The following is a 922746-nucleotide window of genomic DNA, read 5'->3' as shown; positions in this document are numbered from 1 at the left end:
ACTATTGAGTATTAAGGAATACACATTTTTACAACTTGGTAATGTCGACCAAGGAAATCTTGTTGTCGTGCTTAGCTTCCAGAGCGTGGATCAAAGCCCGAGCCGTGTCAAGGGAAGTATAGATCGGCACGCCGGCTTCTACGGCAAAGCGGCGGATCAGGAAGCCGTCCTTCAAGTTGTTGTTTCTGGTTGGGATGTCGATGACCAGGTCGACCGTTTCCGTCAAGATCAAGTCAAAGATGGTGTTCTCCTTGTCATTGATCCGGTTGACCAGGTGGGCAGGGATGCCGTGGCTCTGCAAGAAGTCGTATGTCCCTTGGGTTGCATACAAGTCGTAGCCGAAGTCATGGTATTCCTTGGCAATTGGCAAAAATTCTTCCTTAGCTGAATCCTTGACCGTGCAGATAACCTTCTTGTGCTTAGGCAGGTCCAGCCCAGTTCCCATAAAGGCCTTGTACATGGCTTCTTCAACGTCTTCAGAAATCCCCAGAACTTCACCAGTTGACTTCATTTCAGGGCCCAGGGCAATTTCCGCCCCGGTGATCTTTTCAAAGGAGAAGACTGGCATCTTGACGGCAACCGTCTTCTTTTCCGGAGCCAGGCCGTAGTCATAACCTTGCTCCTTGATGGACTTGCCAATGATGACGTTGGTTGCCACGTCGACCAGAGGAATCCCGGTTACCTTGGAGATGTAAGGGATGGTTCTGGAAGAGCGGGGGTTGACTTCGATCACGTAGACTTCGTTTTCATAAACGATAAACTGGATGTTCATCAAACCCTTGACCTTCAAGGCCTTGGCCAGGCGCTTGGAGTATTCAACGATCCGGTCTTTCATCTCCTGGGAGATCTTTTGCGGCGGGTAGATGGAGATTGAGTCACCAGAGTGGACGCCGGCTCTTTCTACGTGCTCCATGATCCCTGGAATCAAGATGCCTTCGTCATCGCAGATGGCGTCGACTTCACATTCCTTGCCGGCCAGGTACTTGTCGATCAAGATCGGGTGGTCTTCAATGTTGAATTGACTCGTAATGTGGTCGATAAACCGTTTGAGGTCGCCGTCGTTTAATGCGATTTCCATCCCGGCCCCGCCTAAAACGTAGGAAGGACGGACCAAAACCGGGTAGCCCAAGCCGTTAGCGGCCTTTAAAGCTTCTTCAGCCGTAAAGACGGTTTGCCCCTTTGGCCGGTCGATCTGGCACTTTTCCAAAATCTCGTCGAATCTTTCCCGGTCTTCAGCAGCATCAACGCTGTCAGCAGAAGTCCCAAGGATCGGCACGCCCATCTTCATCAAGTCCTGGGAAAGCTTGATAGCGGTTTGACCGCCGAATTGGACGATGGCCCCGTCTGGCTGCTCAAGTTCAATGATGCTCTGCACGTCTTCCGCCGTTAAAGGTTCAAAGTAGAGGCGGTCGGCGATGTCAAAGTCAGTTGAGACGGTTTCCGGATTGTTGTTGACGATGATGGTTTCGTAGCCGGCTTCCTTTAAGGCCCATACGCTGTGCACGCAGCAGTAGTCAAATTCAATCCCTTGGCCGATTCTGATTGGGCCGGAGCCGAAGACGATCACTTTTTTCTTGGATTGGTCTGGCTGGATTTCATGTTCACCGCCATAGACGCTGTAGAAGTATGGAGTTTCGGCGTCAAATTCAGCCGCGCAGGTGTCGACAGTCTTAAAGGCAGCAGTAATCTTCAAACCCTTTCTGAGGTAGTAGACTTCATCAGCCGTCTTGCCAGAAAGCTTGGCAATGACCCGGTCTGGGAATTCGCAGTGCTTGGCCAATTTCAAAAGGTCAGGAGTCAGTTCTTCGCTCTTCAGCCGGTCTTCGATTTCAACCAGGTGCTTGATCTTGTCAATGAACCAGACGTCGATCTTGGTAATGGCATGAATTTCCCGGATGGAGACGCCTTTTCTCAAGGCTTCAGCAATTCTGAAGGCCCGTTTGTCGTCAATCTTGCGGAGGTCTTTCCGAAGTTCATCGGCTGACAACTGGGCAATTTCTTCATTATAGAGGTAGTAGCTGTCTTGTTCCAAAGACCGGAGGGCCTTCATGAAGGCACCTTCGAAGTTGTTGCAGATGGCCATGACTTCCCCGGTTGCTTTCATTTGGGTGCCTAGCTTGCGGGAGGCATCGTAGAACTTGTCAAAAGGCCACTTAGGAATCTTGCAGACGATGTAGTCAAGGGTTGGTTCGTAAGAAGCATAGGTCTTGCCAGTTACGGCATTGACGATTTCGTCCAGGGTGTAGCCAAGGGCGATTTTGGTCGCGAGTTTAGCGATAGGGTAGCCGGTTGCTTTTGAAGCCAGGGCAGAAGACCGGGAAACCCGTGGGTTAACTTCGATGACGCAGTATTCAAAGGAGTCTGGGTTAAGAGCAAATTGGACATTGCAGCCACCTTTGATATTCAAGGCAGTGATGATGTTGAGGGCGGAAGACCGGAGCATCTGGTAGTCCTTGTCTGACAAGGTTTGAGATGGCGCGACCACGATGCTGTCACCGGTGTGGACGCCGACTGGGTCCATGTTTTCCATGTTGCAGACGGTGATACAGTTGCCAGCACCGTCGCGCATGACTTCGTACTCAACTTCCTTCCAGCCGGCGATTGATTGTTCAATCAAACATTCAGTTACTCTGGAGAGGCGGAGGCCGTTAGAACAGATTTCGTGGAGTTCTTGTTCGTTGTGGGCGATCCCGCCGCCAGTACCGCCCAAAGTGTAGGCCGGGCGGACAACTACGGGATAGCCGATTTCCTTGGCAAAAGCAATCGCGTCTTCAACGTAGTTGACGACAACAGACTTGGCAACCGGTTCACCGATTCTTTCCATCAAGTTCTTGAATTCCAGCCGGTCTTCAGCCATCTTGATGGTGTCGGTGTCAGTGCCGATGGTTTTGACATGATGCTTTTCCAAAAAGCCTTCGTCGGCTAAAGCCATGGCAATGTTCAAGGCGTTTTGCCCGCCCATGGTCGGCAGGATCGCGTCAGGCTGTTCTTTTTCAATCAACTGCTTGACGACCGGGACGGTTAAAGGCTCGATATAGACGTGGTCAGCCATGTCACCGTCAGTCATGATTGTGGCTGGGTTGGAGTTGATCAAGACAACTTCGATGCCTTCTTCTCTGAGGGCCCGGCAGGCCTGGGTGCCGGCATAGTCGAATTCAGCGGCCTGGCCGATGATGATCGGGCCTGAACCAATCACTAAAACTTTTTTGATATCGTCACGCTTAGGCATTCTTATGTTCTCCCATCATTTCAATAAAGCTGTCAAAGAGGTATTCCGTATCGTGCGGGCCGCCGCAGGCTTCCGGGTGGAACTGGACGGACTTGATGTTTTCATTTAAGTATTCCAGGCCTTCGATGGTCTTGTCGTTGACATTCTTGAACCAAACCTTGGCTTGCTTAGGGTCGATTGTGTCTTCCTTGATCACATAGTTGTGGTTTTGCGAAGAAATGTAGACACGGCCAGTAGTCAGATCCTTTACTGGGTGGTTGCTGCCGTGGTGGCCGTAGACCATTTTTCCTGTCTCAAAGCCGTGGGCTAAGGCCAAAAGCTGGTGGCCAAGGCAGATGGCGAAGATCGGGATACCGGAAGAAGAGAGGATCTTCAGCTGGTCAATGATTTCCGTGCATTCGCTTGGGTCGCCAGGGCCGTTTGACAGCATGATCCCATCAAAGTTGTTGTCTAAGACATACTGGGCTGGGGTGTCAGCTGGCAGGACGGTGACATGGCAGCCTCTTTTGGCCAGTTCTCTGGCGATATTGCGCTTGGCACCGAAGTCGTAGAGGGCAACTTCGTAGTCACCTTGACCGACATGGTAGGGTTCAAGGCAGCTGCACTTTTCAACGACGCCGTGGATCTTGAAGGCCTTGATCTGGTCGATTACTTCACTGACTTCGTAATCCTTCGTTGTGATCATCCCGTTCATGCAGCCTTCTTTGCGCAGAATCCGGGTAATTGCCCGGGTGTCGACGCCTTGGATGCCGGGGATGTTATTTTCAATCATGTAGTCGTTCAGACTCATGTTCATGCGGAAATTGGACCCCAGCCGTGAAAGCTCGCTTACTACAAAGGCTTCTACAAATGGGTGGGCGGATTCCTGGTCATCCAGGGGAACGCCATAGTTGCCGATCAAGGGATAGGTCATGACTACGCTTTGGCCAGCATATGAAGGGTCAGTCAGGACTTCTACATAACCAGTCATCGCCGTGTTGAAGACGAATTCGCTGATGACATCATGGACCGCGCCGAAGCTTTCGCCTTCAAAAACGTGTCCATCTTCCAGTATTAAACGCGCTTTCATTGATTGTTTGACTCCTATAAAAAAAGACATATCAACGAGTGACATGTCTTAAGTGATGAAATATTAATAAATTGAAAAAATGGAAAAGAAACAGCGAATGAAGCTGGGCAGATATCGGGATTAACGTTAATAAATGCGGTCATTTTTGCTGCTTCCTTTCTGTTTTTTCAATAGTATAAAGGATAGATGCAAGGCATGCAAGTAGTTTTCTTGATTTTCATTAAGAAAGGCGTATATTTTGTATGCATTTAGTTGGTAATCGTTGATGTGACAGTGAAAAAACAATTTTTGCCTGGATAATCACGAATATTCGCCTTTCAATTATTGAAATGATATTTAAATTAAAAAGCGCTTTTTCCTATGCTATACTTTTGACTGAGGTGAAACACATGCCAGGAATCGGAACTGTAATCAACGTCACCGCCATCATCTGCGGTGGTTTGCTGGGCTTGAACTTCGGCCATCTGCTAAAGGCCCGGGTGCAGCAAACACTAATGGTCGCCTGCGGTCTGGGGACCATGTTTTTAGGGATCGCAGGGGCGATAGAAAAAATGCTGCAGGTCAAAAACGGTCAGCTGACCAGTGGTTCCAGCTTGATGATGATTTTGTCTCTAGCAATCGGAGGCTTGGTGGGGGAATTACTCAACATTGAGGCCTACTTTGAATCCTTTGGTCACTTCCTCAAGCATAAGACCGGCAATAGCAAGGACCCGGCCTTTACCACGGCTTTTGTTGATGCATCCCTGGTCGTATGCATCGGCGCTATGGCTATCGTTGGCTCCATCAATGACGGGATTTATCATAAGCCAGATACCTTGATCGCTAAATCGATTCTAGACTTTGTCATTGTCATGGTAATGACCAGCGCCGAAGGCAAGGGATGCATTTTTTCCTTTGTGTCAGTCGGCCTTTTGCAGGGAAGCCTGACTTTACTCGCGCAATTCATCAAACCAGTGATGACTGCCGCCGCTTTGGCTAACATTTCTTTAGTTGGTTCCGTCTTAATTTTTTGTGTCGGAGTCAATCTGCTGTGGGGCAAAAAGGTCCGGGTGGCCAACTTCTTGCCGGCCCTGCTTGTTGGCTGGCTGTTTGCTTTCATCCCCGTGATTGGCTGATGATCATATTCAAATACTGTAAAGCAGTCAAGAAAAAAGTCGGCTTAAACGCCGGCTTTTTCTTCTGCTTCCAAACGCTGCAGTTCTTTTAAGATCAGGATTGTCGATCCTAATACGCAGAGGAGTCTGGTGCCCAGTTGGGAACTCCAGAAAGAATTCGTTCCTAAAGGCGCAAGCAGCAGCCAGTTGACCGCCAGCTTGAGGCCCAGTTCTCCGAGATTGCAGTAGAGGTATTCCTTCATTAAAAACATGCTTCTGAGCAGGCCTTCGTTCAAGAATTTGAAAACAGAAAGCAATTGAATGCCAACGAAAGCCAACAGGTAGACCTTGAAGAAGCCATAAGCTGCCTGGTTCTGCGCCGGATCAAAAAAGAGCCCGGCCAGCTCGCGGCTGGCCAGAACCATCAAAACGGAGCTGATTAGCCAGTAGATCAAGGAAATCTTGCTGCAATAGCGGTAAACAGCTCTGACGGCTGAGTACTTTTTGCCTGCTAATAGCTGGGCAGTCATTAGGGTCAAAGTCTGGGCGAAGCCAACAAGGACGATGGTCGCCAGGTTCATGACTTTGACGATGGCTACATAGCCCAGGATGGCTTCCTGGCCGAAGGGGTTAATCCAGGCCTGGACCAGGGTGGCGCCAAAAGTTACCGCAAACTGCTGGACGATCGTCGGCAGGGCAATGTGCATGATCAGCTTGATCTTATCAAAAGAGAGATCCGGCTTAAGGGAGACCGGTTCTTTTTCCTGCTGGTCCATCTTGGCCAACAGCCAGAGAGTCACCAGCATCATCATCCCTTGCGCCAGAACCGTTCCGAGAGCTGAACCCAAAACGCCCAGGTGCAGGACCAGAATGAACAGCAGGTTCAAGAGCAGGTTCAGGCCGCTGGAGGCAGCCAGCAGGTAGAAGGAAATTTTTGCCCGCTCATTGGAAATGAGGATGGCCCGGCCAACATCGTAAATATAAATGATCGGCAGGGCAAAAAGGTAAACCCGGCCATACAGAAGGGCATCCCTCATCATGTTTTCCGGCAGGGAGATCGCCTTGTAGAGGGCTGGCAGGGAAATCCAGGCAATCACCACCAGAATCAAGCCGCTGATCGCGCTGATGAAAAGCGTGTCGCGGGCCATCGCTGCCTTTTCCTTGTACTTGCCCGCGCCTAAAAGGCGGGAAACCGTGACGTCAACCGACATCTCAAAGCCGCCCGAAACCACCAGAAACAGCATGATCACGCTGGCAGCGTTGCCGACGGCACCGAGCTGTCTGGCCCCAAGATAGCGGCCAATGATTGCCATGTCAATCACGCTGTAAAGCTGCTGGACGACCAGTTCACAGATCATCGGCAGACTGAAGCTCCAGACTTTTCTTCTTAATTCACTTGTCATCTCTGTACCTGCTTTCAAATTTCTTATCTTTAGGGTAAACTATGCCCTAAGGGCATAGTCAAGGCTGGAACCTGTTTTTTGAAAGGAAAATTCGATGGACGAGAATTTGATCAAGACTGGCGATTTTGCCAAAATGTGCGCTGTCAGCAAAAAGGCGCTCTATTTGTATGAAGCCAAGGGGCTTTTGCTGCCGGCATTAGTTAAAGACAACGGCTACCGCTACTACCGGTTAGAGCAGGTGGACCAGGTAGCAACCATCCGCCTGCTAGAAAAACTGGGCAGCAGCCTGGATGAAGTTGGCCGCTTTTTTGCCTTGACCAAACTGCAGGACCGCCGCAGCTACCTGCTCAAACAGCAGGATGCCGTTGAAGACGCATTGAATCAGCTAAGCCGGATCAAAAGCAGCTTGCTCTTTTTTGACAAGCGGATAGATGATTTTGAAAAATTAGGCTGCCAGAATCTGACCATTGAAAGCTGCCCGACGGAGTATCTTGAGGTAAGTCCGTTTAGGCGGGGCGTCTCGCTGAATCCGATCAACTTTGGTCCCCGCTACGGGGTGATGACTGATGATTTTGCCCAGGCAACGATCAGCCGCTTTTTCAAAGTGGTCAGTGCAGGGGAAGGCAATTTTGTCAAAGCAGCAGGCAAATATGCTTATTTTTACCAGGAACTGGACAATGAACAAGTGGCGGCCAACGGACCACGCGCACTGGAATTTATGCAAAAACAAGCAAGGGTGCTGCCGCCTTTTTATCAAGAAGATTTCAGCAGTTCAGTCTTGGGTCATGGCGGATCGGTGATCATCAAGTATTCTGCTAAGCTGGATCTGTGAGCAAATAAGCGGCAACCCTACAGTTTTTTTCGCGTGAAGGGATGCTGCTTTTAAATTTGCACTCACTTTTGATCGAAAAAGTGCTTCTAAGCGAGCGTAAATGCGATTGAAAAGATAATCTATCGTTTTTTTCACTCCAATTGCTATAATTAGGGGGAGGTGAGAACCATGAGTGAGACCAAGGATCTATTATCCCGCTTGATACTCAAGGGCAAGAACCAGACCTTTGATAGCCTGCAAGCCCAGGAGCAAAATTTAACTTTCTCTAGCTTGGAAACTGCTTTAAAGGATAAGCTTGGCATAGAGGCGCTGAATCAAGATATTCTGATAACTTTGGATTTGCTTCGCAAGGGTAGCGGATACACCAACGCTGGGGCACTTTTGGCTGATCACAATCATTTTCGTGGTATCAATTTGGTTCGTTTTGGAGCAAATCTTAATATCACGCTGGATCGAAAAGATTATGAAGGTATTTCTGTTTTAGATCAATATAATCTCTCCATTAACATGTATCGACAGTATTACCAATACGAAGAAATCAAGGGCTTTAACAGAGAACTGGTAACAGAGATACCTGAGGAGGCTTTCAGAGAAGCAGTTGCTAACGCATTGGTACATCAGACTTGGGATGTGAACTCTCAAATCAAAAATTTCAATGTTTGACAACAGAATTGAAATTGTTTCACCCGGTGGTTTGCCAAGTGGCTTGAGCAAAGAGGAGTATCTCTCAGGGAAAATTTCAATACTGCGCAACCCGATTTTGGCGAATGTGTTTTACCGTTTAGGCTTAATTGAACAATTTGGTACGGGAATCCGCAGAATTATCAGTAGTTATCAAGGAAGCGTTATTCAACCTCAATTTAAAATCTTTGAGAACTCAATCGTGATAATTTTGCCGCTTTTACAATCAGTACCAGTCAATCTTTCTAAAGATGAAGGTAAAATTTATCAGGCAGTTCAATCTGGAAACGAAACTACCAGCAAGATAAATGAAGAGGTCAGCTTTGGTCGAACCAAAACCTTAAAGTTGATTAACTCTTTGGTAAAGAAGGGATACCTTATTAAAATTGGGGAAGGCAGAGGCACAAAATATCAGTTAACGAAGTAGAAAAAATGCAGCATCCTTGATCGATTCCTTCGAGAGGGGGATGCTGCTTTTTTGTATTTGATCAAAGGTGGACAAAAACAGAGTAATTTTCTGGAAAATTATTGTAATATCCCGGCTGTCAAAGAATTTTGACAAAGAAAATAGAGGATGTCAAAGAAATTAGCTGGACCTTTTGCGAAAAACACGGCTTAATTAAGACAGAAAGGAGCGGAAATATGAATACAGGAGAAAGATTGAAAAAAGCCCGCAAGCAAGCGGGATTAACGCAAGAAGCCGCGGCTGGCAAGTTGCAGGTTTCTCGTCAGACCTTGTCCAACTGGGAGAATAATCGTACTTATCCTGATCTGGTCAGCTTACTGGCCATCAGCGATCTCTACCAGATCAGTCTTGATGCCTTGCTAAAAGGTGACCAGGACCTGGTCCAGCACATGGAAGACAAGATGGACACCGTAAAACAAGGTAAGCAACTGACAGCGGCTTTACTGATCAACTTGCTCTTGCTGGTCATTGGCGCAGTGGTGTTACGTTACGCGTCAAGTCAAGCTGCCTATATAATTCTGTTTGTTTCCTTGGTCGTCAGCGTGTCCTTTTTACTGATGCAGATCGTTAAAAGAATATAGGAGGTTGCAATAATGAACCTGTTAATTTTAATTGGCCTGGCAGTCACTTTTGTCGGTATTTTTTATACTTGGTACCAAATCTATTCTTTAATGCGCCTTGATGCGGAGATGCGCGGAATTCCGCATCCCAAAGGAACCGCCTTGTTTCTCAGCAGCGGACAGAGAGGGGAGGGACTCCTGGCCTACTTGATCTATCGGAAAAAATATCCTTTGACTTCGCTCACTCCCAAAGACCGGGCAAAAAGCGACCAGCTAAAAAAACAAGCCTGCCTTGGAATAGCCTTCATGGCTGTTGGCGCATGTATCGCGATTATTGGCTTGAGCATCAGCTAGAATTATCTAATCTGGAATTTCGGCAGATTGTTAAAAAGCGGCAATTTTTAGCTTGCCGCTTTTTGCATTTTGATTCTGAGTTGCAATAAACGGTCAAGTCTCCAGGGCGGAAAAATTTGGCCGCAAATGAGAGCTTTTCTCAGCATTTTTGGCAAAAAATCACCATTTCACTGAATGCGTAGAAATAAGCATTTTTACGCATTCAAATCTTAATTGGCTAGGACGGATTTTTGGACAATTTTGCCACTTCAATGCACCTTTATGATAGAATAAATACATAAAGACGCATTCAAAGAGGGGAGGATTTTAACAGCAAAATGGGCCGCAAAGTCAAGAAAACGGAAAGCAGTAGAAATATCCGGCCGTTGAAGACAGCAAAAGAAATTAACGCCATGAAGCGGGCTCTCCAATTTGGAACCGGGACGGTTACTGGGCAAAACAGAAATGGCTTGCGGAATGCCATGATTTTTGTCTTTGGGATCAACACGGGGCTCCGGATTTCCGATATCGTCAAGGCCAAGGTCTCAGATATCGAGGACGGAGAATGGTACAACCTGGTTGAAACCAAAACCCACAAGAACCGACATGCATACATTGGCAATATCAGCCAGGATTTGGCCAACTACATCGCGCAAATGCAGCTAAAGCCAGATGACTGGCTTTTCCCTTCCAGAAAAGGGGAGGGGCATATTGAAGGCAAGTCTTTTTACAAGGACTTGAAGCGGGCAGCCCGGCAGTGTGAGATTGATCCGAATACTGTCGGCACACACACCCTGCGCAAAACTTTTGGCTATCACTATATCAAGAGCGCGACCACCCCGGCTGGCGATCCGGACCCCCGGGCCTTGTACAAGCTGCAGAAGATGCTGAACCACAGCAGCCCGACGACGACTTTGCGCTACATCGGTCTGGAAGACGAGAGCATGGAAGAAGATCTGAAGACTTTCCGATTAGGATAAAAGATAGCATTTTTGAACTAGCAATTATTTGCGCTTAAATGTGCAACTGGTCACTGCTAACTTTTTAAGCGCCGCAGAATCGCCCTCTCAGCACTGATAAAAAGTTAGCAATTTTATAGACATAACAATAATTATGTAAACTTAAAATCGACTAAAACAAAATCCTTCGAATTTTTTCGAAGGATTTTTTGCTAGATAGAGTAGGGAATTAATAAACAGTTATTAGTTGCTCTCAGTCTCAAGCAGTCCGTACGCGGGAAGTGGATCCGTGGTCTGCAGCAGCCTGCGATAGCGTCTCTGTTGTCTCTGCAGGTTTTCATCGGCAATCGTACGTGCACCGAAAGTCATAAAGGGACGGACGTATTTCATGCCGGTCAAGCCGGCCATTGACTGGTAGGGCCGGAGCAATTCCGCCAGCCGGTAGCCGTGCAGGCCTTCCCGGGTGTAATGTTCCTGCCCGCCGCCAACGGAAACGCAGACCAGCAGTTCCTTGCCATGCAAGGCTTTGCCCTTGCTGCCATAGGCCCAGCCGTGAGTCAGCACGTCATCTTCCCACTGTTTTAGCAGGGCCGGGCTGCTGTACCAGTAGATCGGGAATTGGAGCACGACCCGGTCGGCAGCTTCAAGCGCTGCCTGTTCAGCCGCTACGTCGATTTTGAAGTCAGGATAGAGCTGATAGAGATCGCGCACTGTAACGTTGTCAAGGGCTGCGGCTGCTTCGAGCAGCGGACGGTTGACCTTTGAAGCGCGCGGATGCGGGTGCGCGAAAATGATCAAAGTTTTCATGGAGATTTTTTTGCCTTCTTTTTTCACGGGGAAAATTAATGGCTGCGGTTCCGGTAGTCCTTGACGCTCTTGAAGCGGGCCAGTTCCTCACTTTGGCCGCTCTCTTCCAGATACTGGCTGTACTGGTCGGCCAAGTCAGGCACGACTTCGTTACTGCCAGGAGTGAAGTGAATCTTTTCGGTACCGGCTTTAATCGCGGTCTCGAAATACCATTCCTTAAACTTCAAGTAGCACAAGGTATCCTGCAGGTCGCTGATCTGTATCTGCAGGTCCTTTTCGTGTGCTTTCAAGAGCTGGTAGCGGTCCTCAAGAGTGCTGTCGCCTTGCAGGCGCATTTGGATGAAGTCAGCAATATCGGTCACCGGCACGCCGGCGTTTTTAAGGCAGATGATCGTGCGCATCAAGTGAACGTCATTTTCGGAAAAAACGCGCCGGCCGTTTCCGTTGCGCTGGATGAAGGGCAGAAGGCCCTCCTTGTCATAGTAACGAATCGTGTCAATAGAAATACCTAGTTTTGCCGCAACTTGACCGATGCTGTAGCTCATCTTTTCCTCCAATGCTTATCTGTTTTTAGTCACTTACTTGTCATCGGTTGACAGAGAGATGGCGCGATTGCTCTCAATTTCGGCTGCCAGTTTGCGCAGCTTTTCCAGGCTGCCGTTGTAGGCAAATTCACCAAGCGGCAGGTGGTCTGGCATCTCGTCGCTGTTAACTGCGTCAATGATTGCCTGGGCAATCAAAGCTGGATCCCCAGGTGCATTGTCAACCGCCTGGTCAGTCGTTGCAACCATGTTCTTGAATTTGGCATAGTCAGCGATTTCCGGCACCTTCTTTTCAGATGAAGAGCCAGCCCAGTTGGTCCGCGCGCCGCTCGGTTCAACCGTCAATACCTTGATTCCAAGGTCAGCTACTTCCTGGCGCAGGGCATCAGAATAGCCTTCAACCGCAAACTTTGCGGCACTGTAGTAGCCCATGGTTGGCAGAGTAGTCAAGCCCAGAGCCGATGAAATATTGACAATTATACCACTCTTGTTAGCCCGGAACTGCGGCAGCAAGGCTTCCGTCATTTCGGCCAGGCCAAAGAAGTCAACTTCAAACATGTAGCGCACTTCCTGCAGGTCGCTTTCTTCAATCGTTGAGAAATAGCCCAGACCGGCATTATTGACCAAGACATCGATTTTTGGCGAAAATGCCAGGGCTTCTGCAGCTGCCCGCTTGACCGCTTGCGGATCAGACACGTCAACGATGACTTTTTTGATCTGACCGTGATCGTACTGATCAAGATAGTCAAGATCAGCTTCCTTACGGGCGGTGGCGATGACGCTGACGCCGTCTTCCTGGGCCAGCTTGCTTGCCAAGGCCTTGCCAAAACCGCTTGAAGTACCAGTAATCATCCAAGTTTTCATGGTTAATTTACCTCCTTGTCTACAATTGTTAATATTGTTCTCTAGCTGCAGTTAACAAGCCGTCAAGCCAAGCCTGGTGGCCGTTAAGCATTGGGTTTGGGACAGTTACGGCCAGTTCAGCGGCAGACTTGCCCAGCTGAGATTCCTGGGTCAAGAGGCGGACACGATTGTCAGGCAGCTGTTCGATCAAGAAAGCGTGGTATACGTCGATTGAAGAGTCTTCATCCCCGTCATTCCAGCCATGCCAGGCGATTCTGGCTACCGGACTGTCAACCGTCGGGCTGACCAGTTCCATGACCTGGGCATCGATCGGGAAGCCGAAAGTATCAAAGTGGAAACGTTCGCCGTAGTGAAGATCGCTGTTTTCGCCGTTGGTAAGTTCAATATTAGCGGCGTTGTCGTAGTACTTTTCCCATTCAGCAGTATCTATAAGATAGTGCCAGATGTCAAAAACTGTCAGATCTTTAACAATAACCTCATTAGAAACAAAATTGTCAGTCGTTCCAGGCAAAAAACGGCTTGGAAAGCTAATTGAATGCATGTGTAATTCCTTCTTTCGTTAACTTGATAGTAATTACTGTAAAACCTGGAGCTAGCTCTAGGTCAAGCATTATTTTGATTTTTTGGGGGAATTGCACTGACTCCTTAAAAATAGTACTTGAATAAGCAAAAAACGACCGCGTGAGCACTTGCTCCACGGGTCGTTTTGTAGTTTTAGTGGCTACAGAATGTATTCCATCGTAGTTTCCTTGACTTTGAGGCCGTTTTTCTCATAGAAGCGAATGGCGGAATCGTTGCCGGCCCAAACGTTTAGAGTCACTTCATAGCATCCTAGGCGCTTGGCTTCCTGCTTGACGAAATCCAGCAAAGCCCGGCCGACGCCTTGAGAGCGGCGGGAGCTGTCAACGCACAGATCATCTATAAAGAGTGACTTGAACTGCACCATGTTTGTAGAAAAAGGCTGCTCTTGAAGCTGCGTAAAGGCATAGCCTAATACGTCATCATTTTCGTTAACCGCAACATAAATTGGCTTTTGATCGTCCTTTAACAATTCCATCAGTTCTTCAACCGTGTACTTGGTTGTACCAGGAATAAAGACATCCGGCCGGATAGAAGCATGGATTTCAAGCACTTCGTTGAGTAAATTCATAATTGCTGGGACATCTTTATCCCGTGCGCGCCGTATATTCATTTTGTGCACCTCTTAAATTAAGTATTTCTGATATTTTAACACTATTTTCTGCTAAAAATAGTAATGAAATTAGATCTGATTTAAAGCAAAATTGGTCCGTTCTAATTTTTAAAAAGGCTTTGACTTTTTCAAAAAATAGCGCTAACATATTACGCAAGGTATTATCAATCTACAAATTAGATTAACTTGTTATAGCTGTTTTTAGGGCTACCGAGCTCTTTTTTTGAGCACTATTATAACTTAACAGATATAATCTGATTGCAATGCAGATTTTTGTGCCTTGAATAGAAAAAATGGGAGGTATTTTTACGAGGAAAAGGAAAAAAGTAAAAAGGCTTAGGAAATTCCTAGCCTGGCAGATGATTGTCTTGATGTTGTTGGGAAACTTGTCCGTTAATGTAACCAACTCCATTGCGGCAACAACAGAAACAACATCATCTACCGAAGCGGAAGGAGATGAGGAAGAAAAGGAGACTTCCACTAATACTGAAGCTGCTTCAGAAGCAAACTCCATAAGCAGCAGCCAGGCACAGTCAAGTAATACGGACCGTTTAAGAACTAACCAAGCACGTGCTCCGTCGCAAAAGTCTTCCGGCAGGGATGTCAGTTCAAACATCACCAGTCTGACGGTTTCAAAATCACATGTGAATGATGGCGAAAGAATTGAAGTGAAATTCAATTTTGATGACCATGCTGTCAAGATGCAAGAAGGCGACCAGATCTCAGTGAAATGGACAGGTAGCAGTACAGTTTTTGCCGAAGGTTATCAGCTTAACAAAGATCTTTACATTGACGGTGTAAACGTCGGTACTTTACAGATCACACAAAACAGTGCGGTCGTCTCTTTTAATAAGAATATCGAGGATCTTGACAACGTTAATGGCTGGGCATCATTTGAAATCTTAGGACGCAACGTAACGAACACTACATCTGAGTCAATTGGTACGGTTAGAATTAGCAGCGGGTCCAAGTATAACGACATTGAGATTACGAAACCAAAGTCTGGCGATTCTGGTAGTGGTGGAAACCCGTTTTACTACAAGACTGGTGACATGCTTCCATCGGATACTGACCACGTTCGCTGGTTCTTGTGCGTGAACAACACTAAAGATCAAGTCATTGGTGACACCAAGCTTCTTGACCAAATTCAGCCAGGACAAAAGCTCGATACAAGCAGTTTTAAGATTACAGTTTCAGGTCGGAATAATGACTTTTTCTATGGGGATGATGCAATCAGTAAGTTTGAAGCTGCATATCCAGGTTCAGAAATCAAGGTTGATGGACAGAATATCAACGTAGTTTTGCCAGAACGTCATGTCTCCAGAAACAACATTGTGATCAACTACAAGACTTCGATCATTGATTACAATCAGAAGAAGTTCACTAACAACAGCCAAGCTTGGTATCAGATTTCAGGTGATTCAGCTGTTGCAGGGAAAGACTTCAATTTCCAGGTAACCAATGTCAACGCTGACGGCGGGGTGGATGGCAGCAATCGGACCAGCGTCAGCGTAAAAAAAGACTGGGTTGGGGATGATAAATCCGACCGGCCGGAAAGCATTAAAGTCCAGTTGTATGCCGATGGTTATCCAACTGGTGATCCGGTGACGTTGACAGCAGCAGATGGCTGGAAATACACCTGGGATAAACTGGTCAAAGCTGTTCATGGCAATAAAATTGCTTATACGGTGAAAGAAGTGAACGTGCCTGATGGGTACGAAAGCAGTGTCTCCAACACTGGAAATGACTTTACAATCACTAATAAGCAAGCCAAAAAGGTTACAGTTTCTGGACAAAAGAGCTGGAAAGATAATGACGACCAAGATGGTCTGCGTCCTGACTCGATCACAGTTCATCTTTTAGCGGATGGGGAGGAAATCAATAGTCAGAAGGTTACTGCAGCAGACAAGTGGCAGTATAGTTTCGATAACTTGCCAGAATATAAGGATGGCAAGAAGATCGCTTACTCCATCAAGGAAGATGCAGTCAAAGGCTACGATTCACAAGTCGATGGTTACGATGTAACTAATACCCACCAGCCGGAAACCACAGCTGTACTGGGTCAGAAGACTTGGGTTGATGGAAATAATCAAGACGGTCTGCGCCCAGCTTCGATTACGGTTCATTTGTTAGCCGATGGTCAAGAAGTCGCTCAACAGACTGTTTCTGAAGCAACCAATTGGCACTATGCTTTCAGCAATCTTCCAAAATTTGATCATGGCAAGCAAATTGCGTACTCAATTAAGGAAGATCCAGTAGCTGGTTATACTGGCCAAATTCAAGGTTATGACTTGATTAACAGCCATGCGCCAGGCAAGAATTCGATTGCCGGGGTTAAGACTTGGAATGACCAGAATAACCAAGATGGATTAAGACCAAGTTCAGTTACAATTCATCTTTTGGCCGATGGCGAAGAAGTTGCCAAGCAAACAGTTTCTGCCTTGACTAATTGGCAGTATATTTTCACTGACATGCCAGAATACAAGGATGGCAAGAAGATCGCTTACACCATTAAGGAAGGTGCGGTTAAGGGCTACAGCAGCGAAATTGATGGCTTCAATGTGACAAACACTCATAAGCCATCTACCACGACTGTAGCTGGTCAAAAGTCTTGGAAGGACAATGATGACCAAGATGGACTTCGTCCCGACTTTATTACTGTCCACCTTCTCGCAGATGGTAAGGAAGTAAAGAGTCAGAAGGTTACTGCGGCTGACAAGTGGCAGTACAGCTTTGACAACCTGCCAGAATACAAGGATGGCAAGAAGATCGCTTACACCATTAAGGAAGGTGCGGTTAAGGGCTACAGCAGCGAAATTGATGGCTTCAATGTGACAAACACTCATAAGCCATCTACCACGACTGTAGCTGGTCAAAAGTCTTGGAAGGACAATGATGACCAAGATGGACTTCGTCCCGACTTTATTACTGTCCACCTTCTCGCAGATGGTAAGGAAGTAAAGAGTCAGAAGGTTACTGCGGCTGACAAGTGGCAGTACAGCTTTGACAACCTGCCAGAATACAAGGATGGCAAGAAGATCGCTTACACCATTAAGGAAGGTGCGGTTAAGGGCTACAGCAGCGAAATTGATGGCTTCAATGTGACAAACACTCATAAGCCATCTACCACGACTGTAGCTGGTCAAAAGTCTTGGAAGGACAATGATGACCAAGATGGACTTCGTCCAGACTCTATCACTATCCACCTTCTCGCAGATGGTAAGGAAGTAAAGAGTCAGAAGGTTACTGCAGCTGACAAGTGGCAGTATAGCTTTGACAACTTGCCAGAATACAAGGACGGTAAGAAGATTGCTTACTCCATTAAGGAAGATGCGGTCGAAGGATACGATTCTAAAGTCGATGGTTACGATATAACTAATACCCACCAGCCGGAAACCACAGCTGTACTGGGTCAGAAGACTTGGGTTGATGGAAATAATCAAGACGGTCTGCGCCCAGCTTCGATTACGGTTCATTTGTTAGCCGATGGTCAAGAAGTCGCTCAACAGACTGTTTCTGAAGCAACCAATTGGCACTATGCTTTCAGCAATCTTCCAAAATTTGATCATGGCAAGCAAATTGCGTACTCAATTAAGGAAGATCCAGTAGCTGGTTATACTGGCCAAATTCAAGGTTATGACTTGATTAACAGCCATGCGCCAGGCAAGAATTCGATTGCCGGGGTTAAGACTTGGAATGACCAGAATAACCAAGATGGATTAAGACCAAGTTCAGTTACAATTCATCTTTTGGCCGATGGCGAAGAAGTTGCCAAGCAAACAGTTTCTGCCTTGACTAATTGGCAGTACGCTTTTAGCGACATGCCAGAATACAAGGATGGCAAGAAGATCGCTTACTCCATCAAGGAAGATGCGGTTAAGGGCTACGACAGCGAAATTGATGGCTTCAACGTGACTAACACTCACAAGTCGTCTACTACGACTGTAACTGGTCAAAAGTCTTGGAAAGACAATGACGACCAAGATGGTCTGCGTCCAGACTCTATCACTATCCACCTTCTTGCAGATGGTAAGGAAGTAAAGAGTCAGAAGGTTACTGCAGCAGACAAGTGGCAGTATAGTTTCGACAACTTGCCAGAATATAAGGATGGCAAGAAGATCGCTTACTTCATTAAGGAAGATGCGGTCGAAGGATACGACAGCGAAGTGGATGGCTTTAACGTGACCAACACTCACAAGCCGTCTACTACGACTGTATCCGGTCAGAAGTCTTGGAAGGACAACAACAACCAAGATGGTCTGCGTCCCGACTTTATTACTGTCCACCTTCTCGCAGATGGTAAGGAAGTAAAGAGTCAGAAGGTTACTGCGGCTGACAAGTGGCAGTACAGCTTTGACAACCTGCCAGAATACAAGGATGGCAAGAAGATCGCTTACACCATTAAGGAAGGTGCGGTTAAGGGCTACAGCAGCGAAATTGATGGCTTCAATGTGACAAACACTCATAAGCCATCTACCACGACTGTAGCTGGTCAAAAGTCTTGGAAGGACAATGATGACCAAGATGGACTTCGTCCAGACTCTATCACTATCCACCTTCTCGCAGATGGTAAGGAAGTAAAGAGTCAGAAGGTTACTGCAGCTGACAAGTGGCAGTATAGCTTTGACAACTTGCCAGAATACAAGGACGGTAAGAAGATTGCTTACTCCATTAAGGAAGATGCGGTCGAAGGATACGATTCTAAAGTCGATGGTTACGATATAACTAATACCCACCAGCCGGAAACCACAGCTGTACTGGGTCAGAAGACTTGGGTTGATGGAAATAATCAAGACGGTCTGCGCCCAGCTTCGATTACGGTTCATTTGTTAGCCGATGGTCAAGAAGTCGCTCAACAGACTGTTTCTGAAGCAACCAATTGGCACTATGCTTTCAGCAATCTTCCAAAATTTGATCATGGCAAGCAAATTGCGTACTCAATTAAGGAAGATCCAGTAGCTGGTTATACTGGCCAAATTCAAGGTTATGACTTGATTAACAGCCATGCGCCAGGCAAGAATTCGATTGCCGGGGTTAAGACTTGGAATGACCAGAATAACCAAGATGGATTAAGACCAAGTTCAGTTACAATTCATCTTTTGGCCGATGGCGAAGAAGTTGCCAAGCAAACAGTTTCTGCCTTGACTAATTGGCAGTATATTTTCACTGACATGCCAGAATACAAGGATGGCAAGAAGATCGCTTACACCATTAAGGAAGATGCGGTCGAAGGATACGACAGCGAAGTAGATGGCTTTAACGTGACCAACACTCACAAGCCATCTACCACGACTGTAGCTGGTCAGAAGACCTGGAAGGACAACAACGACCAAGATGGCATCCGTCCAAACTCTATTACTGTCAACCTTCTCGCAGATGGTAAGGAAGTAAAGAGTCAGAAGGTTACTGCGGCTGATAAGTGGCAGTACAGCTTTGACAACCTGCCAGAATACAAGGACGGTAAGAAGATTACTTACTCCATTAAGGAAGGTGCGGTTAAGGGCTACAGCAGCGAAATTGATGGCTTCAATGTGACAAACACTCATAAGCCATCTACCACGACTGTAGCTGGTCAAAAGTCTTGGAAGGACAATGATGACCAAGATGGACTTCGTCCAGACTCTATCACTGTCCACCTTCTCGTAGATGGTAGGGAAGTAAAGAGTCAGAAGGTTACTGCAGCTGACAAGTGGCAGTACAGCTTCAACAACTTGCCAGAGTATAAGGCTGGCAAGAAGATTGTTTACTCAGTAAGAGAAGACGATATTGCTGGCTATGAAAGCCAAGTAGACGGATATGACATCACTAACACACATGTTCCAACTACTCATTCAATAAGAATAACCAAAGTTTGGAAGGACATGAACGATAGAGATGGCATTCGTCCGAAATCTATTAGAGTTCAACTCTACGCCAACGATCAGAAGTTTGGCTCTGAAATTGAACTTAGCGATGAAAATGACTGGTCTCAAGTGATTAATGATTTGCCAGTCTTTAATTCTGGCAAGAAAATCAGTTATACGGTTGATGAACTTGATACACTGCAAGGATACACGAAAACCGTTAACTACTCTGATCCAGAAAATATTTTACTGATTAACACATACAAACCATTTGTTCCTTCATTGCCGATTTTCCCAAGTCCAGGTAATGACACAGGTAAGAAAGCTGAAATCGAAGTACCCAAAACAAATAACAGGATTCCTTCTCAACCAACTAAGCCTAATGTGCCAAGCCAAAAAGCCAAGGAGTATGCTAATAATTCTAGTGAGAAGACTAACTCAAGTCAGAAGCGGCTCCCACGCACTGGCGAAAATGATTCTGTTCTCTTGAAGATGATAGGTTTGTTGCTACTGTTCCTTTCAGTTGCTTCTCTCTATATCTACCGAACAGAAGACCGAAATTAGTCCAATAATTTCAGACGATCAATGGTATATCCATTGGTCGTTTTTTGTGTTGTAAATTGGCGCGATCTGATTGCAAGATAGAATCTTATGATGTATTTTGCCGCCATTGATCTTGGTATGATTATCTCAACAAATCAAGCAAGAAAGAAAAACATCTAAGCAATACGGAGGCACAACATGAAGAATGTAGCATTAATCACTGGTTCATATGGCGGTCTGGGTACTTGCTTCGTCAACATCCACGCTGAAAAGGGCGGCGACTTGATCCTGGTTGGCCGCAGCCAGGCAAAACTGGACAAGCAAGCTGAAGAAACCAAGAAGAAGTACGACGTCAATGTTTTGACTCTGGCAGTTGACCTTTCAAAGCCAGAAGCAGCTCAAACCATTTACGACTTTACTAAGAAAGAAAATGTGCTGCCAGACATCTTGATCAACAATGCCGGTTTCGGTGGCCAAGGGGACTTCGCCAGAGAACGGACCATGGAACAGGACATGTCCATGATCGCCGTCAACGTTGAAACTCCAACCAGAATCTTGAAGCTCTTCTTGAAGGATATGATCAAGCGGGGCAGCGGCAAGGTCTTGAACGTATCTTCAACCGCTGCCGTAATGCCAGGGCCACTGCAAGCAGTGTACTACGCAACAAAGGCCTACATGACTAGCTTCTCAAACGCACTTTGGCGGGAATTGGAAGGCACGGGCGTAACTGTAACTTGCCTGATGCCTGGTGCGATGACTACTGGTTTTGTCAGCGCAGGTGGTCTGGGCGACACTGCTCTGTTTGACAAGGCGCAAAGCCCAATGCCAGTTGCCAAGGACGGCTACGAAGGAATGCTCAAGGGTGAACTGAACGTGACTTCTGGCTTGGTAGGGATGCAGAAGATCTTCCTGCCAATGTCACCAATGATGCCAAAGAAGTTGCTGATGAACAATGTCTACAACATGCAAGTTCGCGGCAGCTCAAAGAAGTAATTGAAGCTATAAATACAACAGCTCAATTGAAAGGAAATGATAGCAATAAACACCGAAGCAAACAAGCGGATCATTGACCTGGTCAAGTAAGAATATATGGAAAGAATTCCTTCTTTTGTCAGAAATCACGCGACTGGCAAGACCTGTCAGCTGATCGCCAGGGAGTTCCCGGAGATCTACGCTGAATTTGAAAAAGCAGAAGTTAGCGCTGATGCCCAAGAGCAGATGCGCAAGATCGTCAACGACATTTTCGAAGAAAGAATGGCCAAGCATCACATGTAACTTGGCACGAAGTGATTGGCTTTAGGCAGGATATGATGTTCAGAAAGAAGCCTAAAGCTCGTAAACTAAAAGCATGATCAAGAGATCAAAAAATAGATAACCGAAACAAACTGAAAATAGAAACAGGAGAAAACAAACATGGCTTACAAGACTACTAACCCATACACCGGCGAAGTACTGGCAGAATTCGACAACTTGACCAACGAAGAACTTGAAGGCAAGCTGGCTAAGGCCAACGAAACCTACAAGGAATGGTCAAAGACTACCTTTGAAGAACGGGCAGCTTTGATGAAGAAGGCTGCACAATTGGCAAGAGAACGCAGAGATGAACTTGCAGCCATCAACGCAACCGAAACTGGCAAACTGGTTACTATCGCTGCTTGGGAAATGAACCTTTGTGCAGACATCATGGAATACTACGCAGACAACGCTAAGGACCTGCTTAAGCCTCACTACGTAAAGACCACTGATGAAATGGCCGGTGACGCTGTCGGCATTTACCAGCCACTGGGCATCATCTACATGGTTGAACCATGGAACGTGCCATTCTTCCAAATGACCCGTCCAAGTGCCGCTCAATTGATGGCTGGTAACGTAGTTGTTCTTAAGCACGCAAGCAACTGCCCGCAATCAGCACTGGCAATGGAAAAGCTCTACCGTGACGCCGGCTTCCCAGAAGGCTGCTTCACCAACCTCTTTATTGACTATGAACAATCAAACGCATTGATCGCTGACAAGCGGATCTGCGGCGTAACTCTGACTGGCTCAACTCCAGTCGGCCGGCAAATCGCAGCTGAATCAGGCAAGAACTTGAAGAAGTGCGTTATGGAACTTGGTGGCTCAGACGCCATGGTCGTACTCCCAGACGCGGACTTGGGCAAGGCAGTTCAAGGCGCCATCATGGGCAGAATGACTATCTCCGGCCAAGTATGTGCCGGTGACAAGCGGATGTTCATCCACGAAAGCCTCTTTGACGCCTTCAAGGGCGGCGTAGAACAGGCAATCAACGGCATGGTAGCCGGTGATCCGCTTGACCCGAACACTACTCTGTCACCAGTCAGCTCAAAGAAGGCAGCCGACAAGATCAAGGCACAAATCGCCAAGGCAGTAAAAAACGGGGCAACTGCAGAAGAAGTAGGTCCAAAGGTGCCAGAAGGCGACGCTTGGGTACAACCAACTATCTTGACTGGTGTAACTCCAGACAACCCAATCTTCAACGAAGAAATCTTCGGGCCAGTATTGATGCTGTTCTCATACAAGACTGAAGACGAAGTAATCGAACTGGCAAACGGTACTGACTTCGGTTTGGGCAGCTCAGTTTACACTGAAGACCCAGCTAACGCAGCCCGCTTGGCAGCAGCCATGGAATCAGGTGCCGTATCAATCAACCAGCCAACCATGGCATCCCCAGCCATCCCATTCGGCGGGATCAAGACTTCAGGCTTTGGCCGTGAAATGGGCGCGGAGGGCATCCGTGAATTCACCAACGAGAAGTACATCAACAGTGCTCAAATCGACATGACCAAGGTATTTGAAGAATTCTAAGACTTCAACATAGTTTAAATCTTCACTCTCTCTTGCTTATTGACTATATTTCTAGATCAATTAAATTCAACTCACTTACTCGATACATAACAAGTGATATTTTCTTTTAAATACTCGAAAAATTCATTCTGAAATAACCTTTAAGATACACAACTCTAACACAACACAACTCAGAAGGTCACGCCTAACCAGCGTGGCCTTTTCTTGTACCTCCGCAACTTAGTCCCGTATTTTGGCATCTTACCTAGATTTTACCCAAGAAAATCCTAGCAGATGTAAAATTATTTTAGAAATATAAATAGAAAGGGGTTGCAAAATGATGAAGAATGCTATTGAAGTTAAGAACCTTTCTAAGTCCTATGGGGACTTGAAGGTTGTCAATGACATTTCTTTTGCAGTCCGTGAGGGCGAGTTATTTGCCTTCCTAGGCCCAAATGGGGCCGGCAAGTCAACAACGGTCGACTGCCTGTCGACTTTGACCAAGTTTGATTCCGGTGAGATCAAGCTGACCGGTCTTGACATGAAGTCACAGGCCCAAGCGATCAAGCAGAAGATCGGAATCGTCTTTCAAGAGGGACTGCTGGATAAAAGGCTAACAGTTCTTGAAAACTTGACACTTCGAGCTGGTTTTTACTATCGCAGCAAGGCAAAAGTGGAAGCTGCGGTTGCCCGGGCAACTGAATATACTGAGATTAAAGACCTGCTTAAGCGGCAATACGGAAAATTGTCCGGCGGGCAAAGGCGGCGGGTAGATATCGCCAGAGCGCTGTTAAACACGCCGAAGATTCTCTTTTTAGACGAGCCAACAACTGGACTTGACCCGCAAACCAGGCAGCATATCTGGGAGACAATCCAGCGTTTGAGAAAAGAGCAGAGAATGACCATCTTTTTAACGACGCACTATATGGCAGAAGCTGCCGCGGCTGACTATGTGGTGATTCTAGATCAAGGAAAGATTGTTGCCGAAGGCAGTCCAATCAGCTTGAAGGAGCGCTACAGTTACGACCGTTTGAAACTGTATCCAAAACAAGGACAAGGTTTAGACAACATACTGACGACTCTTTCGCTTAAGTGGAAGCAGGAAGCAGACCACTATGAGGTTGAATTAGCGAACACCATGGACGCCATCGATATCGTAGAAGAGGTGCGGGACCAGCTGCAGAGCTTTGAAGTCTTGCACGGAACGATGGATGACGTCTTCTTGAACATCACAGGGAGGAGGTTAAGAGAATGAGCGCTATGGTCAAAAGAAATCTCAAGATTTACTTTAGAGACAGGGCTTCGGTTTTCTTCTCGATGCTGAGCGTCATCATTATTTTTGCCCTGTATATCTTCTTCATTGGCGATTCGATTAACAGTGGCTTAAAGTTTCTGCCGCATCCAAACCGCTTGATGCGGGCCTGGATGCTGGCGGGGATGCTGGCTTCGGCGTCGATTACGACCAGTTTGGGAGCTTATGGGGTAATGATCAGCGACTGGGAGAATAAGGCGATCAAGGACTTTTACTCATCCCCGGTCAGCAGAAGACAGGTCGCTGGTGGCTATATCGTGACTGGCTTCATCATCAGCATCATCATGTCTATTTTTACCTTGATTTTTGGGGAATTCTACCTGGGTCTGGCCGGCGGGGCAGTGTTGGATATAGAGATTTTACTAAAGTTATTTGGTGTAATTGTCTTGTCAGCCTTTGCTTCATCGGCGATTGCTTCCTTCATAATTTCTTTCTTGAAAACCAACAGCTCCTACTCAGCAGCCAGCACCATTGTCGGGACCTTAATCGGTTTCTTGGTTGGGGCATATATTCCAATTGGAAGTTTGCCAGACAACGTTCAATGGATGGTAAAGTATTTCCCATGTGCTCACTCAGCAGTACTTTACCGGCAGCTTTTGATGAAGCCTGCAATTAAGGCCAACTTCGCCAATCAGCCGAAAAGTGTATTAAAAGAGATCAAGGAAATGTTTGGGATTGTCTTCGTATATGATGGCCATACTGCGCCAGCCTGGGTGTCAGTTGTTGTTCTATTAGTTACTGGGCTAGTTTTCTACTTACTAGCAGTTTTGGTAATGACCCGGAAACAAAATGAAATTTAGAAGTTAGTTAACATAATTTTAGATATGCAAAGCTGTGTACGAATGTATGCGGCTTTTTAATTAAAGCCTTTTCATGGACGGATTTTAGGGATATGATCAAGTTGGATGTTTAAGTTAGGAAAGGTGAATAACATGAAAAGGAAAATACTAGCATTTGTTGGCTGTTTGTCCTTGGTCGCTACGACCGTTCAGCCTGTGCAGGCAGGCTACCTTAATGGGTACGACTATGCCAAAGTTGCAAATAAGAAGGTTGTAGTCACTAAGACTATGAAGGTCTATCGCGTTAAGACGGGAACTTGCCAAGGAGAAAATTTTTTTTACCTTGCGGGCAAGGTAAAGAAAGGCTCTATCATTTATCGGTCACAGTGGTTCATGAGCACTGGCGGTGGTTGGGTGATTAAGAGCAACAAGTACAAAGCCGGCAGACGGAAGTTCTACTTTGTGACTGCCCCAGAAAAGACCAAGTGGTTTAAGGCTTACAAGGCTAAGAAGAAATCTGTAGCCAAAATGAAGAAGGCCAGCAAAAAGACCAATAAGAAAGCCGTTAAGAAGGTAAGCAAGAAGAAAGTCACTAAAGCTAAGACTGTAAAAAAGACAGCCAAGCCTAAGAAGGCAGTGAAGAAAAGCGGTAAGAAGACTGTGAAGAAGGTTGCCAAGAAGAGCGCTAAAAAAACAGTCAAAAAGACTACTAAGAAACCTTCAAAGACAGTAAAGAAGACTAGCAAAAAGCCGTTATCGATGGCACAGAAGTACAGCCCAAAGGTTAAAGCTTGGACTACAACACTTGATTGGGGAGACTCCTTCTCAAAAGATGCGTATTCTTACATTACCAATACCTGGGATCTCCCAAGTGAGACGAACTATACTTTTGTAAAGCCAGTAAACACTAAGAAGGGCGGCTTCTATCAGACTAATATTCTGGTTACCTACCCAGATGGTTCAAAAGAAACGGTGGGGCCGGTATCCTTTGTAGTCAAGTCTGCACAAGCGGATGCGTACAATGTGACTGTCAAGAATACCACCGTACCTTATGGGCACTATATCGATATTAGAAAGGACATTGTGACTAACCCCGTTGGTTACTTCCCTAATGACCCTGCTGAAGTGACTAGGAATACGACAGAATTTCGTTTTTGCCGTGCGGATGGGAACCCTTTAGCAGATGATCCCGATACCACGGTGCCAGGCAGTCATGACTACTATATCCTGGTTGAGTATCCTGATGATTCATACCAAGTTAGCCAGAAGTTTACCTTGACAGTCAGTCAGCCAGATAACCTGGTCTATCATCCAGCTTTGAAGAGCTCTTCAATCACTTTGCCAGTAGGCACGGATATTGAAGGGGATACCTATCAGTTGCTTAAGCCGCAAGACTTCATTAGCAACACCGCTGATATGCCAAGGGGGACCAAGTACGAAATTCGTGACGATTACAGCTACAATGAGCAATCTAGCAGCTACGTTACTATCGATGTTACCTTCCCGGATGGCACGACTTGGCAGTCGCCAATGTTCTTGTTGAGCTTTAAGTAGAAATTTGAATTAAGTTACATAAGCAGCACCCATCTTTATTTAGTGCAGGGGATGCTGCTTTTAGTTTATAATAGAGATCATAAGCAATCGGTTACAACTTGCTGGAAAGGAAACTGGTATGTTAGAGAACGAAGCTTTGTTTGACGAGGTAGAAGCTGAACTTAAAAAACGTGGTTCGATCCAAAATTTTGAAGAAAAATATGGTAAGATCACCGGCAGAATGATGATCACGGAAACTGAGATCCCCGAAGAATTAGGAATTGAGATCAATGATCCAGATGTTCATTCTTTCAAAGCCACTTTTGACTTCTATAACACTGCAATAGGCCTGGCGCTTAATATCAAAACAAGAAAAGCAGCGACTAAATTCTGGCTGACCCCACAAGATGATAGAAATGATGTGCCAACGGATAGCTGGTTTGAATTTTTTGCCATGATTTTGATGGAAGCCTTAGATGAAGGCATGGACAGCATCCCAACTTTCTCTTTCGTCAACGATTCTAGTGACCTTACCATCAGCGGCCTGAGCCTGCTTGAGAAAAAATAACAGGAGAATATCATGACCAAAACAAAAGTAGCTTTTATCTGCACCCACAATTCCTGCCGGAGCCAAATCGCTGAAGCCTTAGGCAAAAAGTTGGCCGGGGATGTCTTTGAATCCTATTCAGCCGGCACTGACTTGAAAGATCAGATCAATCCCGACGCGGTTCGGTTGATCAAAGAGCATTATGGCATCGATATGCTGGCCGATGGGCAAAAGCCTAAGACCCTCGCTGATCTGCCTAGCGTTGATTACGTAATCACCATGGGCTGCGGCGTCCGCTGCCCTTATTTGCCTGCAAAAAAGCGGGTAGACTGGGGACTTGAAGATCCAACTGGCCAAGATGATGAGACTTTTATGCAGGTGATTAAAGAAATCGAGAGCAAAATACTTAAATTGAAACAGGAACTGCAGTAACCACTTAAGACCCCTTTGATTAACTGAGGTAAACAGGATGACGAGCCAAAATAACAGCCCAGTCAGCCGGATTGAAGCCGGTGAAAGCTGGCAAATCAAAGACGAAAACGCAATATTGACCATAACCAGCAAGGCGATCAAGTTTACTGACTTAAAAGACGACTCAAACTTCATCATCCCTTGTGATACAGCTGACCTGGCTAATTTTTGCCTTACTAGCGTCAGCAATCTATATGTCGCTGAGCCCTTGCTGGAATTCGGCTATGAGGAAGGGCCGGGCATCCCCGCCAACGAGCCTCTGTTTTTCCCCTATGATCCGGAACTGACTGGCGAAGTAGTCCAGATCGTCAATTACCTGACTCAAAAGATCGCCAGCAAGTCCGTCTATGATGGTCGGCAAAAAGATTTAGCTGCTAAACGCGAATATGAGCGTCTGTACGGGGCCTTTAGATACACCCGGGGGCAAGCTGAACATTTTGACGACAACCACTACAGAATGCGGTATTTCCAAACTATCGAGCTGAGAGGCAGTAAGTGCACGCCAGAGTGGTACCTGCTCCAACCAGAAATGGAAGTCAACTTTGTAGACGATGGCGACAATGTACTGATTGCCTGCCAAGGACAGATCCTGGGCTATTTGCCGAACCCGCGCATCGCGAACCTGGTTAAAGCTGCTATAGCTAACCGTGAGCAAAAAACTTTCGCCTTTATCAAGGCTATTGATGAAAAAAGACAGGTCATCCAGCTTGGTTTAGCCATCTACCAGAAAATGACTGAACCGGTTCTGGCGAATCTTCCACACATCGAAAGCTGGCTCTTAGAAACAGATGGTGAAGACATTGTAGGAGAGAGCCGGCAAAAACACCTTGAGCAGGCAGAAGTAGGACAGCTCTTATCTTTGCAGCTAAACCCGCCTTACGAGCAGATTACGGTCTGCACCCTGGAAGGGGATGAACTGGGAAAATTGAATAAGCAGGACACCGCCCTAGCCATGCGCTGCAACAAGAAACTGCAGATTTTTAGCGAGATCTGCCAAATGGACTACCAGCACCATATCCGTTGCAGAGTCAGAATTTTGTTTATCGACCCGAAAACTCAGGAAAACTGAAGAATAAAAGGCCACTGAAGCACTAAAAAGCTTTAGTGGCTTTTTGTTACAGCTTTTTTACAAAGCGCAAAAATCTATTGACGATTCTAAAATAGTCCAGTATCATTTAGTGTATCACAGCAGTAATACGCCGATACGATTTAGGGGGTAACTATGGAAAAAGTGATGACAGTCAACAATGTGACGAAGACTTACGGTAAAAAAGGGGAGAAGCAGTACCAGGCATTAAAAGGAGTCTCGCTTAGCGTGGGCAAGGGTGAATTCGTCGCCATTATGGGGACTTCCGGTTCTGGTAAGACGACGCTTTTGAACATCATGTCTACCTTGGATAAACCGACTAGCGGCGAGGTTACGATCAATGGGAAGGACATTGCCAAGCTGAAGAAGAACCAGATGGCTGACTTCCGAGCTAAAGAAATTGGCTTTATCTTCCAAGACTTTAACCTTCTGGACAACCTAACCGCTAGAGAAAACATCGCTCTGCCACTGTCTTTGCAAGGGGTAAAGAGCTCAGAAATTGACTCCAAGGTCGATAAGATTGCCGCTAAGCTCAACATCAGCGAAGTCTTGGAAAAGTACCCAGCCGCTATTTCCGGCGGGCAGAAGCAAAGAGTTGCTGCTGCCAGAGCCTTGGTTCATGAGCCGGCAATCTTGATGGCCGATGAGCCAACAGGGGCTCTGGACTCCAAGTCTTCCAGAGCTTTGCTGGACACGATGGAATTGCTTAATGAGAAAGACCAGGTTTCAATCTTGATGGTTACCCACGACCCGTTCTCAGCGTCATTTGCTGACCGGATTCTTTTTATCAGGGACGGCTTGATTGATGAAGAGATCAAGCGCGGTGACATGAAGCGGCAGGACTTTTACAAGAAGCTGATCAGCCAGCTCAGGGAAACGCCGATTAGTTGATTAGAGAAAGGGATTAACATGATTTTTAAACTGTCAATGACCGGGCTAAAAAGCCGGCTAAAAGACTACCTGGTCCTGTTTTCCGGCCTTAGTGCCGCCAGCATGATCTTCTACATGTTCTTGACTCTGGCCGCTAACCCATCTTTCTTGAAGTCCAGCGTTGCCGGCCAGCTGACCATGGCAGCGACCAAGTTTATTTTTTCCTTCGGTATCGTCCTTCTGGCCATCTTGACCCTGGTCTACCTGGCCTATGCCAACAGCTTCCTCTTGAGCATGAGAAAGCGGGACTACGGCATGTACATGATGCTGGGGGCAAAAAGCGGCAAGATCGGCCAGCTGATCTTCGCTGAAACTTTGGTGACTGGCCTTCTTGCAACCGGGATCGGGATTGTTTTAGGCGTAGGCTTAACTGAACTGGTTTCAGCTTTGATGGTCAAGCAGCTAGGGCTGACTTTGGCTCACTTTAACCCGCTTTACCTGCCAGCAGTTCTCTGGACCTTGCTCTTCTTTGTCGCCTTGTTCTTCCTGGCCGCTTCTTGGAACGCGGTCAAGCTGACCAAGACTACCTTGATCAATCTCTTAAAAGAAGACCAAAAGCCAAGCAAGCTGAAGAGTCGGCCAGTCTTGCGGACTATCCAGGCTATCGCTGGTGTAGTTCTTTTGGCTACCGGCTACTGGGCAATGGGAAATGTAACTACTTTGCAGCTGAAGGCAATTCCGATTGCTTTGGTTACTATCGTTTTGGGCAGTTACTTCATCTTTGACGCCTTCTTCGTGACAGTGATCGACTTTTTGCGGAAAAGACACGGTTTCCTCTACAAGGGGATGCGGCCATACACTTTGGGCCAACTCAAGTTCCGCCTGCATGGCTATACCAGAATCCTGTCAGCTATTTCAATTATGCTGGCCCTGGCCCTTGGCGCTATTACAGTCGGCATCAACTTCAACAATTTAAAGAATGCCATGACTGACGTTCAGTACTACGATTTTGTCTTAGTTGGCAAGCAGAAGAAGCTGGCTGACAAGGTTGAAAAAATCGGTACAGAGGAAAAAGTTACTTACAGCTACAAGGCTGATGAGAAAAACGGCGTCCTCTATGTCAAGAAAAGTGAAATTGACCAGACACCGCTCAAGATCCAAGAATATAACGCTGCTTCTTCAGACAAGAAGAAGACGATTGACAAGGAAGGGCGGATCTACCACACGGTTAAGGTAAATTCCATGACTTTAACTGGCAAGCAGACTTCGGCTACGGTTCAGCACTCTGCCCAAGCAGCCAGCCTGTTTCCAGAAGATTCTTCAAAGGGCTTTGTTGCCTTGTCAGATGCAGCTTTTGCCAAAAAGAAGCTGACAACCAAGGTCATCACTTTCTACAAGGTTAAGGATTTTGCCAAAAACAACAAGCTTCTTCTCAAACTTACTGATCAAGAAATGAAGCAGTTTAAGAAAGATTCCATGACTTACGGTTATCTCGAATTCACCAAACCTGTTTTGTACCAGCAGATCGCGGCAATGTGCTCAGGCTTTGAATTCATGGGACTCTTCCTCGGCTTGTCCTTCTTGATGATGCTGGCTTCAACTCTGATGTTTAAGATCCTGTCAGCAGCAGCCAGTGACAAAATGCGCTACAAGATGCTTTACAAGCTTGGGGCTAGAAACAGTGTCTTGAAGGGGGCGATCAGAAAGGAAATTGCCATCCTGTTTGTAGCACCGGCGGTGCTTGGCAGCCTGGACGTGCTCTTTGGCTTGAAGTTCTTCACGCTTCTTTTGCCAGACCCATACTACAAGATTTGGGTTCCGTTCCTGGCCTTCTTCCTCTTGTACCTGGTTTACTACTTAGTAACTGTCAAGCTTTACCAGGGGATCGTTTTAGAGGAGATTAAGCAAGACTAATAGATTTTTCAGCAAAAAAGCGATCGAAACATGATATAGTTTCGGTCGCTTTTTGCATGGAATTAAAAGGTGAAGGCCTTTTGAAAAATTGGGGTTTGCCGCAGGTCGTAGACAAAGCCATCAGTAGGGGTGATTTCAAATGGCCGGAGCAGTTCCCGGCGTTCAGAGTCCGTCTTGTTGATCTCCAGCATTTCGGGATGCTGATCATAGATCTTGTCAAGGTAGGAGAGGTCGACTTCTTTGACCGTCCCGTTTAAGGTAAAGCCAACGCTGGACATGGTCTCTTCACCTTTAAGCGCGGTGATAGAGACGTAGGGAAGAGAGTGCAGGCGCTGGTAAAAACTCTTTTGGTAAGTCGTCGCGAAGTAGAGCTTGCCATTATGGCAGAGTTCAATATCTGCAACGTTAGTATAAGGCCGGCCGTTGGCAATCGTGCCAAAGACGACAGATTGGAAGGCGGATGGGATCAAGTCTAAAAATTCTGCTGTAGTCAAGTTGCTATCTAGCATCGGTATTGCTTTACGCATGGGATTTTCCTCCTGTGGGTAATGTATTTCTAAGATTTACATGTTCATTATAGCACCTTTCTGCGAGGAAAATGGGGGTGGGGGATGCTAGTTATACTAGTCATATTTTTGATTACGCGTGGTGCTAGTTGAAGAAGTTGAGTCCATATCTCTGTAGGATGTAGCTGATATTGTAAGTTAGTACGATTATCTCGACGGTTTGTTGGAAACCGTCTGTACTTCTTGCAAGAATATTTTCAATTCCGTAGTACTTTAGTACAGAGAACACACTCTCGATCGTTCGGCGAATTGCCATTAGCTCTCTTTTGTTATGCTGCTTAGCACCTTTCATATTTTTCCGGTAAGGTGTCCACAGTATATAGCCGTTTATCTTGAGAGTATCGTGCAGCTGCTTGCCTATATAGCCTTCATCGCCTAAAATAAAGTGCCCTTCGGGATGGGTAGTGAGAATCAGCTCTTCTGCTTCTTTTGCATCGTGTATTGATGCTTGTGTGATTACATAGCCAAGAACATAACCGTCTTGAGCTACGGCAAAGTGGCCTTTAAAGCCGTAATAGTAAAACTGTTTGGTTGAGTTATAGCCAATGTTGGCAATTCCTTCAAACACTTTAGCTCTGCGGTTTCTGATTGGCTGACACAAAGGCATGGGTAGACTGTCAATGATCATGTACTGATCAGACAGATCGACTCTTGAGTTTAGTTCGTTGACGATCTGAACAGTGATGCCAAGAAGCGCTCTAGCTCTGCGATTGAAACGAGATCTGGAGAGCCCACAAAGTCCCCAACAGCGAGCAAATCTGCGCTGAGAAGATATACCTTCCTCAGCTTGCCAGACAAGTAATGCAATAATTTCGTAGTCTGGAACCTTTACCAGACTGGCATTGCGACGGTGAGTTAACCGAGATGGAGCGTACTTGTAATAAAGTTTCTTGCAGATTTTCGACAAAGTTCGAAATTCCACTTGCAAACGGTGACTATAACGTTTAATCTGTAGTTGGTTCAACATTGTAAGGACTCCTTTCTTTTTTCCAACTAGAGTCTACAATGTTGGACCTTTTTTGTTAAGAAATTGAAACTATATTTCAACTAGCACCACGCGTTTTTGATTATGTAAAGTATGAATGCTCAAGCTGTAAACTGAGGACACCAATTTTAGGCAAACTGCGATTGCAGGACTTGGCATCATTGCTTGGCTAGACAAAGCGGTCAAAAGATCGCAAAAGAGAGCAGGCAATGTGGCTAAAGGAAAAAAAGCTTCCTGCACAGCCACGACCTATTTAATACTAAAAGTGCTCAGTGACAGCATTTGGATTGATGGCGACCGCTTGATCGATGATGTAAGAGCAGAGCTGTCCAAGTGCTACCAGACAGGTAAGTCGCTTGATGAGTTGCGGCAAAAGCTGATACGCCAAGTCAAGCCAACGCCAGGTACAAACATTGCTGACCGGATAGCACAAGCCGAGTCAAAGGTCGATAGGCTAATTCGCAGCGAGTCGGCTAAGATGATCGATGAAATCGATACTGCTGCTTACAAAGAGGCTGGTGTTGAGTATGTCAATTGGGTCATCTAGCCTGGGGCATGTAGCAAGTGTGTCAGCTTAAAGGAATCTGGGCCATACCCAATTGACAAAGCACCAGCTCTGGTGATTGACTCGCACCCAAACTGCAGATGCGCGAAGGTGCCAAGCGATAAGGCTGATTTGAGAGGGCTTGGTTTGGTGGCGGGAGCTGCAAGTGTTAACATTATCAGTCATACAAATACAAACTCTAACGAAATTGAGCCTCTAAAAAGAATCAATACCTCAAGCGAAGAGCTGCCTAAGCTTAAGATGAGAGTCGGTAGGCAAAAAATCCATTATCAGGGCACCTTGGAGTATAATAATCGAGTAAAGGTTGCTGAAACTCCTGGCAAAAGGTACGTCTATTATCCAAGCTACTTCACAAACATAACCATCGAGGAATTAGAAAAGTTCGTTTTACAAAACGCAACTTCGGAACAGTTAAAAAATGACTTTTTCTTTATGGATTTGCACCGCCCAATAGGGGTTTATCGTACCAAATGTGAAGAAGATAAAACTACCAGTAGAATTAAAGTATTGATGAATAAAGACCGAACAGAATTTCATGCTATTCCAGCCCGACCTCAATCACAAGAGAGGCACAAGAATGAAAATAACAAATAATACTTTGGCACGTGATATCTCAAATAATTTTTGTTGGTCATGGGTCATTGTAACAACTCATGACAATCAAGAAATAAAATGCTATTTGGCTGACGTTGATGATTCGTTTGATGTATCTGATGATATTCGTCTACTCGTCAACTTCGAAGGAACTGACGAGTACGCCACAAAAGCAATTCCTTTGGAGGAAATTTCTAATATTAGTGCAGTAAGCGATTAGCAAGAGCTAGTCGCTTTTTTGATGCAGAAAATTAGGAGGTGCGAACATGGGTAGAGGATCAGGCCCCAAAACAAGTGTCTTGCGTGGTGGAACTGGCGTAATGACCAAAGCTGAAGCAGATGAAGAGCTGGCTAAAGGCATGAAACCGTATCAAATAAAGAGCAAGTTAAGGCATAGATACAAAGAACTGTATGACTCAGGTAAGCAGCAAATAGCCGAATTCAAGAATTTGGAAAAATCGATGCAAAACATTGGCATGAAAATTCCAGTAAAAAATGCTGTACCAACCGAGCGCGGTAAACAACTGGAAAGGCAGATTGGTTCGCTGGAACGTGAAAATGCGACAATTGGTTACAACACTTCTCAAACTCTGAGCAGTGGCCGTGCAATTGCAAGCAATTTGAACAACGGTAACGTGCTTACTGGTGGCAAGACGTCAGCAGCGCAAGTAAGGCGAAGCACTGAGAACGCCAAGAGACTGGCGCAAAAGACCATAGAAGAAAACAAGCGAGCTATTGCTAAGCTTAAAGCTGAGCTGAAGAAAGAAAAGAAGAAATATCGGTATGAATGGTAATGGCAGCTGAACTAAAGCAAAGATTAGAAAGGAATGCTAATGTCTGGAACCCGTGAGCAACGCAACTGGCAAAACGCTCAAAAGGCACGATATAAAGGCGTAGGGATATTTGATATCCCACAAATCCATGGTGTTGACCATGTAACCAACGTTAAGTGGATTCGGTTCAATGACTTGGCTAGTCGCAAGCCAAAGCAACCTTTTGGGGTCCATTTCTTCATCGATGATTACAAGTTTGAACGCATTTGGACAAACGTTGACAAGTACCTACCGCTTTTGCAAAAGGCTGAGTATGTCATGAGCCCAGATTTTAGTCTTTATCTGGACTTCCCTTTAGCTCAATCCATTTGGAATCACTACCGTAAACACTGGATCGGGGCATATCTGGAAGAGCATGGCGTGAAGGTCATTCCAACAGTTAACTGGATGTATGAAGATAGTTACAGCTGGGTGTTTGACGGTGAACCAACTAATAAAGTCGTGGCTGTCTCAGCCTTGGGATGTACCAAGAACAAAGATGAACTCGAGATGTTTCGGGAAGGCTATGCAGAAATGATTGAAAGGCTCGCACCGTCGCAAGTGCTGTTTTATGGCAAGATTCCTGATGGTGTCACTCAAGACGAAAATCTTATCCGGATTGAGTCGTTTAGCGAAGAAATTAGACGGCTCACCAGAGGCCAATAAATAGGGTGACGGAACCAGGCGCCTGCGCAAGATGCACTGACCTAAAGGAGTCCGGCCCTTACCCAATTGATAAAGCCCCAGCTCTGGTGATTGACTCGCACCCAAACTGCAGATGTGCTAAGGTGCCAACAAAAATGCCGAAGTTTTCTGTAGCTTTTCATAATGGAGCCGCTGAGCTAGCAACTGAAATCAAAAGCCGAGGAGAGCAAGAAGATGTTGGTGAAATTGATCCCTCCAACTTGGTTATGAAAGACGGACGCCAAAACATTCATTTAAAGGGGACGAAGGAGTATAATGACCGTGTAGAGGCTTCACGTGACCCGAATAGCAAATATTTTGGAAAGAAGCCAAGCTATTTTACTATTAGTAAGAGCAAACTTGACAGAATCGTAAAGAAAATGGCTAAGCCGAGCGACTTAAAAAATAAATATTTTTTCATAGACAGTGGAGAGACGATAGCGGTTTATGTTGATGCAAAAAGCGGCAAAGAAACACTGACAAGCCGTATGAAAGTTCATCTTGCATCAAATTACAGATATCATGCGGTCCCTGCACCAAGCATTGATAAACTACGGAGCGGACAAAAATGAAAATACATAGTGATACTGATGAAATGATTGTGGCGAGCAAGTACATGGGAAAGTGGGTCAACGTCAAATTAAAGACTGGAAGCGTAGTTAACCTATATATTGCGAGTGTAGACAATGACTTCGAAACAGCCATGGCGCTGGAAAATGCTATTTACTACAATAAAACTGGAAGCGACAGGTATGCTGATGATGGAATTCCTTTTTCAAAGATTGAAAGCATTGAGTTGGCGGGACAACCGGAGTAGAAGCCATGGCAAGCTACGAGAAAGTTGCAACCAAAATTCTGAAATATCTTAATGATTGCTACGAAAACAGCAGATATCCAGATGCTGAAGAGCTAAATGCTTCGAAGCTGCGAATCAGCCCGCTCCAGTTTTATCAAATAACGCAAATGCTGGACGATGATGGATTTGTTAAAGGGATAAGGTTTCAAGGAACAATTTTCCCAGAGCAACGTGTAATGAACACCCCTGAAACTTGGAGAATCACCCGTCTTGGCATTGAATATCTCAGAGCTTATCTGAAGCTAGAGACTGGCTCCAGATGATTCACTAATTCAAATTGACATCAAATTGGCACTCAATTGAGTGCTTTTTCTACTCTAAGTCAAGTGTTATCAACGATTTTAGGCAATTTTATTTTGAAATAAGGGCCTAATCGGGAAATGGCTCCTGGAGAATCAAGTCAAATATCTGATTTAGGGCATGGTAAATACAGCCACCTTCTGTAATTTCGAAAAAGAGGCTGTTATAATATCTATTGGATCAATTTTTATGACAAAAGTCTTTGGTTATGTTTGGCTACGTCATAGCTATACAATTGATCATTCTTAATTAAAGCGAAGATCGTCCGTAATAATTTATGGATCGATGCGATAGCGGCCTTCTTGTGACTTGCAGTCTCAGAAGACCGTTTTCGTTTCTCGTAATAATCCGCAATATGGCAAGGATTTCCTGCTTTCTTAGCCGACTGAATTTGGTTTATGGCCAAGTACAGTACCTTTCTGCCAATAGCTGTCCCACGCTTTGAAATTGACAGGTGGGCCGTGAGCTTGCCAGATTCATAAACTTGAGGATCAACACCAACGAAGGCATTTAATTGGCTAGGATTGTTAAAACGTCTGATATCTCCAAGCTCACTTATGATTCTTAGAGCAGTGTTTTCGCCAATGCCTGGAATGCTTGTGAGGATCTCTAGATCCCGCTTAGGAGCCAGTTTAGCCATCTCCTGTAAAGCAGTCTGGCACTCTTCTTCAGCGCTCAGAATATTGTTAATAGCCATTTTGAGGCCACGAATATGGGCACTGTTCTTTTTGACAGCTGGACATGCGACTTTAGCCAACCGAATAAGACTTTGCTCTATGTCGTTAGCGCGCTTTTTACCAATACCAGATAAGCCTTTTAAGAAGTCGATGATATCGGCTTCTTTTGTTTCTAGTACGATATCTGGATGTGGGAATCTGAAAACAATACTCCAGTAGTTTTTCCCTCTCGGATTAGCCATTAAGTGCTCAATCTCTGGGAAAGTGAGCTGAATGGCTTTGTGCAGTCTATTCTTGTTGGTTATCAGATCGTGCGAAGCCTGCTCATAGATGCGGTTATTGGCCATCAATTCTTGATATTCTTCGCTTTGAACGTAGGCCAGCCGCTGCGGGTGCTCAGACTGCAACTTGGCAAGGTATAAGGCATCAAGCTTATCGGTCTTGTTCTGGTGCAGGTCATCCTTTGTCTTTCTTTTAGCTTCTAGCGGGTTCATCATGACATAGCGCAATTCGTGCATGTCCAAAAACGCCTGGAGTCTTCTTGAATAGACGCCAGTTGCTTCAAAGATAATCTGTGGGTTAGTAACCTGCTTAAGGTCACCCAGCAGCTGATTGAAGCCTACCATATCGTTGGAGATGGCATATTCATTAACTTTTTGGCCATTGACCATAATGCATACGTTAGACTTCCGACTGCTAACATCAATACCGAAAACAGTTTTCAATAAATCCATAAGAATAAACCTCCGCTTTACTTGGAGATGAGCTGCCTTCACCCAATTCAATCAGATCTAATTTTCTCAACAGGACTTTAACAGTCAACATACTTAGACGAGATTCTCAATTGAATGGTGAAGCTGCCAGTTTTTTATACGACATCGAGTGTCCAAAGCGCTCACGGCATTGGCTTCATCTCCACTTTACATAGTAAAAGAAAAAGTGTTGAACGACTACTCCGTCGAGTAATCATCCAACACTAGATTAGTATGTTTTTTATACCCAAAATCGACCAGGCATGGACGTCGATAAAAGCTATGGATTTGTAAGAGCGCAAGCATTTATCGCTTAAAAAGATATGGATAAGGAGAAAACCACAATGGACAAGCAAGAACCAATGCCAACTGCTGAGCCTACCGAATCAGCCGACACTCAAGTAGACAAGCAAGCTGGCGAAAACTCACCAAAGAAAGAACTCAAGTACACCGATGAAGATGTCAATCGGATCATCGATGAGAAGTTCAAGAAATGGTCAAGCAAGCAGGCCAAGAAAGAACAGGAAGCTCAACGCTTGGCTGGTCTTTCAGAAGCCGAGAAAGCTCAAGAATTGCAGAAGCAGGCTGACGAGCGTGCCAACAAGCTGCAAGCCTAACTTGACCAAGTGATGATGAAGCAAACGACAAATAATGATTAGAGCCGCCTTACCCTTCAATTTCAGCTCTTAGCAATTGGCAAGTCTCCGAATCCTGGGATACTAAATTGTAGTCCTTAAACGCTTCTTCAGTTGGCTTCTCGGTATCTTGTTCATGACAAAAGTAGTTCTCTACTCGCAGCCAGTTTGCTAGTTGCCCCGCAGTGAACTTTGGAGATTTCTTTGATTCTTCTGGGGAATCTTGACTTGGCAATGTACCTGTAGAAAGCAAATCTTTTAGCATCTTATTGTCTTCCTCTGATGGAAAGGCACCAGCTTCATACAAAGCAACAGTTTTCACACTAAGTCCTGTCAATTCCGTCAGATCACGCTGAGAGAGGCCAAACTTATCCCGAAATCTCTTTAAATCGACAGGTGACACAAACCCCATGTCGTCGCGATAAGCTTGTCTAGCCATTTCAGTTGCACGTTCATCAAGTTCAGCATCGTAAATTGGCTGATCTGTTTCATCATCAAAGCGTGCTGGTGCAGTAATCTTGTACGTCTTGCCGTCAAATGAGTATTCCGTCGTAAAATTTTTGATGTAGGACATGTTCAAACCTCCTTGCCACTTTCATGTGCAATTATGTCACCAAGCTAGAAAAGATGCCACTAAATAGCATACAGATACTATCACCTCACCCCAACGAGCGGGGGAGGGAACAGGGGAGGCGGCAGTTTGCTGCCTCCTTTTTGCTACGCCTTCTGTACAAATCAGCAAGATTGTGCTTACATTAAATTATTGTAAAAGGAAGTCGATATCATACATGAAGCATGTTTTTCTAATCAAGCCGAGTTCAGATCAGTCCAAAAGTGATTCCCTCGTCAAAAACATCAAAAGGGTGATGGAGGGGAGAGACTACGAGATCTACTTTAGTGAGTACAAGGACCACGTGAAGGAAATCGTCAAAAATTACCCGGAAAAGACCCGATTCTACTCAGTTGGCGGAGACGGCTTTTTCAACCAGGTCATCCAAAATCTCGTACATACAGACCATGAGGTCGTTTGCCTGCCATTTGGGACGGGCAATGACTTTTCCCGCGCGATTCACCGTCATATGAGTCCTGAAGCCATCCTCAAAGCGACTTTAGACCAGCCTGCGATTCCAATTGATACGATTTTGGTCAATGATGAACGTTACTGCGTCAATGTTGGCTGCTTTGGACTTGACGCCTTGATCGCCAATACAGTACATGACGTTAAAACGCCTAAAAGCGCGGCATATGTGGCTTCAATCCTGCGCAATATCAGCCGCTATAAGTTTGCCAAAGTAAAGGTTATGGGCAAAAATGGCTTGCTTTTTAACGACCAAGTCACGCTCTGTGCTTTCTGCAATGGGCGTTTTTACGGCGGGGGCTTCCAAATTTCACCCAAATCAAAGATCAACGACGGTCTGATTGACATGGTAATCTTGCCAAAAGTGAACCGCTTATTTGCGCCATATTATATCTACAAAATTCTGCGAAAAGACCTGATCAGTTGCAAGGATGTAGTGGTGAAGCAGGTGAAAGAATGCGAAATAACAACGCCTGCAGCAATGAATCTGGATGGCGAAAAGAAGGAGGCTGCCAAGTATCATCTGGTCGTTCAGCCAAAATCCTTGAACTTGGTCATCTGACAGGTCTTAGCTAGAGAATCTGCCGAAATCACGGCAAATTTTGTGTAGCTTGATCAAACAGAACTCAAAAGCAAAAATCAAAAAGAAAAAATGCTCAAAAACTCAGTAAACTTGCTAAAAAGCAAATCCTTGAGCCAAAAGAGCATTTCAAACTTCTGTCATTAAAATTATAGTTTTAAACTAACACACACGTAAAATCAGCACTAAAACTTGGAACTCTAAGCAAGGGCAGATCAGAACTTTTCCTGCAAATCAGGCCATTCTTCAGCAAGCACCGCGTACTCATTGCTGTCATGGTAGCCGTCTCTGAGGATCAGCCGGCCCTTATGGCAGCCTTCAAACCGCATCCCCAGTCGTTTAGCCACATTATTGCTTGGCAGATTGTCTACAGCGCACTGCAGCTGAATTCTGTGCAGGCCATATTCCTCAAAGGCGATATCGATAATTGCCCGGGTAGCCAGCGTCATGATCCCGCGGCCTCTAAATTCTTTGCCCAAAAAGTAGCCAATATCTGCCTCGGAATACATCGCATCAATTGAATTTAAGCTGACTTTACCAGCTAAACGGCCATGGTACCAAATGTGCAGGTCCAAGGCTTTGCCTTCAGCAAACCTGACTAAACCACGCTTTATAGCGTCAGTCTCAGCTTGCACGTCATGAACGTGATCAACCCAAGGCAAGTAGTAGGACAAATTGTCCCGGTTTCTGTCAATCAAGTCATACAAGGCTTCGCCATCAGTCAGTCTTGGCACGGCTAACTCTAATTCATCGTTGATCTTGTAGCTAAACATTGATTTCATCTCCAATCTAAAAGCAATTGTCAAAAAGATTATCTGAATTATATCAGAGCGCAGTATCAAATACTACCGTGCAAAATGACCATCTGCGGGTAATCAGCGTCCTCTCGCGCAGATTCTTCCATTCAGCTTTACATAATATGTATTATTCGAACTATTAGATTAAAACGAAATCGTATCCCCTCCAAACAAAAAAGCACTGCATTTGCAGTGCTCAAGTTTAAGATGTTTGCGGTTCAGTTGTTTGGTTCTGCGTAGTTGGATCGCTAGTCACTTCGCCTTTAGGCGTTTCGATATTGCTTGCCTTGACATACAAGCCAACACCAATTGCCCAGTACTTGCTGCCATTGATCTTTTTCTTGCCGCCGTAGACAGTTACCGAGCCATTCTTCAGCAAAACTCCGGAATTTTTCATCCGTTTGCCGCTGCTGGAATAAATGTAGCTGTTGTGGTTCAGCTGGCAATCCAAGCCAATCACGTTCATATATGCCACATACTTGTTCTGGCCGATCATGATATACGGCTTGTCATCGACATAATTGATCAAGCTGTAGCAACCAACGGCCTTGCCGGCCGTGATCTTCTTGTCCTTGGTCCGTTTGCCTTTTTCGTCGTAGACATAAGTGTTGACCATGGCATTCTTGTAAAACGGTTTGTCAGCATCTGAAGCTGCCGTAGTCTTTGCCTTTGGCGCCAAAATAATGGCAAAAGCCAGTACAAATAATAACTTAACGAGCCAAAGCCGTTTTAACTTCACTCTTGTTCACGCAAACCTTTCTTACTTACTCTTAGTCAGCAATCTCAACAGTCGTGATTACCACGTCTTCAAGTGGCTTGTCGTTGCCATCCTTGGCAACCTTGGCAATTTCGTCAACAACATCCATGCCGTCAGTTACATGGCCAAAAACAGTGTGTCTGTGGTCAAGCCATGGCGTGCCACCTTGCTTGTAAGCCTTGACAACTTCTTCTGGGTATTGAGCATCGCGCAATTGTTGAATGAAGCGCTTCGGCATGTTTTTGTTTTGCACGATAAAGAATTGTGAGCCGTTGGTGTTTGGACCAGCGTTGGCCATTGATAAAGCCCCGCGCAGGTTGAAGAGTTCGTTAGAGAATTCGTCTTCAAAGTTGTGGCCCCAGATGCTTTGACCGCCGGCACCAGTACCTTCCGGGTCCCCGCCTTGGATCATGAAGTCGCTGATCACCCGGTGGAAGGTTACGCCGTCGTAGTAGCCCTTTTGTGCCAAGCGGACGAAGTTTTCAACGGTCATTGGTGCTTCTTCTGGGAAAAGCTGGATGACGATGTCGCCGTGGTTGGTCTTGATAGTCGCCTTTGGGCCCTTGACTTGGTCAAGGTTAAGTTGTGGGTATTCAGACATTATTTAAATGCTCCTTGTCATATTGATTCTTTAGATTCTTTCTAAATTATATCATTCGGCACCAAAAAAGACAGCGAAGAGCTGTCTTAGGAAAAATATTAGAGCTGAGTCACATATTCGCCAAGCCGCTTAACTACTTCTGCCAGCTTGTCGTCAGCTGCCGCATAAGAGAAGCGGACATAGCCAGCTGATCCTTCGCCAAATACGCTGCCTGGAATCAGACCTACTCGAGCCTTTCTGGCCACATCTTTGGCAAAGGCAAAGTCATCACTGCCGAATTTCTCCGGAATCTTGGCAAAGATGTAAAATGCCCCTTGCGGAACGGCCATTTCAAAACCGAGCTTGGTCAGATTCTCAACCATAAAGTCCCGCCGGCGTTGGTAGGCAGCCTTAAATTCCTTTGGATCCTCAAGACCATTTGTCAAAGCTTCAATCGCCGCATCTTGGGCAATGTTGTCCACGCAGGTCACCATGAAGCTGTGTGCCTTTGCGACATTTGGCAATAAACTTGCCGGAGCCGCGATATAGCCAAGCCGGTAGCCAGTCATGGCGTGTGACTTAGACAAGCCGCTGATCAAGATTACCTGCCCAGGCAACAAGCTTGCCAAGGAGAAGTGTTCTTGGTCGTAAGTCAGTTCACTGTAGATTTCATCACAGATTGCCAACAAGTGGTGCTTCTTAATCACTTCCGCCAAAGCAGTTAATTCAGCTTTTGAATAAGTCCGCCCAGTTGGGTTGCATGGGTAGTTGAGCATGATTGCCTTAACCTGGTCACCAGCCGCCTCAATCTCCGCTTCCAGCCGTTCTGGCGTCAAATTGAAGCCAGTATCTGAAGTATCGATCATCACCACTTCCCCGCCTGCCATTTCAATGTTGGTGAAGTAAAGGGAAAAGACTGGTGTTGGCACTAAAACCTTGTCACCGGGATTTAAAAGTCCCAGCAGAGTAGCCGTAATTGCTTCAGTAGCCCCGTCAGTTACGATGATTTCAGTCTCCGGGTCGTAGTCAACCTGTCTGGTTGACAAGAGGTACTTGCTGATGGCTTGGCGCAAGGCCAGCTTCCCCTTTGATGGCCCATAGTGGGAGTCATCTGCTTCAATTCCTCTGATAGCGGCTCTTTTAACATGGTCTGGCACTGCGAAGTCTGGTTCGCCCAAGGTGAGCTTGATGATTCCCGGGATTTGGGAAATTTCTTCGTCAAAAGCCCGGATGGCTGAAGGCGCGATTTTAGCAAGATTTTTGTTGCCTAAATCCCGCAAGTTAGGATCTGTTTCTGGCATGATGATCGTCTTTCTATCTAAAAACAAAAGATACTTTCTACAAAATGTTTTCCAGGCCGACATAAAGCTGGTCTAAGTCAGCTGCCTTTTCCAAGGCAACCTTGACCCCGCTCATGAAGGATGACCGGTCAAAGGAGTCCTGCCGGATGGTCAAGGCTTCCCCCTTGCCGCCAAAAAGAACCTGTTCATGGGCAACGTAGCCGGGCAAACGAACCGCGTGCAGCTTGATGCCTTGGTAATCACCGCCCCTTGCACCTGGCAGGCTTTCAGTCGTGTCTGGAGCAGTTTGGTGGGGCTCACGGACTTCAGCGATCAACTTGGCGGTTGCCAGAGCCGTGCCTGATGGAGCATCTTTCTTGTCTTCGTGGTGCATTTCGATGATTTCAACGTCTGGGAAGTACTTGGCCGCTTCCTGGGCAAACTTCATCAATAAAACAGCTGACATGCCGAAGTTTGGCGCGATCAAGCCGCCAGTCCCCTTTTCCTTGGCTAATTGCTTCAGCTCTGCTTCTTGCTGGTCAGTCAAGCCAGTCGTCCCCACGATTGGCCGGTAGCCATTTTCCAAGGCATAACGTACGTTTTGATAGACAGAGGCTGGAACAGTAAAGTCAACCCAAATGTCGGCGGCAGCTGCCGGAATGTCATCCAGACTGCTGTAGAGCTTAGCATCCGCTGGCAGGCCATAGTCTGCTGGATCGCTGCTCTTTAAATGGTGGGCCAGGCCAGCCGTAATTTCAAAGTCTGGCAGGCTTTCTACTAATTTAACGACTTGCTGCCCCATTGAGCCGGCAAAACCGGCCAATAAAATTCTTGGCATCTTACTCTCCTTCTAACATTTCACGCGTCAGCTGGCCAGCTAATGCATCCTTTGGCAGCTTCAAAGCAGTTGCCAATTCTTCCTTTTCTTCATTATTCAAGGCTACAAGTGGCAACCGTAAGCCTCCTACCTGGTAGCCCATGGCTGATAAAGCTGCCTTAACTGGGGACGGGGATGGGAACATGAACAAAGCGTTCATCCGTGGGGTCAGCCAGCGCTGCAGACTGCCGGCCAAGGCAAAATTGCCCGCGTAAAGTTCATCGTACATCTCCCGCATTCTTGGCGTATACAGGTGGCTGGCAACTGAAATGACCCCGTCAGCACCCAAGACTCTGGCAGTAAGTGCCTGGGCATCTTCACCAGTAAAGACGGCGAAGTTTACTGGCCGGCCGGACACGATCTCTTCGATTTCTTCCAGGCTGGCGCACTGCTTGATACCGGCAATATTGGGATGCTGGGCCAGCTGTAAAATAGTTGACACTTCCATTTTAACCCCAGTCCGGCCAGGGATGTTATAGATGACTACTGGAATGTGAACCTGGTCAGCTACTGCTGTAAAGTGGGCAATCATTGACCGCTGGTTTGGCTTGTTGTATGGCGGAACTACGACCAAAGCATAGTCGATGCCTGGAATTTGGGCGACTTCTTCAGTAAAAGCAATGGTTTCAGCCGTGTTGTTGCTGCCAGTGCCGGCGATGACCGGTACCCGGCCGTTTACAATCTGGCCAAAGCGGGTGTACAGGGCGATCTTTTCGTCATTGGTCAAAGTAGGCGTCTCCCCGGTTGTCCCCCCGATCACAAAGCCGTTAGAGCCTTGGTTAATCAAATTATTGGTTAATTCAGTCAAGCTGGCAAAGTCGATCTCTCCGTCTTCCGTAAAAGGCGTAATGATTGCTGTCAGTAAGTCCGCGTTTTGTAAGTTTTGGTTCATTGTCTTTGCCTCTATTGTCTATTTAGTCTTCCGTCATCCGGTATTCCAAAAAGCCGGTAATTGCCGCGATGCCGCGGCTGATTGAACTTTCCTGCGGTTTTAATGTTGCTGAGTGCAGGGGTGAATCGTCTTCAACGCCCAGCCAGAACATAGTTCCCGGGATCTGGGCCAGGAGGTAGCCGAAGTCTTCCCCGGTCATGGCTGGTGCTGTTTCGACATATTCAACTCCGTCAGCCTGCTCCATGTAATTAATGAAGTTTCTCGTCAATTCCGGGTTGTTTTCAACCGGCCAGTAGCCGCCTTGGTTGAGTTCCAGCTTGACTTTGACGCCAAAGCTCAGCTCAATTCCCTGGCAGACTTCAGCCAGTCTTTTGTCGATCAGTTCGATCATACTCTGGGTTAGGCCCCGGATCGTGCCTTCAATTCTGGCTGAATCCGCGATTACGTTTCTGATCTTGCCGGCAGTAACCTTGCCCAAAGTAATAACTCCGCTTTGAATCGGGTCGATATTTCTGGAAATGATAGTCTGAACCTGCATGATCAAGGCAGCTGCCGCGACAACCGCGTCATTTGACAGCTGCGGGAAGGCAGCGTGCCCGCCTTTGCCTTGAATATCGATGTTGACTTCAGTCGTCCCGGCAAACAAGGTGCCATTCCGGCAGCCAATCGCTCCAGCTGGCAGGCTTGGATTGTCGTGCAGGCCGTAGAATTCATCAACATGCCACTTGCCAGTGAAAAGTCCCAGCTGGTAGGCCTTCATGCCGCCGCTCTCGCTCTCTTCAGCCGGCTGGAAGAAGAAAAGGAGGTTGTCAGTTGGCTGATGCTCACTAAAATAGCTAAGGATGCCCAAGGCCACAGTCATGTGGATGTCGTGTCCGCAGGCATGCATTACGCCCGGATGTCTGGAAGCAAATGGCAGGCCGGTTGCCTCAGTTACCGGCAGAGCGTCAATATCAGCCCGGTAACCAATGGTCCGTTTGGCCTTTGACCCCTTGACCAGAACCAGGAGAGCGGTTGGCAATTCAGCCGGCTCTTTGATTTCCAGGTAGTCTTGCTTCATCTGCTTGATCACATCCAAGAGATAAGCGTGGGTTTGATATTCTTCTAAGGCCAATTCCGGGATCTGGTGGAGCTGGCGCCGGATTTGAAGCAACTCGGCTTCGGTCAATACTGCCATATAAAAACTTCCTTAATGTGGACTAACTTCTGTTTGCTTGGACTAATCGATTCTTTTTCTTTACAGCTTGCGCAGGTCTTCTTCCAGACCAGTCTTGCTTTCAGTCTTGGCATCGACTTCCTTGATTACCTTGGCAGGAACACCGGCAACAACCGTGTGCGGAGCCACGTCCTTGGTTACGACCGCACCGGCTGCGACAACCGCGCCTTCACCAACGTGAACGCCTTCCAAAACAACTGCGTTGGCACCGATCAAAACATCATCGTCGACGCGGACTGGCAAGGCTGAAGCTGGTTCAACCACACCAGCTAAGACCGTACCGGCACCGATGTGGCAATTCTTGCCAACGATGGCCCGGCCGCCTAAGATTGCCCCCATGTCGATCATGGAGCCGGCACCGATTTCCGCGCCGATGTTGATCACGGCTCCCATCATGATAACCGCATTGTCACCAATCAAGACTTGGTCACGGATGATAGCGCCTGGTTCAATCCGGGCATTGATTTCCTTGAGATCCAGCAAAGGAACAGCGGAATTGCGGGCAGTGTTTTCCACACGGACTGATTCAAAGTCAGCTTCATGTTCTGCCAAAAATGGCTTAAGAACTTGCCAGTCACCGAAAACTACCCCAGCTTGACCGCTGACAAAAGGATCCGTGCCTTCCGGGAAAGTGACCTGGTCCAGATTTGCTCCTCTCAAGTAAACCTTGACTGGGGTCTTCTTTGGTGCTGAACCAATGTAATTGATAATGCTTTGTGCGTCTAATTCTGCCATTGTATCTTTCTCTTTCTAAACTATTCTGTTTCTGTTGATGATTACTTTGAAGAGGCAAAGAAAAAGCTCCAGATCGCCTTAACAATCTGGAGCCCGAAAAATTCAAAATTAAATTTCACGTCAAATTGCAAGCGCAACGCAGGTACCTTCCCTGCGACAGTCCATGGCCTCTTAAGCCATAGCCCAGCCAATCCGCCTTGCCAATGCGGACGCTTCGGCAACCTCCCCTTTCTTGCAAGTTCTTCGCCTGGCGGGCTCTCTTGCTTTACTCTTGTCGGTTGCGCCTCTTCAATTTGTAATCAGTTTATAATACTAGCTTCATCTTGTCAACGGCTTTTTTATCTTTTATTTGCATATTTTTTATTCATAGTCCGCCCGATTCATTGGTATAGCAGTGAATAGGTGCGATTAGCCATGAATTATCGAAATCTTTTTTTGCATTTTCCGGAGAAAAATGGTAAAGTCCATTCTGATTAAACTTAAATTCTGATTAAAAGACTGAATATGAAAGAGAGTAGCAAAATGAAAGTAGTTAAGTTTGGTGGCAGTTCCCTGGCTAGCGGCCCTGCTGTAGAAAATGCTTTAAAGATCATTACCGCTGAAGCTGAAAGACAAGTTGTCGTTACGTCTGCCCCAGGCAAACGCTTTGACGAAGATATCAAGGTCACTGACCTCTTGATCAAGTATGCCCATGAAATCAATCATGGCAGAAACGGACTTGAAGTTGCTGACCGGATCTTCCAACGCTACGTTGAAATTGGCGAATACTTTAACTTGCCAACGGAAGAGCTCTTGCCCTTGAAAGAAATTCTGCTGGATTTGCCAAAGCAGCCATATCCAAACAAGAACTACCTGCAAGCGGCCTTTAAGGCGCACGGCGAACGGTTAAATGCCAAGTTGATCGCCAAGATTCTGCAAAGCCAGGGAGTAAAGGCCCGCTACGTCGACCCTAAAGAAGCAGGGATCATCGTCACCGGGAGTCCAAATAACGCCTCTGTCAACCCAGAAAGCTACCAGCTCTTGGACAACTTTGCCTATGATGCTGATGAAAAGCTGATTTTCCCAGGCTTTTACGGCTATACTCTGGCCGGTCACATCGCCACTTTTTCAAGAGGCGGTTCAGACATTACCGGTGCTATTTTGGCCAGAGGCTTCCATGCCGACCTATATGAAAACTTTACTGATGTCGACGCTATTTTCTCAGCTAACCCTAAGGTGGTTGACCAGCCTCAGCCGATTCACACGATGACCTACCGGGAAATGCGGGAACTGTCTTACGCTGGCTTCTCTGTCTTTCACGATGAAGCCTTGATCCCGGCTATTCAAGGGCAGATTCCAATCAACGTCAAGAACACCCAGCACCCGGAAAAGCGCGGAACCATGATCGTGCCGGAAAAAGGCTTCAAGCCGGAAACCATCATTACCGGGATCGCCAGCGGCAAGCACTTTGGTGCTCTTTACCTGCACAAGTACCTGCTCAACAAGGAAGTTGGCTTTACCCTCCGCATTCTGCAGATCTTAAGCAAGCACAAGCTTTCCTACGAACACATGCCAACTGGGATTGACGACCTGACGATCATCTTTGACAAGGACGCCTTAAACGATGAGCTCATCGATCAAGTCTGCAACGAAATTCAAAATGAAGTCAACCCAGACCACCTGGAATGGATCAGCGACTACGCGATCATCATGCTGGTCGGTGAAGGCATGCGGGACCGGATCGGGGTCATGCGGGACATCGCCACTCCAGTATCTAGAGAAGGCATTTCTCTCCGGATGGTCAACCAAGGGGCTTCCGAAATTTCCATCATGCTGGGTACGGCAGCTAAAGATGCCGACCAGGCAGTAGCTGCGATTTACGACTACTTTTTCAAGCAAGAAGCACAAGGAGAATAAAATGACTAAATTATTGAAAGTCCACGGGTCACAGAATTCCTTCTTCATTCTGGACCAGACTGAACTGGAAAATCCGCTGACTGACAGTGAACTGCGGCAATTGACCAAGACCCTTACTAGCCATAAGAGCGGCCTGCTTGGCGGAGCCGATGGCATCCTGTCAGTTGAAGAATCAAGTCACTCTGGCGTTTTAGGCAAAATGCGGGTAATCAATGCTGACGGCAGTGAAGCTTCAATGTGCGGCAACGGCCTTAGAACTGTTGCCCGCTACCTGCACGAAAAGACCGGGGAAAGCCAGTTTAAGGTGGAAACCATGTACGCAGACCTGGCCGTCCGGCAAGCCGAAGACTTTGCGGCAGGCGTGCCGGCTTTCGGGGTAGAAATCTCCCCTGTCCGCTTTAACAAAGAGGCTTTGCCTTTTGACAATCTGGGCCACGATCGCCTTTTGGACACACTGGTTCCAGAATTGGTTCCAGGCTGGCGTTTTAGCGCTCTGGCCGTGCCTAATCCCCATTTGATTGCTTTTATCAAAGAAGAAGACCTGGAAAGCCCGGTCTTAGGAGAGCTTGGTGCCTACTTGAACGGCGATAATCCTTACTTCTCAGACGGGGTCAACATCAACTACACCGTTATCCGCGGCGACAGCCAGCTTTTTGTCAGAACCTATGAACGGGGCGTTGGCTTTACCAATGCCTGCGGGACTGGGATGTCGGCCAGTTCTTTGGCCTTTGCCTTGACGCACCCGGACCTGGGCCATTTTGAAAAAGAGATCTCTGTCTACAATCCTGGCGGCATGGTCAAGACCGTCTTGCACCAAAAGGACCACAGCTACTGGATCGAACTGATCGGCAACGCGACTGAAACCCATACCGTTGAAATCCCAGAAGATCAGCTGCATAGCGGGCAGGTTAAACTGGGTGAGGTAAAGGCCGTTGAAACTGGTGAGCAAGCAGCATACCTGACTTTCGTTGACCAGCTGGCCAAGTAGCATCCCCCGAAAAAATAGAATTAAACACTAAATTACTAGAACAAATTACTAATCCTCAAGCATCCCCAATCAAACATTCACAGTTTGGCCGGGGATTTTTTTTCTGCATCCCCCTCTAAAAGCAGGCGGAGATACTTCTTAGTAAACTTGCTGGTCGTCAGCTGCAGGCGGGTTTTCAAGTATTCTCTGGCCAAGTCATGCTGGTCGATAAAGGCCTGGTAACTCTGATCAACGCAAACCAAGGCTGGATGCTGCAAAAGTTCCTGGCTTAATTTGACAACGTTAAAAGCAGAAAGATCACTCTTGTCCGCAGACTCATTGATCTCTTTCAGCAAAGCCAGATCTGATCCCTCAGCTGCTTCAGCATTCAGAAATTCCTCAGTCAGATCAGTTGGCACCAATTCATGGTAATAGACATGATAGTCAGAATAAAAGCGTTCCTCGGCCGCGATCAGTCCGTCTTTTTGCATGGCGTCAATTACCTGCAGAATCGCCTTGTTTGGCAGAAAGCGAAAACGTCTGTCATAGTCACTATGGTTGATGGCATCGTAATCCGGATATGACAGTCCCCGCAGAATCTTCAGACAGTTGTTAGGCGTAATCCGCGTCTCATTTCTCAAAGCAAGCTGGGCAATTGCCCGCGCTAACAGGTCCCCCCGCAGCTTAGAAGCAGCAACCTTTTCTTTGATCTTTTTCTTGTAATTTGCCTCTTTCTTCTTCGAATTGGCTAAAAACTTGTCATACTCCTCTTCCATCGCCTCTGGCTCTTTTAAAGCAAAAGCATGCTCATGATCCTTTCTTCCCGTCAAAGTCACTTCGAGCTTGGACTGGTTCTTGAAATGCCAATTAAGCGACAGATCGGCATGATTTTCTTTGATATGGTCAAGCAGCTTTTGCCAGGACTGGCAATTAGCCAAGCTGGTTTTAAAGTGCTGAAGCTGCTGGCGCTTGTTGCTCGGTAAAAGGAGCTTTTCCCCGTTAGCGCTCAGTTCCAGGTAAGCCTGCTTGTCTCCTGGGAACAGGTAGTCACTAGCCAGATCCCAATCTTCTTTTGGCAAATAATTCTTCAGCTTACCAGGCTCCAGGTAAATGCGTTGCTTGTCTTTATTCTCATGGGAAGTCTGCTCAGCCAGCTCAGCTTTCAGCCACTCCTTAGTCAATAATTGGTAAGCCAGGCAAACCTTTAAGCTGCTGGGCCGGAGATACTGCTTAGCCAGAAGCTGCGCCAGCACTTTCAAGTAAAAGGGACGGTCAAAGTAGCTTTCGTAATTTTCAAAGAAATCACTGACCAGCTGGTCAACTTCTTTTTCAGTTAAGACTTTGCTTTCTTCTTTCATCTTCATCCTCAATTCTGTAATTCACACAAAAATTTGATCAAAGAGGCCGGGTTGGTGACCTCAGCCAATTCATCGACATATGGAGCATAGCTGCCAATGACTGAATCCCCGGTATCCCATTTGCTTTTAGCTTCGGGATTAAGCCAGTAGCATCTCTTCACTCGCTGGCATAAGTCTTTAAAGATCTTTTCCTCACTAGGCAAATGGTTGTTTCTGGCATCCCCCATCCAGAGCATGATAGTCCGCTTGTTCAGCTGCCCCTGTTTATCTTTGTATTCTCTTAACGGCTTGCCATAGTCCGAGTAGACGCCAATGGTCGGCACCTTTCGCAATACTTCTGTAAGTTCGCCATAGGCCATCCCCGCCTTTAAGTCACTTGAGAGATCCACCAAGTGGTCAACAAAGGCATAGAGCTCACAGCCTGTCGGGAAAAGCTCTCTTAAGCAGCAGGCGAATAAGAAGAGCGGTTCAGCTGCTTTGATGCAGGAGCCCGACACGTCTAAAAAGATCACCAGCTTGCAAGGGCGCTTCTTGGGGTGCTGGTATTGCAGCTTAAGAGGGACACCGCCGCTTTTGCAGGCCAGTTTGATGCTAGCCGCAAGATCAATCCTCCCTTTCCTAGGACTAATCAGTCTTTTAGCAACTTGAGCCTTGAATTTATAAGCGTACAAATTGACATAGTCACTGATCTGTTCACGTTCAAGCTTGGACAAGCTGGCAAAGGGCTTGGCTAACAGGCCTGTATTGTCAACGAAGTTCATCCCCTGGTTTGCTTCTTTGCTCCACTCCCGCTTTCCTGGGGATGTTAACCTGCTCTGCAATTCGTTAATCCTCATCTGCAGCCGGCCAGCTTCTTGCCCGGCATCTTGCCGGCTCTGCTCTAAATCGCCTTGCTTTTTCTCCTGCTTGATTCCTGCTCTTTTCAGCCGTTTGTCCTGGAGGTCGATTCTTTTCAAGATCTTGCCCAGCTCTTCTAAGAGCTGCATGCCGGCCATGGGGTCTGGCAGGTCAGTAAGTTTGCCAGCCGCCTTTTCTAACTCAGCCAGCAGATCTTCCCGCTGGCCAAAAATCTCTCTTTTGCCAGACTGGTCTTTGTCTGCCAGAGTCTTAGCCATCTTTGCAAATAACTCCTGCTTAGGACTATCCGCAAACAAGGCTTTAAAGGCTGCAGCATTTTCGGCTTGCAGCTTATCTAAACGCTTAAGCCAGGTCTTTGGAATCTTAAAACTTCCCGGCAAACCATTCTTCTCTTGAGCCAATTGTCTGCCTTCTTCCTCCAGACTGGCCTCTTCCTGGTCAAACTTGCGCATGACGCCCTCAAGTTCCTCATGATTTCTGGCTAAGGCCTCTTCTTTATCCCGCAAGCTGTTTTTCAGCTGCAAATAATTCCTTAAATCTTCTTGAAAGTGCTGAGCTTCAGCCTGGCTTTTGACCATTAAGGGCTTCAGCAGCAATTGGTAATTCCACAGGCTGACATCGGGCTGGTCAAAGAAGCTGTCTGCCAGTAATGCCAAAATCTCTTCCGCATAATTCGGCATCAGCTGGTAGCCCAGCTTAAGCAGGTAGTCGCCAAAGGCTAGCAGGTCTGGCAAAAAGCTGCTTTTCAGCTCAATCGTTTCCGCTGTCGTCTTCATCATCACTGCCTCTGCTCCAGATCTCCCCGCCGTGCTTCAAGAGCAAGTTCCTGCCCTTGTCATAATCCCGATTATCCTTAAGCAAGATGCTTAAAGCCGAAAGGGCGGTTTCTTTGCTGATGTCTTCCTGCTGGCTGAGGAATCTCGCGTAGTCAATCGCTTCAGCAAGTGACGGCTGATAGTGCAGATTAGTCATCTTTGAAACTACCAGGGCAATGCCGAAAGCCAGGCTGCGGTCAACATTTGCCTTCAGAGCCAAAATTTTGGCCATCTCAGCCGCCTTCTTCCGCTTTAAGTAAAGATAGTTGCACCTCCGACGCAAGGGGCCAGAGAGCTCACGATAGCCGTTTGAAGTAATGATGACGATGGGCCGCTCATCTGGCTGGCAGGTAACTGTTCCATATTGCGGGATGGACAAAGAGTAATTCTCTAAAAACTCATAGAGCATGTATTCAGTTGCTTCATCTGCCTTGTCAAGCTCATCGATGCAGAGGACAGTCTGCTTTTTCGACCTAATTGCCTTTAAGACTGGCCGCTCTAAGAGAAAGTCATCCCCGTAGAAATCAAGCTTATTAAGAGCGTACTGCTCAGCTTCCTTGAGATTCATTCCTTTGCACTCTTCCATCAGACGCGCCTTAAGCATCTCAATAACCAGCAGCTGCTTTTGGTAGTCATAATCATACAAAATCTTGTCATCGCTCAAACCTTCATACATTTGCAGCCGCTGGTAAGGCAGACTTAAGCCATCTGCCAGTGCCTTAGCCAGACTGGTCTTGCCAGTCCCAGCAGCTCCTTCTAAAAGCAAGGGCCGGCCCCGGCTCACGCTGGCCCACAGGGCAGTCGTGATTTCGTCATTAGCCACATAGCCGGCTTTCTCTAAGCCCTCCCGGATTTGCTGAATTGAATGCGCCATCACTTTTATCCTTTCTGTTTTCACATTCATCACTTAACTGCTTTACTTTTAGCAATTCGACCAAATGTTCGAAGCTCAGTTTTGATTAAAGCAGATTTTTACCAAAGGAAAAAGTCGCATGTCATTAGCTAAAAAGCCCGGTCTGACGGTCTTTTTACAGGCAGATCAATCTGTAAAAGCAGCCAAATTTCAATCCGCGGGCAAAGAAAAAAGCAAAGGATAAACCTTTGCTTAAATTCAAAATTTTTCAAATTTTACTTACTGTCACACTTACCGGAAGAGAACGTCCAGTTTGTTGGCCAGAGTCGGGAAGGCGAAGCCCAGATTGTTCATGGCAAATTCTGCCGGATCCTTCTTGCCAATCAGCGGGGCGAAGAGATTGATGTCATCCCCGGCATTGATGCTGATTTCTGAAGCACCGACCACTTCGCCAGCCTTGTTGAAGATGACTTTTAATTCTGACTCTTCATCGCCTTCACCCATGGAGGCAAAAGTCGACCCCAGCTTCATTCTTTTGACCGTATCGCCAGCTGCCATTTCACTTTCCCGTTTGCCTACCTGGGCGACTTGCGGGTAGGTAAAGGTGCTGGTAGCTACGGCAGGATACTTAACTCCTTCAGTCAGACCATTTTCGACAAAATCATAAATGTGGTAGGAATCAACCCAGGCAACCGGCGTCAGATTCATCTGCCCGTTGTCAGCGACATCCCCAGCGGCAAAAATACTCGGGACATTAGTCTGCAAGTGCTCGTTGACTGCCACGCCCTTGACCGGATCAAACTTGATCCCTAATTTTTCCAGGCCCAAGCCGTCTACGTTAGCCCGCCGGCCAGAAGCGTCGATCACCAGGTCAGCTGCAAACTTTTGTCCGTTTTCTGCCGTCACTTCATAACCAGCAGCATTTTTACCTATTGCCTTAACTGGCGTGTTCAAATGAAGCGCAATGCCGCGCTCTTCCATCATTTGCGTCAATTTTTCAACGTATTCCTGGTCAAAAGGCCGCAGCAAACGGTCAGAGTGCTGCAAGACCGTGACTTCACTCCCAGCTGCCTGCAAGATCGTGGCCAGCTCCAGGGCAACATAGCCGCCCCCAATAACGACTGCCTTTTTCGGCAATTCATTCAAGTCAAAAAATTCATCGTTGGTAATGGCATACTCACTGCCCGGCACTTCCAAGTGGTGAGGAAGAAGCCCCGTCGCGATGACAATATTTTCGCCTTCATATTCCGCCCCAGCCGCCTCAACCGTATGCGGACCAGTGATCACTCCGCTGCCAAAGACAGTGTCTACCTGGTCATTTTCAATGCTGGCCCGCTCTTCTTGACGAAATTCTGCCCAGATCTCTTTCTTGCGCTTGATCAAAGTCTTCCAGTCCAGCTTGGCGGCTTCTTTTACTCCTTTGCCAGTCAGATAATAAGTGTTCAAAACCGGCCGGACGGCGCCTTCCAGAAAAATCTTCGGCTGGCAGCCGGTATTTGGGCAGGTTCCGCCCCACAAGTTGTTTTCAATGACCAGGGCGGTCCGGTCAGTTCTTGCTAACTTGAAGAGCAGGTGATTAGCCGCCGGGCCGCTGCCGATGATGATGTAGTCGTATTTTTTCATTGCATTAGCTCACATTTCTATAGATTGAATCTAAAAGATATACAAACGATACTCCTTATTTTTTACAAGTTCAACTTTCCTGTTTCTACGAAAAAACAAGACTGGAATCACTTCCAACCTTGCTTAATAGCTACTTTTTCAGCTGCTTGATCCGATCGTTCATCTTCTGAGCCAGCTTCTTTTCATGCTGGTAAAAAATTAGCCAGACGATAAAGGCTACGGCGATTTCACCAGCAATAGTCAGGAAAGCTGGCCAAAAGCCAGCTTTAGCCGGGATCCAGCCAGTCCAGAAGCTGACCAGGGTCATGACCAGGCAGCCGGTTCCCATGTGGATCAAGATTTGGTAGGCCGGTGCCAGCTTGTCGTTTTGATAAACGATGCTGGGCAGGCCAAAACCGAGGCCGACTAAGACGATGCCGGCAAGCATCTGCGTGTATTCAGCAACCGTCATGGTCAAGCTGCCTGCGCCATTTGCTAAGAGCAGCAGGCCGACCAGGCAGGACGAGACGGCGGCGATGCCAATTCCGATCAAGGAACTGACCAGGATATTTTTCTGGGCAGACATTTTTATCCCCTCCTAAAGCCCCAAATACTGCTTAAAAGCGGGCAGGTATTTGCGGGAAATGTAATCAGACAGACCATGCTCTAAACGCAGAAACATGGTCCCGTTAAAAGATGCTTCAACGCTTTCCAGGCAGATCAAGTTGACGACGGCTTGCTTGGAAATCTGCATGAAGTTCTGGCCCAGCTGCTGGTAAACCTCATACAGGCGCTTTCTGGAAAAATACTTGCCTTTTCCGGTGTAGATGACCGTATCCCCGCCTTCGACCCGGACAAGGATGACGTCACTAGGCTTGATGATGACCAGGCGGTCTTCCTGCTGGGCGATTAAAGGAGCAGAGCTGGCGCTGTTTTCCAGGAAAGCAACTGCCCGCTCAACCTCTTCAGTCATTTTGTCGGTATAGATCACTGCCAGGGGCAAATCCTGGTCTTTATTCAGCTCAACTTTAACCTTCATGCTGGCCACCTTCTTTCTCTTTGGCTCGTTTGCAATATTATCGTATCGTTTTTTGCCGGTCTTGTCCCAGCTTTTCCGGTAAGATGCAAAAATTGCCCCCTAAAATGCAAATAGAATATAATAATCCGCTTTCTATTTTCGCTTGTTTATCTTTTGATTGACAATGTAAACCTACGGGCGTACAATTAAAAACATAAAGGAGGTATTTCTATGACGACTACAGTAGCAACTCAAATCAGAATAGACAAAGAAGTAAAAAAAGAAGCAAATGAATTATTCGATGATCTTGGCCTAGATATGTCCAGTGCAGTTAATATTTTTTTGCGTCAATGCATTATGCATGATGGATTGCCTTTTGAAGTTGAACGTCCAAAGTATAGTGCCTCTACTCTTTCAGCAATGGAAGAAGCGAAAAAAATTTCACAAGACCCAAACGTTCCTGGATACAATTCCATGGCAGAATTAAAAGCAGCATTGCTTGAAGGTGACTAATGTACTCCGTTAAATTTACGTCAGCTTATAAAAAGAGCTATAAGCGTATGCTAAAAAGGGGCTATGATGTTTCACTTTTAGATCAAGTAGTTGATGTCTTGAGACAAGGGGGGCAACTTGCTGATAGATATCAAGACCATTCATTAAAAGGAAAATTTATCGGATTTCGTGAATGTCATATAAAGCCAAATTGGTTGTTGATTTATTTAATCGAGAATGATCAACTTACATTAACCCTAATTGATACGGGGAGCCACGCAGATTTATTCGATTTGTAGCAAGCAATACCATTGTTTTTAATATCGAGTTAACAATTGAACAAATATCAGAAATATGTTTCCCTAAGATTAAGATGCAAATAGAGCCTCCAGAAAAAATCTGGAAGCTCTATTTCATTTCTGTAAAAGTGACATTAAGTCCTCATATCCGATCACTGCCATGCCTTTCTCAGCAGCTTTTTTACACTTGCCAGTAACATGATCCAGCTCGCCCTTCAGCAAGTAGTCAGTCACGCCGGACACCGAACCGGTCACCTTGCCGCCATGACTTTGAATCAAGCTGGTCAGCTCATATCTGGTTGCCTGGCGAAACTGACCTGTAATCACAAAACGCTGGCCAGCCAGGCGAGAGTCAACCTGCTTGGGGGTAAAATCGATTATCTCCGTGGCCTTAGCTAAATCGCCATCGCGGAGCTTCTGGTAAACGATATTGTTGGTGATACAGTCGCTAATCGCAATGTGGGAGTTGATCTTAATCCCGTAGTATTCCTTTAGAGTCGACAGTCTGACGTTGGGGAGAGGATCTAGAAACAGGCCCCTCTTTTTGTAACTATTGGCCAAAAGCAAGGTATCCAGTTTTGGATTAGCCAGCGGATATCCGTTGTCAGCCAAAATGTGACAGTCAAAACTAAGTATATTGTGGCCAACCAAAGTATCGTCGCCGATAAAGTCCAGAAAGTCTGGCATAACTTCATCAATCAATGGGGCAGCATCTGTTTGATAATTGCTGATGCCAGTCAGATGAGAGACATATTCATTGATTTTCTCCATGGGATTAACGTAAGTCGAGAACTTCGCCACGGTCTGGTCATCTCTGACCTTTAAGGCACCAATTTGGATGACCTTTTTACCGGTAGTTTCCAAGTCAAAAACCGTGTAGTCATGCAGTTTAGGATTCATCTTGCTACTTCTTTCTGAAAAAATCTCCTACAAGACCAACTTGGCCCTAAAGCCTCGGACCTTGTAGTAAGAGTCCGCCCCGTTGTGGTAGACAAAGACCGCCCCGTAGCGCTTTTCCGCAAAAAGTGCTCCTCCTTTTTCCCTGATTTCAGCAGGCGTCTTGATCCAGCAGCTGGTCTTCATATCAAAATCGCCAAGTGCCTGGAGCTGGCGATAATCTGCTTCATCCATCAAGGCCAAGCCATGTTCTGCCAGCATCTCTTCAGCGCTAGTTTCTGGCGGGAACTTCTTTCTCTTAAGCCGGGCTTCTTTGTCGTAGCAAACACTCCGCCGACCAGCTGGCTCTTCTTTAGCGCAGTCAACAATGGCTAAACCGCTGTCTAAAGCAACAACATCAGGTTCGCCGCCGCTTTCTTCCATCCAGGCAAGCGCTGCTGTCTTATCAGAATCCAGCTTACAAAAAAACTTCATCCCAAGTAAGGCCTGGGTGCCGGTCCATATTAGCTAAGAATCTCTCTTTAAATTCGTCCATTTTTCACCTCAAACTAGCTCTTCTCCAGCAATCCAAAATGTTTAATCTACAAATATTATAACCAGTTCGGCATCCCCCAGGCAAAAATCGCCGCAAAAAAGCGGTCAGCTTACGCCAACCGCAAATTTGCCTAATCTAAGCTTCTTCCTGCCGCTTCAATCCAGTTGCCGAATTCAATTGCCAGATGAATCTTATGTCCTTCAACAATTTTCTTGGGCATCATCGAAGGAAAATTGATCTGCAGCTTTCCCTCCATCCCTCCTGGTATGTCTTTAAATTGGTGTAAGGCACCGCCAATTGCTTTGCCGGAATCATTTATGGCTGCCCCGGCGATCAGCCAAGGGTATTCTGGGTCAGCTTTTTTCAAAACATCATCATTGTTGGCAAAATCAATCACAGCTCTGGAAACAAAAGGTGAGCCGCCATATCTCTCATAGACCAGCTGCTTGCCGGAAGGGGACGTGTCAATTAAATAGTGGTCGGGATGTGCGGCTAGCATTGCCTTTTCATCATTGGCCGCGTTTACTGCTTCAAACCACTCCACGAATTCTTTGGCAGAAATGCCTTGAGCTCTCAATTCCAGGCAGCAGGGTTTGGCTGGCCCGTGGCTGGCTAAAAGCAGGATTTTCTCCATCTGCTTTGATCTGGCCACGTCACGCCTGCACAATTCTTCAATTTTCTGATGACCCAGTTCCAGCTTCCGAGATAAAAGCAACCGCCGCATCTCCGCCAAATCGCCCTTTGGACTTATTCCCAAAAACTCTAAAGATTTCCTGGCCCGCTTGGCTTCTTCCCGCAACACAAAAGTCCAATCAAAACCTTGCTCCCCTGCCCGGTATGAAATAACAATTTCTCTCATTTGCCCTGCCTCGCTTTCAATTTTTCTATATCCTAGCACCGGCAAAATTACGATACAATAGTCTCATAACTTATAAGACAGTAGAGGTGGAAAATGTATCACATCAAAAAGGACAAGAGGATGTACAAGTCAGCAGACTTGCTCTACCAGGGGCTGGCAGCATGCTTAAAAAAAGAGGCTCTTGCGGAAATATCAATTGCTGACCTGCAGCGGGCTTCATCCGTCAGCCGGGCAACTTTTTACCGCTTGTTTGATCAGCCAATCGATATCTTGGCCTGGAAGTGCGACCAGATGTACAAAAAAGTCATGACTTCCTATGTTGAAAAGGAAAGCCATGACTCTGAAGAATATGAATTTTTGCACTATTTCTTTGCCTTCTGGCTAAAAGACGACAACGCTGAGATCTTGGAGGTCTTGATCAAGCTAAAGCGGTTTGACATTATCGCCAGCAGTCATTACCAAAACTCAGAGATCTTGCATGACTATTTCAAAGACCAATACCAAAAGCCCCTCCCAAATTACCATTACCACGTCTATATGCGGATTGGTGCCTTTGTGGCTTTATTGATTGCCTGGGTTTCAGACGGTAAAAAAGAGCAGCCGGACGAACTGGTTGACATTATCAAGTCAGACTTAGCTGCTTCTAGCGGCCAGCATGTGTTTATCTAGACTAAAAATTCATCTCTGGAAAAGGGATAATCCCTGGAGCCGGTACGGTGTGCTCGCCCAGCATCTTTTCCATCCAGACCATGTCATACCAGCGGTCAAATTTATAGCCGCACTGGTGGAAACGGCCTACAAATTTGTAGCCTAAGTGCTCATGGAAACGAATGCTGTTGTCGTCTAAATACGGATCTTCTCCAATCGGAGCAGCGATGCAGGCGTTCAAGTTTAAAAAGCCCTGCTTCTTTAAGCAATCTTCCATCGCGTCATATAAGAATCTGCCAACATGCTGGTGACGGACATTAGCATTGACATAAATGGACAATTCCACGCTGTGGTCATAAGCAACCCGCTCTTTAAAGGGACTGGCGTATGCATAACCGACGATTTTGCCATCTCTAAGCGCCACAAGATAGGGATACTTTTTTAGCGTCCGTTTGATCCGGTCTTGGAATTCACTAACAGATGGCACTTCATCTTCAAAAGTGATCGCCGTTTTCTCTACATATGGGGCATAGATTTCAAGCAATCTTTCTGCATCCCCAACTTGGGCAGCTCTTAGCTGTAATTTAGACATAGGCATCTCCGTAAAAATTCTAAAACGTACTTCTCAATACGTCTATTTTAGCATGAGGCAAAGGCTTAGGAAGAGACAGAAAATGCATCCCTGGCATGAAAGATCATACTTAGGGATGCATTTTTAGCTTATTCTTTGTTTGTATCAACTAATTCTTCTTTGTAGACGTCAACAATTTGAACAGGCTTATATTGGAGATAAGAATCCTTTGATTTTACCTCATGGGTATCTGGATCAAAATCAGTAAATAAGTCGAGCTGTGAATCCTCTGGTACGACTAAGCCATTATCTGTCTGCTCGCCTTCAACAATTGACTCAAAGGTCTGAGTTGTGCGCTTAACCCAAATCCGGCCATCTTGCTTATATGAAGCCCATTCACTGAAAATGATAGGCTGATCTTGAACGTTCTTATAGGTCAGAGTGTTGCCTTGAACCATATTGGCATAGATGATGGTTTTAGCGCTTTTCAAGACCTTACGCTTACCATGCTCTGGTTGCCCCTTTGCCTTGAGTCCCCGAAGGTAGTCGACTACAAAAGTTTGGTACATGTTGTGCCGAAGCATTTTATAGTTATCTTCCATCAACTCAATGCCGTAAAGAGATGAAAGTGCCAGCAAAATTCTATCTTCATAGCTATCAACTGAAGTACTGCCCTCAAGTGCTACCTGCATCTTACGAGTTAGAATTTCAGTTAAAAAAGCTCCCTCACCAGCTGATGGTTCAAGAAAAGTAGCAGTTAGGTCATTTACCTTAGCACTAATTTCCGGTTGATCCAGCATCAGATCAACTATGCGCTTTGGTGTAAAAACTTCACCGACATCCTTGACCCGATCTGCCGATTTGATCAATCGTTCATCAGTCATTAATCCATTGCCTGCACTTTCGTTTCGATAAAGTTGATTTCGTCCTCAGAGAGATTATATTTCTTGTAAAGTTGCTGATCAATCTCTGGGATTGACTTTGTCCAGTCGATATCAGAGTTAGGGGTAAAGTCTTGAAGAGGGACGTATTCCCACTTTGCTCTAGTATTATCTTGAGTTGTTTTCAGAACACCTAACATTACTCTAGCAAACTTGCTCTTGATATAACTCAAACAATTTGCGGCTTCAATTTTAGTCGAGAAATCACCAATTGAAATAAAAGTTTCAGTTGCCCCGATCAGGGGTTCCCCGATCAGGGGTGTTGTTAAAGTTTCACCTAACGAACCACTACCATTTGCTTTTGGTACAAAAACCTTATAGTGATAAAAGCTGTCTGGGACATCTTGATATAGTTTCCGCCCCCACCAATATTCACGCGTTCTATTAGATAGACCTAAAAATCTAACATAATCATCGTGCCCATCGCTTGGTTTCTCTTTAAAGAAAACTACATCTTTTAGAACTCTGAAGGCACCTGAACCAACATCTTTTTTGTGCCCCTTGGATTGTAACTGTTCTATCTGAGGGTAATCTGCCAAAGCTTTATCGGACAACTTATATACGCCACGCCCAGATATTATTTCTGATAGAGATCCGCTAATTTTGGGGAGAACTTTTTTTAGAATGCCATTTAGTTCTGGGAATGCAGTAAAAATTTCAATAGGCTCAAATTCTTGATGCGTATCTCTCAAAGAGACAGCAACTCCACCTTTTATATCAGTATGTGGGAAGATGTTGCTGCTGTTTGCTTCATACAAAACAACTTTGAAATGAGGATCATTCAAAATCTTCTTATTCCATTGCTTTGACGTACCACCCGCATTAAATAAGAATCTGGCCGGAGTGATCAGCGTAACCAAATCAGATAGCTTATATGAGAGATCCATAAAGTCGCTATAAATCGGTGCAGCATAGTTATCATTATCACCTGTTGCAGAATCTTGATATGGCGGATTACCGATCACGACGTCGAATTTCATGTTTCCAAATAGCCTCTCAATCTTTCTAGCTTCAGCATCAACGTCGGTCTTAGCGTCCTTAATAATATTTTCGACGTATTCCGCGTTAACATCCCAATCCGAATTATACCCTCTCAGAGTCCGGGTCGCGATTTCCTTTGCCATTGGTGTCTTAGCCACGACAAAGATGTTTTCTCGCAGAATCTTTTGCCAAATGAACTGCTCGTCGATCAAACTAAACTTACCAGCCATCTGATCATTCATCTTTTGGAATTCCTTCCAGTACAGGGATGCAGCAGCGAACAACGGATAAAGCCCAGTCTTGGCGTTGATCTCTAAAATACGGGTATTCTCATGATAAACCCGCTCTGTATCTTCAGATGATACCCAATGCATCGCAGATTTACCATCAACGTATTGAGTCTCGTAATCGTCGTCATAATAAACAAGTCCGCCAATCGTCTTACCCAAATGCATGTTAACCACGCGCCATGGCGTAAGCACGGTTTCCTTGTCAGGATTTCTAAAAGTCCCAAAAATATCCGCGATCTTCTCCACCCGGTCAAGTGGATCAGCTTTATCCAGCTCTTTAACGCGTCTTCTGATAATCTTACCAGCTTCTACAAAGATCTCCGCGTCGTAATACGGAATAAACTGCTTGAACATTTCTTTTGTCACGCCAGCAGGCATAAATTCCTGCCAGGATACGTCGTCAACCCGGTTCATAAATTGCTGAATTGACACGTCTTCATCAAAGTCAATGTCCATCCCGTAGATCATCATCGGTATTCTAATTGAAATACCGCGCAAAATCGAAATCAAAGCCCGCCGCTGGCGCTTAAGAGCATTAACCTTGTCGATTGCTTCTTGCTCCTCTTTTGTCCGCTCTTTCGGCTTTTTCTTCTTGGCCTTTCTTGCAGTCTCTGACTCTTTGTCGGTCAAGCCTTGATTGTTGATGTCAATCTTTGTCTCTTGCTTTTCTTTCTTGGTTGTCCCAACAATTGCCTTCAGCTTGTTGAACTTATCAAGAATATCTTGACTCTCAATGTTCAAGAGCTTGTCTGAATAGATGGAATTGTCATCAAAACCAGACCGGACCGCTCTTTCCGCGTATGCCTTTTTAAGCTTGGTCAGCAAGGTGTTTACGTTGTAAACCTGCATCTTGTTGCCCTTCTCACCAATAATTGGCAAGAAGTTAAGCAACTTGGTCATCCGCTCTTCCTGTTCACCGCTATTCAGCTTGCCAGCACCTGTCGACAAGCTGCTTGCTTCGGCCATAACTGTCAAAGCCCGGTCCGGTGCAAAGTCGAAAATGTAGCAATTGGTCTTCTGACCGAAGGTTTCTGACGCATATGGAGTCTGCGCTCTGAAGGCAGCCTGCAGATATTGCATGGCACTGTTGGTGTTGGATAAGAACAAAACGCCAGTCCAAGGCTTAATTGTTACCCCAGTGGTCATCTTCCGCACTGTTAAGGTAATCGTCTTAGTCCTTGCTGGATCTGGATCCATTGCCCGGTTAACGCGCTCTACATCGCTTTGACTGGCTTCTTCATCCGCCGTCTTATCTCCGCGAACCACGTTAATTACTTTGTAGCCTTCTTCATGGAAGACCGTGCCAGGTTCATTGAGCAAGTCTTCTAAGGCGTTACATTCCTTAATCCCCGGCAGAATCCATAAAGTATGCCGCAAGTTGTTCCGGAAAGTCCGGTTGGCAAATGGATAGTTGGTTGGACCAGGTGAAGTAATGTTCTTTAAGAACTGGCGGACATTCTTCTCATGCACAAACTTGCCATTCTCATCCGTCCGGAAGAATTCCTTGAAGTTAAATGAGTATCTCCCTAAGCCATCCCCGGTAAAGTTGATGTCTTTAAAGTGATCGCTCATTTCAAAGGTGTACATGGAAACCTTTGGCAGGGTAGCGTATGGGTTGACTTCATTCGGGTGCTCTTCTGACCAGGCCAGCTTAGCTTCCTGCTCCATGGTGTAGTCCCAAGTGAAGATCTGCTCTTCGTCATAGTCTGATAGCAGGTTGAACGGAGTACCAGACAGTTCCAAAAGCTTGGTAGTCCGCTTATTGCTTAACACGGCATCAAGTACGTTCTGTGCTAAGTCAGTCTGCGTCCCTTCATGGGCTTCATCGACAATGACCAAGTCCCAGGCAACTGAGAAAACATCATGGTTCTTGTCACTGACCTTGCCACCGATTTCCGTTGAACCCCGCAGGTCTTGAATGGAAGCAAAGTAAACGTATGGCTTGCCTAAGTTTTCCAGCTCCTCAACTGATCTGTGGCCCCGGTTTCTAGAACCGTAGAGATAGCCAGCCTTGGTCATGCCGATCTTGTTAAAGTCGTCAAACCAACCCTCGTTAACCACTGGCCGGTGGGTCATAATGAGGACCTTCTTGTACTTAGATTCTTTTACTAAGCTTAAGGCAGTGATGGTCTTACCAAAGCGCATCTTTGCGTTCCAAAGCATACGGTTGTAGTGCTTGTATGCGGCCTTGGTCTTGTCAATCGCATCCCTCTGCTCTGGTCTAAGAGTGATCTTAACTTCAATTGGCTTCTGCTGCTTAGGAGTTTTGTTATCAAGCTCAATGGCACTCTTGCCATCTTTGACCGCCTGAATCGCCTTTTTGGCAGTTTCAAGATCAACCTTATACCACTCATCGCCTTCTAGCCCTTCAGCATGCTTGATCCCTGACCGCTCTAAGACCTCATGAACTGCCTCATCCCCAAACCATCTCTTGGTTACTGGTGAGTAGCCCAATTCAGCCCATTCAACAACGTATGGTACACCACCAGTTCTCATATACTGCTTAATTCGCTTATCAGCCCGGTCACGCAGATAATCGCTGTTAGGTCTTAAATCGTTGTTAAAGTCCTCTTCAATAGATGCCTTACCAACTTTTCTTGCCCCAATATAAGCCGGCCAATTGCCACTTGAATTGTCAGCAGTTTGAATGTAAATCAATCTTCTCTCAGAAGATGTGTAGTTTGTTTCCAGTTCTGGCTCATTAAACTTGCTATGAGTATCAACATGAACGTCATAATACTTGTTAGCAAACTCAGCCAGCAAGAACCAGATATTCTTCAGTTCAGTTAAACCAGTGTCTTTAGTAGCAGTTTCTTCAAGGACGTGTGCTTGAACGTTCCCGCTTCGCTTAACCTCGTAGAAAACATTGATCGCCCGGTCGGTTACGTAAGCGCCACGCTTGAGTCTGCTCAAGTTATCGTTAAATGTTGACCGCTCATCGACCTGCAAGTACTCCAGATCCATGATATCCCTTGCAAGCTGCTCAGCAATCTTTCTGACGTTGACTACCTCTTCAGAATAAAGTCCTCTGGCATACAGCATTTCAGCCCGCACTGCATTGACATAATATTTCTTGAAGTCAGGCTCATCGCCGTTTAAAAAGTCAAAATTACTCTTCATTTTCCCTTACCTCTAATTAGCTATTTACCATTATAAAGTAAGAAAGCAATTTTGGCGATACAGCCCAAAAAAGGCTAGTACTAACAACAGTACTAGCCTAACCTTATTTTCTCTATCTTCTTTACTCCAGTCCCAGCCATTTTCTGTTTCTTTCCTCAATTTCCCGGGTCTTGTCCATAGTCAAACCGCCCGGCATGATCCCAACCGAGGTCTGGTACAAGAAGTCATTCAAGTCATCTTGCTGGCCAGTCTCATAGAATTCAACCAGCTTGTGCCAAAAGTTTTCCCGCTCTTCAACCGGAATCGCCAGCATGGCCGCGTTATTTTGCACAAAAACATGGTTGGCCACCAACTGGGCAGTCCTCTTGTTGCCATCATTGAACCACTGCTCTCTGGCAATATGGCCAAACAAATAGAAGCCTTGTTTGATGGGATGTTCGATTTCCTTTGCCAGCCGCAACGCTTCTTCAATCTTCCCAATACCTGGCATCCCTGGCCTATAATCCGTCCCCGTAATCTTCACCGGGTAGCTTCTGATTTCTCCAGCCCCCTCAAACAAGCTTCCCCCGATAATCCGGTTGTATTCCTTCACCAGATCCAAGTCAACTGGCCGGTCAAGGTTGGCCAGCATGAACTCCATAGCCAGCTTCAGATTGTGCACGGTAATGACTTCCTTGACGGTCATCCCTTCAGTGGTTTTGCCCTTGCAGATCATCTTGACCTCCGGCAGGCCAATTCCTTCAACCAGTTCCGTATTGGCGATCTTCCAAACTATATCTGGCAAAAGCCTCTTTACTCCGTCAACCGCCAAATCGCGGTCAACCAGTCTGTATTCGTATTCCATAATCTTCTCCGCTCAAGAAAGAAAACGCGGTCCCGGCTCCTGCCGGGTCCGCGCTTATTTTCCGCCCGTTAAACCCCGAAACGATGGTTGTGTTTCAACCAGTCCTTGACCACTTCCTTGCATACGGCATAAATGCCGATCAAAAGAACGGTCGCAATCAACAATGCAAACATTTCCTCTGGATAGATAGAAACGACGATTGCAAATACAACGAATGCTACAAAGCATACCAACAAGTCAATAATCTTCTCGCTAAGCATCATAATCACCCGATTTCTACGGGACTTAGCGGGCGGGTTTATACTTTTATTATACGCCAGCTTCCTGGAAAATGCACTCTTGCCCCAGCCTAATCGCCTTAGCATCTGGTCGGTGGCCAATAAATTCAGTCCTGGCAATTGGAACATTTGCCGGCAGCAGGTCCAAGAGAATTTCTGCTGGCAAATGACTTGCTTTTAACCTGTCCAGCTCACTAAAGGTGCCGAGCAAAACACCGCTGATCTGGTCAAAAATCCCGGTCTCCCGGCACTGTTCAAGTAGACTAGCCACCAATTCTGGCCGGCCCCGGTAAGCTTCCAGCAACAAAATGCTGCCTGTAAAATCCGGCCAGTAGGGCGTCCCTGCCAGCTTCAGCAGGCAGCGCAGGTTGCCCCCGTAGACTGGACCTGCCATTTTACTGCCTCGGACAAAAGTTACGTCTAGCTCACCGAGCTCTTTTGCTACTTCTTTTCCAGCCAGCAAGCGGTCAAAGTAGCCGCTTTTCAGCAAATCCTTGTTGACCAGGCAGTTGCGCAGCTGGAAGTTGACCGCCTTGTTGCCGTTTTTAGCCAGGGCTGTCAAGATCGTGGTCAAATCGCTGTAGCCGTAAAAGACAGCCTGGCTGCCTTTGATCTTGCCTAGATCCAAATGTCCTAAAACAGTATTAGCCAAGTCCCCGCCAGAGATGTCAAAAATATGTCCCATCTCCGGATCTAAGAAGAAGCCCTCCAGTTCCCGGGCCCGCTTTTCTCCCCGGCCAATTAAAGTGTCATCGGTCAAAAATTCACTGACTTCGACTTCCAGTCCCCGGTCTTCCAAAATCTTAACCAATTGGTCAACAACTGGCAGATATGCTTCTTTTAAAGGATTTGAACACCCGACCAAGGCTGCCTTCATTATGCCATCTCCTTTTTTCACATAAGCAAAATTATGTAAAGCTGACCTTCTATTGCCGCAAGCCCTTAGGATAGTAGTTCTTCAGCTGCCCTTTGCCAGATAATTTCCCAAAGCTGAAAATCATCCCCCGGCAGGAAACCAAGACAAAGCCCTTCAAACTGGAGTTAACTTGCAGGCTTTCCCCATGCAGGTAGTGGTCATATTCTTCTTCAGTCAGGTCAACCACTCTTTCCTGGTCAACCTGCCCTAAAACTTCCGCCAGCTGGTGGCTTGGCTCAAAGCGCTTCTTCTTCAAGATTCCCAGTTCCAGGCCGTTGTTCAAAACCTTGATCCCCTTTAATCTATCGGGCGCAAGCGCCGGCACAAAGACGTGATCCTGGCTCTTCAGCATCTGGCTAGGCCAGGAAGCTAAACTTTCCGGCCAGTTGAAGCCGGCAATGGCTTCACTGATATAGCCGGATTCTTCCTTGCCCGGCCGCTCCAAGCTGTTTTTATCTTCTCTCTTCTTGCCTTTGCCCTTTTTCTTCTTATCCTTGTTTTTTCTGGCAGGAGAAAAAGCTTCTGCTGCTTCTGCTTCATAGCTTTCTTCGCCAGCAGCCTTTTGCAGACTGGCCACGAATTGGCCTTCACCGACTCCGTCTTGCGGCCAAAAGCGGGCGCACTGCTTTAAACTAGCATCCCCGTTGCCCCATTCCGGTCTGCCGGCCGCTGCTTTATCAGCCTTTATTGGCAAAACTTTAAAGCCGCATTCATCCATCAGCCAGCTGACGATCTCCTCGTCTTCTTCTGGTGAAAAGGTGCAAGTCGAATAAAGCAAATAGCCACCTGGCTTCAGCATCTTGACCGCTTCAGTCAAAATTTCCCTTTGCCGGTCAGCACAGAGGTCGACATTCTCCTGGCTCCAGTACTTGATGGCATCATCGCTCTTTCTGAACATCCCTTCCCCGCTGCATGGCGCGTCAACTAAGATCGCGTCAAAAAAGCCCGGAAAACGACTGCTCAAGGCAAAAGAATCGCAGTTGGTGACGACAGCGTTAGCTACGCCCCACCGCTCCAGGTTTTCCCGCAAAATTTTGGCCCGGGAAGGCGAGATTTCATTGGCTACCAGCAGCCCCTGCCCTTCTAATTTCTGGGCTAAAGCCGTACTCTTCCCGCCGGGAGCCGCGCACAAGTCTAAGACCTTGTCGCCGGGCTTAACCGGAATCGCTTGCGCCGGGAACATGGCCGCCGGGTCTTGCGAGTAAACAAGGCCAGCGGTCCATTCCGGGTCCTTGCCGGAAACTTCACCGTAATAAGCGTTAGGGATGCCGGGTACTGGCTCTTCTTGCGGATAAGTGACTGCACCCGTCTTTAATGTATTGATCCGGTAGGCCTTCTTGCTTGGCTCTTTTAAAGATTCAAGCAGCTTGCCTGCTTCTTCCTGGCCAAGCAGGCGGGTAAATTTCTCTTTAAACTGGTCTGGAATCTCAAGCATCCGCCATTTTCCCCTTTCTGTACAGATAAACTATCATCGCGACATAAACCGCCAGTTCAACCACGACTGTTCCCAGCAAAAGCAGGGCCAAAATGCTCCGGTTGCCATAGTAGGCCTTCCATACCAAAAGGAAGTAGGAGGCAAAGCCTTCCAGCACCATAAAGACGATAAAGCGCCCGCTCCGGTTCAAAAGGAGATTAGACAAAAGATCCCCTTTTACGTGACTCATGTCCGCCTCTTTCCAGGTCAGCCAGGCAATCAGTCCCATCAAAAGGCCCCCGATTCCCAGCAAAAAGAGGATCAAGATAGCTTCCGGCATGAGCAGCGTCAGCCGTCTTTGCCTCCCCCGCTTGACAAAGTCCGGCCAGTAGGTCTCACTCTTCAAGTGGCTGGCGATCTTGCCAATCGTCTGGCTGCTGGCGTCAACGTACAAGGTAAAGTGGTTCATCCGGCTTTGCCCGGTTTCCTGGTTAACTCCAGTCGTTAGGTAGTAGGCCTTGCTGGACTGATATGGAACAGCTTTAAGGCTGCCGACAACTGAGTAGTACTGGCCATTGGCAATTAAGTAAGTATTGCCCTGAGTCCTAATCTGGGAAGCCGCGGAAGATGGGGAGACCGCCGCGATGGTGACCTGCCCCTTGAAGTCGTCTTCACTGAAAAAGCGGCCGCTTGAAACAGGGAAATAGTTGAGGTCACGGTTTTGCGACCAGACCAGAACCTGGTTCTTGTCTTCCTTGCTCTTGAACTGCATCTGGATGCTTTCCTTAGGGAATTCCTTCTTGACCCACTTAAGGAAGGAAGCAATCGTCATCGTCTTTTTGGGCTTGACGATCCGGGCCTCCATGCTCATCCCCTGCGCCTGCAAAATTTGGTCAGCCAGCTGGGACTGCATGTTAGAGCAGACTATCCCGATCATGATAAAGAGGAAAAAGGTGGACAAGATAACAAAAAGTTTGTGCCTTTTCATCAGCTCACCTCAAAAAATTTTTCCTTGATGAAGTCGTATGATTTGAAACTGCGGTTGATCTTTCTGAGTTCACTTGATCTGACAAAATGCTTTTTGGACCAAAATCCCGGCGAGTTGGTGACTCCTTTTTCCCCGATAAACAAGAGCCGGGCCGCTGGAGCATAGTGCTGCTTGGCGGCAATGAGTTCCAGATCAGCCTTGCCGAAATTCGGTGCCCAGGAGCAAAGAATCAAGTCGCAAGCCGCGTACTTCATGATTGCCTGGTCAGCCGGCAGGTTTTCAACCCGGTAAAAAGGCTTCTTGCCGGTCTGGGAGCTCTTAGACCATTCTAAAGAGTCCGTAGCCCAGACTTGGATTCCGGCCTCACTTAAGGCTTTAGACCAGTATGCGTTGCCGGCCATGACTTCCAGGGCAGTTTCAACGCCTAATTCATCTCTGATCAGCTGAGCCGTCTCCATGTTGGGCAGAGACCAGATCCCATATTCCAGGGACAGGTACTGGCGGACATTGTTGAGTAGGTTGTTTAAAGCCCGCAGGTCCTTGATCTGGCTTTCAGACAAGTCCCAGGTCATTTCAGCAAAACGCTCATCACTGATGCCCAGGCTTTCCGGCGCGAAAAGCAGCATCCGCTGGCTGGATACGCACTCGTCGATCATTTTGATCTCTTTCACTTGCCGGTCTAATTCAGGATCAGCAAATTCTTTGGCTAAAGCAGAAATTTTTTCAATAAATTGTGTCATATGTATTCCTCACCAGTTGATTTTATCATTTACTTGGCGTTTGAGGTAGCCTGGACGATTGCAAAAAAAGACCCGGCTTTTTGCCAGGTCTAAACGATTCAATTACTTACAGATCTGCCGCCAGGTCGGCCATTTCTTCGTCAACCCCGTTGGCCAGCAGCATGTCACGCGTCTCAAGCTTAGCTGCATTCTTCTTTTGCACCGGCTTTGGAGCCGCAAGACCAGTTGCCTGCTCGGTCATCTTGCTGCTGACGCCATTGGCAATCATGGTGTCCATCAGCATGCTTTCTTCCTTGCTTCTCATTTTAAGCAGCCCTTCTTTCTGTAAAGCGCTTTTTTGCTTAAGAATATTATAGCACCATTTTAAACGCGAAAGCTGATTTTATGCTAATGACAGCGATTTCCTTATTTTCCAAACTTTTGCCAGGCTTTCCCTAAAAAATTAATTTCCCGTCCGCTTTTATTTTTTAAGCACTTTCTTGAAAAAAAGTCCCGCTTGCTAGTAAACTAGATAAGTGTACAAACAATAGAAAGTGGGTCCAACATGTTTTTCTTCTTCCTTGAACCAGTATTGATCTACAACTGGCTCCTTATCTTGGCCGCGGTCATCCCGGCCATCTTTTTGATGATCAAGGTCTACCAATCTGACCGGCTGGAGCCGGAAAGTCCCTATATCCTGCGAAGAATGGTCACCGGGGGAATCTGGTCGGCCGTAACCGCCGGCATCCTTGAGTGGATTGCCAACGGCGTCTTAACTTCTTTTGTCTCCCAAAAAGACCCGCTCTACAACGTCATCATGTACTTCGTAATCGTCGCTTACGCTGAAGAAGGGTCTAAATACTTCTTCTTAAAACGCCGGTCCTGGTTCAGTCAGGAATTCAACTGCCAGTACGACGGGGTCGTCTACGGTGTCTTTGTAGCTTTAGGCTTTGCCCTTTGGGAAAACATCTCCTACGTCACCATCTACGGCTTCTCTACTGCCTTAGTCCGGGCCGTAACAGCCATCCCTGGCCACGCCTGCTTTGGCGTCTTCATGGGGATCTTCTACGGCTTAGCCCGCGGCTATGCCTACCTGGGCAAAAACATCCGGTCCAAGTTCTTCCGCGTCCTTGCGATCGTCATTCCAGCCGCCCTGCACGGTAGCTACGACTATGTAGCATCGCTTAATTCCGCTGACGGCCAGTGGATCTTCCTGGCCTTCATCGCCGTCCTCTTCTTTATCTCCTTCCATTTGGTGAACAAGATGTCCAAAAACGACAAGTACTTCCAAATCGACCGGCGGAATTACCGCTTCTAACATGAAATATTTTCTAGCAAAAAATCTGTCCCCGCCTCCCTGGCAGGGGCAGATTTCTTTTTGCCCAAATATATATTAGTCCAGTTCTGCCAAATCGTATGGCGTTTCCTGGTAAACGGCGTAGTTGATCCAGTTGCTGAAGAAGGTTGAGGCGGCCAAACTCCAGGTCAAGCGCGGCTTTTTATCCGGGTCGTCAGCTGGGAAGTAGTTAACCGGCAAAAGCGGATTGATTCCAGCTTTAACGTCTCGATGGTATTCCTCAGACAAGGTGTCTCTGGAGTATTCCAGATGGCCAAAGCTGTAGATCTGCCGCAAGTCTCTGCTTGCCGCGATCGCTACGCCAACTTCCGCTCCCTCTGCCAAAATCTGCAGGCTGCTGCCTTTTAACTGGTCTGGGTAAATCGTGGTATAGCGGGAGTGCGGACAGCGGTAGGAGTCGTCAAAGCCGCGAAGAAGCGGACTAGTCCCTACTACTTCCTGCTCATAAATGCCGGACAGCTTCTTTTCCAGGGGCTGCTTGTCGATCCCGAAATGGTAATGTAGTGCCGCTTGCGCCCCCCAGCAAAGGTGGAGGCTGGAGTAGACATGGGTCTTGGACCATTCCATCAGCTGACAAAGCTCGCTCCAGTAATCGACCTCCTGAAAAGGCAGCTGTTCAACCGGGGCGCCGGTGATGATCATCCCGTCATAGCGCTTCTCCTTGATGTCAGCAAAGGTCCGGTAGTAGTTCTGCAAGTATTCGTTAGAAGTATTTTTTGACTTGTGGCTGGCCATGTAGAGGAATTCAACTTCCAGCTGCAAGGGCGTGTTGGCCAGGTGGCGGAGCAATTGCACTTCCGTATTGGCCTTCTTAGGCATCAGGTTTACCACCAGTATCTTTAAGGGCCGGATGTTCTGGGTCATGGCTCTTTGTGAGTCCATGACAAAAATATTCTCCTGCCTTAATACGTCAATGGCGGCTAACTGTTTGTCTAAAGTAATCGGCATAGTGCGTTCTCCTGTCTAAATTCTTTTGTTTAATTTACCATTCTTTCTGAAAAAATGCTAACAAAAGAATTAAGATTTTTGAACTTTTTTAAAAAGAAAAAGCCCGCCAAAGCGGACTTTCTTCTAGCAGACATGTGATAGTCAAATTTACTGTTTTTAAATTAATCTTCGATGTTGAAGACGACGGACTTGACCCGGGTCATGGCTTGAATGGAGTACTTGACCCCCTGTACGCCTGCCCCGGAGCTCTTTACGCCCAGGAATGGGAAGTTGTCCGGACCTCTTTGGGTCTTGTTATTGATGTGGACCGTGCCCACTTCCAACTTGCCAGCGATGGCAAAGGCCTTTTCAAAGTTCCGTGAGAAGACAGAGCTTTGCAGGCCGTATTCTGATTCGTTGGCGATCTTGACAGCTTCATCAGCTGACTTAACGCGGATGAATGGCAATACTGGCCCAAATGGTTCTTCCCAGGCCAGACGCATGTCGGTCGTCACTTGGTCCATCACCATTGGGTAGATCAAGTTGCCTTCGCGCTTGAAGTCAAACAGAGGCTTAGCGCCCTTTTCTTCAGCTTCTTCAATCAAACCTTGCACGTAGTCGGCAGACTTGGTGTCGATCAAAGGAGTGATGTCAGCGTTGTCTTCTGGCATGCCAACCTTCAAGTCCTTGACCAGGGCGTTGACCTTTTCGATCAATTCGTCAGCCACGCTATCCATGACCAGAACCCGCTTAACGGCAGTACACCGCTGACCGGAGTAGCCAAAGGCGCCGGCAACGATGTTCTTGGCCGTCAAGTCCAAGTCAGCGTCTTCCAAAACGATAGCCGCGTCCTTGCCTCCAAGTTCCAGCATGATTGGCCGCATCCCGGCCAGTTTGCCGATATTCTTGCCGACAGCACTGGAACCAGTGAAGTTGATGAAGTTGACTGCTGGGTGTTCAACGATGTAGTCGCCGATTACCCGGCCCCGGCCAGTAATGGTGTTGAAGACGCCGGCTGGCAGGCCAGCTTCCGCGAAGGCCTTGGCCAAAAGCAGACCGGAAATTGACCCTTGTGTCGGCGGCTTGAAGGCCACCACGTTCCCGCCCATCAAGGCTGGAGCGATCTTGGAGCCGGCCAGATTGACCGGGTAGTTGAATGGGGAAATTGCCAAAACCAGGCCAACTGGTTCCCGGCGGACAACAGCAATCTTGTTCTTGCTTGCTGCTTCAAAGTTGCCGCCTTCCATGACTTCCCCGTCCAAAGTTACGCCGACCTTGGCCGTATATTCAACGATTTCAGCCGTCCGGGTGACTTCGCCGATTGAGGACTTGAGGCCCTTGGCGATTTCCTTGGACAAGGTAGAACCGATCTTTTCAGCGTCCCGGTAGAGGATGTCAGCTGCCTTTTGCAGGTATGCGGCCCGTTCAACGTATGAAAGAGCCCGCCAGGCAGGAAGTGCCTTCTTGGCGCTGTCCATTACGTAGTCCACATCTTCGTGGGACATGGCTGGAACAGTGCCCAGGGACTTGCCAGTTGCTGGTTCAAAAATTTCAATAGCGTCAGCAGAGTCCCGCCATTCGCCATTGACATAGTTTAAATAGTGTTCTGTCAAGAGAGCAACTCCTTTCTTGGATCTAATCACATTTACATTCTAATGCTTTTCTAACCATTTTCAAGCCCTTTTGCAGAAAAAGTACCTACCAATTTTTAGATTAGAGCAGACCATGACCTTTAAGGTACTGGCGGGCCACCTTGCTGGCGCTTTCGTGCTTGACGGTCACCTTGTAGTTCATTTCCTGCATTTCAGATTCAGTGATCTTGCCAGCTAATCTGTTCAAGCTTTTTACCACGCCGGGATGCTTTTTAGCAAAAGAGCTCTTCATCAAAGGCGCTCCTTGGTATGGCGGGAAAAAGCTCTTGTCGTCCTTTAAGGCGACTAAATCATACTGCTTGATCTGCGGGTCGGTCGTGTAGCCGTCAACGACCTCGACCTTGCCGCTGGCAATGGCCTTGTAGCGGAGGGCTGATTCCATGGTCTTGACCTTCAAGTTCAGGCCGTATTCCTGCTTTAAGCCCAGGTAGCCGTCCTGCTGGCTGGCAAAGTCCGGGTCAAAGGCAGCAGTCAGAGTAGAATCCAATTTGGTCAAATCGCTCAAGGTTTTTAAGTTGTATTTCTTGGCAAAGGACTTCTTAACTGCCAGGTCGTAGCCGTTCTGGTACTTCATTGGCGGCAAAAAGGTCATCTGGTATTCCTTTTGCAAAAGTTTTTTAGACAGCTTGTAAGCCTTAACCGGGTCATGGGGAGTGGCAACTTTTTCCTTGACCAGACCTTGCAAGACAGTCCCGGTAAATTCCGGATAGATGTCGATCTTTTCCGTCTTTAAAGCATTGAACAAGAAGCTGGTCCCGCCGAAGTTGTTCTTGACGGTCACCTTGACATTGGGATTGTCCTTTTCAATCAAGTCCTTATACATATTGATCAAGATATCGGGTTCACTGCCCAGCTTGCCGGCAATGACGATTTCTTCTTGCTTTGGAGCAAAAAGCTTCGGTGCCTGGCTGATTCCAAGGCCGATGGCAAAAATCGCCAAAACAGCCGCCGTGATCTGGAAATGCTTTTTAGAGGAAGACATGAACTTGAGCAGGCCGGACATGGCCAGAGTCAAGATGGCAGACAGACCGGCACCAATCAAGAGATAAGTGTTGTTGTTCTGCTGGATCCCGATCATGATGTAGGTACCAAGCCCGCCGGCCCCGATCATGGCAGCCAGGGTGGCCGTCCCGATGATCATGACTAAGGAAATGCTGACGCCGGAAAGAATCATGGGCAGGGCCATGGGAACTTCTAATCTGAACAATTTGCGTCTTTTGCTAAGGCCAAAGGCGTCGGCCGCTTCTTCCAGGTTGGGGTCGATATTTCTCAAGGCCGAGTAAGTGTTCTGGTAGATGGGCATGATCCCGTAAGCCGTCAAGGCGATCAAGGCTGGAGTCGTCCCGATCCCGACCAGGGGAATCAAGAGGCCAAGCAGGGCCAGGCTTGGGATGGTCTGGATGATGCTGGTGATTTGGAAGACTACTTCCCCTGCTCTTTTGCTGTGGGCCAGGAGCATCCCCAAGGGAATGGCAATCAAGCAAGAAATTAAGAGGGCTTCAATAGATAAGAGCAAGTGCTCGCCCAAAGACTGCATGATTTGCCCCTGGTGGGTGGATATGGTATTAATCAATTCGTTCATTCTTTAGTCCCCCAATTTTCCGAAGTAGCGAAGCAGGTCGCTCGCCTTAATCTGATAATTTTCCCCCTGGTAGGCAAATTGCAGATAGCCATCAGTTTCCGGCAATTCAGCGATCTCTTCGACTTTTTCGACTTGCGGCAAGCCATCTCCTGTAATTTTCTCTACGTAAGGACTGGCCAAAAGCTCAGCCATAGTACCCAGCCGCGGCCGGGCGCTCTTGAAGAAGTCAGCCACAAAAGAGTTGGCCGGCCGCTGGACGATGTCTTCCGGGCTGCCGACTTGGAGCAAGTGCCCGTCCTTGACGACCCCAATCCGGTCGCCTAAATGCAGGGCTTCCTGCATGTCGTGGGTGACGAAGACTACTGTAGTTTTATTTTGCCGGTGGAGCTTAAGCAGGAGCTCTTGCTGCTGGCGGCGCAGGACGGGGTCTAGGGCGCTAAAGGATTCGTCCATCAAGATCAATTTTGGCTGGCTGGCCATGGCCCGGGCAATAGCGACGCGTTGCTGCTGGCCGCCGGAGAGCTCCCGCGGAAGCCGGGAGATGTACTTGTTGCCTTCAAGGCCAACTTGGTCTAGTAAAGTTAAGGCCCGCTTACGGCGGTCAGCTTTTTTGACCCCGGCTTCTTCCAGCTGGATGGTGATGTTGTCGCCAACTGTCAAGTTGGGAAAGAGGCTGCTGGTTTGCAGGACATAGCCTATATGCAGGCGGAGCTGGCGCAGGTCGTGGTCCTTGACCCGCTTGCCGTCCATGTAAAGGTCTCCATGGGTGGGTTCAGTCAAGCGGTTGATCATTCTGAGCAAAGTCGTTTTCCCGCTCCCGCTGGGGCCGACTAAAACGAAAAGTTCGCCGTCATTGATGGTTAAGTTGATCTTTTCCAAGATGACGTTGTCTCCATAAGCCATCCCGACGTTGCGGTATTCAATCATTTCTTTCTCCTTAGTAAATTTCCTCTGTGATCATGATTTACTTTTCTTGATTCATGTAACTCTAAAAGTTTCTTGTCTAATCATATTACCTTTAGCAAAAGTTGTAAAGTCAAAAGATACAAGTTTTTTGCTTTTTCTTTGGAAGCATTCTGTTTTTATTGCCCGAACATCCTTGAAATTTAGAGCTTATAATGAAAGAGCTAAGTTGTTCCCACCTTGCTTTTGCAAAAATCAGCTAAAATACTGCTTAAAGTGCAAGTTAAAAAGGACTTGCTTTTTACGCATCTCTGCTCTATATTAGTAATTAGAAAAGTTACATGTGCAAGGAGCAGAAAGATGAAAGTATCGACCCGTTTCAGTGACAGCATCCACCTGCTGGCCTTTCTGGTGATCTATAAGGGAAAGATTACCCTCTCCAGCAACAATATCGCTGGCTCGTTAAAAACATCACCCGTGGTGGTGAGACGGTTAATGTCCAACTTGAGGGATGCCGGTTTTATCAAAACGACCCACGGGTCAGCAGATCCGGAGCTCTTAAGAGAACCAAAGAACATCAGCCTGCTGGAGATCTATCTGGCAACTGAAGGAAGCAGTCCCCTTTTCGCCATCGACCATGAGACCAATCCAAAATGCATCGTCGGTGGCAACATTCAGCCAACCTTGACTGACTACTTCTCCCACGCGGAAACCGCGGCGGAGGCAATTTTAGGCAAGATCAGCCTGCAGGACGTGATCGACACGATTTTGGTCAAGGAAACTGCTAAAAAGCAGGCAGAAAACTGTAAAGCAAAAGAATGAACAGATAATGCGAGGAAAAGAAATGAAGTATACAATTACTGGCGCAACTGGCCACTTAGGCAGAGAAGTTGTTAAAGCTTTAAGCAAATTAACTGATATCAAGAACATCCGCCTGGCTGTTCGCAGCCCCCAGAAGGCGGAAGATTTTGCAAAAGCTGGCTATGAAGTCATGCATAGCGACTACTACGATGTTCCATCAATGGTCGAGGCTTTTACCGGAACAGATGTCTTGATTTATATTCCCAGCATTACTTATAACGTGGGCAAGCGGATCGAGGAATTCGAGAATTCCCTGGCAGCAATGAAGGAAGCCGGAGTCAAGCACCTGGTTGACGTCAGCTTCATGGCTGACCAGGCCAACAACCCCTTCCAGATGGCAGGCTACTACGCCTACCTGCCGGCGCGGCTGGCTTCTAGTAAGTTGTCCTATGCCGTGGTCAAAAATTCCCTTTACGCTGACCCCCTGGTCCCTTACCTGCCAGAATTGATTGAAAGAGGCGACGTAATCTACCCGGTTGGCGACCAAGCGATGAGTTTTATCTCAAGGAAAGACAGCGCGGAAGCTATTGCCAACGTTGCTGTCCGGCCATATCTTAGAGACAAGGGGCAGATTTACCTTCTGACCCAGGAAAAGAACTACAACATGGTTGAATTAAGCCGGATCATGACTGAGGTTACCGGAGAAAAGATCGGCTACCAACCGGTCAGCCTGGAGGAATTCGCGGATATCTACCGCTCTGAAGGCGACGGGGATGAACTGGCCTCCATGTATAAGGCGGCAGCCATGGGCTTGATGGACGGCGTTACTGACGACTTCTGCCGGATCACTGGCCATGCCCCGCAGGATATGAAAGACTTTTTGGCAGAGAACTATAAGAAATAAAGAAAAGGATGCAGCTCTAGTGAGTTGCATCCTTTTTTGCCTTATTCAGGCAAATCTGCCGTATGTTCCAAGCGGTCGATCCGCCGGTCTAAAGTTGGGTGGTCAGAGATCAAGTTGGTCCACCAGTGCTTGACCTGGAAACTGTTAAAGGCCAAGGCTGAAACCATTGGGTTTTCCTTTTGCTGCTGGTATTGCTGCTCAATGGCTTCCAGCTTTTTCAAGGCACCAACGATGTATTTTGGATTTCTGGTCAAATCGACTGAGCCGATGTCAGCCAGGTATTCCCGCTGCCGGGACATGGACAAGTTTAGCAATTTGGCGATTGGCAGGGCAACGATGAAAAGGCCGGCGCCGACTGCTAAAGCAATCGAACCAAAGAACCAGCAAATGCACTTGGTGATGACCCCGCCATCCATTTTAAACAAGGTCCAGCCAAGAGCCAGGAGGTAGATCGCCGCCAGGTAGATAAAGCTGGACAGAGCTGAGGTAATCGTCGTTACCCGCAAGTCATAGTTACGGATATGAGATATCTCGTGACCGATCACGCCTAGGAGTTCATCATGGTTCATAATTTTTAACAAACCAGAAGTAACGGCTAAGCTGGCATGCTCTGGGTCACGGCCGGTCGCGAAGGCGTTAGGGATATTGCTTGGGATGATATAGACTTTTGGCATGGGGATGCCGGCGGCCAAGCTCATCTCCTCCACCATTTCGTATAATTGAGGGACATTGTCTTGGGTGATTTCCACCGCATGGGTGATCCGCATCAAGTGTCTGGTCGAATAAAAGTAGATATAGACCATGTAAATGATTCCCGCGGCCAAAAAGATCACACCGGCCCAGATGGTCAAGTAAACCGTCAAAAGGACGGAAATAGCCAATAGCAAGACTGTAAAGCCGCCCAACACGATCCAGGTATTGCGTTTGTTTTGCTCGATTTGCTGATAAAGCATATTCCATCCTCAATTCTTTTCATAAAGCTAATTAAAGGATACTAATTGGATGGCTTTCGCGCAATAGATAATTACAGAGCTTTTTACTTATATTGCTTGCTAGGTTAAAAATAAGACTCCGAACGATATATTATCATCCAGAGCCTAGGGGCTAGTGCTTATATAAATTGAACTTTGTGTCGATTGCTAAAATATAGAAAATGTTGCTATTGATTTTACCAATTACTCGACCTTTGTCATTTAACCGAAATACCCAGTAGACGTCACCACAATCTTCTAAACGTCCGGAGCTTGAAAAAAATGGGTTAATGCTTAAAGAAACAACATTATCAGGAAGTTGTTCGAGGCCTTGCTCTTTTGGCCAGCCTAAGACAACTGATATTTCTTCAATTGAAAGCTTTTCTATTTTCTCCAACAACTTCGCTCGGACACTCTTGTTGATATTATAGTTGTTTTTATCGAGATTGTATTGTTTATCTCTTGTGAGAAAAGAAAAATTAAAGGCAAAATATGTCTTATACGTTCTTCTGATTCTTGAGCCATTAGACTTGCGTGTCCGAAAGTTGCTTTTAATCATCGACAACGAACACCTTACTGTAAAACGATTTTATCTTTTCGTCGCTGATCACATGGCTTTGCGGAGTGTCTTGCCACGGTTTCTCGTTATGTGTTTGAAGCATCAGATCATACGCTGAACTATGCCCATAAATGTCGTAGATACTGTTTAAGATATCAGCAGTTTGTTGGTCGTTCTGCAATTCTTTATAGTCTTCTACTGCCTGTGGATCTTTCGAAATGTCGCCAACAATTTCTCTTTGGCCTTTGTAACGATCATGAACTTCCTGCACAACAGGACCATACTTCCATGCAACAATATCGTTATCAAACATCCGCTTGCCCGTCACTACCAAACTAGCAGCTTGAATATAGTATAAGAGCTTCATGGCTTTCATCTGTGTTAATTCTTCAGCATTTGGGTCCAAACGTAACTCAGCGTTGTTTTTTACCCGCAACCAATTCACAACCTTAAAAACACTATAAGTCATTTTTCTACCCTCATTCATTAACCTTTATTTTGCCTATTATTATACGTTCAACACAGTTTGTCTCGCAAGCTACAGGCTTTGTCTTTCAATCCCCGTTCTACCAGCATTTCACCATTTAGTTATTTAGGTTAAGTACGCCCTGCTTCAGCCTTTGCATCCCGTCGATTACCAATTCTTTCGGGCAGGCCAGGATTTCCGGCGCGATCTTAAAATCCATTTCAGCGATCCACATCGGCAGCTCGTTTTCCTTTAAGCCGCCTCACTTGATGGAATTGCCCTGCCGCTTTGGCACATTAGCCTTCAATCTCTTTAATCATGTTGTACCAGATTTCCCCGGCATGCTCTGACTCAGCTTGCCCATGGTTGACGTAGCCATTCTTTTCGTAAAATGGTACCCGGTCTTCCAGGCAGGTCAAGGCGATCCGCCCCCGCTTCATTTCCTTAGCAGTTTCCGCGAATCTGGCCAAAAGCTGGCTCCCGATCCCCTGCCCCCGGTAATCCGGGTGAACAGCAATAGTCAAAACCATTTGGTTACCACCAAGTCCTGGCAGACTTTCCGTTTCTTTCTCATACATCCAATCTTCAATGTAGTCGTACTTGCTAGCAACGACTGGGCCGGTAATGAAGCCAATAACTTCATCTTTCAAATTTCTGGCTACCAAAAAGCTCCCGGTAAATTTCTGAATTCTCTCTTTGTACTGAGCGGGACTTCCGGCTTCTGCCTCATTGAAACCAGCTCTTTCGATTTCCACGATTCTGCCTAAATCTTCTGCTCTTGCTTGGTCGAATTTCAATGCTTTTTCTCCTTGAATGCAAAAAGCACGCCTCTGATATCCAGAGAACGCGCCTCGTTTATTTCTTTGTAAAAATTGTCAGCCTTTAGATAGCCATAGCATTAACTTCAGCAGCCACGCCCAACTTAGCCAGAACCAAAGCTGGAGTGTTGACGTTCTTAGCTACAGCGCTGCGAACTTGCTGGTTCTTGTCTTGGGCGAGCTTCTTCAATACAGCTGCGTCTTCGCTCAGCTTGGCTGCCAGGATCCGCAGGCTTGCGTAGTTTGAGTTAGTGTGCTTGCCCAAGAGAGCAACCCATTCCTTCTTAGCTACGATTTGGTCCAGCTTCAGCCATTCAGTAACCTTGCTCTTGCCAAAGTCAGTTACTTGACCCCAGCCACTTACTTCGTAAATGGTGATGCCTTCTTGGCTTGGGTATTGGCTGGCGTTGACAACAGCGTCTTCCAGCTTTTCGTAGATAGCCAGGTAGCGGTTGTGGTAGGTCTTGCCTGCCAGGTAGCTGCGGCCTTCACGGAAGAGCTTGCCTTCCTTAGCTGAGAATACAACATAGCCCTTAACTGCTTGTTCGATAGTTACGTTAGTCATATTTACCTCTCCTTGAATAAATTTAATGACATAGTATAGTACGAATGATATTTAATTTTCCCGGCATCAAGATTCGCCTTTAGCCATAGAAAAAGCCTTGTAAGCTTCTTTTCTTTATTTCCATAAGGCAATTCCTTAATGCGTTGAAACGATTATAACAGACAATCTCCCAAAATTGTGTATAAAAATTGTTTAATTTCTTTTCTTGCTTTTCTTAAGCAACAGGCTAAAGAAATTCAACAAATTCTGTTGTGTGCTTAAAAAAGTAAAGTTAAATGCTTGTAAAGCAATTCCAAATTATCTCTTAAAAATGCCAGGCAAATCAACTTTTCCGTCTCTTATTCTGCTATTCTGGATTTACGAAAGTACAGATAGAATAGATTAGAGGTAGAACAACTCATGAACGAGACAATCATGCAGCTGATTCAAAACTATGGCTATGTCGCCGTTGCCTTGTTGATTGCAGCTGAAAATATTTTTCCCCCAATCCCTTCAGAATTGATCCTGACTTTTACGGGTTTCCTGACCCTGTCGGCCAACCTGTCCATCCCTGGCGCGATCGTTGCCTCCACAATCGGTGCCTTCATCGGCGCGATCGTCCTTTACTGGATCGGCAGCTTCTTTGATCAAGACCGCCTTTCCCGTTTTGCCGCCAGCAAACTAGGCCGCCGCTTCGGCCTTTCCCCAGAAAAAATTGCCAAGACCGAATCCTATTTCAATGCCCATGGCCGCACAGCCACCTTCTTCGGTCGCTTTATTCCCGTCGTCCGCAGCCTGATTTCCCTGCCTGCCGGGATGAGCCGGTTCTCGCTGATCAGCTTCAGCTTCTACACCATCCTGGGCACGGCAATTTGGAACACGGTCTTGATCTACGCTGGCCGCTTTGCCGGCAGCGCCTACCAGCAAGTCGTCCAGGAATTTGAAGGCCTCAGCATGATCATTTTGCTCACCTTCGTGGTCATTGCCGCCGCTGTCTACTTGCTCAAGAAAAAGGGCTTGCTCTTTAAAAAATAATTTTTTTGCCTTTGATCTTGACAAAAATTAAATCCGTATTAGAATTTTACTTAATCAAATAACGCAAAGATGAAGAAGACGAGTAGGAAAGCACAATCTTTTAGAGAGTTGCCGGCTGGTGGAAAGGCAACAGACCCTGGCTTTTTGAATAACACTTTTTCCAGATCGCCGGCTGAAGTCGCAGTAAGCCGTGCCGCCTGCAGGACGTTACCCTGCTAGAGCATGTTGGTGCTCGAAGTGGTTCGTTTAGAACAAGGTGGGTGGTACCGCGGAAAGAAGCCTTTCGTCCCTGTAGTTTTTGGGGATGAAAGGCTCTTTTTATGCCCTTTGACAAGTATTAGATTTTTAGCAGAGGCAAAAGATATGGCTAAATTAGTTATTCCAAGTGATTACGATCCGAAAATGACCATCCGCGAAACGGAAAAGGCAATCCGCTACATCCGGGAAACCTTCCAGACTGAATTTGGGACCGCGATGAATCTGGAAAGAATTTCCGCTCCCATGTTTGTCAAAAAGTCTTCCGGCTTAAACGACAACCTCTCTGGCTGGGAAAAGCCCGTTTCCTTTACCTTGCATGACGGGGATGAAGGCGAATTGCAGATCGTCCACTCCCTGGCCAAGTGGAAGCGCTGGGCCCTCAAGCAATACGGCTTCAAGCGCGGCGAAGGTCTCTTCACCAACATGAACGCCATTAGAAAAGACGAGGAAGTCTTGGACAACCTCCACTCAGTTTACGTTGACCAATGGGACTGGGAAAAGGTCATCGACAAGAGCGAACGGACTGAAGCAACCCTCCGCCAAACGGTTCAGCGGATTTTCGAAACCATCAAGGGGATGGAATACCACGTCCGTGCCCTCTACCCGCAAGCCGCCTACCACCTGCCAGAAGAAATCAGCTTCGTAACCAGCGAAGAACTGGAAGCCCGCTGGCCATCCTTGACTCCAAGCGAGCGGGAAGACAAGATCTGCCAGGAAAAGGGAGCAGTCTTTTTGGAACACATCGGCGGCGCCCTCCCACTTTCCAAGAAGCCGCATGATCTGCGGGCACCAGACTACGATGACTGGACTTTAAACGGTGACCTGCTCTTCTGGTATGAACCCCTCCAGCGGGCCTTTGAAGTCTCCAGCATGGGCATCCGGGTTGATGAAGACCGCTTGAAAGAGCAATTGAAGCTTGCCGGTGCTGAAGACCGACTGGCCCTGCCTTTCCACCAAGCCCTGTTAAAGGGTGACCTCCCTTACTCAATCGGCGGGGGGATCGGCCAGTCAAGACTCTGCATGCTGCTCTTGGGCAAGGCCCACATCGGTGAAGTCCAAGCCAGCATCTGGCCTGACGATATCGTAGAAAAGTGCCAGGCAGCCAAGATCCAGCTTCTGTAAAAGAATCAACACAAAAACAACAAACTATACAAACGAGATACCGAGGTAAAGAGATAAACATGACAGAATTGATTTCAATCAGAGAATCAGCCAAGCACGTTGACGAAGAAGTCAGAATGCATGTCTGGCTGACTGACAAGCGGTCCAGCGGGAAGATCGTCTTCCTGCAATTAAGAGACGGTACGGCTTTCTTCCAAGGCGTTGTCCGCAAGAACAATGTCAGCGAGGAAGTTTTTGAAGCAGCTAAGGGCCTGCGCCAGGAAGCTTCCTTCTACATCACTGGGACCATCCATGAAGACGCCCGGTCCCACTTTGGCTACGAAATCCAGATCAGCGACCTGGAAGTTGTTTCCAACAACGAAGGCTACCCGATCACCAACAAGGAACACGGGATCGACTTCCTTTTGGACCACCGTCACCTCTGGCTGAGAAGCCGGCGGCCATTTGCCATCATGCAGATCAGAAACCGGATCTTCAAGGCCACGGTCGACTTCTTTGAAAACGAAGGCTTCGTGAAGTTTGATGCTCCCTTGTTGATGCACTCAGCACCAGAAGGGACCACGGAACTCTTCCACATTGACTACTTCGACCACGATGCTTACCTGTCACAATCCGGCCAGCTCTACGGGGAAGTCGGGGCAGAAGCCTTCGGCAAGATCTTTACCTTTGGGCCAACCTTCCGGGCAGAAGCTTCCAAGACCCGCCGGCACTTGACTGAATTCTGGATGATGGAACCGGAAATGGCCTGGATGCACCAAGATGAATCCCTGGACCTGCAAGAGCGCTTCCTGTCTTACGTAGTTGGCCAAGTCCTGGAGCACTGTGAATACGAATTAAGTATCCTGGGCCGGGACCTTGACAAGCTGCGCCCAGCCGCAGAGGGCAACTACACCCGCCTGTCCTACGATGACGCGGTCAAGATGCTGCAAGAAGCCGGCAAGGACTTCAAGTGGGGCGACGACTTCGGCGCGCCAGACGAAGCCTTCCTGTCAGAACAATTCGACCGGCCATTCTTCATCGTCAACTACCCGGTAGCAATCAAGCCATTCTACATGAAGAAGAACCCGGAAAACCCATTGACTTACCTCTGTGCCGACGTGGAAGCGCCAGAAGGCTACGGGGAAATTATGGGCGGGTCAGAACGTGAAGCTGACTACGACACCTTGAAGGCGCAAATAGAAGAAGCAGGCCTCAACCTGGATGACTACTCCTGGTACCTGGACTTGAGAAAGTACGGCAGCGTGCCGCACTCAGGCTTCGGGATGGGCTTTGAACGGGTTATCGCCTGGATCTGCAAGCTGGACCACGTTCGTGAAGCTATTCCATTCCCAAGAATGATCAACAGAATGCAGCCATAATATATACGAAAAATAGCTTGGAGAAAATTGATCTCCAAGCTATTTCTTTGCTGTCATTATGCCCTATTCTCTTGGGCAGGACTCCCGGTAAACGAGTTTAGTTGGGAAAGTGACCTTATAAATACCTGCCTCATCATCTTCCAGCAGGTCTTTCATGACCTTGACGCTGGCCCGGCCCATCTGCTGGGTTTCAACATGCACACTGGTCAAGGCAGGGTTGGCAAATTCGGCGGCAGTTGTGTCATTAAAGGAAATCAGACTAACCTCTTCTGGCACTTTGATCCCGGCCTCTTTAAAAGCCTTCAAGGCCCCGATAGCCATAGCATCATTGGCAGCGATCAAGGCTTCAGGGAAAGATCCAGACTTAAGGGCTTCTTTAATGGCTTCATAGCCAGACTGAGGGGTGAAGTTTCCTACGTAAACCAGGTCCGGGTCATATTGCCCCCGGGCTTTGAGGCTCTTCTTATAGTCGCGGAAGCGGAAGTCGATCAAGTTATTTTTGTCAAAATTACTGTCCAAGTCACCATCTAAGAGAGCGATCCGCTCCTTGCCCTGCCGCCAGAAGACCTCTAAAGCCTCCTGCATGGCCTGGTCAAAATCGGCAACAACTGAGCAATAGCCTAGTTTCAAGGTGTCCGTATCGACAAAGACCAGGGGCAGGCCTGTCTTTTGGACTTCTCTTAAGCGGCTGGCTGGATACTGCTGGTAACCGATCATGATGATCCCGCTTAAAGCAGCCGGATCGGGCAAAGGATCGCCCACGTAAACGACTTGGCTCTGCAAGCCCTGCTTCTTGGCTTCAGCTTCCGCGCTGCTTCTGATTGAGTAGTAATAAAGGTCCTTGATCTCCTGCTCCTGATCACACCAGAGGCAGATAGCCAGGCGCTTTTGCTTGCTCTTTCTGGTCTTCCGGCTCTTATGGTAGTGCATGGCTTCAGCGGTCTCAAATATCTTCTGCCGCGTTGCCTCATTGACCGACAAGGTCTGGTCATAGTTCAAGACCCGGGAAACCGTTGCTGGCGATACGCCGGCTGCCTTGGCCACTTCTCTGATCGTTGCCATCTTCTTCACTCGCTTTGCTTTTACTAAAATTTCATGCTGTTAAGTTAATTGTAGCATGTCATTCAGTAAAAAGGGGCTGAATCAGCAAACGGAGCTGGCGGGCTTGCCGGGCATCCAGGCAGAACTCTGGGTGAACCTTTTGCCCCCATGAGTCATCCCCGCCGACCCCCATCTGGGACGCTAAAGCTCTGACCCAGGTGTAGTTGTTGGTCAGTTCAAAGGCATGGTCAGCTGCTTCAATTTGAGCTGCAGAATATGGTAAAGCAGACAGGTTTAAATCTGCCCCGTTAGCAGCAAATTCCAAGCCGCCCTTCTCATCAAAGAGCTGGTACCAGCGGACCTGGCTCCGGTTGCCGGCTTCTTGCGGGCGCAGATACGGAGTGAAGTTCTTTTTAACTGTTCCCTGGTAAATGCCAAGATAATTACCTTCCAAGCGGTCGGCATAGCTTTCCTCAGGCCCCAGGCCATAGTAGCGGTAATCGTGAAGTTCTTTTGGCAGGGCGAAGTTCAAGCCGAAAGCTGGCAATAGACCTGCTTCTTCTGCTCCCGGGAAGTCTGCGGTGACAGCAATCTTGCCCTGGCCGTCTACTTCGTATGTCACAGTCAAGTCGCCCTTTAAGGCAACTGGAAGTGAGAAGGATGTCTTAACTAAAACAGAGTTTTCCTTGATCTCGTAGCCAATCTCTTTCAAGCGGGCATACTTGCCGGCATTTTCCCACTTGGCGAGGTCATAGCCGTAGCCAGCTCCCCGGTCGTTGTCAGTCAGTGCCCGCCAGAAGGCAAATTCTGGCAGCCGCTTCAAGTATTCCCGGCCGGCATACTTGATAGAAACCGGCCAGCCTTTGGCCTTAGAGAAGAGGATCTTAAAGTCTTTCCCCTTGAGGCCCAGGTTGAAGTCAGAATCAACTAATTCCGGCCGCCCTTGCGGAGCAAAGCTTGGCAGCTTTTTGACAACTTCTTCTGCTTCAGCTACCGTGAAGCCCTCTGGTGCCCAAGGCAGATCTTCTTTTAAGTGGGCCGTTACTTGGTAGACGATCTCCCCTTTTTCATCTTCAACTTCCGGCCAAGGCAAAGCGAAGGTGCCAGACTCACCTGGCTCCAGGCCAAAGGTCAGAGGCCGGCTCTGGTAGGTCAATTTGCCGTCAACTAAGAGGCTAGTCAAGAAGTAATAGGCTGAGCTGTTGGTAAATAAATTGTCGTTTTTGAGGAAGAGTTGCCCATCCTTTACTTCTAACTTAAGGTTGGCATAGAGAGCCTTGACGTTGGCCAGTTTCGGCGACTGAGTCCGGTCAGCAAAGACCAGGCCGTCCCCGCAGAATTCATAATCAGTCGGCCGGTCATCGAAGTCGCCCCCGTACAGAAGGTGCCCGTCTTTCTCCAGGCCTTGGTCGATCCAGTCCCAAATAAAGCCACCCTGGTAGTGCGGGTACTTTTCCAGGGCCGTGTAGGCAGCCAAGTCGCCAACTGAATTGCCCATGGCATGGGCGTATTCAACTGAAATAAACGGCTTGGCTGGCTTCTTTGTCAGGTATTCTTCAATCACCTTGGCTGGTGCATACATGCGGCTTTCGATCTGGGTCGCGTCATCAAACTTCCGGTTGTGGGTTACCCCTTCATAGTGCTGGACCCGGGTCGGATCAGCCTTTCTGACATAATCAGCCATTTGGGCAAAGACGGTGCCGGCGTATGATTCGTTGCCTAAAGACCAGATCAAGATTGAAGCATGGTTCTTGTCTCTGGCAATCATATTCTTCACCCGGGACAGGCTGGCTCCCAGCCAGCGCTGGTCGTCACCCGGCACGTTGAAACTTGGATCTTCGTGGCCGACCTTTTCCCAGGTGCCATGGCTTTCCAAGTTGGCCTCATCGATAACGTAAAGACCGTATTTATCGCACAAACGGTAAAAGAGAGACTGGTTCGGGTAGTGAGAACAGCGGACGGCATTGATGTTGTTTTGCTTCATGGTCTTGATGTCCCAGACCATGTCTTCTTTAGTGATGGCCCGGCCCAACTTGCTGTCGAACTCGTGCCGGTTGACTCCCTTGAAGATGATCCGCTGGCCATTAAGGTACATGATCCCATCTTTTAATTCAAAGTTGCGGAAGCCAATATCCTGCCGGCTGACTTCCAGCAAACTGCCTAGTTGATAAAGGGACAAGCGGACCTGGTAAAGGTTTGGCTCTTCTGCGCTCCAAGGCTTGACCGGCAAATCAGTTAAGGTAAATTCCAGCTTTCCGCTTCTGATCGGACCAACTTTTTCAGCCACCAGGTCCGCTCTGCTGTCCCGCAGTTCCAGCTTAAAGCTGGCATTTGGCAGCCGGTAGGCAATATCAGCTTCGACCTGCAAACTCCCCTTTTGGTAGTCATTTGTCAAGCTGGCAGTCAGTTTCAAATCTTGCAAGTGCAGAATTGGTTTAGCCTCGAGGGTAACTGATCTAAAAATTCCAGACAGGCGCCAGAAGTCCTGGTCTTCCAGCCAGGAAGCGGAAGAATACTTGTAAAGAGCTACAGCCAGGCGGTTATTTTCCTTCTTGAGGAACTTGGTGACCATAAATTCGCTAGGGGTAAAGGAGTCTTCCCCGTAGCCAACGAAGTGGCCGTTCAACCAGACATAGATGGCTGTTGCCGCCCCATCGAACTTCAAGCTGACTTCCTTGTCCCAGAAGGCTTCATCCAGGTCAAAGTATTTGACATAAGAAGCAAGAGGATTTTTGCTTGGAACTTGGGGCGGGAAGATCTCCTCACTGCCATCCCATGGGTATTGGATGTTAACATACTGCGGCTGGCCAAAGCCTTGCAATTCCAGGTTGCCTGGTACTTTGACAGATTTAAAATTGCTGTCGTCGAAGCCTTCTTCATAGAAGTTGACTGGTCCCTGGCCGTTTTCAGCGTAGTCGATCAGCCAGGCCCCATCCAGGGACTGAACTAAACCGGATTTTCCGCTTTCCAGTTCTTCCAGGCTTTGGAAAGACTCATGGTCTGAGTGCGGAGGAATTGCATTGACTTCATAGACTTCCGGGTCAGTCAGCCAGGCCAGGTCTGCCTGGTCAACTCTTTTTGCTTGCTTATTGTTCATTATCTATTTCTTCCCTTCTAACTTAAATACATCGTCCAGAGCCTTGACACTGTGGCCAATTGGCAAGAGCAGCTGGCTATTTGCGAAAGTTTCACTGTTGATGATGGTCACGACAACCGTGTCATCCAGCTTGGCCTGCTTGATGACCGGATCCCAGAATTCCAGGATTTCCTGGCCGGCTTCTACCTGGCTGCCCTCTTCAACGTAGCTGACGAAGCCGGTCCCGTTCAATTTGACCGTACCCAGGCCAATATGGATCAAGACCAAGACCCCGTGTTCATTTTCTAAAACAATGGAATGCCGGGTTTTAGCCAGCTGGCGGACAGTACCGGCAAATGGCGCGTAGACTTTTCCGTCTTCTGGCACCAGGGCAAAACCGTCGCCTAATTTTTTCTTTGAAAAGACCGGGTCGTTTACCATGTCCAGGTTCATCAACTGACCGGACAAGGGACTAGCCAGGGTGAAGCTTTCAGCTTGTGCTGGCTTTTGAGCATGGCTTTGGCTGAACTGGGCTTCCAGCTGGTCAACAATTTCTGCGTGCTTTTCTTCGGTCAAGAGGACCTTCTTAGCAAAAATCAAAACTGCGATCAAGAGCATGGCAGCCGGGAAGGCAAACATGGCAAGCTTGAAAACTGTCTGGCCATGAGCGGTAATGGTTGAGGCAGTTGCCCCAGTAGTCATGCCGGCAGTAACGGCGATCAAGGAAACGAACCAGTTGGACAGTGCCCCGCCTAACTTGTCGACTAGAGGCCGGACAGACAGGGTCAAGGCTTCGTCTCTGTGGCCTGTCTTCAGCTGCCCGTATTCAACGGCGTCAGAAATGATCATCAAAACGACCAGGAAGGCCAGAGGCTGCGGAATAAAGAAGAGTTCAGCGCCAACCAGAGACAAGGCCAGGGAACCACTGGCAACTGAGAAGATGCCGATCCCTAAAAGCATGACCGCGATGCAGGCGTAGAAGAGGCGCTTTCTGTTGAACTTCTTGGCCAGTGATGGGAAGAAGGAAACAGAAACCAGGCCGACGAAGGTGTTGATGGTGTACAAGAGGCTGTAGCCATGGGCATCGCCCAAGATGTATGAGAAGTAGTAAAGCTGAAGAGCGTTCAAGGTGTTGACGCCCAAGCCGTAGAACCAGTAGGCAAAGGCCAGCCAGAGGAGCTGGTCGTTCTGCCCCAGGACCTTGAAGACCTGCTTCAAAGTCGTCTTCTCCTTGCTTTCCCGCAGAGCTGATTTAACTTCATGCGTGCCCAGGCCAACGGCAATTGAGGTCAGAATCCCGATTGTGGCAACAATCAAGGCAAAGAAGAACCAGCCCTGCTTGTCCCCGTTGGGGTTGGCCTTGCTAGCCGAAAAGAAGAGGACGATTGGAGTGATGACCACCCCGACTAGGTTAGCCCCAATAGTAGAGCCGACTCTGGCGAAAGTAGAGGTCTTCTCTCTTTCCCGGGAATCCAGGGACAAGGCCGGGATCATGGCCCAGAAGCCAGTGTCCTTAAAAGAGTAAAAGACGTCCATGATTAAGTAAACAATACCGAAGATTACTAAGTAAACAGCAGGATTGCTTTGGTTGAGTCCGCCAAAGTCGGTAAAGAGGGCCAGGAGGGCCAGGGAGCTGATGATCCCCCCGCCCACAACCCAGGGCTTGAACTTTCCCCACCGGCTTTCAGTCCGGTCGATTGCGTTCCCGATCAAGGGGTCGATCAGGACTTCACCGATCCGGATAGCCGCGATCAAGTTGGTGATGATAAAGATCATCTTGTGGTCACCGGCATTAAAGAGGTGGGTGGTGACGAAAACGATAAAGTAGGTTGACAGAGTCGCGTAGAAGACGTCGTTGCCAAAGGCACCGGCCGCGTACGACAAGCGTGAGACAAGCTTTTTCTTCATGATTTTCTCCTTTGGATCTTTAACTTGTTTACGCTTACAGTATAGACTTGTTTACTAAACAAATCAAGCCATTTTACCAAAAATATTTTTAGTAAACAAAAAATGACTCTTTGCTGTTTACAAAGAGTCATTTGCTGCTATTTACTTGTACTGCCTGAATTTAGTTTTTACCGATTATTCTTATCTCTTACTTCTTCCAGTTGAGGTCACTGCTTGCGTCATCTTCAGTGATTTCCCGGATAACCCGGCAAGGGTTGCCGGCAGCCACGCAGTTGGCCGGGATATCTTTAACCACGACGCTGCCAGCCCCGATAACAGAGTTGTCGCCGATAGAGACGCCAGGCACCACCCGGACTCCCCCGCCGATCCAGACATTGCTCCCGACGGTAATCGGATAGGCATATTCCAGGCCGGCCTTTCTTCTTTCCACGTCAAGCGGGTGGCCGGAAGTGTAGAAGCCGCAGTCAGGGCCGATGAAGACATTGTCGCCAAAAGTCACCCCGCCGGCATCCAGGACAGTCAAGTTGTGGTTGGCGTAGAAGTTTTCGCCAACTTTGATATTCCAGCCATAGTCGCACCAGAAGTTTGGTTCGATGTGGCAGTTTTCACCAGTTTGACCAAGGATTTCCTTTAAGAGCTCCCTTCTTTCAGCTCCAGCCGTCAATTGGTTGTAGCGGAGACACTTGGCCTTGCAGGCGGCCAGTTCTGCCATCAAGCCTTCGTCTTGGCCAGGATTGTAGACCTGGCCTGCCAGCATCTTTTCTTTTTCTGTCGTCATTTTTTCACCTGTTTTCTATTAAGCTACAGTTTCAGTTTAGCACTGGAGATTAATCACAGGTCATTTCTTATTTTGAATTTTTTGCCAAATCTTTTTGCTAGAGAGGACCAGCAGATAGGCTGAATAGGCAAACATCAAGGTGAAGAGAACGCGGAAAAGAAAATTGCCCGGGTTCAGCCACAAGTTGCCGTAAACAATCATGCTGAACACAGCGTAGAACAACTGGCAGAAATCTAGAATTTGTTCTTTCATCTTAGTTACCTAAAAATACGATTTCAACTCTGCATTCTTACTTATTTGGCCAAAGAAACTTAACCACTGTCTTCAAGACCTTTGGGTTCTCCCGCAAGCGGCTGTGCTGAGCCATTGGGCCGGTAAATTTCTTTTCCCGGTAGCTTTTTGCTCTAGCTTTAACCAAGTAGCGCATGGACAGGGTTGAAGAATTGTTGATCCGACCATCTGAGTGGCTGCCGTCTTCCAAATCCCCGTAGATATTCAGAACCCGGGCCTTAGGGAAAATCTTACGCAAGACCAGTAAATGGCGGTAATTGCTGCTCAATTTATATGGGCGGCCATTCTTTCTGTCTTTTGATGTTTTCAGTCCCTGTCCGCGCACTCCATTGTAGTGGCCGGCAATGCTGACCATCCGCTTAAGCTTTGGGAAGGACTTCTTTTGTCCGTAGTTGATCAGCATGTAGCTGATCGTCGCGTTCCCCATTGAGTGGCCAATCAAGTTCATCTGCTTGAAATTCTGGCTTCTTTTGACTGCTCTGATTGCTTGGTAGGCATACCAGGCATCGCGGTTGTAGTTGAGATTGCGATTGTCTTTAAAGCCAACCAGGACCAATGGGTTCTTTGCCTTTCTGGACAGTTTCTCACTTAATCTGACGTGACCACGGGTGTCAACTTCAGCCTTGATGACTTGCTTGCAGGCACCTGACTTAACAGCTTCTTTGGCCAAAAATTCCTCCGCCTTGATGCTAGAGCTATAGCCATGGATATAAAAAGTGGGCCGCAGAGCCCGCTTGCTTGACGCGGCTTCTACTTTTTGCTGCTGGTAACCCGATAGACCGAGCGTCGCTAATAATAAAGCGACGGCCATCCCAGTTTTCTTTAAATGCTTGTCCATATAAACTATCCCCTTGTTCTATCTTTTTTCATCTTTTGAACTAATTTGCTTCAATTTTACCGGCTTTTTTGCTGGGAAGTCAATCGAACAGGGCAATCTTAATAAAGTAGACTCGACCTTTTGCTGACATGATTTTATTGGGCGCGGCGAAGCCGCGCTAGTGTGTTATAATTATTGTAGTAACAATTAGGACATTTAAACGACAGTAAAATGTTAAAAAGAAAGGAGCAGCTTATGTATCCCCACCAAGAAGGCTTTGAAAATTGGTGCCGGGGCCCGCAAAGGCTCAGCCCCAAGTCAATTGAGAATGCCGATTACTGTTTGGACCACTTCTTTACCTATGCTGAAGTAAATTTTCCATCCAGTGATGTCAATGAAATCACGGCCAGCAACGTCCGCGACTACCTGCAGCAGTTGTCGACTAAAGAAAATCTGCAGGTCACGACCGTCAACAAGTACCTCTCCTACATCAAAAAGTACTTCTACTACCTGGCCCTGGCCGGAATCACCCCAACCTACCGGCTCCTGGACCTCAAAGGCTACTCTTTTGAGCGGCGGAAGACCTACGTGATCGGCTGGCAGGATCATTTGCCTGCCCTTATCCCCTATGTCAAGCAGCCGCTGACTCTGTGGCTGCTGCAGCTTTTTGCCCTGGGCTACCAGGCCAAGGAGCTCCTTGGAATTCGCTATAGCGACGTAAAGGACAATTTGGCTGAGATGTCTGACTACCTGACTGGAACACTCTCATTTGAGAAGGACCCAGATCCTTATATTTTCGCCTCCAGGTCCGGTGAAGCATACGCCAGTACCAACAATATCATGCAGCTGGTCAAGGCCGACAAGGACCTCCTCTCCCCCATGCCGATCACTTTGACCAATCTCCGCCTCTCCTATGTCTATTCCATGATCAGCCAGCAGAAATATTCTGACAAGGAGCTTCTGGAGATTTTCCGCTGCCCGCCAAAGCGCCTGGCCTACTACCAGTACAACGCGGCCCAGTGCAATCTCATTCCATTTTCTGAAGAGATGCTAAAAAAGGCCGGCCCAGACGCCGCCCCTGCAAAAAAATAGGCTATAATAAGTTAATAGTCAGTAAAGGAGATTTTTAATCCAATGAAGAAAAAGAATACGCAAGCAGCTGAAGAAGAAAGCTGGGGCAAATTTTTCCGGGACGTCCTGGTCATGTTCCTGGTCTTTGTCTCAATCTATTATGTGATCTTCTCCTTCTTCTTAGCCAATGAAGTGGTATCCGGCCCATCCATGCAGCCGACCTTTGAAGACGGTGACCGCTTGATCGCTGTCCGCCGCTTTACTCCTAAGAGAAACGACGTTGTCATCATCAAGGCGCCAGACCAGGCCAACGCTATGTACATCAAGCGGGTGATCGGCCTGCCAGGTGACACGGTTCAGTCAAAGAACGATGTCCTCTACATCAACGGCAAGAAAACTGCCCAGCCATACCTTAACAACAAGTACAAGAAAGCCGACCGCTTAGCCGGGACCAACTACACGACCAACTTTAAGATCAAACTGAAAAAGAACCAGTACTGGGTCATGGGTGACCACCGGGACGTTTCCAAGGACTCCCGCTACTTTGGCCCAGTCAAGCGGAGCAAGATCTTGAGCAAGGTAGTTCTGCGCTACTGGCCAGTTACCCAGATCAGTACCAACTTCTATTAAGAAGCAATTCTATTAAGAAGCAAGCAAAGGGATCTAATTATCAGAGTGTGACAGAGAGAGCAAAAAATACAGAAAATGACAAGTAAAAAGAATAAGCAAGCAGCTGAAGAAGAGAGCTGGGGCAAGTTTTTCCGGGACGTCTTGGTCATGTTCCTGGTCTTCGTCTCAGTCTACTATGTAGTCTTCTCCTTCTTCTTAGCCAATGAAGTGGTATCCGGCCCATCCATGCAGCCGACCTTTGAAGATGGTGACCGCTTGATTGCCGTCCGCCGCTTTACGCCAAAGAGAAACGATGTTGTCATCATCAAGGCGCCTAACCAGCCAGGAGCCATGTACATCAAGCGCCTGATTGGCCTGCCTGGTGACACGGTCCAGTCTAAAAACGACGTCCTCTACATCAACGGCAAGAAGACGGCCCAGCCGTATTTAAACAATAAATATCAAAAAGCCGACCACTTAGCTGGGGTAACTTATACTAATAACTTCAAGGTCAAGCTGAAGAAGAACCAGTACTGGGTCATGGGTGACCACCGGGACGTGTCTAACGACTCACGCCGCTTCGGCGCGGTTTCCAGAAGCTCAATCTTAAGCAAGGTAGTCCTTCGCTACTGGCCAGTTACCCAGATCAGCACCAACTTTTACTAAAAAAATCTGAAGCTCCCTCACTAGCTTTTAAAAAAATGGTAAAATAAAGTTATTAAGGAGTGAAGATCAATGAAACCAGAAGAACTTTCGGATGCAATTATCGAATTTCAAAGCAAGCACGCTGTGAGCGACACTAACCTGGCCTTTGCCAGTCACCTCTCAGTGGAAAAGGTGCACGCCATGAAGCAAGGGCGGGGCAACTTTACCAGCGATGAAATCAACCAGATGCTGGACTATCTCCAGAGCCAAATGTAATCAACCGGGCCAAACGGCCCGGTTTTATTTTGCCCTTTTTCTTTACTCACTCATTTCTTTTTATCCCTTCATTGTTTCACGCTAACTATTTTACATTTTACGTAAAGTGTAAAAGGACAAAAAGCTTGTTATATCAAGGATAGCAGCTATTATTTTCTTAACAGCTGCCATTTTTATCATTTAACTTTAACCCGCTATCGCAGGCTTTAAAGCCTGCTATTACGGCATTTTCTTTTTCAGCTCTGTAAGCCTTTTTCTCCGATTTTTGTTTCACGGTATCTTTTTACCCTATCTATGGCCAAGTTATTCACAGGCAAAAAATAAGAGCCGCCCTAGAGCAGCTCCTATCCTTCGGTTATTCTTTTCTTCTTTCTCTTACTTGTTCCGGTCAGCTTGCAGTTCAGCCATCTTGATCATGACGTCAACAGCCTTCCACATTGATTCCAGAACCGTGTATTCGTAGCGGCCGTGCATGTTTTCTTCCCCGGCAAAGAGGTTCGGGCAAGGCAGACCCATGTAAGTCAGTTGAGACCCGTCCGTGCCCCCTCTGACTGGTTCTTCGTTGATTTCGGTCAAGCCGCAGGCTCTGTAGGCATCCCGGGCCAGATCAATGATTTCCATGTGCTTGGCCAGTTCATCAGCCATGTTGTAGTACTGGTCCCACATCTTCAGCTTGATTCTTTCCCCGTACTTGGCGTTGAGTTCAGCCACCTTTTCCTTGACCAGGTTCTTCCGGGCTTCCAAGCCGTCACGCTTAAAGTCGCGGATGATGTAGGCCAGGTGGGCGTTGTCAACCGTACCAGAGAAGTCCATCAAGTGGTAGAAGCCTTCTTCGCCTTCAGTCTTTTCCGGCACTTCGTCTTGCGGCAGGGAGTTTTGGAAGTCGATCCCGACTTGGATGGCGTTGATCATCTGCCCCTTGGCTACAGCTGGGTGGACGTTAACGCCTTGGATGTCCAATTCAAACTGAGCTGCTGAGAAGGTCCCCCAGTCCAGCTTGCCCGGGCCTTCCCCGTCAACCGTGAAGGCAAAGGCAGCGTTGAAGTCATCCACGTCAAAGTGTTGAGCACCAGTGCCGATTTCTTCGTCTGGCGTGAAGCCCAGGCGGATTTCCCCGTGCTTGATTTCCGGGTGAGCCAGGAGGTATTCAGCAAAGGTTACCAGTTCGGCATCCCCGCACTTGTCGTCCCCGCCGAGCAAGGTGTCACCAGAAGCAGAAATAATAGTCTGTCCCTTGTACTTCTTCAAGTTCGGGAAAACGGCCGGATCCAGGTAGAACTCGCTGTCGCCCAATTGGATCTTGCTTTCCCCGTCGTAGTTTTCAGTAATCTGTGGCTTGACGTTTTCTGAGTTGAAGTCAGCCGTGTCGCAGTGGGCCAAAAAGCCCATGACCGGCACGTCCCAGTCAACGTTGGAAGGAAGAGTAGCGATGACCGTACCGGCCTTTTCGTTGTAGTGAACGTCACTTAAGCCCAATTCTTCCAGTTCCTTCATGATGACCATTTGGTAGTCCACTTCTCTTTGGGTGGATGGGAAGCGGTCAGAGTGCTCGTCTGAGCGGGAGTTGATCTTGACGTACTTCAAAAATCTTGGCAGCAAAGTTGGGTATTCCATTTTTTCTCCTTTTACCTTTACATAAACAAAAATATTTCACTTAGTCAAAAATATTCTGGAAGGGATCGGTTGATTCAGCGCTGATCATGCACTCTAGCTCCCAACCCTCTTCCTTCTGCCAGGCTCTAAGGCGCTTGGCAGCTTCATACTTGAAGAGCTTCTCCGTGTAGTGGCCCGGGTCAACTACTACCAGGCCCGAAGAGATCATGTCATGGCCAGTGTGGTAGTAGACGTCGCCGGTAATGTAGGCGTCACAATGATCTCGTAATGCCTGCTTCCAGAACTTGTTCCCGTCCCCGCAGACAAAAGCGACGCTTTCCACCATTTTATCTTGGTCAGCGCAGATTAGGCGCACCATGTCCACCCCCATCTTTTCCTTGACGTAGTGGGCAAAATCAATGGCCTTCATGGCCTTAGGCAGGCGGCCCTTCCGGCCAATAGCGATGCCGTCATCATCCGGGGCAAAGCCGGTTACATCGACCAGGCCAAGCTCTTCAGCCTGCCAGTCGCTTGACCCGTCCTGAGCCTTGTCAGAGTTAGTATGGATGGAGTAAACGGTGATGCCGCTAGCGATAATCTTGGCGTACATCGCCTTTTGCGGGTCGCTGTAGTCCAGGTTGTTAACCGGCCGGAAGATCAAGGGATGGTGGCTGACGATGAGGTCAGCTCCCCGCTTGATAGCTTCATCAACCACATTTGGCCGGACGTCTAAAGTCACCAGGATCTTGTGGACCGGGGCTTCCACGCTGCCGATCTGCAGGCCGACCGGGTCACCGGCGCTGGCGATGCTTTCCGGGAAAGCTTCATTCAGTTTAGCAACAACGTCTTTTACTTTAGTCATTTTCCTCACCTAATTCCTGCTTGATCATGGCCAGCAAGTCTTCGACTTCCTTGATTCGGGTCAGGTCCTTTTCCCGGGCCTTGTTGAGGTTAGCCAAGAGCTTTTGGTAGTAGGCTTCCTGCCCCTGCCACTTTTTATAAAAAACATCAGTCTTGTTCTTTAAGAGCAAGGGACCAAATTCCTGCTCGCGGACAGTCAATTGGTGAACCTGGTCAGTCAGTTTGGCCTTGATCAGTTCATAGATGTGGCCTGCTTCATAGACGATGTCTTCAGCGACGATCTCGTACTTGTTCTCCATCAACCAGCGGCGGACGGTATTTTCCCCGATATTGGCTTCAAGGACCAAAGTTGGGTAGTAGACGCCCCGGGAGGCAGCTTCAGAGAGCAGGTTGACCATCAATTTGCCGCCCATGCCGGCGATGACGACCGTGTCGATTTGGTCGCTCTCCTTGATGGTTTCCAGGCCTGAACCCAGGCGGGTTTCAATCTGGTCAGAAAGGCCGGCGGCCGCGATGTCCGTTTCCGCGTTCTCCAAAGGGCCAGCGGCAACGTCACTGGCGATAGCGTGGCTGATCTTGCCGCTCTCTACCAGGAGGATCGGCAGGTAGGCGTGGTCGGTGCCGATATCGGCCAAGCGGCTATCTGGATCAACCATTTCGGCAAGTCTGTTAAGTCTTAAATTCATTAGTAAAGCGCTCCTTTATCCAAAAGTAGATTTTATCATAAGTCAGCTGGCAAAAAGCGGTTTCTGCAAAAAAATAATCTCTGTGCTATAATTGGGAGTAGTTTTGTCAGCATTTTGGATGACAGGAGGCAAAGAGAAAGGGAAATGGAAATGGATCGGACAGAGCCGACTACTTTAACTAATATGTGTATGATCGTGGACCAGGACCGGGTCTTGACCATTGACCGGGAGGACCCGGTTTGGCCAGGTCTGGCTTTCCCGGGCGGTCACATCGAAAAGCATGAGTCTTTTCATGATTCAGTCATTCGCGAGGTCAAAGAAGAAACCAACTTAGACATCGTCAGTCCCCGCTTGGTTGGCTTCAAGCAGTTTTTTGACAAGCTGGACCGGCGCTACCTGGTCTTCTTCTACCGGGCAGATCAGTTCTCAGGAAGCCTCCACGCTTCAAGGGAAGGCAAACTGGAATGGGTCAAGATCAGCGACTTGCCTAAGCGGCAGTTAGCCTACAACTTTGACCGGGACCTGGAAGTCTTTTTAAAAAGTGACATTGATGAGCATGTATTGTTGGACAAGAAGGATTATTTGTATTAATGAGCAAGAAAAAGAAAAATAATAAGAAAAAGAGCAAGCGGATCTGGGGCGGGGTCGTGACGGTGGCACTTTTTGCCGCCCTCTTTGCTTTCGCGGGTCTCTACATCAAGAACTACCCGGTGGAAAAGGATGTCAAGCTGGTGGCGACCCAGCCCAAGGCCTTGAAGGCCAAGAAGACGGTGGCTGAAAAGGACATCTGGGGCTATCCTTTCGCCAAGTGCTACACCAAGAAGATCAAGTACCTGTCTGGCCAGCGCTACGGGAAGACCGACGTATGCCGGCGGGTCTACCCGAAGAAGTCCTACTTCCATGACGGCTGGGACTTTGGCTGGAGTGAGGTCGGCAACAAGGCACCGGTTTTGGCCATTCACCCGGGGACGGTTAAGAAAGTTGCCTACTGCACGGGTCTTGGCTGGTACATCTGGGTCGTTTCTCCAGACGGCTATGTCGAGGTCTACCAAGAAGGTTTTGCCAACCGGTCCGACATCACGGTTAAGGCAGGTCAGCCGGTCAAGCTGGGCGATAAGCTTGGCCGGCTGACTGACTCCCACCTGCACTTGGGGATCACCAAGACTAGCGCTGACTACATCAGCAAGCATGGTCACCCTTACAAGAACTACTGGCGGGACAACGGCACCTGGCTGAACCCGATGAAGGTGATTACTGACAGCTTGAAGCTGCAAGCAGATGTCAAGGAATACAACGCCAAGGCGACCAGCTACAATGCCAAGGCAAGCAGCTACAACGAGAAGCTGGCGGCTAAGAAGAAAAAGCTGAAGGCGGAAGAAAGCAAGCACCCTTACCACTACTTGAAGTCATTTATCAAATAGACAGCAATCAAAAAGACGACTGAAATTAATCAGTCGTCTTTTAGTTTGCTCACTTTTTTGCCCCGCCCTTTTCCAGGTCTAATAGATAACGCTTAGCTTCAAGGCCCGCCGCGTATCCAGTCAGGCTTCCGTCAGCCCCAATGACCCGGTGGCAGGGAATCAAAATCAAGATTGGATTGCAGTGGTTGGCCATGCCCACGGCCCGTGAGGCCTGCCTGCTTCCCGTCATCTCTGCCAGTTCCCTGTAGGTTCTGGTTTCGCCATAGGGAATCTGCCGCAGCTGCTCCCAGACTTTTTTCTGAAAATCCGTTCCTTCCGGATTTAAAGGCAGGTCAAAGTCTTGCCTTTGGCCGGCAAAATATTCTGTCAGTTCCGCCTTGCAGGCCTGGACCAAGTCGCCAGAAGGGTCGCCGGGGATGATCCGGTCAGCCGGAATTTTGTCTGCATCCCTGCCAGCCAGCTTTTGCTGCACGCCTGCTGGTTCACTGCAGAGAATGGCGTCTTGCGAGGCAATAATCCTAAGCGGACCAATTGGCGTGTCCATCACGGCCCGGCTGATATTGTTGGCAAAAATCTGCCGGTACTTTGCCGGCGGCATTCCGGTCTGCCGGCGAAAATGCGCGTAAAAAGTTGATATATTTTCATACCCAGCGGCACTGGCAGCATCGAGAACGCTGGCCCCAGCCTGCAAGGCCTGTTTGGCGGCATCAGTGCGCACTTGAACCAGATAATCCCTAGCTGGCATCTCATAGTATTGCTTAAAGAGCTGAGACAAGTGCTTTTTGCTTGCGCCAAGCTCTTTAATTTTATTATTCAGCTGTTCCTGGTCGCTGAAATAGTGATCAACCACGGCCTTGCTTGCTTCAGCCAGCTCACGGTCCGGATCATAATCAGGCAAGTCAGGCCGGCAACGCTTGCAGGGACGGTAGCCAGCTGCTTTTGCTGCTTCCCGCGTAGTAAAATATTCAACATTTGCCCTTTTGGGAACTTTTGATTTGCAAGAAGGCCGGCAAAAGATTTTGGTAGTCTTCACGGCATAATAAAACTTGCCATCATAGGAAGGGTCACAGTCTTTTACTGCTTCCCACATTTCATCGTCCATCATCGTTTCCTCCTTGCCTTGCGGCTTTCAATACTAAGCCAATTTGTGATCTTGTATACGAAATTCTACCATAAACGCTGCGACTTTTCTTCCAAAAACGGCAGATGCAATTCTTACAGTTTGCCAGATCGATACTGCTGATTTTTGGCTATTCCTCCCCAACATCTTCATCCATCAACAGATCAACAACAGTAAAAGTAACTATAGCATCTTTTTTAACACAGCGTTAAACTAACGCTTTTAAGAAGCCGTGCAAAAAATGGCAGCTGGCAGGAAAATCTGCCAACCGTCTGTAAAATCTTTGGAATTTAACAATTAACTTTGAAGTCCATTAGTACCTGCTTCATTTTTGATCTTCAAGAGCCCAGCCTTGGACTGATCCAGGTCAAGGTTGGTCAAAAACGGGATGGCTTCTTCGATTTGCTCATCAGAGAAGTTCCACCATTCCAGCTTATTCAGAAAAAGAAAAGCACAGTTTCAGCACATCTGTTGGATTTTGCAAAAAATTATTCCTCAATGAATTTAGCCGCTTCCAAGCCGGCAATACGGCCAGAGTTTACGGCAAAGCCCATAGTGTTGCCCGGCAGGGTAAAGTTGTAGCTGTCAGCGTAGATGGTGTTAGCGTCCGATCCCGCGCTGTAGAGGCCTGGAATAACCTGGTCTTCGTCATCCAGGACTTGGCAGTTTTCGTCAATCTTGACGCCGCCAACCGTGCCATAGGCCCCGCTGTAGAACTTGCCAACCAGGAAGCCGCCTTCCCCAGTCAATTTGTGGAGGTAGTCAGGATTCTTGAAAAATTCGCTGTCCTGGCCATGGTCACAATAGCTGTTGTAGTCGTCGATCGTTTTTTGCAGTTTAGCAGCTGGGATGTCCAGCTTTTCAGCCAATTCGCCGACGCTGTCAGCCGTAATGATGGCTTCATAGCCGTTTTCTTCTGCCTTCTTGATCACCGGATCCAGCATCTTAAAGCCGGCAGCCGGGTGGACAATGTCCATAATGTCTGGGCCGTCTTCCTGGTACTTTTGCAAAATCGCCCGGTCCATGATGACGTAGGCATAGTGGCCTAGCTGCAGGAACATGGCGTTGCCGGAAAAAGTAGTATTGCCCAGCATCCCTTCATCCATAAAACGGTCACCCTTCTGGTTGATCATCAAGTTTGGCTGACGCAGGACGCCGTCAGCGACCATGTATTCCAGGTTGTGCGGCAGGATGTAGATCATTTCAACCGTATCACCGTACTTTTGGGCACCGGCATCCCACATCATCTTCAAGCCTTCGCCATTGATGCCAGGCACGTTGAAGGTGAAGAAATCCTTGTCCAGATTGATGCCCAAGCGGTCTTTCAGCATCTCAGCATTTGACCCGTAGCCGCCGGTTGCAACGACAACCGCTTTGGCGTGAACAGTATATGCTGCATTTTCGCTTTCTGCAACGAGGCCGGTCACCTTGCCGTCTTCGGTCAAAAGGCGCTTGACTGGCGTCTCCAAGTAGAACTTGACGCCCAATTCTTCAGCCCGCTTGGTCAAGGCCTTGTTCATGGCTGAGGCACAGCCTGGCCCGATCTTGCCGTCGCCTGGGTCAACGATGTGCCAGGTAGCGTTGGATTCCTTAAAGTAACGGAAAGCCCCGGCGAACTTGACCCCCATCTTTTCCAGCCAGTCGATGGTTGAGGCAGACTGCTTGAAGTAGCGGGCAACCAGGCGGCCGTTAGCCCGGTAGTGAGTGTATTCCATCTGGTTCTTCAAGGCTTCGGCAACTGAGATTTCATTGAAGTTGGCCTTTTGGATCTTAGTGTTGATCCCCAGTGGCCCCATGCCCATGTTGGCGGTCCCGCCGGTGATTTTTTCCTTTTCAAAAACTGCAACCTTGACGCCTTGTTCAGCAGCAGAGACTGCCGCAGCCAAGCCGGCCGGGCCTGCAGCGATAATCGCCAGGTCAGTGGTCAATTCTTCGCTAGTCTTGTCCTGGCTCTCCCCGCTGGCTTCCTGCAGGGCCTTTTTAACAGCGGTCATGATGGCGTTAGAAGAGACCGTGGCGCCAGAAACAGCATCGACATCCGTTGACTGGGCGGCGATGATTTCGTTGGCAATGACGTCGTTAGCCTTAGACTGGTATTCACCAGCCCCGACCAGGACCTCGATAGCACTGATCTTCCCGCCAGTAATGGTGGTAGCGACTTTAACCGGGCCGTGCAGGCCTTCTGCTTCAGTTTGGTACTTTCCGTCTTGATATGACATGGTAGTTCTCCTTGCTTTCCTTACTCATTTTCTTTAACCGCTTACATTGTATCGTGAAGAAAGTATAATAGTAATTAAGCAAGGTATCTAAATCATTAGCAAAAAGTAACTATTTAAGGGAGCAAGAAAATGTTTAAAGAGCTGGAAGTCATTGACAGTATTGAGATTAGCCATGATTCGTTTATTGAGAAAGATAGCGAAGAAAATAGCTCAGACTTTCACTTGGAGTTAGTTGAAGTCCTCTCTCCTTGTTACGCGGTCTTAAACAACTTGCCCTGTCAGCTGGCTGCCTATGATATCGTGATCTCAAGGAAGTTTCCCCGGCTGGCTTTTTTCAACAAAGATGACTTCAGAATAAGACTGGTCAGTCTGGACTTTAAGCGGCAGGCGGTGCTCGACATGCTCACCATGGCCAATAACGGGCTGGTGCACGACGTCTTTAAGGACTTGGACCAGGCAGAGAGCTACGTGCACTATACCGGCCTGGACAACATGATTTGTCATGAGGGGCTGAACTTCTGCCAGAAGATTGCTGAGGCAGGTGAAGACAGCTATTTCGTGGATTATGAGCTGTCTCTGGCCTGCGCGGGCTTTCTGACAGAGCTTTCTAGGCACTATCACGCCAGAGTCCGGCTGGATTCATCGCGCTTTCCCAGCAGCAATGTCCACTATGCTAATCCGATGACCAGAACGGGGATGATCATGAACTATCTGGTGGCTAATATTCAAGACGTGACTTTGGAAAAAATGGCTGCCCACTTCGGTTACCAGCCTAAGTATCTGTCCCGCTTGATCCGGCAGCTTTTTGACCAGACTTTCAGCCAGCTGAAGACGGAGACCCGGGTGTCGATCAGCAAGTCGCTCCTGGAGCTGACGACCAAGAGTATCGAGGAGATCAGTGAGATCGTCGGCTACCCTAGCGTCAGTACCTATTACCGGGCCTTTAAAATGGCCACCGGGCTGACGCCGAGCGAGTACAGGAAGATGCGGCGGGAGGGATGAAGTGCGGTTGCAAGAAAAATGACTCCGGTGTTGTACCGGAGTCATTTGGTGGTTTGGCTAGTTCTTTACGGCAGGCCTTCAGTCTCCTTGAAAAATGCCAGCATCATACAATTCTTGAACAGCTTGCGAACTCTTTTCTGTCTTATGAAGCAAGAGCTTTAGATATTCGCGCACGTAGGTCGCTTGATCGTATTCTAAGTAGATCGTTAAGTGATCTGCTAAGTCAAAACTATAGTATAGTCGAAGGATCAATAGTTGATCCTCATGATCAAATGAAATTTCGACTGTTGGATCATCTATTAAAGAAAATTGCTCATCTCCTGCTCTACCTTGAAGAAAAGCTTCAACCTCACTTAGTAGTGTCTCCGGCTCATCGTTGTACCATAATGGTTTGACTGAGAAGACTTGACTCTCGTTATAAATAACTTCAATTGAAGAATCAATCCATTCCGAGTTCAAGTCATTTTTATTTAGCCAGAAATAGATAATAAAGTCATTTGACTGCAATCTCAGTTGCGGCATGGAAGAATCCCCTTAACAATTTCTAGGAAACAGTAGTCAAATTTTGCTTGATAGTTTCTAATTGCTTGAACAACTGTGACAGCCTTTCCGCAATCCGCTTCTGCTCTGCCAGTGGAGGAAGAGGTAGAATGAGATCTTGAATCCTCCTAATTGCTAGCTTTGGCTGACCAACTTTGGTTGTCGCCGCCTCAATCTGTCTTCGAATAAGCATCGACTCCAATGAATCTTTTAACCACATTTGGCTCAAGTTTCTAAAAATTAATCTATCGGCATTTTCTGTTAAATTTGCGCCATCCAGTTCTTCTGGAATAATTCCAACTTTACCGATTGTCCCAGCTACAGTAATATAAATATCATTTGTGCTTATAATATACTTAGAAATTAGCGAAAAAATGTCTTCTGATATGTACATCAAGTTATTTATATCTATGGTGCCGTTTTTCATATCAGATACTCTGATGTATACGTGACCAGTATTTTCGGTAGTCAATTTTCGTCCAGCTGGAATTCGTTTTCCACCCGCTACAGTTACTATATCCCCCAATCTCACCCATTCCCAGTTATCTGGAATATCAAACGGCTTCTCATCATCGGAGATCTCGGGAAGTTTCTTGCTCTTTTTAATTTTTCCTTCCTTCACCAACTCAGCCTTCTCAGCTTGAATCTGCTTCAGCAACTCACTAGCAGGTTCATCAGATGGATCCTGTTCAACAAGTTTACCGCGCATTGCCAAGTCAAGAAGCTTAGATCTCATTGCTTGTTCAAGATCTTGATATTCAGCAACGTTCTTTTCAATGGCATCAACTTGCTTGAACAGCTCTGACACCTTATCTGCGATCCGCTTCTGCTCTACCAGTGGAGGGACAGCTATCAAAGAAACAGCCATTTGCTTTAAATAGAATCCCTTCTGAGCAGTGCCTGTTGCATGTTTGGTTACTGTTTTCTGATAAAAGGGCGAATCAAAAAAGTATTTAAGGTATTGATTAAAGATTTGTGTTGTCAAAACAGATACACTTCTTTGAAAACAAATATTTAAATCTCCTTCATATATACAACTTCGTCCTAGTGAGCCGACAGATGTAAATAATATATCGCCTTTTTGAAGCATTGTTCGTTCATTTTCTTTATAAAACGTGTCTTTATCTAAATATCTGACAGCATCAAGATCTACCAATGTATCTCGGTTTATATTTCTAGACGATGCCATTATGTATTCCGTTTTTATTTTTTCACCTTTTGGAGGATTATGATCCCCATCTACTAGCTTCGTGCATATATCCCCCAGTCTTACCCATTCCCAGCTACCTGGAATATCAAACGGCTTCTCCTCGTCAGTGATCTCGGAAAGTTTCTTGCTCTTCTTAATTTTCCCTTCTTTCACCAATTCAGCTTTTTCAGCCCGAATCTTCTCTAGCAGTACACCAGCCGGCTCATCCCCAGCATCCTGCTCAACCAGCTTCCCCCGCATGGCTAGATCAAGAATCTTCTCTCTAAGCGCTTGCGTATCAACATTCAGATTAGTCTTCATCGCTTACCCCTTCTAAGGCCTTCTGCAAAGCACTAACCGCGTCAGCAATATTTTGCGACTTCTCCACCATATCGCTTAGCAATTCGCTTAATGGACGATCCTCTTTGTCTTCCTCGTCGCCAATCCAAGAGATGTCTAAGCTGGTATTAGGACGTGCTTTGATTTCATCGATGCTGAACTTTCTCCAGCGGCCATTCGGGTTCTTTTCCGCGTCATAGTCTTCCACCCGCTTGCTTCGATCATCAACGCAGTAGGCTTTTTCAAATCCTTCAAAGTCCTTCTTATTCAAAGGATTGCGCTTACCAAAGCTCCGCATGTTATGGCGCATGTCGTAGACCCAAACTTCCTTGGTGTTATCTTGATCCGTCGTCCCTCTATCAAAGAACAGTACATTGGTTTGCACGCCTTGCGCGTAAAAAATCCCCGTCGGTAAGCGCAGAATCGTATGCAGGTTGCACTTATTCATCAAGTCAAGCCGGATTTTTTCACCCACGCCATCCGCAAAAAGCACGTTGTCCGGCACAACGACGGCTGCACGGGCATGACCACTCCGGTTAAGTGAGTTATAGATGATTTCCAAGAAGTTCAACTGCTTGTTAGACGTTGAATAAGTCAAGTCGTCACGAGTTGCCCCTTCACCGCCCTTTTTCGTACCAAAAGGCGGGTTGGTCAGAACGACATCAAAGTCCTTCATCCACTTACCAGCAGCAGACAAGGAGTCGCCCAATTCCAAACGGCCATCCATATCATGAAGATATTCGTTCATCAGAGCCAATCTATGGGTGTCTTGCACTAATTCCATCCCGGAAAAAGCTTCGTGCTTTTCAAATTCCTGTTCTTTAGCTGAGAGGTCAAAGTAGTCATCAGTTTGCTCACGCAAGTAGTCGTTGGCAGCAACCATAAAGCCAAAAGTCCCAGCAGCCGGGTCTATTAAGACTCTATCTTTGATACAATGCCCATATGTACTTATAGCCCGGAAGCCGCTTAATTTCCGGGCTTTTCTCCGTTTTTGCGCAGCAGAAAAAGGCGCACTTTCGGCCCAGCATCGATGTACATTTGCATGAACTGTGGTCAAAAGCGACACCCCTCTCTGTAATCGTTAAATTGTATGGTTATCGTTAAATGGTTTAGTCCTCATCTGCCTGCAAACGGTAGGACTGTTCCACAAGTTCCATTACTTTGTCAATGTCAGATGTATGTTCAAAGTAAAGTTCTACATCGCCGTTGCCCCAGCGTCCAAGCCCCGTAATATCACGGCACATATTGTTTGGATCGTAAATTTCCGAGAACTTCATATTCAGAGAAATCCTGAGTCGCTGCTTTTGTACTACAACATCAACAAAATTAGTATCCAGCTTATATGCAATGTAAAGCTTCTTGAATTCGCGTTTCACATCCGGCGAAAGATTTATAATGCGCTTGTCGAGCATTTCGAACAAAGTCTTTGTGAAAACATTTATACCGTAGGTATCAAGGCCATATTTCTGAACAGGCTTCTCTTCAACCTGATATGGGGCAAGTTCTGCTGGTGTTAATTGTGGATAAGCCCATATCTTTTTGGCTTTTCAGCAAGTATTGAAGCTCTCTCCTCAATTGTAGATTCATTCCATGTGGTTTGCTTCACGACATAGGAATTCAGCCTGAGTGCACTTTCTTTAAAGCCACCTTCCATATCCATTTTTTCCATGAACGGATTATCACTCATTTCAGAATTGTATGCTGTGAGAGTCAAATTCCCGATTGTGTGAAGATACTTCTTCTGCACTTCTTTCCAGTTCGGTCCAAGGTTGTGCTTCCAATCATCATCCGGCTTCGGATTTTGAGGCATGATATGTTCTATCGTGTAATTTTCAATGATGATTGGAGATTTATTTTCATAATTTTCCAGATGGCTGAGCAGGTAATTCCGCTGGCGCATATGATAAACATCTCTAGTCTTAAAAGCAGCGGCAAATCTTTCGTCATCAGGAAACACTTTATAATCGTCACGAAGAATGAAAAACGCCTTGATGGAATGCATGTAATCATCCAGCCTTATCTCATTTTTCATAGTCGCAAAGGTCTTATTCAAAGAGTTCGTTGGAATCTCGCAGATATTCCTTCTGAATACGTAACTGATACACATTTCAAGGATTTCTGCGAGTTGGTCTTCCGTGATGATTCCTTCAGCTTGATCATTATGCACTTTAAGCAAAAATGGGTAAGCAACCTCCATCCGAAGTTCACTAATATCTGAATAAAGCGTTTTCAATGTTTTGTTGCTGCTACGGCGGAAGACCATGTCGGTATAGTATTTTGAATATGCAAGAAGATCTTGACACAGTTCTTCAATAGTTGAAAATTCGCAGTTCAGATGATATGCCTTGAATTCTTCGTATACATGGTCTTGCTTTGGGATTCTGCCAAGTTTCATAGTCAGATAGTCCCGGAAGAATCGATCCATTACCTGATCTTGCTTCTCATATTCAAAGAGAAGCTCCATCGGTCTCCAATAATGTTCATAAACAGACTTTTGCTCTTTTGGCTCCAATCCCATCAAAACGTAATTTCGAATCAAATCGGATTCAGACAATTCTTTACCAGTTGAGTTCAAGCTTTCAAATATTGCTTGTGCGTCATCCTTTGTTCGATCAAGAGTAATGTTTACGATCTGTAATTTTCCAACAGATTCATATATCTCAGCAGGAAGGAGTTCTTTCTTTTCAATCTGGTCAGCAAAGAACTTATAATTTGTTAAAAGTCTTGATGTGACATCAGTTGAAATCGGCTTTTTTTCTACAAGGTCAATCAGAATTTCTCGATCAGTTTCCGTCAAGAGTAACTTGTACCGTTCATTGTCTTCCTCGTATTCGTTCTTGAGCAACATATTATCGATCCGATTTGCGTTGATGGTCTTGTCATCAGTATGTGCAAGAGCATAATCGCGGAGAGCAATAAGCAAAAGGGTCATAGTGGTGATTCTCTGCTGGCCGTCAATAATCATATATTTCTGAACTCCGGTAGGCATGGCTTGCTCTGCAATATTTACAATTGAGCCTACAAAATGGCCTTCTTTACCTTTTTTCTGCATATCAACGATGTCATTCCATAAGCGCTCACACTGACTAACCTCCCAACTGTAATATCGCTGATAAACAGGAATAAGAAATTGTTTGTTGCCATTTAAAATCGTGTAGATATTTCCCTTCGTTGCGTCCATATTTACCTTTCTTTATTGTTTGTCATATCCCGACTTTTGCTCTGCTACATAGCTATCAGTCTCATTCACATATTGATTCAACCGGTTAGAATAAGACGTTACGCGGTCTTCCATGTCGTTATTGTCTGCCCAGAGCTCGCACTGTGTCATCACTGTCTGGACAGCGTCATCCATGCCTTCCGGCGGGTACTTGTGCTTCCTTAGAAGTCGTTTGATTAGCATACGCATTTTGGCACGGGCTGAATCTCGCTTCTGCCAATCGATGGTACGGTTCTTTCGAAGAGTATCTGCCAGCTCCTTCGTGATAGCTATGAGTTCCTCATTTTCGTAGAAATCTTTGATTGCCTGCGGTTTTGTAAGGGCATCGTAGAAAGCTAGCTCGTCCGCTGTCAGTCCAAGCTGTTCGCCTTCTTTCTGCGCCGCCTGTATTTGCTTTGCTAGATTCAGGAGTTCCTCAATAACCTGCTCGTTCGTCAGCATCCCGTTCAAGTAGCGGTTCATAGCCTGCTGCATGATCTCGCTGAACTTTTCAGACTTGACGACATTCGTACGTTTGAATACGACGACTTGCTCCGCAATCAGCTTCTTCAAAAGCTCAACGGCAAGATTCTTCTCCTTCATGTTTGCGACTTCTTCAAGGAACTTTGTATCAAAGAGAGAAAACTCGCCATTCACATCCTGAAACAGGTTGATTACGCCGTCGCTGTGGATACTCGCCTTCAAGAGATTATTGATACGGGCGTTCATTTCTGGCAGGGATATTCTCTTTCCTTCACCTTGATTTGTAAGCCTGTTCACCAGTACGCGGACAGATTCGAAGAATGCTGCTTCAAGTCGTTCATCCTCTCTTGCAAGAGAAGAGCAGAGAGAAAGCGCTTGTTTCAACATTAGGGATTCCTTCAGGAATGTATCCCGGTCATCTTCTTTATCAACGGCAACGATAAAGTTCACTGCTCCGCTGATTGCCTTAGAGCGTGCAAAATTGCTACCGTGCAAGAAATCCGAATAATCGTAACCATAGAACAGATCACGGCATACAGACAACTTTTCCTGAAATTTCGGATATGCAACTTTCGCGACATCGGTGTCACCGTAGTTCTTGCGGTCACGCGCCGTGTAATCGTTCATTGCTTCCTTCAGAGCCGAAGCAATCCCGACGTAGTCGACAATCAGGCCGCCTTCCTTGTCCTGAAAGACTCTGTTCACGCGAGCAATGGCCTGCATCAGGTTATAGCCCTTCATCGGCTTGTAGATATACATCGTGGCAAGCGAAGGTACGTCAAATCCTGTCAGCCACATATCTACAACGATGGCAATTTTGAAAGGGCTGCTGTTATCCTTGAACTCTGCGGCGAGCTCATCTTTGTGCCGCTTATTGCCGATGACTTGCGCCCATTCTTCCGGATCTTTGTTGGAGCTCGTCATCACGACTTTGACCTTGTCCGTCCACGCCGGACGCAGCTCCAGAATCCGTTTGTAAATCTTCATAGCAATCGGACGTGAATAAGCGACAATCATTGCTTTGCCGGTCAGCAGGTTCTCACGGTAATTCTCGTAATGATCAAGGATGTCATTTACGAGAGATTCGATGGTCTTATCATTCCCGAGAATAGCCTCCATCTGGCCGAGTTCTTTCTTACTTCGCTCGATGACATCCGGATCAGCGTTTTCTGCCATGATGTCATATTCTTTATCGATCAAGGCAAGCGTATCTTCGTCAAGCTTTAATTTGATTACACGACTTTCATAGTAGACCGGGCGAGTTGCGCCGTCCTCCACTGCTTGCGTCATATCATAGATGTCGATATAATCACCGAAAACCTCACGCGTGTTTCTGTCCTTGAGGGCAATCGGCGTTCCTGTGAATCCGATGTAGGTTGCATGCGGCAAACTGTTACGGATTACCCGAGCGGTTCCTATTTTGATCTCACCAGTCTTGGAGTCTATCTTCTCCTTTAAACCATACTGCCCACGGTGCGCCTCGTCTGCCATGACGATGATGTTATGCCGTTCAGACAGCGGCTCGTGGGATTCTTCAAATTTCTGCATCGTGGTGAAGATGATGCCGTTAGCTTTCCTGCCGTCGAGCAATTCTTTCAGATTCTGCCGGCTTTGCGCGTGAATCGGGTCCTGCCTCAGAAAATCCTTGCACTTGGCAAACTGTCCGTAAAGCTGATCATCTAGATCATTACGGTCAGTGATGACAACGATAGTCGGAGAGTTCAGCGCCTCCTGCAGCAAATGAGCATAGAAAACCATCGACAGGGATTTGCCACTGCCTTGTGTATGCCAGAACACACCGCCTCTGCCATCGGTCGCCATGCCTTTCTTTGTGGACTCGATAGCCTTTCGCACGGCGAAATACTGATGATATCCGGCGAGAATCTTGAACTGCTTCAGGCCTTCATTAGAAAAGCAGATGAAGTTCTTGATGATATCGAGCAGCCGCTCCTTTTGGAACATGCCCTCGAAGAATGTATCAAACTGCGCATACTGCGTGTTCTCATAGCTCCCATCCTTCGTTTTCCACTCCATGAACCGATCTTCGCCGGAAGTGATCGTTCCAGCCTTGCTCGTCAGATGGTCGCTCATGACGCAGATGCAGTTATAAATGAACATGGACGGAATCTCATGCATGTAATTTCGGATCTGTGTATAGGCTTCCGAGGCATCCGTCTCCTCCCGTGAAGGAGATTTGAGCTCCATCAGTACAACTGGCAAACCGTTCAAGAAGAGAAGGACGTCCGGGCGCTTGTTGCTGTTCTCAATAAAGGTCCACTGATTGGCAATGACAAAGGAGTTGTTGTCAGGAGTCTTATAGTCAACCAGATAAACGAGCCCGGAACGTTCTTCTTTACCGTCGAGATAGCGCACTTCGACCCCATGCTGAATGTAATCCGTGAAGACGGCGTTCTTCTGTACGAGGTCTGCGTTTTCAAAGTTCTTCAGTTTGAAGAGGGCTTCATGAATGGCGTTTTCCGGCATATCCGGATTGATCCGGCGGACGGCGTCATCCAGTTCTTCCTCATAAAGTGGATCATGATAATCCCGATCCAGATCCGGACCGTAGACATGTCGCCAGCCCATATTCTCGAACAGCTCTATGATCGTATTTTCATAGTCTGCTTCGGTGTAAAAACCTGACATAAAATCAACTCCTTTATTACAATTACTATATTCTTTATACTCCAGTGGAGTCCTTGTTCTCCGATAAACAAGAATTTACTTGATCAAGCACAGACCATTTTCGATCAGGAATTTCTTTCCTTGGATGACATTCCTGCCAACTGGACAAAGAGCTCTCTTCTTGGTATCGCTGATTACCTCAATGGTCTGGCTATGCAAAAGTATCGTCCTGCCGAGGGAGAACAAGGTCTCCCAGTCTTGAAGATCAAAGAACTTCGGCAAGGTTCCTGCGATGCCAACAGTGAATTGTGTTCTCCTTCTATCAAGCCAGAATACATTGTTCACGATGGCGATGTTATTTTCTCGTGGTCAGGCAGCCTCCTCGTTGATCTTTGGTGTGGTGGCACATGCGGATTAAATCAGCATCTTTTTAAGGTTACATCCAAAACCTACGATAAATGGTTCTACTACGCATGGACTAACCATCATCTTCAGAAATTTGCTGCCATCGCTGCAGATATGGCTACAACAATGGGACACATTAAACGAGAAGAACTTTCTAAAGCCGAAGTCTTAATTCCCTCTCGTTCTGACTATGAACGCATTGGCAGCCTTCTTGCGCCTCTATATGATCTCGTAATCTCAAATCGTATAGAGAACCGGAAACTGGCATCCTTGCGCGATGAACTGCTTCCACAGCTTATGACTGGACATATCGATGTTTCGGAGGTGTCATTATGAATGAGAAAGGGCTAAAGATTCCCTTTAACGCTCCACTCAACGAGCAGGATACCAAACCACAAACCTATGGGTACCGCCAGAATAACTCTAATATTTGCGGAAACAACAGCTTGTCTGACATCTGTGCCTTCGTAAGCAAAGATGGAACATGTCGAAAACCATCTCGTGCCTGGAAGAAGCAGTACCAAAAGCTCAAAGGCTAAGCTGCTAAATTCTTGTTTATCTTCTCATTTTCAAAAGTCTTTTGATCAATAGGTTCTACAATATTAACTATTTTATTCTGAGTCTCAATATCCGGAAGAACTATGGGCAATTTATGCTGAGCTGTTATTCCCAAATATGCACGAGTACTTCCTGATCCGGCCCAATTTGATAAGGTTTGTTGGAACGGTTTTGAATCAAAGTAATATTTTAGATACCTATTGTTGATATCTTTTTTTACTCTATAGTACGTAACTTGTGGAGTAAGTATAGTTACAGGATACTTATTCGGGACAATAGCTGTTCTGCCCAACGTGCCTTTATGTGTTAAGAGGACATCCCCCGGATGGGCAAATCCCTTTTTCAAAGTTGCTGCTTTTTCATCGGTTATGTATGCACAATTGCGATAATCAATCGAGCCATTTTGCAAATCCTTTGCCATGATGAAAGGGACTCCAGAAGATACATAATCGGAGGCTTTCGGATGAAGGCCACCATGATTACCATCTAAAGGCTCCTCAAGCATTCCTTCGTCTATTAATTCTTGAACCGTATACGTTCTCCAATTATTCATCATTTCACTTCCTACCCAATATATTTCTTATGTGCCAACTTTACATTGCTTTGCTTGACCATAGCATACTGAAGTGTTGTATCTATTCGTTTATGACCAAGTAATTGTTGCAACTGCTCAATCGGCATCCCTTTATCAATTGCTTTTGTTGCAAGCGTCCTTCGAAACTTATGCGGATGCGCCTTTTCTATGTTCAAGCGTTGCCCGATCTCTCGAACCCTTGATTCAATACCGCTGATTGTCAGTCGGGTATGCGGGGCTTTCAGAGAGACGAATAATGCTTCGCAGTTATCATCTCGGCTCTCGATATATTCCTGCAAATGTATCTTCGTGCGGGCATCAAAGTAGACGATCCTCTCTTTGTTGCCCTTACCGAGCACCTTGCATTCCCGTTCGTTAAAGTCAATGTCCGACTGATTCAGCAGTACCAGTTCGCCGACGCGCATCCCCGTTGAAGCCAGCATATCAATCAAAGCCAAGTCGCGTTTCTCTTCGCAGCTATCCCGCATCTTTTCCAAGTCCTCATCCGAATAGGTATCCTTGATACTGCTTGTCGTCTTCACCTTGTGAATTCGGCGAATCGGGCTCTTGATCAGGTATTCCTCGTCCTCCAGCCATGAGAAGAAGCTGGACAGAATCCGGCGCACATTGTCGATCGTAACACGGCTGAGGTTATTTTGTTTCTGATAATCTGTCAGATATGATCTTAAATCTTCAGTCATAACATGCGTCACTTCCTTGCTTGTCTCCGTCAGCATGCGGTTAATTGTGTTCTGGTAGTAGGTCAGCGTCTTCTCTGAACATCCTTCGATCCTCTTTGCTTCAAGAAACTTCTGCAGCAATTCCTGACTGCTGACTTCGTCCTTGTCCGGCTTGTCCTCCATATACTTGCAAAGCACAGTTTCGAGTGTCTGCTCGAGTGCCTTTGCCTGTGCATTGTCCAGAAGAGGCAGCATTCGCTGCAGCACTTCCTGTTTGATAGATTCTTTCATGATGTCATTTCTCCTTCTATAGTTTTTCCAGAGAACGACATCAACGGCAGTTCCGTTGGGCTATTATCTTCCCGCCGTTGGTGGGAGTTATAAACAAGAATTTATATGCGGCTTAAAGGTCGAGGCTGGAAACATCGATCTCGCCGGACATGAGCTTAGGTAACAGCGAATCACGAAGTGATGCCAGCTTTTGATTCTCTTGCAAGTTTCGATTTATCAGATCATACATGGGAGTAACAGATGCGCAAAACTCGTCTATCACATCATCAGGTGCTATAGGTACTGTGTATTCCAGAGTTGTTGATGGCGTTGTACGCTGCCGACTATTTGTTGAGCCGGTAGTATGAGCACACATCCAGTCGGAGAAAGATTGGCTGTCAATTATTGAAAACAGAAAATCTTTATGCGCACTGTTGTTAGCCTCAAACACGATGAATTCGGTTGAGCAAACGGCATGATCTGTCAAGCACATAGGCCGCCATATGCGTTTGGTGTCAGGATTCAGTTTTGAGGCAAGAACAGAATCGTCTGTAAGGATATACTTATTGCTCTTCACGTTGTCCGATGGCTCAAAGACAGGAAAATGCTGTTCATCATAAGATGGTATGCTGTAATGCTCAAGAATGACTCCTGGATTCTTTCGCGGATTGAAACTGTTAGTCTTAATCGTAGCAATATCTCCGAGGGTGCCAATATGCCATTCAGAGGGAATGTTGCCATCAAATGGAAGAAACTGCTCGAACCATGCTCTGTAGAGTGATTGAGCTTGCTCCTCTAAATTCTTGTTTATTTCATTGTTAATCTCTATCTTGTCATCAATGACTTTCAGGATAGAAACTATCCTATTCTGTACTTCCTTATTCGGGACAATTAAACTTAAGCGCTTTAAATCTGCTATCGTTACATGCCCTAAACCTGTTGTTTGCTTATTTGAAGCAATCTCTGAAAATATTGGTTTTAAAAATTTCAACACATAATAAAGGAAATCCTTCCCTACAAGTTCATCGTTAGCTGTTACTTTAAAAATGTGCTGATTAAGCCAACCTTCCTTTAGGCGATATCTAAAAACGTCAATAGAGGTCTGCGGATTTCCTGACCATGAAAACAGCAAATCATCCCAATGTAACGAAACGTCCTCACCATAATTTCCGTTTGTAAAAGATGTATTTGAGCTGATTCCATTATTAAGCTCAGCTATTTTAATTACTGGCAGTCCAGTTTCAGAAAAATCTATTTTCTTAAAAGCGAGTCCATTCTTCCAAGTAGCAAGATCAAACAAAGCATGTCGTTCGCCTGGAAGAGAGGATTCAATATGATACAAAGCTGATTCGTCAAATTTCATACCCGATTGCCCCCAGCTTCTTTCTTATCTCATCTTCGAGTTCATGGGACTTCTTGAACATCTCGGAAAGCTCAGAAGTCAGGCGATCCATCTTTTCTTCGAATGGCTCGCCGTCATCCTCCTGCTCTTCGATGCCGACATAGCGCCCCGGCGTAAGAATATAATCCTGCTTAGCGATGTCCTGCGTGGTGGCGACAGCGCAGAATCCCTTCACGTCCTCAAGTGTTCCATTCTGAAAAGCAGAGAACGTATCCGCCAGCTTCTGGATATCCTCCTCAGAGAAATCACGGTGTTTCCGGTCGACCATGTGACCCATCTTGCGGGCATCGATGAATACGGTTTTACCTTTCTGCTTCTTGTTCTTCGTGATGAACCAGAGTGTAACCGGAATCGTGACGCTGTAGAAGAGTTGCGTCGGCATGGCGACAATGCCTTCGATCAGGTCATCATTGATGATGTTCTTCCGGATTTCTCCCTCGCCAGACGACTGCGTGGAAAGGGCACCATTTGCCAACACCAGTCCGATTTTGCCATTCGGTGCAAGGTGGAAAATCATATGCTGAATCCATGCGTAGTTAGCGTTTCCTGCTGGAGGCAGACCGTACTTCCAGCGCTTATCATCTTTCAAGAGTTCCTGTCCCCACGGATGATAGTTGAAGGGCGGATTTGCCAAAATATAGTCCGCTTTTAATGTCTTATGCAGATCATTCGTGAAGGTATCCGCATTGTAAGGACCGAGGTCAGCGTCGATTCCACGGATAGCCATGTTCATCTTTGCCATCTTCCACGTATCCGGGTTTGCTTCCTGTCCGTAGACCGAGATGACGCCACGGTTATGGCTGTGTCCTTCCGCGAATCGCTCAGACTGTACAAACATTCCACCACTACCACAGCAGCAATCGTATACACGGGAGTTCGGCTCCGGTTTCAAAATGGCGACGAGCGTTTTGACGATGCTGGAGGGAGTATAGAATTCTCCGCCACCTACGCCTTCTTTCTCCGCAAACTGGGCAATGCAGTATTCGTATGTGCGCCCGAGCAGATCCTCGCTGGCCCGCGTGTCGGACATATCTATATTATTCGTGAAGATATCGACGACATCGCCGAGGACCTTCTTATCCAGATCCGGAGAGGCATAGTTCTTCGGAAGAACATTCTTTAGACTCTTGTTGTCATTCTCGATAGCGCGCATTGCTGTATCGATGACTGTCCCGATTTCCGGCGTATGCGCTGCTGCCGCGATGGTCTCCCAGCGTGCCTCCTTCGGTACGAAGAAAATGTTGTCCATCAGATAAGCATCCGGATCATTTTCAAATCCTTCGCCTTCCGCAACCAATTTCCTGTACTGTGCCTCAAAAGCCGCTGAAATGTAGCGCAGGAAGATCAATCCGATAATTACCTTCCGATATTCTGCTGCAGGAATATGTCCCCAAAGGACACATGCTGCATCCCAGATCTGTTTTTCAAAGCCAATGTTGGCGCTCGTCTTTTCTGCCATTATTCATTACCTCTCATTACAGTTTCTTTCTCAGCTATCACCGGAGTTCCATCGTCCTTTACAATATCCATAATGTCTCCGACATCACAGTTCAGTGCTACGCATATGCGAAGCAGAACATCCGTGTTTACATTGCCGCCTTTGCCAAGCTTGGCAATTGAAGTGGCGCTAACACCGCTCATTTCCCGCAGTTCTTTCTTCTTAATATTACGGTCGATCAATAGCTTAAACAGTTTGTTATAGCTGAAATGCATATGTCTGCCTCCGTATTCTCACCCTTCTATATACAAATCCATGCTAGTTATTTCACGTCATTAAGGAAACCGTACCGCTTGCCAGGCTCGTCGACCTTTTCAAACGTCGTGACTGTCGCGCCGTTGGCTTCATAGTCAAGATGCGGGATGTGATCCAGATTCTCGATAATGATGAGCTGGCCTTCATCCTGATGATTCATGAAGTACCGGTAAAGTCCAGCCCGCATACTTTCAGGCATGTCTTCATTCACACCATCATCAAAGCCATGAAGTGGTGTGTCGATGATAAATGTATGCGGATCAAACTTGGCAAAATTAGCCAGATACTTCCGGAGCATCAGAATCATTACGGTGTTCAGATATGATCGGTATCCCTTCCCATGGCTCGTTCCCTTGTCCTCACCATTGACCATGATGTCAAATTTTGAGAAGTTGAATGTTGCCTTTAGTAAACCTGAATAATGACACTCCTCAAGGATTGACTGCGCGTACTCGGACATGGTCGGAACGAAGTCATCGCTGAAGTATTCTTTTGGATGATATTCCGTTGTTTTATCGTCCTTCTGCTCGTTTTCGATAGCATCCAAGTCGCTCCCGAAATCATTCGCATAGGATTCGATCACACTGATCTCAGTTGTGATCTGCAGATAAGCCTTATAAGAATTCACGACATTCATTTGCTCGGATTCCCTTGGTCTTAGTTCTTTTTTGATTCTGGATTCCAAAGCATTCCGGCGTTCCTGCAACTTTTTTAAATCTTCTTGTATTTCTCTTTTTTGATCGTCCACATCTTTTTCTGTCTCTTCAAGGCCTGTCAGTTGAGTCATTGTCCTTTCCATAGTTATCCGTGCGGACTCCATGTAGGACTTTCTCTTCCGTGGTTTGATCGGATTGTCGCAATATGGGCAGATCAGCGGTTGCTGAACTCTCTGATAAGCCTCTTCTCCTTCCGCGATTAGAGAAAGCCTTTGAATATCGCCCTTGTACTGATCGCTCAGTTTCTGGTACCGATTCAACAGAACATTGCATTCAGCAATCTGCTGCTCATCATCCAGAATAGAGGCAAGGAGCTTCTGGCTCTCTTCAAGAGCCTGATCTATTGCTTTCTGTGTTTCTTCGAGCGCGGACGTAGCTTCAGCAATCTGTGCTTCTACATCTATACCATCAAAAATATGAAGGTCTTCCTCCAATTTTTTCTTGCGTTCCGCAGCATTCTGGATCTTCTGGTTCACATAATCTTTGACAGCTTTCCGTCGAGCTTTCTTTATTTCCTTCTTCTCTTGTGCATCCGTCTCTGTAAAAGTCCTTCCGGTGATCAAATACAGGAGAGCTGAAAGGAAAAGCGTATTCTCCATGTACCGGTGCGATGGCTCCACGATGGAATCTATGTCATCTACCCGGCCTTCGTCCAGATAAAAAATCCGGAGAAGGTTCTTCCATGTAAGCCGTTTTGTCTCAAACCGGGAATTAGTAACAATCATGACTTCCGGCTCCGTCCCGATCAACTGCAGCCAGATGCTGTTCAGCGGAGGATTCTTCGCATTCTTACGATTTGTCACATCGTATGTGCCACTATCAATTCCTGTTATTGTGCTGGTAACATCGACCTGATTCTTTCCGACATCTCTATGTAAAGCCAGTTCTCCTGGCTTGTCATTCGAAGCAACAATCATCGTGACGCCGTCATACTTCGCTGAATCTTTGAATGGCTTACTTGTCGATCCGCCGTAAATAAAGTCAATGCAATTTGTGACGCAGGTCTTCCCACTATCTGAACGACCCTGAATGATATTCAGGCCTTTACCGAAGGTAACGCTGGCATCGCCTTTTTGGACACTCTTTGCAATAACTTTCTTTATATAGAATCCCGCCATGCCGTTACCTCCTTCTTAATTCTTTCGTGGACTGCTTGTTGATGATGCCGGACAATTCCACTTCCGATTTGTTCCAGTATCTTCTGTGAACCTGCTTTATTACCTTGCGATACCTGGCTGCATAATCAGACTGGAAGCTTTTGCTCATAGAACGGCCAGCACTGGAAAGCGTATAGATGATCCCTTCCATGCTGTCTGAAGCGGCCACGAGTCCATCAAGCACCAGGCCCTTTATTGCTGCCTTCATGAGTTTCCGCTTGGCTGTCAGCTCACTGAATGCGAATCCGTTGTCGCCGTTTAAGGATTCCGCTTTAAATCCAAAGTCTGGTGCATACACTGCTATAAAATCATAATCTGTGATCCGCTCGATGGTGAAACCGCCATCTACGGAATCAAGGAGCAGCAGGATGTGAAGGGACAGCTCGAATGGCGTGTTGAAGAGTTTGTCAGTCATCAACGGTCACCCACGACTCGATCACGCCGTCATTCACCAGAATATGACAAATGCCCTTCTTCTCAAGATTTCCGATCAGGTTCCGCATTTGGCTGAGCACAGAACCATCGAGCGACGTGCTCGTGATCTTCTCCAGCACAGCGTTCAATCTTGCATACCCATCCGGATATTCCTTCCAGTAGGTTGTGTTGATACCTTCCCAAGCATCATCCTTCAGTCTCTGGAATTCATCCTCTCCGTCATCGAACACGTCACGCACGGAGCGTTCGATACTGACAGCACTGTAGTACGCTTTCCGCTGCTCCCTATAGTTTGCCTTCATGCTTTTCGGAAGCAGATCCAGATCGTCTCCAGTAAAGGTCTCTCGGTGAAGCTTTTCGGCGAATACCTCATACAACGCTCGTATATAGTCAAGTTCCTGCTCCGCAACATTGTCCGGAACAAGTGCCCGGTCAATCGTTATTATCTCGCCTGCAATGTGCAGCTTGTCGCCTCTACGTTCTATCGACGCGGGGGCGATATTTTTTAGCAGCTGTCCAGATTCATATCGCTTGTAATCGAGCTTGACCACGTCGTCTGACAGGCCCTCAGACCGACGCTTGATCATCTGCGCGAGGATGTTTGCCAGAGCTCTGCCTACATCATATGAAGGCACATCGAATCCGTATTCCGACAGCTTATCCCTTATGTGATCCAGCGCGTCCATTGAATAGGTTTCGACGAATCCAGCAAATGTCTCTTCGGACAGACGCGGAACAATCTGAGCGGCCTTCTTTTGTGAAATAGGGCGTCTACCGCTGTAATAGGCCTCCAGTGTCGATTTCCCGAGCCCGTAAAGCGGATTTGGGGAGTCCTTTTCCAGCGCAGTATCGTCAAGGATGGCGTCAATCAGTATGACGACGAATTCGCCAGCTTTTGCTTTCTCTTCATAGTTGTCATGCATGAGCTTTGCGAACTCAAAGAACCTCACGGTGCTTTCCTCCTTTCCAGATGTAGGCATTTATGTAGGCAGATGTAGGCAAACGTACGATTTCCAGTTTGCCGATTTTATAAAATTAGATTAGTGATTGAAAGTTACAAAGTAACACATCAATCACAAAAGATTGGAAGTCAAAATAATTATATCATGTACGAACGCGAAATTCTACTTTATTTTGTGAACGCGAAATTAATTTTAACTTCCTATCTGCTATTCAAGCGTCCTGGAGTGCACTGACTGATCACCAGTGGCCCATTCTTCAGAACGTAATTCAATTATCAAAGGCGAACTGATGGGCAGGAACGCCACATTCAGTAATGGAGGCAAAAACAGTGACAAAAGATGAAAAAGAAATGTGGCGCATCAACATCGAAAACGATGCAGATAAGGTCTGCTCCATCTACGGAGCTGCCGCAGCTGATGGCATATTCGCCAGGTACGACGCCACTTGCTTCGACGATCTCAGCTCTTCCTACTACGAGGAAGTGTTCGGAAATCTTGAGCTGATGATCAACGACGACTGATTCTCTCCGACCCAGGCATGTCGATAAACCGCCTGCTGTTATGGCCGTTCACCCCGGTGCACAGAGGTGGCTCGAACAGCCATAACGGTCACAAGTAAATAACACCCATTCTACGAGCGTGAGTGGGCCGAACGAAACGAGTTAATTCCCGTTCCGTCAGGCCTGCCACGCTCCTTTTATATGCGGCCTCCGGTTCGGGAGAAGCGAACGGAGGTATCGCGCATGAAAAACAGTGACAACAAAGGCAAACGAATCTATGACAAGAACACCCACACATGGTACGAAGTGCCGGAAGAGCAGTACAAGGAATTCGATCAGTGGCGCACAAATCTTCGGAAGCGTGAGCAGTATTGGGGGCGCTGCTTCTGCCCTCGCGACAAGTGGTGGCTCTGCGATGGTAACTGTCTTGACTGTGAATTCCACACAAGGAACGAAGTCTCTCTTGACGATCCGCTGCAGGACGGTGAAGGAACACGCGGCGATTACGTACAGGACGAAAAGCCTACGCCGGAAGAAATCACGGCAGACCGTGATCTGCTGGAGCGTCTCATCAAGCGCCTTCATGAAATCGATCCGGAAGCCGACCGCATCATCCAGATCTGGCTGGATCATCCGGAAGGCATCTCGGACAGAAAAGTCGCAGAGCTTCTCGGTCGAAAGCAGAGAACGTTCGCCGACGAGATGAAGAAATTCCGCGACGAATTCAAAGACTTCCGCAACAACTAATTCATTATCTGTCTGCCACTGTCCCAATTTCAGGACAGTGGCAGATTTTTTTATTTTTCTTCCGCTCAAATTGCCTGCCCGTCTCCAGTGGAAGGTGAAGGGCAAAGAAACCAGCCCGGAAAGAGAGGTGAAAAACATGTATCGCAACTACGCAGACAGCGGAGGCGCATCGGTGAACACGGCAAATGAGGAGATCAGACTCCTGAATGCCATCAGCCGCGTATCCGCAAGACTGGCAAGAAACCTGACGATTCTTGCCGCCGACAGACAACCCGAGGAAGGAGGAAAAACCTATGTCAAAAATGGCCGAAATGGATCAGACCATCCAAGAACTCAGAGATGCGGCCGCTGCTATTAACAACGCTGCCGACTGGCTTTATCAGCAGTTCTCTGGAACCGAGAATGATCCTTCAGTCAAATCAGCGTCGGTACAGAAAGCGGCGAAGAAAGAACTGAAGCTCGAAGATGTCCGTGCTGTACTGGCGGACAGGTCCCGTGCCGGATATACCGCCGAGGTTCGAGATCTGCTTAAGAAGTACGGTGCAGACAAGCTCTCAAAGGTCAATCCGGCAGATTATGAAGCCCTGATGAAGGACGCGGAGGTGCTCGGAAATGGCAGCTAATTCACACGCCGTTCTCTCTGCCTCGTCTGCCGACAGATGGCTTCACTGCCCGCCGTCCGTCAGGCTCAGTGAGAGATTTGAAGACAACGGAAGCATCTACGCCTTGGAAGGAACCTGCGCACACGCTCTTGCCGAATACAAACTCCGCAAGGCGCTCGGTTATCCTGCGGACGATCCGACAGAGAACCTCGATTTCTATAACGAGGAAATGGATGAGGCGACCGACGGATACGTCAGCTACGTACTCGAACAGGTGCAGGCCGCAAAGGAAACCTGTGCAGACCCGACTGTCATGGTTGAACAGCGCGTTGATTTCTCCCATTGGGTGAAACAGGGCTTCGGCACCGCAGATGCACTTGTCATCGCAGACGGAACGCTCCACATCATAGACCTCAAGTACGGGACCGGAATCGAGGTCTCAGCAGAGGACAATCCGCAGCTCAAATGTTACGCGCTCGGAGCCTTGTCTCTCTTCGATGGCATCTACGATATCGACGACATCGCCCTGCATATCTACCAGCCGAGACGCCAGAACATCAGTGAGTGGCAGCTTCCGAAAATCGATCTGCTCACCTGGGCCGAAGAAGTTCTGAAGCCCGCAGCGGATCTCGCATGGGACGGCAAGGGAAATTTCTCCTGCGGCGACTGGTGCCGGTTCTGCAAATCGAAGAATATCTGCCGTGCCCGGGCCGAGGAGAACCTGAAGCTCGCGCAGCATGATTTCAAGCTGCCACCGGAACTGTCCGACGCTGAGATCGAGGTCATTCTTTCCAAGGTGGACGGACTGGTCTCATGGGCATCCGACATCAAGGAATACGCGCTCCAGAAGGCGCTTTCCGGAAAGGAATGGCACGGCTTCAAGCTGGTCGAGGGACGATCCGTCCGCAAGTACACCGACGAGACATCCGTCGCCAAGGCAGTCGCTGATGCCGGGTACGACCCGTATGAGAAGAAGCTGCTTGGTATCACCGCTATGCAGAAAATGCTCGGAAAGAACCGCTTTGAGGAGCTTCTTACAGCCTACATTGAGAAACCACAGGGCAAACCTACTCTCGTGCCGGACAGCGACAAGCGCCCGGCCATGAACACAGCAAAAAACGATTTTATGGAGGAAAAAGATCATGAGTAAAAGAATCGCTAACCCGATGAAGGTCATCACTGGACCGAACACCCGCTGGAGCTACGCAAACGTTTGGGAGCCGAAGTCGATCAACGGCGGGACTCCTAAATACAGCGTCAGCCTCATCATTCCGAAGTCCGATACCGCAACGCTTACCAAGATCAAGGCGGCCATCGAGGCGGCCTACAAGGAAGGCGAGGCAAAGCTCCGCGGAAACGGAAAGACCGTGCCGGCCCTGTCGGCGATCAAGACCCCTCTCCGTGACGGCGACGCAGAGCGTCCGGACGATGAGGCGTACAAAAACGCTTACTTCGTCAATGCGAACGCCACAACAGCGCCGGGCATCGTGGATGCTGATCTGAATCCGATTCTCACCCGCTCGGAGGTGTACAGCGGCGTTTACGGGCGTGCTTCCATCACCTTCTACGCCTTCAACAGCTCCGGCAACAAGGGCATCGCCTGCGGGCTTAACAACCTGCAGAAGATCCGCGACGGTGAGCCGCTCGGAGGCAAGGCAAGTGCCGAGTCCGATTTTGCAACCGATGACGATGAAGATTTCCTGAACTGAAGGAGGCTACCATGACTTGGACATATGTTCTCTGCGCTTTGACCCTGGCCCTGTATATTATCCTCGCCATTTTCTGGATCGTTCGTTCGATTGTTGATACGGTCGATGACCGCAGGCGCGACAAGGAAAACGCGAAGTGGGAAGCCGATAGGAAAAAGCTCGAGCTTGAAAAGGCACAGCGTGACAAGGAATACCACGAAGCGCGGATGAAAGAGCTGAACTCAAAGTAAAACAGACGGCAGGCGGTGGGGAGAGGTCTCCACCGCTTGTTTGATTGGAGGTAGAAATTGAAAACACTCAGCATCGACATTGAAACATATAGCGACGTCAGCCTTGGTAAATGCGGTGTATACAAGTACGCCGAATCACCCACCTTTGAGATTCTGCTTTTCGGATATGCCGTTGACGGCGGCGAAGTCAAGACGATCGACCTCGCACAGGGAGAAAGGCTTCCGCCGGAACTCATCGACGCGCTTGTCAGTGACGAGGTCGTCAAATGGGCATACAACGCGAACTTCGAACGAGTATGCCTCTCCAGGTATCTTCGTGACATGGAAATCAGTCTCGATCCGTTTTTCGATGATCATCCTCTGTCCATGGAACGTGCCCGTTTCTTAAATCCGAAAAGCTGGCGATGCTCGATGATCTGGGCTTCCACGATGGGACTTCCGCGATCTCTTGAAGGCGTCGGTGCCGTTCTCGGACTGGAGAAACAGAAGCTCACCGAAGGAAAAGACCTCATTAAATATTTCTGCGTTCCCTGTGCTCCAACGAAATCGAACGGTGGCCGGACCAGAAACCTTCCCCGCGATGCTCTGAATAGATGGGAAGCCTTCAAGCGATATAACATCCGGGACGTAGAAACGGAAATGGGAATCAAGGAACGCCTGTCCAAGTTCCCGGTGCCGGACTTCGTATGGGACGAATACCACATCGATCAGGAGATCAACGACCGCGGCGTACGTCTGGATATGGATCTCGTGGAAAAAGCGATCGAAATGGATACCCGCTCCCGTGCGGAACTCACCGCTGCCATGAAGGAACTGACATCGCTTGATAATCCGAACAGCGTGCAGCAGATGAAACAGTGGCTGGCTTTGCAGGGAGTCGAAGTGGAAAGCCTCGGGAAAAAGGAAGTCGCCAAGCTCATCGAATCCGTTCCGCCAAGACTTAAGGAAGCCCTTGAGCTCCGCCAGCAGCTATCAAAGTCATCCGTAAAGAAATATCAGACCATGCAGCGGGCCGTCTGCAATGACGGCCGGGCCAGAGGCATGTTCGCCTTTTACGGTGCAAACCGAACAGGCCGCTGGGCAGGCAGGCTCATCCAATTGCAGAACCTCCCGCAGAATCATCTGGAAGACCTGGCCTCCGCGCGTGCTCTGGTAAAATCCGGAAACTTCGAGGCCGTCAAGCTGCTCTATGAGGATGTCCCGGACACGCTCTCTCAGCTCATCCGCACGGCCTTCATCCCGAAGGACGGCATGCTCTTTTACGTCGCTGATTTCTCCGCGATCGAAGCAAGAGTGATCGCCTGGTATGCCGGTGAGAAGTGGCGGCAGAAGGTGTTCGAAGAAGGCGGTGACATTTATTGCGCGTCAGCAAGCCAGATGTTCCATGTGCCGGTCGTGAAGCACGGCGTGAACGGCCACCTGCGTCAGAAAGGCAAGATCGCGGAGCTCGCGCTCGGCTACGGCGGCTCCGTCGGGGCGCTCAAGGCGATGGGTGCTCTTGAGATGGGCCTTTCCGAGGACGAACTTCCTCCTCTGGTCGACGCATGGCGGCAGACCAATCCACATATCGTTCAGTTCTGGTGGGATGTGGACCGGGCGGTCATGAACGCTGTTCGCTATCATGCTCCTTCCATTATTTACGGTCTGAAGATCGAATACCGCTCCGGGATGCTTTTCATCAGGCTTCCCTCCGGCAGAAGACTCGCTTACGTGAAGCCGAAGATCGGAACAAACAGGTTCGGAAGCGAATGCATCACCTATGAGGGCATCGGCCCTTCCAAGAAATGGGAGCGTCTCGACTCCTATGGTCCGAAATTCGTGGAAAACATCGTACAGGCCACTTCCCGCGACATTCTGTGCTATGCCATGAAGACGCTTCGAAACTGCCGGATCGTCATGCACGTCCATGATGAGCTGATTATCGAAGCAGACCCATCAGTCTCCCTTGACGCGATCTGCGAGCAGATGGGCCGCACACCGCCGTGGACCCCTGGGCTTATCCTTCGCGCTGACGGTTATACCACGCCATTCTATAAGAAAGATTGAAGCATAATACACAGCTCTCACCTCCGCCAAAAAAGCGGAGGTGATTTTTTTCCGCTCAAAACGGCTGCCCTTCTCCAGTGGAAAGTGAAAGGGTGAGCATTCAAAACTTTCCGCTCGCCCGGAAAGGAAAATCTTATGACAAACGAAGTAACAACATTCACAAACGCAGAGTTCGGAACTGTCCGTACTGTCACGATCGGCAATGAGCCGTGGTTCGTCGGCAAGGACGTCGCTGACATCCTCGAGTACCAAAACGGTAGTCGAGATATCAACCGTCACGTGGATGAGGAAGATCGGCAGAAGTTGATGGTTTTCGACGGAAATCAGATGAAGGAAACCATCGTCATCAACGAGTCCGGTCTGTATTCTCTCATCCTCGGAAGCAAACTGCCAACGGCAAGACGCTTCAAGCACTGGGTGACCTCGGAGGTCCTGCCTTCCATCCGCAAACACGGCCTTTATGCCATAGACGACATTCTGGCAAACCCGGATATCGCCATCGCGGCTTTGCAGGAGCTCAAAGCGGAGCGCGAGAAAAGACAGCAGCTTGAAAACACGGTCGCTGTGCAGACGCAGCAGATTGCTGAGATGAAACCGAAGGTCAGCTATTACGACGTTGTCCTGAACTGCAAGGATCTTGTCGCCATCTCCGTGATTGCAAAGGACTACGGCTGGAGCGCTAAACGGATGAACAAATGGCTGCATGAGAAAGGCATTCAGTTCAGACAGCCGAGCGGCATCTGGCTCCTCTATCAGCAGTACGCGGACAAGGGTTACACATCTACAAAAACCACAACCTTCACTGGAAGCGACGGCGAAATCCATACCGCCGTCCATACCTACTGGACGCAGGCTGGGAGGCTCTTCATCTACGAACAGATGAAGGCGGACGGAAACCTTCCGCTCATCGAGCAATAACCTTCTTTCTGTTCACCTCCATTGAAAAGCGGAGGTGAGTTTTTTCCGCTCAAAACGGCTGCCCTTCTCCAGTGGAAAGTAGAGGTGAAAAAACGCCTCGGAAAGGAGGTAAACCGCATGGATTACAGAAACAGCGAAGGCTATCCGGACCCGACATGCTACAAGGCCCTCAAGAACATCGAGGACGAGGAACGCAGGTCGCTCAGGGCCTTTTGTCCAATCGTCTACATCTGCTCCCCGTATTCCGGGGATGTGGAGAAAAACGTAGACGCCGCAAGACGCTACTGCCGCTTTGCCGTGGAGCGGGGATTCATCCCGATTGCACCGCATCTTCTGTTTCCGCAGTTCCTTGATGACAACGACGATACGGAACGCGAACTCGGGTTGTTCTTCGGAAACGCCTTGATGAGCAAATGCGCCGAGGTCTGGGTGTTCGGGGACAGGATCTCTGCCGGTATGGAAACGGAAATCAAGCGTGCCAGATGGAAAGGCTACCATCTGCGCCACTTTACAGAAGATTGTCAGGAGGTTTAAGCATGTACGAAATTAACGAACACACCAAGGTGCTGGATGACGGGACGGAAATCACAACCTATGAACGTGAAGTCGTAAGCGCCAACATCCTCGATGTGGAGGCCGGAACCACCGGTTACATGGGCGGCGACACCGGGCATGGCGGCAGAACCTATTTCAGAATTTCCGACGCGGCATGCACAGACATGGACGTTCATGTTTTACGCGACCGCTATGGAGACGCGGCAGGATTTGAAGTCACGCTCGGCGGTGACTGCGAGCTGGAAACCATGATCCGGGCACTCAAATTCATCACGAAGGTGCTCGAGGACGAATCGAAGGAGGTCTGCGATTAAACATGAAATTCACGTTATACACCGCCGACTATACGGGAAATGAGGCCAACTGCCTCTATCCGCATGAAGCGATTATCAATGGTCCGGAAGATTTCGCGGCTGCCGTCGCCCACGATCATGTGACCGCGGCATATCAGAACAGCTATCGTTCGAACGACAACTTTATCTCCGCCGACGCCATCGTCTGGGACTGTGACAACGATTTTTCAGAAAACCCGGACGACTGGGTGACACCGGAGAATCTGGCAAAAGGTGCTCTTGCTGACGTGTCATTCGCTGCTTCTCCCAGCCGCCACAACATGCTTCAAAAAGACAGCTACTCAGCTCGTCCCCGTTTTCATCTGTTCGCACCGATCAACACCTGCTCAGATGCCGCTGCCTTTACAGCGCTTAAGAAGTCCGGTATCCGGCAATTTCCGTTCTTTGACTCCAAGGCGCTCGACGCGGCTCGTTTTCTGTATGGTGTGAAGGTAAAACCGGAAGACGTGTTCTGGCATGAAGGCACTCTTACGATTGATGAGATTCTGCCGGATGCGCCGGATGAGGAAGCACCGGAGGAACCGAATTACACCGGAGGCTCCATTCCTGAGGGGAGCCGCAACAACACGATGTCTCATTTCGCGGGCCGCGTGCTGAAACGATTCGGGAACACGGACAAAGCCTATGAATCGTATCTGGAACGCGCCGCCAAATGTGAACCTCCACTTCCCGCAAGGGAGCTGCGTACCATCTGGCACAGCGCTTTGAAGTTCTTCAAGAACAAAGTGGAAGGAAGCGACGGATATGTTCCTCCGGATGAGTATGAGGATACGTTTGGCACCAGTTTCCTGAAGCCGGAAGACTACTCCGACATCGGCGAGGCCAAGGTGATCGCCAAGGAATGCAAGAATAAACTTCGCTTCACCAGCGCCACGGACTTCATCGCCTTCGGCGGAGACCGCTGGTATGAGGACAAGCAGAAATCGCTGGGAGTCGTTGAAAACTTCATGGACGACCAGCTGCTCGACGCGACGGAGGCGATCCGGATCGCGGAAGAAAACTTGACTGCCATCGGCGTCTCAGAATCGGACGTCAAATCAAGAAGCAAGGCTCTTGTCAATGCCGTCCCAGAAAACAAGATGGGACTTCTCTATGCCCTGCTTGGCGCGGACGCATATAAGAAGTTCGTCATGAAATACCGCAACTACAAGAACATCGTCAATGCTCAGAATGCTGCAAAGCCGATGCTGGCGCTTGATGTTTCGGAACTCGACTACGATCCGGAGCTTCTCAACACGCCGGACGCTACCTACGACCTGACGAAAGGTCTCTCAGGCAGCCATCCGCATGACCCCGATGATCTCATAACCAAGATTACAGCCTGCTCTCCCGGTGATACGGGAAAGAATCTCTGGCGTGAGAATCTTGACCTGTTTTTCTGCGGCGACATGGAGCTCATCGACTATGTGCAGCAGATCGTCGGCATGGCGGCAGTCGGACGCGTCTATGCGGAACAGATGATCATCGCTTACGGCGGCGGTGCAAACGGAAAATCCACCTTCTGGAACACCATCGCCAGAGTTCTCGGTAACTACTCCGGCAAGATATCCGCCGAAGCACTCACCATGAACTGCAAGAGGAACGTCAAACCGGAAATGGCGGAGCTCAAAGGCAAGCGTCTCATTATCGCGTCGGAACTTGAAGAAGGTCAAAGGCTCAATACCGGCATGGTAAAGCAGCTCTGCAGCGTCGATCCGATCGAGGCGGAAAAGAAATATAAGGACCCGTTCCACTTTGATCCCTCGCATACACTCGTCCTCTATACGAACTACCTGCCGAAGGTGTCCGCCAATGATGACGGTACCTGGCGCAGGCTCATCGTGATTCCGTTCAATGCAAAGATCACCGGGAAATCCGACATCAAGAACTACTCCGACTACCTTTTCGAGCAGGCGGGCCCGGCGATCCTTTCATGGATTATCGAAGGTGCTGAAATTGCCATTGCAAAGGGATTCAAGATACCGGAACCGAAGGCGGTCAGAGACGCCGTTGACAAATACCGTGAGGACAATGACTGGCTCGGGCAGTTCATTGACGAGCATTGCGATGTAGATCCGTCATATACGGAAAAATCCGGGGATCTTTATCAGCAATATCACGCAGTCTGCTTTCAGACCGGTGAGTACGCCAGAAGCACGACGGATTTCTACGGGAATCTGGAGAAGGCAGGATTCAAGCGTAAAAAGACCAGATCCGGAATTCTCGTTTACGGCCTGAAGCTCAAAACCGGTCAGGATTTTCTGGACTGAAAGTAAAAGTGTGCAGGTCGAGAAGGTCTATATACAAAAGTCCCTATAGAGAAAAAATAAAAATTTATATAGAGGTTTTAGGAAATGACTATCGAGACCTGCACACCTCAGGTTTTTCAAGGAGAAATGCATGAACGAAAAGGAAATAGAACGCAAATTAGTCGTGATGATAAAAAGCGCGGGTGGGATTGCGCCGAAGTTCGTCTCTCCGGGTTTTGCAGGTATGCCCGACCGTCTCATTTTATTACCTGACGGGCATATGGCATTCGCGGAACTAAAGGCACCCGGTAAAAAGCCGAGATCGCTGCAAGTGTCACGCCACCGGCTCCTTCGGAAGCTGGGATACCGGGTCTATGTGATTGATGACGTAGACAAGATCGGAGGGATGCTGGATGAACTTCAAACCACATGACTACCAGAAATACGCCATCGACTACATCGAGACGCATCCGATCGCTGCCGTTCTCTTGGACATGGGTCTTGGAAAGACCGTGATCAGCCTGACGGCTGTCTTCGATCTTCTGTTCGACAGCTTTCTGGTTCATCGTGTTCTGGTGGTCGCACCACTTCGTGTGGCGAGGGACACCTGGCCAGCAGAGATCAAAAAATGGAAGCATCTGTCCGGACTCACCTACGCAGTCGCGGTCGGAACCGCCAGAGAACGAAAAGCTGCTCTCCTTCAAGGCGCAGACGTCACGATCGTCAATCGAGAAAATCTCGGATGGCTGATTGACAGCTCCGGCGTCCCATTCGATTACGACATGGTAATTGTTGATGAGCTTTCATCCTTCAAGAATCACAAATCCAAGCGATTCAAAGCATTAATGAAGGTTCGGCCTTTCATTAAGAGGATCGTCGGTCTTACCGGCACCCCTTCTTCCAATGGTCTCATGGATCTATGGGCGGAGTTCAAGCTTCTCGATCAGGGAAAACGTCTCGGGCGATTCATCAGCCAGTACCGGCTGAACTATTTCGTGCCGGACAAGAGAAACGGCGAAATCATCTACTCCTACAAACCACTGCCCGGTGCCGAGGATGCAATCTACCAACAGATATCCGACATTACGATTTCGATGAAGTCCTCCGACCATCTCAAGATGCCCGAGCTCATATCTACAGAATATGACGTGCTGCTTTCCGAAGACGAACGCAAGCGATATGAAGAATTGAAAAGCGAACTTGCGCTTCAGCTTCACGGCGACGAGATCACCGCTGCGAACGCCGCAACGCTTACCGGCAAGCTTGCACAGCTCTCAAACGGTGCAGTCTATTCGGATGACGGGAAGATCATCGAGTTCCATAACCGGAAGCTTGATGCCTTGGAGGACATCATCGAAGCCGCAAACGGCAAGCCGCTTCTCATTGCCTACTGGTTCCGGCATGATCTTGAGAGAATCCGGAAACGGTTTGACGTAAGAGAAATCAAATCATCAAAGGATATCACGGACTGGAATGCAGGACAGATCCCGGTCGGACTGATTCATCCTGCTTCCGCAGGACATGGCCTGAATCTTCAAGACGGCGGAAGCACGATTGTCTGGTTCGGGCTCACATGGAGTCTTGAACTTTACCAACAGACGAACGCGAGACTCTGGCGACAAGGACAGAAAAGCCGGACTGTCGTTATCCAGCACATCGTCACTGCAGACACCATCGACGGACAGATTCTGAACGCCCTGCGACGTAAAGACAAAACGCAGTCAGCTCTGATCGACGCGGTGAAGGCGGTGATGCGATGACTGACCCATATGAAAATCTCGCAAACGCCATCGTGCTGCAGGCAGTCAAAGACTACAGAAAAGCTCTGAAAACACTACGGTTGAATCCGAAAAGCAAATCGGCGAAGGCAGACAGGGATGAACTGGAACGCTTCTTCCACTCTAAATGGTATGCGTGCCTGACTTCGGTCGATGGCGAGTTGTTAATCCGAAAACTTCAAGAGGAGGTGGAATCATGACGCCAAAACAATACCTGATGCAAGCCAAGCACTTAGACGCGCTGATCAATGCCCGCCTCCGTGAGATTGACTACTGGAGAGAAATGTCCACCAGCATTTCCGGTTCGAGGTTCGACGGCATGCCACATAACCCGAACCGTCCCTCTGACGCGAACTTCGTTCACTGTCTGGAAAAGGTAGCAGAGATTCAGGCTGACGTTGAGAAAAAGGTGGCGCAGCTCATATCCTTGCGAGATGAGATCAACCGCCGCATTGATACGATTACTAACCCGGAGGAACAGCTGGTGCTGCGCTACCGGTACGTCGACAACTGCACATGGGAAGAAATCGAAAGCCTGATGAATGTGTCGGAACGGACGGTCTTCCGCATCCATGGCAGCGCTCTGCAGCATTTCCCCGTGCCGGATAAAAGTTGACAGCCTTTGGCAGTGTTTGGCAGTGAATGGCAGTACCCGCCTGTGATATAACTACAATAGAAAAACAGAATGAAAAGCGGCACAGCCGCATTGAGCCTCGGAAGGTTAATCCTTTCGGGGCTTTTCTTATGTTATGCCAGGAAGGAGGCGGCAAGCCATGCCAAGAAAACCGAAACGCCCCTGCCGCTATCCCGGCTGTCCGAACCTCTGCGAGGACGGTGAACAGTACTGCGACAAGCACAAGGCTTTGATGGAAAAGCACTACGAGAAGTTCACGCGTGGCTACTCTACCGGCAAACGATACGGCAGAGCGTGGCAGCGCATCCGCACGCGTTACGTCCACAAGCATCCCCTCTGCGAGGAGTGCCTGAAGCACGGACGATATGTTGCGGTTGAGGAAGTACACCACATCGTTCCTCTCTCCGAAGGCGGAACGAACGACGAGTCGAACCTCATGAGTCTTTGTCGCTCCTGCCACGAGAAGATCCACAAGGAACGCGGCGACAGATAAATCTTTGCGACGACGAGGTAGGGGCGGTCAAAATCTCTGTTGCCTTCGCCTGCGGAAAACGGCGCGGGGTCTTCTGTGCGAAAAAAGCGAAAACAAACGAGGAATAGCCCCAAGCGGGCTTTGAAGGAGTGAATTTATATGGCGAAAGACGGAACTGCCAGAGGCGGTCAACGTTTCGGGCAGGGACGCCCGAGCAAAGCAATCAAGGAAAAAATCGATGCGGGAAATCCCGGCGGCAGGAAACTGCAGATCATGGACCTTCCCGAACCTCCGGACATGGAGGGCCGCGAAGCGCCGGACCCGCGCGACTATATGCTCGAAAAACAGCAAAGCGGCATCGATTTGTGTGCGGCGGACGTGTTCAAGGAAACCTGGGAGTGGCTTGCGAGCCTTGGCTGCGAGAAGCTCGTCTCCCGACAGCTCATCGACCAGTACGCAATGAGCGTCGCGAGGTGGATTCAGTGCGAGCATGCGATCTCCCGCTACTCGATGCTCTCGAAGCATCCGACCAGTGGAAAGCCCATCGCGTCTCCGTTCGTCACGATGTCGCAGAACTACATGAAACAGACGAACCAGCTCTGGTATCAGATCTATCAGGTTGTGAAAGAAAACTGTCTGACGGATTACAACGGTGCGGATGTGCAGGACGACGTAATGGAACGCCTGCTCCGCGCAAGGAAGGGACTATAAGATATGAACACAAAAAGACTGGAACAGGTGCCGATCGACAAGCTGGTGCCTTACGCAAGAAATGCAAGAACACACTCAAAGGAGCAGATCGCGCAGCTCCGTGCGTCCCTCCGCGAATTCGGATTCGTATCTCCGGCGGTCATCGATCAGGATTACAACATCCTCGTCGGACACGGAAGGATCATGGCTGCCCGCGAGGAAGGCTACACGACCGTTCCCTGCGTGTTTGCAGAAGAATTGACCGAGGCGCAGAAACGTGCATACATCCTTGCCGACAATCAGCTCGCCTTAAATGCCGGATGGGACGAGGAGATGCTATCCGTTGAACTATCCGATCTGCAGGATCAATCATTCGACCTGTCACTTCTTGGCTTTGACGACAAGGAGCTCGAGAAACTCTTAAACGGAAGTGATAACAATACCATCGAGGACGATGACTTCGACCTGACTGCCGCTTTGGAAAAAGCCTCGTTCGTGGAACCCGGCGACATCTGGACGGTCGGAAGACACCGCCTGATGTGCGGCGACGCAACTAAACCAGAAGATGTAACTACACTTATGGGCGGCAAACGAGCGAACCTCGTTCTGACCGACCCGCCTTACGGCGTTTCTTTCAAGGCGTCGGACGGGCTTACCATCCAAAACGACAGTCTCAAGGGCGAGGAGTTCTACAACTTCCTGCTCTCCGCGTTCAGGAACATGGCAGACCACCTCGAGAAAGGCGGCGCGGCCTACTGTTTCCACGCCGATACGGAAGGGCTCACATTCCGGCGTGCGTTCGTCGATGCAGGATTCCATCTAGCAGGCGTGTGCATCTGGGTGAAGAACTCTCTCGTGCTCGGTCGCTCCGACTACCAGTGGCAGCATGAGCCGGTCCTCTATGGGTTCCTTCAGAACGGAAAACACCCGTGGTACGCGGGACGCTCCGAGACGACGATCTGGAATTTCGACAAGCCAAAGCGCAACAAAGATCATCCTACAAGCAAGCCTCTCGACCTGCTCGGCTATCCGATCTCGAACTCTACGCAGGAAAATGCAATCGTCCTCGACACCTTCGGAGGCTCTGGTTCCACGCTCATGGCATGCGAGCAGCTGAACCGCACCTGCATGACGATGGAGCTTGATCCGAAATATGCCTCGGTTATCCTCCGTCGCTATGTGGAAGATACCGGTGATTCGGAAAATGTGTATGTCGTCCGGGACGGCAAAAAGCTCCTGTATTCTGACCTTGTGAAGGAAGTCGAGCTTCCGGACGCAGGCTGATTTCTTTGTGTACTAAGCACAGTTTCAGCCAAGGATAATCGGAAAATTTTTTACGTGAGAAATACCCCTGATTCGCTTGCTATTACACCCGGAAAGAGTGATGTATAGACATGCCAAAAGGCAAACAACCACAACGAAAACGGAGGTAAACACAATGCGAATCAATTACAACGTAACAGGAGCAAGGCGCAAGGAACTGGTCAAGGTTATTTCGGATACTACCGGAGTCAAGGCGGAATACAAATTCATGCCGACCTGCAATTTTGAAATCGGAGATCTGACCGTCACCAAGAACGGCACACTTGAATGGGATGAGCGCACTGCACCGGAAACCATCAGCCGGATCACCGAAGCACTCACAGAGGCAGGCTTCACACAGGAACCCGATGCAACGGCGGAACCCGAAATCGAGGAAGAACCTGCAGACGCAGAAGAAAGCACGACAGAGTCCGAAGAAACCGGTCTTACGGTTGAGATTCCGTCAGACAAGGCAGCGGTCGGAAACCTGACGAACATCCTCGAAGCCAAAGGCAGCCTCATTAAAAAGGCGCTCGGCGTGGACGACCTGCGATTCGAGATCAAGGACGACCGCATCGCCTTCCCTTGGTTCAAGGAACTGCCGGAACCGGACGAGGCAAAAGCCTACACTGAGTTCATTTCCCTGCTCTGCAAGCTCTCGAAGGAACTCAAGCGCACCAGCAGCAAAGAGACGCCGGTCACAAACGAAAAATACGCCTTCCGCTGCTTCCTGCTCCGCCTCGGATTCATCGGCTCCGAGTACAAGGGAAGCCGCAAGATCCTTCTGCGGAACCTCTCCGGAAATTCCAGCTGGAAGAATGGCGCGCCGGAAAAGGACTCGGATGAGGAGGTGCAGGCATGAGGATGATCAGACCGGAGCAGCTTGAACTGCTCCGCAGAACCTACCCGAACGGCACCCGCGTCGAGCTCGTGCGGATGGATGATGTGCAGGCCCCGCCCATCGGAACAAAAGGAACCGTCTACGGCATCGACGATACCTGCAGCCTGCTCATCCACTGGGACAACGGCAGCGGCCTGAACGTAATCTACGGCGAAGACATCGTGCGAAAGGTCGGTGAGTGACATGACGGAAACCATCAAGGAACAGATCCTCGAAATCCGCGACACTGGTCTTACGAACATGTTCGACCTGCCCTGCGTGCAGCGGCTCGCGTTTGACCGCGGATACTACGAGCTGGTCCTCTTCATCGAGGAGCACCGTGACGAATACGTCCGCTTCATCATGACCGGGGAATCCTGATTTTCCGGACACAGAAAGTTATCAATTTCTCTTGAAAAATTGACTTGCTATCTGTGCCGGACAGAGTGATATATAGACACACCGGAAGGGAAAACCACAGAGAATCAGGAGGAAACAGACATGAAGTACACAGTTGAAGCCATCGAAAACGCAAAGCCGGGAATGAAATGGGAAGACATCGGATGCCACTGGACGCTCGGACAGGCATATCTTTACAGCAAGGAAGCAGGAAACGACCTGCCGAACTTCGCCGAGGTCATCTGGGACGACGACATCGAAACGATCCTTGCCGACTGCAGGAAGCTCGGCATCAAGGAATTCACGATCAGTTCCACCTTTTCAAGCCTTATCGAAACCATCGCCCGCTTTGAGGAACTCGGCTGCACACTGGACGGGATTGTCAAGATCAAAGAACGCTATACCCACTTTGGTAGCAAGGAGCGCGCACTGATCCCGGCCTTCAAGATGACCATCAAGGAAGCATAACCGATTGACGCAGTTACACAATCCACCCCGCGGGAACTTCCCGGAAGATTGTCACATATATTCCTTGAAATGACTTGCTATTACAGGCGTTCAGAGTGATATATGTACGTACCGAAAGGGAAAACAAAGCGAACGGAGGACAAGACCATGTGGGAAAAAGGAACACTTCTGATCGAAGGAACAAGCGTTAAATACTGGGTAAAGCATTACGAGGAGCCTTCCGAAGAATACGGAATCGACGGAGGACGCATTTCGAAGATGGAGCTTCGGGTAAACGGCAAGGTCACCTTAAACTACGACCGCGGCTGGGACATCGAACCGGAAGATGAAGCAAGCCAGCTCGCTTACGCAGCTCTTCTGAAACAGTACAACTAAGAAACACATGAATTTGAACATTCCGAAAGCAGAGCCGACAAAGGCTCTTGCTCTCGTACTGAAATAGATTTTTTTGCAGATCGCTTCGGCGGTCTTTTCTTTTGCCCTGAAAGGAGGCGGGCGCTCATTGGCCATGCGGAAACTGAAAGATTACAAGACGACGCGTTTCATGGAACCGACCTCCCACTACGACGAGGCGCTCGCGGACTACGCGGTGCTCTTTATCGAGCAGCTCTGCCATACCAAGGGAACCTGGGCGGGAAAACCGTTCGAGCTCATCGACTGGCAGGAGCAGATCGTCCGCGACCTCTTCGGTGTGATCAAAGAAAACGGATACCGTCAGTTCAACACCGCTTATGTGGAAATCCCTAAGAAGCAGGGAAAATCGGAGCTTGCCGCTGCAATCGCACTGCTTCTTACCTGCGGAGATAACGAGGAACGCGCCGAAGTATACGGCTGCGCGGCCGACCGGAATCAGGCCAAGATCGTGTTCGACGTCGCGGTCGACATGGTCCGCTTCTGCCCGGCGCTCTCAAAGCGCGTAAAGATCCTTGAATCGCAGAAGCGGCTCGAATACCTGCCGACGCACAGCTTCTATCAGGTGCTGTCTGCGGATGTCGCGAATAAACACGGATTCAATACCCACGGCGTCATCTTCGATGAGCTGCACACGCAGCCGAACCGGAAACTGTTCGACGTTATGACGAAAGGTTCCGGCGACGCGAGGATGCAGCCGCTGTTCTTCCTCATCACCACCGCCGGAAACGACACGCATTCGATCTGCTACGAGCAGCACGAAAAGGCGCTCGACATCATGAGCGGCAGAAAACATGACCCGACGTTCTACCCGGTCATCTTCGGAGCGGACGAATCCGAGGACTGGACCGACCCGGAAGTCTGGAAGAGAGCGAACCCGAGTCTCGGCATCACGGTCGGAATCGACAAGGTCAAAGCTGCCTGCGAGTCCGCAAAGCAAAACCCCGGTGAAGAGAACGCCTTCCGTCAGCTCCGCCTCAACCAGTGGGTGAAACAGTCCGTGCGCTGGATGCCGATGGACAAGTGGGACGCCTGTGCCTTTCCGGTAAACGAAGACGACCTCGAGGGAAAAGTCTGCTACGGCGGTCTCGACCTGTCCAGCACGACAGACATCACCGCTTTCGTTCTCGTCTTCCCTCCTGAAGATGAAGACGGCAAATATGTAATCCTCCCTTATTTCTGGGTACCGGAGGACACGCTTGACCTCAGAGTCCGGCGCGACCACGTTCCCTACGATCTCTGGGAGAAACAGGGCGTGCTGCAGACCACGGAGGGAAACGTCATCCATTACGGCTATATCGAGAAGTTCATAGAACGATTAGGCGAGCGCTTTAACATCCGCGAGATCGCATTCGACCGCTGGGGAGCCGTCCAGATGGTACAGAACTTAGAGGGCATGGGCTTCACCGTCGTTCCGTTCGGTCAGGGCTTCAAGGACATGAGTCCGCCCACCAAAGAACTGATGAAGCTCGTACTGGAAAAAAGGATCGCCCACGGCGGGCATCCGGTGCTCCGCTGGATGATGGACAACATCTATATCCGAACGGACCCGGCGGGGAACATCAAAGCCGATAAAGAGAAATCCACGGAGAAGATCGACGGCGCGATCGCTGCCATCATGGCTCTTGACCGTGCGATCCGCTGCGGGAACGACAACACCGAGTCGGTTTATGACAGCCGCGGCATCCTGTTCATCTGAATAAAACTTACACGATTTACTATCAGAGCCTCCTTCTCAGGGAGGCTCTTATCAGTTCGGAGGAAATTTTATGAGCATTTTCAAAGGAATCTTCAAAAGCCGTGACAAGCCGAAAGACTCCACCACAGGAAGCAGCTACCGCTTCTTCTTCGGCGGAACCACATCAGGAAAATCCGTGACGGAACGATCCGCCATGCAGATCACGGCGGTCTATTCCTGCGTCCGGATTCTTTCCGAGGCGATCGCGGGACTGCCTCTCCATTTGTACCGCTACACGGCAAACGGCAGCAAAGAAAAGGCGCTCGACCATCCGCTTTATACACTGCTGCACGACGAACCTAACCCGGAAATGACGAGTTTCGTCTTCCGGGAGACCCTCATGACGCACCTGCTTTTGTGGGGCAACGCCTACGCGCAGATCATTCGAAACGGCAAGGGAGAAGTCGTAGCGCTTTATCCGCTGATGCCGAACCGGATGAGGGTCGACCGCGATGAAAACGGCGAGCTTTTCTACGAATACCAGACCTCGCAGGACGAGGCGCACACGATGGAAGGAAGTCTTGTACGGCTTACGCCATACGACGTGCTCCACATTCCGGGGCTCGGCTTCGACGGACTTGTCGGCTACTCGCCGATCGCGATGGCAAAAAACAGCATCGGTATGGCAATCGCCTGTGAGGAATACGGCGCGAAGTTTTTCGCAAACGGCGCGACGCCGGGAGGCATTTTGGAACACCCCGGCGTGGTGAAGGACCCGGAGCGCGTCAGGGAAAGCTGGAATTCCGCTTTCGGCGGCTCTGCCAATTCCAACAAGGTGGCTGTCCTCGAGGAAGGCATGAAATACACGCCGATCTCCATTTCACCGGAACAGGCGCAGTTCCTCGAGACGCGCAAATTCCAGATTGACGAGATCGCAAGGATATTCAGGATTCCGCCGCACATGATCGGCGACCTTGAGAAAAGCTCGTTCAGCAACATCGAACAGCAGTCGCTGGAATTCGTGAAATACACGCTCGACCCGTGGGTCTCCCGCTGGGAACAGTACATGCGGCGCGCCCTCCTCCGCCCCGAGGAAAAGAAAGAATACTTCTTCAAGTTCAACGTAGACGGCCTTCTCAGAGGCGATTACCAAAGCCGCATGAACGGTTACGCCACCGCACGCCAGAACGGCTGGATGAGCGCAAACGACATCCGCGAGCTTGAGAACCTCGACCGCATCCCGGCGGATGAAGGCGGGGATCTGTACCTCATCAACGGCAACATGACCAAACTCGAGGACGCTGGCATCTTCGCCGCCTCGGCACCTAAGGAAACGGAGGAATCAGGTGAAACACAGGAAGGACAGACAAAAGAATCACGGGAACAATCGGAGTCCGATACCCGGCTCCGGGAAAGGAGGACGCCCTTATGACAAGAAAGTTCTGGAGATGGGTGCGAAACGAAACGCCGGACAGCTTCGGTTCAGACCGTACGCTCTACCTCGACGGGGAAATTTCCGATGAGACCTGGTACGGCGACGAAATCACACCTCAGATCTTCAAGGATGAACTGAATTCCGGAAAAGGCAACATCACGCTCTGGATCAATTCACCGGGCGGCGACGTCTTCGCGGCTGCCCAGATCTACAACATGCTGATGGATTATCCGTACGACGTGACCGTCAAGATTGACGCTCTCGCAGCATCCGCTGCATCCGTCATCGCGATGGCCGGAACGAAGGTCTGCATGAGTCCCGTGGCCATGCTTATGGTCCACAATCCCGCGACCATAGCGATCGGCGACAGCGAGGAAATGCAGAAGGCGATCGACATGCTTTCCGAGGTCAAGGAAAGCATTATGAACGCCTACGAGATCAAGTCCGGCCTTTCAAGAGCCAAGATCTCAAAGCTGATGGACGCCGAAACGTGGATGAACGCGAAAGAAGCAAAGAAGCTCGGATTCGCAGACGAGATCCTGTTTGCGGATGGCACTGAGCCTTCCGGAGACGATGACAAAGAGACTGACGACGGTTCCGAAATCGAGATGCTTTTCTCAAGGAAAGCCGTCACTGACTCGCTTCTTTCAAAGCTCATCCCGAAGCGCGCACCTGTGCAGAAAAATACGAAACCGGCCGTCAAGGCTGCTGACCTTGAGAAGCGGCTCTCGCTTCTCAGCCACTGAATGAAATGGAGGAACTTAAAATGACCAAAATCATGGAACTTATGGAGAAACGCGCAAAGGCGTGGAACGCCGCAAAACAGTTTCTCTATACACACTCCGACAACGGAGGCAACGTATCCGCGGAAGACGCTGCCACTTACGACAAGATGGAAAAAGAAGTCACCGACCTCACCCGCGACATCGAACGCCTGCAGCGACAGGAGCAGATCGACAGGATGCTCTCCCAGCCGACCACGGCTCCCCTCACCGGGAAACCGGGAGCAGAAACGCAGCTGGAGGACAAGCCGGGCATCGCTTCCAATGCGTACAAAACAGCGTTCTGGGATTCGATCCGCAAGCGCAACTGGTACGACGTCAAGAACGTTCTCGAGATCGGAACCGACGCGAACGGCGGTTACCTCGTTCCGGACGAATACGAGAAACAGCTGGTGCAGGCGCTGACCGACGAGAACTTCTTCCGTTCCCTCGCTCACGTCATCCAGACCGACAGCGGCACGCACACCATCCCGATCGTCGCATCTCACGGAACCGCAAGCTGGATGGAGGAAAACGGCCTGTACCCTGAATCCGATGACACCTTCGACCAGATCACCCTCTCCGCATACAAGCTGGGAACCGCCATCAAGGTTTCCGAGGAGCTGATGAACGACTCCGTCTTCGATCTGGAGAATTACATCTCCACCGAATTCGCGAGACGTATCGGGGCAGCCGAGGAGGAGGCGTTCCTTGTCGGCGACGGACAGAAAAAGCCTGAAGGTGTATTCACCAAGGTCAAGGCGACAGACGGCGCGACTACGGAAATTGCGAACACGAACATCACCTTCGATGAAATCATGGACGTGTTCCATTCCCTGAGGAGCGTGTACCGCAACCGCGCGGTCTGGATTCTGAACGACTCTACCGTCAAGGCGCTCCGCAAGATCAAGGACAGCAACGGAAACTACATCTGGCAGCCGAGTGTGGTCGCGGGCCAGCCGGACACCATCCTTAACCGTCCGTACAAGACGAGCATCTATGCGCCTGAGCTTGCAGCCGGAAACGTGCCGATCCTGTTCGGAGACTTCTCCTACTACTGGATCGCCGACCGTCAGGGCCGCTCCTTCAAGCGCCTGTCCGAGCTGTACGCAGCGAACGGGCAGATCGGTTTCCTCGCCTCCGAAAGGGTCGACGGCAAGCTCATCCTGCCGGAAGCCGTCCGCGGTCTTTCCGTCAAGGCATCCGCCTGATCCGCCCACTTAACATTTCAAGGGCATCTCCTTTTTTCGGGGATGCCCTGATTCTTTAACGGAGGTAATCAGATGGAAGTGACGCTTGAAGAAGCCAAGACATACTTAAGAGTCAGTTCCTCCGACGAGGACGAACTGATTAAAAATCTCATTCAATCCGCGACTGCAATCGTACAGGACATAGCTCGTTTTTCCGACGAGGAATGGGAAGCGAATGAAGAAAAGGTTTTGATCCGCATACGGATCGCCGTTCTCTATACCGTCGCCTATCTCTACGAACATCGGGAGGAAGCGGATCACAGTCAGCTGAACCTCACGCTCCGCGCACTTCTCTTCGGCGTCAGGAAGGAGGAGTTCTGATGAACATCGCAGCTCTCCGCGTCCCCGTGACCTTTCAGAAGAACGAGATCACGGTAGACAAGTACGGGAACCACACCGCCGCATGGACGGACTACTTCAAGTGCTACGCCACCATCGGAACGCAGAGCGGATCGGAGTCATCGGGCGAGGTCGTAAATCCCGAGGAATCCCTCGACTTCACCTGCCGGTGGTGTTCTGAGCTTTCCGCGGTCGAATCCACGAAATACCGGATTCTCGCGGAAGAACATGTCTACAACATCACCTACGTGAACCCGATGGGCTACAAACGAAACTCGATCAAATTCAACTGCAGACTGGAGAAAGGCTCATGAGCAGAAACACTTCGATTGATGACATGGATTCCGCCATCATGGCGGAACTCGAAAAATATGCTGATCTCGCGGCGGACGATCTGAAAGACACCGTGAAGGAAACGGCGAAGTCCGTCCGCAAGGACATCCAGAACACCGCTCCGGTCGACACCGGAAAGTACAAGAAGTCGTGGTCCGTGAAAAACGTTCACGAGGATTCCGAATCCATCGATCTCGTCGTGCATTCGAGAAACCGCTACCAGATCGCCCACCTTCTGGAACACGGCCACGCCAAACGCGGCGGAGGAAGAGTCGCGGCGAGACCTCATATAGCGAAAGCCGAGGAACGCGGAAATGAAACGCTTGTGAAAGCGATCGAAGAAAAACTGAAAGGATAAAACTTCATGACACCCGAATACATCAAATCGATGCTCGAAGAGACGGGGATTCCTGTCGCTTACGATCATTTTGCAGAAGGCGAGTCTCCGGACCCGCCTTTTCTCTGTTTTCTTTTTCCCGGCAGCGACAACCTGTTCGCGGACGACACGGTCTTCCAGAAGATCGACGAACTCAACATCGAACTGTACACGGATAAGAAAGACCCGGATACGGAAACCGGGATCGAAAACATCCTGAACTCGCACGAACTCCCCTTCGAGAAATCGGAAGTATGGATCGAGGAAGAAAAGATGTATGAGGTCCTGTATCAAACACAAATCATAGGAGGTTAACAGATATGGCAAACAAGAAAAACAAGGTCAAGTTCGGCCTTAAGAACTGCCACTACGCGATCGCGACGCTCGCGGAGGACGGCACGGTCACATTCGGCACGCCTGTCGCCATGCCCGGCGCGGTATCTCTTTCCCTCGATGCCGAGGGCGAAAACGATCCGTTCTATGCGGACGATTCCGTATATTACATGGTTTCGAACAACAACGGATATTCCGGCGACTTCGAGCTCGCCCTCATCCCGGAGAGTTTTCTCACGGACGTGATGCACGAAACGGAGGACGCCAACGGCGTCATTGCCGAAAACAAGGACGTGGAGCCGGAGCATTTCGCGCTCCTTTTCGAGTTTTCCGGCGACCAGAGGAAGATCCGCCACTGCATGTACTACTGCTCGGCGACCCGTCCTTCCGTTTCCGGCTCCACGAAGGAAGACTCGACCGAAGTGCAGACGGAGACTCTCTCCCTCACGGTTTCGCCGCTGCCGTCCGGACTCGTGAAGGTAAAGACCGGAACGAATACATCCGACGCTGTGTACGACGCATGGTACGACAAGGTTTATGAACCGACGGCTGCGGCGGCGTCCTCGTCCACGAGTTCTTCGTCCACAAGCAGCCTGACGGAATGAGGTGATCGGCAATGGCAGTGATAAAGACAATCGAAATCGACGAAAAGCCTGTGACGTTCCGCGCGTCAGCCGCCATTCCAAGGCTCTACAGGAATAAGTTCCACAGGGATATTTACCGTGACCTGAGTAAGCTTCAGAAAAGCATCGACGAAAACGACGCGGAAAATTCCAGTCTGGACACGTTCAGTCTCGAACTTTTCGAGAACATCGCATGGCTCATGGCAAAGCATGCGGACAAAGACGTTCCGGATACTCCTGAGGAATGGCTGGACGAGTTCTCCACGTTCTCGATCTACGAGATTCTCCCTCAGATCATCGAGCTGTGGGGACTCAATACGGAACAGCAGGTCCAGTCTAAAAAAAACACCATGCGACAGAGCGGGAAATGACAACCCCACTCTTTTTACTGCGCTGCGTACAGATCGGACTTTCGATCTCGGAACTTGATCTTCTCACGATCGGAACCGTAAACGACATGTACGCGGAGATGTCGAACGACGACTGGGACTACCCGGAAATCGCGACGCAGGAAATGATGGACAGATTCTAAGGAAGGAGGCTTCGTATGGCTGACAGAATCAAAGGCATCACAGTCGAGATCGGCGGCGATACGACCGGCCTCTCGAAAGCGCTGTCCGGCGTCAACAAGGAAATCAGGAACACCCAGTCCCAGCTCAAGGACGTAAACAAGCTCCTGAAACTCGATCCGACCAACTCCGAGCTCATCGCCCAGAAGCAGAAACTGCTCTCTCAGGCGGTGACGGAAAACAAGGACAAGCTCACACAGCTGAAATCGGTGCAGGATCAGATGGACGCGGGTCTTAAAAACGGCAGCGTCACACAGGAACAGTACGACGCATGGCAGCGTGAGATCATCGCAACCGAGCAGGAACTGAAGAACCTCGAGGAACAGACAAAGAATACGGATTCCAGTATTGCGGCCACACTAAAACAGACCGGTTCCAAGATGCAGGAAGTCGGCGGCAAGATCTCAGGCGTCGGCGAATCCCTCTCCAAAGGCGTGACTGCGCCGATCACCGCTCTCGGGGCGGCTTCTCTTGTCGCTTTCGGCGAAGTGGACTCCGGACTTGACATCGTGACGCAGAAAACCGGTGCGTCCGGGCAGGCGCTTGAAGAAATGCAGCAGAGCGTCAAGAATCTCGCGACGCAGATTCCGACGGACTTTGAAACCGCAGGCGCGGCCGTCGGCGAAGTCAACACAAGATTCGGTCTCACCGGGCAGGCGCTTGAGGATCTGTCGGGCAAGTTCATCAAGTTCGCGCAGCTGAACGACACGGACGTATCCACCTCCGTCGATAACGTTTCCTCTGTTCTGAACGCCTTCGGGCAGTCCACGGACGACGCGGGCGACCTTCTGGATGCATTGAACGCCACCGGACAGGCGACCGGGATCTCCATGGACACGCTGGCAAACGACCTGTCGCAGAACGCCGCACAGTTTAAGGAGATGGGACTGACCGCCCAGCAGGCCGCCGGATTCATGGGCATGGTGGAAATGTCCGGTCTCGACACTTCAACGGCGATGGCCGGTCTTAAGAAAGCCATGAAGAACGCGGCGGACGACGGCATGTCCCTCGATGAGGCGCTGAAAGGTTTCTCCGACACGATGAGTTCCAACAAGTCGGACACCGAGAAGCTGCAGGCCGCCTACGACCTGTTCGGAAGCAAGGCGGGCGCTGCATTCTACAACGCCGTGCAGAGCGGGAAACTCAACCTTGACGATCTGTCCGGCACGCTCGGCGATTTCTCCGGCAGTGTGGAAAACACGTTCAACGAGACACTCGACCCGATCGACCAGTTCCAGATGACATTGAACTCTCTGAAGGAAGTCGGCGCTGACATCGGAAACAGCCTCGCGACTGTTCTCAAGCCTGTCCTGCAGGACATCTCGGCCGCGCTTCAGAAGTTCGCGGACATCTGGAACGGCATTCCCGGACCCGTGCAGGAAACCATCGTGAAGATAGCTCTTATTGCCGCAGCCGTGGGACCTGTTCTCATCGTCATCGGCAAGCTGATCACCTCGGTCGGGACGATCCTCACCGTCATACCGAAGATCACGGCGGCTGTCACCGGCGTGAAAACCGTTATCACAGGGCTGAACGCGGCGATGGCCGCCAATCCGATCGGCCTTATCATTACCGCCATCGGACTGCTCGTTGCCGCATTCATCTATCTGTGGAATAACTGCGAGAGTTTCCGGAACTTCTGGATCGGTCTCTGGAACAACATCAAGGAAGTCGCTGTCACGGTATTCACCGCGATCAAAGACTTCTTTACGACGATCTGGACGGCGATCACAAGTGTATTCACCACCGCCGTGAACGGAATCAGCACGTTCCTTTCCGGTGCCTGGAATGGCATAAAGACCGTCGTTGAAACCGTCATGAATGCCATCAGCACCGTGATCCGGACCATCTGGAACGGTATCAAATCATTCTTCACGACCATATTCACGGCGATCCAGACTGTGGTGACGACCTACTTCAATATTTACAAGACAGTAATCACCACAGTCCTCACCGCCATCCGGACTGTTGTGACCACCATCTGGAATGCGATTAAAACCGTCATCACCACCGTGGTAAACGCAATCAGAACCGCAGTGACCACGGCGTGGAACGCGATCAAAACCGCGACCTCTACCGTCTTTAACGGAGTGAAATCGGTCGTAACTTCGATCTGGAACGGCATCAAGTCGGCCGTCATGTCCGTCGTGAACGCCATGAAGAGCGGCATCACCGGCGCGTTCAATGCGATCAAAAGCACGATATCCGGAATCCTTAACGGCATCAAGGGAAAGTTCTCTTCTGTTTTCAACGGGATCTGGAGCTTCGTCTCCGGAATCGTCGGAAAGCTCAAGAGCGTCTTCAACTTCAAGTGGAGCCTGCCGAAGATCAAACTCCCGCATTTCTCGATAAGCGGCAAGTTCAGCCTGAATCCGCCGAGCATCCCGCACTTTTCCGTCTCCTGGTACAAGAAGGCGATGGAGAGCGGCATGATCTTAAAAGACGCGACGATCTTCGGACAGTCGAACGGCACGCTCCTCGGAGGCGGAGAAGCCGGTGACGAGGCAGTCGTCGGCGTGAACTCTCTTAAGAGCATGATACGCGAGGCGGTAAATGACAGCTCCGGCTCAAGCTACAACGGTCCGCTCATCAACATCGAGACGATGAGCGTAAGAAACGACGACGACATACGGAAAATATCCCAGCAGCTCAACAGCCTGCTTGTGGGCAGCCGCCGGGCGAAAGGAACGGTGATCTGAATGGGCTTCAAATTCAACGGCAGAACTTCCCAGAGCTTCGGCCTTGCCACACGAATGACCAAAGAATACCGGATGCCGGATTTCACCAATAATACGATCACCGTTCCGGGACGCGAGGGCGTGTTCGACTTCGGTGAGACGATCGGCGAAAGGAAGATCGAGATTTCCTGCTTCATCCCGCCGGGCAAATCCGACGCGGACTTTCTCGCACGAAAAGATGAAATCATCGCATGGCTGAATCCGGACGAGGGGCTCCGCGATCTGATCCTCGACAAGGAACCGGACCGCGTGTACAAAGCGAGACTCGAAGGAGGATTCTCTTTTGATAAGGCGGTTCGCAACTCCTGCACTTTCGATCTCACGTTTTTCTGCCCGGACCCGTATGCCTACGCGGAAGCAGACGAAACCTATGAATTCACCGAACCCGGCACTTTCACGTTGAACCGGGAACTTGGAAACGCGGACTCCCTTCCGGTCTATCTCCTTCAGGCCAGTCTCACGAAGGAAAAAAGCGCTGTTCTGACCACAAACGGTAAATCACTGGAAATCAGCGGACAACTCGGAAAAGAAGAGATCCTCGTGATCGACTCCGCGCTCATGACGGCAAAGGTCACGGACCAGGACGGCAACACGCTCCGGAACGGCCTGCCGCTCATCGGAAGCCTGAACTTCCCGGAGCTCAAGGCCGGGGAGAACACGCTCGTGATCGACGCGGACAGCAGCACGACAAGGGCCGTGAAGGAATTAAGCACGCAGGACGCGTTCACCGGGCAGGTGCCATCCTCATGGGGAGCGGACGGCCTGTGGCGGTTCAACGAATCCGAGCCGGACTCCGCCACGAGCCTTGCCGACTCCTCCGGCAAAAGCCGGAACGCCGTGATCCGCGGCTGGAGCGGAACGACCGCAAGCCTCCCTTCAGGGCATCTCGGACGGTCCTTCCGTATGAATATCAATAGTCCGTCTACAGAGAAGACCTATCTCAAGGTCACGAACGACGGCACGATCTTCCAGACGCTCGGCGAGACGATCGCCTTCGGCGGATGGTTCATGCCGACCACCTACTCCGTTGGGAACACATACTGCCCGCTGTTCAACACGCGCTACGGCCCTGGGCAGCCGATTTTCTACCTGTCGCTTTTATCCGGGAAGCCGAGGATCATGCTCTACGATTCTTCAGGGACTCTGATCCTCGATAAATCCATGACGCCGTCTTTCACTCTGGAAAACGGCGGCTGGTATTTCATCGCCTGTCTCATCAGACCAAACGGCAAAACGGCGCAGTACATTCTTGGCGATCGCAGCACCGGCACGGTCTGGGAATCGGACGTCCTCAGTTTCACGGGGGCGCTCAACGCCTCCTGCACGGCGGATCTGATCTGGGGCATGCATTCCGACTCCTACTGGTACGCCGGCAGCTTCGACGACTGGTTTCTCGACTGCGATTCCGACCTCACCGCGGATGACATATCCCTGTGGCTCAAGGAATCCCTGTCCGCAAACGCCGCGGATTCCGATGCCGGCGTGGACGGGCTCACAACGGAGAACGCCGTGACCCTGAAAGCGGCAAGCGGCGCATATCCTTCGTCCGGGACGCTCACCACGGCGGCTGTCTCCTACGGGATTGAAAGCACCTGCCTTGTCACCGTGGACGCGGAAACCCCGGACGGGACCGGAATCACGGCAGAAACTTCGACATCGGACGACCTTACGACCTGGAGCGACTGGGCGTCACTCGCGGATGACGGCAGCGTGCAGTCCGGATCAGGGCAATACATCCGTTTCAGGATAACCCTTACGACAACGGACACCTCGAAGACCCCGACGTTAAGAGGAATCAGTCTTTCCGTTCCGGGAGAATCATCATTCAAGAAGCTGAAGATAATAGCCCGCAGCAGATGGAGGTGACAGACATGGCGGACGATAAGGACCTCATCGTTCTCGATAAGGAAGGAAACAAAGAAGCCATACTCGAAAACGCCTATAACGTCGTCGTCACAGGAGAGATCAACGGCATCGATACGCTGGAGTTCAATCTGCCTTTCAAGGACGGCAAACGAAAATATCTTGAAAACGAGAAACAGATAACGGTCGGAAACGATATTTACCGAATCCGCACCATAACGGACGAGAAAAACGAGCAAGGAGCCGCTGTCACCTCCGTATATGCCGAAGCCGCGTTCTATGATCTCGGATTCTCAGTGAAGAAAACGGAACAGACCTTCAACGCGGATACGGCCGACGTCCCGATGGCCTACGCACTTAAGGACACCGGCTGGACGCTCGGAACGGTCAACGTCCGCACGAAGCGCACCTGGACATCTACGGAGAAAAACGCTCTGGCGATTCTCCGGAAGGTGCAGGATCTTCACGGAGGCGACCTTATCTTCGACAACGCGAACCGGACCGTGAGCCTTCTGACCTTCAGCGGCACGGACTCCGGCGCGCTCTTTTGCTATAAAAAGAACATGAAGTCCATCAAGCGCGTCATCGACACGCAAAGTCTCATCACACGCCTTTATGCCTACGGCAAGGACGGCATGACATTTGCGTCCATCAACGACGGGAAGGAATACGTCGAGGACACCACATACACGGACGAGATCCGCATATCCACGCTCGACTGCTCGAATTTCACGAACCCCTACCAGATGAAGGAATATGCCGAGATGCGTCTTGCGGATTACGCCTCCCCTCGCATCTCCTACGTTCTGAACGCGATGGATCTCTCCGTCCTCACAGGTTACGAACACGAAACATGGAAGCTCGGCGACATCGTGACCGTGAAAGACGACGAACTGGGCCTTTCCATCAAGACAAGGATCGTGCGGCGGGAATACAACCTGCGTGAACCATGGAACACCGTCCTAGAACTGTCGACCACGCTCCGGGAACTCGGAGACTCCTCGTCCCAGTGGGACGCCGCCGCCGACACGCTCGCCGGGGCGAACCTCGTCGACAGTCAGGAGATGCAGGACCTTGTGCCGTTCAACCATCTGAAGAACTCACGAGCCGACTCCGGCCTGTCTTACTGGGAAAACTCCGGATTCGAAGTGGATGCGGAAAACGGCGTCTCGGGGACCGCCTCCTTCAAATGCATCGGAGCGCTGAATACCACGAAAAGCCTGACGCAGACCGTGACTCCGGCGAACCGGGACAGTTACACCTTCTCCTGCCAGATCGCATCGGACGATCTGAAAAAAGGAGAAAACGGTCAGGTCGGCGTGGAGGTCACCTTCGAATATGAAGACGGAACGACGGAGACACGGTTTATCGATCTGATGTAAGGGAGAAAGACATGGCAAGTTTTACGCATGTGGCGCAGGCGGTCTCCCCGCAGAACGGACGTGTCAAAAAGATACGTGTCCGGGTCTGCGTGACCGACTGCACCGGAACCATCCATATCACTGACATGCTCCTGCAGGGTGGATCGATCGCGACCGGATGGGTCGGGCATGTAAGCGAGATCAAATGGACGGAGGACGGTGAGTAATCATGCCGATATTCACACGATTCACGGAGACCATCGAGAAAAAGGAAAAGAAGCGTATCGTCTCAGTCACACTGAAACCACAGGTGACCGACTGCACGGGAACGGTCTGGTTCACCGATCTCATGCTGCAGGAGGGCGACCGCCTCTCCGGATATGCAGTCAACACGGAAACGCTTCAGAAGGAGTACGAAACCGGCGATGAATACGCAGTCACCGGCAAACGATTCTACAACGGCATCGTCCGCGGAAGCATGACCTGCATCATCTTCAATCTCGGTAAGACCACCGCAGGACTCGACTGGAAGATCACGCCCAGACAGAACATGAAAGCCGGCAGCGTCTCCCTTGCCTTAGGCGCCGGAGCGCATAAGGCGACCTTCACCGAAGCGGCAGCCGCCGGAGACAAACTGAAACTTCTCGCTTCTTCACGAGAGTGTCTGAAAAACGGATCGACCGCTTCAAAGGACGGCTTTTTCCAGTATTCAGCCGCCGGGGACAGCAAGCATCCGGTGACGGTCGAAGATAAGAAGTCGGCACGGCTCTACGTTGAATTTCAGGAGATGGAGGACGGTGATCTGATATGAGCCTTGATGTACTCAAAGGCCGCAAGTGCATGGTCTGGACATTTATGGGAAACGTGAGAATGTACACCGCGCTTGATAATTACGGAGACCGCCTGTCACAGGTCGGTCTTTTTTCTTTCAAAGTAGACAAGACCGGTACCATCACGGAATCCGGCGTGGCGATCAGCGACATGCTGACCTACGTCAATAAATACTCTCACATCACATGGCTTCTGACCGTCCGGAACGACGGGACGTCCGGCGTGTTCACCGCCCTCAGGGAAAACACAGACGGCGCGCAGGACAAGTTCCTGACGGAACTCGTGCGGATCATGGAGAAATACCCGTGGTGTGACGGCGTCGACATCGACCTTGAGAGAGGCGGCGGCTATTCCACCCACGCAAAGTCCTCCGCCATGTTCCGGAACATCTGGAACGCGGTCAAAACTTACGACAGCACAAAGAAAGTCAACATCTGTCTCCCCGGCATGAGCTCGGTGAACGGCTCGGTCGGCGGCGAAAACTGGTGCGTTTACGCGGATCTGAACGATTACTGCGATACCGCTGCCATCATGAGCTACGGCATGGCGTGGGCGGGTTCCGCTCCCGGACCGGTGTCCCCGAAGGACTGGCTTGACGGCATCTACGACTACGCCTCCCGCGTCATGACGCCGGAAAAAGTGTTCATGGGACTTCCCGCCTACGGATGGAACTGGCAGATCTACGACACGCCTGAGAATCTCGGCAAGACTTACCGCGGAATTTCCAACACATACTACGCGGCGAAAAACTGGATGACGGGAAAATACAACTTCACAGACGACAAACCGCCTCAGCCCTTCATCCCGATCCTCGCTTACTGGGACGACTACAACAAGGTCCCTTATGCCTTCCCGCAGGTCTATGACTTCATGGAGGGACGGGACGCCGCAAGCTATGAGTACCCGCAGCTGAACGGGACATATAACCGCAGACACTACCTCACGGCCTACGGCAAGACGCAGAAAGCCGGCTTCGGCACCGTCTATGTGGATCACGACGGAACGCCGGACAGCTATTCCGGCATCGTATCCAGCGAAAACGGCATAGCCGTCATGGGCGACGAAGGAAGCGCTACATACCGCTTCACCATCTCATCCTCCGGGACATATGACATCGCGGTACGGCTCTGCTATCCCTTCTGGGACAAGAACGGCATCTACGTATCGATTGACGGAACGCAGAAGCGTTTCACGGAGTCGCGCCTGTGGTGGCCGTACTGGAGAAGCACCTTCTGGGCGAGTCTCGCGGACGGGATATCCCTTTCCGCCGGAGCGCATACCATCACGGTGTCAGTCGACGTGAAGGGCGTACAGTTCTACGGATTCCGCGTCTGCTCATCGTTCACGGAAGCACCGTCCGCAGGCTCCGCGTCCTTTACGCTCTCTCCGAGGAAGTTCATCGACGTGGACGGAAACGAATGCCAGCCCGACAAGGGATTCAAGCTCACAACCGAGGTGCTCCGCAGAAAGCCGGATTCCGCGCTCATCTGGTACGCCGATTTCAGGGACTACGGAATGCTCGAAACAGGTTACTGGAAAACCGTATCCGGCTCATGGAAGATCTGGCGGGAGGACGAAAACTCAGAGAGCCGCGTCTACTCCCAGCTTGACGGAAACGGACAGTTCGCATGGAACTACGACGGTTTCCGCGACATTCACCTCAGAGCGCGTCTTGCGTTTCCTTCCGGAAGCACTGGCCGTGCGGGGATCTTCTGCGGGAGCCTGTTCTGCTGCCTGAACTACGATACGCAGGCCGTGGAGCTTTGGAACGGGAGCACGAAACTCGGAAGCTACGGCCAGAGCATCAGCCAGACAAGGTCAACCGATCTGAGAACTGATCCGATGATGTACACCATCGAAATGCGGATCAGAGGAAACACGGTGCGCGTCTATTCCGGCGCGGCTTACACGCTTCGTTTCACCGCGAGCGTCAGCGGATTCACCGGCGGCTCGGCGGGATACCAGAGCGACAGCCGTACCGTGTGTGAGCTTCTCCGCATGGGCGACGCATGGACCTATGAACCTTATGAACGCTTCGACGTCACATTTCCGGGCGGCACCGTCACGCAATACGGCAGGATCAGCCGCACAAACTGCACGTGGGACGATGAGTTCCAGGTGTTCACGCTGACATCCGATATGGAGGAACCCGACACGAGAAGCGAATCCATCTCGATGGACTATGAGTTCTACCACTCGGCGCAGCTCAGTCTCGAATGCGGGAAGGATTACATGGTCACCATCACGCCAAGGGATATCAACATCTGGCTGTCCCGCCTGTTTCTCGGCGACGCGGACGGATTCTCGATCCTCTACTATCAGGACGTGGACTCGCTCGTCTACTGGGCGAATCAGGCGGCCTACCGCTGGGGACTTCGCGGAATCGCGATCTGGTCGCTTGGACAGGAGGACTTAAGACTCTGGGAGGCTTTGCCTAAGCAAACCGGATAAACAACATACGGATAACCGTTTCCAATGGCTGCCTGCAATCACGCAGGCGGCCTTTCTTTATGCCATTTTTCAAAGGAGGTTACACATGAAAGAATTCTGGTCAATCATTCAGCTCATCTTCGCCGGAGTCGGCGGATGGCTCGGCTATTTCCTCGGAGGCTGTGACGGGCTGCTCGTTGCGCTCATCATCTTCGTGGTCTGCGACTACATCACCGGTGTGCTGTGCGCCGTTTCCGACAGGAAGCTCTCGAGCGCAGTCGGCTTCAGGGGAATCTGCCGCAAGGTGCTGATCTTCATTCTGGTCGGCATCGCCAACATCCTCGACATCCATGTGCTCGGTCACGAGGGCGTTCTGAGGACGGCGATCATCTTTTTCTACATCTCGAATGAAGGACTCTCCCTTACCGAAAACGCCGCACATCTCGGTCTTCCGGTCCCGGAGAAGCTGAAGAACGTATTGGAACAGCTGCATGACAGAAACGACAAGGAGGAGAAATAACATGGCGATGAAAGGAATTGACGTAAGCCGCTGGCAGGGAAATATCGACTGGGCGAAGGTAAAAGCGTCCGGCATTCAGTTCGCAATCATCAAGGCGGGCGGCTCGGATGACGGCTTTTACACGGACAGCAAATGGGAAGCCAATTACAAAGGTGCGAAGGCAAACGGCATCGCGGTCGGAGCCTACTATTTCGTCGGTCCGAAATGCGTGAATGCCGCAGCCGGGAAAGCGGATGCCGAAAGGTTCATCCGGCTTCTTAAAGGCAAGCAGCTCGAATATCCGGTGTTCATGGACAACGAGGCGCAGCCAGCCTCGGCAAAATCGGGTATCACGGAAGCGGCGATCGCATTCTGCGAAACGATGGAAGCCGCCGGATACTTCGTCGGAATCTACGGTTCCGCCTATTCCGGATTCCGTGAAAGGATGGACGATTCCAAGCTCTCCGCCTACACCCACTGGGTCGCGCAGTACGCGTCGAAATGCACCTACTCTGGCAAGTACGGCATCTGGCAGTATTCTTCCTCGGGACGTGTGAACGGCATCAGCGGAAACGTAGACATGGATCTGAGCTATGTGGACTACCCGTCTATGATCAAAGGCGGAGGATTCAACGGTTACGCGAAAGGCACAACGACGGGCAAGACTGCCGCAGTGCCTGCGAAGAAGTCCGTGGAAGATCTTGCCTCCGAGGTGATCGCCGGGAAATGGGGAAATGGCACGGACAGAAAGAAACGCCTGACCGCAGCCGGATACAATTACAACGCCGTGCAAGCGAAGGTCAATGAGAAGCTCGGAGCATCCGAAAAGGCATCCGCCGTCTACTACACGGTAAAACGTGGTGACACACTCTCGGCCATCGCGAAAAAGTATGGCACAAGCGTCTCTGCTATTCAGAAACTCAACAGCTCGCTTATTAAAAACGTGAATCTCATCTATGTCGGATGGAGGCTTCGCGTGAAGTGAATATCCTATTCTGCACACCCGTGGGTGTTCCTTAACCGGAATACTTACGGGTCTTTTTTTGTTTCCGCTCAAACCGCCGCTCTTTCTCCAGTGGAAAGTGACGGGAGGTGTTGTCATGAACACAGAACAAAAAGAACAAATATGCCGCCTTCGCAAAGAAGGATATGGATATGCATCGATAGCTCGAGCGCTGGGGCTTACCAAAAGCCAGGTATCAGCCTATTGCAGACGAAACGATCTCTCCGGCAGGCTCGCTGATCTCAATGATGGGAAGCCGGGTGAAACCTACTGCCTATGTTGCGGAAAAAAGATCACGCAGATCCCCGGACGTAAAGAAATAAAGTTCTGTTCCGATGCCTGCCGTCTCAGATGGTGGAACAGTCATCCTGACGACATCAACAGAAAAGCGTTCTATACATTTACCTGTGCCTGCTGCGGAAAAACCTTCACAGCCTATGGAAACCGTCACCGTAAGTACTGCTCCCACGCCTGTTATATCCAAGACAGGTTCAAAGGTGGTGACGGACATGAATGACGAACAGTTCGAACGCGAAAAGCTCTATCAGGCAAGTATGGAGATGTTTCATGCGATGTTGGATCATGGGCTTATCACCGAAGAAGAATATGCGTTTATTGATACCAAAATGCGTGAAAAATACAGCCCGATAATCGGCACATTATTATCCCCATAACGCTTGCTATGTGTCTGTTTCAGAGCGATATATGGACAAGACGAAAGGAGTGATACCATGCCGAAAATCACAAAAATAGAGCCAAAAGTCAAGGCTCTTCCGGCGAGGAAGAAGGTGGCGGCATACGCCCGCGTATCCATGGAGACCGAGCGGCTTCACCACTCCCTCTCCGCACAGATAAGCTATTACTCGGATCTGATCCAAAAGAATCCGGAATGGGAGTATGCAGGCGTCTACGCCGACGAAGGCATCAGCGGCACCAGCACGACAAAGCGACCGGAATTTTCGAGGATGCTTGAAGACTGCGAGGCCGGGAAAATCGACATCATCCTCACCAAGAGCATATCGAGATTCGCCCGGAACACAGTCGATCTTCTGAAAACCGTCCGGCACCTCAAGGAGCTGGGCATCGAGGTCCAGTTCGAGAAAGAACACATCAATTCACTGTCCGGCGATGGCGAGGTCATGCTGACGCTGCTCGCCTCGTTCGCACAATCTGAATCCGAAAGCATCTCAACCAATGTGAAGTGGGGAATCCGCAAGCGCATGCAGGCGGGTATGCCAAACGCCAGCGGCCATTTTCAAATTTATGGTTACCGTTGGGAAGGCGATGAGCTGGTCATCGTCCCAGAGGAGGCTGCAATCGTACAGCGCATTTACCAGAACTTCCTTGACGGAAAATCAAGGCTGGAAACCGAACGGGAATTTGCTGCAGAAGGAATCACCACAAGGCAAGGATGCCGATGGGTTGATTCCAATATCAAACTGGTTCTCACGAACATCACATACACTGGCAACATGCTCTTTCAGAAAGAATTCATTTCAGACCCGATTGAAAAACGTCGGTGTAAGAACCACGGTGAACTTCCACAGTACTATGTGGAGAATACGCACCCGGCTATTATTGACAAGAAAACATTCGACTATGTTCAGGCTGAAATGGCTCGGTGCAGAAAACTTGGGCCGTTGGCAAATAAAAGCCTGAATACCTGCTGCTTTACAGGAAAACTAAAATGCCCTTACTGCGGCTTAAGCTATATGCACGAGCACAGAACCAAAAACGGCAACTATCAAGAATTCTGGGTTTGCGGCAGCCGAAAGAAAAAGAAGGTCGGCGAGGGGTGTCCCGTCGGCGGTTCTATCAATCACAAGAATTTGAAAAAAGTCTGCGCTGAAGTATTAGGCATCAGTGAGTTTGATGAAAAGGTTTTTCTGGAACGGGTTGACCACATCGAAGTTCCGAAAAGATATATGTTGAGGTTCTACCTGAAGGATGGAACGATTGTTACAAAACCCTGCCCGAACACCGGCCACCAAGATTGCTGGACCCCGGAATATCGGGCGGAAACGTCAGTGAAACGACGTGCAAACCCCGGTGCCCGAGGGGCAACTGGCCTAACCGGAAAGATCAAATGCGCTGCCTGTGGCTGCAACTTCCGTCGCTGCACACAACCTGCCTCCAACAATGACAAGCCGAAACTTCACTACTGGCGCTGCGCCGAACACAGCAAAGGCTGTATTACTGTGGGCTTTCGAGAGGATGTCCTAAAACCGCTCATTGCGGATGCGATGGAGATTCCCGAATATGATTCAGAACAGTTCAAAAAACAGATCGAGGTTATTTACGTTAAGGATACGGATCTTCTTGAATTTCATTTCAAGGATGGCCGAATAAAAACGGCACATTATGTTCCTCCGGAGAGGACATTCGCTCCACGCAGTGAAGAAGCCAGAGAGCATATGCGCAAACTAATGCAGGAGCGATGGACACCGGAACGTAAAGCTGAAATGAGTGAAAAGATGAAGAAAATCAGGAGTGAGAAATTTTGGAACAGCAAAAGAAAGTAACCACAATCCCGGCATCACGGACGCGCTTTTCTTCCACTCCTATTACTGAGAAGAAGAAGCGCAAGGTTGCCGGATACGCCCGCGTCTCAACAGACCATGACGACCAGTTCACGAGCTACGAGGCGCAGATCGACTACTACACCAACTACATCAAGTCCCGTGACGACTGGGAGTTCGTTGACGTCTACACGGACGAGGGAATCAGTGGCACCGGCATTAAAAAGAGGATCGGATTTCAGAACATGATCGAGGACGCGCTCAACGGGAAGATCGACCTCATCGTCACGAAGTCTGTCAGCCGCTTCGCCAGAAATACGGTCGACAGTCTGACCACGATCCGGAAGCTCAAGGATCACGGCGTCGAATGCTACTTCGAGAAGGAAAACATCTGGACGTTCGACGGCAAGGGCGAGCTTCTCATCACGATCATGAGTTCCCTTGCGCAGGAGGAATCCCGCAGCATTTCGGAAAACTGCACCTGGGGCCAGAGAAAACGATTCGCAGACGGCAAGGTGACGGTTCCATTCAACCGGTTCCTCGGATACGACCGCGGTCCGGACGGAGAGCTTATTCTAAACAAGAAGGAAGCTGAAATCGTGAAGCGGATCTACCGGATGTTCCTTCAGGGTATGACATACAATGGTATCGCCAAACAACTGACCGCAGACGGCATCAAGACACCAGGCGGCAAGGACAAATGGAGCATCAGCACCGTCAAGTCCATCCTCTCCAATGAGAAATACAAGGGAGACGCCCTGCTGCAGAAGTCCTACACTGTCGATTACCTGACGAAGAAGACGAAGGTCAATGAGGGCGAGATTCCGCAATACTATGTGGAAGGCGACCACGAGGCCATCATTCCTCCTGAGACCTTCGATATGGTTCAGCGCGAGATGGAAAACCGCGGCAAAGGCCGAAAATACCACAGTGGTGTGCACCAGTTTTCCAGCAGAATCCGCTGTGGAGAGTGCGGATCCTTCTACGGTTCAAAAGTCTGGCACTCGAACGATAAATACCGAAAAGTGATCTGGCGCTGCAACCACAAGTACGACGGCGGGGAGAAATGCAGCACACCAGCCCTGACGGATGACGACGTGAAGGCCGCCTTCCTGTCAGCCGCGAATAAACTCCTTAAAACGAAAGCCGAAGTCATCTCCAACGGCAAGGAGATGCTGGGACTACTTTTCCAGACCGACGAAATGGAACAAAAACGTGACAGCCTGATCGAGGAGGCGCAAGTCGTCGCCGACGCCGTCCAGCAGAACATTGCGGAAAACGCCCGCACCGCGCTCAACCAGACCGACTACCAGAAGCGCTACGATGATCTCGCTGTCCGGTACGACAAGCTCAAAAATGAAATTGCCGAGCTAAGCGATACAATACAGGAAACGCAGTCCCGGAAGGCCAGTGTTGAAGACTTCCTCAAGGCATTCGAGAAAACGCCTGATGCCCTGACGGAATTCTCCCTCGACACCTTCAACGGGCTGGTCGACCATCTCACCGTCTACGCCAAGGACGATATCCGGGTGACCTTCCGGAACGGACAGGAGATCAAAGCCTAAAGAATAGCCTGACTGCCGGATGATTAAATCTGACATTCAGGCATTTCTCTATATTCTGACATACCAGCATTTGAACGAATCAATTTAAAGTAATAATTACCAATTGTTTCTGGTGCTTCTTTAAATCCCTTCTTTATCCATATGGATACCAATTCTGCAAAAGAGGTCACATAGAAAGCTTCCGCATACTCTTTTGGAACATTTTTCGGAAACAATTCCTTCATCCCATCAAAAGCCTGCATTAGCTGTTCCTTAAAATGCTTCAAAAATATATCTCCGCTTTCTCCGGAAAAAAGATTTGAAAGATCCTGTCCTTGTTCCTTCAAATGATAAAGCAGATGTGTCAGTTCATTCGATAACGTCGTGGGCTGTGATGAAAAATCATGTGTAGCTTCCCTCTCTCCAACAGAAGAAAACACATGGCTGAAAATATCTTCGCACATCTGATTCAAGAGATCTTCCTTCGTCTGGAAATGTGCGTAGAAAGTCGTTCTCCCCACATCTGCCTCATCAATGATGTCCTGCACAGAAATCCGATTGTAACGTTTTCTTGCCAGCAGACTGCTGAATGCCTGAAAGATTGCTTTTCTGGTTTTACGCTGTCTACGATCCATTATTATTTCTCCCCCTGTATTTTACGAAACACATTTCTGTTTTTGTTCGATATGGGATGAAAACCTGAAACTGGTTCTTGATAATTGATATTACCTTAGTTAATATTGAAATACAGAACAATTTGTTCTTTATAAAACATATTGTACCTGTGCCATATCAAAAAAGCAAGGAGCAAATTCATGAATCGTATTAAAGAATGGTTTCAAGATGAGGCAAAGTTTCGTATTTTAAGGATTGTTATCTCCGGTATCGCCCTGATTTTAAGTTTGGGTAAATGGATTACATTTCCCGGAAAAATTGATATTGCCTGGATTGCCATTATCCTCTGCGGCATTCCAATTATTATTGGTGCGGTGAAAGCTCTCATCAAAGAGCACGATATTACTGCTGATGTTCTTGTATCACTGGCTCTGGTGGGTTCACTAATTGCAAAAGAATTTTTTGCGGCCGGTGAGGTCGCATTCATTATGGAAATCGGCTCTGCCCTTGAAGATTACACTTCAGCTAAGGCAAAGAAGGGTATTCAGAAACTCATTCAGTTGATGCCGAAAATGGTACGAGTCCGCCACGGAGACGCAGAAGAAATGATTCCTGTGGAAGATGTAAAAGTTGGAGATACCATTATTGTGCTTGCCGGAGAAACAATACCGACGGACGGAGTTATCACTTCCGGGACCGCCGCTGTTGACCAGTCTGTTATGACCGGAGAATCGATCCCAGTTGATAAAACAAAAGGAGACACGGTCATAAGCGGAACTGTCAATAAAACCGGTGTGTTTGAATATACAGCTTCCACGGTAGTTGCAGACAGTTCCCTGCAGAAAATGATTGACCTTGCAAAGCAGGCTGACGAAAATAAAGCGCCGATCGTTACGCTTGCCGATAAATGGGCTGCATGGCTTGTCATCGCCGCGTTTACTGCAGCTGTTCTCACATTTTTCATTAATTGGGCTGTTTTATCGAATCCTTATGATGCATTTTTGCGGGCCGTTACGGTATTGGTGGTTGTATGTCCCTGTGCTTTTATCCTCGCGACGCCAACCGCGATCATGGCCGGGATTGGCAACGCATCAAAATATGGCATGATCATCAAATCCGGAGAAGCGCTGCAGCGCTTTGGTACGATCGATACCGTTACTTTTGACAAGACAGGAACACTCACCTATGGAAAGCTGGGGATTGAAGAAGTAAAATCTCTCTCTCCCGAATTCACTGAAAAGGAAATATTAAATCTTGCTGCGGTTGCAGAGGCGCGTTCCGAGCACCCGATTGGTCAGGCGATCTGCGCTGCCGCTGACAACAAAGAACAGGCTGTCGATTATCAAGTTACTCCGGGAAAAGGGATCACCGCCAAGTATGATGGAAAAGTTCTTCTTGTCGGAAAAGCGGATTTTCTGAAAGAAAACAATATTGAGATTGATGAGAAGCTCACTAACAAATTTCAGAGTATCGGCGCGACAGTTGTGTTTCTTGCTGTTGACGGAGAAGCTGCCGGACTCATCGCTCTGTCTGACACACTTCGGGAAAGTGCGGTGCCCACAATTAAAAAGCTGAACGATATGAATGTCGGATCAGTTCTGCTGACAGGAGACAATAAAGCAGCAGCTCAGGTGATCGCTGATAAGGTAAAGGTGTCTGATGTTCGCAGTGAACTGCTTCCGGAGGACAAGCAGAAGATCATTCAGGAATATCAGAAAGACGGGCACAAAGTCTGCATGATCGGAGATGGGATCAACGATGCTGTTGCACTACGCACTGCTGACGCAGCCATTGCCATGGGCGGCATCGGTTCAGACATTGCCATCGAATCATCCGATGTCGTACTGGTACAGGATGATATCAGCCGTGTTCCTTATCTGATCTACCTCTCCCGTAGGGTGCTGAAGAAAATCCAAACAAACATTATCATTTCCCTTTCCATAAATGCTCTTGCTACCGTGCTCGCTGCAACCGGTATTCTTAATGCCATTGTAGGAGCGTTGGTACACAATGCAGGGTCTGTGTTTGTCGTAATAAATTCGCTTTTCCTTCTTTCTGTAAAAGACACGGATTAACAGTAATACAGAGTAATAAATAAGCCATGGCAGAGTTCAATCTTTGTCATGGCTTATTTTTTATCAATGATCCACACTGTCACACGTACAATAATCATTTTTCATATAAATCAATGAACAACAAATTAAATACCTGACAAATAGCATTATAATTTTTTGCTTTTATCTATACACCATCTAAGATCTCACAAACAATATCTATTAATAATTTCAACTCGTCACTTCTTGATTTCGTAATACCCTTCCGCCTGATATTTGCCATAGTATTCCAAAATCTGTTTGCCAATAGCTTCCGGATCGTAATTGCATGCCTGCACCAGAAATCTGACAAAATCCGGTGTAATGATCCGGCTATGTTCTTTGTCGTACAGATACCGCTGATATTCCTCATACTGTTTATTCGTAATCTTATACATTTCACATTCTCCATATACAAAAAAACGCCGGTTATGTAACCGACACCCCTAAATCGAAACCGACACCCCTAAGCACAGGCAACGTTAAATTGTATCCAATTTTGCGTCTTGTTTTCGTTTAATCTTTCCCCAACCTTAGGCTGAACCATTTCAACCATCATGTTAATGAGTGGACGCGGAGTAAAGTATTGACCTGCACCTGACTTGGTTTCATTGGCGTTCTTTTCCAAGAGTCCTTCGTAAAGCGCGCCTAAGCCTTCTTCCTTAGCCGTAAACCAGTCCAGGTCATCGATATCATGGATGATCTTGTACAAGTTCTTTGGGTCCTTGATGCTGGTCGTCGCGTTAGCGTAGATAACGTTCAGCTTCTTATTTGGGGTCTTACTTGCATCCCCCAAATCCAGCAACATCTGCTTGTAGTACTGCTGCAGATCTTCACCGTCCCGCTTGACCAGTTCATCCCAGCGGTATTGTTCCGGAATCTGCTCTTCCTGGCCTTGTTCCTTGCTCATCTTTAAGAACAGAATGTAGGTCAATTCCGTCAGATAGTCCAGATAGGTAACCCCATCATCCCGCAGAACATTACATTCATTCCATAAACGCTGAACGATTTCTTGATTATTCATGTATTTCCTCTCTTACTCTTTAGGCAAACATTATGTCGTTAATCGTATTTACGATGTCATCAGCATGATTGTCAAATACCCGCTGCATCATTTTATAGCCACCCTTAGCTTTGAAGGTCGCGTTCTCATCAAATGCTTCTTGCGCGTTTGGCCCTAAAATATTGTTTTCTCTCAGCTGCTTTTCAATTCTTTGCAGCCACTTCTTTTGCGGAACAGTCCAATCAGCCATTCCATAAACCTTGTCCATGGCCCGCTTGATCAATTCATCTTCTGATTGAAGAGGCGTACCAATCGCCGCCTTGCGGATAAAGCTGATGATGTTAGCAGCCGTTGCTTCCTTGTTTGTCTTCTTCCAAGCCGTCTGCAAGTCTTGCTCGCGGTAGCCTCTAGCTTCCAGAGTTTCGCAGATCTGGTTAAGATCATTCAAAGTCAAGTCTCTTGGTCTGTTGATCAACAGCTGCAGGCCTGCTACTTCATTGATGTTGTTCTTTATAAAAGCATTGAAGCTTTCCAAGTAGTCGTCTGGCTCTTCCAATTTATCGCCAAAAACCTGTTCACTTGAAATCAGCTTGTCTTCTTCATTTGAGATCACAGCTTTATTCTCCTTTAACCGAAATTCTTCAATTAATTCGAGTTTATTTTTCGTGCCTAAAAGCTCTTCTTTTGGCATATTTTCTAGCTTACGTGTCCAAGCAGTCAAGTCTTCCTTGAATTGGCCAGCTTTAGCCAATTTTTCTTTCTGCTTGTCGTCCATTCGTTGAAGCTTACGCTGCACCTTAGCTACCAGCTGAGTCCGATACTCACGGTAGTCGTCTTCATCCTCGGATTTTTCGATCATTTTGTACATATCCATGATGCTTCTGTGGACATACTTTTCCTTAACCACTTGGCCCATGTCAGTGTACTTAGCCATGCTTTCAAACTGGCCAACCGCGTCATAAATGTTGAAGGCATCAATACCTTCATACTTTCTGGTTGCCCGGCCCAGCATCTGTTCAAAGAGGATTCTGGACTTCACCCGCCGCAAGAAAACAAGGTTGGCAATTGAGGGCACATCGATCCCTGTCGTCAGCAAGTCGACTGTGACAACGATGTTAGGAAATTCTTCGTTCTTAAATTCACGAATGTGGTCTTCACGGTGCCGGTCTTGCCCCGTAATCTTCATAATCACGTTTGCTCCTACTGGACGACCAGCTTTAGCAAACTCTTCTTTCAGCAAACGGACAATCATATCAGCATGATCATCCCTAGTTGCGAAGATCAAGGTTTTGCCTAAGTCCCGATCAGTTGGATCAAGCTGCTTGACCAATTCCTGGCAGACAATTCGGTTAAAACTCTCGTTAACAACCTTTCTGTTAAAGGAATCAACGTCAAAGTCCAGGTCATCTGGCAATTCTACCTGTTCAAGGGTTTGCTTGTCATAGTTATAAACACTCGCATGATCCCCCTTCTTCAGGTGTATTCCTTCTTCTAAGAGCTTGGTTTTGATAACGTGCGGAGCATTGTGGTCCATCAAGTAACCATCCAAAACTGCTTGCCGATAGCTGTAGGTGTAAACAGGCTGACCAAAAATCTGAACTGTCTGCAAGGCTGGGGTTGCCGTCATACCGATTGCAACTGCGTCAAAATAATCGACAACCCGCCGATATTGGCTGACATAGTCACTTTGGTCATAGAACTTGACTTCCTCATCAGACATTTCCTTGTCTTCAAAGTAGCCCCGGTGAGCTTCATCGACAATCACGAAGTCATAAGTACCAGGAGAGATTTCTCTTTCTCCATCTTCCGTATTAAAGAGCCGGTTGACCATCCCTTGGACAGTTGATATATGGATTTTGTCTGTTGATTGCGGAACCTTTTGCGAGTATTCAGCAACGCTGTAAATATCGCTAACTGATTGGCCATTGATTTTGTCATCTTTAAGGGCAATTGCTGTTTGGTCAGCCAAGGACTGCCGGTCAACCAGGTAAAGAATCCGGCGGGCTCGCTTATGTTTAAGGAGACGGTACATCAGACTAATTGCGGTTCTGGTTTTACCCGTACCAGTGGCCATGGCCAACAAGATTTTTGATTTATGATCACGAATGGCTTCTTCAATCGACTGAATTGCTGCAATCTGGTAGTCACGAGCCGCAAAATCTGGATAATTCGTGTCCTCGGCTAAGCTTTCATCCGCGGTCTTCTCGACTTCGGCATCCATCTTCATTTTCAAGTCAGCTGGAGTTAACCAAGATTCCAGAGCCCGGTCGGGGTGGTCAGGATTGCGGGCATCCCAGAACCAGATGCCAGACTCCTCCTTAAATTGTTCAAGATAAGGGCGACCATTGGTGCTAAAGATAAAATCTGCCTCTGAAACCTTATATGGATCAGAGTCTGCTTCTGCTTTGGCATCCTGCAAGTAGTCCCTGGCTTGGTCTAAAGCACCTTGTACGGCTTGGTCATACTTTTTGGCTTCAATAATACCAACGGCCTTTTTGTTCATAAACAGAACGTAGTCAGCTCTTTCACCGTTTTTAAACTTCCATTCAGCGATGGCGACATTCTGGCCGCTTTCGGGCACAGTATGATTAGTCCAATTGTTCAGCTTCTTTGAGTCAACTTCCCAACCGGCATCCCTCAGCTGCTGGTCGATTAACTCTCTGGTTTCATCCTCAGTCAGTTTATGCCGTTTAGCAAAATCAAGGTTGATCTCATGCCGCTTCTGTCTGGTCTCTACTGAGACTGGTTGGACAGGAGTTTGCTGGCGCAATTTTGCAATCTCAGCTTCTAGCTGCTTGATTTTTTCAGATTCATCAACCACGGCCTTATGGCTGTCAACTGGATCTACGTAGTCTGAAATTTCAGCTTGGGTGAAAGTCTCTAAGAACCAGGTCCAGATGACGTACGCTTCTTTATCAACCTTTAAGGCCGCCTCTTTAGTTGGGCGATAGCTATTGTCGTGAGCAGCCTTGTTCCGCCGCCGGCGAATGTCGTCTAAGTAATAAGTCACACTGTCAGGATAATCGTTGGCAGAGCGCCGCATTTTATCGATACGGTCTTTTTGATTCAAATTCCAGTCCACCAGACCATCAAGTTTAAAGATTTCTTGAGTCAGCTGCTCAGCAAAGATGCCAAAAGACACTAGGCTGGCTTCTGGGCTATCAAAAATCATTTTTTCGGCAGACATGGCTAAGTCTGCGTATCTTTGATAATCTTGCCCGCTATAACTAAAGTTGCTCATTGTAATCCCTCGTCTTATTTCAACCACACATATCTATTATCGAATTATTGCTAGCTTAATTATACCGACTTTTTCGCAATTATTCAGAGATACTTACGGCTTTGATGGCCTGGCGGGCTTCTGGAGTGTCAAGCTTATTCAGCAGCTCGATCATTTCCTTTTTGCTCTGTTCAATTACCTTCTGCTTCGCTGATATGGATGACATCGTTGCTTCAACATCGATCTTTTTCTCAGAAAACGTGTCGATATAACGTGGAATGTTCAAATTATAGTCGTTCTCACGAATTTCATCTAAGCTGACCAATCTTGAATAACGATCTACTTCTTCTCGGTTGCGGTAAGTATGCAGTATCTTACCAAATCCTTCCTCAGTAAGGAAATTCTGTTTTAAGCGAGTAGCGTTCTTTACTCCATCTCGACGTGCATCAATAAATAATATCTTGTCTGTCTTCTTTTTCTTGAAGATAAGTAGCACGGTATAGATAGCAGTGAAATTACGGGCACCTTGTGGCAGTGAAATTACTGCATGTATATTTTGCTTTTCTAAAAGGTATTTTCGAATTTCACCTTCAGCCGCTGATCTAAACAGTGCGCCAGTTGGCAACATTACAGCCATAGTTCCATCTTCACTCAGATGTTGTAATCCTCTCAACACATACGCGTAGTCAGCTTTAGACTTAGGAGGTAATACTCCAACCTCAGAGAAGCAAGGATCGTTCAAAAATTCTGGATTTGCATCCCAATGTCTTGAAAATGGCGGTATCATTGGAATCATGTCAAATTTACTGTTTGCGCCAAGCTCTTCGTCTTTCAGAAAATCTCCCCTAACGAAGTTATCATGAATTATTTGAGTGTCTATCCCATGAATCAGCATATTCATTTTTGACAAGCGAAATGTATCTGACGAAAATTCTTCGCCATATAGTTCCACTTCACTTTTGACCTTATCTTTCAGAGATAGCAAAAGCGATCCAGACATTGCTACAGGGTCAAATATTGACACCTTCTCCGTCTTTACCTCACTGTTCAAAATCTCAGCAATTAATTCTCTCATCTGTTTAGGAGCATCACCTGAATACATCATTCTTCGATCTGAATAACAATTTTCCAGCAGTTCATCAAATAAGAAACTTGATTCAGTTACAGAAAATCCCGTGAAATCACAAGTCGTAAGGTAGTCTTCTAATGACTTATCTTTGATTTCACCAAAATGCGAATATTCTGAGATAAACACATCGGAAAGCAGTGGGTTGGCAACTGAGAACTTCTGAAATGCTTCATACCAATTTACTGAATTTGTGCGATCTCTTTGAGCAACCTTCTCAAACAAATAGTCAGGTTCAATGTAGTAGCCAATTTTATCTTTTGATTCATTTTCGTCTACTGGCTTAATTGCTCTTTGCCGATCAGACAGGATTTTGTAAGCCAGCAGTTCAAATACAGTACTGCCATTTTCAAAGGCGAATCCACTTCTCAGTATTATATCTTTGCTGATTTGATCAATTTTTTCTTTGCTAATCATTGGTGCACTCCTTAGCAATTGCGTTGAAAACTAACTGTTCTTGCTGTACAAGTGCTTCTTCAGTTTGATGTCGATAGATCAACCAATTGCGATAAATCTGACCTAATTCCTTTTGCTTTTCCAGATTAGGCAAGACAATTTTAAGCTCGCGCAAGAACTTTGCTCCCAAGCGCTTAATCGTTGAGACTTGACCTTGCACTGACAGTTCGATTTGCTTTTGAACATCTTTTGCTTCGTTTAAATAGTAGCAAAGATACCATTCATCCACCTTTGTCCGATTAGGAACGATTTTTGCAAAGTTCAAGGAAAGGATTGAACCTGCAGTAGCTGGCGATACCACAGCAGCTTGAGGATTAATGAGTCGTAAGGCTAAATCCCCTTCATTAAAGACGGCTGTAGCACCAACCTGCTTTGACGGTTTAATCTCACCTAGATAATTTAGATCTTGTCTAAGCGAATCTACATTGTAGATGTTTTCCTGCTCTTCCTTGGTCATTCTGCTACTGTTTTTACCGAAAGATAATTCGGCAATCTCTTTCAGTTCCTTCGTTTCCATCACAATTTCTCTCTTCTTCCTGTTGTATTGTTTAATTACGATTTCTAGAAAGCATAAAAAGCCTTCATCTACTTTCAAAGAAGCACTTTTAGATTGTTGTAAAGGATAATTACACTTTCGAACAATTTAACGTAAGCACCCAATAGCGCGGTATCTATTAACCCTGGTTCAATAGTCATATACTGTTCTTAACAATTGAATACGGAGGAACACGATATTATGACTGAACATCCAATCGTACCGCTCGAGCTGCCGAAGGGCAAACCCAGACCTAGGAATAAGCTTCCAAAGAACAGGCTCGTTCTCAATCTGAAGTCCAATGGAGTTGAGCTGTCATTTTACAGTGATGCCACTAACGAGCTTATGCTCGAAGTCGTGGACAGGTTCTTGAGCCATGATTAATCTGGCTGAATTAGGTCGAGTGTTCATTGTTTGCGGTAAGACCGACATGCGCCGGGGAATCGATTCGCTTGCTTACATAGTTAAGAAGAGCTTCCATCTCGATCCCTTCTCTGGAAGTGTCTTTCTCTTCTGCGGCAGCCGAAGAGATCGCTTCAAAGCACTTTATTGGGACGGCCAGGGATTCTGGCTGCTCTATAAACGCTTTGAGAACGGGAAGCTGGCCTGGCCAAACAATGAAGACGAAGTTCGAGAGTTGTCTGATGAACAAGTCATGCGCTTGATGCAAGGCTTTACCATTGATCCTAAAATTAATACCGCAAGAGCTCGTGAATTCTATTGATTTCACGAGCTTTTCTGGTATTCTTATGATTATGAATCAAGGAGGGACAGCGATCATGACCGAAAAAGAAACTTTAGCTTTAATTGAAACGCTTAAAGCTAATATCGAAGCGCTCAAAGCAAATAACGAAGAATTGCTCAAGCAGGTTGCCCTTCTTACTGAACAAGTTGCTTATTTGACTAATAAGCTTTATGGCAAGTCCTCCGAGAAGAGAGCTGTCAACCCAGATCAGCTGAGCCTTTTTGAGGAAGACAACGCCTCTCAAGATGACGAGGACTTACCCTCGCGTTACCGAAACTATTACCTATAAGAGACGCAAGCAAGTCGGCAGAAAGCAAGATATCTTAGATTCTCTGCCGGGCGAGGAAGTTCATCATCGTTTGGATGATCTTACCTGTCCAGACTGCCAGCACGAGCTGAAAGAGATCGGCAGCTTCTGTGCTAGACAAGAGCTGCTGTACATTCCAGCCCAAGTTAAGAGAATCGATCACATCCAACACTCTTACAAGTGCCAGCACTGCAGTGATGAGGCGCCAACCGACAAGATTATCAAAGCACCTGTACCCAAGGCACCGTTAACCAACAGTCTTGGATCAGCTTCTTTGATCGCTGATACGATCTATCAGAAGTATGTCCTCAAGGTTCCTGCCTACCGGCAAGAGAAAGACTTGCGGCGTATGGGCCTTCCGCTTGATCACAAGACAGTTTCGAATTGGCATGTCAAAGTCTGCGAGTACTACCTCTCCAGCCTTTACGAGCTCTTGAGAAAAGAGCTGCTAAAGCTGGATGTCATTCACGCAGATGAGACGCCATATCGAGTCTTAGACAGCGAAAGAGCCAAAGACTACGTCTGGACATTTCTGTCAGGCAAGCATGCCGAGAAGCCGATTGTTCTGTATCACCATGGATCACGAAAAGGCGCCGAAGCGTGGGATTTCCTCACAGGCTTCAGCGGATACCTTCATTGTGATCAATATCCTGGCTATTTACGATTAAGCCAACAGGATGTGACTCTTGTAGGCTGTATGGCTCATGCAAGACGTAAATTCAATGATTCCTTGCCTAAAGACAAGGCTAGAGAATCAGACGCAACTTCAGTGGCTAATCAAGGGATCCACTACTGTAACCAAATGTTTAGCCTGGAGCGTGCCTGGGAAGACCTTTCCGTTGAAGAGAGATACGAGAAGCGTCAGTCCGAATTAAAGCCTCTGCTAGAGAAGTTTTCCGACTGGTGCTCCAAGAAATCAATCTCCGTGTTGCCTTCCGGCAAGCTGGGGACGGCCTTCCAGTATTGCATAAAGCACATGGACAAGTTCATGAACGTTCTAAAAGATGGTCGCCTTGAACTGTCCAACAACAGAGCAGAACGAGCAGTCAAAGAGATCGTCATGGGACGCAAGAACTGGCTCTTTTCACAGAGCAGTTCCGGCGCCAAGTCCATGGCTATCATTATGAGCATACTCGAAACTGCCAAGCAAAATGGCTTGGATCAATTCAAATATATCAACTATCTTCTAGACAAGCTGCCCAATGAGCTGTCATTATTAGACAATCAACGTCTGGAAGCCTATTTACCATGGGCTGAGAATGTTCAGCTCCACTGCAAGTAAAGTCCCATAAACTGATTAATCCCATCTTAGCATTGCTAGGATGGGATTTTAATATACTCTGCTATTGGGTGCTTACAATTTAACTATACTACTTCTAGTTTTACTTTTCAACTGTTGTTAGCTTAAATTACAAAAAGTCTGTGTTTAACAAGTGATAATGTCTTAAGTATTAACAGAGAAAAATGTCCCAAAAAGGTAAATGTCTGAGATAATCTCCATATATCGGAGGTTACGGACAATGAAGAAAGTTAGGTTAACTATGAAGTACGAAGAACAATACAGAATCATCAAAGAGCTGGTTGATCATGGCGGAAACAAGAAAAGAGCTGCCCTTATCTTGGGGATCTCTGTCAGACAGCTGAACAGAAGAATCAACCAGTATCGAAGCAAAGGAAAAGCGGCCTTTGTTCATGGGAACGCCGGTCGCTTACCTGTTAATTGTCTCACCACAGAAATTAACAAACAAATTGTAACTCTATATCGCACCAAATATCAAGACTGCAACTTGACTCACTTCGTTGAGCTACTTGAAGAAATCGAGCACATCTCTGTTTCTTACACCAAGGTCTATAACCTGCTTAAGGACAATTACATCCTTTCGCCAAAGCCTTGGAGGCAAACTAAGCGGAAAATGGCCAAAAAGAAGTGGTACCGGGATCACCCAAAGCAGACAACCAAAGTTTCCGAAGAGGTTATCGACCACCAGGTAGCCTTGGAAGACGCACATCCTCGCCACGAGCGCTGTAAGTACTTCGGTGAGGAAATTCAAATGGATGCCTCTTCCCTGCTCTGGTTTGGCGATAAGAAGGCTCACCTGCACCTAGCCATAGACAACGCCACAGGTAACCTGGTCGGCGCCTACTTCGACTGGCAGGAGACTCTGAATGCATACTACCACGTCTATGAGCAGATTCTCGTGGATTACGGTATCCCTCTTAGATTCAAGACCGATAATCGGACTGTTTTCAACTACGAGACGGCTAAGACCAAGGCAGAGCACAAAGATGTACTTACGCAATTTGGTTATGCCTGCAAGACCCTCGGAACAGATATCGTAACCACTAGCGTCTCACAGGCCAAAGGCATGGTAGAACGGGCGAATCAGACCGTACAGAGCCGTTTGAAGCCCGAACTGAGGCTTCACAATATTACTACAATCGAAGATGCCAACAAGTATCTCCGGGAGGTTTTTGTGCCAAAATTCAACGAGAAGTTTGGACAAGATGTAGGCAAATTTGAATCAGCTTTCGACGACAGCCCTGATGGCGAGAAGATCAACTACACGCTGGCAGTACTATCTCCACGCACGTTTGACAGCGGCTCGGCTATCTCCTACAAGAATCACTATTATCAAGCCACAGATGCCTCAAACAAGCTTATTTGCTTTGCCAAAGGCACTAAATGCCTGGTTATCCAAGCGTTAGATGGCCAGTTGTTGGTCACCGTTGACGAGAAAGTGTATGCTTTAACCGAGATTCCGAAGAATGCCAAGGTCTCTCCGGATCTCGACTTTGAGACCAAGAAGAAGAAACCGCGGAAAAAGTATATTCCACCGATGTCCCATCCTTGGAAGCGGGCTTCGTTCATTGAGCAGCAGGAAAAAGCGCACAAGTATCACAGATTCACATAAAAATAGCGGGGAAAATTCCCCGCTAATAATTTAAATTTTACGGGACATTATCCCAAGTTATTGACACTGTTGTTAGCTTAAATTACAAAAAGTCCCCCGAACATCACCATTGATTTTGGGAGACTAAACTATACGTAGGCGAGTATGCTTCTTACAATCCTAACGTTCTTCATTGTAGCAGTCATCTAGCTTATTAGACTTTCAACGCACCAAAACCAGATTATCTTGCTACAGATTCTAAAATTTTTTGACAAATGCGTCCTTTTGGCCCATCTTTTATTCAGATTCCAGAATATGCTCTCTATCTTTGCTATTTATTGGGTACTGCCCTTTCCAAACATCATCTAATAACTTGACCGTGATATCTCTTACCTGTTCTCTAGTCAGTATATCGAGTATTTTAACGCCACCTAAAGCATTAAAATATTTATCTACAAATGCATAAGTATACTGTACATTTTTAAAATGATCTTGTGAAAGTAGAATTCCTTCAATAATACCTAAACCTATTTTCTTATTATTCGTAAAGGTACTTGTGAATAGTGAGAATGCTTTACCGTGTATATCCCCTTTTCCTAAAAAATCAAGCAACCACCATGGGTTTGAAATGTGTTCTTCATCATATGTTCGATATCCAATCCACCAAGCACGTGAGAGGTGCTGACTAAAAAACGCTCTAGTCGTCCCCATGAACATCATATTTTTCAAATACTCCGGTGTATCTCTAATCTCTAGGCTTTCAAAAATATAATCTAGATAGAAGGTATTCAACATAGTAAACCAAAACTCCTCCGTGGAGGCTTGAGTTAACGTAAGGTTGGGAAAAGTTGTATATACATTTTTGGCATTACGAATTCCAAAACCTTCGTTACCTCTAACAACCAACGGTGAATAGTTAAAAGAAATACGGTTGCTCTCAAATACTGCCGGAGAATCGAACAATCTTTCAACAGCTTGACGATCTCTGTTTTTATACATTTGATAGTATTTACTATCAAACTTTTCTTTAAATGTCTGCAAAAACTGAGATGTGCAGATTTTGGCTCTAACATTAGTCATTATTTCCCAACACCCCTTTCAATTCATTCATCATCTTGTCCATTGGATCATTTAGGATCAACTGAGCCAACTCGATTGTTGAAATATCCTTATTATCGGCCACCGACTCTAGATTATGCCCTAATTTTTCACATTTTGATTCAATTACTTGATACCATTGTGATGTGTCATCAACTGTATCTCCATTGACAATTGTATCCAAAACATAAATTAATGCGGGAAGAATAACTCCATTAAGCATTGTTTCTCCAAAACCATAGCTCTGACTTTCCACATAGAATTTATACTGTTTACTTGGCATCTTAATTAGAATAATGTCTTGATCGAGATCTACAGAAGTTACATCATCTTGACTATTCTCCGTAACCTTAATTATCGAAGAAAGCTTAGTGAAGTTATTCGTATCTTCGATATCTAAACTCTTAGTAAATGCTATTGCTAATGGATCACCAACTGATAAATCTGGAAAAACGTAATCAGTGCCATACAGATCTGGATTTACAGCAGAATTCTTATATCCAATCAAATCTTCAGTAACTAAGAATAACGGTGTGATGTCTACACGTTGGCGCATGTAATCAGGATTAATTTCTAACGAAAATTCACTTCTTTCCAGTGCCAATTTTGTCATTTTTCTATACATTGTTCGCCGACACTCAACTTGAACGTAGAACGCTGCCCTTCCTTTTTTTAACAACTCTTCAAAGGAGTCATTCTTCAGATCAAATTTTATTCTTAATACTGCATTATGTGTAGAGGTTGCTTGTTCCAATTTGTAATTAACATCAAAGTACGCTCTATCTGGCAAATAATCATCATCATCATCTATAGAAAGAACAGGATAAGGATATAGACTATCAACGAGCCGCATATGTGTCCACCTCCATCTTCAATCTGCCCGGTTCTTTAAATTGGACTCTAATTTTCGTCCATATGCCTTGTTGTACAGTTGCAATAAAAATATGATTACGATTAACTCTTAATTGAATAGAATTGATTGTTGCCCTGTGGATACTGATGTTTGATTTATTACCTGAATCGCCAACCACACTAATCACTATCTTCACATCGTTAATAGTTTGATTCGGCTTCAACATCAAGTCGTACATACCAAGACTAGCATCCCTTTCAATTAGGTGATAAGCATACGTGGTTACGGTTTTACGGCTAACCGACTCAAGATAATGGATTTGTTCATCACTTTCTTCAGAAGGCTTATTATTTCCTTGTCCTTCCTTTCCAAGCCCATCATTCTTACCATCTTTCAGTGTCCCTATTCCACCATTATCACTATTAAATCGACTAGAGCCTCCCTGGTTGCCATTTCCTTTAGACAATCCATTCTCGGTCATCCTCAGTGAATTTGCTATTTTTTCATTGTCTACCTCTTGATGACGAACTGGATGTACATGGCTAATCGTTGAATTCTCTTTAAAATCTACTTGAGGGTGCACTTTTAAAAGTTCATCGCTGTCTCTTAGTTCATTTCCATTTTTTGTATCTGGTAAGAAATCTGCTACACCAAATGCATCAACTACTTTTTCGATTTTTGGACTACAGTTTTTAATTACTGCATCTTTTATACTCTTTCGTAACGCTCGCAAGAATCTGTTCGCATACTGTGGATCTGAATATCTTTCCGGAGACCATTTGTCATGTGATACATTCTCAACCTGCTTCAATATACTGTTAATACGATCCCCTAATGCACAAAAAACAGCAGAAAACTTGATAGTTCTACTAAAGCCCTTCTGATCATAAATCTTCATCCCTGATTTGCGCGACATCAGTACACGACGGTTTGGATGCTCAATATTTGCCGAAATATATAAGAGAGTTTCCTCTGGAGCAATTCCAAATTCCTGTAAACCATTTAAATGGCACATAATTCTTTTATCGTCATGTAGGACTTCGTAATAGCTAACGCTATTCGGCTTATCTTTTTTCTGTTTATGTGCGTTGAGCCTACGTAAATACATTTTTTTGATTTTTTTAGCGTCAATAGGTTCGTCATTAAGGTAAACTCTTAGTTTTTGAGGGATTTCTTGCGTATCCGTCATTGAGACCAAAAAGTTTTCAAAAAGAGATAGCTCTACACCTTTTTCCCAGTTGGAAGGTACACCTATGATATAAATATCAGTACCATCCTCTGTACGTTTCTCAGAATCAAACGGTACTTCATCAGAAAACGGCTTCTTACTTTGTCCATCAACACTAAAATAGCCAGGTCCTTGTGTAACCTCAGCTCCCTTTTCAAACGATACAAACTGCATAACGCCAATTGATTTCTTGATATTACCTACTTTGGTACTGTAAAAAACCATCCACAATTGACTTACAGCAAAGGGAGCTGCTTTACCAATCCCAAATGATCCTGCAGAGCCTTCGTCACTTTTGAAGGAAGATCCTACCTGTTCAACAAGAGACTCCCAATTGCCATGCTTTAAACCAGTAGTGTTGAAGTCACTTATCTTTAGGACTTTGATTTTCTCACTATTCAAGCACTTTTCCATCGAGTGAATTAATTGCTGGGTTTTTTTATCTTCTAACCACTCACGTTTTGCGGCAGGAATAATATGTTCTTTCAACGTATGGTAACCTGGAAGATCTTCTGCAATGATATCAAATTCCTTAAACTTCACTGTGACAGGTTTAGTATTATCAATAACAGCATCTAAAGAATTTTGACAGACCTCTCGAGTCATCGATGAAAGACTATTATCTCTAAAACTTTCAATTGCTGGATTGGCCGCAGCAACTTTCTGCAAGTCTCTACCACTTGGAAAGAACCATTTTCCAGATTCCATATTTCCTTGCTGACTATAGAAATCAACAACATTTATATTGATTTTACTCAAAACATCAATAAGTGTTTTCTGTTCACTTATCGTGAACTGACCAAATTCTTTTTGAAAATCAGTCTTTAATACCTCATTATCTTTTATATAAGGCTGTATTTTAGTAAGTATTTCTTTTCCTTGCATGATTGGCTTAACCCCCCATTTCCTTGATTTGACTGCTTACTCAACCTATAATCATTTGTATATAATTATACTCTTTTTTATAGTGTGTTTCTTACTAATTTAACTTTATTTTGGGAGTGAAAAAATTCTACGCTACAATAAAAGCTTCTTCCCATGGTTGGAAAGGAGCTTTTACAAGTTACAGAAAAATTGATAGATTATCGCTGAATAACACCGCTTTGTATCTGATTTGAACAGTACATATTTGCATACTTAAGTAGGAAATCTTTCGAGACCCCAGTACTTCTACTTATTGAAGAAAACAATTGACCAACATTTGAACCAATATTGTTTTCAAAAACATCTTTATACCAGTCATCTAATTTGACATAGCTCAATAATATATATGGCTCTTCAATAAAAGTCAACCGAGTATCACTTTCTTCACGGTATTTATTGGCAATTCCTTGCTTTTCACAGAAAGTGTATAATTCAAACTCATCACTTAAATCCAAGTCATTCATCAAACGTGGTAGCGCATCATAAATACGCTCAAGATTAATTGGACCTGGATGATACCATCTAAGCTCATGTAGCAGTCTAGACAGAGATTCTGTTTTTCTGATTTTTGCTGGATCGATAAATTTGTACAGATCGTCTTTAGAAATAACGATCTGGCTATCCTTTATTAAGGCATTTTGAAATTCAAGTAACCCGTGACAAGCTACCAACGACCTCTTATCACAAAATTGTTTGTATTCTTCAAAGAGTTCTTGGGTTAGTGGCGTTTTATAAATACGTTTAGCGTAAGCACCCAATAGCAGAGTATATTAAAATCCCATCCTAGCAATGCTAAGATGGGATTAATCAGTTTATGGGACTTTACTTGCAGTGGAGCTGAACATTCTCAGCCCATGGTAAATAGGCTTCCAGACGTTGATCGTCTAATAATGACAGCTCATTGGGCAGCTTGTCTAGAAGATAGTTGATATATTTGAATTGATCCAAGCCATTTTGCTTGGCAGTTTCGAGTATGCTCATAATGATAGCCATGGACTTGGCGCCGGAACTGCTCTGTGAAAAGAGCCAGTTCTTGCGTCCCATGACGATCTCTTTGACTGCTCGTTCTGCTCTGTTGTTGGACAGTTCAAGGCGACCATCTTTTAGAACGTTCATGAACTTGTCCATGTGCTTTATGCAATACTGGAAGGCCGTCCCCAGCTTGCCGGAAGGCAACACGGAGATTGATTTCTTGGAGCACCAGTCGGAAAACTTCTCTAGCAGAGGCTTTAATTCAGACTGACGCTTCTCGTATCTCTCTTCAGCGGAAAGATCTTCCCAAGCGTGCTCCAGGCTAAACATTTGATTACAGTAGTGGATCCCTTGATTAGCCACTGAAGTTGCGTCTGATTCTCTAGCCTTGTCTTTAGGCAAGGAATCATGGAATTTGCGTCTTGCATGAGCCATACAGCCTACAAGAGTCACATCCTGTTGGCTTAATCGTAAATAGCCAGGATATTGATCACAATGAAGGTATCCGCTGAAGCCTGTGAGGAAATCCCACGCTTCGGCACCTTTTCGTGATCCATGGTGATACAGGACAATCGGCTTCTCGGCATGCTTGCCTGATAAGAAGGTCCAGACGTAGTCTTTAGCTCTTTCGCTGTCTAAGACTCGATATGGCGTCTCATCTGCGTGAATGACATCCAGCTTTAGCAGCTCTTTTCTCAAGAGCTCGTAAAGGCTGGAGAGGTAGTACTCGCAGACTTTGATATGCCAATTCGAAACCGTCTTGTGATCAAGCGGAAGGCCCATGCGCCGCAAGTCTTTCTCTTGCCGGTAGGCAGGAACCTTGAGGACATACTTCTGATAGATCGTATCAGCGATCAAAGAAGCTGAGCCAAGACTGTTGGTTAATGGTGCCTTGGGTACAGGTGCTTTGATAATCTTGTCAGCTGGTGCCTCATCACTGCAGTGCTGGCACTTGTAAGAGTGCTGGATGTGATCGATTCGTTTAACCTGGGCTGGAATATAGAGCAGCTCTTTTCTAGCACAGAAGCTGCCGATCTCTTTCAGCTCGTGCTGGCAGTCTGGACAGGTAAGATCATCCAAACGATGATGAACTTCCTCGCCCGGCAGAGAATCTAAGATATCTTGCTTTCTGCCGACTTGCTTGCGTCTCTTATAGGTAATAGTTTCGGTAACGCGAGGGTAAGTCCTCGTCATCTTGAGAGGCATTGTCTTCCTCGAAAAGGCTCAGTTGATCTGGGTTGACAGCTCTCTTTTCGGAAGACTTGCCGTAAAGCTTATTAGTCAAATAAGCAACTTGTTCAGTAAGAAGGGCAACCTGCTTGAGCAATTCTTCGTTATTTGCTTTGAGCGCTTCGATATTAGCTTTAAGCGTTTCAATTAAAGCTAAAGTTTCTTTTTCGGTCATGATCGCTGTCCCTCCTTGATTCATAATCATAAGAATACCAGAAAAGCTCGTGAAATCAATAGAATTCACGAGCTCTTGCGGTATTAATTTTAGGATCAATGGTAAAGCCTTGCATCAAGCGCATGACTTGTTCATCAGACAACTCTCGAACTTCGTCTTCATTGTTTGGCCAGGCCAGCTTCCCGTTCTCAAAGCGTTTATAGAGCAGCCAGAATCCCTGGCCGTCCCAATAAAGTGCTTTGAAGCGATCTCTTCGGCTGCCGCAGAAGAGAAAGACACTTCCAGAGAAGGGATCGAGATGGAAGCTCTTCTTAACTATGTAAGCAAGCGAATCAATTCCCCGGCGCATGTCGGTCTTACCGCAAACAATGAACACTCGACCTAATTCAGCCAGATTAATCATGGCTCAAGAACCTGTCCACGACTTCGAGCATAAGCTCGTTAGTGGCATCACTGTAAAATGACAGCTCAACTCCATTGGACTTCAGATTGAGAACGAGCCTGTTCTTTGGAAGCTTATTCCTAGGTCTGGGTTTGCCCTTCGGCAGCTCGAGCGGTACGATTGGATGTTCAGTCATAATATCGTGTTCCTCCGTATTCAATTGTTAAGAACAGTATATGACTATTGCCCGGGGGTTGATAGATACCGCGCTATTGGGTGCTTACCGTTTAGCTGCAAATTCCCTTATACCACGTGAAGTATCTTGAAAAGCAACAATTTCGCTATTCACTACGGATTTGTTCTTTTCGGTAGGAATTGGTGAATCACCACTTACAGGGTACTTTGGATTATATTTAATTAATGTTTGTGAAGAGGTCAGAGAAAAACTCAGCTCGAAATTTATATATTTTTTAATATTTAGTTTTATACATATCTCTGCTAATTCGAAGCCAGTCAAAATATTCATTTCTTCAAACAGTTGACCATTTTGCTTGACAATGTCGTTCAGATCATGTCTGCCGTTTGGCAACTTACTTATCACAGATACCAATTGCTCCTTATAGCGTGACGCCCAAGTTAGTCTGTAAAACCTATATGAATCTTTATCAGATTGAATCACCATATCGGAATACAATACCTTTGTCCTAAAATTAGCCAAGCTATTTTCTTTAGCATCCAATCTGCTTATCTCTTGACAATACTCATTGTAACTGTTTAATAGACTCACATTTATTTTTTTAGGCTGATACATATTATTCCTGGCAAAAGATTCAAATGCAGAATTAAACCCTTGGCGAGCAGGCTCTTTTAACCCATACACAGGATTTGATGCTTTTAATACTGATCCATCTGTAGGGTGTTTTTTTGATGCATTTCTAGATTCAGAACTTTCTTCCTTTTCTACAAGGTCATTTTCTATAATTACAGGCTCTTCGATAATTCCTTCTTTATTCACCCATGTTGGTACATTTTTCATTATTAATTCTTCAACTTCACCAGTCGAAAGGCCAGTTTGAATTGAAATTCTAATAAAGGTTGCATACTTATGTTGGCCAGTACATTGTTTTAATACCTTAACTAGCCAGTCTTTATCATTTACAGTGCCAATTCTGAAATGCATTCCTTCTTCAAAGGTTAACTTTTCAGAAATCCAGTTTTCAACATGACGATTCTTGCACAAATCTAAAAGAGATTTAACAGAATCTAACCCTAAATTTTTCCGTTGTGAACACTTCAATTCATTATATACGTATCCAAGGCCGTATAGTCCAGGTCTCAACTGTTGAAATATAGAAATTACATACTCAAAATCATCTTTTTCTTTATTTGAATTTGTATCTTTCGCCTTAGATAACATCAAAAACTTTTCGTGATTAATTTTTTCCGTCTCAGGATCAGTATAGGTAGTATTTGAATAAACTGGCTTATATGGATCAATTACAATTTTGTTACTGTTCACCCAATTAGGAAGTAACCGCTCAATTTTTTTACGAATGCTAAGCGATGAAAAACCTGTTTCTTCTGAAATCTTGTTACTTGCTGAAATAATGTTTTCGCCAACAAATTTTTTGAGTAGTCCTTTAAGCCAATCCTTTTCATCTACTGAGCCGATTCTAAAACGTGTCCCAGTCAATAAAGTTAAATTCTCATGTACTTTCTCTGGAAGATTTATCTTCTTGCACAAATCAAGCAGCTCTTGCTTTGTAGTTATACTCAAATCTTCCATCAAAGACGGATTAGAATAGAATAGTAGTAACAGATCGTAATAACCAGGCTTCAGTTTATTAAATTCAAAAACTAGCTTTTCAAGTTTAAGAGCGTTCTTCTCTGCTTCCACCACACTAGAATCAATACTTACTACCGTACCAGATTCCTGTTCATATTCTGCTTCTGGCTGGTTCATATTCAACTGTTCACCAATCTGAGGTAACAATTTCTCGTTTTCTTCTCCAAAAAGCTCCTTATCAAGAGAAACTGAATTATCTTTACCTGTATCCAAATATGGGCTTTCTTCATTTTTAGGTGAGCTTAACACTAGTTTGTCTGACGCCACAGCACTTGTCCCTTTAATATCTGCAAAATTCTTATCTGTAAATAACTTAAAGGAATTTTGTTCACCTTCTGATAGAAAAAAATTACCTGCAGCTATGCGTTTAAGCTCGTCAAGTAGCTTTGTATTACTTTGTGGCTCAAATTGTTCATGATTTGGGTTGATTCCAAATTGACTGAGATCTCTACATACGCGGTCAATTGCGGCTTCTGCGTCTCCATAGTACTCACTACCGCGAAGACGGACAAAATGCCAGCCAAGGCGTTCCAAAATGGTCTGCCTTTCCATATCATTCCGGATCTGTTCCTCGCTACTGTGCCAACGTTCACCATCACATTCAATAGCAACTTTTCTATTGCCATCAATCGCAACCATATCGATCCGATATGCTCCAACTGGCCATTGCTGAACAAGCTTATAGCCCCTTGCAGCTAGCGCTTTTGCGACTTCTTCTTCAAACGGCGATTCTGCTTCTCTTTCTATCTTTTCATTTTCGATCATGAATGCATGTGGATTAGAAGCATACTCAAGCAGTTCCTTTCTCACATCCCCTTCTTGCAGGTCATTCGCGTAATCTAAGGAGTTGACTACCCATAGTTGGTCTTTCGCACGGCTTACCGCAACGTTATATCTCCTTCTCAAGTCCTTCCCAGGCTGAGAATCAGGAGCTCCCATTTTTCTGATGGGTCCGACTTCCTTCTCATTGCTGTCAATCATGGAAAGAAATACAACATCTCTCTCATCGCCTTGAAATTCCGCTGAAGTACCACATAAAATTTGGTGTCTTTGGTATTCAGTCAAATTCAGCTTGCTTACTAGTTTATTTTGAATCAGCTTGGCTTGATCTTTACCGATCAAAGAGATTACGCCTATTGTCTTGTCTTTATACTGTTTGACACAAAGCATGGCTTGTATAAGAGAGACAATCGTGTTCGCTTCAACTTCATTAGTTTTGTGTCTACCATCTCGATGACCATCAACACGGTAATTGACCATAGCAGGCAATAAGTCACTGCTACTACTGTCACGAAGTGGCTTGATTTTGCCGTCATAGCTCAAGCGGTTTGAAAAACCGATAATTTCTGGTACACAACGGAAATGCTCACGAAGCATCAAAGGTTGGCAGATAGTTGCAGCGATATCATACAAGGATGTATTTGCTGAAAACAAAGCCCAATTAGGTAATACATCCTTAATGGTACTTGCAGCTAACGAATTTAATTCATCTAATTTTGTAAAACTTCCAGTTGGACTAACCTGTTTATCATCCCCGACAATAATGACTTTTTTAGCCAAATACAGAACTGGCAAGGCTGACAAATCAGCTTGACTGGCTTCATCAATTATCAAGACATCAAACTTGTTCTTGCCAGGAACCATATTGTTGGTTACATTGCTGAGGTTCATGATCCAAGCCGGGACCGCTTCTTGACACTTGATCATCAGCTGTTGTGCTTGATTGCGATACATCGCCGCATTCTTACCTTTGCCTTTACCAATCTTTTTAGTGAGTAACTTCCAACTCTGCAGATTCTTCTGCAGATCAGGATTGCATTCAGTTTTTTCCAACAGGTGACGCCAAGCTTCAGTTTCTGCTAGCTGAGCCGTAATCTTACGATATTCCTTACTGAGTTCACTGTTCTTTCTTTGAAGCTTCTCGAATGGCTCTGCAGTGATTTCGGCAAGCTTTTGATTATACTGCTTCCACTCCCAAGCCTCTTCAATATTTTCAGGTACCTTGTCTAAACCGAATTTATCCTCACGGTATTTGATTTTTTCTGCCCAGACAGGTGCTGCTGCAGAGAGCTTCTCCAAATATTTCTTCCTAGTAGCTTGTACAGCATAAAGGCTATAAAGGCGCTGAAGTTCTTGATAATCTTTTGAATATTGACTAGTATCTTTTTCTTTCCAATCACTCTGCAGTTTTCGACAAATATCTGCTATTCCCAGTTCATTAATCTTTGCGGTTAATTCTTTATATTTGCCAACTTTCTTTTGATATTCAATACACAACAATTGTAGTTGACATAGAAATGGCAATTCTCCTTCAATTTTTTCAAAGATCTCTGAAATAATATCTGAATTGGATTGATCATAGGAAAAATCAAATATGCTCTCGGTTTTAAACCCAGCCTGCTGCAATAACTTTTTCAGTTGAGCAAAATCAGTATCATACCAATTCAGCCGCTTCTTGATCTGGCTAACATATTGCAAAGCTTGCAGTTCTGGGGATCGTCCATCATTTAAGGAGTCAAAGCTAGGCTCACGAATCAAATCTTGCCAGTAATTGGTGCAAGTTGTCCGCAATTCCTGCAAATTCAGATAACCTAAGACCAAATCACAGTCTTCAGCATTCTTCATTGGCTGGCCATTGATTTTTACCATGCTCTCTACTGCATCAAATTGCTTATTAACAAGTCTAGCTAGTTTTCCGATTTTACCTTTTTCAAGATATTTATCTCTCATTTTTTCGATTACCGAAGGTAAATCAACGGAGTTGTAAGTTTGATCTATAGTTATCTCCTTACCAAAGAGTTTTGTAGCCAGCTCATTGGACAACTCTGCAGTGGCCGTAATTTGATCACAAAGCATTTCCCAGCGTTTAGTCAACCCACTACTTTCACCATTTTTACCATCTACTACGGCATTAAATTCCCATTGAACCGTAATTCTTTCTTTTGAAAGAAAGTCTTGCAACTTCTCCGTTGGCTCGATATATTGTTGATGTGATTGCAGTGAAATACGAGTTCCATCGTAAATAGCTACTTGATTTTCTTCATTATATTCTGCTTCAACATCAGAAATACAATTAGAAATTTTATCTCGTATACTTTGTACAGCAGCCAAGCAATCTGAAAGTTCCTTTGGAGAGGCGATTGTTTCTGGATCCGGTACCTCTTCAGTCAATTCCTTTTCTTCATTAGAACTTACAGAAGTATTTGTTTTGTAAAGCTCGGATAGCTCCTCATAACTTAATGGCAAAGGCGTATCGAGCTTGATTTTGCCTGGAATATAATCCAGTTTTTCTGCGTTTTCACTGACAAATTTAGCAGCATCTGCCGGAGACATGCTACTTCCGTTGAAAATTAATGGCTTGTACTCCTTATATTTGATCTCGTAAATTCTTTGCCGTGTCTCTGATAATTTAGAAATAATTGCATCTCGAACATTAGCTTGTTCCTTAGCTTTCGCTCTCAATCCTTCTGAACTCTCATTAGACATATGCTCCGAGATACCGTCAATGGAACGCTCCATATCTTTATTTGAATCATCAAAAACTGCAACACACAGACTTTGTAGCTCTTTTGGAAGCTTGTCTTTTAAGACGCTCAAAGCTTTTGAACTGTAACTTGAAACTAAAATACTCTGCCCTTGAGCTAAAAAATTACCAATTAAGTTGGCAATCGTATGCGTCTTACCAGTACCTGGCGGTCCTTGAACCAAGACCTTGTCTGAATGTTGAATTTCTCGAGCTATTTGCAGTTGTTCTTTGTTAGCTGGCTTCGCGAGAAGGATGGTTGGATCTTCCCCACCGACTTCTGCTAGTTCTTGTTCTACCGACAATTCTTGTGCCGGCTTTAAGGGTCGAGTAGCTTGCTTACCTGTCAGATCTAATAATGTACTCGGGATGTCGCTCCCTTCTTCAATATCTGTGATCGTTCTATCAATAAACTTTGGAAGTCCATCTTGCTTGTTCTGCAAGATAAGCATTGGCTTAAATCTGATAAACAACTCATCTTGAGAATTTTGAAGTATTTCCTCGTTTTCCTTGAGGAACTTGCCCTTTGGACTTAGGCTATGAGCAGCGATCTCTAAGAATTCAATTACTTCTTTTCGATTAAGTGGGTGAATTGATGTTTCATCCAATTTTTGTTGCAATTTTTGAAATGCTTCAGATGAGGCATTATTAATTTTAGAGAATAACAGATCATACAACTGACTATTGCTGTTACCATCTACAACAGAAATCGTGTTTTTACGATCATCAAATTCAATTTTGACTTTCTGTAACAAGATCGGATGATTAATGTTTGGGTCATCTTTTAAGGTCAATAATCCATTGGCAATCATTAATTCATGTACTTCTGAATTTTGTGCCAAGTCTTGATAAAGATCAAAGAAATCTAGGAATAGCGCATTAACTTTTTCAAGAGGCTTCTGTCGAGATTGCCAAATTTCACGTTCTTTTAGCCAACTGTTATAAGCAGTTACACGTTGTTCATCATCTTCGAAAGCTTCATATAATTGTGATTCATCATCCACTGAGTAGGGGGCACTTTCATTAGCGTCATTTTCTCGCTTGATATTGTCGAGGTGTTCTGCTTGCTTTAAATAGTCATCCCAACCCACCTTAAGCCATTCCTTAAAACTCTCATTCGGTTCTGGGCACTTTTCAAATACCGGTTTCTGTATTTTTACAAGATAATCCTCTGAAGTTGCTTCATCGTTCTCTAATTGCTCATCATGAAACTCAACTTTTACGTATTCTGTATCTTGTGGTAAATCAGATAAATTATAAGACCAAGGTTGCTTACTCACGTCTGTAACAACTGACCTCTTTAACGAATTCATCCCTTTCAAAAAAGTTAACAGTTTGGTAACATTGCCACGATTTTCTTGAACATCCATCTTTTTCTCCAATTTTGATTTTTACTAGCTTAACAAATATATTATAGATGTTACAGCTTTCATTTAAAAGACACCGTGATGATATATCTCATCAAGAATACAAATCAGATGCAATTTTTTGACTAAAGCCATATTTTCTTGATATTACATACCAAAAAACTCTCCCTAAAGCATTAGAGAGAGTCACATTTCCTTGCCCCCTACATCATCGTCTGCTCAATAAAGTGCGCGATATTCTTTCCGGCGCGGGCATCGCTCGGCGTCTTGGCCACCGTGGTGTTGTAGCGGGCGTCACCGAAATAGGTCAGCCGGTAGTGCTTGCCGTCCTCCTCAATCCTAAAGCCGAAATCCTGCAGAGCCTTCCGGGTCTTGGCATCCATGATAGTGTAATTCTTCAACATCCTTTGAATCTCAGCCTTCTTTTTCCGGTAGACGCCTTGATAGTCATTTTTCTCGATCAGGTCCGAAAAAACATCGCTTCTTCTGCTAGGCTTCGCAACCCGGCGCTCCAGCTCATCAGCCAAAACTGACAGCACCAGTTCCTTGATCTCGCCTGGATAGAGATCCTCTTCATCCCCCATGACCAAAACCGGCCGCTTGTCCATCTCACCAAACTTGCTGTGCAAGCCCGCGTTTTCAGCCCGCAGAGCCTCATTCTCTTGGGTCAAGCTGTCAATCCGCTCCTGCAAAGTTTTCAGCTCATCATCAAATTCAGAGTAGACCTGTTCTTTCTCCGTTTCAGCCTGCTCCCGCTCTTCTTGCTGACTCTCCAGCCGGTCCTTGGAAATCGCGTTAAGCACGCCATCCCAAGTATATGTCCCGTCTACCTGCTGGCAGTTGCAGTAGGTCATCACCGCGTATATTATGCTATCCAGCATATTTTTCCTCTGCGCCGTGGTATCCTTATACCAAAAACTCTTCGGCTGAACGGCCTTGTTTGGATAGTAGACTCCTACTGTCCCATAATGCTCATTCAGCTCTTTGCTTGTTTCGTCATAGTTCGGACTCTCTTGAACCAGCACATGTGCCACGCCCTTGAGCTTGCTGGCCAACAAATTCACGTCAACTGGATATTGGCCCTGCTTGGTCTTTGACACATACACCACCGGCAGCTGGTAGGACGACTCGCCTTTAATCACTTTCGCCAGCAGATCAAAGTTATTTTTGCCAACATAAATCGGCTCTCTAGTAACTGGCAGGTCTCCATCAGCTTGCAGATGTCCTTCCTCAATTAAAAAGGTCAAAAAGTGCGGGGTGGAAAATTCCTGGTCCAGGTCATTTGCATCCCCCGTGAAGCTCCGGTCCAGCTGGATGTGCATCTTGCCCGCGGCAAAATTCATGACATAATCGCTGTTCCAGATCCGGCCGTTTTCCTCAACCTTTTGATAGCGGATAGCGACAGTATTCCCGTTTCTGTACTCCTCGATCTCCAGCCAATGCTGGTCATCCCCGTACCTGACATTCATCTGCCCGTCCCAGGCTAGCCCTGGAATCACATTCTCCTCGTACTGGCTCTCCTGGTTCCACTTGATCACTAACTGGATGAATTTTTCCTTAGTCAGCGTATCGTTTACATCAAGCATGGTCGAATACAGCAGCATTTTTAGTCCCCCTTTTTCACTTCTCCAAAACGTACTGCTTTAATTATACCCTAGTATGTCACCGCTTTCTCTAATCCATAATTTCTTCCTCTGGCCAATGGCTATGGTAGAGGGTTATCACTCTCCGCGCTAAAATCGTCTCCACGCTCTTTTTCAAGACTGGATCCTGGTAATACTCAATCTGCTCAAGCGGCGGAATATCGCCAATAAAGGCAGCTTTTTCCTCATCCAGGATCAAGCTGATACTGTCATCAGAATGCCCAGGCGTCGCGATAATCTCTCCTTCAATCCCCAGCTTTTTCAAAAAATCCCTGCTATCCTTGCACTTCAAATAAATGGCCTGCTCATCTGGTATCGGAGTAAACCTGGTCTTCTTCTCTTTGGCAAAAATTGCGTCTGGCCGGTGAATGAAATCCTTCTGTACATCCATCACCAAGAGCTTAACGCCTTGTGCCATCAAGTCCGCCGCGATCCCCATATGGTCCGGGTGATAATGCGTCACCAGCAGATACTCGATGCCTTCTAAGGATATTCCCTGCCCTTTAATGCAGTTTAAAAAAGCAGGCAAAGTCCCAGCCCAGTCCGTATCGATCAGCAGCTTGCCATTGATCAAGAAGGTCTTGGTCCGGCCATAAGTCAGTTCTGTTACGTCAGTCATGTTCTTCTCCTTATCTCTAGTCTCGCACATCGGCAATTCCCTTCCCCATCCCTTTTCCCAGCAAAACAATCTGTTCTTCCATAATCGCCAGCAGCTCGCCCGCGCTTTCTTTTCTTCCTCCCTTGATCCAGGCAGTCAAGATACTGATCATGAAGCCTGTCCTGACCGCCATAAAGTAATTCTTATGCGCCTCTGGCAAAGCCGGCAATTCTCCATATCGCCTGGCCAAAAGCTCCGCGTTCTTCATATGGCAGCTGTAAATGATGTCCTGCCTGCCAATTTTCAGCAAGAGCTCAAGGATTTCATAATGGTCTGCCCAATAGGCAAAAAAGTGCCGGGCTAAGTCCAGTTCACCGCCAAATTTCTCTGGCTGGTAACTATCCATCACTTCGCGAAAGCTCTCGTCACACTTCCAGACAAGCACGTCCGCCGTATTGTCAAAAGACCGGTAAAATGTCGTCCGCGCCATGCCTGCCTGTTTAGCAAGGTCCATCACAGTTATATCCGCAAAACTTTTCTGCTCAAGACACTTCTTCACCGCCAGCCAGGCCTTTTCAGCCGACCTTTTTGTCCGCGAGTCATTGCTGATATGGTACATTTTCTCCTCCTGCTGAGATCCGCTACAAATTTCCATCGCCGTGAAGCGGATTTTTTTAAAAAGCTTGTATCAAAGCGAATCCTAGCACATCATACGATTAAACGCAACAAATGTAGCGAAACAAACTAAGGAGGAAGAGACAAATGTGGCAGACATGGCTTTACTTTGTATCCTGGGGGTGGCTCTACTGCATGATCATCATGAGCATCATTTTAACCGTACAGCTGATCACTCAATGGAAGAAATGGGACAGCTGGCGGAAACTTGGGGCCTTCACCGTAATCACCCTAACCTTGCACGTTTGGGAAGAATGGGTGATCCCTGGCGGATTTCATTATATCTACGCGTGGTGCTAGTTGAAGAAGTTGAGTCCATATCTCTGTAGGATGTAGCTGATATTGTAAGTTAGTACGATTATCTCGACGGTTTGTTGGAAACCGTCTGTACTTCTTGCAAGAATATTTTCAATTCCGTAGTACTTTAGTACAGAGAACACACTCTCGATCGTTCGGCGAATTGCCATTAGCTCTCTTTTGTTATGCTGCTTAGCACCTTTCATATTTTTCCGGTAAGGTGTCCACAGTATATAGCCGTTTATCTTGAGAGTATCGTGCAGCTGCTTGCCTATATAGCCTTCATCGCCTAAAATAAAGTGCCCTTCGGGATGGGTAGTGAGAATCAGCTCTTCTGCTTCTTTTGCATCGTGTATTGATGCTTGTGTGATTACATAGCCAAGAACATAACCGTCTTGAGCTACGGCAAAGTGGCCTTTAAAGCCGTAATAGTAAAACTGTTTGGTTGAGTTATAGCCAATGTTGGCAATTCCTTCAAACACTTTAGCTCTGCGGTTTCTGATTGGCTGACACAAAGGCATGGGTAGACTGTCAATGATCATGTACTGATCAGACAGATCGACTCTTGAGTTTAGTTCGTTGACGATCTGAACAGTGATGCCAAGAAGCGCTCTAGCTCTGCGATTGAAACGAGATCTGGAGAGCCCACAAAGTCCCCAACAGCGAGCAAATCTGCGCTGAGAAGATATACCTTCCTCAGCTTGCCAGACAAGTAATGCAATAATTTCGTAGTCTGGAACCTTTACCAGACTGGCATTGCGACGGTGAGTTAACCGAGATGGAGCGTACTTGTAATAAAGTTTCTTGCAGATTTTCGACAAAGTTCGAAATTCCACTTGCAAACGGTGACTATAACGTTTAATCTGTAGTTGGTTCAACATTGTAAGGACTCCTTTCTTTTTTCCAACTAGAGTCTACAATGTTGGACCTTTTTTGTTAAGAAATTGAAACTATATTTCAACTAGCACCACGCGTATTATATCTATAACATCAATTCATCTCCGGCTTTGCGCGGCCTCTATCCCATGAACAAGCTCACTGACTTGATCACGAACTTCGGCGGGGCTCTGCTCTGGTTTATCCTGGTGGAAGCTAGCAAATATGGCCGCAAGATGAGCTTTGGAGTTATGATTTTTTCCTACTTTGAATGCTTCATTCACCTCTATCTTGCCCGGCACTCAATGGAAATTTTTGCCCAGATGGGGATTAACACCGGCTTTTACGCGCCTGGACTGGTCACTGCCCTTGCCTGCTGGCTGCCTTTAGGGATTGCCTATACGGTTTGCTTTATCAAAAACAGGCTCAAGCTGGCTGACATTGCCGGCGGGATCATCATTCTTGTCGTGTTATCAATTCTGCTGGTCAATTTGCCGGAAAAAGTTCTCAAGAACACGGATAACCCCTATGGCTGGACCAACCATGGCTTTTACAATCAATATATCCAGAAAATGAAAAAATAATATTGCATCAAAAAACTCTCTCTAAGCAAATAGAGAGAGTTGATTTGTATTGGAGAAAAAAATGTATTTAAGTCAGAGCTGCCGGCTTAGAAAAAGAATGGCATCCAAGCGCAGCTGCGGAAGCAATGGTTCATTGCAAAGAATGGACGACAGCTGTAGCTGCGGTAACTGTAGTAGTGAACCCGGACAATTACAACGACAACGTAGCTTTGGCAAGTTGGAGTGGTTGGCTTAGTTGGTTCAGTCGGCGCAGTTGGGGCAGTTGGAGCCGTAGGTGCGGTCGGTGCTGTAGGCGCGGTTGGAGCTGTTGGAGCAGTTGGGGCAGTAGGTGCAGTTGGAGCAGTTGGAGCAGTTGGGGCAGTTGGGGCAGTTGGAGCAGTTGGGGCAGTAGGTGCTGTAGGTGAGGTCGGTGCAGTTGGAGCAGTTGGGGCAGTCGGTGCGGTTGGCGCAGTTGGAGCAGTTTCGGCAGTGCCAGCAGTGCCAGCAGTGCCAGCAGTGCCAGCAGTGCCAGCAGTACCGGCAGTGCCAGCAGTACCGGCAGTACCGGCAGTGCCAGCAGTACCGGCAGTACCGGCAGTGCCAGCAGTTGGAGCAGTAGCTGCAGTTTCAGCAGTGCCAGCAGTTGGAGCAGTAGCTGCATTGCCAGCAGTACCAGCAGTCGGTGCAGTTGCCGCAGTTTCAGCAGTGCCCGCAGTTGGAGCGGTTGCTGCAGTTTCGGCAGTGCCAGCAGTTGCAGCCGTGTCCGCTAAGTCAGTTGCCAACTTTTCTGAAGTTGCCGCGGTTTCTGCCTTGCTTGCCGTGTCTGCAACAGTGGCAGTTGTTGCTTCAGTAGCCTGGCTTGCCGTATCTGCCGTAGTGGCTTCAGTTGCTTGACTAGTCGTAGTAGCAGTTTCTGAACTGCTGCCAGTTGTCTGTTCGGTAGCAGTTTGAGTAGTTTGCGTGGTTTGCGCGGTCTGAACAGTTTGCGTTTGCACGGCAGTCGTGTTAGCCGTGTCGTTTACGTCATCAGCCTTAACGCTGCTGTTGCCAAAGGCAAAGAACATCCCTAAGGTGGCGCTTGCCACCATTAAAGTTGACTTCCATTTTTTCATGAGACTTTCCTCCCGATTTTTCTCTTAATTCCATGTGTCGTCTTAACCCAGTTGGTCCGCCCGCTGATTTTTTTATAAAAAGCGATCACGATCGCCGGGTAAAGCAAGTAATTATAAAAAGCAAAAGTTAGCACGGTCCAGATCAAAAGCCCATATTGCTTTGTCTGGCTGGCCCGCTGGTACTGGACAATGATATACATGTTGAAAATCATGTTGACTGCCACAATCACCGCTAAGAGCCGCCAGTAGTCATCCAAATTGCTTAAAGTAAAGACAAAAACGATCAAGCTGGCGATCCCCGTAACCAAGGTGACAAAAGGTATCAGCATGTAAAATGACATCTCAGCTTTAGCTGGCAGGTTGATCCGGTGACTCTTTAAAACTCTCGGCCAGTAGCCAAAGAGGCAGTCAAGCCCTCCTTGCGTCCATCTGGCCCGCTGCTTGATAAAGGGACGGGGCTTATCGATGGCTTCTTGGTAAACCACCGCATCCCCGGCATACAAAGTCTTCTTCCCCTCTAGCAAAAAGCGGGTACTGAACTCAAAATCCTCCAGCAAGGCGTTGCCCCATGGCCGCTGGGCCGTCACCGAAGATACCCGGATAAACTGGCCATTGCCCGATGCCGCCGCGTTGCCTAAGCGGTTTCTGGTGTTCTGAATCCAGTCGTTGATGACCGTGAACTCAATGTCCTGCATGATCTGCAGCCAATTTCTGGTCTCCAGCATCCCCACCCGGGTCTGGAGCAGGTCCAGTTTTTCATCTTGGGCAAAATACTGGATGACCTTGAGGTAGCTTTCTTCTGCCATATAGGCATCCGCGTCCAAAACGCCGCAGATCAAATGGTCCGGGTCGCTATTGTCCATAACGACTTGCTGGTAGGCCCAGTTAAGAGCATTGCCCTTGCCTGTCTGGGCCTGGGGCAGCTGCCTTTGCAGAAGCTGGATTTTCCCGCCAGCCTGCTTGCTAAAGCTTTTGACCAAGAAGGCTGTGTCGTCACTGGACGCGTCATCGATGATGACCATTTTTACATTGGGTAAATTCGCCGTTTCCCTTAAAAACAGGCGCATGGTTTGTTCGATGATGCCTTCTTCATTCATGGCCGGGACCAGCAAGACCAACTGGTAGCCCTTGGTTAATAAGGGATCAAGCTCAATTGACTTGCCGTTTTGCCCCGCGGCCAGGAGCAAGAAGACCCAGAGGACATAAATGATTACGCCCGTTAGTGATATTTCAAAAATCGTCTGACTGATAAATCACCACCCCCTTTGAATGACTGGGGGCTATTTGACCTTGACTGCCGTAGGAGCAGTAGCTGCCGTTGCAGCCGTTGCAGCAGTGCCGGCAGTCGCCGCGGTTGCGGCTGTGGCTGCCGTTGCAGCAGTTGAAGCAAGAGACCCGTAGCCCGGGATGCCTGCTTTGCCTGGAACACCTGGCTTGCCCGGTACGCCTGGCTTAGCTGGAATACCTGGCTTAGCCGGGATGCCTGGAACTACTACCCAGCCTTCACCAAGCGCGCCGCTTCCGCCTTCTGCCTTTGCGGCAAGAGCAGCGATGCTGGCCACATCAGCGCTTTTGGCGGTTTGCGCTACGGCTGCCGTACTGCCAGTAGAAGCTGGAGTCAAGGCGTCGGCAATAACGCTTGGCAGGCTGGTCTGTGATAAAGCAATCAGTGATGCTGGCAGGATAGCCAACTTAACAATCTTTTTGATGTTCATGGTTCGGTCCTCTCTCATCTCTTATAAGTAATAATCCTATTCTTTCTAATGCATATTATAATAATCATCAAATCTGATTGCAATATCGGTATGAAAGTATAATAAAATACCCAACTTATTTAATTAGCCTTTAAGAAAAGTCCCGGTCTCTCGCGAAATATTTAGATTCTGGCAGCAATTCACATTATTTCTTACTTATTGAATTTGACTTTTTCGGGCCAACCTGCTACACGGATCTTGTTTTTCCCACAAAAAATCCTTCCAAGCAGTTTGCTTGAAAGGTTTTGGGTAGATATTTCCTAAAGGACATGTTTTGCCGCTCGGAATCTTTTGGCTTGATTGTCTTTTCCGGTATATACTTTGTGTAAGCAATGGAATTGAAAGGAGACCCCAAATGACAGAAAACAGAGCAAAAATAAGACAAGTTGGCGACTCGAAAGTTCTCCCTATTCCGAAGAATATCGTAGCTGATGCTGAAGAGTACAGCGTCTACCAGGGAAGAGATGGAATAATCGTTTTTGTTCCAGAGAGTTTAAATCCATTCCGTGATCCAGATTGGGACAAAAAATACACTGAATGTAAGCAGGAAGAAGCGTTCAGAGGATTAACATAGACCGGAAGCATAGCACAAAGGCCAGGCACTTACCATAGCGCCTGGCCTTATTTTTCTACAAAAACAGCTCCATCTCGTTATTCTTTTTACTGAAGCCCTTCTTTTCGTATGCGCTCTCGCCGTCTTCACTGGCATTCAGCCAAAGGCGTTTGATTCCGGTTCTACGGGCATAGTCGATTATTTCATCGACAATTTGCTTGGCGTAGCCCTGCTTTCTGGACTTAGGTGAAGTGTAGATGTTCAAGATATAGCCTTCCTGTCCGGTTAGGTTCTCCGCGTAGGGAATCCGGCTAAAAAGGCAAAGCGAACCAGTTGCCGCCAGTTTTCCGTCTTCCAGCATCCCCCAGCTGATCAAGTCCCTGTCAATATGGGTCAGATAGTACTGCTTAGTTGCTTCTTCCAAGGCGGAAAGATCGCTGTCTGTTGTGACTTCACCTAGTTCCGTAAACAGCTCTTTTCTCAGCCGCCAAAAATCGTTTGCAAATGTTCCATCAAGTCGCAAAAGCTGCTGTTTCATAAACTGGCCTCCTGTTTGATTAGATTATACCAACCTGCCTTTAAAAAGCGTTATTCCCACAAAAAGTCCTGCAAGGCCTTGTCGACTTTGCTGTTTTCATGGAGGCGGCTGTGCTGGCCGCCCTTGCCAGTGATCTTCAATTCCTTGTAACTCTTGGCCTTGACTAAAAGGTACTTGAGCGACTTAGAGGAATTGTTGTAGACCCGGCCGTCTGACTTTTTACCAGTATCACCGTAAATGTTAAGGACGTCAATTCCCTTTGGATAGACCTGCCGGAGCCGCGTCAGTTCTTGATAGGTCGAATTCATCTTCTTCGGCTTGCCGGATGCATCCAGACTTGAGTTTGAATTTTTGTCAAAGCCAATTATCCCGTTGAAGTGGCCGGCGATGTCAACCTGCTTCTTGATCTTTGGGAAATTCTTCTTAGCAGAATAATCCATGATCATGTAGCTGATGGCCATGTTGCCCATGGAGTGGCCAACCAGGTTCATCTTGGAAAAGCCCAGCTTCTTCTGGGCCGTTTTGACTGCCTTGTAGGCATACCAGCCGTCCTTATGGTAGTCGGGATTTTGGTTGTCGGCAAAACCGACTAAAACGACTGGATTCTTGGGCTTCTTAGCGAACTTGCCCTTGATTTTGACTGACCCGTTTTCGTTGACCGTAGCTTCCAAAACTTCATTGGTCTTGCCCGCCTGTCTGGCCGCTTCAGCCATATGTTTTTCCGCGTTGATGCTGGATCCGTAGCCATGGAAGAAGAAGGTCACCGTTTCCTTTGCCTGAGCTTTCTTCTCCGTCTTAGTCAGCTGTCTTTGGCATGCCGTCAGCAAAAGCAAACCGGTCAGCATAAGCGGGATAATTTTTGCCAAATGCTTGCTTCTTGTCTTCATTCTTTTCATCTCTCCAATTTGTTTATTTGCCAATTTCTATTCTACCTGGATGTATTCTTTTGGCCAAACAGTAAGCATAAAAATGCCCTGCAAGCAGCAAAAACGTTGTCTGACATTGCAGGGCAGATTATATTCAAAAACTATTGCTACATCTTTCCGCCGTAGACTGGGAAGACGCCGCTGTCTCCGTAATCCTTGATCACTTCGACATTTTTCAAAGTCTCCATATCCTCGTCTGAGATCACAAAGTCCACATCCGCGTTGGTCTTCATATGTTCAGGATTTGCCGTCTTCGGCAAAACGACCGTGCCCAGCTGGATGTCATAGCGGTTGCAAAGCTGGGGAACAGTTACGCCGTACTTCTTGGCCATTTCGACCAGTTCTGGCTGCTTCATGATTTCGCCGTGACCCATCGGGGAATATGCTTCAACAACGATCCCCTTCTTCTGGCAGTAGTCGATCAGCTCAAGCGGGCTGTTTGAAATGTGGCAGAGCACCTGGTTGACCATCGGCTTGACTTCTGCCCAGTCGTAAATGTTGTCGATGTCTTCTTTCAGGAAGTTGGAAACACCGATCGCCTTGACCTTCCCTGCCTTGTAGGCATCGGTCAGCGCCCGCCAGACTTCCCGGTTTTCCGCGAAGTATCTGTTGTCTGACTGGTTGACTTCTTTCCATGGCTGCGGGCTGTGAATGATCATCAAGTCGATATAGTCCAGGCCCAGCTTTTCCAGGCTCTCATCAATTGAGGCCGCGGCTGATTCATAGGATTTGTTTTCCGCAGCAACCTTTGAGGTAACAAAAATTTCTTCTCTTGGAATCCCTGCCGTCCGGACCCCTTCGCCGACCCCACGCTCATTGCCGTAGGCCTGGGCCGTGTCAAAATGCCGGTAGCCGATCTTCACCGCTTCCCGGACTGCTTCTGCTGCCTTGTCATCAGCAATAAACCAAGTACCCAGAGCCATCTGGGGAATCTGCACTCCATTACTTAAAGTCATCAGCTTGTCGTACATGTTTTTTCCTCCTCAATTTCAATTCTATGTTAATTATAGGAAGGTGGAAATAATATGTACAATGCTTATTCTTGATGGTCTGTTATGCATTTACCGCATATTGCTTCAGGGAGTTTTTCATTATCACAAGTGCCCGTCAAACCAGTTCTGGATTTCATTTAACCGGCTTAAGCGGTTCTTTGGTCGCCCGCTTCTGGACAGTTCGTGGTTCTCTCCGTGGAAGACCACCATCCGGCTTTCCGTGCCGTGGGACAGAAGCGCATGGAACATCTGCATCCCTTCTTCGACCGGGCAACGGTAGTCCTCATCTGAATTCAAAAACAGAGTCGGCGTCTTCACGTTTTTCACGTACTTGAGAGGTGAGTGCAGCCAAACCTTTTCCGGATCATCATCTTCACTCGTCCCCACCTGGTCAACGCAGAATTCCGGGGCAATATCAGACATGTGCTCAAAACTCAGCCAGTTAGAGATAGACCGCTGGGAAGCTGCCGCTTGGAAACGGTCGGTGTGGCCGATCACCCAGTTGGTCATAAAGCCGCCGTAAGAGCCACCAGTGATGCCTAAACGGCTTTGGTCAATGTCTGGATAAGCAGCAAGCACCGCGTCAGTAAACTTCATCAAGTCCTCGTAGTCAACCGTCCCGTAGCGGCCCCGCAGGTCGCCGTACTGGTTCCCCTGCCCGTTTGACCCGTGGATGTTGCAGAAGAAGACGAAATAGCCACTCCCGGCCCAAACCTGCATTTCATGGAAGAAGGCCTTGCTGTAAGTAGCACGGGGTCCGCCGTGAACGTCCAGGATTGCCGGGTACTTTTTCCCTGCCTGGTAGTCCTTTGGCAAGAGCACCCAGCCGTGCTGCCTTCCGTCTTCTACTGATTCATATTCCACTTGGTTGACCTTGGCTACGTATTTGCCAGCTAATAGTTGGTCATTATAGTTGGATAATTTTTCTACCTGGCCATTTTTCACCTGGTAGAATTCCAAAAGTTCGTTGGCAAATGCCGCTTCCAGGAAAAATTCGTCTTTCCCTGTCATGCGGAAGCCCTTGATGATCCCGTCAGTGGCGAAAAAGGGCTTGACTTCTTTTCCGTCAAAAACATAGATTTCATCATGGTCAACAATTGTCGTTACAAAGTAGAACTTGTCGCCAAAGACATCAAATGCATTGCCGGCAATGACGGAGCAGTCCCCGGCAATAGCGCTCTGGCCGGAATTGTCCCAGTAGGCGGCCAATTCCAGACCATCCTCAGTTAACCGGTAGAATTCCGGATTTTCGTTTAAGCCGGTCTTTTTATGGGTGTTGGCGAAGCAGTAGACTTGCTCTTTTAAGGCAAAAATTGCTGAAACTTCCGCCTTGCCGGCTGCTAAAAGGAGCTTGGCTTCTCCTGTTCTTGGGTCAACTTCATAGACCGCCCCGTCAAAGGGCCGCCGGGTCTGGTAGCTGACCCCCACCACGTAGACTTTTTCACCAACTACAAAGGTCTCCATAACCGTAAAGTCTGGCTCAGCTTTGAAAAGTTCAGTCAGCTTTTCTTCTTCTAAGTCCCAGACATAAAGGCGGTCGCGGAGCTTGTTGATGTAACCCTGGCCATTGAAGTAATAAGGCAATTCATCCAGGACTTGGTAGTCAGTCGATTTCCCTTCAGCCAGGTCCGCCCGTCTGCTTAAAAGTAGGTAGCGGTCTTTTACTGAATTGATTACCTGGTAGCCAGCTTCTTTGAACTCAGCAACTTTTGCTGGACTGGCCTGGTCCAGTTCTTGCTTATAAAGCAAGCTACCTCCTTTGCCTTCTTGAAAAGTGTAGTAGACCGCCTTTTCTACTAAGGCATAGCTCTTCTCTTGCCCTAAAGTCGTCAAGCGCTTGAGCTCGCCATTTTCAAAGACATCCAGCCAGTTCCAGTAGCCTTCCCCATCGGCCTTGGCCTGGTTTCTGGCGAGTATTGCCCTTTTGCCCTTAGCCTGCAAGTTGCCCAGGCTGACAACCTGATACAAATCTTCTGCTTTGACTGCTTCCATTTTTTCTTTTTCCTCCTGCTTTGCTTTTTAAGGTGATTTCATTATAGCAAAGTTAAAGGATTAGATTCAGCTTAGTTTTATATATTTTTTACCAAGAAAAAAGCTGGTCGAAACCAGCTTTATCTATTGCTATTCTTATTGCTCTGCCTTGACGGCAACTTTGTGCACCTTGAGATAGTGGATAAAGGCGTAGACCGTGATCAAGGCAAAGAAGATGGTGCTGACCAGCATAGCTGTCCGGGAGCTGCTGCTGCCCATGAGGCCGCTTAAGTAGTCAACCACCGTCGGTGAAACCGAGCAGCCAAGGTTGACTAAGACCAAAACGATGGTCGTAGCCAGGTTGACGCTGCCTTCTGGCGCCGCCCAGTCCAGCCAGTTGTACATGTAAGGCACGCCCATGCCGAAGCCAAAGCCCAAGACGATCACGCCGATAAACAGCATGACCAGGCTGCTGGCAAAAGTCGTAACCAAGAAGCCCAGGGTAACAATCGCGAAACCAACTGGGAAAATCTTGTCATGCAGCTTCTTAAAGAAGAAACCAAAGCTGGCCCCAATCGGAATCGAGATCAAGGTTGAAATCCCGGCAACCAGCGCCGGAGTACTGGAAGAGCCCAGGTGCTCTTCAACAATCAGAGTCGGCAGCTTGTAGGACATTGGCATGTAGAAAAGGAAGATCAAGAACATCAATGCCGCAATCAAGCAAACCTTGCCATTGATCCGCTGCTTGGCCTTCTTTTGCTTACTTGCTACATCTGCCTGCTTTTTTTGCAAAGGAACAAAAAGGGCAAAGAGAATCAAGGATGGGATGACCAGGAAGTAGATCGCGAAAGCGGCATGCCAGCTGATCGTAACCAAGTAGCTGATCAAGAAGGATGAAATTGCCGCTCCGACGCTCCCCATCACGTTCTGGTAGCCGATCATGGTCGCCAGCTCTTCTTCATCGCCATTATAGAACTGCGGAATCAGACTAACGGCCAGGGAATTAAATAGACCAATTCCCAGCCCGATCAAAAATCTGGAAATCAAGATCGGCCCATATTGACTTGCATACATCGGGAAAGTCCCAGCCAAGAGAGTCAAAAGCAGTCCAAAAATAATCGTTGCCTTCTCCCCTATAAAGCGAATCAATACCGGACTGACTACTAACCCCAAGATAATCCCAAAGTTCGGCACCGTGGCTAAAGATTCAACCCCGGCCTTGCTTACCCCTGGAAAAGCCTTGTACATCAAGGGCAGAGCCGAAGCAATCTGCGGAGCCATCATCAAAAACAAAGATATGGACAAGAGCGAAACTTTAAAAATCGCCTTGTCTTTAACATTTTTCTTCTCAGACATTTTCTAAACCTCCTGCTTGTTTGCTAACTATGATAGCTTTCTGAGCAAGCGGTTTCAATGTCATAACTTGTCAGAAATCCGGCGCTTGTTGATCTCACTATTTTTTATATAGATCAATTTCCGCCTCTTTGCGGTCAACTTTTTGCCCTAGCCAATTCCTGGGATAATGACTATAATCTAGTTAAACGCTTACAAGTGAAAGGAGAATATCATGACTAAAGAAGAATTAGCAGAAGCAGTTATTAAGCTGCGCAGTGAATTCAAGGCCAGCGACGACAAACGTGACGAAGGCCTGCCAACCGAAATTCCAGAGGTAGAAAGAATCAATGACATCAGCTACGGGCCAGACCCAAAGTGGAACCTGCTAGACATCTACCTGCCTAAAGACCGGACTGGCAAAGTGCCAGTCATCATCAGCATCCATGGCGGCGGCTGGGTCTATGGGACTAAAGAAACCTACCAGTTCTACGGAATGGGCCTGGCTAAGGAAGGCTTTGCCTTTGTCAACTTCAACTACCGTCTGGCTCCAGACGTCCAGTTCCCAAGCGAGCTGGATGACGTCAACCGCGTCATGCACTGGGTAGCTGAACATGGAGCTGAATACGACCTGGACACTGACAATGTCTTCCTGGTCGGCGACTCAGCCGGCGGGCAGATGGAAGAGCAGTACCTGGCCATCTTGACTAACGATAAGTTCCGCCAACTTTTTGGCTACGAATTGCCTAAATTGACAATTAGAGCAGCTGCGCTTAACTGCGGGGCCTACTTCATGCTGACGCCTGGCTTTACCAATGGAGCACCTGGCGCCTACTTTACCCCGGAAGCAGTCAAGGGAAAAGAAGAGATGCTGGACACGGAGAAGTACTTGACCCAAAACTTGCCGCCACTTTTCATCATGACCGCCAACCAGGACTTTTTGCACGATTCTGCTGTCCGCTTGGACGGCTACCTTTTGGCCAAGGAAATCCCGCATGAATTGCACATTTATGGCGACAACGACAACCCGCGCGGCCACGTCTTCCACTGCAACCAAAGAGACGACATCGCCAAGCAATGCAACCTGGATGAACTTAACTTCTTCAGAACGTATTTAAAGAAGTAACAGCATGGCTGAACTGGAACACGAACTGGTCAAGCCAACCGGCAACCTGCCTATCTGGCTGATGACTTTTCCCTTGCCAGATGGTGAAACGCCTAGCGAAATCCCGCCTCACTGGCATCAAGGAATCGAAATAAGCTACACGGTGGCCGGGTCAATCGACCAGTTCCAGATTGACGCCCAGACCTACCAGACCTCTCCTGGCCGGATTATCGTGGTTAACTCTCAGTCCGTTCACAGCATTGAGACTAACCAAGATGGCCAGGCCCTGTCCATGATCTATCCCTACAACTTCGTCTCTGGTCTTTTCCCGAAAATTAGCGAATTGGAATTTGCGATCAATGATCCAGGAACTTTTTCAAAAATGCAGCAGGCTGCTTACCAGCTCCTGCAAAAGAAGCTGGGGGCCATCTACGACTCCTGGTCAAGACCGGAAGATGATTTGCGGGAAATCAAGGTTTGCGCTTTAAGCCTGGAAGTGCTGGAAATCTTGCTGGAAGACTTCACGATTCCCCGCCAGCTGGAGCTGGGAAAGAAGCTCTTTATCACCCAAAGGATGCAGGAGATACTGGACTATATCTACGACCAGTATCAAACTCCAATCGGTTTAAGCGAGATCGCGGCTCACGCCCATATCTCTAAGGAATACCTGGCCCGCTTTTTCAAGAAGAACATGGGGATCACCGTTGCCGCCTTTCTGCGGAATCTGCGAGCCCGCGCGGCCAGGAAACTGCTTCTAACCGATCCAGGCACATTGGAAACGATCGCTGAGCAGTGCGGCTTTAGTGGTCTCAGGTCCATGAACCGGGCACTGGTTGAATGCTACCAGGAAAGTGCCAGCGAGATCAGGCAAAAGAACTCCAAAAACTTCAGACAATAAATAAACGCGCCCTTGCTTAATAGGACGCGTTTTCACTTGCTATTTTTGTCATTTTTGCACTGGCCGCGGGCCGATAATGACGTAATAAATCTTGCCAAAGTAGTCATTTTTGACCATGTGGGCCACGGCATGCATGTAGATCCGCTTATGGCTCTCTTTGGTGATGACATGGTAGTCAAGTTTAGCCAAACCTTCATCGCCGTCACCTACTTGCTCCTTGCAGGTCTTAACAGCTTGGTCATAGTCCTCTGGAGCAATCAAGCCCTTAACCTTCTGGCCTACATATTCGATAAACTCTTCCCTGCTTGAGCACTCCATGATCCTGAGGAGCTCATTATTGGCAAAAAGGATCCGCTCGTCGTCTTCCCGGTAGATAAAGAAGGCGCCAGGCAGGTTGACTGCTAGATCCCGCAGGTTGAAGCCCAATTGCGCCCGCCCTTCTTTCATCATATCTGGGTGATAGCCAGCCATTGCCCCTTTCCCGGTCATCTTGACGGCATACAGAGCCACATCAGCCTTGTACATCAGCTCTTCTCTAGATTGGCTTTGGTCAGGATATGCGGCAAAGCCCAGGGAAATCGAGTAGGGATAATCTTTTCCTTGGTAGTTGAAGGTCAGTTTTTGCTTAAAAAGCTTATTGAAAATCATCCGCCCTTCTGTCAGCGTCGTCTGCTCCAAAAAGACCGCGAACTCATCACCGCCATTTCTGCCAACCAGGCCGAGTTGACTGAAATTTTTCTCCAAAACCCGGGCAAAGGATTTAAGAGCCGCGTCACCTGCCTCATGGCCATAGAGGTCATTGATGTACTTGAAATCATCGATATCGATCAAGGCGCCAATTACCGGCTTACCTGTATTGTTCAGCAAGTACTTGCCGACTTCCCGATCAAAGGCCTGCCGGCTCATCAAACCAGTCAAATAGTCAGTGTCAACTATTTTGGTCAGTTTCCGGCCTCTTTCAAAATAATTGACCAGGATGGCCGCCAAAGCGGTGTTGATCACCACCGTCAAAATGCCTGTCAGGAGGCTGGATTTGATTTCCCGCGGCATCTGCCCGGCATCTTTTCTGACTGCCTCCAGCTTCCACGTGCATCCCCCCAAGCGGAAAGAAACTGCTGAACGTGGGCCTACAGTTTTCATGTTTGAGTCTAAGACATAATAGCTGTCATTCACTATATGTGTTTTAGACAAGCAGTGATAATAGCCCAGTTTGTCCAACTTCTTAAAGGTTGATTCAAACAGATCCTTTTTCTTAATCAAGGCAACTGAATAACCCCAGAACTTGCCCTTGATGAAAACCGGCTGGCAAACCGCAAGCGAATCCCGGCCCTCCCCAGTCTTGATTGGGCCAACAATGCCATTGATTTTCTTTTGCCGGCAATAGTTAAAAGCCGCCTTGACCTGGGGATCAGCCAGGAGGCTGGATTTTCCTCTTTCACTGGCCTTGTCCTGGTAAACCCGTTGGCTCTGCCCCTTGTGGATCAGCTGCAAAGAATAGATACCGTCATATCTCTTCAGCATATACTTGGCTGTTTTGGTAAAGACGGCCGTATTGCCTTCATTGCCAACAGTACCTGATTCAATGTTTTCAGTAACGTTTTGCCCCTCTTCCAGCTCCTTTTCAAAATAGTCACTTGCCAGCTGAGCGTTCAGTTCTGTCCGTGCCTGGTAGCGCTGGGCAAGGTTTTGCCCGGTCCTGTAGACATTAATACCAATGACCACCGCGCTAGTGAAGAACACAAATAGCACCACCAGCAGCTTGATCCACCATCTCTTTTTCATTACGCACAACACATCCAATATTCATAAGTCTTTTATTCTATATGAACCATTATTATCCTAAAAAAGCCTTTTGACAACCGGATCTTCTGTTTTCTATGATAATTTGCTGTCTATTTTATTGATACATCTTTATGCAGACAAAAAGCAGCTTCCCGAAGGAAACTGCTTTTTCGCTGTACCTAACTTATTTGTTTTTGAGAAGTTCATGGCAATAATGCAATTAATCCACAATCGCCTTAAAGTGATAAATTTTTGATGAGAAGTCTTGGTGGGGAACTGCCGGATCATAGAAACCCATGTTCATTAATTCGTCCCCGCCGTATACTTTCCCAGTCTCCAAATCTTGATACTTCTGATCCGGATTTAATCCAACGAGTTTTGTCTTGGTCAAGCATGGCTGCGCGTAAGACATAATATTAACAGTCGTCACGAGTGCTTCATTTTGATCATCACTGACAGTCATCCATGCTGCTTGATTGCCGTTTAGCGGCGCCTTCAAAGTATAGAACTTGCCAAATTGTGTCAATTTCCGAGTCTGCTTGTAAACCGCAACTTGCTCCTTGACTGCTTCCTTGTCTTCCTCCGACATCTTCGTCAAATCAAGTTCATAGCCTAAGTCACCACACATCGCCACTGCTCCGCGGGTACCAAAAGGTGTAATTCTGCCATTTTGCTCATTTGGAGAAACAGAAACGTGTGAGGTCATCATTGATTGCGGGTAAACAAGGCTGGTCCCGTACTGGATAACCAAGCGAGCAATCGCGTCGCTGTTGTCGCTAGCCCAGATTTGCGGACAATAGTAGGCCATGCCAATGTCAAAGCGGCCACCACCACCTGAACAACCTTCCAGCAGAATGTCTGGATAGCGGTCAACCAGCCGCTCTGCCAGGTCATATAGACCCAAAACATAGCGATGATATGCTTCGCCTTGTTGATCAGCCGGCAAGCCTGCCTGGTAGATATCTGACAAGTGGCGGTTCATGTCCCATTTGATGTAGTCAATATCGCCATCGTCCAAAATCTTGGTCATCTGGTCAAAAACATTGTCGCGAACTTCTTTTCTGCCCAGATCAAGCACATATTGGTTCCGCGATGGACTTGGTTTTCGGCCAGGAACCTGCATCAGATAATCGGGATGCTGCTTGTACAAGTTTGAATCATAAGAAATCATTTCTGGTTCAAACCATAAACCAAACTTCAAACCCTGAGCATGAACGTAATCGGCAAAATGCTTCAACCCCCGCGGGAACTTCTTCTTATAAACCTGCCAATCGCCAAGTGAACTGTTGTCGTCATCACGGTGACCGAACCAGCCGTCATCCAGAACAAACATTTCAATACCGAGTTTTTTAGCTTCATCAACAATTGGCTTCAGCTTGTCTTCATCAAAGTCAAAGTAAGTCGCTTCCCAGTTGTTGACCAAAATCGGTCGCTCTTGATACTTGAACTTGCTCCGAATAACCCGGTCTAAGATCAAACTATGATAAGTCTGGCTCATCTCGTTCAAACCATGAGCTGAATAGACCATCAGCACTTCTGGCGTTTGGAAGATTTCACCCGGCAACAGTTTCCAGGCAAAATTATACTCATTGATGCCTACGGCAACGTGAAGCTGATTCAACTGGTCTTTTTCCAATTCGAATTCATGGTTGCCGGAATATACCAGAGCAAGTCCCCAGGCTTCACCGCTAAACTCATCAGTCTTTGGCTCAACCAAAGCCACAAAGGGATTCATTTGATGGCCCGATGAGCCCCGGCGTGATTCAAACACGTGCCGGCCTTGCACCAAGCCACATCTTTGTGGATGGCGTTCATTAGCATGCGCGCCAGGCAAAGTAATGACTTCCAAATCCTGGCCAACCAGATCTATCTGCATGGAAGCAACTTTTTCCAGGTAGACATTCTCTTCGCCTTTATTGCATACCTGAACGCTGTGGGCAATCACATTCCGGTCGCGATAAATAGTATAAAGCAGATGGTATTTCAGTCCCGTTAGGTCATCGGTAAGTTTGATCGTTAAAGTTTCAGCCTCGTCTTCCTTTTCGACGTAAGCTGCTGGAAGTCCCTGAAGCTTGGGCTTGCCCTGCGCGATTTCATAACCAGTATAGTGTAAGAACAGGGCATTAGACCCATTAGACTGACGGACAACTGTTGCCGGTGAGTGGTAGTCCATCTCACCAGCAGTACTATATTCTTTCGGCAAGGTATCCCGGGAAAATGTCCGGTCCAAATCCCCTGGGAGGTTGCCGGAGAAGCCGCGATCCACCGCCGGGTAGGTTAACTCGCCATGGTAGCCCTTAACCCGTTTACCAAAGTACAGATGGCTTAATGTGCCGCCCTTAACAACTGAAAATAGATAAGAAATAGATTGGTTGTGCAGGTGAAAGACCTGCTCTTTTGCATCATATTCAATCAGTTCTGACATTTTTTCTCCTTCTTGCTGCCACTTATTTGATTTTCATGATCGGATCACCGGCTTTGACTGTCTTGCCATATTCTTCAGTAACTGCCAGCTTTTCAAAGTCTTTTGAGTTTAAGACGGTGACCAGCACAGTATCATCTAAGCCGTGCTGTTTGATGGTTGGGTCCCAGAATTCAATAAGTTCTTGGCCTTTCTGGACCTTTTGCCCTTGGACAACATACTGTACAAAGCCAGTGCCGTTCAGCTTGGCCGTGTCAATCCCAATATGGATCAAGATCGTCAAACCATCAGCGCTCTTAAGACCGATCGCGTGCCGAGTTGCGAAGCTGGCCGCAACTTCCCCGTCAAACGGAGCGTAAACTCGGCCGTCATTAGGTTTGATAGCAAAGCAACGGCCCATCTTGCCACTGGCAAAGTTTGGATCACTGCTGTCTTTAAGTGGTAATAATTCACCTGCTACTGGCGTTGTCAAATATTGCTTTACATCTTTGGCTGAATCTGTTTTAGTTTCCGCACCATCATTTTCAAACTGCTTACCCCAAGTTTTCTCTAATTCAGCAACGATTTCCGCATGCTTTTGATCTGACAAAATCACCTTTTTGGCAAACATCAGCATGCTTAAGGCCAGGAAAATCGCAGGCAAAAGCAGCATGGCAATCTTGAATTTGACCTGGTTAGCTGCTGTAATAATTACCGCAAAATAAAAAATACTGGAATCGACTGATTCCAGTATTTTTATTGCTGTCAAACTTCTTAATCTACAAACTTAACAGCCGTCCCGTAAGCTACGACTGACTGCATATCACCAGCGATTGAACTTGAGTCAAAGCGCATCATGACCACGGCATCAGCACCAACATTCTTTGCTTCTTCTCTGAGCCGGTCCAGGGCCACTTCTCTTGAAGTCGTCAGCATCTTGGTGTAGGCCTTGATTTCCCCGCCGATCATGCTTTTAAGGCCAGCCCCAAAGTCAGAGGCAAAGTTCTTTGACTGAGTGGTTACGCCAAACACTTCACCGATCACTTCGTACTTGCGGCCAGGGATGGATTCCGTCGTTACAACCAACATTTTGTTTTCCATTTCAATTACCTCGTTTTCTTTAAACGTTTCCTAGATTGTAGCACAAATAGAAGGCTTTTGAAGGATTTTTTCTATACTTTTGTAACATTATAAAGCAATGAAAAAAGCTGCCCTAAGGCAGCTTTTTGCTAATCTATTGCTAATTAAGCATTAGCGTTTTGCTTAGCTTCTTCTTGTTCCTTCTTGTAAGTCTTAAGGTCAAAGCGCTTCATGAATGGATACCAAATTACGAAGGCTACGAGCGCGCAGACGATCGCTACAACAGCACCTCTCCATGACAAGGTAGCCAGGTAACCACCAAGGCCGATTGGAGTTGGCCATGGTTGTTGCACCTTGATGTCAGGCATGAAACCGATTGCGTGGAAGATGTAAGCAACGATGGCAGTAGCCATTGGCGCGCCGATGAATGGGACAAACAAGTTAACGTTGTAAACTACTGGCAAACCGAACAGGAATGGTTCGTTGATGTTGAACAATGCTGGAACAGCTTCAACCTTACCGATTTCCCGCAGCTGGGTTGACTTAGCGCGGCCAGCCATCCACCATGCGATCAGCAGGGTTGAACCTGAACCACCGAGGATGATGAAGGCGTTCATTGGGTCACCAGCAAAGAAGTTGTGAGCACCCTTAACGTTGGCAGCCAGGTTGGCCAAAGCGATTGGAGTGTAGAATGAATTCATGATGTTGGCACCGTGGATACCGAACCACCACAGGAAGTGGATGAAGAAGACGATAATCAAGAACCCCCACCAAGTACCGGCAATGTTGCCGACAAATGAGAATGGCACGTACATAACCTTGAAGATGTCAGTGCCCATCAGAACAAGGATCAAGTTAATAGTAGCAACTACAAATGCAACGCAGAAGCCAGGAATCAATGAACTGAATGAGTTGGAAACACCAGCTGGAACGACATCTGGCATCTTGATTTGCCAGTTGTGCTTAACCGTAAAGCGGTAGATCTGTACAGTCAGCCAGCCGATCACGATCGCCGTGAACAGACCAGTCGTACCAATTCTGGTAACACCTGAAGTTGAAACTTGGATACCACCACCGATGATGTTGTCAGCCTTCAGTGATTGAACGAATTGAATTGAACCGTTCTTGAAGACCATTTGCGGCACAGTGATGAACATTGCCATCAGCATCATGAACAAGGCGTTAAGTGGCACAATGTTGATCTTTTCTTCTTGTTGGTAGATCTTAGCGTATGAGTAAGTAAACTGCCCACCAAAGATCAGTGACAGGATACCCATGTTGGCGTTGTAAACAACCGTGAACATGTTTGAGAACTTGCCGAGCGTATTTGCGTACAAGGCAGCAAATCCTGGAATTGGAAAGGCCTGCGGCAGAACAGTCAGGATCAAGAAAATCGCCCCGACGATAGTGAATGGAATTACCGCATAACCTGAATCGATAATTGATCTAACAAACCGTGAACCAGCAAACTTCCCAATGCCAGTCGCGAGTTTATCTCTGAATGAGCTTTGTGCTTCAGCCATGATATTCTCCCCTATTTTTTCTCTTCATTAACTTTCGATAATCCTCTTTGAATTGCAATAAGGACCTACTGCTGATCCAAAGCCCGGCTCTTTTCCGCATTGCGGATCAGCGGCAAATATTTGTCTCTCCCCAGACAAATATTATGGATCCGTACCAAGACAGCTGCCGCAGCGGCCATCCCGATCAACAAAATGCAGAGCAAGGCTTGAACAGAACTCTTACTGCTTGCGAAAGGATAGATCAAACTCTTCAAAGGAGTAAACAAGCATATGCTCATCACCAAATTGAGGCCAAGTTGGAAAATGAGGTAGTGCCGAGTTTTTGGCACATCTGCCTGCTTGTTGTGCAGCTTGCCCAGCTGCTCAATCACGCTGACCATGCACCAAACGGTAGCTACAGCAGACAAAATCATCCCCGGCTGGGTATTGGCTGAATAGCTAACCAGCAGCCAGAAGAAATTGGCGAAAAAGAAAGCAATGACGAAGTAGCGAACCATCATGTAGCGGGCAAAGTACGCGTAGCGCACCCGGTCATCATGCCGTTTGTCCACATATGTCTGGTCTTGCTTCTTTTTTTGCTTTTGCTTCTTGATTTTTGCAGACATGCTTGCTCTCCTCCCTTGCGCTTATGCTTCGGTCTTCAGAGCACCGCTTGCGTAAAGCTTTTCGTACAAGTCAACCATTTCTCCCGCCAAGTCACGGAAGGTGATGGCATTCATCAAATGGTCTTGTGAGTGGACAACCAAAAGAGTCACGTGGGTGTGCTGGCCTTGGGCTTCCTTAGTCAACATGTCCGTTTGTGAGTTGTGGGCGTCAAGCAGAGACTTGTCTGCTTCTTCCAGCTTCTCTCTTGCTTCCTTGATCTTGCCAACCTTAGCCAGGCGGATTGCTTCAAAGGCCAAGCTCTTGGCGTTACCGCCGTTGGCAATCAAGCCCATGGCAGCCATCAAAGTTTCTTCTTCCCGGCTTTGCTGGTTTTCTGCTGCTTGCTTTAAAGTTTCTGAAGTATCGTTTAATTCAGCCATTTTTCAAATTACCTAATTTCTACTTCTACTCATCATCACATGCCCTTAGCAGCTCTCCCCTTCTGCCAAAAGCATTTATATCATCCTATTCAGCCATCAAGCTGTCAGCAAATTCCAAAACTTTCTTGCCGTTCATCATCCCGTAGTCTTGCATTGGGATAACGCCCATTGGAATGCCAGTGCCGTCCAGCTTCTTTTCAAAGTCGCCCTTCATGTAGCCAACTTGCGGCCCAAGCAAAACGCAGCTGATGTCCATGGTGGACAGCTTGGTGTCGGCTTCAGACGCCGGGCAAGCAAAGATTTCGTAGTCCTTGCCTTGAGCCTTGGCAGCTTCTTGCATCTTCTTAACGAGTAAGCTGGTGCTCATACCAGCCGCACAGTTCAACATAATGGTTTTAGTAGCCATAATTATTTCCTCCTAGACTTTTTTTGTGTTGTTTGTTTACGCTTACAGTGTATACCGTTTTCAGCTGAAAGTAAATGGCTTTCATTACATTTTTCTTCTGCCTGCTGAGTAAAAACAGGCTAAAATCCGCGTAATATCAGCCTTGAATCGCTATTTTATTTTTTTAGAAAAAAATAAAAGAACATGTTTTTATCGACTTAAGACTCTTATTTTGGACTTAAGAAGTAAGTTTTTGGCAAAGCAATAAGCCTGTTATGACGCTTTCAACTTTAGTTTCTTGCTTTCACATCTTTCAGTTTTCTTTCTCTAAGAAGAAAAAGTGCAATATTTTTTCTTTTCGCAACTTGCAATAACCGTGAATACAATCTATAATCAGAGTCGAAAGCGGTTACTTACCAAGATATGAAAACTTGTAAGTAAGCACTCGAGTAATGAAAATAGCGAAAAAGTGAAATTAGTAATGGAGGTTTTGCTCAATGTATTCTGCTAAAATGCCAGAAGGATTTTTATGGGGCGGCGCGGTAGCCGCCCACCAATTGGAAGGTGCCTGGGACGTTGGCGGCAAGGGCGTGTCCGTTGCTGACGTCATGACGGTCGGTTCAGCTACTAAACCTCGGGAGATCACTGACGGTGTCTTGCCAGGGAAGAACTACCCGAACCACTCAGCCATCGATTTCTACCATCACTATAAAGAAGACATCAAGCTCCTGGCCGGGATGGGCTTCAAGGCTTTCAGAACCTCCATTGCCTGGACTAGAATCTTCCCTAATGGTGATGACGCTGAACCAAGCGAAGAAGGCTTGAAGTTCTACGATGACCTGTTTGACGAAATGCACAAGTACGGCATTGAACCAGTCATCACTTTGAGCCACTTTGAAATGCCATTCAACCTGGCCAAGAACTACGGCGGCTTCACCAACCGCAAGACCATCGACTTCTTCGTCCGCTTCGCTGAAGTCTGCTTCAAGCGCTACAAGGACAAGGTCAAGTACTGGATGACCTTTAACGAAATCGACAACCAGAGTGCCTTCAACAATGACTTCTTGATGGCAACCAACTCCGGCATCCTCTTTAAGGACGGCATGACCGACGAAGAAAAAGAAGCTGCCATGTATCAAGCTGCTCACTATGAATTTGTGGCCAGCGCCCTGGCAGTCAAGATCGGCCACAAGATCAACCCTGACTTCAAGATCGGCTTGATGATCAACTACTCACCAGTCCGCCCACTGACTCCAAGCTCAGAAGACGCCCTTTTGGCCGACAAGTTCGAGCAGCACCGGGATTTCTTCTCTGACGTCCAAGTCTTTGGCGAATACCCGAAGGCAGTTGAAGCCTACATTGAAAAGCATGGCTACCGGCCAGACATCACTGACGAAGACCGGGTTGTCCTTAAGGAAGGGACTGTTGACTACGTCGCCTTCTCTTACTACCAATCAACTACTGTCTCCAGCGAAAAGGTCTCAGCCGATGAACTGAGCGACCTGGAAAAGGCTGTGGCCGTTAACCCAACTCTGAAAAGAAGCGACTGGGGCTGGGAAATTGACCCAGTCGGCCTCCGCCTTGCCTTGAACCACTTGACTGACCGCTACCACCTGCCGCTCTTCATCGTTGAAAACGGCTTGGGTGCCTACGACAAGGTCGAAGACGGCAAGATTCACGACCCATACCGGGTTGACTACCTCAAGAAGCACATCAGCGAAATGGAAAAGGCTGTGGCCATCGACGGCGTTGACCTGATGGGCTACCTGCCATGGGGGCCAATCGACCTGGTTTCTGCCGGGACTGGCCAAATGGACAAGCGCTACGGCTTCATCTACGTCAACAAGAACGACGAAGGCGTTGGCGACCTCAGCAGAACCCCAAAGGACTCCTACTACTGGTACAAGAAGGTCATCGAGTCCAACGGGGAAGACCTTGACTAATCTTCTTTAATTATTATTGCCATACCAAACCCTAGACAAAAACGCGAAAAGCCAGCAAGATCTGCTTGTGATCTTGCTGGCTTTTTTCTGTTTATCTCTGTTTTTTTACTTTTTCTACTTGAAGTGGCTGCTGTAGACCGGTTCTTTGAAGCCCTTCTGCTCCTTGAGCCAGGCAGTACATTGCCTTGCCAGCTCTTCCGTCATTGCCTTAGACGCCGCGATCTGCTCTTGGCTGATCCCGTCGACATGGACACCGGCCGAGATTGTAATGCTGCCGGGCAAGTGGTCTTTGATTTTTTCAAAAAAGACTTGAGCCAGGAGGATATCCTTGTGGTAGCGGCCATCATGGCTGAAAAGCTTGACTTCCTCAACTTCCTGGCTGGACGCGTCATAGGTTAAGACTCCGCCTAAATGCGGCAGGTCCCCGCCTAGCAGGTTGACCAGGAGGTCTTTATTAGCCAAGGTCACTTCTGCCTGGATTTCATAGCCGGCTTCTTTGACGGTAAAAATCTGCTTCTGATTCATTGCCCTTCCCCCCATCTTTTGGCAAAATTGCTGGCAATGCCCAGATTGTCCAAGACCCGCATGTTGGTCTGATCCAGCAGGTCCTGGATCGTTTCCGGTCGGCCATAAAATGAGGGAATCGGAGGCATGATTTGGACGCCCAGTCTGGCCAATTTTAGGAGGTTTTCCAAGTGAATGGCTGACAAGGGAGTTTCCCGCGGCATCAGAATGAGCTTCCTCTGCTCTTTAATCATGACTCCGCTGGCCCGCATGATCAAGTCCTGGTCAAAGCCAAAGGCAATCCCAGCTACTGTCTTCATGCTGGCCGGCGCTACCACCATCCCGTCGACTTGGAAAGAGCCTGAAGAGATCGCCGCGCCAAGGTTGCCGTTGTCAGCCAGATGGTCAGCCAGGTCTTCTACCTGTTTTACGGTATAGTCAGTCTCAATTTCAATGTTTTTTCTGGCCCAGTCGCTCATGACCAGCCAGGTCTCGACTTCCGGCATGGTTTTAAGCTTTTTCAACAGGTCGATCCCGTAAATTGACCCGCTGGCCCCAGTCATGGCAATAACGATTCTCTTCATCTCTTCAGTCTTTCTTTAGTCCAAGTACTTTTTCCAGTCCGGCACTTCCTTGAAGTGGGCCCGTTCAAACTGGTCCTTCATATCAAATGGCACGGTTCCGTCGATCACCGTCTTTGAACTCATCCCTCTGAAGCGGATGGACTTAGGATCGTATTCCGGCCGCTCTGACGGGTCAAGCGGGTGGTTCCGCATCCCTGACAGGACCATGATGTCCATGTCCCCTTGAAAGCGCGTATTCATGGTCCAAACGACGTCATTCATGTCAAAAATATCCACGTCTTCATCGACCAGCCAGACCGTCTTCAGCTCCTTAAAGGCGGAGAAGGCCAGGATGGCTGCCTGCCGCTGGATCCCTTCATCAGCCTCATTTTCCTTGTGAATCTGCATGATGGTCATCAGCTTGCCGCCACCGGCTGGCGGGTTGTATACATTGACCACCTTGCCTGGGATGGCCTTGTCGACCAGTTCCAGAATGGAGGCTTCAGTCGGAATCCCGGCCATTGACACGTGTTCTTCGCTTGACCCGATCACGCTTTGCATGATTGGTCTGTCCCTGCGGCAGGTTACGGCCTTGACCTTAACCAGGTTGACGGCTGGGTTGGCATCCCCGTTGTAGCCAGGGAATTCCGGCATGGCGTGGCCGGTATGAGTGTTGATGTCTTCAACGATGGTCTCATTTGGCATGATTTCAGCTTCAATGACGTATTCGGCGCGGGCTAAGGCTTGTTCGTCAACTGCCACCCCATCGACCAGCTGGACCGGTTCCTGGCGCAGAGCACCTGCAACATCGAGTTCATCATAGCCCAGCGGGGTTGTTGGCGGTTCAAAAGTTGCCCCAATGGTTACGGCCGGATCCAAGCCAATATTGATGGTAATTGGCATCGGCTTGCCCAGTTTTTCGAATTCCTTTTGGAAGTGTCCAATGTGGCGGCCACCAGGCATGATGTACATCCCCATCGTATCCTTGCCTTCAATGCAGATCCGGTGAATGGTAACGTCAGTCATTGACTTGTCTGGCATTGACCCCTTGACCAGGCCGCAGGTGATGTAGGGTCCAGCATCATATTCAGTATTGGTTGGGGCTGGCACCAATTTTCTGAGGTCAAAGTCCGGATCAGTTGCCAGGTGAACTACTTCTTGGACTGGGGCCTCTTCCTTGGGCACGGTAATTGGGTGTACCGGGTTTTCAACCGCGTCCTTTAAGAAGCGGCCCAGGGTCTGCCAGTCATGGTGGAGGATCTTGCCAACCCGTCTTCTTGAGGCCATGAGGCCGATCAAGACTCTCGTATTGTCAAAGCCCTTCAAGTTGTTGAACATCATGGCCGGGCCTTCCTTGGTCGGCCGTTCAACAGTACCGCCAGCCCCAATGTAGCGGTAGACGCCGGAAATTTCCGCGTCCGGGTCAATTGCTACGTTTGTTTCATGATAATTTTCCGGGTCGTCGGCGATTTCCCGCAGGACCTTGCGCAGGTCCCAAGGATCAGTAATTTTTTCAGTCATTTTTTCGCGCTCCTTAATTGCAAATTTGTCTGTCATTACTGTCATTGTAGATTTCGGGAGCCGGACTTGCAATTCTAAGTCGCTAGCGATCTATTCCAGACTGGAATTCTTCATCTCTTGCCAAAAAAGCTCTTGGGCTTGGTTGTGCCGCCCTTTCAGCCGGACCAAGCAGAGCTGGCTTTCGATCTTTTCTGTCAAATCCAGGCACTTGAGACCAGCAAGCTGGCTGGCAGAAACAGACTTTTTCATCAAAAGGGCAATACCGAGCTGCTGGCGGACCATTTCCAAAATAGCCTCAATCCGCTCGCCCTGGTAGACGAAATTCGGCTCATAACCAGCTTTTTGGCAGGCAGCGACAATTTTCTTTTCAAAATAGGTCCGTTCACCTAAAGTCAAAAAACGGGCTCCAGCCAGATCTGACAATTTTACCCGCTTCTTTTGAGCCAGGGGGGACTTGCTTGAAACAAAGAGGGCCAGTTCATCGTCTTCAAAAAAGAGATAGTCATAACGCGGATCCAGTTTTTCATCCCACTTGCGCAAAAAAAGCAGGTCCTGGGGCCGGCGGAGCTTTTGCGCCAAGTCTTGAGACTCACCTTCATGAAAAAGCAGGTCAAGCTCTGGATGCCGGCCCATAAAGGCTGTTACGGCTTTGAAGAAATCATAATTGGTCATGGTAGGGATCGCGTACAGGTCCAGGGTCTTAGTCTGCTCTTGCCGGCAATCAGCTACTGCCTGGTCAAACTGCCGGCTGTCAGCTAAAAGGCGCTGGGCATAGGGGAGCAGGTACTCGCCTTCTTTGGTTAAGCGGACCCGGCGGCTGCTTCTTTCAAACAGCTTCATCCCGATCTCTTTCTCCAGAGCCGCGATATGCTTGGAGACTGTACTTTGGCTGGTATACAATTCATCAGCTGTCTGTGAAAAGCTCAAGCTGGCGGCCAGAGATACAAAGGCTTGAATTTTGTCTAACACGCTCTTCTCCATTCTGTTCACTGTTTTGCTTTATGAAAGATTATCTGCCTTTTCAACTTTTCTGTCAAAAGCAAAAAATGGCCGGCTAAACCGTCCATTTTTTATCGTTATTAAGCTCCCAGGGCCTTTAAGACTACGTTGACCCAGAACCAGGAAAACGGCATTACCAGAATCATAGCCGGTATCATATCCGCAATCGGGAAGTTTTTCAATTTGGCCATTCTAAAACCGGTTGCCAGCATCAAAAAGCCCCCGCAGGCCTTAAAGTCAATAATCATCGTGTTGTTGGTTAAAGGCAGAATGAATTGGGCCAAAACGAAAAGCAAGAACAAGACCAAGAATTGCGGAATCGCGACCAGGCTGACCACATAGCCCAAATTGCAGGCGAAGATAGCCGCCGTAAAGAGATCGAGAATCGCTTTAGAGAACAGAATCGAGTTGTCACCCGTCATCCCTGCCGTCAGGCTCCCATAGATCCCAGTCCCGCTGGCACAAAAGAGAACAATGCTGGTAACCAGTTGATTGACGAACTCATCATGAGTCAAACCCAGCTTTTCAGCTGGAAAGTGCTTGCTGATCGGAGCCTGCATGAGCATGGCCCCCTTGTTGAAGAGCTGGCCCAAGTGACAAGCGAGGCCAATCACTGTCCCCAGAATCAAGGCAAAAATAACCGCGGGCATGTTCTTCATCGGGGCAATTGCCATGACCCCCATACCCATCGAACAGATCCCGAAGATCAAGTTCAAATCCCGTTTAAATTCGTCACTTAACAAGTGGCCACCAAATGCGCCCAAAAGTCCGCCAATCAAAACGGACAAGGCATCGACAATCGCGCCTGTTGGCATTTTTCTACCTCCTAAAAATCTTAATAGCTTGCTTTTAATTTAGCAAACTCGCCGCCAGGCAACAATTCGCATTTAATTTCTATCTATTCGGGCCTGGAATACGAAGCAAAAAAACATGCTTCCAATAACTGGAAACATGTTCTTAGTCAAATATATTATTCTGCTGAGAAGTAGTCCTGAAGCAGGTCTGAGTGGTGCTTCAGCTTCTTGACGGCCTTGGCTTCAATCTGCCGGACCCGTTCCCGGGTAACGCCCAGGCTGCGGCCAACTTCTTCCAAGGTATGCGGTTCGTCATTTTCCAGGCCAAAGCGCAATTTCAAAACCTTAGCTTCCCGGTCAGTCAAGAATTCACCCATCATGCCGGACAGTTGATCCTTCAGCATTTCAAAAGCGGTATATTCTTCCGGGTTGATCGCTTTATTGTCTTCTAAAAGATCCCCTAACTGTGAATCCCCTTCTTCACCGACTGGCTTGTCCAAAGAGTCGGTTTCCTGGTTCTTGGCCACCGTGATGATTTCCTGCACCTTTTGCAAAGGCTCATTCATTTCCGCGGCCAGTTCTTCCGGTTTGGCATCCCGGTCCAAATCCTGCTGCAGGGTCCGCTGGATCCGGTTCATCTTGTTGATGCTTTCCACCACGTGGACCGGAATTCTGATCATCCGGTCCTGGTCAGCCAAAGCCCGGGTAATGGCCTGCCGGATCCACCAAGTTGCATAAGTTGAAAACTTAAAGCCCTTGGAGTAGTCGAACTTGTCGACTGCCTTCATCAAACCGATATTGCCTTCCTGGATCAAGTCCAGGATCCCCATCTTCCCGTTGTGCTTGGCATAGCGCTTGGCGATGGAGACCACCAGACGGAGGTTGGCGGCGGCCAGTTCATCCTTGGCTGACTCATCCCCGTTTTCAATCCGCTTGGCTACTTCTACTTCTTCGTCCCGGCTTAACAGCGGGACCTTGCCGATTTCCTTCAAATACATCCGGACCGAGTCATAAACCCGGTCATTGTCGCTGGAAGCGACCAGTTCTTTTTGTTCTTTCTTTTCAGCTTCTTCTTCAGCCTTGAGGGCCAGAGCAGACGGTTCACCCTGGTCATCAACGATACTAATCCCATTGTCCGCAAACTCTTCTACCAGCTTGGCAGTTTCGGCATCGTTCAGACCATACGGCACCAAGAGCCGTGCTTTCAGATCATTTTCGCTGATCTGCTTGGTCTTCTTTAAACCGGTAATCACCATTTTAACTGCTTTTTCCAGTGGAAAATCATTTACGTTAGAAGCATTTTCTTTTGCCATTCAATCCGCCCTGTTCTTATTCTGCTAAAAATTTACTACTCTAAAAAGTCACGCAACTGGTTGCTCCGGCTAGGGTGCCGCAGCTTGCGCAAGGCCTTGGCCTCGATCTGCCGGATCCGCTCCCGGGTCACCCCAAAGACCCGGCCGACTTCTTCCAAAGTCCGGGGATTGCCGTCGTCCAGGCCAAAACGCAGACGCAATACATTCTCCTCCCTGTCAGTCAAAGTGTCAAGTACTTCAGCCAGCTGGTCTTTCAGCAATTCACTTGCCGCGTGCTGCTCTGGACTGGTCGCGTCCTTGTCTTCAATAAAGTCGCCTAAGTGGGAGTCGTCCTCTTCCCCAATCGGCGTCTCAAGCGAAACTGGCTCTTGCGCCACCTTGAGGATTTCCCGGACCTTCTTGACCGGCAAATCCATTTCCGCGGCAATTTCTTCCGGTTCCGGGTCTCTGCCCAAGTCCTGGAGAAGCTGGCGCTGGATCCGGATCAACTTATTGATGGTTTCCACCATGTGCACCGGAATTCTGATCGTCCGCGCCTGGTCTGCAATCGCGCGGGTAATGGCCTGCCGGATCCACCAGGTCGCGTAGGTCGAGAACTTGAAGCCCAGCCGGTAGTCGAACTTGTCGACCGCCTTCATGAGGCCCATATTCCCTTCCTGGATCAAGTCCAAAAAGCTCATTCCCCGGCCAACATAGCGCTTGGCGATGGAAACCACCAAACGCAGGTTGGCATTGGTCAGTTCATCCTTGGCTTCCTGATCGCCGGCTTCAATCCGCTTGGCCAGCTGGACTTCTTCATCCCCGCTGAGCAGGCTGACCCGGCCGATCCGCTTTAAGTACTGGCGGACCGGGTCATTCATCCGGCTGCCTGGAGCTGACAAGTGCTCAAGCTCCGCCTTTTCAACATTTTTCTGCTTGGCCAGGGCCAATTTGGACGGTTCGCCCTTGTCATCGACAATGCTGATCCCGTTGTCTTCAAATTCCTGCACCAGCTGATCGACCGCCCGGCCTTCGATTTGGTAAGGCTTCAGCAAGCGGTCGGTAAATTCCTTTTCAGAAATTTGCTTGCTCTTCTTGACATCCTTAACAACTAACTTAACGGCATCAGCCAGAGATACCTGGTCTGCCTTTCCTGTCTGCTTTGCTTTGTCTGTCATTTGATTGCCTTCACTCTATCACACGCAGCACCTTGCTGCACATTAATCTAAGAAATCCCGCAATTGGCTGCTCCGGCTCGGGTGGCGGAGCTTTCTGAGGGCCTTGGCCTCAATTTGCCGGATCCGTTCCCGGGTCACTTCAAAATGCTGGCCGACTTCTTCCAAAGTCCTGGTCTTGCCATCGTCCAAGCCAAAGCGCAGGCGCAGGACTTCTTCTTCCCGGTCGCTCAAGGTGTCCAAAACTTCAGCCAACTGCTCTTTCAGCATCTCGTTGGCCGCGTGCTGTTCAGGACTCATCGCGTCCTTGTCTTCGATAAAGTCGCCCAAGTGGGAGTCGTCCTCTTCCCCAATTGGCGTCTCTAAAGAAACCGGTTCCTGGGAAATCTTCAAGATCTCTCTGACCTTCTTGACCGGCAGGTCCATTTCTGCTCCGATTTCTTCCGGTTCCGGGTCTCTGCCCAGATCCTGGAGCAGCTGGCGCTGGATTCGGATCAGTTTATTGATGGTTTCCACCATGTGGACCGGGATTCTGATCGTCCGCGCCTGGTCAGCAATCGCGCGGGTGATGGCCTGCCGGATCCACCAGGTCGCGTAAGTTGAGAACTTGTAGCCCAGCCGGTAGTCGAACTTGTCGACCGCCTTCATGAGGCCCATATTCCCTTCCTGGATCAAGTCCAAAAAGTTCATCCCCCGGCCGACATAACGCTTGGCGATGGAAACCACCAGACGCAGGTTGGCTTCGGCAAGTTCCTGCTTGGCTTCCTCATCGCCGGCTTCAATCCGCTTGGCCAGGGCCACCTCTTCCTCACTGGTCAAAAGGTTGACCCGGCCGATTTCCTTTAGGTACATTCTGACCGGGTCATTCATCTTCATCCCGGTCGGGGCCGCCATATTGTTCAGTTCGGCCTTTTCAACATTTTTCTGCTTGGTTAAGGCCAGCTTGGAAGGCTTGCCGGCCTCATCAACGATGCTGATCCCATTATCTTCAAATTCCTGGACCAGCTGGTCGACTGCCTTGCCTTCCAGCTTATAAGGCTTGATCAAGCGATCGGTGAATGCAGCTTCCGTGATCTGGTGGCTGGCCTTTACTCCTTCAACAACCAGCTTAACCGCCTTTTCCAGGGACATTTCATTAGCCTTGGCTTGCTTTTCTTTTGTCACTAACTGCCTCCTCTTCTTGCAGCTTCAGCTGTCTTAGCTGCAAAATTGCCTGTGTTTCCAGCAAAATTTCCGTTTGGTCGTTTCGCCGACGCGCGTCTGCAATCGCCTGCATGTGGCGGTCGATCTCATCATCTATCTTGCACAGGTTGAGTACCCGTACCTGCGCTTCGAGCTCTTCCAGGGTAATTTCTCCCGGCAGCTCGGTCATGTCAGTACTAACAATTATACTCTGAAGTTCTTCAGGAATAAAATCTAAAAAGCCGCTTAATGAAACATTTTCATGAGTTTCAATGTAATTGAGCCAAAGTTTGGCCAGGCGCTCGTATTCCGGGTTGGGAAAAACAAAGCCATTGATAAGCAAGTAGTCGCGGGCCTCATCTGAATAGATGTAGGCATAAAGCAGGCGCTGCTGTGCTTTTAACGACCGGGTAACCGGCTGGGGAGCTTCTGCTGGCGCCAAGGGGGCTGGCTCTGGCAGGACTTCGTTATTTGTGTGCTGGACAACCCGGCGCTGCTTGCGGCGGGCCCTTGACAGGTTAACCTTCAAAGCATCCAGCGAAACGCCGGTTTCCTTAGCTAAGCGGCTGACATACAAGTCTTGTTCAACCGGATTGGGCAGGGCAGCGATCTCGGCGACTGCCTCGCTTAAATATGCCACCTGTTCGCGCTCGTTGTTTAAGTTGTACTTCTTCTTCAAGCGCTGCAGGAAAAAGTCGGTGGTTGAAATGGCACCTTTGATTGCGGCCTGGTAGCTGTCAGCTCCGTACTGCTTGACGTATTCATCCGGGTCAAGCTTGTCTGGCAAGATCACGATCCCTAGGTCAAAGTTGCCAGCTTGCTTGAAGAGGCCCACTGCCCGCTCAGTAGCGTGCTGGCCCGGATCGTCGCCGTCGTAGTTGATGACGACTTGCTTGGTGATCCGGCGGATCATGTAGACCTGCTGCTGGGTCAAACTGGTCCCCATGGAGGCAATCCCTGTCTTAATCCCGGCCTTGTAGGCGGAAATCACGTCCATATGCCCTTCAAACAAGACCAAGTGCCCTTCTTTTCTGGCATGCTTCTTGGCTTCAGAGAAGTGGAAAAGGAGGTCGGATTTGTTGAAGATGCTGGTTTCCGGACTGTTCAAGTACTTGGGCTCTTCCGGGTCATCGCTGATTCTTCTGCCTGAAAAAGCTACTGGGTGGCCGCTTTCATCGCTCATTGGAAACATCAAGCGGTCTCTGAAGCGGTCAAAAAGGCGGCCGTCCTGGCTCTTGACAAAGAGGCCGCTTTCTTCCAGCTGGTCCTCCGTATAGCCTTCGCCTCTTAAGTAAGTCAAAAGCAGGTCCGACTTGCCTGGGGCATAGCCGATCTTGAAGTGCTTGAGCAGGTCATCGTCCAGACCCCGCTGTCTGGCATATTCCAGGCCCCTTTCACCGATCTTGGTGGTCATGAGAACCTGTTGGTAAAAGTCCGCCGCGTCCTTATGCATCTGCATCAAGGGGTTCAGCTTGACCGGCTGCTCCTGGTATTCCTGGGGCATGGGGATATTGGCGAATTCCGCTACTCTTTCAACGCTTTCTGGAAAAGTTACTTCCTCCTTTTCCATGATGAACTTGTAGACATTACCGCCCTTGTGACAGCCAAAGCAGTAGAAGAACTGCTTGTCCGGGTTGACGCTGAAAGAAGGGGTCTTTTCTTGATGAAAAGGGCAAAGACCTACATAGTCTTTGCCTCTCTTCTCCAGTGATACATACTGGCTGATCACGTCAACAATGTTTACGCTGCCCCGAACTTCATTGATAAAATCTTCCGAAATTCTTCCAGCCAATTTGCCTCACCCTTTATTCAAAAATTTACTTGATAACCAACTTGCTCAAGTCACCCAAGCGCTTGGCCAGGTCATTGACAGCTGCCAACTGGCTCAAGCGGTTGTTCTTGACTGCTTCGTCCTTGGCCATGATCATGTTGACGTCGAAGTAGCGGTCGATTACCCCTTGCAGAGCAACGAAGGCTTCATAAAGTTCCGCATGGTCCTTGACATTTGCCAAAGCTTCAACTCCATTATAAAGGTCTTGTTCGCTTCTGTCTTCAAATAAGCTCGGGTCAACCGGACTAGCCTCGGTAAACTTAGCCTTCTTCAAGATGTTAGCAATTCTAGTCAGACTTTCAACGACTGGCTTGAAGGCTTCGTCGTCGTGGTGCTGCTGCAAAACCTTGGCTGCGGCCAGGATCTGGCTTGGGTCTTGTTCGCTTGAGGCCAGAACGGCGTCGATAACGTCGTATTGGTAGTTGTTCTTTTGCAGGAACTGCTTGATCCGGTCACGGATGAAGTCAGCAAGTTGCTTGTCTGCTTCAGCCCCTTGCGGCAGCTTGGCCGGAGTCTTGCCAGACAAAAGTTCAACGATTTCCGGAATAACCTGGTCAAATGGCAGGGACCAGTTTTCATTCAAGAGAATCCGGACAATCCCGTAAGCATAACGGCGCAAAGCGTATGGGTCGTTTGATGATGAAGGAATCATCCCGGCACCAAAGAAGGCGATGATGGTGTCCAGCTTGTCAGCAACTGATAAAAGGGCGCCGACCTTGGTCTTTGGCAGATCGCCTTCCGCCGTGGTTGGCATGTAGTGTTCCTTGATGGCGACAGAAACGTTTTCGTTTTCGCCAGCCAGACGGGCATAGTGCATCCCCATAACCCCTTGCAGTTCAGCGAATTCGCCGACCATTTGGGTTACCAGGTCAAACTTGTACAAGCCGCTTACCCGGTCAAAGTCAGCCACTTCTTCACTTGACAAGCCGAAACGCTTAGCCAGGTAGTCGCCGATGATCCGGACCCGGGTCATCTTTTCCGCCATAGAACCGATCTTGTCGTGGAAGGAAACGCTGTCCATCCGGTCAACAAAGTGGCTGAGCGGGTACTTGCGGTCTTCGTCGTAGAAGAATACCGCGTCGTCAAGCCGGGCAACCAAAACCTTTTCGTTACCGGAAATGACGTTTTCCAGGTGGTCCTTGTTCCCGTTTCTGACTGAGATGAAGTGGTTGATCAGCTTGCCGTCCTGGTCGTAGACTTCAAAGTAGCGCTGGTTGTCCTTCATGGAAGTGATCAAGACTTCATCCGGGATTTCCAGGTACTTTTGGTCAAATGAGCCGGCAAAAACAGTCGGGTATTCAACCAGGTTGTTGACTTCTTCCAAGAGGCTGGCATCCAGCTTGATCTGCCAGTTGTGGCTGCTTACCAGGTCGTTGATCTGGGAAACGATCATGTCCTTGCGTTCGTCAGCGTCAACGATGACATATTGGTCCCGGAGAGCTTCCACGTAGTCGTCAGCGTTGGCCAAAACCACGCTGTCGCCCAGGAAACGGTGACCGGCAGTCTTGCGGCCGGCAGTGATGTCCAGGAACTGAACTGGCACTACTTCGCTGCCGTAAAGGGCAACCAGCCAGTGGATCGGGCGAACAAATTCAAAGTCCTGGGAGTCCCAGCGCATCTTGGTCGGGAAAGTCATGGCCTTGATTACTTCGTCCAGGCCCAAAAGGATTTCCTTGGCTTCCTTGCCGGCCTTTTGCACGTGGACGTAGGCATATTCAACGCCCTTGAGTTCTTCAAAGTAGATGTCATCGGCACTCATCCCCTGGCCGCGGGCAAAGCCGACAGCGGCCTTGGTCCAGTTGCCGTCAGCGTCTTGGGCGATCTTCTTGGCCGGCCCCTTCTTAACTTCATCCACGTCAGCCTGCTTTTCATCCAGGTCCTTGACCAGGACAGTCAGGCGGCGGGGAGTGGAATAAGTTTGAATTTCCTTAAAGCCCAGGCCGTTTTCCTTCAAGAACTTGCCAGTTCTGTCAGCCAGCTGCTTGACTGATTTGCTGACCACGTGGGCTGGCATTTCTTCAACGCCGATTTCAAATAAAAAGTCTTTAGTCATTGCTTGCCTCCGCCTTTGCTTGTGCACTCTTCAACAATGGGAAGCCGCGCTTTTCACGTTCTTCCACAAACTTAACCGCTACTTCGTGAGCCATGTTGCGGATCCGGTGCAGGTAGCCTGCCCGTTCAGTTACTGAAACTGCCCCGCGGGCGTCCAGCAGGTTGAAGGTGTGGGAACACTTCAAGATGTAGTCGTAAGCCGGGTGAACCAGGTTTTGGCCCAAAAGGCGCTTGGCAATTCTTTCGTAAGTGTCGAAGAATTCCAGCAATTGCTTCTGGTCGCTTTCTTCGAAAGCGTACTTGGAGTGTTCGTATTCAGGTTCCTTGAAGATGTCCCGGTAAAGGACGCCGTCGCCCCATTCCAGGTCAAAGACTGAGTTGACGTCCTGGATGTAGGAAGCCAGACGTTCAACCCCGTAGGTGATTTCACCCATGGTAGGCTTGACGTCCAGTTCGCCGACAGTTTGGAAGTAAGTAAATTGGGAAACTTCCATCCCGTCCAGCCAGACTTCCCAACCGACACCGGCACAGCCCATGGATGGGTTTTCCCAGTTGTCTTCAACGAAACGGATGTCGTGTTCCAATGGTTCAATGCCCAGAACCTTCAATGAATCCAGGTAGTATTGCTGGATTTCCAGCGGAGCCGGCTTTAAAACGACTTGGAACTGGTGGTGCTGGAAGAGCCGGTTCGGGTTGTCCCCGTAACGCCCGTCAGCAGGCCGGCGGGAAGGTTCAACGTAGCAGGCCTTCCAAGGTTCTGGCCCGACTGCCCGCAAGAAGGTGTAAGGGCTCATCGTCCCCGCACCCTTGTTTTCATCATATGACGGCATGATCATGCAGCCTTTTGAAGCCCAGAACTGTTCAAGCTTGAAGATCATGGTCTGAATATCTAATTTTTGTGCCATAGTTACCTCCTATGCAAGGCCATAAAAAAAGCCTATGCAATTTCACTTTTGCATAGGGACGAAAAAAGTATTCGCGGTTCCACCCTAATTCAGGAAGCCTATTTGCCTCCTGCTCTTAATTAGCTTGGCTAGAGGGGCCTTTTCCCGCTGTATCCTTCCACCAACCGATACTCGCTGCCGCGGTACTTTTCTATTTCCTCATCATTACCAATATACAGGCTATTTTACCACAAATTCCTTTTCTTTTCATGTTTTTTTAGGAAAATCAGCTGCCCCGGACCTCATTTAAAAAGCGAAGGCTGGGCAGGTTCAAATCAACGGTTGCCTGGTATATTTGGGCTATAGCCCGCCGGCTTTCCTTTTTCAAATCTTCGCTGATCTGGATGTTGCCTAAACGGGTGATTGGCAAAAGGCCCAAGGTTCTGAGCAAGGCCGTGGCCTTTGCCGACAGGTGCAGGCGGCTGACAGAGCGGAAATGGTCGCTGCAGACCACACCTCCGGCGGCAATAGAATAGTCAAAAATTCCTTTTTCCTTGCCGCAGATAACGCAGGCCCCTAGCTGAGGAGCTACCCCGAAGGCTTGCAGAAGCTGCAGCTGAACGATCTGGCAAATGATTTCCGGATCCTGGCCAGCCACGATCCGGTCAAAAGCCACCAGCAATAAGTCATAGTAGCCGCCTAATTTTTGGTACTCACTGAAGGCATGGTCAGCCAAGTCAAAAAGATAGGACAGGTAGGCATTCTTGTCCAGGTCGGTGAAAAGCTCATCATGCTGGCTCAGCTTCTTATAAGTCCGCAGCTGGCTGATCCCCTTGTAGCGGGTCAAGATCCCGAAAGTCCCTTCCGTAAAAGGCAAGGCAGCCGCGGCCAGCTGGGACTTGGGCCGCATTCCGCCTTTGGCGATGACCGTGACGATTCCCAGTTCCTTGGTCCAAAGCTTGGCCAAGAGGTCAGCTTCTTTATACTGCTGCCTTTTAAACAGCAGGCCGTGAACGTCGAGCAGGTCAGCGGCCATTAAAGGTCCTTCTTGTCATAGCCGATGGACTTGAGGAAGGCCGGATCCTGCCGCCAGTTGCGCCGCACCTTGACCCAAAGCTTCAAGTTGACCTTCTCGCCCAGCAAGTTTTCGATTTCTTTTCTGGACCGCATCCCAATCTGCTTGATCATGGCCCCTCTTTGGCCGATGATGATCCGCTTTTGCCCGTCTTTTTCCACAAAAATCGTCGCGTCAATCTGCAATTTGCCATTGATCCGCTGGTTCATCTGGTCGACCCAAACGGCAGTTGAGTGGGGAACTTCCTGGTCAGTCAAACGGAGAATCTGCTCTCTGATCATTTCGGCCACCACGAAGTATTCCGGCCGGTCAGTCACTTCATCTGAAGCGTAGTATTGCGGCCCTTCTGGCAGGTAGTCCTTCAAGGTCTTGAGCAAGTCGTCGACCCCGTTGCCCTGCCGGGCTGAAATTGGCAAAAATTCCGCGAACTTGCCCACGGCCTGGTAAGAGTCGATGATTGGCAAAAGGTCATTTGGGTGCACCTGGTCGATCTTGTTGATGACCAAAAATACCGGAATATCCAAATCCTTTAAAAGGCCGGCCACATATTCCTCGCCCTTGCCGGCCTTTTTAGCGTCAACCATGAACATGACTAAGTCAACGTCCTTTAAAGAAGACAGGCTGGCCTTGTCCATATATTCGTCCAGGTCGGAATGGCTCTTGAAAATCCCTGGCGTGTCAACGAAGACAACTTGCATGTCATCTTCAGTGTAAATGCCGGAAATCTTGTTTCTGGTGGTTTGCGGCTTGGCTGAAGTAATCGCCACCTTCTGCCCGATTAAGCGGTTCATCAAGGTTGACTTGCCGACATTTGGCCGGCCGACCAGTGCTACGAAACCTGACTTGTGTTTACTTGTTTGCCCCATCTTGAATGTCCTTTTCTGTGAAGTGGTATGGTATCAATTGCTCGACTGTAAAGCGCTCAAAGTCACCCTGGCTGTCGGTCAGAATTACTTCCGTATCCGGATCCATGAACTCGCTCATTACCTGCCGGCAGGCCCCGCAAGGTGAAATTGGCCGGTCAGTGTTGCCGATGATCAAGAGGCACTTGATCTTGCCCGGTCGGCCAGCGTTGACCCAGGAGAAGATCGCCGTCCGTTCAGCGCAGTTGGTCAAGCCAAAAGAAGAATTTTCGATATTGACCCCGGTAAAAATCTCCCCCGATTCCGTTGCCAAAGCGCTGGCCACGTGGAAGTGTGAATAAGGACTATAGGCGTCGGCCAAATGATCCTTAGCCAGTGAGAAAAGCTTTTCCTCTAACTCGTTCATGCTACTTCCCTCTTCCTTCGTCTAATTGGTCCGGGTACAGGGGCAGGCCATAGTCTTCCAAGACCTTGCCCTGGATGCCAAACATTTCCTTGGCTTCATCCGGCTCAATGTGGTCATAGCCATTCAAGTGCAGATAGCCATGCACGATCGTGTAGCCGAACTCCCGGTCAAAGCCGGTGCCGTATTCCTTGCTGTGGCGCTCGATTACGCTCGGGCACATGAACAGGTCGCCGATATCTTCAGTGAAGTCCGGGTCCTGGGTGAACATGGCCAGGTCCAGGCCGTCGTCGCCGTCTTCAATGGCAAAAGAGATCACGTCGGTTGGCCGGTCTTTGTCCCGGTAATCACGGTTGATGGCTTGCGACCGGTCTTCGTCAACAAAGTTGATGCTCATTTCCTGGGCATTGTCCTTGCCGATTTCCTTTTTCGCCATGAGGAGCAGCTGCATGATCCAGTCTTCCCAGTCCCGGTCTCCCTTAGTCAAAAAGCCGACTTCATCGCTGTAGCTTACGTCAATTCCCTGCATTATTTACCTTCCTCTTCATATGCCTTGATAATCTTTGCCACGACCGGGTGCCGGACAACGTCAGCCGCGCTGAATTCCACGAACTTGATCTGGTCGATCCCCTGCAGGATATTGCGGGCCGTGATCAAACCGCTGTGAGCCTTGCCAGGCAGGTCGATCTGGGTCATGTCCCCGTTAACCACCATCTTGGAGTTAAAGCCCAGCCGGGTTAAGAACATCTTCATTTGGGCATCAGTCGTGTTTTGCGCTTCGTCTAAGATGACAAAGGCTTCTTCCAAGGTCCGCCCTCTCATGTAAGCCAAAGGAGCGATTTCGATAACGCCCCGCTCCATCAAGCGGTCAGTTGGTCCCTGCCCTAAGATGGCGTAAAGGGAGTCATAGATTGGCCGCAGGTAAGGGTCAACTTTCTCCTTAAGGTCCCCTGGCAAAAAGCCCAGGGATTCCCCAGCTTCAACTGCTGGCCGGGTCAGGATGATCTTGGAAACTTCCCCCCGCTTAAAGGCAGCAACCGCGCAGACTACAGCCAGGAAGGTTTTCCCGGTCCCGGCGGGTCCAATGCCAAAGACCACGTCACTCTTGTTGATGGCTTCAACGTAACTTTTCTGGGTCATGTTCTTGACCCGGACTGGCCGGCCCTTGGCGTCTCTGATCAAGATCTGCTTATAGAGGTCGCCAAAGTATTCAGTTGTCCCCCGGTCAGCCATTTTCATGGCACTGACCACATCCGCCGGGGTTAAGTTGATCCCGTTGCTGGCTACCCCATCCAGGGCCTTCAAGACCCGCAAAACGGTCTCTACCTGCTCTTCTGGACCAGCGACCTTGATCTGGCCGCCCAGGTCGGTAACAGTGACCTCATAGCCTTCTTCGATCAGCTTCAAATTGCTGTCATTGACGCCCACCAGCTTCTGGATATTTTCGCTGCTGTGGGGCAAAAACTTCTTTTCCAATAAAAGAACTCCTTCATTTTCAAACCAGCGGGCAAGCACATCTCTGCCCGCCAGACTATACTCTTCTAAACCAATGATACACGATTTAGGCCAAAAGAGAACACGGAAAATCAAGCAAGAAAAAAGCTCCCGTTTTCACGAGAGCTTCAGTCGATTAATAATGTCTACGCTTGCGAGCGGCCTCAGATTTTAACTTTCTGCGAACGCTTGGCTTTTCGTAGAATTCACGCTTGCGGTATTCTTGCAAAGTACCACTTCTAGAAACGGAACGCTTGAAACGACGAAGAGCATCATCAATAGACTCGTTTTCGTGAACGATAGTCTTAGCCATGTGTGATCCCTCCTTCCATTTCTTGGCATTGCTGCCATAAACATTTATCTAAATTATAGCAAAAATCGACTAATCGTCAATAGCCTGGGCAGATTTTTTGAAAAGTTTTTTCGGCAAAGATCCAGAAAGCGCATTATCCGGTATAATATAATTGATGAGGTGATCTATATGACTGAAAATAAAGCAGAAAACAAGCAAACGGAAAAGACAGAAAAGATGGAAATCAACATTATCATTATTTCCGACTCAGCCGGGGAAACGGCCTTCAACAACGCCCAAGCGGCAGCCGTTCAATTCCCTGACGCGGAAGTTAACTACCGCCGCTATCCTTTCATGACCAATGAAAAGAAGCTGGCCGCTACCCTGGAAGAAATTGAGCAATACCCTAACCTGGTCATTGTCTACAGCATGATTGATGAGAAGCTGCAATTGCCAATCATCAAGTTTGCCCGGGAACACAAGGCTAAATACATCGACATCCTGTCCCCGATCATTGAGGCCATCAGCCAGACGACCCATATGAAGCCAAGCGGCGTGGTTGGGGCCAACCACCAACTGACCAACAAGTACTTCAACCGGATTTCCGCCATGGAATTCGCGGTTATGTACGACGACGGCAAGGACCCGCGGGGCTTTTTGGAAGCTGACGTTGTTCTCTTAGGGGTCTCCCGGACTTCCAAGACTCCCCTTTCCCTGCTTTTGGCTAACAAGGGGCTGAAAGTTGCCAACTTGCCGCTGGTGCCGCAAACCCACATTCCAAAGGAAATCTATCAGATCGACCCGAAGAAGATCATCGGCTTGACTAACGACCCGCAAGTGCTCAACCGCATCCGCCGGCAAAGAATGATCAGCTACGGGATGGATCCGGACACGGCATACTCCAACATGGACTCAATCAATGCCGAACTGGACAGTGCCATGGCTTTGTACAAGAAGCTGGGCTGCTTCGTAATCAACGTGGCTGAACGGTCAATCGAAGAAACCGCGGCTTTGATTATGAACCACCTGGGCTACGAAGAAGATTAATCAAATATTTGCGTAAAAAAACGCGCTGCTTACAGGAAACGTAAGCGCGCGTTTTTCTTTTATCTCAGCGGACTTTCATCCACTCTGAAGACTTCTCCAGAAACTGGATCAACTAAAATGAAATATTCCTTCTTGCCGTTCTCGCTCATGCTGTCAGTTACGCTGAAGACGTAAAAATACTCTGATCGTTTGTCAGGGCTTGTCTTGGTCATCAGCAGCTTGACATTGTGGTGTCCGTGCTGTTTAGCGTAAGTAGTGGCGATCTCAGTCGCCAAATCCAAGCCAATATATTTAGGTTGATAGCGGCCGTTGTCCCTTCCATCTGGCATCTATTTCACCACCTCACTTATTCTGTATAACACAAGTATAATTTGCTTTTTAATATTTTTCAATAGCTAAACAACTTCTTGTTCTCTAAATCTGCCATAAACTTTCTGCACTTCAGTCACGCTCATGAAGGCAAAGGGGTCACATTTTTCTACCGTGGTTCGGATGTCGTAGAGGTCGTAAGTGTCGATAATGGTTAAAAGGACGGTCTTTTCAGTGTGCCCGTAGGCCCCTTCCACGTCATGGAAGATGGTGATCCCGCGGTGCATTTTTTCTTGAATCCCTTCAATAATGTCATTGGGATGTTCAGTAACGATCATTACCTGCAGCTTGTTGTGCTGGGTGTAAACCGAGTCAATGAAGCGGCCGTTGATAAAAATGTTCAAGGCCGTATAAAGGGCTCTGGACCAGTCAAAGAGAAAGCCAGCGATCAAAACGATGATCAAGTTGACCAAGATATTGAACTTGCCATAGTTCATGCCAGTTTTCTTCCTGACAACGATACCCAAGATGTCCAAGCCACCCGTAGAGATCCCGCTCTTTAAGGCCATACCCGTCCCGATCCCGTTGACAGCTGCCCCGAAGATGGCGCAGAGGATTGGGTCAAGGCTCAAATGAGTTGGCTGGATAAAGCGCATCATGATCGTGGACATGGCAACCGCGAAGATGGTATAGCCGGTAAACTCACGGCCGATCTTGAACCAAGCTAGGATAAAGAGGGGTACGTTCAAGGCAAAGTACATCACTTCTGTTGGGATGGTAAATGGCATGTAGCGGCTGGTCACAGTGTTGACGATCTGCGCGAAACCCGTGATCCCGGAAGAATAGATGTGGCCGGGATGCCAGAAGAAGTTCAAGGCTACGGCAACCATGACTGAGTAAAGAATCGCCGTACCAATTTTTACCAAAAAGCCGTAATTTCGTGACAAGCGATTCAAATCAAATAGCTTCATTTTCTGCTTTCCTTTCCGTCGTAACAGGATCAGCAACCTGTGGCAACTGGCCTTGCCCCGCCTATTAGAAGACAAAGCAATGAACATCCTTATTTATGATACAGCTTTTTCATAAATTATTGGGGCTTTTCCCACAACTTTTTATATAAAAAAACGCCTAAGCCCTATAAGAGTTTAGACGCTTTCAAATCAATTATTGATTATAGAAATTACCGATTCAAGTTAATTTGGCTGTTGCTCTGGGAGCTTGCCACACTTGAGTTAAATGTTGATTCTGAAGTTGAGACAGACGCGCTAGCTGAGACAGAAGTTACAACACTTTGTTCAGCGGAGGTCGGGTCACTCATACTTGCCAGTTCGGAAGCGGACATTTGCAGTTTCTCAAGCTCTGATTGAGAAATTGACGCGCTCACAGAAGCCTGGTATTCAGCATTGGCGCTTTCAGAGTTGCCAACGGAAGCAGTTACTGAGCCTTCGGAACTGTCAGCAGCGATAGAACCAACGCTAGTGCTCGTGGAGTTTTGAGCTGGAGTGTTGGTGGTATTACCTGCATTAGTTGTGTTACCAGCGTTGGTAGTACCGTTAGTCGTAGCCGCAGTGCCTTGGACGGTCGTCGTACCGGCAGTCGTTGCGGTAGCTGCAGGAGTTGCAACATTAGTCGTTGCAGTTGCGGTCGGCGTTGCTGGAGCAGTTGGCGTGGTTGGCGTGTTAGTAGCCGGGATCGTTGGAACGATTGGAGTGTTGCCAGTGTTAGGAATCTGGGCTGCACTCTGACTTGCAGAGGTGCTCAGGGATTCGCTCGTTGATTGGCTTTCACTCGTAGAACTGCTTACGCTCTGAGATTGGCTAATGCTTTCCGATTCACTTACGCTAAGTGATTCACTTGTGCTGGTGCTTACGGAAGCAGTTGAGGAACTCGTGCTTTCACTTGAAGAAGTTGATTCAGAGCTGCTTACGCTAGTTGAACCAGATTCACTTGAGGAAGTGGATTCGGAGCCGCTTACGCTAGTTGAACCAGACTCACTTGTTGAAGTCGATTCTGAGCCACTCGCGCTTGTTGAGCTAGATGCACTGGTTGAAGTAGATTCAGAGCCACTTACGCTCGTTGAACCTGATTCACTTGTTGAAGTGGATTCTAAGCTGCTTGCACTAGTTGAACCAGACTCACTGGTTGAAGTCGATTCGGAACCACTTGCACTTGTTGAGCCAGATGCGCTTGTTGAAGTGGACTCTGAGCCGCTTGCACTAGTTGAGCCAGATGCGCTTGTTGAAGCTGATTCTGAACCGCTTGTGCTCGTTGAGCCAGATGCGCTTGTTGAAGCTGATTCTGAACCGCTTGCGCTCGTTGAACCAGATTCACTTGTTGAAGTGGATTCTGAGCCGCTTGCGCTTGTTGAACCAGACTCACTGGTTGAAGTGGATTCTGAACCACTTGCACTAGTTGAACTTGATTCACTTGAGGAAGTGGATTCTGAGCCACTTGCACTAGTTGAGCCAGATGCACTTGAGGAAGTGGATTCTGAACCACTTGCGCTCGTTGAGCCAGATGCGCTTGTTGAAGCTGATTCGGAGCCACTGGTGCTCGTTGAACCAGATGCACTTGAGGAAGCTGATTCGGAACCACTTGCGCTCGTTGAGCCAGATGCGCTTGTTGAAGCTGATTCGGAGCCACTGGTGCTCGTTGAACCAGATGCACTTGAGGAAGCTGATTCGGAGCCACTTACGCTAGTTGAGCCAGACTCACTTGAGGAAGTAGATTCTGAACCACTTGCACTTGTTGAACCAGACTCACTTGAGGAAGTGGATTCTGAACCACTTGCACTTGTTGAACCAGACTCACTCGTGGAAGTGGATTCGGAGCCACTTACGCTCGTTGAAGCGGATTCGGAGCCACTTGCACTAGTTGAACCAGACTCACTCGTGGAAGTTGATTCTGAACCACTTGCGCTCGTTGAGCCGGATGCGCTTGTTGAAGCTGATTCGGAGCCACTGGTGCTCGTTGAACCAGATGCACTTGAGGAAGCTGATTCGGAACCACTTACGCTAGTTGAACTAGACTCACTCGTGGAAGTGGATTCGGAGTTGCTTGCACTAGTTGAACCAGACCCACTCGTGGAAGTGGATTCTGAATCACTTGCGCTCGTTGAGCCAGATGCGCTTGTTGAAGCTGATTCGGAGCCACTTACGCTCGTTGAGCCAGACTCACTTGAGGAAGTGGATTCTGAACCACTTGCGCTCGTTGAAGCGGATTCTGAACCGCTAGTGCTCGTTGAGCCAGATGCGCTTGTTGAAGTTGATTCGGAGCTGCTTGCGCTCGTTGAACCAGATTCACTTGAGGAAGTGGATTCTGAGCCACTTGCACTAGTTGAACCAGACTCACTTGTGGAAGTGGATTCTGAGCCGCTTGCACTAGTTGAACCAGACTCACTGGTTGAAGTCGATTCGGAACCACTTGCACTAGTTGAGCCAGATGCGCTTGTTGAACCAGACTCGCTGGTTGAAGTCGATTCGGAACCACTTGCGCTTGTTGAGCCAGACTCACTTGAGGAAGTGGATTCGGAGCCACTTACGCTTGTTGAGTTAGATTCACTTGAGGAAGTGGATTCGGAGTTGCTTACGCTCGTTGAGCCAGACTCACTTGAGGAAGTGGATTCGGAGTTGCTTACGCTCGTTGAGCCAGACTCACTTGAGGAAGTGGATTCTGATGCACTGGTTGAGATTGAAGTACTTGCGGAATCACTAGCACTGGTTGAAGTTGAAGCACTTGCAGACTCACTTGCGCTCGTTGAAGTTGAAGCACTTGCAGACTCACTCGCACTGGTTGAGGTTGAAGTACTTGCAGACTCACTAGCACTGGTTGAGGTTGAAGTACTTGCGGACTCACTCACGCTGGTTGACGCTGAAGTACTTGCGGAATCACTCGCACTCTCTGACGCCGAAGTACTTGCGGAATCACTCGCGCTGGTTGACGCTGAAGTACTTGCGGAATCACTCGCACTCTCTGACGCCGAAGTACTTGCGGACTCACTCGCGCTGGTTGACGCTGAAGTACTTGCGGAATCACTCGCACTCTCTGACGCCGAAGTACTTGCGGAATCACTAGCACTGGTTGAACTTGAAGTACTTGCAGACTCACTTGCGCTCGTTGAAGTTGAAGTACTTGCAGACTCACTAGCACTGGTTGAGGTTGAAGTACTTGCAGACTCACTAGCACTGGTTGAACTTGAAGTACTTGCGGACTCACTCGCGCTGGTTGACGCTGAAGTACTTGCGGACTCACTAGCACTGGTTGAGGTTGAAGTACTTGCAGACTCACTAGCACTGGTTGAGGTTGAAGTACTTGCAATCACTAGCACTGGTTGAACTTGAAGTACTTGCGGAATCACTAGCGCTGGTTGACTTGAAGTACTTGCGGACTCACTCGCACTGGTTGAGGTTGAAGTACTTGCGGAATCACTCGCGCTGGTTGACTTGAAGTACTTGCGGAATCACTCGCGCTGGTTGACGCTGAAGTACTTGCAGACTCACTAGCACTGGTTGAACTTGAAGTACTTGCAGACTCACTCGCACTCTCTGACGCCGAAGTACTTGCGGAATCACTAGCACTGGTTGAACTTGAAGTACTTGTGGACTCACTTGCGCTGGTTGAGGTTGAAGCACTTGCAGACTCACTAGCACTGGTTGACGCTGAAGTACTTGCGGACTCACTAGCACTGGTTGAACTTGAAGTACTTGCAGACTCACTTGCGCTCGTTGAAGTTGAAGCACTTGCAGACTCACTAGCACTGGTTGAGGTTGAAGTACTTGCAGACTCACTAGCACTGGTTGACGCTGAAGTTGACTCACTGGTTGACCGAAGTACTTGCGGAATCACTAGCACTGGTTGCACTGGTTGAACTTGAAGTACTTGCAGACTCACTAGCACTGGTTGAACTTGAAGTACTTGCGGAATCACTAGCGCTGGTTGACGCTGAAGTACTTGCGGAATCACTCGCGCTGGTTGAGGTTGAAGTACTTGCGGAATCACTCGCGCTGGTTGACGCTGAAGTACTTGCGGACTCACTAGCGCTGGTTGAGGTTGAAGTAGACTCACTAGCACTTGACGCTGAAGTACTTGCGGACTCACTAGCACTGGTTGAATCACTCGCACTGGTTGAAGTACTTGCGGAATCACTAGCGCTGGTTGACTTGAAGTACTTGCGGACTCACTCGCGCTGGTTGAGGTTGAAGTACTTGCAGACTCACTAGCACTGGTTGACGCTGAAGTACTTGCGGACTCACTAGCACTGGTTGACTTGAAGTACTCTGACTCTGCGCTGGTTGAAGTACTTGCGGAATCACTAGCACTGGTTGAACTTGAAGTACTTGCAGACTCACTGCACTGGTTCGTTGAAGTACTTGAATCAAGCACTGGTTGACTTGAAGTACTTGCGGAATCACTCGCACTGGTTGACTTGAAGTAGCACTCGCGCTGGTTGAGGTTGAAGTAGACTCACTAGCACTGGTTGAGGTTGAAGTACTTGCAGACTCACTAGCGCTGGTTGACGCTGAAGTACTTGCGGAATCACTCGCACTCTCTGACACCGAAGTACTTGCGGAATCACTAGCACTGGTTGAACTTGAAGTACTTGCAGACTCACTTGCGCTCGTTGAAGTTGAAGCACTTGCAGACTCACTAGCACTGGTTGAGGTTGAAGTACTTGCAGACTCACTAGCACTGGTTGAGGTTGAAGTACTTGCGGAATCACTAGCGCTGGTTGACGCTGAAGTACTTGCGGACTCACTCGCACTTTCTGATGCTGCTTTGCTCGTTGATTCGGACTCGCTCAAGCTCTTTGAGGCAGATTCGCTCAATGACTTCGATTCTGAAGTAGACTTGCTTGCAGATTCACTCTGACTCTTAGACGCGCTAATTGACTTACTGATCTTTTCAGAGTACGAAGTTGATTGGCTTTCCATTTCTGAGAGCTTCTCAGAAGCTTCTTTGCTGCTGATCGTGCTCTTAGAAATTGCAGTTGACAAACTGGCTGATTCAATCGTACTCAACCGCTCCGAAATCTTAGTTGAGTCAGACTCGTATTCAGACTTAACCTTAGAAATTTCTTCACTCAGTGACGTACTTGCTGATTCAGATTCAGACTTGCTCTTAGACTGGCTGACAGAAGCACTGACGGATCTGCTTGTGCTAATTGATTCAGACTTGCTTCTTGACTGGCTTGCAGATTCACTCAAGCTAGCTGACTTAGAAGCTGAAACACTTTGGCTTGCAGACTTGCTTTGGCTAACTGAGTTAGACCGACTCTGGCTGACAGAAGCAGATTCTGACTCACTCGCGCTCTTTGATGCTGAAACTGATTCACTTAACTTTTGAGAGCTAGAAACCGATTCGCTCACGCTAGTTGACTTAGATTCACTAAGTGACTTGGATGCTGATTCACTAGCCTCAGAAGCACTCTTTGATGCACTTTCACTTTCCGAAATCTGCTGGCTTAAGCTTTGTGATGCTGAAATTGAGTCGCTCTCTGCCTTTTGACTGTCAGATTCTGACGCAAGGCTTCTTGACTGGCTTTCAGACTGTGAGCTGCTGATTGACTCGTATTCACTCTTGCTCAAGCTTGCTGATTCGCTTGCACTGATAGATTCGCTCTTGCTTGCTTCTTCACTGATGCTTTCAGATTCTGAGTTAGAGATAGAATCACTCAATGAAGTCGACAAAGACTTGCTCTCTGAAATAGAGTTGGAGACAGAATCTCTCTTAGAACTGGATTCACTTCTGGAAAGTGATCTGCTCGTACTCTTAGATTCGCTGATTGAAGCAGATTCTTCTGCAGACTTTGATGCTGACTCACTTCTAGAAGCAGATTCTGATGAGCTTTCATCCAATGACTTGGACCGGCTGTCACTGCGGCTGTCTTCTTCACTTTGCTTAGTTGAAGCTGACTTACTGCGTTCAGCTTCTTCTGACTTGCTTTGTGATTCAGATGTTGACCGGCTAACCGACTGAGACTGAGCCTCACTGTTGGAGTTGTCAAACCCCTCCTTAACGTAGGAGTTCTTGTAACCCGCCATGATGGCACCCAGGTTCTTTTGACCTGAATTTTGTTCAGCACCAGTAGCGTGGACAACAGATGAAGTTGCACTTTCGTCTGCTTGAACTTCAACGAGGACGTTGTTAACAATTGACGCAAAGTCGCTCAAATTATCAGTTGGGATCTTAGTAGTGAAAGTAACCACCACGCCACTTGACGTATCAATCTTATTGCTAGTCGTATAAGCATCCCCGTAGTAACGACCATAGAATTTGCTTTCGTCGACTTGGGAACTGTTAACGTTAAAGCCCAGCGCCTGCTTGCCCTTGCCGTCATTTCTACTAAAAGTGTTGTTGACGTTGTAAAGAGTGTTGTTACTGCTGCTTGAGCTGTATGCTGCAACTACCGCGCCAGTAGCGACTGAGTATACAGTAATATTATCAGCCTTTTCCAAGCCAGACATGCTGTTTACGAAGAAACCAAAGTATGCGTCTTCTCCCGACTGAACTTTCGGCTGGTATGTTACTTCCCAGGTAATAACCCCAGTTGACAAGTTCATGTACCCTTTAAGGTCTGACAGAGTTTTCGCGCTGTAGAAGCCGCTGCCGAGAGTCGTATTCTTAATTTCGTACAGCAAGAAGCCCTTGTTGGCTGCCGTCTGGCTGGCTAAAGTGCTCATGGAGTCCGCAACACTCAGGGAGTAATTTTCAGCTCTTGATCTGCTGGTGCTTTCAGATTCTCTGACTGATTCTGAGAGTGATTCTGAAACAGAAGCTGATGCGGACGCAACCGCGGAAGTGCTTGCTGAAACTCTTTCTGATTCGCTGGCTTCTTCTTTAGACAGAGATTCTGCCGCGCTGGCTGACTGTGATGCATCTGCTGATTCTGACAAACTGGTGCTGGTTGACGCGCTGGCGCTTTCTGAAGCATCTTCCGCGTCTTCCTTGCTTGCCAAAAGTGATGCATCCCTGTCCTGCAGGCTCAAGCTGGCTTCAGCATCTTTTTCCGCCAGTTCACTTTCTGAAAGACTAGTTGATACTGACTGACTTTTGCTTTCAGACAGGCTCTTGCTTAAATACTCGCTTTCAGAAGCCGAAGTGCTCAAGCGGACAGACTCTGACAGGCTGTTGGCCGTACTTTCTGATTCCGCAGCAGAAACTGACTGGCTGGCCGCTTGGCTTTCGCTTTCAGACAGACTCTTGCTCAAAGACTCGCTCTCAGAAGCAACCGCGCTAACTGACTTAGACTGAGACTCATGTTCTGACACAGAAGTCGACAGGCTTTCTTCAATTGAGCCAGATGCTTCTGTTGACAGGGACTGACTGTCAGCTTGGTATTGACTTGCATCAAAACTAGTCGTAACTCCAGCGGTCTGTGAACCCTGCTGGACAGTTGTCGCCACTTGACTGCCTGCTGTCAGATCGGTCGTATCTTCAACTACAGCTACGTATGAGTAGTAGCCAGTTTCAGTATTAGTGAAGATCCAGTAGCCGGTCGTTCTGTCAGTATCCACGCTAAAGCTGGTTTGACCGTTTGAAACGTCAGCATTTACACTTACTTGACTGAAATTGTCCTGGTCATCCAGTTGGTCAATAACCGTGTTAACGTCTTGTGAGCTCAAATAGCTAGAACTGGTCTTGTAAAGCTTAACAGTTGCATTGCTGCTCAAGCCGGAGATCGTCACATTTTGCGTACCTTCAGCGGTCCCTGTTGGGTTAACTTCAATTAAGTAGGTAGTCTTGCCAGTAGAAGCATCAAAGCCAACCGTAGTCTGGCTCATGTTAGTGCCAGTGCCGCTGTAGCCGCCTGTGTAGTAGGAGTAGCCGTAATTGCCGTAAATAATATTTGCGTTTGTGTTGCCGTTTTGTTCGTTATACTTGCCGCTGTCAACATTGCTTCCAAAGTACTTAGTCGTTGACAAGGTCTGCAGCTGGGTTTTACTTGCTTCTGCCTGGGCCACCTGCAGGTTGCTGTTATATTCAACAACCGCGGCTGACTCGCTGGCTGAAGCTGACAGACTGGCTTCTTCTGAAGCACTGGCTGATTGGGACTGGTCAATAGAAGCTTGCTGCTCTAAGCTTTCAGACAGTGACTGGGAGGCTGAAGCTTCCGTACTGGTCTGCTGGCTGTCCTGGCTTTCTGACAAAGTTATGCTGGTCGTGTTTGCCTGATTTGCCGGAACAGCAAAGAGATTGATCTTAGCCTTGGCCGTCTGGCTTTCGCTTTGGCTGCCTTCACTCTTTGACTCAGATTGCGTTTCAGATGATGACTTAGTTTCTGACTTTGACTCAGATTCTGCTTCCGACTTTGATTCTGAGGTCGTTTCTGACTTTGATTCGGATTCTGCTTCCGACTTTGATTCGGATTCAGACTCTGTCTTGGATTCAGATACAGTTTCTGACTTTGATTCGGATTCAGACTCTGCCTTGGATTCAGATACAGTTTCTGACTTTGCAGATACAGTTTCTGACTTTGAATTAGATTCAGATGCAGACTTGCTGGCAGCTTGGCTAGTAGATTCTGACTGGCTTGAGCTTGCCGATTGACTTTCACTGACGCTGCTGCTTTGTTCCTGGCTGTCTTTTACAGACAAGCTTTCTGACTCGCTGGCTGATTCAGATTGTGAATTAGTCTGTGATTCAGTTTGAGAGGTCGTCTGTGATTCGCTCTGGGTCTGGCTAGCTGTGCTTGAATCCGCGTATGACTGCTGCTTTGACTGGCTCTGGCTTTGACTCAAAGTGTCTGACTGAGAAGACTCATTGACATTCTCATTAGAACTCACTTCAACAGAGTTCAAGCTGGCCGTGTCCTTGGTCGCGTCAACCGCCGCCTCAACTTGGGAAGTAATCCCAAATGCCTTGTTGTCAATCAAGGCGTTGGCCGCTGCCGTCCCGCCGGCAAAGGCGCCTAAAGCAGTGATTCCCTTTAACGCCGCGCGAGTATTGGCATTGACCGCGTTCTCCTTATTCAGCTTGCGCTTGCTGTCCTTCTCCTCTTTCTTGATAGCTTCCTTGGCCTTGGCAGAGAATTGGACCTCTCTCTTTTCTTTCTTGTTTTTCTTGGATTTCGACATCTTTCATCAACTCCCAATGCTCGCATTTAAACAGTTGCTTATAACTTCTTACGCAAGATATAAGCTAATCATGTACATTTCACTATATTTAAAGTATTATTATTTCTTCTGCCCTATCGTGTAAAAAAGCCGGGCAGACGCCTATTATCGCTAGCTAGCTTGTCTATAAATCCGCCCGTCCGGCTAAAAAGTTAAAATGGGCCTTTATTTTTTAATTATAACACGACCGCTAGAACAAATAGTCATAGATGTTTGCAAAAATGCTATTATTTCAACCTTTTTAGCGCTATCAAAAAAGCCCGCTCTTGAAAGCGGACTTAAAAAATTTCTTATTGCAGGCTCTTTGCCAAAAGTTCCCGGAAATGCTCTGCTTTTTCAGACCCAGCATGGTCTTCTTGCAAGCTAAGCAGGCGGGCATATTCTTGAGGATCTGCCAAAACTTTAATAGCGTCTATCATCCCTGCCGCATCCCCGGCCGCGAAAATATTCTCCGCTGCCACGTATTCTGGCGAATGCAGAGTATCTCTAAAAGCAAGCAGCAACAACCGGTTTTCAAAGGCTTGCCGGCCAGCTTGCAGAATTTCATTGGCATAATTGATGTCCAAGTAGAGGTCATCTTCTTCCAGCAGGCGGGCAACATCTTTATTCCTGGCAACTGGGTACAGGGCCACGTTCTCGTAATGGCCAAAATTCATCAACCGGCCGGACATTTCTGTCACGGCAGCAATGTCAAAGTGCCAGTCCGGCAAAGCTTCAACCAGCTGCTTGAGACACTCGATCTGGTCGGAATTGGTCAAAATCAAGGCCCGTTTTCTGGCCTGGTTCTCCCGCTTGAACGGGTAGACCGTCCCCAGATACTTGACTTTCTCGGCAATTTGCCGGTCAAGCTGACCGGTGATCTTTTCATATTCTGCCCTGTCTTGGATAATCACCCGGCCGCCTGGCAGGTTGTCTTCCAGAAGATACAGCATGTTTTCCGGCACATTTCCTTGGCTGATTTCCTGCCAGAAAAGCAGATTGCGGGATGGCTTTTTCTTCAACTGTATCAAGGTAAAGAGGCAGTTGCCCAGAGAATTAAAGATCACTTCATCCAGGTCAAAGTCAGCTTCTTCCAGATAGTATGCCGTCAGCTGGTTGATGTTCTTAAAGTTGTAGATGCCCCCATCTGGCAGATTATAAGTATAATCCCCGGTTAGATGGTTCTGGATCAAGACTTCCTGGCCGTTAGAGGCAAAATAGCTGGTCATTGCCTGCCGGCCGCTGTTATCGCAGCTCGTTATCGCGTACTTCCAGCCCCACTGATTGTAGTGGTCAATTACCCGGATCCGGCCAGCCATATCCAGCCATTCAACCTGGCTGACCTGCCGGCGGCGGTTGTTTTTCCAGTAGCGGATGTTGGCCCGCTTCTGCCCATGATCCAGCACTTCCCCGCTTTGCGAGTCGGCTTTGATCTCCCAGAATTCCGGCAGGTCAATCTCGTTAAAGTAGCGTGGCCGGCCTTTAAAATCAGACCCAGCCAGGCCTAATAAGTACTTAAGGGGTGATTCGACTCCCTCTGGCAAAAAGCCGTTGTCCATTATCACCACGCTCGGCTGCTGATAGCCAGCCAGTTTCAACGACCTTTCCAGGTCCTGGCTTTTTTCATTGTATTCATAGAAAAGATTAATCACGGTGCAGCTCACTTTCTATGGCCTTTTTCCATAACTTGGCAACTTGCTTGTCCCTGTACTTGCCAGCGATCTCATAGGACTTTTCTGACATGGCGGCTAAATCTGATGAGAACAGCTTAACGATCGCCCGGGACATTTCGCTGACATGCTCTGGCACGGTTGCCAGCCGGTCATATGGCAAAAGCAGGCCGTTTTCCCCATCAGCGATAAAGGTCGGGTTGCCGTAGCGGACGTCAAAGCCGACCATAGCCAGACCCGACCCTACTGCCTCCATCAAGGTGAGGCCAAAGCCCTCACTGGTTGAGCAGGTCAAATAGGCCTGGTAGTGCTGGTAAATATCATCCATCTGCTGGTGTCCTTTTAAATGGATATAGTCCTCAGCTCCGACTTCCTTGATCACTTCTTCCAGCATGGCCCGCTCCGAGCCCGACCCGTAAATGTCCAAAGTCAGTTCCGGCAAGGCCTTCTTGGCTTTGGCCACCGCCCGAATAGCCCAGTCCAGATGCTTTTCACTGGCCAAACGGGAGGCCGTCACCAGACTGAAAGGCTGACGGCTGGCAAAATCCGGCTTTTTCAATTCTTTCAAGCTGCCCACTGGAATCGCGTAGATCTGGGGCTTTTTGCCCTTATACTTTAAAAACTGCTCTTCCATCAGCTCTTTTTGCAGGTCTGTCGCCGTTACGTAAAAATCGATCTGGTCAGCATGCTGGAACTCATACTCATAGTAATTGTTCCAAAGGATGGTGTCGTCATTGGTTTCTGCTTCACTGAAGTGGTCGGCGTGGACAATCGTCCCTACCCGGGCCTTGCCCCGGTTCTCCAGGATTTCCTGGCCCTGGTCTTCAGCCCGGTCGATCAAGATGATATCTTTTTTGGAAAAATTTAATTCCCGCAGCATCTTAATCAAGAGCTCATGTTTAGAGTAAAGAATGTCATCCTTGAACTTGAAGATTTCCTGGTCACCATCAATGATTTCATCATAAACTGCCGTCCCATCTTCATTGTAAAAACGGCGCTGGTAGAGCTTGGCCCGGTTGTTTTCCGGAGCATAAAACTCGCTGCAGTAGCGGCCATAGCTGTAATAGTCCTTTCTGACCAGGTTAGCCCCGGACACGTATTCAACCCGGTCAACTATGCCCGAAGTCAAATCCTTCAAATATGCCGTGGCCCAGAAGTCATTGGCGAAAATGTAGCGGACCGCCTTGTTCATTGGCTTGCGCTCAAGAATCGGTGGCAGGACTTTTTCCAAGTCGTCCAGAGTGAAGCTGCCCGCCCTGACTTCAAAGTCGGTAAAAAAGGTATACAGCCAGATGATCTCCCGGTCCTTGAAGCCCAGATTTCTAGTCAAGTGGGCAATATTTTCATAGCTGATCCAATCAGTAAAAATAAACTTGGCCTTCACGCCCAATTTGCGGAAAACCTGTCCCCGGTAGGCCTGGGCGTATTCGACCCCGCTGGAAGCCCAGCCGATTCCCTTGTTGATGCTGTAAACTGTCATGTTAATTACCTAGATCATTTTAAAAATCGCCAGCAAAATACTGATGATGATCGCCGCCGTGATTACCAAACCGAAAGTCCGGTAGATGGTCTTTTTCGGCTTGGCGGGCTTGACGTACTGGTTCCTTGCTCCCTTGAGCTGGCTGTTCATATGAGCCGTCAAGAGATCCTTTTGCTCATCGCTTCTCTGCTTTTCCTGCTTATCAATCTCAGACATAGTAAACATCCTTTTTTCCGAACTTGTCAATCGTGATGCTGCTCATCAACACATTGCGAATGGTCAGCCGCTTGATCTCCCGGCACATCTTCTTATATGAGCTTAAAGCCGCGTGGTGGTACTCATTCATCGGGTCCCTTTGCGCCGATGTCCGCATAGCCACCATCTGCCGCAATTGCTGCAGGTTGTCAACCTGCTTGATCCAGCAGACATCGATGGCCTTTAAGGCGGCCAGATTGTAGAAGCGCTTTTTCTCCGCTTCATCGTCAAAGTATTCTTCCTTGCGCTTTAGTTCTTGTTCAGCTACAGCCAGCAAGTAGGCAACAACCGCCTTTGAATTATTCAAATCCAGCTGGCTTAAGTCATCGTCAAAACCGTAAGATAGATTGTCCAAGATAAAACGGCGCAGTTCCCTTTTCTCCAAACGCGGATGCTGGCGGACAAAATCACTGAAAAGCTGCTTCATCCAGCCTTCTAAATCGTAATTGAGCCCATCAGAAAAAATAATCTGGTTCCGGGTCTCATATACCTGCTCACGCTGGATCTCGTCACTGGCTCCCATGGACAATTGCTGCTTGCGGATATCATAGTCGCTTTCGTCACTTCTGACTTGCGCAGAATTAAGCGCCTCCCTGATCCGCCAGTTCTTTAGTTCATGGACCTGAGTCAGGTTCAAGTCTTCTGAATGGTACTTTTGCCGGTAGCGGTCCAGCCACAAGGGACCGTACTTGATGACCACATCGTCTTCCAAGGAAACGAAAAATTCACTTGTTCCCGGGTCGCCCTGCCGGCCGGCCCGGCCGCGCAGCTGGTCGTCAATTCTTCTGGAGCTCATCTTGGCCACCCCTAAGACGGCTAAGCCGCCCAGTTCAGCCACACCCGGCCCCAGCTTAATGTCGGTCCCCCGACCAGCCATGGTCGTGGCCACCGTAACGGCCCCGACCTGACCGCCTTCTTTGACGATGGTGGCTTCCTTGGCCGCGTTTTTGGCATTCAAGACATTGTGGGGAATCTGCTCTCTCAGCAATAGTTCTGAATAGATTTCAGAAACGGCAATCGATTCGGTAATGATCAAAACCGGCCGCCCCAAGGCATGCAGGCGCTTGACCTCTTCCAGTGAGGCTAAAAGCTTGCTTGGCAGATCTGGATAGATCCGGTCTGGCAGGTCCTTGCGGATGACCGGCCGGTTGGTCGGAATCCGGACCACCTTGGTCCCGTAAATCTTGAAAAATTCATCCCGGGCAGAATAGCCAGTCCCGGTCATGCCGGAAAGCTTTTTAAACATTCTGAAGAGACTTTGGTAAGTAATTGAAGCCATGGCCTGCTGGTCATCTGACAAATCAAGCTGCTCTTTCATCTCAATCGCCTGGTGCTGGCCAGCCTGCAGCTTCATCCCTTCCAGGATCCGCCCGTTTTCTTTGTCCAAGAGGGCAACCTCACCGTCAGCGCCGACCACGTATGCTTCTTCTTTTTCAAAGAGGCAGTGGGCCTTTAAGGCCAGGTTGATGCAACGGACCAATTCCGTATGCTCGCCGTCATAGAGATTGGGCAGGCTGAAAAATTCTTCTGCCTTCTTGACCCCAGCTTCAGTCAGCCAGACATTGTTATGCTCTTCATTGAATTCATAATCATCTTCTGACAAAAAGTAGATGAATTCGTCAGCTACTCCGATATAGTTGGACTTGACCTTGGGCAAGCCGGCAATGACCAGGGGAGTAATGGCCATGTCCAGCAAAACTGAGTCGGCTTCGTCGACAATGCAGTAGTTAAAAGGCCGCATGTACTTTTCGTCTTTTTCCTGGGCCATGTTGTCCAAAAGATAGTCAAAGCCCAGGGCCCCGCTGGTTGAATAAACGATGTCAGAATTGTAGATCTTTTTCTTCTGCTTGACCTTCAGCTTCTCGCCTTCCAAGCTGAAACCCGTAGCATAGGTAAGGCCCAGCCAGCGGTAGACCTGGGACATTTCTTCCCCGTCCCGGTTGGCCAGGTATTCATTGGTCGTCACCAAAATCGCCCCGTCTCCGCTTAAGGCATTAAGGTAAAGAGGCATGGTGGCGACCAGGGTCTTGCCTTCCCCGGTCTTCATTTCGACAATATTGCCGTAGTTAAGACCGATCGCGCCCATCACCTGGCTGTCATGGGGAAACATCCCCAAAACCCGCCAGTCGGCTTCCCGGACGACAGCGTAAGCTTCAACCAATAAACTGTCCACGCTGGCCCCTTGCTTTATCCGCTTTTTAAATTCAGCAGTCTTTCCCTTGAGCTGGTCATCAGTCAATTGCCGCATGGGCTCTTTAAGCCGGTTGACTTTCTTTAAGACCTGGCGGATCTTCCTCAGATCCCAGTAATCCGCTGAAAACAGACTTCCAATCGCGGCCATGGCCTTACTCCCTTCTGCGCAAGTACCGGTCGACTACCTGGGCCGCCAAGAGCCGCCGGTGCTCGTTTTCTTCATGCATTTTTTCCCAGTCGATCTGGCTGATGTCCGTCTCATCAGTAATCTCTTCCACGTCAATCCGGTGGAAGACCAGCTGGTGGCAGCCCGCCCCAACCAGTTCGATCGTATAGTAGTTGGCCTCTTTCGGAAAGGCAAAAATTCCCTCTTGGCCATGAATGATCTGCAGCTTAACCATGTGGTCTTCCCGGTCAAAAGCCACCAGGCGCAGGTAAAAGCCCGCTTCCTGGTCAGCCTCGGCCAGAATCCGGAAGAGGTACTTGCGACCATTGATCAAAAGCGGAAGTGACGGGATGGCGTGGGCGGTGCTGTAGCTGTAGACCATGTCCCACTTATAGATGACCGAGCCAGCCGGCAGAGCTCCGTTATAAAAGAAGACGTCGTCTCTGGCCCGGCGGATGATCTTGGAGCCATACATATAGGCGTGGCCAGTCGCTTTGACCGTGCTGCCCGTATAAGCAAAGCCGCTCCGGTATTTCTGCTGGTCCCGGCCGGAGATCCCCCGCCAAAAAGGACTGCAATTTTCATTCCAATAAATGCTCTGCATCTCTATCGCCCGTATTCATCCTTCAAAATTGCCCCATACTGGGTTCTGAACCATTTGACCAAGGGGCCGGTTGCGTCATTGTGGTGGCCGGGAAAGCCCTTGGCAATGATCTTGCTGTCCTGCTTGCGCCGGCTGAAGCTGCGCATAATGTCCCGGTAGGCATGGGGGTCGTAGTCGTCGTCCTCCATATAAGCAATAGCCAGGGTAGTTTTAGAAAAATCGGCCTTGTCAAAAGCCGTCCAGAACATGTCATCCAAAGCCTTAGCTCTTTCGTCAAAGTCTCCCCGCCAGTTGTCATCTGGAGAACCAGCGTTTAAAACGTCTAAAGCCGTCGGGAAAATCCCATAGCGGTAGTCTCTTTCCATCTGGGCCATCTTGCCCAGGCTGGCCAGTGGCTTGCCGACCACGATAGCTCCTGGCTCAATCTTTGAGCCGTAATAAAGGGCCCCAAAGGTCCCCATCGACAGGCCGGACATAGTTACTTGATGGTGGTCAAAGCCCAGCCAGTCCAGTTTTTCCTGGATTCTGGCCACAAGCTTCTCTTGCAGTTCCTGGCTGCCCAGGTAAAAGGCTCCGCCTTCCAGACGGGGGTCGCCAACCAGCATAAAGGGCGCCTTCATGGACCGCATCATGTAAAAACCTTCAAAGCCTTCCGCCGTCCGGTAGCCGGAAAAGTAGATATTTAGTGGCGGCTTAAGGTCACCAGGGTTAAAGTAGGTGATCAAGGGATCGCGCTTGCCGTCGACCAGGTCTTCCCCGCCCGCGATAAAGGCTCCCAGGCCCCGTCTGGACCAGCGGTAGTGGATGTTGCCCATGGTCAAGTTGCCTTCGCCTCTGGCTTCTAAGCTGACGTTTAAGATTGAGCCGGGGTTGGTTCCTTCAAAAAGGAGCCACTTTTTCATGTCAGCTTCCGTGAACACGACCCGGCGGCGGACATTGTCAGCAATGCCGGGGTTATTCTCATAAACGGCCAGGCGGATGTCCACGCTGGCATCCTTGAAAAACTGGGGCCAAAGCTCCAGGGTCCGGTCCTTGTCGCAGTACATCCCCCACCGCCAGTTGATCACCGGCCAGAATTCGTCACCGAAGTTCCCGCTGAGGCGGACATTTTCAAAGCCATTAAACTCTACTCTGCCCTTGAAGAGGGGGTTGACTTCCATGCTGGAGACATCCAATTTGCTGCCGACCTGGCCGCCAAACAGACGGCTTTCGATCCAGTCAAAGGCCTGGTTATTGCTGGCAAAGTGCACGAAGCGGACCTGCTTGGACTTAAAAAAGAAGGCGGCTTTTTCAGTCAGTTCTTCATCTTTCAAGTCATCATCCACCATGATCGTGTAGGCGTCTAGATTTTTGGCCAGGGCGGGTATATCCTCATCTTCTGGCAGGTCGATCAGCCAGGCCCCTTGAAAACCCCTGAAGCCCAGCTTTTTGTCTGCTTTCAGCTCTTTGATCAAGTCATCCATTTCCCCGTAGCCTGCCCGAAACCATTTGGCGTTTTCCCGATCAGGCACGGGCGGCAGGTATTCTTTTACCCCATAAAGCAAAAAATAATCCATTAACCCTTCCCTCCTACCGCATCTGACAGTTCCTTCACGATCTTGGCGGCCGTGTAGTTGTTGATCTTGCCGACTGAGTACATCTTGGCCCGGTTCCAATTGCTGAGTCCGTCTAAATAGTAGTGCAGGGCCCCGGCAAGATCCGAAATCTGCCCAATCCGGAGGCCGTTTTTGCCGTCATCGACATAATCGGACTTAACCAGATTGATCTGGGGGATGCCAGTGCTGATGCCGACCACCTGCAGGAAAATTTCCGGTCTGGCTGACAGGTCAACAATGAGCCGCATAGGCTTGAGAATCTTGATCAAGTCCGTGTCAGAGTGAATGGTGACATAGTTGATCCGGCGGACCCGGTTTTCTTCATCATCGTCATCTGCTTCCATTTCCTTAGGCAGGGACTGGTTGGCTCTTAAAAAGCAGTAGCGGTACTTGCAGTCTCTTTTGGCCATTTCATCTTTGATCAAGCGGTCCAAGATGCCAAACTGGTCAAAGCCGGCGTAGTCAGCGAAGTTGATCTCAACCAGCTTATTGCTTTCCATCACGTCAAAAAGCTCCTTTAAAGCCAGCTTGATCACTTCTTCAGACAAGCCGCCCGTCATGAACATGACCTTGAGCAGGCGTTCCCTGTCGCTTTCCCCCATAGTCAAGTCCGTATCAAGGGGAGGCAGCTGGACGACGTGCTCAACTCCATTTTCCTTCATCAAATTGACCGTATAGTCGGAATCGGCGATGACCATGCTGGCCATTTTGGCTGTTTCAAAAACATGGGGGTCATCAAAATTTGTCCGGTGGCCATAATAAGAAATTACTGTCTTGTAGTCTTTTAATTTTTCCAAAAGGAACTGGTCGTGCCGGCGGCTGGCAGCGATGATAAAGGAGTCGTCGGGCTCTAGATTTTCAGCGAAATACTTGTCCAAATACTCGCTGATCATGTCCGTGATCGAGTCGTAGTGGCTCTTTTTAAAGCGGTCCTGGGCCGCGGAAAAAATGGTCACTGAGTCATCTTTGTTGTTGCGGAAGACTTCCTCGCCTTCCGGATTTAAAAAGACCCGGCTCTCAAAGCGGCCTTCATTGTCGTAGTTGAGGATGCTGGACAAAAAGCCCCGCCAGTCAAAGAACATGGTCCGGTACTTGTAGCCCTGGCGGACAAATTCGATCTGGATCAAGTTACCGGTGACCCCCATCCGGATCCGGGCGTAGAGCTCATCTTCCCGGTAAACCAAGATGTTGAAGGCATTGTAGACGAAGCTGCAGTCCTTGGGCCAGTTGAAGTCCAGGTAGTTGACGTTTCTGACCACCTGGTCGGCCGGAATCCCCTGCATCAGGTCAAAAATATTGTCACTTTCCGCGTCCAAGATGTTGTGCCGGAAGAGGAAGTTGCCAATGCTGGGCAGGTAACCCAAAGTCAGAATTCTGACCGGCTGCCCCTCATCTTTGAACATCCGGATCTGGTTGATGCTGTCGTCAAAGTCAAAGTGAATAAGTCCGCTGTTCAAAAACCAGATCTGCCCGTAGCTGAGCCAGGTCCGGTCGCGTCTGTACCACGATGGCACGAAATAATACATCCTTTTTCCTCCCTTCTCCTAAAGCAGGCCCCGGTACTGGCCTCTGATTTGCAGGACTTCAATCTGCTCAGCAATCGCTGCCCCAAAGCCAGCTAAGATAATGACGTAGTTGGGCAGCATGACCAAGCTGGACAATTTTGCGTCAAGCAAGGTGAGGCCCAGCGGCAGGCCAGTGAAGACCACGAAATAGATCGAACTGACGAAAGAAAAAATATTGATCAAGTGGCGGAGGTATTTTTCCGTCTCCTTGCCCGGCCGGCAGCCAGGGACATAGTCACCTGACTTCTGCATGTCGTCAGCCTGCTGGACCGGGTCAATTGAGATATATGAAAAGCCGTAAGTCAGTCCCACCAGGATCAAGCAGTAAAGAATAAGGCCGCTGACCTGGCTTAAGTCAAAGGCATTGGCTAACTGCTTGAACAGTTTCCAAGAAGACAAATTGTAGAAAAACTGCAAGAGATATTTTGGCAAGACAAACATGGTCGTGGCAAACATGGCCGGCATGGAGCCAGCTGGCAGGATTCTGATCGGCAGGTAGGACTCTGAGCCAAATTCTGCGCTGATCAAGAGCTTGGTTACCGGCACCCGGCGCTCAGCATTGGTCAAGATAACTGTAATTACTCCCAAAAGGAGGATGACAAAGAGAGCCAGGGCCCGGACAATGTTGGCGCTTTGGGCGCTGAGGCCCGGGATGAGGCCATTGGCGAAAGACTTCATTAATGTAAAGAACATGTTGGCCATCAGGATCAAGCTGATTCCGCCCAGGCCATTTTTGTCATTTTCGACGCTCAGCCAGATCAACAGAAAGCTGCCTGTCATAAGGAAAAGGCCGGCAGCCAGACGGGTGCCAAAGCTGCTGCTGGTCAGTTGGAACTCCCGCAGCATTACCGTTGCTTGAATCACGGTCAAGAAAAAGGTCAAGGTCTTTTGCCAGATGTCCATCTTCTTCTCGGTCATCTTAGACATCATCGGCAGACGGAGCTGAGCCAGCATCCCAGTGATGATCATGGCTGACATCCAAGGACTGATCCCTAAAGAAAAGAGGCTGGCCTGACTGCTGTCGCCCCCCGTTGCCACGAGCAAAACATTTGGCTGGCCGGTCTGCATTTTGGCAAAAGGCAGGGGAATATGCTTGCCAAAAACAAAGATCCCTAAATAAAGCACGGACCACCATGCTTTGGTCAGAATCGTGCTTATTCCCAAATCTTTTAAAGAGGCCTTTTTACCCATAATTATCATCACTACATTTCACTAGATTTCGGAGCATGCCCGGCACGTTATTTCTTTTATCCTATAGAAAAAATCATTTCATATTGTCTTTTCTTTTGAAAATAGGTCACGCAAGCACGGCATTGCTTACTATTTAAATAATAACATAGGGCCAGCCCTTATGGTAATTTCCGCCACTTTTTGGCCGCTAAAGAAAAAAGCACGGCTTCTGCGAAGATAACCGTACTTTAATAATCTAATAAAATTTATTATTCTGCTTCCACAAACTTGGTAATCCGCTTAAGAGCCTCTTGCAGGGCTTCATCGCTGGAAGCGTATGACATCCGGACGTAGCCTGCCCCGCCAGCACCAAAGTAGCTGCCCGGGATCACGCCGACTCTGGCGTCTTTGGCCAAAGCCTTGGCAAAGCCAACGTCGTCACCCTGGTACTTTTCAGGAATCTTGGCGAAGATGTAGAAGGCGCCGCGCGGCAAGGCCATGTCAAAGCCCAGCTTCTTCAAGCCCTTTTCCATGAAGTTTACCCGGCGCTGGTAAATGTCTCTGAATTCCTTCGGGTCATCTAGGCCGTTGGTCAAGGCTTCAATAGCCGCAGCTTGCACGTTGTTGGTCACGACCGTGATCATGAAGTCATTCATCTTCCGCACGCTGGCCATAATTTCAGCTGGCCCGCAGATGTAGCCCAGCCGCCAGCCAGTCATGGCGTGGGACTTGGACAGACCGGAAATAAAGATAGTTCTCTCTGGGATATAAGTAGACAAGGAGTAGTGCTTGGCATCCCCGTAGATCAATTCTGAGTAGATTTCGTCACTGATGGCGTACATGTGGTGCTTCTTGATCACTTCAGCCAGACCTTCAATGACTTCCTTAGGGTAGGTTACCCCGGTTGGGTTGGTCGGGTCGTTCAGCATAATCGCCTTGACCCCCTTGCCTTCCCGTTCAATAACTTCTTCCAGCTTCTCTGGAGTCAAGACAAAGCCGGTGTCTGAGGTGTCAACTTCAACTGGCGTAGCCCCGGTCAAGCAGACCAGCTGCATATACATTGACCAGACTGGAGTTGGCACGATCACCTTGTCGCCGTCATTCAACAGAGCCGACAAGGTACAGGTCAAGGCTTCAGTTGCCCCGACTGTCACCGTGATTTCACTTTCCGGGTCATATTCAACGCCGGTTAAGCCCTTAACGTACTTGCTGATGGCCTTGAGCAGTTCCGGCTTACCAGACTGCGGGCCGTAGTGGCTGTCATTGTTTTCAATGTCCCGGATGGCTGCCTGCTTGATGTGTTCCGGGGTATTCAAGTCCGGTTCACCCAGGGTCAGTTTAACGACGTCGTCAAACTGGGAAACGTACTTGTCAAAACGGCGGATATCTGAAGGAACCACAGCATCAAGCTTGTGGTTGATAATCGGCAGTAAATCTTGCGCTAATTTTGGCATTCGAAAAACCTCTTCATTCAAATCAAAAAGAACAGCAACTTAACATTTAAGCCTATTTTAGCATAGTTTGTTAAGCAAAGCGGCAGATAATGCTAACTTTGTCTATTTTTTCTCAAATGAAAAATCATTTTCTTAATTCTGCGCCGGCTAAAAGTTTATTTTGTTAAAAATATGCCAGGATTATTTTTGGTATTTTAAGTCATTGGCAATCAAGTCGTCGTAGCTTTCCCGCTTGATCACCAGCTGGTCAACTCCGTCTTCAGCGAAAACCACGGCTGGACGGGGATTGCGGTTGTAATTTGACGCCATGGAGTAGCCATAGGCACCTGTGCTTAACAGGGCAACTAGGTCGCCAGGTTCGGTTTTTGGCAAAGGACAGGACTTGATCAAAATATCCCCGCTTTCGCAGTACTTGCCAACCAGGTTGACCCTTTCTTCATCTTCTGCCTGGGGGCGGTCAGCGACAACAGCTGAATATTCGGCTTGGTAAAGAGCTGGCCGGATATTGTCCCCCATCCCCCCGTCAAGGGCAACATAGCTTGGGTAACCCGGCAGGTCCTTTCTTGAGCCGACCGTGTAGAGGCTCCAGCCGGCAGGGCCGACGATTGACCGGCCTGGTTCAATCCAGATGGCTGGCAATTTCAAGCCGCTCTCCTGGCACTTGCTCTTGACTTCCTTGACGATGGCCCGGACAAATTCTTCAGCTGGCAGCGGCTGATCCTGGTCGGTGTAGTGGATGCCGAAGCCGCCACCCACGTTCAAGATGTCAGCCTCATAGCCATACTTTTCTTTCCAGGCCGTGGCCAGCCGGCAGAGCTTGTCAGCGCAGCCCACGAAGCCACGGACGTCAAAAATCTGCGAGCCGATATGGGCGTGGATGCCCACCATCTTCATCCGGGGATTGGCCAAGACAAGTTCTAAAGCCCGGTCGGCCTGGCCGCTTTCCATGTCAAAGCCAAACTTGGAGTCAACCTGGCCGGTCTGGATGTATTCGTTGGTGTGGGCGCTGATGCCGGGAGTAACCCGGAGCATGACCTTGCTGCTTGCGTCTTTTTCTTCCAGAACCTGGCTGAGCAAGTCGATTTCATGGAAGTTGTCGACAATAATTACCCCGACTCCCTGATCAACGGCTAATTCCAGTTCTGACCGGCTCTTGTTGTTGCCGTGGAAGCTCACCTTATCCATGGGAAAGCCCGCCTTCATGGCCGTCCAGAGTTCCCCGCCGGAAACGACGTCGGTATGGCCGCCTTCTTCATTGATCACCTGGTAGATAGCCAGACAGGAAAAAGCCTTTGAGGCATAGCTGACTTCGTAGTCTACTCCTTCTTCTTCAAAGACTCGCTTGAAGGCCCGAATTGCCTGCCGGATTCTGCCCACGTCAAACACCTGCAGGGGCGTCTGGTACTTGGCCGCCAGTTCCAGGGCATCTACCCCGGCAATTTGCAAATGGCCGGCTTGATTGACATCGCTTGCTTTGATTAATCCGTTCACGGTCTTACCTCATCTTTTTTTCTAAAAAATCTAATCAACTTAAGTAATAAGTTTATCCTTCCTGCCGAATCCGGTCAAGGCAGTTGATTTAGTACAGCAGAAAAACAAAAAAGACACCCGGCTAGGTGTCTTCCTTACAATTGCGTTAGCTGGATTCGAACCAGCGCATGACGGTACCAAAAACCGTTGCCTTACCACTTGGCTATAACGCAATCTCAAACTTCAACCAAGGGACGGCTCCTCGCATCCCCCGGTCAAATTATATGATACTTAACTTTTTAATTCTTGGCAAGCCTTTTTTTACAAAAAATTTGCTTTCTCCCGCGATCACTTTAAAAAGTTAACTATTGACCAGCTTTTTGGCCTTTTCCTCGGCCTTCAAGCCAGCAAAATATGCTCTCTCTTCATTTACGTTGCCGATGACAATCGTGCCCCGCTTCTGATTAATGCTCAAGTCATCGATAATGGCATCGACCAGTTCCCAGAAGTATGAATTGGCTGCTGCCAAATCATCGCTTTCCCCAACGCAAAGGTGGGCTGCCCGGCTCATCAAGAGCCAGGCCCGGCCTGCTTCTTCCTGCATCTTTCGGTGGGCCTTCTCTAAAGTCTGCCTAGAGCTCAGTTCCAAGCGCTGAGCCTGCTTTTGGAAATCTTCTTCGTATTCTTCTTCAAGTGCCAGGGCAAACACGATCACTTCACCCAGAGCCCGGCTGGCAAAAGCAAAGTAGCTTTCTCCCCCACTTTTCCGGCTGGCTGCCAAAGCCGCCCGCAGCTGACCCAAAAGTGGGGCAAAATCAGCCGCGGAATCGAGCTGGCTGCCAGCAAGGGCAGCGTAAAAAGCTGCCTGCTGGTCCCCTTCATCTGCCAGGGCCAGGTAAAGCTGCCTGGCCTGCTTAAAGCGTTTAGCCCGGTAGGCCTGCTTGGCTTCAGCGTAAATTTCTGCCCGGTCTTTCAAGTCAAATTGCCGGCGCAGTTCACTGGCTGAATAGGCTGCCCCGCAAGACTGGCAGACAAAACGGTCGCCCTCTTTTAATAAATCTCTTTGTCCGCAAAGCTCACATTTGATTTTCCTCATTGTTTTCCCCATGTTTTCTTGATCTTTTACGCTTTCCTTTGTAACCGCTTACTAACCGCTATTATAACAAAAGTTCCTGTAAAAGGCAGGTTAAAAAAACAAAAAATCAAGACCGGAAAAGTCTTGATTTTGAAAAATATTCTTAAAAATATCAGTTTTTCTGTGTGCTTGCGGCCGGAGCAGCAACTTCAATAATGAATTCAGAACTGGTCCAGGTCGACTTGTCCGGGTAAGTCACCTTGATCTGGGTCTTATAGCTGCCTGCTTTGGCAAAATCTGGCGCCGTTACGAAACTGGCCTGGCTGCCGTTAGGCAAAGAAGCAAAGTTGGCGATCAAGCTGGAAGCCGCGATTGGCGTGCCCGCTTGCGTCTGGGCAGCCAAAAGGACCGGCGTGTAGCGGGTGGAATCAGCTGGATCTTTAACAGTTACCGTCAAAAAGGCACTGGTCTCCTTGCTCTTGTCCGGATAAGTTACCTGGATCTTGGTCCGGTAGCTGCCAGCCTTTTGCCAATTTGGCTGGGCAGTGAAGGCAAACTTGCTCTTCTTTGGCAGACTGGAAAGGTTTGTTACCAGCTGAGCCGGAGTCAATTTCTGCCCGGCCTTTACCACTCCTGAGCGGATTTTGACCTGGTAGTGGGCCTTGTCTGTCTGCCGCTTGACTTTGACTTTAACAAAAGGCGTCACTTCCCAGCTCTTGTCCGGGTAAGTCACTTTGACAGCGACCAAGTAAGTCCCTGCTTGCTTAGTGTTGATCTTTTGCGAGAGCCGGTACTTGCTCTTCTTAGGCAAGGACTTGGCGTTTTTAATTAAGGACTTAGCAGTCAATTTTGCCCCATAAGCGACGGTCTTGCCCTTGATCTTCGGCTGGTACTTGCTCTTGTCCGTCTGCCGCTTGACCGTCACCTTGACTTGCCGGGTATATTCTTGGCTCTTGTCTGGATAGGTGACTAATACGGCCGTGTAGTAAGTCCCGGCCCGCTTGAAGTTTGGCACTCTGGCGAAGCGGAAGCTGGTCTTCTTCGGCAATTTTGCCCGGTTGGTGACCAGGCGCTTTGACTTAAAAGCCTGGCCAAAAGCAGTCGTCTTCCCCGTCACCTTAGCCTGGTAGCGCTTGGCATCCTTTACCCGCTTTTTGGCCTTCTTCTTATTAACCTTTTTATGCTTCTTGACCGTCTTCTTAGCCTTCCAAGCATGGTCATAAACGCTGACGGTCACTTGCTGGCTGGTCTCCATTGAGTTGTCCGGGTAAAGCAGGCGGATCCTGGTCTGATAGGTCCCCGCCTTGGCGAAATTGGGCTCGGGCACGAATTCATAAACTGTGTTGGCTGGCAGTTTGTTGGCATTCTTGACCAGGTCCCGGGCAATCCGGTAGTTGCCTTCCCGTACCTGCAAGTTTCTGACCTCCGGATTATATTCGCTTGCCTGACTGGCCTGACTTACCTGGCCCGTTAAAAGGCAAAGGGGAGTCAAAGCGGCTGCCGCGAGGGCGCTGTACAGCTTCTTCATTTTTTATTCCTCCAAAACACAATTCAACTATTTCTTACAAACACATACTTTATGCCCTAATTATAGTCCAAATCGTTTGATTTTTGTTCCCGCTTTCAGAATATTTTTGACCTTTTTGGGTATAAAAAAAGCTGCCCGCTTCAGGCAGCTCATGCAAAAAATCACTTTTGCTTTTCTCTATTTTATTCGCTCCGGACCTTGCTGTGGAAGGACATGCGGAAGCTGGCTTCAAAGTCTTCCCCACTGGCCAAGCGGTTCATCCCCTTCTTGTTTTCCAGGTTCCCGTCGGTATCAGTGAGGTCAGCAATCCCCCACCAAGGTTCGATGCAGACGTAATTGCCGGTCTTTGGATACTGGGACCAAACACCCACGTATGGTGCGGAGTCAGTTCTGACATTGATATGGAAGCGGCTGGTTTCCGTCTTGATGGAGAACTTGTTGTCCGGGTGCCGCATCACCAGCACCATGGCGTCATTTTTGAACAGGTCGTCAGTAATGGTGATCATGCTTTCAGTTGGCGCTAGGGACCGCTTTTCCCAGTTGAGCAGGCCGTTTTCCAGCGGCACCATTGCCCGCGGCTTTGCCGGGTTGACCTGCAGGTAAAAGTCATCCTTCTTGACCCCATCTTCAACTGGCAGGGCAAAGCCTGGGTGGCCGCCGACGCCAAAGATCATGTCCCCTTCACCCTTGTTGGTGACGTGGAAGCTTTCCTTGATCATGTTGTTCAAAAGCTCGTAGCTGACCCGGAATTCAAACTTGAAGGGATAGACGGCTCTGGTTTCTTCCGTGTCCGTCAAAAGGAAGGTCAGCTTTTCCTTGCTTTGCTCTTCCAGGGCAAATTCCATGTCACGGGCAAAACCATGCTGGGTCATGTGGTAGCTCTTACCTTGATAGCTGTACTCATCGTTTTTCAGCTTGCCCACGATTGGGAACAAGACTGGAGCATGCCGGCCCCAGACTTCCGAGTCAGCCTGCCAGATGTATTCATTGCCAATATGCTTGCCAATGACGCTCTGGAGTTCTGCCCCGTGACTTGACACCGTAACCTTAAGAATTTCATTTTCGATAGTATAATCCATTATTTGCCCCTTAATACTCTTATTTTTTCTTTTTTTCTAAACTCAATTGCATTTTTACACTTATCACAGGATGAACTTGGTCAAGTCCTTATTCTTGACGATATCACTTAACTTCTGTTCAACATATGCCTGGGTGATGGTAATTTGCCCCATTTCCATGTCCGGCCCTTCATAGAGAACTTCTTCCAGCAGCTTCTCCAAGATAGTGGCCAGACGGCGGGCACCAATGTTATCAGTCCCTTGGTTGACCTCAAAGGCGATTTCGGCAATCTTGTCGACTGCTTCTGCCGTAAAGACCAGGTCCACCCCGTCAGCCTTCAGCAAGGCAATGTACTGCTTCAAGAGGGAATTTTGCGGGTCCTTCAAGATTCTGACGAAGTCGTCCTTGGTCAAGGCATTCAGCTCAACTCTGATTGGGAAACGGCCCTGCAGTTCTGGAATGAGGTCGCTCGGCTTGCTTTCGGCAAAGGCCCCGGCCGCGATGAAGAGGATGTGGTCGGTTGACAGGGGACCGTACTTGGTGCTTACGGTTGAACCTTCAACGATCGGCAGGATGTCTCTTTGAACCCCTTCTCTTGAGACGCCGGCGGAGTTGCGCTTGTCAGCCGCGGTAATCTTGTCAATTTCGTCGATGAAGATGATCCCGCTTTGGCCGGCCCGGTCCATGGCCTTTTGGTAGATGTCATCATAGTTGACCAGCTTATGTTCTTCTTCTTGGACCAAAAGCTTTCTGGCCTGGCTGACCGGCAGGGTCCGCTTGACCTTCCGCTTAGGGAGCATGTCGCCCAGCATGCTGGACATGTCCATCCCCATCTGCCCCATCATGTCGCCCATTGGGTTGGCCTTAGGCGCTTGTTCGACTTCGATGGTGACTTCTTCGTTTTCCAGGAGCCCCCGGTCCAGCTTTTCAGCCACGCTGAGTCTTTGGTTTCTGATTTCGTCAGTGACTTCTTCAGTTTCTTCCGGCATCCCGCCGCCAGCCAGCAGGCTCTGCATCATTTCCTGCATCTGCTGCATCTGGTTTTGCCGGTTGTTTCTCTTCACGCCCGGCACCAGCAGGCGGACCAGGGTCTTGTTGGCCTGGCGGATGGCCTGGCCTTCAACCTTGGCGAACTCTTCTTTTTCCACGATCCGGACAGCTTCATTGGCCAGCTCCCGGACCATCGATTCCACATCCCGGCCCACGTAGCCGACTTCAGTGAACTTGGTAGCTTCAACCTTGACGAAAGGAGCATCGACGATGTCCGCCAGGCGGCGGGCAATTTCAGTCTTGCCGACCCCAGTTGGCCCAGCCATCAAGATATTCTTTGGCGTAATGTCCTTTTGCACGTTTTCTGGCAGCTGGGCCCGGCGGTAGCGGTTGTACAGGGCAATAGCCACTGACTTCTTGGCTTCAGTTTGCCCGACAATGTACTTGTCCAGCAGCTCAACGATCTGCTTTGGCGTTTTCTCTCTCATGCCTATTTTTCCTCGATTTCATCCGTAACAATTTCGTGGTCGGTGAAGACATCGATGTCAGCAGCAATGTTGACCGCCTCCTTGGCGATTTCACTGGCCGTCATCCCGCTGGCGTGCCGCAGCATCCCCACGGCTGCCGCCTGAGCATAGTAGCCGCCAGAGCCGATCGCCACTACGCTTTCGTCTGGTTCAAGTACTTCCCCGTTGCCGGAGATCAAGAGCAGATCCTGGTCGTTAAAAGCAATTACCATGGCTTCCAATTTCTGCAAGGCCGGGTCTTTTCTCCAGGACTGGGCCATTTCCACCGCTGCCCGGCGCAAGTCGCCGCTGTAGCTTTCCAGCTTCCCTTCCAGCATTTCTTGCAGGCTGACGGCATCCGCCACCCCGCCGGCAAAGCCGATCACTACTTGGTCATGGTAAATACGGCGGATCTTCTTGGCCGTTGTCTTGGCAATAATGCTCTTGCCCAGGGTCACCTGGCCGTCACCGGCAATGGCCGTCTGGCCATTGTACTTCACTGAACAAATCGTTGTCATTTTTTCCTCCGTTTTTTGGCTTTTCTGTTTGTTTTCTTGTTTTCGTCATTTAAAATTCTTGCTGAAAAGCCAAAATGATTGACGCTTTCCAGCTATTTTCATAATAACACTTTTCCTCATTTTCGGGGAAAATGCTGGCGATATTCTGCCGTCAGCTGCTGCATGCTGACGTGGGTGTAAATCTGAGTCGTTGACAAGTCCTTATGGCCCAAAAGCTCCTGCACGCTCCTTAAATCCGCCCCGTTGTTGAGCATGGCGGTCGCGAAGCTATGGCGAAGTTCATGGGGATGGGCGCCGGCCGTTAGGCCGGCTTTTTGGAAGATTTGCTGGACGACTTTGGCTACCCCCCGGCTTGAGATTGGCTTGCCGCGGCTATTTAAAAAAACTGCCCCAGTATCTGCCTCATTTTTCAATAAACTTGGCCGGGCAGCTCGCAGATAATCTTCCAGGTACTTTTTGCTCTCCTGGTCAAAAAAGACATAACGGTCCTTGTTGCCCTTGCCGTGCACTAAAATCATGCCGTTTTCCAGGTCAAGCTGGCTGATTTTCAAATCCGTCAGCTCGCTCAGCCGCATCCCGGTCGCGTAAAAAAGAGCCAGGATTGCCCGGTTGCGGACTGTTAACGGTTTGCCATCATTTAACGTCTTGATGACTTGGCCAACTTCATCCTGGTAGAAAAATTCAGGCAGCTTTTTCTCCCCCCGCCTAAGCTGAATAACCACGGTCGGGTCAGCCTTAACCAGGCCCCGCTTGGTCAAAAAGCGGTAAAAAGATTTAAGACTGGACAATTTCCGGGACAAGGTGCTGGAAGCCAGCTTTTGCCCAAGCGCCTGCAGGTAAATTTCCAGGTCCCGGCGGGAAATTTTATCCCAGCCGGGAAAGCCCCCATTTTCCTGCCAGAATTTTTCAGCCGCTGCCAGGTCCTTTTGGTAGGCCAGAATGGTTTTAGGGCTGTAAGAGCGCTCATTTTTCAAGTAAGAAAGAAACTGCTCTTCAAGGGTCATTAGTCAGCCAGCTTCTCTGCCTTAAAGGCGGCCAGGTCTGCCAGGCCCCGCTCGCTGATCTTTTCGTGGCGCTCGCGCTTGTTTCTGATCTTCTTGCCTTCCAGACCCGGGATCAAGGCAAAGCTGGCGTTCATCGGCTGGAAGTGCTTGGCATCAGTGGTCGTAATGTAGTGGGCCATTGAGCCAAGAGCCGTCGTTACCGGGAATTCAACCGTGTCCTTGCCCAATGCTTCTCTGGCCGCGTTGATTCCGGCCACCAGGCCGCTGCCGGCACTTTCCACGTAGCCTTCCACCCCGGTCATCTGGCCAGCAAAGAAGAGGCCCGGCTGCTTTTTAGCTTCGTAGCTGGCCTTCAACACTTCCGGGCTGGCCATGTAAGTATTCCGGTGCATCTTGCCATAACGAACGAAGCGGGCATTTTCCAAGCCCGGAATCATTTGGAAGACCCGCTTTTGTTCCCCATACTTGAGGTGGGTCTGGAAGCCCACGATGTTGTACATGGAGGCAGCGGCATTGTCTTGGCGGAGCTGGACGACCGCGTAAGGGGTCTTGCCGTCCTTCGGGTTCTCCAGACCAACAGGCTTTAAAGGACCAAAGAGCATGGTCTTGGCCCCCCGGGCAGCCATGACTTCAATTGGCATGCAGCCTTCAAAGACTTCACTGTTCTCAAAGCCGTGCATTTCTGCCGTTTCCGCGTGAACCAGGGCGTTAGCAAAGCGGTCGTATTCTTCCTTGGTCATCGGACAGTTGAGGTAGGCGGCTTCGCCCCGGTCATACCGGCTCTTCTTGTAGACGATGTCCATGTCGATGGAGTCAGCCGCGATGATTGGGGCTGCCGCGTCAAAGAAGTGGAGGCTGTCTGTGCCTTCAAAGTCCTGGATCTTTTCAGCCAAAGCATCGCTGGTCAATGGTCCAGTCGCGATAATAGTGATGCCTTCAGTTGGCAGGTCGGTGATTTCTTCATCATGAATAGTCACTTCCGGCAGGCTGGTCAGTTTGTCAGTCACGTATTTGGAGAAAAGCTCCCGGTCAACTGCCAGGGCCCCGCCAGCTGGAACCTGGCAGGCATCAGCGGCTTGCATGATCAGGGAGTCCATCTGCCGCATTTCTTCTTTCAAAAGGCCAACAGCGTTTGAGAGCTGGTTGGACCGCATGGAGTTGGTGCAAACCAATTCCGCGAAATTGCCGCTTTCATGGGCCGGGGTCATTTTCTTTGGCCGCATTTCATACAAGTCGACCTTAATCCCTCTTTTAGCCAGCTGCCAAGCTGCTTCGCTGCCGGCCAGACCGGCGCCGATTACCGTAACTTTTTCTGTCATTTGTTTCAATCCTTCGCTTAAAAATTATCTACTTGCTATTTTACCGAAAAAGCTCTTCCCTGCCTATTCGCACGCTCTATATAAAAATGCCACCAAGGAATTGGTGACATTTCTGCTTATCTATTGGCTTGTTCTGCTTATTCGGCTTCTTCGCCTTGTTCTTCTCTAGGTTCTTCCTTGTAGTCGCCGTTCGGGCAGAGAACGACAATGCCGTCCTTGCGCTTCTTTTCAACCAGGAAGTGGCCGTCGTTCGGGCAAACCCGGCTGATCGGCTTGTCCCAGGAGACAAAGTCGCAGTCTGGATAGCGGGAGCAGCCATAGAATTTCCGGCCCCGCTTGGACTTCTTCTCCAATACTTCCCCTTTCCCGCACTTCGGGCAGGTAACGCCGACCTTCTTGACGATGGTCTGGGTGTGGCGGCAGTCCGGGAAGCGGGAGCAACCGTAGAACTTGCCATAGCGGCCCATCTTGACCAGCATCGGCGCCCCGCAGATCTCGCAGTCAAAGCCAGCTGGCTGGTCCTTGATCTGGATCTTCTGGATCTCGCTGTCCGCCTTCTCCAGTTCCTTGGAGAATGGCTTGTAGTACTGGTCAACCACGCTGACCCAGTCCTTCTTGCCTTCTTCGACTTCGTCGAGTTCATCTTCCAGCTTGGCCGTGTAGTCAACACTGGTGATGTCCGGGAAGAACTGTTCAACCAGGCCGTCAACGATCTCGCCCAGTTCAGTTGGCACGATCGCCCGCCCTTCCAGCTTGACATAGTTCCGGGACTGGATGTTCTGGATGGTCGGCGCGTAAGTTGACGGCCGCCCAACCCCGTTTTCTTCCAGAGCCCGGACCAGGCTGGCTTCAGTATAGCGGGCCGGTGGCTGGGTAAAGTGCTGCTTGTTGTCTGACTTGGTCAGCTTGACCTCGTCACCTTCTTCAAGTGCCGGCAAGGCCACGTTCTTTTCGCTTCTGTTGTCGTAGACCTTAGTGTAGCCGGCGAACTTCATGACTGACCCGCTGGCTCTGAAGGTCACCCCGTTTTGGGTCAAGTCGTAGCGGACAGTGTCAAAGACGGCTGGAGTCATTTCACTGGCCACAAAGCGGCTCCAAATCAGGGTATAGAGGCGGAGTTCATCCTTGGTCAAAACCTTTTCCAGGGACTTCGGCGTCCGGTAGACTCTGGTCGGCCGGACGGCTTCGTGGGCGTCTTGGGCGTCACCTTGGTTCTTGAAATGGCGCTCTTTCTTAACCGCGAAGTCGCTGCCGTATTCCTCGTCGATAAACTTGGCTGCTTCCTGGCGGGCAACCGGTGAGATCCGCTTGGAGTCAGTTCTCATGTAGGTGATCAAACCGACCGTGCCTTCCTTGCCCAGGGAGATCCCTTCATACAGGTGCTGGGCAATGTTCATGGTCTTTGAGGTCCGGAAATTCAAGCGCCGGTTGGCTTCCTGCTGCATGGTGGAAGTCGTAAAAGGCGCGGCTGGCTGCCGGCGGACTTCTCTTTTGACTACCTTGCTGACCGTAAATGGCTGCTTCTTGTCAAACTTGGCCAGCAGCTTCTGGACGGCCTCGTTATTAGGCAATTCCGTCTTCTTGCCGTCTTCGCCGTAAAAGGACGCTTGGAATTTGTCCTTGCCCTTGGCGAATTCGGCCTCAATCGTCCAGTATTCAACTGGCTTAAAGGCCTTGATCTCCTTTTCCCGGTCGATGACTAGCTTCAAGGCAACTGACTGAACGCGTCCGGCTGACAGGCCCTTCTTGACCTTGGACCAGAGAATCGGCGATAAAGAGTAGCCGACTAAACGGTCCAGGACCCGGCGGGCTTGCTGGGCGTTAACCGTGTCCATGTCGATGGTCCGGGCGTGGTTAAAGGCATCCTTGACCGCGTCCTTGGTAACTTCGTTGAAGGTTACCCGGTTGGCTTCTTTTTCGTCCAAACCTAAAACATGGGCCACGTGCCAGGCAATAGCTTCCCCTTCCCGGTCAGGGTCGGAAGCCAGGTAGACTTTATTGGCCTTCTTGGCTTCAGACTTCAGTTCCTTGATGGTGTCACCCTTGCCCCGGATGGAGATGTATTTTGGCTGGTAGTCATGGTCAATGTCGACCCCCATCTGGGACTTTGGCAAGTCCCGGATGTGTCCTTTAGAGGCGATCACGTGATACTTCCGGCCCAGGTACTTCTCAATAGTGTGGGCCTTGGCTGGAGATTCCACGATGACCAGGTCTTTTTTCACCTTGCTCTTTTTCCGCTTCGGGCTGCTCTTCTTGGCAGCCGTGGTCTTTTTACTGCTCTTGCTCTTGTCTTCTTTTGCTGTAGCAGGCATCAAATGCCCCTTTCACTAAAATTGAAATTAAATCTTCTTCAATATAGAAATAATTTCCGGAATTGTCAACCAAAAGAAAATTAACTTAAGGGAGCAGACAGGCAATTTTTACTTGAATTTAATCTTTCACAGGTCGATTTCCTTGTCGATGACCGGGGTCGCCCCGGCTGAAATCAGCTGATTGGTGCCCGCCGACAAGGGGCTGGTGATGGCGCCTGGAACAGCAAAGACATTTCTGTTTTCCTGCAGGGCCAGATTTGCCGTAATTAAAGATCCTGAATGGGCTTTGGCTTCGGTCACGATCACGTTCTTGCAAATCCCGGCCAAAATCCGGTTGCGCTCTGGAAAGCGGAAGGGCCTTGGCGGCGTGTCGGGCAGGTATTCGCTAAGCAGGAGGCCCCGGGAAGCGATTTGCTGCTGCAGGATAGTATTTTCCCGGGGGTAAAAATAATTTAGTCCGTTAGCCACGACCGCGATGGTCTTGCCGCCAAAATTCAAGGCATTCTGGTGGGCTATGGCATCAACGCCTTTAGCCAGGCCACTGGCAATCACCTGCTTTTTCTTCAGCAAAACAGGCATGAGGTTCTCAATCACCCTGCCGGAATACGGGCTGGGCGTTCTTGAACCCACGATCACCGTCACCTCTTTTTCCAGCAAAGACAAGTCCCCTTTAGCAAAAAGCAGAATCGGCGGCCGATAAATTTCTCTTAGACGTACCGGATAAGCATCGTCAAAGAAACTGATTATTTTGAAATTCTTTTGTAAGTTTTCAATGGCACTTTCGTAGCGATCGCTTAAAAAGGCCCCCTCCACCCGGTAGAGGATTTCATCTGGTAGTTCCAGGCAGTTCAGCCATTCATGGTCCACGTCCTCATCCGGGGGCATCTGCTGCATGACCTGCAATATCTTCAGATAGCTGAGGCCCTTTTGCAGCTTTAGGCGCAGTAAGAATTCGGTTTTGTTCATCTTTTTCCCTCCACTTACTATTACGCCAAAAAGGCCATTTTTTCCTTTATCTCTGCAAAATTTTCGGCTTTTTTGCCCAAAAGAAAAAGACTGACTTAGTCAGCCTTTTTAAGTCCCACCATCTCACTCACCGGACTGAAGGTCAGGCGGTGAATCGGGGTTGGACCGTATTTTCTTAATGCTTCCAGGTGATCCTTGGTTCCATAGCCGGCATTATGGTCAAAGGCATAGTCTGGATAAAGACGAGCGTAATCGTCCATCAAGGAGTCTCTGAAGACCTTGGCCACGATTGACGCCGCGGCAATTGAGTTGGACTTGGCATCCCCCTTGATCAATTCTACTTGCGGCAAGTCCACCGGGACATTCATGGCGTCGACCAAAAGAGCATCTGGCCTTGTGCTCAAAGCTTCCACGGCCTGCTTCATGGCCTGGCGGTCAGCCTCGTAAATATTGATCTGGTCGATCACCTTGTTGTCCATGACCCCGACGCCCACGGCAATCGCCTGCTCCAGGATCTTGGGATAAAGGGCCAGGCGCTTTTGCGGGCTCAGCTTCTTTGAGTCATTGACTTCCAATAAGGAAAAATCTTCCGGCAAGACCACGGCTGCAGCCACTACCGGACCAGCCAAGGGGCCACGGCCGACTTCATCGACCCCGGCCACCAGCTGCCCATTTGCCCAAAAGTCTTTTTCATAGGAAAAGCGGGCCAAAAAGGCCTCTTTCTGCTTAGCCAGCTTTTCCTGCCGGCGCTGGTAGCTCTCCAGCAGCTTCTGGACTCCTTTGCGGTCATCTTTGGCTAACTCCGCCAAGATGGCAGGCGCGACTGAATCTGCTTGCAGCAGGTCTTTAATTTCATTAATTTTCATTATTCGCACTTGGCCGGTCCAGGCTGATCCGGCCCAGCTTGCCCTTTCTTAACCGCTGCAGCATAAAGAGAGAGAAGCGGTCATAGTCATCCCGCATCCCGTTGTTTTGGGTCATGGCCAAAAGCAGGTCGGTATCCCCAATATTTTCCAGCTTGTCCTTAGTGCAGTTGGCAAACTTGGCCAGGTAGGCCGGGTAGTACTGGCGCAGTTGCTTGATGACGAAAAGAGCCACGTCGTCAGCGTGGAAAATCGTGTCCTTGATCGCCCCAAAAGCAGCCAGCTTATAGCCCACGTCCTGGTCTTCAAATTTCGGCCAGAGAATCCCTGGCGTGTCCAGAATCTGAATGCCGTAAGGGGTCTTCAGCCAGGCCTGGCCCTTGGTTACCCCTGGCCGGTCCCCGGTGATAGCGACGTTGCGGCCCACTAGTCGGTTGATGATGGTGGACTTGCCGCAGTTTGGCACGCCAACTAAGCAGATGCGGATGATCGGGTTGGAGGCCCCTCTCTCTTCCAGCTTCTTAACCTTTTCACTGGCTGCCTTCTTGATCAGAGTAATCAGAGCCTGCATGTTGGTGTTGTGCTGGGCGTCCATGGCCATGACCAAGGTGCGCGGCCCCTGCAATTTCTTTTGCCAGAGCTTGGTCATCACCGGGTCAGCCAGGTCGGCCTTGTTCAAAATAATCAAGTGGGGCTTGTCGCCAACCAGGTCACTGATCATCGGGTTTCTGGAAGCGCTGGGAATCCGCGCGTCCAAAACTTCGACAACAACGTCAATCAAGTTTAATTTTTCTTCCAGTTGATTCCTGGCCTTGTTCATGTGGCCTGGATACCATTGAATTTTAGTCATTTTTCCTCCCAATAACAGCAGAAAAGGAAGCCTGGGCTCCCTTTCGTGCTTTTCATTGAATCCTAAAAATACTACTAATACTGCATTTTCTCTTCGTAAGCCTGGTAAGCATCGTCAAAAATCGTCATGCTGGGCAGGTAGGCGGCATTTTCTTCCAAGTATTCTGACAATTTGGTCCGGTCCTGTTCCTGTCTGGGGAAGGTCGAGTCAAACTGGGCATTATTGGCAAACTGAGCCAGGTCGCTATTTGAATCCGGATCGCGCAGAGTCATCAGAAACTGGTAAAAACTTTGTCGGTATGCCATATATTACTCCGTGTAAAACATGACCGCGTAGGCCTCATGGCCAGCGTGGGTGATGATGATCGGGCTGGTTTCCTGGACCAGGATTTCAAGGCCCGGGTTAACTTCCTTGAAGCGCTGGGCAAGTTCTTCCATCTTGTCTCTGGTGTCGACGTAAGAGATGCCGACGTACTTGACTTTGTCGCCCAGTTCTTTTAATTGATCGACCAGCATGTCGTCGAATTTCTTGATGAACTTCTTGCCCCGGCCCCGGTAAGGAACGTTCAAGCTGCCTTCCTTCATGGTCAGGCCGACATGGAAGTTCAAGGCTGAAACCACCCGGCCGGCCCACTTGCCTAAGCGGCCGCCAGCCAGAATGTTCTGCAGGTTGGGCACCATCATTTCCAGGTACATGTTCTTGCCGATCTGGTCCAGGTGGGCCAGGATCTCATCCATTTCCTTGCCCGCTTCCGCGTCCTTGGCCGCCTCAATGCAGTAGTAGCCTTGCGAGCGGTCAGTGTAGCCGCAGTCGATGACCGTGATCTTGCCAGCCACCATTTCCGCTGCCTGGCGGGCGGAGTCAACCGTCCCGGACAGGGTCTTGGCCATGAAAATTCCCAAAACCTCACTGCCGTCAGCCGTCAATTCTTCCATTCTTTCCACGAACAAACCGACCGGGGGCTGACTGGTCTTGGGCAGTTTTTCCGCCTCATCCATTTTTTGGATAAAGTTGGCCCGGGTAATGTCAACGCCATCCGTGTAGGTATGTCCGTCGATCGTCACCGACAGGGGCACTACCGTAATACCGTATTTTTCAATTTCTTCCGGACTCAGCTGTACTGAGGAATCCGTCATGATCTTGATCTTAGACAATTTAACTGACCTCAATTTCCAAATTATCCTATCAGCTTCTCTGTTGTGATAGAATTAGACTTAATACAGAGTTTAGTATAGCAAATTTTCGGCTAAAAATTATAATTAATTGATCAAAACTGAAAGGGACTTTATATGGCTTTTAATCCTTGGCAGCCGGCTGAAGACCGGCCCAAATCTTATTACATCATTGACAATGTGCTCTCAGCCGTCGTGCACGGGATTGGCTTTGGCCTCTCAATCGCTGGCCTGGTCGTTTTAGTAATCCGGGCCGCCCACACCCACAGCGCCCTAAGAGTGACCACATTTGCCATCTATGGCTCCTGCATGATTCTGCTTTACCTCTTCTCAACCCTCTACCACAGCCTGGTCTTTACCAAGGCAAACAAGGTCTTCCAGATCTTTGACCACTCCTCGATCTTTATCGCTATCGCCGGCTCTTATACCCCTTATACCCTGGTCACCATCGGCGGGGCAAAAGGCTGGGTCATGTTCGGCATTATCTGGGCCTTGACGGTCTTTGGGATCCTCTATTATATCTTTAACCAGGGCAAGCATGTGATCGGCGACACCATCCTTTATATCGCCATGGGCTGGATGGTGATCCTGGCCGGCAGCCAGCTTTATTACAGCCTGGGGCCAACCGGCTTTTGGCTCTTAGTCTGGGGAGGCATTGCTTATACCTTCGGCTGCCTCTTCTTTTCCATGCGGGGATTGCCATACAGTCACGTCATCTGGCACTTCTTCGTTCTGCTGGGCTCCATCTTGATCTTCTTTTCAGTCTTGTTTTATGTCTAAAAAAGGCGCTGGTCACCAGCGCCTTTTAGATTGCCAAAAATTCCGCGATTGCTTCTGGGTTGTTTTCCACCTGGCCGCTGACTACTCCCTCAAGAGCCTTACGCAAGAGCTGGCCCAATTCCGGTGAAGGCTTAACGCCTTCTTTAATTAGCCACTGGCCATCAATGGCCAACTCCCCGGCTGTTTTGATTGGCAGGCGGTTATACCGGTCCAAGAGGACCTGGGTAGGCAGAGGCTGACCCAGAAGGCTGGCCAGCTTTAAAGCCGCTTTGAGGTTCTCCAGGCCAATTTCAAAGAGGTCAAAGTCGCTCACTTCTCCCTGGCACAAGAGGTCAAAAGCGGCCACGATCTGCCTGGTCCGCTGATTCATGGCGTTGGAGTTCTTCCAGGCCCGCATGAAAGCTGAGATCTGATCAGCCGGCAGGTTGATTAAAACGGCGATCAAACTCCAAAAAACTGCTTCGTCGTCTGGGCCCGCCTTAAGATCAGTGAAGACGGAGAGCTGGTCTTTTTTCCCCGCCAGGCCCGGGCATTCTTCACTTAAGCCTGTTGCCAAAAAGTCCTGGAAGGCCCGGCGGCTGTCCTTGCCCAGAGCCAGTTTGACAAATTCTTCTCTGATTCTTTCCACGGAAATCTTGCTTAAAAGCTCGTGGTTGTCAATAATTGCCTGCCTGGTCTTTTCTTCCAGGCTGAACGAAAGCTGGCTCATGAAACGGACTGCCCGCATCATCCGCAAGGCATCCTCGTGGAAGCGTTCTTCCGCCACTCCGACCGCCTTGATAACGTGGCGCTTTAAGTCGCCCAGACCGTCAAAAAGATCAATAATCTCCCCTTGCCGGTTCATGGCCAAAGCATTGATGGTAAAGTCCCGCCGCTTTAGGTCCTCATCCAGGTTCTGCACGAAGGTGACCTTGTCCGGCCGGCGGAAGTCCTGGTAGCCGGATTCGGTTCTAAAAGTCGTGATTTCGTAGCTGGAGCCTCCATAAAGGACGGTCACGGTTCCGTGCTGGATGCCAGTGTCAATGCTTTTGGCAAAAGTCTCCTTGACCTCTTCCGGATAGGCACTGGTCGCGATGTCCACGTCATGAATCGGCCGCTCTAAGAGCAGGTCGCGGACGCAGCCGCCGACGAAATAGGCTTCAAAACCAGCTTCTTCCAACTTTTCCAGGACCGGCATGGCCTGGGTAAAAACTTCCGTTATACGAGTATTAGTCATCTTCTTCTCCACCTTGACTGTTTTTTGCTAAAATTGATTACGCATGGGGAATTATAAAAGAAAGGAGTATCGAAATGAACAAGCCAAAATTCAAATGGACCACTAGTGACACGATCGATATCCTGATGATTGCCCTGGGCTCAGCCATCTACGCCTTCAGCGTGGACATGGTGTCGATTCCCAACAAGCTGGCTGACGGGGGGCTATCGGGTTTCACCTTGATTATCCGCCACTTCTGGGGCATCAACCCTGGTATCAGCACCTTCATCATCAACATTCCCTTGATCTTTTTAGGCTTTAAGTATATGGGCAGGCGGGCCATGATTTATACCGTCTGGGGAACCCTCTGCCTGTCTTTCTTCTTGAGCGCGTGGACCCTGCAGTCTATTATAGACCAAGTTCCCCTCCATCACGACCCCTTCCTGGCCACGGTCACGGCCGGATGCTTGTCGGGACTGGGATTAGGCCTGGTCTTCCGCTTTAACGGCACGACTGGGGGCAGTGATATTATCGCCCGGGTTTTGCAGGAAAAATATGCTATCACCCCCAGCAAGGGCCTTCTGGCTTTGGACTTTTTAGCCCTGGCCTGCTCTTTGTCCTACCTGGACTTTTTCCACGTTGGCTACACAATGGTGTCTTGCTTTATTCTCTCCAAGGTCATGGCCTTGGTAACTGAAGGCGGGACCCGGGCCAAGGGGGTCTTCATCATTTCCCAAAACTACAAGAACATCGCCAAACTGATCGACTTGAAACTGGAACGCGGCTTTACCTACATCAATGCTGAAGGCGGATATTCAAGCGATCCCCGCCACATGATCTACCTGGTCCTGTCGCCAAGGGAAATCCCGGAATTAAAGAAAATCGTCAAGCAAGAAGACCCCAAAGCCTTCATCACTTTCTTTGACGTCAACGAAGCTCTTGGCGAAGGCTTCAGTTACAAGACCAAACAATCCAGCTTATTTATCAGAAAGTAAAAGGAGTCACGCATGTGACTCCTTTTTTCATACATTAATCGTCTTTTCCAATCCGCTCTGCTGCTGTCCGCAGCTTTTTGGCAAATACTGGAGCCAAATGCTTGAGCAAGCGAACCGGTTCGATCTGGCCCTTGACATAAGCATTGCTGAGCATTAAGTAAGCTATCGTTTTGCCAAGCTCATTCTTCACGGGCACAAGCAGCAGCTGGTCAATAGCGTACTTATCCAAAAATTCTTCCTGTTCACTGAAATCAGCCTGCTTCTGGGCAAATTCCTTGACATCAGGAATCAGCAGATAATCCTTCCTTTGCAGCAAGTCGCTGAAAGGCTTCAAGAAGCGGTTGCTGATGTTCTCGAGCCTGTCTTCAACCGGCTGGGCATAAGGAGCTGTCCATTCGTAGTTAATTGAGAAGCTGTCAGTTCCGATTTCCAAAAGCACCGCGTGCGAAGCCTGAGTCACGTCACCAATTTCCTGCAAAGCATTCTGGATTGCTCTGAAGTACTTGCGGTCATCCAGAAGCTGCTGGTTAGCTTCAAAGAACTCAGCATCAGTTGCCACGATCCGCTTGATTTCTGCACTGTCTCTATCATCAACAGCAAAGACTGTCACCACGCAGTTTGGCACGGTTGACGCCTTGCTGTAGTAGCTGACCCAGCTGCGCAGGGCCCGGCAATAGCACTGGCCGCTTACGGCATAGCCCTTTAAGGCCTTCAAGCTGCTTGTCATCCACTCTTCTTCACCGGAGACATAATCAAGATAACGTTCACCAAACAGCTGCCCCTTATTGACGCCAACTAGCTCACAATAGCGCTCATTGGTAAAGATGTTGATAGTATCAATTACTTTGTCGCCGTGGGCGCTAAGCAGTGGCTTGTTGACCACCATTGGCAAAGGAAGGTCCAAGTATTCGTCAAAGACCTGGAAATCGACTGGATTGACCGTCTGGCTTTGGCTGCGGCGGTTGGCCAGGTTGATTGCCTCCTGGCCATTAGCAACTTCACTGGCTTGGGCCAGGCCGGCAATTGGCTTCAACTTGCAATCAAAGCCACCGATATTCCAGACTCCTTTTAATTCTTTGAGCAGCTGATCGACTTCTGTCTGCATTTCTTCTTTGGCCAAGAAGTTGCTGATGATGATGAAAGACGCATCCTTAACCCGGGCCAAAATAGCACTCTTGCTTGCCTGCTGGCTGATCAGCTTGGCACACTTTTCAATCAAAAGCTGGCAAAAACGTTGACCATATTTCATCTGCAAGTTGCTATAATTGCTGATTTCCAACCAGCAGACGGTATAACTCTGCTTATCGTGCTTCCAAGCCGTATCAAACTGGGCTAGTTCTGGCACCAGGCTGGAGGCATCGAGGAAGTTGGCCAGGTAGTCAAAGCCCCTGCTCTCCAGTGGCTTGTGGCTTTCGGTCTTTTTCAAGTTGACGTCGTCAAAGTAGCCGACCAGACCGATCACCTTGCCGTCTTCAAAAACTGGAAACTTCGAAGCAACGATTTGATGAAGAGCACCTTTGACTATCGCCGTGGTTTTGGCATTTACGGCAGGCTGGCCCGTCTGCAGGACCTCCAACTCATCGTCTCTGAAAGGCTTATTGTTGACGTGCCAGCCGATTTGATCATCCGTCTTGCCCAGTAGCTCACTTTGGCTCTTGAAGCCGTAGAAGTCCAAGAAAGCCTGGCTGACGCCAACAAAGCGTCTTTGCGCGTCCTTCCAGAAGATTTTCAGATTACTTTCTTTGATAATCGTCTTCCAGACCTGGTTTTCCACGTCGCCAAAAGCATTATCCAAGCTTTGGTGCTGATTTTTCATGATGTTTTTCAGCAAACCTTCACGTTGGCTTTCTTCAATTTGGGTGTCGATCTTGACCAAGAGGATGTATTGCTGGTTCTGGTAGCTGATCACCGTATAATCGGCCCAGGCATAGTCGCCGTTTTTAATTTGAGTACGCAAGCTGGTCGTGAACCATTTGTTGTCCAGATTGTCCAGCCGGTCCTGCAAACTTTGATAATCCAGCAGGTTGCGCCATTTGGCCAGGTCATCATGCATCACGCATCTTAAGCCATAATCATAGCGGAAGCTCTGAATGCCGTTGCGCTGAATCCCCGTCTTTTCCCCCGGCAAATCGCTGGCGATTACGTCCCAGCTGTCTTTGGCAAAATCAAGCAAGTAGATCCGGTTGTAAATTGGCAAAATGTTCTTTAAAGAAGAATTCAAGGCAAATTCCCGGTCGCCAACCTCGCCAATCGTCCCATCAATGCGCATTTCCATCAGGCAGACATTGCGACCTTCAACAACTGGCAAAAGAGATATCTGGGAATAGCGGTTGTCATAGATAAAGGTTTTGGCAACCTTCTGATGCTGGACGACTGCCATTTCTGCAATCTTCATCAACCAGTCTTGGTCAATCTTATTCTTGCCCAGGAGCTCCTTAAAAGCCTGGTTTTCAAAAAAGATCCGGCACTCCTGGCCATCATAAGCGCAGAGCGTGATTGGCTGGGGCACCATCACGTCAATAAGGCCCAGCTTGCTGTACATCTTGGCTTCTTCTGAATTCTCAAAGGAAAGCTTCTTGAAGGCCAGACTGGCTTCCAGCTCCTTGATTGGTTGAGGTTTTCCGTAGTAAAAGCCTTGGATGCGCTCGCAGCCAATGCTCTTTAAGAAAGCAACCTGCTCTTCAGTTTCCACCCCTTCCGTCAAAGTATGGATTTTCAAAGACTTGGCCATGGCCACGGCTTTAGAGACGATCTTTTTAGACCGGTCATTAAAATCGCGCATAAAGGCCATATCGATCTTAATTTCGTTAAAGTCAAAATCCTTTAAGGCATTCAAGGAGGAATAGCCACTGCCGAAGTCGTCCATCCAGACTTCAAAATTCAGCTGGTGGAAGCGGTCAATCGCCTCAACAATGTCGTGCTGGCTTTGCATTACGGCAGTTTCAGTGATTTCGATGCAGAGCAGCTGATGATTGATCTGGTAATGATCTGCCACTTGGGAAATTTCTTGCACCGGATCAATCACAGTAAAGTCAGACCGGGAAATGTTAATCGAAACTGGAACCACATCCTGGCCATTTTGAAAACGGTCGGCCAGCATTTTAGCCACGTAGTTCAAGACGAACAAGTCCAGCTTGTAGGACAGGTTAGCCCCTTCCAAAACAGGCACGAAGACACCTGGAGAGATCATCCCATATTTAGGGTCAATCCACCGGCTCAAAGCCTCCAAATTGCAGACTTTGTCTGTCAAAGTCCGGATGACAGGCTGGAAGTAAACCTGAACCCAGCCTTTCTCCAGGGCCTCATCAATGTGGTTTAAGATGTATTCCTGCAGGCGGTGTCTTTGGTCCAGTTTTTCATCATAGTAGACGATTCCAGATTTATAAGGGTCTTCCAAAGATTCGCAAGCCACCCGGGCCTGGTTGCAGGCACTGTCAAAATCGCTCTTGGCCAGATCCAGGTTGGCCACTCCAACCCGGACTTCCCGCCGGCTTCTGATCCGGTCGACCAATTCCTTCAGCCTGTCTTCCAGGCCATATTCCTCGCAGTAGGCATAAAAGCGGTCTTCCCCCGACCGGGTGCAGGCCTGGTTGCCAAAGCTCTCCTTGATGCAGTCAGCGACAAAACGAAGCAGGTCATCGCCTTGTTTAAAGCCATACTGGTTGTTGTAGTCCTTCATCCCCACCAGGTCAAAAGAAATAAGGGAAACGTGCTTGCCTTGCTTGATCATTTCTTTTGTCCGGGTCTGGCCAACTTCCTGGAAAGAACGCAAATCCAGCAAGCCAGTCAAAAGGTCCCGGTTGATGTTGATCGGAGTGATGTAGCACAGACGCAGATCAAAACTAGCGGCTTCTGCCTTGCGGATTTCCATATTGAGCAAATGCTCTTGACCCACGCGATCCTCAACGCTAAGGTGCTCTATCACCGCATTGTCACTGTCAAGCACAGCTCCCGCGTGATCCGGCTCTTGTTCTTTCAAAGGCGGCAGCAATTTTTCCTGGGCAAATATTGCAAACTGAGGCAAGTCTTCGCAGGCAAACAGGTCCAGCAGCTTTTTATTGGCATAGACAATTTCCATTTGTCTGTCTTTGACTTCCAAAACCATAAAGGGCTCTCGAATATAAGTAAAAGACTTTCGCAAGAAATTTGTCAGATTATCTTTCTCAATCATTTTACCAGCTTCTATCTAAGCAATTTACGTAATAAGATATGTTCACAAGCTATTATACTAAATTCCTCAATACTTTTTTAGGAAATCATAATTGTTTAACAATTTTTTGTAAAAGAAAAAACACGATAACACTTGACTTAGAGTAGAAAAAAACCGCTCTCAATCCCGAGAGCGGTTTTTTTCATTATTATGCCAATTTGGCAAACTGGCTGTAGTAGAGCTGACTGTAAAAGCCGCCCTTGGCCAACAGGTCATCGTGTTTGCCGCGTTCAATAATCTGCCCGTCCTTCATGACTAAGATCAAGTCAGCATTAACGATTGTAGACAAACGGTGGGCGACAACAAAGCTGGTCCGGCCCTGCATCAACTTGTCAAAGGCTGCTTGAATCAGCATTTCCGTCCGGGTGTCGATGGAGCTGGTCGCTTCATCCAAAATCAGCATTGGCGGATCAAGCAGCATGACTCTGGTGATGCAGAGCAGCTGCTTTTGCCCGGCACTGAGGCTGTCAGCGGAAAGAGGCGTATCAAGCCCTTGCGGCAGGCGGCGGATAAAGCCCCAGCTGTGGGCTTCTTTAGCTGCCTCGATAATTTCCTCATCCGTGGCATCTTCCTTGCCGTAAGCCAGATTGTCCCGGACAGTCCCCTCTTCCAGCCAGGTATCCTGCAAGACCATGCCAAAATTGCGTCTTAAGGCATGGCGGGACATATCCTTGATGTTGGTATCGCCTAAATAGATTCCGCCAGAATCAACATCATAAAAACGCATGAGGAGGTTAATAGTGGTCGTCTTCCCGCAGCCGGTCGGTCCGACCAGGGCAACCCGCATCCCCGGCTTGGCAGTCAAGTTGAAGTCGCGGATCAAAGGCTTGTCTTTTTGGTAGGAGAAGTTCACGTGATCAAAGACAACTGAAGCCGTTTTGACCTCACCCAGATTTTCATCGGATTTATTTAAGTCAACCGGGTCAACTTCCGCCTCTTCATTGATCAGTTCAAAGACCCGACCGGCACAGGCTGCAGCATTTTGCAGCTCTGTAATGACTGAGCTGATGTCGTTAAAAGGCTTCATGTACTGGTTGGAGTAGTTAAGCAAAACGCTAAGGCCCCCGACGGTCAAGCGCCCGCCCATGATGGCAAAGGCGCCCACCAAGGCAACCAGGGCATAGATTAGGGAATTGATGAAGCGGGTTGCCGGGTTGGTCAAACTGGAATAAAAGGTCGCCTGTTGGCTGTATTCTTGCAGGCGGTGGTTGATTTCAGCGAAGCGGCTTGAGGCAGTTTTTTCATAGCCAAAAGCCTTGACAACCTTAACCCCATTGACCATTTCCTCAATCAAGCTGGTCTGCTCGCCTCTGGTCTGACTCTGCTTTCTGAACATCTGGTAAGACCGGCTGGCAATAAAGCGGGCCACGATGAAGCTCAAAGGAGTCAGGACCAAAACTAAGAGGGTAATTTCCACTGACTGGCTGAACATGAAGACCAAGGTGGCCACAATGGTGATCATCCCGGTAAAAAGCTGGGAAAAGCCCAAGAGAAGACCATCTGAGAGCTGGTCAGTGTCCGCGATGATTCTGGAGACGATGTCCCCGCTTGGGTGCTGGTCTAAATATGACAAAGGCAAAAGCTGCAGCTGCCGAATGGCCTTTTCCCGGATGTCCTGGACGGTCCGGTAAGTCAGTTTATTGTTGATAAGGCCCATTACCCAGGTAGCAGCTGCTGAGACCAGAACCAAAAGCAAGATCTGGACCAGGTCCTGGCCAATAGCCGAAAAGTCAACTCTGCCCCGGCCAACGATTTGGTCAATGGCCCGGCCAAAAATGATCGGCACATAAAGCTGGAGGATGACGGAAACTGCCGCTAATATGATGCTGATGACCAAGAGGAGCCGGTAGCGGCCGATGATTGGCAGCAGCTGCTTCATTGCCTGCCAGCTGTCCATTTTTTTGTCTTGCTTTTTCACAGCGTTTCCTCCTTGTTCTGATTATGCTTCTCCTCAGGGAACTGGGAATAGTAGATTTCCTGGTAAACCCGGCAATTGGCCAGAAGCTCTTCATGCTTGCCGCTGGCCACCAGGTTGCCATCATCCAAGACCAGAATCTGATCAGCCTGCATGATGCTGGAAGCCCGCTGGGAAACCAGGATTTTGGTCACGTCCTTTAAGCTGGCCAGAGCCTGCCGCAGGCGCGCTCCCGTCGCCAGGTCCAGGGCGCTGTCGCTGTCATCCAGGATCAATAAGGGAGCCTGCTTGACCAGGGCCCGGGCGATCGTTAAGCGCTGTTTTTGCCCGCCGGACAGGTTGCGTCCTTCCTGCTCCAGTTTAAAGTCCAGCTGGCCGGGCTTAGCCAAGACGACCTCCTTAGCCTGGGCTAATTCCAAAGCCTGCCACAGATCATCGTCACTGGCTTTAGGATTGCCCATGAGCAAGTTGTCCCGGATGCTGCCGGCAAAAAGCTGGGCCTTTTGCGGCACAAGCGCGTACTGGTTCAGCAGTTCCTCTTTGGTCAAATCTTTTAAAGAAGTACCGCCCAGCTTAATTTCCCCTTCCCCGCAGTCATAAAAACGGGTGAGCAGCTGCAAGAGGGTGCTCTTCCCGCTGCCCGTACCTCCGATAATGCCGACGGTTGAAGCTGGCTTAATTGTAAAAGTCAAGCCGGCGACGGCTGGCGCGGCAGCTTCCGGGTATGTGAAGGATACGTTCTTAAAGTCGACCTGACTGTTTTTGACCTTAGGCCCTTCTTCTGGATAGGTCAAGCCATTTTCCGTGGCCAGGACCTGGCCAACCCGGTCCCCGCAGGCCCAGGCCCGGTTGATAGTGATAATCAGGCTGGCCAGCTTGATCAGTTCCACGATCATCTGGGCCAGATAGTTGTAAAGAGCCACTACTTGCCCCTGCGCCATGGAGCCGGTATTTACCTGAACAGCGCCAACTTGAATCAAGACGATAGCCGCGATGTTGATCATGACATAGGTTACCGGGTTCATAGCAGCTGACAGACGGCCGACAAACTCGTTCAGCTTGGTCATGGCTGAGACCTTTTCATCAAATTTGGCCACGGCTGATCTTTCTTTTCTAAAGGCCCGGATAACCCGGACCCCGGCCAGGTTTTCATTGCTTAGGCGGGTAATTTCATCCAGCCGCTTTTGTACCTTCCGGTAAAGGGGGATGCTGATCAGCATAATGCCAAAAACGACCAAGGCCAAAAGCGGGATCGCCACGGCAAAGATCAAAGCTGCTTTAAAGTTGACCGTAAAAGCCGCGATCATTGACCCGAAAACGATAAAGGGACTTCTTAAAAGCAGCCGCAGGGCCATGTTAAAGCCGGTCTGTACCTGGTTGATATCGCTAGTTAAGCGGGTGATCAAGGTGCTGGGCGGCAGCTGGTCCAGGTTGGCAAAACTGAAGTTTTCGACCTTGTCAAAAGTCGCCTGCCGCAGCTGGCTGGCAATGCCGACACTGGCCTTTGCCGCGAACCACTGGGCCGTAATGCTGGCGCTGATGCCCAAAATTGCCAATATTACCAAAAGACCGGTCTGCTGGAAAACATAAGCCCGGTTTCCTTCTTTAATCCCATAGTCGATGATTCTGGCCACGACCAGGGGGACGAACAGGTCAAAAAGAGCCTCCAGCAGCTTAAAGAGCGGAGCCAGAATACTCTCTTTTTTAAAGTCTTTGAGATAGCTAAAGACGTATTTCATATGCCACTTCCTTAAATTCTTTGATACTTCAAGATTCTATCATACTTTATTCTTATTAAAATCGACAATGGGATTTTTCTAAAATTATTTCTAAGTCTCTCATTTTTCCAGCTTTTCCACTTGATTTTTTCTTTGATTAGCAATAAAGTTTAGTCATAATATCAAGTAAAATCACTTTTTATCGCAAATAGCTCTATTTCTATTTCTTGGCAGCGCTTTTTAGCCGCAAAAATTAGAAATCGTTAGAGAAAAATTGCTTTTTTTAAAAGTTTCGAGTTTTTTAATAACAAGTGTTTTTATTTCTTGTGGAATTGATATATTATTATATCAGAACTGTTTGATACGCGTAGCATATATCTATCTGACATTTCAATCTTTTTATTATGAGGAGCTTAGTAAACCCGTGAGAATCGAACACCTAGAGATCTTTGTAAACGCCGCGCAGACGCAGAGCTTTACCAAGACTGCACAAAACATGAACATGTCCCAGCCAGCGGTTTCCCTGGCTATATCCTCAATCGAGAAGCAACTGGGCTACCAACTGTTCAGCCGCTCCCGCCGCAAGATGCTGCTGACCCCGGCTGGCCGGTCTTTATACAACAGCATCAAGAGCGAGCTTAACGACTACCGGACCGCTGTTTCCAAGGCTAAGCGGATCGCCATGTCAGAAGGGCAAATCACCTTGAAGGTCGGCTTGATTGGGATTTTGGCCGAGCAGCAGATCCTTCCTGGCCTCATTCGCCAGTTCCGCAGAAGCCGGGATACCGTCAACATTGAGTTCTTCGTTGAAAGCAGCCCGGTTTTGTTTGAAAAGTTGGCTTCCCATGAACTGGACCTGGTTTTGTCTACCCCGGAAGCCATGCCGAAATACCCGGACTTCACCTCCTACACGATCGGCAAATTAAAGTGGTGCACCCTGGTGCCAAGCGACAACCCACTGGCTGAAAAGGACCTGCTCTCAGAAAAGGACTTGGATGGCATGGACCTGGTCTTCCTGGACCTTTCATGTTCATCACCGCTGATTACCTTGATGCAGGACCGGATCGAAAAGAACTGCAAGCAAAGCCGGATCTTCTTCGCCAACAACGTCGTGGCCCAAACCATGATGGTCTACACCCAGCAAGGCCTGGCCATCCAGCCATACGCTGGCCCGCTTGACGATGACAATTGCGAAACTAACGGCCTAAAGCGGGTTCCGCTTGACGTCAAGGTCAGCTCAGACTTGACCCTCTTTACTTGCAAGGATGTCCTCAACGAACACGTTTTGGACTTGATGAACTGGCTCAAGGCACAAAACCTGGGCTAAAATTATAATCATATGCAAAAAATGCTCATCGTTTGATGAGCATTTTTCATTACCACTTTTCTGCCTTATCCTATTTGATTTCGTTAAAGGACTTATTGCAGTAGTTGATCAATTGCCGCATGTCCTGCTTGCCCCAGTTCCAGGCCCGGAATTCCTTCAAAAATTCTTCAGAGCAGTAGTTCAAGTAGTGGTCCTCTGCTTCTTCCAGGATCTGCCGGGGGTCCATGGCCTTGATTTCTGCCAGCCGGCTTTCTCTGATATAAGCATGGTCATTCAAAAGTGACTTGCGGGTAACAGGCTTTAACTGGCATCCCCAGCTGGCTGCCCGGGCAGCTGCCACGTGCAAAAAGGCGGCATTGTGGGTGATGCAGTCCTGCAGGATCTGCTGGCCCCGGCCTGACTGTCTGGGCATGTCCAGCTTGAAGCAGTATTGCCGGTCTAAAGTTAAAAACAGGCCGCAATTGTCCAGGCATTCAAACCGCTTCATTTGGTGCAGGCCCACCAAGTCAAGCGGCTTGTGGCGCATGATGAAGAAAGAAAAATAAGCATGCGAGCCAAAGGACTGCACGTACTGGTCGGACATCCCAAGCTGCCGGCAGAGCTGCTTTTTGATGGTCAGTTCATGAGCAGGTTCCTTCTTTCTCAGTTCATGAACCAGGCGGCGGCAAGTTTTCTTTTTCAGCAAGACCCAGCCGGATTCAGCATCATAAACGATTGTCTTATACTTGCCTAAGAGCTGGTCCATCTGGAAGTCATAGGCCGCGGCCGTATTTTGGTTTATCTGGTAGTCTTCTTCCGCCCGGGCCGCGATTTTCCCTTCCGCCAGCAAGACCGGCAGATTCTGCCGGTCAATCATCGCCACATTCATGTCACATATTCTCTTTTTAGTTCTCATTTTTCCCTAAATGTGCTCCTAACACGGTTTATCACTTACAAACTGTTATTTTCTCCTGGTCTAATTTAACAAAAAGGCTCTTGTGAAGCAAGCGGTTTCATTAAACTTGGTCAACTTTTATCAGCTTTGTATGCGCTTCCCTTTGATGGTTGATTTTCCAGCCGCTGACGTGTAGAATATTTTCCGTAAAAGTCCAGTTGTATTTTTAACTGGACAAGTCAAATTTTGTTAGAAAGAAAATGAAAATTTGCGAATCGACCTTATTTCATTGACAATCTCAGGGCTGGTCCTGCTGGTCTTGATTCTCAACATTCTCTACTCTCCGGCCTTCAACCGCCTGGACAAGAAGCTGCACAAGAAACTGGTGCGGACACAGAAGAATATTTTTTGGAAGATCATTGCCTTCATCAACGAGCCAAAACTGGTCATTGTCTGGGATGTCTTGATCGCCGGCCTCCTCTTAAATGAAGGCAACTACCGCCTGGGCCTTTGGGTCCTGGCCACCCTGGGGGTGACCGACGCGGCGGGTGTGATCATCAAGCATTTGGTCAAGCGCAGCCGCCCTCATGCCCACCTGTCAGAAGAAGAGGGCTACAGCTTCCCCAGCGGCCACGTCTTAGGGGCGACAACCATGTGCCTCATTCTCTACGCTCTTTTGCGCCGGCTGTTTGACCAGTATTTCGCCGTATTTCTCATCATCTACTGGCTCTTTGTCGTCATTTCCCGCCTCAATCTCCGGGCCCACTACCCTTCTGACGTGATCGGGGCGGTTGCTCTGTCAGTTTTCTGTTTTACAGTCGTGCAGACAATCTATGCCGCTCTCTTTTTAAAGTAAAAATAATAGTACCAATAACAACAGACGATAAGAATAATAGAGACAAAAAGTCCAGAGTTCTAATTTAACAGAACTCTGGACTTTTTATTCTTGCTTTTAATTGTGAAAGCCGACCATGAGCCCCCCTCTTTCCGCGTAGAAAGAGCACAGGCCCCGCATCGGCCGGATGGAAATCTCAGCATCAGGGAATTCAGCCAAAAGCATTTCCTTCAGCTTTTCAGCATCGGCCTCATTTTCGCAGTGGTCAATCACTACCCGGCCGCCCTGGTACTTCTCTTCTTTCATCTGCTTGACCAGTTCCCGCAAGGCCTTCTTCATCCCTCTAGCCTTGGTTACAGGCTGCAGGTCACCGTCAACGCTGGCCGTCCCAATCAAATTGATCTTCAGCATCCCAGCAATCTTTGCTACAGCTGGGGAAACCCGGCCATTTAAAGACAGATTTCTCAGCGACTGAAGGACGAAAACCAGGTGGGTCTGGGTCCGGTAGTCGGCAATTCTTGCTTCCAAGTCAGCAAAACGCAGCTTGTCATCTTTAAGAATTTCTTCGATTCCTTCCAGAATCACTTCCAATTCAGGCCCCGCTGACCGGGAGTCAACCACGACGATCTGGGCATGCGGGTGGGTTTCTAAATAGATGTCTCTGGCCTGCAAGGCTGAAGAGTACGTCCCCGACAAACCGCTGGTGATCGTCACAATCACTGCCTTCTCGCAGCCTTCCAGACTGTCCAGCCAGCGCTGGATGCTTGGAGCGGCAGTCTTGCCTGCTTCCTGGCTGGCTTCCATCTTGCCTAAAAAAGCAGCCATGTTCAGCTGCTCGTCATCGAGCCAATTTTCCTGGCCGATGGTCAAAGTCAATGGCACGACCTCAAGGCCGCGGCTTGGATCGCTCAAAGTATTGGCGCTTGAATCAACTATCAGTCTCACGTTTTCCATAATATTATCCCGATTCTACTTTTTTCCGGCAGCTTCTTCTGCCTTACCTGTTTCTAAATCTATTTTAACAGTTTTTGCCGTACTGGGGGATTTTTTCACTAACCGCTTTCAAGATAAAAAAGCTGGCAAAATTCTTGGCAAAAAGTAAAATTTGTAAAAAGTTGGTTATTGTATCCGTTTTCAACAAATCAGCTGTTTACGGATTCACAAGCTTATACTATAATGAACTTGTAAATAATTACAGAGCGAATGCTCTTGCTGTCGAAGGATTCCTTCAACAGCGTATTTTAAGGAGGATTTTTTAATGACCAAGGTTGTTATTGAAAACGTTCATGCTAGAGAAATCTTTGACTCACGTGGTAACCCAACTGTTGAAGTTGAAGTTACTCTGTCAAACGGCGTAGTTGGCCGCGCTGAAGTTCCATCTGGTGCTTCAACTGGTGAAAACGAAGCTGTTGAATTGCGTGACGGTGGCTCACGTTTGGGCGGCAAGGGTGTTATGAAGGCTGTTAACAACGTTAACACTGCCATCAACAACGAACTGCAAGGTGCAGACCCATTCAACCAACCAGCTATCGACAAGGCTATGATCGAACTTGACGGTACTCCAAACAAGGGTAAGTTGGGCGCTAACGCTATCTTGGGTACTTCAATGGCTACTGCTGTAGCAGCTGCTAAGGCTACCCACCAACCTCTTTACCGTTACCTTGGCGGTACTGACTTGTCAATGCCTCAAACTTTCCACAACGTTATCAACGGTGGTGAACACGCTGACAACGGCATCGACATCCAAGAATTCATGATCACTCCAGTTAAGAAGACTTCATTCCGTGACGGCTTCGAAAAGATCGTTAACACTTACCACACCTTGAAGAAGGTTTTGGAAGAAAAGGGTTACGAAACTGGCTTGGGTGACGAAGGTGGTTTCGCTCCTAACATGAAGGACTCAGAAGAAGCTTTGAAGGCTTTGCACGAAGCTATCGAACGTGCTGGTTACGTTCCTGGCGAAGACATTGCCATCGCTTGTGACTGTGCCGCTTCATACTACTACAACAAGGAAGACGGCAAGTACCACCTGGAAGGCAAGGTTCTTGACGGTGACCAATTGGCAGAATACTACGACAAGCTGCTCGCAGAATTCCCAGAATTGATCTCAATGGAAGACCCATACGACGAAAACGACACTGAAGGCATGGTTAAGTTCACTCAAAGCCACAAGGACCGTCTGCAAATCGTTCTTGACGACTTTATCTGCACTAACCCACGCTTGCTGGAAAAGGCCATCAAGGAAGGCGCAGGTAACGCTTCATTGATCAAGCTGAACCAAATCGGTACTGTAACTGAAACTTTGGAAACCATCCGGATTTCACGTAAGCACGGCTACAACACCATGATTTCTCACCGTTCAGGTGAAACTGGTGACACCTTCATCGCTGACTTCGCTGTTGCTACTAACGGCGGCCAACTGAAGACTGGTGCCCCAGCTCGTTCAGAACGTGTTGAAAAGTACAACCAATTGTTGAGAATCGAAGAACAACTCGGTGACGGCGAACGTCTCGACTTCTTCCCAGCTCAAGACTAATCATTAAAAGATTAGCTCAAGAAAGATCCGCATAAGCGGATCTTTTTTTGTGCCCAAATTCCGCCAGTTGAATTGACAGTTAATCCCCTGCTCTTTATACTAGTAATGATAATTTGTAATTTTGTATAAAGATAAGAATGCCTAAGAAAAGTATTAATCAGATGAGTATAGAAAACGGCAGTGTTAAACAGCGGGCTAAAGAAGTCATCAGCAATGGGAGTATCATAATTGCCGCGGCTTCGGCCCTGCTGGCCAGCTACCACTTGACTGGCCACGGCCTGCCCTGTCTTTTTCGGGCAATGACGGGCTATTTATGCCCTGGCTGCGGGATGACCCGGGCGGCTCTTGCTATTTTGGAGGGAAATTTTGCCAGGGCTTGGCAGTATAATCCCCTCTCCTTGACCCTGCTGCCGATTTTTGCCATCTACCTGCTCTATAAGGCAGGCCGTTACGTTCTCAAGGGAGAAGAAGATTTCAAGCTGGGGGAAACTCTCTTTCTGCTTACCCTTCTCCTTATCGCGGTCTGTTTTGGCGTGGGCAGAAATCTGTAAATTTTCTTAGCTTTTATCTATTTTAGGAGGAATAATGTATTGCATACACTGCGGGACTAAATTGCCCGAGGGTGCCAACTTTTGCATAAAGTGCGGGGCACCAGTTGAAAAAGTTGAGTCAGATGCTAAGGCAGAAGTTGCAAAGGCTCCAGCCAAAGATACAGCTCCAAAAGATCAATCAGTGATAAGCCAGGTTGACAACAGCATTGACCAGATGGGCGAGCAAATTGGCCAGGGCATTGATGATGCCGCTAAAGACATCACTTCCGGTTTAAAGACGACTGGCGAAAAGACAGGAGATTTCTGGGAAAACTGGCGGGACTACCTAACCCCTGACAATCTGGAAAAATTTGCCAGCGTCGCCCTCCTCTTCCCCCTCTTCATGACAGTGGCTTTGTGGCTGCTGGGCCGCCTGTCTGGCTGGATCTATGACCAGTACCTGCTGCCTTTAAATGATGTCTTTTACGCAGTTTTCATGGTTGCTACTTTTTTGGTCAGAGCCATCTTCCTGGTCGGGTCTGGCCTAGGCGTTGTAGCAGTTGGCTATGTTTTGTATAAAGACGAGAGCAAGCGGACGGTCTGGGGCTGGATTACTGGCGCGGCTTCAGTTTTATCCTTCCTGGGCTGTCTGGGGATCAACCAGTCATATTCATATAATTTTTACAATCCTGCCTTGATACATACCTTCAAGATCTTAGGCTGGGTGGCCGTTGTCTGGGGAATCGATACCTGCTCCCGTGTCCTGCTGCAGAACTTAGGCATTGCCGTTGAACCAATCATCAGCCGGGACCTGGCCGCCTACCAGGACTTTTACCAGACCTACCGGGCCAAGCATGAAGCTGAAGAAAAAGCTGAAAAGGAAGAAATAGAGAAAGCCAAGAATGGTCAAGCAGGCCCTGTCTCCTACTTTGACGGGACTGGTGCTGCCTTGTTTGGCACTTATCTGCTCTATACCCTTTTGACCATCATTACCTGCGGCTTCGCCGCGCCTTGGCTCAACTGCGCTATTCAGCGCTGGAGAACCAAGCACATGGTGGTTGACGGCAAGCGGGTAACTTTTAATGGGACTGGTGCTTCTCTTTTGGGCCACTGGATTCTGTGGGAATTCTTGACAATTATCACTTGCGGGCTTTTTGCCTTCTTCATCCCTGTTGGCCTGCAAAAATGGAACATGAACCACACCTACTATGAAGGTGAAAATGGCGCAGAAGATTCCCGCTTTGACGGTAACACCTTCCAGTACATTGGCTACAACATCGTCCAATTCCTGTTCTTAGTAGTGACTTTTGGCCTGGCCTACCCATGGACTCACAATATGATTCTTCGCTGGCAGACCAAGCACCAGATCATTAACAATGACCGCTTGATTTATGACGGGACTGCCTTAGGCATATTATGGCGGGGACTTGTCTTCGTGATTGTATTGGCAATTCCCTTTGGCTTCCTGGCATCCCCTTGGCTATATTGCTGGCTGTGGCGTTACCAATACTCCCACACCCATGTTGACCACAGTCCTGCAGAATAACAGTTGACAAAAAATAATACGCTCAGATCAGTCTGATTTGAGCGTATTTTTATGCCGTATTTTATTTATTTTTTACTTTTTTCTTTATTCAGCCGTCTTGATGACCAATTTCCTTCCGTCCAGGGTCCCCTGGAGCAGCTGCTTGATCAGTTTCTTGGCATTCTTTTGCGACCGGGATAAGAGGCCGGACTTTTTGGCTGCGCCTGTTGCCTTCTTTAAAGCCGCCTGCTCAGCCTTAGTAATGTCTTCTTTTTGGTTCCAGTTAAAAAGGGCGTAGCTTTGGTCATAGAACTTGATTGAAGACGGGTCGATCTTCTTGTCCAGCAGCTGGCTCTGTGGCAGAGTCACGGTTACCTGCTCTTTATTAACTTGCACCTTGATGTCCTTGACCTTGACTCCGGCCTTGAAATTCGCCGTATAGACCATGGTAAATCCCTTCTTGGTGATAAAAGGGATCTGCCCGTTAGACAGTTTGTAAATGCCGGTATAGGTGTACTGCTCAGTCGCCAGTTCCCCGATGGCCTTTAACTTGGCGGAAACCGTGGCTACCGTTACCTGGTCCCGGCTTTTCCTGGGCAAGTGCTGGCCGATCATGATCCCGCCGGCCAAAAATACCATAGCAATCAAGATACCGATTATTTTTTGGAGAAATCCTGTCCTTCTGCCGGACCCTTTATCTGTTCTTTTTTGCAAAAAAGTCCCTCCTTACGTGCCCCCTATCATAGCAAGGCAGCTTGAAAAAAACAATCAGGAAGGCCGTTATTTCTAAATATCTTAGCAATTTGCCGGAAAAAGCTGCTTTTCCTAGCTGTATACGGATATCTGCTTGTTTTACTTATTTTTACAACATTTTTCATGAAAGTTGTCATTTGCCCTTGCATCCGCCTTCTGTTTGCGCTAAAATTAAAAACCAATAAGAGATTTAATTACAAGTTTATCTTTACTTTACTTTTTATTTTTTCAAAAAGGAGCAAATCAAAATGAGGACGAGGACTTACCACCACCGAACATAGCACCATCCATGATGGTGACTGAAGCTGTTTCATTGCAAGGCAAGGACTGGCAATGAAAAGCTGTCACAGTCATAAGTCGCTCATTGGCTCCAGTATTTCATTACTGTCAACTTGAACATTTTTAAGTACTCTTGCCCAGAACTTTGCCGCTTGTCAGCTCTTCATTGCTTGTGTCCTTTTAGACGAAGGATTAAACATGAACAAGATCATCGAAGTTAAGCATCTGAAGAAGAATTACGGCGACAAGGAAGTTCTCAAGGACATCAATGCCGTCATCGAAAAAGGAAAAGTCATCACGGTTATTGGTCCATCCGGTTCAGGCAAGAGTACTTTTTTGCGCTGTCTGAACCTGTTGGAAAAGCCGACCAGCGGCCAGGTCATTTTTGAAGGCACCGAACTGACCGACCTTAAAGAAGAAGAGCTGGACCAATTGCGGCAGAAGATGGGCATGGTCTTCCAAAGTTTCAACCTCTTCCCCAACATGTCCGTCATCGAAAATGTCAAGCTGGCCCCGATGAAGGTCAAGGGAATGAGCGACCAGGAAGCTGATAAATTAGCCCATGAGCTCCTGACAAAAGTTGGTCTGGATGACTTTGCCGACCACTCTCCGGCCAGCCTGTCCGGCGGCCAGCAGCAGCGTGTCGCCATTGCCCGGGCTTTAGCCATGCAGCCGGACATGATGCTTTTTGACGAACCAACCAGTGCCTTAGACCCGGAAATGGTCGGGGAAGTCTTAAAGACCATGCAGGATTTGGCCCAAACCGGGATGACCATGGTCGTCGTCACCCACGAAATGGGCTTTGCAAGAAAAGTCGCTGATGAAGTCTGGTTCATGGCCGACGGCTACCTCTTGGAAAAAGGCAGTCCAGATCAGGTCTTCGACCACCCGCAAAGTGACCGGGCCAAGGACTTTTTGGCAAAGATTTTGGAAGCGTAGCTAGCAAAGGATGAGAAGCAAGATGAAGAAACTTTTTAAAATTATGACCGCCCTCCTGCTCTTGGCCGGTCTCTTTACCGCGGCAGTTCCAGCTGTTGATGCCGCAAGCAGCAAGAAAGTGGCCAGTGGGACGGTCATGAAGAAGATCAAAAAGTCCGGCAAATTGGTCGTCGGCATGTCAGCTGACTACCCACCACTGGAATTTACCAAGAACGTCAACGGCAAAAACAAGTACGTCGGCGTCGACGTGGAATTGGCCAAGCAAATCGCCAAGGACCTGGGAGTCAAGCTGGAAATCAAGAACATGGACTTTGACTCCCTCCTGGTTGCCCTGGAAACCGGCAAGATCGACGTCATCATTTCCGGGATGACGCCAACGGCAGAACGGAAGAAGAGCATCGACTTCTCCAAGATCTACTACGCTGAAAAGTCCGACTACTTTGTCATCAATAAGACCAACAAGGCCAAATACACCAGCACTTCTTCCTTCAAGGGCAAGACGGTTGGTGCCCAAACTGGGTCGCTTCAATACACTTCTTTGAAGAAAAACGCTGCTAAGAGCGGAATCAAGCTTAAGGGCCTGGCCAAGATCAGCAACCTGCTCATGGCCCTTAAGTCCGGCAAGGTTGACGCGGTTTTATTGGGTGAACTGAACGCCAAGACTTACGCCACTAACGACACTTCCCTTTCCTTGGTCAAGTCCAGCCTCAGCCAGGCTCAGATGGGCAACGCTGTCGGTATAGCCAAGGGGCAAGGCGACCTGGTCAAGGCCATCAACAAGACCATCAACAACTGCCAAAAGCAGGACCTTTTTAACAAGAAATACATCCCCGCCGCTGCCAAGGCCATGAAGCAGGCCTCAAGCAAGACGAACAACTCCATGAGCAAATACGCCAGCTACTTTGCTACAGGCCTGGGCTACACCATGATCATTACGATTTGCTCCATCACGATTGGTTTAATCCTGGGTGTCATCTTTGCCTTGATGCGCCTGTCTAAAAACAAGCTTCTGCACGCCATCGCCGTTTGCTACATCGAATTTCTCCGGGGCACCCCGCAGATGGTTCAGATCATGTTCGTCTACTTCGGGGTAGGGATGCTGATCAAAAATATGCCGGCCCTGGCTGCCGGGATCATCGCCATCGGCCTTAACTCCGGGGCCTACGTGGCTGAAGACATCCGGTCCGGGATCAATTCCGTGGACAAGGGGCAAACGGAAGCTGCCCGGTCCCTGGGCCTCAGCCAGGCCAAGACCTACCGCTACGTGGTCTTCCCTCAGGCCTTGAAGAACATCTGGCCAGCCCTGGGCAATGAATTTATCACTTTGACCAAGGACAGCTCCCTGGTTTCCGTCATCGGGGTTGGGGAATTGATGTACGAGACCGGCCTGGTTCAAACCGCGACCTACCGCGGGGTTATGCCACTTTTTATCACCATGTGCATCTACTTCGTGGTTACCTTTATTCTGACCCGTCTGCTCAACTACTTTGAACGGCGGATGAACCTGACTTCAAGTCGGGCATAAAAAAACTGGAAACCGTTGATTCGGCTTCCAGTTTTTGCTTTGCATTTTTAAGCTCTATGACCAGTCATGTAGTCCCGGGTCATTGGCAGATTTTTGCCAGAAGGGCCCTTGGTCAAAAGAAACTGCATGACATCGATATTGCCTGATTCAAAAGAAGCGGCACAAGCTTGCAGGTAAAGGTCCCACATCCGGGTAAAGCGTTCCCCGAATTCCTCTTGGATTTTGCTTCTGTGCAGGTTGAAATTCTGGTCCCAGATTTCCAAAGTCCGCTGGTAGTGGCGGCGCAGCATTTCGATATCTGCCAGTTGCAAGCCGTTTTCCACGATGTGGCCAACCATTTCTTCCAGGCCTGGCACATAGCCGCCCGGAAAAATATACTTGTTGATCCAGGCGTTGGTCGCTCCGCCCTGCTGACGGGTAATCCCGTGAATCAAGGCCACCCCGTCTTTCTTAAGGTAGCGAGCGACATCTTTAAAGTAAAGGCCCATGTTTTCCTTGCCGACATGTTCAAACATCCCTACAGAGGTGATGTAATCCCATTCCTGGTCACCCAGTTCCCGGTAGTCGGTCAACTTGACCTCAGCCACGTCTTCCAGACCTTGCTCGGAAATTTTTTCTTTTACCAGCCGGTATTGTTCTTCACTCAAGGTAACGCCGGTGACTTTTAAACCGTATTCCTTGGCTGCCGTAAGCATCAAGGTGCCCCAGCCGCAGCCAATGTCCAAGAGAGTCTTGCCCTTATCTGGATGCAGCTTGTCTAAAATATGGTGGACCTTGGCCAACTGGGCAGCTTTTAGGTCATCTTTATTGCCATCTGTGAAATAGGCGCAGGAATAAGTCAGACTGTCGTCCAGCCAGAGCTTGTAAAAGTCGTTGCCGACGTCATAGTGGCTCTGAATATCACTGGCTGACTGCTTTTCTGAGTGGCTTTGTTTAGGCAAAAAGCGGCGGAACTTGGCCGACCGCATAAAACTTTCAGAACTTTCATAAGCCGCCGCGAGCAGTTTCTGCAGGCTGCCGTCGACCTCGATCTTCTTGTCCATGTAAGCTTCACCCAAAGCAAGGGAGGCGTTGCTGGTGATCTCCTTGACCGGAAGCTTTTCATGAAAAGTAATGGTTACTTCCGGATCACCATCGCCGTACAGGTCGGACTTGCCATCCCAGTAATTGACCTTGACTGGAATGTTGAAGGAGTGACTCAGCAGGGTCTTATAAAAGGTCTTTTCCAACATTTAGCATTCCCTCTTTCATGATGCATTTGTTTTTTCAGCCAACTCCAGCAAATAACGAAAAAGACTATCCTTATCTATTATAATGTAAAAATCCGTTTTTCATAATACTTTATTGTCATACCAGCTTGCAAATTAATCATAGAGGGAGATTATCTGCCGCATAAGCGGGGTGACTACCCGGTCTTTACGCCAGACCAGCTGCAGGCGGGTCCGCCATTTGGCCAGGTCAACCGGGTAAAGGCGGCCTTTGGCGTAAGTTTTGGCAATTGATTCTGGCACCAAGGCAAGCCCCAGGCCGGAGTCACTCCAGCGGATGGCGGTTCTGGAATCATCGCACGTAACCACGAAATTTGGGGTCAAGCCTTTTTCCGCGAAAGCTTCCTTGAACATGTCCTCAAAGCGGCGGTAGATGACCAGGGGCTGGCCGGCCAGGTCTTTTAGGCCTACTTTTTCTTTGCCTGGGAAAAAATTCTGGCAGGTAACCGCGGTCATCGGCTCATCACTGATGTCGACAAAATTCAAGTTGACCCGGTTGTAGGGGGTGCGGACAATGGCCAAGTCCAGCAGATTGCCCTGCAGCTTGTCCAGGATCCCGAAGGTATTGTCTTCGTAGATATCAAAGGAGACGCCGGGGTGCTGGCGGGCAAAAGCCGTCAATTGGGCTGAAGGGAGTTCACCGATTGAAGAAGAGACGGAACCGAGTTTGACTCTCCCCCGACTTCCTTGGTCCAGCTCAGTAATTTCGGTCTGGGCATTTTTGGCTAAGGTCAATATTTGGCTAGCATAATCCCGCAGCTTCTTGCCAGCTTCAGTCAGTTCGATTCCGTAGGGCTGGCGGACAAAAAGTTTTGCCCCCAATTCTTCTTCTAATTGCTTTAACTGGTAGCTGAGGGCCGGCTGGCCGACAAAGAGCCGCTTGGCAGCTGAAGTAATCTGCCCTTCTTCAGCTACGACCAGAAAGTAATTAAGCTGCTTGAAATTCATTTTTCCTCTCTTTTCTATTTCATCATTCTTATTCTTTGCTTTCTCCAGTTAACAGATATCAACTTTTTAGATATCTTACATCATAAATCAGTATTTTATTTATATCAACCCAGGGGCTACAATAAACAGTGAGAAAAATAACTTCTATACGTAACACGTCACGACTGAAGAATAATTACAAGGAGATGTTTAGAATGAATGAAAAAGGCTTGACGCAGGCCGAAGCTGACCTGCGCCTTAAAAAAGACGGGCTCAACCAAGTCCCGGAACCGGAATTCAGCTTCTGGAAGGAATTTGCCGGCAAGCTCTGGAATCTCAGTGCCTGGATTCTGGAAGCAGCCCTGCTGCTTGAATGTGCCCTGGGCAAGTGGATCCAGTCCCTCTTCGTCTTGCTCATGCTGCTCTTTGCCGCCTACAACGGAGCCACGCAGAAGAAGAAGTCCCGCAAGGTCTTGAGCTCGATTTCCCAGCAGCTGACCCCCGTAGTCGCCGTTTTAAGAGACGGCCGCTGGCAAAAGATCGACTCCAAGTATCTGGTAGTTGGCGATATTGTCAACCTGCAAAGAGGGGACATTTTAGCTGCCGACATTGACCTTTTGGACGGGGACTTGACCTTGGATGAATCCTCAATCACCGGGGAAGCCAAGAATGTTCACAAAAAAGCTGGCTCCACTGCCTTTGCGGGCACGACCGTCATGGATGGTGAAGCCCTGGGCAGGGTCAGCGCGACCGGGACCAATTCAAGAAGCGGACAGACCATCAATTTGATCAACACGTCCGCGGCACCTGGCCACCTGCAACAGCTTTTGACCAAGATCATCTACTACCTCTGCCTTTTGGACGGAGTCTTGACGGTTATCCTCTTGATCGCGGCCGTGATCCGGGGCGAAAACGTCCTGGAAATGCTGCCCTTCCTGGCCATGATGTTCATCGCTTCTATTCCGGTAGCCATGCCGTCAACTTTTGCCCTCTCCAACTCCTTTGAGGCTACCCGCCTGTCTAAAGAGGGCGTTTTGACCAGTGACCTGACCGGGATTCAAGACGCGGCAAACTTGAACCTGCTCTTGCTGGACAAGACCGGAACCATTACTGAAAATAAGACAGCCGTTGCCTCTTTTGCGAATTTTTCAAAGCTCTCAAATGAAGAAGTCCTGGCCTTGACCAGCCTGGCCATCGACCAGCGCAACCAAAGCGTAATCGACCTGGCTTTAATGGACTATCTGCAAGAGAAAAAGATTCGAGTTAAAGAAGCAGAAACTTTTACCCCCTTCACTTCCAGCCAGGGCTATTCTGAGGGGCAAGCTGGCGGCCACGACGTCAAGCTGGGTTCAGTCAAGCAGCTCAGCAAGATTGATCCGGCTGTTTCTGGAAAATTGGCGACTGTCGACCTCAGCCTGGGCCGGTCAGTTGGGATTTTGCTCGATGACCGTTTGGCAGGGATTTTTATCACTAAAGACAAGGTCAGAGCTGATTCAAAGGCTGCCTTGGCCGAACTGGTCAAGCGGGGGATCAAGCCGATCATGCTGACCGGGGACAATCAGAAAACCGCCGCCAGCGTGGCTGAAGAAGTCGGCTTGACTGGCAAAGTCATCTCCATCAGCGACTTTAAAGAGGGAGTAAAGGCTGAAGATTTGGCCGGGATTGCTGATGTTTTGCCGGAAGACAAGCTGGCTATGGTGAAATACTTCCAAAAGGCCGGCTACATCGTCGGCATGACCGGGGACGGGGTCAACGACTCCCCTGCCCTCAAGCAGGCTGAAGTCGGCATCGCCGTGTCAAATGCCGCTGACGTGGCTAAAAAGAGCAGCAAGATGGTCCTTTTGGACGACGGCCTGGCTCCAATCGTCAAGATCCTGGATGCCGGCCACCGGGTTTACCAGCGGATGACCACCTGGTCTTTGACCAAACTGGCTAGAACTGCGGAACTGACCATGCTCTTGACCTTCTCTTACCTTATTTTCGGCTATCTGCCGATGGCTTTGAATGCCATGGTCATCTACACGATCATGAACAACATGGTCACCATGATGATTGGGACCGACAATACCCACATCACTTATAAGCCGGAAAACTGGGACATGGGCAAGCTGGCTAAAATCGCTTTTTCCTTGGCCGCTGCCTGGACCGTCATTGGCTTTGCATTCGTGTCTGCCTTAACAAAGGCCGGGGTAAATCATGATCAAGTTGGCACCATGGTCTACGTTTTCTTGGTTATGAGCGCCATGATGATCGTCCTAATCACCCGGACCAAGCGCTTCTTCTGGCAGTCTGCCCCATCTAAGCCGGTAGCCAGTGTCCAGATCGCCGATGTTCTTTTGACCTGCCTGTTGGCTCTTTGCGGGATCGCCATGCCGGCCATCGGGATCAAGGAGCTCTTAACCTCACTGGCCGTGGCCTTCCTGGCCGCCGTCTTGATCGATCTGGTCTACCAGCCGGTCATGAAGAACAAGTAACAAATAAATGTGTGTTTGCTAATTTTTTGCCAATTAACTTTACAGGGAAAGAAGAATTTAATGCGTAAGCGAATTTTTAGAATCATCATGAGTCTGGCAATTCTGTTGCTGGTCATCTTATCCGGCATGCTGGCCTACAGCTACTTCAATGTGGAAAGAGCCGTAAGCCGGTCCTACCAAAAAAGCGGCTTAAAGGCGGCTGAAAATGGCAGCAAGGAGGAAGTTTTAAAGAAAAACAGGCCCCTGGTCGTACTCTTGATGGGGACTGACACCGGGGCCTTGGGCCGAAACTACAAGGGACGGACCGACTCCATCATGGTCTTAGTCCTCAACCCCCAGACCAAGAAGTCAACCATCGTCAGCATCGAGCGGGACTTCCAGGTCAACTTCCCCCAATATCCGCAATACTCCCCTTCTAAAATCAATGCCGCCTATACTTATGGCGGGGTTAAGCTGCTCAGCCAGACCTTAGACCGGTATTTCAAGATTCCAGTCAATACTTATGCCTTGATCAACATGGGCGGGATGAAGTCAATCATCGACCAGCTGGGCGGAGTCGACATCACTCCCCTCATGAGCTTTGACTACGAAGGCTACAGCTACAAAAAGGGCGTGACGACCCACATGGACGGGGACAAGGCCCTGGAATACTGCCGGATGCGCTATGACGACCCAGAAGGCGACTACGGCCGGCAAAAACGGCAAAGACAGGTTTTGACCGCCATTATTAAGAGCGGAGCCGATGTCCAGAGCCTCTTAAAGCCTGCCTTCCTTAATTCTGTCTCCAGCCAGGTCAGAACTGATTTGACTTTCAGTGACTTGACCCAGATGGCCAAGTCTTACCGGGCCAGCGGCGACCAGCTGGAAACCGACTACACCCACGGAACCGGTTTTAACCAAGATGGAGTCTCCTACCAGCACATTAGCCTGGCAGAGCGGCAGAGAATCAGCGACCTGGTTCGGCAGGCAGCAGGCCTGAAAAAGGTCCAGCTGGCTAATGGCCAGTAAGGCAAATTTAACTAACTACTAAATACTAAATGCTTGATACTTATTACTGTTTAATCTGACCAAAAAGGACCCGCTTTCGCGAGTCCTTTTACTTTGTTCTTATACTATTTACTGCTTGCTGATTAATCTTCCCTTACCTGCTTGCTTTTGTCCAGCTGCTTTTGCCGGTAGGCAATCAAGCGCTCGAATTCAGTTTTCAGCAAGGCCCCCATTGGGACGGCAATCAGCATCCCGACAAAGCCGCCCATGGCCCCGCCGGCAATCACGCAGGCGATAACGTACAGGGGGTGGATATGGATGGCTGAAGACAAAAGCTTGGGGTTGAGGATATTGCCGTCAATCGCCTGGATCAAGAGGAGAATGATCATCCCCACGATCAGGGCCGTCATGTTCTGGCTGAGGGTGCAGGCTAAAATTACCATCCCATAGCCCAAAATCGGGCCAAAGTAAGGAATCAGGTTCCCCAGCCCGGTCACCAGGCCAATCAAAAGACCATATGGGACTTTGGCGATCAGCATGGCCAGGCTGACCAAGAGGCCAACGATAAAAGCGTCGACGATCTGCCCTCTGATATAGCCAGAGAAGACCCGGTCAGCGTCAGCCAGGAAGACCTTGATGCCATTGATGACTTTTCTATTTAAGAGGGTGCCCAGGTTTCTCTTCCAGTAAGCCGCGATCCGCTGGCCGTCGTAGAGGAAGTAGATGGCAAAAATCACCCCGAAGAAGAAGTCGCTCAAAAAGCCAGTTACCCGGCCCACCCCTTTTTGCAGGTAGGAAACCATGCCGCTGGTCGACAGGCCCTGCTTTTGCAGGTAAGCCATGATTTCGTTGATAAAGCTGCTGTACTGGGCCTTCAGCTGGTCATAAAGACTTTGCAGGCTGTCCAGGCTGAAATGGCTCAGCTGCTTGGAAAAAGTTACGAAAACCGCTGTCGTGGCCAGCAAAATAACCAGTAAAAGCAAGAGCAGGGTCAAGGCCACCGCGGCTGACCGGCTGGCCGTCGCCACTGCTCCCCGGCTGCTGCCTTTAGAAAACTTCCGGTCAAAGAAGTTGGTCAAAGGCATCAAGAGATAGGTTAAAACCAGGCCATAGGTCAGAGGCTGGGCAATCGCCGCCAGGATCTTGCCTACCCTGACCCAGAAGCCAGTTGACTCATAGGCCAAAAGCAGGATGAAGAGACCGGCAAAGACCGTGCCCAGACAGTAGAGGGCAATCTTAAAATACTTTTGATCAATGTGGTTCCAAAATTTGTTCATCATTCCACCTCGCTAGTTTGACTAGCTTTTATTATAACAGTTTCTCCCCCTGGCCAAAGCAATAAAAAAAATAGCAGTTGCAAAACTGCTATTTTTTATCATATTTTTATTGATGATTTTACATCACGTGGTGGATCCAGCCTTCTGGGGCTTCGACTTCCCCATTTTGGATGCCAGTCAAAGTGTTGTAAAGCTCTTCCATGAACTTGCCTGGCTTGTCCATACCTGATGGCAGGTCGATGACCTGGTCGCCGTTGACGATGCGGCCAACTGGTGACAATACGGCAGCCGTCCCGACCAAAGCACATTCCTTGAAGGATGGAACTTCGTCGAAGCGGACTTGTCTTTCTTCAACCGTCAAGTTGAGGTAGTGTTCAGCCAAGTATACAATGGAGCGTCTAGTGATTGATGGCAAAATTGAATTTGACTTAGGAACGACCAAGTGGTTGTTTTGGTCGATGAAGATAATGTTTGAGCCACCCGTTTCTTCAATGTAGGTTTGAGTAGCTGGGTCCAGGTACATGTTTTCAGCAAAACCAGCCTGGTGGGCAGTAACAGTCGCCTTCAAACTCATGGCATAGTTCAAAGCGGCCTTAACGTGACCAGTCCCGCGAGGTGCGGCACGGTCGTATTGCGCAACTTGTACGGCAACTGGAGTAGCCCCGCCCTTGTAGTATGGGCCAACAGGAGTCGTAAAGATTCTGAACATGTAGTCAGTTGCTGGAGCAACGCCGATGATTGGGGTCGTGCCGATTTCGTATGGACGCAGGTAAAGAGTCGCGCCTGAGCCGTATGGTGGTACCCAGTCAACATTAGCCTTGACTACTTGGTCGATGGCATCAACAAACTTATCCTTTGGATAAGGCTCCATTTCGATCCGCTTAGCGGAGTTGTACATCCGTTCCGCGTTTTGGTCTGGCCGGAAAACAACAACAGAGCCATCCTTCCAGGTGTAGGCCTTCATCCCTTCAAAAACCTGTTGGGCGTATTGCAGGGTTTCAGCACATTCATTTAAAACAACGTTTGGGTCATCGATCAGCTTGCCGCCTTCCCAGGCGCCGTCGTGGAAATAGTCCACGTATCGCTTGTCGGTTTGATGATAGCCAAAGCCGATATTTGCCCAATCGAGATCTTTTTTAGCCATGATATTACCTCCTAAAAATTCAATCACTAGTTTTTATAGAAGTAACTATAATACTCTTTCTGAAAGTTGGCAAGGGCCTTTTAAAATTATTTTCATTTTCTTGCTATTTTTCGCTAACTTTAATTCTCCTAAGGCAAAACACCTGCTGAAATCAAGCTTTTTGCCCCTATTTCCTCATTTTCTAAAGCTAGCTCATTATTTCTTAATTTTCCTTGTTGGTTGACAAAAGGTCCTCATCCAACCCCCGGCTGCATTCTGCCTGCAGGGTGACGTGGTTAATGCCGAATTTTTCTTTCAAGCAAGCAGCAAGCTCTTCATCAAGCTCCTCAATATGCTTGGCGGTAAGACCAGAGTCAACGACAATGTGGGCGTCCAGCATGATGGTGTCGTCGCAATAGCGCCAAACATGCAGGTGGTGGAGCTGTCTTACTTCCTTAAAGGCCAAAACCGCCTTTTCGATGGCATCCAGGTCCAGGTTAGGGTTAGTTTCCATCAGAACATTTGCTGAGTCTCTGGTGACTTCAAAAGCCTCTTTCAAGAGGAAAATTGCCGCGGCCATAGTCAAAATCGGGTCCACCAGGGTCCAGTTCTGGTAGTAGATCAAGAGTGAGCCCACAACGACGGCAACGCTGGATAAGGTGTCCGACATCATGTTCAAAAAAAGAGCCCGGGCATTCAAGTTTTCCTTGCTCCCCTTGCCTAAAATCAGCATGGAGATCAAGTTGCCGGCTAAGCCAACCAGGGAGACGATGAACATGACTCCCCCTTCAATCGGCTCAGGCTTGCTGAAGCGCTGGATGGCTGAGATAAAGAGATAGATGCTGATGGCCAGCAAGAAGAGGCCGTTGGTGTAAGCAGCCAGAGTTTCAGCCCGCTTGTAGCCAAAAGTCTTATGCTGATCCTTGCTCTTTTTCGCAATCAAATTGGCCGCAAATGCCACAATAATTGAGATGACGTCACTTAAGTTATGCAAGGCATCTGACAAAAGGGCCAGGGAACCGGAGACGATCCCGCCGACAATTTCCGCGGCGGTGATGACAACATTGAAAATCGTTACCCACAAATATCTTTTAGAAGATTGGTCTTTCATGATTTGTACCTGCGCAATCTAGAATATATATCGTTTTTGGTATGTTTCATCATACCTACACTATATACCAAAAATGATATATAATCAAGGGGGATAACTGGAAAGGAGGCCCTCATGACACATGAAGAACTGATCGACCAGGCGGCCCGCCTCTTCAAGGTCTTGGGCAACAGCCTGCGGATTCACATTCTCTTTTACTTGAGAACTCATGGCGAAAGCCCGGTTTCCGCGATAGTTGACCACCTGGGCGTTTCACAGCCAGTGATTTCCAAGCAGCTGGGCATTTTGAAGCAGTATGATTTCGTGCAAAAGCGCAAAGAAGGCACTTTTGTCTACTATTCCATCAACGACCAGGATATCGTGCAGATCATCGACGCGATGACCGAGCACCTGGACCACCTGGACCAGCTGCAGTAGTTTACTTTTAATTTTTAATACAAATAAAAACGGCTTTTACCTTTTCGTAAAAGCCGTTTTTCTAATTGTCTCTTCTTTTTCAGCGCTTAAGACCCGCTGTATTGAACCAGGGAGAAGATGTCCACATCAGGGAACTTTTCTCTGCCCTTAAGGTCAGTCAGTTCGATGTAGAAGGCTGCCCCAACAACCTTCCCGCCCAAGCGTTCAATCAATTCCTTAGTAGCGTGCAAGGTGCCGGCCGTAGCCATCAAGTCGTCGCAGATGACTACTCTTTGGCCAGGCTTAATAGCATCCTTGTGCATTTCCAGCACGTTTGAGCCATATTCCAGGTCGTAAGCCGCGGCTTCGACTTCACGTGGCAATTTGTGGGGCTTACGGGCTGGCACGAAGCCGATACCCAGTTCGATTGCTACCGGAGTCCCGACCAAAAAGCCCCGGGCTTCTGGTCCGACGATCACGTCAGCTTGCCGGCTCTTGGCGTATTCAGCAATTTCGTGAGTAGCTGCCGCGAAGGCTTCGCCGTCTTGCAGGATCGGAGTGATGTCCCGGAAGATGATCCCTTCATTCGGGAAGTCCTTGATGCTGGCAATGTACTTCTTAAAATCAATTGACATTTTGTAATCCTCCATTTGCTAGACCATTGGCATAGCGAATTAATTCATTCGAAGAGATTGTTCGTAATTTGTTAACGAAGGCATATTCTGCTTTCACTGACCGGTAGTAGGCTGAATCGTCCAAAGACTTCTTTGCCGGACTCGGCTTAGGGAGCAATCTGTCCTCTTCCATTTTAACAAAATCAAGGGTAAAAAACACCCTCAAAATAAACATTATGCTGTCCGGATCCATCCCCAGCTGGCTGGCAGCCTGCATGTAATCATTCGGCTTTAGCCCTGGGTGGGCCAAAAAGTACTGCCAGACCAGGCCAAAATTTCCCCGGCTGGGCAGAGCCTGCCCTGGCAGCTGATCCAGCTGGAAGCGGAGGTAAAGCTGCCGGTATTGTTTTGCCAGGACAAAATTGAGTTGGGCTTCATTGGCTGGCACGTCAAGAACAGACACGATCTGCTGGCTAAGGTCTTCATTGTCCTTGGCCAGGGAAATCTGCTCCTTGCTGATGCCAAAATGGTTCATGGCCTGGGTGAGATTTTTCTCATCAAACAAGAGATACTTGTCAGCAAAGCCGAGCAAGGTCTCCTGGCCGCGGAAGTCAACGACCCGGGCCGGCTGAGCATACAGGGACTGTCCGTAATGCAGGTCAACGATCCGGAACTGGACATTCGTCTTGCCTTTAAAGGTGTTAGAAGCAAGCTTGACCAGCATCTGCTGCAGGTAAGGCAAAATGGTTTGGTTTAAGCCATGGTCAAAATCAACCGCCCTGACCGGGCCCACCTGGAAACTGCAGCCCTTCCGCATGGGGCGGAAGCCAGAGATCTGCGGCTTGTCAAGCAAAAAGACCGGCTGAGGGTTGTCCGTGCCAAAAGGCCCAGCCTGGGCCAGGTCATAAACGCTGGTCAAATCAACGTCCAAAGGACTGATCGTGCCATCATATTCCTGGACCTTTTCCGGAGCCTTCTCCCCTGCCTTAAAGCTATGGTTAAAGTCCTGGCGCAGCTGATTCAATTTTTCTTCTGTCGTCGACAGGCCGCAGGCAAAGTCGTGGCCGCCAAACTGGGTAATGGACTTGCCTTCAAAAGGCTTTAAGGCGTTGAAAAGGTTAAAGCCTTCACTGGACCGGCCAGAGCCCTTGACTATGCCGGCTTCGTTTTTCGTCAGCATCAAGGTCGGCTTGTGGTATTTTTCAACCACCTTGTTGGCTACCAGCCCCATGACCCCTTCATGCCAGGCAGGATCGTAAAGAGTCAGAGTCGCGTCTTTCTGATAGCCCCGGGTCTTGATTTGGGCTTCTGCCGCCTGCATGGTCGCTTGGGTCAACTCTTTTCGCTCATTGTTCAGTTTTTCGATCTGGTCAGCCAATTCCTGGGCCTCACCCGGACTTTCCGCCAAAAGCAGCCTTACGGCCAGGCTGGCATCTGCCAGGCGCCCGCAGGCGTTTAGCCGCGGGGCAATGCTGAAGCCAACGTCTTCTTCATCGATCATCCCCGGAGTAAGGCCGGCATTGTGAATGAGGGCTCTTAAGCCTGGCCGGGAGCTTTCATTCAGCATCTCCAGGCCCCGCTTGACGATAATATGCCCTTCACCGGAGACCTTGACCATGTCCCCAATAGTCCCGATCATGGCCAATTCCAAAAATTCGCTGGCCGTGTCTTCTAAGACAGCCCGGGCGATGGTATAAGCCACCCCGGCCCCGCAATAGTCGTCAAAAGGATAAGCCTGGCCCGGGTAATTGCAGTGCACCAGGGCATAGGCATCTGGCATCTCGTCTTTGAAGGTGTGGTGGTCGGTAACGATCACGTCAACGCCCTGGGACTGGGCATAAGCAACTTCTTCAATCCCGGTTACCCCGTTGTCAACGGTGATGATCAATTTGGTCCCATCGGCCACAATTTCCTTGTAGCGGTCCAGACTTGGCCCGTAGCCGTCTTTAAAGCGGTCAGGAATGAAATAATGGACGTCAGCCCCCATGATTGACAGCATTTCTGTCATAATCGCCGTAGCGGTAATCCCGTCAGCATCATAGTCACCGTAAATGGTAATCTTTTCGCCCTCATCTAAGGCTTGGTTGATCCGGCCCACAGCCTTGTCCATGTCATGCATCAAAAAAGGGTCAGCCAGGTCATTTTCAGTGGCGCGGAGCCAGTAGTCGATTTTTTCTTCGCTGTCAATTCCCCGCAAAGAAAACAACTTAGCCGTTAACGGGCTAAGTTGGAATTCCTCAACCAAGCTGCTTGCCAAAGGAGCAGCTGTTCTTTCTTGCCATTTCATCGAAGTTTAAACATCTCCAAATTCTGCTTGCTGGCAGGTTTGATCGCCGTCAGTTTGCCTCTTAAAGACCAGCGGTTAGTCCCGCCATCAGCACAGGTGATCAAGGTCACGATCTTTTTCTTGGTGTTGGCAACCAGCCAGACAGCGCTGGGATCAACCACCTTCTTGTAGTAGATCTTGTAAACGTAAACCTTCTTTAAGTCAGTCAAGTAGACCATACTGCCCAGCTTCACCCGCTCAAGGGGTGAAAAAAGGGCGCCTTTATCGGTCATATAGTGGCCAGCCAAAGGGTAGTTTCCCTTCCCCATCTTCTGGTCAGCCCGCATGGTGCCGCCCCCAGTTGACATGGCCGAATCCGACAGCCCCTTCATGATCGGCAGGTAGAGCTTGACGCTGGGGATGGAAATTGCCCCAATAGCGCCAGCCGTATTCTTAACCCGGCTGCGGGTCGTCTGGGCAAAGTCGATTGACTTGACCTTCTTGAAGTCGTACATCCCCTTCTTCTTCTGGTTCTGCACGATCTGGTCCCGGGTCAGGCCCTTTAAAGCGGCTGTCTGGTTCTGCTTGACAAAAAACGCGCTGATCTGCTGGTTAAAGACCAAAGCCAGGCCCAGCAAAAAGAGGATTACGGCAACTACGCGCAGAATAATCCGCCGGACTGGGTGGTCTTTTCTATTTTTATTTACCTTTGATGTCATCGTCATTCATCCGTAAAACTGCCATGAAGGCATCTTGTGGGACTTCCACCCGGCCAACTGACTTCATCCGCTTCTTGCCCCGCTTCTGCTTCTCCAAAAGCTTGGCCCGCCGGTCCGGGTCACCGGTGTGGATCTTCCAGGTAACGTCTTTTCGGTAAGGCTTGATCGTGGCCCGGGAAATGATCTTGGACCCGATTGCCCCTTGGATGTCGACTTGGAAGTTTTGCCGCGGGATCAACTTCTTCAAAAGACTGCACATTTGGACAGCCCGGTCCCGGGCTTCTTCGCGGTGGGCGATAAAGCTCAAGGCGTCGATCGGTTCCTTGTTCAAGAGGATGTCGATCTTGACCAGGTTGGTGGCCTTGTAGCCGATAATTTCATAATCCAAGGAAGCGTAGCCCTTGGTTGAGGACTTGAGCTGGTCAAAGAAATCGTAAATGATTTCAGCCAGGGGCATTTCGTAGATCACGTTGACCCGGTACTTGTCCAGGTAGTCCATAGTCTGGAACTCGCCCCGCTTGCCTTCGCACAGCTGCATTACAGCCCCGACGAAATCATTTGGCACCATGATTTCCGCCTTGACGTAAGGCTCCTGCAGCTCCTTGTATTCACCTGCATCTGGCAGGTCAGCCGGGTTGTCGATTAACTTGACCTCCCCGTTTGGCATGATAGCGTGGTAGTCAACTGACGGGGCAGTCATGATCAGGTCCAGGTCAAATTCCTGCTCCAGCCGCTCTTGAACGACGTCCATGTGCAAAAGGCCCAAAAAGCCGCAGCGGAAGCCAAAGCCCAGGGCCTGGGAAGTTTCCGGCTCAAATTCCAAAGAAGCATCGTTAAGCTGCAACTTCTGCAGGGCTTCCTTCAAGTCATCATAATCCCGGTTGTCAGTTGGGTACATACCAGAGTAAACCATTGGCGGGATCTGCCGGTAGCCTGGCAGGGCTTCTGCCGTTGGATTTTCAGCGCTGGTGATCGTGTCCCCGACCCGGGTTTCCCGGACGGACTTGATGTTGGCGGTGATGTAGCCAACGTCCCCGGCGATCAAGATGTCTTCTTTAACCGGGTGGGGGCTGGAGACGCCCACTTCAGTTACTTCGTACTTCTTGCCGGTGTTCATGATCATGATTTCGTCACCCGGCTTGACCGTACCTTCTTCGATTCTAACTGACATGACCACCCCCCGGTAGTCATCGTACTTGGAGTCAAAGATCAAGGCCTTGAGGGGCTTGGTCAAGTCCCCGGTCGGAGCTGGGATGTCGGTCACGATTCTTTCCAAAAGTTCCGGAATCCCTGCCCCGGTCTTGCCGGAAACTTCTACGGCGTCGCTGGCGTCTAAGCCCAGCATGTCAGCGATTTCGCCCTTTGCCATGTCCGGGTCGGCACTAGGCAGGTCGATCTTGTTTAAAACAGGCAGGATTTCCAAGTCGTTTTCCAGAGCCAGGTAAGTGTTTGACAGGGTCTGGGCCTGGACACCCTGGGAAGCGTCAACGACCAGGACAGCCCCTTCACAGGCGGCCAGGGACCGGGAAACTTCATAGGAGAAGTCGACGTGACCTGGGGTGTCAATCAAGTGGAAAATGTAGTCTTCCCCGTCATTGGCGTGGTACTTGACCTGCACCGAGTTCATCTTGATGGTGATCCCCCGCTGGCGTTCAAGGGGCATGTCATCCAGCATTTGATTTTTCAGTTGCCGCTTGGAAACCGTGTCCGTCAGTTCCAAAATCCGGTCGGCAATCGTTGATTTGCCGTGGTCAACGTGGGCCACGATTGAAAAATTGCGGATGTGCTTTTGGTAGTCTTTTAATTTTTCTAAGTCCATATATTTTCTCGCATCCTTACTAAAGTACTAAACAATTATACCCGAAATTGGCCCGTTTGTCTTTTCCCAGTCATCAAAAAGGCAGTCCTCTCAGACTGCCTCCTTAAATTGCTTTAAAAAATTAGCTCAGCTTCTCCTTCAAGCGTTCAAAGAAGCCTTTTTCCTGCGGAGCAATGGAGCCGCCGCTGGCCTTGACGAATTCCAGCAAGGCCTTGCGCTGGGCCTCATTGATGGACTTCGGAATCACGATTTCAACCGTGGTTACCTGGTCGCCAGTACTGCCGCCGCGCAGGCTCGGAACACCCTTGTCCTTTAAAGTAAACTTCTGGTTCGGCTGGGTGCCGGCCGGAATCTTCAGTTTCGTGTCGCCGTAAACCGTCTTGACGTTGATTTCGTCACCCAAGGTTGCCTGGGCAAAGGAAATCGGCACGGTCGTATAGATGGTCTGGCCACGTCTGGTGAAGTCCTTGCTTGGCCGCACCCGGAAGACGATGTAGAGGTCCCCGTAAGGGCCGCCGTTCTTGCCGGCTTCGCCTTGGCCGGCCAGGCGGATCTGCTGGCCGTTGTCGATGCCCGCTGGCACCTTGACCTGCAGGGTCTGCTTCTGGGTCTTGACCCCCTTGCCGTGGCAGTTTTGGCATGGATGCTGAATGATGACCCCACTGCCCGCGCACTTGTCACAGGTCGTCTGCCGCTGGATCATGCCCAAAACGCTTCTTTGCGTAATAGTCATCATGCCGCTGCCGCCGCACTTGTCGCAGGTGATTGGGTGGGTCCCCTTTTCAGCCCCAGAACCATGGCAGACTTCACAGGTGGTTGACCGGCTGTAGCTGATTTCACTGGTCTTGCCCTTGATGGCGTCCATAAAGTCGATCGTCATCGTGTAGTCTAAATCAGCCCCCCGCTGCGGAGCGGTCGGGTCTACCTGCTGGCGGGCGCCGCCACCAAAGAAGCTGTTGAAGATGTCACCAAAGTCACTAAAATCAGCTCCGCCAAAGCCCTGACCACCGTACTGGCCGCCAAAGCCGCCCTGGCCGTTCATGCCAGCCTGGCCAAATTGGTCATACTGCTGCCGCTTTTGCGGGTCATGAAGCACTTCGTAAGCTTCATTGACTTCCTTGTACTTTTCTTCTGCCCCTGCTTCGTGGTTCAAGTCCGGGTGATATTTCTTGGCCAACTTCCGGTAGGCCTTGCTGATTTCTGCGTCACTGGCATCCCGGCTCACGCCTAAGACGTCATAATAGTCACGGTTTGCTGCCATCTGTTTATTACTGCTCCTTTTACTAACAAAAGAAAAGAACTACATCAAGCAGTTCTTCTCCTTTTGTTTAATTATAGTCGCTTTACTTGTCTGGGTCTACCTTGGTGAAGTCGCCGTCAACAGTGTCGCCGCTTGCGCCATTTGAGCCATTGTCAGTTGGGCCTGCTTGACCGCCTTGGCCTTGCTGGTTTTGGGCGTTTTGCTGGTAGAGCTTGACAGCCAGGTCTTGGGCAACCTTGCTCAAAGCGTCCTTCTTTTCCTTCATTTCGTCCAGGTTGTTGTCCTTTTGAGCCTTCTTCAAGTCTTCCAGGGCATCCTTGACTGGTTGAACGTCGCTGTCTGCGAGCTTGCCGTCAACTTCCTTCAAAGTCTTTTCGGTTTGGAAGATCAAGCCGTCAACTTCGTTTCTGAGGTCGACTTCTTCCTTCTTCTTCGCGTCTTCGTCAGCGTGTTCTTCAGCTTCCTTCTTCATTCTCTCGATTTCTTCGTCTGACAGACCTGAAGCTGATTGGATGGTGATCTTTTGTTCCTTGCCAGTCCCCATGTCCTTGGCAGAAACATTAACGATACCGTTCTTGTCGATGTCGAAGGTAACTTGGATTTGTGGCACGCCACGTGGAGCAGCTGGAATGTCAGTCAGTTCGAAGCGGCCCAAAGTCTTGTTGTCAGCTGCCATTGGCCGTTCACCTTGCAGAACGTGGATGTCAACGGCTGGCTGGTTGTCAGCGGCAGTTGAGAAAATCTGGCTCTTGGAAGTTGGGATCGTGGTGTTTCTGTCGATCAGCTTGGTGAAGACCCCGCCCATGGTTTCAATACCCAGGGAAAGCGGAGTAACGTCAAGCAAAACGATGTCCTTAACGTCACCGGAGATAACCCCGCCTTGGATTGCGGCACCCAAAGCAACGGCTTCGTCTGGGTTGATTGAGTGGTCTGGTTCCTTGCCAGCCCACTTCTTTACGGCTTCTTGGACAGCTGGAATACGGGTTGAACCACCGTTCAAGATGACCTTGTCGATGTCGCCAACTGACAGGCCAGCGTCACGCAGGGCGTTGTCAAATGGGATCTTGGTTCTTTGCACTAAGTCATCAGTCAGTTCGTTGAACTTAGCCCGGGTAAGGTCTGCTTCCAGGTGCAGAGGACCTGCTTCACCAGCGGAGATGAATGGAAGAGAAATGTGGGTTGAAGATACGCCTGACAAGTCCTTCTTGGCCTTTTCAGCCGCGTCCTTCAAACGCTGCATTGCCATCTTGTCCTTGGACAGGTCAACGCCGTTTTCTTGCTTGAAGCCGTCAACCAGCCAGTCGATGATCTTGTTGTCGAAGTCGTCCCCACCCAGGTGAGTGTCACCGTTGGTTGACAGAACTTGGAAGACGCCATCGCCCAATTGCAAAACGGAAACGTCGAAAGTACCACCACCAAGGTCGTAAACCAAAACAGTTTCGTCGTCTTCATCCTTGTCCAAGCCGTAGGCCAAAGCTGAAGCAGTTGGTTCGTTGATGATCCGTTGCACGTTCAAGCCCGCGATCTTGCCGGCATCCTTAGTTGCTTGCCGTTGTGCGTCGTTGAAGTAGGCTGGAACAGTAATAACCGCGTCAGTTACAGGTTCACCAAGGTAGTCTTCTGAGAACTTCTTGATGTATTGCAAGATCATGGCTGAAATTTCCTGTGGGGTGTAAGCCTTGTCGCCAACCTTGACCTTGTAGTCACTTTCGCCCATGTGCCGCTTGATGGAAACAATAGTATTCGGGTTGGTGATGGCTTGCCGCTTGGCAACTTCACCGACTTGAATTTCGCCGTCCTTGAAGGCAACTACTGAAGGGGTAGTTCTGGCGCCTTCCGGGTTGGTAATAATCTTTGGTTCCTTGCCTTCCAAAACCGCAACTGCTGAGTTGGTGGTACCTAAGTCAATCCCAATAACTTTAGACATTGTCTTTTATCTCCTTTGTATTATTTTTGCTTGTTTATTGCTTTGTTAAAAAATTGCCTTACTGGGCAACCACAACCATGGCTGGCCGCAGGGTCCGGTCCTTGTAGACGTAGCCCTTTTGCAGGACCTGGACGACATGGTCTTTTTGATCATCATTTTCAGCCGGTACGCTTTGGACCGCCTGGTGCAATGTCGGATCAAACTTTTCACCGTCAGCCTTGATTTCTTCAATGCCGTTATCCTTCAAGGCTCTGACCAGGCCTTCCAGGGTCATTTCGATCCCCTTCTTCAGCTGGCTGGAAGCCTCGTCGTCGGCCTTGACCTGGAGGGCTCTTTCCAAGTTGTCCACGCTGGCCAGGATATCCTTGCCCAAGCGCTGGGACTCATACTTGACCAGGTTGGCTCTTTCCTTGCTGTAGCGGCGCTGGGCATTTTGAATCTCAGCCTCGCTTCTTAAGTACTTGTCTTCCAGGTCCTTGTTCTTCTGGGTCAAAGCGGCAACTTCAGCCTTGAGCTGGTCCAGTTCTGAATCAGCTGCCTTGGCTGCCTTTTCCTTGTCGCCACTTACCTTTTTGTCTTCATTTACGCCTGCCTTGTCAGCTTCAGCTGGCTTGGCTTGCTTTTCCTGGTCTTCTTGCGGCAAATCCTTCTCACTTGGAAATTCTTCTTTGCTCACGACAAACCTCCTTATTTAAATCTGCCATAGTAATCTAACAACTTGCGGGCCAGTTCCTGGCGGAAGTATTCCATCAAGCCAATCATTTCCGAGTAAGGCATATTTCTCGGCCCCAGCAGGGCGATCGTTCCCCGGCCATAGCGGCCGACGCTGTATTCAGCCGTCACCAGGCTGAAATCCTTCAGCAGGTCGTTTTGCAATTCCGTCCCTAAGCGGACATGAACTGGATAATGGCCGGGACTGTCACTCAGATCGATCAGTTCATCAGCTAAAGAGCTGGAATTGATCAGTTCATAAAGCGACTTGATGTCTTTTAAATCGCTGTTTTCTGTATTATTGAGCAGGTTCAGCTGACCGTCAACGTACAGCTGCTCACTTGCCGCGTCTTTAATGACGGCTTCCAGAAGCTCCAGAAATTCCGGAGCATTCTTACCGACGATATTAGAGCTGGACAATTGCTCAAAGGTCTGCTTGTTGATTTCGCTTAAATTCTTGCCGACCAGCTGGTCGTTGATCAAGCGGACAGCTTGTTCAATTTCATCCCCTGAGATGTGCCGCGGCAAAGTGTAAAGCTGGTTCTTGACACTGCCATCGCTGGTTACCAGAATTGCCATGACCTGCCGGGGTGCCAGGGGCACGATTCTGAAGCCCGTAATGCTGACATTCTTGACTTCCGGGCCTTCAGCGAAGGCCGTGTAGTCAGTCAAGTCCGACAGGATCTTGGCAGCTTCCTTGACGATCTCGTCCACTTGGTTGAACGGCTGGTCAAACTGGTAGCCAATTTGATTGTAAATTTCTTCCGGCAGCTGCAGCGGCTGCACCAAATTGTCCAGGTAGTAGCGGTAACCCTCAGTCGATGGCACCCGGCCGCTGGAGGAGTGGGTCTTTTCAATCAAGCCATGCTCTTCCAGGACCGCCATCTCATTGCGGATAGTTGCGCTGGACACTTTAATCGGCAATTGATTCATGACTGTCTTTGAGCCGACCGGCTCATGCGTCTTGGTGAAGTCCTGAATAATTGTCTTGAGAATAAGTTCTTGACGTTCGGTCAACATAACATCGCCCTCACTTTTAGCACTCACATCTTTCATGTGCTAACATGGTATAGATTAACAAGAAATTAGCAGTTAGTCAAGGAGAATGCTAAAAAAATCCCGCAAAAAAACGGTCTCTTTTCAAAGACCGTTTTTTTACTGTCCAATCAAGGAGCTAAAATAGTTTTCACTGGCGACCTGGTCCAGCTTCAGCTGCTTGCTTAAAGCTTCCATGTCGGCAAACTTTTCTTCCCCGCGCAGGTACTTGTACCAGGCAATGGTAATCCGCTCGCCATAGATGTCCTGGTCAAAATCAAAGATGTTGGATTCGATGTAAATCTTCTTCTCATCATTGAAAGTGACATTGTAGCCGACGCTGGTCATCGACTGGTACCAGCTGTCCCCCACCTGGGTCATGGTCGCGTAGACGCCGATTTTCGGCAACACTTTTGGCCAGGCCAATTCCAGATTCGCGGTTGGAAAGCCTAGCTTGTGGCCGTTTCTGAAGCCGTGGACGACTTTGCCGCTAGTTAGATACGGGTGACCCAACAATTCTGTAGCCAAGCGGAGATTGCCGCTTTTAATAGCCTTACGGATTTCGGTTGAGCCAATTTTTTCCCCGGCAAAAATCTGCTTTGGCACCACCTTGATGTCAAAGCGGCCCTTGGCAAAGACCGGCAGATTTTCCATGTTGGCCACGTCCTTCGGGCCATAGCTGTAGTCAAAGCCGGCAACAACCGTATCAGCTTTAAGGCCCATGATGATCTCATCAACGAAGGCCTGGGGAGCCAGGTGGCTGAATTCCGGAGTGAACTTGAGAATCACCAGGTAGTCGACCCCGATCTTGGACATTTCGTAGGCCTTTTCCTCCGGAGTATTCAAGTACTCAAAGTTCTTGACCCCGGCATAGACCTCCTTGGGATGGCGGTCAAAGGTCAGCACCATCAATGGCAGATCCTTCTCATCTGCAATTATCCGGGCTTCCTTGATCAACTTCTGGTGGCCGATATGAACTCCGTCAAAAAAGCCCAGGGCCAGGACAACCTTGCCGGCCGTCAGTTCTTTCTTGAACGGATAGCTTAGATTTATTACTTTCAAACTTAATCCCTCAATTACTCATTACTTAAAAGCATTAGGTCCGGGCAGTAGAGACCTTGTCCCTTGGCCCGGTAAATCGCTTTAACCTTTTCATTATACCGCAAAGCGACCTTGCCTGCATCAAGAGGGAGTTTGATCCAGGCCCCGTTTTTCACCTGCTGCCATAAGGCATCGTCTAATTCAAATTGCGGGTAGTCAGCAAAAAAGCTGTCGATTGGCTGAATATAATCTTCAGCATGGTCCAAATTCTCCGCCAGTTCTTCCAAAGTGACCGCGTCCTGCAGTTTGTAGCCAGAACTGGCCGTCCGCCGCAATTTGGTCATCACTGCCGGCAAGCCCAATTTATCGCCCAGGTCGTTGACCAGGCTGCGGACATAGGTCCCCTTAGAACATTCAACTTCATAAGAAAAAGTCTGCCGGCCTTTTTCTGGGTCAAACTGGCTTGGCCGCGTCAAGTCATAGCGAAAAACCTGGACAGACCGCTTGGGCCGCTCAACCGGAATCCCTTCTCTGGCATATTCGTAGAGCCGCTTGCCATTGACTCTGACCGCGGAATAAATTGGCGGCTGCTGGACGATTTCCCCAGTCAAAGACTGCATGGCCTCTTTGATGGCCTGGTCACTGACCGGCTCAGTCAGGGCTTTCTCCGCCAAAACCTTCCCTTCCAGGTCGTAAGAATCAGTTGCCAGGCCCAGCATCCCTTCACCAACATAAGCTTTTGGCCGCTCATGCATCAGCTCAATCAATTTTGTTGCCTGACCCAGAGCAATAGGCAAAACGCCGGTGACTTCCGGGTCCAGGGTTCCGGCATGGCCGATCTTCTTTTGCTTTAAGAGCCGACGCAGCTTATAAACCACGTCCCCGCTGGTCATGCCCGCTGCCTTATCGATTACGATAATTCCGTTGAACATCTTTTTCTCCTCTTCTTTATACGCAAAAAAGCGCCCGAAGGCGCTTTTTGCTAGTTTTGGCGATCTTGTTCCTGCTTCTTCAAGTCAGCAAGCAAACGGTCGATCTTGCTGCCGTAGATCACGGACTGGTCCCGCTTGAAAATCAATTCTGGAACCTTGTACATGGTCAAGCTCTGGCCGAGCAAGTGCCGCATGGTTCCCTTAGCCTTTTCCAAGCCGGCTTCCGCTTCTTTTTGCGCCTGTTCATCTTCAGTCAGCAGACTGTAGTAGACAGTCGCGTATGAAAAGTCATTGCTGCACTCCACGGCGGTAAAAGTCACGTCGCTGACCCGGGGATCGCGGATGTTCTTGCGGATGATCTTGGTCAGTTCCCGCAGGATTTCTCCTTCAACCCGTCCTTTTCTGTGCTTCATTTCAGCCTCCTGTTAACCTGGCTTAACTTCCTGCATTTCGTAGGCTTCCAGTTCGTCGCCTTCCTTGATGTCGTTGAAGTTTTCAATGGTCAAACCACAGTCAAAGCCTGCCTTGACTTCTTTGACGTCATCCTTGAACCGGCGCAGTGAGGCAACCTTGCCGTCGTACTTGACCACGCCGTCTCTGATAACCCGGATGCCTGATTCTCTAGTAACGTAGCCGTTGTCGACAAAGGCACCAGCGATGGTCCCGATCTTGGATACCTTCCAGGTTTCGCGGACAGTAAGGTTACCAATAACCTTTTCTTCGTAAGTTGGTTCCAGCATCCCTTGCATAGCGGCCTTAACGTCATCGATAGCCTTGTAGATGATGCTGTAAAGGCGGATGTCGACGCCTTCTTGAGCAGCCTGGCTCTTGGCCGTAGCCGTTGGCCGGACATTAAAACCGATAATCAAGGCGTTTGAAGCGCTGGCCAGGGTAACGTCACTTTCATTGATGGCCCCGACGCCGGAGTGGATGATGTTGACCCGGACGCCTTCAACGTCGATCTTTTGGAAGGATTGGGCCAAGGCTTCAGCAGACCCTTGCACGTCAGCCTTCAAAACGATGTCGACAGACTTCATGCTTTCCCGCTTCATCGTGTCAAAGAGGTTGTCCAGAGTAACGTGCTGAACGTTTTCACGCTGCTTTTGCAGGGACTGCTGGGCCCGGGCTTCACCAACCGCGCGGGCAGTCTTTTCATCATCAAAGACAACCAGCTTGTCGGCTGATTCCGGCACGTCATTCAAACCAGTAATTTCAACAGGCATTGATGGCGTAGCCTTCTTGACCTGGTGGCCCTTGTCGTTGGTCATGGTCCGGACACGGCCGAAGGTGTCACCGACAACGATTGGATCACCAATCCGCAGGGTACCCTGCTGGATCAAGACGTCGGCAACTGGACCCTTGCCCCGGGACAAACGAGCTTCGACAACCGTACCGATCGCCTTTTGCTTCGGGTCAGCCTTCAGTTCCAGCATGTCGGCTTCCAAGATGATGTTTTCCAAAAGTTCGTCAATCCCCATCCCGGTCTTAGCTGAGATGTTGACGAAGATGGTTGAACCACCATAGTTTTCTGGAATCAGTTCATACTGCATCAGCTGTTCAGTAACGTGGGCAGGGTTGGCGCCTGGCCGGTCCATCTTGTTGATGGCCACAATAATTGGCACGCCCGCGCTCTTGGCGTGGTCGATGGCTTCGATGGTCTGCGGCATAACCCCGTCGTCAGCGGCAACGATCAAAACGACGATGTCGGTGATTTCCGCCCCGCGGGCCCGCATGCTTGAGAAGGCCGCGTGACCTGGGGTGTCCAGGAAGGTGATCAAACGGTCGTTGATCCGGACCTGGTAGGCACCGATGTTCTGGGTGATCCCGCCGGCTTCGTGTTCAGAAACCCGGGTGTGGCGCAGGCGGTCCAGCAAGGTAGTCTTACCGTGGTCGACGTGACCCATGATGGTTACGACTGGCGGACGGACAACCTGGTTTTCAGAGTTCTTGGACTCTTCCATTTCCTGGGCAAAAATGTTGTCGATGTCGGAAATGTCTTCGTGGACCTTTTCCACGGCTTCAATACCGTAGTCAGCAGCCAGGAGTTCGATCGTATCCTTGTCCAGAGACTGGTTCTGGTTGGTCATGATCCCCAGCATGAAGAGCTTCTTCACGATTTCAGCTGGTTCCCGGTGGAGGATCTTGCCCAGGTCTTGCGCGTTCATGCCGACTTCGTATTCAAAGCTTTCTGGAAGCGGACGATCCTTTCTTTGGGTAACCTGCTTCTTGACTTGTGGCGCGTTTTGGTGCTTCTTGTTCTTGCGCTTGCGCCGTTCGCTGCGGTCGCTGTTTGCGCCACGGCCTTGGTCAGCATAGGCATTTTGCCCCTTGCGGCCAGGCTTGCCGCTGTTTCTGCGGCGGTTATCCTTGTTTTCAGGCATTGGCGCTTCAGTAAAGCTTGGCCGGGAACTTGGCCGGCGAGAAGATGAAGACTTGGCAGCGGGCTTTTCACTGCTTGCCTGGTTTTGCTTAAGGCGAGCTGGGGATGGCTTCAAGATCTTTGGCCCGCGGACCTTTGGTGCTTCAGTTGCAGTTTCAGCTGCCTTGTCGGCACTTTCGACCTTCCTCACAACCGGCTTGCTTTCGCTGGCAGCAGCCTTGCTTAAAGACTTCTTGTATTCCTGCTTGGCAGCCTTGCTTTCCTGGTCCAGGCGGACTTCATCAGCTCGCTGCTTTTGCTTGAGATCCTTCAGCAAATCTTGGGCTGCTGGCCGGCGGCGCTTGCTGTGGTCGTTAGAGTGGTTGTTTGCCCGGCGGCGGGAATTTGGTCTCTTGCCTTCAGTCTTCTTTTCGCCCTTGCGAATAGCACTGACTGAAATCTTTAATTTACCAGACTTGCCGCTGGTTTTCTTGTTATCCATGCCCAATTCCTTTGAAGTTTCGTTTTCTTGTTTCTTGGTCATTAGATCACACTCCTTCTTTAATCTTATCCAGCAAGGCTTTCGCAAAACCACGATCTGTTAATGCCAAAACTTTGCGTTTCTTACCTACAGCCTGGCTGAGTTCAGCTTCCGTGAAGACGTCCAGCAATGGAGTTGGGTGGGCCTTCAAGGCAGCTTCGATCTCGCTCCGGCTGTTTTCTGCTAAATCATTCGCGATGATAACGCACTTAAGCTTGCCCTTCTTCAATTTGGCCAAAACGATGTCCGTGCCCGAAACCGTCTTTCCGGCCCGGGTTGCCAAACCAAGCAAATTTAAGGCTTTCTCTCGATTGTTAATTATTTTTGATCACCAAATAATTCTTTTCTTGCCTTCTGGTGGTCCACGTAAGCGAAGAGCTCGTCGTAAAATTCATCGGCGACCTTCACGCCCAAACTGCGTTCCAGCACCTTTGACTTACGGGCAGCAGCGATCTTTTCTGGCTCTAAGGACACATAAGCACCGCGGCCTGGCTTCTTGCCACTTGGATCAACAGAAACATTCTTTTCCTTGTCAACGACGATTCTGACCAGATCCTTCTTCGGCTGCATCGTATCGGTCAACAAGTCCTTCCGCATGGGGATTTTTCTCTTTTTCAAGGAAATCACCTATTCTTCTTCGTCAAGATCCAGGTCTTCCGCTTCTTCAGCTTCTGCACTTTCGTCAGCTTCAGTCTCTGCTTGTTCATCTGCAGCTTCTGCTTGACCCAGGTCTTGATCTTCTGCTACTTCAGTTTCGTCTTCTACTTCGCTTTCGTCAACAAATTCGACTTCTGACTCTGGCCGGATGTCGATCTTGTAGCCAGTCAAGCGGGCAGCCAGGCGGACGTTTTGCCCCTTCTTGCCGATGGCCAGGGAAAGCTGGTAGTCCGGCACGATCACGAAGGCCTTCTTTTCATCGTCTTCGTCTTCGAACTGAACAGCGATAACTTCAGCTGGGTTCAAGGCATTGGCGATGTAGTCAGATGGGTCTTCTTCATACTGAACGATGTCGATGTTTTCCCCGCCCAGTTCATTGACCACGTTCTGCACCCGGCTGCCGCGCGGGCCGACACAGGTACCGACTGGATCAATGTTCGGGTCGTTGGACTTAACGGCAATCTTGGTTCTTTCGCCGGCTTCCCGGGCAATGGACATGATTTCCACCGTGCCATCAAAGATTTCAGGTACTTCTTGTTCAAAAAGCCGCTTGACTACGTCAGGGGCAGTCCGGGATACCCGGATCTGGGCCCCCTTGCCGTCAGCACCGACTTTAGTTACCAAGACACGGACCCGGTCTTGTGGGTTATAGTGTTCACCTGGAATAGTGTCGCGCTTGATGTCCATGACCGCTTCAACATTGCCGATGTTGACGTAAACGAAGCGGTTGTCAGTTCTTTCAACCGTCCCGGTAACCAGCTCATCTTCATATTGAGAGTATTCATTGACGATGTGGGCATTTTCAGCTTCACGCAGGCGCTGCATTACGACCTGCTTGGCCGTAGCCGCCGCGGTCCGGCCGAAGTTCTTTGGGGTAACTTCAAACTTGATCGTGTCGCCAACTTCGTAAGCCCGGTTGATGGCCAAGGCATCCTTCAAGCTGACTTCCACCCGGTCGTCTTGCACTTCGTCAACTACCGTCTTCAAAGCCATGACCTTGAAATCGCCCTTCTTTTCATTAAAGTCGATTTCAACATTTTCAGCCTGGCCGTAGTTTTTCTTGTAGGCAGCGGCCAAAGCGGCCTTCATGGCTTCAACGATAACGTCTTGTTTGATGCCCTTGGTCTTTTCCAAGACGTCAAAGGCTTCCAGCATTTCTTTTGACATAAGTTTTGGATCACTCTTTCTAAAATTCGATTGCAAAACGGGCGCTGGCGATCTGCTTGCGCGGAATAGTCAGCTGCTTGCGCCGGGTCTTGATCTTGATTTCCAGTTTAATCTCCTGGTCGTCCAGGTCAAGCAAATGACCTTCAAAGACCTTCTCGCCTTCCAACTTTTGGTAGAGGCCGACGTGGATGTACTGGCCCTTGGCCTTTTCCCAGTCCTGCTCCTTCTTGATCGGTCTTTCCAGGCCCGGTGAGGACAATTCCAAGATGTACGGGTCTGGCAGCGGATCTGGCTGCATTGAGTCCAATTTTTCTCCAACCAACTCACTCAGCTCCGCAATCGTTTCGATGTCAATCCCGTTTGGCTGCTTGTCCACGTAGATTCGCAGATAGTCTTGACTCTTTTCCTTGACATATTCCAAATCAACAAGTTCACAGTCATGACCGCTAATGACCGGTTCGATTGCTTCTTGGATAGGTGTTAAGTTTTTTGGCAAAATTTTCCTCCGTAATAAAAAGAGTGAGCATTGCTGCTCACTCGAATTTACCATATTCGATCTGAAAAAGATTATAACAAAATTTTTCCCACTTGTAAATAGGAAGCTCTTAGAAGAGGGAAAGTTGGTTTTGGTCAGGCATCCCTTCTAAGACATTGTTGTTTTCAAAGAAGTCCATGATCTTCTGGGAGACCTTGCCTCGTACCTGCAAGTCTTCCTTTGACAAAAACGGGGCTTCACTGCGGGCAGCCACGATCTGCTTGGCCGCGGAGTCACCTAAGCCGTCAACCGCGTTAAAAGGAGCCAGGATGGTGTGCTTGTCAACGATCTTGTAAGTCGTGGCTTCAGACTCGTTGATGTCAACCATCTTGAAATTGATCCCCCGCTCAATTGCTTCGTTAACCAGTTCCATATAGGTCTGCAGGTCCTTTTCCAGCTTGGTGGCCGCGGTCCCCTTTTCCTTGATCCGGTTGATCAAGGCGACAACTGTATTTTTACCTCGGCTCATGGCTTCCAGGTCAACCTTGTCGGCTCTGACTGAGAAGTAGGCGGCATAGTAGATCTCCGGATAGTAGACCTTGAACCAGGCTACCCGCAGGGCCATCAAGATATAGGCGGCCGCGTGGGCCTTCGGGAACATGTACTTGATCTTCAAACAAGACGGAATGTACCAGTCTGGAATGTTCTTGTTTTCCTTTAAGACGGCCATATTCTCATCAGAAATCCCCTTCCCCTTCCGGACAGTTTCCATGGTTGAAAAGGCGACTTCTTCCTTGACTCCCCAGTGGATCAAGTCAGTCATGATGTTGTCACGGCAGCCGATCACGCTCTTTAACTTGCAAGTGCCGTTATTGATCAGCTCTTCAGCATTGCCCAGCCAGACGTCCGTCCCGTGGGACAGGCCGGAAATCTGCAGGAGCTCGGCAAAAGTTGACGGCTTGGTTTCTTCCAGCATCCCCCGGACAAAAGGCGTCCCGAATTCCGGCAGACCCAGGGTCCCGGTCTTGGAATTGATCTGCTCTGGAGTAACCCCCAAAGCTTCCGGGCTGGAGAAGAGGGACATGACCTTGGGGTCATCGGTTGGAATAGTCAAAGGATCAATCCCGGACAAGTCCTGCAGCATTCTGATCATGGTCGGGTCCTGGTGGCCCAGGATGTCGAACTTCAAGAGGTTGTCGTGGATCTGGTGGAAGTCGAAGTGGGTCGTCTTCCACTCCTTGGAAATGTCATCTGATGGATACTGCAAAGGAGTCAGTTCATAGATATCCTTGTCATCCGGCAAAACGACGATCCCGGCCGGGTGCTGGCCAGTCGTGGCCTTGACCCCGGTAACCCCAATAGCCAGGCGGTCGACTTCCGCGTTGTTCATCTTGATTTCCGGGTGCTCATCCTGGTAGTGCTTGGCATAGCCGATCGCTTTTTTATCAGCCAGGGTACCAACCGTACCGGCTTTAAAGGAGTGGTTTGGCCCAAACATAACTCTGATGAAGTTGTGGGCAACTGGCTGGTAGTCACCGGAGAAGTTCAAGTCGATGTCGGGCACCTTGTCGCCGTGGAAGCCGAGGAAGGTTTCAAATGGGATGTTCTGTCCGTCTTTAACCATCATGACCTGGCAGTCAGGACATTTTTTATCCGGCAAGTCAAAGCCTGAGGCATATTCGCCATTTTCAAAAAATTCTGACTTCTTGCACTTCGGGCAACGGTAATGGGGCGGCATCGGGTTGATTTCCGTGATTCCCATCATAGTTGCGACCAGACTGGAACCGACAGAGCCCCGGGAACCAACCAGGTAGCCGTCTTTAACTGACTTGGCTACCAGCATCTGGGAAATCAGGTAAACGACCCCGTAGCCGTTACCGATAATGGCATCAAGCTCCCGGTCAAGCCGGGCCTGGATATTGTCCGGCAAGGGGTCACCATAAAGTTCATGAGCTTTGTCATAGGTCAGCTTGCGTACCCGCTCAGCAGTATGCGGAATCTTTGGCGGGAAGCTCTCGTCTTGGACTGGCTGCACCCCTTCATCGATCATGGCATTGATCTTGTTTGGGTTGCTGATGACCACTTCTTTAGCAACTTCTTCACCCATGAAACTGAATTCATCCAGCATCTCCTGGGTAGTATAGAAGTGCAGGTCCGGGTGCTGCTTGTTCCGGTTCGGGTTGCCCCTTTGGGCGGCCAGCAAAACGTCCCGGTAGATGGCTTCATGCTTGTCGATATAGTGAGCATCACTGGTTGCTACGACTGGTTTATTCAGCTCCTTGCCCAGCTTATAGATGTTGGTCAAAATTTCTTCCAGCTGGCTTTCGTCGGCGATCAAGCCATCCGCGATCAGGCTGGAATAGTTTGACGGAGGCTGGATTTCCAAAAAGTCGTAGAATTCCGCCTTCTTTTTAGCCTCTTCATAGCCCTTCTGCATCATGGCAATGAAGACTTCCCCCTGGCTGCAGGCAGACCCGTACAAAAGGCCGGCGTGCAAGCGGCGAAGTTCTGACTTGGGAGTTCTCAGCCCCTTGAAGTTGTACTTGATTCCGGCCAAGGAAACCAGTTCATACAAATTCCGCAGGCCAGGCTTTTGATTCTGGGCCAGGACCGTAATATGGGTTGGCCGGGCCCGCTTGTAGCCTTCACCGTTGCTGTAATCGTTCATCTTGCCCAGATCGTCTTCCTGGTACTTGTCATTAAAGGCATCTAAAAGCTTGAACATCAAGTAGCCGGTTGCCTCGGCGTCCTGGTTGGCCCGGTGGTGGTGTTCCAGGACCACATTGTACTTGCGGCAAAGCGAGTCCAAGGTGTGGCGGGATTGTTCCGGGTGCAACAGGCGGGAAACTTCCAAAGTGTCGACAACTGGCTGGCTGATTTCTGGATAGCCGCAACGCTTCAAGGCAGCGTTGACAAAGCCCACGTCGAACTGGACATTGTGCCCGCAGAGCGGATCATTGCCATAAAAGTCCATAAACTGCTTGATCACAATATCTTCGTTATCAGCTGCTTGGACCATTTCATCGGTGATCGAGGTCAAATTGATCGTGGTTTCAGACAGAGGGTGGTGGGGATTGATAAATTTATCAAAGCGTTCAATCACTTCCCCATTCTTCATCTTGACGGCCCCAATTTCAATGATCGTGTCGTAAACCGAAGACAAACCCGTCGTTTCAACGTCGAAAATAACGAATTCCTGGTCTTCATACCGCATATGTGCCGGGTTTAAAACCAGCAGACCGTGGTCTTCGACCATGTTGGCTTCCAGGCCCATGATGACCTTCATCCCGTTCTTTTTGCCCGCTTCAAAAGCATTTGGCAGGGCCTGCAAGTCGGCATGGTCAGTGATCGCAATGGCGGGCTGGCCGAACTTCTTGGCTGTCTTGATGATGTCTGCCACGTCAGCAGTCGCGTCCAGCTGGCTCATGTTGGTGTGGACATGCAGCTCCACGTGCTTTTCTTCACCCTGGTAAGCTTCCTGCCGGCCCATGTGCTCGGTTAATTCCATGCTGTAGATGTTGAAGATCAAGTCATGGGCATATTGGTCATCTTTAAGGCTGCCCTGCATGCGGATCCAAACACCAGGCTTGATTCCCTTTAGGTATTCGATTTCTTCCTTGTCGGAATCACGGACGAATTTCTTAAAGGAGACAGAACCGGTATAGTCAGTCATTTCCCCATTAAAAATAAAGGATCCCGACCGTAGTTCCTGCATTTCCGCCTTGAAGACATGGCCTTCGACAACGGCGCTGCGTTGATCTTCTGACAGGTCTTTTAACTGAGTGATTTCAGCATTGTCACTGATGGCGCCTGGGCCAAAACTGGCCTTCTTGCCCCGCCGGCCCTGGTAGCTAGGCCGGGGAGCTGGCTTTGGCTTGGCCGGGGCCTGCTGGAAGGCTTCCTGCATGTTTTTTTCATGGGCTTCCACCAGCTGGGCCAGGCTTTCAAAGTCACTTTGCCCGCCCTGTTCGTCAACTTCTGTTAAAAGCTTGACGTTAAAGAAGCCATAGTCGCGCAGTTCTAAAGAGAAACTGTCCAAAAGCCGCTGCTCCAGCATTTTGTCAAAAAGCTGCCCGTTAATCGGAATGATCCAGCGGCCGCTATCCTCATGGGGCGTTTGCCCGACCAGGAAATTCTGAGCAGCTGGATTGGCGGACAAGACTTCTGAATTTTCAACCGCGTAGTGCCAGTAGTCTGGCAGGTACTGCTGCTGGCCGTCTGCTGTTTCAACGAACAGACGGGTGTCGACAAAGTCGTTAAATTCATGCTTAATCGCCTGGTTCAAGGCGTTGTAGCTTTCAAAACGCAGTGGAGTAGTAAAAAAAACGTGGATATCCCATCTACGTTCTTTTCTGTAGACATCCACGTTTTTTATCTCCCCTGCCTGTAAAACCGCTTCGTCAGCTGCCCCTGCCGGGAAGCCGACCTGTTTTAACAATTTGAGAAAAAGTTGGTTTTTATCAGTCACGAGAGTTCAATCCTAATCTAATTCGCTGGCAATAAAGTCTTCCAGATCGGTAACGGCCAGCTTTTGTGCTTGCTCGTCGCCTGGGCGCTTGACTTCAACGATCCCGTCAGCAGCGTCGCGGCCAACAGTAATTCTGATTGGCGCGCCAACCAGGTCAGCATCGTTGAACTTAACGCCTGGACGTTCATTACGGTCGTCATAAAGGACGTCATACTTGGCAAACTTGGCTTCCAGGTCTTCGGCCAGCTTGCTTTGAATTTCATCCTTCATCTTCATCTGGATGATGTGAATACCGAATGGCGCGATTTCCTTTGGCCAGGCAACCCCGTTTTCAGTCGCGTGCTGTTCAACAACGGCTGAAAGCAGACGGGTAACCCCGATCCCATATGAGCCCATGATAACTGGCTGGGACTTGCCGTTTTGGTCCAGGAACTTGGCCCCCATGGTTTCCGTGTAGTAGGTCCCCAGCTTGAAGATGTGACCAACTTCAATTGAGGTAGTAAACTGCAGTGGTTCATGGTCAACCGGGTCTGGTTCGCCTTCATTGGCAACCCGGAGGTCAGCAAAGCGGTCAGCCTTGAAGTCCCGGTCCAGGTTGGCATTGATGAATTGGGCATCGCTTTCGCCCGCGCCAACAACCACGTTGTAAAGGCCCTTAACGGTTTCGTCAGCCACGATTTCGTCAGCCCAGTCAGCGTTTACCGGGCCAACGCCGCCCTTGCCAGCCCCGGTCAGTTCTTCCAAGTCGCTAGTTTCAGCAACCCGCAAGCTGTCACAGTCCAAGAGGTGGGTCAGCTTGACTTCGTTGACTTCCTTGTCAGCCCGGATCAAAACCAGAACCTTCTTCTTTTCATCAACGATGTAGAGGATGCTCTTGACGATTCTGGTTGCTGGCACTTGCAAGAATTCAGCCAGCTTGTCAATTGTATCGCAGCCTGGAGTAGCAACCTTTTCCATTGCCTTCAGTTCTTCAGGCTCTTGCTTGAAGGTGTCAACACTGACCGCCATTTCCAAGTTGGCGGCGTAAGTGCCGGAAGCGTTGGTGGCAATAGTGTCTTCGCCAACAGCGGCAGGTGCCTGGAATTCAGTGGAGTTCTTGCCGCCCATGGTCCCGGAGTCAGCAATAACGGGCCGCACTTCAACGCCCGTGCGCTTGAAGATCTTGAGGTAAGCTGCCTTTTCATCTTCAAACTGCTTGTCCAGCTGCTCCCGGCTGGCCGCGAAGCTGTAGCCGTCAAGCATGACGAACTCTCTGCCCCGGAGAAGACCGAAACGTGGCCGGTTTTCATCCCGGAACTTGGTTTGAATCTGGTAAAGATGCAAAGGCATCTGCTTGTATGACTTAAGGCTCTTAGCCACAACTTCAGTAAAAGTTTCTTCGTGGGTCGGCCCTAGCAACATTTCCCGGCCATGCCGGTCCTTCAAACGGAACATTTCCGGACCGTACTTCGGCAAACGGCCTGATTCTTCCCACATTGAAGCTGGCAGCATGTGCGGCATGATCATTTCAACCACGCCAGCATTGGCCATTTCTTCTTCAATGATCTTTTCAGTCTTGCGCAAGACCTTGTAGCCCAGCGGCAGGTATGAGTAGACACCAGCCGTAACCTGCCGGATGTAGCCGCCCCGCAGCATTACTTGGTGGCTCTTTGCAACCGCGTCGGCTGGAGTTTCCTTCAGCGTCGGCATGAAAAAGATTGATTGACGCATAATTAACTAAATTCTCCTAAACATTTATTATTTTAAGGACTATTTGATAAAGTAGCGGTAGATATCGTTACCCGTTACCGCGATGATCAAAATCAGCAAGAAGACCACCCCGATCAAGTCAACGACTGTTTCATGCTCCTCTGGAATTGGCTTGCCCCGCAGGAGCTCGATAAGTTCCAGCAAAAGCTTGCCCCCATCCAGGCCGGGAATCGGAATCAAGTTAACGATCCCCAGGTTGATGGACAGCATGCCGACAAAGGCCAACATGTAGGTCAGACCCATGGAAGTTGCCTTAGAGGTTTCCGAGTAGATCCCGACTGGACCGGACAATTTGTTTAAGCTGAAGTGCTTGAATAAGTTGCCCAGGGCCTGGAAGATCATCCCCGTCACCTGCCAGCTCAAATCCCAGCCCCGCTTCAGCTTGGCGGAAAATGAATTGTCGGCCTGGGCAACGATACCAACCAGGTAAGACTTAGTCTTCTTTGAGTACTTTGGCGTCAGCTTGACTGACTTTTCGCTCCCCTTCCGCTTGACCTTGACAGTCATGGTCTTGCCCTTGGAAGAAGAGATTGCCTGGCTGACCTGGTCAAAAGTACTTATCTTCTGGCCATTGATGGCCACGATCTGGTCACCCTTTTGCAAAACGTGCTGAGCTGGGGAGTTTGCCGCTACCTGACCGACAGTCGTCGTTGCCGGGCCAACTGAGGCAAAACTGTAAATCATCAAGACCACAAAGCCCAAAACGATATTCATGAAAGGTCCGGCAAAAGAGGTTGCCAGCTTCTTCCAAGGCTTGGCCGCCGGCAGCTGCACGTCCCGGGGGGCAATCTGCAGCTCAGTGCCCGTTTCATCGATCATGGTCGCGTCATGGTCGACCTTGTAGGTCACCAGCTGGCTCTCATCCCCGTTTTCATATCCTTCAATCGTCAAGTCATCAACCAGGTCTGCCTTGGTCACCCGCAAGGGGCGGCCTTCAATCGGCAGGTCCGATTCTGAAGCATCGATTCGCGTGACAATTCCAGCCTCATTCAGTTCCAAGACAACAGCCGTCCCAGGATCGATTTCACTCTGTTCATCGGGGCCGGCCAGGCGGACATAGCCGCCTAAAGGCAGCCAGCGGATGGTGTAAGTGGTTTGTCCGGGCCGCCACTGAACCAGTTTTGGCCCCATGCCGATTGAAAATTCGCGCACCAAAATACCGGCCTTTTTCGCCACGAAAAAGTGTCCAAATTCGTGAACAAAGACCACCAGGCCAAAAACAATAATAAAGGCTAGAATACTTTTCACGGCTACCTCCTAAATTCCAAAGATCAGGGCAACGATTGGCAAAACAAAAAGCGTACTGTCAAACCGGTCCAGGATCCCGCCGTGGCCCGGCAAGATCTTGCCGGAGTCCTTGACGCCGTAGAAGCGCTTGTAGGCTGATTCAACCAGGTCGCCCATCTGGCCGACGATTGACAGGAAGAAGGAAGCAATGATCAAGCTGGTCTTGTCGCCGCCAACTGGAGCCAGGTTGACGTAAATCGCGGTAACGATAACCGCGATGATCACGGCACCGATTGACCCTTCCCAGGTCTTGTTCGGGCTGATCACTGGCCAGAGCTTGTGCTTGCCGAACTTGCGGCCAACCATGTAAGCAGCCGTGTCAGTCGTCCAGACGATCACGAAGGCAAACAGCAGCCGCCACAAGCCGTGGGCCGGATCGCTGTTTCTGATTGCTGCCAGGTAATGGAAACCAGTCCCGATGTACAAACTTGACAGAACGTACACGCCGATGTCATCAAAAGTCGTCTTGTTCTTGGACAAAACCGTCCAGGTCAAGAGCAGCATTACCAAGGCATAGAATACGCCCCACTTGCTCCAGTTTTTTGGCAAAAAGCCGAAGAAGGAGTTGGGCACGGTCCAGGTCAAGGTGGCCAGGGCTGCCAGGGTAAAGTCAACTGAGACCAGAATCTGCTTCTTCATCAAGAAGACTTCACTGATGCCGACAGCGGCCAGAAAGGCAGCCAGCCAATCAATCCACATGCCCCCGGCAATCAAAACCGGGATAAAAATCAATAAAGCAACAACTGCTGTAATTACTCTTTGTTTCATATTACCTAACTATCTGTTTCATCTAATTTACCAAAGCGCCGGTCCCGGTGCTGGTAAATCTTAACCATTTCGGCCAAGTCGTTTTCATCGAAGTCCGGCCAGGCCTTGTCCGTAAAGGCAAGCTCTGAATACGCAATCTGCCAGAGCAGGAAATTGCTGATTCTCTGCTCGCCAGAGGTTCTGATCAAAAGGTCCGGGTCAGAGTACGGAGCGAACTTGGCGGTCATCAGCTTAGCGGATACCATGTCTTCAGTAATTTCGCCAGGCTGAATTTTTCCTTCGGCGGCTTCTTTGGCCAAAGCCTGCACGGCTGAAACGATTTCTTTTCTTGACCCGTAATTGAAGGCAAAATTCAATACCAGGCCAGTGTTTTCAGCCGTTTCTGCCATGGCCCGCTCAACAACTTCTCTGGTTGAGTCCGGCAAGGCATCCAGATAGCCCATGATGTTGACCTTCACATTGTGGGCCTGCAGGCGGGGCATGAACTTGTCAAAAAACTTGACCGGCAGGTTCATCAAATAATTGACTTCATCCTTGGGCCGGGCCCAGTTTTCCGTCGAAAAAGCATAAAGAGTCAGGACTTTAATTCCCAACTCATCTGCCGCGAGCGCAATCTTTTCAACGTTATCCATCCCGGCCTTGTGGCCCATGAAGCGCGGCATGTGTCGCTTCTTCGCCCAGCGGCCATTGCCGTCCATGATGATCGCCAAATGATTCAGCTGCTTATTCTTATCCATAATTAACCCTGAGTGATTTCCTTGCGCTTGTTGTCAGCCATTTGGTCAATCTTCTTGGTTGATTCGTCAGTGACCTTCTGGACTTCCTTTTCCAGGCGCCGTTCTTCGTCTTCAGTGATTTCGCCGTCTTTTTCTTGCTTCTTCAAAGCCTTCATGGCTTCCTGGCGGACATTGCGGACAGCAATCTTGGCTTCTTCAGCCAGCTTGCCAACTTCCTTGGCAATTTCCTGCCGCCGTTCCCCAGTCAGTTGCGGGATAACCAGGCGGATAACGTTACCGTCATTGGCCGGAGTGAGGCCCAGGTCAGAGGCCAAAATGGCGTGTTCAATATCATTCAAAGAAGTCTTGTCGTAAGGGGTAATCATCAAAACCCGTGGTTCTGGAATGGTAATCCCGGCCATTTGGACCAGCGGAGTCGGTACCCCGTAATATTCAACCATCACCCGGTCCAAAAGGGAAGCGTTGGCAACCCCGGCCCGGACAGTCGCCAGATTGCTCTGGTAGACTTCGATGGACTTGTTCATATTGCTCTTGGCTTTAGCAATCGTTTCGTTGTTCATTATTTGTCACCTCTGATAATGGTCCCGATGTTTTCACCTTCAACCACCCGCTTGATGTTGCCTGGAGTGTTGACGTTGAAGACAATCAATGGAATATGGGTATCCATGGACAAGGAGCTGGCCGTTCTGTCCATGACTTGCAGGCCCTTGGAGATCATGTCCAGCTGGGTCAGTTCAGCAAACTTCTTGGCGCTTGGATCCAGATTCGGGTCAGCCGTGTAGACCCCGTCAACCCCGTTCTTGGCCATCAAGATCACGTCAGCGTTGATTTCCGCTGCCCGCAAAGCGGCCGTGGTGTCAGTTGAGAAGTATGGGTTGCCAGTGCCGCCGCCGAAGATAACGACCCGGTTCTTTTCCATATGGCTGATTGCCACCCGGCGGATGTAAGGTTCAGCAACTTGCCGCATGGAGATTGAAGTTTGCAGTCTGGTTGGCACGCCAGCAGTTTCCAGACCATCTTGCAGGGCCAGACCATTCATGATCGTGGCCAGCATGCCCATGTAGTCAGCTTGGGCTCTTTCCATGCCCAGCTTGGCCCCGGTTTCACCACGCCACATGTTGCCGCCGCCGCAAACGACGCCGATCTGCACGCCCATGTCATGAACCAGCTTGATTTCATGTGCCAATTTCTTGATCACAGTTGGGTCAATGCCAGTTCCCTTTTCCCCGGCCAAAGCTTCGCCGGAAATTTTCAAAATGATACGATGATATTTAACTTGACTCATAATGCCCTCCTAATTAGCTCTAACTATTTTACCATAAAACAGAAAACTGTCTCTCCTATTTACGCTATTTCACCAGCTTAAATTTGCAAAAGTTAATTTGCCCACAAAAAAAGGATGGGTTTCCCCATCCTTTTTCTTGCTAGAAGAAATTAGTTCTTCATTTGTGCAGCAACTTCAGCAGCAAAGTCTTCTTGCTTCTTTTCGATGCCTTCGCCGACTTCGAAACGAACAAAGCTTACTACGGAAGCGTTGACTGAGTCAAGGTATTGTTCAACAGTCTTGCTGTCGTCCATAACGTAAAGTTGGGCGAGCAAGGTGTTTTCTTGGTCAACCTTGGTGTTGTCCAGCATGAAGCGGGCCATCTTGCCTGGGATGATCTTGTCCCAGATCTTTTCTGGCTTGTTTTCAGCCTTCAGTTCTGCCTTGATGTCTTCTTCAGCTTGAGCAATGACTTCGTCAGTCAATTGAGCCTTTGAACCATACTTAAGGTGTGGCAAAGCCGGCTTGTTGACCATGGCACGTGATTCGTTGTCTTGGTCAATCTTGTGGTTGAGCTGAGCCAGTTCTTCACGAACGAAAGCTGGGTCAAGTTCCTTGTATGACAGAACCTTTGGGCTCATTGCGGCAATGTGCATTGCAATGTGCTTAGCCAGAGCTTCGTCGCCGCCTTCAACAACAGTCAAGACGCCGATGTGGCCGCCGTTGTGTTGGTAAGCGCCAAAGTGTTGGTCATCAGTCTTTTCAAGAACAGCGAAACGGCGGAAGGAAATCTTTTCACCGATAGTAGCAGTAGCATTTACGTATGCTTCTTCAAGGCTTTCGCCTGAAGGCATGGTCAATGCCATAGCTTCTTCGTTGTTGGCAGGCTTGCCCTTGGCAATAGTTTCAGCAGTTTCGTTGACCAAAGTCTTGAACTGTTCGTTTTGAGCAACGAAGTCAGTTTCAGCGTTAACTTCAACGATAGCAGCAACGTTGCCGTCAACGTAAACGCCAGTCAAACCTTCAGCAGCGATCCGGTTAGCCTTCTTGGCAGCCTTTGCTTCACCCTTTTCGTGGATGATTTCGATAGCTCTTTGCATGTCGCCTTCGGCTTCAACCAGGGCCTTCTTGGCGTCCATGACGCCGGCACCAGTAGTTTCACGCAATTCCTTGACTTGCTTAGCAGTAATGTTTGCCATTTAAAAAAGTCCTCCAGGTCAAACTAAATAACAGAATTCTTCCAAAGATAGTTTACGACAAATTATTCAGCGTCGTCTACTTCTTCAGCAGAGTTTTCTTCAGCACTTTCAGACAATTCCTTTTCAACGTCGGCGTTATCTGCACCTTGCTTGCCTTCGATTACGGCGTCAGCCATAGCACCGGCAATCAAGCGGATAGCACGGATAGCGTCGTCGTTTGAAGGGATGATTACGTCGATCGGAGTTGGGTCAGTGTTGGTGTCAACCATGGCTACAACTGGGATGCCAAGCTTGTTGGCTTCGTGAACGGCGATCTTTTCCTTCTTAGGGTCAACGACGAACATTACGTCAGGAATCCGTGGCATGTCTTCGATACCGCCCAGGAACTTTTGCAGCTTGTCCATTTCCTTGGTCAGCAAAGCAACTTCCTTCTTTGGCAGTACGTCGAAGGTGCCGTCTTCAGCCATCTTCTTCAAGTCCTTCAGACGCTTAACCCGGCTTTGGATAGTAGTCCAGTTGGTCAAAGTACCACCCAACCAACGTTGGTTGACGTAGTATTGGCCTGCGCGGGTAGCTTCTTCAGCGATTGCTTCTTGAGCTTGCTTCTTGGTACCAACGAACAGGAAAACACCGTCGTCTTGAGCAACAGCCTTAACGTAGTTGTAGGCGTCGTCAAGCATCTTGATGGTCTTTTGCAAGTCGATGATGTAGATCCCGTTTCTTTGAGTGAAGATGTATGGCTTCATCTTCGGGTCCCATCTTCTGGTTTGGTGACCAAAGTGTACACCAGCTTCAAGCAATTGCTTCATAGATACAACTGACATAAATAAATTCCTCCTAGGTTATTTCCTCTCAAGCGTTCATTTCAGCATTCAACCGTTTGTCTTTAGGCACCTGAATGCCGATCGCTCTTGATGTGTTTTCTAGCGTGCAACCGCACGCTTGTCTATCATACTCGATTTTCCCTTTAAACGCAAGCTTTTCCGCCTAAAAATTAACCCCATGCTCTTTGAGAAATTTTTCCTTCCAGGTCCGGTCATGGTGCTTGAACCAATATTCCCGCTGCATGGCTTTTGACTTGTCGGCGTACTCTTCATGATAGATCATTTCAACCGGCCGCCGGTTCTTGGTATACTTGGCCCCTTTGCCGGAATTATGAGCCTGCAGCCTTTTCTTTAAATCGTTGGTGTAGCCGCCGTAAAAGCTGCCATCGCTGCACAGGAGAACATAAAAGTAATGTTTTTCCTCCGGCAATTTGGCCTCTAAAATCTCTTTAATTGCCGGAGTGTTGCTCCCATCAGCTTCATGGACTTCGATCGCGTCGCGCAAAACCAGCCCGTCACCCTTCCCGCTTCTGACTGCCTCGACAATGACTAAATTAGCGTCTTGCCCTCTTCTGGAGACAAAGGGCTGGACAGTCTTGACGACTAAGTCATGTTTAAAGCCGTAATTGATGATCTCACCCAAGCGTTCCGGCCGGTGAACCATGAACATCTTCCCCTTCATTTTCAACAGGCCTGCTGAGACGGCGATAATTTCCTCCAAGTTGATCTCCAGTTCATGACGGGCAATAGCTTTAGATCTGTCCGGGTTCAGCTTGTGACCGGCTGGAGCCTTGAAATATGGCGGGTTGACCACGACGACGTCATAGCTGTCTTTTCGCAAAAAGCTGCCCGCGTCTTTGACATTTCCCTGGTGAACCGTGATCCGGTCCTGCATGTTGTTTAATTCAACCGACCGCCTGGCCTTGGAAACGATGTCCTCTTGCAGTTCAACATCGTCGTAATGGGCCTTGTTAAAAGCGGCCATGTAGAGGCTGGCTGCCGCGTTGCCGCTGCAGAGTTCAACGACCTTGGACCGGTTTTTGATGGCTTCTTTGGCCCAGTAAGCCAGAAGCAGGGTATCCAGGGAGAAGGCAAAAGACTGCCCGTCCTGGATAATTTTCAGCTGCTCGCCCAGCATGTAATCGATGCGTTCGTTTTCCTTAAGTTCAATCATGTAATTCTGAAGCCCGTCCCTTATTCTTAGATGTGTTATAATTTATTCTACATCATTTGGAGGTTCTTTTATGCTTTATCGTATTTTCAGACCGATCGTCCGCTTCATCGTCTGGGTCTTAAACGGCCACCTGCATGTCCACCACAAGGAAAGACTGCCGGAAGGCACCTATATTTTGGTTGCCCCGCACCGGAACTGGTGGGAGCCGATCCTGTTTGCCCTGGCCGCCAGCCCCACGGAATTTATGTTCATGACCAAGCAGGAGCTTTTTAAAAATCCTGTCCTCCGCTGGATCTTAAACAATGCCCACGCCTTCCCGGTCAACCGTGAGCACCCGGGTCCTTCTGTCATCAAGATCCCGGTCAAGGGCTTAAAGTCTGAAGGCCTGTCTTTGATCATGTTTCCTTCCGGCACTCGGCACTCAGCCTCCCTTAAATCCGGTGCCCTGGTTATCGCCAGAATGTCCGGCCGGCCCCTGGTCCCGGCTGTCTACCAAGGTCCGCTTACTTTTAAAGGGGTATTAAAAAGAAAAGGCATGGAAATCAATTTCGGCGACCCGATCGTTATCGACCGCAAGACCAAATTGACCCCTGAAACTGAAGCTGCCTACAACCAGCAGCTGGAAGAAGCCTGGCAAAAGATCGACCAGGAACTGGACCCGAATTTCCACTATGAAGCCAAATAATTAATTATGACAAAAGAACAAGAAAAGGATTGAGCTGGAGTGCTCAATCCTTTTTCTTTATGCTTTTTCTACTGCTGCTACTTACTTGTTATTTTCCAGGTATTCCATGATCTGGACGGCGTTGGTTGCCGCGCCCTTCCGGATCTGGTCGCCGGTGCACCAGAGAGTAAGGCCGTTAGGGTTGGTCAAGTCCCGGCGCAGGCGGCCAACTTGCACGATGTCCTTGTCGGAGTTTTCCAGCGGAGTCGGGGTGTGGTCGGTAACCAGGAGGTCTCCGTCAAAAGCAGCGATGGCTTTTTCAGCATCTTCAACTGACACTGGCTCTTCAGTAACGACCGTCACGGCAATTGAGTGGGACCGGTAGACCGGAACCCGGACGCAGGTGCAGGTAACCAGGAGCTCTGGCAAGTGCAGGATCTTTCTTCCTTCATTCTGCATCTTCATTTCTTCAGTCGTATAGCCGTTTTCCAAAGGACTGCCAATATCGGCGATGACATTGAAGGCAATTTGGGCCGGGAAGACCTTGGCTTCCACGCTCTCGCCCTTGGTCAAAGCCGTTACTTCATCCTTAAGTTCGCTGATCCCGCCCATGCCGGCGCCGGAAACGGCCTGGTAGGTGCAGGCGTTGATGGTCTTGATCGGGGACAACTTGGCAATTGGCGCCAGAGCCATCAAGGTGATTGCGGTTGAACAGTTTGGATTGGCGATGACACCGCGGTGCTCTAAAGCATCCGGGCCATTGATTTCAGGAACTACCAAAGGCACGCCATCTTCTTGCCGAAAGGCTGAGCTGTTGTCGATGTAGACTGCCCCGCTCTTTTCAACCAAGGGCCGGTATTCCTTGGACAGACTGTTGGAAACTGCCCCCAAAACGTAGTCAAGACCGTTCAGTCTTTCCTGGCTGACTACTTCCAGGGTCAATTCCCGGCCAGCAAAGGACAGCTTTTTGCCCTTAGAGCGCTCGGAAGCAAAAACGCGCAGCTCTTCAACCGGCAGCTTTCTTTCTTCAATGCATTCCAGCATCTGCCGGCCAACGGCCCCTGTAGCACCTAAAATACCAATCTTCATTTATCGTTCCACTCTTTCTTCACTAATAAACTGCTGATAAATCGCCTTGATTGCCGGAACCAGGTCCTGGTTGTTAACCCCGATGACGATGCTTTGCTCATCGCAGGCCTGGTTGATGGTGCGGATGTTGATCTGCTGGTCACCCAGTGTTGACAAAATCTTGCCCGACATCCCTGGCATCTGCCTCATGGCCCGGCCAACCACGGCCAACATGGCCTGCTGGCTTTCGACCTGAATGTCGTCAAGGCGCAGCTCATGCTTTAATTCCGCCACGATTTCATAAAGGTAGCGCTCGATCTTCTTGGTCTGGACCACGATTGAAAAAGTATCGACCGTAACCGGGACGCTTTCAATCGAGATCTGGAATTTTTCAAAAACGGACAGAACCTTGCGCAAAAAGCCCGCCTCGGCTGAAACATGCGACTTGACCATGGTGATGACCGTAAAGTCCTGCTTGCCCGTAATCCCGGTGATGACATGAGGCGGCTCTTGCGCATCAAGTTCGCTGCAGTCATTCATGATCATGGTGCCGGGATTTTCCGGGTAGTTGGTGTTGCGGACGTTGATCGGGATGTTTTTCTGCCGGACCGGGAAAACCGCGTCGTCATGCAGGACATTGGCCCCCATATAGCTCATCTGCCGCAATTCAGAGTAGGTAATCCGCGGAATCTGGACCGGGTCCTTGATAATGCGCGGGTCCGCCACGTAAAAGCCGGAAACGTCGGTCCAGTTTTCATAGACGTCAACGTCAAAGGCATTAGCCACGATTGACCCGGTAATATCTGACCCGCCCCGGCTCATGACCTTGATGACCCCATTTGGCAAAGAACCGTAAAAACCAGGGATCACCACCCGCCGGCCCGGGTCAACCTGGGCCTTTAGCAGTTCCTGGCACTTTTTTAGGTCGATTGATCCGTCATAATGAAAACGGATCACCCGGCTGGCGTCAACGAAGTCCGCGTCCAAGTATTCAGCCAGGCAAAGGCCGGTCAAGTACTCGCCCCGGGAAACCAGGTAGTCCAGGTTCAAGTTCTGAGCCATATTCTGCCGGATCTTGGCAAATTCTCTGCCCAGGTCAATTTTGAGGCCCAGGCTGCGCTTGATTTCCATGTACTTGTCCACGATGGTCTGGAAAATCGACTCATAGCTGACGTCATAGGTAATGTGGGCGGCGCAGAGGTAGAGGAGGTCGGTAACCTTGTGGTCCTCCTTTCCGCTCTTGCCGCAGGCGCTGGTCACCACGTACTTGCGGTCCGGGTCAGCCAGAATAATCTGCTTGACCTTTTTAAATTGTTCGCTGTTAGCGACTGAAGAGCCGCCGAATTTGACTGCTTTACTCATCTGCCACTCCCGCCAAAAAGGCCGCCGAGTCTCCGCTTTCTTTGACCAGGCGGGACAAGGCCGTCAAGGTCATTTTTTTCGTCAAAAGCGCCTTTTCATTGATTCTTTCAGCCGCTACATCCTGGAAAAAGCCAGCCCGGTCAGTCCGCAGGTAAAAAGTCTGCTCTTCTTCATCAAGCAGCTGGGCCGGCTGACTGCTTTGCACGATTTCCTTTTTCCCTTCAGCCAGATCCAAGAGGTCCTGGACAGCCGCGTGGGCGGTCGGCAAGGATCCAGCCCCCTGACCAACAAAAGTTGCCGGGCCCAGGCTGGCGGAATCAGTTTCTAAGGCATTGAAGTTAAGGCCCACTCCAGCCAAAAGACTGGTCTTTTTCAGCATGACCGGCAAAACCTGCAAGGACAGCTTCTCTCCTGCTTGCCTGCCCCGGCCCAGCAATTTGATGGTCCGGCCGTTTGCCTTAGCCCAGGCGAAGTCTTCCTTGGTCAAATGCCGGATCCCCCATTGCTCAACCTGGCCTGGATCGGCAATCTTGCCAAAAGCGGTCAAGGCTGACAGGCAGACCTTGTAACAAACATCCCCGCCGTCGATGTCGTCGCTGGGGTCTTTTTCCGCGTAGCCCAGGTCCTGGGCGTCTTTTAAGCAGGTGGCAAAGTCCAGGTCCTTTTCTTCCATTTGGGAAAGGATGTAGTTGCTGGTCCCGTTAAAAATTCCCTGGAAGGCCGTGACCGGCTCCAGACGCTGAATCCGCTTGATGTTAGCAATCCAAGGAATCCCGCCGCCAACGCTGGCCTCATAGGCCAAAACCAGGCCTTTTTGCCTGGCTAAGGCAAAGAGTTCACCCGCGAAAACCGCCAGCATCTTCTTATTGGCCGTCACCACGTGCTTGCCCGCTTCCAAGGCCCGTTTAACATAGCTGTGGGCCGGCTCAAGGCCTCCGATACACTCGCAAACCACTGAAATTTCCGTGTCATCCACGATTTCCTCAAAGTCCGTCGTGTGCTGGTCATCTAAGATCTGCTCATCCCGGTGCACCAGGATCTTCTTAATTTTCACATTCTGCAAAAGCGGACTTTCCGCCTCTTCAACCAGCTTGACAATACCGCCGCCAACCACTCCGCGGCCTAAGATCGCAATTTGCATACCCGCCTCCGTTGTTTCTAATACAGGGACACTTGTTTTTGAATTAAAAACATAGTATCATTATCCGCAAGGCCTGACAAGGGGAAAGTCACTTATTATTAAACAAAAATTAAAGCAATATGTCAAAGGAGGATTGGCCATGGCCGACTATTTTTACGTACATAAAAAGATCCTGCCCGACTATCTGGAAAAGGTCCTAGCGGCCAGGGAAATGCTGGACAGCCGGGAGGCAGCCACCGTTACCGAGGCAACTGAACGCGTCGGCATCTCCCGCAACACTTATTACCGCTATAAAGACTATGTTTTCAGAGCTAAAGACCCTTCCCGGGGCCAGCAGGCGGTCTTATCCCTGCTCTTAGCCGACCAGCCCGGGGCCCTATCCGCGGTTTTGACCTGCGTGACTGACCACCAGGCCTCGGTCTTGACCATTTCCCAGGCCATTCCTTTGGCCAGTCACGCCAGCGTTTTAATGTCCTTGGACTTGGCAGGCCTTGAGGGTGACCTTAATACCCTTTTGGGCGATTTGAAAAAACTCCCCTTCGTCAAAAATCTCCAGCTTGCCGGATTAGAATAAAAGAGCGCGTCCACTGGGCGCGCTCTTATTTTGCTTTTAGCTTAATTTAATTCAATTTTACTTTTCCCGGTTTTGCTGGAGGGTGTAAAGGTCATAGTAGTAGCCCTTCTGTGCCAGCAATTCCTCATGCTTGCCATGTTCGACGATTCTCCCCTTGTCCAGAACAATGATCTGGTCAGCGTCAGCAATCGTCGACAGGCGGTGAGCAATAGCCAGGGTGGTCCGGCCCTGGCGCAGCTTTTTAAGGCCCATTTGAATCAAGCTTTCTGTCTCCGTGTCCACGTTGGCGGTAGCTTCATCCAAAATCAAAATCTTGGGATTGGTTACCAGGGTCCGGGCAAAGGAAATCAGTTGTCTTTCCCCGCTGGAGAATTCCGACCCTCCTTCGATGACCTTGGCCTGGTATTTCCCGGGCAATTTTTCGATAAAGCGGTCAGCCTGGACGGTTTTGGCCGCTTCTTCGATCTGCTCATCCGTGATCTTGTCATTATACAAGCGGATGTTAGAAGCCACGTCCCCGTAGAACATGAAGGGTTCCTGCAGAACCAGTCCTATTTTTTGCCGCAGTTCCGCCTTGGAAAAGTCCCGGATGTCGGTTCCGTCCAAAAGGATCTGGCCATCGTGGAACTCGTAAAACCGCATCATCACATTGATGATCGAGCTCTTGCCTGACCCAGTATGGCCAACAATCCCCAAAGTCTCACCTGGATTTAGGGTGAAGGAAACGTCGTGGAGAACATCGTGCTTGCCGTCATAAGAAAACGACACGTGCTTGAACTCGATTTTCCCTTCTGTAATCTTAGCGTCCGCCTTTTCCTTTTGCTCAGGTTCATATTCTTCCTGGTCCAAAATCTTGAAGATCCGCTTGCCGGCCACGATCCCGTCGGTGAAGAAAGTTAAAGAATTCATCATGTCTGACAAGGGGTTAAAAAAGTTCTGCACGTAGTTGGCAAAAGCATAGATCATCCCGGCCGGGACAAAAGTTGCCCGGAGGGGATAGCCGAACCAAACCAAAACGCAGGTTAGGGCCAGAGAATAAAGCAGGGTCGTAAATGGCGACAAGAGCAAGCCATTGGTTCTGATCAGCTTGAAGCGGGTCTGCATCTGCTGGCTGTTGATTTTTTCAAAGTCTTCATCAACCCGCTTTTCCTGGCGGAACTGCTGAATTACGTTTATGCCGGCAATGCTTTCTTCCAGCTTGGTGTTGATCAAGGAGTTGCGGGCCCGGTATTCGTGATAGGTCTTGGAGTTGACCCGGTTGTAAAGCCAGATTGCCCCAACGATAAGTGGAATAAAGGCCGTCACGATTGCCGCGGCCACCGGATCAGCCATATACATGGCAATCAAGGCAGTTACCATGGACACGATCCCTAACAAAAAGGCAGAGAAAACCTGCATAAAGTTGCCCAAGGTCATCGTGTCGTTGGTTACCCGGGATAAAATCGACCCGGCAGGAGTCTGGTCAAAATACCGCATCCCCAGGGTATGGATTTTTGCGTAAAGGACCCGGCGGACCTTTTCCAAGGCCTTTTCTCCGGCTAAGGCATAAAGATATTCATAGGTAAACTGGAAGACCGCCTTAAATACCACGCCAATGCCATAGATCAAGGCGACATAATAGACCGTGCTGAAATCAACCTGGCCGCTTTTTAGATAATGGTCCATGTAATACTGCAGCCAGGTCGGCAGGAGCATATTGATAGCGGAAACAGCCACCATCCCTAAGACGGCAGTCAATAATTCCGCCTTGTAAAGCCAGACAAAAGTCCAGAGCCGCTTTAAAATCTGCCCCTGCTCTTTGGTTGAAATCGGCTGCTGCCAGACTGATTGGAAGTCTTCATTATTCATCGTCATCTTCACCTACTTTCTGGGCCAGTTCCTGCCGCTGCCACATGCGGGCATACCAGCCGCCCTTGGCCAGCAATTCTTCATGCGTTCCTCTTTCTGCCACCTGTCCGTCTTGCATAACGAGGATCAAGTCGGCATCCATCACACTGCTTAAGCGGTGGGCAGCGATGACGGTAATTTTCTTCTCCCGCTCTTGGCGGAGCTTAGTCAGAATTGCCTTCTCCGTTTTGGCATCAACCGCTGACAAGGCATCGTCCAAGATCAAGATTTCGCTGTCATGCAGAAGCGCTCTGGCAATCGACATCCGCTGCTTTTGCCCGCCGGATAGGGAAACCCCGTTTTCCCCGATCATGGTCTGGTAGCCATCTGGGAAGGCCAGGATATCGTCGTGAAGGGCGCTCTTTTTAGCTGCTGCTTCAACCTCTTCCTGGCTGGCATCCGGCTTGGCAAAGGCAATATTGTCCCTTACCGACATGGAGAACAGGAAGTTGTTTTGCGGAACATAGGAAATTTCCTTCAAGTAGACGTCCAGGGGGATCTGTCGGATGTCGTGGCCGGCAAAAGTAATCCGGCCCTTATAGTTGTCAAATTCCCGCATCAAAAGCTGGATAATGGTCGTCTTGCCTGACCCGACCCGGCCTACCAGGCCGATCGTCTGCCCGTTTTTCAGGTCAAAGTCAACGGCTCCTAAGGCATTCTTGTCTGGTTCATCCGGATAGGCAAAACTGGTCACGTGGTAACGCAAGTCTCCGGTCAGCTTCTGCTCCTTGTCCATAGAATCAGAGTCCACGATCAAAGATTTTTCATTGAGCAGGGTCATGATCCGGTCGTAGCTGGCACTCCCCCGCTCAAGAACGTTAAACAGGTAGCCGATGGCAAACATTGGCCAGACCATGGACCCGATGTAAGAAACAAAGGAAATCAGCTGACCCAGGCTGATCGTCTTGCTGAGCACCAGCCGGCCCCCGTAAATAATGGTGATAATGTAGGTGATGCCGATGATCACGGTAATCATCGGGTCATAAAGTGAGTCGATCCGGAAGACCTTTTTATTGATGTCAACCGTTTCATAGGTCATCTTGTTAAAAGCTTCAGCGTCCTCTTTTCCCTGGCCAAAAGTCTTCAAGACCTTAATCCCAGACAAGGATTCCTGGGTCTTGTTGTTCAAGCGCGAAAATGCCGCCTGCGAATCCATATATGCATCGTGCAGGCGGTCGCCCAAGTAGCGGGCACAGAAGGCCAAAAGCGGCAAAGGCAGCATGGCAGCCAGGGTCAAGCGCCAGTCTACCAGGATCATCATGGCCAGCAAGGTGGTCCCCCCGGTAAAAATCGAGTCGATCAAGGTCAAGATTCCGTCACCGGCCACGTTCTGGACGGCCTGGACGTCATTGGTCGCCCGGGCCATCAAGTCCCCGGTCCGGTAGCGCTGAAAGAAGGTCCGGTCCATCTGCAGAAAATGCCAAAAGAGCCGGCCCCGCAATTCCTTTTCCAAAATTGCCGCCCCGCCGTAAATCTGCTTGCGCCAGAAATAGCGGCAAACGTACAGAGCCAAAGCCGCCAGCAAAATTGCCAAAACAAATCCAAAAAACTGCTGCCAGCTGATTTTTCCCGTGTCCAGCTGATCAGCCATCATGCCCAGGATCCGCGGCGGAACCAAGTTGGCTGCCGAGGTCAAGATGAGAGCCGTGATCCCCAGGGCATAGCGCTTGCGGTGGGCTTTAAAGAACCAGCCCAGCTTGCTGAAAGTATCCATTTTTTCCTCCCTCTTTTCTTTGCTTCTTCTTTTTATCCTAATTCTATCATTTTCACCTTTTTTTCTAATTCCCCTAGCCCGCAAAAAAAGAGCGCCCGGACTCCCCTAGCGCTCTTTGCCTCTTAAACCTAGTTCTTGGCTGACTGGTGCTTGATCATGTTCATCACTTGGTTGACCTTCTTGGCTGAAGGCTTCTGGCCCATTTGTGACATCATGGTTTCAACCATTTCCCGGGTAATTGGGGGATTCTTCTTAAAGTAGTTCTTCATGTAAGTCCGGGCACCGTAAAAGCCGGCAACCGCACCCAGAAGAGCTGCCAAAATAATCAAGAAAATCGCCAAACCTAAATTCATTATCGCTAAACCTCCATTGGTCTTAATTTGTTATCCGCCTCAGCGGATAGTATTCGTTAGTCACACAAATACTATCTTACAAAACTTCAGACCATTTTTAAAGAAAAAATTCCTATCTGAGGCCCTTTTCCTTCTGAATCTGCTTGGCTTTCTCTGGGGTGACGTCCTTGCCTTTGTCATCGACGATCACCAGACTGTCCAGCTGCTGCCTGAAGCCCGCCCGGAAATTAGCGATAAACTTCTTGTGCAGTTCTTTGCGTTCGGCTTCTTCTGCTTCCGTCAAGCCGCTTTCCTGCTTCTTCTTGTACAATTCATTGATTCTTTGTCTTACTTGATCTGATTCTGCCATAAACATAGCCACCTTTCTCGTGATATGAATAGTGTACTCGCTTTGTAAAAATAAAAAAAGTTTTAAGCCTAGAACGCCTGTTTGCAAACTCTCCGAATATTTGCTAAAATAAATAATAACCGACAATAAGATTTTTGACGAAGGTAAAAAATATGGCAACTCATGACTCGAAACAATTAGAAATTCTGCAATACATCTATGATACCGTTGAAAACCGCGGCTTCCCGCCGACGGTCCGGGAAATCTGCGCTGCTGTTGGCCTGTCCTCAACCTCCACCGTCCACGGCCACTTGACCAGACTGGAGCGCAAGGGCTACCTCATCAAGGACGCCACCAAGCCCCGGGCTTTGGAAATCACCCATGCCGGCCTGGACGCCTTGGGTATCAAGCCTAAAGACATCCCTGTGATCGGCGTTGTTACCGCCGGACAGCCGATTCTGGCTGTCCAGGACGTGGAAGACTACTTCCCGCTTCCGCCGAACTTGGCCAGTGACGCTGGTGAGCTCTTCATGCTCCGGGTGCACGGCACTTCAATGATCAATGCCGGTATCTTGAACGGTGACTACGTCATTGTCCGCAAGCAGACCACGGCCCAAAACGGGGAAATCGTGGTCGCCATGACCGATGACGGTGAAGCAACAGTCAAGCGCTTCTACAAAGAAGACCTCCACTACCGCTTGCAGCCGGAGAATGATGCCATGGATCCAATTATCTTGGACCATGTGCAGATTTTAGGCAAGGTTGTTGGCCTTTACAGAACAAATATTGATTAATTCATTATTGCCGGTAAGTGACCAATATTGACTGATATTGACTAATATTTTTTGAAAAAGGTGCTTTGTTTTATGCAAATCATCTTTTTATTTTAACCGTTTTCTGAAAACGGTTGACATTTTCATAGCGTTTTCTATTGCTATTTTCCTAAAACTCCGTTAACCTAGTAACTATTCGACAAATTATTAGTTAAAGGGGTTTTCAATTAATGAATATCATCATTGCTTTACTGCCAGCCATTGGCTGGGGGGTTATGCCATGGATCGTCAACAAGGTTCCTAACAGCAAGCCGGCCAACCAAATCTTCGGCGTCGGCATGGGTGCCACTATCGTTGGCATTATCGTGACTTTAATTCAGCATCCGGCCATGTCCATGCCGGTCTTCTTCCTGTCACTGCTGTCCGGTGCTTTATGGACCATCGGCCAAATCGGCCAGTTCATTTCCTTTACCCGGATCGGGGTCAGCAAGACCATGCCGATCTCAACTGGCCTGCAGCTGGTCGGCAACACCATCATCGGGGCTTTGATCTTCGGTGAATGGAAGACCAGCAACGACTTCATCTTCGGGATCATCGCCCTGGCCATTATCATGGTCGGCGTTGTCTTGACCGCCTACACGGAAAAAGGCGACGACTTCAGCCAGAAGACTACCAACAAGGATATTCTTTTCCTGGTCTTGACCACGGTCGGCTACCTGGCCTACTCCGCCTTCCCTAAGACTATTACGGCTGATGCTGAATCAATGTTCCTGCCGCAAACCCTGGGGATCCTGCTGGGTTCAGTGCTCTACCTGGCCTTCAGCGGCAACAAGGCTGCCTTCAAGGAAAAGGCCAGCTACCTTGACCTCTTCGCCGGGATCAGCTTCGGTATTGCCGCTTACGCCTACATCATCTCCGCGCAAGTCAATGGGGTGACTAACGCCTTTATCTACGGGCAGCTGAGCGTCATCATCTCCACTATCGGCGGGATGACCCTGCTAGGTGAACGCAAGCAAGGCAAAGAACTGGTCGCTACGCTTGCAGGCCTCTGCCTCATCGTTGTCGGCGCCATTCTTTAAGACTAAAAATAAAAATCAAAAATTTTACGTGCTAGCAAAAAAGCTAGGAGCTGACGCTCCTAGCTTTTTTGCTTTCTGTCTTATTCTGATTCTTTATTGAATCTTGACCTTCTGGCTTTCTGCCTGCTTGACGTCAAAGCCGGAGACCTTACCAAACCACTTCTTAACCAGCTGGTCATATTTACCGCTGGCCCGCAGCTTCTTCAAGGCCTTATTAATGGCCTGGCGCATTTCGGTTTGCCCTTTTTCAACCCCGATACCGTAAGGCTCCTCAGCCAAACTGGCCTTGGTCAAGGTGAATTCCGGCGTGTCAGCAATCAAGCCGGCCAGAATCCCGTTGTCGTCGATCATGACGTCCCCTTGCCCTGCCTTTAAGGCATTGAAGGCTGAACCATAATCGTCAAACTGCTTGACGCTGGCCTTTGGTGCCAGCTTGGCCACCTGATTGGCCACGTCGGTCCCCTTGATGGCAATGACGACAACGCCTTTCTTGTTAAGGTCAGCAATCGTTCTGATCTTGCTGGACTTCTTGACGATCATCGATTCGTTGGCGTTAAAGTAAACGTCTGAGAAGTCAATCACCTTCATCCGCTCCTTGGTGATGGTCATAGTTGAGATGACGGCATCAAGGGAGCCGTTGTGCAAAAGCGTGATCCGGGTCTTTTCCGTGATCGGCCGGAAGACAGCCTTGCCTTTAGGGCCTAAGATCTGCTTAGTAATGGCCGTGGCCAGGTCGATTTCAAAACCTTCGATCTTGCCGGTTTTGATGTTGGTCAAACCGAACAGCTTCGTATCCGGCCGGACCCCCCAGGTAATCTGCTTGGACTGCTTGGCCCGGGCATAGCTGCTCTCCTGCTTGCTGGAACAAGCAGTCAGGCTGGTCGCCAGCAAAAGCAGCAGGCTCAAAGCCAAGGCCTGGATGATTCTCTTAATTATTTGCGGCTGTCTCTTCATGTTTTTCATCTTTCTATCATATAGGATCTATTTAACATTATACCCGATAATCAAGGAAGTTTCTTTTGTTTATATTAAAAGTCTATTTTTCTTATTTTATTAAGTTAGACCCAGTGAAAAGCTTGAAAAATTATGATTTCAGAAAAGTAAAGCCTTTTCCTGGAGTTTTTATCCTCGAAAAAATTTAAATTAAAATCAACCGTAGTCGACATTTTTCATGGCTGACCATTGCTTGCCCAAGCTTTTGCCAGCAATTTCAAAGGCTAAGAGCTGGTCCAGGTCAGCAAATTTTTTTACCTTCACCTGCCCGCCTTTTTCCAAGCGCCAGGTCAGCTGCCGGTAAACCTTCCGCTCACTGGACTGGCCCAGACTGTATTGGCGGCCTGCCAGAGAGAACTGAATGTCGCAGCCATCTTTGATTGCCTGGACAAACTCCTCCAAGCTCTCAAATTGCACGCTCCAAATGGCCACCTCGCTCATCTGGGGCCAGCAGGCGGCTAAAGATTGCCCCCCAATCTCACAGGCCAGAAATTCCTCTGTATTGGCAAAAAACTGCTGCTCTTCCGGCAAGTCGCAGTTGATCAAGGTCTTGCTTTCTGGAGTCAAAGGATTGCCATCATCAACTAAAAGCCACTGCTGGCCGTTTAACTTAAAATGTATCTCATCGCTGTCATCAGCGGCTGTTTCTAATTCTTGAAAACTGGAAATCGGACGCTTGCTTACTGACATAAATTTCCTTTCTAAAAAATCGAGATTTGATTATTAGACATTATTGTACATCTTTTTCAGCCCTCTTGTCTCGTAATCTCTCCGATTGCCCGCCGCATTTCAGCCAAATCCAGGACGCTATAGGCAAATTCTTTTCTGACCAGGTCATCTGGCAGGTATTCGTCATACTTGTCAAAAACTGGCACTTCCTTAGGATAGAGCAGGTCCAAGGGGTCAAAGTCTTTCGCGGCTTCTTCAGCCAGAATCTGGTAAAAGTCTCCTTCACTGACATCCATGCTGAACTGGATGTAGTAGGGCCGGACTGAGTCAAAATTCTTCAGCCCTAAGCGGCTTGCGCACTTAAGGCGCAAGAAGCGCTCCAAAGCCAGGAAGGCATAAGAACCCGTCCAAGGGAACAGGCAGTAGGTTTTAGCTCCCAAATTGACCAGCTGCTTACCTGGCAGGCCGGCCGCTTGCGCCATTGCCCTGGTTTCGCTCAAACGGGCAGCCGCGTTTTTCATCAAGTAAGGATACTGACGCTCCTCTGCCAGAATCTTCCTCATCTGCTGGAGGACTTTGGGATGGATGTCGCCCGCTACATCCCCAAAGTAAGCCGGAATCCGGCCCTTGACCTGGTGGACATAGACCTGCCGCCGGCGGCGGTCGATTTCTTCAACCACCCAGACATGGCCGGCAATGGCGATTTTTTCCCCCAAGGGCGGCGGCTTGACGATCGTCCCCAGTTCTTCAGACTCAGCGTGAACGCTGTATTCCTCATTTTCTTGGAAAACGGCGTAAAACTTGAAATTGTTGGTAACCCGCTCGCCAGCCAGGCCAACGATCAAACCGCCATTTTCCGTCAGCTGGATCTGGTCGGTCTTGATCAGATGGCGGAGCAAAACTTTATAGTCATCCTGGCTGACCCAGCGGAAGTAGGACAGGGTCAAGACCCGGGAGGCCAGTTCTGCCGGGCTCATCTCCCCGCCGGCCATCAAAGTGGACATGGTCTGGTGGTAAAGGAGGCTGTAAGGCAATTGGTGGTCTCTTGGCGGTTCAACCCAACGCTCTTGTAAATACAGCTCAACCAGGGCAATCCCCTGCAGAAGTGACCAAGGAATCAAGACCGGCAGCATGGCCCGGCTTTCGGCCTGCTCTTCGCGCATGACAAACCACATTTCTGCCGGGTTGCCCCGCCGGCCGGTCCGCCCCATCCGCTGCAAAAAGCCGGAAACCGTAAAGGGCGCTTCAATTTGAAAGGCCCGCTCTAGCTGGCCGACGTCAATGCCCAGTTCGAGCGTAGCCGTCGCACAGGTCGTAACGTTGGCGTCTTCATCCTTCATGATGTCCTCCGCCCCTTGCCTGAGAGCCGCGGACAGGTTGCCGTGGTGGATCATGAAGCGGTCTGGTTCGTGCTTATATTCGCAATACTGCCGCAAAACTTGGCAAACAGCTTCACATTCTTCCCGGCTGTTGGTAAAAACCAGGCACTTTTTGCCACGGGTATGGTTAAAAATATAGGCCAGACCCGGATCAGCTAATTCTGGAGCCTGGTCGCTGGCCTTAGCTAAAACGGCTTGGGCCGGCAGGGCAGAATGCTCGCCTGCCTGCTCACCGCTATTATAAAAGTGCTCCATTGACAAGCGCCAGCGTTGGGGCTGGCTTTTAACCTTAGGGATCCTGGTCTTATGGCCTGATCCTGCCCCTAAGAACTGTCCAGCCGCCCCTGGATCCCCGATAGTAGCTGACAGGCCAATCCTGCGCGGCTTAACGGCCGCCAGCCGGTTTAGACGCTCTAAGAGGCAAAAGGTCTGCCCGCCACGGTCGCTTCTTAAAAATGAATGCAGCTCGTCGATGACGACATAGCGCAAGTCGCCAAATAAGCGGGGAATATCCGCGTGCTTGTTGATCATGAGGCTCTCTAAAGACTCCGGCGTTATCTGCAAAACCCCCTGGGGCCTTTTGAACATTTTCCGCTTTTGAGAAGACGAAACATCCCCATGATAGCGCCAAACCGGGACGTCACTGCCTTCGCAGATGTCTTTTAACCGGTCATACTGGTCATTGATCAAGGCCTTTAAAGGGGCGATATAGAGGCAGGCAATGGAGTCAGCCGGATTTTCCGCCAAATCTGTCAAGATGGGAAAAAAGGCTGCTTCGGTTTTCCCCGAAGCAGTCGAAGCCGACAAAAGCAGATTGTCATCCGTATCAAAAATCACCTGGGCCGCTGCCGTCTGCAGGGGCCGCAAGGTCTCCCAGCCCCGGGAATAAATATAGTCCTGGATGAAGGGAGCATAGCGGGAAAAAGTATCCATAAACAAACTTCCCTAAGCAAATCTTAAATCGTAAATTCAGCAAAATCGCTGGTCTTTTCATCTGACACGGCGTCTGGCTCAGTATAAGCAAAATCCCCGTCTGTTAAGAGGCTCTGCACGGTCTGGCCAGGATTCTGCAAGACAATGTCCAGCAGCTCAATAAAGTCCCGGATAATTTCTCTTGGGGTGATCATGCTGCTCGTGCCGACTCTGCCATATTCAATCTTGATGAAATCAGCCAGATCCTTTTCGCTGATCGTCCGTTCATAGCCGTAAAGGCTGGCATGCATGTCAGCCAGCTTTTCAGTTAAAACCAGCATTTCCTCAGCGGTCAAGGGCTCCAGGCGGATAACTGGGGCATACAGGTCCCGCTGCCCTTCTTTGGCAAACTTGCCTTCAGCCAGACGGGACCTGAGGGCTTCATAAGAGTAAACCCCCCGCCGCCGGTCTTCGATCGCTTGCGGCGTGGCCCCCATAATAATGCCCAGGTACTTGGCCTTGCCCTGCATGGCATCATTATACATGCTGAGCAGCTTTTCATAGTTGTACTGGCGAGAGATGGCGTTGGGAATCTTGTAGAGGTTGACTAATTCATCGACCATGATGAACATGCCGCTGTAGCCAGCCTGGCGGAAGAAGACGGCAAAAAGCTTCAAGTACTCGTACCAGTCTTCGTCAGAAATAATAATGTTGACGCCCAGGTCCTGCTTGGCCTCGGTTTTCAGCCGGTATTCCCCTCTGAACCATTTAACTACCTTTCCTTTGGTCTCTTCGTCACCAGCCAGGTAAGCATGGTAGTAGCGCTCTAAAAGCTGGGCGAAGTCATAGCCATGCACCATTTCACTCAAAGAAGAAATCTGGCTGACGATCTTCTGGTCAACAGCGGTCTGAAAGCCGGGGTCATCAAAAGAAATTTCGCTGGCTACTGCCGTTTGGACATTGTTGATCCAGCGGTCCAAAACTAAAGTTAAGGCCCCGCCTTCCGGCCGGGTTTTAGTTGCCAGGTTCTGGATCAGTTCCCGGTAGGTAGCTAAACCTTGCCCCTTGCTGCCCTGCAGGCGGCGTTCCGGGGACAGGTCAGCGTCTAAGACGATGAAATTCCTGTCCATCACATAATTGCGGATGGTCTGCAGCAAAAAGCTCTTGCCCGACCCGTACCGGCCCACGACGAAGCGGAAGGAAGCCCCGCCTTCTTTGACTAAGTCGACGTCATGTAAAAGGGCCGCGATTTCCGCCTTCCGGCCCACTGTAATATAGGGCAGGCCGATCCGAGGCACTACCCCGCCTTTAAGTGAACTGATAACTGTTTGGGCAATCCGCTTGGGAATCCGTTTCTTTTGCTCCACTATTTCTCCTCAATTCCTAATAAGTCAGCGAGGTCGCTTCGGTAATCCTCCACGATTTCCGCCTTTTGGCCATCGCAGTCGATTACGGCATCGCCGATTTCGTCAAAAATCTTTTCATTAATTTGGTCCACGACTACGCTTAAAAGCAGGTGCTGCTGACGCAAAAAGTCCTGGTAGGGCTGATCATTATATATGGCCAGCAAGAGCTTTTGCTCAGTATCGTTTAAGCCCAGGTCGCTGGCAGCCGCTTCATCGATGTCCTTTGTCAGCTTTTCTTCTGCAGCAGAAGAATCAGTTACTTGCTTACTTATCTCAGCTTCTTCCGCCTCCAGCTGCCGCTCTTCCTCAGTCAGCAGGCTTTCCTTGGTTTCAGCGGCATCGGCCCGGATCTGGTCCAAGCTGGCCAGGTTGATTTTAACCTTTGGCCGGGTTCTTTCAGCCAGAATTTCCTGATAGTCGGCAATTCCTTGCACGATTGCCTGTTTAAAAGCCGGGGGCAGGTCTTTTTCTTTTAGGGCCCGCCCCTGTTTAAAAGCCTGCCGGCTTAAGCGGTCAAATTCATGCATGAAATTGGCCAAAAGCTGCCTCTGCCGGCTGGAAGGCCAGTAGACTTCATTACTCCACTGCCCGCCTTGGCAGCGGTAGACCAGGCCAGGGCCTAAAACAAGCTCAGCCTCTTTTACCGGATCAAGGCTGAAGAAGACCGTGTCAGCAAACATTTCTACCGGAAAAATGGTCTTTCCCCCCACCAAAAGCTTGAGCAGCTGGTAAGGGTTCAAGCGGACCTGTTGCCAAACCTGGCCCAAAAGTTCATAAAACTTCTCCGGCTCTTTTTTCAGCAAGGGATTGTTCTTGGGCAAATATGAAGACAAGCAGCAGATGGCTTGGTAGAGTTCCTGCCCGCTTGCTTCAGCAGACAGGAGATTATGATAAACTTCCCCCCGCATCAGCTCGTCTTCAAAGGCTGGCCGGACTTCATCAAGCGGAAAATCATAATAGACCAGGTAATTCTGCAGAATGTGCTTTTGCTGCCAACTGGTGGAAATATCTTTTTGCTCCGCGCACTTGGCAAAAAGCAGGCGCAGTTGGCGCAGACCGTCGGCTTTATCCTTAACCCCAATCTGACAGACCAATTCACTGGCCAGAAGGTAAATATAGGCGCTAGAAACAGGCTTGTACTTGCCCTGCCGGAACTTGGTCCGCCAGGAAAAATAGGACCGCAACTGGTCAACATTCAGATCATGGTAGACTGGCCGCTGCTTGTTAATTGGGACCATTTTACCAAAGTCATCTTCATAATTGGCCATCAGCATCCCCTGCCGGTAAAAATTGCTCTCCCGCCGGGGAACAGCCAGATAGTCGTAACTTTCCTGCATCTGCTTGATCCCTTCCGGAACCACGGGCTTGCCCTTCTCAGCCAGCAGACGGTCAAAGTCGCTGTCTTTGAAAAAGGCTGGCCGCTTTGGGATCACTTCTTCTTGGAAGTCTTCTCCCTCATCGTCTAGCAGGTAGATTTCATGCTCTTGGCTCTTTTCTTCTACAGTACTTTTCACCGCTTCCAGCGGCCGGGAACTCTGGTAGGCAGAATCCAGGGTCTTGTAAAAGAAGCGGTCGTTTAAATCGGGATTTGCTAAATCAACGCTGATCCAGGCCGGATCCTGCATAAAGATGGCCGGCCCAAAAGCCGGCTGGGCAGCCAAAAACTTAGCCAATGACCCGCATTTCAGTTCAACCGTTTCGCGGCCGTCCTTCTTAAGAAGCAGGGCGAAGCTTTCGTTTGCTCCTGGGACCGTGACCGCGGCCAGGGTTTGCCCAGCCAGGTCGACATAGCTGGCCTCAATTCCATATTTGCTTTGAATGTAGTCGGCTACTTCCGCCAAGCGCATGCCTGCCCCTCCTTGCTGTTTTTATCATAATTATAGCACGATTTTTCGAACGTTAGTTCCAAAACGCGCAAAAATAAAACTGCCTTGCAAAATGCAAAGCAGTTTCAGATTCGTTGTCAGAATTAACGACGACGTTCTGCGATACGAGCAGCCTTACCGCTACGAGTCCGCAGGTAGTAAAGCTTAGCACGACGTACGCGGCCGTGACGGGTAACTTCAACCTTGGCAACACGTGGAGTGTTAACTGGGAAAGTCCGTTCAACGCCAACGCCGGAAGCGATCTTACGAACAGTGTAAGTAGCACCGATGCCAGTCCCCTTCTTCTTGATTACGACACCTTCGAAGATCTGGATACGTTCGTGAGTACCTTCAACAACACGTACGTGAACACGAACAGTGTCCCCGGCACGGAATTCAGGCATGTCGTCACGAAGTTGTTCTTTAGTCAATTCTTGAATTAATGGATCCATTATTGTTTCTCCTTCTACGGCATTCATCAACCTCTCTGGGCCAGCGGAACACCCCTAATCTTTATTGGCAAAATACCACGTCTAATAGAATACCATCTTTGGCCAGGCAAAGCAAGCTTCTTTAGTCCAAAATCTTGAGCAAGTCTTCCTTTTGCAGGCTGGCGCTGGAAACAGATTCTGCCGTCAAAATACCTTGGGCCAGCTGGCTCTTGGCTTCCTGCAAGTCCAAAATAGCTTCCTCAACCGTATCCTTGGCAATCAGCTTGTAGACCGTTACCTTCTTTTCCTGGCCGATCCGGTGGGCCCGGTCAGTCGCCTGGTTCTGGGCCGCCACGTTCCACCATGGGTCATAGTGAATGACGGTATCCGCCCCGGTCAAGTTAAGGCCCGTCCCTCCGGCTTTAAGGGAAATCAAGAAGACCTTAGCCGGACTGTCTTTATGGTTGAAGACGTTGACTAAAGTCAGCCGTCTGGCCTTAGGAGTCTGGCCATCGATCCGTAAAAAGCCGATTTCCTCTGCTTTAAGGCTTTCTTCCAGCAGGTCCAGCATGCTGGTAAACTGGGAGAAAAGCAGGACCTTGTGGCCCCCGTCAATCGCGCTCTTGATCAAATCCACGCAGGCCAGGCGCTTTTCAGATTCACCCTTGTAGTCTTCATAGAGCAGGCCTGGGTCGCAGCAGATTTCCCTGATTCTGGTCAATGCCGCCAGAATCTGAATCTGCTCGCGCTTGATGCCCTCATCGTCCTCAGCCATGACTTTCTTTTTCAAGCGGGCAATTTCAGCGTCATAAAGCTTTCTCTGCTCTTTTCCCATGCCGACGTAGCGAACTTCCTCCAGCTTGTCTGGCAGGTCCTTGAGGACGTCTTTTTTCAAGCGGCGGAGGATGAAGGGACCAACCATCTGGCTGAGCCGGGTTAGGCAGTCCTGGTCATCTTCCTTAACGATCGGGCTTTCAAAATCCTTCTTGAATTCCCGGTAACTCTTTAAAAAGCCCGGCATGACGAAGTTAAAAATACTCCAAAGCTCGCTCAAGCGGTTTTCAATCGGTGTCCCGGTCAGGGCAAAGCGGTGTTTGGCCTTGACAACAGAAACCGCCTTAGCCGCGGCTGTGCGCGGATTTTTGATCATCTGCGCCTCATCGATTACTTCATAGACAAAAGTATGCGGCTCATAGTTGGCAATATCGCGCTTAAGCAGGTCATAAGAAGTGATCACAACGTCGACATCATTCAAATCAGCCAGTTGCTCGCTGCGCTCTTTCTTAGAGCCGGCTAAAGCCAGGGTCTTCATTTCCGGGGCAAACTTTTTAAACTCCGCTTCCCAGTTAAGGACCAAAGAGGCCGGAGCCACGACTAGGCTTGGCTTGTCCTTTTGACTGGCCAGGAGGCTGATCACCTGCAGGGTCTTGCCCAGGCCCATTTCATCCGCAAGAATCCCGCCAAAGCCATGCTGGGCCAGCCGGTTCATCCAAGCCGTCCCGGTCTTTTGATAGGGCCGGAGGATCTTGTCCAGACTTTCTGGCAATTTTAGCGGCGCTTCTTTCTGGTCAAAGTCGTTGATCAATTGCTGGAAGTGGTCGTCTCTTTCAATTTCGCCCATCTCCTGCTCTTTTAAGAGCTGGTCGACGTAAAGGGCCCGGTAGGCCGGCATTTCCAGTTGCTCTTTGCCAAAATCCTTGGCGCTTAAATCCAGATTTTGGGCCAAAAGAGCCAGCTTTGCCAAGTCCTGGCTGGCCGGGTTAACAAAGTTGCCGTTTTTCAAGCGGATGTACTTCTTCCGGTCCTTGTACTGGCTGAGAACTTCCGCCAATTCTTCTGGCGTGAGGTCGCTTTTCAGATCCAGGTGCAGAAGCCCGTCACTTAAGGAAAGGCCAAAAGCCAGATTCAGCTTGTCTTTAAACTTGAGCTTTTTAAAAGCCGGGGTGACTTCAACTTCATCAAAGGCGGAAAGCAACTTCGGCATCCCTTGCAAAAGCTGGTATACCGCGTCGTCATCCCCCTTGTCCAAGCAGCAGTCGCCGTCTTCCAGGTCAAAAAATTTCTCTAAAAGCTCAGCCAGCTTCTTTTCCTTGTACCAGTCCCGCTTAACTGCCCGCTCCCCGCTTTCGCCCAAGCGAAGCGATTTACCCTGGTAAAAGACTCGGGCCTGGCCAACTACTTCATCGCCCTCTACATCCAGGCGCAGCTGGCTCTTTTCCAGTCCTCCTGCTTCTTCTAAAAGCTGCTGGGCAGCCGGGCTAATGGTCAAGTTGCTGTATTTTTTCAAAAGGGGCAGGACAGTGGCCTTGAATTGGCTCAGCTGGTTTAAGTCAAAAGTTGCGTCAATGTCTTCTTTATTGCCAAAAAGGGCGTAGAGGGTATTACCAAGCTTGCTAGCTACAAATGCCTCATCGGTCAGCTGGTAGCTGGCCCGGATCCCCCGGAGAACCGGCGGGCAAGTCCCGGTAATGCTGATCCCCCGGCCTTGGTACTCGTCGATCTCAAGCTCAGCTTTTTCCAGTTCGCCCCGCTTGGCTGGGACAAGCTGCTTATTGTCCAAGTTTTCAACTTCGCTGCCTTCAACTGCCGCGAAAAAGCTGTCAATCCGGCCAGAAGCAATCTCAATGCTTCTTTTTGTCTCCCCGTATATATCGGCACCATCGGCCGCGATCGTGGCCAAAAAGCTGAACAGGCGCTGGCTGGCCGGGTCAAAAGAATCCGGTGACAGCAAAACTTCTTCTTTCCCCAGGGAAATTGGCCGCCAGTTTATAACGTCATTTACGAAGGTCTCGATGTTTTTCACCACATAGAGCCGCTTTTTGCCGACTTTAAACTTGACTAAAAAAGATCCGCCAAGCTCGCTTTCCAGCTGGGCCAAAAGCTTAACGTCCTCTAAGGCATCTTGGTCAAATTCTTCCAGCATCTCTGCCCTGGTCAGGGCCTGGTCTGCCTGATAGTCAGTTACTTCACCCGGGTTTTCCCGCATGATTATATAGACCAGCTTCTGCAAAAGGGCAATTTCATGCCGGCAAGGTCCAGTGATCTGGTCCTGCTGGCATTCGTCATAAGTGCATTTCAGCTCGATCACTTTATCCGGGCTGACCTTGACCTCGGCTTCTTCGTCTTGACCTGTACGGGGAGAAAACTGGCCGAATGACTTAGCGGTCAGAAGCTGCTCACCATCTTCACTCACCTTGACAAATCCCAAATTGGCCAAGGCAGGATTTTTATTGATCCGCTCCCAAAGGACCGGGTCAAAGTCGACAGATTCAAGGATCTTGCCAGCGTCAAAAATATAATTGACGTATTTCTGGCCCATTCCATATACTTTGTCAATTATCTCTTTCTGACGCTTTTTGCGCTCGTCAATTGTCAAATCACTGGTCAAGGGTTCCTGGATGGCCTGCATCCCTTCGATAAAAAGCTCCGTGGCGTACAAACAAGCTGCCTCGTGCTTGCAGTTGTAGCCTTCAGCAGCGTAGGGGCAGTCGCAGTCCATCCATTTGATCTCGCTCCAGTCGTCAGAGAAGTCGATCGTTACATCATAGCTGTTCCCTGGCTTGCCAACCCGGCAGTGAATGCCAGCCGGCAATTCGCTGTAGCTGGGCGCGTAGACCCAGTCCCTTTTCCAGTAGTCCCTTCCCCGGTCCAGGATCCGGTTGGAAAAAAGCTTTCTCCATTGCAGCGTCATCTAATCACCTATTCCTTAGTTAGTCTTCTGCCTGCTCGTCTGCTCTGATCTGCCGCAGCATTCTGACCTCTTCTGGCGTCAAATTCCGCTTCTCCAGCAGGTCCGGCCGGTGCAATTTAGTGGCCTTCAAGGCCTGGTAGTGCCGCCATTCGTCAATCTTGCCGTGGTTGCCTGAAAGGAGGACATCTGGCACCTCTTGCCCCTCAAAATCAGCTGGCCGGGTGTATTGCGGATATTCCAACAGGCCGTCTGAGAAGGATTCTTCAACTGGTGACAAGGCATTGCCCAAGATTCCTGGCAAAAGGCGGACAGTGGCGTCGATCATGCTCATGGTTGGCAGCTCCCCGCCAGTCAAAACGTAGTCGCCGATGGAGACAGTTTCGTCAGCCAGGTCATAAACCCGCTGGTCAAAGCCTTCAAAGTGCCCGCAGATAAAGGTCAGATTTTCTTCCTTGGACCACTCTTGAGCCATCTGCTCGTTGAAAGTCTTCCCCTGAGGAGCCGTAATGATGACCTTGCCCTTGTTTTCAAGCGAATCTAAGGCCTTCTTGATTGGCATCACCTGCAAAACCATCCCGGCCCCGCCCCCATAAGGAGTGTCATCGACGGATTTGTGCGGCCGGTCTGAAAAATCGCGGAAGTTAACCAGGTTCAACTTCCACTTGCCATCTTCCTGCCCCCGGCCCAGCAAGGATACCTGCAAGGGGGTAAACATTTCAGGGAAAAGGGTCAATACGTTGATGTTCACTATCTCAAGCCCTCCATTAATTCAACCCGGACTTCTTTTTTAGCAATATCCACGCTCTTAACGACTTGCGGGATGTATGGGAGCCAGAAGCTCTTGCCGTTTTCGTCAGTTACTTCCCAGATGTCATTGGCGCCTGGAGCTTCGATATCAGTCAATTCGCCGATTTCTTCCCCGCTTTTATCGTCCAGCACCTTGCAGCCCAAGAGGTCCCGGTAGTAGTAGACCCCATCAGGCAGTTCCCCCTGGTCTTCTTCGCTGATCAAGATTTCCGTTCCCTTCAGCTTTTCAGCCTGGTCGATATCAGTGATTTCCTCAAAAGTTACCAGCCAGAACTGCTTAAAGGGCCGGCCAGCAGCGACCGTCACTTCCCGGCTGCCATCGCCCAGGTAGAGACGTGACCCAGTCCTAAAACGGTCTTCCGGAAAGTCGGTGGTCAAAGCGACCTTGACTTCACCCTTCAAGCCGTGGGTCGCGATGATTTTGCCAACATTGTAGTAATTCATATTGTTTGTTTTTTCCTTTTCAAATAAAAAAAGTTTGAAGCTAGTGCCCCAAACCTTTTCCAATTATTTGTTGTACTTTTCGTCGTGCAACTTAGCCATCAAGCCAGCGCCTGAAAGAAGTGAACGAACAGTGTCTGAAGGTTGTGCACCCTTCTTCAACCATTCAAAGATCTTGTCTTCGTCAAGCTTCAATTCCTTTGGTTGTGAAACTGGGTTGTAGTAACCAACTTCTTCGATGAAGCGGCCGTCACGAGGTGCACGTGAATCTGCTACAACAATCCGGTAAAATGGCTTTCTCTTAGCACCCATACGGCGCATACGAATCTTAACTGACATTAATTAGTCCTCCTAAATTTCAATAGTTATACTATAACACCCAAAGAGCAGTCTGTAAAGTATTTTTACTTAACAGCCTGCTCTTTTTTAAAAATTATGAGTGGAAGCGCTTGACTTTCTTCATTTTCTTGGCCTTCTTCTTCTTGAAGCTCTTCCCCATCCGCCGCATGGCCATCTTGGCCATCGGGCTGTTCATGCCAGGCAATTTCTCCAGGTCCTTGAAATTGCCCTTGGTCACCTTGGACATCATGTCCTTGGCGGTCTTGAACTCCTTGATCATCCGGTTGACTTCCACGATCGGCACGCCGGAACCGGCCGCGATCCGCCGGCGCCGGCTCGGGTTGAGCAGGCTTTCGTCTTCTCTTTCTGCTGGAGTCATAGAGTAGACGATCGCCTTGGTGTGGGCGATCTGCTTCTCATCGATTGAGAAGTTCTTCAGCTGCGGGTTGTTGGCCATGCCCGGAATCATCTTCATGATTTCATCCAGCGGCCCCATCTTCTGCACTTGTTCCAGCTGGTCAATGAAGTCGTTGAAGTCGAAGCTGTTTTCCCGCATCTTCTGGGCAACTTTTTCTGCCTGCTTGGCATCGTAGTCCTGCTGGGCCTTTTCAATCAAGGTCAGCATATCCCCCATGCCCAGGATTCTTGAAGCCATCCGATCCGGGTGGAAGACTTCCAGGTCAGTCAGCTTTTCCCCTTGCCCGGTGAAGAGGATCGGCTTGCCGGTAATAGCTCTGATGGATAAGGCTGCCCCGCCCCGGGTGTCACCATCCAGCTTGGTCAAGACAACCCCAGTGACGTCCAGGCGTTCGTTAAAAGTCTTGGCCACGTCAGCAGCAGCTTGCCCAGTCATGGCGTCAACTACCAAAAGGATGTTGTCCGGGTGGCTGACTGCCTTGACTTCTTCCAGTTCCTTCATCAACGGTTCATCGATTTCCAGCCGGCCGGCCGTGTCGATGATCACGTAGTCGTTTCTGTGGACGGCTGCTTCGGCCAGACCGTCTTCCACGATCTTGGCCACGTTCTTTTCATCCGGCTCGCTGAAAACCGGCACGTTCAAGTCCGCCCCGATCTGCTTGAGCTGGTCAATGGCGGCTGGCCGGTAGATGTCGCCGGCGATCAAAAACGGCCGGGCCTTTTCTTCCTTCATCAAGCGGTTGGCCAGTTTGCCGACCGTGGTGGTCTTACCAGTACCTTGCAGACCGACCATCATGATAACGGTTGGGATATGCGGGGACTTGTTCAAGCCGACCGCTTCTTCCCCCATCATCTTGGTCAATTCTTCGTTGACGATCTTGATGACCTGCTGGCCTGGAGTCAGTGATTCCTGCACTTCCTGGCCCAGGGCCCGCTTCTTGATGGTCTTGATGAAGTCCTTGACCACCTTGAAGTTGACGTCGGCTTCAAGCAGGGCCAGGCGGATTTCCCGGGAGGCAGCGTTGATGTCTTCTTCAGAGATCTTCCCTTTCCCGGTCAAGTTGCGCAGGGCCTTCTGCAAACGTTCGCTTAAATTTTCAAATGCCATCTTATTCTCCTCTAATTACCTGCAGCAAGTCTTCCAGCTGCATTTTGGCTGCTTCCTGGTCGCCTGCCTGCAAGCTGGCTAAGGCCTGGCTGATGCCGTCTTCCAACTGGCTGTAACTGGCCAGGAGCTGCAGCTTGTCTTCGTATTTTTCCAAAGACTTGGCGCTGCGCCGTAAATTGTCATAGACCGCTTGTCTTGAAACATGCCGGTTGTCGGCAATTTCCCCTAAAGACAGGTCGTTATAGTAATAATCTTCAAAATAATCCTGCTGGCCCTGGGTGAGCAAGGCACCGTACATGGCGTACAGGTCACCCAGAGTTTCGTTTTTGCTTAATTCATCCATCTTTTTCACCTGGTTACCAGTATAGCAAAAAGCACTGCAAGTGCAGTACTTTTTAAAGATTTTTATCCATATTGAAAGTCAGCTTGGACAGCTTGATGGCCTCCTTAAAGAGCTCGCCCCAGAACTTCTCGCTTTCCTGGCGGCAGTAGGCTACCGTTTCCTGGTTGGCCTTGGTCAAAAAGGCGGTCAGTTCTTCGCCGGATAAGCCTTGGACCTGGTCAGTCACTTCAGCCACCCGGCAGCGGAAGTAGCGGTTCAGTTCAGTCAAGTACTTGGCGTCCATTTGAACGAAGTGAGAATAGTGACTTTCCACCAGAGCCGCTAAAGACTTGTAGAACCACCAGGCATCTGACTGCCGGTATTCCAGGGAAGTATCGTTATAAGACGGGTCAGTATCATTCATGTTGGTAAAGAAAGGCACAAAGGGGGTGAAAGTCGGCCCACCAATGCAGAGCCACATGATTCCAGCCACGCCATCTGCTTGGTCATCTCTAACTTCCAGGATGTGGGCGTTTTGCGTCCGGTTGAGGCCGATTGGCCGGTAGCGGTGGTGTTCTTCATCACTGCCCTTGACGGCAAATGGGTCGTAGACCGTGTCCTGGTAGTGAGAACCCAGGATATATTCGATGTCTTCCTTGCTAATCTTCTTTTCTGCCCGGCGGATAAATGGCAGGTCAGGGTCTTCCGGGTCCTGGTCAATGCTTGGGTTCAAGATCTTTTGCCCGTACCAGACACGGGAAGTATTGTAGTGGCGGTCTTGCTCGGTGAAAGTGCCAAAGATATGACGGAAGTTCCAGCCTTCCAGGTCGGGGTTAAGCTTGTTTTTGGCAACAAAGTCCTGGATTCCTGCACTCCACATGAAGTCATCCGGCTTAGAAAAGTCAACTTCCTGGATGGAGACCCGGTTGGCGGCGATGGCGTAGGCATCGTCCGGGATTCTTTGGGCGACCCAGTGGTGGCCGGTCACGATTTCCATGTACCAGATTTCATCCTTGTCGGAAAAAAGAACTGAGTTGCCGGCAGCTGACCCGTACTTGGCGATCAAGTCGCCCAGGCGCTTGACCCCGCCTCTGGCTGAATCGATGTAAGGCAAGACGACATTGACCATGCAATCTTCGTCCAAACCATCAACCACCAAGGGGTCAAAGGCCAGAGTGCGTTCATTGCCGTAAGTTGACTCAGTAGCTGACATGGCCACGTTCTTTTCGTTGATGCCGCTTTCTTCATAGTAGCCGTACTTCTTGTAGTCGACATTAGGCACGGCTGGATAGCGGTAGGCGTCTTCCGGCAAGTCCATCGTGAACTTGTTCAGCCAGGACTTGATCTTGCGGCCCTTTTCCCCGTGAACTGCCGGGTTAACGACAAACTTTTGCTGGTTTAAAGGAGAAAAGGTGTCGTCATTGCGGGCAATCAAGTTATTGCCATCCATGGCAGCTTTTTTGCCGACTAAAATTGAAGTACATGCATCGTCTTTCATTTTTCTTTTTAATCCTCTAATTCTAACTTAGCTTCTTTGAAAAAATTACAGCAGATCGTGGAAGAGGCCAACGGCATAGTTGGCCGCGTCAAAGTCGGCCAGGTCTTCAGCCTTTTCGCCCAGGCCAACCAATTTAACAGGCAGCTTCATTTCGTGGCGGATGGACAGGACCACCCCACCCTTGGAAGACCCGTCCAGCTTGGTCAAGACTAAGCCAGTCAGTTTGGTCGTCTTGTCAAAGTCCTTGGCCTGCAGGAGAGCATTTTGCCCAGTTGACCCGTCCAAAACCAGGAGAGTTTCAGCCGGCTGGTCGGGCAGGCGCTTCTTGATGGTCCGCTGGATTTTTTCCAATTCGTTCATCAAGTTGACCTTGTTTTGCAAACGGCCGGCCGTGTCAACCAGGAGGTAGTCAGCCTCTTCAGCAATCGCCCGCTCTAAGCCGTCGTAAACCACGGCAGCCGGGTCAGCCTTGTCCGGGCCAGTTACGACTGGAACCCCGGTCCGCTTGCCCCATTCAACCAGCTGCTCAACCGCGCCGGCTCTGAAAGTATCGGCAGCGACCAAAAGGACCTTCTTGCCCTGGTCATGGAAACGCTTGGCCAATTTGCCGACCGTAGTAGTCTTGCCCGCCCCGTTAACACCAACGAAGAGGTAGACATTTGGCTTGGCGTTAGGATCGTAAGCCAGCTTTTCATTTTCGCTGTTGGCATTTTCGTCGTAGACTTCCACCAGCTTTTGGACGATGACCCGCTTCAAGTCATCCCGGCTCTTTGCCTTTTGCAGCTTGGCTTCTTCTCTGAGTTGGTCAGTCAGTTCTTCACTGGTTTCATAGCCCACGTCAGATTCAATCAGCAATTCCTCCAAGTCGTCGAAGAAGTCTTCGTCAACCGTTCTGAACTTGGCCAAAAAGGCGTTGAGGCGGGCACCAAAACCCTTGTTGGACTTCTCCAGTCCCTTTTCATAAAGCTCAGTAGTTTTTTCTTCTGTACTTTCTTCTGCAGGTTCAGTTGTCTCCTCTTCAGCTTCAGTCTTTTCTTCTTCAACTGTTTCTTCTGCGGGTTCAGTGGTCTTTTCTTCAACTGTTTCTTCTGCTGTTTCTGTAGTTTCTGTTTCTTCTTCAGCAGAAGATTTAGTTTCTTCTTCAACAGTTTCTTCATAAGTTTTAGTTTCTTCTACACTTTTTTCTTCGGTAGTTTCTTCACTGGTCTCTTCAGTAGTTTCTTCTGCTACTGCTTCTTCAGCCTTTTCTGCTACTGACTCATTTTCCGCTTCAGCACTTTCTTTTGCGGCTTCTTCCTGGTCAGCCTTGACTTCTTCTGGCTTTTCTTCGTCTTTTTGGCCAAACAGGCTCTTTTTGATTCGATCAAATAATCCCACGGTTATACCTCATCTTTTAAATCTTTCAAGGAGACCGACAAAATCTGGGAAACCCCAGATTCCTGCATGACCACCCCGTAGAGCTGGTCAGCTTGTTCCATGGTCCCCCGCCGGTGCGTAATCACGATAAATTGTGTCTGGCTGTCATACTGGCGCAGGAAATGGGCAAAGCGGGCGACATTGGCATCGTCCAGGGCCGCTTCCACTTCATCCAGCACGCAGAAAGGCACTGGGTTGACTTCCAGCATGGCAAAAAGCAAGGTGATCGCCGTCAGCGACCGCTCCCCGCCGGACAAAAGGCTTAAACGCTGCAATTTCTTGCCAGGTGGCTGGGCGATGATTTCCACCCCGCTCTCCAGCAAATCGTCCGGATCCGTCAAGGCCAAGCGGGCATTGCCGCCGCCAAAGACCACCGGGAAAAGGCGGCTGAAGGAAGCCGAAATCTGCTGGAAGGTCTGACTGAAGCGGTCCTTCACTTCCTGGTCCAGTTCATCCATCGACTGCTGCAGGTTGCTTCTTGCTTCAAGCAGGTCGTTTTGCTGCCCGTTCAAGAAGTCATAGCGTTCCTTGACTTCCTTATATTCGTCAATCGCCCCCAAGTTGACCGGGCCAATATCTTCCAACGACATCCGGTGCAGCTTGACGCTGCGGCGCAAGCTTTCCTGGTTTTCTTCCGTATTTTCCAGCTTGGCCTGGGAAAGCGCGGCTTCATAAGTCAAGGAGTAGTCTTCTCTTAAACTGTCCAGGTGCTGCTTGAGCTCGCCTTTAACCGTGGCCAATTTGACTGAAAACTCCTCTTGTTCACTAGCCGCGTCTTTTCTTAAGTCATAGTTTCTGGTCGCAACTGCTTCCAACTGGTTGATCTGCCCGTTTAACTGCCCCAAAAGCTGGCTGGCTGAATCCAGGTCAGCCTGCTTGTCTTTTTGCTCAGCCAGGAGCCGGTCTTTCTCAAGGCCCAGCTCCTCTTTCTTGCTGGCTGACATTTGACTGGAACTGTCCAAAGCAGCCAGTTTTTCTTCCAGCTGCGCGATCTGCTTCTGGCTGCCCGCCTTTTGCCGGCCGCGCTCAGCTTTTCTGGCCTGCAGGTTTTCCTGCTTGTTGGCCAAAACCGCCAATTGCGGGTCAAGCTCTGCCAGTTTTTCCTGCACGCCCTGGTTTACATCAGTGTAGTTCTGAATGGTTTCTTGCAAACTGGCCAAGTCGCGTTTTTGCTGGTCAGCCAAAGCGGCCAGTTCTTCTTTCTTAGTCTTTTGAGCTGCCTCTTTGTCTTGCAAATCTGCCAGGTAGGCTGCTTGTTCAGCCTGCTGGGCCTGGTAAAGCTTCACGGCGCTTTCCAGGCGCTTGACTTCTTTTTCCTGGTTTTGGAAGGTCAAGACTGCCGCGCTCAAGTCCTGCTGCAGGCTCTGCAGGTCCCGGCTGATTTGCTCCCGGTTCTCCTGCTTGTCTTTGACTTGCTTGTCTAAGCTGGCCAGCTTTTCTTCTTTAATATGGAACTGCCCTTCTAATTCCTCCAGCATGGCTGTCGTTTTGTTGATTTCAGCCGTTGTCTGCAAGGGAGAATTGCTCCGCTGGTTGCGGGCCCCGCCAGTCATGGCCCCGCCAGGACTGATGACATCCCCGTCCAGGGTAACGACCCGGTAGTGACCGATCTGTCTTGAAACGGCCAGGGCCGTGTCCATATTGTCGACGATAATGATGCTGCCCAGCAGGTACTGGATAGCTTCTGAAATATCAGTTTCGCCTTTAGCCTCAACCAATTCGCTGGCCAGGCCTTGGAAGCCGGCAAAGCGTTCCAGAGCCTGCCGGGTTGAAGCTGGAATTGCCCGGTATCTTAATGCATCCAGGGGCAAAAAAGTTGCCCGGCCCAGTCTTCTGACCTTCAGCTGCTGGATGGCATCTTTAGCCGCCAAACGGTCCTTGGCCACCAGACTTTGAACGCTGCCGCCAAGGGCGGTCGTCATGGCTGCTTCCAGGTCAGCCGGGAAGGTCAAAAGTTCCCCAACTGCCCCGATGATGCCTGGGAAACGGTCAGGCTGGTTTAAGACCTGCTTGACCCCGGCATAGTAGCCGTCATGCCGCTTTTGGATGTTGACTAAGGCATCCCGGCGGGCAGTCAGGCGCTGGAGGTTAGTCAAATCCGCCTGCAGCTGCTTTTGCGCGACCTGCTGGTCGGCAGCTAAATGCCCTAATTGGTCGCTAGCTTCCTTTAATTCCGCCTGCAGCTGGTCATTTTCTGCCCGCAGCTTTTGCCCCTTAGACCGCAAGCCTTCCAGTTCTTCCTGGCTCTTGGCCAATTGACTTGAGGCATCTTCATAGCGCTGGTCCTTGCTCTCCTTGGCCCGCTTGATTTCCCCTTCCAGGTAGACCAGCTGGTTGTTGGCGCTGGTCTGGTCCTGCAAGGTCTGAATGTACTCTGAGCGCAGGTCTTCTACTTTCAATTTGAGGCTGGCCGGGTCTTCTTTCAGCTGATCGGCCAGCTTCTGTCTTTTTTCTTTCAGCTGGTCCAATTGCCCGGCATATTCAGCTTCCTGGTCAGCCAATTTGGCAATTTCCGCGTCCGTAGCCGCCAGATTTTCCTTTAAATCAGCCAGCTGTCTTTGGTATTCCAGCCTGGTTGCCTGGTCAAACTGCCGGGACTGCTGGGAAACCTGCAAGGAAGTGTTGATCTCAGAGAGCCGGTTGGTCAATTTCAAGACTTCAGTCTGCAGCTGGTCCCGCTTCTGGCTTTCCAGCTGGAATTCTTCTCTTTTAGCCGCCAGCTTGGCCTGGGACTGCTTGACTTCCGCGTCCAGCCGGCTTAAAAGTTCTTGGCTCTGGGCCAGTTTTTTGGAAACTTCCTTTTCTTCCTGGTCTAAGTCAGCGATTTCAAAGGCCAGCAGGGTCTTCAAGTCCTCATCTAGCCCGGCTTTTTGGAATTGGTATTCCTGGGCCAAAGAGCTCTGTTCATGCAGAGGCTCCAACCGCTTCTCCAGCTCATTGACCAGGTCGTTGATCCGGATCAAGTTGTCATTGGTTGTTTCCAGCTGCCCCTGGGCCTGCTGCTTTTGCTGCTTAAAGTGGAGCACCCCGGCTGCTTCTTCGAAAATCCCCCGTCTTTCCCGGGCCTGGGAATTGAGGATCTGGTCCACCCGCCCCTGGGAAATGATGGCCAGGCTGTTTTGCGAAATGCCGGAGTCCAGAAAGAGGGCCCGAACGTCCCGCAGGCGGACAGGCTGCTGGTTGATCAAGTATTCATTGTCGCCAGATTTTAAAATTCTTCTGGTGATTGAAACCTGGTCAGCTGGAAAGTCCAGTTCCTTGTCCCGGTTATCAAAAACCATGGTTACTTCGGCCCGGTTCAAGGGCTTGCGGAACTGACTCCCGGCAAAAATAACATCTTTCATGTTGCGGCCACGCAGGGATTTAGCGCTGCCTTCCCCCATGACCCAGCGAATGGCTTCCGTGATGTTGCTCTTGCCCGACCCATTAGGACCGACAATGCCGGTAATCCCCTTGGTAAAGTCGATCACCGTCTTGTCAGCAAAAGACTTGAAGCCTTCCAAAATCAAACTAGTTAAAGGCACTATTTTCCTCCATTCAAGTGCTCCAAGGCGTGGCTGGCCGCGTCCTGCTCAGCCTTCTTCTTGTTGCGTCCTTCCCCGTTTGCCAGCTTCTTGCCGTCGACCAGGACTTCAACTTCAAAGTGGGGCGGCTGCTGGCTCTCATTCAACACCCGGTATTCGATGGTCACGCTGCCGTTTTGCTGCAAAAGCTCCTGCAGGTCCGTCTTAAAGTCACGTGACGGGGTAAAGTAGCCAGCCGCGATTAAAGGATAGACGGTCTGGCTAAGAAACTTTTCAACCACTTCAATCCCCTGGTCCAAGAACAAGGCGCCGTTGAAGGCTTCAAAGACATCTTCCAAAAGGGCCTTGCGGTTGCGGCCGCCAGCTTTTTCCTCGCCGACGCCCAGGTTGATTTCTTCTTTAAAGCCGCAGTCCAGTGCCACTTTCGAAAAGCCTTCAGTGCGGACGATATTTGATCTCAGTCTGGTCAGTTCCCCTTCATTTAAGTGCTGGAAGTGGCGGTAGAGGTAGTCAGAGACCGTAAATTCCAAAACCGCGTCCCCCAGAAATTCCAACTTTTCGTAATTCCCCAAAGTTTTGCCTGGATTTTCATTGACATAGGAGGAATGGGTAAAGGCTTCCTCTAGCAGGCGGGCATCCTTGAAGCGGATCCCGTATTTTTCATCCAGCATTTTAATAAATTTAGTTGAGACCATGAACTATTCATCCTTTCATAACACTAAAAATTATATCAAAAGCCCGCCATCAGAGCGCCTTTTTTACCTAATTCCAAGAAAAAACTCTGCCTTGTCCGGCAAATGGACAAAACAGAGTCGCAGATTATTTTTTATAGCCGATTTTATACCATAAAGGATGGCTGTTGTTCATTTCTGCCGGTTCATAGGAGTAGTTGACCAGCTTCTTGTTGATGGCTGTAATCTTGTAGGAACTGGTCAAAGGAATTACAAAGGCTTGCTCTTGCATGTATCTTTGCCACTCTTTGAAGACCTTGATCCGGTAACTGATATTAAAGGCTTCGTCTGAGTCCATTGCTTCCAAAAGCTGGGTATTGGTCTTGGTGGCAAAGCGCTCCAGGTTGTACTGGGTGCCGGCACCGTAGATGCCATTTTGGGAAGGCTCATTGTTTAATGTCCAGCCGGCAATAAACATGTCGACCTGGTTATCGTCTTGGAAGAGCAGGTTGTAAAAAGTATTGAACTCCAGCAAGTGACCGGTGGTCAGCTTGACGTTTAAGCCAATTTCCTTCCACTTCTTAATATAGTTCTTGATGATCTTGCTTTGGCTGGAGTCACCAGTCATGGCAGCCAGGTGGATTACCAGCTTATGCCCCTGTGGGTCCCGCCGGTATTTTTCACCAGACCTGAGCTTGTAGCCTGCCTTGTCCAAAAGCTTTTTAGCCTTAGCTGGGTTATATGGATAACCCTTGCTCTTGTCGTCATAGTAGTCGCCAAATTGTGACGGGATCAGGCTCTTGATGCGGAAGGTCAAGCCAGAAGTGTACTTGCGCTCGATCTGGGTAACGTTCATTGCATAGCCAATCGCCTGTCTGAGAGACTTGTTGGCCATCTTGGAATTCTTGTTCATCTTGACTGAGTTGGTCTTCTCGTCCCACTTGCCCAGCTTGAAGCCCAGGTAGTTGTAGCTCAAGGGAATCGTGGCGACAAAGCGGTAGTTTTTGGTGCTCTTGATCTGCTTCCACTGGGAGTTGACCACTTCGATGATGTCGTAAGTTTTTTCACTGATGGCCGTGGCGACTGACTTCGGGGAAATAATGGAGATGGTGATCTTGCTTAAGCTTGGCGTCCCCCGCCAGTAGTATTCATTGCGGGTCCAAACCACCTTCTGCCCCTGTTCAATGCTCTGGACCTTGTATGGACCAAAATAGACGGGCTTTTTGCGGATTTCGATGCAGGTTCTCAGCTTGCTGAAAGGCACATCTTTAAGGTAGTGATATGGCAGGGCTGATTCCCAGAAATAGCCGTTGCCCGACTTCAACATCCCCGGGTGCATTTCCTTAAAGTGAATTACAACCTTGCGGCCGTTTTCCCCGTCCGGCATTTCAATCCCGCTGATTGTCTTGGCTTTCCCGTCATGGTATTTCTTTAGGCCCACCACATCTTGCAAAGAAGAAGTGTAGTGGGAGCTGTTAGTGGCCTTGTTGGCAATTACCTCGTAGGCATATTCCACGTCTTTTGCCACGACCTGCTTACCGTCAGACCACTTGACCCCTTTTTTAATCTTGATGGTGATCTGCTTGGCCTGCCGGTCCAGGCTGAAAGTTGCTGCCCCGCTGTCAGTGATGTTGTAGCTGTTGTCCGTGTCAAACAAAGATTCAGAGCCGAACTGGGCCAAAGTGGCGTCGGTTGTCGAATCTGCCAGTTCATCAGAAAAAATCCCCGTAAAAGGGGTATCAGTTTCCAAGGCAACCTTGATGCTGCCGCCTTTTTTAGTCTTGGCAAAGCTGGTGGCCACAGGGAACTGCATGGCATCTTCAGCCCCGCTGTTATTGTCCTGCTTGCTTTTGCTGGTCTTTTGCGCGCAAGCTGCCAGGCTTAGAGCCGCCAAAAAGCAAATTGCTAATTTTGTTATTTTCTTCATCAATCAAGAGTCCTTTTTGCTAATTGCTACAATACTTAGTTTACCATAACAAAAGGAGCAAGACCGGGCCGAAGCGAGAGAACAGAAAAAAAGAGGAGGGAAAACCTCCTCTTTTGCGTAATTAGATATTATTTTTTACTTCTTAAAGCCAGTTTCGTACCACAGGGTTGCCGTCTTAGATGGCTTGGTTGAGTAGTTGACCAGCTTGCTGTTGACCGCGGTAATCGTGTATGAGTTGGTCAAAGGAATTACAAAGGCTTCCTTTTGCATGTATTGTTGCCATTCGTGGAACTTTTGTACCCGGTAGCTGTGGTTAAAGGCTTTGTCACTGCCCATTTCCTTCAACAGCTTGGTGTTTTCGCTGGTTGCGAAGCGGGTGAAGTTGTATGGAGCCTTGGCACTGTAAAGGTCATCTTGGGTAGGTTCACTAGACAGTGACCATGCGGCCATGAAGACGTCGACTGACGGGTCATCGTTTTGTACCTTGTCATAGAAGGAGTTGAACTCGATCAAACGGCCAGTGGTCAAAGTTACGTGCAGACCAATCTTCTTCCATTGCTGGATGTAGTTTTGGACGATTGCTTCCTGGTTTGGAGATCCACTCATGGCAGCCAGGTGGATGGTCAGTTTCTTGCCATTTGGATCCCGGCGGTAAGTTTCACCCTTCTTCTTCTTGTAGCCGGCCTTGTCCAGCAAAGCATTAGCCTTCTTCAAGTTAAGTGGGAAGCCCTTCACGCTCTTGTCTGAGAAGTCGCCAAAGGATTCTGGAACCAAAGTCTTGACTCTGAAGGACAGGCCCTGGGTGTAGTGCTTGGTTACTTCATCAACATTCATAGCGTAACCCATGGCTTGGCGGAGATAGCGGTTGCTCATCTTTGAGTTCTTGTTCATCTTGACTGAGCCAGTCTTCTTGTCCCACTTGCCGACCTTGAAGCCCATGTAAGAGTATGACAATGGAATTTGGGCAACAAAGTTGTAGCCCTTGGTCCCCTTAACTTCCTTCCATTGGGAGTTGACAACTTCAATCAAGTCAAACTTCTTGGACTTGATTGACTGGGAAGCTGAGTTTGGAGAGATTACTGAGATAGTGATCTTGTTTAACTTGGCTTGGCCACGGTAGTAGTAAGGGTTTCTTACCCAAGTTGCGGATTGGCCACGGACCAGCTTGGAGAGCTTGTATGCACCAAAGAAAAGCGGGTTCTTCCGGACCTTGTCGCTGGACTGCAGCTTGCTGAATGGGACATCCTTTAGGTAATGGTACGGTGCAGCGTATTCCCAGAAGAAGCCGTTACCGGACTGGGTCATGCCTGGCTTCATTTCCTTAAAGTGCAGAACCACCTTGCGTCCGCTTTCACCGTCAGGCATTTCGATCCCGGAGATCTTCTTGGACTTGCCTTCGTGGTATTCTGCCAAACCGACGATATCTGCCAAAGAACTGGTGTAGCGGGATGACTGGCTGGCCTTGTTAGCGATGATTTCGTAGGAATATTCAACATCCTTGGCAGTTACCTGCTTGCCGTCAGACCACTTGACCCCCTTCTTGACCTCGATCGTTACCGTCTTGGCCTTCCGGTCCATCTTAAAGGTTGCGGCCCCCTTGTTGTTGATCTTGTATTGATCATCGGTTGCAAACAGACCTTCATTCCCAAAAGCCATAAAGTCTTGGTCATATTGGCTGTCTGAAACTTCGTTCAAGAAGACACCCTTGACTGGCGTGTCAGATTCTTCAGCGATGCTAAGGCTGCCGCCCTTCTTAGCCACGCCGGTTGCCGTAGCTTCCGGAAACTTCTTCGCGTCTTTAGCCCCGCTGTTACTGTCAGTTGAGCCACTCTTGCCGCAGCCAGCCAGCAAAGCTGCACCAGCCAGGAATACTCCTAATGTTCCGAGCATTCGTCTCTTCATAATTTAATTTACCTCCACACAATATATTCAAAAGACAAAATACACAGCATATGAATAGTTATCAAGATAGCAATTCACAAAATTTATCTTTCATGCCTTTTACTTTAGCATTTTCATTTTAAAAGTCAATGACAAATTTAATTTAATACTAATTATTTTAGTTTTCTCTTTGCCGGGCGTCGCCAGCCTTTTGCAAAGCTTGGCCGACGTAGTTGATACTCAAGCAGATTACCAAAAGCAAGACAGTTGCCGGCAGCCACAGCCATGGCCGGTCGATGATGTTGACCGGGTCATTGGCAAAACCAATCAAGGTCCCCAAAGATGGAATCTTGGTCGGCAAACCGTAGCCGATGAAGGACAGGACAGTTTCAATCCCGATGTTGCCGGAAACGCTCAAAACGACATCGATGATGATCATTGATGCAATATTTGGCAGAATTTCCCGGAACATGATCTTGGTGTTTGAGGAGCCTGAAGTCTTGGAAGCCAGAACATAGTCTCTTTCTCTCTGTGACAAAATAAAGGACCGGTAGTATCTTGCTTCAACCGTCCAGCCGAACATCGAAATCAGCAAAACCAAAGTCATGGAATTATAGTTTGGCAAAACCGTTACCAAAACGATCAAAATTGGCATTTGCGGCAAAATCTGCACAAAGTCGACAATCCGCATGATGATGGAGTCAATAGTGCCGCCATAGTAACCGGCAACCAGACCAACTACCAGGCCAACCAGTTCACAGAACAAAGTGACCAGGAGACCAATCATGATGGAATTGCGCCCACCCATGATCAACAGATTCAGAATGTCCCGGCCACCGTCATCGGTTCCCAGCAGGTGGCCATTTTGTCCCCAGCCAGCGTAAGATTCCAAAATGTGCATTTCAGTAACCTGGCTGCTGTTCAAGAACAAAGAACCGCCAAAGGTAAGCAGCAAAATAACGACGATGGTGCAAAAGGCCACAGTCGCGGCCTTGCTTTTAAAAATTTCTCTAAAAGCAATCTTCAAAGCGGATGGCGGAATTTGGGCTCTGTCATCTTGCTTCTTTTTGCCTACAGTAAATAAAGCCATCATTTCACCTCTACTTCACGCGAATTCTCGGGTCAACCAGACTCATGATAATGTCAGACAAGAGGTTGCCCAGCAGAGTCAAGGTCCCGTAAATCATGATCAAAGCCGTCAGAGTCGTATAGTCACGCTGACTGATCGAATCAAGGAAGAGCTTACCCATCCCTGGGAAGGAGAAGACCGTTTCAATGATCATTGACCCGCCTAGCAGACCGGTGATGGTGTTACCCATAAAGGCAGCGATCGGCAAGAAAGAGTTCCGCAAGATATGCTTGTTGAAGACGACTTTTTCCGGCACGCCCTTGCTGCGGGCAGTCTTAACATAGTCTTCCACCTTGTTGTCAATGATCCCGGTCCGCAGGTATTGCACCGTCCCAGTCGTTGCGATGATCGCATAAAGAATTGCCGGTAAAATCATGTGCTGCAGGCGGCTGAAGAAAATTCCCCAAAAGCCGCTGGCATTAGCGGAAACCGTCCCGCTGATCGGGAACCAGCCCAGAGTAAAGCCGAAGAGCCAGAGACCCAGCAGGTAAAAGACAAAGCCAGGGATAGCATAAGTCACATAATTGAAAACTGAGATTGCTCGGTCCTGCCATTCGCCTTCATGCTTGCCGGCGCTGATCCCCATTGGGATGGCAATGCCGTAGAGCAAGACAGTTGACAAGAGCGAGAGCCAGAAAGTGTTCTGAGCCCGGTCAGCAATCAAAGACGCAACCGGTACGTGCTGGATATAGCTTTGCCCTAAATCACCATGAAGCAAATTCTTAATCCAGCGCATATATTGAACCGGCACTGGGTCATTCAAGCCATAAGCCTGCTTTAAGCGGGCGATTTCCTTTGGGCTTGAGTTAGGGTTGATCAAGCCGGTAAAGGGGTCCCCAGGCATCATTTTCGCCAGCATAAAGACAATAATACTGAGCAAGATCAGCTGCGGGATCATAATCAAAACCCGTCTTAAGACTGTTTTCCACATTTGCTATTCTCCTCCCTTAAGCTGTTCTTTCGGCAAGGCAACCTGGTGGTTAGGTGCAACCTCGGTCAATGGGTAGACCCGGCCATCTGCATCATACCAGTTTGCCTGGTCCTGCAAAAATTCCTTTTCTATTTCCCGCCGTCTGGCCGCGTGTTCAGCCCGGTGCTCAACGTCAACCTTCGGAATGGCTGACAAAAGGCGCTTGGTGTAAATATGCATCGGATTCTTGTAGATCTCTTCCTGGCTGCCCACTTCCACTAAACGGCCCCGGTGCATGATCGCCAGGTTTTCGGACATGTGCTTGACCACGCCAAGGTCATGGGAAATAAACAAGAAGGCAATGTTGTACTGCTGCTGAATGTGCTTCATGAAGTTCAAAACCTGGGCTTGAACTGACAAGTCCAAGGCACTCGTTGGTTCATCGGCCACGATCAGCTTCGGGTTAGTAGCAACGGCGCGGGCAATCCCGATTCTCTGCCGCTGGCCACCAGAAAATTCATGGGGGAACTTGTAGATCGCGTCACTTGGCATCCCTACGATGTCCAGCAATTCCTGAACCCGGTCACGTTCCTGGTCAGTCGTCAGATTTTCAAAATTCCGGATCGGTTCAGCAATAATGTCCTCAATCCGCTTGCGGGGGTTAAGACTGGACATGGAGTCCTGGAAGATCATCTGCACGTCTTTGTTGTAGTTCATCTTCCGGCGGACTGATTCCTTGGTGATGTCCTTGCCTTTGTAGAGAATCTGCCCGCTGGTCACCTTTTCCACGCCAACGATTGCCTTGCCAGTCGTGGACTTGCCGGAACCTGATTCACCAATCAAGCCGTAAGTTTCCCCTTCTTTGATTGAAAAAGAAACCCCATCAACAGCCCGGACATAATCAGTAATTCTGTTCCAAAAGCCCGACCGGATTGGGTAATGGACCTTCAGATCTTTAACTTGAATAATTTCTTCTGCCATACTTGCTACCTATCCTTCATCTTGAAAGTGGAAAGTCTTCCAGCAGGTGCAGCGGACAAAGTGATTTGGCTCTACTTCGTGCAGCTGTGGATCTGCTTCATGAGCGTCAGCTGGAATCCATGGAATTCTCGCGGCGAAACGGTCACCGGTCCGCGGCATGTTTTTCAGTGACGGAACCGTGCCCTGGATCACGTGCAAATCATCTTTGTCATCATCTGACTGCGGCATGGAGTTTAGCAGTGATCGGGTGTAAGGGTGCAAAGGATGAGTAAACAAAGTTTTCACATCAGCTTTTTCTACAATTTGCCCGGCATACATCACGGCAACTTCATCAGCCGTTTCTGCCACGACGCCCAAGTCGTGAGTGATCAAGATGATGCCTGAGCCGGATTCTTTCTGGATCTCTTTAAGCAAATCCAGGATCTGGGCTTGAATAGTCACGTCCAAAGCAGTCGTTGGTTCGTCAGCAATAATGATCTCAGGCTTGCAGGCAATGGCCATCGCAATAACCACTCTTTGCCGCAAACCACCGGACAGTTCATGCGGGTACATGTCATACATAGCTTCCGGCTTCGGCATCCCGACTTGCTTGAAGAGTTCAATCACCCGGCCGCGGCGCTGCTCTTTATTTAGGTCCGTGTGGTAAAGCAAGGCTTCCGCTACCTGGTCCCCGACTTTCATCAAGGGGTTCAAGCTGGCCATCGGGTCCTGGAAAATCATGCCAATATTGTTGCCGCGAACTTGGTTAAACAAATCCTCACTCAAATTCACCAAGTTCAGGTTCTTGTACTTAATTTCTCCTTGAACCCGGGTGTTTTTCCGGTCATAGAGGCCAACGATGCTGGAGGCAATCGTACTCTTGCCGCAGCCGCTTTCGCCAACAATAGCTAAAACCTCGTTGCGCTTGAGAGTAAAATCGATGCCATCAGCCGCGTCATAGAACTCGCCTTGCAGGCGGTAGCCGGTATGAAGCTGTTCGACGTCTAGTAAAACGTTTTGCTGATTGTCCAACTTTTTTCTCCTTCAAAATAATTATTAGTTAGTAAATAAATATTACACTAGTAGATTTTAACTTTTCTCAAATCTTTTTCAATAGATTTTTAACATTTTTCTAGTGTTTTTTACTTATTTCTTCATCATTTCCGCCAATTCATATCATAATTGTTAAATTATCGTTCGATTTTTATCATATTTTTCTGCCTTTTCCGGAAAATGCGCACAAAAAAAGCATTTGCCACAGATTCTTCTTTGGCAAATGCTAATTAAATATTAGTTGTTTTCAATTCACTTTCAATTTGCTTTCAATCCACTTAACCTTGGTGGCTCTTGATGTAGGCTACCGCATCAGCAACAGTGGTGATCTTTGCAGCGTCTTCGTCAGGGATTTCAGCGCCGAATTCATCTTCCAGCTGCATGATGAATTCCACCAGGTCGATTGAGTCCGCGTCCAGATCCTTGGTAAAGTCAGTATCCATGGTGATCTTGTCCTTGTCCAGCTGGAAGTTGTCCGCGATCAAAGTGGCAATCTTGTCAAAAATTTCTGCTTCAGTCATTATTCTTTCTCCTATAATTTCTAATCTTCCTATTTAGCAGGGTATTCTTTTTTGCTTATCCTTATTTGCTAAATTCTTTCTTAAAAATACTAATCAAGTCTTCAGCTAAAATCTTGTCGATCTGCTTAACCGCGTAGTAGACGGCCCGGGCGTCAGACCGGCCGTGCTGCTTAACTACTGGTGAGTTCAAACCGAGCAAAACAGCCCCGCCGTACTTGGCCGTGTCAAAACGGCTGGCGACAGACTTCAAGGCATCTTTGGCTAAAAGGGCACCCAGCTTGGCCTTAACCCCATTGTTCATCAAACCGTCTTTCAGCATGTGGATGATGACACCGGCTGTCCCTTCGATGCTCTTTAAGACCGCGTTGCCAGTAAAGCCGTCCGTAACGACAACGTCTGCCTTCCCTTGCAAGAGCTCATGGCCTTCAATGTTGCCAGTGAAGTTCAAGGAACTGTCCTTCAAGAGCTGGTAGACTTCCTTGTGCAGGTCGTCACCCTTGTCAAATTCTGCCCCGTTATTCAAAAGAGCTACTCTCGGCTTGGATACGCCGCGGACCTTTTCAGCATAGTAGGATGCCATCTCAGCCCATTGCAGCAGGTATTCCGGCTTGCTAGTGGCGTTAGCTCCAACGTCAATGATGTTGAAGCCGTCATCTGAAGATTCAACCGGCATGGTCGGCATGAGGCCTGGCCGGGCAACGCCCTTGATCCGGCCGACAATAAAGATCCCGCAAGTTAACAGAGCCCCGGTATTGCCCAGTGACAAAAGGGCGTCTGCCTTACCTTCCTTGACCCAGTTAGCTGCTACGACCATGGAAGAGTCCTTCTTGGTCCGCATGGCCTTGACTGGCTCATCTTCATCCAGGATCACTTCCGTGGTGGCTACTATTTCGATCTGGTCATCGCCTGCTGGCAGCAGCTGCTTCAGCTTGCCTTCATCGCCAAAGAAAATGAACTTGTCTTCCGGCAATTCTGGCTTGGCCTTCAAAACTGCTTCTACAATCGCCTCAGGGGCATTTTCCCCGCCCATGGCGTCAATCGCGATTTTTCTCATCAATAATCTCTTTTTCTATTTGGACTAAGCTCTCGCTTGTACGATTTTCTTATATTTTATCACAGCTTGCAGGTCTGCCAACTTTTCTGCTTTCAAGTCTGGATCAGCCTGGACGATCCGCTTGGCCTCGTCTCTGGCCACCACCATGACCTGGTAGTCGCTGACAACGCTGCCTGTCCTAAATTCCGGCAGGCCTGACTGGGCCTTGCCAAAGAGGTCACCCTCGCCCCGCATCTTGAGGTCTTCTTCCGCGAGCTTGAAGCCATCGTTGGTTTCAGCCACGATCTTCATCCTCTTCTTGCCGGCTTCAGTCTTGGGGTCAGCCAAAAAGACGCAGTAGCTTTGCGTCTGCCCCCGGCCGATCCGCCCGCGCAGCTGGTGGAGCTGGCTTAAACCAAAGCGGTCAGCATCAAAGATCACCATCAAGTTGGCATTGGCCACGTCTACTCCGACTTCGATCACGCTGGTTGTAACCAGGATATTTATCTCTCCAGCCGCAAAGCGGTCCATGATGCTTTCTTTGTCAGCTGCCGCCATTTTGCCATGCAAAAGAACAACTTCCTGGTCTGGAAATTCGCCAGCCAGCCTTTCATGTAATGCTTCAGCGTTCTCTAGGTCGATTGTTTCCGATTCGCTGATCAAGGGCGTAACCGCGTAGATCTGGAAGCCTTCGGCCAGTTGCTGGCGCATCAGGGAATATACCTCATCCAGCTGGCTGCTGGTCTTCCAATAGGATTTGATCGGCTTACGGCCGGCAGGCAGGTGTCTGATTTCTGACAAGGCGGTATCGCCATAGACAGTCAAGGCCAATGACCGCGGAATCGGGGTGGCCGTCATGGCCAGGATATCCGGCCGGTCGCCCTTGTTGATCAAGGCCAGACGCTGGGCAACGCCAAAGCGGTGCTGCTCATCAATGATCACCAAGCCCAGCTTCTTAAAAGCCACTTGCTCTTGGATCAAAGCATGGGTACCGATCACCACGTTGATGCTGCCATCAGCCAGTTCCCTATAAATTTCCCGCCGCTCCATGGTCTTGGTTGACCCGGTTAAAAGGGCCACCCGGACACCAAAATCTTCCAGCATGGCGGAAATCTTTTGGTAGTGCTGGTTGGCTAAAATTTCCGTTGGCACCATCAAAGCTGCTTGGTAGCCAGCCGTTACTGCTCCATAGATGGCAAACACCGCAACCACAGTTTTCCCGGACCCAACGTCCCCTTGAAGAAGGCGCTGCATCTGCCGGTCAACAAACATGTCGGCAAAAATCTCATTGATGACCTTTTTCTGGTCAGGCGACAGGTCAAAAGGCAGGGACTTGGTCAGCTTGCCAATTTCTTCCAGGTCATAGTGCTTGGTATAGCCGCTGTGACTCTTATTCTGGCTGGACATCAAGGCCAGCTGCATCTGAAAGAGGAAGAATTCCCGGAATACCGCGCTTCTGCGGGCCTCTTTAGCTTGAGCCAAGTCTTTAGGGTGGTGCATGGCGATAACCAGATCCTGGTCATCCATAAGCCGGTAATGCTGCCGCAAGTCCTCCGGCACGGCATTGCCCATCTCGTCCATGCTTTCGGCGATCGCCAGGTCTATCATGGTCTGCAGCTTCTTTTGCTTGATCTGCCGGTTGACCGAATAAATGGGTGCCATTCCGTCATCTTCATGCTTGCTGGCGATGAGCTTATAGGCTGACAGGCTCTGCTTTCTGAGCTCATATTTACCATAGACGGCAATTTCCTGGCCCACGCTCAGCTGCTTGGTCAGCCATGGCTGGTTAAAAAAATTGACCATGATAATATCATGATCAATTCGCAGTTTGAAGCTGACCCGGCTCTTGTGGTAGCCAAAGTAATTCTGGTAGGGGTTGGTTGCCACAATTCCTTTCAGCATGACCTTCTGTCCGTCTTCCAGCTGGTCCAGCGGAAGGTTCTCCAGTTCGTCATAGCGGTAGGGAAAGTAGAAGAGCAAGTCGTAGATGCTGTAAATGCCTAGCGACCGCAAAGCCTCTGCCGTCTTGGCTCCTACCCCCTTCAAGGCCGTCACCGGTCTGAAAATAGCTTCGTTTAAAGTCATTATTCTACAGAAATCAAGAAGTTATAAACTGGCTGGCCACCGTCGTGAATTTCGAATTCGCAGTCATCATCTTCATGAGCTGCTTCCAGGCGGTCAACAACTGCTTGGGCTTCTTCTTCAGTAGCGTCGCTGCCGTACATTACAGTCACGATTTCAGAGTCTTCGTCCAGCATCTTTTCCGTCATGGCTACAGTTGCGCTGATTGGGTCAGCGTCATCAACCATGATCGTGCCGTCTACGATACCAATGAAGTTGCCCTTGTGGATTTCAACCCCGTTGATTTCAGTGTCACGGGTTGCCCGGGTTACTTCACCAGACTTGACTGAACCGAGTTCATCACTCATGGCTTCAACGTTCGCGTCAACGCTGGCTTCCGGGTTGAAGGCCAGCATAGCGGTCAAACCTTGCTGGATAGTCTTGGATGGCACGATGCCGACCGGAATTTCAGCAACTTCAGCTGCCTGCTTAGCGGACATGATGATGTTGCCGTTGTTTGGCAGGATAATCGCTTGTTTAGCACCGGACTTGGTGATGGCATCAATGATGTCTTGGGTTGAAGGGTTCATGGTTTGCCCGCCGGAGATGATTCGGTTGACCCCTTCGCTTTCAAAGAGCTTGCGGACACCGTTGCCGGAAGCAACCGCGATCACTGCAAAGTCAACGCTCTCTTGTTGTTCTTGTTCGTTGTCAACGATCGTTTCGTGCTGAATCCGCATGTTGTCGATCTTGATCTTGCCCAATTGACCAAATTGTGACCCGTAAAGGAAGACCTTGCCTGGGTATTCAGTGTGCACGTGAACCTTGGCGATTTCCCCGTCAGAAACTGCCAAGAGGGAGTCACCCAATTCTGACAGATAGCTTCTGAATTCTTCCAGGTCAAATGGCTTCTTGTTTGGCACGTCAGCCTTAAGGTCAACCATGATTTCAGTACAGTAGCCGTTGGCGATGTCTGAAGTTGCCAATTGCCCTTGCACAGCCTGGTGGTGAGTCGCGTTGATCAAGGAGTTCATGTCGTCGGCATCTGGAACGTACTTGTCATCGAAGTTTTCGCCCAAGAGACCTTCTAAGAAGCCTTCATAGATGAAGACCAGACCTTGACCACCGGAGTCAACCACGCCGACTTGCTTAAGAACTGGCAGCAGGTCAGGAGTGCTCTTCAGAGCTTCCTTAGCGCCTTCAACCACGGCCTTCATTACTTCTTCTACATCATCGGTTTCATTAGCCTTGTTAGCACCTGCTTGAGCGCCGACCCGGGCCACAGTCAAGATGGTCCCTTCAACCGGCTTCATCACAGCCTTGTAGGCAGTAGCTACACCATTGCTAAAGGCATTTGCCAATTCCTGGGCGTTCAAAGTGGTCTTGCCCTGGGTTGCCTTGTAGAAGCCGCGGAAGAGCTGGGAAGTGATAACCCCACTGTTGCCGCGCGCGCCCATCAGCATCCCCTTGGCCAGGCTTTCAGTCAAGTCGCCGACACTGCTGCTTGCGTTTTCGGAAACGGCCTTAGCACCGCTTTCCATCGTGAGATTCATATTCGTGCCAGTGTCGCCGTCAGGAACTGGGAAAACATTTAGATCATTGACGAATTGCACGTTCTTGCTCATCCGGTGAGAGGCAATCCGCACCATGTCTCTAAATTCTTTACTGCTAATTTCACTTAAAACCAATATTGAATCCTCCACTTATCTAGTCGTCGAGAACCTTTACACCTTGGACAACGACGTTGACCGCCTTGGTGTCGATCCCCAGCTGGCTTCTTAAGTTATATTTGACACTGTCTTGTACATTACGACTTACTTCAGAAATTTTCAAGCCGTAGCCAACAATAATATAGACATCAACAGTTACTTGATTTTCGTCAGACTTAACAACGACGCCGCGCTTGTAGTTTGCCCGGCTTAAAATGCTGTCGACTCCGTCTCTGATGGCATTCTTGGATGCCATACCGACAACGCCATAGTTAGACGTAGCTGCACCACCAACAACAGTTGCAATTACACCGTTTGAAATATCAATCAAACCATACTTTGTCTTGATTTTAACAGCCATGTTTATCCTCCGTCTTATTTCCAATATACACCCTTATTTTATCATAACGAGATAAAAAGCTAACCCTAACGACTTTATTTTCTGGAAAATACTTTTCAAAATAACAATTGAAAAAGCTCAAACTTTATGGTAAAGTCTAATAGTATGACATGACATGTAAAGGGGGTTTAGCAGCATGGCAAAAGATTTCGTAACCGGTAAGAAGACCACTTTTGGTAACACGCGTTCACACGCTTTGAACTCATCACGTCGTTCTTGGAAGCCAAACCTTCAAAAAGTTCGCATTCTTGTAAACGGCAAGCCTAAGCGCGTTTGGGTTTCAACCAAGACTTTGAAGTCTGGTAAAGTTACCCGTGTCTAGTGACGAAACGAGCCCGTCAGATCAATGATCTGCCGGGTTTTATTTTTCTCTAAAATCATCAGCAAAAACAGGCAGCTTGAATAGCTGCCTGTTTTTTACTTCTCCGCCAAATTGACCACCCGGTCAAACATGGCTATTTCTTCATCTGAAATCTTGTGGGCTACTTCAATTACGGTGCCAGGGAAATTCTGCAGAATTGTCTGGTGAATCTGCTTGGAGAGGCGGGGATCCAATGCTGAAGTAGCTTCATCGGCCAGAAGAACCGGCCGCTTGGCCAAGAGAGCTCTGGCAATTTCCAGCCGCTGGCCCTGGCCGCCGGAGAGATTTTTACCTTCTTTGCCAACTTGATAATCCAAGCCCTTTTCTTCAACCAGGCTGGTTAAACCAGCTTTTTGACAAACTGCCAGCAGGTCTTCCCGGCTGACTTCTCTGCCTAAGGAAATGTTGTATTCGATAGTATCATCGAGAATATAGGGCTTCTGCTGGACAAAGGAGAAGTACTCGTGATCCCTGCTCCAATCGCCATTCGCGTCTTTTCCGTTGATCTCGTAGTCCCCATCTGCCAGCTCGATCCGGCCAACAAGGACGTTAAGCAAAGTTGACTTCCCCCAGCCAGATGGTGCTTCCAGCAATACTTTTTCACCATTTTTAACAGTTAAATCAAGATCATTCAAAAGCTTCCGGTCCCCTCTTTGCACACTTGCATCGTCTAAAGAAAGCTCCTTAAACTCATCCCGGTCTGCAGCACTTTCTTTTGCTGTAAAACCTGCCACGGCAGTATACTTTTTCCAGATCGGATTGCTGGTTTTAATGTCATTGACAGATGAAAAGATGCCGACAATCGGATTGATAAAGTTGTTGGCCAGCTGGGAGATCATCATAAAGGTCCCCAAAGTGATCTGCCCTTGGGTTACAAAGTAGATGCCCAGGCTAAAAGGAATGATCATGCTGCAGACATAGGCGAAAACCGTGATGACTTCACCCGTCACCATTTCTGTCCGCTTCATCTTGGCCAGGGCCGCTTCCATTTTCTGGCTGTAGTGGAGCATTCTGGAAAAAATGCTGTCTTCAGCGTCATAAAGTCTGGCAAAAGTAGCAAAATTGATGGTATCCGTCATTGCCTCAGTATATTTGCTGTTCTCCTCTTCCCAGGCAGAAGAAGCAGCTTCGATTTTTGGCCCGAAAATATTTTGCAGTAGACCAGGTGCCAGGGATGCGACCAGGAAGATCAAGGACAGAGCCCAGGAAGACAGCAGAGCCGCCGCAAATGCCGCAATAAACTGCAAACCATTAAAAACAATATCCAGCTCAGCTTCCACCCGGTGACTTTCGACCTGCTTCAAGTCATTGGTCATAAAGGACAAGTCAAGTTTTGGATCAGCATTATCAGAATACAAGAGATATTCTGTTGCCTGCTCCTTGATTTTCAAGTTGACATCCTTGATGATATTTGCCTGCATAATTTGGTAGATTAGGGCCAGGCAAGCAAAAAGGACAATACCCACAACTGCTTTAACAGTTAATTGTAATAAACTCCCCTTGGGATTTCCGGCAAAATTAATAAATTTCTGAAAGACATAAGCGATAAAAACCGCCTGCATTGCCTTGGCGGCAGCGAAGACCGCAAAGACCAGCAGTTTCCACTTGCTGGCATATTTTAACGTCATTTTTCTCCTCCTCGTAAATATTTTAGTAAGATCGTTAAATATGCTTAAAATAATACTACTGAAAAATTAGAATGTAAATATTGAAATCTAATTTTTTAAAAAAGGGTGGTAAGCAAAAAAGTCCCGCTTTTCAGCGAGACTTTTTTTATTATCTTAATTATATTAGCTTGTGCAAATCAAGCTTGCTCATAACGGTTCAAGTCTTTAGAATAAACGACCGCTACTAAGCCTTTCTTCAAGGATAACCGGCAGCTATCCTTATCCGGCAAAAACTCATTAGACGTGAAGGAACGCAGGTAGTCGCCACTATAAGGCGCCAGGTCATACAAGGCTCCCTCAATCGTCAAATCTTCTACCGGCATTAAGCAACTTACCCCAAAGTAGGTATAGTCCTGCTTCTGAATTTCATAGCTGCCAGCTTGCCGGTAAAAAATCATATTTTGCTTGTCAATCAAGGTCAACTGGTTGGCATACTTACGCAGGTCGGGATTCAAAATGCCAAAAGCATTAATCGCCGCGTGGTCCAGCCTGCCGCCAGTAGCCCCGTAAACCTTCAGCTGGTCAATCTTATAATCGCCAAAAGCAATTCCCAGCATCAGCTCAGAATCGGTCCAGTCCTTCTTTGGCACTGAATAGCGGATATCCGCAACCGTCCCTTCTACCCAGGCCAGTTCATCAGCCTTCAGTGAGTCAAAGTCCCCGATCGCCAAATCCGGCTTAAAGCCTAATTCCAGCAAAAGAAGCGCGCCCCGGTCAACCCCGATCAAAAGGTCGCCACTTTCTTGCGCCTGCTTCAGCTGATCTTTCAAATCAGCCGGCCATTCTTCCTTTGGCCCGCCAAGCAATACTGCAGCATCCATCACAAAACACCCTATCCTGTCTTATCTCATCACTTCAAATACTCCGGCATCCGGCCTTCCTCAATTTCCGTCCGCATGGCCAGATAATCGTCATAACGGAAAGCCGCGATTTCACCTAAAGCCAGCTGGTCTTTGACCGCGCACTTCGGCTCATGCAGGTGTTGGCAGCCCCGGAACTTGCATCCCGGACTCAAGGCTTTAAATTCCTTGAAATACGTACACAGTTCATTCAGCTTGATCGGCGTCAGATCAATTGCCGAAAAGCCTGGGGTATCCGCCAAAAAGCCTTCCCCTAATTTAAAAAGGGTAACCGTTCTAGTTGTATGTTTTCCTCGGTTCAAGCTGGTCGAGATCGCGCCCGTCGCCTGCCCCGCGTCTTCCTTGATAAAGTTCAGCAGGGTCGACTTCCCGGCCCCTGACTGGCCAGCCAGAGTCCAGATCTCGCTTTCCATGATCTGCTTTGGCAAGTCGCTTGCCAGATTTTCCCTGTCCAGATAAACCCGGTAGCCAATCTTTTGATAGTATGCCAGCTGGCTTTCTACTTCTGCCAGTTTTTCCTTTTCCAGCAGGTCGCTCTTTGACAGGTAGATCGTTACCTCTACCCCCTGCCAGGCAAAAAAGACCAGGAAGCGGTCCAAAAGAGCGGTGGAGAAATCCGGTTCCACTGCCGAAATGACCAAAAGCACGTGGTCGACATTAGCAACTGCCGGCCGGCCAATCCGGTTCTTCCGGGGCAGAATTTTCACCAAATAAGCCAAGCCCTGTTCATCCAGCTTGACCTGCACGCTGTCGCCGACCTGGGGCTTCTCCCGGTTCTTGCGGAAAACGCCCCGGGCCCTGGTCCGCACGACTCCTGCCGGCGTCTGCACGTCGTAGTAGCCGGCTATCAGAGAAACAACCGTCCCTTGTACTATTTCTGCCATTTAATTCCCGCTTTCACTGTCATCTGCTGAAACCGTCTCATCAACAACGGTTTGGTCATCACGCACAATCTTGATCTTGCCGTCACCCTTAGTAACAGAAAAAGTGATCGTGAAGTCCGTATCCTTGGTGATGTACTGGTCCCGGTAAATATTGCCAAGACTGTGGTCATCATCTTGGATATAAATCCGGACATGGTTGCCCTGGTTAGAGGAAGAGCTGGAGCTGGACTCACTGGATTCGTCACTTGATTCACTAGAGCTTGATGAACTCTCCTTAGCCTGGTAGTCAACCGTGTAGGTCTTCTTGACCTCTTTCTTTTCTGCACCCTTAGAAACCGTAACCGTCAAGCTGTCCCCTTCAGCGACTTCACTGCCGGCTGCCGGATCTGTTGAAATCACGTCGCCGCTGTCCACGCTGTCAGAGTAATCCTTCACAACCTTGAGGTTCAACTTCTTGCTCTTAGCGTAAGACTGGGCATTCTCCAAGCTCTTGCCCGTCAAATCTTCCAGTTTAAAAGTGGTCTTGCTGCTGGAGGAGCTGGAGGGCTTGGGCTGGTCTTCCAAAGCCACGGCCACCACCAAAGTGATCGTTGTCTTAGAAGCATCTACCTTACGGCCAGCCTTGACGCTCTGGGAGATGATCAAACCTGGCAGGTACTCATTAGACGGTGCCTCCCGGCTCTTGACCTTGAAGCCCAGTTTCTTCAGTTTCTTTTTGGCGGTCGACAAATAAAGGCCCTCTACATCTGGTACCTTGGTCAAGTTTGGCCCCTTGGAGACCAGCAGGCTGACCTTCCGCCCCTTGTCAACGGGGCTGTTGGCCTCCGGCGTGGTCGAAATCACCTTGCCCTTCTTGACCTCGCTGGAGTAGGTCCGCTTCACAGCCCCTACCGCCAGACCGGCACTCTTCAAAGAGGTCTTGGCTGCCTTTTCCGTCATGTTCACGACGTCAGGCACCCGGACATTGTTGTGGCCAACTGCCAAAAACATAAAAAGCAGAATGGCAAAGACCGGGAATAATGACCCGATCCACCACCACTTATATTTCTTGATATTGGCCCATAAAGACCGCTTCTTTGGCTCTTCAGCCTTGCCTTCTTTGGCCTTCTCAGCCTGCATGACCTTGCCGTTCAAGGCTGGCAGGATCTTGGTTTCATCATTGTTGCCGTGGCTTGGCCGGTAAATGGCTTCACCTGCCCGGCTCGGATCCAGACTGGTGTCCAGATCAGCCTTCATTTCAGCCACGGAAGCATACCGGTCCCGCGGATCCTTGGCCGTCGCCTTTAAAACGACGTTTTCCAAGGCCTGGGGAATGGCCTTGTTTTGCTTTCTGAGGGACGGAATATCGTCTTCCGCATGCTTGAGGGCAATCGCTACCGGCGTTTCTCCGTTAAAAGGCACATGGCCGGTCAAGGCCTCATACAGGATGATCCCCAAAGAATAGATGTCAGACTGTTTGGTGACCATCCCGCCCCGGGTCTGTTCAGGAGACATGTAGTGCACCGAACCCAGGACCGAATTGGTCTGGGTGATCGCGCTTTGATTCAAGGCAACCGCGATACCGAAGTCGGCAATTTTGATGTTGCCTTTTTCATCCATCAAAATATTCTGCGGCTTCAAGTCGCGGTGAATCACGTTGTGCTTGTGGGCCAGTTCCATCGCTGACAAAATCTGGTCCATGATTTTGATGACCTGCGGCAGGGGAATCGGGCTGTTTTCCCGGATATAGTCCTTTAAGTCGGGTCCCTTCACGTATTCCATGACCATATATGGCAGGCCATGGTCGGTCCCTACGTCAAAAACAGAAACAATATTTGGGTGGCTCAGTTCACTGGTGGCCAGAGCTTCTCTTTGAAAGCGGGCCAGAACTTGGGAGTCCTTCTGCAAGTCAAGGCGAATAATTTTAACGGCGACCTGTCTCTTTAAAATTATGTCATCAGCCAGGTAGACGTTAGCCATCCCGCCTTCACCCAGGGTGTCGACGATCCGGTAGCGGTCTCCGAGCAAATAACCTTTATTGATCACTCGCGCCATCCTCCTCATTTACGGCCAGGCAGACGGTAATATTGTCGCCGCCGCCCAGACGATTGGCTTCATTGACCAACTTGTTGCACCTCTCCTGCAGGTTTAGGCCCTTGGTTGCCAAAACCTGTTGAATCAAAGGATCCGATAGGGAATTGGTCAAGCCGTCAGTACAGAGAAGGAACACGTCGTCAGTCTTCATTTCAAGTTCATTATATTCCGGATCAATAGTGCTTGAAACGCCTAAGGCTTGAGTGATGATATTTTTCTGAGGGTGGGTCTTCGCCTGTTCTTTGGTGATCTGCCCCATCTTGACCAGTTCGTTGACTAAGGAGTGGTCTTCGGTGATTTGGCGGAAATTCCCTTCAGAGTAGCTGTAGGCCCGGGAGTCGCCCAGGTGGGCAATCAAGACTTCCTGGTCAAAGAAAATTGCCAGGACAATCGTCGTCCCCATCCCATTCAAATCAGGGAAGCGGTCTGCGGCCTTCAGAATCGTTTCGTTTTCTGAGCGCAGCTGGACGTCCAGCCACTTTCTGGCCAGATTCTTGTCGTGCAGGTCGGTATTGGCGAAGTTGTGGCCCAGGTGGCTGACCGCCATCGTGGATGCCACGTCGCCGCCCTGGTGACCTCCCATCCCATCGCAGACGATGGCCATGGTTACCCCAACGCGATTTTGAAAAATCTGCACGAAGTCTTGATTGCTCTCTCTAACTCTACCAATGCTTGAAGCAAATGCCGTTTTAATCACAAGTACTAACCCCTTGTCGTAAACTTGGCAATGAAAAATCCATCACTGTTGTAGCTGTCGGGCAGGATCTTCAGCATCCCTTTGGGAGCCGAGATCTTTGCCGTTTCAAATGGTTTCAATGCAAAATCTGGATGCGCGGCTAAAAATTTCCGCACGTTTTCTTCGTTTTCTTCTACAGAGATTGAGCAGGTGGAGTAGACTAACTCCCCGCCCTTTTTCAGCAAGCCGGCTACTTCATTCAAAATATCCAGTTGGATCTCAGCCAAATGGCTGATGTCTTCCGCCGTTTTCGTATAGCGGATTTCCGGCTTGCGGCGCAGCAGTCCCAGACCGGAACATGGTGCGTCTATCAATATCTTATCAAATTCTTGCCCGGAAAAATACTCCCTTGCCTTCCGCGCGTCCAAAGCTTTGACCTTGACCCGATCAGCAACCCGCATTCTGGCGGCATTTTCCTTGACCAGGCGCAATTTCTTTTCATGGATATCCAGGGCCGTAACTTGTCCTTCTGGCACTTGTTCAGCTATTTGGATGGTCTTGCCGCCCGGGGCGCTGCAGGCATCAAGGGCCTGTTCGTTTCCCTTAAAGTCAAAGGCTTCCGCTACCAGGCTGGCTGCTTCGTCTTGCACCGTAACTTCACCATCTTTGAAAAAGTCGGTCAAAACGATTCCGCCCCGGCTTAAGGCATAGCTGCGGCTGGCCAAAGGCGACTCCTTAGGAGCAAAATGTGCCCGGTCCAGGTCCCGGACGACTCTTTTTTCATCAGCCAAAGCAGAAATCCGGATTTCGTTTTTGGCCTTGCTGTTGAAGCTGGCCATGATTTTTTCCGCCCGGCTCTTGCCCCAGTTGGCCACGAAATAGTCACTCAGCCAAAGGGGCATGCTGCACTTCACGCTGAGATAGTCTGGCGCGTCTTTTTCCGGCAGGACTTCCCCCCGCCGCAATAGCGAGCGCAAGATCCCGTTGACCAGGCGGTAGCCGCTGGACTTAGGCCGGCCATAAGCCTTGGCCAGCTTGTTGGCTTCGTCTAAGACTGCCCGGTCCGGTACCTTGTCCAAAAAGAAGATCTGGTAGGCCGACATCAATAATAGTGGCTTGATATACGGCTCTCTCAGCCGGGCCTTGACCAGGTCCTTAAGCTGGTATTCCAGGTAAAGCTGGTATTGGATGGTTCCATAGACCAAGTTGGTAGCCAGCCGGCTCTCTTCGGCCGGCAGCTTCGCCGCTTTCAGAGCGTGGTTTAAGCTGATGTTTGAATATGAGCCCTGGTTGATAACCTTCATCAAGGTGTCCAGGGCCACGGTGCGGGCGTTAGTCTTCATCTACGATCTTTTCTCCTGCTGCAAACTTCTTCCCCTGCCCGTTCAAAAAGTCCTTGATGGCCATGGCCTTCTTGCCATTTGGCTGGACTTCAAGCAGGTTCAAGACCGTGTTGCCGGCAAAGCTGATGGCAAAGCGGCCCTGGTTGGTCAAGAGGTGGCCAGCTGGCAGACTGGTATTGTCATCAGCTACTTCCGCCTTCCAAACCTTTAAGCGCTGGCCCTTGATGACCAGGTAGGCGCCGGGGTCCGGGTTGAGGGCCCGGATCAAGTCCTTGGCCTCCTTGGCCGTCAATTTCAAGGAAATTCTCTCCTCAGCCTTGCTGATGGTTGGAGAAAAGACTACCTGGCTTGGATCTTGCGGCTTTTTGACAATTTCGCCACTAGCAATCTTTGGCAGAGTTTCCAAAAGCAGGTCCCGGCCAAGAGGAGCCAGTTCCGCGAAAACTTCCCCGCTGGTTTCATCTGGTCTGATCGGCAGGCTGGCCTGGGCGTACATGTCGCCGGCGTCCATTTCTTTGACCATTTCCATGATGGTCACCCCGGTTTCGGCATCCCCGTTTCTGACTGCATACTGGATCGGTGCCCCGCCCCGGTATTTCGGCAAAAGGGACCCGTGCACGTTGACGGCCGCGATTTTAGCTGACTTTAGAAATTTTGTCGGCAAAAACTGGCCAAAGGCAGCAGTGATGATGAAATCTGCTTCAAGCTGCAGCAATTCATCAAGTTCAGCTGACTTAGACAGACGGACTGGCTGATAAAGGGGCAAGTTGTTGGCCAAAGCCACTTCCTTAACCGGAGAAAAGACAACCTTCTGCTTGCGGCCAACCTTCTTGTCTGGCTGGGTTACCACGGCCAAAATATTATAACCGGCCTTGATCAGGCCTTCCAAAACTGTAGCGCCGAATTGCGGCGTCCCTAAAAAGATTACTGAATTCACGTTTATTGTTCCTTTACATAATTCTCTCTGGCTCTGAATCGATCTCAACAGTCAGGCCGTACTTTTTCACTTCCTGGGCCTGGTCCTGGATCTGGTGCAAGAGCTCATTTAAGTGTTTTTCTCTTTTATATTTTACCAGTATTTGGTAATAATACTGGCTCTTTAAGCGGCTGATTGTTGCCGGAGCCGGACCAAGGATAATGGTTGGCGCCCGCAACTCTCTTTGCAATTGGTGCTTGATTTTAAAAGCCTCCCTAGCCGCGTTTTGCTCATTTTTGGCCGAAACGGAGATTAAGACCGTGTAAAAGTAAGGCGGGTAGTCGCCGGCATGGCGGACCTGCATTTCTTTGGCATAAAAAAGCTCATAGTCCTGCTTTTGGGCCAGGCGGATGGCATAGTGGTCCGGATTATAAGTCTGGATCATGACCTGCCCTTCCTTATCAGCCCGCCCGGCCCGGCCAGCAACTTGCGTGAGCAATTCAAAAGTCCGCTCAGAAGCATTGTAGTCGGGCAGCCACAAGCCGGTGTCGGCATTGATCACCCCAACCAAAGTCACGTTGGGGAAGTCCAGTCCCTTGGCAATCATCTGCGTGCCCAGCAAGATATCGGCTTCTCCCTGGCCAAAACTGGTCAAAATCTTGTCATAGCTGCCCTTTCTCCGGGTCGTGTCGACGTCCATGCGGAGAATTTTGGCTTGAGGAAAAAGCTCAGCCAGCTCTTCTTGCACCTTCTGCGTCCCCGTTCCTAAAAAGCGGATCTGCCGGTCCCGGCAGTTTGGGCAAATTTCCGGAACAGCTTCTTGGTAGCCGCAGTAGTGGCATTGCATGGTCCAAGTATCCTTGTGCATGGTCAAGGACAAGTCGCAGTTGGGGCACTTCAAAACAAAGCCGCAATTGCGGCAGAGCATGAAGTTGGCAAAGCCCCGCCGGTTTAAAAGCAGAATCACCTGCTCTTTTTTCTCCAGCCGCTTTTGAATCGCCTCAGCCAAAGGACAAGAGATGTCAAACTGGCTGCCGGCAAACTGCACGTGCTTTAAGTCAAGCAAGTCGACTCGCGGCAGGGGCTGGCTCTTGGCCCGCTTTTTTAAGCGCAAAAGCTGGTAGACGCCCTTTTGGGCCCGGGCCCGGCTGGCCAAAGACGGAGTCGCGCTGCCCAAAATCAAGGGGCAGTGGTGGTAGCGGGACCGCCAAATCGCCACGTCCCGAGCATGGTAGCGGGGATTATTGTCCTGCTTATAGGAGCCTTCATGCTCCTCATCGATAATAATCAAGCCCAGATTGTCCAAAGGGGCAAAAACCGCGCTTCTGGCACCCACGACCACCTGGGCCTGGCCCCGGCGGATCCTGCGCCATTCATCATAGCGCTCCCCTTCCGACAAGGCCGAGTGCAAAACCGCCACCTGCTGGCCAAAGCGGGCCTGAACCTGCTTGACCATCTGGGGGGTCAGGGAAATTTCCGGCACCAGCATCAAGGCTGTCCTGCCCAAGGTTAAAGTCTGGCTGATCGCCTGCAGGTAGACTTCGGTTTTCCCGGAACCGGTCACCCCTTCCAAAAGAAAGGTCTGGCTGACCCGGCCCTTGATGTCCTGGCTGACCCGGCTTAAGGCCGCGGCCTGCTCGTCATTTAAGTCCAGGGGGCGGCTGGGCGCAACCGGCTTGGTTGGCCGCCGGTATTTTTCCTGCTCTTTTTCCTGCAGCCATTTTTTGCTGACAGCCGTTTTCAAAGTAGCTGAACTGATGCCCAGGCCGGTCAACTGCTCCCGGCTTTTTGGATAGTCAGCCATGTTCTCGGCCAAATCGACCAGCAATTTCCTTTGCTGGCTGGCCGTCTTCCTGCTTTTTGCAAAAATCTCCTGGTAATCAAGAGCAGTTAACAGAGGATAGTAGACCGAAACCAGCTTCTTTTTAGCCTTGTTTTCAACCAGGTATTCAATCCTGGCATCCCCCTTGTCAAGGAGCTGCTTGACCAGCTTGATCAAGCGCGGCTCTTCCAGCTTAGCCAAATCTACCGGATCCCCGGCAAAAAGGGGCAGCTGCTCTGCCCGCTGGCTGTTTGGCAGGAGGATTTTCCGGTAATTGGCCCGCATGACGCCCGGCAGCATGGTTTTCAAGATGCTGATCCGGTAGGCAAAAATCTGCTGGGCTAAGTCGCTGGACAAGGCAACCAGCTCGGGAGTCAAAGGTGGCATTTCATCGACCACTAAAAGCAGGTCCTTTAATTGGCCGGTAAAGTCACTGCTTTTTTTCACGGCAACGACAAAGCCCTGGACCTTGCGGCGGCCAAAAGGTACTACCACCCGGCTGCCAACTTCAGCTTCCAGGCCATCAGGGATATGGTATTCAAAAACGCGGTCGGTCTGATGGGCGGCCACATCGACGATAACTTCTGCGATCAAGTCTTTCACCCCTTTCTTAACGCTAAAAAAGGAGCGGGCTTCAGGTCCGCTCCTCTTCAAGGATTATTCTTCGGCTTCACCGTGAGGTTCAACGTCAATCGTTACCTTGCCGGCAGCAATTTCTTCCAATGCTTGGCCGACTGGCTTCAAGTTGTGGTAGTTGTCCAAAGCGCCCGGCTTGCCGGCTTCCAATTCGTGAGCCCGCTTGGCAGCCAGAACTGACAGTGAGTATCTTGAATCGATTTCATCTAGCAGCTTGTCAATTGATGGATAGGTAATTCTCATCTTAGTCCTCCTTAACCATTTTCCGATAATCGTCGATCACGCGCTTGACGCTGACGTGTTCAGCGTCAACGATTGCTTTAATGTGGTTGACGGCGTTAGCAACAGTGTCGTTGACTACCGCGTAGTCATAGTCCTGCATCACCAGAATTTCCTTGCGCGCTTGGGCAATTCTGCCCCGAATCACGTCTTCGGATTCAGTGCCCCGGTGTTCCAGCCGGTCTCTTAAGGTGTGCAGGTCAGGCGGCGTCAAGAAAATAAAGACGCCATCTGGCATTTGTTGGCGAACCGTTCTGGCCCCGTTGACATCGATTTCCAGCAGAACATCCTTGCCGGCAGCCAGCATTTCCTTGACCGGACCCAAAGGGGTGCCGTAAAGGTTGCCAACGTATTCGTTGTATTCCAGCAGCTGATTGTCAGCGATGGCCTGCTTGAATTCTTCTCTGGTCACGAAGTAGTAGTCTTTCCCGTTCACTTCGCCTTCACGGGGCTTGCGGGTAGTCATTGAGACTGAGTATTCGAAGGGAAAGACCTTGTGTTCAACAATTGCGCTTTTGACGGTTCCCTTGCCAACCCCGGACGGGCCGGACAAAACCAACAGTAATCCTTTATCTGCCATGATAGCTCCTTTTTTTGACTAGTAATTCTATTTTGGACCATAAGCGCCTTCTGATCAAGTCTTAAGGCCGAAAAAAGCTTTTTTAAAAAAGGGGCTTGCTTTTTCGAATATTCGTTCGTATAATATGTTTACAAACAGGCGTTCGAAAATTATTTACTTAAAGGAGTCTTCATCATGTCCCAATTTCAAACTTTTGCCAGACAAGCCGCCCAGCCCCTCAAGAAGGCCTTTCATTATCTCTTTGCCTATGACGAAGACCGGCTCACCCTCCGCGGCGACAGCCTGGCCGTTAACTTAGCCAAGCTGCAGCTGGCCTTCTTGAAAAGGCAGTATCTTCTGGTCACCTTGAATGATGGCAGCTGGCGGGTCGGCAAGATCACTAAGCGGATTTCACCCAGCCGCTTCGTTTTCCGTGACGCCGACAACAAGATTTTTTACCTGCTTGACATTAATGACATTTTAACAGTTGAGCTGCCTTAAAGCAAAAAAGGGTCTGTTTTCTCCAGACTCTTTTTGCACTTATGTTCTTGTTTATCTTTCGTTACTTTACGCTGGCGTACTTGAACTGCCAACCGCCCAGGTTGTCGTTATAGACGTTCTTGATTTCCGGTCTGATCAAGTAAGCAGTTGAGATGTAGTAGATTGGGGTGATCCCTTCATCCTCAAGTAAGATGGCTTCAGCTTTTTGCAAGTCGCTCACCCGCTGGCTGCTGTCGCCGGTCGTCTTGGAATCAGCGATCAAGCGGTCGTATTCGCTGTTAGACCACTTGCCGTAGTTTCTGCTGTTGTTGCTGGTCAGGAGGTCCAGGAAGGAAATAGCGTCGTTGAAGTCGGCGATCCAGGTGGAAACCATGACGTCGAACTTCCCTTCTTCCCGGCGGGCCATCCGGGTCTTAAACGGCACGGTCGTGGTTTCAACCTTGATCTTGCCCAGAGTCTGAGTTAATTCGCTCTGCAGGGCTTCAACCGTCTTCTTGCCGGAATCAGTGTCATCAGCCATGATGGAAATCGTGATGGATGACTTGCCCAGTTCTGCCAGGCCCTTATTAAAGAGCTTCTTGGCTTCAGTTTTGCTGTACTTGTTGTAAGCTTCTGAGCTCTTGGCAACGCCGCTGGTGTATTCACTGTCACCGACATACATTACGCCCTTGGCCGTAAAGGTCTTGGCTGGCTGGTTGTTGCCGCCTAAAGTGCTGCAGAGACCAGAGCGGTCAATCGCCATAGAGATTGCCCGGCGGATGTTGACGTTGGCCAGGTTCTTGTCTTCTTGCAGGTTGTATTGCAGATAGGCCGTCCCACCGTTGTTAATCAGCTGGAAGCCAGGCTTTTTAGACAGTTGCTTGGTCTGGGAAGAGTCCAGGCTGAGGGCGTCCAGCTTGTTTGACTGGTAGAGGTTGTAGGCAGTTGACGGCGTCTTCTGCACGCTCCAGTCAATCTGCTGGATTTTGACATTCTTCTTGTCCCAGTAGTACTTGTTCTTGACCATCTTCCAGGAGAGGTTGGAACCCGTCCAGCCCTTTTGAACATACGGGCCGTTATAAAGCATGTACTTTGAAGCTGTCCCGTAGTTTGACCCGTACTTCTTGACAGCCTTTTCCGCCTGCGGGAAGAAGAGGGCGAAGGCCATCAAATTCTTGAAGTATGGAATCCGCCGGTCCAAAGTCACGACCAGCTTGTAGTCGCCTTCTGCCTTAATACCCAGGCTGGATAAAGGCTTCTTGCCGGCAGTAATTGCCGTGGCATTTTTGATGCCTTCAAACAAGTAGGCATATTCTGAAGCCGTCTTGGGGTCGACCGTTCTTCGCCAGGAATAGACAAAGTCCTTGGCTGTAACCGGACTGCCGTCGCTCCACTTGGACTTGCGCAGGGTAAAAGTATAGGTCTTGCCGTCCTTGGAAACGGTGCTGCTGGTGGCTAAGCCTGGCATCAGCTTGCCGTTCTTGCCAGTCCGGTACAAGCCTTCCATCGTGTTTCTGAGCTGGTCGAAGCTGACGGTATCGCTGGCCTTGGACATGTCGATGGTCGAAATTTCAGCTGAAGCTGACCAAGAGAATTCCTGCTTCTTGCTGCCTTGACTGCTGGATTTACCGCAGGCAGTCAGCATAACCATTGACAGGGCCGCCAAAGCCAGCGGCGCTTTATTTTTTATGGATCTCATTTTTTCGTCCTCTCTTTCTTGCAGATTTTACACTGTTTCCAGAAACACATCACTTTTTCTGGAAACTTCTTTAAAATCATATTAAAATAGAGATTATCCATTGTCAATAATTTTTACCTGCGGATAAAGTGAAAATTATGTTTTCTTCCCATTAGCATGCAAAAAACTCTCTTGCCTTTTGGCAAGAGAGTAATTTTTTGCTTATTTCTTCTAGCTGTTTTTTAATCTTGTTGCTGGCTGGCAATCAAGTCAGCAGCGTTTTGCTCAGCTGCCTCACTGACATTGGCACCGGCCATCATCTGGGCGATCATCTTGACGCTGCTGTCTTCATCAAGCTCCTTGACCTGAGTAAAGGTCTCGCCTTCTGCAACGGTCTTGGCGATAGCAAAGCGGTGATCGGCACTGGCCGCTACCTGCGGAGAGTGAGTGATGGCAATAACCTGCTTTTGGCCGGCAATTGCGTGCATCTTCTTGCCGATAGCCGCTGCCACTCGGCCGGAAACCCCGGTGTCAATTTCGTCAAAGACCATGGTGCCGACCGGTTCAACCCGGGAGAAGATAGCCTTCAAGGCCAAAATCAGCCGGGACTGTTCCCCGCCAGAAACGATCTTAACCAAAGGCATCAATTCTTCGCCTGGGTTTGGCGCGATGTAGAAGGCCAGGTCGTCCGTCCCCTTGACCGTGAAAATGTCGGTCTTAGCAAAGCGGATGGAGAAGCGGGCCTTGTCCATGTACAGATCGGCCAGTTCATGCTTGATTGCTTCTTCCAGCTTCAAGGCTGTAGCTTCTCTGGCCTGGTGGAGGTCGCTAGCCAGGACTGACATTTTTTCCTCAACGGCTGCAATCTGCTTGACCAGTTCTTCCTCGTCAAGGCCGCCAGTTTCAAACTGGCTGAGTTCCTGGGAGACTTTTTCATAAAAATTAAAGACGTCAGCCAGGCTTGGACCATACTTCTTCTTCAAGTTGTTTAAGAGGTCCAGGCGGTTTTGCACATACTGATAGCGCTCTTCGTCAAATTCCAGGCTGTCCATGATGTCGCCAAGTTCTGAACGGGCATCGCTCAGCGAATATACCCCGTCAGTAATGGACTGGGCCACGTTCTTGAAGTCCTTGTCCAGGTCAGCTAAGTCTTCTGCCGTCCCCTGGGCATCCCCCAGCAGGCTGGTCAAGCCGTGCTCGTCGTCGTCAAAAAGCTGGATCATGAAGTTGGCGGATTCGGCAATCTTTTGGTAGTTGTTCAGCTTGTTGAACTCATCTTCCAAATCCTGGTCTTCATGTTCATCCGTCAGATCTGCCTGGGTGAGTTCTTCGACCTGGAACTGAAGAATGTCCTGGCGCTGGGCCAGTTCCCGGCTGTCGCGGCGCAAGTGCTCCAGGCGCTGGTTGAGGGCCAGCCAGGACTGGTATTCAGCTTGGTACTTGGCTAAAAGGGGCTTAAAGTCCTTGCCCGCGTATTCATCAACCAGGTCAATCTGCCGGCTTTGGTCCATCAGCATCTGCTGGTCATTTTGGCCATGGATGTCGACGAGGTACTCGCCGATTTTTGCCAAAGCAGTGATGGTGGTCAGTTGCCCGTTGATCCGGATGACGTTGCGGCCCTTGCTGGAGATCTCCCGGCTGATGATCAAGTCATCGCCGTCCATCGGCAGGCCGTAATCAGCCGCAATCTGCTCAACTTCCCGCATTTCATCGTCTTGCAGGGTAAAAAGGCCGGTCACTACTGCCTTGCTCTGGCCAGATCTGACCATTTCTTTTTGGGCCCGGTGGCCTAGCAAAAGGGAGAGTGCATCGATCAAGATGGACTTGCCGGCCCCGGTTTCCCCGATCAAGACGGTCATTTGCGGCTGAAACTTGATTTTCAGACTCTTAATGATGGCAAAATTTTGGATATCCAATTCCACAAGCATAAGCGTCCCACAGCATCCTTTCTACAGCCCCTGGGCAGCCCGGTCAACCAGCTCGCTGACTGAGCCGGACCAGAGATTCTGCCCTGGATTTGCCTGGTCCTTTTTCAAGTGAATCAAAAATTCAATATTCCCCTTGCCGCCCTTGATTGGCGAATAGTCAACGCCCAAAATGGAAAAGCCGATTTCCAGGGCCTTGACCATGGTGTGTTCAATCACGGCTTGGTGAACCGCGTGGTCACGGACAATCCCGTGCTTGCCGACATTTTCCGGACCTGCCTCAAACTGGGGCTTGATCAAGCAGACGGCATCCCCTTGGTCTTTCAAGATTTCATACATTGGCGGCATGATCAAGTCCAGGGAAATAAAGGACACGTCCGTCATGGCAAAGTCCGGCAGGCCTTCGGTAAAGTCGGCTGGAACCGAGTAGCGGAAGTTCTGTCGCTCCATCACCACCACCCGGGGGTCATCCCGAAGCTGCCAGGCCAGTTGGTTGTAGCCCACGTCCAAGGCATAGACCAGCTTGGCCCCGTTTTGCAAGGCCACGTCGGTAAAGCCCCCTGTTGAAGCCCCAATATCCAGGCAGATCTTGTCTTTTAAGTCAATATTCCAGACCTTGACCGCTTTTTCTAATTTGAAGCCGCCCCGGGAAACATACTTGAGCTTGTCTTTTTTAATGAAAAATTCTTCATCAACCGGAAACTTCTCCCCGGCCTTGTCGATCCGCTGGTGGTTATGGTCAGTCACCAGCCCCGCCATGATGGCTCTTTGCGCCTGGGTTCTGGAGTTAAAAATTCCCTTGGCGGCCAATAATACGTCCGCGCGTTCTTTACTTGCCATTAAAGCACCTTCTGATACAAATCCAAAAAGCCCAGCAAAACTTCTGCCTTTTCCCCGGCCAGATCAGCCTTGCCCATTTCAATCAGCTGCTTGAGCTCCTGTCTAGTTGCTTCAGCCCCCAGCATGGTCAAGCTGTTGTTCTTGCCAACTTCTTGATCCTTATGGGTCGCCTTGCCCGCTTCTTCCTGGCTTTCAACGATATCTACCAGGTCATCATAGAGCTGGTAAGAGCGACCAAAGTGCTTGGCAAAGGCCAGGTACTTTTGGGCCTGCTGGTCTGGGCAAGCGGCTAAAGCCGTGGCCATCTGGACGCTGGCCAAAATCAAGCAGCCGGTCTTCAGCCATTCCATATGGTCAATTACTTCTTCGCTGCTGTCTTCAGTGTTGGTGGTGTCGATGTCCAGGTACTGGCCAGCCACCATCCCCTTAGGACCCACTGCTTCAGTGATGATCTCGACCAGCTTCCAGTTGTGTTCAGCCTGGGCGATCCACTGGATGCCTAAGGGCTGGAGGGCATCCCCAGCCAAGATAGCTTCAGCCTCGCCCCACTTCTTGTGGCTGGTCAATTTCCCCCGCCGATAGTCATCATTGTCCATGGCCGGCAGGTCATCGTGGATCAAAGAATAGGTATGGATCAGTTCAATGCCGCAGGCTGCCTGGATTTCTTTTTCCGTGATTTCAATGCCCAAGGCGTCCAAAGTTGCCAAAAAAAGCAGGGGCCGCAGGCGCTTACCCCCGGCCATGACTGAATAAGCCATGATTTCGGCAAAGCGGGGGTCATCGCTTTCCTTTGGCAGTTGCCCCTTTAAAAAATCATTGACTATCGGCGTGTACTTAGCTTGAAATTCTTTAAAAGTTGTCATGATCTTATTCCTTTGGCGCTGAGGCATCAGTTGGGTCAAGTTCCTTCTCGCTGCCATCTGATTCAATCAACTTGGCCACGGTGTTCTCCGCCTTGGTCAATTCCTGCTTCAATTCCCGGCTCAGCTTGACCCCAGTTTGGAACTGGGCCAATGATTCTTCTAATGACAACTGGCCATTTTCCAGCTGACCAACGATTTCCTGCAGCTCCTTGAGCTGACTTTCAAAATTGTTCTTTTCAGTCATTTTTTTCTTCCTTAATTTCTTCAATCCGGCCGATCGCCTGGCCATCCTTTAAGTGCAGGCGAACCTGGTCGCCTGGCGACAATTGCTGAACTGACTTGACCACGGTGCCGCTTGCGTCAGTCGTGTAGCTGTAGCCCCGGGCCAGGGTCTTTAAAGGACTATAGTCGTCCAGCTGCTGGACGGCCTGCCGGCAGGCGGCCTGCTTTTGCTCCAGAATCCGCTTGATCCCCAGCTCCAGGCTCTTGGCCAGGTAATTATTTTCCTGCTTGAGCTGCTTGATCCGCCGGTCTGGAGCCTGGTGCTGAAGGCGCTGGGTCAAAAGGCTGAGCTTTTGGCTTTGGTCTTTGACAATAACTTCCATCATCCGGTTCAGCTGCTGGGACAATTGGTCGACCTGCTGCATTTTCTGCTCATAGAGGCGCTGGGGTTCTTTCATGATAAAAGAATTTTCCAGCTGGGCCAAAGCCTGGGCCCGGACCTGAATAACGGCCCGGATATCAGTCAAAAGCCTGGTCTGCAGCTGGCCGATCTCAGCCAGGACCCGGGTCAGATCCGGCGTCGCCATTTCAGCGGCTGCTGTTGGCGTAGCTGCCCGGCAATCGGCGGCCAGGTCGCAAAGAGTCGTGTCTGTTTCGTGGCCAACTGAGGAAATCACCGGCATTTTCATGGCGTAAACCTGCCGGACCACTTCTTCTTCGTTAAAAGGCCACAGGTCTTCTAACGACCCGCCACCCCGGCCGATAATGAGCACGTCATATTCATCTGCCCGGACTTGAATCTGCTGCATGGCGGAAACCAGGCTGCCGGCCGCGCCCTCTCCCTGCACCTGGGCCGGGAAAAGGTCGATTTCAGCGTGCGGGAAGCGGCGGTTAGCCGTTACCATGATGTCGTGGATGACTGCCCCAGAGGCTGAAGTCACAACCGCGATCTTATCTGGAAAAAGGGGCAGAGGCCGCTTGTGCTCTTGGGCAAAAAGGCCTTCTTTAGCCAGTTTCTCCTGCAGCTGCTTGAAGCGCTCAAACAAGGCCCCCAAGCCGGCTGGTTCCATGCTTTTGGCATAAAACTGGTAGCTGCCCTGGGCCTCATAAGTTGACAGGCGGCCGGTCACGTAGACCTTCATCCCTTCTTCAGGCTCAAACTTGACTTTCTCAAAATCACCGCGGAACATTACCACATTGATTTTAGACTTGTCGTCTTTTAAAGAAAAGTACTGGTGACCACCTCTGCGGAAGCGGAAATTCGACAATTCCCCTTGGAGAAAAATTTGATGAAGGTAGGGATCTCGGTCAAACTTCTGCTTGACATACCAATTTAATTCACTGACAGTCAAGTACTTTTCTTCAGTCCCCTTAATCGAGTCCATGCTGTCTCCTTGTCAATTTAATGACTTCTTCCATTAAAAACTCTACCGTCAATGGACCAACCCCGCCGGGCACTGGCGTGATCCAGCTGGCCTTTTCTTTAACGGAATCAAAATCAACGTCGCCGACCAGGCGGCCGTCTACCCGGTTGATGCCCACATCGATCACCACGGCACCTTCTTTGACCATGTCAGCCTTGATCATTTCCGCCTTGCCAACCGCGCAGACCAAGATATCGGCCCGCTTAGTCAAGTCAGCCAGGTTCCGGCTGCGGGAGTGCAGGATTGAAACAGAAGCATTTCTTTCCAGCATCAAGGCGGCCAGAGGTTTGCCAACAATATTTGACCGGCCGACGATCACGGCGTTTTTGCCAGTCAAGTCAATTTGGTAGTGGTCTAAGAGGGCAATAATGCCGGCAGCCGTGGCTGGTTCAACAAAGTGCTTGCCCTGCCAAAGGCGGCCGATATTAGCCGGAGTCAAGCAGTCAACGTCCTTCTCTGGATCGATTCTTTCGATTACCCGGTCAGCATTGATCTGCGGGGGAACCGGCAATTGGACCATCAAGCTGGAAACTTCCGGGTCGGCATTCAAGCTGTCGATCAGCTTTAATACATCTTCTTCACTTTCATCAGCCGGCAATTGGTAGACCAGCTGCTTGATCCCCAGTTTCTCAGCCTTCCGTTTCTTGGAGGCGACATAGACCTTGCTGGCCGGGTCATCACCAATATTGATTACGCAGAGTTTAGGGCTGACTCCGTGTTCTTTTAAGGAAGCCACTTCGCTGCCTAACTTTTCGCCTAATTCCCGGGCCAGCTTCTTCCCGTCCAAAATTTCTCCCAAAATTGCCTCCTTAAGAAAAAAAGCCGGCAAAACGCCGGCTTAAAGATTATTCTTGCACAAAGTTTGCCAATATGCCATTGATGAAGGCCTTTGACTTCGGGTCATCAAACTCGTCACACAAATTCAAAGCCTCGTTGATGGCTGACCGGTCTTCAATAACCGGGCTGTACAGCATTTCGTACAGGGCTACTTCCAAAATCGCCAAGCTGGTCTTGCTCAACCGCTCCAAGCGCCAGCCTTGCTTCAAGTTAGCGGAAAGCTTGTCACGCAGTTCAGCCTGCTTGTCGATCACGCCGCTGACCAGTTCCTTGCTGTAGGCCGGCAAAGTATCCAAGTCCAAAGCAGACTTGACATTATCTTCCAATTCACTGGCCGTCAAGCTGGGATCCTGGTTGTACAGATAAATGGCTTGCAGTGCAATTCTTCGACTATCGTGTTGATTCATTACTTATCTTCTTCTTGATCGGGGAATAATGGTTGATCAGCATCTTCAAAGTTCTTTTCATCTTCAGGGAAGACGAGACCAACGACATGAACATCAATTGACTTCAAATTCATATCCGTCATCTGAGTCAGCTGCTGCTTCAAAGCTTCTTGAATCTTGCCCGCAACAGCTGGCACGTTGACGCCGTACTTGAGATATACGTAAACGTCAGCCGTCAGTTCGCCGTCTTCATCAACAGAGACGGCAACTCCCTTGCCCCGATCCTCGCGGCCAAAGACACGGCTCAAGCCTGACTTCAAGCCACCGCGCATCCCGGCAACGCCGTCGACCTTCTGAGCAGAAATGCCCAGAATGACTTCGAGTACCTGCAGGTCGATCTTGATTTGATCGCCCTCATCATTGCCGCTTAAAACGATTGTTGAATTATCAGCCATTTTTCCACCTCGAAAACTACTACTTAGAACGTGATACGTATGAACCGTCACTAGTGTTGATCGTCAGCACGTCACCAACGTTAATAAAGAATGGCACGGTGACAACCAAACCGGTTTCCATCGTAGCTGGCTTACCACCACCTGATGAGGTATCGCCGCGGATGCCTGGTTCGGTTTCAACGACTTCCAGGTCAACCGTGTTTGGCAGGTCCAGACCCAAGGTTTCACCATTGTGGGAAATAATGTTCACAATCATGTTTTCCTTCAGGTACTTGGCTTCCTGGTCAATCTGGGCGTTCGGCACTTCCAATTGCTCGTAAGTTGCCGTGTCCATGAAGACATAGCTTGAACCGTCGTTGTAAAGGTATTGCATTTGCCGGGTTTGAATGTCGGCCGTTTCAACCTTGGCAGTTGAACGGAAGGTGTATTCTTGAACAGCGCCGGTCCGCAAGCTCTTCAGCTTTGAACGAACGAAGGCACTACCCTTACCTGGCTTTACGTGCTGGAATTCAACGATACGCCACAGGTCGTTGTTGTATTCGATCGTGAGGCCGTTCTTGAATTCGTTAACAGAAATCATTGTCATCTGGTAAATCCCCCATTTCTACATCTTAAATTGTACCAATAAACACTAAATTTTACCATAAAAATAATCTTACAGGTGAATGAGTTCGTCCTTTGGCAAAGTTGACAAAACTTCCGGCATGTCGCCGTTAACCAAAATATCATCTTCGATCCGAACCCCGCCTTGCGGCAGGTAGATGCCTGGTTCAACCGTGTGCACGATTCCATTTTCCAGGGTCGTCTGGCTGAACAAAAATTCCGGCTGGCACATTTCGTGGATTTCCAGGCCGATCCCGTGGCCAATCCCGTGACCGAAGTATTGCCCGTAACCAGCGTCATTGATGTAGCCGCGGGCTGCCTGGTCAACATCCTTGCCAGTTGCCCCGACAACGGCGGCAGCAATCCCCCGCTTTTGGGCTTCCAAAACGATCTTGTAGATCTTTTCCAGTTCGTCTTCCACGCTGCCCAAAGCGTAAGTTCTGGTAATGTCGGCGGTGTAGCCGTTGTATGAGGCGGCCGCGTCAATTACGACCAGTTCATGCTCTTGCATCAAGCGGTCGCTGGCCACCCCGTGAGCCCAGGAAGACCGCGGACCGGAAGCGATGATTGAGTCATAGCCCGGGCCGTCGCCGCCGTATAACTTGAAGAGGTAGTCGAGCTTGGCGCCCACGTCTCTTTCTTTGGCACCCGGCTTGAGCATTGGCAGAACTTCTTCAAATGCTCTTTCCGAAATTTCAACCGCCTTCTTGAGAGTAGCCAGTTCCAGGTCATCCTTGACATTGCGGACCCGTTCCACGATTTCAGCAGCCATGACCATCTCAACATCTGGCAGCTGGGCCTTGATCGCGTCATATTCATAAGCAGAAACGAATTCTGCTTCGACTAAGAGCTTCTTGACCCCCAGTTTCTTGACTTCTGCCGCGATTTCAGCAGCTTCGCGTCCATGCTTCATGACCACCTTCAATTCACCCACAGCCTGGGCTTCGATTTGCGGGGCAAAACGGGAGTCTGACAGAAGTACCCGGTCGCCGTTTTTGGTAATGATCAGCTGGGCTTCTTCACCTGTAAAGTTGGTCAAGTAGCGGTAGTTTGCCCGGTTGAAAACCAGCAAAGCATCCGCGTCTTTGTCCTTGATCAAGTCAGCAGTTTCCTTGATCCGTCTGGTCAGCAGACTTAACAATTCATTGTTTTTGCTCATAAGCACCATCCTTTTCTGCAGCTTTTAAGCTTTTGTTCATGATGCTTTTATTATACAAAAGATCAAGGGCTTAAACATGCTTTCCCTTGAAAAAGGGCAAGAAAAAAGCAGGCAGCTGGGCTGTCTGCTCCTTTGCCGGCTTGATTATTCAGCGTCTTCTACTGGCAAAACAGAAACTTGCTTCTTGTACTTGCCAAGACGTTCGAACTTAACAACACCGTTAGTCAATGCGAACAAAGTGTCGTCGCCACCGCGGCCAACGTTCTTGCCTGGGTGGATCTTAGTACCACGTTGACGGTAGATGATTGAGCCAGCGTGTACTTCTTGACCGTCGGCACGCTTTGCGCCCAAACGACGACCAGCTGAGTTACGACCGTTGGCAGTTGAACCACCACCCTTGTGGTGGGCGAGTAACTTTGCGTTTGAAAGAATGTTCATCATCATAGTGTTCACCTCTTACTAAGCTTCGATGCTCTTAACAGTAACCTTGGTGTAAGGTTGACGGTGACCGTACTTAGAATGTGAGTGCTTCTTTGGCTTGTACTTGAAAGTTACAACCTTCTTTTCCTTGCCTTGCTTGTCAACACTGGCAACTACCTTAGCACCTTCAACTAATGGAGTACCAACCTTAACGTCGTCACCATTAGCTACCAGGATAACTTGGTCAAAAACAACTTCTTCGCCAGCTTGTACGTCAAGCTTTTCAACGAAGATACTTTCGCCTTCGGCAACCTTGTATTGCTTGCCACCGGTCTTAATAACTGCGTACATTAGTACACCTCCGTATAAAATTACTTAGACTCGCCATCAAAGGTGCTGCCCAAAGCAGGCTTGTCAACCTTATCTGCGCGGTTGCAGAATCGAGGTATCACTCAAATTGCAACTCTGTTAGTATAGCACGCTTTGCCCGCCTTGCTCAAGTCTTTTGCCAGGCAAATTCCTGTTTTTGCCAGATTTTTTGCGTTAAACTCAAAAGAGATAATTTGTAAGGAAGAAATCGAGGGAAAAATATGCCAAAATTCTATGGATACAAGCGCTGCTCCACTTCCCGCAAAGCCCAGAAGTGGTTTGACGACAACGGCATCAGCTATGACTTCCAGGACCTGGTGGAGACTCCGCCTGAAAAAGACCTGCTCTTGTCCTGGCTGACCAAGTACCAAGACCGCGGCCTGCGCTACTTTTTCAATACCAGCGGCCAGCACTACCGGCAAATGGGCCTGAAAGACAAGTTGCCGGACATGACTCTGGAAGAAGCAGCTGACCTCTTGTCTAAAGACGGCAAGCTGATCAAGCGCCCCCTGGTCGTTGATGACCAGCACTTAACCTGCGGCTTTAAAGAAGAGGTCTATGAGCAGACCTGGAAATAGCAAAAACAAGTTCCGACTTCCGGAACTTGTTTTTTATTTCTTTTATTCCCCTAAGGCTTGGGTCAGGTCAGCAATCAAGTCATCCGCGTTTTCCAGGCCAACTGAGAGCCGCAAAAGCCGCGGCGTAATCCCCAGCCGCAGGCGCTGGTCTTCTTCAACGTCATCATGAGTCTGGTAGTAAGGAATGGTCAAGAGGCTTTCTGCCCCGCCCAGGCTTTCCGCGAAAGTAATCAGCTTGACGCTCCTCAGAACTCGGTCGACTTCTTTGTCGCTGTCCAAATAAAAGGAGATCATCCCCGCCTTGCCCGGGTAGAGGACTTTTTCCACGTGCGGCGCCTGCTCCAAGAAGGAAACAATTTTTTTCGCGCTGGCCGTGTGCTGCTGCATTCTCAAAGGAAGAGTCTTCAAGCTTCTGGTCAAAAGCCAGCTGTCAAAAGCCGACATGGTATCGCCAACCGTGATCGTGTATTGGAAGTAAAAGTCGGCCAAGACCGGATCCTTGACCACCACGATCCCGCCTAAGATGTCGTTGTGGCCCCCCAGGTACTTGGTAGCTGAGTGAATAACCACGTCTGCCCCTTGGGTCAAGGGCTTTTGGTAATATGGCGTGTAAAAAGTGTTGTCAACAGCCACCAGGATGTCTGGATTGTAGTCATGAACGGCATCTGCCACGGCCTGGATGTCCACGCTCTTCATCATCGGGTTTGACGGAGTTTCCAGCCAGACCAGCTTGGTCTTTGGACTCAAAAGTTCCTTTAATGAGTCCACTGCTTCCCCGTTCCAGAGCTTGAACTTGATCTGGAAGTGGTCTGCCAGATGGCGGAAGTAGCGGAAGTCGCCCCCGTAAAGGTCGTCTAAGCTGACTACTTCATCCCCGGTCTTCAAAACGCTTAAGACCAGCTGAACAGCTGCCATTCCGCTGGCTACCGCAAAGCCTTGGCATCCTTCTTCCAGTTTGGCCAGGGTTTCTTCCACTGTTTTCCGATTGGGGGTCTCCACCCGGGAATAAGTGAAGCCCTGCAAGCGGTCAAAGTTGACCGCCTGGTCCAAGTCCGGATGCCGGTAGCAGGCCGACAAGTATAGGGGCTGGGCAACCGGATTAGCTCCGTCTTTAATGCTGCCAGCTTCCGCCACGATGGTCTCAAAAGACCGGGTATCTTTTTCTGTCATCTTTTTTCTCCATTTCCTAAAATCCGTTATCTTTTAGCCTTTTCCAGGGCCTGGTCAATGTCAGCGATCAAGTCAGCCGCGTCCTCAATGCCCACGGCAAAGCGGATCAGTCCTGGCTTGATTCCGGCAGCCAGCTGCTCTTCTTCTGACAGTTCAGCGTGGCTCATCTTGCTTGGCAGTTCGACCAGGCTCTCAACCGCGCCCAAACTTACAGCCAGGTTGAAAAGCCGCAAACTATTGACAAAAACTACCGGGTCATAAACTTCGTCGTCCAGTTCACAGGAGAAGACACCGCCAGCCCCTGTGGCTTCTTTACTCAGCTCCTCATAACCAGCTAAGTCTGGATCACCTGGATAGTAGATCTTGTCGATTCCGGCTTGCTTTTTCAAAAAGGCAATAATGGCCAGGACATTTTCCATCTGCCGGTCTAAGCGCAGTGACAAGGTCTTGATTCCCCGGGCCAGCTCATTGGAATCTTCCGGCGACAAAATCCCGCCAATGGCATTTTGCACAAAGTAAACCCGCTTTGCCAGCTCTGCTCCCTTGGCAATCACGGCCCCGGCACTAACGTCGGAGTGTCCGGCCAGGTACTTGGTCGCGCTGTGCACGACCAGGTCAGCACCGTATTCAAGCGGCCGCAAAAGATAAGGACTGAGGAAAGTGTTGTCGGTAATGGCCAGAATGCCGTGCTCATGAGCCAATTTGGCAATTCCCTCAACCGGGGTCACCTGCAAGAGCGGGTTGGTCACCGGTTCAAAGTAGATTGCCTTGGTATTAGGCTGGATCGCTTTTTCCACTGCCGCCAAATCCCTGGTGTCAACCGCCGTGAAATCCAAGCCCCGGTCTTTGAAGTACTGGTAGACAATCCGGAAGGTGCCCCCATAGATCTGATCACCGATGACGATATGGTCCCCTGCTTCAAAAATCGCCAAAGCCGCGTGAATCGCTGCCATCCCGCTGGCAAAAACAAAGGCCCGGTCACCGCCCTCTAAGCTGGCCAGTTGCTCTTCAACGGCATTTCTGGTTGGATTGCCCGACCGGGAATAGTCATACTTTACTGCCGCCCCGATCTTTGGGTAGGCAAAAGTTGTTGCCTTGTAAACCGGCACGGCCACGGCTCCTGTTTGATTGTCGTCTTGCCTTGGCTGGTGAACCAGCCGCGTGTTAAATCCCGCCATCTTTTTCCTCCTTTTTGTATTAAGCCTAATCTCATTATCAGAATTTTCTTTAATCTAAGCTTAATTATACCCGAAGGAGCCGGCTTTTCCTAGAAACGAAAATTGAAGAAAAAAATAACCTCCGAAATTAGGATCCTAATTTCAGAGGTCATTTTTTAACCACCAAGGTAGGCTTTTTGCACGGCCGGGTCGCTGAGCAGGTCCTGCCCACTGCCGGTCATCTTGACTTCACCTGAAGCCAAAACGTAGCCCCGGTTGGCAATGCTGAGGGCTTGCCGAGCATTCTGCTCGATCAAGAGGACAGTCATGCCTTCCTTGTTGATGCTTTTAATAATGTCAAAAATTTCTTGAATGTAGATTGGCGCCAAACCCATGGAGGGTTCATCCAGCAAGAGCAGCTTTGGCCGCGCCATCAAGGCCCGGGCCATGGCCAACATCTGCTGTTCCCCACCAGAAAGAGTGGCGGCATCCTGCTTTAGCCGTTCCTTCAAGATTGGGAAACGTTTGAACATGGCTTCCATGTCCTTTTCTACCCCGTCTTTATCCTTTCTGAGGTAGGCGCCCAACTGCAGGTTTTCCTTAACCGTCATCCCGGCGAAAATCCGCCGGCCTTCTGGGACCTGGGAAATTCCGGCAGCTACGATCTTTGGCGCGGTCAATTTGGACAAGGACTGGCCCAAAAAGACAATGTCGCCGTCAGCCGGCTTCAAAAGACCAGAGATCGTCTTCAAAATGGTCGACTTGCCGGCCCCGTTGGCCCCGATCAAAGTCACGATCTCACCTTCCTTGATGTCAAAGCTGACGTCGCGGACGGCCTTGATTGCCCCGTAATTGACTGAGAGGTGGTCGACTTTCAAAATTTCTTTAGGCATCTGCTCCACCTCCGAGGTATGCGTTAATTACGGCTTCGTTGTTTTGAATTTCACTTGGCGTCCCCGTGGCCAGCAGCTTGCCTTCGGCCAAAACATAGATTCTTTCCGCCAGGTTCATGACCAGGGACATGTCGTGCTCGATCAAGAGGACGGCAATCCCGTATTCAGTTTGCAGGCGCTTGATCAGTCTGGTCAAGTCAGCCGTTTCTTCCGGGTTCATCCCGGCAGCTGGTTCATCCAAGCAGATGATCTTTGGGTCAGTTGCCAGGGCCCGGACAATTTCAACCTTCCGCTGGGTCCCATATGGGAGACTGCCAGCAGGGAAGTACATGACATCCTGCAGGTCAAAATCCTTCAGCAATTCCTTGGCCCGCTCTTCCATGGCATCTTCCGTCTTATAGTAAGCTGGAAGCCGAAGAACCGCCGTCAAGAAGTTTTCCTTGTAATGGTTGGTCAAGGCAATCAGCACGTTTTCCAAAACGGACAACTGGCTGAAGAGACGGATGTTCTGGAAGGTTCTGGAAATACCCATCTGCGCCACCTTGTAGGCCTTGGTATTTTTCTTCACTTCCTGGCCACCGATTTTGACCGTACCAGTGGTGGCTGGCGCCACCCCGGTCAGGCAGTTGAAGAAGGTGGTCTTCCCGGCACCGTTAGGACCGATCAAGGCAACCAGTTCTTTTTCGCCCACGTGCAGAGAAACATCGTCGACCGCGGTCAAACCGCCAAAGACTTTGGTGATGTGGTCCGCGCTTAAAGCTTCTGTCATTTCAGTTCCTCCTCACTACTTGCTTTCTTTTCCGGCTTCTTTCATGTCGCCGTCTTGCTTTTTAGTCAAAAGGCGCTTGAAAGAGAATTCCCACTTGCCAAACAGACCGCCTGGCTTGAAGATCATGATGATGATCAAAGCGACCGCGTAGAAGACCATCCGCAAAACGCCCAGGCTTTGCAGAGCCGCGTCCAAAACACCCAAGAGGGTAGTGGCCACGAAGGTCCCGGTGATGCTGCCCAGACCACCAAGAACCACGAAGATCAAAATGTTGATTGATTCCATGATCCCGAAGCTGGACGGAACGATTGTCTGCAGGTATGAAGCGTACAGGGAACCGGCAATAGCAGCTGTTGCTGCCCCTAAAACGAAGGCTGACAATTTCCACTTAGTCGTGTTGACCCCCATGGCTTCAGCCGCGATTTCGTTTTCCCGGATGGAAATAACCGCCCGGCCGTCCCGGCTGTGAATAAAGTTGACAGTCACGATCGTGGTCAAGCAGACAAAGATGTAAACCACGTCCCAGGTCGCGAACTGGGGAATGTTAAACAGACCAGCTGCCCCGTTGGTGATCTTCATGTTGTTGATCACGATTCTGATAATTTCCGCTGCCCCCATCGTCGCAATGGCGAAGTAGTCACCGTGCAGGCGCAGGGTCGGAATGCCGACCAAGAGGGCAACAACAATCGCGAGAACCACCCCGACCAGAATCGACAGGTAAAAGCCACCTGCCGAATTCATCGTCTGGGTCATGATCCCGGTGGCGTATGCCCCCAGGGCCATGAAGCCCGCGTGACCCAATGAGAATTGACCAGAAAAGCCGATGACCAGGTTCAACCCGACCGCCAGAATGATGTTGATCCCAATCGTTACCAGCATGTTTTCAATGAAGGTATTGATCACGCCGGTCAGCATCAAGGTGTTGATCAGGTAAAAACCTGCCACCATGAGGATCAGCCAGCAAAGATTGTATTTCCAGTTTTTCTTCATCTGACTTCTTCCTCCTAAACCTTTTCAACTTGCTTCTTGCCAAACAGACCGCCTGGCAGGACAAGCAGGATAACAATCAAAACGATGTAGACGGCTGCGTCTCTGAAGGCTGAGAAGCCCATGGCCTGGACGGCCGTTTCCAGAAGGCCAATCAAGAAGCCGCCGACAGCTGCCCCTGGGATGGACCCGATCCCGCCGAGCACGGCGGCAACAAAGGCCTTGATCCCTGGCGTCATCCCCATCAGTGGGTCAATTGAGTTGTAGTACAAGCCGATCAAAACGCCGGCTGCCCCGGCCAGGGCGCTGCCCAGGGCGAAAGTAATAGAAACAGTATGGTTGATGTTAATCCCCATCAAGCTGGCTGCGTCGTAGTCAGTTGAAACTGACCGCATGGCCCGCCCGGTCTTGGTGTAGTTGATGATGTACATCAAACCCAGCATCAAAACTAAAGTAGTAACCAGGATGATCAGCTGAATGTTGGAAATCGTTACCCCGCCCAGGTCAAAAGTCTTCCGCTTGATGACCTGCGGGAAATTCCGCGTGTCTGAAGTTACCAGGTAGGACATCCCGTTTTCAAGGAAGAATGAAACACCAATGGCCGTAATCAAAGCAGCAACTCGGGGCGCGTTTCTCAGCGGCCGGTAGGCAACTGCTTCAATAATCACGCCGGCCAAGCCACAGACAATCATAGCCGTGATCAAGGCGGTGATAAAGCCAAAGTGCAGGTAGTTGATCGTGTAGTAACCCCAGTAAGCACCTAGCATGTAGACGTCCCCGTGAGCGAAGTTAAGCAGCTTTGAGATCCCGTAAACGATCATGTATCCCAAAGCCAGCAAAGCATAAATGCTGCCGAGGGAGAGCCCATTTATCAATTGCTGGAAAAATGTTTGCAAGTTTAAAACCTCCTTGACTTGCCTGTGGCATTACCGGCTAAATTATCAAATCCAAAAATTAATTACTTAACCGTGTAAGCCTTTGATACCTTGCCGTTGGTCATTTGTTCAACAACGACTGACTTTTGCGGGTTGTGCTTGGAGTCCATAGTGATGTTCCCAGTTACGCCCTTGAAGTTCTTCAGGTTTGCCAGGCCCTTTTGGATAGCGCTTGAAGATACTTCGCCTTCGTTCTTGGCAGCGTCGACGATCATGTAAACTGAGTCGTAAGCCAGGGAGCTGAAGGTTGCCGGTTCTTCACCGTACTTAGCCTTGTAAGCCTTCAGGAACTTAACAACTTCTGGTTCCTTGGACTTGGTTGAGAAGTGGGTAGTGTAGTAAACGTTGGTTGCGTTCTTGTTGCCGGCGATTTGGGCAAGCTTTGGTGAGCCCATGCCGTCAGCACCAACAACTGGAACGTTTAAGCCCATTTCCCGGGCCTGCTTGAGGACCAGACCGATTTCAGTGTAGTAGCCTGGCAGGTAGATTGCTTCTGGCTTTTTACCCTTGATGGTAGTCAGGGTTGAGTTGAAGTCCTTGTCACCTGACTGGAAGTATTGAGTAGTGACGATCTTGCCGCCAAGCTTCTTGAATTCCTTGGTGAAGGACTTGGTCAGACCAGTACCGTAGTCGGTTGAGTTGTCAGCCATGATGGCCACGCTCTTCTTCTTTAAAGTGTTGTACATGAAGTCAGCAGCCTTCTTGCCTTGGAACGGGTCGATGAAGCAAGCACGGAAAGCGTACTTTTGCGTCTGCCCGCTCTTGGTTTGAGTGAATTCAGCAGCGGTTGCTGATGGACCAACCATTGGCACGCCCGCTTTGGTCAGGTTGGCGATTGAAGCAGTAGCGTAAGCCGTAGCTGCCGGGCCGACTTGGGCAACGATCTTGTCGCTGTTGGCCATTTGGGCAGCTACAGAAGCGGCAGTTGAAGTGGATGACTTGTTATCGCTGATATACAGCTTAACCTTATAAGTTTTGCCGCCGATCTTGACACCCTTCTTGTTGATTTCTTGAGCAGCTAAAGCAACCCCCTTCTTTTCTTGCTGGCCGTAGCTGGCAACTGAACCGGAAAGTTCCAGGTTGACCCCGATTCTGATCGTGTTGTCACTGGACTTGTTGCCGGCAGTTGAGCTGGTCTTGGCGGTTGCACAACCGGTCAGGGCTGCGGCGGACATCATGGTTGCGGCGGCTAAGCCGAAAGCTTTCTTAAATTTCATGACGGTTTCCCCATTTCAATCAAATATATTAGACTTCTGATTCTTGATTATCACTTAAACCTAAATTAAAAAGGTCTTCACTCATCTCGTGAGTGAAGACTCTTAATCCGGATCATTGAGCTCACTCACAAATGCAGACGAAGAAGAGCTCACACAGAGCTCTACATAATTTGCAAGAGAGTAATGACGGCAGCTGAGAACAGCATGGCATTATTCATTTGTTGACACATTTGATATTTCATAATTCTCAGCTCCTTTTAATTTTAAGTTGCTTTTATTTTATTTAACTTTCGTCTTAATGTCAAGCTCATTTATCATTTTTGTTTAATTTTTGTTTTTAGGCAACAGAAAAAGGAGCCAATGGCTCCTTTTTCTAGCTTTAAAACTTCTTGCCGGTTGCCCGGTAGCCGATATCGCGCCGGTAGAAAGTCTGCGGGATATCCAGCTTGGCCAAGTAGGCATAAACGTGCTCTTGCGCTTCTTTTAAGTCAGCAGCTTCTGCCCGGACCATCAAGATCCGGCCGCCGCTGCCAGCCAAATCGTCAGCTGGGCCGGTTACGTTGGCATAGTCAACGTAAATACCCTCTTCTGCTGGCAATTGGCCTAGTTTTTGCCCCTTAAGTGGCTTTTTCGGATAGCCTTCAGCGGCCAAAATGACGCCAAGGACTGCCTCATCCTTTTCTTCAACGGCTGGCATTTCCTCGTCATTCACGTTGGCATCAACCAGTTCAGCAAAGTCGCTCTTCAAGCGTGGCAATACAACTTCCGTTTCCGGGTCGCCCAGACGGACGTTGTATTCGATCATCTTCGGCCCCTGCTTGGTCATCATGAGGCCCAGGTACAAAACGCCGTGGTAGTCATAGCCGCCTGCAAGAAGGCCCTTGGCCGTTGGCTCAACCAACTGGTCAACGATTTCTTGGTATTCAGCCTGGCTCAATTGCGGAACCGGGCTGTATGACCCCATCCCGCCAGTGTTTGGCCCCTTATCGCCGTCATAGGCCCGCTTGTGGTCTTGAGCCAAGGGCAGGAGACGGTACTTGCCACCTTGCATGACGGCAAAGACGGAGTATTCAGGGCCAGTCAGGAATTCTTCAAGAACAACCTGCTTTTGACCCTTGGCAAACATTTCCGTCAAAGTACTTTCTGCCGTTTCCTGGTCTTCAGCAATAACCACGCCTTTCCCGCCAGCCAGGCCGTCTTCTTTCAAAACGACTGGCAGGCCAAAGTCTGGCAAGGCAGCGATGGCCTTTTCTGCTGTTTGGAAGGTTTCGTAGCGCGGGTGCGGCACCTGGTATTTTTCCATGAACTGCAGAGCATAGTCTTTTGAACCTTCCAACTGGGCTGCTCTGGCATTTGGCCCGAAGATTTTTAAGTCAAAAGCGTGGAAGTAGTCAACGATCCCGGCTACTAAGGCATCTTCTGGCCCGACAAAGGTCCAGGCAATATCTTCCTTAATAGCAAAGTCCTTCAAGGCCTTGAAATCATCTTCTGGAATGCCAGTGGCTTTAACGCCGATCGCGGCCATGCCGGAGTTGCCCGGAGCACAGAAGACTTCAGCAACGTGCGGGCTCTTCTTCAAAGCGCGGGCGACGGCGAATTCCCGGCCACCAGACCCGACTACCAAAATTTTCAGCTTGTCTTTCATTTTTATCAGCCCTTTTAGTGTCTAAAGTGACGAACGCCGGTGAAGACCATGGCAATGCCATACTTGTTGGCCATGTCGATGGATTCCTGGTCACGGACAGACCCGCCTGGCTGCACGATTGCCTTGATGCCGTGCTTGCCGGCGTATTCAACGCAGTCACTGAATGGGAAGAAGGCGTCGCTAGCAATGACTGACCGGTCATCCAAGGCTTCTGCCGCGTGGTCGATGGCAATCTTTTCAGAGTCGATCCGGTTTGGCTGGCCGGCGCCAACGCCCAGAGTCCGTTCGTTGTTGGCCACGACGATGGCGTTGGACTTGGTGTGCTTGACGGCCTTCCAGGCAAAGAGGAGAGTTTCCAGCTGTTCTTGCGTTGGCTTAGCTTCAGTTACGCATTCCCAGTCAGCGAAGTCTTCGTCCAGAACGTCCTGGTCTTGCACCAGCAAACCGCCCATGACGGAAACAGTTTCCTTGCGGGTTGCTTCATCCTTCTTGCTGAAGTCCAGCTTGAGAATCCGCAGGTTCTTCTTCTTGGTCTTCAGAGCTGCCAACGCATCTTCATCATAGTCTGGCGCGATGATGATTTCCAGGAAGATCTTGTGCATCTTTTCAGCAGTTGCCAGGTCAACCTTCCGGTTCAAGGCAATTACCCCGCCAAAAATTGATACAGGGTCAGCTTCGTATGCCCGGTCCCAGGCTTCTTCCAAACTTTCCCCTTGGCCGATCCCGCATGGGTTCATGTGCTTCATGGCTACGACAGTCGGCTTGCTGAATTCGCGGACACATCTCAAGGCTTCATCAGCGTCTTTGATGTTGTTGTAGGACAGCTGCTTGCCGTTTAATTGTTCAGCCTGCAGAACTGAGAAGGCCTTTGGCAGGGCATCTTCGTAGAGCCAGGCCTTTTGGTGGCTGTTTTCCCCATAGCGCATGGCTTCCTTTAAATCGTAAGTCAAAGTCAGCTTTTCCGGGGCAGTTTCGCCGGCCTTTTCAGTCAAGTATTGGGAGATCAAGGCATCGTATGAAGCAGTCAGGCGGAAGGCCTTGGCCGCCAACTTAGCCCGGGTTTCCAAGCTGGTAGAGCCGTCTTTTTCAATTTCAGCCAAAACCTGGTCATAGTCGGCCTGGTCAACGACAATAGTTACGTCACGGTAGTTCTTAGAAGCTGACCGCACCATGCTTGGGCCGCCGATATCAATGTTTTCAATGGCCTCGGCCAGGGTCACGTCAGGCTTTTCAATGGTTTGCTTGAATGGGTAAAGGTTAACGCAAACCAGGTCGATTGGCGTAATCTTGTGTTCCTTCAAGGTTGCCACGTGCTCAGGCAATTCCCGCCGGGCCAGGAGGCCGCCGTGGATGTAGGGGTTCAAGGTCTTAACCCGGCCGTCAAGGATTTCCGGGAAGCCAGTCACGTCCTCAACTGAAATGGTTGGGATGCCGGCTTCGTCCAAAACGCGCTTGGTACCACCAGTTGACACGATTTCGTAATCATTGGCTACCAGGCCCTTGACAAAAGGAACCAGGTTGGTCTTGTCTGAAACACTTACAAGTGCACGCTTCATTTATTTGTTCTCCTCTTCAAATTTCAGCAAAGCTTTTCTTAAGGCTTCCGGATACAGGTGGTGTTCACATTCGTGAATTCTTGCTTCCAGAGTATCAACCGTGTCGTCATCGTAAATGGGCACGTGCTTTTGAGCAATAGCCGGACCAGAGTCCAGGCCAGAGTCGATATAGTGAACCGTTACCCCAGTTTCAGCCGGGTGGTCGGCAAAGGCCCGTTCAATTGAGTGCAGGCCGGGGTAAGCCGGCAAATATGCCGGGTGGAGGTTGACGATTCTGCCTTCATATTCGTTCAAAATCGTTGGCCCGATTACCCGCATGTAGCCAGCCAGGGCAATAAAGTCGATCTGGTAATCCTGCAGAACCTGGAGGATCTTTTCTTCGTACTTTTGCTTGCCGCCGCAGGACTTGACCGTAAAGGTCACTACCGGGGTGTGGAATTTTTCTGCCCGCTTGATCACCGGAGCGTCCGGGTGGTCACAAAAGAGCAGGGCAAGTTCGCCGGGCAGGTCGCCCTTTTGAAAATATTCGGCCAGAACTTCATAGTTGGTTCCGTTGCCGGATGCAAAAATTGCTACTTTCATCGCTGCCACCTATTTGATAATGATCTTTTCGCCGTCAGTTCTCTGGCTCAAGCGGCCAACTTCAAAGACCTTTTCGCCGCTTTCCAAAAGCAGCCGCTTGGCCTCTTCCTTCTTGTCAGCTGGAACTGCCAGAATCATCCCCAGGCCCATGTTGAAGGTCTGCCAGCAGTCATCATCTGACAAATTGCCAACTTGCTTGAGGTAGTTGAAGACATCTGGAACTTCCCAGCTGCCAGCGGTAATTTCTGCCACCAGGCCGTCATTAAACATCCGCGGCACGTTTTCAATGAGGCCGCCCCCCGTAATGTGGGCCACGCCGTGGACCAGGCCTTGCTTGATCAAAGGCAGGACAGACTTGATATAGATTCTGGTCGGAGCCAGCAGGCTTTCACCCACGCTCTTGCCCTTTAATTCAGCTGGCGTGTCAGTCAGCTTGACGTCATGGTCCTTAAAGAGAATCTTGCGGACCAGTGAAAAGCCGTTGGAGTGAACCCCGCTTGAAGCCAGGCCCAAGAGAACGTCCCCAGCTTGCGGAGTGTCAACTGACAAAAGGCGGTCTTTTTCCGCTACCCCAACCGTAAAGCCGGCCAGGTCATATTCATCTGGCGCGTACATGTCTGGCATTTCCGCGGTTTCCCCGCCGATCAAGCTGGCGCCTGCCTGCTTGCAGCCTTCAGCCACGCCTTGGACAACTGAAGCCAGGAGGGCTGGATCGTTGTGCCCGCAGGCGATGTAGTCCAGGAAGAAAAGCGGTTCTGCCCCTTGAGCCAGGACATCGTTGACGCACATGGCTACGACGTCAATACCGACAGTGTCATTTTTGTCCATCTTTTGGGCAATCATCAGCTTGGTACCGACACCATCAGTCCCGGAAACCAGGACCGGGTGGTCATAGCCTAGGGAATCAAGGTCAAACAGGCCGCCAAAGCCGCCGATATTGCCAACGTAACCCGGCCGCTTGGTTGAGGCTACCGCCCCCTTGATCCGCCGTACCAATTCATAGCCGGCATTGACGTCAACGCCTGCATCCTTATAGCGATTCACGATCATTCACCTCTGTTTTGCTTCTTTAAAATTTCTTCGACCGGTTCAACGTCCAGTGGTTCCTTGATTTGGTTTTCGTAGTCGTACAAAGGAGTCGGGTACTTGCCGTCAAAGTAGGCTACAGTTAAACCACCATTTGGCGCGTCGCCGGCATCTGGCATGTCAACCGCCTTGATCAGGCTTGGAATGCTTAAAAAGCCCAGGCTGTCAGCCCCGATCAGCTTGCACATGTCGCTGACGCTGTATTTGGCCGCCATCAAGTCTTTTCTTTCAGAAATGTCGATCCCGTAGAAGTGCGGGTACTTGAAAGGCGGAGAAGCAATCCGCATGTGCACCGACTTGGCGCCGGCTTCTTTCAGCATCTGCACGATCTGCCGGGAAGTCGTCCCGCGGACGATTGAGTCGTCAACGACCACGATATTCTTGCCGCTGACCACCCCGCGGACCGGAGCCAGCTTCATTTTAACCCCCTGCTCACGCAGAGCCTGGGTTGGCTGGATGAAGGTCCGGGCAATGTACTGGTTCTTGATCAAACCCATTTCATAAGGCAATCCAGCTGCTTCAGCATAACCAGTCGCTGCTGAGAGTGAGGAGTTTGGAACACCAATGACCATGTCGGCATCTTCTGGAGCTGGCTGTTCTTTGGCCAGCAGCATCCCCATCCGCTTTCTGGCGGTGTGGATGTTGACCCCGTGGATGATGGAGTCCGGCCGGGCAAAGTAGATGTATTCCATTGAGCAGACGGCCAGCTGGGTTTCAGTCGTATAGTGGTCGATCTTGATCCCGTCTTTGTTGATGATAATAAGCTCACCTGGCTGCACGTCCCGGACCAGCTTGGCGTGTACCGCGTCAAGGGCGCAGGATTCGCTGGCCACGACATAGCTGCCATTGTCCATCTGGCCTAAAACCAGCGGTCGGAAGCCGTTAGGGTCAAGGGCTGCATAAAGGGTGTCATTAGTCATCAAGAGGAAGGCAAAGCCCCCCTTGACCTCGTTCAAGCTGGCCTTCAAGGCTTCAATAAACGGCATGCGAACCTTGCGCCGAATCAAGTGGATCAAGACTTCCGTATCCGAGCTTGACTGGAAGACTGACCCGGAATCTTCCAGGCGCTTTTTCAAAGTCTGGGCGTTGGTCAAGTTCCCATTGTGGCAAAGAGCGATTTCCCCGTCCTGGAAGTGGAAAAGGAAGGGCTGGACATTGGCCAGGGAATCTGAACCGGCAGTACCGTAACGGACGTGGCCGATAGCCATGTTCCCCTTCAAAAAGTCCAGGTCAGCTGGGTTGGAGAAAACTTCTGACAAGAGACCGCGGTCCCGGAACTGACGGAGCTTCTGCCCGTCACTGGCCACGATCCCGGCCCCCTGCTGGCCCCGGTGCTGGAGGGCATGGAGACCGAAGTAGGTCACGTTAGCCGCGTCAGGAACGTTGTAGATCCCGAAAACGCCGCATTCTTCGTTTAATCCTTTGATTTCATAAGGCATGGCAGGGCTTCCTCCCAAATTTGCTTCAATTCAGCTACCGGTAAGTCAGCTGCTTGGTCCTTCAAAGTCAGCTTCAAGCTGTCGCCAGCAGTTTGGCCGAGCTTGACCGCGTCGCCGGCCAAAGCAGCAGCGAATTCAGCTGAGTATTCGCTTGGCACGCTGACCAGGAAGCGGCCTGGAGTTTCGCTGAAAAGTTCAGCACTGGTCAAGTCGCAGGCAACTTCTGCCCCGATGCCGTGGCCAAAGCTGCTTTCAGCCAGGCTGACCGCCAGGCCGCCTTCGCTTAAGTCGTGGGCACTGGCTACGTGGCCGGCTTCCATTTGGGCCAAGAGCCGCTTTTGGTAGCCCTTAATGTGGTCCAAGTCCAAATCGTTCAAAGAGCCGGAGATTTCCCCAGTCAGCATCTTTTGCAGTTCTGAACCGGCGTAGTCTGCCCCGGTTTGGCCAACCAGGTAAAGGTCGTCGCCCTCTTCCTGGAAGCTGTCTCTGACCAGGTGGTCCAGGTTCTTGACCAGACCGACCATGCCGACCATTGGCGTTGGGTAGATGGACTTGTCGTCAGTTTCGTTGTACAGGGAAACGTTCCCGGAAACAACTGGAGTTTCCAGAACTTCGCAGGCCTTGGCAATCCCCATGACTGAGTGGTGAAGTTCCCAGAAGACTTCTGGTTCGTTCGGGTTCCCGAAGTTCAAGCAGTCAGTGATGGCCAGAGGTTCTGCCCCGCTGGCGATGATGTTGCTTGCAGCTTCAACAACGGCCCGCTTGCCCCCGATTTCCGGATCCAGGTAGATGAAACGGCCATTGCCGTCAGTGGTCATGGCAATCCCCTTGTGGGTGCCGCGGACCCGCAAAACGCCGCTATCTTCACCAGGCCCTACAACCGTACTGGTTCTAACCATGGAGTCGTAAGTCTGGGTGAACATTTCCTTAGAAGCGATGGTTGGCTGGGCCAGCATCTGCTTGAAAGTCTTGGCCAAATCAGTAATCTCTGGTTCCCAGGCAGGCTTAGCCGCGTCATCGATCATGTGCTGCGGCTGCTTTTCTTCGCTTGGCTCTTCCAAAACGTCTTCAGTCAGGCTGGTTACCGGGATGTCGCAGACTACTTCGCCGTGGTGGCGCAAAACGTAGTTGTGGCCGCTGGTAATCCGGCCGATAACAACGGCGTCAAGGTCGTAGAAGTCAAAAATCTTCTTAACGTCTTCTTCGTGGCCCTTCTTAACGCAAAGCAGCATTCTTTCCTGGGATTCGCTCAGCATGATTTCGTAAGCAGACATCCCGCTTTCTCTTTGCGGTACCTGGTCCAGGTTCAGTTCCATGCCGGACTTGCCTTCTGAAGCCATTTCTGAACTTGAGGAAACGATCCCGGCTGCCCCCATGTCCTGGATGCCGACCAGCCAGTCAGCGTGCTTTTGGGTCAATTCTAGGCAGGCTTCAAGCAGCAGCTTTTCCATAAACGGGTCGCCGACTTGAACGGCTGAACGTTGGCTTTCGTGTTCTGAGTCAAATGAGTGAGAAGCAAAGGTTGCCCCGTGGATCCCGTCACGGCCTGTCTTAGCCCCGACGTACATCACGGCGTTGCCTTCACCTTGTGCCAGGCCCTTTTGCATGTCCTTGACGTCCAACAGGCCGACGCTCATGGCGTTCATGACTGGGTTGCCCTTGTAGATGTCGTCAAAAGTGAGTTCACCGCCGACAGTTGGAATGCCCATGCAGTTGCCGTAGCCGCCGATACCGGCTACAGTTTCGTTTAAGAGCCAGCGGGTGTGGGCGTCATCTAATTCACCAAAGTGCAGAGAGTCCAAAGTTGCAACTGGCCGCGCCCCCATGCTGAAGACGTCACGGAGAATCCCGCCGACGCCAGTAGCTGCCCCTTGGTAAGGTTCAACGGCAGTTGGGTGGTTGTGGCTTTCAGCCTTGAAAACAACTGCTTGGCCGTCGCCAATGTCAACTACCCCTGCCCCTTCACCAGGCCCTTGCAAAATGCGCGGGCCCTTGGTCGGGAAGAGACGGAGAACAGGCTTAGACTTCTTGTATGAGCAGTGTTCGCTCCACATGGCTGAGAAAAGGCCGGTTTCAGTGTAGTTTGGCAAGCGGTGCAAAAGCTTGTCACAGATGTAGTCGTATTCTTCTTCAGACAAGCTCCAATCGAGATAAGGCTTCTTTTCTTTGATTTCTTCTGGAGTCATTTCCTGCATCATTACGCTTTTACCTCCGCGTGGTCCAAAATTGACTTAAACAGGCGCAAGCCGTCGGTGTTGCCCAAGAGGGCTTCGACTGCCCGTTCCGGGTGAGGCATCATCCCTAAGACATTGCCTCTTTCGTTGGTGATCCCGGCAATATTGTTCAAAGAGCCGTTCGGGTTTTCCTTTGAGTAGCGGAAAACGACCTGGCCATTGTCTTCAATCTTCTGCAAGGTTTCCGGGTCGGCGTAGAAGGAGCCGTCAGCGTGCGCAATCGGCAGGTTGATCTTCTCGCCCTTTTGGTATTCGGAAGTAAAAATGGTGTCGTTGTTGACTACTTCCAGTTCAACCGTCTTGCAGACAAACTTCAAAGAGTCATTTCTCTTCAAGGCCCCTGGCAAAAGGCCAGCTTCAGTCAAGATCTGGAAACCGTTGCAGGTCCCGAAAACTGGCTTGCCAGCCTTGGCCATTTCGACAATGGCTGGCATGATGTTGGTAAAGCGGGCAATAGCACCGGCTCTCAAGTAGTCCCCGTATGAAAAGCCCCCTGGCAGCATGACAGCATCAAAGCCGTCCAGGCTGCTTTCCTTTGAAGGAACGTAGGCCACGTCAGCGCCGCAAACCGTGTGCAGGGCTTCGTAGAGGTCGATGTCGCAGTTTGAGCCCGGGAATTGGATTACCGCAAACTTCATTATTTTTCCTCCAAGATCTTGTAGCTGTAGGTTTCCATATTGAAGTTAACCAGCAGCTCTTCAGAGATTTCCTTAACAGTTTCAGCTACAGGCTTGTCCTTTTCTTCAATAGTTACGTCGAAGAACTTGCCGACCTTGACTGCCTTGACTTCATCGTGGCCCAAAGAGTGAATTGAGTTGGTGATGGCTTCACCTTGCGGGTCGAAAACTGATTGCTTGTAAGTAACGTAAATCCGTACAGTAGTCATTTGCTTAATCCTCCTTGGCCAAAGCATCCTTCAAACGGGCCAAAACTCTTTCGTAAACATCGATCAGGTTGCCGATTTGCCGGCGGTAAACATCCTTGTCCATGTGGTCCTTGGTTTCCATGTCCCACAGGCGGCAGTTGTCTGGTGAGAATTCGTCAGCCAGGACAACTTCGCCGTTTGGCAGGGTCCCGAATTCAACCTTGAAGTCAACCAGCAGCATGCCTGCTTCGGCAAACAGCTTGGTCAAAAGCTGGTTGACCTGGCGGGAGATTTCCCAGATCTGTTCATGTTCTTCATGAGTCAGCAGGTGGAAGGCAATGGCGTCTGATTCGTTCATCAGCGGGTCGTGCAGGGCGTCGCTCTTCATGAAGAGTTCTTCAACTGGGGTGTCCAGCTTCTCACCTTCTTCTTTCAAGCCATAACGCTTGCAGAATGATCCAGCCGCGATGTTCCGGGTAACGACTTCCAGGTCAATCATCTTGACCTTCTTGACCAATTGTTCGTTTTTAGACAGACGCTTGATAAAGTGCGTCTTAACCCCATGCTTCATCAAATATTCGAAAACCAGACTGGAAATTTCCGCGTCAAGTTCGCCCTTGTTTTGGAAGACGTCGTGCTTCAAGCCGTCCAACGCGGTAGCGTCATCCTTGTAAACAGCGCGGAGCACTTCTGGATCGTCAGTGGTCCACATTTCCTTAGTCTTACCCTGATAAAGCAATTCTGCCATTTTTTACCCTCCGATTAACACGAACTATAATAATGTAAACAGGAATTACTATTCGTAATTTCTTTCTTGAACTAAGGATAACAACTTAAAAAAGTTTGGTCAAGAGATTAGCGAACATTTTTAGCTAATGTTCCGCTTACAAACGGAAACAATCTCATTCTTTTTGGACATAATCTTAAAATAAAAGAGATATCAGAGAAAAGCCGAACAAAAAAGCGGCTCATTTTATGAGTCGCTTTTGATTATCTAAATTTCTCTATTCTTTTTATATTGCGGATCGCACTAAAAATTATTGTCTTTTTACACTTATTCCAAACCCAGCCGCTTGTAGATATCGTCGACGTGGCGCAGGTGCCAGTGGTAGTCGAAGGCATCATCAAGATCAGCCTTAGTCAGTTGCTTTTGAATGGTTGGGTCTGCTTCAAGCAGAGGGCGGAATGGAACTTGTTCAGCCCAGCACTTGGCCGTATATGGCTGGATCAAGTCGTAGGCAGCTTCCCGGCTCATACCGCTTTCAACCAGCTTGAGCAGAACACGGCCGGAGTAGATCAAGCCCAAAGTCTTGTCCATGTTCTTCTTCATGGTTTCCGGGAAGACGTCCAGGTTGGCCAGGATCTTGCCCATCCGGTTGAGCATGTAGTCAAGACCAATGGTGCTGTCTGGCAGGATTACCCGTTCAGCACCTGAGTGGGAAATGTCTCTTTCGTGCCAGAGGGTTACGTCTTCGTAGGCAGTTACGACATTGCCACGGAGAACTCTGGCCATCCCGCAGATGTTTTCTGAACCGATCGGGTTGCGCTTGTGCGGCATAGCAGAAGAACCCTTTTGCCCCTTGGCGAAGTGTTCTTCAACTTCATGGATTTCCGTTCTTTGCAAAGAACGGATTTCAGTAGCGATGTTTTCCAAAGAAGTTGCGACCAGGGCGATGGCGGCAATGTATTCTGCGTGCAGGTCACGTGGCAGGACCTGGGTTGAAATTTCCTGAGCGCGCAAACCCAGCTTCTTGCAGACATATGCTTCAACTTCCGGGTCAACCTCAGCGAAAGTGCCGACGGCACCGGAGATCTTGCCGGCTTCCACCCCGCGGGCAGCGTGTTCAAAGCGTTCTTGGTTCCGCTTCATTTCTGAGTACCAGCGGGCAAACTTCAAGCCAAAAGTAGTTGGTTCAGCGTGAATGCCGTGGGTGCGGCCCATGCAAACCGTGTCCTTGAATTCAAGGGCGCGCTTAGCCAGGATGTCGATGAAGTCCTGGATGTCCTTGCGGAGGATGTCGTTAGCCTGCTTTAATTGGTAGCCCTGGGCAGTGTCAACCACGTCAGTACTGGTCAAGCCGTAGTGCACCCACTTCTTTTCCGGCCCCAATGATTCAGAAACGGTCCGGGTGAAGGCGATGACGTCGTGGTGGGTCACGGCTTCAATTTCGTTGATGCGGTCAACGCTGAACTTGGCGTTTTTCTTGATCTTTTCCACGTCTTCTGCCGGAATGTGGCCAAGTTTGGACCAAGCTTCGTCAGCAGCGATTTCTACTGCCAGCCAGCATTCATACTTCTTTTCATCAGTCCAAATGGCACCCATTTCTGGTCGGGTATAGCGTTCAATCATTTATTTTCCACCTTTAAAAAATCAACAATAATCTGCTTATTAATTATACATCCCAAACTTTGGTCGCGGCAATCTCAGCCAGGGTCTTGTCGACATCGTCGGTCAAGATCGTCACGTGCCCCATCTTCCGGTCTCTGCGGACTTCGCCCTTGCCATAGTCATGGAAGGACCACTGCGGCTTTTCAGCAATCAGCTTTTCGGTTCCGGCCACGTGCTGACCCAAAACATTGACCATGACGACCGGGCTGAGCAGCTTAATTTTTGGCAATGGCCAGTTGCAAATTGCCCGGTTGTGGACAGCAAACTGGGAAAAGTTGCAGGCTTCAATCGAGTAGTGACCGGAATTGTGCGGGCGGGGAGCTAGTTCGTTGATGACGATTTTGTCGTCCTTAGTGACGAACATTTCTACGCCTAAGATCCCGCGCAAGTCGATGGCTTCAGCGATCTTGACAGCAGCGTTCTGGGCCTCTTTGGCCAAGTCCGGTGAGATCCGGGCTGGCACGATGCTTTCATGCAGGATTTCGCCCTGGTTTATATTTTCGCTGACCGGGAAGACCGTGACTTGGCCATCGCAGTTGCGGCCGACCATGACAGAGGCTTCCATGCGGAAGTCGACGAATTTTTCCAAGATGCAGTCACCGCAGGCTAAAACGTCAGCAGTCTTGTCCAAGTCGGCATTTTCTTTCAAAACGACCTGGCCCTTGCCGTCATAGCCGCCTTCACAGGTCTTTAAAACAGCTGGCAGGCCGAGGCTGCTGACAGCAGCGTCCAGGTCAGCCCGGTTCTTGACTGCTCTGAACTTGGCCACTTCACAGCCGGCACTTTGGATAAAAGTCTTTTCCCGGATCCGGTTGTTGGTCGTGTAAAGGAGCTTGGTCCCCTGCGGGATAAAGACTTGGTCCTTGACGCTTTCCAGGGCATCCAGGTCCACGTTTTCAAATTCGTAGGTCAAGACGTCGCTTCGCCGGGCCAGTTCATGGATAGCATCGATATCACTGTATTCAGCCACGATCTGGTCGTCAGCGGCTTGGCCAGCCGGGCAAGCCGGAGTTGGGTCCAGGATGATGACCTTCATTCCGCTGGCCTTGGCATCAAAAGCCAGCATTTGCCCTAATTGTCCCCCGCCAATAATGCCGATAGTTTGGCCGGGCTTGATTTTAATAGACAAGGTCTGCACTGCTTTCTTTAGCTTGATCGTGCATTTCCTTGCGGTAGTCCACGATCTTTTGCTGGAGTTCTTTGTCTTCGATGCCTAAGATCTGCATGGCTAAAAGAGCCGCGTTTTTGGCGCCGGCCGGGCCGATGGCGGTCGTCGCTACAGGGATGCCGGCTGGCATTTGGACGATGGAAAGAAGGGAGTCCATCCCGCCTAAAGCGCTGGTCTTGGCCGGGCAGCCAATTACCGGCAAGGGAGTGTTGGCGGCAATCATGCCTGGCAGGTGGGCAGCCCCGCCAGCACCAGCGATGATCACCTTAGTGCCGTTCTCGGCCGCCTTTTGGGCAAAAGCGAACATTTCTTCCGGCATTCTGTGTGCTGAAATAACCTGCTTGTCGTAGTCAACCCCGAACTTGTCGAGCAGCTTGCAAGCTTCCTGCATATAGCCCCAGTCTGACTTGGAGCCCATTACAACACTGATTCTACTAGTCACGATTATTCCTCCTGTCTGCTTTCCCTTAGGATAACAGAAAACTAAACTTTTTTAAAGAGAAAGATGAACTATTTACCAAGAGTTTCTTATTAACATTCGTTTTTAGTTAAAAAGTCGTAAGAAAAAAGACCACCAGAGGTGGTCTTAATGCCATAAAATCAATCTTCCTTTTCTGCCCGCCAGTAATGATGGCCATAAGGGTCCCGCTCCAAGCGGCCCGTGTCAACCAAGTAGCGGCGCAAAATAGCGTAGTCATCATAGACTGCCGCCAAAACTTCATTGACTTCCTTTTCAGTATAATCCCGGCCAAATTCAAATCGGTCAATCAAAGCATCAAACAAGGCATCTTTCGCCCTTTGCTTGCGGGGAATGACCTGTAGACGGCCATCCTTGAAAAATCCTGTAATCTCCATTTAAATTTCCTCAACTTCCAACTTTTTACTCTGCATGCCAAAAATTGCTAGCAAAAAGATCAGCAAACCGACAGCAGCCAGACTAACCCAGGCAAAGCCGATGCCATAGTGGTCTGACAAAAAGCCGTTAATTGCCAAAACCACGACTTCGGCGCCCGCGTCCAAGGCATTGGCAACAGACATAATAGTCGCCCGGCGGTTCTCTGTTTGGATCGTCGTTTGCAAAACAATCCCGCCCAGCATATTTTCTAAACTGCCAAACATGGTATGGAGCATGAACAAGACGAGAGACCCATAATACCAGTTTTTCAACCCAACCACGCCAAGCAAAGTAGCAGCCATCATAACCGTGCTGACAACAATCAAGCGGGTCTGTCCTCTATTAGACAGCGGCTTTTTGGACACATAGCGGTTGTAAAGGGAAATCGCCAGCATCCCGGACAAACTCATCAAGATAGAAATCGTCCCAGAATTGACGGTCTTGCCTCTTTGAAAGTACATCTGCCACTGGTCAAGCGGGCCGGCTGAAATAATTGCCACGGGAAGCAGAAGCAAGATCCAGGCAAAAGTCTTCTGTTCTTGCTTGACCGTAAATTTTACATCGGCAACCAGGTTCAGCTTCGGCATCCCTTCTTCCGCCTCAGCCAGGTTTTGGCTGTCATATTTTAAGAGTGGGATGATGGTCAAACTGGTCGCGAGCAAAAAGGCTGCCCCGATAAGCAAAGGCAGGTCCAGGCGGATATTGCCTAAAATATTAGCCCCAACGAAGGTGGCAGCCATGGTCAAGGGCGTGCCGATAATACTGTAGCCAGAGAAAATAGCGCCCAGCTGGTCTTTTTCACCATGCTCAACGGCCTTGTTGGCAATCCAGGAAGTCATGGTGCCCGATTGCAAGGAATCCCCCAAAGCGGTCGAGACCCCGCTGACCGTCAACCACAATAAGTTCATGGGGCTGAGTGCCAAAATTATCAAACCTACAGCTCTGAAGATCCCGCTGGCCATTATGGTTTTCAGATATCCGAATTTGTCAGCAATGTAGCCAGAAGGTATTTCGGCAAAGAAGGTGACCAGCCAGAAAATCTCTAAGAATAGATTGATCTGGCTGTAGCTGTAGCCATTGTGCCGCATAAATAGGTAGATCGTTCCGCTCCATAGCGAGGTCCCGATCGTATACAAGATGCTAACGTAGTAAAAAATATATTTGTATTTCTTCATGTCTTCTCCAATAGTTGATTTGTCTCCCTAAATATTTATTTTTTCTGATTAAATACACCTCTTAAATTTACCATCTTTCTAAAAAAAGTCCATCATTTTCTTCACTTTTTGCTAATGTTGAACAGATTTCTTGGTGGAAAATCCACTATTTATAGTCTTTAGCCTATTATTTTCAGATTAAAAAAGCGCTAGGCAGATGTTTCTGCTTAGCGCTTATTAACAAAGAAATTTATTCATTAACCGACCGACTTATTTCGCCATGTTCGAGTCGAAAACTTCTGCCCGCTTGTTCATGGCTATATAGATCTTCGATTTGTAAGAAGCCAGACCCTCTACTTCCCGTTTGGCATTGAAGTGGTAGTAGTTGACCAGGTTGCCTTTGGCATCGATCTTGAACAGGTAATCGTTAAAGGCAATGTAATAGCACTTGTGAGCAACGTTATAAGTAAAACCCTGCACCTGGCTGGAGTTGGAAATCAAGTCACCATTAGTGGCGGCTGCTTCCTTAACCTTGAAGCTGCTACCTGTCCGGGTGATCTTCCAAATTTCAAAGCGGTGCTTGGACTTGCTATGGAACAAGGCCAGCATGGTATTGTCGTCAATCACGTCCGCGTTTAAGAAGTAGCGGTTGTTTTTCCGCTCGCCATTGCTTACGGCAAAAGTCCAGATCCGCTTGATCTGCATGTCTTTCTTATCGACTTGCAAAAGCTCGTTTGACCGCAGTTTCTTGGTATGGTTCCAGTTAGCCAGTTCATAGATGTAGCGTGACGTAGACCCAACAGACTGACCATGGCCGAGTTTGATGTAGGGACTGATCTTGATGCTCTTGACGTAATTCTTCCAAAGCTGGTAATTCAAGGTATTGGTTGGAATATACTGCAGGGCATACTTTGGCACCTGGTTTAAGTGGTAAAGCACCATGTGGCCCCGGGCTCCGTCCATAGACGATTCAGGCCCGCCATAATAATTGGTCGTGACCATGTCCTGGCCATATACATCCAAACCCTGGACATTGCCCCGGACATTGGTTTCCTGGCTGCCTTCCAGCAGGCTAAATGAATTTGGCTCATAAAACTTGGTAGTCAATTTGGCCGTCTTCTTGCCATGCTTGTCAGTCCCCACGTAAGTGTGCGGAGCGACTTGGGCATTGTAGTTGCCTCTAAAAGCCAGCTGGCTTGGAAACCAGGTCTTGCCAACATTGCCGCCCTTGCCCAACTTGGCATCGGCCTTAGAAATGCCCTCTTTGGCATCGCTTCTAACCGTTACCGTGACCTTCCCGCTGGCCTTGCCGTAGCGGTAAGTTACTACGTAGCGGCCTGGCTTTTTCTCAGAAATCCGGTCAGCTGACCGCTTCACAGAGTTAACGTCAACTACGCTGCCGTGCTTGTCTGTCACGTAGTTGATGGCATCAGTCGTCACAAAGCCGTTGGTATCCAATTTATTATTGACCAGGCTGACACTCTTAACCAAAGACATCTTGCTTCTGGCAAAAGCCCGCTCGCTGACATAGCCGACTCCCCGCCCATCAACATAGACATAGTAATACCGTCTGCCCCGGACGAGCTTGTAAGATTTGGACTGGACGTGAGCCAGCTTGAATTCCTTGCTGCTGGCCATTTTCTTGCCAAACTTCCAGACCAGCTTGGTCTTTTTCTTCTTGCCCTTGCCAGTCTTGACTTTTACCTGACTTAAGCTGGAATAGATCCCGTAGTTTTTCTTCCCGTCGATCACCTTGGTCGACAGCTGTTCACTCGCGGCCGCAACTGGCTGACCAGCTTCAAAGAAACAAGCAACTGCCATAATTGCGGCTGAAAAGGCCAGTACCTTCTTCAAATTCATTCCTCTTATACTCACAATCATTAAACTCAACTATTTTGTAATATGATCCACTTTCAAAGTTTCCGTCGGATGGTTCAAGTTGACGTAGAGCTCACCCTTGTAGCTGCCCAAACCTTCAAACTCCCGGCCTGTGTCAAACTTGTAGTAATTCAAAAGCTTACCGGCATCCGTTCCGCCATCTAAGCCTGCCCCGATCTTAAAGAGGTAGTCGTTAAAGGCAATGTAGTAAACGTCATATGCACTGTCCCAGACAAAGCCCTGAACTTCAGCGGAATTGCTGATGAGGTCGCTGCCGGTTGCCCCAACTTCCTTGGCCTTGAAGCTGTCGCCAGTTCTGGAAATCTTCCAGTATTCATAGCGGTGCTTAGAAGCATTGTGGAAGAGAGCAATCAAGGTATTGTCGTCAATCACGTCCGCGTTAAGGAAAATCCGCGGGTACTTGGCTGACCCGTTCCAAACCTTGAAAGTCCAGATCTTGTCAATTTCCATGGTTGACTTCTTGACCCGGATCAGTTCCTGGGAGTTAGACCAGTTGTTGGACCGGTTCCAGTTGGCCAAAACGTAAACGTACTTCTTGGTGCTGCCGACTGACTGGCCATGGCCCAGCTTCATGTATGGGCTGACCTTGACGTTCTTGATGTAGCTCAGCCAAGTGTTGAAGCTCAGCATCTTGCTTGGAATCAGCTGCCAGTTGTACTTTCTGACTCCCCGCATGTTGTAGTAAACCATGTGGCCTCTGGCTTCCCGGTTGTCTGCCTGGCCTAAGTCAAGGTTGCTGGTCACCAGGTCATTATCATAAAAATCAATCCCTTGAACGGCACTGGATACCTTGGCCTCCAGGTTGCTTGAACCTGGCGCGCTCAAAACTGCTGGATGATAGAAGATGGTTTCAATATCCGCGCCTTTGGTGTTGCCAGACATGTTGGTCGCCCAGTATTTGTGGGCACTGGAAACCGCGTCTTCAGAAGTAATAGTTGAAGACGAGGATATGCTGGCCCCGTCACTGGCTGACCAGGTCTTGATCTCTGGCAAGTCAGTTTTAACCGGCGTTACATTGGCGGAACTGATCCCTTCTTTTGCATCCCCCCGCACCGTCAGCTTGCTGGTTGCCTTTGCCTTGCCATACTTGAAGGTCAAAACTGCTGTCCCGGCCTTCTTGCTGGAAACATAGCCAGTATCAGAAATATTCAATTTAGCAGACTTGCAACTGATCTCAACTGAATCATTGTCAACCAGGCTGCCGTGCTTGTCAGTTACATAGTTAATCGCGTCTTCAGCATTAAAGCCAACCGAGTCAGACGGGTTGTTGACCAGGCTGACCTTAGAGACCACATTAGCCTTAGAAAGGGCAAAAGCCTTCTCATTCACGTAGCCGACTGGCCGGCCATCAACGTAGATGTAGTAGTAGCGCTTGCCGCCTTTGACCTTGTAGGACTTGGACTGGACATGAGAATATCTGAAGTCAGAAGAAGCCGTCAATTTCTTGCCAAACTTCCACTCCTTCTTCTTTACGTTCTTGTAATCAGTCTTGGTCACCCACTTGTACTTGACCTGCTTGACTGTCTTGTACTTGGTCTTTCCCTTCTTCTTATAGGCGACCTTCTTCTTAACCGTGTACTTCTTCTTTTCCTTGGTCTTTGTCTTGACCTTCTTAGTTACCTCTTCCAGTTTGAGCGAGGAATAGACCTGGTAGCTCTTATCCCCCATGATCTTGGTCACAAGATCGGTCTTCGTGCTCTTACTGTAGTCTTTACTGCTGCTTGCTTGCACCTGACTAGCCAGACCGACCATCAAAGCCGCGCTGGTCATCATGCCCAGGGCAAAACGTCTCATCAAACTCTTCCCGAATCATAAAACTTACTAAATCTTGATAATCACATCAGTATTGGTAAGTTTTTCTGATATTCCTTTCTAGTTAAATCTATGGGTAGATTCAACTTGGCAAAAGAAATCAGATTTTTAACCTTTTGAAGTTAAGGTCAGTGAGTACGGTTGGCTGTCAAACAACGCCGGATGGCGTCATCCAATAGCTTTTTATCTGCCCCACTGAAAACTTTTAGCATGGCAGTCTTGAAGGCATCTTGCCCGCAAAAAAGCAGGCAAGCATATCGTGATGCCTTCTCGAAGCAGTCAAGCCGCGATTTTAATACCCCGAACTGAGTTCGTTAAAGCTGACTGCTCTTACATGCTAGAGCCTTCAACTTTGTGGTATTACTAGGCTTATGCTTCTTTTATCCGACTGTCAAGAATCTCCTTAACTCGCTTATAAGGCGTGTAAAGCGTGATTTCTTCGTCAGTTAATCTACTCAATATATTTTTTGCTGCGGCGATATTCGCATTCATCTCGCCGCATTTCTTGCATTTAGTCAGTTCATGATGACTGCCGTATCTTTCTTCAAAATGCTGCCCGCAGATCGGACAGTACTGAGAAGTATATGCCGGATTGACATCATGAGTTTCAATCGAGTTCTTGCTTGAAAGATATTCAATGCGTTCATCCAACTGGCCCTTAGTCCATGAATTCAAGCGCTTGCGCATCTTTTTTGCGAATCTGCTGTTATCTGATTTGACGCCTTTTTCTTTTACGAACGTCAAGTCTTCCTTGGCAATGACTGCTGGATGCTCTGTCTCAATCATCCTGTTTATCGCACAGTTGATAAAGCTTCTGACATTTTCTTGCGCTGAGCGGTAGCTCTTGCCATACGACTTTCTGCCGATATTGTTCTGCTCCAGATTCTTAAGCTTGCCAAGCAGTTTTCTTTTCTTCCTCAAAGCAGTCTTAGACAAAGGTTTGTTTGCCTTTTCCAGTTGCTCAAGCTGTTGATTGAGCTGCCAGCGCAAACTCATATATGGCTGCCGATTTGCGTTTCGCTTGCCGTACTTGTCAACGATGGCATTGGCAAGATTGCTGAAATTTTCACCATATTCATTGCCGCTGCTGCAGGAAAGCAAGGTGGCAAGCCCCTTGTCAATGCCGATCGCCTTCTTTGAATCGTTGCTATAGCGTTTGCTAGTGATCAGCTTATGAACTTCGAGGCGCTGCTTGACGCGGTCAAGCACCACTGTGATATCGCCGGTACGTGGATAACTCCACGGACTGGTCATCTCCACAGAAAACTGCTTTCTGGGCACATCTGAACTGAATGAAAAAGTATTTCCTTCAAATGCCCAATTCAAGTCACACTTCATGCTAGAGCCAAGCTTGCCCGACTTGCGTGCCCGGTAGTGATAGCGATACGTAATCCGGCGTAAGTAGCTGTATGCTTGCTTGATTTGCTTATCCGTCAGCTTAGCTTCTATTTCAGTTAAAGCTTCGGCATATTCTTCTGGCAGCTCAATTGGCTTGTGAAGAAGAACGGCTTGCCATGCACTTTTAAATTTCAAGATAAAGAACAAAAGGTGGCGCTGATCTGCAGAAAGATTTTCATTTCCTTGGATCACTTTCTTCAAGCGGTTAGCCAGATTCGACCACATGCTTTTTATGTTGGCGCATGCTTCACGGAGAGCGCCTACCCAGTGCTTGGTTTGAAAGCTATAGACTGTTTCCAGCTTTCCTTTTGATCCCTTAACCGGCTTGTCCCATTTGCGAACTTGGTTACGCAGAGTCTGCCAGTTATTAACCGCAAGCATCGACTTGATGCCACAGTAGCGGTTCAAAAAGAAATGCCGGCACCTGCCGTATCTTTCAAAGAAGTCGGACATTCTGGCAAATTCTTCATCGCTTAACTTTTTGGAGTAGACTCTAATCGTCTTGGGCTGAGTCTTTGTCACTGTCTGCTTGATTGAAGAGCTTTTTGCTTTCTTGGATGACTCTTGCATTCTGATGCGACCTCTTTCCATACAGCTTAGCTGAGAAAACAGTGATTATAGATAAAACGTCTTCTACAAGTTCTGAATTTGGATCAACGTTGTCTGTCTGATTGATGACAACTAGCTCTACGTCGTTTGCCTGGCAGATCGTCTCAATCATTTCAAAGCCAAAACGAACAAGTCGGTCTTGGTAATTTACCACGACTCGTTCACACTGTTTCTTGCAGATCATGTTGATCAGCTCGGTTAGGCCCTTTTTCTTATAGTTGAGACCTGATCCAACGTCTTGAATGATCTTAAACTGATAGCCATTGACTTCGCAATATCTAGACACTACATCCTTCTGCCTTTGGAGGTCTTCTTTTTGATGACCAGAAGAAATCCGGCAATAGCCGATGGTCAGTGGCTTCTTAGGCTTAGATGCCTTCACATTTCCTTGCAGAACTTCATCTAGCATTTCTTTAGTGTAGCGACGTTGATTGGCGGCAGTTCTAAGCGGTGTAATCAGTCCCTCAGCTTCCCAATTGCGGAGAGTTGACTTGGCAACGTTAAGATACTCAGCTGCTTTTGATATGGACATGTATTCGCTCATCGTTTCTTCCTTCCAATCTTTCGATATAGATATTATATCAAGAACTGGTAAGAAACATTGCTATTTAGCATTGGATAAAATGAATAATTTTTAGCAATCACACCCTTCATTATCTAAAGATACAAAACTCATAATTCTATTATTAACAAAAAGCACCCAGATAATTTACACTTTTATCAATAAATGCCTTTTCATACTTTACCACAGTTTTCGAGCCCTATTTCATTTGTAACGAAATTGTTAACTCATTTTAAAAAATATTGCTTTCTTGCTAAAAATCAGTCAAAAGCCAAAGAGAGTTTGTCCCCTTCCAGCTGCAGCTTGGCTGAATACCGCTGCCCGCTCTTTTTAGAGACAAAGCCGTCCAGCTTGTCGGTCTTGCCCTTGCTGATCAAGGTCTTGACGATCCGCTTGCCCATGTTCTTGCCGGCAAATTTCTTGGGCAGGGTAAAGTGGCAGCCGCCCCGGTAATTACTGCAGCCGTAAAACTTGCCTTTGTCAGTAATTTCGCCTTTCTTGCAGACCGGACAAGGCCCGATTGCCGCGGCTTTGGCCTGCCGGGTCTGGGCTTCTTCCTGCAAGCCTTGGTCGACCTGGATCTTGCCTGGCACTTCCATGATCATCTTCGAAATAAATTTCTTGATCTGCCCTAAAAAGTTATCCTGGCTCCGTTCTTTAGCCCCAACTTGCTTTAAGGCCTTTTCCCACTGAGCCGTCATCTGCGCGCTGACTAAAAGCGGCTCTGCTTCGGCCGCCTTGCAAAGAATAGTCCCTTCCGGGGTGACCGACAGCTTGTTTTGCCGGCTCTGCATGTAGCCCCGCTTCTTCAAAATTTCAATGGTGCTGGCCCGGGTGGCTTCCGTCCCGATCCCTTCAACATCCTTTAAAATGGCCTGGGCTTCTTCATCGTCCAGGGTCTTGCCCGCTGTCTTCATGGCCGTGATCAAGCTCCCTTCCGTAAATTTGGCCGGGGGCTTGGTCTCTTCTTCCTGCTCCTTCAATTTAGCCGTCAGTTCCTGGCCAGCTTCCAGAGGAGGCAGCTGGGCGTCTTTGACTGGCCCTTCCAGGATCTTCCAGCCCAGGTTCACAGTGACGTTACCGCTGGCTTTAAAAGTCAATTGGCCAACATCAATCAAAGCCGTTGTCTTCTCATAGACGTAGGCCTTTAAAAACATTTCCAAAGTCCGCCGCAGAACCAAATCATAGATCCGCCCTTCCAGCTTGGACATTTTCCCTAACTGCATCTGGCTGGGCACGGTCTTGGTCATGATGATGGCGTGGTGCTCCTGGACCTTGCTGGAGTCGACATAGCGCTTCTCCGCCTTTAAGGGTTTCATTTGCTCTTTGACTTCTGCAGAATTTGGCAAAAGCCCTTGGTAGCGGTCCAGGTTCTGGGCCAGATAAGCATACTCGTTGTCCGTAATATAGTTGCAGTCAGTCCGCGGGTAGCTTAAAAACTTGTTTTCATACAAATTCTGCACTGCCTGCAAAACCTGGCTGGCTGAAGCATGATAGCGGCGGTTGGCTTCCGTCTGCAGGCTGGACAAGGAGAAAAGGCGGGGGCTGGCCAGGCTCTTTTGCTCTTTCTCCACCTTGGCCACCCGACCAGTCTGCTTGCCCAGGCTCCCGCCTTTAGCCAGCAAAAACTGCTCCAGTTCCGCCGGACTCTTGAATTTCGTTTCCGGCAGCAAGCGGCCGGTAAATTTCTTTCTTCCCTGCCAAAAATCGGCCGTAAGCAGCCAGTACTTCTCTGGCTTAAAATTGGCAATCTCCTGGTCGCGCTTGTAGACCATATACAAAGTCGGCGTCTGCACCCGGCCGATTGAATAGGTCCCCTTGATCCCCTGCTTTCTTAAAAGCAAGGTAAATAAGGGACTGCCGTTCATCCCGACCAGCCAGTCGCTGATCTGCCGGGTCTGGGCTTCCTTATAGCGGTAGTAGTAGTCCCAGCCTGGCCGCAAGTTCTGGAAGCCTTCCCTGATCGCGGCTTTTTCCAAAGAGTTGATCCAGAGGCGGAAGAGGCGCTTTTGTTTCAAGTCGATCCCTGCCTGCCGCATGATGGACCAGGCAATATTTTCCCCTTCCCGGTCACTGTCAGTGGCAATCACGATCGTATCTGCCCGCTTGAGCAAATTAGCGACAATATTGAACTGCTTCTTCTTGTCCCGGGGGACCAGGTACTTGTACTGGTCCGGAAAAATCGGCAGCTTCTTTAAAGACCAGCGCTTGTAGCTGGCGTCATAGGCTTCCGGCAGGGCCATTTCCACCAGGTGGCCAAAGCCATAGGTGATCACCGTACCTGCCGGCAAAATAGGGTCAGCCACCTTAATCTGCCCCTCCCCCTTCTGGCTCTGGGCAAAAGCTGCCGCGTATGCCCTAGCCTGGCTGGGCTTCTCTGCTAAAATTACCGTCGTCATTACATTTCCTGCCTTGTGTAAAAAAATCGTGAGCAAATAAAAAGGCCCCGGCCAAGCGGCCAGGATTGCTCGAACAAATGTTTATTATTTATTCCATTATAGTTTACTTTTGCCAGCTTGGCAAATTTTATGCGAATATAACAAAAAAATCACCGAGGCAAGCCTCAGTGATTTCTCTGGTTGCAATCATGATTCGGGTGAGATTCGAACTCACGACCCACGGTTTAGAAGACCGTTGCTCTATCCAGCTGAGCTACCGAACCGTTATGCTCCGACGCAACAAATTAAGTATATTAGACCAGGGATAAATTGTCAAACATATTTTGGAAAAAAGTTGCTTTTTTTCTTGACCATTTTTCCCTTGACAAAAAGGAAGCGGTTTGCTTGCATTAACTTGAGAACTTGCTTAAAAAACAGCTAAAAAACTGGATAAAGCAAAAAAGATTCCATAACCCATAGATGTAAAGATACAAAGTTATAAAGATGAGGTAAAGCATGAAATACAATCAATATGCCTACGTTGAAACCAGTCCGGAAAAGGCTGCTGAGGAGCTGCTGGCGATCAACTTTTTGCCGGAAAACTACTCTTCCCTTTCCTTTAGTGAGCTCCTGGCCGTCTTAACCGGCAATGTCCTGGCTGAAGCCACGACCCGCCAGGCTAAGGACGCTAAATTGGCGGAATTTGCCGTGGATGACCAAACTGACCTGGCCGCCTTTCTCTTGAACACGCCAACTGCCATCACCGCCAGCCAGTTTGCCAATGTTGCCCTGCAGCTGTTAGGCTACCACCCAAACTACGACTACAGTCTGACTGATCCTCTTTCTTGCGGGAAAAAGCATGCCCTGCCAGCCTTTAAAGATTTGACCAATAAGGAAGACTTGATTTTTGCCTTCTACCGCCTGCTCAACACCCGGAGCAAAAACGGGCAGATCATTTTAGACGTCATGGCCGGCAAGGGCTACTTCACCCAGTTCTGGGGAGAAGGCAAGTTTATGTTCTTTAATGGCAAGTCCCTGCCAGTTTTTGACACCAGCCAGGTCATCCGCGAAGTCGTTTACGTGCAAAGCGACCTGGACACGGATGGAGACGGGGAAGGCGACCTTTTGCCAGTCACGGTCTTCCGGCCTGTTGAAAGCCAGGACCAGCTGAAAGTTCCAGCCCTTTACACGGCTTCACCATACTTTGGCGGGATCATCGACAATGTCAAGACTAACCACAATGTTGACGAGAACCTGACTGACGCGACCACTTGGACCAATCCTAAGTACGTGGCCAAGCCCTTAGTTAAAAGTCCTGCCCCAAGCGACCAGGACGTGCCAGCGACAGAACTGGCAACCGGCCAGTCTTCATATGGCTTAAACGAATACCTCCTGGCCCGGGGCTTTGCCTCCGTCTTCTCCGGGGCCATCGGCAACCGGCACGGGGACGGGATCCGGATCACCGGGTCACCGGAAGAAACCATCTCCCAAAAAGAAGTCATCGAATGGCTGACTGGGGACCGGGTAGCCTATACCGACCGGACCCGCCGCTTTGAAACCAAGGCCAGCTGGTGCAGCGGCAATGTCGGCATGACTGGCCGCTCTTACCTGGGCACTTTGCAGATTGCTATCGCGACAACCGGGGTCAAGGGGCTGAAGACGGTGGTTTCTGAAGCCGCTATTTCCTCCTGGTATGACTACTACCGGGAACACGGCCTGGTTGTCGCGCCAGGCGAATGCCAGGGCGAAGACATGGACAAGCTGGCCGAAGTCTGCCAATCCAACCTCTGGGATGGGGGCAATTTCACCGCCAAAAAGGCTTATGAAGCAGAACAGGCAGAACTTTTTGCTGGCCAGGACCGGGCAACTGGCCAATACTCTGACTTCTGGGAAGCCAGAAACTACCGCCACCACGCTGATGGCATCAAGTGCTCCTGGATCTCCGTTCACGGCTTAAATGACTGGAACGTCAAGCCAAAGAACGTCTACAAGATCTGGCAAAAGGTCAAGCAGTTGCCAGTTGAATCCCGCCTCTTCCTCCACCAGGGTCCGCACTACAACATGAACAACCTGGTTTCCATCGACTTCACCGACCTCATGAACCTCTGGTTCGTCCACGAGCTTTTAGAAGTGGAAAACGGGGCTTATGAACAATGGCCAAAGGTCATGATCCAGGACAACCTGGAAGCCGACAAGTGGCATGAAGAAAACGACTGGGCCACCGACCTGGGCCAGGCCAGCCTCTATTCACCAACGGCTGACGGCGACCTGTCAACGGTTGAAAATGGCCAGGGCCAGCTGACCTTCACCGACCTAGGCGGGACAGAATTCAAGAAGGCCGGCATCAGCGAGACTGACTGGGAATACCAGTTTATCAGCGGGGAGGAAAAATGGGCCAAGGCCAGCCTCCGCTTTGAAAGCGAGGAATTCCTCCACCCGACTACCCTGGTCGGCCGGCCAAAGGTCCGGGTCCGGGTGGCGGCAAGCAAGACTGTCGGCCAATTGTCCGTTGCCCTGGTTGACCTGGGAACCCGGCAGCGGCTGACGCCAACGCCAAAGATTTTTGCCAGAGGAAACCAGCCCTTCGGCTTCCGCTTCGGGGCAGACTCCTTGCAGGAATTCGTCCCTGACAAGGCCACTAAGGCCAAGCTGATCACCAAGGCCCACATGAACCTGCAGAACTACCAGGACATGAAACAGCCAAGCAAGCTGGAAGCCGGCCAGTTCGTCGACCTGGAATTTGAACTGCAGCCGACTTACTACACTCTGCCTGCTGGCGCTAAATTGGGCCTCATCATCTACTCAACCGACCAAGGCATGACCAAGCGGCCACTGGAGAGCGAAGACTACACGGTCGACTTAGCCGGAACTGCCCTTTTGCTCTACCGGAAATAATTGCCTGGGCAAAAAATTACGAATTATGCTAGAATAGCTTTATCGAAAATATTTTTATAGGCTGTCGCGGAGCTACCGCTGACAGCCTTTTTGTGCTCTTAGAAAGGTTTTTATGGAAAAATCAAGCAAAGTCAACCTCGCTATTTTCAGCGCTGGGCTCATGACCTTCATCGGCATTCTGAATGAAACCTCCATGAACGTCGCCTACCCGCTTTTAGTCAAACAGTTCCACCAGCCCCTGGCAACCGTCCAGTGGATCACTACCGCCTATCTCTTGACGGTCACCATCGTCATGGGGACCACCGCCTACCTGCTCAAGCAGGTCCCGGCCCGCTGGCTGCATTTAGGAGCCGCCCTGGCCTTCATTTGCGGCTGCGTCATCTGCGCCTTAACTTCCAGTTTCCCGCTAATGCTGGCCGGCCGGATCATTCAAGGGATCGCTACCGGCTTTTCCACCCCGATCATGTTCCAGCTGATTTTCACCCAGGTCCCTAAAGAAAAACTAGGCCTCATGACCGGTTTTGCCGGCATGATCATCTCCTTTGCCCCGGCCTTGGGGCCAACTTATGGGGGCTTGGTCTTGACCATGGCCAGCTGGCGGATGATCTTCTGGCTGCTTTTGCCCCTGGCCTTAGTCAGCTTAATCGGCGGCCAGGTCTACATCCGCAACCAAGTTGCCCGGCAAAAGGGAAAATTTGACGCTCCTTCCCTGCTCTTGCTGGGTCTGGCCCTTTTTGCCATCATCTATGCCCTGTCTTTAATCGGGACCAGCAATCTGGCCTGGATCCTGCTTTTGGCCGGAGCAATCCTCTTTGCCTTCTTCCTTTTTGTCAACAAGCGCGGAGGCAGCCACCTGCTCAACCTGGCAATTTTTAAAGAAAAAACTGTCTGCCTGGCCGCTTTAACCTACTTCTGCCTGCAGCTGGTCAACATCGGCCTGTCTGTCGCCGTTCCCATCTATGCCCAGTACGCTTTGGCAGCCAGCAGCTTGATCAGCGGCCTGGTTCTTTTGCCAGGGTCCTGCGTCGGCGCGATCATCTCGCCTTTTGCCGGAAAAATGGCCGACAAGCGGGGCTTCAAGTTTCCGCTGACCCTTGGCGGCTGCCTCTTTCTCTTGGGCAACTGCCTGCTCTTAGTCCTGCAGCCCCTTTTAACCCCGGTCTTGATCGTTGTCTGCCATATCGTGATCCGGTCCGGCTTCAACTTGAGCTTTGCCAACACCATCTCCAATGCTTCAACTCTAGTTGAGCGAAAAAACGTAGCTGACGTCAATTCCTCTTTCAACATGATCCAGCAGTTTGCAGGTTCAGTCGGCGTCAGCCTGGCCACGGCCTTGATCTCCCTGGCCCAGAAAAACGGGCAAGGGACCTTGGCCCAAAGAAGCTACCAGGGCGGCAGATATGACTTCATCCTCTTCAGCTGCCTGGCCCTAGTAACCCTCCTGGCTATCTGGCGGAATTTCCGCCTGCAGGGCGGAAAAAATAAAGAAAATTAGTTTTCTGTAACTTTTTTCTAATTTTTCTTGTCAAAAGAAAAAATACCAGTTATACTTGCAGTAACTAATTTAGGAGGTAAGCCAAATGTTCAACAAGAATCTGTTCAACGTAAACATGACTGCTTGTTGTTGTGGATTGTGTCTTAAGCAATCCACTATTTGGCTTGGACTGGAAAGCTAGAAGCAGACCAGAATTCCAAAAATATCCAAATAACTTTGGTTGTTTAAGACGCGTAGAGCTCAGCTCACGCGTCTTTTTGTTTTCCCTGATTTCCCTGCTTTTATTAACTATTGACTGCTATTTTTTCAAAAAGGACTGACAAACAAGATGAACAAGAAAATCGGCATTCTCAACTTGATGCATGACAAAATCGATACTCAAAAGAGGTTCAGCTATGTCATCAAAGAGGCCAGCCCGGAAACTGACATCACTTACTTTTACCCCCAAAGCCACTATCTAAACCGGCCCTTGCCCGAAAACTGGCCGGCAGAGCCCTTAGATCTGGCAAAAGTTGCAAAGCTGGACGGCTTTATCGTCACCGGTGCTCCGATCGAGCAAATTCCTTTCACCGAGGTCGACTATTGGGAAGAACTAACCCGGCTCTTTGCCTTTTTAAAGGCTAAAAAGATTCCCCAGCTTTATGTCTGTTGGGGCGCCATGGCGGCTCTCTACTATTTCTACGGGATCGGCAAGCATCCCCTGCCGGAGAAGATTTTCGGCATCTACCCCCAGGAGATCCTGGCTCCCGCCCCCCTGTTAGATGGCCTGGTCACGGGTTTCCGTGCCCCGCACGCCCGCTATGCCGAGATGAACAGGAGCGAGATTGAGCAAGAAAAAGCCTTGACCATCAATGCCACTACTCCAGACGGCCATCTGACCCTGGTCACCGGACCTGGCCAGCAGGCCTTTCTCTTCAGCCACCTGGAGTACGGCCCCCAGGCTTTTAGCAAGGAATACCAGCGGGAATTATCCGCTAGAGGAGGTGATGACCGGAACCTAGCGAAACCGCAGCGGTATTTCGCGGATGAAGCCGCCATGTCCCTGCCCCAGTTCACCTGGGAGTCCACCCAGCAGCACTTTTTTAAAAATTGGCTGCAAAGCATCAGATAATTTTTATGAATAATTTTCAGGAGGAAAAAACTATGTCAACTGACCGCATTTACGGCAACATTTTGGAAACTATCGGCCACACCCCAATCGTTAAGTTAAACCGGGTCGTGCCAGAAGGAGCAGCCGACGTCTACGTCAAGCTGGAATTCTTCAACCCAGCCGGTTCTGTCAAGGACCGGATCGCCCTGGCCATGATTGAAAAAGCAGAAAAGGAAGGCAAGCTTAAGCCTGGCGACACTATCGTCGAACCAACTTCCGGCAACACCGGGATCGGCCTGTCAGCTGTGGCCAGTGCCAAGGGCTACCACTTGATCATCGCCATGCCGGAAACCATGAGCGAGGAAAGAAAGAAGATCATGCGGGCCTACGGGGCTGAGCTGCTCCTCACTCCAGGCAAGGACGGGATGCCGGGTTCTATCGCCTTGGCCGAAAAGCTGGTCAAGGAAAAGGGCTACTTCATGCCAATGCAGTTTGAAAACCCAGCCAACCCGGCAATCCACGAACTGACTACTGGTCAGGAAATCGTCAACGCTTTCGCAGGCGACCTGCCAGACGCTTTCGTGGCCGGAGTTGGTACTGGCGGCACCTTGACCGGGATTGGCCGGGCCTTGAAGAAGGCCGGCGACGTCAAGGTCTACGCCCTGGAGCCTGCGGAATCCCCGCTTTTGAAGGAAGGCAAGAAGGGGCCGCACAAGATCCAAGGTATCTCTGCCGGCTTCATTCCTAAGACTCTGGACCAGTCCATCTACGACGGGATTGTCGAAGTTTCCAGCGAGGAAGCCTTTGCAACGGCCAGAGAAGTTGCCCGCCTGGAAGGCTTTTTGCCAGGGATCTCTGCCGGGGCAAACATCCACGGGGCTATCGAACTGGCTAAAAAGCTGGGTGCCGGCAAGAAGGTGGTCACTGTAGCGCCGGACAATGGGGAACGCTACCTGTCAACTGCTCTGTACCAGTAAAATAGATACAAAAATAAACAATAGAATCAAAGAATCAAAACAACTGAAGCAAAACAACAGAATCATCTAATTTAGTACTTAACACCTTGCTTAACATCAACAACTAATCAAAAAAGACTGCATCCCTGGGGATGCAGTTTTCGTTTGCCTTCTATTTGCATTTATCGGTATCGGCTTATTCTTCCAGCAAGGACAGCAGCCGGTCTTTTTCCTCCTGGCTGGCAAAAGCTGCTCTAACCGAGTTCAAGTAGAGCTGCTTTTCTTCGGATTTAGTCAAGCCCTGCTCTTCCATGAGCTGGTATTCATGTGGCAGGTTGGTGGCTGAAACGGTCATGTTGTCGGTATTCAAGGTCACCCGCAAATTCTGCCCCAGCATGGAGCGGAGGGGATATTCCGCAATCCGGTCAAAAACCTTGGTGTTTAAGTTTGAGCTGGCGCAGCATTCAAGAGTAATGCCGTCTGCAGCTAACTGCTTAACCAGGCTTGGATCTTCTTGGCAGCGGATGCCGTGACCGATTCGCTTAGTTCCTAGAGCCAGAGCTTCTCTCATCGATTCTGGCCCCATCGCTTCGCCGGCATGGATGGTGTAAGGAATCCCCCATTCTTTGGCCTGCTGGAAAAAGGGCGCATACTTGCGGTTGGCTACTTCTTCATTTTCCGGGCCCGCCAAGTCCAAGCCGGCTACCCCCTTACCAAAGAAGTCTTTAGCTACTTTCACCGTTTCCCGGTTGGCTTCATCCTGGCCAACCAGCCGCATCAAGCAAAGCAGGAAGTTGGCGTGCAGGTCGTCACCTTCCTGCTCCTTTTGCCAGGCGTAAAAATCGTCTCTGCCGTCAAGAACTGCTTGAACAGCTTCTACCTGGGTCAAAGTTTCCGTGTGCCGCTGGGGGGCAAAGCGGATTTCCACGTAAACCAGGCCCTGGCCGCGCAATTCTTCCAAGAGTTCTCTGACAATCAAGCGGAGGTTTTCTGCCGTCTGCATCAAGGACAAGGGAAAGTCAAACTTTTCCAGGTATTCGTCCAGGTTCCGGCAGTCCGGGCTGACTGAAAGTCTTTTTCGCAAGTCGGCTTCTGGCAGGCTTTTGCCTTCTTTAGCCAGCAGTTCACGGACGGTTTGGTAAGGCACGGAGCCATCTAAGTGCAGGTGGAGGTCAATTAGTTTTTTCATGGTGTCTTTTACCCCTGTAAGAAAATAATTGTTACTATTCTAGCACCATTTCTGCTTTTTTAAAGGATATTTTTTGCAAAAAGCTTTTTAGCGATTGACACAAATTGGACGACTCTGACATATTGTTCGGAATTTGCTGAAATGCTTTTTCTTTTAAAAATTAAAATCCTGCTTGAAAGCAACATTGCTGTCTCAAGCAGGACTTTTCACGGCAAATTAATATTGTCTGCGTTTTTTATAAATCTTTTTAACTTTTTCAAAACCGGTCTCTTCCAGCTCGCAGACCAGCCCTTGCGGCAGGACGTAGAGCACCCGGCCTGTCGCTCCGTCGTCGATCAAGTCGTACAGGCGGCCGGCGCTGCGGCTTTCGCCCAAGACCGTGTAAGGGCTGTTGGCCACGTAGCCAATCTTGCCGAGAGCCCTGGCTTCAACCCGAATGGCTTCTTTGTCATACTTGTTGTCAGGTTCCTTGTACAAGGTCACCCGCATCCCAGGCTTGAAAACTTCCGTGCCATAATAGTGGTTGCATCCTGCCACGGTGAAAAAGATGTCTTCCATACTGTCGGCCTCCATTCGTGCATGTATAGTCAATAGTTAATTTTTACAAAAAATACTTCTACGTTAACTATAATCCTGCCATTTTCCGGTAGCAAGGGCTTTTTGAAAAGCTGTTTTAGTTTGGCTTAATAATGACGTTCAAGGCCCTGGTCGGGTCACTGGCCGTTTCTAATCCGGTCACGATCTGGTCCAAAGGATACTCCTGGGTGATAATTTTCTCCAAAGGCCACTTGCCGCTGGACATGATAGCAAAAACGTCCTTGACGTCTTCCGGGAAGTAGCCGCCGGAGCCGATTAGGCTCTGCTGGGCATAGGTCATGTGCAGCAAGTCTACCTGCCGGGGCTTGTTGTTGACGGCTACAGCCACGAAACGGCTGGAGATTTTGCCAAAGTCAAAGAAGTCGTCCAGGATGCTGGTTGCGCCGGCCGCGTCAACCCACTCATCGATGTCAGCCACTTCTCCTTTCAGTGACCGGTCCTGGCCAAAGTAGGCCTGTGCCTTTTCCCGCCAGTCTTCCTTGCCTGGGTTGCAGACCTCAAAGCCAAGTTCCTTGGCAATGTTTAAACGGAAGTCCGCCAGGTCACAGATCATGACCTTTTCCATGCCAAAATGTTTCAAGGCAACTGCCGCGGCAATGCCGATCGTGCCGGCACCGAAGACGATGCCGTGTTCTCCGGCCTGCGGGTTGCCTCGCCGGGCTGCTCTGGTGCCGACCGTGAATGGTTCAGTCAAGGCTGCCAGCCGGTCGCTGATGGCTGACGGGACCTTGTAGAAGGACCGGTTCAGCTTGGCTTTTGGCAAGAGCATGTACTGGGAAAAGCCACCCAAGGTACCTGCTCTTGAAATATCGTTCTTGGCCAAAAGCGGGTACGGGTAAATCCGGTCGCCCACCTGCACGTCCTTGACGTTCTCCCCGACCTTGACCACCCGGGAAACCGTCTCATGGCCAAACTCTCCGCCCGGTGTTACCTTGTGACCGGTGTTCGGGCCGTGCTGGTAAACAGCCACGTCCGTGCCGCAGATGCTGGAGTAGATGTTCTGCACCAGAATGTCGTCGCTGCCGCATTCATCAACTGGCAGTTCCTTGACTTCAACATGTTTTTGTCCGTAATAAATTGCTGCTTTCATTGTTTTCATAATTGATCACTCCTTTACTTATCAAGTTTATTTGCTTATGATAGTTTTGACAATCAGCAATTTTCCAATAAGTGTTGGAACTTTGGAGATCTAGTAAAGGATTTTTTTCATGAATACAAAAAACAACCAGCAGTTCCGCCGCAGCCAGGACTTGATGGAAAAGGCCCTCCTCACCCTGCTCAACGATCCAAAAAAGCCCAAAATCACCGTCAGCGCCATCGTCAAACAGGCTGGCATCAACCGGTCGACTTTTTACGCCCACTACCTGGACCTGCCAGACATGCTGGACAAGACCGAAAGCAAGCTGCGCCAGGATTTGATGGCTGACTATCCGCACTCCGTGCCCTTGAGCGAGCCGTCCTTCGTGCCCTTCCTCAACTTCATCAAGAAGCACCGGGACTTCTACGTTGCCATTTTGAAAACCAGAACGACCTTCCCCCTAAGGACCGAGCAGGAACAGCTTTTCAGCCTGGTGATCGATCCGCTTTGCGAAAAAAACGGTATGAAAGATGAAGACGTCTACGTGCTGATCGCCTTTCAGTCAGCCTTCACCATGATTCTGCGCTACTGGGTCGAAAACGGCTGCCAGGAGAGCCCGGAGGAAATGGCGCGGACGATTTACCAGACTCTGCCAGCCTGCCTGCAGCAATAATCTGCCAAACTTGCTCATTCATCCTATTTTAACTAAAATTAACGTAAAAGCATCTCTATTAAATTTGGGAGGAAAAATAACATGAAAATTGCTGTTCTGACTGACAGTTCTGCTTACTTGAGCAAGGAACAACAAGAGAAATACCACATTGACGTGGTGCCAATCCCCTTGATTTGGGACGGAAAAACCTATTACGACTTAGTTGACATCGGCTATGAAGAATTCTATGAAAAAATTTCCTCTAGCGAGACCCTGCCAACCACTTCCCAGCCAGCTTTGGGCCAGATCATGGAATTCGTTGACCGCTACGTAAAAGAGGGCTACACCGACGTAATTGTCTTGCCCCTGTCTAGCGGACTCTCCAGCTCTTACAGCACTCTGGTCAACTATGCCGCAGAAGAAGACAGAATCAAGATCCATCCATTTGACTGCCGCATTACCTGCGCGGGTCTGGCTGACTGCGCGATTTTGGCTGCTCGCTTGGCTAATGCCGGCGCGAGCGTTGACCTCATCATGAAAGACCTGGAAGACTTGCGCAAGACCATTGGCGTCCGTTTCTTGGTCGACAACCTGGCCCACCTTAAACGGACCGGCCGCTTGTCAAACGCCGCCAGTTTCATCGGTACTCTCTTGCACATTACGCCTATCCTAACCATGGACGTGCAAAAAACTGGCCATATCTCCGCCATCGCCAAGGAACGCCATTACAAACGGGCCTACAAGCATATCCAAGAGGACTTCCGCGATCTGACTGAAAACAAGGACTACCCAATCCAGGCTGCGATTTTGGATGCGGCTAGCCCTGAGCGCGGCAAAGAATGGCTAGACGACTACTGTAAGACTTTTCCAAAGGACAAGTTCTATCGGACAATCATCGGTCCAGTCGTTGGCGTTCACTGCGGGAAAAACACCATCGCCATCATCTGGTGTAGGGACTTAGACAGCTATTTTGACGAAAACGGCCAGCCCCTTGAAAACGTTGAATCAGCTGAAGTCGGTGAAAAGTTCTAGCTAATCCAAAACATGATAAGCAAAAATAAACTCCTGTGCATTAGCCTGCACAGGAGTTTTTGTCTGTCTTACTTAGTCAGTTTACTCTTATTCGCCCCAAACTTCGTCAGCGACTTCCTTGATGAACTTCAGCTTGTTCCATTCTTCTTCTTCAGTCAAGGTATTCCCTTCTTCAGTTGACGCAAAACCGCATTGCGGGCTGAGGCAGAGGTTTTCCAATGGCACGTAACCGCTGGCTTCCTTCAAGCGGGCGATAACCGCGTCCTTGTCTTCCAGCTTCCCGAACTTGGAAGTTACCAGGCCCAGGACGATCTTGACATTTTCCCGGCCGTTCCAGACCTGCTTGATTGGAGCCAGGTCGCCTGATCTGTCTGAGTCGTATTCCAGGAAAAAGCCGTCATAGTTCAATTGGGCCAGGTAAGGAGCAACTGGTTCATAACCACCGGAGAAAAGGAAGGTTGACTTGAAGTTGCCCCGGCAGATGTGGGTAGTGACCGTCAAGTCTTCCGGCAGGCCTTCCAAAGCCGCATTGATGACCGTCACTGCGCTTTCCGCCAAGTGGACGTACTTGGCGTGTTCTTCTGGATTGTCCTGGCTTTCATTGAGCTTGCTGATCAAAAAGGCCCAAGTAGTGTCGTCAATTTGCAGGTAGCGGCAGCCAAGTTCGTAGAAGTGCTTGATGGTTTCATTGTAGGCCTTGCCCAAGTCAGCCAGATAGTCTTCCCAGCTGGCATAGAATTCTGGCCAGTTGTCAGACCGGTTGTCTCTGAAGAGCATGGTTGGTGAAGGGATGGTCTGCTTGGCTACCGCGTCACCAGCTGCCTTTTTGGTAAAGAGGAAGTGGTCGAAGAATGGATGGTCAGGGTTGTAAGCTACCTTGCCGCCCAGTTCCGCATTGTCAGTCCGGGTCTTGGCCCCATGGAACTTGTAGCTTTGCTGGTAGTCGTACTTGATTACGCCTTTAAGGCCCCACAAGAAGTCCAGGTGCCACCAGCTGCGGCGGAATTCACCATCAGTTACGGCTTTCAGACCCACTGCCTTTTCCTTTTCAACCAAGTCGCTGATCCACTTGTCTTCCACCTTGGTCAGTTCTTCCTTGCTCAACTCCCCGGCCTTAAACTTAGCCCGGGCATCCTTTAATTCCTGCGGCCGCAAGAAGGAGCCAACAATGTCGTAACGGTATGGTGCGGATAATTTAGTCATAACTAATTCCCCTCTAGCAAAAATAAAATCAATTCAAATCAAGTATCAAAACAGATACTAAAACAACAGAAAACGATAAAACACGATTGCCGGGCACTAAAAAAGCGCGCCCCCAACTGACTCAGTCAGTCAAGAGACGCGCCTAGCGTGTTACCACTCTTCTTCAGTCTGGCCTCGCGGCCAAACCCTCAAAAGCTTCCTAATGAAAGCCCAACGCTATACCGGGCGCTACCCGCAAATGGCTTGCCTAAGCTCACCATTTGTTTATGCTCCAAGACCATCTTCACTGCCTTTGCCCTCGCCGGCTCTCAGCTAACCCGGTTCTCTGTAGAAGGCTGCCAACAGTTACTCATCTTTTCTCAGCAACCGTTAATCTATTTGTCATAATCTTAAAACTTTTGCCAGGGTCTGTCAATCCTTTTGGGCAAAATTAATTTTGACTATTTCTCAGCTTATGCAACTTGCACAAGTAGCTGACCCCGCTGACGAAAATCACCAGCAAACCGGAAAACAAGAAGAGGTAGCCAATCGGCAGAAGATAGAAGTTTTCGTGCAAAAAGCCTTGCTTGTCCACGTACTCTACCGAATTGGCCTTGATCAAAAAGCAGATAAAGCCGACTAGCATCAATCCTCCGCCGATCAAGGCCGACCAGAAGTTGAACTTGGCCCGCTTGGTTTCACTTGCGTCATTGATTAATTTGTCAGTCATTTCAGTTCCTCCTAAAATCAGTTCGTCCAAAGAAAGCTGAAAGGTCTGGCTGATGACGATTAAAGTTTCAAGATCGGGCAAATTCTTGTCATTTTCCCAATTGGATACTGCCTGCCGGGTCACATGGACCTTGGCCGCTAATTCTTCCTGGGTCAAGCCTTGGTCCCGGCGGAGTTTCTTGATCTGTTCACTAAATTTCATCAGTCATCCTCTTTCTGTTTTGCTTTCAACTCTTAGCTTAGGAGAATTTTGGCCTTTAAACAAGCAAGCCTGGCTTGCAAAGGAATTATTTCCGGGGAAATAGTCGCTTGCTCTGGAGAATTTTCTCACACAACAGGCAAACCAGGATAATGACCGGAGCCAGACGAAGGCTGAACAAGAAGACCAGCAAAAGGGCTACCAGCTTAGGTTTGCCGACAATCACGCTCACGCTGGCCGCGGTCAAAACAGCCACCAGGAGATTTTGGGACCAGGGCAAAAGCAAGGCCAGGCCCATCCCTAAAGCAACTGAACAAAAAATTGCCGGGAAGATGGTTCCCCCTCTCCAGCCCAGACCAAAGCCAAAGTTGGTCAAGAGGCACTTGCCAAAGGCTAAGCTGATTAAAAAGGCCGGCCCTAATTTGGCCGCCTGGTCAACCAGGTCCCACATGGTAAAGGCCCCGGACCAGAGCAGGTAGCTGGATAAAAGGCCACCGATGCCCAGCAAGAGGCCGCCCAGCATCCCTTTGAGCAGGTAATTTGGTATCGTCTCACCCAATTTTGCCCCGATTTCTTCAAGTTTCAAAAAGAAGTTGCCAAAGGCCAGACCCAAGGCAAAAGCCACTGGAGTCAGCAGGATTCCCTGCCAGGTCCAGGCCACCTTTGCCAAGCCAATCTGGAAGACCTTGGCTTCCGGGAAAGCCTTCAGCCACATGGCAAAGCTGCAAATGCCCAGGCAGGTCCAGATAGTATAGCTGACCTTCTGCCGCCACTTCTTGGCAAAAACATCTTTTAAAGGCCCTTCTGCCGGAGAAAAAGGTCTGAACAAGGCTAAAAACTGTTCTTTAAAAGACGCTTGGGGCAGGTCCGGGTCAGTCAAGTAGTTGGTTAACTGCTGGCCCATGGCGCTTGACTGGCGGGCAATAATCCCTGTCATGGAAGCTTCCGGCCCCACGCTGGCCCCGCCAGCCAGAATAACCGTCCCGTTGACCCAGGTCCGCCAGCTGGCTCCTGTTACCTTCCCGGTTTCCTGGAATTCAGCCAGGATTTGCTTGATCGTCTTGGGATAGGCCCCCACCTTCAGCTGCAATAGGCCAATCACCAGGCCAAACAAGAGGCACTGGAGCAGCAAGAGACCCGGATGGGCCAAGATTCGCTTAGACCAGAAAAGGGAAATCAATTCGCTGGAAATTGTCAAAAAAATCCCTGCTCCTAAACCAATCAGCAAACTAAATATACTTGCATAGATAAAAGCCAGGCTTTTCAACCGCTTCATATACAATATCCTCTCCAATCCTTAATCTGCATCATTCCATGATAACAAATTTCCCCGGCAACTTGAAAGCTTTTTCTCGCCCTTCTGCTTCAACTTAATTTTTCTTATCCAATCGCCATTTTCTATACCTGTACCCAGTTCTTTAAGGAAAAATTTATTTGAAAGCGTTTTTGATAAATGCTAGAATGCAAGGTGAAAAAGGAAAAAATATCAGAAAACAGTTAGCAAGTACATGAGGTGAATGAGATGTATTATTCAAACGGTAATTACGAAGCATTTACTGACGCTAGAAAGCCAAAAGACGCTGACAAGAAGAGCGCTTATGTCATCGGGGGCGGCCTGGCTGGCTTAGCTGCCTGCGTTTTCATGATCCGCGACGGGCACATGGATGGCAAGAAGATTCACTTGCTTGAAGAAGAAGCCCTGGCCGGAGGGTCCCTGGACGGGATCAAGCGGCCGGAATACGGCTACATCATCCGGGGCGGCCGGGAAATGGAAAATCACTTTGAATGTCTTTGGGACATGTACCGGTCAATTCCATCTTTGGAAATTCCTGGTGCTTCCTACCTGGACGAATACGCCTGGCTGGACAAGGATGACCCTAACTCATCCAACTGCCGCCTGATCCACCACAGAGGCGACCGGGTGCCAACTGATGGCCAGTACGGCCTGGGCAAGTGCGCCGGGGAAATCGTCAAGCTGGTCATGACTCCGGAAGACAAGCTGGAAGGAATCTCAATTGAAGATTTCTTCTCTGATGAATTCTTTGAGACCAACTTCTGGGCTTACTGGGCAACCATGTTTGCCTTTGAAAAGTGGCACTCAGTCATTGAAATGCGCCGCTACGCGATGCGTTTCATCCACCACATCGACGGCTTGCCGGACCTGTCAGCCTTGAAGTTCAACAAGTACAACCAGTATGAATCTATGACCAAGCCGCTTTTGGCCTACCTGGAAAGCCATGACGTTGATATCTGCTACAACACGCAAGTAGAGAACGTCGTAGTTGATACCAGCAATGGTGAAAAGCTGGCCAAGAAGCTGATCCTTACCAGAGACGGGGAACACCAGGAAATCGACTTGACCCCGGACGACCTGGTTTACGTTACCAACGGGTCAATCGTTGAAAGCTCAACCTACGGCACCCACCACACTCCAGCGCCAATCACCCACAAGCTGGGCGGCTCCTGGAAATTATGGCAGAACCTGGCTGAGCAAGACGAAGCCTTTGGCCACCCGGAAGTTTTCTGCGAAAACATCCCTGAAAGAGCTTGGTTCGTTTCCGCGACCATGACCATGAAAGATGCTACTCTGGAGCCATACTTCGAACGTTTGACCAAGCGGGACATCCACCAGCACCGGGTCAACACCGGCGGGATCATCACTGTCACTGACTCCAACTGGATGCTCTCCTTCACTATTCACCGTCAGCCGCACTTCAAGGACCAGAAGGAAAACGAAACCGTTGTGTGGATCTACGCCCTTTACTCAGACACGCCAGGCAATTACATCAAGAAGCGGGTCGTAGACTGCACTGGTGAAGAAATTACTGAAGAACTCCTCTACCACCTGGGCGTGCCAGACGATTTGATCAAGAAGTACGCCGGCGATGACTATGTCAACACTGTTCCAGTTTACATGCCTTACATCACCGCTTACTTCCAAATGCGGAAGAAGGGCGACCGGCCGGCAGTCGTACCAGCTGGTTCAGTCAACCTGGCCTTCATCGGCAACTTCGCTGAATCTCCGACCAGAGACACGGTCTTCACCACTGAATACTCAGTCCGGACCGCCATGGAAGCTGTCTACACCCTGCTTAACGTTGACCGCGGGGTACCGGAAGTCTTTGACTCAGTCTACGACATCCGGGAGCTTTTGAAGGCAACCTACTACTTAAACGACAAGAAGCCAATCGACCAGATGGACCTGCCGCTGCCTAAGATCGCGGTCAAGGGGGCACTGAAGAAGGTCCAAGGCACTTGGCTGGAAGAATTGCTCAAGGAAGCAAAATTGCTTGAATAGGCAGTTACAAAATAAATGAATAGATAATATTAATTGCAAGCAAAAAAGAGAAGCACATCGCTTCTCTTTTTCTTTTGCCTAAAAACATAAAATAGTTTACTACGCTTCTTCTCCGTCGCGCTTTCTCTGCCACTTGGCAATGAGCGGCAAAATTACGCCCAAGCCGATCATGAAGAGGGGTTCAACGATGTTCAAGATCAGCATGTGGGTCCACTTAGCCGTCCCGAACTTGGCGTCGATCGGCACAATCCCGAAGGTGGCCCCGGTCAAGGTCACGATCAAGCACCACCAGCCAACAAAGATGGCAAACTTCCGGTTCTTGATGTAGACGTAAGCTGACGGGTAGTCTTCTTCATGCGTCCGCACCTTGATGAAGGCCCAGAAAAGCAGGCCAGTCACATAAGGTGATACGATCCCGTTCAAGTTCAAAAGCTGGTTGAAGATATCGTTGACCGTTGGCAGAGTTGAGCTCAAGAAGAGCAAAACTGAGCAAATGAAGGTCGTCAACCAGTAGCCGTTGATTGGCAGGCCGTTCTTGTCCACCTTGGTTAATTGCTTTGGCAGGTACTGCTTGGCCGTGTCAGACAGGAAAATCCGGGCACCGCCGTCGACCAGTACCGCCAGCTGGGCCAGCATGTATAAAGCCTGGGTGATGATAAAGGCATACAAGAAGAAGTTGCCCATGCCAAACTTTTCCCCCATGGCCTGAAAGGCGTAATAGGACCCATTCATCTTCAAGTCATCCGGCAATTTGTGGGCGTTAAAGAAAACGCCTAAACTGAAGGAACCGAAGATGGTCAAAAAGCCAGTCATCGCGGCCAGCATGTACATGGCTTTCGGGAAGTCCCGGGGACCATTTTTCATTTCATTGACATAAGGGGCGACGAATTCGCTGCCGTTCATGGCAAAAATCAAGAGGCCCAGGGACATCATGAACTTCATGTCAAAGGTCGGCAGGAAGTTCTTGAAGTGGAAGGGCTGGGTCGCTACCGGCCGCCCCTCGCCCAGGTAGGCAAAGGTCATAATGACAAAAAGAATCGTCATCACAAACATGGCCCCGCCCCCGATAATGGACAGCCATTGCAGGGAGTTGGCAAACTTGTGCTGGAAGAAGATGAAAACCACGAAGATCAAAGCCGTGAACAAGGCAAAGACCCAGTTGGACATTTCCTTATCATCCAGCGCCCGCCCCTTAAAGAGCCAGGCAAATGAAATAACGGTTGAGTTAGCCACGTCAACCAGGTAAGGCAAGGATACCACCCAGTAGCACCAAGCCGTAATATAGCCCATCCGGTCACCGGAAGTGTGCCGGATCCAGGAGGACAGGCCGCCCCCTTCTTTGGCAAAAACGCTGCCCAGGTGGCCGACCATCATTTCATAAGGAATGACGAACAAGACCAAGAGCAAAATCCAGTCACTGACGACAGCCAGGCCCTGGTTTTGAAAGTTGTAGATGATATCATCGAAACCAATCACGGTCACGAAGTCCATCAGGGCGATCACCGGCCAGGAAATATATTTCCGCTTGCCGGTTTCATCTAAAGAATCCATGCTTTTTTCTTCTTCCTCCTTACTTTTATGCAATAAAGGAAATCATGATTTCCAGCTGCATCAAGGCATTGATAGCGCCAGGCAGGGTTTCTTCACTGACCGTCTGCTCAATCACGGCATGATCTTCGTCAAAGTCAAAACCGGCATCCATGACCATCCCGGCCGCGTACTCGTTCAAGTCCTCGTTTTCTTCCATGGGGTTGTACTTGTACATGAGGCTCCCGTCATCGGTCACCGTGTACTCGTCTCCATTTTTTTCAACCAGGACAAAAGGCTTGCGGCCATATGCATCGACCAATTCGTTTTCCACTTGGACAACCGTGTCTGACCAAGGGTTAAAAACCGTCTGCCCGGCCACCCAATTCACGTAGTCTGCCTTCAATTTCTCGATTTCCATTATCGCTGTCTTCCTTCCAAAAAATTTACGCTATCTTTCATTATAGCCAATTATCGGGTAAAAGAAAAACCAGCCTGACGGCTGGCTTTTGATATTTTCAAATATTTACACTTAATGCTTATCAATTGCCCCGTTGAGGCGCTTGCGCCAAACCAGGTAAACGATCAAAGCCAGCGGTACCACGATCAGCTGGATTAAATAGAACCAGCGGCCCGGCAGAGCCTTGGCCACGACCCCAGCCAGCATTGGCCCAAAGGCCATGGCGATGTCCAGACCCAGGTAAAAGGTGGAGCTGCCCAAGCCCTGTTCATTGGCCGGTGACAAAAGCAGGGCCGTTGACTGCAGGACGGAGTAGATCAAGCCGTAGCCGATTGCCATCCCGGCTGCCCCCAGGGCCATCATCCAGTTGCTGTTCATGTAGGCTAAAAGGACCAGGTAGATGGCCGTAGCCACCAGGCTCAGCCAGAACCAGACCCCAAAGCGGACCGTGTCAAAGTAATTCTTGAGGAAAGTCCGGATCAAAAGCAGGACAATGGCGTAAATGAAGAAGTAGCTCCCTACCGCCACTGGCATATGCATCTTGGCCACGTAAGTCACGATGTCAGCCTGGGTGACGAAGTAAGGGATGCCGAAGCAGGTCGTCAAAAGTGCTACCGGCAAAGCGTTGACGGAAATCAGCTTGAACTGCTTCTTTTCTTTTTGCCGGGGACTTGGGACAGCCCGGTTGCCGACGAACTGGATGATGATGATCATGATCAAAGTTGCCGCGGCTGGCAGCATCATGGTTTCCCGGTAGCCAATCACTTTGTAGAGGTTGATTGAAATAGCCGGGGCAATGGACATGGCCAAAGCATTCATCAGCCCGTACAAGCCCATAGCCGCCCCGACGTGCTGACGGGGAACCAAGAAGGCGATCCAGGTGGTCATGCAGACGGTACAAAGAACGAAGCCAGTCCCGTTGATGATTCTGAATAAGAGCAAGAGCTCCCCGTTAGGCGAAACAATATAACCCACGATCCCGATAAGAATCAGCACCCCGCCAATAAAAGACAGCTGGTACTTGGAGAACTTGTCAGTCAAGTTGCCGGCAATTGGCCGGAGAAACATGGCCGCGAAGCTCATGATCCCCACGATCACCCCGGCTAAAATGCTGCTGGCCCCCAGGCTTTCAGCATAGCCGTTGATCAAAGGATTGTTGAACATGGTCCCGAACAAAAACAGGAAGGAGGCAGTCATAACCAAGATGACATCTTTGGAATAAATTGACTTGCCCTTTTCCTGCTCCATCCGCCCGGCTTTGGCCGGGGAAACACTTGCGCTCTTGCTGCTCACTATATAACCTTCTTTAGTCTTAATCAATTATAATGATTTTTGCTTAAAAACAAATTAGATTTTACCATATTTCGCCCTTCTTCGCTAAGGCTGGCAAAAATCTCTTTGCCTTTTTTCTATAATTCAGCAATAAAGCGCTAGCAAAAGCCTGCCTTGCTTAAGATAATTAAGTCTGATTTCTTCATAAGAAAAAAAGCCTGCCCAAAAGGCAGACTTTCTGATTAGTCAATGATAAATATCGTATTCTGAATTTTAGTAGTTGAAGTAGCGCTTTACTTCCCATTCTGAAACTGATTGAGTGTACAGAGCCCATTCAGTTTCCTTCATTTCCAGGAAGCTGTCAACAATGTGTTCGCTGAAGGCAGACTTGATGACTTCGTCTTCCTTAAATGCCTTGATGGCGTTGTGCAAGGTTGATGGCAATGGCTTGATGCCCAGTTCCTTGCGTTCGTCGTCAGTCATTTCGAACAGGTTGGAAGTTACAGGTGCCATTGGCAGCTTGCCTTCCTTGATCCCGGTCAAACCAGCCTTCAGGCAGGCTGACAGAAGCAGGTATGGGTTGGCAGTTGGGTCAGCTGACCGCATTTCCAGACGGGTGCCGACTTCGTTGGCGTTAGGAATCCGGACCATTGGTGACCGGTTCCGGCTTGCCCATGAGATGTAAACTGGAGCTTCAAAGCCTGGGATCAGCCGCTTGTATGAGTTGACAGTTGGGTTAGCCACGCAGGTAATAGCGCGGGCGTGTTCCAAAATCCCGTTCAAGAAAGTCAAGGCAGTAGTTGACAGGTGGTATTGGCCATCCTTGTCGTAGAAGGCGTTCTTGCCGTCCTTGAAGAGGGACATGTTGGTGTGCATCCCGTTGCCGGCCAAACCTTCAACTGGCTTAGCCATGAAGCTTGCGTACAGGTGGTACTTGCGGGCGATAGTCTTGACAACCATCTTGAAAGTTTGCAGCTTGTCGGCAGTTGCCAAAGCGTTGTCGAAGCGGAAGTCGATTTCTTGCTGGCCGTCGCCAACTTCGTGGTGGGCAGCTTCTACGCGGAAGCCCAGCTTTTCCAAAGTTTCAACGATTTCCCGGCGGCACTTGGCGCCTTCGTCTTCAGAAGCCATGTCGAAGTATGAGCTGTGGTCAGAAACTTCAGTAGTTTCTTCCCCGTTCTTGCCTTCCTTGAAGAGGAAGAATTCAGCTTCAAAACCGATTTCGAAGTCGGAGAAGCCCATTTCCTTCATTTCAGCAACAACCTTCTTCAAGTTGTTGCGTGGGTCACCTTCAAATGGAGTGCCGTCTACGTTGTGGACTGAGCAGACCAGGCGGCCGATGGTGCCTTCTTCAACAGTCGTCCATGGCAGAACTGACCAAGTTGACAGGTCTGGGTACAGAACCATGTCACTTTCTTCCAGACGAACGAAGCCGTCGATTGATGAACCGTCAAAGCGGGTTTGGTTGCCCAAAACGTCGTCCAATTGGCTGACTGGAACTTCCAAGTTCTTCAGCGTGCCGTTAATGTCAGTGAAGGCCAGACGCAAAAAGCGAACGTTCTTCTCTTCTACATCTTTACGGATTTCTTCTTCAGTAAATACCTTGCTCATGTTCTCACCTTTAAAAATCAAGAATAAATTTACGATCAACTAATCAATTGGCTCTGTGCTAATCGATGCTTTAAAGATACCACTCTGACCGCCTGAGGTCAAATTGGTCTAAAGACTTTTTTAATAAAAAAAGTCTTTTGTTACTTTTACTTAAAAAACAAATGATTTACGGCATTTGTAACCGCTATTCTATCGTGAGCATAAGTTAGACCACCTTGCATGTAGAGGGCATAAGGCGGCCGGATAGGGCCATCTGCAGAGAATTCCATGGTCGAACCAGAGACGAAATTGCCGGCGGCCATGATGACTTTATCTTCGTAACCTGGCATGTCGCTTGGGATCGGCTCAACGAAGGAGTCAATTGGCGAATTTTTCTGTACTTCTTTGGTGAAATTGATCATCTTTTCCTGATCGTTGAAGATAATCGTCTGAATGAGGTCAGTCCGCGGCTCATCCCACTTAGGCGTTACTTCACAGCCCATCTTTTCCAAAAGGGCTGCTGAGAAGATCATCCCTTTGATGGCTTCACCAGTCGTGTGCGGAGCCAAGAAAAAGCCTTCATAGAATTCGTGCATGTTGGTCAAGGTGGCCCCTTCTTCCTTGCCAATCCCTGGCGCCGTCAAGCGGATAGCCGCGTTTTCAACCAGTTCTTCTTTGCCGACGATATAGCCGCCAGTCTGGGCGATCCCGCCGCCAGCGTTTTTGATCAAGGAGCCAGCCATGAAGTCTACCCCGTATTCGGTCGGCTCATGCTTTTCGGAAAATTCCCCATAGCAGTTGTCGACGAAGACTAAGCTCTCCGGGCTGACCTGTTTGACAAAAGCGGTCATTTTCTTAATCTGGTCAACCGTGTAGCTCTGCCGGGTATCATAGCCACGAGACCGCTGGATGACCACGATATGGGGCTGGTCGCGCTTAAGGACCTTCTCAGCTTCCTCATAGTCGACCCCGCCTTCACTGTTTAAAGGCACGTAAGAGAAGTTGATCCCTTTTTGGATCAAGGTCCCCCGCTTCTTCGGGGCCAAGCCGATTACCTGCTGCATGGTGTCATACGGCATCCCGGTCAAGTAGGTCAAAGTTTCGCCAGGCAAAAGGTTCCCATCTAATGCCACGGCTAAAGTGTGGGTGCCGGAAACGAACTGAGGCCGGACCAGGGCGTCTTCAGTGTGAAAAACCTGGGCGTAGATAGCTTCCAGCTTCTCTCTGCCAATGTCATCGTCCCCGTAGCCGTTGGTCCCCTTCAGGTCAGCTTCAGCCACCTGGTGGTCAACAAAGGCCCTCAAAACCTTCTCCTGGTTATAGACCACCTGGTCGTCGATTTCCCGCAGGCGGGGTGCGATTTCCTGGTCAACTTCGGCCAGGATTGCCTTTAATTCTTCTGGTAATTTTTTCATTTTTCTTCCTTCATCCATTCTTCTATTCTGACAGCAATTCTATTGGCGCAGTTTGGGTCGGTCAAGGGGTCATACCACTCAACCGGCAGCTTGTTTCTAAAGTAGGTCAATTGCCGCTTGGCATAGCGCCTTGAAGCCGTCTTAAGGGCGGTCACGCAGCTTTCCAGGCTGGCCTCGCCTGCAAAATAAGGGAAAAATTCCTTATAGCCGATGGCCTGCAGGACCTGGTGCTCACCTGCCCGGTTGTCGTAGACAAAGCAGGCCTCTTCTAAAAGCCCGGCCTCCATCATCAAATCCACTCGCTGGTTGATCCGCTGGTAGATGGCATCCCGGTCACTGTTTAAGCCGATGATCAAGTAGTCATAGCGGGGCTTGATTTCTGCCTGCTGCTTGGAAAAAAGCCCGCCCGTCCGGCTAATCACGCTAAGTGCCCTAAGGCTTCTTCGGCTGTTAGCCACAGGAATCTTTTTGGCTGCTTCGGGGTCTTTCCTGTTTAATTCATCCCACAAGGCCTGGGGGCCGTTAGCTGCTAAAAAATCCTCCCATTCCGGGTCCACGCTAGCTGCTTCTTCTTCCTTGTCGCCCAGCTGCATGTCGTTTAACAAGGCATTGACGTAAAAGCCGGTACCGCCCGCGATGATGGGCAATTTGCCTTTCCCCGCGATCTCGCCGATAGCTGACCGGGCCTCATCGACGAAATTTTTAACGGAAAAGTCTTCAAAGACCGAATGGGCATCCACCAGGTAGTGTTTGACTTCTGCCTGCTCTTCCGGGCTGGCCTTGGCCGTGCCGATGGCTACTTCTTTGTAGATCTGCATGGAGTCGCCAGAGACGATTTCCCCGTCCAATTTCTTGGCCAGCTCGATGGCCAGGCTGGTCTTGCCCACGGCAGTCGGCCCGACGATAGCCACTACTTTCTGCATAAATTCCTCCTGCAATTTTCTCTTCTATCATCATAAACCAAAAAAGCCTGCTTGAGAAATTTTCTCAGCAAGCTTTCAGCTTAGTTCTTGGCTGCCTTCTTGCGGCCGTCCCATTGGGAGAAGCCGTCTTTGAGATAAAAGACCTTGGCAAAATTGTGCTTGCGCAGGATGCTGGCGCAGCGCAGGGTCATGGTCAAAGAGTCCGAATAGAGGTAGACCGGCAGGTCTGGCCGCAGTTCGGTGTATTGGTACTTGAACATGGTGTAAGGGATGTTTCTTGCCCCGTCAATATGTTCATGCTTGAACTCATCGGCTTCGCGGACGTCGATGATCTGCGCCTTCCGCATCCCGGCCTTGAATTCCTCGTTGGTCAGTTCCCCGCCCAGGCGCTTGGCCTGGATCCGGTTGTAAGCCCAGAAGCCCAGAAAGCCCAGCAGGATGACGCCTAAGATGACGTCAAGAACGATTAAAAAATTGGTCATGTGAAAAAAAGCTCCTTCTTGCAAGTCTTATCTTATAATAACGCTAAATTCAGCCTGGGGCTAGCTAGTCCAGCCTTTTTTCCCGCTCAAGCCGCTCTTCGTATTCGTGTTCATGCTTTAAGACCAGCTTGGCGTTTAAATAGAGTTTTTTCTCTAAAACGCCTGCCTTATACAAGTTGTCCAGCTCAATCGCCATTAGTTCGATATCCCACTTTCTTTTGCCCAAGTGGACCAGGATGCCGTATTTTTTCAAAAGCTGCTGGACATCGTAAAGATTTTTCAAAACAGTCATTTTACACCGTCACTGCCATTCCTAAACGCAAAGTCAAAACCACATAGACAATCAAAGCAGCTGCCGCCAACAGCCGGCCGCCCTTGCCATAGCCCCGGTAAGTTGCATCACCCAAAATAATGGCCAGTAGGGCCCCGGTGATTAAGCCGCCCAGGTGGCCCAGGATGTCCACGTCAGGCATGAAGACGTCCAAGACCAGGTTGATGACTGCTAAGGCTAAAGCCTGCCGGCCCAAGAAGGACAAGAGCGCATTGTCTTTGTCCTTGAATCCCGCGCAGGTCATGGCTCCAAGAAGACCGAACAGGGCAGTTGACGCCCCGGCGCTGATCGCCTGGTCATTGCCAAAAGCCAGGGTCAAGAGGCTGCCGCCAACCCCTGACAGCAGATAGATCAGCAAAAAGCGCCAGTGGCCGAAAACCGGCTCAGCATACTGGCCGATATAGTAGATCATGATCGCGTTGGAGGCGATGTGCATGATCCCGATGTGGAGGAACTGGGCGGTAAAAAGGCGCCACCACTGTCCTTCCATCACTACGGCCGGGTTAAACATGGCCCCCATTTTCAGCAGAACGGAAGTACTCTCAGAGCCGCCCATAAAGGTTTCCACCAGGAAAACGGCAAAGAGGATCACAACCAGAGCGGTTGTCATATAATTACGCCGCAGATTATTCATCGCCGGCCTCCTTTACAATTATCAAATCATCCATCGCCTGGTCATGGTCTTCCATTGGCCAGGCAGGAGTCTTGAAGTACATGACTGAATTGACCAGGGCCAGGGTCTTGACCGGATTCTTGGCTAAAAAGCGGTCATAGTAGCCCCCGCCAAAACCGATCCGGCTCTTGCCCGCCGGACTAAAGGCCAGGCCAGGGACAAAAAGCAGGTCCAAATTATTATCAACTTCATTTTCTTCAGCCAGCTCCCAGACCCCAAACTTGGTCTGCATTAAGGGAGCAGCTTCGTCCCATTTTAAAAAGTCCAGCTGCCAGCCAGGATGGCACTTGGCCAAATAGAGCTCCTTGCCTTCTTTCCGCAGCTCTTTAATCAAGCCCCTTATATCCACTTCCAGCGGCATTGGCAGGGTTAGTCCGATTTTTTTGGCCTGCTGGAGCATTGGGTGCTTTAGGGCCAGCGCCGTCAATTCCTGGTCTTGCCGTTTTTTAGCCGGGCTCTTGGCAAAATCCGCCAGCCGCTTCCTTTGCCAGGAGCGGAAAGTTTTCTTGTCCATCAAAGCAGTCACGCCCTCTCTTCCTGCAAAATAAAAAAAGCAGGCCTTTCGACCTGCTATCTTTTATTACTTAGTCTCGCGGTGAAGAGTTACCTGTCTTTCAACTGGGCAATACTTCTTCAAGGTCAAACGTTCCGGATGCTTACGCTTGTTCTTCTTAGATAAGTAACTTCTGTCGCCACATTCGGTGCATTCTAAAATGATGTTGTCTGCCATTATTTTCACCACCTACAATTAATATCTGACTGTACAATCATAACATTTTCAAGGGCAAAGAGCAAGTTATCTCAGTAAATTAACTGTTAATTTGTACTTGAAAACTTCCCTTTATGCATCTTGTAGTAAGTCGTCACCATCGCCTTGGCCATGTTCTTGTTGTAGCTGCCTTCCTTGTCCGGATCGATGCCGGCAAAAACAATCGCGAAGGCAATCTGCGGATTGTTGGAAGAAGCCCAGCCGACCATGGTTTCGTTGATCAGTTCAGTGTCTGTCGACTTCTTGGTCTTGGTGTTGTAGTAGAAAGTCTGGGCCGTACCGGTCTTGGCCGAAATCGACGGTTTGACGTTCTTCAAAGCATGGGCCGTCCCCCAGGCATTTGACCCATGGACAACCTGGTAGAGCCCCTGCTTGATGACGGCTAATTCATCAGTTGTCCAAGGGATCTTGAACTGGACAGTCGGCTTCTTGTTGTAGTAAGCATAGAAGTGCTTGCCGTCGCTGCTGGTGCGGCCGATAGACTGGACAACGTATGGCTGCATCCGGTAGCCCCCGTTGGCAATCGTTGAAATGTACTGAACCAGCTGAATTGGGGTGTATGCGTCGTAGTTCCCGTAGGATTCGTCAAGCACTGACCCGGACAGGATAATCCCGTTGGAGTCAGTTGACGCCCCCTGGATACCCGAGCTTTCACCCGGCAGGTCAACCCCGGTCTTTTGCCCCAAGCCAAACATGGCAAAGTTGTTTCTCAAGGTCTCAAAGGCTGTCTGCGGCATGTGAATGTACTGCTTGGCCACATAGCTGGCCTTCACCCAGCGCAGGGTCAGCTGCATCATGTAGATGTTGGAAGATACTTCCAGGGCGCTGGCCGCCGTCAAGGAGCTGAAGGTCCCGGTCGGGTAAACGGACTTCTTGACCGGAGAACCCGGCAGATAGATGGCCGTGTCCGGCAGGGTGTTGTTGGTTGGAGTGATGACCTTGTTGATCAAGCCCCCAGCCACCTGGGCCCCCTTGACAACAGACCCCATAACGAAGGACTGGTTGATGTTGCCCAGGGCGTTGTCGGTAATCTTGCTAGTTGACGGGTCATAGCTGATCCCGGACATGGCCAGGATAGCCCCGGTATTCGGGTTCATGGCAATCGCGTAGGCACCGCTGGACAAGCTGGCTGCCCCAGCGCTCAAGGCTGAGTTAAACTGCTGCTTGAGGGCCTTGGTTACGGCTGCCTGGTACTTGGCGTCAATCGTCAACTTCAAGCTGGCCCCAGACTGGCCCTTGTAAACCTGCTTGGTCTTGGTGATCTCGTTGCTGGAGTTGCTGGTAACCTTGTAGCTGGCCTTGGTCCCCTTCAAGAGGGCTTCATATTCCTTTTCCAGGTAGGAAGTCCCAACCCGGTCGTTTCTGGAATAGCCGTTGACCAGGTAGTATTGCAGGTTGTCGCTCGGCAAACCGGTCTTGGTCGTGGAGACTGACCCAATGATACTCTTGATTGAAGACCCGTTCGGGTAGTAACGGTTCCAGTCGGTACCGATCCCGACCCCCGGCATGGAGGACAGGTGCTCGCCGACCTGGGCGATTTCCTTGTTGCTGAGCCCACTGCTCTTCAAGTTGATCGTCGACAAAGTCGTGGCCCCCGACATCTTGTTGTACAAGAGGGCCGCCGTCTTTTGCTTGCTGGTCAAGCTTGGCTTAAGGGTATTTTCAACATAAGCCACTTCATTGTCGTTGATCTCTGAAGTTGACAGACTAGACTTCTTCTGGGACTTCGGCAAAGCAGCCAAAACCTTCTTGGCCCGGCTTTCATCAGCCAGGTAGTAATCAGCAATTTGTCTTTTTGTCGGCTTTTCGTCGGTAATTTTTATATAATTACTAAGGGTATTAGCAACCTTGTACATCTCTTTGGAAGTCGCTGACAGGCTGCGCATGTAAGTAATCGCGTTTTCAGCCTTGTTGCCGACCAGGATCCGGCCCTGGGAGTCGTACATGACCCCCCGGGGAACAGACTTGGTCATGGTGTTTTCGTCGGTGGCATTGACCTCCGCGGAAAAGCGCGAACCGTAAAAGAGCTGCAAGTATGCTAATTGGCCAATTAAGGCCGCGAACAAAATTACGATGACCCCGACCAGAATCTTCATTCTGAGAGGGGTGTTTGCGGTTTGACTACTGTTGCCAGTTCCGCTATTCTTTCTAAAATAACTCACGATAAAACCATCCTCACTAACAAGTAATTTTAGCAAAAAGACCTGCGCAATTCTATCATTCAGAAGAGGAGTTAGCTAATTCTTAATGTACATATCCAAAATAAAACGTTTTTTCCAAAAATTCGGCCTTAAGCAGCTCTATGCCTGCCTGGCCTTCGCCCTGCCGGCCCTTATCTTCGCCGGCTACTTCATCTCTAAGAAAGGCAATATCCTGACCGTTGACCTGGGCCAGCAGTATGTTGACTTCCTGGCCTACTACCAGCAAAAGCTCTTTAAGGACCCAAGCAAATTGATCTACAGCTTTGCCAGCGGCCTGGGGGGCTCGATGCTGGGGACGGACAGCTATTATCTGCTCAGTCCCTTCAACCTGCTCTTGCTCTTTTTCCCGCAAAAGTTCCTGCCTCAAGGGATCCTTTTGGTCATCTCCTGCAAGATCGGGGCCATCGGCCTGTCCAGCTACCTGGTCTGGGGAAAGAAGTACAAGCTGGCCAAGGAATACGTTCTGGCTGCCAGCCTGGCCTTTGCCCTCTGCGGCTTTGTCGTTGCCAACAACCTAAACTTGATGTGGCTGGACAGCCTGGTCCTTTTGCCCTGGCTGCAAGAAGCCATTGACCGCCTTTTGGCCGGGGAGAAAAATCACCTGGTCCTGGTCACCTTCCTGCTCTGGCTGACCAACTTCTATACCGGCTACATGACCCTGCTTTTTGGCTTGCTCTACCTGCTGGTGGGTCTGGCCACAAATAGTGAGCGGAAAGTCCGCTTTTGGACCTACTTCAAGGCCAGCTTCTTTGGCTCCTGCCTGGCCGGGGTCAGCCTCTGGCCGACTTTTTTGGAGCTTTTAGCCGGCAAAACCGATGCCGATATCAGCTGGAAGCTGAACTTCCAGTTCCCGCCCTATCAGCTGGTTGCCAAATTAATCGACGGGGCCTACAGCTTCCATGAAATGTCGGACGGTCTGCCCAACATCTTCATCTCCTCCTGCTTTGCCCTTTTGGCCCTGCTCTTTATCTTTAATGCCAAGTTCAGCAAGCGGGAAAAATTGACCCGAGGCCTGCTTTTGGCCTTCCTGGTCTTGTCTTTGTCCTTTACCCCCCTGGTTTTGATCTGGCACTTGGGCCAGTTCCCGGTCTGGTACCCGGCCCGCTTCAGCTTCCTGGTCTCCTTCTATGCCTTGAACCTGGCCCTGGAAAATATGGACAGGGAGCCCGTCTTCAACCTCAAGCAGAAAATCCTGGCGGCCCTTTTAGGAGCCAGCGTCTCCATTTACCTGGCCATCGATCCTGACAAGCTGGAATTTATCCGGCAAGACGGGCAGATCGCGACCGGCCTCTTTCTATTGGCCGGCCTGCTCTTTATTCTCTTTATCTATGGCCAGCACTACCTGGCCGGCCACTATGCCCTGCTTTTGGTAGTTTCTGAAGTCACGGTCAACTTGATTTTTTCATTAAACGCGATTTCCTACCAGGAAAACAAGAACTATGCCAAGTTTGAAGCCAACGTCAACCAGGCGACCAGCTACCTGGCCAAGACCGATTCCAGCCTCTACAGAACGGAAAAGAGTTTCAGCCGGTCTGATGACGACCCCTTCACCGGCAATTACTACGGGGTGACGACCTTCAACTCCATCAGCAACTCTAGCACTTCCAACCTGCTCAGCCGCTTGGGCTATGTCCACAACAGCAACTCTTACACCAACCAGGGCGGGACGCTCTTGACTGATGCCTTCCTGGGGGTCAAATACTACCTGGAGCCGAATTATTCTTATGACGGCGTCTCAGCTGCCCAGCGGATGCCATATGACAATTTGAACCACCGGGCAGATCTAAACAGCTATTATCCGAAAAAGCAGTTCAAGCAGCTTAGCATTTTGGAAAACAAGCAGGCCCTGCCACTCATTTTTGCCAGCCAAAGCCAGCAGAAGCAGGTCAAGTTCCTGGACAATGACCCAGTTTACAACCAGCAGAAGCTCTGGGAAAGCCTGGGCCTGTCCGGCCAGCTTTTCAGCAAGGTCAAGAGCCAGATCAAGCTGACCAACTTAAAGGTCAACCAGTCCAACCCTCTGGTCTTTAAAAAAGCTAACTCAGCCAAGCCGGCTTCCGTCACCTTCATCTTGACGCCAAAAAACGATGACTCATACTACCTGCAGCTCCCAGATGGCTTTGACTTCAAGACCGCCAGCTTGAGCGTCAACGACATCTTCTACAACTACGAGAGCCGGGACGGGCAGATCCGCCTGGTCAACGTTGCCAGCGGAAACAAAAAGACCAGGATCAAGGTCACTTTCAACTTGACCAATTCGACCCTGGACTTAACTGGTCTTCTCTTCTGGCACTTCAACAATTCCGCCTTCAAGGCCGGGATCAAGCAGCTGAAAGAGCCAGAACTTAAGTTAAAGCAGACTGGCTTGAAAATTTCCAGCCAGGCCTTCAAGAGCCAAAAGAAGCTCTGGATCACGACCATTCCTTATTCCAAGAACTGGCTGGTCTATGACAATGGCAAGCGGGTCAAGACCAGCAAATATGCTTCCAGCCTCCTGGCCTTTAACTTAAAGGGGGGCAAGCACAAGCTGACCTTGATCTATTTGCCGGTCAGCCTCCTTGCCGGCAGCTTGATCAGCCTGATAACTTTAGCTGTCTACCTGCTCTTGAAAAAGAAGCAGAGAATTTAAAACAGTAAAATAGAGTACAAAAAAAGGTGCTGTCCGTGTGGACAGCGCCTTTTTAGTCGCTCGTCTTAACGTCGTTGATTACGACATCGTAGCTGACGTTGGCTGAGTCAACGTTGATCTTGACCGTTTCACCCTTCTTGTGGCCAAGCAGGGCCTTGCCGATCGGAGATTCGTTGGAAACCTTGCCGTGGAATGGGTCAGACTGGCTGCTCCCCACGATTTCGTAAGTTTCCGGTTCATCTTCGCCGACTTCAGTAACCGTAACGGTCTTGCCGATACTTACTTCGTCGGGGTCAACGGCATCAGTGTCGACAACGACAGCGTACTTCAATTGTTCGCTGACGGCATCGATTCTTTCTTCCAGCCGCATTTGTTCATCCTTGGCTGCATCGTATTCTGAGTTTTCAGACAAGTCCCCGTAAGAACGGGCAATCTTCAAACGTTCAACGATTTGCGGCCGCTTGACGAACTTCAGGTTTTGCAGTTCTTCTTCCAGCTGCTTCTTGCCTTCGGCAGTCATTTCATAGGTTTTTTCAGGCATTTTGATTCTCCTTTATTTAACGCATTATGCAATGTTAAATATTAGAGTTTAATTCCACGAAAGTCAACCATTAACGGATGTTTGCTGCTAATTTTTCTTCCAAAGCGGCTTGCACATTGTCAGTTGCCTTAGTTACAACCGCGTCAGTCAAGGTTTCTGCTTCGTTTAAGAAGGTCAAGCGGTAGGCCAGGCTCTTCTTGCCGTTTGGCAGGCGGGCGCCTTGGTAGACGTCGATGACTTCAACGCTGACCAGGTACTTGCCGGCATTTTCCTTGATGCAGCTTTCAACTTGGGCGTTAGTGACGTCTTCGTCAACCAGGATGGACAGGTCCCGCTGAACGGCTGGGTACTTCGGAGCCGGCTTGGACTTGACGCCCTTAGCCATCAAAGGCAGCAAGGCATCCAGGTTCAGTTCGTAAACGTAGATTTCCTTGCCGGCGAAGTTCTTGTCAGTCATGGTCAAAACTGGGGCGATTTGGCCGATCAAACCGATGTATTCATCATTTACGTAGATGCCAGCCGTTCTGGTCGGGTGCATCCCCTTGATTGACTCTGCCCGGTATTCCACGTCCTTGACGCCGATCATTTCAAATACGTCTTCCAGCTGTCCCTTGACATAGTAGAAGTCAACTACTTCGTCCTTGTGCTGCCAGTTGCTTTCCCCGGCCAGGCCGACGTAAGCGGCTGCCAGGTGTTCGTGTTCGTGGTAGTCGCCGCCTTCCATGTCGTAGACGCGGCCGTTTTCAAAGAGCTGCAGTTCAGTCTGCTTGCGGGCAAAGTTGTAGGCAACCGTGTCCAAAAGGCCGCAGATCAAGTTTTGCCGCATGGTGGTTCTGGCTGAGTTCAGCGGCCAGTTGACCTTGACTGGAGCCAGGGCCTTTTTGACAAAAGTCGTGGCCATTTCTTCAGAAGTCAAAGAGTAGTTGATCGTTTCACTAAGGCCCTGCCCTTCAAGCAATTGACGCAGGTGACGGACCTTGACTTCATCAGCAGCGTAGCCGCCAGTCAGTTCACCAGTAGCCGGGTGGGTGGACTTGATGTTGTCATAGCCGTAAATCCGGCCAACTTCTTCAAAGATGTCAGAGTCAATGAAGATGTCCCAGCGGCGGTTTGGCACAGTTACCGTGTATTCGTCGCCCTTTACTTCAACTGGGAAGTTCAGCTTGCCCAGGATCTTGACGATTTCGTCCATAGGCAGGTCAGTGCCCAGGATCTTGTTGGTCCGGGATGCAGTAGTAGTAATGACAACTGGCTGCTTGTCCTGGTCGCTGGCCTTGATTTCACCAGCTAAGACAGTAGCGCCGGCATTAGCCCGCAAGATAAGCGCGCAGGCGTCCAGGGCCTTTTGGGTGTTGTCCCAGTTGATCCCCTTTTCAAAGAGAGCTGAAGCGTCAGTCCGGTTGTCATGCCGCAGAGCCGCCTTTCTGGTCAAAGCTGGGTCAAAGACAGCAGCTTCCAAGATCACGTCAGTGGTTTCTTCAGTAACTTCACTGTTCAAGCCGCCCATCACGCCGGCCAGGCCGACTGCTTGTTCACCATCAGTGATCACGATGTCCTGCGGGTCCAGGTCGATTTCTTTTTCATTCAAGAGCTGCAGCTTTTCGCCTTCCTTGGCCAGGCGGACCTCGATCTTCTTGGTCTTGTCAAAAAGCTTGGCGTCGTAAGCGTGCATTGGCTGGCCAGTCAAAAGCATGACATAGTTGGTAGCGTCGACCACGTTGTTGATTGGGCGGATACCGGCATTCCACAAGCGGGCCTGCAGCCAAAGGGGACTTTCAGCAATCTTGACCCCGGTCAGCTTTCTCAAGTAGTACTTCGGAGCGATCTTTTCATCGGCAACGGCAGTAAAGTCGCCAGTCCAGTCTGCCCCGTCTTCTTTGAGGACAACGTCTTCGATCTTTGGCTTCTGGTCGATCAAGGCACCGACTTCGTAAGCTGCCCCTTCCATTGAGGAAGTGTCGGCCCGGTTTGGCGTAATGTCGAAGTCCAAAACGTAGTCGTCCATCCCCAAAGCTTCAAAGACAGAGTCACCAGGCTTAAGGTCCGGATCATGGAAGACCCAGATGCCGTCAGCGTACTTCGGCGGAACAACTGAGTCGCTGAAGCCAAGTTCCTGCAGGCCGCAGATCATCCCATTGGATTCAACCCCGCGCAGCTTGCCCTTCTTGATCTTGATCCCGCCTGGCAAATGCGCACCTGGCAGCGCCACGATCACGTCCTGGCCAGCTGCCACGTTAGGCGCCCCGCAGACGATCTGGCGGGCTTCGTCTTCACCGACGTCAACCGTGGTCTTGTTTAAGTGGGTCCCTTCGATCTTTTCGCAGGTCAAAATGTGGCCCACGACCAGCTTGCTCAAGCCGTCTTCCGGGTGAACCGTTGAGGCGATTTCGACCCCGGACCGGGTCAGTTTTTCAGCCAAGGCGTAAGGATCTACGCCGTCCATGTTCAAGAAATCTTTCAACCAATTGTAAGAAACTAACATTAATCTTCCTCCTGACGGAATTGTTGCAAGAAGCGCACGTCGTCACTGTAAAAGTCGCGGATGTCGTCAATGCCATACTTCAAGATGGCGAACCGGTCCAGGCCCAGGCCAAAGGCAAAGCCGGAGTAGACAGTTGGGTCAATCCCGGCAGCGGAGAGAACATTCGGGTGAACGATCCCGGCACCCAGAACTTCGATCCAGCCAGTGTTCTTGCAGATCGCGCAGCCCTTGCCCCCGCATTCAAAGCAGGAAACATCCATTTCAACTGAAGGTTCGGTAAACGGGAAGTAGCTTGGCCGCAGGCGGGTTTCCCGGTCCTGGCCGAATTCGTGCTTGGCAACCAGTTCCAAGGTCCCCTTAAGGTCGCTCAAGGAGATGTTCTTGCCGACAACCAGCCCTTCCATCTGCATGAACTGGTGGGAGTGGGTGGCGTCGTCATCGTCTCTTCTGTAAACCTTGCCTGGGGAGATCATCTTGAGGTCCCCCTTGTCAAAGTCATGCTTTTCCATAGTCCGGGCTTGGACTGGTGAAGTCTGGCTCCGCAGCAGGTGGTCAGCGTCAACGTAGAAAGTAGCCTGCATGTCCCGGGCCGGGTGGTCCTTAGGCAGGTTCAGCATTTCAAAGTTGTAGTGTTCGCTTTCGATTTCCGGCCCCTGAACGACTTGGTAGCCCATGCCGATGAAGAAGCGTTCCAGGTCGTCTTGAATGATTCTGATCGGGTGCTTGGAGCCGACGTGCTTTCTGCGCCCTGGCAGGGTCACGTCGATCTTTTCAGCTTCCAGGCGGGCCTCAATGGCCTTTTCGATCAATTCATCCTTGGCACTGGCCAGGTTTTCATTGAAGAGGTCCCGGAGTTCGTTGACCTTCTGGCCAACTTCCCGCCGCTTTTCCGGAGCAACGTCCTTCATCTGGTGAAGGATTTCCGTCAGTTCACCCTTCTTGCCGACCAGCTTGACCCGGACGTCATTCAGGCTCTTTTCGCTTTCTGCTTCCTTGATTTCAGCAAGCCCCTGCTCACGCAGAGCCTTCAATCGATCAAATAAATCCATTTACTTATTCCTTTCAACAAAAAAAGCTCCGCCCCCAAAAGGGACGAAGCTTCGCGGTACCACCCTAGTTCAGGCCTAAAAAGGCCTGCGCTCTATACCGATAACGGTGGCAGCCGGAATTGATTAGATCCTACTCGCAAGATGAAATTCGCAAGCTGCTCTTTGGTTTCCTTTCAGTTGCCAAGAAACCTCCCTGTCAAAGATCAGTCTTGTTACTAGTCTTGTTCTTAGTAATTAATTAAAATCATAGGCTAAAACTGGCTTAAATGCAAGTCATTTTTTACGCCCACTTGTCCGCCCAGATGTGCACCTGGTTAAAGACGGGCTTTAATTCGGCTCCTTTTGGCGTCAAAGTGTAAAGGACGATCTTCTTTTCTTCATCCTTGGACCGCTTGACAATTCCGTCAGCTTCCAGCTCCCGCAAGCGTTCAACCAAAACCCGGTCTGAGCAGGCACCAACCGCGTGGGCCAGGTCTCTGAAGCGCATGGCCTTAGTGTCGCACAAGGAGCTGATAATCAAGCCGTTCCACTTCTTGCCGATGATTTCAAAGGCCTTGACGAAGCGGGCGCACATTTCGTAGTTTTCAGCATTTTTACAGCATGGCGCGTCCTGTTCGGCTAATTCTGTCATAGAGAATCCTCCTCAAATTAGTTTCCATGTTATCTATTTAAGCATACTTTACTTACGAAAAACAAGCGAAACGTTTTTTAGCTGAAATGATAGATCATGATCCCGGCGGCAACAGCGGCGTTCAAGGACTCAGCCCGGCCCTTGATCGGGATGTAAAGCTTCTCATCAGCCAGTGCCGCGATTTCCGGACTTACCCCATGGGCCTCATTGCCAATGATCAAGGCAACCTGGGCAACTGGGGCAAAATCGCCCAATTGTTTAGCAGAAGGGTCCAAGAGACTGGCATAAACCGGAATATCCGCTGCCTTCAAGCTGGCAATGGCTTCTGCCAGGTCAGCCTTGATCAAGTTCAAGTGGAACTGGCTCCCCTGCATGGACCGCTGCACCTTGGGATTGTAGAGGTCAACCGTCTTGTTTGACAGGATCACCCCGTCAAAGCCGGCCGCGTCAGCGGTCCGGATGATGGTGCCGACATTGCCCGGGTCAGCCAGGTCATCTAAAAGGACCCACTTGCCGTAGCTGAAATCAAAATTCTCTGGTTGGTTGATCTTGACGGTCATGAAGATGTCCTGGGAATTCTTGGTGCTGCTGAGGTGGCTGGCCACGCTTTGGCTGATCTTGATCAGCTTGTCTTCATCATAAGCCAGGTCCAATTGCTCCAAGCGGCTGAGTGCCTCTTCAGTAGCCAGAATTTCCCGGTACTTGACTCTTGCTTTTAAAGCTTCTTCGACCAGGTGGAAGCCTTCGATCAGGTAATAGCCGCTTTCTTCGCGGTATTTCTTCTGGTTCAGCTTGCCGATGGCCTTAATTTGCGGATTGTTGACAGATGTTCTTTCTTGCATGATAAAATACTCCTTAGAAATACTATTTTAATGATTTTTTGCAAAAAATAAAGAAGGTAAGCAAAATGCAAACATGGGAACTATTAGCACATGGGGTCGTCCAAGGGGTAGGCTTCCGCTGGTGCGTGCAGATGCTGGCCCAGAAGATGGGCCTGGCCGGCACCGCCAAGAACAACCCCGACGGGACGGTCACCATCGTCATTCAAGGTACGCCAACTGACCTGGTCAAGTTTAAAGCTGCGCTGCCAGACGCCGCTCCTTACGCGAAAATTTACCGTTTGGACACAAAAGTTCTGCCTGAAATGGAACAAATGCATTCTTTTCATGTATTATATTAGTCAGATCCTAAAAATTTGGAGAGAAACTAATCAATGAAAAAAATCAAAAAACGTTTGTTACCAGTCAGTCTGCTGGCGCTCTTGCCGCTTTTTCTTACGGCCTGCGCCAGCCAGACCAGCAAGAACGGCAGCTTGAAGGCACCAACCAGTGGTCCTTACTACTGGATCTATGAGTGGATCGGCCTGCCTTTGCAGCATATCACCGTCAACATCGCCCACGCCATTGGCGGGGCCAGCGGGGCCGGCTGGGCTATCGTCATCATCACTTTGGTCGTCAGAGTGATCTTGATGCCGCTGATGATCAACCAGCAGCACAAGGCAACCATGCAGCAAGAAAAAATGCATCGCCTGCAGCCACAGATGCAGCTTTTGCAAAAGGCCATGAAGACCCCGGGCATGACTCCTGACCAGCAGCTGGCCTTGAGTGGTCTGCAAAGAGAGATCTACTCTAAGAACAATGTCTCCATGACTGGCGGAATGGGCTGCCTGCCCCTCTTGATTCAAATGCCGATCATGATCGGGATCTACCAGGCCGTGGCTTACTCAAGCACCCTGGCCAAGTCCACCTTCTTCGGCATCTCCCTGTCCAGCAAGTCCATGGTCTTGGCCATCATTGCCACTGTTTTTGCCTTGATTCAAAGCTACGTGGCCATGATCGGCATCCCTGAAGAACAAAAGAAGACCATGCAGGCCACCATGCTGATGAACCCGATCATGACTTTCTTCTTCTCCATGTCCTTCTCCGGCGCCCTGGCTCTTTACTGGGCAGTCGGCAACCTGGTCATGGTCATCCAGCAGCTGATCACCACCTTCATCGTGCAGCCGCGGGCCAAGAAGCGGGTTTCCAAGGAACTGGAAGACAGCCCAATCGTGGAAGTCGTTACTCAAGCCAAGATCGACCAGATCTTGAAGCCAGCCGCTGAAAAGAAGCCAAACGCCAGCCAGCCGAAGTCCGGCGACCTGCGCAAGCGCAACCAGGGCAAGCAGAAGCGGAAGTAATCTTCCAAAGAAAAAACAAATAAAAAGCAAAGAAAATAATCAACAAAACAGAAAAAATAAAAGCCGCTGAACAGCGGCTTTTATTTTGTTCTGAATGTTAAATTGTCGGATCTTTTTTCGGATTTTCAGTTCCAGCCTGCTTTTGCTGCCGGCTTTCTAACTGCTTGACTTCTTCGTCAGTCAAGACCGGGAAGGTGATTCTGAACTGGCTCCCCTGGCCTAAGACTGATTCAACGTCAATCGTGCCGTGGTAGGATTCCACCAGCTTCTGGGCAATCGACAGGCCCAGGCCGTTGCCGCCCTTTTCCCGGGTTCTGGCCTTGTCGACCCGGTAGAAGCGGTTGAAGATCTTCTTCTTATCCTCATCGGAAATCCCTTCGCCGTAGTCTTGGACCACGATCTGCATTTCCTGGCCGGACTGGCCGGCAGCCACAGAGATTTCCTTGCGGTCAGTTGAGTACTTGATCCCGTTGTCGATCAAGATGATCAGGATCTGCTCCAGGTGCCCCTGGTAAATCTGAATCTTGGTATCCGGGTCCAGGTCCTCAACTTCCAAAGAAATCTTGAAGTCCGGGTGAACCATGCCCATGTCCCCGACTACCCGAGTCAAAACTTCCATCGGCTCAGCAATGGCATTCGGGTAGTGGACGCTGATCTGCTCAGCCCGGGTCAGATCCAGCATTTCCTGGATCAAGTGCTTCATCCGCTCAGCCTCCGAAATCGAGGCGTCAATGGATTCTTCCAGGACCTGGGGATCATCCTTGCCCCAGCGCTTAAGCATGCTCAGATGGCCCTCAATGACCGCCACAGGCGTCCTCAATTCGTGGGAGACGTCAGAGACGAACTGCTTCTGCTGTTCGATATACTTTTGCATCCGGTCCAGCATCATATTGAAAGACAGGGCCAGTTCTTCCAGTTCGTCGTTTCTGTGCAGCTCGGGAATTCTGGCCGTGCTGTTGGGGTCAGCGTTAACTTCCCTGGCCACCTTGGACATCTTCTTGATTGGTCTGACAACGCTGCGGACAACCAAGTAGGAAACGACGATGGCCAGACTGACCCCCAGAATTGAGAGCCAGAGCATAGCCCGCAGAGTCCGGGTAATCAAGCGGTTGTAGCCGGTCATCTGGTTCTTGACGACAATATAGCCGGTCAATTTATGAGTCGTCCGGTTTCTGACCTTCCGGTAGACATACAGGGAGCTTTGCCCCTTCTTGTCTTCCTTGACCACGCTCTTGCTTTCACTGGTGAATTTGACCAATTTAGGAGCGCTGTCGCCGTTATGAAAGACGATCTCATTGCGGAGATTGTAGATCGCCACGGTCACGTCAGGGTTGGTCACGGTACTTAAGACCGTGTCGCCAAAAACGCTGCTGTTGTTGCTGTCATTTTCTGACAAAGCCGGCCCGCCCTTCAAGATCCGTCTGGTATTGGGCGACAATTGCTGGACCACGTTGGTGATTTCCAGCTCATCGTCGATGCCTACCAAGCGCTTGCGGAGGATGTTGACGACTTCATTGGAAGTATCTTTCTGCTGGCTTAGGGCTTCCTGCTTGACCGTATTGTAGACGACAGCTGAGAAAACAAGAAAGGAGACCGTGATCGTCATGGCGACGATGCTGACCCATCTCACGATCAGTGAAACGTGCCTGGTCTCCTTCTTGCCGCTGGCGCTTTGCTTATGCATTGTCGTCCTCGTCTCTTACCATGTAGCCGGTTCCGCGCACCGTCTTGATGTAAGATGGCTGGCCAGGGATATCGATCTTGTTGCGGAGGTAACGGACGTAAACTTCGACAACATTGGTTTCGATGTTTGATTCCGGCCCCCAGATCTTGTTCAAGAGCTGGTCTCTGCCAACAACATTGTTCTTGTTTTCGATCAAGGTCATGAGCAGGTTGTATTCCCGCTTGGTCAAGTCAACAGTCTTGCCGTCGCCCCGGTGAACGATCCGGTTGGCGGTTTCGATGGTCAAGTCCTTGAACTTGACCACCTTTTGCCGCGGCAGCTTGTCCTTTGAAGCATCCTTTTCGATCTTGACCCGGCGCAAGACAGCACGCAGGCGAGCCAGCAGTTCTTCAATGGCAAATGGCTTGACGATGTAGTCGTCAGCCCCATGGTCCAAGCCTGATACCCGGTCAATTACGGAGTCGCGGGCAGTCATCATGATGATCGGCGTGGTCTTGCTCTGCCGTACACGGCGGGCAATTTCCAAACCATTCAAGTCTGGCAGCATCAAGTCCAGCAAGATCGCGTCGAAGTCTTCACTCAAAGCACGGTCCAAAGCCTTGCGGCCGTTGTTTTCCACTACGGTCTCATAGCCTTCGTGCTGGAGTTCGAGTTCGACGAAACGAGCCAGGTTCTTTTCGTCTTCAACAATTAAAATTTTCGGCATGTTTTTATCCCCTCACGTCCTACTGATTAATTTTTGGGTCTGCTGAATCCAAGTATAATCTTAAAGTATATTTTAATAATTCTAGGATAGCCCAAAATCAGCTTTTTAACAAGTCCCATAGAAAAACAAGTCCCTTGCCAGATGAATTTTCTCTGGGAAAAGACCTGTTTTACTGAAGATTGTTTTCGTTTTTATTTTTCTTCGTCTTCTGCTTTATTCTTGTCTTCTTCAGCCTGCATCTTGTCCAAAAGGCCCTGCAGCTGGGCGAAGGCCGGGTTGACCTGGTCCTTCTTCTGGCCGGCAAAGTCCTGTTCAGACATGACTTCCCAGCCCTGGCCTTCCGGGTAAAGATCTTCTTCAGCTTCCTCCTTGGTCAAAACCGTGCTTGGAATATTCAAGAGCATGTTGTCTTCCACGGCCGTCTGCACGTCAATGCGGTCATCGTCCAGCGGAATGATCATCAAGCCCAGTTCTTTTTCTTCCTGGGTCGGTTCATGGTCGGAATAATTTTCCACAAAGCTGAATTTCTGCTTTAAAGGCACAGCTTCCAGGCTGCGGGAGGACGGAACCAGTAGGTCGGCTTCCACTTGGAAATTGCCAGTCACGAAGGGTTCGTCATAAAAGAGCTGCCCTTCCACGTGGGCGCTCTTGACCTCGTAGACCAGGTCCTTGGCCCGCTCGTAAAAGCCGTCAGCAAAAGTCAAATCAGCTGAGATCTGGGTCAAAGGCTCCCGGCTGTTCTTGATTTGGAAAAATGAAAGTTCTAGCATTAATTTACCTCGAGTGGCCGCCGGCCAAAGTTCTGGTCAGCGCCAACAATCTGTTCAAATAAGCGGTCAACCCTGACCTGCAGGCCCAGGGTCCCTTCTTGGGCATTCTTGCGATCCACCTTGGAAACGATGTCAACCGCGAAGTCTTTCCGCTGCTGCTTCAAATACTTCCGCCCCCGCTTGCTGTAGGCCAAAAGCATGGTGGAAACATGGTCGTAGCTGTTTAAGACATCTGCTTCAGTCACGTTCAGCAAGGTGTAGAGACTTAATCTTCTTAACCTTGAATAGGTGTAGCGCTTGGACTTGACCCGGCGGAGGAAATCAGCGAAGTTTTCAGCCAGGTGGATTTCCGCCTTGAACTTGTATTCCAGGCCTTCGCTCATCTGGTAGATCTGCTGCAATTCCTTGATTGAAGCTGATTCCAGCCGGTATTTCAAAAATGGGAAGAGCAGTTCCCAGTTGGGCAGGATCTTTTCCTGGTCAAAAGCAGCGATTTCCCCTTTCGGCAGCCACTGCTCCAATTCCTCCCGCTCTGCCCCGTTTAAAAGGAGGTTGCGGATCGCGCTGGCGCTTTGAACGGCTGCTTCTCTTTGCAGGATATCGTCATGGCCAGCCCCTACCCGGTTAACCGGGCTGAGCTTTAACGGTGAGCCCAGATTGGCATTGGCCACGGCATAGGCCAGGCCCAAAATCGCGTTGGGTTCGCTGACTTCATGGCCGACTTCCCGGGCCACCATCTGGTTGTACTGGGTGGAATAAGTCTGGCTGTAGTCAGCGAATTCCTGCCTTTGCCGGGGGATTTTGGAGATCCGGTCGCCGAAATATTCAAAGTTCAAGTTGGCGTCTTCAACCCCAAAGACCAGGTTCTTGGCCCCCAAGCGGGTCAAAAGGTCAACCCCGCCGGTAGCGAACATGTCAGCTGCTTGGACTGCATAGGAAAATGGCAATTCAAAAACCAGGTCAGCCCCGGCCTCAATGGCGCTGCGGGCCCTCGACCACTTGTCCAGAATGGCCATTTCCCCACGCTGGACGTAATTGCCGGACATGACCGCGATAATGGGGTCATCGCCGGCGATCAAGCGGGCCTGGGTCATCAAGAATTCATGACCGCTGTGGAAAGGGTTATATTCAGCAACAATCCCGACAACGCTCATTGCCTAGTCTTCCTCAAGTTCCACGCGCTTGCCGTCAGCCCAGAGCTTTTCCAGGTTGTAGAAGGCCCGGGCATCTTCTGAAAAGATGTTGACCACGACGTCGCCCAAGTCAACCAGGAGCCATTCTGAGTCATGGTTGCCTTCAACTCGGTAGTCGTAAAAGCCAGCTTCGTGGCAGGCTTCGATGATGCTGTTGGCAATGGCGTGCAGCTGACGGCTGGAAGTGGCGCTGGTGGCCACGAAGTAGTCAGCCAGGATGCTGATGCCGCGCATGTCGTAGGCTTCGGTGTCTTCCCCGTGCCGTTCGCTGATTGCGTTTAAAACTAAGTCAAGTAATTCTTCGCTCTTCAAATTTTTCTCCTAATGTTTTCTTACTTTTAATTTTATCTATTTTTACTCAGCTGCCCAGACATTGTAGGCAGCCAAAGTCCTTGGGTAGATCTTGCTTCTCTTTTCAATCAAAAAGGCCAGAGTGTGGGCCAGTTCATAGCCAACCCCGGAAGCTAAATCCGCGTAGCTGGTCTTTCTGGCCTCTTCAACGCCGGCAAAGGTCCGGCCAGGTTCGATATAGTCAGCCACAAAGACGATCTGGTCCAGGGTGGTCATTTCCACGTCCCCGGTAGTGTGCCGGTAGACAGCGGTCAAAATTTCCTGGTCAGTAATGCCGAGGTCGCGCTTGATGAACCAGCTGCCCACGATCCCGTGCCAGATAGCCCGGTTCCAGTTCAAAAGATCCTGGTCAAAGCCCTCTTCCTTGATGATCTTGATGTATTCTTCGACTGGAATCTGCTTGGCGTAGTCGTGAACAAAACCGGCCAAGGCTGCCTTGTCTTCGTCATAGCCGTTCAACTTGGCCAGGGTCCGGGCAGTTTCACTGACGCGGACGCAGTGGGCAAAGCGCTTCTCATCCATCATGCTCTTTTCCTTGGCCACTAATTCACTGCTGGACAAGGGAGAATATGTTTCCTTAAAAAATGGATCAGTCACGGTAAAGCCCCTTTTCTTCAATATATTCGCGGACCTTGTCCGGTACCAGGTAGCGGATTGAGGTCCCTGTTGAAACAGCCCGGCGGATAGCGGTTGAGCTGAGCCGGATGTCCGGAGCGTCAACCCAGATCATGGAATATTGGGGATCTTGCGGGTAGCCAGGCCGGCGGATGCCGACCAAGGTGGCCAATTTGGCCAGTTCATCAGCGTTCTTCCACTTGTGGAAGCTGTTGACCTGGTCGCTGCCCATGATCAAGTAGTAGGTATTCTCCGGCGCCTTCTTGGTCAAATAGCGCATGGTATCAATCGTGTAAGAAACGCCGCCTCTGAAAAGTTCCAGCAGCTTGACCCTGAAACGAGGATTGTCCCGGGTAGCTAAATCCAGCATAGTGGCCCGGTCGCGGGCAGACACGTTTAAGGGAGCGTCCTTATGCGGGGGAATATTGTCTGGAATGAACCAGACTTCATCCAGGTGCAGCTTGGTCATGGCCTGCTCAGCGGCAACCAAATGGGCCATGTGCACCGGGTTGAAGGTGCCGCCCATGATGCCGATCTGCTTGCCTTTTCTCTGGCTTTCAGCCGTCTGCACTTTTACTTGTGTTTCTTTACTGAAATCTACCAATGAATCCATACTTAAACCTCTAAATCAAAGCTCTTCTGGTTCCTAAGCCAATTCCGCCCGGCGTGTAGGCCTTGATCACGCAGCCTTCCGGCACGGTGATGAAGCCTACCCCGGCAAACAATACGTCGCTGCGGTACTTGATGCTGTACTCCTGCCCTTTAAGCGGCGGCAGGTCGCTATTTGGCCCTGGCGGAGACAATAATTCACCGACGTGCTTTTGGTAAAATTCGTCAGCCTTCTCCGTCTTGGTCCGGTGGATGTACATGCCCCGGGCAGCGTAGATGGTAAAGCTGGTTGACGGCCCCTTCAGGTAGTCGATTCTGCCCAGGCCTGCCAAGAAGATGGTATTGCCTGGCAAAAGCTGGTAAGTGGCCGGCTTAAGCGGCTTCTTTGGCGAAGCCAGGTCCAGGTCTTTCGGGTCCAGCCGGCTGGCCAGTTGCTTGTCGGTCAAGATCCCTGGCGTGTCGACTAAGAAGTGACCGTTGTCCAAAGGAATCTCGATCTGGTCCAAAGTGGTCCCCGGGAAGCGAGAAGTAGTGATCAAGTCCTTAACGTCACCCATTTCATCGATAATGGCGTTGATCAAGGTCGACTTGCCGACATTGGTCGTGCCGACGAAGTAGACATCCTGGTCCTGGCTGTGCTTGTTCAAGTATTCAATCAGAGTGTCCAGGTTCTTCTTCTTGGCTGCGGAGATCAAGAAGATGTCCTTGGGGTACAGGCCCATCCGGTTGGCTTCCTGCCGCATCCAGTCCTTGATCTTGCTTTCCTTGGAATTCTTCGGGAAGAGGTCCAATTTGTTGCCGACCAGGATAAAGTCGTTATTGCCGACAAAGCGCTTCAAAGAAGAAATCAGCGAGTTGGAGAAGTCAAACAGGTCCACCACGTTGACAATCAGGGCCTTCTTTTCACCCAAAGTGTTCAAGAGGGCCAAGAAGTCGTCATTGTCCAAAGAAACCGGCATGATCTCGTTGTAGTGGCGCAAGCGGAAGCAGCGCTGGCAGTAAACTTCTTCTCTTTCACCATTTTCTACCTTGGCCAGGGCACTGGCAGGCAGATAGCCGGGGGCTTTGGCGTCCTGGCTCTGCAGGGCGGCGCCGCAGCCGATGCAGCGAATTTCTTCACTCATGTCTGAGTTTTCCTCCTTAAATTTCATCTTCCTTAATTATATCTGAAAGCCGGCATTTAACAAAGAAAAAGCGCACCTAGCCAAGCTAGATGCGTTTCTTCCAAAGAATTAAGCCAAAGCCTTCTTAGCAGTTTCTGCTAAAGCGGCAAAAGTCTTTTCGTCGTTGTAGGCGATGTCAGCCAACATCTTACGGTTCATGTCAACACCAGCCAGCTTCAAGCCGTGCATCATCTTTGAGTATGACAAGCCGTTTTGACGAGCAGCTGCGTTGATCCGGGCGATCCACAGTCTTCTGAATTCGCTCTTGCGCTTCTTACGGTCGCGGAATGCGTACTTGTATGAAACGAACAATTGAGTGCTTGCAGCCTTAAATTGAACGTGCTTTGAACCACGGTAACCCTTGGCAAGCTTCAAAACCTTCTTACGACGTGCGCGTGTAACGGTACCACCTTTAACTCTTGGCATCTGAAAATCCTCCTAATATCGTTAGTGTATTAAAAAATAGTAAATTAACGCATTTGGGAAAGCATTTGCTTGATGCGCTTCAAGTCGCTGCGTGAAACCATAGCGGCTTTTCTCAAATGACGACGTTGCTTCTTGGTCTTACCGTGGAAACGGTGGCCAGTGAAGGCGTGGTGGCGCTTCAAACCGCCGTTACCAGTTCTCTTAAAACGCTTAGCTGAAGCGCGGTGGGTTTTCATCTTTGGCATGGTAAAATTCCTCCAATTAACTATTTTTTGTTCTTGTCTTTATCACTCTTAGGACTGAGCATTAAAAACATTTGACGGCCTTCCATCTTTGGCCGGCTGGTTACAACAGCAATATCCGAAGTTTCTTCGGCCATCTTTTCCAGCACTTGTTGTCCTAATTCCTTGTGCGTGATCGCGCGGCCTCTGAAACGAATCGAAACACGAACCTTGGCGCCTTCTTTTTCTAAGAACTTGCGTGCATGCTTCAACTTGGTTTCGAAGTCATTGCCTTCAATCGTCGGGCTCAAACGGATTTCCTTAACGCTGACCTGCTTGGAATTCTTGCGTGATTCCTTCAGCTTCTTCTGCTGTTCGAACCGGTATTTACCATAATCAAGAATCTTTGCTACAGGTGGCTTGGCGTTTGGTGAAATCAAAGCCAGATCGAGGCCAGCATCGCTCGCTTGGCGCAGAGCTTCATTTCTTGACACGACCCCAACTTGTTCACCATCAGCGTTGATCAGCCGAACTTCACGAGCGCGGATGCTTTCGTTAAGGATCATGTTGTTTTGTTTCTGTGGTATAACTGTTCACCTCCATGTTAATTTCGAGGACAAGAAAAAAGCGGGCATATTGCACCCGCCTTTAAAATCAACAGAAAATATCGATTTGCCCAGAGGTTAAATAACTTAGGCGAGAAGCGGGGGCTTCTTCTTGTTCTCAACTTCTACTATTGTACTAGGTCTAAGATTGCCCGTCAAGGGCCAATTTCACTTTCAGCCAGTAATCTGCTTGTACTTAGCAGCACTGATGTATTCGACGTAGGAAACGTACTGGCCCTTATGCTTGATGGTAAGGTAGCCCTTAGCTGGGTCATAGCCCCCTACGCTGGCCAGCTGGTAATTTTCCTTTTGACCCTTTTCATTATAGATGGTCACATTAGTGTAGTTCTGGGTCCCAGTTGCAACTTTAGCATAGCTGGTTTCAGCCTTGATAAAAGGATTGAGCCGGTCGGTCACTGAGTTGTGAACCAGCATGAAGAAGGCTGCGACACCGGCAGCAAGGGCAACGATAACAGTTAAAATTTTAGTCAGTTTTTTCATATCTATATCTCCATTTAATTCTTGTGAATCTGAATTTCTTGCTTGGCAAGTTCAATAATGTAGTCACACTGCTCCCAGACAGCTGGTGAGTGCGTGGCAATCAATAAAGTAGCGTCTGGCCCAAAGTCAGCTAAAAGTGAGTCCAGGACCAGCTGGCCGTTTCCCGCGTCCAGGGACCCGGTTGGCTCATCAGCAAAGATGATCTGCGGCTTTTTGAGCAGGATCCGGGCCAAAGCCACCCGTTGCTGCTCCCCGCCGCTTAAGCTGTAGGCAGTCTGGGACAAGTCAGCCTTAACGTCCAAATGGTCAAGCACTTGCCGCATCAGCTTTTGCTTTTCCTTCCGGCTGCCCTTGGCGTCAGCTAAACCGATGGCCAGGTTGCTCTCAATGCTTTCGTTGTCAATCAAGGCAAAATTTTGAAAGACGTAGCCGAATTTTTCCCGGCGAAGACGTTTGATGTTTTGCTTATTGACCTCAAGGTCATCGATCAAAACACGGCCGCTGGTAGCTTTTTCCAAGCCGCTCAGCATGTTCAGCAAGGTACTCTTCCCTGCCCCGCTGCGGCCGACAATGGCATAGCTCTTGCCGCTTTCCAGCTGGAAGCTGCTTTCTTTCAAGATGACTTTATCGCCAAAAGTTTTGCTTAGTTTTTCTGCTTTTATCATAATCTATCCTCAGTTTCCGCGGTTTAAGCCCCGCAGCATATTGCTTTCCGCCTGCTTAGCACTCAAAGCGATAGCAGCGACTTCCAAGGCTGCTAAGAGCAGGCCAAGCCAGAAAATGCCGGCCTGCCCCTGCCGGGCAAGCACAATGGTCAGCAAGGCCAAATCGGTCAAGGCATTTGCCAGGGCAAACTGACTGACCAGCTTGCGGTTACTTAAGCCAAAGACCTGGTAGACAGTCAGCCGCCGCTTTTTGCTCTCAAAGAAGCTGGCACTGACATAGCTGACCATGAAGAACATCTGTGTCAAAGACAAGACCGCAATGACGCCAATAATCGACAGTTCTGTCAAGAGCTGGGCATAAAGGCTGGCAGCCGTACTCTTGACATTGGTGATGCCGTTGACGTAGCTGGTCAAGCCAGTTTCTTTGATCCCCTTCTGCAGCTTGGCCAGGTTTGGAAAGACTACTTGTCCTTGTGTCAAACTGGCCGTAAAGAAGTCGTCAGACAATAGTTTTGTGTCAATTGCCAAGATAATCGGATCAGTTGAAACCGAATTGGCAATATCCTGACCAGCCGTATAATTAAAGACCTGCTGGCTTTGGATGTAGACTAACTTATATTTGATTTGCTTAGTTTTTCCATAGACATTGGGCAAAGTCTGCTGGAACTTGATCCAGGATCTTACCTTCTTTTCAAAGGATGCTTTTTGGTAAGCCCGGTCTTTCGGGAGCAAGATGTAGACGGTATTTGCGTCATTTGCCGTTACCTTTTTCCCCTGCTCATCTTTGACTGAACTTGCATTTAAGAAAGCTGGGTTGACAACCAGGACATTGCCGTTTTGGATGTCGGTGCTGGACGAAGCCGGCTGGAACTGCTGGGCATTTTTGGCAAGGATGGCCTGCTTGTCGCTGGCCACCAGGCGGTGTACCTTCCGGTCGACCACCTTCACCCGCTTTTCATTGCCCTGGTCAACTTGGCCAAGGTTGGCGATGTAGCTGGCTGGCTTCTTTTGCCAGATCTGCATGATCTGTTTGTCTTGCTGGTAGGCGGAGTATTTTTGCCCTAAGCTGGCCAGATTTACACCAAGCAGGAGTACAATGGCGATTTTTAAAACGTAGCCTAAGTATAAGAAACCCTTGCCAGCAAATTGGCCCTTGATGGCCGCGTAAGGCTTGATCAAAGCAAGGCTGACATAGGAGATGAAGTCAAAGATCCAGTAAGTTATGGATAATGCCAAGAGAAGCAGGCAGATCGCCTTAATGTAAAAGAGGCTGCCCTGGCCGTTTAATGATCTAATGGTCAGGAGGCTAAAGGCTATTAAGGGCAGGAGAATCGTCAGTATAAAAGGAAGAATTTCTTTAGCGAAGTCGCGGCGGAAGATTTTCCCAGAGCTTAGACCATTGACCTGCAAGATCGCGTACTCTTTGTAACGGAAGGACTTATCCAGAATCATGATGATCAAGAGCATCCCCAGCAAGCTAGAAAAGACCAGGAGTCCGTCTTGATAAACCGTATTGTTTAAGAGTTCATCTTTAAAGGAAGATTTGTAGACCGTCACCTGCAAGCCTGCCTCGCTTAAGTCAGAGGCTAAAGAGGCAAACTGGGCAGTTGTGGCATTGGTATAGTAGTTACCTAAAACATCCTCAAGCATCAATTTGCTCTTGCTTAGGCGTTTGACCTGGCTGCTCTTTCGCCAGGAATATTGTGTCTTGCTGCTGGAATTAAAATTGTAGACCAGCTTCGTATTTTTACCATCCTGGTCGAGCAAGCGCAGCTTAACCAGGTCGATCCCAGCTGATTTGGCATCTTTAGCCAAGAGCTGGTAGATCTCTTTCTTCGACTTTTTCTTGTCCCACGACGTAATCGACACGACTTGGTGCAGATTTGGAATGCTCTGCAAGTCATAGTCCTGCACCAGGCTGAGCAAGAGCCAGGAGAGGACAACGACAATTGCCGCGAACAAGGTGTTCTTAATTTTTGAAATCATATCCATCCTTAAAATTCTAATTTTTTTACCAGTGTATATTCATTTACAACTTGCTTTTCATTCTAGCACCAGCCTACAAACCAATCAATAATTTTTCTATTCTTTTTTATCAATAATTCGCACAATTCTATCCTTGTATACGCAAAAAACATCCCGCCTCAATGTTGAGACAGGATGCATTCTAGACAATATTAATCTATTCCATCAAACTGATGTATATAAGAATTGCCACCAATATAACTCCAGCAGCAATTGTGATCCAATTGATAATCTTTTTGACTCTGTCAGAGACCGAATCACTCCGCAAAAGCTCATAACTGCCTAAGCCTGCCAGTGATATCGGAATAATGTTCCAGTAGTTGCTATTGTGGTGGGTCAAAAGATCAACGACATAAGTCAAAATGAACAGAATCAACGTATTCGCAAGAACTTTCACAACAATCTGCTTCATATTGCCTTCATCCTTCTCTTTTCTCATCTCTTTAATTCGCTTTCTTTTGAAATTATCATTTATAACCATATTGATCAAGGAAATTCTCCATTCGCTTTTATCAATCATTCATCTAAAATGTGTCCTTGTATATACAAAAAACATCCCGCAATTAACAATATCGTAAACTTGTATATCGTAAACTTGTAAAGTATGATGTTGTAAAACATAGTATTGATAACGAGGTGATTCCAATGTTTATCGGCAGAAAGCAAGAGCTTTCAGCTTTGAATAAGCTCTATCAAGAAGACAGCTTTCAATTTGCGGTCATCTATGGTAGATATCGTATCGGGAAAACCAGCTTGATCAACCAATTTCTAAAAGGCAAGCGGGCTATCTATTTTACTGGCCTTGAAGAAAAATTCCAGGATAGTTTATCTCGTTTTTCTGACGCGATTCACGCCTACGAAGATCCCAGCTATCTGGATGGGCCGAATTTTTCCTCCTTTGAGCAGGCCTTCAAATATCTCGTTCATCTCTCTGAGAAAAATGACCGCTTGATCTTAGTCATTGATGAATTTCCTTACTTGGCGAAAGCTTATCCGCCAATCAGCTCAATGCTGCAATCCTACATCGACCACTATTTCAAACAGAACAAACTTTTTCTTATTCTCTGCGGCAGCTCCATGTCCTTCATGGAAAAGCAAGTGCTTGGCTACAAGAGTCCACTTTATGGCCGCAGAACTGCCCAGTTTAAGCTGAAGCCCTTCAGCCTGCATGATGCCGAAGAATTTTTCCCGCAGTTAAATAAGGAAGAAGTTTTTGAACTCAATGCCATCACCGGCGGAATTCCCCTCTACCTGTCACTGATGTCTCCAGAAAAATCCCTTAGAGACAATATCAAGGACAACTTTCTGACAACCAGCGCCATGCTCTATGCCGAACCCATGAGTCTGCTCAATCAAGAACTCCGCAAACCAGCAAGCTACAGCTCCATCATCAGCGCCATCGCGGCCGGGGCCAGCCGGCAGTCAGAGATCTCAACTAAAACTGGTATTGCCAGCGGCGCCCTTAGCCCTTACCTGGACAATTTGATCGACCTGGGCATTATCGAAAAACGGGTGCCGGTTACAGAAATTGATAAAGCCAGAAGCCGGAAGACCATCTATGCCATTAAGGATGGCATGTTCCGCTTCTGGTATACTTTCGTCGGCAAACGGGTCAGCTTTATCGAACGGGGGATTACCGAGCCAATTTTAGACTACATCATAAAGCAGCTCCCCCACTTCATGGGACCAGAATTTGAGAAACTCTCCCAAGAATACCTCTGGTCCAAGCTGTTTGATCCAGACCTGGTGCCAGAGCCTTTTGTCAACTTAGGCAACTGGTGGGGGCCTGATCCTAAGGAAAAGAAACAAGTTGAAATGGACATAGTCGGTTTCGATGACCAAAAGCTGAACGGCTACTTTGGCGAATGCAAGTGGAAAAGCGAACCGATCTCCGCTGATATCCTCGAAACCCTCATCTACCGGAGCAGCCTCTTCCCTACTCCTAAGAAAAATTACTACCTGTTCTCCAAGACCGGCTTTACTGATAAATGCCGCCAGCTTGCCCAACAAGTCGACTGCCACTTAATCAGCTTCGACATGATGTAAGCCCAAAAAAGAAGCACATACGCAAAAACATCCCGCCTCAGAGTTGAGACAGGATGTTTTTTATGTCAGAAAGGGTTCAATTTTATAAGGAAAGAATTAATCTTCGCGGGAGTAGTTTGCAACGTCCTTGCTCAGCTTGTCCATGAATTCAGCCAGTCTTTCGGAGTTTTGTTCTTCAGTCCCGTAAGGACGGACATTAACCGTGCCGGCGTTCATTTCATCATCCCCAAGCACCAGAGTGTAAGGTACCTTTTGGGTTTGTGATTCACGGATCTTGTAGCCCAGCTTTTCGTTTCTGAAGTCGATTTCAGCTCTGAAGCCCTTGGCTACCAGTTCATCGCGAACCTTCTTAGCGTAGTCTGAGTGAGCGTCCAGGTTAACTGGAATGATTTCAGCTTGAACAGGAGCCAGCCAAGTTGGGAAGGCACCCTTGTAGATTTCAGTCAAGTAAGCGATAAACCGTTCCATAGTGCCAACGATCCCGCGGTGGATCATAACCGGGCGGTGTTCTTCACCATCAGCGCCGACGTATGACAGTTCGAAGCGTTCTGGCAGCATGAAGTCCAGTTGGATGGTTGACATGGTTTCGTCGTTGCCCAAAGCAGTCTTGGTTTGGATGTCCAGCTTTGGACCGTAGAAGGCAGCTTCACCTTCAGCTTCAACGTAGTCCAGGCCCATGTCATCCATGGCTGCCTTCAGCATGCTTTGGCTTCTTTCCCACATTTCATCGTTGGCAAAGTACTTGTCAGTGTTCTTTGGATCCCGGTATGAAAGACGGAAGTAGTAGTCGTTGATGTCGAAGTCGTGGTAGACGTCCATGATGATTTGCAAAGTTCTGGCAAATTCTTCTTGCACTTGGTCCAGAGCTACAAAAGTGTGACCGTCGTTCAGAGTCATTTCCCGGACACGTTGCAGACCTGACAAGGCACCTGACTTTTCGTACCGGTGCATCATACCCAGTTCAGCAATCCGGATTGGCAGTTCCCGGTATGAGCGGATGTGGTGCTTGTAGATTTGGATGTGGGATGGGCAGTTCATTGGCCGCAATTCCAGCATTTCGCCTTCACCCATGTCCATTGGCGGGAACATGTCTTCCCGGTAGTGAGCCCAGTGGCCGGAAGTCTTGTAGGCGTCCAGGTTCATCAAAACTGGAGTGTAAACGTGTTGGTAGCCGGCTGCGACTTCCTTGTCCACGATGTAGCGTTCAATGATCCGGCGGATAGTAGCACCCTTTGGCATCCAGTATGGCAGACCTGCCCCAACCTTAGGGTCAACGAAGAAGAGGTCCAGGTCCCGGCCGATAGTCCGGTGGTCTCTTTCCTTGATTTCTGCCCGCCGCTTGAGGTCAGCTTCCAGGTCAGCTTCCTTGAAGAAGGCAGTCCCGAAGATTCTTTGCAGCATTGGGTTTGAGCTCTTGCCCTTCCAGTAGGCACCAGCTACTGACAAAAGCTTGAACTTCTTGATCTTGCCAGTGTTTGGCAAAAGGGCGCTAAAACCAAAGTCAACGAAGTCGCCAAGCTTGTAGGCGTCAACTAAGTCGCCTTCCTTAGCCAAAAGTTCGCTCTTGTATGGGTCGTCCTTGAAGGCTTCAGCCAGTTCGCTCTTAGCTACTTGAACGTGTTCAATGGCTTCGCCGTTCTTGATGGCCTTTTGCAGGGCCTTTTCCAAGTCTGGCAATTCAGTAACCTTGATTTGGTCTTCCTTGTCAGTTTCGATGAAGAAGCCGTCTTCTGAAATTTCAGCTTGGCCCAGCTTGATTTCCGGGTACTTGTCCTTAACCAGAGCTTCCAAAACAAAGGCAACAGTTGCCCGCAAGACGCTCAAGCCTTCAGCATCCTTGTTGGTCAAAATGGCAACTTCGTGGTCAGCGTCCAGCTGGAAGTCAAGGGGCTTGATTTCCCCGTCAACCTTGCCGGCAACGGCGTTCTTAGCCAGGGAAGTTGAGATGCTGGAAGCAAGGTCAGCAACGGAAACAGCTGCGTCAAATTCTTTCTTTGAGCCATCTGGCAGAGTCAAAGCAAAACTCATTGGTTTAAATCCTCCAAAAACAAAAAAGTCCCGAGCACAAATACATGCTCGGGACGATTAATCATCGTGGTTCCACCCAAAATTCAGGCCTAAAGCGGCCTCTCTTATTGGACTGATAACGGCGTCCAACCTTGTCATTTATCTTTTGGGGTCATAGAAGGTGGGGTTCCTCCCAAATGGGGGCTTTCAGAACGGGGCCCCTCTCTCTGAAGCGGGAGGAATCATGTCTTCTATTTACTTTTCGATTATACCCCCTTGCCCAAATAAGACAAGGCTTTTTTGCCACTTTTTTCAAAAAATTACTGCAGGCGGCGGTTGTTCCCAGAAACAACCACTTCTTTAGCCAAATAGCGTACTCTTTGCATCAGCCGGGCCGCCTTGACCGGGTCATCTGCATTCTTGGTCGCGCTAAAGTGGCTCTCAAGCGTATCCATGTCAAAGTTGGAGCTGAAGAAGGTCGGCAGGTCATTGTCCATCCGGGCCTGGAGAATCACGCCCAAAACGTCATCTCTTGACCAGGGACTGAGGGTCTCTGCGCCAATGTCGTCCAAAATCAAGACATCGCAAGCCGCCAGGCGCTGAATTTCAGCCTGCAGGCTGTTGTCGCCAAAGTGGCTGGACAGGCCCGCGATAAAGGTCGGCATGTGCAAAAAGATCACCTTAGCCCCCATTTCCGCTACCCGGTTGGCCAGGCCCGCTAAAATGTAGGTCTTCCCGACCCCAAAGTCCCCGCTTAAATAGAGACCCTTGGCGTGGGGATTGCTCTGGTAAGCCTGCAAAAAGGCCCCTACTTCAAACAAGGCCTGCTTGCGCTCAACTGCCACGTCCAAGTCTTCTAACTTGACCCGGCGCAATTTCTCCGGCAAGTCAATCAGCTCAATCCGCCGCTTGGCCGCTTCTTCTTTGTCCCGGCGCTGCTTAGCCTGGCTGGCCTGGTAGCGGATCCCGATCAAGGGCCCCTCCATGAAAAGCTCAGGCAAATAACCGCTGATCACCTTGTCGTGGCCGTCTTTTTGCTGGCAGTATTCATAGAGGCTGGCAAAGCTGGCGTCCACGCTCTCCTTGGTCAGCTGGTCCTGGTGGGCAGTAAGAAAAGCCCGGACGTCAGGGTCAGCGAAAACCTGCTTTTTCATCTTTTCAAATGATTCCGCCGAAAAATCCTGCCCGTTCTTGGCTGCCGCGGCCTTAGCAGCTTCACTCAACATGTCGCCAATTGCTCTCATCTAATCACCCTTACTTGTCTTTCTTGTCCGGCCCCTGCAGCATCTTCCGCAAGTCTTCATCTGAAATATTGACCGGCTGGACAAACTGCTTCTTGTTCCAGTCAGTCCCCTTTTCAAGCCGCCGGTTGCCCGCTGAGTAGTTCTTCTTTTGCCCTGCCTGGGCCTGCTTCTTTCCATCGCGCAGATGCTTGATGGCGGCTTCCGGGGTCGTGATTCCCTTTTGCAGCCAGTCGTTGGCGATCCTGTTGGCCAAATCCTGGGTCAAAACTGGCTGGTAGTTGAGGCAGGTGTAGACCAGAACATTGATCAAGCCATGGTTCAAGTGAATCTGTCTGTCCAGGTTGTTGACGATCTGCCGCTCTCTGGCCGTGGTAAAGCCGCCCTTCTCCAGCTTCATGTCATCCAAAAAATTAATCGGCGTCTTAGAGGTAACCAGGTCTAAAAGCTCCTGATCCTGCTGGTCCACGCTTGGCCGGTCCTGCTTTTCTTCCTGGCGCTTGATTACCTGCTTGCGGCGGTGGTCAGCCTTGTAGTTGTAGTTGAGGCTCTTTCTGATTGCCGCGGCATCCAGCTGGTAGCTGCCATGCAGGGTCGGCAGGGTTTCGTTGATAAACTCTTCCTCGCTTAAGCCGTAAAGCTCCATGATGGACCGGATTTCGTCTTTTTGCCGGTCGATCTCTCTTTCCGGGATCTGGTAAGTCGCGAAGCGGTCTTTCAAGTACTGCCAGTCGATCTGCTTTAAATTGACCTGGGCATCTTCAGTCTTTTGGCTGGCATTTTCCTCAGCTGCCTTTTGGACATCTTCTGAAGGATTGATGGCCTCATTTTCCGGCAGGCGGAAGACTTCAAAAAATGAAGCGGAAACTTCTTCTAGATTGTCCAGCTGCCGCTCCTTGACCTGGGCCTGCTTGGCAAATTCCCGGGAAAGCTGGCTGAAGCGGACACCGCCAACTTTTTCCTTTAAGAGGCTGGCTAACAGCGAAGTGTTGAAAAATTCACTGGCATCCGGCACGGCACGCAGCTTAAAAGCCAAAATATCCCCCAAGCGGAGATTGTGGCTAACATAGGTCTTCAAGAGCCCCACGGCTTCCAGTTTATGCAGGGCCTGCCAGAGCTGGCGGAGGCTGCAGTCCAGGTCTTCTTGCAGGCTGTACAGGGCACTTGAAGCAGACAAAGACCGGTAAGGATCAAAGTCCTGGACCAAGGTCTGGTAAAGGGCAACCCCTAAAGCCCCGATCAAGGGCTGGTAGAGCTTGATCAAGACCTGCACCTGGCCGGATTGGCCTGGCAGCTCATTTAAAACGACGTAGCGAAGACGCGGATTGGAATTCTCGTACATGGACTACTTGGCCTTGCTGTGCCGGTCCATCATGTCCTCCATGGTCTTCATGAAGCTGGACATATCAGTGAACTGGCGGTAGATGGAGGCAAAGCGGATGTAGGCCACGTCGTCGATGTCGGCTAATTGGTCCATGACTAATTCCCCGATTTCCTTGGAGTAGATCTCGCTGACTCCTTTAGCCCGGATCCGGTTTTCAACATTGTCGACCAGCTTGTTGAGCTGCTCGCTGGTTACCGGCCGCTTCTGGCAGGCAGCCGCCACCCCGTTCAGGATCTTTTCCCGGCTGAAAGCCTCTCTGGTGCCGTCGTTCTTGATCACCAAAAGTGGTGACTGTTCCACCCGTTCAAAAGTCGTAAAGCGGTAGCCGCAGTTTTCGCATTCTCGCCGCCGGCGGATGGTCCGCCCTTCGTCAGTCGGCCGGGAATCAATAACCCGGGAGGCGTTTTGATGGCAATTTGGACAAAGCATAGTGAAGCTCCTTTCACGCGATAGTTTTCAGCAGATTGCTCAATTTCTCTCTTAGTTCTTCTATTGTACCAGTATTTTCAAGCACATAGCTAGCCAACAGGCGTTTTTCCGCCAATGGCAGCTGGGCATTCATCCGCCTTTTGGCTTCTGCTTGGCTTAAATCGTCCCGCGCCATCAAACGCTCTAGTTCTACTTCTTCCGGCGCCGCGATCAAGAGAACCGCGTCAAAGTAATCCTGCCAGCCAGCTTCAAAGAGCAGGGGCACGTCGATGACGCAGACAGATGCCTGACTGTTCTTCATCCGCTTTTGAACTTCTTTTAAGACCTCGCCCTGGGTAATTTCCGACAATCTTTTCAAAGCCTCAGGATTGGCAAAGACATACTGGCCCAGCTTCTTCCGGTTTAAAGTCTTATCTTCATTGAAGAAGTCCGGCCCAAATTCTTCTAAGATCTTTTGCCAGGAGACCTGGCCAACTTCGGCCTGCTGGTGGGCAATGGCGTCGCTGTCGATAACCTGGCAGCCCATATCTTTTAATATCCGGCTGGCGGTCGACTTGCCTGTGGCAATCCCGCCGGTCAGTCCCAGATAAAAAGTCATCTGCTCCTTTACCTCTTTTGACAATGCAGGCAGTAGGTGGTTCCCCGCCCGCTTATCTTGATCTTGACAAAGTTTTCACCGCAGCGCGGGCATGGCTGCCCTTCCTTGCCGTAGACCTTGAGCCTTTCTTGATAGTGGCCGGCTTCTCCGTCAGCGTTTAAGAAGCTGTGGACGGTCGTGCCGCCGTATTTAGTAGCTTCTTCGATGGTTTCATTGATGGCTGTATAGAGCCGCTTGACCTGGTCCTCAGTTAATTCGTTGGCTGGGATCAAAGGATTGATCTGGCTTTGCCAGAGGACTTCATCAACATAAATGTTGCCCAGGCCTGCCACCAGGGTCTGGCCCATGAGCAGGGTCTTGATTCCCTGGCTCCTCTTCTTCAAGCCTTTTGCAAAATAGTCCAGGGTAAATTCTGGCGTATTTGCTTCAAGGCCTAAATTCTTCAAGCCCGTAATCTGGAATTCAGTTCCAGTTTCCACCAGCTGCATGCGGCCAAATTTGCGGACATCCGCGTAGCGGAGAGCACTTCCGTCAGTAAAGGCAAACTGCATGTGCTCATGCTTGTCTACTGGTGCATCCCAGGTCGTTAAGTGGTACTTGCCTTCCATCCGCAAATGGGAAACGACAGTCAAGTCGCCTAAACGGAAGAGCAGGAATTTGGCATAGCGGTCAACAGCCGTAAAGGTCTTGCCCTTTAACTCCTTTTTAAAAGCTTCCGGGTCGCCGGTGATGACCTTGTCATACCAAATATCGACATGGTCGATCGTCTTGCCCACGACCAAGGGCCGCAGGGTCCGGCGGACCGTTTCAACTTCAGGCATTTCTGGCATTTTTTACCTCCTACTTTGCTTCATACCAGTCATGGCCCCAGCCGGCGTCAGCGACCAAAGGCACGTCCAACTTAACGGCTGACTGCATGACTAACGGGACAATCTTCTGGATCGTTTCTAATTCATCCGCTGGCACGTCAAAAATCAATTCGTCGTGGACCTGGACAACCATCTTGGTTTTTAACCCTAGTTCATCCAGCTTCTTTTGCATGTTGATCATGGCAATCTTCATGATGTCGGCAGCTGACCCTTGGATTGGGGAGTTGATGGCTGTTCTTTCCGCGAAAGAGCGGACATTGAAGTTCTTGGCGTGGATATCTGGCAGATAGCGGCGGCGGTGCATGATGGTTTCCGCGTAGCCCTTTTCTCTGGCGTCTTTAACGGCCCGGTCCATGTAGGCCTGGATGCCTGGGTACTGGTCAAAGTATTCGTCGATGAATTCCTTGGCCTGCTTGCGGGAGATGTCCAGGTTCTTGGAAAGGCCGTAGTCAGAGATCCCGTAGACGATCCCGAAGTTGACAGCCTTGGCCCGCCGTCTTTGGAGCGGCGTTACTTCGTCAACGCTCTTTAAGTGGAAGATCTTCATGGCCGTGTGGGCGTGAATGTCGTAGCCGGTCTTGAAGGCTTCCTGCATGTTCGGGTCTTCTGAAACATGGGCCAGGACCCGGAGCTCGATTTGGGAATAGTCGCAGGAATAGATATAGCCATCCGGACTTGATGGGACAAAGGCCTTTCTGATCTGCTTGCCTTCTTCCGTTCTGGTTGGGATGTTTTGCAGGTTAGGGTCAACTGAAGACAGGCGGCCAGTTGCCGTCAGAGTCTGCAGGTAGCGGGTGTGGATGCGGCCGTCACGCTCATCGATGACGTCTAAGAGGCCCTTGACGTAGGTAGACTGGATCTTAGAAATCTGCCGGTATTCCAGGATGTCGCTGACGACTGGGCTTTGTTCTTTTAATTGGTTCAAGACTTCAACTGAAGTGGAGTAGCCGGTCTTGGTCTTCTTGATGACTGGCAGGCCCAGTTTTTCGAAAAGGATGACGCCCAGCTGCTTTGGTGAATTCAAGTTGAATTCTTCCCCGGCTTCCTTGTAGATTTTTTCTTCCAGGTCCTTTAAACGGACAGCAAAGTCGTTTTCCAGTTCCTTTAAGCGAGAAGGCTGGACCTTGATCCCGTTCATTTCCATCTTGGCCAAAACGCGAGCCGTTGGCAATTCGATCGAGTCGTAGAGGTCGTCTTGCTCGTGCTCTTTCAGCTTGCTTAAAAGACTGTCCTTTAAAGCCGCGATAGCCGCGGTCTTGCCGGCCAGGTGGTTGAAAAAGACTGAATCATCTGCTGGAATCGTAGCATTCTTCCCCTTCCCGTAGACTTCCAGGTCGGTCTTTAAATCATAGTAGTCGTAGCCTTGGACCAGTTCACCCAGGTCGTTGGAATTTTTCTCATTGTCAACCAGGTAAGAAGCTAAAAGCAGGTCAAAGGTCAAAGATTCAGCCTTGATCCCCAGCCGGTAGAGGCCGTAAGTGGTCCGCTTCAAGTCAAAGACATTCTTTTGGACGGCAGGATCTTCCAGCATTTCCTTCAAGGGGCTTTCCTGCAACAAGGTAACTTCCCGGCTGACGAAAGTTTCCTCGCCAATTCTCAAGGCAAAGCCGGCGAAGTCGGCCAGGTGGTAGTTGTCGCCAAACATGGCCAGGTAGAAAGTGACTTCAGCAGCCTTTGGCAGCTGGTCTAAATTGTCAGCAGTGAGAACGATGTAGTCCTGCTTTTTGACTTCCGTCTTGCTTTCAGTCAATTCCCCTTTTTGGGCTAAGTCAGCCAAAAAGCGACGGAAGTTCATCTTTTCATAGAAGCGGCGGAGGTCGTCGATATTGCTGCCTTGATATTCAAGATCAGCAAGGGTCACTTCTACTGGACTGTCGCAGTTGATGGTGGCTAATTTTTTACCCAAAAGGGCATTGTCCTTGCCGGCGATCAGGTTTTCCTTCAACTTGGACTTCTTCATTTCGTCAACGTGGTCATACAGATTTTCCACGCTGCCGTATTCTTGGATAAGCTTAGAAGCAGTCTTCGGGCCAACCTTGGCCACGCCTGGGTAGTTGTCAGACGGGTCACCCATCAAAGCCTTCATATCGATGAATTCGGTCGGCGTCACCCCATTGACTTCTTTCATATGGTCTGGGGTAAAAGCTTCCAGCTTGGTTACCCCGGACTTGGTCACGTAGACGGTCACGTGGTCGCTTGCCAATTGGGTCAAGTCCTTGTCTCCGGAAACAACGGCCACTTCATAGCCGGCTTCGGCCCCTTTTTTAGCCATGGTACCAATAATGTCGTCGGCTTCGTAGTTGACCAGTTCGTAGCTCTTGATCCCCATGTCCTTGAGCATCTCGCGCAGGTAAGGCAGCTGCTCAGAAAGTTCTGCCGGGGTCTTGTCCCGGCCGCCCTTATAGTCTTTGTACATGGCGGTTCTGAAGGTGGTCTTACCAGCGTCAAAGGCCACCAGAATATGGCTTGGATCTTCCTGCTTCAAGACCACGTCCAGCATGTTTTTAAAGGCATAAAGGGCGTTGGTGTGGAGGCCTTCTGGATTTTTAAACTTGTCTAATTGCTGGTACATGGCGAAAAAGGCCCGGAAGGCCACGGAATTGCCATCGATTAAAAGTAACTTCTTCTTGTTCATTGTCATTCCTTGCAAAATAAAAACTGTCAAAATACCTATCTAGTATTTTAACAGTTTTTGCTAGTTCGTTAATTATTTAGACCCGCCTTCTGTTTTCACGTTCTTGTAGAACATGAGCCAAAGGAAGATCACGATCGCAGCCAGGAAAATAAAGGCGTGCTGGGTGCCGATTGCCGTCGGGAGAGCGCCTTTTGACCCGTACTGGGATTGGCTTAAGGCCACGATGGCTGAAGTCAAAGAAGTCCCGATAGCGCCGGCAAATTGCTGGATGGTGTTCAAGAAGGCATTACCCTGGGCTGACTGGCTCGGCTTCAAGCTGGCCAGGCCGTTAGTCATGATTGAGCCGACGGTCATGCCCATCCCGGCCATATAGATGATGTAGACCAGGGAGATTACAAGATTGGACATGTGCTGGGACAAGCAGGCAAAAGCAATTAGTTCAACTGCCATCATGCTGACACCAGTCATCATTGGCATTCTGGCCCCTTTAGCGTCGTAGAGACGGCCGCCGACCACGCTCATGGCCGCTCCGATGATGCCAGCTGGCATGGTGACCAGGCCGGCCAGAGTTGCCGTTCCCCCATTGACCAGCTGGACATAGTTGGGCAAAAGAAAGGCATTGCCCAGAGAACAGAGCTGCATTAAGAGGAAGCCCAGCAAGTGCACGCTGAAGGACTTGTTCTTGAGGATTTCAAAGTGCAGGATTGGCTGATCCAATTTTTTCGACCGGCCCAGCAAAAAGCCCAAAGAGCAGAGACCGATAAAGATTGGGAACAGGTTGGTCAGCAATTTGCCAGAGGAAAGGTTGCTGAAGCCATAAATGACGCCGGCAAAAAGGACAGCGATAAATATAATGCTCAAGAAGTCCGGCTTGATCTTGACGATCTTGGACTTCTGCTGGATGCCGTAAAGGCCTAAAAAGAGAGACAAGATGATCAAAGGCATTAAGAAAAAGAAGACATAGCGCCAGCCCAAAGTGTTGATGATCAAACCACCGAAAGTTGGCCCAAGAGCAGGAGCAACACCCGTGATCAAGTTGCCAAAGCCCATCATGATGCCAATTTTTTCAGCTGGCACCTGCTCAAGGATGATATTGAACATCAAAGGCAAGGCAATCCCGGTGCCCAGACCTTGAATGGCCCGGCCCAGGAGCAGAATCGCGAAATTTGGCGCTAAGGCGTCCAGCAAGAGGCCAAAGAAAAAGAGCAAGTTGGCTGAAACAAAGAGCTGCTTGGTCTTAAAAGAACTTTTCAAAACAGCAGAAAGCGGCACGATAACGGAGATGACCAAGAGGTAAATCGAGGTCATCCACTGAACTGTATTAGTGGCCAGGCCAAACTGTTTCATCAAGGTTGGAAAGGCAACGTTCATTGCCGTTTCCACCAGGACGCCGCTAAAGGACATCAGTCCTGTTGCCACAATGGCCGCGTAGACTTTTTTAGGAATTTTTGAATTCATGTGTAAACTGTTACCCCTCTTCTGCAATGTATTTTAAAAGCTTTCTGACGGTAGCTAATTCTTCCTTGCTGAACTGCTGGAGGAGTTCAAGATCATCGTCTTTGATTTCTTCACGGATCTGCGGGATGAGCTCATTAGCTTCACTCGTCAGCTGCACCAGTTTTTGCCTTTTATCATTGGGATCTGGCAGGCGCCTAATTAAGCCCCGCTTTTCCAGGCGCTGCAGCATGATGGTCGTGGTCGAGCGCTGGATGGCAAATTCCTCGTCCAAAGCATGCTGGTTAGCTGTTTGGCCTGCTTGCTGGCTTAGAAAATCCAGCACTGCCATCTGTTCACGCGTCAAGCGCTCCTTTCTGGCAAATGGGCCGGAATGCTGGTCGATGCTTTTGGCCGCCCGTTTGATCCATTTACGGATTGGTTCTTCCACCTGTGTCCTCCTTTTGTTAGACATCTAGCGATTATTATAGTCGGTCTTTTGTTAGATGTCTAGCATTTTAAAAAAGAAACAGCGCCAAGGCTGGGGGACCTTGGCGCTGCTCGCGTGCTTAGAAGAGAAATTTAATTAAGCTGAATTTATGTTATGGATTAATGCTTGCGCTTCTTGCCGCCCAGGAGGCCGAAGAGTGAAGTCAGGGTTACCAGGCCCAGACCTAAGGCACTAAGCAGGCTGGCCTTTTCTTCATCGGCGCCGGTTTGCGGCAGCTGGCTGGCAGTTGCAGTCTTGCCTTGGTTAGGAGTCTGCTTGCCAGTAAGTGTGGTTTGCTTTGGACTTGCCGGAGTAGTAGTTGGGTTTACCGGAGTCGGGTTGTTTTGGCCTGATGGGATTGCAGGCTTTTGTGGTTGACTCGGAACCTCTGGCTTGTCCGGAGTAGTTGGAGTTTCTGGAGTTGAAGGAGTTTCCGGAGTGGTCTTCTTAGTGTAAGGTACTGGAGTATCCTTAGTCGGATCTTCCGGAGTCACGTTTGGAACGTCAGTAGTCCAGCCAGGAACTTCTGGGGTTGGTTCATTTGGCAGAACCTTAGTTGGATCAGTTGGGTCATTCTTGTAGCTTGGCGTGTCGGCACCTGGGATTGGAGTACCGTTTTCGTCTACAGGGATGATCTTGCCGATCTTCTTGTAAGTGAAGACAGCAGTCTTGTTGCCGTCAGTGAAAGTACCAGTCGTGTCAGTAGTCTTAACCAGTACGTAGCCTTCTACAACCTTAGCGTCCTTAGTTACGTCGTAAGAATCACCAGTCTTGTAGTCAGTACCCTTGTTTACGCTTGGCTGCAGTTCGTTGCCATCTTCGTCAACAAACTTCTCAGTCAGGCCGTACTTAGCTGCTGGAGTTTCTGGAGTTGAAGGAGTTTCCGGAGTGGTCTTCTTAGTGTAAGGAACTGGAGTATCCTTAGTCGGATCTTCCGGAGTCACGTTTGGAACGTCGGTAGTCCAGCCTGGTACTTCTGGAGTTGGTTCGTTTGGAACCACCTTGCTTGGGTCGTCTGGGTCGTTCTTGTAGCTTGGAGTGTCCGCGCCTGGGATTTCGTTGCCGTTAGGGTCAACTGGAACAATCTTGCCGACCTTCTTGTAAGTGAAGACTGCGGTCTTATCGCTGTCACTGAAAGTGCCAGTCGTGTCAGTAGTCTTAACCAGAACGTAGCCAGTGATTACCTTGGCGTCGCTAGTCACGTCGTAGCTGTCGCCTGACTTGTAGTCAGTGCCCTTGTTCACGCTTGGCAGCAGTTCGTTGCCGTCTTCGTCAACAAACTTTTCAGTCAGGCCGTACTTAGCTGCTGGAGTTTCTGGGGTTGAAGGAGTTTCCGGAGTGGTCTTCTTAGTGTAAGGAACTGGAGTGTCCTTAGTTGGGTCTTCCGGAGTTACGTTTGGAACGTCAGTGGTCCAGCTTGGTACTTCTGGAGTTGGTTCGTTTGGAACCACCTTGCTTGGGTCGTCTGGATCGTTCTTGTAGCTTGGAGTGTCCGCGCCTGGAATTTCGTTGCCGTTAGGGTCAACTGGAACAATCTTGCCGACCTTCTTGTAAGTGAAGACAGCAGTCTTGTCACTGTCAGTGAAAGTACCAGTCGTGTCAGTAGTCTTAACCAGTACGTAGCCTTCTACAACCTTAGCATCCTTAGTTACGTCGTAGGAGTCACCAGTCTTGTAGTCAGTACCCTTGTTCACGCTTGGCAGCAGTTCGTTGCCGTCTTCGTCAACAAACTTCTCAGTCAGACCGTACTTAACTTCTGGAGTTTCGTTCTTAGTGTAAGGTACTGGAGTGTCCTTGCCTGGCTGTGCTGGAGTTACAGGACTTGGGTCTACTGGGGTGTAGCCTGGAACATCTGGAATTGGTTCGTTCGGAACTACCTTAGTTGGATCATTAGGGTCCGTTGGGTAAGTTGGGGTGTCTGCACCTGGAATTGGAGTACCGTTTGGATCTACTGGAACGATCTTACCGTTTGGTGAGTAAGTTACAGTTTCTTCAACGTCTGGGTTGTCAACAGTTGCAGTCAGACCACCTGCTACCTTCTTGTCTGCATGGTAGCCGTCGACTACTGGAGTGTCTTCAGTACCAAAAGTCTTAGTACCTGTCCAGCCAGTAGTCTTGACAACTTCACCAGTTACCTTGTCGATCGTGTCAGTCTTGCTGAAGGCATCCTTCTGAGTTTGAACCTTGTCAGCTGGAGTGTCATCGCCCGCACCTACGTAGTGGATAGTTTGGGTTGCATCCTTGTAGCTGGTAGTTTCTTCAGTTGCGTGCTTCAGGTGAACAACGAAGTCGTTGCCTTCCTTAGCGTAAACCTGGCTGCCGTCAGTGAAGTCGTTTGATACGAGTTCGTAGCCTTGGTCTTCGTAGCTCTTGATCTTGCCTTCAGTAGTGTAGTTAATCTTTGAGCCTACAGTCCCCTTCTCAAGATCTTCGCTGCTCAGAGTCTTGCCAGTAGTGTCGTCAACGTACTTGATAGTACCAGTTACCACTTGGTTGTAAGGTACTGGAGTATCTTCACCTGGGTTAGATGGAGTTACAGGACTTGGGTCCACTGGGGTGTAGCCTGGAACTTCTGGAATTGGTTCGTTTGGAACTACCTTAGTTGGATCGTTAGGGTCCGTTGGGTAAGTTGGCGTGTCTGCACCTGGGATTGGAGTACCGTTAGGGTCAACTGGAACAAGCTTGCCGTTTGGTGAGTAAGTTACAGTTTCTTCTACGTTAGGGTTGTCTGGAGTTGCTTTCAAACCACCTGCTACCTTCTTGTCTGCATGGTAGCCGTCGACTACTGGAGTGTCTTCAGTACCAAAAGTCTTAGTACCAGTCCAGCCAGTAGTCTTGACAACTTCACCAGTTACCTTATCGATCGTATCAGTCTTGCTGAAGGCATCCTTCTGAGTTTGAACCTTGTCAGCTGGAGTGTCATCGCCCGCACCTACGTAGTGGATAGTTTGGGTTGCATCCTTGTAGCTGGTAGTTTCTTCAGTTGCGTGCTTCAGGTGAACAACGAAGTCGTTGCCTTCCTTAGCGTAGACCTGCTTGCCATCAGTAAAGTCATTTGATACGAGTTCGTAGCCTTGGTCTTCGTAGCTCTTGATCTTGTCAGCAGTAGTGTAGTTGATAGTTGAGCCTACAGTACCCTTCTCAAGATCTTCGCTGCTCAGAGTCTTGCCAGTAGTGTCGTCAACGTACTTGATAGTACCAGTTACGACTTGGTTGTAGACAACTGGAGTGTCCTTGCCTGGATCTGCTGGAGTTACAGGACTTGGATCTACCGGAGTGTAGCCTGGAACATCTGGAATTGGTTCGTTTGGAACTACCTTAGTCGGATCGTTAGGGTCCGTTGGGTAAGTTGGGGTGTCTGCACCTGGAATTGGAGTACCGTTTGGATCTACTGGAACGATCTTACCGTTTGGTGAGTAAGTTACAGTTTCTTCAACGTCTGGGTTGTCAACAGTTGCAGTCAGACCACCTGCTACCTTCTTGTCTGCATGGTAGCCGTCGACTACTGGAGTGTCTTCAGTACCAAAAGTCTTAGTACCTGTCCAGCCAGTAGTCTTGACAACTTCACCAGTTACCTTGTCGATCGTGTCAGTCTTGCTGAAGGCATCCTTCTGAGTTTGAACCTTGTCAGCTGGAGTGTCATCGCCCGCACCTACGTAGTGGATAGTTTGGGTTGCATCCTTGTAGCTGGTAGTTTCTTCAGTTGCGTGCTTCAGGTGAACAACGAAGTCGTTGCCTTCCTTAGCGTAGACCTGCTTGCCATCAGTAAAGTCATTTGATACGAGTTCGTAGCCTTGGTCTTCGTAGCTCTTGATCTTGTCAGCAGTAGTGTAGTTGATAGTTGAGCCTACAGTACCCTTCTCAAGATCTTCGCTGCTCAGAGTCTTGCCAGTAGTGTCGTCAACGTACTTGATAGTACCAGTTACCACTTGGTTGTAGACAACTGGAGTGTCCTTGCCTGGATCTGCTGGAGTGACAGGGCTTGGATCTACTGGAGTGTAGTTTGGAACATCTGGAATTGGTTCGTTCGGAACTACCTTAGTTGGATCGTTAGGGTCCGTTGGGTAAGTTGGCGTGTCTGCACCTGGAATTGGAGTACCGTTAGGGTCAACTGGAACGATCTTACCGTTTGGTGAGTAAGTTACAGTTTCTTCAACGTCTGGGTTGTCGACAGTTGCAGTCAGACCACCTGCCGTCTTCTTGTCAGCGTGGTAGCCGTCGACTACTGGAGTGTCGACAGTGTTGAAGGTCTTTTCGCCAGTCCAGTCAGTGTATGACAGAACCTTACCAGTTACCTTATCGATAGTAACAGTCCGAGTGAAGGCATCCTTCTGAGTCACAACGTTGTCAGCTGGAGTCTTGTCACCTGCGCCTACGTAGTGAATAGTTTGACTTGCATCCTTAACCAGGTTCTTCCGGTCAGTTTCTTCACCGTAAACTGGGCTGTTAGGGTCGTTAGGGTTGATCGGTTCGCCTGGAGTTACAGGGTTCGGATCATTTGGAGTGATGGTTTGAGTCTTGTGCTTCAGGTGAACAACAAAGTCGTTGCCATCCTTTTCGTACACTTGGCTACCATCAGTGAAGTCGTTTGAAACGAGTTCATAGCCTTGATCTTCGTAGCTCTTGATCTTATCAGCAGTAGTGTAGTTGATAGTTGAACCAACCTTGCCAGTTGGCAGAGTGTCGCTGTCAAGTTCTACACCAGTAGTGTCATCGATGTACTTGATAGTACCTGACACTTGGTTGTTGCTGTAAGTTACAGTAACAGTGGTGTCGCCTTGGCCTGGAGTAACTACCAGTGATGAAACGTTTGAAATGTCAACCTTGTCGTAACCTACTGAACTTGGATCTGCTGACTTAACTGCTTCCAAAGTCTTAGAAGTTGGAAGCCATGCACGATCTGCACTTTCAGTGTCGACCTTGCCATCGTTGTTAGTGTCGTAACCAAGGATCTTGCCAGTTACCTTGTCAACGATTGCAGTCCGAGTGAATTCCGCAGTTTGTTCGTATGAGCTAGTGCCATCTGGTGAACCGTTAACTGCGTTGCCGTCTTCGTCAACGTAGTTGATGGTCCGCTTAACAGTTGAAGTCAAGTCATCCTTTGACACGCCATCTGGGTAGTTTACGTCACCCTTAGGATTGATTGGTTTGCCTGGAGTCTTTGGATCAGTTGGAGTTACTGGAGTAGTCTGGTGACCGTAGTATACAGTCACTACAGTGTCAGTAGTTGAACCGTCAACAGTTTCAGCCGCTACAGTTTCCTTGTCTGGAGCAGTGTAGCCGTAGTCTGACAGGTCTGCTGACTTTTGTTCAGTCCAAGTCTGATCTGCCACCTTCCAGCTGTCATCAAGAGTGTAGCTCTTGCCATCTTCTGATACGGTACCGTAACCGATCTTGTTGCCCTTGTTGTCGTAAATTACTGAACGAGTCAACTTAGCAGTTTGAGTTACTGAAGGTTCAAGTTCTGAAGGAATTGCTTCGCCAGTTACTGAGTCAACGTAGTTGATAGTTCTAGTAACGGTCTTAGTTTCTTCGTCCTTGAGAGTGTAAGTCGTCTTGCTGTAAGTTACAGTGACAGTAGTATCAGCTTGGCCTGGAGTTACTACCAGTGATGAAACGTTTGAAATATCAACCTTGTCGTAACCTACTGAGCTTGGGTCTGCTGACTTAACTGCTTCCAAAGTCTTTTCGGTTGGAAGCCATGCACGATCTGCACTTTCAGTGTCAACCTTGCCATCGTTGTTAGTGTCGTAACCAAGGATCTTGCCAGTTACCTTGTCAACGATTGCAGTCCGAGTGAATTCAGCAGTTTGTTCGTATGAGCTAGTGCCATCTGGTGAACCGTTAACCGCATTGCCGTCTTCGTCAACGTAGTTGATGGTCCGCTTAACAGTTGAAGTCAAGTCATCCTTTGACACGCCATCTGGGTAGTTTACGTCCCCCTTAGGATTGATTGGTTTGCCTGGAGTCTTTGGATCAGTTGGAGTTACTGGCGTGGTTTGGTGGCCGTAGTATACCTTTTCCGTTACATCGGTGGTATTGCCGTCAACAGTTACCGCTGCAACTGAAGCTCTATCTGGTGCAGTGTAGCCATATTCTGACAGATCTGCAGAGTCCTGTTGAGTCCAAGTTTGTGCATCAACATTCCAACTATCGTTAATCGTGTAACTTGAGCTATCAGCTGAGATAGTACCGTAGCCAACAAAGTTGTTTTGGTCATCGTAGATCTTGTTACGGTTCAGCGTTGCGGTTTGAGTAACCGTTGATTCCAAGTTAGAAGGAATTGGTTCACCAGTTACGCTGTCGTAGTATTCGATCGTCCGAGTTACGTTCTTAGTTTCAGCTTCAGTGTGGTAAGTTACCAATTCGTAAACGTAGTAAACGTCATTAACAGTGTTGGAACTAATACGACCAGTTTCGTCAGATGGAGTTACGTTGTAAGTGTAACCATTGACTTCTGTCGTACCAGCGGTTCCCTTAGACTTGTCACTCATAACGTAACGGTAAGTCTTACCGTTAACAGTGATGGTTTCTGGCTTGTAAGTTGAGCCAGATACGTCATAAGTAGTGTTGTTGCTTGAGTTTTCGTAAGCAGTTACTGGTGATTGAATTACAGTGCCATCACTGGTTACATAGTTAACGCGAACTTGGCCTTGTGGAGCGTAGTAGTAGTCAACTGGCTTTTGACCTTCTGGGTTAATGTTAAGCAATAACCAGTTAAATACGTACTTGCCCACCATTTGCTCATCGGTAAAACCAGCAGCCTTAGCTATCTCGTCTGTAATAACGAACGCTCCCTTTTCGTGAGAACCATTATAATTTGCAAGATTATTACCAGTAGTAGACCATTCACCAGGCTTCAGCTCTTCACTAGTAAAGACAACCTTCCAAACATCAGGATTATTAATATCATCAAGGCTCGCACCATTTAGAGCCATGCGAATACTGATAATGCTACTACCGTCAGTACTCGTGATCAAACTCGTCCGAACCATTTGAATGTAATTTGAATACTTTCTTGGGGTAGGAACTAAAAGATCACCGACTGTATAGCTACGCTTTAAAGTGCTAGTTGTTTCGGAAGGGACGGATACCAAGTCATAACCAACGAAATCACGCAGACCTGACGCGGTATAGATTGAACCCGGTCTACCGGTTTCATCGTATGTTGCTAATACAGTTTCGTTACCGGCAGCGTCCTTTGCAATGTAGCGTGTTTCAATAGTACTTGCATCCGGATAATTGAAACTGATAGAGGTCCCAGAAGTTTGATTATCGCTGTCTGCTTGATATACAGCCGTAGAGTACATTGGACCATTATTAGCATCAATTGGGCTGGCATCAAATTTAATAGCCTTTGTAGTTACACCATTGACAACATTTTCTGCATATGAGTATTGGAACGGATTACCGTTTGTAGAATTTAATGCATCAATGGTCTTGTTTAAATCACCCGGCTTGGCTGAGCTTTCCCAAAGAACTGTGTCTTGATCTGCATCAACCAATTGAATATAAACAGTGTCGTCATATACTCCGTTAGTAGCTTGAGCTGCTGTTGATACCCGGATATAGTAATTTGTTCCATACGTTTGGTTATAACTGGTAAGACCACTAGTATCGATTGGCCCTAAGCTGAGAATCCCAAAAGTGTAACGCCCTTCAGTTGGATCAGCCTTGTAGCCGGATGGAATCTTTGAACTATCCTGTTTAAGACTTGCTCCATTAGCGTCGCTCATCTCAGGGGAAACATCGCTGTCAGTTAAGCCTTTGGCCTTAGCTTCGTCAGTAAGCTTGCCTTCTGCAGACGCAGCATCATCAGTAGTAGTGGAGGTACTTGCAGTAGTAGTTGAAGCGTCCGTAGTTGCTGCAGTAGCAGTAGCCTTTAACGAGGTAGTTGCTTCTGAAGTTGAGTCAGAAGTTGCTGAACTAGCTGACTGATCTGCACTGGAGTCACTAGTTGCAGTTTCAGTCTTATTTTCACTGTTCGTAGATTCAGTGGATGCAGTCTTAGCCGTGTCAGTTGCTGAATCAGTAGTAGTGGATTCACTTTTACTGTCACTAGTTTCTGAAGTAGTGCTTTCAGTTTTAGTATCTGAACTGTCAGTTGCAGTTGACTTGTCGCTTGAGTCAGTGCTTTCTGAGCTGGTAGTCGCAGTGCTGTCACTAGTACTTGAACTGTCAGTAGTAGCAGTCGTTGAAGCAGTATCAGTTGCTTCTGAGTTCTTAGTATCAGTACTTTCTGAGCTGGCAGTAGTGCTAGTTGCATCCCCTGACGTGCTCGTATTTTCACTGCTCGTAGTAGCAGCCGCAGTTACAGCAGTTTCAGCTGGAGTAGTAGTATCCGCTGAAACAGTACCCCCAGTAGTCAGCATGAATGACACACCAATTAAGGCTGATGCCAAACCGAAACTGTATTTTCTAAAACCAAAACGCTGCTTTTGTTCAAGCTTGCGTTCTTGAAGTTTCCGGTTGTTCTTGGACAACATATTTCTTCCTCTTTCTGTTTGAATTTCTCTTCTAAGCTATAGTCTAAGTTTGATTTAAGTCTATAGTCTTATAACCTGCTAAATATCATAACACAACATAAACCATTTTTTAACACTATGATTATACTAATTTACTTACCCCACCTCTTATTTACGCAACCGTTTACACTCTTGCTGTGCCGCTATTTGCGCCACCAAAATCCACTTTTCTCCCTATAGAGAAACTATAATATCGTAACCTTTTGCTAATAAAATAAGGGATCTTCCCACGGAAGATCCCTTATTTCTCGGTCTAAATCCAAATTTTTTCTTGCTTTTTTCTAAAAAGCCGCTACATCCCTGCAAAAGCCAGCAGCTTCTTCTGGAATTTGCTGCCTAAAGCAACTGCTGCTAAAAGCAAAGCCAAAATTCCACTCACTACAAATGCGTTAACGTGGAATACCGCCGTCAAACTATTGACTACAAAAGGACTGACCACCCCGCCGATGGAGTTGATCGCCTGGTATACCCCGAGCGCCATCGATGTGCTGACCGGGTCAACCACGATTGAAATCAAGTAGGCAAACTGCCCCATGGCAATACTCATCGCTGCTCCGACAACAAAACTCCCGGCAAAAATCCCAAATAAATTGTGGCAGAGGCCAATCAAAATATATGACAGACCGTACAGGAAGAAGGCTAAAGCAATGGTCGAATGCGGGAACTTCTTCCCAATCTTACCGACAATAAAGCCGCACAGCATCCCCCCGATCAAGGAAATAGTTGACGTAAGTGCCGCCTGCGCGGTTGACCCCAGCTTCTCCTCAGCCACAAACAAAGAAATATTGTTGTTCAAAACATTGTTCAAGAGCATGGTGCAAAAAGCCCACCTGGCGCAGCCAAAAACATACTTGTTCAGCTTGATCTTGCCGGTCTTTGCTCCTGCCTGCCCGTCATCAACCGGAAGCGGGTTCAAAGGAACCAAGGCCAGGACGGTAATCAATACCAGTACCGCGAACAAATAGATCCAGTAGTTGGCCACCCAGCCGCTCTTGCTGGCCAGGGAACCGCCACCCATGATAAAGATGATCCCCCCTAAATTGGTGAAAGTCGTAGTCAAGCCCATCGTGCTCTGCCGCTCAGCTGCCGGCAGCATGCTGGCAATCAAGACTTGTGACAAATTGGTGCAGGCCCCTTGACCCAAACCTACCAAACAAGAGCAAACCAGCAAGAAGGCGAAGCTGCCGTGATAAAACAGAGGCAAAAGCCCACCCACGCAGCAGAGAATGATCATCACTATGGTCAAATTCTTCAATTTGATCTTGCCAGCCGTCAACTTCCCCATCAAAAGGCCGGCCAGCATCATGAACAAGTTTGGCAGTGACGTCAGCATCTGCACCGCCGTAGCGCTCAAGGCAAAAGACTTGGCAATCGCGTTGTAAGAAGGCGTAATCGCCAAAGCGGCCATCCCCATGGCACTGACCGCCAGAACCCCGATTCTGGTCTTGGACACATAAGCTTGATCAGCTTTTGCCGTAACTGTTTCAGTCATCATCATCACCGCCTGTCTATTTCTTTAAGTCTTCTGCCGCGGCTAAACCTGCCAGGCGGCCGGAAGTCCAGGCAAAGCCAGAAGCCAGCCCTTCATAAGCCGGATAGCTCTGCCCTTCATAGTAGCCGCCCGCGTTGGCGCCGCCGGCATACAGACCCTTGATTGGCTTAAAGTCGGCATCCAGGACCCGCAGGTGGTCATCAACTCTGACCCCGCCAACTGTCCCCAGGTAGGCTGCCTGGGCCTTAAAGGCATAAAATGGCCCTTCTTCAACGCTGTAGACCAGGCTTTCCTTGCTCTTGGCAAAGGCCTTGTCATCTTGGTCCTTGACTGCCTGATTGTAGTCAGCTACAGCCTTGGCTAAATTATCTTCGTCAAAACCAGCCTTTTCTGCCAAGTCGCTGAGGCTTTCGCCCTTAAAGGCCGTTTCGTTGGCTACAGCTTCTTCTGCCAGTTCAATGAAGTCGCCTGGCTTGTCGGTTGCCCCAGGGCCTGCCTTAGACACAGTCAGCTTGGTTCCCTTGGTGTATTCCTTCAAGGTCTTGGTGTCAACGATGATGTAGTACATCCCGCCTACGTTGTAAGCCGCGTTGGCCCACAATACCGTATCGTAAACCGTGTTTTCATCGGTAAAGCGGAGGCCATTTGGATCAACCCACATCAAAGGAGTAAGAAGCAGCCGGGTCAAAGGATTGTCAGAAAAGCCCGCCAGGTGCTTCTTAGAAGTATTCTGGGTTACCTTGGACTTGGCCAGTTGAGAAGCGTGGATCAGAGCATGAGAGTCAATGTTGACGGCACCTGCCTTTTCCAGAGCCGTCATCCCTTCGCCCATGTTTGGCACGCCCAGGCCCCGCATCCGGTCGGTGTGCATGAGCTTGGCTACCCGCTGCTTGTCGCCGCCAAAGCCGCCAGTGGCCACAACGACTGCCTTAGCATGAACGATTACTTCTTCACCATTTTCGTCAACTGCCGTCAAGCCGCAGATTTCCCCTGCTTCATTTTTCAGCAAGTCCTGCATGGTCGTCCCAAAGAGAAATTCCACGCCTTTTTCTTCAACTGACTTCTGTACTCTGGCCCAGGATTCAGGCTTGTTTTGGTACATGTGGTAAGAACCGCCGGCATATGGATTGTCCAGGTGGGCAAACTGGGTGGTCTGGCTGGTCGGGTTCAGCTTGATCTCCATGCCAAGGCTCTCAATTTCTTCCAGAGTCGGCTTGGCGTTTTCCACGATCCGCCGGGTCAGTGGCCCGTTGTTCAAGTAGTGGTTGTACTCGTTTAATTGCCGGATGGCTTCTTCCGTTGACAGCTTCAAACCAGCTTCCCGTTGCTCCTTGGTGTCAATGGCGAAAAAGCCGCTGGAGATCTTGGTGTTGCCGCCTGCCTGGGCCTGCTTTTCAACAACCATTGTCTTAAGGCCCTGGCTTGCACCCGCGTCAGCTGCCGCCATCCCGGTACCGCCACAACCTGCTACGACCAAATCAACCGTGTATTCTTTGCTCATGCTTTTTTCCTGCCTTTCAAAATATTGCTTTTCTTCTTGATTTCTTTTTCATCATACTTGGAAAGGTGTTACAATTTAAGCGCTTAAGTTATCCTAAAATTTGTGCTTAAATATCTTTATTGTGAAAGGACTTAGCTATGCTGAACGTAAAGCGCCTGGCTGGCGAACAAGACTTGACCACGACTACTTCCCCCTATGCTAGAAAAAGCAGCCATACATTTCATATTGACCTCCTGGAATGCTTGACTGATGCCGTATTGTCAGCCGATAAGCGCCTCTTCTCTTTAAAAAAATTCGACATCATCGTCGCCACTGGTTTTAAAGAAGTCCACTTGTCCCCTTTAGCTGAAAATAGCAGGGCTGGTACTTTTGCCTCTTTCCGCCTCCTCCAGATAGATTTGGCCTACCCGGACCCTCTTAACCAGTACTTAGTTGCCGATAACGCCTTGATCCATGACTTAATGAATGACAAGTCCGGCAAATATGCCTATATCGTCTTTCAAAATCTGACTGACGGGATGACCACTGGCTATATCAATTTGCTTGAGCTTCTGGCAAAAAGAGACAAGGACGAATATGACGACTTCCAAGTCCAGCGCCTGGCTGGCCTGCTTCTGACCGAACTGCTCCACCAGCACCGGCAGAAGATCTCCAAGAGCAGGTCAAATTTTCCAAGAAAAAATGTGCGCCACGCTAACCGTGACGCACAATCTGGCGCTATTATGACTTACCTGACCCAGCAGAATGGCCAGGTCTCTTTAAAAGAAGCGGCCCAGTACTTCGGCTACCAGGCGAATTACTTTTCCCGCCTCTGCCGCAAGCTCTTTGCTATGGACTTCGTCCACCTGCGCCGCAATATCCGGATCAACCTGGCTGAAGATCAGCTCCGCTTAACCAACAAGAAGCTGGAAGAAATCGCTTCTGAACTCGGCTACCAGGACTTGTCCAGCTTTTCCAAGGCCTTTGCCGAATCCACTGGCATCACCCCAGGCAAATACCGAAAAAAATACACACTTAATCAAATATACAACAGCTAACACTTAATACATAATACTAAAACACTTGATATACACGATAGGCTTAATACACTACATAAAGAAGCCGCAAAGAATGACGACCAGACCTAAAATGATCCGGTACCAGCCAAAAGGCTTGAAGTCGTGGGTCTGCACGTACTTCAGCAAAAACTTGATTGCCAAATAGGCAACGACGAAGGATACGATCATCCCCGTCAAAAGGATGGCCAGCTGGCTGCCGGCAAGGGCACCCCCGGCTTTAAAGAACTTGACCAGCTTCAACAAGGATGCCCCAAACATGGTTGGAATGGCCAAAAAGAAGGAAAATTCAGTTGCCACGTAGCGGCTGGCGCCCAGCAGCATGGCCCCTAAAATAGTGGCCCCTGATCTTGAGGTGCCGGGAATCAGTGACAAAACCTGAAAGCAGCCGATCAAGAAGGCAAAGTGCCAGCTCAAGTCACTCAGCTTCGTTACCGTTGGCTGCCGCTTGGCATAAAAGTTTTCTAAAATGATGAAAAGTATCCCGTAAATGATCAGGGTGGCGGAAATTACCTGCCAGCTGGTCATGTTTTTGTCCAGCCAGTCATTCAGCGGCAGGCCAATAACCACCGCCGGCAAAACCGCCAGAATCACTTTAAACCAGAGCAGCCAGGTCGCCCGCTTTTCCGGGCCGGACTTACTTCTGGCAAAAGGATTCAATTTGTTGAAATAAAGGACCACCACGCTCATGATGGCGCCCAGTTGGATGACCACCATGAACATGTTGACAAAGCTGGTCGGTTGGCCCAGCTTGATAACATAATCTGCCAAATACAGGTGGCCGGTTGAAGAGATGGGCAAAAATTCGCTCAACCCTTCGATAATACCTAAAATTACCGCTTTAAAAATATCTAGCATTTATTCACTACTCTTTCCTTCTAAATTTCCAATTCCTTGTTGACCAGGCCCTGCAGCCTTTTGCCCAGCCAATTGCCTAGCAGATAAAAGGCTGCCAGCAAGTCAGCCAGAAGCGACAGGCATAAGCTGGCCTGCAGCCAAAATGGTATTTCTAGGGCCAGGCTGGCCGTGTTCTTTCCCTTCCAACTCATAATAGTCGCCAGGCCCCCGGCTCCTGGCTTCACCTTGACCTGCTGGCCGTTTACGGTCAGCTTCGACTGCCGGTACAGAACCAGGGGCAGGCGGATTTCTCCGTCTTTACTACTGGTCCAGTTGAGCTGAACCGTCTGCCCGGCAGTCTTTTTCGTAAAGAAATGCTGGCCAAGAACTGCTTGTCTGTAAGCCGCTTCAACCTGCTTAAAGTCCCCCCCGCCAGCCGGCAAATAATCCGGCACAGTCTTGCGGGCTTTTTGTAAAAACAGACCTGGGTCCATTTTTTTAGCAGCTTGCCCGGCCAGAAGCCGGTCATCCTTGTCATTGTCACTGCCCATACTGGTCGTCTTGGACCGGGCAACGCCAGGCATGTAGCCTCTGACCGCGTTGGTATAGATCTGATTTCTTAAATAACGCAAGTCAAAGAATAAGAGCAGGGATAAGGCTACGGCAAGGACGGCTCCCAGCTGCAAGTCCAAATGCCGGTCTTCCAGCTGCTTGATCGTCAAGACCGCCCCCAAAAGCAGGAAGGCATAGGCCAAACTGGCCAGGCGGGCCGGGAACTGCAAGTAGCTGGCCAAAAATGGCAGGGCCTGGCCGATTTTATCCCAAGGAGCCAAAGCTGAGCTCAAATACAAAAGCCCAGCCCCGGACAGGGTGAAGATCCGGTTCAAGCGGCCGGTAAATGTCCGGTCGAAGGCTAGAAGCAGGCAGGCCAAAATCTGCAAGGCAAAGAAGATAAACATGAGCTGGCTGAGCTGGTCTCTGGTGCTTGAATTAAGGACCAGGCCGGTCAGCTTGCTCGTTGTCTTCTGCGACAAACGCAAGGCATTGCCTGTCAGCGACATTTTTCCTGGAGCAAGCAGCTGGTTGGTCAAGCCGAAATAGACCAAGGGCAGCCAGTAGTTCATGGTCAAAAGAAGGCAGATTCCTGCCGCCTTGATCAGCTTGATCCAGGCCAGCTTGCCCTCTTTCGCCAGTCTGTAGACAGCTGCTGGCAGCAGGGCAGACGAAAAAAGCAAAGCCGTCAGCATATGGCTCTCTAAACTGATAAAGAGCAGGATCACCAGCCGCTTGACCGGGAATTCTTGCTTTAAATCCAATAGGTCAATGATGGCAATCATGAGCCAGGGCGCTAATAGCGCCGTTATGGCGGAAAAATTGCTCCCCATCTCCCAGCGGGCCAGCCAGCCCACAGTCAGGTAGACGGCCCCGCTCCACAGGGCGGCCAGGCGGTTGCCCCCTACCCGCCGGCCTGCCCGGTACATGCCCAGGCAGGCAAAGAAGTAGACCAAAAAGCTGGTCAAGAGCTGGAATCTGTACCAGCTGCCTGCCGCTAGCAAGATCAAGCCCAGCAGGTAGGCGAAGAGGGGGCCGTAAAAGGCGTTGACAATCCGGCCACTTTGGTGAAAGCCGTAGACAGACATGAACCAGGAATAGTTGCCCGTTTTTATCTGCTGGCTAGCCTCATAAATCCGGTTGAAGTGAAAGATGCTGTCAGAGCCGATGATCAGCTGGCCCGCCCTGACTTGGGCGCTAACCAGGTAAGCTGCCAAAGCAGCAACGATTAAGACGATAGCCAGCTCCTTCAGCCATTTTTCCATTTGCTTGTTGATCATTGCTTTATTTTTTTCTGCTTTGACTTGCCAGCTGCTTTTTGGCAAAAGTCCAGACAACTGGCAGGAAAGAAATTACGATAATGGCCAGCATGATGATGGAGAAGTGCTGACGGACAAAGCTGACGCTGCCCAGCCAGTAGCCGGCTAAGGTCATGCAGAGTACCCAGCAAAAGCCCCCGATGATGTTGAACATGAGAAAGACTTCCCGCTTCATCTGGCTGATCCCGGCAGTAAAAGGAATCAAAGTCCGGATGATCGGCACGAATCTCCCAATAGTCACGGCGCTAGGGCCGTACTTAGCGAAGAAGTCGTGGCTTTCCTGCAGGTGCTTTTCCTTCACGAAGCGCTTGAAGAAGTCTGATTTCAGCCAGCTTTGCCCAAAAAGGCGGCCGCTGGAGAAGTTGACCCAGTCACCAGCAATTACGGCGGCGATGAACAGAGCAAGGGCCGGAAGCGGGTTGGCAAACTGGCTGGCCAGGAAGGCACCCGACAAGAAAAGCAGGGAGTCACCTGGCAGGAAAGGCATGATTACCAGACCGGTTTCGATAAACAGCAGGCCGGCAACGATGAAGTAGCTCCACATCCCAGTCTGGGCGAGCATGTTGTTGATTAAAGCAGTCATATTTTTTACCTCCATTTGTTTAGCATGCTTTAATCTTAGACAAATCCCTTCCTGCCTTATACAGACTTTTCATGAAGCAATTCTGACGTTTTTTCAGAAAAGAAATAAAAAGGCCTAACGGCGCCATTTCTGGCAGGCCGTCAGGCTTTTTTACCCCCCCGAAAAAATCGGGATTTTTTTATTTCTTGATCGTCAAACTGAAGATGCTCCCATGCGGCTGGTTGTCGGCCAAGGCCAAAGTCCCGCCCAGCAAGGCGGCCATCTTCCGGGCAATAGCCAAGCCCAGGCCCGTTCCTTGGATCTGCCCCCGGACCTCGTCACTTCTGTAGAAGTAGTCAAAGACGTGCTCCTTGTCCTTGGCGCTGATCCCCGGCCCTTGGTCGGCCACGCTGATCGTCACCCTGCCCTCTTTTTCTTCAGCATTAACCAGAACCAGGCTGGAAGCTGGCGAATACTTGCCGGCATTGGTCAACAGGTTCAAGACAATTTCAAGCAGGCAGTCCCGGTCACTGGTCAAAACAAGCTCATCCGGGCAGTCCAGCTGGACCGGCTGGGCCAACTGCGCGCTTTTTAAAGCAGACTGCAGGGTTTCTTTTAAGTTGAAGGTCTTTTTCTCCAGCTGCCGGTGGTCAGTCCGGGCCAAAATCAAGAGTTCATCGACCATCTTCTGCATATGTTTGGATTCGTCATCAATAAAGGCCACGGCTTCTGGGATCACCTCCGGGTGCTCGCCTCCCCGCCTTTTGATCAGCTGGGCGTTGCTGCGGATGGCCGCGATCGGGGTCCGCAATTCATGGGCCGCGTTGTTGACGAAGTTCTTTTCCTGCTCATTTTGGTCATAAAGCTGGTCCAAGAGCTCATTGAAGCTGACGGCCAGCTCAGTGATTTCCGTTGGCTTATCTGGCACTGGCAACTGCCCCCGGCCAGAATCAGCCGCCCGCTTGGCAGCCAGGTTCAAGACCAGCAAGGGCTGGGTAAGTTTGTCAGACAAAAAGACCGCGAACAAGACGCTGATGGCCAAAACAATGACCCAGACAAGCAGGATCGCTAAAAGGACATTCTTCACCACCTGCTTTTGCTGGTGCAAATCCACCCAGACCTGGTAGTAAATTCCCCGGGCGTGACCAGAAGCATAGGCGTAGAGAGCATCCCCCTTATAATAGATCCCGCTAAAAACCGGCAGGGGCTGAAGAGTCTTAGTCAGCGGCTTGGCATTGGCTGAATAGTAATTTTTCCGCTTGGCATCAGACCGGCGGTTTTCCACGTGCACATAAGTCTGGCTGCTGCTCAAGCCATTGTTGACCTGCCAGTTTCTCCAGTCCTGGTCGTCGTCGATCACCGCCCCCTTCAAGCGGCGAACGATGGTCCTGGTATTGGCGCTGCTGTTAGCCAGTTCCTGCTGAACCACAGCCAGCATGGTCAAGAGGCCAAAAAGAAAGGTCAAGATGGTCGTCAAAGCCAGAAGGTTTCTGAGCAGGATGGCTGAATTACTGTTTTTCATATGATCACTTCAACATATAACCCACGCCCCGGACGGTGTGGAGGAGTTTTTCTGAAAAATTCTGGTCAATCTTCTTCCTAAGCAGGCGGACATAGACATCGACCGTGTTGGGCTGGCCTGCAAAGTCTGCCCCCCAGACCGCGTCCAAGAGCTCGTCTCTGGTTAAAACCTGGCCAGCTTGCCGCATGAACTCGCTTAGCAAAAGAAATTCCCGCTGGGTCAGCTGGATGATCTGCCCCTCTCTGATGACTTCCCGGCTCTTCAAGTTGAGGGTGAGGCCCTTTAAAGAATATTCTTCCTGGCCGCCCGACTGGCTCCGGCGCAAGACTGCCTCCATCCGGGCCAGGAGCTCTTCAATGTCAAATGGCTTAGTCACGTAGTCATCTGCCCCGCTCTTTAAACCAGACACCTTGTCGCCGGCGTAGTCCCGGGCCGTCAGCATGATCACCGGGACCTCGCTGATCCGGCGGATCCGGCGCAAGACGCCCAGGCCATCCAATTTCGGCAGCATCCAGTCCAAAATGACCAGGTTGATCTCAGCCTGGAATTTTTCAAACTCCGCGACTGCCTGCTCCCCGTCCCCGGCCAAGAGGACTTGGTAGCCTTCAAACTGGAATTCTTTTTGCAAGCTCTGGGCCAGACCCGGCTCATCTTCTACCAGCAAAATCGTTTCAGTCATCGCTGTCTCCTTCAAAAAAGCAGCCCCCTAAAGGACTGCTTGCTCAATTACTTTTCCAGCATTTCTTCAAATGCTACTTCGTATTTAGGAATGTCGCCGGCACCCATGAAGACGATGCAGTCGCCCTTGTAGGCCAAAAGATCCTTCAAGTTGTCAAAGTCGATGACTTCAGCACCTGGAATCTGGCTGGTGATGTCTTCACTCTTGATGTCGCCAGCCTTTTCTCTGGCTGATCCATAGATTGGCGTCAAGAAGGCCTTGTCGACCCCCTTCAGAATTTCCACGTATTCTTCTTCGAATTCCTTGGTTCTGGAGTAAGTGTGCGGCTGGAAGATGGTAACCAGCTTCCGGTCCGGGAACTTCTGCCGGGCAGCTTGAATCGTAGCCCGCAGTTCAGTTGGGTGGTGGGCGTAGTCATCGATAACCACCGTGTCACCGAAGTCCTTTTCGCTGAAGCGGCGCTTGGCCCCGGTGTACTTGACCAGGCCCTTTCTGACTACATCAAGGTCGATGCCTTCAGTAAAAGCAATAGCGATAACGGCAGTAGCGTTCATCACATTGTGATCGCCGAAAAGGTGGATGGTGAATTCGCCCAAGTCTTTCCCGTGAGCCCGGACATGGAACTTGGCCCCTTCAGTGGTCTTGACCACGTCAAAGGCCTGGAAGTCGTCACTGTCCTTCAAGCCGTAAGTGTACTTCTTGGCCGTCTTTGGCTGGATCTTCTGCAGGCGTTCGTCATCGCCCCAGACAAAAAGCCCCTTCTTGGTCTGGTCAGCCGCCGTCTGGAAGGCTGAGGCATAGTCATCTCTGTCCTTGAAGTAGTCCGGGTGGTCAAAGTCGACATTGGTCATGATCTGGTAGTCTGGGTGATATGCCAAAAAGTGCCGCCGGTATTCGTCAGCTTCGTAGACGAAGAAGCGGGAGTCCTTGACCCCCTTGCCCATCCCGTCACCGATCAAAAAGGAAGTCGGAGCGGCTTCACCCAAAACCGTTGCCAAAAGGCCGGTGGTTGAAGTCTTGCCGTGTGAGCCAGCTACGCCGATGCTGGTGTACTGCTGAACGATTTCTTCAACCGTGTCCGGGTAGCTTTGCCACTTAACGCCCTTTTCCTCGCAGGCGGCAACTTCGATGTTGTCGCTCTTGAAGGCGTTGCCCTTGACGATCACCTGGCCGCTTTCCTTGATGTTGTCCTTAGAGAAAGAAGCAACTTCAATCCCAGCGGCTTCCAGCGGATCCTGGGTGAAGGTGTACTTGTCGATGTCGCTGCCGGCAACCTTGTAGCCCAGGTCGTGCAAAATCAAGGCCAAGGAAGCCATCCCGGTCCCCTTGATCCCAATAAACCAAATTTGTTTAGTCTTGTCTAACATTTTTTCGCTCCATTTGTTTCAAACGTTCGACCCTTATTTTATCATTATTAGGCTAAGAAAAAAGAGCTCCGGGCCATAATCAGCCCAAAGCTCTTTGTTTTTTTGTCGTTTTTTAACAATTACAGGGTGATGACGCCGCTGGCCAGCAGTTCGTCACACTTGGTCGGTTCGAATTCGTCACCGATCTTGAAGCTGTCTGGGACAACCATGATCCCCCGCCTTTGCGGAGCGTGGGCCAAGCCCAGTTCTCTGGCTGAGCAGATCATCCCGTCTGATTCAACCCCGCGCAAGGCGCCTGGCCAAATCTGGGCCCCAGTTGGCATCAAAGTGCCTGGCAAGGCCACCACAACCTTTTGCCCTTGAGCGATGTTTGGCGCACCGCAGACGATTTGGTGGTCTTGACCGTCGCCAACATCGATCTGAGTTACGTGCAAGTGGTCAGAATCCGGGTGAGCAGCGCATTCCTTAACGTAGCCGTAAACCAGAGTTGGCTTTGAAACAGTCAGCTTGTCGGAAAAGCCAACGCTGGCCAGCTTTTCGTTTAAAGCAGCCACTTGGTCTTCATCCAGCTTGACTTCGCCGTTTGGCAGCTTGTCGTAGTCCAGTACCTGGTCAACGTTAAAGAAGTTGAAGCCGGTCAATTCGCCCTTGCCGTCCGTAACCCGGGTCACGTCGGCCTTTTCTTCGAAATTGCTTTCGCCATCGCCTTGCGCCAAGATGACGATCAAAGTGTTGGGATAGCTTACTTTGTTAATACTAGTGATCATTTGATCTCAAGTCCCCTCTTATCTAGTCAAGCGACCGCAAAAATGCTTCTACTTCCTGCTTGGTCTTGCGGTCTCCATTAACTAGTCTACCAATTTCTTGGCCATCTTGGTAGACAACAAATGAAGGAATTCCCATAATGTTCATTTCCTTGCACAAGTCGATAGAACCATCGCGGTCAATCTTGATGAACTTGCTGTCGGCGAAGTCAGCTTCGATTGACGGCATGGCCGGGTCCAAAAAGCGGCAGTCCGGACACCAGCCGGCGGAGAATTCGACAACGGTCCGCCCGCTCTTGACTAAGTCAGCCAGCTTTGCTTGGTCAACTACTTTATATTCTTCCATGTTTTCCTCCTGCTTACTTTTAATAAGAGAATCGTTTACTAGCTATTTTACCCGATTTTCCCGGAAAAGGGAAATTTTCTACTTGGCCAGAAAGCCCGCGTGCAGGCAGTAGATCGGCTGCCCCTTGCTGGCAAACTTGTGCTCGTATTCAGTTTCCACGTTCTTTTCCACGATTTCTTCTTTTTCGTGGTGGAGGTCAACTGACACGAAGTCAAAGTGCATCCCGTAATTGTTCATGCTCTTGACGCTGTAGGCAAAAAGGCCGGAGTTGTCGGTCTTGAATTCAATCACCCCGTCACTTGTCAAGACTGCCTGGTACTTGGCCAAAAAGTCCTTGTAGGTCAAGCGGCGCTTTTCATGCCGGCTCTTTGGCCAGGGATCGCTGAAGTTGAGGTAGATCTTGCTGGTGGAATTTTCCCCGAAGTAGGCCACCAGGTTGGCCGCGTCGGCGCAGAGGATCTGCAGGTTGTCTAAACCTTCATCCAGCTTCTTTTTCAAGATGATGCCGGCTGCCGTCTTCTGGATTTCCATGGCCACGAAGTTGCGGTCAGGGTGCTGCTTGGCCAAAGTGGTAATAAACTGCCCCTTGCCTGAGCCGACTTCGATTTCGATTGGCTTATCGCTCCCAAAGCGGGCTGCCCAGTCGATCTTTTCCGCTGGATCCGGCCGGTCCAAGGCGCTTTCCGGGTGCTCTTCTACCAGTTCATTTGCCCAAGGCTTGTTCTTTAAACGCATGTCTTTCTCTCTGTTCTTTCTAATCTTTTGTTTTATCTATTTCTTATTTTACCGTTTGCTTTAACTTTTTTCTCTTCTGCCCTATTTTCTCCGCTTCTTGTTCTTATAGCGAGATTTTTTCGCCAGCTGCTGGGTCTTGTACGGCAGGTAGATTTTTGCCAAAAGGCCGCACCAGACTAAAAGCAAAAGGCTCCAGGCAAATTGGCCCGGCATAATGGCCAGCCAGAAAATTATAATCAGCCCCGTCTGCAATAGCAAGGCCCAGGCTAAGACCCGGCTGAGTTCCTGCCCCCGGTCTTTCTGGGCAATCGGGTAGACCCGGTACATGATGTTCTGGTCATATTTTTGCCCTAAAGGCAAAAGCTGCCAGACGGTCAGGTACATGACCAGGGAGGACAGAAGCAGTGACCAGACCGGATCCTGGATCATGACTGTCAATAAAAGGGCAAAGGCCGTCATCCGGGCTAAAAGGTTCAAGTATTCCGGGTCCCGCAAAAGACTCCGCCGGTACAAGAAGCTGTTTGGGCTTTCCTTGCCAAAAGGCGGCAGTAAAAAGTCCAGGTACTTGCGCCGCTTGATGTTGACCTGTCTTTCCTTGACGTCGGTAAACATGGCGAAGCCGGCGTAAACCGCCTCTTTCCGTCTTGCTTCATAGTCAATGGCGTACTGCCAGTCAAAGGCGGAATTTTTCCAGGCCCGCAAGGCCAAGACGGAAATAATAGCAGCAGCAAAAAGCAGGTACAGGGCATTTGGCAGGAAATACAAATTCGCCAAAAGCAAGGCTAAAAGGACTAGCCTAATCAGCCAAGATACCTGCTTGACCTTATGGTCAAAAGTCAGGCTGCGGCTGACTGCCCCCTGCTCAAAGGCCTTGGTGAAAAAGAGGGCCAAGATCAAGCTAAAGTAATTCAGATTGCTGAGACCCATTTTTAAACTGGCGAAGGGATACATGATCCCGCCAGCTAGTGCCAAAAGCAGGGCCGGCAGGACTAAGCTGTAACGGCGCATGGGAGCCAGATATTCGCCCAGCCGGTCGTCAGTAGCCAGCAAAAATTGCCGGTCAGCGGCCTCTAAAAGGGTCACCAGTTTGCCCGGCAAGTAGGCCAACCAAAGCAAGGCGGATAATACCAGGGGATAGTACCAGGCCTTGACCGGCAGGACCTTCATCACCTGGGCATACCAGAACATGACTGCTCCAAAGATGAAGATCAGAGCCAGGACAAAGAAATCATTGAAAACCAGGGCCAAATACTTGGCTGACTGCTGGAAGTTACTTTGCAGCCTCTTTTTAGCTAACTCACGCATTTTTCTGCTCCTGGTACAAGAGCTGGTAGAGCTTGTCAAAGGAGTCGCTGGCCTTTAAGCCATAGTGGTTCCTGATCTCATCCAGGCTGCCGGTGAACTCGATCGTGCCCTGGTTTAAGATCGCGTAGGTCTTGATGGCCTGCTGGGCATCGGCTAACACGTGGGTGGTCATCAGAATTTCCTTGCCAGCTTCTTGTGCTTCTTTAATGAGGCCGATGAAGTTGGCTACGGCCAAGGGGTCAAGGCCGGTAAATGGCTCATCGATCACTAAAAGCTGGGCGTCAGTCAAAAAGGCGGCCACGATCATGACTTTTTGCTGCATCCCTTTTGAAAAGTGGACCGGCAGCCAGTCCAATTTATCTTCCAGGCGGAACATGGTCAAGAGTTCTTTAGCTTTATCCCAGGCCTTGCCCGGATCCAGCTGGTAGGCCAGGATGGTCAGTTCCAGGTGCTCTTTCAAGGTCAGTTCCGGGTAGATGACTGGCGTTTCTGGGATGTAGGCCACCAGCTTTTTGAATTCAGCTGGCTTTTCAGCCAAGTTGATCCCATTTAAAGTGATTTTGCCGGCTTGCGGCCGCAGAAGCCCCAGCAGGTGCTTGATGGTGGTAGACTTGCCGGCCCCGTTCAAGCCAATTAGGCCGATCGCTTCACCAGAAGCGATGGTCAAATTGACGTCTTTGATTACCGGGATGCCGCTGTAGCCCCCGGTCAAATGCGATATTTCTAGAGTCATATTTTCCCTATCTTTCTTCATGTTTTTATCTGCCTCTTATGATAGCATGGAGACATAGAGAAACTGAAAAAATAACTCATTAAAATTGATCAGAGGTAACACAATGACTAAGGCTGAATTAATTGACGACTGTTTATTCTGTAAGATCATCCGCGGCGAAATTCCCAGCTACACCGTTTTTGAAAATGACGACGTAAAGGCCTTTTTGGACATTTCCCAGGTCAACGAAGGCCACGTATTGATGGTGCCAAAGAAGCACTTGACCAACTTCTTTGACTACAGCGCTGAAGACGCCAGCCGCTTTTTGCAATACGTGCCGGAAATCGCCAAGGCCATCAAGGCCTCTGATCCGCGGATCCAGGCCATGAACATCACCAGCAACAACGGTGAAATTGCCGGGCAAGTGGTCATGCACTCACATATCCACTTCATCCCCCGCTGGGAAGGCGACGGCATCAAGTTCTTCACCAGAAACAATGCCGACCAGTACGACGAAAAGAAGTACCAGGAAGTCTGCGACCGGATCAAGGCCCAGTTTTAACTGAGGGGGTAGAAAAATGCGGAATTTCAAGCACTTTGGCCTGGGCTTCTTGCTCGGGGCAGCAGCAGGGACAGTCTTTGCCTTTTTGCCAGATGAAAACGGCAAGAGCACCAGAGACTATCTCAAAGAAGACGCGGAAGACTTCAAGGAAGGCCACAAGGAGCTGCAAGACGGCCTCTCCCGGGCCCAGGAAGCCAGCAGCCGCTTAGCCAGTGAACTGCCAGCAGCTGAGCAGATGGTCAGCGACCTCAATACCGACGTCGACCGCTTCAAGCAGGAAGCTGACGAGGAAATCGCCCGCCTGCAGGCCAAGATTGACAAACTAAGCAGCGAGCTCAACCAGGACCTGAACGAGAGCGAAAATTAATCAGAACATGATAAAAAAGTGTTGAATGATTACTCTTACCATGAAGTAATTACTCAACACTTTTTTCTTTATGTGCATCTTAATGCAGTGTAATGTCATGATGATATCTTAATAATATTGGCAAGGATACTACGCATGCGTCTCTATCTCAGCAGTTATAGTTCTGATTGCGCATGTTTTAAATGTCAGTATGACATTACACTAGTGTATTGTCATGAAGAAATCTTAATAATGATGATACGGATACTAGGCTTGCGTCTCTATATCAGCAGCTATAGTTCTGATTGCACATGTTTTAAATGCCAGTATGACACTACACTAGTTCCCAAAGATTTTTCAACTCAATACTTAAAAAGTCTATCATTACAATCTTTTCCGAGGTTTAAGCCCCTTATTTTTTGAGTTGTGACTTAAACTCAAAGAAATTCCTTAAAAGACTGATATATCAATCAATAGAACACTTTGAGTAGTATTTCTTAGGAAATTTCTACTTAAATTTCGAACCCGTGCCTGTTTCATATCATCATCTAGGAGTAATCAAATATGTGTCTTTTGATATTTAGCTGCCTTTTCTGAAACTTTGCATTGATCTACTATCTCCATTACATCCATAGACTTAATTTGTTCATAAGGCATCAGCAGCTCCCCTGCAAAACATTCTGCCTGCCATTCTGGATTTTTATATAAGGGAATATCATCGTCTGTCCGACAATAAAGAGTTAAAGTGCTTGGTTGATGCAATAATAAATGTAAAATTTCATGTGCAATTGTCATTCGATCCCTTCCTACATTTTGCACTGCACCTTCATAGACTGAAGCTTTAATAAAAATTTTATTTTGTATCACATCTGTCTGTGCCTGCACTCCATTCTCCAGCTCATCATCTTCTACTATCTCAAACGAGTAACGAGAATCCAAACTATCTAGGTGCTCTAATATTTTTGTTATATCAATACGCGTGGTGCTAGTTGAAATATAGTTTCAATTTCTTAACAAAAAAGGTCCAACATTGTAGACTCTAGTTGGAAAAAAGAAAGGAGTCCTTACAATGTTGAACCAACTACAGATTAAACGTTATAGTCACCGTTTGCAAGTGGAATTTCGAACTTTGTCGAAAATCTGCAAGAAACTTTATTACAAGTACGCTCCATCTCGGTTAACTCACCGTCGCAATGCCAGTCTGGTAAAGGTTCCAGACTACGAAATTATTGCATTACTTGTCTGGCAAGCTGAGGAAGGTATATCTTCTCAGCGCAGATTTGCTCGCTGTTGGGGACTTTGTGGGCTCTCCAGATCTCGTTTCAATCGCAGAGCTAGAGCGCTTCTTGGCATCACTGTTCAGATCGTCAACGAACTAAACTCAAGAGTCGATCTGTCTGATCAGTACATGATCATTGACAGTCTACCCATGCCTTTGTGTCAGCCAATCAGAAACCGCAGAGCTAAAGTGTTTGAAGGAATTGCCAACATTGGCTATAACTCAACCAAACAGTTTTACTATTACGGCTTTAAAGGCCACTTTGCCGTAGCTCAAGACGGTTATGTTCTTGGCTATGTAATCACACAAGCATCAATACACGATGCAAAAGAAGCAGAAGAGCTGATTCTCACTACCCATCCCGAAGGGCACTTTATTTTAGGCGATGAAGGCTATATAGGCAAGCAGCTGCACGATACTCTCAAGATAAACGGCTATATACTGTGGACACCTTACCGGAAAAATATGAAAGGTGCTAAGCAGCATAACAAAAGAGAGCTAATGGCAATTCGCCGAACGATCGAGAGTGTGTTCTCTGTACTAAAGTACTACGGAATTGAAAATATTCTTGCAAGAAGTACAGACGGTTTCCAACAAACCGTCGAGATAATCGTACTAACTTACAATATCAGCTACATCCTACAGAGATATGGACTCAACTTCTTCAACTAGCACCACGCGTTATATCAATATATAGTTCATCGGACATATCCATCTCTTTTCGAACAAGATCAGCTAGTTTTCGTAAAGCGAGTCTTGATTCTGGCTGTGCTTCAAATAATGTTCTATAGCTAATGATGATCAGCATCCCCCTTTAAAATTTGTTGAATTTTTTCTATTTGTTCATCTGTCAAATCATCAAATTTTCTTGCAAACATCAAGGTCGCCCTCTGCTTTTGAGGCGAAAAATTAGAAATATCTATACTTTCTTGACTTATACTCAAAGCTTCTTCCAATTCCGCCTGTTGTTTTGTATTCAGATTGTACTCGGTTATAAGATTACGTATCAACGTTGATGACGGCTTTTTACGACCATTTTCAATACCAGATAAAAAAGCTGAACTTACACCTACTCGATTTGCCATGTCATACAGGCGTTCATCACGATCAACTCGTAATCTCCTTAAAAATTTACCTAATGCTGTTGCTGCCACAATATTTTCCTCTCTAAACATACCCACCATGGATAGTTTCGTTTACTTGTAATATATCATACCGCTCAACATCAACCTTTATTTTTGATCCTATTTCGTCATCACTAATTGCTTGGTTATCCGGTTCTAAATAAAACACGTTATTTTTTGAATCTAATAAACGTCTAAAGACTACTTCTCCAATCTTTTGGTTCTCACCTACAATAAATTCATTGCCTGTTTTGCATATATCACCTAAAATACCTATCTTGAAGTTATATGATTGACCAACTTTTATAAAATCAAAATCATTGTTTCCGAGTAAATCAGAATCATCAAAAACTGTAATTTCAGTACCATCGGTCGATGCAAGAACTATATTTCTAGTAAATTCATACTGATCAATTTCCTTAACTTTATACATATCTTCCTCCAGTAATTCTGAAAAAAGTAACAATATAGCCATTGCTACCATAGGCTAATAAATATTTCTTCCCATTCTTTTTATATACATACACATCACTGAGCTCTTTTCCATTATTCTTTTCAAAATGCTTATAAGGTCTTTGGCGAGTCAGTTCCTTTATTAGGCTGGGGACACTGATATCTCTAAAATTATTCTTATGATTCCTCATGATATGTATTAAGCCCGATCTTTCATTTCCTTTTTCCAACCAAATCAATTTTCCGTTATAATTCTTTGTTACTAAAATCACATCCTCTTTTGTGAACTTGACATTACTTTTCTCTAACTCTTCCATTAAGTCCTCAGGTTTTAGTCTTTCACTAGCACCTTCTGTATATGTATAACCAATGTACCCAGACCCCATTACATACTTCCTTTCCCAAACATATTCACTCTCCAATTATCATATTGAAAAAACGAAACACTTTTTTTATACGGTGCAAAAATTTCATCTGGCATTGGACCATATATAAGTACTTCTTTAGGCTCCGTATGAATTAAGGCAGACTCTAATCCCCTTTCAAATAGTAGTCTCTTCTCTTTATCACGTATTTGGCCATACGTTCCTATAGCACAAATTTGGTGTTTAGGAATACCAGAGAACGCAAATTCAAACGATCTTTCATCTCCCCAACGTAAATTAGGAATTACTTCAATTCCTTGTGATTGCAGTTCAACAGCAACTCGATTTTTATTAAAAACTGCCATTTTCTGTAAAATCAATGGTGCATCAGCAAATATACTAAAATCTGGCTGAATAATTGATCCTGCTTTTTTAAAGTCAAAAATGAGATCATCTATCTTCTGATCACTGAGACTACTTTCAAATTTATTATCCCATTCATAAAAGCAAATTGCGTCATTCAATGAAGCATTCTTTCGGTCCGAGAATCTAATTATTTGAAAAGGTCTTAACAAATTGTCATTCTGCTTCCACAACATTGGAAATTCATCTATCCCTGTAAAGTATGAATTATATAGATTTAGTATAAAATCACCTCCTCGATTACTCAATTGAAAAAATAGTGATTAACGTCATTTTTCTGCAGCCCCCTATTTACCATTCCATTAACATTATTAACCTTATTGGTTAAGATGTCAAGCGGGTTTACTTCGAATTTTTTGTCAAATACTTATAGTTTACTTCTTCTATAAAGGTATCAATATCATCGTTCTTAAAGGAGTTATTAAAATTCCAGTTTCTCAAGATTTTACAACTCAATGCTTAGAGTGCTTATTACCACAGTCGTTTTCGGTGTATACATTATTTGTTGAGTTCTAACTCAAACTCAAAGAAATTCCTCAATAGGTTGGTATATCAAGCGATATAGCCCTTTGAGCAGTATTTCTTGGGAAATTAGCATAAAAACAGATTTTTAAGACTATATTTTCAGAACAAAAAACATACTAATCTAGTGTTGGATGATTACTCGACGGAGTAGTCGTTCAACACTTTTTCTTTTACTATGTAAAGTGGAGATGAAGCCAATGCCGTGAGCGCTTTGGACACTCGATGTCGTATAAAAAACTGGCAGCTTCACCATTCAATTGTGAATCTCGTCTAAGTATGTTGACTGTTAAAGTCCTGTTGAGAAAATTAGATCTGATTGAATTGGGTGAAGGCGGCTCATCTCCAAGTAAAGCGGAGGTTTATTCTTATGGATTTATTGAAAACTGTTTTCGGTATTGATGTTAGCAGTCGGAAGTCTAACGTATGCATTATGGTCAATGGCCAAAAAGTTAATGAATATGCCATCTCCAACGATATGGTAGGCTTCAATCAGCTGCTGGGTGACCTTAAGCAGGTTACTAACCCACAGATTATCTTTGAAGCAACTGGCGTCTATTCAAGAAGACTCCAGGCGTTTTTGGACATGCACGAATTGCGCTATGTCATGATGAACCCGCTAGAAGCTAAAAGAAAGACAAAGGATGACCTGCACCAGAACAAGACCGATAAGCTTGATGCCTTATACCTTGCCAAGTTGCAGTCTGAGCACCCGCAGCGGCTGGCCTACGTTCAAAGCGAAGAATATCAAGAATTGATGGCCAATAACCGCATCTATGAGCAGGCTTCGCACGATCTGATAACCAACAAGAATAGACTGCACAAAGCCATTCAGCTCACTTTCCCAGAGATTGAGCACTTAATGGCTAATCCGAGAGGGAAAAACTACTGGAGTATTGTTTTCAGATTCCCACATCCAGATATCGTACTAGAAACAAAAGAAGCCGATATCATCGACTTCTTAAAAGGCTTATCTGGTATTGGTAAAAAGCGCGCTAACGACATAGAGCAAAGTCTTATTCGGTTGGCTAAAGTCGCATGTCCAGCTGTCAAAAAGAACAGTGCCCATATTCGTGGCCTCAAAATGGCTATTAACAATATTCTGAGCGCTGAAGAAGAGTGCCAGACTGCTTTACAGGAGATGGCTAAACTGGCTCCTAAGCGGGATCTAGAGATCCTCACAAGCATTCCAGGCATTGGCGAAAACACTGCTCTAAGAATCATAAGTGAGCTTGGAGATATCAGACGTTTTAACAATCCTAGCCAATTAAATGCCTTCGTTGGTGTTGATCCTCAAGTTTATGAATCTGGCAAGCTCACGGCCCACCTGTCAATTTCAAAGCGTGGGACAGCTATTGGCAGAAAGGTACTGTACTTGGCCATAAACCAAATTCAGTCGGCTAAGAAAGCAGGAAATCCTTGCCATATTGCGGATTATTACGAGAAACGAAAACGGTCTTCTGAGACTGCAAGTCACAAGAAGGCCGCTATCGCATCGATCCATAAATTATTACGGACGATCTTCGCTTTAATTAAGAATGATCAATTGTATAGCTATGACGTAGCCAAACATAACCAAAGACTTTTGTCATAAAAATTGATCCAATAGATATTATAACAGCCTCTTTTTCGAAATTACAGAAGGTGGCTGTATTTACCATGCCCTAAATCAGATATTTGACTTGATTCTCCAGGAGCCATTTCCCGATTAGGCCCTTATTTCAAAATAAAATTGCCTAAAATCGTTGATAACACTTGACTTAGAGTAGAAAAAGAAATGCCGTCGGTATTTCTTTTTGCTTGTTCTCGATTCTCTTTATTCAGCCTTGTCTCTTATTTGACTGCCACTGGCCAACCAGGCTGGCAACGTCACTTGCGCCCATGTCGGCCAAAACTGTTGGCAGACCGTCAATCACGTGCTTGATGGCCAATTTGTCATGGAAGGCCATGCTGCCGATCTGAACAGCGCTGGCCCCAGCCAGGATGAATTCAGCCGCGTCTTCCGGGCTGTTGATCCCGCCGACCCCGATAATTGGCAGACTGGTTGCCTGCTTGACCTGGGCCACCATGCGGACAGCTACCGGCTTAACTGCTTGACCAGACAAGCCGCCAAAGTCATTGCCTAAAACCGGCCGCCGGGTCTTTAAATCAAGGTGCAGACCCAGCAAGGTGTTGATCAAGGTCAAACCGTCAGCCCCGCCTCTTTCCGCTGCCTGGGCAATTTCCACAATGCTGGTAACGTTTGGCGTCAATTTCACGTATACCGGCAGGTCCACTTTTTCCTTGACCAGACGGGTGATCTTCTCCACCATTTCCGGCACGATGCCAAAAGTCATCCCGCCTTCAGACACGTTCGGGCAGGACAAGTTGAGCTCTAAAGCATCCGGCTTAGCCGCGGCCAGGATTTCAGCAACTTCCACGTAGTCTTCCACGCTTTCCCCGCCAACGCTGGCCAAGATCGGCAGGTCCGGGTGCTTTTCTCTTAAAGCCGGGATCTTTTCACTAGCCACGACTTCAGCGCCCGGGTTGGTCAAGCCAACAGCGTTCATGACCCCGTCTTCTAGCAAGGCAATCTGCGGCTGCGGGTTGCCAGTCCGGGCATGGCGGGTAGCAGTCTTTAAGACAATTGCCCCCATCTCATCCCAGTCGAAATTCTCTGGCAAGTCGCCAAAGGCAAAGGTCCCACTCGCCGGCATTACCGGATTCTTCAGCTTCAAGCCTGGCAGTTCAACAGCCAAATTAACTTCTGCGGTCATTTTTCCTCCCGTGTGACTTCATGTGACTTCTTTAACTTTTCAATTCGCCAAAATTATCCTACAAAAAAATAAAAAAGGCAAGCTGGCCTGACCCTTGATTTTTCAAAAAGTTCGTGATAGTCTTTTGTTAACTGAGCTTTAATTGGTACAGAGAGACCACAAGCACCACAATCTTTTTGGTATGCACGCATTCTGCCCGCCTGGGGTCTCTGTAGACTCTGGCGGGCTTTTCTTTTGCGGTCGTACGCTGTTATTTTAAGGAGTCGCAATGAACAAACCGTTATTTATCGCTTTGGACTATGATGATCAGGAGAAAATGTGGCTGTTCCTCAACCAGCTGAAAGACAAGCAGGGCCTGCACGTCAAGCTGGGGATGGAAATGTTCTACCAGTACGGGCCGGAAATCGTCCGTGATCTGTCCGCCAAGGGCTACCAGATCTTCCTTGACCTCAAGCTGCACGACATTCCCAACACCGTCAAGCGGACGGCCCACCAGCTGGCTGCCTTGGGCGTCTACTGCACGACTGTCCACGCCTTGGGCGGCAAGCAGATGATCCAGGCCGCTAAAGAAGGCTTGATCGAAGGCACCCCGGCCGGCAAGCCGGTGCCAAAGCTTTTGGCCGTGACTGAACTGACTTCAATCTCTGAAGAAGTCTTGAAGAATGAACAGCACTGCTCACTCAGCCTGGCTGACGAAGTAAAGAGCCTGGCCCACCAGGCCCAGGAAGCCGGGGCTGACGGGATCATCTGCTCACCACTGGAAGTCAAGGCGATGAAGAGCGAATTCAGCGACGACTTTATGTTCGTCACTCCGGGCATCCGGCCAAAGAGCTACCAAAAAGACGACCAGGCCCGGGTGGCCACCCCAGCCCAGGCTAGAGAAAACGGGTCAACCGCCATCGTTGTCGGCCGGCCAATCACTCAAGCCGCTGACCCGCAAAAAGCATATGAAGAGATTTTAAAGGATTGGAGCAAGAACGATGCAAAATAACGAAATTATCCGCCAGCTGATCGACAAGAAGATTGTGACTATTTCTCCAGACAAGGACTTTGTCTACGCCAGCGGGATGCACTCCCCGATCTACACTGACCTGCGGCAGACCATTTCCTTCCCGGAACTGCGGCAAGCAATCGCTGAAAACCTGGCAGCCTTGATCAAGAAGGAATTCCCGGAAGTTACGGTCATCGGCGGTGTCGCTACTGCCGGCATCCCGCACGCAGCCTGGGTTGCTCAAGTCTTGAACCTGCCAATGGTTTACGTCCGCTCCAAGCCAAAGGACCACGGCCAGGGCCGGCAAATCGAAGGCCGCCTGTCCATGGACGACCACATCGTTTTGATCGACGACCTCATTTCAACTGGCGGCAGCGTTTTATCTGCCGTTCAAGCAGTCAAGGACACCGGCGCTCACGTTGACGGGGTCAGCTCAATCTTCACCTACCTTTTGCCAGACGCTGACGAAAACTTCAAGAAGGCCGACACCAAGTTTGCCCCGCTTTTGAACTACCGGGAACTGATTGAACAGGAAATTGCCGAAACGGTCAGCGAAGAACAATATAAGGAATTGTTGGCTTGGCACCAGGATCCTTGGAACTGGAAGCGGTAAGAGCAGGTAAAGAAATTCCTAAGAAAGGCGGATTTTTTCATGAACTTTGCCTCCAGGAACTCTATAGCTGGAAAAATATGTTATATTAGTAACCAGTACGTATGAAGGATGTGGAGATTTAATTTTATGAAAAAACATTTGAAGAAAATCGCCGTTTTGGCAGGTGCCGCAGCTATCGGTCTGTCCACTGCCGCTTGCTCAAGCAGCTCAGCTACTGTAGTTAACTACAAGGGTGGCAAGATCACTCAGGACGAATACTACGAAGCTATGAAGGACACTTCAGCCGGCCAATCAACTTTGGTCAGCCTGATCATCTACCGCACGCTGAAGGCCCAATACGGTGACAAGGTATCTTCAAAGAAGATCGACGCCGAATACAACAAGTACAAGAAGCAATACGGCTCAAGCTTCAGCACTGTTTTGAGCTACAGCGGCTTGACTACCAAGTCATTCAAGCAAAACCTGGCTACCAACTTGTACTCAGTTGCTGCTTTGAAGGACTTGAAGAAGCCAACCACCACGCAAGAAAAGAACTGGTGGAAGAGCTACCACACCAAGACCACTGTTCAGCACATCGTAGTTGCCAAGAAGTCAACTGCTGAAACTGTCATCAAGAAGCTGAAGAGCGGCACCAGCTTTGCTACTCTGGCTAAGAAGTACTCAACTGACACTGCTACCAAGAACAAGGCCGGCAAGCTGTCAGCCTTCGACTCAACTGACACCAGCTTGAGCAGCACTTTCAAGTCAGCTGTTTGGAAGCTTAAGGAAGGCGAATACACTACCACGCCAGTTAAGACTTCATCCGGCTACGAAGTCATCAAGGTTTTGAAGACCACTGAAAAGGGCTCATACACTAAGAACAAGAAGTTCATCGACAAGCAGCTCTACGCTAAGTGGGCAGCTGACTCCAACACTATGACCAAGATCATCAGCAAGGTTCTGAAGAAGGCCAACGTCAACATCAAGGACAAGGACCTCAAGGACAAGAACCTGCTGGCTAACTACCTTGGCACTTCATCATCATCTAGCTCATCATCAAGCTCAAACTAATGAGAGCTGACGATTAGATGATAAAAAAGACTCGATTCATTTGAATCGGGTCTTTTTTGTTTGCTTCGCTACTACTTTTTCAGCTCATAAGCGGCCAGGATTTCCTTGGCCTGCTGGCGGTCTGCCTCTCTGGCAAAGGTCAATTGCAGGACCCCGTCGATTTCTTCTCTGATTTCCAAAATCTGCAGGCTGACGATGCTGATGCCGGCTTCTGCCAGCAGGCGGGTCACGTCGGCTAAAGCGCCAACTTGGTCGGGAATATTGACGAAGAGGTCGTAGTGACCTGGCGCTGCTCCGACCTGGTCTGGCCCCAGCTTGTCCCGGCTGATTTTGGCCTTTTGGAAAAAGTCGTAAAGGGCAGCCTTATCTCCTGCTTCAATTTCCCTGGCCACTTTCTTGAGCTCAGCTTGAAATTCAGCCAGCTGCTTTAAAATGTCCTCTGAATTGTTCAAAAGAATCTGGCTCCACATGGTCGGATCTGATGAAGCAATTCTGGTGATGGACTTAAAGCCCCCGGCAGCCAGCCTGGTTCCCAGCGGCTGGCCAGCAAAAGTCTCTTCAGTCTGGTTGACCAGACCGGCAGCGATGATGTGCGGCAGGTGGCTGATTTGCGCCACAATCTTGTCATGTTCTTCTGCCGTCAGCTGCAGCCATTTCACTCTAGTGGCTTTAAGCAGGTCTTCTAATTCAAGCAGCCTCTTTTCTGCTGCTTGACTTGCAGGAATCAAGAAGTAAAAAGCATTCTCAAAGAGCAAGGCCCGACCTGCCCAAGCCCCAGTCTTGTGCGACCCGGCCATGGGGTGGCCGGCAATAAAGTCGATTCCTTTTTGGCTTAAAGCCTGTGCTTGGTCGACAATTGCCTGCTTGACTGAGCCGACGTCAGTTACCAGGACTCCCTTTTTCAGCTCCATCTGGCTCAATTGCCTGATATCGGCCTTTATGGCGTCAACCGGGCCGGCCAAAATGATGTAGTCCGCCCCTTCTGCCCCTGCTAAGCCTGGCAGCATCTGATCGGCCAATTGCTGGCTTAAGGCGTATTCCTGGGTTTTAGGATCGGGGTCAGAGGCCAAAATCCGGTAGTCTGGATGCCCCTCTCTGATTGCCCGGGCCAGGGAGCTGCCAATCAGTCCCAGGCCCTTGATAAACACTGTCGTCATTGCTTTTTTCCTTCTGTTTTAGCTTTTGCTTGATGCCTATTGCTTACCTAACCAGCTTCTCCAAGTCACTGAAAAAGCCCGGGTAAGACACGGAGATGCTGCCTTCATTAGCCAGCTTAAGTACCTGCTTGCTCTTTAAAGCTGCGATGGCTGCCATCATCCCCAGCCGGTGGTCTCCGTGGCTGTCCAAGGTAGCATCTTTGACCTGCCAGTTTTTCCGGCCCTTGATGATCATCCCATCCGGCAGTTCAGTGATTTCCACGCCCAGTTTGCCCAATTCCTGGCTGACCGTCTTGATCCGGTCAGTCTCCTTGACTCTGAGCTCCTCTGCTCCCCGGATCTCGCTAGTTCCGTCAGCGCATGCCGCCAGGAGCGCCACCAGGGGCAGTTCATCGATGACAGCCGGAATATCTTCCGCCGTCAGCTTGACTGGAACCAGCTGGCTGGTCTCAATCGTTAGATTACCCAATTCTTCTCCCTTGCTTGGCACTTGTTCGATGGCAATTTTTGCCCCCATCTGCTCTAAGACCTTGACGATCCCCGTTCTGGTCGGGTTGAGGTTGACGCGGGTTAAAGTAACTTTTGAATTTGGCACGATGGCCCCGGCCGTCAGCCAAAAAGCGGCTGAAGACATGTCGCCGGGCACTTCTACTTCCTGGCCGGTCAATTCTTGGCCGGGCTGGACATGGATGGTCAAGTTGTCCGCCTCTGTTCTTATATCAGCGCCAAACTGCTGCAGCATGATTTCAGTGTGGTTTCTAGTTGGCAGCTTTTCAATGATGGTTGACGGGCTATCTGCTGCCAGCGCCGCGAAGATGGCCGCGCTTTTGACCTGGGCGCTGGCGACTTCCAGCTGGATTTCTGCCCCATGCAGCTTCTGCCCCTTGACCGTGGCCGGCAAGGTCCCGGCCGGACTCAAGGCAATCTCTGCCCCGAACTTAGCCAAGGGCTGGCTGACCCGCTTCATCGGCCGCTTGCTTAAAGAGGCATCCCCGATCAATTGGCTGGCAAAAAAGCTGCCGGCCAAAATCCCCATTAAAAGGCGAGTCGTCGTGCCGGAATTGCCCATATCTAAAGCTTTATTCGCTGGATTGAGCCCCCTTAAGCCTTGCCCGTAAACGACTAGTTTTTCCCCTTCCCGGTCAATTCTTACCCCCAGGTCTCGGAAGGCCTTGACTGTGGTCAAGCAGTCCTGGCCGGGCAAAAAGTGCTTGATCCTTGTCTCACCTTTGGCTAACGCTCCCAGCATCACGGCCCGGTGGGAAATGCTTTTGTCGCCAGGAACGGTTAACTGGCCAGAGAGGCCATTTGGGGCCATCGCTAATTCTTTCATGCTTTGTTCTTTCTGTTTTCTGTCTTTTTATTTTTGCTAAATTTTACTACTTAATCTGGTAGACGCACCAGACCATGGGAATTTCGATCCGGGCGAGGACTTTTTCAAAAGGCCGCAGGGTCACGTTCTGCTCATTGGTCAAAACGTACTGCCCCCGCCGGCGGTATTCCTGGTAGGCCAGGTACTTGCTGGGACAGGTCACGACTTCCGCGTCCGGCACGTACTGGAGCAGCAGCTTGGCCACGGCGGCATGGGTAAAGGCCAAGTGGTTGTGGACATAGGAATTTTCCAGAAGCAGCATGGGGTTCAAGTTCATGACAAAGGCTTCTTTTAAACCCAGCTGCTTTTGGTAGAGGTAGTGCATGTCCCCCGAATTCAAAAACATATCCATTAATATTCAAGTGAACACTAATGAACATATTCTTGTCCTCTAGCTGAAGCTAGAGGATTTTTTTAGGCTTTTTCACGGGGAAATGCCTTGTGCGCTCAGTTGTATGTACCTCCACTAAAGTTTCCCTTAGCTTCTGATACTTTTATCATACGCACAGTCAAAGAGTTCGCCATATTTTGCTTAACAAAGCCCGAAGACTCAGTCTCACAAAACGGGCAGGAATATGTCCTAAGTTTCCCTAGTGCCGAGGCTCCAGGGCAGCGCCCAGTCCGCGACTTGAAGCAGGGACGAACCCACGCTTGTGACGCTTTGATTGATAGACTATGCCATCAGCAACTGTTTGTTTGCGTAACGGTCTTCAAGAATCAACTTAACATTCTTGTATGGCATATATTTCGTTATTTCTTTATCATCCGCTCTTTGCAAAATATTTACCGCTGCTGCTGTATTTGCGTTCATTTCTCCACAGTTTGGGCAGACGGCTGTTTCATGATGTGCACCTTTTCTTTCACTGAAATGCGCACCACATCTTGGACAGAACTGAGACGTATATGCTGGATTAACGTCAATGGTTTGAATTCCCAGACCAATACATAAATATTCGATACGCTTATCCAGTCTTCCTTTAGTCCATGACGACAACTTTCGTCTCAGTTTGGCTTCATAGCGGTTTGATGCTTTAGGCAATTTCTCTTTAGTAAAAGTCAGATCTTCCTTGACAAGAACATCTGGATCTTCTGCCACAAACATCTGTCTAATGCTTGTGTTCATCACCCGCTCCATGTTGCGCTTCTTTCTTTCATGTTGGCGGTGGTAGAGCTTGCTGCCAAGATGGTGTTCTTCAAGACGGGCAATTTGGCGCTCAAGACTTCCAATGCGGTGTTTGATACGTTTCTTTGTCTTAGCTGAATAATCCTTGGCTAACTTTTCCTGCAAAGCAGACTTTTCTTCTCTTAATTCCTTGGCTAACTGGATGTATTCATTGCGATTTGTATTGCGGTCATTGCACCGCTCAACTTCAGCGCCTACCAGCTTGCTGAAATCTGCTCCATATTCTTGATCACTGCTGCATGAGATGAGAGTTGCCAATCCTTTATCCATACCCAGTTTCTTCCGTGGCTTGCGGATCTCATGAGCAACAGCTTTAATAGCACGATGAACTTCCAGCCGCTTCTTGTCTCGATCAAGAATGAGCTGGATATCGCCACGTTTCTTCTTATTGGCATAGCAGTATGGTCCTGTCAGCTTAAACTGCTTTTTCTTTCTGCATTTTGCCGTCATGATTTCTAGGTAGCTTGAGCCATCTTTTTCAACAACTCTCCACATCATTTCGTCACAGAGCATGCATCGTGCTTCTGTTGAATGAGGGTAGGGTTTATGTTTTCTGGTGAGACGTCTGATATATCCAAAACAGTGCCGAAGCTGCTTCTCGGATAAAGCGGCTCTTAGTGCAGGATACTGGCTCATTTCTTCATTTGGCTGTGCTTCATTCTCACGTCTCTGCAGAACGAGCTGCCAGTAATACGGAGAAGTGAAGACGTAATTGAGATAATGGCGCTCAGCATTAGCCAGTGCATCGTTAGCTTGAACCATCCTTTTCAGTTTCAAGCCAAGATTTGACCACATGGAATTGAGATTCATGCACACATCTTTAACCGCTTCTGTTACATGCCGGCCCTGAATTCCAAACTGCTCGCTCAGAAGCTTTTGCTTTGAGAGTCTGACCGTTCTTGAATCGGGAGATTTCAATCCTTGAGCTTTATTCTTCTTATAGGCCTTTTTCCAGTCTTTGACCGCTTTGCGGGCTTTCTTGATTTCACCGTCATGCTCGCGGATTTTATCTCTAGGGCCATACCAGTTAGCAACATCAGTCATGTGATTGATGCCGCACAACTGTGAATAAAGGAAGTCTCTGCATTTGCCGTAAGCAGTGAACAGCTCATCCAATTCTTTTAGTTCGTCACCAGTTAACTTTACAGTATAAGCTCTGACTGTCTTAGTTTGGGTTCTTCTCTTTTTTCTGGTCATTTTTGGAAGCGACTTTCTTTTTACGATCTTATGTTCGCGTCTAGCCGTATTATATCACAACAGCTCGTCCAAATACATTGATAACATGACCTAGAATAGAAAAAGACTACAAATAAGCATTAGTAGTCTTTAATTGTTATTTTTGACTATATATTTTTACAGCTGCTGACTTCCCAGGCCAGGCCCAGTTTCTGGGACTGAAAAGCTGCCGGGATCAAGAGATAGTCACCAGATAAGTCCGCCAGGTTTGCCAAGATGTCCTCAAAGCTAGCATGGCCGATGATTCCGATATCTGCTTTATCTTGCATTTTTTCCCGGTAAAAAACTGCCGCCTTCCAGCTGTCGGTTGCCTCCAGCCCTAACGTGTGCAGCCGCACTAGTATTCCCGGCATTCCTGCCGGTAGCGGGCCAATTCTTCCTGCAGGCGCTGCAAATTGCTGGATTCAAACTGCTCGCAGATGGCCTTGGCCAGTTCCAAAGCGATCACGCTTTGGATAACCAGGGAGGCCGCCACGATTGAGGTCGTGTCTGACCGCTCAATGCTGGCCAGATGCTTTTCCTTGGTATTGATGTCCACCGTCTGCAAAGGCTGGTAGAGGGTCGGAATCGGCTTCATGGCTACGTTCATGACTAGCGGCATCCCGTTGGTCATTCCTCCTTCAAAGCCGCCCAGGTGGTCGCTGAGGCGGGTAAAGCCAGTCCCCTTTTCCCAGTCGATCTGGTCCATGACCTGGCTGCCGAACTTGGTCCCCAGTTCAAAACCGTCCCCGAAGCTGACCCCCTTCATGGCATTGACGCCGACAGCGGCCGCGGCCAGCTTGGCGTCTAATTTCGTATCCCAGCTTACGTAACTGCCCAGCCCCGCCGGCAAGCCAGTTGCCACCAAGCGGATGATCCCGCCCAAGGTGTCGCCCTTTTCCTTGGTCTCTGAAATCAGCTTATGCAAATCTTCCACCTTGTCCTGGTCGATGACGTGCATGTCATTTTGAAAAATCTTTTCCCGGATCTCACTAACGTCCAGGGGCTTTTCTGAATCAGCCGCAACTTGCCCGACTTGTGCCACATAAGCCACCAAGTCGATATCCAGCTGCCGCAAAAACTGCTGAGCGATATTGCCTAAGGCTACCCGCAGGGTGGTTTCTCTGGCTGATGACCGCTCCAAAACATTGCGCAAATCCCGGTGCCGGTACTTCATCCCGCCGACCAAATCGGCGTGGCCTGGCCGCGGGTGCTCGAGTTTCCGCTGGGAGTTTTCCGCCGTTTCTTCAGCAGTCGGCGACATGATCTCACCCCAGTTGCCGTGGTCCCGGTTTTTGACCACCAAGGCTACCGGCCCGCCCAGGGTCACCTGGTGGCGGACCCCGCCAACGAATTCAACCTGGTCTTTTTCGATTTTTTGCCGGTCGCCCCGGCCAAAGCCTCCCTGCCGCTGGCTTAAAGCAGCGTTGACTTCGGCAATGTCGATCTTCAGGCCCGCCGGCAGGCCTTCAATAATCGCCGTCAATTGTGGTCCATGGGATTCCCCCGCGGTTAAGTAGTACATGTGAGCTCCTTTGTTTTTATGCCTTATCTTCTATGTTTTCTCTTTTTACTTTTTTCTTTTTTGCTATTAGCTTTTTCTTCAACAATCATGCCAAAAGTTAACGGACAGCCGTCATGAGCTTGCCTTCTTCATTCCAGGCCTGGCAGAAGTCCAGGATCTGCTGGCAGATTTCTTCCGGGCTTAAGTGGTCGGTCTGGATCTTCAAATTGGCCACCTGCTCGTATCTTTCCTGCCGGCTGGCCTTGAGCTTGGCCATGCCCTCTACGTCCAGGCTGTTGGCAAGCGGGCGATTCTTGTCATTGCCGATCCTGTCAACAATAGTCTCGATCTCCGCGTCCAAAAGGATTACCGGAGCACCGGAATTGATCAAGCAAGCGGCGTTGTCGTCCCGCATCGGGGTCCCGCCCCCGGTCGTGATCACCGCGTCTTGGTTGATGTTGTCTACTAAAGCCCGGTGCTCGCAGAGGCGGAAGTGGTCTTCGCCGAATTTGGCAAAAATTTCCGGGATGGTCATCCTCTCTCTTTCAACAATGGCCTGGTCTAAGTCGATCTGCAGCTGGTTTAACTTTTTCGCCAGCAAATCGCCAACCGTCGTTTTCCCGCATGCCATGAAGCCTACTAATACAATTCTCATCTTGTCCACTCTTTCTAAGCTAAAAAATAAAAACCACCTGTTTTGGAAGACGTCTCCAATCCAGATGGTTGCAAATTCTATAAAGAGTGGGCCCTTGCCCTCAGCCATGCTAGATTGAATTTGTATCTAGCAGGCTCAACAAACATTGGCTAGCTGAGATACGAACGTCTCGCGTCCGTATCCGCGGACGCTTTAGTCGAAATAAGCATAGCCATAAAAGAAACTAGTCATGTTTGTCTTGAGCAAGTTCATTGTTAGATCCTCTCTTTTAAATGATTGTTTGATTAAAAATATTAAAACATCTCTCATTGATTCTGTCAAGCTTTTAAGCAAAAAAGTCAAACAGCGAGAGTGGAAAATAGAAAAAGAAGGATATTTCCTATCTTTCCTGCTTAGGCCGGTAATAACGGCGGCCGTCCTGGGACAAAAGCGGCGGGGTAAATTCTCCCGGCTTGGTCGTGGACAGTTCAGTCGTGATGGCATTGACCGCCGCGTCCAGGTCGTCGATCCGGTGCAAAAGCTCTGCTTCAAGAAGCGCCGGCAGTTTTGGTGACCCGTACTCATAGCGGCCATGGTGGGATAAGACCATGTGCCGCAGTAAAAGCAGGTCTTCACTGGCCAGGTCGATTCCCAGTTCCTGGGCGGCCAGCATCAGCTGCTCGTCGATCAAAACCAGGTGGCCAACCAAGTTGCCTTCTGCCGTGTACTGAGTCGCAACAGGCCCCGACAATTCCAGCACCTTGCCCATGTCGTGCAGAATGCAGCCGGCATAAAGAAGCGACCGGTTGACGGCAGGATAATTGTCAGCTAAGCCTCTGGCGTCTTTCAGCATGGTCAAAGTGTGGAAGGCCAAGCCGCCCTTATAGGCGTGGTGGTTAGACTTGCCAGCCGGATAAGCGAAGAAGCGGCTGGACCACTTTTTCAAAAGGAAGTCCACCAGGTCATGCCAGTGCTTATTGTCGATCTGAGCCACAAAACCCTTGATCTCCTTCTCCATCTCAGCTGGCTTTTCCGGAGCAGAGGCCACCAATTGGCTTAAGTCCACCTGGTCATCTGGGCTGACCGGATGAATGCTGAAAAGCTTGATCTGGTCATGGTTGTGGTAGTCCTCAATCATCCCTGAAGCCTCAACCACCGTACCGGCATTGAAGCGGCTGGCGTCTTCTGCCTTGGCCTGCCAGTAATTGGCCCGGATGCTGCCAGAAGAGTCGGCCAGCTGCATGAGCAGGTAGTGCTTGCCCCTCTTGTCTTGGCGCAGCTGGGAATTCTTGACCATCAAGACCAGATCAAATTCTTCCCCTTCATTGTAATCGAGCAAACGTTTAAGCATTTTGCTCCCCCTTCTTATATCTGATTGGCGCAGCACTGACGGCTTCAGCCAAGTCTTCTCTGGCCGTAAAGACCAGGATCTGCTTGTCCTCGCTCATCTTCTTGAGCATGTCCACAATGTAGCCGGTCCGCGGGCCGTCGAAGTTGACGAATGAATCGTCGATCAAGACCGGCAGGTCGATCTTGTCCTTGATCTGCATGACAAAAGCCAGTTTCAAGGCAAAATAGAGCTGCTCTTGAGTCCCCCGGGACAGGTAGGCCAGAGGGATCTTCTTTTTGTCTTTTCTGACCACCTTAAGCGGGGTCTTCTTGGACAATTTGGCTGGCAAAAGGATTTCCCGGTAGCGGCCGCCAGTCAGAATTTCCAGGTATTCCTGGGCTAATTTCAGCATCTTCGGGAAGCGGTCGTTTGAGGCCAGATCCAGGGTCCGGCCAATGACTTCCCCGGCTAACAGGCTGGCCAGGTAGTCCTGGCTGTCTCTTCTGAAGCTGTCGGCAATTTCAGCCAGCATCTGCTTGTCTTCAGCTACCTGGCTGGAAGAAGCGTAGCGCTTTTCATCCGCCAAAAGGTTGGCCATTTCCTGTTGGCGGGCTGAGACGGCTCTTTGCTTATCAGCCAGCTCTTTTTCCAGCTCTTGCTTTTGCCCCAGCAATTTTGCAGAATCCAGGCCATTTTCTTCAAAAGCCGCTAACTGGTCACCCAAGTTATTCTTTAAAGCGGTAATCTGGGCGGCCAGGGCCTTTTGCTCCTGTTGCTTTTTGGCCAGGGCCTGGTAGCCTGCCAAGTTTTCCACCCCGGCAGTCTGGTAGATGGCCAAAAGCTGCTCAGTTAAATCACTAATCTGCTTTTGGTAGTTCAAGTTGGCCGCCTTGACCTCCTGGCTGGCCCGTAGAGCCGCGCTCTCAGCTTCCACCTGCTCTTCCAAGCGGCCCAGCTGCTGGCCGATAGCCGCAATATCGCTGCCTTGCAGGCCCAATTGCCGGGCCAGGTCAGCGGCCTTCCCCTCTTTATTGGCGAGTTCTGCTTGACTATTTGCCAAGTCCCGCCGGTTGATGGCCAGGTCCCGGTAAGGGGCAAGCAAGGAGTCGACCTTAACGCTGGCATCGATGCCGTACTTTTCCTTAAAGGCGCTAGCCTTGTCTGGCCCCTTGGCAGGCTTTTTGAAGTAGGCATAAGCCGCTAAAGCCGCGCCGGCAAGGATTAACAATATTGCCAAAATCCGGTTTTGCCCGATCAAAGCCAGACCAATTACGGCCACGATCAAGCCGACATATGGCGGCAGGGTCTTAGGCGCGGCTTCAGTTTTTTGGCTTTCTTCCCAGTCAGCCTGCATCTGCTGGAACTGGTCCATGGATAAATCAGCCACTTGGTCTAAATGCGGGGTCAGTTCTAAGAGGCTGGCCTGCTTTTCTTCCAGCTGCTTGACCTGCTGCTTGAGCATTTCCAGGCTCTGGCTGATTTGCCCCAGTTCCTGCCGCCAGGCCCGGACCTGGTCCTTTCTTTTGGCCAAAAGGGCTGGGTCAACTGCTGCTTTTTCTTCCTTGATGGAAGCCTTGAGGGCCTTGATCTGGGCATTAAGGTCCAGGGCCTTTTGGTAGAGCTCCTGGTCAAAAGCTACCGGGCTGACCTGCTTTTTAAGGCCTAAATAAGTCTGGTAGTTTTTCACCTGCTCCAGCTGCTTGTCCAGCTTACTTAACTGGCCATTTACTTCCTGGACTTCTTTTTCCAGCTTTTTAGCTTCTTTTTCTTCAGCCAGCCGCTGGACTTCCAGCTGCTGGTAGGCGTCGAATTCCTGGCCATCAGAAGCGACCTTATCTCTTTGCTCAGCCAATTTGAGCAAGTCCTGGTTGACCGGGGCCTTTTTCCCGCTTGGCTTGAAGAGGTCTTTGGCTTCCTTGTCAAAGTCGGCTCGGATGGCCAAAAGCTGGCTGCTCTGGGCTGCCCCCAGATAGTAGATGTTCTCCAGGATTTCGCCTTCAGACAAGGAGCTGACCTGGCGGAGGAGGTCTTCGTTAAAGATAAAGCTTTCCGCGTAAAAGCTCCCATCAATGTTTTGAATCTGGTCGTAAAAGACGCTGGCTGGGAATTCCTGGCCGTTTAAGAGGACCTTGACTGCCCCGGTCTTGCTCTTGTCCCCCTTGCTCCAGGTCCGCTCCAGGGTGAATTCTCCTTCACCGCTGGCAAAGACCAACTGGCCCCCCATCGGGTAGCTCTTGGTCAGGGGTTCATAGTCTTCAAAAAAGACTGAGCTGGTGTTTTTCAAATTGAAGCCAAAAAGGATCTGCTTGATGAAGGCCACGGTCGTACTCTTGCCGGCTTCATTGCCCCCGAAGAAGGCCGCTAAATTGCCCTCTGGCAGGTCAAAAGTCTCCTGGCTGAACTGGCCGAAATTGTAGATTTGAATCTGCTTGAGTCTCATTCTTCTCCCCCAGTCATTGCCTGCAGGCGGCTGGCCAGCTTGACAGCCACCAAGTCCCTGACCTGGCCGCGGAATTCCTCGTCTTCTAAAAGGCGGCGGGCATATGGGTCCTTCTTGGCCCAAGAAGCGGCCAGCTGCTGGATTTTCTCGTCGGTCAGAACTTCTTTTTCAGCAGCGGCCAGGGCTTCCCGGTCGCTGTTGTTGAGGCTGACCAGGCCCCGGATGGATAAACGGACGTCAACCAATTGTGATGGCGCCAAAGCCGCGGACAGGCCGGCCCAGGCCTCCTGGTCCTGCCAAAGGTCGAGCTCTTCACTGGTCAAATATTCTGAGCCCGAAATCTTCAAGCTGAAATAAGTCTTGCCTTGACTGTTTTTTTGCAAAAGCTCCAGGGCTTTAGCATGCAAATTGCTTTTGTCAATTGCCTGGTCCAGTTCTAAAGTCAGCTGCTTCCAGGTAATTGGAGCCGTCTGGACAAAAGTCAAGCTGGTCTGCCCGCTGGTCTCATCGACTTCAGCCAAGTAGCAGCCCTTCTCTCCAAGTTCGCCGACATCCCGGCCTTGGATGTTGCCGGGGTAAACGATCAGCGGCTTTTGACTTAAAATTTGCCGGGCGTGGATGTGGCCTAGGGCAAAGTAGTCATAGCCCAGCTCCTTCATCTTGCTTAAATCGAAAGGAGCGTAGACATTCCCGCTAGCCGCTCTTTGGGCCGCGTGCATAAGACCAATTGTATAGCCCTCTTTTTCCGGGAACTGACCCAGCATGTCTTCTTCAATGTGGTTCTGGCTGTAGGAAAAGCCGGTCACGTTGTAGGAGAAGCCATTTTTAGTCTTGAAAAATTCCCGGTCAACTTTTTCCTGGTCGCCCAACAGGCAGAAGTATGGGCTGTTTTCGACCAAAAGATCCTGCCGGGTCATGTAGTCGTGGTTGCCGAAAATCATGACCACTTGGATCTGGGCGTCAGTCAGCCGCTTTACCTGCCGGGCTAAAAAGAGCTGGCTGGCCGGAGAGGGCTTGTTTGAGTCAAAGGTGTCGCCGGCGATTAAAACCAGGTCGACCTCTTCTTTTAAGGCCAGGTCCACGATCCGGGTCAAGGACTGGGCTGCTGACTGGCGGATTTCAGCATATTCCCTGTTTGGCAAAAAAGATAGTCCACGAAATGGGCTATCTAAGTGCGCGTCAGCTAAATGAATGAATTTCATGATTAGGCTTTTCTCAAATCCTCATATGCTTCAGACAAGGGCTGGCCGATATTCTTTTGTACGTCATTGAGCAGGGTGTAAACTGCTTGTTCTGCCAAGAGCATATTTTGCAAGGTGGTGTTTTGGCCGACCCGTTCGTTCAAGCTCTTGAAGTGGTCTTGCTGCTCTTCAGTCAGTTCCTTGCCAGTTTGCTGAGCTTCCATGATTTCCATTTGGGCAGCGTCCAGTTCCTTGAACAAGGCAAGGCTGTCAGCATCTGCCTTAACGGCGTCCATGGCTTGCTTCAAAGCAACAAACTGTTGGGTTTCCCGCAAGTCGTTAGCTAATTGGTTGGCAGTGTCGTAAATGTTGACCATTTTTTCTTTTCTCCTTTTTTATTCCATAAAAATACTGTTTGCTTATTTTCCAGTAATCTTATTGTACCATGACTGAATCGTTGATTCGGCATTCTTTACGCCATCGCTGATCGATTCTTTCAGCTTCTGACTCCAGCCCGATGAACTTGACGAAGAGCTGGAAGTTCCGTTGCTCTGGGCCATGGAATCGGCCGATTGGACGGTGAAGCTGGTCTGCTTGCTGTAAGGCAAAATCCTGGTCATTTCGTCCTTATAAAGGGTGGTGATCCCGGTTTCAGAAATCCCCTGCATGTAGTGGTTCTTGTCGGTTGTGTCAAAGCCGACCCAGGTAGCCACGACCACGTCCGGGGTGTAGCCGACGATCCACTGGTCCTTGGTCCCGTATGCAAAAGATACTTCAGTAGACCCGGTCTTGCCGGCTACTGAGTAGCCGGCTGGTTTGGCGTTAACGGCTGTCCCGGAAGTGAAGACGCTGAGCAGCATCTGGGTCATCTCCTTGGCCGTGTCAGCTGAAATGATCTGGCTGGTCCCGGTATTATTGTTTTCCGCGATCACGTTACCGCTGGCGTCAGTGATCTTGGTAATCATGTAAGAGCTGTCCGGCAGCTTCCCGCTGTTGGCAAAAGCCGAGTAGGCCCGGGCCATCTGCAAGGGACTGACCCCGGTGGAAACCCCGCCCAAGGCCAGGGCCAGGTTCTGGTCGCTCTTTGAGACGGTAATGCCAAACTTCTTCAAGTAGCTGACCCCGGTGGAAACCCCGATCTTGTTTAAAAGCCAGACAGCCGGGACATTCTTGGACTGGGCCAGGGCCTGGTACATTGGAATCGTGGTCGAATATTGGTTGTCGACGTTGACCGGCTCATAGCCGTTCTTGCCGAACTTCTGCCGTTTGTTGGAGAGATCTGAGTCATAGTGGTAGCCGTTCTCCAAAGCCGGCGCGTAGACGGCCAGGGGCTTGATGGCACTGCCGGGCTGGCGCTGCATCTGCGTGGCCCGGTTGTAGCCTCTGAAGACGTGCTTGCCGCGTCCGCCGACCAGGGCCTTGACTGCCCCGGTTTTGGGGTCCATGGCCACGCTGGCTCCTTGGGCCCGGGAGGTGCCGGCTGGGTTGGTCGGAAAGTTGTATTTATTCTTGAAGCTGGCCTGCATGGACTTTTGGTAGTTTTGGTCCAGGGTCGTGTAGATCTTCAACCCCTTGCTCATGATCTCGTTTTCGCTGAGGCCATACTTGCTGATGGCTTCAGAGATGACGGCGTCAAAGTAGTAAGGGTACTTGTAGCCGCTGGTGGCCTTGTAAGTGTCGACCAGGTTCATCCCCTCTTTTTTGGCCTGGTTGGCGGTCTTCTGGCTGATGGACTTGTTGTCGACCATCAGCTGCAGGATGAGGTTTCTTCTGGAAACTGAGTGCGAGAGGGAATCGATTGGGTTGTAGTAGGAAGGGTTCCGCAAAATGCCGGCCAAGGTTGCCCCTTCAGCTACCGTCAATTGGCTGGCGTTCTTGCCGAAGTACTTGCGGCTGGCGTCCTGGACCCCGTAGACCCCGTTGCCAAAGTAGGCATTGTTGAGGTACATGGCCATAATCTGTTTTTTAGAATAGACCTTGGTCACCTGGATGGCGTAGAACATTTCTTCTACCTTCCGGGACAGGGTCTGCTGCTGGGTCAAAATGGAGTTCTTGACCAGCTGCTGGGTGATGGTCGACCCGCCCCCGGCGATATTGCCGCCGTGGATGACATAGCTGACCGCCGCCCGGAGAATGCCTTTCGGGCTGATCCCGATGTTGGTCCAGAAGGTCCGGTCTTCGGTGGCGACTACGGCCTTTTGGACATTGGGGGAAATCTTGCTCAAGCTGACATAGGTCCCCTTGCCTGAAGACACGGATCCGGCCTTTTTGCCATTCTGGTCATAGATGACCGTGGTCTTGGCCAGGGACGCCTGGAGGTTGGACAGGTTGGCTGTTTTGACTTTAAAGGTATAATAAGAAGATACAGCTAAAAAAAGGCTCAAAACGATCAAAATCAACCATCTTATCAGTTGGAAGCGGTAGTTGATCCTTTTCAGCCATCCCCACAAGCCCTTTTTGGGCTGGGAGTCGTTCATTTGTTTACGCGCTTTGCGCCTGTTTTCCATTGATATCTGCTCCTTCGTTAGAACATAGTCTAAACAGTTTGATTTTAACATAAAAGCTGCCCGCGGCTATCTTCCGAGAAGCAAGTTATCCATTTCTTAATTGCGCTAATAAGGTTTTTAGAAAGAAAATAAATCCCGTCATGATCTATCATTTCAGCTTAATCTATCCCGCAGACCGTCCTCCCGTCTCTGTCAGCGACCTTCTAAGGCAGCTCTTGATTCCCCGCAAGTGGCGGCACTATCTAAGAACTGAGAAGCAGGTTTTAGTCAATGGCCAATACCGCAGCTTTAACCAACTGGTCAAGGGCAATGAAAAAGTTGACCTCTACTTAGACCAGGTGGAATCCCTCCAGGGGGACTACCCGGCCAGTGGAAAAATGCCAAAAGTCGTCTATGAAGACGAAAATGTTTTAGTCATTGACAAGCCCAAGGGGCAAAAGACCCACCCCAACCAAGGCGAAAACGGGACTGCCCTTAATGACTGCGCCAGCTACTTAGGCTACAGTCCCTATATCGTCCACCGGCTGGACATGCTGACGGGCGGGCTCTTGCTGGTCGCTAAAAATCCCGCTGTCGTCCCGATCTTAAACCGGCAGCTGACCAGCAAGACTTTAAGACGAGACTACCTGGCCACGGTTGATTTAAACAAAGCAATACCTAATAGCGGCACGATTGACCTGCCGATCGGGCAAGACCCGTTTGATCAAAGAAAAAGGCAGGTCAAAGCTGACGGCTTAAAGGCGGTCAGCCACTTCCAGGTCTTAGAAAAAGACGAGGAGAAAAAGCAGGCTAAACTGCTGGTAACTTTGGAAACCGGCCGGACCCACCAGATCCGGGTCCACTTGTCGGCCTCAGGCTGGCCGATCGTGGGTGATCCCCTCTACAACCCAAATTTTGCCGGCGAAGACTTAGCTTTAACCGGCTGGCAGCTGACCTTTGTCAAGCCCTACAGCTTTGACCAGGTTACAGTTAGATTGGACAAATGACAGCAAAAATTTAATAAGAACAAAAGAAAAGGCCCTGTAGCAGCAAATGCTGTTACAGAGCCTTTTCACATGAAGAAAATTCTGAAGATTCAGATTATTCTTCGTTAAGTGAGCTTCTGTCGAATGAAGCGTCAGCTTCCTTGTCGTCGATTGATGGAGTACCCATCCAGCTGATCATTTCCTTCATTGAGTCAGTGATAGCTTCAGTACCTGGCAAGAGCAGCTTACGTGGGTCGTAACCCTTCTTGCTCTTGTCTTGGTCCTTGCCTTCTTCGATGTACTTGCGAGTAGCTTCTTGGAATGCAAGTTGGAATTCAGTGTTGATGTTGATCTTTGAGATACCCAAAGAAATTGCCTTTTCGATTTGGTCTTGAGGAATACCTGAACCACCGTGCAATACAAGTGGAGTTTCAGGAACAGCTTCAGCGATTTCCTTAAGACGGTCGAAGTTCAAGCCGCTCCAGCCTTCTGGGTAAACACCGTGGATGTTACCGATACCGCAGGCAAGCTTGTCAACGCCAGCAGCTACGAAGGCCTTAGCGTCTTCTACTGAAGCAAGTTCGCCGGCACCTTGGTTTTCACCGATCTTGCCGATTTCAGCTTCAACAGAAATGCCGCGTTCGTGAGCCAGCTTGATGATTTCCTTGGTCTTGGCCAAGTTTTCTTCAGTTGGCAATGCGTGACCGTCGAACATAACGCTTGAGTAACCAAGCTTGATACATTCAACAGCTGAGTCGTAGTCACCGTGGTCCAAGTTCAAGATAACTGGAACTGAGATGTTCATTGAGTCCATTGAGTCTTCTACCAAGTCCTTAACGAGCTTGTAGCCACCCATGTACTTAGCAGCACCAGTTGAAACTTGAATCAACAATGGAGTTCTGGTTTCTTCAGCACCACGAAGAAGAGCGCGGGTCCATTCCAAGTTGTTAGTGTTGTAGGCACCAACAGCGTAGTGTTCCTTACGAGCCTTCTTAAAAATGTCATTACCGTTAACGAAATAAGCCATAAAAATACCTCCTAAGCTTCTTACGACTCTATTGTACCCAATAATGAATATTTGAGCAAACAAATTCTTGCCTGTAAGCGCTTTATACCAAAAATATTTGTGTTCGCTTTCTCTATGCGGAATTCCTAGCGCATTTTGAGGACAACCTTGCTGCCAACAGGCAGGCCGCCGCTCAGCCTTTGCTCATAGAGCCACTTGGCATCGCTGACCGACAAACGGACGCAGCCATGACTGTCCGGTTTCTTGCCCAGGGTAGTCAAGTGAGCTCCGCCCTTGTAGCCATAGTTGTACTGGCCAACTTTAACCCCGGAGCCAAAATTGTTGATCGGGACTGAGTGGAAAAGGTAGACCCCGTGCTGGTGGTAGGAAACATAGTAGCGGGCCCCTACCCCGTTGCTGTTGTAAAAGACCTCACCAGCTTCTTCTTGGATCCGGTAGTTGCCGACCGGGGTCCGGCTTTCGCCGTTTTTCTTGATCGCGCCCGGGGAAGCATACATGGTGTAAATGACTTTCTTGCCGGACATGACATAGGCCCGGGCCCCGAGGATAGAGACGCGGATCCAGACATTCTTATACTTGGCAAGGTCAGGGTACTTGCGCTTGGTTTCGCTGGAGTACAGGTAGTAGCGGCCGGTCATCGGACGCATGTCGCTTGGGTCAGCGTAGGGTCTGTTGTTCTCTTTCTTGGCGACCCGCTCCTTCTTAGGGGGATGCTCCTGGACCTTGCTTTTGCCGCCGACTTCCGGCAGGGGCTCAAAGACTGGAATGATCATCAAGCACGCGATTATGGCAATCAGCAGCATTCCGATACGTTTATGGGCCTTGTTCATCAATTACACTCTTTTCCTAATCTTCTTTTTATAACTCTGCAACCGCCAGCAAAGCGATTTCACAAAGGATTAAGTTTATTATCTTACAAATCACATGAAAAACCTAGTCAAACCACTTCAGTTTGCCCGAAATTTAAAGAAAAAGCAATCCAAAAAGGATTGCTGCGTGAAATCTTATTTGATTTGTAATAAATGACATCTGACTGTAAAACGGGTCGTGCCGTCATAAGTACATGTGAATAGGCTGAGGTCGTACTTACTGCGGACCATCTTGCTGATGGCGGTCGGCTGCAGGACTTCCATTTTCTGAACCTGGTAGACGTAACGCTGGCCAGTTGCGGCTTCAAAATAAATCTTGTCGCCGACTTTCAGCTGGTTCAAGCGGCCAAAGTGGTTCACGAAATTGTGCCCGGCCACGGTCCAGTCCCGGTCTTCTGCCGTCCCCGTATAAGTCGCCGGAGATACTTCCAGCTGGCTGAAGCGCCACTTGCTAGCTACCGGCAGGGTTAAGTTCAAAGTCGGGAAATTGAGATAACCACTGTAGGCTGTTCCGTTGACTTTAATCGTGCTCTTGCTTGATTTCTCAGTCTTTGGCGTCTGCTCGAGCGTCCGGACGATTGCCTTGGCAGAACTGCCGGCGCGGTAGTCTTCAATTAGGTTGTGAGCCAGCAATAAGCCGGCCAGCAAGATAAAGATGGCTCCTAGCGCCATTTTGATTCTGCCCTTTTTTCTCATCTTTTACCCTTTCTTCTGATCAGCCCAGCCCCAGACAAACAGGGTGAGGCCCGCCAAAGCAAAGAGTGGGATCGGCCAGTTCAATTGCCCGGTCTGCGGCAAGCGCGGAGTTTGCGGCAAAGTCGGGACCGTGCTGCCTGTCGGTGTCTTGCCATTGCTCTTGCTGGTCTTCTTCTTAGCCGTAATCGTTGGCGTGCCTGGGTACTGCGGCTTGCTTGAAACCTTTCGGTTACTTGAGCTTAAAGAAGACGGCGTACTTGGCGTATTAGGTGTGGCCGGATTAGACGGCGTCTTCTGGGTGTCCTTTGGTTGAGCTACGATATTATTAACCGTCTGCCCGTCAATTGTATATGGCAAGACCAGGCAGAAGGGGTTGATCTTCTCATAGCCAGCAGCGCTGGTCGTTTGCACTACCAGGTAAACCGCGTTTGACTCCAGGTTGATTGAGGCATCCCCGCTGGATGAAATCTCAGTTGTCTGCGCGCTGAGCTGCTTGTCAGCAACATAATTAGCCAGACTGCGGGCAAAATTCGCCGACATAATCTCATTTTGCGACATGCCCGCAATATCCTGGCTCATTTCGGCAAAGTCACTGGTATATTGATACTTTTTCGCTGAATCAAGCTTGGCAACTTGATAAACCACTAAATTCCCGCCGGAAATCGCCTTGCCAGTCTTCTGGTCCCGCATCTGCACTGTCAATGAGCCAGTATCAGCTGCTTGAACAGGATTGACCACGGCAAAAGCTAAAAACAAGCTGAGCAAGGCAACTAACAAGCCAACTTTGTTCGACTTGGAAAGCAAGCTGTCCACCCTCCTTCTATTTATGTCTTTCTTGCCTGTGTTCCTTTATCAGCTGGCCCAGCCAAATAAGAACCAGGAGGAACATCAAGGCTACTACACTATAGTATACAACTTTTTTAAGCGGCAAATGGAAGGCATCCTTGGTCTTCTCTGCCGGATTCTTGACCCTGACTCCCCTGATCAAAAGCCGCTTGGTATTGATCCCGTAAGGAGTGCAAGTCAGCAAGGTGCAATAGTCCTTGCCTTTAACAACTTTCAAATATTTAGAGCTGTCCGGCTTGACGACATGAATCGCGTCGACTTTATAGCTGATCTTCCGGTCTAAAACAGTCACTGTAAAATGGTCACCCAGTTTGAGCTCATCCAAGTCCGTAAATAGCGTCGCGCTGGGCAGGCCCCGGTGGCCGACCAAAACCGCGTGGGTCGACTTACCGCCAATCGGCAAGCTGGTGCCTTCCATATGACCGATCCCATCCCCCAGGACTGCCTTGGCCGTGCCATGATAAATCGGCAGATGGACCCGGATCTTGTGAATATCGACATAAGCCATCACGTCTGTTGATGGCACCACCAGGTCTTGCCAGTAGCCGGGGATAATTTTGGGATGATAAAAGGCGGCTGGCGTTTGAGCTAGCCGCCTATTATACTTTCTGGCCTTGGCAAACAAGTTGGCTTTCAGCCGCTTGTTTTGCCTGGCCGCCAGCTTCGCGTAGGCGTCAGCCTTCCGGCCACTGTTTTGAGTATTGAAGTGGTCGCTGACGATTGGGTACAGGGAGATGGCAAAGCCGGCCAAAATGACCACTAAACGAATGATCAGCGTATTTCTCTTAGTTTGCACGCTTCTTCTTCAAGCTTGGAGCTGCGATAGCGGCAATAACCACCAGGGCACCTGCTGCCAGGAAGATGTAGCGGCCCATGCCACCAGTGCTTGGCAGAACGAAGGCGCTGTCGGACTTGTTGTTCACAGTGGTTTCGATGACGCCTGAAGCCGTGTCAGCTGACAAGGCAGAGTTATTAACAGACAGTGAAGTCAAAGCAGCATCAGCAGAGTTTTGCTTGTCAAAAGTTGCTGAAATCTTGAATTCGATGTCGTCAGCCTTCTTGTAGCCCTTTGGCACCGTGCTTTCGACGATCTTGTATTCACCCTGGTCAAGACCGGAGAATTGGAACTTGGTCCCGTCAACGATCTTGGCAACAATGCTGCTGTTGTCAGTAGTCTTGTCTGGGTTGATAGTAGCGATAGTCTTGTAAGTGTCGCCATCCTTCTTTTGCAGGGTAAAGCCCGCTCCAGTCAATGGCTTATTGCCGTTACCAGTCTTGTTGACTACCAGTTCGTAAGTGTAAACCTTGGCATTCTTGTTGGTAGTCGTACCAGTACCGTTGCTGTATGGGTTGTTGGAGTAAGTCAGCTTAACATTGTTGACGTTGCCAGCTTGACCGACTACGGCGTTTTCGTTCAGCTTGGTGTTGTAAGTTACGACGATGGTGTCGCTAGTCTTAACCGTGCCAGCTTCAACCAGCTTCTTAAGGTCAGTCAATTCAACCTTGAAAGTGGTGCTGCCGTCGTTGTTCTTAGTAGTAGTTACAGTGTAGTCGGTACCCTTGGTCAATTTAGTAGCGCCAGTAGCGTTGATCCCCTTAGCATAACCAGAAGTTACGTTTTCAGCTTGAACAACGATTGAGCTTTCGTCCAAGGTCAAGCCCTTTGGCAGGGTGTCAGTAAAGTAGTAAGTGTAGTTGTCGTATGACTTGATTTGGCTGGAGATGGTCCCAGTAACCATAAATGGAACAGTGTCGCCAATGTTGTAGTCAGTAGCGTCTACATAGTCTCTTGAGCTAGTAGCACCCGGGTTGCCTTCCAGAACCTTCTTGTGAACAGTTGGAGTGGTGGACTTAACGTTCAGAGTCACGTCCTTGTTAACCAGGCCAGTCAGCAGAGTTGCTGAGTAGTTGTGCGGGTCACTTGCATTGTCCGCGGTCGCGTCAGCCAGCAGGTAGTAACCGGCGTTGTCAGTAGACAGGGTGTTTTCCCCGCTCTTGAAGGTCTGGTCAGCTTCCAGCTTGGCTGAACTGATCCCCTTGTAGGCAGCGTCAGCGAACTTCCGCAAGGTTGCGTCTTCACCCGCAGTTGAGTTGTCTGACTTGGAGTGAGCCTTGATGAAATCCTTCAAGCCATCAAAGTCGCTGACGGTTTTACCGCTGGCGTCACTTGCGGCCTTTAAAACGATGTCCTTGTACTTGCTGTTTAAAGTGTAAGTTACGGCATCGTCAGAACCGACTTCAGCCTTCAAAAGCTGATAGCCATTGTACTTTGAATCAGTACCGTTGATTGTTACCTTGATTGAACTGGCCGCGTGGACAGTCTGCAGGCTGGCCGGAATGGCAGCGAGCAGGCCGAACAGCAAAACCAGGGCGCTGAACAGGCTGCTCAGCTTTCTCGTCATTTTACTAGTCATGTTTTCCTAACCGAATCATAAAACTTACTAAATCTTGATAATCACATCAGTATTGGTAAGTTTTTCTGATATTCCTTTCTAGTTAAATCTACGGGTAGATTCAACTTGGCAAAAGAAATCAGATTTTTAACCTTTTGAAGTTAAGGTCAGTGAGTACGGTTGGCTGTCAAACAACGCCAGATGGCGTCATCCAATAGCTTTTTATCTGCCCCACTGGAAACTTTTAGCATGGCAGTCGGAAAAGCATCTTGCCTGCCAAAAAGCAGGCAAGCATATCGTGATACCTTTTCGAAGCTGTCAAGCCGCGATTTTAATACCCCGAACTGAGTTCGTTAAAGCTGACTGCTCTTACATGCTAGAGCCTTCAACTTTGTAGTATTACTTGGCTTATGCTTCTTTTATCCGACTGTCAAGAATCTCCTTAACTCGCTTGTAAGGCGTGTAAAGCGTGATTTCTTCGTCAGTTAATCTACTCAATATATTTTTTGCTGCGGCGATATTCGCATTCATCTCGCCGCATTTCTTGCATCTAGTCATTTCATGATGACTGCCGTATCTTTCCTCAAAATGCTGCCCGCAGATCGGACAATACTGAGAAGTATATGCCGGATTGACATCATGAGTTTCAATCGAATTCTTACTTGAAAGGTATTCAATGCGCTCATCCAGTTGGCCCTTAGTCCATGAATTCAAGCGCTTGCGCATTTTTCTTGCGAATCTGCTGTTATCTGATTTGACGCCTTTTTCTTTTACGAACGTCAAGTCTTCCTTGGCAATGACTGCCGGATGCTCTGTCTCAATCATCCTGTTTATCGCACAGTTGATAAAGCTTCTGACAGTTTCTTGCGCTGAGCGGTAACTCTTTTCATACGACTTTCTTCCGATATTGTTTTGCTCCAGATTCTTAAGCTTCCCAAGCAGTTTTCTTTTCTTCCTCGAAGCTGTCTTGGACAAAGGCTTGTCCTTTTTCTCCAGCTGCTCAAGCTGCTGATTGAGCTGCCAGCGCAGACTCATATAAGGCTGCCGATTTGCGTTTCGCTTGCCGTACTTGTCAACGATGGCATTGGCAAGCTTGCTGAAATTTTCACCATATTCATTGCCGCTGCTGCAGGAAAGCAGGGTGGCAAGCCCCTTGTCAATGCCGATTGCCTTCTTTGAATCGTTGCTGTAGCGCTTGCTATTGATCAGCTTATGAACTTCAAGACGCTGCTTGATGCGGTCTAGCACCACTGTGATATCGCCGGTGCGTGGATAACTCCACGGACTGGTCATCTCTACAGAAAACTGCTTTCTAGGTACATCTGAACTGAATGAAAAAGTATTTCCCTCAAATGCCCAATTCAAGTCACACTTCATGCTAGAGCCAAGCTTGCCCGACTTCCGTGCCCGGTAGTGGTAGCGATAAGTAATCCGGCGTAAGTAGCTGTATGCCTGTTTGATTTGCTTATCCGTCATCTTAGCTTCTATTTCAGTAAAGGTTTCAGCGTATTCTTCTGGCAAATCAATTGGCTTGTAAAGAAGGACAGCTTGCCATGCGCCTTTAAATTTCAAAATAAAGAACAAAAGGTGGCGCTGATCTGCAGAAAGATTTTCATTTCCTTGGATCAGCTTCTTCAAACGGTTAGCCAGATTCGACCACATGCTCTTTATGTTGGCACATGCCTCGCGGAGAGCGCCTACCCAGTGCTTGGTCTGAAAGTTGTAGACTGTTTCTAGCTTTCCTTTTGCGCCTTTAACCGGCTTGTCCCACTTGCGAACTTGGTTGCGCAGAGTCTGCCAGTTATTGACCGCTAGCATCGACTTGATACCGCAGTAGCGGTTCAAAAAGAAATGCCGGCACCTGCCGTATCTTTCAAAGAAGTCGGACATTCTGGCAAATTCTTCATCGCTTAACTTTTTGGAGTAGACTCTAATCGTCTTGGGCTGAGTCTTTGTCACTGTCTGCTTGATTGAAGAGCTTTTTGCTTTCTTGGATGACTCTTGCATTCTGATGCGACCTCTTTCCATACAGCTTAGCTGAGAAAAAAGTGATTATAGATAAAACATCTTCTACAAGTTCTGAATTTGGATCAACGTTATCTGTCTGATTGATGACAACCAAGTCTACGTCGTTTGCCTGGCAGATTGTCTCAATCATTTCAAAGCCAAAACGGACAAGCCGGTCTTGGTAATTTACCACGACTCGCTCGCACTGCTTCTTGCAGATCATGTTGATCAGCACTGTCAGGCCTTTTTTCTTATAGTTGAGACCTGATCCAACGTCTTGAATGATCTTAAACTGATAGCCATTGACTTCGCAATATCTGGACACTACGTCCTTCTGCCTTTGGAGGTCTTCTTTTTGATGACCAGAAGAAACCCGGCAATAGCCGATGGTCAGCAGCTTCTTAGGCTTAGATGCCTTCACATTTCCTTGCAGAACTTCATCTAGCATTTCTTTAGTGTAGCGACGTTGATTGGAGGCAGTTCTAAGCGGTGTAATCAATCCCTCAGCTTCCCAATTGCGGAGAGTTGACTTGGCAACGTTAAGATACTCAGCTGCTTTTGATATGGACATGTATTCGCTCATCGTTTCTTCCTCCCAATCTTTCGATATAGATATTATATCAAGAATTGGTAAGAAACGTTGCTATTTAACATTGGATGAAATGAATAATTTTTAGCAGTTACACCCTCTTTGTTTACTCTTTCTTTTTTCTCTTTATGCTGATTCTCTCTTGTTACTCTGCTGATTTACTTCTTTTTCCTTCTGGCTGTCCAGCTAGCTGTCAAGGCCGCGCTGACGCCGATCGCCGCGTAGGCCCAGATACCGGTCGCGCCGGCTTTTGGCAAGGCAAAGTTTTCACTCTTCGCCTGGTTCAAGATGGTGATCTCCCCATTCTTGATCCCATTGTTGTTCCGGTAGCTGCTGGTGTATCCTGGCACCGCCTCCTCTTCTGCGAAATATACTAAGCTGTTTCCATCTTTATCTTCTTGCGGCAAGTCACTCCAGACATATTGCCAGTTGTTGGCACTGGAGAGCTTGACCGTGTCAACCAAGGTCTTACTAGTCTGGTCAATCGCCAGCTGCGGATCTGTCTTGTCGATTTCCGGTGAATTGATCCAACTGTTGGCCTTAATGACGATATTTGTATCTTCATTAAGGGCACTGGAAGCAAAAGCCTTGCTGCCAGACTGCAGCTGCTGGTCAATCCCGTTAACCAGGACGCTGGCTAAGCCGGAACTATCAATGGCTCCCTGCTTTTCCCAAGACAGGCTGACCGTGCTGCCCTTGGCGACTGTCCAGTCATAGCTGCTATTTGTATTGCCCCAGCCATCTATAACGGTTACCTTGACCTTCACCCCATCCAGCTTCTTGACAGCCCGGTAGAGGTGAACCGTAATTTCCGGCACTCCAGCCTGGCCGGCCGTGCCGTCATGGTTCAGCCAGGTCTTGCTTACCTTCAATTGGCAGTAGCTGTCTGGCACGTAGATTGAGCCGCCGGCACTGGCAAAGAAGTGAACGTTCTTTTGCCCGCCAATTTCATTTTGGATATTTGCAGCAAGACCGCTGTAGATCTCGCTCTTGCTCTTCTTGCCGTTCATCCAGGACAGGTAGTAGTAGTTCTGGTTGAGGCCGTAGCCTTCTGGCGCCTTAGTTTCCTTGATCCGGTAGACCGCGTTGTTGTCTAAGTCAGCAACAACAACCTTCCCTTCTTTATCTGTCGTCAAGTTTGATGAAACCTTCTTCCAGCTGCCGTTGTCCTGTTCTTCCAGGCTGAACTGGGCTCCTGGCAAAGTCTTGGCATTGTTGTCCGCGTCGACCTTGTAGACGGTCACCTTTTTAGCCGCGATGGAAGCGGAGGAGTCGCTGTTGGTCAGTTTGCTGGAAGTATTTGCTGAGTAATGGCCAGCCAGAGAAGCGCTGTTGGAAACAGTCGGATCAATGTTGTCCCCACTGTCAAAACTGTAATGGTAGACCAGAACGCAGGCCTGCTTGTCTGGCAGTTCCAGCTTTAATTGCTGCTTGTCTGGGTCATAGTTCAAGCTGTATAAGCTTGGATCTAATTCCTTGCCCAAGTGGTCCTTAGCAGTTGGGTCATACTGGTAAAGCTTGGTTTCTTTCAATTTAAGGTAAGCCTGCATCCCGTCCGGCATGGACAACTGGTCGGTCAAAATAACCGTGTCCCCGTTTGGATTAAGGTCATCAGCCGCCGGATTGATGTTGACCTGGTAGGCAACTTCATTGGTCAAGCTGCCACTTGCATCCTTGACCTGGCTGCCAGTCTTGGCCAAAACGGGAACATCCCGCTTGATGGTTGTCTTCTGGCTGTCTTCATCACCTTTAAAGCCCGCGGTGTTGACATAGGTCTTGGAAGTATTCTTCATGTCCTGCCAAGTCCGGTCATCCGTATAAGAAGCCTGGTAGGTCAAGCGGATCTTTTGCTCACTGCTGCTGTCATAGCCTGCTGGCAGAGTAATCGTCAGTTTGGTCCGGCCATCAGCCAGCTTTTCTGCCGCGATTTGCGGCTTCTGGTCTTTTTCCAAGTCATAGCCGTTGTCTTGCTTGGTCCAGGTATACCAGTCATTTGAGTAAAAGGCCGCCTTCAGCGAATCTTCAACATAGGTCAGGCCTTGCGGCAATGTGTCTGTCACAACCAGCTTGCCGCTTGAATCCTTGTCCACACTGAGCAAAAGACTGTAGTAGATCTTGCCGCTGGCTTTGGCCATATCCTGGGTGATCGGCTTGCTTTGGTAGCTGCCGGCATCCCCGGTTAAGCTGGCCTGCTTGCTGATGTGGCTCTTAACTGAGAAGCTATGCTGGTCATAGCTTTCCTTGTTCTGCTTTTTGTCATTGACGCTGACCAGTTCCCCCCGGTTGTAGTAGGTCCAGGTTTCACCAGCCACGGCTTCACTGACTTTAGCGCGGGTTGAATAGTGAATGGTGTACTTAGTTGGCGTCAAAGTTCTGCCGTTCACAGCAGTCAGCTGCAACTTAAACTTCTGTACCGGTGTTGAAGAATCAGTGTTCTTGACCACCTGTCCGTTTTTGTCATAGCAGGTAAGTTCCAGCTTGTAGTCTTGGCCTAAAACATAAGTATTGCTGCCATCAGTCAAGCTCTGCTGGCTCTTATCGGTTAATTCCCGGTAAAGCTCACTGGCTAAAGCATAGTGGGTGCCGCTTCCCCGGTCAGTTACAACTTCATCATGGCTGGTATAGCTTGAAGCGTTATAGATGTCATCCTCATAAGTCAAGGTAGACAGCTTTTCACCAGTCAAGGTCATGTCAGAGTGCCACTTGTAGCGCTGCTCGTCAGCGTTCAGTTTTTCTTCGCTATCGTATTGCTTCTTCAGGTCACAAGTCTTGCTTTCCTTGGTTACGGTAGCTTCACCGCTTGAATTGTAGCTGTGGCCGTCACCTTTAAAGTCAGCCTTATTGGTCACCTTAGTGTTTGCCGCTAAAGAATTTGTCTTGGTCTTGTAGACGATCTTGAAGCTGTGCTTCTTCAAGCTATCCGGCAATTTTGAAAAGTCCAGCTGAATCTGGCTGTCACCTTTTTTGCCCTTGACGATCAGCTTGCTTAAAAGGCTGGCTGACTGGCTGTAGTCGTCTACGTCAGTGATCGTTATATCATCGTCCAAGGTCAGCTTGCTTGGCAGATCATCGCTGAGCTGGTAGTGACTGATGTCGCGGCGATCATCATTGACGGTGATCGTCCATTCAATTTCGCCATTGCTGGAGCTGCCGGATTTGGAAACCATAGACTTGGAAACCGTCTCCTGGTCGCCGCCCCAGCTTTCTTTTTTACCGGAGGTCGCCTTGACGCTGTTGCCGACTTGGACGTAGCCGTCGGTATTTTCTTTAGGCGTAATGCCAACTGAGTAAGTAATCTTGTAGGATTCACCCTTGCCCAGCTGCGGAAGATTTTTGATTGTAAAAGTATCGCTGTCAATCTGCGGCTTGTAGTCCGACAGACTCATCTCTGTCTTCTTGCCGCTGGCATCTTCTTTGACAATCTTGAAACTGCTGTCGTCATACTTGCCAGTCGCGTTATTGATCCAGGACAGCTTGTCAGTGACGTCAACTTTGTCCGGGCTGCCGTTTTCACTTGAAACGGTGACTGTATAGTCAACCCGCTTTTGGTCGCCAGAGACCTGGCCGGTCTTTTTAACGGAAACGTCTTTTGTGTCAGCTTCCTCCTGCTTTTTCACCGTGATGCTGGTGCCCGAACCCGGAAAGACCAGAGGCTTGTCGCTGGAGGAGCTGGAATTTTCCAAAGTCCCATTGACCTGCAATGTCCCGATCTGGTTGGCAGCCGGGTCAAAGTTTTCATTGAAACTGATCTCAACCTTACCAGAAGTGGAAATTGTGTAGTCACCGATTATCTTGCTGGAATCATTGCTGTCATAAACATGACCGGTCTGCTGCTTGTCAATCCTAAAGCCGTCCGGGAACTGGTAGGTTACCTTGCCCTTGTCCGCCAGAGAGTCATGCGGAATCGTGTAATCAATTTTGACCCGGACGTTTGCTCCGTTTTCCAAGCTGCTGCCGCTGTCAATCTTGACCCATTTTTCCTGGCCATTGACATTCTGCTCGGTAGAAATTGTCAGATCATCGATCCATTTTTCTTCAGCGAGGTCCGCACTGCTCTTTACCGCGGCCAGCGCAGAAGAAGGAGCCTGGATATATTCCGCTATCCCGGCCCCGCAGGGCAGAAGCAGGCTTAAAGCGAGCATCAGCGCTGTCAGCAAGTGGAGAAGCTTCCAGCAGCTCTTCTTTTTAACCCATTTCATTGCAAATCACCCATTTATCATCTTTTCTTACACCAAAATAATTTATAGTCTTCTTTTCCAAATTTAGAACATCACTTATACCATTGTGAGCATTGTTATAAATTTGAATAACACTTGATTAATACACAAACTTGTTTTCCTTAGAGGCCATTAAGCCTTTTGGTATCTATCGTTACTAAATATAAGCCTTTAGTATTGCTTAGACAAGGTTTTTTCACAAAAAAGTAATTAGTTTTTAGTTATCATATAGGGCTTAAATTTATTTTGAGAAAATAATTGAATTGTATTACAGATATAGTTTCCTATACGCAGCTATTACACATTTTTGTAATATCGTAATACTAGTCGCTATAAAGCTATACAAGACAAAAAAACAGGGCTCTTTCACTCTTTGTGAAAAAGTCCTGTTTACTTTTACATTAACAAGCAATATTGCTCTTTTGACCAGAAATTCTACTTAAAGGCCTACTTATACTTGATAACGACCTTGGTACCCACCTTCAGCTTGCCTGAAGTCCGTTGGCCATACAGCCAGCGGGCGTCGCTCAAGGTCAAGCGGATGCAGCCGTGGGAGTCCGGCTTGGTCCCCTGCACAGTCAAGTGAGCATTGCTGCCGACGCCGCCGTAGCCATAGTGGTAGCCCTTGTAGTAGACGCCAGAGCCGTAGTTGTTGATCGGCACGCTGTGGAACAAGTAGTCACTGCCATAGTAGGCCATGTAGTAACGGGCCCCTACGCCGTCTGATGAAACAAAGGACGGGCCGTAAGCTGCCTTGATCGAGAAGGTGCCGCGCGGCGTGTCGCTTTGGTACTTGCCATTAGTCATTTCAAAACGGCCGGCTGAAGAGTACATGGTGTAGATGACCTTCTTGCCGCTCATGACGTAGACCCGGTTGCCCAAAATGGAAACCCGGATCCAGACATTCTTGTACTTGGCCAGGTTCGGGTAAGCCCGCTTCTCACTTGACTTGAAGTAGTAGTCCCCAGTCTTGGCCCGCATGTCTGCTGGGTCATAGTAAGGAGCGTTGGCCGGCTTATGAAGAACCTGCTTGTAGCTAACCTTGATTGTAACGTTCTTGGTCTTGCTAGTCACTGTCTTGGCCTTAACCTTAGTCGTGCTACGCTTGTAGCCGCTTATAGCAGGAACCTTATAACTCTTCCAGGTCCCTTTTGACCACTTGCCATAGCTCTTCTTAGAGCTGGTCGAAGTCTTGGTCAATTTGTCATCTGTATAGGTTTTAGTCGTTGTCGTGGTCGTTGTTACCGTTCTGGAAAGCTTAACCTTTTGAGTGATGGTCTTGTTCTTGCCCGGCCGGTCCAAGATGATCTTCCGGGTCTTGGTTACATATTGCTTCTTCTTGCTCTTCTTGACCGACTTCTTGGTCGTCACGACTGAAGACACTTTAACCGTGACATCTACCGTATCGGTCGACTTATCAGTGTAGGTTACTAAAACAATCCCTTTAACCGTGCCAGCCTTGGCGGTGCTTGGCGCCTGCTTCCAGGTCACGCTGGCCACGTTCTTGAGACTGGAAAGGTTGCTGATAGCTGAGCTGGCCGACAAAGTCTGGCCAACCTTGGCAGTCAAGCCAGTCTTGGCTACCGGGCTGTTCTGGCTGGCATAACTGGTTACTACTAAGTCGACTGCAACTTCACTGGTCGTCCCGTCAGTATAAGTGATGACTACCGTTGCCTTCTGGCTGCCGGCAGTTGACACGTCTGGCGTGGTCTTCCAGCTGTAACCCTGGACGCTCTTTAAATCAGACTTGTTGCTGATGGCGTCAGAAGCATCCGGCAGCGTGCCGACGGTCGTGGTCAGCTTCTGCCCCTTGGCTTCCTGCTGGTTTAAAGCAGTAGATGCATCCGACGTATCCGTAGTCGTATTAGTTGACGTATTGGTCGTCGTGTCCGTCGTCTGCGCCGTATCCGTGTCGGCCAAGACAGCTTGGCTGCCGATTCCGCTGGTCAGCAGGGTCAAAGCGGCCACTGAAAGCAGAGTAAGATACTTTGACTTTTTCATAATTTCCTCCGATATCTAACAGGTGCTCAGGCGCTTCATCAAGCGCGGCATATAAGCAGAGATTTGCGTTGGCCGGACAAGGTAGGAAGACTGGTAAAGGTCGTCTCCTGCCCTTGAATGGCAGTAAACCGCTGCTGAAACACTGGTCAGCTTGGGGCCAAACTGGCCAATAAAAGCGGCAATAATACCGGCTAAAGTATCGCCCATTCCGCCCGTAGCCATCCCTGGGTTGCCGGCTGAATTGCGGTAGATTTCACCTGTAAAGCCATATACTCGCGTTCGATGTGCCTTCAAGACCAGTATAACATTTTTCATTTCGCCCGAAAACAAACGCGAAAGAGCCGCTTGATTGGTCTGGTCTTCCTGGTCAGCAATCTTGATCCCGCTCAGCCTCTGCCATTCCATCTGGTGGGGAGTCAGAACGACTAAACCAGCCTGGAGATTTTTGAGCAGGTCTGGCCTTTGACTGAGCAGATCCAAGGCGCTGGCGTCAAAAACAATAGTCTGGCCAGAACCTGCATGCTTGCAGACTGCTTCCAGAATTTTCCAGGCTTTTTCATCCAAGCCCAGGCCCGGACCGCACAAAATTACGTCAGACTTGGAAATTTGCTCAGCCAGATCTGAATTGTAGTCAAGCACGGCTGCTTCTGGCAGGCGGGCGTGGAGGGCGGCGAAATTGACCGGGTCAGTCGCTACCATCGTTAGGCCCGCTCCCGAGCAAACCGCGGCCTCAGCAGCCATGCTGATGGCTCCGCCGTACTGGCGATTTCCACCAATCAGGAGGACCCGGCCGTAATTGCCCTTGTGGCTTTCAGCCGGTCGGGGGCGGACCACCTGCCGGGCTAAATCTTCATCAATGCTTTTCATTTTTACTTGCTGCCAAAAATGCTCCGCCACAGACGGACGAAGAAGTTGGCCTCCTGATTGTCCTTGGTTGCTACAGCTGGCGCGGTCACCGTCTTACCGCTAAGAGATGGCAATTTTCCGCTAGTTGCTGAAAACTTGTAGCTGGCCAGCTTGCTCCCCTTCTTTACAGGTGCTGATACTGCAGTCTTGGACAAAGAGGTTTGCAGCTTGCTGCCCTGCTTGGCCCAGATGGTCACCGTCTTGCCCAAAACAACTTTGCTGCTGGTTTCCTTGCCTTCTGGCACCTTGACCGTGTTAGCCCCGCTGATGCTGGACCCCTTCTTCAAGGTAACAGCCGTGTAGTTCTGGTAAACATAGTGCATCAATTTGGCCGTTTGCACGAAACGGGACGGGTCCTGGCTGTTTGCGTGCTTGGCGCCCAAAACTACAGTGATGATCCGGTGGCCGTTTTTCTTCACTGTCCCGGCAAAGCAGGCACCTGCTTTGTCAGTAGTCCCCGTTTTCAAACCGTCAACTGGCAGGTCAGAGTAGTAGCTGCTGAGCCCCTTCAGCATCCAGTTCCAGTTGGTCATCTGGCTTTGAGTTGAGCCGGATGAAAAAGTCGCGCTGGTGATTGAAGTCGTCTGCAAGACTTCCGGGAAGTCCTTTAAGAGCTTCTGGCAGACGATAGCCATGTCAGTGGCTGACATCTCATTTTCAACATTCTTGCCTACGCCCGGGTAAGCCGCTGAGCCAAGGTTGCCGTTGGCCAAGCCGCAGGCGTTATAGATCTTGGCGTCCTTGATCCCCCAGCTGGTCAAAAGCTGACGCATCTTTTTAACAAAAGTCACCTGGTCGCCGCTGACAGCCTGGGCCAGGGTCATAGCTGCCCCGTTGGCGGATTCGATCAGAGTAGCCCGGTAGAGCTCCTTGATCGTGTAGGCATGGCCACTGGTCAAAGGCACGTTGGAATACTCGGTGTTCTGGCTGACCTTGGCAATCGCGGCCGTTGGCTTGGCCGTGCTGGTCCAGGACAGCTTACCTTGCTTAATGGCCTGCAGGGTCAGGTAAACCGTCACCAGCTTGGTCATGGAAGCAATCTGCCGCGGAGTCGTGGCATTCTTGGCATAAAGGATCTGCCCGCTGTCGGCATCAACGGCAATCGCGGCCTTGACGTCCAGATTCAGGTCCTGCTGCTGATAGTTGGCAGTTGCCGCCGCAACCGGCGCCGCCTGCCAAGTACTTATTCCGGTCAGCAAAAATCCACTGGCTGCCAGACTCAGCAGCGCCTTTTTTATCTTTTTTAACAAAATCGCTCCTCTTTTCAAAAAAAATTACGAAAATTTTGAATTAGCACTTCCATTTTACCAAATTTTTGCTATTATTAAATATGTGCTGAGGCACGAGATGCCCACTTGGCGGAATTGGCAGACGCGCAGCGTTCAGGTCGCTGTTCTGGCAACAGAGTGAAGGTTCGACTCCTTTAGTGGGCATGAATGAATAGCTGGGACGTCCAGCATGGGAGTTTTGAGAGCTGACCTTAGGGTCGGCTCTTTTTTTGCTTCTACTGCCTTTTTAGCCTAGCAAAGTAATGGAAAACTGCTCCTAAGAAAGAGTAAATATTTTCTAAAAGAGAAAATATAGAAAAAAGAATAGAAGGCAAAGACAAAAAAGAAGATCTCCCTCAAAAAAGGAGATCTTCTTTTGCTCTTATTCGCCGTTTAGACTATTAGTGAGAAGCACCTGAAGTAGTGTCTGGCGCGGTTTCTGGAGATGAAGCACTAGTAGTTGCTTGAACTTGCAAAGCGTCAGCCTTGTCTTCTGAGTGACCAGATGCACCTGAAGCCGCGTCAATGTCCAAACCAAACTTTTCAGCAAAGTATGAGAATGGGTGCAGAGCTTCTGCGTGGTAGTACTTCACGAATTCTGGGTCGTCCAGAGTGTTAAGTTCAGTTGAGTAAGCCATGTGCTTAGTGTACTTAACGTCGATGAAGGCTGGGCCGTCCATCTTCTTCCATTCTTCTACAGCTGCTTGGAATTCAGCCTTGTCGTGAACAGTGAAGGCCTTCATGTTCATACCTTCAGCAACCTTTGCCCAGTCGTTGTCTGGCAAGATAACACCTGACAGAGGCTGGTTTGATTCGTCACGTTGTTCTGCTTCGATGTAGCCCAAAGTCTCGTTAGTGAAGACAACAGTCAATACGTGCATGTTGTAGCGAGCCAAAGTCAGCAGTTCTTCACTCATCATAGCGAAGCCACCGTCACCGGCCAAGTGCCATACTTCACGGTCTGGCATAGCAGTTGCGGCTGCAATGGCAGCTGGTGAACCGTAGCCCATAGTTGCGTGCAAACCGGAAGTAGTCCAGCGTTGCTTGCCGTTCATGTTCAAAAGACGTACGTGGTCCATGTTGACGTTACCAACGTCAATAGCGAAGACAGCGTTGTCTGCGGCTTCCTTGTTGATGACATCCCAGATTGGTTCTTGGCGTACGCGGCCTTCGTCCTTCAAGTGGTCGTCAGCAAATGAAGCAGTCCATGCGTCCCATTCTTCACGGTCAGCCAAAGCAGCCTTGTAAAGTGGTGATTCTTCACGGGCTTCACCTGCGTCGATCAAAGCACGCAAGCTCTTCTTGGCATCTGCCAGGATTGATACGTCAACTGAGTGACGCTTGCCTTGCTTTTCTGGGTCAACGTCGATTTGGATAACCTTGGCGTTCTTAGGGAACCACAAGACTGAGAATGGTGAGTTGTTACCAACCCATACTACCAGGTCAGTGTGGCCTTGAACTTCGTTAGGAGCCTTGGCACCGATACGGCCGATCGTGCCAAGGTATGGCTTGAAGCTGTCTTCAACGATACCCTTGCCCAGGTATGAGGACATCATTGGCATCTTGAACTTGTCAGAGAATTCCTTCAATTCGTCGGCAGCACCAGAAGCACCCAAACCGAAGTAAACAACTGGGTTCTTAGCTTCCTTGATCAACTTAGTTGCGGCTTCAATTGATTCAGCAGTTGGAGCAGCGTAGTTGTCAGCAACGTGGTTGCTTGCGGAAACGCGGTAGTTGTCTTCGATTTCTTGCCAGCCGAAGTCCTTAGGAATTACCAAAACAGCTGGACCCTTCTTTGCGTATGCTTGACGGATAGCAGTGTCCATCAAGACTGGCAAAGCTTCCTTGGTCTTGGCTTGGTGTACCCAAACGGCAACGTCACGGAACCATGGCATTTCGTCAAAGGCTTGGAAGAAGTTGATGTCTTGACGAGGAGTTGGAACGTTGGCTACCAGGGCAACCATTGGGGTCTTGTCGTACTTAGCGTCGTACAAGCCGTTCATCAAGTGGATGGCACCAGGGCCAGCTGAACCCATGCAGACGCCAAGCTTGCCAGTAAGCTTGTATTCTGCTGAGGCAGCCAGAGAAGCAGCTTCTTCGTGACGAACTTCGATGAACTTGATCTTGTCTTGCATTTCATAGATCGCGTTCATGGTTGAGTCGAATGAACCGCCTGGGAAACCATAGAGGTGGTCAATCCCCCACTTGTACATAACATCTAAAACTGCGTTAGCACCCTTAATTTTTGCCATAAGTGAATCTCCTTACATTTAATACCTTCAAAAAATTACTTACATTAATAATTATAGGCTTCTTGTAAGCGCTGTCAACATTGTGAAAATATTAATTTTATTTTCTTGGATATTGCCAGGACAATCTCTTGCTTTTCACAGCTTTAAGAAAGATTCTATGAATATTAGACAAAATTTTATCAATGAAAGCATGCAAAAAGCGGATCATCCGATCCGCTTTTTTTAAGCTTCTTCAAATTCGATAATGCTCTTGGTTGAGATGTAAGCTGGTGAAAATTCGCCCCGGTTGTACTTCTCCACCTTCATGAAGCTGTCCTTAGATGAAAAGACGAATTCTGCCAGTTCTTCCAGGCTGGCAAACTGGTCAGTGTAGAAAGTCCCCTTTTCCGTAACCAGCTTCATCTTGCCGGCAAAAAGTTCCCGCCGCTTAGAGTAATTGTTGGTCCGGTTTTGGTTTTGGTAACCATTTCTCTGGTTGTTTCTGCGCTTGCCGTAATTGCCCCGGCCCCGCTTGTCGTCGCTAGTACGTTTACGGACGACAAACTGCTGGTCATTTGCCGGCTCATGGCTCTTTTCAGCCTTTTCGGCCGGCTTTGCTTCTTCCCCGGCCTCTGGCTTAGTAGCAGGCTTTTCGGCCTCCTCAGCCTTGTTTTCGGCTTCCTCGGTATCGTCAAAGGCAAAAGGCAATTCAACTTGCGGGTGTTCAACTAATTTTTCCGTTGCCGGACGCGGTGCCTTCTTGATAAAGCGCGGACCAGCTGGCTTGTCTTCTTTTTCTTCTGCTTCTTCTGCAACCTTTTCTTCTTCGGCTGTATCAGTAGTCTCTACTTGCTTTTCCTGGCTTTCTTGTTCTTGCTTTTCTTCCTCTGCTGGCTTGTCTTCAGTCTTTGCTGCTTCTACTGCTTCTGCAGCTTTTTCTTCTTTGACTTCAGCCTCAGAGCTCTTTTCTTCAGCTTCAGTCTTTTGGTCTGTTGCTTTTTCTTCAGCCTTTTCCTCTTCAGCTGCGAAGTGGTCGTTGATGTACTGGATGGCGTTTGGTCCCCAGTACTTCTTGTTGTGGTTCTTTTCATCAACGAAGTCTGGCTTCAATTCCTTGTGTTCCCGCAAAAAGATCCGCAGCTTCTTCTTGCCCAGGCCAGTGGTTTCTGCCAGGGCATTGATGTCCAAAAGGCCGTTGTCGGTTGCCGGCGAAGCTGCCGACTTGGGCAGGACCTTGCCCAGCTCTTGGAAGATCTGGCCCACCGCTCGCTCGTCATAAAATTTATTGCCGGTCGGGTCAGTCAAGGTCGGTTTGAACTTAAACTTCATGTTGATCAGGTAGTAGACCTGCTGCTGGGAAACCTGTGCCAATTTTGCGATTTGATCCATTGAGTAGTATTGTTGTGCCATGTATCTGCTTTCCTCTTAACTTAAAGTGCTGATTTTTGCTAAAAAAATTATGATAATTCATTTTCAATTTTACGTCAAATTGACATGAAATGCTTGATTTTTGCAATATTCAACAAAAAAGCCGCTCCATAAGGAGCGACTTGATGATCAAATCAGTCTAATTACCATTCGTAATCTTCAGTGTCCTGCATCCCCAGGCCAGTAGCCTTATCCAGCAGGATTCTTTGTTCAAAGTGAGCCACGTTGAGCTTGGTTTCCTTAACCATGTCCGGGTTTACGGAAACGTAGTCAATCCCGCTCTTAACCAAGAATTCAGTGAAGTCTGGGTATTCTGAAGGTGCCTGGCCGCAGATGGAAACGGTCTTGCCATCCTTGTGGGCGGTCTTGATCAAGTGACGGATTGCCCGCTTAACAGCCAGGTTGCGTTCGTCGTAGAGGGCGGAAACGGCGTCGTTGTTCCGGTCAGTCCCCATGATCAGCATGGTCAAGTCGTTTGACCCGATTGAGTAGCCGTCAACAAACTTGTTGAACTTGTCAGCCAAAATGATGTTGGATGGAATTTCCGCCATCATGAAGACCTTGAAGTCACGGCTGCGCTCAAGCCCTTCGTCAGCCATGATCTTGGTTACCTTTTCTGCTTCTTCAACAGTTCTGCAGAATGGGATCATGACGTTCAAGTTCTTGAGGCCGAATTCGTTTCTAACCTTCTTGACTGCTTCCAGTTCCAGCTTGAAGGCTTCAATGTACTTCGGGTCGTAGTAGCGGCTTGCCCCGCGCCAGCCAAGCAGGTCAGCTGGTTCATGCGGTTCGTACTTCTCCCCGCCCTTCAAGTTCCGGTATTCGCTGGACTTGAAGTCAGAGAATCTTAAGACAACTGGTCTTGGGTTCATGGCCCGGCAGACCTTGCTGATCCCGTTGGCCAGTTCGTTGACAACCCGTTCTGGGTGGCCGGTTTCAATCAAGTAAAGCGGGTGCTGGTGGATGTAAGTGGTCCACAAGAATTCTTCCCGCATCAAACCGATACCATCAGCTGGCAGAGTTGAGTACTTTTCAGCCAGGTCCGGGTCACCCAGGTTCATCATGACTCTGGTTGCCGTTGGCGGGAAGTATTCAGCAGCAGCCATTGGCGCGGTCTCAGCCTTCTTTGGCTTAACGACTTCCTCGGCTACGCCTTGGTAGACAACCCCGTTCTTGGCGTCAACCGTTACTTCCTGGCCGGTCTTCAGCAATCTGGTTGCAAAAGTCCCCCGGCTGGCGGTACCAACGATACATGGGATCTGCATTTCCCGGGAAACAATAGCGGCGTGGCAGGTCATCCCACCGTTGTTGGTAACAATAGCGGCCGCCTTCTTCATGGCTGGTACCCAGTCTGGTGAGGTCATCAAGGTAACCAGGATTTCGCCTTCCTTGAATTCACCGATGTCCTTCGGGTCGTCAATTACGTGCACGATACCAGAAGCTACGCCTGGGCTGGCTGGCAGACCCTTGACCAAAACCTTGTTGGAGCTTGGAGCCTTAACGTCAGTTTCTTCCTTGGCGCCGCCCTCCTTCTTTCTTTGTGACCAAACAGTTTCCGGACGGGCTTGAACGAGCCAGAGCTTGTCGTCCTGGTCTCTGGACCATTCCATGTCCATGTAGCAGCCATAGTGCTTTTCAATCTGTTTAGCGTAGCCGGCAAGTTCGATGACTTCTTCGTCAGTCAAGCATGGAGTCTTGGCCACGTCTTCTGGGACGTCTCTTTGTTCAACCCCGCCGCCTGGCAGACGGATCAATTCAATGTTCTTGTTGTTGATGGTCTTGCTTGCGATTTGCATGCTTTCCTTGTCAACTTCGAAGTTGTCCGGGGTAACCGTCCCTTGAACGATGTATTCGCCCAGGCCCCATGAACCTTCGATCATGACCTTGGTGTCGTCACCGTTGGCAACGTTAACCGTGAACATAACCCCAGCTGACTTGGAGAAGGCCATCATTTGGACAGCTGCTGACAAAGCAACCTTCTCTTGCGGGAAGTTCTGCTTGATCCGGTAGTAGGTTGCCCGGTCCGTGAACAGGGAAGCGTAGCAGTCTTGTACCTTGCGGATAACATCCTTGCGACTTCTAACGTTAAGGTAAGTGTCCTGTTCCCCGGCAAATGAAGCGTCTGGCAGGTCTTCGGCCGTAGCGCTTGAACGAACCGCAACGTATGGTTCGTTTTGCCCGGTCATCTTGGCCAGTTCGTCATATGAGTTGCCGATGTCTTCGGCCAAGTCTTCCGGCATTGGTGCCTCGCGCATGATCTTTCTGATCTGGCTGCAGACCCGGTGCAGTTCTTCTGAGTCTTCTGGGTCCTTCAAAGTTGCCAGCAAGGCATTTACCTTCTCGTTCAAGCCATTGACTTCCATGAAGTGCCGGTAGCCGTGAGCAGTAGTCGCGAAGCCATAAGGCACTGGCACGTCAGTACCTGAAGTCAATTCACCCAATGATGATGATTTGCCCCCAACCAGGGCCACGTCTTCGCGGCGCAGTTGGTTAAACCAAAGAACGTATGCATTTTGGCGTTCTTCCTCAGTCAATTCCTTCTTGTCGTTAACTTCCATTGTTTTCACCTCATATCACTAGGGCTTGTAAGCCTTTTCACTTTTCACTATTGATTATTGCCCTTTTGTGAAAAAATGTCAACAGTTTCTTACAAGTTTTTTGGAGGAATTTCTTGTAACCGTTTCCTTTGTCAAAATAACAATCTTTCCAAAAGACTTTTCTGTTAAAGTACTGGCAATCATCGAATTGTTTTTATTCACAAACTAAAAAATAGTTTTATCAAAAAGACCGCCTATCCCCCGTCAGACCAAGACCTTTTGCAACTTTTTTCGCAAGATTTTTGCCATGAATAGACGATCTGGGCAAAAAAGCGAATGAAAAAATTCCAAAAATGGCGAAAAAAAGACGAAAAAAAGACCCTCCAAAAGGAGGATCTTTCAATGACTCTTATTCTTTTTATCCAAACTTATCTGAACTTTTGCATGATCCGGGTCACCCGGCTGCCCAAGATGTTTTCAGCCAAGGCGGTTTTAAGGCTCAAGGCCCCGTAGACTATTACGCCTACCCCAACCGCAAGAGCACTGAGCAGCATGGCTGACAGACGGCGGTATGGACTGAGGAAGAGCCCGCCCAGCTTGACCGTGGCAAACACTGCCGCGAACATCACTAAGGAGAAGCTGGCAATCCCGATAAAGCGCCGCATGGTCCGGTCAGCCCGCCAGCGGTATTTCACGCTGAGGTGCTTGAGGGACATGGCGATGACCGCCAAAAGGCCCAGGTTGGTCGCCAGAAGCGGGCCATAGACCTTGAAGAGACGGATCATCGGATACTGGACGATTGACTTGATGACCAAGCCGAGAATCAAATAGCGGATCGCGTACATGTTCTCGTCCAGCCCCTGCAAGATGGCCATGAGGACCGTAAACATCCCCAAGCTGATGGCCGTAAAGGAGGACAGGTACAAGACATGGGCTCCCAGCCGGTCATAGCCGTAGAAGATCGTGTACAGAGGATCTGAAATCGCGGCCATCCCCAGTGAAGCCGGCAATAAGACAAACAGGAAAAGTTCCAAGGTATTGCCGATCTGGCGGGAAATATCCCGGTAGTCCCTTCTGGCATGGGCCCCTGACAAAAGCGGAATGGCGGTAACTGCCATGGCCGTTGACAGGGAAACCACGATCATGATCAGCTTGTTGGCGTTCAAGCCGAACAAGGCGTACCAGCTTTCTACTTCATCAAAAGGCACGTGCATGAAGCTGGCAATCATCGGGTGGAAGGTATACTGGTCCACCAGCTGGAAGATGTTGATCCCAGAGTCAATGATGATGAAGGGAATCGACTGCTGGATGATTTCAAAGAGCAGGCTGTTGGTCGAAACTTGCACCTGGTTGTTGGACTGGGCGATCAAGGGATCCACCGTCCGCTTCTGCTTGAGGTAAAAAATCACCAGCAGGCCAATACCGAACACGGCCCCGATCGCGGCAGCCAGGTTAGACTGAGTTACCGCGTCAACATAATTGCCATGCTGGACCCGCATGATCACATAGGCCGTCAAAAGCATCCAGATCACCCGGGCCAGCTGTTCCACGAACTGGGACATGGCACTTGGCATCATGTCGTTGAAGCCCTGGAAATAGCCCCGCAGAATGCTCAAGATCGGGATGATCAAAACCGCGATGGACAGGCTCCGGATCACCGGAACTTCCTGGGGGTTAAAACCAGACAGCGGCAGGGCCAAAAAGTACATGCAGGCCGCTGAGATGATCCCGAAAGCTCCCATCAAGACCAGGCCGTGCCTAAAGAGCTTGCGGCCGACCCCGTATTCATTAAGGGCATTGTATTTGGCAATCTGCTTGGCGATTGCCCCTGGAATGCCCGCGGTGGAGATGATAATGAACAGGCTATAGATGTTGTAGCTCTTCGCCGTCAGTGAGTTGGCCAAGTTGCCAAACTTTCCCATCCAGGCATACCAAGGGATGATATAGATCGCCCCAAGAATCCGCGACAGGATAGAGCCAATAGTCATCCAGGCCGAGCCCTTTAAAAGCTGGGCCTGGGAGTTGGTCTGTGATTTGTTTTTTGCCATAAAACTTCCCTAATCCTTATACTTCAACCTACTATCATATTCCTGATCCAGCTTGAAATATACCATAAATTGATTTTTTAGGAAAATTTTAGATTATTTGGCAACAATGTTCACGATCTTGTTTGGCACGACAATGACCTTCTTAATCTCCTTGCCTTCCAAAAATTCCTTGACGTGCGGCAGAGCGGTTGCGGCAGCTTGGGCTTCTTCTCTGCTTGCATCCTTGGCGATTTGGAAGTTGCCCCGCTTCTTGCCGTTAACCGTAACAGCCATTTCAACCGTGCTTTCAACCAGCTTGCTTGCGTCATAAGTTGGCCAGCTAGCAAACTGCACGCTTTCGTCGTGGCCGAAGACATGCCAGATTTCTTCCATCATGTGCGGAGCAACTGGCGCCATCAGCTTGACGAAGCCTTCAGCGTATTCCCGCGGAATCTTGTCGACCTTTTGGCAGGCGTTCATGAAGACCATCATTTGGGAAATGGCAGTGTTGAAGCGCAATTCTTCAAAGTGTTCCGTAACGACCTTGACCGTTTCGTTGTAGATCTTGTCCAGCTTGCCGTCGTTTTCGTCACTGATCTTTTCAGACGGGATCGGGTCCAGGTCCAGGTCGTTGACAAAAGTCCGCCATACCCGGTCAAGGAACTTCTTGACACCGGAAGGACCGTTGTCGTCCCAGTCGATTGAAGCATTCAGTGGCCCCATGAACATTTCGTAAGTCCGCAGGCTGTCTGCACCGTATTCGTCAACGACATCGTCTGGGTTGACCACGTTGCCGCGGGACTTGGACATCTTTTCATGGTTCTTCAGGATCAAGCCCTGGTTGTAGAGCTTTTGGAATGGTTCCTTGGTTGGCACGACGCCCAGGTCGTAAAGGACCTTGTGCCAGAATCTAGCGTAAAGCAGGTGCAGGGTCGCGTGTTCTGCCCCGCCGATGTAGAGGTCAACCGGCAGCCACTTCTTCAAGAGTTCCGGGTCTGCCAGAGCCTTGTCGTTGTGCGGGTCGATGTAGCGGAGGAAGTACCAGCTTGAACCAGCCCATTGCGGCATGGTGTTGGTTTCCCGCTTGCCCTTCCGGCCGTTTTCATCAACAACGTTAACCCAGTCAGTCAGGTTAGCCAGCGGGCTTTCCGGAGTGCCGGAAGGCTTGATGTTGGTTTCCTTAGGCAGGCGCAGCGGCAATTCGTCTTCTGGCACCAAAGTGGTTTCCCCATCTTCCCAGTGGATAACCGGGATTGGTTCACCCCAGTAGCGCTGACGGGAGAAGTTCCAGTCCCGCATCTTGTAGTTGACCTTCTTTTCGCCGACGCCCTTTTCAGTCAGCCAGTCGACCATCTTGGCCTTGGCTTCTTCATTGCGGAGGCCGTTCAAAAATTCTGAGTTGACGTGGGCACCGTCGCCGGCAAAGGCTTCCTTGCTGATGTCACCGCCTTCAACGACTTCCTTGATTGGCAGGTCGAACTTAGTGGCAAAAGCGTAGTCTCTTTCGTCGTGGGCTGGAACAGCCATAACTGCCCCGGTCCCGTAAGTTGCCAGAACGTAGTCAGAGATCCAGACTGGCACCTCTTCCCCGTTGACTGGGTTGATGGCGTAAGCACCAGTGAAGACCCCGGTCTTATCCTTGTTCAAATCAGTTCTTTCCAGGTCAGACTTGGATTCGATGGACTTGATGTAGGCATCAACTGCTTCCTTTTGTTCCGGCGTAGTGATTTCCTTGACCAGGTCGTTTTCCGGTGCCAAAACCGTGTATGAGCAGCCAAAGAGGGTGTCTGGCCGGGTGGTGAAGATGTCAAAGCTCTTGTCTGAATCCTTGATCTTGAAGGTTACTTGAGCCCCAACTGAGCGGCCGATCCAGTTTCTTTGCATTTCCTTGATCGGTTCTGGCCAGTCCAAGTCATCCAGGTCATCCAGCAAACGGTCAGCGTAAGCGGTGATCTTCAGCATCCATTGCCGCATCTTGCGGCGGTAAACCGGGTAGCCGCCCCGTTCAGTCTTGCCGTCGATAACTTCTTCGTTGGCAACGACCGTGCCCAGGTCTGGTGACCAGTTAACTGGCACTTCAGCTTCATAAGCCAGGCCCATCTTGTACATTTGTTCAAAAATCCACTGGGTCCACTTGTAGTAGTTCGGGTCAGTGGTCTTGATTTCCCGGTCCCAGTCATAGGAGAAGCCCAAAGCTTGCAGCTGCTTTTTGAAGTGGGCAATGTTTTGGTCAGTGAAAGTAGCCGGGTCGTTACCAGTTTGCAGGGCGTATTGTTCAGCCGGCAGGCCGAAGGCATCCCAGCCCATTGGGTGCAAGACGTTGTAGCCTTGAGCCCGCTTCATTCTGGCCATGATGTCAGTAGCCGTGTAGCCTTCCGGGTGACCAACGTGCAGCCCCTTGCCTGATGGGTAAGGGAACATGTCAAGTACGTAGTACTTTGGCTTCTTTGGGTCAGTCCCAGTCTTAAAAGTCTTGTTTTCCAGCCAGTACTTTTGCCACTTCTTTTCGACAACTTTATGGTTGTACATCTGCTAAATCCTTTCCTAAAAACAAAAAACGCCCTATGTTCAAACATAGGACGAATTGTTTCGCGGTACCACCTAAGTTCCACGCTTTCGCGTGACACTCAAATGTTTCTTAAAGCGAAACAACACTTTGGCATTGTCCGGGTGAGTTCAAAATTTCTCTTTCAAGCCTCGCAGCCACCGGCTCTTCTCTGAAGAAAGAAAAATTTCTACTACTCCCTGCCCTTTATTATTTTCTCTATAACGATTATACTTTACCACATGGCCAAAATTTTACAAGGAGAAAAATTAAAAACAATTGAATACGAAAGAAAATAAAGTTAATTATCAGCCGCTTTTAATTTTTGGCGGCGCCTTCAGCATCTTTTTTGCCTATTGGGTCTACCTGATCGCCAGCAAGAATCCCTTTATCAAGGCTTTTGACACGGTAGTCTACAATGCCATCAGAAACAACAATCCAGTCGAAAAGCAGCTGACCTTTTACTGGACCCAGCTTGGCAACACGCTAACCATCACGGTCTTTACGGTGATCCTGGTCCTTTTCCTGATCTACCGGCGGAACTATATCCACGCCGTCTTCGCCAGCTTGACCATGATCGCGGCTAATTACTGCAACTCGGTTATCAAGAACATCATTCAGCGCCAGCGGCCCCGGATGGACAAAACGGTTCACGCCGACGGCTTCTCCTTCCCGTCTGGCCACTCAGTCGGCTCTATGACTTTGGCCTTGGTCTTGATCGCCTTGATCGTCGTCCTGGTAAAAAAGAAGCCGCTGAAATACTGGTTGATAGGCTTTTGCATCTTCTTCACCCTGTCGATTGGCTTTACCAGAATGTACCTGCACGTTCACTGGCCAAGCGACGTCTTAGGCGGCTGGTGTGAGGGCCTGGCCTTCAGTTCCCTGGCCAGCTGGCTCTTTTTCAAGGCCTTGGACAAAAAGAATAAACTAAATCCTTAATAACAAAAAATCTGCTCACCAGTCGTGAGCAGATTTTTGTTTGCATTCATATTTTGCCTAATCCTTCTTCTGCCGGTAGATATGGTTGAAGACCAAAGACAAAAGCAAGGCAATCAAAGAAACGATGTAGATCCCCCGCATGGCTGAGTGCAGGATTTCCCGCAAAGGAGCCAAAACGGCCGGATCCAGGCTTTTAGCCTGGGCTGGGGAGACAATCTTGTTCATCATCTCACTGGTCAAGGAAGGGTGCTTTTTGAGCCCGCTGGCCACGACCGCGTTGAAGGTCATCCCGTAAAAGACCATCATCACGGTCTGACCCAGATACTTCATCAAGGTGTTAAAAGAAGTTGCCACCCCTACCTGGCTCTTGTCGACCACCATCTGGGCCCGGACCTGGCTGGCCGTGGCGATGCTGCCGAAGCCAATCCCGTTGAAGACGGCAATCAAGCAGAAGACCCAAAATGGCGTGTAGGTTGGAATCAAGATAAAGGCCAGGTCAGCCCCAAGCAAAAGAAAGAGTGAGGCGTCAAAGAACTTCTGCGTCCCCCACCGGCCCATAAGGTCGCCGGCCAGGAAGGACCCGCAGACCCATAAAAGGGAGCTTGGCGTAATGGCAAAGCCGGCGATTGAGGCGCTGACCCCGTTGATCCCCTGCAGCCAGGTCGGAATATAGAATTCAAAGCCGATCACGACCCCGGACACCAGGAGCTGCAAGATGTTGACCGCCAAAAATTCCTTGTCTTTCAAGATACTGAAAGGAATGATCGGGTCAGCGGCAGTTTTTTCTACCTTGACAAAAAGGCAGAGGCTGACCAGCATGATTGCCGCCAAAGCCAGCAAGGTCCAGCTGAAGCCTTTTTCCAGCCCCTGCAAAAGGAGCATTAGGGAAAGCAAAAAGATGACTAAGCTGAAGCTGCCCTTGAGGTCGATCTGTAATTTATTTTTAGCAATATCCTCATGCAGGTAGCAAGCAACCAGCAAAAAGGCGATCAAGCCGATTGGCACGTTGATCATAAAGACCCAGTGCCAAGACAAGTGCTGGACGATAAAGCCGCCTAAAAGCGGAGCGATAACTGAAGCCAGGCCCCAGAAACCCGAGGTCAGACCCAGCATTTTGGCCCGCTTGTCAATGTCATACATATCGGCTAAAACCGTCACCCCTGCTGTCTGAATGGCCCCTGAACCAAGTCCCTGCAGGACGCGGAAGATGATCAATTCCACCATTGAGTGCGAAAAGCCGCAGAGGGCTGAGCCGAGCACGAAAAGTCCGATGCCAAATAAAAAAACTGGCTTGCGTCCTACGCTATCAGCCAGTTTCCCATAAATTGGCGTTGAGACTGCCGTCATCAGCAGAAAGACAGACACCACCCAACTCATGATTGCCAGCCCGTCCAAATCGGCGATAATGGTTGGCATCGCGGTCGAAACAATGGTGCCTTCGATGGCGGACATAAAAGTGGTGATAAAGACAGCGAGCGTGACCATTTTCACGTTTGTTTTCTTCATTCTTTTCTCCAACGAAATTTATGTTACGTTATGTCTTACGTGTATTCAGTTGTCGTAAAAATATTACTTGCGGCCGTTGACGAAAGCTCGGAGAGCTTCAGCCTTGTCGGTCTTTTCCCAAGGCAGGTCGATGTCAGTGCGGCCAAAGTGGCCGTAAGCAGCCGTCTGCTTGTAGATTGGCCGGCGCAAGTCCAGCATCTTGATGATCCCGGCTGGCCGCAGGTCAAAGTTGGCCCGGACAGCTTCGGTCAAAAGCTGGTCGCTCACCTTGCCGGTCCCGGCAGTATCAATCATGATGGAAACCGGGTGGGCTACCCCAATGGCGTAGGCCAATTGCACTTCACAGCGGTCAGCCAGGCCAGCAGCTACAATGTTCTTGGCCACATAGCGGGCAGCGTATGAGGCGCTTCTGTCGACCTTGGTGGCGTCCTTGCCGCTGAAGGCACCGCCGCCGTGGCGGGCATAGCCGCCGTAAGTGTCGACGATGATCTTGCGGCCAGTCAAACCGGCGTCGCCCTTTGGCCCCCCGATAACAAAGCGACCAGATGGGTTGATCAGGTACTTGGTCTTGTCATCCAGGAACTTGTCAGGGATGACTTCCTTGATCACGTCGTGGACCATGGCCACCCGGATCTCTTCGTTAGTCACGTCAGGACTGGTCTGGGTAGAAATAACTACCGTGTCCACCCGCTTAGGCTTGCCGGCATCATCGTATTCCACCGTGACCTGGGCCTTGGCATCTGGCCGCAGCCAAGGGAAAGTCCCGTCCTTTCTCAGCTGAGCCAGCTTGCGCATCAAGCGGTGGGCCAGGGAAATCGGCAAAGGCATCAGTTCCGGCGTTTCGTTGATGGCGAAACCAAACATGAGCCCCTGGTCACCGGCCCCGATCTGGTCGAGTTCATCGCTATTGTCTTCTCCCCGGACTTCCAGGGCTTCATCAACCCCGCCGGCGATGTCAGGCGACTGCTTGTCCAGTGCTACCAATACAGCGCAGTTGTCGGCGTCAAAGCCCAGGTCCGGGTCATTATAGCCGATCTCACGGATCGTCTTTCGCGCGACCTGCTGGTAGTCAACATTAGCCGTGGTCGAGATTTCCCCGAAGAGCAAGACCAAACCGGTAGTTACAGAAGTCTCACAGGCCACGTGGGCTTGCGGGTCCTGCGCGAGTACCGCGTCCAGGATGGCATCGGAGATCTGGTCAGCGACCTTGTCCGGGTGTCCTTCTGAAACTGATTCTGACGTAAATAAGTGCTTTTCCATCTATGTGTGTCCCCCTATAGACTAGCTACACGGTTACAAGGCATCTTCACCAATTTGGTGAATCCTATCAGGACTTGTAACAAATAATATTTTAACTTGTTCAGTTTTTTGTAAAAAAAAAGATTACCGTCCGGTAACCTTCTGAACAATGGAGGATACAGGGCTCGAACCTGTGACCCTCTGCTTGTAAGGCAGATGCTCTCCCAGCTGAGCTAATCCTCCATATGACCCGTACGAGATTTGAACTCATGTTACCGCCGTGAAAGGGCGGTGTCTTAACCACTTGACCAACGGGCCGTTTCGTAAGCACGTTTACTAGTATACAGCAATTCCCGGCCAATGCAAGTCTTTTTTACGAAAAAATTTTCAGAAAAATAGCAAGACAGATAAAAATAAAAACAAAAAATCCACGACCAAGTCGTGGATTGCTTATAGCGGCGGGGGGGATCGAACCCTCGACCTCCCGGGTATGAACCGGACGCTCTAGCCAGCTGAGCTACACCGCCATAAAACGGAGTGTGAGGGATTTGAACCCTCGATACAGGTATTTACCCGTATACATGATTTCCAATCATGCTCCTTCAGCCGCTCGGACAACACTCCATATTAAACTCCGCCTGTCAGACTCGAACTGACGACATCCTGATTAACAGTCAAGCGCTCTACCAACTGAGCTAAGGCGGAATATTGAGCGCGGCAGCTTCCTATCCTCGCAGGCAGTTTCCCACCAACTACTTTCGGCGTTAAGAAGCTTAACTGCTGTGTTCGGCATGGGAACAGGTGTATCCTTCTTGCCATTGCCACCGCACTCTTGCTTGAGCTTGCACGCTCAAAACTGAATATCTCTTCCAAGTCAAAACCTTCATTGCTTCGCTCTTTTGGTCAAGTCCTCGACTGATTAGTACCGGTCCGCTCCAAAGCTCACGCTTCTTCCACTCCCGGCCTATCTACCTCATCGTCTCTGAGGTGTCTTACTTTCTTGAAGAAATGGGAAATCTCATCTTGAGGGGGGCTTCGCACTTAGATGCTTTCAGCGCTTATCCCGTCCGCACATAGCTACCCAGCGATGCCTTTGGCAAGACAACTGGTACACCAGCGGTGCGTCCATCCCGGTCCTCTCGTACTAAGGACAGCTCCTCTCAAATTTCCTGCGCCCACGACGGATAGGGACCGAACTGTCTCACGACGTTCTGAACCCAGCTCGCGTGCCGCTTTAATGGGCGAACAGCCCAACCCTTGGGACCGACTTCAGCCCCAGGATGCGACGAGCCGACATCGAGGTGCCAAACCTCCCCGTCGATGTGAACTCTTGGGGGAGATAAGCCTGTTATCCCCAGGGTAGCTTTTATCCGTTGAGTGATGGCCCTTCCATGCGGTACCACCAGATCACTAAGCCCTACTTTCGTACCTGCTCGAGCTGTATCTCTCGCAGTCAAGCTCCCTTTTACCTTTACACTCTGCGAATGATTTCCAACCATTCTGAGGGAACCTTTGGGCGCCTCCGTTACACTTTAGGAGGCGACCGCCCCAGTCAAACTGCCCGTCAAACACTGTCCTCGGTCTGGATTACAGGCCTGAGTTAGAGCATCCGTCAAGCAAGGGTAGTATCCCAACAGCGCCTCAGATAAGACTGGCGTCCTATCTTCTCCGGCTCCTACCTATCCTGTACATGCTTGACAGATACCCAATATTAAACTGCAGTAAAGCTCCATGGGGTCTTTCCGTCCTGTCGCGGGTAACCCGCATCTTCACGGGTATTATAATTTCACCGAGTCTCTCGTTGAGACAGTGCCCAAATCATTACACCTTTCGTGCAGGTCGGAACTTACCCGACAAGGAATTTCGCTACCTTAGGACCGTTATAGTTACGGCCGCCGTTTACTGGGGCTTCAATTCAAACCTTCGCTTGCGCTAAGCTCTCCTCTTAACCTTCCAGCACCGGGCAGGTGTCAGCACCTATACTTCATCTTACGATTTTGCAGATGCCTGTGTTTTTGATAAACAGTTGCTTGGGCCTTTTCACTGCGGCTGATCTTGCGACCAGCGCCCCTTCTCCCGAAGTTACGGGGCCATTTTGCCGAGTTCCTTAACGAGAGTTCTCTCGCTCACCTGAGGATACTCTCCTCGACTACCTGTGTCGGTTTGCGGTACGGGTGCACCGTCTCTGGCTAGAAGCTTTTCTCGGCAGTGTGACGTCGCAGCCTTCGCTACTTTAATTTCGCTCCTCATCACGCCTTGTCCTTATGAAAGCAAGCATTTGACTCGCTCTCAGACTTGACGCTTGAACGTGGTATCCAGCACCACGCGCTGCTAGCCTCCTGCGTCCCTCCATCGCTCATAACGATTCGGTGCAGTACAGGAATCTCAACCTGTTGTCCATCGACTACGCCTCTCGGCCTCGCCTTAGGTCCCGACTTACCCTGGGCGGACGAGCCTGCCCCAGGAAACCTTAGTCTTGCGGCGGACAGGATTCTCACCTGTCTTTCGTTACTCATACCGGCATTCTCACTTCTAGAAGCTCCACATGTCCTCTCGGTCATGCTTCACCGCCGCTAGAACGCTCTCCTACCACGTGCATAATGCACATCCACAGTTTCGGTATCATGCTTAGCCCCGGTAAATTTTCGGCGCGGCGTCACTCGACTAGTGAGCTATTACGCACTCTTTGAATGATGGCTGCTTCTGAGCCAACGTCCTAGTTGTCTGCGCAACTCCACATCCTTTTCCACTTAGCATGAATTTTGGGACCTTAACTGGTGATCTGGGCTGTTTCCCTTTCGACTACGGATCTTATCACTCGCAGTCTGACTCCCGCACATAAATGTCTGGAATTCGCAGTTTATCTGAATTCAGTAACCCTTGACGGGCCCCTAGTCCAAACAGAGCTCTACCTCCAGCATCCTCTTTGCGAGGCTAGCCCTAAAGCTATTTCGGAGAGAACCAGCTATCTCCAAGTTCGTTTGGAATTTCACCGCTACCCACAACTCATCCCCGCAATTTTCAACTTACGTGGGTTCGGTCCTCCAGCGCGTTTTACCGCGCCTTCAACCTGGTCATGGGTAGGTCACTTGGTTTCGGGTCTGCGTCAGCCAACTGCTCGCCCTCTTCAGACTCGCTTTCGCTGCGGCTCCGTCTTTTCTGACTTAACCTTGCTGACTAACGCAACTCGCCGGTTCATTCTACAAAAGGCACGCCATTACCCGTTAACGGGCTTTGACTACTTGTAGGCACACGGTTTCAGGTTCTCTTTCACTCCCCTCCCGGGGTTCTTTTCACCTTTCCCTCACGGTACTGGTTCACTATCGGTCACTGGTTAGTATTTAGCCTTGCGAGATGGTCCTCGCGGATTCAAACGGGATTTCACGTGTCCCGCCCTACTCAGGATACTGATAGGCCTTCTTTGGATTTCGCTTACGGGGCTCTCACCCTCTCTGGCGCGTCTTCCCAAACGCTTCTGCTATCCTCTGAAGTGCCATGTCTCAGTCCTACAACCCCGGCAGATAAATCTGCCGGTTTGGGCTCTTTCCTGTTCGCTCGCCGCTACTTGGGAAATCGATATTTCTTTCTCTTCCTGCAGCTACTTAGATGTTTCAGTTCACTGCGTGTTCCTTTCTTGTGCTATGTATTCACACAAGAATAGCATGTCTGCACATGCTGGGTTCCCCCATTCGGAGACCTCCGGATCAAAGCCTACTTACGGCTCCCCGAAGACTTTCGCGGTTAGTCGCGTCCTTCATCGGCTTCCAGTGCCAAGGCATTCACCGTGCGCCCTTCTTCACTTGACCTTGCAAGTTTGTTCTTTCGAACTCTCTCGGTCGCTTTGCAATGTTTTCATTGATCTCAATGATTCTCGGTTTTTTCTTGGAATTAAGATATTCAGTTTTCAACGTACAAACTTGGCCTTGCGGCCAATGGAGGCAAACGGGATCGAACCGATGACCTCCTGCTTGCAAAGCAGGTGCTCTCCCAGCTGAGCTATGCCCCCGTAAATATCAACTTTTAAGATGTTACTCCATCTTGGCCGAAATGTAAAGACTTTTCTTTCCATTTCAATGGGCCTGGATGGACTTGAACCATCGACCTCACGCTTATCAAGCGTGCGCTCTAACCAGCTGAGCTACAGGCCCAAGTTCTTATTGTTGGTACTCTCAAAACTGAACAAAGTTTCTTTGCAGTGTGCTTCCGTAACTCACAATCGTCTATTAGTGTTCCCACTCTCTGATTGTGTGTCTTTCCTTAGAAAGGAGGTGATCCAGCCGCAGGTTCTCCTACGGCTACCTTGTTACGACTTCACCCCAGTCATCTGCCCTGCCTTAGGCGGCTGACTCCGTAAAGGTTATCCCACCGACTTTGGGCATTGCAGACTTCCATGGTGTGACGGGCGGTGTGTACAAGGCCCGGGAACGTATTCACCGCGGCGTGCTGATCCGCGATTACTAGCGATTCCAGCTTCGTGCAGGCGAGTTGCAGCCTGCAGTCCGAACTGAGAACAGCTTTAAGAGATCCGCTTGCCCTCGCGGGTTCGCTTCTCGTTGTACTGCCCATTGTAGCACGTGTGTAGCCCAGGTCATAAGGGGCATGATGACTTGACGTCATCCCCACCTTCCTCCGGTTTGTCACCGGCAGTCTCTTTAGAGTGCCCAACTTAATGATGGCAACTAAAGACAAGGGTTGCGCTCGTTGCGGGACTTAACCCAACATCTCACGACACGAGCTGACGACAGCCATGCACCACCTGTCTCTGTGTCCCCGAAGGGAAAGACTTATCTCTAAGTTTTGCGCAGGATGTCAAGACCTGGTAAGGTTCTTCGCGTTGCTTCGAATTAAACCACATGCTCCACCGCTTGTGCGGGCCCCCGTCAATTCCTTTGAGTTTCAACCTTGCGGTCGTACTCCCCAGGCGGAGCGCTTAATGCGTTTGCTGCGGCACTGAGAACCGGAAAGTCCCCAACACCTAGCGCTCATCGTTTACGGCATGGACTACCAGGGTATCTAATCCTGTTCGCTACCCATGCTTTCGAGCCTCAGCGTCAGTTGCAGACCAGAGAGCCGCCTTCGCCACTGGTGTTCTTCCATATATCTACGCATTCCACCGCTACACATGGAGTTCCACTCTCCTCTTCTGCACTCAAGAATGACAGTTTCCGATGCAGTTCCACGGTTGAGCCGTGGGCTTTCACATCAGACTTATCATTCCGCCTGCGCTCGCTTTACGCCCAATAAATCCGGACAACGCTTGCCACCTACGTATTACCGCGGCTGCTGGCACGTAGTTAGCCGTGACTTTCTGGTTGATTACCGTCAAATAAAGACCAGTTACTGCCTCTATCCTTCTTCACCAACAACAGAGCTTTACGATCCGAAAACCTTCTTCACTCACGCGGCGTTGCTCCATCAGACTTGCGTCCATTGTGGAAGATTCCCTACTGCTGCCTCCCGTAGGAGTTTGGGCCGTGTCTCAGTCCCAATGTGGCCGATCAGTCTCTCAACTCGGCTACGCATCATTGCCTTGGTAGGCCTTTACCCCACCAACTAGCTAATGCGCCGCGGGCTCATCCTAAAGTGACAGCTTGCGCCGCCTTTCAAACTTGAATCATGCGATTCATGTTGTTATCCGGTATTAGCACCTGTTTCCAAGTGGTATCCCAGTCTTTAGGGCAGATTGCCCACGTGTTACTCACCCATCCGCCGCTAGCGTCCAACAAATCATCCCGAAGGAATCTTTGAATTCAGCTCGCTCGACTTGCATGTATTAGGCACGCCGCCAGCGTTCGTCCTGAGCCAGGATCAAACTCTCAATTTGAAAATTGAGCCTTTTTAATCTGCTCCAGATTATTTGCTTGCGAATTGACTTCGCTTATTTGTTTGGATCAAACAACGTTTGACCCGCACACTGCGAAACTTTGTTCAGTTTTCAAAGTACCAACTTGCGTCAAGTGACGCAACGTTTTATATCTTACTCGCTTGTTTGATTCTTGTCAACAAGTTTTTTGATATTTTCTTTTTGCCTCCGCGAGACTTGCTTGTCTCACGCGGCAACAAATATTAGTATACTAGCTTTTTTTGATTCGTCAAATTTGCTTTTTCATTCGTTTTATGATTGGTGCACCCGGCGGTGTTGTGACAGATAATTTTCTGCTTATATTTCTCTTTTCTGCCTTTAGCTGAAAAATTCGCTTTTTCAGGAAATAATAGTTCGATTTTTGCCGTTTTCAGCTTTAAAATTCTGTAACAAGTTTTTTACTTTTTTCGTTTCGCTTCTTAATTAATTTTGCCGGCGTTCTATGGTAAAGTTGTTTTAGTATATTTTCGAAAGGAGATCTCGCTTATCAAACAATATGATCTTGCCGTGATTGGTGCTGGACCAGTCGGCCTCTTCGCGGCCTACTTCGCCCGCCTGCATGGCTTAAAGACGGTTATCCTTGAATCCTTGAACGAACCGGGCGGCCAGCCGGAAATGCTCTACCCCTTCAAGAAGATCCTGGACATCCCTGTCTTCGATGAAATCACCGCCGCTGACTTGACCAAGCGCCTTTTAGGCAACTTGACCGACCAGGACCTGGTCACCGGCCACAAGGTCAGCCAGCTGGAGAAAACTGACGACTTCGTGATCGATAGCGAATACCAGGTCCGCAGCATTATCGTGGCAACTGGCAACGGGGCCTTCAAGGCTAAAAAGTTCCCACTCAAGGCAACCCCGGAGGCTGAAGACCACATCCATTACTTTTTCAAAAAGCCTGACCAGTTTGCCGGCCAGAAGATCGGCATCTTCGGCGGCGGGGACACGGCCCTTGACTGGGCCCAGGAGCTTTCCCAGATTGCTGACGTCACCCTCGTCCACCGGCGCGACCAGTTCCGGGGCATGGAAAGCAGCGTGGAAAACTTGAAGGCTGACCAAAAGGTGACCTTAAAGACCCCTTACCTGCCAAAGAGCATGCAGGTTAAAAATGATCAGCTGCAAATTTCCTTGAAAAAGGTCGGCGGAGATGAAGTCGCTCAGGAAACTTTTGATCAAATCCTGGTCGCCTACGGCTTCCGGGCCGACAACCGCTTCGTCAGCAAGTGGGGAGTTGACCTGGATCAAGGACTCATTTCTGTTGACCGGTCCATGCAAACCAGCGTGCCTGGCATCTATGCCATTGGCGATGCCTGCGGCTACCCGGGCCGGGTGCCAGTTATCGGGATCGGTTTTGGGGAAGCCCAGATTGCAGTCAACGCGATCATGCAAGACCTCTTCCCGGAAAAGAGCCTGACTATCCACTCAACTAGTATTTAGCTGAAAAAGTAAAAAGAAAAGTTAAGAAATAAGAACTGAGGTTAATACATGCCATTGATCGATTTTATCCTGCACATCGATGACCACTTGGTCACCATTGTCAACCAATTTGGGGCGGGAACCTACTGGATCATTTTTGCCATCATCTTTATCGAAACTGGTCTGGTCATCTTCCCCTTCCTGCCAGGTGACTCCTTGATCTTCGCGGCTGCCGCCATGGCCGCCAATCCAAAATACGGCTTAAATGTCTGGCTGCTCTACGTTACTGCCGCGGCTGCCGCCATTATCGGTGACAGCATCAACTACGAAATTGGCAAGTGGTCAGTCACTTCCGGGGCCAAGCACAGCTGGTTCAACAAGCTGATCAACGAAAACAACCGGCTGGCTGCGGAGAAATTCTTTGAACGACATGGCTCCATCACCATCGTGATCGGCCGTTTCATCCCCTTCATCCGGACCTTCGTGCCTTTCATTTCCGGGGGCAGCAAGATGCACTACCGGACCTTCGTCATTTACAACATCCTGGGCGGCCTGCTCTGGACGGCCCTCTTTACCAGCATCGGCTACTTCTTCGGCAACTTCCCAGTCGTCAAGGACCACTTCTCCTTGATCGTGATCGGCATCATCCTGGTTTCGGTCGTGCCAATCATGGTTGTGGCCTTGAAGAAGAGAATGACCATGCGGCGCGAGCAAAAGTTCGACAATTAAAGCAGACAAAAAATAAGGACCTGACGGTCCTTATTTTTTTCGGTCTATATTCTGTTTAAATACTTTCCAGCTTACTTTTTCAGCAAATACCGGGCCAGGTAGAGCTCATAAATCGCTCCGCCAACGGCAAAGCAGGAGGCAAAGAAACCTTCCGTCAAGACGTTGATGATTGGATCAGTCGCCGGGTCAAAAAGCCAGTTGTCATTGCGGAAAAAGAAAGTATGGAAGACCCGGAAGAAACTGTCAAAGTCGGTCAAGGCAAAAGGCATGACCACGACCGGCAGCAGCATCAAGAGCAGAGCTTGGGTCTGGGTCAATTTAATTGGCTTCTTGTAATTGCGAAAATAGCTGCTAAGGGCCAAACATAAGAGGAAAACCAGCTCGGCCAGAATAAAGAGATTCTTGACATCGGCAAAGTGGGAAGCCGCTGAAGCCGAAGTTGGCAAGTTGCTCATCTTGAGCTTGGTCTGACCGGGCCAGACCAGGTAAAGCAGGAGCTGGTTGTAATTGCTCATGACCTGGCCCACGGTCAGGTTGACCGTTTGGTGAGTCTTCTCCAGCAAGGTAAAAAGCAAAAGCAGGGGCCAGCTGACCACGATCGCGCCGACGACGGCACTGGAGACCGCGAATAGAAAATGAAAAAGGGGCTGGCCCAGTTTGCTCAAAAAATTTTTCATAGGCTAAATTCGTCCAAATTATTCACTAAATAAGTCGGCGGCGTGAGGCCGGCCAGGTCCGCCTTTTGGGTCACCCCGGTCAAGGTCAAAAGGGTGTCGACTCCGCTGTTGATTCCGGCCATGATGTCGGTTGGATAGTTGTCCCCAACGATCAAGGCTTCTTCCGCCTTTACGCCGGCTAAGTCCAAGGCGCGGTTAACGATGATGGCTTCCGGCTTGCCGATAAAAAGCGGCTTTTGCCCAGAGGCGACTTCCAAAGCCGCGCAAATTGAGCCGTTGCCTGGCCGCAGTTCCTTGCCCACCGGCAGGTTCTGGTCGGAATTGGTGCCAATAAAGACCGCCCCCCGGTGAATGCAGCGGGTGGCCACCATGAGCTTGTGGTAAGTCAAATCCGTGTCCATCCCCACGATCACGTAGTCAGGATTTTCCTCGTCATAGAAGAATTCCGGCCGGTCCAGGATTTCCTTCCACAGGCCAATTTGTCCAATGATATAGACACCGATCGGCCTTTTCGCCTCTTTTTCCAAAATATAGCTGGCCGTGGCCATGCTGGGCGTGTAGATCTTGGAAACATCCGTCTTGACCCCATGCCCGGCCAATTTGTCAGCCACCATCTGGGGCGTCCTGGTCGTGTTGTTGGTCAAAAATAAGTAGTCAAGGCCCGCCTCATCCAGGCGCTTGACAAAGCGGACGCCGGATTCAATAGTCTCCTTGCCCCGGTAAATCGTCCCGTCCAAATCAATCAAAAATAAGCGGTAATCTTTCACGGCTTCTTCTTTCTAATCACAAATGCCTTGTGCCGGCGGTTCTTCTTGCGGCCTTCGGCATAGCTGCCCTTCTTGGGCCGGCCGTCCTTGACCTTTCTCTCGGTAAAAGCCGCCTTGTTCTTCGGCCGCTTTTTGGCTGGCCGCCGGCGCTGGGTCGGCCGGGGCTTGCGGCTTGGCTGGAGGGACTCCAAGATGAAGTAAGGAGCGCCCGGGTTGCAGTATTCAGTCAAGTAGTCAACGATAGTCGACTTTTTCCGGTCAATGGAGGTCTTGACATAGTCATTGTAAAAGCCCCTAAGGCGCAGGTGCTCGCTGGAAACATCCCCGACCAGGTAATCGTATTGGTCCAGGTATGGATCGTACTTTTGCTTCAAGACTTCCCGGTCCAAGGCATCCCGCTGGTTGACCAAAAGGCGGTATTCGCGCTGGTTGATCACGACCTTTTCGCCGGCAACCACGACTTCTGCCAAAGGGTGGAGGGGCTTGGCTTCAGCTGTTTCTTCTTTTTGCTCTTTCCTGCCCCTAGCTTCTTTCAGCTTTTTCTCCTTCTCTTTATCTTTTTTCGCTTCTTTCTGCTCTTTCCTCAATAAGTTCACCTTCTTTTTTTACAGGATATTTGCGGCCTAAGTAGTCACCTACGACTTCCCTTAAGAACTGCGGGAAGAGGAATTCATTTTCACCGACGATGGCCAAAGTCGGGAAAAACGGAATCAAGACATAGTGGTCCAAGACGGCAATCTTGTACTCTTCTGCCGGATCCAGCAATTGCCCGTTGACGAAAACGTTCCTGGTCATCCGGTCATACTTGATCCCCTTGTAGTAGACCTCGCCAAAAATCTTTCCTCTGAAGCTCATCCCAATCAATGGGTAATGTTCCAAAAAATGCCGGTTTTTTTCCACTTCCATGACCAGCCGCCACAAGTCCCGGCCTAAAAGGGTGGTCCGGACGACATGCATCGGGTGCGGCAAGGCATGCTGGAGGTCAAACTGGTTGATGAGGCCGCTCTTGAACGGAGTCAAAAAGAGGCCTGTACTGAGCATGGCCAGGTCGGTTCCGGCAAAGTCAGCGATCGCTTCAAGGGAAACGTCAATAGCCGCCATTTTGTCATCCTTGAACTTCTCTGGCAAGTCTGCCACCTGCCGGCTCTGCAGCATCTTTTGCCCTTCATCATATAAGGCAGCAATTTCTGCTTCATCGCCTTCCTCACTTGGCAAATCCGCCACTGGCACAGTAGTTGGTTTAATCGAAAGGATCTTGTGGTCATCGCCGATTTCCAAGCTGATGTCGCCCACATAATTGCCCCACTTGCCCGTCTGGGTGATCCAAGTGTGGCCTTCCTTGACCCCTTTTTCCAAAAGGGTGTGGCTGTGCCCGCCCACGATCAGGTCAATTTCCGGGTAGTGCTTGGCCAGCCACTGGTCCATTCTGAGGCCCACGTGGGTGATCAGAATCAAGCAGTCGTACTTGCCGGCAATTTCCGGCAAAACCCGGTCCATGGTCTCGCCCAGCATCTTGATCTGCCAATGATTAGGCCCGTAAGTCAGCGGATAAGCGGCGGTTAAGCCCACTAGTGCCAGGCGGGTCCCCTTCTTGGTCTTGATGATCTTGTAGTCATTGGCCCAGGCCGGCCAGCTGCCGTCTTCTTCTCTGAGGTTAGACAAGAGGACCGGGAAGTTGGCGTGGTCAAAAAGCCGCTCCAAAACGGCATGGGGGTTGGAAATCCCCTCATTGTTGCCGATCGTAATGGCATCATAATGAAAGTCGTTCATCAAGCGGATGTTGGCCTGGCCTTCTGTAGCATCAGACAAGGGATGGGACCGGTCCATAAAGTCGCCGGCGTCAAAGGTCAATACCTGGTCGGCCGTCGCCGTTATTTGCACCTGGTGCAAATAACGCCTGATTTTTGGAAAATGCTCAAAGTGCGAGTGCAGGTCGTTGGTATGCAAAATCCGCAAAGTTTCCATTATCTTCCTCCTAGCCGATCTTGTTGGCTTTCAAAACCATTTCATAAGCATCCCTAACTGGACCTTTGGGCTTGTCCCATTCCACCCATTGCGGGTTCTCCCAGTCTTCTTCATTCATCAAAGTATGCAGCTGGTAGGCCTTGTTAATGTACTGCTCGTAGGTTTCCAGCGCCTTGGTACGCGGGATGTTGATAACCAGAATCCGCACATTCTTGATTAAGCCATTGTTGACGGCCAGTTCCGCGAAGCCATTTTGGTCGATGTTGGAAATTTCATAGTACTGGCTGCCGTCATTTCTGGTAATCTCTTCGATCAAGTCAAATTGCTCGTATAAGTGATCCATTTGTGTCCCCCATTCTTATAAAAAGATTGTAACACAAAGTTCAGTTGCCTTTGCCCGGACGAAACTAAAAGAGCCCGCCGTTTGGCAGGCTCTTTAGAAAAATCTTACTTGTTCAAGGTACTTTGCTTCTTGATCAGTTCGTATGGCAAAACGATGTGCTTGTCTTCCAGGCCTTCATCGTTCATCAGCTTGGTCAGCATTCTCATGGCCACGGCACCCAAGTCGTAGAGCGGCTGCTTGATCGTGGTCAAGGCTGGCCGGACAACTGAAGCGATTTGGGTCGCGCTGGCCGTAACGATTTCAAAGTCTTCCGGCACCTTAGCCCCGCGGTCCAAAGCTGAGTTGAGCAGGCCAACTGAGGAAACGTCCTTGGTGACGATGGCCCCGTTGATCCCCTTCTTGGCCAGTTCCGGGTAAAGGTTGTAGCCGTCGGAGTAGTCCTTGATGCTGTCAAAAATCTCGCAGCCTTCCAGTTCATTGTCAGCCACGAACTTCTCAAAGGCCGGAATCCGGTGGTCCCGGTTGATTGGCGCTTCCTTGTCGCCTACAACCAAGGCCAGCTTCTTCTTGCCGTCGTTTAAGAGCAGGTTCAAAGCTTCCGTGTCGGCCTTCTTGTAGTCGATGTTGACTGACGGAAATTCCAGGTTGTCGGAAACAGTTCCGGCCAAAACTACTGGCGTGTCGGTCCGCTTGAAGGCTTCAGCTGCTTCTTCAGACAGCTTGTTGGACATGTAAATGACCCCGTCAACCTGCTTGTTGAGCAAGCCTTGAATGACGGCGTCTTCCTTCATCAAGCGGTTTTCCACGCTGGAGATGATGATATTGTACTTGTACAAAACGGCAATGTCGTCGATCCCCTTTGACAATTCAGCGAAGTACAAGTTGGTCAAGTCCGGCACGATCAAGCCGACCGTTGTGGTCCGCTTTGAAGCCAGACCCTGCGCTACCGCGTTTGGTTGGTAGTGCAGACGCTTGATAACTTCCATGACCCGGTCACGGGTTTCCTTACGGACATTGTTGTTGCCGTTGACTACCCGGGAAACCGTGGCCATTGAGACCTTGGCTTCCCGAGCAACATCGTAAATGGTTACATCTTGCTTATGCATAATAACAGCCCCACCTATCTAAATACTAATTACTGATTTAATGATACCATGAGAACGCTTTTGGTGCAATCGCTTACAGCTACTTTTTCAGATTTTTTCAGTTTTTTTAGTGCTATACTGAGGTTAATTTCATTAGTAAGGAGAATTTTGCCATGAATTTAGACAAATTACAAAACTGGCTGCAGGAAAACGGGATGGACGTGGCCTACGTTTCCAGCCCGACTACCATCAACTATTTCACGGGTTTCATTACTGATCCTGAAGAAAGAATCTTCAAGCTTTTCGCCTTCAAGGACGCTGAACCCTTCCTCTTCTGCCCGGCTTTGAACTATGAAGAAGCCAAGGCATCTGCTTGGGACGGGGACGTGGTCGGCTACCTGGACAGCGAAGACCCATGGAGCAAGATCGCTGACGAAATCAAGAAGCGGACCAAGGACTATCAAAACTGGGCTGTCGAAAAGAACGGCTTGACGGTTGCCCACTACCAGGCCCTGCACGCTCAATTCCCGGACGCTGACTTCTCCAAGGACTTGTCTGACTTTATTGCCCACATCCGCCTCTTTAAGACAGAAAGCGAACTGGTTAAGATGCGCAAGGCCGGGGAAGAAGCCGACTTTGCCTTCCAGATCGGTTTTGAAGCCCTCAGAAACGGGGTTACCGAACGGGCAGTAGTCAGCCAGATTGAATACCAATTGAAGCTGCAAAAGGGCGTGATGCAGACCAGCTTTGACACCATCGTTCAAGCCGGCGAGAACGCGGCTAACCCCCACCAAGGGCCAAGCATGAACCAAGTTAAGCCAAACGAACTGGTGCTTTTTGACTTAGGGACCATGCACGAAGGCTACGCTTCTGACTCCAGCCGGACGGTTGCTTACGGGGAACCGACTGACAAGATGCGGGAAATCTACGAAGTCAACCGGACTGCCCAGCAAGCAGCCATCGACGCGGCTAAGCCAGGCATGACGGCCAGCGAACTTGACGGGGTAGCCCGCAAGATCATCACTGACGCTGGCTATGGTGAATACTTCATCCACCGCTTGGGCCACGGGATCGGGATGGAAGTTCATGAATTCCCATCCATCGCTAACGGCAACGACGTCGTTTTGGAAGAAGGCATGTGCTTCTCCATTGAACCAGGGATCTACATCCCAGGCTTTGCCGGCGTCCGGATCGAAGACTGCGGGGTCCTCACCAAGGAAGGCTTCAAGCCATTCACCCACACCAGCAAGGAATTGAAGGTTCTGCCGGTTAAGGAATAAGAATGAAAAACAAACAAAAATGACGAGTCTTGCGGCTCGTCATTTTTTATATTCGCGTTTACTATTCTTGATCTGGACTAGTCGGCGTGGTTGGTTCAGCCGGTGCACTTGGTTCTTCCGGCTTCTCTTCCCCTTCTTCGCTCTTTTCAGCATTGTCCAGGTCGCTGGCGTCTTGTTCGCCAGGCTGGTTAGCTGAATCATCGATTACGATGTCGTCGAAGTCCTTCAGTTCAGAATCATCTTCAATGTTCTTTGGGAAAGAAGCCAGTTGATTCTTCAAGATTTCCGTCCCGTTGTCGTACTTTTCCTTCAAGTCTTCAACGTTTGGATTGCTCTTAAGCTTGTCCTTGACTTCTTCAATCTTGTCGTCTGAGATCAGGCTGGCAGCTGCAACCCCAGCAGCAGCCCCAAAGACGGCCCCTAATAAAAAGCTACCAAATTTGCTCATGGTTGTTCTCCTTTTCTTAATCCTGACCCTTCCGCCGGAAATGTCTGGCAAAAGCCGACGTAATTACGGAAGTGATCATTCCCGTCCGGGTAAAGTGGGCATTGGAAACCTTGTTGATCATCTTCTTGGATGATTCGTTGATGTCTGAGACGCTTTGGCCCAGGTCAGCTGCGGCCTGCACGACCGGCTGCAAAGTTTCCATCTTGCCATTGACGTCTTGCAAAAGCGCGTCGGTCTTTTCCAAGAGTCCGCCGGTCTGCTTCATCAAGTCATCCATGTCGTTAGTCAATTTGGCCAAAGAATCATTGGTCAATTGGACTGTCTTCTCAGCCTCTTTCAAAGTCTTAGAAACATTAAGCAACATGGGAATCGTGAACAGGACCAGTACCAAAAAGGCAATGGCCGCGATCAAACCGGCTAAAGCGCCAAATGAAATTGTCATAGCTTGCTTCCTTTCCTTTCTAAAAAAAGTCTAGCATGAAAACGATTTAGACACAATCGAAAGATTTTCCGAAGTTTTTGCCCGCTTTTCTGTTATCCTTTAAGCATAGCTGAAAGGAGCATTTTTTCAATGAAAAATCTTGATTTCAAAATTGCCGGCATCTCCATCGACGTCGACAAGCTTTTTACCAGCGGCGTGACCATCCTCTGGAAGCTGCTGATTTCCACCCTGGTCTTCTACCTGGTCAGCCATTTTGGCCGCAAAATCATCAAGCGCTACCTGGACAAGCACAACGACAAGCTGGTCCTGTCAAAGAGGTCCCAGACCATCTCAGCCCTGGTGAACAGCCTCTTCCGCTACACCATGGTCTTTTTCTATGTCTACTCCATCTTGACCATCCTGGGCATCCCCGTCGGCACCTTGATTGCCAGTGCCGGGATCTTCTCCTTGGCCATCGGCCTTGGCGCCCAGGGCTTCATGAGTGACCTGGTCAACGGCTTCTTTATCTTAAGTGAAGGCCAGTATGACGTCGGCGACAATGTCGAAATCGGCACTGAAACCGGGACCGTGACCCAGCTGGGCCTCAGAACCACTCAGATCGTCACCACCGATGGTACCTTGATCTTCATCCCCAACCGGCAGATTTCCATCGTCAGAAACCTGACTCACGGCGGGATTGGCCTTAACCTGGACATGAACCTGGATGCGGACACCGACCTCAAGCTGCTGGCCAGCCTGCTGGACCAAGCTGATGAAAAGCTGCTTGACTGGCACGACAAGCTGGTCAGCGGGCCAACCCAAATTGGGGTTGTCAGCCAGCAGGGGCAGACCATCACCTACCGGGTCCACTTCCAGGTCAAGCCGGGCTTTGAAGGCAAAATCCGTCAGGCCTACTGGCAGACCTACCTGCAGTACTTACGGGTCAACCAGATCAAATTTGGCCAGGAACCAGTCATCATCAACAATAGTAAAAAAGCTTGATCTAAAAATGCTGAGCCGCGGCCCAGCATTTTTTATTTGATCTTAGTTGAATTGAGCGAACCAGGCTGGCAGTTCTTCGATCAAAGCCTTGACTGCCTTGCCCCGGTGGGAAACTTCGTTCTTTTCTTCAGTGGTCATTTCAGCGAAAGTCTTGCCCTTGCTTGGTACGTAGAAGAGCGGGTCGTAGCCGAAGCCATCCTTGCCGCGAGGAATTGCCAGCACTTCACCTTCGCAGGTGCCAGTTACAACCAGGTCCTTGTCTTCGTGGCCTGGCATGGTCAAGACCAGGGTAGTGACAAACTTGGCTTGACGCTGGTCTTGCGGAACCCCGCCCAAGGCTGCCAAAAGCTTGCCGTTGTTTCTAGCATCGTTGTGGGCTTCACCGCCGTAGCGGGCTGAGTGAACGCCAGGAGCGCCATTCAGTTTCTTAACCCGCAAGCCTGAATCGTCAGCCAAAGTTGGCAGCTTGCTGAAGTCTGCCAAAGCGTGGGCCTTCAGCTTAGCGTTGGCTTCAAAAGTCGTGCCCTTTTCGTTGACGTATGGCGGGTTGTCCAAATCTGCATTTGACTTAAGCTCGATGTCCAGACCAGCCTTCTTGAAAGCTTCCTGCAATTCCTTAACCTTGTTTTGATTATCTGTAGCAAACAATAGTACTTGAGTCATATAGTGCTCCTATCATTTCAAAAAATAAAAAATCTCTCTACTGAAATTTTACCACTTATTCAAGCCTTTTCGAACTTACAAAGAGAGTAATTTCTGCTATTTTCACCGCTTTTTCAGTCCTGGAGAACTTTTTTCTATTTTCCGGCGATTTCCTAGCCTTTTTCTAAAACTTGTTAAAAAATTTCACCATCCTGTAATATTTAGGGTAGAATGAAAACAGCGAATAAGGATGAGGATTATGTCAGAACACAACGAACACGTATACTTTGTCAATCAACTATACCGCGACTTCTTGTTGCCAACGATTTTAGGCGGGGACACGCCGGCGATTCTTTACTGGGCCGGCAAGCGGATCACCCGCAAATATGCCCTCAGTGAATTTGAAGACTTAAGCGAATTCTTCAAGATGGCTGAATTTGGCGATTTGACCATCGTCAAGGAGCGCCGCTCCTCAGTCATCTTCTCCTTGAGCGGGCAGCCAATCAGCGACCGCCTGGCTGCCGGCAGCCGGGAATTCTCCCTGGAGAGCGGGATGATCGCCGAAGCGGTTGAACAAAACCGGGGCCGGTCAGCTGAAGCTGAAATCAGCGTTGACGACAAGAAGCAGACCGTCCAGATCACTGCTTTCTTCTAGCAAGCCAGAAGATTGGGCTAGATAAAAGAATATATAAAAAATACCAGAGCCAACGGCTCTGGTATTTTTGTTTCTATTCGATTTTTTATTTCTTAGTCAGCGTACTGGTCAAGAATTTCGTTCAGCTTTTCCTTTGGAGTGTAGCCAGTCAAACGGTCAACTACTTGCCCGTTCTTCTTGATCAAGAGGGTTGGGATGGCCATGATGCCAAAGTTCTTGGCCGTTTCCGGGTTGTCGTCTACGTCCATCTTGGTGAAGTGAACGTCTTGTCTTTCTTCAGCCAAAGCTTCGATGACTGGTGACTGCATCCGGCAAGGGCCGCACCAAGTTGCCCAAAAGTCAACCAGAGCTACGCCATCCTTGGTTTCTTCTTCAAAAGTTGCGTCAGTAATTGCATCTACCATGTAAATACCTCAAATCATTAATCTTAAAAACATTATTTTCTACTTGATGTTTTAAGTTTACTAGATCTACTTACTTTTTGCAAGTAACTTGCCTACTTTAAGGTCACGATCGTGGCCCCAGTCCCGCCTTCATTGGCTGGCGCGTAGCTGTAGGCCTTCACGTGCTTGTTGCGCTTGAGGTACTGCTGGACTCCCTGCCGGATAGCCCCGGTCCCAATCCCGTGGATGATGGTGACGGTGCTAAGACCGGACAAAAGAATGGTGTCAAAGTACCGGTCCAAATTAACCATGGCTTCCTCATAGCGCTGCCCGCGTAAATCCAGTGAGCTGTGGGCCCGGCTGGACCGGGAGGCGGAAGTAGCCCGTCTTTGGGCCTGCTGCTTCTGTCCGGCGGCCAGCTTGTCGATGTCTCTGTCGGTCACCTTGAGCTTGATCCGGCCCAGGGAAACCTCATAGTCATGCTCGCCCAGCTTCTTGGTGACCGTCCCGGTCTGCCCGTAAGACAGAACCTTGACCTTGTCACCCACCTGGACATGGTGGCGCTTCTTTTCCTTTTGCAAGACCTTGTTCTTGGCCAAGTTGGCCTCCTGCTTGGCCAGCTGGTTGAATTCGCCCTTGGCGTCCATCAGCTGGTTGGTCTTGACCTGCATCCCTTCCTTGCGGGCTTCTTCCAGCTCGGCAATAATCTTGTCGGCCTTCTTGCGCTTCTTGGCCACAATTTCGTTGGCCCGGTCCTGGGCAAAGTCCAGCTGCTTTTGGACCCGCTGGTTGTAGATGTCCAAGGCATCCTGCAGCTTCTTTTCCAGCTGCTTGGCCCGGTCCAGGCTGGCCTGCAGCTTCTGCTTGTTTTCCGTAGCCAGTTTAGTCTGCTTGTTTAATTCGTCGATCATGTGGTTGATGTCAGAATCATCGCTGCTCATCAGCTTCTCAGCCCCAACTACCACGTCTTCCCGCATGCCCAAACGGCGGGCAATGGCAAAGGCGTTACTGTGGCCCGGGATCCCCATCTGCAGGCGGTAGGTTGGCGACAGGGTCTTGATGTCAAATTCCATGGAGGCGTTGGTCGTCCGCTCTCTGTTGTAGCCATAGAGCTTGAGTTCCGGGTAGTGGGTCGTGACGATGATCTTGGCCCCCTTCTTTCTGAAGAAGTCCAAAATCGAGATTGCCAGGCTGGCCCCTTCTTCTGGATCGGTCCCGGCCCCGATTTCGTCGATCAAGACCAGGCTTTGGTCACTGACCCGCTTCATGATCGCCACGATGTCGTTGATATGGGATGAAAAAGTACTCAGCGACTGCTCGATTGACTGTTCGTCCCCGATGTCGGCAAAGATCTGGTCAAAAACGGCCACGCTGGAACCTTCATTAGCCGGAATAAAGAGGCCGGATTGAGCCATCAGCTGCAGCAGCCCTGCCGTCTTCAAAGTGATCGTCTTACCACCCGTGTTGGGCCCGGTGATCAAGATCGTGTCAAAGTCCTGGCCCAAAGCGATATCGTTGGCCACAACCTTGTCTGGATCGATTAAGGGGTGACGCGCCCCCAGGAGCTTAAAGGACTGGTCAGCAGATAAAAGCGGCTGGCTGGCCCGCATTTGCTTGGCTAATTTTGCCTTGGCCTGGAGGAAGTCCAATTCGCTTAAAGCCGCGGCCACCCGCTTGATGGCCTCCATCTCTTCTCTGGCGTCCAAAGATAATTCGTGGAGAATCCGGCGAACTTCCTGCCGCTCTTCAGCCAGCAGGTTCTGCAGGCGGTTGTTCAAGGGCAGGATGGCGGCCGGTTCGACAAACAAGGTCTGGCCGGAGGCACTTTGGTCATGGACCACCCCGCCAAACTTGTTACGGTATTCCTGCTTAACCGGAATGACATAACGGTCATCCCGGATAGTCACGATCTGTTCTGACAGGTACTGGCCGTTCTTGCCCTTTGTGTAGGCGGTCATCTTTTCCTTGATTTCCGCTTCGGTTGCCAAGCGGCCGTGGCGCAGACGGGCCAGGTCAGCTGAAGCGGTATCCAGGACTTCCCCGTCATAAGTCAAAGAAGTGCGCAGGCGCCGGTAAAGGTCATCCGGCAGTTCCAGCCCCTCCAGCAAGGCATCAATTGCCGCCAAATCCAAAGTTTCGTTTTCTTCCGCGTCTTCTACAAAGCGGCTGCTTTCCTGGGCCAGGGTGAAAATCAGCAGGATATTGCCTAATTCCAGGGCGTTCAAGTCGGCCTTGACCTTTAAACGCTTGAGGCTTGGCTCAACATCTTGAAAGTCGGTCAAGGGCAGCTGGCCCTTGATCCGGTCCAAATCAACCAAGGCCTTGGTTTCGCTTAAGGCCCGGCTGACCGTCTCCCGGTCGCTGGCCGGCTGAAGCTTTAAGGCCTTGCTTTTAGCCGGGGCCGTTATCGCCTGGTCGGCCAGGCGGCTGGTAATTTCCTGGTATTCCAGTATGTCTAAAATTTTGTGATTCATCATCTCAGTAATTTTGTCTAAAAATTTTTTCCTAACAAAAAAAGCGGGCTAAGCACCCGCTTCTTTCTTATTCTGCAGAATCGTCGCCGCTCAAACGGTCATCTTCAAGGAAGGTGTTGAGCACCCCTTGAACCATGTCCCATTCAGCGTCAGAGGTGATTTCGTGCAGGTCGCTGCTGGTTACGTCGCCGTCTTCGTCGGCATCGTAGCTGAAAGCCTGGACTTCAATTTCGTCGTCATCTTCTACAGCTGCCGGGTAAAGCAGGATGTAGGACTTGTCATTGTCGTCAGAATGGAAAGTAAACAATACTTCAAATAATTCTTCGTTGCCGTCTTCATCGATCAAGGTCAGTTGTCTGTCTTGATCTTCGGCGCTAACTTCAAAAGCCATAGTTATTCCTTTCGCTGTAAATCCAAATAGTTCTGCAAAATCAACACAGCTGCCATTTGGTCAACGACCTCCTTGCGCTGCCGGCGATCATGCATTCCCGCCTCTTCAACCAAAATCCTCTCCGAGGCCACGGTCGTCAAGCGTTCATCGTCATAGTAGACTGGCAAGCCGAACTTCTGCTCCAGGCGCTCGCCCATGGCCTTGCTCCGGCTGACCGACCGGCCGGCCGTTCCATCCATGTTCTTGGGCAGGCCCAGGACGAAGCCGTCCGCGTCATACTCACGGACCAGCTTCTTTAAGGACCGCATGCCGAAATTGTGCCGGTCTTCATCAATCGGAATCGTCATCACTGCCTGGGCGGTGATGCCCAAAGGGTCGCTGACGGCCACCCCGATGGTCTTGGAGCCGACGTCCAAACCCAGCAGGCGCATTACTTGTCCTTGCCCAGGTAGCTCTTGACCAGTTCTTCGATGATTTCATCGCGTTCGTGCTTCAAGATCAAGTTCCGGGCGTCGTTGTGGCGTGGGATGTACGCTGGGTCGCCTGAAAGCAGGTAACCCACGATTTGGTTGATCGGGCTGTAGCCCTTTTCTTCCAGGGCCTTGTATACGTCTTCCAGAGTGTCGCGGATGTTCTTTCCCTTATTCTGGTTAAAATCAAAGTGCATCGTCTTATCAAGCGAACTCATTGTTATTCCCCCTCTTTTGTCTATTCTACTTAAAAATTTTCCTTAACTCAATTATTTAGCCTAATTAGTCCAGCTGGCTGACTGCAGCGTCAATGGCATCCTGCAGGCCTTCAGGCTTCTTGCCGCCGGCTTGGGCCATGTTTGGCCGGCCGCCGCCGCCACCGCCGAAGATGGCTGCCACGCTCTTGATCAAGTCGCCGGCCTTCAGGCCCTTGTCCAGGGCCTTTTGGCCCAGGCTGATCAGCATGTTGGCCTTGTCTTCTGACTTAGCGCCCAGGATCAAGACGTCAGACTTGCCTTCGCTCTTCCATTGGTCAGCGATTTCCCGCAAGTCGTTCATCCCCTTGACGTCAGCAATCGTGGCGATAACCGTCAAGTCGCCAACCGTCTTGACTTGGTCAAAGATCTTGCCGGCCTTGGAAGCGTTGATTTGTGCTTCGTAAGCGGCATTTTGCTTTTCAGCACTTCTGAGTTCTTCTTGCAGGCTGGCAATCTTGCTTTGGATGCCATCTGCCTTAGTAGCCTTAACTTCAGCCTGGATCTGGTCCAGGATGTCTGAGCGGCCGGCTAAGTATTCGTAAGCCAGCTTGGAAGTTACGGCTTCAATTCTTCTGACCCCGGCACCGATGGCTTGTTCAGAAATGATCTTGAAGACGCCGATTTGGGAGGTGTTGTCGCAGTGGGTACCCCCGCAGAATTCGATGGAGAAGTCATCCATTTGCACGACTCTGACCTTATCGGTGTACTTGCCGTCAAAGAGGGCCAAAGCGCCCATCTTCTTACCAGTTTCCGGATCAGTTTCCGTGGTCTTGACCTGAATTGCTTCCCAGATCTTTTCGTTGACGATCTTTTCAACGTTCTTCAGTTCTCTTGGCGTGGTTGGGTCAAGGGAAGTGAAGTCGAATCTCAAGTAGTCTGGTTCAACGACTGACCCGGCCTGGTGGGTGTGTTCACCCAAAACTTGCCGCAGGGCAGCGTGCAAAAGGTGGGTAGCTGAGTGTGAGTGGCGCAGGCCTTCCCGGCGAGCGCGGTCAATCTTCAGCTTATAGGTCTGCCCCTTTTCAAGCGGCAAGATCACGTCAACGAAGTGCAGGTTCTGGTCGTTAGGCGCGTGCTGCACGTCAACTACCCGGGCAACCAGGTTGCCTTCTTCATCGTAGATGTCACCGTGGTCAGCCACCTGGCCGCCCCGTTCAGCGTAAAATGGCGTCTTGTCGAAGATCAAGGTTGCCTTTTCGCCGTCAGCCTTGTCAACCAGCTTGTCGTCAACGATGATGTCAACCAGCTTGCTTTCTTCTTCGTAGACCCCGTATTCAAAGACGCTCTTGTCCTTGATTTCCATCAAGGTTTCGTCTTGTGAACCCATGGATTGCAGGTTGCCCCGGGCCTTGCGAGCACGTTCCTTTTGTGCTTCCATCTCAGCGTCAAAGCCTGCTTTGTCAACCTTGAGGCCCTTGTCTTCAGCAGCTTCAACCGTCAATTCGTAAGGGAAGCCGTAAGTGTCGAACATCTTGAAGGCATCCTTGCCGGAGATGGTCTTGTCTTCGCTGTTTTCAGCCTTGTCAATCAAGTCATCCAGCAAAGTCAAGCCGGCTTCCAAAGTTGCGCCGAAGCGGTCTTCTTCGTTTTTGACAACCTTGCTGATAAATTCTGCCTGGTCGCTGACTTCTGGGTAGTGGCTCTTCATGATGTCGCCGACAACTGGCACCAGCTTGTAAAGAAAGGCACCATCGATGCCCAGCTTGCGGCCGTTCAAGGCTGCCCGCCGCAAAAGCCGGCGCAAAACGTAGCCGCGGCCGTTGTTGCCTGGCAAAGCCCCGTCACCGATGGCAAAGGAAATGGCCCGGATGTGGTCAGCGATGATCTTGAAGGAAGTGTCGTCAGCCTTGTTTGCGCCGTACTTCTTGCCCGCGCTCATTTCTTCAGTAGCGTGGATGATTGGCAGGAAGAGGTCGGTTTCAAAGTTGGTCGGTGCATCTTGCAGGATGGAAAGGACACGTTCCAGACCCATCCCGGTATCGATGTTCTTGTGTGGCTGTTCAACGTAGCTGCCATCTGGCAGGTGGTTGAATTCTGAGAAGACGATGTTCCAGATTTCCAGGTAACGGGCGTTTTCACCACCTGGGTAGTTTTCAGGGTCATCTTCTGGCACGTCATTGTTTTCCTGGCCGCGGTCGTAGAAGATTTCTGAGTCAGGACCACATGGGCCTTCACCGATGTCCCAGAAGTTGTCTTCCAATTGCACGATGTGGTTTTCCGGCAGGCCGACTACTTCATGCCAGATCCGGTGAGCTTCGGTATCCTTAGGGTAAACAGTCACGTAAAGCTTGTCCTTGTCCAGGTCCAGCCAGTCAGGACTGGTCAAAAATTCCCAAGCCCAAGGAATAGCTTCTTCCTTGAAGTAGTCACCAACTGAGAAGTTGCCCAGCATTTCAAACAAGGTTTGGTGGCGGGCAGTCTTGCCGACGTTTTCAATGTCGTTGGTTCTGATTGACTTTTGTGAGCTGGTAATCCGGCGGTTCTTTGGCACGACTGAGCCGTCGAAGTACTTCTTCATGGTTGCCACCCCGGAGTTGATCCAGAGCAAAGTCGGGTCATCCTTTGGAATCAGGCTGGCTGACTGCATGACCATGTGGCCGTGTTCAGCAAAAAAGTCGAGGAACATTTGCCGAAATTCTGAACTGTTTAACTTTTTCATCAAAATCTCCTAAAAATACAAAAAACAAGCATGTTTGCTTGATTCAAGGACGCTCTAGACGCGGTACCACCTTGATTGCAACAATGCTTGTTACCTCTTGATTATCTTAAATTGATCACTTTAAGGAGCATTTTCTGGCCAGCGATAAACCCTTCCCAGCTGCCGGTTCTCTCTTTGAATCGGCTGGACAGAAAACATATCTTAAACGTCACTAATTTTACTACTTAGAGAAAAAATGTCAACGGTTTTGTTCGCGCTTGCGCTTACGGAGGCGCTTTTGGTGGCGCATTTCATGCCGGGCTTCAATCTTCCGCTTCTTGCGGTTATCTTCTTGGATAGCCTGCTTGATCTTCTTTTTGTAGCCAGGCTTGCGCTTGGACTTGACCTTCTTGACCACGCCCTTCATGTGGGGGTCAAGCTGGCGGTTTGAGGCAGTCCGGTTGTCCCGGCGGCGGTAGTGGGTCCGCGGAGCGAGTGCCCCGTCCTTGATTTCCACGAAGTCAAAGTGGACGCCCATGTGCTCCAAGGCCCCGACCCGGTTCATCTCTTCTTCTCTGACCAAAGTCACGGCGTGGCCCGGCAGGCCGTTCCGGCCAGTCCGGCCGATCCGGTGGATGATGAATTCCAGGTCCTTGGGAATCTCGTAGTTGATGACCAGGCTGACGCCAGGCAGGTCGATCCCCCGGGCAGCCAGGTCACTGGCTACGACGTACTGGTACTGGCCGGCCCGGACTTCCCGTAGGGTCCGCTTTCTTTCCCTTTCGGTAATGCCGCCATGGATCTTGGCCACCTTGAGCCCTTGCTTGGCCAGGTAGTCAGCCAGTTCGTCGACCATCTGCTTGGTATTGGCAAAAACCAAGGCCAAGTAAGGCTGGCCCATGGTCAAAAGCTTGTAGACGATCTTCTTTCTGTCCTTGCTGCCGATGTCCAAGAGGTCGTTCTTGATCGTTGGGGCAATAACGGCCGGGTTGTCGATCACGATTTCTTCCGGCTTGGCCATGTACTTCCGTAAAAAGTTGGTCAGCTTGACCGGAATCGTAGCTGAAAAGGCGGACATGACCACGTCCTTTGGCAGACGGGCGGCAATCTTGTCCACGTCGCCCAAGAAGCCCAGGTCCAGGGTCATGTCAGCTTCGTCGATGACGAAGTTCTTGACCTGGTCCAAAAGCAGGATCTTCTTGTCAGCAAAGTCCAAAAGCCGGCCCGGAGTGGCGATAACCAGCTGGGGCTTGTTCTGCTCAAATCTGGCGATCTGCCGGTCCCGGTCGCTGCCCCCGGCCAGGTGGGCAATGGAAATGTTCAAGCCAGAGGCATCTCTTAGCTGGCGGGCTACCCGGTAGAGCTGGTCAGCCAGTTCCCGGCTTGGGGCCGTGACGATAGCTTGCACATAGCGGGCGTCTTCGTCAATGGAGTTTAAAATCGGAATCAAGTAGGCGTGAGTCTTCCCGCTCCCCGTGGCCGCTTGCACGATCACGCTCTCTTCTTTCAGCATGGCCGGGATGACTTTTTCTTGGACCGGAGTCGGTTTGGTAAAGCCGATCTTGGCCAGGCCCTGGCGGATTTCGCTTCTTAAGCGCGTGTCAGAAAAAATGTTATTCATGGTCTTCCTTGTATTTCTTGGTTACTTCAACTAATTCCTGGAAAATCTGGTCGATTTCCGCCTGGTCGTGGGCAGTTGCCCCTGAGGCCAGTTCGTGGCCGCCCCCGTCGTGGGCTTCAGCCAGCTTGTGGATGTAAGGGCCCTTTGACCGGTAGTGAACCCGGTAAGTGCCGTCTTCTTTTTCCACGATGACCAGCCAGGTTAGGATCCCCTTGATCCGGCCCGGGGTTGACACAGTGACTGAAGCTTGCGGTTGGGTAACGCCCAGTGCCTTTAAGTCTGCCTGGGTAATTACGGCAATAGCAACCAGGCCGCTGTCGTCCAGCTGCATTTTTTCCAGCGCCAGGCTCTGCAGCTTGGCCTGCTGGAAGGTTACTTCACTTTCGTTTCTGGCGATTTGGGAGATGTCGATCCCGGTCTTCATCAAGCGCGATACTACTTCAAAAGTGTGGGCGCTGGTCGCGTCGTACATGAAGCGGCCAGTGTCGCCGATGATGCCGGCGTAAAGAGCCAGGGCGATTTCCCGGTTAAGGGGCAGGCCTTCTGCTTCGATAAAGTCAGCGATGATTTCGCAGGCAGCGGCGGCTTTTGAGTCAACGTAAGACATGTCAGCATATGGGTCAACATCCGGGTGGTGGTCAATCTTGATCAGGTAATCCCCCATCCGGTAGCGCTGGTCAGAGATCCGCGGCGTGTTAGCCGTGTCGGTCGTGATCACCAAGGCGCCTTGGTAGTCTTCATCCTTGACTTCATCCATGGTGTTGATCCAGTCCAGGTCACCGACGTCATTTTCCCCGGTGCAGAGAATCTTCTTGTCCGGGAACTGCAGGCGCAGGCTCTTAGCTAAAGCAGCCTGGGAGCCGATAGCGTCCGGGTCGGGATTGGTGTGCCGGTGGAGGATAATGGTCGGATATTGCTTAATCTTACTGAAAATTTCGTCAAAAGTGTTCATCGCGGGGTCCTTTCTGCCTTATGAGTTCAAAATTTTATTTTAGCAAAAAATCAGCCTTTTAGCTATTCATCTGCAAAAAGACTGATTTCCTGAAAATGTGTTTCTTCAAGTTCGCCAGCTGACAAGCCTAAGAGGCGGATGCCTTCAGCCAGAAATTCCGGTTCCTTGGCCAGGAGCTCCTTAGCCAGCTGGTAAAAAATTTCCGGGTCACTGGTCGGCTGGACCTTCTGCCGGCGGGTGATGGTCTTGAAATTGCGGTCACGGACCTTTAAGACGACCACCCGGGCCAAAAGATTTCTCTGCTTCAGTTCAGCCGCCACCGTCTGGCTGAAATCCTTCAAGTAGCCTTCAGCCTGGTCTTGGTCGTAAATCACCGGCTCAAAAGTCCGCTCCTTGCCCAGTGACTTGCGCTGCCTGGAGGCCTGGACGGGGCTTAAGTCGATTCCGTAGGCATGCAGGGCCATGTAGTAGCCAAACTTCTTATAGTCTTTTAAAAGGCGGCTGAGCCCGTAATTTCTGATATCGCGGCCCGTCAAAACGCCGGCTTCTTTTAGCCGCTCCTGGGTCTTCTTGCCGATGCCGGGGAATTTCTTGATTTCCTGCCTGTCCAAAAAGGCCTGGGCCCGGTCCGGGGCAATATAAGTGCGGCCAAAAGGCTTGGCGTATTCTGACCCCATCTTGGCCAAAAACTTATTGTAGCTGACCCCGAAAGATGAGGTTAAATGCAGCTGGCGGAAAATCTGCTCTTGCAGGTAGCTGGCCAATTCCAGGGCGCTTTTGCCGGGGATCTTGCTCTGGGTCACGTCCATATATGCTTCATCCAGCGCCACGCTTTCGATCTGGTCGGTCAGTTCGTGCATTAAGTCATGCACTTGCCCGGAAACCCGGCGGTATTTTGCAAAATCGGGCTCAACGAAAACCAATTCTTCAGCTGGAATCAGCTTGACAGCTTGGGCGGCCGGCATGGCTGACCCAACCCCGTACTTTCTGGCCCGGTAGTTGGCGGTAGCGATCACGCCGTGGCCACCCGTTTTCCTGGGATCCCGGGCAATCACGACTGCCTTATTCGCCAATTCCGGCCGGTCCCGCATCTCAACTGAAGCGTAGAAGGCGTCCATGTCCAGGTGGATAATCCGGCGGGAAAAATCGTTCCTGGGCAAGAGGTCAATGTCGGCCATTACTTGTAGATCCAGCCGTCCTCAGGATCAGCAAAAATCTTGCTGGTGTCCGGTCCCATGCAGTAGGGCCGGTACTTGACTGGCTTTTCGCCGGCAGCGTTTGCCTTTTGCCAGGCAGCTTCTACCGCGTCCACGAACTTCCAATACTGCTTCAGTTCTTCCCACTTGGTAAAGTTGGTGGAATCGTTGACGAAGACATCGTGAATCAAGCGCTCATAGCCATCTGGCACTTCAGCTTGTTCATCTTCGCTGTAGCGGTAGCGCAATCTTTCCAGACGCAGGTCACCGCCAGCAACAGTCTTGCCGTTTAAGCGGAAGTAGACCTGGTTGACCGGGTCGATCTCAATGGTCAGCACGTTGGTCTTGGCCTTATCGTCGTACAAGCCAGCTTCATCCTTAAAGACTACGTCCACCCGGGTCTTCTTTTCCCGCATTTCCTTGCCAGTTCTGAAGTAAACCGGGACGCCAGCCAGAGGCCCCTTGGTAAATTCCAGGCGGCCAGCCACGTAGGTTTCAGTCTTGGAGTCTTCCGCCACGTTAGGCTCTTTGACATATTCAAAAGTGGTTTCCGTCCCCAGGTACTGGCCGCGGATGATGTTCTCGCTGACAGCTTTTTCATCAGGGATAACTAAAGATTCCAGAAGTTCTTCTTTAGCCGCGTGGATGGCCTTGTCAGACAAGTCTTTTGGCTCTGGCATGGCTAAAAGGGTGATGATCTGCATAATGTGGTTCTGAACCATGTCCCTTAGGGCCCCTGAGTTATCATAATAGCCGCCCCGGGCTTCAACGCCCAGCCGTTCAGCCAAGGTAACCTGGACATTCTTAACCGCGCCGGCATTCCAGATCCGCTTGATCAAGGAGTTGCCAAAACGCAGAGGCAGGATGTTCTGCACCATTTCCTTGCCCAGGTAGTGGTCGATCCGGAAGACCTGGTCTTCATTAAAGGAGCCGCGGATCTGCTGGTTCAAGACTTCCGCGCTGGCCAGGTCAGTCCCAAATGGCTTTTCAACCACCAGGCGGTTGAAGCCGGTCCCGGTCAAGTGCTGGTCGGCAATGTGTTCAGCAATCGTCCCAAAGAAGCTTGGGGCCATAGCCATGTAGAAGATGCGGTTGCCGCCGCATTCATAGCGCTCGTCCAGTTCCTGGGCCAATTGCTTCAAAGTCACGTAGTGTTCAACGTTGGTTACGTCGTGGGACTGGTAGTAAAAGTGGCTGGCAAATTCCGTCAGCTGTGCTTCATCGACCTCTTCCCAGCTTTCATGGACAGCCTGGGCCACCTGCTCACGCAGGTATTCATGTGACCAGGGCCGCCGGGCAGTGCCGATAACGGCAAAGTTGTCGTGAATGACATTCCGGCGGTAGAGATTGAACAGGGCCGGATAGATCTTGCGGTGGGCCAGGTCGCCGCTGCCGCCGAAAAGGATCATTACTGTTGGAATATTGTTCATTATAGTACCTCTAAAAAATCAACTACTAACTATTTTAGCAATTAATTGGCGCAGGCAAAACAAAAACGTCCCCGAAGGAACGCTTTGTTCGTTTATTCTTGGCTGTCTTTGTCTTCGGACGGAGCTTCTGCTGGAGCTTCAGGCTTTGCTTCTTCAGTTGCTTCAGCCTTGTCTTCTGTTGGCTTTGCTTCTTCAGCTGCTTCACTTGCGTCAGCTTGCTTCAAAACAGTTCTGACCGCCAGTCTGGAGAAGGTCAGGTAAATGCCGTCAGCGTCCAAGACGATGGTCTTGTCAGCGTCGTTGATTGAGTCAATCTTGCCGCGCAGGCCGTCAACCATTTCCACGCTGTCGCCCTTCTTGAGCTGGTTCATCATTTCCTGGCGCTGCTGTTGCTGCTTCTTTTGCGGCTTGATCATGGTAAAGTAAGTAAAACCAAACAAAACGGCCAGCATAACCAGCATGAAAATGCTGCTGCCAGCACCGCCATTGGCTGCGGCTAATGCAAAAGTATTCAAATTATCCACCTCATAAAATCAATTTGCTGCTTTTTGGCAGATGCCAAAAGGCTTTAACGAACATTATACTGTAAACTGGTCTTTTTTGCTATTCTTCCTCACCAGGCAGGGGCAAATTCAACTGCTGGTAGGCCTTCTGGGTTACCACCCGGCCCCTTGGAGTCATAACGATAAAGCCATTTTGCAAAAGATAGGGCTCATACAAGGATTCGATCGTCTCCCGGTCTTCCCCAATGTTGGAAGCCAGGGTCCTGATTCCGACCGGGCCGCCCCCATAGCTTAAGATCATGGTTCGCAAGAGCTTGCGGTCAGTTTGGTCCAGCCCGGCGCTGTCAACTTGCAGCTGCTTTAAGGCCATGGCCGTCGTTTCCAGGGAAATTTCTTTTTCTCCCTTGACTTCAGCAAAGTCCCGCACCCGCTTTAAAAGGCGGTTGGCCACCCGGGGCGTTCCCCGGGACCGGCGGGCCAGTTCGTGGGCGGCTTGCGGGGAAATCTTGGTGTGAAAGACCTCGCTGGAGCGGAGGATGATTTTTTCCAAGTCCTCAACTTGGTAGTACTGCATGTGCTCAACGATCCCGAAGCGGTCGCGCAGTGGCGCCGACAACTGCCCGGCCAGGGTGGTTGCCCCAATCAAGGTAAAAGGCGGCAGAGGCAGGTGGATGGCATGAGTTGTCTGCCCTTCCCCAACCACGATATCAATGTAAAAGTCTTCCATGGCTGAGTAAAGGACTTCTTCAACCGGCTTGGCCAGGCGGTGGATTTCATCGATAAACAAGACATCCCCGGGCTCAAGGTCGGTTAACAGGGCTACTAAATCCCCGGCCCGCTCGATGGCCGGACCACTGGTACTCTTTAAGTTGACGCCTAATTCATTGGCAATGACAAAGGCCAGGGTGGTTTTACCCAGACCCGGCGGGCCGTAAAGGAGGACATGGTCTAAGGCCTCGTCACGCTGGCGGGCAGCCTGGATGTAGACTTCCATGTCCTTTTTGACATGCCCTTGCCCGATATACTGGCTGAGCAGCTGGGGCCGTAAGGAAAGTTCTACCGCTTCTTCACCTTCCGCGGCTTCCTGGCTGGTCAAATGTTCTTCCGTCATCTTCCTTTACCCCCTATTTCTTCAGCAAAAAGCCCAAGCCCCGCTTGATGTATTCGTCAGCGGACATTTCCGGCAATTTCTCCAGTTTGGGCTTGATCCGGTCAACTTCTTTTTGGCTGTAGCCCAAAGCCCCAAGGGCCAGGAGGGCGTCTTCCAAAGCCGGGGAAGTACTTTTGACCGGCTCGTCTTCGGTAAAGAGGTTTTCAGCCACATAGTTGCCCATCTTCCCCCGCAAGTCCAGGACGATCTGGGAAGCCGTCTTCTTGCCGATCCCAGGAAAACGGGTCAGGTAGGAAACTTCGCCGCTTTCAATGGCTGAAGCCAGCGCTCCGTTGTCTTCGGCGGCCATGATGGCCAAAGCCGACTTGGGGCCGATCCCGGAAACTTCATTAAGCTTGTTGAAGAGGCCCTTGTCCTGCTGGCTCTTGAAGCCGTAGAGGGTCATTCCGTTTTCCCGGACAACCTGTTCAACGTAGATCCGGACCTTTTCCCCTTCCCGGTAGGCATAAGGGGTCGGGGTCAAGATCCGGTAGCCGATTCCGGCCACTTCAATGACGACATAGGCCGGGTTAACCACGGTAATGGTGCCCTCAAAATACTCGTACATCTAGTTTTGTCACTTCCCTTTCTTAAAAAGCTTGCTTAAATCATTCTGGCTCAAGCGGACGACGGCAACCTGCCCGCTGGCATCCCGGTAAGGGTCACTGGCTGTCTGCAAACGGAGCAGCAAGTCAGCCGCTTCAGCGCCGGTTAAATTGACCCGGCGGGAAACATTGCTTTCTGCCGCCTTAGCCGCCACCAGCTTCAAGAGACTTTTTCCATCGCTTTCCCGGCTGGACAAGAGCTGGTCCAAGAGCTCCCTTACCTGCACGGTGACTTCGCCTTTCAGCCAAGTTGGGTAAGAGTGCATCAAGAGGGTATTTTGGCCAAAGTCTTCCATCTCCAGGCCCAGCTGGCGCAAAAGAGGCAACTGGTCTTTTAATTTCTGGTAGTCATAGACGCTGAAGTCAAAGACCAAAGGCTCAAGCAAGCCTTGCTGGTAGTTCTCTTCTTTTTCCAGACTGGCTAAAATCTGGTCGTATTCCAGCCGTCTTCTGGCCGCCACCTGGTCAACGAGGTAAAGGTCGCCTCCGTGTTCAGCCAGAAGATATCCGCCCATCTGGCCCAAAAGCCTAAGGGCCGGCAGGTGCTGCCTTAAAAGCTGGTCGCCTTTTGAAATAACGGGACTGGCTTTTTCTTCCCCGCCCTCAAAAGGCGAAAGAGCCGTCTGCTCTTTGACATGCTGGTCCCAGGTCTTGGTTAAGACGTACTGGTCGTCTTCTCTGACCTGGTTTAAGTCCACGTATTCCGGAGCAGAAGTTTTTTCTTTGCTATCTGCTTCTTTTGTTTTTGTCTCTGTCTTTGTTTCTTTTTTATCTGCTTTATCAGTTTTATCTGTTTTGCTTTCCGGCTCAGCCACTTGGGGGACTTCCAGCTGGAAGTCGTCTGGCCGGCGGGTGTCGACCACGTTTGGCTTTAAGTTGAATTCCAATTGGTCCAGCTGGGTCTTGTCTTTAAAAGGAGTCAGCTGAAAAAGCGGGCTGGCCTCGTCTTCATCCAGCAAGGCATCAGTAACGGCACTGGTGATCAAGCGACTGAGCTCTTTTTCCTTGGACAGGCGGACTTCTTCTTTAGTCGGGTGAACGTTAACGTCGACTAAAAGGGGATCTGCCTCAATCGCCAAAACCGCGATCGGGTACTTGCCCCCTAATTTGTTGCCATAGCCGTCCAAAAGGGCACTGGAGAGCTGGTAGTTCTTGATATAACGGCCGTTAAGCAGAATTGAGATAAAGTTGCGGGATGACCGGGTCAGGTCTGCTTCTGACACCAGGCCATAAAGGGTAAAGTCCGGGTCCTCGTTTTCCACCGTCAGCATTTTTTCAGCGACTTTGCGGCCATAAATATTGGCCACGTCCTGCTTTAAGTTGCCGTTGCCGGGCGTTCTGAGCAAGACTTTCCCGTCGCTGGCCAAGGTCAGGCTGATTTCCGGGTGGCCCAGGGCGATCCGGTTGACGATGTCCACAATCTTCAAGAGTTCTGTCTTAGGGCTCTTCAGATATTTCAGCCGGGCCGGAGTGTTGTAAAAAAGGTCCCCGACCGTGATCTTGGTACCCTTGGCGCTGCCGGCATCTTCCTGGAACTTTTTCACCCCACCGGCAAAAGCTGCCCGGGTCGCTGTCTGCCCGTCGGTTGAAGTCAAAATTTCCACATGGGCCACGGCGGCAATTGAAGCCAGGGCTTCCCCTCTAAAGCCCAAGGTCGCGATATTGAACAGGTCGCGTTCGTCTTGAATCTTGCTGGTCGCGTGCCGCATAAAGGCCAGGTCAACCTGGTCCGGGGCAATCCCGCTGCCATTGTCTTGCACAGAGATCTGCTTTAAGCCCGAATGCTGAACTTCAACCCTGATCCGGCTGGCCTGAGCATCAATCGCATTTTCGACCAGTTCCTTGACCACGCTGGCCGGCCGCTCAATAACTTCCCCGGCCGCGATCTGGTTGGTCAGATTTTCTGAAAGTTCATGAATTTTCGCCATTATTCTTCCTTCAAGGCCTGCTGCCAGTCAGCTACCAGCTGCATGACTTCCAGCGGCGTCTTTTCATTCAAGTTGACCTGGCTGATCTCGTCCAAAAGTTCCTCCTGCTCTTCCTTAAGCGGGTTCTCTTCCACCACTTCCACCGGGCTGAAGAGGTCCAGCTGCTGGCTGCTTGGGTTGATTTCCCGGGCCCCTTCTGCTTCCAGGCGCTTGAGCATGCTGGAGGCCTCTCTTAAAACAGCCCGCGGCAGGCCGGCCAGTTTGGCCACGTGGATCCCGTAAGACTGGTCAGCTGGTCCGGGCAGAATCTTGTGCAAAAAGATCAGCTTGCCGTTTTCTTCTGTTGCCCCAACGTGGATGTTCTTTAAGTGCGGCAAGGTTTCATCCAGTTCAGTCAGTTCATGGTAGTGGGTGGCAAAAAGGGTCTTGGCGCCGACCTTGTCGTGCAGGTACTTGATGATCGCCCCGGCCAGGGCCATCCCATCGTAAGTGGCCGTCCCCCGGCCGATTTCATCAAAGAGGACCAGGGACCGGCTGGAGGCATGCTGGAGGGCATCATTGGCCTCGCTCATTTCCACCATGAAGGTGGACTTGCCGGAATAGAGGTCGTCAGCTGCCCCGATCCGGGTGAAGACCTGGTCAAAAATTGGCAGCACGGCGCTGTCGGCCGGCACAAAGGAACCAATCTGGGCCATGATGGCGATCAAGGCCAGCTGCCGCATATAGGTACTCTTCCCGGACATGTTTGGCCCAGTAATGAGGTAGATGCTGGTGTCTTCATCCATGACCAGGTCGTTAGGGATGTAGGAGCCCGCTGGCAAAACTGCCTCAACGACCGGGTGGCGGCCGTTTTTAACGGCAATTTCGTTTTTGCTGGAAAAACTTGGCCGGCAGTAATTTTTCTCTTCAGCATCCTGAGCAAAGGCCACGAAAACGTCCAGGGCGGCCAGCTTCCGGCCCAGTTCCTGCAAGGCCGGGATATGGGCCTTGACGGCCTCTCTCAGCTGGCTGAAGAGCTCGTATTCCAGGTCGGTTGACCGGCTCTCAGCTTCCAGGATCAAGTTTTCGTGTTCTTTTAATTCCGGAGTGATGTAGCGCTCGGCATTGGTCAGGGTTTGCTTTCTGGTGTAGCGGTCCTGGGGCACTTTAGAGACATTGCCCTTGCTTACTTGGATGAAGTAGCCAAAGACCCGGTTGTAGCCGATCTTCAGATTGTCGATCCCGGTTCTTTGCCGCTCTTCCATTTCCATCTGGGCCAGCCACTTTTTCCCGCCATTCATGGCTTCCCTGTACTTGTCCAGGTCCTCGCTGACCCCGGCCCGGATAATGCCACCATCTTTAGCGGAAATCGGCGGCTGGTCAACTAAGCAATTAGTGATGCTTTCAGCAAGTTCGCTCTGCGGATCAATGCCTTGCCCATATTTTTCCAGGTCCGGATTGCCTGATTCGGCTAAGGCCTGGATGATCGGCTTGGCCGCCTCCAGGCTTTTCGCCAGTTGCAAAAGCTCGCGGGGGTTGACATTGCCAAAAGCCACCCGGCCGCTTAACCGCTCCAGGTCGTAGACTCCCTTTAAAGAGTCAACGATGTTTTCCCTGGTAAAGTAGTCGTCCAAAAGGGCTTGAACCATCTGCTGGCGCTGGGTGATCCGGTCTAAAGACAAAAGCGGCCGGCTCAGCCACTGCTTTAAAAGCCGGCCCCCCATGGCCGTGGTGGTCTTGTCCAAAACCCAGAAGAGTGACCCCTGCTTCTTGCCAGTCGTGGCTGACTGGGTCAGTTCCAGATTCCGCTGGACGGTGTTGGCCATCTGCAAATACTGGCCGATTTCAAAGCTTTCCGCCACCTGCAGGTGGGCCAGGCTCCGCTTCTGCGTGGCCAAAAGATAGACGACCAGCTGGCGAACGGCAGCTTTTTCCAAAGAATCAGTCAGTTTCTGCTGGACGTAGGAAATTTCCGCGTGCTCTCCCTCCAGCTCAGCCGGCTCAGACACGGTGATATTGGCCTTTTGCAAGCTGTCCCGGTCGCTGGCGCTAAGGTTGCCAGCAAAAACGACTTCCCGGGTTCGCAAAGACAAGAGTTCATTGACCACTTCCGTGTAGTGCTTAACGTGGGTGGCAAAAATCTCCCCGGTCGACAGGTCGCTGTAAGCCAGACCGTAGCCGCCTGCCTTTTCGACGACACTGGTCAAGTAGTTGCTCTCCTGGCTGTCGTCTGGCCCCTGGGCCATTTTAGTGCCGGGGGTAACCAGCTGGATGATCCCCCGCTTGACCATCCCCTTGGCCTTCTTCGGGTCTTCCAATTGCTCGCAGATGGCCACCTTGTAGCCTTTTTCCACTAAAGTGTTGACGTAAGAATCAACCGCCATGTGAGGCACCCCGGCCATGGGAATCGGGTTTTCCGACTTGTTTGACCGGTGGGTCAAAGTCAGTTCCAAAATCTGTGAACCCTTGACGGCATCATCTTCATACAGTTCATAAAAGTCCCCCACCCGGTAGAAGAGAAAGGCATCCGGGTACTGGTCTTTAATTTGGTAATATTGCTCCATCATTGGAGTCGTGGCTTTTCTTGGCATAAAAACTCCCTCGCTTATCGTATGCTTTCAATTATACAGCATTTCACCGGCCTGCTTGCCCTGTCTTGCACGCAAAAAGAGCCCAGCTTTGAGCTGGACCCTTCTTACAGTAATTCTTGTGTGTGTTAAATTTCAGTATTTTACATCATGCCTGGTTGAGCAGGGGCTGCTTCAGGCTTGTCTTCCGGAATTTCTGCCACAACTGCTTCAGTGGTCAGCAAAAGACCAGCAATTGAAGCGGCGTTTTGCAGAGCTGACCGGGTCACCTTGGTTGGGTCGATGATCCCTTCGTCGATCATGTTGACATACTTGTCTTCAGCAGCGTTGTAGCCGACTTCCGGGTCAGCCTTGCGCAGGTGGTCAACAATGACTGAGCCTTCTTTGCCGGCGTTTTCAGCGATTTGTCGAACTGGAGCGGTCAAGGCCCGGGCCACGATGTTGATCCCGGTTTGTTCATCAGCAGTGTCACCCTTGGTTGCCTTAACGGCTTCTTCAACGTTGACCAGGGCAGTACCACCACCAGCTACGTAGCCTTCGTCAACAGCTGCGCGGGTAGCGTTCAAGGCATCTTCTACCCGGTAGCGGCGTTCCTTGAGTTCAGTTTCAGTAGCAGCGCCGACGTGGATTACGGCTACGCCGCCAGCCAGCTTGGCCAGACGTTCTTGCAGCTTCTTCTTGTCAAAGTCTGAACTGGTGTCTTCGATTTGCTTTCTGATGGTGTCAACCCGTTCTTGGATGGCTTCCTTGTCACCAGAGCCGTCAACGATAGTAGTTGAGTCCTTGGTGATGGTTACCCGGCGGGCTTGACCCAATTGGCTGAGCTGGGTGTCCTTGAGTTCCAGACCCAGGTCTTCAGAAATAACCGTACCGCCAGTCAAAGCAGCGATGTCAGCCAGTTGTTCCTTGCGGCGGTCACCAAAGCCAGGAGCCTTAACGGCAACAACGTTGAAGGTACCGCGGATCTTGTTCAAAACAAGAGTTGGCAAAGCTTCGCCAGTCACGTCGTCAGCGATGATCAAGAGAGCGCGGCCTTGTTGCACGATTTCTTGCAGCATTGGCAAGATGTCTTGGATGTTGGAAATCTTCTTGTCAGTAATCAAGATGTATGGGTTATCCAAGTCAGCTTCCATCTTGTCGTTGTCAGTTACCATGTATTGGGACAGGTAGCCGCGGTCGAATTGCATCCCTTCAACCACGCTCAGTTCAGTTTCAATCCCGCGGGAGTCTTCAATAGTGATGACGCCGTCGTTGCCGACCTTTTCCATGGCTTCAGCGATCAAGTCGCCGATTTCCTTTGAAGCACTTGAAATTGAAGCAACTTGGGCGATTTGGTCCCGGCTGGAAACTTCGTGGCTGTTCTTGTGCAATTGGTCAACGGCTGCTTGGGTAGCCTTTTCGATCCCGCGGCGGATGCCAACTGGGTTGGCACCGGCAACCACGTTCTTCATGCCTTCTTGCACGATAGCTTGGGTCAAAACAGTGGCAGTGGTCGTACCGTCACCGGCGATGTCGTTGGTCTTTGAAGCAGCTTCAGCCACCAGCTTGGCCCCCATGTTTTCGTAGTGGTCTTCCAGTTCAATTGCCTTGGCGATCGTCACGCCGTCGTTGGTAATCGTCGGGTTGCCGTAGCTTTGTTCCAAAACGACGTTTCTGCCCTTAGGCCCCAAAGTCGTCTTGACCGTGTTGGCCAACTTGTCAACCCCGTTTAAAAGTGAACGTCTTGCGTCTTCTGAAAACTTAATGTCTTTTGCCATTTTTTAATTTGCACTCCTTAAATTACTTAACGATTGCCAAAATGTCTTTTTCATGAAGGACTAAGTATTCCTTGCCTTCGTACTTGACCTTGGTGCCAGAATACTTATCGTATAAAACTTCATCGCCCTCTTGGACGGTCATAGGAAGCTTGCTGCCATCTTCAGCGTACAGGCCGCCGCCTACGGCAACAACCTTGCCTTGCGTTGGCTTTTCCTTAGCGTTGGAAGCAAGTACGATGCCACCAACGGTTTGTTCTTCAGCTTCTTTAACTTCAACGATCACGCGATCTCCAATTGGTTGTAACACGTTATTCCCTCCTGAAATTAATTGTCTTTAGAAATTCTTTAGCACTCATCTTGATCAAGTGCTAACTTACAACTATGATAATAATCCCTTTTTCCAAAAAAGGCAAGAGAAAAATAGCACTTTTTAGGCGAGAGTGCTAAAAAGTGCTGTTTTCCTTATTTATTCGTGTTGTCCATGGCCTTCTTCCGCTCTTCCAGCTGCTTTTTAATCATTTCGTCAGAGTCGAGGAAGTAGATCAAGGTCTGCAATTCGGTAGCCAGGTCGACGTTTTGGATCCGGACCCCGTTTGGGGCGGACAGGCGGATCGGGGTAAAGTTCATGATCCCCTTGATCCCGGCTTCAATCATTTCATCAGCCGTCTTCTGGGCCGTAGCCTGGGGAACGGTCAAAATGGCGATCCGGATCTGCTGGTCAGCGATCTGCTGCTTCATTTCATCCATTGAGTAGACCGGCACCCCTTGGGTGATCTTGCCAGTGATTTCCGGGTTGATGTCAAAGGCGCAAGAAATTCTGATATTGTTGCTGCGCTTGAAGTTGTAGTTCAAAAGAGCGTGGCCCAGGTTGCCGACTCCGACCAGGGCAACGTTGGTCAAAGTGTCCTGGTTGAGGATCTTCTTAAAGAAGCTGAGCAGGTTCTTGACGTCATAGCCGTAGCCCCGCTTGCCCAGGGCGCCGAAGTAGGAAAAGTCCCGGCGGATTGAAGCGCTGTCGACTTGGACGGCTTCAGCCAGTTCAGTTGAAGAAACCTTGTCTTTGCCTTCATCATTCAAAAGAAGCAAGTAGCGGTAATATAGCGGCAATCTTTTGGCAGTAGCCTTGGGAATTCTAAATTTGTTGTTCATAAAAGATGCCTCCGTCTGATTAGTTATTTGTGAATGTGAATCTGTAATCAATCATCTATTATGATACCCGTTTTTACTAGCCTTTGGCAAGTCATATTTTCACAATATTTGCCATAAAATCCTTTTCATCGATTTTTTTCACAAATCAATTGAAGGAGCCTGGCTCTTTTTAAAGCTGGGAAAGAAAGGAAAAATCTGCTGAAAATCATTGCCAGAGCCGTCAGCCGGGCCTTTGCATGGTACAATGTTTCAAGGTGAAAAAATATGATAATAGCACAAGGACACAATTTGGAGCAACGCTTCGGGGCTGCTCCTATATTCAGCAAGGTTAACTTTTCAATTGAAAACAATGCCCGGATCGGTCTGGTCGGACCAAACGGGGCCGGGAAAACGACCCTTTTAAAGATCATGACCGGCCGCCAGGAGGCCAGCCAGGGCGAATTTACCGTCAACAAGGGGATCGAACTCGGCTACATCGCCCAGGAGCACGACTTTGACGAAGAAAAGTCGATCTGGGAAGAGATGCTGACGGTCTTCCAGCCCTTGATCGACCAGGGCCAGCAGCTGGAAAAGCTGCAGTATGCCATCGCCGACCACCCGGAAGACGAGGAGCTTCTCCGCCGCCTGGACCAGGCCCAGTACAATTTTGAACAAGCCGGCGGCTACACTTATCAAGCCGAAATCAAGAGCATGCTCAACGGCTTCAACTTCCCGGAAGCGACCTGGAATAAGCAGATTGCCAGCCTGTCCGGCGGGGAAAAGACCCGGCTCAGCTTCGTCAAGCTGCTTTTGAAGAAGCCCCCGCTCCTGCTTTTGGACGAACCGACCAACTACCTGGACCTGGATACTTTGGACTGGCTGGAAGCCTTCCTTAAGAACTATCCAGGTGCCATCCTGACGGTTTCCCACGACCAGTACTTCTTAGACCACCTGGCCACGCAGATTTTTGAACTCCAGCATGGCCAGCTGACTGTCTTTAAAGGCAACTACAGCCAGTACTTAGCCCAGAGAGAACTCCGCGACCAGCAACAGGAAGCCGCTTATGAAAAGCAGCAGGAAGAAATCAAGCGCGAGGAAGAGTTCATCCAAAAGAACATCGTCCGCGCCTCCACTACCAAGCAGGCCCAAAGCCGGCGCAAGGCCCTGGAGAAGATGGAACTGGTCGACCCGCCAAAGCACAAGTCAAAAGTCCGGATCAAGTTTGACAGCGCCCGGCCATCCGGCAAGGAAGTCTTGATCTTGAAGGACCTGGCCGTTGGCTATCCAGACAAGACCATGCTTAAAGACATCTCCTTCCAGATCAACAAGGGCGACCGGGTGGCCATCATTGGGCAAAACGGGATCGGCAAGTCCACCCTTTTAAAGACCGTCATGAAGCAGCTGCCGGTTAAAGCTGGCTCAATCAAGTACGGGGCCAGCCTGGATATTGGCTACTATGACCAGGAACTGCAGGTCTTGGACTACTCTAAGACCGTGATCGACACCATTTGGGACCGGCACAAGGACATGAACGAAAAAGACATCCGGTCGATCCTGGCCAGCTTTTTGTTCACGGCCAAAGATATCGACAAGCAGGTCAGCCAGCTGTCCGGGGGGCAAAGAGCCCGCTTGACTCTAACCGTCTTGTCCATGGAGCACAACAACTTCCTTTTGATGGACGAACCAACCAACCACTTGGACCTGGACGCCAAGGAAGTTTTGGAAAAAGCTTTGGACGATTACGACGGCACCCTCCTCTTCGTTTCCCACGACCGCTACTTCATCAACGAACTAGCCAACAAGATCGTCGTTGCTAAAGACGGCCACGCCAAGATCTATGAAGGCAACTACACTTACTACTTGAACGAAAAGGCCAAGGAAGAAGCCGCCGCCCAAGAAGCTGCTGCTGAAGAAAAGCCAACCATCAAGGCAGTCAGCGAAAACAAGCTCTCCTACCAGGAGCAGAAAAAGCGGGACTCTGAAAAGCGGAAACTGGAGCGGCAGGTTGCCCAGGCAGAAAAAGACCTGGAAAAGCTGGAGGCCAAGGAACAAGAAATCCAGCAGGCCATGGCTGACCCGGCTATCGCTGCCGACTTCAGCAAGCTGGGGCCTTTGCAGGAAGACTTGACTGCTGTCCAGGAAAAGATCAGCCAAGTTACCCAGGCCTGGGAAGATGCCTCCCTGGCTTTAGAAGAATTTTAATTTTAGACAAAGTAAAAGCAAGTCCGTTTCTGGACTTGCTTTTTGTCTGCATTTTATTTTGCTTTTTACTTGTATTCCTCGGCGTAAGGCAGTTCCATTGACGGGTCCGCGTCCAAGGTCAAGTCGGCAAAGTCGCCGGCCAGGTACTGGTTGTAAGCGGCAGCCCCGATCATAGCCGCGTTGTCCCCGCAGAGCTTAAGCGGCGGCAGGACAACTTTTGGTGCCTTTTCCAAAGCCCCGATTTCCTTGTTCATCCGTTCTCTTAAGCCCAGGTTGGCGGCAACCCCGCCCCCCATGATAAAGGTCTTCGGCTGGTACTGCCGGATAGCCCGCATGGTCTTTTCAGCCAAAACGTCCACCACGGCCGCCTGGAAGCTGGCCGCCAGGTCATACTTATCCAGCTTCTGCCCCAATTGATCAGCATGGTGGCAGGTATTGATAAAGGCACTCTTCAGGCCTGAGAAAGAGAAGTCGTAATTGTCTTCATCAATCATGGCTCTAGGGAAGCCGAAAGTGTCCTTGCCCTGGTGAGCCCACTGGTCGATCGTCTTGCCGGCCGGGTAGTTGACCCCCAGGACCCGGCCGATCTTGTCATAAGCTTCCCCGGCCGCGTCGTCGCGGGTGTCGCCCACGATTTCAAAGTGGGTCGGGTCTTTCAGCAAAACAATTTCAGTGTGGCCACCGGAAACCTGCAGGGCCAGGGCCGGGTATTCGATCGGTTCAACCAGCTGGGCAGCTGAAATGTGGCCCATGATGTGGTCAACCCCGATGAGCGGCAGGCCAGTAGCCATGGAAGCCGCCTTGGCCGCGTTGATCCCGATCAAAAGTGCCCCGACCAGGCCAGGGCCATGGGTTACAGCGATGGCGTCCAAATCTTCCCAGCTGACCTTGGCTTCTTCCAGGGCTTCCCGGGTAATCTGGGTAATCACTTCGATATGATGGCGGCTGGCCACTTCCGGCACGACCCCTCCGAAGCGGGCATGGCTCTTGATTTGGGTAGCCACAATCAGGCTTTCGATCTCTGACCCGTTTTTGACCACGGCAGTCGAAGTCTCGTCACAGGAGCTTTCAAAAGCTAAAATGCGAATGTCTTTCTTTTCCTTCACAGTCAGTTCTTCTTTCTTAGATGGCAGATCATGTTCAAACCGTCGCTGTCAGGACGGTCATCATTGTTGTAGTAGTTCTTGCGGACAAAATTGTCTTCAAAGCCAAGCCGGCGGTAAAGTTCCTGGGCCTTCTTGTTTTCGACCCGCACTTCCAAAGTAACCGCCTTGAGGTCGGCAGACCTAGCCAGGTCTATAACTGTCTGCACCAGGTAGCTCCCGATCCCCTGCCCTTGCTCTTTGGGCACCACCGCCAAAAAGGTAATGTGGGCCTTAGATAAACTGAAGCGGCAGCCGATGGCCCCGGCCAAAAATTCCCCCTCAAGCAAAAGCAGGTAGAGGGAATCCCGGCGGCGCAGCTCTTCAGCAAAAACTTCCTCGTCCCAGGGCAGGCGGCCGGCATAAACTTCTTTTTCCAGCAAAAGGAGGCGGGCAAGTTCGCCAGCCTCCGCTTTTTTTAAGCAGTATTCATGGCCGCTGATGCTGATTGCCCGGGGGGCGAACTGCACCAGGTCAGCTTTAAAGAATAGTCCCATAAGTCTAAACTTCTTCTACGTATGCACTGTCTGCTTCAAATTCCTGGCCGGTTTTCTTGGCCCAGTCGTACTCAGCCTGCGTCCGGCGCAGGTAGTTCGGCACAGCCTGGTCCGGATCAAGGACCGGGGAATTTACCGCCAAACGGCCAATGGCACTGGCATGCAGGAGGTTTTCCTGCCCTTCAGCCAAGCGCAAGTCCTTGTCGGCCAGACCTGCCGCGATTTCTTCCTGGTACTTGTCAAAGTCGCTGCCGACAAAAATCACCTTTTGGTCAGGCAGAGCCGCTACTTGCTTTAAGAGTTCACTTAAGTGGTAGTGGCCGTCAGCAAGCACTGCTTCCCGGCCCCGGTAGGCCCCGGCAAAAAAGTTCTTGTTTCTGGCGTCCAATGCCGCCACAACCAAGGCATCTTCACCGGCAAAGTTCTGGGCAAGAGCCTGCAAGGTTGAGACCCCGACCAGCTCTTTATTCAAAATGCTGGCAAACATCTTAGCCGTAGTCAAGCCGACTCTGAGGCCGGTATATGAACCAGGCCCGATCGCTACCGCGAAACGGTCGATGTCTTTTAGCGCCAGGCCGTTTTCTTCCAGCAGGCTGGCGATGTCTGGATCAAGGTCAACGCTGTGGTTGCGCTGGTTTTCCTCGATCTTTTCGCTGACCACTTGGTCATCTTCATTCAAGGCAACGCTCAAATCGCTCGTTGCCGTCGAAATGCTTAAAATCTTCATTCTCTAACTTTTATTTCCTAAAACTTTCTACTCAGCTTGACCCGGGACAAGGCTTCCAGGACAAACCAAACCACGACCATTTGAATCCATGGGGTGATCATTTCCTTGAGGATCCGGCTGGACAAGGCTGTCATGAAGTTGGCCCCGTACATCATGCTGACCCAAAGGGTGTTCAAACCGATGTTGCAGATCACAGTGACGCAGATCACGGATGCAATGACCCGCCAAACTTGAACGGGCTTTTTGTACAAGAAGAAACCGTAGATCATCGGCCCCAAAGCAGCGGTCAAGGTATAACCGATAAAGAAGCCGCCCAGGTTGCCAAAAATCGCGGATGATACCAAGTCGCTCAAGGCACCGCCGGCAAAGCCCCACCAAGGCCCAAACAAGTAGCCCAGCATGACGCTGCCGATAAAGCCAAGGCCCACCTGCAAGGTGGCATCCCCAACCTTAAACTGCTCTAAAACCACCTTGATGGCGATAACCATGGCCAGCAAGACCAGCTCCCGCAGCTCCAGCTTGCTGCTTACTTTTGATTCACTTTTCACAAGTCTGTCCTCCTAAAAAATGGCTTAACAAAAACAACTGAATCAGTCTCTATTAAAACACATTTTTTGCCAGTTTACCTCACAAAGTGCCATAACTTCACCTTGCCGGGTGATGGCGTGACAGGTCTTGACAGCGCTGTCTTCTGTTTCCTGCATAACCTGGCAGGCAACTTCATCGCCGTATTTGATTTCCTTCTCAAACTTGATGGCCAGGCTTTTCGGCTCATGGCTGTTGACAAAATCCCGCGGCAGACTGTCAACGATCCAGTCCAGGTAGTGGGCATTGTTGACGTGGTGGTTGGAATCCAGGTCATAGTAGTAGGCCCGGTAGATCTTTTCGTCTGAATAAGCGGCTTTTGGCCGCAGTTTCTTGAAGCGGGGCATCTTGGCCAAAAGGGGTGCTCCCAGTTGCCCAGCAATTTTTTCATCGCTTGGCAAAAGCTTTCTGGTCTGTAAATCAAACAAAATCCACTGACTGTGGGCGATGACCAGGTCATTCCCTGCTTCGTCCTCAATGCCGAAGTCCCGATAGGACAAAAAACGGTTGTAGCCAACCGCTTCAGTCCAAACCTTGACCTTTTGCCCGGCCCGGGGCAGGTCCGTAAATTCAAATTCGTACTGGGTGACTACCCAGCCCCAGCCCCTCTCCTTCATGGCGCTGGCCCCGCCTGAAGTAGGCGCAAGCTGGCCTTCAGACGTTTCCATCATCAGGTCGATCATTCTGGGCAATTTCAGCTGGCCGCTTTCCCCGCAGTCAGCGTATTCCAGCTGGTAATCCTTGTAATATCTCATTTTGCTCCCTCTTGGTGGTAGCGGTCATAGAGCTCGTTTTTAGAAACTCCCTGGCTCTTGGCCACCTGCTTGATGGCATCCTTTTTAGAAACGCCCTGGTCTACCTGTTCTTTGACCATGTCTACCAGGTCAGTCCAGTCCAGGGTCTTTTCTTCCGTATTTGGCGACACCAAAACGACGAACTCACCTCTGGGATCAACTTCCTTAAAGTGCTGGATGACTTCTTCCAAGCTGCCGCGGACGAATTCTTCATGAATCTTGGTCAGTTCTCTGGCGCAGACGATCTGCCGGCTGCCAGGAATTACTTCCGCCATCTGTTCCAGAGTCTTCAAGAGCCGGTGAGGTGCCTCATAAAAAATTGAGGTAGCTCTTGAAGCATTGATTTCTTCTAAAAATGGCCGCTGCTGGCTGGCCTTGCGGGGCAAAAAGCCGTAGTAGGTAAAAGGCTGCCCGTCAAAACCGGAAGCGATCAAGGCCGTGGCAAAAGCCGACGGGCCAGGCAGGGGAACGACTGGAACATTGTTTTTAATGCATTCCTGGACCAAAATATAGCCGGGATCGGAAATCACCGGCATGCCGGCATCGCTGATCTCGGCGATTGTGGCCCCATCCTGCATCAACTTGACCAGTTCAGGCGCCTTTTCTTTTGAGTTGAACTTGTGAAAGGCCACCATTTTGTTGTGAATGCCCAGCCGGTCCAGCATGATGCCGCTGGTTCTGGTGTCTTCAGCGGCAATGTAGTCAGCCTCTTCCAGAATCCGCTTGGCCCGGATCGTAATGTCTTCCAGGTTGCCGATGGGCGTAGGCACCAAATAGAGCTTGCCCTGCTGGTCATCCGCGTAGCTGTGTTGCGTTTGCATTATTTGTGCACCGACTTCTTTCCAAAATTATCCAAAATATCTAGGCAAAACATGCAGTCCGCGCTGGGATCACGGTGGGTCCCGTAGTACATGTTGCAAATATGGTAGCCAGACTGGTAGATCTGCTTGAGCATGGCCATCCCGCTCTGGCTCTTGCCTTCGTGTTCTTTAACCGTCAATTTGTCCAGCTTCTCGCGCAAAAGCTGGTTTTCAACCTTGAGCTCGGTATTTTCCTTCAAGCTCTCCAGCACCTCCTGCTGCAGGGAGTCCATGCTCTTGAGCATGCGTTCCATCTGCTGCTGCAGCTGCTGCAATTTAGTATATGGGTCCACTTTCCTTACCTGCCTTTACTGCTGCCACTTTAAGGCCAAATAGTCCAAATTGTTCAAAAAGCCGACATTGCTCTGCCGCATCCGGTCAACCTGCATTAAGTCCGCCAAAAAATCTGCCGCTTCCTGGTAGTCACCCTTTGCCAGGTCCTTTTCGCCCCATTTCTTGAGCAAAATCCAGACATACTTTTCCCAGGCCTTGGTCCCCTGCTTTTTAACCAAGCCCGCCAGCTGGTGGGCAGACACGATGGCCAAAGAGTCATGCTCGCGGAGTTCCTGGTAAAAGTATTTGACCGCCTGGTCGATCTCCTGGCTGCTTTTAACCTGGTCAACTTCTTCCTGGCTCATGCCATTGGCCAAAAGGAGCCTGTCTTTGCTGGAAGCTGCCTGCTGGCTGAAATTGATGATCTGAGTCCTGGACTTGATCGTCGGCAGAATCTGCCCGCCATTATTGGCAATCAAAAAAGTGACTACCGGAGCAGCTGGCTCTTCCAGCAGATTGAGCAGGGCGTTTGCGGCCGGCAGGGTCAGCTTCTGGGCATGGTTGATCACGAAGTAGCGCCGGTCGCCTTCCAAGGGGCTTTTGGCTAATTCCTGCTTAAGTGGCCGGATCTGATCAATCGCGATCGACTGCTTGTTTTCTTCTGTATCGATCAAAAAGACGTCCGGGTGGTTGCCTTCCAGAATCCGCCGGCAAGCCGGGCAGGTTCCGTCCGGCTTCTCTTCGCCCGTGCAGTTCACGTAGCAGATCAGCCAGTAGGCAGTGTTTAAGGCTTCCCCCTCATCGCTTGACAAGAGCAGGTAGGCATGCGACAGCTGCCCCCGGTCCTGGGCTTGCTTGAGCTGCCGGGATTCGGCCCCGCCAATTTGCTTTAAATCCAGCATTAAAAGTGGAGGAACTGGTCAACCGGCAAGACGAAGACCGTCGCGCCGCCGACCGTGATGTTGACCGGTTCAATCGGCTGCTCGAAGGAAATGCCTGGGTGCAGGCCAGGGTTGATCGTTTCTTCTCTGGTTTGGGAATGCTCTTCGATCAGCTTTAAAACGTCTTCAACGTCTTCATCTTCCACCCCAAGCAAGAAGGTGGTGTTGCCTTCACGCAAAAAGCCGCCCGTTGACGCCAGTTTAGTGGCGCCGACATTGTTGTCGACAAAAGCTGCCTGCAGGCGCTTGGCGTCTTCAGACTGGACAATGGCAATGATCAGTTTCATCTTGATCCCCCCTAAAACAATTCTGGAAATCTGCTTTTCACCAGTTTAACACTTGCGGCCACGACTTGCGGCAAATCTTGACTCGCGTCGACCACTTTTATCCGGTCCGGTTGTTTTTGATTGACTTTCTGGTAGCCCTGGTAGACCTTTTCATGGAAGTCCAGCTTCTCTTGTTCCAGCCGGTCTTCACTGCCTGACCGGGCCTTGGCGATTCTGGCCAGGCCCTGGGCCGGGTCCAAATCCAAAAAGATGGTCAGGTCCGGCTCCAAGTGGCCGGTGGCAAAGGCGTTGATCTGGGCTACTTCATCAATCCCCAGTCCCCGCCCCTGGCCCTGGTAGGCCAAAGAAGAGTCGACGAAGCGGTCGGAGATGACCAGGTCTCCCCGCTTTAAAGCGGGATTGATGATCTCGCTGACGTGCTGGGACCGGCTGGCCGCGTAGAGCAGGGCCTCGGTCTTGGCGTTCATTTCGGTGTTGGCCGGGTCCAGGATGATGTCGCGGATTTTTTCAGCAATTTTTGACCCGCCTGGCTCCCGCGTTACCAAAATCTCCCGCTTGCACTGGCCCTTGATGGCCTTGACGACTTCATTGATCACTGTCGTTTTGCCGGCGCCGTCGGGACCTTCAAAAGTGATAAAGTAACCTTGCATTTGTTCTTGCCTCCTAACTATCTATTTTACAGAACTAAGGCTAGTATTTACAGAGTTAACTTCCCACTAAATCTAGTAGGTAAAAATTGCAAAAAAATAATCCCCCGAAATTGAGGGATTAATACGCTTCTATTGGGAAATGGCGTTGGTGACGCCGGTATATGAAGCATGGCGGTAGCGAGCCTCATCGTATAAAAAGGCATACTCAGCTCTTAAAATCTTGTCCGCCACGATATTGTCGTCAGACATGTCCAGGGTCGTGTTGTCCAGGCCCTTGCTGAGGCTGATTTCCTGCTGCAGCTTTTCCACCAAAGCCATCAGCTTCTCATCTTCTGCTTGCTTGATTTTGTCGCTGTGCTTATTCATGCTATAGCTCCGTTCTTCCTTGAACTGCCCGCTTCAAAGTGATCAAGTTGGCGTACTCAATGTCAGAGCCGACCGCCAGCCCCGCGGCCAGGCGGGTGACCTTAAGGCCGGCCGGCTTGATCAAGCGGGAGATGTACATGGCCGTTGACTCCCCTTCAGGGGTGGAATTAAGGGCCAGGATGACTTCTTTGGCGTCATCGTTTTTCTGCAGGCGGACGATCAAGGACTTGATGTTGATCTGCTCCGGCCCGATCCCGTCCATCGGAGACAAGACCCCATGCAGGACATGGTAGAGGCCGTCATATTCGCCCATGTTTTCAAAGGCCATCACGTCCTTGGCTTCTTCAACCACCATGATGGTTGACCGGTCCCGGGCAGGATTGCTGCAAATGGCGCAAGGGTCCTGCTCGGTGATGTTGCCGCAGATTGAGCACTGACGCAGTTTTTCCTTAACGTCAACTAAAGACTGAGCGAATTCGTCCACGTCTTCTTTAGGCATGTCCATGGCGTAAAAGGCCAGGCGGGTCGCCGTCTTTTCACCGATGCCCGGCAGTTTCATGAAGGAATCGATCAAGCGGGCAATTGGCAGTGGGTATTGCAAATTACATCAAGCCTTTCGTGTACTTGCCCAGGCTCTGCTGGGTTGCCTGGTCGATCTGCTTCAAGCCCTTGTTGACGGCGTCGATGACCAGATCTTCCAGCATATCCGGGTCATCCGGGTCAATAGCTTCCGGCTTGATGGACAAGCTCTTTAAAGTCCGGTCGCCGGTAAAAGTGGCGACTACCATGTCATCAGCTGCCTTGCCGGTGAATTCCTGGGTCGTGATGTTTTCCTGTTCCTGGGCCATTTGTTCCTGCAGCTTCTTGGCTTGCTTCATCATCTGCTGCATGTTCATGCCGCCCATTCCTGGGAAAGCTGGTCTCTTGCTCATGAAAAAAATCTCCTTTTTGTTTCGTTTTTATCTGCTTAATTTTAACGCGAAAAAAGTTTTTTGGCGAATATTAGTCCTTGATCTGGGCCAGAGAGCCAAAAAGTTCTTCTGCCTTGCTTACGACCGCATCATCTTCCGGCGGAGCCTGGTCCGGCAAAGGCGGCTCAGGAGCTGCTTCTTCTGCCGGGGCCGGCTGGGCCTTGGCCCGAAGCTGGCTAGCGTGTTCTTTGATGAAGTCCTGGCGGATCTTCGGCCATGCTTTTTCATCAACGATGGCGATGGTCCAGCTCTCCTTGGTCAATTGCTCCAGGTCAGCTTTCAGCGTTGCTAAAAATTCCTGCGGATTTGTGGCCAGCTGCCAGGCCCGTGACTGGCTGGACAAAAGAACTGCCCGGTCGCTGGCCGCGATCGGCTGCAAAAAGCCCAAGACCGTCTTGGCTGGTTCGGCCAGCATGCTTGGCAAGTCCCGGTCCCAGAGGTTGCGGGCCTCGGCTAAGCCGGGCTTGGTGGCCTGGCTTAAGACCGCGTAGATCTCTTCCTTGCTGCTGGTGATCTCGGCCTGCAGATTTTCAGCTTGTTGCTGCCTTTCAGCTGCCTGCTGGGCCACTTCAGTTGCCCCGCCCTTTTGCGTGTACAGCTGCTGGTTGAGCTGGAAGACATGGCGAGGGCTGAAGCCCTGGCTTGGCCGCTGACTCAACTGCTGGACCTGCTGGGTCAGCTGGTGGACTTGTTCTTTCAAGACCTTGACCTGCCGCTCTAAGGCCGGGTCACTGGCTGAAGGCGTTGCGGCTGGCTGACCTGCCTGGCTATTTTGCCGCTTCTGGCTGGCCTGGACTAAAAAGACCTCCAAAGGAATCTGCTGCTGGTTGGTAAAGCGGAGGCTGCCCAGGGCATCGTTAGCCTGGTCAATAATCTGGCTGAAGCGGTCTGGGCCTTGCTGGGCAATTTCCTGGGCAAAGTCTTCCGTCAGGAATTCCCCCTGCCCCGTTTTGCCATAAAGCATGGCTTGGACGGCCAGGCTGATGATTTCATTTAAGATGTTCTGAGCACTGGCTCCGTCTTGAATGGCAGACTTAGCCAAGTCCAGGGCCTGCTGGCTGTCCCCGTTTAAGAGGGCCAAAAGGAGCTTTTCTATTTGCTCCTGGGCGGCAAAGCCGGTGACCTCCAGGGCGTCTTCGTAGCGGACTGAGCTTTTTTCAAAAGAAAGAAGCTGGTCCAAAATACTCAAGGCGTCCCGCATCCCCCCGTCAGCGACCTGGGCGATGACCTTTAAGGCCTTGTCCTCGTATTCGACCCCTTCCTGGCCCAGGATGTATTCCATCCGCTTGACCATGGCTTCGTTAGAGAAGCGCTTGAAGTTGTAGCGCTGGGTTCTGGAAATGATGGTGGCCGGAACCTTCTGCAGTTCGGTCGTCGCCAAAATGAAGACGACGCTGGCCGGCGGCTCTTCCAAAGTCTTCAAAAGGGCGTTGAAGGCCGAAATCGACAGCATGTGGACTTCGTCGATGATGTAAACCTTGTACTTGCCTTCAGTTGGGGCATAGTGGACCTTGTCTAAAAGGTCGCGGATTTCGTCAACGCTGTTGTTTGAGGCCGCGTCCATTTCGATGATGTCCGGCATTGCCCCCTTGTCTGCGGCCAGGCAGTTGCTGCACTCGTTGCAGGGCTCGCCCTCTTGCAGGTTCAGACAGTTCAAGGCCTTGGCAAAAATCTTGGCGCATGAGGTCTTCCCCGTCCCCCGCGGGCCGGCGAAAAGAAAGGCATGCGAGACCTTGCCCCGGATAAGTGAATTCTTGAGGGTATCGGTAATGGCTTCCTGCCCAACCACATCATCAAAGGTGCGCGGGCGCCATTTGCGATACAAAGCTTGATAAGCCATACATTCTCCCCGTAATGAAAAAGCTCCTAGCCCCGAAGAGCTAAGAGCCTGTTAATTGCTAAATAAAGGGCACATGCCCAAGCGACCTTAGTGCTGCTACCTTCCGGTCCTGACACGCTTCGGAGGTCGAACATTGCCCAACCAATATTGTAACCTAAACTAATCCTTTTGGCAATTTTCCTGGGCTTTTTTTGCCAATTTTTGCTTGCGGCGGATTTCCCGGAAGAAATCTTTCAAAAGCTGGGCTCCCTGGTCTTTGTAAAGACCCCGGATGACCTTGGGATGGTGGTTGAATTTTTCCACGCTGAAGAGGTCAACCACGCTGCCGGCAGCGCCGGCTTTGGGGTCCATGGCCGCGAAGTAGACTTCCTTGATCCGGGAGTTGATAATGGCTCCGGCGCACATGGCGCAAGGCTCCAGGGTAACAAAGAGGCTGCAGTCGATCAGGCGCCAGGAGTCAAGCTTTTGGCAGGCTTCCTTAATGGCCAGGATTTCGGCATGAGCCGTCCCGTCTTCATCCAGCTCCCGCCGGTTGTAGCCCCGGCCGATGATCTGCCCGTCTGGGCCCACGACAACGGCCCCAATGGGAACCTCATCTTGCAAGCGGGCCTTTTCCGCTTCAGCAAAGGCTGCCTCCATATAGGTCTTTTTCTCTTCGCTTGAATACATTATTTCTTCACGCTCTTTAAAATGTAGTAGCCCTTGTCCCGGGTCAAGATTTCGCAGTTGCCAAAAGATGCTGCCATCAGCTTTTTCGCGCTCGGTGCCCCCTGCTTTTTCTGGATGACGACCAGCAAAATCCCGCCTTCTAACAGGTGGTCCTTGGCTTCTGACAAGATGCTGGACCAGATGGCTTTGCCGGCCCTAATCGGCGGGTTGGTCACGATCATGGCATATTGGCCAGCAACTTCTTGGTAGCGGTCTGAGGCAAAAATATTGACGTTGCCTGCCCCATTGGCCGCCGCGTTTCTTCTGGCCAGATCCATGGCCCGCTCGTTGACGTCAACCATGTCGACTTGGCGGTCTGGCCACTTTTTAGCGGCAAAAAGGCCGATCGGGCCATAGCCGCAGCCGACATCCAGGATATTGCCGCCTGGCAAATCCTGGTCCAGCATCTGTTCAATCAAGACTCCGCTGCCGTAGTCGACCCGGTTTTTGGAAAAAACGCCGGCATCCGTGGTCAAGTTCAAATTAATGCCATTAAGGTGGTAGTTGACATGATGTTCGTCATGGCTGGCCGTGGGATTTTCAGTAAAATATTGTTCAGCCATCTTAAGCCTCACTGATCTTTACGGCGTCTTCGCCGTCGATTTCACTGACCTGGACCTGGACGTCCTCGCTGGCCGCCGTCGGGATGTTCTTGCCGATGAAGTCCGGCCGGATCGGCAGTTCCCGGTGGCCCCGGTCGATCAAGACAGCCAGAGCGATCTTAGCAGGCCGGCCCTGGTCCATAATCGCGTCAAGGGCTGCCCGGATGGTCCGGCCGGTGTAAAGGACATCGTCAACCAGGATGACCGTCTTGCCGGTCAAGTCAAAGGAAGTGTCAAAGCTGGCGATAGCCTTGGCCTTTTCTTCCCGGCTGAGGTCGTCGCGGTAGGCGGAGATGTCCAAAGACAGAACTGGCAGCTGGCTGTCTTCGATCTTGGCCAGGCGGTCACCGATTCTTTGGGCCAGGTACCAGCCCCTGGTCTTGATCCCGATCAAAACCAGGTTTTCCGTCCCCTGGTTTCTTTCCACAATTTCGTAGCTCATTCTGGTCAGAGCCCGGCGGATCCCCGCTTCATCCATGATATTTTTGCTCATTTTTATTCTCTCCGTATTGTAGTTTTTCTTTCTATTCTACTTTTTGTGTCAGTTGCTGTTTCTTTTATCTGTTAAAAAAGCATCGCTAACCATTTTATAAGACTGGCCCTTATTCAGTCAAATTCCGCCAGTTCTTTTCATAAGCGCTGGCCACCAGGTCCAGGTACTTGTCATAGTCAAGCGAGTTCAAAATTGCTTCCTGCTCTTCAGCTGCAAGCAGGTTGATCGCCCGGTTTTCCACGTGCATGGACCAGTCAGGTGACAAATTAGGAATCTTCTGGACGGCAGCCTCCCGGCCCTTGGCCAAGTTTCCCAGGCCGTTAGCCTTAAGAACGGCCAGGGCTTCTTGGTCATGCTGAATTACGGCTTCCCCGCTTCTCTTGCGCTTGTTCAGCATGGCCGGGGTCAGCTTTTTAGCCGCGGCGGAATACAGGTGGACCGTCTTAGGCAGGCCGTCTTGGTAGATAAAGACCCGGTTGTAGCGCTGCAAGATTAAAAGCTGGCCGGCATCTCCCCGGCCGAAAATGCAGTTGGCCCGCTCCTTGCTGTGGTTGGCTGAAAGGACATTTTGAAACATTCTGAGCCGGTGGGCCGGGTCTGGGAAGGCTTCCTTGGCTTCCTCCAGAATCTGCCGGCCAAGGTCACGGTCAAAAGGCGCCGCCAGGTCGGTTCTTTTTTCCAGCAGATAGCGGCTGAGGGCCCAGTCGATAATGGCCGGGTGGGCCAGGGACTTGGTCGGGCTGGTGTCCTTCCGGCAGGCCAGGCTGCCTGAAGCTGACAGAACCTTGGTCAAATCCGGGCTGGCTTCCAGGCGGTTGTTGGAGTCTTTAGAGACCAGGTAGAGTTCTTCCGGGACAATCTCCACCCCAATTTCAGCAGCTTCTTTAGCCAGAATCTTCCGGTTTAAGTCCGCATCTAAGACTGAGTAAAGGCCATCAGTATTGGTCGACACGATCCGGGCTCCGGCATAGGTCTGGGCCTGGCCAATCATATAAGTGAAGAGCTGGCCAATGATCCGCATGGACCGGATTCGGTTGTTCATTCTAATGGAGGACGGCACCCGCCCTTCTCTAGGGTCAGCGGCCCCGGTAGCTGAGTTTAAGATCAGCTTGGTCCCTTCTCTTTCGATATTGAACATCCGCCGCTCTTCGTCGCTGTATTGAGGATCGGTCCGCTTTTTGTCCAGTTCCTGCTTTCTTTCAAAAATTGCCGTATACCGGTCTTCACCTAAGCGGTCATTGTAAAAAGCATTCAAGCGCCGGAGCATGTTTGGATAGTAGGAGGTAAAGTCTTCGTGATTGGTCAGGTCGCTTGAAGTAAAGGCGTAGCGGTCATCCAGTCTGACCCGGCCCCCCTGCTTTTTGAAAACGGATGGTTCATCTTGGCTGAAGTCCCGCCAAAACTGGCCCCGGTCGGCCGGATCTGTCTGCTCCATCAGCTTGATCGTTGCCTTAGTGGTCAAGAAGGTCTGGTACTTTTCCACCCGGCCGTCTGGCAGGGTGACTTCCCTGGCCTTACGCAGGTCCAGGGGATCCGGGTAAAGCTTTTGTACATAAGCCAGGTCAGCCTGCTTTTTCTCCCAAAGGGCATGGTCCTTTAAATAAAGCTCTTTATTGTACTCTGACCCATGCAGGCCGCCGACAGAGAAAGTAATGTAGCAAGTCGACGGCTGACCATCTTTTTGATAGTAGAAAAGGTTGGTGTCTTCGTCTTCAACCTCACTTAAGTCGCTGACCGGCAGGGCCTGGTCGCCGTAATCTTCCTGGTATTCCTTGGAAGGATTGAAGTTCTTGCCAGCAAACTGCTTGTAGTAGTCATAGACCCGATCAAACTTCTTGCGTAAGTTTTCGTCCTCAAAGAGCTTGTAGAAAAAGTCCCGGCTTTCTTCCAGGATATCCCTCTTCTTTTCCCCGGTCATTGCCGCCACGCTGGCAGCCGGGTACAAAAATGAAACGGCCCGGTCGTCTTTTAAGCGGCCATATGGGCAAATAGTCCGGCGGGCAAAGTTGGCGGAAGTAGAATCAATGGTCAAGCGGTCTTTTCTGACAAATTCTGGGCCGATTTTAGGCTTGTAGCTGCTTCCGTCTTCTTGGTAGATCAAGTCCGGGTACTGACCCAGGAGGCCCTTTTTCAAAATAAACTGCCCTTGGTAGTAAGGATGGCAGAAAAGCTCCTTCAGGTTGACCACGTCAGAGACATTGTAGGCAATGAGATCTGCCAGTTCTTCGGGACTGGTCAAGTAGTCCTGGCCAGGCTTTAACTTGTCACTTTCCAGAATCTGCCAGCCCAACATCCCCAAAAGCCGCTTGAGGCCAACCCGTCTTTGCCGCTCATTGAGCTGGGCCACATCGATGTGGCGGCCGGACATTTGGAAATTTTTGGCAACTAAGCCCATGGTCTTATCCTGCCAGAGGCGCAGGCGCATGTTGCCAATATAGCGGCTGAAGAGCTCATCGTTAAAGTCTCGCATCTCCCTGGCCGTCACGGCTGAAAATCTGTCCCGCTTGCCGTTTTCGCCAGGCTGCCAGGCTCTGGTGAAGTAATAAGCCAGCATGGTCAAGTCATAGTTGCTGGAGTTGTAGCCCATTAAATACGGCGCCTTTTCTTCCTGGTAACCCTCATCCGTATCGCAGACCGGGCGGAACTGGTCCGGAAAAGAGGACGGGGCTTGGGGATCATTGACATACTGGGCATCTGAGACGCCAAAGGTCTGGGCCAGGCGAGCGGCAGCTGAGCTTGTCCGGAGATTGTAGTAGTAGATCTCTCCTTTAAAATTCTGGTTCTTCTCCCGGATCCGCTGGGCAGCAGCCTTCTTAAAGTCCAGGCTGTCTTCGTCATTTAAAGCAGGATCATCGACTATATAATAAATGTCGACCCGCTGGTCGTCTGGCCGGTAGCAAGACAGGGTAAAGGCATTGGTCAAAGATTCGATATCGTAAAAGTATGAATTGAGTTGGCTCATTTTTTCCTCCAGTCTTTTACCAATATTTTAGCAAAAAGCAAGAAAAAAGCGGGCCATCAGGTCCGCTCCCGTTCTTTGCCGTGCAGCTGCTCATAGCGCTCCAGCGACATTGAAGTTACGTGATAATTCTTGCAATAAGGGCACCGGTAAGCCCGAATCGGCATCGGCCGCCAGTGTTCATGGTTGATTTCGCGAAGGTGAACGGTCACTTCTTCTTTATAAAGAAACAGATCGGCATCGAACTTCGTCTTAAAGGCCCGCTTGCCGCTCGGACAAACCAGCAGACGGCTGCGGCGTGCCCGGCGGTAAGCCTTGTTAGCTTGACTCTTTGTCATTGCCACGCCCCCTTACTCTTTTCAGAAGTAAAACAGCAAATCACTGAATTCTTATCTTAATATTCACTTTCTAGCTTGATTTTAGCACCATTGACCGGCCAGCTCAATTAATATCACTTTTTACCTAGTTTTTGGTAAGCGCTCTATTGTTTTTTAATAAAATAAGGGCGATAATAAACTAGTGTGCAAAGAATATTTCATGAATTCTTAGGAGGCAAAATGAGAAAATTAACTAAGTCTGTCGTGACTGCCTTGTCACTGGCAACCGCAACCCTGTCAGTAATTCCGCAAGCAGCCGCTCCGGCCCAGGCAGCTACTCAGACCAAGACCAGCAAGGAATACGTAAATGGCAGCTATACTGTAGCCGCCAGCTTCTACGACAGCGGCAGCAAGGTTTATTCAACTGAAGCCAGCTTTTTGACGGCAGCCGCTGCTAAGGTCACGATCAAGAGCAAGAAGATTTCTTCAGTGTCCTTCACCCTGGCCAAGGACAGCCCGGTCTACAGCGACCTGACCATCAACGGTTCCAAGGCTAAGACCAGCACTGGCAAGGATGGCAGCGTAACTTACACCTTCGCGGCCGGTGCTTACCAAACCAGCACTAAGACCGCCACTTTCACGGTCAACGGCAGCAAGTTCAGCGCTGACGTTGTCTTCAGCGCTTTGCCAAGTTCAGCAACTGTAACCGTTACTGAAACCTCAGCAGTGGTCAAGAAGAAGGTACAAAAGACCTCAGCCGTTTACAACCGTGACGGTGCTAAGACCAAGTACAAGTCAATCAAGGCCGGCAAGACTATTACTACTTACGGCACTTTGACCCGGGGCACTACTAAGTACTACAAGGTTTCCAAGACTGGAAACAAGTATATCAAGGCTTCCAACGTTGACGGCCGCTACATTACTTTAAAGAACGCTGCTGCCGTTTACACCAAGGACTTGAAGAAGACCAAGACCAGCTACAAGAAGGGCAAGAAGGTTTACGCTTACGCCTACGCTATCTTGGGCGGGGAAAAGTACTACAAGCTTGGAACTAACAAGTACATCAGCGCTTTGAACGCTGACGGCCGCTACATCACTGTCAAGCACGGTGCGGCTGTTTACAGCAAGGACTTGAAGAAGACTGGCTCTTCATATGGTGAAGGCAAGAAGATCTTGACCTTCGGCCGGACGACTTTGAGCAACAAGAAGAAGTACTACCAAGTTGGTCAAAACAAGTTCATCGTTGCTTCCAACGTTGACGGCACGACCCGGACTTTGAAGAAGAATGCCTACATCTACAAGAAGTCCAAGGGCAAGGCAGTTCGCTACAAGAAGTACGTCTTGAAGAAGAACAGCCACCGCAAGACTTACGGCAGCGCCGTAACCATCAAGGGCAAGAAGTACTACATCATCTCAGTTGGCCAATACGTGGTTAAGTCCAACTTCCGCTAAAATTGAATATACTAAAAAAGGTTCTGCTTTTGCAGAATCTTTTTTTATTGTTTTTTAATTTGAGAAGGACGATAATAAATTAATATCCAGAATAGATTGTTCAATAAATTAGGAGACAAGATTCAAGCATGAAAAAGCTAAGCAAATCCATCGTGACTGCCCTGTCACTGGCCACGGCCACCTTGTCCGTGATTCCACAGGCAGCTCCAATCCAGGCAGCAAGTAAGACCAAGACCAGCACAGAATACAAGGATGGCAGCTACACGGTAATGGTCACTGTAGAGAACCTGGGCAACAACATTGATGTTCCTTCCAACTTTTTCCCTTCAGCCACAGTAACGATCAAGAACCATAAAATTGCTTCCGTGTCGATTGACGTAGATAATATTGACGACGAGGGCGAATACTATGTCCAGGTCAATGATGAAGTTGCGATTGGTGAGACGAAGACCTTAACCTTTGACGGCTCTGCCTACAAGAACGGCCTGCAAAACGCAAATATCAACGTCAACGGCGATCCATCATACTGCAACATCACTTTTGGCGACCTGCCTGGCTCAGCCTTCGAGACGGTTACTGAGACTTCCGCTACGGTTAAAAAAGTCGTCAAGCGGACCGCGGCGGTTTACGACAGAAATGGCGCGAAGACCAAGGACAAGGCCATCAAGGCTGGCACAAGCATCACCACTTACGGGACTTTGACCCGGGGAAACGTCAAGTACTATAAGATCTCCAAGACTGCTAACAAGTATGTTCAGTCATCCGACGTTGACGGCCGCTACATCACTTTGAAAAACGCGGCTGATGTTTACACCCAGAGCCTGGAAAAGACAGATGTCAGCTACAAGAAGGGCCAAAAGGTCTACGCTTACGCCTACGCCATCTTAGGCGGGGAAAAGTACTATAAGCTGGGCACTGACCAGTACATTAGTGCTTTGAAAGCTGACGGCCGCTACATCACGGTCATGCACAGCTCTGCCGTTTACAGCAAAGACTTGAAGAAGACAACTTCTTCTGTCGCTGAAGGCAAGAAAATCCTGACCTTCGGCCGGACGACTATTAAGAATAAGAAGTATTACCAAACCGGCTACAACTCCTTCATCTCTGCTTCAAACGTTGACGGGACTACCCGGACCTTGAAGAAGAACGCTTATATCTACAAGAAGTCCAAGGGCAAGGCTGTCCGCTACAAGAATTATGTATTGAAGAAATACAGCCAAAAGCAGACTTACGGCAACGCCGTGTCAATCAAGGGCAAGAAGTACTACATCGTCGGCGTCGGCCAGTACGTGACCAAGTCCAGCTTCCAGTAAGAGCTAACTTAGCAAAAAAAGACAAAAACGGCAGGTCAATAAAGATCTGCCGTTTAGTTTTTCTTTAGCATTTCCACAGCTTTTTTTAGCAAGCTGTTCATCAAATGACCACGCTTGCCCGTTATCCTTACAGTACAAGTTCAAAAGAACTTGCGACTAAGCAAAGGAGGCAAAAACTATGCTGAAACTGTTTACCCAATTACTCACGATTTCATTGGCCCTGTTTGCCTTTACCCGCTACAGACGCTCACGCCGCCAACTGGCAGTAGTACCTGCCCACCAGCGGCATAATTAAGCAATCGTGACACTTCCTTTTTCCCTTGAATTTGAATTCTATCTAATCGCTGGTACACCGCTTTAGCCAGCATTGCATTAAATTTCTTATTTTTTCACAACACACAAACCTCCATCTCGATGGCAAAAAGCCCTGGCAATCGCCAGGGCTTTCTTGCGCTTATATTACTTTTTACTAGCTCTTACAGGTTCTTGACCCACTTCAAAGAAGCAGAAACATTGATCTTGATTGGATCACCGTACTTGACACCCTTGTTCAAAGCTGCTAAGTCCGCTCCATCAAGGTAGTAGACATAGTGATAGACACTGGTTGCGTCAGTAAACTTGACTTGGTATTCCTTGCTTGAAGCAATGCCAGTATTTACGGCTTCAGCAATTTTGGCAAAGTTATCAGCAGAGATTTCCGTCCCCTTTTCACCAGTCAGGTATTGAGCAGCTGCCTTTTCGATCAAAGCAGTATCTTCAGCTGACAGCTTTTGCCCAACAGTCATCGGGCTGTCAATAGTAACATTGTCTAAGCCCCAAACAGTCGTGGCAGTTGCTTCAACAGTTGAAGTTGCCTTTTCGATCACTTTTTCGTCCTTGACCAAAGTTGCCGTGTAGTTGACCGTGATTGGGCTGCCGTAAGTTGCACCTTCGTTGGCCTTAAGGAAGTTGGCCAGCTTTTCAGCAGACGTATTTCCTTGCAGCCAGTATTCGTAGTGGTAGTTGTTGCCGGCAGCGTCCTTGAACTGGTCGCTCTTGAGGCTGTCAGTAAGGCCTGAGAAGATTTCCTTCAAAGAAGCTTCACTGATCTTGGTCCCCTTGACCCCGTTCAAGTACTTGGAAACAGTCTTATCCAGGTAGTTAGTCAAAGTTAAGTCTTGTCCCACCTGCAACTGGTTTTCGGTCTTAAGGCTTGATTGATCAGCCCCGTAAAGAGCAGCCAATTTTGGCGTAACAGCAGAAGCCGTATTTTCAGCTGACTGGTAACCTTCCAGCATCCCCTTGTAAAACATCAGAGATTGAAGTGGGTAGCCATGGTCATCAAAGAGAGTCATGTTGTCCCAAGTAGACCCGCCCCAGGTTTCCTTGCCATTGTAGTGCATTTCATTGTCTGGAGCGTAACCGATGGCGTACTTGGAAGCCCAGCCAGTCCCGTAGACGTTAACCAGCTGCTTGTTGTAGTTCCAGCTGTTCCAGCCAGCTCTGACCGCGATTTGAGCTGGTTCCCAGTAGAAGGCACCAACACCGCCGCCAGCAACCAAGGACTTGTAGAGGGCAGTTACTTCATCGACCTGACCTTGCGGGCCAACCGCGTAGTCGCTTGGCGCATAGCCGATGTTGTTGTTAGTACCGTCTGAGTCATTAACATTGTTCAGCCAGCTGGTTTCCATGACGACGACCCGCTTGCCGAATTCCTTTTGGGCCATCTGCTGCACCTTCAGCAGGTTGTCTGGGTTGTTGTTGGAGCTGCCCCAGAATGGGTAGTAGGAAGTCCCCAGGTAGTCATAGTCAACGCCGTTGTTCTTCAAGACAGTCATGATCATCCGGTAGCGGTTGACGTCTGGTGATTCAAATTGAACGGCGATCTTGGCGTCCTTGTTGGCAGTTCTGACCGCCTTAGCAGCGGTAGCCAGGTAGCGGGCAACGGTTGTCCCGTAGTCGCTCTGCCAGAGCTTGTTCCAGTCGCCGCCGGTCAATTGGTCGGCATCATAGCCGAAGGTCCCCTTGGTGATTTCATTACCGATCTGGACCATGGCTGGAGCCACCCCGGCCTTTTCCATATCGGTCAAGACCTTCTTGGTGTAAAGGGAAATAGCTTCATTCAATTCAGCACTGGACAGGTTCTTCCAGGACTTAGGCAGAAGCTGCTTGGCCGGGTCAGCCCAGAAGTCAGAATAGTGGAAGTCCAAGAGAACCTTCATCCCGTACTTCTTAGCCTGCAAGGCAGTCTTGATCAGGCTTTCTTCGTCGGTGTTACCGCCGCCGTAGCCCTGGCCGTCAGCGTTGTAAGGGTTGTTCCATAAACGCAGGCGGACCCAGTTGACCCCGGCTTCCTTCAAAACATCGAACAAGTCAGCTTCTTTGCCGTTAAAGTCATAGTACTTCACGCCGGCTTTAAGCATGGCCTGGTAGGTTGACACGTCTACCCCGCGGGCCATGTCGTCAGTCATGCCTGGGATCTTTTCCACCTTGACGCTTTCGTACTTGAGGCCAGTTTCAGTCCCGTTTTGGTAGGCAGCGGTAATTTCATCAGCCGTCTTCTTGCTGGTTGGCGTTTCATCCACTGCTTCATTGTTATTGCCGGCCCCTTCAGTCAGGGTCGCGGTGAAGTTGGCCTTGATGGCGTCTCCGTACTTAACTCCCTTGTTCAGAGCCAGGAAGTTGGCTAATTTAGCGGCGCTGTCTGCCCCTTCCAGCCAGTAGGCATAGTGGTAGGTCTTACCAGCTTCATCGCTGTAGTCGGTCGTGCCAACGTAAGCCGTATCGTCGCCGCCCAGGCCTGCTTCAATTGCCGTCAAAACATCCTGGCTGATTTCAGTTCCAACCGGGCCAGACAAAAGTGAGGAAGAGATATTGGCAAGCAGCTTTTTGCTTTCGTCAGCCGTAAAGGCCTGGCCGTCCTTTAAACCGTTCTTGACGCTAACCTTGTCCTGGCCGTAAACCTTAGTCACGGATGGAGCAAGAGTGGATGATGCTTGAGCAGGCTGGGTTACTGCTTCAACCTTGTAGATCAAGCCGGCCAAAGTGCCGTTGTAGTAGCCGGCCCCAACCACGCTGCCAGCGGCGCTGGTCGTCCCCAGCTGTCTGAGCAAGTCACTGACGAACTGGGCAGCAGTTTCATTGTTCTTGGAGACATCAGTCTTCAAAGTTGCCAGAACCTTGCCCTGCATAGAACTGTTCTTTTCCATCAAGGAAGCGATGACAGTCTTGTCTTCCTTGACATCGCCCTGGGCCAGGAGCTGAGCCATTTCGTGAACAGCAGATTCCTGGTAGCCGTTCTTGGATTCAGTCCAGTCATACTTGACCCCATTCTTCAGCTTGACTGCAGTCAGGAATTCAGTTTGATCCCGCAAAAGCTGGGCGTGGTCCATGCCATTTTTCACAGAGCCATCCTTGTCAAAGGAAACCTTGATCCCATTTAAGGTCTTGCTGGTGTTTTTGGCAATCTTGCCTGTCGCGTCAGCGTAATATTGCTTGCCGTTAACCTTGATGAACTGGTTCTTAACTACCTGGCCATTAGCGTCGTAGTAGTTGGTAACGCCAGAAGTCGTCTTAAAGGCATTCTTGGTTGGCTGAGCAGTAGCCGTAACTGCCTTTTGAGCCGTTGCCTGGACTGCCTTGCTGGCCGTGTTAGTTGCTGGAGCAGTAGCAGCAGGCTTAGCTGTAGTGTTTGTAGCAGTATTAGCAGCAGTATTAGTTGGATTAGTTGTCGTAGTCGCTGTAGTTGTTGTAGTAGCAGCAGTAGTCTTGTTTTCACTTACTGCATTACTAGTCGCAGCAGTGGTATCAGTTGACTTGTTTTCAACCGTGGACTTAGCTGCAGCAAGGCTTTCAGCCTGTTGGTCCTGAACAACAGCAGTCTGCTCGTTCTTATCAGTGGCCGTGTCCGCCTTTACGCTGCTAGCGCTGCCGACAGCCAGGCCAGTAGCCAGCAGGGCTACGCCGGCAGCTGTCAAACTCTTATTAGACTTGAAGTGCTTAATCCGTCTCTTCTTCATAAGCTTATTCCTCTTTAAATTCCTCTTAATGCAATTGAATTGTATTTTCTTTTTCTTGCTTTTCTTCTGTTTCTTCGGTTCTCTCAAAAAATGCCCAACAGAAATTGTTGAGCATTCTTTGTTAAATTGCTTGGCTTACAGGTTCTTGACCCACTTCAAGGAAGCAGAAACGTTGATCTTGATTGGATCGCCGTACTTAGCCCCCTTGTTCAAAGCTGCTAAGTCATTACCATCAAGGTAGTAGACGTAGTGGTAGACACTGGTTGCGTCAGTAAACTTGACTTGGTATTCCTTGCTTGAAGCAATGCCAGTATTTACGGCTTCAGCAATTTTGGCAAAGTTATCGGCAGAGATTTCCGTCCCCTTTTCACCAGTCAGGTATTGAGCAGCTGCCTTTTCGATCAAAGAAGTGTCTTCAGCTGACAGCTTTTGCCCCACAGTCATTGGGCCGTCGATGGTGACATTGTCCAGGCCCCAAACAGTCGTAGCAGTTGCTTCAACAGTTGAAGTTGCCTTTTCGATCACCTTTTCGTCCTTGACCAAGGTTGCCGTGTAGTTGACCGTGATTGGGCTGCCGTAAGTTGCGCCTTCGTTGGCCTTAAGGAAGTTGGCCAGCTTTTCAGCAGACGTATCTCCTTGCAGCCAGTATTCGTAGTGGTAGTTGTTGCCGGCAGCGTCCTTGAACTGGTCGCTCTTCAGACCATCAGTGAGGCCCGAGTAGAGGGCCTTCAGAGAAGTTTCGCTGATCTTGGTCCCCTTGATCCCGTTCAAGTACTTGGAAACAGATGAATCCAGGTAATTGGTCAAAGTCAAGTCTTGGCCGACCTGCAACTGATTTTCGGCCTTAAGGCTTGATTGATCTGCCCCGTAAAGAGCTGCCAGTTTCGGCGTAACAGCGGAAGCAGTGTTTTCAGCTGATTCATAGCCAGTCAGGAAGCCCTTGTACATCATCAAGGATTGGAGCGGGTAGCCATGGTCATCAAAGAGGGCCACGTTGTCCCAAGTTGAGCCACCCCAAGTTTCCTTGCCCTCGTAGTACATTACGTTTTCAGGAGCATAGCCGATCGCGTACTTAGAAGCCCAGCCAGTCCCGTAGACATTGGACATTTCCTTGTTGTAGTTCCAGTTGTTCCAGCCGGCCTTAACCGCGATTTGGGCTGGTTCCCAGTAGAAGGCACCAACGCTGCCGCCAGCAATGATGGCCTTGTACATATCAGCCATCGCGTTGACTTGCCCTTGCGGATCAGCCGTGTAGGAAACGCCATCTGGCATGGTCGGCATTTGCCCGATTGAGTTGCCAGTACCATCTGAGTCATTCATGTTGTTCAGCCAGCCAGTTTCCAGAATGACCGTCGTCTTGCCGAATTCTTCCTTGGCCATCTTTTCAACAGCCAGCAGGTTGTTCGGCGTGTTGGCACCCTTGCCCAGGCTTTGGCCCTTGTAAGTGCCGTTGTCGTTGCCGGTTGACCAGAATGGGTAGTAAGAAGTCCCCAGATAGTCGTAGTCGATCCCGTGCTTCTTGAAGACAGTCATGATAGTCCGGTACTTGTAGATGTTTGGCGTTTCCAGCTGCAGGGCAATCTTAGCCTGAGGAGCAGCATTTCTGACCGCCTTGGCCGCGGTTGCCAGGTATTCAGCTACCTGGTCACCGTTGGCGCTCTTCCACAAAGTTTCCCAGTTGCCGCCGTGGTCACGGTCAGTGTACAGGCCAAAGGCCCCGTTGGTGATTTCGTTGCCGACTTGCACCATGTCAGCACTGGCACCGGCTTCGCGCAGGTCTGTGAGGACCTTTTCAGTGTAAAGCTTGATTGATTCGTTTAAGGCATTGACTGACAGGTCCTTCCAGGCCTTTGGCAGGATCTGCTTGGCCGGGTCAACCCAGAAGTCGGAGTAGTGGAAGTCCAAAAGAACCTTCATCCCGTACTTCTTGGCTTCGCTGGCCATCTTGATCACGCTGGCTTCATCAGTGTTACCACCGCCGTAACCCATGCCGTCAGCATTGTATGGGTCGTTCCAGATCCGCAGGCGGACCCAGTTGACCCCGGCGTCAGCCAGAACCTTGATCAAGCTGGCTTCTTTGCCCTCAAAGTCGTAAAACTTAACGCCAGCGTTGACCAAAGACTGGTAAGTTGAGATATCAACCCCACGGATCATGTCATCAGTCATGCCAGGGATTTTTTCCACCTTGACGCTTTCGTACTTAAGGCCGGTTTCAGACCCGGTCTGGTAGGCAGCGGTAATTTCGTCAGCCGTCTTCTTGCTGGTTGGCGTTTCATCCACTGCGTCAGTATTAGTGCCCGCGCCGGCAATCAAAGTAGCCGTGTAGACAGCCTTCAAGGCATCACCGTACTTAACGCCAGCGTTGGCCTTGAGGAAGTTGGCCAGCTTCTCAGCGCTGTCCTTGCCGCTGAGCCAGTATTGGTAGTGGTAGGCCTTGCCATTCGCGTCATAGTACAGGCTGCTGCCTTCAAAGGCAGTTGCATCCCCAGCCAGGCCGGCAAAGATAGTTTGCAGGACCTCTTGACTGATGGCCGTGCCAGCCTTGCCAGTCAACAGAGCTGATGAAACGCCGTCAGTCAAAGTCTTGGCGTCTTCATCGCTCATCTTAGTGGTAACCGGGTTGGTTACCTTGCCAGCGTCGCTGTAAACAGCGCTGACGCTTGGGTCAATCTTGGAGACAGCTTCTGCCGCCTTCTTCACTTCTTCAACCTTGTAGATCAAGGCAGCAGCTACACCGTTGTAGTAGCCGGCCCCGATCACGCTGCCAGTAGCATCAGCCGTGCCCAGCTTGGAAACCAGGGTTGCAGCTACTTGGCTGGCGGTAGCGCCGCTTTGGCCGATGTTCAAGGTCAAGCTGGCCAAGACCTTGCCGGACATGGAAGAGTTGTTTTCCATTAAAGTAGCGATCAAGTCATTGTTGTTCTTGACGTCACCTTGGGCCAGGAGCTGGGCCATTTCATGGGTAGCTGATTCCTGGTACTTGTTCTTAGTTTCAGTCCAGTCATACTTGACTGACTTCTTCAGCTTGCTTGCGGCTGAAAATTCGATTTGGTCGCGGAGCAATTGGCCAAAGTCCAAGCCATTGCTGATAGCACCAGTCTTGTCAAAAGTAGCAGTAATCCCGTTAACCTTCTTGGTCGTGCTCTTGGCAATCTGGCCATTAGCGTCAGCGTAGTATTGCTTGCCACTGACCGTGAAGACCTGATTCTTGACTACCTGGCCATTGGCGTCATAGTAAGAAGTCTTGCCGTTGGTCGTCTTAAAGGCGCTCTTAGTAGCCGTAGCCGTGGTAGTAGTTGCCGCCTTAGTCGCCGTTACCGCGCTGGTCTTGGTCTGCACAGCGCCCGCAGCTGCCGTCTTAGTAGTGGTAGTAGCTGCGGTAGTCTTCTTGGCAGTATCTGCAGTGGTGGTAGCAGCAGTCTTTGCCGTATTTGCAGTATCTGCGGCAGTCTTGCTATCAGTTGCTGCAGTGTTAGCAGTCGCATCAGCAGTTTTAGTGTCAGTTGTTTGCGCTGCTTGGGTGTCAGTACTTTGGACGGCTTGCTTTTGCTCAGTTTGAGCCGCTTGGGCATTGGCCGTCTGTTGGTCCTGGCTGTCAGTTACGTCAGCCTTGGCTGGGTTGGCATAGGCCAAGCCAGTTGCCGTGGCTAACAGGGCCAGATTGGCCGCTACGATTTTCTTGCTCTTAAAATGCTTGATTCGTCTCTTTTTCATAGAGGTCCTTCCCAATTTTTTCCATTAAAATTCTATCTTAGATCATTATACCGTTTTCAATTAATTTGTTCAGCTTTTTTCTGGAAACTGGCCGCTTGTAATGCAAACGTTAAAAAAGCCATTCTTAGCCCTTTTGCCTTGCTTGTGTGTAAAAAAGAGCCAATAATATTATTTATAGAGACTTTGTAAAATTCGCGAAAAATTCATTTTGCTTTAACCCTAACTGAACTTAGAAAGCAGGTGCATCATGTCCTCACTCAATCAAAAACTGGCCAGTCTTTTCCTGATCGACAGCACTGGCGATTTTACTGAAAACCTCCGCCTTTTGGACCATTACCAGCCAGCCGGCCTTCTCCTTTTTGCCAAAGACCTGGCAGGGCTAAGCGAAAAAGCCGTCAAAGAGCGGCTGGCCGCCTACCGGCAGGCCCGGCCGGGTCTGCTGCTTGCCATTGACCAGGAAGGCGGCTTGGTCAGCCGCTTGTCTGCTCTTTACCCAAGCCGGTCCTATCCCAGCCAGGCTGAGCTTTTGCAAAAGGGCGCCGACTTTTTCTTAACCGAAAGCAGAAAGACCGCCCTGGAATTAAAAAACTTAGGCATCAACTTAAACTTTGCTCCGGTGGCTGACCTTGCCCTTGATCCCGCCAGCTTTATCTACAGCCGGACCCTGCAGCTGGGAGCTGAAGAAACCGGGCCGGCAATCGCGGCCTTTGTCAAGCTTTACCGGCAGCTGGGGATCGCCTCCTGCGCCAAGCACTTCCCTGGCTACGGGGATGCCGGCGACACCCACCAGGCTCCGGCTAAAGACCATAGAAGCCTTAAAGAGGCCCAGCTGGACCTTTTGCCCTTTAAAGCAGCGATCACGGCTGGCGTGCCGACCATCATGGTGGCCCACTTGGAAGTTGCCTGCTATAGCGCTGGCCCTGCATCCCTTTCCCCGGAAATCTACCGCCTGCTCAAGCAAGAGCTTCACTATTCCGGTGTGGCCATCACCGACGACTTAGCCATGGCGGCAGCACATGAAAGCGGCTGCCCGGAGCTTTTGGCCTTAAAGGCCGGAGCCGACCTTCTCTTAGGCGGCAGATTGGAAAACTTGCCAATCTTAGAAGCAGCTGCAGAAAGCGGCGAATTGCCGGAAGAGCGGATCAAAGACGCCCTGGTCCGGGTCCAGACCCTGCAGGACGATTATTCTCTTTAGGATCCTTTTTACAAAAATTCTTTAACATGTATCAATTAACGACAAAAAAGGCAGATCGCTTGATCTGCCTTTTTATCTTGCAATTTTATTGTCTATTTTTTACTTTGTTTAAGTCTTAGAGAAAGTATCAAACATGATCTCTTTCAAGATCTGGTAGCCAACGTCCTTGACCTTGTCTTCGCCAAAGCTGCGCTGGTTCAGAAGCAGGATGATCCCGTTCTTGTTGTCAGCCGTCAGCTGGAAGTAGGCAGCATAGTGGGCGCTGCCGATAGCCCCGTAGGCCAGCTTGACCTTCTCCCCCTTCTTGAGGTAGACCCCGCCGCTGTAGCGATTGATCTTGCTCTTGAGGTGGGTCAGCTGGTGAAAGGCGCTTGGTGACAGGAATTGCCCCGTCCCCAAAGCCTCTTGAATCAGATAGTAGTCGCCAGCCGTCGTCAGCATGTTTCCGGCCCCAACCAGCTGGGACAGGCGGGTCTTTTCCAAAACTGCCGCCTGCTGGTAGTTCTTGCCATGCTGATATCTGTAAGATACGGCCAGCTTTTTATTCTTAGGCAGCTGGCTGCTTACATAAGTTGACGTCAGACCCAGCCGCTGGACTACCCGCTTCTTAAAGTTCCAGGCATATGACTTATGGCTGACCTTCTTGATAATGCCCGCCAGCAAAATGTAGTTGACGTCGCTGTAGTGGTAGCTGCCCACCTTGTCTTGCGGCAATTGGTTGGCCCGGGTCACGATCCATTTTACAGCTTGGTCTTCACTGTAGTTGATATGGCGGTCAACTTCTACATCTGGGATCTGCAACCCTGAAGTATGGGAAAGCAGATTGCCCACGCTGATCTTCTTGGCGTTCTTCAAAGCCGGGTACCAGCGGGAGATCTTCGTGTTTTGGCTAAAAGCACTTGAACTGCCCTTTTTTTCCTCCATCAGCTGCATGACCATAGCGCCGGTTACTTCCTTTTGCATGGAAGCTGCCGGGTAGACGACCTGGCGGTCCCCATTTTTGATCTTCTTTTTAGCGTCAGCCAGTCCGTAGTTGACAACCTGGACGTGTCCATTCTTGATCACGGCCACGCTGCCAGCCACATGCTTCTTCTTGAAGAGCTTCTCGACAAAAACATGCATGTCAGCTGCCGTGACCTGGTCTGGCGCGGTTTCCTCCGGCCAGGCGGCGACGCAGGCACCGGCGCAAATCCCGGCAAGCAGCAGTGAAGTGATGATCTTTCTTCCCTTTTTAAACAACAGCAATCTTTCCTCCCTTGGATACATTAAGAACATTATACGGCCATTCCGGCAAAAAGGCAGGAAAGTTATTACTTTTTTAAAAAATTAAAAAATTGCTCACTAATTCAAACTGAAAGTTCCCGGCTGGATCTTCTGCAGCAGGCCAAAGGCCAGGCCCTTGATCTGCTGCTCAGTCTGGCTGCGCTCGTTGACGAACATGATGATTCCGTTTCTGTTGTCAGCCGTCAGCTGGACATAAGTTCCGTAGTGTTCCTCCCGAATTGAGCCAAAGGCGGACTTGAGCTTGCTGCTACGCTTCATGTACATGCCGCCGCTGTAGGTAGTCTTTCTGGCCTTAAGGTGAGTCAGATAGTTGAAGTCACTCTGGTTCAAAATTGCCCCGTTCTGCAGGGCCAGCATGATTTCGTAATATTCAACCGGCGTGGTGCACATGTTGCCGGCACCTGGGATCTGAGAAGCCACGGACTTTGGCAGGGAAACCGGTCTTTGGTACTTTCTCTGCCAAAGGTAAGCATAAGATACCGCCTGGCTGCGGGTCCAAGGAATGTCGTGTCTGAGGCTGGTGTGGGCTAAGCCCAAGGGACGGACAATCCGGCGGTTGAAGTTGTAGGCGTAAGTGTGGCCGGTCAGTTTGCGGATGATGCCCACCAACAAAATGTAGTTGGCATTGTTGTAGTTGAAGCTTCCGATCTTGTATTGCCAGCTGCCATTGATCTTCTGGGTCACCCAGTCGATGGCCTTGCTTTCAGACAAGTTCCGGCCCCGGTTGCTTTCAGAGCCAGGCGCCCGGTAGCCGCTCGTTTGCGTCAGCAGGTTGCCGACCGTCACATAGCGGGCATTTTTCAGCTTAGGATACCAGCGGGAAATCTTGGTGTACTGGCTGAAACTTTGCTTGGTGTGCTTCTTTTCGTTCATGATCTGCACCAGCATGGCCCCAGTCACTACCTTTTGCAAGGAGGCGGCTGGATAAGTCACATTGTAAGCGCCGTTCTTCATCCGCCGGCCAAACCAGGCATAACCATAGTTGACGGTCTTAACGCTGCCGTTTTGGACCAAAAGGACTGACCCGGCCAGGTGATTGTCCCGCATCACCCGGTTGACGTCGCTCTTAGTTGCTTCCGCATGAACCGTAGCTGGCGCTAAAGCCGGAAGCAGGAGGCTGGCAGCTAAAGCCAATTTGCCGGCTGCTTTTGCTGATTTTTTCAAAAAAAGATCTTTAAAATTCAAACTGTTTTTCCCTTTCTCATCATAAATATAACCACAAATTATGTTAGCCCTAATATTTTCTAAAAACAAGGGAAGCAGTGTTACGTTTTAATTACAGGATTTTTTCCCGCAAAAAAAGACCACCGGAAGCAACCGATGGTCATTTAGAAGTGTTCAAGATTTACTTAACGGCATCCTTCAAGGCCTTGCCTGGCTTGAAGGCTGGAACCTTGCTTGCAGGAATTTCGATTTCAGCGCCAGTTTGCGGGTTGCGGCCCTTCCGAGCAGCGCGTTCACGAACTTCAAAAGTCCCAAAGCCGATCAATTGTACCTTTTCGCCCTTAGCAAGTGCTTCTTCGATTGATGCAAACAAAGCGTCAACGATTTGAGCAGATTCCTTCTTGCTGAATTCAGTCTTTTCACTTACAACTGAGACAAGTTCAGTCTTGTTCATCTTGTTTCCTCATCTTTCTATTAAAAGGCCCAGCAAAATGCCGAAGCTTAATCATATGCTTAATTATAGCAAAACTTTGCCGCCGCAACAGCCTTTCTCTGAAATAGCTGAGAAAAAATACCAAAATTACAAAAACGTTTTAGTGTAATATTCCTATTTCACTGGCACGCAGTGCTTGTCGTTGATGGCCTTGACCTTGTCCACCCGCCGGCGGTACTTTTCTTCCATCAAAGGATCCGTGGTCAGCCAGGTCTTGACGATTTCGCCGGCCATCATATCACCGATGATCTTAGCCCCTAAACAAAGGACGTTGGAGTCGGTGTGCTGGCGGGCAAGCTTGGCGCAGAAAGGATCCTGGCAGACCGCGGCGTAGATGCCGTTGATCTTGTTGGCGATCAAGGCGCTGCCATAGCCAACCCCGTCAACGAAAATGCCCCGGTCGCATTCGCCCTTGGCTACAGCCAGGCTAGCTGGGTAGACGAAGTCTGACAGGTCGCAGGATTCTTCATTATCAGTCCCGAAGTCAACTACTTCATAGCCATTTTCTTCGAGGTAGGCCTTGATTTCGTTCTTCAAGCGGGTGCCGGCGTGGTCATTTGCCATTGCAATCTTCATTTTTATGCCTTCTTCTATTTCAATAAAAAACTCTTTCGCCTCTATTCTACCATTTTCAAAGAAAGGGGAAAGTTGCGCGTAAATTTTAGCCTTTTTTAAATAAGTTCATGCATTTTGATCAATTTCTTGCCATATTTGTTTCTAATTATCCGGATAGAATCTTATTAATATCAAGGAAAGTATTTTATGGCAAGGAGGGACTACAATGTCTGCCAGAAAAGTTATCACGAGTGTACTCGCCGTCGGAACAACCATCGCTATCGCCATCGACGGCTATCTCTTATTTTTAAAAGCTGACCAGGCCAATTCTACCGCGTCTACTGCTTCATCCAGCACAAGCACTGCTGCTTCCAGTTCTGCTTCATCAACTTCATCTTCTTCAAGTTCATCCACGTCCAGCGGCTTAAAAGACGGCACCTATAGCGGTAAAAGCGTCAGCACCCAGTGGGGCGAGGTCCAAGTCCAGATCAAGGTCAGCGGGGGAAAAATCACTACGGTCAATGTCTTAAAGTACCCGTCAGACAACGACCACTCCCAGCAAATCAACGACCAGGCCCTGCCTGTCTATAAAAAAGAGGCCATCGCGGCCCAGAGCGCTGACATCCAGCAGGTTTCCGGGGCTACCGTCACCTATGAGGGCTTCACCCAGTCCCTGCAAAACGCCATCACCCAGGCTAAAGAAAGCTAGTGGCGATCATGACTGTAACCTGCCTTAACCAAACAGTGGAAGCCATGACCATACCTTTCACTGTTTCCGTTGCTGTTCAAGGAGAAGCATCCCCGGACTTGACCCAAGCTTTTACAAACTCCTGCAACAAAATTCATGCAGAATTAAAAAGAATCGAAGCTGATTTTTCCGCCTTTTTGCCGGACTCCTTAGTCAGCCGCTTTGCTGAAGGCGATGAAAGCATCCTCTTGGCCAATACTGAATTTCAAGAGGTCTACGTGGCTGCCCTTTTAGCTAAAGAAGAAACGGCTGGCGCCTTTGACCCTTATTTTGCCGGCAAATTCAACCCCACCGGCCTGGTCAAGGGCTGGGCAGTGGAAAAAATCTTTGCCTCCTGCCTTATGCCCCTGGCGGCTTTTCCCGAAGTCACCGGCCTTTGCATCAACGGCGGCGGGGACCTGCAGGCCTGGACCAAGGGGGACTTCCGCTGGAAAACCGGCATTGAGAACCCGGCCCAGCCCCGCCTGCTTTTAGCCATTTATGATTTGGCCAGCCAGGCCTTGGCAAGTTCGGGCTATGCCTACCGCGGCCAGCACGTGACATTAGCCGGACCTGCCGACCTCAGCCAGGTCACGGTTCTTGCCCCAGACTTAACTTTCGCGGACATCTGGGCGACAGCCGGCCTGGCCATGGGCGAAGACGCCTTTAAGGAGCAGATTGCCCAAAGAAGGCTCAGCGGCTTATACGCCAGAAAAGACGGCCAGCTGGCCCTGTTTACAGAAGGAGAACTTCAATATGTTCAAAAAGCATGACTACACCTTGGGCGTCTTATGGGCGGCGGCGATTTTTATCCTCCCTTTGCCCTTCATCCAGACCCTGGAAGCCGGCCTGCCGGCCATCTATTATCCGCAAAAGCTGCCCATCATGGCCGGGACCATCGCCTATGTCTGGCTGCTATTGGCCATTTACCTCTCTACTCGCCCGCGCTGGCTTGACCGCTTGATCGGCCTGCCAAAGGTCTACATGATCCATGGCATCATGAGCCTGGGCGCCATCCTTTTAGCCTGGCTGCATATGCAAGGGTCACCTTCAGCTGGCCTTATCAAGCAGACTGGCAATATCGCCTTCTACCTCTTCTTGGGCCTGGCGGTTTATTCCATGGTCTTCATGGCCGGCTGGCTGACCAAGCGGATTCCATTTTTGGCAAAAATCAAGCAGGTCCTGGAAGAAAAAGTCTTCAAGCACGAGCTTTCCATTTGCCTGCACCGGTTAAACCTGCTGGCTGTCTTGCTGGTCTTTATCCACATCCAGCTGATTCCTTATATCCGGGCCATTACCCCCTTCATGGCCTGGATCTGGATTGCCACTGTCTTCGTTTTTGCCAGCTATTTCATCAGCCTGGCCAAAAGCCGGGGAAAAAGCAACGCCGAACTCCTTGACAGCCGCTTGATCGCTGACAATGTCCTGGAACTGACTTTAAAGACTGACCAGAATTTGGTTGACTTTGAACCAGGCGACTTCGTTTTCCTCTCCTTTCCAGAAGAAAAAGGCATGGAAGAACCCCACCCCTTCTCCTTCGTCAACCTCCCGCAAGAAGAGAAGCAGGTTGTGCTGGCCATCAGAGGCGACGGGGACTTCACCAGACAATTGCAAGGGCTCAAGCCACCAGTCAAAGCCCGCCTCAGTCCCAGCTTTGGCCGCTACCAGGAAGCCATTGCCGAGGCCAAGCCGGACCAGCTCTTGCTGATCGCTGGCGGAATCGGGGTTGTCCCCCTCTTGTCGGTGATTGACGGCAATCCAGACTTGCCCACTAAAGTTTTTTACAATGCTCATACCAAGGAATCCTTGATCTATGAGGAAAAGTTCTACTACTGGAACAGCCGGGAAAACTTCCAGAGCCGCTGCCAGGTAGGCCGCTTTAAAGACGAGGAAATTTTGGATTCCCTGCCCGAAGATTTTTCAGGCCTCCAGGTTCTAATCGGCGGTCCCCAGGTCATGGCCGACCACTGGATCAAGCTTTTAAAAGAAGCGGGCCTGCCTGCTGGGCAGATCTATTATGAAGAATTCGACTGGTAGAAAATAATCCAAACAAAAAGTGAGACCAAGCGGTCTCACTTTTTCTATGTGCTTAATTAGCGATGTAGGCGTACTTGAAGTTGTAGCAGACACCGGCACTGTTGTAGATAATGCCCTTGACCTTGCTCTTGATCATCCAGGCCTTGTTGGCTTGAGTCAGCGGAGTTACCCCCTGGTTGACCATCAAGACGTTTTCAGCCTTGGCCAAAAGCTTCATGCGGGCTGTCCCGGAGCTGGTCTTAGATGCCGCGATCAGCTTGTCGTATTCCTTGTTGCTCCACTTACCGTAGTTGTAGGAGTTACCGGTCGTCTCACAGTCCAGGAAGGAAATCGGGTCAGCGTAGTCGGCGATCCAGCCGGACAGGGTGCATTCAAAGTTGCCGGCCAGGACCCGGTTGAGCTTAGTCTTGGAAGGGATGCTCTGCACCTTGACGCTGATCTTGCTCCCAAAAGCAGTTTCCAGCTGGCTTTGGACAAATTCAGCCAGTTTCTTGGAAGTATCATCGTCAGAAGCTAACAGAGTGAAGGACAGTTTGCTCAAGCCCTCTTCCTTCAAGCCCTTTTCAAAGTACTGCTTGGCCAGCTGTTTGTTGTAGCTGGTGTACTTTTTAGCTTCGCTGCTTTCTGCCAGCTTGGTGAAATCCTCGCCATTAACCGTGGTCAAGCCGCTGGAAGTAAAGGTCGTCGCTGCCTTGTAGGTAGCCCCTAAAGTCTTGGACAGGCTGGAGCGGTTGATGGCCATGGAAATCCCCCGGCGGAGGTTGGTGCTGGCAAACTTGCTGTACTTCTTCAAGTTGAACTGGAGATACTGGGTGTTGGCCACTTTTCTGATCGTGTAGCCCTTGGACTTGGTCAATTGCTTGGAGGCCTGGGCGTCCAAGATGGTCCCGTCCAATTTTCCTGCCTGGTAGAGGTTGTAGGCTGTTGACGGGGACTTTTGGACAGAGTAGTTGATCTGGGTCAGCTTGACATTCTTCTTATCCCAGTAGTACTTGTTTTTGACCAGCTTCCAAGAGAGGTTGGAGCCAGACCAGCCCTTGTGAACGAATGGGCCGTTGTAGACCATGTCTTTTGAAGCGGTCCCGTACTTGGATCCGTACTTCTTGACTGCTTGTTCATTTTGCGGGAAGAAAAGCGGGAAGGCCATCAAGAGCTTAAAGTATGGGATCTTCCGCTCTAAATTAACGACCAGCTTGTACTTGCCCACGGCTTTGATGCCAAGGGTGGAAGCTTTTTTCTTACCGGCGACGATCGCGTCGGCGTTTTTGATCCCGGAAAAAAGATAGGAGTATTCTGACGCGGTCTTCGGGTCAACCGTCCGCTTCCAGGAGTAGACAAAGTCCTTGGCGGTCAGGGCCTGGCCGTTGGACCATTTAGCATTCTTGCGGATATTGAAGGTCCAGGTCTTGCCGTCTTTAGAAACGGTTGCCTTGGTTGCCAGGGCGTTTTTGACCTTGGCATTGTTGCCCAGGGTGTAAAGGCCCTCCATGACTTGGTTGACCTGGTTGAAAGAAACGTCGTCCATGATCTTGGACACGTCAATGGTGGACAGTTCCGCCTCTTCCATCCAGTTCAGCTTTTGATTGGCCGCGGTCTTGCTGGAACTCGTCCCGCAGGCAGCCAAAAGTGTCGACGTCATGACGGCCAGGCCGCCCAGGATAATTTTGCTCTTTTTCATTTATTTTTTGCCTCAAATCAAACCAGACTGGTTCAAGGGCGCGCGATGAACCAGCACTACTGCCATTATTCCTAAACCTGCATGTCGCCTGTAGTTTCTCTCCTGATTCATCGCTTGTCACGCTCCTTTTATTGAGGTATAAATTAAGTTTTAAGTTATTTTTCATTCTATCAGTTAGAACGGAAAATGCAAGCATCTTTTTGTGAAAAAACAATTTTTAAGCAAAAAGGGATGAAATAATGCAAACAAAAAACGCGCCTGTGGATGTCCACAAACGCGTTCTTCGTTAATAATTAATGCCCGAGGGCCGTAATTATTTAAGGGTAACAGTTGCGCCAACTTCTTCAAGCTTGATATATAAGCATTTACGGCCTGCTATTTGACACGTTGCAGTAAATATTGCAGTACAATCTCTACTTACTTTTTCCTAGCCAGTCACCAAATTGGCTAGTGCTTTCCTTGTTACTATCATCACTAACATGAGTGTAAGTCTCAAGGGTAATCTGGTAATCTTTATGGCCCAGCCGCTTTTGAATCTGTGCTGGCGTAAGTCTGGCGTCAGCAAGCATGCTGGCGTTAGTGTGCCGGAGACCGTGCGGAGTGATATTATGAAGGCCTGCCTTTTTGGCCACCCGGCTGACTACTCGGTTTACAGTTGGGGCCGCTACGTTGAACAATCTGTCCTGGTCACCCCTGCCGAAATAAGTTCCCTGCTGCTCTTTATAATCAGTCAAGACTTGAATTGTTTTTGGCAGCAGGTAGACCACACGACGACCCGCTGCTGTCTTCGTGTCGTTGACTGTTAGCTTGCCTTTTGCGTCGTGGGAAACAGTCTTACGGATTGATACACAGCCTTGTTTGAGGTCCACATCTGACCAGGTCAGCGCCAGGGCTTCGCCTTTTCTCATTCCAGAATCAGCCAGCAGCTGGACCAGGGCAAAGTATTCCAAGGATTCTTCCTTTTCGGCAGTGGCAAGAAACTTTTCAAGCTCAGCCTTCGTGTAAAAGTTTTCTGGCTTGTCTTCCTGCTGTCTAGGACGTGGCAAAGAGATTTTCTTAAACGGGTTTTTGGTGAGCATTTCCAGCTTGACAGCTTCATCAACAACCATGCTAGCATGAACAATTACTTCCTTATAGCTCTTCATTTTGTCTGCCAGCTGATTGGCTACCTGCTGGCACCTATATGGCGTTAATTTATCTAAATACACGTCGCCGATCAGCGGCAGGATATGCTTTTCAATATGGATTCTAAACAGTGAATACGTTGAACCCCGGACAGCTCTTTTGTATTGCGGTAAGAAAAACTCTTCGTAGAAGTCCCCAAATCTCCACCGCTTTTCGCTAAGCGGCTTGTATTTGCCCTTAGCAATATCATCTAAGACTTTAGAGTAAGCGGCTTGTGCTTCCCGCTTTGTCTTGAACCCCTGCCGCCTAATCATTATGCTTTTGCCCGTGGTATCCTGGCCTGCTGAAAAGCTGAACTTATACTGTGCCTTCCCGCTTTTAGTTTTATATCTCTTTATCTGCTGTGTCATTGTCTCTTCCCTGCAAGTGTCAACACGATTTTAATCAATTTCCACGACGTCAAGGCCCAGTTCCCAGGTGAACGACCAGTCATAGTGCTCTTTCCCGTACGGGTCTATGAAATCTGGCTTATCATTTGGCACCAGATTGGCATTTAAGAATTTTTGCCGTTTAATGATTCGCTCCATGAACTCTGAGTTTTTGACCACCCATTCATTACTTGAACTGTCTTTGTAGTGGACATCTGGATAAACCTGGACTTCATTGTTTGCCGCTATAGTCGTTGCCAGTATTGTAGCAAAAGCACTTTCCGATACTTTGCCGTAACTGTCTTTCAAGTAGCGGACGTTGCCTATAATAGTTTGCTTTCCGTTTTCGTCGCCGTCAAAAACAAGCCAGCTGAACTTTTCTTTCCAAAAGTCAAAGCTGCTTGCTTGATCTTCGCTAAGCAGTCTCGTTGTACTTGGGCGATTATAAGGAACGATTCCGTTTCCTATGAAGTATTTTACAAGTCTGCCCCACAGCGACCAAGGAAAGCTCCGGGCCTGCCAAAAGATTCTGTCACGGTCTTTTTCATTATAGTAGCCCATTAGAAAACGTATTACGCTATCATCTACAGATTCCCCTTGCAGGTATTCCACACTGACGCCGTAAAAGTTAGCTAGCATTCGTAGAGTATCATCAGATGTTTGGCGCTCGCCTTTTTCGTATTTGCTAAGTGTGTTCCCTATGATCTTGGTTTGCCCTGGAAAACGCTCAGTCATTGATTTAGCCGCTTCATTCAGAGTAAGTCCAAGGCCTTTTCTCAATTCACGCAATCTGTTGCCGATTTGGTTGCCCATTTAATCACTTCCTTTCTAGTCTAATTATACGTTAGTTTTCGCCGCTATTAAAGGAAGAAATGAGCTACAGACTAAGAAAGAAAAATAAAGACGAAAAAAATAGTCAAAAGAAGTTGACAATTACACCAGTTAGTCATACTATATAGTTGTGCCAAGGGAAATTGGCACAAGACTAAAAAGAAAGGAGTACAATAAAAATGAAAACTGAATCTGAATACATGAACATGAAGCAGACAATGGCTTACTTAGGGCTTAAAAGCGACCGTGCCTTTTATGCAATGCTGGCCGCTGGCTTACCACAAATCACCGTAGGCAAGTCCAAGCGCTACAGTAAGCGCTCAATTGACCACTTCATGAAGGAACATGAATCCAGCAAGGCAACTGCCTAGAAAGGAAGGAAAGCATGAACATCACGTTAAGTGAAGAAATGCAGCAGGAATTGACCAACAGCCTGCTGCACGTGGTTGAAGGCTATTTGGACAGTCTTCAGTTCGAAAACAAAGAAAAACAGCCCTTCCTCGGACGGAAAAAGGCTGCTGAGTGGTTTGGTGTTGCCCCCACTACGCTGGACGCCTGGGTTAAAGCAGGTGCCCCAGTCGCAATCGTGAACGGCTCCAAGATGTACGGAAAGGAACCGATCACCCAATGGCTGGCTGACCACCAAATTACTAATGATGTTAGCGGGAAATAAAAAAAGCCGCTCTATTACCCTGGCATGGTTTTAGTAAGTGGCTATAGCGTGTATTAATCTCGCTTAATAAAGCCCGGCTAAACTGTGCCGTAACACATTTATGGAGGACCTTACAATGTTTATTTTATCAAAATACAGTGAATTAGTCAACGCTGTAAATGATTTCAATGCTGTAAAAGCTAAGCTGGAGACGGCTGAAGCCGAAACCAACGAGCTGAAGGAACAAGCCAATGAAGCTGAACTGGAAGTCAAGTACTACGAAAGTACCGGGCAACTGAAGACAGCTTGGGCCGATGAAGCCGATCAGAACAAGGCGGGCTGGACTCTTTACCACAGCCTGGACACTGGCCTGGTCTATGCTGGCCAGTGGGAAGCCGTCAGCGCTGCCGTGATCTCTGACGAAATCAGTAAGCAGACAATTGCCGCTATTGACGATTATTGGGCCTTGCAAGCGGCCTTCGACGCTAAGCAAGCCCAGGTCAACACCTGGCTGGACGGGCTGAGCAAAGACGATCTGCTGGCTTTAACCCACGCCTGCCCGGCCGTGTTCCGGTACGTGGCCCGTGACTACAACCTGGCTTACAGTGATATTTAAGCAGCTTGTGTGTGCTGTCCGGCTTTATGCACACACTGACTGCAATTTGAAAAAATGAACTAAAGCAAGATGCTGACAGAAAGGGGCTTTGTCAAATGACACAATTTTCGAATGAAAAGGTTCATAACATCTATGACGCAACAATTCAAAACGGCCAAAAATTTGGCCTTAGCAACAGACAAGGCTACTACCATGCTTTTCAAACACAGTGAAGCCCTGGCGGCTAACACGAACATCGAGGTCGACACTGGCAAGCGCAATAAAAGCATGGTCGTGACAATTGACCTGCCCGACAATGCAAAGGCCGTTAATTGGTCCACGCCACTGACAGGTTTTGACCGGGAAGTCTTAGACACCGTCAACACTCTGCTGGAGGCAGACAATCGAACGGTTACAATTGACCAGATTTACCGCCACATGATTGGTCAGCCGCAAAGCAAGCGCAAGGCGCCTAAAGCTATGGCTGAATCGATTGAACGGTCTATGAATGGCCTGCTCTGCAGAGTGGTAAAGATTGACGCAACAGCTGAAGCTAAAGCTTACGGGCTGGAGCTAGACAAGGCAACCTTTACTGGCAGTATTTTATCGTTTGAAAGTCTGACGATTGAAGCAGGCGGCAAGCAAGTAACCGCCTATAACATTTTAAGTTCTCTGCTTTTTGAGAGGTATTCAAAGGCGAAGAAGCAGGTCGATAGTTCGCTTCCCGTTACTGCTGGAAACGTTCCGATCAGACACACGACTGGAAATATTGAGCTTGTTAGCTACTTGAAGCGCCGTATCCTGGCTATGAGACCAACGAAGACACAGCAGCGGAAAGCTATTTCAAACAGAATTAACGTGGAAAACATGCTTGATGAGTTGGGCATTGCCCCTAGGGGCGAAAAAAAAGCTAGCACCAGAGTTGCGAAGACCAGAGCTTTGCAAACGGTCATGAAAATTCTGGACTACTGGAAAACGATAGTCTGCACGGACGGGAAGCCGTTTATCAGCAGCTACCTGGTCCATGGTAAAAAGCCCGTTAAGTCCATTGAAATTCGTTTTTAGCCAGACCGGCGAACGCTTGTTCCAGTCTAACAACTGTTAACACTGGGTCTCACGTTTGTTAACATAGGGTCTCACGTTTGTTAACATAGGGTCTCACGTTTGTTAACATAGGAACACCAACAAAAGGCCCTTGACCACTACAGCCGCAAGGGTTTAGCAGGGGTGGCAAAAAAAGCAATAAGTAACGTAAGTTATGTAAGTTACGGTTAGCGGGGAAGCAGCCAACGCTTACGCTGCTGCTCCCCCTAGTGGCCTATAGAGAAAGAAGAAAGCAAATGGTGCTCTTTAATACACAAGAAACAATTAACCGCTATGGCGCTCTGAAAAGTTACTTGATGAACGTAATGGCATATTACAAGATTGAACCAAGTCCGAAGGGAGGCCCTGGGAAGTATGTCTGCCCATTTTGTGGCAGTGGCGAGCACTCCAAAGGAACCGGGGCCTTTAGCGTTACACCAGACGGGCAACATTGGACCTGCTTTTCTTGCACTAGAAACGGGGACGTATTCGATCTTGTAGGAGATTTAGAACATATTGACAACAAGGAAGACCAAAGAAAGAAGGTGGTTGAAATTATAGGAAGGGATCCAGTTCCTAGCGGCAGTGGACAAGAAATTTTTGCGCCGACATTGTCCGCATCAGCACCAGCGCCAACACGCAACACGCCGCCACTGCCTAAGAAAGAAAAGGTAGAAGAAGCTGAACGTAATATTCAGCTTTGGCATGGCGATGTTGACGCCACAATGGCACAAACGTATTTAAAGAAGCGTGGGTTTACGGAGCAGACAATCAACAAGTTCAACCTGGGCTGGGACGCTCAACAGCAGGCTATAACTATTCCCTACCCTGGGAAAGCTTACTGGACTAAGCGGAGAATTAACCCTGGCGAATTAGGCAAGTATGACAAGCCGAAAAGCGAGGACCTGGGGAGCGAGCCAATCTTTAACGAATCTGCCTTGCAGCAGAGTGAACCAGTCTTTGTTTGCGAAGGCCAGCTGAACGCAATTAGCATTGAACAGGCTGGCGGGCATGCAATTGCATTGGGTGGCACCAGCGGGAAAGCAAACTTGATGAAATACTTGAAGACGCACAACTGTGAGGCGCCGCTTATTCTCAGCTTCGATAATGACGAAGCCGGGATAAAGGCTAGTCAAGATTTAGCCTGGGACTTGAACGAAAATAACATGAAGTATGTTCCCGGAGAGTTTGACTTTGGCGCTAACGGCTGTAATGACATCAACGAACTGCTGCAGAAAGCACCAGACGAGCTGGCCGAACTTGTTAAAAAGAACAATGCAGAGGCTGAAAAGGCCCGCTTAGGCAAAAAGAATGTTGAAAAGCTGGAGATTGCGGCCAACTACCTTAGCAACGGCTGGATGAAGGACTATGAACTGTTTTCAAAACTGCCGCCTAAGGGGACTGGGTTTGGAATTTACGATGAAGAAACTGGCGGACTTTACCCTGGCTTATACGTACTGGGCGCAATTAGTTCCCTGGGCAAGACCACCCTTGTACACCAGATTGCCGATCAAATGGCGGAGAATGGCGAATACATTCTTTACTTCAGTTTGGAACAAACCCAGTTCGAATTGACAAACAAATCAATTTCCAGAACTACCGCTTTAACCAATGGAAAGGATAAAGCGATCAGTGCTATTCAGATTCGAACCGACAATTTCAAGGAAGGCCAGAAAGACGAAGTTGCAAAAGCATTTGTAGAGTACAGGCATAAGGTGAAGGACCATATGTTTATTGTTAAGCCTTCGTTTGCTGATACTAAAGTAGAAATGATTTGCAAAACGGTAAAGGCCTATATGGAAATCTACAAGCAGAAACCCGTGGTATTTATCGACTACCTGCAATTGCTGGAAGCACCAGAGAACCTTCGCCTGGCTGACAAACAGAAGACTGATTATGTAGTCAAGAAACTGAAGGAACTTCAGAGCAATGAAAACTTAACGATGATTACGATCAGTTCTTTGAACCGTGCAAACTACATGGTCCCTATTGGCTTTGAAAGCTTTAAAGAATCTGGATTGATTGAGTATTCAGCTGACGTGGTCCTGGGCCTGCAATTGCAATGCTTAGACGACGATTTGTTCAACAGTGAGGCCAAGGGGAAGATAAAAGAAAAGCGTGAAAAGATTCAAGACGCAAAAGCTGAAAATCCACGAAAGATTAAGCTTGTCTGCTTGAAGAATCGTTACGGGAAAACAAACTTCGTAGACTACTTCGATTACTACCCTGCTTGTGACTTATTCGAAGAGGACCTGGCAGCACTGATTGCAAAAGAAAGCATAAATAACGGGAAGTTTACTACTAAAAGAGTGAAGAAAACCGTTAGGGTATAAAACAAGGAGAAACAAAAATGACAAATAGCGAAGAAAACAAGTTTGACGTAATCACTTTAATTGCTGAAGCCCAAGCGGCTAACGACAAGCTGCATAAGCTCATTGATGAGTTTAGGGCTTACCAAACAATGGAAGCACAAATCTGGCAGCAAATCACTGAAAACCGCAAGCCCGTTTTCATTCGTGAGGCGTCGGGGCATGAAGCAAATACAGGCGAACTGAACCTGGAAGACGAAAAGGACGAACTGGCCCAATCTTGGGGCATTCCGCCAGAATTGCAGGACCACTGGAAGAAACAAGCGGCCGTAGTCTTGCGGTTTGAAAGCACTGAAAACGAGCTTCGTTCTAACTTGTATTACGTGCCTAAGACAGAAAAGAACCAGGGCCTGCTGGAAGCGCAAAGAATGGCAGCGAACGGAACCCGTGCCGTTATGCAGCAAGTCTTCAGCGCATTAAAGAAGGCTGACCAAGCACGGGACGAGGCACTGCTTATGTATAACGACATTTGCACCAATAAGAACAAAGCGGCATTTGCTAAATGCTGGGAGTACTTCCCGGTAATGCTGGGAGTAGAAGATTTTGAAAAGCTGGACCAGGCTTGTGGCCTGGCAGGCGACTTCATCAAGTCAGCAATCAAGTAAGACACAAACGAAAGGAACACACAAATGACAATTAACGAAATTTTAACTAAAGCAATCAAATCAACCAAGGAAGAACAACGGATTTTTGGACAAGTCCAGGCTACCCAGGCTACTGTGGAAATGATCTGGCACGTGCTGACTAAGTCCACCCCAGCGGCCTACATTCGCAAGGTGGACCCGGAGGAAGTCTTTAGCGGCAGTCTGGACCTGGCAGCCGAAAAGGCCAAGCTTGCTGAAAAGAGAGGGCTTCGGTCCCCCTTACTGGACCGCTGGGAAAAACAGACAGCAGTAGTGTTAAGAATTGAAGCAATTGATAACACCCCACAATTTAGTATTTACCAGCTGGCTAAAACCAGAAGCAACCAGGACTTGATTTATCTTTTTCAAGAAATGGTAGACGCTGTTTTGTCAACCATTGGCCGTTTAGCCACCGCCGTTGACTGTGAACTGAAGGCACAAGAGGCGGCCTTAGACGAGTACTATTATGTTTGTTACGAAAACCAGAACCTGGACTTGATTAAAAAGAACTGGCAGTGCATTCCGGCAATGCTTGGGGCTGACGATGAGGAAGCCGCTGACGCTACCAAAGAGCTGTTTAAGTGGCGTGCATTAGATAATGCTCTGTATCACAACTTCCCAGACCAGCAAGTGGTTGACGCCGATCAGCTGCAGGAAGTCCTGGCCCATAGCTATGAACAACCGATCAGCGCCGAAGAGCTGAAGGCAAGCATGAAGGCAATGCTCTGGCAATATAACGCTAGCGACAATACGTTTACTAAGCCAACCATTGGCGAACTGTGATATAATAAGAGAGTGCTAATGAAAACGCACATCGTAAATGTATTATTAGATTTACGTAGTTGAATTTGTAGGCTAGCAGCCAAACACAGTTAAGCCAGCGACAACTGAATAGACTGAGAAACGGACACCGCCGAAGAGGTGTCCGTTTTGCTATATCTTGATAGATATGTTATAATAGACATGTACTAAGGACATTAGTACAACATCTTCGCTACGCTGTTCATAATGAATAAATTGTCATGAAATCTTCCTTTTGCTGAAAACATTCCTTTCAGCCGTCAGTCCGTTCCCTGGATTGACGGCTTTTCTGTTGCCTTCGTGCAGTGTGGTTATCACTGCCCTGCCCGACTGCCACCTGGTCCAGGTCTGCCAGGGAGAGCCCCGGCTAAAAGTCTGGCCCGTCGAATTGACGGCTGAAAACTCAAGGCAAACAAAAAAGCCGCAAATCAATGCAGCTTTGATGTCATGTTCTGTGATAGCCCTAGAAGGCCCATATAAGCCCGCTGAGCGGTTTTAGCCTGGCCCGGTACTCTTGCCCACGGAACTGGCTAGGATACCCCCCTGGCCCCAAAATTTGGGCTTTCTCTACCAAGGGGAGCGGGCGCCAGGCATTACTTGACGATAAATTCGTTTTTGAATTACTTTAAAAATTCAAAGTCATTTCAAAAATTGCAAATTTATCGCCGATTTTTTCTTATTCGATTCACCCCAAGAATACCACTGTAGCGGGCTTTGTCAACACATGGCATAAAAATTTTTAAAAATTATTTTGGGAGCTTTTCCGTATACCCTTTATAAATCCTGTTATATCAACGTTTCTAGCGTTTTTATTATAAAAGCTGCTAGAAATGCTAGTTCCCCTTTATATTTTAATTTGTGTTATACTATATCTATGAAGCGAACAAAAAGGAGGCGTATAGATTTGAAAGAACCACATTTGGCAGATATTGCTGACTATCTTTTCATGAGTGAGAGCCAGCTCAGCAAGCTAATGGCCCGCAATAGTTCTGGGCTAGTCAATGAAGTGCTTGAAATTTGCGCTTCAAATCTATTGTTCGGAAAAACAGTTTAAACAAAGGGAGATGAAGACTATGGAAATCGATATTTACGGAGACATTACCCCAATTATCGAAGAGAACACAGACATGTCAGCTAGTCGCTTGCGTGGCCTGCTGAAGAAGACGGCCGGGCCAATTGACCTGCATATTAACAGCAGTGGCGGAGACGTTTTCGAAGGGCTAGCTATCTATAACCTGCTGAAGGCCAGCCCCAACCATATCACGGTTTACATTGACGGCTTGGCCGCTAGTGTTGCCAGTGTGGTAGCAATGGCAGGCGACCGCATTTACATTCCAGCTAACGCAATGCTTATGATTCAAGCGCCGTGGACATCAGCACAAGGCAATGCTAAGGAACTTCGCAAGCTGGCAGCTGATCTTGACCGACTGGCTGAATCAATGAAAAACATCTACATGGACCGTTCTAGCGGCCGCGTGAGCCGTCAAGACATTACCAAGCTAATGGACCAAGAAACCTGGCTAACAGGCTCTGAGGCCCTAGAATACGGCCTAGCGGACAAGGTATTAAACCCGGTCAAGGTAGCGGCTTGCCTAACACATGAGCAAGCCAAAATGTTTAAGCACGTGCCGGAGGTGGTCAACTATGCAAGATGAAATGAAAGCCTTGTATGAATGGAACTATACCACCCCGCTTAGAGAACGTGCTCAAGCGTTGGAAAAGCTAGATCAAGAAAAGCCCGTTGAAGTTTTGATGAAGGCCGGGAAGGTCAAGTTCATTCAAGACCTGGACAAGCCCACAATCGGCCACGACACGGCCGCCAGCTTGGGCCTAGTGGCAGTTCAGATGAGACCAGAGAAAGCTAAGCGCCTGCTTTTAAGAAGCGCTCTGGCCGGAATTAGACAACACAAACTCAATGTTTTCTGTAAAGGAGAATAGACAATGCAGCATTACTTATTTACTTTGGAAAACGTCATCAATCACTTTCAAGCCAAATCTTATGAAGACTTGGAACAACTGACCCAGGAAGAAGTCTTCGACTATTTCAAGTCCCGCCTGCTGACCGAAAAGGAAGCCGAAGAAAAGCATGATCTGGCAATTATGCTGGACGGCAAGAATTACCCTAAGACTGCTAACGATTTCCGGGCCCGTAGCCGCTACATGGAGAACATGGCAGAGGTTGAACCCTATTCCCGTTGGCTGATCTACCGAGACGAAAACGGGGCAATCAGATACAGCGAAAAGGCCGGAGCAACTGACCATAGCGGACTGTTCAAACGGCACTCATCTTTCACCCGTGGAGATTACAGCCCAGCACAAGCAGTCGGAGAGTTTGCACGGGAAGCTGACCGTTTGGAAGTACATTACCCGGTTTACAATCCAGACAATCATTTCTAGGAGGTAGCCAATGTTCTATTACGACTTACACACACGTGACGCTAACGGCAACGTTTCAATAGTTGCTAAGGGCCACCAGGGCAAGCGAGCAACTATTGCGCCACTGGCCGCCACTTGGAACTGGGCTAATACGCCAGCCGCTTGGAAAACCAACGCCGCATTAATTGGCGGGTCAGCTAGAGCAAGCAAGCCGATCACACTCAAGGCATGCAGAACCATGACCAGCAGTGACGGCCGCCGGACTTACTTTTACCCATGTGACAGCTTGGTTGAAAGATATAAAGCGGGCCAGGTTGATGAAGCGGCATGGACCTTTGCAAGTGCCGGGGCCTTTGCTGTCCTGGACTTTATCAAAAACCGCAAGAAATATGACCGGGACATCGAGACCCGAGCCGAATACGCACCAGCCCTGCCCTGCATGGCTTACTACGATGAGAGTATGAATTTGATCTACTATAGCGTAGGCAGTCAGCCAGCACCAGGTCCAGAGGCGTGGTTAACACAAGAGAGATACGCCGGGCAAACTATTGAGAGAAAGCTGACCACCGCCAGCGAGTTAAACAGGAAGATTAAGGCATGACACCAGAACAATTTATTAGAGCACCAAAAGCGAAGAAGATTGAATTTCTAACCGAACTGGCAGAGTTGCTTGCTTATGACCACGTAGACAAGGAAGAACACGTCATTGGGTTCACCGCCAAGCCCTACAAGCTGGGCGAGAAGACCGACAATTATGCTGCCCTTGCCTACCGGGTCCGGGCCGTCATTCGGTACATCAAGACAGCCGTCGTGGTCATCAAGCTAGCCCCTGCTGCTGATCTTGAACCGATTGGCTACGACAAGGACCTGGACGCATGGCAACTGCTCTGCCCGATCACTGAAGGCGCTGACTGGGTAACTGAGGCCGAAGCTTTGGCTGAAGACAAAACCCTAAAGGCCCTGCTGGATACGGTCCGCCGGGAGTTTGAACGGCATATTGAAACGCTCTACGGTCAAGACCAGGACGAAGACGACCAGGAAGACGCTGAAGACACTGTAATTGAAAGCTTACCCTACTCCGCAAGTCAAAAGCGCCTTGTAGCCAGCCTTAAACGGCAGAGAAAGAGCCGGGAAGTAATGGCCGATGAATTAGCCAAAACCGGGTTGACCAAAGCACAAGCCCGAGTAACGGCCTACATGCTTAGTGGCCTAATCGACGCTGAGAAGAAGAATGAAGGTGAATCCCACGAGATTAATAACTAGAGAGCACCAGAATGGCCGTATCAGCACAAGTGAACTGGCCGCATGGCTCCACTTGGAACCTAGCCGCTATAAGAAGCTGATTGAAGGGCGGCCGGATATTGCAGTTAAGATTGTGAGCGAATTTAAGAAAGCAGGTGAACCGCATGTACCTTGGTGGGACAAGTGAGGAACAGGAAGCAGCCTTGGTTACGGCTGGGGTTCATCAAGCTGAGCAGAGTTTGACGGAACGGCTGGCTGATATGGACAAGGCCGAAAAGATTCGGGTCTACTACTACCAGAACGAGGTTGAGCTGCTAAAGGACGCTAGCCAACCCCTGCCAGTCAATATGCTGAACTGTCGCTATGTGGATATCAGCCCGACCAAGGCTAAGCGGATTATCTTGCGGCTTGCATTGCACAATAACATGAGGTGGGCAACTATTGAAGGCTTCGCAACTGAACCGGGCGACTAAGCAGCTGATCTATGGACTGTTAGCCGACTACCCACGATATGAAGACTATATCAAGCAGAGAAAATTAGAAATTGCCTTTGAGCACCGGCAAAAGAATCTTGACGATAACTTCGGGGGCGGTCACCCACATGACTACACCGGAGCCCCAGCGGCCCTGGCTAAGCTGGAAGCTGAAGAAGCTGATTGGCGACTGCAAGCCCTTGAGAGAGAGTATAAGGCAATCACTGATTGTTATCTTGACGGCCCAGAGGAAGCCCGGATAATCTGCCAGGAATGTTATTTCAAGCGGCATTCCGTGGATACGATTGAAAGCTTGATAACCAAGGGCAAGCTGCTTGTAAGCAAGTCCACAGCCAACAGAATTTGGTCTGCCTGGCTTGCGGACCTGGCCAAACGCTTAGGCTTGCGTATGGAAAATCTAAGATAAATAACCCGGCCTACCAGCTTACCACCTAAGCCCCAGTGGTTGACATGAGGGCTAGCAGGCCGGAAACAAAGGGGCGCTCCATTAAAATAAAACTTGCTTCGAAGGTCAGTCTTACCGGACTGGCCTTTTTCTTTTGCTGGGGTACCGTTTCGGTAGTCGAGGTTAAAGGGGTGAACGAATCGTTACCCCCGTGCAGGCTAGGTGTCGCTGAATCGAAGACCCCCAAGACAAAAGGCGGCCCTATTCCAGGGCACCCTTTGCCCACAAGTGGGCAAAGCAGTTTTACAAGCGTAACTCTAGTTACGGACGTAAGCTTTTAACCTTACACGTATGGAAGGAGTTTTGCCGTCCCCACTTGTGGGGATGCTTAAGTATTTTTGTCCTTACACGCATGGAGGGAGTAGTTACAACTACGCCCAGCTCAATAACAAACCGTTAGCAAGTTGCCACCCCGGCCGATGTTTGCACTTTGAGGTGCACCCATAGCCAGCGTACTTTTTTAAGTACGGAGGTTACAAAGGCGCCCGAAAGTCCCCTTGTAGCTGAACGAACGTAACTGGAGTTACACCCTACAACCGTAGTTGTAACTACGTTTTTCCCCGTGTGGATATCGAAGGACTGTCCAAAGCAAGCGCCCTTTGTAGAATCGATTTTAAGCCCAATACAGCCGTTTTAAGCCAGCTTGCGTGTGAGCATACATTAAGTGATATAGAACGGCTTATACGGCTAAAATAAGCGTTCTGGGCGCAATAGGTACCCCCGGGGGTCTTTGTCCCAAGTTCAACCCGCTTCCTGGTCAATTGAAGCCCATTTACTCGCAAATTCGTTTTTAGCAAGTTTGAAAGTTAAAAGATTCACAATATGGGCAAAAGAAAAAGCCTATCCAGGACGGATAAGCTCAATCGTGTTCACATTTGCAGGGGAAAAATATTGCAGTTTTCGTTGCACTATTTTTGACTATTTTAGAGTTTTCTAGAATAGTACTTGCAGAAAGAATGCTGATATATCAACGATTCAGACGTTAAGAAGCCCTAGCAAACATACATTCTTTATTTAAGGGTAACAGTTGCGCCAACTTCTTCAAGCTTAGCCTTAAGTTCGTTAGCTTCGTCTTCTGACAAGCCTTCCTTAAGAACAACTGGAGCACCGTCAACAGTCTTCTTAGCGTCCAGCAAGCTTGCGCCAGTAACTTCCTTAACGATCTTGATAACCTTAACCTTTTCAGTACCTGCTGAAGTCAATTCAACATCGAAGCTTGACTTAGCTTCTTCAGCAGCACCAGCGGCACCAGCAGCAGCTACAGGAGCAGCAGCAGTAACGCCGAATTCTTCTTCGATAGCGTGTACCAGGTCGTTCAATTCAAGAATTGAAGCACCCTTCAATTGTTCAATGATGTTAGCAGTATCCAAAGCCATTGTAATATCCTCCGAAAATATGGAATTTAATATCTAGTTTAAAATGACCAGACTATTCAGCTGATTCTTCCTTTGATTCAGCGACAGCCTTAACAACGTATGCAAAGTTGCGTACAGGTGCTTGCAATACAGAAAGAAGCATTGAAAGCAGACCTTCGCGATTTGGAATTGCAGCCAGTTCTTCGACTTGTTCCTTGGTAGCAACTTGACCTTCAAGTGCACCACCCTTAATTTCAACAACGTCGAACTTCTTAGCGTAGTCAGCAGCGATCCGGGCAGGTGCAGTAACGTTGTCTTCATCATCAGTGTAGATCACAGCTGATGGGCCAACGAATACAGGTGCCAAATCTTCCAAGCCGGCTTGAGCAGCAGCACGACGAAGGTAAGTGTTCTTGACAACCTTCATCTTGGCGTTGCTTTCACGCAATTCTGCACGGAACGCAGTAACTTCGTCAACAGTCAAACCAAGGTAGTTGATAACTACGATGGACTTAGCTGACTTAAGTTCTTCTGCAAATTCTTCAACGAATTTAGCCTTAGCAGCGATAATAGCTTGACTCAAAATTATTCACCTCCATAAAATTTTGTAAAATTCTACAAGGCCTAAAAAACTCCATGCCAAGAAAGACATGGAGAGTTTAATAATCTTCATTATCTTCTGGCCTCGGCGGGATTGTATTGAGGCTTTACGCCACCCACGTCTTAGGTTAGAAATTTACTTTATCTAGATTACCATTTGAAACAAGATCTGTCAAACCTTTTTCGCCACTTTTTGCAAAAATCTGCTAAAATCTACTGTAATGACTTTTAGGAGGTACAATTTTGAAGAGTAAACTGATCGACATTTTCTACTTCTTCTTAGCCGGCATTTCCGGCACCCTGGCTGTCTTCAGCATGTTCAAGGACCATTCCGCCGCCAGCATCGCTTTAGACGTCTTATTCCTCATCATCAGCGCCTACTTCATTGTCCGCGGCTTCCTGGACATCGAATCTGAAAACAAGAAGCTGAGCAGGAACTGGCAGATCCTCTCCTGGATCGCCTGGTGTCTGCTCCTCTTGGGCGTCATTTTGACCTTGACTGGCTATAAGCTAGGCATTAACGGCCTGGGCTGGGGTGGCTTCATCCTCTTCTTGCTCTGCTCATTCATCGTGCCTGAACAAGCCAACGACAAGAACTTCCACGTCAAGCGCCGGGACGAGACCGGTTTTGATGATAAAAATTAAGTCTGTTTTTTAGTATTTTTTAACAAAATAAACTAGCAAACGCTTGCAGCCTGCCTTTTGAAAAAGCAGGCTCTTTTTTTGCCCCTTTTTCAACTTTTTTCAGTATATTTCTTCTCTTTCTAAATTGGTCTAGAGTTTTACAAAAAGAACCTTCATGGTATAACTAAGAGCATAAATCTTAGCAAGCAATTGGTATAGAAATAGAAGCAGAAAGGAAAAAAGGATGAACACAGCAAACACCGTCTTCTTAATTATCGCCGCCGTCCTGGTCTTGATGATGACCCCGGGCCTGGCCTTTTTCTACGGGGGCCTGGTCTCCAAGAAAAACGTAGTCAACACCATGCTCTCGGTCTTCATCATCTGTGCTTTAGCCATCGTCTTATTCGTGGCCTTTGGCTATGAGCTTTGCTTCAACGGCAACGTAGCCGGGATTTTTGGCAAAGTCCAGCACATCTTCCTCTCCGGCAGCGACTTGACCAAGGTTGTTTTAAAAGACCAGGGAATTACAGCAGCCAGCTACCTGCTTTTTGAAATGATGTTTGCCATCATCACCCCCGCCCTCTTCGTCGGGGCCACGGTGGGCCGGATGCGGTTCAACTTCCTTTTGGTCTTCGTCTTCTTCTGGTCCATCCTGGTCTACTACCCCCTGGTCCACATGGTCTGGGGCAATGGCGGGCTTTTGGCCGGCTGGGGGATCCTGGACTTTGCCGGCGGCACGGTCGTTCACATCAACGCCGGCATCACCGCCTTGGTCTTGTCCATCTTCTTAGGGCCCCGCTACCAAAAGCAGACCCGTCCTTACAGCCTGCCTTGGGTCCTTTTGGGGACTGCCATCCTCTGGCTGGGCTGGTACGGCTTCAACGCCGGCAGCGCCTTCGGCATGAACCAAACGGCTTTGACGGCCTGCTTAACCAGCACGGTTGCCGCCGCTGCTTCCATGATGACCTGGCTTTTGCTGGAAGAAGCATTCAGCGGCAAGGCCAGCCTGGATGGGATCTGCACCGGTACCCTCTGCGGGTTAGTCGGCATCACGCCGGGGGCTGGCTATGAGACCTGCGCCGGTGCCCTCTTTACCGGCATTCTCTGCAGTCTGGCCAGCTACTTCTTCATCAGCCAGGTCAAGGGGCGGCTCAGCTTTGACGATCCTCTGGATGCCTTTGGCTGCCACGGTGTCTCCGGCATCGTTGGTTCTTTGACTGTCGGCCTCTTTGCCAGTCAAAAAGTTGACCCGGGGATTTCAGCCAGCGGTCTCTTCTACGGCGGCAGCTGGGAACTTTTAGCTAAGCAGGCAGCCGGCACCCTCTTCACCATCGTCTTTACTCTCTTGATGGTCAGCTTGATTACCCTGGTCTTGAAACGCTTCGTCAACATGCGGGTCTCCGCCCGTGACGAAGAAGTCGGCCTGGACCTCAGCGAGCACGGGGAATTCGCCGACTGTCAGATCAGCGCAAGTCAGGCTATCTTTGGCAAGTAGCAGCATTTTTCTCAATATCCTATTTCATCAAATCATTTCACTTTTATCTTATCCACATCTTTTATCCTATTATCAAATCAAAAAAGCTTTGGCAAACAAACTGCCAAAGCTTTTTCTTCGTTTTACATGCTTTGTTTTTTGACTAGTTAAAGGAATACAGCCGCTGCAGGAGCAAGTAGGCCCCGCTGACCATCTGCCGCATAGGCAGAACGTCCCTTGAGACGAAATGGCCCACCAGCCGGCGTTTAAAGGACTTGTAGGTCTCCAGGTCATAAGTCTTCAAGAACTGCCAGAGCTCGTCTTTTTTGGCAATATACTCCTTCTTCTTGCCCCGGATCAAGATAACGCTGGTTACGCCCGTGACGGCCTCTAAGAAGTACTTCATGTATCTGGCATAAGGCGCCCGCTTGTTGACCTGGGAAGCGTAGAAGACGATCAGCTGCTTGTTGATCAAGATCTGCTGGTCAATCTTCTTCAGCATCACCTTTTCATTGACTGACTGGTCGTCTCTGCCGATAAAGTAGTGGTAGAGGTTGACCGGCAGGTAGCGCATGGTCTGCACCTCTACCATCGGCTCAAAGACAAAGATGTTATCATCATATGATACCTTAGTTGGTAGGGTTACCTTGGCCCGCTCCAGGACTTTCCGGTTGTAGATGACGGAGTGGAGCATGAAGTACTGGCCCATCCGCAGCTTGACCTCATCCCAGGAGAAGGTCCGCCCGACCGGCAGATGCGGGAACTTGATCACCCGCTGGCGGCCAACAGCTGGCTTATCGTAGACATAGTTGGCCAAAAAGAGGTCGACTTCCGGATTCTGTTCCAGGTAATCCAGCACCTCTTGATAGGCCTCCTGGTCCAGCCAGTCGTCGCTGTCGACGATCTTGACGTACTTGCCCTTGGCCAGGCGCAGGCCGTGGTTGATGGCCCCGCCGTGGCCGGCATTTTCCTGGTGGACGACTTCCAGGTCCAGGTTTAAGTATTTAGCTTGGTAGTCATCTAGCATCCGGCCGGTTTCATCAGTTGACCCATCGTCAACCAGGATGATCTGCACCCGGTCACCGCCCGGCAAAAGGGAGTCGACGCAGCGATTTAAGTATTCAGCTGAGTTGTAGCAGGGAACGATAAGAGTTAATAATTTTTCCACCTTGATACACTTCTTTCAGTTCGGCTATTTGTCCCCTACTAGTATAGCAAGATTTCTTAAAAGAAAGCCTTTTCCAGCACTAAAATTTTCTTAAAGCAAGATTAGGGCAAAGAAAAACTCCCCGCCAAAAGGCGAGGAGCTTAACTTAGGGATAATTAGGCCATCAAAGCGATTGGGTCCAACTTGATCCCAGGGCCAAAGGTTGCGGCAACTGCGCAGCTCTTGATGTATTGACCCTTAGCTGAAGCTGGCTTTGCACGCAAAATAGCGTTTTGCAAAGCGCGGAAGTTTTCAGTCAATTGTTCTTCAGTGAATGAAACCTTGCCGATAGCAGCGTGGATTGAAGCTTGACGGTCGACACGGTATTCTACTTGACCAGCCTTAACGTTTTGAACAGCCTTGGCAGTGTCCATAGTAACAGTACCAGTCTTAGGGTTTGGCATCAAGCCCTTAGGCCCAAGCACACGACCCAAACGACCAACCTTAGCCATCATCATTGGAGTAGCGATGACAACGTCGAAGTCCAGGTAACCGTTTTGAACCTTTTCTACCAGGTCGTCTGCGCCGACTTCGTCAGCACCGGCAGCCTTGGCTGCTTCAGCTTGTGGGCCTTCAGCAAATACGATAACCTTTACAGACTTACCAGTACCGTTTGGCAAAACGATTGAGCCACGGATTTGTTGGTCAGCTTGCTTAGGGTCAACGCTCAGGTTGTAAGATACTTCTACGGAAGCGTCAAAGTTAGCGTATGAAGTTTCCTTAACCAGCTTGATAGCGTCTTCTACTGAGTACAACTTGTTGCTGTCAACCTTCTTGGCAGCTTCTACGTATTTCTTACCATGCTTTGGCATGAAAAATCCTCCTTGTATGTGTGGTCAAACGAGCTTTCTCTTTGCTCTCCCACCTGACTTGTTAATTGGTAAAAATTAACAAATTAGTCCTTTACTTCGATACCCATACTTCTAGCAGTACCTTCAACCATGCGCATAGCAGCTTCGATTGAGGCAGCGTTAAGGTCCTTCATCTTAGTTTCAGCGATTTCCTTAACTTGAGCAGTGGTTACTGAACCAACCTTGTTCTTGTTAGGTTCGCCTGAAGCCTTTTGAATGCCAGCAGCTTGCTTCAACAAGACTGGTGCTGGAGGAGTCTTAGTTACGAAGTCGAATGAACGGTCTTCGTAAACAGTGATGACTACAGGGATGATCATGCCCTTTTGGTCAGCAGTACGAGCATTGAAGTCCTTAGTAAAGCCAACAATGTTGATACCTGCTTGACCCAAAGCAGGACCTACTGGAGGTGCAGGGGTTGCAGCGCCAGCTGGAATTTGTAACTTAACAACGTTAATAACTTTCTTTGCCACGGTCAAAACCTCCTTGATTCCGTGATGCGGTTAAAATGGAGAGTTTCCACACTCTCCTCCCACAATAATAAAGTACGTTTAATATAGTACTCTGAAAAACGGCAGAATGCAAGACTTTTTTCTTTAGTCTTCCATCTTCTTGACTTGGTCAAAGTCCAGTTCAGCCGTAGTAGCGTGGCCAAACATGTCGATGGTCAAGAAGAGCTTTTGCTTGTCGTCCTGGATTTCAGCGATCTTGCCGACCATGCCGTTGAAAGCACCTTCAGTGATCATGACGTTTTCGCCAACTTCGTAGTCGTAGTCAACCTTTTCAGTTGCTTCGCCTTCTTGCATCTGCAGGATGGCTCTGACTTCTTCCTCGTAAAGCGGGGAAGGCTTGGAACCACCGCCGTGGCTGCCAACGAAACCAGTAACGTTAGGAGTGTTCCGGACAACAAACCAGCTTTCGTCAGTCATGACCATTTCAACCAAAACGTAGCCAGGGAAGACCTTTTCGTTAACTTCTTCCTTCTTGCCGTGCACGTCTTCGATCTTTGGTTCTTGCGGAACGACAACCCGGAAGATGTAGTCCTGCATCCCCAGTGACTGGGCCCGGGACAGCAAGTCGGATCTAACCTTGTCTTCAAAACCAGAGTAAGTGTGCAGGACGTACCATTGCTTCTTGGCGGATTCTACCATAATTTCTTTAATCTCCTTTTTGGCAAACAAAAAAACCTCGCTAAAGAGGTTTTCCTAGAAACTAGCATGATTATAACATACTTTGTCGCTCTTACAGAACTAATTGAATCAATTTTGCAAAGGCCCAATCCAAGGCACCCAAGAAAATCGCGTAAAGCAGAGAGGTTACGACCACGTTCACCGTGTCGCGCCGGTTTTCCTTAGCACTTGGCCAATGAACCAGTTTCATTTCCTGACCAACGCTCTTAAAAAACTTAATCATCCCTGTCTACCTCGTTTCCTTGTGCAAAGTCTTCTTGCCGCAGTGCTTGCAAAACTTGTTCAGTTCCAAGCGCTTGGTGCGGTTGTTGTTTGCAGTGATTGAGTAGTTCCGTGACCCACAAACGCTGCAGGCCAAAGCTGCTTTCTTTACTGCCATAATATTCACCTTCAAACTTCATTTGATTTTAGCAAAAATCCGCCCTAAAAGCAACTATATATATGACCGACTTTGCCGGGCTTTATTTTCACATCTTAAGTGGTCCCTGTGTCATAATGGTACTATCGAAAATGCAACTGTTGTATTCCATGAGGAGAAAAAATGAATCAACACCCCGAATACCTGCTTAACAAGATCAAGTCTCCAGCTGACCTCAAAGTCCTGGACCTGGAAGAAATGAACCAGCTGGCTTCAGAAATCCGCCACTTGATCATCGAAAAAGACGCGGCAGTCGGCGGCCACCTGGGTCCTGACCTGGGGGTCGTGGAACTGACCATCGCCTACCACTACGTCTTTGACGCCCCTGGAGACAAGATCATCTGGGACGTCTCCCACCAGACCTACCCCCACAAGATGCTGACCGGCCGGGCTTATGCCTGGCTGGACCCGGAAGCTTACGGCAAGGTGACTCCTTACACCAACCCCGATGAAAGTCCCTACGACTACTACGCCGTTGGCCACACTTCTACCTCCATCTCTTTAGCCACCGGCATGGCCAAGGCTCGGGACCTCTTAGGCGGCAGCGAGCGGATCATGGCCGTCATCGGCGACGGCTCCTTGACCGGCGGGATGGCTTACGAAGGCTTAAACAACGCCGCGATGGAAAAGGGCAACCTGGTCATCGTCATCAATGACAACCAGTGGTCCATTGACAAAAATGTCGGCGGCTTGACCACGGCCCTGAAGAAGCTGAGAGACAGCCAGGGACAGGATCCAGAAAATCCTTTTAAGGCCTTCGGCTTTGACTACCGCTATGTGGCTGACGGCAATGACCTGGAAAGCATGATTAATGCCTTCAGCGAAATCCGTGACGTCGACCATCCCCTGGTCTTGCACGTCAACACTTTAAAGGGCAAGGGCTATGAACCAGCCATCCAGGATGAAGAAAAGCACCACTGGGTCCGGCCCTTCAATTTAAGCGATGATTCGCCAAAGACCGTGGCCGCTGGCCCGACTCCAGCGGAAATTGCCGTTAAGACCGTGGCCAGCGCTATTGACGGCGGCCAGGAAAACATCATGGCCGTCACGGCCGCTATCCCTGGTGTCTTTGGCCTGGACTCCTTTAAAGAGTCTTACCCGGACCACTACCTGGACGTCGGGATCGCCGAGCAGGATTCCGTGGCCTTCGCGGCAGGCTTTGCCAAGGCCGGCGGCCGGCCGGTCCTTTTTGAAAACTCCACCTTCCTGCAGCGAGCCTTTGACCAGCTCAGCCATGACGTGGCCGCCAACAACTTGCCAGTCGTCATGATCGTGGCTGGCGGCGGGATCCAGGCCAACTCCAAGACCCACGTGGGCGTCTTTGACCAGGTCATGGTCAGCAACCTGCCCAACTGGAAGTACCTGGCCCCGACCAGCTTGACTGAAGAAGCAGCCATGATCAACTGGGCCCTAAAGCAAAAAGACGGCCCCGTAGCTATCAAGCTCCCGGTCCGGCCAGTTCCAGCCGGCGGTGCCGTTTTAGAAGGCTACCGGCACATCCACTACCAAAAGCGGCGGACCGGGCAAAAAATTGCCATCCTGGCTTTGGGCGACATGCAGGAATTAGGCAGCCAAGTTGCTGAAGAACTTGACGCTGCCCTCTACAATCCTTTGTCAGCCAATATCTTGGATACTGACTGCCTGGACCACTTAGCCCGCCACTACCAGGCCGTAGTTACTTTAGAAAACAACATCCTGGACGGGGGCTTCGGGCAAAAGGTAGCCTCCTACCTGGCTGACCGGCCGATTTTGGTCAAGAATTTTGGCGAAAAGCGGGAATACACCGATGTTGACCAAAGCTACGACCAGATCCTGGTTCACAACCAATTGACGGCTGAGCAAATCGTTGCCAGCGTCAAACAATTATTTAACTAAGACGATTTCAAAGCAGAAAAAAACGGCGACTCGTAGAGCCGCCGTTTTTCGCCCCTTCCCCTCCCTTATGGGAGACAAGAGGTCAGGAATGTAGGGAAAAGATTATTTCTTAAGGTGTTCGTTGACAAAAGCGATGATCTTGTCGTCAGAGTCGCTCATGAATGGAAGCATGGCTTCCTCAGTCTTGTCGGTGTTGTGGCCGTTTGACTCCATGAAGTAGTCCCAGAGGGCATCTCTTACAGGAGTGTCTGAGTCACTCCAGTCAAAAACTTCTTTCATTGAACGGTCCAGCAAAGCTGTCTTTACAATTTCTGACATTTTGATTACCTCCTAAACAATTTTTTCATCCTACACCTATATTATAATCCGAATTGGCTAAAATGTTTACGCTCCCACTCGCAATTTTAGCTTGATTTTTTCCTTCACCCGGTATTTGGCCCGCATGAGCCCCATCTCGCTTACCTGGTACTGGCGCTTGATCTCCCCGGCCTGCTTATAGCCCAGTTCCAGGAGCAATTCTTCTAGCTCCAGCATGCTCAAAGACTCAACCAGGTCCTGCCAGTCCAAAACAGGCGCTGGTGGATCCGCGATTAGGCAGGAAGCCTGCTCAAGTTCGCCAGCTACGTCTTCCCAGTAGACCTGGTCACTAATGGATAGGCGCTTTTTCCGCTTGCCCCGTCTGATCAAGTTGACGGCCCGGTTGTGCAGGCTGACCTTGTAAAAGCCGACAAATGGCTTCTCTTGCGTCAGATCAAAGCGCTTGGCCGTCTTATAGCAGAGGATCAAGGCCTCTTGCTCCCAGTCCTGGCTGTCATATAGCTCCACAAAATACTGCTTGATGGTGCCGCCGATCACTGGCAGGCAGCTGTAATACAATTCTTTAAGGGCCTGGTCATCATCCTCTTTTTGAATCCGGCTGATCAGCAGGCGCTCTCTTTCCTTTGTCAATCCCATAATAAAAAGCCCTTTCATTCTGTTTGCCCACAGAATAAAGGACTTTTTTCTTTGACAGAATCGAACCATTGTTTGATTCTATCACTTTTCGCAAACTGTAAACGATTTGCCTTACAAAGGGTGGCGGCTGTTAAAGGCCTGGTAGAGCAAAACCCCGGTTGCCACTGAAGCGTTAAGGGATTGGACGTGGCCAATCATCGGGATGGTCAGGGTCTGGTCCATTTGCTTAAGAAGAAGCGGGGAAATCCCCTTGCCTTCATTGCCGATGACTAAAACGGTCTTACCGTTAGCATTCCACTTCCGGTAGTCGTCGCCTTCCATGGCCGTCCCGAAGATCCAGTAGCCCCGGTCCTTCAAGGCCTGGCAGGTTTGAACCAGGTTGTTCACCCGGGCAACTGGGACGTGGTCAATAGCCCCGGTTGAGGTCTTAGCGACCACGCTGGTCAGACCGCTGGCCCGGCGCTTAGGGATGATCACTCCGCTGACCCCGGTCGCGTCGGCGCTGCGGAGGATGGAGCCCAGGTTGTGCGGGTCTTCAATATTGTCCAGCATAAGCAAAAGAGGAGCATCTTCTTGGTCCAGTTTGTCCAAGAGCTGGTCAAAGTCGGCGTATTCAAAAGAGGCCACAGCCAAAACCAGGCCCTGGTGGTTTTCCCCGCCAGTCAGCTTGTCCAGCTTGTTTTTCGGCACCCGCTGGATGATCAAATGCTTCTTTTTGGCATAGCGGTAGACCTCTCTGGCAAAGTCCTCCTGGACCCCTTCAGCCAGGAAGACCTTGTTGATCTTTTCACTGTCCTGGGTTTTCAAAAAGTCGATTCCGGCATGGCGGCCGAAGACAAAATCCTTGTTAGTTGAAGACATATTCCCTTGTCCCTTCATTTTCCACCTCATCAATGCACCAGGCAATCAATTCCTTGACTCTGGCATCTTCTCCGGCCAAATCCAGGTAGCCAAAAACGGCTTCAAAGCCGGTTGACATCTCATACGTGGCCAGGCTGGTGTTTTTGGCCTTGGTATGGGTCTTGGCGTTTCTGCCCCGCCGGTAGGCCTTTTCTTCTTCTTCGGTCAAAAAGCCGGTGTCCAGCATTTTTGCAATCAAGCCGGCCTGGGCCTTGGCTGAGACATAGTGAGTCGCTGCTCTTTGCAAGTTCTGCGGCTTCAGCATCCCGCCCTTGATCAAGTGCCGGCGGATGGCGGCTTCATAGATCCCGTCGCCTAAGTAGGCAAGAGTCTGCCCGCTCAAGGTATTGGGATCGATTTCCTTCTCAGTTAACTTCTGTACTTTATTCACGGCTCCACCTGGTTCCTTGCGGGGTATCCTTGAGGACTACCCCCATTTCTTTAAGCTGGTCGCGGAGTTCATCACTCTTGGCCCAGTCCTTGTTCTTTCTGGCCTCAGTCCGCTGGGCCACCAATTCTTCGATTACGGCGTCATCATCGCCGGCTTCCTTAGCCAGAAGCTTGTCAACATCCAGGCCAAAGACGCTGAGCCAGGCGGTTAACTTTTCAGCAAAAAGCTGCAAACTGTCCTTGTCGGCTTTTTCAGCGTTAGCGTTGGAGTTGACGGCTGGCAGGGCTTCGTAGATGGCGGTCAAGGCGTTTTGCACGTTGAAGTCATCGTCCATGGCTGCTTCGAACTTAGCCGTGGTTTCAGCAAGCAGCTTTGCCAGGTCTGGGTCTGGCAAGCTTTCAGTTGCGTCAGCCAGGCGGTACTTGATCCCTTCCAGGGTGTTCTTGAAGCGGTCCAGAATGTTGGCGGCTTGGGCCAGATTTTCTTCAGAGTAGTTGATCTGGCTTCTGTACTGGACGCTGGCCATAAAGAAGCGGAGAACCTGGGGGTCAACGGTCTTTAAGATATCGTGGACGGTCACGAAGTTGTGCAGGGACTTGGACATTTTTTCCTCATCCTTGCCCACGGTCACGAAGCCGTTGTGCAGCCAGTAGTTGACGAACTTCTTGCCCGTCTTGGCTTCACTTTGGGCAATTTCGTTTTCGTGGTGGGGGAATTCCAGGTCCTGCCCGCCCCCGTGGATGTCCAAGGTGTCGCCTAAGTACTTGGTGGACATGACTGAGCATTCAATGTGCCAGCCAGGCCGGCCCTTGCCCCATGGGGAGTCCCAGGCAATTTCGTCTGCCGCCTTCTGCCCCTTCCAGAGGGCAAAGTCGATTGGGTCTTCCTTGCGGTCTTGTTCTTCATCGTTTACGTGCTGGGAGGCCCCTTCTTCCAGCTGGTCGATGTTCTGATCGCTGAGGCGGCCGTAGTCAGCGAACTTTTTGGCCCGGTAGTAGACGTCCCCGTCTGCTTCATATGCGTAGCCTTTATCAATCAGGGTCTGGATGAAGTCGATGATGGCTGGGATTTCATGGGTTGCCCGCGGGTGAAGAGTAGCTTCTTCGATGTTCAAGGCCCGGGTGTCTTCCAGGAAGGCCTTGATGTAGCGTTCGGCTAATTCCGGCACGGTCGTGCCTTCTGCCCGGGCTTCGTTGATCATTTTGTCATCGACGTCGGTAAAGTTGGAAACGTAGTTGACCTTGTAGCCCTTGTATTCAAAGTAGCGGCGGATAGTGTCAAAAGCGATGGCGCTTCTGGCATTGCCGATGTGGATGTAGTTGTAGACCGTCGGCCCGCAGACGTACATGCTGACCTGGCCGTCAACCAGGGGTTTGAATTCTTCTTTTTGCCTAGTTAAAGTGTTGAAAAGCTTCACGATATTTTCCTGCTTTCTTTTACAAGTTTTTCCTTACCTGCAATAATTCAGTACTTAACACTCTACATTTTAGCAAACTATCACGGCCCTTGGCGGCAAAATACCGGCTGGCAGTGGTAAAATCTGTGGAAACAGAGAAAAATAGAAAAAATAGAGAGAAGAAAAATGACCCTACTGACAGATTTAAAAAATTACCAGCCCTTTAACGAACAAGAAGCAGCAGACGTCAAAGAGATGATCTACCGGCTGGAGACCGGGGAAGAACTGTTCTTGCGGTCCAATTTGGCCGAGCACTTTACGGCTTCAGCCTGGGTGGTCAACCCGGCAAGAGATAAAGTCTTAATGGCCTACCACCGGATCTACGACTCCTGGGCCTGGCTGGGCGGGCACGCCGACGGCGATCATGACCTTTTGCATGTGGCTTTAAAAGAAGTCGAAGAAGAAAGTGGGGTTAAAGCAGATCCAGTCACAAAGCAGATCTATTCTGTTGAGATTTTGACCGTGGACGGGCATGAGAAAAGGGGCAAGTACGTCCCGTCACACCTGCACTTAAACGTCACCTACCTCTTAGAGGCAGACGACAATTTGCCCATCCGGCCTAAAGAAGACGAAAACAAGGCTGTTGCCTGGTTTGCCTTGGACGAAGCCCTGGAAAAGTCAACCGAGCCCTGGTTTGTCGACCGGATCTACTCCAAACTGAACGCCAAGCTCAAGGACTATCCGGTGAACTAAAAACTTTTTTCAAAAAGACGCTTGACAGGCGCTTATTCCCGTTTTAAGATTACATTAATTAAAAATTAAAGCAATTTAAGAAAAGTATCGATTAGAAGAGTAACCAGGTCCGGCTTTTTCCAGAGAGCTCAAGTTGGTGCGATTGAGCAAAAGCCGCCTGGCGAAACACATCTAAGAACTGGTTGGCCGAAATAAAGTAGGCCTTCCCGCTAGCGAGCGTTACCACGGCTGCCCTGGGTGTTCCTGGAAACTGGCCTTCTTTGCCCTTTCCGGCGACTAGTCAGCGGCAGTGTAAGGTCAGTTGCCGTGAGACAGCTGATGAAATGAAGTGGGACCACGACTAACAATCGTCTTCAAGGAAGCAATTCCTTGAGGGCGATTTTTTCTTTCTTTTCGTTTCTTACTCTTTCTTTTTTAATCTTTCTTTTTCTGCCAGCTTTAAAAATGATTTTGTAAAGGAGTCCGCCATGAAAGAGTCAAACATGTTCAAAAATACCCCGTCTGCCTTAAGTGGCCGACATCCCCTCGCTGCTTTTTAAAAAAGAAAACGACATTGTTCTGCATCAGTAATTTTTAGAAAACACCGAGGAAAAGATCATGAAAAAATCAGCCATCATCACTTTAGCCCTGTCCGCCAGCCTGCTTTCCGCCTGCTCAAGCAGCTCCGCCAGCAGCTCTAAAACCAAGCAGGTCTTAAACTGGTTCTCCGCTGGGGAAATCTCCACCATGGACCCGGCTCTTAACAATGACGTCTACGGCGGTGAGCAACTGGACGCCACCATGGAAGGCCTGGTCCGCCTGGGCAACAACTCCAAGGTCCTGCCCGGCATCGCCAAGTCCTGGAAGGAAAGCAAGGACGGCCTCACTTGGACTTTCAACCTTAGGAAAAACGCCAAGTGGTCCAACGGGGAAGACTTGACGGCCGAAGACTTCGTCTACGCCTGGCGCCGGCAGGTCAACCCTAAGACCGCCTCAACCCAGTCCAACAAGTACTCCGGCGTCAAGAACGCTGACGCCATCGTCGCTTCCAAAAAGCCCGTCAATAGCTTAGGTATCAAGGCTGTCGGCAAGTACAAGCTGGTCGTAACCCTGGAAAGAAAGATCCCTTACTTCCAATTGCTTTTGGCTGGATCTGCCTTCGCCCCGCAAAACCAGAAGTTCATTGAAAAAGCCGGCAAAAAATACGGCACGGCCGCTAAATACACCCTGTCTGACGGTCCATTCGTCATGAAGGGCTGGACCGGGTCCAACCTGACCTGGAAGCTGGTCAAGAACAAGTACTACTGGGATAAGAAAAATGTCAAGCTGACCAAGATCAACTTCAGCGTGCAAAAGTCCCAAAGCACCTCCTACAACCTCTACCAGGCCGGCAAACTGGACATGACCACCCTGTCCGCTTCACAAAGCAAGAGCCTGAAAAAACAAAAGGGCTGGCAGATCAAGAAAAGCAACCGGACCCAGTACCTCATGTACAACTTCAAGACTGATAAGAACTTGCAAAATGTCAACCTCCGCCGGGCTATCGCCGCTGCTATCAACAAAAAGTCCCTGGCCAAGACCTTGAACCTGGCTGACATCGCTGCTACTTCTTTAACTCCAAGCGGGATCACTGACCCGGTTACCGGCAAGGAATTCAGCAAGGAAGTCGTAACCAAAGAGACCAAGGCTATCCAGTCCGGGACTAAGGCCCAGGCTAAGGCTTACTACAAGAAGGCCTTGCAAGAGCTGGGCAAAAAGCAGATCACCATCAAGCTTTTAGGTGATGACACTGACGATGCCAAGAAGACCACGGAATTCATCCAAAGTACCCTGGAAAGCACCCTGGGCATGAAGGTCGAAGTTACCAACATCCCCTTCAAGACCCGCTTTGCCAGAGAAGAATCCGGCGACTTTGACGTGATCCTGGACGGCTGGAGCGGTGACTACGCTGACCCGAACACCTTCCTGGAAATGTTCCAAAAGACCAACGTCAACAACTACGGCTCTTGGGAAAACGCGGCCTACAACAAGGCTATGGAAACTTCCAAGACCACGACTTCAACCAAGAAGCGCTGGAGTGAACTGGTCAAGGCTGAACGCATCCTCCTTACCCAGCAGGGCGTGACTCCTCTTTACTACGGCAACACCGCGACTTTGGTCAACCCAAAGGTTAAGAACATCACCCTCAAAGGCGCAGGCCTGGCTTACAACTTCAAGGGTGCCTACATCAGCAAGTAATTAACTACTAAGGAGCAAAAGATGACTTTTCCCTACCAAGAATTCGCCCGTGAAAAAATGCCAGCCCTCCTAGCTGACTTAAAAGATCTGATCGCCATCGACTCTGTCAGAAACATGGACCTGGCCACTCCCGAATATCCAGTGGGGCCGGGTCCGGTCAAGGCTTTGGAAAAGTTCCTGGCCATTGCCGCCAGAGACGGCTTTCAAATTGAAAACATCGACAACTATGCCGGAGTCGTCACTTTTGGCCAAGGCGACCAGGAATTAGGCGTGGCCGTCCACGTCGACGTCGTTCCGCCAGATGAAGGCTGGAGCCAGGATCCCTTTACCCCCTGGGTCAAAGATGGCAGAGTCTATGGCCGGGGAGCAAGCGACAACAAGGGTCCGGCCTTAGCCGCCTACTACGCCCTCCTGGCTTTAAAGGAAGCTGGTTTTCAGCCGAAAAAGAAGATCACCTTGATTATCGGCACTGACGAGGAAACCGACTGGGTGGGGATGAAGTATTACCTGCAAAAGCGCCCGGCTCCTGACTGGGTCTTCTCCCCCGACTCCTCTTTTCCCATCGTAACTGGCCAGGCTGGTCTGGCTGTTTTGAAGACAGATTTTATTGCTGAGGAAAGTAAAGCAGATACTGGCTTAGTCCTTGAATCCTTCTCTGCCGGCCAGGCTACCAATATGATCCCAGCTGCCGCGACCGCCATCGTTTCTGGCGAGAAGCTTGAGAAAATTGCTGCAGCTTTCCCGGACTTTTTGGACAAAAATGGCTTGATTGGAGAAAGCAAAGAATCAACTTGTGAAAATGGCACTGGCTTAAAGATAACCTTAGAGGGCGTCAGCGCTCACGCCTCTGTTCCTTGGGAAGGAAAAAACGGGGCCTGCCTCCTGGCCAGCTTTTTACGGAACTTTCCTTTCGCCGGCCGAGCCAAAAACTTCCTCAATTTTGCCGGCGAACTTGAACTGGAGGACTACTACGGGAAAAAGATCGGGATCGCCAATACTGATCCCGAGATGGGCAAGTCCATCAACTGCCCGGCCGTCTTCCGCTACCAAAAGGGCCAGGAAGCCTACATCAAGAGCGACATCCGCTATAGCCGGGGGGCCAGCCCGGAAAAAATGTGCCAGCAGCTAAACGACAAGTTCGGCACTTTTTCCCAGACGAGCTTCCAGCCTTACCAAGACTTTGAAAAGCCCCACTTCGTTGCCAGCAATGATCCCTTCGTCAAGACCCTCCTTTCCGTTTACGAAAAGCAGACTGGCCAAGCCGGTGAGACCATCATCTCCGCCGGGGCCAACTACGGCCGCTTCTTTAAAAACGGGGTCGGCTACGGACCTGCCTTCCCAGGCAGCCTGGACACCGCACACGCCATCGACGAATCCATCAGCCTGGCTGAACTGGAAAAAAGCCTGGCTATCTACGCTGAAGCTATTTACGAGTTAACCAAGTGAATGTAGAGAAAAAAGACTTTTACCTTATTTTGGTAAAAGTATTTTCTTATCTGCTTGCCTTCAGTTCCTCGCAAATCTGCCGGTGGCGGTCAGCGTAAAGGCTGCTCTTTTCCCAAATAAAGGTGAAGTCGTGGCGGATCTGGAAGTCCCGCAAATTTAATTTCCGCAGCTTTCCTGCTTTTAAAAGGTCACTGACCGCGGTCTGGTACAAAAAAGAGACCCCGCAGTTGGCCAAAAGCAGCTGGGTGATCATCTGCATATTGCCGACTTGGACATACTGCTCAAAGTCGCTCAATTCCCGCCCCTGGGCCCCTAAGCTGTCCTCCAGGATCTTCCTGGTCCCTGAGCCTGGTTCTCTGACTAGCAGCCGCTGGTCAAAAAGGTCGGCGATCTGGTCTGGCTCCTTGGCAAAAGCCAAATCTGGCGAGCAGACGGCGATAAAGTCCTCGCTTTGGTAGCGCAGGCTGGCATAGCCCCTGGCCGGGTCGCCTTCGACCAGGGCAAAGTCCAGGTCTCCCTCATCCAATTTCTTGGTCAAAAACTGGGTATTGCCGTAGACGACTTCCACATTTGTCTGGGGATGGTCTTTCAAAAAGCGGCTTAGCGGCCTGGCTAAGGCGTATTCCCCAATCGTCATGGTTACCCCAAAGCGAACCGGCGGCAAGTCGGCCTGCTTGATTTCGGCCTTAAGCAGGCGCTCATCGCTCTGCATCTGCCGCATGGCCAGGCGCAGCTTTTCTCCTGCAGCCGTCAAGGTCAGCCTCTTGCCCTGATAGCTGAAGAGCTTGACCTGGTATTCCTTCTCCAGAAAGCGGATGTGCTGGGAGACCGCCGGCTGGGTCACGTGCAGGCGGTCGGCCGCCCGGGTGAAGTTCATGGTCTCACAGACCGTTAAAAATGTTTTGACGCGAAAATCCAGCATTGCTTGCCCCCTTTATCAATAAATGCAGTTTATCGACAGATAATAATCTATAATTTTATTTTCTACTATTTTACCTCTATACTTAAGCATGTTCAAAAAATATCTGGAGGCAAAAAAATGAATTGGATTAAAAAGAACCTGCCCGGCATCCTGGTCTGTCTGGCTATCGCCATCCCCGCCTGGCTTTTGGGCAAGGCCTTCCCGGTCATCGGGGGCGCGGTTTTCGCCATCTTGTTTGGGATGGTCATCACCCTTTTTTGGGAAGACAAGCAAAAGGCAAGTAACGGGATCAAGTGGACTTCCAAGTACATCCTGCAGACGGCCGTGGTCCTCTTGGGCTTCGGGATGGACCTGCAGGTGGTGGTCAAGACTGGCAGCCAGTCCCTGCCGATCATCATCTGCACCATCTCAACCTCTCTCTTGCTCGCCTGGCTTTTGCATAAGTATTTAAAAATTCCCAGCAAGATCTCAACCTTGATCGGGGTCGGCTCATCCATCTGCGGGGGCAGCGCCATCGCCGCTACCGCCCCGGTCATCGACGCTGACGACGATGAAGTGGCCCAGGCCATCTCCGTCATCTTCTTTTTCAACGTCCTGGCCGCTATCCTCTTCCCCATCTTTGGCAAGCTCCTGGGCTTTGACCAGACCAGCGGGAACTCTTTCGGCATCTTCGCCGGAACAGCCATCAACGACACTTCTTCCGTCACTGCCGCGGCGGCAACCTGGGACAGCATGTTCCATTTAGGTAGTCAGACCCTGGACAAGGCCGTGACCGTCAAATTAACCAGAACCCTGGCCATCATCCCCATTACCCTGGCCTTAGGCTATTTCAGCGCCAAAAAGGAGCAAAGGGGCAACAGCTTTAGCTTGAAGCGGGCCTTCCCCGCCTTCATCCTCTACTTTGTCCTGGCTTCCTTAATCACGACTTTCGCCCTGGCCAATGGGGTCAGCGCCAATATCTTTTCGCCACTAAAGGAACTGAGCAAGTTCATGATCGTCATGGCCATGGCCGCGATCGGCCTTAACTCCAACATCGTCAAGTTGGTCAAGTCCGGGGCCAAGCCCCTCCTGCTCGGCGCTTCCTGCTGGGCCGGAATCACTGCCGTCAGCCTGCTTTTGCAGCGGGGCTTGGGCCTGTGGTAAAAAAACAGACAATTTAATCGATTGCATGAAAAAAGGCTTTTACCAAAACGGTAAAAGTCTTTTCGTTTATATGCTGTTTTATTCGATACCAGCTTCGCTAAGCTGCTTTAAAGTCAGGTCCAGGTGCTTCATGACCGTTTCCTTGCCCATCAATTCCATGGCTTCGCCGATGCCAGGGCCAACCATTGACCGGGTAGTGGCGATCCGGATTGGCATGAAGAGCTTGCGGCCCTTGATGCCGGTTTCCTTCCGGGTGGACATGATGGCGCCCATGATCTTCTTGGCCGTGAAGTTGTCCAGCTTGTCTAATTGCTTCTTGAATTCTTCAATAGCTGGACGAGCTTCGTCCTTCTTGATTTCTTCCACTTCTTCGTCGGTCAGGTATTCGGCTTCAGTGAAGAAAATCTTGCTCAAGTCGACGATTTGCTTGGTGTAGGACATTTGGTTGGCGTACATGTTGACCAATTGTCTTACCCATTCCATCTTGCCTGGAGCCGGGTTGGCTTCAACCAGGCCAGCTTCTTGCAGGTTGTGCAAGGACAAGTCAAGGAGTTCGTCTCTGTCAGCAGTCTTCATGTACTGGTTGTTGACCCAGTCCAGCTTCTTTTGGTCAAAGGCAGCTGGTGACTTGGACAGACGAGCCGGGTCAAACTGCTTGATGAATTCGCGCTTGGAGAAGATTTCGCTTTCGCCAACCGGTGACCAGCCCAGCAAGGTGATGAAGTTGAACATGGCTTCTGGCAGGAAACCAAGTTCTCTGTATTGTTCGATGAACTGCAGAACTGATTCGTCACGCTTGGACAGCTTCTTGCCAGTAGCTGAGTTGATGATCAAAGTCATGTGGCCGAAGACCGGGGCTTCCCAGCCCAAGGCTTCGTAAACGCAAAGCTGCTTTGGCGTGTTAGAGATGTGGTCATCGCCCCGAAGAACGTGGCTGATTTCCATCAAGTGGTCGTCGATAACGACGGCAAAGTTGTAAGTTGGCATCCCGTCGCGCTTTTGGATGACGAAGTCACCGCCGATAGTGTCGGATTCAAAGCTGAGGTGGCCCTTAACGATGTCGTCCCATTCGTAAGTCACGCCTTCTGGAATGTGAATGCGGACAACTGGCTTAAGACCCTTGGCCCGGGCTTCGTCTTGGGATTGCTTGATTTCGTCAGCAGTCATGCCTTCGTATTCGTAGACATAGTGAGGAGCAATCCCCATGGCCCGCTGTTCTTCACGCTGGGCTTCCAGTTCTTCTTCAGTTTCAAAGGAGTAGTAAGCCTTGCCTTCTTCAAGCAGCTGATCGATGTACTTTTGGTAGATGTCCTTTCTCTCGGACTGCTTGTAAGGGCCGTAGTCGCCGCCGACGTCCGGACCTTCATCCCAGTCGATCCCCAGCCAGTGCAGGTTCTCGATTTGAGATTCAGCCCCGCCTTCAACGTTTCTGGCGGTGTCAGTGTCTTCGATTCTCAGAACCAAAGTCCCCTTGTTGTGACGTGCAAACAGATAGTTAAACAGAGCAGTACGCGCGTTACCAATGTGCAAGTGGCCAGTTGGTGACGGAGCGTATCTCACGCGGATTTTCTTATTAGCCAAAATTATGCCTCTTTCTTACTATTCTTCAACTTATTAAGTTTACTAGCAATAAGGAAAAAATTCAATCTTTACCGGCAAATACGGCCCTAACGGCAAGCAAAAAATGCCCGCCAAAGGCAGGCATTTGTCAATTAATCTGATTTGCTTATTTCTTGGCTTCTACGCCCTTCTTGAAGACGAAGTATTCCGCTGCCCACAAGATGGCCACGTAGACTACTTCTGCCAGCAGGTAGAGCCAGCTGACCACCGGCAGGCTCAAGTCCGTGTGGGAAGTGTGGAAGCCTGTATTGTCGATGACAAAGCTGAAGTCAAAGCCAGAATTGGAGATCATGTTGATGATCGCGCTCAAGATGCTGGTGCTGCCCCAGGAAAGAAGAGCAAGCAGAGCAAGCAGGATGACCGCCTTGGCAAACTTGCTCCATCTGCCCTTCAAAGGCAGGAAGTCGCCCAAAACGCTGGCTGATTCAGTAATAAAGAGCCAGAAGCAGATGCCGCCGACATAGCTGACCAAAGTGAAGAGGATCAGGTAAAGGCTCCAGTTGATGATACTGGAAACGTATGGCTGGAAAGTCGCTGCTGCTTGAGCATCAATCTGCATCTTCCCGCCGAAAAGGAAAGGCAGCAAGGTTACGGCAAGGATCAAGATGTTGCCCAAACCAAAGATGATCAGATCTGCCAGTCCCGTCAGCAAGTTGGCCGTCAAGAAGTTGCCGGTCGTTACCGGTACTTGCCGCCAGGTCTGAGACCGGTTGACCTTATAGGCAGCCATGATAATGTCGATTGAGTACCAGGCACACATGAAAAAAATCGCGGTTGCGGAAATTCCGACGCTGATACCATTTGAATCACTGCCGAAACCATATCTGATCCCGAAATACAAGTTGATCAAGAGGATAAAAACTGCTTCGATGCCCAAGGCGATCCAGGTGGTCCGGCTCTTTTCCTTGAACATGGCCGCGAAAATCTGCTTAAACCCAATCATTACTCTTCCCCCTCGTAAAATCCTTCATACCATTCTTCGATGCTTTCGTGCTCAGCCCGGATTTCATCAGCGCTGCGCTGCTCTAAGACTGAATGCTTCTTGATCAAGACGACCTCGTCGATCACTGGCGCGATTTCGTCCAAGACATGGTCGCTGATGACCAGGGTCGCGTCTTCCGGCTTCCAGAGCAGCATGGACTTGATGATCTTCTTCCGGCTCATGGCGTCAACCCCATTGAAAGGCTCATCTAAGAGATAGAGCTTGGCCTTGCGGGAGAAGACCAGGGCGATGATCAGCTTCTCCTTCATCCCCTTGGACAGGTTGCCCAGTCTTTCTTCTTCATTCAAGTTCATGAATTCCAAGATATCGGCAAACTGCTTAGCGTCAAAGTCCGGGTAGACCGTCCGGTAGAAGCTGGCCACTTCCTTGATCTTGCGGAAGTCGCGAAAAGCTGACAGGCTGTCGGTCATGGCGATATACTGCTTGCGGCGGTCTTCATCGCCTTCGCCGCAAACCTCCACGCTGCCCTTGTATTGTTTGGCCAGGCCTGCGATCACCCGCATCAAGCTGGTCTTGCCGGCCCCGTTGGCCCCGACTAAGGCCACGATCTGTCCGGCCTCCAAAGTCAAGTTGACTCTCTCCAAAATCGTCTTTGAACCCTTGTGGTAGCTTAAATCCTTAATCTCCAAAGCCTTCATGCTATTCCTCCCTTGTGTCTTCTAAGTAGCTGGCCAATAGTCCAGTCAGGCTTTTCCTTTCGACTCCGAGCTTCTCCATGCGGCTGACAAAAGCAGCCAGCTCCTGCTTCAGCAGTTTGCTCTTCATTTCCTCCAGGCGGCTTTCATCAGTCGTGACGAAGTTGCCTTCACCACGCTTGCTATAGATATAGCCTTGAGCCGTCATCTCTCTCAGCGCCCGCTGAACCGTATTGGCGTTGACCGTCAATTCAAGTGCCAGGGCTCTGACTGAAGGCAGCTTGTCGCCAGCCTTGAGCTTACCCTGGGCGATCTGCAAGTAGATGTAGTCTTCAATCTGCAAGTAGATCGGCAAGTTGTCTTTGAATTTCATTTGCACACCCCTTCGCTGTACTGGTTATCTAATACACTGTTAGTGTATAACGGATTGGCCCTTTCGTCAAGGCAGAAACAGCAAAAAAGCTAAATTTTGTCCCTTTATTGTTGACCTAGTTCTTTCCAGTAATTTTTAGTTACCTTTTTTCCTTTAAATAATCAGCAGGTTCTGCTTTTAAGTTAGACAAAGTCTGCTTTTTACCAAATGAACTAATACTTAAAGTTGTTTTTAATTTCTCAACAGTTGCTTTAACAAGGACTTCAGTCCTGTCTCATTTTCAGCTCATAGTCGCAAGAAAGCGTTTCTTTTTGTGTATTTTCTGTTAGACTACAATTAGTGTTTGATAATGTAAACTTTTCAAGGAGGACAACATGAAAAAGACTAAGACTTTTTTGGCTGCCGGCAGCATCTTGACTGCTGCATTAGCCTTGACGGCCTGCGGCGGCAACTCTTCATCTTCTTCATCTAAAAAAGAACTGAACTGGGAAGAATCAGCTGAAATTCCTACTATGGACCTGTCCAAGGCTACTGACTCAGCCAGCTTTACCCAATTGATCAACACCATGGAAGGCCTTTACCGGGCAAAGTCTGACGGCAGCCAGGAAAAGGCCATGGCTACCAGCGAAAAGGTGTCCAAGGACGGGAAAACCTACACCTTTACTCTCCGTAAGGACAACAAGTGGTCAAACGGTGACCCGGTAACCGCGCAAGACTTCGTCTACTCATGGCGCAGAACTGTTGACCCAAAGACTGCTTCTCAATACGCTTACCTGTTTGAAGGCATCAAGAACGCCATGGACATTCAAAACGGCAAAAAGAAGCCGGAAACTTTGGGGATCAAGGCCGTTGGCAAGTACAAGCTGGTTGTAACTCTGGACCGGCGGATCCCTTACTTCAACAACTTGATGGCCTTCGGCAGCTTCTTCCCGCAAAACGAAAAGGCAGTCAAGAAGTACGGTTCCAAGTACGGTACTGCCTCCAAGTACATGGTCTACAACGGGCCATACGTTATGAGCGGCTGGACTGGCTCAAACCTGTCCTGGAAGCTCAAGAAGAACCCATACTACTGGGACAAGAAGAACGTTAAGCTTGACGCGGTCAACTACAGCGTGCAAAAGACCCCGTCAACTGCCTACAACCTCTACCAGTCAAACAAGCTTGACGCGGTTTCCTTGGACGCTGAACAAAGCAAGCAGCTCAAGAGCGTTAAGGGCTACAAGCTTTATGCCCGCGGGACTACCTTCTACATCCAATTCAACCAGGCTAAGAACAAGTACCTGCAAAACGCCAACATCCGCAAGGCTCTTTCCATGGCCATCAACCGGGAAAGCCTGACCAAGGTTCTGGGCGGCAGCAACACTGTAGCTCACACCTTTACTCCAGAGAAGCTGACCACGGTCAACGGCAAGGACTACACCAGCCTGATTTCCAAGAGCGATGAAGCTTACACTTACTACAACAAGAAGGAAGCGCAAAAGTACCTTAAGCAGGGTATGAAGGAACTTGGCGTTTCCAAGCTGAGCTTCAAGCTTTTGTCAGACGACACCGATGGTGCCAAGAAGTCAACTGAAGCAATGCAATCAAACATTCAAGAAACTCTGCCGCAAGTTTCCATCACCACGCAAAACCTGCCATTCAAGACCCGGCTGGCCAGAACCGACGCCGGCAACTTCGACATGGTCGTAACTGCCTGGGGTGCCGACTTCAACGACCCGATTTCCTTCCTGGACTTGATGACTACTACCAACGCTCAAAATGGCGGCAAGTGGTCCAACAAGGAATATGACAAGCTGATCGAAGCTTCAAAGACTACTGGCTCAGACTCTGAACGCTGGAGCGACCTGTCCAAGGCTGAAGGCGTTCTGCTTAAGGACGTTGGTATTTCACCACTTTACTCAAGCACCAGTGCCTGGATCGTCCGTCCAAACATCAAGGGCTTGGTAAACCTGCGCGACCACTGGGACTTCAAGTACGCTTCTGTTAACTAGTGTCTGTCCCTAGAAGCTAACAAACTGAATCACTGAAAATAGCAGACCGTCTGGTCTGCTATTTTTGTACTTTAGCTCTATTTCTTGCTACAATTGAACTGATTTTTGAAAAGATTGGTGGCAGGCAAAAAATGTACAAAGTAGTCAAAAAAGAAACTATCAAGGCTGACCGCTTCACGGTTATTCAAGAAAAAGTGGCCAAGGACGGGCAAATAGCCCCATATTCCTACGTCACGATCGGCTTCGGGATTTCCATCATCCCCTTCATTGATGATGACCACGTCCTGCTCTTAAAGGAATACCGGCATCCCGTTGGCAGCTGGCAATATGAATTCCCAAGCGGCGGCATTGATGAGGGAGAAGAGCCCAGTCAAGCAGCTAGAAGAGAGCTTCTGGAAGAAACGGGCTATGAGGCCAGCCAGTTGACAGAGCTGGGCTTCACCTACCCTTCTTTTGGCTCAACCAATGAGAAGATCAACCTTTTTGCCTGCCGGGCCAAGAAAATAGCTCAGCCAAAAAGAGAGATTCTGGAAGAAATCAAGATGGAGATCGTCTCCGTCGACCAGCTGGAAGATTTGATCGTCAAAGGTGAATTTGCCCATGGGGCTGGCCAGGCAGCCTGGCTCAAGTGGCGGCTGCTTAATGAGAAAAGATAAGACTAGTAAGCAAGAGCAGCAAAAAGGTCAAGCGAGAAATCGCTTGGCCTTTTTTCCTCACAAAAGCAACAAATCTTTACTGGTCTTGGTAAAAGGGTGGAAGCCGTCTTCATCAAGCCAGCCGCAGTCCTCAATTCTGACGCCCCCGACGCCCGGCAAATAGATCCCCGGCTCAATAGAAAAGCACATCCCTGCTTCCAGCTTCTGCTTGCTTCCCGGTTCCAGATTCACCGGCTCATGAACCTGCATTCCGATCCCGTGACCTAAGCGGTGGGTAAAGTACTGCCCGTAGCCCGCTTCTTCGATAACCCCGCGGGCCACCTGGTCCAGCTCACCTGCCGTCATTCCTGGTCTGGCTGCCCTAGCCGCCGTCTCCTGGGCTAACCGGACCGTCTCATAGATTTCCCGCTTTGCCGGGCTGATTTCGCCCAGGGCCACCGTCCGGCTGACATCTGAAGCATAGCCGCCTTTCATGATCCCCAAGTCAAAAATTACCATATCCCCGGCCTGAACCCCCTTTTGGCTGGGCAGACCGCTGACGCTGGCCGCGCTTTCTCCGGCCTGGACGATCAATGGGAAGCTTAAGTTCCCCATCCCCTTTTTCTTCAGCTGGTAGTCCAGTTCAAGGGCCAGCTCGCTTTCACTCATCCCCTGCCCCTCTTTTAACAGGGCAAAAGCCAATTCCAGTGCCTGGTCGGCCTGTCTGCCAGCTGCCTGCAGCTTTTCAATTTCCGCCGGCGACTTGATCATCCGCTGTCTGGCCAGCCAGGAAGAGATGTCTGCTTCCAAATTCGCTTCCGGGAAAACTTCCTTAATCGCCCGGTAGTGACTGAGGGTCACCGTCCGCGCTTCTAATGCCCAAACTTCTTTTGGCCAGGCGGCCATTTTTTCTTTGGCCTTCTCCCAAGGATTCTCCCCGTCTTGGTAAAAGCAGGCCTGGTCCGCCCAAGCAGTCTGCTTGACTTCTCCTTCATTGATGGCTGGAGCCAGCAAAAGGGCCTGGCTTGTTCTGGATACCAGCAAGGCAAAGACCCGCTCCTCCGTCCAGCTGCTGTAGCCAGTAAGGTAGGCAATGTCCACTGGATCAGCCACATAGGCCAGGTCAATGCCTTTTTCATCCAAGTAGAAGCTTAAGCTGCTCAGATGCTCTTTCCAGGTTAATTTTCTTTCTTCTTTCATGCTTTTTCACTCCCAAAAAACTGTTCTCGCTTTATTTTCATATTTCTTTCCTTTTTCTAGTGTTTTTTAATTAATCTCCTAGGCAAAGCCGTTTGACCATTATATAATTTCTATCAAATCCAAAATTCATTCTATTGATCTATTTTTGGATTTGGGGAAACAAAAATTTTGCATCATAAGCACTGGCTTATTAGAAAGGATAACACAAATGAGCAATAAGCTTTGTCAAAAACGGCTGACCAGCCCGCAGAAGTTAAAACTTGATTTTCAGAAAATATTGCCGCGGAAATCTTTTCCGCGGTTTTTTTGCTGCAATTTTTCTTTTTTTCTGACAATTTTTTCTATCAATTGTTCTAAGAAACAGATCAATTAAAATGATATAATAATTCATATAATAAAGAAAGCGCTTTTACAAGAAAGGAAACGCCTATGAACAAGCAGAAATTGCGGCTGTCCATCAGCCTCTACCTCAACTACGTGGCCCACGGCTTCGGCCTCTTGATCCTCTCCCAGAACATGACCGCCCTGGGTAAAAGCTGGTCGGTCCCCTTGAAGCTGGTTTCCTTCGTCATCTCCGGCGTGGGGATCGGCCGCCTCTTGGCCTACCTGATCACCGGCTACCTGGCCGACAAAATCAGCCGGAAGTTCTTCGTCTACCTAGGCATGACCTGCTATCTTGTTTTTGCCTTGGGCATCCCCTTCTCCAAAAACGTCTACCTGGCTTACGGCCTGGCCATCTTAGCCGGGATCGCCAACTCCGCCCTGGACGCCGGGACCTACACGACTTTTGCCGAAATGGGGCAAAAGGGCAGCCGGGGCAACATCTTGATCAAGGCCGCCGCCTCCTTGGGCGAATTCATCCTGCCCCTTTTGGTGTCCAGCCTTCACCGCCACCAGCTCTGGTACGGCTACAGCTTCATGGCCATGGCCGGAATCTTAATCGTCAACGCCATTCTCCTGGCGCCCCTAAAATTCCCGCAGCCTGGCCAAAAGGAGGCTGAAAGCGGGCAAAATTCCGCCAAGAGCCAAAAGAGCTGGCTGACCACGGCCTGCTTTGCCCTCTACGGCTATGCCTCCATGGCCCTCATGATCTGGTTCACCCAGTGGATTACCCTTTTTGGGCAAAAGCAGGGCTTCTCCACTTCCACCAGCCACCTCTTTCTTTCCTTATATAGCGTCGGTTCCATCATTGGGGTCTTCATCCTCTTTGGCTTGCTCAGCCGGGAAGTCTCCCCTTACGCCATCCTCTTGATCATGAACGTCTTAGCCACTTTGATGGTCCTTTTGCTTTTATTCAGCCACTCCGCAATTTTGTCTGAATTTGCCTCCTTCATGTTTGGCTTGACGGCCGCCAGCGGGATCATGCAGACCGGCCTTAACGCCTTCATGGAATTCTTCCCTGATAAAAAGGGCCTGGCTACCGGGATCTTCTACTTCTTTGGGGCAGCTGCTTCCTTTACAGTCCCGATCATCACCGGCGTCTTATCAGACATCGACATCCGCCTGGCCTTTGGCGGGGACCTGGCTGTCGGCATCTTAGCCTGCCTTTTTGTTACCGTCATCTCTGTCAGCCACAGTAAAAGAAGCGGGGTTGAAGCTAAACAATAGTAAGCAAGTTGATATATTTTTTTAAGTAGTTCTCTTGTTTGAAAGTTCTTTCATCAGCTCTTGCAAAATTCAATCAGTGCTATAATTTTTATAAAAGACACGTTAATTTTTTCATGACATGAGGAAGGCACAATGGCAGACAAGCTTTATCAGTTCAGTGATCAAGAACGAGTAAGATACGAGAAAACGCCTCTGCCGCTTATCGTCCTCCAGGTCATCGATGGTGAATATCACGTTTTGCTGGTTTCCGATGACTATTGCAAGATGGTGGGTTCTGACCGGCAGTCCATGCTGGAATACCTCAACCACCACAGCTTTGGCCGGGTTCACCCGGCTGACGTTGCTCACCTGGCGACTTTTTCTGCTGCCGCCGTCAAGTACCCGGAATGCCACTTGACCTACCGCTTGTCGATCAAGGGCGAGTACCATACCCTTTTTGCCCACTCCAAGCGGATCAAGACTAGCGATGGAACTACTCTTTTGCTGGTCACCTACTTTGACCTGGGCAATGACCAAAGCCAACAAACCCGCCAGCAGCTTGAGTCTCCCGACATCGACCTCTTGACCGGCTTGCCCAACACCAGCTACTTCAGCAAGTTTGGAGATGACTTTTTAAGTAAGCTCCTGGCCCGATCCGGCCAAGTTGACGTAATCTACTTCGACATTATCTCCCTGCGTTCATACAATGACCATTTCGGCTTTCTGCAGGGCAACCAGTTTGTCAAGAAATGCGGGGAAATAATCCGAGCTTGCTTCCCTGAGGGACTGACCCTCCGCTATGTTGATGACTCTTTCTTGACCATTACGGCCCCGGTCCAGCTCAAGCGGGTACTGCCGGAGATTCAAAAGAAGACAGCCGCTTTTTCCGCTGACAAAATCACGACGCTCAGAGCGGGCGTTTACCAGGTTAAAGAGCCTGAATCAGCCACCAGCGCGGTCGACAAGGCCTACCTGGCCTTGCGCCACATGGGCGACGACCGACAGAAGGCTTACCAGATCTACAATAATTCAGTCAAGAAGCACTTTGAGCTGCAGGACTATTTGATCGGTCATTTTGAAGAAGCCCTCAGCCAGAATTGGCTGAAAGTCTACTACCAGCCGATCTTCAACCTCTATTCCCAAAAGGTTTGCAGCTTGGAAGCCGTCTCCCGCTGGCAGGAGCCAGGCAAAGCAACTTTGAAAGCCAGCCGCTTTATCTCAGTTTTGGAAAGAAGCGGCTTGGTCTACCAGCTTGATCTTCATGTCCTGGATAAGGCCTGCCGCCTGCTGAGTCAAAGGCGGGCCGACAATCTGCCTACCATTCCCATCTCGATCAACCTGTCGCCCAGCGACTTCAACCTCGACAGTTTTGTCGACCAGGTTGTCGAAATCACCCAGAAATACCAGATTCCCCATATGATGATCCAGTTTGACCTTATGGCCCAGCCGGTTTCAGCTGACCACCAACACTTAAAAACGGCCGCGGCTAATTTGCAAAAAAAGGGCTTCAAGATCTGCCTGGACCGCTATGGCGGCGAAAACAGCGACTTGTCAACTGAGACTCTGCTGGAATATAATTTCGACTATCTCAAAGTCGACGTCCGCAGCTTCACCAGCAACCGGCAAAGGGCCAAGATCATCCTGGCTTCGATCATCAACATGTCCCGCTTGCTCAAGATCGTCCCCATCGTCAAGGGCGTTGAAGACAAGGGCATGCTCAACTTTATCCGTTCTTTTGGCGTCATGCTGACGCAAGGCCGGCTCTTAGCTAAAGAACTGCCAGAAGAAGAGATTGGGAAAAGCAAGCTGGAATTTGAAAACGTCGAAGAACGGGCTCTCTTTACCGGCTTAAGCCATATTAACGTCCTTGATCCCTACCTGGAGACCAAAAGTAGACTGGACAATAATTTTGAAAATCCCCACCCTAACTCCATCTTCATCGTCCAGAATCAGCAGGCTAATCTTGTCTACAGTAACAGCGCTTTCCGCTCCTGGACCGAGCACTTGGGCTACGCGGACTTAGATTCATTCATCAGAACCTGCAACAGCGCGGCTACCGGCAACTACAGCCGCTTCTGGACCGGTGTTGATCAATGCCGACAGGTCAATGAAATTGCCCAGTTTGACTGGATCACTGACCAAGAACAGTTCAAGATCCGCCTGCAGCTGATTTCCAAAACCGACAACCTGGCCGCTTTTCTCACAGATGGCTACAAGGTCAAGAACCGGACTCCGCAGCAAGTCTACCAGAACTGGATCGGGCAAAACGGAGACCTGGATTCTGAAAAGATCCGCCTGGCCCTGCTGGAAAGCAGCAATGTTGGCTTCTTCTGGAAAAACCGGCGGCTGGAATATTTAGGCGCCAACCAACGTTTTTTGGACTATCTCGGCTTAAATCTCAAAGACATCCTCCACAAAAAGAGCAGCGGAAGATGGAACAAGGAGCTACTGGACTACCAAAAGCGGGAAAGCCAACTGTTAAAAGACGGAATGGCCTTGGATGACTACTTGACTCTCAATGTCAATGGCAATCGCCGAACCTTCCACTACTACCTCTCGCCTGTCTACGAAGGAGACGCGGTCAGCGGCCTGCTTGGCTTTACCGTTGACGTTACCAGCCGAATGGACGAACTGGCTGCCTTACAGATTGAAGCCGCCCGCGATCCTTTGACCACTTTGAAGAACCGGCGCAGCTTTGACCGGGACTTCGGCTATTTGACTCAAAAAGACATCGTGGTCATGATGATCGACATCGACTACTTCAAGACTTTTAACGATAAATTCGGCCACCTTTACGGGGACGCCGTCTTGCAGAAGATCTCCGAAACTCTCCTGCACGTCTATGGGATCGGCCACTGCTACCGCTATGGGGGCGATGAATTCTTGATCATCGAGGACTTTGAGTCCCAGCAGCTCTTGCGAGAGGATGATCAAAAAGTGCGCAAGCTCTTGGAGCAGGTCAAAATTTTGGATTTAAAATTCGACATTCATATTTCTGCCGGCTACGTCTACGGCCAGGCCCAGACGGCAGACGAAGTAGACAAGATGATCCAGGAAGCCGACCAAATGCTTTACAAGAGCAAGGAAAGCGGCCGCAACCAGATTAATGGCGGACCGTCTATCTACAATTAGTGCTTAGTGCTTTTATTTAGCTTAATGAACATTAAAAATCCACCCTCGCGGGTGGATTTTTTCGTTCTTTCTTCTTTTACTTTTTGTTCTGTTCTATATTTGGCAATTTTTACCGCAGCCGGTGCTGGAACTGCTTTTCAATGCCGGCCTTAAAGACCAGGCTGTAGCCCAAGGTCGCCCCAACGGCTGCCTGCAGGCATTCAAAGGGAAACTTGACCAAAGAAATTGCCGGAGTGGCGTAGACGAAGGCCCGGCCCAGGGTGTAGCCAGTCACCATCACAGCCGCGCCTAAAAGAACACCCAAGATGACTTTCTTTTGCTCGCCGGCAAACTTATGGGCGAAGTAAGAGATGATCAAGGCTTCAAAGCCGTGAGAGAAGAGGCTGACAAACATGGGCGCCGGGTAGAAAAGGAAGTCGCCCAGGAAGGCCCCCACCCCGCCAACTACAAAGGCTTCTGACGGCGAAAGCAACAGGGCTGCCGCCACGATGACCACGTCATTGAAGTAGAGGTGGCCACCCGGGACAGGGATACTGAATGAAGACAAAGCAACGTTCATCGCCATCAAAACGGCGACGACGGCGGTTCTTTTGACTGACCATGATTTTTGCATGTTTTTTCCTCCATCTTATTCGTTTAGTGACTATGTTTACTATTCTATCACTTTTTCAGATTTATTTAAGCTTGTTCCTTACAAAAAATAAGAAAAAATGTGAGCAAACAAAAGGAATTAATAATGTTGGGAAAGAAAAAGGCCAAGCGGAGGATAGCTTGGCCTTTTCGGATTTATGACTGATAATTCTTGATTTTAATGGCAGAAATAGCTTATGTTACAGGATTGGCTTTCTTCTCATGGCCACGGTCTTGATGTTCAAGAGATCCTTGGCAGTGATGTTGTGGGAAACTGAGTTGGCCCCGTATGAACCGGTCCCCAGGGTCAAGGATGGCATCATGTTGTTGTAGACCCCGCCGATCCCGCCGAGAGCAGCCGGGCTGTTGACCAGGATACGGCAGGCAGACATGGCGAAGGCAAACTTGCGGATGACCTTGCTGTTTTGGGTGTGGATGCCGGCAGTGTGGCCCCGGCCGCCGTAGTTCAAGAGGTCGGTGCAGATCTTGAAGGCTTGGGCACTGTTTTCCGCCTTGTAGAGGGTGAAGACCGGGGACAGCTTTTCAGCTGACAATGGGTACTTCGGGCCAACGCCCTTGTATTCAGCCACGATGACTTGGGTGTCAGCCGGCACGGTCACCCCGCACATTTCAGCAATCTTAACCGCGCTCTTGCCGGCCATCGGGCCTGCTACCGTCCCCCGGCGCGGGTCGATGAAGTGTTCTTCAAAGAGCTTGATTTCGTCAGGCTTTAAGAAGTAGCAGTGGCGCTTTAAGAAGGCTTCCTTGACTTGGTCATAGATCTCCTTGTCAACAACGACGGAGTTTTCTGAGGCACAGATCATCCCGTTGTCAAAAGTCTTGGACAAGACGATATCGTTTACTGACTGTTCGATGTCAGCCGTCTTTTCGATGTAGGACGGGCCATTGCCTGGGCCCACGCCCAAGGCTGGCTTACCGGTTGAGTAGGCTGCCTTGACCATGCCCGGGCCACCAGTTGCCAGGACCATCTGCACCTTTGGGTTGTTCATGAGGGCAGTCGTGGCCGTGAGGCTTGGGTGTTCAATCCATTGGATCCAGTTTTCCGGTGCCCCGGCAGCTACCGTGGCTTCCTTGATCAGCTTGGCCGTTTCCACGCAGCACTTTTGGGCTTGCGGGTGGAAGCCAAAGATGATGGTGTTCTTGCTCTTCATGGCGATCATGGCCTTGAAGATAACCGTGGAAGTCGGGTTGGTGACTGGCGTTACCCCGGCGATGACCCCGATCGGTTCAGCAATCTTCATCAAGCCTTCTGCCTTGTCTTCTTCGATCACTCCGACCGTCTTCATGTCCTTCATGCTTTCCCAGATGGTTTGGGAAGCGTAGGTGTTCTTGGTCACCTTGTCTTCAACCTTGCCCCGGCCAGTTTCGTCAACTGCCATTTGGGCCAGGCGGCGGGCATTGTCTTCGCCAACTTTTTCAATGACTTGGCAAAGCTTGTCCACGTCTTCCTGGCTGAAGTCGTCCATTTGGGCCAAGGCTTCATGTGATTTATCAACCAAAATATCAACATTGTGGTAGATTTCGTCTTCAGTTTCAACTGCTTTTTCCACGTTAACAGCGCTTTGCTTAAGCATTTTATCGTCTCCTGCTTCTCGTTTATTTCTTGTGATATATTTATCAATTACTACTATAACAGCATTTTAAAAAAAGAAAAGAGGGTAAAATCCCTCTTTTTTAATGACACAAGAAGTTGATTTTCCCCTATATTTTGCCTTATTAACGATGTAAGCGGTACCTGTCTTTTGATTTTGTGAATAAATTATTTTATTCTCCTTTTCCACTTTTGCAAAAGATAGCGATTTCTGTCACAAAAGTTAAAAGGCGTTTTTTCACCATTTTTAACAGTATTTCTATAATTTGGATGCCTGCATTATCCTTTTTTCACTTAAAAAGGACAGGTAAAAGTCTCTTTACCTTTTCTTAGTTCAGTAATTTTTTCACTTAATCCTATAATTTAGCAGCTTTTTGGCAAAAGAAGAGAGAAGAAGAGAGAAGAAGAGAGAAGAGAAGAGAGAAGAGAAGAGAGAAGAAGAGAGAAGAAGAGAAATAGAGAAATAGAAAATAAATAGGACTCAAATGAGTCCTAAAATTCTCTGCTACTTAAATGGGTTGTAAAAACGTCCCTGGTTCAGGTGCCAGAAGTAAAGCATCAAGAGAACCAGCAAAACCGCCACTCCCAAGCTCAGCCAGTCGCTGGCTTTGAGCTTTTGGGAAGTATACCAGGTCCGCTTCTTTTTGGACCCGAACCGGCGCAGCTCCATGGCCGTGGAAATCACCGTGATCCGGTCTAAACTGGACAGGATCAAAGGCATGACGATGTTGACCGTCCCCTTGGCCCGGTCGGCCAGCTTGGCCTTCTTGGAAATCTCATTGCCCCGGGCCTGCTGGGCATGGGAGATCGCCCAGTAGCTTTCCTGGATGTCTGGAATATAGCGCAGGGCCAGGGAAAAGGCGTAAGAGAAACGGTAGCTGATCCCGATCTGGTTCAGACTGGAAGCAAACTGGCTGGGATTGGTCGTCAGCAGGAACAAGATCGCGATCGGTACGGCGCAGATATACTTGAGCATCAGGTTGAAGAGATAAAAAGTTTCCTCAGCCGTTAAAGCAAAAAAGCCGCTGCCCAGCAAGACGTGCTTGCTGCCGTAAAGGTCAGCCCCGTAGCTGGGCTGGAAGACGTAAACCAAAACTAAATTCAAGACCGCGAAAATCATGATCAAGTTGACCACGACTGACACCTGACGCCACTTGACCTGGGAAACTTTGAACAAGGCCAAAGACAGGATGCACACGATTAGCAAAAAGCGGGTGTCATAAGTCACCATGCAGGCCACCGAAGTAATAATCAAGAATAAAAGCTTGGTGGTCGCGCTCAAGCGGTGGACAAAGGTCTTCCCTGGCGTGTAGCCTAAAACAGCATCATTCATTTCTGTCTTCCCCCAATCTTTCCCGTTCATAAGCCGCGAACTTGCGGGCAAAGCCTTCTGGATCCGGCAGGCCGTAGTGCTGGGCCAGGTCAAAGAGGCTGACCTGGCGGAGGCTGGCCTCTTGGACCAGCTTTTCATCAGTCAGAAGATCAACCGGCGTGGTGTCGGCAATCAAGCGTCCCTTGGCAAAAACAAGTGACCGGTCAGTGTATTCCATCATCAAGTGCATATCGTGGGTGATGATCATGATCGTCTTGCCGGCTTCATTCAATTCCTTCAAGAAGGACATGATTTCCGTGTAGGTCTTCCAGTCCTGGCCAGCCGTCGGCTCATCCAAGATCAAGAGGTCCGGTTCCAGAACCAAAATAGCGGCAATCGTCACCCGCTTCTTTTGCCCAAAGCTGAGGGCGGAAACCGGCCAGTTTCTGAATGGGTAGAGGCCGCAAATCTTGAGCACCTTGGCCACTCTTTCCTTGACCTCGTCTTCTGGCACTTTCCGCAAGCGCAGACCCAGGGCCACTTCATCAAAGATCATGGTCTGGCTGATCATCTGGTTGGGATCCTGCATCACGTAGCCAATCTTGTCCGCCCGCTCCTTGATTGACAAGCCGGCCATGTCCTCGCCTTTCCAGGCAATCTCGCCCGTGTTTTGCAAAAAGCCGCAGATCAAGCGGCAAAGAGTGGTCTTCCCCGCCCCGTTTTGCCCAACGATGGAGACAAAGTCCCCCTCCTTGATGACGGCATTAACGTCTTTTAAGGGATACTTTTGTTCTGGACTGTAGGCAAAGCCGACATTCTTCAAGGTCAAGAGCTCTTTGCCAGCTGCCTTTTCTGCCGGCAACTGGTAGCTGTTTTGCCAGGCCAAAAGCTTATCTTTGGCATCCCCATCAACCGGCAAAGCAGTCAGCGGAGTCAGCTTCTCGATCTTATTCAAATCAATCCCGGCCGTCTTCATGGCGTCCAAGTACAGGGGATTTCTGACCCCAACAGCTTCTAAGCGGTCAGCCTTGAGCAGGTCATCTGGCTTCTGGTCAGCTAAAATCCGGCCATCATCAACTAAGACGATCCGGTCTACTTCCTCAGCCAAGACTTCTTCCAGGCGGTGCTCAATAATGATGACCGTAGCCCCGAACTTCTTCTGCATCTGGTCGATGAGGCGCATGGTCTTGTAACCCGATGCTGGGTCCAAATTGGCCAAGGGTTCGTCAAAGAGCAGGATCGGCGATTCGTCGACTAAGACCCCAGCCAGGGCCACCCGCTGCTTTTGCCCGCCCGACAGGCTTTGCGGAGACTGCTTGAGCAAGTCGCCCAGATCCAGCTCCTTGGCCCAGCGGTCCACCACCTGCTTCATTTTGTCCTGGGGCACGCAGTCGTTTTCCAGGGAAAAGGCAATGTCTTCCCCGACCGTCAAACCGATAAACTGGGCGTCAGTGTCCTGGAGAATGGTTGAAGTGGTAAAAGATAAGTCAAACAGGCCAGTCTGACTGATGTCCTTGCCATCAATCAAACACTGGCCTGTGATCGTCCCTTTATCCAGGTTGGGAATCAATCCATTCAAGCACTTGCCCAGGGTTGACTTGCCAGACCCTGAGGGCCCGGCCAGCAATACTTTTTCCCCCTTCTCAATCGTCAAATTGATGTCGCGGAGGGTTGGCTCCTGCTGGCTGTCGTACTGAAAAGAAAAATCTCTAAACTGAATCAGACTTGTCATATATTAATTCCTTAATCCTTGTGCAAACTGCCCTTCTTGACCCGGCTGCCGGCGTAAAGCTTAAGCAGGATGGTGCCTAAAACCGCGATGGTCAAGCCATCCATCAAAGTGGTCAAGCCGGCCTGGGCAAAGACCTTGGCAGCTGGTTCGCTGTTCAAGACCATGTCACCCACGGCCCCTAAGAGGAACCAAACGATAGCGTTGGCCGCAACCTGCACGACGTTGAAGATGACCATTTCCTTGGTGCTGAATTCACCTTGGTCAAGGTTAACGCGCAAAGCGTAGAGGCCAATCAAGAAGCCCAAAAAGCCTGCCGCGAAGTTCCAGTTCCACCAAGTCTGCCCGTACATGATGAGGTCCAAAAGCACGTGGCCGATAAAACCGACCCCGAAGCCGACCGTTGGCCCGTAAATCATGGCAATCATGGCCAGGAAGGCGTAAACCAGTTCAAAGTTGGTGTTTGGCAAGCCGCTTGGGATTGAGGCAAAACGGCCGACAATCACGAAAACGGCTGATCCGATCCCCAAGGCAGCAATATTCTTAGGGCTTAACTTCCACATATCCTTATTCATAAAAATTCTCTCCAATTCCTATTTTTTACTTGTTGACCTTGCTGATCTTGACCTGCCAGTCGGTCCCGGTACCGATGTGGTGAACAGCGGCAAAGGATTCCTGGTTGAGGGCAATCCCGATGTTGACCAGGGAGTTGATGTAAACCAGCGGCTGGCCTAGGTTGACTTCCGCGAATGACCGGACAAATGGGATGTGCTCCTGGTAGACGGCCACGTTCTGGTGCAAGATGGTAACCAAAAGACTATCGCCCCGGTCGATAGACAGCTTTTTAACCATTTCCAGAGGAATGTTGGTCCACAGGGAACCAAAGCGGACGTCCAAAACGTCGATAGTACCGACGGCCGTGTCGCCTTGCAGGCGGGGTTCAATCACCGGCAGAGTCACCAGACTGTCGACTGGAGTTTCTTCGCCCAATTCTTCAAAAGCCACCTGCCCGCTGGCCAGCATAGCCCCGTTATAAGCATAGACATCCCGGCCATGGAAGGTGTTGCTTTCCTGGGAATGCGGCAAGCGGTTCTTGTTTTCATCAATCACCCGGACAGCTTCCACCCCTTCATACTTGTAAATATGAGTCAAAGTCCCATTGTCTGGGGTAATGACATAGTGGCCGGACTTGGTCTTGACGGCGATTGACCGGCGAGCAGAGCCAACGCCTGGGTCAACGACAGAAACGAAGACCGTATCTGCTGGCCAGTACTTGATGGTTTGGTAAAGCCGGTAAGAGGCGTTCCAAATGTCGTAAGGGGGAATTTCATGGGTCAAGTCAGAGACATTGATGTCACTGGCGACCGTGTGAGCCACGCCATGCATGGCGCTGACCGCCCCATCTACTAAACCAAAGTCTGTCTGCAGGACCAACATTTTATTATATGCCATCCAATTTCCGCCTTTCAATCGTTTTTTAATTTTTAATATCTATTTAAGATACTCTCTTTGCCAGGCTATGTCAAGAAAAGCATTCGGATTTCACAAAATTGTCCAGCTTTCCAGCCTTGTTTTCGCTTACTTTTTACCATAAAAGCTAACATTATCAACAAAAAACAGCCATGACTGGCGTCATGACTGTACAATCTGTTCAATGATTTTTACTTTCCGGCCTGCTTGTCCTTCCGCCGCTGGTGGAAGTAACAGAAGCCACCGAAGAAGATGACCCAGGCTGTGGCCAGGCTGGCACCGAAGACATCTTCTTTGACGAAGAAGAGGCTGAAGAAGATGACCAGGAAGAAGGCAATCGTCAAGGGACTGGTAACCTGGTAAAAAGGCATCTTGAAGCCGTCCGGCAAAAAGTCGCTGGACTTGCGGTACTTACGGTGAGCCAGCAGGGCCAGGACGTAAACCAGGATGAAGATGTCACTGGTTGCCCCGGCGACCATGCTGAAGGCTTCAATCGCCGTGTTTGAGAAGCTGAGGATCGGCGCGATCAAAGAGAACAGAACCGAGATCATGATTCCCTTTGCCGGTACTCCATTCGGGGAGATTTTGGCAAAATGCTTCTTCAGCCAGCTGCCCCGGTGGGCTTCTTCTGCCAATTGGAAGAAGTGTCGGCCAGCTGAGAAGATGGTTGAGTTCAAGGCTGAGGCCGCGCTAGTCAGAACCACGAAGTTCAAAACTGAAGCTGCCGTGGTGAAGCCAGCCAGCTGGAAGACCTGGACGAACGGACTGCTTGAGGCAGACACTGACCGCCAAGGGACCACGCACATGATCACGGTTAAAGTACCGATGTAGAAGATCAAGATTCTCAAAAGGGTCTCGTTGACTGCCTTCTTGATCACCCGGTGCGGGTCCGCGGCTTCCCCGATCGTAATGGTCACGAATTCAATCCCCGCAAAGGAGAAGAAGACCATCGGGAAGGCCGTAAAGAAGGCATAAGTGCCATTTGGCGCCAGCTTGAAGTTCTTGGTCAAGTTGCTTAAAGAAGCATAGCCAACTGGCGTTTTTGCGTGGACCGCCACCAGGAAGATCCCGGTCAAGATCATGGAAATAATAGCGATGATCTTGATCATGGCAAACCAGAATTCAGTTTCCCCAAAGAGGCGGGCTGCCGTTAAGTTCAGCAGGGTCAAGGCTCCTAAAAAGATAAGCTCAACCAGCCAAAGCGGCGCGTGCGGGAACCAGTACTGGAAGTAAGTCCCGACTGCTGTCAGTTCAGCCATGCAGGCAAAGAGCAGGCCGATCCAGTAGGACCAGCCGGCAAAGTTGCCCGCCGCTGGCCCCAGGTATTTAGTAATAAATGAAACGAAGGTATGGTGGTTGGGGTCTGAGTAAAACATTTCTCCCAATGCCCGCAGCATGAAGAAGAAGAAGACACCCATAAAAGCATAAATCAAAATGACTGACGGCCCGGTGGCAGAGATCGTGCTGCCGGCCCCCAAGAAGAGACCAGTCCCGATCGTGCCCCCGATGGCAATCATCTGTACGTGCCGGTTCGATAAAGACCGGACCGTTCCGTCCGCGTTTTCGTGTTCTTTCGCCATCTGTCCTCCTAAATAATTAAAATAATATTAGTGCATAATTGTTTTAATGATAGAACAAATAGCTGAAAAAGTAAAGTTTTTAAGTTAAATTGGCTTGATTTTCGGCTTAGTAATCTTCGTTAATATAGTAGTCCAAGTCCCCCAACTGAGAATTCTTTAACGGCGTTTCGTCATATAGCTTGTTTTTCTTCAAGAAAGCAATCGTGTGGCTGTAGTTGGCGTAAACCGGGTATTCAACCGTAGCACTATCTGACTTTGTCGCTGCCCAGTCGATCTTGATCCTACCGACTGGTTTCTGCCGGCTGGCCAGCTTGTAATCCCATTTGGCCAAGTCTTGCTTGTAAGCCTTGCGGAATTCGCTGTAAAGCTTGCCGTCTTCCAGCTTAACCGTCTTCTTGCCGCTCTTATAGGCAATGGATACGGTGCCCAGCTTGTCCATGATCATCTGGTCATGGTAGATCTGGAAGTAGCCCCGCTTGTAAGCCTTTGTTTTACTGATCTGCTCGAAGTATTTATCCAGATCCTCTTCCCGCATATTATAAACTCTGGTTTTAACCTGGCCATTCTTCATTCTGAACAAGAAGCGCAGCTGGATTATCGTTGCTTGATCGTGATCCGTCTTCTGGCTTTGCTTGCTGCCGGCTTTAGCAAGTTGCAAGAGCTCGTTTGAAGACGGCAAATACATGTACTTGGCCGCGTATTCATTTGCGCTAGTACTATCGGCAGACTGGCCAATATAGTAGGCGCTAAAAGCTCGGTCATCCGGAGCAATTGCTACGCTGGCCACTTGATCACTTGCAGGCAACCAGTTGTCGAACTGTTTACCTCCCCAGTGCATACCGACAAAAATTGCCAAGCCAGCCGCGGTCAACAGCAATCCCTGGCCAAAGTGGTTCTTCCATGCGGCCAGATCAAACTTGAAGATAACTTCCATGATGCTTGCGGTCAGCAAGCCAATGATAACAGCACCCAAGATTCCGCAAACAAATTTGTTTCCAGAAATCAAGTAGCCTAAAATCCCGCCAAAGGCTGCGAAGAAGATAACCAAGATAATTTTTACTGCCTGCTCAATCCAAGCAAAGGTAACAGCTCTGCCAGCTTTTTCATTGGCTCGCTTCTGGTAGGCCCAGTATGCCAGACCCAGGTAAAGAACAGTCCAAAGCAGGTTTAAGCCTATCCCAAGCCAGTGATTGCTGTTAAAGGCCTGCGACCAAGGATTGGTGTATGGTTGCCAGCCATAGTCATCAGTACCAGCAGTATGAGCAATGGAGCTAAAGAAAGTCGAATACAGAAAGAGCACACCCAGTTCAAAGCAGGAGAAAAAGATCGTGGCTAAGCCAGCCACAAAAGTATTCCCCGTGACCATCATGCTCAAAACGGCAATCCCGTACCAGGCTGAAAAGGTCAGTAAATTATTCAAACAGCTCTGCCATACTCCAGCACTGGTCATCACGTTGGCCCCAGCGGCCATGCAAATCGTCAGACCGACCAAGAAAAAGGCAAGGTAAATAACGCTGAAAGTAAGCAGGCTGTTAACCGTGATTCCGATATACCGGGTCTTGCGACTGATGGGTTGACTTTCATAGAAGTCTACTTGCCGCGGTACATGCAAATAGCGAAAGGCTTCAAAGCCGAAGTAGACGCCGAAAAGTCCTGTGATAATCGGCGTTACAGAATTTCGGTAATTGAAGTAGTATCTAACCGCACTCTGCAGGCTTTCATATGGTTCTTCACCACTAATCAAGAGAAGCATGGTCCCAACGATGTAGAACATGGCCATGACCAAAACAGTCAAGGCTACGGGAACCTTCCGATGCCGCAGGATTTCTTTTTGCGGCAGAGCATGTTTATTTAAGGATGAGTTTGCGCGTGTCATAGCCAACTGCCTCCGCTTCTGCAATAAAGATTTCTTCCAAGGTCAACGGCAGGATTTCGAAGAAGGTCATCGGCACATGGTCAAAGACTGCTTCGACTTCACTCCGGCTCCCCCGCACTACCAAAGTGTGCAGGCGGCCCCGGCTGCTGTGGTCAACCACCTTCAGCTTGCCCAGGACTTCCTCCATGTCCCGGTCGTCCTTAAAGACGCACTGCAATTTCTGGATTTCCAGCTTCATATCGGCCAGGTCTTCTGATAAAAGCAGACCGCCGCTGTGCAGGAAACCGATGTGGTCACAAATATCTTCCAATTCCCGCAAGTTGTGAGAGGCAATGATCGGGGTTAATTGCCGCCGGTCCATGTCTTCGGCAAACAGACTCTTCATGCTCTGCCGCATAACCGGGTCTAAGCCGTCAAAAACCTCGTCTAAGAGCAGGTACTTAGTGTTAGCACATAATCCTAACAGGATAGCTAATTGCCGCTTCATGCCCTTAGAATAGTCGTGTATGCGGCGCTCAGGCTCTAAGCGGAAGTCGGCCAGCAAGCTGGCAAAACGCTCTTGGTCAAAGTCCTGGTAAACTGCCGCGTAGTCCTTAGCCATAGACTCAGCCGTGGCATTTGGAAAGAAGTAGGGGTCATCTGGAATAAAGCAAAACTTTTCCTTAGCAGCCGGATTGTCATAAACTGGCAGGCCATCAATAGTGATGTGGCCAGAAGTTGGCCGCAAGATGCCAGCGATCATCCGCAAGAGAGTACTCTTGCCGGCCCCGTTGGTCCCGATCAAACCAAAGACCCGGTCTTCTTCAATGGTCAGGTTAAGGTTCTTGATGGCCTCAGTCTGCCCATAATCCTTGTTTAAAGCATCAATCTCGATCATCTTCTGCCGCCTCCTCCATGGCTTCAGCAAACAATTCTTGTGGATCCAGCCCCACAGCTTGAATCTCCTTAATTAAATCAATCATTTTCCCTTTCAGCTCTTCTTTTTGCTTGCTCTTCAGCGTTTCATTAGCCCGGACGAAATTTCCCCGGCCCTTGACGCTGTATACGTATCCCTCCCGTTCCAGCGCGGCGTATGCCTTCTGCACTGTATTAGGGTTAGTCGACAATTCCATGGCCAGCTTCCGCACCGATGGCAGCTGCTCGTCCGGCAACATGACTCCAGTCAGAATCAGCTGCTTGTATCTGTCCGCGATCTGCTGGTAAATCGGCCGGCTGTCCAAATAGTCAATAAAGTCCACTAGCTCGCTCCTTTCTAGCTGTCTCTACTGTACTATTTATTCTAGTACACTAAAGACGAATTGACAAGCAATTGTCAAAAAGAAAACAGATTGTTTCTAAAGTAAAATAATCGGCCGAGGAAATTTAGAAAGAAAAGAATAATAACAGAAAGAAAAAATATACGAAAACAAAAAAAGAAGCAGGTATCTACCTGCTTCTCAGTGACGGTCCATGCGGGATTTGAACCCGCGATCTCCTCCGTGACAGGGAGGCGAGATAGACCACTGCTCCAATGGACCAAATATTCTGTTCTGCCTTCCGGCAATGACCCGTACGGGATTTGAACCCATGTTACCGCCGTGAAAGGGCGGTGTCTTAACCACTTGACCAACGGGCCAGATGGAGGATACAGGGCTCGAACCTGTGACCCTCTGCTTGTAAGGCAGATGCTCTCCCAGCTGAGCTAATCCTCCAATGCACCCAGTAGGACTTGAACCTACAACCTTCTGATTCGTAGTCAGACACTCTATCCAGTTGCGCTATGGGTGCATTTATTCAATTAAGCATCTCTTGATGCTAAGCGGAAGACGGGATTCGAACCCGCGACCCCCACCATGGCAAGGTGATGTTCTACCACTGAACTACTTCCGCATGATAAAAGCCAGGCTAGACAGTCTGGCTGATCGAGCGCGGCAACTTCCTATCCTCGCAGGCAGTTTCCCACCAACTACTTTCGGCGTTAAGAAGCTTAACTGCTGTGTTCGGCATGGGAACAGGTGTATCCTTCTTGCCATTGCCACCGCACTCTCTTTGAGCTTGCACGCTCAAAACTGAATATCTCTTTCCAAGTCAAAACCTTCATTGCTTTGCTCTTTTGGTCAAGTCCTCGACTGATTAGTACCGGTCCGCTCCAAAGCTCACGCTTCTTCCACTCCCGGCCTATCTACCTCATCGTCTCTGAGGTGTCTTACTTTCTTGAAGAAATGGGAAATCTCATCTTGAGGGGGGCTTCGCACTTAGATGCTTTCAGCGCTTATCCCGTCCGCACATAGCTACCCAGCGATGCCTTTGGCAAGACAACTGGTACACCAGCGGTGCGTCCATCCCGGTCCTCTCGTACTAAGGACAGCTCCTCTCAAATTTCCTGCGCCCACGACGGATAGGGACCGAACTGTCTCACGACGTTCTGAACCCAGCTCGCGTGCCGCTTTAATGGGCGAACAGCCCAACCCTTGGGACCGACTTCAGCCCCAGGATGCGACGAGCCGACATCGAGGTGCCAAACCTCCCCGTCGATGTGAACTCTTGGGGGAGATAAGCCTGTTATCCCCAGGGTAGCTTTTATCCGTTGAGTGATGGCCCTTCCATGCGGTACCACCAGATCACTAAGCCCTACTTTCGTACCTGCTCGAGTTGTCTCTCTCGCAGTCAAGCTCCCTTTTACCTTTACACTCTGCGAATGATTTCCAACCATTCTGAGGGAACCTTTGGGCGCCTCCGTTACACTTTAGGAGGCGACCGCCCCAGTCAAACTGCCCGTCAAACACTGTCCTCGGCCTGGATCACAGGCCTGAGTTAGAGCATCCGTCAAGCAAGGGTAGTATCCCAACAGCGCCTCAGATAAGACTGGCGTCCTATCTTCTCCGGCTCCTACCTATCCTGTACATGCTTGACAGATACCCAATATTAAACTGCAGTAAAGCTCCATGGGGTCTTTCCGTCCTGTCGCGGGTAACCCGCATCTTCACGGGTATTATAATTTCACCGAGTCTCTCGTTGAGACAGTGCCCAAATCATTACACCTTTCGTGCAGGTCGGAACTTACCCGACAAGGAATTTCGCTACCTTAGGACCGTTATAGTTACGGCCGCCGTTTACTGGGGCTTCAATTCAAACCTTCGCTTGCGCTAAGCTCTCCTCTTAACCTTCCAGCACCGGGCAGGTGTCAGCACCTATACTTCATCTTACGATTTTGCAGATGCCTGTGTTTTTGATAAACAGTTGCTTGGGCCTTTTCACTGCGGCTGATCTTGCGACCAGCGCCCCTTCTCCCGAAGTTACGGGGCCATTTTGCCGAGTTCCTTAACGAGAGTTCTCTCGCTCACCTGAGGATACTCTCCTCGACTACCTGTGTCGGTTTGCGGTACGGGTGCACCGTCTCTGGCTAGAAGCTTTTCTCGGCAGTGTGACGTCGCAGCCTTCGCTACTTTAATTTCGCTCCTCATCACGCCTTGTCCTTATGAGAGCAAGCATTTGACTCGCTCTCAGACTTGACGCTTGAACGTGGTATCCAGCACCACGCGCTGCTAGCCTCCTGCGTCCCTCCATCGCTCATAACGATTCGGTGCAGTACAGGAATCTCAACCTGTTGTCCATCGACTACGCCTCTCGGCCTCGCCTTAGGTCCCGACTTACCCTGGGCGGACGAGCCTGCCCCAGGAAACCTTAGTCTTGCGGCGGACAGGATTCTCACCTGTCTTTCGTTACTCATACCGGCATTCTCACTTCTAGAAGCTCCACATGTCCTCTCGGTCATGCTTCACCGCCGCTAGAACGCTCTCCTACCACGTGCATAATGCACATCCACAGTTTCGGTATCATGCTTAGCCCCGGTAAATTTTCGGCGCGGCGTCACTCGACTAGTGAGCTATTACGCACTCTTTGAATGATGGCTGCTTCTGAGCCAACGTCCTAGTTGTCTGCGCAACTCCACATCCTTTTCCACTTAGCATGAATTTTGGGACCTTAACTGGTGATCTGGGCTGTTTCCCTTTCGACTACGGATCTTATCACTCGCAGTCTGACTCCCGCACATAAATGTCTGGAATTCGCAGTTTATCTGAATTCAGTAACCCTTGACGGGCCCCTAGTCCAAACAGAGCTCTACCTCCAGCATCCTCTTTGCGAGGCTAGCCCTAAAGCTATTTCGGAGAGAACCAGCTATCTCCAAGTTCGTTTGGAATTTCACCGCTACCCACAACTCATCCCCGCAATTTTCAACTTACGTGGGTTCGGTCCTCCAGCGCGTTTTACCGCGCCTTCAACCTGGTCATGGGTAGGTCACTTGGTTTCGGGTCTGCGTCAGCCAACTGCTCGCCCTCTTCAGACTCGCTTTCGCTGCGGCTCCGTCTTTTCTGACTTAACCTTGCTGACTAACGCAACTCGCCGGTTCATTCTACAAAAGGCACGCCATTACCCGTTAACGGGCTTTGACTACTTGTAGGCACACGGTTTCAGGTTCTCTTTCACTCCCCTCCCGGGGTTCTTTTCACCTTTCCCTCACGGTACTGGTTCACTATCGGTCACTGGTTAGTATTTAGCCTTGCGAGATGGTCCTCGCGGATTCAAACGGGATTTCACGTGTCCCGCCCTACTCAGGATACTGATAGGCCTTCTTTGGATTTCGCTTACGGGGCTCTCACCCTCTCTGGCGCGTCTTCCCAAACGCTTCTGCTATCCTCTGAAGTGCCATGTCTCAGTCCTACAACCCCGGCAGATAAATCTGCCGGTTTGGGCTCTTTCCTGTTCGCTCGCCGCTACTTGGGAAATCGATATTTCTTTCTCTTCCTGCAGCTACTTAGATGTTTCAGTTCACTGCGTGTTCCTTTCTTGTGCTATGTATTCACACAAGAATAGCATGTCTGCACATGCTGGGTTCCCCCATTCGGAGACCTCCGGATCAAAGCCTACTTACGGCTCCCCGAAGACTTTCGCGGTTAGTCGCGTCCTTCATCGGCTTCCAGTGCCAAGGCATTCACCGTGCGCCCTTCTTCACTTGACCTTGCAAGTTTGTTCTTTCGAACTCTCTCGGTCGCTTTGCAATGTTTTCATTGATCTCAATGATTCTCGGTTTTTTCTTGGAATTAAGATATTCAGTTTTCAACGTACAAGTGAGAGTTGATACTCTCAAAACTGAACAAAGTTTCTTTTGCAGTGTGCTTCCGTAACTGATGGATTTCTCTTAGCATTTCTGCTCTCCATCCATCTGTTTTCCTTAGAAAGGAGGTGATCCAGCCGCAGGTTCTCCTACGGCTACCTTGTTACGACTTCACCCCAGTCATCTGCCCTGCCTTAGGCGGCTGACTCCTAATGGTTATCCCACCGACTTTGGGCATTGCAGACTTCCATGGTGTGACGGGCGGTGTGTACAAGGCCCGGGAACGTATTCACCGCGGCGTGCTGATCCGCGATTACTAGCGATTCCAGCTTCGTGCAGGCGAGTTGCAGCCTGCAGTCCGAACTGAGAACAGCTTTAAGAGATCCGCTTGCCTTCACAGGTTCGCTTCTCGTTGTACTGCCCATTGTAGCACGTGTGTAGCCCAGGTCATAAGGGGCATGATGACTTGACGTCATCCCCACCTTCCTCCGGTTTGTCACCGGCAGTCTCTCTAGAGTGCCCAACTTAATGATGGCAACTAAAGACAAGGGTTGCGCTCGTTGCGGGACTTAACCCAACATCTCACGACACGAGCTGACGACAGCCATGCACCACCTGTCACTGCGTCCCCGAAGGGAAAGTTCTATCTCTAGAATTGTCACAGGATGTCAAGACCTGGTAAGGTTCTTCGCGTTGCTTCGAATTAAACCACATGCTCCACCGCTTGTGCGGGCCCCCGTCAATTCCTTTGAGTTTCAACCTTGCGGTCGTACTCCCCAGGCGGAGCGCTTAATGCGTTTGCTGCGGCACTGAGAACCGGAAAGTCCCCAACACCTAGCGCTCATCGTTTACGGCATGGACTACCAGGGTATCTAATCCTGTTCGCTACCCATGCTTTCGAGCCTCAGCGTCAGTTGCAGACCAGAGAGCCGCCTTCGCCACTGGTGTTCTTCCATATATCTACGCATTCCACCGCTACACATGGAGTTCCACTCTCCTCTTCTGCACTCAAGAATGACAGTTTCCGATGCAGTTCCACGGTTGAGCCGTGGGCTTTCACATCAGACTTATCATTCCGCCTGCGCTCGCTTTACGCCCAATAAATCCGGACAACGCTTGCCACCTACGTATTACCGCGGCTGCTGGCACGTAGTTAGCCGTGACTTTCTGGTTGATTACCGTCAAATAAAGACCAGTTACTGCCTCTATCCTTCTTCACCAACAACAGAGCTTTACGATCCGAAAACCTTCTTCACTCACGCGGCGTTGCTCCATCAGACTTGCGTCCATTGTGGAAGATTCCCTACTGCTGCCTCCCGTAGGAGTTTGGGCCGTGTCTCAGTCCCAATGTGGCCGATCAGTCTCTCAACTCGGCTACGCATCATTGCCTTGGTAGGCCTTTACCCCACCAACTAGCTAATGCGCCGCGGGCTCATCCTAAAGTGACAGCTTGCGCCGCCTTTCAAACTTGAATCATGCGATTCATGTTGTTATCCGGTATTAGCACCTGTTTCCAAGTGGTATCCCAGTCTTTAGGGCAGATTGCCCACGTGTTACTCACCCATCCGCCGCTAGCGTCCAACAAATCATCCCGAAGGAATCTTTGAATTCAGCTCGCTCGACTTGCATGTATTAGGCACGCCGCCAGCGTTCGTCCTGAGCCAGGATCAAACTCTCAATTTAAAAATTGAGCCTTTTTAATCTGCTCCAGATTATTTGCTTGCGAATTGACTTCGCTTATTTGTTTGGATCAAACATAGTTTGACCCGCACACTGCGAAACTTTGTTCAGTTTTCAAAGTACCAACTTGCGTCAAGTGACGCAACGTTTTATATCTTACTCGCTTGCCGACTTCTTGTCAACAGCTTTCTGATATTTTTTATTTTGCCTTCAATTGCCTTTCTTTACGAAAGCGCTTCGTGCTTGCCTTGAAGACATTTAATACTTTACCTTGTTTTTTCTTTTTCGTCAACTTTTGCCTTTTAATTGTCTTTTTCGCCAAACACCAGGAGGTGTTGTAAAAGTTGTTTTTCTCTTCTCTTTTTAAAATCCTCTTTCATTTTTGGGAAAATTGCTTTTCTGGAAAAATCGTTCGGATTTTGGCCTTTTCCTGAGTTAAATGAATAAAAAGTTTTTTGAAAATTTTTGTTTTTTCAACTTTTCGCGGGCAGAAAGTAAAAAAGAAGCAGCCAATTTGACTGCTTCTTGCTTATTTCAGATATTGAACCGTGATGTCGCTTGGGTTGATCAAGAGCATCTGATAATTTTCGAGTTTCGCGATTTGCTTGGCACTTAGCCGGAGATACTGGCCGATTTGCTTGAAGTCAAAGTAGCTTTCCCCGCCTTGGCCAACCTTTTTGGCAAAGGCGTGCAGCTGTTTGGCAGTTGCAGAATCCGGTTTGTTCCAGTCGTTGATAATCCGATCAAAAAGAGCAGGCGACCGCTTGATCTCCTTCTGGAATTCTTCGTTGGCATAAAGCATGCTGAACTGGCTGCCATCGTCCAAGACCAGGCAGATCGGCTTGTCGCTGACCAGGTCCACCAAGCCAACTTGCTGGTAAAACTTGCTCTGCCCCCAGTTTTCGATCTCGATCCCCTTCTCGGTAATCAACTGGCAGAGTTTATCAGGCGGCAAAGGCTTGCTGTAGTAATAGCCCTGGATCCGCTCACAGCCAATTGACCGCAAAAAGTCCAGCTGCTGCTGGGTCTCAACGCCTTCTGCCAAGGTGTGAATGCCCAAATCTTTAGCCATCTTTACACAGGCAGTCACAATCTTTTTTGAGGCTTCATCAAAGTCCTTCATAAAGATCATGTCCAGCTTGATCTCATCGAATTCAAAATTCTTGAGATAGTTCAAGGCAGAGTAGCCGCTGCCAAAGTCATCCATCCAGACTTCGTAGCCAGCCTGGCGGAAGTTGTGGATGGCCCGCTTTAAGCCATCCACGTCTTTAGACAGGGCACTTTCAGTGATTTCCACATGCACCAGAGACCGGCGCAAGTTGTTTTTGCGCATGGCCTGGTTTAATTCCGTCAGTGGATCCATCATCTGGAAGTCTGCCCGGGAAAGGTTGACTGAAACCGGGATGACCGGCCAGCCCTTATCCATATGCTCGCGAATCATTTTAGTCACTTCTTGGATGACATAACGGTCAACCTTGTAAGACAGGTTCATCTCCTCAAAAAGAGGAATGAAATCCCCAGGTGACAAAAAGCCCTTGACCGGGTCAATCCAACGGACTAAGGCCTCCGCGCTGCAAAGCCGGCCAGTCAAAGTCCGGATGACCGGCTGGTAGTAAACCTGCAGGTAGTGATTTCTAAGGGCATCATCCAAGTGGTCAATCAAATACTGCTTTAATTCTTCTCTTTCCTGCATGGCCGGAGTATACAGACACCAGCTCTGCTCGGGCTGTTTTTTAGCCTGGTCACAGGCCAGCTTGGCCCGGTCACAGGCCAAAGAAGCGGTCACCTTGTCAGAATATTGGTAAACCCCAACCCGCATCCGCAGCTGGTTGGCCAAAGGCAGCCGCTTTAAGCGGGTATGCAGGCGGATAATCCGCAATTCCCAGTCGCCAGGATCTGGATCATAAACATAGAAGTTGTCCGCGTTAAAGCGGGCTAATGTAGCACCTGGATAGAGCTCCTTCAAAAGTTCCGCGATTTCGATCAAGCAGCGGTCACCTTGTTCCAAGCCATGGCGCATGTTGTAGAACTTGAAGTTTTCCACGTTCATGACCAAAAGCTGGCCACCTGGCTGCCACTTCTGACCAACTTCCAAAAGAAAGTTATGCATGTTGAGCAGGCCGGTCAAGGAGTCATAGCGGGAAACCCGCTTGTCAGTCACGTCCTTGACGACCACGATCGCGCTCTGCGGCACCCGATGGTTGCCAGAACGGCCTTCGATGACTTCAAATTCCAAAAGCCGCTGCTGGTTTTCAACTTGGACATGAGCCGTCAAAAAGAAGCTGGACTGCTGGGTCAACTGCCGGCGCAGATTATCACAGTTCAAGGCATTTAAAAGCGGTTGCTGGCTGTTGGGCAAGACCAGCTGACTGGCGAAAAGGTGCAGGAGCTGGTCATAGTTGTCTCCTTGCTCCAGAACAGACTGCCAGGACAAAGGAGCCTTGAAGACGGTGGCTTGATTTTGAGTCAGATCGAGAAAAAGTTCAAAAATATTGTCCCGGCTGTAGATCAGCTGGAATTCCCGGTAGGCTTCCAGCCGCTTGCTTCGCTCCAGGCGGTCCTTGGAAACTTCGTTGGCTCTTCTGATGAAAACCACTAATTGTTCAGGCTGCCCTTCAAAGTCATAGCGGTTGGACACAATAGTCAAGTGCAGCTTATCACTGTGCTGGAAAGCATGGCAGCTAACTTCCATTTCTTTGCCTTGCAGGGCCTTTTGGTAAGCAGCCACTACTTTATCCTGGTCTTTATAGGCCACGAAACTCTGGCAAAAATCCCCAATCGACTTGGCTCGGTAATAGTTGCTGAGGCCAAACCGGGTCCGCAGGTCTTTGGAAAAAATAGCCGTCTTGACCTTGGGATAGATCCAAACCATTGACAGATTGCCAGCATTAGCGCTGATGACCCGAACCTGGGCAGCAATCTGGTCTTGAGCGACTAAGGGCCAGAGCAGCTTGGCCAGAATCGTCAGCGTTTCCTTTTCCTCTTCATTCCAGACTTGGCCAGCTTGCTTTTCCTTTTGAAAGCAGACCAAGCCTTGACAGATGCTCCCGCTGAAGTAGCTGTAGACCAGATTGCCAGCTGCCATGGCAAATCTATTGCTGAAGTATTCCCCCGTCAAAACTACCGGGTTCTCCTGCTGCAAAAGTTCGTAAGTCGTGTCGCGTTCCTGCCCTTCGGCGATCAGCAGGTTGTGGTGCATGGCTGAAAAGTTATCGCCATGAGAACAATATTGATATAAAAACTGGCTGCCACCAGCCGTGTTTTCGCAGACATAGACCATGGCCAGGCCCAGCTCGTCTTTGACCAGATCGAGCAGGCTGATGACTTGGTCTGGCTTTGGGCGGCCATTTCCCATTATCTTTTTTTGAAAAGCATGAAAAGCATCTGTGATTTTCGTCTTAATCATTTTCTTCGCCCAAACATCATAACTCTTTTATTATTTACTCTTGACTACTTAATTGTAGCGACTTTTGCTTTAAAAATCTCGTTTTTCGGCTTATTTTTCCCAAAAATTGTCCAAAGGGACTAAAAAAGCCTTCCAAGTTAAAACTCAGAAGGCATTCTCTGTGAATTATAAAGTTACTTGCTCTCTCTCCTTGACCCGGGCCCAGTTGTTAGGATCCTGCAAGGTCGTATCCAGCTTGCCCAGCATGTGGTCAAGCTTGTGGTATTCAACATCTCTTTCTTCATCAGTCGTCTTGGCCAGTTCTGCCTTCAATTCTTCAGCAAAAACGGTCTCTTCAGCATTGGTCCAGAAGTAGTCTTCATACTGGATCCCGCTGAAGTGCCAAGGCTTAAAGAAGAGGTTGTAGTGGATCAGGCCAGGGTTAGCCAGAGCCTCAGTGTTTTCGTTTGGCATGGCATCCCAGCGGCCGTCCAGGTACTTGATCCGGCCGGAGCAGATTTCATTTAAATAGTCTTGGTCCGGGGCGATGCAGTCAAAGTGGTAGCGGCCCAAGAGGCTGAAGAACTTGTCAACGAAGTTTTCTTCCCTAAAGGCCTTGGCATTCATGACCAGCATCCCCGAATTGATATACTTCTTCGGATCCAGAGTCAAAACTTCCTTAATGTAGCGAAGCATCTTCTCCACAAACTGGATGGAAGAGTCGGTGCAGGCACCCAAGAGGTTAGTGCCCAAGTCATGGTCATAAAGCTTGGCGATGTCGTCATTCAAAACCGTGTCACTGTCGATGTAGACTACCTTGTCATATTCCGGGAAGAGGTCCGGGATAAAGAGCCGGTAGAAAATAGACATGGTGAAGAAGTCGCCCCGCAGGTAATTTTCCTTCCGGTCCTGGATTGGCTTCAGGAGTTCGTCAGACATCTCGTAGAACTTAACGTGGACATTGTCTCTGTTATAAGCAGCCAAGGCCTTTTCATGTTCTTGGCTTAAGCCCTGGTGCAAAAAAGTTACCGTGTAATCACGCTTTGGGTCAGCATGCTTGACCAAAGAGTGGAGGGAAACGGCCGCGTATGGGGTGAAATCGTCACTGATTGAATAAAATACTGGAACTGTCATTAATATTTTTCCTTTCCATCTGTTTTCAACCGATATACTACATTGTAGTTCTTGCCAGCTTTTTAGCAAGAAAAAAATGCAAATTGAATGAAAGGATTACATACCGAATCATAAAACTTACTAAATCTTGATAATCACATCAATATTGGTAAGTTTTTCTGATATTCCTTTCTAGTTAAATCTATGGGTAGATTCAACTTGGAAAAAAATCAGATTTTTAACCTTTTGAAGTTAAGGTCAGTGAGTACGGTTGGCTGTCAAACAACGCCAGATGGCGTCATCCAATAGCTTTTTATCTGCCCCACTGGAAACTTTTAGCATGGCAGTCGGAAAAGCATCTTGCCTGCCAAAAAGCAGGCAAGCATATCGTGATACCTTTTCGAAGCTGTCAAGCCGCGATTTTAATACCCCGAACTGAGTTCGTTAAAGCTGACTGCTCTTACATGCTAGAGCCTTCAACTTTGTAGTATTACTTGGCTTATGCTTCTTTTATCCGACTGTCAAGAATCTCCTTAACTCGCTTGTAAGGCGTGTAAAGCGTGATTTCTTCGTCAGTTAATCTACTCAATATATTTTTTGCTGCGGCGATATTCGCATTCATCTCGCCGCATTTCTTGCATCTAGTCATTTCATGATGACTGCCGTATCTTTCCTCAAAATGCTGCCCGCAGATCGGACAATACTGAGAAGTATATGCCGGATTGACATCATGAGTTTCAATCGAATTCTTACTTGAAAGGTATTCAATGCGCTCATCCAGTTGGCCCTTAGTCCATGAATTCAAGCGCTTGCGCATTTTTCTTGCGAATCTGCTGTTATCTGATTTGACGCCTTTTTCTTTTACGAACGTCAAGTCTTCCTTGGCAATGACTGCCGGATGCTCTGTCTCAATCATCCTGTTTATCGCACAGTTGATAAAGCTTCTGACAGTTTCTTGCGCTGAGCGGTAACTCTTTTCATACGACTTTCTTCCGATATTGTTTTGCTCCAGATTCTTAAGCTTCCCAAGCAGTTTTCTTTTCTTCCTCGAAGCTGTCTTGGACAAAGGCTTGTCCTTTTTCTCCAGCTGCTCAAGCTGCTGATTGAGCTGCCAGCGCAGACTCATATAAGGCTGCCGATTTGCGTTTCGCTTGCCGTACTTGTCAACGATGGCATTGGCAAGCTTGCTGAAATTTTCACCATATTCATTGCCGCTGCTGCAGGAAAGCAGGGTGGCAAGCCCCTTGTCAATGCCGATTGCCTTCTTTGAATCGTTGCTGTAGCGCTTGCTATTGATCAGCTTATGAACTTCAAGACGCTGCTTGATGCGGTCTAGCACCACTGTGATATCGCCGGTGCGTGGATAACTCCACGGACTGGTCATCTCTACAGAAAACTGCTTTCTAGGTACATCTGAACTGAATGAAAAAGTATTTCCCTCAAATGCCCAATTCAAGTCACACTTCATGCTAGAGCCAAGCTTGCCCGACTTCCGTGCCCGGTAGTGGTAGCGATAAGTAATCCGGCGTAAGTAGCTGTATGCCTGTTTGATTTGCTTATCCGTCATCTTAGCTTCTATTTCAGTAAAGGTTTCAGCGTATTCTTCTGGCAAATCAATTGGCTTGTAAAGAAGGACAGCTTGCCATGCGCCTTTAAATTTCAAAATAAAGAACAAAAGGTGGCGCTGATCTGCAGAAAGATTTTCATTTCCTTGGATCAGCTTCTTCAAACGGTTAGCCAGATTCGACCACATGCTCTTTATGTTGGCACATGCCTCGCGGAGAGCGCCTACCCAGTGCTTGGTCTGAAAGTTGTAGACTGTTTCTAGCTTTCCTTTTGCGCCTTTAACCGGCTTGTCCCACTTGCGAACTTGGTTGCGCAGAGTCTGCCAGTTATTGACCGCTAGCATCGACTTGATACCGCAGTAGCGGTTCAAAAAGAAATGCCGGCACCTGCCGTATCTTTCAAAGAAGTCGGACATTCTGGCAAATTCTTCATCGCTTAACTTTTTGGAGTAGACTCTAATCGTCTTGGGCTGAGTCTTTGTCACTGTCTGCTTGATTGAAGAGCTTTTTGCTTTCTTGGATGACTCTTGCATTCTGATGCGACCTCTTTCCATACAGCTTAGCTGAGAAAAAAGTGATTATAGATAAAACATCTTCTACAAGTTCTGAATTTGGATCAACGTTATCTGTCTGATTGATGACAACCAAGTCTACGTCGTTTGCCTGGCAGATTGTCTCAATCATTTCAAAGCCAAAACGGACAAGCCGGTCTTGGTAATTTACCACGACTCGCTCGCACTGCTTCTTGCAGATCATGTTGATCAGCACTGTCAGGCCTTTTTTCTTATAGTTGAGACCTGATCCAACGTCTTGAATGATCTTAAACTGATAGCCATTGACTTCGCAATATCTGGACACTACGTCCTTCTGCCTTTGGAGGTCTTCTTTTTGATGACCAGAAGAAACCCGGCAATAGCCGATGGTCAGCAGCTTCTTAGGCTTAGATGCCTTCACATTTCCTTGCAGAACTTCATCTAGCATTTCTTTAGTGTAGCGACGTTGATTGGAGGCAGTTCTAAGCGGTGTAATCAATCCCTCAGCTTCCCAATTGCGGAGAGTTGACTTGGCAACGTTAAGATACTCAGCTGCTTTTGATATGGACATGTATTCGCTCATCGTTTCTTCCTCCCAATCTTTCGATATAGATATTATATCAAGAATTGGTAAGAAACGTTGCTATTTAACATTGGATGAAATGAATATTTTTTAGCAGTCACACCCTTTTCTCTATGAGAAAAGGTAGTGGAGGGCCTGGCGGACGCTGGAAACCGGGATTACCTCAATTCCCAGATCCTTAAGACTTGGGCTCATATTGTACTTAGGGATAAAAATCCGCTTAAAGCCGACCTTGCCGGCTTCCTTGACCCGGGCCTGGATCTGGTTGACCCGGCGGACTTCCCCGGTTAAGCCGATTTCCCCGACAAAGCAGTCAGTCGCTGAGATTTCCTTGTCATAATAACTGGAAGCAATAGCCATGGCAATGGCTAGGTCGATGGCTGGTTCGTTTAAGCGGATGCCGCCAGTGGCTGACAAATAGGCGTCCTGGTTTTGCAGCATCAGGTTGCCTCTTTTTTCCAAGACGGCCAAAAGCAGGGAGACCCGGTTGTAGTCAAGCCCAGAAGTCGTCCGCTTGGCATAGCCAAAAGCGGTTGGGGTAACCAGGGCTTGGATTTCGCCTAAGATCGGCCGGGTGCCTTCTAAAGAAACGACCACGGCTGACCCAGTTGAGTCGGGCAGGCGTTCATCCAGGAAAACCGCGGAAGGGTTGGTCACTTCCGCCAGGCCTTCAGTCTTCATTTCGAACATGCCGATTTCGTTGGCCGCCCCAAAACGGTTCTTGACTGAGTGCAGGATCCGGTAAGCATGGTGCTCGTCGCCTTCAAAATAAAGGACGGTGTCAACCATGTGCTCCAGGATTTTTGGCCCGGCGATAGCCCCTTCCTTGGTCACGTGGCCGATGACGAAGACGGTGATTTGGTCGAGCTTGGCGATCTTCATCAATTCAGCGGTAACTTCCCGGACCTGGGAAGCTGAGCCCACCATGGAGTCCAGGCTTGGTTCGTTCATGGTCTGGATAGAGTCGATGACGACAAAATCTGGCTTGACGTCGTCAATCTGGTCACGGATGTGTTCCATGTTGCTTTCCGGGTAGAGAAGCATGGGGCTTTGGCCCAGGCCCAGGCGGTCAGCCCGCAGCTTGATCTGGCTGGCTGATTCTTCCCCGGAGACGTAGAGGACCTTGTATTTTTCCGCCAATTCGCTCATGATCTGCAGCATTAAAGTGGACTTGCCGATGCCGGGATCCCCGCCGATCAAGACTAAAGAGCCAGGTACGATCCCGCCGCCCAAGACCCGGTTGAGTTCTGAAGACTTGGTTAAAATCCGCTCTTCTTTTTCCGCCTTGATGGTGGACATTTTGACTGCTTCTTTAGCCCCCACGCTGGCCATCAAGCGGCTGGGGGTAGCCTTAGTTGAAGTCTGGCGGACCTCCTGGCTTTCTTTTTCAAACTGGTTCCAGGCCCCGCAGTTAGGACAACGACCCAGGTAAGAAGCGGAGATGTAGCCGCAAGAGCGGCACTTGTACTGGGTTCTAGCTCTGGCCATTACTTCCCGCCCTTCTTGCCGGTTGAGCCAAAGCCGCTTAAACGCTGGCTTTCAATCGGCTGGTCGTCGTCAGTTTTAAGGTACTTGATAAAGATGCCTTGGGCGATCCGCTCACCCTTTTTGATCTTGAGGGGCCGGACGCCGTAGTTCAAGACTTGGACGAAGATCTCCCCTTCATTGTTGGGGTTGTTGTAGTAGTCGCTGTCGATGACGCCAATCCCGTTTGGCAAGGACAGGTTGCGCTTGAAGGTGTTGGAGGACCGGTTGGCCAGGATCAAGACTTCGTCTTCTGGCATGTAGGCCTTGATGCCAGTTGGGACTAAGATCGGCTTTAAGACTTCTTCAGCCTGCAAAAGGTCGCTTTCGATCAAGTCGTGGCCGTTTCTGATCAAGCGGAAGATCCTGACGAAGTTCAGACTCCAAATGCTGGGGATGGTGATGTCGCGGGCCGCTTCGATGTCATAGCCGGCGCTGGCCAAAGTCTGCCGCCGGGGCAGGGTCAAGCCTTGTCCTTCATACTTCTTAACTACTTCAAAGCCTCTTACTCTGTTCATTGTTTTTGCTCCTTTAATTATCTAGACATCTATTTTACACTAGTTAAGACAGCAAAGGAAAAGGCAAGGATCACAAAATACTTGCCGCTTTGAAAGGAAAAGCTATGCCAGACGAAAGAGAAAAAGTCATTGAAATCAAGGCTGACGGCCAGTTAGTTGCCAAAAGTCCCCTCCTCTTGATTGAGCGAAAGAGCGGGCCGGTTTGGGTCATGAACCAGCTTTTTATCGCGCCGGGAGCCCCGGAAGGAATTTTGGACCAAGTCATGGCGCAAGTCGCAAAGATTTGCCAGGAGACGGGCTTAAAAGTTTGGCCTTTGGACCCGCAAGTGATCGCTTATTGCCAAAAGCACGGGGAATTGACGAACATTTGGGCCGGCAGACCTGCAAATTAAGCTGCTTTGATAGACGGAACATTTTTAATGGGCTAAAATGAGCTTAGACAGTTTTTTAAAAAGAAAAAAGAGAAAACAGGAGGCAATAGGATGTCAAAAGAAATCAGCTTTGACACGATCGAAAACTTCACCAGCAACTTGAGCAAGCACCCAGCTTACGGGGTAGCTGCCAACGCTGCCCAAACCAATGGGATCTTCAAGGCCAGCCAAAGCACCCAAAGCAAGATTGACCTGGACCCGACCTTCTCAGTGGAAATCGACACTGGTTCAGTTACCAACCAAAAGCAGTCAGGCCGCTGCTGGATGTTCAGTGCTTTGAACACCATGCGCCACTCAATCCAAAAGGAATTCAAGCTGAAGGGCTTTGAATTGTCACAGAGCTACACCTTCTTCTGGGACAAGTTTGAAAAGTCCAACTTCTTCTTTGAAAACGTGATTTCCTCAGCTGACAAGCCACTGGGCGACCGGAAGGTCTCTTTCCTTTTTGCCACTCCGCAATCAGACGGCGGGCAATGGGACATGCTCTGCGGCTTGATTGAAAAGTACGGGATCGTGCCGAAGAAGGTTTACCCAGAAACGGCCAACTCAGAAAACTCCCGCGCTTTGGACGACACTTTGAACACCATGCTCCGCAAGGGCGGTTTGGAACTGCGGGCTTTGGTGAGCGATGGCAAGAGCGAAGAAGAAGTAGAAGCTCACAAGGCTGAACTTTTGGACGCCATCTTCCGCATGCTGGCTACTTCCTTGGGCTTGCCGCCAAAGAGCTTCAACTTCGAATACACTGACGATGATGGCAACTACCACATCGACAAGGACATCACCCCGCAAGACTTCTTCAAGAAGTACATTGGCTGGGACCTGGAAAACTACATCTCAGTCATCAACGGGCCTACTGCTGACAAGCCATACAACAAGGTCTTCTCAGTTGAATACCTGGGCAACGTGGTCGGCGGCAGGCAAGTCCGCCACCTCAACCTGGAACTGTCCAAGTTCAAGGACTTGATCGTCAACCAATTGAAGCAAGGCGAAGTCGTTTGGTTCGGTTCAGACGTTTCCAAGGGCGGCGACCGGGAAGCCGGGCTTTTGGACACCAAGATCTACCAAAGAGACCAGCTTTTTGACTACGACTTCTCAATGAGCAAGGCTGACCGTCTGGACTCAGGCGAAAGCATGATGAACCACGCCATGGTTATCACTGCCGTTGACCTGGTTGACGGCAAGCCAACCAAGTGGAAGATCGAAAACTCATGGGGCGACAAGCCAGGCTTCAAGGGCTACTTCGTCATGAGCGACGAGTGGTTCGACCAATTCGTTTACCAGGCTGTTTTGAACAAGGCTTACCTGCCAGAAGACGTTAAGCAGGCTTACGACGAAGGCAAGAAGAACCCAATCGAACTTCTGCCATGGGACCCAATGGGCGCTTTGGCTTTCGACTTCTAAGAGAATTGAATAGATACGAAAAACGAGTTGCGGGATGCAACTCGTTTTTTGGGTGTGTATGGAAATTCATCAGATTACAAAGCTTAGTGAGAAGCCCCGCTAACCGTGTCAACCGCGAGTTCACTCTTGGCGCTGTCTGCCGCGATCCGGCCAAAAGTAAAGACGTCAGCTAGGGCGTTGCCGCCTAAACGGTTGCCCGCGTGAACCCCGCCGGCATTTTCACCAGCACAGTAAAGACCGGTAATCTTTTCACCTGCTTCGTTTAAAACATGGGCACCCGCGTCAATCTTCAAGCCGCCCATGGTGTGGTGCATGGCCGGCTGGCGCGGAGTAGCGTAGAATGGGCCATTTTCAACCCGGTGGTCAAAGACGCTCTTGTGGAATTCAGGGTCATCCCCCTGGTCAACGTATTGGTTGTACTTCTTGATGCTTGCCAGTAAGTGGTCTGGGTCAACCTTGATCTGTTCTGCCAATTCTTCCAAGGTATCAGCCTTGTAAAGCTGACCGCTAGCGATTTCCTGCTTGATCTTGTTTTCATCAGTGTTGTAGGCAGAATTCTTGATCGTTTCATCGGCAATCAAGTAGAAGAGACCACCGTTGGCAATTGCCGCCTTGGCTAAAGTATCCCGGCCAGCGTATTCGTTGACGAAACGGTCACCCTTTTGGTTGACCATGACAAAGTCAGCTGGCGGAACCTGCAGGCCAGTGTTGTATTCACCGGTCTTCGGGTCAGCAACTGGCATCATCTGGGTAAAGCCCATGCCGACTAAGGCAGCCCCTGCTTCCAGGCCCAAGTTGATCCCATCACCAGTAATGTATGGGGCGTTGGTAGTCTTCATGTTGTCTGGAATATCATCCCAGTAAGTGTTGTACTTTTGCAGCATCTTGGTGTTGGCGCTATAGCCGCCCGCCGTCAAAATTACCGCCTTAGCGTGTACAGTCAGCTTGTCAGTCTTCACGCCCACTACCCGGCCATCTTCAAGCAAAAGATCCGTTACCTTGGCATCGGTAAAAGTCTGCCCGCCATGTTCATCGTAGTACTTCTTCAAAGCCTTGATGTAGCCAAAGCCATCGCTTTCCACTGGCTTGTGAGCCCGGCGCCAAAGGGCACCAACTGGCATGGTTACGGCTGACATATTAAAGTCAACGCCAACTGAAGCCAGCCACTTAACCGATTCCAGGGCATGGTCAGTCAAAGTCTTAGCCAAAGAGTAGTCGCTGTAGATTTCGTTACCCTTCAGGTCAACCCGCTTGCCGCCCAAGTAAGTTTGCAGGCGGTGGAAGAGAACGGAGTCAAAGAGGTAGTCTTTTCCGCTGTCCAGGTAGTCCTTGATCTGCTTTTGCATCTCTTTGAAGTCTTCCCGGTATTCCGGAGCGATTTCGTCTTCCTTGACTTCCATCATTTGCTCCAGGGTGACATTTTCCCCTGGCAGGGCTGGAAACTTGTTTTGCCATTCCGGGTCAGCCGCGTTCAAAAAGCCGCCTGACCGCATGGTGTTGCCGCCGACAGTTGGTGCCTTTTCAAGCAGGGCTACCTTCAAGCCGTTTTGCAAAGAGCGGACAGCAGCGGTAAAGCCAGCCCCGCCGGCACCAACAACCGCCACGTCAACCGTGACTTCCCCGCTTTCGCTTTCTGCTTCTTGGTACTTTGGCCGCTTTTTAAATTCTACAGCATCCCCGCCAGCCATTTCAATCGCCTGGCCGACCCCGTCCAGGATCCCCCGGCTAGTCAGGGAAGCCCCGGAGACGACGTCAACGTTTAAAGTTTGTCCCTTAACAATCGCTTCCGGGATCCGCTTTAAAGCCGCGTCTGAGATGCCTGCCGTTTCTCCTTCAGCAACCTTGACATCTTCGATCCGGTCTCCGTCAACCGTCACCGTCAGCTTAAACTTGCCATTATGGCCTTGGGCCTCAACCGTGTATTTTCCAGCCTTCATTTTCTTGCTTCTTTCTATTGCTTTTTAATAATCTTTTTCTCACCCGTGATCGTAACACTTGAAAAAATCGCTCGCAACGACAAATTGTGATTTTTTTCATTAGCTAAAAAGAAAGCTGGCTTTTCGGGATTTTTGAAAGCATACGAGGAAGCATTTTCTATTTCATCCCAACTCATTTCATAACCATTTTCCAATTGACAATTCCCCGCCCAGCTGTTAAATTATGATTATAAAATTCTTAATGTTATTTTAATGTATCAACCCACTAGAATCGTGTAACAGAGGAGATCAACATGGGGAAAAAGTTACCGCTTGCCACAGCTTTAGCGGCTGGGCTCCTGCTCAGTGCCTGCGGCAAATCATCCACCACATCCACGGCCAAGACCACGCTCAACTTGATGGAGAGCGACACGATCGCCACTTTTGACCAATCCGCCAGCACCACGGTGCCGATCTGGGACGTCTTAAACCAGATGGACGACGGCCTCTTCCGCTCAGACAAGAACAACAATCCTGTCCCAGCCCTGGCCAAAAAGACGGTCAAGTCCAATGGCGGCAAGCGCTACACCTTCTACCTCAAGACCGCCAAATGGTCTAACGGCGATGACGTGACCGCTGAAGACTTCGTCACCGCCTGGAGAAAAGGCGTGGCCCCAACCGCCCTGTCCGGCTACAGCTACATCTACCAAGGCATCAAGAATGCCACCGCCATCCAAAATGGCAAAAAGAAGCCTGAAACTTTAGGCGTCAAAGCCGTGGGCAAGCACAAACTGGTCATTGACCTGGAATACCCAATCCCAACCTTCACCAAGAAGCTGACCATGACCTCCTTTTTGCCCCAAAACACCAAACTTGTCAAGAAATACGGCAAAAAGTACGGAACCAGCATGAAGACCTTCGCCTCAAACGGTGCCTTCAAACTTGGCAGCTGGAAGGCTGGCTCAAACACCTGGACTTTGGTCAAGAACCCTAACTACTACGCTAAATCTGAAGTCAAATTATCCAAGATCAAGTACCAAGTCGTTAAAGAAGCCAATACTGCCCACCAGCTCTTCCAGCAGGGCAGTCTGGATGACGCGTTAATCAGCGGCACCACCGCCCAGGGCCTGCAAAATGACAAGCACTTAAAGCAAGTCGACCGGTCCGGCAACTACTTCATCCGCACCAACCAGGCCAAAGGCCGCGCCTTAAGCAATGACAAGCTCCGCCAAGCCCTCTACTTAGTCATCAACAGAAAGCAGCTGGCTGAAAAAGTCATGGCCAACGGCTCTAAGCCTTCCTACACTTACTCTTCACCAGGCGCTGCCAAATACCCTGGTACTAACAAGGACTTCGCCACTGTCGCTAAGCCAAAGGAAACCTACAATGTTGCCAAGGCGAAAAAGCTCTGGAAGGAAGGCTTGAAAGAACTTGGCAAGTCTAACGTAACCTTGACCTTGGTCGGCTACGACACTTCTACTGACAAGAACCAGGCCGAATTTTTGCAATCACAAATCGAAAGCAAGCTATCCGGCGTCAAAATCGAAGTCAAGTCCCTCCCATTCTTGTCTGCCTACAACCTGGCCGTTAAGGGCGACTTTGACCTGCAGCTGAGCTACTGGCTCAACGACTACGCTGACCCAATGAGCGAACTGGAAACCCAGGAGCTGAACAATTCCCACAACTTCGGCAAGTACACCAGCAAGAACTTCAATCAACAGCTCAGCCTGGCCAAGTCCAAGAACGCTACTTCCCAAAAGGCCTACTTCAAGAACCTCTTGAATGCCCAAAAGCAGCTGAGTAAGGATAACCCGGTCATCCCTCTGTGCACCGAAGTTGAAGACCACCTGGTCAACTCCAGCCTGCGCGGGGTTCTCTGGAACACCACCGGTACGGCCGACTACACCCGGGCCTACTTCAAGTAAGGAGGATATATGGTTAAAGCAGTTTTTTTGCTGAAAAACGGGGCTAAGATCGTCTTAGACCTTTTGCCAGATGCCGCTCCCAACACCTGCGCCAGCTTCGTCTGGGCCGTCAAGCACCATATTTATGACGGTCACGCGATCCAGCGGATCGTGCCCGGCAAATGGGTCGACTTAAGCTACAATGCCTTTGGCAAAAAAGAGGCCAAGTACCTCCTGCCCAATGAGTTTGACCTGCATCCCGACTTAACGCCAGTTCCCGTCACTGCCGGAACGGCCTGCATGGGCGGCTACGACGAATTGGGCCTGGCCGGCTGTGAAGTCTTCTTTCCCTTGACTGATCAGACGCAACTAACCGGGACCTACCCTGTCTTTGCCAGAGTTGTCTCCGGCTTTGATGAAATCGAGCGCCTGGGCCAGGTCCAAACCCGGCCCGTGACTGACTTTCCTTATGAAGGAGTCGAGGTCAACGAACCTGTTATTCCACAAGTTATCGACAAGGTTACCTTGGAGCCGGCAGATTTCACCCTGCCTGACCCCGTCCGCATGACCCACGGGCAAATTCCCTTGACCTGGCAGTAATTTTTCACATAAAAAAGCTTTTCCCCACAATCCTGAGGAAAAGCTTTTTCTTTGCCTTTTACCAAATGTGCAAAAGTCTGGTCCGGTCCAGCTTGCTCAAATTAAACTGGTGAACGTGTGATTTCTCGTTCTCCGGAAATTCTCTGATAAAGTCAGCCACATTGTAGAGGCCAGTCGTGTAAGACCAGGTCCCCTTGACCTTCTTGACTGGGTCCAGCATTTCGTTTCTGATCGGGTAAGCCGAAATCAAAAAGTGCTTGTGGTGGAACTTGAAGGCAAAGTACGGCAGGCGGAACTCGTCAACCACCTCTTCCTTGGTCTTGCCGATCGTCACCACATTCCGGTAAGTCCCGTACTTTTCACTGAACTTGTCGTTGAAAGAGAAGTAGAAGTTGGAAATGTGCACATGTGGAAAATCTTCTTCCGCCACCTCGTCTGGGATGGCAACCACATGTGAATAATGGTCCAGATTGTTCTCTCTCTGCTGCAGGGCCTGCTCCATCTGGTTGGGCTTGATCCCCTTGACCCACTTGGGCAATTCCGGATGAGCCTTGTAAGAATTGTACATCATCGTGATGACTTCCGGCTTCACCCAGTCATACTGCATCCGGATCTGGTTTCTCTTCAACAAACCTTCCAGAGTCTGGTTCTGCATCAAATCGACCACATAGCACTCGTAATGGTACTTCTCGCACCACTTCTTGTAGTGATCGATCTCGCTGGCGACAATGTGGGTCCCGTCCACGATGACGGTTTCCCCATAGGACATCTTGTGCTCAACCAAGTTGTCCTTCATCCGCTTGGTCTGTTCCGTGACATGCCGCGGAATAACCTGGTGCAGAACGTCAGTCTTCTGGTCATAGTAAACGGTCAGGTCCGCCAAAAGCAGGCGGATCGCATCCCCGCTGATCGCGTACGGCAATAAGTGGTGCCGGGCGATAAATGAAGACTTGCCAGAGCCGGGCGCGCCTCTCAAAAGAAATAATTTGCGCATACTTAGCTCCATTTTAAAAAATCTATTTTAAATATATCAAAATAGATTTTACCATAGATTGCCCCCGACATTTAGCAATCTGGCAAAAGTCTCCAGATTTTTTCGCTTTTTCTAACTTTTTGCCTGCATGTCCTTGCCATCCCGCTCGCCCACGATAAAGACTAATTCCGTCTGGCAGACCAGGTCCCCATTTACTTTCGCCACCGCCGCCACGCTCCCGGTCTTGGCCCGGACCTTGAGCATCTTCACTTCCATCTCCAAAACATCCCCCGGCCGGACCATCCTTCTGAACTTGGCCTGGTGGATCGCCCCAAGGTAGGCGGTCTTTTTGTAAAAAGCCGGCGACTTCAAGATCAAAATCGAAGCTGCCTGGGCCAAAGTCTCAATGATCAAGACTCCGGGCATCACCGGATTTCCCGGGAAATGTCCCTGAAAAAAGGGCTCGTTGATCGTCACGTTCTTTACGGCTTTGATGCTCTTGTCGGCTTCTATTTCCTCCACCCGGTCGATGTAGCAGATCGGGTAGCGGTTAGGAATCAAATCCATCACTTCTTGGGCTGTCATTACTGGCATCTTGTCACACTTTCTGTTTATAAAATCTTTTCACAAGTTTTCTGATAACTTGTGACTAAGTGTAACACTCCCAAAAGCGATGTCAAGTTTTTCAATAACCGCTGACTTTTTTAGCAAAAAAGAAGGAAAAAGAAAAAACAGGCCTAAGCCTGTTTAAATTATCAGTTAGTTGGTGATTATTTTATCCACAATGTTCAGCTCCTGGTCAAAGTCATAGACGATAGCCTGGGCGTTAGGCACCTCCAATTTGAGGATATCCACATTGTTGATATCTTCTAAGTATTTGATCAGCGCCCGCAGGCTGGAGCCATGGGCCACGATCAGCTGGTCTTGCCCGACCATTAAGCGACTGGCCACCTCGTCTTCATAATAAGGCAAAAGGCGGAGCTGGGTCTGGTGCAGGCTCTCAGCTCTTGGCAAAAGCTTGGGGTCCACTCCCCAATAGCGGCGGTCAATGCTTGGCGACCCTTGCGCAGGAGGTACCGCGTCAAAGCCCCGCCGCCACTCTAAAACCTGCTCTTTGCCGAAAATCTTCCTGGACACGTCCTTGTCAAGCCCCCGCAATGCCCCGTAGTGGCGTTCGTTCAGCCGCCAGGTCTTTGAAAGCGGCAGGTACAAAAAGCCCGCTGCTTCTGCCGCGATGTTCGCCGTCTCAATTGCCCGTGACAAAAGAGAAGTATGAATCAAGGTCGGGTGAAAGTTACCGACTTCTTTTAATTTCTCCCCCGCTGCCCAGGCCTGCCGCCGGCCCTTGTCTGTCAAGGGGACGTCGTTCCAGCCTGTATATACGTTTGCCGCATTGGCCTGGCTTTCCCCATGCCTCAGCAGTGCCAACTTTGCCATAATTTTTGCCTTCTAGAGCCAAAAAGCCCAGATTCCAGTAATGATGAAGAGGATGCCCAAGATGACAAAAGCCTTGCCCCCCAGCCCCTTCTGCTTGACGCCCTGCTTCTGCCGGCGCAGGCGCGTGATGCCGGTAATTAAATCCCAGATGCCGAAAAGCAAAACGGCATAGGGAACCCACCAGGAATGAACGTTCATATTAACTCCACAACTTTACCGCGTAATAAATGGCCACGGCCAGAATCCCGGCCCCGGTCAGGTAGTAAGACTGGGCTGGCAGGTTGCCCTTCTTGCCCATCCGCTGGGCGTTATAGCCCCGGGCAAATTCCCACAGGCCCACGATCACCAGCAAAACGACCGTAAAAGTGTGCGTATCCCACTTCATCGTCTAATTTGTCTCCTTGTTCATAAATCCGCGGCCTTGCAGTTGTAGTCCACGATTTCAAAATTGCCTTCTTCGTCCAAAATCCCCCGGCTGACGCTGCCGTTGTCCGGGAAGGTGATGTCGTGCAGGCCGTCGCTTTCCTTCCAGTACTTGATCCCCAGGGTCTTGATGAAGTCCCCGTGGGACACCAGCAGGACCCGGCCTTCGCCCATGGTTTCTTTTCTTAAGACCTGGATGGCCCGCTTCATTCTGGTTTCCAGTTCTTCCGTATTTTCAGCCAAATGGCGGGGGTCAGCCTTCTTGGTGACTTCCCGGAACTTGTAGATGCCGATGGTGTCGATGATCTTTTTCACGTCAGTCGTTGCCGGGATGCCCGCAGCTTTAGAAACGCTGTGCCAGATGTCGTCGATGCTGCCACCTTCAAAAGAGCCGTAAAAAACTTCTCTGAATTCCGGCAGCTTTTTGATCTTGCCAATCTCAGACACCTGGTTGGCATCCTTCATCAAGTGGACGGTGTCGATCGCCCGCTTCAAGTCTGACGAGTACATGTTGTCAAAATGGATCTGCGACAAGGCGTCAGCCGTCTTCTTTAAGTCGTCGATTCCTTTGATGGTCAAGGGGGTGTCGCACCAACCCTGTACCTTGTTCAGGCGGTTGAAAAGCGTTTCCCCATGTCTGACCAGATAAACTTCAGTTTTCATGCGCTGCCTCCTTAAATCAATCATAACTATTCTAACTTACTTTGCCCGGCTTGGGTAGCTTAGCTCCAAGCTTGCCAGCCCAAATAGGCGGCCAAAAGGACCGAGAAGAAGGCCGTGATTCCTCTGACCCAGGCAGGCTTTAGATATTTAATCATTTTTTGCCCGAAATAGCCACCGATAAAGAGGCCAATTGCCAAAGGAAAAGCTACCGGCCAGTCGACCCCGCCCTTAAAGGCGAAAAGCGACAGGGCCACCAGATTGGCTAAAGAGCCGATCAGACTCTTAATGGCATTGATGACGACAAAGGATGAATCGCTTAAAGCTGTCAAAAAGATTAGGGTCAAAACGCCTGAAGCTGCCCCAAAGTAGCCAGCGTAAATCCCGGCTATAAACAAGCCAAAGTAGGCACCGACCCTTCCCAGCTTGGTCGCTTTTTTTGCCTGCTTTTGCCGGCCGCTATAGAGCAGCATGGCCGCAGAAAAAAGCACAAAGAAGGGCACCAGTTTTTGGAAGATTTTTCCCGGGAACTGGACCAAAAGCCAGCCGCCGATGAGGGCCCCGGTCAATTGGAAAAAGGCATAGCGCCAGAGCTCCCCCCAGTGCCCCCGCATCTCTTTTAAGCAGGAGGATAAGGAGCCAAAGCCGGTCGTGACCAGGGCTGCCGTATTGGTCATGTTGGCTGTGACGGGGCTGAGGCCAAGAAGAAGCAGGCCCGGGTAAGACACGAGTGACGCCATGCTGGCCACCGCCGCCACGATGCCGGCCAGGATGCCTAAGATGATGAGGTAGATGAATTCCATTTCTTTTCTCTTTTCTATTTCATAGTCATCAAACTTATATTTTGTAAGTGATAACACCGCCTTTTATTTTATCCGCTACTTGGAACAATTGCAAATTGCTTAAAAAAGCCCGCTTTCAGCGACAAGCTGACCGCAATTTTGTACAATAGAGAGTAGCCAATCATTAACAAAAAATTAAAAGCAATAGCTAAAAAACTATCTTTTAGAATTAGAAAAAAGGAGAACAAATCTATGCCAACAGCAGCAATTGTATTTTCAGACGGATGTGAAGAAGTCGAAGGCTTGAGCCAAGTCGACGTCCTGCGCCGGCTGGGCATCCCCTGCGACATGGTGGCCCTGGACAATTTGACCATCACCGGCGGACACGACATCCGCTTTACTTGTGACAAATTAGTGGACGACTCTTTGCTTGACTACGACCTGGTCGCCTTCCCGGGCGGGGCCCCGAATGCCAAGCACTTAAGAGAAAGCGAGAAATTGGCGGCCTTGATGAAGCAGCGCTTCGCCGCCGGCAAGTGGAACGCCGCCATGTGCGCCTCCCCGATCGCCTTGTCCAAGTATGGCTTTTTAAAAGAAGCCAAGTGGACCAGCCACCCGGACTTTAAAAAGCAAGTTGCTGAGGAAAACCCGGCCAGCACCTACGTGGACACCCCGGCCGTGATCGACGAAGACCACAAGCTGGTTACCAGCCGGGGACCGGCAACTTCCTGGGCCTTTGCCTACGCCCTGGCCCAAGTTTTAGGCGTGGACACCAGCAAGCTGGAAGACGCCATGCAGTACAGCTACTTAAGAGAGCACATCAACGAGGCTTAAGATGACTGAAGAAAAAATGGTCAGAAAGGCAGAAAGCCGGGACTTAGAGGACATTGTCGCCATCATCAAAGATGCCAAGGCCCTTTTGAAAGCGCAAAATTCCAGCCAGTGGCAGGAAGGCTATCCAAACCGGGCCAGCATTGAAGAAGACCTGGAAAACAAGCAGGGCTGGGTTTTACTTAAAGATGGCCAGGTCGCCGCTTATATGGCCGCAACCAGCTTTGACCCCAACTATGAAGTCCCGATTTGGGCGGGAAGTGCCCCCTACTGGGCCCTGCACCGCTTTGCCGTAAAAGAGTCTTTCAGAGGACAAGGCTTGAGCCAGCTTTTGCTGAAAAGAGTGATTGCTTTTGGCCAAGAGAGCGGGATCAAGAGCTTCCGCCTGGACACGGGCAAGCAGAACCAGGCCGTCCAGCACCTGGCCGACAAGCTTGGCTTCGTCTACCAGGGCATCATCACGGTGACCAGCGACTCGGTTGACCCGGAGCGGCGGGCCTATGAACTGCTTTTTGATAAACAGGAAAAATAACAGACAAAACTAGTTAGAAGGAAAATAAAGAAACAAGGAGGAAAAAATGGCTGAACAATTGGCAATTGAAGACCTGCAGGTCGACGTAAAGCAGATTCCTTTAAAGCAGCCCTTCGTCACGGCCCTGCACAGAGTTGACGCTGTCAACGCCGTCCGGGTGACGGTCCGCCTGGCTAACGGGGTAACTGGGGTCGGCACCTGCACCCCTAATGAAAAAGTGACCGGGGACAGCCTGTCCAGCGCCCGGGCCGTTATTGAAGAAACGATCAAGCCCTTGATCCTGGGCAAAAACTTGACCAACTGGAAGGAACTTTTGGCCACGGTAAAAAATTCCATCGTCCACAATGCCCCGGCCAAGGCAGCGGTAGAAATCGCCCTCTACAATACCCGGGCCAACCTTTTTGGCCTCACCCTCTCCCAGCTCTTAGGCGGCAAGGGGGGCAGCGTGGAGACCGACTACACCATCAGCATCGGCAAGGCTGAGCAGATGATCGCTGACGCCCAGAAGATGGTCGACCAGGGCTTCAAGACCCTTAAACTGAAATTGGGGGCCGGCCACTTAAAGCGGGACATCAAGCTAGTCGAAGACCTGGCCTACGCGGCTGGTCCCATGGTTCATTTGCGCTTAGACATGAACCAGGCCTGGGATGTCCGGCAAACTATGCAGGCGGCTCAGTACTGGCACAAGCAGGGCCTTTTGATCGACTTTATCGAGCAGCCGGTCCCGGCCTGGGATCTGGACTCCATGGCCTACTTAACCAGACACTCCCCTTACCCGATCATGGCTGATGAATCTGTAGAAAGCTACCAAGACGCCCAGAAAGTTTTGGCAAAAAATGCCTGCGACTACATCAACATCAAGCTGATGAAGACGGGCGGCTTGTCTGAAGCCCAGAAGATCAACGACTTGGCCGAAAGCCGGGGCGTAGCAACCATGGTCGGCAGCATGATTGAGTCAATCGAATCTTTAGCGGCGGCCTGCGCCTTTTACCGGGCCAACCCGAATACGATTTTTGCTGACCTGGACGCCATCTTCATGGTTGACCAGGACCCGGATTTAAACAGTTATGCCGAATGCGTCGGTGATAATATCGTGGTGAGATAAAATGCTGGATTTTAAAAAAATTGATGACATCCTGGCTCCCTTGCCAGGGAAAACTGCCCTGTTAATCAAAAATAAAACCGGCGTCCTCTACGCCAGCCCCTTAGCCGGGGAAGAATTCAAGTCAGCCAGCTTGATCAAGCTGGCCGTGGCCTGCTACTACCAGGCTCATCCGCAAGATCTAAGCCAGATGGCCCATGTCCCGGAAGACAAAATCGTTGACGGCGGGATGCTCTGCCACCTGGCCCAAAGGGACTGGCAGCTGCGGGACATTCTGGACTTGATGCTGTCGGACTCAGACAACACGGCCACCAACTTTTTGATTGACTTCATTGGCTTTGACAAGATGGCTGCCTGGTTTGAAACAGAATTTGACCACCTTCACCTGGGCCGGTACTTGATGGAAGTGACCGACCGGGAAAACTACATTTCCGCTGAAACTGCCCTGGAGCTCTTAGAGCGGCTCTTAGCTGACCCGTCTCCTTTTGGCCAGGTCTGCCAAAAAGCCCTCTTTTACCAGGAGTCTGTCAACAAGCTCCTCCAGGACCTGCCAGAAGGCTGCTCTTACAGCAAGACCGGGGAGCTGGAAGACACGGAACATGACGCGGCCCGGATTTTTGCCGGGGAAAACTACTATGACATCTGCTTCATGAGCCACTATGAAGGCCTGGAAGAGCGCGAGCAGATCCTCCTGGCCCAGAACGCGGTCGGCAAACTGGCCTACCAGGATTTGACTGAAGAATAAAATATATTCTTTTTGGATAACTAGCCATTTTTATCACTACTGTGATAAAATTAAAACAAATTATCAAAAGTGGGGATATAAATGGACATTACCAATTTTTTCACGGTTGAGACTTCGGAGCTCTCTAAATCCGACCGGAAAATCATGAAGCGAATGACCTCCGACTTGACCAATGTTGAGTCGCTGACCATCAACCACCTGGCTGAAGAAGCGGGAACTTCCCTGGCCTCAGTTCAGCGCTTCTGCCAAAAGATGGGCTATTCCGGCTTTAAGGAATTCAAGTTCCAGCTGCTGACCTACATTAAGAAGCAGGAGAGCCAGGAGGCGGCAGTTTCAAGTAGTGAGTACCTGGACGACTACCATGACGCCATCAACCGGGTCTGGATGAGCAATGAGAAGGACGCGGAAGAATTGGCGGAAGTCCTGACGACCAGCTCGACCAACTTTATTTTCGGGATCTATTATTCTGAATTGCCGGCAAGGCTGCTCAGCATGGGGATGCGGGATTTGGGCAAGTCGACCTACTTTGGGGACAACCTGGCGGCTGGCGAGCACCTTTTCCCCTTAAGCGATGAGAACTCCACGGCGGTCTTTTATTCAGTCTCCGGGATCTCCAAGCTTTTTGGCTCCTCGCCCCTGCCCAAGTCGATCTCCCACTTCAAGCACAGCTACCTGGTTACCATGAACCCGGACACGCCTTTGAAGAAGTACTTTAAGAAGGTCATCGTCCTGCCGGGCAAGAACCTGGCCCAGGGCCTGCCGGTCGACCCCCAGTCGATCCCGGTGGTCTTTACTGAAAGAGTCATTGATATCGCGGCAACCAAACACCGCCGCTAAAGCTGCCGGAAGGCAGCTTTTTTGCTTGGGCTGGAAGCGGCAGTTGGGGACTTTGCGGGGAACATTTTTTCAAAAATGACTAACTACATCGCAAATCAGCCCCTAAAAGTACCTAACTGATGCAAAAATCGTTTGCTTCAGTAATAAACGGGGATCATTTTTCGAAAAAATCTCGTGGCTCAGTAATAAACGGGAATCATTTTTCGAAAAAATCGCTTGGTTCAGTAATAAACGGGGATCGGTTTTCGAAAAAATCGTTTGGTTCAGTAATAAACGGGGATCGGTTTTCGAAAAAATCGTTTGGTTCAGTAATAAACGGGGATCTTTTTTCGAAAAAATCGTTTGGTTCAGTAATAAACGGGGATCGGTTTTCGAAAAAATCGCTTGGTTCAGTAATAAACGGGGATCATTTTTCGAAAAAATCGCTTGGCTCAGTAATAAACGGGGATCATTTTTCGAAAAAATCGCTTGGTTCAGTAATAAACGGGGATCGTTTTTCGAAAAAATCGTTTGGTTCAGTAATAAACGGGGATCTAAACAATAAATCAGCCCCGGTTTTACCGTAGCCATGGCCAAATCAACAATAATCAGCCCCATTTTTACCGCAGCCATGGCCAAATCAACAATAATCAGCCCCGGTTTTACCGCAGCCAAAGCCAAATCAACAATAATCAGCCCCGTTTTTACCGCAGCCAAAGCCAAATCAAACAAAATCAGCACCGGTTTTACCGCAGCCAAAGCCAAATCAAACAAAATCAGCCCCGGTTTTACCGCAGCCAAAGCCAAATCAAACAAAATCAGCCCCGTTTTTACCGCAGCCATGGCCAAATCAACAATAAATCAGCCCCGGTTTTACCGCAGCCATGGCCAAATCAACAATAAATCAGCCCCGTTTTTACCGCAGCCATGGCTAAATCAACAATAAATCAGCCCCGGTTTTACCGTAGCCATGGCCAAATCAACAATAATCAGCCCCATTTTTACCGCAGCCATGGCCAAATCAACAATAATCAGCCCCGTTTTTACCGCAGCCATGGCCAAATCAACAATAATCAGCCCCGTTTTTACCGCAGCCATGGCCAAATCAAACAAAATCAGCCCCGTTTTTTCCGCAGCCATGGCCAAATCAACAATAATCAGCCCCGTTTTTACCGCAGCCAAAGTCCATGCCTAATTGTTTGCCAGGGCTGGCGAAGATTGTTAGAATTTTACTTAAGCATTTGGTTACTTTTTGTAACTAATCTGATAAAAGCAGCTGAAACAGGAGAAAATAATGGAATTAAACTACAAAGAACTCGCGGCCGCCAAAAAGGACGCAATCTTAAAGGACTTGAGCGAATTGATCGCCATCGACTCTTCCGAAGACCTGGAAAACGCCACTGAAGAATACCCAGTTGGCAAGGGCCCGGTTGACGCCATGACCAAGTTCCTCAGCTTTGCCAAGCGGGACGGCTTTGACACGGAAAACTTCGCCAACTACGCCGGCCGGGTCAACTTCGGTGAAGGCGCTAAGCGCCTGGGTATCATCGGCCACATGGACGTGGTGCCAGCTGGTGAAGGCTGGAATCGGGACCCGTTCAAGATGGAAATCGACGACGAAGGCCGGATCTATGGCCGGGGCAGCGCCGACGACAAGGGGCCAAGCTTGGCTGCCTACTACGGGATGCTTTTGCTCAAGGAAGCCGGCTTTAAGCCAAAGAAGAAGATCGACTTCGTCTTAGGGACCAACGAAGAAACCAACTGGGTCGGGATCGACTACTACTTGAAGCACGAACCGACCCCAGACATCGTCTTCTCACCAGACGCTGAATACCCGATCATCAACGGTGAACAAGGGATCTTCACTTTGGAATTCAGCTTCAAGAATGATAATGCTAAGGGTGACTATGTCTTAGACAAGTTCAAGGCCGGGATTGCCACTAATGTGACTCCGCAGGTTACCCGGGCAACCATCTCCGGTCCTGACCTGGAAGCAGTCAAAATGGCTTACGAAAGCTTTTTGGCAGACAAGGAGCTGGACGGGTCATTTGAAATTAATGACGGTTCAGCCGACATCGTATTGATCGGCCAAGGAGCCCACGCTTCAGCTCCGCAAGTCGGCAAGAACTCAGCTACCTTCCTGGCCCTCTTCTTAGACCAGTACGCTTTTGCCGGCCGGGACAAGAACTTCCTTCACTTCCTGGCTGAAGTTGAACACGAAGACTTCCAGGGCAAGAAGCTGGGCATCTTCCACCACGACGACTTGATGGGCGACTTGGCCAGCAGCCCGTCCATGTTTGACTACGAACACGCCGGCAAGGCCAGCCTCTTGAACAATGTCCGCTACCCACAAGGGACTGACCCGGACACCATGATCAAGCAGGTCATGGACAAGTTCAGCGGCATCCTGGACGTTACTTATAACGGCTTTGAAGAACCGCACTACGTGCCAGGCAGCGACCCAATGGTGCAGACTCTGCTCAAGGTCTACGAAAAGCAGACCGGCAAAAAGGGCCACGAAGTCGTAATCGGCGGCGGGACTTACGGCCGCCTCTTTGACCGCGGGGTTGCCTTTGGGGCCCAGCCGGAAAACGGCCCAATGGTTATGCACGCGGCCAACGAATTCATGATGCTGGACGACTTGATCCTGTCCATCGCCATCTACGCGGAAGCCATCTACGAATTGACCAAGGACGAAAATCTGTAAGAAAAAGCTGAAAAGGCAATTTCCTGGGCTGACTTAATTTTGTTTAGTTTAGCCTGGTTAAAACAAAATATTCTTAACTTTAGTGGGGTATCAAACTAATTTTGTTTTGACACCCCACTTTTTTTGCCCTTTCTTAAGCGATTTTTCCTTTACAAAAAATGCTGAAGCTTATATTATAAAACCATAAATTCTTATTTGATTTTAATTTTTGCTTAGCAGAAAGGACTTGCTTTATGGAAGACCGCAGCATTCAAAACACGGACGGAACCATCCGCTCCTTGTCCAACCGGCACGTGCAAATGATTGCCATTGGCGGCACGATCGGGACCGGCCTGTTCTTGGGGGCCGGGACCACGATTTCTGCCACTGGCCCCTCAGTTATTTTTATCTACGCCATCATGGGCCTCTTCTTCTTTTTCCTCTTGCGGGCATTAGGAGAGATGTTCTATTTTGACGCTAACAGCCACACCTTCGTCTCCTTCATCAGCAGATACCTGGGCGAGGCAGCTGGCCGCTTTGCCGGCTGGACCTACTGGATTGGCATCCTTTTTGCTTGCATGGCGGAATTGACGGCCGTTTCAACCTATGTCCAGTACTGGCTGCCCGGCCTGCCCGCCTGGCTGATTGAAGTAGCGGTTTTAGGCCTCTTGACCCTGCTTAATCTGACGGCGGCAAAGCTTTTTGGCGAAACTGAATTCTGGTTTGCCATGATCAAAATCATCGCCATCATCTCCCTGGTCGTAACCGGGATCATCATGGTTGCCGCGAATGCCAAGACACCGGTTGGCCAGGCCAGCCTCAGCAACTTCACCGGCAACTTCTCCCTTTTGCCAAAAGGCAAGTACGCCTTCTTCACGGCTTTCCCGATGGTCTTCTTCTCCTTTGCCGGGATTGAGTTCGTGACGATTACCATCGGCGAAGCCAAGAACCCGAAGAAAGTCATCAAGAAGGCCGTCAACGAAACCTTGCTCCGGATCCTTCTTTTCTACATTGCTACTTTAACCGTAATCATGTGCGTCATCCCTTGGGGAAAAATTACCAGCGGGACAAGTCCTTTCGTCCAAGTCTTCAAGATTGCCGGCTTTAATGCCGTAGCCTCGATCTTTAACTTTGTCGTATTGACTGCCGCAGCATCTTCTCTTAACTCCGGCATCTTTTCCGCCGGCCGCCACTTCTTTCAATTGGCTGAAGAAGCCCCTAAGGGGTCATTTTTGAAAAAGCACTTCGCCAAGATTTCAGCAAACGGCGTACCAGCCGCGGGGATCGCGGTCTCCGTTGCCTTAATGCTGATCGCGCCAATCATGAGCTTCTCCAGCACTGCTATTGAAGTTTTCGGCACGGTAGCCGGGGCAACGAGTGACATGTACATCCTGGTTTATGTTCTGGCCCTTCTGGCCCACCGCAAGTACCGGGAATCCAGCGACTTCATGGCTGACGGCTTCAAGATGCCTTTCTACAAGGTCTCCAGTCCTTTGACCATCGCCTTCTTCCTGGTCATCTTCTTCAGCCTCTTCTTTATTCCAGCTGATGTCTTCGGGGCAAGTCTGGCTGCCAGCTGGACCCTCCTCTTTGGTGGCTGGTGCTGGCTCAGCGAAAAGCACAGAAGTGCCCATCCAAGTTTAAGCAATTAAAGTCAAATAAAAATAAAAGGCGTTGACAGAAAAACTGTCAACGCCTTTTTAGTTAGGTTTTACAAGTGTATATTTGTCTATTTATCTGCTCATCGATCAAGCGGCCGGGTAGTGAGCAGGTCACCTGTCAAGGCAACTTGGTAGCCTTGGGCGATCTTGTCCTTCCGGGACGGGTGGACTACTTGGAACTTGCCCTGCTTGACTACCCGCGGGTTGTCGCTCTTGAAGCCGTCTGGCAAAGGCAGGTTGGTTCCGTGCAGAACGACAACGATCACCTTGTAGCCGGCTTTAGTAATCTGGATCGGCGCGTAATGAAGAGTCGTATTGTAAAGTTCAACAATCGAGCCCTTTGGCACGTAGAAGAGCTGCCCGTCTTTTTGCGGGTCAATTTTTCCCCTTTGATCCAATGTCTGCCGCTTGGCCAATACCATCAGCACATCATCAAGCATAATGTTTAATTCTGAGCACTGGTGGTATTCAAAAGCGGAAAAGTCATCCGTGTGGCCGATCGTGGCCCCGGCGTCAACCGGCATCCCCGCGAACACATCTCTGCCGATCCGCTGGATCGTTTCCGTCTTTTCCAAAGCCGGAATCTTTTGCAGGTAGCTTGACCCTTTAGCCGGCATTTCGACTTGAGCCATCACCTGCTCAATTTCATCCAGCGGATAGTCATACTTGACTCCGTATTGGGCAAAATCCGGATCACTTGCTTCCAAAATGGTCAAATCCGGATTGGCCTGGCGGAAGGCCTCCAGTTTAGTCATGGTAGACACCTTGAGCCCACTTCTTGTTTTCTTCGTCAAAGAAGTGTTCATTGTCCTTTTGGTCTGGATTTGGCTTGGCAATGTGGTCGATCTTATCGATCAGCTTCTTGTTTTCTTCACTTGGCTTGTATTCAGCATTCAAGTAGCCGTCGACAATGTCAAAAATGAAGTCCCGGCCCAAAACGATGCCGCCGAAGCCCAAAACATTGGCGTTCAGTTCTTCTCTGGCGTAAATGGCTTGGGTAACGTCACCGACCATGGCTGCCCGGATCCCTTCGTTCTTGTCAGCGGCAGTTGAGATACCGATCCCAGTCCCGCAAAGAACGATCCCCAGGTCGGCCCGGCCGTCAGCAACAGCTTCTGCCACCCGCTTGCCGTACATCGGGTAGTGGGTCCGGGAGTTGTCGTAAGTCCCCATGTCCAGGACTTGGTAGCCTTCATCCTTCAAGTGGTCGGAAATGAGCATCTTGGTTGCAGTAACAATGTGGTCATTACCTAAAGCGATAACCGTGTGCTTGTCAATTTTTGGATCAACGTATTCTGGTTGTGGACGATCATTATCTAACATTTTTTGAAGCCTCCGTTAACTAAATCATCTTTTCGAGCATGTCCAAACGAACTTGGTGACGCCCTGCGGCGTATTCAGTATCCAAGTATCTTTGCACGATCGTGTTGGCCAGGTCTGGCCCCACTACCCCGCTGCCCAAAGCAATTGCCTTGGCACCGTTGTGCATCGCGGTCATGTGCGCGGTCCGTTCTTCGTTAACGTCGGCGGTTACCATCCCCTTGACCTTGTTTGAGGCCATGGCTGAACCTACGCCGTAGCGGTCGAACATTACGGCCTTCTTGATACCGTTGTCCAAAACTTCGTGGGTCACCTTCAGGCTTGATTCCACAAAGTCTTCCGCTGGTTCTGGAGTAACATCCAGGACTTCATAATCATGCTTTTGAAGGTAGTCCTTGACTGATTCCTTCAAGTTAAATCCGTCTTTGTCGCTGCCGATAACAACTTTCATTGTTATGCTTCCTTTCGTTTATTCCTCGATGCGCGTTCGTATCGATGTAAATTGCCGATAATATTCCAACACGTCAGGAGAAATCTGTTCATTGGTAACCAATTCGTCGATATCGTACAGGCTGTAGAACTGGTAAAAGTCCCGGTGATTGAACTTATACATGTCGGCCACCAGAATCCGCTTTTGCGAATTGTTAAGGCCAATGCTCTGCGTTTGTCCTTCTTCAATATCCGCCGTCAAAAGGGCAGCATCACTAATCCCATTGACACCAACAAAGGCCTTGTCGTAATTCATCGAATCCAGCTCATTATTGGAAAGCGCGCCATAGAAGCTGCCGCTGACCCGGCGGTAGGAGCCGCCGACCAAAACCAGCTTGTAGTTGCGCGGATTGCTGCGTGCCATTTCAAAAATCGGCAGCGAATTGGTCACGATTCGCAGATTTTCCTGATTTAAGCGAGCGACCATAAATTCCAACGTGGTTCCCGGGCCGACATAGATGGTTTCATTGTCATTAACCAGACTTGCCGCCACTTTGGCAATTTCCTGCTTCTCCTGGATGTGGATTTCTCTTTTCTCCTGGAAATTCTGCTCGATCCGGGTCTGGGATGAGATAGCCTGGACCCCGCCGTGCAGGCGGATGACCTTGCCGGACTTGGACAATTCATCCAGGTCCCGCCGAATGGTCATTTCCGAGACATTCAATGCCTTTGCCAGATCAGCAACTGAAACATAACCTTGCTTGGTAACCGCGATCATTATTTGATCAAGACGTTCTCTTTTTAACATTTCTCCACCTCTTGATCACCTTTGTTAATTTGTGTTCGCTTACAAACATAATATAACATCGGTGAACACCTTTTTCAATACTTTTAAACAAAATTTTTTGCACTTTTAGCGCACTTCTTTTGAGTTTTACGCTAATATGCAAAACTATCTTGTTTAATTGTAGACCAAGCAAGACAAAAAAACTGACACTTTTTGATAATTTCGCACAAAAAGTTGTCAGTTCTATCATCAAAATATTCAAACTGGTCAATTGAAAGTCAGTGTGGTCGTGATCTGGTTGTACATCTCTGGGAAGAGCCACTGCTCCCCATCCTTTTCGCTCAGTTCAACCGGCTGGCCATAGCGGTCTGGCAGGCCGCGGAAAGGCTCAATGCAGACAAAAGGCGCCTGCTTCTCTTCCGGACTCCAGACGGCCAGGTAAGGGAAGTCGCTGATATCCAAAGAAACAGCGTGCTGGTGGCCGCTGGCCAGCTTAACGCGGCTGACCGCGTCTGCCTTGTAGATCTTCAAGCCCTTGTCCAGCATCGGCCAGCTCAAAGGCAGGTTGCCATCTTTAAGGGCAACTTTTTCTTCCTTGCCACTTCTAAAAGGAGCTGGATCAATCAGCAAAGAGGTCAGTTCGGTTTGCTTTGGAGCAAATTCCAAGCGGTAGTCGGCCAAGTCCCCTTCCAGGTTGAAGGCCGGGTGAAAGCCCAGAGAATAGTACATCTTCTTGTCATTGAAGTTGTCGATCCGGTAGCGGATTAGCAATTCTTTCCCCCGCAGCTGGTACTTGACCTTGAAGGCAAAGTCGTAAGGATAGACCTGCTTGCTTTCTGGACTTGACTCAAAGAGCAGGACGATCTGGTCACTCTCCAAGCTGACCAGCTTAAATTCATAATCGCGCAAAAAGCCATGCTGCTTCATCGCGTATTTTTGGCCGTCCAGCAGGTAGGAATTATCATTTGACCGGCCAATAAATGGAAACAGCAGCGGGGCGTGCCGGCCCCAATAGCGGCTATCTGCCTGCCAGACGTATTCATAGCCGTCTTGCTTGCTCTTAACGCTCTGCAGTTCAGCGCCTAAAGAAGAAATCTTTACTTTCAGTTGCTCATTAGCGATCGCGTATTCTTTAGCCATTTTGCTTGCCCCCTAATATTTAGTGACCGTAACTTGCTTGTAGTATTTGTCAAATTGGCTTGGATCGATCCAGCCGGTCTTGGCCTGCATGGTGTTCAGCATCCCCGTCGTCATCCCCCAGCGCAGGACGTCCTCTGCCTTTTCACCCCGGTCGATAGCAACTGCCATCCCGGCCAAAGTTGAGTCGCCAGACCCAACTGGGCTGACCACCTTGATCTTAGGAATTCTGGCCTCATAGAAGTCCTGGCCGTGCTTGGCAAAGGCACCCCGGGCTCCAAGGGAAACAACCACCCATTCAATGTTGGCCAATTCCGGCCGGCTCAAGGCTGCCTTAAGAGCGTCCAGGTCATCCAGATCGATTTTTTGCCCTAAGAGCTGCTGGAGCTCAGTTTCGTTTGGCTTGATCAAGTCTGGGCTGGCAGAGAGGCCTGCTTCCAAGCTCTTGCCTGAACTGTCCAAGAGGACCTTCTTACCGGCTTGGTGGGCCAGATCAATCAGCTTGGCATAGTAGTCAGCTGGAAGGCCCGCTGGCAAGGAACCAGAGATGGTTACCAAGCTGCTATCCTTTAAAAGCTGCTTAAAGTGGTCCAGGAACTGGTCCCCGTCAGCTTCTGTCAAGGTCGGGCCGGCTTCCAAAATTTCGGTCTGCTTGCCTCCGTCGTGCAAAATAGCGATGCAGCTCCGGGTCTCTTGGTTGATGTGCCAGAACTTGTAAGGAAGCTCCAATTTCTTGAGCTGGTCTTCGATATATTGTCCAAAGTAGCCACCGGTAATCCCCGTGGCCAGGACTTCATGGTTTAACAGATTGATCACCTTGGAGACGTTGAGCCCCTTCCCGCCGGCTACCTTGCTGACCTGGCTGACCCGGTTGACGTCATCGATCTGCAGATGGTCCAGGGGGTATGAGATGTCGATTGACGGATTCATGGTGATGGTTAGGATCATTTTTTCTTTTCCTTTCTGTTGTGTGCTCATTTTTTCAATGAAGGAGTTTAAAAGAAAACCCGCGAATTTATTAGAGAATTCGCGGATTAATGTGATGAAAGTGAATTTGTTAAGTGTCTATTTACTCAATGGTTAGAGGAAGAGAGTTTTCCATGGATTAATAACGCAACGTTCTAATCTATATGGGAGTAATTGAGGAGTTGTAATAAGTAAGTTTGGGAGAGTCACCTTATTCAACTTCCAGCTTGTCACGCCATGACTTGGCACCAGTCAGAGCCTTGTTCAAGTTTTCGATATTTTCCTTGCCTTGGGTCCGCATCCACTTGCGGCCGGCTTCTTCGCCTTCAGCCGCGAAGATCTTGATGGATGGCTTCCAAGTTGCCCGGCCGCAGAGAACGCCGTTGAACTGGGCACCGGCTTCTTCGGCCAGCTTGATTTCAGCGATGAATTCTTCTGAAGTTACGCCGGCAGACAGGAAGATGTATGGGAGGTCAGTAGCGTCGGACTGCTTCTTGAACAATTTCTTAGCTTCTTCCTGGCTGTAAACGACTTCGTTGTCACCGTTGAAGCCTTCGACATACTTGATGTTGAAAGGAATTTCCACCTTTAAGACAGTTACGCCGTAACGCGGCTTGGAGAATTCCTTTTCAGCTTCGATTACCTTGTGGGCCTTGACCTTGGCAAATTCCGGACTTTGATTGTCGGCAATGTTGGCGTCATAAGTCAACAGTTCCAGGAAGAATGGCAGGCCAACTGCCTTGGCTTCAGCACCAACCCGTTCGACAAAGGCATGCTTCTTGTCGTTGATAGCTTCGCCTTCGTCTGGGTCGTAGTAGAGCAGGAACTTGATGGCGTCAGCGCCTTCTTCCTTGATCCGCAGGCCAGATTGGTTTTCGATCAAGTCGCACATTCTGCCTGGTTCACTGGTGTCGTAGCCAGTCTTTTCGTATGAAAGCAGGAGGCCGCAATTCTTGTCGCGAACCTTGGTTGCCGGCAGACCATATTCAGGGTCAGTCAAAATACCAGAGGCATACTTGGTCAGTTCTTCTGAAACTGCCTTCTTGTATTCAACGATGGTTTCTTCATCGGCTGGCTTGTTGGCAGCCTCAGCCAGCATTCTCTTCAAAGACCCTCTTTGGTCGATGGCCAAAGCGGAAATGACGCCGTCAGCAGTTGACAGTTTTTCCAAGTGCTGTGCAACATCCGCAGTAATTTTAATCATTAAGTTTTACCTCTATTTTTCTTTTTACTATTCCATTTATTACACGGACTTCTTGCTTGAATCTTTTTTGTCTAAAGCATGTCCAGCCCAGTTGTAGTATTTCCGGCTGTAGCGGTTCTTCTTGTTGTCCCAGACAACGATTTTGTAAAGAGCATAGGTCGTACCGATCATGGCCGCCGCTTGAAAGACCCACAGCTTGGTCAAAAGGCTGACGGCATTGATGACGATCACAAATACAGTCCACATAAAGACCCGGTCACGGCGAGCTTTTTCAGCAGCCGATACTGGTGAGTCAGACTTTTTCATAACAAAAACCTCCAAGCAAGTAATTATTTACTAATTCTTCTTTGCCTTAGCAGCAGCGTATTCAGCGTTGCGCTTCTTCATTTGCTTTGCGTACCACATAAAGAGCAGCAGGTAGGCAGCCAGAGCCAAAAGCGCGTAGACGATGAACATCCCTTGCTTGCTCCAGGCGTTACCAACCAGGTAGCCCAGGAACTTTTCAACTGGCCCTTCCATAGTCGTGTCGGAAACCAAAGTGTGGGCAGGAATTGAAGCACCAACTTGGTGAGCGACGTTAGTGACGAATGGAGCAACCAAAGTACCAGCCCACAGGAAGACAGGCAGTTCCAAGGCACCGATGATGATCATGCGGATGATCTTGCCGCGGGTAACTACCAGCAAAGCAGGTGCGATCCCCATCCCGATGATCCCGCCTAAAGGCATCAGTCTGTTGCCTGGCAGAACCATGGCTTCAAGCATCATGATTGGGGCCAAAACGTTACATGCAGCCCAGATTTCTGACCGGCCGGCGATGAATGGCCAGTCCAAACCAATGTTGAAAGTCCGGCCTTCGAACTTCTTGGTAGCGAAAGTAGAGATACCTTGGGAAAGTGGTTCAACGGATGCAATGAACCAAGAACCAATGACTGAGAATAATTCAATGCAGGTACCAGCAGTGAAGGACAGAGTGAACATGCTCTTCCAGCCGGCTTCAGTAGTGAAGTTGGTGCCAGCCAACAGGGAAACGAAGACCCCAAGGTAAACACCGATGGCAAAGCGGCTGCCCCAGAAGCCAATCTTTTCATTCAGCTTAGCTGAGTCAAAGTCGAACTTGTCCAGCCATGGGAAGACCTTGTCAAAGAGCTTGTCGAAGACCATGATGATTGGGTTCATCATGTAGTTCATGTGGGTCGTGGTCATTGGGTTAGTGTCTGGAGCGTCCAACAGGTCGTTGAAGGTTGGCTTCATCAAGTCAGAGTTGATGATCTTCAAAGTCCCGATGAAGAGAACCAGGATGGTTGACAGCCAAAGCGGAGCCCCGCAGTACATACAGAAGAGGCCGACAAAGGCTGAGTGCCAAACGTCGAAGATGTCGACGTCAAGCGTGTTGGTCTTGTTCCAGAGCAGCATGACCACGTTCAAGATGATCAAAACCAGCAGGTAGTACAGGGTGTAAGGTGAACCCCAGGTGATGGTAGCCAGAGGTGCCCAGCCCATGTCCAGGATATCCATGTGGATCCCGGTGTGTTCAACGAATTGCTTCATTGGCACTTGGAAGGCCGTCGTCAGCATTGACATGACGTTGCTGATGGCTGTCAAGGCGATGGCCAGCTTCATACCACCTTCAAGCGCCTTGCTGAATTTAACTCTGAAACACAGGGCAATCACCGTCAAAACCACCAGCATGATGGTTGGCGCGCCCATGTCGATCAACGGTTTAAAAACCGCGTTCGCAAAGGAAATAATCGCATTCATTTCTTTTTGTCCTCCCGACAAAAATCTTTTACTCTTTTACTCTTTGCCTTTTTATTCCGCTTCGATCTTCTTGCAGATCTTTTCTACTTCATCATAGACCGGCTGAGCCATGGCTGGAATCCGGTAAAGGATTGGACCGGCTTCAACGACTGGGATCTTTGGAGTGAAAGCCAGGTCGGTCTTAGCAATCGTCAAGTAAGCGTCGTAGTCCTTCAGCAAGTCTTCGTTGACATCCTTGATCATGACCGCGTCACACTTAACATTGTGCCCGCGCTTCTTCATTTCCGCTTCAACTGCATCCTTAATTTGGTGGGATGAGTTAACCCCGGCACCACATGCTGCCAAAAGCTTGATTTGTCTAGCCATTGTTAAAAGCCTCCTATAAAACCTTGTTTCCTAAAAATGTCCGATCATAAATTCATAGATTTCGTCTGTGGATTTGGAATTGAAGAGCTTCTTCAATTGATCAACTGGCGTCGAATTCAAGAAATCCATGATTTGTGCCAAGATGTTTGCCTGTCCTTCCGGATCGTTGTTCAAGATCATGAACAGAAACTTAACATCCAATTCCTTGTCCGGTTCGATCATGTTGTGAAACTTAACCGGGTGGACCAGTTCGATCGGCACGATCATCCGCGTGTTCACGAACTCGCCTTCCGTGTGTGGGATGGCAACATTTGGCAGTTCCTTGGAAATCGGCGAAGTGTCAATCCCGGTTGGGTATTGCTTTTCACGCTCCAAGATATGCGCAATGAAGTCTCCTTTTACATAGCCCCGATCGAGCAACTTTTGGTAAACTTCGCGAATCACGGCTTCCTTGTCAAGCTGCTCACTGATGAACACCGCGTCATCAGCAAACAAGTCAGTTTTCGTCGCTGTCAACATCACAGCACTCCTTTCAATCACAGACAATCAATGAACTATTCTGAACACTTTTTGTTTGCTTTTGTTTGATTACACTGATTATTATAGTTGACCGTTTTCAATTGTGCAAGCGCTTTTTGTGTTTTTTTGTGTTTTTTCGTTATGCCTGTTAAAAGCACTGTGGAATAGCGCTTTGGATAGATATATATGGACATATTTTCAGCTATTTCAAGCTGAAAATGTAAAGAACAGAACAAAAAGCAACAAAAATCGGCAATTTTTTTTGGCATAATCGTGAGAAAGCGCTATATTATTTATTGGCAACAAACACAAGAATGGAGGAAAAGCAGCTATGAACGCACGTACGAAAAATCTACTTTCTGCTAATTCCCGGCAGGACAGCTTACGTAAACGGGCAGAAAAAACGAACAAATATGAACAGTTAAAGAGACTGCCAGCTAAACAGTTAACGGAAAAGCTAACCAAGAAGAATCAAAAGTACCTGACCAGTCTCAAGCAGGCACTTATAACCGAAGGAAAACTTGGTCAAACAGAGGCAGAAGATTTAACTGCTCCCCTTTTGGCCAAAATCGTCATCGCCCAGGAAGAAGGGCAAACTGCCCGCCGACTCTTTGACCTGGCTCCAACAGACCTGGCCCGGCAACTGCTGCAGCCGAAAGAAGAGAACAAGGCAGAGAGCAAGTGGCCATACTTCTTTGTCGTCTGCCTGGCCTTTCTGGCCATGTTCAGCATCCTGGCCGGCGTCTATGAGTCAATCGCAAAAGGAAAGCTTGATCCAAATAGACAGATCGGCTGGCTGACGATTTTAGTCCTCGCCCTCTTTATGGGCTGGGTCGTTGTCCGCTATAAAGACCTGGTCAAAGCGGGAATCAAGCACAGTCACCTGCAGCTCTGGTCAATCATGAGTCTGGTCATGGCCGGCGCTATTATCTGGCTCCTGCGCTTGCCAGTTTTAAAAACTGTCAACCCTGCCCTGCCAGCTCCGTTATGTTTCATTGTCGCCGCTAGCGCAATCGTAACCTTGGTCCTCTTAATGCGGCACTTTAAGATCAACCATATCTTTTTTGAAGAGAGAAGAAAGCAAGCTAAGCAGTAATTAGTTCTCAAATATTTTTAGAACAAGAAAAGGCACTGAGCAAACGCTCAGCGCCTTTTAAGTTTGGTAAGCAGAGATTGTAAATGACTGCCAGTAAGGTCTTAGGAAGTTTTTGGAAAGAAAATATAAAAAATATGGAATAGTAGAAATCAATAAAATGCGTACGAAGTGTGAGAATTAGGCCTTTTCTAGCTTTACAGCCGATCTTAATAAGTCCAGCCTTTAACCTCTTCATCGGTAGAAATCTGCTTGCTGTCAGCCAAACCGCGGTACCAGTAGGCACTTTGCTTCGGATACCGGGCCTGGCTGGCAAAGTCGACGTAAAAGAGACCATAGCGCTTGGAATAGCCATTGGTCCAGGAGAACTGGTCTTGCAGAGACCAGACGAAATAGCCTTTAACTGGGATTCCGTTACTGATCGCCTTAGCCACTTCCAGAATGTGCGCCTGCAGATACTTGATACGCGGCGCGTCATCGATAGTCTTGTCTGGCCCCAGGAACTTGTCCTTGTAGCCCATCCCGTTTTCGGTAATGTAGATTTCCTTAACGCCAGGATAGTCGTCATGCACCCGCTTGAGCTGGTCATACATCCCCTTTGGGTAAATGATCCAGTCCCAGTCAGTTGCCGGCATCCCTTTAGGGTGGACTTCTTCACCTACCCCATTCATCTTGTTGACGTCAGTTCCCTTTTCGCCATTGCCGTTGTGGTGCATGATGTTTTCCCCATGGTACTCCTTCATGAACTTGCTGAAGTAGTAATTTACGCCCACAAAGTCCAGCTCCTTGGCAGCTTTAGCCAGAACTTCCTCGTCTTCTGCCTTGATCTCAATCATTTCCTGGCCATTGGCCTCAATGATTTCCCGGACCAGACTCAAGGTCTTGTCTGAGTACTTGCCGGCTAAAGTCCCGTCAAGATAGAAGCGGTTTTCCAAGGCGTCCTTGAGTTCAGCGGCATGCCGGTCGCCGGCGCTGCTGCTGGCCGGATAAACGGTCTGCAGGGCATGAACCACCCCGATTTTGCCAGGATAGCCGCCTTCCTTATAGGCGTTCACGATTCTGGCGTGAACCAGGTTTTGGTTGTATTCAGCTTGGAAGCACTTGGCAAATTCATTGACCCGGGCTGGCGGGAAAGTCCCCGAAACATACTGCTGGCCAGCCATGGAAGTCGGTTCATTGATGGTGATCCAGTACTTCACTTCTGGAAATTCCTTAAAGCAGTACTTGGCATAGGCAAGGAAGGCATCGAGCATCTCGCTAGACAGCCAGCCGCCCTTGTCTTCCAGAGCTTGCGGCGTGTCAAAGTGGTGCAGAGTCACGAATGGCTCTACCCCGTCTTCGTGGCACTTTTTAAACAAAGCATGGTAGTACTTGACCCCGCGCTCTTCCAGCCGGCCGATCCCTGCTGGGAAAATCCGGGCCCAGTCAATAGAGACGCGAATAGCGTTGATATGGAACTTCTTGCACAGGTCCAGGTCCACTGGGTATCTGTGGTAAAAATCAGCGGCTGGATCCGGGTTGATCGTTCCCTGCTCACGCAGGTACTTGTCCCAGATCACGTCCCCCTTGCCATCTTCTTTAGTGGCTCCTTCTACTTGGTAGGCAGCCGTGGCGCCGCCAAAATAAAAGTCTTCTGGTAACTTGTAAACAGTCATTTTTATCCTCTTAATCCTTAAGGGAGTTGACCACGAAGTTCAAGGCCAAGTCCTTTTTTTGCGTCAATTCGATATATTGCCGGCCAGTAGTCGTCACTAATTTAGCCCCGACCTTGTCGGCGACTTCTCGCAGATTATCGCGCATGGAGTCCATTTGCGGAGCAAGAATGATCAAATCCATGTCGTCAATTACGTCCATGTGCTGGCCATATGCTCTGGCCACAGCATGCAGCGGCAAAGCCTTTTCTTTGGCCAGCTTGTTTAAAGCCTTGGCCAGGATGCCTGAGGTACCACCACCGGCACAAATAACCATGACATTGGTGTCTTCAGTCAACACGTCCTTGGCAGCAGCCTTTGGCGCTTCCTTGACTGAACTTGCGGCAACTGCTGGAGCTGCAGGTGCAACTTCTTTTTCAGCCTTTTCTGCCTTTTCAGCAGCTACTTCCTGGGCAAGGATGTCATTGTCGTATACCCGGAAGAATGGGTACCAGATCAAGACGTCGACCGCGAGGGCGAGCAAAACGTAGACAAAGGACAAAGGTGCAAAGCCGGTGCCGACAACGATACCAATTGGGGCTGGAACAGTCCATGGCAGGGTGGCAATGAAGGAGTTCATCTTCAAAACGTCAACGAAGAACTTGAACATCATAACGTTGACCATTGGCGTTACAACAAATGGCAGGAAGAAGGTCGGATTCATGATAACCGGCGCGCCAAACAGAATTGGTTCATTGACTGAGAAAGTTACCGGAATTACTGATGCCTTGCCGACTGCCTTGTTTTGAGCTGACTTGGACATCAAAAGGAAGATAAAGGCCAAAACGAAGGTTGACCCGGTACCACCCATGTTCATGACATAGTCCTGGGTGTTGACGGCCAAAACGTGTGAGGCGTGCATCCCGGCATGCATTAAGGAAGTGTTCAGGCCAACGTTGGTAGTTTCAATGGCAGAAACGGCTGGAGCAACGATAGATGGCCCTTGAACGCCGACAAACCAGAAGAAGGCCATGGCGCCGGCGATTAAAGCCAGGCCAAGGTAGGAGTCACTGGCGTGGAAGAGCGGTGAAAGCAGGTTGACGATGCATTGTGACAAGTTGGCATGGAAGGCCGTCTGCAAAACCAAGTTCAAGACCCAGAAGATAATGACTGAGAAAAGCATTGGGAAGATGTCAGTGAAAGTCTGGGCAATGTTTTGCGGAACTTGGTCCGGCATGGTGATGCGGACATTGTGGGTAATGCAGAACTTGTAGATGTTTGGAACGATGCATCCAACCAGGTATGAGGCAACCAGTCCTTGAGTACCCATGTAAGACAGGTCAATGCCAGTCTTTGGGTTGACTACGATGGCAATAATGATGAAGCAGATTTCAGACGCCATGATGACTGACATCGAGTTGATCTGCGTGGTCTTTGGCAGCTTGACGTTCAAGCTGTCCGTCAAATTTTTGGCACAGGTCGCGGTCACGAACAAGGACAGAAGCCCCATGGAATAGTTGTATGGAACAACCAAAGCGTTGGCGACTGCCGTTGGCCAGTAAAAGCCCCAGGCATTTGGAACATAAGCAATCAAACTGAAAATACTTGAGAACAAAATGATTGGCATGGCCGCGATAAAGCCGTCACGAATCGCTGACACATACTTGTTGGCAGCAAACTTCGCGAAAGCAGGCTTCATTTTGTTCATTCTTGCTTCTAAAGCGGGCATTTTTTCTCCTTTAAACTTTTTTACTAACTACACACGATTAATCACAGCACATAATTTTTGTCTTTTCTCCTGGCCTCCGCCTCTTTTCTTAAGCCTTTAAAATGTTTTTTCTTCCTTACTATTTTTACTTTTTCTGTTAAGGAGTCTGGCAATGTGGATTACCAAGTAGAGCCGTTCCAATTTGGAAATTTTGACATCCAGCTCATAACCTATGCGGCTGGCAATTTTGTCAACAATCTGCTCCGCTTCTGGAAAATCATTGCCTATGCTGGCCAGACTGATAGCAGAAATCTGGACTTCCTGCTTTTGACGATCCTTGCGCAAACGGCAGGCAAAATACTTGACGTGGGTCAGAAGGCGCCCATAGTCATCCATATTGTCATTGTTACGGACTATGCCGTTTTTTCTAAGGATATCAGTGACAATATCCACTAACTGATCGTCCAGACTGTCAACCGGCGCGGCTTGAGAGACCCGGTCGCCGTGGGCATTAATGAAATGCAAGGCGATACTATTGCGTTCACTTAACGGAAAATCGACCCGCAAGCGTTCCTTAAAGCCTGTTAAAAAGTCGTCAGCAATCTTATAAGCTTTAGGAAACTTGTCAGAGAGATCCGGCAAGGTGTAGTTGGCTCTGTAGCGCCCTCCTTCAAGCCGCTGATAGGCTGAATAAAGGTGGAGGGTCAGGGTCACGTACAAGTAGCTTTCCACCGCGAAATCATATTTTTTCTGGCTCTGCTCGATCAGCGAATAGCTTACCGCGACAAAATCTGCCGGCACGTCCTCAAGCAGAGTCGTCAGATCATCGACCGTATGCTCATCACGCAGCATAAAAGTGGATACTACTCGCTTATTTTCGATCACATCACCTTTTTTCTTGCCAAACGCCAAACCATTGCCCATTACAATTGCCGGTCTTCCGTCATGGCCATTAACGACCGCGACATTATTGTTCAAAACCTGTACGATCTTCAAGAGCATTTCCTCCTTAAACTTTCTCAGCAGATCTCCATTCCAGTTGCCTAGCATTGAAAACAGCTCTCCGCCCATTTGGGCAGAAAAAAACCGCATCTATAGTCCTTCTGATCAATCAGCAACGAAAAGAGAAACTAAGTGCGGTTTTGCCTAATTTAATAGTAACAATCCATATTCAGTTATAAGTTTTTGCGTGCGATGGTTATTCTAACATAACCGAACACTATATGCAAGCGCTTTTTCAAGATCGCTTTGTCCAAATTTTAGTCGGTAGTCTTGCCTTCCAGTTGGTTGACCCGGTCATACAAGTCGATGATGGTCTTCATCTGGTCCTTCAAAAGCATGGTCGTCATCAAAGTATCTTGGCCATGAACCATGATGAAAGTAACGTCCAGATCCAGCCCGCCGGCTTCTTTACTCAGCAGCTTGGTCTGTTCATTGTGGGCATCGTTGATCGAAGCTTCTGCTTCTTTTACTAGGTCTTTGGCCTTTGAAATATGGCCCTGGCTGGCTTCGTCCATGGCCTTGAGCAGGGCTGTCCGCGCGTCGCCGGCATAAGCAACGATCGCGAAACCGGTCATTGAAATTTCTTCTTTGCTGATAGTTTCTTCCGACATTTTTTACCTCTTTGTTTTTATATCCTGGACTGCCGGCAAAGAAAAACCGCGCCTCAAGGCTCCTTTTACGGAGTCTGAAGCGCGGTTTTGCCTAATTTAATAGTAACAATCCACAATCAGAATAATTTTCTTGCTGACGGTTTTAATAGTAACACCATCCGCCGCTTTTGTAAACCCTTTCAGTGAAATTTTGTTCTTTTTTGTTTATTTCTGCCTGGCTGGCTATTATTTTTTACTTCTAGCCTAATAAGCCGTCCAGCTTTTCTTCACTCATCAAATGGCCTTCCAGAACAAGTTCGCGGACGCTGCGCTTTTCCTTAAGGGCCCGCTTGGCGATCTTGGCTGAGAGCTGGTAGCCCAGGTATGGGCAAAGAACGGTGGCGATGCCGACGCTGCCTTCCTTGAGCTGCTTGCAGCGGCCCTTGTTGGCAGTGATGCCCGTAATGCAGTTTCCTACCAAAGTGTCGATTGCTCCGGTCAAAGCAGTAAATGATTCAAAAAGCTGGTAGAAGACGACTGGTTCAAAGGCGTTCAATTCCAGCTGCCCCGCCTCAGCCGCCATGGTGATGGTGGTGTCGTGCCCGCAGACCAGGAAGGCTGCTTGGCTGACAACTTCCGGGATAACCGGGTTGACTTTGCCTGGCATGATAGACGACCCGTTTTGCTTGGCTGGCAGGTTGATTTCGGCAAAACCGCAGCGCGGACCAGAGGACAAGAGACGGAGGTCGTTGGACATCTTGGACAGGCTGATGGCGCAAGCTTTAAGAGCACCAGAAACTTCCACAAAGGAGTCCAGGTTTTCCGTAGCATCAAAGAGGTCATCCGCCTGCTTGAGTTCAAAGCCAAAGAGCTTGCTCAATTCACCAGCGATGTGGTCTTCATAGTATTGAGAAGCGTTAATCCCAGTCCCGATCGCTGTTGCCCCCAGGTTGATCTCGTGCATTTCCATGGTGGCTTTTTCCAAGCGCTTCTTTAAACGAGCTACCATTGAAGCGTAACCGGCAAAACTGTCGCCCAAGGTCATTGGCACGGCGTCTTGCAGCTGGGTCCGGCCCATCTTGATCACGTCAGAGAATTCATCCGCCTTGATCCGCAAAGCAGCTTCCAGTTTGTCCAGGCTTGCGACCAGCTTCTCGCTAAGCAGGATGGTAGTCATCTTGCCAGCAGTTGGAATGGTGTCGTTGGTGGACTGAGCCATGTTGACCTGGTCGTTCGGGTGAACCAGGTCGTAAGTCCCCCGCTTGCCGCCTAAGAGTTCGTTGGCCCGGTTGGCAATGACTTCGTTCATGTTCATGTTCGCGCTGGTCCCGGCCCCGCCTTGGATTGGGTCAACGATGAAATCACCCGCGAATTTGCCGGCAATCACTTCATCGCAAGCAGTTTTAATCGCGTCAGCCTGCGACTTAGTGAGTAGACCAATTTCGGAATTTACGCTGGCAGCTGCCTTTTTGATCAAAGCCAGGTTGCTCAAGAAAACCGGACTCATCTTTAAGTGAGTGATTTCAAAATTCCGGCTGGCCCGTTCAGCCTGAACGCCGTAGTAGGCGGCTGTAGGGACTTCAAGACTACCAATTGAATCTGCTTCTAATCTGCTTGCTGCTTTCATCTGTTTTTGCCTCGTTTTTTTAGCTCTTTTTTTGATTTCTTTCTATGGCCAATACTATAGTTTAAAATTAGACCAATGTTAAGACCCTTTCCCGTTTTCTTTGCCATCTTTTTGGAAAAGGCTTACAAAAATTAGATTATTAACTTTGTCTGAGGGAAAAATTTATCATCCAAGGCGAAAGAGTTTAGACCAGTCATTAGTGAGACAGAATAAAAGCAAAAAATCATGCAAAAATGAGTTTAATCTCCTAGTTACATTTTGCCTTTTTTTCTCCTAAAACATTGTTTATTTTCGTGGAAGCGGTTAGAATGTTAATGACAAACAAATTGCGACAAAAGGTAACAAAAATGAACACAAAATTTTTAAAAAGTAATTTTGAGCAAATCTTCAAGCAAGAAGCAGCCGACCTCTTTTTCTCACCAGGCCGGATCAACATCATCGGTGAACACACCGACTACAACGGCGGCCACGTCTTCCCTTGTGCCATCAGCTTAGGGACCTACGCCGCTTACGGACCAAGAGAGGACAAGAAGATTGCCATCTGCTCTGGCAATATAAACGATGACCTGGTCGTCTTTGAAATTGGCGACCGCGAATTAGAAAAAGATCCAGACCACAAGTGGATCAACTACTTCAAGGGGATGACCGCCTACGTTCAAGACGAAAGCCGCGAAATTGACCATGGCTTCAACCTCTATGTTTGGGGCAACCTGCCATATGGTGCCGGCCTGTCATCTTCAGCCTCAATCGAAATGCTGATCGGTCACGTGCTGACTGAAGAATACGGGCTGGAGATTGATCCGGTCAAACTCGCTCAGCTCGGCCAGAAGACCGAAAACGAATTTATCGGCCTCTCTTCCGGGATCATGGACCAATTCGCCATCAACATGTCCAAGAAAGACCATGCCATTTTCCTTGACTGTGCCACTCTGAAATACGACTACCTGCCGCTGGATTTGGGCGATTGCGAAATCATCATCATGTCCACCAATAAAAAGCATACCCTGGCCGACTCAGCCTATAACGACCGCGTCCGTGAATGCCAGGAAGCTACCAGAAGGCTGCAGGAAAAGCTCAACATTGACCACTTAGGCGATATTGATGAGAAAACTTTTGACGAATACTCCTACTTGATCAATGATGAGACCCTGCTTAAGCGAGCCCGCCATGCCGTTTTTGAAAACCAAAGAACCATCAAGGCCACTAAAGCCATGCAAGACAAGGATCTGAACCGGTTGGGCCGCTTGATCAACGCCTCCCATGTTTCCCTGCACTTTGACTACGAAGTTACTGGCAAGGAACTGGACACCTTGGTGGAAAGTGTCTGGAAGCAAGATGGCTGCCTTTGCGCCAGAATGATCGGCGGTGGCTTTGGCGGCAGTGCTATCGCCATCGTCAAAGAAGATAAGGCAGAAGAATTCAAGGAAAACGTTGGCAGGATCTACCAAGACACCATCGGCTACGCTGCTAGCTTTTACGAAGCCAAGATCGTTGATGGGACTCATAAACTGTAAAAAATAAGGAGACGAGAAGCCGAAATGCTGATTGAAAACTTTGTGCGAAAAATTATCGCTAATACTGATTATCAAGAAATGGACCGGGTCTACCTCTTCAACCGCCTGCAAGCTTTGGTTGGTGATGGGGACGTCGAAGAAGAGGCTTCCGGCGAAAGCAGCCTGCTGCAGCTGGTTGACCTGGCCGTTAAAAGGGGCAAGATTCCAAACGACGTGACCAGCCGGGAGATTTTGGCCGACCAGCTGGCAGATTTTTTGACTCCTGCCCCGAGTGAGACCAATAGACTTTTCTGGAACAAGTACGACCAAAGCCCAAAGGCAGCTACCGACTGGTTCTATGACCTCTGCACCCATAACAACTATGTTAAAAAGACCGCAATTGCCAAGAATATTGTTTTCTCCGGCAATAGCTCTTACGGCCACCCCTTGGAAATCACCATCAACCTCTCCAAGCCGGAAAAGGATCCCAAGGCCATTGCCGCCGCGGCCAAAAAGAAAGATACTGACTACCCGAAATGCGACCTCTGCCTGGAAAACGAGGGCTACTTAGGCGACTACGGTAAGAATGCCAGAAGCAATTTGCGGATCATCCGCATGAATATTGGCGGGGAGAAATGGGGGATGCAGTACTCCCCTTACGCCTACTTCAATGAACACTGCATCTTTTTGGACCAGATCCATGAGCCAATGGTCATCAAGCAGCAAACCTTGATCAATCTGCTGGAAATCGTCAAGACCTTCCCCCACTACATGGTTGGGTCAAACGCCGACCTGCCAATCGTCGGCGGCTCTCTTCTGTCCCACGAGCACTACCAGGGCGGTGGCCACCGCTTCCCAATGATGAACGCCGCAGTCAAGCAGGAGCTCACTTTTGCCGGCTACCCGCAGGTAAAAGGCGGCATCGTTGACTGGCCAATGAGCGACATCCGCTTGATCAGCCAGGACACTGAAGCCTTGATTGAATTAGGCACTAAGATCATCAAATCCTGGCAAAAGTACAGCGATCCTGACTTGGGGATTGTGGCAGAAAAAGATGGCGTTCATCATCATACGGTTACTCCGATTGCCCATAAGGACGGGGATGAATACGTCTTAGAACTCGTCTTGCGCGACAACAACACCAGCAGTGACTACCCGCTGGGCATTTTCCACCCTCACCAGGACAAGTGGCACATCAAGAAAGAAAACATTGGCTTAATCGAAGTCATGGGCCGGGCCATCTTGCCTGGACGATTAAAGGGTGAGCTGAGCGAAGTCAAGAAATACCTGCTTGGCCAGGATAACCAAATCGCTGAAATTCACCTGCCATGGGCCAAAAAATTGCAGGAAAAGCACCTAGACATTAATGAACAAAACGTTGACCAGATCCTGCAGCAGGAATTGCTGGACGTTTTTGACCAGGTTCTGGCCGATGCCGGGGTCTACAAAGACGACGAAAAGGGTGAAGCTGGCTGGCAAAAGTTCTTAGCCATGATTGCAGCTGAAAACAAATAATAAGAGACAGAAAACAGAAACAAAGTAAAAAGGCATGATTCCCAAACAAATGGAATCATGCCTTTCTTTTGCTGTATTTTGTTTATTTTTCTCCAGCTTACGCCTTAAAGCTGCCCCAGTAGGCGCCGCCGTAGGCCCACTTGAGGTGAGACGGCACCCCGATGTAGTGCATGGAGTAAGTGCCGTTGGTGTAGGACACGTTGAAGCCGTAGTAGTCCCAGTCGCCGTCGTACTTGCCGCCCTGGGTGTTCATCAAGTCCCCGGCGTGCTCCCACTCAGTGTATTGGCTGAGCTGGGTAACCTTGCTCTGGTTGGCGTAGCGGTAACCGAACATCATTGTCTTTAAACCGAAGTAGATGTCCTTCTTCATGGCCGTCATGGTGAGCTTCTGGCCATCCTTAAAGCCCGCCATATCTTCTACATAGTTGTAGTTGCCCGGCAATTTCAAGCCCACCCGCTTGGTGGCCCGGACGATCCCCGGGACATAATGGCCGGTGGCGATCGTCTTCTTGTTTGCCACGTATTCCTTGGAAATTTCAAGGGCCAGCTTCTGGGTTCCCTTGCTGTACTTCCACTTCTTCAGGCCCATTTTTACCCGAGCCTGGTTGATCAAGCGCAAGGAGTAGACGGCCAGAGTCTTGGACTGGCTGGTCGTCAAGTGGCCATTGGTCAATTTGACGATGGTCTTGTCGTCCTTGCTGCTCTCTGGCAAAGCACTTTGGTCAAAAGTATTGACCTGCATCCCCTTGACGTTGATCTTCCGCCACTTCTTCAGCCAAGCCACGTTCTTCTTGTTTTTCAGCCACTTCTTCTGCTGGCTCGAAGACAAAGTAGAGTACTTGTAGGCCTTCTTCAAGTTGGCCTTGGTGTAGCCCTTAGGCAGGGTAAAAACTGCCTGCCGGCTGCTGGCTTCAGCTGGCTTGACTTGACTAATGGTAAAAACTGCTCCCATTGCCAAGGCTGCTACAGTACTTGCAAAAAATTTCTTCATCGTTAAACCTCTGTTTCTCAATTCAAATTCTATCCTATTTCTTCTATTATAACTTGTTTGGCAGCTTTTTTCTCTTTAAAAAAGCAAATGACCAGCAAACAAGCAATGAAACAAAGAAAAATGGTTCCCCGAAAGGAACCATTTTCGCATAGCACGTGTCTAGTCGTTATTAGTACCAGCCGTTAGCCTGCCAGAAGGCCTTGGCTGCAGTCCATGAACCGTAGCGGCTCAGAACGTAGCTGTTGGCAACCTTTTCCTGGTTGGCGGCAGAAGTGTCACCGTTCAAGTAGCTCAAGCTCAATTGGTACTTGCCGTAGTAGTTACCGTTTGAGGCAGTGTATGAGCCGCCGCTTTCCTTGTTTGCGATCCAAGCCTTAGCCGCTTCTTCAGATGATGAAGAAGTTGAGCTTGAAGTGCTTGCGGAAGCAGTTGAAGTTGAAGCAGAAGTGCTTGAACTGGTCGTGCTTGCGCTAGAGCTGGAAGTGTTGGCTGAGCCAGTGTTTGCGCTGTAGCTGTAGTTGTAGCTTGAGCCGTAGCCGTAGTTATTAGCTGATGAGCTGTAGCTCGTAGTGTAGCCAGTAGCCGTTGAGCTGTTAGTGCTCTTGGCCTGGTAACTGTTGCCAGTAGTGGCAGTAGTTGAACTGCTAGTGTTGTTTGCAGTGTTTGCAGTGTTAGTGCTGCTGCTAGTATTCGCGTTGTAAGTGCTGTTTGAAGCAGTTGATGCTTCAGTGGTGTACTTGGCCAAGATCCATTGGCGGTTGCCGATCTTGTACCACTTTTCACCTGAAGCATCGCGGGCGGTCTTAACTACCTGCCATGAGCTGCCGTCCTTAACGGAGCCGGTAACCGTAGCAGTGTGGTAGTTTGACCAAGTTGCAATTGATTGCCCATCAATGTAGTCAACCGTTACGCTGTCACCGATGGTTGCCGCGTCTGCTTGACCGTTCGTGCCTAAGCTGATCGCTGCCACGCCAGTCAAAGCCAAGCCTGCAGCAAATACTGATTTAAGTACGTTAGATTTGATGTTCAAAAAAATTCTCCTTTGTTTGTCGCAAGCTCTCGTCTGCCAAGTTACTTCTCCTTTGGCAAATTCCTTCTTGCTGCTCTTGTGTCATTTGACAGTTTATATGTTAACAGGGCCAAATTTCAAAACGATAGCAAAAAAGTAACGGTCCAGTTAAGAAGAGATTACAGGAAAAAGTCTTTTTGTAACATTTGTAATATTTCCTCGCTAAAAATATCGCTGGAAGCAAAAAAGACACCACGCAAACGCGTGATGTCTTGGTATGGGTCGTCAGGGGATCGAACCCTGGACACCCGGATTAAGAGTCCGGTGCTCTGCCAGCTGAGCTAACGACCCAAATGGATTATTTAATTGGCGCCGAAGCGCGATGGGTCGTCAGGGGATCGAACCCTGGACACCCGGATTAAGAGTCCGGTGCTCTGCCAGCTGAGCTAACGACCCAAATGGATTTATTTAATTAGCGCCTAAGCGCGATGGGTCGTCAGGGGATCGAACCCTGGACACCCGGATTAAGAGTCCGGTGCTCTGCCAGCTGAGCTAACGACCCAAATGGGTTATTTAATTGGCGCCGAAGCGCGATGGGTCGTCAGGGGATCGAACCCTGGACACCCGGATTAAGAGTCCGGTGCTCTGCCAGCTGAGCTAACGACCCAAGTGGGCTGCGGCTGACTTTCGTCAACCGACATTTATTTATTATACAGAAATGCGCCAGGAATGCAAGCCTTTTGGCAAGATTTTTGCTCAAAAACTTGCTTTTCCTCTCCAGCCCTCCTAAAAAACTTCTCTTTCCACCTTATTTTTGCCAAAAAGCACCCCGCGGGGCGACTTCCAGCCGGCGGATCTCATCCTTTAAGCCCGCCTCTCTGACCGCGTCGACAAAGTCGCTGATATGCTGGGGGTCAACCAGACTCATGATGGTCGGGCCCGCCCCAGACAGGTAGGTCGCTACCGCCCCGTGCTCATGGCCTACATTGCGGATGATCTCCAGTTCCGGTACCAGCTGGCTTCTGTAGCGCTCATGGAAGAGGTCAGCCTCCATTAACTCCCCGGCCTTTTCATAGTCCTGGGCAAAAAGCGCCGCTACCGCTGTATTAGCCACGGCGCTGGCCTGGACCGCGTCTTTAAAAGAAAGTTCCTTGGGCAAAACCGCCCGGGCATCGCTGGTCTTCAAGTTGTAGGCCGGGATATAGGCGATCATGGCAAATGGCGGCACCGGGGCCTTAACAGCCGTAAAGTGGCCGTTGACCTTGCAGCCGACAACCAGGCTGCCCAGGATGGTCGGAGCCACGTTATCCGGGTGCCCTTCCAGTTGAGCCGCGATTTCGATTTTTTCATGCGGGGCCAAGTGGAGCTGGCCCAGCTGGTCAGCCAGCTCGATCCCGCCAACGATTGCGCTGGAACTAGAGCCCAGGCCATGAGCCAGGGGGATGTCTGACTCAACCCGCAAGTGCTGGGGAGTTAAATCTGGCTTGACGCTTAAAGCCGCTTGGACGATCATGTTGCCTTTCCCGCTCGGCAGGTCCCCTAAGTTATGGTCTACCTGCCAGTGGTCGCTTTCGCCCAAGACTTCAATGGTCAGGTACAAGGAGATGGCTACTCCAATGGAGTCGAAACCCGGGCCCAGGTTGGCGCTGGATGCTGGAACTTTGATTTTCACGCTTCTTCACCTCAATAATTGGCAATTGCTGACTTTTTAATCATTCTATCATGTTTTCTCTTTTAGAAAAATGATTTCCCCGCTATAATTAGCCATAAAGGAAAAAATTTCGCGCATCTGACTTTTAGGGAGGATTTATGATTTACCGCAGTACTCGCAGCCAAGGGCAGGAAGTTACCGCCGCCCAGGCAATCGTTCAAGGTCTGGCCCCAGACGGCGGCCTTTTCGTGCCCAAAGAATTCCCGGCTCCATTCTCAGCCGCTGAATTGAAGGAAATTTTTGCCCTGCCTTACCAGGAAATGGCTAAAAAGATCCTGGCTCTGTTCTTGACCGACTACAGCGAAGAGCAGCTGGCAGAGATCGTTAAAGGCGCCTATGGCCAGCAATGGGATGACGAGAGAATCGCCCCGCTGACTGATAAGAAAGCCGGCAATTACTACCTGGAGCTCTTCCACGGTCCGACTCTGGCCTTTAAGGACGTAGCCTTGCAGTGCCTGCCCCGCTTGATGAAGACGGCCTTGGAGAACGCAGACGACCAGCGGGGAATCGTTATTTTGACCGCTACTTCCGGGGATACCGGGACTGCCGCCATGCGGGGCTTCCAGAGCTTAGACAAGACCCGGGTTATCGTCTTTTACCCTTACCAAGGGGTGGCTCCAATCCAGCTTAAGCAGATGCTGAGCGAAAACAGCGACAACACCGTGGCTGTAGCAGTTGAAGGCAACTTTGACCAGGCTCAGAGCCGGGTCAAGCAGATTTTTAACGACCAGGACATGAACAAGTTGCTGGCTGACCATGACTTGACCTTCTCCAGCGCCAACTCCATGAATGTCGGCCGCCTTTTGCCCCAAGTCGTCTACTACTTCGCCGCCTACAAGCAGCTGCTGGACCAAGGGGCGATTGCATTCGGCGATCCTGTCAACTTCTCCGTGCCAACTGGGAACTTTGGCGATATTCTGGCCGGCTATTATGCTAAAAAACTGGGCCTGCCAGTTGGCCGCCTGATCTGCGCTTCCAACAAGAATAATGTCTTGACCGACTTTTTCAAGACGGGCAAGTATGACAAAAAGCGGGACTTCTACGTGACCAACTCTCCGTCCATGGACATTCTGGTTTCCAGCAACCTGGAGCGCCTGCTCTTTGACCTCTGCCAGGACCCAGACACGGTCAAGGGCTTGATGGAGCAGCTGAACACTAAGGGCGAATACCAATTGCCGGAAGACATGCAAAAGAAATTGTCTGGCTTCTGGGCTGACTACGCGACTCCAGAAGAAATCGAAGGCGAAATCAAGCGGGTTTACGCAGAAAGCAGCTATGTCATCGACCCGCACACGGCTGTCGCTTCTTTAGCCGCCAAGCGCTTTAAGGCAGAAGACGACCAGCCTACCGTCGTCCTCTCTACCGCCAGTCCATACAAGTTCCCGGAAACTGTATACCACGCGATCAGCGGGCAAAACGTTAAGGAAAAAGGCCTGCCAGCTCTTAAGGAACTGACTGATTTGACCGGCCCTGCTCCAAAGGCCATGGAAGCCTTCTTAGGCCACAGCTCCCGGGAAATCGTCATCCCGGCCGACGACATGGCAGACGAAGTCAAGCGGCAGCTGGATTTGGACTGATTTTTTAAAAAAGATATAGAAACTAGCTAAAAATCAACAAGATAAACGAAAAGCAGCTCAGGATTTACTCCTTGAGCTGCTTTTGCCGTGTAATTGGAAATAAGAAATAAAAAGAAAATAAAAAATGGAGGATACAGGGCTCGAACCTGTGACCCTCTGCTTGTAAGGCAGATGCTCTCCCAGCTGAGCTAATCCTCCATATGACCCGTACGGGATTTGAACCCATGTTACCGCCGTGAAAGGGCGGTGTCTTAACCACTTGACCAACGGGCCATTTATTTTGCTTGGCCTTTTCGCAAGGCACGATTACTAGTATACCCGATCCAGGAGAAAAAGCAAGGGGCTAACGCAAAAAACTTATTATTTTTATTTGCAAAAAGCTCTTGCACTTTTCCCTGCCTTTGCTATACTAGTAGATGTGCTTGCGGGCGTGGCGGAATTGGCAGACGCGCAAGACTAAGGATCTTGTGACCGCTTTTGGTCGTGGAAGTTCAAGTCTTCTCGTCCGCACTAAGCGAAAGGAACTGGTTTGTCCAGTTCCTTTTTTTCTTTCTCCGAGAACTTTTTTGCTAAAATATTCTTAGAGTGCTAATTGAAAAGCAAAGCTCTAAGTAAAATAAGTTGTAAGAAGTACACTTTTAAAGGAGAAAAACATATGACTGAATTAAACTGCCGCTTGGCCACCAGCGCCGATTTAGACGCCCTCTGCCAGTTCTACCAGGATATCTGCGACCACCAAAAAGAGGACCAGTACGGGGCCGACTGGCACTGGGGAATCTACCCGGCTGAACAGGACATCAAAGAAGCCATCGACCAAAAGCGGGCCGTAATCGGACTCAAAGACGGCAAGATTGCTTCCGCCGGCATCTTAACTGTTGGAAGCGACCCCCTTTACAGCAAATTTGCCTGGCCTACCCCAGCTGAAGATAACGAAATCGCCGTTCTCCACCTTTATGGCGTTCACCCTGCTTTCCGCCGGCAAGGCCTGTCTGGCATTCTTTTGACCTTCATCAAGGACCACGCCAAAGAACTTGGCTGCAAGGCGATCCGCTTAGACAGCATGGCCGGTAACGTCCCTGCCCGCCGCCTCTATGAAAAGAACGGCTACCGCTTCGTCAGCCAGGAAACGGTCCACTACGACGACATCGGCGACACCAAGGTTGACCTGCTTGAATTAGCCTTATAACAAGAAAAATCCACAAGCTCAGCTTGTGGATTTTTTCTCTGTTCTTATTTATTTCTTTCTATTCCTTGTTCTTGCTTTTTTCCCGCCATTCCTTGGCCCGCCGGTCGGGCAAGAACCACATCAGCATGACCAGAGCCATAAAGACCCAGGATAAAACCGGCCAAGCAAAAGCAGACAGGGCGATCCCCAAATTCGCGGCCAGGGTCAAGTAGCCCTTGATCCCCATATTAACCCGCAAGTCCTGGCTGTCGCAGGCAATCTGCCAGGCAAAGTGCTGCAAGAGGATAAAACTGACCGAGGTCAAAAAGAGAACCAGGCCATAAAAGAACAAGGGCGGCCCAGCCAGGGGATTTTTACCCACCCAAGCCGTAGCTAAGGGAATCAAAGACGACATGAAGAGCCAGACCATGTTGGTCCAGATTACCTTGTGGTTGACTGACGGCAAAGCGTGGGTGATGTTGTGGTGGTTGACCCAGTAAATAGCCATATAAAAGAAGCTGAGCAGGTAGATGGTCAGCTGCGGGACAAGCGGCTTTAGGGCCTGGAAAGTTGCTTCTTCCGGGGCCTTCATTTCCAGGACCATGATGGTGATGATGATGGCCAAAACGCCATCGCTGAATGCTTCCAAGCGGTTCTTGTTCATTTTTCCTCCAAAACAGAAATACTCAATATGCGCGTTAAAAATACTTTTATTGTCTCTTAACCATTTTAGCCTACTTTTGCCAAAAAGAAAAAGCCTGGCAAACCCAGGCTAAATTCTATCAACTTTACTCTTGATTCTTGTAATCAGCTTCCATTTCTTGCGGGTCTTCCGCCTCTTCTTCATCGAAGCTGTATTCCATCTTCTTGTTGCGGTCCTTCATAAAAGCATAGGCAATCTCAACCGCGTAGACCAAGAGGCCGACCAAGCCAAAAGCCAGAAGGAACAGGCAAACGCGTTTCTTCTTTTCCATGCTTGTCACCTTATTTCTATTGACAAAAATTACTTCCTAATTTTATTATAAGCGCTTTTATAAAAAATAACAGGCAAAAAAACGATCAGCACAAAGGAAAAAGCATCCCTCTTAGGAGATGCTTAAACAGTCTGGTTTCTGAGCAGCTTGACCGGGAGCAGGTAACTGTTTTGGGCCAGCTTCTTCTCCGGATCCGCGATCCGCTCGTAAAGCAGCTTGACCAAAGTCCCGGCTAAATCCGGAATCGGCTGGACGATCGTGGCTAGTTCTGGCACATAATTCTGCACCAGCTGGGTCCCGTCAAAGCCGACTATTTTCAAGTCCTCCGGCACCTTGATTCCTAACTTCTTAGCTTCTTTTAAGAGCAGGATCGCCGTCAGGTCGTCTGAGCAAAAGACCCCGTCGATTTTCCGGCCGCTGGTCAAGAGTTCCCGGAGTTCCCGGCCCTTGGCGGCTGGCAATTCGTAAAAGGCTGACCGGGCAGTGTGGACCGTCAACCCCGCCGCGGCTACCGTATCCGCGTAGCCATCAAAGCGGCGAGAAGTCGGATTTCCCGTCTTGACCGGGTTGCCGACAAAGTAAATATGGCCGCATCCCGCGTCCAAGAGAGCCTGGGTGGCCAGGCAGCCGCCCTGGTAGTTGTCGCTAGTCACGATCGGCACCTGGTCGGACAAGTCCCGGTCAAAAGACACGATCGGCAAGCCGTAGCGCCGGTATTCTTCAATGCCCAGGTTGTGCGAACCCGCGATGATCCCGTCGACCTGGTTGGCCTCCAGCATCCGCAGATAACGCCGTTCTTTCTCACTGTCCTGGCCGGCATCACAGAGCAGCATCTTGTAGCCGTCCGCTTCCAGCTTGTCCTCAATTGCCGCAACCAGTTCCGCGAAGAAGGGATTGGTGATGCTGGGCATGATCACCCCAATCATCTTGGTCTGCTTGCCCTGCAAAGACCGGGCCAGGGTGTTGGGCTGGTAGTTCAGCTCCCGCATGGCCGCGTAGACCCGGTCCCTGGTCTTCTGGCTGATGTAGCCGTAATTGTTGATCACCCGCGACACCGTGGTTGGTGAGCAGCCAGCTTTTTCCGCCACATCAGTTAATTTTGGCCTCATCGTCATCCCCTCTTCTGTTATCCTACATGTCCTTTAACCGCCAAGTCTTGGCCTGGTAGTCAACATCACTATCCATCTTAACAAAACTTTGTCCATTTTGAGCAAAAAATCTACCCGTGATGACTTCTTCGCCGCCGTTGACAAAAATTTCAAAGAGGGAGTGGTCGACAAAGATCCGCAGATCCAGGTCTTCCCCGGCTGGTAACTTCACCGTCCGACTAGTCCCGTAGTCTGGGTTGACGGCCTTGCCGCATTCACCCCGGTCAACGGTTAAACGGGCGTGCTTGCCGGTCTTAAAGCGCAGCTTGATGCCATTCTTGCCCTCGCTGTCCGCGGCCAAGACCAGCATACCCTTCTGCCCCTTCTTGATCGTCAGTCTAAGTTCGCTTTGCGCACCTGCATCGAAGGCCAAATCGCCAGTGAAGTCTTCTTCAGCTTCTCTCAAGCTCTTCATGGCCTTGACCGGCTTTTGGATCAAGCGGCCGTGCTTTAAAGACAAGCGCTTGACCTGGCTTAAGCAATTAGCCCAGCCTTCATCGTCGCTTGGGTAAGTCATGTCCGGCAGGCCAACCCAGCTGATCGCGTAAGCGTGGCCGTCCGGGGCATTAAAGGCTTGGGTAGCGTAAACGTCAAAGCCCCCGTCCAGGTTGATTGGGGCCTTCTGCTTTGTCTCAAAGTGGCCGGTCTCAAAGTCGAAGCTTTCCCCAACCCAGTACATGTTTGGGTAGACATTCTGGTAGTCGGTCACGTTCTTGTCCAGGCCCTGCGGGCAGAAGATGAAGACTGGCTTGCTGTCAACGAAGACCAGGTTCGGGCATTCAACCATGTAGCCCATGTCCGGCAGGTCAACATAACCCAAATCCTGCCATGGACCAGTTAATTCGTCAGCCTTGTAAAGACTGATCTTGCCGGCCTTGGTCTCCTTGTCTTGGGCGCCAAGGATGGCATAATACTTGCCGCCGTGCTCCAAGATCTGCGGGTCACGGAAGTGTTCAGTCACATGCTCTGGCGCGTTGATCAAAGGCGTCTCCAGCTTGGTTACTTTTCCATCTTCATCCATCCAGGCCCCAACCTGGTAGGAGTGGCGGACCCAGTTTTCGTCGCGGACATTGCCCGTGTACATCAGAAAAAGCTTGTCACCAATTGCTCTGGCTGAGCCGGAATATGCCCCATGGCTGTCCAGCGGACTGTCAGCGTAAACAGCTTCGCCCAAGTTCTCCCAGTGAACCAGGTCGGAACTGGTCAAGTGGACCCAGGACTTCAAGCCGTGCACGGCCCCAAACGGATAAGCCTGGTAGAAGACCTGCCAGCGGCCATTATAGTAGGAAAAGCCGTTAGGATCGTTCAAAAGGCCTGAAGTTGGCCGGATGTGGTAGTGCAGCTGGTAGTCTGACCGGGCTGCCTGGCTCTGCAATTTGAGCAAAGTCTTGGCATCCCATTTCTCATAAGGAAGATATCTTTTTTCTCTTGTCCATTCCATATTAAGCAACCTCCGCCTAATCACTAATCTCTTCTTTTATTTTTTAGCTTCATTTGCCAGATTATTGTCACGCAAAAAACTTCTGAATAATCAGCACTTTATCACTTTCTATTTTATGGTTGAAGCGCTAACATGTCAAACGGTTAACAGGCCTTTTTCACTTAACAGAACTTTTATAAAATATTTTCTGTCAAACGATTGACATATTTGTCAGAAACCGTTATCATGTTAAGTGAATTAGAGAAAAGCGTTTTCAGAGGATAAGGAGAGTGTTTCTCGTGGCAATGAATTACAATGCAGTTGCCAAGCGGGTGATCGCTGCCGTAGGTGAAGACAACCTGGTAGCAGCTGCCCACTGTGCAACGCGTCTGCGTTTAGTCTTAAAAGACGATACCAAGATCGACCAAGCAGCCTTGGACAAGGATCCTGACGTTAAGGGTACCTTCAAGACTGACGGCCAGTACCAAGTCATCATCGGGCCTGGTGACGTTGACAACGTCTACAGCGAACTGATCAAGCAAACCGGCCTGTCTGAAGTTTCTACCGACGACTTGAAGAAGATCGCCGCCAGCGGCAAGAAGGTCAACCCAGTTATGGCCTTCATCAAGCTCTTGAGTGACATCTTCGTGCCAATCATCCCAGCCCTGGTTGCGGGCGGTTTGCTGATGGCCTTGAACAACTTCTTCACCAGCCCTGGCCTGTTCGGGCCTAAGTCCCTGGTGCAAATCAACCCAGCCATCAAGGGCCTGTCTGACATGATCCAACTTATGTCAGCTGCCCCATTCATGTTCCTGCCAGTTCTGGTCGGTATTTCCGCCGCTAAGCGTTTCGGGGCCAACCAATTCCTCGGGGCGGCAATGGGCTTGATCATGACCACCCCACAGCTGGCCGGCTCAACCCACTACTGGAACATCTTCGGTCTGCACGTAGCACAAACCAACTACCAATACCAAGTTATTCCAGTCCTGGCAGCCATCTGGATCTTAGCCTTCTTAGAGAAGCGCCTGCACAAGGTCCTGCCAAGCGCGGTTGACTTTACCTTCACCCCGCTTCTGTCAATCATGATCACTGGCTTCCTGACCTTCACCATCGTCGGGCCAGTGATGAAGACCGTTTCTGACTGGATCACCAACGGCTTCGTATGGCTGTACGACACTGCTGGCTTTGTCGGCATGGGTCTGTTCGGTCTTTGCTACTCAGCTATCGTTATGACTGGTTTGCACCAAAGCTTCCCGGCCATCGAAACTCAATTGCTGGCTGCCTTCGCTGCCGGCAAGGGCGCGGGCGACTTCATCTTCGTTGTTGCTTCCATGGCCAACGTTGCTCAAGGTGCCGCAACCTTCGCTATCTGGTTCTTGACTAAGAACGAAAAGATGAAGGGTCTGTCTTCATCAGCCGGTGTTTCTGCCCTCCTGGGTATCACCGAACCAGCCCTCTTCGGGGTTAACTTGAAGTACCGCTTCCCGTTCTTCTGCGCCTTGATCGGGTCCGGTGTTGCTTCAGCCCTTGCAGGTCTGCTGCACGTTGAAGCTGCATCCCTTGGTTCTGCCGGTTTCCTGGGCTTCTTGTCCATCTACCCAAAGACCATCCCAATGTACGTTGTATGTGAACTTGTTTCCTTCGCTATCGCCTTCGCCTTGACTTTCTTCTGGGGCAAGGGCCACTTAAAGGAAGAAGTTGCCAGCGTTGAAGGCGAATCCGGCGTCAGCGCTGAAACTGAAGTTCCAGCTGAACAACAAGTTGAAGCTGCCAAGACTGCTGGTCTGGAAGACGAAGTAGTTCTGGCACCTGTAGACGGCGTTTCTGAAGACCTGTCAGCCGTAAATGACGAAGTCTTCTCCCAAAAGCTCATGGGTAACGGGGCTGCCATCGTTCCTAGCGACGGCAATGTCTACGCTCCAGTTACCGGTACTGTTTCCGTTGCCTACAAGACTGGCCACGCTTACGGGCTTAAGTCTGACAACGGGGCTGAAGTCCTGATCCACATCGGTCTGGACACGGTTAACTTGAACGGCCAGCACTTTAAGTCCCTGGTCACTCAAGGCCAGCACATTGAAAAGGGTGAAAAGATCGGTGAAGTTGACCTGGATGCCGTCAAGGCTGCCGGCTACGACACCACTGTCATGGTTGTCATCACCAACACCCCTTCATACAACGAAGTAGACCGGGTTGAAGCAACTGACGTAAAGCACGGCGACAACTTGATTGCTTTAACTGCTCACTAATCAAAAACTATTACTACCATGAAGCAGCCCTGCCTGGGCTGCTTTTCCTTTTATTGAAAGCCTTATTTTGAATTTACATGAGATTTTTTCTTGCATCTTGGCAAGGACATGACTAAGATTTAAATTAAGCCAAATTAGAGAGAACTGTTTAGCACGGGGAGGAATTTAAGCATGACTTTACGAGTTGGTATTTTAACGAGCGGCGGCGACTGCCAGGCGCTCAACGCGACCATGCGGGGCCTGGCCAAGACCCTTTACAACTGTGTTGACGACGTGGAAATCATTGGTTTCAAGCGGGGCTACTACGGCTTGATGCATGAAGACTACGTCAAGATGAAGCCGCGGGACTTCTCCGGCATCATTAACGAAGGCGGGACGATTCTGGGCACTTCCCGCCAACCATTCAAGGAAATGCGGGTTATCGTTGACGGCTTTGACAAGGTCGCTGCCATGAAGAAGACCTACAAGAAGCTCAACCTGGACGCTTTGGCTGTTTTGGGCGGCAACGGGTCCCTTAAGTCAGCCAACATGCTGGCCCAAGAAGGCCTGAACGTGATCGGTCTGCCAAAGACCATCGACAACGACACTTGGGGCACCGACTACACCTTTGGTTTCCAAAGCGCCATTGACATTGCCACCAGATACCTGGACGACATCCACACTACTGCCCAAAGCCACTCCCGGGTCTTCGTCGTAGAAGTCATGGGTCACAAGGTTGGCCACATCACCCTGGCTGCTGGTCTGGCTGCCGGCAGCGACATCATCCTTTTGCCGGAAATTCCTTACGACATCAATGTCGTAGCTAAGAAGATCAAGCAACGGCAAAAGGCTGGCAAGGGCTTCACGGTTATTGCCGCCGCTGAAGGAGCAATTTCCAAGGAAGACGCTGCCCTGCCTAAGAAGAAGTACAAGGCTAAGGTAGCGGCTAGAAACGGCATCAGCGTGGTTAACGAAATCGCTGGCCAATTGCAAGAAGTTCTGCCAGACTCTGAAATCAGAACGGCGGTTATCGGCCACGCTCAACGGGGCGGCCGGCCAGATGCCTACGACCGGCAAATCTCAACCCGCTTCGGGATTGAAGGCGCCCGCCTCATCATGAACCGGTCCTTTGGCCGCCTGGTTGTCTTGAAGCAAGGCGAAGTCGACTCTATCGCCCTAGAAGACACTGCCGGCAAGCTCAAGTACGTTGACCCGAATGGCAAGACCGTCAGCAACGCCCGCCTCATGGGCGTCACCTTCGGGGACAAGTAAGAGCCTATAATTCTTAACAGCATACAAGCACAAAAAAGAAGCATCGCGTTAGCGGTGCTTCTTTCTTTGTTGTTAACTTCTCTGCTTTACTTCAGCAATTCGCTGATGGCGTCTTGGAAGCTTTCAGCTGCCTTTTCAGCAGTTTCGATGTCAGCCTTGTTGACGCCGACGTAAGCCTTGATTACTGGTTCAGTACCAGATGGGCGAAGGGCTACCCAAGTTTCGTCATCCAAGAAGTACTTCAAGACGTTTGACTTCGGGAAGCCAGTCAATGGAGTTTCTTCGCCGTTTTCGAGCGTAACTTGTTCTTGGTAGTCTTCGATCTTGACTACCTTGACGCCGTTGATTTCACTGAGGCGTTCTTCTCTCAGCTTGCTCATCAGTTCAGCCATCTTCTTTTGCCCGCCAATCCCTGGCATTTCAATTGCCCGGGTGATTTCGTAGGCAACGCCGTACTTCTTCCAGATTTCCTGCAGGCCGTCAAAGACAGTCATGCCCTTGGAAGCGTAGTAGCTGGCAACTTCAGCGAACATCAAGGCCCCTTGCATGGCGTCCTTGTCACGGGCGAAGGCTTGGAAGAGGTAGCCGTAGCTTTCTTCAAAGCCCATCAGGAACTTGCCGTCGCCTTCCTTGTTCATCCGGTCGACTTCTTCACCGATGTACTTGAAGCCAGTCAAAACAGACTTGGTCTTGATGCCGAAGTCCTTGGCAATCTTGAATGGCAAGGCACTGGAGACGATCGAGGTAACGATTTCGTAGTCTGGAGTCAGCTTGCCTGAGTCCTTCAAGTTTTGCAGAAGGTAGTAAGACATCAAAGTAGCGATTTGGTTCCCAGTCAAAACTTGGAAGTCGCCCTTGTCGGTTCTGACGCAGGCCCCCATCCGGTCAGCATCCGGGTCAGTAGCCACGATCATGTCAGCACCGATTTCGTTGGCCAGTTCCACGCCTGGGTTGAAGACGTCACGGAATTCCGGGTTAGGCTTCTTGCAAGTTGGGAATTCTGGGTCCACAATTGCTTGGCTTGGCACTGGAACGACGTTGCTGAAGCCGCCCCGTCTGAAGGCGCGGTCATAAAGCATCTTGCCCGTCCCGTGCAAAGGAGTGTAAACGATCTTCAGCTTGTCGGCGTTTTCCTTGATCATGTCCTTGTTGACATTGACCGTTTCCAGCTTAGCCAGGTAGGCTTCGTCGACGTCTTCACCGATCAATTGCAAAGTGCCTTCGGCACGCAGCTTCTTGACTGGAGCTGCCTTAACGCTGAAGATGTCTTCAACCTTTTGGGCGTAGGCAAAGAGGCGGTCGGCGTTTTCTGGCCCCATTTGGGCGCCATCTTCACCGTAAGCCTTGTAGCCGTTGTACTGCTTGGCGTTGTGGGAAGCAGTGATGTTGATCCCGGCAAAGGTGTGCAGGTAGCGGACAGCGAAGGACAGTTCCGGCGTTGGACGCAGGTCGTCAAAGAGGTAGACGTGAATGCCGTGAGCCCCCAAAACGCGGGCAGCGTGAGTTGCCAGTTCGCGTGAGTTGTAGCGTGAGTCAAAAGAAATTACCACGCCGCGCTTCTTGGCTTCTTCGCCGTTTTCGTCGATCAGGCGGGCCAGGCCTTCAGTTACCCGGCCGACCGTGAAGACGTTGATCCGGTTGGTCCCTGGTTCCAAGAGCCCCCGCATCCCGGCAGTACCGAAGTTGATGTCCTGGCCAAAGGCGTCTTCGACCCACTTGTCGTCACCACCTAATTCAGCCATTTGTTCAGCTAAATCTTCTGGCAAAGCAGCTTGTTTCCATTGTTCAAAAATTTCTTTTGCGTCCATTTATATATTCCTTTTTATTCTTTTTCATTCCTGTCCAGCTTAAATGTCTTCAACAGATAAGCCTTCTGAGCTATGCTTTCTTGATCCAGTATATCACTTACCAGCTCTCCAATCTTCTCTGGCAGGCAATATGTTTGAAATTCTCCCGCGTCCAGGATCATATCCTGGTCGGTCTTATTGTAGCAGTAAATGACCAGTTTCCTTTGGTTGAAGCGGACTAAAGCGTTGATGCCGTAAGCAATCTTGACATAGCCGACTTTCCCGTCGACCAAAGCCCGGTTTGCCCGCCGCCAGTGGGCCAGTTCCTTGACTTCTTTTTCCAAAAAGTCGCTTTCCTTGCCCCATGGGAAGTAGCGGCGGTTGTCCGGGTCCTTGTCCCCTTCCAGGCCGGCTTCATCCCCGTAATAGATGCAGGGAACGCCAGGCACGGCGAACAAGAGGCCAAAGGCCAGGGCCACCAGCTTCTCGTCTCCCCCCAAGACGGTCTTAATTCTGGCCGTGTCGTGGGTGCCGATGTTGTTCAGGCAGTTTTCCAGAAAGGCCTTAGGATAGTTCTCAACCAGCTTCTCCAGGTCATTCAAGGCGGCCACTTCTTCCGTTTCGTTATTGGCCTGCAAGAGCGAAACGATAAAGTTGCGGACCGGATAGTTCATGGTCCCGGTCAGGTTGTCCCCGGCCATGTAGGTCCGGAATTCACTGTTGACGAACTTGTGGGAGGCGTCTTCCCAGACTTCCCCGATCAAGACATGGCAGTCTTCGTTTTGCAGGCGCTCGCGGATTTCCCGCAAGAGCGGCATCGGAAGCTCGTCAGCCACGTCCAAACGCCAGCCATCGACATGCATCCGGGTCCACTTGGCTAAAACGCCATCGGGACCGCAGATGAAGTTCTGGTAGTCAGCATTGTTCTTGTTGACTTCTGGCAGGGTAGTTACCCCCCACCAGGACTGGTACTTGGTCGGGTAGTTGATGAAGTTGAACCAGGAGTAGTAAGGCCCTGTCTTGTCTGTGACCGCGCTCAAGAAGTACTTGCTGTCTGCCCCGACATGGTTGAAGACCCCGTCCAAGATCAAGGAAATTCTGTTTTTGTGCAGGTCCTTGATCAGGTTCTTAAAGTCTTCTTCAGTCCCCAGCATGGGGTCGATCTTCATGAAATCCTGGGTGTCATAGCGGTGGTTGCTGGAAGACTGGAAGATCGGGTTCAAATAGATGGCCGTCACTCCCAAATCTTTTAAATAGGGAATCTTTTGCCGGATACCTTCGAGGTTGCCGCCAAAAAAGTCCCAGCGGGCAATATCGCCATGCTCGTCCTTAATGTAGTAAGGACTGTCTTCCTTGGTCGCGTAGATGAAACTGTCCTTCTTGCGGCCCTGGATCTCCCCATGCGGGTTGCCGTTGTTGAAGCGGTCAGGAAAAATCTGGTAGACCACCCCCTGGGTGTACCAGGGAGCCTGCGGGACTGCCCGGTCATAGCAGGTCAGCTGGAAAGTCCGGATGTCCCGGCTATCCTGGGTAATCTCGCTTTCGCCAAAACCATCCTGGCTTCTTTGCAGGAAGTAGTACTGGTCATTTTGCTTGATATTGAAGTAGTAATAGTAGAGCCCGGAGCTGCTGATCTTGACGCTGGTCTCATACATCTTGCTTTCATCATTGTAAGTCAAGGGGTAGGCTACCGGCGACTCATTGTTTTTGGTCAGCCAGAGGGTAATCTCCTGGATCTCTTCATCGACTTCAACCGCCCACTTGACGCTGGTATTGGCCTGCGTGGCGCCAAAGGGCTGCTTGTATTTGGTGTCCCAAGAATTAAAAATAGCTCTCATCAGTCACTCTTACGCTTTTTCAGCGTCAAATTCCACCTTGTCCAGGTGCCAGATTTCACTGGCATAGCGTTCAATGGTCTTGTCAGCGTCAAAGCGTTCAGAGTGAGCGATGTTGACCAGGCTCATCTGGGCCCATTGCCGCTTGTTTGCCCAAACCTTTTCAACCAGCTTCTGGGCCTTCAAGTAGGCTTCAAAGTCGGCCAAAACCAGGAATTCTTCGTTGTCCTTCAAGAAGTCGTCGTAAAGGGCCCGGCCTTCGCTGACGCAGTCTGGAATAGTCCCGTCAATCAAGGCGTCAACCGTCTTCTTCATGACCGGGTCGCTTTCGTAAAGGTCGCGTGGGTGGTAGGAGTGGTTTGCGTAGTAGTTGTAAACTTCATCCTTGTCCAAGCCGAAGGCAAAAATGTTGTCGCTGCCGACCGCGTCCTTGATTTCGATGTTGGCCCCGTCCATAGTCGCCACCGTCAAAGCCCCGTTGGCCATCAGCTTCATGTTGCTGGTCCCGCTGGCTTCCTTGGTGGTCGTTGAGATCTGTTCACTGAGGTCAGCTGCCGGAATGATTTGTTCAGCCAGGGAAACATTGTAGTTTTCCAGGAAGACAACCTTCAGCTTGCCCTTGATGTCTGGGTCATTGTTAACCAGGTCAGCTACAGAGTTGATCACCTTGATGACCTGCTTGGCAAAGACATAGCTTGGGGCAGCGATGGCCCCAAAGATGACTACCCGCTTCGGATGGTCGATGCCGGCCTTGAGGTCTTGGTAGAGCTTCAGAACGTGGAGCAGCTTCAAGGTTTGCCGCTTGTAGGCGTGCAGACGCTTGACCTGAACGTCAAAGATGGCTTCAGGGTCAACCACGATGCCGGTCTTGGCCTTGATGACCTTGGCCAGCTTCTTCTTGTTGGCCAGCTTGATTTCCTGCAGGCTGGTCAAGGTTGCGGTGTCGTGATAGAACTTTTCAAACTTCAGCATTTCCTTGCTGTCAAAGCGCCAGTCGGTCCCAATGGTCTTGTCCAAAAGCTTGGCCAAATCCGGGTTGGCGATTTGAATCCAGCGGCGCAGGGTGATCCCGTTGGTCTTGTTGTTGAAGCGGTCTGGGTAGAGCTGGTAGAAGTCGCGCAAAACTTCGGTTTCCAATAGCTGGGTGTGCAGGGCAGCAACCCCGTTGACTGAGTGGGAACCGATGATGGCCAGGTGGGCCATGTGGACTTGCCCGTTCTTGACGATTCTGGTTCTTTCAATCACGTCGCCGGAAACCTTGCCTTCCAGGCCAGCCACGTAGCGGCGGTCGATTTCCTTAACGATGTCAAAGAGCCGCGGCAAAAGCTGACTGAACATGCCTACGTCCCACTTTTCCATGGCTTCAGCCATGATGGTGTGGTTGGTATAGCTCATCACTTGGACAGTAATTTCCCAGGCCTTGTCCCAGTCCATCCGGTATCTGTCGACCAAAAGGCGCATCATTTCAGCCACGCACATGGCCGGGTGAGTGTCATTGATGTGAACGGCAACGTACTTCGGCAAGTCAGGCAGGCCTTCTTCGCCATAGTCCTTCACAAAGTTGTTCAAGATGCTCTGCAAGCCGGCGGAAACAAAGAAGTATTCCTGCTTCAGCCGCAAAAGGCGGCCATCATAGCTGGAGTCATCCGGGTAAAGGATGGAAGTCAAGTCTTCCACCTTCCGCCGGTCAGCGATTGACGGGTACTTCAATTCGTCTTCCGGGGCAATTTCCGCGTCCCACAGACGAAGGGTGTTAGCCACCCCGTTGTGGTAGCCGACCATGGCCACGTCATATGGCACAGCCCGGACGACAGTAGCGCCTTCGTATTGCGGAGTCAGCCAGCCGTGGTCATCAACCATGTTAACGCGGCCGCCGAACTTAACCAGGACAGACTTGCTTTCCCGGCGCACTTCCCAGTAGTCCCCCTGCTTCAGCCAGTCATTTGGCAGTTCCTTTTGGTAGCCGTTGACAAACTTTTGCTTAAAGAGGCCGTACTTGTAGCGCAGGCCGTTCCCGTTGCCGGCATAGCCGGTTGAAGCCAAAGAGTCCATAAAGGCGGCAGCCAGCCGGCCCAAGCCCCCATTACCCAGAGCCATGTCTGGTTCAACAGCGGCGATATCATCCAGGTCAATCCCTAAGTCAGCCAAAGCTTCCTTAGCCGTGTCCAGCCAGCCCAGGTTCAAAAGGTTGCTCTTTAAAAGAGTCCCTGGCAAAAATTCAATGGAGAAGTAGTAAGTCTGCTTGTGGCCATTGGCGCTTTCCGCGATCCGGGTTCTGCGCCACTTGCTGGAGTAGCCGTCACGGACCATTGAAGCCAAAGCAGCAAAGATGTCTTCCTTAGAAGCTTCTTCCACGCTTTCTTCAAAGTGCCGGTCCAGCTTGCTTGCTAATCTTTCCTTGAATTCTTCAGGAGTAATCTCCCGCAAATTGCTGTTTGCGACTGATACTTTACTTGATTTCATGCTCATCTTCCTCATCATTTTCGACTATCCCAGTAATTCACCGTACATCCATTGGTACTTGCTTGCTGAGTTCTTCCAGGAGAAGTCAGACCGCATGGCAGTTCTTTGTGCCTTGGCCCACTTGTCCTTTTCATGGTAAAGTTCCAGCATCTTCTTGATGGCTTCAACCATTTGGTAGCCGCTGAATTCGCGGAAGCCAAAGCCGGTGCCTTCGTTCTTGGTCTTGTCGTAAACCCAGACCGTGTCGGCCAAACCGCCGATTTGGTGAACGATTGGCAAGGTCCCGTAGCGCAGGCTGATCAATTGTGACAAGCCGCATGGTTCAAAGGCGGATGGCATCAAGAAGGAGTCGGCCCCAGCGTAGATCTTTTGCGCCAGGTTGACGTCAAAGGCCAGGATCAGCTTGAACTTGTCCGGGTAGCGGCTGGCAATGTCGCTTAAGGCATGTTCGTAGTACTGGTCCCCGCTGCCCAAGATAACTACTTGCAAGTCAAACTGGAGAATGTTATCCAGTTCTTCCAAAAGCAGCTGGCAGCCCTTTTGAGCAGTGAGGCGGCTGACCATCCCGATAACCGGGGTGGTTGGCGCTACCGGCAGGCCAACCTGCTTTTGCAGGTCAGTCTTGTCGCGGCGCTTGTGCTTCAGGTGGTTGACGTCGTAGCGGACCTTGATGACCGGGTCAGTAGCCGGGTTGTACTTTTCAAAGTCAATCCCGTTCAAGATGCCGACCAGCTTAAAGTTGACTGACCGCAAGATGCCGTCTAAGCCTTGGCCGAATTCTGGCGTTTGGATTTCTTCAGCATAGGATGGGCTGACCGTGGTTACCCGGTCGGCGTACAAGATCCCGGTCTTCATCCAGTTGACGTCATTGTTGAAGCGGACGGTCCCGTTGTCAAACCATTCATAGCCCAGGCCGAAGAAGTTCGGCAGGGTCTTGGCATCGTACTTGCCTTGGAATTCCAGGTTGTGGATGGTCAAGACAGTCTTGATGCCGCGGTAGGCGTCCACGAAGCCCCACTTTTCTCTGAGCAGGAATGGAATGAAGGAAGTGTGGTAGTCGTTGCAGTGCAGGATGTTCGGCACGAAGTTGAAGCGCTCCATCATCATGATCACGGCCTGCTGGAAGAAGGCGTAGCGTTCGCCATCGTCGTAGTAGCCGTAGATGCCTGGCCGCTTGAAGTAGTATTCGTTGTCGATGAAGAAGTACTTGACCCCGTTCATTTCCAGGGTGAAGATCCCGCAGTATTGGTTCCGCCAGCCAACTGGAACATAGAAGTTGCCTTGGTATTCCAGCTTTTCGCGGTATTCCTGCGGCATGTCCTGGTAAAGAGGCAAAGCCACGCCGACTTCATCGCCGTCCTTGGCCAATTGGTTGGGCAAAGAGCCCAAGACGTCGCCTAAACCGCCAGTCTTAAAGAAGGGCGCACATTCGGCCCCGACAAATAAAACTCTCACGTTTTTTCCTCCCGATTAATCCAGTACAAAGTCCTTGCTGATGACGCTGCCCTTCTTGATGACAACAGGGCTGTCAGGCTTACCCTTGACGGTCACGCCCTTTTCAATCACCACATTCTTGTCCAGGATGGCGTATTCAACGTCAGATCCGCTCTTGAGCTTGCAGTTGGCCATGATTACGGAATTCTTGGCAACAGAATCCTTAGCAAAGTTTACTCTTCTGGAAACGACGCTGTTCTTGACTTCACCCTTGACCGTGCAACCAGTGGCAATCAAAGTGTTCTTGACGTCAGATTCCTTGTCGTAGTAAGTGCCGACTTCGTTTCTGATCCGGGTGATGATCTTTTGATTGCCGTAAAGCAGGGAGTCGCGCTTGTCCTTTTCCAGCATGTCCAAGTTGGCCTCGTAGTAGCTGGAAATGTCGTGGATGTTGCGCAGGTAGCCGGTGTATTCGTAAGCGTTGGCCTTTTCCTTAACAGTCAAGGCTGCCAGACGTTCCGCAACGTCATAGGAAGCCCCGCTCTTTTGGGCCTTTTCCAGTTCGTGAATCAGCCAGTCAGTGTTCATGACATAAACATTAGCTGACAGGTTAACCGGACCTTCACCAGTCAATTCGATGGCTTCTCTTTGTTCAATGACGATATTGTCATCACTTAAGACAAAGGTGTGGTCATCTGGCGCAATGTCTTTTTGGTCAACCCGCTTGAAAACAGGGGTAATCCGGTTTTCGTTTGATTGGTGGAAGTGGAGGATAGCCTTGAGGTCAAAGTTAGCCGCCATCTTATTGCCGATGAAAACAGTGTATGGCATCTTGCAGGTCTTAAGGAAGAGGATCAAGTCATCAAAGTAGTTTTCCCCTCTTGACCGCCGCCGCATCAAGTTCTGGTAGAAGTCCAGGTATTCGTAAGAGCCGATCGTGTCCAAGCCCCATTCCTTGCCCCCGCCCAGGTGGTCCAGGTAAGAACGGACCTTTTCCTGGCTGATCAAGGTGTAGACGTGGTTGATATCGGCGTTGACGATGCTGGAGAGGGCAAAGTCCATCAAGCGGTACTTGCCGGCAAAGTAAAGAGTTGACAGGGCTCTTTCATCGGTCAGCGGCTTCAGCTGGCTGTATTCGTGCTGGTTGCTGAAGATTGCACACATCTTACTTGTTTTCATTTGGTAACACTCCAATCTTTTCCTTGTTGCCGACTACGGCAATTTCCCCATTTTCTTCACCAACGACAGAATTGCTGCCGATCACGGCGCCTTCACCAACGATAGCCTTGGTGATCTTGACGTTCTTGCCGATCTTGGCGCCCGGCATGATGACTGAGTCAACAATCTCGCTGCCGCGCTGGACGTCAACGTTGGCTGAGATGATTGAGTGCTTGATCGTCCCGTCAATGTAGCAGCCGTCAACGATCATGGAGTCAGTAACTTCGGCGTTTTCCGTAATCATTTGCGGAGCGTCAATGGTGTTCTTGGAGTAGATCCGCCAGCTGCGGTCGTCCAGGGCCAGGCCGTCAGAGCCGTCCAGGAATTCCATGTTGGCTTGCCAGAGAGAGTCGATGGTGCCGACGTCCTTCCAGTAGCCTGAGAACTGGTAAGAGAAGACTCTTTCGTCGCTCTTCAGGTAGTAAGGGATGACGTCCTTGCCGAAGTCGACCATGTCATCGGCAGTCGCAAAGCCCGCGGTCAAAACGTCGCGCAGCCGCTTCCAGTTGAAGATGTAGATCCCCATTGAAGCGTGGTTGCTCTTTGGCTCAGCTGGCTTTTCTTCGAATTCGATGATCCGGCCGCTGGAGTCGGTGTTCATGATCCCGAAACGCGGCGCTTCTTCCCAAGGCACGTCGATAACAGCAACAGTCAAAGAAGCGTGGTTCTTTTCATGTTCTTCCAGCATGTCGGCGTAGTCCATCTTGTAGATGTGGTCACCGGACAGGATCAAGACGTATTCTGGGTCCTGGCTGTCGATGTAGTCGATGTTTTGGTAGATGGCGTGGGCGGTCCCTTCAAACCACTTGCTGCCGCCGTTGTCCGTGTATGGCTGCAGGATAGTGGCGCTGGAGTTCAAGCCGTCCAGCCCCCAGCTGGAACCGTTGCCGATGTGGTTGTTCAGCCGCAGTGGTTCATATTGGGTGATGATGCCGACATTGCGCACGCCGGAGTTGGCGCAATTGCTCAGCGGAAAGTCGATGATCCGGTAGCGGCCGCCGAATGGCACGGCCGGCTTAGCTTGATTGGCGGTCAGTTTGCCCAGCCGGGTCCCCTTGCCCCCGGCTAAAATTAAACCTAGCATTTTTGTACTCATGGTAAAAAATCCTTCCCTACTTAATCTTTTATCTTTAATCTTTTATCACATTACATCAACGTTTCTTCGAACGCTTTCTCTTGATCGTTACCTGGTCAGGCTTGATGATCATGGCACTGAAGCCTGGCAGGTCAACAGAAATCTGGTAGTCGAAATCCTTGAATTTCTCCTCTGTGGTAGCCATTTCCTGTGGTTTCGCGGTCCAGTCGCCGCCAAATTCACTGCGTGAGCTGTTGAGGACCTCCTTATAGGTCCCTGGGTAAGGCACGCCGACTTTAAAGCTGTCACGCTGAACCGGCGTGAAGTTGAGCAGAACGATCAGGAAATCATGCCGCACCTTTCCTTGTCTGATGAAGGAAAGGACGGACTGGTCGCGGTTGTCCGCGTCAATGATTTGGACTGACCGGTCTTCCTGTTCCAATTGCCACAAAGCCGGTTCATTCAAGTAAAAGTGGTTCAATTCCCGGTTGAACTTGAGCATCTTGGCGTTTAATTCATCACTTAAAGAAGACCACTCCAAGCCTTCTTGGTAACGCCATTCCAGATACTGGCCGAATTCCCCGCCCATGAAGAGCAATTTCTTGCCCGGGTAGGTCATCAGCATGGTGTTCAAGTTCCGCAGCTGAGCAAACTGGTCTGGCCGGGCACCGAACATCTTGTTCATCAAGCTGCGCTTGCCGTGGACGACTTCGTCATGCGACAGCGGCAAGATGAAGTTCTCACTCATCCGGTACATGAATGAGAAAGTAGACAAGTCAAAATTGTCTTTGCGGAAGTAAGGGTCCATGGAATAGAAGCGGAGCTCATCATTCATCCAGCCCATATTCCACTTGTAGTCAAAGCCCAGACCCCCGTCTTCGACCCGGCCGGTGATCTTGACTTGGGAAGAACTTTCTTCCGCGATCAAGATTCTTTCCGGGTGCATCCCCTTGATCGTCTTGTTGAACTTGTGCAGGAACTCAATCCCTTCAATATTGCGGTTGCCGCCGTACTGGTCAGGCTTCCACTCGCCCGGTCCCCGGTCATAGTCGCGGTAAAGCATGTTGGACACCGCGTCAACTCTGAGCCCGTCCAGATGGTAGTATTCCAGCCAGAAGAGGGCGCTTGACAAGAGGAAGGACTGCACTTGCGGCTTGCCCAGGTCAAAGTTCAAGGCGCCCCAGCCCTTGTTCTGGGCCCGCCAGCCTTCTTCAAATTCGTAGCAAGGTGTCCCGTCGTAGTAGGCCAAAGCATCGTTGTTAATGCAGAAGTGGCCTGGCACCCAGTCAGCCAGAACACCGATGTTTTCCTTGTGGCAGGCTTCCACGAAATCCTGCAGATCCCGCGGCTCTCCGTAAGCCCGCTCCAAGGCAAAGTAGCCGGTGGTCTGGTAGCCCCAGGAAGCATCCAGCGGGTGGGCAGTCAAAGGCAAGAATTCAATGTAGTTAAAGCCCTGTTCCTTAACGTAGGGAATCAATTCCTTTTGCAAGTCGCGCAAGGTATAAAGACTGCCGTCCTCATGCTGCTTCCAGGAGCTGGCATGCACTTCATAGATGTTGATTGGCCGGGCAAAGTGGTTTGACCGCTTGTGCCAGCCAAACCAAGCCCCGTCAGTCCACCGCTTTTCCGGCAAGTTGCTTACCACGGTAGCATTGCCTGGCCGGTGTTCATATTCCAAGGCCATCGGGTCAAATTTCATGACCTCTTCCCCGCCTGCTTGCTTGACTAAGAATTTGTAAAGCTGGCCAGGCTGGGCACGGTCAGTTTCAATAGACCAAACTCCATAAGCGTTTTGCCGCATGGGCAGGTCTTTCTCCCAATTGTTGAAATCGCCGACCAGCCAGACTTGCTGTGCTTTAGGCGCCCAGACGCGAAAGGCATAGCCATTTCCAGCCGCGTGACAGCCAAGATAATTTTGCAGATAAAATTCATTGCCAGCGGCAAAGTTCTGTAAATGTTGCTCCAGCTCGTCCATTTCTTACCTCACTTCCTATAAAAACATCACCATTTATTCATAAAGACATCAAATCATTTTCGCGTCAACGCTGTAAGCGTTTTTCGCCTACTTACATTATAAGCCTTTTTTGGTATTTTTCAGTATAAAAAATGACATTTCTCAAAAAAACGTTTTCTTTCTGCCAAAACTAGATTCTATCTAGCTTCACGCTTATTTTTTGGTCGAAAAATCGAACGATTCGAGCAGCTTATAAAGTGTGTAGTTTTACAAATAAATGATACCATATTCTTATTTTGCTTTCATTTGATTGCTAAAACAATTTAAAGCGCTTTCTATATTGTGAATATTATGTTCTTTGCCATTTAAAGGCTGGGTCTTTTTCATATACTTGTATCGTATTTCTTTTTTCTAAAATTATTACATTCTTTCAATACTGTTTCAACAAGGATTTTGTACATTCCGAATCTGATAAACAAATAACGAGCGCCAGTAAGGGATATAAAATGAAAAGCCGCCGGCTAAGGCCGGCAGCTTTGTTAATCATTTAGTTATTAAGTCCCTGGTAGACCATTTTCCCAATCCAAAATAGGATGAATAACCAGAAAATAATAATCGGCAAGGCATAGTACCATTTCTTCGGTTTTCCGCTCTCCCACATCCCCTGGCTCTTGTCCAGACAGTCCTGCCAGACGTCCTCGGTAATCAACTTGATGGTCAAAGCAGCCAGAAGAGGCAGGATTAAAAGATCGTCTAAATAACCAATTACCGGGATAAAATCAGGGATTAGGTCGACGGGTGACAAGGCATAGGCCACGGTCAAGAAGGCAAGGAGCTTGGCCAGCCAGGAGGTTCGTCGGTCTTTAAGGGCGAGAAAGAGGGCCGGGAGTTCAACTTTGACTCTGGCGGCCAGGGCTTGGAGCTTTTTCTTCATGATATCCTTTCGCTTTAATGTTCAGCCTGCTTGATCTGATCACCCAAGCTGGCGAGGTCAAAATCGGCCTGCATGAAGTCGGCGTTGCTAGTTGGCAGGTGGAGGTTAAAGTCACTAAAAGGCGTAAGGCTGAGCTCGCCTTCAGCCAGCTCTAGGTCCAGAACGTGCCCGCCTAAGGCATGGTCGCCACTTAAATAGTGGAGGTGGAAACCACTGGAAGCAATCCCCTGGTAGAGGTCGGGAGCGTAGTAACCGATTAAGGTGCCAGTCGTGTTTTTACCTTCAAAGATGGCCTGCTGGTCAGCAACTTCAGTTAAGCCTGGGTATGGCTTTTCCTGCTTGAAGACGGTCCGGGTCTTCATTTTGGCAAAAGTGCCAGTGAGTTTAACGGCATAGAAGATATTGTTCATCCCCTGCCCTTTCAGATAGGCTTCAAGTTCTGGCAAAGATAAGCCACTTACCTTTTGGCCAGGAGTTTTCTGGTCAAAGTGGACGCAGGCAAAGGGCGTTTTGATGTTGCCGGACAGGGCTTCGACGGTCCCGTCCCGGCGGATGGTATAGGCTGTGCCGTCAAGGATGACCATTTCACCGTCCAGGCCGCTGCAGGTGCCGATTCCGCTATCGCCATGATTCAGTAATTCTTCGAGAGACATGGTCCCGTCAAAGAGGCCAGCGACCAGCATAGCTAATGTGCCGTGCTGGAAAAGTTTTGCTTCCTTGCTCATTTTTCCTCCTAAAAACTAGTAATCAAGTTCGCCGGCATGGTGAATCTGCTGGCGGTGCTTCAAGTTAAAGCCAAGGGCCTCCAGGGCGTGGCTATTCTGCTGGTAGGTCAAGGCGAAGAGGTCGATCAAGCCAGCGTCAGTGTTCAGCTCGTAGACGAAGGCAGATTCGTTCTCGGGGATAAAGAGGGACTGGCGGCTTTCCAGAGTGTCGTCTTCTGAGAAAGAATAGTCATCAATGACACCCTGCAGAAGCAGGCAAGGTCCATCTTTTCTGCAGCCAGCAGGGATCGCCTGGTAGACCGCGTCTTGGTTGCGGCGATTGTAAATGACGTCGACGTCAAAGTTTTCCCGGAGGTCAGCGCTATCGATAAAGAAGCGGTGCATCTGCCGGGCCTGCTGGTAAAAGGAGCGCCAGAAGGCAGCTTTTTCCTCTCCGCTTAAGCCAGCAAGTCTTTCAGAGATGCTGTAGCTCAGGATTTCGCTAGGATCAATCTCCAGGTCTTCCAGGTAGTCGTTGTCGTATTCATTGTTGTAGTCAGTCATTTTTATCACCCCGCCTTTCTTAAATTACATAGTTATGCTTTAAAGCTCTTTTGTCAATCCTAAATATGTTAAGCCTGCGAAAAAACAGGAAAAAGACGAAAAAAGACGTGACCTGTTAAAAAACAGAATCACGTCTTGAAAAGCAGTTAGCTTTTTTAAAGAAAGAGATTAATTCTTGCGTTTCTTGTCGATAGCGAGGCCGAGCAGAGCGGTCAAGGCCATTACGCCGAGGCCGAGGACTGACAGAGCACGGGACTTGTCAGTTGCTTCACCGGTCTGCGGCAGTTTGGCTTGCGCGTTTTGCTTCAGACTAGCAGTTTGCTTGCTTGAGCCAGTTGAGAAGGCAGTAGCGTTCGGAGTAGCTGGAGCGGTCTTGCCCTTCTTGCCTGGCAGGGTTGGACTGTTTGGACCAGTTGGCGCGGATGGAGCCCCCTTCTTGCCCGGCTTGTTCTTGCTTGGCTTAGACGGAGTCACGCTCTTAGTGTAAGGAACAGGAGTATCCTTGGTTGGGTCTTCCGGAGTTACCTTTGAAACGTCAGTCGTGTAGCCTAAGACATCTGGCGTTGGTTCATTTGGAAGCACCTTGGATGGATCGCTTGGATCGTTCTTGTAGCTTGGAGTTTCAGCACCTGGAATTGGGTTGCCGTCCTTGTCTACTGGAACAATCTTACCGATCTTCTTGTAGGTGAAGACGGCGGTCTTGTCGCTGTCACCAAAAGTACCAGTCGTGTCAGTCGTCTTGACCAATACGTAGCCAGTGATTACCTTGGCATCCTTAGTTACATCATACTTGTCACCGGACTTGTAGTCAGTGCCCTTGGATACGCTAGATTCAAGATCATTGCCGTTTTCGTCCACAAACTTCTCAGTCAAGCCGTACTTAGCTGCTGGAGTTTCGTTCTTCGTGTAAGGAACAGGAGTATCCTTAGTCGGATCTTCTGGAGTTACATTTGGAACATCAGTCTTGTAGCCTGGTACAGATGGAGTTGGCTCATTTGGAACCACCTTAGATGGGTCATCTGGGTCGTTCTTGTAAGTTGGCGTATCAGCACCTGGAATTGGGTTACCGTCCTTGTCTACTGGAACAATCTTACCGATCTTCTTGTAGGTGAAGACTGCAGTCTTGTCGCTGTCACCAAAAGTACCAATCGTATCGGTCGTCTTAACCAATACGTAGCCAGTAATCACTTTAGCATCCTTAGTTACATCGTACTTGTCACCAGACTTGTAGTCAGTGCCCTTGGATTCGCTTGGTACAAGATCGTTGCCGTTTTCGTCCACGAACTTCTCAGTCAAGCCGTACTTAGCTGCTGGAGTTTCGTTCTTAGTGTAAGGAACCGGAGTGTCCTTAGTCGGATCTTCTGGAGTTACATTTGGAACATCAGTCTTGTAGCCTGGTACAGATGGAGTTGGCTCATTTGGAACCACCTTAGATGGGTCATCTGGGTCGTTCTTGTAAGTTGGCGTGTCGGCGCCTGGGATTGGGTTGCCCTTTGGATCTACTGGAACGATCTTACCAAGTTTCTTGTAAGTGAAGACGGCAGTCTTGTTGCCATCAGTGAAGGTACCAGTCGTGTCGGTCGTCTTAACCAATACGTAGCCAGTGATTACCTTGGCATCCTTAGTCACGTCGTACTTGTCGCCAGACTTGTAGTCAGTGCCCTTGCTTTCACTAGGTACAAGATCATTGCCGTTTTCGTCAACGAACTTTTCAGTCAAGCCGTACTTAGCTGCCGGAGTTTCATTCTTCGTGTAAGGAACCGGAGTATCCTTAGTCGGATCTTCTGGAGTTACATTAGGAACATCAGTCTTGTAGCCTGGGACAGTTGGAGTTGGCTCGTTTGGAACCACCTTAGATGGATCATCTGGGTCGTTCTTGTAAGTTGGCGTGTCAGCGCCTGGGATTGGGTTGCCATTTGGATCTACTGGGACGATCTTGCCAAGCTTCTTGTAAGTGAAGACTGCAGTCTTGTCACTCTTTTCGAAAGTACCAGTCGTATCAGTCGTCTTAACCAATACGTAGCCAGTGATTACCTTGGCATCCTTGGTTACGTCGTACTTGTCACCAGACTTGTACTCAGTCCCCTTGCTTTCGCTTGGTGAAAGTTCGTTGCCATCTACGTCCACGAACTTCTCAGTCAAGCCGTACTTATCCTGAGTGTAGACAACCGGAGTATCCTTGGTTGGATCTTCTGGCGTTACATTCGGAATATCGGTCTTGTAGCCAGGTACAGATGGAGTTGGTTCGTTTGGAACTACCTTGCTTGGATCTTCTGGATCGTTATTGTAGGTCGGAGTGTCTGCGCCTGGGATTGGGTTACCCTTTGGATCTACTGGAACAATCTTACCAAGCTTCTTGTAAGTGAAGACTGCAGTCTTGTCACTCTTTTCGAAGGTACCAGTCGTATCAGTCGTCTTAACCAATACGTAGCCAGTGATTGCCTTGGCATCCTTGGTTACATCGTACTTGTCGCCAGACTTGTACTCAGTACCCTTGGATTCGCTTGGTGAAAGTTCATTGCCTTCTTCGTCCACAAACTTCTCAGTCAAGCCGTACTTATCCTGAGTGTAGACAACTGGAGTGTCCTTAGTCGGATCTTCTGGAGTTACATTCGGAACGTCGGTCTTGTAGCCTGGTACAGATGGAGTCGGTTCGTTTGGAGTCACCTTAGTTGGATCATCTGGATCGTTCTCGTAAGTTGGCGTGTCGGCGCCCGGAATTGGGTTGCCCTTTGGATCTACTGGAATGATCTTGCCGACCTTCTTGTAGGTGAAGACAGCAAGCTTGCCACTATCCGTGAAGGTACCAGTCGTCCCTTCCGTCTTGACTAATACGTAGCCAGTGATTACCTTAGCATCCTTAGTTACGTCGTACTTATCGCCAGTCTTGTAGTCGCTGCCCTTGTCGACGCTTTCTGCAAGTTCATTGCCTTCTTCGTCAACAAACTTTTCAAGCAGGCCGTACTTGGTTTCTGGAGTTTCGTTCTTGGTGTAAGGAACCGGAGTATCCTTAGTCGGGTCATCCGGAGTTACGTTTGGAACATTAGTCGTCCAGCCTGGAACGCCTGGAGTTGGTTCGTTTGGAGTCACCTTAGTCGGATCGTCTGGGTCGTTCTTGTAGCTTGGCGTATCGGCACCTGGAATTGGGTTGTTATTTGGATCTACCGGAATGATCTTACCAACCTTTTTGTAGATGAAGGTAGCGGTCTTGTCACTCTTGTCGAAAGTGCCAGTCGTTTCATCCGTATCAACCAGAACGTAGCCAGTAATTACCTTGGCATCCTTAGTTACGTCGTACTTGTCACCAGTCTTGTACTCAGTACCCTTGCTTTCAGTTGGTGACAGTTCGTTGCCGTCTACATCGATGAACTTCTCAGTCAAGCCATACTTATCTTGAGTGTAGACAACTGGCTTATCCTTGGTTGGATCTTCTGGAGTTACGTTTGGAACCTCAGGAGTCCAACCTGGAACCGTTGGAGTTGGTTCGTTTGGAGTTACCTTAGTCGGATCATCTGGGTCATTCTTGTAGCTTGGCGTATCAGCTCCTGGGATTGGGTTATGATCCTTATCTACTGGAATGATCTTACCAACCTTCTTGTAGATAAAGGTTGCAGTCTTGTCGCTCTTGTCGAAGGTACCAGTTGTTTCATCCGTATCAACCAGAACATAGCCATTAATTACCTTGGCGTCCTTGGTTACGTCGTACGTATCACCAGTCTTGTAGTCGCTGCCCTTGGATTCGCTTGGTGAAAGTTCATTACCGTCTACATCGACAAACTTCTCAGTCAAGCCGTACTTGGTTTCCGGGGTCTTGACGTAAACAACTTCAGTATCCTCAGCTGGATCCTTCGGCGTTACCTTATCACCAACCTTGTTGTCTCTTGGCTCGTAGCCGTCAACCTTTGGAACAGTTGGGTCTACAACCTTGGTTGGGTCATTTGGATCAGTCTTGTAAGTTGGCGTATCAGTGTCCTTAATGTGAACACCTTCTTCGTCAACTGGGATCAGCTTGCCATTTGGCGTGTAAGTTACAGTTGCTTCAACATCTGGATTATCCGGAGTTGCAGTCAAGCCACCTTCACTCTTCTTGTCGGCGTGGTAGCCTTCAACTACCGGAGTATCTTCAAAGCCGAAGGTCTTGCTGCCTTCCCATTCGCTAGTTGAGATTACCTTGCCAGTTACCTTATCGATCGTAACTGTCCGCGTGAAGGCTTCCTTTTGAGTTTGAACTTTGTCAGCTGGAGTCTTGTCACCTGCACCTACGTAGTGAATGGTTTGGGTAGCGTCCTTAACCAGGTTCTTCCGGTCAGTTTCTTCACCATAAACTGGACTGTTCGGGTCATTAGGGTTGATCGGGTTACCTGGAGTTACTGGGTTCGGGTCATTTGGCGTGATGGTCTGAGTCTTGTGCTTCAGGTGAACTTCAAAGTTGTTGCCTTCCTTAGCGTAGACTGTGCTGCCGTCTGTGAAGTCGTTAGAAACCAGTTCGTAGCCCTTGTTTTCGTAGTATTCGATTTCCTTTGCAGTAGTGTAGTTGATCTTTGAGCCAACCTCACCGCTTGGCAGAGCATCTTCATCAAGAGTGACTTTTGTCGTATCGTCAATGTACTTGATCGTACCAGATACAACCATCGGGTTATTGCTGTAGACAACCTTTTCAGTCAAGTCAGCTTGGCCTGGCACTACAGTTTCCTTAGATACAGTGGTCTTGTCAACATGGTCAAAGCCAAGAGTCTTTGGATCAGTTGACTTAACTTCGTCAAGATCTGCGCTAAGTGGCTTCCAAGCGCGGTTAGGATCGTCAGTATCAACCTTACCGTCATTGTCAGTATCGTAGCCAAGGGTCTTGCCAGTTACCTTGTCAACGATTGCAGTCCGCTCAAACGTTACGCTTTGTACGTATGAACTCTTGCCATCTGGAGAACCGTTGACTGGGTTGTCCTTAGCGTCAACGTACTCGATAGTCCGGGTAACAGTATTTCTCAAGTCTTTTTCAGTCAAGCCGTCTGGGTAAGTTACGTCTCCGCCAGGGATGATCGGCTCGCCTGGGTTCTTCGGATCTTCTGGCGTTACTGGAACAGTTTGGTGAGTCAAGTGAACGACAAAGTCATTGCCTGTCTTAGCATAAGTTTGAGTACCATCGGCAAAGTTGTTTGAAACAAGCGCGTAGCCCTTAGCTTCGTATTTCTTGATCTTGTCTGCAGTAGTGTAGTTGATAGTTGAACCTACAGTACCCTTTTCAAGATCTTCGCTGCTCAAGGTTTGGCCAGTAATATCGTCAACGTACTTGATTGTGCCAGTTACAACTTGAACATAAGGTACTTGAGTGTCCTTGGATGGATCTTCTGGAGTTACCTTATCGCCAACCTTGTTGTTCTTTGGCTGGTAGCCATTAACCTCTGGAACCGTTGGATCCAAGACCTTGGTTGGGTCAGTTGGATCAGTCGTGTAAGTTGGCGTGTCAGTACCTGGGATTTGCTTACCTTCTTCATCAACTGGGATCAACTTACCGTTTGGAGTGTAGGTTACGGTTGCTTCTACATCCGGGTTATCGACAGTTGCGGTCAAACCACCAGCATCCTTCTTGTCTGCGTGGTAGCCTTGGACCACTGGAGTGTTTTCAGTATCAAAAGTTTTAGTACCAGTCCAGTCAGTGCTCTTGATTACTTCACCAGTTACCTTATCGATCGTGTCAGTCTTGCTAAAGGCATTCTTCTGAGTTTGAACCTTGTCAGCTGGAGTCTTATCACCAGCACCAACGTAGTGGATAGTTTGAGTTGCATCCCTATACGTTGTTTTTTCTTCAGTTGCGTGCTTCAAGTGAACAACAAAGTCGTTGCCAGTCTTAGCATAGGTTTGCGTACCATCAGTAAAATTGTTTGAAACAAGTTCATAGCCTTGAGCTTCGTAGCTCTTAATCTCGTCTTCAGTCTTGTAGTCGATGACTGAACCGATCTTACCAGCCTTCAAATTGTCGCTGTCAAGTTCTTTACCGGTAGTATCGTCAATGTACTTAATCGTGCCTGAAACAGGGTTGTTGCTGTAAGTTACGGTAACAGGAGTAACAGCTTGATCTGGCGTAACTACGAGTGATTCAACAGTAGACTTGTCGACATTGTCGTAGCCTACTTCGCTAGGCTTCTTCGAATCAACCGCCGCCAAAGTCTTTTCGGTTGGCATCCATGCACGGTCTGCACTTTCAGTGTCGACCTTGCCATCGTTGTTAGTGTCGTAACCAAGGATCTTGCCAGTTACCTTGTCAACGATAGCAGTCCGAGTGAATTCAGCAGTTTGTTCGTATGAGCTAGTACCATCTGGCGAACCGTTAACTGCGTTGCCGTCTTCGTCAACGTAGTTGATAGTCCGAGTTACACTAGCATTCAAGTCATTCTTTGACACGCCATCTGGATAAGTCACATCACCCTTAGGGTTAATCTTGTCAGTAGTAGTCTTCGGATCCGTTGGCTTTACCGGCGTAGTCTGGTGGCCATAGTATACCTTTTCCGTCACATCGGTAGTATTGTGATCAACCGTTACCGCAGCAATTGAAGCTCTGTCTGGTGCAGTGTAGCCGTAGTCTGACAGATTTGCAGAGTCCTGTTGAGTCCAGGTTTTCTGTTCAATCGTGTAACTTGAACCATCAGCTGAAACGGTACCATAACCAATGAAGTTGTTTTGGTCATCGTAGATCTTGTTTCCAGTCAACGTTACGCTCTGTTTAACCGTCGGCTCTAAGTTCTCTGGAATCGGGTTGCCAGTCACACTGTCATAGTATTTGATCGTCCGAGTTACTGTCTTAGAATCACCTGCTTCAGTGTGATATTTAACCTGTTCGTATACGTAGTAAACGTCGTTAACCGTGTTGGAAATGATCGTACCAGTAGCGTCTGATGGGGTCAAAGTGTAAGTATAGCCATTGACGTCAGTCGTTCCTGCAGTCCCCAAAGACTTGTCACTCTTAACATAACGATAAGTCTTACCGTTCACAGTAATGGTTGCTGGTCTGTAAGTTGAGCCGGTTACATCATATGCCGTGCCAGTATCAGAATTCTTATACGCAGTGACTGGCGTTTGGATTGCCGTACCATCACTAGTTACGTAGTTTACTCGTACTTGGCCTTGTGGAGCGTAGTAGTAGTCAACTGGAGATTGACCTTCTGGGTTAATGTTGAGCAATAACCAGTTAAATACGTACTTGCCCACCATTTGCTCATCGGTAAAGCCAGCAGCCTTGACCGCTTCGTCTGGAATAGCAAATGCTCCCTTTTCGTGAGAACCATTATAATTTGCAAGATTATTACCAGTAGTAGACCATTCACCAGGCTTCAGCTCTTCACTAGTAAAGACAACCTTCCAAACGTCAGGATTATTAATATCATCAAGGCTCGCACCATTTAGAGCCATGCGAATACTGATAATGCTACTACCGTCAGTACTCGTGATCAAACTCGTCCGAACCATTTGAATGTAATTTGAATACTTTCTTGGAGTTGGAACTAAAAGATCACCGACTGTATAGCTACGCTTTAAAGTGCTAGTTGTTTCAGAAGGGACGGATACCAAGTCATAACCACCGAAATCACGCAGACCTGACGCGGTATAGATTGAACCCGGTCTACCGGTTTCATCGTATGTTGCTAATACAGTTTCGTTACCGGCAGCGTCCTTTGCAATGTAGCGTGTTTCAATAGTACTTGCATCCGGATAATTGAAACTGATAGAGGTCCCAGAAGTTTGATTATCGCTGTCTGCTTGATATACAGCCGTAGAGTACATTGGACCATTATTAGCATCAATTGGGCTGGCATCAAATTTAATAGCCTTTGTAGTTACACCATTGACAACATTTTCTGCATATGAGTATTGGAACGGATTACCGTTTGTAGAATTTAATGCATCAATGGTCTTGTTTAAATCACCCGGCTTGGCTGAGCTTTCCCAAAGAACTGTGTCTTGATCAGCGTCAACCAATTGAATATAAACAGTATCATCATATACCCCATTGGTAGCTTTAGCAGCCGTTGATACCCGGATGTAGTAATTGACATTATACGTTTGGTTATAGCTGGTATAGCCAGATTGATTAATTGGCCCTAAGCTAAGAATCCCAAAAGTGTAACGTCCCTCAGTTGGGTCAGCCTTGTAGCCACTAGGAATCTTTTTTGCAGAGTTGTCAAGTAACAGACTTGCCCCGTGGGCATCACTCATCGCTGGATCAACATCGCTGTCAGTCAGCCCCTTTGCTTTGCCTTCAGTAGTAATCTCACCGCTTGAAGAAGCCGCATCATCCGTAGAAGTTGTGGTGTCAGTCGTAGCCGTAGTAGCCGCTGCCAACTTTACTGACTTAAGTGCTGAAGCCTTAGCCACCTTAGAAGCAGTCAAAGCATTAGCGTCAGCTGTTTCGCTAGTGGCCGTTTGCTCTTGACTATTTTCTTCGCTGGTGGCCGTGGCTGGAGTCGTGCTTTCACTGATAGCCGTACTTGCCTTTTCACTAGCTTCACTCGTTGCAGTGCTGGTCTTACTTGCTTCACTAGTTGCGGTGCTCTCCTTAGCCGCTTCACTAGTCACCGTTTCCTTACTTGCAGTTTCACTGCTTAGAGTCGTTTCTGCCGCTGCTGACTCACTAGTCGCGGTTGAGTTTACAGCTTCGCTGGCCGTACTTGCTGCTTCACCAGTCGCATTGCTGCTTGCTTCGCTAGTCGCCGTAGAAACAGTAGCTTCACTAGCTGCAGTCGTCTGAGCACTACTTGCCTTATCCGTGCTCGTCACCTTAGTCTCAGTAACCGTTACTGCCGACTGGTCTGTCGTATCCGCTGATACAGGACTCCCCCAAGCATAAGTCAAAAAAGACAAGCCCAGCAAAACTGAAGCGGCACCAAAGCTGTATTTTCTGATACTAAAACGCTGCTTGGAGTCGCTCATTCGTTGTTCTTGAAGATGCCGATTGTTCTTTGATAACATGCTTACACCTCTTAGACAAAACTAGCCATTTTCTAGAAATAGCTCACAACAGGTTCACTTGCCATCACTCATCCAAATTGTATTGAGCAATTAGCCAACTCTATAGCCTATATTTTCCACACAGAAGTACACACATTTAGTCATAAAATTTCTGCATCCCTCTCTCTCGTCATAATTTCTCACTAAACTTTTTTCTTCAAATTTAGAATAGCTTACTATACCTAAGATAAAATAGTCATCATTATTTAATTCACCACGAGTTAGCTATGTCTTAAGTACATGCTTATCCTATTTAAGTCTATTTTACCGCCTTTTCATTTCTTTGTTAACCGGTTACACTAATGATTTTCATGCAAAATCTAAGTAAAAAATAAAAATCCATAAGCTTACCTGCTTATGGATTCACAAATATTAAGATGCGTGAGTTATAATGAAATCAAAAGCTCTGGTTGGCAAAATAGCGTGCGCGAAGACCAATGGCTTGGCCCCAAAACCAATCAAATAACGAGGGCGTGGCCGGCGAGCGTTAACTGCCCGGCTGATCGCCCGAGTCACAACCTTTGGGTTGCTCATCATGTTGCCGCTGTACTGCTTGTGCATCCCTGCCGCAACCTTATTGGCAGTCTCTTCATAAGCGCCGCCCTTGGCTGATTCTGCCAGGTGATCAGCCGCGATATGGCCCCAGTTGGTCTTAATGCCGCCTGGCTCAATCAATACAACGTTGATCCCAAACTGCTTGGTTTCCATCCGCAGGGCGTCGCTGAAGGCTTCAACCGCGTACTTAGTCGCGTGGTACCAGCCGCCCATGAAGGAAACAATCCGGCCGCCCATGGAAGAAATGTTGATGATGGTTCCTAAATGCTGAGCCCGCATGTATGGCAAAACTGCCTTAGTCAAAGCTGCCAGACCAAAGAGGTTGACGTCAAACTGCCTTTTAGCTTCAGTCAAGTCCACGTCTTCGATCGCGCCATAGCTGCCGTAACCCGCGTTGTTGACCAAAACATCGATGCGGCCTTCCTGGTTGATGATCTCTTCAATCGCTTCTCTGCAGGAGCTTTCATCAGTCACGTCTAGGTGAATTGGGGTTACCCCGTATTCCTTCAAAGACACCATCTTTTCTACCCGGCGGGCTGCCCCGTAGACCTTGTTGCCCTGCTGAGCTAATTTCTTGGCAGTTTCGTAACCCATCCCGCTGCTGGCACCAGTAATCAAAATAACTTTCTTTTCCATCTTCATTTACCTAGCTTTCTCTTGGCTTATTTTCTTAATTTCTGCTTCGTCTCTTGATTTGATGATTACAGTATATCTGCTCTAAGCAAAAAGCAGAACATCACTAGATGCCAGGGTAAAATCAATTCGTGCCATTCAAACTCTTTCAGCCGCCTGCCTGGTCTGCTGGCGGTAAGAAGTCGGCGACAGGCCCTTTTTAGCGGTAAAAATCCTGATGAAATAGGTATCATAGTCAAAGCCGACCGCCTCAGCAATTTCCGCTACCTTCATTCCGGTGTGCGTAAGCATCTGCGCGGCAATCTTCATCCGGTACCTGGTTAGGTACTCCATGGCCGTGCAGCCAAAGCGGTCTTTAAAAAGCTGGTTCAAAGTCACCCGGTTGATGCAGGCTTGTCTGGTCAGATCCTCCAGGCTGATTTTTTCATAGTAAGCCGAATAGATGTAGCTCAAAGCCAGGCTGACCGGGTCTTCCGCGGTCAAAGCGCTCAAATCCTCCGCCATGCTCAAGATCTGAATCAGGTACTTTTTGATCCTGCAGCACCACAACTCATCGCTCTGGGCTGCCACCTCCATCCCCATGATAAAGAACCATTCCCGGATCTGCTCGTAGATCTTATTTGGCAGCTCCCAGTATTTCTGCCTGGCATCCTTGGCAAACAGACGCTGGCCGGTCTTGAGCGCCAGATGGAATTCCTGGTCCGGCTCACGGCTGAACGGAGCCGTCTTCAAAAAAGCCTCGTCAAAGCTGAAGGATTGGGCCGCGAAATCCCCGCTGGCCGTCACCCGATCGGCCTCATTTAAGAAAAGCAGGGCCGGGGCCTTGACGGTAGCCGATTGGCCATTGATCTTCATTTTCGCCTTGCCATGAGTCAGCAAGGCCAGGCTCATAGCCCGGGGCGTCTCCAGCGCGGCGACCGGTTTGAATTCAATATTCAGCACCCGGTCCTTGTAGCGGTCTTTTTGCGGCATGACTTCCTCCTTAATTGACAGATTGTATAGTTCCTTTTTTCATATCCTTTATTATAAAACATCCCGGCCGTTCGTATAATGATAATCGTAAAGGCCAGCCAATCAAGCCGTTTCTCGGAACTATGAAGCAAACGGCGGCTAGCCGGAATTCGGATAAGAATCAAGGAGGATTACAAATATGTCAGTAAAAGTTGCCATCAATGGTTTCGGCAGAATCGGCCGTCTGGCCTTCCGGCAAATGTTTGGAGCTGAAGGCTATGAAGTAGTAGCCATCAACGACTTGACCAGCACGGAAATGCTGGCCTACCTGCTGAAATATGATACTACCCACGGCCAGTTCCCAGGTGACGTTTCATATAACGACCATGCCCTTCTCGTCAACGGGCAGGAAATCTCAGTCTATGCTGAAAAAGATGCCAGCAATTTACCTTGGGGCGAATTGCACGTTGACGTTGTGCTGGAATGCACTGGCTTCTACACTTCCAAGGAAAAAGCCAGCGCCCACCTGCAAGCCGGCGCCCGCAAGGTCGTCATTTCCGCTCCAGCTGGCAAGGATCTGCCAACTATCGTCTATAACGTCAACCACAAGAGTCTGACGGCTGACGACAAGATCATCTCTGCTGCGTCCTGCACCACCAACTGCCTGGCCCCGATGGCCCAAGCCTTGAATGACCTGGCCCCAGTCACCGGCGGGGTCATGACCACCATTCATGCCTACACCGGCGACCAAATGCTCTTGGATGGGCCGCAGAGAAAGGGCGTTTTGCGCCGGTCAAGAGCTGCTGGGCAAAACATCGTACCTGCATCTTCCGGTGCCGCTAAGGCTATCGGCCTGGTTATTCCTCAGCTGGACGGCAAATTGACTGGGGCAGCCCAAAGAGTGCCAGTAGCCACCGGGTCTTCCACCATCCTGGACGCCGTAGTCGACGGCGTAGTCACCGCTGAAGAAGTCAATGCCAAGATGAAGGCCAGTGAAACTGAATCTTTTGCCTACAACACTGACGAAATCGTTTCTTCAGATATCATCAACTCCCGGGCCGGGTCAATCTTTGATGCCACCCAAACCAAGACTATCCCAATGCCTGAAGGCAAGACCCTGGTTCAAGTCGTCAGCTGGTACGACAACGAAAATTCATACACTTCACAGATGGTGCGCACTATTCGTTACTTCGCCCAACTGTAAGTCCGCATCCCTCTTTAAGAACAACAAAAAGTCCGCTGCGTTTGCAGCGGACTTCTTTGATACTCTGAGTGCCAATTATTGGAATCGAACCAACGACCTTCTCTTTACGAGGGAGATGCTCTACCAACTGAGCTAAATTGGCAATTTATCAACTCTTTCATTATAGCAAACAATCTGCTTTTGTCAAAAAAGTTTTTGCCAATTCTCGCAAAAAAACTGTCTCCCTCAGACCGCCTTCTCAGCTCTTATTTCTCAATAATGGTAATCTCGCCGATCCGCATGACTCCTTCGTAAACCTGGACGCTGCTGCCATCATAAAGGTTCTTGTAGCTCCCCTCCGGCAACTTGGTCGGAATCGCCTGCTTCTTGCCGGTCGTGTTAAAAATCCCGATCAGCTGCTCTTCTTCTTCGCCTTCATCCAGGCTGTGAACAGCTTCAAGAACGCCCTTTCTGACCTCTTTAGCCTCATAGCTGCCCTTGGCCATGATTGGCAGCTGCTTGATTTCATGCATCTTCTTTAAGAGACCAGTCAAATCAATATCTCCACTCCAGTCAACCGGGTCCTTGTCAAACAGGGTCACGTGGTGGGCATCCCCCTTTTCTTCCCCATTGTAGACCAGCATGGCCCCCTTCATGAAGTAGATAAAGGCCGTCATTGCCCGCAAAGCCGCCGGATCATCGATCATCCCGTGAGCCCGGACCACGTCATGGTTTTCCAAAAAGTGGGCCTTGACGTAGTTTTCCGGATAGACCCCCTCTTGCCGGTTAAGACCAGCCAGGTAGTCAGTCAAGTCCTTTTGCCCCAAAAGCGCTGCTCTGAGGTCTGGGTAAATGTCATAGTCATAGGTCATGTCAAAAGCCTGGTAGAGCTCAGAATCTGACCCGCCGACTGCTCCCTTGCTTCTCAAAAAGCGGATAAAGTCCGGGGCACCGGATTCAGCCAGCCAAATAGCCCCTGGCCGCACCTTGGCCACTTCTTCTCTGGCATATTTCCAGAAGTCCACCGGCACCATCGGGGCCACGTCACAGCGGAAGCCGTCCACGTACTTGGCCCACATGACCAAAGTCTCCGCCTGATACTGCCACAGGTCCTTATGGCTGTAGTCTAAGTCGATAACGTCGCTCCAGTCGCCCACCTTGTTGCCGAAGCTGCCGTCTTTCTTGTGGTAGAACCAGTCCGGGTGCTCCTTAGCCAAGACTGAGTCTGGTGAAGTGTGGTTGTAGACGCAGTCGATGATGATCTTCATCCCCTTGGCGTGGACGTCGTCACACAGGCGCTTGAAGTCCTCCATGGTCCCGTATTCCGGGTTGATGGCCCGGTAGTCGGAAATCGCGTATGGTGAACCCAGGCTTCCCTTCCGCTTCTCCTTGCCTGACGGCTGGATTGGCAAAAGCCAGATGATGTCCGTCCCCAAATCCTTGATCCGGTCCAAATCCTTCCGGACCCCTTCAAAATTGCCCTCTGGCGAGTAGTTTCTGACAAAAATGCTGTAAATCATTTGCTTGCGCAAGTCGATCTTGGTATCGCTAGCCATTTTTTCCTCCTTGGCCTGTGGCCACTTTTTTCTCACCCTTCTATCTTAGCGGTTTTCCTAAGCGCTTTCACATTTTCCGGCAATGTTACCGGTAACTCTTTTTAAAAAAGCGCCCTAGATTTAGTAGCATGTTTAGCGTTTCCAGCACAAGATCTTGAAAATTTCACCTTGTCCTTACATTGCTGACATGGTATCCTTAACACATCGAATAATATTGACCCTATTTAAGAATATTGTTCGTGTATTGTCTAAAAGTCCAAAGATTAATAAGGAGAATATCTTAACAATGAAGACTAATCGTTACATTGTTGCTTTGGCGGGGGTCATGCTGCATCTGATGATCGGCTCAGTATACGCTTGGAGCGTCTACACTAAGCCAATCGCGGCACAGACCGGCTGGAGCGAATCATCAGTTGCATTTGCCTTTAGTTTGGCCATCTTCTTCCTGGGGATGTCCGCGGCTTTCATGGGCCGCCTGGTTGAAAAATTCGGCCCGACCTTGACCGGGACTGTTTCCGCCATCCTTTACGGGAGCGGGATTGCCTTGACTGGCCTGGCTGTTCAAAGCCAGCAGCTCTGGCTCTTGTACGCTTCATACGGCGTCATCGCTGGTCTGGGCCTGGGTGCCGGCTACGTCACCCCGATCTCAACCATCATCAAGTGGTTCCCGGATAGACGTGGCTTGGCAACTGGCCTGGCCATCATGGGCTTCGGCTTTGCCGCTCTTTTGACCAGCCCAATTGCCCAATTCCTGATGTCCAGCGTTGGCTTGGCGGGTACCTTCTACATCTTGGGGGCCGGCTACTTCCTGGTCATGATCGTTTCTGCCCAGTTCATCAAGCGGCCAAGTGCAAAAGACCTGGCCAACTTCAAGAGCGAAGACAAGAAAGCTGTTTCCTTAACCGGCGGCCTGCAAATGACGGCCAACCAGGCACTGAAGACCAAGACCTTCTACCTGCTTTGGTTCATGTTCTTTATCAGCATCACCTGCGGGATCGCCCTGGTCTCTGCCGCTTCACCGATGGCCCAGGAATTGACTGGGATGAGCGCGGCTACTGCCGCTGTCATGGTCGGCATCATCGGCCTCTTCAACGGCTTTGGCCGCTTGATTTGGGCAACCTTGTCCGACTACATCGGCCGGCCTTTGACCTACAGCTTGATCTTTGTCGTTGACATGGCTATGTTTGTGATCTTGATCTTCACCCACTCACCATTTGTCTTCGCTGTAGCCCTCAGCCTGCTCATGTCCTGCTACGGGGCCGGCTTCTCAGTTATCCCGGCTTACCTGGGCGACATCTTCGGCACTAAAGAGCTCGGCGCCATCCACGGGTCCATCTTGACCGCCTGGGCAGCGGCCGGCATGGTTGGCCCGCTCCTGCTCTCCTTCACCCACGAAGTTTTGCAGAGCTACTACATCACCCTGGCCGCCTTCATCGTCCTGGCTGGTCTGGCTCTTTGCGTCTCCTTCCTGGTTCAGCGTGAATTTGCCAAGCTGACCGACCTGGCTGACGAATTAGATTAATGAATTTTCAAGTTCCTGCTTAGGCGGGAACTTTTTCTTTTCCCCGCGAGCTTTTAGCCAGGCTAGAGGCTATAATATTATAGAAGAGAGATTGATGAGGGGGAAAAACATGATGCTTCCAAGCAAGTTGCGCGACCTGCGCAAGAAGCATGGCTTAAGCCAAAAAGAATTAGCGGAAAAATTAATGACCACGCAAGCTAACGTGGCCAGCTGGGAAAACGGCGACAGCGTGCCCGACATATCTTACATCGCCAAACTGGCGGTTTTATACGACGTGTCAGCTGACTACCTGCTGAAAGACGACAAGCAAGAAGGGCAGACCATCGAACCAGGCGAAGAGATGGACCGGCCAAGCAAGAAGGATGCTGACCCTAAGCGCCTGGGCAGGATCAACAGCATCTACTGGACTATCGTTATCGCCGTCTACCTGCTGGCCAGCATCGCGACCGGCCGCTGGTCTACCAGCTGGGTCCTCTTTATTTTAGGGGGCGCCATCTGGCTCATCGGGGCTGGTTTTCACTGGATCAATTCGACTAAATAATAAAGGAGCTGCTTCTTAACTAGAAGTCAGCTCCTTTTGCTTTCTTATAAATGGTTAAATGACATGATGTAAAAGGTCAGCGGGACTGTCACGACCAGGTACAGGACCGTTGCCAGCAAGTAGGCCAGAATAATATTGACGCCATGTTTGGCAAAAGTCACAGCCAGCAGGTCAATCCCGCAAAGCAGGGCAAAATCAGCAAGCGAAGCCCCAAACTTGGCTTGGCCAAAGTGACTCAACACTAATCCAGCAAGGACAGCGACCACAATACAGATAGTCCACCGCCGGCTGGTCTTGGGCGGATAGGCGCTGATTGCCCGCTCTTTAAGATGCTGCATGTAATTCTTCATCTTTTTCCCCCTAGTAAAAATTAGATTTCTTCTATAAGGTCATTATAGTCTTTTTTTCAAAAGTGGTAACAAAAATCCATAATTTAGCAAATTTCCCCGAACCTGATACAATTAAGGCAAAACACTTCAGAAAGCAGGAAAAGCATGCTGAAAGACGGTATTTACGAACAAATCCTTAACCAAGAGATCCTGGACCAGCTGGAAAAACTTGACCCAGAGACCACGGATTATAAATTGGAAGAACTGGACGCTGATGACTCCCGCCAGCTCTTGACCATCTACCTCTCCCAGGTCATCCGGTCGGGCCTGCACTACCTCCGCGACAGCTTCAAGTCCGGCGAAGACAAAGCTGCCCTCATCGCCCAGATCCGCCTGGCCAACTCCATCGTCGACCAGGTCGCCCAGCATACCGGCGAAGCTGACTATGAGGACCTGCAGATCCTGGAACAAGGCGAAGTCTTGACCTCCATCTACCACAAGCTGACCCAGTCCCAGAAGATTACTCCCATCCGGCCCCAGACTTCCATAGTCGAGAATGCCCTTTTTACCGGCAGCAAAAATGAGCCCAGCATGCTCAGCGAAATCAAGAAGGAAATTGCCTCTTCCGACCAGGTCGACTTGCTTGTTTCCTTTATCAAGTGGTCTGCCATCCGCCCTCTTTTAAAGGACCTGACAGCTTTTTGCCAAAAAGCCGGCCACCAGCTGCGGGTGATCGCTACAACTTATACCCAGGCAACTGACTACAAGGCCATCCTGACCTTGAGCCAGCTGCCCAACACTACAGTCAAGATCAACTACGAGACCGATCACGCCCGCCTGCACGCCAAATCCTACCTTTTTAAAAGAGAGACTGGCTTCTCCACCGCCTACATCGGTTCCTCCAACCTCTCCAGCGCTGCCTTGACCACTGGCTTGGAATGGAATGTCAAGGTCACCGAGCAGGAATCTTTTGACATCGTCAACAAGTTTGCCGTCTCCTTTGAAAGCTACTGGAACGACCCCTCTTTTGAAACTTTTGACCCGGATAAGGAAGACTGCCGGCAAAAACTGCAGACGGAACTGAACCGGCACAAGGAAAATACTTTCCACCTGGAGACCACTATCCGCCCCTACAACTACCAGCAGGAGATCCTGGACCGCCTCCAGGCTGAGCGAGAAGTCTACGGCCATTATAAAAATCTCCTCGTCGCCGCCACCGGGGTGGGGAAAACCGTCATCGCCGCCTTTGACTTCAAGCGCTACTTGGAAAAGCATCCCCACGCGCGTCTGCTCTTCGTTGCCCACCGGCAGGAAATCCTGGAGCAGAGCCTGCAGAAATTTCGCGAGGTCCTCAACGACTTCAACTTCGGTCAATTGCTGGTCGGCCAGTACAAGACTGACGATGTCAGCCAGCTGTTTGTCTCCATCCAGTCCTTTAATTCAGAAAAAATGGCTGACCTGCTCCCAAGCGGCTACTACGACTTCATCATCATCGACGAATTCCACCACGCTGCCGCCAAGTCCTACCAAAAGCTGCTCAGCCACTTCAAGCCCAAGATTCTTCTAGGCCTGACCGCCACCCCCGACCGGATGGACGGGCAGGACATCTTGCAATACTTTGACGGCAACATCGCCGCCGAAATGCTGTTAGGCGAAGCCATCGACCGCCAGCTCCTCTGCCCCTTTCAGTATTTCGGAGTCACCGACAATGTTGACTACTCTAGCATGAAGTGGAGCCGGGGCCAATACGAGGTCAGCGAGCTGGAAAATGTCTATACGGCTAACGACGCCCGGGCCAAGTTGATTTTGCGCAGCCTGGACAAGTACAGCAACAATTTGGAAGACATCAAAGGCCTGGGCTTCTGCGTCAGCGTCAAACACGCCGAATTCATGGCCGCTGCCTTCAACCAGGCCGGCATCCCTTCCGCCGCTTTATCTGGCCAAACTGCCCAGGCTGACCGCCAGCAGGCGAAAGAGGATTTGACCTCCGGCAAGCTCAAGTTTATTTTTGTCGTTGACCTTTATAATGAAGGGGTCGACATCCCGGCCGTCAACACCATCCTCTTTTTGCGGCCAACCCAGAGCCCGACCATTTTTCTCCAGCAACTGGGTCGGGGCCTGCGGCTCAGTCCAGGCAAGGACTGCCTGACGGTTCTGGACTTCATCGGCCAGGCCAACCGCCACTATAACTACGAAGCCAAGTTCAAGGCCTTGACCGGACCAGGCCACGCCCTGCCATATGAAATCAGCGAGGGCTTTCCGCATCTTCCGGCAGCCTGCTATCTGGAGCTTGAACCTGTTGCCAAAAAGTACATCCTGGCCAACCTTGGCCAAAACGCCGCTAATAAAAAGGGATTGACTCAGCGGGTGAAGACTTTTAGCGAAGACACGGGCCTGGAATTAACCTTGAGCAACTTCCTCAAGGCCTATGATATGAGTCTTTACGAATTCTACCATGCCAGCGGATCGCGTTCACTTTTCCGCTTGAAAAAGTGGGCCGGATTAATTACTGACGACCGGGATGTGGAAAACCAGGTCTACCAGAAGTTCAGCAGCTTTTTCCACATCGATTCCAAAAGGCTCCTGGACTACTGGCTGGCTTACCTGGAGACGGCAAAAGAGCCAGCCAGCGAGAATGAACGCTTGATGCTGGGGATGCTTTACTACAGCTTCTACAAGAAAAAGCCGGCCCAAATGGGCTTTAAGGACCTGCATGAAGGGATCGCAAGCTTTTTAAAGGAAGACTTCGTCAAAGAAGAATTAATGGAAGTCCTCCGCTACCGGCTCAGTCAGTTGACCGTCCTGCCCGAAGCTAACGAATACCCCTTCACCTGTCCTTTGGAAGTCCACTGCCACTACAATGTCAACCAGATCATGGCCGCCTTTGACTACTTCAACCAGGACCAGTCCCCGGAATTCCGGGAGGGGGTCAAGTACTTCGCTGATAAAAAGACGGATATCTTCCTTATTAATTTAAACAAGAGTGAAAAAGACTTCTCCCCGTCAACCATGTACGAGGACTACGCCATCAATGCTCAGCTCTTCCACTGGCAGAGCCAGAGCCAGGACCGGCCAGCCAGTCCCAAGATCCAGCGCTATATCCACCAGGGGGAGACCGGCAACATGATTTCCCTTTTTGTCAGAGAGTTTAAAAAGCAGGGAAATTATACGGCTCCTTACACCTTCTTAGGCAACGCGGATTATGTTTCAAGCGAAGGAGACCGGCCGGTTTCCTTTGTCTGGCACCTGCACCAGGCGATCCCGGCCAGTCTTTTAGCCAAGGCCAACAAGGCGATTGCCCTCTAATTGCTTCAGCCGGGGAAAGCATTTTCTGTTATACTAGGTATCAGTTAGGTTTTGCAAAAAAGTATAAAAAAGGAGTAAACATGAAAATTTTAGTTGTAGGTGGTGCCGGCTACATCGGCTCCCATGCTGTAAGACGGCTGGTTGCCGATGGCAACGACGTAGTTGTTTTGGACTCACTGTTCACTGGCCACAAGGAAGCCATTGACCCAAAGGCCAAGTTTTACCAAGTTGACCTTTTGGACACGGAAGCAGTCGCTGACGTCTTGAAGAAGGAAGAGATCGAAGCTGTAATGCACTTTGCGGCTTACTCTTTGGTCGGCGAATCAGTCAAGAAGCCGCTCAAGTACTACAAGAACAACGTATCCGGCATGATCAGCCTGCTGGAGGCCATGGAAGAAACTGGGGTTAAGTACCTGGTCTTCTCATCCAGCGCTGCTACTTACGGCATCCCTGAAAAGCTGCCAATCACCGAAGAAACTCCGCTCAACCCAATCAACCCTTACGGGGAAACCAAGATGATGATGGAAAAGATCATGCACTGGGCTGACAAGGCCAACGGGATCAAGTCCATCGCCCTGCGCTACTTCAACGTGGCTGGTGCTTCCCTGGACGGGTCAATTGGTGAAGACCACCACCCAGAAACCCACTTGATTCCTAACATCATGAAGGCTGCCCTGGCTGGCGGCGGTGACTTTACTATTTTTGGCGACGACTACGACACCAAGGATGGTACTAATGTCCGCGACTACGTGCACGTGGTTGACTTGATCGACGCCCACGTCCTGGCTTTGAAGCACTTGATGGAAACCAACCAAAGCGACGTCTTCAACCTGGGTACGGCCAACGGCTTCTCCAACCTGGAAATCTTGAAAGCAGCCATCAAGGTTACCGGCGTTGACATTCCTTATACTATCGGGCCACGCCGCGGCGGTGACCCGGACTCACTCGTTGCTGACTCAAGCAAGGCCCGGAAGGTGCTGGGCTGGAGTCCGAAGTACGAAAACGTCGACGACATCATCGCCAGCGCTTGGAACTGGCACCAAAAGCATCCTAACGGCTTTAGCAAGTAAGACAAAGAAAAATAGTGGAACTTCCTCAGATGGAAGGTCCACTATTTTTTTGCCTATAATTCGTATTCTTCTAGTACTGCCCCGTATCCACACAAGTAAATCAATCGCTTGATTCCATGTGCGTTGTCACTCTCACCTTTATTCAACTGACGCAGATAATTTGCTAGCAGCTTATATATAAACAACCCTGGATACGCTGGCAGAACATTGATAAACTCGTATGCCTGCTCAAACATTTCTTTTGCAGAGTTGGTAGAGCACATATACATGAAATTAAGACTTGCTTTAGCCAACATCTCAATCCGATCTAAGGGGACCTCTCGCAACTTATTGCAATAGCTCGACAGCAAGACGTCAGTGAAATCTGCTGCTCTTTCAAAGTCAAAATTGGTCATTGCATCCACAAAAAGCGAGATTGCCATATCATCGTTTGTCCAATCATCGAGCCGCAACAATTGTCTAATTACGTTTACAGTCAATTCTTCATCATAGGCAAAACGCTTTTTACCATGTGACCGGTCAAGCAAGATCTCAGCATGCAACTTAGGAATATTTGTTTTACTTGTCCAGTTTATTTCCAACATACGGGCGAGACTGGCACAGTCTTTTTTTAAAAAAGCTTCATCACTATCTAAAGCAGACAGTTCTCCTAGCAATTGGTTAACAAAGCAGCGGGCACTTACCTGCTGCGCAGTAAGGATTTCGAACAGGTCGTCAGCTCTTATTCTTTGATCCCCACTCTCAATTCTGGAATACTGCGTTACAGACATAGTCATACCAGCCATTTGCTTTTGAGATAAGCCCAAATCCAATCTTATCCTTTTCAGCAGTTCACCCACCTTTGTACTGCATCCCATAACTATTCTTACTCTCCACACTAATACACAAAAATATTAAACGGATCCCCGATTATCTACCGCTACTAACTAAGCTTATCTTTCCTTTACTTAATCAGCACCATGCTTTTCAATCCCCAATTTTGGTGCAATCCAATCGAAAATTATTGTGCTGACAATTCCGGCCAGCAGATTTGACAGATAGATGTTTATCGACAACTTCGAAAACAGGTATTCCATAATCACAAAAATGACAACAAAGCTCCCTAACGATTTGGCTTTATCTAAGAATTTGTTCATGCTTAACTCCCACTCGAATCTAATTAATATAATACCAAATAACCGAGGCAATTACGGCAGTTGCTGCATTAGCAGCCCACTTTGGAACATGGTTATTTACAAGAAACTTATAAATTTTCGGTGAAACACTATTTGCTAGACTTCCAAGGAGAAAAGTATTCCAATACTTGCTGAACTTCTTTAGTGAAATCTTTTTAATGACTGCCTTTGGGAGTCTGCCATAAATTTTCTTTGGAAGCTCTTTTTGAATGAATTTCCTGCCATATTTTTTGGCTAGCTTCTTCAACAAGGTACTTTGAACACTTGCGTCCACATGCTCTGTTAATGCAACAGCCTTAGGAATCTCCTGCTGTGGCAGTTCAGAGTTTGCATCTGTTTCGATAATACCAGGTGCTAAATCGACATAAGTTTTCAATTCATCCTTGTCTTGATTTGGTAAAGAATCTGTCTCATCAGAATTGATAACCTCATATGCCTCATAGAAATCATGCTCGTATCGATTATCTTCTGCTTTTACAATTTCTGCTTTTACAATTAAACCAGTAGCCATTTCTTCATAGCTTGAAAACCAAATTCCTGTTAAGACAACGGCAGTAAATACTTTTAACAAACTATTTTTTGGTAATTTCCTCATTTTCTATTATTTTGCCTCCTATTTTTCTATTTATTTTGTATTTTAGCCAAAAAATAAATGCTTGTCTTAAAAATTGCAGATTTGCAAATCCATTTCATTGCTTTTGCTAAAAGTATAACTGTATCTGCACATAAAAAAGCCTTTCATGGCAGAAAGGTTTCTTGCTATATGCTTTATTCCCCCTAAAACAGGGAGCCGCACTTCTCGATCATCTGGAAGAGGTCGGCCCGGTAGTCTGGGTCTTCCTTACGGAGGCTGCTGATGGCTACCCCGAAGTGCTCCTTATAGCCAGTCGAGTTGATGTACTTGCCGTGGCCCAGGTACATGGCGATATGTCCCGGGAAATAAATCAAGTCCCCTGGCCGCAGGTCTTCAAACTCAATCTCATGTACTGGCCAGGCTTCTTTGATTTCCGCGTCCCGCCAGAGCAGGACCCCATTTAGCATGTAGCTCATGAAGACCAGGCCCGAGCAGTCGATCCCCAAGGGACTCTTGCCCGCCCACCGGTACTGGCAGCCTAAATATTCTTTGGCGGTCTCCGTTACCTGCTTTCTGAAGCTTTCTTCATCTGGCTTTCCCTGCAGCAAAAAGTACTCCGGGTCAGCTGACCACAAGAAGTCGTCTTCATCCAAGCGGGGCCCTAAAGCAGTCTTGGATACCCAGCCGCTTCGCCCGTCCAAGAGCTTAACCTTGTAATAGCCGTCTACCAGTTCATCCGTCACATTAAGCAGGCTGCCCTTATAAACCGTCAGCAAAATGTCGGCTGAAACCTTGGGCTCACCCAGGACATCAATGACTGGCCGCCGGACTAGTTTGACCTCCCGCGCCTTGACTTCCTCTAAAGTCACCGGCGTTACCGCAGCCTTTGGCACGTAGCCTTCATAGCCGTAATGGCTGGTCACGTACCAAAAGTCTTCCTTTTTCCCGGTCGCCTTAACGGCCCAGCCGTATAAAAGTTCATCGCTTCTGGATTTGAGGTCGTCTTCTGTCATGAAGACCGCTGGTTGATTGATCAAGCCGTACATTTTGCCTTCCTCCTAACTTAAATCGCTTATTTTTTCCTTCTTTATCCTAATCGTAGATAATCCCGGTCATTTTTGCAAGAGGACAAATTGCCCTATTTCTTAAGATTCCTTTGTCTTATAGACTATTTCCTTAAATTAATTTCACTTTTTACTGGCTTGTGTTAAAATATTTCATGTAACTCAATGGAGGTTTTATGGAAGAAAAGAAAACACAAAGTACTTACAAGCGGTCTTTGACCAATGCGCACATTCAGCTGATTGCCCTGGGGGGAACGATCGGGACTGGCCTCTTTCTTGGGGTCGGCAACAGCATCCAGAAGGCAGGACCGGCAGTCATCCTGATTTATATCATCGTCGGCCTCTTCCTCTTTATCTTGATGCGGGCCCTGGGTGAACTGATCTTATCTGACTTAAAGAAGCACACCTATATCGAGTTTATTGAAAAATATCTCGGCAAGGACATCGGCAAGGTGACTGGTTATCTTTACTGGCTCAGCTGGCTGATCCTGGCCATGGCGGAAACGACGGCCTTAGGCATCTACTTCAAGTCCTGGCTGCCCAACCTGCCGGCCTGGCTGCCCGGAGTGCTCTCAGTCGCGGTCCTGCTCTTGATCAACTTGATCTCTGCCCGCTTCTTCGGGAACCTGGAATTTGCCTTCGCCATCATCAAAATCTTGATGATCGTCGGCTTTGTTATCTTCGCGGCCTTTATGCTGCTGAGCTCAGGCTCAACCAAGTACGGCCAGGCCAGCTTTAGCAACCTGTACGCTGACGGCTTTTTCAATAACGGAGCAGGCGGCTTCCTGCAAGGCTTCCAGATGGTCATCTTTTCCTTCATCGGGGTGGAACTGATCGGGCTGACGGCCGCTGAAGCCAAGGACCCGCACAAGACCATCAGGAGCGCGATCAATGAATTGCCTTTGCGGATCATCCTCTTTTACGTTTTGGCCATTATCGGCATTCTGGTGATCCTGCCTTGGGACAAGGTGTCCACTTCCAGCTCACCATTCGTGCAAGCCTTGATGGGGGCAGGCTTTAAGGGCGCCGGCAACTTGATCAACTTCGTGGTCATCACGGCAGCTATTTCAGCTACCAACAGCTTCCTCTACAGCGCCGGCCGTCTGCTCTTCTCCGTTACTTTAGGCGGGGAAAGCAAGTGGAGCAAGTTCTTCGGCCAGCTCAACCACCGGCAATTGCCAATGAGAGCCCTGGTCTTCTCAGCTTTGATCATCATCTGCGCGCCTTTGATCACCTTGATTATGGGTGACGAAGCTTTCAGCTTCATTTCATCAATCGCGACCAGCATGTTCCTTTTGATCTGGATCATCATGACCATGACTCACCTGCGTTACCGGCAAGTTACGCCAAAGGACCGGCTGCACGAATTCCAAATGCCAGCTTATCCTTACCTTGACTACCTGCTCTTAGCCTTCTTCGGCGCCATGGTTGTCCTGCTTCTCTGTCTTGAGAGCTACCGGGTGCCAATGATCACTGCTTTGATTACCTTCGCTGTCCTATATGGCTTCAGCAAGGCTTTCAACAAGAAAAAAGCAGAAACAAAATAATTAATGAGATACAACAAAAGCTGACCGCAAGGTCAGCTTTTTTATGTGGTGTTTTACTTTTTCAACAAGAAGAGGCCGTTACGCTTAAGCAGCTTATTGACCAGCTTCTTCGACTTCTTAGAAAGCTTATACAGATCAGCATCAATGCCGCTTTCGATCCGGAGCAAGGAATAATGCTTCTTCTCCTTAAAAAGGACATTTACCCCGAGGTAGTGGTCTGTCACGATCAACTTCTTGATGATCTCCAGCAAATCAGCTACAGGCAGCTTGGTCAAATCACGGTCAAGCAAGTCAGGATAAGCTTCTTTAGCCAGATCATGGTCCAGAAAAATGTGTGTCTCATACTGGCTGACCAGCATTAATACCAACAAAAGCATTTTGTCCGCATATGCTTCGCCAATCGTATGCGACCTCAGGCATTCGAATATCTCATCATAATTGTCTGGCGGCTCCATTTTAGGAAAACAATCGATGTAGCAATTCCTTGGTCCTGGATGGCGAAGCTGGTCCACCAGCTTATAAGCCTGCTTTGCTTTCATGGCTATCCCCTCTTTCAAAACTATCTATTCAGTATAACACGGAGATATGTAATCATTGGAGCACAAAAATAAGCCCGGACCAAGTCCGGGCTTATTTCCATTCTATTTCTTTTTGCGAGTAAAGAAGAGCTTGATCGTATCCCAAACTCCCAAAGCCTGCCGCATGTGGTCGGCTGGGACGTACTTACGGATCGCCCGCAGAGTCTTCTTCGGATCCTTGGTAATAAAGATGAACTTGCCATCCTTCTTAGTCCGGATCTCAAAACGGGGAATGTACTTCCCTTTGAAGTGAACATCTGCAACTACATAAGTTACCTGATCCCAAGGAATCTGGATATAGTCTTCAACATTCTTCTCGTTATAGAATTCAAAAGCTTCATCGCCGATCATGACTTTGCCATAGGTAGACATGGCACGGAACCAAGTTCCTTCTACAGCCAGATCAACGGTCTTATTCATTGATTGAGCCATTTGTTAATCTTACATCAAGCCCCATACGTGGAAGAGGATACCAACAACGAAGATCCCCAAGATGATGATGATTGGAGAAACTTTCTTCTTCAAGAGCCACATGCAGAGGAAGGTAAGCAGCAGACCTGCCAAACCTGGGATCAGCATGTTCAAGTTGTCTTGCAGAGTAGTAACCTTGGTCTTAGTCAAGGACAGACCAGCAGCTTGTTGGGTCAAGGCTTCCTTGATACCAGCAGCACCGCTTGGCAGCTTGGTCCAGTCGATGTAGCCACCCTTTTGGATTGGCACTTCTGAAACCTTAACAGTGAAAGTGATGCTTACCCAACGTTCGATCAAGGCGCCCAGGACGAACATACCCATCATGGCAGCCCCACGGGTAACCTTCTTCAGCAAACCACCTGAAAGGTCGGCGCTGATAGCGGCACCAGCCTTGTAACCCAATTCTTGGGTGTACCACAAGAAGGCGATACGGATCAAGTTCCAAAGAACGAAGAAGAGGATTGGCCCAAGGATGTTACCGTTGATGGCCATTGAGGCACCAAGGGCACCGATGATTGGACGAACAGTGTACCAGAAGACTGGGTCACCGACACCGGCCAAAGGCCCCATCATACCAACCTTAACACCTTGGATGGCTTCATCGTCAACTTCAACGCCATTGGCCTTGTCTTCTTCCAAGGCCAGGGTAACACCAATGATTGGTGAAGCCAAGTAAGGGTGAGTGTTAAAGAAGACCAGGTGACGTTGCAAAGCAGCAGCCATGTCTTCCTTCTTTGGGTACAGCTTTCTTAAAGCTGGGATCATACTGTAGACCCAACCACCGTTCTGCATTCTTTCGTAGTTCCATGAACCCTGCAGAAGTTGTGAGTGCCACATAACGTCCCAACGATCACGCTTTGATAAAGTTACTTTCTTTTCAGTCATGATTTATCTCTCCTTTCTGGCTTGATTTCTAATAGTCATCAATGATGTCGCCCAGCGGGTCACCAGTACCAGCTGCGGCAGCATCGCCAGAGCCCTTGCTTACCTTGTCTTCCAGAGCAAGGTACATCAGAGCCAGGGATAAACCAATCGCACCCAAGGCGATCAAAGTCAAGTCCTTAACGCCGGCCAAAGCGAAACCAATGGCGAAGAATGGCCATACTTCACGGCTGGCCATCATGTTGATAACCATAGCGTAACCTACGGCAACAACCATACCACCACCGATGGTCATACCATCTGACAGCCAGGCTGGCATAGCGGCCAAGGCGCTTCTAACAGTTTCAGTAGGGATAGCCAGCAAGCAGGCTGCTGGGATGGCGATACGCAAACCCTGCAGGCTGACAGCGATCCATTGCCATACGTTGATCATGCGCCAGTTGCCTTCTTCGGCGTGCTTGTCCATGATGTGAACGATGGCAGTTGAGATAGTCCGGACCAACATAGTCAGGAACAGACCGGCAACGGCCAAAGTGATGGCCAAACCAGTAGCAGTCCCGATACCCTTGGTACCTTGACCACCCTTGATCAAAATGATGGCTGAGGCAACAGCGGCCAAAGCGGCGTCAGGTGCGACAGCGGCACCGATGTTGGCCCAACCCAAAGCGATCATTTGCAAAGAACCGCCCAGCATAATACCCAAGGTAAGATTGCCAGTAACTAAACCGATTAAAGTACATGCAACCAATGGTTGGTGGAATTCCCATTCATCCAGGATACCTTCCATCCCGGCCAGGAAAGCTACCACAATCACCAGGATGACTTGAATAGCATTTAAGTCCATTTTTAACTCCTTTTCCCACTACTTCTTTTGCTCATCGAGCAGGCTTTGTGCCTTCTTCAGAATTGAATCCATGTTTTCTGGGTTGTCTGAAGGAACCTTGCGGACGTCGAACTTGATGCCCATCTTTTCGAGTTCACGGAAAGTGTCGACGTCAGTCTGGTCCATGGACAGAACGGTGTTGGCGTTAACCTTGCCCTTGCTGTATGACATGGAGCCGACGTTCAAAGTCTTGATGTCTACGCCGTTCTTGATCGTTTGCAAAGCATCTTCTGGGTTTTCAAACAACAAGAAGGCGTGCGTAGTACCAAAACGCGGGTCTTCAGAGATTTCCTTCATCTTCTTCAGCGGAACGGTGTGTGCTACCGTACCAGCTGGAGCAGCTTCACGGATCATGCTCTTGCGCAGGTCATCCTTGGCAACCTTGTCAGAAACCACGATAACCCGGTCTGGGTGAAGTGATGGAATCCAACCAGTTGCAACTTGACCGTGCAACAAACGTGAGTCAATTCTGGCACCAACGATCTTGATGTGACCGTCGCCCAAAACAGTCCCTTCTGGGATTGCTTCCTTAGGCGCGCCAGCTGCGGCTGCAGGTGCAGCTGCCTTTTCTTCTGCAGGCATTAAGCTTTCAGGCTTGGTCTTGATACCATCCTTGGCTGGCTTAATGATTGCAGTTGCGATGTCTTGCGCGGTAGCCTTGTCATTGATCATTCTTTGGGTCAAGGCTTCGACTACCATTGGCAAGTTCAAACCAGAAACGATTGCCCACTTGTCGTGACCGTCGAGCAAACCGTTGGCCTGGTTGAAAGGCGTGCCACCCCACAGGTCGACCAGGAACAAAACTTCTTCCTGGTCTGCAAAAGAAGCAATCGCTTCATTCATCTTACCCTTAATATCATCTGGGCCTTCAGAAGGCTTCAGAATGACATGGGCAAAATTGTCTTGTGGGCCAAAGAGCATTTGCGCGGATTCGGCAATGCCGTCCGCGAAACCGCCATGGCTAGCTAAAACAATTCCTACCATGATATTTCCTCCTCAAAAACTTCGGTACGTTCCTATTATACAATAAAAAGCGCTTACGTGAAGCACTTTCTTGAAACCTTTTTCAACTTTTTTGTTAATTTTATCTCTATAACTGAAAATGCATTACAATAACGCAAAAAGTGGCCTAAAAATTGAATTATTTAGAAAAAATCCCGGATTTAATTAAGGAAGGAAAAATACTTTTTGGAGAAAGAAAAAACGGCTGATCAGCTAAATCAGTCGTTTTCTTTATATATTTGCTGTTATAACGGAGTAGCAGAGATTCGAACTCTGGCGCCAGTTTCCCGACCTACACCCTTAGCAAGGGCGCCTCTTCAGCCACTTGAGTACTACTCCAAGTCATGTATATTAATATTAGCAAACTTTTCCGGGTCCGTCAAACCCTTTTGACAGATTTTTTGTCTCTTTCTGGCTAATTCTTGCTTTTTTATTTTCAAAAGCAGGGTCTCTGCAAATCAATTGAAAGCCAATCTCATTTTTCATTATCTTTAGCTATCCTCTTTCGTTTAGCTTAAAAAATAATTAAGCAAAGCCGTTGCTTAATAAAGCTCTTAATGTTATAGTAGTAAACATGAATTTCGAGTGATCATTCAGTAGCAGCCAGGCTCAGCGCTCAGAAAACCGGTGGTTGATGCGAACCGGACAGGCCTGGAGCAGCGAATTACAGGATCAAGATGCTCGGCCGGTCTAGCCCCGTTACGGCTAAAACGAGTGCAGCATGCTGCAAAGTTGGGTGGTACCGTGCCGATAAGCGCCCCAGCCTGAGTCAACCGACTCGGCTGGGGCTTTTTGTTTTTAAGAAAGGAAAAATATGAAACGATATCAGGCCTTGGTTTCAATCAATAAGTAATACTGGATTTTAACTAAGGAAAAACACATGAACAAACAAATCTCTTTTAAAGAAGCAGTAACTATTCTTATTTTGATGCTGGTCATTCTCGGCTGGGGCGTCATCGGCTTTGGCCTGTCCCCGCAGATCCCGGTCCTGACCGTCATCGCCTTGCTCATCTTCTGGCTGCAGATCCGCGGCTTTGAATGGGAAGAAGTCATGAAGGGGATCAGCCAGGGGATTTCCACGGCCATTGTCCCGATCTTTATCTTCCTTTTAATTGGGACCTTGATTGCTGTCTGGATCCAGGCTGGGATCATTCCATCCTTGATGGTCCTGGGCTTTCACATGATCAGCAGCCATTTCTTCGTTCCATCGGTCTTCCTGGTCTGCTCTTTGGTCGGCCTGGCCATCGGGTCCGGCTTTACGACCGTGTCTACCGTTGGGATCGCCCTCTTCGGGATGGGGAGCACTTTGGGCATCAACCCGGCTTTGACGGCTGGGGCCATCATCTCCGGTGCCGTCTTTGGCGACAAGATGTCTCCTCTGTCTGACTCAACCAACCTGGCTTCCGCGGTAGCTGAAGCCGACCTTTTTGACCATATCAAGAACATGATGTGGTCAACCATTCCTGCTTTTATCGGCTCTTTGCTCTTTTTCTTCTTCCTGGGCCAGAGCAATAAGGCAACTTCCTTAGCCGGCATCGCGGCTGTAGAAAGCAGCCTCCGCCAGCACTTCTCAGTCTCCTTCTGGGCAGCTTTGCCGATCATCTTGATGTTTGCCTGTGCGTGGAAAAAGGTGCCAGCCATTCAAACTCTTTTTGCCAACATCTTCTTGTCTGTTGCCATGATTTTCATCCAACATCCGGGCTTCAAGATGCAAAAGCTGGCTACCTTGATTGAATCCGGCTACGTTTCAAATTCCGGCAACAAGACCGTTGACGCCCTCTTGACCCGGGGCGGGATCTCCAGCATGATGGGGACTGTTTCCTTGATTATCATGACCCTGGCCCTGGGCGGGATCTTGATGCACCTGGGCATCATCGACAGCGCCATGAAGCCTTTGGTTGAACGCTTGAAGAAGCCAGGCTGGCTGATTTTGACGACGATCATGGCCGGGATCGGGATCAACCTCTTCGTCGGTGAACAATACTTGTCAGTTATCCTGCCGGCCAACGCCTTTAAGCCAGCTTACAAGCGGATCGGCCTTGATCCCCTGGCCCTCAGCCGGGTCTTGGAAGACGGGGGCAGCGTCATCAACTACTTGATCCCTTGGGGGGTGGCTGGTTCCTTCGTCGCCTCTGCTTTAGGCGTACCAGTCTTGGACTTCCTCCCCTTCACCATGTTCAGCCTCTTGTCACCAGTCTTCTCCATTCTCAGTGGTTTTACCGGTATTGGCTTGAAGTGGAAGAAGGCAAGTAAATAGAATATCAGAATAATAGCAGTTTAGTGTTGAATAACTACCAAGCAGAGTAGTTGTTCAACACTTTTTCTTTGATAGTCCTCAACGCAAAAAGGAAAACAGCCTTCTGCAGACATTAACCAGCAGAAGGCTATATTGTTCATATCAATAAAAAAATCAACTCCATATGCATGTGTCACAAGTTAAATAAGGCATCTAGCATATAAGTTGATCTAGTAGGTATTATAGCACAAAAACCAAGAAAAACAAAAAGAGCCAGACTTCCGTCTGACTCTTGATTCGCGCGGCAGCTTCCTATCCTCGCAGGCAGTTTCCCACCAACTACTTTCGGCGTTAAGAAGCTTAACTGCTGTGTTCGGCATGGGAACAGGTGTATCCTTCTTGCCATTGCCACCGCACTCTTGCTTGAGCTTGCACGCTCAAAACTGAATATCTCTTTCCAAGTCAAAACCTTCATTGCTTTGCTCTTTTGGTCAAGTCCTCGACTGATTAGTACCGGTCCGCTCCAAAGCTCACGCTTCTTCCACTCCCGGCCTATCTACCTCATCGTCTCTGAGGTGTCTTACTTTCTTGAAGAAATGGGAAATCTCATCTTGAGGGGGGCTTCGCACTTAGATGCTTTCAGCGCTTATCCCGTCCGCACATAGCTACCCAGCGATGCCTTTGGCAAGACAACTGGTACACCAGCGGTGCGTCCATCCCGGTCCTCTCGTACTAAGGACAGCTCCTCTCAAATTTCCTGCGCCCACGACGGATAGGGACCGAACTGTCTCACGACGTTCTGAACCCAGCTCGCGTGCCGCTTTAATGGGCGAACAGCCCAACCCTTGGGACCGACTTCAGCCCCAGGATGCGACGAGCCGACATCGAGGTGCCAAACCTCCCCGTCGATGTGAACTCTTGGGGGAGATAAGCCTGTTATCCCCAGGGTAGCTTTTATCCGTTGAGTGATGGCCCTTCCATGCGGTACCACCAGATCACTAAGCCCTACTTTCGTACCTGCTCGAGCTGTCTCTCTCGCAGTCAAGCTCCCTTTTACCTTTACACTCTGCGAATGATTTCCAACCATTCTGAGGGAACCTTTGGGCGCCTCCGTTACACTTTAGGAGGCGACCGCCCCAGTCAAACTGCCCGTCAAACACTGTCCTCGGTCTGGATCACAGGCCTGAGTTAGAGCATCCGTCAAGCAAGGGTAGTATCCCAACAGCGCCTCAGATAAGACTGGCGTCCTATCTTCTCCGGCTCCTACCTATCCTGTACATGCTTGACAGATACCCAATATTAAACTGCAGTAAAGCTCCATGGGGTCTTTCCGTCCTGTCGCGGGTAACCCGCATCTTCACGGGTATTATAATTTCACCGAGTCTCTCGTTGAGACAGTGCCCAAATCATTACACCTTTCGTGCAGGTCGGAACTTACCCGACAAGGAATTTCGCTACCTTAGGACCGTTATAGTTACGGCCGCCGTTTACTGGGGCTTCAATTCAAACCTTCGCTTGCGCTAAGCTCTCCTCTTAACCTTCCAGCACCGGGCAGGTGTCAGCACCTATACTTCATCTTACGATTTTGCAGATGCCTGTGTTTTTGATAAACAGTTGCTTGGGCCTTTTCACTGCGGCTGATCTTGCGACCAGCGCCCCTTCTCCCGAAGTTACGGGGCCATTTTGCCGAGTTCCTTAACGAGAGTTCTCTCGCTCACCTGAGGATACTCTCCTCGACTACCTGTGTCGGTTTGCGGTACGGGTGCACCGTCTCTGGCTAGAAGCTTTTCTCGGCAGTGTGACGTCGCAGCCTTCGCTACTTTAATTTCGCTCCTCATCACGCCTTGTCCTTATGAGAGCAAGCATTTGACTCGCTCTCAGACTTGACGCTTGAACGTGGTATCCAGCACCACGCGCTGCTAGCCTCCTGCGTCCCTCCATCGCTCATAACGATTCGGTGCAGTACAGGAATCTCAACCTGTTGTCCATCGACTACGCCTCTCGGCCTCGCCTTAGGTCCCGACTTACCCTGGGCGGACGAGCCTGCCCCAGGAAACCTTAGTCTTGCGGCGGACAGGATTCTCACCTGTCTTTCGTTACTCATACCGGCATTCTCACTTCTAGAAGCTCCACATGTCCTCTCGGTCATGCTTCACCGCCGCTAGAACGCTCTCCTACCACGTGCATAATGCACATCCACAGTTTCGGTATCATGCTTAGCCCCGGTAAATTTTCGGCGCGGCGTCACTCGACTAGTGAGCTATTACGCACTCTTTGAATGATGGCTGCTTCTGAGCCAACGTCCTAGTTGTCTGCGCAACTCCACATCCTTTTCCACTTAGCATGAATTTTGGGACCTTAACTGGTGATCTGGGCTGTTTCCCTTTCGACTACGGATCTTATCACTCGCAGTCTGACTCCCGCACATAAATGTCTGGAATTCGCAGTTTATCTGAATTCAGTAACCCTTGACGGGCCCCTAGTCCAAACAGAGCTCTACCTCCAGCATCCTCTTTGCGAGGCTAGCCCTAAAGCTATTTCGGAGAGAACCAGCTATCTCCAAGTTCGTTTGGAATTTCACCGCTACCCACAACTCATCCCCGCAATTTTCAACTTACGTGGGTTCGGTCCTCCAGCGCGTTTTACCGCGCCTTCAACCTGGTCATGGGTAGGTCACTTGGTTTCGGGTCTGCGTCAGCCAACTGCTCGCCCTCTTCAGACTCGCTTTCGCTGCGGCTCCGTCTTTTCTGACTTAACCTTGCTGACTAACGCAACTCGCCGGTTCATTCTACAAAAGGCACGCCATTACCCGTTAACGGGCTTTGACTACTTGTAGGCACACGGTTTCAGGTTCTCTTTCACTCCCCTCCCGGGGTTCTTTTCACCTTTCCCTCACGGTACTGGTTCACTATCGGTCACTGGTTAGTATTTAGCCTTGCGAGATGGTCCTCGCGGATTCAAACGGGATTTCACGTGTCCCGCCCTACTCAGGATACTGATAGGCCTTCTTTGGATTTCGCTTACGGGGCTCTCACCCTCTCTGGCGCGTCTTCCCAAACGCTTCTGCTATCCTCTGAAGTGCCACGACTCAGTCCTACAACCCCGGCAGATAAATCTGCCGGTTTGGGCTCTTTCCTGTTCGCTCGCCGCTACTTGGGAAATCGATATTTCTTTCTCTTCCTGCAGCTACTTAGATGTTTCAGTTCACTGCGTGTTCCTTTCTTGTGCTATGTATTCACACAAGAATAGCATGTCTGCACATGCTGGGTTCCCCCATTCGGAGACCTCCGGATCAAAGCCTACTTACGGCTCCCCGAAGACTTTCGCGGTTAGTCGCGTCCTTCATCGGCTTCCAGTGCCAAGGCATTCACCGTGCGCCCTTCTTCACTTGACCTTGCAAGTTTGTTCTTTCGAACTCTCTCGGTCGCTTTGCAATGTTTTCATTGATCTCAATGATTCTCGGTTTTTTCTTGGAATTAAGATATTCAGTTTTCAACGTACAAGTGAGAGTTGATACTCTCAAAACTGAACAAAGTTTCTTTGCAGTGTGCTTCCGTAACTCACAATCGTCTATTAGTGTTGCCACTCTCTGATTGTGTGTCTTTCCTTAGAAAGGAGGTGATCCAGCCGCAGGTTCTCCTACGGCTACCTTGTTACGACTTCACCCCAGTCATCTGCCCTGCCTTAGGCGGCTGACTCCAAAATGGTTATCCCACCGACTTTGGGCATTGCAGACTTCCATGGTGTGACGGGCGGTGTGTACAAGGCCCGGGAACGTATTCACCGCGGCGTGCTGATCCGCGATTACTAGCGATTCCAGCTTCGTGCAGGCGAGTTGCAGCCTGCAGTCCGAACTGAGAACAGCTTTAAGAGATCCGCTTGCCTTCACAGGTTCGCTTCTCGTTGTACTGCCCATTGTAGCACGTGTGTAGCCCAGGTCATAAGGGGCATGATGACTTGACGTCATCCCCACCTTCCTCCGGTTTGTCACCGGCAGTCTCTTTAGAGTGCCCAACTTAATGATGGCAACTAAAGACAAGGGTTGCGCTCGTTGCGGGACTTAACCCAACATCTCACGACACGAGCTGACGACAGCCATGCACCACCTGTCACTGTGTCCCCGAAGGGAAAGACTTATCTCTAAGTTTTGCGCAGGATGTCAAGACCTGGTAAGGTTCTTCGCGTTGCTTCGAATTAAACCACATGCTCCACCGCTTGTGCGGGCCCCCGTCAATTCCTTTGAGTTTCAACCTTGCGGTCGTACTCCCCAGGCGGAGCGCTTAATGCGTTTGCTACGGCACTGAGAACCGGAAAGTCCCCAACACCTAGCGCTCATCGTTTACGGCATGGACTACCAGGGTATCTAATCCTGTTCGCTACCCATGCTTTCGAGCCTCAGCGTCAGTTGCAGACCAGAGAGCCGCCTTCGCCACTGGTGTTCTTCCATATATCTACGCATTCCACCGCTACACATGGAGTTCCACTCTCCTCTTCTGCACTCAAGAATGACAGTTTCCGATGCAGTTCCACGGTTGAGCCGTGGGCTTTCACATCAGACTTATCATTCCGCCTGCGCTCGCTTTACGCCCAATAAATCCGGACAACGCTTGCCACCTACGTATTACCGCGGCTGCTGGCACGTAGTTAGCCGTGACTTTCTGGTTGATTACCGTCAAATAAAGACCAGTTACTGCCTCTATCCTTCTTCACCAACAACAGAGCTTTACGATCCGAAAACCTTCTTCACTCACGCGGCGTTGCTCCATCAGACTTGCGTCCATTGTGGAAGATTCCCTACTGCTGCCTCCCGTAGGAGTTTGGGCCGTGTCTCAGTCCCAATGTGGCCGATCAGTCTCTCAACTCGGCTACGCATCATTGCCTTGGTAGGCCTTTACCCCACCAACTAGCTAATGCGCCGCGGGCTCATCCTAAAGTGACAGCTTGCGCCGCCTTTCAAACTTGAATCATGCGATTCATGTTGTTATCCGGTATTAGCACCTGTTTCCAAGTGGTATCCCAGTCTTTAGGGCAGATTGCCCACGTGTTACTCACCCATCCGCCGCTAGCGTCCAACAAATCATCCCGAAGGAATCTTTGAATTCAGCTCGCTCGACTTGCATGTATTAGGCACGCCGCCAGCGTTCGTCCTGAGCCAGGATCAAACTCTCAATTTGAAAATTGAGCCTTTTTAATCTGCTCCAGATTATTTGCTTGCGAATTGACTTCGCTTATTTGTTTGGATCAAACAATGTTTGACCCGCACACTGCGAAACTTTGTTCAGTTTTCAAAGTACCAACTTGCGTCAAGTGACGCAACGTTTTATATCTTACTCGCTTGTTTGATTCTTGTCAACAAGTTTTCGATATTTTCTTTTTCGTGCCTCCGTGAGAACTTCCTGTCTCACGCGGCAACAAATATTAGTATACTCGTTATTTTTGAAAGGTCAAATTAACCTTTTCATCCGGTTTACGTGAGGAACAGCAGGTGGTGTTGTAATATTTAACCTTGTCAGTCCCGCCTCTTTTATTCTGCTTTATCTTTCTTTTTAATTCCTCAATGAATTCTTTGTTCGCTTTTTGCTTTTTTTACCGGGAAAAATATTTTTATCTTTTCTATTTTTCTTTTTTAGCTTCTCTTTTCTCTTTTAACTGTTCTTATTAACTCTCTTTTTCCTTTATCTGCTTGTCTGTCTCGCTTATAAGAAGATCTTCGAAAATAAAGTTACCGCTATGTTTGGCTTACGGAAGCCCTTTCCCTCACTTTTTCTGCCTTGGTACAGTTATCAAATTTGTTTTATTTTTCATATAATTTTTCTTGTGTCCTTTATGTTCTATATTCCATTTTGGACTATTGTTTTGTTTTTTAGAAAGGCTGATCCAACTTCCATGATCAAAACCCGTCTTATCAAGCAGCTGGGCTCTTCCAGCCGCTATATCCTCTGGCAGATCCTCTGCCAATGGCTCTCTTTATTGGGCCAAATCGTCTTTATCTTTGCCCTGGCGCAAATCTTAACCGGGCAAAATTCCTGGCTTGCCTTACTCGCTGGTGCTGCTATCCAGCTTTTGGGCCAGTACGCCTATAACCAGGCCAGCTTCCAAGCAAGCAGCAAGGTCAAAGAAGTCTTGCGGCAAAAAATCTACGCCAAGCTGCTTATTTTAGGCGACAGCTATAAAGAAGCAGTCAAGCCAGCCGAACTGGTCCAATTGACCAGCGAAGGGATCGAATCCGTCGACAGCTACTTCAGCCGCTACCTCAGCCAGTTTGCCTATGCCTTCCTGGCTCCCTTGACCCTTTTTGCCATCTTAGTCAAAATCAATGCCCCGGCCAGCATCTTCCTTTTATGCACTGTGCCTCTGATTCCCATCGTCATCATGGTCGTCATGCTGGTCGCTAAAAAGATCCTCAGCCGCTACTTTGCCATCTACCACCAATTAGCCGATACCTTTTTGGAAAAAATGCAGGGCATGACTACTTTAAAGGTCTACCAAAACGATTCTGCCGCTGAAGCCGAACTGGCAGCAGAATCTGAACACTTCCGGCAGATCACCATGAAAGTCCTGACCATGCAACTGCTCAGCACCGTGGTCATGGATACCGTGGCCTATGGCGGCGCTGCCTGCGGGATCGTCATTGCCCTTAATAACCTGCGCCAAGGACAGGTGGACAAGCAAGGAGCCATCATCTTGATCCTCTTGGCCGCTGCCTACTTCCTTCCCATGCGGCAGCTGGGCAGCTACTTCCATATTGGCATGAACGGCATGAAAGCCAGTGACCAGATTTTTGCCTTCCTGGACCTGCCAGAAAAAGCCGCCGGGCAAATTTCCCTGCCGGAAAATACCGATATTTCCGTCAAAGATCTTTCCTTTACCTATCCGGATGCTGATCAGGCCGCTTTAAGGGAAATCAATCTGACCATCCCTGCCCCCGGCTTTACTTCCGTCGTTGGCCTGTCTGGATCGGGTAAAAGCACCCTGGCCGCTCTTCTAGCCGGCCGCCTGTCGCCAAGCAAGGGGCAAATCACGATTGCCGGCATCCCTTTATCCGATCTTTCCCCTTCCGCCTGGCAAAAAGCCGTCACCCTGGTCACTTCAGGCAGCTACCTTTTCAAGGGCAGCGTCAAAGATAACCTGCTTATGGCCGGACCAGCCAGTGACAGCGACTTAGTCACCGCCTTAAAGGAAGTCCGCCTCTGGGACTTTTTGGCCAAAAATTCCGGCCTGGACTACCAGCTGACAGCCGGGGCGACCAACCTCTCCGGCGGGCAAAAGCAGCGCCTGGCCTTAGCCCGGGCACTTTTAAAAGACAGCCAGATCTACATCTTCGATGAGGCCACTTCCAATATCGACCTGGAAAGCGAAGCCGCCATCATGGCCGTCTTGCACGAACTTGCTCAAAAGAAGACCGTGGTCCTCATCTCCCACCGCCTGGCCAACGTCACTAAGAGCGACCAGATCTACTTTTTGGAAAAAGGTCGCTTAGTTGAAAAGGGCAAACATGAAGAACTCTTAGCCAAGGGAGCTTCCTACGCCCAGCTCTTTAAAGACCAGGCTGACCTGGAAAATTACGCGAAATTTGGAGGCAAGCATGAAGAATAATAGCAACTTTAAGATCCTCTGGCGCCTGCTGGGCCTGGTCAAGCCCCTCTGGCCGGTCATGGTCCTGGCCATCATCTTGGGCAGCGCCGGCCAATTAGCCGCCAGCTTCGTCACCATCAATGCCGTGGCCGCGGCTGGCAAATTAATTAACGGACAAAACGCTTCTGCCTTGATTATCCTTCTCCTCATCTGCGCCTTTTCCCGGGGAATCCTCCACTACGGAGAGCACTACTGCAACCACTTGATCGCTTTTAAAATGCTGGCCCTAATCCGGGTCAAAGTCTTCCATAAACTCCGCCTGCTCAGCCCCGCTAAATTGGAAGGCAAGGACAAGGGGGACCTGCTTTCCCTTATCACCAGCGACATCGAGCTCCTGGAGGTCTTTTACGCCCACACCATTTCCCCCATCGCCATCGCCTGTGTCTATACCATTTGCCTGCTGGCCTTCTTTGCCCGCTACTCATTCGCCTGTGCCCTCTTGGCTCTAATTTTTTACGCCCTGGCCGGCCTCGTCATCCCACTTGCTTTTTCCCGCTTCTCCAGCCTCCCTGGCCAGGATATCCGGAAAAAAATGGGCCAGATCAGCAACTTTATGCTGGACTCGATTCTGGGTTTGGCAGAAAGCCTCCAGTACGGGCAAGGAGATAAACGAAAAAAAGAACTGGCAGCAACTGACCAGGACCTGACCCAAAGCCGGGCCAAGCTAAACCAGCTGACTGCCCTTCAGCAGACCTTGACAAGCCTGGTCATCCTTTTAGCCGCAAGCACCATGCTCTTTTTGACCACGCGGCTCCTTCACCTGCCCTTTAGCCAGAGCTTAACAGCAACCAGCGCCGCGCTGGCCAGCTTTGGCCCGGTCAGCGCCCTTTCCGCTCTCTCGACAGGTTTGACCGAAACTGTCGCCAGTGCCCGCCGGGTATTGGCAATCTTGGCTGAAGAGCCAGTCGTAGAAGAAAACGCGGCCGGGGTCAAGCCAGCTTTTTCCTCAGCCAGCTTAGAAAAAGTTGCCTTCACCTACCCAGATGGAGAGCGGCGAGTCCTAGAAAACTACTCCTTGACCATTCCTAAAGGAAAAATCATCGGCATCCACGCCCCAAGCGGCAGCGGTAAATCCACCATCCTCAAGCTCCTCGCCCGCTTCTATGACGTGCAAAAAGGGCAAGTGGCAATTTCAGAGACCAACATCAAGGACATCGAAACTTCCGCCCTCCGAGGCCTGGAAAGCTACATGCCCCAGGAGACCTGGCTGGCCACGGACACGGTTGAAAACAACATCAAACTGGGCAAGGCCGCCAGCCGCGAAGAAGTAGTCGCCTGCGCCAAAATGGCCAACATCCACGACTTTATCATGACCCTGCCCAAAGGCTACGACAGCCTGCTGGGCGAAAATGGCAACAGCCTGTCAGCCGGGCAAAAGCAGCGAATCGGGATCGCCCGGGCCTTCCTGCACGGGGGCGACCTTCTCCTTTTAGACGAAATCACCGCCAACCTCGACGCCTTAAACGAAGGCATCATCCTCAAGGCCCTCAAGGAAGCCAGACACGGCAAGACCGTGATCCTGGTCTCCCACCGGCTCAGCACCCTGGCCATCGCCGACCAGGTCATCGAGCTGCCAAGCCGCGAATAAACTAAAAACGCCTGGAAGAAATTCCAGACGTTTTTTTGCTTCATCTTAGCCGATCGAGCCCACCATCTGGTACTTGATCAAGCGGTTCAGTTCAACTGCGTATTCCATCGGCAGTTCCTTGGTGAAGGGTTCCAAAAAGCCCATCACGATCATCTCCGTGGCCTTGGCTTCTGAAATCCCCCGGCTCATCAAATAGTAGAGCTGCTCTTCAGAAATTTTTGACACCTTGGCCTCATGCTCCATGGAGACGTTCCCGTTCAAAACTTCATTATAAGGAATGGTGTTGCTGGCCGACTTGTCGTCCATGATGATGGTATCGCATTCCACATGGGCCAAAGAGCCGTCACTGTCCGGGTTGAAGCGGACCTGCCCCCGGTAGTCCACCCGGCCCCCGTCCTTGCAAAGGGACTTGGAAACAATGGAGCTGGTGGTCTGGGGAGCATTATGAACCATCCGGGCACCAGTGTCGGAGTCGATCCCCTGGCCATTTGAGTCGCAGCCGGCAAAAGCAATCGACAGCATGGTCCCCCGGGCCCGGCGGCCGTTTAGGTAGACGCTGGGGTACTTCATGGTAACTTTAGAGCCAAGATTGCCGTCCACCCATTCCATGGTCGCGTTCTCCAGAGCTTGCGCCCGCTTGGTTTCCAAGCTGTAGACATTGTCTGACCAGTTCTGGATGGTCGTGTAGCGGCAGTAGGCGTCTTTTAAGACATTGACCTCCACGACCGCCGCGTGCAGGCTGTCAGCTGAATAGTTGGGTGCCGTGCAGCCTTCCACATAGTTGACGCTGGCCCCTTCATCGACAATGATCAAGGTCCGCTCAAACTGGCCGGAATTGCCGGCATTGATCCGGAAGTAGCTCTGAATCGGGACTTTGGCCTGAACCCCTTTTGGCACGTAGATAAAAGTCCCACCGGACCAGACGGCGGAGTTGAGGGCCGCCATCTTGTTGTCATCCGGCTTGACCAGCTTACCAAAGTACTTTTTGACCAAATCAGGCACCACTTGGACGGCGGCGTCGGTTGACATGAACAAAACGCCCTGCCGGGCCAGGTCCTCTTTGATTTTTTCATAAACGACTTCTGACTCGTACTGGGCGGATGATCCGGCCAGATACTGGCGCTCGGCCTGGGGAACACCCAGCTTTTCAAAGGTCTCCTTGATCTTGTCCGGCACCTCGTCCCAGTCCCGGACCGCCTTTTTGGCATCCCGGCGGAAGTAGTTCAAGTGATCAAAGTCGATCTTGGTCAAATCCGGGCCAAAAGTCGGCAGGGGCATTTTAAGATAGGTCTGGTAGGCCTTGAGGCGGAAGTCCAGCATCCAGTCCGGCTCATTTTTCGCCGCGGAAATCTGCCGGACCACCTCTTCACTCAAGCCTGTCCCCGTGGTATAGATGGGTTCGATCTCGTCTTTGAAGCCGTACTGGTAGTCCTGGTCCAGGGCCTGTAAGGTTTCGTCTTTTTCAGCGGTCATCTAATTATTCCTTTCTATTGCTTCACTCAAGCCTTGCCAGGCCAGACCCGCGCACTTGACCCGGGCCGGAAAGCGGGAAACGCCCTGTAAAAGGGCCGCATCGCCCAGCTCCTTTTCTTCTTTCTGGCTGATTTTTTCTCCTTCAAGCATCCGCCAAAAAATTGGCAAAAGAGCAAGTGCTTTTTCAACTGGGGCCTGGTCGACCAAGCCGGCCATGATCGCCGCTGAAGCCTGGGAGATCGTGCATCCCTCAGCCAGGCAGGCGACCTGCACGATCTTGCCATCGGCGATTTCGACTTGCAAGGTCAACCGGTCCCCGCAGCTTTCATTGACCAGGCTGACCACCTTTGTCGGACTGGCCAAAGGCTGCCGGTATTTTTGGCTAGCCGCGTAGTCCAAAAGGACTGCCTGGTAGACCTGCTTTAAATCATCTAGTGCCATTGAAAAACTCCTTCGCCGCCTGAACCCCCTTAATCAAGGCTTCCACATCAGCTTCGTTATTGTAAAAAGCCGCGCTGGCCCGGGCAACTGCCTTGACTCCTAACCAGTCCATCATGGGCTGGGCGCAGTGCTGGCCGGCCCGGATGGCAATGCCCTGGGCGTCCAGGGCCGTTGCCAGATCATGGGGGTGAACGCCAGGCAGGTTGAAAGAGACGATGCCGCCACCTTGGCCGTAAACCGTGACTCCCGTTTTTCTCAAGCCTTCTGCCATGGCCTGGCCTAATTCTGCTTCCCTATCTTTAATGGCGTCTAAGCCGATTTCACTCAAATAGTCAATCGCTGCTCCCAGGGCGACTACGCCGGACACATTCTGGCTGCCGGCCTCAAACTTTTGCGGAGCCGGCTTGAAAGTTGCTGTAGTTTTGCTGACCTCCCGGATCATCTCCCCACCAAATTCCAAAGGCTGGGTCTGATCTAAGAGTTCTTTTCGGCCATACAAGACCCCGGTCCCGGTCTGGCCCAGCATCTTATGGGCGGAAAAAGCGTAAAAGTCAGCGCCTAATTTTTTGACGTCAACCGGCAAATGGCCCGCTGCCTGGGCCCCGTCGACTAAGACCAAAGCCCCGCGCTTTTTGGCCAAAGCGGCCAGCTCTTCGACCGCTTGCTCAGTCCCTAAGACATTGGTAACTTGGGCCAAGGCCAAAAGGCGGAGGCGGTCAGACATGACTTTTTCTGCTTCCTTTAAGTCAACCCGGCCCTTTTTGTCCAGGGGCAAAAAGACCAGCTTGGCGCCAGTCAAGGCGGCAACTTGCTGCCAAGGGACCAGATTGCTGTGGTGCTCGGCGGCAGTTAACGCGATCTCGTCTCCCTTTTTTAAATGCCGCGAAAAATAGCCAAAGGCAGCCAAATTGATGGCTGAAGTCGTTCCCTTGGTAAAAACTATTTCACTGGCCTCGGCATTGATAAAATCACCGACTTTCTGCCGGACCCCTTCGTAAGCCTCAGTTGCCTTTGCCGACAAAGCGTAGGTTCCCCGGTAGATATTGGCGTTTTCCTTTTGATAAAAAGTATTGATTGCCTCAATCACGCACTTGGGCTTCTGGCTGGTCGCCGCGTTATCCAGGTAGACCAAGGGCTCGCCATTCATTTTTTCAGCCAGGATGGGAAAATCCTGCCGGAATTTATTCCAATTCTTGTCCATCGATCAGCTTTCTTTCTACCATTGCAAACAAAGGCTGCCGGCTGGCTTCCGGGATCTTGGTCAAAACCGGACCCAAAAAGCCCCGGATGACTAAACGCTCAGCCAAAGGCTTGGGCAGGCCCCGGCTCATCAGGTAATAGAGCTGCTGGTCATCGACCCGGCCGACGCTAGCCGCGTGCCCGGCAAAAACATCGTTGTCATCGATCAAAAGGATAGGGTTGGCATCCCCTCTGGCCGACCTGGACAGCATCAAGACCCGGTTTTCCTGCTGGGCGTTGGCCCCTTTAGCCCCCTTCATGACATGGCCGATCCCGTTGAAGACCAGGCAGGACTTCTGCAGGATCACCCCGTGCTGGAGGATGCGGCCATCTGACTTTTTGCCGTAATTATTGACGACGGTGTTCAGGCCCTGGACCTGGTCGCCGATAGTGATGGCGATCACGTTCATCTCAGCTCTGGCTCCCTGCCCGTAAAGGTCGGAGTCATAGTCAGCCAGAATCTTCCCGTCGCTCAGCATCCCCATGGCCCAGTCAACTTTGGCGTCCCGGCCGACCCAGGCCACCCGCTTTAAGTAGGCGGTCGTGTTTTTGCTCAAGCGGTCGATTCCGGCATACTTAACCCGGCTGCCGGCTAAGGCGCAGATCTCCACCACCAGGTTGGCGGTAGCTTCGTTGTCTCCTTGGCTGGCCACTTTTTCAAAATAGGAAAAATCCGCGTTCTTCCCGGCGACGAGCAAGACGTGCAAGGCAAAGTCCTCTTGCTTTTGGCCATCTTGCAAATAAGTCACCGTCAAGGGTTCAGCCAAGGCTACGTTGTCTGGCACATAGACGAAGAGCCCTTGCTCCATTTTGGCCACGTTTTCGGCTAAAAGGCGGTTTTCCTTAAAGCTGGCCGCCCGGCCGAAGTACTTTTCCACCAGGTCCCCGTGCTCAGTTAAAGCCGTCTCCCAGTCGCAGGCGACGCAGCCTTTTGTCCAAAATTCAGCTCCAGCTTCAATGGAAAAAGCTGCCGTCTTTTGCAAGGGCCAGGTCAAAGACAGGGGCCAGGCCCGGTAGTCCACCTTGGCAAAGTCGGGCCTAGGCAAGTCCGGCAAAGCGGCAGCGGCTTCTGCCTGCATTTTTGCAAACCATGCTTGTGCGGTCATGCTTCCTCCTTAAACGTCTTCATCCGTCAGTTCAATATCCAGGCCCAGCTCATCACGCAGCTTGGTATAGCCCTCCTTTTCCAGGCGCTTGGCCAAATCCGGCCCGCCTTCAGCCACGACCCGGCCGCCCATCATGACGTGAACCTTGTCAGGCACCACGTAGTCCAAAAGGCGCTGGTAGTGGGTGATCATCAAGGCGCCGAAGTCCGGCCCCCGCAAATCGTTGACCCCCTTGGAAACTACCTTCAAGGCATCGATATCCAGGCCGGAGTCGATCTCGTCTAAAATTGCGAACTTGGGCTTGATCATCAGCATCTGCAAGATCTCGTTGCGCTTCTTTTCCCCGCCGGAAAAGCCCTGGTTCAAGTAGCGCTGGGCCATTTCAGCCTTCATGTCCAAAAAGTCCATCTTTTCATAGAGCTCTTGGAGAAATTCCCGGGCCGAGACTGGATCGCCTTCCGGCCGGCGGGCGTTCAAGGCTCCCCGGATGAATTCGGCGTTGCTGACGCCGGGGATTTCAGCCGGGTACTGCATGGCCAAAAAGAGGCCGGCCCGGGCCCGCTCGTCAACTGGCAAATCCAGCAGTTCTTGCCCATCCAGCTTGACAGACCCCTGGGTCACCTTATATGCCGGGTTGCCCATAATGGCTTCTGACAGGGTTGACTTTCCCGTCCCATTTGGCCCCATAATGGCATGGATCTCTCCGGTTTTAAGCTGGAGGTTGACCCCTTTGAGAATCTCCTTGCCGGCAATTTCTACGTGCAAATCAGTGATTGCTAACTCTGACATGACTCACCTCAACTAATTATCTACAAAATTTAGTGTCACGTCTATTTATAGCACACAAGACCTAGTGGTTACAGAGGACAAAAGGAGAAATATGCGATTTTTTAAAAGATTGCAAATCAGCAGAAAAATATCCGACTTTTTTCAGAAAATAAGCAAGTGATTTGACAAATCTTTTTAGCCTGCTACAATAGCTAAACATAATCAAGCAGTTATGGAAAGGAACTCTGTCAACCGTGAAAAAACGTCAAAAAAACGACTTTGCCAAAGAAATCCAAGTCAAGCCTTTTAACGAGCTCTCTGCCCGGGAGGTCTTCTGCCTGTCCAGAATCCGCGATGACGTTTTCGTCGCCGAGCAGGAAATCACGGTTCCTGAACTGGATGACCAGGACCTTTCCGCTTATCACGTTTTCCTTTTAAACGAGGACAAGAGCAATGCCCTGGCCGCCGCCCGCTTCTTTAACGAAGAAGGCCGCTTTTACATCGGCCGGGTCGCCGTGCAGAAAATTGCCCGCCACCGCGGCATCGCCAGCCAGCTTTTAAAGGCCATTGAGAACTATGTCTTGGAGAACGATTTGACCCAGGAGCTTTACCTCCACGCCCAGGCCAGTGCCCGGGACTTCTACCTGGCCAATGGCTACCACGATGTTGGCCCCGTCTTCATGGAAGCCGGCATCCCCCACCAAATGATGGCTAAATCCCTCGCCTAAGCAGCCGCAAGGCTGCTTTTTTCATGCAAAAAACTGCCCCGGGAAAGGTCCCGGAGCAGTCTGGCGATTTGTGAGTTAGTAAAGAAAGTTTTATTAAATAGAGGAGTAAAAGTAAAAGATTTGGATTAAAGAGTAATGTTAAAAATGGTAAAAATCATAGCGCCGCGCGTTAGTTAAAGACAATTTCTTGCGCGTCGTCACCCGCCTCTACAGGGCGCGGGTCGACATCCTTGACTTCTTTGAGCAGGTCCATGTTGGTGTAAACCACCATGACCGTGTTGTCCAAGCCGTGGTCAGCAACTGCCTTGATGTCCATTTCAGCCAGTTTGTCGCCGGCCTTGACAGAATCGCCTTGATCGACGAAAAGCTTGAAGGGTTCCCCTTTCAGTTCCACCGTGTCGATCCCCAAGTGGATCAGGACTTCCAGCCCTTCAGCCGTCTTGATGCCGATGGCGTGCTTGGTTGGAAAAAGAGTGGTAATGGTCCCGGAAACCGGGGCAACTACTTCCTGGCCGGTCGGCTTAACGGCAAAACCGTCGCCCAGCATCTTTTGGGAGAAGACGTCATCGCTGACTTCGGACAGGGGAATCAGATTGCCCTTGATGGGCGCCTTGACTTCATTGCCTTTTGACTTGGACTTTTTAAAGAAATTAAACATGAACATCACCCTTTCACCGCTCTAAAGGCGAGAACTACATAGAATACAAAACAAATTACGAATAAAGAAGCAATCAAGTAGGTCAAGGACAGCAGCTGGCTCGGCTTTACCTTGCTCTCTTCAGGCAGATCTCCTCCCCGCCGCAGGGCAAAAATGGCGAAGAGAAGGCAGAACCAGTTGCCAACGATCAGCTGGGTCCACAGCTGCAGCTTCATGAACTTCATGTACTGGCGCCGGTCGGCCAAGAGGGCCCCGCCGTCAATCCAGCAGAGGTAGCCCAAGAGGAAGTCACCGGCTGCCACGATGATTGACACCGTGGTCGCGGGACTGGCCGCGATGAAGTCAGTGATTGTCTGCTTGGCCGCCCCGGCCCGCAGCTGCAAAAGCAGCAGGTAGGCCAGCGGGGCAAAAAAGAGGACAAAGGTGTAGATCTTTAAAATTCTTTTCGGCGTCAGACCTGCTGACTTGGTCAACCTGTCCAGCCAATTCAAAGCTTTCTCCTGCATTATTCATCCTCTTTTCTCAGCCACTCGCAGTAGCCGTTAATTAATAAATCAATCATTATGTAAGCCGGACTAAAAGCCCAGTTCTTGGTGCTGATGCTCTCATGGAAGAGACTTGGCTGGAAAAAGAGACTGTAGTCAGACAGGCTGGCCAGCCGGCTCTCCTTGATGGTCGTCAGCGAAGTAATCGTCAAATCTGCGTTGACCAGGTGCAGCTCTTCTAGGAGCTGGCACAAGTCGGGATCTTCCCCGGAGAAGGAAATCACGATCAATTGGTCATGATCTTGCAGCCAATTCTTCGACATCTTCAATTCACTAATAGCTGACGGCATGATGACCGTCGGCTTGCCCACATTCACCAACAGCTGGTTGGAGAGATAACTGGCGATTGACGCCTGCTGCCAGCCGGTGGTGTAAATGTAGATATTTTTCGTCCGGTTTAAGGTCGAATAGAAGCTTTCAAAATCCAGAGTTCTGAAATAGCTGAGCTCTGAACGGAGATTTTTGACCAGGCGCTCGGCAAAGGTATCCTGTTGCTTGACCATTTGCTTCTCCCCCTTGGAAAAATCCGCCAGCTCGTATTTCAATTCACTGTAGCCACTTAGACCGATCTTCTTGCATAAGCGAAAAATGGCCGATTCTGAAACATAAAGTTTCTTGGCCAATTTCGCCAGACTGAGTTCGCTGCATTCAGCAGCATTGTTCAGCAAGTAATTCAAGATCTTCTTATCCGATGGATTGAGATCGCTTGATTTATCCACGATTCGTGCTTTTAGTCCTGCCATAAAAGTCTCCTCTTGCTAACTTGTTGACGTTTTCACCTAGTTAACAGAATAGCACTTTTACGCTTTCAGACCAATTTAAAGGGCTTACACTACTTACATAATTTCTTTCATTTTATCGACAACCCGTTCAGCTTCCAGGCCGACCACGATGTCGATTTCCTGGTCATCCCGTCTTTCAACGGCGCTGGCCCCGACCTTCTTGAAGTCGTCGTCAGCAGCGACCTTCTTAGTGTCAAAGACGTGGGCTCTTACTCTGGTTGAGCAGGAGGTCAAGTCCTTGATGTTGCTTCTGCCGCCCAGCAGGTCCAGGTAGCCGGTAGCCTTTTCTTCATCAGGATCGGCTTCGGCCTTGGCAACGGTGTTGCCGCTGTCGGCAATGATGCTTTCAATTCTTTCCAGAACTTGGGCAACGTCCAGACCAACGATGACCTGGATGGCTGAACCGTGACGGACAACCCCGACTGCCTGGTTCTTTCTGAAGGCAGCGTCGGCACCGACCTTGTCAGGGTCCTTGACAGTTACCCGCAAACGGGTAGCGCAGGAAGTGATTTCAGCAATGTTTTCCGGTCCGCCCAAGAGAGTCGTGTAAGCCGTAGCTCTGGCGATGTATGGGTCAGAGGAGTTTTGCCCGGCAGCTTCAGCTGCTTGTTCAGCGGCCTTGGCTTCCTTGTATTGCTTCTTGTTCATCAGCTTGACTTCCTGGTCGTCGGCTTCCCGGCCTGGAGTAGCGTAGTTGAACTTGACGATCATGAAGCGGAAGATGAAGTAGATGATAACGGCATAGATCAGACCAATGATGAATTGGGCCATGTAAGTGTGCCAGTGGTTAGCCCAGAGTGGCAGCCAGTTCATAGAAGCAATCCCGATGGCCCCGTCAGTCATTTGGCCGACAACGCCGAAGATGTACATGGTCGTGTTCATGGTTGCGGCCAGAACTGAGTAGACAACCCAGAGGATTGGAGCCGCGAAGAGGTAGGTAAAGTCAACAGGTTCGGTAATCCCGGCCAGGAATGAAGTCAAAGCAGCTGGCAAAAGCAAGGCTGAAGTCTGCTTCTTCTTGTTCTTCTTGGCGGTGTGGTAGAAGGCCAGGCAGATGGCTGGCACAAGGAAGACTTTTTCATTCCCGTAAAGCATGAAGCCCATGTTTGGAGCCAGGCTCTTCAAGCTCTTGGTGCTTTCGGCAAATTCAGTCAAGTGCTTGAGCCACCATGGCTGCAGCCCCCCAGCAACAACGGCTGGGCCGTATTGGAATGGAATGTAGACCAAGTGGTGCAGGCCGGTTGGGATCAAGACCCGGTTCAGGAAGTTGAAGATCCAAACCCCGATCAAGCCGCTGGAAGCCATGAATTCCTGCAAAGCAGTGATACCCATTTGCACCTTTGGCCAGATAAGGCAGGTCAGGAAGGCAACTGGGAACATAGCCACGAAGCCCAGGATGACAACGAAGGCTGAGCCCTGGAAGGTACCCAGGAAGTCCGGCAACTTCTTGTCAAAGTAGCGGTTGTGCAGCCAGACAACGATACCGGCGATGACCAGGGAACCAACAATACTGGTGTCCAGGGTCTTGATCCCGGCAATCATGGTCAAACCATTGTTGGTTGAGTTGGCTACGATCTGGGTCTTGACGTAGTCCTTAAGGCCGAAGAAGGCGCCCCAGTGGGTCAGGAAACCAGCGATAAAGTAGTTGAAAGTCCAGTAGGTAACGATGGCTTCCATGGCTGCCCGCCCGTGGGCCTTCTTAGCCAGCCCGATTGGCAGGCCGACCACGAAGAGCATGTCGACTTGGTTAAAGACGGTCCAGCCACCTTGTTGAACGGTGTCCCAAAGACCGTACCAGAAGGTATTGGTGTTTGCCAGCGAGCCAAAGATCAACGGGTTGTTGAACAGGCTGGTTAAGGCAACCACGATACCGGCGAAAGAGAAAAGCAGGACAGGCACGAACATAGCCGCCCCGAATTTCTGCAGTTTCTGCATCATAAGCAATCTTCCTCCCTTGCTGCTTATTGCAAGTATCTTGCTTGTTGTTTCTTATTTCAATTCATTCTGACTACTTCAAATCCGGCCAGTAAGGCTTGTTGACGACCATCATGTCGTCCAGGATCTTCTTGGCAACGCTAGCGTCTGGAACAGTCTTGTTCAAGGCAAAGGCCTGCAGCATCTTGATGTAGGACTTTTGCTCATAAGCATCAACAACAAGCTTTTCGCAGGTAACTTGTTCCATCATCAGACCTAATTGGAAGCGGCCGGCTTCACCAACTACCAATGGTTGCACGCCGTCTGAGCCAAAGAGGCAAGGCACTTCAACGATGGCGTCGTCTGGGAAGTTGCTGATGGCCCCGTTGTTCGGGATGTTGGCCAGGTACTTCTCGTGGGTGTTGAAGGCAATCGCGTGGCAGATGTCAATGATGTAGTTGGAGTGCACTTCGCTTTCCCAAAGGTTGCCCTTGGCCGTGCCTTCCTTGACGATCCGGGCACATTCACCGAAGACGATCTTTTGCCGGTATTCCAGGATTTCATCGGTTCTGGTATAGTGCGGGTTGGCGTTTTCCACTTCGTATTGCGGGAAGTAGTAGTACTGCATGTAGTTGTTTGGCAGAGTCGTCGGGTCCAAGGCGTAGCAGTCAGCAACCTTCTTGAAAGTTGCGACCCAGCTGGCTTCAGTTTCCTTGTCGAAGTCTCCGCCCACATAGTAGCCGTTCTTCTTGACATAGTCTTTCAAAAGCGGCATCAGGTCTTCCCCGGTCTTCTTGTTGGTGACGCTCTTCCACCAGCCGAAGTGGTTCAAGCCGTAGTAGGTAAAGTCGAGGTCCTTGAAGCTCTTGAGCCCGGCAATGGCAGCCATTCTGCCCATGTCATCGATTGGCATGTCGCAGATGTTGACGACCTTGGAGTTCGGGCGGAAGCGCCGGCAGGCTTCAGAAACAATCGCGATCGTGTTGGAGTAGTTGACCATCCAAGCGTTTGGCGAGTACTTTTCCATGAAGTCGATGATTTCAATGATGGCCGGGATTGACCGCAGGCCGTAGGCCATGCCTCCGGGGCCGGTAGTTTCCTGGCCGTTGACCCCGTACTTCAAAGGAATCTTTTCATCCTGGCTGCGCATTTCGTACTTGCCGACTCTGATTGAGCCCAAGACGAAGTCAACGTCAGTGAAGGCTTCTTCCGGGTCAGTCGTATATTCGAATTCGACTTGCGGTGCCTTTTCCTTGACGATGATGGCGCAGGCATCACCGATCTTCTTTTGCCGGTCAGCATCAATGTCGTACAGTTTCAGTTTCCGCAGGGGAAGCTTGTCTTGGTTGGCACAGAGACTGATGACAAAGCCAGGGGTGAAGGTACTGCCACCGCCGGCAATAACTACTGAAAATTTCTTGTCTGACATAAATCAATTGCTCCTTACAAAAGACATTGTTTCATCACATAGGGCCTTTCAGGCGCCCCGACCTCCCGTGAGCTAGCTTACACTTTAATTATGGCACCGCTTCCAGATATGTAAAGCGTTTACGAAAACAACGGACCATATTTCAGATTGAGAAAAGTATTTCGCAAGGGCGAAAAATATTTCGGAAAGCAAGCTGGAAGAATTTTTGCAAAGAAAAAAGGCACTGGTCTTGCCAGTACCTCGCGATTGACTTAATTTAGTTAACTAAAGCTGCAGGCCATTTGGCAGAGCCAAGGCCACAGCGAAGATCAGCAAAACGGCGCCGATCACCCAAAAAGCAATCTTTTGCCCCTTTGGCAGATCCTTTTTGAAAGCGTAGATTACCAAAGCCAGACCAATCAAGCCAGACAAAAGCATCATCCAAAAACCCATTGTTAATTCTCCTTTACAGTAATATTTCCATTTTTAAGCTGCAGCACTTTGTCGTGCTGACTGGCAATATGCGAATCATGCGTAACCGTAAAGACGGTTTTCCCTTCCCGGCTGAGCTGTTTCAGCAGGTTCATGATAATTTCCGCGTTTTCTTCATCCAGCGATCCGGTTGGCTCATCCGCCAAAATCAGCTGCGGATCATTGATCAAGGCACGGATCGCGGTCACCCGCTGCTTTTGCCCGCCTGACAAGGTTGCCGGCTTTTGGCTTAAAACTTGGCTGACGCCCAGTTGCTCAGCCAGCTTTTCAGTTCTTTCCAAATAGTGGTCTTTGCTCTTGCGCAGTGATTTGTCCAGGTAAACAGTCGGCAGCAAAATATTGTCCCTAACGCTCATATTTTTGATCAGCAAGGGCTCTTGCAAGATAAAACCAATTTGCTGATTACGCAAGCGAGCTATTTCAGTCTGGTTAAGCTCGTTGACTTTTTGACCAAACAATTCAACTTGCCCGGAGTAATCCGTATCCAGAAGACCGATCACGTTCAAAAGAGTAGTTTTTCCTTCGCCTGACGCGCCAACCAAGGCAGTCAAAGACGATTCTTCAAGTTCCAGATTTAATCCGGAAAAAATCTTCCTGCCATTGTTAAATTCTTTTTCAAGCTCTGTAATTCTCACCGAATACATTATTCGTCTCCCATCCGCAACGCGAGTGTTTTCCCGTTAAAGTGAGCAGCTACTAAAGCAATGGCCAGAATAGTAATCAAAAGCATCAAGACAAAAGAAATCAGCAAGCTTACTGTTTCAGCTCTTGGCAGCAAGCCATTCAACACTATCTGCGAACTGCTCCCAACCGAGCTGTCAGCCAGCATTTTAGAATAAGAACCTGCATATAGCAATACTGGTACGATTGCTAAAATGTCAATTACCAGTTGATAGATGATTGCTGCTGTTAGTACGTCCTTTTGCCGCATACCTAACGAAATTCTTAACGCAATCTCACTCTGTTCCTCACTCAAACAGTTCCACGTGTTCCAAACGATTATCAGAACTGCAATCACCATGATTGCCAATGAAAAAATCGCAAACATAATGGCAGTACCTCTATAGCTGTCATAGAAGTCGGAAATATTTTTCTCAACTGAAATAAAACGGATCTTGAAAAAGTCACCTTGGTTGAATTTGCCTGTCAACTTGGCCAGTTCTGCCCGGCTGCTGTCAAAAACAATCAAGTCCTGGGCCGCGGCAAGCAACTGCGCAGCAGTCAAATTCGTTTTATCAGCCCTTCTTAACGGGCGGATGATGGTGTTATTCAAATAATTTTGATTGTCAAGCAAATACACTGAAGGCAAGTTCGCGTTTTGCTGCAAGACGCCCACCACCTGGTAATGTTCTTTTTTCCCGGAAGAAGAGTTTACTGCAGTAAATTTGCTACCTAAAGGCTGGCTTTTGGCGACATTGGCCCCAACCAAAACAGGAATGTAGTAGCTGCTACTCTTATAGTCAGCTGAATTAAAGCTACGACCCGCCGCGATGTGAAGCAGATAAAACTTGAAGAAGTTGCTATTAACCGTATCGATGCTGACGGAATCACCATTATTCAAGTTTGAGTCGAAAGACCATCTCAAAGAATAGTGGTAATTTTTATCCAGATAAGCAAAAACTTTACGTGCGTGAGCATTAGTTTTAGCCAGATTCTTTTGCTTAAAATTCTGGCTGAACTGCTTCCCAGTCGACTGGTCATTGCCAACATACACTTTCCGCTTCACCAAGGTCTGCAAACTACGCTCATTGTTTAGGACGTATAAGTTTGACCGCAGCAAGTGATAGCTGATGAAGCCAAACGAAATTAGGCACAATAAGGTCAGCAGAGTCAAGACCAGTTTCTTCAAAAAAACGTTTCTTATAAATTCAAAATACACTTGGCTTTGCCTTAGCGATCAATCACCTTAACCAAAAGCGGCCACCACAGCAGTAAAACCACGGTATGCAACATACTGGCTAAAACAAATTCTCGCAAAGCTCCTCCTTCGTTCTGACCAGTCAAATATCTCATTCCCAAAAATGCCAAGACAAAGGTCAGCAGATCAGCCAGAAAAATCATGATCTCCCCTACCGAATACTGCTCTCGGCAAGTTGAACCGACGATAATTCTAATCCTTCTTTCCTTTTGCCCTTTTTTGCATAAATGGTAGATCACCAAAAGCGAGGCGATACTGGCAAAAGCGAGAATTGAGAAAGAACTGACAGAATCTTCCAACAGATTCTTGATCGCCCAATTCACCCGAGCATTCGCCGCTTTTTGACTTACCAAGCTGAAAACCGCTAAATAAAGAAAATTGAGATATTCAACTAGTAACAATCCGATCAACGCTAAAAGGCTGAAAGGATTTCTTGTCAATTTTTTCATCAATTAAATCCGTAATGGAACTTTGTCTTAGGTGCGGTTGGATTCAAAGTATCCCAGCAACTTACATTGGCTTCAATTTTAGTCTTGCTTGAATACTTTGAATTGTTTTTCACATAGGTTGTCCACTTTGAAGCAATGGTCTTGCCATTTCTAGTATATTTTGCATAACCCACATGAGTATGAGTAGCATAATGTGGGTAGAAAAATACGCCGCCACTGTAGTGAATTTGCATAGTTTCAGTACTCCAAGCACCACGGTGAGCAGTCCCAAACTTAGTAGTACCAGCTAATACAGTCGCAGTTGGAACTAACGCTAATGCAGTCAGCATGGTAAAAAATAGAGTTGTCATTTTTTTCTTACTTTTCATTTTTCTAAACCTCTTTCTAGATTCGTGCCTGTTCTTTTTCTCACATTCATTTTACAACCACTTAAATGCTTTTTCAATATTTTTTGTAATCATTTTATTCGTATGTAGATATAGGGATGATTTTCATAAGACAAACAAAAAATCCGCCTTCCGGCGGATTTCCTAAATTCTGTATTTTCTGCGCAGTTCCCGGTCCTGGTCGCGCTTCTTGATCGTTTCGCGCTTGTCGTATTCCTTCTTACCCTGCGCTACGCCAATCAAAACCTTGGCAAAGCCATGCTTCAAGTAAACCTTGAGCGGCACGATGGTCATCCCCTTCTGGGCCTTCACATCGGCCAGTTTGGCGATTTCTTTCTTGTGCAAAAGCAATCTGCGGCTTCTCAGCGGATCATGGTTGTAGCGGTTGCCTTCCTTGTACTCATCGATATGAACATTTTCCAAGAAGGCCGACCCGTTGATGATCTGCACATAGCCGTCACGCAAGGTCACGTGCCGGGCTCTGACTGACTTGATCTCCGTCCCCGTCAAAGCAATCCCGGCTTCATAGGTATCCTTAATGAAATAATCATGCCGGGCTTGCCGGTTCTGCGCGAGGACATTTTCATCCTTGGCTTTTTGTTTCATAAAAAATCCTCCCGCTTACATATTAACGGTTTGGCCGCCGGCGGCTGCCTCGCTCGCTTTGCCCCAGCCGCTGGCCGCGGTTGTTGCGGCTCGGCTTGTGGCGCCGGTCACCGCTCTTGTCGCGGCCGCCGTAATTGCGCCGGCCCTTGAAGTTCCGGTCCCCGTTTCTTCTGCCCATCCCGCGGTCATTGTGGGGCCGCTTTTTGGCATCTGGATCGTAAACTTCAAAGTCCAGCTGGTGCTGCTCAACATTAGCATTGGTCAAGACAACCTTGATCGGCATCCCTACCTTATACTTCTTGTGGGTTGCCCGGCCGGTCAAAGTCATGGTCTTTTCATCGTATGAGTAGTAGTCGTCCTTCAAGTTGGAGATGTGGATCAAACCTTCCACCGTGTTCTCCAACTGAACGAACATCCCAAAGCTGGTGACTGATGAAACGACCGCGTCAAACTTGTTGCCAACTTGGTCAGCCATGTATTCGGTCATCTTCAAGTCGTTAGTTGCCCGTTCCGTGTCGATTGACCGCCGTTCTTGAGTTGAAGTTTGGTCAGCTACTTCAGGCAGTTCTTCCTTAAAGTGCTCCTTGACTTCCTCGCCCGTCCCTTCTTCCAGGTAGGCGTGGATCATCCGGTGGACCATGGTGTCTGAATACCGGCGGATCGGGGAAGTGAAGTGGGTGTAGTACTTGGCCGCGATCCCGAAGTGACCCAGCGGATCTTCTGAGTAGTGGGCCTGCTTCAAGCTGCGCAGCATCATCATCTGGACAACCGCTTCTTCCGGCGTGCCCAAAGTCTTGGTAACCACCTTCTGCAAGTCCAGCGGCTTGATGTCGTTTGGATCTGCCTTGACGTTCAAGCCGAAGGCACTGCAGAATTCAAAAAATCTGGTGATCCGGTCAGCTTCCGGCGTCTCGTGCACCCGGTAAAGGAAAGGCACCTTTTTCCTGTAGTAGGCTTCCGCTACCGTTTCATTGGCCAAAAGCATGAAGGATTCGATCATCTTTTCGGCCGTCCCCCGGCTGTGCAGGACGATGTCCACCGGCTTGCCCTTTTCATCCACGATGATCTTGGCTTCCGGTTCTTCAAAGTCGATGGCCCCCCGGGCGTGGCGCTGGTTATACAGGGCTTCATGCAAGGCCGCCATGTCCTTAAGCATTGGCCGCACCTTGACATACTTGTCTTCCAAGTCGCTGTCCGGCACGTCGCCGCGCAAGGCCTGGTTGACCTTGTTGTAGGTCAAGCGGCCGTGGGACCGCATCAAGGCCGGGTAGATATCGTAAGATACCCGCTCACCTTCCGGGGTGATTTCCATGTCGCAGGACAGAACCAAACGGTCAACGCCTTCGTTCAAGGAACAGATCCCGTTGGACAGTCTGAACGGCAGCATCGGAATAACCCGGTCGACCAAGTAGGTACTGTTGCCCCGGGCAAAAGCTTCCCGGTCCAAAGGAGTCCCTTCCTTAACATAGTGGGCCACGTCAGCGATGTGAACGCCCAGGTGGTAGTTGCCGTTGTCCAGCTTCCACAAAACGACCGCGTCGTCAAAGTCCTTGGAGTCATCCCCGTCAATCGTGACGGCCGGCTGGTCAGTGATGTCACGCCGGCCTGGTTCATGCTTTTCTTCTTCAGTTACGTGGTCCGGGATGGCATTGGCCTGCTCTAAGGCATCTTCTGGCCATTCAGTCCGGATGTCGTGTTCAGCCACGATGGACATGATGTCCACGCCCGGGTCATTTTTGTTACCGATGATTTCGACAACTGCCCCGGTCATCTGGTCTGGCAAGTCTTCAGTCGGGTAGGTCTTCAGAGATACCTTGACCATGTCCCCCATTTGCGGAATCAAGCCGTTTTCCGATACATAGACCCGGTACTTCTTGAACTTCTTGTTAGTTGAAATCACGTAGCCGGCAAAGTGGCTGATCTTGACCTGCAGGTCTTCTAAAGGCGTGTATTCGCCGACAATGCTGCTGGCCCCGCGCTCCAGGATTTCTTCAACCTGTCCTTCCGGCCCCTTTCCGTTCCAAGGGTTACCGCCGGCCGTGATCTTGACCTTGACCCGGTCCCCGTCTAAAGCCAGCTTGGTAGCGTCAGAGTTGATGAACACGTCATCGGCTTCTTCATCATCCAAGCGGACAAAGCCAAAGCCCTTGTCGTTGGCCCGGAAGACCCCTTCGACTTCAGTATTTTCCTGGGCCAGCTGGTAGCGGCCGTTGCCATCAGTGATGATCTGCTTTTCCTGCTCCAGGTAGGCCAGGGCCTTGACCAGGTCGGTAAAGTTGCCCAAGCGGTCCCGGCGGGCCTGCCGCTCAATTTGGTCAACGCTGAATTGCTTTTGCGGATTGTGCCGGAAGATCTCCAGCACGCCCGCCAATACAGTCTCATTTTGCGCCATTATTTTCTCCATCTGTATTTTCGTTAAAAAAAACCTCCCATCAAGCAAGTGATCGGGAGGTTAATGATTATTTAGAAGACAGGATTGCCAAAATAATCGAAAAAGCAAAGAATAATACCAGTAGAACTGACGTCACTTTTTCCATAAAGGCTTCAAAGCCCCGCTTCTTGGTCTGGCCGCTAAAGACGGCACCGCCTGACAAAGCGTTCAAGGCATCTTGCTGCTTCTGTGGTTGCATCATTGTCGCAATAATGATCAGCACTGAAACAATGATCAACAGCGTCATAATAAAGTTGTACAATGCACTGCCTCCAATTTATTCTACAATTACTTTACTATTCTATCATAGATAGACTTACTTTGTCTTAGTTTTTTTCAGTTCAGGCGCGTCAGTTTTATAAAGCTTCTCTGCGTCCTTCTTGCCCAGCTGGCTCTTTAAGCTGGTCTTGCTCTTTCCGGCTTCCTCCAGCTTCTTTAAAGAGTCGGTCTTGTTGTAGTCATAGTCACTGGTCTTGACCGGAGTAAACCAGGATGGGTGGTAGAAGCGGAGCAAGTTCCCGGTGACGACCCGGTCAGACAGGGTCAGCTGGGTCAAAACCTGGTTGGCGATCAAGCGGCAGGCCTTCTTTTCCTTGGCATTCGTAACCTTCTTGCCCGTCTTAGTGTAATAGTAGCTGCTCCCCACCTTGGTGTAGACCGGGGTAATAAAGTTCCCGTTTCGCTGGGCCACGACTTGCGGGTTCTTTTTGCTTAAAAGGTCATGACCAAACAAAATCAGGTCCTTGCTCTTGATCCCCAGCAGGTTGAGCAGGGTTGGCATCACGTCGATTTCCCCGCCATAGGTATGCTTGATGCCGCCTTTTAAGTTGCTTGAGTAGAACATGAGCGGCACTCTTTGCTGCTGCTGGTCGTCGAACTCACCGTAATTTTTCTTGCCGGTCAGCTGGGCCATGGCCTCGTTGTGGTTGTTGGAAATCCCGTAGTGGTCTCCGTAGAAGACCAAGAGGGTCTTTTTGTCCAGGCCGGTCTTCTTCAGCCAGGTCATGAATTCACCGATCGCCTGGTCCAGGTAGTGGGCCGTCTGCACGTAGCCGTCAACCGTGTTGTCACCGGTCGTGGTCTTCTTGATCGACTGGTTCTGCTTGTCCAGGGTATATGGATAGTGGTTGGTGACCGTGATCATCTTCAGGTAAAAAGGCTGGGGCAGTTCAGAGATATACTTGGCCGACTGCTTGAAGAAGATCTTGTCCTTTAAACCGTAGCCCAAGTACCAGCTGTTTTGGTACTGGTAGTAGTTCAAGGAAGCAAAATAATCGTAGCCAAAAGACTTGTAGGCATTGTTCCGGTTCCAGAAGGACCCCGTCCCCCCGTGCATGACGGCGGTAGTGTAGCCGCCCTTTTGCTTTAAAATGGCCGGCATGGATTCAAAAGTGTTGCTGGTCCCGTAAGTCGACATGGCTGAGCCGGACTGGACCCCGAAGAGGGAGTTTTCCAGCATCAGTTCCGCGTCAGAAGTCTTCCCCTGCCCCACCTGGTTGAAGAAGTTGTCAAAAGCCAGGGTATGCTTGGAATAGTAGATTTTGTTCAAGTTAGGCGTGACTTCCTTGCCCTTCCACTTGTAGCCGATCAAAAACTGCTGGAAGCTTTCCAGGTGGATGACGATGACGTTTTTCCCTTTGGCTGCGCCCGTATAAGCTGAGTTTGGCTGAACGTAATTGGCCTTGAGGTACTTTTTGACCGAGCTCAAATCCGACACCTTGGCATTGGCCATCTGGGCATTGGTCTGGGCCGTCTTGATCCCGTCATAAAGGGCATATTCGTTGATCCCTAAATACTTGACGATGTAGTTGTTGTCAAAAGTCCGCGTGAGCAGCCCTGACCGGTCCTTTTGGGCCAAAAGGAGGTTGCCCCCCATCAAGATGAGGGCCGTCAGTTCAATCGCGACCTTCCTTTTCCAGGACTGGGCGTAGAGGTCCATTTTGAAAAATTTCCCCAATAAAAGCCCCAGCAAAATCAAGGGGTCAGCGAAGGCTAAAAAGTCACTGCCCTTGAGGATGCCGGCAATGCTTTTGCCCAAATTCTCCGAAGCACTGCCCGAATTCTGCAGCAAAGAGAAAGAGAGGAAGTTGGAGAATTCCCGGTAGTAAAGGATGTTGGCAAAAAGCCAGGTGGCCAAGAGAAAGTCCAGGACAATCATGGTCCAGTAGGACTTGCGCCCCTTCATCAGCATCCCCAGACCCAGAATCAGCATCCCCGACGGAATGGGGTTGATGAGCAAGAGGAAGTTCTGCATCGGCCCCGTCGCCCCCAGGGTAAACTTGGTCAGATAGATTAGGTAACACTTGAGCCAGTAGCCGAAGACCGCCAGGGCAAAGAAGCCGTTCTTGGAGGTCCTAAGCCAGGTCCCAAATGCCTTGATTTTCTGCATTTCTTTCACCTCGAAAAAATCAGTCCCGCAACTTAGCCGGCTTGAAGGACCAGCCAAAGATGCCGAGAATCATGCCGAAGAAGTAGGTCGCGAACCGCCACAAGAACATGGCCAAAACGACCACCCCCGGCTGGCTGATGAAGCTGGCAAAGAGGGTCTGGAAGCTGAATTCCGCCCCGCCGCTGGCCCCAGGCAAGGGGATCACGGCCATGAACATGATGATCAGGATCGTCATCAAGGTCACCTGGACATAGTCAACCGGCTGGCCCAGCGCCCGCAAGGTCAAGTATGGAGCTGAGTAGTAGCAAAGAAGCTGTCCAATCGTTAGGAGCACCACGCCCCAGAGCTTTTTCTTCTCCGCCTTGAGGGCCTGGCTTTCCTGGTAGAAGCTTTCCACTTGCTCCAAAGTCGACTTCTCCCAAGCTTGGGCCCTTTCCTGGCCAAAAATCCGCCCCAAAAGCTTCATGACCTTTTTAACAGCCTTAACCGTCCAGTCATGGGCGAACATGGCTAACAGGAGCAGGATGATTGAGAAAACATGGAGGGCAAAGCCCAGGAAAATAAAGATGGCCAAAGCCGCGAACTTGCCAGCCACAAAGTGAAAGCCAAAGATAAAGGCAGTCAAGTAGGCAAATAAGACCACCAGCTGGTAGCAGATGAACTTCATCATCAAAATTGAAGTTGCCCGGCCGCCGGCCATGCCCATTTCCACCATGGCCGCTAATTGCGACGGCTGCCCGCCTGTCGCCATCGGGGTGATCCCGTTGAAAAGGGCCTGAATGAGTGGAATCCGCATATAAGACCAGAAGCTCCGCTTGGCTGTCCCCGGCCTTTTGGCCAAAAGACGGAGGATCAAGGCTTCACAGACATAGGACAAGGCCATGGCCAAAAAGACTAGGGCCAGGCGCCAGGGAATGATCTCTCCGGCTGCCGCCTTTAAAGTGGCCATTGGCGTTGACCGCAGGTCAAAGTATAAAACAAGGGAGCTGATCAATAAGACGATCAGAACTCCCCACAGATTTTTCTTATTCATAGCTGATCTGCCCCAATTCCCGGCCCAGCTGGTACTGCTCTTGGTAAAAGTCCCGCCAGATTTCAGCCAGGTGGTCTTCAGAGTACTGCTGGCTGGCCTTGCGGGAAAGCTCCTGCTGGCGGGTCAGGACTTCCGGATGAGTAGCCGCGAAGCGCAGCTGTTCGTTCATTTCGGCAAAGTCCTTGCCAGACAGGTAGTAGCCATCGATGATGGCCCGGTAGAGGTCCAGGTCTCTGAGCAAGACCGGGGTCCCGCAGCTGAAGGCTTCCAGAACTGACATCGGGAAGAGCTCGTCAAAGGACGGCAAGATAAAGAGGTCGGCCATGTTCAAGTAGTCAACCAGCTTTTCCCGGTCGATGATCCCGGTAAAGGTCAGGTTCTTTGGCGGGTTTTCGACCAATTTCTTGAAGTGGTCATAGCCATCCGTGATCTTGCCAAATGAGAAGCCGCCGGCCCAGATAAACTGGTAGTCGGGATTGGCTTCCGCCAATTTGGCGAAGTCGTCGACCCCTTTTCTGGCCTGGACTTGCCCGTCGCCGAAGACGACGAATTTGTCCTGGGGGATGCCCAATTCCTGCCGGGTGGCGTTCTTCTTGGCCTGGGTCTGTTCATAGAACTCGCTCTTGGCCACGAAGTTCGGGATATAGCGGATCTTGTTTCTGTCCAGGCCGTATTCAGTCAGCTTGTCGATGAAGATCGGGTTGACGACCACGATCTGGTCCATCCGCTTGTAAAAGTCGATCACGTACTGGTAGAAGACCTTCTTAGCCACTCCTGGCAATTTGATTGACCCTTCCAGGGTATCTGGCAAAAAGTGGACATAGCCGATCTTGCGGCCTCTGGCTGGTGAGAAGCTGTTGGCAAAGTAGGTCGGGTTGATGGTGTGGTAGTGGGTCAAGTCGCTTCGGCCATACTTGTTGATGGTCACGTAGAAGTCATCGACCAGGTGGGTCCGAAGAAGCCGGATCAGTTCTAGGTAGGCTGCCCCGACCCCTTGCCCGGCGACTGAGTCCGCCTGGGAAAACATGTTGATTCTAATCATTGCTGCCCTCTTTTTTCACTTGATAGTTGTCAATCGCGTACTGGTAAAATTTGCAGACCTCGCTGGCAAAGTGGCTGGCTGAGATTTCCTCCAGCTTCTTTTCCAATAATTGCGGCGGAATTTCTTTCCGGCCTTGCCGCAGGTAAGCCGCGATTTCTTCCTTCATTTGCCGCAGGCTTTCAAAGGTCATGCCGTAGGCCGGATCATCAAAGACCTGGTCGGTGTAGTCGGTCTTGTAGACCACGCACTTGCGTCCGCTGCCCAAGGCTTCGATATAAGTCAGCCCCTGGGTTTCCGTGTCGCTGGCTGATACGAAGAAGTCAGCCATCTTATAGTAGCTGCCGACCTGGTCGTGAGGAATATTGCCGGCAAAAATTACATGGTCTTCCAAAGTCAGGCGTTCAACTTGCTCTTTCAAAACGTCCACGTCTGGCCCATCGCCAGCAATGACGAAGACCAGCTTAGGGAATTCCGTCAAAAGGTCCGGCATGACCCGGAGAATACGGTCAATCTTCTTTTCCGCGGCTACCCGGCCCAGGGTGATGATCACCTGGGCATCCGGGGCAATCCCCAATTTTTCCCGCAGATCAGCCTTGTCCGGGGCACTGATGGCGTCCAGGTCAACCCCGGTAGGAATCACCCGCATGGGGATTTCCACCCCGTAGCGGGTCAATAAAGCCGCTACTCGCTGGCTGGGTGCGATGACGCCGTCCATGTTCTTCAAGTAGCTTTTGGTAAACTGCTGGACATGGACCGGCCGGAGCAGGTGGCCATTTAAGACATAGTGCAGGTAGTCCTCGTACATGGTGTGGTAGGTGTGGATGGCAGGGATGCCCAATTGCTTGGCCACGTACTTGCCAATTGTGCCCATGGAAAATTCGGTCTGGGTGTGGACGATGTCCAAGTTGACTTCCTTGGCCACCTTGACTGCTTCAAACAGACCCCGGAAAGCAATTCGCCGCTCAGAGAAGCCAATGAAGGGCACGGAGCTGAAGCGGAAGATGTTGGCCTCAACCGTGTCCTTGTCAACGTTGGGATCAGTAGTCGTAAAGATGAAGACATTGTGCCCCTGGGCCTCCAAAGCTTCTTTAAGGGTTTTGATCGACGTCGCCACCCCACTGTTTTGCGGGAAGTAGGTGTCTGTAAACAAACCGATATTCATGTGCGCTCATTACCTCCATACTAAAAGACATTATAGAGAATCGGCAAAAGAGGTGCAAATTTCTTAACCAAAATACAAAGAATAAAACATATTTGCGGCAGGGGAAAAGGGGAAGGGAAAAGGAGACAGATAAAACAAAAACGACTCCCAAGAGGAGTCGTTTCAAGCAATAGCGGTGATCGGGGTCGAACCGATACGTCCGTAATGGACACCAGATTTTGAGTCTGACGCGTCTGCCAATTCCGCCACACCGCCGTAATATTAAACTTGAATAGCGGTGATCGGGGTCGAACCGATACGTCCGTAATGGACACCAGATTTTGAGTCTGACGCGTCTGCCAATTCCGCCACACCGCCATGCTATTCTACTTGGCCGTTAAGCCTAAGGCGGGGATCGGAGTCGAACCGACGATTAAGGTTTTGCAGACCTCTGCCTTACCACTTGGCTACACCGCCACGATTATTCTTTTCTGCCCTTCGGCTAGGGCGGTATGTGGGAATCGAACCCACGTATGCTGGATCCACAAACCAGTGTGTTAACCACTTCACCAATACCGCCATATTTTCTTAACAGGGATAGTAGGAATTGAACCCACACCGACGGTTTTGGAGACCGTAGTTCTACCTTTAAACTATATCCCTATTATGGAGGAAAGTGGATTCGAACCACCGAACTCAGAGAGAGCGGTTTTACAGACCGCCGCGTTTAGCCACTTCGCTATTCCTCCATTTTCAATGGCGCGGGACGGAATCGAACCGCCGACACATGGAGCTTCAATCCATTGCTCTACCAACTGAGCTACCGAGCCATCAAACGGTCCATGCGGGATTTGAACCCGCGATCTCCTCCGTGACAGGGAGGCGAGATAAACCACTGCTCCAATGGACCATATTGCGGGAGCTGGATTTGAACCAACGACCTTCGGGTTATGAGCCCGACGAGCTACCAGACTGCTCCATCCCGCGATAATAAAAAGGAGGATGTGGGATTTGAACCCACGCACGAGTCGCCCCGTCTAACGGTTTTCAAAACCGTCCCCTTAAGCCACTTGGGTAATCCTCCAGATGATGGATAGAAAATATTCAATTCTTGCCTTCCGGCAATGACCCGTACGAGATTTGAACTCATGTTACCGCCGTGAAAGGGCGGTGTCTTAACCACTTGACCAACGGGCCGTCATAAGCACTCTTACAATGATACTCGCTTAAGTTCATCTTGTCAAGCAGCTTTCTCAATCTTTTCAAAGGCCACTTGCGTCGACGCTCGCGCGTCAACAAATACTAGAATACAGAAAAATCCTGTCTTTTGCAAGCCTTTTTTAGAAAAAAAGAGCCACTTTTTCGCCTTTTCCCCTGCTCTCTTTCTTATTTCTAGACTTAGATACAAAAAAAGAGCTGCAGGGCAGCTCTTTATCAAGCGGAGTAAGAGAGATTCGAACTCTCGCGCCAGTTTCCCGACCTACACCCTTAGCAAGGGCGCCTCTTCAGCCACTTGAGTATTACTCCAATGGGCCTGGATGGACTTGAACCATCGACCTCACGCTTATCAAGCGTGCGCTCTAACCAGCTGAGCTACAGGCCCATAAGCGGGTAACGAGAATCGAACTCGCGACAACAGCTTGGAAGGCTGTGGTTTTACCACTAAACTATACCCGCAAATATTCAATTTATGGCGCGGGACGGAATCGAACCGCCGACACATGGAGCTTCAATCCATTGCTCTACCAACTGAGCTACCGAGCCAGCTTATTTAAAAGCAATTGCGGGAGCTGGATTTGAACCAACGACCTTCGGGTTATGAGCCCGACGAGCTACCAGACTGCTCCATCCCGCGATGACAAAAAATGGACCTTGTAGGACTCGAACCTACGACAGGACGGTTATGAGCCGTCTGCTCTAACCGACTGAGCTAAAGGTCCAAGTTTACAAAATAGCGGCGGGGGGGATCGAACCCTCGACCTCCCGGGTATGAACCGGACGCTCTAGCCAGCTGAGCTACACCGCCATACTGTAACCAATATGGAAAATATTAAATTACAAATCGGGAAGACAGGATTTGAACCTGCGACCCCCTGGTCCCAAACCAGGTGCTCTACCAAACTGAGCCACTTCCCGGATCTATGCACCCAGTAGGACTTGAACCTACAACCTTCTGATTCGTAGTCAGACACTCTATCCAGTTGCGCTATGGGTGCAAGCATGCCGAAGACCGGGGTCGAACCGGTACGGTTGAAACCAACCGCAGGATTTTAAGTCCTGTGCGTCTGCCAATTCCGCCACTCCGGCATATATATAATAAAAAGCGGAAGACGGGATTCGAACCCGCGACCCCCACCATGGCAAGGTGATGTTCTACCACTGAACTACTTCCGCACAATGCCGATTATACGACTTGAACGTACGACCCCCTGTTTACAAGACAGATGCTCTACCAACTGAGCTAAATCGGCATGTTATAAAAACAATACGGGTGGCGGGACTTGAACCCGCACGTCCGAAAACACTAGAACCTAAATCTAGCGCGTCTGCCAATTCCGCCACACCCGCAGATCAGGGCCATGAGTCGTGAGGGACTTGAACCCTCGACCCTCTGATTAAAAGTCAGATGCTCTACCGACTGAGCTAACGACTCGATGGAGGATACAGGGCTCGAACCTGTGACCCTCTGCTTGTAAGGCAGATGCTCTCCCAGCTGAGCTAATCCTCCATATGACTTGTTTACGGCATAGGCCGTAAGCACAAATACTAGTATATCGTATTCAGCCAGGAATGCAAGTCTTTTTTCCTTTTTTTATTTTGAAAAAATAAGCCACAGCACAAAAAAACAGCGGAAAACCGCTGTTTTGGGAAAGATTTTAATTTCGATTACATAATGTCGATCGTCTTGTTGGCAATCAGAACAATGGACAGAACGCAGAGGATTGCAATAACGATAAAGGTGATCTTTTCGTTCTTGTTGAGCTTTCTGCCTTGTTCACGAACGCCTTGGTAGTAAACGATCAAGCCTGGGATGTAACTCAAGGAAACAACCAGGACGTATTGCCAGCCGGCCAAAATCATGCACATGAATTGGAAGAGGGCTGCCAGCAGACCGTAGGTCCATTGGCCCCATTCCTTGCGTTCACGGCTGAACTTCATTTGGTACAAGCCGACAAACAGGTATGAGAACAAGATGGCACTTGAAGCCAAAGTGTAACAGAATTCGTAAGCCTTGTCAGTGAAGAGCAAGGAGAAGAGGAAGATGGTCTGCAAGATAGCAGTAGTGAACAGGGCGTTAGTTGGCGCCTTCTTGCTGTTCAGCTTGCCCCAGAACTTAGGAGCAGCACCGTCTTCAGCGATCAAAAGCATGGTTTCTGCTGGCAGCATGGTCCATGACAGCCAAGAAACGATAGTGGAAATGATCAAGCCAATGTTGATGATCATAGCGCCCCAGTCGCCGACGATCATCTTCAAGTCGCTGCCCAAAGCTGGTTGTGCAGCACTGGCCAATTGAGCCCGGGTAAGTGAGCCGTATGGCAGGATTGAGATCAGCATGTAGAAGACCAAAAGCAGGACGAAACCAAGCATGGTTGCTTGTTGAGCTTCCTTCAGGCTCTTGGCACGTGAGCCCATGACTGAGGCCCCTTCAACACCGATAAATACCCAGATTAGGGTCATCAAAGTCCCCTTCATCTGTGGCCACAAACCACCAGTCGTCGTCCCCTTGGACAGGTTGTTGGCAACTCTGCCCCAGAAGTCAGCGGTAAACATCCCGCCCTTGAAGGAAACGATGCAGATGATAACAAACATGATCAATGGCACAACCTTGCAGAAAGTACCAATCGTGTTAACGAATGAGGCACTTTCAACACCGTTGTTAACCAAGAAGGTCAAGGCCCAGCAGAAGATGATGGCTACGATGATTGATGGCAGGTTTGAACCGCCCTTGAAGACCGGAATAAAGGTCCCGATCGCGCTCATCAGCATAGTAGCAAAGGCCAGGTTGCCCAGCCAGGCACTCAGCCAGTAGGCCCAGCCGGAAATGAATTCACCCAATGGGCCATAGCCGGCCCCGGCGTAAGCGAAGATACCACCCTTAAGGTCGGATCTCTTCTCAGTCAAATTGTTCAATGACAGAACAAGCATCAAGAAACCAAAGCCAACCAGCAGCCAGGACAAAATAGCGGGCCCTGGAGCGGCAGATGAAGCAATGGAACTGGTAATGCCGAAGATCCCAGTCCCAATAGAGGAACTGACGATCAAAGCGGTCAGGCCAACAAGGCCTATCCCGTTTTTGTTTACTTTCTCTTCCATGATTTTTACCTCCCAAATACTCTTTCCACCTAAAAAGGCGGAGATAGTCTAAGCCCTTGAGCGATAGACCAGCTCCGCGATTTTAGATTCAAAAACCAATTAGATGTCTTCACGGATAATTGGGCAAGACATGCAACGTGGGCCGCCACGACCTCTTGACAATTCGCTTGAGCGAACTTCGTGGACCAAAATCCCGTGTTCTCTCAGCAAAGCGTTGGAGACGTAGTTTCTGTTGTAAGTTACAACTTCACCTGGAGCGATTGCCAAAGTGTTTGAACCGTCGTTCCATTGTTCACGCGGAGCTACGATTGGGTCGCCATTGCCAGTTGGGATCAAGTCGATTTCTGACTTGCCCAAGGCCTTCTTCAGCACTTCCTTGATGTCAGTGTGGTGTTCGAAGGTAACTTCCCCGTCCTTGCCTGGGTGCAGTACCCAGTTGTCAACCTTGCCATCTTCAGTCAAGATGTCTGGGTGAACAGTGAATTGATCGTAGTTGATCATGGTGAACACCGTGTCAAGGTGCATCATTGCGTGGTTGTGCGGAATTGAGATGGCAATTACAGTGTCGTAGTCAGAGTTTGCGAACAAGCTCTTAGCGATGTCTTGAATTGCGTCGGCAGTAGTACGTTCTGAAATACCGATTGCTACTACGTGGTCGCTCAATACCAGTTCGTCACCACCTTCGATGTGACTTTCGTGGTTTCTGTCACGCCATACCTTAACCTTGCCAGCAAAGCGAGCGTTGTACTTCAAGATGTATTCAGTGATCATTGATTCACGCTGACGAGCTGGGAAAGTCATCTTGTTGACTGACATCCCTTCGCCGATTGAAGCTTGCGGGTCACGGGTGAAGTAGGCGTTTGGAAGTGGATCCATCAAGAATGGCCATTCAGTGTTTTCTGACACTGCAGCCAAGTCAAGAGTGGTAAGTTCCAGGTCATCTCTGCGGATACCTTCGTAGATTCTGGTTACCAGTTCAGTTGGAGTCAGAGCCTTAAGGTATTCAACCAGAGCGTCGTGAGTTACGCCGGCAACAAAGCCAGCTTCTGCTACTTGTCTTTCAATGAATTCGTTTCTGACAGCTTCGTCTGCCAAGGCTTCGGCAGCCAAGTCTTCGGTGTAGATAACTTCGGCACCGTTGTCGCGCAGAGTTTGTGCGAAGAAGTCGTGTTCTTCTTGCGCGATTGGCAGGTATGGAATGTCGTCAAACAAGAGACGTTCCATTGAATCCGGCGTGATGTTTTCGATTTCGCGCCCTGGCCTGTGCAACATAACTGTCTTCAACTTACCAATTTCTGAAGTTACATGAATAGGACTTGTCATGATCTTTACACTCCTATAATTGCTAATTTACCTAATATCCTAATGATTTGTGTGGTTATAAATCGTCAAGTCAACCTACTAACGACTTAACTAACTAGTTGTTCGTAATTTTTAAAGAGAGATTTTTACACTAAAATTTAAACCGGTCGATGAGCAAACGCGCTTATGCGTGGATAACAGTCCCCAACTGTCCAGCAAGAGCGGCATCTAAGCCTGACAGAGAAGTAATGATGGCTTCTCTTTCCGGGTGGCCTTCAACGAATGACATGCAGGCTTGAACCTTAGGAAGCATGCTGCCGGCAGCGAATTGACCTTCGTCAATGTACTTCTTAGCTTCTTCAACAGAGATGTTTTCCAAGTTCTTTTGGTCTGGCTTGTTGAAGTTGATTGCCACGTAGTCAACGGCGGTCAAGATGATCAGCTTGTCCGCGCCAACATTGTCTGCCAACAATGCGCTGGAGCGGTCCTTGTCGATGACGGCTGGCACGCCCTTGAGCCCTTCTTCGGTCTCAACTACAGGCACCCCGCCGCCACCGCCGGCGATAACGAGTTCATCTGCTTCAATCAAGGTCTTGATGCTGTTCAATTCAACGATTCTCTTTGGAGTCGGTGAAGGAACAACCTGCCGCCAGCCGCGGCCAGCGTCTTCCTTGAAGATGTAGCCCTTGTCTTCAGCGATTGAGTCGGCTTCTTCCTTAGTGTAGAAGGCCCCAATCGGCTTAGTTGGGTTTTGGAAGGCTGAGTCAGCCGGGTCAACAACGATCTGCGTTACGATAGTCGCTACGTCCTTGGTCATGCCGCGCTTGTGAAGTTCGTTTTGCAGACTTTGCTGCAGGTGGTAGCCAATGTAGCCCTGGCTCATTGCCCCGCATTCAGGGAATGGGAAGGCCGCGCTTTGGCCATGTTCAGCAGCGTAGCTCATGCCCAGGTTGATTTGGCCAACCTGCGGGCCGTTGCCGTGGCTGATAACTACTTCGTTGCCGGCGCTGATCAAACCGATCAGTGAGGAAGCTGTGTTCTTAACCAATTCCAATTGTTCGGCTGGTGACTTGCCGAGGGCGTTGCCGCCCAATGCTACAACAACTTTTGACATAAGAGCACCTCTTCTTGATTAGTCGCCCAAGGTAGCAACCATGACAGCCTTGATGGTGTGCATTCTGTTTTCAGCTTCACGGAAGACAACTGAGTGCTTGCTTTCGAAGACTTCGTCAGTTACTTCAAGTTCCTTCAAGCCAAACTTTTCGTAAACTTCGCGGCCAACTTCAGTTTCCAGGTTGTGGAAGGCTGGCAGGCAGTGTTCAAAGATAACGTTAGGGTTTTCAGTAGCCTTAAGAACGTCCATGGTGATTTGGTATGGTGAAAGCAATTCGATCCGCTTCTTCCACTTGTCGTCGGATTCACCCATTGATACCCAAACGTCGCCGTAGATTACGTCCATGCCCTTAACGCCTTCCTTGACGTCGTTTGAAACAACGATCTTGGCGCCAGTTTCCTTAGCGATCGCGTTAGCCTTTGCCAAAGTTTCTTCGCTTGGGTTCAGTTCTGGAGGAGTTACGACGTGGTATTCCATACCCATAACTGCGGCACCCAGCATCAAAGCGTTGGATACGTTGTCGTGGCCGTCACCAACAAAGGCAAACTTGATGTCCTTGTATTCCTTCTTCAAAACTTCCTTAGCAGTCAAGAAGTCGGCCAAAACTTGAGTTGGGTGGTCAGCGTCAGTCAAACCGTTCCAAACTGGGACACCGGAGTACTTAGCCAAAGTTTCAGCTGCTTCTTGTGAGAAGCCACGGAATTCGATACCGTCGAACATGCCGCCCAATACGCGAGCAGTGTCCTTAACTGATTCCTTGTGGCCGAAGTGTGAGCCGCTTGGCCCAAGGTAAGTTACGTGAGCGCCTTGGTCGTGAGCACCAACTTCGAATGAGCAGCGGGTTCTGGTTGAGTCCTTTTCGAAGATCAAAGCAATGTTCTTGCCCTTCAAACGAGGTTGTTCAACACCAGCGTACTTGTCCTTCTTCAGTTGTTCTGCCAGGTCAAGCAGGTATTCCATTTCACGAGTGTTGAAGTCTGCGAGAGTTAAGTAACTGCGGTTGCGTAAATTAAAAGCCATGATAGCTTCCTCCTGTTTTCTATTGTTTTGTGTTTTTCACTTGTTTACGATTATCATTATAGAAAGCGTTTTCAGACCACAACAGTAAAAAACAAAAAGATTTACCAAAAAAAAATAGAAATCAATTAATTAGTTTTTCTGAACTGTATAATCGAATTTTTTAAGTGAATAGAAGGCCGCTTATACGGCCCATTGGGTACTTTTACCATGTTTATACACTTTTTTATTTTAAGTCTCCTTTGTGCTACAATTGGATAGTTGACTCAGTAGACTTCAACTTGCTTCAAAAATGAGGAGAAAATGCAAAAATGCACTTTTATATCACAAACAAGAGCACCAGGAACTTACAACTAATTAGTGACGCCCTGGAGCGGAACTTCGAAAACATTGTCGTTGGCCGGTCAACCGATGCCCAAAGGACCTTTGACGACCTCCGCCAACTCAGAGTTGACGTATTGGTTGTCGACTATGATCTGGCACCCTTTGACGGCCTGGCCCTCTTAAGGCGGCTCAAGCAGGCCAACATCCTGCCCCGGGTGATTATGACGGCCAATACCCCGTCAGAATCCTTGATCACGGCTGCCTACCAAAACGGTTGCGACTTTTTCATCCACCACCAGCTCAATTCTGAGGAAATCGCCCATATTTCCAAAATTATCAGTACAACCTTGCAGCTCTTGAGCAACATGCGGGTGATCAGCGAACTTTCGGGCAGCTTGAACAATCCATCCGGCCGCCAGCAGACCACTCGCCGGCAGCAAATAGACCATGTGACTGACACCCTGCGCTTTTTGGGCATTGCATCTGAAAAAGGCTATGAAGACATCATGAAGATCATCCGCTTGATGGTCGACAAGGACATGAGCTTTGACCAGATCGACCTGGAAGAAAGTTTTGGCATCAGCGGCCGGGAGAAAAAGGTTATCTACCAGCGGATCCGCCGGACCCTGCACATCGGGATCGTCAATCTGGCCACCATGTGCATCGACTACCCGGACAATGAAATGCTGCTGGACTATGCCAACAACCTTTTTGAGTACCAGAACATCCACGTGGAAATGCAGCACCAAAACGGCAAGGAGCTGGAACGGGGGCAGATTTCCCTGCAGCACTTTTTTGACGGTCTGCTGCAAGAAAGCTACCGGGTCAAGCGAGGCAGCGACAATGAGCTCTGGTAAGGAGCTTTCTGCTTATAGTACAATTGGATAGTAAGGAAAAATCTTATCTCTTTTATATAGAAAGAAAGGTTCAACATGTTAGAAAAAGTTACCGTTGACCCAAGCTTTTGGGAGCTCTTCCCTGACGCGCAAGTAAACATCATGCTCGTCAGCGGCATCGACAACCACGACACTGACGACAATCTGGCCCGCCGGCGCAAGCTGCTCAGAGAAGGCAGCGACAAGGCGGAAGACTTCCTGGGTGCCGCAGCTTTTGCCAAGAACCCAGTTGTTGCTGAATGGCGGCAAGCCTACCAGCAATTCAAAAAGAAGAAAGGCGTCCGGGCTTCCATCGAAGCTCTTTTGAAGCGGATCGACAAGGGCGAAGATTTGCGGCCGATTTCACCATTGGTTGATGTCTACAACTCAGTTTCCCTGGCTCATGGGGTGCCAATCGGCATCGAAGACCAAGACAAGCTGGCCGGCACCATGCACCTGGGTCAAGTTCATGAAGGCCTGGCCTTCCAGCCAGTCGGCGCTGACAAGGACGAACCGACCCTTGAAGGCGAAGTTGCCTGGTACGACGACCAAGGTGCCGTCTGCCGCTGCCTCAACTGGCGGGATGCCCAAAGAACCATGCTGGATGAAGATTCAACTAAGGGCGTAATCGTAATTGAATCTGTCAACGCTGACCAGGCGCAGCGGGCTAACGAAGCCATGAGCGACTTGGAAAAGCTTTTGGAAGAATTCTTCGGCATCAAGCCGGACAAGTCTGTTGTCTTAACCAAGGACGCGCCAAGCGTAGACGTTGACTAAAAAATTATCAACAAGTTTTCCACAAACAAAAAGTCTTACCCGTCAAAGGTAAGACTTTTCTATTGCCTATGTTTCTTTAATTACATTAATTCTTTTCCTGACCCCAGACCTTTTCCCCGCCAATCCAGGTGGAAGCCGGCTTGACCTTGGCTAAGTCCTCCGCCTTCTGGCTGAAGATGTCTCTGTCCAAGATGACAAAGTCGGCGTCCTTGCCCAGCGTCAAGGTCCCGTTATTGACAAAGCCACCCATCTTAGCCGCGTCTCTGGTATAAGCCAGGATGGCCCGGGCAACGGAAATACCTTCATCTTCGTTGATGAAGCCGCCTGCTGCCGTGTGCCGGGTCACTGCCGCGTAGATTCCGTAAAATGGACTGTCCGGTTCTGCCCATGGGGTGCATGGAGCGTCTGAACTGAGGCTGAAGAGAATATTTTCTTGGTCTAAGCTCTTGATCCGGTAGGCCATCTTCAGCTGATCCGCTGACAAAAACTGCCGGTAGGAATCCTCTTCGGCGAAGAAGAAGATCGGCTGGGTAGAAACAGCCAGGCCAATTTTTGCCTCCTTCAGCTCCTTGAGCATGGAGTCAGACAAAAGTGAAGCATGCTCGATTCTGACTGACGGCTGACATTCAAGCCAAGGGTCCATATTTTGGCAAACATCAATCACCCGCTGAATGGCCGCGTCGCCCATGGCATGAACCGCGACCTGCAGCTTCTTTTCTCTGGCATAAGCGATGATTTCCCGCAGGCGGTCCTCACTGGTTAATGCTACCCCCTTTTTGCCAGATGGGAAGGCATCCTTCATCAAGGCCGTTTCACCGGAAATGCTGCCATCCATAAAGACCTTAAGCCCGGCTACCCGCAGGCGGTCGCTCTCTTCGATCTCAAAGGGTCCGGAAATTTCATCAGCCACGTAATAGATGGCCGACTTAGGCTTAAAGCCCTGCTTGTAGGCATCTTGGTACAAAGAAAGAGTGGCGTAAGGGTGAAGGCGGCCCATCATTTCCCCGATGGCCACCAGGCCGTTTTCCAGGTAGTGGCTGGATGACTTGACCAGATTGGCCACGTCGTTTTCATAAGACAAGGCAGATTTGGCCCGGATCAAAAGCTGGCTGGCCGCGACCTCCCGCATGAAGCCAGTTGGCCGACCGGAAGCATCTTTTTCAATCTTCCCGCCTGCTGGGTCCGGCGTATTCTCATCAATTCCCGCTAATTCCAGGGCCCGGGAATTGCCCACTGAAGAGTGGCAGTCAGACCGGTACAAGAAGATCGGCTGGGTGGTTGACACCTGGTCCAAGTCATCTCTGGTCGGGCTCCGGTGTTCAGCCAGCTTGCTTTCGTCAAAGCCCCAGCCTTCAATCCAGACATCAGGCCCCTGGCCATATTCCGGAGTATGGCGGAGAGCTTCCTGCATCTCACTAATACTGTTGACCAAAGGCGGGGTGCAAGCTGCCCCATGCAGGGCATCGGCAATGTACTTGGGGTGGGTATGGTTGTCAATCAGACCTGGCAGGACGGTTTGACCTTGAAGATCAATGATCTCCCCCCGGCCCTTTTCCCCAATAGCCACGATCTTGCCGTCTTCAACCGTAATTGAATCGGTAAAGGCCGTCTCATTTTCCCCGGTAAAAATTTTCCCGTTTGCAAAAGTTCGGCAGTTCATCTTTTTCTCCTGTTTTCCTATTAATCCTATTTTTTGTTCTAGATATTAACCGCTTACAATTTTATTCTACTCGAAAACTGTACAAATAACAGTAAAAATTAGGCAAATAGAAAGCAAGACAAGAAAAAAAGAGCCAGACTTCCGTCTGACTCTTGTCTCGCGCGGCAGCTTCCTATCCTCGCAGGCAGTTTCCCACCAACTACTTTCGGCGTTAAGAAGCTTAACTGCTGTGTTCGGCATGGGAACAGGTGTATCCTTCTTGCCATTGCCACCGCACTCTTGCTTGAGCTTGCACGCTCAAAACTGAATATCTCTTCCAAGTCAAAACCTTCATTGCTTCGCTCTTTTGGTCAAGTCCTCGACTGATTAGTACCGGTCCGCTCCAAAGCTCACGCTTCTTCCACTCCCGGCCTATCTACCTCATCGTCTCTGAGGTGTCTTACTTTCTTGAAGAAATGGGAAATCTCATCTTGAGGGGGGCTTCGCACTTAGATGCTTTCAGCGCTTATCCCGTCCGCACATAGCTACCCAGCGATGCCTTTGGCAAGACAACTGGTACACCAGCGGTGCGTCCATCCCGGTCCTCTCGTACTAAGGACAGCTCCTCTCAAATTTCCTGCGCCCACGACGGATAGGGACCGAACTGTCTCACGACGTTCTGAACCCAGCTCGCGTGCCGCTTTAATGGGCGAACAGCCCAACCCTTGGGACCGACTTCAGCCCCAGGATGCGACGAGCCGACATCGAGGTGCCAAACCTCCCCGTCGATGTGAACTCTTGGGGGAGATAAGCCTGTTATCCCCAGGGTAGCTTTTATCCGTTGAGTGATGGCCCTTCCATGCGGTACCACCAGATCACTAAGCCCTACTTTCGTACCTGCTCGAGTTGTCTCTCTCGCAGTCAAGCTCCCTTTTACCTTTACACTCTGCGAATGATTTCCAACCATTCTGAGGGAACCTTTGGGCGCCTCCGTTACACTTTAGGAGGCGACCGCCCCAGTCAAACTGCCCGTCAAACACTGTCCTCGGTCTGGATCACAGGCCTGAGTTAGAGCATCCGTCAAGCAAGGGTAGTATCCCAACAGCGCCTCAGATAAGACTGGCGTCCTATCTTCTCCGGCTCCTACCTATCCTGTACATGCTTGACAGATACCCAATATTAAACTGCAGTAAAGCTCCATGGGGTCTTTCCGTCCTGTCGCGGGTAACCCGCATCTTCACGGGTATTATAATTTCACCGAGTCTCTCGTTGAGACAGTGCCCAAATCATTACACCTTTCGTGCAGGTCGGAACTTACCCGACAAGGAATTTCGCTACCTTAGGACCGTTATAGTTACGGCCGCCGTTTACTGGGGCTTCAATTCAAACCTTCGCTTGCGCTAAGCTCTCCTCTTAACCTTCCAGCACCGGGCAGGTGTCAGCACCTATACTTCATCTTACGATTTTGCAGATGCCTGTGTTTTTGATAAACAGTTGCTTGGGCCTTTTCACTGCGGCTGATCTTGCGACCAGCGCCCCTTCTCCCGAAGTTACGGGGCCATTTTGCCGAGTTCCTTAACGAGAGTTCTCTCGCTCACCTGAGGATACTCTCCTCGACTACCTGTGTCGGTTTGCGGTACGGGTGCACCGTCTCTGGCTAGAAGCTTTTCTCGGCAGTGTGACGTCGCAGCCTTCGCTACTTTAACTTCGCTCCTCATCACGCCTTGTCCTTATGAAAGCAAGCATTTGACTCGCTCTCAGACTTGACGCTTGAACGTGGTATCCAGCACCACGCGCTGCTAGCCTCCTGCGTCCCTCCATCGCTCATAACGATTCGGTGCAGTACAGGAATCTCAACCTGTTGTCCATCGACTACGCCTCTCGGCCTCGCCTTAGGTCCCGACTTACCCTGGGCGGACGAGCCTGCCCCAGGAAACCTTAGTCTTGCGGCGGACAGGATTCTCACCTGTCTTTCGTTACTCATACCGGCATTCTCACTTCTAGAAGCTCCACATGTCCTCTCGGTCATGCTTCACCGCCGCTAGAACGCTCTCCTACCACGTGCATAATGCACATCCACAGTTTCGGTATCATGCTTAGCCCCGGTAAATTTTCGGCGCGGCGTCACTCGACTAGTGAGCTATTACGCACTCTTTGAATGATGGCTGCTTCTGAGCCAACGTCCTAGTTGTCTGCGCAACTCCACATCCTTTTCCACTTAGCATGAATTTTGGGACCTTAACTGGTGATCTGGGCTGTTTCCCTTTCGACTACGGATCTTATCACTCGCAGTCTGACTCCCGCACATAAATGTCTGGAATTCGCAGTTTATCTGAATTCAGTAACCCTTGACGGGCCCCTAGTCCAAACAGAGCTCTACCTCCAGCATCCTCTTTGCGAGGCTAGCCCTAAAGCTATTTCGGAGAGAACCAGCTATCTCCAAGTTCGTTTGGAATTTCACCGCTACCCACAACTCATCCCCGCAATTTTCAACTTACGTGGGTTCGGTCCTCCAGCGCGTTTTACCGCGCCTTCAACCTGGTCATGGGTAGGTCACTTGGTTTCGGGTCTGCGTCAGCCAACTGCTCGCCCTCTTCAGACTCGCTTTCGCTGCGGCTCCGTCTTTTCTGACTTAACCTTGCTGACTAACGCAACTCGCCGGTTCATTCTACAAAAGGCACGCCATTACCCGTTAACGGGCTTTGACTACTTGTAGGCACACGGTTTCAGGTTCTCTTTCACTCCCCTCCCGGGGTTCTTTTCACCTTTCCCTCACGGTACTGGTTCACTATCGGTCACTGGTTAGTATTTAGCCTTGCGAGATGGTCCTCGCGGATTCAAACGGGATTTCACGTGTCCCGCCCTACTCAGGATACTGATAGGCCTTCTTTGGATTTCGCTTACGGGGCTCTCACCCTCTCTGGCGCGTCTTCCCAAACGCTTCTGCTATCCTCTGAAGTGCCACGACTCAGTCCTACAACCCCGGCAGATAAATCTGCCGGTTTGGGCTCTTTCCTGTTCGCTCGCCGCTACTTGGGAAATCGATATTTCTTTCTCTTCCTGCAGCTACTTAGATGTTTCAGTTCACTGCGTGTTCCTTTCTTGTGCTATGTATTCACACAAGAATAGCATGTCTGCACATGCTGGGTTCCCCCATTCGGAGACCTCCGGATCAAAGCCTACTTACGGCTCCCCGAAGACTTTCGCGGTTAGTCGCGTCCTTCATCGGCTTCCAGTGCCAAGGCATTCACCGTGCGCCCTTCTTCACTTGACCTTGCAAGTTTTGTTCTTTCGAACTCTCTCGGTCGCTTTGCAATGTTTTCATTGATCTCAATGATTCTCGGTTTTTTCTTGGAATTAAGATATTCAGTTTTCAACGTACAAACTTGGCCTTGTGGCCAATGGAGGCAAACGGGATCGAACCGATGACCTCCTGCTTGCAAAGCAGGTGCTCTCCCAGCTGAGCTATGCCCCCGTAAATATCAACTTTTAAGATGTTACTCCATCTTAGCCGAAATGTAAAGACTTTTCTTCGCATTTCAATGGGCCTGGATGGACTTGAACCATCGACCTCACGCTTATCAAGCGTGCGCTCTAACCAGCTGAGCTACAGGCCCAAGTTCTTATTGTTGGTACTCTCAAAACTGAACAAAGTTTCTTTTGCAGTGTGCTTTCGTAACTCACAATCGTCTATTAGTGTTCCCACTCTCTGATTGTGTGTCTTTCCTTAGAAAGGAGGTGATCCAGCCGCAGGTTCTCCTACGGCTACCTTGTTACGACTTCACCCCAGTCATCTGCCCTGCCTTAGGCGGCTGACTCCAAAATGGTTATCCCACCGACTTTGGGCATTGCAGACTTCCATGGTGTGACGGGCGGTGTGTACAAGGCCCGGGAACGTATTCACCGCGGCGTGCTGATCCGCGATTACTAGCGATTCCAGCTTCGTGCAGGCGAGTTGCAGCCTGCAGTCCGAACTGAGAACAGCTTTAAGAGATCCGCTTGCCCTCGCGGGTTCGCTTCTCGTTGTACTGCCCATTGTAGCACGTGTGTAGCCCAGGTCATAAGGGGCATGATGACTTGACGTCATCCCCACCTTCCTCCGGTTTGTCACCGGCAGTCTCTCTAGAGTGCCCAACTTAATGATGGCAACTAAAGACAAGGGTTGCGCTCGTTGCGGGACTTAACCCAACATCTCACGACACGAGCTGACGACAGCCATGCACCACCTGTCACTGCGTCCCCGAAGGGAAAGACTTATCTCTAAGTTTTGCGCAGGATGTCAAGACCTGGTAAGGTTCTTCGCGTTGCTTCGAATTAAACCACATGCTCCACCGCTTGTGCGGGCCCCCGTCAATTCCTTTGAGTTTCAACCTTGCGGTCGTACTCCCCAGGCGGAGCGCTTAATGCGTTTGCTGCGGCACTGAGAACCGGAAAGTCCCCAACACCTAGCGCTCATCGTTTACGGCATGGACTACCAGGGTATCTAATCCTGTTCGCTACCCATGCTTTCGAGCCTCAGCGTCAGTTGCAGACCAGAGAGCCGCCTTCGCCACTGGTGTTCTTCCATATATCTACGCATTCCACCGCTACACATGGAGTTCCACTCTCCTCTTCTGCACTCAAGAATGACAGTTTCCGATGCAGTTCCACGGTTGAGCCGTGGGCTTTCACATCAGACTTATCATTCCGCCTGCGCTCGCTTTACGCCCAATAAATCCGGACAACGCTTGCCACCTACGTATTACCGCGGCTGCTGGCACGTAGTTAGCCGTGACTTTCTGGTTGATTACCGTCAAATAAAGACCAGTTACTGCCTCTATCCTTCTTCACCAACAACAGAGCTTTACGATCCGAAAACCTTCTTCACTCACGCGGCGTTGCTCCATCAGACTTGCGTCCATTGTGGAAGATTCCCTACTGCTGCCTCCCGTAGGAGTTTGGGCCGTGTCTCAGTCCCAATGTGGCCGATCAGTCTCTCAACTCGGCTACGCATCATTGCCTTGGTAGGCCTTTACCCCACCAACTAGCTAATGCGCCGCGGGCTCATCCTAAAGTGACAGCTTGCGCCGCCTTTCAAACTTGAATCATGCGATTCATGTTGTTATCCGGTATTAGCACCTGTTTCCAAGTGGTATCCCAGTCTTTAGGGCAGATTGCCCACGTGTTACTCACCCATCCGCCGCTAGCGTCCAACAAATCATCCCGAAGGAATCTTTGAATTCAGCTCGCTCGACTTGCATGTATTAGGCACGCCGCCAGCGTTCGTCCTGAGCCAGGATCAAACTCTCAATTTGAAAATTGAGCCTTTTTAATCTGCTCCAGATTATTTGCTTGCGAATTGACTTCGCTTATTTGTTTGGATCAAACAATGTTTGACCCGCACACTGCGAAACTTTGTTCAGTTTTCAAAGTACCAACTTGCGTCTTAGTGACGCAACGTTTTATATCTTACTCGCTTGTTTGATTATTGTCAACAGCTTTCTGATATTTTCTTTTTTGCCTCCGCGAGACTTGCTTGTCTCATGCGGCAACAAATATTAGTATACTAGCTTTTTTTGATTCGTCAAATTTGCTTTTTCATTCGTTTTATGATTGGTGCACCCGGCGGTGTTGTTGTTACGCACCTTTCTCTTCCAGTTGCAATAAATCGGATTAGCTGTATTTTTTCTTTTTTTAACAGAAGATTGTTCTTAATTTGCTTGTTTTTCTCTGGAAAAGCCGGAAAAATTTCTGCGATTTTTTCTAAAAAACTGGGCAAAAGAAAAATGGCGACCTAAGTCACCATTTTCTTCACTCCATTATTCTCTTTTGTATTCTTTTTTCTTTTCTCTTTTCTTATCTTGCTCAACTTATCTCTGCAGCTTGGCTACCAGCTTGTTTGGCAAAACGAAGCTCTGGCTGCCCATGGACATTGGCCCCACTTCACCTTGGTTAAAGACGATAACCACCTGGTTCTTCTTGTTGATGTAGAACTGCTGGTTCTTCTTGATTTGGCTGAAGCCGTCCGGGTCGCCATTTTGCTTAAGGAAGTAGCTCTTGTTCTTGTCAGCCTTCATCTCCTGCTTCATCTGCTTGATGATGTTCTGGCTGATGGCCTTTTGGTAGTTGCTACCGCTCTTGAACAAGTCGCCCAGCTTGACCTGCTTGCCGCTAAGACGTAGTAGCGGCTGCTTTCGCCGCTGTCGGCTTGGGTTTGCACGGCCGTCAGCTTGATCACGTACCAGTAGCGGTTGTTAGTTACTTGCTTAGTCTTGACTGTCAAAGAGCCATAGCCGCCCTTCTTCAGAGAAGCCTTGAATTCCTTGGTCAAACTGTCAGTTTCCTTGGCAATTTCCCGGTTGACTGCCTGGCTGCTCTTCTTGGCCTCCTTGGCTGCCGGCCCGGTCACCCCGCTGACAGCAACTTTGTCAACGGAAATATCGGCTGAATGCTTGCGGCTTTCGTAGTGGTAATCGCGGAAGGTCACCAGCTTGAAGTAGTTACCCACAACTGGCAAGTTCTGCATAGCATTAGCCACCTGCGGACTCGTGTTTGGCAAAATCACGCTGAAAGCAGCCGCTGCCGCGATCCCTGCCACCAGGCGGACCCACGGCTTGCGCTTGGCGGACAAAGGAACGACCTTCTTTTGCCCCCGGCCGGCTGCTGCCTCCACGATATACTCAGTCTTGATTCCGCCCATTGCATCCATTAAGTCAGTGTTTTTCATAATAGTATCCCCTTTAAATAAACTTTTCTTCTTGCAGTTTTTTGCCCAGCTTGCGCCGCATCCGCATCAAAGCCACCTTAACGGCTGATGTTGTCATCCCGTTAGCCGCGGCAATGTCGCTGATGGCGTCCATGTAAAAATACCGCTGAACAAAAATAATTCTTTTTTCTTTTGGCAGGCCTGCCAGAAAATCATTGATGATCTCCGTCAAAGCGCTGCTCTCAATCCCTTCCAGCTCTGGCTGCTCCTGGACCGCGCCGGATGACTCTCCAATTTCATCCAGCGAGGCGGTATATTGATCCCCAGCCCGTTTCTGCCGGTTTTGGTCGCGGACCATGTTCAAGGCTCCGTTGCGCGTGACGCGCCCCAGGTAGGCCAAGAGGCTCTGCGGCCGCTTTGGCGGAATCGTGTTCCAGGCTTTCAGCCATGTATCGTTCAGGCACTCCTCAACGTCCTCCTTATCCCGCAAGATGTTGCGGGCAATCGTTGAGCAATATGCCCCATATTCACTCTGGACTGAAGTGAGCGCAGCTTCGTCTCTGGCGAAGAACTGCTCGATGATTTCAGTTTCTCTCACTGTCTTTTTCCGTCCTTTTACTTTTTGTTTTTCGAGGCCCTCATCTCCTCTACCCTAATAGACACCTAAGGGAGCTGAAAGGTTACACTTTTGCAAAAAGTTTTTTAGAAAAAATTTCCACGCAAAAAGGAACCCCTCCGCGGAGTTCCTTTATGACTAGTGCCACTTAACTTCTGGCGTGATCTTGGTCATGCCGTGCATGTATGGGCGCAAAGCTTCTGGTACGGTAACCGTGCCGTCTTCGTTTTGGTAGTTTTCCAAAATAGCGGCAACCGTCCGGCCAACAGCCAGGCCTGACCCGTTCAAAGTGTGGGTCAATTTAACCTTGCCGTCTTCGTCCCGGTAACGGATTTGTGCCCGGCGGGCCTGGAAGTCAGTACAGTTGGAGCAGGATGAGATTTCCCGGTAAGTGTCTTGGGCTGGCATCCAGACTTCCAAGTCGTAAGTCTTGGCACTGGTGAAGGATGCATCCCCGGTTGACAAGGCTACGACCCGGTACGGCAGACCCAGCTTTTGCAGCAGGTGTTCAGCGTTGTGGGTCAGGTTTTCCAGTTCCTTCCAGGATTCTTCCGGCTTAACGACCTTAACCATTTCCACCTTGCGGAATTCGTGCATCCGGATCAAGCCCCGGGTGTCGCGGCCAGCTGAACCAGCTTCACTTCTGAAGGCTGGTGACAAAGCAGTCACGTTGATTGGCAAGTTCTTGCCATCGATGATGTCGCCTCTGAAGTAGTTGACCAAAGGAACTTCAGCAGTTGGAATCAAAGTCAGGTTCCGCGGTACTTCTGGGTCGTCATTTTCAACGATGGTGTAGACGTCTTCAGTAAACTTCGGGAATTGGCCAGTACCTTGCATTGAGTCGTTGTTGACCAAGGATGGGGTGATGACTTCAGTGTAGCCTTCGCTGGTGTTTTCATCCAGGAAGAAGTTGTAAACGGCCCGTTCCAAGAGAGCGCCGGCACCCTTGTAGTAAACGAAGCGGGCTGCGGAAACCTTGCTTGCCGCGTCCCAGTCCAGGATGTTCAAGTCAGTGCCCAGGTCCCAGTGAGCCTTTGGTTCATAGTCAAACTTGGTTGGTTCGCTCCAGCGGCGGACTTCTTCGTTGTAGCTTTCGTCAGGGCCAATTGGGTCTGAGTCAGCTGGGAAGTTTGGCAAACGAAGCAGGATGTATTCTTGCTTTTCCTGCAGTTCATCAACTTCTTGGTCCAATTCCTTGATCTTGGCACCGACTTCACGCATGTTGGCGATAGCTTCGCTGGCATCTGCCTTTTCCCGCTTGGCGGCAGCAATCTTCTTTGAAACTTCGTTTCTTTCTGCCTTCAAGTTTTCAGCTTCTACCATAGCTTGCCGGCGCTTGGCGTCGATAGCTACCAGTTCATCCAATTGCTCAGGCTTGATGCCCCGAGTTGCCAACTTTTCCTTGGCCCAGTCAAGATTCTCGCGAATGACCTTAATATCCAGCATATATAACCTCCGAAAAAATAAAAAAGCCGGTCCGTCCCAGTCTTGGGACGAATCGGCGCACGGTTCGCGGTACCACCCAGTTTCGGCTCAAAGAGCCGCACTCAGTTGGGCGCTAACGGTGCCCGGCCGTGCAATGATTAATTGCCCACACTAATGAAATCTGGAAGCGACCGCCGTCCGCTCTCAGCATACGCGGACTCTCTGTCGGCAGTCTAAGGATTTCGTGTTTGTCTCTATTCTATGCTATTCGGTCCGTTTTAGCAAATAATACTTGGCCGAAAAATCCAAAAAAGGGGGAATTTTCCGGTAATCGACTTCATACATCTGCCGAAAGCCCAGTTTTTGCAATAAATGCTGAGGCCGCAAATTGTCCGACCGGCAGCCGGCCCAGATTTCCTTGATCTCCGGATCTTTAAAAGCTTCCGCCAAAAGACAATTGATGCTTTCAGTCATGTAGCCCTGCCCCTGGAATTTTTTGTCCAAAAGAAAGCCCAGCTCCCGGGACTGGCCATCCCGGGGATATAGTTCCAGCAGGCCAATTGCCTGGCCATTTTTTAAGCAAATCATGTAGCTGGCCGGTCGTCTCTGGTAAGCTAAGGCCCCTTCTTCAGCTTCAAGCATGTTCCGGTAGTGGGCAAAGCCTGCCGTTTTCTGGTAGTAGGGATCCTGCCCCCAAGACAAAAGCAGGTCAGCATCTTCCGGCCCGACCGGCCGCAAATATATCCGCTCGCTCTCCATCACATCAGCCTCATGATCCAGCGGGCCCCGTAGACCAGGCCCAGGCTGTAAGCCGCGATGGTCCAAGGCTTGCAGAGGACGATGATCCAGAAGTAGGTCCAAGGCTTCATTTCCGTCAGACCCGCCAAAAGGCAGAGCAGGTCATCCGGGGCAACCGGGGCCAGGATGCAGATGGCGAAGAACCAGTTGAACTTCTTTTGGTTCTTGGTCCACTTGGTATACTTCTCCAGGCTCTCTTCCGACACGATGTGCAGGATGAAGGACTTGCCATAGTAGCGGGCCAGGAAGAAGTTGATCAAGGAGCCGATGACGATCCCGATATAGTTGTAGATAAAACCAGGTCCAGCGCCGAAGAAGACAACCCCAGCCAAAAGGGAGACCCCGCCGGGGATAATCGGGATCACGACCTGGATGATCTGAATCAAAACAAAGATAAAGGGACCCAGGATCTTTTTGTCAGCCAAATAGGCGCTCATCTTGGCCTGGCTGGTAAAAATCCCCAGCTGGTACCAATAGATGCAGAGGCCAATGATCACGATGGTTGAAATAATGGTCAGCCGGTTGATCAGCTTGCGGCTTTGTTCGTAACTCATGGTCTTTTCCCCCTAAAAACAAATTCCAGGATAATTTTAGCAAAAAGCCTCCCCCCTCCACACTAGTTTGCTTCGGGCTTTAAATAAACTTATGTATGCTGCCTTCTTTTCCCTTGCGAAAAAAGACAAAAAGCAAGCAGAAGTTATTGCTTTGAGTATATAATTAAGTTAGGATAAAAAATCAGAATTCAAATCAGTTCAGAAAGGAAAAATGAGATTATGGTTGTGACTGTTAACAATATCGCTTATGACCTCAAGCACGGCCTAAAGACCGACATCTATTATCCCAACGATACCGACTCACAGACAAAAATCCTCATTCTCTGGCACGGCGGCGGCTGGTTTAGGGGAAGCAAAAATGGCGTCAGAGACGTGGCAATCGACCTGGCCAACGCTGGCTTCATGACCTTCGTGCCCGACTACCGGCTGGCTCCAGCTGACCATTTCCCAGCTGCCCACGAGGATGCCCTTAACTTCGCGGCCTGGCTTTTGGCTTCAAACTACACCGATGAGGGCGATGAAAACAACATCGTCCAGATCGGCGCCAGCTCCGGCGGCACCCTGGCCTTGAAAGTCGCCGGCATGTACGGCTTCCCGACGGTCACCTGGTCAGCCCCTGTCGACTTCAGCAGCTGGCTGGCCGACCACCAAGAGGTCAAGCCTTCAGTCAATGGCAAGGAAGAACTGGGCTTGACCACCCAGCAGGCCATCAATGAAGCCTTTTACAAGTACTTTGTCTTGACCTACGCCGGCAGCGAGGACTCTGACCTTTTGGCCGACCTGGATGCCCAAAGCTACGACTATACCAAGTTGAGCCGCCTGCTCATGATGAACTCAGCGGCTGAACTGACCGACCTGGCCGGCGTTACTGAATTTGCCGGCCGCCTGGCTGGCCGCGGCCACCAGGTTGACCTGGAAATTATCCCCGGTCATGGCCACGCCATGGACTACGGCCGGGATTATCTCAGGGAAAGCATAACTTATCTCAACTATGCCCTCAGTCTGAAAACAGGAAGCGATTAACCATGATAAACATTGAAAAATTCATCAAAATCCGCAAGTCGCTCAAGCTGTCGCAAAATGAGCTCTGCAATGGGATCTGCACCCAGTCAACCTTGAGCAAGTTCGAAAACAACGGGCAGATTCCTTCTTTCAAGATCCTCAAGCAGCTCTGCGAGCGGATGAACATCTCCTTATCTGACATCATGCTGACCAGCACGGAAAGCGAAATTGCCCAGAAGCTTTTTTCCGCGGACTTCTGCTTCATCACTTATGACTATGACCAGGTCCGCAAGATCCTCAAGCAGGTCAATGAGAAAAAGATCCGCGACAAGCAAGACCTTCTCCACTACAACTACCTTTGCGGGCAGCTGGCTCTGGACGGGGACCACAACGAAGTCTCGGCCCTTTTCTACTTCAACAATATCCTGACAACCGACAACCTTAAGGCCGGCAACATCTACCGCCTCCTGGCCCTTAAAGGCTGCAGCCAGGTTTATGCCAGCCAGGACATGGGCAAGGCCTCTCATTACTTTGACCAGATCCTGGACCAGATCAAGAAAGTCGAAATCAAAGACAGCTTGAGAGAACTCCAGGTCATGTCCATTTTGACGGCGGCCGGCGAATTCTACGGGCAAAGCGGACAGTACAAACATGCTGACGACCTGCTCAACTATGCCTACGAGCTGGCTTCCGAACATCATGTGGTCTACTTTTTGGCCCGGGTCCTTTACCAGCTGGCCTTAGACGACCTGGCCCAAAAGCGGTCCATGAATACGGCCCTGGAGCACCTGCACGACGCCCTGGCATTCGCCCGCTTGAACAAAAACGAGGTTATCCTCAAAGAAGGCGGCAAGCTCCTCAAAGAACTCGAAGAGAAAGCATAAGAAAACGGTCAATCGCGAGATTGACCGTTTATTTTTGCCTTAAATGGTGCCATAGCCAGTCAGCGGCCGGCATGGGCAGTTGTTAAAGTCGTAAGTCTTCAAGAGTTCCAGTTCCTGGTCGCCCTTGATAAAAGCCGTTGCCCCTTCAGACAGCATCAGGTTCATGATCGGCTTCTTTTCCGGGTGGTTAGTGAAAGGTACGATGATGACCGGCTTGTTCTGCGCCCGCAAAAAGCCGATTTCAAAGGCGCAGCCATCATCCAGTTCATCCATGTCGTAAAGGAAGAGGCCGCAATTTGCCATGGACAGGCCGTTGATGTCGTTTTGGAAGGTCTGCTGCTTCCAAAAGAGACTCCGTTCATCCCCAAAGCCGACATTCGGGTCTTCCGCCGGGTCGGTTACCTGCTGGTCAAAGGGAAAATGAACGTGCTCGACCGTCGGGTTGGCCGCCAAGTATTCGCGGACCTGCTTGGCCCGGGCTTGATGGTGGTCGCGGTGAAAAGATGAACCTAAATAAATACGTGCAGTTGCCGTCATGAATCCTCCTAGTGGACGCTTAAATAATCTAACATGGTGTAAATGGCGCGCTTATTGGCGCTTGGCAAAGGCTGGGCCAGAATCTCGGCTGGAGTCTGGTGTAAGTCATTGCCGCTTTCGGCGTAGGCGCCGTCATTGATGACGATTTCGCGGACGTTGTCAGCCAAGGGCTCTAAGTGAAACTGCAGGCCGATCACGTTGCCATTGACCAAAAAGCCCTGGTTGGCCAAGAGGTCGCTGGAATAGAGCAAGTGGCTGCCAGCTGGCATTTCAAACATGTCCTGGTGCCAGTGCAGGGCCAGGAGCTTGTCTGGCAAGTCACCGATCGCATCACTTTGCTTGTAGACCGGAGCCCAGCCGACTTCCTTGTGGGCAGCCGGGTGCACGCTGCTGCCTAAGCAGATGGCAATTTGCTGGGCACCCAGGCAAATGCCGAGAATTGGCAGGTGCTGCTTGAGGCAGTCCTTGATCAATTGCCGTTCTTCTTTAAGCCAAGGCAAGTCGTCGCCCGGGCTCATCGGCCCGCCCAAAACGACCAGCATGTCGGTTTCATCAGCTTTCGGAAAAATGCCGAAAGTTTCCGGATGATATACATAGACTTTGTTGCCCCGGTCTTCGGCCCAGGCCTTGATGGCCCCCGGCCCCTCATTCGGGGTGTGCTGCAAAACGTTGATCCGCATAATCTCGTCCTTTCAATTTTTAAATATTTTACCATGCTGGCAGGATTTTTTCATTAAAGGAGAGATTTTTACCAAAAAATTGAAAAAATTGCCGTTAAAATATTCCTTCAGATAATAAAATTATTTCAGCCTTTAGCTATACCAAATATCAGAAAGCGGTTTATACTAGAGAGAGGGATATTTGTGAATCTTACACTAGATTGGCGCTAAAGGCCGGTCTGATCAACTTTTAATTCGAAAGGATGAAGAAAACAGCTATGGCAAAATACGAATCAGTGAACCCATATACCAATGAAGTCTTCGCGAGCTACGAGAACCCGACTGACCAGCAGATTGAAGAATCTCTGGCCTTAGCCCACGCCCTCTACAAGAAGTGGCGGCATGAAGAACCGAGCAGCCGGGCAGCCATTTTGAAGGACATCGCGGCCAAGTTCCAGGAAAAGGAAGAAGAAATGGCCAAGACCATGACCCTGGAAATGGGCAAGAAGCTCAGCGAGGCCAAGGAAGAAGTTGAGATCTGCATCGGCATCCTCAACTACTACGCCGACCACGGCCCGGAACTTTTAAAGCCGGTCGACCTGCCCAACCCATACGGCCGCGCCTACTACTTAAAGCAGGCTACCGGGGTGATCATGGCCTGTGAACCATGGAACTTCCCTCTTTACCAAGTCATCCGGGTCTTTGCCCCGAACTTCGTGGTCGGCAACCCGATGCTGCTTAAGCACGCCCACAATGTGCCAACTTCTGCTGCCCTGGCCGCCAAGATCGTGAAAGCTGGCGGGGCGCCGGAAGGCAGCTTGATCAACCTTTACCTCAGCTACAGCCAACTGGACCAGGTCATTGCTGATCCGCGGGTGCAAGGGGTAGCCTTGACCGGGTCTGAAAGAGGCGGGGTGTCCGTAGCCGAAAACGCCGGCAAGAACTTGAAGAAGTCCACTATGGAACTGGGCGGCAACGATGCCTTCATCGTCTTAAGCGACGCTGACCCAGCAGTTTTGAAGGCAGCCTTGAGCGACGCCCGCAGCTACAATAATGGCCAGGTCTGCACCTCATCCAAGCGGATGATCGTTTTGGCCGACCGCTATGAAGAAGTTTTGGCAGACATGAAGGAAATCTACTCTGGCCTTAAGTGGGGCGATCCGCTGGAAGACTCCACTACCCTGCCGCCGATGAACTCCCAAGCCGCAAAAGAGAAGCTGGCCAAGCAGGTTGAAGCGGCAATTGCCGGCGGAGCCAAGGTTTACTACGAGTACCCGGAAATTGACGCCCCAGGTGCCTTCAGCCGGCCAATTATTTTGACGGACATGACTAAGGACAACCCAATGTTTGACCAGGAAATGTTCGGGCCAGTCTGCGTGGTTTACAAGGTTAAAGACGAGGCTGAAGCCATTGCCTTAGCCAACGACTCCAGCTATGGGCTGGGTTCTTCCGTCATCTCCAGTGATATCAAGCATGCTGAAGAAGTAGCCAGCCAGATTGAAACCGGGATGACAGTCATCAACGGCCGCTGGATCACTGACGGCAGCCTGCCATTCGGCGGGGTCAAGAAGTCAGGTTACGGCCGCGAGCTCAGTCCTTTGGGCCTGGACGCCTTCGTCAACGAGCACCTGGTGATCGACTTTACTGACCAAAACAAGCAGTAAACAGATCTAACTCAATCTCTTTCAATTACACTTACTTTTACTTTTTTCTTTTAATCTTTATTACATTACCTACTTTCTTTTTAGTGTTTCTTTTGTACTAATTCAAATTTTCTACTCTTTAGTTTTTGTTTTTTCACGAATCTCCAAGTAGAAAAATAGCAAGAAAAGGCCGCTGGTCACTCAGACCAGCAGCCTTTTTTCTGCTAACAAAAACTATTCTTCGTTATTTTGATCTGCCTTAACCATTGGCTGGAACATGTTGATGCCGGCCAAAACCGTGGTCAAGCAAGAGACCAGGATCAAGAGGTAGCCGGAAATGCCGATAGCCACGGCATAGCTCTTCAAGCTGGAAACAGCCTGGCTTAAGTAGCTGGTCGCGCTAGTCGTCTGGGCCAATTGGTAAAAGAGGTAGATCAAGACCAGGCTTTCGACCAAGGACAAGGCAAAAGCCCGGACCCGGGAGACCCTGGTATTCTGGCTGACGGCCAGCATGATGAAGACCGGCAAGAGCAGGAAAACCGCCAGGAAGAGGTAAAGAATCAAGGCGGGAACGATCTTGCCCGCCGTGATCTGCCTGTTGGCGACTTCAAAGAAGACGCTGGCCACGGTCAGCTTGCTGCTGGAGGTTACGAAGCCTGTCCCCAGGAAAAGGAGGACCAAGGTGATCAAGCTGGTCAAGAGAATGGAGAGCTGGATGACACCAAAATTCCGCGGCTTCTTGGTCTTCTTCTTCACCTTTTCCACTTTGGCTTCAAATTTCGGGTGGGACTCGGTAAACTCTTCATTCTTCTCCTCAATTTCGTTTTCCTTGTCGTCAAAGGCATTGAAGACCTTGGAGCCCCAATTTCGGATATACTCAGTCAAGTTCCGGTCAGCCGTGTATTCGCCCTGGGAGTCCCGGTGGCCAGTCCAGATAAGCAGAGCCATGGAGACAGCAAAAGCCGTCCAGCCCAGGGTCCGGGAGAAACTCATGATGATCAAGAGGCCCACGCCGACCAGGAAGGCGATTGTGGTGTTGTCTCTCAGCCACTGGATCATTTTTTCCACGGTTGGGTTGCCGGTAAAGGCATTCTGCTCCTGCTTTTGCCGGTAGGCGGACCGGCTGAGCTTGCCGGATGGATCTTTTTCCAAAGTCCGGTCAGCTTCTTCCCTGTTTATTTCAGTTCTTTCCACATTTTCGGCCGCGGCTTCTTCAGTAAAGTAGTCGCGGCGGTATTTCTCCACATTGAATCCACAGTTCGGACAGGTCTTTTCCTGGCCAGTCAGGGTCTGTCCACAGTTGGGACATTTTTTCATAGTAATCGTCCTTTGCTAGTGTTTCTTTTTCCACATTATAGCATTTTCCTAGCACAGGCAAAAAAGAACCCGCCAAAGATGACGGGTTCTTAATGCATTATTTAGCTTTCATTTAAGACTTCTTGCCAAAGCTGAGGCCCTTCTTGCGGCCTGCCCACTTAGGCCATGGGAAGCCTTCGTAGGTCAGCTTGGTTGCAGCTGACAGGTTGATCGGCATCAAGAAGACCAAGATAGCCAGACCGATGTCGACCCCGATGGCCACTTCGATCAAGGTTGGTACGCCTGATGGAATCAAGGCTGCAAAGGTACCACCCAGTATGATAGCGGCTGAGATGACAACCGTCCCGATAACCGTACATGCCTCCAAGATTCTTGCACTAGGCAAGGCGTGTGGATCGCTGTCGCGGTAACGCATCATGACAAAGATGCTGTAGTCGACTCCGAGGGCAATCACCATGATGAAGGTGAAGAACGGAACGTTCCAAGCCATGGCGCTCCGGCCCATCACTCCGGTGACAATCCAACGGGTGATTGACAGAGAACTGATGTAGGCCAAAAGCAGAGTCCCCAGGATGTAGATCGGCTGAAGCAGACTCCGGGTGACGAAGATCAAGGCAATGCCGATACCGATCAGCATGATAGCCATAGTTCTGGTAAAGTCACCGCTGGCCGTGTTCTTGGTGTCTTCAATGGTTGAGCTTTGCCCGCCCATTTCGACATCAGCCTTGCCCAGGTCGGTCCCCTTCAGGGACTTGCGGGCCATAGCGCTCAAAGCTTGTGAGTGCTCTGCGGCACTTTCAGAACTTGGGTTGCTGTCCAGGATGATGATGATCATGGCACTCTTCTTGTCCGGGCTGAGGAAGACCTTGAGGGACTTCTGCAGGTCGGCGTTGTGCTTTAAGACGTAGCTTGGCACGTAGAAGGTGTCGGAAGCCTTGGACTTGCGCAGGCCGTTCAAGTATGAGCCGGCGGAAACCAGACCATTGTTGACGGCAGTCAAGCCGCTGGTGATGGCTGGCGTCTTGGTAGCGAGCTTGCTTGCGCCGCTGGAGAGTTGGCTGGTACCGGACTGCAGCTTGTCAGCACCTTCAGCCAGTTGGCTGGAGCCGTTGACGCCTTGAGCCAGACCGTTTTGCAGTTGGCCAGCACCGGATTTAAGTGAGCTTGCACCGCTGGTCAAACGGCTCGCGCCGTTAGCCAGTTGAGCCGCGCCGCTGACGCCGCTGGCCAAACCGTTAGCCAGTTGGCCGGCACCGGAATTGACCTGGCCAGCGCCGGAGTTGACTTGGCTTGCACCATTTGCAACAGAGGATGCACCAGAGTTGACTTGGTTAGCCCCGCTGACCAAAGTGCCAGTGCCGGAGTAAAGGCTTGCGGCACCAGTGTTCAGCTTGCCGGCACCAGTGTAAAGGCTGGAAGCGCCGGAGTTAACTTGTCCGGCACCGGTGTACAGACTTGAAGCACCGGTGTTGACTTGGCTGATCCCGTTGTAAAGGGATGCGGCACCACTGTTTAACTTAGTAGCGCCTTGTGACAAAGCCAAGGCCCCTGCCATACCCTTGCTCAAACCGCTGTAAATTGAGTTTGAACCAGTGTAAAGCTTGTGGGCACCAGTTGCAAGGGCATCAACTGCTGACTGCATCTGGCTGATCTTGCTTAAACCAGACTTAAGGCTGCTAATCCCGCTGGCTGCTTGGGTGCTCAAAGTGCTTGAGCCAGAAGCAAGCTGAGAAACAGCCGCTTGCAGTTGCTGAACTTCAGCGCTCAAGTCGGCCGTTGAAGCAGTAGAACTGCTGCTACTCAAACTGCCGGCGGCTGATTGAATGCTAGATGAAGCACTCTTCATGTTGGTTGCAGCAGAACCAGCAGTAGTCAAGCCGCTGCTTGCAGTACCCAACCCGCTCTTAGTAGAACTAAGCCCAGAAGACAGGGACTGGAGTTCCTTTTGCAGTTCTGCCTTCAAAGTTGGGTCTGAAACTTTGCTGATTGAGCTTGCCAGGCTGCCAGCAGCTGAGCTGGCAGTTCCCAGACCATTACCGGCAGTGGTCAAACCGCTCTTGGCGTTGGTTAAACCAGATTCAAGTGATGAAACTTGCCCTTGCAGGCTTTGCAGGCCGCTGACCAGGCTAGAGATCTTTGAAGTGTCGATGTTTGGCACGCTGATTTGGCTGACCTTGCTGTTCAAGCTTTGCAAGCCGTTGTTCAGGTCGGTCAAACCAGATGACAATTGGTCAAGCTGGTCAGCGTTCAAGGAGCTGGCATTCTCTGACAGCTGGCTCTTCAACTGGTCAAGACCGGCAACCAAAGTGTTCATATTGGCCGTCAAGTCCTTGGCGCCATTGGTCAAGGTTTGAGTGCCTGTGTAAAGGCTATTTGCACCAGTCACAAGAGAGCTGGTGCCGTTCTTCAAGCTAGTGCTGCCAGTCAAAAGCTGGGCAGTACCGTTCTTCAAAGTACCAGCGCCAGTGTAAAGACTGGCAGTACCGTTCTTCAAAGTACCTACACCAGTGTAAAGGCTGGCGGTACCGTTCTTCAAAGTGCCGGCACCGTTTCTCAAGGTTTGAGCACCAGTTGCCAGAGAACCGGTCCCGTTAGCCAGAGTCTTTGACCCACTGGCCAGGGAGCTGGTCCCGCTCTTCAGCTTCTGAGTACCAGCAGACAGGGTGTTGGCACCGCTAGACAACTTTCTAGTGCCGGAGTAAAGGGCATCTGCCCCAACTGACAGGGTCTTGGTCCCGTTAAAGAGGGTACCTGCCCCATCGTAGAGGGCGATTGAACCGTTGTAAAGCTTAACCGTCCCCGTGTACAGGTCCTTAGCCCCGTCACTCAAAGTGCCGGTGCCTTCGTCGAGCTGGTCGGCCCCGTTAGCCAGTTTCTTGGCCCCGCTGGTGACCTGCTCGCTGCCCTTAGTCAATTTGCCGACACCCTTTTCCAATTTGGCGGTCCCGTCGGTAACTGACTTCAGCTGCTTCTTAACGTAGAGCAGCTTAATCTTTTCGTTGTATGGCTCAGTCGCGGACATAACCTTGTCCACGCCTTCAGAATTGCGCAATTTCCGCGTCAATTCGTCGATCAGCTTCAAGTCCTTCTCATTGTCGAGCTTGTGGTCACTCTTGATGTAAAGGTATGACGGCATAGCCATCCCCTTAGAGAAGTGCTTTTGCACCAGGTTCAGCCCCTGCTTAGAAGGAACTGAATCTGAAATTTCCGCCGTGTCGTCGTAGTTCAAAACGTTGGAGTAAGTAACGAAGAACGGAGCAACGACAACTGCTACTGCTGCCAAGAAGACAACTGGCCGCTTCAAAGTAGCACTGGAAATCCCGTGCCACATCTTGCTTGGGTTTTCCCCGGCAAATTCCTTGCTTGGCCAGAACATCTTCTTGCCCAAAGTGGCCATGAAGAATGGGTTCAAAGTCAGCAAAACAACCAGCAGAACCAGAACGCCGACGGCAACGCCGGAAGCGGACCGGTAAACGGAGAAGTTAGCTAAGCCCAAAGCGGAGAAACCAATCAGGATTGAGGAGCCGGAGTAAAGAATAGTCCGGCCGGCCTTCTTGATCGAGTCCTTCGTGGCCTCAGCCACCCCCAGGCCATTGCCCAGGTCCTCCTTAAAGTGGTTGTATAGCAGGATGTTGTAGTCGGTCCCGATCCCGAACAAGACGATCACCATGAAGACTTGGGTGAAGTTGGAGAACGGGAAGTTGATTTGGTTGACCAGGTTGGTCACGATTGAGAAGGAAACCAGGAAGGAAATCCCAACCGTCAAAAGTGACACAAGCGGGACAACCGGTGACCGGAAGACGATGATCAACACGATGAAGATGAAGACCACCGTGATCAGTTCCGTCTTCTTGATCCCTTCTTGGATCGAGCTGGTAAAGTCATTGTTGAGGACGTCTGCCCCAGTAACGTAGGTTCTTACCCCACTGGTCTTGACGGCCTTGTTGATCTCGTCGTAAACCTGGGAGATGGTCCCATGGCTCTTGGAGATGTTCATCTGCATTACCCAAGTCGTTCCGTCTTTAGACTTGAGCAGCTTCTTGGTCGCGATGTTATCCTGCGGCGCCAAGTAATCCTTGATGCCGTATTTCTTCTTGTTGCTGGTCAAGCGGTCGATCGAGGCTTCAATGTTGCCTTGGTCGGTCTCGGTCAGCTTACCGGATTTCTTGTTGAAAACAACCGCGACTTCGTAAGTATTCTTTTTCTTACTGCCCCATTCATTCTTGATTAGTTTGGCTGCTTCGCTTTCCACGCTGCTTGGCAAAGAGATCTCGCTGTGAGCTCTTGTCAGTGAGTCAACGTTTGGCAGGGCAACCAAAGAAATCACCAGAATGAGCACCCAGGCGATCAAAGCGCCAAGGTGGTTCTTCAGTAACTTCTTCAACGTCCTTTTTCCTTTCTTTGTCTTTTACAATCAGTCTACTAAGCTAGGCATTTGACTGCTGGGTGCTGGGCGAAACCAGCCGCCAGACCATTTCGTGATAGTTCTCTTCTGCTTCTTGCGGGCTTTCCGGAAAATCCCGGCTTCCCTGGCCCTTGGCAAACCTGTCTAAAAAGACATAGCCCAGGACCGCGCCAACCAAGGCGTGCTGGGAAACCACGTGTCCCGTGTCCACCTGCAGCTGCTCACCCAAGTCCAGGATCTTGACTACTTCCTGCACCAGGTCTGAATCATCTGAAAATTCATCCATATGGTAAAGCAGGGTCGCCAGGGCCTGGTCTTCCAAAAGGCGGTCGCGGACCACGTCAGCAAACTTAAACAATGCTTCGTGGCCTGACAAACCAACAAGCTGCTTGAGCAGGTCCTGGTAGAGCAGGCGGATCCGGCTGGCCGCGACCAGCGACAGAAGTTGAGAACGGTTCTTCACGTAATGATAGAGCGACTGGCTGCGAACGCCCAGAGCCTTGGCAAGATTTGGCATGGTCGTCTCGCTTAAGCCCCGGCTTTCGATCATTTCCGTGGCTTTGGCGATGACCTTGCCTAAGTCCAAAGTCCTTTTTTGAGTCATACTTTCTACCATTTCCTTTCAACTGTAGCAATTATATAACTACTAACTGAAGATTTCAATCTACAGATTGTAAATTAATTCTTTTTTTCTGTTGAAAGCGATTCCTAAAAGCGCTATCATATATTCAGATAGGAGATGAAAACTAAAAATGAAAATCTGGTGGTTCGCAAACTTTTACTGGTTCAGTTTACTGATTTATCTAAATGTTTTCATGTTCAATTTTCATTACGCTGACGGCAGCAGCATCAATCCTTTCGTGGTGACCTTCCTGCTTCTGGCTATCTGCATTATGATCGGGGAATTCCAATTTGCCTGGTACATGTGGCTGGCCAAGAAAACTTATAAACCACGTAAACGCAAGAAAGCACAAAACGACTCTACTGTCTGGCTGTAGAGTCGTTTTTCATTTCTTCTGTTCTATTTATTCGTTCTATCTTTACTTTTCCATGACTTTCTTGACAGCTTGTCCTAAAGCAGCAAAGTCATCAGTCTTGCTGGACCAGGCGCTGACCACGTAATTGTGGCCGTTATTGCTGATCAAGGCGACCTCTAAATTGCCATCAGCATACTGGTAGACAGTCCCCTTAGCCTTGCTGGCCAGCTTGGTCTTCCCTGTCATAGCAGTCAAAACCTGCTGATTGTAGCTGCCGACCAGCTTCCCCTGGTAAATGGAAACCATGATCTTGGCCAGATCACTGGCTGTCGTCTTGCCGACCACGGACTTGGAGAAGGTTCCAGTCACTTTGGTCTGGCTGGCCCCCAGCTGTTTCAACACCTTATTGACCTGCTTAGTTCCGATCGTCCGCAAAAGCGCGTTAGCCGCGGTCTTGTTGCCCTTCAGCATCTGCTCGCGCAAGTAGCTTGGCCCGTAGCTGATCCCGACCGCGATCGCCGTACTTGTCCCAGCCTTGTCAGCCTTAGTAACCTTGATAGCCGTGCTGGCCCCGATCTTGCCGGACTTTTCCTGGGCATAAAGGGCGATCAAGAGATAGAGGTAAAAAATCTTCTGGGAATCCTGGCTGCTCTTGGTGTTGGCCACTTCCGCAAAATGGCTGCTCTTGCTTAAGTCATATGCCGCCACCTGGTAGCTGACGTCCTGGCCCATGGCCTTCTTGATTGCCTTGACCAGCTGCTTGTCGCTGCCCTTGCTGCTCTTGACCTGGTTGTCATATTCAATGGAATTGACATTAGGTTCCTTGTCAGTAGAAGAAACCGTCTTTTTGACGTTGCCGGACTTCTTTACCTGCACCACCGTAACCTTCCGCATTTCAGCATCCTTGTTGGTACTGGTGTAGACGACAAAAGCCAGCAGGGAGGCGATCAAAGCCCCGACTACAATATTGTTCTTCATGTAACTCCTTAGTATCTCTTAACTTTTTCCTTTAAAAAAGATGGTGCTTGCGCATGAGGAAGATCAGCCAGACCATCAAAAGGACGGTGATCAAGATAATGATCACCCAGTCATAGTTGGCCCCCAAAACCGGCAACTTCACGTTCATCCCGTAAAAACCGGTCAGAATAGTCGGGATGGTCAAAACGATGGACCAAACCGTTAGGAACTGCATGGTGTCGTTCAGGTTGTTGTTCATCATGTTATTGGAAGTCGATGACAAAGTCTTGGTCACCTGCCGGGAAATCTGCACCATTTCTGAAGACTGGCTGGATTCGATCAAGACGTCGTCCAGTCTTTCCTTGGCCGCTTTGGAAAAAGTCAGCCGGGAGTGCTGTAGGCTGTGCAGCATCATCTGGTCAGTCTGAATCGAGCTGGACAGGTAGACCAGACTCTTTTCAATATTGGACAGTTCCACCAGGTCCTTGTTGTCGATGTCATCGCTCAGCTTGACGTCCAAGTCGTTGCGCTCAGCATCCAGCTGGGTGATGGCCCGCTGGAAGTACTGGGAAGCATACATCAAAAAAGTTGCCAGCAGCTCCGTCACGTCTTGGGCGTGGGACAGCCGGCGCAAAACCTGGGGATCGTTGAACTCGTCAAAGACATAGCTGGTCTCGATCGTATGGAAAGAAAAAAGGTTCTTGTCCTGCAGCAAAAAAGTGATTGGCCGGGAAGTGAAGTGCTTGCTGGTCGTCGTTGGCCAGACTGGCACGTCATAAACCAGCAGGTGGGTGTCGGTATACTGGTCGTAGTCGTAGTGGGGCCGTTCATGCCGGTCGGAAACGTAGGAAATGATTTCCGGGGTGAAATAAAACTCCGTCTGCAGGCGCCGGCTGTCAGCTTCATTCAAGCCATTGACGTCGTACCAGTTAAAGTCAGTTTCAATTGGAAAAATTTGTTGCTTAATCATGGCTGTCCCCACCTTCATTTTACTCATTATTCATGTTACCATTTTTTTAAAATGAAGTTGTTTAAAGTAGGTAAAATAATGATGCAAATCACAGAAAAATATCTTCCGTTCGGAAATTGGCAAACTTACTGCCGGATCGTGGGCGAGGCGACTGACCGCGCCCCGCTCCTGCTTCTCCACGGCGGGCCCGGCAGCAGTCACAACTATTTTGAAGTCCTCGACCAAGTTGCTGAAAAAAGTGGTCGGCAAGTCATCATGTATGACCAATTGGGCTGCGGCAATTCCAGCATCCCCGACGACCAGGCAGAGACGGCCTACACGGCCCAGACCTGGGTCAAGGAGCTGGAAAATGTCAGAAAGCAGCTGGGCCTTGACGAGATCCACCTCCTAGGGCAAAGCTGGGGCGGGATGCTGGCTTTGATCTACCTGTGCGACTATCAGCCTAAAGGGGTCAAAAGCCTGATCCTTTCCTCTACTTTAGCCTCCGCCAAGCTCTGGAGCCAGGAATTGCACCGCTTGATCAAGTACCTGCCAGAAAACGAGCAGGCCGCTATCAAGGAAGCTGAAGCAAGTGGCAACTATGACTCCCCGGCCTACCAGGCGGCCAATGCCCACTTCATGGATCAGCACGCCATCAAGCTTACGCCGGACATGCCGGAGCCAGTTTTGCGCAAAAAAAAGGGCGGCAGCCTGGCCTACTTGACCGGCTGGGGCCCTAATGAATATACGCCGATTGGCAACCTGCACGGCTATGAGTACACTGACCGCTTAAAGGACCTGCACTTGCCGGTCTTGATTACCAGCGGCACTGACGATCTGTGCACGCCATTGGTGGCTAAAAGCATGTACGACCACTTGCCGAACGCCCGCTGGGAGCTCTTTGCCGGCTGCGGCCACATGCCTTTTGTCCAGGAAAATGCCAAGTACCAAAAGCTCCTGTCTGACTGGTTAATCAGCCAGGACTAGACGAGAGGCTTTTTTAACAAAAAATCTGTCTGACGGTCATCGCCAAGAACGAAGACATGCTCGCTGAACCGGGTCAAACCGCGGCTGGCATAGAAGTTCTTGGCGTTTTCGTTGTGTTCCCAAACGCCCAGCCAGAGGACGGACTTGCCCCATTCTTTTCCTTTTTCTTCCGCGAACTCAAAGAGCTGCTTGCCCAGGCCCCGGTGCTGGAAGGATTTGCGCAGGTAGATCCGCTCAACTTCCAAGCCATCTGGGTCGACATCTTCGTTTTGGGCGTCGGCAACGTCCAGCTTTAAGTAGCCGGCAACTTCCCCGTCCACCTTCAAGAAGTAGAAGAAGCTGCCTGGAGTTGCCATTTCTCCCCTAAGCTTTTCTTCATTATAGTTTTCAGCCAAAAACTTGGCCATGTCTTCGGCGCTGTTGTACTCGCCAAAAGTGTCGGCGAAAGTCTCCCGGCTGATGGCCACCAAGGCCGGCAGATCTTTTTCAGCGACCTGGTCAATCTTTACTTCCGTCATCGCTGCTTCCTTCTCTTTTCTACTTTATTAATTAAGGCCGGTCAAGACCCAGGTCCTGAGCAGCATCCCTGCTCTTTCCCAGTCTTCTTCCCGGTAGTCGTGGCCGGCGCCCCGCATCTGCAAAAGTTCGCCCTGCTTCATTTGCTTGGCCATCAATTCCAGGCTAGCCAAAGGAGCTTGGTCGTCTTCGCTGCCGGCAACAATATAGCTGCGGCCCTGGTAGCCCTTGATCTTGTCCCAGTCCTTGATAACTGGTGACATAAGGAAGATTCCCCGGACTGAGCGGCCGATTTCACTGGCGGCCACCGCGGCAGCATCCCCAGCTTCCCCATAGCCGGCGAAAACGATGTACTCACTGGCTACCCGGTCGTCGTTTCTGAGTTCGTCAAAGGCCAGGTGGTAGCCGCTAATGGCGCTGGCTGAATCTTCTGCTTCAAAAGTGAAGGTCAAGATGCCGGCGTCATTTAAGTAGCGGCTGAGCCAATAGGCCTGGTCCTTATCGCCGATCTTGGCCAAAATTACCAAGGGGGTCAGCCCTTCAATTGGGTTGACTGCTTCGCCCCAAGTTCCTTTTAACTTGCCCTTGGCGCTGATTAAGGTCATCTCTTTTTCCATAAAAAACTCCTTACGATTTCTTACTTTACATTAAAAACTTACAACATTTCTATTGTACTATTTTTGGCAAGAAATTAGGGCCGGTACTTGTAAATCGAGTTGTTGAGATTGTCCTTGACCAGCTGGTCGAAGAGCTCTTTGCCCTTGGCCGTGATTTTATCAGCAATTGCATTATTGGCTTCCGTCAAAAAGTCTACCAGGTCTGCTTGGCTTAACTTTTCAGCTTCTCTGTCAGTTTCATCAACATGCTGGATGGCCAGGCTCTGGCAGTCAGCCTGGAAGGCCCGGAGCTTTCTCTGCCAAGTCTGCTGCTTGCCTTCAAGCAAGGCCTGGATGCACTTGTAGAGCCAGTAGGCGCTATTGGTCGGGTCAGCCTGGCTAGTCTTGATCTGGTAATTGGCTGGCGTGTCCTTGATATTAGTATAGAAAGGCACCCATGGCGCTGCGGCATAAAGGCCGAAGCAGAGCCACTGGATGGCCTTGTAGCCTTCTGGCCGGTCGCTTCTGATCTGCATGATGGAGCATTCCTGCGACACCGTGACGGAAATTGGCCGGTAGGCGTTCTTGACCGGGCTTTCTTCCTTAGTTAAGTAGTCATATTCCGTGTTTTCGTAGTGGCTGCTCAGGTAGAACTGCACGTCTTCGATGGCAATCTTCTTAGCCGGCACCCGGCAAAATGGCATGTCCAAGTCGTCGATAGATTGATCCACTTCCGGGTTAAAGAGCTTTTGCCCATACCACATCCGGGGCGTGTTGTAGCGCAGGTCGTCTTGGTCTCTTGGTGAAAAAATCTCCCGGAAATTGAAGCTGCCAGTCTTCGACGGATTCAAGTGGTGGTCCTTGACGAACTGGCGGAGGTTAGTGGAATACATGTAGTTGGCCGGGTCGTCAAAGTCGATTTCCCCGATGATCATCATGTTCGGGGCCACGACATAGCTGTCGTCTGGCACCCGGCGGGCAACCCACTGGTGGCCGGCCCCGGTTTCCATGTACCAGATTTCATTTTCATCGCCAAAAGCAATCCCGTTGCTTTCACTGGACCCGTATTGTTCAACCAAGCGGCCCAGGCGCTCAACCCCTTCTCTGGCCGTCTTGATGAAAGGCAGGACCAAATAAAGCATGGAGTCTTCCCCAATCCCGTTTTTGACAAAAGGATCATGGCCTAAGACCCGGCGGTTGCTGGCTTCGCTTTCCGTTGAGCTCATGGCCACGTTATAGCTGTTGATCCCCTGCTCGTCAAAACGGCCGTAGTCTTCTACAGCGTCGCGGACAGCGGTGAAGCCGCAGCCTTCCCCCTTTAAAGGAATTTCAACGCCGGTTCCTTTGGAAACAAAAACTTCATCATAATTTTTAGCTGGATAGTAGACAAAGCGCTTTTCGTTAAAGCCCTGGTCGTAGTCTTCATCTCTGGCCACGATCACTGACCCGTCAAGGCTGGCCTTCTTGCCCACCAGCATGGTCGTACAATTGTCGCGCATTTTTCTTCCTTCTTTCTATTCGCTGACCTGCATGCTACGGTCGATTTTAGCCCGGCCGGTTTCGTAGTCAAACTGGTAGCCTGGCTGCACATTATAGATATAAACGTTGAAATCCAGTGTCCCGTCGGTTGAAACTGCCTGCAGGTTGATCCCCCGGGCCATGAGTTCCCTGCCTTTAAAAATTGGCGTTGCCTGGTAGATAACCTTTTTCCCGCTTCTTAAAGCTGACCGGACCTTGCTTTCAAAAATCGTCTGGATCTTCTGGTTGGAGAAGGCCGACTGGGTAAAGAGGTTCTTGGGGTTGTTCTGGTCACCGGACTGGTTCTTGGGGTTGTAGTTGCCGTCCTGGTCAATGCCAGCGGAAACTGAGTAGGCAATGAGGTGCCCCCGGTTGTAGATCTGGGTCCCGTTTTGCCGGTTGGAGTGCCAGCCAGTTGGCTGAACGTACTGCCTTACTCTTAAGGAGTCGTTGGCCACGTTCCGCTTTTCCAAAAAGGCGGTGTTGGAGCTGGAGGTCCGGTTCTGGCTGTCCAGGTTGGAGTAGATGACCCGGTTGACCTTCCAGGCGCTTTTCACCAAGGTGGAGTGGTTATTGTTAACATAGCGCCAGCCCTTGCCGCCGGACTTAAAAGTCTCATTGGCTAGCTTTTGGTAGTCACTCTTGGCTAATCCCCCGTAGACGGTTTTAGCCGTTTGGGCAGAAGTTGCCGTACTTGATGAAGTGCTAGTGCTGTTTGAACTGGTCAGGTTTTCCTGGCCGCCCTTGGTGTAGACGCCCCAAATGATTGCCGCCGCGGCGACTAAAACCGACAGCAGGCTGGTATTTTGGCGCTTCTTGCGCCTGCGTTTTTTTGCCATTTCTTTTCCTCGCTTTTTAGACTAAATCTATTTTAGATGATTTCAACCGTAAACCAAAAGATTTAACCTATAATTGATAGAAAAAGAGCAAACAGCAAATATAAAAGAAAGGAAAAAATCATGGAAGAATTCAACTTAAATGATGGAAACAAGATTCCAAAGATCGGCTTTGGCACATACAAGATCAAAGGCTACCAAGGGGCCCAGGCCATCAGCCAGGCGATTGAAAATGGCTACCGGCTTCTGGACTCAGCCGCCCGCTATGAAAATGAAGGAGCTCTAGGCAAGGCGATCAGAAACAGCTCAGTTGCCAGAAGCCAGCTTTTTGTAACCTCAAAACTGCCGGGAGCCCACCACGAATACACAGCCGCGATCAACGAACTGGAAGAGGGCCTCTTAAGAAGCGGCTTGGACTACTTTGACCTCTACCTAATCCACTGGCCGAATCCTTTGGAAGATCATTATGTAGAAGCCTGGCAGGCCTTGATTGACGCGCAAAAATTTGGCTTGGTCCGGTCGATCGGGGTGTCGAATTTTGAACCGGGGCATATCGACCGCTTGATCAAGGAAACGGGGGTTACGCCGGCCGTCAACCAGGTGGAGCTGCATCCCTACTGGTCCAGCCGCGCCGTCCGTGCTTATGACGATGAGCATGGGATCGTTACGGAAGCCTGGAGTCCGCTCATGCGGGCCGGGGAAGTTTTCCAGGAAGATTTGATTAAAAAGCTGGCCGCCAAGTACGGCAAGAGTCCGGCTCAAGTAATTTTGCGCTGGGAAATCCAACTGGGGGTAGTGCCGATTCCAAAGGCTTCATCCAGCCAGCACCAGTTGAGCAACCTGGACATTTTTGACTTCAGTTTAACTGAGGAAGAAGTAACAGCCTTGACGGATTTGGACAAGGCAGATGGCCGCCGGCCCGACCGCGACCCTAACCAGCACCAGGAATTTTAAGAAGTGGAAATAAGCAGTGGCACTGGTCAACTGCTTATTTTGTTTTTCAACATCTGCAAGAATTCGATGCTATCTCACTTTTCCCTGCTTTGATAAGCAAAATTTGTGCTCTGATTTTTAAGATAATTAATTTTCCGCCCTTTCAGACCTTATAAAGTAACTCAGCTCTTGCACGATATAGTTATATCGCTAGAAATTCATGACTAAGCGTCTATATGCTTGCTCACATAATCGCCCATCTTGCGCGGGAACTTTTTTATAATATCTACGTGCATTTATGACAAACAACTAATCTTCGCTATTTATGTGCTCTTTCTGTAAAGAAATCGTTATCATATGATTGATGAATCGATTTATCAAAATTCGTTTACTGAAAAGTGGAGGTCGAATCATGAAGAAGCGCGATAAACCACATATCGTTCACCCATTTACTTTTGTCGGTAATTTTCAAGGTGACTTCAAGGCAAGTTACATTCATCAGATTACCAGTTGGAAGTGATCTACCATGACAAAAACAGAAAAAATTTTTTCAACAATCATTAAAGCAGTCAACTGCTTGATCTTCCTAGTCGAAGCAGTTCTAATCTGGCTCATGGGAGCAGAGCAGGTCACATTTCAAACTAATCTGAAAGAGCTTGAGATCGGCTGGTCATTCATCTTGATTTCAGTCGCACTCGTATTGGCAGCTGTACTTATTTGGACAAGCAAGTTCTCAATCCTCTTCTGGATCACTGAAATTGTCCTAGTTGCCGGATTCATTGCCTTGACTTCTTTACGGGTGATGAATACTGGTACAGCTTTTGACATACTCGGACCTGCAGCAATTCTCGCCATCATGCGCTATGGCAAATTCGCTAAGCCATACGTAGGACCGATTACAGTTGTCATTCTCAACTTAGTTTACATTTATCTTTCAACCATTCCTTACGACTGGTACGTCAATTACTGGTTTACGAAGTAAAACTCCAATCATCCGACAACAGCAAAACTGAGCTCACATCAATATGAGCTCAGTTTTTTCTATATTCAGCTAAAAATTTTCCTGCTACTTCTCATTCTCTTGTAGCAAGGCAAAAAGGGCGCCATAGAGGTTGGTATCGTTTCTGAACTTGGCCGCCACGATTTCCGGAGGAATTACCTGCTGGCGCAGCATTGGGTTGTCATTAAGGATTTCCCCGAACTGCCGGCGGATTTCCTCAATTAGGATTCCCTGGGCGCTGATCCCGCCGCCGATAACAACCTTTTTCCCATTGATCACGGTCTGCAGGTTCAAAATCATCACCGCTACATCCAAGCAGTATTGGCGGAAGATCTTGCCTGCCTCTTCATTGCCGGACTTGATGGCGGCAAAAGCCACCAAGCCATCATTGACGTCTTCATTGCCCAGCTCCTGGTTGACCTTTTCCACCATGCCAACGGCTGAACAGGCAAAGCCGGCGTAGGCATCCATGGTCTTGAGCCCGGCACCTTGGTTCGTGATCATCCAGCTGAGTTCCCCGGCCTGGAAGCTGCTCCCGTGCAAAAGCTTGCCGCTAACGACGATCCCGCCGCCAACGCCGGTGCCCAGAGTCAACACAGCCCCGGTGTCAACTCCCTTGAGTTCACCTAACCATTGTTCACACAAAGCCGCCGCCTTGCCATCGTTTTCCGCGCTGACTGGAACCCCGTATCTGGCCCCCAAGGTCTCTTCCAGGTTCAAGCCATCTAAAAAAGGCAAGGCCCCGCCAAAGTGAATGATCTTCTTTTCCGTGTCGATCTTCCCTGGCGCGCAGACCGCGATCCCGGCAAACTTGCCCTTATACTGGTCGCCGACTTCATACAGAGCCGCCACAAAGTCGTCCAAGTTGTCCGCGCTTGCCCGCTTGCCTTTTTCCAGCAGCTTTCCTTCGCCATCCATCAAGGCATACTTCACGTTGGTTCCGCCAATGTCAAAAACTAAGTATTGCGTCATTTTTTACCCTCACCTCTAAAAATGCATCTTTAACTATCATTATAAGCGCTTTCTGTAATCAGCACTATGCCAAAAATTGACCAAAAAAAGGCCAGCCTTGAGCTGGTCTTAGAGCAATACTTATCAACTATCTAAAAAATGCTTGATTAGTGGTGGGAAGCACCGCTAGTTGCTTCTGGTTCAGCTGGCTTCTCTTCTTCCTTGGCAGCTTCTGCTTTGGTTGAAGGACCAGTCTTAGCGTCTGGGTCAGAGTTGCGGCGGTAAGTTGCGCCAGTTGAAGCATCTGGGTCAACAACCAGCTTCTGGCCAGTTGATTCGCAGAAGTACTTCACGAATGGGTAGATGTCTTGTACCCATTCATAGATACCCATGTAGTTGCCTTCTTCGTCTTCCACTCTCTTGTAGTAGTGCAAAACGAGTTCAGTCAAGTTACCAGTTGGCACTGGCATCCATACTGAGTCATGGCCGCCTTCTTTGGTCCGCAGGGCGTGAACAACCTTCTTGGCAGTTGGGATAACGTCACGGATGTCTGGGTGAACCGCGCCCATAGTGTCGCCGACTTGAGCTGGCACACGGCCGGCCTTCATCTTGTAGTTAGGGTCTTGCGGACGGTTGTACCACAGGAACTGGTTGTTGTCGTCCACATAAGTCATTTCCCCAAAAGTGTTCCGCAACATCCAGTTGATTTGGTTAACGGTCAAAAGACCGGCGTCCAGCTTAACGTAGTCGTCGCCTTCAGCCGCGTTAACCTTGGCAGCTGCCTTGTCCAGCCATTCCGGGTCGTTCTTGTCCAAACCGTCAACAGTGTAGCGGCTGTGGCCAGTTGCTTCAAAGTCTTCCTTCAAGTATTCTTCAGGCTTCATGTCCTGCAGCCATTTTGGTTCTGCCATAATTCAGTCTCCTTCAGTCTTGCAACAAAAATTTTTCTTTAACTTTTACTTACTTGCTTTACACTCTCAATTGTATCCTGTAAGCACTTACCTTGCAAGAGCAATATATCATATTTCTTATATGCACAAAAATAAATATTTCGCTTTTACTAAATCAGAAAGATCTTTAACATATATTTTGCTATATAAAAACAAGCAAAATAAAAAGCCAGCTTAAGCTGGCTTTACTTTGTCCAAAACTATAATCTGGTCGAACATGGCCTTTTCCACGTCCGAAATCTTGTGGGCGACTTCGATCACCGCTACCTTCGGGTTGCCCAGCAGGGTCTCATGGATTTCCAAAGACAGGCGGGGGTCCAAAGCACTGGTGGCTTCGTCAGCCAGCAGGATCGGCCGGCCGGACAAGAGGGCCCGGGCAATTTCCACCCGCTGGATCTGCCCGCCGGAGAGATTGTTGCCGTTCTCCCCAACTGGGTAATCCAGGCCATTTTCCTGGATCAAGTCATCCAGGCCAGCTTCATGGCAGGCCATGAGCAGCTGTTCTTCATCCACATCCCGGCCCAAAGTCACGTTGAAGCGGAGGGTGTCGTCAAACATGAAAGGCTTCTGGTTGACGTAGGAGTAGAAGTTGTGGGCCTTGTACCAGTCCCCCGTCACGTCCTCGCTGTTGATCAAGATTTCACCATGGCTTGGCTTGTAGATGCCCAGCATGAGGCGCAGAAGGGTAGTCTTGCCCCAGCCGGACGGAGCCATAAGGAGGATCTTTTCTCCCGGCTTGACCTTGATGTTCACGTGTTCAAAAATCTGCCGCTTGCTGTGCTTGGTCACGTAGGCCACGTCCCGGATCTCCATGCCGTCAAAGTGGTCAACCGGGTAGCTGTCGTCTTTTTGCACGTAGTTGAGGGCCCGCTGGGTTCTCTGCCACATCGGCACGGTCGACTTGACCTGGTTGAATTCGTTAAACAAGGTAACGACCGGACTGATGAAGTTGATGGCTAAGTCAACCATCATGACCAGAGTCCCAACTGCCAAGCGGCCTCGCATCATCATGATCCCGCCGATCGTGCAGGGAATGATGAAGCAGAAAAGTTCAGCTGCTGAATAGATCAATTCCAAGGCCCAGGCCTGGGTCAAGGTCATGTTTCGAAGAGCCGTTTCCATGTCCCCAGCAGCTCCCACTGCCCGCTTGACGATATTAGTGCGGACGTTGTAGAGCCGGGCTGACTGGGCCCCGTTCAAGCTGTCTGACACATACTGGGTGTAGACGGCGTTCTTCTGGGTCCAGATCCGGGACTTCTTGGTGATGATCTTGCTGGTAATCATCTGCACGCCGGCCGGAGCCAGAGTCGCCACGATAAAGACCAAGGTCATTTCCCAGGAATTGTAAAAAGCAAAAGCCAAAGAACCCACGAAGGTCAAGCTTTGATAAATGATATCCAGCTGGGCCGTGACCCGGTTGGTTTCAATCTGCTTTAAGTCGTTGGTCATGAAACTCAGCCCGTCTTTAGTGTCCAGGCTGTTTTGATCGATCAAGTAACGCAAATTGGCTTCTTTTAAAGTCATGTTCACGCTTCTGATAATGTTCATTTTGGTCGTTTCATAGACGAAATTGCTGGCCATGAACAAAAGCTGGCCCCCGGCCGTTAAGGCGGCGAAGCCGATCAGGCGCTGGTAGTCGCCTTTGCCGGAAGAGGCAATGTTCAGCATGATCTTGAGCATGTAGGCCACGAACAAAACATTGCAGGCCTTGATGGCAGCCAGGAAGGTGAATAGGGCGACCTGGCCTTTCCGTGCGTATTTGAGACTCATTGGATAATCCCTCTCTTTCATAAACATTATAGCAATCTTTCCTGTTTTTGCCGCCAGCATTGATATAATTAAGATAATCCTAAGAAAGTAAAATCTTGCTAAAGTCTGATTCCTGGCAAATTGCGGTAATTTTTTGAAAAAGACAAAACTAGAAAAGAGAAGACACAAAAATGAAATTAGTTGAACTGCACACCAAAGCCGACCAATTATCTGGCAGCTACTATCTGGGCTACCTGGTCTACCAAAGTGCTGACGCGGCCGCCCTCATCAGCCTGGACGACGACGCTAATGCCGGCGGGGTCTTAGTCATCAACAATCAGGACATCCTGGCCAGCGTCGACGAATCCCCCAGCCTGGCCTACTGCCAGCGCCTTATCGATGAAGGCAAGTCGACCGACCCCTTCTCCCTCATGCCCCTCAACCAGGAGCTTTTAAAAACGCCATTGACCAGTCTTGGCGCGGCCAGCGAAGACGCCATGGAGAAGGCCCTGGTCGTCAATATCACTTTGACCAGCGGGGTCGTCTACACCGGCATTATTGTCCGCACTAGCCCTAAAGAAGTCCAGCTCAAGCAGATCGGCGACGACTATGAACTGGACCCTCTCCGCTTGATCGTGCCCCTGGCCGACATCTCCAGCCTGGAATTAAACGCCCCTTTAAACAAGCTCTGGAAAAAGTACCAGCCGGTCAAGGACCAGTTTGCCGGCAAGAATCCCTACGGCCTGGTTGAACTTTACCTGGACTGGCTGGATGACGCCCGCTTTGGCAGCTGCATCTTGGGCCGGGTTATTGACCAAAGTGACCAGTATCTCCTTTTTGAAAGCTTGAACGACTACGGGCAACTGGAATCCATCTGCTTGATCAACAGAGAAGACGTGGTGCATGAGACAGTCAATTCCGCCGCCATCGACTTCTCCAGCTTCCTGGTGGCCTATAACCAGCAAATGGAAATTTTTGACCCAGGCCACTTGAGCAAACTGGCTCAGTCCTTAGACCATGTCCCGACCGCCCGGGAAGTGATTGAAAAAGCCGGCAAGCAATTGGTCAGCGTTGACGACTACGAATTAGCCGGGGAAAACCTGGGCTACGTAACAGCGGTAGATGAAGAAGGCTTCACCATTGAGGATCCGGAAAGCGGGCAGGAAGTCAGCCACCTTTTTGAAAATGTCTGCTCTTTGGATTTAGCCAGCACCGAGCTGGAAAAAATGCGGGAATTCCTGGCTGCCCAAAACCAGTAGGCAAATAAGTAATATAATAGATAAAAGCATATACTGAACTAGAGTAGTTATAGTTAGGAGATTTTTTCAATGAAACAAGGAACGACGATTTTGACTTTGGACAACGGCTACCACCTTTGGACCAACACCCAAGGGACAGGCGACATCCACCTGCTCTGCCTGCACGGGGGCCCGGGCGGCAACCACGAATACTGGGAAGACACGGCTGAACAATTAAAGAAGCAGGGCTTGAATGTCCAGGTCCACATGTATGACCAGCTGGGCTCTTTGTATTCTGACCAGCCAGACTACAGCGACCCGAAGATCGCGGACAAGTACTTGACTTACGAATACTTCCTGGACGAAGTTGAAGAAGTCCGGCAAAAGCTGGGCATCGACAACTTCTACTTGATCGGGCAAAGCTGGGGCGGCCTTTTGGTCCAGGAATATGCCGTTAAGTACGGTGACCACTTGAAGGGGGCCATCATCTCCTCCATGGTTGACGACATTGACGAATACGTGGCCGCGGTCAACCGCCGCCGGCAAGAAGTCCTCCCGCAGACCGAAATCGACTTCATGCACGAATGCGAAGCCAAAAACGACTATGCCAACCAGCGCTACCAAGATGACGTGCAGATTTTGAACATCAACTTCGTTGACCGCAAGCAGCCTTCCAAGCTCTACCACCTGGGCGATTTGGGCGGCACGGCTGTCTACAACGCCTTCCAGGGCGACAACGAATTCGTCATCACCGGCAAGCTGAAGGACTGGCACTTCAGAAGCCAGCTGCCAAAGATCAAGGTGCCAACCCTGCTGACTTTTGGCGAAGTGGAAACCATGCCCCTGGAAACGGCCAGAACCATGCAGAAGCTGATTCCTAACTCCCGCCTGGTGACTACTCCTAATGGCGGTCACCACCACATGGTCGACAACCCGGATGTCTACTACAAGCACCTGGCTGACTTCATCAAGGAAGTTGAAGCTGGCACTTTCCAAGGCGAATAAGCAGCGATTTGTAAAGTCCCCTAAGGGGGCTTTTTTTGTAAAAGAAATCTTAACCTTTGGTAAAAGATACAAGTTGGAAAAGGCTTCTGCCTTTAGCTTTTAGCCATTTTCAAGTAAAATAGGCTAAGACTAATCATAAGCATTTAGGAGGCAAAAATTTGACAATCGGTAAAGAACTACAGAAACAGCGCCGTGCCAAGCAGCTCAGCCTGGAAGCCGTTAGTCAAACCCTGCGGGTCGACCAGGCGACTCTGCAAAAGATTGAAGCCGATGATTTTCAAGGCTTAAACCCAGTCCTGGTCAGAAGCTGCATCCGGCAATACGCCAGCCTGCTGGGCCTGGACGGGGCAAAGCTCTTAGACCAGTTCACTGAACCTGCCGTTGCCGGCAAGGACATCCCTGCTGCTAGCGCCCAAGCCGCTAAACCGGCTAGCCCAGTTAAAGAAAAGGTCACTGAAGTCCGGGCCACTAACCCGGCTCCGGTTAAAGAGGCCAGCCCAGCTGGCAAGGCCAAGGAAATTTTGGACAAGAGCAAGGTGCCGCATGGCTTCAAGGCAATTTTTAAATTCTTTGACGCCATCAACTTAGACAAGCTCTTGAAGATCGGGATCTGGGTCATCTTGGGCCTGGCCGTGGTCGGGTCCGTAGCCGGCGGCTTCGGTGCCCTGGCTTCTAAAGCCACCAGCACTACCCGCTCATCCAGCTCTTCCAGTTCCTCGTCATCATCTTCTTCATCATCTAAGCCGGAGCAAGATAATTCCGCTAAGCCTGATGAAAACAAGCCGAGCCAGGATGACCGGCAGAGCCAACCGAGCCAAAGCCAAAGTGAAGAGAAGCAGGCAAGTTCTTCCAGCCAAGAGCAGAGCCAGGCCAGCTCTTCAAGTTCTGCCAGTTCCTCTAGTTCCGCGGCCAGCTCCTCTAGCCAAGAGCAGAGCAGCCAGGCAGCTTCCTCTAGCAGCCAGTCAAGCACTGACACGACGACTGATACAAACGAATAAAGTGCATGCAAAAAGCGCCCGAGCAATCGAGCGCTTTTCGTTTACTGTTATTTTTGACCTTAAGCCCGGCCCTTGTAAGTCCCTTCCAGGGTGTTGATGACCAGTTCGTCGCCTTCGTTGATGAAGTCTGGCACAGTGACAACCAGGCCAGTTTCCATCGTAGCTGGCTTGCCGCCGGAAGCAGCGGTTGCCCCCTTGATGCCTGGCTGGGTTTCGACAACCTTCATGTTGACAGTTGATGGCAATTGTACTGCCAAAAGTTCCCCGTCTTCAGTGAATTCCAGGATGACTTCGATGTTTGGCATCAAGTATTTGACGTCGTCACCCAGTTGGTCGCCGGAAATAGCGTATTGTTCGTAGGTTTCCGTGTCCATGAAGTTGTAGCCGTCGCCTTCAGCGTACAGGTATTGGGCGTTCTTCTTGACGACTTCGACCAGCTCGATCTTTTCACTTGGCCGCATGGTCTTGTGGATCACGCTGCCGGCCCGGACGTCACGCAGGTCCATCTGCATAACGGTGTTGCCCTTGCCTGGCTTGTGGTGGTTGGCCGCCATAACCAGCATCAGCTTGCCGCCATCGTCAAAAATCATGCCTTTTTTCAATTCGATTGCTTGCATAAAAAAATCTCCCTAATAAATTTTTTATCACCGTTCTCCATTATACCATTGACTTAAAAGCCGCGAAGGTAAATTTTGTCAATCAAGTGCCCCTCAACCTTATGCAGGATCAAGTTGGCCCGCTCCTTGGTCGGGGCGATGTACTGGCGGAGGTTGACCAGGTTGACCATCTGCCAGGTTTCTTCCGCCAGGCGCAGGGCCTCGTCTTCCGGGCCATTAGCCAGCTTGTAGTAGAAGTTGCTTGGGTCGTTCTTCTTCATTTTCATGATCTTCTTGAAGCGCTGCATATACCACTTTTCAATCAAGTCTTCTTCAGCATCGATATAAATTGAAAAGTCGAAAAAGTCGCTGGTCACCAGCTGCCCGCTTTCCGGCAGCTGCAGGGTGTTGATCCCTTCAATGATCAAGATATCGGGCTTTTCCACATGGCCGTAGCGGCCTGGGACGATGTCGCTTAATTCCTGGGAATACAGGGGATAAACGACGTCATTTTTCCCGCTGACCACGTCCTGAAGGAAGTCTCTGAGCATCTGCATGTTGTAGCTTTCCGGGAAACCCTTCCTGGGCATCAGCTTCCGCTTCTCCAGCTCCTGGTTAGGGTAGATGAAACCGTCAGTGGTCATCATCTGGGTCTTTAAGTCCGGGTAATACCGGGTTAAAAGCAGCTGCAAAAGGCGGGCAGTCGTGGACTTGCCCACGGCAACTGAGCCGGAAATGCCGATGATAAAAGGCAGATTTTTTCCTGGCAGGCGTAAAAAGGCCGCCTTCTTGGCCGCCGTCTCCCGCTTGGCCTGGTAGGCCAGGTGGATGTAGTTCAGCAGGGTCTGGTAGATTTCATCGACGTCCTTGACGTCCAGCTGGTCGCCCAAAGACTTGACCTTGGCCAGCTCTTCATTGGTCACCGCCAGCTCGGTCTGGGGGGTTAAAGCTGCCCAGGCCTGCCGGCTGAATTCGGTATAGTTTCGCATCTTTTTACTTGTCCTTTTCTCATTCTTTATCTATTATAGTAGAAAAAGCAGGAGAAACTGGCAAATGCCAGCTTCATTTTTCGAAGAAATGGGTGAAACAGATGAAGAAAGTCGTGCTTTTTGGCGATTCAATTTTTAACGCGTATGACGGGCAAAAGGATACCGACCGTTTGACCAAGGCCTTGGCCAAGCGGCTGGGAGACGCTTACGAGGTTGTGAACATCTCGGTCAGCGGTGCATGCGCCCAGGACGTCCTGCCCAGAGTCGGCAGTCTGCCTGCCTGCGACATTTTGGTCGTAGAGTACGGGACCAACGATGCCGCCAGCTGGGGCTGCAGTGCCTATGACTACCAGGAAGGGCTGGAAAGCTTGATCAAGCAGGCTCAGAAGGTGACTGAGGCCAGCGATACCCTGGTTCTGGCTCCGTCCATGCCGGACTTGACAAATCCGGAAATAGCCGCGGCCTACGACTTGGAAAAGCTGGACGAGTACGTCGACATCGCGCAAAGAGACGCCGGCAAGACCAACTCCTTCTTCTTTGACTTGACCCACAAGATGGAAAAGCTGAAGGACCTGCCTTCCTTCATGATTGCAGACGGCCTCCACTACAGCGAAAAAGGTATCTCCTGGCTGGCCGATGTCCTGGCTGACCAGATTAACAAGATGGCATAGGAAAAGCGCTCGAGTAATCGGGCGCTTTTTGCATGCACTTTATTCTATTTCGCTCTATTCAACCTTGCCCAAGTAATCCGACTTTTGGCCAAACCACTTTTGGTTGATCTTGGTCAAAGTCCCGTCGGCCTGTAAGTCAGCCAAGGCCTGGTTGATCTTCTTCTTCAAGGTCTTGTCGCCCTTCCGCATCCCTACAGCAAACAAATCTTCTGGCACCTCTTTGTTCAAGATTACCTGGTAAGACTTTGAGTCTGCCTCATGCTGAATGTAGTATTCCGCGTAGGTTTCATCCAGCAGGATCCCCTTGATTCTGCCGGCGTTGAGGTCCAGGAAAGCCGACGGAATGGTGTCATAGAGGACCTTGCTCTTTGGTTTTAAAACCTTTTGGCTGCCATCCAGCCAGATCTGGGCGGTTGACCCGCTCTGAGCGCCGATCGCCTGCCCCTTCATCTGGGCAAAAGACTTGATCCCGCTGGACTTCTTCACGACCAAAACCTGCCGGTTTCTGAGGTAGCTGCGGCTGAAGGCGACTTTTTTCTTCCGCTGGCTGGTCACGCTGTAGCCGTTCCAGAGGACATCAATCGTCCCGTTCCTCAGCTCCGTTTCCTTCATGGACCAGTCGATAGTCTGAAAGTCCGCCTTAAGGCCCAGCTTCTTGCACACGGCCTTGGCCAGGTCAACGTCGTAGCCGACCAGCTGCCCGTCTTTTTGCCGGAAGTCCATGGGCACAAAGGTGTCGTCCAAGCCGATCACCAGGCTGCCCCGCTTTTTAATCTTGGCCCAGGTGTCTTTTTGGTTGGCTTCTTTAGTTAAATTGCTGCAGGCGCTTGTCAAAAAGCAAGACAAGACCAGGCCCAGCAGCAGGATTTTCTTAAACCACTTCATCTGCCCCTCACTACCCTTCCAGCGGCTTAACTTCCAGGACTTGGTCGGCCACCTTTTTGGCAAAGTCCATGTCGTGGGTGATGATCAATTGGGTCAAGCCCGATTCCTTCAAGCTCAAGATGAGGTCAGCCACCTGGTCACGCAAGGCCGGGTCCAGGGCACTGGTCGGTTCATCGTAGCAGAGCATCTTCGGCTGCATGGCCAAAGCCCGGGCGATGGCTACCCGCTGCTTTTGCCCGCCGGAAAGCTGGTAAGGGTAAAGGCCGCCCTTGTCAGCCATCTGCAGCTTCTCCAAAAGCTCCCTGGCCTTAGTTTCCGCTGTCGCCTTGTCTTCTTTTAAAGCCAACTGGGGAGCCAAAGTAATGTTTTCCAAAACTGACATGTTGGGAAAAAGGTTGAAGTCCTGGAAGACCACGCCCACGGCGCCTCGCTCTTCTCCGCTGAGGTCATACTTTTCCCCGTCCAGGCTCATGGTGCCCGCGTCAGCTGTTTCAAGACCCGCCACGATTCTGAGAAGCGTTGTCTTCCCGGCCCCGGAAGGACCAACCACCGTGAGGATTTCCCCGTCCTTAAGGCTGAAGTTCATATTTTTTAAAATCTGCCGGTTGCCAAAAGACTTGGCTAAATTTTTTACTTCAAGCATCGTTCAGTCCTCCTATCTGTAGTATGAGTAGTGCTTTTCCAGCTGCCGCAAAAGCAAAGTGCACAGGCCAATCAAAAGCAGGTAGATCAAGGCCACCAGCACCAGCGGAAGTAAAGTCACGTCACGGGCCGTAGCCAGGTTGCCAGCTCTGAGCAGGTCGCCCAAACCGATCACATAGACCAGGGAGGAGTCCTTGACCAGGTTGATTACTTCGTTGCCGATTGAGGGCAGGACGATTTTTATTACCTGGGGAATAACGATTTTTCTAAGGGTCTGCCCGTAGGTCAATTGCAGGACCTTGGCTGCTTCAAACTGCCCCCGGTCGATGGCCTGGTTGCCGCCCCGGAAGATTTCAGCGAAGTAGGCCGTGTAGTTCAAGACGAAGGCAAACAAGGCCGCCGCGTACCGCGGGAAGGTCAAGCCGACGATCGGCAGGCCGTAGAAGACGAAGATCAGCTGCAGCAAAAGCGGCGTCCCCCGCATCAGCCAAACGTAGAAGTTAAGCAGCCACTTCAAGGGAGCAAAGCGGCTGCTTAAGCCGAAGGAGACCAGGATCCCCAAAGGCAGGGAGAAGATCAATGTTTCAAAAAAGATTTGCAAGGTCATCCCCGCCCCGCTGAAAAGGGAGGGAAGTATTTCCATAACGTATTTCATTCGTTTTACCCGCTTCCTAGAAAAAAGAAAATAAAAAAGTCCTCCCGGCCCCGAAGGGCCAAGAGGACGCGTCAGCGTGATTCCACCTCGTGTTCACCGGTCCCTCGCGGCAACCGGCCTCACCAGCTTGAAGAAGCCTTCAAGCTGCAGCGGTAACGGGCTGACCCGGGAGGAGCTACTAAGCCTTCACCCCTCCTGCTCACAGACGTGTGTTCAGCTAGCCCTCGCTCCCCTTTCCACCGGCGGGAAGTCTCTATCTGTCCAGGCAGGCCTACTTCTTCTGTTCATCGCGTGAAATATAACCGACTCTTGGTCTGTTTTTAGTAATATTAAACTAATATTAAAAATTCGTCAAGCTTTTGCTCTATTTTTCTGCAAAAGTTGCTTCGTCACTTGGCAAAAGCGGACTCTTTTCACCAGCGTAGACCAGGTCCAGCTTGTACATGGCCCGGGAAGCGATCGTGTAGACCAGCTGGGTCTCGTCTTCTTCATGGTAGGTCTCTTTAGAGGCATCCCACATGATTACGGCGTCAAATTCCAGCCCCTTGGCCAGGTAGGACGGCAAGACCAGGTTGCCTTCCACCAGGCGCTGGTTGGCGCTGGAGATAAGGTGAACCCCATCCAGCTGGTCAGCCAGCTTTTTGGCAGCCTCCAGGTCCTTAGTGATGATGGCGGTCGTCAGCTTCTGGGCATCGTTTTCCGCCAAAGCCTCTTTCAAGGCCGCCAAAGCTTCTGCTTCATCACTTCTGCCCCAAACTTGCGGCAGCGGTCCTTGCCGGTTGAAGCTTTCGATTTTTTCACCATGGCGGAGGATCTGCTTGGTGTAGTCAGTCAGCTGCTTGGTTGACCGGTAGGACTTGGTCAACTGGACCACCTTGGTCTTTTCCGGGTCAAAGAGGCCGGAGATCTGCTTTAAGAGGCTGCTGCTCTCATCCTTGGTAAAAATCGCCTGGTTCAAGTCACCCAGCATGGTGAACTTGGCCCGGGGGAAGTTGTAACGGAGATATGCCAGCTGGAAGGCTGAGTAGTCCTGGATTTCGTCGATGAAGCAGTAGCGCATTTCCAGGTTGGTCTGGCGGGCAATGATCTGGTCATACAGATAGAGGTAAGCAGAAGCATCCCGGAGGTCAATTTCTTGGTCTTTGAACTTAGCCTTGACCTCTTCAACGTGGGCCAGCCATTCTTCTTCGCTGATCCCATACTTGGCCAGGTCCGTCATCTTCGGTACGGCCCGCAGAAAGGCCAGGTACTGGCCCCGCAGGTTCAAGAAGCCGTTGTGGTTGATCCGGCGGGCAACTTTGGCCAGATGCTGGATGACGATCTTTTTGCCCAGGAAGGCCCGTTCAGCCTTTTCTGAAGGGAATTCCTGGTCCGGCCGGTCGTACATGTCCAACATCTGCTCGTGGCTGAGCCCTTCGATTTCCCGGCTGACCCAGACCTTGCGGGCTTCACTGGCGACCCGCTTGTTCAAGCGGCGGATCAGTTCCTCGCGGGTAGCGTCAATCCGGTTGCCCAGCTTGTAGTTTTCATTGAAGGAGTAGTAGAGCTCCTTGATTTCTTCCTTGCTGAAAAATGGCTTCTTTTTGGTCCGGAAATAAATATTGCGGAAGATCATGCCAGACTGGTTGAGGTGCTGGCCATAGCGGGTGGCCAGCTTGTAGAAGGCCAGCGAGTCCTTGAAGCGGCCGATGGCCGTGTCAGCCTGCCGGTCTTCGAACTGGTCAAAGAGGTTCTGCACCTTCATCTTCGGCAAGCGGCGGGCGATAAACTGCCAGTAAGTCATCTGGACCATGTTCTGCTCGCCCATTTCCGGCAGGACGTTTTCGATGTAGTCGTTAAAGAGCTGGTTGGGACTGAACATGATCACGTTCCCGCTCTTGAGGTTGCCCCGGTAGCGGTACAAAAGGAAAGCGATCCGCTGCAGGATGGCGCTGGTCTTACCCGACCCCGCTGCCCCTTGGACAAAGAGGAGGTCGCTGGTGGTGTCGCGGATGATCTTGTTTTGCTCCTTTTGGATGGTCTTGACGATGGACTTCATCTGGATGGAGGACTTTTCTGACAAAACTTCCATCAGCATCTGGTCGCCGATAGTTTCGTCAGTGTCGAACATATTGATGATGGTCCCGTCTTCGATCATGAACTGGCGCTTTTTGCTCATGTCGACTTCAACCGGGCCCTCCGGTGAGTAGTAGGTTACCTTGCCGATCTTGCCATCGTAGTAGATTGAGGAGATCGGGGCCCGCCAGTCGTAGATCAAGAGCTCATTGTTCTCGTCCATGAAGGAGGCCAGGCCGATGTAGATGCTTTCCGGCTCTTCGCCAGCCTCTTCAAAGTCGACCCGGGCAAAGTATGGATGGACATGCAGCCGCTTTAAAGTAGCCAGTTCGCGGGCGTTGACCTGCCAGGCATTGTCGCGTTCTTTGAGCATTTGCTGCTGCTGCTGAATCGACAGGGCCGTGTCCATTGAGGTTGAGTAGTCGTCAAAGTCCAGGCGAATATCATCATAGAAGTGGGCGCTGATGTTGCGGGCTTCAGCCTTGTCTTTGCTGATAGCCTTTTGCAGCTGGTCCCCTTTTTGATCAATTTTTTGCAGGACCTGGTCCAGGTGGGCTTGTTCTGCTTTGCGGTCTAAGTTTTCTGCCATGTAATAAACACCTTATAACCTTTTCTAAAAAATAACTCCAACAGCTTTTCTTTGCAAAAACTTGCCTAATATTCTAACATTTTTCAGCTTAAAACTAAAGTCAGAGCTCCTTAGGAAAAGCTTAAGCAGTTTCAGCAGCCTTTTTGCTAGGAAAAAGAGCCGGCAAATCTTATAATAATTAGCGCAAAGGAGAAAATTGATGCGACGCTTTTTTAATTTCATCAAGAACCTGCTCATCTTAGCAATCATGGCCGGAGCTATTGTCAACTATCATGAGCAAATACAGAATTTCCTGCTGGAAGCGGCGGGCGCGGCCAACACTTATCTGGAGCAGAAGGGCTTAAAGAGCAAGACTCTGGACTTAAGCGGTGGCATCGTCACTGAAAGCAATAAGAAGGTCACCAAGAACACGACCGGCTACCGCTGGCCAAAGGCGACGGCCAAGGTCTACATTGGGGTCAAGCAAGCCGACCTCTACAACGCCACGGTCAATGCCATGGCGGCCTGGAACCAGACGGGAGCTTTTACCTTTAAGCAGACTAAGAACAAGAAGAACGCCCAGATCGTGGTCGTGGCCAACTCCAAGAGTAACGGGGCAGCGGGCCTAACCACTTACAAGTACCTCAGCCATACCAACCGGCTCTACTCAGCCCAGGTGGCTCTGAACACTTACTATCTGGAAAACGATTATTACAACTACACGCAAGCCAGAATCGTCAACACGGTTGAGCACGAACTAGGCCATGCGATCGGCTTAGACCACCGGACCGGGGTTACCGTCATGTACCCGACCGGGTCCATCTACACGATCCAGCCAAAGGACGTCAAGTTGGTTAAGAAGATTTACAAGAGCAAGTCATAAGGCAAGTTAGAAAAAATGAAACGGATTTATCTGGTTAGACACGGGAAGACTTTTATCAACAAGTACAACAAGATGCAGGGTTGGTGCGATACCCCCTTGACTGACGAAGGCCGTAAAGGCGCTGAAAAGGCTGCTGAAGCCTTGCAGGATCTGCCACTGGACATCGCCTTGTCCAGCAACACTTTGCGGGCCAGCGAGACCTGCGAGATCATCATGGAGAAGAACTGCAACAGGGACCTGCTCCAGCACCTGGCCTACCCTTACTTCAGAGAGCACTTTTACGGCTACTTTGAGGGGATGGACAATGACGTGGCCTGGCGGATGGTCGGCGCGGCCCACGGCTTTTCTAACGCTTCGGATTTAGCTGAAAACGCGACTTGCGACCAGATCGCCGACTGGACCAAGGAAGCTGATCCCTACCACGATGCTGAAGACAGCAAGGAATTTTGGGCCCGCTGGCAGAAAGGCTTCGACTTGATCCAGCAATTGGACGGGGCGGAAAATATTCTGCTGGTCAGCCATGGTTTTGCCATCAAGACCCTGGCCCAGAGATTTGCGGTGGACGGAATCGACACGACTGTTCACCCGAGAAACTCATCGATTTCAACTTTAGTGATGGACGATGCTGGCAATTTAAAGATGACCAGCTACAACAAATTGCAGCTGTAATTTTTACCAGATTTTTACAGGCAAAAGGCTTGCAAGTTGGCATAGAGCTACTATAATATGAGCCGGCAAGAGAAAAAGCAAGATTCCAGTTTAAGGATGGAGCGCAATTAAATATATGAGAACGAAGATTTTTGGTCACCGCGGTTATCCAGCCAAGTTCCCGGAGAATTCCCTGGAGGGCTTTGACTACTGCATGCATCACGGAGCTGAGGGGATCGAATTCGATGTCCACTTAACCAAGGACGGGGTGCCGGTGATCATGCATGATGAGAACATCAAGCGGACCACCAATGGCAAGGGTCTGATCAAGGATTTCACCTTGGCGGAATTGGACCAGTTCCACCTGGCCAATGGCGAGCGGATCCCCCGTTTGAAGGACCTCTTCCAGCTGACTGAAGAATCTGGCTATGCGGGCCAGCTGAATCTGGAGATGAAGACCAATAAGTTCGATTATCCAGGCTTGCCGGAGAAGATTTTTGCCCTGGCGGACCAGTTCAAGTTCAAGCAGGAGATCATCTACTCCTCCTTCAATTTGCAGACGCTGATCCACGCGCAGAAGATCCGGCCGGAGGGAAACTACAATTTCCTGACGGACAAGCGGATTAAGGATCCGGCAGCTTTTGTCAAGGAACATGGCTTTAAGGGGATTCACCCGAAGCGTTTGCTCGACACGGACACGCCGGAGCGGATCTGGACGGTAGACAGTCCCCTGCGGGCCAAGAAGATCATTGAGTACGGTGCGGCCGGCTTTTTTACCAACAAGTTCGAAGATATGATGGACCTGCGCAAGCGGGTAGCCAACTACTAACGCGAATATATGAAGAGAGTTGCCTTAACGGGCAGCTCTTTTTTGCGTGGTATATCATAAGTTAATCGCTATATCAAGTATTGTATCCGGTTCCAGTGAGTGCTAAAATCGACTTGTCCAATATGTGTTAATGAATTAAGGAATGTGTGATTATGAAGAAAATTTCGAAAAATGTTCTGCTTGTATCATCAGTCGGTTTAGCTGGGTCTGCATTCGCGGTTACTAATACCCATCCGGTATTTGCGGCAAGCAGTACTAGCAAGAAAACTACTGTTTCCAGTGACCAAGCCAAGGTTAAAAGCGCGCAAAAGAGCGTTGACCAAACCCAAAGTAAATTAACCCAGGCACAAAACGATTTAGATACTGTCAACAAAGATATGCCTCAAAAAGAGACTGAATTGGCAGATGCTAAGAAGACGACTGAAGCCGCTGATAGTAAAGTGGCGGCTGCGAATAAGAGCAACGATGCTGCACAGTCCGTTCTCAAGCAAGCTCAGTCAGCCACTGATTCCGCAAATAGCGACTACCAAAATGCCACCAAGGACAGCACAAACAAGCAAAAGGATTTGACTGACTCACAAAATAAAGTAACTGATCTCCAAAAGCAACTCACTGATGGCGAAAAGAACAATAACAACATCAACCAAAAAGTTACTGACAAGAACAAAAAGATTAGCGACAACCAGAAAACTTTGTCTAGCTTACAACAAGAAAAGAGTAAATCTGACGCTAAGCTTTCATCAGTGCAAAACGATCTTACTGAAAAGAAACAAAAGGCTGATATCGCCTCACAAACCTTGCAAACAGCCAAAAAGGATTTGGGTTCAGCAACTAGCACCAACGAAAGCTTGACCCTGCCACAAAGCTACATTGACTATGTAACTGGCAAGTCAACTGATTGGGATACTGCCAAAAAAGACCTGCAAGATGCAGTAAGCAGCCACACTTATCCATTTACTGATGGTGATGAAAACGATACTGTTTACGACGATCCTGCTGCCTTATCCGAAACTGATCAAAAGCGTTTGGACTTCTACGTGAAGAGCTTGATCGATTCCGTCAAGTCTCAAGTTGGATCAACCAGCAAGCTGACCATTACTGACGGTTCACTTGAATTCGCCAAGCGTTACACGCAAGAGTACCAAAACAGCAACTATGTCTTCAGAAAGTACAATGCAATCAAGTCCGCTTCAAGCATCATGGGACTTGATGAGTATTCCGTTACTGGATATGACATTGCCGCCAACAGACAAGTTACCGGTCGGTCCATTTCGATTATCAATGGGTACATATATAACTCATATGAATTTGGGACAACAAAGATGAGTGAAATTGCCAAGGCGGCTTTTGACTTGGTAACACAAGAGCTGGCTAATCCAACTGATTACAACAATATCATCAACAACAATGGTTACTTCTCAGTTGCTGTAACTACCCAAGATGACAAGTTCTACGTCTGCCTTTTGACGATCAACCCGACTAACGTCCCAAGTAGTTTTAACACCAAGGAAGTTGTCAAGCCGAGTCAAGATGAACTTTCGTCTGCTGCTCAAAAAGCTCAAGCTGATTCGGATCAAGCAAACAAAGATGTAGAAAGCGCACAAAGCACTTTTGATCAAACCCAAGCTGAAAATCAAAAGATTAGCCAACAAATCAGCGATTTGCAAAAGAAGATCAGTGACAGTCAAGGCGATGTAGCGTCCTTGAAGAAACAGCTTACTGACACGGATAAAATTCAATCTCAAATCAAGGAGACCAAGGATTCCTTGCCAGCAAAGCAGGCTGCTCTGCAAGCTACGAATGAGAAGGTTAAAGCCACCCAAAGTAAACTTAATGACTGCAAGACTGCTTTAGCAGCCGCTCAGAAAGAAGCGGCAAATGCTCAAAGCAACTTGGACAAGGTAAAGGCTGACGCAAACAACGCACAACAAAAGCTCCAAACTGCTCAAAATGCCTACGATGAAGCAAAGCAGAAGCAAGAAAAACTGACTGCATCTGTTGCATCCCTCACCAAGAAGCTGGCCTACGAAAAGAAGCAACTGGCACACGCTAAGGCGGTCTTAGCCCTTGCCCAAAGCAAGAAATCTTCTACTAAGAAAACTCCAAAGAAGGCCACTAAGAAGTTGACCAAGAAGACTATTAAGAAGTCCTCAAAGAAAGCAAAGGCCACCAAGAAGAAGGTTACCAAGAAGGTAAAGAAGGCTAAGAAAGTTGTTGTCGCAAGCAGTAAGTTTACTAGCTTAAAAGGCGGCAAGAAGGCCTTTGTCGGCAGCTGGAAGAAGGCTAAGTCCGTTTCCGGCTACCAGGTTCGCTACAGCACGGCTTCCTCAATGAAGAAAGCCAAGACTAAGAGCACCAAGGCAACCAAGCTTAAGGTTTCCGGTTTGAAGAGCAAGAAGAAGTACTATGTACAACTTCGCTCCTACCGCAAGCTCTCTGGCAAGACTTACTACTCTGCCTGGACAAAGGCCAAGACTGTCAAGACCCGTTAATCTAAAAATCAAACCTAATTCCAAACAAAAACAGCTATCTCACGCTTCTACATGAGACAGCTGTTTTTTAGTTCTCAACAACGGCGCTCATCGATGATACTAATTCCGCGTCGTTTAAGGTAACCTTGTCCGCACCATTTTTAATCATATCAGTAACGGCATCATCATTCTTGTAAACCGTCCAGATCCCATAGTCCACGCCATACTTGCGGGCCGCGAGAATATCATCCAGCGTCGTCGTATCCTTATTGCGGTCAGCACCAGCCTTTAAGTGGGACAGGAAAACGTAGTCATTGTCCGTCAAGTGACGGTTGTAAATCCCCATCATGGCAATTTCTTCACCGCCCGGAATCACGTTTCTGACTTCTTCCAGTTCACCAATATTAAAGGAAATCAAGGTCGTCTGCTTCTGCATCCCTGCCTCGTTAATTTCCTTAACTACCTCTTTCAAGGCCTCCATATTGTTGATGTTCTTCAGCTCCAAAAAAGCTTCCTTGCCATACTTCTTGCAGATATCTAAGTACTGGCGCAAAGTTGGCAGATGCAGGTCATCATAAATCTGGTCCTTGTCGATTCCATCCAGCACACCCTTGATCTTGTAGTTTTCCACTTGGTCAAAAGGTATATCGTTGATCTTTTTGCCATAGTTTGGATCATTCTGACTGATATCAGTTGTCCGCGCCAAAGTGTTATCGTGCAAAATGACCAGCTTGTTATCTGAAGTATTGGCCACATCGGTTTCAATCCCCCAGATGCCGGCTTCCTCGCCAGCTTTTTCAAAAGCCAGGGTAGTATTTTCCGGATACTTGGTGCTGTAGCCGCGGTGAGCGATAAACCTGACCGGCGCTTTAGCCGCGCCAGCAGTACTTTGCGTCTTCACATCAGCATTTTCCAGCCGGACCAGCTTGGCAATATCCCCAATTTCGCTTTCCGAAATCTCTGCCTGGTTGCTCTTTCTCACCATGATCAAGTACTTGTAGCCCGGATCCAGGATAATTCCCTGCTTTGACCAGTTGGCCTGCACGCCAACATAACTCGGCTTTTCATCATCGGTGTACTTGAGCGCCTTGATCTGGTAGTCAAAGTAATTGTCCAAAGCCAGGTACTTGCTCTGGTTCGCCTTAACATAGTCAACAGTCGTCAGTTCCTTTTTGCTTGGGTAAAAATTCCCCGCACTATCAACACCCCAGAGGCCCAGGTCCCTTTCTGGATTCGCGCTTACCGGCAGCTTGCGGTATTGGGCGTACAAGGTGACGTCTTTTAAAGCGTAACTATCGCCTAGATCATACTTTTCACCGCTGCCGTCAGCTTGCGTGTTAAAGGAGTCGAGGACGTAGCCGGGCTTACTGAAGCCTGTCTCTGGCAAGGTTGCCTTATCGCCTTCCTGCTCATGGAGAGTGATATTTTGCCCAAATCCCTGACCCGCGTCGATCTGAATCGTGTAGTTTTCCAGCTTGCGGTACTGGGCGTACAAGGTCGTATTCTTCTTAAAAGTGTAGGCCTTGCCCAGCCGGTATTTCTTCCCCTCTCCGTTTGCGGCAACGGTGTAATTTAAGAACTTATAGTCCTTTCTCTCGAAACTGGTCTTAGGCAGGGTTACCTTCTTGCCAAAGGAAAAAGTCAACACTTGCCGGCGGCCAGACCCGTCATTTGCTGCCAAAGTCAGTGTTCTTTTTGGAGAAGTCACCATAACCAGACAGGTGTAGCGCTTTTTGCCGTTTTTCGCGGTAATCTTGGCTGTCCCTGCCTTAATTGCCTTGACTCTGCCCTTGGAAGAAGCTGTGGCTACCTTCTTGTTGGAACTTTTCCAAGTTGTTTTCTTCTTGCTGTTCTTCAGATACAGGCGGGCAGTCTTTCCCTGCAGCAAGCTCAGCTTTTTCTTATTCAAAGAGACCTTTGCCTTTTTTGCTTTCTTGGCCTTCTTGCTCCTTTTCGCCTTCTTAACTTGCCGCGTGGCTTGCACCGGCTGCAGCGGTTCAAGTCCTTGCCCCAGTCCCAAAGCCAGCAAAATCGCTGAGGCCAGCAACAACTTTTTTCTATCTTTCCGTTTCTTCAAAAAATTCACTCCATTTTCTTTTCCTGTTTATTAGATCAACACTTCTATTCTAGCGTATTTTGCCTAAATAAAACAAAACCAATGAACAAATCGCCTTTTGTCCATTGGTAAAATTTAATCTTGATTTATGTATAGTTGCTTTATGCTATATTTCATCGATAAAGCGGTCAATCTGCAGGAAGTATTCCACCAATTCCCGGTGCTTTTGCCCGTCTTTTTCATAGTAGTCCTGCAGATCAGCCAAATCCATCTGCTCCATCAGCTTGGAAGCAGTCTTATCCTTGCTCCAGCTCTGATGGCGCTGTTGCATCAGGTCATACATGTGCTGCTTAACGTCCTCGTAGGGCTCAAAGATATGAGTCTTCTTGCCTTCTTTAAAAACCAGATAGTTCTCAATCTCCCGCTTAAAAGTAGCATGGATATGGTCCTGCATCCCCGGGTATTTTGCCCTAATCCGGTGCAAGTGATGCTGGCTCTGCTTGGCTTCTGGCGTCCCTTTATCTGAATCAATCAAGATGAACCAGGGCTCATTTAGCTTAGAAAAAAGGTCAAAGTTCAGCCAGGCTAATAGACTTCCGCATCCCCCAACCGGCAAGATGAAGAGCCCTTTTTCAGCAAAAGTCGCCTCTACCATTCCAGCTTCATACATCCACTGGTTGATCTTGGTCACGAAACGAACGTCTTCCTGTCCTTCCACCAAGAGAACGCAGCGGGACTTGACTGCCCGCTGGTCTGCCGCCAGGCCCAAGCTGCTTGACGCTTCCGCCAAAATCTGGTTGTCACTTAAAAGCTGCTGCTGGCCGGCAACCTTCTTAATAATCTTAGTCCCTTCCAAAGGCAGAAGACCCATTAAGTGCGGCGTGCGCGGGATCAAAATAACCTGCTTGTTCTTGGCAACCAGCTTCAACAAAGCTTGAGCGAGCAAGGTCTCATCATCTTCTGACAAATCATTTGCTTCAAAGGCATAGACCACGTTGTCAATATTTGCGTTTTCGCTTTGGGCCAAAAGAAAAGACAGTATAATCCGGCTGACCTTGGCGGTCCCGCTTACCCCAACTTTTTCCTGCTGCTTGATCAATTCAGCCAAGTCTGGATCTTGAAAGACAAATTGGGGAGCCGGCTCGCCTAAGTCCCGGTAATTGGCCAAAAGCTGGGAAAGATTGCGGCCCAAACGTTCATCCAAGTAGTCCTGGATCTCCTTGATTTCGGCCGCCTTGTCGCGGATGGCGCTGCGGACCACAAAATTCAAAGGACTGGATGCCTTTGATTCTTCATCAAAAAAGACATACATCGGCATGCGGGCTAAAAGCTGCCGGTAATGTCCCCTGTTCTGGTCAGTGACAGCCGTAAATTCTCCTCCGCCTTCCGCGAAGCTATCACTTTCTTCAAGATATTGCTTGAGGTCAAAGGACTTTCTGATGGCAAAATCATCAAAGTAGCAAGTAATCGCAATTTGCCAGTCCCCAGCCTTGAGGGCTTTCTCATTAAGGTCCTGCAGTTTCAAAGGGCGCTTAGCCAAGGGACCGTTGAAAAAGATGTCCAAGGCCCGCAGAATGGTCTTCTTGCCAACTTCCCCTTCGCCCAAGAGACTGGTCAAGGGGGCAAATTTCAACTTAAAATTGCGATAACCGCGAAAGTTATGCAGCTCAACCGCGCGCAGCAACATGGTTTGCTCCTTAATCGGCTTGGTCGCCGTGTCTTTGCCGGTAGTCCTTCCGGCTCATCTTAACCTTCGGTACCTTTTCAGTTGGGTTGGCCAGTTGCCGGCTGACCCGGTCCAGGCGGGCAGCTTCCGCCTCCCCTTTAGCTTCAGCTTCCGCGTGTTCCCGGGCTTTGCGGAGTTTTCTTGCCTGGATGTCCCGCATCCACAAGGTTGGCATGATCGATACGGCTCCTAAGAAGGCACCGGTAGTGTTGGCGATCATGTCATTGACATCATACGTCCCCAGCCCGGTCAACCGCTGGAAATGTTCAATAAACCAGGACAGGCAGAAAGCCATAAAAGTGGTGATCATAATGCTGTGCAGCCACTTGGACCAGGATGGAATAATATAGCCCAAGGGCACAAAAAGCAGCACATTCATCAAAAAGCCATAGCGGCCGCCATAGTTTGAGCTGGCAAAAACTTTTTTCAGCCCCCACTTCCAAAAGGCCGGGTCTTCCAAGACCTCAGAGCTAGCGGCCATTTTCACCGGGTGCTGCCAGTAGTAGACGGCAGCCGTCAGCATTCTTGAGGCAAACACATAGTAAATTAATGCACAGCCATAGACAATCGTCACTACCAACCGCAAAAATGAGTTGCCCGTGCGGATGGCCCAATAGCCGGCAACCACACAGGCAGCAATGACCACAAAGCGGATCAGCAAAGCCAGTTCATGATACATTCTTTTTCACTTCCCCTTACGAATTCCTTTTTACATATTTTATAACAATCAATTAGCTACCACAAAATTTAATAGTCCGCATATTGAAATAAAGATATTTTTTCTTCTCCATTCAGTCTTCAATTGTTTTATAATATTTTTAGTAAATGCTGTTAACTAATATATTATTGAATTTGAACGTTTTTCAATGGAAAGGAAAAAGTTATGAACAGAATGCACTTCTCCTCCGGGAAGAAACTGCTGGCTGCTGGGGCTTTAGCTCTGGCTTTAACAGCCGGCGCTGCCCAGACAAGCCAATTCAAGGCTTTGCTACCGGGTAATGGCGAAGCCAAGGCTTTTTACGTGCCTACTGACGCTGAATGCCGGTACGTTATCAAGAGCCAGGCAGATATTGACAAGTTCTTTAGTCAGAATATCTTCGTCAGAGACTCCCTGCTTGAATTCAAGTTTGAAAACTCCACTCCGATTAAGTTTCCAAAAGACGATGACTTGAAATTGATGCGAGGAGTCAAGTTTGACTTCACCGGCAAATCAACCGGCAACATTGACTTCAACGGGACCAAAATGATGATCAACCGCCGTTACGGCACCAAGAAAAAGATTGACTGGAATGCCGACTGGCCAGAAACTGTCAGAACCAGCTGGACGGTTGAAGGTGACCACAAAGGTCAAGTCATCTCCAACTTAAACGTTTATGGTTCTATTGAAGGATCTGTCAACTCGAAAGGTGTCGTAACTTCTGACTACAATGGCGGTCTACAAGTTTCCATGCTCCACACCAAGAACGTAACCTTCAAGAATATGAACTTCCACCAAGTTCATTACTACAACCGGCATGTCTTTGACGTCATGGGCTGCACCAATATTACTTGGGATGGTTGCCGCTTCTACGGCTACGCTGGTTCTGGCTTCAACCAGGCTGGCTGGAATGCTATTTATTCCAAGAACAAAGATCCTCATGGCGTCTACTCAGAAGCTATTGAGCTTGGCGTTGCCACTAAGGCAGACGCTGGTGGTGACCCAAACGTTAATGAATCTATTTTTGGTAAAAATATGTACGACGGGGCTGGTACTCAAAATGTCACGATCAAAAACTGCTATTTCGGGCCTGAAAAGAATGGCTTGACTGGTGGTGCCATGATCAATGGCTTAGACAAACGAGCTACCTTCCCTTATGGATCATCTGTTGGTAACCACAGTATCGATGATGTAAGCAAGAAGTCACACTACAAGAATCTGAACGTTACTAGTACTACTTTTGAAAACACTGCAGTAGCCACCAACACGACACCGACTTACTACAAGCACATGGCGCCTGTTCACTACCGCTACTCACCACTTGATACTCCTGCCCAGGTCAACTCCTTGACAGCAAGCAACAATACCTATATCAACGTTCTTGACCGCGGAGACAGTGGTATTCCAGATACTTTAAGCGGACAAAATCGGCCGGTCTACAAATTAGATCTGGGTCTGCATAAGGCATGGTTCCGGAATGCGCCTGTTTACCTTGCGACAGTTTCAAATAACTTCGCAAAGTTGAACTCACATGGCAGCAAGTACACCAAAGTTGTTTTGGCAAGTTCAGTTAAAAAGACCGCTCCTAAGAAGACTACTAAGAAGAAGGCCGCAACGAAGACTACTGCTAAGAAGTCAACTAAGAAAACTAGCAAGAAGAAAGTAGCTAAGAAGAAAGTAGCTAAGAAGACTACTGCCAAGAAAGCAACTAAGAAGGCTGCTAAGAAGACAACCAAGAAGGCTACTGCTAAGAAGACAACTAAGAAAAAGACTGCTAAAAAGTCAAGCAAGAAGAGCAAGAAGAGCACTAAGAAGACTTCCAAGAAGAAGTAATTCTTCACTCTAACTCTCAAAGTCCGTCAGCAAGGCTGGCGGGCCTTTTCTTTGCTCTGCATCCCAGTACAATTTGTGTTATCATTTTCTACGGTATTTTTGAAAAATCGTTATTATCAGCAACAGAAAGAAAAACAAACATGGACAAAGAAAAATTCAACGAATTATGGGACAAGTACAAGGACATCATCCCCTACGTCTTCTGGGGCGTCATGACCACCCTGGTCAACATCTTCTCCTACTGGCTTTGCAACAGCATTTTCAAGTGGGATATCATGCCGGCAACGATCATGGCCCAGTTCCTGTCGATCGTTTTTGCCTACTTGACCAACCGCAAATGGGTTTTCCACAGCCAGGCTTCCACCTTTAAGGAATACGCCAGCGAAATCGCCAGCTTCTTCGCGGCCAGAATTGGGACTGCCCTCTTGGACATGGCCATCATGTTCATCTTCGCTGAACAAATGCACTTAAATAGCATGATCATCAAAATCCTGGCCAACGTGGTCGTCGTTATTGTCAACTACGTGGCTAGCAAGTTCTGGATCTTCAAATCCAAAGACTCAGAATAACTCATTTGGATTAATTGCTAAGAAATGGTAATTATTCCGGCTAAAAGTTTCAACTAGTGCATTTTCGTGTTAATCTTGTAGGCAGTTTAACAGAGAGGAAGGGTGAAAATGCGGAAAAGAAATATGATTTTAGCCTTTTTGGGATGTCTGGGGTCAATCCTCTTGATCAGCGGCTTGACTTTCCAGAATTCCGGCCAGTCAGCCCAGCTGACCTTGAAGTTTGTCAACTTGTTTGAGAAGGTCCATTTTCACTTAACCGGTACTATGGTGGCTGAGTATCCGATCTACCACATGATGCGGAAGCTGGCCCACACGGCTGAGTACTTCCTGCTCGGCGCCAGTGCCTGCTACTTCTTCAGCCGCTGGCAAAAGCGCTATGCCTGGTCAGCCCTGGCCCTGTCAGCCGCCTGGTCTCTCTTTGACCAGACCAGCAAGCTGCTGGTTCCCGGCCGGGAATTCGACCCAACCGACTTTCCTTTCGACATCGCCGGCTACCTGCTCGGGATCGGCTTGATCCTCTTGCTCCAGCGGCCATGGGCCAAGCGGGCCGTCAACTAAGGCGCTAATACAATTTGCTAATTACTAAAAAGAGTGCTTTCGCGGCACTCTTTTTTCATCTTCAACAATTCCTTGATTCATCATTACTAAATTCGAATTATCATAAACGGCTAAAAATCGTATAATATGTATTGTTTAACATTTACAGTCAGAAGAAAGGAAAAATTACTAACCCCTCCGCATCCAAAAGATCATACTTTCCTCTCGTCAACAGGCGATACTTTCACAAGAGAATGCGGCGGAGCATTAAAGGAAAGCTTAATGAAAAAGAACAAATTTACAATTAGCTGGGGAGACTTCAGCCACTACCGAAGCAATATGTTTGGCCTTTCGATCATTGGCATCATGGTCTTCCACTACTTCGAGCATATTCGCAGCGCCCACCTGCTCATGGCATCAGAGCAGTTCTGGGACTATTATATCGGATCAACCGGAGTGGACTTCTTCCTCTTTTTGTCAGGAATGGGACTTTTCTATTCCTTGACTAAAAATGACGATATTCGCCAGTTCTACAAGAAAAGGCTGGTCAGAATCCTGCCAGCCTACCTGCTTGTTTCAGTGCCATTTTTCGTCTGGCGGGACTTTATCCACTTGCATACAGGCGTTTTAACCTTTACCAGAGACCTGCTTTTCCTCAATTTTATTGATCATGGTGACACAACTTACTGGTTCATCTTCTTTATAATCGTGATGTACCTGCTTTTTCCCCTCTTGTTCAAATTCTTGGATACCGCGAGCCAGGGAAAAAGATTTCTCCGCCTCTTGGCCGTGTTAACCATCTATGCCCTATTTTCCTGGGGGCTTTTCACCTTGAATCACGTAGTCTTTGACAACGTGGACATTGCCTTGTCCAGAGTGCCGATTTTTGTTCTGGGCTGCTACTTCGCGCCCCGAATTAAGAAAAATGACCGCTTTACCATCTGGCAGATTATCCTCTTTGTGCTCGCGACAGCACTATTGATGTACTGCAAG

At 49.6% G+C, this 922746-nt stretch carries 801 protein-coding genes, 52 tRNA genes, 12 rRNA genes, 1 other RNA gene, 6 pseudogenes, 2 riboswitches and 6 other annotated features (1 of these 880 only partly in view); of the genes and pseudogenes, 235 read left to right on the top strand and 637 right to left on the bottom strand.

The genetic code is table 11. The features are described 5' to 3' along the window. Positions 1 to 28: 28 nt before the first annotated feature. Positions 29 to 3229 (bottom strand): carbamoyl-phosphate synthase large subunit, encoded by a 3201-nt coding sequence (gene carB, locus ACYVUV_RS05430; protein WP_439775123.1) that lies wholly within the window; start codon positions 3227 to 3229, stop codon positions 29 to 31. Then, entirely contained in the window at positions 3222 to 4298 is a 1077-nt protein-coding gene (locus ACYVUV_RS05425; protein ID WP_439775122.1) for a carbamoyl phosphate synthase small subunit, read from the bottom strand. The genes carB and ACYVUV_RS05425 overlap by 8 nt, the downstream gene beginning before the upstream one ends. A 389-nt stretch (positions 4299 to 4687) precedes the next feature. Here ACYVUV_RS05425 and ACYVUV_RS05420 point away from each other — a divergent pair, with 389 nt between their 5' ends. Next, the gene (locus ACYVUV_RS05420) at positions 4688 to 5413 is read left to right on the top strand and encodes a DUF554 domain-containing protein (RefSeq protein WP_439775121.1); all 726 of its coding nucleotides are present in this window, start codon (positions 4688 to 4690) and stop codon (positions 5411 to 5413) included. A gap of 44 nt (positions 5414 to 5457) precedes the next feature. Here ACYVUV_RS05420 and ACYVUV_RS05415 read toward each other — a convergent pair whose 3' ends face one another. Beyond that, complete coding sequence (locus tag ACYVUV_RS05415; RefSeq protein WP_439775120.1) at positions 5458 to 6795, bottom strand: MATE family efflux transporter; 1338 nt, start codon at positions 6793 to 6795, stop codon at positions 5458 to 5460. 94 nt (positions 6796 to 6889) lie between these two features. Between ACYVUV_RS05415 and ACYVUV_RS05410 the strand changes: the two genes are divergently transcribed. The 6 genes from ACYVUV_RS05410 (at position 6890) to ACYVUV_RS05385 (ending at position 10647) form a co-directional block, all read left to right on the top strand. Then, positions 6890 to 7627, top strand: a complete 738-nt coding sequence (locus ACYVUV_RS05410) for a MerR family transcriptional regulator (protein ID WP_439775119.1) — start codon at positions 6890 to 6892, stop codon at positions 7625 to 7627. A gap of 168 nt (positions 7628 to 7795) precedes the next feature. Further along, positions 7796 to 8290, top strand: coding sequence for a hypothetical protein (locus tag ACYVUV_RS05405; protein WP_439775118.1), 495 nt, complete (start codon positions 7796 to 7798; stop codon positions 8288 to 8290). Then, a complete protein-coding gene (locus ACYVUV_RS05400) occupies positions 8283 to 8735 on the top strand; it encodes an ATP-binding protein (protein ID WP_439775117.1) in 453 nt (150 codons plus the stop codon). The genes ACYVUV_RS05405 and ACYVUV_RS05400 overlap by 8 nt, the downstream gene beginning before the upstream one ends. A 215-nt stretch (positions 8736 to 8950) precedes the next feature. Next, positions 8951 to 9355, top strand: coding sequence for a helix-turn-helix domain-containing protein (locus ACYVUV_RS05395; protein WP_484499155.1), 405 nt, complete (start codon positions 8951 to 8953; stop codon positions 9353 to 9355). A gap of 12 nt (positions 9356 to 9367) precedes the next feature. After that, entirely contained in the window at positions 9368 to 9688 is a 321-nt protein-coding gene (locus ACYVUV_RS05390) for a hypothetical protein (protein WP_439775115.1), read from the top strand. A 317-nt stretch (positions 9689 to 10005) separates the two neighbouring features. Continuing rightward, positions 10006 to 10647 carry a tyrosine-type recombinase/integrase gene (locus ACYVUV_RS05385; protein WP_484499154.1) on the top strand — a complete coding sequence of 214 codons (642 nt, stop codon included), beginning with the start codon at positions 10006 to 10008 and terminating at the stop codon, positions 10645 to 10647. 222 nt (positions 10648 to 10869) lie between these two features. Here ACYVUV_RS05385 and kefF read toward each other — a convergent pair whose 3' ends face one another. The 5 genes from kefF to ACYVUV_RS05360 form a co-directional block, all read right to left on the bottom strand. Next, positions 10870 to 11433 (bottom strand): glutathione-regulated potassium-efflux system oxidoreductase KefF, encoded by a 564-nt coding sequence (gene kefF / locus ACYVUV_RS05380; protein ID WP_439776002.1) that lies wholly within the window; start codon positions 11431 to 11433, stop codon positions 10870 to 10872. Between the two features lie 35 nt (positions 11434 to 11468). Next, positions 11469 to 11978: a MerR family transcriptional regulator gene (locus tag ACYVUV_RS05375; protein ID WP_439776001.1), complete on the bottom strand. Its 510-nt coding sequence runs from the start codon at positions 11976 to 11978 to the stop codon at positions 11469 to 11471. Between the two features lie 33 nt (positions 11979 to 12011). Continuing rightward, positions 12012 to 12839, bottom strand: coding sequence for an SDR family NAD(P)-dependent oxidoreductase (locus ACYVUV_RS05370; RefSeq protein WP_484499153.1), 828 nt, complete (start codon positions 12837 to 12839; stop codon positions 12012 to 12014). Between the two features lie 28 nt (positions 12840 to 12867). Next, positions 12868 to 13380, bottom strand: a complete 513-nt coding sequence (locus tag ACYVUV_RS05365; RefSeq protein WP_439775998.1) for an SRPBCC family protein — start codon at positions 13378 to 13380, stop codon at positions 12868 to 12870. A 180-nt stretch (positions 13381 to 13560) separates the two neighbouring features. Beyond that, positions 13561 to 13989, bottom strand: coding sequence for a GNAT family N-acetyltransferase (locus ACYVUV_RS05360; protein WP_439775997.1), 429 nt, complete (start codon positions 13987 to 13989; stop codon positions 13561 to 13563). A gap of 413 nt (positions 13990 to 14402) precedes the next feature. Here ACYVUV_RS05360 and ACYVUV_RS05355 point away from each other — a divergent pair, with 413 nt between their 5' ends. The 12 genes from ACYVUV_RS05355 (at position 14403) to ACYVUV_RS05300 (ending at position 31729) form a co-directional block, all read left to right on the top strand. Next, positions 14403 to 20438, top strand: coding sequence for a Cna B-type domain-containing protein (locus ACYVUV_RS05355; protein WP_484499152.1), 6036 nt, complete (start codon positions 14403 to 14405; stop codon positions 20436 to 20438). 177 nt (positions 20439 to 20615) lie between these two features. After that, the gene (locus ACYVUV_RS05350) at positions 20616 to 21410 is read left to right on the top strand and encodes an SDR family NAD(P)-dependent oxidoreductase (protein ID WP_439775161.1); all 795 of its coding nucleotides are present in this window, start codon (positions 20616 to 20618) and stop codon (positions 21408 to 21410) included. A 96-nt stretch (positions 21411 to 21506) separates the two neighbouring features. Next, positions 21507 to 21692 (top strand): hypothetical protein, encoded by a 186-nt coding sequence (locus ACYVUV_RS05345; RefSeq protein ID WP_439775160.1) that lies wholly within the window; start codon positions 21507 to 21509, stop codon positions 21690 to 21692. A 138-nt stretch (positions 21693 to 21830) separates the two neighbouring features. After that, on the top strand, positions 21831 to 23237 hold the full coding sequence (locus tag ACYVUV_RS05340; RefSeq protein WP_484499151.1) for an aldehyde dehydrogenase family protein: 1407 nt from the start codon (positions 21831 to 21833) through the stop codon (positions 23235 to 23237). A 316-nt stretch (positions 23238 to 23553) separates the two neighbouring features. Then, positions 23554 to 24471 (top strand): ABC transporter ATP-binding protein, encoded by a 918-nt coding sequence (locus ACYVUV_RS05335; RefSeq protein ID WP_439775369.1) that lies wholly within the window; start codon positions 23554 to 23556, stop codon positions 24469 to 24471. Further along, positions 24468 to 25328 (top strand): ABC transporter permease, encoded by an 861-nt coding sequence (locus tag ACYVUV_RS05330; protein WP_439775368.1) that lies wholly within the window; start codon positions 24468 to 24470, stop codon positions 25326 to 25328. The genes ACYVUV_RS05335 and ACYVUV_RS05330 overlap by 4 nt, the downstream gene beginning before the upstream one ends. 132 nt (positions 25329 to 25460) lie before the next feature. Next, positions 25461 to 26861 carry a Rib/alpha-like domain-containing protein gene (locus ACYVUV_RS05325; RefSeq protein WP_484499150.1) on the top strand — a complete coding sequence of 467 codons (1401 nt, stop codon included), beginning with the start codon at positions 25461 to 25463 and terminating at the stop codon, positions 26859 to 26861. Positions 26862 to 26979: 118 nt separating this feature from the next. Beyond that, entirely contained in the window at positions 26980 to 27408 is a 429-nt protein-coding gene (locus ACYVUV_RS05320) for a hypothetical protein (protein WP_439775366.1), read from the top strand. Positions 27409 to 27420: 12 nt separating this feature from the next. After that, the gene (locus tag ACYVUV_RS05315) at positions 27421 to 27819 is read left to right on the top strand and encodes an arsenate reductase ArsC (protein WP_439775365.1); all 399 of its coding nucleotides are present in this window, start codon (positions 27421 to 27423) and stop codon (positions 27817 to 27819) included. A gap of 37 nt (positions 27820 to 27856) precedes the next feature. Beyond that, positions 27857 to 28927 carry a hypothetical protein gene (locus tag ACYVUV_RS05310; RefSeq protein WP_439775364.1) on the top strand — a complete coding sequence of 357 codons (1071 nt, stop codon included), beginning with the start codon at positions 27857 to 27859 and terminating at the stop codon, positions 28925 to 28927. A gap of 153 nt (positions 28928 to 29080) precedes the next feature. Continuing rightward, the gene (locus tag ACYVUV_RS05305; protein WP_439775363.1) at positions 29081 to 29836 is read left to right on the top strand and encodes an ABC transporter ATP-binding protein; all 756 of its coding nucleotides are present in this window, start codon (positions 29081 to 29083) and stop codon (positions 29834 to 29836) included. Positions 29837 to 29854: 18 nt separating this feature from the next. Continuing rightward, entirely contained in the window at positions 29855 to 31729 is a 1875-nt protein-coding gene (locus tag ACYVUV_RS05300) for an FtsX-like permease family protein (RefSeq protein ID WP_439775362.1), read from the top strand. A gap of 62 nt (positions 31730 to 31791) precedes the next feature. Here the strand turns inward: ACYVUV_RS05300 and ACYVUV_RS05295 are convergent, their stop codons facing one another. Together ACYVUV_RS05295 and ACYVUV_RS05290 are read right to left on the bottom strand one after the other, a co-directional pair. Further along, complete coding sequence (locus ACYVUV_RS05295; protein WP_439775361.1) at positions 31792 to 32256, bottom strand: pyridoxamine 5'-phosphate oxidase family protein; 465 nt, start codon at positions 32254 to 32256, stop codon at positions 31792 to 31794. A 124-nt stretch (positions 32257 to 32380) separates the two neighbouring features. Beyond that, positions 32381 to 33259 carry an IS982 family transposase gene (locus ACYVUV_RS05290; protein ID WP_484499368.1) on the bottom strand — a complete coding sequence of 293 codons (879 nt, stop codon included), beginning with the start codon at positions 33257 to 33259 and terminating at the stop codon, positions 32381 to 32383. A gap of 232 nt (positions 33260 to 33491) precedes the next feature. Here ACYVUV_RS05290 and ACYVUV_RS05285 point away from each other — a divergent pair, with 232 nt between their 5' ends. The 8 genes from ACYVUV_RS05285 (at position 33492) to ACYVUV_RS05250 (ending at position 37054) form a co-directional block, all read left to right on the top strand. Then, positions 33492 to 33827 carry a hypothetical protein gene (locus ACYVUV_RS05285; protein ID WP_484499149.1) on the top strand — a complete coding sequence of 112 codons (336 nt, stop codon included), beginning with the start codon at positions 33492 to 33494 and terminating at the stop codon, positions 33825 to 33827. Positions 33828 to 33935: 108 nt separating this feature from the next. Next, entirely contained in the window at positions 33936 to 34439 is a 504-nt protein-coding gene (locus ACYVUV_RS05280; RefSeq protein ID WP_484499148.1) for a hypothetical protein, read from the top strand. Beyond that, a complete protein-coding gene (locus ACYVUV_RS05275) occupies positions 34423 to 34659 on the top strand; it encodes a hypothetical protein (protein ID WP_484499147.1) in 237 nt (78 codons plus the stop codon). Before ACYVUV_RS05280 ends, ACYVUV_RS05275 begins: the two co-directional genes overlap by 17 nt. A 46-nt stretch (positions 34660 to 34705) precedes the next feature. After that, positions 34706 to 35233, top strand: a complete 528-nt coding sequence (locus tag ACYVUV_RS05270) for a hypothetical protein (protein ID WP_484499146.1) — start codon at positions 34706 to 34708, stop codon at positions 35231 to 35233. Positions 35234 to 35272: 39 nt separating this feature from the next. Continuing rightward, positions 35273 to 35917 (top strand): DUF4417 domain-containing protein, encoded by a 645-nt coding sequence (locus tag ACYVUV_RS05265; RefSeq protein WP_484499145.1) that lies wholly within the window; start codon positions 35273 to 35275, stop codon positions 35915 to 35917. A gap of 134 nt (positions 35918 to 36051) precedes the next feature. Further along, a complete protein-coding gene (locus ACYVUV_RS05260; protein WP_484499144.1) occupies positions 36052 to 36507 on the top strand; it encodes a polymorphic toxin type 50 domain-containing protein in 456 nt (151 codons plus the stop codon). Next, positions 36504 to 36752: a hypothetical protein gene (locus ACYVUV_RS05255; RefSeq protein WP_484499143.1), complete on the top strand. Its 249-nt coding sequence runs from the start codon at positions 36504 to 36506 to the stop codon at positions 36750 to 36752. The genes ACYVUV_RS05260 and ACYVUV_RS05255 overlap by 4 nt, the downstream gene beginning before the upstream one ends. A gap of 5 nt (positions 36753 to 36757) precedes the next feature. Beyond that, complete coding sequence (locus tag ACYVUV_RS05250; RefSeq protein ID WP_484499142.1) at positions 36758 to 37054, top strand: YjcQ family protein; 297 nt, start codon at positions 36758 to 36760, stop codon at positions 37052 to 37054. Positions 37055 to 37278: 224 nt separating this feature from the next. Here the strand turns inward: ACYVUV_RS05250 and ACYVUV_RS05245 are convergent, their stop codons facing one another. After that, entirely contained in the window at positions 37279 to 38502 is a 1224-nt protein-coding gene (locus ACYVUV_RS05245; protein ID WP_484498977.1) for an IS110 family RNA-guided transposase, read from the bottom strand. Positions 38503 to 38864: 362 nt separating this feature from the next. Between ACYVUV_RS05245 and ACYVUV_RS05240 the strand changes: the two genes are divergently transcribed. Further along, positions 38865 to 39137, top strand: coding sequence for a hypothetical protein (locus ACYVUV_RS05240; RefSeq protein WP_484499141.1), 273 nt, complete (start codon positions 38865 to 38867; stop codon positions 39135 to 39137). Between the two features lie 49 nt (positions 39138 to 39186). Here ACYVUV_RS05240 and ACYVUV_RS05235 read toward each other — a convergent pair whose 3' ends face one another. After that, the gene (locus tag ACYVUV_RS05235; RefSeq protein ID WP_484499140.1) at positions 39187 to 39729 is read right to left on the bottom strand and encodes a hypothetical protein; all 543 of its coding nucleotides are present in this window, start codon (positions 39727 to 39729) and stop codon (positions 39187 to 39189) included. Positions 39730 to 39943: 214 nt separating this feature from the next. Here ACYVUV_RS05235 and ACYVUV_RS05230 point away from each other — a divergent pair, with 214 nt between their 5' ends. Further along, positions 39944 to 40795, top strand: coding sequence for a diacylglycerol/lipid kinase family protein (locus ACYVUV_RS05230; protein ID WP_484499139.1), 852 nt, complete (start codon positions 39944 to 39946; stop codon positions 40793 to 40795). Positions 40796 to 41028: 233 nt separating this feature from the next. Here the strand turns inward: ACYVUV_RS05230 and ACYVUV_RS05225 are convergent, their stop codons facing one another. From ACYVUV_RS05225 to dapD, 8 genes are all read right to left on the bottom strand, one after another. Further along, positions 41029 to 41586: a GNAT family N-acetyltransferase gene (locus tag ACYVUV_RS05225; protein WP_439775080.1), complete on the bottom strand. Its 558-nt coding sequence runs from the start codon at positions 41584 to 41586 to the stop codon at positions 41029 to 41031. A 226-nt stretch (positions 41587 to 41812) separates the two neighbouring features. Further along, positions 41813 to 42349 (bottom strand): SLAP domain-containing protein, encoded by a 537-nt coding sequence (locus ACYVUV_RS05220; protein ID WP_439775079.1) that lies wholly within the window; start codon positions 42347 to 42349, stop codon positions 41813 to 41815. 31 nt (positions 42350 to 42380) lie between these two features. After that, a complete protein-coding gene (locus tag ACYVUV_RS05215; RefSeq protein ID WP_439775078.1) occupies positions 42381 to 42968 on the bottom strand; it encodes a peptidylprolyl isomerase in 588 nt (195 codons plus the stop codon). A gap of 98 nt (positions 42969 to 43066) precedes the next feature. Then, positions 43067 to 44248: an aminotransferase class I/II-fold pyridoxal phosphate-dependent enzyme gene (locus tag ACYVUV_RS05210; protein WP_484499138.1), complete on the bottom strand. Its 1182-nt coding sequence runs from the start codon at positions 44246 to 44248 to the stop codon at positions 43067 to 43069. 37 nt (positions 44249 to 44285) lie between these two features. Beyond that, positions 44286 to 45065: a 4-hydroxy-tetrahydrodipicolinate reductase gene (dapB, locus tag ACYVUV_RS05205; protein WP_484499137.1), complete on the bottom strand. Its 780-nt coding sequence runs from the start codon at positions 45063 to 45065 to the stop codon at positions 44286 to 44288. A 1-nt stretch (position 45066) separates the two neighbouring features. After that, the gene (gene dapA, locus ACYVUV_RS05200; RefSeq protein ID WP_439774999.1) at positions 45067 to 45996 is read right to left on the bottom strand and encodes a 4-hydroxy-tetrahydrodipicolinate synthase; all 930 of its coding nucleotides are present in this window, start codon (positions 45994 to 45996) and stop codon (positions 45067 to 45069) included. 22 nt (positions 45997 to 46018) lie between these two features. Then, the gene (locus ACYVUV_RS05195) at positions 46019 to 47173 is read right to left on the bottom strand and encodes an N-acetyldiaminopimelate deacetylase (protein WP_439775000.1); all 1155 of its coding nucleotides are present in this window, start codon (positions 47171 to 47173) and stop codon (positions 46019 to 46021) included. A gap of 60 nt (positions 47174 to 47233) precedes the next feature. Then, the gene (dapD, locus tag ACYVUV_RS05190; protein ID WP_439775001.1) at positions 47234 to 47947 is read right to left on the bottom strand and encodes a 2,3,4,5-tetrahydropyridine-2,6-dicarboxylate N-acetyltransferase; all 714 of its coding nucleotides are present in this window, start codon (positions 47945 to 47947) and stop codon (positions 47234 to 47236) included. Between the two features lie 120 nt (positions 47948 to 48067). Next, a riboswitch (Lysine riboswitch) is annotated at positions 48068 to 48244 on the bottom strand. A 225-nt stretch (positions 48245 to 48469) separates the two neighbouring features. Here dapD and ACYVUV_RS05185 point away from each other — a divergent pair. Next, entirely contained in the window at positions 48470 to 49843 is a 1374-nt protein-coding gene (locus ACYVUV_RS05185) for an aspartate kinase (RefSeq protein ID WP_439775002.1), read from the top strand. Position 49844: 1 nt separating this feature from the next. Beyond that, positions 49845 to 50831: a diaminopimelate epimerase gene (gene dapF / locus ACYVUV_RS05180; RefSeq protein WP_484499136.1), complete on the top strand. Its 987-nt coding sequence runs from the start codon at positions 49845 to 49847 to the stop codon at positions 50829 to 50831. A 77-nt stretch (positions 50832 to 50908) separates the two neighbouring features. Here dapF and ACYVUV_RS05175 read toward each other — a convergent pair whose 3' ends face one another. The 6 genes from ACYVUV_RS05175 to ACYVUV_RS05150 form a co-directional block, all read right to left on the bottom strand. Then, entirely contained in the window at positions 50909 to 52168 is a 1260-nt protein-coding gene (locus ACYVUV_RS05175; protein ID WP_439775004.1) for a hypothetical protein, read from the bottom strand. Between the two features lie 8 nt (positions 52169 to 52176). Next, positions 52177 to 53805: a VWA domain-containing protein gene (locus tag ACYVUV_RS05170; RefSeq protein ID WP_439775005.1), complete on the bottom strand. Its 1629-nt coding sequence runs from the start codon at positions 53803 to 53805 to the stop codon at positions 52177 to 52179. Next, complete coding sequence (locus ACYVUV_RS05165) at positions 53777 to 54715, bottom strand: AAA family ATPase (RefSeq protein ID WP_439775006.1); 939 nt, start codon at positions 54713 to 54715, stop codon at positions 53777 to 53779. The genes ACYVUV_RS05170 and ACYVUV_RS05165 overlap by 29 nt, the downstream gene beginning before the upstream one ends. 270 nt (positions 54716 to 54985) lie before the next feature. After that, positions 54986 to 56317: a dihydrolipoyl dehydrogenase family protein gene (locus ACYVUV_RS05160; protein WP_484499135.1), complete on the bottom strand. Its 1332-nt coding sequence runs from the start codon at positions 56315 to 56317 to the stop codon at positions 54986 to 54988. Positions 56318 to 56447: 130 nt separating this feature from the next. Next, positions 56448 to 56882 (bottom strand): DUF3021 domain-containing protein, encoded by a 435-nt coding sequence (locus tag ACYVUV_RS05155; protein WP_439775541.1) that lies wholly within the window; start codon positions 56880 to 56882, stop codon positions 56448 to 56450. A gap of 12 nt (positions 56883 to 56894) precedes the next feature. Beyond that, positions 56895 to 57335 (bottom strand): LytTR family DNA-binding domain-containing protein, encoded by a 441-nt coding sequence (locus ACYVUV_RS05150; RefSeq protein ID WP_439775542.1) that lies wholly within the window; start codon positions 57333 to 57335, stop codon positions 56895 to 56897. Positions 57336 to 57545: 210 nt separating this feature from the next. Between ACYVUV_RS05150 and ACYVUV_RS05145 the strand changes: the two genes are divergently transcribed. Next, a complete protein-coding gene (locus ACYVUV_RS05145) occupies positions 57546 to 57827 on the top strand; it encodes a type II toxin-antitoxin system RelB/DinJ family antitoxin (protein ID WP_439775543.1) in 282 nt (93 codons plus the stop codon). After that, positions 57827 to 58105: a type II toxin-antitoxin system YafQ family toxin gene (locus ACYVUV_RS05140; protein ID WP_439775544.1), complete on the top strand. Its 279-nt coding sequence runs from the start codon at positions 57827 to 57829 to the stop codon at positions 58103 to 58105. The genes ACYVUV_RS05145 and ACYVUV_RS05140 overlap by 1 nt, the downstream gene beginning before the upstream one ends. 114 nt (positions 58106 to 58219) lie before the next feature. Here the strand turns inward: ACYVUV_RS05140 and ACYVUV_RS05135 are convergent, their stop codons facing one another. The 3 genes from ACYVUV_RS05135 to ACYVUV_RS05125 form a co-directional block, all read right to left on the bottom strand. After that, complete coding sequence (locus ACYVUV_RS05135; protein WP_484499134.1) at positions 58220 to 59005, bottom strand: 3'-5' exonuclease; 786 nt, start codon at positions 59003 to 59005, stop codon at positions 58220 to 58222. A gap of 27 nt (positions 59006 to 59032) precedes the next feature. Continuing rightward, the gene (locus ACYVUV_RS05130; RefSeq protein WP_484499133.1) at positions 59033 to 59476 is read right to left on the bottom strand and encodes a DUF4256 domain-containing protein; all 444 of its coding nucleotides are present in this window, start codon (positions 59474 to 59476) and stop codon (positions 59033 to 59035) included. A gap of 191 nt (positions 59477 to 59667) precedes the next feature. Further along, complete coding sequence (locus tag ACYVUV_RS05125; RefSeq protein WP_484499132.1) at positions 59668 to 60396, bottom strand: hypothetical protein; 729 nt, start codon at positions 60394 to 60396, stop codon at positions 59668 to 59670. Positions 60397 to 60489: 93 nt separating this feature from the next. Between ACYVUV_RS05125 and ACYVUV_RS05120 the strand changes: the two genes are divergently transcribed. Next, the gene (locus ACYVUV_RS05120) at positions 60490 to 61065 is read left to right on the top strand and encodes a hypothetical protein (RefSeq protein ID WP_484499131.1); all 576 of its coding nucleotides are present in this window, start codon (positions 60490 to 60492) and stop codon (positions 61063 to 61065) included. Position 61066: 1 nt separating this feature from the next. Here the strand turns inward: ACYVUV_RS05120 and ACYVUV_RS05115 are convergent, their stop codons facing one another. From ACYVUV_RS05115 to ACYVUV_RS05075, 9 genes are all read right to left on the bottom strand, one after another. Then, complete coding sequence (locus ACYVUV_RS05115; protein ID WP_484499130.1) at positions 61067 to 61636, bottom strand: GNAT family N-acetyltransferase; 570 nt, start codon at positions 61634 to 61636, stop codon at positions 61067 to 61069. Between the two features lie 128 nt (positions 61637 to 61764). Then, positions 61765 to 62499: a DNA methyltransferase family protein gene (locus ACYVUV_RS05110; protein ID WP_484499129.1), complete on the bottom strand. Its 735-nt coding sequence runs from the start codon at positions 62497 to 62499 to the stop codon at positions 61765 to 61767. Beyond that, positions 62499 to 66947 carry an Eco57I restriction-modification methylase domain-containing protein gene (locus ACYVUV_RS05105; RefSeq protein WP_484499128.1) on the bottom strand — a complete coding sequence of 1483 codons (4449 nt, stop codon included), beginning with the start codon at positions 66945 to 66947 and terminating at the stop codon, positions 62499 to 62501. The genes ACYVUV_RS05110 and ACYVUV_RS05105 overlap by 1 nt, the downstream gene beginning before the upstream one ends. 121 nt (positions 66948 to 67068) lie before the next feature. Then, a complete protein-coding gene (locus tag ACYVUV_RS05100) occupies positions 67069 to 67791 on the bottom strand; it encodes a Fic family protein (protein ID WP_484499127.1) in 723 nt (240 codons plus the stop codon). A 309-nt stretch (positions 67792 to 68100) separates the two neighbouring features. Next, positions 68101 to 68949, bottom strand: coding sequence for an LD-carboxypeptidase (locus ACYVUV_RS05095; RefSeq protein ID WP_439774664.1), 849 nt, complete (start codon positions 68947 to 68949; stop codon positions 68101 to 68103). Positions 68950 to 68995: 46 nt separating this feature from the next. After that, positions 68996 to 70420, bottom strand: a complete 1425-nt coding sequence (locus ACYVUV_RS05090; RefSeq protein WP_484499126.1) for an RsmB/NOP family class I SAM-dependent RNA methyltransferase — start codon at positions 70418 to 70420, stop codon at positions 68996 to 68998. Beyond that, the gene (locus ACYVUV_RS05085) at positions 70413 to 71387 is read right to left on the bottom strand and encodes a hypothetical protein (protein WP_439774662.1); all 975 of its coding nucleotides are present in this window, start codon (positions 71385 to 71387) and stop codon (positions 70413 to 70415) included. The genes ACYVUV_RS05090 and ACYVUV_RS05085 overlap by 8 nt, the downstream gene beginning before the upstream one ends. Further along, the gene (locus tag ACYVUV_RS05080) at positions 71387 to 72127 is read right to left on the bottom strand and encodes an SAM-dependent methyltransferase (protein WP_439774661.1); all 741 of its coding nucleotides are present in this window, start codon (positions 72125 to 72127) and stop codon (positions 71387 to 71389) included. Before ACYVUV_RS05080 ends, ACYVUV_RS05085 begins: the two co-directional genes overlap by 1 nt. 106 nt (positions 72128 to 72233) lie before the next feature. Next, entirely contained in the window at positions 72234 to 72431 is a 198-nt protein-coding gene (locus ACYVUV_RS05075; RefSeq protein WP_439774660.1) for a hypothetical protein, read from the bottom strand. Between the two features lie 240 nt (positions 72432 to 72671). Between ACYVUV_RS05075 and ACYVUV_RS05070 the strand changes: the two genes are divergently transcribed. Further along, positions 72672 to 73424 carry a PrsW family intramembrane metalloprotease gene (locus tag ACYVUV_RS05070; protein WP_439774659.1) on the top strand — a complete coding sequence of 251 codons (753 nt, stop codon included), beginning with the start codon at positions 72672 to 72674 and terminating at the stop codon, positions 73422 to 73424. Between the two features lie 75 nt (positions 73425 to 73499). Here ACYVUV_RS05070 and ACYVUV_RS05065 read toward each other — a convergent pair whose 3' ends face one another. From ACYVUV_RS05065 to ACYVUV_RS05050, 4 genes are all read right to left on the bottom strand, one after another. Continuing rightward, positions 73500 to 74411 carry a homoserine O-succinyltransferase gene (locus ACYVUV_RS05065; RefSeq protein WP_439774658.1) on the bottom strand — a complete coding sequence of 304 codons (912 nt, stop codon included), beginning with the start codon at positions 74409 to 74411 and terminating at the stop codon, positions 73500 to 73502. A gap of 161 nt (positions 74412 to 74572) precedes the next feature. Beyond that, entirely contained in the window at positions 74573 to 76003 is a 1431-nt protein-coding gene (locus tag ACYVUV_RS05060; protein ID WP_439774657.1) for an NADP-dependent glyceraldehyde-3-phosphate dehydrogenase, read from the bottom strand. A 100-nt stretch (positions 76004 to 76103) separates the two neighbouring features. Further along, positions 76104 to 77624, bottom strand: a complete 1521-nt coding sequence (locus tag ACYVUV_RS05055; RefSeq protein WP_484499125.1) for an ABC transporter permease/substrate-binding protein — start codon at positions 77622 to 77624, stop codon at positions 76104 to 76106. Positions 77625 to 77627: 3 nt separating this feature from the next. Then, entirely contained in the window at positions 77628 to 78551 is a 924-nt protein-coding gene (locus tag ACYVUV_RS05050; RefSeq protein ID WP_439774655.1) for an ATP-binding cassette domain-containing protein, read from the bottom strand. Positions 78552 to 78887: 336 nt separating this feature from the next. Between ACYVUV_RS05050 and ACYVUV_RS05045 the strand changes: the two genes are divergently transcribed. Together ACYVUV_RS05045 and ACYVUV_RS05040 are read left to right on the top strand one after the other, a co-directional pair. After that, on the top strand, positions 78888 to 79349 hold the full coding sequence (locus ACYVUV_RS05045; protein ID WP_439774654.1) for an Rrf2 family transcriptional regulator: 462 nt from the start codon (positions 78888 to 78890) through the stop codon (positions 79347 to 79349). 22 nt (positions 79350 to 79371) lie between these two features. Then, entirely contained in the window at positions 79372 to 80232 is an 861-nt protein-coding gene (locus ACYVUV_RS05040; protein WP_439774653.1) for an SDR family oxidoreductase, read from the top strand. 41 nt (positions 80233 to 80273) lie between these two features. Here ACYVUV_RS05040 and ACYVUV_RS05035 read toward each other — a convergent pair whose 3' ends face one another. The 5 genes from ACYVUV_RS05035 to ACYVUV_RS05015 form a co-directional block, all read right to left on the bottom strand. Then, the gene (locus ACYVUV_RS05035) at positions 80274 to 81185 is read right to left on the bottom strand and encodes a M48 family metallopeptidase (protein WP_484499124.1); all 912 of its coding nucleotides are present in this window, start codon (positions 81183 to 81185) and stop codon (positions 80274 to 80276) included. Positions 81186 to 81336: 151 nt separating this feature from the next. Then, a complete protein-coding gene (locus tag ACYVUV_RS05030; RefSeq protein ID WP_439774651.1) occupies positions 81337 to 81762 on the bottom strand; it encodes a hypothetical protein in 426 nt (141 codons plus the stop codon). Further along, positions 81755 to 82231 (bottom strand): Panacea domain-containing protein, encoded by a 477-nt coding sequence (locus ACYVUV_RS05025; RefSeq protein WP_439774650.1) that lies wholly within the window; start codon positions 82229 to 82231, stop codon positions 81755 to 81757. Before ACYVUV_RS05025 ends, ACYVUV_RS05030 begins: the two co-directional genes overlap by 8 nt. 293 nt (positions 82232 to 82524) lie before the next feature. Next, positions 82525 to 83025, bottom strand: coding sequence for a GNAT family N-acetyltransferase (locus tag ACYVUV_RS05020; protein ID WP_439774649.1), 501 nt, complete (start codon positions 83023 to 83025; stop codon positions 82525 to 82527). A gap of 85 nt (positions 83026 to 83110) precedes the next feature. Next, the gene (locus tag ACYVUV_RS05015; protein ID WP_439774648.1) at positions 83111 to 83611 is read right to left on the bottom strand and encodes a hypothetical protein; all 501 of its coding nucleotides are present in this window, start codon (positions 83609 to 83611) and stop codon (positions 83111 to 83113) included. A gap of 399 nt (positions 83612 to 84010) precedes the next feature. Here ACYVUV_RS05015 and ACYVUV_RS05010 point away from each other — a divergent pair, with 399 nt between their 5' ends. From ACYVUV_RS05010 to asnS, 3 genes are all read left to right on the top strand, one after another. After that, positions 84011 to 84625 carry a DedA family protein gene (locus tag ACYVUV_RS05010; protein ID WP_439774647.1) on the top strand — a complete coding sequence of 205 codons (615 nt, stop codon included), beginning with the start codon at positions 84011 to 84013 and terminating at the stop codon, positions 84623 to 84625. Between the two features lie 363 nt (positions 84626 to 84988). Continuing rightward, the gene (asnA, locus tag ACYVUV_RS05005; RefSeq protein WP_484499123.1) at positions 84989 to 86005 is read left to right on the top strand and encodes an aspartate--ammonia ligase; all 1017 of its coding nucleotides are present in this window, start codon (positions 84989 to 84991) and stop codon (positions 86003 to 86005) included. Positions 86006 to 86064: 59 nt separating this feature from the next. Beyond that, on the top strand, positions 86065 to 87363 hold the full coding sequence (gene asnS / locus ACYVUV_RS05000) for an asparagine--tRNA ligase (RefSeq protein ID WP_484499122.1): 1299 nt from the start codon (positions 86065 to 86067) through the stop codon (positions 87361 to 87363). A gap of 63 nt (positions 87364 to 87426) precedes the next feature. Here the strand turns inward: asnS and ACYVUV_RS04995 are convergent, their stop codons facing one another. From ACYVUV_RS04995 to ACYVUV_RS04970, 6 genes are all read right to left on the bottom strand, one after another. Next, positions 87427 to 88434, bottom strand: a complete 1008-nt coding sequence (locus ACYVUV_RS04995; RefSeq protein ID WP_484499121.1) for a LacI family DNA-binding transcriptional regulator — start codon at positions 88432 to 88434, stop codon at positions 87427 to 87429. Between the two features lie 49 nt (positions 88435 to 88483). Beyond that, the gene (lacZ, locus tag ACYVUV_RS04990; RefSeq protein WP_439774885.1) at positions 88484 to 91501 is read right to left on the bottom strand and encodes a beta-galactosidase, LacZ type; all 3018 of its coding nucleotides are present in this window, start codon (positions 91499 to 91501) and stop codon (positions 88484 to 88486) included. Between the two features lie 3 nt (positions 91502 to 91504). Beyond that, positions 91505 to 93388 carry a sugar MFS transporter gene (locus ACYVUV_RS04985; protein WP_484499120.1) on the bottom strand — a complete coding sequence of 628 codons (1884 nt, stop codon included), beginning with the start codon at positions 93386 to 93388 and terminating at the stop codon, positions 91505 to 91507. A 187-nt stretch (positions 93389 to 93575) separates the two neighbouring features. Then, positions 93576 to 94166 (bottom strand): sugar O-acetyltransferase, encoded by a 591-nt coding sequence (locus tag ACYVUV_RS04980; protein WP_439774887.1) that lies wholly within the window; start codon positions 94164 to 94166, stop codon positions 93576 to 93578. Positions 94167 to 94226: 60 nt separating this feature from the next. Further along, positions 94227 to 94418, bottom strand: coding sequence for a hypothetical protein (locus tag ACYVUV_RS04975; RefSeq protein WP_439774888.1), 192 nt, complete (start codon positions 94416 to 94418; stop codon positions 94227 to 94229). Between the two features lie 37 nt (positions 94419 to 94455). Continuing rightward, positions 94456 to 95295 (bottom strand): alpha/beta hydrolase, encoded by an 840-nt coding sequence (locus ACYVUV_RS04970; protein ID WP_484499119.1) that lies wholly within the window; start codon positions 95293 to 95295, stop codon positions 94456 to 94458. A gap of 234 nt (positions 95296 to 95529) precedes the next feature. Here ACYVUV_RS04970 and ACYVUV_RS04965 point away from each other — a divergent pair, with 234 nt between their 5' ends. The 4 genes from ACYVUV_RS04965 to ACYVUV_RS04950 all read left to right on the top strand — a co-directional run bounded on the left by ACYVUV_RS04965 (position 95530) and on the right by ACYVUV_RS04950 (position 97875). Continuing rightward, positions 95530 to 96366 (top strand): site-specific integrase, encoded by an 837-nt coding sequence (locus ACYVUV_RS04965; protein ID WP_439774895.1) that lies wholly within the window; start codon positions 95530 to 95532, stop codon positions 96364 to 96366. A 42-nt stretch (positions 96367 to 96408) separates the two neighbouring features. Continuing rightward, positions 96409 to 96975 carry a signal peptidase I gene (gene lepB, locus ACYVUV_RS04960; protein ID WP_439774890.1) on the top strand — a complete coding sequence of 189 codons (567 nt, stop codon included), beginning with the start codon at positions 96409 to 96411 and terminating at the stop codon, positions 96973 to 96975. 75 nt (positions 96976 to 97050) lie between these two features. Beyond that, the gene (gene lepB, locus ACYVUV_RS04955; protein WP_439774891.1) at positions 97051 to 97620 is read left to right on the top strand and encodes a signal peptidase I; all 570 of its coding nucleotides are present in this window, start codon (positions 97051 to 97053) and stop codon (positions 97618 to 97620) included. 69 nt (positions 97621 to 97689) lie between these two features. Continuing rightward, the gene (locus ACYVUV_RS04950; protein WP_439774892.1) at positions 97690 to 97875 is read left to right on the top strand and encodes an LBP_cg2779 family protein; all 186 of its coding nucleotides are present in this window, start codon (positions 97690 to 97692) and stop codon (positions 97873 to 97875) included. Positions 97876 to 98250: 375 nt separating this feature from the next. On the opposite strand, the gene pepT is transcribed toward ACYVUV_RS04950, so the two are convergent. Genes pepT through ACYVUV_RS04935 form a run of 3 tightly spaced genes read right to left on the bottom strand, consistent with a single transcriptional unit; the run spans position 98251 to position 101015 of the window. Next, positions 98251 to 99489, bottom strand: coding sequence for a peptidase T (pepT, locus tag ACYVUV_RS04945; RefSeq protein WP_439774893.1), 1239 nt, complete (start codon positions 99487 to 99489; stop codon positions 98251 to 98253). A 40-nt stretch (positions 99490 to 99529) separates the two neighbouring features. Next, positions 99530 to 100330, bottom strand: a complete 801-nt coding sequence (locus ACYVUV_RS04940; RefSeq protein ID WP_484499118.1) for a Nif3-like dinuclear metal center hexameric protein — start codon at positions 100328 to 100330, stop codon at positions 99530 to 99532. Next, entirely contained in the window at positions 100323 to 101015 is a 693-nt protein-coding gene (locus ACYVUV_RS04935; protein ID WP_439776277.1) for a tRNA (adenine(22)-N(1))-methyltransferase, read from the bottom strand. The genes ACYVUV_RS04940 and ACYVUV_RS04935 overlap by 8 nt, the downstream gene beginning before the upstream one ends. Before the next feature lie 150 nt (positions 101016 to 101165). On the opposite strand from ACYVUV_RS04935, the gene ACYVUV_RS04930 reads away from it, so the two are divergent. Beyond that, positions 101166 to 101606 (top strand): 8-oxo-dGTP diphosphatase, encoded by a 441-nt coding sequence (locus tag ACYVUV_RS04930; protein ID WP_439776278.1) that lies wholly within the window; start codon positions 101166 to 101168, stop codon positions 101604 to 101606. Further along, positions 101606 to 102436: a M23 family metallopeptidase gene (locus ACYVUV_RS04925; protein WP_439776279.1), complete on the top strand. Its 831-nt coding sequence runs from the start codon at positions 101606 to 101608 to the stop codon at positions 102434 to 102436. Before ACYVUV_RS04930 ends, ACYVUV_RS04925 begins: the two co-directional genes overlap by 1 nt. 49 nt (positions 102437 to 102485) lie before the next feature. Here the strand turns inward: ACYVUV_RS04925 and ACYVUV_RS04920 are convergent, their stop codons facing one another. Both ACYVUV_RS04920 and ACYVUV_RS04915 read right to left on the bottom strand, forming a co-directional pair. Next, complete coding sequence (locus tag ACYVUV_RS04920) at positions 102486 to 103541, bottom strand: bifunctional transcriptional activator/DNA repair enzyme AdaA (protein WP_439776280.1); 1056 nt, start codon at positions 103539 to 103541, stop codon at positions 102486 to 102488. Positions 103542 to 104044: 503 nt separating this feature from the next. After that, positions 104045 to 105775: an FAD-dependent oxidoreductase gene (locus ACYVUV_RS04915; RefSeq protein ID WP_484499117.1), complete on the bottom strand. Its 1731-nt coding sequence runs from the start codon at positions 105773 to 105775 to the stop codon at positions 104045 to 104047. Between the two features lie 129 nt (positions 105776 to 105904). On the opposite strand from ACYVUV_RS04915, the gene ACYVUV_RS04910 reads away from it, so the two are divergent. Beyond that, a complete protein-coding gene (locus ACYVUV_RS04910; protein WP_484499116.1) occupies positions 105905 to 106777 on the top strand; it encodes a helix-turn-helix transcriptional regulator in 873 nt (290 codons plus the stop codon). A gap of 78 nt (positions 106778 to 106855) precedes the next feature. Here the strand turns inward: ACYVUV_RS04910 and ACYVUV_RS04905 are convergent, their stop codons facing one another. The 6 genes and pseudogenes from ACYVUV_RS04905 to ACYVUV_RS04880 form a co-directional block, all read right to left on the bottom strand. Next, entirely contained in the window at positions 106856 to 107299 is a 444-nt protein-coding gene (locus ACYVUV_RS04905; RefSeq protein ID WP_484499115.1) for a hypothetical protein, read from the bottom strand. A 22-nt stretch (positions 107300 to 107321) separates the two neighbouring features. Continuing rightward, a complete protein-coding gene (locus ACYVUV_RS04900; protein WP_484499114.1) occupies positions 107322 to 108827 on the bottom strand; it encodes a restriction endonuclease subunit S in 1506 nt (501 codons plus the stop codon). Beyond that, positions 108817 to 109761, bottom strand: a pseudogene (locus ACYVUV_RS04895) (HsdM family class I SAM-dependent methyltransferase); the annotation flags it as partial. The pseudogene ACYVUV_RS04895 and the gene ACYVUV_RS04900, both read right to left, overlap by 11 nt. Before the next feature lie 193 nt (positions 109762 to 109954). Beyond that, on the bottom strand, positions 109955 to 110266 hold the full coding sequence (locus ACYVUV_RS04890) for a DUF5655 domain-containing protein (protein ID WP_484499113.1): 312 nt from the start codon (positions 110264 to 110266) through the stop codon (positions 109955 to 109957). Between the two features lie 92 nt (positions 110267 to 110358). Beyond that, positions 110359 to 112026 carry a DUF262 domain-containing protein gene (locus tag ACYVUV_RS04885; protein ID WP_484499112.1) on the bottom strand — a complete coding sequence of 556 codons (1668 nt, stop codon included), beginning with the start codon at positions 112024 to 112026 and terminating at the stop codon, positions 110359 to 110361. Between the two features lie 12 nt (positions 112027 to 112038). After that, positions 112039 to 115173 (bottom strand): type I restriction endonuclease subunit R, encoded by a 3135-nt coding sequence (locus ACYVUV_RS04880; protein ID WP_484499111.1) that lies wholly within the window; start codon positions 115171 to 115173, stop codon positions 112039 to 112041. A 120-nt stretch (positions 115174 to 115293) separates the two neighbouring features. On the opposite strand from ACYVUV_RS04880, the gene ACYVUV_RS04875 reads away from it, so the two are divergent. After that, on the top strand, positions 115294 to 115893 hold the full coding sequence (locus ACYVUV_RS04875; protein WP_484499110.1) for a restriction endonuclease subunit S: 600 nt from the start codon (positions 115294 to 115296) through the stop codon (positions 115891 to 115893). A 199-nt stretch (positions 115894 to 116092) separates the two neighbouring features. Here ACYVUV_RS04875 and ACYVUV_RS04870 read toward each other — a convergent pair whose 3' ends face one another. The 8 genes from ACYVUV_RS04870 to ACYVUV_RS04835 form a co-directional block, all read right to left on the bottom strand. Beyond that, on the bottom strand, positions 116093 to 116671 hold the full coding sequence (locus tag ACYVUV_RS04870; RefSeq protein ID WP_484499109.1) for a restriction endonuclease subunit S: 579 nt from the start codon (positions 116669 to 116671) through the stop codon (positions 116093 to 116095). A gap of 8 nt (positions 116672 to 116679) precedes the next feature. Continuing rightward, entirely contained in the window at positions 116680 to 117660 is a 981-nt protein-coding gene (gene xerA, locus ACYVUV_RS04865; RefSeq protein WP_484499108.1) for a site-specific tyrosine recombinase/integron integrase, read from the bottom strand. A 112-nt stretch (positions 117661 to 117772) separates the two neighbouring features. Next, positions 117773 to 119002, bottom strand: a complete 1230-nt coding sequence (locus tag ACYVUV_RS04860) for a restriction endonuclease subunit S (protein ID WP_484499107.1) — start codon at positions 119000 to 119002, stop codon at positions 117773 to 117775. Further along, positions 118992 to 120500, bottom strand: a complete 1509-nt coding sequence (locus ACYVUV_RS04855) for a type I restriction-modification system subunit M (protein WP_484499106.1) — start codon at positions 120498 to 120500, stop codon at positions 118992 to 118994. The genes ACYVUV_RS04860 and ACYVUV_RS04855 overlap by 11 nt, the downstream gene beginning before the upstream one ends. Further along, entirely contained in the window at positions 120500 to 120754 is a 255-nt protein-coding gene (locus ACYVUV_RS04850; RefSeq protein WP_484499105.1) for a helix-turn-helix domain-containing protein, read from the bottom strand. The genes ACYVUV_RS04855 and ACYVUV_RS04850 overlap by 1 nt, the downstream gene beginning before the upstream one ends. Positions 120755 to 120801: 47 nt before the next feature. Continuing rightward, positions 120802 to 122628, bottom strand: coding sequence for a coiled-coil domain-containing protein (locus ACYVUV_RS04845; RefSeq protein ID WP_484499104.1), 1827 nt, complete (start codon positions 122626 to 122628; stop codon positions 120802 to 120804). A 4-nt stretch (positions 122629 to 122632) separates the two neighbouring features. After that, positions 122633 to 123082 carry an ABC-three component system middle component 2 gene (locus ACYVUV_RS04840; RefSeq protein WP_484499103.1) on the bottom strand — a complete coding sequence of 150 codons (450 nt, stop codon included), beginning with the start codon at positions 123080 to 123082 and terminating at the stop codon, positions 122633 to 122635. Then, a complete protein-coding gene (locus ACYVUV_RS04835; RefSeq protein WP_484499102.1) occupies positions 123075 to 124052 on the bottom strand; it encodes an ABC-three component system protein in 978 nt (325 codons plus the stop codon). The genes ACYVUV_RS04840 and ACYVUV_RS04835 overlap by 8 nt, the downstream gene beginning before the upstream one ends. 341 nt (positions 124053 to 124393) lie before the next feature. Between ACYVUV_RS04835 and ACYVUV_RS04830 the strand changes: the two genes are divergently transcribed. From ACYVUV_RS04830 to ACYVUV_RS04610, 45 genes are all read left to right on the top strand, one after another. Further along, positions 124394 to 124585, top strand: coding sequence for a hypothetical protein (locus ACYVUV_RS04830; RefSeq protein WP_484499101.1), 192 nt, complete (start codon positions 124394 to 124396; stop codon positions 124583 to 124585). 222 nt (positions 124586 to 124807) lie between these two features. After that, positions 124808 to 125311, top strand: a complete 504-nt coding sequence (locus tag ACYVUV_RS04825) for a hypothetical protein (RefSeq protein ID WP_484499100.1) — start codon at positions 124808 to 124810, stop codon at positions 125309 to 125311. 293 nt (positions 125312 to 125604) lie between these two features. After that, on the top strand, positions 125605 to 125934 hold the full coding sequence (locus tag ACYVUV_RS04820; protein ID WP_484499099.1) for a DNA ligase: 330 nt from the start codon (positions 125605 to 125607) through the stop codon (positions 125932 to 125934). Next, complete coding sequence (locus ACYVUV_RS04815) at positions 125924 to 127063, top strand: DUF2800 domain-containing protein (RefSeq protein WP_484499098.1); 1140 nt, start codon at positions 125924 to 125926, stop codon at positions 127061 to 127063. The genes ACYVUV_RS04820 and ACYVUV_RS04815 overlap by 11 nt, the downstream gene beginning before the upstream one ends. Next, the gene (locus ACYVUV_RS04810) at positions 127056 to 127622 is read left to right on the top strand and encodes a DUF2815 family protein (RefSeq protein ID WP_484499097.1); all 567 of its coding nucleotides are present in this window, start codon (positions 127056 to 127058) and stop codon (positions 127620 to 127622) included. Before ACYVUV_RS04815 ends, ACYVUV_RS04810 begins: the two co-directional genes overlap by 8 nt. Before the next feature lie 11 nt (positions 127623 to 127633). Next, positions 127634 to 127852 carry a hypothetical protein gene (locus ACYVUV_RS04805; protein ID WP_484499096.1) on the top strand — a complete coding sequence of 73 codons (219 nt, stop codon included), beginning with the start codon at positions 127634 to 127636 and terminating at the stop codon, positions 127850 to 127852. Positions 127853 to 127909: 57 nt separating this feature from the next. Then, positions 127910 to 129898: a DNA polymerase gene (locus tag ACYVUV_RS04800; protein ID WP_484499095.1), complete on the top strand. Its 1989-nt coding sequence runs from the start codon at positions 127910 to 127912 to the stop codon at positions 129896 to 129898. A gap of 135 nt (positions 129899 to 130033) precedes the next feature. Then, a complete protein-coding gene (locus ACYVUV_RS04795; protein WP_484499094.1) occupies positions 130034 to 130816 on the top strand; it encodes a phage antirepressor KilAC domain-containing protein in 783 nt (260 codons plus the stop codon). Between the two features lie 117 nt (positions 130817 to 130933). Further along, a complete protein-coding gene (locus ACYVUV_RS04790) occupies positions 130934 to 131350 on the top strand; it encodes a DUF7768 domain-containing protein (protein ID WP_484499093.1) in 417 nt (138 codons plus the stop codon). A 2-nt stretch (positions 131351 to 131352) separates the two neighbouring features. After that, positions 131353 to 131685, top strand: a complete 333-nt coding sequence (locus tag ACYVUV_RS04785) for a hypothetical protein (RefSeq protein WP_484499092.1) — start codon at positions 131353 to 131355, stop codon at positions 131683 to 131685. Between the two features lie 2 nt (positions 131686 to 131687). Beyond that, positions 131688 to 133973: a phage/plasmid primase, P4 family gene (locus ACYVUV_RS04780; RefSeq protein WP_484499091.1), complete on the top strand. Its 2286-nt coding sequence runs from the start codon at positions 131688 to 131690 to the stop codon at positions 133971 to 133973. A gap of 130 nt (positions 133974 to 134103) precedes the next feature. Continuing rightward, positions 134104 to 134385 carry a VRR-NUC domain-containing protein gene (locus tag ACYVUV_RS04775; protein WP_484499090.1) on the top strand — a complete coding sequence of 94 codons (282 nt, stop codon included), beginning with the start codon at positions 134104 to 134106 and terminating at the stop codon, positions 134383 to 134385. Continuing rightward, positions 134366 to 135712 carry an SNF2-related protein gene (locus ACYVUV_RS04770; RefSeq protein ID WP_484499089.1) on the top strand — a complete coding sequence of 449 codons (1347 nt, stop codon included), beginning with the start codon at positions 134366 to 134368 and terminating at the stop codon, positions 135710 to 135712. Before ACYVUV_RS04775 ends, ACYVUV_RS04770 begins: the two co-directional genes overlap by 20 nt. Further along, positions 135709 to 135930, top strand: coding sequence for a hypothetical protein (locus ACYVUV_RS04765; protein ID WP_484499088.1), 222 nt, complete (start codon positions 135709 to 135711; stop codon positions 135928 to 135930). The genes ACYVUV_RS04770 and ACYVUV_RS04765 overlap by 4 nt, the downstream gene beginning before the upstream one ends. Further along, the gene (locus ACYVUV_RS04760; protein ID WP_484499087.1) at positions 135927 to 136346 is read left to right on the top strand and encodes a DUF1492 domain-containing protein; all 420 of its coding nucleotides are present in this window, start codon (positions 135927 to 135929) and stop codon (positions 136344 to 136346) included. Before ACYVUV_RS04765 ends, ACYVUV_RS04760 begins: the two co-directional genes overlap by 4 nt. A gap of 157 nt (positions 136347 to 136503) precedes the next feature. Beyond that, positions 136504 to 136857 carry an HNH endonuclease gene (locus tag ACYVUV_RS04755; protein WP_484499086.1) on the top strand — a complete coding sequence of 118 codons (354 nt, stop codon included), beginning with the start codon at positions 136504 to 136506 and terminating at the stop codon, positions 136855 to 136857. 138 nt (positions 136858 to 136995) lie between these two features. After that, on the top strand, positions 136996 to 137547 hold the full coding sequence (locus tag ACYVUV_RS04750) for a P27 family phage terminase small subunit (RefSeq protein ID WP_484499085.1): 552 nt from the start codon (positions 136996 to 136998) through the stop codon (positions 137545 to 137547). A gap of 3 nt (positions 137548 to 137550) precedes the next feature. After that, complete coding sequence (locus ACYVUV_RS04745) at positions 137551 to 138810, top strand: site-specific DNA-methyltransferase (protein WP_484499084.1); 1260 nt, start codon at positions 137551 to 137553, stop codon at positions 138808 to 138810. Positions 138811 to 138964: 154 nt separating this feature from the next. Then, on the top strand, positions 138965 to 139690 hold the full coding sequence (locus tag ACYVUV_RS04740; protein WP_484499083.1) for a virulence protein: 726 nt from the start codon (positions 138965 to 138967) through the stop codon (positions 139688 to 139690). Then, positions 139687 to 139911, top strand: a complete 225-nt coding sequence (locus ACYVUV_RS04735) for a DUF4314 domain-containing protein (protein ID WP_484499082.1) — start codon at positions 139687 to 139689, stop codon at positions 139909 to 139911. The genes ACYVUV_RS04740 and ACYVUV_RS04735 overlap by 4 nt, the downstream gene beginning before the upstream one ends. Position 139912: 1 nt before the next feature. Further along, positions 139913 to 140089 (top strand): DUF5049 domain-containing protein, encoded by a 177-nt coding sequence (locus tag ACYVUV_RS04730; protein ID WP_484499370.1) that lies wholly within the window; start codon positions 139913 to 139915, stop codon positions 140087 to 140089. A 120-nt stretch (positions 140090 to 140209) separates the two neighbouring features. Beyond that, on the top strand, positions 140210 to 140575 hold the full coding sequence (locus ACYVUV_RS04725; RefSeq protein ID WP_484499081.1) for a DUF7698 family protein: 366 nt from the start codon (positions 140210 to 140212) through the stop codon (positions 140573 to 140575). A gap of 147 nt (positions 140576 to 140722) precedes the next feature. Continuing rightward, complete coding sequence (locus ACYVUV_RS04720) at positions 140723 to 140950, top strand: DUF7678 domain-containing protein (protein ID WP_484499080.1); 228 nt, start codon at positions 140723 to 140725, stop codon at positions 140948 to 140950. 133 nt (positions 140951 to 141083) lie between these two features. Further along, positions 141084 to 142685, top strand: coding sequence for a terminase large subunit (locus ACYVUV_RS04715; RefSeq protein ID WP_484499369.1), 1602 nt, complete (start codon positions 141084 to 141086; stop codon positions 142683 to 142685). Positions 142686 to 142755: 70 nt separating this feature from the next. Next, positions 142756 to 144096 carry a phage portal protein gene (locus tag ACYVUV_RS04710; protein ID WP_484499079.1) on the top strand — a complete coding sequence of 447 codons (1341 nt, stop codon included), beginning with the start codon at positions 142756 to 142758 and terminating at the stop codon, positions 144094 to 144096. Next, entirely contained in the window at positions 144093 to 144845 is a 753-nt protein-coding gene (locus ACYVUV_RS04705) for a head maturation protease, ClpP-related (RefSeq protein ID WP_484499078.1), read from the top strand. Before ACYVUV_RS04710 ends, ACYVUV_RS04705 begins: the two co-directional genes overlap by 4 nt. Before the next feature lie 20 nt (positions 144846 to 144865). After that, positions 144866 to 146071, top strand: coding sequence for a phage major capsid protein (locus ACYVUV_RS04700; RefSeq protein WP_484499077.1), 1206 nt, complete (start codon positions 144866 to 144868; stop codon positions 146069 to 146071). A gap of 72 nt (positions 146072 to 146143) precedes the next feature. After that, positions 146144 to 146431 (top strand): head-tail connector protein, encoded by a 288-nt coding sequence (locus tag ACYVUV_RS04695; protein ID WP_484499076.1) that lies wholly within the window; start codon positions 146144 to 146146, stop codon positions 146429 to 146431. Next, entirely contained in the window at positions 146431 to 146763 is a 333-nt protein-coding gene (locus ACYVUV_RS04690; protein ID WP_484499075.1) for a phage head closure protein, read from the top strand. Before ACYVUV_RS04695 ends, ACYVUV_RS04690 begins: the two co-directional genes overlap by 1 nt. Then, positions 146760 to 147140 (top strand): HK97 gp10 family phage protein, encoded by a 381-nt coding sequence (locus tag ACYVUV_RS04685; protein ID WP_484499074.1) that lies wholly within the window; start codon positions 146760 to 146762, stop codon positions 147138 to 147140. The genes ACYVUV_RS04690 and ACYVUV_RS04685 overlap by 4 nt, the downstream gene beginning before the upstream one ends. A gap of 6 nt (positions 147141 to 147146) precedes the next feature. Beyond that, entirely contained in the window at positions 147147 to 147473 is a 327-nt protein-coding gene (locus ACYVUV_RS04680; RefSeq protein ID WP_484499073.1) for a hypothetical protein, read from the top strand. A gap of 5 nt (positions 147474 to 147478) precedes the next feature. Next, a complete protein-coding gene (locus ACYVUV_RS04675; protein WP_484499072.1) occupies positions 147479 to 148096 on the top strand; it encodes a major tail protein in 618 nt (205 codons plus the stop codon). A gap of 11 nt (positions 148097 to 148107) precedes the next feature. Beyond that, positions 148108 to 148485 (top strand): hypothetical protein, encoded by a 378-nt coding sequence (locus tag ACYVUV_RS04670; RefSeq protein ID WP_484499071.1) that lies wholly within the window; start codon positions 148108 to 148110, stop codon positions 148483 to 148485. A gap of 176 nt (positions 148486 to 148661) precedes the next feature. Further along, positions 148662 to 151382, top strand: a complete 2721-nt coding sequence (locus ACYVUV_RS04665; RefSeq protein ID WP_484499070.1) for a phage tail tape measure protein — start codon at positions 148662 to 148664, stop codon at positions 151380 to 151382. Next, entirely contained in the window at positions 151383 to 153287 is a 1905-nt protein-coding gene (locus tag ACYVUV_RS04660) for a distal tail protein Dit (RefSeq protein WP_484499069.1), read from the top strand. Positions 153288 to 153292: 5 nt separating this feature from the next. Beyond that, positions 153293 to 154666 (top strand): phage tail spike protein, encoded by a 1374-nt coding sequence (locus tag ACYVUV_RS04655; protein ID WP_484499068.1) that lies wholly within the window; start codon positions 153293 to 153295, stop codon positions 154664 to 154666. Positions 154667 to 154677: 11 nt separating this feature from the next. Continuing rightward, positions 154678 to 154872 carry a hypothetical protein gene (locus ACYVUV_RS04650; protein WP_484499067.1) on the top strand — a complete coding sequence of 65 codons (195 nt, stop codon included), beginning with the start codon at positions 154678 to 154680 and terminating at the stop codon, positions 154870 to 154872. A gap of 2 nt (positions 154873 to 154874) precedes the next feature. Continuing rightward, positions 154875 to 155456, top strand: a complete 582-nt coding sequence (locus ACYVUV_RS04645; RefSeq protein ID WP_484499066.1) for a hypothetical protein — start codon at positions 154875 to 154877, stop codon at positions 155454 to 155456. Then, positions 155453 to 157927 (top strand): glycosyl hydrolase family 18 protein, encoded by a 2475-nt coding sequence (locus ACYVUV_RS04640; RefSeq protein ID WP_484499065.1) that lies wholly within the window; start codon positions 155453 to 155455, stop codon positions 157925 to 157927. The genes ACYVUV_RS04645 and ACYVUV_RS04640 overlap by 4 nt, the downstream gene beginning before the upstream one ends. Before the next feature lie 85 nt (positions 157928 to 158012). Beyond that, a complete protein-coding gene (locus ACYVUV_RS04635; RefSeq protein ID WP_484499064.1) occupies positions 158013 to 158426 on the top strand; it encodes a phage holin family protein in 414 nt (137 codons plus the stop codon). Position 158427: 1 nt separating this feature from the next. Further along, entirely contained in the window at positions 158428 to 159390 is a 963-nt protein-coding gene (locus tag ACYVUV_RS04630) for a GH25 family lysozyme (protein ID WP_484499063.1), read from the top strand. 115 nt (positions 159391 to 159505) lie between these two features. Then, on the top strand, positions 159506 to 159925 hold the full coding sequence (locus ACYVUV_RS04625; protein ID WP_484499062.1) for a helix-turn-helix domain-containing protein: 420 nt from the start codon (positions 159506 to 159508) through the stop codon (positions 159923 to 159925). Next, complete coding sequence (locus tag ACYVUV_RS04620) at positions 159918 to 160082, top strand: SHOCT domain-containing protein (RefSeq protein ID WP_484499061.1); 165 nt, start codon at positions 159918 to 159920, stop codon at positions 160080 to 160082. Before ACYVUV_RS04625 ends, ACYVUV_RS04620 begins: the two co-directional genes overlap by 8 nt. A 57-nt stretch (positions 160083 to 160139) precedes the next feature. Continuing rightward, positions 160140 to 161930, top strand: coding sequence for a recombinase family protein (locus ACYVUV_RS04615; RefSeq protein ID WP_484499060.1), 1791 nt, complete (start codon positions 160140 to 160142; stop codon positions 161928 to 161930). Then, the gene (locus ACYVUV_RS04610; RefSeq protein ID WP_484499059.1) at positions 161909 to 163492 is read left to right on the top strand and encodes a recombinase family protein; all 1584 of its coding nucleotides are present in this window, start codon (positions 161909 to 161911) and stop codon (positions 163490 to 163492) included. The genes ACYVUV_RS04615 and ACYVUV_RS04610 overlap by 22 nt, the downstream gene beginning before the upstream one ends. Positions 163493 to 163515: 23 nt before the next feature. On the opposite strand, the gene ACYVUV_RS04605 is transcribed toward ACYVUV_RS04610, so the two are convergent. Next, on the bottom strand, positions 163516 to 164106 hold the full coding sequence (locus tag ACYVUV_RS04605) for a TetR/AcrR family transcriptional regulator (protein WP_484499058.1): 591 nt from the start codon (positions 164104 to 164106) through the stop codon (positions 163516 to 163518). Positions 164107 to 164286: 180 nt separating this feature from the next. Here ACYVUV_RS04605 and ACYVUV_RS04600 point away from each other — a divergent pair, with 180 nt between their 5' ends. Continuing rightward, the gene (locus ACYVUV_RS04600) at positions 164287 to 166161 is read left to right on the top strand and encodes a heavy metal translocating P-type ATPase (RefSeq protein WP_484499057.1); all 1875 of its coding nucleotides are present in this window, start codon (positions 164287 to 164289) and stop codon (positions 166159 to 166161) included. A 218-nt stretch (positions 166162 to 166379) separates the two neighbouring features. Here ACYVUV_RS04600 and ACYVUV_RS04595 read toward each other — a convergent pair whose 3' ends face one another. The 5 genes and pseudogenes from ACYVUV_RS04595 to ACYVUV_RS04575 form a co-directional block, all read right to left on the bottom strand. Beyond that, the gene (locus ACYVUV_RS04595; protein ID WP_484499056.1) at positions 166380 to 166577 is read right to left on the bottom strand and encodes a hypothetical protein; all 198 of its coding nucleotides are present in this window, start codon (positions 166575 to 166577) and stop codon (positions 166380 to 166382) included. A 113-nt stretch (positions 166578 to 166690) separates the two neighbouring features. Further along, a pseudogene (locus ACYVUV_RS04590) lies at positions 166691 to 167203 on the bottom strand (N-6 DNA methylase); the annotation flags it as partial. A 19-nt stretch (positions 167204 to 167222) separates the two neighbouring features. Further along, on the bottom strand, positions 167223 to 170423 hold the full coding sequence (hsdR, locus tag ACYVUV_RS04585; RefSeq protein WP_484499055.1) for a type I restriction-modification system endonuclease: 3201 nt from the start codon (positions 170421 to 170423) through the stop codon (positions 167223 to 167225). 79 nt (positions 170424 to 170502) lie between these two features. Next, a complete protein-coding gene (locus ACYVUV_RS04580) occupies positions 170503 to 171945 on the bottom strand; it encodes an N-6 DNA methylase (protein ID WP_484499054.1) in 1443 nt (480 codons plus the stop codon). Then, the gene (locus tag ACYVUV_RS04575; protein WP_484499053.1) at positions 171938 to 172501 is read right to left on the bottom strand and encodes a restriction endonuclease subunit S; all 564 of its coding nucleotides are present in this window, start codon (positions 172499 to 172501) and stop codon (positions 171938 to 171940) included. Before ACYVUV_RS04575 ends, ACYVUV_RS04580 begins: the two co-directional genes overlap by 8 nt. Positions 172502 to 172720: 219 nt before the next feature. On the opposite strand from ACYVUV_RS04575, the gene ACYVUV_RS04570 reads away from it, so the two are divergent. From ACYVUV_RS04570 to ACYVUV_RS04550, 5 genes are all read left to right on the top strand, one after another. Beyond that, a complete protein-coding gene (locus ACYVUV_RS04570; RefSeq protein ID WP_484499043.1) occupies positions 172721 to 172903 on the top strand; it encodes a hypothetical protein in 183 nt (60 codons plus the stop codon). Further along, entirely contained in the window at positions 172896 to 173243 is a 348-nt protein-coding gene (gene tnpB / locus ACYVUV_RS04565) for an IS66 family insertion sequence element accessory protein TnpB (protein ID WP_484499044.1), read from the top strand. Before ACYVUV_RS04570 ends, tnpB (ACYVUV_RS04565) begins: the two co-directional genes overlap by 8 nt. A gap of 55 nt (positions 173244 to 173298) precedes the next feature. Next, a complete protein-coding gene (locus tag ACYVUV_RS04560) occupies positions 173299 to 173553 on the top strand; it encodes a transposase domain-containing protein (protein WP_484499045.1) in 255 nt (84 codons plus the stop codon). Then, complete coding sequence (locus ACYVUV_RS04555) at positions 173510 to 174853, top strand: IS66-like element short variant transposase (protein WP_484499052.1); 1344 nt, start codon at positions 173510 to 173512, stop codon at positions 174851 to 174853. Before ACYVUV_RS04560 ends, ACYVUV_RS04555 begins: the two co-directional genes overlap by 44 nt. Before the next feature lie 238 nt (positions 174854 to 175091). Continuing rightward, on the top strand, positions 175092 to 176483 hold the full coding sequence (locus ACYVUV_RS04550) for an ISNCY family transposase (protein WP_484499051.1): 1392 nt from the start codon (positions 175092 to 175094) through the stop codon (positions 176481 to 176483). A 276-nt stretch (positions 176484 to 176759) separates the two neighbouring features. Here ACYVUV_RS04550 and ACYVUV_RS04545 read toward each other — a convergent pair whose 3' ends face one another. The 12 genes from ACYVUV_RS04545 to ACYVUV_RS04490 form a co-directional block, all read right to left on the bottom strand. Continuing rightward, the gene (locus ACYVUV_RS04545) at positions 176760 to 177542 is read right to left on the bottom strand and encodes a DUF6339 family protein (protein WP_484499050.1); all 783 of its coding nucleotides are present in this window, start codon (positions 177540 to 177542) and stop codon (positions 176760 to 176762) included. Then, positions 177535 to 178413, bottom strand: coding sequence for a hypothetical protein (locus ACYVUV_RS04540; RefSeq protein ID WP_484499049.1), 879 nt, complete (start codon positions 178411 to 178413; stop codon positions 177535 to 177537). Before ACYVUV_RS04540 ends, ACYVUV_RS04545 begins: the two co-directional genes overlap by 8 nt. Then, on the bottom strand, positions 178400 to 180526 hold the full coding sequence (locus ACYVUV_RS04535) for a hypothetical protein (protein WP_484499048.1): 2127 nt from the start codon (positions 180524 to 180526) through the stop codon (positions 178400 to 178402). The genes ACYVUV_RS04540 and ACYVUV_RS04535 overlap by 14 nt, the downstream gene beginning before the upstream one ends. Positions 180527 to 180723: 197 nt before the next feature. Then, positions 180724 to 181323: a hypothetical protein gene (locus ACYVUV_RS04530; RefSeq protein ID WP_484499047.1), complete on the bottom strand. Its 600-nt coding sequence runs from the start codon at positions 181321 to 181323 to the stop codon at positions 180724 to 180726. Positions 181324 to 181387: 64 nt separating this feature from the next. Next, positions 181388 to 182731 (bottom strand): IS66-like element short variant transposase, encoded by a 1344-nt coding sequence (locus ACYVUV_RS04525; protein ID WP_484499046.1) that lies wholly within the window; start codon positions 182729 to 182731, stop codon positions 181388 to 181390. Continuing rightward, the gene (locus ACYVUV_RS04520) at positions 182688 to 182942 is read right to left on the bottom strand and encodes a transposase domain-containing protein (RefSeq protein WP_484499045.1); all 255 of its coding nucleotides are present in this window, start codon (positions 182940 to 182942) and stop codon (positions 182688 to 182690) included. Before ACYVUV_RS04520 ends, ACYVUV_RS04525 begins: the two co-directional genes overlap by 44 nt. Before the next feature lie 55 nt (positions 182943 to 182997). Next, positions 182998 to 183345 (bottom strand): IS66 family insertion sequence element accessory protein TnpB, encoded by a 348-nt coding sequence (gene tnpB, locus ACYVUV_RS04515; protein ID WP_484499044.1) that lies wholly within the window; start codon positions 183343 to 183345, stop codon positions 182998 to 183000. Beyond that, complete coding sequence (locus ACYVUV_RS04510; RefSeq protein WP_484499043.1) at positions 183338 to 183520, bottom strand: hypothetical protein; 183 nt, start codon at positions 183518 to 183520, stop codon at positions 183338 to 183340. The genes tnpB (ACYVUV_RS04515) and ACYVUV_RS04510 overlap by 8 nt, the downstream gene beginning before the upstream one ends. Before the next feature lie 84 nt (positions 183521 to 183604). Continuing rightward, positions 183605 to 190063 (bottom strand): AAA domain-containing protein, encoded by a 6459-nt coding sequence (locus tag ACYVUV_RS04505; RefSeq protein ID WP_484499042.1) that lies wholly within the window; start codon positions 190061 to 190063, stop codon positions 183605 to 183607. Positions 190064 to 190263: 200 nt separating this feature from the next. Beyond that, positions 190264 to 191664, bottom strand: a complete 1401-nt coding sequence (locus ACYVUV_RS04500) for a hypothetical protein (protein WP_484499041.1) — start codon at positions 191662 to 191664, stop codon at positions 190264 to 190266. A 70-nt stretch (positions 191665 to 191734) separates the two neighbouring features. After that, positions 191735 to 192322: an MBL fold metallo-hydrolase gene (locus tag ACYVUV_RS04495; protein WP_484499040.1), complete on the bottom strand. Its 588-nt coding sequence runs from the start codon at positions 192320 to 192322 to the stop codon at positions 191735 to 191737. 16 nt (positions 192323 to 192338) lie between these two features. Beyond that, positions 192339 to 192920, bottom strand: a complete 582-nt coding sequence (locus ACYVUV_RS04490) for a TetR/AcrR family transcriptional regulator (protein WP_484499039.1) — start codon at positions 192918 to 192920, stop codon at positions 192339 to 192341. Between the two features lie 143 nt (positions 192921 to 193063). On the opposite strand from ACYVUV_RS04490, the gene ACYVUV_RS04485 reads away from it, so the two are divergent. After that, positions 193064 to 193276 carry a hypothetical protein gene (locus tag ACYVUV_RS04485; RefSeq protein ID WP_484499038.1) on the top strand — a complete coding sequence of 71 codons (213 nt, stop codon included), beginning with the start codon at positions 193064 to 193066 and terminating at the stop codon, positions 193274 to 193276. On the opposite strand, the gene ACYVUV_RS04480 is transcribed toward ACYVUV_RS04485, so the two are convergent. Continuing rightward, positions 193273 to 194151 (bottom strand): IS982 family transposase, encoded by an 879-nt coding sequence (locus ACYVUV_RS04480; RefSeq protein WP_484499368.1) that lies wholly within the window; start codon positions 194149 to 194151, stop codon positions 193273 to 193275. The genes ACYVUV_RS04485 and ACYVUV_RS04480 overlap by 4 nt on opposite strands. Before the next feature lie 147 nt (positions 194152 to 194298). Between ACYVUV_RS04480 and ACYVUV_RS04475 the strand changes: the two genes are divergently transcribed. Beyond that, entirely contained in the window at positions 194299 to 194733 is a 435-nt protein-coding gene (locus ACYVUV_RS04475) for a hypothetical protein (RefSeq protein ID WP_439775967.1), read from the top strand. An 86-nt stretch (positions 194734 to 194819) separates the two neighbouring features. Here ACYVUV_RS04475 and ACYVUV_RS04470 read toward each other — a convergent pair whose 3' ends face one another. The 3 genes from ACYVUV_RS04470 to ACYVUV_RS04460 form a co-directional block, all read right to left on the bottom strand. After that, a complete protein-coding gene (locus ACYVUV_RS04470; RefSeq protein ID WP_439775966.1) occupies positions 194820 to 195824 on the bottom strand; it encodes a hypothetical protein in 1005 nt (334 codons plus the stop codon). Further along, a complete protein-coding gene (locus tag ACYVUV_RS04465) occupies positions 195821 to 197011 on the bottom strand; it encodes a glycosyltransferase family 2 protein (RefSeq protein WP_439775965.1) in 1191 nt (396 codons plus the stop codon). Before ACYVUV_RS04465 ends, ACYVUV_RS04470 begins: the two co-directional genes overlap by 4 nt. Before the next feature lie 93 nt (positions 197012 to 197104). Next, positions 197105 to 197539 carry a hypothetical protein gene (locus ACYVUV_RS04460; protein WP_484499037.1) on the bottom strand — a complete coding sequence of 145 codons (435 nt, stop codon included), beginning with the start codon at positions 197537 to 197539 and terminating at the stop codon, positions 197105 to 197107. Between the two features lie 394 nt (positions 197540 to 197933). Between ACYVUV_RS04460 and ACYVUV_RS04455 the strand changes: the two genes are divergently transcribed. Next, the gene (locus ACYVUV_RS04455; RefSeq protein WP_439775963.1) at positions 197934 to 198152 is read left to right on the top strand and encodes an antitoxin of toxin-antitoxin stability system; all 219 of its coding nucleotides are present in this window, start codon (positions 197934 to 197936) and stop codon (positions 198150 to 198152) included. A 55-nt stretch (positions 198153 to 198207) separates the two neighbouring features. Here the strand turns inward: ACYVUV_RS04455 and ACYVUV_RS04450 are convergent, their stop codons facing one another. The 5 genes from ACYVUV_RS04450 to ACYVUV_RS04430 all read right to left on the bottom strand — a co-directional run bounded on the left by ACYVUV_RS04450 (position 198208) and on the right by ACYVUV_RS04430 (position 203914). Beyond that, a complete protein-coding gene (locus ACYVUV_RS04450; RefSeq protein WP_439775962.1) occupies positions 198208 to 198669 on the bottom strand; it encodes a GNAT family N-acetyltransferase in 462 nt (153 codons plus the stop codon). Positions 198670 to 198719: 50 nt separating this feature from the next. Then, positions 198720 to 199565, bottom strand: a complete 846-nt coding sequence (locus ACYVUV_RS04445) for an alpha/beta hydrolase (RefSeq protein ID WP_439775961.1) — start codon at positions 199563 to 199565, stop codon at positions 198720 to 198722. A gap of 137 nt (positions 199566 to 199702) precedes the next feature. Beyond that, entirely contained in the window at positions 199703 to 200566 is an 864-nt protein-coding gene (locus ACYVUV_RS04440; RefSeq protein ID WP_484499036.1) for an aldo/keto reductase, read from the bottom strand. Positions 200567 to 200689: 123 nt separating this feature from the next. Further along, positions 200690 to 202579, bottom strand: a complete 1890-nt coding sequence (locus ACYVUV_RS04435) for an alpha/beta hydrolase family protein (RefSeq protein ID WP_484499035.1) — start codon at positions 202577 to 202579, stop codon at positions 200690 to 200692. Positions 202580 to 202714: 135 nt separating this feature from the next. Continuing rightward, a complete protein-coding gene (locus ACYVUV_RS04430; protein WP_484499034.1) occupies positions 202715 to 203914 on the bottom strand; it encodes an MFS transporter in 1200 nt (399 codons plus the stop codon). Positions 203915 to 204125: 211 nt separating this feature from the next. On the opposite strand from ACYVUV_RS04430, the gene ACYVUV_RS04425 reads away from it, so the two are divergent. Together ACYVUV_RS04425 and ACYVUV_RS04420 are read left to right on the top strand one after the other, a co-directional pair. Beyond that, positions 204126 to 205016, top strand: coding sequence for an alpha/beta hydrolase (locus ACYVUV_RS04425; protein WP_484499033.1), 891 nt, complete (start codon positions 204126 to 204128; stop codon positions 205014 to 205016). A gap of 4 nt (positions 205017 to 205020) precedes the next feature. Then, complete coding sequence (locus ACYVUV_RS04420; RefSeq protein WP_439776259.1) at positions 205021 to 205893, top strand: AraC family transcriptional regulator; 873 nt, start codon at positions 205021 to 205023, stop codon at positions 205891 to 205893. Positions 205894 to 205941: 48 nt separating this feature from the next. On the opposite strand, the gene ACYVUV_RS04415 is transcribed toward ACYVUV_RS04420, so the two are convergent. The 8 genes from ACYVUV_RS04415 to ACYVUV_RS04380 all read right to left on the bottom strand — a co-directional run bounded on the left by ACYVUV_RS04415 (position 205942) and on the right by ACYVUV_RS04380 (position 214110). Further along, on the bottom strand, positions 205942 to 207675 hold the full coding sequence (locus tag ACYVUV_RS04415; RefSeq protein WP_439776258.1) for a sensor domain-containing diguanylate cyclase: 1734 nt from the start codon (positions 207673 to 207675) through the stop codon (positions 205942 to 205944). Between the two features lie 220 nt (positions 207676 to 207895). After that, positions 207896 to 210100, bottom strand: coding sequence for an alpha-galactosidase (locus ACYVUV_RS04410; protein WP_484499032.1), 2205 nt, complete (start codon positions 210098 to 210100; stop codon positions 207896 to 207898). A gap of 22 nt (positions 210101 to 210122) precedes the next feature. Then, positions 210123 to 210845, bottom strand: a complete 723-nt coding sequence (locus ACYVUV_RS04405; RefSeq protein WP_484499031.1) for a PTS sugar transporter subunit IIA — start codon at positions 210843 to 210845, stop codon at positions 210123 to 210125. Positions 210846 to 210850: 5 nt separating this feature from the next. Next, positions 210851 to 211177, bottom strand: a complete 327-nt coding sequence (locus ACYVUV_RS04400) for a heavy metal-binding domain-containing protein (RefSeq protein WP_439775669.1) — start codon at positions 211175 to 211177, stop codon at positions 210851 to 210853. Between the two features lie 143 nt (positions 211178 to 211320). Next, positions 211321 to 212679, bottom strand: coding sequence for a PTS cellobiose transporter subunit IIC (gene celB, locus ACYVUV_RS04395; protein WP_439775668.1), 1359 nt, complete (start codon positions 212677 to 212679; stop codon positions 211321 to 211323). 65 nt (positions 212680 to 212744) lie between these two features. Further along, the gene (locus tag ACYVUV_RS04390; RefSeq protein WP_439775667.1) at positions 212745 to 213284 is read right to left on the bottom strand and encodes a hypothetical protein; all 540 of its coding nucleotides are present in this window, start codon (positions 213282 to 213284) and stop codon (positions 212745 to 212747) included. A gap of 21 nt (positions 213285 to 213305) precedes the next feature. Beyond that, positions 213306 to 213626, bottom strand: coding sequence for a PTS lactose/cellobiose transporter subunit IIA (locus tag ACYVUV_RS04385; RefSeq protein ID WP_439775672.1), 321 nt, complete (start codon positions 213624 to 213626; stop codon positions 213306 to 213308). A 163-nt stretch (positions 213627 to 213789) separates the two neighbouring features. Then, positions 213790 to 214110 carry a PTS sugar transporter subunit IIB gene (locus tag ACYVUV_RS04380; protein WP_484499030.1) on the bottom strand — a complete coding sequence of 107 codons (321 nt, stop codon included), beginning with the start codon at positions 214108 to 214110 and terminating at the stop codon, positions 213790 to 213792. Between the two features lie 476 nt (positions 214111 to 214586). Between ACYVUV_RS04380 and ACYVUV_RS04375 the strand changes: the two genes are divergently transcribed. Continuing rightward, positions 214587 to 216032, top strand: coding sequence for a 6-phospho-beta-glucosidase (locus tag ACYVUV_RS04375; RefSeq protein ID WP_484499029.1), 1446 nt, complete (start codon positions 214587 to 214589; stop codon positions 216030 to 216032). A gap of 114 nt (positions 216033 to 216146) precedes the next feature. Here the strand turns inward: ACYVUV_RS04375 and lpdD are convergent, their stop codons facing one another. The 17 genes from lpdD to rpsU all read right to left on the bottom strand — a co-directional run bounded on the left by lpdD (position 216147) and on the right by rpsU (position 232977). After that, positions 216147 to 216557: a prenylated flavin chaperone LpdD gene (lpdD, locus tag ACYVUV_RS04370; RefSeq protein ID WP_439775664.1), complete on the bottom strand. Its 411-nt coding sequence runs from the start codon at positions 216555 to 216557 to the stop codon at positions 216147 to 216149. Further along, positions 216554 to 217120: a UbiX family flavin prenyltransferase gene (locus ACYVUV_RS04365; protein ID WP_439775663.1), complete on the bottom strand. Its 567-nt coding sequence runs from the start codon at positions 217118 to 217120 to the stop codon at positions 216554 to 216556. The genes lpdD and ACYVUV_RS04365 overlap by 4 nt, the downstream gene beginning before the upstream one ends. Positions 217121 to 217135: 15 nt before the next feature. Further along, positions 217136 to 218620, bottom strand: a complete 1485-nt coding sequence (locus ACYVUV_RS04360) for a UbiD family decarboxylase (RefSeq protein ID WP_484499028.1) — start codon at positions 218618 to 218620, stop codon at positions 217136 to 217138. 90 nt (positions 218621 to 218710) lie between these two features. After that, positions 218711 to 219589: a LysR family transcriptional regulator gene (locus tag ACYVUV_RS04355; protein WP_439775068.1), complete on the bottom strand. Its 879-nt coding sequence runs from the start codon at positions 219587 to 219589 to the stop codon at positions 218711 to 218713. A gap of 110 nt (positions 219590 to 219699) precedes the next feature. Further along, entirely contained in the window at positions 219700 to 220434 is a 735-nt protein-coding gene (locus tag ACYVUV_RS04350; RefSeq protein ID WP_484499027.1) for a DUF554 domain-containing protein, read from the bottom strand. A 155-nt stretch (positions 220435 to 220589) separates the two neighbouring features. Next, positions 220590 to 221726: a sigma-70 family RNA polymerase sigma factor gene (locus ACYVUV_RS04345; protein WP_439775070.1), complete on the bottom strand. Its 1137-nt coding sequence runs from the start codon at positions 221724 to 221726 to the stop codon at positions 220590 to 220592. 35 nt (positions 221727 to 221761) lie between these two features. Next, complete coding sequence (gene rpoD / locus ACYVUV_RS04340; protein ID WP_439775071.1) at positions 221762 to 222883, bottom strand: RNA polymerase sigma factor RpoD; 1122 nt, start codon at positions 222881 to 222883, stop codon at positions 221762 to 221764. 42 nt (positions 222884 to 222925) lie between these two features. Then, positions 222926 to 224011 (bottom strand): RNA polymerase sigma factor RpoD, encoded by a 1086-nt coding sequence (gene rpoD, locus ACYVUV_RS04335; RefSeq protein WP_439775076.1) that lies wholly within the window; start codon positions 224009 to 224011, stop codon positions 222926 to 222928. Between the two features lie 4 nt (positions 224012 to 224015). Next, positions 224016 to 225854 (bottom strand): DNA primase, encoded by a 1839-nt coding sequence (gene dnaG, locus ACYVUV_RS04330; RefSeq protein ID WP_439775072.1) that lies wholly within the window; start codon positions 225852 to 225854, stop codon positions 224016 to 224018. A 25-nt stretch (positions 225855 to 225879) separates the two neighbouring features. Beyond that, positions 225880 to 227946: a glycine--tRNA ligase subunit beta gene (gene glyS / locus ACYVUV_RS04325; RefSeq protein WP_439775073.1), complete on the bottom strand. Its 2067-nt coding sequence runs from the start codon at positions 227944 to 227946 to the stop codon at positions 225880 to 225882. Next, positions 227939 to 228850, bottom strand: a complete 912-nt coding sequence (gene glyQ / locus ACYVUV_RS04320) for a glycine--tRNA ligase subunit alpha (RefSeq protein ID WP_003618715.1) — start codon at positions 228848 to 228850, stop codon at positions 227939 to 227941. Before glyQ ends, glyS begins: the two co-directional genes overlap by 8 nt. A gap of 265 nt (positions 228851 to 229115) precedes the next feature. After that, positions 229116 to 229865 carry a DNA repair protein RecO gene (gene recO / locus ACYVUV_RS04315; RefSeq protein WP_439775551.1) on the bottom strand — a complete coding sequence of 250 codons (750 nt, stop codon included), beginning with the start codon at positions 229863 to 229865 and terminating at the stop codon, positions 229116 to 229118. Continuing rightward, entirely contained in the window at positions 229865 to 230770 is a 906-nt protein-coding gene (gene era / locus ACYVUV_RS04310) for a GTPase Era (RefSeq protein ID WP_439775550.1), read from the bottom strand. The genes recO and era overlap by 1 nt, the downstream gene beginning before the upstream one ends. Then, complete coding sequence (gene cdd, locus ACYVUV_RS04305; RefSeq protein ID WP_484499026.1) at positions 230754 to 231173, bottom strand: cytidine deaminase; 420 nt, start codon at positions 231171 to 231173, stop codon at positions 230754 to 230756. The genes era and cdd overlap by 17 nt, the downstream gene beginning before the upstream one ends. A 1-nt stretch (position 231174) precedes the next feature. Continuing rightward, the gene (gene ybeY, locus ACYVUV_RS04300; RefSeq protein ID WP_439775548.1) at positions 231175 to 231699 is read right to left on the bottom strand and encodes an rRNA maturation RNase YbeY; all 525 of its coding nucleotides are present in this window, start codon (positions 231697 to 231699) and stop codon (positions 231175 to 231177) included. After that, positions 231699 to 232646, bottom strand: a complete 948-nt coding sequence (locus ACYVUV_RS04295) for a PhoH family protein (protein WP_296226704.1) — start codon at positions 232644 to 232646, stop codon at positions 231699 to 231701. The genes ybeY and ACYVUV_RS04295 overlap by 1 nt, the downstream gene beginning before the upstream one ends. A gap of 154 nt (positions 232647 to 232800) precedes the next feature. Then, the gene (rpsU, locus tag ACYVUV_RS04290; RefSeq protein WP_002880182.1) at positions 232801 to 232977 is read right to left on the bottom strand and encodes a 30S ribosomal protein S21; all 177 of its coding nucleotides are present in this window, start codon (positions 232975 to 232977) and stop codon (positions 232801 to 232803) included. A gap of 168 nt (positions 232978 to 233145) precedes the next feature. On the opposite strand from rpsU, the gene ACYVUV_RS04285 reads away from it, so the two are divergent. Continuing rightward, positions 233146 to 234003: a pyruvate, water dikinase regulatory protein gene (locus ACYVUV_RS04285; RefSeq protein WP_439775547.1), complete on the top strand. Its 858-nt coding sequence runs from the start codon at positions 233146 to 233148 to the stop codon at positions 234001 to 234003. Positions 234004 to 234062: 59 nt separating this feature from the next. Here ACYVUV_RS04285 and ACYVUV_RS04280 read toward each other — a convergent pair whose 3' ends face one another. The 28 genes and pseudogenes from ACYVUV_RS04280 to ACYVUV_RS04145 all read right to left on the bottom strand — a co-directional run bounded on the left by ACYVUV_RS04280 (position 234063) and on the right by ACYVUV_RS04145 (position 272169). Next, positions 234063 to 234332, bottom strand: a complete 270-nt coding sequence (locus ACYVUV_RS04280) for a PepSY domain-containing protein (protein WP_439775546.1) — start codon at positions 234330 to 234332, stop codon at positions 234063 to 234065. 66 nt (positions 234333 to 234398) lie between these two features. Continuing rightward, positions 234399 to 235283 carry a YitT family protein gene (locus tag ACYVUV_RS04275; protein ID WP_439775545.1) on the bottom strand — a complete coding sequence of 295 codons (885 nt, stop codon included), beginning with the start codon at positions 235281 to 235283 and terminating at the stop codon, positions 234399 to 234401. A 209-nt stretch (positions 235284 to 235492) separates the two neighbouring features. After that, a complete protein-coding gene (locus ACYVUV_RS04270) occupies positions 235493 to 238639 on the bottom strand; it encodes a hypothetical protein (protein WP_484499025.1) in 3147 nt (1048 codons plus the stop codon). A gap of 200 nt (positions 238640 to 238839) precedes the next feature. Further along, positions 238840 to 240986: pseudogene (locus ACYVUV_RS04265) on the bottom strand (accessory Sec-dependent LPXTG-anchored adhesin); the annotation flags it as partial. 3728 nt (positions 240987 to 244714) lie between these two features. Then, positions 244715 to 246055 (bottom strand): accessory Sec system glycosylation chaperone GtfB, encoded by a 1341-nt coding sequence (gene gtfB, locus ACYVUV_RS04260; RefSeq protein WP_484499024.1) that lies wholly within the window; start codon positions 246053 to 246055, stop codon positions 244715 to 244717. Continuing rightward, positions 246048 to 247553, bottom strand: a complete 1506-nt coding sequence (gtfA, locus tag ACYVUV_RS04255; RefSeq protein WP_484499023.1) for an accessory Sec system glycosyltransferase GtfA — start codon at positions 247551 to 247553, stop codon at positions 246048 to 246050. Before gtfA ends, gtfB begins: the two co-directional genes overlap by 8 nt. Positions 247554 to 247562: 9 nt before the next feature. Beyond that, on the bottom strand, positions 247563 to 247769 hold the full coding sequence (locus ACYVUV_RS04250) for a hypothetical protein (RefSeq protein WP_484499022.1): 207 nt from the start codon (positions 247767 to 247769) through the stop codon (positions 247563 to 247565). Next, positions 247762 to 250149 (bottom strand): accessory Sec system translocase SecA2, encoded by a 2388-nt coding sequence (secA2, locus tag ACYVUV_RS04245; protein WP_484499021.1) that lies wholly within the window; start codon positions 250147 to 250149, stop codon positions 247762 to 247764. The genes ACYVUV_RS04250 and secA2 overlap by 8 nt, the downstream gene beginning before the upstream one ends. Positions 250150 to 250153: 4 nt before the next feature. Further along, a complete protein-coding gene (asp3, locus tag ACYVUV_RS04240) occupies positions 250154 to 250771 on the bottom strand; it encodes an accessory Sec system protein Asp3 (protein ID WP_439775103.1) in 618 nt (205 codons plus the stop codon). Positions 250772 to 250773: 2 nt separating this feature from the next. Continuing rightward, positions 250774 to 252327 (bottom strand): accessory Sec system protein Asp2, encoded by a 1554-nt coding sequence (gene asp2 / locus ACYVUV_RS04235; RefSeq protein WP_484499020.1) that lies wholly within the window; start codon positions 252325 to 252327, stop codon positions 250774 to 250776. Further along, positions 252327 to 253892 (bottom strand): accessory Sec system protein Asp1, encoded by a 1566-nt coding sequence (gene asp1 / locus ACYVUV_RS04230; RefSeq protein WP_439775827.1) that lies wholly within the window; start codon positions 253890 to 253892, stop codon positions 252327 to 252329. The genes asp2 and asp1 overlap by 1 nt, the downstream gene beginning before the upstream one ends. An 18-nt stretch (positions 253893 to 253910) precedes the next feature. Continuing rightward, on the bottom strand, positions 253911 to 255122 hold the full coding sequence (gene secY2 / locus ACYVUV_RS04225) for an accessory Sec system protein translocase subunit SecY2 (RefSeq protein WP_439775829.1): 1212 nt from the start codon (positions 255120 to 255122) through the stop codon (positions 253911 to 253913). 248 nt (positions 255123 to 255370) lie between these two features. Beyond that, positions 255371 to 256555 carry an aminotransferase class I/II-fold pyridoxal phosphate-dependent enzyme gene (locus ACYVUV_RS04220; RefSeq protein WP_439775826.1) on the bottom strand — a complete coding sequence of 395 codons (1185 nt, stop codon included), beginning with the start codon at positions 256553 to 256555 and terminating at the stop codon, positions 255371 to 255373. A gap of 180 nt (positions 256556 to 256735) precedes the next feature. Beyond that, a complete protein-coding gene (gene lysA / locus ACYVUV_RS04215; protein WP_484499019.1) occupies positions 256736 to 258046 on the bottom strand; it encodes a diaminopimelate decarboxylase in 1311 nt (436 codons plus the stop codon). Between the two features lie 140 nt (positions 258047 to 258186). Then, positions 258187 to 258258: transfer RNA gene (locus ACYVUV_RS04210), tRNA-Gln, on the bottom strand. A gap of 128 nt (positions 258259 to 258386) precedes the next feature. Beyond that, positions 258387 to 259121 (bottom strand): hypothetical protein, encoded by a 735-nt coding sequence (locus tag ACYVUV_RS04205; RefSeq protein ID WP_484499018.1) that lies wholly within the window; start codon positions 259119 to 259121, stop codon positions 258387 to 258389. A 151-nt stretch (positions 259122 to 259272) separates the two neighbouring features. Then, the gene (locus ACYVUV_RS04200; RefSeq protein ID WP_484499017.1) at positions 259273 to 260628 is read right to left on the bottom strand and encodes a Rib/alpha-like domain-containing protein; all 1356 of its coding nucleotides are present in this window, start codon (positions 260626 to 260628) and stop codon (positions 259273 to 259275) included. A 182-nt stretch (positions 260629 to 260810) separates the two neighbouring features. Continuing rightward, a complete protein-coding gene (locus tag ACYVUV_RS04195) occupies positions 260811 to 261707 on the bottom strand; it encodes an aldose 1-epimerase family protein (protein WP_439774645.1) in 897 nt (298 codons plus the stop codon). A gap of 63 nt (positions 261708 to 261770) precedes the next feature. Then, positions 261771 to 263165: an ATP-dependent protease ATPase subunit HslU gene (gene hslU / locus ACYVUV_RS04190; RefSeq protein ID WP_484499016.1), complete on the bottom strand. Its 1395-nt coding sequence runs from the start codon at positions 263163 to 263165 to the stop codon at positions 261771 to 261773. A gap of 2 nt (positions 263166 to 263167) precedes the next feature. Beyond that, positions 263168 to 263701, bottom strand: a complete 534-nt coding sequence (gene hslV / locus ACYVUV_RS04185) for an ATP-dependent protease subunit HslV (RefSeq protein WP_003618695.1) — start codon at positions 263699 to 263701, stop codon at positions 263168 to 263170. 116 nt (positions 263702 to 263817) lie between these two features. Then, complete coding sequence (gene xerC / locus ACYVUV_RS04180) at positions 263818 to 264705, bottom strand: tyrosine recombinase XerC (RefSeq protein WP_484499015.1); 888 nt, start codon at positions 264703 to 264705, stop codon at positions 263818 to 263820. Beyond that, on the bottom strand, positions 264705 to 266024 hold the full coding sequence (gene trmFO / locus ACYVUV_RS04175) for a methylenetetrahydrofolate--tRNA-(uracil(54)-C(5))-methyltransferase (FADH(2)-oxidizing) TrmFO (RefSeq protein ID WP_439775511.1): 1320 nt from the start codon (positions 266022 to 266024) through the stop codon (positions 264705 to 264707). Before trmFO ends, xerC begins: the two co-directional genes overlap by 1 nt. 137 nt (positions 266025 to 266161) lie before the next feature. Next, entirely contained in the window at positions 266162 to 268336 is a 2175-nt protein-coding gene (topA, locus tag ACYVUV_RS04170; protein ID WP_484499014.1) for a type I DNA topoisomerase, read from the bottom strand. A 126-nt stretch (positions 268337 to 268462) separates the two neighbouring features. After that, a complete protein-coding gene (gene dprA / locus ACYVUV_RS04165) occupies positions 268463 to 269302 on the bottom strand; it encodes a DNA-processing protein DprA (RefSeq protein WP_439775509.1) in 840 nt (279 codons plus the stop codon). 95 nt (positions 269303 to 269397) lie between these two features. After that, positions 269398 to 270168 carry a ribonuclease HII gene (locus ACYVUV_RS04160; protein ID WP_439775508.1) on the bottom strand — a complete coding sequence of 257 codons (771 nt, stop codon included), beginning with the start codon at positions 270166 to 270168 and terminating at the stop codon, positions 269398 to 269400. Next, a complete protein-coding gene (gene ylqF, locus ACYVUV_RS04155) occupies positions 270158 to 271015 on the bottom strand; it encodes a ribosome biogenesis GTPase YlqF (RefSeq protein ID WP_439775507.1) in 858 nt (285 codons plus the stop codon). Before ylqF ends, ACYVUV_RS04160 begins: the two co-directional genes overlap by 11 nt. A gap of 74 nt (positions 271016 to 271089) precedes the next feature. Beyond that, positions 271090 to 271320: a YozE family protein gene (locus ACYVUV_RS04150; RefSeq protein ID WP_439775506.1), complete on the bottom strand. Its 231-nt coding sequence runs from the start codon at positions 271318 to 271320 to the stop codon at positions 271090 to 271092. 3 nt (positions 271321 to 271323) lie between these two features. Further along, positions 271324 to 272169, bottom strand: a complete 846-nt coding sequence (locus ACYVUV_RS04145; protein ID WP_439775505.1) for a DegV family protein — start codon at positions 272167 to 272169, stop codon at positions 271324 to 271326. A gap of 135 nt (positions 272170 to 272304) precedes the next feature. Here ACYVUV_RS04145 and trhA point away from each other — a divergent pair, with 135 nt between their 5' ends. Beyond that, positions 272305 to 272967: a PAQR family membrane homeostasis protein TrhA gene (gene trhA, locus ACYVUV_RS04140; RefSeq protein WP_484499013.1), complete on the top strand. Its 663-nt coding sequence runs from the start codon at positions 272305 to 272307 to the stop codon at positions 272965 to 272967. A gap of 25 nt (positions 272968 to 272992) precedes the next feature. Here the strand turns inward: trhA and ACYVUV_RS04135 are convergent, their stop codons facing one another. Next, positions 272993 to 274183 (bottom strand): CCA tRNA nucleotidyltransferase, encoded by a 1191-nt coding sequence (locus ACYVUV_RS04135; protein WP_484499012.1) that lies wholly within the window; start codon positions 274181 to 274183, stop codon positions 272993 to 272995. A 74-nt stretch (positions 274184 to 274257) separates the two neighbouring features. Between ACYVUV_RS04135 and ACYVUV_RS04130 the strand changes: the two genes are divergently transcribed. Next, positions 274258 to 275157: a YitT family protein gene (locus ACYVUV_RS04130; RefSeq protein WP_439775489.1), complete on the top strand. Its 900-nt coding sequence runs from the start codon at positions 274258 to 274260 to the stop codon at positions 275155 to 275157. Between the two features lie 34 nt (positions 275158 to 275191). Here ACYVUV_RS04130 and ACYVUV_RS04125 read toward each other — a convergent pair whose 3' ends face one another. From ACYVUV_RS04125 to ACYVUV_RS04115, 3 genes are all read right to left on the bottom strand, one after another. Beyond that, on the bottom strand, positions 275192 to 279262 hold the full coding sequence (locus ACYVUV_RS04125; RefSeq protein ID WP_484499011.1) for an EAL domain-containing protein: 4071 nt from the start codon (positions 279260 to 279262) through the stop codon (positions 275192 to 275194). Between the two features lie 253 nt (positions 279263 to 279515). Continuing rightward, on the bottom strand, positions 279516 to 281285 hold the full coding sequence (locus ACYVUV_RS04120; RefSeq protein ID WP_484499010.1) for an ABC transporter ATP-binding protein: 1770 nt from the start codon (positions 281283 to 281285) through the stop codon (positions 279516 to 279518). Then, positions 281282 to 283021 carry an ABC transporter ATP-binding protein gene (locus ACYVUV_RS04115; RefSeq protein WP_484499009.1) on the bottom strand — a complete coding sequence of 580 codons (1740 nt, stop codon included), beginning with the start codon at positions 283019 to 283021 and terminating at the stop codon, positions 281282 to 281284. The genes ACYVUV_RS04120 and ACYVUV_RS04115 overlap by 4 nt, the downstream gene beginning before the upstream one ends. 403 nt (positions 283022 to 283424) lie before the next feature. Here ACYVUV_RS04115 and ACYVUV_RS04110 point away from each other — a divergent pair, with 403 nt between their 5' ends. Beyond that, complete coding sequence (locus ACYVUV_RS04110; protein WP_439776303.1) at positions 283425 to 284327, top strand: LysR family transcriptional regulator; 903 nt, start codon at positions 283425 to 283427, stop codon at positions 284325 to 284327. Between the two features lie 70 nt (positions 284328 to 284397). On the opposite strand, the gene ACYVUV_RS04105 is transcribed toward ACYVUV_RS04110, so the two are convergent. After that, positions 284398 to 285222 (bottom strand): hypothetical protein, encoded by an 825-nt coding sequence (locus ACYVUV_RS04105; protein WP_484499008.1) that lies wholly within the window; start codon positions 285220 to 285222, stop codon positions 284398 to 284400. Positions 285223 to 285469: 247 nt separating this feature from the next. On the opposite strand from ACYVUV_RS04105, the gene ACYVUV_RS04100 reads away from it, so the two are divergent. After that, positions 285470 to 286057, top strand: coding sequence for a phosphatase PAP2 family protein (locus tag ACYVUV_RS04100; RefSeq protein WP_439776301.1), 588 nt, complete (start codon positions 285470 to 285472; stop codon positions 286055 to 286057). Between the two features lie 96 nt (positions 286058 to 286153). Here ACYVUV_RS04100 and ACYVUV_RS04095 read toward each other — a convergent pair whose 3' ends face one another. Next, positions 286154 to 286990, bottom strand: coding sequence for a DegV family protein (locus tag ACYVUV_RS04095; RefSeq protein WP_484499007.1), 837 nt, complete (start codon positions 286988 to 286990; stop codon positions 286154 to 286156). Positions 286991 to 287294: 304 nt separating this feature from the next. On the opposite strand from ACYVUV_RS04095, the gene eno reads away from it, so the two are divergent. The 3 genes from eno to ACYVUV_RS04080 all read left to right on the top strand — a co-directional run bounded on the left by eno (position 287295) and on the right by ACYVUV_RS04080 (position 290648). Continuing rightward, positions 287295 to 288572 (top strand): phosphopyruvate hydratase, encoded by a 1278-nt coding sequence (gene eno / locus ACYVUV_RS04090; protein WP_002879863.1) that lies wholly within the window; start codon positions 287295 to 287297, stop codon positions 288570 to 288572. Between the two features lie 161 nt (positions 288573 to 288733). Next, complete coding sequence (locus ACYVUV_RS04085) at positions 288734 to 289123, top strand: DUF2752 domain-containing protein (protein WP_484499006.1); 390 nt, start codon at positions 288734 to 288736, stop codon at positions 289121 to 289123. 34 nt (positions 289124 to 289157) lie between these two features. Next, on the top strand, positions 289158 to 290648 hold the full coding sequence (locus ACYVUV_RS04080; protein WP_484499005.1) for a DUF6693 family protein: 1491 nt from the start codon (positions 289158 to 289160) through the stop codon (positions 290646 to 290648). An 84-nt stretch (positions 290649 to 290732) separates the two neighbouring features. On the opposite strand, the gene ACYVUV_RS04075 is transcribed toward ACYVUV_RS04080, so the two are convergent. Next, on the bottom strand, positions 290733 to 291341 hold the full coding sequence (locus ACYVUV_RS04075) for a DUF4230 domain-containing protein (protein WP_439776297.1): 609 nt from the start codon (positions 291339 to 291341) through the stop codon (positions 290733 to 290735). 516 nt (positions 291342 to 291857) lie between these two features. Here ACYVUV_RS04075 and ACYVUV_RS04070 point away from each other — a divergent pair. Together ACYVUV_RS04070 and ACYVUV_RS04065 are read left to right on the top strand one after the other, a co-directional pair. Continuing rightward, entirely contained in the window at positions 291858 to 292598 is a 741-nt protein-coding gene (locus ACYVUV_RS04070) for an amino acid ABC transporter ATP-binding protein (RefSeq protein ID WP_439776296.1), read from the top strand. Positions 292599 to 292620: 22 nt separating this feature from the next. Further along, on the top strand, positions 292621 to 294123 hold the full coding sequence (locus tag ACYVUV_RS04065) for an ABC transporter substrate-binding protein/permease (RefSeq protein WP_439776295.1): 1503 nt from the start codon (positions 292621 to 292623) through the stop codon (positions 294121 to 294123). A 47-nt stretch (positions 294124 to 294170) separates the two neighbouring features. Here the strand turns inward: ACYVUV_RS04065 and ACYVUV_RS04060 are convergent, their stop codons facing one another. Together ACYVUV_RS04060 and ACYVUV_RS04055 are read right to left on the bottom strand one after the other, a co-directional pair. After that, positions 294171 to 295355, bottom strand: a complete 1185-nt coding sequence (locus tag ACYVUV_RS04060; protein WP_484499004.1) for a class I SAM-dependent methyltransferase — start codon at positions 295353 to 295355, stop codon at positions 294171 to 294173. Between the two features lie 132 nt (positions 295356 to 295487). Continuing rightward, the gene (locus tag ACYVUV_RS04055) at positions 295488 to 296339 is read right to left on the bottom strand and encodes a LysR family transcriptional regulator (protein ID WP_484499003.1); all 852 of its coding nucleotides are present in this window, start codon (positions 296337 to 296339) and stop codon (positions 295488 to 295490) included. A 194-nt stretch (positions 296340 to 296533) separates the two neighbouring features. On the opposite strand from ACYVUV_RS04055, the gene ACYVUV_RS04050 reads away from it, so the two are divergent. Both ACYVUV_RS04050 and ACYVUV_RS04045 read left to right on the top strand, forming a co-directional pair. Then, on the top strand, positions 296534 to 298792 hold the full coding sequence (locus tag ACYVUV_RS04050; protein WP_439776292.1) for an HAD-IC family P-type ATPase: 2259 nt from the start codon (positions 296534 to 296536) through the stop codon (positions 298790 to 298792). A gap of 60 nt (positions 298793 to 298852) precedes the next feature. Further along, positions 298853 to 299800, top strand: a complete 948-nt coding sequence (locus ACYVUV_RS04045; protein ID WP_439776291.1) for an LCP family protein — start codon at positions 298853 to 298855, stop codon at positions 299798 to 299800. 122 nt (positions 299801 to 299922) lie between these two features. Here ACYVUV_RS04045 and ACYVUV_RS04040 read toward each other — a convergent pair whose 3' ends face one another. The 3 genes from ACYVUV_RS04040 to ACYVUV_RS04030 all read right to left on the bottom strand — a co-directional run bounded on the left by ACYVUV_RS04040 (position 299923) and on the right by ACYVUV_RS04030 (position 303290). Then, positions 299923 to 301056, bottom strand: coding sequence for an AI-2E family transporter (locus ACYVUV_RS04040; RefSeq protein ID WP_484499002.1), 1134 nt, complete (start codon positions 301054 to 301056; stop codon positions 299923 to 299925). 118 nt (positions 301057 to 301174) lie between these two features. Then, a complete protein-coding gene (locus ACYVUV_RS04035) occupies positions 301175 to 302200 on the bottom strand; it encodes a branched-chain amino acid aminotransferase (protein ID WP_439775574.1) in 1026 nt (341 codons plus the stop codon). A gap of 202 nt (positions 302201 to 302402) precedes the next feature. After that, on the bottom strand, positions 302403 to 303290 hold the full coding sequence (locus ACYVUV_RS04030; RefSeq protein WP_439775575.1) for a cation diffusion facilitator family transporter: 888 nt from the start codon (positions 303288 to 303290) through the stop codon (positions 302403 to 302405). A gap of 114 nt (positions 303291 to 303404) precedes the next feature. Here ACYVUV_RS04030 and ACYVUV_RS04025 point away from each other — a divergent pair, with 114 nt between their 5' ends. Continuing rightward, positions 303405 to 303707 carry an ArsR/SmtB family transcription factor gene (locus ACYVUV_RS04025; protein WP_439775576.1) on the top strand — a complete coding sequence of 101 codons (303 nt, stop codon included), beginning with the start codon at positions 303405 to 303407 and terminating at the stop codon, positions 303705 to 303707. 86 nt (positions 303708 to 303793) lie between these two features. On the opposite strand, the gene ACYVUV_RS04020 is transcribed toward ACYVUV_RS04025, so the two are convergent. The 26 genes from ACYVUV_RS04020 to ACYVUV_RS03895 form a co-directional block, all read right to left on the bottom strand. Next, a complete protein-coding gene (locus ACYVUV_RS04020) occupies positions 303794 to 304321 on the bottom strand; it encodes an adenine phosphoribosyltransferase (protein WP_439775577.1) in 528 nt (175 codons plus the stop codon). Further along, positions 304311 to 306587, bottom strand: a complete 2277-nt coding sequence (recJ, locus tag ACYVUV_RS04015) for a single-stranded-DNA-specific exonuclease RecJ (protein ID WP_439775578.1) — start codon at positions 306585 to 306587, stop codon at positions 304311 to 304313. Before recJ ends, ACYVUV_RS04020 begins: the two co-directional genes overlap by 11 nt. Beyond that, entirely contained in the window at positions 306584 to 307285 is a 702-nt protein-coding gene (locus ACYVUV_RS04010; protein ID WP_439775579.1) for a class A sortase, read from the bottom strand. Before ACYVUV_RS04010 ends, recJ begins: the two co-directional genes overlap by 4 nt. Continuing rightward, positions 307266 to 309104, bottom strand: coding sequence for a translation elongation factor 4 (lepA, locus tag ACYVUV_RS04005; RefSeq protein ID WP_484499001.1), 1839 nt, complete (start codon positions 309102 to 309104; stop codon positions 307266 to 307268). The genes ACYVUV_RS04010 and lepA overlap by 20 nt, the downstream gene beginning before the upstream one ends. Positions 309105 to 309225: 121 nt before the next feature. Beyond that, on the bottom strand, positions 309226 to 310365 hold the full coding sequence (dnaJ, locus tag ACYVUV_RS04000) for a molecular chaperone DnaJ (protein WP_439776077.1): 1140 nt from the start codon (positions 310363 to 310365) through the stop codon (positions 309226 to 309228). A gap of 82 nt (positions 310366 to 310447) precedes the next feature. Further along, complete coding sequence (gene dnaK / locus ACYVUV_RS03995) at positions 310448 to 312292, bottom strand: molecular chaperone DnaK (protein WP_439776078.1); 1845 nt, start codon at positions 312290 to 312292, stop codon at positions 310448 to 310450. A gap of 58 nt (positions 312293 to 312350) precedes the next feature. Further along, a complete protein-coding gene (grpE, locus tag ACYVUV_RS03990) occupies positions 312351 to 312968 on the bottom strand; it encodes a nucleotide exchange factor GrpE (RefSeq protein WP_439776079.1) in 618 nt (205 codons plus the stop codon). Between the two features lie 11 nt (positions 312969 to 312979). Continuing rightward, positions 312980 to 314023: a heat-inducible transcriptional repressor HrcA gene (hrcA, locus tag ACYVUV_RS03985; RefSeq protein WP_439776080.1), complete on the bottom strand. Its 1044-nt coding sequence runs from the start codon at positions 314021 to 314023 to the stop codon at positions 312980 to 312982. Between the two features lie 135 nt (positions 314024 to 314158). After that, positions 314159 to 315100: a riboflavin biosynthesis protein RibF gene (gene ribF, locus ACYVUV_RS03980; protein WP_484499000.1), complete on the bottom strand. Its 942-nt coding sequence runs from the start codon at positions 315098 to 315100 to the stop codon at positions 314159 to 314161. 14 nt (positions 315101 to 315114) lie between these two features. After that, positions 315115 to 316011, bottom strand: a complete 897-nt coding sequence (gene truB, locus ACYVUV_RS03975; RefSeq protein WP_439776082.1) for a tRNA pseudouridine(55) synthase TruB — start codon at positions 316009 to 316011, stop codon at positions 315115 to 315117. A gap of 50 nt (positions 316012 to 316061) precedes the next feature. Then, on the bottom strand, positions 316062 to 316424 hold the full coding sequence (locus tag ACYVUV_RS03970) for a ribosome-binding factor A (RefSeq protein WP_270447765.1): 363 nt from the start codon (positions 316422 to 316424) through the stop codon (positions 316062 to 316064). Positions 316425 to 316436: 12 nt separating this feature from the next. Beyond that, on the bottom strand, positions 316437 to 318914 hold the full coding sequence (gene infB, locus ACYVUV_RS03965; RefSeq protein WP_439776083.1) for a translation initiation factor IF-2: 2478 nt from the start codon (positions 318912 to 318914) through the stop codon (positions 316437 to 316439). A gap of 4 nt (positions 318915 to 318918) precedes the next feature. After that, positions 318919 to 319203, bottom strand: coding sequence for a L7Ae/L30e/S12e/Gadd45 family ribosomal protein (locus ACYVUV_RS03960; RefSeq protein ID WP_439776084.1), 285 nt, complete (start codon positions 319201 to 319203; stop codon positions 318919 to 318921). 26 nt (positions 319204 to 319229) lie between these two features. Continuing rightward, a complete protein-coding gene (gene rnpM / locus ACYVUV_RS03955) occupies positions 319230 to 319529 on the bottom strand; it encodes an RNase P modulator RnpM (RefSeq protein WP_072551267.1) in 300 nt (99 codons plus the stop codon). Positions 319530 to 319538: 9 nt separating this feature from the next. Then, positions 319539 to 320735 (bottom strand): transcription termination factor NusA, encoded by a 1197-nt coding sequence (gene nusA / locus ACYVUV_RS03950; protein WP_439776085.1) that lies wholly within the window; start codon positions 320733 to 320735, stop codon positions 319539 to 319541. 19 nt (positions 320736 to 320754) lie between these two features. Further along, on the bottom strand, positions 320755 to 321231 hold the full coding sequence (gene rimP, locus ACYVUV_RS03945; RefSeq protein ID WP_439776086.1) for a ribosome maturation factor RimP: 477 nt from the start codon (positions 321229 to 321231) through the stop codon (positions 320755 to 320757). A gap of 109 nt (positions 321232 to 321340) precedes the next feature. Further along, positions 321341 to 325678: a PolC-type DNA polymerase III gene (locus ACYVUV_RS03940; protein ID WP_439776087.1), complete on the bottom strand. Its 4338-nt coding sequence runs from the start codon at positions 325676 to 325678 to the stop codon at positions 321341 to 321343. Between the two features lie 12 nt (positions 325679 to 325690). Next, positions 325691 to 327388, bottom strand: a complete 1698-nt coding sequence (locus ACYVUV_RS03935) for a proline--tRNA ligase (RefSeq protein WP_439776088.1) — start codon at positions 327386 to 327388, stop codon at positions 325691 to 325693. A gap of 39 nt (positions 327389 to 327427) precedes the next feature. After that, a complete protein-coding gene (gene rseP, locus ACYVUV_RS03930; RefSeq protein WP_439776089.1) occupies positions 327428 to 328675 on the bottom strand; it encodes an RIP metalloprotease RseP in 1248 nt (415 codons plus the stop codon). A 9-nt stretch (positions 328676 to 328684) separates the two neighbouring features. Further along, complete coding sequence (locus tag ACYVUV_RS03925) at positions 328685 to 329482, bottom strand: phosphatidate cytidylyltransferase (protein WP_439776090.1); 798 nt, start codon at positions 329480 to 329482, stop codon at positions 328685 to 328687. A gap of 5 nt (positions 329483 to 329487) precedes the next feature. Further along, positions 329488 to 330219: an undecaprenyl pyrophosphate synthase gene (gene uppS, locus ACYVUV_RS03920; RefSeq protein ID WP_439776091.1), complete on the bottom strand. Its 732-nt coding sequence runs from the start codon at positions 330217 to 330219 to the stop codon at positions 329488 to 329490. 2 nt (positions 330220 to 330221) lie between these two features. Further along, complete coding sequence (frr, locus tag ACYVUV_RS03915; protein ID WP_050890309.1) at positions 330222 to 330779, bottom strand: ribosome recycling factor; 558 nt, start codon at positions 330777 to 330779, stop codon at positions 330222 to 330224. After that, positions 330779 to 331504 carry a UMP kinase gene (gene pyrH, locus ACYVUV_RS03910; RefSeq protein ID WP_296226799.1) on the bottom strand — a complete coding sequence of 242 codons (726 nt, stop codon included), beginning with the start codon at positions 331502 to 331504 and terminating at the stop codon, positions 330779 to 330781. The genes frr and pyrH overlap by 1 nt, the downstream gene beginning before the upstream one ends. A gap of 149 nt (positions 331505 to 331653) precedes the next feature. Further along, positions 331654 to 332682: a translation elongation factor Ts gene (tsf, locus tag ACYVUV_RS03905; RefSeq protein WP_439776222.1), complete on the bottom strand. Its 1029-nt coding sequence runs from the start codon at positions 332680 to 332682 to the stop codon at positions 331654 to 331656. Between the two features lie 62 nt (positions 332683 to 332744). Continuing rightward, on the bottom strand, positions 332745 to 333506 hold the full coding sequence (rpsB, locus tag ACYVUV_RS03900) for a 30S ribosomal protein S2 (RefSeq protein ID WP_270447754.1): 762 nt from the start codon (positions 333504 to 333506) through the stop codon (positions 332745 to 332747). Positions 333507 to 333669: 163 nt separating this feature from the next. Continuing rightward, positions 333670 to 334680: a GIY-YIG nuclease family protein gene (locus tag ACYVUV_RS03895; RefSeq protein WP_439776223.1), complete on the bottom strand. Its 1011-nt coding sequence runs from the start codon at positions 334678 to 334680 to the stop codon at positions 333670 to 333672. A 70-nt stretch (positions 334681 to 334750) separates the two neighbouring features. Between ACYVUV_RS03895 and ACYVUV_RS03890 the strand changes: the two genes are divergently transcribed. Next, a complete protein-coding gene (locus ACYVUV_RS03890; protein WP_439776224.1) occupies positions 334751 to 335365 on the top strand; it encodes a lysophospholipid acyltransferase family protein in 615 nt (204 codons plus the stop codon). Positions 335366 to 335446: 81 nt separating this feature from the next. Here the strand turns inward: ACYVUV_RS03890 and ACYVUV_RS03885 are convergent, their stop codons facing one another. From ACYVUV_RS03885 to ACYVUV_RS03875, 3 genes are read right to left on the bottom strand one after another with little or no spacing between them, the layout of a single operon-like run. Beyond that, the gene (locus tag ACYVUV_RS03885) at positions 335447 to 336433 is read right to left on the bottom strand and encodes an aspartate-semialdehyde dehydrogenase (protein WP_439776225.1); all 987 of its coding nucleotides are present in this window, start codon (positions 336431 to 336433) and stop codon (positions 335447 to 335449) included. After that, on the bottom strand, positions 336434 to 337774 hold the full coding sequence (locus tag ACYVUV_RS03880) for an aspartate kinase (RefSeq protein WP_439776226.1): 1341 nt from the start codon (positions 337772 to 337774) through the stop codon (positions 336434 to 336436). Further along, a complete protein-coding gene (locus ACYVUV_RS03875) occupies positions 337767 to 338915 on the bottom strand; it encodes a homoserine dehydrogenase (RefSeq protein WP_439776227.1) in 1149 nt (382 codons plus the stop codon). The genes ACYVUV_RS03880 and ACYVUV_RS03875 overlap by 8 nt, the downstream gene beginning before the upstream one ends. A 139-nt stretch (positions 338916 to 339054) precedes the next feature. Here ACYVUV_RS03875 and ACYVUV_RS03870 point away from each other — a divergent pair, with 139 nt between their 5' ends. Next, positions 339055 to 339489 carry an ACT domain-containing protein gene (locus ACYVUV_RS03870; RefSeq protein ID WP_439776228.1) on the top strand — a complete coding sequence of 145 codons (435 nt, stop codon included), beginning with the start codon at positions 339055 to 339057 and terminating at the stop codon, positions 339487 to 339489. A 57-nt stretch (positions 339490 to 339546) separates the two neighbouring features. Here ACYVUV_RS03870 and ACYVUV_RS03865 read toward each other — a convergent pair whose 3' ends face one another. The 4 genes from ACYVUV_RS03865 to ACYVUV_RS03850 form a co-directional block, all read right to left on the bottom strand. Continuing rightward, complete coding sequence (locus ACYVUV_RS03865) at positions 339547 to 341337, bottom strand: ABC transporter ATP-binding protein (protein WP_439776229.1); 1791 nt, start codon at positions 341335 to 341337, stop codon at positions 339547 to 339549. Continuing rightward, positions 341330 to 343090, bottom strand: a complete 1761-nt coding sequence (locus ACYVUV_RS03860; protein WP_439776230.1) for an ABC transporter ATP-binding protein — start codon at positions 343088 to 343090, stop codon at positions 341330 to 341332. The genes ACYVUV_RS03865 and ACYVUV_RS03860 overlap by 8 nt, the downstream gene beginning before the upstream one ends. A 128-nt stretch (positions 343091 to 343218) precedes the next feature. Then, complete coding sequence (locus tag ACYVUV_RS03855; protein WP_296226826.1) at positions 343219 to 343443, bottom strand: YneF family protein; 225 nt, start codon at positions 343441 to 343443, stop codon at positions 343219 to 343221. Between the two features lie 112 nt (positions 343444 to 343555). Continuing rightward, on the bottom strand, positions 343556 to 343792 hold the full coding sequence (locus tag ACYVUV_RS03850) for a DUF896 domain-containing protein (RefSeq protein WP_439776231.1): 237 nt from the start codon (positions 343790 to 343792) through the stop codon (positions 343556 to 343558). A gap of 152 nt (positions 343793 to 343944) precedes the next feature. Here ACYVUV_RS03850 and lexA point away from each other — a divergent pair, with 152 nt between their 5' ends. Next, positions 343945 to 344565 (top strand): transcriptional repressor LexA, encoded by a 621-nt coding sequence (gene lexA / locus ACYVUV_RS03845; RefSeq protein WP_439776232.1) that lies wholly within the window; start codon positions 343945 to 343947, stop codon positions 344563 to 344565. 209 nt (positions 344566 to 344774) lie between these two features. Next, positions 344775 to 345623 (top strand): GRP family sugar transporter, encoded by an 849-nt coding sequence (locus tag ACYVUV_RS03840; RefSeq protein WP_439776233.1) that lies wholly within the window; start codon positions 344775 to 344777, stop codon positions 345621 to 345623. Between the two features lie 93 nt (positions 345624 to 345716). Here ACYVUV_RS03840 and ACYVUV_RS03835 read toward each other — a convergent pair whose 3' ends face one another. The 27 genes from ACYVUV_RS03835 to ACYVUV_RS03705 all read right to left on the bottom strand — a co-directional run bounded on the left by ACYVUV_RS03835 (position 345717) and on the right by ACYVUV_RS03705 (position 381057). Next, positions 345717 to 346577 carry a transporter substrate-binding domain-containing protein gene (locus ACYVUV_RS03835; protein ID WP_439776234.1) on the bottom strand — a complete coding sequence of 287 codons (861 nt, stop codon included), beginning with the start codon at positions 346575 to 346577 and terminating at the stop codon, positions 345717 to 345719. Positions 346578 to 346772: 195 nt separating this feature from the next. Beyond that, on the bottom strand, positions 346773 to 347306 hold the full coding sequence (locus ACYVUV_RS03830) for a hypothetical protein (protein ID WP_439776235.1): 534 nt from the start codon (positions 347304 to 347306) through the stop codon (positions 346773 to 346775). Positions 347307 to 347362: 56 nt separating this feature from the next. Then, positions 347363 to 349597: a DEAD/DEAH box helicase gene (locus tag ACYVUV_RS03825; RefSeq protein ID WP_439776236.1), complete on the bottom strand. Its 2235-nt coding sequence runs from the start codon at positions 349595 to 349597 to the stop codon at positions 347363 to 347365. Positions 349598 to 349620: 23 nt separating this feature from the next. Next, a complete protein-coding gene (locus ACYVUV_RS03820; RefSeq protein ID WP_439776237.1) occupies positions 349621 to 350943 on the bottom strand; it encodes an ATP-binding protein in 1323 nt (440 codons plus the stop codon). Continuing rightward, complete coding sequence (locus tag ACYVUV_RS03815; protein WP_484498999.1) at positions 350943 to 352829, bottom strand: TerB N-terminal domain-containing protein; 1887 nt, start codon at positions 352827 to 352829, stop codon at positions 350943 to 350945. Before ACYVUV_RS03815 ends, ACYVUV_RS03820 begins: the two co-directional genes overlap by 1 nt. 122 nt (positions 352830 to 352951) lie before the next feature. Continuing rightward, positions 352952 to 353299, bottom strand: a complete 348-nt coding sequence (gene rplS / locus ACYVUV_RS03810) for a 50S ribosomal protein L19 (protein WP_003612033.1) — start codon at positions 353297 to 353299, stop codon at positions 352952 to 352954. Positions 353300 to 353420: 121 nt separating this feature from the next. Next, a complete protein-coding gene (locus ACYVUV_RS03805) occupies positions 353421 to 356969 on the bottom strand; it encodes a DEAD/DEAH box helicase (RefSeq protein ID WP_484498998.1) in 3549 nt (1182 codons plus the stop codon). A 19-nt stretch (positions 356970 to 356988) separates the two neighbouring features. Continuing rightward, positions 356989 to 357717, bottom strand: a complete 729-nt coding sequence (gene trmD / locus ACYVUV_RS03800; RefSeq protein ID WP_439775137.1) for a tRNA (guanosine(37)-N1)-methyltransferase TrmD — start codon at positions 357715 to 357717, stop codon at positions 356989 to 356991. Next, entirely contained in the window at positions 357717 to 358220 is a 504-nt protein-coding gene (gene rimM / locus ACYVUV_RS03795) for a ribosome maturation factor RimM (RefSeq protein ID WP_439775138.1), read from the bottom strand. The genes trmD and rimM overlap by 1 nt, the downstream gene beginning before the upstream one ends. Positions 358221 to 358283: 63 nt before the next feature. Further along, the gene (rpsP, locus tag ACYVUV_RS03790) at positions 358284 to 358556 is read right to left on the bottom strand and encodes a 30S ribosomal protein S16 (protein ID WP_002879737.1); all 273 of its coding nucleotides are present in this window, start codon (positions 358554 to 358556) and stop codon (positions 358284 to 358286) included. 94 nt (positions 358557 to 358650) lie between these two features. Next, positions 358651 to 360081: a signal recognition particle protein gene (gene ffh / locus ACYVUV_RS03785; protein ID WP_439776325.1), complete on the bottom strand. Its 1431-nt coding sequence runs from the start codon at positions 360079 to 360081 to the stop codon at positions 358651 to 358653. A 1-nt stretch (position 360082) separates the two neighbouring features. Further along, complete coding sequence (gene ylxM, locus ACYVUV_RS03780; RefSeq protein ID WP_439776326.1) at positions 360083 to 360424, bottom strand: YlxM family DNA-binding protein; 342 nt, start codon at positions 360422 to 360424, stop codon at positions 360083 to 360085. 52 nt (positions 360425 to 360476) lie between these two features. Then, positions 360477 to 361901: a C69 family dipeptidase gene (locus ACYVUV_RS03775; protein WP_439776327.1), complete on the bottom strand. Its 1425-nt coding sequence runs from the start codon at positions 361899 to 361901 to the stop codon at positions 360477 to 360479. 45 nt (positions 361902 to 361946) lie between these two features. Next, a complete protein-coding gene (gene ftsY / locus ACYVUV_RS03770; protein WP_439776328.1) occupies positions 361947 to 363278 on the bottom strand; it encodes a signal recognition particle-docking protein FtsY in 1332 nt (443 codons plus the stop codon). Positions 363279 to 363280: 2 nt separating this feature from the next. Next, positions 363281 to 366841 (bottom strand): chromosome segregation protein SMC, encoded by a 3561-nt coding sequence (smc, locus tag ACYVUV_RS03765; protein WP_484498997.1) that lies wholly within the window; start codon positions 366839 to 366841, stop codon positions 363281 to 363283. Beyond that, on the bottom strand, positions 366841 to 367536 hold the full coding sequence (gene rnc / locus ACYVUV_RS03760) for a ribonuclease III (protein WP_439776314.1): 696 nt from the start codon (positions 367534 to 367536) through the stop codon (positions 366841 to 366843). The genes smc and rnc overlap by 1 nt, the downstream gene beginning before the upstream one ends. Before the next feature lie 124 nt (positions 367537 to 367660). Next, positions 367661 to 369439 (bottom strand): oligopeptide ABC transporter substrate-binding protein, encoded by a 1779-nt coding sequence (locus tag ACYVUV_RS03755; RefSeq protein WP_484498996.1) that lies wholly within the window; start codon positions 369437 to 369439, stop codon positions 367661 to 367663. 135 nt (positions 369440 to 369574) lie between these two features. Beyond that, positions 369575 to 371341, bottom strand: coding sequence for an oligopeptide ABC transporter substrate-binding protein (locus ACYVUV_RS03750; RefSeq protein WP_439776316.1), 1767 nt, complete (start codon positions 371339 to 371341; stop codon positions 369575 to 369577). Positions 371342 to 371498: 157 nt separating this feature from the next. Next, on the bottom strand, positions 371499 to 372410 hold the full coding sequence (locus tag ACYVUV_RS03745; RefSeq protein ID WP_439776317.1) for an ABC transporter permease: 912 nt from the start codon (positions 372408 to 372410) through the stop codon (positions 371499 to 371501). A 10-nt stretch (positions 372411 to 372420) separates the two neighbouring features. After that, positions 372421 to 373380 carry an oligopeptide ABC transporter permease gene (gene opp4B, locus ACYVUV_RS03740; RefSeq protein WP_439776318.1) on the bottom strand — a complete coding sequence of 320 codons (960 nt, stop codon included), beginning with the start codon at positions 373378 to 373380 and terminating at the stop codon, positions 372421 to 372423. 3 nt (positions 373381 to 373383) lie between these two features. Continuing rightward, positions 373384 to 374340, bottom strand: coding sequence for an ABC transporter ATP-binding protein (locus tag ACYVUV_RS03735; RefSeq protein WP_439776319.1), 957 nt, complete (start codon positions 374338 to 374340; stop codon positions 373384 to 373386). Positions 374341 to 374349: 9 nt separating this feature from the next. Continuing rightward, positions 374350 to 375351, bottom strand: coding sequence for an ABC transporter ATP-binding protein (locus ACYVUV_RS03730; RefSeq protein ID WP_439776320.1), 1002 nt, complete (start codon positions 375349 to 375351; stop codon positions 374350 to 374352). A 299-nt stretch (positions 375352 to 375650) separates the two neighbouring features. Then, on the bottom strand, positions 375651 to 375893 hold the full coding sequence (gene acpP, locus ACYVUV_RS03725) for an acyl carrier protein (protein ID WP_201330913.1): 243 nt from the start codon (positions 375891 to 375893) through the stop codon (positions 375651 to 375653). Between the two features lie 61 nt (positions 375894 to 375954). Beyond that, positions 375955 to 376947, bottom strand: coding sequence for a phosphate acyltransferase PlsX (gene plsX, locus ACYVUV_RS03720; protein ID WP_439776321.1), 993 nt, complete (start codon positions 376945 to 376947; stop codon positions 375955 to 375957). 24 nt (positions 376948 to 376971) lie between these two features. Then, positions 376972 to 379011: an ATP-dependent DNA helicase RecG gene (gene recG, locus ACYVUV_RS03715; protein ID WP_439776322.1), complete on the bottom strand. Its 2040-nt coding sequence runs from the start codon at positions 379009 to 379011 to the stop codon at positions 376972 to 376974. Beyond that, positions 379011 to 380675, bottom strand: a complete 1665-nt coding sequence (locus tag ACYVUV_RS03710) for a DAK2 domain-containing protein (RefSeq protein ID WP_439776323.1) — start codon at positions 380673 to 380675, stop codon at positions 379011 to 379013. Before ACYVUV_RS03710 ends, recG begins: the two co-directional genes overlap by 1 nt. A gap of 19 nt (positions 380676 to 380694) precedes the next feature. Continuing rightward, positions 380695 to 381057 carry an Asp23/Gls24 family envelope stress response protein gene (locus ACYVUV_RS03705; RefSeq protein ID WP_002879711.1) on the bottom strand — a complete coding sequence of 121 codons (363 nt, stop codon included), beginning with the start codon at positions 381055 to 381057 and terminating at the stop codon, positions 380695 to 380697. Positions 381058 to 381232: 175 nt separating this feature from the next. On the opposite strand from ACYVUV_RS03705, the gene rpmB reads away from it, so the two are divergent. Further along, the gene (gene rpmB / locus ACYVUV_RS03700) at positions 381233 to 381418 is read left to right on the top strand and encodes a 50S ribosomal protein L28 (RefSeq protein ID WP_270447714.1); all 186 of its coding nucleotides are present in this window, start codon (positions 381233 to 381235) and stop codon (positions 381416 to 381418) included. A gap of 95 nt (positions 381419 to 381513) precedes the next feature. Here rpmB and ACYVUV_RS03695 read toward each other — a convergent pair whose 3' ends face one another. The 10 genes from ACYVUV_RS03695 to gmk form a co-directional block, all read right to left on the bottom strand. Further along, complete coding sequence (locus ACYVUV_RS03695; protein ID WP_484498995.1) at positions 381514 to 383085, bottom strand: ATP-binding cassette domain-containing protein; 1572 nt, start codon at positions 383083 to 383085, stop codon at positions 381514 to 381516. A gap of 176 nt (positions 383086 to 383261) precedes the next feature. Beyond that, positions 383262 to 383945, bottom strand: coding sequence for a thiamine diphosphokinase (locus ACYVUV_RS03690; RefSeq protein ID WP_439776332.1), 684 nt, complete (start codon positions 383943 to 383945; stop codon positions 383262 to 383264). A gap of 29 nt (positions 383946 to 383974) precedes the next feature. Then, on the bottom strand, positions 383975 to 384868 hold the full coding sequence (gene rsgA, locus ACYVUV_RS03685; RefSeq protein ID WP_439776331.1) for a ribosome small subunit-dependent GTPase A: 894 nt from the start codon (positions 384866 to 384868) through the stop codon (positions 383975 to 383977). Further along, positions 384869 to 386893 carry a Stk1 family PASTA domain-containing Ser/Thr kinase gene (gene pknB / locus ACYVUV_RS03680; protein ID WP_439776330.1) on the bottom strand — a complete coding sequence of 675 codons (2025 nt, stop codon included), beginning with the start codon at positions 386891 to 386893 and terminating at the stop codon, positions 384869 to 384871. It abuts the gene before it with no gap. After that, positions 386883 to 387638: a Stp1/IreP family PP2C-type Ser/Thr phosphatase gene (locus tag ACYVUV_RS03675; protein ID WP_270447708.1), complete on the bottom strand. Its 756-nt coding sequence runs from the start codon at positions 387636 to 387638 to the stop codon at positions 386883 to 386885. The genes pknB and ACYVUV_RS03675 overlap by 11 nt, the downstream gene beginning before the upstream one ends. A 5-nt stretch (positions 387639 to 387643) precedes the next feature. Further along, on the bottom strand, positions 387644 to 388960 hold the full coding sequence (rsmB, locus tag ACYVUV_RS03670) for a 16S rRNA (cytosine(967)-C(5))-methyltransferase RsmB (RefSeq protein WP_439774709.1): 1317 nt from the start codon (positions 388958 to 388960) through the stop codon (positions 387644 to 387646). Next, positions 388950 to 389897, bottom strand: coding sequence for a methionyl-tRNA formyltransferase (fmt, locus tag ACYVUV_RS03665; protein WP_439774708.1), 948 nt, complete (start codon positions 389895 to 389897; stop codon positions 388950 to 388952). The genes rsmB and fmt overlap by 11 nt, the downstream gene beginning before the upstream one ends. 13 nt (positions 389898 to 389910) lie before the next feature. Further along, positions 389911 to 392292 (bottom strand): primosomal protein N', encoded by a 2382-nt coding sequence (priA, locus tag ACYVUV_RS03660; RefSeq protein WP_439774707.1) that lies wholly within the window; start codon positions 392290 to 392292, stop codon positions 389911 to 389913. Between the two features lie 63 nt (positions 392293 to 392355). Continuing rightward, a complete protein-coding gene (rpoZ, locus tag ACYVUV_RS03655; protein WP_439774706.1) occupies positions 392356 to 392577 on the bottom strand; it encodes a DNA-directed RNA polymerase subunit omega in 222 nt (73 codons plus the stop codon). Position 392578: 1 nt separating this feature from the next. Then, positions 392579 to 393193, bottom strand: a complete 615-nt coding sequence (gene gmk / locus ACYVUV_RS03650) for a guanylate kinase (protein WP_300616186.1) — start codon at positions 393191 to 393193, stop codon at positions 392579 to 392581. A 174-nt stretch (positions 393194 to 393367) separates the two neighbouring features. Here gmk and ACYVUV_RS03645 point away from each other — a divergent pair, with 174 nt between their 5' ends. After that, complete coding sequence (locus tag ACYVUV_RS03645; RefSeq protein WP_439774705.1) at positions 393368 to 393673, top strand: hypothetical protein; 306 nt, start codon at positions 393368 to 393370, stop codon at positions 393671 to 393673. A gap of 61 nt (positions 393674 to 393734) precedes the next feature. Here the strand turns inward: ACYVUV_RS03645 and ACYVUV_RS03640 are convergent, their stop codons facing one another. From ACYVUV_RS03640 to rplU, 13 genes are all read right to left on the bottom strand, one after another. Then, entirely contained in the window at positions 393735 to 395351 is a 1617-nt protein-coding gene (locus ACYVUV_RS03640) for a peptide ABC transporter substrate-binding protein (RefSeq protein ID WP_439774704.1), read from the bottom strand. A 221-nt stretch (positions 395352 to 395572) separates the two neighbouring features. Continuing rightward, a complete protein-coding gene (gene recN / locus ACYVUV_RS03635; RefSeq protein ID WP_439774703.1) occupies positions 395573 to 397258 on the bottom strand; it encodes a DNA repair protein RecN in 1686 nt (561 codons plus the stop codon). A gap of 21 nt (positions 397259 to 397279) precedes the next feature. Further along, positions 397280 to 398095: a TlyA family RNA methyltransferase gene (locus ACYVUV_RS03630; RefSeq protein ID WP_439774702.1), complete on the bottom strand. Its 816-nt coding sequence runs from the start codon at positions 398093 to 398095 to the stop codon at positions 397280 to 397282. Continuing rightward, a complete protein-coding gene (locus tag ACYVUV_RS03625; protein ID WP_439774701.1) occupies positions 398095 to 398958 on the bottom strand; it encodes a polyprenyl synthetase family protein in 864 nt (287 codons plus the stop codon). Before ACYVUV_RS03625 ends, ACYVUV_RS03630 begins: the two co-directional genes overlap by 1 nt. Before the next feature lie 4 nt (positions 398959 to 398962). Continuing rightward, positions 398963 to 399202 carry an exodeoxyribonuclease VII small subunit gene (locus ACYVUV_RS03620; RefSeq protein WP_002879682.1) on the bottom strand — a complete coding sequence of 80 codons (240 nt, stop codon included), beginning with the start codon at positions 399200 to 399202 and terminating at the stop codon, positions 398963 to 398965. Further along, a complete protein-coding gene (gene xseA, locus ACYVUV_RS03615) occupies positions 399195 to 400565 on the bottom strand; it encodes an exodeoxyribonuclease VII large subunit (RefSeq protein ID WP_439774700.1) in 1371 nt (456 codons plus the stop codon). The genes ACYVUV_RS03620 and xseA overlap by 8 nt, the downstream gene beginning before the upstream one ends. Then, positions 400552 to 401403, bottom strand: a complete 852-nt coding sequence (locus tag ACYVUV_RS03610; RefSeq protein ID WP_439774699.1) for a bifunctional methylenetetrahydrofolate dehydrogenase/methenyltetrahydrofolate cyclohydrolase — start codon at positions 401401 to 401403, stop codon at positions 400552 to 400554. Before ACYVUV_RS03610 ends, xseA begins: the two co-directional genes overlap by 14 nt. Before the next feature lie 46 nt (positions 401404 to 401449). Further along, positions 401450 to 401848 carry a transcription antitermination factor NusB gene (nusB, locus tag ACYVUV_RS03605; protein WP_439774698.1) on the bottom strand — a complete coding sequence of 133 codons (399 nt, stop codon included), beginning with the start codon at positions 401846 to 401848 and terminating at the stop codon, positions 401450 to 401452. Further along, entirely contained in the window at positions 401848 to 402282 is a 435-nt protein-coding gene (locus ACYVUV_RS03600; protein ID WP_004560645.1) for an Asp23/Gls24 family envelope stress response protein, read from the bottom strand. Before ACYVUV_RS03600 ends, nusB begins: the two co-directional genes overlap by 1 nt. A 19-nt stretch (positions 402283 to 402301) precedes the next feature. Continuing rightward, positions 402302 to 402868, bottom strand: a complete 567-nt coding sequence (gene efp, locus ACYVUV_RS03595; RefSeq protein WP_035174949.1) for an elongation factor P — start codon at positions 402866 to 402868, stop codon at positions 402302 to 402304. Positions 402869 to 402937: 69 nt separating this feature from the next. Further along, positions 402938 to 404044 carry a M24 family metallopeptidase gene (locus ACYVUV_RS03590; RefSeq protein ID WP_484498994.1) on the bottom strand — a complete coding sequence of 369 codons (1107 nt, stop codon included), beginning with the start codon at positions 404042 to 404044 and terminating at the stop codon, positions 402938 to 402940. A gap of 144 nt (positions 404045 to 404188) precedes the next feature. Next, positions 404189 to 404488 (bottom strand): 50S ribosomal protein L27, encoded by a 300-nt coding sequence (gene rpmA / locus ACYVUV_RS03585; RefSeq protein ID WP_201331855.1) that lies wholly within the window; start codon positions 404486 to 404488, stop codon positions 404189 to 404191. A gap of 15 nt (positions 404489 to 404503) precedes the next feature. Beyond that, the gene (rplU, locus tag ACYVUV_RS03580) at positions 404504 to 404815 is read right to left on the bottom strand and encodes a 50S ribosomal protein L21 (protein WP_003618434.1); all 312 of its coding nucleotides are present in this window, start codon (positions 404813 to 404815) and stop codon (positions 404504 to 404506) included. 16 nt (positions 404816 to 404831) lie between these two features. Then, positions 404832 to 404908: a sequence feature (ribosomal protein L21 leader region), on the bottom strand. 146 nt (positions 404909 to 405054) lie between these two features. Here rplU and ACYVUV_RS03575 point away from each other — a divergent pair. Further along, complete coding sequence (locus ACYVUV_RS03575) at positions 405055 to 405411, top strand: arsenate reductase family protein (protein ID WP_439774811.1); 357 nt, start codon at positions 405055 to 405057, stop codon at positions 405409 to 405411. Between the two features lie 42 nt (positions 405412 to 405453). Here ACYVUV_RS03575 and ACYVUV_RS03570 read toward each other — a convergent pair whose 3' ends face one another. From ACYVUV_RS03570 to ACYVUV_RS03440, 27 genes are all read right to left on the bottom strand, one after another. Beyond that, positions 405454 to 406581 carry a trans-sulfuration enzyme family protein gene (locus ACYVUV_RS03570; protein WP_439774810.1) on the bottom strand — a complete coding sequence of 376 codons (1128 nt, stop codon included), beginning with the start codon at positions 406579 to 406581 and terminating at the stop codon, positions 405454 to 405456. Positions 406582 to 406607: 26 nt separating this feature from the next. Next, positions 406608 to 407759, bottom strand: coding sequence for a trans-sulfuration enzyme family protein (locus tag ACYVUV_RS03565; protein WP_484498993.1), 1152 nt, complete (start codon positions 407757 to 407759; stop codon positions 406608 to 406610). Between the two features lie 155 nt (positions 407760 to 407914). Then, a complete protein-coding gene (locus ACYVUV_RS03560; protein WP_439775986.1) occupies positions 407915 to 408631 on the bottom strand; it encodes an ABC transporter ATP-binding protein in 717 nt (238 codons plus the stop codon). After that, positions 408624 to 409400: an ABC transporter ATP-binding protein gene (locus ACYVUV_RS03555; protein ID WP_439775985.1), complete on the bottom strand. Its 777-nt coding sequence runs from the start codon at positions 409398 to 409400 to the stop codon at positions 408624 to 408626. The genes ACYVUV_RS03560 and ACYVUV_RS03555 overlap by 8 nt, the downstream gene beginning before the upstream one ends. A 15-nt stretch (positions 409401 to 409415) precedes the next feature. Continuing rightward, positions 409416 to 410390: a branched-chain amino acid ABC transporter permease gene (locus tag ACYVUV_RS03550; RefSeq protein WP_439775984.1), complete on the bottom strand. Its 975-nt coding sequence runs from the start codon at positions 410388 to 410390 to the stop codon at positions 409416 to 409418. Between the two features lie 14 nt (positions 410391 to 410404). Beyond that, the gene (locus tag ACYVUV_RS03545) at positions 410405 to 411283 is read right to left on the bottom strand and encodes a branched-chain amino acid ABC transporter permease (RefSeq protein ID WP_439775983.1); all 879 of its coding nucleotides are present in this window, start codon (positions 411281 to 411283) and stop codon (positions 410405 to 410407) included. A gap of 62 nt (positions 411284 to 411345) precedes the next feature. Next, the gene (locus ACYVUV_RS03540) at positions 411346 to 412539 is read right to left on the bottom strand and encodes an ABC transporter substrate-binding protein (RefSeq protein ID WP_439775982.1); all 1194 of its coding nucleotides are present in this window, start codon (positions 412537 to 412539) and stop codon (positions 411346 to 411348) included. 379 nt (positions 412540 to 412918) lie between these two features. Then, a complete protein-coding gene (gene purD / locus ACYVUV_RS03535; protein WP_439775981.1) occupies positions 412919 to 414184 on the bottom strand; it encodes a phosphoribosylamine--glycine ligase in 1266 nt (421 codons plus the stop codon). 14 nt (positions 414185 to 414198) lie between these two features. Beyond that, complete coding sequence (gene purH / locus ACYVUV_RS03530) at positions 414199 to 415740, bottom strand: bifunctional phosphoribosylaminoimidazolecarboxamide formyltransferase/IMP cyclohydrolase (protein WP_439775980.1); 1542 nt, start codon at positions 415738 to 415740, stop codon at positions 414199 to 414201. Then, positions 415741 to 416322, bottom strand: coding sequence for a phosphoribosylglycinamide formyltransferase (gene purN / locus ACYVUV_RS03525; protein WP_439775979.1), 582 nt, complete (start codon positions 416320 to 416322; stop codon positions 415741 to 415743). A 9-nt stretch (positions 416323 to 416331) separates the two neighbouring features. Continuing rightward, the gene (purM, locus tag ACYVUV_RS03520) at positions 416332 to 417366 is read right to left on the bottom strand and encodes a phosphoribosylformylglycinamidine cyclo-ligase (protein WP_439775978.1); all 1035 of its coding nucleotides are present in this window, start codon (positions 417364 to 417366) and stop codon (positions 416332 to 416334) included. A gap of 2 nt (positions 417367 to 417368) precedes the next feature. Beyond that, entirely contained in the window at positions 417369 to 418847 is a 1479-nt protein-coding gene (gene purF, locus ACYVUV_RS03515; RefSeq protein ID WP_439775977.1) for an amidophosphoribosyltransferase, read from the bottom strand. Further along, a complete protein-coding gene (gene purL, locus ACYVUV_RS03510; protein ID WP_439775976.1) occupies positions 418823 to 421045 on the bottom strand; it encodes a phosphoribosylformylglycinamidine synthase subunit PurL in 2223 nt (740 codons plus the stop codon). The genes purF and purL overlap by 25 nt, the downstream gene beginning before the upstream one ends. Then, positions 421045 to 421719 (bottom strand): phosphoribosylformylglycinamidine synthase subunit PurQ, encoded by a 675-nt coding sequence (purQ, locus tag ACYVUV_RS03505; protein WP_439775975.1) that lies wholly within the window; start codon positions 421717 to 421719, stop codon positions 421045 to 421047. The genes purL and purQ overlap by 1 nt, the downstream gene beginning before the upstream one ends. After that, positions 421719 to 421967: a phosphoribosylformylglycinamidine synthase subunit PurS gene (purS, locus tag ACYVUV_RS03500; protein WP_050890377.1), complete on the bottom strand. Its 249-nt coding sequence runs from the start codon at positions 421965 to 421967 to the stop codon at positions 421719 to 421721. The genes purQ and purS overlap by 1 nt, the downstream gene beginning before the upstream one ends. A gap of 4 nt (positions 421968 to 421971) precedes the next feature. Further along, positions 421972 to 422694 (bottom strand): phosphoribosylaminoimidazolesuccinocarboxamide synthase, encoded by a 723-nt coding sequence (gene purC, locus ACYVUV_RS03495; RefSeq protein WP_439775974.1) that lies wholly within the window; start codon positions 422692 to 422694, stop codon positions 421972 to 421974. 306 nt (positions 422695 to 423000) lie between these two features. Next, the gene (purB, locus tag ACYVUV_RS03490; RefSeq protein WP_439775973.1) at positions 423001 to 424296 is read right to left on the bottom strand and encodes an adenylosuccinate lyase; all 1296 of its coding nucleotides are present in this window, start codon (positions 424294 to 424296) and stop codon (positions 423001 to 423003) included. Between the two features lie 43 nt (positions 424297 to 424339). Next, the gene (gene purK / locus ACYVUV_RS03485) at positions 424340 to 425464 is read right to left on the bottom strand and encodes a 5-(carboxyamino)imidazole ribonucleotide synthase (protein ID WP_439775972.1); all 1125 of its coding nucleotides are present in this window, start codon (positions 425462 to 425464) and stop codon (positions 424340 to 424342) included. Continuing rightward, a complete protein-coding gene (purE, locus tag ACYVUV_RS03480; protein WP_004560842.1) occupies positions 425454 to 425921 on the bottom strand; it encodes a 5-(carboxyamino)imidazole ribonucleotide mutase in 468 nt (155 codons plus the stop codon). The genes purK and purE overlap by 11 nt, the downstream gene beginning before the upstream one ends. A 182-nt stretch (positions 425922 to 426103) precedes the next feature. Continuing rightward, positions 426104 to 426358: a DUF2087 domain-containing protein gene (locus tag ACYVUV_RS03475; RefSeq protein WP_439775971.1), complete on the bottom strand. Its 255-nt coding sequence runs from the start codon at positions 426356 to 426358 to the stop codon at positions 426104 to 426106. Continuing rightward, positions 426359 to 427573: an MFS transporter gene (locus ACYVUV_RS03470; protein ID WP_439775970.1), complete on the bottom strand. Its 1215-nt coding sequence runs from the start codon at positions 427571 to 427573 to the stop codon at positions 426359 to 426361. 249 nt (positions 427574 to 427822) lie between these two features. After that, positions 427823 to 429412: a hypothetical protein gene (locus ACYVUV_RS03465; RefSeq protein ID WP_439775969.1), complete on the bottom strand. Its 1590-nt coding sequence runs from the start codon at positions 429410 to 429412 to the stop codon at positions 427823 to 427825. 30 nt (positions 429413 to 429442) lie between these two features. Further along, positions 429443 to 431245, bottom strand: coding sequence for a hypothetical protein (locus ACYVUV_RS03460; RefSeq protein ID WP_439775968.1), 1803 nt, complete (start codon positions 431243 to 431245; stop codon positions 429443 to 429445). Positions 431246 to 431632: 387 nt separating this feature from the next. After that, positions 431633 to 433231, bottom strand: a complete 1599-nt coding sequence (locus tag ACYVUV_RS03455) for an RNA-guided endonuclease TnpB family protein (RefSeq protein WP_484498992.1) — start codon at positions 433229 to 433231, stop codon at positions 431633 to 431635. Further along, a complete protein-coding gene (locus ACYVUV_RS03450; protein ID WP_484498991.1) occupies positions 433155 to 433814 on the bottom strand; it encodes an IS607 family transposase in 660 nt (219 codons plus the stop codon). The genes ACYVUV_RS03455 and ACYVUV_RS03450 overlap by 77 nt, the downstream gene beginning before the upstream one ends. 278 nt (positions 433815 to 434092) lie before the next feature. Beyond that, entirely contained in the window at positions 434093 to 436231 is a 2139-nt protein-coding gene (locus ACYVUV_RS03445) for a type IA DNA topoisomerase (RefSeq protein WP_439774805.1), read from the bottom strand. A 189-nt stretch (positions 436232 to 436420) separates the two neighbouring features. Beyond that, a tRNA-Arg gene (locus ACYVUV_RS03440) sits at positions 436421 to 436494 on the bottom strand. A gap of 232 nt (positions 436495 to 436726) precedes the next feature. Here ACYVUV_RS03440 and ACYVUV_RS03435 point away from each other — a divergent pair. From ACYVUV_RS03435 to cysK, 4 genes are all read left to right on the top strand, one after another. Further along, on the top strand, positions 436727 to 439105 hold the full coding sequence (locus ACYVUV_RS03435; protein WP_439774804.1) for a Xaa-Pro dipeptidyl-peptidase: 2379 nt from the start codon (positions 436727 to 436729) through the stop codon (positions 439103 to 439105). A 112-nt stretch (positions 439106 to 439217) separates the two neighbouring features. Then, entirely contained in the window at positions 439218 to 440600 is a 1383-nt protein-coding gene (locus ACYVUV_RS03430; protein WP_439774803.1) for an MFS transporter, read from the top strand. 328 nt (positions 440601 to 440928) lie between these two features. Further along, positions 440929 to 441711, top strand: a complete 783-nt coding sequence (locus ACYVUV_RS03425) for a homoserine O-succinyltransferase (RefSeq protein WP_439774802.1) — start codon at positions 440929 to 440931, stop codon at positions 441709 to 441711. Positions 441712 to 441743: 32 nt separating this feature from the next. Next, positions 441744 to 442667 (top strand): cysteine synthase A, encoded by a 924-nt coding sequence (cysK, locus tag ACYVUV_RS03420; RefSeq protein ID WP_439774801.1) that lies wholly within the window; start codon positions 441744 to 441746, stop codon positions 442665 to 442667. Between the two features lie 175 nt (positions 442668 to 442842). Here cysK and add read toward each other — a convergent pair whose 3' ends face one another. From add to ACYVUV_RS03405, 3 genes are all read right to left on the bottom strand, one after another. Further along, positions 442843 to 443835, bottom strand: coding sequence for an adenosine deaminase (add, locus tag ACYVUV_RS03415; RefSeq protein ID WP_439774800.1), 993 nt, complete (start codon positions 443833 to 443835; stop codon positions 442843 to 442845). 216 nt (positions 443836 to 444051) lie between these two features. Further along, positions 444052 to 444393 (bottom strand): HIRAN domain-containing protein, encoded by a 342-nt coding sequence (locus ACYVUV_RS03410; protein WP_439774799.1) that lies wholly within the window; start codon positions 444391 to 444393, stop codon positions 444052 to 444054. Between the two features lie 115 nt (positions 444394 to 444508). Next, entirely contained in the window at positions 444509 to 445531 is a 1023-nt protein-coding gene (locus ACYVUV_RS03405) for a zinc-dependent alcohol dehydrogenase (RefSeq protein WP_439774798.1), read from the bottom strand. 109 nt (positions 445532 to 445640) lie between these two features. Here ACYVUV_RS03405 and ACYVUV_RS03400 point away from each other — a divergent pair, with 109 nt between their 5' ends. Then, positions 445641 to 446183 carry a TetR-like C-terminal domain-containing protein gene (locus tag ACYVUV_RS03400; protein WP_439774797.1) on the top strand — a complete coding sequence of 181 codons (543 nt, stop codon included), beginning with the start codon at positions 445641 to 445643 and terminating at the stop codon, positions 446181 to 446183. 81 nt (positions 446184 to 446264) lie between these two features. Next, positions 446265 to 447194 carry a DegV family protein gene (locus ACYVUV_RS03395; RefSeq protein WP_439774796.1) on the top strand — a complete coding sequence of 310 codons (930 nt, stop codon included), beginning with the start codon at positions 446265 to 446267 and terminating at the stop codon, positions 447192 to 447194. A gap of 87 nt (positions 447195 to 447281) precedes the next feature. Here ACYVUV_RS03395 and ACYVUV_RS03390 read toward each other — a convergent pair whose 3' ends face one another. From ACYVUV_RS03390 to ACYVUV_RS03380, 3 genes are all read right to left on the bottom strand, one after another. Next, positions 447282 to 448397, bottom strand: coding sequence for a vitamin B12 independent methionine synthase (locus ACYVUV_RS03390; RefSeq protein WP_484498990.1), 1116 nt, complete (start codon positions 448395 to 448397; stop codon positions 447282 to 447284). 430 nt (positions 448398 to 448827) lie between these two features. Next, complete coding sequence (locus ACYVUV_RS03385) at positions 448828 to 449307, bottom strand: helix-turn-helix domain-containing protein (RefSeq protein ID WP_439775399.1); 480 nt, start codon at positions 449305 to 449307, stop codon at positions 448828 to 448830. Between the two features lie 85 nt (positions 449308 to 449392). Further along, positions 449393 to 450580, bottom strand: a complete 1188-nt coding sequence (locus ACYVUV_RS03380; RefSeq protein ID WP_439775398.1) for a chloride channel protein — start codon at positions 450578 to 450580, stop codon at positions 449393 to 449395. Between the two features lie 246 nt (positions 450581 to 450826). Here ACYVUV_RS03380 and ACYVUV_RS03375 point away from each other — a divergent pair, with 246 nt between their 5' ends. After that, positions 450827 to 452602, top strand: coding sequence for an oleate hydratase (locus tag ACYVUV_RS03375; protein ID WP_439775397.1), 1776 nt, complete (start codon positions 450827 to 450829; stop codon positions 452600 to 452602). A gap of 99 nt (positions 452603 to 452701) precedes the next feature. On the opposite strand, the gene ACYVUV_RS03370 is transcribed toward ACYVUV_RS03375, so the two are convergent. The 12 genes from ACYVUV_RS03370 to ACYVUV_RS03315 all read right to left on the bottom strand — a co-directional run bounded on the left by ACYVUV_RS03370 (position 452702) and on the right by ACYVUV_RS03315 (position 464206). Beyond that, positions 452702 to 454153 carry an APC family permease gene (locus tag ACYVUV_RS03370; protein ID WP_439775396.1) on the bottom strand — a complete coding sequence of 484 codons (1452 nt, stop codon included), beginning with the start codon at positions 454151 to 454153 and terminating at the stop codon, positions 452702 to 452704. A gap of 25 nt (positions 454154 to 454178) precedes the next feature. After that, positions 454179 to 454550, bottom strand: coding sequence for a hypothetical protein (locus ACYVUV_RS03365; protein ID WP_439775395.1), 372 nt, complete (start codon positions 454548 to 454550; stop codon positions 454179 to 454181). Between the two features lie 111 nt (positions 454551 to 454661). Continuing rightward, positions 454662 to 455882, bottom strand: a complete 1221-nt coding sequence (locus ACYVUV_RS03360; RefSeq protein ID WP_439775394.1) for an MFS transporter — start codon at positions 455880 to 455882, stop codon at positions 454662 to 454664. Between the two features lie 252 nt (positions 455883 to 456134). Next, positions 456135 to 457472, bottom strand: coding sequence for a type I glutamate--ammonia ligase (gene glnA / locus ACYVUV_RS03355; RefSeq protein ID WP_439775393.1), 1338 nt, complete (start codon positions 457470 to 457472; stop codon positions 456135 to 456137). A 146-nt stretch (positions 457473 to 457618) separates the two neighbouring features. After that, positions 457619 to 458866, bottom strand: coding sequence for a methionine gamma-lyase family protein (locus ACYVUV_RS03350; protein ID WP_439775392.1), 1248 nt, complete (start codon positions 458864 to 458866; stop codon positions 457619 to 457621). Then, positions 458863 to 459789 (bottom strand): tRNA (adenosine(37)-N6)-dimethylallyltransferase MiaA, encoded by a 927-nt coding sequence (gene miaA / locus ACYVUV_RS03345; protein WP_439775391.1) that lies wholly within the window; start codon positions 459787 to 459789, stop codon positions 458863 to 458865. Before miaA ends, ACYVUV_RS03350 begins: the two co-directional genes overlap by 4 nt. 80 nt (positions 459790 to 459869) lie before the next feature. Continuing rightward, entirely contained in the window at positions 459870 to 460271 is a 402-nt protein-coding gene (locus ACYVUV_RS03340; protein ID WP_412137351.1) for a rhodanese-like domain-containing protein, read from the bottom strand. Between the two features lie 64 nt (positions 460272 to 460335). Next, positions 460336 to 460563: a YqgQ family protein gene (locus tag ACYVUV_RS03335; protein ID WP_439775390.1), complete on the bottom strand. Its 228-nt coding sequence runs from the start codon at positions 460561 to 460563 to the stop codon at positions 460336 to 460338. A 1-nt stretch (position 460564) separates the two neighbouring features. After that, the gene (locus tag ACYVUV_RS03330; RefSeq protein WP_439775389.1) at positions 460565 to 461236 is read right to left on the bottom strand and encodes a rhomboid family intramembrane serine protease; all 672 of its coding nucleotides are present in this window, start codon (positions 461234 to 461236) and stop codon (positions 460565 to 460567) included. Continuing rightward, positions 461229 to 461801 (bottom strand): 5-formyltetrahydrofolate cyclo-ligase, encoded by a 573-nt coding sequence (locus tag ACYVUV_RS03325; RefSeq protein WP_439775388.1) that lies wholly within the window; start codon positions 461799 to 461801, stop codon positions 461229 to 461231. Before ACYVUV_RS03325 ends, ACYVUV_RS03330 begins: the two co-directional genes overlap by 8 nt. Before the next feature lie 54 nt (positions 461802 to 461855). Further along, positions 461856 to 462005: a 50S ribosomal protein L33 gene (gene rpmG, locus ACYVUV_RS03320; protein ID WP_002879260.1), complete on the bottom strand. Its 150-nt coding sequence runs from the start codon at positions 462003 to 462005 to the stop codon at positions 461856 to 461858. Positions 462006 to 462091: 86 nt separating this feature from the next. Next, positions 462092 to 464206: a peptidoglycan D,D-transpeptidase FtsI family protein gene (locus ACYVUV_RS03315; RefSeq protein WP_439775387.1), complete on the bottom strand. Its 2115-nt coding sequence runs from the start codon at positions 464204 to 464206 to the stop codon at positions 462092 to 462094. Between the two features lie 85 nt (positions 464207 to 464291). On the opposite strand from ACYVUV_RS03315, the gene ACYVUV_RS03310 reads away from it, so the two are divergent. Further along, positions 464292 to 466874 (top strand): YfhO family protein, encoded by a 2583-nt coding sequence (locus ACYVUV_RS03310; RefSeq protein WP_439775386.1) that lies wholly within the window; start codon positions 464292 to 464294, stop codon positions 466872 to 466874. Between the two features lie 52 nt (positions 466875 to 466926). Here ACYVUV_RS03310 and greA read toward each other — a convergent pair whose 3' ends face one another. From greA to ACYVUV_RS03285, 5 genes are all read right to left on the bottom strand, one after another. Beyond that, the gene (gene greA, locus ACYVUV_RS03305) at positions 466927 to 467415 is read right to left on the bottom strand and encodes a transcription elongation factor GreA (protein ID WP_439775385.1); all 489 of its coding nucleotides are present in this window, start codon (positions 467413 to 467415) and stop codon (positions 466927 to 466929) included. 70 nt (positions 467416 to 467485) lie between these two features. Next, complete coding sequence (pheT, locus tag ACYVUV_RS03300) at positions 467486 to 469897, bottom strand: phenylalanine--tRNA ligase subunit beta (protein ID WP_439775384.1); 2412 nt, start codon at positions 469895 to 469897, stop codon at positions 467486 to 467488. After that, positions 469897 to 470946, bottom strand: coding sequence for a phenylalanine--tRNA ligase subunit alpha (pheS, locus tag ACYVUV_RS03295; RefSeq protein WP_439775383.1), 1050 nt, complete (start codon positions 470944 to 470946; stop codon positions 469897 to 469899). The genes pheT and pheS overlap by 1 nt, the downstream gene beginning before the upstream one ends. A gap of 36 nt (positions 470947 to 470982) precedes the next feature. Then, positions 470983 to 471184: a binding site (T-box leader), on the bottom strand. 42 nt (positions 471185 to 471226) lie between these two features. Next, a complete protein-coding gene (locus tag ACYVUV_RS03290; protein WP_270447644.1) occupies positions 471227 to 471577 on the bottom strand; it encodes a winged helix-turn-helix transcriptional regulator in 351 nt (116 codons plus the stop codon). Between the two features lie 77 nt (positions 471578 to 471654). After that, positions 471655 to 472419, bottom strand: coding sequence for a TrmH family RNA methyltransferase (locus ACYVUV_RS03285; protein WP_439775382.1), 765 nt, complete (start codon positions 472417 to 472419; stop codon positions 471655 to 471657). Between the two features lie 65 nt (positions 472420 to 472484). Here ACYVUV_RS03285 and ACYVUV_RS03280 point away from each other — a divergent pair, with 65 nt between their 5' ends. Together ACYVUV_RS03280 and yidC are read left to right on the top strand one after the other, a co-directional pair. Further along, complete coding sequence (locus ACYVUV_RS03280; protein WP_439775381.1) at positions 472485 to 472757, top strand: acylphosphatase; 273 nt, start codon at positions 472485 to 472487, stop codon at positions 472755 to 472757. A 33-nt stretch (positions 472758 to 472790) separates the two neighbouring features. Further along, a complete protein-coding gene (yidC, locus tag ACYVUV_RS03275; RefSeq protein ID WP_439775380.1) occupies positions 472791 to 473756 on the top strand; it encodes a membrane protein insertase YidC in 966 nt (321 codons plus the stop codon). Between the two features lie 97 nt (positions 473757 to 473853). On the opposite strand, the gene ACYVUV_RS03270 is transcribed toward yidC, so the two are convergent. The 15 genes from ACYVUV_RS03270 to ACYVUV_RS03200 all read right to left on the bottom strand — a co-directional run bounded on the left by ACYVUV_RS03270 (position 473854) and on the right by ACYVUV_RS03200 (position 485810). Next, on the bottom strand, positions 473854 to 475440 hold the full coding sequence (locus ACYVUV_RS03270; RefSeq protein ID WP_439775379.1) for a HAMP domain-containing sensor histidine kinase: 1587 nt from the start codon (positions 475438 to 475440) through the stop codon (positions 473854 to 473856). Then, a complete protein-coding gene (locus ACYVUV_RS03265) occupies positions 475433 to 476146 on the bottom strand; it encodes a response regulator transcription factor (RefSeq protein ID WP_050952641.1) in 714 nt (237 codons plus the stop codon). The genes ACYVUV_RS03270 and ACYVUV_RS03265 overlap by 8 nt, the downstream gene beginning before the upstream one ends. Before the next feature lie 191 nt (positions 476147 to 476337). Further along, the gene (locus ACYVUV_RS03260) at positions 476338 to 476916 is read right to left on the bottom strand and encodes a DUF177 domain-containing protein (protein WP_439775378.1); all 579 of its coding nucleotides are present in this window, start codon (positions 476914 to 476916) and stop codon (positions 476338 to 476340) included. After that, positions 476916 to 478070, bottom strand: coding sequence for a nucleotidyltransferase (locus tag ACYVUV_RS03255; RefSeq protein WP_439775377.1), 1155 nt, complete (start codon positions 478068 to 478070; stop codon positions 476916 to 476918). Before ACYVUV_RS03255 ends, ACYVUV_RS03260 begins: the two co-directional genes overlap by 1 nt. Before the next feature lie 3 nt (positions 478071 to 478073). Next, positions 478074 to 478421, bottom strand: coding sequence for a ribosome silencing factor (gene rsfS / locus ACYVUV_RS03250; protein ID WP_439775376.1), 348 nt, complete (start codon positions 478419 to 478421; stop codon positions 478074 to 478076). A 42-nt stretch (positions 478422 to 478463) separates the two neighbouring features. After that, a complete protein-coding gene (yqeK, locus tag ACYVUV_RS03245; protein WP_439775375.1) occupies positions 478464 to 479057 on the bottom strand; it encodes a bis(5'-nucleosyl)-tetraphosphatase (symmetrical) YqeK in 594 nt (197 codons plus the stop codon). Then, the gene (locus tag ACYVUV_RS03240) at positions 479050 to 479688 is read right to left on the bottom strand and encodes a nicotinate-nucleotide adenylyltransferase (protein ID WP_296225406.1); all 639 of its coding nucleotides are present in this window, start codon (positions 479686 to 479688) and stop codon (positions 479050 to 479052) included. The genes yqeK and ACYVUV_RS03240 overlap by 8 nt, the downstream gene beginning before the upstream one ends. A 10-nt stretch (positions 479689 to 479698) precedes the next feature. Next, positions 479699 to 480808: a ribosome biogenesis GTPase YqeH gene (gene yqeH / locus ACYVUV_RS03235; RefSeq protein ID WP_439775374.1), complete on the bottom strand. Its 1110-nt coding sequence runs from the start codon at positions 480806 to 480808 to the stop codon at positions 479699 to 479701. Positions 480809 to 480916: 108 nt separating this feature from the next. Continuing rightward, positions 480917 to 481273: a 50S ribosomal protein L20 gene (gene rplT, locus ACYVUV_RS03230; protein WP_002879237.1), complete on the bottom strand. Its 357-nt coding sequence runs from the start codon at positions 481271 to 481273 to the stop codon at positions 480917 to 480919. A gap of 44 nt (positions 481274 to 481317) precedes the next feature. Further along, complete coding sequence (gene rpmI / locus ACYVUV_RS03225) at positions 481318 to 481518, bottom strand: 50S ribosomal protein L35 (RefSeq protein ID WP_002879235.1); 201 nt, start codon at positions 481516 to 481518, stop codon at positions 481318 to 481320. A 20-nt stretch (positions 481519 to 481538) separates the two neighbouring features. Beyond that, complete coding sequence (gene infC / locus ACYVUV_RS03220) at positions 481539 to 482060, bottom strand: translation initiation factor IF-3 (RefSeq protein WP_439775373.1); 522 nt, start codon at positions 482058 to 482060, stop codon at positions 481539 to 481541. Between the two features lie 47 nt (positions 482061 to 482107). Further along, positions 482108 to 482219: a sequence feature (ribosomal protein L20 leader region), on the bottom strand. A 54-nt stretch (positions 482220 to 482273) separates the two neighbouring features. Continuing rightward, complete coding sequence (locus ACYVUV_RS03215; protein WP_439775372.1) at positions 482274 to 482600, bottom strand: YxeA family protein; 327 nt, start codon at positions 482598 to 482600, stop codon at positions 482274 to 482276. Between the two features lie 14 nt (positions 482601 to 482614). Continuing rightward, entirely contained in the window at positions 482615 to 483265 is a 651-nt protein-coding gene (locus ACYVUV_RS03210; protein WP_439775371.1) for an ATP-binding cassette domain-containing protein, read from the bottom strand. Between the two features lie 9 nt (positions 483266 to 483274). Then, complete coding sequence (locus ACYVUV_RS03205) at positions 483275 to 485251, bottom strand: hypothetical protein (RefSeq protein ID WP_484498989.1); 1977 nt, start codon at positions 485249 to 485251, stop codon at positions 483275 to 483277. A 196-nt stretch (positions 485252 to 485447) separates the two neighbouring features. Beyond that, positions 485448 to 485810, bottom strand: a complete 363-nt coding sequence (locus ACYVUV_RS03200; RefSeq protein WP_484498988.1) for a hypothetical protein — start codon at positions 485808 to 485810, stop codon at positions 485448 to 485450. A 125-nt stretch (positions 485811 to 485935) separates the two neighbouring features. Here ACYVUV_RS03200 and ACYVUV_RS03195 point away from each other — a divergent pair, with 125 nt between their 5' ends. Continuing rightward, a complete protein-coding gene (locus tag ACYVUV_RS03195) occupies positions 485936 to 487336 on the top strand; it encodes an ATP-binding protein (RefSeq protein WP_484498987.1) in 1401 nt (466 codons plus the stop codon). A 96-nt stretch (positions 487337 to 487432) separates the two neighbouring features. On the opposite strand, the gene thrS is transcribed toward ACYVUV_RS03195, so the two are convergent. The 12 genes from thrS to ACYVUV_RS03135 form a co-directional block, all read right to left on the bottom strand. After that, positions 487433 to 489364, bottom strand: coding sequence for a threonine--tRNA ligase (gene thrS, locus ACYVUV_RS03190; RefSeq protein ID WP_439775441.1), 1932 nt, complete (start codon positions 489362 to 489364; stop codon positions 487433 to 487435). 299 nt (positions 489365 to 489663) lie between these two features. Continuing rightward, complete coding sequence (dnaI, locus tag ACYVUV_RS03185) at positions 489664 to 490587, bottom strand: primosomal protein DnaI (protein ID WP_439775440.1); 924 nt, start codon at positions 490585 to 490587, stop codon at positions 489664 to 489666. 10 nt (positions 490588 to 490597) lie between these two features. Next, entirely contained in the window at positions 490598 to 491926 is a 1329-nt protein-coding gene (locus ACYVUV_RS03180; RefSeq protein ID WP_439775439.1) for a DnaD domain protein, read from the bottom strand. A gap of 3 nt (positions 491927 to 491929) precedes the next feature. Then, positions 491930 to 492397, bottom strand: coding sequence for a transcriptional regulator NrdR (nrdR, locus tag ACYVUV_RS03175; RefSeq protein ID WP_002879222.1), 468 nt, complete (start codon positions 492395 to 492397; stop codon positions 491930 to 491932). A 13-nt stretch (positions 492398 to 492410) separates the two neighbouring features. Further along, positions 492411 to 492995 (bottom strand): dephospho-CoA kinase, encoded by a 585-nt coding sequence (gene coaE / locus ACYVUV_RS03170; protein WP_439775438.1) that lies wholly within the window; start codon positions 492993 to 492995, stop codon positions 492411 to 492413. 8 nt (positions 492996 to 493003) lie between these two features. After that, positions 493004 to 493825, bottom strand: a complete 822-nt coding sequence (mutM, locus tag ACYVUV_RS03165; RefSeq protein ID WP_439775437.1) for a DNA-formamidopyrimidine glycosylase — start codon at positions 493823 to 493825, stop codon at positions 493004 to 493006. A 10-nt stretch (positions 493826 to 493835) separates the two neighbouring features. Then, positions 493836 to 496499 carry a DNA polymerase I gene (gene polA, locus ACYVUV_RS03160; protein WP_484498986.1) on the bottom strand — a complete coding sequence of 888 codons (2664 nt, stop codon included), beginning with the start codon at positions 496497 to 496499 and terminating at the stop codon, positions 493836 to 493838. 72 nt (positions 496500 to 496571) lie between these two features. After that, entirely contained in the window at positions 496572 to 497957 is a 1386-nt protein-coding gene (locus ACYVUV_RS03155; protein WP_439774784.1) for a DHA2 family efflux MFS transporter permease subunit, read from the bottom strand. Between the two features lie 10 nt (positions 497958 to 497967). Beyond that, positions 497968 to 498384, bottom strand: a complete 417-nt coding sequence (locus ACYVUV_RS03150; RefSeq protein ID WP_484498985.1) for a MarR family winged helix-turn-helix transcriptional regulator — start codon at positions 498382 to 498384, stop codon at positions 497968 to 497970. A 158-nt stretch (positions 498385 to 498542) separates the two neighbouring features. Beyond that, the gene (locus ACYVUV_RS03145; protein WP_484498984.1) at positions 498543 to 506909 is read right to left on the bottom strand and encodes a mucin-binding protein; all 8367 of its coding nucleotides are present in this window, start codon (positions 506907 to 506909) and stop codon (positions 498543 to 498545) included. 331 nt (positions 506910 to 507240) lie between these two features. Then, positions 507241 to 508440 carry an MFS transporter gene (locus ACYVUV_RS03140; RefSeq protein WP_439775727.1) on the bottom strand — a complete coding sequence of 400 codons (1200 nt, stop codon included), beginning with the start codon at positions 508438 to 508440 and terminating at the stop codon, positions 507241 to 507243. 16 nt (positions 508441 to 508456) lie between these two features. Beyond that, positions 508457 to 509941: an FAD-dependent oxidoreductase gene (locus tag ACYVUV_RS03135; protein WP_439775726.1), complete on the bottom strand. Its 1485-nt coding sequence runs from the start codon at positions 509939 to 509941 to the stop codon at positions 508457 to 508459. Positions 509942 to 510078: 137 nt separating this feature from the next. On the opposite strand from ACYVUV_RS03135, the gene ACYVUV_RS03130 reads away from it, so the two are divergent. Then, on the top strand, positions 510079 to 510978 hold the full coding sequence (locus ACYVUV_RS03130; RefSeq protein WP_439775725.1) for a helix-turn-helix domain-containing protein: 900 nt from the start codon (positions 510079 to 510081) through the stop codon (positions 510976 to 510978). A 51-nt stretch (positions 510979 to 511029) separates the two neighbouring features. Here the strand turns inward: ACYVUV_RS03130 and ACYVUV_RS03125 are convergent, their stop codons facing one another. The 11 genes from ACYVUV_RS03125 to ACYVUV_RS03075 form a co-directional block, all read right to left on the bottom strand. Then, positions 511030 to 511854 (bottom strand): undecaprenyl-diphosphate phosphatase, encoded by an 825-nt coding sequence (locus ACYVUV_RS03125; RefSeq protein WP_439775724.1) that lies wholly within the window; start codon positions 511852 to 511854, stop codon positions 511030 to 511032. A 20-nt stretch (positions 511855 to 511874) separates the two neighbouring features. Beyond that, positions 511875 to 513665 carry a hypothetical protein gene (locus tag ACYVUV_RS03120; protein WP_484498983.1) on the bottom strand — a complete coding sequence of 597 codons (1791 nt, stop codon included), beginning with the start codon at positions 513663 to 513665 and terminating at the stop codon, positions 511875 to 511877. A 4-nt stretch (positions 513666 to 513669) separates the two neighbouring features. Next, on the bottom strand, positions 513670 to 514287 hold the full coding sequence (locus tag ACYVUV_RS03115) for a VTT domain-containing protein (protein ID WP_439775125.1): 618 nt from the start codon (positions 514285 to 514287) through the stop codon (positions 513670 to 513672). A 178-nt stretch (positions 514288 to 514465) separates the two neighbouring features. Further along, entirely contained in the window at positions 514466 to 515788 is a 1323-nt protein-coding gene (locus ACYVUV_RS03110; RefSeq protein ID WP_439775126.1) for a HAMP domain-containing sensor histidine kinase, read from the bottom strand. 4 nt (positions 515789 to 515792) lie between these two features. Further along, a complete protein-coding gene (locus tag ACYVUV_RS03105; protein WP_439775127.1) occupies positions 515793 to 516467 on the bottom strand; it encodes a response regulator transcription factor in 675 nt (224 codons plus the stop codon). A gap of 47 nt (positions 516468 to 516514) precedes the next feature. After that, on the bottom strand, positions 516515 to 517834 hold the full coding sequence (murC, locus tag ACYVUV_RS03100) for a UDP-N-acetylmuramate--L-alanine ligase (protein ID WP_439775128.1): 1320 nt from the start codon (positions 517832 to 517834) through the stop codon (positions 516515 to 516517). Between the two features lie 119 nt (positions 517835 to 517953). Beyond that, positions 517954 to 518601, bottom strand: coding sequence for a YtpR family tRNA-binding protein (gene ytpR / locus ACYVUV_RS03095; RefSeq protein WP_439775129.1), 648 nt, complete (start codon positions 518599 to 518601; stop codon positions 517954 to 517956). A 22-nt stretch (positions 518602 to 518623) separates the two neighbouring features. Further along, positions 518624 to 518944, bottom strand: a complete 321-nt coding sequence (locus ACYVUV_RS03090) for a thioredoxin family protein (protein WP_439775130.1) — start codon at positions 518942 to 518944, stop codon at positions 518624 to 518626. Between the two features lie 78 nt (positions 518945 to 519022). Further along, positions 519023 to 519679 (bottom strand): tRNA (guanosine(46)-N7)-methyltransferase TrmB, encoded by a 657-nt coding sequence (gene trmB, locus ACYVUV_RS03085; RefSeq protein ID WP_439775131.1) that lies wholly within the window; start codon positions 519677 to 519679, stop codon positions 519023 to 519025. Positions 519680 to 519760: 81 nt separating this feature from the next. Further along, positions 519761 to 520984, bottom strand: a complete 1224-nt coding sequence (locus tag ACYVUV_RS03080) for an ABC transporter permease (protein WP_439775132.1) — start codon at positions 520982 to 520984, stop codon at positions 519761 to 519763. After that, complete coding sequence (locus ACYVUV_RS03075; protein WP_439775133.1) at positions 520977 to 521717, bottom strand: ABC transporter ATP-binding protein; 741 nt, start codon at positions 521715 to 521717, stop codon at positions 520977 to 520979. The genes ACYVUV_RS03080 and ACYVUV_RS03075 overlap by 8 nt, the downstream gene beginning before the upstream one ends. 103 nt (positions 521718 to 521820) lie before the next feature. On the opposite strand from ACYVUV_RS03075, the gene ACYVUV_RS03070 reads away from it, so the two are divergent. Both ACYVUV_RS03070 and ACYVUV_RS03065 read left to right on the top strand, forming a co-directional pair. Then, positions 521821 to 522258: an HIT family protein gene (locus ACYVUV_RS03070; RefSeq protein WP_300616976.1), complete on the top strand. Its 438-nt coding sequence runs from the start codon at positions 521821 to 521823 to the stop codon at positions 522256 to 522258. 16 nt (positions 522259 to 522274) lie between these two features. Next, a complete protein-coding gene (locus tag ACYVUV_RS03065; protein WP_439775134.1) occupies positions 522275 to 522625 on the top strand; it encodes a YtxH domain-containing protein in 351 nt (116 codons plus the stop codon). A 537-nt stretch (positions 522626 to 523162) separates the two neighbouring features. Here ACYVUV_RS03065 and ACYVUV_RS03060 read toward each other — a convergent pair. Further along, entirely contained in the window at positions 523163 to 523543 is a 381-nt protein-coding gene (locus ACYVUV_RS03060) for an ImmA/IrrE family metallo-endopeptidase (protein WP_484498982.1), read from the bottom strand. Positions 523544 to 523676: 133 nt separating this feature from the next. Here ACYVUV_RS03060 and ACYVUV_RS03055 point away from each other — a divergent pair, with 133 nt between their 5' ends. Beyond that, the gene (locus tag ACYVUV_RS03055; RefSeq protein ID WP_484499368.1) at positions 523677 to 524555 is read left to right on the top strand and encodes an IS982 family transposase; all 879 of its coding nucleotides are present in this window, start codon (positions 523677 to 523679) and stop codon (positions 524553 to 524555) included. 119 nt (positions 524556 to 524674) lie between these two features. On the opposite strand, the gene ACYVUV_RS03050 is transcribed toward ACYVUV_RS03055, so the two are convergent. From ACYVUV_RS03050 to ACYVUV_RS03035, 4 genes are read right to left on the bottom strand one after another with little or no spacing between them, the layout of a single operon-like run. Further along, positions 524675 to 525037: a helix-turn-helix domain-containing protein gene (locus ACYVUV_RS03050; RefSeq protein ID WP_484498981.1), complete on the bottom strand. Its 363-nt coding sequence runs from the start codon at positions 525035 to 525037 to the stop codon at positions 524675 to 524677. Positions 525038 to 525050: 13 nt separating this feature from the next. After that, positions 525051 to 525440, bottom strand: coding sequence for a hypothetical protein (locus tag ACYVUV_RS03045; RefSeq protein ID WP_484498980.1), 390 nt, complete (start codon positions 525438 to 525440; stop codon positions 525051 to 525053). Then, entirely contained in the window at positions 525433 to 525846 is a 414-nt protein-coding gene (locus ACYVUV_RS03040) for a hypothetical protein (RefSeq protein WP_484498979.1), read from the bottom strand. The genes ACYVUV_RS03045 and ACYVUV_RS03040 overlap by 8 nt, the downstream gene beginning before the upstream one ends. Next, positions 525846 to 526424, bottom strand: coding sequence for a DUF4417 domain-containing protein (locus ACYVUV_RS03035; protein WP_484498978.1), 579 nt, complete (start codon positions 526422 to 526424; stop codon positions 525846 to 525848). Before ACYVUV_RS03035 ends, ACYVUV_RS03040 begins: the two co-directional genes overlap by 1 nt. 716 nt (positions 526425 to 527140) lie before the next feature. Here ACYVUV_RS03035 and ACYVUV_RS03030 point away from each other — a divergent pair. Then, positions 527141 to 528364, top strand: a complete 1224-nt coding sequence (locus ACYVUV_RS03030) for an IS110 family RNA-guided transposase (protein WP_484498977.1) — start codon at positions 527141 to 527143, stop codon at positions 528362 to 528364. A 226-nt stretch (positions 528365 to 528590) separates the two neighbouring features. On the opposite strand, the gene ACYVUV_RS03025 is transcribed toward ACYVUV_RS03030, so the two are convergent. Further along, on the bottom strand, positions 528591 to 529526 hold the full coding sequence (locus tag ACYVUV_RS03025) for a dihydroorotate dehydrogenase (RefSeq protein ID WP_439775830.1): 936 nt from the start codon (positions 529524 to 529526) through the stop codon (positions 528591 to 528593). Between the two features lie 268 nt (positions 529527 to 529794). Here ACYVUV_RS03025 and pyrF point away from each other — a divergent pair, with 268 nt between their 5' ends. From pyrF to ACYVUV_RS03010, 3 genes are all read left to right on the top strand, one after another. Beyond that, positions 529795 to 530517, top strand: a complete 723-nt coding sequence (gene pyrF, locus ACYVUV_RS03020) for an orotidine-5'-phosphate decarboxylase (protein WP_279189185.1) — start codon at positions 529795 to 529797, stop codon at positions 530515 to 530517. Beyond that, positions 530507 to 531130, top strand: a complete 624-nt coding sequence (gene pyrE, locus ACYVUV_RS03015; protein ID WP_439775831.1) for an orotate phosphoribosyltransferase — start codon at positions 530507 to 530509, stop codon at positions 531128 to 531130. Before pyrF ends, pyrE begins: the two co-directional genes overlap by 11 nt. A gap of 126 nt (positions 531131 to 531256) precedes the next feature. Continuing rightward, entirely contained in the window at positions 531257 to 532180 is a 924-nt protein-coding gene (locus ACYVUV_RS03010; RefSeq protein WP_439775832.1) for a peptidylprolyl isomerase PrsA, read from the top strand. A 71-nt stretch (positions 532181 to 532251) separates the two neighbouring features. Here the strand turns inward: ACYVUV_RS03010 and ACYVUV_RS03005 are convergent, their stop codons facing one another. The 12 genes from ACYVUV_RS03005 to ACYVUV_RS02950 all read right to left on the bottom strand — a co-directional run bounded on the left by ACYVUV_RS03005 (position 532252) and on the right by ACYVUV_RS02950 (position 546673). Continuing rightward, positions 532252 to 533337 carry a prephenate dehydrogenase gene (locus ACYVUV_RS03005; RefSeq protein WP_439775833.1) on the bottom strand — a complete coding sequence of 362 codons (1086 nt, stop codon included), beginning with the start codon at positions 533335 to 533337 and terminating at the stop codon, positions 532252 to 532254. Positions 533338 to 533380: 43 nt separating this feature from the next. Then, a complete protein-coding gene (aroA, locus tag ACYVUV_RS03000) occupies positions 533381 to 534670 on the bottom strand; it encodes a 3-phosphoshikimate 1-carboxyvinyltransferase (protein ID WP_439775834.1) in 1290 nt (429 codons plus the stop codon). A gap of 46 nt (positions 534671 to 534716) precedes the next feature. After that, positions 534717 to 535055, bottom strand: a complete 339-nt coding sequence (locus ACYVUV_RS02995; RefSeq protein ID WP_484498976.1) for a hypothetical protein — start codon at positions 535053 to 535055, stop codon at positions 534717 to 534719. Between the two features lie 327 nt (positions 535056 to 535382). Further along, positions 535383 to 537089: an RNA-guided endonuclease TnpB family protein gene (locus ACYVUV_RS02990; RefSeq protein ID WP_484498975.1), complete on the bottom strand. Its 1707-nt coding sequence runs from the start codon at positions 537087 to 537089 to the stop codon at positions 535383 to 535385. Between the two features lie 146 nt (positions 537090 to 537235). Further along, complete coding sequence (locus ACYVUV_RS02985) at positions 537236 to 537466, bottom strand: hypothetical protein (protein ID WP_439775816.1); 231 nt, start codon at positions 537464 to 537466, stop codon at positions 537236 to 537238. Next, positions 537466 to 538632 (bottom strand): chorismate synthase, encoded by a 1167-nt coding sequence (gene aroC, locus ACYVUV_RS02980; protein ID WP_439775817.1) that lies wholly within the window; start codon positions 538630 to 538632, stop codon positions 537466 to 537468. Before aroC ends, ACYVUV_RS02985 begins: the two co-directional genes overlap by 1 nt. 97 nt (positions 538633 to 538729) lie before the next feature. Continuing rightward, positions 538730 to 539266: a shikimate kinase gene (locus tag ACYVUV_RS02975; RefSeq protein WP_439775818.1), complete on the bottom strand. Its 537-nt coding sequence runs from the start codon at positions 539264 to 539266 to the stop codon at positions 538730 to 538732. A gap of 379 nt (positions 539267 to 539645) precedes the next feature. After that, positions 539646 to 540596 (bottom strand): 3'-5' exoribonuclease YhaM family protein, encoded by a 951-nt coding sequence (locus ACYVUV_RS02970; protein WP_439775819.1) that lies wholly within the window; start codon positions 540594 to 540596, stop codon positions 539646 to 539648. Then, the gene (locus tag ACYVUV_RS02965) at positions 540589 to 543015 is read right to left on the bottom strand and encodes an ATP-binding protein (protein ID WP_439775820.1); all 2427 of its coding nucleotides are present in this window, start codon (positions 543013 to 543015) and stop codon (positions 540589 to 540591) included. Before ACYVUV_RS02965 ends, ACYVUV_RS02970 begins: the two co-directional genes overlap by 8 nt. After that, positions 543012 to 544217, bottom strand: a complete 1206-nt coding sequence (locus tag ACYVUV_RS02960) for a metallophosphoesterase family protein (RefSeq protein ID WP_484498974.1) — start codon at positions 544215 to 544217, stop codon at positions 543012 to 543014. Before ACYVUV_RS02960 ends, ACYVUV_RS02965 begins: the two co-directional genes overlap by 4 nt. A gap of 2 nt (positions 544218 to 544219) precedes the next feature. After that, positions 544220 to 544573, bottom strand: a complete 354-nt coding sequence (locus tag ACYVUV_RS02955) for a YlbF/YmcA family competence regulator (protein ID WP_439775169.1) — start codon at positions 544571 to 544573, stop codon at positions 544220 to 544222. A 42-nt stretch (positions 544574 to 544615) separates the two neighbouring features. Continuing rightward, positions 544616 to 546673 carry a PBP1A family penicillin-binding protein gene (locus ACYVUV_RS02950; RefSeq protein ID WP_439775171.1) on the bottom strand — a complete coding sequence of 686 codons (2058 nt, stop codon included), beginning with the start codon at positions 546671 to 546673 and terminating at the stop codon, positions 544616 to 544618. A 170-nt stretch (positions 546674 to 546843) separates the two neighbouring features. On the opposite strand from ACYVUV_RS02950, the gene ACYVUV_RS02945 reads away from it, so the two are divergent. Next, a complete protein-coding gene (locus tag ACYVUV_RS02945) occupies positions 546844 to 547689 on the top strand; it encodes an RluA family pseudouridine synthase (RefSeq protein WP_439775168.1) in 846 nt (281 codons plus the stop codon). 94 nt (positions 547690 to 547783) lie between these two features. Here ACYVUV_RS02945 and ACYVUV_RS02940 read toward each other — a convergent pair whose 3' ends face one another. From ACYVUV_RS02940 to ACYVUV_RS02880, 13 genes and pseudogenes are all read right to left on the bottom strand, one after another. Then, the gene (locus ACYVUV_RS02940) at positions 547784 to 548695 is read right to left on the bottom strand and encodes a ketose-bisphosphate aldolase (RefSeq protein ID WP_439775167.1); all 912 of its coding nucleotides are present in this window, start codon (positions 548693 to 548695) and stop codon (positions 547784 to 547786) included. A gap of 125 nt (positions 548696 to 548820) precedes the next feature. Continuing rightward, positions 548821 to 549525, bottom strand: coding sequence for a L,D-transpeptidase (locus tag ACYVUV_RS02935; protein ID WP_439775166.1), 705 nt, complete (start codon positions 549523 to 549525; stop codon positions 548821 to 548823). A gap of 174 nt (positions 549526 to 549699) precedes the next feature. Further along, entirely contained in the window at positions 549700 to 550236 is a 537-nt protein-coding gene (locus tag ACYVUV_RS02930) for a sortase (RefSeq protein WP_484498973.1), read from the bottom strand. Positions 550237 to 550263: 27 nt separating this feature from the next. Continuing rightward, complete coding sequence (locus ACYVUV_RS02925) at positions 550264 to 551064, bottom strand: pilin N-terminal domain-containing protein (protein WP_484498972.1); 801 nt, start codon at positions 551062 to 551064, stop codon at positions 550264 to 550266. Between the two features lie 16 nt (positions 551065 to 551080). Then, entirely contained in the window at positions 551081 to 551902 is an 822-nt protein-coding gene (locus tag ACYVUV_RS02920; RefSeq protein ID WP_439775163.1) for a class C sortase, read from the bottom strand. Then, positions 551892 to 553508, bottom strand: a complete 1617-nt coding sequence (locus ACYVUV_RS02915) for an isopeptide-forming domain-containing fimbrial protein (protein WP_439775162.1) — start codon at positions 553506 to 553508, stop codon at positions 551892 to 551894. Before ACYVUV_RS02915 ends, ACYVUV_RS02920 begins: the two co-directional genes overlap by 11 nt. Before the next feature lie 399 nt (positions 553509 to 553907). Further along, positions 553908 to 555506, bottom strand: coding sequence for an RNA-guided endonuclease TnpB family protein (locus ACYVUV_RS02910; protein ID WP_484498937.1), 1599 nt, complete (start codon positions 555504 to 555506; stop codon positions 553908 to 553910). Further along, a complete protein-coding gene (locus ACYVUV_RS02905; protein WP_484498936.1) occupies positions 555430 to 556089 on the bottom strand; it encodes an IS607 family transposase in 660 nt (219 codons plus the stop codon). Before ACYVUV_RS02905 ends, ACYVUV_RS02910 begins: the two co-directional genes overlap by 77 nt. A 164-nt stretch (positions 556090 to 556253) precedes the next feature. Next, positions 556254 to 557645, bottom strand: a complete 1392-nt coding sequence (locus tag ACYVUV_RS02900; RefSeq protein WP_484499367.1) for a SpaA isopeptide-forming pilin-related protein — start codon at positions 557643 to 557645, stop codon at positions 556254 to 556256. Between the two features lie 933 nt (positions 557646 to 558578). Next, positions 558579 to 558785: pseudogene (locus tag ACYVUV_RS02895) on the bottom strand (hypothetical protein); the annotation flags it as partial. Positions 558786 to 560759: 1974 nt separating this feature from the next. Further along, positions 560760 to 562313 (bottom strand): Rib/alpha-like domain-containing protein, encoded by a 1554-nt coding sequence (locus ACYVUV_RS02890; protein WP_439775472.1) that lies wholly within the window; start codon positions 562311 to 562313, stop codon positions 560760 to 560762. 15 nt (positions 562314 to 562328) lie between these two features. Continuing rightward, positions 562329 to 563180, bottom strand: coding sequence for an NAD(P)H-hydrate dehydratase (locus tag ACYVUV_RS02885; RefSeq protein ID WP_439775473.1), 852 nt, complete (start codon positions 563178 to 563180; stop codon positions 562329 to 562331). A 2-nt stretch (positions 563181 to 563182) separates the two neighbouring features. Beyond that, on the bottom strand, positions 563183 to 564469 hold the full coding sequence (locus ACYVUV_RS02880; RefSeq protein ID WP_439775474.1) for a serine hydrolase: 1287 nt from the start codon (positions 564467 to 564469) through the stop codon (positions 563183 to 563185). A 99-nt stretch (positions 564470 to 564568) separates the two neighbouring features. On the opposite strand from ACYVUV_RS02880, the gene ACYVUV_RS02875 reads away from it, so the two are divergent. Next, positions 564569 to 564652, top strand: a tRNA-Leu gene (locus tag ACYVUV_RS02875). Positions 564653 to 564888: 236 nt separating this feature from the next. On the opposite strand, the gene spxB is transcribed toward ACYVUV_RS02875, so the two are convergent. From spxB to leuS, 5 genes are all read right to left on the bottom strand, one after another. Further along, on the bottom strand, positions 564889 to 566739 hold the full coding sequence (spxB, locus tag ACYVUV_RS02870; protein ID WP_484498971.1) for a pyruvate oxidase: 1851 nt from the start codon (positions 566737 to 566739) through the stop codon (positions 564889 to 564891). Between the two features lie 222 nt (positions 566740 to 566961). Further along, positions 566962 to 568128 carry a hypothetical protein gene (locus tag ACYVUV_RS02865; RefSeq protein ID WP_439774841.1) on the bottom strand — a complete coding sequence of 389 codons (1167 nt, stop codon included), beginning with the start codon at positions 568126 to 568128 and terminating at the stop codon, positions 566962 to 566964. A gap of 161 nt (positions 568129 to 568289) precedes the next feature. Beyond that, positions 568290 to 570704 carry a phosphoenolpyruvate synthase gene (gene ppsA / locus ACYVUV_RS02860; RefSeq protein WP_484498970.1) on the bottom strand — a complete coding sequence of 805 codons (2415 nt, stop codon included), beginning with the start codon at positions 570702 to 570704 and terminating at the stop codon, positions 568290 to 568292. Positions 570705 to 571111: 407 nt separating this feature from the next. Next, a complete protein-coding gene (locus ACYVUV_RS02855; protein WP_439774839.1) occupies positions 571112 to 572731 on the bottom strand; it encodes a putative polysaccharide biosynthesis protein in 1620 nt (539 codons plus the stop codon). Positions 572732 to 572824: 93 nt separating this feature from the next. After that, on the bottom strand, positions 572825 to 575239 hold the full coding sequence (leuS, locus tag ACYVUV_RS02850; protein ID WP_484498969.1) for a leucine--tRNA ligase: 2415 nt from the start codon (positions 575237 to 575239) through the stop codon (positions 572825 to 572827). Positions 575240 to 575282: 43 nt separating this feature from the next. Continuing rightward, positions 575283 to 575465, bottom strand: a binding site (T-box leader). A 69-nt stretch (positions 575466 to 575534) separates the two neighbouring features. On the opposite strand from leuS, the gene ACYVUV_RS02845 reads away from it, so the two are divergent. Continuing rightward, a complete protein-coding gene (locus ACYVUV_RS02845) occupies positions 575535 to 576194 on the top strand; it encodes a phosphatase PAP2 family protein (protein ID WP_439774837.1) in 660 nt (219 codons plus the stop codon). Positions 576195 to 576251: 57 nt separating this feature from the next. Here the strand turns inward: ACYVUV_RS02845 and ACYVUV_RS02840 are convergent, their stop codons facing one another. The 12 genes from ACYVUV_RS02840 to ACYVUV_RS02785 all read right to left on the bottom strand — a co-directional run bounded on the left by ACYVUV_RS02840 (position 576252) and on the right by ACYVUV_RS02785 (position 584763). Further along, positions 576252 to 577700 carry an MDR family MFS transporter gene (locus tag ACYVUV_RS02840; protein WP_439774836.1) on the bottom strand — a complete coding sequence of 483 codons (1449 nt, stop codon included), beginning with the start codon at positions 577698 to 577700 and terminating at the stop codon, positions 576252 to 576254. A 63-nt stretch (positions 577701 to 577763) separates the two neighbouring features. After that, positions 577764 to 578960: a methionine adenosyltransferase gene (metK, locus tag ACYVUV_RS02835; protein ID WP_484498968.1), complete on the bottom strand. Its 1197-nt coding sequence runs from the start codon at positions 578958 to 578960 to the stop codon at positions 577764 to 577766. Beyond that, a riboswitch (SMK box riboswitch) is annotated at positions 578958 to 579045 on the bottom strand. It overlaps the preceding gene by 3 nt. Positions 579046 to 579109: 64 nt before the next feature. Then, positions 579110 to 579182, bottom strand: a tRNA-Val gene (locus ACYVUV_RS02830). Positions 579183 to 579185: 3 nt separating this feature from the next. Beyond that, positions 579186 to 579257 (bottom strand) — tRNA-Glu (locus tag ACYVUV_RS02825). A 135-nt stretch (positions 579258 to 579392) separates the two neighbouring features. Continuing rightward, positions 579393 to 579466, bottom strand: a tRNA-Met gene (locus ACYVUV_RS02820). 6 nt (positions 579467 to 579472) lie between these two features. Continuing rightward, positions 579473 to 579563, bottom strand: a tRNA-Ser gene (locus ACYVUV_RS02815). Between the two features lie 8 nt (positions 579564 to 579571). After that, positions 579572 to 579644 (bottom strand) — tRNA-Asn (locus ACYVUV_RS02810). A 7-nt stretch (positions 579645 to 579651) separates the two neighbouring features. Then, positions 579652 to 579768: ribosomal RNA gene (rrf, locus tag ACYVUV_RS02805) — 5S ribosomal RNA — on the bottom strand. A gap of 70 nt (positions 579769 to 579838) precedes the next feature. Beyond that, a 23S ribosomal RNA gene (locus ACYVUV_RS02800) occupies positions 579839 to 582745 on the bottom strand. A 127-nt stretch (positions 582746 to 582872) separates the two neighbouring features. After that, positions 582873 to 582945, bottom strand: a tRNA-Ala gene (locus ACYVUV_RS02795). Between the two features lie 68 nt (positions 582946 to 583013). Then, positions 583014 to 583087: transfer RNA gene (locus tag ACYVUV_RS02790), tRNA-Ile, on the bottom strand. Positions 583088 to 583200: 113 nt separating this feature from the next. Further along, positions 583201 to 584763, bottom strand: a 16S ribosomal RNA gene (locus ACYVUV_RS02785). Together the 16S, 23S and 5S rRNA genes with 7 tRNA genes alongside form the textbook arrangement of a ribosomal RNA operon. A gap of 546 nt (positions 584764 to 585309) precedes the next feature. On the opposite strand from ACYVUV_RS02785, the gene ACYVUV_RS02780 reads away from it, so the two are divergent. Both ACYVUV_RS02780 and ACYVUV_RS02775 read left to right on the top strand, forming a co-directional pair. Further along, entirely contained in the window at positions 585310 to 586236 is a 927-nt protein-coding gene (locus ACYVUV_RS02780) for an NAD(P)/FAD-dependent oxidoreductase (protein ID WP_439775081.1), read from the top strand. A 48-nt stretch (positions 586237 to 586284) separates the two neighbouring features. Beyond that, complete coding sequence (locus ACYVUV_RS02775; protein ID WP_439775082.1) at positions 586285 to 586944, top strand: VTT domain-containing protein; 660 nt, start codon at positions 586285 to 586287, stop codon at positions 586942 to 586944. 71 nt (positions 586945 to 587015) lie between these two features. Here ACYVUV_RS02775 and ACYVUV_RS02770 read toward each other — a convergent pair whose 3' ends face one another. The 6 genes from ACYVUV_RS02770 to ACYVUV_RS02745 form a co-directional block, all read right to left on the bottom strand. After that, positions 587016 to 587621, bottom strand: a complete 606-nt coding sequence (locus ACYVUV_RS02770) for a TIGR01906 family membrane protein (protein ID WP_439775083.1) — start codon at positions 587619 to 587621, stop codon at positions 587016 to 587018. Then, the gene (locus tag ACYVUV_RS02765; protein WP_439775084.1) at positions 587618 to 588388 is read right to left on the bottom strand and encodes a TIGR01457 family HAD-type hydrolase; all 771 of its coding nucleotides are present in this window, start codon (positions 588386 to 588388) and stop codon (positions 587618 to 587620) included. Before ACYVUV_RS02765 ends, ACYVUV_RS02770 begins: the two co-directional genes overlap by 4 nt. Then, positions 588385 to 588975, bottom strand: a complete 591-nt coding sequence (locus tag ACYVUV_RS02760) for a YutD family protein (protein WP_439775085.1) — start codon at positions 588973 to 588975, stop codon at positions 588385 to 588387. Before ACYVUV_RS02760 ends, ACYVUV_RS02765 begins: the two co-directional genes overlap by 4 nt. Beyond that, positions 588941 to 590353, bottom strand: a complete 1413-nt coding sequence (locus ACYVUV_RS02755) for a bifunctional metallophosphatase/5'-nucleotidase (RefSeq protein ID WP_439775086.1) — start codon at positions 590351 to 590353, stop codon at positions 588941 to 588943. The genes ACYVUV_RS02760 and ACYVUV_RS02755 overlap by 35 nt, the downstream gene beginning before the upstream one ends. 10 nt (positions 590354 to 590363) lie before the next feature. After that, positions 590364 to 590696: a hypothetical protein gene (locus ACYVUV_RS02750; RefSeq protein WP_439775087.1), complete on the bottom strand. Its 333-nt coding sequence runs from the start codon at positions 590694 to 590696 to the stop codon at positions 590364 to 590366. A gap of 104 nt (positions 590697 to 590800) precedes the next feature. Beyond that, positions 590801 to 591802 (bottom strand): substrate-binding domain-containing protein, encoded by a 1002-nt coding sequence (locus ACYVUV_RS02745; RefSeq protein ID WP_439775088.1) that lies wholly within the window; start codon positions 591800 to 591802, stop codon positions 590801 to 590803. A 152-nt stretch (positions 591803 to 591954) separates the two neighbouring features. Here ACYVUV_RS02745 and pepQ point away from each other — a divergent pair, with 152 nt between their 5' ends. Then, the gene (gene pepQ / locus ACYVUV_RS02740) at positions 591955 to 593061 is read left to right on the top strand and encodes a Xaa-Pro dipeptidase (protein WP_439775089.1); all 1107 of its coding nucleotides are present in this window, start codon (positions 591955 to 591957) and stop codon (positions 593059 to 593061) included. A 61-nt stretch (positions 593062 to 593122) separates the two neighbouring features. Here the strand turns inward: pepQ and ACYVUV_RS02735 are convergent, their stop codons facing one another. Then, the gene (locus ACYVUV_RS02735) at positions 593123 to 593509 is read right to left on the bottom strand and encodes a DUF1269 domain-containing family protein (protein ID WP_439775090.1); all 387 of its coding nucleotides are present in this window, start codon (positions 593507 to 593509) and stop codon (positions 593123 to 593125) included. 16 nt (positions 593510 to 593525) lie between these two features. Next, positions 593526 to 593951, bottom strand: coding sequence for a DUF948 domain-containing protein (locus ACYVUV_RS02730; protein WP_439775091.1), 426 nt, complete (start codon positions 593949 to 593951; stop codon positions 593526 to 593528). 129 nt (positions 593952 to 594080) lie between these two features. On the opposite strand from ACYVUV_RS02730, the gene ACYVUV_RS02725 reads away from it, so the two are divergent. After that, positions 594081 to 594932 (top strand): mechanosensitive ion channel family protein, encoded by an 852-nt coding sequence (locus tag ACYVUV_RS02725; RefSeq protein WP_439775092.1) that lies wholly within the window; start codon positions 594081 to 594083, stop codon positions 594930 to 594932. A gap of 42 nt (positions 594933 to 594974) precedes the next feature. On the opposite strand, the gene ACYVUV_RS02720 is transcribed toward ACYVUV_RS02725, so the two are convergent. Continuing rightward, complete coding sequence (locus tag ACYVUV_RS02720) at positions 594975 to 595595, bottom strand: XTP/dITP diphosphatase (protein ID WP_439775093.1); 621 nt, start codon at positions 595593 to 595595, stop codon at positions 594975 to 594977. 238 nt (positions 595596 to 595833) lie between these two features. Here ACYVUV_RS02720 and ACYVUV_RS02715 point away from each other — a divergent pair, with 238 nt between their 5' ends. Beyond that, positions 595834 to 596229 carry a YslB family protein gene (locus ACYVUV_RS02715; RefSeq protein ID WP_439775404.1) on the top strand — a complete coding sequence of 132 codons (396 nt, stop codon included), beginning with the start codon at positions 595834 to 595836 and terminating at the stop codon, positions 596227 to 596229. A gap of 92 nt (positions 596230 to 596321) precedes the next feature. Here ACYVUV_RS02715 and trxA read toward each other — a convergent pair whose 3' ends face one another. The 18 genes from trxA to ACYVUV_RS02625 form a co-directional block, all read right to left on the bottom strand. Then, positions 596322 to 596633: a thioredoxin gene (trxA, locus tag ACYVUV_RS02710; protein ID WP_439775405.1), complete on the bottom strand. Its 312-nt coding sequence runs from the start codon at positions 596631 to 596633 to the stop codon at positions 596322 to 596324. Between the two features lie 92 nt (positions 596634 to 596725). Beyond that, positions 596726 to 599086 (bottom strand): endonuclease MutS2, encoded by a 2361-nt coding sequence (locus tag ACYVUV_RS02705; protein ID WP_439775434.1) that lies wholly within the window; start codon positions 599084 to 599086, stop codon positions 596726 to 596728. A gap of 67 nt (positions 599087 to 599153) precedes the next feature. After that, positions 599154 to 599477 (bottom strand): DUF1292 domain-containing protein, encoded by a 324-nt coding sequence (locus tag ACYVUV_RS02700; RefSeq protein ID WP_002876576.1) that lies wholly within the window; start codon positions 599475 to 599477, stop codon positions 599154 to 599156. Positions 599478 to 599479: 2 nt separating this feature from the next. After that, positions 599480 to 599908, bottom strand: coding sequence for a Holliday junction resolvase RuvX (ruvX, locus tag ACYVUV_RS02695; RefSeq protein WP_439775406.1), 429 nt, complete (start codon positions 599906 to 599908; stop codon positions 599480 to 599482). Beyond that, positions 599908 to 600165 carry an IreB family regulatory phosphoprotein gene (locus ACYVUV_RS02690; protein ID WP_002876574.1) on the bottom strand — a complete coding sequence of 86 codons (258 nt, stop codon included), beginning with the start codon at positions 600163 to 600165 and terminating at the stop codon, positions 599908 to 599910. Before ACYVUV_RS02690 ends, ruvX begins: the two co-directional genes overlap by 1 nt. Positions 600166 to 600229: 64 nt before the next feature. After that, positions 600230 to 602863, bottom strand: a complete 2634-nt coding sequence (gene alaS / locus ACYVUV_RS02685) for an alanine--tRNA ligase (RefSeq protein WP_439775407.1) — start codon at positions 602861 to 602863, stop codon at positions 600230 to 600232. A 238-nt stretch (positions 602864 to 603101) separates the two neighbouring features. Continuing rightward, a complete protein-coding gene (locus ACYVUV_RS02680) occupies positions 603102 to 604463 on the bottom strand; it encodes a DEAD/DEAH box helicase (protein WP_439775408.1) in 1362 nt (453 codons plus the stop codon). Next, on the bottom strand, positions 604456 to 605415 hold the full coding sequence (locus ACYVUV_RS02675) for a DHH family phosphoesterase (protein ID WP_439775409.1): 960 nt from the start codon (positions 605413 to 605415) through the stop codon (positions 604456 to 604458). Before ACYVUV_RS02675 ends, ACYVUV_RS02680 begins: the two co-directional genes overlap by 8 nt. 62 nt (positions 605416 to 605477) lie before the next feature. Further along, a complete protein-coding gene (dinB, locus tag ACYVUV_RS02670; protein ID WP_484498967.1) occupies positions 605478 to 606593 on the bottom strand; it encodes a DNA polymerase IV in 1116 nt (371 codons plus the stop codon). Beyond that, positions 606593 to 608041, bottom strand: a complete 1449-nt coding sequence (gene zwf / locus ACYVUV_RS02665; protein WP_439775411.1) for a glucose-6-phosphate dehydrogenase — start codon at positions 608039 to 608041, stop codon at positions 606593 to 606595. The genes dinB and zwf overlap by 1 nt, the downstream gene beginning before the upstream one ends. A 92-nt stretch (positions 608042 to 608133) precedes the next feature. Beyond that, a complete protein-coding gene (gene yajC / locus ACYVUV_RS02660; protein ID WP_439775435.1) occupies positions 608134 to 608556 on the bottom strand; it encodes a preprotein translocase subunit YajC in 423 nt (140 codons plus the stop codon). An 88-nt stretch (positions 608557 to 608644) separates the two neighbouring features. Next, positions 608645 to 609655, bottom strand: coding sequence for a Holliday junction branch migration DNA helicase RuvB (gene ruvB, locus ACYVUV_RS02655; RefSeq protein WP_003615731.1), 1011 nt, complete (start codon positions 609653 to 609655; stop codon positions 608645 to 608647). 13 nt (positions 609656 to 609668) lie between these two features. Then, positions 609669 to 610262, bottom strand: coding sequence for a Holliday junction branch migration protein RuvA (gene ruvA, locus ACYVUV_RS02650; RefSeq protein WP_439775412.1), 594 nt, complete (start codon positions 610260 to 610262; stop codon positions 609669 to 609671). A 9-nt stretch (positions 610263 to 610271) separates the two neighbouring features. Further along, positions 610272 to 612227, bottom strand: a complete 1956-nt coding sequence (gene mutL, locus ACYVUV_RS02645) for a DNA mismatch repair endonuclease MutL (RefSeq protein ID WP_439775413.1) — start codon at positions 612225 to 612227, stop codon at positions 610272 to 610274. Continuing rightward, positions 612227 to 614797, bottom strand: a complete 2571-nt coding sequence (gene mutS, locus ACYVUV_RS02640; RefSeq protein ID WP_439775414.1) for a DNA mismatch repair protein MutS — start codon at positions 614795 to 614797, stop codon at positions 612227 to 612229. Before mutS ends, mutL begins: the two co-directional genes overlap by 1 nt. A 140-nt stretch (positions 614798 to 614937) precedes the next feature. Further along, positions 614938 to 616551 (bottom strand): chaperonin GroEL, encoded by a 1614-nt coding sequence (gene groL / locus ACYVUV_RS02635; protein WP_439775415.1) that lies wholly within the window; start codon positions 616549 to 616551, stop codon positions 614938 to 614940. Positions 616552 to 616573: 22 nt separating this feature from the next. Continuing rightward, positions 616574 to 616858 carry a co-chaperone GroES gene (gene groES, locus ACYVUV_RS02630; RefSeq protein WP_270449034.1) on the bottom strand — a complete coding sequence of 95 codons (285 nt, stop codon included), beginning with the start codon at positions 616856 to 616858 and terminating at the stop codon, positions 616574 to 616576. A gap of 155 nt (positions 616859 to 617013) precedes the next feature. After that, the gene (locus ACYVUV_RS02625; RefSeq protein ID WP_439775416.1) at positions 617014 to 617700 is read right to left on the bottom strand and encodes a redox-sensing transcriptional repressor Rex; all 687 of its coding nucleotides are present in this window, start codon (positions 617698 to 617700) and stop codon (positions 617014 to 617016) included. Between the two features lie 264 nt (positions 617701 to 617964). Here ACYVUV_RS02625 and ACYVUV_RS02620 point away from each other — a divergent pair, with 264 nt between their 5' ends. Further along, positions 617965 to 619881 (top strand): ABC-F family ATP-binding cassette domain-containing protein, encoded by a 1917-nt coding sequence (locus ACYVUV_RS02620; protein WP_439775417.1) that lies wholly within the window; start codon positions 617965 to 617967, stop codon positions 619879 to 619881. 65 nt (positions 619882 to 619946) lie between these two features. On the opposite strand, the gene tsaD is transcribed toward ACYVUV_RS02620, so the two are convergent. The 20 genes from tsaD to ACYVUV_RS02520 form a co-directional block, all read right to left on the bottom strand. Next, positions 619947 to 620987 (bottom strand): tRNA (adenosine(37)-N6)-threonylcarbamoyltransferase complex transferase subunit TsaD, encoded by a 1041-nt coding sequence (tsaD, locus tag ACYVUV_RS02615; protein WP_439775418.1) that lies wholly within the window; start codon positions 620985 to 620987, stop codon positions 619947 to 619949. A 2-nt stretch (positions 620988 to 620989) separates the two neighbouring features. Next, positions 620990 to 621520, bottom strand: a complete 531-nt coding sequence (gene rimI / locus ACYVUV_RS02610) for a ribosomal protein S18-alanine N-acetyltransferase (RefSeq protein WP_439775419.1) — start codon at positions 621518 to 621520, stop codon at positions 620990 to 620992. Between the two features lie 4 nt (positions 621521 to 621524). Continuing rightward, positions 621525 to 622247 (bottom strand): tRNA (adenosine(37)-N6)-threonylcarbamoyltransferase complex dimerization subunit type 1 TsaB, encoded by a 723-nt coding sequence (gene tsaB, locus ACYVUV_RS02605; protein ID WP_439775420.1) that lies wholly within the window; start codon positions 622245 to 622247, stop codon positions 621525 to 621527. Between the two features lie 17 nt (positions 622248 to 622264). After that, positions 622265 to 622795 (bottom strand): folate family ECF transporter S component, encoded by a 531-nt coding sequence (locus tag ACYVUV_RS02600; protein ID WP_439775421.1) that lies wholly within the window; start codon positions 622793 to 622795, stop codon positions 622265 to 622267. Positions 622796 to 622837: 42 nt separating this feature from the next. Next, positions 622838 to 623587: an acyl-[acyl-carrier-protein] thioesterase gene (locus ACYVUV_RS02595; protein ID WP_484498966.1), complete on the bottom strand. Its 750-nt coding sequence runs from the start codon at positions 623585 to 623587 to the stop codon at positions 622838 to 622840. Next, a complete protein-coding gene (rsmI, locus tag ACYVUV_RS02590; RefSeq protein WP_439775423.1) occupies positions 623584 to 624447 on the bottom strand; it encodes a 16S rRNA (cytidine(1402)-2'-O)-methyltransferase in 864 nt (287 codons plus the stop codon). The genes ACYVUV_RS02595 and rsmI overlap by 4 nt, the downstream gene beginning before the upstream one ends. Next, positions 624447 to 624779 carry a DNA replication initiation control protein YabA gene (gene yabA, locus ACYVUV_RS02585; RefSeq protein ID WP_050890498.1) on the bottom strand — a complete coding sequence of 111 codons (333 nt, stop codon included), beginning with the start codon at positions 624777 to 624779 and terminating at the stop codon, positions 624447 to 624449. Before yabA ends, rsmI begins: the two co-directional genes overlap by 1 nt. Positions 624780 to 624794: 15 nt before the next feature. Then, positions 624795 to 625661 carry a DNA polymerase III subunit delta gene (locus tag ACYVUV_RS02580; protein WP_439775424.1) on the bottom strand — a complete coding sequence of 289 codons (867 nt, stop codon included), beginning with the start codon at positions 625659 to 625661 and terminating at the stop codon, positions 624795 to 624797. Next, complete coding sequence (locus ACYVUV_RS02575) at positions 625661 to 625987, bottom strand: cyclic-di-AMP receptor (RefSeq protein WP_439775425.1); 327 nt, start codon at positions 625985 to 625987, stop codon at positions 625661 to 625663. The genes ACYVUV_RS02580 and ACYVUV_RS02575 overlap by 1 nt, the downstream gene beginning before the upstream one ends. A gap of 11 nt (positions 625988 to 625998) precedes the next feature. Then, positions 625999 to 626637 carry a dTMP kinase gene (gene tmk / locus ACYVUV_RS02570; protein WP_439775426.1) on the bottom strand — a complete coding sequence of 213 codons (639 nt, stop codon included), beginning with the start codon at positions 626635 to 626637 and terminating at the stop codon, positions 625999 to 626001. Positions 626638 to 626766: 129 nt separating this feature from the next. Then, on the bottom strand, positions 626767 to 627003 hold the full coding sequence (locus ACYVUV_RS02565) for a YaaL family protein (RefSeq protein WP_439775427.1): 237 nt from the start codon (positions 627001 to 627003) through the stop codon (positions 626767 to 626769). Between the two features lies 1 nt (position 627004). After that, the gene (recR, locus tag ACYVUV_RS02560; protein WP_439775428.1) at positions 627005 to 627604 is read right to left on the bottom strand and encodes a recombination mediator RecR; all 600 of its coding nucleotides are present in this window, start codon (positions 627602 to 627604) and stop codon (positions 627005 to 627007) included. A gap of 1 nt (position 627605) precedes the next feature. Next, complete coding sequence (locus ACYVUV_RS02555) at positions 627606 to 627935, bottom strand: YbaB/EbfC family nucleoid-associated protein (RefSeq protein WP_270449056.1); 330 nt, start codon at positions 627933 to 627935, stop codon at positions 627606 to 627608. Between the two features lie 70 nt (positions 627936 to 628005). Then, positions 628006 to 629814 (bottom strand): DNA polymerase III subunit gamma/tau, encoded by a 1809-nt coding sequence (gene dnaX / locus ACYVUV_RS02550; protein WP_439775429.1) that lies wholly within the window; start codon positions 629812 to 629814, stop codon positions 628006 to 628008. 53 nt (positions 629815 to 629867) lie between these two features. Continuing rightward, positions 629868 to 629961, bottom strand: an RNA gene (gene ffs, locus ACYVUV_RS02545) — signal recognition particle sRNA small type. A gap of 12 nt (positions 629962 to 629973) precedes the next feature. Beyond that, positions 629974 to 630483, bottom strand: coding sequence for a tRNA adenosine(34) deaminase TadA (gene tadA / locus ACYVUV_RS02540; RefSeq protein WP_439775430.1), 510 nt, complete (start codon positions 630481 to 630483; stop codon positions 629974 to 629976). Next, the gene (locus ACYVUV_RS02535) at positions 630483 to 631085 is read right to left on the bottom strand and encodes a class I SAM-dependent methyltransferase (RefSeq protein WP_439775431.1); all 603 of its coding nucleotides are present in this window, start codon (positions 631083 to 631085) and stop codon (positions 630483 to 630485) included. The genes tadA and ACYVUV_RS02535 overlap by 1 nt, the downstream gene beginning before the upstream one ends. 1 nt (position 631086) lies before the next feature. Next, positions 631087 to 631617, bottom strand: coding sequence for a bifunctional pyr operon transcriptional regulator/uracil phosphoribosyltransferase PyrR (gene pyrR / locus ACYVUV_RS02530; RefSeq protein ID WP_439775432.1), 531 nt, complete (start codon positions 631615 to 631617; stop codon positions 631087 to 631089). A gap of 109 nt (positions 631618 to 631726) precedes the next feature. Further along, positions 631727 to 634579: a hypothetical protein gene (locus tag ACYVUV_RS02525; RefSeq protein ID WP_484498965.1), complete on the bottom strand. Its 2853-nt coding sequence runs from the start codon at positions 634577 to 634579 to the stop codon at positions 631727 to 631729. Positions 634580 to 634635: 56 nt separating this feature from the next. Continuing rightward, entirely contained in the window at positions 634636 to 634914 is a 279-nt protein-coding gene (locus tag ACYVUV_RS02520) for a hypothetical protein (RefSeq protein WP_439775810.1), read from the bottom strand. A gap of 219 nt (positions 634915 to 635133) precedes the next feature. Here ACYVUV_RS02520 and ACYVUV_RS02515 point away from each other — a divergent pair, with 219 nt between their 5' ends. Beyond that, positions 635134 to 636345: an SLAP domain-containing protein gene (locus tag ACYVUV_RS02515; protein WP_439775809.1), complete on the top strand. Its 1212-nt coding sequence runs from the start codon at positions 635134 to 635136 to the stop codon at positions 636343 to 636345. A gap of 128 nt (positions 636346 to 636473) precedes the next feature. Next, on the top strand, positions 636474 to 637658 hold the full coding sequence (locus ACYVUV_RS02510) for an SLAP domain-containing protein (RefSeq protein WP_439775808.1): 1185 nt from the start codon (positions 636474 to 636476) through the stop codon (positions 637656 to 637658). A gap of 476 nt (positions 637659 to 638134) precedes the next feature. Here ACYVUV_RS02510 and ACYVUV_RS02505 read toward each other — a convergent pair whose 3' ends face one another. Both ACYVUV_RS02505 and ACYVUV_RS02500 read right to left on the bottom strand, forming a co-directional pair. Next, positions 638135 to 641656, bottom strand: a complete 3522-nt coding sequence (locus ACYVUV_RS02505) for a glycosyl hydrolase 53 family protein (RefSeq protein ID WP_484498964.1) — start codon at positions 641654 to 641656, stop codon at positions 638135 to 638137. A 135-nt stretch (positions 641657 to 641791) separates the two neighbouring features. Continuing rightward, on the bottom strand, positions 641792 to 645370 hold the full coding sequence (locus tag ACYVUV_RS02500) for a glycosyl hydrolase 53 family protein (RefSeq protein WP_484498963.1): 3579 nt from the start codon (positions 645368 to 645370) through the stop codon (positions 641792 to 641794). 247 nt (positions 645371 to 645617) lie between these two features. Here ACYVUV_RS02500 and ACYVUV_RS02495 point away from each other — a divergent pair, with 247 nt between their 5' ends. Continuing rightward, the gene (locus ACYVUV_RS02495; protein WP_439775805.1) at positions 645618 to 646565 is read left to right on the top strand and encodes a glycoside hydrolase family 3 N-terminal domain-containing protein; all 948 of its coding nucleotides are present in this window, start codon (positions 645618 to 645620) and stop codon (positions 646563 to 646565) included. A 108-nt stretch (positions 646566 to 646673) separates the two neighbouring features. On the opposite strand, the gene ACYVUV_RS02490 is transcribed toward ACYVUV_RS02495, so the two are convergent. The 4 genes from ACYVUV_RS02490 to ACYVUV_RS02475 all read right to left on the bottom strand — a co-directional run bounded on the left by ACYVUV_RS02490 (position 646674) and on the right by ACYVUV_RS02475 (position 650082). Next, a complete protein-coding gene (locus tag ACYVUV_RS02490) occupies positions 646674 to 647804 on the bottom strand; it encodes a serine hydrolase domain-containing protein (protein WP_439775804.1) in 1131 nt (376 codons plus the stop codon). Between the two features lie 102 nt (positions 647805 to 647906). Beyond that, positions 647907 to 649034 (bottom strand): serine hydrolase domain-containing protein, encoded by a 1128-nt coding sequence (locus tag ACYVUV_RS02485; protein WP_439775803.1) that lies wholly within the window; start codon positions 649032 to 649034, stop codon positions 647907 to 647909. 160 nt (positions 649035 to 649194) lie between these two features. After that, the gene (locus ACYVUV_RS02480) at positions 649195 to 649467 is read right to left on the bottom strand and encodes an HU family DNA-binding protein (RefSeq protein ID WP_002876514.1); all 273 of its coding nucleotides are present in this window, start codon (positions 649465 to 649467) and stop codon (positions 649195 to 649197) included. Between the two features lie 153 nt (positions 649468 to 649620). Beyond that, complete coding sequence (locus ACYVUV_RS02475; protein WP_439775802.1) at positions 649621 to 650082, bottom strand: RpiB/LacA/LacB family sugar-phosphate isomerase; 462 nt, start codon at positions 650080 to 650082, stop codon at positions 649621 to 649623. 205 nt (positions 650083 to 650287) lie between these two features. Between ACYVUV_RS02475 and ACYVUV_RS02470 the strand changes: the two genes are divergently transcribed. From ACYVUV_RS02470 to ACYVUV_RS02460, 3 genes are read left to right on the top strand one after another with little or no spacing between them, the layout of a single operon-like run. After that, entirely contained in the window at positions 650288 to 650770 is a 483-nt protein-coding gene (locus tag ACYVUV_RS02470; protein WP_484498962.1) for an FMN-binding protein, read from the top strand. 8 nt (positions 650771 to 650778) lie between these two features. Then, positions 650779 to 651561 (top strand): FAD:protein FMN transferase, encoded by a 783-nt coding sequence (locus ACYVUV_RS02465; protein WP_484499366.1) that lies wholly within the window; start codon positions 650779 to 650781, stop codon positions 651559 to 651561. After that, positions 651545 to 652825 (top strand): ferric reductase-like transmembrane domain-containing protein, encoded by a 1281-nt coding sequence (locus tag ACYVUV_RS02460; RefSeq protein WP_484498961.1) that lies wholly within the window; start codon positions 651545 to 651547, stop codon positions 652823 to 652825. The genes ACYVUV_RS02465 and ACYVUV_RS02460 overlap by 17 nt, the downstream gene beginning before the upstream one ends. Before the next feature lie 52 nt (positions 652826 to 652877). Here ACYVUV_RS02460 and ACYVUV_RS02455 read toward each other — a convergent pair whose 3' ends face one another. From ACYVUV_RS02455 to ACYVUV_RS02445, 3 genes are all read right to left on the bottom strand, one after another. After that, positions 652878 to 654503: a peptide ABC transporter substrate-binding protein gene (locus ACYVUV_RS02455; RefSeq protein WP_484498960.1), complete on the bottom strand. Its 1626-nt coding sequence runs from the start codon at positions 654501 to 654503 to the stop codon at positions 652878 to 652880. Positions 654504 to 654916: 413 nt separating this feature from the next. Continuing rightward, positions 654917 to 656038 carry a tyrosine-type recombinase/integrase gene (locus ACYVUV_RS02450; protein WP_484498959.1) on the bottom strand — a complete coding sequence of 374 codons (1122 nt, stop codon included), beginning with the start codon at positions 656036 to 656038 and terminating at the stop codon, positions 654917 to 654919. Positions 656039 to 656068: 30 nt separating this feature from the next. Further along, positions 656069 to 656869, bottom strand: coding sequence for a helix-turn-helix domain-containing protein (locus tag ACYVUV_RS02445; protein WP_484498958.1), 801 nt, complete (start codon positions 656867 to 656869; stop codon positions 656069 to 656071). A gap of 197 nt (positions 656870 to 657066) precedes the next feature. Here ACYVUV_RS02445 and ACYVUV_RS02440 point away from each other — a divergent pair, with 197 nt between their 5' ends. The 15 genes from ACYVUV_RS02440 (at position 657067) to ACYVUV_RS02370 (ending at position 667528) form a co-directional block, all read left to right on the top strand. Then, positions 657067 to 657258 (top strand): DNA-binding protein, encoded by a 192-nt coding sequence (locus ACYVUV_RS02440; protein WP_484498957.1) that lies wholly within the window; start codon positions 657067 to 657069, stop codon positions 657256 to 657258. 14 nt (positions 657259 to 657272) lie between these two features. After that, positions 657273 to 657560: a DNA-binding protein gene (locus ACYVUV_RS02435; protein WP_484498956.1), complete on the top strand. Its 288-nt coding sequence runs from the start codon at positions 657273 to 657275 to the stop codon at positions 657558 to 657560. A gap of 115 nt (positions 657561 to 657675) precedes the next feature. After that, a complete protein-coding gene (locus tag ACYVUV_RS02430) occupies positions 657676 to 658155 on the top strand; it encodes a hypothetical protein (RefSeq protein ID WP_484498955.1) in 480 nt (159 codons plus the stop codon). A 132-nt stretch (positions 658156 to 658287) separates the two neighbouring features. Then, positions 658288 to 659199, top strand: a complete 912-nt coding sequence (locus ACYVUV_RS02425) for a hypothetical protein (RefSeq protein ID WP_484498954.1) — start codon at positions 658288 to 658290, stop codon at positions 659197 to 659199. A gap of 275 nt (positions 659200 to 659474) precedes the next feature. Beyond that, positions 659475 to 661550, top strand: coding sequence for a DnaB-like helicase C-terminal domain-containing protein (locus tag ACYVUV_RS02420; RefSeq protein ID WP_484498953.1), 2076 nt, complete (start codon positions 659475 to 659477; stop codon positions 661548 to 661550). A 17-nt stretch (positions 661551 to 661567) separates the two neighbouring features. Beyond that, positions 661568 to 662191, top strand: coding sequence for a hypothetical protein (locus tag ACYVUV_RS02415; protein WP_484498952.1), 624 nt, complete (start codon positions 661568 to 661570; stop codon positions 662189 to 662191). A gap of 24 nt (positions 662192 to 662215) precedes the next feature. Then, complete coding sequence (locus ACYVUV_RS02410; protein WP_484498951.1) at positions 662216 to 662992, top strand: hypothetical protein; 777 nt, start codon at positions 662216 to 662218, stop codon at positions 662990 to 662992. Positions 662993 to 663914: 922 nt separating this feature from the next. Next, on the top strand, positions 663915 to 664064 hold the full coding sequence (locus ACYVUV_RS02405; RefSeq protein WP_484498950.1) for a hypothetical protein: 150 nt from the start codon (positions 663915 to 663917) through the stop codon (positions 664062 to 664064). Between the two features lie 19 nt (positions 664065 to 664083). Further along, complete coding sequence (locus ACYVUV_RS02400) at positions 664084 to 664665, top strand: head maturation protease, ClpP-related (protein ID WP_484498949.1); 582 nt, start codon at positions 664084 to 664086, stop codon at positions 664663 to 664665. Then, complete coding sequence (locus tag ACYVUV_RS02395) at positions 664655 to 664948, top strand: hypothetical protein (protein WP_484498948.1); 294 nt, start codon at positions 664655 to 664657, stop codon at positions 664946 to 664948. Before ACYVUV_RS02400 ends, ACYVUV_RS02395 begins: the two co-directional genes overlap by 11 nt. A gap of 3 nt (positions 664949 to 664951) precedes the next feature. Continuing rightward, positions 664952 to 665407: a hypothetical protein gene (locus tag ACYVUV_RS02390; RefSeq protein ID WP_484498947.1), complete on the top strand. Its 456-nt coding sequence runs from the start codon at positions 664952 to 664954 to the stop codon at positions 665405 to 665407. A gap of 10 nt (positions 665408 to 665417) precedes the next feature. Continuing rightward, positions 665418 to 665987: a hypothetical protein gene (locus tag ACYVUV_RS02385; RefSeq protein WP_484498946.1), complete on the top strand. Its 570-nt coding sequence runs from the start codon at positions 665418 to 665420 to the stop codon at positions 665985 to 665987. Next, positions 665984 to 666649, top strand: a complete 666-nt coding sequence (locus tag ACYVUV_RS02380; RefSeq protein WP_484498945.1) for a hypothetical protein — start codon at positions 665984 to 665986, stop codon at positions 666647 to 666649. Before ACYVUV_RS02385 ends, ACYVUV_RS02380 begins: the two co-directional genes overlap by 4 nt. Before the next feature lie 143 nt (positions 666650 to 666792). After that, complete coding sequence (locus tag ACYVUV_RS02375; protein WP_484498944.1) at positions 666793 to 667101, top strand: hypothetical protein; 309 nt, start codon at positions 666793 to 666795, stop codon at positions 667099 to 667101. Further along, on the top strand, positions 667070 to 667528 hold the full coding sequence (locus ACYVUV_RS02370) for a hypothetical protein (protein WP_484498943.1): 459 nt from the start codon (positions 667070 to 667072) through the stop codon (positions 667526 to 667528). Before ACYVUV_RS02375 ends, ACYVUV_RS02370 begins: the two co-directional genes overlap by 32 nt. Before the next feature lie 1049 nt (positions 667529 to 668577). Here ACYVUV_RS02370 and rplL read toward each other — a convergent pair. Further along, a complete protein-coding gene (gene rplL, locus ACYVUV_RS02365; protein WP_439775797.1) occupies positions 668578 to 668943 on the bottom strand; it encodes a 50S ribosomal protein L7/L12 in 366 nt (121 codons plus the stop codon). Positions 668944 to 668995: 52 nt separating this feature from the next. Then, entirely contained in the window at positions 668996 to 669505 is a 510-nt protein-coding gene (gene rplJ, locus ACYVUV_RS02360) for a 50S ribosomal protein L10 (RefSeq protein ID WP_439775796.1), read from the bottom strand. A 33-nt stretch (positions 669506 to 669538) separates the two neighbouring features. Next, positions 669539 to 669668 (bottom strand) — a sequence feature (ribosomal protein L10 leader region). Between the two features lie 97 nt (positions 669669 to 669765). On the opposite strand from rplJ, the gene ACYVUV_RS02355 reads away from it, so the two are divergent. Both ACYVUV_RS02355 and ACYVUV_RS02350 read left to right on the top strand, forming a co-directional pair. Further along, a complete protein-coding gene (locus ACYVUV_RS02355; RefSeq protein WP_439775795.1) occupies positions 669766 to 670167 on the top strand; it encodes a hypothetical protein in 402 nt (133 codons plus the stop codon). Positions 670168 to 670390: 223 nt separating this feature from the next. Continuing rightward, positions 670391 to 671641 carry an ammonium transporter gene (locus tag ACYVUV_RS02350; RefSeq protein ID WP_439775794.1) on the top strand — a complete coding sequence of 417 codons (1251 nt, stop codon included), beginning with the start codon at positions 670391 to 670393 and terminating at the stop codon, positions 671639 to 671641. Between the two features lie 142 nt (positions 671642 to 671783). Here ACYVUV_RS02350 and ACYVUV_RS02345 read toward each other — a convergent pair whose 3' ends face one another. The 6 genes from ACYVUV_RS02345 to rpmG (ACYVUV_RS02320) form a co-directional block, all read right to left on the bottom strand. Beyond that, a complete protein-coding gene (locus ACYVUV_RS02345) occupies positions 671784 to 672788 on the bottom strand; it encodes a glycosyltransferase family 2 protein (protein ID WP_439775793.1) in 1005 nt (334 codons plus the stop codon). Positions 672789 to 672943: 155 nt separating this feature from the next. Beyond that, positions 672944 to 673639, bottom strand: coding sequence for a 50S ribosomal protein L1 (gene rplA / locus ACYVUV_RS02340; RefSeq protein ID WP_050890514.1), 696 nt, complete (start codon positions 673637 to 673639; stop codon positions 672944 to 672946). An 83-nt stretch (positions 673640 to 673722) separates the two neighbouring features. Next, positions 673723 to 674148 carry a 50S ribosomal protein L11 gene (gene rplK / locus ACYVUV_RS02335; protein WP_002876501.1) on the bottom strand — a complete coding sequence of 142 codons (426 nt, stop codon included), beginning with the start codon at positions 674146 to 674148 and terminating at the stop codon, positions 673723 to 673725. Between the two features lie 123 nt (positions 674149 to 674271). Then, positions 674272 to 674826, bottom strand: coding sequence for a transcription termination/antitermination protein NusG (gene nusG, locus ACYVUV_RS02330; RefSeq protein WP_484498942.1), 555 nt, complete (start codon positions 674824 to 674826; stop codon positions 674272 to 674274). 91 nt (positions 674827 to 674917) lie between these two features. Then, positions 674918 to 675088, bottom strand: a complete 171-nt coding sequence (secE, locus tag ACYVUV_RS02325; protein WP_270449140.1) for a preprotein translocase subunit SecE — start codon at positions 675086 to 675088, stop codon at positions 674918 to 674920. Between the two features lie 6 nt (positions 675089 to 675094). Next, positions 675095 to 675244, bottom strand: coding sequence for a 50S ribosomal protein L33 (gene rpmG, locus ACYVUV_RS02320; protein WP_270449142.1), 150 nt, complete (start codon positions 675242 to 675244; stop codon positions 675095 to 675097). A gap of 162 nt (positions 675245 to 675406) precedes the next feature. On the opposite strand from rpmG (ACYVUV_RS02320), the gene ACYVUV_RS02315 reads away from it, so the two are divergent. Beyond that, on the top strand, positions 675407 to 677158 hold the full coding sequence (locus tag ACYVUV_RS02315; protein WP_484498941.1) for a 1-deoxy-D-xylulose-5-phosphate synthase: 1752 nt from the start codon (positions 675407 to 675409) through the stop codon (positions 677156 to 677158). Between the two features lie 102 nt (positions 677159 to 677260). On the opposite strand, the gene ACYVUV_RS02310 is transcribed toward ACYVUV_RS02315, so the two are convergent. The 5 genes from ACYVUV_RS02310 to cysS form a co-directional block, all read right to left on the bottom strand. Continuing rightward, positions 677261 to 677476, bottom strand: a complete 216-nt coding sequence (locus ACYVUV_RS02310; protein ID WP_270449146.1) for a P8 family protein — start codon at positions 677474 to 677476, stop codon at positions 677261 to 677263. 66 nt (positions 677477 to 677542) lie between these two features. Then, entirely contained in the window at positions 677543 to 678112 is a 570-nt protein-coding gene (locus tag ACYVUV_RS02305) for a sigma-70 RNA polymerase sigma factor region 4 domain-containing protein (RefSeq protein WP_484498940.1), read from the bottom strand. Positions 678113 to 678223: 111 nt separating this feature from the next. Next, positions 678224 to 678973, bottom strand: a complete 750-nt coding sequence (gene rlmB, locus ACYVUV_RS02300) for a 23S rRNA (guanosine(2251)-2'-O)-methyltransferase RlmB (protein WP_439775471.1) — start codon at positions 678971 to 678973, stop codon at positions 678224 to 678226. Further along, complete coding sequence (locus tag ACYVUV_RS02295) at positions 678960 to 679403, bottom strand: Mini-ribonuclease 3 (protein ID WP_439775467.1); 444 nt, start codon at positions 679401 to 679403, stop codon at positions 678960 to 678962. The genes rlmB and ACYVUV_RS02295 overlap by 14 nt, the downstream gene beginning before the upstream one ends. After that, positions 679396 to 680820 (bottom strand): cysteine--tRNA ligase, encoded by a 1425-nt coding sequence (cysS, locus tag ACYVUV_RS02290; protein WP_439775466.1) that lies wholly within the window; start codon positions 680818 to 680820, stop codon positions 679396 to 679398. Before cysS ends, ACYVUV_RS02295 begins: the two co-directional genes overlap by 8 nt. Before the next feature lie 165 nt (positions 680821 to 680985). On the opposite strand from cysS, the gene ACYVUV_RS02285 reads away from it, so the two are divergent. From ACYVUV_RS02285 to pepV (ACYVUV_RS02275), 3 genes are all read left to right on the top strand, one after another. Then, complete coding sequence (locus ACYVUV_RS02285) at positions 680986 to 681552, top strand: NUDIX hydrolase (protein WP_439775465.1); 567 nt, start codon at positions 680986 to 680988, stop codon at positions 681550 to 681552. Positions 681553 to 681630: 78 nt separating this feature from the next. After that, positions 681631 to 681910: a binding site (T-box leader), on the top strand. Positions 681911 to 682149: 239 nt separating this feature from the next. Continuing rightward, positions 682150 to 683769 (top strand): peptide ABC transporter substrate-binding protein, encoded by a 1620-nt coding sequence (locus tag ACYVUV_RS02280; RefSeq protein ID WP_439775464.1) that lies wholly within the window; start codon positions 682150 to 682152, stop codon positions 683767 to 683769. A 21-nt stretch (positions 683770 to 683790) separates the two neighbouring features. Continuing rightward, positions 683791 to 685215 (top strand): dipeptidase PepV, encoded by a 1425-nt coding sequence (pepV, locus tag ACYVUV_RS02275; RefSeq protein WP_484498939.1) that lies wholly within the window; start codon positions 683791 to 683793, stop codon positions 685213 to 685215. Between the two features lie 46 nt (positions 685216 to 685261). Here pepV (ACYVUV_RS02275) and ACYVUV_RS02270 read toward each other — a convergent pair whose 3' ends face one another. Further along, positions 685262 to 686137: a LysR family transcriptional regulator gene (locus tag ACYVUV_RS02270; protein ID WP_439775462.1), complete on the bottom strand. Its 876-nt coding sequence runs from the start codon at positions 686135 to 686137 to the stop codon at positions 685262 to 685264. A 117-nt stretch (positions 686138 to 686254) separates the two neighbouring features. On the opposite strand from ACYVUV_RS02270, the gene ACYVUV_RS02265 reads away from it, so the two are divergent. Next, positions 686255 to 687280: a YeiH family protein gene (locus tag ACYVUV_RS02265; protein WP_439775461.1), complete on the top strand. Its 1026-nt coding sequence runs from the start codon at positions 686255 to 686257 to the stop codon at positions 687278 to 687280. A 78-nt stretch (positions 687281 to 687358) separates the two neighbouring features. Here the strand turns inward: ACYVUV_RS02265 and gltX are convergent, their stop codons facing one another. The 4 genes from gltX to ACYVUV_RS02245 form a co-directional block, all read right to left on the bottom strand. Continuing rightward, the gene (gene gltX / locus ACYVUV_RS02260) at positions 687359 to 688861 is read right to left on the bottom strand and encodes a glutamate--tRNA ligase (protein WP_439775460.1); all 1503 of its coding nucleotides are present in this window, start codon (positions 688859 to 688861) and stop codon (positions 687359 to 687361) included. 145 nt (positions 688862 to 689006) lie between these two features. Next, positions 689007 to 689843 carry an ABC transporter permease gene (locus ACYVUV_RS02255; RefSeq protein ID WP_439775459.1) on the bottom strand — a complete coding sequence of 279 codons (837 nt, stop codon included), beginning with the start codon at positions 689841 to 689843 and terminating at the stop codon, positions 689007 to 689009. Next, on the bottom strand, positions 689843 to 690541 hold the full coding sequence (locus tag ACYVUV_RS02250) for an ABC transporter ATP-binding protein (RefSeq protein ID WP_439775458.1): 699 nt from the start codon (positions 690539 to 690541) through the stop codon (positions 689843 to 689845). Before ACYVUV_RS02250 ends, ACYVUV_RS02255 begins: the two co-directional genes overlap by 1 nt. A gap of 1 nt (position 690542) precedes the next feature. Then, positions 690543 to 690911 carry a GntR family transcriptional regulator gene (locus ACYVUV_RS02245; protein WP_439775457.1) on the bottom strand — a complete coding sequence of 123 codons (369 nt, stop codon included), beginning with the start codon at positions 690909 to 690911 and terminating at the stop codon, positions 690543 to 690545. A 374-nt stretch (positions 690912 to 691285) separates the two neighbouring features. Here ACYVUV_RS02245 and ACYVUV_RS02240 point away from each other — a divergent pair, with 374 nt between their 5' ends. Together ACYVUV_RS02240 and ACYVUV_RS02235 are read left to right on the top strand one after the other, a co-directional pair. Beyond that, complete coding sequence (locus ACYVUV_RS02240) at positions 691286 to 692902, top strand: peptide ABC transporter substrate-binding protein (protein ID WP_439775456.1); 1617 nt, start codon at positions 691286 to 691288, stop codon at positions 692900 to 692902. 131 nt (positions 692903 to 693033) lie between these two features. Then, positions 693034 to 693558 carry an NUDIX domain-containing protein gene (locus ACYVUV_RS02235; protein ID WP_439775455.1) on the top strand — a complete coding sequence of 175 codons (525 nt, stop codon included), beginning with the start codon at positions 693034 to 693036 and terminating at the stop codon, positions 693556 to 693558. A gap of 57 nt (positions 693559 to 693615) precedes the next feature. Here ACYVUV_RS02235 and ACYVUV_RS02230 read toward each other — a convergent pair whose 3' ends face one another. Next, positions 693616 to 694737, bottom strand: a complete 1122-nt coding sequence (locus tag ACYVUV_RS02230) for an aminopeptidase P family protein (protein ID WP_439775454.1) — start codon at positions 694735 to 694737, stop codon at positions 693616 to 693618. Between the two features lie 429 nt (positions 694738 to 695166). On the opposite strand from ACYVUV_RS02230, the gene ACYVUV_RS02225 reads away from it, so the two are divergent. After that, positions 695167 to 696345, top strand: a complete 1179-nt coding sequence (locus tag ACYVUV_RS02225; protein WP_484498938.1) for an MFS transporter — start codon at positions 695167 to 695169, stop codon at positions 696343 to 696345. Between the two features lie 132 nt (positions 696346 to 696477). Further along, a complete protein-coding gene (locus tag ACYVUV_RS02220; RefSeq protein WP_439775452.1) occupies positions 696478 to 699456 on the top strand; it encodes an EAL domain-containing protein in 2979 nt (992 codons plus the stop codon). 109 nt (positions 699457 to 699565) lie between these two features. Here the strand turns inward: ACYVUV_RS02220 and ACYVUV_RS02215 are convergent, their stop codons facing one another. The 24 genes and pseudogenes from ACYVUV_RS02215 to ACYVUV_RS02100 all read right to left on the bottom strand — a co-directional run bounded on the left by ACYVUV_RS02215 (position 699566) and on the right by ACYVUV_RS02100 (position 725661). Further along, the gene (locus ACYVUV_RS02215; RefSeq protein ID WP_439775451.1) at positions 699566 to 700069 is read right to left on the bottom strand and encodes an ECF transporter S component; all 504 of its coding nucleotides are present in this window, start codon (positions 700067 to 700069) and stop codon (positions 699566 to 699568) included. A gap of 232 nt (positions 700070 to 700301) precedes the next feature. Further along, positions 700302 to 701681: pseudogene (locus tag ACYVUV_RS02210) on the bottom strand (aldehyde dehydrogenase family protein); the annotation flags it as partial. Positions 701682 to 702203: 522 nt separating this feature from the next. Further along, complete coding sequence (locus ACYVUV_RS02205) at positions 702204 to 703031, bottom strand: energy-coupling factor transporter transmembrane component T family protein (protein ID WP_439775450.1); 828 nt, start codon at positions 703029 to 703031, stop codon at positions 702204 to 702206. Then, on the bottom strand, positions 703024 to 704742 hold the full coding sequence (locus tag ACYVUV_RS02200; RefSeq protein WP_439775449.1) for an ABC transporter ATP-binding protein: 1719 nt from the start codon (positions 704740 to 704742) through the stop codon (positions 703024 to 703026). Before ACYVUV_RS02200 ends, ACYVUV_RS02205 begins: the two co-directional genes overlap by 8 nt. Before the next feature lie 11 nt (positions 704743 to 704753). Beyond that, on the bottom strand, positions 704754 to 705314 hold the full coding sequence (locus tag ACYVUV_RS02195) for an ECF-type riboflavin transporter substrate-binding protein (RefSeq protein ID WP_439775448.1): 561 nt from the start codon (positions 705312 to 705314) through the stop codon (positions 704754 to 704756). 25 nt (positions 705315 to 705339) lie between these two features. Then, entirely contained in the window at positions 705340 to 706191 is an 852-nt protein-coding gene (locus ACYVUV_RS02190; protein WP_439775447.1) for an SAM hydrolase/SAM-dependent halogenase family protein, read from the bottom strand. A gap of 209 nt (positions 706192 to 706400) precedes the next feature. Further along, on the bottom strand, positions 706401 to 707789 hold the full coding sequence (locus ACYVUV_RS02185) for an amino acid permease (protein WP_439775446.1): 1389 nt from the start codon (positions 707787 to 707789) through the stop codon (positions 706401 to 706403). A 106-nt stretch (positions 707790 to 707895) separates the two neighbouring features. Next, entirely contained in the window at positions 707896 to 709665 is a 1770-nt protein-coding gene (locus ACYVUV_RS02180; protein WP_439775445.1) for a DUF6449 domain-containing protein, read from the bottom strand. Beyond that, the gene (locus tag ACYVUV_RS02175) at positions 709637 to 710542 is read right to left on the bottom strand and encodes an ABC transporter ATP-binding protein (protein WP_439775444.1); all 906 of its coding nucleotides are present in this window, start codon (positions 710540 to 710542) and stop codon (positions 709637 to 709639) included. Before ACYVUV_RS02175 ends, ACYVUV_RS02180 begins: the two co-directional genes overlap by 29 nt. Further along, positions 710529 to 710903 (bottom strand): GntR family transcriptional regulator, encoded by a 375-nt coding sequence (locus ACYVUV_RS02170; protein ID WP_003611829.1) that lies wholly within the window; start codon positions 710901 to 710903, stop codon positions 710529 to 710531. The genes ACYVUV_RS02175 and ACYVUV_RS02170 overlap by 14 nt, the downstream gene beginning before the upstream one ends. Before the next feature lie 205 nt (positions 710904 to 711108). After that, positions 711109 to 711182: transfer RNA gene (locus ACYVUV_RS02165), tRNA-Asp, on the bottom strand. A 26-nt stretch (positions 711183 to 711208) separates the two neighbouring features. Further along, positions 711209 to 711280: transfer RNA gene (locus ACYVUV_RS02160), tRNA-Glu, on the bottom strand. Positions 711281 to 711283: 3 nt separating this feature from the next. Then, positions 711284 to 711356: transfer RNA gene (locus ACYVUV_RS02155), tRNA-Val, on the bottom strand. A 2-nt stretch (positions 711357 to 711358) separates the two neighbouring features. Then, positions 711359 to 711432 (bottom strand) — tRNA-Arg (locus ACYVUV_RS02150). A 30-nt stretch (positions 711433 to 711462) separates the two neighbouring features. Next, positions 711463 to 711534, bottom strand: a tRNA-Gly gene (locus tag ACYVUV_RS02145). Between the two features lie 36 nt (positions 711535 to 711570). Then, positions 711571 to 711687, bottom strand: a 5S ribosomal RNA gene (gene rrf / locus ACYVUV_RS02140). A 70-nt stretch (positions 711688 to 711757) separates the two neighbouring features. Beyond that, positions 711758 to 714664: ribosomal RNA gene (locus tag ACYVUV_RS02135) — 23S ribosomal RNA — on the bottom strand. A 217-nt stretch (positions 714665 to 714881) separates the two neighbouring features. After that, positions 714882 to 716443: ribosomal RNA gene (locus tag ACYVUV_RS02130) — 16S ribosomal RNA — on the bottom strand. Between the two features lie 526 nt (positions 716444 to 716969). Continuing rightward, on the bottom strand, positions 716970 to 719795 hold the full coding sequence (locus ACYVUV_RS02125; RefSeq protein WP_439774641.1) for a putative bifunctional diguanylate cyclase/phosphodiesterase: 2826 nt from the start codon (positions 719793 to 719795) through the stop codon (positions 716970 to 716972). Positions 719796 to 720011: 216 nt separating this feature from the next. Further along, positions 720012 to 720959, bottom strand: a complete 948-nt coding sequence (locus ACYVUV_RS02120) for a glycosyltransferase family 8 protein (protein ID WP_439774642.1) — start codon at positions 720957 to 720959, stop codon at positions 720012 to 720014. 478 nt (positions 720960 to 721437) lie between these two features. Continuing rightward, the gene (locus ACYVUV_RS02115; RefSeq protein WP_484498937.1) at positions 721438 to 723036 is read right to left on the bottom strand and encodes an RNA-guided endonuclease TnpB family protein; all 1599 of its coding nucleotides are present in this window, start codon (positions 723034 to 723036) and stop codon (positions 721438 to 721440) included. Next, on the bottom strand, positions 722960 to 723619 hold the full coding sequence (locus ACYVUV_RS02110) for an IS607 family transposase (protein ID WP_484498936.1): 660 nt from the start codon (positions 723617 to 723619) through the stop codon (positions 722960 to 722962). The genes ACYVUV_RS02115 and ACYVUV_RS02110 overlap by 77 nt, the downstream gene beginning before the upstream one ends. A gap of 111 nt (positions 723620 to 723730) precedes the next feature. Continuing rightward, complete coding sequence (gene radA / locus ACYVUV_RS02105; RefSeq protein WP_439775792.1) at positions 723731 to 725107, bottom strand: DNA repair protein RadA; 1377 nt, start codon at positions 725105 to 725107, stop codon at positions 723731 to 723733. Further along, positions 725107 to 725661: a dCTP deaminase/dUTPase family protein gene (locus tag ACYVUV_RS02100; protein ID WP_412137139.1), complete on the bottom strand. Its 555-nt coding sequence runs from the start codon at positions 725659 to 725661 to the stop codon at positions 725107 to 725109. The genes radA and ACYVUV_RS02100 overlap by 1 nt, the downstream gene beginning before the upstream one ends. Positions 725662 to 725765: 104 nt before the next feature. Here ACYVUV_RS02100 and ACYVUV_RS02095 point away from each other — a divergent pair, with 104 nt between their 5' ends. Together ACYVUV_RS02095 and pepC are read left to right on the top strand one after the other, a co-directional pair. Beyond that, on the top strand, positions 725766 to 726053 hold the full coding sequence (locus ACYVUV_RS02095; protein WP_439775740.1) for a hypothetical protein: 288 nt from the start codon (positions 725766 to 725768) through the stop codon (positions 726051 to 726053). Between the two features lie 90 nt (positions 726054 to 726143). Further along, entirely contained in the window at positions 726144 to 727493 is a 1350-nt protein-coding gene (gene pepC, locus ACYVUV_RS02090; protein WP_439775741.1) for an aminopeptidase C, read from the top strand. 83 nt (positions 727494 to 727576) lie between these two features. Here the strand turns inward: pepC and ACYVUV_RS02085 are convergent, their stop codons facing one another. Together ACYVUV_RS02085 and ACYVUV_RS02080 are read right to left on the bottom strand one after the other, a co-directional pair. Further along, complete coding sequence (locus ACYVUV_RS02085) at positions 727577 to 729430, bottom strand: flavocytochrome c (protein WP_439775742.1); 1854 nt, start codon at positions 729428 to 729430, stop codon at positions 727577 to 727579. Positions 729431 to 729444: 14 nt separating this feature from the next. Further along, positions 729445 to 729624 carry a hypothetical protein gene (locus tag ACYVUV_RS02080; RefSeq protein ID WP_439775743.1) on the bottom strand — a complete coding sequence of 60 codons (180 nt, stop codon included), beginning with the start codon at positions 729622 to 729624 and terminating at the stop codon, positions 729445 to 729447. A 99-nt stretch (positions 729625 to 729723) separates the two neighbouring features. Between ACYVUV_RS02080 and ACYVUV_RS02075 the strand changes: the two genes are divergently transcribed. Together ACYVUV_RS02075 and ACYVUV_RS02070 are read left to right on the top strand one after the other, a co-directional pair. Further along, positions 729724 to 731334: a peptide ABC transporter substrate-binding protein gene (locus ACYVUV_RS02075; RefSeq protein WP_439775744.1), complete on the top strand. Its 1611-nt coding sequence runs from the start codon at positions 729724 to 729726 to the stop codon at positions 731332 to 731334. Positions 731335 to 731343: 9 nt separating this feature from the next. Then, the gene (locus ACYVUV_RS02070; RefSeq protein ID WP_439775745.1) at positions 731344 to 731913 is read left to right on the top strand and encodes a peptidylprolyl isomerase; all 570 of its coding nucleotides are present in this window, start codon (positions 731344 to 731346) and stop codon (positions 731911 to 731913) included. A gap of 58 nt (positions 731914 to 731971) precedes the next feature. On the opposite strand, the gene ACYVUV_RS02065 is transcribed toward ACYVUV_RS02070, so the two are convergent. The 7 genes from ACYVUV_RS02065 to ACYVUV_RS02035 form a co-directional block, all read right to left on the bottom strand. Continuing rightward, positions 731972 to 732907, bottom strand: coding sequence for an AAA family ATPase (locus tag ACYVUV_RS02065; protein WP_484498935.1), 936 nt, complete (start codon positions 732905 to 732907; stop codon positions 731972 to 731974). A 111-nt stretch (positions 732908 to 733018) separates the two neighbouring features. Beyond that, on the bottom strand, positions 733019 to 733480 hold the full coding sequence (gene fabZ / locus ACYVUV_RS02060) for a 3-hydroxyacyl-ACP dehydratase FabZ (protein WP_439776194.1): 462 nt from the start codon (positions 733478 to 733480) through the stop codon (positions 733019 to 733021). Positions 733481 to 733645: 165 nt separating this feature from the next. Further along, a complete protein-coding gene (locus tag ACYVUV_RS02055) occupies positions 733646 to 734323 on the bottom strand; it encodes a 2,3-bisphosphoglycerate-dependent phosphoglycerate mutase (RefSeq protein ID WP_439776195.1) in 678 nt (225 codons plus the stop codon). A 12-nt stretch (positions 734324 to 734335) separates the two neighbouring features. Next, on the bottom strand, positions 734336 to 734521 hold the full coding sequence (locus ACYVUV_RS02050) for a hypothetical protein (RefSeq protein WP_296227222.1): 186 nt from the start codon (positions 734519 to 734521) through the stop codon (positions 734336 to 734338). Between the two features lies 1 nt (position 734522). Beyond that, positions 734523 to 734708: a hypothetical protein gene (locus ACYVUV_RS02045; protein ID WP_439776196.1), complete on the bottom strand. Its 186-nt coding sequence runs from the start codon at positions 734706 to 734708 to the stop codon at positions 734523 to 734525. A 20-nt stretch (positions 734709 to 734728) separates the two neighbouring features. Further along, positions 734729 to 735409 carry a histidine phosphatase family protein gene (locus ACYVUV_RS02040; RefSeq protein WP_439776197.1) on the bottom strand — a complete coding sequence of 227 codons (681 nt, stop codon included), beginning with the start codon at positions 735407 to 735409 and terminating at the stop codon, positions 734729 to 734731. 59 nt (positions 735410 to 735468) lie between these two features. Beyond that, the gene (locus tag ACYVUV_RS02035) at positions 735469 to 736209 is read right to left on the bottom strand and encodes a sulfite exporter TauE/SafE family protein (protein WP_439776198.1); all 741 of its coding nucleotides are present in this window, start codon (positions 736207 to 736209) and stop codon (positions 735469 to 735471) included. A 231-nt stretch (positions 736210 to 736440) separates the two neighbouring features. On the opposite strand from ACYVUV_RS02035, the gene ACYVUV_RS02030 reads away from it, so the two are divergent. From ACYVUV_RS02030 to ACYVUV_RS02010, 5 genes are all read left to right on the top strand, one after another. After that, a complete protein-coding gene (locus ACYVUV_RS02030; RefSeq protein ID WP_439776199.1) occupies positions 736441 to 737022 on the top strand; it encodes a DJ-1 family glyoxalase III in 582 nt (193 codons plus the stop codon). A gap of 1 nt (position 737023) precedes the next feature. Then, positions 737024 to 737551: a GNAT family N-acetyltransferase gene (locus tag ACYVUV_RS02025; protein WP_484498933.1), complete on the top strand. Its 528-nt coding sequence runs from the start codon at positions 737024 to 737026 to the stop codon at positions 737549 to 737551. Positions 737552 to 737597: 46 nt separating this feature from the next. Next, positions 737598 to 738656 (top strand): dipeptide epimerase, encoded by a 1059-nt coding sequence (locus ACYVUV_RS02020; RefSeq protein ID WP_484498932.1) that lies wholly within the window; start codon positions 737598 to 737600, stop codon positions 738654 to 738656. 1 nt (position 738657) lies between these two features. Then, positions 738658 to 739398, top strand: coding sequence for a serine hydrolase (locus tag ACYVUV_RS02015; protein ID WP_439775140.1), 741 nt, complete (start codon positions 738658 to 738660; stop codon positions 739396 to 739398). An 81-nt stretch (positions 739399 to 739479) separates the two neighbouring features. Beyond that, a complete protein-coding gene (locus tag ACYVUV_RS02010; protein ID WP_439775141.1) occupies positions 739480 to 740235 on the top strand; it encodes a MurR/RpiR family transcriptional regulator in 756 nt (251 codons plus the stop codon). Positions 740236 to 740337: 102 nt separating this feature from the next. On the opposite strand, the gene ACYVUV_RS02005 is transcribed toward ACYVUV_RS02010, so the two are convergent. Together ACYVUV_RS02005 and ACYVUV_RS02000 are read right to left on the bottom strand one after the other, a co-directional pair. Continuing rightward, on the bottom strand, positions 740338 to 741057 hold the full coding sequence (locus tag ACYVUV_RS02005) for a hypothetical protein (protein ID WP_484498931.1): 720 nt from the start codon (positions 741055 to 741057) through the stop codon (positions 740338 to 740340). 93 nt (positions 741058 to 741150) lie between these two features. Further along, positions 741151 to 741396: a hypothetical protein gene (locus ACYVUV_RS02000; protein WP_484498930.1), complete on the bottom strand. Its 246-nt coding sequence runs from the start codon at positions 741394 to 741396 to the stop codon at positions 741151 to 741153. Between the two features lie 112 nt (positions 741397 to 741508). On the opposite strand from ACYVUV_RS02000, the gene pepV (ACYVUV_RS01995) reads away from it, so the two are divergent. Both pepV (ACYVUV_RS01995) and ACYVUV_RS01990 read left to right on the top strand, forming a co-directional pair. After that, positions 741509 to 742921, top strand: coding sequence for a dipeptidase PepV (pepV, locus tag ACYVUV_RS01995; RefSeq protein ID WP_439774883.1), 1413 nt, complete (start codon positions 741509 to 741511; stop codon positions 742919 to 742921). 233 nt (positions 742922 to 743154) lie between these two features. Beyond that, positions 743155 to 744552: an amino acid permease gene (locus ACYVUV_RS01990; RefSeq protein WP_439774882.1), complete on the top strand. Its 1398-nt coding sequence runs from the start codon at positions 743155 to 743157 to the stop codon at positions 744550 to 744552. Positions 744553 to 744641: 89 nt separating this feature from the next. Here the strand turns inward: ACYVUV_RS01990 and ACYVUV_RS01985 are convergent, their stop codons facing one another. From ACYVUV_RS01985 to ACYVUV_RS01935, 11 genes are all read right to left on the bottom strand, one after another. After that, positions 744642 to 745316, bottom strand: coding sequence for a DUF4867 family protein (locus ACYVUV_RS01985; RefSeq protein WP_439774881.1), 675 nt, complete (start codon positions 745314 to 745316; stop codon positions 744642 to 744644). Next, positions 745309 to 745884, bottom strand: coding sequence for a galactose-6-phosphate isomerase subunit LacB (gene lacB / locus ACYVUV_RS01980; RefSeq protein ID WP_439774880.1), 576 nt, complete (start codon positions 745882 to 745884; stop codon positions 745309 to 745311). Before lacB ends, ACYVUV_RS01985 begins: the two co-directional genes overlap by 8 nt. A gap of 19 nt (positions 745885 to 745903) precedes the next feature. Further along, on the bottom strand, positions 745904 to 746332 hold the full coding sequence (gene lacA / locus ACYVUV_RS01975; protein WP_003615881.1) for a galactose-6-phosphate isomerase subunit LacA: 429 nt from the start codon (positions 746330 to 746332) through the stop codon (positions 745904 to 745906). Between the two features lie 18 nt (positions 746333 to 746350). Further along, a complete protein-coding gene (locus tag ACYVUV_RS01970) occupies positions 746351 to 747118 on the bottom strand; it encodes a DeoR/GlpR family DNA-binding transcription regulator (RefSeq protein WP_439774879.1) in 768 nt (255 codons plus the stop codon). A gap of 246 nt (positions 747119 to 747364) precedes the next feature. After that, complete coding sequence (locus tag ACYVUV_RS01965; RefSeq protein ID WP_439774878.1) at positions 747365 to 748237, bottom strand: aldose 1-epimerase family protein; 873 nt, start codon at positions 748235 to 748237, stop codon at positions 747365 to 747367. A gap of 12 nt (positions 748238 to 748249) precedes the next feature. Further along, a complete protein-coding gene (locus ACYVUV_RS01960) occupies positions 748250 to 749182 on the bottom strand; it encodes a hexose kinase (RefSeq protein WP_439774877.1) in 933 nt (310 codons plus the stop codon). Between the two features lie 229 nt (positions 749183 to 749411). Further along, positions 749412 to 750404 carry a tagatose 1,6-diphosphate aldolase gene (locus ACYVUV_RS01955; RefSeq protein ID WP_439774876.1) on the bottom strand — a complete coding sequence of 331 codons (993 nt, stop codon included), beginning with the start codon at positions 750402 to 750404 and terminating at the stop codon, positions 749412 to 749414. A 39-nt stretch (positions 750405 to 750443) separates the two neighbouring features. Then, positions 750444 to 750710 carry a hypothetical protein gene (locus ACYVUV_RS01950; protein ID WP_439774875.1) on the bottom strand — a complete coding sequence of 89 codons (267 nt, stop codon included), beginning with the start codon at positions 750708 to 750710 and terminating at the stop codon, positions 750444 to 750446. A gap of 30 nt (positions 750711 to 750740) precedes the next feature. Next, positions 750741 to 752162, bottom strand: a complete 1422-nt coding sequence (locus tag ACYVUV_RS01945) for a PTS transporter subunit IIC (RefSeq protein WP_484498929.1) — start codon at positions 752160 to 752162, stop codon at positions 750741 to 750743. Between the two features lie 51 nt (positions 752163 to 752213). Further along, positions 752214 to 752528: a PTS sugar transporter subunit IIB gene (locus ACYVUV_RS01940; protein WP_439774873.1), complete on the bottom strand. Its 315-nt coding sequence runs from the start codon at positions 752526 to 752528 to the stop codon at positions 752214 to 752216. A gap of 30 nt (positions 752529 to 752558) precedes the next feature. Next, positions 752559 to 753047, bottom strand: coding sequence for a PTS sugar transporter subunit IIA (locus ACYVUV_RS01935; RefSeq protein ID WP_439774872.1), 489 nt, complete (start codon positions 753045 to 753047; stop codon positions 752559 to 752561). Between the two features lie 331 nt (positions 753048 to 753378). Here ACYVUV_RS01935 and ACYVUV_RS01930 point away from each other — a divergent pair, with 331 nt between their 5' ends. After that, positions 753379 to 754143 carry a DUF1129 family protein gene (locus tag ACYVUV_RS01930; RefSeq protein ID WP_439774871.1) on the top strand — a complete coding sequence of 255 codons (765 nt, stop codon included), beginning with the start codon at positions 753379 to 753381 and terminating at the stop codon, positions 754141 to 754143. A gap of 206 nt (positions 754144 to 754349) precedes the next feature. Here ACYVUV_RS01930 and lacG read toward each other — a convergent pair whose 3' ends face one another. The 5 genes from lacG to ACYVUV_RS01905 all read right to left on the bottom strand — a co-directional run bounded on the left by lacG (position 754350) and on the right by ACYVUV_RS01905 (position 760698). After that, the gene (lacG, locus tag ACYVUV_RS01925; protein WP_439775516.1) at positions 754350 to 755795 is read right to left on the bottom strand and encodes a 6-phospho-beta-galactosidase; all 1446 of its coding nucleotides are present in this window, start codon (positions 755793 to 755795) and stop codon (positions 754350 to 754352) included. 10 nt (positions 755796 to 755805) lie between these two features. Beyond that, positions 755806 to 757500 carry a PTS lactose transporter subunit IIBC gene (locus tag ACYVUV_RS01920; RefSeq protein WP_484498928.1) on the bottom strand — a complete coding sequence of 565 codons (1695 nt, stop codon included), beginning with the start codon at positions 757498 to 757500 and terminating at the stop codon, positions 755806 to 755808. A 96-nt stretch (positions 757501 to 757596) separates the two neighbouring features. Further along, positions 757597 to 758481, bottom strand: coding sequence for a PRD domain-containing protein (locus ACYVUV_RS01915; RefSeq protein WP_484499365.1), 885 nt, complete (start codon positions 758479 to 758481; stop codon positions 757597 to 757599). A 257-nt stretch (positions 758482 to 758738) separates the two neighbouring features. Continuing rightward, positions 758739 to 759092, bottom strand: a complete 354-nt coding sequence (locus tag ACYVUV_RS01910; RefSeq protein ID WP_439775564.1) for a PTS lactose/cellobiose transporter subunit IIA — start codon at positions 759090 to 759092, stop codon at positions 758739 to 758741. A 238-nt stretch (positions 759093 to 759330) separates the two neighbouring features. Then, the gene (locus tag ACYVUV_RS01905) at positions 759331 to 760698 is read right to left on the bottom strand and encodes an aspartate ammonia-lyase (protein WP_439775563.1); all 1368 of its coding nucleotides are present in this window, start codon (positions 760696 to 760698) and stop codon (positions 759331 to 759333) included. Positions 760699 to 761045: 347 nt separating this feature from the next. Between ACYVUV_RS01905 and ACYVUV_RS01900 the strand changes: the two genes are divergently transcribed. Beyond that, positions 761046 to 762212 carry a galactokinase gene (locus ACYVUV_RS01900; RefSeq protein WP_439775562.1) on the top strand — a complete coding sequence of 389 codons (1167 nt, stop codon included), beginning with the start codon at positions 761046 to 761048 and terminating at the stop codon, positions 762210 to 762212. Between the two features lie 24 nt (positions 762213 to 762236). Beyond that, complete coding sequence (locus ACYVUV_RS01895) at positions 762237 to 763706, top strand: UDP-glucose--hexose-1-phosphate uridylyltransferase (protein WP_484498927.1); 1470 nt, start codon at positions 762237 to 762239, stop codon at positions 763704 to 763706. A gap of 97 nt (positions 763707 to 763803) precedes the next feature. Here ACYVUV_RS01895 and ACYVUV_RS01890 read toward each other — a convergent pair whose 3' ends face one another. The 7 genes from ACYVUV_RS01890 to thrB form a co-directional block, all read right to left on the bottom strand. After that, positions 763804 to 764697 carry an SEC10/PgrA surface exclusion domain-containing protein gene (locus ACYVUV_RS01890; RefSeq protein WP_439775560.1) on the bottom strand — a complete coding sequence of 298 codons (894 nt, stop codon included), beginning with the start codon at positions 764695 to 764697 and terminating at the stop codon, positions 763804 to 763806. Positions 764698 to 764866: 169 nt separating this feature from the next. Next, positions 764867 to 765727: an aggregation-promoting factor gene (gene apf, locus ACYVUV_RS01885; protein ID WP_439775559.1), complete on the bottom strand. Its 861-nt coding sequence runs from the start codon at positions 765725 to 765727 to the stop codon at positions 764867 to 764869. Positions 765728 to 765984: 257 nt separating this feature from the next. Continuing rightward, positions 765985 to 766057: transfer RNA gene (locus tag ACYVUV_RS01880), tRNA-Lys, on the bottom strand. Positions 766058 to 766089: 32 nt separating this feature from the next. After that, positions 766090 to 766162 (bottom strand) — tRNA-Lys (locus ACYVUV_RS01875). Between the two features lie 33 nt (positions 766163 to 766195). Continuing rightward, a tRNA-Lys gene (locus tag ACYVUV_RS01870) sits at positions 766196 to 766268 on the bottom strand. Positions 766269 to 766300: 32 nt separating this feature from the next. Beyond that, positions 766301 to 766373: transfer RNA gene (locus ACYVUV_RS01865), tRNA-Lys, on the bottom strand. A 141-nt stretch (positions 766374 to 766514) separates the two neighbouring features. Next, positions 766515 to 767378 (bottom strand): homoserine kinase, encoded by an 864-nt coding sequence (gene thrB, locus ACYVUV_RS01860; protein WP_439775854.1) that lies wholly within the window; start codon positions 767376 to 767378, stop codon positions 766515 to 766517. Positions 767379 to 767515: 137 nt separating this feature from the next. Here thrB and thrC point away from each other — a divergent pair, with 137 nt between their 5' ends. Next, positions 767516 to 768994 carry a threonine synthase gene (thrC, locus tag ACYVUV_RS01855; RefSeq protein WP_439775853.1) on the top strand — a complete coding sequence of 493 codons (1479 nt, stop codon included), beginning with the start codon at positions 767516 to 767518 and terminating at the stop codon, positions 768992 to 768994. 125 nt (positions 768995 to 769119) lie between these two features. On the opposite strand, the gene ACYVUV_RS01850 is transcribed toward thrC, so the two are convergent. Together ACYVUV_RS01850 and ACYVUV_RS01845 are read right to left on the bottom strand one after the other, a co-directional pair. Next, positions 769120 to 769192: transfer RNA gene (locus tag ACYVUV_RS01850), tRNA-Val, on the bottom strand. 3 nt (positions 769193 to 769195) lie between these two features. Further along, positions 769196 to 769267: transfer RNA gene (locus ACYVUV_RS01845), tRNA-Glu, on the bottom strand. Between the two features lie 151 nt (positions 769268 to 769418). On the opposite strand from ACYVUV_RS01845, the gene ACYVUV_RS01840 reads away from it, so the two are divergent. Both ACYVUV_RS01840 and ACYVUV_RS01835 read left to right on the top strand, forming a co-directional pair. Further along, positions 769419 to 769504: transfer RNA gene (locus ACYVUV_RS01840), tRNA-Leu, on the top strand. Positions 769505 to 769649: 145 nt separating this feature from the next. Beyond that, the gene (locus ACYVUV_RS01835; protein WP_439775852.1) at positions 769650 to 770180 is read left to right on the top strand and encodes a GNAT family N-acetyltransferase; all 531 of its coding nucleotides are present in this window, start codon (positions 769650 to 769652) and stop codon (positions 770178 to 770180) included. Positions 770181 to 770238: 58 nt separating this feature from the next. On the opposite strand, the gene ACYVUV_RS01830 is transcribed toward ACYVUV_RS01835, so the two are convergent. The 4 genes from ACYVUV_RS01830 to ACYVUV_RS01815 form a co-directional block, all read right to left on the bottom strand. Then, complete coding sequence (locus ACYVUV_RS01830; protein WP_439775851.1) at positions 770239 to 770823, bottom strand: TMEM175 family protein; 585 nt, start codon at positions 770821 to 770823, stop codon at positions 770239 to 770241. A gap of 124 nt (positions 770824 to 770947) precedes the next feature. Further along, positions 770948 to 771133 carry a hypothetical protein gene (locus ACYVUV_RS01825; RefSeq protein ID WP_439775850.1) on the bottom strand — a complete coding sequence of 62 codons (186 nt, stop codon included), beginning with the start codon at positions 771131 to 771133 and terminating at the stop codon, positions 770948 to 770950. A 122-nt stretch (positions 771134 to 771255) separates the two neighbouring features. Beyond that, a complete protein-coding gene (locus tag ACYVUV_RS01820) occupies positions 771256 to 772242 on the bottom strand; it encodes a LacI family DNA-binding transcriptional regulator (protein WP_439775849.1) in 987 nt (328 codons plus the stop codon). Positions 772243 to 772264: 22 nt separating this feature from the next. Further along, entirely contained in the window at positions 772265 to 773722 is a 1458-nt protein-coding gene (locus ACYVUV_RS01815) for a sucrose-6-phosphate hydrolase (RefSeq protein WP_484498926.1), read from the bottom strand. Positions 773723 to 774006: 284 nt separating this feature from the next. On the opposite strand from ACYVUV_RS01815, the gene ACYVUV_RS01810 reads away from it, so the two are divergent. Further along, positions 774007 to 775947, top strand: coding sequence for a sucrose-specific PTS transporter subunit IIBC (locus ACYVUV_RS01810; RefSeq protein ID WP_439775847.1), 1941 nt, complete (start codon positions 774007 to 774009; stop codon positions 775945 to 775947). A gap of 171 nt (positions 775948 to 776118) precedes the next feature. Continuing rightward, positions 776119 to 777198 (top strand): 6-phosphofructokinase, encoded by a 1080-nt coding sequence (locus tag ACYVUV_RS01805; protein WP_439775846.1) that lies wholly within the window; start codon positions 776119 to 776121, stop codon positions 777196 to 777198. Positions 777199 to 777284: 86 nt separating this feature from the next. Here ACYVUV_RS01805 and ACYVUV_RS01800 read toward each other — a convergent pair whose 3' ends face one another. The 13 genes from ACYVUV_RS01800 to ACYVUV_RS01740 all read right to left on the bottom strand — a co-directional run bounded on the left by ACYVUV_RS01800 (position 777285) and on the right by ACYVUV_RS01740 (position 802326). Further along, on the bottom strand, positions 777285 to 779006 hold the full coding sequence (locus tag ACYVUV_RS01800; RefSeq protein WP_439775845.1) for a phospho-sugar mutase: 1722 nt from the start codon (positions 779004 to 779006) through the stop codon (positions 777285 to 777287). Positions 779007 to 779020: 14 nt separating this feature from the next. Further along, positions 779021 to 780823 (bottom strand): glycoside hydrolase family 13 protein, encoded by a 1803-nt coding sequence (locus ACYVUV_RS01795; protein WP_439775844.1) that lies wholly within the window; start codon positions 780821 to 780823, stop codon positions 779021 to 779023. Between the two features lie 9 nt (positions 780824 to 780832). After that, positions 780833 to 783283: a glycogen/starch/alpha-glucan phosphorylase gene (locus ACYVUV_RS01790; RefSeq protein WP_439775843.1), complete on the bottom strand. Its 2451-nt coding sequence runs from the start codon at positions 783281 to 783283 to the stop codon at positions 780833 to 780835. 24 nt (positions 783284 to 783307) lie between these two features. Then, positions 783308 to 784738, bottom strand: a complete 1431-nt coding sequence (gene glgA / locus ACYVUV_RS01785; protein ID WP_439775842.1) for a glycogen synthase GlgA — start codon at positions 784736 to 784738, stop codon at positions 783308 to 783310. A 15-nt stretch (positions 784739 to 784753) separates the two neighbouring features. Further along, entirely contained in the window at positions 784754 to 785896 is a 1143-nt protein-coding gene (gene glgD / locus ACYVUV_RS01780; protein WP_439775841.1) for a glucose-1-phosphate adenylyltransferase subunit GlgD, read from the bottom strand. After that, entirely contained in the window at positions 785883 to 787031 is a 1149-nt protein-coding gene (locus ACYVUV_RS01775) for a glucose-1-phosphate adenylyltransferase (protein ID WP_439775840.1), read from the bottom strand. Before ACYVUV_RS01775 ends, glgD begins: the two co-directional genes overlap by 14 nt. A gap of 55 nt (positions 787032 to 787086) precedes the next feature. Beyond that, on the bottom strand, positions 787087 to 788985 hold the full coding sequence (gene glgB, locus ACYVUV_RS01770; RefSeq protein ID WP_439775839.1) for a 1,4-alpha-glucan branching protein GlgB: 1899 nt from the start codon (positions 788983 to 788985) through the stop codon (positions 787087 to 787089). A gap of 526 nt (positions 788986 to 789511) precedes the next feature. Beyond that, entirely contained in the window at positions 789512 to 789898 is a 387-nt protein-coding gene (locus tag ACYVUV_RS01765) for a YkvA family protein (protein WP_439775838.1), read from the bottom strand. A 14-nt stretch (positions 789899 to 789912) separates the two neighbouring features. Beyond that, on the bottom strand, positions 789913 to 790623 hold the full coding sequence (gene budA / locus ACYVUV_RS01760; RefSeq protein WP_439775837.1) for an acetolactate decarboxylase: 711 nt from the start codon (positions 790621 to 790623) through the stop codon (positions 789913 to 789915). Positions 790624 to 790638: 15 nt separating this feature from the next. Next, entirely contained in the window at positions 790639 to 791166 is a 528-nt protein-coding gene (locus ACYVUV_RS01755; protein WP_439775836.1) for a hypothetical protein, read from the bottom strand. 168 nt (positions 791167 to 791334) lie between these two features. Then, on the bottom strand, positions 791335 to 800127 hold the full coding sequence (locus tag ACYVUV_RS01750; RefSeq protein ID WP_484498925.1) for a mucin-binding protein: 8793 nt from the start codon (positions 800125 to 800127) through the stop codon (positions 791335 to 791337). Between the two features lie 411 nt (positions 800128 to 800538). Beyond that, positions 800539 to 801357, bottom strand: coding sequence for an oxidoreductase (locus ACYVUV_RS01745; protein ID WP_484499364.1), 819 nt, complete (start codon positions 801355 to 801357; stop codon positions 800539 to 800541). 135 nt (positions 801358 to 801492) lie between these two features. Continuing rightward, the gene (locus ACYVUV_RS01740; RefSeq protein WP_439775526.1) at positions 801493 to 802326 is read right to left on the bottom strand and encodes a helix-turn-helix domain-containing protein; all 834 of its coding nucleotides are present in this window, start codon (positions 802324 to 802326) and stop codon (positions 801493 to 801495) included. 178 nt (positions 802327 to 802504) lie between these two features. Here ACYVUV_RS01740 and gap point away from each other — a divergent pair, with 178 nt between their 5' ends. Further along, complete coding sequence (gene gap, locus ACYVUV_RS01735) at positions 802505 to 803509, top strand: type I glyceraldehyde-3-phosphate dehydrogenase (RefSeq protein WP_439775527.1); 1005 nt, start codon at positions 802505 to 802507, stop codon at positions 803507 to 803509. Positions 803510 to 803578: 69 nt separating this feature from the next. Here gap and ACYVUV_RS01730 read toward each other — a convergent pair. Together ACYVUV_RS01730 and ACYVUV_RS01725 are read right to left on the bottom strand one after the other, a co-directional pair. Beyond that, positions 803579 to 803651: transfer RNA gene (locus ACYVUV_RS01730), tRNA-Thr, on the bottom strand. Positions 803652 to 803754: 103 nt separating this feature from the next. Further along, complete coding sequence (locus ACYVUV_RS01725; protein ID WP_439775528.1) at positions 803755 to 805044, bottom strand: alpha-amylase family glycosyl hydrolase; 1290 nt, start codon at positions 805042 to 805044, stop codon at positions 803755 to 803757. 286 nt (positions 805045 to 805330) lie between these two features. Between ACYVUV_RS01725 and ACYVUV_RS01720 the strand changes: the two genes are divergently transcribed. Both ACYVUV_RS01720 and ACYVUV_RS01715 read left to right on the top strand, forming a co-directional pair. Beyond that, the gene (locus ACYVUV_RS01720) at positions 805331 to 806566 is read left to right on the top strand and encodes an L-lactate MFS transporter (RefSeq protein WP_439775529.1); all 1236 of its coding nucleotides are present in this window, start codon (positions 805331 to 805333) and stop codon (positions 806564 to 806566) included. A gap of 109 nt (positions 806567 to 806675) precedes the next feature. Further along, a complete protein-coding gene (locus tag ACYVUV_RS01715; protein ID WP_439775530.1) occupies positions 806676 to 807107 on the top strand; it encodes a helix-turn-helix domain-containing protein in 432 nt (143 codons plus the stop codon). A gap of 44 nt (positions 807108 to 807151) precedes the next feature. On the opposite strand, the gene ACYVUV_RS01710 is transcribed toward ACYVUV_RS01715, so the two are convergent. Next, on the bottom strand, positions 807152 to 807457 hold the full coding sequence (locus ACYVUV_RS01710; protein WP_439775531.1) for a hypothetical protein: 306 nt from the start codon (positions 807455 to 807457) through the stop codon (positions 807152 to 807154). Positions 807458 to 807601: 144 nt separating this feature from the next. On the opposite strand from ACYVUV_RS01710, the gene ACYVUV_RS01705 reads away from it, so the two are divergent. Next, the gene (locus ACYVUV_RS01705; protein WP_484498924.1) at positions 807602 to 810742 is read left to right on the top strand and encodes a DUF3427 domain-containing protein; all 3141 of its coding nucleotides are present in this window, start codon (positions 807602 to 807604) and stop codon (positions 810740 to 810742) included. 80 nt (positions 810743 to 810822) lie between these two features. Beyond that, positions 810823 to 811812 carry a UDP-glucose 4-epimerase GalE gene (gene galE / locus ACYVUV_RS01700; protein ID WP_439775113.1) on the top strand — a complete coding sequence of 330 codons (990 nt, stop codon included), beginning with the start codon at positions 810823 to 810825 and terminating at the stop codon, positions 811810 to 811812. Positions 811813 to 811865: 53 nt separating this feature from the next. Here galE and ACYVUV_RS01695 read toward each other — a convergent pair whose 3' ends face one another. The 4 genes from ACYVUV_RS01695 to ACYVUV_RS01680 form a co-directional block, all read right to left on the bottom strand. Next, positions 811866 to 812651, bottom strand: a complete 786-nt coding sequence (locus ACYVUV_RS01695; protein WP_439775112.1) for a helix-turn-helix domain-containing protein — start codon at positions 812649 to 812651, stop codon at positions 811866 to 811868. A gap of 108 nt (positions 812652 to 812759) precedes the next feature. Continuing rightward, positions 812760 to 812948, bottom strand: a complete 189-nt coding sequence (locus tag ACYVUV_RS01690; RefSeq protein WP_439775111.1) for a hypothetical protein — start codon at positions 812946 to 812948, stop codon at positions 812760 to 812762. A gap of 19 nt (positions 812949 to 812967) precedes the next feature. Continuing rightward, the gene (locus ACYVUV_RS01685; protein ID WP_439775110.1) at positions 812968 to 813582 is read right to left on the bottom strand and encodes a hypothetical protein; all 615 of its coding nucleotides are present in this window, start codon (positions 813580 to 813582) and stop codon (positions 812968 to 812970) included. Between the two features lie 182 nt (positions 813583 to 813764). Further along, positions 813765 to 814607, bottom strand: coding sequence for an NlpC/P60 family protein (locus tag ACYVUV_RS01680; RefSeq protein ID WP_439775109.1), 843 nt, complete (start codon positions 814605 to 814607; stop codon positions 813765 to 813767). A gap of 194 nt (positions 814608 to 814801) precedes the next feature. On the opposite strand from ACYVUV_RS01680, the gene ACYVUV_RS01675 reads away from it, so the two are divergent. Next, positions 814802 to 816172, top strand: a complete 1371-nt coding sequence (locus ACYVUV_RS01675) for an amino acid permease (RefSeq protein ID WP_439775108.1) — start codon at positions 814802 to 814804, stop codon at positions 816170 to 816172. A 53-nt stretch (positions 816173 to 816225) separates the two neighbouring features. Here the strand turns inward: ACYVUV_RS01675 and ACYVUV_RS01670 are convergent, their stop codons facing one another. The 6 genes from ACYVUV_RS01670 to ACYVUV_RS01645 form a co-directional block, all read right to left on the bottom strand. Then, positions 816226 to 816711, bottom strand: coding sequence for a hypothetical protein (locus ACYVUV_RS01670; RefSeq protein ID WP_484498923.1), 486 nt, complete (start codon positions 816709 to 816711; stop codon positions 816226 to 816228). A gap of 102 nt (positions 816712 to 816813) precedes the next feature. Continuing rightward, positions 816814 to 817182 (bottom strand): DUF956 family protein, encoded by a 369-nt coding sequence (locus ACYVUV_RS01665; protein ID WP_439775106.1) that lies wholly within the window; start codon positions 817180 to 817182, stop codon positions 816814 to 816816. Positions 817183 to 817191: 9 nt separating this feature from the next. Beyond that, complete coding sequence (locus tag ACYVUV_RS01660; RefSeq protein WP_484498922.1) at positions 817192 to 818106, bottom strand: PTS system mannose/fructose/sorbose family transporter subunit IID; 915 nt, start codon at positions 818104 to 818106, stop codon at positions 817192 to 817194. Positions 818107 to 818134: 28 nt separating this feature from the next. Continuing rightward, positions 818135 to 818947, bottom strand: a complete 813-nt coding sequence (locus ACYVUV_RS01655; protein WP_439774806.1) for a PTS mannose/fructose/sorbose transporter subunit IIC — start codon at positions 818945 to 818947, stop codon at positions 818135 to 818137. An 18-nt stretch (positions 818948 to 818965) separates the two neighbouring features. Further along, positions 818966 to 819970, bottom strand: coding sequence for a PTS sugar transporter subunit IIB (locus ACYVUV_RS01650; RefSeq protein ID WP_439774807.1), 1005 nt, complete (start codon positions 819968 to 819970; stop codon positions 818966 to 818968). A gap of 269 nt (positions 819971 to 820239) precedes the next feature. Next, a tRNA-Ser gene (locus ACYVUV_RS01645) sits at positions 820240 to 820327 on the bottom strand. A gap of 541 nt (positions 820328 to 820868) precedes the next feature. On the opposite strand from ACYVUV_RS01645, the gene nhaC reads away from it, so the two are divergent. Next, entirely contained in the window at positions 820869 to 822245 is a 1377-nt protein-coding gene (gene nhaC / locus ACYVUV_RS01640; protein WP_484498921.1) for a Na+/H+ antiporter NhaC, read from the top strand. 278 nt (positions 822246 to 822523) lie between these two features. Here nhaC and rrf (ACYVUV_RS01635) read toward each other — a convergent pair. The 3 genes from rrf (ACYVUV_RS01635) to ACYVUV_RS01625 form a co-directional block, all read right to left on the bottom strand. Next, positions 822524 to 822640, bottom strand: a 5S ribosomal RNA gene (rrf, locus tag ACYVUV_RS01635). A 71-nt stretch (positions 822641 to 822711) separates the two neighbouring features. Further along, a 23S ribosomal RNA gene (locus ACYVUV_RS01630) occupies positions 822712 to 825618 on the bottom strand. Between the two features lie 217 nt (positions 825619 to 825835). After that, a 16S ribosomal RNA gene (locus ACYVUV_RS01625) occupies positions 825836 to 827398 on the bottom strand. Between the two features lie 712 nt (positions 827399 to 828110). On the opposite strand from ACYVUV_RS01625, the gene ACYVUV_RS01620 reads away from it, so the two are divergent. Together ACYVUV_RS01620 and ACYVUV_RS01615 are read left to right on the top strand one after the other, a co-directional pair. Next, positions 828111 to 829820: an ABC transporter ATP-binding protein/permease gene (locus tag ACYVUV_RS01620; RefSeq protein WP_439775552.1), complete on the top strand. Its 1710-nt coding sequence runs from the start codon at positions 828111 to 828113 to the stop codon at positions 829818 to 829820. After that, positions 829810 to 831447: an amino acid ABC transporter ATP-binding/permease protein gene (locus ACYVUV_RS01615; RefSeq protein ID WP_439775553.1), complete on the top strand. Its 1638-nt coding sequence runs from the start codon at positions 829810 to 829812 to the stop codon at positions 831445 to 831447. The genes ACYVUV_RS01620 and ACYVUV_RS01615 overlap by 11 nt, the downstream gene beginning before the upstream one ends. A gap of 45 nt (positions 831448 to 831492) precedes the next feature. On the opposite strand, the gene sufB is transcribed toward ACYVUV_RS01615, so the two are convergent. The 5 genes from sufB to sufC are packed head-to-tail and all read right to left on the bottom strand — an operon-like array spanning position 831493 to position 836495. Beyond that, positions 831493 to 832920: a Fe-S cluster assembly protein SufB gene (gene sufB, locus ACYVUV_RS01610; RefSeq protein ID WP_439775554.1), complete on the bottom strand. Its 1428-nt coding sequence runs from the start codon at positions 832918 to 832920 to the stop codon at positions 831493 to 831495. Continuing rightward, positions 832921 to 833361 (bottom strand): Fe-S cluster assembly sulfur transfer protein SufU, encoded by a 441-nt coding sequence (sufU, locus tag ACYVUV_RS01605; RefSeq protein ID WP_439775555.1) that lies wholly within the window; start codon positions 833359 to 833361, stop codon positions 832921 to 832923. Beyond that, positions 833348 to 834562, bottom strand: coding sequence for a SufS family cysteine desulfurase (locus ACYVUV_RS01600; protein WP_439775556.1), 1215 nt, complete (start codon positions 834560 to 834562; stop codon positions 833348 to 833350). Before ACYVUV_RS01600 ends, sufU begins: the two co-directional genes overlap by 14 nt. Continuing rightward, positions 834543 to 835706 (bottom strand): Fe-S cluster assembly protein SufD, encoded by a 1164-nt coding sequence (gene sufD / locus ACYVUV_RS01595; protein WP_439775557.1) that lies wholly within the window; start codon positions 835704 to 835706, stop codon positions 834543 to 834545. The genes ACYVUV_RS01600 and sufD overlap by 20 nt, the downstream gene beginning before the upstream one ends. A gap of 9 nt (positions 835707 to 835715) precedes the next feature. Continuing rightward, a complete protein-coding gene (gene sufC, locus ACYVUV_RS01590; RefSeq protein WP_439775891.1) occupies positions 835716 to 836495 on the bottom strand; it encodes a Fe-S cluster assembly ATPase SufC in 780 nt (259 codons plus the stop codon). 233 nt (positions 836496 to 836728) lie between these two features. On the opposite strand from sufC, the gene ACYVUV_RS01585 reads away from it, so the two are divergent. Then, positions 836729 to 837202, top strand: coding sequence for a GNAT family N-acetyltransferase (locus ACYVUV_RS01585; RefSeq protein WP_439775892.1), 474 nt, complete (start codon positions 836729 to 836731; stop codon positions 837200 to 837202). A 169-nt stretch (positions 837203 to 837371) separates the two neighbouring features. Here the strand turns inward: ACYVUV_RS01585 and ACYVUV_RS01580 are convergent, their stop codons facing one another. The 47 genes from ACYVUV_RS01580 to argF form a co-directional block, all read right to left on the bottom strand. After that, positions 837372 to 837860 carry a PTS sugar transporter subunit IIA gene (locus tag ACYVUV_RS01580; RefSeq protein WP_439775897.1) on the bottom strand — a complete coding sequence of 163 codons (489 nt, stop codon included), beginning with the start codon at positions 837858 to 837860 and terminating at the stop codon, positions 837372 to 837374. Between the two features lie 5 nt (positions 837861 to 837865). Beyond that, a complete protein-coding gene (locus tag ACYVUV_RS01575; protein WP_439775893.1) occupies positions 837866 to 838366 on the bottom strand; it encodes a hypothetical protein in 501 nt (166 codons plus the stop codon). After that, positions 838366 to 839148, bottom strand: coding sequence for a MurR/RpiR family transcriptional regulator (locus ACYVUV_RS01570; RefSeq protein ID WP_439775894.1), 783 nt, complete (start codon positions 839146 to 839148; stop codon positions 838366 to 838368). The genes ACYVUV_RS01575 and ACYVUV_RS01570 overlap by 1 nt, the downstream gene beginning before the upstream one ends. Before the next feature lie 93 nt (positions 839149 to 839241). Continuing rightward, on the bottom strand, positions 839242 to 841125 hold the full coding sequence (locus ACYVUV_RS01565) for a PTS sugar transporter subunit IIBC (protein WP_439775895.1): 1884 nt from the start codon (positions 841123 to 841125) through the stop codon (positions 839242 to 839244). Between the two features lie 70 nt (positions 841126 to 841195). Continuing rightward, positions 841196 to 842530, bottom strand: coding sequence for a family 4 glycosyl hydrolase (locus ACYVUV_RS01560; protein WP_484498920.1), 1335 nt, complete (start codon positions 842528 to 842530; stop codon positions 841196 to 841198). A 264-nt stretch (positions 842531 to 842794) separates the two neighbouring features. Then, on the bottom strand, positions 842795 to 842962 hold the full coding sequence (locus ACYVUV_RS01555; protein WP_439774914.1) for a hypothetical protein: 168 nt from the start codon (positions 842960 to 842962) through the stop codon (positions 842795 to 842797). Positions 842963 to 842964: 2 nt separating this feature from the next. Next, a complete protein-coding gene (locus ACYVUV_RS01550) occupies positions 842965 to 843645 on the bottom strand; it encodes an ABC transporter ATP-binding protein (protein ID WP_439774913.1) in 681 nt (226 codons plus the stop codon). Further along, a complete protein-coding gene (locus ACYVUV_RS01545; protein ID WP_439774912.1) occupies positions 843645 to 844850 on the bottom strand; it encodes an ABC transporter permease in 1206 nt (401 codons plus the stop codon). Before ACYVUV_RS01545 ends, ACYVUV_RS01550 begins: the two co-directional genes overlap by 1 nt. Positions 844851 to 844891: 41 nt before the next feature. Continuing rightward, entirely contained in the window at positions 844892 to 845368 is a 477-nt protein-coding gene (locus ACYVUV_RS01540; protein WP_439774911.1) for a hypothetical protein, read from the bottom strand. Continuing rightward, positions 845368 to 845736, bottom strand: a complete 369-nt coding sequence (locus tag ACYVUV_RS01535; RefSeq protein ID WP_439774910.1) for a hypothetical protein — start codon at positions 845734 to 845736, stop codon at positions 845368 to 845370. Before ACYVUV_RS01535 ends, ACYVUV_RS01540 begins: the two co-directional genes overlap by 1 nt. Positions 845737 to 845898: 162 nt before the next feature. Beyond that, a complete protein-coding gene (gene smpB, locus ACYVUV_RS01530) occupies positions 845899 to 846360 on the bottom strand; it encodes an SsrA-binding protein SmpB (RefSeq protein ID WP_003611142.1) in 462 nt (153 codons plus the stop codon). 22 nt (positions 846361 to 846382) lie between these two features. Further along, a complete protein-coding gene (gene rnr / locus ACYVUV_RS01525; RefSeq protein WP_439774909.1) occupies positions 846383 to 848752 on the bottom strand; it encodes a ribonuclease R in 2370 nt (789 codons plus the stop codon). 67 nt (positions 848753 to 848819) lie between these two features. Next, positions 848820 to 849053, bottom strand: a complete 234-nt coding sequence (gene secG / locus ACYVUV_RS01520) for a preprotein translocase subunit SecG (RefSeq protein WP_002876914.1) — start codon at positions 849051 to 849053, stop codon at positions 848820 to 848822. 54 nt (positions 849054 to 849107) lie between these two features. After that, positions 849108 to 851180, bottom strand: coding sequence for an LTA synthase family protein (locus ACYVUV_RS01515; RefSeq protein WP_439774908.1), 2073 nt, complete (start codon positions 851178 to 851180; stop codon positions 849108 to 849110). A 19-nt stretch (positions 851181 to 851199) separates the two neighbouring features. After that, on the bottom strand, positions 851200 to 852213 hold the full coding sequence (locus ACYVUV_RS01510) for a lysylphosphatidylglycerol synthase transmembrane domain-containing protein (protein ID WP_439774907.1): 1014 nt from the start codon (positions 852211 to 852213) through the stop codon (positions 851200 to 851202). Further along, complete coding sequence (locus ACYVUV_RS01505; RefSeq protein WP_439774906.1) at positions 852206 to 853255, bottom strand: glycosyltransferase family 4 protein; 1050 nt, start codon at positions 853253 to 853255, stop codon at positions 852206 to 852208. The genes ACYVUV_RS01510 and ACYVUV_RS01505 overlap by 8 nt, the downstream gene beginning before the upstream one ends. Continuing rightward, complete coding sequence (locus ACYVUV_RS01500; protein WP_439774905.1) at positions 853248 to 854417, bottom strand: glycosyltransferase family 4 protein; 1170 nt, start codon at positions 854415 to 854417, stop codon at positions 853248 to 853250. Before ACYVUV_RS01500 ends, ACYVUV_RS01505 begins: the two co-directional genes overlap by 8 nt. Before the next feature lie 170 nt (positions 854418 to 854587). Then, a tRNA-Leu gene (locus tag ACYVUV_RS01495) sits at positions 854588 to 854672 on the bottom strand. A 17-nt stretch (positions 854673 to 854689) separates the two neighbouring features. Next, positions 854690 to 854774 (bottom strand) — tRNA-Leu (locus ACYVUV_RS01490). A 28-nt stretch (positions 854775 to 854802) separates the two neighbouring features. After that, positions 854803 to 854873 (bottom strand) — tRNA-Cys (locus ACYVUV_RS01485). Between the two features lie 29 nt (positions 854874 to 854902). After that, positions 854903 to 854975, bottom strand: a tRNA-His gene (locus ACYVUV_RS01480). 13 nt (positions 854976 to 854988) lie between these two features. Further along, positions 854989 to 855059 (bottom strand) — tRNA-Trp (locus ACYVUV_RS01475). A 4-nt stretch (positions 855060 to 855063) separates the two neighbouring features. Beyond that, a tRNA-Tyr gene (locus ACYVUV_RS01470) sits at positions 855064 to 855145 on the bottom strand. Between the two features lie 8 nt (positions 855146 to 855153). Beyond that, positions 855154 to 855226 (bottom strand) — tRNA-Phe (locus tag ACYVUV_RS01465). Between the two features lie 6 nt (positions 855227 to 855232). Next, positions 855233 to 855306 (bottom strand) — tRNA-Asp (locus ACYVUV_RS01460). Positions 855307 to 855309: 3 nt separating this feature from the next. Then, positions 855310 to 855383 (bottom strand) — tRNA-Met (locus ACYVUV_RS01455). A gap of 9 nt (positions 855384 to 855392) precedes the next feature. Beyond that, positions 855393 to 855480: transfer RNA gene (locus tag ACYVUV_RS01450), tRNA-Ser, on the bottom strand. A 41-nt stretch (positions 855481 to 855521) separates the two neighbouring features. After that, a tRNA-Glu gene (locus ACYVUV_RS01445) sits at positions 855522 to 855593 on the bottom strand. A gap of 242 nt (positions 855594 to 855835) precedes the next feature. Further along, positions 855836 to 855923: transfer RNA gene (locus ACYVUV_RS01440), tRNA-Ser, on the bottom strand. Between the two features lie 2 nt (positions 855924 to 855925). Beyond that, positions 855926 to 855999 (bottom strand) — tRNA-Ile (locus ACYVUV_RS01435). Positions 856000 to 856002: 3 nt separating this feature from the next. Further along, a tRNA-Gly gene (locus ACYVUV_RS01430) sits at positions 856003 to 856073 on the bottom strand. A 14-nt stretch (positions 856074 to 856087) separates the two neighbouring features. Beyond that, positions 856088 to 856160, bottom strand: a tRNA-Phe gene (locus ACYVUV_RS01425). 17 nt (positions 856161 to 856177) lie between these two features. After that, a tRNA-Met gene (locus ACYVUV_RS01420) sits at positions 856178 to 856251 on the bottom strand. Between the two features lie 11 nt (positions 856252 to 856262). After that, a tRNA-Ile gene (locus ACYVUV_RS01415) sits at positions 856263 to 856336 on the bottom strand. Between the two features lie 12 nt (positions 856337 to 856348). Continuing rightward, positions 856349 to 856422, bottom strand: a tRNA-Met gene (locus ACYVUV_RS01410). A gap of 36 nt (positions 856423 to 856458) precedes the next feature. Next, a tRNA-Pro gene (locus ACYVUV_RS01405) sits at positions 856459 to 856532 on the bottom strand. Positions 856533 to 856538: 6 nt separating this feature from the next. After that, positions 856539 to 856612: transfer RNA gene (locus tag ACYVUV_RS01400), tRNA-Arg, on the bottom strand. Between the two features lie 5 nt (positions 856613 to 856617). Beyond that, positions 856618 to 856703, bottom strand: a tRNA-Leu gene (locus ACYVUV_RS01395). 15 nt (positions 856704 to 856718) lie between these two features. Further along, a tRNA-Gly gene (locus ACYVUV_RS01390) sits at positions 856719 to 856790 on the bottom strand. Positions 856791 to 856794: 4 nt separating this feature from the next. Next, positions 856795 to 856867: transfer RNA gene (locus tag ACYVUV_RS01385), tRNA-Thr, on the bottom strand. 15 nt (positions 856868 to 856882) lie between these two features. Then, positions 856883 to 856964: transfer RNA gene (locus tag ACYVUV_RS01380), tRNA-Leu, on the bottom strand. Between the two features lie 12 nt (positions 856965 to 856976). Then, positions 856977 to 857049: transfer RNA gene (locus ACYVUV_RS01375), tRNA-Lys, on the bottom strand. 2 nt (positions 857050 to 857051) lie between these two features. Then, positions 857052 to 857124 (bottom strand) — tRNA-Val (locus ACYVUV_RS01370). 158 nt (positions 857125 to 857282) lie between these two features. Continuing rightward, positions 857283 to 858710 carry a basic amino acid/polyamine antiporter gene (locus tag ACYVUV_RS01365; protein ID WP_439775618.1) on the bottom strand — a complete coding sequence of 476 codons (1428 nt, stop codon included), beginning with the start codon at positions 858708 to 858710 and terminating at the stop codon, positions 857283 to 857285. A gap of 99 nt (positions 858711 to 858809) precedes the next feature. Beyond that, positions 858810 to 860033 (bottom strand): arginine deiminase, encoded by a 1224-nt coding sequence (gene arcA / locus ACYVUV_RS01360; RefSeq protein WP_439775619.1) that lies wholly within the window; start codon positions 860031 to 860033, stop codon positions 858810 to 858812. A 163-nt stretch (positions 860034 to 860196) separates the two neighbouring features. After that, complete coding sequence (gene arcC / locus ACYVUV_RS01355; protein WP_439775620.1) at positions 860197 to 861126, bottom strand: carbamate kinase; 930 nt, start codon at positions 861124 to 861126, stop codon at positions 860197 to 860199. An 18-nt stretch (positions 861127 to 861144) separates the two neighbouring features. Then, positions 861145 to 862146, bottom strand: coding sequence for an ornithine carbamoyltransferase (gene argF / locus ACYVUV_RS01350; RefSeq protein ID WP_072547691.1), 1002 nt, complete (start codon positions 862144 to 862146; stop codon positions 861145 to 861147). Between the two features lie 308 nt (positions 862147 to 862454). Between argF and ACYVUV_RS01345 the strand changes: the two genes are divergently transcribed. Both ACYVUV_RS01345 and ACYVUV_RS01340 read left to right on the top strand, forming a co-directional pair. Further along, positions 862455 to 863324: a DNA-binding domain-containing protein gene (locus ACYVUV_RS01345; RefSeq protein WP_439775621.1), complete on the top strand. Its 870-nt coding sequence runs from the start codon at positions 862455 to 862457 to the stop codon at positions 863322 to 863324. 75 nt (positions 863325 to 863399) lie between these two features. Further along, complete coding sequence (locus ACYVUV_RS01340; RefSeq protein ID WP_439775622.1) at positions 863400 to 864119, top strand: B3/B4 domain-containing protein; 720 nt, start codon at positions 863400 to 863402, stop codon at positions 864117 to 864119. 85 nt (positions 864120 to 864204) lie between these two features. Here ACYVUV_RS01340 and ACYVUV_RS01335 read toward each other — a convergent pair whose 3' ends face one another. The 11 genes and pseudogenes from ACYVUV_RS01335 to ACYVUV_RS01285 form a co-directional block, all read right to left on the bottom strand. Continuing rightward, positions 864205 to 865779, bottom strand: a complete 1575-nt coding sequence (locus ACYVUV_RS01335; protein ID WP_484498919.1) for an amidohydrolase — start codon at positions 865777 to 865779, stop codon at positions 864205 to 864207. Between the two features lie 159 nt (positions 865780 to 865938). Continuing rightward, a 5S ribosomal RNA gene (gene rrf / locus ACYVUV_RS01330) occupies positions 865939 to 866055 on the bottom strand. A 70-nt stretch (positions 866056 to 866125) separates the two neighbouring features. Next, positions 866126 to 869032, bottom strand: a 23S ribosomal RNA gene (locus ACYVUV_RS01325). A gap of 128 nt (positions 869033 to 869160) precedes the next feature. Further along, positions 869161 to 869233 (bottom strand) — tRNA-Ala (locus ACYVUV_RS01320). Positions 869234 to 869301: 68 nt separating this feature from the next. Continuing rightward, positions 869302 to 869375, bottom strand: a tRNA-Ile gene (locus tag ACYVUV_RS01315). 114 nt (positions 869376 to 869489) lie between these two features. Beyond that, positions 869490 to 871052, bottom strand: a 16S ribosomal RNA gene (locus ACYVUV_RS01310). Between the two features lie 555 nt (positions 871053 to 871607). Next, a pseudogene (locus ACYVUV_RS01305) lies at positions 871608 to 872464 on the bottom strand (RsiV family protein). Positions 872465 to 872477: 13 nt separating this feature from the next. Then, positions 872478 to 873041 carry an RNA polymerase sigma factor gene (locus ACYVUV_RS01300; protein WP_439776357.1) on the bottom strand — a complete coding sequence of 188 codons (564 nt, stop codon included), beginning with the start codon at positions 873039 to 873041 and terminating at the stop codon, positions 872478 to 872480. Between the two features lie 156 nt (positions 873042 to 873197). Then, the gene (gene serS, locus ACYVUV_RS01295; RefSeq protein WP_439776358.1) at positions 873198 to 874505 is read right to left on the bottom strand and encodes a serine--tRNA ligase; all 1308 of its coding nucleotides are present in this window, start codon (positions 874503 to 874505) and stop codon (positions 873198 to 873200) included. 243 nt (positions 874506 to 874748) lie between these two features. Beyond that, positions 874749 to 875243 carry a GNAT family N-acetyltransferase gene (locus ACYVUV_RS01290; RefSeq protein ID WP_439776359.1) on the bottom strand — a complete coding sequence of 165 codons (495 nt, stop codon included), beginning with the start codon at positions 875241 to 875243 and terminating at the stop codon, positions 874749 to 874751. Further along, complete coding sequence (locus ACYVUV_RS01285; RefSeq protein WP_003616018.1) at positions 875243 to 875836, bottom strand: TVP38/TMEM64 family protein; 594 nt, start codon at positions 875834 to 875836, stop codon at positions 875243 to 875245. The genes ACYVUV_RS01290 and ACYVUV_RS01285 overlap by 1 nt, the downstream gene beginning before the upstream one ends. A 219-nt stretch (positions 875837 to 876055) precedes the next feature. Between ACYVUV_RS01285 and ACYVUV_RS01280 the strand changes: the two genes are divergently transcribed. Further along, on the top strand, positions 876056 to 876859 hold the full coding sequence (locus ACYVUV_RS01280; protein ID WP_439776360.1) for an alpha/beta hydrolase: 804 nt from the start codon (positions 876056 to 876058) through the stop codon (positions 876857 to 876859). Between the two features lie 2 nt (positions 876860 to 876861). After that, the gene (locus ACYVUV_RS01275; protein WP_439776361.1) at positions 876862 to 877722 is read left to right on the top strand and encodes a helix-turn-helix domain-containing protein; all 861 of its coding nucleotides are present in this window, start codon (positions 876862 to 876864) and stop codon (positions 877720 to 877722) included. A gap of 39 nt (positions 877723 to 877761) precedes the next feature. Here ACYVUV_RS01275 and ACYVUV_RS01270 read toward each other — a convergent pair whose 3' ends face one another. Both ACYVUV_RS01270 and ACYVUV_RS01265 read right to left on the bottom strand, forming a co-directional pair. After that, the gene (locus ACYVUV_RS01270) at positions 877762 to 878259 is read right to left on the bottom strand and encodes a nucleoside 2-deoxyribosyltransferase (RefSeq protein ID WP_439776362.1); all 498 of its coding nucleotides are present in this window, start codon (positions 878257 to 878259) and stop codon (positions 877762 to 877764) included. A gap of 8 nt (positions 878260 to 878267) precedes the next feature. Next, positions 878268 to 878939, bottom strand: a complete 672-nt coding sequence (locus tag ACYVUV_RS01265) for a type 1 glutamine amidotransferase (protein ID WP_439776363.1) — start codon at positions 878937 to 878939, stop codon at positions 878268 to 878270. A gap of 257 nt (positions 878940 to 879196) precedes the next feature. Here ACYVUV_RS01265 and ACYVUV_RS01260 point away from each other — a divergent pair, with 257 nt between their 5' ends. Continuing rightward, the gene (locus tag ACYVUV_RS01260) at positions 879197 to 880582 is read left to right on the top strand and encodes an NAD-dependent succinate-semialdehyde dehydrogenase (protein WP_439776364.1); all 1386 of its coding nucleotides are present in this window, start codon (positions 879197 to 879199) and stop codon (positions 880580 to 880582) included. A 213-nt stretch (positions 880583 to 880795) separates the two neighbouring features. Here ACYVUV_RS01260 and ACYVUV_RS01255 read toward each other — a convergent pair whose 3' ends face one another. The 3 genes from ACYVUV_RS01255 to ACYVUV_RS01245 all read right to left on the bottom strand — a co-directional run bounded on the left by ACYVUV_RS01255 (position 880796) and on the right by ACYVUV_RS01245 (position 886887). After that, positions 880796 to 881878 (bottom strand): zinc ribbon domain-containing protein, encoded by a 1083-nt coding sequence (locus ACYVUV_RS01255; protein ID WP_439776365.1) that lies wholly within the window; start codon positions 881876 to 881878, stop codon positions 880796 to 880798. 112 nt (positions 881879 to 881990) lie between these two features. After that, positions 881991 to 886262 (bottom strand): MMPL family transporter, encoded by a 4272-nt coding sequence (locus tag ACYVUV_RS01250; RefSeq protein ID WP_439776366.1) that lies wholly within the window; start codon positions 886260 to 886262, stop codon positions 881991 to 881993. A 43-nt stretch (positions 886263 to 886305) separates the two neighbouring features. Beyond that, the gene (locus tag ACYVUV_RS01245) at positions 886306 to 886887 is read right to left on the bottom strand and encodes a TetR/AcrR family transcriptional regulator (protein WP_439776367.1); all 582 of its coding nucleotides are present in this window, start codon (positions 886885 to 886887) and stop codon (positions 886306 to 886308) included. Positions 886888 to 887035: 148 nt separating this feature from the next. On the opposite strand from ACYVUV_RS01245, the gene ACYVUV_RS01240 reads away from it, so the two are divergent. Continuing rightward, positions 887036 to 887281 (top strand): hypothetical protein, encoded by a 246-nt coding sequence (locus ACYVUV_RS01240; RefSeq protein WP_439776368.1) that lies wholly within the window; start codon positions 887036 to 887038, stop codon positions 887279 to 887281. 42 nt (positions 887282 to 887323) lie between these two features. Here the strand turns inward: ACYVUV_RS01240 and ACYVUV_RS01235 are convergent, their stop codons facing one another. Together ACYVUV_RS01235 and ACYVUV_RS01230 are read right to left on the bottom strand one after the other, a co-directional pair. Then, complete coding sequence (locus ACYVUV_RS01235; protein ID WP_439776369.1) at positions 887324 to 888238, bottom strand: serine hydrolase; 915 nt, start codon at positions 888236 to 888238, stop codon at positions 887324 to 887326. A 31-nt stretch (positions 888239 to 888269) separates the two neighbouring features. Continuing rightward, positions 888270 to 889187: a magnesium transporter CorA family protein gene (locus ACYVUV_RS01230; RefSeq protein ID WP_439776370.1), complete on the bottom strand. Its 918-nt coding sequence runs from the start codon at positions 889185 to 889187 to the stop codon at positions 888270 to 888272. Between the two features lie 78 nt (positions 889188 to 889265). On the opposite strand from ACYVUV_RS01230, the gene pepI reads away from it, so the two are divergent. Then, complete coding sequence (gene pepI / locus ACYVUV_RS01225; protein ID WP_439776371.1) at positions 889266 to 890153, top strand: proline iminopeptidase; 888 nt, start codon at positions 889266 to 889268, stop codon at positions 890151 to 890153. On the opposite strand, the gene ACYVUV_RS01220 is transcribed toward pepI, so the two are convergent. The 4 genes from ACYVUV_RS01220 to ACYVUV_RS01205 form a co-directional block, all read right to left on the bottom strand. Further along, entirely contained in the window at positions 890150 to 890671 is a 522-nt protein-coding gene (locus ACYVUV_RS01220; RefSeq protein WP_439776372.1) for a GNAT family N-acetyltransferase, read from the bottom strand. The two genes, pepI and ACYVUV_RS01220, sit on opposite strands and share 4 nt — an antisense overlap. Positions 890672 to 890698: 27 nt before the next feature. After that, positions 890699 to 891286, bottom strand: a complete 588-nt coding sequence (locus ACYVUV_RS01215) for an alpha/beta fold hydrolase (RefSeq protein WP_439776373.1) — start codon at positions 891284 to 891286, stop codon at positions 890699 to 890701. A gap of 74 nt (positions 891287 to 891360) precedes the next feature. Then, the gene (locus ACYVUV_RS01210; RefSeq protein ID WP_439776374.1) at positions 891361 to 892764 is read right to left on the bottom strand and encodes a C69 family dipeptidase; all 1404 of its coding nucleotides are present in this window, start codon (positions 892762 to 892764) and stop codon (positions 891361 to 891363) included. Positions 892765 to 892779: 15 nt separating this feature from the next. Next, positions 892780 to 893622, bottom strand: coding sequence for a DNA/RNA non-specific endonuclease (locus ACYVUV_RS01205; protein WP_439776375.1), 843 nt, complete (start codon positions 893620 to 893622; stop codon positions 892780 to 892782). A gap of 120 nt (positions 893623 to 893742) precedes the next feature. Here ACYVUV_RS01205 and ACYVUV_RS01200 point away from each other — a divergent pair, with 120 nt between their 5' ends. Both ACYVUV_RS01200 and ACYVUV_RS01195 read left to right on the top strand, forming a co-directional pair. Next, on the top strand, positions 893743 to 894573 hold the full coding sequence (locus tag ACYVUV_RS01200; RefSeq protein ID WP_439776376.1) for an aldo/keto reductase: 831 nt from the start codon (positions 893743 to 893745) through the stop codon (positions 894571 to 894573). Between the two features lie 505 nt (positions 894574 to 895078). Then, positions 895079 to 895534, top strand: a complete 456-nt coding sequence (locus ACYVUV_RS01195) for a hypothetical protein (protein ID WP_439776377.1) — start codon at positions 895079 to 895081, stop codon at positions 895532 to 895534. 84 nt (positions 895535 to 895618) lie between these two features. Here ACYVUV_RS01195 and ACYVUV_RS01190 read toward each other — a convergent pair whose 3' ends face one another. From ACYVUV_RS01190 to ACYVUV_RS01180, 3 genes are all read right to left on the bottom strand, one after another. Continuing rightward, entirely contained in the window at positions 895619 to 896524 is a 906-nt protein-coding gene (locus ACYVUV_RS01190) for an ROK family protein (protein ID WP_439776378.1), read from the bottom strand. Between the two features lie 146 nt (positions 896525 to 896670). Then, the gene (locus ACYVUV_RS01185) at positions 896671 to 897414 is read right to left on the bottom strand and encodes a PAS domain-containing protein (RefSeq protein WP_439776379.1); all 744 of its coding nucleotides are present in this window, start codon (positions 897412 to 897414) and stop codon (positions 896671 to 896673) included. 213 nt (positions 897415 to 897627) lie between these two features. Then, complete coding sequence (locus ACYVUV_RS01180) at positions 897628 to 899223, bottom strand: ABC transporter ATP-binding protein (RefSeq protein ID WP_439776380.1); 1596 nt, start codon at positions 899221 to 899223, stop codon at positions 897628 to 897630. A 170-nt stretch (positions 899224 to 899393) separates the two neighbouring features. Here ACYVUV_RS01180 and ACYVUV_RS01175 point away from each other — a divergent pair, with 170 nt between their 5' ends. From ACYVUV_RS01175 to ACYVUV_RS01165, 3 genes are all read left to right on the top strand, one after another. Beyond that, positions 899394 to 900461 carry a hypothetical protein gene (locus ACYVUV_RS01175; RefSeq protein ID WP_439776381.1) on the top strand — a complete coding sequence of 356 codons (1068 nt, stop codon included), beginning with the start codon at positions 899394 to 899396 and terminating at the stop codon, positions 900459 to 900461. A gap of 69 nt (positions 900462 to 900530) precedes the next feature. Beyond that, positions 900531 to 901445, top strand: coding sequence for a proline-specific peptidase family protein (locus ACYVUV_RS01170; protein WP_439776382.1), 915 nt, complete (start codon positions 900531 to 900533; stop codon positions 901443 to 901445). Positions 901446 to 901603: 158 nt separating this feature from the next. Beyond that, positions 901604 to 902443 carry a helix-turn-helix domain-containing protein gene (locus ACYVUV_RS01165; protein WP_439776383.1) on the top strand — a complete coding sequence of 280 codons (840 nt, stop codon included), beginning with the start codon at positions 901604 to 901606 and terminating at the stop codon, positions 902441 to 902443. A gap of 59 nt (positions 902444 to 902502) precedes the next feature. Here ACYVUV_RS01165 and efp (ACYVUV_RS01160) read toward each other — a convergent pair whose 3' ends face one another. After that, the gene (gene efp, locus ACYVUV_RS01160; protein ID WP_439776384.1) at positions 902503 to 903060 is read right to left on the bottom strand and encodes an elongation factor P; all 558 of its coding nucleotides are present in this window, start codon (positions 903058 to 903060) and stop codon (positions 902503 to 902505) included. Positions 903061 to 903113: 53 nt separating this feature from the next. Further along, complete coding sequence (gene coaA, locus ACYVUV_RS01155; RefSeq protein WP_439776385.1) at positions 903114 to 904028, bottom strand: type I pantothenate kinase; 915 nt, start codon at positions 904026 to 904028, stop codon at positions 903114 to 903116. A gap of 101 nt (positions 904029 to 904129) precedes the next feature. Here coaA and ACYVUV_RS01150 point away from each other — a divergent pair, with 101 nt between their 5' ends. Next, on the top strand, positions 904130 to 904699 hold the full coding sequence (locus ACYVUV_RS01150) for an SGNH/GDSL hydrolase family protein (protein WP_439776386.1): 570 nt from the start codon (positions 904130 to 904132) through the stop codon (positions 904697 to 904699). 54 nt (positions 904700 to 904753) lie between these two features. Here the strand turns inward: ACYVUV_RS01150 and ACYVUV_RS01145 are convergent, their stop codons facing one another. The 4 genes from ACYVUV_RS01145 to helD form a co-directional block, all read right to left on the bottom strand. Further along, positions 904754 to 905584 (bottom strand): amino acid ABC transporter substrate-binding protein, encoded by an 831-nt coding sequence (locus tag ACYVUV_RS01145; RefSeq protein ID WP_439776387.1) that lies wholly within the window; start codon positions 905582 to 905584, stop codon positions 904754 to 904756. Positions 905585 to 905594: 10 nt separating this feature from the next. Next, entirely contained in the window at positions 905595 to 906227 is a 633-nt protein-coding gene (locus tag ACYVUV_RS01140; protein WP_439776388.1) for an amino acid ABC transporter ATP-binding protein, read from the bottom strand. Positions 906228 to 906239: 12 nt separating this feature from the next. Beyond that, on the bottom strand, positions 906240 to 906881 hold the full coding sequence (locus tag ACYVUV_RS01135) for an amino acid ABC transporter permease (RefSeq protein ID WP_439776389.1): 642 nt from the start codon (positions 906879 to 906881) through the stop codon (positions 906240 to 906242). 364 nt (positions 906882 to 907245) lie between these two features. Then, a complete protein-coding gene (gene helD / locus ACYVUV_RS01130) occupies positions 907246 to 909525 on the bottom strand; it encodes an RNA polymerase recycling motor HelD (RefSeq protein WP_439776390.1) in 2280 nt (759 codons plus the stop codon). Positions 909526 to 909724: 199 nt separating this feature from the next. Here helD and ACYVUV_RS01125 point away from each other — a divergent pair, with 199 nt between their 5' ends. The 4 genes from ACYVUV_RS01125 to ACYVUV_RS01110 all read left to right on the top strand — a co-directional run bounded on the left by ACYVUV_RS01125 (position 909725) and on the right by ACYVUV_RS01110 (position 914356). Continuing rightward, on the top strand, positions 909725 to 910387 hold the full coding sequence (locus ACYVUV_RS01125) for a matrixin family metalloprotease (protein ID WP_439776391.1): 663 nt from the start codon (positions 909725 to 909727) through the stop codon (positions 910385 to 910387). A 15-nt stretch (positions 910388 to 910402) separates the two neighbouring features. Beyond that, a complete protein-coding gene (locus tag ACYVUV_RS01120) occupies positions 910403 to 911056 on the top strand; it encodes a histidine phosphatase family protein (protein ID WP_439776392.1) in 654 nt (217 codons plus the stop codon). Between the two features lie 115 nt (positions 911057 to 911171). After that, entirely contained in the window at positions 911172 to 911864 is a 693-nt protein-coding gene (locus tag ACYVUV_RS01115; protein ID WP_439776393.1) for a glycerophosphodiester phosphodiesterase, read from the top strand. Between the two features lie 152 nt (positions 911865 to 912016). Then, entirely contained in the window at positions 912017 to 914356 is a 2340-nt protein-coding gene (locus ACYVUV_RS01110; protein WP_484498918.1) for an SEC10/PgrA surface exclusion domain-containing protein, read from the top strand. A 67-nt stretch (positions 914357 to 914423) separates the two neighbouring features. On the opposite strand, the gene ACYVUV_RS01105 is transcribed toward ACYVUV_RS01110, so the two are convergent. The 3 genes from ACYVUV_RS01105 to ACYVUV_RS01095 all read right to left on the bottom strand — a co-directional run bounded on the left by ACYVUV_RS01105 (position 914424) and on the right by ACYVUV_RS01095 (position 918796). Further along, on the bottom strand, positions 914424 to 916421 hold the full coding sequence (locus ACYVUV_RS01105; protein WP_484498917.1) for a glycerophosphodiester phosphodiesterase family protein: 1998 nt from the start codon (positions 916419 to 916421) through the stop codon (positions 914424 to 914426). Between the two features lie 136 nt (positions 916422 to 916557). Then, positions 916558 to 918078 (bottom strand): ATP-dependent nuclease, encoded by a 1521-nt coding sequence (locus ACYVUV_RS01100; RefSeq protein ID WP_439776396.1) that lies wholly within the window; start codon positions 918076 to 918078, stop codon positions 916558 to 916560. 10 nt (positions 918079 to 918088) lie between these two features. Then, positions 918089 to 918796: a VanZ family protein gene (locus ACYVUV_RS01095; protein WP_439776397.1), complete on the bottom strand. Its 708-nt coding sequence runs from the start codon at positions 918794 to 918796 to the stop codon at positions 918089 to 918091. A gap of 204 nt (positions 918797 to 919000) precedes the next feature. On the opposite strand from ACYVUV_RS01095, the gene ACYVUV_RS01090 reads away from it, so the two are divergent. From ACYVUV_RS01090 to ACYVUV_RS01075, 4 genes are all read left to right on the top strand, one after another. Then, positions 919001 to 920647 (top strand): hypothetical protein, encoded by a 1647-nt coding sequence (locus tag ACYVUV_RS01090; RefSeq protein WP_439776398.1) that lies wholly within the window; start codon positions 919001 to 919003, stop codon positions 920645 to 920647. Positions 920648 to 920787: 140 nt separating this feature from the next. Further along, positions 920788 to 921216 (top strand): GtrA family protein, encoded by a 429-nt coding sequence (locus ACYVUV_RS01085; RefSeq protein ID WP_439776399.1) that lies wholly within the window; start codon positions 920788 to 920790, stop codon positions 921214 to 921216. 108 nt (positions 921217 to 921324) lie between these two features. Then, the gene (locus ACYVUV_RS01080; protein ID WP_439776400.1) at positions 921325 to 921774 is read left to right on the top strand and encodes a VanZ family protein; all 450 of its coding nucleotides are present in this window, start codon (positions 921325 to 921327) and stop codon (positions 921772 to 921774) included. 261 nt (positions 921775 to 922035) lie between these two features. Continuing rightward, positions 922036 to 922746, top strand: the 5' portion of a protein-coding gene (locus ACYVUV_RS01075) for an acyltransferase family protein (protein ID WP_439776401.1). Its footprint extends 336 nt past the window's final position; the window shows 711 of its 1047 coding nt (coding positions 1-711); it begins with the start codon at positions 922036 to 922038; the stop codon falls past the right edge of the window.

The sequence above is a fragment of the Lactobacillus sp. WILCCON 0149 genome (genome assembly GCF_057197965.1).
This window is presented reverse-complemented; position numbering and strand designations above follow the sequence as displayed.

Bases quoted from the DNA above. Each gene is read 5' to 3' on its own strand.
- ACYVUV_RS02940 (WP_439775167.1), bottom strand. From the start codon at position 548,695: ATGGCTTATTTCGTTAACGGTAATGACATTTTTAAGAAGGCTCGTAAG.
- pepT (WP_439774893.1), bottom strand. From the start codon at position 99,489: ATGGAATACCCAACTTTGCTGCCAAGATTTTTGAAGTACGTCAAGATC.
- ACYVUV_RS03860 (WP_439776230.1), bottom strand. From the start codon at position 343,090: ATGGATACTTTCAGCAAGCTGGGCTGGTTCTTTAAAGCCCACCGCAAG.
- ACYVUV_RS03830 (WP_439776235.1), bottom strand. From the start codon at position 347,306: ATGTCAGTAAGCAAGCGTCCGATTTCCAGTTTTCAAGAATTAGAAACA.
- ACYVUV_RS04125 (WP_484499011.1), bottom strand. From the start codon at position 279,262: ATGGTTTTGGAAGTCAAAGACAGACAAATGGAAATTGTCTATGCCAAT.
- ACYVUV_RS05425 (WP_439775122.1), bottom strand. From the start codon at position 4,298: ATGAAAGCGCGTTTAATACTGGAAGATGGACACGTTTTTGAAGGCGAA.
- ACYVUV_RS05195 (WP_439775000.1), bottom strand. From the start codon at position 47,173: ATGGCAGTATTGACCGAAGCCGAGTTGCTTCAAATCCGGCGCCAGCTC.
- ACYVUV_RS02460 (WP_484498961.1), top strand. From the start codon at position 651,545: ATGTTCAAAAAGCATGACTACACCTTGGGCGTCTTATGGGCGGCGGCG.
- ACYVUV_RS04840 (WP_484499103.1), bottom strand. From the start codon at position 123,082: ATGACTGACAAACTCTTCAACACGCCATTCGAGCTGTCCCTTCACATC.
- xerC (WP_484499015.1), bottom strand. From the start codon at position 264,705: ATGACCCTTGAAGAGCAGTTTCTTTCTTACTTGAAAAATGAGCGCTCT.
- ACYVUV_RS02750 (WP_439775087.1), bottom strand. From the start codon at position 590,696: ATGGATCACTTATACGAGCAATTTGACTTGATCGAAGAGATTACCAGA.
- ACYVUV_RS03130 (WP_439775725.1), top strand. From the start codon at position 510,079: ATGCTGAACGTAAAGCGCCTGGCTGGCGAACAAGACTTGACCACGACT.
- ACYVUV_RS01135 (WP_439776389.1), bottom strand. From the start codon at position 906,881: ATGAAATACGTTATGGAAATACTTCCCTCCCTTTTCAGCGGGGCGGGG.
- ACYVUV_RS03620 (WP_002879682.1), bottom strand. From the start codon at position 399,202: ATGACTGAAAAGAACAATTTTGAAAGTCAGCTCAAGGAGCTGCAGGAA.
- ACYVUV_RS04425 (WP_484499033.1), top strand. From the start codon at position 204,126: ATGACTAAAGAAGAATTAGCAGAAGCAGTTATTAAGCTGCGCAGTGAA.
- glnA (WP_439775393.1), bottom strand. From the start codon at position 457,472: ATGAGCAAGGTATTTACTGAAGAAGAAATCCGTAAAGATGTAGAAGAG.
- ACYVUV_RS01615 (WP_439775553.1), top strand. From the start codon at position 829,810: ATGAAGAATAATAGCAACTTTAAGATCCTCTGGCGCCTGCTGGGCCTG.
- secE (WP_270449140.1), bottom strand. From the start codon at position 675,088: ATGATTAAGTTTTTTAAGAGCGTTGGTCAGGAAATGAAACTGGTTCAT.
- hrcA (WP_439776080.1), bottom strand. From the start codon at position 314,023: ATGTTGACCGAACGTCAAGAACTTATTCTCAAGACAATTATTCAGGAC.
- ACYVUV_RS03695 (WP_484498995.1), bottom strand. From the start codon at position 383,085: ATGACGTTAAAATATGCCAGCAAGTGGAAACTGCTGGTCTTTGCGGTC.
- ACYVUV_RS03825 (WP_439776236.1), bottom strand. From the start codon at position 349,597: ATGGATACTTTTTCCCGCTATGCTCCCTTCATCCAGGACTATATTTAT.
- ACYVUV_RS01245 (WP_439776367.1), bottom strand. From the start codon at position 886,887: ATGACTCAAAAAAGGACTTTGGACTTAGGCAAGGTCATCGCCAAAGCC.
- ACYVUV_RS01890 (WP_439775560.1), bottom strand. From the start codon at position 764,697: ATGAAGAAATTTTTTGCAAGTACTGTAGCAGCCTTGGCAATGGGAGCA.
- mutL (WP_439775413.1), bottom strand. From the start codon at position 612,227: ATGGCGAAAATTCATGAACTTTCAGAAAATCTGACCAACCAGATCGCG.
- ACYVUV_RS04095 (WP_484499007.1), bottom strand. From the start codon at position 286,990: ATGGAAAACGTGAGACTGATAGTTGATTCAAGCGCCAATACTTTGAGC.
- ACYVUV_RS04630 (WP_484499063.1), top strand. From the start codon at position 158,428: ATGGCGATGAAAGGAATTGACGTAAGCCGCTGGCAGGGAAATATCGAC.
- ACYVUV_RS02045 (WP_439776196.1), bottom strand. From the start codon at position 734,708: ATGAAGTGGGATACGCACACTTTTACGGTCGTTTTGCTGGTGATCGTG.
- rsmB (WP_439774709.1), bottom strand. From the start codon at position 388,960: ATGAAGACTAACGCCCGCACCGTGGCCCTGGACACCTTGATGAAGGTT.
- ACYVUV_RS01675 (WP_439775108.1), top strand. From the start codon at position 814,802: ATGGAAGAAAAGAAAACACAAAGTACTTACAAGCGGTCTTTGACCAAT.
- ACYVUV_RS04080 (WP_484499005.1), top strand. From the start codon at position 289,158: ATGTATTGCATACACTGCGGGACTAAATTGCCCGAGGGTGCCAACTTT.
- ACYVUV_RS01125 (WP_439776391.1), top strand. From the start codon at position 909,725: ATGCGACGCTTTTTTAATTTCATCAAGAACCTGCTCATCTTAGCAATC.
- rplU (WP_003618434.1), bottom strand. From the start codon at position 404,815: ATGTACGCAGTTATTAAGACCGGTGGCAAGCAATACAAGGTTGCCGAA.
- fabZ (WP_439776194.1), bottom strand. From the start codon at position 733,480: ATGCCAGTAATGACAGCCCAAGAAGTGATGGATTTGATTCCTAACCGC.
- helD (WP_439776390.1), bottom strand. From the start codon at position 909,525: ATGGCAGAAAACTTAGACCGCAAAGCAGAACAAGCCCACCTGGACCAG.
- ACYVUV_RS02580 (WP_439775424.1), bottom strand. From the start codon at position 625,661: ATGCTGGATTTAAAGCAAATTGGCGGGGCCGAATCCCGGCAGCTCAAG.
- ACYVUV_RS02100 (WP_412137139.1), bottom strand. From the start codon at position 725,661: ATGAACAGAGTAAGAGGCTTTGAAGTAGTTAAGAAGTATGAAGGACAA.
- ACYVUV_RS05420 (WP_439775121.1), top strand. From the start codon at position 4,688: ATGCCAGGAATCGGAACTGTAATCAACGTCACCGCCATCATCTGCGGT.
- ACYVUV_RS02240 (WP_439775456.1), top strand. From the start codon at position 691,286: ATGAAAAAGACTAAGACTTTTTTGGCTGCCGGCAGCATCTTGACTGCT.
- ACYVUV_RS01825 (WP_439775850.1), bottom strand. From the start codon at position 771,133: ATGGAAAAGAAGAAACGCGTTTGCCTGTTCCTTCTGGCTTTTGGCTTG.
- ACYVUV_RS02250 (WP_439775458.1), bottom strand. From the start codon at position 690,541: ATGAAGGCTTTGGAGATTAAGGATTTAAGCTACCACAAGGGTTCAAAG.
- ACYVUV_RS05360 (WP_439775997.1), bottom strand. From the start codon at position 13,989: ATGAATTTACTCAACGAAGTGCTTGAAATCCATGCTTCTATCCGGCCG.
- ACYVUV_RS04010 (WP_439775579.1), bottom strand. From the start codon at position 307,285: ATGACATCAAAGGTAAATAAAAATAGAAAAGACCACCCAGTCCGGCGG.
- ACYVUV_RS01650 (WP_439774807.1), bottom strand. From the start codon at position 819,970: ATGGTAGGAATTGTTTTAGCTAGCCATGGCGGTTTCGCGGACGGCATT.
- ACYVUV_RS02910 (WP_484498937.1), bottom strand. From the start codon at position 555,506: ATGCAAGAGTCATCCAAGAAAGCAAAAAGCTCTTCAATCAAGCAGACA.
- ACYVUV_RS02995 (WP_484498976.1), bottom strand. From the start codon at position 535,055: ATGTTTTTGAATTCGGGGGACATGCACTACCTCTACCAAAAGCAGCTG.
- ACYVUV_RS03075 (WP_439775133.1), bottom strand. From the start codon at position 521,717: ATGACTCTAGAAATATCGCATTTGACCGGGGGCTACAGCGGCATCCCG.
- ACYVUV_RS03625 (WP_439774701.1), bottom strand. From the start codon at position 398,958: ATGACAACTTTTAAAGAATTTCAAGCTAAGTACACGCCGATAGTCAAT.
- ACYVUV_RS05400 (WP_439775117.1), top strand. From the start codon at position 8,283: ATGTTTGACAACAGAATTGAAATTGTTTCACCCGGTGGTTTGCCAAGT.
- ACYVUV_RS04345 (WP_439775070.1), bottom strand. From the start codon at position 221,726: ATGGCAAAAGAAAATGCTTCTAACGTAAATGATTTTCCACTGGAAAAA.
- ACYVUV_RS03240 (WP_296225406.1), bottom strand. From the start codon at position 479,688: ATGGATTCATTGGTAGATTTCAGTAAAGAAACACAAGTAAAAGTGCAG.
- miaA (WP_439775391.1), bottom strand. From the start codon at position 459,789: ATGCAGAAAGTAGTGGCTATCGTCGGGCCGACTGCCGTGGGCAAGACC.
- pheS (WP_439775383.1), bottom strand. From the start codon at position 470,946: ATGGATTTATTTGATCGATTGAAGGCTCTGCGTGAGCAGGGGCTTGCT.
- ACYVUV_RS02620 (WP_439775417.1), top strand. From the start codon at position 617,965: ATGATAATAGCACAAGGACACAATTTGGAGCAACGCTTCGGGGCTGCT.
- rimI (WP_439775419.1), bottom strand. From the start codon at position 621,520: ATGGGACTATTCTTTAAAGCTGACCTGGTGCAGTTCGCCCCCCGGGCA.
- ACYVUV_RS03470 (WP_439775970.1), bottom strand. From the start codon at position 427,573: ATGAAGAAATACAAATATATTTTTTACTACGTTAGCATCTTGTATACG.
- frr (WP_050890309.1), bottom strand. From the start codon at position 330,779: ATGAACAACGAAACGATTGCTAAAGCCAAGAGCAATATGAACAAGTCC.
- purC (WP_439775974.1), bottom strand. From the start codon at position 422,694: ATGGCAGAATTGCTTTATCAGGGTAAGACTAAGGAAATGTGGACCACT.
- ACYVUV_RS03025 (WP_439775830.1), bottom strand. From the start codon at position 529,526: ATGACCGCAGAAGTTAATTTGGCTGTTGAACTGCCAGGCTTGAAGCTG.
- ACYVUV_RS03835 (WP_439776234.1), bottom strand. From the start codon at position 346,577: ATGAAGAGACAGCCGCAAATAATTAAGAGAATCATCCAGGCCTTGGCT.
- dnaJ (WP_439776077.1), bottom strand. From the start codon at position 310,365: ATGGCAGCAAACCGTGACTATTATGACGTCTTAGGCGTGAGCCGGGAT.
- era (WP_439775550.1), bottom strand. From the start codon at position 230,770: ATGGGGCAAACAAGTAAACACAAGTCAGGTTTCGTAGCACTGGTCGGC.
- ACYVUV_RS02285 (WP_439775465.1), top strand. From the start codon at position 680,986: ATGACCCTACTGACAGATTTAAAAAATTACCAGCCCTTTAACGAACAA.
- ACYVUV_RS04690 (WP_484499075.1), top strand. From the start codon at position 146,431: ATGAACATCGCAGCTCTCCGCGTCCCCGTGACCTTTCAGAAGAACGAG.
- ACYVUV_RS01680 (WP_439775109.1), bottom strand. From the start codon at position 814,607: ATGTACGGCTTGATCAATCAACCAGCGGTCTTCATGACAGAAGACGAC.
- ACYVUV_RS02205 (WP_439775450.1), bottom strand. From the start codon at position 703,031: ATGAATGATGCTGTTTTAGGCTACACGCCAGGGAAGACCTTTGTCCAC.
- ACYVUV_RS01550 (WP_439774913.1), bottom strand. From the start codon at position 843,645: ATGTATTCGGTGAGAATTACAGAGCTTGAAAAAGAATTTAACAATGGC.
- ACYVUV_RS01080 (WP_439776400.1), top strand. From the start codon at position 921,325: ATGCGGAAAAGAAATATGATTTTAGCCTTTTTGGGATGTCTGGGGTCA.
- ACYVUV_RS02500 (WP_484498963.1), bottom strand. From the start codon at position 645,370: ATGAAAAAGAGACGAATCAAGCATTTTAAGAGCAAGAAAATCGTAGCG.
- ACYVUV_RS02410 (WP_484498951.1), top strand. From the start codon at position 662,216: ATGACAATTAACGAAATTTTAACTAAAGCAATCAAATCAACCAAGGAA.
- ACYVUV_RS05390 (WP_439775115.1), top strand. From the start codon at position 9,368: ATGAACCTGTTAATTTTAATTGGCCTGGCAGTCACTTTTGTCGGTATT.
- ACYVUV_RS04805 (WP_484499096.1), top strand. From the start codon at position 127,634: ATGACTTGGACATATGTTCTCTGCGCTTTGACCCTGGCCCTGTATATT.
- ACYVUV_RS04450 (WP_439775962.1), bottom strand. From the start codon at position 198,669: ATGAAACAGCAGCTTTTGCGACTTGATGGAACATTTGCAAACGATTTT.
- ACYVUV_RS03560 (WP_439775986.1), bottom strand. From the start codon at position 408,631: ATGCCTAAAGAAATTTTGAAAGTCGACCACCTCTCAGTCAATTACGGG.
- ACYVUV_RS03370 (WP_439775396.1), bottom strand. From the start codon at position 454,153: ATGGATTCTTTAGATGAAACCGGCAAGCGGAAATATATTTCCTGGCCG.
- ACYVUV_RS04790 (WP_484499093.1), top strand. From the start codon at position 130,934: ATGGATTACAGAAACAGCGAAGGCTATCCGGACCCGACATGCTACAAG.
- ACYVUV_RS03030 (WP_484498977.1), top strand. From the start codon at position 527,141: ATGGATTTATTGAAAACTGTTTTCGGTATTGATGTTAGCAGTCGGAAG.
- ACYVUV_RS03540 (WP_439775982.1), bottom strand. From the start codon at position 412,539: ATGAAATTTAAGAAAGCTTTCGGCTTAGCCGCCGCAACCATGATGTCC.
- ACYVUV_RS02730 (WP_439775091.1), bottom strand. From the start codon at position 593,951: ATGACAATTTCATTTGGCGCTTTAGCCGGTTTGATCGCGGCCATTGCC.
- ACYVUV_RS03125 (WP_439775724.1), bottom strand. From the start codon at position 511,854: ATGCTAGATATTTTTAAAGCGGTAATTTTAGGTATTATCGAAGGGTTG.
- ACYVUV_RS04135 (WP_484499012.1), bottom strand. From the start codon at position 274,183: ATGACTAATACTCGTATAACGGAAGTTTTTACCCAGGCCATGCCGGTC.
- ACYVUV_RS04085 (WP_484499006.1), top strand. From the start codon at position 288,734: ATGAGTATAGAAAACGGCAGTGTTAAACAGCGGGCTAAAGAAGTCATC.
- recG (WP_439776322.1), bottom strand. From the start codon at position 379,011: ATGACTTTAAACGAAGCTATTTTCAGACCGGTGACGGCCTTGAAGGGG.
- ACYVUV_RS01235 (WP_439776369.1), bottom strand. From the start codon at position 888,238: ATGAAGAACAATATTGTAGTCGGGGCTTTGATCGCCTCCCTGCTGGCT.
- ACYVUV_RS02215 (WP_439775451.1), bottom strand. From the start codon at position 700,069: ATGCAAAAATCATGGTCAGTCAAAAGAACCGCCGTCGTCGCCGTTTTG.
- ACYVUV_RS04915 (WP_484499117.1), bottom strand. From the start codon at position 105,775: ATGTCATATCAAGACGGAAAGTACCAAACTGAAGCAGAAGGCCTGCAC.
- ACYVUV_RS02945 (WP_439775168.1), top strand. From the start codon at position 546,844: ATGATCTATCATTTCAGCTTAATCTATCCCGCAGACCGTCCTCCCGTC.
- ACYVUV_RS04770 (WP_484499089.1), top strand. From the start codon at position 134,366: ATGAACTTCAAACCACATGACTACCAGAAATACGCCATCGACTACATC.
- ACYVUV_RS02535 (WP_439775431.1), bottom strand. From the start codon at position 631,085: ATGGCTGAACAATATTTTACTGAAAATCCCACGGCCAGCCATGACGAA.
- ACYVUV_RS02270 (WP_439775462.1), bottom strand. From the start codon at position 686,137: ATGCTGGATTTTCGCGTCAAAACATTTTTAACGGTCTGTGAGACCATG.
- rpmB (WP_270447714.1), top strand. From the start codon at position 381,233: ATGGCAAAAGATTTCGTAACCGGTAAGAAGACCACTTTTGGTAACACG.
- ACYVUV_RS01715 (WP_439775530.1), top strand. From the start codon at position 806,676: ATGATGCTTCCAAGCAAGTTGCGCGACCTGCGCAAGAAGCATGGCTTA.
- ACYVUV_RS05375 (WP_439776001.1), bottom strand. From the start codon at position 11,978: ATGAGCTACAGCATCGGTCAAGTTGCGGCAAAACTAGGTATTTCTATT.
- ACYVUV_RS01285 (WP_003616018.1), bottom strand. From the start codon at position 875,836: ATGAGTTACGAACAAAGCCGCAAGCTGATCAACCGGCTGACCATTATT.
- ACYVUV_RS02125 (WP_439774641.1), bottom strand. From the start codon at position 719,795: ATGGGAAATGGCCGCCCAAAGCCAGACCAAGTCATCAGCCTGCTCGAT.
- ACYVUV_RS04615 (WP_484499060.1), top strand. From the start codon at position 160,140: ATGCCGAAAATCACAAAAATAGAGCCAAAAGTCAAGGCTCTTCCGGCG.
- ACYVUV_RS01265 (WP_439776363.1), bottom strand. From the start codon at position 878,939: ATGCGGATCAACGTTTTGCAGCACACCCCGAATGAGGGGCCGGGGGCC.
- lacB (WP_439774880.1), bottom strand. From the start codon at position 745,884: ATGTTAGATAATGATCGTCCACAACCAGAATACGTTGATCCAAAAATT.
- asp1 (WP_439775827.1), bottom strand. From the start codon at position 253,892: ATGTATTATTTCGTGCCATCGTGGTACAGACGCGACCGGACCTGGCTC.
- ACYVUV_RS03935 (WP_439776088.1), bottom strand. From the start codon at position 327,388: ATGCGTCAATCAATCTTTTTCATGCCGACGCTGAAGGAAACTCCAGCC.
- nrdR (WP_002879222.1), bottom strand. From the start codon at position 492,397: ATGCTTTGTCCAAATTGCCATCAAAACGCCTCCCGGGTTATTGATTCC.
- ACYVUV_RS01200 (WP_439776376.1), top strand. From the start codon at position 893,743: ATGGAAGAATTCAACTTAAATGATGGAAACAAGATTCCAAAGATCGGC.
- ACYVUV_RS01140 (WP_439776388.1), bottom strand. From the start codon at position 906,227: ATGCTTGAAGTAAAAAATTTAGCCAAGTCTTTTGGCAACCGGCAGATT.
- ACYVUV_RS03070 (WP_300616976.1), top strand. From the start codon at position 521,821: ATGACTAAGGCTGAATTAATTGACGACTGTTTATTCTGTAAGATCATC.
- ACYVUV_RS02185 (WP_439775446.1), bottom strand. From the start codon at position 707,789: ATGGCGAAAGAACACGAAAACGCGGACGGAACGGTCCGGTCTTTATCG.
- ACYVUV_RS05035 (WP_484499124.1), bottom strand. From the start codon at position 81,185: ATGCTTTATCAGCAAATCGAGCAAAACAAACGCAATACCTGGATCGTG.
- trhA (WP_484499013.1), top strand. From the start codon at position 272,305: ATGGCTTTTAATCCTTGGCAGCCGGCTGAAGACCGGCCCAAATCTTAT.
- rplA (WP_050890514.1), bottom strand. From the start codon at position 673,639: ATGCCAAAGCATGGTAAGAAATACGTAGAAGCTGCCAAGAAGGTTGAC.
- ACYVUV_RS02400 (WP_484498949.1), top strand. From the start codon at position 664,084: ATGGAAATCGATATTTACGGAGACATTACCCCAATTATCGAAGAGAAC.
- ACYVUV_RS03895 (WP_439776223.1), bottom strand. From the start codon at position 334,680: ATGATTGAACTTAAGGAAAACGAACGCATCGATTACATGCTGGGCGAG.
- ACYVUV_RS01750 (WP_484498925.1), bottom strand. From the start codon at position 800,127: ATGTTATCAAAGAACAATCGGCATCTTCAAGAACAACGAATGAGCGAC.
- ACYVUV_RS05230 (WP_484499139.1), top strand. From the start codon at position 39,944: ATGAAGCATGTTTTTCTAATCAAGCCGAGTTCAGATCAGTCCAAAAGT.
- ACYVUV_RS02015 (WP_439775140.1), top strand. From the start codon at position 738,658: ATGCTGGATTTTAAAAAAATTGATGACATCCTGGCTCCCTTGCCAGGG.
- ACYVUV_RS01580 (WP_439775897.1), bottom strand. From the start codon at position 837,860: ATGTTTAATTTCTTTAAAAAGTCCAAGTCAAAAGGCAATGAAGTCAAG.
- ACYVUV_RS04620 (WP_484499061.1), top strand. From the start codon at position 159,918: ATGAATGACGAACAGTTCGAACGCGAAAAGCTCTATCAGGCAAGTATG.
- ACYVUV_RS05255 (WP_484499143.1), top strand. From the start codon at position 36,504: ATGAAAATACATAGTGATACTGATGAAATGATTGTGGCGAGCAAGTAC.
- ACYVUV_RS01535 (WP_439774910.1), bottom strand. From the start codon at position 845,736: ATGAAAAGTAAGAAAAAAATGACAACTCTATTTTTTACCATGCTGACT.
- dprA (WP_439775509.1), bottom strand. From the start codon at position 269,302: ATGAACAAAACCGAATTCTTACTGCGCCTAAAGCTGCAAAAGGGCCTC.
- ACYVUV_RS03590 (WP_484498994.1), bottom strand. From the start codon at position 404,044: ATGAGCAAAAACAATGAATTGTTAAGTCTGCTGACCAGACGGATCAAG.
- ACYVUV_RS03080 (WP_439775132.1), bottom strand. From the start codon at position 520,984: ATGCGTGAGTTAGCTAAAAAGAGGCTGCAAAGTAACTTCCAGCAGTCA.
- ACYVUV_RS04950 (WP_439774892.1), top strand. From the start codon at position 97,690: ATGAAACCAGAAGAACTTTCGGATGCAATTATCGAATTTCAAAGCAAG.
- ACYVUV_RS02265 (WP_439775461.1), top strand. From the start codon at position 686,255: ATGAATTGGATTAAAAAGAACCTGCCCGGCATCCTGGTCTGTCTGGCT.
- glgB (WP_439775839.1), bottom strand. From the start codon at position 788,985: ATGGACGAGCTGGAGCAACATTTACAGAACTTTGCCGCTGGCAATGAA.
- ACYVUV_RS01210 (WP_439776374.1), bottom strand. From the start codon at position 892,764: ATGCGCGACAATTGTACGACCATGCTGGTGGGCAAGAAGGCCAGCCTT.
- ACYVUV_RS02715 (WP_439775404.1), top strand. From the start codon at position 595,834: ATGTCAGAACACAACGAACACGTATACTTTGTCAATCAACTATACCGC.
- ACYVUV_RS02770 (WP_439775083.1), bottom strand. From the start codon at position 587,621: ATGAAAAATTTTTTGAGCAAACTGGGCCAGCCCCTTTTTCATTTTCTA.
- ACYVUV_RS01600 (WP_439775556.1), bottom strand. From the start codon at position 834,562: ATGGACAAGAATTGGAATAAATTCCGGCAGGATTTTCCCATCCTGGCT.
- ACYVUV_RS03270 (WP_439775379.1), bottom strand. From the start codon at position 475,440: ATGCATAAGCAAAGCGCCAGCGGCAAGAAGGAGACCAGGCACGTTTCA.
- ACYVUV_RS05385 (WP_484499154.1), top strand. From the start codon at position 10,006: ATGGGCCGCAAAGTCAAGAAAACGGAAAGCAGTAGAAATATCCGGCCG.
- ACYVUV_RS01895 (WP_484498927.1), top strand. From the start codon at position 762,237: ATGCTGATTGAAAACTTTGTGCGAAAAATTATCGCTAATACTGATTAT.
- pyrR (WP_439775432.1), bottom strand. From the start codon at position 631,617: ATGAGCAAAAATATCATGGATGAAGCGGGGATCCGCCGGGCTCTGACC.
- tsf (WP_439776222.1), bottom strand. From the start codon at position 332,682: ATGGCAAACATTACTGCTAAGCAAGTCAAGGAATTGCGTGAAACTACT.
- ACYVUV_RS03565 (WP_484498993.1), bottom strand. From the start codon at position 407,759: ATGGCGGGATTTAACACGCGGCTGGTTCACCAGCCAAGGCAAGACGAC.
- ACYVUV_RS02965 (WP_439775820.1), bottom strand. From the start codon at position 543,015: ATGAGACTCAAGCAGATTCAAATCTACAATTTCGGCCAGTTCAGCCAG.
- polA (WP_484498986.1), bottom strand. From the start codon at position 496,499: ATGAACAAGAAGAAGTTACTTTTAATCGATGGCAATTCCGTGGCCTTC.
- dapF (WP_484499136.1), top strand. From the start codon at position 49,845: ATGACTAAATTATTGAAAGTCCACGGGTCACAGAATTCCTTCTTCATT.
- ACYVUV_RS03855 (WP_296226826.1), bottom strand. From the start codon at position 343,443: ATGAATTTAGGTTTGGCGATTTTCTTGATTATTTTGGCAGCTCTTCTG.
- ACYVUV_RS04490 (WP_484499039.1), bottom strand. From the start codon at position 192,920: ATGTACCATATCAGCAATGACTCGCGGACAAAAAGGTCGGCTGAAAAG.
- ACYVUV_RS04700 (WP_484499077.1), top strand. From the start codon at position 144,866: ATGACCAAAATCATGGAACTTATGGAGAAACGCGCAAAGGCGTGGAAC.
- ACYVUV_RS03040 (WP_484498979.1), bottom strand. From the start codon at position 525,846: ATGGGGTCTGGGTACATTGGTTATACATATACAGAAGGTGCTAGTGAA.
- ACYVUV_RS02705 (WP_439775434.1), bottom strand. From the start codon at position 599,086: ATGAATCACAAAATTTTAGACATACTGGAATACCAGGAAATTACCAGC.
- topA (WP_484499014.1), bottom strand. From the start codon at position 268,336: ATGCCTGCTACAGCAAAAGAAGACAAGAGCAAGAGCAGTAAAAAGACC.
- aroC (WP_439775817.1), bottom strand. From the start codon at position 538,632: ATGTACTACTTAACCGCGGGGGAATCCCATGGACCACAATTGACGGCG.
- ACYVUV_RS01940 (WP_439774873.1), bottom strand. From the start codon at position 752,528: ATGGCTAGACAAATCAAGCTTTTGGCAGCATGTGGTGCCGGGGTTAAC.
- ACYVUV_RS04675 (WP_484499072.1), top strand. From the start codon at position 147,479: ATGGCAAACAAGAAAAACAAGGTCAAGTTCGGCCTTAAGAACTGCCAC.
- ACYVUV_RS04680 (WP_484499073.1), top strand. From the start codon at position 147,147: ATGACACCCGAATACATCAAATCGATGCTCGAAGAGACGGGGATTCCT.
- ylxM (WP_439776326.1), bottom strand. From the start codon at position 360,424: ATGGATGAATTAAGCAAAAACGAAACTCTGGGTGACCTGTACGCCATG.
- groL (WP_439775415.1), bottom strand. From the start codon at position 616,551: ATGGCAAAAGACATTAAGTTTTCAGAAGACGCAAGACGTTCACTTTTA.
- ACYVUV_RS01990 (WP_439774882.1), top strand. From the start codon at position 743,155: ATGGAAGACCGCAGCATTCAAAACACGGACGGAACCATCCGCTCCTTG.
- metK (WP_484498968.1), bottom strand. From the start codon at position 578,960: ATGGAAAAGCACTTATTTACGTCAGAATCAGTTTCAGAAGGACACCCG.
- glgD (WP_439775841.1), bottom strand. From the start codon at position 785,896: ATGAAAACAAGTAAGATGTGTGCAATCTTCAGCAACCAGCACGAATAC.
- ACYVUV_RS02515 (WP_439775809.1), top strand. From the start codon at position 635,134: ATGAGAAAATTAACTAAGTCTGTCGTGACTGCCTTGTCACTGGCAACC.
- aroA (WP_439775834.1), bottom strand. From the start codon at position 534,670: ATGAAAGAATTAGCGATGGCCCCAAATGGCCTCTCTGGCCAGTTAACC.
- ACYVUV_RS05120 (WP_484499131.1), top strand. From the start codon at position 60,490: ATGTATCACATCAAAAAGGACAAGAGGATGTACAAGTCAGCAGACTTG.
- ACYVUV_RS04445 (WP_439775961.1), bottom strand. From the start codon at position 199,565: ATGAAAAGAATGAAGACAAGAAGCAAGCATTTGGCAAAAATTATCCCG.
- ACYVUV_RS03425 (WP_439774802.1), top strand. From the start codon at position 440,929: ATGAACAAGAAAATCGGCATTCTCAACTTGATGCATGACAAAATCGAT.
- acpP (WP_201330913.1), bottom strand. From the start codon at position 375,893: ATGACTGAAGCAGAAATTTTTGACAAGATTGCCACTTTGATCGCGGAC.
- ACYVUV_RS04695 (WP_484499076.1), top strand. From the start codon at position 146,144: ATGGAAGTGACGCTTGAAGAAGCCAAGACATACTTAAGAGTCAGTTCC.
- ACYVUV_RS01810 (WP_439775847.1), top strand. From the start codon at position 774,007: ATGAATTACAATGCAGTTGCCAAGCGGGTGATCGCTGCCGTAGGTGAA.
- rpmA (WP_201331855.1), bottom strand. From the start codon at position 404,488: ATGATGATGAACATTCTTTCAAACGCAAAGTTACTCGCCCACCACAAG.
- pheT (WP_439775384.1), bottom strand. From the start codon at position 469,897: ATGTTAGTTTCTTACAATTGGTTGAAAGATTTCTTGAACATGGACGGC.
- ACYVUV_RS01145 (WP_439776387.1), bottom strand. From the start codon at position 905,584: ATGAAGTGGTTTAAGAAAATCCTGCTGCTGGGCCTGGTCTTGTCTTGC.
- ACYVUV_RS01365 (WP_439775618.1), bottom strand. From the start codon at position 858,710: ATGGAAGAGAAAGTAAACAAAAACGGGATAGGCCTTGTTGGCCTGACC.
- ACYVUV_RS04030 (WP_439775575.1), bottom strand. From the start codon at position 303,290: ATGAAAGACCAATCTTCTAAAAGATATTTGTGGGTAACGATTTTCAAT.
- ACYVUV_RS01100 (WP_439776396.1), bottom strand. From the start codon at position 918,078: ATGTTGCTGCGCGCGGTTGAGCTGCATAACTTTCGCGGTTATCGCAAT.
- ACYVUV_RS01970 (WP_439774879.1), bottom strand. From the start codon at position 747,118: ATGTTAAAAAGAGAACGTCTTGATCAAATAATGATCGCGGTTACCAAG.
- ACYVUV_RS02255 (WP_439775459.1), bottom strand. From the start codon at position 689,843: ATGATTGGGTTTAAGCAGATTTTCGCGGCCATGTTCAAGGAAAAGAGC.
- ACYVUV_RS05265 (WP_484499145.1), top strand. From the start codon at position 35,273: ATGTCTGGAACCCGTGAGCAACGCAACTGGCAAAACGCTCAAAAGGCA.
- rpoD (WP_439775071.1), bottom strand. From the start codon at position 222,883: ATGACAGACAAAGCAAAGCAGACAGGAAAGGCAGACCAGGTATCTCTG.
- ACYVUV_RS03035 (WP_484498978.1), bottom strand. From the start codon at position 526,424: ATGTTGTGGAAGCAGAATGACAATTTGTTAAGACCTTTTCAAATAATT.
- ACYVUV_RS02430 (WP_484498955.1), top strand. From the start codon at position 657,676: ATGTTTATTTTATCAAAATACAGTGAATTAGTCAACGCTGTAAATGAT.
- ACYVUV_RS04980 (WP_439774887.1), bottom strand. From the start codon at position 94,166: ATGACGACAGAAAAAGAAAAGATGCTGGCAGGCCAGGTCTACAATCCT.
- ACYVUV_RS05350 (WP_439775161.1), top strand. From the start codon at position 20,616: ATGAAGAATGTAGCATTAATCACTGGTTCATATGGCGGTCTGGGTACT.
- glyQ (WP_003618715.1), bottom strand. From the start codon at position 228,850: ATGGCACAAAAATTAGATATTCAGACCATGATCTTCAAGCTTGAACAG.
- arcC (WP_439775620.1), bottom strand. From the start codon at position 861,126: ATGTCAAAAGTTGTTGTAGCATTGGGCGGCAACGCCCTCGGCAAGTCA.
- rpsB (WP_270447754.1), bottom strand. From the start codon at position 333,506: ATGTCAGTTGTATCTATGAAGCAATTGCTTGAAGCTGGTGTACACTTT.
- ACYVUV_RS03735 (WP_439776319.1), bottom strand. From the start codon at position 374,340: ATGGCAGAAGAAATTATTCAAGTTAAAGATCTGAAGGTCCATTACCCA.
- ruvB (WP_003615731.1), bottom strand. From the start codon at position 609,655: ATGACGGAAGAACATTTGACCAGCCAGGAAGCCGCGGAAGGTGAAGAA.
- ACYVUV_RS04935 (WP_439776277.1), bottom strand. From the start codon at position 101,015: ATGAATTTAAGACTTAACAGACTTGCCGAAATGGTTGATCCAGATAGC.
- ACYVUV_RS01570 (WP_439775894.1), bottom strand. From the start codon at position 839,148: ATGGCAGGACTAAAAGCACGAATCGTGGATAAATCAAGCGATCTCAAT.
- ACYVUV_RS01345 (WP_439775621.1), top strand. From the start codon at position 862,455: ATGCACTTTTATATCACAAACAAGAGCACCAGGAACTTACAACTAATT.
- ACYVUV_RS02890 (WP_439775472.1), bottom strand. From the start codon at position 562,313: ATGAAAAAGTCAAAGTATCTTACTCTGCTTTCAGTGGCCGCTTTGACC.
- add (WP_439774800.1), bottom strand. From the start codon at position 443,835: ATGAAAAAACTAATTGACCTCCACCTGCACTTAGATGGCTCCGTGCCT.
- ACYVUV_RS05365 (WP_439775998.1), bottom strand. From the start codon at position 13,380: ATGCATTCAATTAGCTTTCCAAGCCGTTTTTTGCCTGGAACGACTGAC.
- secA2 (WP_484499021.1), bottom strand. From the start codon at position 250,149: ATGGCCGCGATTGGAAGTCTGTTTTCAGCGGATTACTGGGATCTGAGG.
- ACYVUV_RS03850 (WP_439776231.1), bottom strand. From the start codon at position 343,792: ATGGCAGAATCAGATCAAGTAAGACAAAGAATCAATGAATTGTACAAG.
- tnpB (WP_484499044.1), top strand. From the start codon at position 172,896: ATGATTAATCTGGCTGAATTAGGTCGAGTGTTCATTGTTTGCGGTAAG.
- ACYVUV_RS02055 (WP_439776195.1), bottom strand. From the start codon at position 734,323: ATGGCAAAGTTGGCACTGCTGAGGCATGGGGAAAGCCAGGCCAATGCG.
- purB (WP_439775973.1), bottom strand. From the start codon at position 424,296: ATGATTGAACGCTATACCCGACCAGAAATGGGTGCCATTTGGACTGAT.
- ACYVUV_RS05260 (WP_484499144.1), top strand. From the start codon at position 36,052: ATGCCGAAGTTTTCTGTAGCTTTTCATAATGGAGCCGCTGAGCTAGCA.
- rpoD (WP_439775076.1), bottom strand. From the start codon at position 224,011: ATGTCCCTGGAAAAGGCGGTTAAGCTGGTTGTTGAAGGAGTAAAGGCC.
- ACYVUV_RS04275 (WP_439775545.1), bottom strand. From the start codon at position 235,283: ATGAAGCTATTTGATTTGAATCGCTTGTCACGAAATTACGGCTTTTTG.
- rplS (WP_003612033.1), bottom strand. From the start codon at position 353,299: ATGGATCCATTAATTCAAGAATTGACTAAAGAACAACTTCGTGACGAC.
- ACYVUV_RS03570 (WP_439774810.1), bottom strand. From the start codon at position 406,581: ATGACAGAAAAAGATACCCGGTCTTTTGAGACCATCGTGGCGGAAGCT.
- nusB (WP_439774698.1), bottom strand. From the start codon at position 401,848: ATGAATCAACACGATAGTCGAAGAATTGCACTGCAAGCCATTTATCTG.
- rnc (WP_439776314.1), bottom strand. From the start codon at position 367,536: ATGGTCTCAACTAAATTTATTAAAATGCTGGATGAAAAATACGGGATC.
- ACYVUV_RS02950 (WP_439775171.1), bottom strand. From the start codon at position 546,673: ATGAACGACTCCCAGCCCAAAAAGGGCTTGTGGGGATGGCTGAAAAGG.
- ACYVUV_RS03155 (WP_439774784.1), bottom strand. From the start codon at position 497,957: ATGAATTCAAAAATTCCTAAAAAAGTCTACGCGGCCATTGTGGCAACA.
- ACYVUV_RS01170 (WP_439776382.1), top strand. From the start codon at position 900,531: ATGAAACAAGGAACGACGATTTTGACTTTGGACAACGGCTACCACCTT.
- ACYVUV_RS01820 (WP_439775849.1), bottom strand. From the start codon at position 772,242: ATGAGGCCAAAATTAACTGATGTGGCGGAAAAAGCTGGCTGCTCACCA.
- ACYVUV_RS01555 (WP_439774914.1), bottom strand. From the start codon at position 842,962: ATGGGTTTTTGGATGATGCTTTTGTCTGGCTTGATTGGTCTGGCTTTG.
- ACYVUV_RS04720 (WP_484499080.1), top strand. From the start codon at position 140,723: ATGTGGGAAAAAGGAACACTTCTGATCGAAGGAACAAGCGTTAAATAC.
- galE (WP_439775113.1), top strand. From the start codon at position 810,823: ATGAAAATTTTAGTTGTAGGTGGTGCCGGCTACATCGGCTCCCATGCT.
- ACYVUV_RS05170 (WP_439775005.1), bottom strand. From the start codon at position 53,805: ATGATGAAGACGACAGCGGAAACGATTGAGCTGAAAAGCAGCTTTTTG.
- ACYVUV_RS04660 (WP_484499069.1), top strand. From the start codon at position 151,383: ATGGGCTTCAAATTCAACGGCAGAACTTCCCAGAGCTTCGGCCTTGCC.
- plsX (WP_439776321.1), bottom strand. From the start codon at position 376,947: ATGAGAAAAATCGCGATTGACGCCATGGGCGGGGAAAATGCCCCTGAG.
- ACYVUV_RS01960 (WP_439774877.1), bottom strand. From the start codon at position 749,182: ATGATCCTAACCATCACCATGAATCCGTCAATCGACATCTCATACCCC.
- ACYVUV_RS01270 (WP_439776362.1), bottom strand. From the start codon at position 878,259: ATGACGGCAACTGCACGTATTTATTTAGGTTCATCTTTTCACCGCGAC.
- ACYVUV_RS03750 (WP_439776316.1), bottom strand. From the start codon at position 371,341: ATGAAGAGACGAATGCTCGGAACATTAGGAGTATTCCTGGCTGGTGCA.
- ACYVUV_RS05270 (WP_484499146.1), top strand. From the start codon at position 34,706: ATGGGTAGAGGATCAGGCCCCAAAACAAGTGTCTTGCGTGGTGGAACT.
- ACYVUV_RS02625 (WP_439775416.1), bottom strand. From the start codon at position 617,700: ATGAACAACAAATTTAGAATTCCCAAGGCTACTGCCAAAAGATTGCCG.
- ACYVUV_RS04520 (WP_484499045.1), bottom strand. From the start codon at position 182,942: ATGACCGAAAAAGAAACTTTAGCTTTAATTGAAACGCTTAAAGCTAAT.
- ACYVUV_RS04550 (WP_484499051.1), top strand. From the start codon at position 175,092: ATGAAGAAAGTTAGGTTAACTATGAAGTACGAAGAACAATACAGAATC.
- ACYVUV_RS04575 (WP_484499053.1), bottom strand. From the start codon at position 172,501: ATGGAAACGAAGGAACTGAAAGAGATTGCCGAATTATCTTTCGGTAAA.
- ACYVUV_RS05185 (WP_439775002.1), top strand. From the start codon at position 48,470: ATGAAAGTAGTTAAGTTTGGTGGCAGTTCCCTGGCTAGCGGCCCTGCT.
- dapD (WP_439775001.1), bottom strand. From the start codon at position 47,947: ATGGCAGAATTAGACGCACAAAGCATTATCAATTACATTGGTTCAGCA.
- ACYVUV_RS05015 (WP_439774648.1), bottom strand. From the start codon at position 83,611: ATGACTAACGTAACTATCGAACAAGCAGTTAAGGGCTATGTTGTATTC.
- ACYVUV_RS04430 (WP_484499034.1), bottom strand. From the start codon at position 203,914: ATGTCTGAGAAGAAAAATGTTAAAGACAAGGCGATTTTTAAAGTTTCG.
- rlmB (WP_439775471.1), bottom strand. From the start codon at position 678,973: ATGTCTTCAACTAACAAGGATTTTGTCTTCGGCCGCCATGCCGGAATC.
- ACYVUV_RS01510 (WP_439774907.1), bottom strand. From the start codon at position 852,213: ATGAATAAGAAAAATCTGTGGGGAGTTCTGATCGTCTTATTGATCAGC.
- ACYVUV_RS05125 (WP_484499132.1), bottom strand. From the start codon at position 60,396: ATGAGAGAAATTGTTATTTCATACCGGGCAGGGGAGCAAGGTTTTGAT.
- ACYVUV_RS01815 (WP_484498926.1), bottom strand. From the start codon at position 773,722: ATGGAATGGACAAGAGAAAAAAGATATCTTCCTTATGAGAAATGGGAT.
- ACYVUV_RS02840 (WP_439774836.1), bottom strand. From the start codon at position 577,700: ATGAAGAAAACAAACGTGAAAATGGTCACGCTCGCTGTCTTTATCACC.
- ACYVUV_RS02385 (WP_484498946.1), top strand. From the start codon at position 665,418: ATGTTCTATTACGACTTACACACACGTGACGCTAACGGCAACGTTTCA.
- ACYVUV_RS01755 (WP_439775836.1), bottom strand. From the start codon at position 791,166: ATGACTGACTACAACAATGAATACGACAACGACTACCTGGAAGACCTG.
- ACYVUV_RS01195 (WP_439776377.1), top strand. From the start codon at position 895,079: ATGACAAAAACAGAAAAAATTTTTTCAACAATCATTAAAGCAGTCAAC.
- purN (WP_439775979.1), bottom strand. From the start codon at position 416,322: ATGAAAGTAGCAATTTTTGCATCCGGCAACGGAACCAACTATGAAGTT.
- ACYVUV_RS05090 (WP_484499126.1), bottom strand. From the start codon at position 70,420: ATGCTTGAGATTCCAGACCAGTTTAAAGAGAAATTTACCCGCCTGCTT.
- ACYVUV_RS02510 (WP_439775808.1), top strand. From the start codon at position 636,474: ATGAAAAAGCTAAGCAAATCCATCGTGACTGCCCTGTCACTGGCCACG.
- ACYVUV_RS04060 (WP_484499004.1), bottom strand. From the start codon at position 295,355: ATGTTGGAAAAGACCTTTTATAAGACCCTGCTGAGTCACTCCTTCAAC.
- ACYVUV_RS01560 (WP_484498920.1), bottom strand. From the start codon at position 842,530: ATGTCAGACAAGAAATTTTCAGTAGTTATTGCCGGCGGTGGCAGTACC.
- ACYVUV_RS01275 (WP_439776361.1), top strand. From the start codon at position 876,862: ATGATAAACATTGAAAAATTCATCAAAATCCGCAAGTCGCTCAAGCTG.
- ACYVUV_RS05075 (WP_439774660.1), bottom strand. From the start codon at position 72,431: ATGAGAAGCAAGGAAGAAAGCATGCTGATGGACACCATGATTGCCAAT.
- glyS (WP_439775073.1), bottom strand. From the start codon at position 227,946: ATGACTAAAGACTTTTTATTTGAAATCGGCGTTGAAGAAATGCCAGCC.
- gmk (WP_300616186.1), bottom strand. From the start codon at position 393,193: ATGGCAGATAAAGGATTACTGTTGGTTTTGTCCGGCCCGTCCGGGGTT.
- ACYVUV_RS03340 (WP_412137351.1), bottom strand. From the start codon at position 460,271: ATGACCAATTTTTTAATCGTTCTTGACGTCATCTTAGGCGTCATCCTG.
- ACYVUV_RS05225 (WP_439775080.1), bottom strand. From the start codon at position 41,586: ATGTTTAGCTACAAGATCAACGATGAATTAGAGTTAGCCGTGCCAAGA.
- ACYVUV_RS03575 (WP_439774811.1), top strand. From the start codon at position 405,055: ATGCCAAAATTCTATGGATACAAGCGCTGCTCCACTTCCCGCAAAGCC.
- ACYVUV_RS01540 (WP_439774911.1), bottom strand. From the start codon at position 845,368: ATGAAAAAATTGACAAGAAATCCTTTCAGCCTTTTAGCGTTGATCGGA.
- ACYVUV_RS04920 (WP_439776280.1), bottom strand. From the start codon at position 103,541: ATGATGGACGATGAAATGTGGGAAGCAGTAAAAGACTGTGACCCTTCC.
- ACYVUV_RS05410 (WP_439775119.1), top strand. From the start codon at position 6,890: ATGGACGAGAATTTGATCAAGACTGGCGATTTTGCCAAAATGTGCGCT.
- ACYVUV_RS04880 (WP_484499111.1), bottom strand. From the start codon at position 115,173: ATGTCAGGTTTTTACACCGAAGCAGACTATGAAAATACGATCATAGAG.
- murC (WP_439775128.1), bottom strand. From the start codon at position 517,834: ATGTTAGACAAGACTAAACAAATTTGGTTTATTGGGATCAAGGGGACC.
- ACYVUV_RS04035 (WP_439775574.1), bottom strand. From the start codon at position 302,200: ATGGCTAAAAAAGATCTCGATTGGGCAAATATCGGCTTTGGCTATCAT.
- ACYVUV_RS03865 (WP_439776229.1), bottom strand. From the start codon at position 341,337: ATGAATAATGAAGACTTCCAATCAGTCTGGCAGCAGCCGATTTCAACC.
- ACYVUV_RS03200 (WP_484498988.1), bottom strand. From the start codon at position 485,810: ATGATTGATAAAAGCGAATGGAGAATTTCCTTGATCAATATGGTTATA.
- ACYVUV_RS05300 (WP_439775362.1), top strand. From the start codon at position 29,855: ATGATTTTTAAACTGTCAATGACCGGGCTAAAAAGCCGGCTAAAAGAC.
- ybeY (WP_439775548.1), bottom strand. From the start codon at position 231,699: ATGCAGGGAATTGACGTAAGCTACAGCGATGAAGTCGGCTTTTTGACT.
- ACYVUV_RS04900 (WP_484499114.1), bottom strand. From the start codon at position 108,827: ATGAAGACTAATCTGAATGTTGATACGCAAGCGCTTAGAGAGAAGATT.
- ACYVUV_RS03330 (WP_439775389.1), bottom strand. From the start codon at position 461,236: ATGAATAATCTGCGGCGTAATTATATGACAACCGCTCTGGTTGTGATC.
- efp (WP_439776384.1), bottom strand. From the start codon at position 903,060: ATGCAAGCAATCGAATTGAAAAAAGGCATGATTTTTGACGATGGCGGC.
- spxB (WP_484498971.1), bottom strand. From the start codon at position 566,739: ATGGCAAAAATTAAGGGTGCTAACGCAGTTTTAGATGTTATGTACAAG.
- dinB (WP_484498967.1), bottom strand. From the start codon at position 606,593: ATGGCCGACATTGACCTCTTGCCCAGGAACGATTTTTCCCGCCGGATT.
- ACYVUV_RS03255 (WP_439775377.1), bottom strand. From the start codon at position 478,070: ATGAGCGTTGTCGGGATTGTTGCTGAATATAACCCTTTCCACAGCGGT.
- ffh (WP_439776325.1), bottom strand. From the start codon at position 360,081: ATGGCATTTGAAAATTTAAGCGAACGTTTGCAGAAGGCCCTGCGCAAC.
- trxA (WP_439775405.1), bottom strand. From the start codon at position 596,633: ATGGTAGATGCAATTACTGACGCAACTTTTGAAGAAGAAACCAAGGAT.
- ACYVUV_RS05140 (WP_439775544.1), top strand. From the start codon at position 57,827: ATGTACTCCGTTAAATTTACGTCAGCTTATAAAAAGAGCTATAAGCGT.
- ACYVUV_RS04250 (WP_484499022.1), bottom strand. From the start codon at position 247,769: ATGTCTGAGATTGATAAGCAGGAAAAGCAGAGAAGCGATGAGCAAAAG.
- rpmG (WP_002879260.1), bottom strand. From the start codon at position 462,005: ATGGCAGACAACATCATTTTAGAATGCACCGAATGTGGCGACAGAAGT.
- ACYVUV_RS03210 (WP_439775371.1), bottom strand. From the start codon at position 483,265: ATGATAAAAGCAGAAAAACTAAGCAAAACTTTTGGCGATAAAGTCATC.
- ACYVUV_RS01835 (WP_439775852.1), top strand. From the start codon at position 769,650: ATGACTGAATTAAACTGCCGCTTGGCCACCAGCGCCGATTTAGACGCC.
- ACYVUV_RS03280 (WP_439775381.1), top strand. From the start codon at position 472,485: ATGCAAACATGGGAACTATTAGCACATGGGGTCGTCCAAGGGGTAGGC.
- ACYVUV_RS04775 (WP_484499090.1), top strand. From the start codon at position 134,104: ATGAACGAAAAGGAAATAGAACGCAAATTAGTCGTGATGATAAAAAGC.
- ACYVUV_RS01290 (WP_439776359.1), bottom strand. From the start codon at position 875,243: ATGGAGAGCGAGCGGATATATTTGCGGCCGGTCGGGCCGGAAGATGCT.
- ACYVUV_RS04040 (WP_484499002.1), bottom strand. From the start codon at position 301,056: ATGAACAAATTTTGGAACCACATTGATCAAAAGTATTTTAAGATTGCC.
- pepC (WP_439775741.1), top strand. From the start codon at position 726,144: ATGTCAAAAGAAATCAGCTTTGACACGATCGAAAACTTCACCAGCAAC.
- ACYVUV_RS03405 (WP_439774798.1), bottom strand. From the start codon at position 445,531: ATGAAAACAATGAAAGCAGCAATTTATTACGGACAAAAACATGTTGAA.
- ACYVUV_RS01905 (WP_439775563.1), bottom strand. From the start codon at position 760,698: ATGAAAGCAGCAAGCAGATTAGAAGCAGATTCAATTGGTAGTCTTGAA.
- ACYVUV_RS02220 (WP_439775452.1), top strand. From the start codon at position 696,478: ATGGCAGACAAGCTTTATCAGTTCAGTGATCAAGAACGAGTAAGATAC.
- tsaB (WP_439775420.1), bottom strand. From the start codon at position 622,247: ATGAAGATTTTAAGCATTTCGACGGCAACGAGCGATTTGAGCGTTGCC.
- rpsU (WP_002880182.1), bottom strand. From the start codon at position 232,977: ATGGCTAAGACTATCGTTCACGAAAACGAGTCTATTGATGATGCTCTT.
- pepV (WP_484498939.1), top strand. From the start codon at position 683,791: ATGACTTTTCCCTACCAAGAATTCGCCCGTGAAAAAATGCCAGCCCTC.
- ACYVUV_RS04025 (WP_439775576.1), top strand. From the start codon at position 303,405: ATGACACATGAAGAACTGATCGACCAGGCGGCCCGCCTCTTCAAGGTC.
- mutS (WP_439775414.1), bottom strand. From the start codon at position 614,797: ATGCCAAGAAAAGCCACGACTCCAATGATGGAGCAATATTACCAAATT.
- ACYVUV_RS04410 (WP_484499032.1), bottom strand. From the start codon at position 210,100: ATGTCAGAACTGATTGAATATGATGCAAAAGAGCAGGTCTTTCACCTG.
- ACYVUV_RS04560 (WP_484499045.1), top strand. From the start codon at position 173,299: ATGACCGAAAAAGAAACTTTAGCTTTAATTGAAACGCTTAAAGCTAAT.
- leuS (WP_484498969.1), bottom strand. From the start codon at position 575,239: ATGTACAACCATAAAGTTGTCGAAAAGAAGTGGCAAAAGTACTGGCTG.
- ACYVUV_RS01505 (WP_439774906.1), bottom strand. From the start codon at position 853,255: ATGATTAGAATCAACATGTTTTCCCAGGCGGACTCAGTCGCCGGGCAA.
- dapA (WP_439774999.1), bottom strand. From the start codon at position 45,996: ATGAACCAAAACTTACAAAACGCGGACTTACTGACAGCAATCATTACG.
- purS (WP_050890377.1), bottom strand. From the start codon at position 421,967: ATGACTACTGTACGGATTTACGTTACTTACAAGCAATCAGTTTTCGAC.
- rimM (WP_439775138.1), bottom strand. From the start codon at position 358,220: ATGAATTACTACAATGTTGGCAAAATCATCGCGACCCACGGCTTGAAG.
- ACYVUV_RS03630 (WP_439774702.1), bottom strand. From the start codon at position 398,095: ATGGCAAGTAAAGAACGCGCGGACGTATTATTGGCCGCCAAGGGAATT.
- ACYVUV_RS04650 (WP_484499067.1), top strand. From the start codon at position 154,678: ATGGCAAGTTTTACGCATGTGGCGCAGGCGGTCTCCCCGCAGAACGGA.
- ACYVUV_RS04390 (WP_439775667.1), bottom strand. From the start codon at position 213,284: ATGTCTGCAAAAATCAAGAAGCAAAAGCAAAAAAAGAAGCAAGACCAG.
- ACYVUV_RS03645 (WP_439774705.1), top strand. From the start codon at position 393,368: ATGTCCCAATTTCAAACTTTTGCCAGACAAGCCGCCCAGCCCCTCAAG.
- ACYVUV_RS02425 (WP_484498954.1), top strand. From the start codon at position 658,288: ATGACGCAACAATTCAAAACGGCCAAAAATTTGGCCTTAGCAACAGAC.
- ACYVUV_RS05215 (WP_439775078.1), bottom strand. From the start codon at position 42,968: ATGTCTGAATACCCACAACTTAACCTTGACCAAGTCAAGGGCCCAAAG.
- ACYVUV_RS03885 (WP_439776225.1), bottom strand. From the start codon at position 336,433: ATGAAGATTGGTATTTTAGGTGCTACAGGGGCCGTTGGCCGGCAGATG.
- ACYVUV_RS02395 (WP_484498948.1), top strand. From the start codon at position 664,655: ATGCAAGATGAAATGAAAGCCTTGTATGAATGGAACTATACCACCCCG.
- ACYVUV_RS03840 (WP_439776233.1), top strand. From the start codon at position 344,775: ATGAATATCATCATTGCTTTACTGCCAGCCATTGGCTGGGGGGTTATG.
- celB (WP_439775668.1), bottom strand. From the start codon at position 212,679: ATGGCTGAAGCACAAAGCTCATTCAGAGATAAACTCGCGACTGGCATT.
- ACYVUV_RS04850 (WP_484499105.1), bottom strand. From the start codon at position 120,754: ATGCATTTCAGCTATAACAAACTGTTTAAGCTATTGATCGACCGTAAT.
- ACYVUV_RS05115 (WP_484499130.1), bottom strand. From the start codon at position 61,636: ATGTCTAAATTACAGCTAAGAGCTGCCCAAGTTGGGGATGCAGAAAGA.
- coaE (WP_439775438.1), bottom strand. From the start codon at position 492,995: ATGACTTTTTATCTGGGACTGACCGGCGGGATTGCCACAGGCAAGTCG.
- ACYVUV_RS04160 (WP_439775508.1), bottom strand. From the start codon at position 270,168: ATGAAAATTAATGAAATTAAAGACCTGCTGCAAGCAGATTCAGTCGCG.
- ACYVUV_RS04440 (WP_484499036.1), bottom strand. From the start codon at position 200,566: ATGTACGACAAGCTGATGACTTTAAGTAATGGAGTGCAGATTCCCCAG.
- ACYVUV_RS02035 (WP_439776198.1), bottom strand. From the start codon at position 736,209: ATGGAATTCATCTACCTCATCATCTTAGGCATCCTGGCCGGCATCGTG.
- ACYVUV_RS05135 (WP_484499134.1), bottom strand. From the start codon at position 59,005: ATGAATCCTAAACTGCATGACTACACGGTTTTTGACTTGGAAACTACC.
- ACYVUV_RS01240 (WP_439776368.1), top strand. From the start codon at position 887,036: ATGAAAATCTGGTGGTTCGCAAACTTTTACTGGTTCAGTTTACTGATT.
- ACYVUV_RS05175 (WP_439775004.1), bottom strand. From the start codon at position 52,168: ATGAAAGAAGAAAGCAAAGTCTTAACTGAAAAAGAAGTTGACCAGCTG.
- ACYVUV_RS04540 (WP_484499049.1), bottom strand. From the start codon at position 178,413: ATGCGGCTCGTTGATAGTCTATATCCTTATCCTGTTCTTTCTATAGAT.
- ACYVUV_RS05065 (WP_439774658.1), bottom strand. From the start codon at position 74,411: ATGCCGATTACTTTAGACAAACAGTTAGCCGCCATTGACGTATTAAGG.
- sufU (WP_439775555.1), bottom strand. From the start codon at position 833,361: ATGGCACTAGATGATTTAAAGCAGGTCTACCAGGCAGTCCTTTTGGAC.
- ACYVUV_RS05320 (WP_439775366.1), top strand. From the start codon at position 26,980: ATGTTAGAGAACGAAGCTTTGTTTGACGAGGTAGAAGCTGAACTTAAA.
- ACYVUV_RS05165 (WP_439775006.1), bottom strand. From the start codon at position 54,715: ATGGCGCATTCAATTCAGCAAATCCGGGAGGGCTTAGAGAAAGCCGGC.
- ACYVUV_RS02915 (WP_439775162.1), bottom strand. From the start codon at position 553,508: ATGACGAGAAAGCTGAGCAGCCTGTTCAGCGCCCTGGTTTTGCTGTTC.
- ACYVUV_RS01340 (WP_439775622.1), top strand. From the start codon at position 863,400: ATGTTAGAAAAAGTTACCGTTGACCCAAGCTTTTGGGAGCTCTTCCCT.
- ACYVUV_RS03805 (WP_484498998.1), bottom strand. From the start codon at position 356,969: ATGACGCTGCAATGGAGAAAGCTTTTTTCCAACCGGATCCTGGACCGG.
- zwf (WP_439775411.1), bottom strand. From the start codon at position 608,041: ATGAACAATATTCCAACAGTAATGATCCTTTTCGGCGGCAGCGGCGAC.
- ACYVUV_RS03690 (WP_439776332.1), bottom strand. From the start codon at position 383,945: ATGGATGCTGCAGTATTGCTTGGCGGGCCAAAGGAAGAATGGCCGGCT.
- radA (WP_439775792.1), bottom strand. From the start codon at position 725,107: ATGGCCAGAGCTAGAACCCAGTACAAGTGCCGCTCTTGCGGCTACATC.
- ACYVUV_RS01090 (WP_439776398.1), top strand. From the start codon at position 919,001: ATGAACAGAATGCACTTCTCCTCCGGGAAGAAACTGCTGGCTGCTGGG.
- ACYVUV_RS02235 (WP_439775455.1), top strand. From the start codon at position 693,034: ATGTACAAAGTAGTCAAAAAAGAAACTATCAAGGCTGACCGCTTCACG.
- ACYVUV_RS01915 (WP_484499365.1), bottom strand. From the start codon at position 758,481: ATGCTCTTGAAGATCGTACAGGTTTTGAACAATAATGTCGCGGTCGTT.
- lacG (WP_439775516.1), bottom strand. From the start codon at position 755,795: ATGACTGTTTACAAGTTACCAGAAGACTTTTATTTTGGCGGCGCCACG.
- ACYVUV_RS02680 (WP_439775408.1), bottom strand. From the start codon at position 604,463: ATGAATAACATTTTTTCTGACACGCGCTTAAGAAGCGAAATCCGCCAG.
- ACYVUV_RS03265 (WP_050952641.1), bottom strand. From the start codon at position 476,146: ATGCCGAAAATTTTAATTGTTGAAGACGAAAAGAACCTGGCTCGTTTC.
- ACYVUV_RS02445 (WP_484498958.1), bottom strand. From the start codon at position 656,869: ATGGGCAACCAAATCGGCAACAGATTGCGTGAATTGAGAAAAGGCCTT.
- ACYVUV_RS04205 (WP_484499018.1), bottom strand. From the start codon at position 259,121: ATGAGGAAAATCAAATGTGAGCTTTGCGGACAAAGAGATTTATTAAAA.
- nusA (WP_439776085.1), bottom strand. From the start codon at position 320,735: ATGTCAAAAGAAATGCTGGAAGCCTTTGACGTCTTGGAAAAGACCAAG.
- ACYVUV_RS02095 (WP_439775740.1), top strand. From the start codon at position 725,766: ATGCCAGACGAAAGAGAAAAAGTCATTGAAATCAAGGCTGACGGCCAG.
- ACYVUV_RS02305 (WP_484498940.1), bottom strand. From the start codon at position 678,112: ATGGGATTGACAAAGGAAAGAGAGCGCCTGCTGATCAGCCGGATTCAA.
- trmFO (WP_439775511.1), bottom strand. From the start codon at position 266,024: ATGACAGAAAAAGTTACGGTAATCGGCGCCGGTCTGGCCGGCAGCGAA.
- ACYVUV_RS01720 (WP_439775529.1), top strand. From the start codon at position 805,331: ATGAAGACTAATCGTTACATTGTTGCTTTGGCGGGGGTCATGCTGCAT.
- ACYVUV_RS03285 (WP_439775382.1), bottom strand. From the start codon at position 472,419: ATGCAAGAAAGAACATCTGTCAACAATCCGCAAATTAAGGCCATCGGC.
- ACYVUV_RS02085 (WP_439775742.1), bottom strand. From the start codon at position 729,430: ATGAAGGCTGGAAAATACACGGTTGAGGCCCAAGGCCATAATGGCAAG.
- ACYVUV_RS04670 (WP_484499071.1), top strand. From the start codon at position 148,108: ATGGCAGTGATAAAGACAATCGAAATCGACGAAAAGCCTGTGACGTTC.
- ACYVUV_RS05305 (WP_439775363.1), top strand. From the start codon at position 29,081: ATGGAAAAAGTGATGACAGTCAACAATGTGACGAAGACTTACGGTAAA.
- ACYVUV_RS02075 (WP_439775744.1), top strand. From the start codon at position 729,724: ATGGGGAAAAAGTTACCGCTTGCCACAGCTTTAGCGGCTGGGCTCCTG.
- ACYVUV_RS04350 (WP_484499027.1), bottom strand. From the start codon at position 220,434: ATGCCAACAGGCGCGATTGTCGATGCCTTGTCCGTTTTGATTGGCGGA.
- ACYVUV_RS01985 (WP_439774881.1), bottom strand. From the start codon at position 745,316: ATGACTAAACTGGAGGCCTTCCGCCAGGCCAATCCGGATTTGACCATT.
- ACYVUV_RS03090 (WP_439775130.1), bottom strand. From the start codon at position 518,944: ATGGAAGAATATAAAGTAGTTGACCAAGCAAAGCTGGCTGACTTAGTC.
- rpoZ (WP_439774706.1), bottom strand. From the start codon at position 392,577: ATGAGAATTACCTATCCATCAATTGACAAGCTGCTAGATGAAATCGAT.
- ACYVUV_RS04645 (WP_484499066.1), top strand. From the start codon at position 154,875: ATGCCGATATTCACACGATTCACGGAGACCATCGAGAAAAAGGAAAAG.
- ACYVUV_RS01830 (WP_439775851.1), bottom strand. From the start codon at position 770,823: ATGAACAAGAACCGCTTGGAAGCATTCAGCGATGGCGTTTTGGCCATC.
- ACYVUV_RS02110 (WP_484498936.1), bottom strand. From the start codon at position 723,619: ATGAGCGAATACATGTCCATATCAAAAGCAGCTGAGTATCTTAACGTT.
- ACYVUV_RS04020 (WP_439775577.1), bottom strand. From the start codon at position 304,321: ATGTCAATTGATTTTAAGAAGTACATTGCCAGCATCAAGGACTTCCCG.
- ACYVUV_RS02520 (WP_439775810.1), bottom strand. From the start codon at position 634,914: ATGACAAAGAGTCAAGCTAACAAGGCTTACCGCCGGGCACGCCGCAGC.
- ACYVUV_RS02955 (WP_439775169.1), bottom strand. From the start codon at position 544,573: ATGGTCAACATTTACGACACTGCCAACCAATTAGCTAACGACTTGCGG.
- nhaC (WP_484498921.1), top strand. From the start codon at position 820,869: ATGAACAAACAAATCTCTTTTAAAGAAGCAGTAACTATTCTTATTTTG.
- ACYVUV_RS02450 (WP_484498959.1), bottom strand. From the start codon at position 656,038: ATGACACAGCAGATAAAGAGATATAAAACTAAAAGCGGGAAGGCACAG.
- ACYVUV_RS02375 (WP_484498944.1), top strand. From the start codon at position 666,793: ATGTACCTTGGTGGGACAAGTGAGGAACAGGAAGCAGCCTTGGTTACG.
- ACYVUV_RS03135 (WP_439775726.1), bottom strand. From the start codon at position 509,941: ATGAGCAAAGAATACACGGTTGATTTGGTCGTAGCAGGTTGTGGCGGT.
- asnS (WP_484499122.1), top strand. From the start codon at position 86,065: ATGACAGAATTGATTTCAATCAGAGAATCAGCCAAGCACGTTGACGAA.
- ACYVUV_RS04765 (WP_484499088.1), top strand. From the start codon at position 135,709: ATGACTGACCCATATGAAAATCTCGCAAACGCCATCGTGCTGCAGGCA.
- ACYVUV_RS02280 (WP_439775464.1), top strand. From the start codon at position 682,150: ATGAAAAAATCAGCCATCATCACTTTAGCCCTGTCCGCCAGCCTGCTT.
- ACYVUV_RS01910 (WP_439775564.1), bottom strand. From the start codon at position 759,092: ATGTCGGAAGAAACTATCAGCAAAGAAGAAATTTCAATGACCGGTTTC.
- ACYVUV_RS03600 (WP_004560645.1), bottom strand. From the start codon at position 402,282: ATGGCTGATAATTCAACAATCGTTTTAAGCGGCAATGATGAGGGCGAT.
- ACYVUV_RS05235 (WP_484499140.1), bottom strand. From the start codon at position 39,729: ATGTCCTACATCAAAAATTTTACGACGGAATACTCATTTGACGGCAAG.
- lacZ (WP_439774885.1), bottom strand. From the start codon at position 91,501: ATGAACAATAAGCAAGCAAAAAGAGTTGACCAGGCAGACCTGGCCTGG.
- ACYVUV_RS04725 (WP_484499081.1), top strand. From the start codon at position 140,210: ATGAAGTACACAGTTGAAGCCATCGAAAACGCAAAGCCGGGAATGAAA.
- ACYVUV_RS02040 (WP_439776197.1), bottom strand. From the start codon at position 735,409: ATGAAAACTGAAGTTTATCTGGTCAGACATGGGGAAACGCTTTTCAAC.
- ACYVUV_RS01685 (WP_439775110.1), bottom strand. From the start codon at position 813,582: ATGAGGAAATTACCAAAAAATAGTTTGTTAAAAGTATTTACTGCCGTT.
- ACYVUV_RS03410 (WP_439774799.1), bottom strand. From the start codon at position 444,393: ATGGAAGACATCTTTTTCACCGTGGCAGGATGCAACCACTATTATGGC.
- ACYVUV_RS01665 (WP_439775106.1), bottom strand. From the start codon at position 817,182: ATGGCTCAATCAATGAATAAGACCGTTGATCTGGCTGTAGAAGGAACT.
- ACYVUV_RS04435 (WP_484499035.1), bottom strand. From the start codon at position 202,579: ATGGAAGCAGTCAAAGCAGAAGATTTGTATCAGGTTGTCAGCCTGGGC.
- ACYVUV_RS04360 (WP_484499028.1), bottom strand. From the start codon at position 218,620: ATGACTGAAAAAATTACTGATCCTTGGGACCTGCGCAAGGTCCTGCGG.
- ACYVUV_RS01335 (WP_484498919.1), bottom strand. From the start codon at position 865,779: ATGAACTGCCGAACTTTTGCAAACGGGAAAATTTTTACCGGGGAAAAT.
- opp4B (WP_439776318.1), bottom strand. From the start codon at position 373,380: ATGTGGAAAACAGTCTTAAGACGGGTTTTGATTATGATCCCGCAGCTG.
- ACYVUV_RS01965 (WP_439774878.1), bottom strand. From the start codon at position 748,237: ATGGCTAAAGAATACGCGATCGCTAATGAGCAACTGAAAGTAAAGATT.
- ACYVUV_RS02190 (WP_439775447.1), bottom strand. From the start codon at position 706,191: ATGGCATATAATAAAATGTTGGTCCTGCAGACAGACTTTGGTTTAGTA.
- ACYVUV_RS02020 (WP_484498932.1), top strand. From the start codon at position 737,598: ATGGCTGAACAATTGGCAATTGAAGACCTGCAGGTCGACGTAAAGCAG.
- ACYVUV_RS04655 (WP_484499068.1), top strand. From the start codon at position 153,293: ATGGCGGACGATAAGGACCTCATCGTTCTCGATAAGGAAGGAAACAAA.
- rpsP (WP_002879737.1), bottom strand. From the start codon at position 358,556: ATGTCAGTTAAGATTCGTATGCGCCGTATGGGTGCTAAGAGAAAGCCA.
- ACYVUV_RS03970 (WP_270447765.1), bottom strand. From the start codon at position 316,424: ATGAAGCACAGAAAAGGACGGGTTGAAGGAGAAATCCTGCGGGAACTG.
- ACYVUV_RS04780 (WP_484499091.1), top strand. From the start codon at position 131,688: ATGAAATTCACGTTATACACCGCCGACTATACGGGAAATGAGGCCAAC.
- ACYVUV_RS03460 (WP_439775968.1), bottom strand. From the start codon at position 431,245: ATGAGACGTTTTGCCCTGGGCATGATGACCAGCGCGGCTTTGATGGTC.
- ACYVUV_RS04705 (WP_484499078.1), top strand. From the start codon at position 144,093: ATGACAAGAAAGTTCTGGAGATGGGTGCGAAACGAAACGCCGGACAGC.
- ACYVUV_RS02195 (WP_439775448.1), bottom strand. From the start codon at position 705,314: ATGAATAAGGATATGTGGAAGTTAAGCCCTAAGAATATTGCTGCCTTG.
- ACYVUV_RS01950 (WP_439774875.1), bottom strand. From the start codon at position 750,710: ATGAAAAAGTCTGACTCACCAGTATCGGCTGCTGAAAAAGCTCGCCGT.
- lacA (WP_003615881.1), bottom strand. From the start codon at position 746,332: ATGAAAGTTGTTATCGGCAGCGACAAAGACGGATTTAACTTGAAGGAA.
- ACYVUV_RS04815 (WP_484499098.1), top strand. From the start codon at position 125,924: ATGGCAGCTAATTCACACGCCGTTCTCTCTGCCTCGTCTGCCGACAGA.
- ACYVUV_RS02050 (WP_296227222.1), bottom strand. From the start codon at position 734,521: ATGAACGTTCATTCCTGGTGGGTTCCCTATGCCGTTTTGCTTTTCGGC.
- lepB (WP_439774891.1), top strand. From the start codon at position 97,051: ATGACAAGTAAAAAGAATAAGCAAGCAGCTGAAGAAGAGAGCTGGGGC.
- ACYVUV_RS03390 (WP_484498990.1), bottom strand. From the start codon at position 448,397: ATGACTAAATTATCCGCACCATACCGTTACGACATTGTTGGCTCCTTC.
- ACYVUV_RS02180 (WP_439775445.1), bottom strand. From the start codon at position 709,665: ATGACACGCGCAAACTCATCCTTAAATAAACATGCTCTGCCGCAAAAA.
- ACYVUV_RS05085 (WP_439774662.1), bottom strand. From the start codon at position 71,387: ATGAAAAGGCACAAACTTTTTGTTATCTTGTCCACCTTTTTCCTCTTT.
- tnpB (WP_484499044.1), bottom strand. From the start codon at position 183,345: ATGATTAATCTGGCTGAATTAGGTCGAGTGTTCATTGTTTGCGGTAAG.
- arcA (WP_439775619.1), bottom strand. From the start codon at position 860,033: ATGACAAGTCCTATTCATGTAACTTCAGAAATTGGTAAGTTGAAGACA.
- ACYVUV_RS03365 (WP_439775395.1), bottom strand. From the start codon at position 454,550: ATGGAAATCGAGAAATTGAAGGCAGACTACGTGAATTGGGTGGCCGGG.
- ACYVUV_RS04885 (WP_484499112.1), bottom strand. From the start codon at position 112,026: ATGGACGCAACGAAGGGAAATATCTACACGATTTTAAATGGCAACAAA.
- ACYVUV_RS04475 (WP_439775967.1), top strand. From the start codon at position 194,299: ATGAACAAGCTCACTGACTTGATCACGAACTTCGGCGGGGCTCTGCTC.
- ACYVUV_RS01500 (WP_439774905.1), bottom strand. From the start codon at position 854,417: ATGAATATCGGTTTGTTTACAGACACCTACTTCCCGCAAAACAGTGGG.
- ACYVUV_RS01900 (WP_439775562.1), top strand. From the start codon at position 761,046: ATGAACACAAAATTTTTAAAAAGTAATTTTGAGCAAATCTTCAAGCAA.
- ACYVUV_RS05010 (WP_439774647.1), top strand. From the start codon at position 84,011: ATGAACGAGACAATCATGCAGCTGATTCAAAACTATGGCTATGTCGCC.
- ACYVUV_RS04365 (WP_439775663.1), bottom strand. From the start codon at position 217,120: ATGAAGAGAATCGTTATTGCCATGACTGGGGCCAGCGGGTCAATTTAC.
- ACYVUV_RS02025 (WP_484498933.1), top strand. From the start codon at position 737,024: ATGACTGAAGAAAAAATGGTCAGAAAGGCAGAAAGCCGGGACTTAGAG.
- ACYVUV_RS03395 (WP_439774796.1), top strand. From the start codon at position 446,265: ATGAAAATTGCTGTTCTGACTGACAGTTCTGCTTACTTGAGCAAGGAA.
- recN (WP_439774703.1), bottom strand. From the start codon at position 397,258: ATGCTTGTGGAATTGGATATCCAAAATTTTGCCATCATTAAGAGTCTG.
- purH (WP_439775980.1), bottom strand. From the start codon at position 415,740: ATGAAGCGTGCACTTGTAAGTGTTTCAGACAAGACCAACCTGGTTCCT.
- ACYVUV_RS05150 (WP_439775542.1), bottom strand. From the start codon at position 57,335: ATGAAGGTTAAAGTTGAGCTGAATAAAGACCAGGATTTGCCCCTGGCA.
- ACYVUV_RS02725 (WP_439775092.1), top strand. From the start codon at position 594,081: ATGAAAAATCTTGATTTCAAAATTGCCGGCATCTCCATCGACGTCGAC.
- ACYVUV_RS03180 (WP_439775439.1), bottom strand. From the start codon at position 491,926: ATGTACGAGAATTCCAATCCGCGTCTTCGCTACGTCGTTTTAAATGAG.
- ACYVUV_RS05245 (WP_484498977.1), bottom strand. From the start codon at position 38,502: ATGGATTTATTGAAAACTGTTTTCGGTATTGATGTTAGCAGTCGGAAG.
- ACYVUV_RS02175 (WP_439775444.1), bottom strand. From the start codon at position 710,542: ATGATCGAGATTGATGCTTTAAACAAGGATTATGGGCAGACTGAGGCC.
- ACYVUV_RS04455 (WP_439775963.1), top strand. From the start codon at position 197,934: ATGACAGAAAACAGAGCAAAAATAAGACAAGTTGGCGACTCGAAAGTT.
- ACYVUV_RS04965 (WP_439774895.1), top strand. From the start codon at position 95,530: ATGTATCCCCACCAAGAAGGCTTTGAAAATTGGTGCCGGGGCCCGCAA.
- ACYVUV_RS05395 (WP_484499155.1), top strand. From the start codon at position 8,951: ATGAATACAGGAGAAAGATTGAAAAAAGCCCGCAAGCAAGCGGGATTA.
- ACYVUV_RS01740 (WP_439775526.1), bottom strand. From the start codon at position 802,326: ATGCCGCAAAAAGACCGCTACAAGGACCGGGTGCTGAATATTGAATTC.
- ACYVUV_RS05080 (WP_439774661.1), bottom strand. From the start codon at position 72,127: ATGACACAATTTATTGAAAAAATTTCTGCTTTAGCCAAAGAATTTGCT.
- recJ (WP_439775578.1), bottom strand. From the start codon at position 306,587: ATGAAATGGCAAGAAAGAACAGCTGCTCCTTTGGCAAGCAGCTTGGTT.
- ACYVUV_RS01930 (WP_439774871.1), top strand. From the start codon at position 753,379: ATGAACGCACGTACGAAAAATCTACTTTCTGCTAATTCCCGGCAGGAC.
- infB (WP_439776083.1), bottom strand. From the start codon at position 318,914: ATGACCAAGAAACAAGAAAACGAAACTTCAAAGGAATTGGGCATGGAT.
- ACYVUV_RS05130 (WP_484499133.1), bottom strand. From the start codon at position 59,476: ATGAAGTTTTTTTGTAAGCTGGATTCTGATAAGACAGCAGCGCTTGCC.
- ACYVUV_RS03350 (WP_439775392.1), bottom strand. From the start codon at position 458,866: ATGAAAAAATTACCAGAAGAATTAAAGGCAATCCTGGCCGAAGTTGAC.
- ACYVUV_RS05310 (WP_439775364.1), top strand. From the start codon at position 27,857: ATGACGAGCCAAAATAACAGCCCAGTCAGCCGGATTGAAGCCGGTGAA.
- ACYVUV_RS02245 (WP_439775457.1), bottom strand. From the start codon at position 690,911: ATGAAATTCAAAGACAACTTGCCGATCTACTTGCAGATTGAAGACTAC.
- ACYVUV_RS04285 (WP_439775547.1), top strand. From the start codon at position 233,146: ATGACTGAAAATAAAGCAGAAAACAAGCAAACGGAAAAGACAGAAAAG.
- gtfA (WP_484499023.1), bottom strand. From the start codon at position 247,553: ATGACAGTTTACAGCATCAACAAGGGAATCGGCTGGGCTTCCAGCGGG.
- ACYVUV_RS03455 (WP_484498992.1), bottom strand. From the start codon at position 433,231: ATGCAAGAGTCATCCAAGAAAGCAAAAAGCTCTTCAATCAAGCAGACA.
- ACYVUV_RS04730 (WP_484499370.1), top strand. From the start codon at position 139,913: ATGACGGAAACCATCAAGGAACAGATCCTCGAAATCCGCGACACTGGT.
- sufD (WP_439775557.1), bottom strand. From the start codon at position 835,706: ATGACCGCACAAGCATGGTTTGCAAAAATGCAGGCAGAAGCCGCTGCC.
- pyrF (WP_279189185.1), top strand. From the start codon at position 529,795: ATGAACAAACCGTTATTTATCGCTTTGGACTATGATGATCAGGAGAAA.
- trmB (WP_439775131.1), bottom strand. From the start codon at position 519,679: ATGCGTTTAAAGAACAAGCCTTGGGCAAATGAACTGGTAGAAGAGCAC.
- ACYVUV_RS04115 (WP_484499009.1), bottom strand. From the start codon at position 283,021: ATGAAATACGTCTTTAGCTATCTCAAAGACTTTAAAAAAGAGAGTATT.
- ACYVUV_RS05325 (WP_484499150.1), top strand. From the start codon at position 25,461: ATGAAAAGGAAAATACTAGCATTTGTTGGCTGTTTGTCCTTGGTCGCT.
- ACYVUV_RS01660 (WP_484498922.1), bottom strand. From the start codon at position 818,106: ATGACTGAAAAGAAAGTAACTTTATCAAAGCGTGATCGTTGGGACGTT.
- budA (WP_439775837.1), bottom strand. From the start codon at position 790,623: ATGAGCAAGGAAGCAAAACTTTTCCAGCACGGCACATTAGCTATGCTG.
- lepA (WP_484499001.1), bottom strand. From the start codon at position 309,104: ATGGACTTAGAAAAATTAAAAGACTACCAAAAGCACATCCGCAATTTT.
- infC (WP_439775373.1), bottom strand. From the start codon at position 482,060: ATGATCCTTAACGAAAGCATCCGCGCTCGTGAAGTTCGGCTGATCAAC.
- ACYVUV_RS02905 (WP_484498936.1), bottom strand. From the start codon at position 556,089: ATGAGCGAATACATGTCCATATCAAAAGCAGCTGAGTATCTTAACGTT.
- ACYVUV_RS04825 (WP_484499100.1), top strand. From the start codon at position 124,808: ATGAAAAACAGTGACAACAAAGGCAAACGAATCTATGACAAGAACACC.
- ACYVUV_RS03005 (WP_439775833.1), bottom strand. From the start codon at position 533,337: ATGACGACAGTGTTTATCAAGGGCCTGGGACTGATTGGCAGCTCCCTG.
- ACYVUV_RS01150 (WP_439776386.1), top strand. From the start codon at position 904,130: ATGAAGAAAGTCGTGCTTTTTGGCGATTCAATTTTTAACGCGTATGAC.
- ACYVUV_RS02900 (WP_484499367.1), bottom strand. From the start codon at position 557,645: ATGCAGGCTTACCTTAAATTGAAAGAAACCAAGCTTTACCAGTATGAC.
- ACYVUV_RS04860 (WP_484499107.1), bottom strand. From the start codon at position 119,002: ATGAAATTTGACGAATCAGCTTTGTATCATATTGAATCCTCTCTTCCA.
- ACYVUV_RS02480 (WP_002876514.1), bottom strand. From the start codon at position 649,467: ATGAACAAGACTGAACTTGTCTCAGTTGTAAGTGAAAAGACTGAATTC.
- ACYVUV_RS02115 (WP_484498937.1), bottom strand. From the start codon at position 723,036: ATGCAAGAGTCATCCAAGAAAGCAAAAAGCTCTTCAATCAAGCAGACA.
- ACYVUV_RS02200 (WP_439775449.1), bottom strand. From the start codon at position 704,742: ATGACAAGTCTGATTCAGTTTAGAGATTTTTCTTTTCAGTACGACAGC.
- ACYVUV_RS03640 (WP_439774704.1), bottom strand. From the start codon at position 395,351: ATGAGATCCATAAAAAATAAAGCGCCGCTGGCTTTGGCGGCCCTGTCA.
- lexA (WP_439776232.1), top strand. From the start codon at position 343,945: ATGGCAACTCATGACTCGAAACAATTAGAAATTCTGCAATACATCTAT.
- cdd (WP_484499026.1), bottom strand. From the start codon at position 231,173: ATGAACGAGTTAGAGGAAAAGCTTTTCTCACTGGCTAAGGATCATTTG.
- ACYVUV_RS03880 (WP_439776226.1), bottom strand. From the start codon at position 337,774: ATGAGTAAAGCAGTCAAATTCGGCGGCTCTTCAGTCGCTAACAGCGAA.
- ACYVUV_RS04220 (WP_439775826.1), bottom strand. From the start codon at position 256,555: ATGCCAAAATTAGCGCAAGATTTACTGCCGATTATCAACCACAAGCTT.
- tadA (WP_439775430.1), bottom strand. From the start codon at position 630,483: ATGTATTCAAGCGAAGAGAAAAAGACCTATATGGAGGCAGCCTTTGCT.
- ACYVUV_RS05145 (WP_439775543.1), top strand. From the start codon at position 57,546: ATGACGACTACAGTAGCAACTCAAATCAGAATAGACAAAGAAGTAAAA.
- ACYVUV_RS04820 (WP_484499099.1), top strand. From the start codon at position 125,605: ATGTCAAAAATGGCCGAAATGGATCAGACCATCCAAGAACTCAGAGAT.
- ppsA (WP_484498970.1), bottom strand. From the start codon at position 570,704: ATGGAAGTTAACGACAAGAAGGAATTGACTGAGGAAGAACGCCAAAAT.
- sufC (WP_439775891.1), bottom strand. From the start codon at position 836,495: ATGTCAGAGTTAGCAATCACTGATTTGCACGTAGAAATTGCCGGCAAG.
- ACYVUV_RS03195 (WP_484498987.1), top strand. From the start codon at position 485,936: ATGTTTATCGGCAGAAAGCAAGAGCTTTCAGCTTTGAATAAGCTCTAT.
- ACYVUV_RS02350 (WP_439775794.1), top strand. From the start codon at position 670,391: ATGAACACAGCAAACACCGTCTTCTTAATTATCGCCGCCGTCCTGGTC.
- tmk (WP_439775426.1), bottom strand. From the start codon at position 626,637: ATGCAAGGTTACTTTATCACTTTTGAAGGTCCCGACGGCGCCGGCAAA.
- ACYVUV_RS05405 (WP_439775118.1), top strand. From the start codon at position 7,796: ATGAGTGAGACCAAGGATCTATTATCCCGCTTGATACTCAAGGGCAAG.
- ACYVUV_RS05070 (WP_439774659.1), top strand. From the start codon at position 72,672: ATGTTTTTCTTCTTCCTTGAACCAGTATTGATCTACAACTGGCTCCTT.
- ACYVUV_RS01690 (WP_439775111.1), bottom strand. From the start codon at position 812,948: ATGAACAAATTCTTAGATAAAGCCAAATCGTTAGGGAGCTTTGTTGTC.
- ACYVUV_RS02465 (WP_484499366.1), top strand. From the start codon at position 650,779: ATGACTGTAACCTGCCTTAACCAAACAGTGGAAGCCATGACCATACCT.
- ACYVUV_RS04925 (WP_439776279.1), top strand. From the start codon at position 101,606: ATGAGCAAGAAAAAGAAAAATAATAAGAAAAAGAGCAAGCGGATCTGG.
- ACYVUV_RS03400 (WP_439774797.1), top strand. From the start codon at position 445,641: ATGAATACAAAAAACAACCAGCAGTTCCGCCGCAGCCAGGACTTGATG.
- alaS (WP_439775407.1), bottom strand. From the start codon at position 602,863: ATGAAAAAGTTAAACAGTTCAGAATTTCGGCAAATGTTCCTCGACTTT.
- ACYVUV_RS02065 (WP_484498935.1), bottom strand. From the start codon at position 732,907: ATGCGCAAATTATTTCTTTTGAGAGGCGCGCCCGGCTCTGGCAAGTCT.
- ACYVUV_RS02030 (WP_439776199.1), top strand. From the start codon at position 736,441: ATGCCAACAGCAGCAATTGTATTTTCAGACGGATGTGAAGAAGTCGAA.
- ACYVUV_RS03705 (WP_002879711.1), bottom strand. From the start codon at position 381,057: ATGGCTGTTAAAATCAAGACAAAGTATGGTTTGATTGATATTTCAAAC.
- ACYVUV_RS01655 (WP_439774806.1), bottom strand. From the start codon at position 818,947: ATGGACTTAAATGCTATTCAAGTCATCCTGGTGATTGTGGTAGCTTTC.
- ACYVUV_RS04795 (WP_484499094.1), top strand. From the start codon at position 130,034: ATGACAAACGAAGTAACAACATTCACAAACGCAGAGTTCGGAACTGTC.
- ACYVUV_RS04400 (WP_439775669.1), bottom strand. From the start codon at position 211,177: ATGGAAAACAAAATGTTGGTTGTAACGACGGAATCCATCCCTGGCCGC.
- ACYVUV_RS05050 (WP_439774655.1), bottom strand. From the start codon at position 78,551: ATGATTGAATACCGCAACGTCGGGATGGCTTATGGAGACAACGTCATC.
- ACYVUV_RS04930 (WP_439776278.1), top strand. From the start codon at position 101,166: ATGGATCGGACAGAGCCGACTACTTTAACTAATATGTGTATGATCGTG.
- rsmI (WP_439775423.1), bottom strand. From the start codon at position 624,447: ATGCAAACGCAACACAGCTACGCGGATGACCAGCAGGGCAAGCTCTAT.
- ACYVUV_RS02440 (WP_484498957.1), top strand. From the start codon at position 657,067: ATGAAAACTGAATCTGAATACATGAACATGAAGCAGACAATGGCTTAC.
- ACYVUV_RS03065 (WP_439775134.1), top strand. From the start codon at position 522,275: ATGCGGAATTTCAAGCACTTTGGCCTGGGCTTCTTGCTCGGGGCAGCA.
- ACYVUV_RS02700 (WP_002876576.1), bottom strand. From the start codon at position 599,477: ATGGCTTTTGAAGTTAGCGCCGAAGATCAAGACAGACAACTGACCTTG.
- kefF (WP_439776002.1), bottom strand. From the start codon at position 11,433: ATGAAAACTTTGATCATTTTCGCGCACCCGCATCCGCGCGCTTCAAAG.
- ACYVUV_RS02960 (WP_484498974.1), bottom strand. From the start codon at position 544,217: ATGAAATTCATTCATTTAGCTGACGCGCACTTAGATAGCCCATTTCGT.
- pepV (WP_439774883.1), top strand. From the start codon at position 741,509: ATGGAATTAAACTACAAAGAACTCGCGGCCGCCAAAAAGGACGCAATC.
- eno (WP_002879863.1), top strand. From the start codon at position 287,295: ATGACCAAGGTTGTTATTGAAAACGTTCATGCTAGAGAAATCTTTGAC.
- ACYVUV_RS04555 (WP_484499052.1), top strand. From the start codon at position 173,510: ATGACGAGGACTTACCCTCGCGTTACCGAAACTATTACCTATAAGAGA.
- ACYVUV_RS04070 (WP_439776296.1), top strand. From the start codon at position 291,858: ATGAACAAGATCATCGAAGTTAAGCATCTGAAGAAGAATTACGGCGAC.
- ACYVUV_RS02495 (WP_439775805.1), top strand. From the start codon at position 645,618: ATGTCCTCACTCAATCAAAAACTGGCCAGTCTTTTCCTGATCGACAGC.
- ACYVUV_RS01220 (WP_439776372.1), bottom strand. From the start codon at position 890,671: ATGACGGAAGTAAAGATTGACCAGGTCGCTGAAAAAGATCTGCCGGCC.
- asp2 (WP_484499020.1), bottom strand. From the start codon at position 252,327: ATGGATTATTTTTTGCTTTATGGGGTAAAAGAATACCTGCCGCCCGTG.
- ACYVUV_RS01955 (WP_439774876.1), bottom strand. From the start codon at position 750,404: ATGATTAAAATTACTGCGGATGTTGCACAGCACTTGGAAAAACTGTCA.
- thrS (WP_439775441.1), bottom strand. From the start codon at position 489,364: ATGAGTTTTGCTTTGACTCTGCCAGATGGCTCAAAGAAAGAATTTGAC.
- ACYVUV_RS03380 (WP_439775398.1), bottom strand. From the start codon at position 450,580: ATGAAGCGGTTGAAAAGCCTGGCTTTTATCTATGCAAGTATATTTAGT.
- ACYVUV_RS02565 (WP_439775427.1), bottom strand. From the start codon at position 627,003: ATGAATAAGCACAGCGACAAAATCAAGCAAGCAGAAGATGAGAAGCTG.
- ACYVUV_RS01805 (WP_439775846.1), top strand. From the start codon at position 776,119: ATGACTTTACGAGTTGGTATTTTAACGAGCGGCGGCGACTGCCAGGCG.
- rplL (WP_439775797.1), bottom strand. From the start codon at position 668,943: ATGGCTTTGGATACTGCTAACATCATTGAACAATTGAAGGGTGCTTCA.
- ACYVUV_RS01765 (WP_439775838.1), bottom strand. From the start codon at position 789,898: ATGAAGAAAAAGCTCCAAGCCCTGGCCGCCAGAGTCAAAGTTGAACTC.
- ACYVUV_RS04685 (WP_484499074.1), top strand. From the start codon at position 146,760: ATGAGCAGAAACACTTCGATTGATGACATGGATTCCGCCATCATGGCG.
- argF (WP_072547691.1), bottom strand. From the start codon at position 862,146: ATGGCTTTTAATTTACGCAACCGCAGTTACTTAACTCTCGCAGACTTC.
- ACYVUV_RS03815 (WP_484498999.1), bottom strand. From the start codon at position 352,829: ATGCGCTTGGCGGAAGTAGCCGACTACATTCAAAGCAAATATGGAATT.
- mutM (WP_439775437.1), bottom strand. From the start codon at position 493,825: ATGCCAGAAATGCCTGAAGTTGAAACGGTCCGCCGGACCCTGCGGCCC.
- ACYVUV_RS04640 (WP_484499065.1), top strand. From the start codon at position 155,453: ATGAGCCTTGATGTACTCAAAGGCCGCAAGTGCATGGTCTGGACATTT.
- ACYVUV_RS01230 (WP_439776370.1), bottom strand. From the start codon at position 889,187: ATGATTAAGCAACAAATTTTTCCAATTGAAACTGACTTTAACTGGTAC.
- ACYVUV_RS03260 (WP_439775378.1), bottom strand. From the start codon at position 476,916: ATGCTAGAACTTTCATTTTTCCAAATCAAGAACAGCCGGGAGCCTTTG.
- ACYVUV_RS03120 (WP_484498983.1), bottom strand. From the start codon at position 513,665: ATGATCAACAAGCAAATGGAAAAATGGCTGAAGGAGCTGGCTATCGTC.
- ACYVUV_RS04195 (WP_439774645.1), bottom strand. From the start codon at position 261,707: ATGGATTATACTATCGAAAATGAAATTCTTAAGGTTACGGTGTCAAGT.
- ACYVUV_RS05415 (WP_439775120.1), bottom strand. From the start codon at position 6,795: ATGACAAGTGAATTAAGAAGAAAAGTCTGGAGCTTCAGTCTGCCGATG.
- xerA (WP_484499108.1), bottom strand. From the start codon at position 117,660: ATGAAAGAATCTATCAAACAGGAAGTGCTGCAGCGAATGCTGCCTCTT.
- ACYVUV_RS04545 (WP_484499050.1), bottom strand. From the start codon at position 177,542: ATGACTAATGTTAGAGCCAAAATCTGCACATCTCAGTTTTTGCAGACA.
- ACYVUV_RS04870 (WP_484499109.1), bottom strand. From the start codon at position 116,671: ATGATGAATAATTGGAGAACGTATACGGTTCAAGAATTAATAGACGAA.
- nusG (WP_484498942.1), bottom strand. From the start codon at position 674,826: ATGGTAGAATCCGCCAAGAAGCAATGGTACGTCCTGCACACTTACTCT.
- ACYVUV_RS01260 (WP_439776364.1), top strand. From the start codon at position 879,197: ATGGCAAAATACGAATCAGTGAACCCATATACCAATGAAGTCTTCGCG.
- yqeH (WP_439775374.1), bottom strand. From the start codon at position 480,808: ATGAGTGAAGAAATTCGCTGCATCGGCTGCGGCGCCGCCCTGCAGAGC.
- ACYVUV_RS04385 (WP_439775672.1), bottom strand. From the start codon at position 213,626: ATGGCTGCCATGGGCTTGATTGCCAACGGCGGTAACGCCAAGAGCTTG.
- ACYVUV_RS02755 (WP_439775086.1), bottom strand. From the start codon at position 590,353: ATGGAAACTTTGCGGATTTTGCATACCAACGACCTGCACTCGCACTTT.
- ACYVUV_RS03475 (WP_439775971.1), bottom strand. From the start codon at position 426,358: ATGGAGATTACAGGATTTTTCAAGGATGGCCGTCTACAGGTCATTCCC.
- ACYVUV_RS04665 (WP_484499070.1), top strand. From the start codon at position 148,662: ATGGCTGACAGAATCAAAGGCATCACAGTCGAGATCGGCGGCGATACG.
- ACYVUV_RS04755 (WP_484499086.1), top strand. From the start codon at position 136,504: ATGCCAAGAAAACCGAAACGCCCCTGCCGCTATCCCGGCTGTCCGAAC.
- ACYVUV_RS04970 (WP_484499119.1), bottom strand. From the start codon at position 95,295: ATGGACAAGCATTTAAAGAAAACTGGGATGGCCGTCGCTTTATTATTA.
- cysK (WP_439774801.1), top strand. From the start codon at position 441,744: ATGTCAACTGACCGCATTTACGGCAACATTTTGGAAACTATCGGCCAC.
- ACYVUV_RS05110 (WP_484499129.1), bottom strand. From the start codon at position 62,499: ATGACTGATGAACGATTGATCAAATCGGCAGATCGGGTCAAGGATGTC.
- purD (WP_439775981.1), bottom strand. From the start codon at position 414,184: ATGAAAGACAAGCTGAAAATTTTGGTAGTCGGGTCTGGTGGCCGGGAA.
- ACYVUV_RS04045 (WP_439776291.1), top strand. From the start codon at position 298,853: ATGCGTAAGCGAATTTTTAGAATCATCATGAGTCTGGCAATTCTGTTG.
- ACYVUV_RS01085 (WP_439776399.1), top strand. From the start codon at position 920,788: ATGGACAAAGAAAAATTCAACGAATTATGGGACAAGTACAAGGACATC.
- ACYVUV_RS02930 (WP_484498973.1), bottom strand. From the start codon at position 550,236: ATGGCGCTAGGAGCCATCTTTATCTTGCTGGCCGGCTTATTGCTGGCT.
- ACYVUV_RS04975 (WP_439774888.1), bottom strand. From the start codon at position 94,418: ATGAAAGAACAAATTCTAGATTTCTGCCAGTTGTTCTACGCTGTGTTC.
- ACYVUV_RS05275 (WP_484499147.1), top strand. From the start codon at position 34,423: ATGAAAATAACAAATAATACTTTGGCACGTGATATCTCAAATAATTTT.
- ACYVUV_RS04510 (WP_484499043.1), bottom strand. From the start codon at position 183,520: ATGACTGAACATCCAATCGTACCGCTCGAGCTGCCGAAGGGCAAACCC.
- ACYVUV_RS01745 (WP_484499364.1), bottom strand. From the start codon at position 801,357: ATGGAAAAGAAAGTTATTTTGATTACTGGTGCCAGCAGCGGGATGGGT.
- ACYVUV_RS04525 (WP_484499046.1), bottom strand. From the start codon at position 182,731: ATGACGAGGACTTACCCTCGCGTTACCGAAACTATTACCTATAAGAGA.
- ACYVUV_RS05330 (WP_439775368.1), top strand. From the start codon at position 24,468: ATGAGCGCTATGGTCAAAAGAAATCTCAAGATTTACTTTAGAGACAGG.
- ACYVUV_RS02420 (WP_484498953.1), top strand. From the start codon at position 659,475: ATGGTGCTCTTTAATACACAAGAAACAATTAACCGCTATGGCGCTCTG.
- ACYVUV_RS04150 (WP_439775506.1), bottom strand. From the start codon at position 271,320: ATGGCATACCGACAAAGTTTTTACCAGTTTCTGATGACTCTGCGCGAT.
- ACYVUV_RS04505 (WP_484499042.1), bottom strand. From the start codon at position 190,063: ATGGATGTTCAAGAAAATCGTGGCAATGTTACCAAACTGTTAACTTTT.
- ACYVUV_RS03145 (WP_484498984.1), bottom strand. From the start codon at position 506,909: ATGTTGTCCAAGAACAACCGGAAACTTCAAGAACGCAAGCTTGAACAA.
- ACYVUV_RS01565 (WP_439775895.1), bottom strand. From the start codon at position 841,125: ATGATGCAGAAACTGCAGAAATTCGGGGCGGCTATGTTCGTGCCTGTC.
- ACYVUV_RS02720 (WP_439775093.1), bottom strand. From the start codon at position 595,595: ATGACTCAAGTACTATTGTTTGCTACAGATAATCAAAACAAGGTTAAG.
- ACYVUV_RS02855 (WP_439774839.1), bottom strand. From the start codon at position 572,731: ATGGCAAAAAACAAATCACAGACCAACTCCCAGGCCCAGCTTTTAAAG.
- rpmG (WP_270449142.1), bottom strand. From the start codon at position 675,244: ATGGCAGTAAAGAAAGCAGCTTTGGCCTGCAGCGTTTGTGGGTCACGG.
- truB (WP_439776082.1), bottom strand. From the start codon at position 316,011: ATGTTCAACGGAATTATCGTAATCGATAAGGCAGCGGGCATGACCAGC.
- ACYVUV_RS05210 (WP_484499138.1), bottom strand. From the start codon at position 44,248: ATGCCAGAAACAGATCCTAACTTGCGGGATTTAGGCAACAAAAATCTT.
- dnaK (WP_439776078.1), bottom strand. From the start codon at position 312,292: ATGTCTAAAGTTATTGGGATTGACTTAGGTACCACCAACTCAGCAGTT.
- pepI (WP_439776371.1), top strand. From the start codon at position 889,266: ATGATGCAAATCACAGAAAAATATCTTCCGTTCGGAAATTGGCAAACT.
- ACYVUV_RS01800 (WP_439775845.1), bottom strand. From the start codon at position 779,006: ATGGACGCAAAAGAAATTTTTGAACAATGGAAACAAGCTGCTTTGCCA.
- ACYVUV_RS01205 (WP_439776375.1), bottom strand. From the start codon at position 893,622: ATGGCAAAAAAACGCAGGCGCAAGAAGCGCCAAAATACCAGCCTGCTG.
- ACYVUV_RS03445 (WP_439774805.1), bottom strand. From the start codon at position 436,231: ATGACGACGGTAATTTTAGCAGAGAAGCCCAGCCAGGCTAGGGCATAC.
- ACYVUV_RS01110 (WP_484498918.1), top strand. From the start codon at position 912,017: ATGAAGAAAATTTCGAAAAATGTTCTGCTTGTATCATCAGTCGGTTTA.
- ACYVUV_RS02975 (WP_439775818.1), bottom strand. From the start codon at position 539,266: ATGAGAATTGTATTAGTAGGCTTCATGGCATGCGGGAAAACGACGGTT.
- ACYVUV_RS01920 (WP_484498928.1), bottom strand. From the start codon at position 757,500: ATGCCCGCTTTAGAAGCAAGAATGAACAAAATGAAGCCTGCTTTCGCG.
- ACYVUV_RS02380 (WP_484498945.1), top strand. From the start codon at position 665,984: ATGACACCAGAACAATTTATTAGAGCACCAAAAGCGAAGAAGATTGAA.
- ACYVUV_RS03435 (WP_439774804.1), top strand. From the start codon at position 436,727: ATGAAATACAATCAATATGCCTACGTTGAAACCAGTCCGGAAAAGGCT.
- ACYVUV_RS04710 (WP_484499079.1), top strand. From the start codon at position 142,756: ATGAGCATTTTCAAAGGAATCTTCAAAAGCCGTGACAAGCCGAAAGAC.
- gap (WP_439775527.1), top strand. From the start codon at position 802,505: ATGTCAGTAAAAGTTGCCATCAATGGTTTCGGCAGAATCGGCCGTCTG.
- ACYVUV_RS01185 (WP_439776379.1), bottom strand. From the start codon at position 897,414: ATGGCAGAACCAAAATGGCTGCAGGACATGAAGCCTGAAGAATACTTG.
- pepQ (WP_439775089.1), top strand. From the start codon at position 591,955: ATGAATTTAGACAAATTACAAAACTGGCTGCAGGAAAACGGGATGGAC.
- ACYVUV_RS04495 (WP_484499040.1), bottom strand. From the start codon at position 192,322: ATGACTGACGTAACAGAACTGACTTATGGCCGGACCAAGACCTTCTTG.
- asp3 (WP_439775103.1), bottom strand. From the start codon at position 250,771: ATGCAGAGCATTTATTGGAATGAAAATTGCAGTCCTTTTTGGCGGGGG.
- ACYVUV_RS05160 (WP_484499135.1), bottom strand. From the start codon at position 56,317: ATGAAAAAATACGACTACATCATCATCGGCAGCGGCCCGGCGGCTAAT.
- ACYVUV_RS04130 (WP_439775489.1), top strand. From the start codon at position 274,258: ATGAACAAGCCAAAATTCAAATGGACCACTAGTGACACGATCGATATC.
- smpB (WP_003611142.1), bottom strand. From the start codon at position 846,360: ATGAAACAAAAAGCCAAGGATGAAAATGTCCTCGCGCAGAACCGGCAA.
- ACYVUV_RS01935 (WP_439774872.1), bottom strand. From the start codon at position 753,047: ATGTTGACAGCGACGAAAACTGACTTGTTTGCTGATGACGCGGTGTTC.
- ACYVUV_RS01515 (WP_439774908.1), bottom strand. From the start codon at position 851,180: ATGCAGAAAATCAAGGCATTTGGGACCTGGCTTAGGACCTCCAAGAAC.
- ACYVUV_RS03870 (WP_439776228.1), top strand. From the start codon at position 339,055: ATGGCCGACTATTTTTACGTACATAAAAAGATCCTGCCCGACTATCTG.
- ACYVUV_RS02575 (WP_439775425.1), bottom strand. From the start codon at position 625,987: ATGAAACTGATCATTGCCATTGTCCAGTCTGAAGACGCCAAGCGCCTG.
- ACYVUV_RS04940 (WP_484499118.1), bottom strand. From the start codon at position 100,330: ATGACTAAAGTAAAAGACGTTGTTGCTAAACTGAATGAAGCTTTCCCG.
- ACYVUV_RS01790 (WP_439775843.1), bottom strand. From the start codon at position 783,283: ATGAAATCAAGTAAAGTATCAGTCGCAAACAGCAATTTGCGGGAGATT.
- ACYVUV_RS03755 (WP_484498996.1), bottom strand. From the start codon at position 369,439: ATGAAGAAAATAACAAAATTAGCAATTTGCTTTTTGGCGGCTCTAAGC.
- ACYVUV_RS01280 (WP_439776360.1), top strand. From the start codon at position 876,056: ATGGTTGTGACTGTTAACAATATCGCTTATGACCTCAAGCACGGCCTA.
- ACYVUV_RS04535 (WP_484499048.1), bottom strand. From the start codon at position 180,526: ATGCAAGGAAAAGAAATACTTACTAAAATACAGCCTTATATAAAAGAT.
- ACYVUV_RS04570 (WP_484499043.1), top strand. From the start codon at position 172,721: ATGACTGAACATCCAATCGTACCGCTCGAGCTGCCGAAGGGCAAACCC.
- ACYVUV_RS02455 (WP_484498960.1), bottom strand. From the start codon at position 654,503: ATGAAAAAGAGCAAAATTATCCTGGGCGGCCTGGCCGTCATGACGTCG.
- ACYVUV_RS03890 (WP_439776224.1), top strand. From the start codon at position 334,751: ATGCTTTATCGTATTTTCAGACCGATCGTCCGCTTCATCGTCTGGGTC.
- ACYVUV_RS02435 (WP_484498956.1), top strand. From the start codon at position 657,273: ATGAACATCACGTTAAGTGAAGAAATGCAGCAGGAATTGACCAACAGC.
- ruvX (WP_439775406.1), bottom strand. From the start codon at position 599,908: ATGCGCCTGCTGGGTTTGGACGTCGGCTCCAAGACCATCGGGGTGGCC.
- thrC (WP_439775853.1), top strand. From the start codon at position 767,516: ATGATTTACCGCAGTACTCGCAGCCAAGGGCAGGAAGTTACCGCCGCC.
- ACYVUV_RS01115 (WP_439776393.1), top strand. From the start codon at position 911,172: ATGAGAACGAAGATTTTTGGTCACCGCGGTTATCCAGCCAAGTTCCCG.
- ACYVUV_RS02005 (WP_484498931.1), bottom strand. From the start codon at position 741,057: ATGGCTGCGGTAAAAACGGGGCTGATTTTGTTTGATTTGGCTTTGGCT.
- ACYVUV_RS03290 (WP_270447644.1), bottom strand. From the start codon at position 471,577: ATGACAGAATTAGCCGAACAGGACGCGCCATGCTGTAAAAATGCTGAA.
- dnaI (WP_439775440.1), bottom strand. From the start codon at position 490,587: ATGAGAGCAATTGGCGACATGTTGAGTGAAGCTGCTAAGGCCGCGGCA.
- ACYVUV_RS03335 (WP_439775390.1), bottom strand. From the start codon at position 460,563: ATGACTGTTTTGAAAAATCTTTACGATGTCCAGCAGCTTTTGAAAAAA.
- dapB (WP_484499137.1), bottom strand. From the start codon at position 45,065: ATGCCAAGAATTTTATTGGCCGGTTTTGCCGGCTCAATGGGGCAGCAA.
- ACYVUV_RS04745 (WP_484499084.1), top strand. From the start codon at position 137,551: ATGAACACAAAAAGACTGGAACAGGTGCCGATCGACAAGCTGGTGCCT.
- ACYVUV_RS02935 (WP_439775166.1), bottom strand. From the start codon at position 549,525: ATGAACAAGGCCCATAAACGTATCGGAATGCTGCTGATTGCCATAATC.
- ACYVUV_RS01620 (WP_439775552.1), top strand. From the start codon at position 828,111: ATGATCAAAACCCGTCTTATCAAGCAGCTGGGCTCTTCCAGCCGCTAT.
- ACYVUV_RS04985 (WP_484499120.1), bottom strand. From the start codon at position 93,388: ATGAAGAAAAAGCTTGTCTCACGCTTGTCGTACGCGGCCGGTGCCTTT.
- ACYVUV_RS02070 (WP_439775745.1), top strand. From the start codon at position 731,344: ATGGTTAAAGCAGTTTTTTTGCTGAAAAACGGGGCTAAGATCGTCTTA.
- ACYVUV_RS04460 (WP_484499037.1), bottom strand. From the start codon at position 197,539: ATGAACATCAAAAAGATTGTTAAGTTGGCTATCCTGCCAGCATCACTG.
- ACYVUV_RS05105 (WP_484499128.1), bottom strand. From the start codon at position 66,947: ATGAAGAGTAATTTTGACTTTTTAAACGGCGATGAGCCTGACTTCAAG.
- lepB (WP_439774890.1), top strand. From the start codon at position 96,409: ATGAAGAAAAAGAATACGCAAGCAGCTGAAGAAGAAAGCTGGGGCAAA.
- xseA (WP_439774700.1), bottom strand. From the start codon at position 400,565: ATGGACTCGATTAAGGGGACTGAAGAAAAGTACTTGACTGTCAGTGAA.
- ACYVUV_RS04855 (WP_484499106.1), bottom strand. From the start codon at position 120,500: ATGGCAGAAAAGACGAGCGCCAACATTGGCTTTGAAAAACAGATCTGG.
- ACYVUV_RS03115 (WP_439775125.1), bottom strand. From the start codon at position 514,287: ATGACTGCTTTAATCAACAACATGCTCGCCCAGACTGGGATGTGGAGC.
- ACYVUV_RS03385 (WP_439775399.1), bottom strand. From the start codon at position 449,307: ATGAAATTTAGTGAACAGATCAAGAAACTCCGCCGGGACCAAGGCTTG.
- ACYVUV_RS04715 (WP_484499369.1), top strand. From the start codon at position 141,084: ATGCGGAAACTGAAAGATTACAAGACGACGCGTTTCATGGAACCGACC.
- ACYVUV_RS04200 (WP_484499017.1), bottom strand. From the start codon at position 260,628: ATGAAGAAGCTGTACAGCGCCCTCGCGGCAGCCGCTTTGACTCCCCTT.
- ACYVUV_RS05250 (WP_484499142.1), top strand. From the start codon at position 36,758: ATGGCAAGCTACGAGAAAGTTGCAACCAAAATTCTGAAATATCTTAAT.
- ACYVUV_RS01175 (WP_439776381.1), top strand. From the start codon at position 899,394: ATGAAATTAGTTGAACTGCACACCAAAGCCGACCAATTATCTGGCAGC.
- ACYVUV_RS05030 (WP_439774651.1), bottom strand. From the start codon at position 81,762: ATGATTAAAAGCAACTTTCGGACACGCAAGTCTAATGGCTCAAGAATC.
- ACYVUV_RS02470 (WP_484498962.1), top strand. From the start codon at position 650,288: ATGTCTGCCAGAAAAGTTATCACGAGTGTACTCGCCGTCGGAACAACC.
- ACYVUV_RS05045 (WP_439774654.1), top strand. From the start codon at position 78,888: ATGAAAGTATCGACCCGTTTCAGTGACAGCATCCACCTGCTGGCCTTT.
- ACYVUV_RS02675 (WP_439775409.1), bottom strand. From the start codon at position 605,415: ATGAACACTTTTGACGAAATTTTCAGTAAGATTAAGCAATATCCGACC.
- ACYVUV_RS05040 (WP_439774653.1), top strand. From the start codon at position 79,372: ATGAAGTATACAATTACTGGCGCAACTGGCCACTTAGGCAGAGAAGTT.
- ACYVUV_RS03430 (WP_439774803.1), top strand. From the start codon at position 439,218: ATGGAAAAATCAAGCAAAGTCAACCTCGCTATTTTCAGCGCTGGGCTC.
- purF (WP_439775977.1), bottom strand. From the start codon at position 418,847: ATGCCTTATGAAATCAAAGGATTAAACGAAGAATGCGGCGTTTTCGGG.
- ACYVUV_RS02010 (WP_439775141.1), top strand. From the start codon at position 739,480: ATGGACATTACCAATTTTTTCACGGTTGAGACTTCGGAGCTCTCTAAA.
- ACYVUV_RS02310 (WP_270449146.1), bottom strand. From the start codon at position 677,476: ATGTCAGAAATTGTAAAGACAGCTTTGCTGGACCGTTCAATGAAAGAA.
- ACYVUV_RS05155 (WP_439775541.1), bottom strand. From the start codon at position 56,882: ATGTCTGCCCAGAAAAATATCCTGGTCAGTTCCTTGATCGGAATTGGC.
- ACYVUV_RS03875 (WP_439776227.1), bottom strand. From the start codon at position 338,915: ATGCAAATTGCGATCTTAGGCCGCGGAGTGGTTGGCGGCGGTATTGTC.
- ACYVUV_RS02990 (WP_484498975.1), bottom strand. From the start codon at position 537,089: ATGACCAGAAAAAAGAGAAGAACCCAAACTAAGACAGTCAGAGCTTAT.
- ACYVUV_RS01670 (WP_484498923.1), bottom strand. From the start codon at position 816,711: ATGAAAGCAAAGCAGGCTTATAAGCTGGTGGACCAGCTTCGCCATCCA.
- ACYVUV_RS04380 (WP_484499030.1), bottom strand. From the start codon at position 214,110: ATGGCTACTAAAACCATTATGTTGAACTGTGCGGCTGGTATGAGCACC.
- ACYVUV_RS02735 (WP_439775090.1), bottom strand. From the start codon at position 593,509: ATGAGCAAATTTGGTAGCTTTTTATTAGGGGCCGTCTTTGGGGCTGCT.
- ACYVUV_RS03465 (WP_439775969.1), bottom strand. From the start codon at position 429,412: ATGAATTTGAAGAAGGTACTGGCCTTTTCAGCCGCAATTATGGCAGTT.
- ACYVUV_RS01775 (WP_439775840.1), bottom strand. From the start codon at position 787,031: ATGAGTACAAAAATGCTAGGTTTAATTTTAGCCGGGGGCAAGGGGACC.
- hslV (WP_003618695.1), bottom strand. From the start codon at position 263,701: ATGACAACGATTTGTTCAGTGAAGTACAATGGCCAGACGGCCATTGCC.
- pyrH (WP_296226799.1), bottom strand. From the start codon at position 331,504: ATGAGTCAAGTTAAATATCATCGTATCATTTTGAAAATTTCCGGCGAA.
- ACYVUV_RS01095 (WP_439776397.1), bottom strand. From the start codon at position 918,796: ATGTATCATGAACTGGCTTTGCTGATCCGCTTTGTGGTCATTGCTGCC.
- sufB (WP_439775554.1), bottom strand. From the start codon at position 832,920: ATGACCGCTGAAAAAGACGAAACCTTACAGGCCCTGGACCAGGACTAC.
- ACYVUV_RS02225 (WP_484498938.1), top strand. From the start codon at position 695,167: ATGAACAAGCAGAAATTGCGGCTGTCCATCAGCCTCTACCTCAACTAC.
- ACYVUV_RS05355 (WP_484499152.1), top strand. From the start codon at position 14,403: ATGTTGTTGGGAAACTTGTCCGTTAATGTAACCAACTCCATTGCGGCA.
- ruvA (WP_439775412.1), bottom strand. From the start codon at position 610,262: ATGTACGAGTATTTTGAGGGCACCATTACCGTGGTTAACCCGGCCTAT.
- ACYVUV_RS04580 (WP_484499054.1), bottom strand. From the start codon at position 171,945: ATGATTAGCAAAGAAAAAATTGATCAAATCAGCAAAGATATAATACTG.
- lpdD (WP_439775664.1), bottom strand. From the start codon at position 216,557: ATGAATCAGAAGCAGATTTTTACCGTCAAAGAAGCCGGCTATGAAATC.
- ACYVUV_RS04470 (WP_439775966.1), bottom strand. From the start codon at position 195,824: ATGAAAAAATGGAAGTCAACTTTAATGGTGGCAAGCGCCACCTTAGGG.
- ACYVUV_RS02505 (WP_484498964.1), bottom strand. From the start codon at position 641,656: ATGAAGAAGAGACGGATTAAGCACTTCAAGTCTAATAAGAGTTTGACA.
- ACYVUV_RS03205 (WP_484498989.1), bottom strand. From the start codon at position 485,251: ATGATTTCAAAAATTAAGAACACCTTGTTCGCGGCAATTGTCGTTGTC.
- efp (WP_035174949.1), bottom strand. From the start codon at position 402,868: ATGACAATGATTTCTGTTAACGAATTCAAGAACGGCCTCACGATCGAA.
- ACYVUV_RS02885 (WP_439775473.1), bottom strand. From the start codon at position 563,180: ATGAAAAGCATTGATGAAGATTTAGCCCGGCAGGTGGTCCGCCCCCGA.
- ACYVUV_RS03215 (WP_439775372.1), bottom strand. From the start codon at position 482,600: ATGAAAAAACTGACTAAAATTTTAACTGTTATCGTTGCCCTTGCTGCC.
- ACYVUV_RS04050 (WP_439776292.1), top strand. From the start codon at position 296,534: ATGAATGAAAAAGGCTTGACGCAGGCCGAAGCTGACCTGCGCCTTAAA.
- ACYVUV_RS05295 (WP_439775361.1), bottom strand. From the start codon at position 32,256: ATGCGTAAAGCAATACCGATGCTAGATAGCAACTTGACTACAGCAGAA.
- dnaX (WP_439775429.1), bottom strand. From the start codon at position 629,814: ATGGCTTATCAAGCTTTGTATCGCAAATGGCGCCCGCGCACCTTTGAT.
- asnA (WP_484499123.1), top strand. From the start codon at position 84,989: ATGGCTAAATTAGTTATTCCAAGTGATTACGATCCGAAAATGACCATC.
- ACYVUV_RS02390 (WP_484498947.1), top strand. From the start codon at position 664,952: ATGCAGCATTACTTATTTACTTTGGAAAACGTCATCAATCACTTTCAA.
- ACYVUV_RS05315 (WP_439775365.1), top strand. From the start codon at position 27,421: ATGACCAAAACAAAAGTAGCTTTTATCTGCACCCACAATTCCTGCCGG.
- ACYVUV_RS04485 (WP_484499038.1), top strand. From the start codon at position 193,064: ATGTGGCAGACATGGCTTTACTTTGTATCCTGGGGGTGGCTCTACTGC.
- carB (WP_439775123.1), bottom strand. From the start codon at position 3,229: ATGCCTAAGCGTGACGATATCAAAAAAGTTTTAGTGATTGGTTCAGGC.
- ACYVUV_RS03925 (WP_439776090.1), bottom strand. From the start codon at position 329,482: ATGAAACAAAGAGTAATTACAGCAGTTGTTGCTTTATTGATTTTTATC.
- ACYVUV_RS03555 (WP_439775985.1), bottom strand. From the start codon at position 409,400: ATGACAGAAGCTTTAAGCGCGGACCACATCACCAAAGTCTTTGGCGGT.
- uppS (WP_439776091.1), bottom strand. From the start codon at position 330,219: ATGGATAAGAATAAGCAGCTGAATCATTTGGCGATCATCATGGACGGC.
- hslU (WP_484499016.1), bottom strand. From the start codon at position 263,165: ATGAGAGAGAAAACGCCAAAGCAGATCGTTGAGCTGCTGGACAAGTAC.
- ACYVUV_RS04760 (WP_484499087.1), top strand. From the start codon at position 135,927: ATGACGCCAAAACAATACCTGATGCAAGCCAAGCACTTAGACGCGCTG.
- ACYVUV_RS02120 (WP_439774642.1), bottom strand. From the start codon at position 720,959: ATGACAGTTCCAGTATTTTATTCAATCAGTGACGATTTCACCCCATAC.
- recO (WP_439775551.1), bottom strand. From the start codon at position 229,865: ATGGCCGCTGACCTGCTCGACGTTCACGGCCTGCTGTTTAAAAGGCAG.
- ACYVUV_RS03310 (WP_439775386.1), top strand. From the start codon at position 464,292: ATGTACATATCCAAAATAAAACGTTTTTTCCAAAAATTCGGCCTTAAG.
- ylqF (WP_439775507.1), bottom strand. From the start codon at position 271,015: ATGACTAAAATTCAATGGTATCCAGGCCACATGAACAAGGCCAGGAAT.
- ACYVUV_RS04375 (WP_484499029.1), top strand. From the start codon at position 214,587: ATGTATTCTGCTAAAATGCCAGAAGGATTTTTATGGGGCGGCGCGGTA.
- ACYVUV_RS01725 (WP_439775528.1), bottom strand. From the start codon at position 805,044: ATGGCTAGCGATACCAAGATCGACTTGCGCAAGCAAATGATTTACAGC.
- hsdR (WP_484499055.1), bottom strand. From the start codon at position 170,423: ATGAGCAACTTTAGTTATAGCGGGCAAGATTATCAAAGATACGCAGAC.
- ACYVUV_RS04910 (WP_484499116.1), top strand. From the start codon at position 105,905: ATGTTTAAAGAGCTGGAAGTCATTGACAGTATTGAGATTAGCCATGAT.
- ACYVUV_RS01120 (WP_439776392.1), top strand. From the start codon at position 910,403: ATGAAACGGATTTATCTGGTTAGACACGGGAAGACTTTTATCAACAAG.
- ACYVUV_RS02315 (WP_484498941.1), top strand. From the start codon at position 675,407: ATGAATCAACACCCCGAATACCTGCTTAACAAGATCAAGTCTCCAGCT.
- ACYVUV_RS02415 (WP_484498952.1), top strand. From the start codon at position 661,568: ATGACAAATAGCGAAGAAAACAAGTTTGACGTAATCACTTTAATTGCT.
- ACYVUV_RS02525 (WP_484498965.1), bottom strand. From the start codon at position 634,579: ATGAGCCAACTCAATTCATACTTTTACGATATCGAATCTTTGACCAAT.
- ACYVUV_RS04600 (WP_484499057.1), top strand. From the start codon at position 164,287: ATGAATCGTATTAAAGAATGGTTTCAAGATGAGGCAAAGTTTCGTATT.
- ACYVUV_RS02230 (WP_439775454.1), bottom strand. From the start codon at position 694,737: ATGAAAGAAGAAAGAAAATTAACCTGGAAAGAGCATCTGAGCAGCTTA.
- purL (WP_439775976.1), bottom strand. From the start codon at position 421,045: ATGATGCAGGAAATGACTCCAGAAGAAATCAAAGAAAAGAAGCCTTAT.
- ACYVUV_RS02555 (WP_270449056.1), bottom strand. From the start codon at position 627,935: ATGAGCAAGAGACCAGCTTTCCCAGGAATGGGCGGCATGAACATGCAG.
- secY2 (WP_439775829.1), bottom strand. From the start codon at position 255,122: ATGGGTAAAAAGGCCTCTTTAAAAGATTTGGGAATAAGCACGATTCTG.
- rpmI (WP_002879235.1), bottom strand. From the start codon at position 481,518: ATGCCAAAGATGAAAACCCACCGCGCTTCAGCTAAGCGTTTTAAGAGA.
- ACYVUV_RS03375 (WP_439775397.1), top strand. From the start codon at position 450,827: ATGTATTATTCAAACGGTAATTACGAAGCATTTACTGACGCTAGAAAG.
- coaA (WP_439776385.1), bottom strand. From the start codon at position 904,028: ATGCGAAACTATACCGAATTCAGCCGGCAGGCCTGGGCAGCTTTAACC.
- ACYVUV_RS04065 (WP_439776295.1), top strand. From the start codon at position 292,621: ATGAAGAAACTTTTTAAAATTATGACCGCCCTCCTGCTCTTGGCCGGT.
- ACYVUV_RS04105 (WP_484499008.1), bottom strand. From the start codon at position 285,222: ATGAGAACTAAAAAGAGAATATGTGACATGAATGTGGCGATGATTGAC.
- ACYVUV_RS05345 (WP_439775160.1), top strand. From the start codon at position 21,507: ATGGAAAGAATTCCTTCTTTTGTCAGAAATCACGCGACTGGCAAGACC.
- ACYVUV_RS04635 (WP_484499064.1), top strand. From the start codon at position 158,013: ATGAAAGAATTCTGGTCAATCATTCAGCTCATCTTCGCCGGAGTCGGC.
- ACYVUV_RS02690 (WP_002876574.1), bottom strand. From the start codon at position 600,165: ATGAGTTCGCTTGATAAGACGATGCACTTTGATTTTAACCAGAATAAG.
- ACYVUV_RS04420 (WP_439776259.1), top strand. From the start codon at position 205,021: ATGGCTGAACTGGAACACGAACTGGTCAAGCCAACCGGCAACCTGCCT.
- ACYVUV_RS01945 (WP_484498929.1), bottom strand. From the start codon at position 752,162: ATGAATGCGATTATTTCCTTTGCGAACGCGGTTTTTAAACCGTTGATC.
- ACYVUV_RS01255 (WP_439776365.1), bottom strand. From the start codon at position 881,878: ATGAAAAAATGTCCCAACTGTGGACAGACCCTGACTGGCCAGGAAAAG.
- ACYVUV_RS04280 (WP_439775546.1), bottom strand. From the start codon at position 234,332: ATGCCAGATGGAAGGGACAACGGCCGCTATCAACCTAAATATATTGGC.
- ACYVUV_RS01795 (WP_439775844.1), bottom strand. From the start codon at position 780,823: ATGAGAGCTATTTTTAATTCTTGGGACACCAAATACAAGCAGCCCTTT.
- ACYVUV_RS04605 (WP_484499058.1), bottom strand. From the start codon at position 164,106: ATGGATCGTAGACAGCGTAAAACCAGAAAAGCAATCTTTCAGGCATTC.
- rplT (WP_002879237.1), bottom strand. From the start codon at position 481,273: ATGCCAAGAGTTAAAGGTGGTACCGTTACACGCGCACGTCGTAAGAAG.
- ACYVUV_RS04735 (WP_484499082.1), top strand. From the start codon at position 139,687: ATGAGGATGATCAGACCGGAGCAGCTTGAACTGCTCCGCAGAACCTAC.
- ytpR (WP_439775129.1), bottom strand. From the start codon at position 518,601: ATGATCACTAGTATTAACAAAGTAAGCTATCCCAACACTTTGATCGTC.
- ACYVUV_RS05370 (WP_484499153.1), bottom strand. From the start codon at position 12,839: ATGAAAACTTGGATGATTACTGGTACTTCAAGCGGTTTTGGCAAGGCC.
- ACYVUV_RS04845 (WP_484499104.1), bottom strand. From the start codon at position 122,628: ATGGCGGGATTCTATATAAAGAAAGTTATTGCAAAGAGTGTCCAAAAA.
- ACYVUV_RS02970 (WP_439775819.1), bottom strand. From the start codon at position 540,596: ATGCTTAAACGTTTGCTCGATTACAATGAAGGGGAAGAATTTGATCTG.
- ACYVUV_RS01575 (WP_439775893.1), bottom strand. From the start codon at position 838,366: ATGCAGGAGAAAGCTTTGAATTGGCTGGACAGGTTGACCAAGTCAGCA.
- rsgA (WP_439776331.1), bottom strand. From the start codon at position 384,868: ATGGCAGAAATAGTACAAGGGACGGTTGTTTCTCTGATAGCCGGCTAC.
- ACYVUV_RS05240 (WP_484499141.1), top strand. From the start codon at position 38,865: ATGGACAAGCAAGAACCAATGCCAACTGCTGAGCCTACCGAATCAGCC.
- ACYVUV_RS02745 (WP_439775088.1), bottom strand. From the start codon at position 591,802: ATGCATAAGCAAGATGTAACCATTTACGATGTTGCTCGGGAAGCCAAG.
- ACYVUV_RS02595 (WP_484498966.1), bottom strand. From the start codon at position 623,587: ATGAGATATTACAAGGATTACCAGCTGGAATACGCTGACTGCGGGGAA.
- ACYVUV_RS03045 (WP_484498980.1), bottom strand. From the start codon at position 525,440: ATGTATAAAGTTAAGGAAATTGATCAGTATGAATTTACTAGAAATATA.
- ACYVUV_RS04740 (WP_484499083.1), top strand. From the start codon at position 138,965: ATGCGAATCAATTACAACGTAACAGGAGCAAGGCGCAAGGAACTGGTC.
- ACYVUV_RS04595 (WP_484499056.1), bottom strand. From the start codon at position 166,577: ATGTATAAGATTACGAATAAACAGTATGAGGAATATCAGCGGTATCTG.
- ACYVUV_RS03775 (WP_439776327.1), bottom strand. From the start codon at position 361,901: ATGAAAGACGATGCATGTACTTCAATTTTAGTCGGCAAAAAAGCTGCC.
- ACYVUV_RS01710 (WP_439775531.1), bottom strand. From the start codon at position 807,457: ATGAAGAATTACATGCAGCATCTTAAAGAGCGGGCAATCAGCGCCTAT.
- ACYVUV_RS03745 (WP_439776317.1), bottom strand. From the start codon at position 372,410: ATGGCTTTATTTACTGTAGGCAAAAAGAAGCAAGATGACAGAGCCCAA.
- serS (WP_439776358.1), bottom strand. From the start codon at position 874,505: ATGCTGGATATTAAGGTCATTCGCGAGAATCTTGACTGGGCCAAGGAA.
- pyrE (WP_439775831.1), top strand. From the start codon at position 530,507: ATGCAAAATAACGAAATTATCCGCCAGCTGATCGACAAGAAGATTGTG.
- ACYVUV_RS05340 (WP_484499151.1), top strand. From the start codon at position 21,831: ATGGCTTACAAGACTACTAACCCATACACCGGCGAAGTACTGGCAGAA.
- ACYVUV_RS04905 (WP_484499115.1), bottom strand. From the start codon at position 107,299: ATGCCGCAACTGAGATTGCAGTCAAATGACTTTATTATCTATTTCTGG.
- ACYVUV_RS01190 (WP_439776378.1), bottom strand. From the start codon at position 896,524: ATGACGCAATACTTAGTTTTTGACATTGGCGGAACCAACGTGAAGTAT.
- ACYVUV_RS05335 (WP_439775369.1), top strand. From the start codon at position 23,554: ATGATGAAGAATGCTATTGAAGTTAAGAACCTTTCTAAGTCCTATGGG.
- purQ (WP_439775975.1), bottom strand. From the start codon at position 421,719: ATGAAGTTTGCGGTAATCCAATTCCCGGGCTCAAACTGCGACATCGAC.
- ACYVUV_RS04750 (WP_484499085.1), top strand. From the start codon at position 136,996: ATGGCGAAAGACGGAACTGCCAGAGGCGGTCAACGTTTCGGGCAGGGA.
- ACYVUV_RS03110 (WP_439775126.1), bottom strand. From the start codon at position 515,788: ATGAAAAACAGTAATTCAGCCATCCTGCTCAGAAACCTTCTGGCTTTG.
- ACYVUV_RS04810 (WP_484499097.1), top strand. From the start codon at position 127,056: ATGAGTAAAAGAATCGCTAACCCGATGAAGGTCATCACTGGACCGAAC.
- ACYVUV_RS04500 (WP_484499041.1), bottom strand. From the start codon at position 191,664: ATGCTGCTGTATTCGACCATGCTTGATGTAAACGATACGCTGACTAAG.
- ACYVUV_RS03550 (WP_439775984.1), bottom strand. From the start codon at position 410,390: ATGAAGAAAAACTGGAAATACAATCTTTGCTGGCTGATCCTCATGGTG.
- ACYVUV_RS04415 (WP_439776258.1), bottom strand. From the start codon at position 207,675: ATGAAAAAGAGATGGTGGATCAAGCTGCTGGTGGTGCTATTTGTGTTC.
- ACYVUV_RS03450 (WP_484498991.1), bottom strand. From the start codon at position 433,814: ATGAGCGAATACATGTCCATATCAAAAGCAGCTGAGTATCTTAACGTT.
- ACYVUV_RS05100 (WP_484499127.1), bottom strand. From the start codon at position 67,791: ATGGAATACGAATACAGACTGGTTGACCGCGATTTGGCGGTTGACGGA.
- ACYVUV_RS04785 (WP_484499092.1), top strand. From the start codon at position 131,353: ATGTACGAAATTAACGAACACACCAAGGTGCTGGATGACGGGACGGAA.
- ACYVUV_RS05025 (WP_439774650.1), bottom strand. From the start codon at position 82,231: ATGACTTATAGTGTTTTTAAGGTTGTGAATTGGTTGCGGGTAAAAAAC.
- greA (WP_439775385.1), bottom strand. From the start codon at position 467,415: ATGCCTGAAAAAACCTATGAAATGACTGCCGAAGGCAAGAAGCAGCTG.
- ACYVUV_RS04625 (WP_484499062.1), top strand. From the start codon at position 159,506: ATGAACACAGAACAAAAAGAACAAATATGCCGCCTTCGCAAAGAAGGA.
- purE (WP_004560842.1), bottom strand. From the start codon at position 425,921: ATGGGCTCCAAGTCAGACTGGGGCTATATGCAGGAAGCTTGCAAGCTG.
- ACYVUV_RS03140 (WP_439775727.1), bottom strand. From the start codon at position 508,440: ATGACTGAAACAGTTACGGCAAAAGCTGATCAAGCTTATGTGTCCAAG.
- ACYVUV_RS02865 (WP_439774841.1), bottom strand. From the start codon at position 568,128: ATGGCACAACAATACTACTCAATGGATCAAATCGCAAAATTGGCACAG.
- rnr (WP_439774909.1), bottom strand. From the start codon at position 848,752: ATGGCGCAAAATGAGACTGTATTGGCGGGCGTGCTGGAGATCTTCCGG.
- ACYVUV_RS04055 (WP_484499003.1), bottom strand. From the start codon at position 296,339: ATGAATTTCAAGCAGCTTAATTACTTTCTGGTCGTAGCTGAAGAAGGG.
- ACYVUV_RS01215 (WP_439776373.1), bottom strand. From the start codon at position 891,286: ATGGAAAAAGAGATGACCTTAATCAGCGCCAAGGGCAAGTTAAAAGGA.
- ACYVUV_RS03010 (WP_439775832.1), top strand. From the start codon at position 531,257: ATGAAAAAACATTTGAAGAAAATCGCCGTTTTGGCAGGTGCCGCAGCT.
- ACYVUV_RS03105 (WP_439775127.1), bottom strand. From the start codon at position 516,467: ATGACTGAAACGATTTTGCTGGTAGAAGATGAGCCGGGTCTGGCCCAG.
- ACYVUV_RS05055 (WP_484499125.1), bottom strand. From the start codon at position 77,624: ATGAACGAATTGATTAATACCATATCCACCCACCAGGGGCAAATCATG.
- ACYVUV_RS02475 (WP_439775802.1), bottom strand. From the start codon at position 650,082: ATGAAGATTGCAATGGCAAATGACCACGCCGGCACCCGCTTGAAGAAC.
- ACYVUV_RS01705 (WP_484498924.1), top strand. From the start codon at position 807,602: ATGCTGAAAGACGGTATTTACGAACAAATCCTTAACCAAGAGATCCTG.
- yidC (WP_439775380.1), top strand. From the start codon at position 472,791: ATGAAAAAAATCAAAAAACGTTTGTTACCAGTCAGTCTGCTGGCGCTC.
- ACYVUV_RS01180 (WP_439776380.1), bottom strand. From the start codon at position 899,223: ATGAGTCTCAAATACGCACGGAAAGGCCAGGTCGCCCTATTCACCTTC.
- ACYVUV_RS02775 (WP_439775082.1), top strand. From the start codon at position 586,285: ATGCCATTGATCGATTTTATCCTGCACATCGATGACCACTTGGTCACC.